The organism is Paraburkholderia sp. BL10I2N1 (assembly GCF_004361815.1).
In the GTDB taxonomy this organism is placed as follows: domain Bacteria; phylum Pseudomonadota; class Gammaproteobacteria; order Burkholderiales; family Burkholderiaceae; genus Paraburkholderia.
On record NZ_SNWA01000001.1, the window covers coordinates 2,621,934 to 3,544,679 of the forward strand.

Annotated in this window: 771 protein-coding genes, 9 tRNA genes, 35 pseudogenes and 2 riboswitches (2 of these 817 running past the window's edge); of the genes and pseudogenes, 517 read left to right on the top strand and 298 right to left on the bottom strand. The window is 62.4% G+C overall.

All coding sequences use genetic code 11. The features are described from left to right. The 6 genes from iolE to B0G77_RS12370 form a co-directional block, all read right to left on the bottom strand. Positions 1-857, bottom strand: partial view of a myo-inosose-2 dehydratase gene (gene iolE / locus B0G77_RS12345; RefSeq protein WP_133662386.1) — the 5' portion only. Its footprint begins 58 nt before the window's first position; 857 of the gene's 915 nt are visible here — the first part of the coding sequence; it begins with the start codon at positions 855-857; its stop codon lies beyond the left edge, outside the window. Between the two features lie 10 nt (positions 858-867). Next, a complete protein-coding gene (iolD, locus tag B0G77_RS12350) occupies positions 868-2,850 on the bottom strand; it encodes a 3D-(3,5/4)-trihydroxycyclohexane-1,2-dione acylhydrolase (decyclizing) (protein WP_133662387.1) in 1,983 nt (660 codons plus the stop codon). Beyond that, complete coding sequence (gene iolC / locus B0G77_RS12355; RefSeq protein WP_133662388.1) at positions 2,847-4,883, bottom strand: 5-dehydro-2-deoxygluconokinase; 2,037 nt, start codon at positions 4,881-4,883, stop codon at positions 2,847-2,849. Before iolC ends, iolD begins: the two co-directional genes overlap by 4 nt. 47 nt (positions 4,884-4,930) lie before the next feature. Further along, positions 4,931-5,773, bottom strand: coding sequence for an ATP-binding cassette domain-containing protein (locus B0G77_RS12360; protein ID WP_243751120.1), 843 nt, complete (start codon positions 5,771-5,773; stop codon positions 4,931-4,933). Between the two features lie 23 nt (positions 5,774-5,796). Then, a complete protein-coding gene (locus B0G77_RS12365) occupies positions 5,797-6,987 on the bottom strand; it encodes an ABC transporter permease (RefSeq protein WP_133662389.1) in 1,191 nt (396 codons plus the stop codon). A 205-nt stretch (positions 6,988-7,192) separates the two neighbouring features. Then, a complete protein-coding gene (locus B0G77_RS12370; RefSeq protein WP_133662390.1) occupies positions 7,193-8,239 on the bottom strand; it encodes a sugar ABC transporter substrate-binding protein in 1,047 nt (348 codons plus the stop codon). Positions 8,240-8,494: 255 nt separating this feature from the next. Here B0G77_RS12370 and B0G77_RS12375 point away from each other — a divergent pair, with 255 nt between their 5' ends. The 4 genes from B0G77_RS12375 (at position 8,495) to B0G77_RS12390 (ending at position 11,831) form a co-directional block, all read left to right on the top strand. Next, a complete protein-coding gene (locus B0G77_RS12375) occupies positions 8,495-9,376 on the top strand; it encodes a MurR/RpiR family transcriptional regulator (protein ID WP_133662391.1) in 882 nt (293 codons plus the stop codon). Beyond that, positions 9,369-10,391, top strand: a complete 1,023-nt coding sequence (iolG, locus tag B0G77_RS12380; protein ID WP_133662392.1) for an inositol 2-dehydrogenase — start codon at positions 9,369-9,371, stop codon at positions 10,389-10,391. The genes B0G77_RS12375 and iolG overlap by 8 nt, the downstream gene beginning before the upstream one ends. Positions 10,392-10,462: 71 nt before the next feature. Beyond that, positions 10,463-11,491: a Gfo/Idh/MocA family oxidoreductase gene (locus B0G77_RS12385; RefSeq protein ID WP_133662393.1), complete on the top strand. Its 1,029-nt coding sequence runs from the start codon at positions 10,463-10,465 to the stop codon at positions 11,489-11,491. A gap of 112 nt (positions 11,492-11,603) precedes the next feature. Continuing rightward, positions 11,604-11,831: a sulfurtransferase TusA family protein gene (locus tag B0G77_RS12390; protein WP_133664118.1), complete on the top strand. Its 228-nt coding sequence runs from the start codon at positions 11,604-11,606 to the stop codon at positions 11,829-11,831. Between the two features lie 246 nt (positions 11,832-12,077). On the opposite strand, the gene galU is transcribed toward B0G77_RS12390, so the two are convergent. Both galU and B0G77_RS12400 read right to left on the bottom strand, forming a co-directional pair. Further along, on the bottom strand, positions 12,078-12,959 hold the full coding sequence (gene galU, locus B0G77_RS12395) for a UTP--glucose-1-phosphate uridylyltransferase GalU (RefSeq protein ID WP_133662394.1): 882 nt from the start codon (positions 12,957-12,959) through the stop codon (positions 12,078-12,080). A gap of 68 nt (positions 12,960-13,027) precedes the next feature. Further along, positions 13,028-15,895: a valine--tRNA ligase gene (locus tag B0G77_RS12400; RefSeq protein ID WP_133664119.1), complete on the bottom strand. Its 2,868-nt coding sequence runs from the start codon at positions 15,893-15,895 to the stop codon at positions 13,028-13,030. Between the two features lie 237 nt (positions 15,896-16,132). On the opposite strand from B0G77_RS12400, the gene B0G77_RS12405 reads away from it, so the two are divergent. Both B0G77_RS12405 and B0G77_RS12410 read left to right on the top strand, forming a co-directional pair. Next, the gene (locus B0G77_RS12405) at positions 16,133-18,490 is read left to right on the top strand and encodes a UvrD-helicase domain-containing protein (protein WP_133662395.1); all 2,358 of its coding nucleotides are present in this window, start codon (positions 16,133-16,135) and stop codon (positions 18,488-18,490) included. Beyond that, on the top strand, positions 18,487-19,272 hold the full coding sequence (locus B0G77_RS12410) for a 5'-methylthioadenosine/adenosylhomocysteine nucleosidase (RefSeq protein WP_133662396.1): 786 nt from the start codon (positions 18,487-18,489) through the stop codon (positions 19,270-19,272). The genes B0G77_RS12405 and B0G77_RS12410 overlap by 4 nt, the downstream gene beginning before the upstream one ends. Before the next feature lie 52 nt (positions 19,273-19,324). On the opposite strand, the gene B0G77_RS12415 is transcribed toward B0G77_RS12410, so the two are convergent. Then, positions 19,325-21,241, bottom strand: coding sequence for a propionate--CoA ligase (locus tag B0G77_RS12415; protein WP_133662397.1), 1,917 nt, complete (start codon positions 21,239-21,241; stop codon positions 19,325-19,327). A 315-nt stretch (positions 21,242-21,556) separates the two neighbouring features. Continuing rightward, a complete protein-coding gene (locus B0G77_RS12420; RefSeq protein ID WP_133662398.1) occupies positions 21,557-22,813 on the bottom strand; it encodes an MFS transporter in 1,257 nt (418 codons plus the stop codon). A gap of 448 nt (positions 22,814-23,261) precedes the next feature. Between B0G77_RS12420 and B0G77_RS12425 the strand changes: the two genes are divergently transcribed. Beyond that, on the top strand, positions 23,262-24,932 hold the full coding sequence (locus B0G77_RS12425; protein ID WP_133662399.1) for a methyl-accepting chemotaxis protein: 1,671 nt from the start codon (positions 23,262-23,264) through the stop codon (positions 24,930-24,932). 51 nt (positions 24,933-24,983) lie between these two features. Here B0G77_RS12425 and B0G77_RS12430 read toward each other — a convergent pair whose 3' ends face one another. From B0G77_RS12430 to B0G77_RS12445, 4 genes are read right to left on the bottom strand one after another with little or no spacing between them, the layout of a single operon-like run. Then, on the bottom strand, positions 24,984-25,844 hold the full coding sequence (locus B0G77_RS12430; protein WP_133662400.1) for an HlyD family secretion protein: 861 nt from the start codon (positions 25,842-25,844) through the stop codon (positions 24,984-24,986). A gap of 13 nt (positions 25,845-25,857) precedes the next feature. Continuing rightward, on the bottom strand, positions 25,858-26,058 hold the full coding sequence (locus tag B0G77_RS12435) for a DUF1656 domain-containing protein (protein ID WP_133662401.1): 201 nt from the start codon (positions 26,056-26,058) through the stop codon (positions 25,858-25,860). Then, positions 26,048-28,258 carry an FUSC family protein gene (locus tag B0G77_RS12440; RefSeq protein ID WP_133662402.1) on the bottom strand — a complete coding sequence of 737 codons (2,211 nt, stop codon included), beginning with the start codon at positions 28,256-28,258 and terminating at the stop codon, positions 26,048-26,050. The genes B0G77_RS12435 and B0G77_RS12440 overlap by 11 nt, the downstream gene beginning before the upstream one ends. 14 nt (positions 28,259-28,272) lie before the next feature. Then, positions 28,273-29,916, bottom strand: coding sequence for an efflux transporter outer membrane subunit (locus B0G77_RS12445; protein WP_133662403.1), 1,644 nt, complete (start codon positions 29,914-29,916; stop codon positions 28,273-28,275). A gap of 156 nt (positions 29,917-30,072) precedes the next feature. On the opposite strand from B0G77_RS12445, the gene B0G77_RS12450 reads away from it, so the two are divergent. Together B0G77_RS12450 and B0G77_RS43185 are read left to right on the top strand one after the other, a co-directional pair. Next, on the top strand, positions 30,073-31,011 hold the full coding sequence (locus tag B0G77_RS12450) for a LysR family transcriptional regulator (RefSeq protein WP_133662404.1): 939 nt from the start codon (positions 30,073-30,075) through the stop codon (positions 31,009-31,011). A 199-nt stretch (positions 31,012-31,210) separates the two neighbouring features. Beyond that, complete coding sequence (locus B0G77_RS43185; protein WP_166656149.1) at positions 31,211-31,366, top strand: hypothetical protein; 156 nt, start codon at positions 31,211-31,213, stop codon at positions 31,364-31,366. 239 nt (positions 31,367-31,605) lie between these two features. On the opposite strand, the gene B0G77_RS12455 is transcribed toward B0G77_RS43185, so the two are convergent. The 4 genes from B0G77_RS12455 to wrbA all read right to left on the bottom strand — a co-directional run bounded on the left by B0G77_RS12455 (position 31,606) and on the right by wrbA (position 35,072). Next, the gene (locus B0G77_RS12455; protein WP_133662405.1) at positions 31,606-32,427 is read right to left on the bottom strand and encodes a metallophosphoesterase; all 822 of its coding nucleotides are present in this window, start codon (positions 32,425-32,427) and stop codon (positions 31,606-31,608) included. A 43-nt stretch (positions 32,428-32,470) separates the two neighbouring features. Continuing rightward, positions 32,471-33,913, bottom strand: a complete 1,443-nt coding sequence (locus tag B0G77_RS12460; protein WP_133662406.1) for an FAD-binding oxidoreductase — start codon at positions 33,911-33,913, stop codon at positions 32,471-32,473. 131 nt (positions 33,914-34,044) lie between these two features. Beyond that, on the bottom strand, positions 34,045-34,425 hold the full coding sequence (locus B0G77_RS12465) for a DUF2069 domain-containing protein (protein ID WP_133664120.1): 381 nt from the start codon (positions 34,423-34,425) through the stop codon (positions 34,045-34,047). Between the two features lie 44 nt (positions 34,426-34,469). Beyond that, positions 34,470-35,072: an NAD(P)H:quinone oxidoreductase gene (wrbA, locus tag B0G77_RS12470; protein WP_133662407.1), complete on the bottom strand. Its 603-nt coding sequence runs from the start codon at positions 35,070-35,072 to the stop codon at positions 34,470-34,472. 72 nt (positions 35,073-35,144) lie between these two features. Here wrbA and B0G77_RS12475 point away from each other — a divergent pair, with 72 nt between their 5' ends. Beyond that, positions 35,145-36,473: a YihY family inner membrane protein gene (locus B0G77_RS12475; RefSeq protein WP_208116462.1), complete on the top strand. Its 1,329-nt coding sequence runs from the start codon at positions 35,145-35,147 to the stop codon at positions 36,471-36,473. Between the two features lie 153 nt (positions 36,474-36,626). Here B0G77_RS12475 and B0G77_RS12480 read toward each other — a convergent pair whose 3' ends face one another. From B0G77_RS12480 to B0G77_RS12490, 3 genes are all read right to left on the bottom strand, one after another. Next, positions 36,627-36,947 carry an Mpo1-like protein gene (locus B0G77_RS12480; RefSeq protein WP_133662408.1) on the bottom strand — a complete coding sequence of 107 codons (321 nt, stop codon included), beginning with the start codon at positions 36,945-36,947 and terminating at the stop codon, positions 36,627-36,629. Between the two features lie 197 nt (positions 36,948-37,144). After that, the gene (locus tag B0G77_RS12485; protein ID WP_133662409.1) at positions 37,145-37,975 is read right to left on the bottom strand and encodes an alpha/beta hydrolase; all 831 of its coding nucleotides are present in this window, start codon (positions 37,973-37,975) and stop codon (positions 37,145-37,147) included. Then, complete coding sequence (locus tag B0G77_RS12490; RefSeq protein ID WP_133662410.1) at positions 37,972-39,312, bottom strand: O-acetylhomoserine aminocarboxypropyltransferase; 1,341 nt, start codon at positions 39,310-39,312, stop codon at positions 37,972-37,974. The genes B0G77_RS12485 and B0G77_RS12490 overlap by 4 nt, the downstream gene beginning before the upstream one ends. A 215-nt stretch (positions 39,313-39,527) precedes the next feature. Here B0G77_RS12490 and B0G77_RS12495 point away from each other — a divergent pair, with 215 nt between their 5' ends. The 3 genes from B0G77_RS12495 (at position 39,528) to aroC (ending at position 43,323) form a co-directional block, all read left to right on the top strand. After that, on the top strand, positions 39,528-39,983 hold the full coding sequence (locus B0G77_RS12495) for a CBS domain-containing protein (protein ID WP_133662411.1): 456 nt from the start codon (positions 39,528-39,530) through the stop codon (positions 39,981-39,983). A gap of 196 nt (positions 39,984-40,179) precedes the next feature. Then, positions 40,180-42,117, top strand: coding sequence for an MFS transporter (locus tag B0G77_RS12500; RefSeq protein ID WP_133662412.1), 1,938 nt, complete (start codon positions 40,180-40,182; stop codon positions 42,115-42,117). 105 nt (positions 42,118-42,222) lie between these two features. Next, positions 42,223-43,323, top strand: coding sequence for a chorismate synthase (aroC, locus tag B0G77_RS12505; protein WP_133662413.1), 1,101 nt, complete (start codon positions 42,223-42,225; stop codon positions 43,321-43,323). Between the two features lie 173 nt (positions 43,324-43,496). On the opposite strand, the gene B0G77_RS12510 is transcribed toward aroC, so the two are convergent. Beyond that, on the bottom strand, positions 43,497-45,170 hold the full coding sequence (locus tag B0G77_RS12510) for an electron transfer flavoprotein-ubiquinone oxidoreductase (RefSeq protein WP_133662414.1): 1,674 nt from the start codon (positions 45,168-45,170) through the stop codon (positions 43,497-43,499). 187 nt (positions 45,171-45,357) lie between these two features. Here B0G77_RS12510 and B0G77_RS12515 point away from each other — a divergent pair, with 187 nt between their 5' ends. Together B0G77_RS12515 and B0G77_RS12520 are read left to right on the top strand one after the other, a co-directional pair. Then, positions 45,358-46,137, top strand: coding sequence for an SDR family oxidoreductase (locus B0G77_RS12515; protein WP_133662415.1), 780 nt, complete (start codon positions 45,358-45,360; stop codon positions 46,135-46,137). An 89-nt stretch (positions 46,138-46,226) separates the two neighbouring features. Then, the gene (locus tag B0G77_RS12520) at positions 46,227-46,655 is read left to right on the top strand and encodes a thioesterase family protein (protein WP_133662416.1); all 429 of its coding nucleotides are present in this window, start codon (positions 46,227-46,229) and stop codon (positions 46,653-46,655) included. Positions 46,656-46,728: 73 nt separating this feature from the next. Here B0G77_RS12520 and B0G77_RS12525 read toward each other — a convergent pair whose 3' ends face one another. After that, positions 46,729-47,274, bottom strand: coding sequence for a LuxR C-terminal-related transcriptional regulator (locus tag B0G77_RS12525; protein ID WP_133664122.1), 546 nt, complete (start codon positions 47,272-47,274; stop codon positions 46,729-46,731). Between the two features lie 247 nt (positions 47,275-47,521). Here B0G77_RS12525 and B0G77_RS12530 point away from each other — a divergent pair, with 247 nt between their 5' ends. From B0G77_RS12530 to B0G77_RS12605, 15 genes are all read left to right on the top strand, one after another. Further along, entirely contained in the window at positions 47,522-48,226 is a 705-nt protein-coding gene (locus B0G77_RS12530; protein WP_133662417.1) for a CoA transferase subunit A, read from the top strand. Between the two features lie 2 nt (positions 48,227-48,228). Then, on the top strand, positions 48,229-48,870 hold the full coding sequence (locus tag B0G77_RS12535; protein ID WP_133662418.1) for a CoA transferase subunit B: 642 nt from the start codon (positions 48,229-48,231) through the stop codon (positions 48,868-48,870). A gap of 282 nt (positions 48,871-49,152) precedes the next feature. Next, a complete protein-coding gene (locus tag B0G77_RS12540) occupies positions 49,153-50,073 on the top strand; it encodes an alpha/beta hydrolase (protein WP_133662419.1) in 921 nt (306 codons plus the stop codon). An 84-nt stretch (positions 50,074-50,157) separates the two neighbouring features. Further along, a complete protein-coding gene (locus B0G77_RS12545; protein ID WP_133662420.1) occupies positions 50,158-50,511 on the top strand; it encodes a RidA family protein in 354 nt (117 codons plus the stop codon). Positions 50,512-50,554: 43 nt separating this feature from the next. Further along, complete coding sequence (locus B0G77_RS12550) at positions 50,555-52,798, top strand: bifunctional (p)ppGpp synthetase/guanosine-3',5'-bis(diphosphate) 3'-pyrophosphohydrolase (protein WP_133662421.1); 2,244 nt, start codon at positions 50,555-50,557, stop codon at positions 52,796-52,798. A gap of 107 nt (positions 52,799-52,905) precedes the next feature. Continuing rightward, positions 52,906-52,982: transfer RNA gene (locus B0G77_RS12555), tRNA-Val, on the top strand. Between the two features lie 245 nt (positions 52,983-53,227). Further along, positions 53,228-55,135: a threonine--tRNA ligase gene (thrS, locus tag B0G77_RS12565; protein ID WP_133662422.1), complete on the top strand. Its 1,908-nt coding sequence runs from the start codon at positions 53,228-53,230 to the stop codon at positions 55,133-55,135. Positions 55,136-55,184: 49 nt separating this feature from the next. Next, positions 55,185-55,709: a translation initiation factor IF-3 gene (gene infC / locus B0G77_RS12570; RefSeq protein ID WP_133662423.1), complete on the top strand. Its 525-nt coding sequence runs from the start codon at positions 55,185-55,187 to the stop codon at positions 55,707-55,709. A 259-nt stretch (positions 55,710-55,968) separates the two neighbouring features. After that, positions 55,969-56,166: a 50S ribosomal protein L35 gene (gene rpmI, locus B0G77_RS12575; protein ID WP_006052501.1), complete on the top strand. Its 198-nt coding sequence runs from the start codon at positions 55,969-55,971 to the stop codon at positions 56,164-56,166. A 29-nt stretch (positions 56,167-56,195) separates the two neighbouring features. Then, entirely contained in the window at positions 56,196-56,555 is a 360-nt protein-coding gene (gene rplT, locus B0G77_RS12580) for a 50S ribosomal protein L20 (protein WP_006052502.1), read from the top strand. Positions 56,556-56,713: 158 nt separating this feature from the next. Beyond that, positions 56,714-57,727, top strand: coding sequence for a phenylalanine--tRNA ligase subunit alpha (gene pheS, locus B0G77_RS12585; protein WP_166656150.1), 1,014 nt, complete (start codon positions 56,714-56,716; stop codon positions 57,725-57,727). A 130-nt stretch (positions 57,728-57,857) separates the two neighbouring features. Beyond that, positions 57,858-60,290 (top strand): phenylalanine--tRNA ligase subunit beta, encoded by a 2,433-nt coding sequence (gene pheT / locus B0G77_RS12590; RefSeq protein WP_133662425.1) that lies wholly within the window; start codon positions 57,858-57,860, stop codon positions 60,288-60,290. 58 nt (positions 60,291-60,348) lie between these two features. Further along, positions 60,349-60,762: an integration host factor subunit alpha gene (locus tag B0G77_RS12595; RefSeq protein WP_133662426.1), complete on the top strand. Its 414-nt coding sequence runs from the start codon at positions 60,349-60,351 to the stop codon at positions 60,760-60,762. A 52-nt stretch (positions 60,763-60,814) separates the two neighbouring features. Beyond that, positions 60,815-61,216 carry a MerR family transcriptional regulator gene (locus tag B0G77_RS12600; protein WP_133662427.1) on the top strand — a complete coding sequence of 134 codons (402 nt, stop codon included), beginning with the start codon at positions 60,815-60,817 and terminating at the stop codon, positions 61,214-61,216. Between the two features lie 65 nt (positions 61,217-61,281). Then, positions 61,282-61,358 (top strand) — tRNA-Pro (locus tag B0G77_RS12605). A gap of 599 nt (positions 61,359-61,957) precedes the next feature. Here the strand turns inward: B0G77_RS12605 and B0G77_RS12610 are convergent. Beyond that, positions 61,958-63,001, bottom strand: coding sequence for a rod shape-determining protein (locus B0G77_RS12610; protein WP_133662428.1), 1,044 nt, complete (start codon positions 62,999-63,001; stop codon positions 61,958-61,960). 317 nt (positions 63,002-63,318) lie between these two features. Between B0G77_RS12610 and B0G77_RS12615 the strand changes: the two genes are divergently transcribed. From B0G77_RS12615 to B0G77_RS12630, 3 genes and pseudogenes are all read left to right on the top strand, one after another. Beyond that, complete coding sequence (locus tag B0G77_RS12615; protein WP_133664123.1) at positions 63,319-63,699, top strand: hypothetical protein; 381 nt, start codon at positions 63,319-63,321, stop codon at positions 63,697-63,699. A 6-nt stretch (positions 63,700-63,705) separates the two neighbouring features. Continuing rightward, positions 63,706-63,930, top strand: a complete 225-nt coding sequence (locus B0G77_RS12620) for a hypothetical protein (RefSeq protein ID WP_133662429.1) — start codon at positions 63,706-63,708, stop codon at positions 63,928-63,930. Positions 63,931-64,247: 317 nt separating this feature from the next. Further along, positions 64,248-64,526 (top strand): annotated as a pseudogene (locus B0G77_RS12630) (IS5/IS1182 family transposase); the annotation flags it as partial. Between the two features lie 80 nt (positions 64,527-64,606). Here B0G77_RS12630 and B0G77_RS12635 read toward each other — a convergent pair. Beyond that, positions 64,607-65,983: an ATP-binding protein gene (locus B0G77_RS12635; RefSeq protein WP_133662431.1), complete on the bottom strand. Its 1,377-nt coding sequence runs from the start codon at positions 65,981-65,983 to the stop codon at positions 64,607-64,609. After that, a complete protein-coding gene (locus tag B0G77_RS12640; protein ID WP_133662432.1) occupies positions 65,970-66,653 on the bottom strand; it encodes a response regulator transcription factor in 684 nt (227 codons plus the stop codon). Before B0G77_RS12640 ends, B0G77_RS12635 begins: the two co-directional genes overlap by 14 nt. Positions 66,654-66,813: 160 nt before the next feature. Here B0G77_RS12640 and B0G77_RS12645 point away from each other — a divergent pair, with 160 nt between their 5' ends. From B0G77_RS12645 to B0G77_RS12665, 5 genes are all read left to right on the top strand, one after another. After that, positions 66,814-67,491 carry a response regulator transcription factor gene (locus B0G77_RS12645; RefSeq protein WP_133662433.1) on the top strand — a complete coding sequence of 226 codons (678 nt, stop codon included), beginning with the start codon at positions 66,814-66,816 and terminating at the stop codon, positions 67,489-67,491. A 147-nt stretch (positions 67,492-67,638) separates the two neighbouring features. Further along, positions 67,639-69,108: an efflux transporter outer membrane subunit gene (locus tag B0G77_RS12650; protein WP_133662434.1), complete on the top strand. Its 1,470-nt coding sequence runs from the start codon at positions 67,639-67,641 to the stop codon at positions 69,106-69,108. Next, positions 69,105-70,316, top strand: coding sequence for an efflux RND transporter periplasmic adaptor subunit (locus B0G77_RS12655; RefSeq protein ID WP_133662435.1), 1,212 nt, complete (start codon positions 69,105-69,107; stop codon positions 70,314-70,316). The genes B0G77_RS12650 and B0G77_RS12655 overlap by 4 nt, the downstream gene beginning before the upstream one ends. Then, complete coding sequence (locus B0G77_RS12660; RefSeq protein WP_133662436.1) at positions 70,313-73,426, top strand: efflux RND transporter permease subunit; 3,114 nt, start codon at positions 70,313-70,315, stop codon at positions 73,424-73,426. Before B0G77_RS12655 ends, B0G77_RS12660 begins: the two co-directional genes overlap by 4 nt. Positions 73,427-73,606: 180 nt before the next feature. Then, complete coding sequence (locus B0G77_RS12665) at positions 73,607-74,836, top strand: ISL3 family transposase (RefSeq protein ID WP_133662124.1); 1,230 nt, start codon at positions 73,607-73,609, stop codon at positions 74,834-74,836. A gap of 350 nt (positions 74,837-75,186) precedes the next feature. On the opposite strand, the gene B0G77_RS12670 is transcribed toward B0G77_RS12665, so the two are convergent. The 4 genes from B0G77_RS12670 to B0G77_RS12685 form a co-directional block, all read right to left on the bottom strand. Further along, positions 75,187-75,993, bottom strand: coding sequence for an oxidoreductase (locus B0G77_RS12670; RefSeq protein WP_133662437.1), 807 nt, complete (start codon positions 75,991-75,993; stop codon positions 75,187-75,189). A 30-nt stretch (positions 75,994-76,023) separates the two neighbouring features. Then, positions 76,024-79,161, bottom strand: a complete 3,138-nt coding sequence (locus B0G77_RS12675) for an efflux RND transporter permease subunit (protein ID WP_133662438.1) — start codon at positions 79,159-79,161, stop codon at positions 76,024-76,026. Continuing rightward, positions 79,158-80,273: an efflux RND transporter periplasmic adaptor subunit gene (locus tag B0G77_RS12680; RefSeq protein WP_133662439.1), complete on the bottom strand. Its 1,116-nt coding sequence runs from the start codon at positions 80,271-80,273 to the stop codon at positions 79,158-79,160. Before B0G77_RS12680 ends, B0G77_RS12675 begins: the two co-directional genes overlap by 4 nt. Positions 80,274-80,354: 81 nt before the next feature. Beyond that, positions 80,355-80,972 (bottom strand): TetR/AcrR family transcriptional regulator, encoded by a 618-nt coding sequence (locus B0G77_RS12685; RefSeq protein WP_133662440.1) that lies wholly within the window; start codon positions 80,970-80,972, stop codon positions 80,355-80,357. Between the two features lie 94 nt (positions 80,973-81,066). On the opposite strand from B0G77_RS12685, the gene B0G77_RS12690 reads away from it, so the two are divergent. Together B0G77_RS12690 and B0G77_RS12695 are read left to right on the top strand one after the other, a co-directional pair. Then, the gene (locus B0G77_RS12690; protein WP_133662441.1) at positions 81,067-82,527 is read left to right on the top strand and encodes a TolC family protein; all 1,461 of its coding nucleotides are present in this window, start codon (positions 81,067-81,069) and stop codon (positions 82,525-82,527) included. A 237-nt stretch (positions 82,528-82,764) separates the two neighbouring features. Continuing rightward, positions 82,765-83,382 (top strand): TetR family transcriptional regulator, encoded by a 618-nt coding sequence (locus B0G77_RS12695; RefSeq protein WP_133662442.1) that lies wholly within the window; start codon positions 82,765-82,767, stop codon positions 83,380-83,382. 1,909 nt (positions 83,383-85,291) lie between these two features. On the opposite strand, the gene B0G77_RS12700 is transcribed toward B0G77_RS12695, so the two are convergent. Together B0G77_RS12700 and B0G77_RS12705 are read right to left on the bottom strand one after the other, a co-directional pair. Next, positions 85,292-85,639: a c-type cytochrome gene (locus B0G77_RS12700; RefSeq protein WP_243750978.1), complete on the bottom strand. Its 348-nt coding sequence runs from the start codon at positions 85,637-85,639 to the stop codon at positions 85,292-85,294. A 149-nt stretch (positions 85,640-85,788) separates the two neighbouring features. Further along, positions 85,789-86,244: a hypothetical protein gene (locus B0G77_RS12705; protein ID WP_133662444.1), complete on the bottom strand. Its 456-nt coding sequence runs from the start codon at positions 86,242-86,244 to the stop codon at positions 85,789-85,791. A 493-nt stretch (positions 86,245-86,737) separates the two neighbouring features. Between B0G77_RS12705 and B0G77_RS12710 the strand changes: the two genes are divergently transcribed. Together B0G77_RS12710 and B0G77_RS12715 are read left to right on the top strand one after the other, a co-directional pair. Beyond that, positions 86,738-87,007, top strand: coding sequence for a MoaD/ThiS family protein (locus B0G77_RS12710; protein ID WP_133662445.1), 270 nt, complete (start codon positions 86,738-86,740; stop codon positions 87,005-87,007). A gap of 32 nt (positions 87,008-87,039) precedes the next feature. Further along, positions 87,040-88,212, top strand: a complete 1,173-nt coding sequence (locus tag B0G77_RS12715) for an exo-alpha-sialidase (protein ID WP_133662446.1) — start codon at positions 87,040-87,042, stop codon at positions 88,210-88,212. Positions 88,213-88,310: 98 nt separating this feature from the next. Here B0G77_RS12715 and B0G77_RS12720 read toward each other — a convergent pair whose 3' ends face one another. Beyond that, positions 88,311-89,780, bottom strand: coding sequence for an ATP-binding domain-containing protein (locus B0G77_RS12720; RefSeq protein ID WP_133662447.1), 1,470 nt, complete (start codon positions 89,778-89,780; stop codon positions 88,311-88,313). A gap of 443 nt (positions 89,781-90,223) precedes the next feature. On the opposite strand from B0G77_RS12720, the gene B0G77_RS12725 reads away from it, so the two are divergent. Beyond that, positions 90,224-90,967, top strand: coding sequence for a hypothetical protein (locus B0G77_RS12725; RefSeq protein WP_243750979.1), 744 nt, complete (start codon positions 90,224-90,226; stop codon positions 90,965-90,967). Positions 90,968-91,708: 741 nt separating this feature from the next. Here B0G77_RS12725 and B0G77_RS12730 read toward each other — a convergent pair. The 6 genes from B0G77_RS12730 to B0G77_RS12750 form a co-directional block, all read right to left on the bottom strand. Beyond that, positions 91,709-91,918 carry a hypothetical protein gene (locus B0G77_RS12730; RefSeq protein WP_133662449.1) on the bottom strand — a complete coding sequence of 70 codons (210 nt, stop codon included), beginning with the start codon at positions 91,916-91,918 and terminating at the stop codon, positions 91,709-91,711. 93 nt (positions 91,919-92,011) lie between these two features. Beyond that, entirely contained in the window at positions 92,012-92,419 is a 408-nt protein-coding gene (locus B0G77_RS44190; protein ID WP_243750980.1) for an IS110 family transposase, read from the bottom strand. Further along, entirely contained in the window at positions 92,404-93,051 is a 648-nt protein-coding gene (locus B0G77_RS44195) for an IS110 family transposase (RefSeq protein ID WP_243750981.1), read from the bottom strand. Before B0G77_RS44195 ends, B0G77_RS44190 begins: the two co-directional genes overlap by 16 nt. 470 nt (positions 93,052-93,521) lie before the next feature. Further along, positions 93,522-94,322 carry an IS21-like element helper ATPase IstB gene (gene istB / locus B0G77_RS12740; protein ID WP_133662450.1) on the bottom strand — a complete coding sequence of 267 codons (801 nt, stop codon included), beginning with the start codon at positions 94,320-94,322 and terminating at the stop codon, positions 93,522-93,524. Then, a complete protein-coding gene (gene istA / locus B0G77_RS12745) occupies positions 94,315-95,838 on the bottom strand; it encodes an IS21 family transposase (RefSeq protein ID WP_133662451.1) in 1,524 nt (507 codons plus the stop codon). The genes istB (B0G77_RS12740) and istA (B0G77_RS12745) overlap by 8 nt, the downstream gene beginning before the upstream one ends. A gap of 58 nt (positions 95,839-95,896) precedes the next feature. Then, positions 95,897-96,415, bottom strand: coding sequence for a LysR family transcriptional regulator (locus B0G77_RS12750; protein ID WP_133662452.1), 519 nt, complete (start codon positions 96,413-96,415; stop codon positions 95,897-95,899). Between the two features lie 142 nt (positions 96,416-96,557). Here B0G77_RS12750 and B0G77_RS12755 point away from each other — a divergent pair, with 142 nt between their 5' ends. Then, positions 96,558-97,562, top strand: a complete 1,005-nt coding sequence (locus B0G77_RS12755; protein ID WP_133662453.1) for an NAD(P)-dependent alcohol dehydrogenase — start codon at positions 96,558-96,560, stop codon at positions 97,560-97,562. A 66-nt stretch (positions 97,563-97,628) separates the two neighbouring features. On the opposite strand, the gene B0G77_RS12760 is transcribed toward B0G77_RS12755, so the two are convergent. Next, positions 97,629-97,829, bottom strand: a complete 201-nt coding sequence (locus B0G77_RS12760) for a hypothetical protein (protein WP_133662454.1) — start codon at positions 97,827-97,829, stop codon at positions 97,629-97,631. 295 nt (positions 97,830-98,124) lie between these two features. On the opposite strand from B0G77_RS12760, the gene B0G77_RS12765 reads away from it, so the two are divergent. Further along, positions 98,125-98,766 (top strand): DsbA family oxidoreductase, encoded by a 642-nt coding sequence (locus B0G77_RS12765; protein WP_133662455.1) that lies wholly within the window; start codon positions 98,125-98,127, stop codon positions 98,764-98,766. Between the two features lie 104 nt (positions 98,767-98,870). Here the strand turns inward: B0G77_RS12765 and B0G77_RS12770 are convergent, their stop codons facing one another. The 6 genes from B0G77_RS12770 to B0G77_RS12795 form a co-directional block, all read right to left on the bottom strand. Next, a complete protein-coding gene (locus B0G77_RS12770) occupies positions 98,871-99,698 on the bottom strand; it encodes an ABC transporter permease (RefSeq protein WP_133662456.1) in 828 nt (275 codons plus the stop codon). A gap of 35 nt (positions 99,699-99,733) precedes the next feature. Next, positions 99,734-100,987, bottom strand: coding sequence for an ABC transporter permease (locus B0G77_RS12775; RefSeq protein ID WP_133664124.1), 1,254 nt, complete (start codon positions 100,985-100,987; stop codon positions 99,734-99,736). A 37-nt stretch (positions 100,988-101,024) separates the two neighbouring features. Further along, complete coding sequence (locus B0G77_RS12780; protein ID WP_133662457.1) at positions 101,025-102,071, bottom strand: ABC transporter substrate-binding protein; 1,047 nt, start codon at positions 102,069-102,071, stop codon at positions 101,025-101,027. Position 102,072: 1 nt separating this feature from the next. Then, entirely contained in the window at positions 102,073-103,254 is a 1,182-nt protein-coding gene (locus B0G77_RS12785) for an ABC transporter ATP-binding protein (protein WP_133662458.1), read from the bottom strand. Between the two features lie 32 nt (positions 103,255-103,286). Then, a complete protein-coding gene (locus B0G77_RS12790) occupies positions 103,287-104,450 on the bottom strand; it encodes an SRPBCC family protein (protein WP_133662459.1) in 1,164 nt (387 codons plus the stop codon). Positions 104,451-104,632: 182 nt separating this feature from the next. Next, a complete protein-coding gene (locus tag B0G77_RS12795) occupies positions 104,633-105,559 on the bottom strand; it encodes a LysR family transcriptional regulator (protein WP_133662460.1) in 927 nt (308 codons plus the stop codon). Between the two features lie 261 nt (positions 105,560-105,820). Between B0G77_RS12795 and B0G77_RS12800 the strand changes: the two genes are divergently transcribed. The 4 genes from B0G77_RS12800 to argE are packed head-to-tail and all read left to right on the top strand — an operon-like array spanning position 105,821 to position 109,515. Further along, positions 105,821-107,179 (top strand): NAD(P)/FAD-dependent oxidoreductase, encoded by a 1,359-nt coding sequence (locus tag B0G77_RS12800; RefSeq protein ID WP_133662461.1) that lies wholly within the window; start codon positions 105,821-105,823, stop codon positions 107,177-107,179. 54 nt (positions 107,180-107,233) lie between these two features. Then, entirely contained in the window at positions 107,234-107,671 is a 438-nt protein-coding gene (locus tag B0G77_RS12805; protein ID WP_133662462.1) for a RidA family protein, read from the top strand. A gap of 10 nt (positions 107,672-107,681) precedes the next feature. After that, positions 107,682-108,359, top strand: coding sequence for a DUF1028 domain-containing protein (locus B0G77_RS12810; RefSeq protein WP_133662463.1), 678 nt, complete (start codon positions 107,682-107,684; stop codon positions 108,357-108,359). Further along, entirely contained in the window at positions 108,352-109,515 is a 1,164-nt protein-coding gene (gene argE, locus B0G77_RS12815; RefSeq protein ID WP_133662464.1) for an acetylornithine deacetylase, read from the top strand. Before B0G77_RS12810 ends, argE begins: the two co-directional genes overlap by 8 nt. Positions 109,516-109,614: 99 nt before the next feature. On the opposite strand, the gene B0G77_RS12820 is transcribed toward argE, so the two are convergent. The 4 genes from B0G77_RS12820 to B0G77_RS12835 form a co-directional block, all read right to left on the bottom strand. After that, positions 109,615-112,446: an ATP-binding protein gene (locus tag B0G77_RS12820; protein ID WP_133662465.1), complete on the bottom strand. Its 2,832-nt coding sequence runs from the start codon at positions 112,444-112,446 to the stop codon at positions 109,615-109,617. Beyond that, positions 112,443-113,576, bottom strand: a complete 1,134-nt coding sequence (locus B0G77_RS12825) for a substrate-binding domain-containing protein (protein WP_133662466.1) — start codon at positions 113,574-113,576, stop codon at positions 112,443-112,445. Before B0G77_RS12825 ends, B0G77_RS12820 begins: the two co-directional genes overlap by 4 nt. Before the next feature lie 639 nt (positions 113,577-114,215). After that, positions 114,216-114,782: an antirestriction protein gene (locus B0G77_RS12830; protein WP_133662467.1), complete on the bottom strand. Its 567-nt coding sequence runs from the start codon at positions 114,780-114,782 to the stop codon at positions 114,216-114,218. A 54-nt stretch (positions 114,783-114,836) separates the two neighbouring features. Beyond that, positions 114,837-115,229, bottom strand: a complete 393-nt coding sequence (locus B0G77_RS12835; protein ID WP_208116419.1) for a HigA family addiction module antitoxin — start codon at positions 115,227-115,229, stop codon at positions 114,837-114,839. A 442-nt stretch (positions 115,230-115,671) separates the two neighbouring features. On the opposite strand from B0G77_RS12835, the gene B0G77_RS12840 reads away from it, so the two are divergent. After that, the gene (locus B0G77_RS12840; protein WP_166656151.1) at positions 115,672-117,768 is read left to right on the top strand and encodes a DNA methyltransferase; all 2,097 of its coding nucleotides are present in this window, start codon (positions 115,672-115,674) and stop codon (positions 117,766-117,768) included. Positions 117,769-117,771: 3 nt separating this feature from the next. Next, positions 117,772-120,387 (top strand): DEAD/DEAH box helicase family protein, encoded by a 2,616-nt coding sequence (locus B0G77_RS12845; protein ID WP_133662469.1) that lies wholly within the window; start codon positions 117,772-117,774, stop codon positions 120,385-120,387. A 498-nt stretch (positions 120,388-120,885) separates the two neighbouring features. Here B0G77_RS12845 and B0G77_RS12850 read toward each other — a convergent pair whose 3' ends face one another. Beyond that, the gene (locus B0G77_RS12850; protein ID WP_026226061.1) at positions 120,886-121,749 is read right to left on the bottom strand and encodes a class I SAM-dependent methyltransferase; all 864 of its coding nucleotides are present in this window, start codon (positions 121,747-121,749) and stop codon (positions 120,886-120,888) included. Positions 121,750-121,844: 95 nt separating this feature from the next. Beyond that, a complete protein-coding gene (locus B0G77_RS12855; protein ID WP_133662470.1) occupies positions 121,845-122,735 on the bottom strand; it encodes an NAD(P)/FAD-dependent oxidoreductase in 891 nt (296 codons plus the stop codon). Between the two features lie 285 nt (positions 122,736-123,020). On the opposite strand from B0G77_RS12855, the gene B0G77_RS12860 reads away from it, so the two are divergent. Both B0G77_RS12860 and B0G77_RS12865 read left to right on the top strand, forming a co-directional pair. Then, positions 123,021-123,653 (top strand): TetR/AcrR family transcriptional regulator, encoded by a 633-nt coding sequence (locus B0G77_RS12860; RefSeq protein WP_018421953.1) that lies wholly within the window; start codon positions 123,021-123,023, stop codon positions 123,651-123,653. Continuing rightward, a pseudogene (locus tag B0G77_RS12865) lies at positions 123,647-123,762 on the top strand (IS5/IS1182 family transposase); the annotation flags it as partial. The gene B0G77_RS12860 and the pseudogene B0G77_RS12865, both read left to right, overlap by 7 nt. Before the next feature lie 449 nt (positions 123,763-124,211). Here B0G77_RS12865 and B0G77_RS12870 read toward each other — a convergent pair. Next, positions 124,212-125,918, bottom strand: a complete 1,707-nt coding sequence (locus B0G77_RS12870; protein WP_133662471.1) for an IS1634 family transposase — start codon at positions 125,916-125,918, stop codon at positions 124,212-124,214. 913 nt (positions 125,919-126,831) lie between these two features. Then, entirely contained in the window at positions 126,832-127,821 is a 990-nt protein-coding gene (locus B0G77_RS12875; RefSeq protein ID WP_133662472.1) for an AraC family transcriptional regulator, read from the bottom strand. 273 nt (positions 127,822-128,094) lie between these two features. Here B0G77_RS12875 and B0G77_RS12880 point away from each other — a divergent pair, with 273 nt between their 5' ends. The 5 genes from B0G77_RS12880 (at position 128,095) to B0G77_RS12905 (ending at position 132,765) form a co-directional block, all read left to right on the top strand. Then, positions 128,095-128,496: a hypothetical protein gene (locus B0G77_RS12880; RefSeq protein ID WP_133662473.1), complete on the top strand. Its 402-nt coding sequence runs from the start codon at positions 128,095-128,097 to the stop codon at positions 128,494-128,496. A 573-nt stretch (positions 128,497-129,069) separates the two neighbouring features. Next, the gene (locus B0G77_RS12885) at positions 129,070-129,684 is read left to right on the top strand and encodes an intradiol ring-cleavage dioxygenase (RefSeq protein ID WP_133662474.1); all 615 of its coding nucleotides are present in this window, start codon (positions 129,070-129,072) and stop codon (positions 129,682-129,684) included. Positions 129,685-129,941: 257 nt separating this feature from the next. Continuing rightward, positions 129,942-131,153 (top strand): NO-inducible flavohemoprotein, encoded by a 1,212-nt coding sequence (gene hmpA / locus B0G77_RS12895; RefSeq protein ID WP_133662475.1) that lies wholly within the window; start codon positions 129,942-129,944, stop codon positions 131,151-131,153. A gap of 216 nt (positions 131,154-131,369) precedes the next feature. Next, positions 131,370-131,972, top strand: coding sequence for a DUF1326 domain-containing protein (locus B0G77_RS12900; RefSeq protein WP_133662476.1), 603 nt, complete (start codon positions 131,370-131,372; stop codon positions 131,970-131,972). Between the two features lie 151 nt (positions 131,973-132,123). Next, positions 132,124-132,765, top strand: a complete 642-nt coding sequence (locus B0G77_RS12905; RefSeq protein ID WP_208116420.1) for a DUF2182 domain-containing protein — start codon at positions 132,124-132,126, stop codon at positions 132,763-132,765. A 178-nt stretch (positions 132,766-132,943) separates the two neighbouring features. Here B0G77_RS12905 and B0G77_RS12910 read toward each other — a convergent pair. Further along, positions 132,944-133,078, bottom strand: a pseudogene (locus B0G77_RS12910) (SDR family oxidoreductase); the annotation flags it as partial. A gap of 463 nt (positions 133,079-133,541) precedes the next feature. Continuing rightward, positions 133,542-134,120, bottom strand: coding sequence for an AraC family transcriptional regulator (locus B0G77_RS12920; protein ID WP_133662479.1), 579 nt, complete (start codon positions 134,118-134,120; stop codon positions 133,542-133,544). A gap of 514 nt (positions 134,121-134,634) precedes the next feature. Between B0G77_RS12920 and B0G77_RS12925 the strand changes: the two genes are divergently transcribed. Continuing rightward, positions 134,635-135,660: a GlxA family transcriptional regulator gene (locus B0G77_RS12925; protein WP_133662480.1), complete on the top strand. Its 1,026-nt coding sequence runs from the start codon at positions 134,635-134,637 to the stop codon at positions 135,658-135,660. A gap of 35 nt (positions 135,661-135,695) precedes the next feature. Continuing rightward, entirely contained in the window at positions 135,696-136,187 is a 492-nt protein-coding gene (gene mug / locus B0G77_RS12930; RefSeq protein ID WP_133664126.1) for a G/U mismatch-specific DNA glycosylase, read from the top strand. Here mug and B0G77_RS12935 read toward each other — a convergent pair. Then, complete coding sequence (locus B0G77_RS12935) at positions 136,148-137,080, bottom strand: LysR family transcriptional regulator (protein WP_133662481.1); 933 nt, start codon at positions 137,078-137,080, stop codon at positions 136,148-136,150. The genes mug and B0G77_RS12935 overlap by 40 nt on opposite strands. Before the next feature lie 658 nt (positions 137,081-137,738). On the opposite strand from B0G77_RS12935, the gene B0G77_RS12945 reads away from it, so the two are divergent. The 6 genes from B0G77_RS12945 (at position 137,739) to B0G77_RS12970 (ending at position 145,632) form a co-directional block, all read left to right on the top strand. Next, on the top strand, positions 137,739-139,373 hold the full coding sequence (locus B0G77_RS12945; RefSeq protein WP_133662482.1) for an MFS transporter: 1,635 nt from the start codon (positions 137,739-137,741) through the stop codon (positions 139,371-139,373). Between the two features lie 2 nt (positions 139,374-139,375). Further along, the gene (locus tag B0G77_RS12950) at positions 139,376-140,452 is read left to right on the top strand and encodes an HlyD family secretion protein (protein WP_133662483.1); all 1,077 of its coding nucleotides are present in this window, start codon (positions 139,376-139,378) and stop codon (positions 140,450-140,452) included. Next, positions 140,449-141,990: an efflux transporter outer membrane subunit gene (locus tag B0G77_RS12955; protein WP_133662484.1), complete on the top strand. Its 1,542-nt coding sequence runs from the start codon at positions 140,449-140,451 to the stop codon at positions 141,988-141,990. Before B0G77_RS12950 ends, B0G77_RS12955 begins: the two co-directional genes overlap by 4 nt. Before the next feature lie 484 nt (positions 141,991-142,474). Beyond that, positions 142,475-144,277 (top strand): biosynthetic-type acetolactate synthase large subunit, encoded by a 1,803-nt coding sequence (gene ilvB / locus B0G77_RS12960; RefSeq protein WP_133664127.1) that lies wholly within the window; start codon positions 142,475-142,477, stop codon positions 144,275-144,277. A 163-nt stretch (positions 144,278-144,440) separates the two neighbouring features. Then, entirely contained in the window at positions 144,441-145,076 is a 636-nt protein-coding gene (locus tag B0G77_RS12965; RefSeq protein WP_133662485.1) for a 2OG-Fe(II) oxygenase family protein, read from the top strand. Between the two features lie 277 nt (positions 145,077-145,353). Then, the gene (locus tag B0G77_RS12970) at positions 145,354-145,632 is read left to right on the top strand and encodes a hypothetical protein (protein ID WP_133662486.1); all 279 of its coding nucleotides are present in this window, start codon (positions 145,354-145,356) and stop codon (positions 145,630-145,632) included. A 90-nt stretch (positions 145,633-145,722) separates the two neighbouring features. On the opposite strand, the gene B0G77_RS12975 is transcribed toward B0G77_RS12970, so the two are convergent. Beyond that, the gene (locus B0G77_RS12975; RefSeq protein ID WP_133662487.1) at positions 145,723-146,706 is read right to left on the bottom strand and encodes a serine hydrolase; all 984 of its coding nucleotides are present in this window, start codon (positions 146,704-146,706) and stop codon (positions 145,723-145,725) included. A 125-nt stretch (positions 146,707-146,831) separates the two neighbouring features. Here B0G77_RS12975 and B0G77_RS12980 point away from each other — a divergent pair, with 125 nt between their 5' ends. From B0G77_RS12980 to B0G77_RS12995, 5 genes are all read left to right on the top strand, one after another. Then, entirely contained in the window at positions 146,832-147,140 is a 309-nt protein-coding gene (locus B0G77_RS12980) for a hypothetical protein (protein WP_243750982.1), read from the top strand. A gap of 122 nt (positions 147,141-147,262) precedes the next feature. Further along, positions 147,263-147,691 carry a hypothetical protein gene (locus B0G77_RS12985; RefSeq protein WP_243750983.1) on the top strand — a complete coding sequence of 143 codons (429 nt, stop codon included), beginning with the start codon at positions 147,263-147,265 and terminating at the stop codon, positions 147,689-147,691. A gap of 29 nt (positions 147,692-147,720) precedes the next feature. After that, positions 147,721-148,062 carry a hypothetical protein gene (locus B0G77_RS12990; RefSeq protein ID WP_133662488.1) on the top strand — a complete coding sequence of 114 codons (342 nt, stop codon included), beginning with the start codon at positions 147,721-147,723 and terminating at the stop codon, positions 148,060-148,062. A 67-nt stretch (positions 148,063-148,129) separates the two neighbouring features. Beyond that, a complete protein-coding gene (locus B0G77_RS43195; RefSeq protein ID WP_166656152.1) occupies positions 148,130-148,291 on the top strand; it encodes a hypothetical protein in 162 nt (53 codons plus the stop codon). Between the two features lie 404 nt (positions 148,292-148,695). After that, on the top strand, positions 148,696-149,433 hold the full coding sequence (locus tag B0G77_RS12995) for a DUF6875 domain-containing protein (protein ID WP_133662489.1): 738 nt from the start codon (positions 148,696-148,698) through the stop codon (positions 149,431-149,433). A gap of 5 nt (positions 149,434-149,438) precedes the next feature. Here B0G77_RS12995 and B0G77_RS13000 read toward each other — a convergent pair whose 3' ends face one another. The 3 genes from B0G77_RS13000 to B0G77_RS13010 all read right to left on the bottom strand — a co-directional run bounded on the left by B0G77_RS13000 (position 149,439) and on the right by B0G77_RS13010 (position 153,239). Next, a complete protein-coding gene (locus B0G77_RS13000) occupies positions 149,439-151,292 on the bottom strand; it encodes an alpha/beta hydrolase (RefSeq protein ID WP_243750984.1) in 1,854 nt (617 codons plus the stop codon). A 2-nt stretch (positions 151,293-151,294) separates the two neighbouring features. Next, positions 151,295-151,573 (bottom strand): acyl carrier protein, encoded by a 279-nt coding sequence (locus B0G77_RS13005; RefSeq protein ID WP_133662490.1) that lies wholly within the window; start codon positions 151,571-151,573, stop codon positions 151,295-151,297. Between the two features lie 88 nt (positions 151,574-151,661). Continuing rightward, positions 151,662-153,239 (bottom strand): amino acid adenylation domain-containing protein, encoded by a 1,578-nt coding sequence (locus B0G77_RS13010; RefSeq protein WP_133662491.1) that lies wholly within the window; start codon positions 153,237-153,239, stop codon positions 151,662-151,664. A gap of 471 nt (positions 153,240-153,710) precedes the next feature. On the opposite strand from B0G77_RS13010, the gene B0G77_RS13015 reads away from it, so the two are divergent. The 3 genes from B0G77_RS13015 to B0G77_RS13030 all read left to right on the top strand — a co-directional run bounded on the left by B0G77_RS13015 (position 153,711) and on the right by B0G77_RS13030 (position 155,919). Further along, a complete protein-coding gene (locus tag B0G77_RS13015; protein WP_133662492.1) occupies positions 153,711-154,019 on the top strand; it encodes an acylphosphatase in 309 nt (102 codons plus the stop codon). 393 nt (positions 154,020-154,412) lie between these two features. After that, the gene (locus B0G77_RS13025; RefSeq protein ID WP_133662493.1) at positions 154,413-154,781 is read left to right on the top strand and encodes a DUF2591 domain-containing protein; all 369 of its coding nucleotides are present in this window, start codon (positions 154,413-154,415) and stop codon (positions 154,779-154,781) included. A gap of 484 nt (positions 154,782-155,265) precedes the next feature. Then, complete coding sequence (locus B0G77_RS13030) at positions 155,266-155,919, top strand: peroxiredoxin (RefSeq protein ID WP_133662494.1); 654 nt, start codon at positions 155,266-155,268, stop codon at positions 155,917-155,919. Between the two features lie 114 nt (positions 155,920-156,033). Here the strand turns inward: B0G77_RS13030 and B0G77_RS13035 are convergent, their stop codons facing one another. Continuing rightward, complete coding sequence (locus B0G77_RS13035; protein ID WP_133662495.1) at positions 156,034-156,291, bottom strand: hypothetical protein; 258 nt, start codon at positions 156,289-156,291, stop codon at positions 156,034-156,036. A gap of 354 nt (positions 156,292-156,645) precedes the next feature. Beyond that, the gene (locus tag B0G77_RS13040) at positions 156,646-159,048 is read right to left on the bottom strand and encodes a PAS domain S-box protein (RefSeq protein ID WP_133662496.1); all 2,403 of its coding nucleotides are present in this window, start codon (positions 159,046-159,048) and stop codon (positions 156,646-156,648) included. An 87-nt stretch (positions 159,049-159,135) separates the two neighbouring features. Here B0G77_RS13040 and B0G77_RS13045 point away from each other — a divergent pair, with 87 nt between their 5' ends. After that, a complete protein-coding gene (locus B0G77_RS13045) occupies positions 159,136-159,345 on the top strand; it encodes a hypothetical protein (RefSeq protein WP_133662497.1) in 210 nt (69 codons plus the stop codon). A 356-nt stretch (positions 159,346-159,701) separates the two neighbouring features. Here the strand turns inward: B0G77_RS13045 and B0G77_RS13050 are convergent, their stop codons facing one another. Together B0G77_RS13050 and B0G77_RS13055 are read right to left on the bottom strand one after the other, a co-directional pair. Further along, positions 159,702-160,484: an ABC transporter substrate-binding protein gene (locus B0G77_RS13050; protein ID WP_133662498.1), complete on the bottom strand. Its 783-nt coding sequence runs from the start codon at positions 160,482-160,484 to the stop codon at positions 159,702-159,704. 526 nt (positions 160,485-161,010) lie between these two features. After that, positions 161,011-162,240: an ATP-binding protein gene (locus B0G77_RS13055; RefSeq protein ID WP_133662499.1), complete on the bottom strand. Its 1,230-nt coding sequence runs from the start codon at positions 162,238-162,240 to the stop codon at positions 161,011-161,013. Positions 162,241-162,920: 680 nt separating this feature from the next. Here B0G77_RS13055 and B0G77_RS13060 point away from each other — a divergent pair. From B0G77_RS13060 to B0G77_RS13090, 7 genes are all read left to right on the top strand, one after another. After that, positions 162,921-163,226 (top strand): panthothenate synthetase, encoded by a 306-nt coding sequence (locus B0G77_RS13060; protein ID WP_133662500.1) that lies wholly within the window; start codon positions 162,921-162,923, stop codon positions 163,224-163,226. Positions 163,227-163,390: 164 nt separating this feature from the next. Next, positions 163,391-163,768, top strand: coding sequence for a hypothetical protein (locus B0G77_RS13065; protein ID WP_133662501.1), 378 nt, complete (start codon positions 163,391-163,393; stop codon positions 163,766-163,768). 254 nt (positions 163,769-164,022) lie between these two features. After that, entirely contained in the window at positions 164,023-165,468 is a 1,446-nt protein-coding gene (locus B0G77_RS13070; protein WP_133662502.1) for an NAD-dependent succinate-semialdehyde dehydrogenase, read from the top strand. A 163-nt stretch (positions 165,469-165,631) separates the two neighbouring features. Continuing rightward, entirely contained in the window at positions 165,632-166,024 is a 393-nt protein-coding gene (locus B0G77_RS13075) for a GFA family protein (RefSeq protein ID WP_133664130.1), read from the top strand. A gap of 542 nt (positions 166,025-166,566) precedes the next feature. Then, positions 166,567-166,872, top strand: coding sequence for a DUF2917 domain-containing protein (locus B0G77_RS13080; protein WP_166656153.1), 306 nt, complete (start codon positions 166,567-166,569; stop codon positions 166,870-166,872). Positions 166,873-167,117: 245 nt separating this feature from the next. Further along, positions 167,118-168,686: a threonine ammonia-lyase, biosynthetic gene (gene ilvA / locus B0G77_RS13085; protein WP_133662504.1), complete on the top strand. Its 1,569-nt coding sequence runs from the start codon at positions 167,118-167,120 to the stop codon at positions 168,684-168,686. A 260-nt stretch (positions 168,687-168,946) separates the two neighbouring features. Beyond that, complete coding sequence (locus tag B0G77_RS13090) at positions 168,947-169,423, top strand: hypothetical protein (protein ID WP_133662505.1); 477 nt, start codon at positions 168,947-168,949, stop codon at positions 169,421-169,423. A gap of 42 nt (positions 169,424-169,465) precedes the next feature. Here the strand turns inward: B0G77_RS13090 and B0G77_RS13095 are convergent, their stop codons facing one another. The 4 genes and pseudogenes from B0G77_RS13095 to B0G77_RS13110 form a co-directional block, all read right to left on the bottom strand. Next, positions 169,466-170,470 carry a sterol desaturase family protein gene (locus B0G77_RS13095; protein WP_133662506.1) on the bottom strand — a complete coding sequence of 335 codons (1,005 nt, stop codon included), beginning with the start codon at positions 170,468-170,470 and terminating at the stop codon, positions 169,466-169,468. 50 nt (positions 170,471-170,520) lie between these two features. Continuing rightward, a pseudogene (locus B0G77_RS13100) lies at positions 170,521-170,741 on the bottom strand (YncE family protein); the annotation flags it as partial. Positions 170,742-170,910: 169 nt separating this feature from the next. Next, positions 170,911-171,720: a DNA-binding domain-containing protein gene (locus B0G77_RS13105; protein ID WP_133662507.1), complete on the bottom strand. Its 810-nt coding sequence runs from the start codon at positions 171,718-171,720 to the stop codon at positions 170,911-170,913. Next, a complete protein-coding gene (locus B0G77_RS13110; protein WP_133662508.1) occupies positions 171,704-172,888 on the bottom strand; it encodes a DUF692 family multinuclear iron-containing protein in 1,185 nt (394 codons plus the stop codon). The genes B0G77_RS13105 and B0G77_RS13110 overlap by 17 nt, the downstream gene beginning before the upstream one ends. A 1,046-nt stretch (positions 172,889-173,934) precedes the next feature. Between B0G77_RS13110 and B0G77_RS13115 the strand changes: the two genes are divergently transcribed. From B0G77_RS13115 to B0G77_RS13125, 3 genes and pseudogenes are all read left to right on the top strand, one after another. Beyond that, entirely contained in the window at positions 173,935-175,779 is a 1,845-nt protein-coding gene (locus tag B0G77_RS13115; RefSeq protein ID WP_133662509.1) for an ESPR-type extended signal peptide-containing protein, read from the top strand. A gap of 275 nt (positions 175,780-176,054) precedes the next feature. Next, positions 176,055-176,150: pseudogene (locus tag B0G77_RS44200) on the top strand (hypothetical protein); the annotation flags it as partial. A gap of 1,233 nt (positions 176,151-177,383) precedes the next feature. Beyond that, positions 177,384-181,652, top strand: a complete 4,269-nt coding sequence (locus B0G77_RS13125; protein ID WP_347814160.1) for a YadA-like family protein — start codon at positions 177,384-177,386, stop codon at positions 181,650-181,652. Positions 181,653-181,865: 213 nt separating this feature from the next. Here the strand turns inward: B0G77_RS13125 and B0G77_RS13130 are convergent, their stop codons facing one another. Next, complete coding sequence (locus B0G77_RS13130) at positions 181,866-182,213, bottom strand: copper resistance protein CopC (protein WP_133664131.1); 348 nt, start codon at positions 182,211-182,213, stop codon at positions 181,866-181,868. 289 nt (positions 182,214-182,502) lie between these two features. Between B0G77_RS13130 and B0G77_RS13140 the strand changes: the two genes are divergently transcribed. Beyond that, entirely contained in the window at positions 182,503-182,715 is a 213-nt protein-coding gene (locus B0G77_RS13140) for a hypothetical protein (RefSeq protein ID WP_133662512.1), read from the top strand. 96 nt (positions 182,716-182,811) lie between these two features. Here B0G77_RS13140 and B0G77_RS13145 read toward each other — a convergent pair whose 3' ends face one another. From B0G77_RS13145 to B0G77_RS13180, 8 genes are all read right to left on the bottom strand, one after another. Further along, positions 182,812-183,189, bottom strand: coding sequence for a single-stranded DNA-binding protein (locus B0G77_RS13145; protein ID WP_133662513.1), 378 nt, complete (start codon positions 183,187-183,189; stop codon positions 182,812-182,814). 123 nt (positions 183,190-183,312) lie between these two features. Then, positions 183,313-184,785, bottom strand: coding sequence for an efflux transporter outer membrane subunit (locus tag B0G77_RS13150; protein WP_133662514.1), 1,473 nt, complete (start codon positions 184,783-184,785; stop codon positions 183,313-183,315). Beyond that, on the bottom strand, positions 184,782-185,768 hold the full coding sequence (locus B0G77_RS13155) for an efflux RND transporter periplasmic adaptor subunit (protein WP_133662515.1): 987 nt from the start codon (positions 185,766-185,768) through the stop codon (positions 184,782-184,784). Before B0G77_RS13155 ends, B0G77_RS13150 begins: the two co-directional genes overlap by 4 nt. A 2-nt stretch (positions 185,769-185,770) precedes the next feature. Continuing rightward, the gene (locus B0G77_RS13160) at positions 185,771-185,974 is read right to left on the bottom strand and encodes a DUF1656 domain-containing protein (protein ID WP_133662516.1); all 204 of its coding nucleotides are present in this window, start codon (positions 185,972-185,974) and stop codon (positions 185,771-185,773) included. Positions 185,975-186,008: 34 nt separating this feature from the next. Next, the gene (locus B0G77_RS13165) at positions 186,009-188,099 is read right to left on the bottom strand and encodes an FUSC family protein (protein ID WP_133662517.1); all 2,091 of its coding nucleotides are present in this window, start codon (positions 188,097-188,099) and stop codon (positions 186,009-186,011) included. A gap of 6 nt (positions 188,100-188,105) precedes the next feature. Next, a complete protein-coding gene (locus tag B0G77_RS13170; RefSeq protein ID WP_133662518.1) occupies positions 188,106-188,579 on the bottom strand; it encodes a MarR family transcriptional regulator in 474 nt (157 codons plus the stop codon). Positions 188,580-188,798: 219 nt separating this feature from the next. Further along, positions 188,799-189,017 carry a hypothetical protein gene (locus B0G77_RS13175; RefSeq protein ID WP_133662519.1) on the bottom strand — a complete coding sequence of 73 codons (219 nt, stop codon included), beginning with the start codon at positions 189,015-189,017 and terminating at the stop codon, positions 188,799-188,801. 165 nt (positions 189,018-189,182) lie between these two features. Then, the gene (locus B0G77_RS13180) at positions 189,183-189,461 is read right to left on the bottom strand and encodes a hypothetical protein (RefSeq protein WP_133662520.1); all 279 of its coding nucleotides are present in this window, start codon (positions 189,459-189,461) and stop codon (positions 189,183-189,185) included. Positions 189,462-189,849: 388 nt separating this feature from the next. Between B0G77_RS13180 and B0G77_RS13185 the strand changes: the two genes are divergently transcribed. Beyond that, positions 189,850-191,997, top strand: coding sequence for a serine/threonine protein kinase (locus tag B0G77_RS13185; protein WP_133662521.1), 2,148 nt, complete (start codon positions 189,850-189,852; stop codon positions 191,995-191,997). A 53-nt stretch (positions 191,998-192,050) separates the two neighbouring features. Here B0G77_RS13185 and B0G77_RS13190 read toward each other — a convergent pair whose 3' ends face one another. Further along, complete coding sequence (locus B0G77_RS13190; protein WP_133662522.1) at positions 192,051-193,982, bottom strand: SUMF1/EgtB/PvdO family nonheme iron enzyme; 1,932 nt, start codon at positions 193,980-193,982, stop codon at positions 192,051-192,053. A 343-nt stretch (positions 193,983-194,325) separates the two neighbouring features. Between B0G77_RS13190 and B0G77_RS13195 the strand changes: the two genes are divergently transcribed. From B0G77_RS13195 to B0G77_RS13235, 9 genes are all read left to right on the top strand, one after another. Next, complete coding sequence (locus B0G77_RS13195) at positions 194,326-194,829, top strand: DUF4399 domain-containing protein (protein WP_243750986.1); 504 nt, start codon at positions 194,326-194,328, stop codon at positions 194,827-194,829. Positions 194,830-194,864: 35 nt separating this feature from the next. Then, positions 194,865-195,290 carry a DUF4399 domain-containing protein gene (locus B0G77_RS13200; protein ID WP_133662523.1) on the top strand — a complete coding sequence of 142 codons (426 nt, stop codon included), beginning with the start codon at positions 194,865-194,867 and terminating at the stop codon, positions 195,288-195,290. Between the two features lie 364 nt (positions 195,291-195,654). Continuing rightward, positions 195,655-195,930, top strand: a complete 276-nt coding sequence (locus B0G77_RS13205) for a hypothetical protein (RefSeq protein WP_133662524.1) — start codon at positions 195,655-195,657, stop codon at positions 195,928-195,930. A gap of 371 nt (positions 195,931-196,301) precedes the next feature. Further along, positions 196,302-197,720 carry an efflux transporter outer membrane subunit gene (locus tag B0G77_RS13210; protein WP_243751122.1) on the top strand — a complete coding sequence of 473 codons (1,419 nt, stop codon included), beginning with the start codon at positions 196,302-196,304 and terminating at the stop codon, positions 197,718-197,720. Between the two features lie 202 nt (positions 197,721-197,922). Further along, positions 197,923-200,460 (top strand): FHA domain-containing protein, encoded by a 2,538-nt coding sequence (locus B0G77_RS13215; protein WP_133662526.1) that lies wholly within the window; start codon positions 197,923-197,925, stop codon positions 200,458-200,460. Next, on the top strand, positions 200,438-201,811 hold the full coding sequence (locus B0G77_RS13220) for an HlyD family efflux transporter periplasmic adaptor subunit (RefSeq protein WP_133662527.1): 1,374 nt from the start codon (positions 200,438-200,440) through the stop codon (positions 201,809-201,811). Before B0G77_RS13215 ends, B0G77_RS13220 begins: the two co-directional genes overlap by 23 nt. Positions 201,812-202,026: 215 nt before the next feature. Further along, positions 202,027-202,779, top strand: coding sequence for a peptidylprolyl isomerase (locus B0G77_RS13225; protein WP_133662528.1), 753 nt, complete (start codon positions 202,027-202,029; stop codon positions 202,777-202,779). Positions 202,780-202,876: 97 nt separating this feature from the next. Next, a complete protein-coding gene (locus B0G77_RS13230) occupies positions 202,877-205,933 on the top strand; it encodes a peptidase domain-containing ABC transporter (RefSeq protein WP_133662529.1) in 3,057 nt (1,018 codons plus the stop codon). Further along, a complete protein-coding gene (locus tag B0G77_RS13235) occupies positions 205,930-207,273 on the top strand; it encodes a sigma 54-interacting transcriptional regulator (RefSeq protein ID WP_133664133.1) in 1,344 nt (447 codons plus the stop codon). Before B0G77_RS13230 ends, B0G77_RS13235 begins: the two co-directional genes overlap by 4 nt. Before the next feature lie 36 nt (positions 207,274-207,309). On the opposite strand, the gene B0G77_RS13240 is transcribed toward B0G77_RS13235, so the two are convergent. Beyond that, positions 207,310-208,080 (bottom strand): protein phosphatase 2C domain-containing protein, encoded by a 771-nt coding sequence (locus B0G77_RS13240; RefSeq protein WP_133662530.1) that lies wholly within the window; start codon positions 208,078-208,080, stop codon positions 207,310-207,312. Between the two features lie 5 nt (positions 208,081-208,085). After that, a complete protein-coding gene (locus tag B0G77_RS13245; RefSeq protein WP_133662531.1) occupies positions 208,086-208,370 on the bottom strand; it encodes a hypothetical protein in 285 nt (94 codons plus the stop codon). Positions 208,371-208,843: 473 nt separating this feature from the next. On the opposite strand from B0G77_RS13245, the gene B0G77_RS13250 reads away from it, so the two are divergent. The 5 genes from B0G77_RS13250 (at position 208,844) to B0G77_RS13270 (ending at position 213,986) form a co-directional block, all read left to right on the top strand. Further along, positions 208,844-209,374, top strand: a complete 531-nt coding sequence (locus tag B0G77_RS13250; protein ID WP_133662532.1) for a lecithin retinol acyltransferase family protein — start codon at positions 208,844-208,846, stop codon at positions 209,372-209,374. Between the two features lie 67 nt (positions 209,375-209,441). Beyond that, positions 209,442-209,690, top strand: a complete 249-nt coding sequence (locus B0G77_RS13255; RefSeq protein WP_133662533.1) for a hypothetical protein — start codon at positions 209,442-209,444, stop codon at positions 209,688-209,690. A 117-nt stretch (positions 209,691-209,807) separates the two neighbouring features. Continuing rightward, complete coding sequence (locus B0G77_RS13260; protein WP_133662534.1) at positions 209,808-210,662, top strand: IclR family transcriptional regulator; 855 nt, start codon at positions 209,808-209,810, stop codon at positions 210,660-210,662. 87 nt (positions 210,663-210,749) lie between these two features. Then, a complete protein-coding gene (locus B0G77_RS13265; protein WP_133662535.1) occupies positions 210,750-213,218 on the top strand; it encodes a penicillin acylase family protein in 2,469 nt (822 codons plus the stop codon). Positions 213,219-213,389: 171 nt separating this feature from the next. Continuing rightward, positions 213,390-213,986 carry a molybdopterin-dependent oxidoreductase gene (locus tag B0G77_RS13270; RefSeq protein WP_133662536.1) on the top strand — a complete coding sequence of 199 codons (597 nt, stop codon included), beginning with the start codon at positions 213,390-213,392 and terminating at the stop codon, positions 213,984-213,986. Positions 213,987-214,023: 37 nt separating this feature from the next. Here B0G77_RS13270 and B0G77_RS13275 read toward each other — a convergent pair. Next, a pseudogene (locus B0G77_RS13275) lies at positions 214,024-214,137 on the bottom strand (DNA-binding response regulator); the annotation flags it as partial. A 545-nt stretch (positions 214,138-214,682) separates the two neighbouring features. Here B0G77_RS13275 and B0G77_RS13280 point away from each other — a divergent pair. The 3 genes from B0G77_RS13280 to B0G77_RS13290 all read left to right on the top strand — a co-directional run bounded on the left by B0G77_RS13280 (position 214,683) and on the right by B0G77_RS13290 (position 216,918). Next, complete coding sequence (locus tag B0G77_RS13280; protein WP_133662537.1) at positions 214,683-215,222, top strand: cytochrome b; 540 nt, start codon at positions 214,683-214,685, stop codon at positions 215,220-215,222. Positions 215,223-215,288: 66 nt separating this feature from the next. Continuing rightward, a complete protein-coding gene (gene hpnK / locus B0G77_RS13285) occupies positions 215,289-216,149 on the top strand; it encodes a hopanoid biosynthesis-associated protein HpnK (protein WP_133662538.1) in 861 nt (286 codons plus the stop codon). A gap of 181 nt (positions 216,150-216,330) precedes the next feature. Next, positions 216,331-216,918: a LysE family translocator gene (locus B0G77_RS13290; protein WP_133662539.1), complete on the top strand. Its 588-nt coding sequence runs from the start codon at positions 216,331-216,333 to the stop codon at positions 216,916-216,918. Positions 216,919-216,942: 24 nt separating this feature from the next. Here the strand turns inward: B0G77_RS13290 and B0G77_RS13295 are convergent, their stop codons facing one another. Further along, positions 216,943-217,791, bottom strand: coding sequence for an AraC family transcriptional regulator (locus B0G77_RS13295; RefSeq protein WP_208116464.1), 849 nt, complete (start codon positions 217,789-217,791; stop codon positions 216,943-216,945). Between the two features lie 111 nt (positions 217,792-217,902). Beyond that, positions 217,903-218,382, bottom strand: coding sequence for a nuclear transport factor 2 family protein (locus B0G77_RS13300; protein ID WP_133662540.1), 480 nt, complete (start codon positions 218,380-218,382; stop codon positions 217,903-217,905). A gap of 494 nt (positions 218,383-218,876) precedes the next feature. On the opposite strand from B0G77_RS13300, the gene B0G77_RS13305 reads away from it, so the two are divergent. Beyond that, positions 218,877-219,938: a beta-propeller fold lactonase family protein gene (locus B0G77_RS13305; RefSeq protein WP_133662541.1), complete on the top strand. Its 1,062-nt coding sequence runs from the start codon at positions 218,877-218,879 to the stop codon at positions 219,936-219,938. 61 nt (positions 219,939-219,999) lie between these two features. Here B0G77_RS13305 and B0G77_RS13310 read toward each other — a convergent pair whose 3' ends face one another. Further along, entirely contained in the window at positions 220,000-222,321 is a 2,322-nt protein-coding gene (locus tag B0G77_RS13310) for a TonB-dependent receptor (protein WP_133662542.1), read from the bottom strand. A 209-nt stretch (positions 222,322-222,530) separates the two neighbouring features. Here B0G77_RS13310 and B0G77_RS13315 point away from each other — a divergent pair, with 209 nt between their 5' ends. Then, the gene (locus B0G77_RS13315) at positions 222,531-223,553 is read left to right on the top strand and encodes an ATP-binding protein (protein WP_133662543.1); all 1,023 of its coding nucleotides are present in this window, start codon (positions 222,531-222,533) and stop codon (positions 223,551-223,553) included. On the opposite strand, the gene B0G77_RS13320 is transcribed toward B0G77_RS13315, so the two are convergent. From B0G77_RS13320 to B0G77_RS13370, 11 genes are all read right to left on the bottom strand, one after another. Further along, positions 223,487-224,185, bottom strand: coding sequence for a response regulator transcription factor (locus B0G77_RS13320; RefSeq protein ID WP_133662544.1), 699 nt, complete (start codon positions 224,183-224,185; stop codon positions 223,487-223,489). The two genes, B0G77_RS13315 and B0G77_RS13320, sit on opposite strands and share 67 nt — an antisense overlap. After that, on the bottom strand, positions 224,182-225,429 hold the full coding sequence (gene pqqE, locus B0G77_RS13325) for a pyrroloquinoline quinone biosynthesis protein PqqE (protein ID WP_133662545.1): 1,248 nt from the start codon (positions 225,427-225,429) through the stop codon (positions 224,182-224,184). Before pqqE ends, B0G77_RS13320 begins: the two co-directional genes overlap by 4 nt. A 5-nt stretch (positions 225,430-225,434) precedes the next feature. Beyond that, complete coding sequence (gene pqqD, locus B0G77_RS13330; protein ID WP_133662546.1) at positions 225,435-225,734, bottom strand: pyrroloquinoline quinone biosynthesis peptide chaperone PqqD; 300 nt, start codon at positions 225,732-225,734, stop codon at positions 225,435-225,437. Beyond that, the gene (pqqC, locus tag B0G77_RS13335; RefSeq protein ID WP_133664135.1) at positions 225,731-226,456 is read right to left on the bottom strand and encodes a pyrroloquinoline-quinone synthase PqqC; all 726 of its coding nucleotides are present in this window, start codon (positions 226,454-226,456) and stop codon (positions 225,731-225,733) included. The genes pqqD and pqqC overlap by 4 nt, the downstream gene beginning before the upstream one ends. Before the next feature lie 81 nt (positions 226,457-226,537). Then, positions 226,538-227,455 (bottom strand): pyrroloquinoline quinone biosynthesis protein PqqB, encoded by a 918-nt coding sequence (pqqB, locus tag B0G77_RS13340; RefSeq protein ID WP_133662547.1) that lies wholly within the window; start codon positions 227,453-227,455, stop codon positions 226,538-226,540. Between the two features lie 40 nt (positions 227,456-227,495). Beyond that, complete coding sequence (locus tag B0G77_RS13345) at positions 227,496-228,062, bottom strand: cytochrome b (RefSeq protein WP_133662548.1); 567 nt, start codon at positions 228,060-228,062, stop codon at positions 227,496-227,498. Between the two features lie 137 nt (positions 228,063-228,199). After that, positions 228,200-229,018 carry a formylmethanofuran dehydrogenase subunit C gene (locus tag B0G77_RS13350; RefSeq protein WP_133662549.1) on the bottom strand — a complete coding sequence of 273 codons (819 nt, stop codon included), beginning with the start codon at positions 229,016-229,018 and terminating at the stop codon, positions 228,200-228,202. Continuing rightward, positions 229,015-229,956 (bottom strand): formylmethanofuran--tetrahydromethanopterin N-formyltransferase, encoded by a 942-nt coding sequence (gene fhcD / locus B0G77_RS13355; protein WP_133662550.1) that lies wholly within the window; start codon positions 229,954-229,956, stop codon positions 229,015-229,017. The genes B0G77_RS13350 and fhcD overlap by 4 nt, the downstream gene beginning before the upstream one ends. Before the next feature lie 16 nt (positions 229,957-229,972). Continuing rightward, positions 229,973-231,682: a formylmethanofuran dehydrogenase subunit A gene (locus tag B0G77_RS13360; RefSeq protein WP_133662551.1), complete on the bottom strand. Its 1,710-nt coding sequence runs from the start codon at positions 231,680-231,682 to the stop codon at positions 229,973-229,975. Continuing rightward, on the bottom strand, positions 231,679-233,040 hold the full coding sequence (locus B0G77_RS13365; protein WP_133662552.1) for a formylmethanofuran dehydrogenase: 1,362 nt from the start codon (positions 233,038-233,040) through the stop codon (positions 231,679-231,681). Before B0G77_RS13365 ends, B0G77_RS13360 begins: the two co-directional genes overlap by 4 nt. A 307-nt stretch (positions 233,041-233,347) precedes the next feature. After that, on the bottom strand, positions 233,348-234,124 hold the full coding sequence (locus tag B0G77_RS13370) for a HisA/HisF-related TIM barrel protein (protein ID WP_133662553.1): 777 nt from the start codon (positions 234,122-234,124) through the stop codon (positions 233,348-233,350). A 12-nt stretch (positions 234,125-234,136) separates the two neighbouring features. On the opposite strand from B0G77_RS13370, the gene B0G77_RS13375 reads away from it, so the two are divergent. From B0G77_RS13375 to B0G77_RS13385, 3 genes are all read left to right on the top strand, one after another. Next, positions 234,137-235,213, top strand: coding sequence for an ATP-grasp domain-containing protein (locus B0G77_RS13375; RefSeq protein WP_133662554.1), 1,077 nt, complete (start codon positions 234,137-234,139; stop codon positions 235,211-235,213). After that, positions 235,210-236,361 carry a hydantoinase/oxoprolinase family protein gene (locus B0G77_RS13380; protein ID WP_133662555.1) on the top strand — a complete coding sequence of 384 codons (1,152 nt, stop codon included), beginning with the start codon at positions 235,210-235,212 and terminating at the stop codon, positions 236,359-236,361. The genes B0G77_RS13375 and B0G77_RS13380 overlap by 4 nt, the downstream gene beginning before the upstream one ends. Before the next feature lie 96 nt (positions 236,362-236,457). Then, complete coding sequence (locus tag B0G77_RS13385; RefSeq protein WP_133662556.1) at positions 236,458-237,048, top strand: aspartate kinase; 591 nt, start codon at positions 236,458-236,460, stop codon at positions 237,046-237,048. Between the two features lie 68 nt (positions 237,049-237,116). Here B0G77_RS13385 and B0G77_RS13390 read toward each other — a convergent pair whose 3' ends face one another. The 3 genes from B0G77_RS13390 to pqqA form a co-directional block, all read right to left on the bottom strand. Further along, complete coding sequence (locus tag B0G77_RS13390; protein ID WP_133662557.1) at positions 237,117-237,818, bottom strand: (5-formylfuran-3-yl)methyl phosphate synthase; 702 nt, start codon at positions 237,816-237,818, stop codon at positions 237,117-237,119. 51 nt (positions 237,819-237,869) lie between these two features. Beyond that, positions 237,870-238,469, bottom strand: a complete 600-nt coding sequence (locus B0G77_RS13395) for a DUF447 domain-containing protein (RefSeq protein WP_133662558.1) — start codon at positions 238,467-238,469, stop codon at positions 237,870-237,872. Positions 238,470-238,570: 101 nt separating this feature from the next. Further along, positions 238,571-238,645, bottom strand: coding sequence for a pyrroloquinoline quinone precursor peptide PqqA (gene pqqA / locus B0G77_RS45250; RefSeq protein WP_013342881.1), 75 nt, complete (start codon positions 238,643-238,645; stop codon positions 238,571-238,573). A 389-nt stretch (positions 238,646-239,034) separates the two neighbouring features. Here pqqA and B0G77_RS13405 point away from each other — a divergent pair, with 389 nt between their 5' ends. The 8 genes from B0G77_RS13405 to B0G77_RS13440 all read left to right on the top strand — a co-directional run bounded on the left by B0G77_RS13405 (position 239,035) and on the right by B0G77_RS13440 (position 246,619). Next, entirely contained in the window at positions 239,035-240,525 is a 1,491-nt protein-coding gene (locus B0G77_RS13405) for a form I ribulose bisphosphate carboxylase large subunit (RefSeq protein WP_133662559.1), read from the top strand. A gap of 37 nt (positions 240,526-240,562) precedes the next feature. Beyond that, on the top strand, positions 240,563-240,991 hold the full coding sequence (locus B0G77_RS13410; RefSeq protein ID WP_133662560.1) for a ribulose bisphosphate carboxylase small subunit: 429 nt from the start codon (positions 240,563-240,565) through the stop codon (positions 240,989-240,991). Between the two features lie 79 nt (positions 240,992-241,070). After that, positions 241,071-242,051, top strand: a complete 981-nt coding sequence (cbbX, locus tag B0G77_RS13415; protein WP_133662561.1) for a CbbX protein — start codon at positions 241,071-241,073, stop codon at positions 242,049-242,051. A 30-nt stretch (positions 242,052-242,081) separates the two neighbouring features. After that, a complete protein-coding gene (locus tag B0G77_RS13420; protein ID WP_133662562.1) occupies positions 242,082-243,179 on the top strand; it encodes a class 1 fructose-bisphosphatase in 1,098 nt (365 codons plus the stop codon). 100 nt (positions 243,180-243,279) lie between these two features. Beyond that, positions 243,280-244,152, top strand: a complete 873-nt coding sequence (locus B0G77_RS13425) for a phosphoribulokinase (RefSeq protein ID WP_133662563.1) — start codon at positions 243,280-243,282, stop codon at positions 244,150-244,152. A 66-nt stretch (positions 244,153-244,218) separates the two neighbouring features. Then, on the top strand, positions 244,219-245,256 hold the full coding sequence (gene fba, locus B0G77_RS13430; protein WP_133662564.1) for a class II fructose-bisphosphate aldolase: 1,038 nt from the start codon (positions 244,219-244,221) through the stop codon (positions 245,254-245,256). Between the two features lie 63 nt (positions 245,257-245,319). Beyond that, entirely contained in the window at positions 245,320-246,030 is a 711-nt protein-coding gene (gene rpe / locus B0G77_RS13435) for a ribulose-phosphate 3-epimerase (RefSeq protein WP_133662565.1), read from the top strand. 37 nt (positions 246,031-246,067) lie between these two features. Next, positions 246,068-246,619, top strand: a complete 552-nt coding sequence (locus B0G77_RS13440; RefSeq protein ID WP_133662566.1) for a thioredoxin family protein — start codon at positions 246,068-246,070, stop codon at positions 246,617-246,619. 31 nt (positions 246,620-246,650) lie between these two features. On the opposite strand, the gene B0G77_RS13445 is transcribed toward B0G77_RS13440, so the two are convergent. The 3 genes from B0G77_RS13445 to B0G77_RS13455 are packed head-to-tail and all read right to left on the bottom strand — an operon-like array spanning position 246,651 to position 250,698. Continuing rightward, entirely contained in the window at positions 246,651-248,063 is a 1,413-nt protein-coding gene (locus B0G77_RS13445) for a DUF6513 domain-containing protein (RefSeq protein WP_133662567.1), read from the bottom strand. Then, positions 248,042-248,641: a flavoprotein gene (locus B0G77_RS13450; RefSeq protein WP_133662568.1), complete on the bottom strand. Its 600-nt coding sequence runs from the start codon at positions 248,639-248,641 to the stop codon at positions 248,042-248,044. The genes B0G77_RS13445 and B0G77_RS13450 overlap by 22 nt, the downstream gene beginning before the upstream one ends. Then, positions 248,638-250,698 carry a sigma-54-dependent Fis family transcriptional regulator gene (locus B0G77_RS13455; RefSeq protein WP_133662569.1) on the bottom strand — a complete coding sequence of 687 codons (2,061 nt, stop codon included), beginning with the start codon at positions 250,696-250,698 and terminating at the stop codon, positions 248,638-248,640. Before B0G77_RS13455 ends, B0G77_RS13450 begins: the two co-directional genes overlap by 4 nt. 373 nt (positions 250,699-251,071) lie before the next feature. Here B0G77_RS13455 and B0G77_RS13460 point away from each other — a divergent pair, with 373 nt between their 5' ends. Then, complete coding sequence (locus B0G77_RS13460) at positions 251,072-251,599, top strand: dihydroneopterin aldolase (protein WP_133662570.1); 528 nt, start codon at positions 251,072-251,074, stop codon at positions 251,597-251,599. 105 nt (positions 251,600-251,704) lie between these two features. Here B0G77_RS13460 and B0G77_RS13465 read toward each other — a convergent pair whose 3' ends face one another. From B0G77_RS13465 to B0G77_RS13505, 9 genes are all read right to left on the bottom strand, one after another. After that, on the bottom strand, positions 251,705-252,118 hold the full coding sequence (locus tag B0G77_RS13465; protein WP_133662571.1) for a hypothetical protein: 414 nt from the start codon (positions 252,116-252,118) through the stop codon (positions 251,705-251,707). 182 nt (positions 252,119-252,300) lie between these two features. Beyond that, positions 252,301-252,810 carry a formaldehyde-activating enzyme gene (fae, locus tag B0G77_RS13470; protein WP_133662572.1) on the bottom strand — a complete coding sequence of 170 codons (510 nt, stop codon included), beginning with the start codon at positions 252,808-252,810 and terminating at the stop codon, positions 252,301-252,303. A gap of 132 nt (positions 252,811-252,942) precedes the next feature. Further along, entirely contained in the window at positions 252,943-253,845 is a 903-nt protein-coding gene (locus B0G77_RS13475) for a triphosphoribosyl-dephospho-CoA synthase (RefSeq protein WP_133662573.1), read from the bottom strand. After that, complete coding sequence (locus tag B0G77_RS13480; RefSeq protein ID WP_133662574.1) at positions 253,832-254,848, bottom strand: RimK family alpha-L-glutamate ligase; 1,017 nt, start codon at positions 254,846-254,848, stop codon at positions 253,832-253,834. Before B0G77_RS13480 ends, B0G77_RS13475 begins: the two co-directional genes overlap by 14 nt. Continuing rightward, the gene (gene mch / locus B0G77_RS13485; RefSeq protein WP_133662575.1) at positions 254,845-255,867 is read right to left on the bottom strand and encodes a methenyltetrahydromethanopterin cyclohydrolase; all 1,023 of its coding nucleotides are present in this window, start codon (positions 255,865-255,867) and stop codon (positions 254,845-254,847) included. Before mch ends, B0G77_RS13480 begins: the two co-directional genes overlap by 4 nt. Then, positions 255,842-257,053, bottom strand: coding sequence for an ATP-grasp domain-containing protein (locus tag B0G77_RS13490; protein WP_133662576.1), 1,212 nt, complete (start codon positions 257,051-257,053; stop codon positions 255,842-255,844). The genes mch and B0G77_RS13490 overlap by 26 nt, the downstream gene beginning before the upstream one ends. Positions 257,054-257,098: 45 nt before the next feature. Beyond that, positions 257,099-258,025 (bottom strand): NAD(P)-dependent methylenetetrahydromethanopterin dehydrogenase, encoded by a 927-nt coding sequence (locus B0G77_RS13495; RefSeq protein WP_133662577.1) that lies wholly within the window; start codon positions 258,023-258,025, stop codon positions 257,099-257,101. A gap of 105 nt (positions 258,026-258,130) precedes the next feature. Continuing rightward, a complete protein-coding gene (locus B0G77_RS13500) occupies positions 258,131-259,174 on the bottom strand; it encodes a beta-ribofuranosylaminobenzene 5'-phosphate synthase family protein (protein WP_133662578.1) in 1,044 nt (347 codons plus the stop codon). 167 nt (positions 259,175-259,341) lie between these two features. Further along, entirely contained in the window at positions 259,342-259,728 is a 387-nt protein-coding gene (locus tag B0G77_RS13505; RefSeq protein WP_133662579.1) for a 4a-hydroxytetrahydrobiopterin dehydratase, read from the bottom strand. A 488-nt stretch (positions 259,729-260,216) separates the two neighbouring features. Here B0G77_RS13505 and B0G77_RS13510 point away from each other — a divergent pair, with 488 nt between their 5' ends. From B0G77_RS13510 to B0G77_RS13550, 9 genes are all read left to right on the top strand, one after another. Next, on the top strand, positions 260,217-262,034 hold the full coding sequence (locus B0G77_RS13510; RefSeq protein ID WP_133662580.1) for a methanol/ethanol family PQQ-dependent dehydrogenase: 1,818 nt from the start codon (positions 260,217-260,219) through the stop codon (positions 262,032-262,034). 190 nt (positions 262,035-262,224) lie between these two features. After that, a complete protein-coding gene (locus tag B0G77_RS13515) occupies positions 262,225-262,638 on the top strand; it encodes a c-type cytochrome (RefSeq protein WP_133662581.1) in 414 nt (137 codons plus the stop codon). Positions 262,639-262,724: 86 nt separating this feature from the next. Beyond that, positions 262,725-263,618, top strand: a complete 894-nt coding sequence (locus B0G77_RS13520) for a substrate-binding domain-containing protein (RefSeq protein ID WP_133662582.1) — start codon at positions 262,725-262,727, stop codon at positions 263,616-263,618. Further along, positions 263,615-264,406: a hypothetical protein gene (locus B0G77_RS13525; protein ID WP_243750987.1), complete on the top strand. Its 792-nt coding sequence runs from the start codon at positions 263,615-263,617 to the stop codon at positions 264,404-264,406. Before B0G77_RS13520 ends, B0G77_RS13525 begins: the two co-directional genes overlap by 4 nt. A gap of 52 nt (positions 264,407-264,458) precedes the next feature. Next, complete coding sequence (locus tag B0G77_RS13530) at positions 264,459-265,460, top strand: LysR family transcriptional regulator (RefSeq protein WP_133662583.1); 1,002 nt, start codon at positions 264,459-264,461, stop codon at positions 265,458-265,460. Between the two features lie 5 nt (positions 265,461-265,465). Beyond that, the gene (locus B0G77_RS13535) at positions 265,466-266,401 is read left to right on the top strand and encodes a quinoprotein relay system zinc metallohydrolase 2 (RefSeq protein WP_243750988.1); all 936 of its coding nucleotides are present in this window, start codon (positions 265,466-265,468) and stop codon (positions 266,399-266,401) included. Between the two features lie 24 nt (positions 266,402-266,425). Beyond that, the gene (locus tag B0G77_RS13540; RefSeq protein ID WP_243750989.1) at positions 266,426-267,316 is read left to right on the top strand and encodes a quinoprotein dehydrogenase-associated SoxYZ-like carrier; all 891 of its coding nucleotides are present in this window, start codon (positions 266,426-266,428) and stop codon (positions 267,314-267,316) included. Then, the gene (locus B0G77_RS13545) at positions 267,316-268,272 is read left to right on the top strand and encodes an MBL fold metallo-hydrolase (RefSeq protein WP_243750990.1); all 957 of its coding nucleotides are present in this window, start codon (positions 267,316-267,318) and stop codon (positions 268,270-268,272) included. The genes B0G77_RS13540 and B0G77_RS13545 overlap by 1 nt, the downstream gene beginning before the upstream one ends. Positions 268,273-268,398: 126 nt before the next feature. After that, entirely contained in the window at positions 268,399-268,707 is a 309-nt protein-coding gene (locus B0G77_RS13550) for an EthD family reductase (protein ID WP_133662585.1), read from the top strand. 104 nt (positions 268,708-268,811) lie between these two features. On the opposite strand, the gene B0G77_RS13555 is transcribed toward B0G77_RS13550, so the two are convergent. Then, positions 268,812-269,714 carry an EamA family transporter gene (locus B0G77_RS13555; protein ID WP_243751123.1) on the bottom strand — a complete coding sequence of 301 codons (903 nt, stop codon included), beginning with the start codon at positions 269,712-269,714 and terminating at the stop codon, positions 268,812-268,814. A gap of 134 nt (positions 269,715-269,848) precedes the next feature. Here B0G77_RS13555 and B0G77_RS13560 point away from each other — a divergent pair, with 134 nt between their 5' ends. The 4 genes from B0G77_RS13560 to uvrA all read left to right on the top strand — a co-directional run bounded on the left by B0G77_RS13560 (position 269,849) and on the right by uvrA (position 277,825). After that, the gene (locus B0G77_RS13560; protein WP_133662587.1) at positions 269,849-270,754 is read left to right on the top strand and encodes a LysR substrate-binding domain-containing protein; all 906 of its coding nucleotides are present in this window, start codon (positions 269,849-269,851) and stop codon (positions 270,752-270,754) included. Positions 270,755-270,935: 181 nt separating this feature from the next. Beyond that, positions 270,936-271,118: a type II toxin-antitoxin system HicA family toxin gene (locus B0G77_RS13565; RefSeq protein ID WP_133662588.1), complete on the top strand. Its 183-nt coding sequence runs from the start codon at positions 270,936-270,938 to the stop codon at positions 271,116-271,118. Between the two features lie 55 nt (positions 271,119-271,173). Continuing rightward, positions 271,174-271,575: a type II toxin-antitoxin system HicB family antitoxin gene (locus tag B0G77_RS13570; RefSeq protein ID WP_133662589.1), complete on the top strand. Its 402-nt coding sequence runs from the start codon at positions 271,174-271,176 to the stop codon at positions 271,573-271,575. Positions 271,576-271,939: 364 nt separating this feature from the next. Continuing rightward, on the top strand, positions 271,940-277,825 hold the full coding sequence (gene uvrA, locus B0G77_RS13575) for an excinuclease ABC subunit UvrA (RefSeq protein ID WP_133662590.1): 5,886 nt from the start codon (positions 271,940-271,942) through the stop codon (positions 277,823-277,825). Positions 277,826-277,889: 64 nt separating this feature from the next. Here the strand turns inward: uvrA and B0G77_RS13580 are convergent, their stop codons facing one another. The 4 genes from B0G77_RS13580 to B0G77_RS13595 form a co-directional block, all read right to left on the bottom strand. Next, complete coding sequence (locus B0G77_RS13580) at positions 277,890-279,308, bottom strand: AcvB/VirJ family lysyl-phosphatidylglycerol hydrolase (RefSeq protein ID WP_133662591.1); 1,419 nt, start codon at positions 279,306-279,308, stop codon at positions 277,890-277,892. Continuing rightward, entirely contained in the window at positions 279,305-281,899 is a 2,595-nt protein-coding gene (mprF, locus tag B0G77_RS13585; RefSeq protein WP_133662592.1) for a bifunctional lysylphosphatidylglycerol flippase/synthetase MprF, read from the bottom strand. Before mprF ends, B0G77_RS13580 begins: the two co-directional genes overlap by 4 nt. Positions 281,900-282,080: 181 nt before the next feature. Then, a complete protein-coding gene (locus B0G77_RS13590; RefSeq protein ID WP_133662593.1) occupies positions 282,081-282,506 on the bottom strand; it encodes a host attachment protein in 426 nt (141 codons plus the stop codon). Between the two features lie 275 nt (positions 282,507-282,781). Next, the gene (locus B0G77_RS13595; protein WP_133662594.1) at positions 282,782-284,173 is read right to left on the bottom strand and encodes a PLP-dependent aminotransferase family protein; all 1,392 of its coding nucleotides are present in this window, start codon (positions 284,171-284,173) and stop codon (positions 282,782-282,784) included. Between the two features lie 376 nt (positions 284,174-284,549). Between B0G77_RS13595 and B0G77_RS13600 the strand changes: the two genes are divergently transcribed. The 8 genes from B0G77_RS13600 to B0G77_RS13635 all read left to right on the top strand — a co-directional run bounded on the left by B0G77_RS13600 (position 284,550) and on the right by B0G77_RS13635 (position 291,551). Further along, positions 284,550-285,032: an MSMEG_0572/Sll0783 family nitrogen starvation response protein gene (locus B0G77_RS13600; RefSeq protein WP_133662595.1), complete on the top strand. Its 483-nt coding sequence runs from the start codon at positions 284,550-284,552 to the stop codon at positions 285,030-285,032. Between the two features lie 21 nt (positions 285,033-285,053). Next, entirely contained in the window at positions 285,054-286,100 is a 1,047-nt protein-coding gene (locus tag B0G77_RS13605; protein ID WP_133662596.1) for a Nit6803 family nitrilase, read from the top strand. After that, a complete protein-coding gene (locus B0G77_RS13610) occupies positions 286,093-287,163 on the top strand; it encodes an MSMEG_0568 family radical SAM protein (protein ID WP_133664138.1) in 1,071 nt (356 codons plus the stop codon). Before B0G77_RS13605 ends, B0G77_RS13610 begins: the two co-directional genes overlap by 8 nt. A gap of 2 nt (positions 287,164-287,165) precedes the next feature. Continuing rightward, complete coding sequence (locus B0G77_RS13615; protein ID WP_133662597.1) at positions 287,166-287,726, top strand: MSMEG_0567/Sll0786 family nitrogen starvation N-acetyltransferase; 561 nt, start codon at positions 287,166-287,168, stop codon at positions 287,724-287,726. Continuing rightward, complete coding sequence (locus tag B0G77_RS13620; RefSeq protein ID WP_133662598.1) at positions 287,723-288,709, top strand: sll0787 family AIR synthase-like protein; 987 nt, start codon at positions 287,723-287,725, stop codon at positions 288,707-288,709. Before B0G77_RS13615 ends, B0G77_RS13620 begins: the two co-directional genes overlap by 4 nt. After that, positions 288,706-289,881 carry an MSMEG_0565 family glycosyltransferase gene (locus tag B0G77_RS13625; RefSeq protein ID WP_133662599.1) on the top strand — a complete coding sequence of 392 codons (1,176 nt, stop codon included), beginning with the start codon at positions 288,706-288,708 and terminating at the stop codon, positions 289,879-289,881. The genes B0G77_RS13620 and B0G77_RS13625 overlap by 4 nt, the downstream gene beginning before the upstream one ends. Positions 289,882-289,890: 9 nt before the next feature. Further along, entirely contained in the window at positions 289,891-290,175 is a 285-nt protein-coding gene (locus B0G77_RS13630) for an MSMEG_0570 family nitrogen starvation response protein (protein ID WP_133662600.1), read from the top strand. Positions 290,176-290,249: 74 nt separating this feature from the next. Next, a complete protein-coding gene (locus B0G77_RS13635; RefSeq protein ID WP_133662601.1) occupies positions 290,250-291,551 on the top strand; it encodes an MSMEG_0569 family flavin-dependent oxidoreductase in 1,302 nt (433 codons plus the stop codon). Positions 291,552-291,609: 58 nt separating this feature from the next. On the opposite strand, the gene B0G77_RS13640 is transcribed toward B0G77_RS13635, so the two are convergent. Then, entirely contained in the window at positions 291,610-292,296 is a 687-nt protein-coding gene (locus tag B0G77_RS13640) for a TetR/AcrR family transcriptional regulator (RefSeq protein WP_133664139.1), read from the bottom strand. Positions 292,297-292,668: 372 nt separating this feature from the next. Between B0G77_RS13640 and B0G77_RS13645 the strand changes: the two genes are divergently transcribed. From B0G77_RS13645 to hydA, 5 genes are all read left to right on the top strand, one after another. Beyond that, complete coding sequence (locus tag B0G77_RS13645; RefSeq protein WP_133662602.1) at positions 292,669-293,937, top strand: Zn-dependent hydrolase; 1,269 nt, start codon at positions 292,669-292,671, stop codon at positions 293,935-293,937. 117 nt (positions 293,938-294,054) lie between these two features. Continuing rightward, positions 294,055-295,416 (top strand): NAD(P)-dependent oxidoreductase, encoded by a 1,362-nt coding sequence (locus B0G77_RS13650; RefSeq protein WP_133662603.1) that lies wholly within the window; start codon positions 294,055-294,057, stop codon positions 295,414-295,416. 117 nt (positions 295,417-295,533) lie between these two features. After that, the gene (preA, locus tag B0G77_RS13655) at positions 295,534-296,889 is read left to right on the top strand and encodes an NAD-dependent dihydropyrimidine dehydrogenase subunit PreA (RefSeq protein ID WP_133662604.1); all 1,356 of its coding nucleotides are present in this window, start codon (positions 295,534-295,536) and stop codon (positions 296,887-296,889) included. Between the two features lie 71 nt (positions 296,890-296,960). Further along, positions 296,961-298,472: an NCS1 family nucleobase:cation symporter-1 gene (locus B0G77_RS13660; protein ID WP_133662605.1), complete on the top strand. Its 1,512-nt coding sequence runs from the start codon at positions 296,961-296,963 to the stop codon at positions 298,470-298,472. An 89-nt stretch (positions 298,473-298,561) separates the two neighbouring features. After that, a complete protein-coding gene (gene hydA, locus B0G77_RS13665; protein WP_133662606.1) occupies positions 298,562-300,013 on the top strand; it encodes a dihydropyrimidinase in 1,452 nt (483 codons plus the stop codon). A 90-nt stretch (positions 300,014-300,103) separates the two neighbouring features. Here hydA and B0G77_RS13670 read toward each other — a convergent pair whose 3' ends face one another. Beyond that, complete coding sequence (locus B0G77_RS13670) at positions 300,104-300,610, bottom strand: GAF domain-containing protein (protein ID WP_133662607.1); 507 nt, start codon at positions 300,608-300,610, stop codon at positions 300,104-300,106. 480 nt (positions 300,611-301,090) lie between these two features. Between B0G77_RS13670 and B0G77_RS13680 the strand changes: the two genes are divergently transcribed. The 3 genes from B0G77_RS13680 to B0G77_RS13690 are packed head-to-tail and all read left to right on the top strand — an operon-like array spanning position 301,091 to position 303,342. Beyond that, positions 301,091-301,870, top strand: a complete 780-nt coding sequence (locus tag B0G77_RS13680; RefSeq protein ID WP_133662608.1) for an amino acid ABC transporter substrate-binding protein — start codon at positions 301,091-301,093, stop codon at positions 301,868-301,870. 27 nt (positions 301,871-301,897) lie between these two features. Beyond that, positions 301,898-302,575, top strand: a complete 678-nt coding sequence (locus B0G77_RS13685; protein WP_133662609.1) for an ABC transporter permease subunit — start codon at positions 301,898-301,900, stop codon at positions 302,573-302,575. Next, positions 302,575-303,342: an amino acid ABC transporter ATP-binding protein gene (locus B0G77_RS13690; RefSeq protein WP_133662610.1), complete on the top strand. Its 768-nt coding sequence runs from the start codon at positions 302,575-302,577 to the stop codon at positions 303,340-303,342. Before B0G77_RS13685 ends, B0G77_RS13690 begins: the two co-directional genes overlap by 1 nt. Positions 303,343-303,463: 121 nt before the next feature. Here B0G77_RS13690 and B0G77_RS13695 read toward each other — a convergent pair whose 3' ends face one another. Beyond that, the gene (locus B0G77_RS13695) at positions 303,464-304,222 is read right to left on the bottom strand and encodes a methyltransferase (protein ID WP_243750991.1); all 759 of its coding nucleotides are present in this window, start codon (positions 304,220-304,222) and stop codon (positions 303,464-303,466) included. On the opposite strand from B0G77_RS13695, the gene B0G77_RS44210 reads away from it, so the two are divergent. The 10 genes from B0G77_RS44210 (at position 304,221) to B0G77_RS13740 (ending at position 320,850) form a co-directional block, all read left to right on the top strand. Further along, complete coding sequence (locus B0G77_RS44210) at positions 304,221-304,409, top strand: hypothetical protein (protein ID WP_243750992.1); 189 nt, start codon at positions 304,221-304,223, stop codon at positions 304,407-304,409. The two genes, B0G77_RS13695 and B0G77_RS44210, sit on opposite strands and share 2 nt — an antisense overlap. 182 nt (positions 304,410-304,591) lie before the next feature. Continuing rightward, entirely contained in the window at positions 304,592-307,648 is a 3,057-nt protein-coding gene (locus tag B0G77_RS13700) for an ATP-binding protein (protein ID WP_133662612.1), read from the top strand. A gap of 586 nt (positions 307,649-308,234) precedes the next feature. Beyond that, positions 308,235-308,984: a response regulator transcription factor gene (locus tag B0G77_RS13705; protein ID WP_133662613.1), complete on the top strand. Its 750-nt coding sequence runs from the start codon at positions 308,235-308,237 to the stop codon at positions 308,982-308,984. Positions 308,985-309,553: 569 nt separating this feature from the next. Further along, complete coding sequence (locus tag B0G77_RS13710) at positions 309,554-310,285, top strand: response regulator transcription factor (protein ID WP_133662614.1); 732 nt, start codon at positions 309,554-309,556, stop codon at positions 310,283-310,285. Between the two features lie 339 nt (positions 310,286-310,624). Further along, on the top strand, positions 310,625-312,316 hold the full coding sequence (locus B0G77_RS13715) for a VRR-NUC domain-containing protein (protein WP_133662615.1): 1,692 nt from the start codon (positions 310,625-310,627) through the stop codon (positions 312,314-312,316). After that, positions 312,313-314,598, top strand: coding sequence for an ATP-dependent DNA helicase (locus B0G77_RS13720; protein WP_133662616.1), 2,286 nt, complete (start codon positions 312,313-312,315; stop codon positions 314,596-314,598). Before B0G77_RS13715 ends, B0G77_RS13720 begins: the two co-directional genes overlap by 4 nt. A 255-nt stretch (positions 314,599-314,853) precedes the next feature. Continuing rightward, positions 314,854-315,339: a hypothetical protein gene (locus B0G77_RS13725; RefSeq protein WP_133662617.1), complete on the top strand. Its 486-nt coding sequence runs from the start codon at positions 314,854-314,856 to the stop codon at positions 315,337-315,339. Between the two features lie 142 nt (positions 315,340-315,481). Next, positions 315,482-315,733 carry a hypothetical protein gene (locus B0G77_RS13730; protein ID WP_243750993.1) on the top strand — a complete coding sequence of 84 codons (252 nt, stop codon included), beginning with the start codon at positions 315,482-315,484 and terminating at the stop codon, positions 315,731-315,733. 666 nt (positions 315,734-316,399) lie between these two features. Next, positions 316,400-319,711 carry a YadA-like family protein gene (locus B0G77_RS13735; protein ID WP_133662618.1) on the top strand — a complete coding sequence of 1,104 codons (3,312 nt, stop codon included), beginning with the start codon at positions 316,400-316,402 and terminating at the stop codon, positions 319,709-319,711. Positions 319,712-319,791: 80 nt separating this feature from the next. After that, positions 319,792-320,850, top strand: coding sequence for an OmpA family protein (locus B0G77_RS13740; RefSeq protein WP_133662619.1), 1,059 nt, complete (start codon positions 319,792-319,794; stop codon positions 320,848-320,850). A 62-nt stretch (positions 320,851-320,912) separates the two neighbouring features. Here the strand turns inward: B0G77_RS13740 and B0G77_RS13745 are convergent, their stop codons facing one another. The 3 genes from B0G77_RS13745 to B0G77_RS13755 form a co-directional block, all read right to left on the bottom strand. Then, positions 320,913-322,163, bottom strand: a complete 1,251-nt coding sequence (locus B0G77_RS13745) for a DUF3443 domain-containing protein (RefSeq protein WP_133662620.1) — start codon at positions 322,161-322,163, stop codon at positions 320,913-320,915. A gap of 12 nt (positions 322,164-322,175) precedes the next feature. Further along, a complete protein-coding gene (locus B0G77_RS13750; protein ID WP_208116422.1) occupies positions 322,176-322,640 on the bottom strand; it encodes a DUF2844 domain-containing protein in 465 nt (154 codons plus the stop codon). A gap of 107 nt (positions 322,641-322,747) precedes the next feature. After that, complete coding sequence (locus B0G77_RS13755) at positions 322,748-322,993, bottom strand: hypothetical protein (protein WP_133662622.1); 246 nt, start codon at positions 322,991-322,993, stop codon at positions 322,748-322,750. 226 nt (positions 322,994-323,219) lie between these two features. Between B0G77_RS13755 and bamC (B0G77_RS13760) the strand changes: the two genes are divergently transcribed. Continuing rightward, positions 323,220-324,449 carry an outer membrane protein assembly factor BamC gene (bamC, locus tag B0G77_RS13760; protein ID WP_133662623.1) on the top strand — a complete coding sequence of 410 codons (1,230 nt, stop codon included), beginning with the start codon at positions 323,220-323,222 and terminating at the stop codon, positions 324,447-324,449. Between the two features lie 80 nt (positions 324,450-324,529). Here the strand turns inward: bamC (B0G77_RS13760) and B0G77_RS13765 are convergent, their stop codons facing one another. From B0G77_RS13765 to B0G77_RS13790, 6 genes are all read right to left on the bottom strand, one after another. Then, positions 324,530-325,453 (bottom strand): DMT family transporter, encoded by a 924-nt coding sequence (locus B0G77_RS13765; protein WP_133662624.1) that lies wholly within the window; start codon positions 325,451-325,453, stop codon positions 324,530-324,532. Positions 325,454-325,630: 177 nt separating this feature from the next. Further along, entirely contained in the window at positions 325,631-327,232 is a 1,602-nt protein-coding gene (locus B0G77_RS13770) for an L-lactate permease (protein WP_133662625.1), read from the bottom strand. A 273-nt stretch (positions 327,233-327,505) separates the two neighbouring features. Next, positions 327,506-327,925 (bottom strand): hypothetical protein, encoded by a 420-nt coding sequence (locus tag B0G77_RS13775; protein WP_243750994.1) that lies wholly within the window; start codon positions 327,923-327,925, stop codon positions 327,506-327,508. Positions 327,926-328,299: 374 nt separating this feature from the next. Beyond that, positions 328,300-328,512, bottom strand: coding sequence for a glycine zipper 2TM domain-containing protein (locus B0G77_RS13780; protein WP_133662627.1), 213 nt, complete (start codon positions 328,510-328,512; stop codon positions 328,300-328,302). A 250-nt stretch (positions 328,513-328,762) separates the two neighbouring features. Continuing rightward, positions 328,763-330,694 (bottom strand): phosphomethylpyrimidine synthase ThiC, encoded by a 1,932-nt coding sequence (thiC, locus tag B0G77_RS13785; protein ID WP_133662628.1) that lies wholly within the window; start codon positions 330,692-330,694, stop codon positions 328,763-328,765. A 94-nt stretch (positions 330,695-330,788) separates the two neighbouring features. Next, positions 330,789-330,905: riboswitch (TPP riboswitch) on the bottom strand. Positions 330,906-330,979: 74 nt separating this feature from the next. Next, complete coding sequence (locus B0G77_RS13790) at positions 330,980-331,387, bottom strand: GreA/GreB family elongation factor (protein WP_133662629.1); 408 nt, start codon at positions 331,385-331,387, stop codon at positions 330,980-330,982. Between the two features lie 866 nt (positions 331,388-332,253). Here B0G77_RS13790 and B0G77_RS13795 point away from each other — a divergent pair. The 5 genes from B0G77_RS13795 (at position 332,254) to B0G77_RS13815 (ending at position 336,086) form a co-directional block, all read left to right on the top strand. After that, on the top strand, positions 332,254-333,042 hold the full coding sequence (locus B0G77_RS13795; RefSeq protein ID WP_243751124.1) for a DUF1223 domain-containing protein: 789 nt from the start codon (positions 332,254-332,256) through the stop codon (positions 333,040-333,042). Positions 333,043-333,068: 26 nt separating this feature from the next. Further along, positions 333,069-333,707, top strand: a complete 639-nt coding sequence (locus tag B0G77_RS13800) for a cytochrome b/b6 domain-containing protein (protein WP_133662631.1) — start codon at positions 333,069-333,071, stop codon at positions 333,705-333,707. Between the two features lie 10 nt (positions 333,708-333,717). Beyond that, positions 333,718-334,503 carry a molybdopterin-dependent oxidoreductase gene (locus B0G77_RS13805; RefSeq protein ID WP_133662632.1) on the top strand — a complete coding sequence of 262 codons (786 nt, stop codon included), beginning with the start codon at positions 333,718-333,720 and terminating at the stop codon, positions 334,501-334,503. 94 nt (positions 334,504-334,597) lie between these two features. Next, positions 334,598-334,834 (top strand): pentapeptide MXKDX repeat protein, encoded by a 237-nt coding sequence (locus tag B0G77_RS13810; protein WP_133662633.1) that lies wholly within the window; start codon positions 334,598-334,600, stop codon positions 334,832-334,834. Positions 334,835-335,168: 334 nt separating this feature from the next. Then, the gene (locus B0G77_RS13815) at positions 335,169-336,086 is read left to right on the top strand and encodes an EamA family transporter (RefSeq protein WP_133662634.1); all 918 of its coding nucleotides are present in this window, start codon (positions 335,169-335,171) and stop codon (positions 336,084-336,086) included. Positions 336,087-336,202: 116 nt separating this feature from the next. On the opposite strand, the gene B0G77_RS13820 is transcribed toward B0G77_RS13815, so the two are convergent. The 7 genes from B0G77_RS13820 to B0G77_RS13850 form a co-directional block, all read right to left on the bottom strand. Then, on the bottom strand, positions 336,203-337,423 hold the full coding sequence (locus B0G77_RS13820) for an MFS transporter (protein WP_133662635.1): 1,221 nt from the start codon (positions 337,421-337,423) through the stop codon (positions 336,203-336,205). A 141-nt stretch (positions 337,424-337,564) separates the two neighbouring features. Beyond that, positions 337,565-338,392: a phosphodiesterase gene (locus B0G77_RS13825; RefSeq protein ID WP_133662636.1), complete on the bottom strand. Its 828-nt coding sequence runs from the start codon at positions 338,390-338,392 to the stop codon at positions 337,565-337,567. A 65-nt stretch (positions 338,393-338,457) separates the two neighbouring features. Further along, the gene (locus tag B0G77_RS13830) at positions 338,458-339,522 is read right to left on the bottom strand and encodes an ABC transporter ATP-binding protein (RefSeq protein WP_133662637.1); all 1,065 of its coding nucleotides are present in this window, start codon (positions 339,520-339,522) and stop codon (positions 338,458-338,460) included. Beyond that, positions 339,519-340,454 carry an ABC transporter permease gene (locus tag B0G77_RS13835; RefSeq protein WP_133662638.1) on the bottom strand — a complete coding sequence of 312 codons (936 nt, stop codon included), beginning with the start codon at positions 340,452-340,454 and terminating at the stop codon, positions 339,519-339,521. Before B0G77_RS13835 ends, B0G77_RS13830 begins: the two co-directional genes overlap by 4 nt. A gap of 20 nt (positions 340,455-340,474) precedes the next feature. Continuing rightward, entirely contained in the window at positions 340,475-341,299 is an 825-nt protein-coding gene (locus B0G77_RS13840) for an ABC transporter permease (RefSeq protein WP_133662639.1), read from the bottom strand. An 86-nt stretch (positions 341,300-341,385) separates the two neighbouring features. After that, complete coding sequence (locus B0G77_RS13845; protein WP_243751125.1) at positions 341,386-342,393, bottom strand: ABC transporter substrate-binding protein; 1,008 nt, start codon at positions 342,391-342,393, stop codon at positions 341,386-341,388. 157 nt (positions 342,394-342,550) lie between these two features. Continuing rightward, the gene (locus B0G77_RS13850) at positions 342,551-343,603 is read right to left on the bottom strand and encodes a LacI family DNA-binding transcriptional regulator (RefSeq protein ID WP_133662640.1); all 1,053 of its coding nucleotides are present in this window, start codon (positions 343,601-343,603) and stop codon (positions 342,551-342,553) included. Positions 343,604-344,267: 664 nt separating this feature from the next. Between B0G77_RS13850 and B0G77_RS13855 the strand changes: the two are divergent. From B0G77_RS13855 to B0G77_RS13880, 6 genes and pseudogenes are all read left to right on the top strand, one after another. Next, a pseudogene (locus tag B0G77_RS13855) lies at positions 344,268-345,047 on the top strand (integrase arm-type DNA-binding domain-containing protein); the annotation flags it as partial. Between the two features lie 154 nt (positions 345,048-345,201). Further along, entirely contained in the window at positions 345,202-346,431 is a 1,230-nt protein-coding gene (locus B0G77_RS13860; RefSeq protein ID WP_133662124.1) for an ISL3 family transposase, read from the top strand. Between the two features lie 32 nt (positions 346,432-346,463). Next, a pseudogene (locus B0G77_RS13865) lies at positions 346,464-346,919 on the top strand (site-specific integrase); the annotation flags it as partial. A gap of 752 nt (positions 346,920-347,671) precedes the next feature. After that, a complete protein-coding gene (locus B0G77_RS13870; protein ID WP_133662641.1) occupies positions 347,672-348,133 on the top strand; it encodes a hypothetical protein in 462 nt (153 codons plus the stop codon). Between the two features lie 9 nt (positions 348,134-348,142). Then, positions 348,143-348,834, top strand: a pseudogene (locus B0G77_RS13875) (protein mobD). Next, positions 348,827-349,597: a hypothetical protein gene (locus tag B0G77_RS13880; RefSeq protein WP_133662642.1), complete on the top strand. Its 771-nt coding sequence runs from the start codon at positions 348,827-348,829 to the stop codon at positions 349,595-349,597. Before B0G77_RS13875 ends, B0G77_RS13880 begins: the two are co-directional and overlap by 8 nt. A 204-nt stretch (positions 349,598-349,801) precedes the next feature. Here the strand turns inward: B0G77_RS13880 and B0G77_RS13885 are convergent. Then, positions 349,802-350,383, bottom strand: a pseudogene (locus B0G77_RS13885) (DUF932 domain-containing protein); the annotation flags it as partial. Positions 350,384-350,519: 136 nt separating this feature from the next. On the opposite strand from B0G77_RS13885, the gene B0G77_RS13890 reads away from it, so the two are divergent. Genes B0G77_RS13890 through B0G77_RS13900 form a run of 3 tightly spaced genes read left to right on the top strand, consistent with a single transcriptional unit; the run spans position 350,520 to position 354,093 of the window. After that, on the top strand, positions 350,520-351,749 hold the full coding sequence (locus B0G77_RS13890; RefSeq protein ID WP_133662643.1) for a site-specific integrase: 1,230 nt from the start codon (positions 350,520-350,522) through the stop codon (positions 351,747-351,749). Continuing rightward, entirely contained in the window at positions 351,746-353,095 is a 1,350-nt protein-coding gene (locus tag B0G77_RS13895) for a tyrosine-type recombinase/integrase (RefSeq protein WP_133662644.1), read from the top strand. Before B0G77_RS13890 ends, B0G77_RS13895 begins: the two co-directional genes overlap by 4 nt. A gap of 2 nt (positions 353,096-353,097) precedes the next feature. Continuing rightward, a complete protein-coding gene (locus B0G77_RS13900; RefSeq protein WP_243751126.1) occupies positions 353,098-354,093 on the top strand; it encodes a tyrosine-type recombinase/integrase in 996 nt (331 codons plus the stop codon). Positions 354,094-354,210: 117 nt separating this feature from the next. Here B0G77_RS13900 and B0G77_RS13905 read toward each other — a convergent pair. The 3 genes and pseudogenes from B0G77_RS13905 to B0G77_RS13915 all read right to left on the bottom strand — a co-directional run. Next, positions 354,211-354,475: pseudogene (locus B0G77_RS13905) on the bottom strand (DUF932 domain-containing protein); the annotation flags it as partial. An 825-nt stretch (positions 354,476-355,300) separates the two neighbouring features. Next, positions 355,301-356,437 (bottom strand): MFS transporter, encoded by a 1,137-nt coding sequence (locus tag B0G77_RS13910; RefSeq protein WP_133662646.1) that lies wholly within the window; start codon positions 356,435-356,437, stop codon positions 355,301-355,303. 442 nt (positions 356,438-356,879) lie between these two features. Next, positions 356,880-357,349, bottom strand: a pseudogene (locus B0G77_RS13915) (SET domain-containing protein-lysine N-methyltransferase). Positions 357,350-357,382: 33 nt separating this feature from the next. Here B0G77_RS13915 and B0G77_RS13920 point away from each other — a divergent pair. From B0G77_RS13920 to B0G77_RS14120, 40 genes and pseudogenes are all read left to right on the top strand, one after another. Further along, positions 357,383-357,703, top strand: coding sequence for an FMN-binding negative transcriptional regulator (locus tag B0G77_RS13920; RefSeq protein WP_133662647.1), 321 nt, complete (start codon positions 357,383-357,385; stop codon positions 357,701-357,703). 2,357 nt (positions 357,704-360,060) lie between these two features. After that, on the top strand, positions 360,061-360,894 hold the full coding sequence (locus B0G77_RS13930) for a phytanoyl-CoA dioxygenase family protein (RefSeq protein ID WP_133662649.1): 834 nt from the start codon (positions 360,061-360,063) through the stop codon (positions 360,892-360,894). 17 nt (positions 360,895-360,911) lie between these two features. After that, positions 360,912-361,325: a RidA family protein gene (locus B0G77_RS13935; RefSeq protein WP_133662650.1), complete on the top strand. Its 414-nt coding sequence runs from the start codon at positions 360,912-360,914 to the stop codon at positions 361,323-361,325. 79 nt (positions 361,326-361,404) lie between these two features. Then, on the top strand, positions 361,405-362,766 hold the full coding sequence (locus tag B0G77_RS13940) for a DUF1329 domain-containing protein (protein WP_133662651.1): 1,362 nt from the start codon (positions 361,405-361,407) through the stop codon (positions 362,764-362,766). Positions 362,767-362,841: 75 nt separating this feature from the next. Continuing rightward, complete coding sequence (locus tag B0G77_RS13945; RefSeq protein ID WP_133662652.1) at positions 362,842-364,671, top strand: DUF1302 family protein; 1,830 nt, start codon at positions 362,842-362,844, stop codon at positions 364,669-364,671. A gap of 44 nt (positions 364,672-364,715) precedes the next feature. After that, positions 364,716-367,076 (top strand): efflux RND transporter permease subunit, encoded by a 2,361-nt coding sequence (locus B0G77_RS13950; protein WP_133662653.1) that lies wholly within the window; start codon positions 364,716-364,718, stop codon positions 367,074-367,076. A gap of 17 nt (positions 367,077-367,093) precedes the next feature. Then, a complete protein-coding gene (locus B0G77_RS13955; protein WP_133662654.1) occupies positions 367,094-368,059 on the top strand; it encodes a YCF48-related protein in 966 nt (321 codons plus the stop codon). Positions 368,060-368,147: 88 nt separating this feature from the next. Then, positions 368,148-369,626: an FAD-dependent oxidoreductase gene (locus tag B0G77_RS13960; protein WP_133662655.1), complete on the top strand. Its 1,479-nt coding sequence runs from the start codon at positions 368,148-368,150 to the stop codon at positions 369,624-369,626. Then, entirely contained in the window at positions 369,627-370,307 is a 681-nt protein-coding gene (locus tag B0G77_RS13965; protein ID WP_133662656.1) for a c-type cytochrome, read from the top strand. Between the two features lie 222 nt (positions 370,308-370,529). Beyond that, complete coding sequence (locus tag B0G77_RS13970) at positions 370,530-371,663, top strand: DUF5938 domain-containing protein (RefSeq protein ID WP_133662657.1); 1,134 nt, start codon at positions 370,530-370,532, stop codon at positions 371,661-371,663. A 56-nt stretch (positions 371,664-371,719) separates the two neighbouring features. Beyond that, a complete protein-coding gene (locus tag B0G77_RS13975; RefSeq protein WP_133662658.1) occupies positions 371,720-373,273 on the top strand; it encodes an AMP-binding protein in 1,554 nt (517 codons plus the stop codon). 25 nt (positions 373,274-373,298) lie between these two features. After that, on the top strand, positions 373,299-374,540 hold the full coding sequence (locus B0G77_RS13980) for a thiolase family protein (RefSeq protein ID WP_133662659.1): 1,242 nt from the start codon (positions 373,299-373,301) through the stop codon (positions 374,538-374,540). Positions 374,541-374,718: 178 nt separating this feature from the next. Beyond that, on the top strand, positions 374,719-376,062 hold the full coding sequence (locus tag B0G77_RS13985) for an FAD-dependent oxidoreductase (protein WP_133664143.1): 1,344 nt from the start codon (positions 374,719-374,721) through the stop codon (positions 376,060-376,062). Between the two features lie 380 nt (positions 376,063-376,442). After that, positions 376,443-377,006 carry a TetR/AcrR family transcriptional regulator gene (locus B0G77_RS13990; RefSeq protein WP_347814178.1) on the top strand — a complete coding sequence of 188 codons (564 nt, stop codon included), beginning with the start codon at positions 376,443-376,445 and terminating at the stop codon, positions 377,004-377,006. A gap of 198 nt (positions 377,007-377,204) precedes the next feature. Further along, positions 377,205-378,494: an acyl-CoA dehydrogenase family protein gene (locus tag B0G77_RS13995; protein ID WP_133662661.1), complete on the top strand. Its 1,290-nt coding sequence runs from the start codon at positions 377,205-377,207 to the stop codon at positions 378,492-378,494. A 136-nt stretch (positions 378,495-378,630) separates the two neighbouring features. Beyond that, positions 378,631-379,059 (top strand): DUF4148 domain-containing protein, encoded by a 429-nt coding sequence (locus B0G77_RS14000; RefSeq protein WP_133662662.1) that lies wholly within the window; start codon positions 378,631-378,633, stop codon positions 379,057-379,059. Next, positions 379,056-379,805, top strand: coding sequence for an electron transfer flavoprotein subunit beta/FixA family protein (locus B0G77_RS14005; RefSeq protein WP_133662663.1), 750 nt, complete (start codon positions 379,056-379,058; stop codon positions 379,803-379,805). The genes B0G77_RS14000 and B0G77_RS14005 overlap by 4 nt, the downstream gene beginning before the upstream one ends. Positions 379,806-379,822: 17 nt before the next feature. After that, entirely contained in the window at positions 379,823-380,755 is a 933-nt protein-coding gene (locus B0G77_RS14010) for an FAD-binding protein (protein WP_133662664.1), read from the top strand. 307 nt (positions 380,756-381,062) lie between these two features. Then, positions 381,063-382,547, top strand: coding sequence for an FAD-dependent oxidoreductase (locus tag B0G77_RS14015; protein WP_133662665.1), 1,485 nt, complete (start codon positions 381,063-381,065; stop codon positions 382,545-382,547). Positions 382,548-382,557: 10 nt separating this feature from the next. Then, positions 382,558-383,214: a c-type cytochrome gene (locus B0G77_RS14020; protein ID WP_133664144.1), complete on the top strand. Its 657-nt coding sequence runs from the start codon at positions 382,558-382,560 to the stop codon at positions 383,212-383,214. 34 nt (positions 383,215-383,248) lie between these two features. Then, a complete protein-coding gene (locus tag B0G77_RS14025) occupies positions 383,249-383,926 on the top strand; it encodes a hypothetical protein (RefSeq protein ID WP_133662666.1) in 678 nt (225 codons plus the stop codon). Between the two features lie 84 nt (positions 383,927-384,010). Then, positions 384,011-384,742, top strand: a complete 732-nt coding sequence (locus B0G77_RS14030) for a hypothetical protein (RefSeq protein ID WP_243750996.1) — start codon at positions 384,011-384,013, stop codon at positions 384,740-384,742. A 160-nt stretch (positions 384,743-384,902) separates the two neighbouring features. Then, positions 384,903-385,199, top strand: coding sequence for an EthD family reductase (locus B0G77_RS14035; protein WP_133662668.1), 297 nt, complete (start codon positions 384,903-384,905; stop codon positions 385,197-385,199). Between the two features lie 94 nt (positions 385,200-385,293). Beyond that, entirely contained in the window at positions 385,294-385,443 is a 150-nt protein-coding gene (locus B0G77_RS14040; protein WP_133664145.1) for a high-potential iron-sulfur protein, read from the top strand. Between the two features lie 485 nt (positions 385,444-385,928). Further along, positions 385,929-386,927, top strand: a complete 999-nt coding sequence (locus tag B0G77_RS14045) for an AraC family transcriptional regulator (protein ID WP_133662669.1) — start codon at positions 385,929-385,931, stop codon at positions 386,925-386,927. A gap of 250 nt (positions 386,928-387,177) precedes the next feature. Then, positions 387,178-388,978, top strand: a pseudogene (locus tag B0G77_RS14050) (acyl-CoA dehydrogenase). A gap of 14 nt (positions 388,979-388,992) precedes the next feature. Then, on the top strand, positions 388,993-390,666 hold the full coding sequence (locus B0G77_RS14055; RefSeq protein WP_133662670.1) for an electron transfer flavoprotein-ubiquinone oxidoreductase: 1,674 nt from the start codon (positions 388,993-388,995) through the stop codon (positions 390,664-390,666). Between the two features lie 57 nt (positions 390,667-390,723). Next, positions 390,724-391,911, top strand: coding sequence for a beta-ketothiolase BktB (bktB, locus tag B0G77_RS14060; RefSeq protein ID WP_133662671.1), 1,188 nt, complete (start codon positions 390,724-390,726; stop codon positions 391,909-391,911). Positions 391,912-391,944: 33 nt separating this feature from the next. Next, positions 391,945-392,796: a 3-hydroxybutyryl-CoA dehydrogenase gene (locus B0G77_RS14065; RefSeq protein ID WP_133662672.1), complete on the top strand. Its 852-nt coding sequence runs from the start codon at positions 391,945-391,947 to the stop codon at positions 392,794-392,796. 163 nt (positions 392,797-392,959) lie between these two features. Beyond that, a complete protein-coding gene (gltA, locus tag B0G77_RS14070) occupies positions 392,960-394,252 on the top strand; it encodes a citrate synthase (RefSeq protein WP_133662673.1) in 1,293 nt (430 codons plus the stop codon). A 115-nt stretch (positions 394,253-394,367) separates the two neighbouring features. Further along, positions 394,368-395,510, top strand: a complete 1,143-nt coding sequence (locus tag B0G77_RS14075; protein WP_133662674.1) for a Re/Si-specific NAD(P)(+) transhydrogenase subunit alpha — start codon at positions 394,368-394,370, stop codon at positions 395,508-395,510. 23 nt (positions 395,511-395,533) lie between these two features. Beyond that, complete coding sequence (locus tag B0G77_RS14080; RefSeq protein WP_133662675.1) at positions 395,534-395,860, top strand: NAD(P) transhydrogenase subunit alpha; 327 nt, start codon at positions 395,534-395,536, stop codon at positions 395,858-395,860. Beyond that, on the top strand, positions 395,860-397,311 hold the full coding sequence (locus B0G77_RS14085; protein ID WP_133662676.1) for an NAD(P)(+) transhydrogenase (Re/Si-specific) subunit beta: 1,452 nt from the start codon (positions 395,860-395,862) through the stop codon (positions 397,309-397,311). Before B0G77_RS14080 ends, B0G77_RS14085 begins: the two co-directional genes overlap by 1 nt. Positions 397,312-397,414: 103 nt before the next feature. Continuing rightward, positions 397,415-397,627: pseudogene (locus tag B0G77_RS14090) on the top strand (high-potential iron-sulfur protein); the annotation flags it as partial. 373 nt (positions 397,628-398,000) lie between these two features. Next, the gene (locus tag B0G77_RS14095; RefSeq protein WP_133662677.1) at positions 398,001-398,900 is read left to right on the top strand and encodes a LysR family transcriptional regulator; all 900 of its coding nucleotides are present in this window, start codon (positions 398,001-398,003) and stop codon (positions 398,898-398,900) included. Between the two features lie 100 nt (positions 398,901-399,000). Further along, positions 399,001-399,675 carry a histidine phosphatase family protein gene (locus B0G77_RS14100; RefSeq protein WP_133662678.1) on the top strand — a complete coding sequence of 225 codons (675 nt, stop codon included), beginning with the start codon at positions 399,001-399,003 and terminating at the stop codon, positions 399,673-399,675. A 22-nt stretch (positions 399,676-399,697) separates the two neighbouring features. Beyond that, positions 399,698-400,717, top strand: a complete 1,020-nt coding sequence (locus B0G77_RS14105; RefSeq protein ID WP_133662679.1) for a phosphotransferase — start codon at positions 399,698-399,700, stop codon at positions 400,715-400,717. 46 nt (positions 400,718-400,763) lie between these two features. Further along, a complete protein-coding gene (locus tag B0G77_RS14110) occupies positions 400,764-401,528 on the top strand; it encodes an SDR family oxidoreductase (protein ID WP_133662680.1) in 765 nt (254 codons plus the stop codon). A 70-nt stretch (positions 401,529-401,598) separates the two neighbouring features. Then, positions 401,599-402,843, top strand: a complete 1,245-nt coding sequence (locus tag B0G77_RS14115; protein ID WP_133662681.1) for an acyl-CoA dehydrogenase family protein — start codon at positions 401,599-401,601, stop codon at positions 402,841-402,843. Positions 402,844-403,062: 219 nt separating this feature from the next. Further along, positions 403,063-404,847, top strand: coding sequence for an IS1634 family transposase (locus B0G77_RS14120; RefSeq protein WP_133661411.1), 1,785 nt, complete (start codon positions 403,063-403,065; stop codon positions 404,845-404,847). 192 nt (positions 404,848-405,039) lie between these two features. Here the strand turns inward: B0G77_RS14120 and B0G77_RS14125 are convergent, their stop codons facing one another. Then, positions 405,040-405,414, bottom strand: coding sequence for a hypothetical protein (locus tag B0G77_RS14125; protein WP_133662682.1), 375 nt, complete (start codon positions 405,412-405,414; stop codon positions 405,040-405,042). A gap of 274 nt (positions 405,415-405,688) precedes the next feature. Between B0G77_RS14125 and B0G77_RS14130 the strand changes: the two genes are divergently transcribed. Together B0G77_RS14130 and B0G77_RS14135 are read left to right on the top strand one after the other, a co-directional pair. Beyond that, positions 405,689-406,189 (top strand): HAD domain-containing protein, encoded by a 501-nt coding sequence (locus B0G77_RS14130; RefSeq protein ID WP_133662683.1) that lies wholly within the window; start codon positions 405,689-405,691, stop codon positions 406,187-406,189. Positions 406,190-407,526: 1,337 nt separating this feature from the next. Continuing rightward, positions 407,527-408,729, top strand: a pseudogene (locus tag B0G77_RS14135) (integrase arm-type DNA-binding domain-containing protein). 129 nt (positions 408,730-408,858) lie between these two features. Here the strand turns inward: B0G77_RS14135 and B0G77_RS14140 are convergent. The 4 genes and pseudogenes from B0G77_RS14140 to B0G77_RS14160 all read right to left on the bottom strand — a co-directional run. Further along, positions 408,859-409,176 (bottom strand): lysozyme inhibitor LprI family protein, encoded by a 318-nt coding sequence (locus tag B0G77_RS14140; RefSeq protein ID WP_166656154.1) that lies wholly within the window; start codon positions 409,174-409,176, stop codon positions 408,859-408,861. Between the two features lie 494 nt (positions 409,177-409,670). Further along, positions 409,671-410,066, bottom strand: coding sequence for a hypothetical protein (locus B0G77_RS14150; RefSeq protein ID WP_133662685.1), 396 nt, complete (start codon positions 410,064-410,066; stop codon positions 409,671-409,673). 13 nt (positions 410,067-410,079) lie between these two features. After that, the gene (locus tag B0G77_RS14155; protein WP_133662686.1) at positions 410,080-412,341 is read right to left on the bottom strand and encodes a glucosaminidase domain-containing protein; all 2,262 of its coding nucleotides are present in this window, start codon (positions 412,339-412,341) and stop codon (positions 410,080-410,082) included. Between the two features lie 583 nt (positions 412,342-412,924). Then, positions 412,925-413,334 (bottom strand): annotated as a pseudogene (locus tag B0G77_RS14160) (IS3 family transposase); the annotation flags it as partial. 184 nt (positions 413,335-413,518) lie between these two features. On the opposite strand from B0G77_RS14160, the gene B0G77_RS14165 reads away from it, so the two are divergent. After that, entirely contained in the window at positions 413,519-414,502 is a 984-nt protein-coding gene (locus tag B0G77_RS14165; RefSeq protein ID WP_133662687.1) for a LysR family transcriptional regulator, read from the top strand. A gap of 88 nt (positions 414,503-414,590) precedes the next feature. Here the strand turns inward: B0G77_RS14165 and B0G77_RS14170 are convergent, their stop codons facing one another. Then, a complete protein-coding gene (locus tag B0G77_RS14170) occupies positions 414,591-415,754 on the bottom strand; it encodes an alpha/beta fold hydrolase (protein ID WP_133662688.1) in 1,164 nt (387 codons plus the stop codon). A gap of 298 nt (positions 415,755-416,052) precedes the next feature. On the opposite strand from B0G77_RS14170, the pseudogene B0G77_RS44215 reads away from it, so the two are divergent. The 7 genes and pseudogenes from B0G77_RS44215 to B0G77_RS14205 form a co-directional block, all read left to right on the top strand. Further along, positions 416,053-416,260: pseudogene (locus tag B0G77_RS44215) on the top strand (Tautomerase enzyme); the annotation flags it as partial. Between the two features lie 87 nt (positions 416,261-416,347). Continuing rightward, positions 416,348-416,788: a hypothetical protein gene (locus B0G77_RS14180; protein ID WP_133662689.1), complete on the top strand. Its 441-nt coding sequence runs from the start codon at positions 416,348-416,350 to the stop codon at positions 416,786-416,788. A 108-nt stretch (positions 416,789-416,896) separates the two neighbouring features. Continuing rightward, positions 416,897-417,074: pseudogene (locus B0G77_RS44220) on the top strand (Tautomerase enzyme); the annotation flags it as partial. Positions 417,075-417,519: 445 nt separating this feature from the next. After that, positions 417,520-417,984 carry a MarR family transcriptional regulator gene (locus B0G77_RS14190; protein WP_133662690.1) on the top strand — a complete coding sequence of 155 codons (465 nt, stop codon included), beginning with the start codon at positions 417,520-417,522 and terminating at the stop codon, positions 417,982-417,984. 76 nt (positions 417,985-418,060) lie between these two features. Continuing rightward, complete coding sequence (locus B0G77_RS14195; RefSeq protein WP_133662691.1) at positions 418,061-419,053, top strand: carbon-nitrogen hydrolase family protein; 993 nt, start codon at positions 418,061-418,063, stop codon at positions 419,051-419,053. A gap of 86 nt (positions 419,054-419,139) precedes the next feature. Next, positions 419,140-420,189, top strand: coding sequence for an alpha/beta hydrolase (locus B0G77_RS14200; protein WP_208116423.1), 1,050 nt, complete (start codon positions 419,140-419,142; stop codon positions 420,187-420,189). A 160-nt stretch (positions 420,190-420,349) separates the two neighbouring features. Continuing rightward, positions 420,350-421,285: an SDR family NAD(P)-dependent oxidoreductase gene (locus B0G77_RS14205; protein ID WP_133662692.1), complete on the top strand. Its 936-nt coding sequence runs from the start codon at positions 420,350-420,352 to the stop codon at positions 421,283-421,285. A gap of 646 nt (positions 421,286-421,931) precedes the next feature. On the opposite strand, the pseudogene B0G77_RS14210 reads toward B0G77_RS14205, so the two are convergent. From B0G77_RS14210 to B0G77_RS14220, 3 genes and pseudogenes are all read right to left on the bottom strand, one after another. Next, positions 421,932-422,984 (bottom strand): annotated as a pseudogene (locus B0G77_RS14210) (sulfate ABC transporter ATP-binding protein); the annotation flags it as partial. A gap of 10 nt (positions 422,985-422,994) precedes the next feature. Continuing rightward, entirely contained in the window at positions 422,995-423,969 is a 975-nt protein-coding gene (cysW, locus tag B0G77_RS14215) for a sulfate ABC transporter permease subunit CysW (RefSeq protein WP_133662693.1), read from the bottom strand. Next, positions 423,966-424,205: pseudogene (locus tag B0G77_RS14220) on the bottom strand (sulfate ABC transporter permease subunit CysT); the annotation flags it as partial. The gene cysW and the pseudogene B0G77_RS14220, both read right to left, overlap by 4 nt. A 251-nt stretch (positions 424,206-424,456) precedes the next feature. Here B0G77_RS14220 and B0G77_RS14225 point away from each other — a divergent pair. Beyond that, positions 424,457-425,161, top strand: coding sequence for a hypothetical protein (locus tag B0G77_RS14225; RefSeq protein WP_133662694.1), 705 nt, complete (start codon positions 424,457-424,459; stop codon positions 425,159-425,161). Between the two features lie 321 nt (positions 425,162-425,482). Here B0G77_RS14225 and B0G77_RS14230 read toward each other — a convergent pair whose 3' ends face one another. Next, positions 425,483-426,859, bottom strand: a complete 1,377-nt coding sequence (locus B0G77_RS14230; protein ID WP_133662695.1) for an IS4 family transposase — start codon at positions 426,857-426,859, stop codon at positions 425,483-425,485. Between the two features lie 117 nt (positions 426,860-426,976). Between B0G77_RS14230 and B0G77_RS14235 the strand changes: the two genes are divergently transcribed. Further along, the gene (locus tag B0G77_RS14235; protein WP_133662696.1) at positions 426,977-427,423 is read left to right on the top strand and encodes a hypothetical protein; all 447 of its coding nucleotides are present in this window, start codon (positions 426,977-426,979) and stop codon (positions 427,421-427,423) included. 64 nt (positions 427,424-427,487) lie between these two features. Here B0G77_RS14235 and B0G77_RS14240 read toward each other — a convergent pair whose 3' ends face one another. Further along, entirely contained in the window at positions 427,488-427,889 is a 402-nt protein-coding gene (locus B0G77_RS14240; RefSeq protein ID WP_133662697.1) for a hypothetical protein, read from the bottom strand. Positions 427,890-428,202: 313 nt separating this feature from the next. Here B0G77_RS14240 and B0G77_RS43205 point away from each other — a divergent pair, with 313 nt between their 5' ends. The 10 genes from B0G77_RS43205 (at position 428,203) to B0G77_RS14285 (ending at position 435,244) form a co-directional block, all read left to right on the top strand. Continuing rightward, positions 428,203-428,340, top strand: a complete 138-nt coding sequence (locus tag B0G77_RS43205; RefSeq protein WP_166656155.1) for a hypothetical protein — start codon at positions 428,203-428,205, stop codon at positions 428,338-428,340. Between the two features lie 273 nt (positions 428,341-428,613). Next, positions 428,614-428,922, top strand: a complete 309-nt coding sequence (locus B0G77_RS14245; protein ID WP_133662698.1) for a high-potential iron-sulfur protein — start codon at positions 428,614-428,616, stop codon at positions 428,920-428,922. A 74-nt stretch (positions 428,923-428,996) separates the two neighbouring features. Beyond that, entirely contained in the window at positions 428,997-430,115 is a 1,119-nt protein-coding gene (locus B0G77_RS14250) for a 3-deoxy-7-phosphoheptulonate synthase (protein ID WP_133662699.1), read from the top strand. Positions 430,116-430,244: 129 nt separating this feature from the next. Then, positions 430,245-430,859: a glutathione S-transferase gene (locus B0G77_RS14255; protein ID WP_133662700.1), complete on the top strand. Its 615-nt coding sequence runs from the start codon at positions 430,245-430,247 to the stop codon at positions 430,857-430,859. Between the two features lie 262 nt (positions 430,860-431,121). Next, on the top strand, positions 431,122-431,310 hold the full coding sequence (locus B0G77_RS14260; RefSeq protein WP_133662701.1) for a hypothetical protein: 189 nt from the start codon (positions 431,122-431,124) through the stop codon (positions 431,308-431,310). 113 nt (positions 431,311-431,423) lie between these two features. Next, a complete protein-coding gene (locus tag B0G77_RS14265; protein WP_133662702.1) occupies positions 431,424-432,824 on the top strand; it encodes an FAD-containing oxidoreductase in 1,401 nt (466 codons plus the stop codon). After that, positions 432,824-433,204 (top strand): cupin domain-containing protein, encoded by a 381-nt coding sequence (locus B0G77_RS14270; RefSeq protein WP_133662703.1) that lies wholly within the window; start codon positions 432,824-432,826, stop codon positions 433,202-433,204. Before B0G77_RS14265 ends, B0G77_RS14270 begins: the two co-directional genes overlap by 1 nt. A 115-nt stretch (positions 433,205-433,319) precedes the next feature. Continuing rightward, a complete protein-coding gene (locus B0G77_RS14275; RefSeq protein ID WP_133662704.1) occupies positions 433,320-433,895 on the top strand; it encodes a TMEM175 family protein in 576 nt (191 codons plus the stop codon). Positions 433,896-433,897: 2 nt separating this feature from the next. Next, positions 433,898-434,701 (top strand): hypothetical protein, encoded by an 804-nt coding sequence (locus B0G77_RS14280; RefSeq protein ID WP_133662705.1) that lies wholly within the window; start codon positions 433,898-433,900, stop codon positions 434,699-434,701. A gap of 63 nt (positions 434,702-434,764) precedes the next feature. Further along, positions 434,765-435,244 (top strand): metallophosphoesterase family protein, encoded by a 480-nt coding sequence (locus tag B0G77_RS14285; protein ID WP_133662706.1) that lies wholly within the window; start codon positions 434,765-434,767, stop codon positions 435,242-435,244. A gap of 90 nt (positions 435,245-435,334) precedes the next feature. Here B0G77_RS14285 and proP read toward each other — a convergent pair whose 3' ends face one another. The 3 genes from proP to argA all read right to left on the bottom strand — a co-directional run bounded on the left by proP (position 435,335) and on the right by argA (position 439,233). Further along, positions 435,335-436,804 carry a glycine betaine/L-proline transporter ProP gene (proP, locus tag B0G77_RS14290; protein ID WP_133662707.1) on the bottom strand — a complete coding sequence of 490 codons (1,470 nt, stop codon included), beginning with the start codon at positions 436,802-436,804 and terminating at the stop codon, positions 435,335-435,337. Between the two features lie 719 nt (positions 436,805-437,523). Next, a complete protein-coding gene (locus B0G77_RS14295; RefSeq protein ID WP_133662708.1) occupies positions 437,524-437,799 on the bottom strand; it encodes an oxidative damage protection protein in 276 nt (91 codons plus the stop codon). 54 nt (positions 437,800-437,853) lie between these two features. Then, positions 437,854-439,233: an amino-acid N-acetyltransferase gene (gene argA, locus B0G77_RS14300; RefSeq protein ID WP_133662709.1), complete on the bottom strand. Its 1,380-nt coding sequence runs from the start codon at positions 439,231-439,233 to the stop codon at positions 437,854-437,856. Between the two features lie 22 nt (positions 439,234-439,255). Here argA and hrpA point away from each other — a divergent pair, with 22 nt between their 5' ends. The 5 genes from hrpA (at position 439,256) to B0G77_RS14325 (ending at position 447,795) form a co-directional block, all read left to right on the top strand. Further along, the gene (gene hrpA / locus B0G77_RS14305; protein ID WP_133662710.1) at positions 439,256-443,623 is read left to right on the top strand and encodes an ATP-dependent RNA helicase HrpA; all 4,368 of its coding nucleotides are present in this window, start codon (positions 439,256-439,258) and stop codon (positions 443,621-443,623) included. 255 nt (positions 443,624-443,878) lie between these two features. Then, positions 443,879-444,892, top strand: a complete 1,014-nt coding sequence (locus B0G77_RS14310; RefSeq protein ID WP_133662711.1) for a beta-propeller fold lactonase family protein — start codon at positions 443,879-443,881, stop codon at positions 444,890-444,892. 65 nt (positions 444,893-444,957) lie between these two features. Further along, complete coding sequence (locus tag B0G77_RS14315; protein WP_133662712.1) at positions 444,958-445,953, top strand: sterol desaturase family protein; 996 nt, start codon at positions 444,958-444,960, stop codon at positions 445,951-445,953. Positions 445,954-446,113: 160 nt separating this feature from the next. Continuing rightward, positions 446,114-446,944: an EI24 domain-containing protein gene (locus B0G77_RS14320; protein ID WP_133662713.1), complete on the top strand. Its 831-nt coding sequence runs from the start codon at positions 446,114-446,116 to the stop codon at positions 446,942-446,944. A 26-nt stretch (positions 446,945-446,970) separates the two neighbouring features. Further along, a complete protein-coding gene (locus tag B0G77_RS14325; protein ID WP_133662714.1) occupies positions 446,971-447,795 on the top strand; it encodes a molybdopterin-binding protein in 825 nt (274 codons plus the stop codon). A gap of 84 nt (positions 447,796-447,879) precedes the next feature. Here the strand turns inward: B0G77_RS14325 and B0G77_RS14330 are convergent, their stop codons facing one another. Then, entirely contained in the window at positions 447,880-448,344 is a 465-nt protein-coding gene (locus B0G77_RS14330) for a rhodanese-like domain-containing protein (RefSeq protein WP_133662715.1), read from the bottom strand. A gap of 446 nt (positions 448,345-448,790) precedes the next feature. On the opposite strand from B0G77_RS14330, the gene glnA reads away from it, so the two are divergent. From glnA to B0G77_RS14350, 4 genes are all read left to right on the top strand, one after another. Further along, positions 448,791-450,206 carry a type I glutamate--ammonia ligase gene (gene glnA / locus B0G77_RS14335; RefSeq protein WP_133662716.1) on the top strand — a complete coding sequence of 472 codons (1,416 nt, stop codon included), beginning with the start codon at positions 448,791-448,793 and terminating at the stop codon, positions 450,204-450,206. Between the two features lie 174 nt (positions 450,207-450,380). Further along, positions 450,381-451,520, top strand: coding sequence for a nitrogen regulation protein NR(II) (glnL, locus tag B0G77_RS14340; protein WP_133662717.1), 1,140 nt, complete (start codon positions 450,381-450,383; stop codon positions 451,518-451,520). A gap of 51 nt (positions 451,521-451,571) precedes the next feature. Beyond that, positions 451,572-453,083, top strand: coding sequence for a nitrogen regulation protein NR(I) (ntrC, locus tag B0G77_RS14345; protein WP_133662718.1), 1,512 nt, complete (start codon positions 451,572-451,574; stop codon positions 453,081-453,083). Between the two features lie 202 nt (positions 453,084-453,285). Beyond that, the gene (locus B0G77_RS14350) at positions 453,286-455,370 is read left to right on the top strand and encodes a prolyl oligopeptidase family serine peptidase (protein WP_133662719.1); all 2,085 of its coding nucleotides are present in this window, start codon (positions 453,286-453,288) and stop codon (positions 455,368-455,370) included. A gap of 99 nt (positions 455,371-455,469) precedes the next feature. Here the strand turns inward: B0G77_RS14350 and xth are convergent, their stop codons facing one another. Beyond that, entirely contained in the window at positions 455,470-456,246 is a 777-nt protein-coding gene (gene xth / locus B0G77_RS14355) for an exodeoxyribonuclease III (RefSeq protein ID WP_133662720.1), read from the bottom strand. A gap of 196 nt (positions 456,247-456,442) precedes the next feature. On the opposite strand from xth, the gene B0G77_RS14360 reads away from it, so the two are divergent. The 3 genes from B0G77_RS14360 (at position 456,443) to B0G77_RS14370 (ending at position 458,476) form a co-directional block, all read left to right on the top strand. Further along, the gene (locus tag B0G77_RS14360; protein ID WP_133662721.1) at positions 456,443-456,730 is read left to right on the top strand and encodes a hypothetical protein; all 288 of its coding nucleotides are present in this window, start codon (positions 456,443-456,445) and stop codon (positions 456,728-456,730) included. Between the two features lie 68 nt (positions 456,731-456,798). Next, positions 456,799-456,875: transfer RNA gene (locus tag B0G77_RS14365), tRNA-Met, on the top strand. A gap of 314 nt (positions 456,876-457,189) precedes the next feature. Beyond that, positions 457,190-458,476, top strand: a complete 1,287-nt coding sequence (locus tag B0G77_RS14370; protein ID WP_133662722.1) for an amidohydrolase family protein — start codon at positions 457,190-457,192, stop codon at positions 458,474-458,476. A gap of 153 nt (positions 458,477-458,629) precedes the next feature. On the opposite strand, the gene B0G77_RS14375 is transcribed toward B0G77_RS14370, so the two are convergent. Further along, positions 458,630-460,738 (bottom strand): M3 family metallopeptidase, encoded by a 2,109-nt coding sequence (locus tag B0G77_RS14375; RefSeq protein WP_133662723.1) that lies wholly within the window; start codon positions 460,736-460,738, stop codon positions 458,630-458,632. Between the two features lie 293 nt (positions 460,739-461,031). Between B0G77_RS14375 and B0G77_RS14380 the strand changes: the two genes are divergently transcribed. Beyond that, entirely contained in the window at positions 461,032-462,141 is a 1,110-nt protein-coding gene (locus B0G77_RS14380) for an acyltransferase (protein WP_133662724.1), read from the top strand. 68 nt (positions 462,142-462,209) lie between these two features. On the opposite strand, the gene folD is transcribed toward B0G77_RS14380, so the two are convergent. From folD to fixL, 3 genes are all read right to left on the bottom strand, one after another. Beyond that, on the bottom strand, positions 462,210-463,067 hold the full coding sequence (folD, locus tag B0G77_RS14385; protein ID WP_133662725.1) for a bifunctional methylenetetrahydrofolate dehydrogenase/methenyltetrahydrofolate cyclohydrolase FolD: 858 nt from the start codon (positions 463,065-463,067) through the stop codon (positions 462,210-462,212). Between the two features lie 277 nt (positions 463,068-463,344). Then, the gene (gene fixJ / locus B0G77_RS14390; RefSeq protein ID WP_133662726.1) at positions 463,345-463,986 is read right to left on the bottom strand and encodes an oxygen response regulator transcription factor FixJ; all 642 of its coding nucleotides are present in this window, start codon (positions 463,984-463,986) and stop codon (positions 463,345-463,347) included. Next, positions 463,983-466,496 (bottom strand): oxygen sensor histidine kinase FixL, encoded by a 2,514-nt coding sequence (gene fixL, locus B0G77_RS14395; RefSeq protein ID WP_133662727.1) that lies wholly within the window; start codon positions 466,494-466,496, stop codon positions 463,983-463,985. Before fixL ends, fixJ begins: the two co-directional genes overlap by 4 nt. Positions 466,497-466,771: 275 nt before the next feature. On the opposite strand from fixL, the gene aceE reads away from it, so the two are divergent. From aceE to lpdA, 3 genes are all read left to right on the top strand, one after another. Continuing rightward, complete coding sequence (gene aceE / locus B0G77_RS14400; RefSeq protein ID WP_133662728.1) at positions 466,772-469,468, top strand: pyruvate dehydrogenase (acetyl-transferring), homodimeric type; 2,697 nt, start codon at positions 466,772-466,774, stop codon at positions 469,466-469,468. An 80-nt stretch (positions 469,469-469,548) separates the two neighbouring features. Next, positions 469,549-471,186 (top strand): dihydrolipoyllysine-residue acetyltransferase, encoded by a 1,638-nt coding sequence (gene aceF / locus B0G77_RS14405; protein ID WP_133662729.1) that lies wholly within the window; start codon positions 469,549-469,551, stop codon positions 471,184-471,186. A gap of 250 nt (positions 471,187-471,436) precedes the next feature. Further along, entirely contained in the window at positions 471,437-473,245 is a 1,809-nt protein-coding gene (gene lpdA / locus B0G77_RS14410; protein ID WP_133662730.1) for a dihydrolipoyl dehydrogenase, read from the top strand. 272 nt (positions 473,246-473,517) lie between these two features. On the opposite strand, the gene B0G77_RS14415 is transcribed toward lpdA, so the two are convergent. Continuing rightward, positions 473,518-474,090 (bottom strand): phasin family protein, encoded by a 573-nt coding sequence (locus B0G77_RS14415; protein WP_133662731.1) that lies wholly within the window; start codon positions 474,088-474,090, stop codon positions 473,518-473,520. A 759-nt stretch (positions 474,091-474,849) separates the two neighbouring features. Here B0G77_RS14415 and pbpG point away from each other — a divergent pair. Next, positions 474,850-476,007 carry a D-alanyl-D-alanine endopeptidase gene (gene pbpG / locus B0G77_RS14420; RefSeq protein ID WP_133662732.1) on the top strand — a complete coding sequence of 386 codons (1,158 nt, stop codon included), beginning with the start codon at positions 474,850-474,852 and terminating at the stop codon, positions 476,005-476,007. A gap of 98 nt (positions 476,008-476,105) precedes the next feature. On the opposite strand, the gene B0G77_RS14425 is transcribed toward pbpG, so the two are convergent. Continuing rightward, complete coding sequence (locus tag B0G77_RS14425) at positions 476,106-476,912, bottom strand: IclR family transcriptional regulator (protein ID WP_133662733.1); 807 nt, start codon at positions 476,910-476,912, stop codon at positions 476,106-476,108. A gap of 181 nt (positions 476,913-477,093) precedes the next feature. Here B0G77_RS14425 and B0G77_RS14430 point away from each other — a divergent pair, with 181 nt between their 5' ends. Together B0G77_RS14430 and B0G77_RS14435 are read left to right on the top strand one after the other, a co-directional pair. After that, positions 477,094-477,816, top strand: coding sequence for a (Fe-S)-binding protein (locus B0G77_RS14430; protein ID WP_133662734.1), 723 nt, complete (start codon positions 477,094-477,096; stop codon positions 477,814-477,816). A gap of 54 nt (positions 477,817-477,870) precedes the next feature. Next, complete coding sequence (locus B0G77_RS14435) at positions 477,871-479,283, top strand: lactate utilization protein B (protein ID WP_133662735.1); 1,413 nt, start codon at positions 477,871-477,873, stop codon at positions 479,281-479,283. A gap of 73 nt (positions 479,284-479,356) precedes the next feature. Here the strand turns inward: B0G77_RS14435 and B0G77_RS14440 are convergent, their stop codons facing one another. Beyond that, on the bottom strand, positions 479,357-479,836 hold the full coding sequence (locus B0G77_RS14440) for a hypothetical protein (protein WP_133662736.1): 480 nt from the start codon (positions 479,834-479,836) through the stop codon (positions 479,357-479,359). Positions 479,837-480,103: 267 nt separating this feature from the next. Here B0G77_RS14440 and B0G77_RS14445 point away from each other — a divergent pair, with 267 nt between their 5' ends. The 10 genes and pseudogenes from B0G77_RS14445 to iscX all read left to right on the top strand — a co-directional run bounded on the left by B0G77_RS14445 (position 480,104) and on the right by iscX (position 487,072). Then, entirely contained in the window at positions 480,104-480,343 is a 240-nt protein-coding gene (locus B0G77_RS14445; RefSeq protein ID WP_133662737.1) for a hypothetical protein, read from the top strand. A 102-nt stretch (positions 480,344-480,445) separates the two neighbouring features. Next, positions 480,446-480,950, top strand: a pseudogene (locus B0G77_RS14450) (low molecular weight protein-tyrosine-phosphatase). Positions 480,951-481,037: 87 nt separating this feature from the next. Further along, the gene (gene iscR, locus B0G77_RS14455) at positions 481,038-481,565 is read left to right on the top strand and encodes a Fe-S cluster assembly transcriptional regulator IscR (RefSeq protein WP_133662738.1); all 528 of its coding nucleotides are present in this window, start codon (positions 481,038-481,040) and stop codon (positions 481,563-481,565) included. 87 nt (positions 481,566-481,652) lie between these two features. Beyond that, positions 481,653-482,876: an IscS subfamily cysteine desulfurase gene (locus B0G77_RS14460; protein ID WP_133662739.1), complete on the top strand. Its 1,224-nt coding sequence runs from the start codon at positions 481,653-481,655 to the stop codon at positions 482,874-482,876. Between the two features lie 80 nt (positions 482,877-482,956). Then, on the top strand, positions 482,957-483,376 hold the full coding sequence (gene iscU / locus B0G77_RS14465; RefSeq protein WP_133662740.1) for a Fe-S cluster assembly scaffold IscU: 420 nt from the start codon (positions 482,957-482,959) through the stop codon (positions 483,374-483,376). A 136-nt stretch (positions 483,377-483,512) separates the two neighbouring features. Next, the gene (iscA, locus tag B0G77_RS14470; RefSeq protein ID WP_133662741.1) at positions 483,513-483,836 is read left to right on the top strand and encodes an iron-sulfur cluster assembly protein IscA; all 324 of its coding nucleotides are present in this window, start codon (positions 483,513-483,515) and stop codon (positions 483,834-483,836) included. 91 nt (positions 483,837-483,927) lie between these two features. After that, positions 483,928-484,455: a Fe-S protein assembly co-chaperone HscB gene (gene hscB, locus B0G77_RS14475; RefSeq protein ID WP_133662742.1), complete on the top strand. Its 528-nt coding sequence runs from the start codon at positions 483,928-483,930 to the stop codon at positions 484,453-484,455. A gap of 74 nt (positions 484,456-484,529) precedes the next feature. Further along, complete coding sequence (gene hscA, locus B0G77_RS14480; protein ID WP_133662743.1) at positions 484,530-486,401, top strand: Fe-S protein assembly chaperone HscA; 1,872 nt, start codon at positions 484,530-484,532, stop codon at positions 486,399-486,401. Between the two features lie 116 nt (positions 486,402-486,517). Next, a complete protein-coding gene (gene fdx, locus B0G77_RS14485; protein WP_133662744.1) occupies positions 486,518-486,859 on the top strand; it encodes an ISC system 2Fe-2S type ferredoxin in 342 nt (113 codons plus the stop codon). Between the two features lie 15 nt (positions 486,860-486,874). Continuing rightward, positions 486,875-487,072 (top strand): Fe-S cluster assembly protein IscX, encoded by a 198-nt coding sequence (gene iscX / locus B0G77_RS14490; protein ID WP_133662745.1) that lies wholly within the window; start codon positions 486,875-486,877, stop codon positions 487,070-487,072. Between the two features lie 121 nt (positions 487,073-487,193). Here the strand turns inward: iscX and B0G77_RS14495 are convergent, their stop codons facing one another. The 6 genes from B0G77_RS14495 to B0G77_RS14520 form a co-directional block, all read right to left on the bottom strand. Continuing rightward, on the bottom strand, positions 487,194-487,919 hold the full coding sequence (locus B0G77_RS14495) for a glycine zipper 2TM domain-containing protein (RefSeq protein ID WP_133662746.1): 726 nt from the start codon (positions 487,917-487,919) through the stop codon (positions 487,194-487,196). 291 nt (positions 487,920-488,210) lie between these two features. Then, the gene (gene lysS, locus B0G77_RS14500; RefSeq protein ID WP_133664147.1) at positions 488,211-489,734 is read right to left on the bottom strand and encodes a lysine--tRNA ligase; all 1,524 of its coding nucleotides are present in this window, start codon (positions 489,732-489,734) and stop codon (positions 488,211-488,213) included. 163 nt (positions 489,735-489,897) lie between these two features. Beyond that, a protein-coding gene (prfB, locus tag B0G77_RS14505) for a peptide chain release factor 2 (RefSeq protein WP_133662747.1) occupies positions 489,898-491,002 on the bottom strand; the annotation gives its coding sequence in 2 pieces (ribosomal slippage) (positions 489,898-490,920 and positions 490,922-491,002; 1,104 coding nt in all). A 138-nt stretch (positions 491,003-491,140) separates the two neighbouring features. Next, on the bottom strand, positions 491,141-492,838 hold the full coding sequence (recJ, locus tag B0G77_RS14510) for a single-stranded-DNA-specific exonuclease RecJ (RefSeq protein ID WP_133662748.1): 1,698 nt from the start codon (positions 492,836-492,838) through the stop codon (positions 491,141-491,143). 28 nt (positions 492,839-492,866) lie between these two features. Beyond that, complete coding sequence (locus B0G77_RS14515) at positions 492,867-493,958, bottom strand: regulator (RefSeq protein ID WP_133664148.1); 1,092 nt, start codon at positions 493,956-493,958, stop codon at positions 492,867-492,869. Positions 493,959-494,798: 840 nt separating this feature from the next. Further along, positions 494,799-495,629 (bottom strand): DUF4377 domain-containing protein, encoded by an 831-nt coding sequence (locus tag B0G77_RS14520; protein WP_133662749.1) that lies wholly within the window; start codon positions 495,627-495,629, stop codon positions 494,799-494,801. Positions 495,630-496,211: 582 nt separating this feature from the next. Here B0G77_RS14520 and B0G77_RS14525 point away from each other — a divergent pair. The 9 genes from B0G77_RS14525 to ftsB all read left to right on the top strand — a co-directional run bounded on the left by B0G77_RS14525 (position 496,212) and on the right by ftsB (position 507,218). Then, positions 496,212-497,465 (top strand): lipoprotein-releasing ABC transporter permease subunit, encoded by a 1,254-nt coding sequence (locus B0G77_RS14525; RefSeq protein ID WP_133662750.1) that lies wholly within the window; start codon positions 496,212-496,214, stop codon positions 497,463-497,465. Then, the gene (gene lolD / locus B0G77_RS14530; protein ID WP_133662751.1) at positions 497,458-498,198 is read left to right on the top strand and encodes a lipoprotein-releasing ABC transporter ATP-binding protein LolD; all 741 of its coding nucleotides are present in this window, start codon (positions 497,458-497,460) and stop codon (positions 498,196-498,198) included. Before B0G77_RS14525 ends, lolD begins: the two co-directional genes overlap by 8 nt. A 32-nt stretch (positions 498,199-498,230) precedes the next feature. Further along, complete coding sequence (locus B0G77_RS14535) at positions 498,231-499,019, top strand: TatD family hydrolase (protein ID WP_133662752.1); 789 nt, start codon at positions 498,231-498,233, stop codon at positions 499,017-499,019. Positions 499,020-499,107: 88 nt separating this feature from the next. Next, positions 499,108-501,636, top strand: coding sequence for a DNA internalization-related competence protein ComEC/Rec2 (locus B0G77_RS14540; RefSeq protein ID WP_133662753.1), 2,529 nt, complete (start codon positions 499,108-499,110; stop codon positions 501,634-501,636). Positions 501,637-501,728: 92 nt separating this feature from the next. After that, positions 501,729-502,532 (top strand): alpha/beta hydrolase, encoded by an 804-nt coding sequence (locus B0G77_RS14545; RefSeq protein ID WP_133662754.1) that lies wholly within the window; start codon positions 501,729-501,731, stop codon positions 502,530-502,532. 186 nt (positions 502,533-502,718) lie between these two features. Continuing rightward, positions 502,719-504,386, top strand: coding sequence for a CTP synthase (locus tag B0G77_RS14550; protein ID WP_133662755.1), 1,668 nt, complete (start codon positions 502,719-502,721; stop codon positions 504,384-504,386). After that, the gene (gene kdsA, locus B0G77_RS14555) at positions 504,383-505,237 is read left to right on the top strand and encodes a 3-deoxy-8-phosphooctulonate synthase (protein WP_133662756.1); all 855 of its coding nucleotides are present in this window, start codon (positions 504,383-504,385) and stop codon (positions 505,235-505,237) included. Before B0G77_RS14550 ends, kdsA begins: the two co-directional genes overlap by 4 nt. A 149-nt stretch (positions 505,238-505,386) precedes the next feature. Beyond that, positions 505,387-506,670, top strand: a complete 1,284-nt coding sequence (eno, locus tag B0G77_RS14560; protein WP_020065521.1) for a phosphopyruvate hydratase — start codon at positions 505,387-505,389, stop codon at positions 506,668-506,670. A 119-nt stretch (positions 506,671-506,789) separates the two neighbouring features. After that, the gene (ftsB, locus tag B0G77_RS14565) at positions 506,790-507,218 is read left to right on the top strand and encodes a cell division protein FtsB (protein ID WP_133662757.1); all 429 of its coding nucleotides are present in this window, start codon (positions 506,790-506,792) and stop codon (positions 507,216-507,218) included. Between the two features lie 111 nt (positions 507,219-507,329). Here ftsB and B0G77_RS14570 read toward each other — a convergent pair whose 3' ends face one another. The 3 genes from B0G77_RS14570 to B0G77_RS14580 form a co-directional block, all read right to left on the bottom strand. Beyond that, entirely contained in the window at positions 507,330-507,710 is a 381-nt protein-coding gene (locus tag B0G77_RS14570) for a hypothetical protein (protein ID WP_133662758.1), read from the bottom strand. Between the two features lie 135 nt (positions 507,711-507,845). Continuing rightward, positions 507,846-508,796 (bottom strand): Hsp33 family molecular chaperone HslO, encoded by a 951-nt coding sequence (gene hslO, locus B0G77_RS14575; RefSeq protein WP_133662759.1) that lies wholly within the window; start codon positions 508,794-508,796, stop codon positions 507,846-507,848. A gap of 63 nt (positions 508,797-508,859) precedes the next feature. Next, a complete protein-coding gene (locus tag B0G77_RS14580; protein WP_133662760.1) occupies positions 508,860-509,384 on the bottom strand; it encodes a gamma carbonic anhydrase family protein in 525 nt (174 codons plus the stop codon). 182 nt (positions 509,385-509,566) lie between these two features. Here B0G77_RS14580 and B0G77_RS14585 point away from each other — a divergent pair, with 182 nt between their 5' ends. From B0G77_RS14585 to B0G77_RS14630, 10 genes are all read left to right on the top strand, one after another. Then, entirely contained in the window at positions 509,567-510,433 is an 867-nt protein-coding gene (locus B0G77_RS14585; RefSeq protein ID WP_133662761.1) for a ferritin-like domain-containing protein, read from the top strand. A gap of 245 nt (positions 510,434-510,678) precedes the next feature. After that, a complete protein-coding gene (locus B0G77_RS14590) occupies positions 510,679-511,563 on the top strand; it encodes an alpha/beta hydrolase (protein WP_133662762.1) in 885 nt (294 codons plus the stop codon). An 89-nt stretch (positions 511,564-511,652) separates the two neighbouring features. Beyond that, positions 511,653-512,483, top strand: coding sequence for a 3',5'-nucleoside bisphosphate phosphatase (locus B0G77_RS14595; RefSeq protein ID WP_133662763.1), 831 nt, complete (start codon positions 511,653-511,655; stop codon positions 512,481-512,483). Positions 512,484-512,570: 87 nt separating this feature from the next. Continuing rightward, on the top strand, positions 512,571-513,206 hold the full coding sequence (locus tag B0G77_RS14600; RefSeq protein ID WP_133662764.1) for an L-threonylcarbamoyladenylate synthase: 636 nt from the start codon (positions 512,571-512,573) through the stop codon (positions 513,204-513,206). Between the two features lie 44 nt (positions 513,207-513,250). Next, positions 513,251-513,913, top strand: coding sequence for a site-2 protease family protein (locus B0G77_RS14605; protein ID WP_133662765.1), 663 nt, complete (start codon positions 513,251-513,253; stop codon positions 513,911-513,913). Between the two features lie 7 nt (positions 513,914-513,920). Then, positions 513,921-515,123 (top strand): tryptophan--tRNA ligase, encoded by a 1,203-nt coding sequence (locus B0G77_RS14610; protein WP_133662766.1) that lies wholly within the window; start codon positions 513,921-513,923, stop codon positions 515,121-515,123. A 21-nt stretch (positions 515,124-515,144) separates the two neighbouring features. After that, positions 515,145-515,759: a class I SAM-dependent methyltransferase gene (locus B0G77_RS14615; protein ID WP_133662767.1), complete on the top strand. Its 615-nt coding sequence runs from the start codon at positions 515,145-515,147 to the stop codon at positions 515,757-515,759. 42 nt (positions 515,760-515,801) lie between these two features. Beyond that, positions 515,802-516,707, top strand: a complete 906-nt coding sequence (gene dapA / locus B0G77_RS14620; protein ID WP_133662768.1) for a 4-hydroxy-tetrahydrodipicolinate synthase — start codon at positions 515,802-515,804, stop codon at positions 516,705-516,707. 104 nt (positions 516,708-516,811) lie between these two features. Beyond that, complete coding sequence (gene bamC, locus B0G77_RS14625) at positions 516,812-517,951, top strand: outer membrane protein assembly factor BamC (protein ID WP_133662769.1); 1,140 nt, start codon at positions 516,812-516,814, stop codon at positions 517,949-517,951. Positions 517,952-517,958: 7 nt separating this feature from the next. Beyond that, positions 517,959-518,732: an MBL fold metallo-hydrolase gene (locus tag B0G77_RS14630; protein ID WP_133662770.1), complete on the top strand. Its 774-nt coding sequence runs from the start codon at positions 517,959-517,961 to the stop codon at positions 518,730-518,732. 176 nt (positions 518,733-518,908) lie between these two features. On the opposite strand, the gene B0G77_RS14635 is transcribed toward B0G77_RS14630, so the two are convergent. Further along, a complete protein-coding gene (locus B0G77_RS14635) occupies positions 518,909-519,607 on the bottom strand; it encodes a Bax inhibitor-1/YccA family protein (RefSeq protein WP_133662771.1) in 699 nt (232 codons plus the stop codon). Positions 519,608-519,876: 269 nt separating this feature from the next. Here B0G77_RS14635 and ndk point away from each other — a divergent pair, with 269 nt between their 5' ends. The 18 genes from ndk to B0G77_RS14725 all read left to right on the top strand — a co-directional run bounded on the left by ndk (position 519,877) and on the right by B0G77_RS14725 (position 540,990). Further along, on the top strand, positions 519,877-520,302 hold the full coding sequence (gene ndk, locus B0G77_RS14640) for a nucleoside-diphosphate kinase (RefSeq protein WP_133662772.1): 426 nt from the start codon (positions 519,877-519,879) through the stop codon (positions 520,300-520,302). A 110-nt stretch (positions 520,303-520,412) separates the two neighbouring features. After that, positions 520,413-521,564 (top strand): 23S rRNA (adenine(2503)-C(2))-methyltransferase RlmN, encoded by a 1,152-nt coding sequence (gene rlmN / locus B0G77_RS14645; protein WP_133662773.1) that lies wholly within the window; start codon positions 520,413-520,415, stop codon positions 521,562-521,564. 182 nt (positions 521,565-521,746) lie between these two features. After that, the gene (locus B0G77_RS14650; protein WP_133662774.1) at positions 521,747-522,811 is read left to right on the top strand and encodes a RodZ domain-containing protein; all 1,065 of its coding nucleotides are present in this window, start codon (positions 521,747-521,749) and stop codon (positions 522,809-522,811) included. Between the two features lie 80 nt (positions 522,812-522,891). Further along, positions 522,892-524,208, top strand: a complete 1,317-nt coding sequence (ispG, locus tag B0G77_RS14655) for a flavodoxin-dependent (E)-4-hydroxy-3-methylbut-2-enyl-diphosphate synthase (RefSeq protein ID WP_133662775.1) — start codon at positions 522,892-522,894, stop codon at positions 524,206-524,208. A gap of 18 nt (positions 524,209-524,226) precedes the next feature. After that, the gene (gene hisS / locus B0G77_RS14660) at positions 524,227-525,567 is read left to right on the top strand and encodes a histidine--tRNA ligase (protein WP_133662776.1); all 1,341 of its coding nucleotides are present in this window, start codon (positions 524,227-524,229) and stop codon (positions 525,565-525,567) included. Between the two features lie 65 nt (positions 525,568-525,632). Continuing rightward, complete coding sequence (locus B0G77_RS14665; RefSeq protein ID WP_133662777.1) at positions 525,633-526,262, top strand: tetratricopeptide repeat protein; 630 nt, start codon at positions 525,633-525,635, stop codon at positions 526,260-526,262. A 63-nt stretch (positions 526,263-526,325) separates the two neighbouring features. Next, entirely contained in the window at positions 526,326-527,471 is a 1,146-nt protein-coding gene (bamB, locus tag B0G77_RS14670) for an outer membrane protein assembly factor BamB (protein WP_133662778.1), read from the top strand. Positions 527,472-527,915: 444 nt separating this feature from the next. After that, positions 527,916-529,253 (top strand): ribosome biogenesis GTPase Der, encoded by a 1,338-nt coding sequence (gene der, locus B0G77_RS14675; protein ID WP_133662779.1) that lies wholly within the window; start codon positions 527,916-527,918, stop codon positions 529,251-529,253. A gap of 142 nt (positions 529,254-529,395) precedes the next feature. Further along, entirely contained in the window at positions 529,396-529,632 is a 237-nt protein-coding gene (gene hfq / locus B0G77_RS14680) for an RNA chaperone Hfq (protein WP_006051315.1), read from the top strand. Positions 529,633-529,690: 58 nt separating this feature from the next. Next, positions 529,691-530,878 carry a GTPase HflX gene (gene hflX / locus B0G77_RS14685; RefSeq protein WP_243751128.1) on the top strand — a complete coding sequence of 396 codons (1,188 nt, stop codon included), beginning with the start codon at positions 529,691-529,693 and terminating at the stop codon, positions 530,876-530,878. 50 nt (positions 530,879-530,928) lie between these two features. Next, positions 530,929-532,296, top strand: a complete 1,368-nt coding sequence (gene hflK, locus B0G77_RS14690) for an FtsH protease activity modulator HflK (protein WP_133662781.1) — start codon at positions 530,929-530,931, stop codon at positions 532,294-532,296. A gap of 11 nt (positions 532,297-532,307) precedes the next feature. Beyond that, positions 532,308-533,210, top strand: coding sequence for a protease modulator HflC (locus B0G77_RS14695; protein WP_133662782.1), 903 nt, complete (start codon positions 532,308-532,310; stop codon positions 533,208-533,210). Positions 533,211-533,257: 47 nt separating this feature from the next. Continuing rightward, positions 533,258-533,449 (top strand): DUF2065 domain-containing protein, encoded by a 192-nt coding sequence (locus B0G77_RS14700; RefSeq protein WP_133662783.1) that lies wholly within the window; start codon positions 533,258-533,260, stop codon positions 533,447-533,449. A 179-nt stretch (positions 533,450-533,628) separates the two neighbouring features. Continuing rightward, positions 533,629-534,780 (top strand): ATP phosphoribosyltransferase regulatory subunit, encoded by a 1,152-nt coding sequence (locus tag B0G77_RS14705; protein WP_133662784.1) that lies wholly within the window; start codon positions 533,629-533,631, stop codon positions 534,778-534,780. 155 nt (positions 534,781-534,935) lie between these two features. Further along, positions 534,936-536,282, top strand: a complete 1,347-nt coding sequence (locus B0G77_RS14710; protein ID WP_133662785.1) for an adenylosuccinate synthase — start codon at positions 534,936-534,938, stop codon at positions 536,280-536,282. Positions 536,283-536,285: 3 nt separating this feature from the next. Further along, complete coding sequence (locus B0G77_RS14715) at positions 536,286-536,873, top strand: phosphoribosyltransferase (protein WP_133662786.1); 588 nt, start codon at positions 536,286-536,288, stop codon at positions 536,871-536,873. 235 nt (positions 536,874-537,108) lie between these two features. Further along, positions 537,109-538,995 carry a potassium transporter Kup gene (locus B0G77_RS14720; RefSeq protein ID WP_133662787.1) on the top strand — a complete coding sequence of 629 codons (1,887 nt, stop codon included), beginning with the start codon at positions 537,109-537,111 and terminating at the stop codon, positions 538,993-538,995. Between the two features lie 255 nt (positions 538,996-539,250). Then, positions 539,251-540,990, top strand: coding sequence for an IS1634 family transposase (locus B0G77_RS14725; protein ID WP_133660463.1), 1,740 nt, complete (start codon positions 539,251-539,253; stop codon positions 540,988-540,990). A 70-nt stretch (positions 540,991-541,060) separates the two neighbouring features. On the opposite strand, the gene B0G77_RS14730 is transcribed toward B0G77_RS14725, so the two are convergent. Beyond that, positions 541,061-543,400: a Tex family protein gene (locus B0G77_RS14730; RefSeq protein ID WP_133662788.1), complete on the bottom strand. Its 2,340-nt coding sequence runs from the start codon at positions 543,398-543,400 to the stop codon at positions 541,061-541,063. Between the two features lie 142 nt (positions 543,401-543,542). Between B0G77_RS14730 and B0G77_RS14735 the strand changes: the two genes are divergently transcribed. From B0G77_RS14735 to B0G77_RS14745, 3 genes are all read left to right on the top strand, one after another. Further along, positions 543,543-544,553: a colicin transporter gene (locus B0G77_RS14735; protein WP_243750998.1), complete on the top strand. Its 1,011-nt coding sequence runs from the start codon at positions 543,543-543,545 to the stop codon at positions 544,551-544,553. A 79-nt stretch (positions 544,554-544,632) separates the two neighbouring features. Next, positions 544,633-544,851: a DUF465 domain-containing protein gene (locus B0G77_RS14740; protein WP_133662789.1), complete on the top strand. Its 219-nt coding sequence runs from the start codon at positions 544,633-544,635 to the stop codon at positions 544,849-544,851. A gap of 64 nt (positions 544,852-544,915) precedes the next feature. Beyond that, positions 544,916-547,159, top strand: a complete 2,244-nt coding sequence (locus B0G77_RS14745; protein ID WP_133662790.1) for an ATP-dependent DNA helicase — start codon at positions 544,916-544,918, stop codon at positions 547,157-547,159. A gap of 705 nt (positions 547,160-547,864) precedes the next feature. Here the strand turns inward: B0G77_RS14745 and B0G77_RS14760 are convergent. Further along, the gene (locus tag B0G77_RS14760) at positions 547,865-549,094 is read right to left on the bottom strand and encodes a cupin domain-containing protein (protein ID WP_133662792.1); all 1,230 of its coding nucleotides are present in this window, start codon (positions 549,092-549,094) and stop codon (positions 547,865-547,867) included. Positions 549,095-549,126: 32 nt separating this feature from the next. Here B0G77_RS14760 and B0G77_RS14765 point away from each other — a divergent pair, with 32 nt between their 5' ends. Beyond that, on the top strand, positions 549,127-549,669 hold the full coding sequence (locus B0G77_RS14765) for a peptidylprolyl isomerase (protein WP_133662793.1): 543 nt from the start codon (positions 549,127-549,129) through the stop codon (positions 549,667-549,669). Here the strand turns inward: B0G77_RS14765 and B0G77_RS14770 are convergent. From B0G77_RS14770 to B0G77_RS14785, 4 genes are all read right to left on the bottom strand, one after another. Next, on the bottom strand, positions 549,649-550,875 hold the full coding sequence (locus B0G77_RS14770; RefSeq protein ID WP_133662794.1) for a hypothetical protein: 1,227 nt from the start codon (positions 550,873-550,875) through the stop codon (positions 549,649-549,651). The two genes, B0G77_RS14765 and B0G77_RS14770, sit on opposite strands and share 21 nt — an antisense overlap. After that, entirely contained in the window at positions 550,862-553,480 is a 2,619-nt protein-coding gene (gene mutS / locus B0G77_RS14775) for a DNA mismatch repair protein MutS (protein WP_208116466.1), read from the bottom strand. The genes B0G77_RS14770 and mutS overlap by 14 nt, the downstream gene beginning before the upstream one ends. Before the next feature lie 192 nt (positions 553,481-553,672). Then, positions 553,673-554,971, bottom strand: coding sequence for a lysophospholipid transporter LplT (gene lplT, locus B0G77_RS14780; protein WP_133664151.1), 1,299 nt, complete (start codon positions 554,969-554,971; stop codon positions 553,673-553,675). Positions 554,972-555,169: 198 nt separating this feature from the next. Continuing rightward, the gene (locus B0G77_RS14785) at positions 555,170-555,973 is read right to left on the bottom strand and encodes an inositol monophosphatase family protein (RefSeq protein WP_133662796.1); all 804 of its coding nucleotides are present in this window, start codon (positions 555,971-555,973) and stop codon (positions 555,170-555,172) included. 354 nt (positions 555,974-556,327) lie between these two features. Between B0G77_RS14785 and B0G77_RS14790 the strand changes: the two genes are divergently transcribed. Both B0G77_RS14790 and cysE read left to right on the top strand, forming a co-directional pair. After that, positions 556,328-557,089, top strand: a complete 762-nt coding sequence (locus tag B0G77_RS14790) for an RNA methyltransferase (protein ID WP_243751129.1) — start codon at positions 556,328-556,330, stop codon at positions 557,087-557,089. 224 nt (positions 557,090-557,313) lie between these two features. After that, complete coding sequence (gene cysE, locus B0G77_RS14795) at positions 557,314-558,096, top strand: serine O-acetyltransferase (RefSeq protein ID WP_133662798.1); 783 nt, start codon at positions 557,314-557,316, stop codon at positions 558,094-558,096. A gap of 71 nt (positions 558,097-558,167) precedes the next feature. Here the strand turns inward: cysE and B0G77_RS14800 are convergent, their stop codons facing one another. From B0G77_RS14800 to B0G77_RS14815, 4 genes are all read right to left on the bottom strand, one after another. Beyond that, positions 558,168-558,992 carry a UDP-2,3-diacylglucosamine diphosphatase gene (locus B0G77_RS14800; RefSeq protein ID WP_133662799.1) on the bottom strand — a complete coding sequence of 275 codons (825 nt, stop codon included), beginning with the start codon at positions 558,990-558,992 and terminating at the stop codon, positions 558,168-558,170. Between the two features lie 109 nt (positions 558,993-559,101). Further along, entirely contained in the window at positions 559,102-559,596 is a 495-nt protein-coding gene (locus B0G77_RS14805) for a peptidylprolyl isomerase (protein WP_133662800.1), read from the bottom strand. A gap of 72 nt (positions 559,597-559,668) precedes the next feature. Continuing rightward, on the bottom strand, positions 559,669-560,250 hold the full coding sequence (locus tag B0G77_RS14810) for a peptidylprolyl isomerase (RefSeq protein WP_133662801.1): 582 nt from the start codon (positions 560,248-560,250) through the stop codon (positions 559,669-559,671). A 43-nt stretch (positions 560,251-560,293) separates the two neighbouring features. Further along, positions 560,294-561,001: a tetratricopeptide repeat protein gene (locus B0G77_RS14815; RefSeq protein ID WP_133662802.1), complete on the bottom strand. Its 708-nt coding sequence runs from the start codon at positions 560,999-561,001 to the stop codon at positions 560,294-560,296. Positions 561,002-561,233: 232 nt separating this feature from the next. On the opposite strand from B0G77_RS14815, the gene cysS reads away from it, so the two are divergent. From cysS to B0G77_RS14865, 10 genes and pseudogenes are all read left to right on the top strand, one after another. Next, positions 561,234-562,631: a cysteine--tRNA ligase gene (gene cysS / locus B0G77_RS14820; RefSeq protein ID WP_133662803.1), complete on the top strand. Its 1,398-nt coding sequence runs from the start codon at positions 561,234-561,236 to the stop codon at positions 562,629-562,631. Positions 562,632-562,678: 47 nt separating this feature from the next. Further along, on the top strand, positions 562,679-563,683 hold the full coding sequence (locus B0G77_RS14825) for a DNA-3-methyladenine glycosylase (RefSeq protein WP_133662804.1): 1,005 nt from the start codon (positions 562,679-562,681) through the stop codon (positions 563,681-563,683). Positions 563,684-563,798: 115 nt separating this feature from the next. Continuing rightward, the gene (locus B0G77_RS14830) at positions 563,799-564,770 is read left to right on the top strand and encodes an acetyl-CoA carboxylase carboxyltransferase subunit alpha (protein ID WP_133662805.1); all 972 of its coding nucleotides are present in this window, start codon (positions 563,799-563,801) and stop codon (positions 564,768-564,770) included. 40 nt (positions 564,771-564,810) lie between these two features. Further along, positions 564,811-566,235: a tRNA lysidine(34) synthetase TilS gene (gene tilS / locus B0G77_RS14835; RefSeq protein ID WP_133662806.1), complete on the top strand. Its 1,425-nt coding sequence runs from the start codon at positions 564,811-564,813 to the stop codon at positions 566,233-566,235. A gap of 361 nt (positions 566,236-566,596) precedes the next feature. Continuing rightward, a complete protein-coding gene (locus B0G77_RS14840) occupies positions 566,597-567,847 on the top strand; it encodes an aspartate kinase (protein WP_133662807.1) in 1,251 nt (416 codons plus the stop codon). A gap of 160 nt (positions 567,848-568,007) precedes the next feature. Then, positions 568,008-568,101: transfer RNA gene (locus B0G77_RS14845), tRNA-Ser, on the top strand. A 298-nt stretch (positions 568,102-568,399) separates the two neighbouring features. Further along, positions 568,400-568,685: pseudogene (locus B0G77_RS14850) on the top strand (AI-2E family transporter); the annotation flags it as partial. A 327-nt stretch (positions 568,686-569,012) separates the two neighbouring features. Then, positions 569,013-569,438 carry a CopG family transcriptional regulator gene (locus B0G77_RS14855; RefSeq protein ID WP_133662808.1) on the top strand — a complete coding sequence of 142 codons (426 nt, stop codon included), beginning with the start codon at positions 569,013-569,015 and terminating at the stop codon, positions 569,436-569,438. 71 nt (positions 569,439-569,509) lie between these two features. Beyond that, positions 569,510-570,616 (top strand): PHB depolymerase family esterase, encoded by a 1,107-nt coding sequence (locus tag B0G77_RS14860; RefSeq protein WP_133662809.1) that lies wholly within the window; start codon positions 569,510-569,512, stop codon positions 570,614-570,616. Positions 570,617-570,800: 184 nt separating this feature from the next. Further along, a complete protein-coding gene (locus B0G77_RS14865; protein ID WP_133662810.1) occupies positions 570,801-571,163 on the top strand; it encodes a hypothetical protein in 363 nt (120 codons plus the stop codon). Positions 571,164-571,268: 105 nt separating this feature from the next. On the opposite strand, the gene fabI is transcribed toward B0G77_RS14865, so the two are convergent. Further along, the gene (gene fabI / locus B0G77_RS14870; protein ID WP_133662811.1) at positions 571,269-572,060 is read right to left on the bottom strand and encodes an enoyl-ACP reductase FabI; all 792 of its coding nucleotides are present in this window, start codon (positions 572,058-572,060) and stop codon (positions 571,269-571,271) included. 110 nt (positions 572,061-572,170) lie between these two features. Here fabI and B0G77_RS14875 point away from each other — a divergent pair, with 110 nt between their 5' ends. From B0G77_RS14875 to B0G77_RS14895, 5 genes are all read left to right on the top strand, one after another. Beyond that, complete coding sequence (locus tag B0G77_RS14875; RefSeq protein ID WP_133662812.1) at positions 572,171-574,096, top strand: extracellular solute-binding protein; 1,926 nt, start codon at positions 572,171-572,173, stop codon at positions 574,094-574,096. 72 nt (positions 574,097-574,168) lie between these two features. Next, positions 574,169-575,206, top strand: coding sequence for an ABC transporter permease subunit (locus B0G77_RS14880; protein ID WP_133662813.1), 1,038 nt, complete (start codon positions 574,169-574,171; stop codon positions 575,204-575,206). Between the two features lies 1 nt (position 575,207). After that, positions 575,208-576,305 carry an ABC transporter permease gene (locus tag B0G77_RS14885; protein ID WP_133662814.1) on the top strand — a complete coding sequence of 366 codons (1,098 nt, stop codon included), beginning with the start codon at positions 575,208-575,210 and terminating at the stop codon, positions 576,303-576,305. Next, positions 576,302-577,924, top strand: coding sequence for a dipeptide ABC transporter ATP-binding protein (locus B0G77_RS14890; protein WP_133662815.1), 1,623 nt, complete (start codon positions 576,302-576,304; stop codon positions 577,922-577,924). Before B0G77_RS14885 ends, B0G77_RS14890 begins: the two co-directional genes overlap by 4 nt. A 125-nt stretch (positions 577,925-578,049) precedes the next feature. Further along, the gene (locus tag B0G77_RS14895; RefSeq protein WP_133662816.1) at positions 578,050-578,730 is read left to right on the top strand and encodes a C40 family peptidase; all 681 of its coding nucleotides are present in this window, start codon (positions 578,050-578,052) and stop codon (positions 578,728-578,730) included. A 110-nt stretch (positions 578,731-578,840) separates the two neighbouring features. Here B0G77_RS14895 and B0G77_RS14900 read toward each other — a convergent pair whose 3' ends face one another. Continuing rightward, on the bottom strand, positions 578,841-579,794 hold the full coding sequence (locus B0G77_RS14900; protein WP_243750999.1) for a patatin-like phospholipase family protein: 954 nt from the start codon (positions 579,792-579,794) through the stop codon (positions 578,841-578,843). Positions 579,795-580,122: 328 nt separating this feature from the next. On the opposite strand from B0G77_RS14900, the gene gltX reads away from it, so the two are divergent. From gltX to B0G77_RS14935, 7 genes are all read left to right on the top strand, one after another. Beyond that, positions 580,123-581,532, top strand: a complete 1,410-nt coding sequence (gene gltX, locus B0G77_RS14905; RefSeq protein WP_133662818.1) for a glutamate--tRNA ligase — start codon at positions 580,123-580,125, stop codon at positions 581,530-581,532. Positions 581,533-581,654: 122 nt separating this feature from the next. After that, a tRNA-Ala gene (locus tag B0G77_RS14910) sits at positions 581,655-581,730 on the top strand. 152 nt (positions 581,731-581,882) lie between these two features. Beyond that, positions 581,883-581,958 (top strand) — tRNA-Glu (locus B0G77_RS14915). 81 nt (positions 581,959-582,039) lie between these two features. Beyond that, positions 582,040-582,116: transfer RNA gene (locus B0G77_RS14920), tRNA-Asp, on the top strand. Between the two features lie 60 nt (positions 582,117-582,176). After that, positions 582,177-582,252: transfer RNA gene (locus B0G77_RS14925), tRNA-Glu, on the top strand. Positions 582,253-582,333: 81 nt separating this feature from the next. Continuing rightward, positions 582,334-582,410, top strand: a tRNA-Asp gene (locus tag B0G77_RS14930). 147 nt (positions 582,411-582,557) lie between these two features. After that, a complete protein-coding gene (locus tag B0G77_RS14935) occupies positions 582,558-583,025 on the top strand; it encodes a GNAT family N-acetyltransferase (RefSeq protein WP_133662819.1) in 468 nt (155 codons plus the stop codon). 22 nt (positions 583,026-583,047) lie between these two features. Here the strand turns inward: B0G77_RS14935 and B0G77_RS14940 are convergent, their stop codons facing one another. Beyond that, a complete protein-coding gene (locus tag B0G77_RS14940; RefSeq protein ID WP_133662820.1) occupies positions 583,048-583,932 on the bottom strand; it encodes a helix-turn-helix transcriptional regulator in 885 nt (294 codons plus the stop codon). Between the two features lie 164 nt (positions 583,933-584,096). On the opposite strand from B0G77_RS14940, the gene rraA reads away from it, so the two are divergent. Then, the gene (gene rraA, locus B0G77_RS14945) at positions 584,097-584,591 is read left to right on the top strand and encodes a ribonuclease E activity regulator RraA (RefSeq protein ID WP_133662821.1); all 495 of its coding nucleotides are present in this window, start codon (positions 584,097-584,099) and stop codon (positions 584,589-584,591) included. A 22-nt stretch (positions 584,592-584,613) separates the two neighbouring features. Next, positions 584,614-585,015 (top strand): gamma-glutamylcyclotransferase family protein, encoded by a 402-nt coding sequence (locus B0G77_RS14950; RefSeq protein WP_133662822.1) that lies wholly within the window; start codon positions 584,614-584,616, stop codon positions 585,013-585,015. 144 nt (positions 585,016-585,159) lie between these two features. Here B0G77_RS14950 and aceB read toward each other — a convergent pair whose 3' ends face one another. Together aceB and B0G77_RS14960 are read right to left on the bottom strand one after the other, a co-directional pair. Continuing rightward, complete coding sequence (gene aceB, locus B0G77_RS14955; RefSeq protein WP_133662823.1) at positions 585,160-586,752, bottom strand: malate synthase A; 1,593 nt, start codon at positions 586,750-586,752, stop codon at positions 585,160-585,162. An 83-nt stretch (positions 586,753-586,835) separates the two neighbouring features. Beyond that, positions 586,836-587,618, bottom strand: a complete 783-nt coding sequence (locus B0G77_RS14960) for a haloacid dehalogenase type II (RefSeq protein ID WP_133662824.1) — start codon at positions 587,616-587,618, stop codon at positions 586,836-586,838. 150 nt (positions 587,619-587,768) lie between these two features. On the opposite strand from B0G77_RS14960, the gene B0G77_RS14965 reads away from it, so the two are divergent. Next, positions 587,769-588,671, top strand: coding sequence for a LysR family transcriptional regulator (locus B0G77_RS14965; protein ID WP_133662825.1), 903 nt, complete (start codon positions 587,769-587,771; stop codon positions 588,669-588,671). A gap of 175 nt (positions 588,672-588,846) precedes the next feature. Continuing rightward, positions 588,847-589,281 carry a universal stress protein gene (locus B0G77_RS14970; RefSeq protein WP_133662826.1) on the top strand — a complete coding sequence of 145 codons (435 nt, stop codon included), beginning with the start codon at positions 588,847-588,849 and terminating at the stop codon, positions 589,279-589,281. A 247-nt stretch (positions 589,282-589,528) separates the two neighbouring features. Here the strand turns inward: B0G77_RS14970 and aceA are convergent, their stop codons facing one another. The 3 genes from aceA to B0G77_RS14985 all read right to left on the bottom strand — a co-directional run bounded on the left by aceA (position 589,529) and on the right by B0G77_RS14985 (position 593,648). Beyond that, positions 589,529-590,833, bottom strand: coding sequence for an isocitrate lyase (gene aceA / locus B0G77_RS14975; protein WP_133662827.1), 1,305 nt, complete (start codon positions 590,831-590,833; stop codon positions 589,529-589,531). A gap of 474 nt (positions 590,834-591,307) precedes the next feature. Beyond that, on the bottom strand, positions 591,308-592,906 hold the full coding sequence (locus B0G77_RS14980; protein WP_133662828.1) for a DEAD/DEAH box helicase: 1,599 nt from the start codon (positions 592,904-592,906) through the stop codon (positions 591,308-591,310). 472 nt (positions 592,907-593,378) lie between these two features. Next, a complete protein-coding gene (locus B0G77_RS14985; protein ID WP_133662829.1) occupies positions 593,379-593,648 on the bottom strand; it encodes an acyl-CoA-binding protein in 270 nt (89 codons plus the stop codon). A gap of 149 nt (positions 593,649-593,797) precedes the next feature. Between B0G77_RS14985 and tsaB the strand changes: the two genes are divergently transcribed. Genes tsaB through B0G77_RS15005 form a run of 4 tightly spaced genes read left to right on the top strand, consistent with a single transcriptional unit; the run spans position 593,798 to position 597,051 of the window. Then, complete coding sequence (tsaB, locus tag B0G77_RS14990) at positions 593,798-594,577, top strand: tRNA (adenosine(37)-N6)-threonylcarbamoyltransferase complex dimerization subunit type 1 TsaB (RefSeq protein WP_133662830.1); 780 nt, start codon at positions 593,798-593,800, stop codon at positions 594,575-594,577. Beyond that, on the top strand, positions 594,574-595,068 hold the full coding sequence (gene rimI / locus B0G77_RS14995) for a ribosomal protein S18-alanine N-acetyltransferase (protein ID WP_133662831.1): 495 nt from the start codon (positions 594,574-594,576) through the stop codon (positions 595,066-595,068). Before tsaB ends, rimI begins: the two co-directional genes overlap by 4 nt. Continuing rightward, on the top strand, positions 595,055-596,077 hold the full coding sequence (locus B0G77_RS15000) for a uracil-DNA glycosylase (RefSeq protein WP_133662832.1): 1,023 nt from the start codon (positions 595,055-595,057) through the stop codon (positions 596,075-596,077). Before rimI ends, B0G77_RS15000 begins: the two co-directional genes overlap by 14 nt. Then, positions 596,077-597,051: a DUF1853 family protein gene (locus B0G77_RS15005; RefSeq protein WP_133662833.1), complete on the top strand. Its 975-nt coding sequence runs from the start codon at positions 596,077-596,079 to the stop codon at positions 597,049-597,051. The genes B0G77_RS15000 and B0G77_RS15005 overlap by 1 nt, the downstream gene beginning before the upstream one ends. Positions 597,052-597,158: 107 nt before the next feature. Here B0G77_RS15005 and thiD read toward each other — a convergent pair whose 3' ends face one another. After that, the gene (gene thiD / locus B0G77_RS15010) at positions 597,159-597,965 is read right to left on the bottom strand and encodes a bifunctional hydroxymethylpyrimidine kinase/phosphomethylpyrimidine kinase (protein ID WP_133662834.1); all 807 of its coding nucleotides are present in this window, start codon (positions 597,963-597,965) and stop codon (positions 597,159-597,161) included. A 113-nt stretch (positions 597,966-598,078) separates the two neighbouring features. After that, positions 598,079-599,386, bottom strand: a complete 1,308-nt coding sequence (gene lplT / locus B0G77_RS15015) for a lysophospholipid transporter LplT (protein ID WP_133662835.1) — start codon at positions 599,384-599,386, stop codon at positions 598,079-598,081. A 218-nt stretch (positions 599,387-599,604) separates the two neighbouring features. On the opposite strand from lplT (B0G77_RS15015), the gene alr reads away from it, so the two are divergent. From alr to B0G77_RS15030, 3 genes are all read left to right on the top strand, one after another. Then, positions 599,605-600,675: an alanine racemase gene (alr, locus tag B0G77_RS15020; RefSeq protein ID WP_133662836.1), complete on the top strand. Its 1,071-nt coding sequence runs from the start codon at positions 599,605-599,607 to the stop codon at positions 600,673-600,675. Positions 600,676-600,725: 50 nt separating this feature from the next. Next, the gene (gene radA / locus B0G77_RS15025) at positions 600,726-602,102 is read left to right on the top strand and encodes a DNA repair protein RadA (RefSeq protein WP_133662837.1); all 1,377 of its coding nucleotides are present in this window, start codon (positions 600,726-600,728) and stop codon (positions 602,100-602,102) included. Between the two features lie 162 nt (positions 602,103-602,264). Beyond that, on the top strand, positions 602,265-602,531 hold the full coding sequence (locus B0G77_RS15030) for a DUF2866 domain-containing protein (RefSeq protein ID WP_133662838.1): 267 nt from the start codon (positions 602,265-602,267) through the stop codon (positions 602,529-602,531). Between the two features lie 66 nt (positions 602,532-602,597). On the opposite strand, the gene B0G77_RS15035 is transcribed toward B0G77_RS15030, so the two are convergent. After that, on the bottom strand, positions 602,598-603,671 hold the full coding sequence (locus B0G77_RS15035) for a CaiB/BaiF CoA-transferase family protein (RefSeq protein ID WP_243751001.1): 1,074 nt from the start codon (positions 603,669-603,671) through the stop codon (positions 602,598-602,600). A gap of 46 nt (positions 603,672-603,717) precedes the next feature. Beyond that, positions 603,718-605,658, bottom strand: coding sequence for an ATP-binding cassette domain-containing protein (locus tag B0G77_RS15040; protein WP_133662840.1), 1,941 nt, complete (start codon positions 605,656-605,658; stop codon positions 603,718-603,720). 123 nt (positions 605,659-605,781) lie between these two features. On the opposite strand from B0G77_RS15040, the gene B0G77_RS15045 reads away from it, so the two are divergent. Continuing rightward, a complete protein-coding gene (locus tag B0G77_RS15045) occupies positions 605,782-606,261 on the top strand; it encodes a glutathione peroxidase (RefSeq protein WP_133662841.1) in 480 nt (159 codons plus the stop codon). 46 nt (positions 606,262-606,307) lie between these two features. Here the strand turns inward: B0G77_RS15045 and cls are convergent, their stop codons facing one another. The 6 genes from cls to dapC form a co-directional block, all read right to left on the bottom strand. After that, positions 606,308-607,747, bottom strand: coding sequence for a cardiolipin synthase (gene cls, locus B0G77_RS15050; RefSeq protein WP_133664152.1), 1,440 nt, complete (start codon positions 607,745-607,747; stop codon positions 606,308-606,310). Positions 607,748-607,925: 178 nt separating this feature from the next. Further along, positions 607,926-608,810: a 50S ribosomal protein L3 N(5)-glutamine methyltransferase gene (gene prmB / locus B0G77_RS15055; protein WP_133662842.1), complete on the bottom strand. Its 885-nt coding sequence runs from the start codon at positions 608,808-608,810 to the stop codon at positions 607,926-607,928. Between the two features lie 16 nt (positions 608,811-608,826). Continuing rightward, on the bottom strand, positions 608,827-609,966 hold the full coding sequence (gene dapE, locus B0G77_RS15060) for a succinyl-diaminopimelate desuccinylase (RefSeq protein ID WP_133662843.1): 1,140 nt from the start codon (positions 609,964-609,966) through the stop codon (positions 608,827-608,829). 125 nt (positions 609,967-610,091) lie between these two features. Then, on the bottom strand, positions 610,092-610,457 hold the full coding sequence (locus B0G77_RS15065) for an ArsC family reductase (RefSeq protein ID WP_133662844.1): 366 nt from the start codon (positions 610,455-610,457) through the stop codon (positions 610,092-610,094). After that, positions 610,457-611,284: a 2,3,4,5-tetrahydropyridine-2,6-dicarboxylate N-succinyltransferase gene (gene dapD, locus B0G77_RS15070; protein ID WP_133662845.1), complete on the bottom strand. Its 828-nt coding sequence runs from the start codon at positions 611,282-611,284 to the stop codon at positions 610,457-610,459. Before dapD ends, B0G77_RS15065 begins: the two co-directional genes overlap by 1 nt. Before the next feature lie 54 nt (positions 611,285-611,338). Next, positions 611,339-612,559, bottom strand: a complete 1,221-nt coding sequence (gene dapC, locus B0G77_RS15075) for a succinyldiaminopimelate transaminase (protein WP_133662846.1) — start codon at positions 612,557-612,559, stop codon at positions 611,339-611,341. 286 nt (positions 612,560-612,845) lie between these two features. Here dapC and B0G77_RS15080 point away from each other — a divergent pair, with 286 nt between their 5' ends. From B0G77_RS15080 to def, 5 genes are all read left to right on the top strand, one after another. Further along, the gene (locus B0G77_RS15080) at positions 612,846-613,799 is read left to right on the top strand and encodes a DMT family transporter (RefSeq protein WP_133662847.1); all 954 of its coding nucleotides are present in this window, start codon (positions 612,846-612,848) and stop codon (positions 613,797-613,799) included. A 148-nt stretch (positions 613,800-613,947) separates the two neighbouring features. Beyond that, positions 613,948-617,466: a chromosome segregation protein SMC gene (gene smc, locus B0G77_RS15085; protein WP_133662848.1), complete on the top strand. Its 3,519-nt coding sequence runs from the start codon at positions 613,948-613,950 to the stop codon at positions 617,464-617,466. Between the two features lie 123 nt (positions 617,467-617,589). Further along, positions 617,590-618,834: a cell division protein ZipA C-terminal FtsZ-binding domain-containing protein gene (locus B0G77_RS15090; protein WP_133662849.1), complete on the top strand. Its 1,245-nt coding sequence runs from the start codon at positions 617,590-617,592 to the stop codon at positions 618,832-618,834. Positions 618,835-619,191: 357 nt separating this feature from the next. Further along, positions 619,192-621,243, top strand: a complete 2,052-nt coding sequence (ligA, locus tag B0G77_RS15095; RefSeq protein ID WP_133662850.1) for an NAD-dependent DNA ligase LigA — start codon at positions 619,192-619,194, stop codon at positions 621,241-621,243. Then, complete coding sequence (gene def / locus B0G77_RS15100; protein WP_133662851.1) at positions 621,240-621,773, top strand: peptide deformylase; 534 nt, start codon at positions 621,240-621,242, stop codon at positions 621,771-621,773. The genes ligA and def overlap by 4 nt, the downstream gene beginning before the upstream one ends. Positions 621,774-621,881: 108 nt before the next feature. On the opposite strand, the gene B0G77_RS15105 is transcribed toward def, so the two are convergent. From B0G77_RS15105 to map, 3 genes are read right to left on the bottom strand one after another with little or no spacing between them, the layout of a single operon-like run. Beyond that, complete coding sequence (locus B0G77_RS15105) at positions 621,882-623,816, bottom strand: pseudouridine synthase (protein ID WP_133662852.1); 1,935 nt, start codon at positions 623,814-623,816, stop codon at positions 621,882-621,884. A gap of 6 nt (positions 623,817-623,822) precedes the next feature. Further along, complete coding sequence (locus B0G77_RS15110; RefSeq protein ID WP_133662853.1) at positions 623,823-626,399, bottom strand: [protein-PII] uridylyltransferase; 2,577 nt, start codon at positions 626,397-626,399, stop codon at positions 623,823-623,825. Between the two features lie 31 nt (positions 626,400-626,430). After that, entirely contained in the window at positions 626,431-627,240 is an 810-nt protein-coding gene (gene map, locus B0G77_RS15115) for a type I methionyl aminopeptidase (RefSeq protein WP_133662854.1), read from the bottom strand. A gap of 417 nt (positions 627,241-627,657) precedes the next feature. Between map and rpsB the strand changes: the two genes are divergently transcribed. From rpsB to B0G77_RS15195, 16 genes are all read left to right on the top strand, one after another. Then, a complete protein-coding gene (gene rpsB / locus B0G77_RS15120; protein WP_133662855.1) occupies positions 627,658-628,410 on the top strand; it encodes a 30S ribosomal protein S2 in 753 nt (250 codons plus the stop codon). A gap of 190 nt (positions 628,411-628,600) precedes the next feature. Continuing rightward, entirely contained in the window at positions 628,601-629,482 is an 882-nt protein-coding gene (gene tsf / locus B0G77_RS15125; protein WP_133662856.1) for a translation elongation factor Ts, read from the top strand. A 233-nt stretch (positions 629,483-629,715) separates the two neighbouring features. Continuing rightward, complete coding sequence (pyrH, locus tag B0G77_RS15130) at positions 629,716-630,429, top strand: UMP kinase (RefSeq protein WP_133664153.1); 714 nt, start codon at positions 629,716-629,718, stop codon at positions 630,427-630,429. 93 nt (positions 630,430-630,522) lie between these two features. Then, a complete protein-coding gene (gene frr / locus B0G77_RS15135) occupies positions 630,523-631,083 on the top strand; it encodes a ribosome recycling factor (RefSeq protein WP_133662857.1) in 561 nt (186 codons plus the stop codon). A 64-nt stretch (positions 631,084-631,147) separates the two neighbouring features. Continuing rightward, positions 631,148-631,930, top strand: a complete 783-nt coding sequence (gene uppS, locus B0G77_RS15140) for a polyprenyl diphosphate synthase (RefSeq protein WP_133662858.1) — start codon at positions 631,148-631,150, stop codon at positions 631,928-631,930. Continuing rightward, complete coding sequence (locus tag B0G77_RS15145) at positions 631,924-632,745, top strand: phosphatidate cytidylyltransferase (RefSeq protein WP_133662859.1); 822 nt, start codon at positions 631,924-631,926, stop codon at positions 632,743-632,745. Before uppS ends, B0G77_RS15145 begins: the two co-directional genes overlap by 7 nt. A 10-nt stretch (positions 632,746-632,755) precedes the next feature. Continuing rightward, positions 632,756-633,961, top strand: coding sequence for a 1-deoxy-D-xylulose-5-phosphate reductoisomerase (locus B0G77_RS15150; protein ID WP_133662860.1), 1,206 nt, complete (start codon positions 632,756-632,758; stop codon positions 633,959-633,961). A 7-nt stretch (positions 633,962-633,968) separates the two neighbouring features. Further along, positions 633,969-635,357 carry an RIP metalloprotease RseP gene (rseP, locus tag B0G77_RS15155; protein ID WP_133662861.1) on the top strand — a complete coding sequence of 463 codons (1,389 nt, stop codon included), beginning with the start codon at positions 633,969-633,971 and terminating at the stop codon, positions 635,355-635,357. A gap of 67 nt (positions 635,358-635,424) precedes the next feature. Further along, a complete protein-coding gene (bamA, locus tag B0G77_RS15160; RefSeq protein WP_133662862.1) occupies positions 635,425-637,737 on the top strand; it encodes an outer membrane protein assembly factor BamA in 2,313 nt (770 codons plus the stop codon). Positions 637,738-637,778: 41 nt separating this feature from the next. After that, positions 637,779-638,309 (top strand): OmpH family outer membrane protein, encoded by a 531-nt coding sequence (locus B0G77_RS15165; protein ID WP_133664154.1) that lies wholly within the window; start codon positions 637,779-637,781, stop codon positions 638,307-638,309. Positions 638,310-638,329: 20 nt separating this feature from the next. Then, positions 638,330-639,409, top strand: coding sequence for a UDP-3-O-(3-hydroxymyristoyl)glucosamine N-acyltransferase (gene lpxD, locus B0G77_RS15170; protein ID WP_133662863.1), 1,080 nt, complete (start codon positions 638,330-638,332; stop codon positions 639,407-639,409). A gap of 162 nt (positions 639,410-639,571) precedes the next feature. Further along, a complete protein-coding gene (gene fabZ / locus B0G77_RS15175; RefSeq protein ID WP_133662864.1) occupies positions 639,572-640,036 on the top strand; it encodes a 3-hydroxyacyl-ACP dehydratase FabZ in 465 nt (154 codons plus the stop codon). Between the two features lie 47 nt (positions 640,037-640,083). After that, positions 640,084-640,872, top strand: a complete 789-nt coding sequence (gene lpxA / locus B0G77_RS15180; RefSeq protein WP_133662865.1) for an acyl-ACP--UDP-N-acetylglucosamine O-acyltransferase — start codon at positions 640,084-640,086, stop codon at positions 640,870-640,872. 3 nt (positions 640,873-640,875) lie between these two features. After that, the gene (gene lpxB, locus B0G77_RS15185) at positions 640,876-642,045 is read left to right on the top strand and encodes a lipid-A-disaccharide synthase (protein ID WP_133662866.1); all 1,170 of its coding nucleotides are present in this window, start codon (positions 640,876-640,878) and stop codon (positions 642,043-642,045) included. Further along, positions 642,042-642,797, top strand: coding sequence for a ribonuclease HII (gene rnhB / locus B0G77_RS15190; protein WP_133662867.1), 756 nt, complete (start codon positions 642,042-642,044; stop codon positions 642,795-642,797). The genes lpxB and rnhB overlap by 4 nt, the downstream gene beginning before the upstream one ends. A 54-nt stretch (positions 642,798-642,851) precedes the next feature. Further along, a complete protein-coding gene (locus B0G77_RS15195) occupies positions 642,852-643,634 on the top strand; it encodes an RNA methyltransferase (RefSeq protein ID WP_133662868.1) in 783 nt (260 codons plus the stop codon). 30 nt (positions 643,635-643,664) lie between these two features. Here B0G77_RS15195 and B0G77_RS15200 read toward each other — a convergent pair whose 3' ends face one another. Then, complete coding sequence (locus B0G77_RS15200; protein WP_133662869.1) at positions 643,665-644,480, bottom strand: pyruvate, water dikinase regulatory protein; 816 nt, start codon at positions 644,478-644,480, stop codon at positions 643,665-643,667. Positions 644,481-645,032: 552 nt separating this feature from the next. On the opposite strand from B0G77_RS15200, the gene ppsA reads away from it, so the two are divergent. From ppsA to B0G77_RS15215, 3 genes are all read left to right on the top strand, one after another. Then, complete coding sequence (gene ppsA, locus B0G77_RS15205) at positions 645,033-647,438, top strand: phosphoenolpyruvate synthase (protein ID WP_133662870.1); 2,406 nt, start codon at positions 645,033-645,035, stop codon at positions 647,436-647,438. Positions 647,439-647,526: 88 nt separating this feature from the next. Then, positions 647,527-647,970, top strand: coding sequence for an NfeD family protein (locus tag B0G77_RS15210; RefSeq protein WP_133662871.1), 444 nt, complete (start codon positions 647,527-647,529; stop codon positions 647,968-647,970). Positions 647,971-648,018: 48 nt separating this feature from the next. After that, positions 648,019-648,948, top strand: a complete 930-nt coding sequence (locus tag B0G77_RS15215) for a stomatin-like protein (RefSeq protein WP_133662872.1) — start codon at positions 648,019-648,021, stop codon at positions 648,946-648,948. 112 nt (positions 648,949-649,060) lie between these two features. Here B0G77_RS15215 and smpB read toward each other — a convergent pair whose 3' ends face one another. Continuing rightward, positions 649,061-649,507: an SsrA-binding protein SmpB gene (gene smpB, locus B0G77_RS15220; protein ID WP_133662873.1), complete on the bottom strand. Its 447-nt coding sequence runs from the start codon at positions 649,505-649,507 to the stop codon at positions 649,061-649,063. A gap of 100 nt (positions 649,508-649,607) precedes the next feature. Between smpB and B0G77_RS15225 the strand changes: the two genes are divergently transcribed. Next, the gene (locus tag B0G77_RS15225) at positions 649,608-650,045 is read left to right on the top strand and encodes a type II toxin-antitoxin system RatA family toxin (protein WP_133662874.1); all 438 of its coding nucleotides are present in this window, start codon (positions 649,608-649,610) and stop codon (positions 650,043-650,045) included. Beyond that, the gene (locus B0G77_RS15230) at positions 650,042-650,374 is read left to right on the top strand and encodes an RnfH family protein (protein WP_133662875.1); all 333 of its coding nucleotides are present in this window, start codon (positions 650,042-650,044) and stop codon (positions 650,372-650,374) included. The genes B0G77_RS15225 and B0G77_RS15230 overlap by 4 nt, the downstream gene beginning before the upstream one ends. A 129-nt stretch (positions 650,375-650,503) precedes the next feature. On the opposite strand, the gene B0G77_RS15235 is transcribed toward B0G77_RS15230, so the two are convergent. Continuing rightward, complete coding sequence (locus B0G77_RS15235; protein ID WP_133662876.1) at positions 650,504-651,478, bottom strand: DMT family transporter; 975 nt, start codon at positions 651,476-651,478, stop codon at positions 650,504-650,506. 293 nt (positions 651,479-651,771) lie between these two features. Between B0G77_RS15235 and guaB the strand changes: the two genes are divergently transcribed. The 9 genes from guaB (at position 651,772) to B0G77_RS15280 (ending at position 667,155) form a co-directional block, all read left to right on the top strand. Then, entirely contained in the window at positions 651,772-653,232 is a 1,461-nt protein-coding gene (guaB, locus tag B0G77_RS15240) for an IMP dehydrogenase (protein ID WP_133662877.1), read from the top strand. 6 nt (positions 653,233-653,238) lie between these two features. Beyond that, a complete protein-coding gene (locus tag B0G77_RS15245) occupies positions 653,239-653,952 on the top strand; it encodes a hypothetical protein (protein ID WP_133662878.1) in 714 nt (237 codons plus the stop codon). A 218-nt stretch (positions 653,953-654,170) separates the two neighbouring features. Next, positions 654,171-655,754: a glutamine-hydrolyzing GMP synthase gene (gene guaA / locus B0G77_RS15250; RefSeq protein ID WP_133662879.1), complete on the top strand. Its 1,584-nt coding sequence runs from the start codon at positions 654,171-654,173 to the stop codon at positions 655,752-655,754. A gap of 1,177 nt (positions 655,755-656,931) precedes the next feature. Then, entirely contained in the window at positions 656,932-659,547 is a 2,616-nt protein-coding gene (locus tag B0G77_RS15255) for a DEAD/DEAH box helicase (protein ID WP_243751002.1), read from the top strand. Positions 659,548-659,679: 132 nt separating this feature from the next. Further along, complete coding sequence (locus tag B0G77_RS15260; RefSeq protein ID WP_133662880.1) at positions 659,680-661,134, top strand: DUF3375 domain-containing protein; 1,455 nt, start codon at positions 659,680-659,682, stop codon at positions 661,132-661,134. Positions 661,135-661,136: 2 nt separating this feature from the next. Continuing rightward, positions 661,137-661,778 carry a DUF4194 domain-containing protein gene (locus B0G77_RS15265; RefSeq protein ID WP_133662881.1) on the top strand — a complete coding sequence of 214 codons (642 nt, stop codon included), beginning with the start codon at positions 661,137-661,139 and terminating at the stop codon, positions 661,776-661,778. Further along, positions 661,765-665,148, top strand: coding sequence for an ATP-binding protein (locus tag B0G77_RS15270; RefSeq protein WP_133662882.1), 3,384 nt, complete (start codon positions 661,765-661,767; stop codon positions 665,146-665,148). Before B0G77_RS15265 ends, B0G77_RS15270 begins: the two co-directional genes overlap by 14 nt. Next, entirely contained in the window at positions 665,145-666,392 is a 1,248-nt protein-coding gene (locus tag B0G77_RS15275; RefSeq protein ID WP_133662883.1) for a Wadjet anti-phage system protein JetD domain-containing protein, read from the top strand. Before B0G77_RS15270 ends, B0G77_RS15275 begins: the two co-directional genes overlap by 4 nt. Before the next feature lie 118 nt (positions 666,393-666,510). Beyond that, positions 666,511-667,155 carry an ABC transporter substrate-binding protein gene (locus B0G77_RS15280; RefSeq protein WP_243751003.1) on the top strand — a complete coding sequence of 215 codons (645 nt, stop codon included), beginning with the start codon at positions 666,511-666,513 and terminating at the stop codon, positions 667,153-667,155. 388 nt (positions 667,156-667,543) lie between these two features. On the opposite strand, the pseudogene B0G77_RS15285 reads toward B0G77_RS15280, so the two are convergent. Then, positions 667,544-668,083 (bottom strand): annotated as a pseudogene (locus B0G77_RS15285) (DUF2242 domain-containing protein); the annotation flags it as partial. A 942-nt stretch (positions 668,084-669,025) separates the two neighbouring features. Here B0G77_RS15285 and B0G77_RS15295 point away from each other — a divergent pair. Further along, complete coding sequence (locus B0G77_RS15295; RefSeq protein WP_133662885.1) at positions 669,026-669,247, top strand: hypothetical protein; 222 nt, start codon at positions 669,026-669,028, stop codon at positions 669,245-669,247. Positions 669,248-669,703: 456 nt separating this feature from the next. On the opposite strand, the pseudogene B0G77_RS44225 reads toward B0G77_RS15295, so the two are convergent. After that, positions 669,704-669,961 (bottom strand): annotated as a pseudogene (locus B0G77_RS44225) (ATP-dependent helicase); the annotation flags it as partial. Between the two features lie 115 nt (positions 669,962-670,076). On the opposite strand from B0G77_RS44225, the gene istA (B0G77_RS15305) reads away from it, so the two are divergent. From istA (B0G77_RS15305) to B0G77_RS43815, 3 genes and pseudogenes are all read left to right on the top strand, one after another. Continuing rightward, the gene (gene istA / locus B0G77_RS15305; RefSeq protein ID WP_133662451.1) at positions 670,077-671,600 is read left to right on the top strand and encodes an IS21 family transposase; all 1,524 of its coding nucleotides are present in this window, start codon (positions 670,077-670,079) and stop codon (positions 671,598-671,600) included. Then, positions 671,593-672,393: an IS21-like element helper ATPase IstB gene (gene istB, locus B0G77_RS15310; RefSeq protein ID WP_133662450.1), complete on the top strand. Its 801-nt coding sequence runs from the start codon at positions 671,593-671,595 to the stop codon at positions 672,391-672,393. Before istA (B0G77_RS15305) ends, istB (B0G77_RS15310) begins: the two co-directional genes overlap by 8 nt. Before the next feature lie 171 nt (positions 672,394-672,564). Further along, positions 672,565-673,584 (top strand): annotated as a pseudogene (locus B0G77_RS43815) (reverse transcriptase domain-containing protein). Positions 673,585-673,624: 40 nt separating this feature from the next. Here the strand turns inward: B0G77_RS43815 and B0G77_RS15320 are convergent. Together B0G77_RS15320 and B0G77_RS15325 are read right to left on the bottom strand one after the other, a co-directional pair. Further along, a complete protein-coding gene (locus B0G77_RS15320; protein WP_133661607.1) occupies positions 673,625-674,524 on the bottom strand; it encodes an integrase core domain-containing protein in 900 nt (299 codons plus the stop codon). After that, positions 674,521-674,910 (bottom strand): transposase, encoded by a 390-nt coding sequence (locus B0G77_RS15325; RefSeq protein ID WP_133661608.1) that lies wholly within the window; start codon positions 674,908-674,910, stop codon positions 674,521-674,523. Before B0G77_RS15325 ends, B0G77_RS15320 begins: the two co-directional genes overlap by 4 nt. 261 nt (positions 674,911-675,171) lie before the next feature. On the opposite strand from B0G77_RS15325, the gene B0G77_RS15330 reads away from it, so the two are divergent. The 5 genes from B0G77_RS15330 to B0G77_RS15355 all read left to right on the top strand — a co-directional run bounded on the left by B0G77_RS15330 (position 675,172) and on the right by B0G77_RS15355 (position 680,882). After that, positions 675,172-676,419, top strand: coding sequence for a tyrosine-type recombinase/integrase (locus B0G77_RS15330; RefSeq protein WP_243751004.1), 1,248 nt, complete (start codon positions 675,172-675,174; stop codon positions 676,417-676,419). Continuing rightward, on the top strand, positions 676,416-677,351 hold the full coding sequence (locus B0G77_RS15335; RefSeq protein ID WP_133662886.1) for a tyrosine-type recombinase/integrase: 936 nt from the start codon (positions 676,416-676,418) through the stop codon (positions 677,349-677,351). Before B0G77_RS15330 ends, B0G77_RS15335 begins: the two co-directional genes overlap by 4 nt. Continuing rightward, positions 677,344-678,339 (top strand): tyrosine-type recombinase/integrase, encoded by a 996-nt coding sequence (locus B0G77_RS15340; protein WP_133662887.1) that lies wholly within the window; start codon positions 677,344-677,346, stop codon positions 678,337-678,339. Before B0G77_RS15335 ends, B0G77_RS15340 begins: the two co-directional genes overlap by 8 nt. 564 nt (positions 678,340-678,903) lie before the next feature. Further along, positions 678,904-679,917 carry a Gfo/Idh/MocA family oxidoreductase gene (locus B0G77_RS15350; RefSeq protein ID WP_133662889.1) on the top strand — a complete coding sequence of 338 codons (1,014 nt, stop codon included), beginning with the start codon at positions 678,904-678,906 and terminating at the stop codon, positions 679,915-679,917. Positions 679,918-680,411: 494 nt separating this feature from the next. Beyond that, on the top strand, positions 680,412-680,882 hold the full coding sequence (locus B0G77_RS15355; RefSeq protein ID WP_133664157.1) for a ribonuclease: 471 nt from the start codon (positions 680,412-680,414) through the stop codon (positions 680,880-680,882). Positions 680,883-680,967: 85 nt separating this feature from the next. On the opposite strand, the gene B0G77_RS44230 is transcribed toward B0G77_RS15355, so the two are convergent. Next, positions 680,968-681,297 carry a hypothetical protein gene (locus B0G77_RS44230; RefSeq protein WP_243751005.1) on the bottom strand — a complete coding sequence of 110 codons (330 nt, stop codon included), beginning with the start codon at positions 681,295-681,297 and terminating at the stop codon, positions 680,968-680,970. 40 nt (positions 681,298-681,337) lie between these two features. On the opposite strand from B0G77_RS44230, the gene B0G77_RS15365 reads away from it, so the two are divergent. Both B0G77_RS15365 and B0G77_RS15370 read left to right on the top strand, forming a co-directional pair. Continuing rightward, complete coding sequence (locus B0G77_RS15365) at positions 681,338-681,727, top strand: hypothetical protein (RefSeq protein ID WP_243751006.1); 390 nt, start codon at positions 681,338-681,340, stop codon at positions 681,725-681,727. A gap of 38 nt (positions 681,728-681,765) precedes the next feature. After that, a complete protein-coding gene (locus tag B0G77_RS15370; protein WP_347814161.1) occupies positions 681,766-682,647 on the top strand; it encodes an SDR family NAD(P)-dependent oxidoreductase in 882 nt (293 codons plus the stop codon). A 130-nt stretch (positions 682,648-682,777) separates the two neighbouring features. Here B0G77_RS15370 and B0G77_RS15375 read toward each other — a convergent pair whose 3' ends face one another. Next, positions 682,778-683,905, bottom strand: a complete 1,128-nt coding sequence (locus B0G77_RS15375) for an aminotransferase class V-fold PLP-dependent enzyme (protein WP_133662892.1) — start codon at positions 683,903-683,905, stop codon at positions 682,778-682,780. A gap of 233 nt (positions 683,906-684,138) precedes the next feature. On the opposite strand from B0G77_RS15375, the gene B0G77_RS15380 reads away from it, so the two are divergent. After that, on the top strand, positions 684,139-684,744 hold the full coding sequence (locus B0G77_RS15380; RefSeq protein ID WP_133662893.1) for a tyrosine-type recombinase/integrase: 606 nt from the start codon (positions 684,139-684,141) through the stop codon (positions 684,742-684,744). 169 nt (positions 684,745-684,913) lie between these two features. Here the strand turns inward: B0G77_RS15380 and B0G77_RS15385 are convergent, their stop codons facing one another. From B0G77_RS15385 to B0G77_RS15395, 3 genes are all read right to left on the bottom strand, one after another. Further along, on the bottom strand, positions 684,914-685,810 hold the full coding sequence (locus tag B0G77_RS15385) for a DUF3300 domain-containing protein (RefSeq protein ID WP_133662894.1): 897 nt from the start codon (positions 685,808-685,810) through the stop codon (positions 684,914-684,916). Then, positions 685,807-686,709 carry a DUF2950 domain-containing protein gene (locus B0G77_RS15390; RefSeq protein ID WP_133662895.1) on the bottom strand — a complete coding sequence of 301 codons (903 nt, stop codon included), beginning with the start codon at positions 686,707-686,709 and terminating at the stop codon, positions 685,807-685,809. The genes B0G77_RS15385 and B0G77_RS15390 overlap by 4 nt, the downstream gene beginning before the upstream one ends. 705 nt (positions 686,710-687,414) lie before the next feature. Beyond that, complete coding sequence (locus B0G77_RS15395) at positions 687,415-688,383, bottom strand: LysR family transcriptional regulator (protein ID WP_133662896.1); 969 nt, start codon at positions 688,381-688,383, stop codon at positions 687,415-687,417. A gap of 118 nt (positions 688,384-688,501) precedes the next feature. Between B0G77_RS15395 and B0G77_RS15400 the strand changes: the two are divergent. The 5 genes and pseudogenes from B0G77_RS15400 to B0G77_RS15420 all read left to right on the top strand — a co-directional run bounded on the left by B0G77_RS15400 (position 688,502) and on the right by B0G77_RS15420 (position 694,866). Next, a pseudogene (locus B0G77_RS15400) lies at positions 688,502-689,360 on the top strand (oxidoreductase). A 142-nt stretch (positions 689,361-689,502) separates the two neighbouring features. Further along, positions 689,503-690,214: pseudogene (locus tag B0G77_RS15405) on the top strand (transposase); the annotation flags it as partial. Positions 690,215-690,824: 610 nt separating this feature from the next. Continuing rightward, positions 690,825-691,625 carry an NAD(P)-binding protein gene (locus B0G77_RS15410; protein WP_208116424.1) on the top strand — a complete coding sequence of 267 codons (801 nt, stop codon included), beginning with the start codon at positions 690,825-690,827 and terminating at the stop codon, positions 691,623-691,625. Continuing rightward, complete coding sequence (locus B0G77_RS15415) at positions 691,622-693,355, top strand: SulP family inorganic anion transporter (protein ID WP_133662897.1); 1,734 nt, start codon at positions 691,622-691,624, stop codon at positions 693,353-693,355. Before B0G77_RS15410 ends, B0G77_RS15415 begins: the two co-directional genes overlap by 4 nt. A 56-nt stretch (positions 693,356-693,411) precedes the next feature. Further along, positions 693,412-694,866, top strand: coding sequence for a DUF2252 domain-containing protein (locus B0G77_RS15420; RefSeq protein WP_133662898.1), 1,455 nt, complete (start codon positions 693,412-693,414; stop codon positions 694,864-694,866). 107 nt (positions 694,867-694,973) lie between these two features. Here the strand turns inward: B0G77_RS15420 and B0G77_RS15425 are convergent. Continuing rightward, a pseudogene (locus B0G77_RS15425) lies at positions 694,974-695,948 on the bottom strand (MFS transporter); the annotation flags it as partial. A 586-nt stretch (positions 695,949-696,534) separates the two neighbouring features. Here B0G77_RS15425 and B0G77_RS15430 point away from each other — a divergent pair. Then, entirely contained in the window at positions 696,535-696,732 is a 198-nt protein-coding gene (locus tag B0G77_RS15430) for a hypothetical protein (protein ID WP_133662899.1), read from the top strand. A 73-nt stretch (positions 696,733-696,805) separates the two neighbouring features. Next, complete coding sequence (locus tag B0G77_RS15435; protein ID WP_133662900.1) at positions 696,806-697,387, top strand: hemerythrin domain-containing protein; 582 nt, start codon at positions 696,806-696,808, stop codon at positions 697,385-697,387. A gap of 204 nt (positions 697,388-697,591) precedes the next feature. Here B0G77_RS15435 and B0G77_RS15440 read toward each other — a convergent pair whose 3' ends face one another. Further along, complete coding sequence (locus B0G77_RS15440) at positions 697,592-698,848, bottom strand: MFS transporter (RefSeq protein ID WP_133662901.1); 1,257 nt, start codon at positions 698,846-698,848, stop codon at positions 697,592-697,594. 144 nt (positions 698,849-698,992) lie between these two features. Here B0G77_RS15440 and B0G77_RS15445 point away from each other — a divergent pair, with 144 nt between their 5' ends. Continuing rightward, on the top strand, positions 698,993-699,913 hold the full coding sequence (locus B0G77_RS15445; RefSeq protein WP_133662902.1) for a LysR family transcriptional regulator: 921 nt from the start codon (positions 698,993-698,995) through the stop codon (positions 699,911-699,913). A gap of 111 nt (positions 699,914-700,024) precedes the next feature. Continuing rightward, a complete protein-coding gene (locus tag B0G77_RS15450; protein ID WP_133664160.1) occupies positions 700,025-700,492 on the top strand; it encodes an MEKHLA domain-containing protein in 468 nt (155 codons plus the stop codon). A gap of 92 nt (positions 700,493-700,584) precedes the next feature. Here the strand turns inward: B0G77_RS15450 and B0G77_RS15455 are convergent, their stop codons facing one another. From B0G77_RS15455 to B0G77_RS15465, 3 genes are all read right to left on the bottom strand, one after another. Then, positions 700,585-701,472: a LysR family transcriptional regulator gene (locus B0G77_RS15455; RefSeq protein ID WP_133662903.1), complete on the bottom strand. Its 888-nt coding sequence runs from the start codon at positions 701,470-701,472 to the stop codon at positions 700,585-700,587. A 63-nt stretch (positions 701,473-701,535) separates the two neighbouring features. Next, on the bottom strand, positions 701,536-702,579 hold the full coding sequence (locus tag B0G77_RS15460; RefSeq protein WP_243751007.1) for an ISL3 family transposase: 1,044 nt from the start codon (positions 702,577-702,579) through the stop codon (positions 701,536-701,538). Then, positions 702,486-702,761: a hypothetical protein gene (locus B0G77_RS15465; RefSeq protein ID WP_133662905.1), complete on the bottom strand. Its 276-nt coding sequence runs from the start codon at positions 702,759-702,761 to the stop codon at positions 702,486-702,488. The genes B0G77_RS15460 and B0G77_RS15465 overlap by 94 nt, the downstream gene beginning before the upstream one ends. Positions 702,762-702,988: 227 nt before the next feature. Between B0G77_RS15465 and bla the strand changes: the two genes are divergently transcribed. The 3 genes from bla to B0G77_RS44240 are packed head-to-tail and all read left to right on the top strand — an operon-like array spanning position 702,989 to position 704,292. After that, on the top strand, positions 702,989-703,876 hold the full coding sequence (gene bla, locus B0G77_RS15470) for a class A beta-lactamase (protein WP_133664161.1): 888 nt from the start codon (positions 702,989-702,991) through the stop codon (positions 703,874-703,876). A 16-nt stretch (positions 703,877-703,892) separates the two neighbouring features. Further along, a complete protein-coding gene (locus tag B0G77_RS44235) occupies positions 703,893-704,096 on the top strand; it encodes a hypothetical protein (protein WP_243751008.1) in 204 nt (67 codons plus the stop codon). Positions 704,097-704,106: 10 nt separating this feature from the next. Continuing rightward, the gene (locus B0G77_RS44240; protein ID WP_243751009.1) at positions 704,107-704,292 is read left to right on the top strand and encodes a hypothetical protein; all 186 of its coding nucleotides are present in this window, start codon (positions 704,107-704,109) and stop codon (positions 704,290-704,292) included. A 256-nt stretch (positions 704,293-704,548) separates the two neighbouring features. On the opposite strand, the gene B0G77_RS15480 is transcribed toward B0G77_RS44240, so the two are convergent. Continuing rightward, positions 704,549-705,622: a hypothetical protein gene (locus B0G77_RS15480; RefSeq protein WP_133662906.1), complete on the bottom strand. Its 1,074-nt coding sequence runs from the start codon at positions 705,620-705,622 to the stop codon at positions 704,549-704,551. 609 nt (positions 705,623-706,231) lie between these two features. On the opposite strand from B0G77_RS15480, the gene B0G77_RS15485 reads away from it, so the two are divergent. Then, positions 706,232-707,215: a ferritin-like domain-containing protein gene (locus B0G77_RS15485; protein ID WP_133662907.1), complete on the top strand. Its 984-nt coding sequence runs from the start codon at positions 706,232-706,234 to the stop codon at positions 707,213-707,215. Between the two features lie 207 nt (positions 707,216-707,422). Here B0G77_RS15485 and B0G77_RS15490 read toward each other — a convergent pair whose 3' ends face one another. Together B0G77_RS15490 and B0G77_RS15495 are read right to left on the bottom strand one after the other, a co-directional pair. Next, a complete protein-coding gene (locus tag B0G77_RS15490) occupies positions 707,423-708,883 on the bottom strand; it encodes an amino acid permease (RefSeq protein ID WP_133662908.1) in 1,461 nt (486 codons plus the stop codon). Positions 708,884-709,246: 363 nt separating this feature from the next. Then, positions 709,247-709,645 (bottom strand): annotated as a pseudogene (locus tag B0G77_RS15495) (3D domain-containing protein); the annotation flags it as partial. 7 nt (positions 709,646-709,652) lie between these two features. Here B0G77_RS15495 and B0G77_RS15500 point away from each other — a divergent pair. From B0G77_RS15500 to B0G77_RS15510, 4 genes are all read left to right on the top strand, one after another. Beyond that, positions 709,653-709,928 carry an OmpA family protein gene (locus B0G77_RS15500; RefSeq protein ID WP_243751010.1) on the top strand — a complete coding sequence of 92 codons (276 nt, stop codon included), beginning with the start codon at positions 709,653-709,655 and terminating at the stop codon, positions 709,926-709,928. A gap of 24 nt (positions 709,929-709,952) precedes the next feature. Then, positions 709,953-710,225, top strand: coding sequence for a hypothetical protein (locus tag B0G77_RS44245; protein ID WP_243751011.1), 273 nt, complete (start codon positions 709,953-709,955; stop codon positions 710,223-710,225). A gap of 6 nt (positions 710,226-710,231) precedes the next feature. Next, positions 710,232-710,885, top strand: coding sequence for a hypothetical protein (locus B0G77_RS15505; RefSeq protein ID WP_243751012.1), 654 nt, complete (start codon positions 710,232-710,234; stop codon positions 710,883-710,885). A 499-nt stretch (positions 710,886-711,384) separates the two neighbouring features. Next, positions 711,385-713,028, top strand: coding sequence for a SagB/ThcOx family dehydrogenase (locus tag B0G77_RS15510; RefSeq protein ID WP_133662909.1), 1,644 nt, complete (start codon positions 711,385-711,387; stop codon positions 713,026-713,028). A 107-nt stretch (positions 713,029-713,135) separates the two neighbouring features. Here the strand turns inward: B0G77_RS15510 and B0G77_RS15515 are convergent, their stop codons facing one another. Next, complete coding sequence (locus tag B0G77_RS15515) at positions 713,136-714,842, bottom strand: IS1634 family transposase (protein WP_133662910.1); 1,707 nt, start codon at positions 714,840-714,842, stop codon at positions 713,136-713,138. Between the two features lie 563 nt (positions 714,843-715,405). On the opposite strand from B0G77_RS15515, the gene B0G77_RS15520 reads away from it, so the two are divergent. From B0G77_RS15520 to B0G77_RS15530, 3 genes are all read left to right on the top strand, one after another. Continuing rightward, positions 715,406-716,239 carry an NAD(P)-dependent oxidoreductase gene (locus B0G77_RS15520; protein ID WP_133662911.1) on the top strand — a complete coding sequence of 278 codons (834 nt, stop codon included), beginning with the start codon at positions 715,406-715,408 and terminating at the stop codon, positions 716,237-716,239. A gap of 29 nt (positions 716,240-716,268) precedes the next feature. Beyond that, positions 716,269-717,561, top strand: coding sequence for an MFS transporter (locus B0G77_RS15525; RefSeq protein ID WP_133662912.1), 1,293 nt, complete (start codon positions 716,269-716,271; stop codon positions 717,559-717,561). 248 nt (positions 717,562-717,809) lie between these two features. Next, a complete protein-coding gene (locus B0G77_RS15530; RefSeq protein WP_133662913.1) occupies positions 717,810-719,402 on the top strand; it encodes an aldehyde dehydrogenase (NADP(+)) in 1,593 nt (530 codons plus the stop codon). 78 nt (positions 719,403-719,480) lie between these two features. Here B0G77_RS15530 and B0G77_RS15535 read toward each other — a convergent pair whose 3' ends face one another. The 3 genes from B0G77_RS15535 to kdgD form a co-directional block, all read right to left on the bottom strand. Next, positions 719,481-720,224 carry a FadR/GntR family transcriptional regulator gene (locus B0G77_RS15535; protein ID WP_133662914.1) on the bottom strand — a complete coding sequence of 248 codons (744 nt, stop codon included), beginning with the start codon at positions 720,222-720,224 and terminating at the stop codon, positions 719,481-719,483. Positions 720,225-720,390: 166 nt separating this feature from the next. Next, positions 720,391-721,740, bottom strand: a complete 1,350-nt coding sequence (locus B0G77_RS15540; protein ID WP_133662915.1) for an MFS transporter — start codon at positions 721,738-721,740, stop codon at positions 720,391-720,393. A gap of 240 nt (positions 721,741-721,980) precedes the next feature. Beyond that, positions 721,981-722,898 (bottom strand): 5-dehydro-4-deoxyglucarate dehydratase, encoded by a 918-nt coding sequence (gene kdgD / locus B0G77_RS15545; protein WP_133662916.1) that lies wholly within the window; start codon positions 722,896-722,898, stop codon positions 721,981-721,983. 205 nt (positions 722,899-723,103) lie between these two features. Here kdgD and garD point away from each other — a divergent pair, with 205 nt between their 5' ends. Beyond that, on the top strand, positions 723,104-724,690 hold the full coding sequence (gene garD / locus B0G77_RS15550) for a galactarate dehydratase (RefSeq protein ID WP_133662917.1): 1,587 nt from the start codon (positions 723,104-723,106) through the stop codon (positions 724,688-724,690). Positions 724,691-724,777: 87 nt separating this feature from the next. Here the strand turns inward: garD and B0G77_RS15555 are convergent, their stop codons facing one another. Next, positions 724,778-725,482 carry a Crp/Fnr family transcriptional regulator gene (locus B0G77_RS15555; RefSeq protein ID WP_133662918.1) on the bottom strand — a complete coding sequence of 235 codons (705 nt, stop codon included), beginning with the start codon at positions 725,480-725,482 and terminating at the stop codon, positions 724,778-724,780. A gap of 190 nt (positions 725,483-725,672) precedes the next feature. Between B0G77_RS15555 and B0G77_RS15560 the strand changes: the two genes are divergently transcribed. The 5 genes from B0G77_RS15560 (at position 725,673) to B0G77_RS15580 (ending at position 731,018) form a co-directional block, all read left to right on the top strand. Then, positions 725,673-726,440 (top strand): class II aldolase/adducin family protein, encoded by a 768-nt coding sequence (locus B0G77_RS15560; RefSeq protein WP_133662919.1) that lies wholly within the window; start codon positions 725,673-725,675, stop codon positions 726,438-726,440. Positions 726,441-726,562: 122 nt separating this feature from the next. Next, positions 726,563-727,606: a 2-dehydropantoate 2-reductase gene (locus B0G77_RS15565; protein WP_133662920.1), complete on the top strand. Its 1,044-nt coding sequence runs from the start codon at positions 726,563-726,565 to the stop codon at positions 727,604-727,606. 154 nt (positions 727,607-727,760) lie between these two features. Beyond that, positions 727,761-728,777, top strand: a complete 1,017-nt coding sequence (locus tag B0G77_RS15570; RefSeq protein WP_133662921.1) for an alcohol dehydrogenase — start codon at positions 727,761-727,763, stop codon at positions 728,775-728,777. A gap of 188 nt (positions 728,778-728,965) precedes the next feature. Next, on the top strand, positions 728,966-729,976 hold the full coding sequence (locus tag B0G77_RS15575) for a D-cysteine desulfhydrase family protein (RefSeq protein ID WP_133662922.1): 1,011 nt from the start codon (positions 728,966-728,968) through the stop codon (positions 729,974-729,976). A 475-nt stretch (positions 729,977-730,451) separates the two neighbouring features. After that, the gene (locus B0G77_RS15580; protein ID WP_133662923.1) at positions 730,452-731,018 is read left to right on the top strand and encodes a phasin family protein; all 567 of its coding nucleotides are present in this window, start codon (positions 730,452-730,454) and stop codon (positions 731,016-731,018) included. A gap of 129 nt (positions 731,019-731,147) precedes the next feature. Here the strand turns inward: B0G77_RS15580 and B0G77_RS43210 are convergent, their stop codons facing one another. Then, a complete protein-coding gene (locus B0G77_RS43210) occupies positions 731,148-731,297 on the bottom strand; it encodes a hypothetical protein (RefSeq protein ID WP_166656157.1) in 150 nt (49 codons plus the stop codon). Between B0G77_RS43210 and B0G77_RS15585 the strand changes: the two genes are divergently transcribed. From B0G77_RS15585 to B0G77_RS15620, 9 genes are all read left to right on the top strand, one after another. Continuing rightward, the gene (locus tag B0G77_RS15585; protein ID WP_133662924.1) at positions 731,296-732,477 is read left to right on the top strand and encodes an acetyl-CoA C-acetyltransferase; all 1,182 of its coding nucleotides are present in this window, start codon (positions 731,296-731,298) and stop codon (positions 732,475-732,477) included. The genes B0G77_RS43210 and B0G77_RS15585 overlap by 2 nt on opposite strands. Positions 732,478-732,721: 244 nt before the next feature. Then, positions 732,722-733,465 carry an acetoacetyl-CoA reductase gene (gene phbB, locus B0G77_RS15590; protein WP_133662925.1) on the top strand — a complete coding sequence of 248 codons (744 nt, stop codon included), beginning with the start codon at positions 732,722-732,724 and terminating at the stop codon, positions 733,463-733,465. Between the two features lie 312 nt (positions 733,466-733,777). Continuing rightward, on the top strand, positions 733,778-734,944 hold the full coding sequence (locus tag B0G77_RS15595; RefSeq protein ID WP_133662926.1) for an HPP family protein: 1,167 nt from the start codon (positions 733,778-733,780) through the stop codon (positions 734,942-734,944). A gap of 86 nt (positions 734,945-735,030) precedes the next feature. Further along, positions 735,031-735,444, top strand: coding sequence for a MarR family transcriptional regulator (locus tag B0G77_RS15600; protein WP_133662927.1), 414 nt, complete (start codon positions 735,031-735,033; stop codon positions 735,442-735,444). Positions 735,445-735,450: 6 nt separating this feature from the next. Further along, positions 735,451-737,250, top strand: a complete 1,800-nt coding sequence (locus B0G77_RS15605) for a chloride channel protein (RefSeq protein WP_133662928.1) — start codon at positions 735,451-735,453, stop codon at positions 737,248-737,250. 11 nt (positions 737,251-737,261) lie between these two features. Beyond that, entirely contained in the window at positions 737,262-737,405 is a 144-nt protein-coding gene (locus B0G77_RS43215) for a hypothetical protein (protein WP_166656158.1), read from the top strand. Between the two features lie 668 nt (positions 737,406-738,073). Continuing rightward, on the top strand, positions 738,074-738,421 hold the full coding sequence (locus B0G77_RS15610; protein WP_133662929.1) for a cupin domain-containing protein: 348 nt from the start codon (positions 738,074-738,076) through the stop codon (positions 738,419-738,421). A 21-nt stretch (positions 738,422-738,442) separates the two neighbouring features. Next, on the top strand, positions 738,443-739,099 hold the full coding sequence (locus B0G77_RS15615) for a uracil-DNA glycosylase family protein (protein WP_133662930.1): 657 nt from the start codon (positions 738,443-738,445) through the stop codon (positions 739,097-739,099). Positions 739,100-739,134: 35 nt separating this feature from the next. Then, positions 739,135-739,521 carry a DUF488 family protein gene (locus B0G77_RS15620; RefSeq protein ID WP_133662931.1) on the top strand — a complete coding sequence of 129 codons (387 nt, stop codon included), beginning with the start codon at positions 739,135-739,137 and terminating at the stop codon, positions 739,519-739,521. 85 nt (positions 739,522-739,606) lie between these two features. Here B0G77_RS15620 and nirD read toward each other — a convergent pair whose 3' ends face one another. Next, positions 739,607-739,954 carry a nitrite reductase small subunit NirD gene (gene nirD / locus B0G77_RS15625; RefSeq protein WP_133662932.1) on the bottom strand — a complete coding sequence of 116 codons (348 nt, stop codon included), beginning with the start codon at positions 739,952-739,954 and terminating at the stop codon, positions 739,607-739,609. 20 nt (positions 739,955-739,974) lie between these two features. Then, entirely contained in the window at positions 739,975-742,515 is a 2,541-nt protein-coding gene (gene nirB / locus B0G77_RS15630) for a nitrite reductase large subunit NirB (protein WP_133662933.1), read from the bottom strand. A 730-nt stretch (positions 742,516-743,245) separates the two neighbouring features. On the opposite strand from nirB, the gene cobA reads away from it, so the two are divergent. Further along, positions 743,246-744,052, top strand: coding sequence for a uroporphyrinogen-III C-methyltransferase (cobA, locus tag B0G77_RS15635; RefSeq protein WP_133662934.1), 807 nt, complete (start codon positions 743,246-743,248; stop codon positions 744,050-744,052). 86 nt (positions 744,053-744,138) lie between these two features. On the opposite strand, the gene B0G77_RS15640 is transcribed toward cobA, so the two are convergent. The 4 genes from B0G77_RS15640 to B0G77_RS15655 all read right to left on the bottom strand — a co-directional run bounded on the left by B0G77_RS15640 (position 744,139) and on the right by B0G77_RS15655 (position 746,227). Continuing rightward, positions 744,139-744,564 carry a hypothetical protein gene (locus B0G77_RS15640; RefSeq protein WP_133662935.1) on the bottom strand — a complete coding sequence of 142 codons (426 nt, stop codon included), beginning with the start codon at positions 744,562-744,564 and terminating at the stop codon, positions 744,139-744,141. Between the two features lie 44 nt (positions 744,565-744,608). Then, the gene (locus tag B0G77_RS15645; RefSeq protein WP_133664163.1) at positions 744,609-745,316 is read right to left on the bottom strand and encodes an RNA polymerase sigma factor; all 708 of its coding nucleotides are present in this window, start codon (positions 745,314-745,316) and stop codon (positions 744,609-744,611) included. Positions 745,317-745,619: 303 nt separating this feature from the next. Further along, entirely contained in the window at positions 745,620-745,862 is a 243-nt protein-coding gene (locus tag B0G77_RS15650; RefSeq protein ID WP_133662936.1) for a hypothetical protein, read from the bottom strand. 59 nt (positions 745,863-745,921) lie between these two features. Continuing rightward, complete coding sequence (locus tag B0G77_RS15655; protein ID WP_133662937.1) at positions 745,922-746,227, bottom strand: hypothetical protein; 306 nt, start codon at positions 746,225-746,227, stop codon at positions 745,922-745,924. On the opposite strand from B0G77_RS15655, the gene B0G77_RS45535 reads away from it, so the two are divergent. Both B0G77_RS45535 and cynR read left to right on the top strand, forming a co-directional pair. Next, on the top strand, positions 746,226-746,432 hold the full coding sequence (locus B0G77_RS45535) for a LysR family transcriptional regulator (RefSeq protein ID WP_347814179.1): 207 nt from the start codon (positions 746,226-746,228) through the stop codon (positions 746,430-746,432). The two genes, B0G77_RS15655 and B0G77_RS45535, sit on opposite strands and share 2 nt — an antisense overlap. Positions 746,433-746,441: 9 nt before the next feature. Further along, positions 746,442-747,242: a transcriptional regulator CynR gene (cynR, locus tag B0G77_RS15660; RefSeq protein WP_347814162.1), complete on the top strand. Its 801-nt coding sequence runs from the start codon at positions 746,442-746,444 to the stop codon at positions 747,240-747,242. A 181-nt stretch (positions 747,243-747,423) separates the two neighbouring features. Here cynR and fusA read toward each other — a convergent pair whose 3' ends face one another. Then, the gene (gene fusA, locus B0G77_RS15665) at positions 747,424-749,475 is read right to left on the bottom strand and encodes an elongation factor G (RefSeq protein ID WP_133662938.1); all 2,052 of its coding nucleotides are present in this window, start codon (positions 749,473-749,475) and stop codon (positions 747,424-747,426) included. Between the two features lie 654 nt (positions 749,476-750,129). Here fusA and B0G77_RS15670 point away from each other — a divergent pair. Together B0G77_RS15670 and B0G77_RS15675 are read left to right on the top strand one after the other, a co-directional pair. Beyond that, entirely contained in the window at positions 750,130-751,815 is a 1,686-nt protein-coding gene (locus B0G77_RS15670) for a tetratricopeptide repeat protein (protein WP_243751013.1), read from the top strand. Positions 751,816-751,961: 146 nt separating this feature from the next. After that, on the top strand, positions 751,962-752,183 hold the full coding sequence (locus tag B0G77_RS15675) for a CDGSH iron-sulfur domain-containing protein (RefSeq protein ID WP_133662940.1): 222 nt from the start codon (positions 751,962-751,964) through the stop codon (positions 752,181-752,183). Positions 752,184-752,207: 24 nt separating this feature from the next. On the opposite strand, the gene prpF is transcribed toward B0G77_RS15675, so the two are convergent. The 4 genes from prpF to prpB all read right to left on the bottom strand — a co-directional run bounded on the left by prpF (position 752,208) and on the right by prpB (position 758,581). After that, the gene (gene prpF / locus B0G77_RS15680; protein WP_133662941.1) at positions 752,208-753,410 is read right to left on the bottom strand and encodes a 2-methylaconitate cis-trans isomerase PrpF; all 1,203 of its coding nucleotides are present in this window, start codon (positions 753,408-753,410) and stop codon (positions 752,208-752,210) included. A 96-nt stretch (positions 753,411-753,506) separates the two neighbouring features. After that, a complete protein-coding gene (gene acnD / locus B0G77_RS15685) occupies positions 753,507-756,101 on the bottom strand; it encodes a Fe/S-dependent 2-methylisocitrate dehydratase AcnD (RefSeq protein WP_133662942.1) in 2,595 nt (864 codons plus the stop codon). Positions 756,102-756,491: 390 nt separating this feature from the next. After that, a complete protein-coding gene (prpC, locus tag B0G77_RS15690) occupies positions 756,492-757,661 on the bottom strand; it encodes a 2-methylcitrate synthase (protein WP_133662943.1) in 1,170 nt (389 codons plus the stop codon). A 23-nt stretch (positions 757,662-757,684) separates the two neighbouring features. After that, complete coding sequence (gene prpB, locus B0G77_RS15695; protein ID WP_133662944.1) at positions 757,685-758,581, bottom strand: methylisocitrate lyase; 897 nt, start codon at positions 758,579-758,581, stop codon at positions 757,685-757,687. A 199-nt stretch (positions 758,582-758,780) separates the two neighbouring features. Here prpB and prpR point away from each other — a divergent pair, with 199 nt between their 5' ends. The 12 genes from prpR to B0G77_RS15755 all read left to right on the top strand — a co-directional run bounded on the left by prpR (position 758,781) and on the right by B0G77_RS15755 (position 770,251). After that, positions 758,781-760,745 carry a propionate catabolism operon regulatory protein PrpR gene (gene prpR, locus B0G77_RS15700; RefSeq protein WP_133664164.1) on the top strand — a complete coding sequence of 655 codons (1,965 nt, stop codon included), beginning with the start codon at positions 758,781-758,783 and terminating at the stop codon, positions 760,743-760,745. A gap of 56 nt (positions 760,746-760,801) precedes the next feature. Next, positions 760,802-761,197 carry a lysozyme inhibitor LprI family protein gene (locus B0G77_RS15705; protein WP_133662945.1) on the top strand — a complete coding sequence of 132 codons (396 nt, stop codon included), beginning with the start codon at positions 760,802-760,804 and terminating at the stop codon, positions 761,195-761,197. 130 nt (positions 761,198-761,327) lie between these two features. Next, a complete protein-coding gene (locus B0G77_RS15710) occupies positions 761,328-761,756 on the top strand; it encodes a DnaJ family domain-containing protein (protein ID WP_166656159.1) in 429 nt (142 codons plus the stop codon). Beyond that, the gene (gene tadA / locus B0G77_RS15715; RefSeq protein ID WP_243751014.1) at positions 761,753-762,319 is read left to right on the top strand and encodes a tRNA adenosine(34) deaminase TadA; all 567 of its coding nucleotides are present in this window, start codon (positions 761,753-761,755) and stop codon (positions 762,317-762,319) included. The genes B0G77_RS15710 and tadA overlap by 4 nt, the downstream gene beginning before the upstream one ends. Before the next feature lie 24 nt (positions 762,320-762,343). Continuing rightward, positions 762,344-763,270, top strand: a complete 927-nt coding sequence (ldcA, locus tag B0G77_RS15720) for a muramoyltetrapeptide carboxypeptidase (protein ID WP_133662946.1) — start codon at positions 762,344-762,346, stop codon at positions 763,268-763,270. A 312-nt stretch (positions 763,271-763,582) separates the two neighbouring features. Beyond that, positions 763,583-764,299, top strand: a complete 717-nt coding sequence (locus B0G77_RS15725; RefSeq protein ID WP_133662947.1) for a GntR family transcriptional regulator — start codon at positions 763,583-763,585, stop codon at positions 764,297-764,299. Positions 764,300-764,633: 334 nt separating this feature from the next. Beyond that, the gene (locus B0G77_RS15730) at positions 764,634-766,118 is read left to right on the top strand and encodes an NCS1 family nucleobase:cation symporter-1 (RefSeq protein ID WP_133662948.1); all 1,485 of its coding nucleotides are present in this window, start codon (positions 764,634-764,636) and stop codon (positions 766,116-766,118) included. Positions 766,119-766,135: 17 nt separating this feature from the next. Beyond that, entirely contained in the window at positions 766,136-767,008 is an 873-nt protein-coding gene (locus B0G77_RS15735) for an aspartate/glutamate racemase family protein (protein WP_133662949.1), read from the top strand. 171 nt (positions 767,009-767,179) lie between these two features. Next, on the top strand, positions 767,180-768,130 hold the full coding sequence (gene puuE, locus B0G77_RS15740; RefSeq protein WP_133662950.1) for an allantoinase PuuE: 951 nt from the start codon (positions 767,180-767,182) through the stop codon (positions 768,128-768,130). Beyond that, entirely contained in the window at positions 768,127-768,648 is a 522-nt protein-coding gene (gene uraD / locus B0G77_RS15745; RefSeq protein WP_133662951.1) for a 2-oxo-4-hydroxy-4-carboxy-5-ureidoimidazoline decarboxylase, read from the top strand. The genes puuE and uraD overlap by 4 nt, the downstream gene beginning before the upstream one ends. A gap of 80 nt (positions 768,649-768,728) precedes the next feature. After that, positions 768,729-769,739 carry an allantoicase gene (gene alc / locus B0G77_RS15750; protein WP_133662952.1) on the top strand — a complete coding sequence of 337 codons (1,011 nt, stop codon included), beginning with the start codon at positions 768,729-768,731 and terminating at the stop codon, positions 769,737-769,739. Then, positions 769,739-770,251: an ureidoglycolate lyase gene (locus B0G77_RS15755; protein WP_133662953.1), complete on the top strand. Its 513-nt coding sequence runs from the start codon at positions 769,739-769,741 to the stop codon at positions 770,249-770,251. The genes alc and B0G77_RS15755 overlap by 1 nt, the downstream gene beginning before the upstream one ends. A 374-nt stretch (positions 770,252-770,625) precedes the next feature. Here B0G77_RS15755 and B0G77_RS15760 read toward each other — a convergent pair whose 3' ends face one another. After that, positions 770,626-771,819 carry a urate hydroxylase PuuD gene (locus tag B0G77_RS15760; protein ID WP_133662954.1) on the bottom strand — a complete coding sequence of 398 codons (1,194 nt, stop codon included), beginning with the start codon at positions 771,817-771,819 and terminating at the stop codon, positions 770,626-770,628. Positions 771,820-772,008: 189 nt separating this feature from the next. Then, positions 772,009-772,362: a hydroxyisourate hydrolase gene (uraH, locus tag B0G77_RS15765; protein ID WP_133662955.1), complete on the bottom strand. Its 354-nt coding sequence runs from the start codon at positions 772,360-772,362 to the stop codon at positions 772,009-772,011. Positions 772,363-772,980: 618 nt separating this feature from the next. Between uraH and B0G77_RS15770 the strand changes: the two genes are divergently transcribed. Next, positions 772,981-774,330, top strand: a complete 1,350-nt coding sequence (locus B0G77_RS15770) for an 8-oxoguanine deaminase (RefSeq protein WP_133664166.1) — start codon at positions 772,981-772,983, stop codon at positions 774,328-774,330. Between the two features lie 132 nt (positions 774,331-774,462). Here the strand turns inward: B0G77_RS15770 and B0G77_RS15775 are convergent, their stop codons facing one another. Next, entirely contained in the window at positions 774,463-775,395 is a 933-nt protein-coding gene (locus B0G77_RS15775) for a LysR substrate-binding domain-containing protein (protein WP_133662956.1), read from the bottom strand. A 253-nt stretch (positions 775,396-775,648) separates the two neighbouring features. Here B0G77_RS15775 and B0G77_RS15780 point away from each other — a divergent pair, with 253 nt between their 5' ends. The 4 genes from B0G77_RS15780 to B0G77_RS15795 all read left to right on the top strand — a co-directional run bounded on the left by B0G77_RS15780 (position 775,649) and on the right by B0G77_RS15795 (position 780,549). Beyond that, positions 775,649-777,262, top strand: coding sequence for an ABC transporter ATP-binding protein (locus B0G77_RS15780; RefSeq protein WP_133662957.1), 1,614 nt, complete (start codon positions 775,649-775,651; stop codon positions 777,260-777,262). Positions 777,263-777,331: 69 nt separating this feature from the next. Continuing rightward, positions 777,332-778,435, top strand: a complete 1,104-nt coding sequence (locus B0G77_RS15785) for an ABC transporter permease (RefSeq protein WP_133662958.1) — start codon at positions 777,332-777,334, stop codon at positions 778,433-778,435. Between the two features lie 15 nt (positions 778,436-778,450). After that, positions 778,451-779,380, top strand: coding sequence for an ABC transporter permease (locus tag B0G77_RS15790; RefSeq protein WP_133662959.1), 930 nt, complete (start codon positions 778,451-778,453; stop codon positions 779,378-779,380). Positions 779,381-779,457: 77 nt separating this feature from the next. Continuing rightward, a complete protein-coding gene (locus tag B0G77_RS15795; protein WP_133662960.1) occupies positions 779,458-780,549 on the top strand; it encodes a BMP family ABC transporter substrate-binding protein in 1,092 nt (363 codons plus the stop codon). A 130-nt stretch (positions 780,550-780,679) separates the two neighbouring features. Here the strand turns inward: B0G77_RS15795 and B0G77_RS15800 are convergent, their stop codons facing one another. Continuing rightward, a complete protein-coding gene (locus tag B0G77_RS15800) occupies positions 780,680-780,895 on the bottom strand; it encodes a dodecin (protein WP_133662961.1) in 216 nt (71 codons plus the stop codon). Positions 780,896-781,063: 168 nt separating this feature from the next. On the opposite strand from B0G77_RS15800, the gene B0G77_RS15805 reads away from it, so the two are divergent. The 4 genes from B0G77_RS15805 (at position 781,064) to B0G77_RS15820 (ending at position 785,879) form a co-directional block, all read left to right on the top strand. Then, complete coding sequence (locus B0G77_RS15805; RefSeq protein WP_279571316.1) at positions 781,064-781,972, top strand: NAD(P)-dependent oxidoreductase; 909 nt, start codon at positions 781,064-781,066, stop codon at positions 781,970-781,972. A 114-nt stretch (positions 781,973-782,086) separates the two neighbouring features. Beyond that, complete coding sequence (locus B0G77_RS15810; protein ID WP_133662962.1) at positions 782,087-783,679, top strand: ABC-F family ATPase; 1,593 nt, start codon at positions 782,087-782,089, stop codon at positions 783,677-783,679. A 294-nt stretch (positions 783,680-783,973) separates the two neighbouring features. After that, positions 783,974-785,164 carry a nitronate monooxygenase family protein gene (locus B0G77_RS15815; protein WP_133662963.1) on the top strand — a complete coding sequence of 397 codons (1,191 nt, stop codon included), beginning with the start codon at positions 783,974-783,976 and terminating at the stop codon, positions 785,162-785,164. 70 nt (positions 785,165-785,234) lie between these two features. After that, complete coding sequence (locus B0G77_RS15820) at positions 785,235-785,879, top strand: OmpW family outer membrane protein (protein ID WP_133662964.1); 645 nt, start codon at positions 785,235-785,237, stop codon at positions 785,877-785,879. An 85-nt stretch (positions 785,880-785,964) separates the two neighbouring features. Here the strand turns inward: B0G77_RS15820 and B0G77_RS15825 are convergent, their stop codons facing one another. Continuing rightward, positions 785,965-786,168 (bottom strand): DUF1289 domain-containing protein, encoded by a 204-nt coding sequence (locus B0G77_RS15825; protein WP_133662965.1) that lies wholly within the window; start codon positions 786,166-786,168, stop codon positions 785,965-785,967. 518 nt (positions 786,169-786,686) lie between these two features. On the opposite strand from B0G77_RS15825, the gene B0G77_RS15830 reads away from it, so the two are divergent. From B0G77_RS15830 to B0G77_RS15845, 4 genes are all read left to right on the top strand, one after another. After that, positions 786,687-787,787 (top strand): polyamine ABC transporter substrate-binding protein, encoded by a 1,101-nt coding sequence (locus tag B0G77_RS15830; RefSeq protein ID WP_166656160.1) that lies wholly within the window; start codon positions 786,687-786,689, stop codon positions 787,785-787,787. A gap of 91 nt (positions 787,788-787,878) precedes the next feature. Then, positions 787,879-789,045, top strand: a complete 1,167-nt coding sequence (potA, locus tag B0G77_RS15835) for a polyamine ABC transporter ATP-binding protein (RefSeq protein WP_208116469.1) — start codon at positions 787,879-787,881, stop codon at positions 789,043-789,045. Further along, the gene (locus B0G77_RS15840) at positions 789,042-789,974 is read left to right on the top strand and encodes an ABC transporter permease subunit (protein ID WP_133662966.1); all 933 of its coding nucleotides are present in this window, start codon (positions 789,042-789,044) and stop codon (positions 789,972-789,974) included. Before potA ends, B0G77_RS15840 begins: the two co-directional genes overlap by 4 nt. Further along, complete coding sequence (locus B0G77_RS15845; RefSeq protein ID WP_133662967.1) at positions 789,971-790,789, top strand: ABC transporter permease subunit; 819 nt, start codon at positions 789,971-789,973, stop codon at positions 790,787-790,789. Before B0G77_RS15840 ends, B0G77_RS15845 begins: the two co-directional genes overlap by 4 nt. A 50-nt stretch (positions 790,790-790,839) precedes the next feature. Here the strand turns inward: B0G77_RS15845 and B0G77_RS15850 are convergent, their stop codons facing one another. After that, on the bottom strand, positions 790,840-792,255 hold the full coding sequence (locus B0G77_RS15850; RefSeq protein ID WP_133662968.1) for a methyl-accepting chemotaxis protein: 1,416 nt from the start codon (positions 792,253-792,255) through the stop codon (positions 790,840-790,842). A 396-nt stretch (positions 792,256-792,651) separates the two neighbouring features. Between B0G77_RS15850 and B0G77_RS15855 the strand changes: the two genes are divergently transcribed. Further along, positions 792,652-793,422 (top strand): class I SAM-dependent methyltransferase, encoded by a 771-nt coding sequence (locus tag B0G77_RS15855; RefSeq protein ID WP_133662969.1) that lies wholly within the window; start codon positions 792,652-792,654, stop codon positions 793,420-793,422. A gap of 28 nt (positions 793,423-793,450) precedes the next feature. Here B0G77_RS15855 and B0G77_RS15860 read toward each other — a convergent pair whose 3' ends face one another. The 4 genes from B0G77_RS15860 to B0G77_RS15875 form a co-directional block, all read right to left on the bottom strand. Then, on the bottom strand, positions 793,451-794,911 hold the full coding sequence (locus tag B0G77_RS15860; protein WP_208116470.1) for an NAD(P)/FAD-dependent oxidoreductase: 1,461 nt from the start codon (positions 794,909-794,911) through the stop codon (positions 793,451-793,453). Between the two features lie 197 nt (positions 794,912-795,108). Next, positions 795,109-796,320, bottom strand: a complete 1,212-nt coding sequence (locus B0G77_RS15865) for a tetratricopeptide repeat protein (protein ID WP_133662971.1) — start codon at positions 796,318-796,320, stop codon at positions 795,109-795,111. A gap of 114 nt (positions 796,321-796,434) precedes the next feature. Then, the gene (locus tag B0G77_RS15870) at positions 796,435-797,118 is read right to left on the bottom strand and encodes a PspA/IM30 family protein (protein ID WP_133662972.1); all 684 of its coding nucleotides are present in this window, start codon (positions 797,116-797,118) and stop codon (positions 796,435-796,437) included. A 381-nt stretch (positions 797,119-797,499) separates the two neighbouring features. Beyond that, positions 797,500-798,189, bottom strand: coding sequence for a hypothetical protein (locus B0G77_RS15875; RefSeq protein WP_133662973.1), 690 nt, complete (start codon positions 798,187-798,189; stop codon positions 797,500-797,502). Positions 798,190-798,772: 583 nt separating this feature from the next. Here B0G77_RS15875 and B0G77_RS15880 point away from each other — a divergent pair. Together B0G77_RS15880 and B0G77_RS15885 are read left to right on the top strand one after the other, a co-directional pair. Further along, a complete protein-coding gene (locus B0G77_RS15880) occupies positions 798,773-801,265 on the top strand; it encodes a penicillin-binding protein 1A (RefSeq protein ID WP_133662974.1) in 2,493 nt (830 codons plus the stop codon). A gap of 239 nt (positions 801,266-801,504) precedes the next feature. After that, positions 801,505-802,407 (top strand): lipid A biosynthesis lauroyl acyltransferase, encoded by a 903-nt coding sequence (locus tag B0G77_RS15885; protein ID WP_133662975.1) that lies wholly within the window; start codon positions 801,505-801,507, stop codon positions 802,405-802,407. Between the two features lie 450 nt (positions 802,408-802,857). On the opposite strand, the gene B0G77_RS15890 is transcribed toward B0G77_RS15885, so the two are convergent. The 3 genes and pseudogenes from B0G77_RS15890 to B0G77_RS15900 form a co-directional block, all read right to left on the bottom strand. Continuing rightward, a complete protein-coding gene (locus B0G77_RS15890; protein ID WP_133664170.1) occupies positions 802,858-804,312 on the bottom strand; it encodes an efflux transporter outer membrane subunit in 1,455 nt (484 codons plus the stop codon). Positions 804,313-804,341: 29 nt separating this feature from the next. Then, a pseudogene (locus tag B0G77_RS15895) lies at positions 804,342-807,555 on the bottom strand (efflux RND transporter permease subunit). Then, positions 807,552-808,616 (bottom strand): efflux RND transporter periplasmic adaptor subunit, encoded by a 1,065-nt coding sequence (locus tag B0G77_RS15900; RefSeq protein ID WP_133664171.1) that lies wholly within the window; start codon positions 808,614-808,616, stop codon positions 807,552-807,554. Before B0G77_RS15900 ends, B0G77_RS15895 begins: the two are co-directional and overlap by 4 nt. Positions 808,617-808,960: 344 nt before the next feature. Between B0G77_RS15900 and B0G77_RS15905 the strand changes: the two genes are divergently transcribed. Both B0G77_RS15905 and B0G77_RS15910 read left to right on the top strand, forming a co-directional pair. Continuing rightward, on the top strand, positions 808,961-809,578 hold the full coding sequence (locus B0G77_RS15905) for a TetR family transcriptional regulator (protein ID WP_133662976.1): 618 nt from the start codon (positions 808,961-808,963) through the stop codon (positions 809,576-809,578). A 172-nt stretch (positions 809,579-809,750) separates the two neighbouring features. Beyond that, positions 809,751-809,885, top strand: a complete 135-nt coding sequence (locus B0G77_RS15910) for an entericidin A/B family lipoprotein (protein WP_133662977.1) — start codon at positions 809,751-809,753, stop codon at positions 809,883-809,885. Between the two features lie 182 nt (positions 809,886-810,067). Here B0G77_RS15910 and B0G77_RS15915 read toward each other — a convergent pair whose 3' ends face one another. From B0G77_RS15915 to B0G77_RS15940, 6 genes are all read right to left on the bottom strand, one after another. Further along, a complete protein-coding gene (locus B0G77_RS15915; protein WP_133662978.1) occupies positions 810,068-810,298 on the bottom strand; it encodes a DUF2795 domain-containing protein in 231 nt (76 codons plus the stop codon). A 66-nt stretch (positions 810,299-810,364) separates the two neighbouring features. Then, positions 810,365-810,625, bottom strand: a complete 261-nt coding sequence (locus B0G77_RS15920; protein ID WP_133662979.1) for a hypothetical protein — start codon at positions 810,623-810,625, stop codon at positions 810,365-810,367. A 350-nt stretch (positions 810,626-810,975) separates the two neighbouring features. Continuing rightward, positions 810,976-812,313 carry a C45 family peptidase gene (locus B0G77_RS15925; RefSeq protein WP_133662980.1) on the bottom strand — a complete coding sequence of 446 codons (1,338 nt, stop codon included), beginning with the start codon at positions 812,311-812,313 and terminating at the stop codon, positions 810,976-810,978. A gap of 207 nt (positions 812,314-812,520) precedes the next feature. After that, positions 812,521-814,254: a ClcB-like voltage-gated chloride channel protein gene (locus B0G77_RS15930; protein ID WP_133662981.1), complete on the bottom strand. Its 1,734-nt coding sequence runs from the start codon at positions 814,252-814,254 to the stop codon at positions 812,521-812,523. 133 nt (positions 814,255-814,387) lie between these two features. Further along, positions 814,388-815,125 (bottom strand): glutathione S-transferase, encoded by a 738-nt coding sequence (locus B0G77_RS15935; protein WP_133662982.1) that lies wholly within the window; start codon positions 815,123-815,125, stop codon positions 814,388-814,390. Positions 815,126-815,347: 222 nt separating this feature from the next. Beyond that, positions 815,348-816,421, bottom strand: a complete 1,074-nt coding sequence (locus B0G77_RS15940; RefSeq protein WP_133662983.1) for a YeiH family protein — start codon at positions 816,419-816,421, stop codon at positions 815,348-815,350. A gap of 119 nt (positions 816,422-816,540) precedes the next feature. Here B0G77_RS15940 and B0G77_RS15945 point away from each other — a divergent pair, with 119 nt between their 5' ends. The 8 genes from B0G77_RS15945 (at position 816,541) to B0G77_RS15980 (ending at position 824,134) form a co-directional block, all read left to right on the top strand. Continuing rightward, positions 816,541-817,443 (top strand): LysR family transcriptional regulator, encoded by a 903-nt coding sequence (locus B0G77_RS15945; RefSeq protein ID WP_133662984.1) that lies wholly within the window; start codon positions 816,541-816,543, stop codon positions 817,441-817,443. Between the two features lie 199 nt (positions 817,444-817,642). Continuing rightward, entirely contained in the window at positions 817,643-818,416 is a 774-nt protein-coding gene (locus tag B0G77_RS15950) for a TIM barrel protein (RefSeq protein WP_133662985.1), read from the top strand. A gap of 59 nt (positions 818,417-818,475) precedes the next feature. Continuing rightward, complete coding sequence (locus B0G77_RS15955) at positions 818,476-819,492, top strand: sugar kinase (protein WP_133662986.1); 1,017 nt, start codon at positions 818,476-818,478, stop codon at positions 819,490-819,492. 55 nt (positions 819,493-819,547) lie between these two features. Continuing rightward, positions 819,548-820,834 carry an MFS transporter gene (locus B0G77_RS15960; protein WP_133662987.1) on the top strand — a complete coding sequence of 429 codons (1,287 nt, stop codon included), beginning with the start codon at positions 819,548-819,550 and terminating at the stop codon, positions 820,832-820,834. A gap of 4 nt (positions 820,835-820,838) precedes the next feature. Further along, on the top strand, positions 820,839-821,807 hold the full coding sequence (locus B0G77_RS15965) for a D-glycerate dehydrogenase (RefSeq protein ID WP_133662988.1): 969 nt from the start codon (positions 820,839-820,841) through the stop codon (positions 821,805-821,807). Next, on the top strand, positions 821,804-822,853 hold the full coding sequence (locus B0G77_RS15970; protein ID WP_133662989.1) for a LacI family DNA-binding transcriptional regulator: 1,050 nt from the start codon (positions 821,804-821,806) through the stop codon (positions 822,851-822,853). Before B0G77_RS15965 ends, B0G77_RS15970 begins: the two co-directional genes overlap by 4 nt. Before the next feature lie 60 nt (positions 822,854-822,913). Beyond that, the gene (locus B0G77_RS15975) at positions 822,914-823,720 is read left to right on the top strand and encodes a YhfC family intramembrane metalloprotease (RefSeq protein ID WP_133662990.1); all 807 of its coding nucleotides are present in this window, start codon (positions 822,914-822,916) and stop codon (positions 823,718-823,720) included. A gap of 48 nt (positions 823,721-823,768) precedes the next feature. Beyond that, positions 823,769-824,134 (top strand): DUF3022 domain-containing protein, encoded by a 366-nt coding sequence (locus tag B0G77_RS15980; RefSeq protein ID WP_133662991.1) that lies wholly within the window; start codon positions 823,769-823,771, stop codon positions 824,132-824,134. Positions 824,135-824,178: 44 nt separating this feature from the next. On the opposite strand, the gene B0G77_RS15985 is transcribed toward B0G77_RS15980, so the two are convergent. Continuing rightward, a complete protein-coding gene (locus B0G77_RS15985) occupies positions 824,179-824,616 on the bottom strand; it encodes a PGDYG domain-containing protein (protein ID WP_133664172.1) in 438 nt (145 codons plus the stop codon). A gap of 212 nt (positions 824,617-824,828) precedes the next feature. Then, the gene (locus B0G77_RS15990; RefSeq protein WP_133662992.1) at positions 824,829-825,344 is read right to left on the bottom strand and encodes a Spy/CpxP family protein refolding chaperone; all 516 of its coding nucleotides are present in this window, start codon (positions 825,342-825,344) and stop codon (positions 824,829-824,831) included. A gap of 218 nt (positions 825,345-825,562) precedes the next feature. Between B0G77_RS15990 and B0G77_RS15995 the strand changes: the two are divergent. From B0G77_RS15995 to B0G77_RS16005, 3 genes and pseudogenes are all read left to right on the top strand, one after another. After that, positions 825,563-826,431, top strand: a pseudogene (locus B0G77_RS15995) (LysR family transcriptional regulator). A 174-nt stretch (positions 826,432-826,605) separates the two neighbouring features. Further along, positions 826,606-827,070, top strand: coding sequence for an Lrp/AsnC family transcriptional regulator (locus tag B0G77_RS16000; protein ID WP_133662993.1), 465 nt, complete (start codon positions 826,606-826,608; stop codon positions 827,068-827,070). 287 nt (positions 827,071-827,357) lie between these two features. Then, positions 827,358-828,455, top strand: a complete 1,098-nt coding sequence (locus tag B0G77_RS16005; RefSeq protein WP_133662994.1) for a saccharopine dehydrogenase C-terminal domain-containing protein — start codon at positions 827,358-827,360, stop codon at positions 828,453-828,455. Between the two features lie 44 nt (positions 828,456-828,499). On the opposite strand, the gene B0G77_RS16010 is transcribed toward B0G77_RS16005, so the two are convergent. Continuing rightward, positions 828,500-829,120 (bottom strand): ATP-binding protein, encoded by a 621-nt coding sequence (locus B0G77_RS16010; RefSeq protein WP_133662995.1) that lies wholly within the window; start codon positions 829,118-829,120, stop codon positions 828,500-828,502. Next, complete coding sequence (gene cydX, locus B0G77_RS16015; protein ID WP_133662996.1) at positions 829,117-829,278, bottom strand: cytochrome bd-I oxidase subunit CydX; 162 nt, start codon at positions 829,276-829,278, stop codon at positions 829,117-829,119. Before cydX ends, B0G77_RS16010 begins: the two co-directional genes overlap by 4 nt. A gap of 321 nt (positions 829,279-829,599) precedes the next feature. Between cydX and B0G77_RS16020 the strand changes: the two genes are divergently transcribed. From B0G77_RS16020 to B0G77_RS16080, 13 genes are all read left to right on the top strand, one after another. Beyond that, positions 829,600-830,034: a hypothetical protein gene (locus tag B0G77_RS16020; RefSeq protein WP_133662997.1), complete on the top strand. Its 435-nt coding sequence runs from the start codon at positions 829,600-829,602 to the stop codon at positions 830,032-830,034. 143 nt (positions 830,035-830,177) lie between these two features. Then, entirely contained in the window at positions 830,178-831,155 is a 978-nt protein-coding gene (gene corA, locus B0G77_RS16025) for a magnesium/cobalt transporter CorA (protein WP_133662998.1), read from the top strand. A gap of 352 nt (positions 831,156-831,507) precedes the next feature. Continuing rightward, positions 831,508-832,464 (top strand): sugar ABC transporter substrate-binding protein, encoded by a 957-nt coding sequence (locus tag B0G77_RS16030; RefSeq protein WP_133662999.1) that lies wholly within the window; start codon positions 831,508-831,510, stop codon positions 832,462-832,464. Between the two features lie 338 nt (positions 832,465-832,802). Next, positions 832,803-834,398 carry a sugar ABC transporter ATP-binding protein gene (locus B0G77_RS16035; protein WP_133663000.1) on the top strand — a complete coding sequence of 532 codons (1,596 nt, stop codon included), beginning with the start codon at positions 832,803-832,805 and terminating at the stop codon, positions 834,396-834,398. Beyond that, positions 834,395-835,411: an ABC transporter permease gene (locus B0G77_RS16040; RefSeq protein ID WP_133663001.1), complete on the top strand. Its 1,017-nt coding sequence runs from the start codon at positions 834,395-834,397 to the stop codon at positions 835,409-835,411. Before B0G77_RS16035 ends, B0G77_RS16040 begins: the two co-directional genes overlap by 4 nt. Before the next feature lie 125 nt (positions 835,412-835,536). Then, positions 835,537-836,565, top strand: coding sequence for a LacI family DNA-binding transcriptional regulator (locus tag B0G77_RS16045; RefSeq protein ID WP_133663002.1), 1,029 nt, complete (start codon positions 835,537-835,539; stop codon positions 836,563-836,565). A 47-nt stretch (positions 836,566-836,612) separates the two neighbouring features. Next, positions 836,613-837,575 carry a ribokinase gene (rbsK, locus tag B0G77_RS16050; protein ID WP_133663003.1) on the top strand — a complete coding sequence of 321 codons (963 nt, stop codon included), beginning with the start codon at positions 836,613-836,615 and terminating at the stop codon, positions 837,573-837,575. Positions 837,576-837,775: 200 nt separating this feature from the next. Next, positions 837,776-839,509, top strand: a complete 1,734-nt coding sequence (locus B0G77_RS16055; protein WP_133663004.1) for a methyl-accepting chemotaxis protein — start codon at positions 837,776-837,778, stop codon at positions 839,507-839,509. A 236-nt stretch (positions 839,510-839,745) separates the two neighbouring features. Further along, the gene (locus B0G77_RS16060) at positions 839,746-840,519 is read left to right on the top strand and encodes a hydratase (protein ID WP_133663005.1); all 774 of its coding nucleotides are present in this window, start codon (positions 839,746-839,748) and stop codon (positions 840,517-840,519) included. Between the two features lie 608 nt (positions 840,520-841,127). Next, positions 841,128-843,050: a PrkA family serine protein kinase gene (locus B0G77_RS16065; RefSeq protein ID WP_133663006.1), complete on the top strand. Its 1,923-nt coding sequence runs from the start codon at positions 841,128-841,130 to the stop codon at positions 843,048-843,050. Between the two features lie 126 nt (positions 843,051-843,176). Continuing rightward, positions 843,177-844,448, top strand: a complete 1,272-nt coding sequence (locus tag B0G77_RS16070; protein WP_133663007.1) for a YeaH/YhbH family protein — start codon at positions 843,177-843,179, stop codon at positions 844,446-844,448. Then, positions 844,445-846,145, top strand: coding sequence for a SpoVR family protein (locus B0G77_RS16075; protein WP_133663008.1), 1,701 nt, complete (start codon positions 844,445-844,447; stop codon positions 846,143-846,145). Before B0G77_RS16070 ends, B0G77_RS16075 begins: the two co-directional genes overlap by 4 nt. A gap of 172 nt (positions 846,146-846,317) precedes the next feature. Beyond that, on the top strand, positions 846,318-847,694 hold the full coding sequence (locus B0G77_RS16080; protein WP_133662695.1) for an IS4 family transposase: 1,377 nt from the start codon (positions 846,318-846,320) through the stop codon (positions 847,692-847,694). A 158-nt stretch (positions 847,695-847,852) separates the two neighbouring features. Here B0G77_RS16080 and B0G77_RS16085 read toward each other — a convergent pair whose 3' ends face one another. The 6 genes from B0G77_RS16085 to B0G77_RS16110 all read right to left on the bottom strand — a co-directional run bounded on the left by B0G77_RS16085 (position 847,853) and on the right by B0G77_RS16110 (position 861,827). Further along, positions 847,853-849,676 (bottom strand): ShlB/FhaC/HecB family hemolysin secretion/activation protein, encoded by a 1,824-nt coding sequence (locus tag B0G77_RS16085; protein ID WP_133663009.1) that lies wholly within the window; start codon positions 849,674-849,676, stop codon positions 847,853-847,855. Continuing rightward, the gene (locus B0G77_RS16090; RefSeq protein ID WP_133663010.1) at positions 849,673-850,011 is read right to left on the bottom strand and encodes a small multidrug resistance protein; all 339 of its coding nucleotides are present in this window, start codon (positions 850,009-850,011) and stop codon (positions 849,673-849,675) included. The genes B0G77_RS16085 and B0G77_RS16090 overlap by 4 nt, the downstream gene beginning before the upstream one ends. Next, on the bottom strand, positions 850,011-851,177 hold the full coding sequence (locus B0G77_RS16095; RefSeq protein ID WP_208116426.1) for a hypothetical protein: 1,167 nt from the start codon (positions 851,175-851,177) through the stop codon (positions 850,011-850,013). Before B0G77_RS16095 ends, B0G77_RS16090 begins: the two co-directional genes overlap by 1 nt. 16 nt (positions 851,178-851,193) lie before the next feature. After that, complete coding sequence (locus tag B0G77_RS16100; RefSeq protein WP_133663011.1) at positions 851,194-852,630, bottom strand: UbiA family prenyltransferase; 1,437 nt, start codon at positions 852,628-852,630, stop codon at positions 851,194-851,196. 348 nt (positions 852,631-852,978) lie between these two features. Then, on the bottom strand, positions 852,979-853,242 hold the full coding sequence (locus B0G77_RS16105) for a hypothetical protein (protein ID WP_133663012.1): 264 nt from the start codon (positions 853,240-853,242) through the stop codon (positions 852,979-852,981). A gap of 2 nt (positions 853,243-853,244) precedes the next feature. Continuing rightward, the gene (locus B0G77_RS16110) at positions 853,245-861,827 is read right to left on the bottom strand and encodes a hemagglutinin repeat-containing protein (protein WP_133663013.1); all 8,583 of its coding nucleotides are present in this window, start codon (positions 861,825-861,827) and stop codon (positions 853,245-853,247) included. A 638-nt stretch (positions 861,828-862,465) separates the two neighbouring features. Between B0G77_RS16110 and B0G77_RS16115 the strand changes: the two genes are divergently transcribed. Beyond that, the gene (locus tag B0G77_RS16115) at positions 862,466-863,761 is read left to right on the top strand and encodes an MFS family transporter (protein WP_133663014.1); all 1,296 of its coding nucleotides are present in this window, start codon (positions 862,466-862,468) and stop codon (positions 863,759-863,761) included. A gap of 43 nt (positions 863,762-863,804) precedes the next feature. Here B0G77_RS16115 and B0G77_RS16120 read toward each other — a convergent pair whose 3' ends face one another. Beyond that, the gene (locus B0G77_RS16120; protein WP_133663015.1) at positions 863,805-864,773 is read right to left on the bottom strand and encodes a glycosyltransferase family 2 protein; all 969 of its coding nucleotides are present in this window, start codon (positions 864,771-864,773) and stop codon (positions 863,805-863,807) included. Between the two features lie 384 nt (positions 864,774-865,157). Here B0G77_RS16120 and B0G77_RS16125 point away from each other — a divergent pair, with 384 nt between their 5' ends. The 10 genes from B0G77_RS16125 (at position 865,158) to B0G77_RS16165 (ending at position 872,180) form a co-directional block, all read left to right on the top strand. Next, entirely contained in the window at positions 865,158-866,021 is an 864-nt protein-coding gene (locus tag B0G77_RS16125) for an NmrA family NAD(P)-binding protein (RefSeq protein WP_133663016.1), read from the top strand. Between the two features lie 395 nt (positions 866,022-866,416). After that, positions 866,417-866,902, top strand: coding sequence for an SRPBCC family protein (locus tag B0G77_RS16130; RefSeq protein ID WP_133663017.1), 486 nt, complete (start codon positions 866,417-866,419; stop codon positions 866,900-866,902). Between the two features lie 245 nt (positions 866,903-867,147). After that, the gene (locus B0G77_RS16135; RefSeq protein ID WP_243751016.1) at positions 867,148-867,990 is read left to right on the top strand and encodes an alpha/beta hydrolase; all 843 of its coding nucleotides are present in this window, start codon (positions 867,148-867,150) and stop codon (positions 867,988-867,990) included. 210 nt (positions 867,991-868,200) lie between these two features. Then, positions 868,201-868,455, top strand: a complete 255-nt coding sequence (locus tag B0G77_RS16140) for a DUF1488 domain-containing protein (RefSeq protein ID WP_133663018.1) — start codon at positions 868,201-868,203, stop codon at positions 868,453-868,455. A gap of 296 nt (positions 868,456-868,751) precedes the next feature. Further along, positions 868,752-868,982 carry a hypothetical protein gene (locus B0G77_RS16145; RefSeq protein ID WP_133663019.1) on the top strand — a complete coding sequence of 77 codons (231 nt, stop codon included), beginning with the start codon at positions 868,752-868,754 and terminating at the stop codon, positions 868,980-868,982. 263 nt (positions 868,983-869,245) lie between these two features. After that, on the top strand, positions 869,246-869,491 hold the full coding sequence (locus B0G77_RS16150; RefSeq protein ID WP_133663020.1) for a hypothetical protein: 246 nt from the start codon (positions 869,246-869,248) through the stop codon (positions 869,489-869,491). Positions 869,492-869,628: 137 nt separating this feature from the next. Beyond that, positions 869,629-869,787: a hypothetical protein gene (locus tag B0G77_RS43220; RefSeq protein WP_166656162.1), complete on the top strand. Its 159-nt coding sequence runs from the start codon at positions 869,629-869,631 to the stop codon at positions 869,785-869,787. Between the two features lie 78 nt (positions 869,788-869,865). Then, positions 869,866-870,723 (top strand): GNAT family N-acetyltransferase, encoded by an 858-nt coding sequence (locus B0G77_RS16155; protein WP_133663021.1) that lies wholly within the window; start codon positions 869,866-869,868, stop codon positions 870,721-870,723. 93 nt (positions 870,724-870,816) lie between these two features. Next, a complete protein-coding gene (cynS, locus tag B0G77_RS16160; protein WP_133663022.1) occupies positions 870,817-871,266 on the top strand; it encodes a cyanase in 450 nt (149 codons plus the stop codon). Between the two features lie 161 nt (positions 871,267-871,427). Continuing rightward, the gene (locus B0G77_RS16165) at positions 871,428-872,180 is read left to right on the top strand and encodes a YoaK family protein (RefSeq protein WP_133663023.1); all 753 of its coding nucleotides are present in this window, start codon (positions 871,428-871,430) and stop codon (positions 872,178-872,180) included. A gap of 11 nt (positions 872,181-872,191) precedes the next feature. Here B0G77_RS16165 and B0G77_RS16170 read toward each other — a convergent pair whose 3' ends face one another. After that, positions 872,192-872,578 carry a DUF488 family protein gene (locus tag B0G77_RS16170; RefSeq protein WP_133663024.1) on the bottom strand — a complete coding sequence of 129 codons (387 nt, stop codon included), beginning with the start codon at positions 872,576-872,578 and terminating at the stop codon, positions 872,192-872,194. Positions 872,579-872,973: 395 nt separating this feature from the next. On the opposite strand from B0G77_RS16170, the gene B0G77_RS16175 reads away from it, so the two are divergent. Then, positions 872,974-873,414 (top strand): SET domain-containing protein-lysine N-methyltransferase, encoded by a 441-nt coding sequence (locus B0G77_RS16175; protein WP_133663025.1) that lies wholly within the window; start codon positions 872,974-872,976, stop codon positions 873,412-873,414. Positions 873,415-873,442: 28 nt separating this feature from the next. Here B0G77_RS16175 and atzF read toward each other — a convergent pair whose 3' ends face one another. From atzF to B0G77_RS16210, 7 genes are all read right to left on the bottom strand, one after another. Beyond that, positions 873,443-875,242, bottom strand: a complete 1,800-nt coding sequence (gene atzF, locus B0G77_RS16180) for an allophanate hydrolase (RefSeq protein ID WP_133663026.1) — start codon at positions 875,240-875,242, stop codon at positions 873,443-873,445. Between the two features lie 45 nt (positions 875,243-875,287). Further along, the gene (uca, locus tag B0G77_RS16185; protein WP_133663027.1) at positions 875,288-878,911 is read right to left on the bottom strand and encodes an urea carboxylase; all 3,624 of its coding nucleotides are present in this window, start codon (positions 878,909-878,911) and stop codon (positions 875,288-875,290) included. 195 nt (positions 878,912-879,106) lie between these two features. Beyond that, complete coding sequence (locus B0G77_RS16190; protein ID WP_133663028.1) at positions 879,107-879,748, bottom strand: urea amidolyase associated protein UAAP2; 642 nt, start codon at positions 879,746-879,748, stop codon at positions 879,107-879,109. Between the two features lie 14 nt (positions 879,749-879,762). After that, on the bottom strand, positions 879,763-880,467 hold the full coding sequence (locus B0G77_RS16195; RefSeq protein ID WP_133663029.1) for an urea amidolyase associated protein UAAP1: 705 nt from the start codon (positions 880,465-880,467) through the stop codon (positions 879,763-879,765). 12 nt (positions 880,468-880,479) lie between these two features. Further along, positions 880,480-881,271: an ABC transporter ATP-binding protein gene (locus tag B0G77_RS16200; RefSeq protein ID WP_133663030.1), complete on the bottom strand. Its 792-nt coding sequence runs from the start codon at positions 881,269-881,271 to the stop codon at positions 880,480-880,482. Beyond that, positions 881,268-882,083, bottom strand: a complete 816-nt coding sequence (locus B0G77_RS16205; RefSeq protein ID WP_133663031.1) for an ABC transporter permease — start codon at positions 882,081-882,083, stop codon at positions 881,268-881,270. Before B0G77_RS16205 ends, B0G77_RS16200 begins: the two co-directional genes overlap by 4 nt. A 31-nt stretch (positions 882,084-882,114) precedes the next feature. Then, positions 882,115-883,182: a putative urea ABC transporter substrate-binding protein gene (locus B0G77_RS16210; protein ID WP_133663032.1), complete on the bottom strand. Its 1,068-nt coding sequence runs from the start codon at positions 883,180-883,182 to the stop codon at positions 882,115-882,117. Positions 883,183-883,240: 58 nt separating this feature from the next. Then, positions 883,241-883,350: riboswitch (guanidine-I (ykkC/yxkD leader) on the bottom strand. Positions 883,351-883,816: 466 nt separating this feature from the next. Between B0G77_RS16210 and B0G77_RS16215 the strand changes: the two genes are divergently transcribed. Further along, positions 883,817-884,431 carry a hypothetical protein gene (locus B0G77_RS16215; RefSeq protein WP_133663033.1) on the top strand — a complete coding sequence of 205 codons (615 nt, stop codon included), beginning with the start codon at positions 883,817-883,819 and terminating at the stop codon, positions 884,429-884,431. A 99-nt stretch (positions 884,432-884,530) separates the two neighbouring features. On the opposite strand, the gene B0G77_RS16220 is transcribed toward B0G77_RS16215, so the two are convergent. After that, a complete protein-coding gene (locus B0G77_RS16220) occupies positions 884,531-885,925 on the bottom strand; it encodes a dihydrolipoyl dehydrogenase (RefSeq protein WP_133663034.1) in 1,395 nt (464 codons plus the stop codon). A gap of 155 nt (positions 885,926-886,080) precedes the next feature. Between B0G77_RS16220 and B0G77_RS16225 the strand changes: the two genes are divergently transcribed. The 4 genes from B0G77_RS16225 to B0G77_RS16240 all read left to right on the top strand — a co-directional run bounded on the left by B0G77_RS16225 (position 886,081) and on the right by B0G77_RS16240 (position 889,302). Next, a complete protein-coding gene (locus B0G77_RS16225; RefSeq protein WP_133664174.1) occupies positions 886,081-887,049 on the top strand; it encodes an AraC family transcriptional regulator in 969 nt (322 codons plus the stop codon). Positions 887,050-887,353: 304 nt separating this feature from the next. Then, positions 887,354-887,623 (top strand): glutaredoxin 3, encoded by a 270-nt coding sequence (grxC, locus tag B0G77_RS16230; RefSeq protein ID WP_133663035.1) that lies wholly within the window; start codon positions 887,354-887,356, stop codon positions 887,621-887,623. Positions 887,624-887,721: 98 nt separating this feature from the next. Further along, positions 887,722-888,516 (top strand): sulfite exporter TauE/SafE family protein, encoded by a 795-nt coding sequence (locus B0G77_RS16235; protein ID WP_133663036.1) that lies wholly within the window; start codon positions 887,722-887,724, stop codon positions 888,514-888,516. A gap of 513 nt (positions 888,517-889,029) precedes the next feature. Continuing rightward, on the top strand, positions 889,030-889,302 hold the full coding sequence (locus B0G77_RS16240) for a superinfection immunity protein (RefSeq protein WP_133663037.1): 273 nt from the start codon (positions 889,030-889,032) through the stop codon (positions 889,300-889,302). 51 nt (positions 889,303-889,353) lie between these two features. On the opposite strand, the gene B0G77_RS16245 is transcribed toward B0G77_RS16240, so the two are convergent. Then, complete coding sequence (locus B0G77_RS16245; protein ID WP_243751017.1) at positions 889,354-890,304, bottom strand: acetamidase/formamidase family protein; 951 nt, start codon at positions 890,302-890,304, stop codon at positions 889,354-889,356. A gap of 757 nt (positions 890,305-891,061) precedes the next feature. On the opposite strand from B0G77_RS16245, the gene B0G77_RS16250 reads away from it, so the two are divergent. Continuing rightward, positions 891,062-891,259 carry a hypothetical protein gene (locus B0G77_RS16250; RefSeq protein ID WP_133663038.1) on the top strand — a complete coding sequence of 66 codons (198 nt, stop codon included), beginning with the start codon at positions 891,062-891,064 and terminating at the stop codon, positions 891,257-891,259. 379 nt (positions 891,260-891,638) lie between these two features. Beyond that, the gene (locus B0G77_RS16255) at positions 891,639-891,926 is read left to right on the top strand and encodes a hypothetical protein (RefSeq protein WP_133663039.1); all 288 of its coding nucleotides are present in this window, start codon (positions 891,639-891,641) and stop codon (positions 891,924-891,926) included. Positions 891,927-892,055: 129 nt separating this feature from the next. Here the strand turns inward: B0G77_RS16255 and B0G77_RS16260 are convergent, their stop codons facing one another. From B0G77_RS16260 to B0G77_RS16275, 4 genes and pseudogenes are all read right to left on the bottom strand, one after another. Further along, positions 892,056-892,820, bottom strand: coding sequence for a ParA family protein (locus B0G77_RS16260; RefSeq protein ID WP_133663040.1), 765 nt, complete (start codon positions 892,818-892,820; stop codon positions 892,056-892,058). 225 nt (positions 892,821-893,045) lie between these two features. Beyond that, a complete protein-coding gene (locus B0G77_RS16265; protein ID WP_133663041.1) occupies positions 893,046-893,750 on the bottom strand; it encodes a YceH family protein in 705 nt (234 codons plus the stop codon). Between the two features lie 307 nt (positions 893,751-894,057). Next, positions 894,058-895,293 (bottom strand): patatin-like phospholipase family protein, encoded by a 1,236-nt coding sequence (locus B0G77_RS16270; protein ID WP_133663042.1) that lies wholly within the window; start codon positions 895,291-895,293, stop codon positions 894,058-894,060. A 109-nt stretch (positions 895,294-895,402) separates the two neighbouring features. Next, positions 895,403-895,501, bottom strand: a pseudogene (locus B0G77_RS16275) (acetoacetate decarboxylase); the annotation flags it as partial. Between the two features lie 458 nt (positions 895,502-895,959). Here B0G77_RS16275 and B0G77_RS16280 point away from each other — a divergent pair. The 4 genes from B0G77_RS16280 (at position 895,960) to B0G77_RS16295 (ending at position 897,827) form a co-directional block, all read left to right on the top strand. Further along, positions 895,960-896,343: a hypothetical protein gene (locus B0G77_RS16280; RefSeq protein WP_133664175.1), complete on the top strand. Its 384-nt coding sequence runs from the start codon at positions 895,960-895,962 to the stop codon at positions 896,341-896,343. Between the two features lie 12 nt (positions 896,344-896,355). Further along, complete coding sequence (locus B0G77_RS16285) at positions 896,356-896,577, top strand: hypothetical protein (protein ID WP_133663043.1); 222 nt, start codon at positions 896,356-896,358, stop codon at positions 896,575-896,577. 138 nt (positions 896,578-896,715) lie between these two features. Beyond that, a complete protein-coding gene (locus B0G77_RS16290) occupies positions 896,716-897,081 on the top strand; it encodes a BON domain-containing protein (RefSeq protein ID WP_133663044.1) in 366 nt (121 codons plus the stop codon). A 266-nt stretch (positions 897,082-897,347) separates the two neighbouring features. Then, positions 897,348-897,827 carry a hypothetical protein gene (locus B0G77_RS16295; RefSeq protein ID WP_243751133.1) on the top strand — a complete coding sequence of 160 codons (480 nt, stop codon included), beginning with the start codon at positions 897,348-897,350 and terminating at the stop codon, positions 897,825-897,827. Positions 897,828-897,901: 74 nt separating this feature from the next. Here the strand turns inward: B0G77_RS16295 and B0G77_RS16300 are convergent, their stop codons facing one another. Next, positions 897,902-898,708 carry a LytTR family DNA-binding domain-containing protein gene (locus tag B0G77_RS16300; RefSeq protein ID WP_133663046.1) on the bottom strand — a complete coding sequence of 269 codons (807 nt, stop codon included), beginning with the start codon at positions 898,706-898,708 and terminating at the stop codon, positions 897,902-897,904. A 359-nt stretch (positions 898,709-899,067) separates the two neighbouring features. On the opposite strand from B0G77_RS16300, the gene B0G77_RS16305 reads away from it, so the two are divergent. The 8 genes from B0G77_RS16305 to B0G77_RS16340 are packed head-to-tail and all read left to right on the top strand — an operon-like array spanning position 899,068 to position 907,368. Beyond that, a complete protein-coding gene (locus B0G77_RS16305; RefSeq protein WP_133663047.1) occupies positions 899,068-899,934 on the top strand; it encodes a xanthine dehydrogenase family protein subunit M in 867 nt (288 codons plus the stop codon). Between the two features lie 23 nt (positions 899,935-899,957). Next, positions 899,958-900,479, top strand: a complete 522-nt coding sequence (locus B0G77_RS16310; protein ID WP_133663048.1) for a (2Fe-2S)-binding protein — start codon at positions 899,958-899,960, stop codon at positions 900,477-900,479. A gap of 17 nt (positions 900,480-900,496) precedes the next feature. Continuing rightward, positions 900,497-902,908, top strand: a complete 2,412-nt coding sequence (locus B0G77_RS16315; RefSeq protein ID WP_133663049.1) for an aerobic carbon-monoxide dehydrogenase large subunit — start codon at positions 900,497-900,499, stop codon at positions 902,906-902,908. A 60-nt stretch (positions 902,909-902,968) separates the two neighbouring features. After that, positions 902,969-903,571 carry an SRPBCC family protein gene (locus B0G77_RS16320; protein ID WP_133663050.1) on the top strand — a complete coding sequence of 201 codons (603 nt, stop codon included), beginning with the start codon at positions 902,969-902,971 and terminating at the stop codon, positions 903,569-903,571. A 14-nt stretch (positions 903,572-903,585) separates the two neighbouring features. Next, positions 903,586-904,479, top strand: a complete 894-nt coding sequence (locus tag B0G77_RS16325) for a MoxR family ATPase (protein WP_133663051.1) — start codon at positions 903,586-903,588, stop codon at positions 904,477-904,479. Beyond that, positions 904,473-905,678 carry a VWA domain-containing protein gene (locus tag B0G77_RS16330; protein WP_133663052.1) on the top strand — a complete coding sequence of 402 codons (1,206 nt, stop codon included), beginning with the start codon at positions 904,473-904,475 and terminating at the stop codon, positions 905,676-905,678. Before B0G77_RS16325 ends, B0G77_RS16330 begins: the two co-directional genes overlap by 7 nt. Next, positions 905,675-906,730 (top strand): XdhC family protein, encoded by a 1,056-nt coding sequence (locus B0G77_RS16335; RefSeq protein WP_133663053.1) that lies wholly within the window; start codon positions 905,675-905,677, stop codon positions 906,728-906,730. Before B0G77_RS16330 ends, B0G77_RS16335 begins: the two co-directional genes overlap by 4 nt. Before the next feature lie 14 nt (positions 906,731-906,744). Then, positions 906,745-907,368, top strand: coding sequence for a nucleotidyltransferase family protein (locus B0G77_RS16340; RefSeq protein WP_133663054.1), 624 nt, complete (start codon positions 906,745-906,747; stop codon positions 907,366-907,368). 188 nt (positions 907,369-907,556) lie between these two features. Here the strand turns inward: B0G77_RS16340 and B0G77_RS16345 are convergent, their stop codons facing one another. Continuing rightward, positions 907,557-907,889 (bottom strand): DUF4148 domain-containing protein, encoded by a 333-nt coding sequence (locus B0G77_RS16345; RefSeq protein WP_133663055.1) that lies wholly within the window; start codon positions 907,887-907,889, stop codon positions 907,557-907,559. A 71-nt stretch (positions 907,890-907,960) separates the two neighbouring features. Further along, positions 907,961-908,230, bottom strand: coding sequence for a hypothetical protein (locus tag B0G77_RS16350; RefSeq protein WP_133663056.1), 270 nt, complete (start codon positions 908,228-908,230; stop codon positions 907,961-907,963). An 813-nt stretch (positions 908,231-909,043) separates the two neighbouring features. On the opposite strand from B0G77_RS16350, the gene B0G77_RS16355 reads away from it, so the two are divergent. Next, on the top strand, positions 909,044-910,471 hold the full coding sequence (locus tag B0G77_RS16355; protein ID WP_133663057.1) for a cytochrome P450: 1,428 nt from the start codon (positions 909,044-909,046) through the stop codon (positions 910,469-910,471). 130 nt (positions 910,472-910,601) lie between these two features. On the opposite strand, the gene B0G77_RS16360 is transcribed toward B0G77_RS16355, so the two are convergent. The 6 genes from B0G77_RS16360 to B0G77_RS43225 form a co-directional block, all read right to left on the bottom strand. Beyond that, positions 910,602-910,967: a hypothetical protein gene (locus B0G77_RS16360; protein WP_133663058.1), complete on the bottom strand. Its 366-nt coding sequence runs from the start codon at positions 910,965-910,967 to the stop codon at positions 910,602-910,604. A gap of 290 nt (positions 910,968-911,257) precedes the next feature. After that, the gene (locus B0G77_RS16365; RefSeq protein ID WP_133663059.1) at positions 911,258-911,611 is read right to left on the bottom strand and encodes a DOPA 4,5-dioxygenase family protein; all 354 of its coding nucleotides are present in this window, start codon (positions 911,609-911,611) and stop codon (positions 911,258-911,260) included. 209 nt (positions 911,612-911,820) lie between these two features. Continuing rightward, positions 911,821-913,161 (bottom strand): type II toxin-antitoxin system HipA family toxin, encoded by a 1,341-nt coding sequence (locus B0G77_RS16370; RefSeq protein ID WP_133663060.1) that lies wholly within the window; start codon positions 913,159-913,161, stop codon positions 911,821-911,823. Between the two features lie 2 nt (positions 913,162-913,163). After that, positions 913,164-913,664, bottom strand: a complete 501-nt coding sequence (locus B0G77_RS16375) for a helix-turn-helix transcriptional regulator (RefSeq protein ID WP_133663061.1) — start codon at positions 913,662-913,664, stop codon at positions 913,164-913,166. Positions 913,665-914,028: 364 nt separating this feature from the next. Further along, positions 914,029-914,895 (bottom strand): SDR family NAD(P)-dependent oxidoreductase, encoded by an 867-nt coding sequence (locus B0G77_RS16380; RefSeq protein ID WP_166656163.1) that lies wholly within the window; start codon positions 914,893-914,895, stop codon positions 914,029-914,031. Between the two features lie 180 nt (positions 914,896-915,075). Further along, on the bottom strand, positions 915,076-915,534 hold the full coding sequence (locus B0G77_RS43225) for a hypothetical protein (RefSeq protein ID WP_166656164.1): 459 nt from the start codon (positions 915,532-915,534) through the stop codon (positions 915,076-915,078). 598 nt (positions 915,535-916,132) lie between these two features. Between B0G77_RS43225 and B0G77_RS16390 the strand changes: the two genes are divergently transcribed. Continuing rightward, positions 916,133-916,498: a hypothetical protein gene (locus B0G77_RS16390; RefSeq protein ID WP_133663064.1), complete on the top strand. Its 366-nt coding sequence runs from the start codon at positions 916,133-916,135 to the stop codon at positions 916,496-916,498. 181 nt (positions 916,499-916,679) lie between these two features. Here the strand turns inward: B0G77_RS16390 and B0G77_RS44255 are convergent. The 5 genes and pseudogenes from B0G77_RS44255 to B0G77_RS16415 form a co-directional block, all read right to left on the bottom strand. Further along, positions 916,680-916,981, bottom strand: a pseudogene (locus B0G77_RS44255) (DUF1488 family protein). A gap of 112 nt (positions 916,982-917,093) precedes the next feature. Beyond that, positions 917,094-918,123 (bottom strand): annotated as a pseudogene (locus tag B0G77_RS16400) (phage integrase family protein); the annotation flags it as partial. Between the two features lie 273 nt (positions 918,124-918,396). Beyond that, positions 918,397-918,687 (bottom strand): annotated as a pseudogene (locus B0G77_RS16405) (EthD domain-containing protein); the annotation flags it as partial. A gap of 19 nt (positions 918,688-918,706) precedes the next feature. Beyond that, positions 918,707-919,105 (bottom strand): EthD domain-containing protein, encoded by a 399-nt coding sequence (locus B0G77_RS16410; RefSeq protein WP_133663066.1) that lies wholly within the window; start codon positions 919,103-919,105, stop codon positions 918,707-918,709. 32 nt (positions 919,106-919,137) lie between these two features. Next, positions 919,138-919,749 carry a TetR/AcrR family transcriptional regulator gene (locus B0G77_RS16415; protein WP_133663067.1) on the bottom strand — a complete coding sequence of 204 codons (612 nt, stop codon included), beginning with the start codon at positions 919,747-919,749 and terminating at the stop codon, positions 919,138-919,140. A gap of 103 nt (positions 919,750-919,852) precedes the next feature. On the opposite strand from B0G77_RS16415, the gene B0G77_RS16420 reads away from it, so the two are divergent. From B0G77_RS16420 to B0G77_RS16425, 3 genes are all read left to right on the top strand, one after another. After that, the gene (locus B0G77_RS16420; RefSeq protein ID WP_133663068.1) at positions 919,853-920,710 is read left to right on the top strand and encodes an alpha/beta hydrolase; all 858 of its coding nucleotides are present in this window, start codon (positions 919,853-919,855) and stop codon (positions 920,708-920,710) included. 88 nt (positions 920,711-920,798) lie between these two features. Beyond that, positions 920,799-920,969 (top strand): hypothetical protein, encoded by a 171-nt coding sequence (locus B0G77_RS43230; RefSeq protein WP_166656165.1) that lies wholly within the window; start codon positions 920,799-920,801, stop codon positions 920,967-920,969. A 106-nt stretch (positions 920,970-921,075) separates the two neighbouring features. Continuing rightward, on the top strand, positions 921,076-922,746 hold the 5' portion of the coding sequence (locus B0G77_RS16425) for a propionate--CoA ligase (RefSeq protein WP_133663069.1). It continues 228 nt past the right edge of the window; only the first 1,671 of its 1,899 coding nucleotides appear in the window; its start codon is at positions 921,076-921,078; the stop codon falls past the right edge of the window.

Below are 922,746 nucleotides of genomic sequence, written 5' to 3' on the forward strand. Positions count from 1 at the left end.
TAACCCTTCTGGGCATACGCGTACGAAGGCGCGATCACCGGATCCTGTTCCGCCTCGACGACCAGCCAGCCGCGATAGCCGTGCTTTTTCAGGCGCTGGATGATGGAGGCGAAATCGACCGTGCCATCGCCCGGCACGCTGAAGGCGCCGTTGATCACCGCGTCCAGAAAGCTCCAGTTGCGGTTGCGCGCGACCTTGATGACGGCGGGCCGCACGTCCTTGCAGTGCACGTGGCAGACGCGCGCGATGTGCCGGTCCAGCACCGCAACGGGGTCGCCGCCTGCGAACGTGATATGTCCGGCGTCGAAGAGTAGTCCGACCGGATCGCTCGTGAGCGACATCAGGCGATCGACGTCGGCGGGCGTTTCGACGTACGCGCCCATATGGTGGTGATACGCGAGCCGCACACCGCGGCTTAGCGTATAACGCGCGAATTCATCGACGCGCTTCGCATACGTTTCCCATTGCGCGTCGGAAAAGAAGCGCGGTCGCTGGTAGAGCGGCTGCGGCGCGCCCTGGATCGAATCGGCGACTTCGCCGTAGACCATGACCGTTGCGCCGTTCTGTGCGAGCAGATCGAGATGCGGGCCGACCGACGCGATTTCCTCTTCGACGCTGCGTCGCGCGAGCCGTCCCGAATACCATCCGGATACCAGTGCGAGATCGTATTGCGCGAGCAGCGTCTTCAACGCCTGTGGCTCTCGCGGAAACTTGTTGCCAAGCTCGAACCCCTCGTAGCCGATCTCGCGACCTTCGGTCAGCGCGACTTCAAGTGGCGTTTCTCCGCCCAGCGAGGGCAGGTCGTCATTCATCCACGAAAGCGGGTTGATGCCGATGCGTACTTCGAACTGAGTCATGCGGATGTCCTCAATCGTTGGCTGTGTCGTCGGGCGTCCTGCTGCCGGACGCGGTAGTTCCGCCTGCGGTATGGTCGCGCGCGGCGATCTGCGCTTCGTATTTCGCGCGGGCGTCACGAACGGCGGGGCGTGTCGAAACCTCCGGCACGGCAACTTCCCACCACCAGCCGCCGTCGTCGGTCGTGCGGGCGGCGTCGGTGTCGATGCTGATCATGTAGGTGCGCTCGGCGGCGCGCGCGCGTTGCAGCGCGGCCTCGAGCTCGCTCACGTTCGCGACGTGTTCCGCCTGCGCGCCGAGTGAACGCGCATGCGCGGCAAAGTCGACCGCGGGTGCGCCGAGCGGGCCCTGCGCGCAGTCGTCGAACATATTGTTGAACGGTGCGCCGCCGCAGGCCTGCTGCAAACGGTTGATGCAGCCATAACCGCGGTTGTCGAGCACGACGATGATCAGCTTCGCGCCCAGCATCACCGAAGTCGCGATCTCGCTGTTCATCATCAGATAGCTGCCGTCGCCGACCATGACGATGACTTCACGCTCAGGCCACGCAAGTTTCGCGCCGAGCCCGCCGGCGATCTCGTAACCCATGCACGAATAGCCGTACTCGACGTGATAGCCGCCAGGACGGCCCGTGCGCCACAACTTGTGCAGTTCGGCTGGCAGCGTGCCGGCCGCGCAGACGACGATGTCGTCGGTGGTCGAGCGCTCGCTCGAGCGCTGGACGGCGCCGATGACGTCGGCGTCGTATGGCAGCACGCCTTCGCGTTGCGGTGCATGGGTGAGCTTGCCGAGCGTGTCGCGCCATTCCGACGCGAGGGCTTGCGCGCGTGCGGCCCACGACGCGTCGGCGCGCCAGCCTTCGAGGCGCCCGGACAGCATGTCGAGCGTCAGACGGGCATCCGCCTGCACGACAATTCCGCGATGCTTGAGGCCGTCGAACGCGTTCGCGTTGATGCCGATCACGTCGGCCTGCGTGAAGAGTGTGTTGGAACCCGTCGTGAAGTCCTGCAGACGCGTGCCGACGGCGAGCACACAGTCGGCGTCATGGGCGAGCGCGTTTGCCGCAGGCGAACCGGTCACGCCGAGCGCGCCCGCGTTCAGCGGGTCGTCCCATGCCAGCGAGCCTTTGCCGGCCTGCGTCTCGGCGACGGGAATGCCATAGGCCGCTGCGAACGACCGCAGCGCATCGGTTGCGCGGCCGTACAGCACGCCGCCGCCGGCGACGATCATCGGTTGCTTCGCGCGGCGCAGCCGTTCAAGCGCGGCACCGACTTCATGTTCGACCGGCGCGGGCGAGTGGAACGTCACCACGCGCGGGGCAAAGAAGTCCGCCGGATAATCCCACGCCGTAGCCTGCACGTCCTGCGGCAAGGCGAGTGTGACCGGGCCGCATAGCGCCGCATCGGTCAGCACACGCAGCGCGCGTGGCAATGCGCTCAGCAGTTGCGCCGGATGCACGATGCGGTCGAAATAGCGCGACACGGGCTTGAATGCATCGTTTGCGGAGATGCCGCCGTCATGAAAATCCTCGACCTGCTGAAGCACGGGATCCGGCGCGCGCGACACGAAGATGTCGCCCGGCAGCAGCAGGACCGGCAGACGGTTCACGTGCGCAAGCGCTGCTGCGGTGACAAGGTTCGTCGCGCCCGGGCCGATCGAGGTGGTCACCGCCATCATCCGTCGACGGAAATGCGCTTTCGCGTAGGCAATCGCACTGTGCGCCATCGCCTGCTCGTTATGGGCACGCAGCGTCGGCAGTTCGTGACGGTGCTGATACAGCGCTTCCCCGAGACCGGCGACGTTGCCGTGTCCAAAGATCGCAAACACGCCGCCGAACAACGGTTCGGTCCCGCTGCCGTCTTCCGTGACGACGCGCTGGGCAGCGAGATAGCGGACGAGCGCCTGCGCGGCCGTCAGGCGCACGGTGCCGCCGGCCTGGATCGGCGTCGCTTCGGCTGCCGGCGCGCTATCGTGATGCAACACGCGTTGGTTCATGCCGCCTGCTCCTGATGGACATTGTGCGAGTGGCCGACCGGCTCCGCCGGCTGGCCGCGCGCTGCGCGCCACGACGCGATCAGCGTCTCGAACGTGCGTCGAACGCGCGCGATGAGTTCATCGTCGCCGATTTCGCCTGCGAGCCACGCATAGCTCGGCTCGTGGAAGATGGTCCGGCCGACGGTAAAGCCCCGGCACGTCGCCGATGCGGCCGCCGCACGGAACCCGTCACTCAGCTGTTCGACGGCCGCCGACAAACCCAGCAGCACCACACCGCGACAGTAGGGATCGCGCTCGGCGATCAGCGCATCGATCGCCTGCCACTGGCTCGCTTCCATGGGTTCGAGCTTCCACCACTCCGGATAGATGCCGATGTTGTACAGGCGCTTTAGCGCGCGGTACACGGTATCCGGGGCGGCGGGCAGATGCTTCGGAGGAATCACTTCGAGCAGCAGCTCGTGGCCGCTTGCCTGTGTCGCGTCGTACAGCGCGCGCAATTGCGCTTCCTGTTCCAGCCGCTGTTCGATCGGCTCATCAGGATGAAACTGCACGAGGCACTTGGCCACATGTTCGCGCGGCCAGCTGGTCAGCGTCGTACCGATCGAGCGGCCGTGATCGAAGACGAGCGGCACCGAGCCTGGCAATTCGACCGGGCGGCCGATCCACCAGCCGCGTCCCGTCGCTGCGTTCAGTGCGTCCTGTCCGTAGCGGTCGTCGATCAGCACGCCGATACGGCCTTGCAACCCGAGCGCCGCTTCGGTTTGCGACACGGCTTCGACGAACAGCCGCTTGAGATGCGCGATACGCGATTCGTCAGCGCCCGTTTGCTGGGCGAGATCGAAGAACTGGTTGCGATGATCGAACGCAAAGCCGAGCACTTCGTTCCGGCGCGTGCGCGCAGGCGTCACGCGATGCAGGCGCGCGAGCGTCGCGTCGCGATACGGACGGCGCATGCGTTGCGGGTCCGCCTTTGCTTCGCGCAGGAAGTAGTCGAGTTCGGTGGGCGTGGGCATCGCCGGCGCACAGCCGTGGCGCGACACCACCAGCGCGCCGCTCGCGTTCGCGGCGCGCGCACAGGCTTCGAGCGGCTCATCGCGCAGCCAGCCGGAGAGAAAGCCCGAGGCGAACGCATCGCCCGCACCCAGCACGTTCAGCACTTCGACTTCGACGCCGCCCTGGATCGGCAGATCATCGAGCGAGGCGGGCACCTTGCCGTCGATGATCTGACAGCCCAGCGGCCCGCGCTTGACGACGAGTGTCGCTGGCGTCACGGCGCGCACTGCGGCGAGCGCATCGACCAGTTCGGTCTTGCCGCCCGCAATGCGGAATTCTTCTTCGGTGCCGATGATCAGGTCGAAGAGCGGCAGGATGCGCTGCAAATGCGCGGTGACGCCTTCGCTGGCGACGAAGCGCGTCTCGCCGTCCGCCTTGCCTGTCAGGCCCCACAGCACCGGACGGTAGTCGATATCGAGGACCGTGCGAACCTGGTTGCGCCGCGCGTAGTCGAGGGCGCGAAGGCTCGTGCGGTTCACCTGTTCGGTCGAGAAGTGCGTACCGGTGATCAGCAGCGCCCTGGACGACGCGATGAACTGCTCATCGAAATCGGCTTCATCGACGGCCATGTCGGCGCAGTTCTCTCGATAGAAGACGAGCGGAAACGTGTCGCGGTCCTTGAGGCCGAGCAGCACGAGCGCGGTCAGGCGGTCCTGATCGATGCGCACATGGCTGATGTCGCAGCCTTCACTGGCGAGCGTTTCCGTGAGAAAGCGCCCCATATGGTCATTGCCGACGCGCGTGAGCATGGCGGCTTCGAGCCCGAGCCGGGCACAGCCGAACGCGATATTCGCCGAAGACCCGCCCAGATACTTCGCGAAGGTGGAGACATCTTCGAGGCGCGAGCCGACCTGCTGCGCATAGAGGTCAGCGCCGAGCCGGCCGAGGCAGATGACATCGCGGCTACGGCCGGACGCGAACCGGCTCGCGGTCGACAGACCGCTTGCTGCCGGGGCAACGGGATTGCTGGAGATAGCCATGGAATTTCCTGATTGTCGAAGCACCAGATGCACGCGCTGACGATTGCTCAGATCGTCGCGCCTTCGAGTTCGCCCATCATCTTCTGCATCTCGGCGCCGCCAGCCATCATGTCGAGCACCTCATCCTTCGTGATGGTGTCCTTCGTGAAGGTGCCGAGCGATTTACCGCGATTGAGCAGCGTGAACGAATCCCCGATCGGATAGGCGTGGTGCACGTTGTGCGTGATGAAAATCACCGAGATGCCTTTCGCGCGCGCCTTGTGGATCAGCCTCAGCACATTGAAGCTCTGCTTGACGCCGAGCGCCGCGGTCGGTTCGTCAAGGATCAGCACGCGTGCGCCGAAGTGAATCGCCCGCGCGATCGCGAGGCATTGCTTTTCACCGCCGGACATCGTGCCGATCGGCTGATGCGGGTCGCGCACGTTGATGCCCATTTCCGCGAGCTTTTCGCGTGAGGCGGTTGCGCAATGGTCGAGGTCCATCACGTTGATCAAGCCGAACAGCTTCTTCTGCGGCTCGCGTCCCATGAAGAAGTTGCGCGCCACCGAGAGCAGCGGCACCAGCGCCAGATCCTGATAGACGGTCGCGATGCCGAGATCGAGCGCGTCTTTCGGCGACGTGAAGTGGACCGGTTTGCCGTCCACGCGGTAGACGCCTTTGCTCGGCGTATATACGCCCGCGAGCGTCTTGATCAGCGTCGACTTGCCCGCGCCGTTGTCGCCCAGAAGGCAATGCACTTCGCCGCGTTTCAGTTTGATCGTGACGTCGTTCAGCGCAATGATGTTGCCGAAATAGCGGCTGACGTTTTCAAGCGCCAGGATGTAGCCCTCGCCGGCTTCCTGCTGCGCCTGTGACTGTGACTGTTGCTGCTGCGACTGTTGCTGTTGCATGGCGGTCATCATCAACTCCTTGTCTAGCGGGACGCCGCCACGCGGCTGCGCACGTAGTGGTTAAAGAGCACGGCGAAGAGCAGCATCACGCCAAGGAACACGCGGAACCAGTCGGAATCGATATTCGTGTAGGTGATGCCGATCTGCACGACGCCGAAGATCAGTGCGCCAAAGCTGGCGCCGACCACCGAGCCGTAGCCGCCCGTCAGCAGTGTGCCGCCGATCACCGCGGCGATGATCGCTTCGAATTCGGCCTGCAGACCGCGGTCGGCGGCCGCCGAACCGATGTCGCACACCTGCAGCACGGAATACAGGCACGCGCAGAACGCGGTCAGCACGAAGAGCGAAATCTTGACGCGCCGCACCGGCACACCGACGTTCTTGGCAGCGTTGGCGTCGCCGCCTACCGCGAAGATCCAGTTGCCAAAGCGCGTTCTCGCCAGCACGAAAGCGCAGACGACGGCAAGCGCAAGCCACCACAGCAGCACTTTCGGAATGCCTGGAACGAGCGGCACGCCGGTGTCCAGCATCTTCACGAGACCGATATGGCCGAGCCACAGGAAGAAGCCCTTGAACGCCACACCCTGGAAAAACGTGTGCGCGAACCAGTCCTGCCTTGCGACGTCGCCGACACCCGAAATGATCGTGCGATCGGCGAACATGACCGACAGCGCCAGCGTCAGTCCGCGCAGAATGAACAGGAAGGCGAGCGTCACGATGAACGACGGCAGGCGCGTGCGCATCACCAGATAGCCGTTGAGCGCGCCGAGCAGCATCGAACCGACGAATGCGAACAGGATGGCGAGTGCGATCGGCCAATGGAAATACATCGTCGGCAGCGCGACCATCATTCCGGAGAAGCCGATCATCGAACCGATAGACAGATCGAATTCACCGGCAATCATCAGCAGACATGCGCCAACCGAGATCAGACCCAGATAGGCGGCGACCTGCGACCAGTTCATCACGCCATCGAGGTTGAACATCCCCGAGTTGCCGGCCGACAGGCCGAACACCAGGAACACCATCACCGTGCCAGCCAGCGCAGCAAATTCAGGCCGGTTCAGCAGATGCCGGAACCACGATTCCTTGCGAACCCGTTCATCGGATGCTCCGGCAGGCGCCGCGGAAGCCGCGTTCGCATTCGCCGGATCCTGCGGGTCGGTCGGGGGATGCTTGCGGGGATTGGCGTGGAAAAGATTGGCTACGCCCATTGACGCTCTCCTTGGTACACCGCCAGGCACCCGGGTGTGGCGGAAGCCTGTACGGCGCTTAAAGCCCGTTCGATGCACGTGAATGCATCGGGATCGTTACGAAAGGGCGAGTGCCGGCCAGACCAGCTGCCGCCGGCCGGAACCCGCTTTCCTGATGTCTGCCGCGACCGGGGTACCGGCGCGGCGTTCCTGCACGATGCGTTCCTCAGCGGTACTGACCGGCGTACTTCAGCACCTTGTCGACATTGGCTTTTGTAATGAAGCCAGGGCCCGAACCGATATTGCGCGGTCCATAGGAGGGTTCCAGCCCGTATGTGGCGAGGCGCTCCTTGAACTTCGGGTTAGCCTGGAGGGCCTGGCGGATCTTCGCCGGGTCGGTGGTGTGCTCCTTCTTCACGATGGCCAGCACCGCGACCGGGATATAACCCTGCAGATACGGCTGCTGGTCGATGGCGAACTGGATCGTGCCATCCTGGATGCCCTTGGCGATGTCATCGTCGAAGTCGAAAGTGGCAAACCAGATCTTGCCGGCGAGGCCCATCTGTTGCAGCGCCTTGATCGTCGGATCAGCTGACAGCGGCCCGAGCGTCAGCACGGCCTGGGTGTTCGGGTGATTGCGCAGGAACGCACTCACTTTCGACTGGACACCGGTCGGGTCCTGGCCGGTATCGAGCGTCGAGTTCTTGAAGTTGACGCCGATCGCATCCGCAAAGCCGCGGCAGCGTTCGAACGAGGCCGGGTTGGTTGCATAGTGGTTGACGCACAGGAACGACTTGATGCCCGCTGCTTTCGCCTTTTCACCCGCCGCCTTGCCGGCCGCGTATTCAGGCTGGCCGACGTGCATGATCGCGCCGAGCTGGGCGCTCTGTTCTTCCGTGCCGGAGTTGATCGTGACGAGCGGAATCTTCTTGGCTGTCACCTTGCCGATCGAGCTTTTCAGCACGTCGAAGTCGGCGATCGTCACGACCACGCCGTCGTAGTTGCGTGCTGCGGCCTGTTCGATCAGGCGGGCCATGTCGGCGATGTCGCCGTTCGGCGGGTTGCGATAGTCGGTCTCGACGTTGAAGTCCTCGTCGGCCTGCTTGATCGCGTTCTTGATGGTGTTCCACCACGAGTCAGAATCCGGCGCGTGACTGACCAGCACGAAGTGCCCATCCGCCGCCTGAGCGGACGACGCCGCCCCAAAGCCGGCGGACAGCGCGAGTGCCGCAACCAGAATCCTGAGCGAAGCCTTGCCCTTGCAAAGTCTCATTGTCTCCACCTTTCTCGGTCTGTCGTTATTAAAGGGAGCGTGAGGTTTGCCGTCCGGGTTTGGCACGGCACACCGTCGCTCACGACCAAGATTAGGACATCTTCAGGGCGTGTGCAATGAAAATTTCAACATTTAAAAAAATAGAAAATACGTTCCATTTGTTCGTTTGCCTGCCTATAATCGGCAGCGTCGACGCAGTGTTCAGAGCGGTCGCAAACCCTTGATGCAGCGCGGAAAGTGCACAAAGGAATACCCATGGCGGAAGACAACACGGACGAACTGCCCAGCGTCGAAGAATTGATGCAGCGCATCGCGGAAAACTACGAATCGCTGCCGCGACAGCTGAAGAGTGTGGCGACGTATCTCGAGCAGCATCGATCGAGCGTGATGGTCGATCGCACCAGCGATATCGCCGCGAGTTGCGGCGTGCATCCGTCGGCGGTGGTGCGCTTCGCGCAGCGTTTCGGCTTTTCGGGCTTCTCCGATCTGCAGGCGGTGTTCAGGCAGGCTTATACGGGGCAGGGCACGTCGTCCCCCAGCTATCAGCAGCGCATCCGCAAGCTGATCGACGAAAAGCCGGGTGCGCTGTCGGGTGGCGCGGTGGCGCGCGAGTTTGTGGCGGCGTGTCGCGGCGGGCTGGATGAACTGGAAGAAAGTCTCGACGACGCGCAGTTCGAAGCCGCGGTGAAGATGCTTCAGCAGGCCGAGAACATCTACGTGATCGGCGTGCGCCGGTCGTTTCCGGTGGCGAGCTACATCGTGTATGCGTTGCAGCATACGCCGAAGCGCGTGCATCTCGTGTCGGGGTTCGGCGGCATGTATCGCGAACAGATTCGCAGCGTGAAGAAGGGCGACGTCGTGATTGCGATCAGCTTCGCCCCGTACGGGAAGGAAACGCAGTATTGCCTGCGCATTGCGCATCACCACCAGGCGAAGACGCTCGTCATCACCGACAGCCAGCTTTCGCCGCTGCTCCGTTACGCGAGCGCGCAACTTTATGTGAAGGAAGGGAGCGCGTTCGCGTTCCGTTCGCTCACGAGCACCATCTGCCTGTGCCAGGCGCTGTTCATCGCGCTCGCGTACAAGCTTGAGCTAAACGTCGAAGAATCGAAGGATATTGGAGGCTACGATGACTGATGCGGTAAAGACAGGGGACACGATGATCGAAGTTGCGGTGTTCGGCGCGGGCCGGATCGGCCGGATTCATGCGGCGAATCTCGCGCGGCAGCCGGGTGTGCGGCTCAAGTACGTGGTCGACGTGAACCGCGAGGCGGCAGCGGCGCTTGCCGGAATGCATGGCGCGCAGGTCGCGGATGTCGACGGTGCGATGGGCGACCCGTCGATCGGCGCAACAGTGATCTGCTCGAGCACCGATACGCACGCCGATCTGATCCTGCAATCGGCCGCGCAGAAGAAGCATGTGTTTTGCGAAAAGCCGGTCGACCTCACGCTCGAGCGCGCGCAGGCGTGCGCGACGGCGGTGGAGAAGGCGGGTGTCGTCTGCATGATCGGCTTCCAGCGACGCTTCGATCCGACTTTTTCAGCAGTGAAAGCGCGCATCGACGCGGGCGAAATCGGCGCGCCGGAAATGCTAGTGGTGACGAGCCGCGATCCGGGGGCGCCGCCCGTCGAGTACATCCGGCATTCGGGCGGTATCTTCAAGGACATGCTGATCCACGATTTCGATATCTTCCGCTGGATACTCGACGACGAAGCCGATACGTTGCACGCGACCGGCAGTTGTCTCTCCGATCCGGCGATTGCCGATGCGGGCGATATCGATTCGACGGCTGTCACGATCCGCACCCGACGCGGCCGGCTGTGCCAGATCAATACGGCGCGTCGAGCGGCCTATGGCTACGACCAGCGCTTCGAGGTGCTGGGCAGCGACGGCATGCTGCAGGCGGGCAATGTGCGTCCGACCGAAGTCGTCGCCTACTCGAAGACCGCCGTTTCGAGCGACGTCCCCGAGGCGTTCTTCCTCGAGCGTTATCGCGCCGCCTACGCGCTGGAGATCGCGCATTTCTTCGACGCCGTGACGAACGGCAAGCCGGTACGTACGACAGTCGCCGACGGCCTGAAGGCGCTGGAACTGGCCGAAGCCGCGACGCGCTCATGGCGTGAAGGCCGGGCGGTCAAGATCGGCGAGTGAATGGCTGGAACGGCTGGGACGGCCCAGCGGGTGTGCAGGGTAACCAGGCAACAGGGTAAGGAGACATCCTGATGACGACAACGGTATCGGACGTGCGGGTGGGTGTGGTCGGCCTTGGCCGGCTCGGCAAACGGCACGCACAGAATCTGGCTTGGCGCGTGCCGGGCGCATCGCTTGCGGCCGCATGCAGTCCGCTCGAGGATGAGCTCGAATGGGCACGCGGTGCGCTGCCTGCGCCACGGCTGTATCGCGACTATGCCGCGCTGCTCGACGATCGTGACGTGGATGCGGTGTGGCTCGTGACGCCGTCGGCGCTTCACGCGCAACAGATCGTCGATGCGCTGCGCGCGGGCAAGCATGTGTTTTGCGAGAAGCCGTTGTCGCTCGACGTCGCGGAATGCGAACGCGTGCTGGAAGAGGCGGCGCGCTATCCGCATCTGCGTGTGACCATCGGCTTCATGCGACGCTTCGATCCGAGCTATCGCGATGCATTCGAGCGTATCGAGGCAGGCGGCATCGGCCGGCCGTTCATGGTCCGCTCGCAGACCTGCGACAAGAATGATCCCGAGGGCTTCTTCGTGCGCTTCGCGCCCACGTCGGGCGGGATTTTTCTGGATTGCAGCGTGCACGATATCGATGTCGCGCGCTGGCTGCTCGGCAATCCACGCGCAACGCGCGTATTCGCGAGCGGCACGATCGCGCTGCACGAAGGGTTGCGCGAATTCGGCGATGTCGACAATGGCGTCGCGATCTGCGAATTCGAAGGCGGACAACTGGCGATGTTCTTTGCGTCGCGGACAATGGCGCATGGCAACGACACCGGCAGCGAGGTGATCGGCACGGCAGGCGCACTTGCGATCGGGCGCATTCCGAGGCTGAACCGTGTCGAGATCGCCGATGCCGGCGGCGTGCGCACCGAATGTACGCCGACTTTCTTTGAACGTTTCGAAGACGCCTTTCTGTGCGAGGCGCAGGCGTTCGTGGCGGCTGTGCAGGGTGGCGCGCAGGCGGGCGCGAGTCTCGCGGACGCGCTCGAAGCGACGCGTATCGGCAGCGCAATGCGGGCGTCGCTCGCGAGCGGGCAACCTGTGCTTCTATGAGGCGGGTGGTGTGTGCGCTGGGGCAGAGCGTATCCGGGGTGGCTGCGGTAGAATTTGACGCTCTCATGGCGTCTTGCTGACGCCCCCACCCGAAGGTCGATACCCGATGCAGATCCAGGTTCACAAGGAAGTCGATGCGCGCGGGCTGAATTGCCCGTTGCCCATCCTGCGCGCCAAGAAGGCGCTTGCCGATATGGAAAGCGGCCAGATTCTGAAGGTGCTCGCCACCGATCCGGGCTCGCAACGTGATTTCGCAGCGTTCGCGAAACAGACCGGCAATGAAATCGTCGAAGTTTCGACGCAGGACAAGACGTTCGTGTTTTTGATGCGGCGGCGGTAGCGCGCCGTCCGCGCCATGCATCTTCCTCGCTGGCGGTTTGATAGTCCCGCGCTTGACCAGTTCAGTGCGGGATAGCGGGGGATCGGCTGGGTTGAGGAGGAGAGGCGTGCGTTTGCCTCGCCCGGTTGATGTCTGGCTGGTGCCAGAGAGTCCAGCAAAAAAGAAAGGCGCTGTGTCCGCATCGAGCGGTTCGCACAGCGCCTTGCGCCAACTACTGCTGCAGTAGCCGATGCCGATACGTCGTGATCAACCCGCGAGCACCGGCGAGCGCGTGCGCAGATATTCTTCGAAATCAGCCGCCACTTCCGGGTGACGCAGCGCAAACTCCACCGTCGCTTTCAGATACCCGAGCTTGCTGCCGCAATCGAAACGCGTGCCGTGATACTTGTACGCGAGCACCTGCTCGTCGGCGAGCAGTGACTGGATCGCATCCGTCAACTGCAATTCGCCACCCGCGCCCGGCTTGATCGCGCGAATATGGTCGAAGATGCGCGGCTTCAGCACATAACGTCCCACCACGCCGAGATTCGAAGGCGCGACTTCGGGCGCCGGCTTTTCGACGATGCCGGACATCTTGATGATCGAATCCTCCCACTCCTTGCCCTCGACGATGCCGTAAGACTTCGTCTCCTCGTGCGGGATCTCTTCGACGCCGATCACCGAGCTGTGATAGTGATCGAACACCTCGATCATCTGCTGCATGACTGGCGGCTTGCCGTACAGCAGGTCGTCCGCGAGGATGACGGCAAACGGGTTGTCACCGACCAGCTTCTCGGCGCACAGCACCGCATGGCCCAGACCGAGTGCTTCCGGCTGACGCACATAGAAGCAGTCGACGTGGCTCGGCTTGATGCTGCGCACGAGTTCCAGCAACTTGGCCTTGCCGCGCGCCTCGAGTTCCGCCTCGATCTCATACGACTTGTCGAAGTGATCTTCGATCGCGCGCTTGCTGCGACCGGTGACGAAGATCATTTCCGTGATGCCGGCCGCCATCGCCTCTTCCACTGCGTACTGGATCAGCGGCTTGTCGACGATGGGCAGCATCTCCTTCGGGCTCGCCTTGGTAGCGGGGAGGAACCGGGTGCCCAAACCTGCTACCGGAAAGACTGCTTTTGTAACTTTTAGCATGTGATTACCCTGATCCTCTGGTTACGGCGCGTGCGTCTATCGCCAGTTATCGCACACATGGCGCGGTTTCAGGCGGGCAGACGCGCGAGTTGCGCGTTCAGCTTGCCGATGGTGGTCTCGTATTCTGCCAGCCTTTTCTGCTCCTGCTCAACGACCGCAGGCGGGGCTTTTGCAACAAAACTCTCATTCTGCAGCTTGGCGTTACATTTCACCACTTCTGCCGTCAATCGTGCGATCTCTTTCGACAGACGCTCCCGTTCGGCGGCGACATCGATCTCGACCTTCAGCACGAGCTTGTCACGGCCAACGATAGCAATCGGCGCGCCAGCTGCCTGCGCATCGAGCGTTGCTTCGTCGGCGATGATCTGGACCTCTGACAGACGGGCCAGCGCCTGGGCATAGGGCGCGAACGTTCGCAGACGCTCGGCATTGCCGGTTGCCAGCAGCGGCACTTTCGTTGCTGGCGACAGGCTCATCTCGCCGCGCAGGTTCCGCGCCGCATCGATCACAGCCTTCAGGTCGGTCACCCACTGCTCGGCGGCTTCGTCGATCTTTTTCGGCTCGGCCACCGGGTAGCGCTGCACCATGAGCGAGGCTTCGCCTTCCGCAAGGCCTTCCGGATAGCTTGCCGCGAGCGGCGCCACCTTCTGCCAGAGCGCTTCGGTGATGAACGGAATCACTGGGTGCGCCAGGCGCAGCACGGTTTCCAGCACACGTAACAGGGTGCGGCGCGTGGCACGCTGCTGCTCCGGCATACCCATCTGGATCTGGACCTTCGCGAGTTCGAGATACCAGTCACAGTATTCGTCCCACACGAATTTGTATATGGCGTTCGCCACATTGTCGAAGCGGTAGTCGGCGAAGCCTTTTGCGACTTCGGCTTCGACGCGCTGCAGGTGCGACACGATCCAGCGGTCCGCCTGCGAGAAATCGAGGTAAGCGCCCGGGCCACATGGGCTTGTCGAGCATTCTTCCGGCTTGCCGAAGCCGCAGTCGTGGCCTTCGCAGTTCATCAGCACGAAGCGCGTGGCGTTCCACAGCTTGTTGCAGAAGTTGCGATACCCCTCGCAGCGCGAGAGGTCGAAGTTGACATTGCGCCCGAGCGTCGCCATCGAGGCCATCGTGAATCGCAGCGCATCGGTGCCGAACGCCGGAATGCCATCGGGGAATTCCTTGCGCGTCTTCTTTTCGATACTGGCGGCCTGCTTCGGATTCATCAGGCCGGTGGTGCGCTTCGCGACCAGCGCATCGAGATCGATGCCGTCGACGATATCGATCGGGTCGAGCGTGTTGCCCTTGCTCTTCGACATCTTCTGACCCTCGGCATCGCGCACGAGCCCGTGCACGTACACGGTGTCAAATGGCACCTTGCCGGTGAAGTGCGTGGTCATCATGACCATGCGCGCGACCCAGAAGAAGATGATGTCGAAGCCCGTCACCAGCACGGACGACGGCAGGAAATGCTTCAGTTCTTCGGTCTCGTTGGGCCATCCCAGCGACGAGAAGGGCACGAGCGCCGACGAGAACCACGTGTCGAGCACGTCGTCGTCGCGCTTGAGCTGGCCGGTGTAGCCTCTCGCGACCGCCTGCGCTTTCGCTTCTTCTTCGCTCTTCGCCACGAAGATTTCGCCGTTCTCGCCATACCAGGCCGGAATCTGGTGGCCCCACCACAGCTGGCGCGAGATACACCAGTCCTGGATGTTTTCGAGCCACTGGTAGTACGTGGTGGTCCAGTTTTCCGGAACGAACCTGATTTCGCCGCTGCGCACGACATCGAGCGCCGTTTCCGCAATCGACTTGCCCGGATTGAGCGTGCCTTCGGGCGCAGGCTTGCTCATCGCGACGAACCACTGATCGGTCAGCATCGGCTCGATGACGACACCGGTGCGGTCGCCACGCGGCACCATCAGCTTGTGCGGCTTCACCGACTCGAGCAGGCCCAGCGCTTCGAGATCGGCCACGACATGCTTGCGGGCCTCGAAGCGGTCCATGCCGCGGTACGCTTTGGGCGCGTTGTCGTTGATCTTCGCGTCCAGCGTGAGGATTTCGATCTGCGGCAGCTTGTGGCGCTGGCCGACCTGGTAGTCGTTGAAATCGTGCGCGGGTGTCACTTTCACGACGCCCGTACCGAATTCGCGGTCGACGTAGTCGTCGGCGATGATGGGAATCTCGCGGCCAGTCAGCGGCAGCTTGACGGTCTTGCCGATCAGGTGCGCGTAGCGTTCGTCTTCCGGGTGGACCATGGCGGCGACGTCGCCCAGCATCGTCTCGGGACGCGTCGTGGCGACGGTCAGGTGGCCGGAGCCGTCGGCCAGCGGGTAATGGATATGCCACAGGTGGCCGTTTTCTTCCTCGCTGACAACTTCCAGATCGGACACGGCGGTGAGCAGCACCGGGTCCCAGTTGACGAGGCGCTTGCCGCGATAGATCAGACCCTGTTCATACAGGCGGACGAAAACATCGCGCACGGCGGCCGACATCCTATCGTCCATCGTAAAGTACTCACGCGACCAGTCGACCGATGCGCCGAGCCGCCGCACCTGCTTCGTGATGCTCGAGCCGGACTCCTGCTTCCATTCCCACACGCGCTCGATGAACTTCTCGCGGCCGAGGTCATGGCGCGAGATTTTCTGCGCATCCAGCTGCCGTTCGACGACAATCTGCGTGGCGATCCCTGCGTGGTCGGTGCCCGGCAGCCACAGCGTGTTTTCGCCAAGCATGCGGTGATAGCGCGTGAGGCCGTCCATGATCGTCTGGTTGAACGCGTGGCCCATGTGCAGCGTGCCCGTGACGTTCGGCGGCGGCAGTTGGATCGAGAAATCCTTGCGCTCCGCAGCCATGGCCGGCGCGGCATAGCCGCGCTTTTCCCACTCGGGACCCCAGTAGCTCTCGATGATATTGGGCTCGAAACTCTTGGCCAGCGTGCTGTCGCTCATTGTTGGAAGTCTGCTGAAAAATTCGTGAATAGGCGGGAATGCCGCAATTATAAAGGCTGGCGGCGGCCAGGCGGCGCGCAGCCCCGACGGTTGGCCATCCGGCCAGGGTGCGGCGCGAGGGATGTGGCCTCTGCACTGGCCGTTCGGCCAGCGCTCGCCGGCACATTCAGCGCCGGGACTTATAATGTCGGACGACCCGCCATAAGGCTGCACGACCCGCTGTTTTCCCCATCTCACATGCCCGATCTGCTCGCAAACCTGAACCCTGAACAACACGCTGCCGTCACGTTACCGAACGAGCCGGCACTCATTCTGGCAGGCGCCGGCAGTGGCAAGACGCGCGTCCTCATCACACGGATCGCGTGGCTGATCCAGCACGGCTTCGCCTCGCCGGCTACGATTCTCGCCGTCACGTTCACGAACAAGGCCGCCCGCGAGATGATGTCGCGCCTGTCGGCGTTGTTGCCCATCGACACGCGCGGTATGTGGATCGGCACGTTTCACGGCCTGTGCAACCGGATGCTGCGCGCGCATCACCGCGACGCCGGGCTGCCGGCCACGTTCCAGATTCTCGACACTGCCGATCAGCTCTCGGCAATCAAGCGTCTGATGAAGGGCCTTAACATCGACGACGAGAAATATCCGGCGAAGAACCTGCAGTACTTCATCAACAACGCGAAAGAGCAGGGGCTGCGTCCGAAAGACGTCGATGCGACCGACAATTTCAACCGGAAATTCGTCGAACTGTATGAAGCGTACGACCAGCAGTGCCAGCGCGAAGGCGTGGTGGATTTTCCGGAACTGCTGCTGCGCTGCTACGAACTGCTCGCGCACAATCCGCCGCTGCGCGCGCACTATCAGGCGCGTTTCAGGCACATTCTCGTCGACGAGTTTCAGGACACCAACAAGCTCCAGTACACGTGGCTCAAGCTGCTCGCCGGCCAGACGAATTCGATTTTCGCCGTCGGCGACGACGACCAGTCGATCTATGCCTTCCGGGGCGCGAACGTCGGCAATATGCGCGACTTCGAGCAGGAATTCAACGTGCGGCACCTCATCAAGCTGGAGCAGAACTACCGCTCGCACGGCCACATCCTCGATGCGGCGAATCAGCTGATTGCGAACAACTCGCGGCGTCTTGGCAAGAACCTGCGCACCGACGCGGGCCATGGCGAACCCGTGCGCGTCTACGAGGCCGCCACCGATACCCAGGAGGCGGGCTGGATCGTCGAAGAGATCAAGGCGCTGATCAACACCGGCCTGTCGCGCAGCGAAATCGCCGTGCTGTACCGGAGCAACGCGCAGTCGCGCACGATCGAACATACGCTCGTGAACGTGGGCATTCCTTATCGCGTGTATGGCGGCCTGCGTTTTTTCGAGCGGCAGGAAGTGAAGCACGCGCTCGCCTACCTGCGCCTGATCGACAACCCGAACGACGACACTGCGTTCGCGCGCGTCGTCAATTTTCCGACGCGCGGAATCGGGGCGCGATCGATCGAACAGCTGGCGGATTCGGCCCGGGTCTACAGCGTGTCGATGGCCGCGGCCATTCCGTATGTCACCGGCAAGGCCGGCTCGAGCCTCGGCAGCTTTGCGAACCTGATCGCGAAGATGCGCGCTGAAACGCAGCAGATGAGCCTGCCGGAAACGGTCGAGTACGTGGTTCGGGTGAGTGGCCTCGCCGAGTTTTACCAGAACGAGCGCGAAGGTCAGGACCGGCTGGAAAACCTGCAGGAACTGGTCAACGCGGCGGCGGCGTTTGTCAGCGAAGAGGGTTACGGTCTCGACACGCCGGCGCGTTCGATCCCCTTGCGTCCGGGTGCGACTGCTGCGCCGGAGCTGGTTGCCGCCACCGACGATCCCACCACCGTGGTGCTCGATGCGGCGTCGCCCACCGACCCCGCGCAAAACCCCGACACGATGACGCCGCTTGCGGGCTTCCTGTCGCACGCATCGCTCGAAGCTGGCGACAACCAGGCGCAGGCCGGCCAGGAAGCCGTTCAGCTGATGACGGTGCATGCGGCGAAGGGGCTCGAATTCACGGCGGTGTTCATCACCGGCCTGGAGGAGGGCCTCTTCCCGCACGAGAACAGCGCGATGGAAACGGATGGTCTGGAGGAGGAGCGGCGCCTCGCTTATGTCGCGATCACCCGGGCCAAGGAACGGCTCTATCTGTCGTTCGCGCAGAGTCGGATGCTGCACGGCCAGACGCGCTACAACATCCGCTCGCGCTTTTTCGACGAGCTGCCGCAGGAAACGTTGAAGTGGCTCACGCCGAAGGTCGAGGCGGGGGCGCGCTGGGGCGGCCGCTCGGACAATGCCGGCTACGGGCGTGACTGGTTCGCACGCCCGGACCGTCAGCAGGGCTATGGCGGGGCGGCAACTTCCGCGCCGCTGCCGGCCTTTGCCAACGAGCAGCGGGCGGCGGAAACCGGCTTCCGTATCGGTCAGCAGGTGTTCCACACAAAGTTCGGTGAAGGCACGATTACCGCCCTCGAAGGGAGCGGCGCCGATGGGAAGGCGCAGGTCAAGTTCAAGCGGCATGGCGAGAAGTGGCTGGCGCTCGCGGTGGCCAAGCTGCAGGCTGTCGAATGAGCGCGCCTGTCGAAGCTGATGTCACGGGCCGTCGCGTGCTTGGTGTGCTGGCGGCATTGCCGCAGGAACTCGGTGATCTGGTCGAGGCGATGCGGGCCGAGTCGGGCGTGCGCACGGTCACGCTTGGCCGGCGTGACTATCACGTTGGCACGGTGCACGGCACGCCATGCGTCGTGACACTTGCGCGGGTCGGCAAGGTCGCCGCGGCGGCGACGGTCAGCGCGTTGATTCACGCATTCGAGGTCGAAGCAGTCGTGTTCACCGGGGTTGCCGGCGGTGTCGGGCGCGACGTGCGGATCGGCGATATCGTCGTCGCCGATGCGTTGATGCAGCACGACCTCGATGCGTCGCCGCTTTTTCCCCGCTTCGAAGTGCCGCTACTGGGTGTGACGCGCTTTGTTGCCGATCAGTCGTTGTCGGCGCAGCTTGCCGATGCGTGCGCGTGCTTCGTCGCGGAAGAGGGCGTCACGCTTGCAGCGCGCTTTGCGACGGCAATGCCGCGGGTGCATCGCGGGCTCGTGATCAGTGGCGACCAGTTTGTCGCGAGTGCCGCGGCAGTCGAGGCGCTGCGTGAAGCCCTGCCGGATGCGCTTGCAGTCGAAATGGAAGGCGCGGCCATTGCGCAGGTATGTTACGAATACGGAGTGCCGTGCGCGATCGTGCGCACGGTTTCCGATACCGCCGATGCCCACGCGCCGACCTCGTTCGCAACGTTTCTGACGGATATCGCCGGCACGTACTCGAACGGTATCCTTTCGCGGTTTCTGCAGGCGCGGGTTTGATGGAGTGAGTGTCACGCCGGTGGGCGGTGCGCCGGTCGGCATGGCTGTCTCGCTAACCGCCCACCGCCTGATCCAGCGCCGCGCGCAACTGCGCGAGCGCGGCGGGATCTTCGATCGTCGGCAGATCGCCCGGGTCGCGGCCCTCGGCCAGCGCCGCAATCGCGCGACGCAGCAGCTTGCCCGAACGTGTCTTCGGCAGCATCGACACCACGTGCACGCGCGCGGGCCGAGCAATCGCACCGAGTTGCCGGTCCACGGTACCTGCCAGATCCGCTTCGAGATTGGCTCGCGCCCCGGCTTTTGCATACCGGTCCGGATCGCGCAACACGACGAACGCGAGCGCCACCTGCCCCTTAAGCGGATCCGCGACACCCACCACCGCCACTTCCGCCACGGCGGCATGGCTCGACAACGCCTCCTCGATTTCGCGCGTGCCCAGCCGGTGGCCGGCGACGTTGATCACGTCGTCGGTGCGGCCGAGGATCGTCACGTAGCCATCGTCATCCTGCACGCCCCAGTCGAACGTCGAGTAATGCTGCTGACCCGGCTGCTGACCCGGCAGGCTCGACCAGTACGTTGTCACGAAGCGTGCGTCGTCGCCCCAGACCGTCGACATGCATCCTGGCGGCAGGGGATAGCCAAGCGTGATCACTCCCTTTTCGCCTGGCGCACATTGTTCGCCGGTGAGTTCGTTGCGTATCGACAGGTCGTAGCCGTAACACGGCACCCCTGGCGAGCCGAGTTTGGGCGGCAATGCTTCAATGCCGCGCTGGATCGCAAGGATCGGCCAGCCGGTTTCGGTCTGCCAGAAGTTGTCGACGACCGGTTTGCCGAGCGCGTCAGAAATCCATGAAGCGGTCGGCTCGTCGAGCGGCTCGCCGGCCAGAAACAGTGTGCGCAGGCTCGACAGGTTGGACTTCTTCATCAACGCGGGGTCCTGCTTCTTCAGTACGCGCAGCGCGGTCGGCGCGGTGAACATCAGGTTGATGCGGTACTGCTCGACGAGACGCCACCAGATGCCGCCATCCGGACGGATGGGCGTGCCTTCGTACATGACCGTCGTCAGGCCCGCGATCAGCGGCGCGTAGATGATGTAGCTGTGCCCGACCACCCAGCCGATGTCCGACGCCGTAAACATCGTGTCGCCGGCGCGGCCTTCGAAGATGTATTCCATCGACGCCGCCAGCGCGACCGCATAGCCGCCGACGTCGCGCTGTACGCCTTTCGGCCGGCCGGTCGTGCCGGACGTGTAGAGCACATAGGACGGCTCGTTCGACTCGAGCCATTCGCATGGAACGTGGGCCTCGAAATACTGTTCCCGCAGCGGCTCGTAGGCGACCAGGTAGCTGGCGGAGAGCCGCTCGGGCGCCAGTTGCCGGTCGATCAGCAGCACGTGCGGCGGCTTGTGGGTGGCGCGTGCAAGGGCTTCGTCGACGAGCGGCGTGTAGTCGATCACTTTTCCGCCGCGTGCGCCGGCGTCGGCGGTGACGATCAACGCGGGTTTCGCGTCATCGATGCGGGCCGCGAGGTTGGGCGCCGCGAACCCGCCGAACACGACCGAGTGAATCGCGCCGAGCCGCGCGCAGGCGAGCACCGCAAACACGGCTTCGGCAATCATCGGCAGATAGATCAGCACGCGGTCGCCGCGCTTCACGCCAAGCGAGCGCATGACGGCGGCCATCCGGTTGATTTCCGCGTACAGCTCGGCATAGGTGTAGCGCCGCTCGATGCCGGTTTCCGTCGAGACGTAGATGAGCGCGGTCTGTTGGGCGCGCTCGACGAGATGCCGGTCGACCGCGTTGTGACACAGGTTCGTCCGGCCACCGGTGAACCAGCGTGCGAACGGCGGGTTCGAGCGGTCGAGCACGCGCTCGAACGGCGTTTCCCAGTGGATGCGTTGCGCTTCGTTCGCCCAGAACGATTCGGGGTCTTCAATCGAGCGGCGGTGGAAATCGCGGTAGCGGGTCATCGGCGGCGGTCCTTCTGTCATGCGTTGAGCGGAGAACAGCAAGCGAACCACGCGCCGGCGTGCGAACCGGGCAGCAGGTGCAGCGCGTGCGCACAGGATAGAGCACCGCGGCACGGTCGAACAACGCGGGTTCACCATGACGCCAGCGGGTGCGCAAGGACGGGCAGCGCACGTACAGATCGGAGTGGGGAACAGGTGGGCACGGAACACAGAGAGAGGCTCAGACGTGCGCAGTCCGGCGACCCATGAAGAAAGGCGCCGCAACGCAGCGCCTTTTTCCGTTTCCGTTTGCCTCTTACGTGAGGCGCGGGACGTTCAAGCTTTTGCTTTCCTGCCCTCCACGTTCGGCAGGAGCACGGTCAGCACGCCGATGAGCGGAAGGAACGAGCAGACCTTGTAGACGAAGGCAATGCTCGTTGCGTCGGCCAGTTGCCCGAGCACTGCGGCACCGATGCCCCCCAGGCCAAACGCGAAGCCGAAGAAGAGCCCTGAAACCATTCCCACCTTGCCGGGGATCAACTCCTGCGCATACACGAGGATGGCCGAGAACGCCGACGCCAGCACGATGCCGATCACCACGGTCAGCACGCCGGTCCAGAACAGGTTGGCGTAGGGCAGCAGCAGCGTGAACGGTGCGACGCCGAGGATCGACACCCAGATCACGTACTTGCGGCCGATCCTGTCGCCGATCGGGCCACCGATCATCGTGCCCGCGGCAACGGCCGCAAGGAACACGAAGAGGTGGATCTGCGCGGCCTGAACCGGCAGGTGGAACTTGTCGATCAGATAGAACGTGAAGTAGCTGTTGATGCTCGCGAGATAGAAGTACTTCGAGAACACGAGCAGCACGAGCACGCTCATCGCAAGCATCACCTTGCTGCGCGGGAGCGCCGGATGTCCGGCCTGTGCACCGCGCGTCTTCTTCGTTGCCGGATGCTGTTTGTACCAGCGGCCGATCTGCGTCAGTACGGCGATCGCCACGAGCGCCGCGACCGAGAACCAGGCGATGCTGCGCTGGCCATGCGGAATGACGATCAGTGCGGCGAGCAGCGGCCCGAGCGACGAGCCCGCATTGCCGCCGACCTGAAACAGCGACTGCGCGAAGCCGTGCCGGCCACCGGACGCCATCCGCGCCACCCGCGACGATTCCGGGTGAAACACCGACGAGCCGCAGCCCACCAGCGCGGCCGCGACCAGCAGCACGCCGAAGTTCGGCGCAACCGACATCAGCACCAGTCCGGACAGTGTGAAGCCCATGCCGACCGGCAGCGAATACGGCTTCGGATTCTTGTCCGTATAGATGCCGACGAGCGGTTGCAGCAGGGATGCCGTGATCTGGTAGACCAGCGTGATGAGGCCAATCTGGCCGAACGACAGCGAGAAGTTGTCCTTCAGCATCGGATAGATGGCGAGGATCAACGACTGGATCATGTCGTTGAGCAGGTGCGAGAAGCTGATTGCACCAAGCACGGAGTACACCGTGCGCTGGGCTTGGCCAACGGCGGCCGGCGTGGCCGCGGCGCGGGTTGCGCCAGCGGTGGCGATGGCGCTTTTGTCGAGGCTCGTTTCCATAAGGTTGAAAAGGGCTGGGAGAAATCGTCGAGCGGACCGGCTGGGATGGGCTGCGATACCAACTGCGACACCGGGACGCAGCCATTGCACTTTATTCGCCGGGGTTTATTTGTTAGCTCAGGCAGTTTAGTGTGGCTTGGAGTAATTGTCCTGCCAAGTTTTGTCGCGAATCGGACATCGCGGCATGGCATATTTGCATCATTCCGGTGCATTGGGATTGTCCCGGATACTGGGTTTGGGTGGTCTGAAATGCTTCTGAATGGTTTTTTGGACGTGTATAAACCGACTCGCAGGCGCGCGGCCCACGAAGCGGCGCGTCACGGGGCCCGGGACTGCGCCGCGCGCGAGATTAAAGATTGACGGCGTTGTGCCGTTGACCGGGAAAGATAGGCGGTCATGCCGGAACAGACCTTTCCGGCAGTTCGGTTCTAAATGTGGGGGCAGAAAAATGAAAGCAGCAACGCTGGGCAAGCGCGAGGATGCGGGGTTCGTTTCGGATGGCGCGCCTTATCGGGGAGTGTCGCAATCGCGTGTGCCGGCAGGCCGGCTCAAGGGCCTGTCGGTGAAGGCAACGCTGCGTCTGGCGTTTGCGCTGCTGTTGATCGGCACGATGGCGATCGGGGTGTTTTCGCTCACGCAGATCAGCCGCCTGAACGCGTCGACCCAGTCGATCTACGACCAGGGCCATGTTGCGAGCCGTGCGGTCGAGGAAGCGCGTGGGTACGTCCTGCGCGCAAGCCGTGCCCAGAAGATGCTGCTGACCGCCACGACCGCCAAGGAGCGAGACGACCTCGGTAACGACATCGAGGCGGGTCTCACGGCGATCGGCACCCAGATGAACACGCTGCAGCAGTATGCCGACGGCTCCGACAGTGCGGCGGTGGCCCAACAGAAGAAGTTCGCCGCGGCGGTCGCGGCGTGGAGCGGCAATCTGCGCGAGTTCGTCAAGCTGGTGAAGGCGCAGCCGCTGGATCTGTCGCAGATGAACTGGCAGGTCGGCACGCAGGACGTTTCGCTGCTGGTCGAAACAGGCAAGCTCGAGAAACTGGTCGACGAACTCGTCGCGCAGCGAGGGACGGCGGCGAAGGCGACCATCGAGGCCTCCGCATTCATCTATCACTCGTCGTTCGTGATGATGGCCGTGATGACGGCCGGCTTGATGGTGCTCGCGTTCTTCGTCAGTGAATGGGTGGTGCGGCGCCTGTCGCGGCAACTGGGCGGCGAGCCGGTGTACGCGAAAGAGATTGCGAGCCGGATCGCGGCGGGCGATCTGTCGAATGAGATTTCGATTGGGCGAAAGGATACGTCGAGCATGCTGTTCGCGCTGCGGGACATGCAGAAGGGCTTGTCGACGACGGTTGCCGATATCGCGGCGAGCGCCGAGGCGATTGCCGCGGCGTCCAGCGAGATTTCGATGGGCAATCTCGACCTGTCGCAGCGCACCGAGCAGCAGGCGGTCGCGCTCGAGCGCACCGCGAGCAGCATGGAGCAGTTGACGTCGACGGTGCGCCAGAACGCCGATAACGCGAAGCAGGCGAGCGCGCTCGCCCACAACGCATCGGAGATTGCGGAGAAGGGCGGCGAGGTGGTCGGTCGCGTCGTGGCGACGATGGGCAAGATCAACGAGAGTGCGCGGAGCATTGGCGACATCATCGGCGTGATCGAGGGGATCGCATTCCAGACGAACATTCTTGCGCTGAACGCTGCCGTCGAGGCTGCGCGTGCCGGTGAGGACGGGCGCGGCTTCTCGGTGGTGGCGGGCGAGGTGCGCAATCTTGCCGGGCGCAGCGCCGCCGCGGCCAAGGAGATCAAGACGCTGATCAATGCTTCCGTCGAACGGGTTAGCAATGGGTCGACGCTTGCTCAGGATGCCGGGCAAACCATGGATGAAGTCGTGAAGGCGGTCAAACGTGTGACGGACATCATGGGGGAGATTTCTGCGGCTTCCGCCGAGCAGAGTTCCGGGATCGAAGAGATCAATCTTGCTGTTACGCAGATGGATTCGGGGACGCAGCAGAATGCTGCCTTGGTGGAGCAGGCTACTGCCGCTGCGCAGTCCCTCGATGATCAGGCTAAGGCGCTTAAGGGGATGGTTGGGAAGTTTAGATTGGGGTTCTGATTTTTCTGTCTTGTTGTTTTTTTTGCTTGTTTCCCCAGATCAAAAAAAGCGTCAACCAGGCGTAACAACAACCGTACAGGTAGTCCCCGCAGAAAGCACAAGCCCATCAGGCACCTGATCGATATGCACCCGCACGGGCACCCGCTGCGCCAGCCTTACCCAGTTGAAAGTAGGATTCACATCAGCGAGCAGTTCACGGCTTTGCGGATTATCGCGGTCATAGATGCCGCGGGAAATACTTTCGACGTGCCCGTGCAGAACCCCGCCGCTCATCAGCCGCATTTCGGCCTTGTCGCCGATCCGCACACGCGGCAACTTGGTTTCCTCGAAATACCCATAGACCCAGAACGAATGGCTATCGACGATAGCCATTTTGGGCGCACCGGCATTCGCATAGTCGCCGCGGAAAACCTGTAGATTCGTCACATAGCCGTCGGCAGGCGCCACCACCCGCGTACGCTCGAGGTTCAGCTTCGCTGCATCCAGCGCGGCGAGCGCCTGCTGATACTGCGCTTCAGCAGCGCTGGCGGTGTGCGACGCGTTCTCGCGGCTTTCCTTCGACACCACCAGGCTGTCCATGTCCGCACGCCGCTGCGCATCGTCGCGCCGCATCTGCAACTCGGCCTTGCGTGCCGCAACGGCTGCCTGGGCCTGCTCGACCGCAATCTGGTAATGCGACGGATCGATCTGCATCAACAGATCGCCTTTCTTCACGAGCTGGTTGTCGTGCACCGGCAGTTCGACCACCGCACCCGACACATCGGGCGCAATGTTGATGACGTCCGCACGCACGCGCCCATCACGCGTCCACGGTTCGTCCATGTAGTGCACCCACAGCGCACGGCCAGTCAGAATCGCGACGCCAAAAATAGCGAGGGTCGCGACGAAGCCAATAATTTTCCGGATGGTCATGATTCGACTCTGATCAACGATAAACGGCGAGCCCGAGCACGCCGCACACACAGACGAGCAGGCTCGCCCTGAATAGGGAAGGGTGCCAGACGACGCGATACAGCCCGGTCCAGGCGATCACACGGTCCAGCACCCAGGTCACGGCGGCACCGGCGATGAACAGCAGCACGATGGCCGGCACGTACGCGTCAAGGACAGCGATTTCACGTGGCATGGTGGTCTCCTTCACGCGCGTCACGCCGTGCGCCAACCAGTTCTTCCAGCGGCGATTGCGGATCGAGCAGCGCGGTACGAATGAAATGCAGATGACTCAGGATGCGCTGCAACTGGCGACGTTCCTCGCGTGGCGGCGTGAACGTGGCAAGCACCTGTTGCGTGGCGGCAATGGCGTCGGCTGTCGCAGCCAGCGCGGCGACATGGCGATTTGCATCCGGGTTGTGGAACAGTTTCGCGAGCGTATCGCGCATCCTGCGGATCGCGACACGCCACGGCATCGAGTCCGCATAGCGCGCGTCGGCGGGCAGGGTCGCAATCTCCTTGCGCAGATCGATCACCGCGTTGCCCACTTCGAGCACCGCAAACAGCCAGCGCAGCGTGTTGAGTTTCAATGCCGGCTCGCCCTCTGCGAGCGCGTTGATCTGGAACGTCAGATCGCGCGCGCCGCTTTCGAAGCGCGAACGCAGCCGCGACAGGCGCCCGTGGCACGTCAACACGACCTGGCGCCGCAGATCGTTGAAGAGTCGGTTGCGCAGCCATGGTGTCGACGGCGGCAGCAGCACGGCAAACGCAATGGACCCCACCAGCAGCGACAGGATCAACGCCAGTGCGTCGTTCATGAAGCTGGTGGGATCGTAGACGATCAGGTTGTCGGGGCCCGCCAGAAAGCTGAAGAAGATGCAGTAACCCATGCCATAGCCCGCCAGCTTCGGCCGTGTCGTCATGAACACGCCGATCAGGAGGGCGGGTGTGAGCGCGAGGGCAAGCAGCGGAAAGCCGGTGATGTGCGGGTAGATGCCGAAGGTCACGATCATCCCGACGAGCGAAGCCAGTAAGGTACCGCCTGCCATCTGGAACGCGGTGCGCATCGGATAGGGCGACGACGACGCCAGCGCGCAGACCGTCGCGGCATTGAGCGCCAGTGTTGAACCGCTCGGCCACGCCGTGGCGATCCAGAACGCGCCGACCGCCAACATCACGATGGTCGCGCGCAGGCCGGCAACGCCCGCCGCGATCGGATTCGTCTTCGGCTCGTAGCGCTCGATCCAGCGTTCACGCTCGTGCGTGTCGACGGCGAGCGAGGCATAGGTCGCGGCGTACGCGTGCAGATCGTCGACGAAGCGATACAGCAGTTCGGCGGCGGTGTCGAAGTCGAGCAGAGGCACATCCGGTTGCAGTTCGAGCCCGGCGCGCGTTTCACGCACACGCCCCGGCAACCCGGCCTTGTACGCTTCGAGTTGCGCGGCGGCGTGCGTGGCATCGGCGGCGCTCAAGACGGGTTCACCCGCGCTCGACTTCGCGAGCAGCGGCGCGATCTCCCTGAAATACGGCTCCAGTGCTGCGACCGTGACGGTCGCGCCGCTTTCGTGAAGCCGGTTCATCAGTTGATGCAAGGCGTGAAAGCGCGTTGACGCGGTCATGAACTCGCTGTTCAGACGCGACAGGCGGCCGCTTCTCATCCGCGAGAAGGGCGTCTCGAAGACCGCGACGCTGCGGGTCGTCTCGAAGCCGACGATGTCCGCCACAAAGCGTGCATTGGTTGCATCGATCTGCTCGCGCGGCACGCGGCCCGACAACGAAGATGACACGTGTTCGACGAACGCGCTGAAGCGCGCGCGCACGGTGGAGCGCATCTGCTCGCCCGCATGCTCCGGAAACACCAGCGCGCTAGCCGCGCCGGAGCAGACGATGCCGAGCGAAACCTCGGCCACCCGCGTGAGCGCGGACAGGAACGCGCCGTCCGGATGTTGCGATGCCGGGATGCCGATCAGCGCTGCCGTGTAGCCTGCCAGCACGAAGCCGTACGAGCGGAAATTGCGGTTGCGCGCGGCGCCGGCCGTGCAGATGCCGACCCACAACGCGGTCGAGATCATGAATAGCTCGGGCTGTTGCGAGAACAGCCCGAGCAGCGCGAGCATGACCACCAGACCGATCAGTGTGCCGCAGATCCGGTAGAAGCTCTTGGCGAGCACCATCCCGCTTTGTGGCTGCATGACGACGAACACGGTGGTCATCGCGGTGCGCGGCTGCGGCAGATCGAGCTTCATCGCGACGAAAAGCGCAAGCAGTGCGGCCGCGATCGCCTTGAACATGTAGATCCATGTGCGGCCGTCGGTGCGTGCCCATCCGGCGGCCGCAGCATAAATGCTGGCGAACGACGTCTGCAGACGCGGGGCGGAGGAGGGGGACGCGGACATGGCCGGCTCCGCGCTTACTTCTGCACCGCCACGCCAGCCGGCGCGGTAGCGATGGATGTGGACGACACGGTGGGCGTGCCGCCAGCGCCTGCAGTACCGCGAGCCATACCGCTCGCGTCAGTGACCGTTGCGGAGGCCTCTGACGCTGCTTTGGGACCCGTCGCCGCCTTGCCCCGCCCGTGCGCTGGCAGAACCTCCTTGTCGGTCGGGCCATCGGCCGGCTCGATGACGCCGCCGCCCAGCGCCGTCACGAGCGACGCCCGCACGCCGAGCCGCTCGGCCTGGATTCGTGCGACGCCTTCCTGGGCATGCAGATACTGGGTCTGCGCGATCAGCACATTCAGGTAGTCGGTGAGGCCGCGGCGGTATCCTTCCGCGGACAGTTCATAGTTCTTGCGCGCCGCATCGACGGAGCGCTGGGCATCCTGCGCCTGGGTTTCGAGCGAGCGCGTGCGTACCACCTGGTCGGAAATATCCTTCAGCGCGCCGATGATCGTCTGGTTATAGCGCTCCACCGCCTGATCGTAGCCCGCCGACGCCACACCGAGCTGCGAGCGCAACCGGCCGCCGTCGAAGATCGGCAGCGACAGCGCCGGACCCGCGGTCCAGCCGCCGTTTGCCGCATGCAGGAACTGGAACATCGGACCCGCCGCCGCGAAGCCGCCGAGGGACATCAGCAGGTTGATGTTCGGATAGAAGTCGGCTTTCGCGACGTCGATACCGCGCGCCTGCGCGGCGACGGTCCAGCGGGCCGCGACGATGTCGGGCCGGTGGCCGATCAGTTCGGCCGGCAGCTCCGACGGCAGACCGGCCGGAGCCGACAGCGACAGCGTCGGCCGCGTGATCGATTCGCCTGCACCCGGCCCCTTGCCGGCCAGCGCGGCCAGCTGGTTGCGGCCCAGCGCGATCGATTCCTCGATTGCGTCGATCTGCCGTTCGTATTCCGGCAGCGGCGTTTGCGCCTGGCTCACCTCGAGCTGCGTGCCGAGGCCGCCCTTCAGACGCCGCTCTGCGAGGTCGAGGATCTGGTGCTGTTGCTCGAGCGTCGACTTCGCGATGTCGAGCAGCGCGTAGTTCATCGACATCTGCACATAGGCGCGCACGACATTCGCTTCGAGTTCGAGCTGCGCGGCGCGCGCGTCGGCAGCCGTCGCATGGGCGACGTCGAGCGCGCGTTCGGCGTTGTTCTTGTCGCGGCCCCACAGATCGAGGTTGTAAGAGAGGCCAATCGTGCCGGTGTTGTTCCAGGTCGTCGCGTCGGCGAGCGGGCCCGGGCCGTAATACACGTTGTCGGGCCAGTGCTGGCGTTGCAGCGACAGATCGCCCTTCACCTGCGGCGAGAGCGCCGACGCGGCTACGCCAGCCATCGACTGCGCTTCGCGCACGCGCGCCCGGGCCCCCGCAAGGGTCGGATTGCCCGCCTGCGCGGCGGCGATCCATGCGTCGAGCTGCGGATCGTTATAGGCGCGCCACCATTCATCAGCGGGCCACTTCGCGTCGGCGTTGGCCGCGCGGATCGCCGCGCCGGCGTCGAGCGCGGACGGGTCGAGCCCCCTGGATTGCGGCGCGATGCCTCCGGTATTGGCGCAGCCGGCTATTGTTAATGAGATCGTAAGAACCGCAAGCGCGACGACCCCTTTCTTCACCGGAGACTGCACGATTTGCTCCTTGATTGGCTATAGAACACTGTGCGCCATTATATTTTTTGAGCGATTACTGAATAACCAGTAAGGATGCAACGCATTCTTACGGACTTTGAGATAATTGCCCTTGCAATTTATGCAACAATTCGTCCGGTCTGAAGAGGGATAGCTATGGATACGCTCCAAAATATGCGTGTATTTGCCCGCGTGGTGGAAGCGGGCAGCTTTACGGGCGCCGCGCAGCATCTCAATACGACGACGGCCTATTGTTCGCGCGCGGTTTCCGATCTGGAAGCGCATCTGCGCACACGTCTTTTGAACCGCACGACGCGCCGCATTGCGCTGACGGAGGCCGGTGAGCGCTATCTGCAGCGCTGCGAGCAGATTCTGGCTTATGTCGAACAGGCGGAGGCAGAGGCGAGCGACGCGCACGCCCGCCCGTCCGGCAAGCTGAAAGTGCACGCGATGACCAGTTTTGGCCAGCATTACGTGGTGCCGGCTGTCGGCCGCTACCAGCAGCGCTATCCGGAAGTGCAGGTTGAACTGACGCTCGCGCAGCGCATGCCCGATCTGCTCGACGAAGGCTATGACGTGTCGCTGACGCTTGCGACTGGCCTGCCGGATTCCGGCCTCGTGTCCCAGCGCCTCGGCAGCGCCTTCAGCATCGCGTGCGCTTCGCCGGCCTATCTTGAACGGCACGGCGTCCCGAAGGTGCCGAGTGATCTGAACCACCACACCTGTCTGCACATGGTGACGCCGATCTTCCCGGCGCACGAATGGATTTTCGATGGCCCGAACGGCACGGAGTCCGTCGAACTGGGGGCCTCGACGTTTACCGTGAACGTGGCGGAGGCGATGGCCGTGGCAGTCCGCGAGGGAATGGGGGTTGGATTGATTCCGATTTATTCGGCGATCAGCTGGCTGCGCAGTGGCGGGCTTGTGTGGATCCTGCCCGAATACACGTCGCAGGAGATGAACGTGTATGCACTCTATGCGTCGCGCCAGTATCTGGACGCGAAGATCCGCACGTGGGTCGAGTTCCTGCGCGACGAACTGCCGTCCACGCTCGCAACCGATCAGGCCGAGTTGCGGCGCTTCGCGCGTACCTGAACACGGTTCGGGCCACTCACGGTGTAGGGAGGGGCGCTGACAGGGCACGCGTCCGGCCCGTTTCGACCGGTTACAGACTTGTCGCGTCGCAACATTTCCTTACTTCTTCGCGCCGGTCGATTTGCTAACGTGTGGGGACTGGACTGATTGACTCGATCTGCGTCGTCCGCCGACGTCGCTCCCGCACGAAGAGGAATTCATGGATACGCATCTGCTCGTCGGCGTTGCCGTCATGCTTGGACTGATTGGAATCGCCGCCTCGCGCGAACTGTTACGCAGCCTGCGAGCCCAGTCTCAACTCGTACGTGTCCGTGTATCGCGGCCAGTTCGTTCCGATAGGGTCGATCTGCAGTAAGTGTTGCACAATCTGCGCAGTCTTCGGAGCGTTCAGCAGCGCCACTGCTGCGCACTTGTCGCTCAGCGCCGGGGCCACTGCGATATCCGAGAAATGACCGGCATGCGGGCGGGGCATCCGCTTGTTCATCCCCTCTGGCGCTGACGTTGAATCAAGCGATGCTCACGACCGGTCATTGCACCGGCCAGTTCCTCTTCAGGCAGTAGCCTTGCCGGCTTCCCGAATCCGACGTTGCTGCTTCAGATTTCCACCACTTTGTCCCACGCGAAGCCCGGATTTTCCGGCCGCCTCGTGCGGCGGTCGACATAGCCGCGCGGATTGCACACCACGTGCGTACCGTTCACCGTGTAATCGAACGGCGTGTGCGTGTGGCCATGAATCCACAGCGCAACGGGTGACCGCACGAGCGTCGGCAGATCGCTGATGAAGCCCGCCGATACGAGATCATCGGCGTAGCGTTCAGCCAGGCTCAGCCGGTGCGGCGCATGATGGGTCACGACGATCGTCTTTCCTGCAAACGGTTTTGCCAGCTCCGCTTCGAGCCATGCTCGCGCGCTGCGATGAAGGGCGAGCGAGTCGGCGGGTGTGAAGTCGCGCTGGTGGGCGGCCGGGCCGTCGGCGCCGACGGCAGGAGGCCACGCAACCTGGATCAGGCCGCGGAAGTCCAGCATCACGCGCCGGGCCGCTTCGATCGATTCGTTGCGGGCTTTTTCATCGGCGCCAAAAAGCTCGAAGTTCGTCCACAACGTCGTGCCTAGCACGCGCCACTGCCCCGCCGGATCGACGAGCGATGCGTTGTTCAGGAAATGCACGTTGTCGACCGAGCTGGCCGCATCGTGCATCGCCGCTTCGAGCGCGCCGAACTCACCATCGTAATACTCGTGGTTGCCCGGCACATAGACGACGGGCACGTTGCCGTCGAAGGTCTCGGCGGCCCAGCGCAGCCCCTGTGCATGATTGTGGATGTCGCCGGCCAGCACGACGAGATCCGCATCGGCGTGCGGAATGACCTCGGGCTCTTCGCTTTCGAGATGCAGATCGGACAAAACGCGAATCTTCACGTGACGACTCCTGCGCCCGGCGGGATGTGCCGGCGTTGAACCTTTAGCGTAGCACCTTGCCGGGGTTCATCAGATTGAGCGGATCGAGCGCGGCCTTGAGCGTGCGCATCAGCTGGACTTCGACGGGTTGCTTGTAGTGCATCGCTTCGTCGATTTTCAGCTGTCCGAGGCCATGTTCGGCGCTGATGCTGCCGCGATGCCGATGCACGCTGTCATAGACGAGCTGGTTGATCGATGACTGGTGCTGTTCGAGAAACGCCTTCGCATCGACGCCTTCCGGCGCCTGCACGTTGTAGTGCAGATTGCCGTCGCCGAGGTGACCGAACGTGACCATCCGCGCGCCCGGCACGGCTGCCGCGATGGCGGCGTCGGTTTCGTCGATGAAATGGCCGATGCGCGAGATCGGCACCGCGATGTCGTGCTTGATGTTCAGACCTTCTTCAGCCTGCGCGAGCGGAATGTGTTCGCGCAGATTCCAGAACGCCTGCGACTGCGCGAGATTTTCCGCGACCACGGCGTCTTCGACGAGGCCTTCTTCGAGCGCGGTTTCCATCAGACGTTCGAAGAGCGCGCGTGCGTGCTCCTCGCTCTCGCTGTCCGACAGCTCGAGGAGCACAACCTGCGAGTGCGGCTCGGCAAACGGATAACGCATCTGCGCGAAATGCCGGCCGACCAGCCGCAGGCAGAAGTCCGACATCAGTTCGAAGCCGGTCAGAAGCGGTCCGGCAAAGCGCTGGGTAAGCGCGAGGAAATCGAGCGCCGCATGGGGCGACGCGAGCGCCGCAAGCGCGGTTACGCGGGCGGCCGGCTGCGGATGCAGTTTCATCACGGCCGCGGTAATGATGCCGAGCGTGCCTTCCGCACCGATGAACAGGTCGCGCAGATCGAAACCGGTGTTGTCCTTGCGCAAGCCGCGCAGGCCGTCCCAGAGATCGCCCTGCGGCGTTACGACTTCCAGGCCGAGGCACAGCTCGCGCGTGTTGCCATAGCGCAGCACGCCCGTGCCGCCCGCATTCGTCGCGAGGTTGCCGCCGATCGTGCAGCTGCCTTCGGCGGCGAGGCTGAGCGGAAACAGCCGGCCTGCCTCTTGCGCGCGAGTCTGGACGTCGGCCAGCACGACGCCCGCCTCGACCGTGATCGTATTGTTGTGCGGATCGATATCGCGGACGCGGTTCAGACGCCGCAGGCTCAGCACCACCTGCGCGCCGCTCGCGTCCGGCGTTGCGCCGCCAGCCAGCCCGGTGTTGCCGCCCTGCGGCACGAGTGCGACGCGATGAATGACCGCGAGCTTCACGAGCGCGGCAACTTCGTCGGCCGTCGACGGACACAGCACGGCACGCGCCAGGCCGGTATAGCGACGGCGCCAGTCGGTGAGGTAGGGCGCGGTGTCGTGCGGGTCGGTCAGGACATGCGTGGCGCCGATGACTTCGATGCAGGCTGCGAGGAAACGGGACGGCGAGGGGGACGATGTGGCGGGTTGAGTCATGATGGTCGGTCTGGATGTGTTTCGGGGCGCCGTGTGCTGCCTCGCTCTTTTTGAGCCGTGCCCTGGTGATGCGGTGATGTTTGTGCGTTTGCGAGGTCCGGGAGCCTAGGTGTGCCGGCCGCGTTTTCGGCTTAAGCTGCTGCCTTTTTCGCGCGCTTTGCCGCGCGTTTGAATGGCGCGACATAGCTTAGCGCGCAGACAAAGAAAACCGTCGCGAGTATCGCTTCGAACCAGCCGAGCGTGGCGCTCAGTCCGCGGTCGGTCATGCCGCGCACGATGCCTTCTGCGAGATAGAGCAGCACCAGCATCGACGCCCATTGCAGCGTGTACACGCTGCGGCGCACGACGCCAGGGAGCGCGAGCAGCAATGGCACGATTTTGAGCACGAGTGCCGAGCCGCCCGGGCGCAGCGGCGCGAGCCACCATTCCCACGCAACCGACAGCGCGATCAGCGCAATCAACGCGATCGACGTGCCAACGGCGAAGCCCCTGCGTGCAGCGACCGCCGGCATGGCGGACGACCCGCCTGGCTCCGGTGAAGCGGGACGAGGCGCGCTCACGGCCGGTCACCCATCATCGAGGCCGCGCGCGCGATACGCGTGCCGAGGGCGATCGCCAGCGTTTTTTCGTCTGCGGAGATGCCTTGCTCCGCTGTTCCGGCACGCGCGAAGTGCGATGCGCCATAGGGCGTACCGCCGGTTTGCGTCGTGGTGAGCGTGCTTTCTGTGTAGGGGATGCCGATGATCATCATGCCGTGATGGAGCAGCGGCAGCATCATCGACAACAGGGTCGATTCCTGCCCGCCGTGCAGGCTGCCCGTCGACGTGAACACGCAGGCCGGCTTGCCCGCGAGCGCGCCCGAGAGCCACTGCGGCGTGGTGCCGTCGAGGAAGTATTTGAGCGATGCCGCCATATTGCCAAAGCGCGTCGGCGAACCCAGCGCGAGACCCGCGCATTCCTCGAGATCGCGCAGTTCGGCGTAGGGCGGACCTTCGGCCGGAATATCCGGTTGCGTGGCTTCGCAGACCGTCGAAACGGGTGGCACAGTACGCACCCGCGCCTGCATGCCAGGTACGCTGTCGACGCCGTGCGCGATCGCCAGCGCGAGTTCGCGCGTAGCGCCATGCCGGCTGTAGTAAAGCACGAGAATGTCTTTCATAAGCCTCATCGGTGAGCGGGTATTATAGGGGTTCGGTCGGTGCGCACGTTGCGTGGCGGGCGGTACACGAAGATGAAGGAGGCCGGTTTGTTGTCCAGGGTGCGTCTTGACCTCGATACGCTCAAACGTCTCGCGCAGTTTGCCGCTGAACGCAGCAGCGAAGATCGCATAGCTCAGGTGGCCGGCAGTCTTACGTTCACCACCTTGCTTGCGGTGGTCCCGCTTGCGACAGTCGCGTTCGCGCTGTTCACCGCCTTTCCGATTTTCGCGTCGTTCCAGATGTCGCTGCAGGGATTCCTCGCCGAGCACCTGATGCCGCCACAGATCAATGACCAGATTTTCCGCTATCTAGACGAGTTCACCGCCAAGGCCAAAGGCCTGACGACGATGGGCATGATCATCCTTTTCGTCACGTCGGTGATGACGATGATGACGGTCGAATCCGCGTTCAACGTGATCTGGCGCGTGCGCAAGGGGCGGCCGTTCGCGCAGCGCGTGCTGGTCTACTGGGCGATTCTCACGCTGAGCCCCTTGATGATCGGCTTCAGTCTGTCTATCTCGTCGTATCTCTTCACGCAGTCGATGGCGTATACCGGTGCCGATCACATTCCGGCCGTGATCGAATGGGCGCTGACTGGCGCGGCCTTCCCGCTTACTACGCTCGCCTTCACGATGTTGTATGTCTACCTGCCGAACTGCCGGGTGGAATGGCGCGATGCGGTGATCGGCGGCGTGTGCGCCGCGGTCGCGTTCGAGCTGGCCAAGCGCGGCTTCGGTTATTTCTTCCGCCGTATTCCGACCTATACCGCCGTATATGGCGCGTTCGCCGCCATGCCGATGTTTCTGCTGTGGGTGTATCTGAGCTGGGTAATCACACTGGCGGGCGCGATGATCACATCGGCGTTGCCCGAGATCCGGATTGGCCAGTTCCACCGGCCGCAGTTCCCCGGCAGCGACCTGCTCGATGCGCTTGAACTGCTGGGATGCCTGTCCGAGGCCCGCGATGCGGGCAAGCCCGGCTACACCATGCAGGAACTCGCACGGATGCTTCGCCGCGACATGGGCACGACGACCCGGTTGATCCAGCGGCTGGAAGATCTCGAATGGATCGCGCGCCTCGAAGACAACGAAGGGCGGCCGCGTTTCCTGCTGATTGCGAACCCGGCGCAGATCGCGGTCGAGCGGCTTTTCGACATGTTTGTGATCGATCGCCAGGAACTCGCGTACCAGCTCAACCTCGATTCGGCGCGGATCGACGGTGCGTCGTTGCTTGCCGCGCTGGATAACGACAAGCTGGGTGTTTCGCTTTCGACACTGCTGGCGGCGCGGGCGGCTGCGCGCGCCGCACATGCCGCGGAGGACGCGCAGCGACGTCAGTCGATGCCGCATCAGACGGCTTGAGGAATCGACAGGCTGAGAAGGCCGCGGCTGCAGTGGCGCGAAGGTGGTCTGTCCGGCTCCTCAGCGCTTTCTGTAATCCGGAAGATCTTTCACAACCCCTGAAGGCTGCCCAATTTCCCGGATCTGTCGCTAACGATCCACGCGTGCGCGCAGTTACAGAGAGATCTTCCCTACGCAGATGTCCTTGAACATGACCCAGTCGCCCATCAGGCTGTAGATCGGATGCCTGAAGGTAGCGGGACGATTCTTCTCGAAGAAGAAGTGCCCGACCCACGCAAATCCGTAACCGCAAACGACTGCCGCCGGCAGCCATAACCAGTCACCCGTGGCGAGCGCCATCGCGAGGAAGCCGATCACGCCTAGCGACCCGACAAAATGCAGCCGACGCGATACGCGGTTGCGATGCTCTTCCAGATAGAACGGATAGAACTCAGCGAAGCTCGCGAAGTGATCGCTGTGAGTGGTATGCGCCATCATGACCTCCGTTTCTGCCTTTTCAGCCAGCCGTTCCTGCATGCTTGACCTGCGCAGCGCCGGACTGCGCGAAGCCGTACTTCAACCAGGGGCGGGCTTGAATCATTGTGCTGCTATCGACCGGCCCGCGCAACCTGGCCATCCGGCCGATGGTGTGCGCTGCCGCATTTCGGTATCTTGAAGACTGCTGCAAGGGACTAAAGGGTTATCGATGGCTGCGAGGCAAAGGCAAAGAGCGCATCCAGGGTTGCGTCCGGCTGTTCAGCCATGAGCGCGTGGCCGGCGTCCAGTGCGACAGTGTCAACGGCCACACCTGCCTGCGCGAATGCCTTTTCGAGCGCTTTTGCGGCGCGCGGCGGAGTCATCGCGTCGCGACGGCCGACAATCAACCGCACCGGGCAGCGTACCTGGGCCGCGCGTTCTACGCCTTGCGCATACGCATTGCAGGCCATGAAGTCCGTGTGAAACAGGTTCGGTTCACCTGTTGCCGAAACGCGCTCCATCAGGCGCTGGTTCATGCCGTGCAGCCAGAAGCCGGGGCCTGGGCAGGATGGCTTCGCGGCAAGGGTCGAATGTGACCACTGGTTGACCATGCCGATCGCCTCTGGCTCGCGTTTGAGCGCCGCATCGAGCAGGGCGTCGGACACGGACATGGGTACGGCGGTCGCGACCAATGCGAGGTGGCTCGCGCGGGCCGGGTAGCGGGCGGCAAAATCGAGCGCCACGAGCGAGCCCATGCTGTGACCGGCGACGAACGCGCGCGCGACGCCCACGGCATCGAGCAACGCCGCCAGCCAGTCGGCCATGGCTGCGATATCGCGCAACGCCGGCCCGGCGCTGCGATGGTGACCGGGCAGGTCGACCGCCAGCACGCTGAAGCCGTGGTGCGCGAAATAACGCGTCTGCAGGGCCCACACACTGTGGTCGTGCTCGGCGCCGTGGATGAATACGGCGCCTGGCAGCGTCTGGTCGAACGGTTTGCCACCGGTATAGGCGTAGGCGGCAACGCCATGGACGTCGACGATCATGTGGACTCCTTGCGCGGGCCGTGGGCGTCAGGATGGCTCGCTGACGCGCCAGGGGTCTTTTGCGATGTCTTGAGCGCGCGCTTGAGATCGTCGATCAGGTCGTCGGGATCCTCGAGGCCGATCGAGAGCCGGATCGTGCCTTCCGTGATACCGGCGGCGGCGAGCGCTGCGGCGTCCATGCGGAAATGCGTGGTCGATGCGGGGTGGATGACCAGCGAGCGCGCGTCGCCGACGTTCGCCAGGTGCGAGAACAGCGACAACGTTTCGATGAAGCGCAGGCCGGCGGTCCGGTCGCCGCGCAGGTTGAAGCTGAACACAGCGCCTGCGCCGCGGGGCAGCAGGCGTTTGGCGAGTGCGTGATCGGGATGCGATGCCAGTTCGGGATACGCCACGGATTCCACCGCGGCATGGCTTGCGAGAAACTCGACCACCTTGCGCGTGTTTGCAACGTGGCGTTCCATGCGTAGCGGCAGCGTCTCGATACCCTGCAACAACTGCCATGCCGCCTGCGGATGGAGGCACGCGCCGAAGTCGCGCAGGCCTTCGCGGCGGGCGCGCAGAAGAAAGGGGGCAACTGTGCTTTCCTCGGCGAATACCATCCCGTGAAAACCCTCATAGGGCTCGGTAAATTCAGGGAAGCGGCCTGACGCCTCGAAGTCGAAAGTACCACCGTCGACGAGCACGCCGCCTATCGTCGTGCCGTGCCCACCGAGGAACTTGGTCGCCGAGTGGTACACCAGGTCGGCGCCGTGGTCGAACGGCTTGAGCAGCCAGGGCGTGGTGAAGGTCGAATCGATGAGGAGGGGCACACGGTGCCCGTGTGCGATCTGCGCGACGGCTTCGATATCGAGCACGTCGAGCCCCGGATTACCAAGGGTCTCACCGAACAGCAGCCGCGTATTGGGGCGCAGCGCGGCGCGCCAGGCGGCGAGGTCGCCGGGTTTGACGAAGGTCGTCTCGATGCCGAAGCGCCGCAGCGTGTAGTTCAGCAGATTGTGCGACCCGCCGTATAGCGCGCCCGACGCGACAATGTGCGCGCCGGCGCCCATCAGCGTGGCGATCGCAAGGTGCAGCGCGGCCTGGCCGCTGGCGGTGCCGATTGCGCCCGCGCCGTTTTCCAGCGCGGCGACGCGCTCCTCGAACACGGCGACGGTCGGGTTCGATATGCGCGAGTAGATGTGGCCGGCGCGCTCCATGTTGAACAGCGACGCCGCGTGATCGGTGTCCCGGAACGAGAACGAGGTGGTCTGGTAGATCGGCGTCGCGCGGGCGCCGGTCGTGGGGTCGGGAGCGGCGCCGGCATGCAGCGCAAGCGTATCGAAACGGTTGGCGGACATCGTGAGCGGCGGAGCCACAAAAGGGCCCGGCGAAGGGTGAAGGTGGAGGCCATCGTATCACCGGGGCGGGCCGTTTCGCGGCCCTTTTTCACCGCAGGAGCCCGTTGGGCCGGCTTTTGCGGCAGCGCTGGGGGTGCGGTGTCCGCTTTCCTTTTGCACACCTTTCCGCTAGGATCGAAAGTCAACAGGCTCTACCAGCATCACAGGAGACAATCATGCGAGTCAGCGACATCCTCAAGGTCAAGGGCAACACCCTTTTCACCGTCACCCCCGATACGACGGTGCACGAGGCCGTCAACACGATGGCCGATCACGACATCGGTTCGCTCGTCGTGATGGAATACGGCGATCTGGTCGGCATGCTGACATTTCGCGAGATTCTTCTGACGCTCAGCCGTAACGGCGGCAGTGTCGGTACATCGACAATCCGCAAGGTCATGGACGACCATCCGCTCACCTGCACACCCGAGACGGATGTGAACGAGGTGCGCCGCATGATGCTCGAGCACCACGTTCGCTATCTGCCGGTGATGGATAGCCGCACGCTGATGGGCGTGATTTCGTTCTACGACGTCGCGAAGGCGGTGGTGGAAGAGCAGGGTTTCGAAAACCGCATGCTCAAGGCCTATATCCGTGACTGGCCGGAGCAGGAGCAGGAACAGGCGCGCTAATCGGGCTGCCAGGGGCTGTCTGGATCCGTCAGCAGGCCGGCGCGGGTTCCCGCGTTCGCCTTGGGGCTGCCACGCATGTGGTGTATGAAGAGAAGGCGCGCGCGAAAGCGTGCGCTTTTTTTATGTCCGTCTGCGGCGCAAAGTGCCGCATAACACCTGTCGCACCGTCATCCAATTCCTGGAGTTCCCAGCCTTCATGAGCGATCGACCGTTACCCGCCACCCGCCGCGCTGGCCGCTCCGGCACGCCGCACGAGTCGCAGTTTCGCCTGCTGCGCGAGCGCCGCTTCGCGCCGTTCTTCTGGACGCAGTTTCTGGGCGCAATGAATGACAACGTGTTCAAGATCGGCTTCACGTCGCTGGTGACGTACCAGGCAGCGCGCTTTTCCGGTGTCGATGCGAAGACGGCAGCGTTCCTGATCTCGGCTGTCTTTATCCTGCCGTTCGTGCTGTTTTCGGCAACTTCCGGGCAGTTCGCCGACAAGTACGACAAGGCGATGCTGACGCGCTTCGTGAAGACCTTCGAAGTCGGCGTGATGCTGGTCGGTGGCACAGGCTTTCTGCTGCATAGCGCGCCGCTGCTCTATCTGTGCACTTTTCTGATGGGCGTGCATTCGACGCTCTTCGGTCCTGTCAAATATGCGTATCTGCCGCAGCATCTGTCGAAAGAGGAACTGGTTGGCGGCAACGGCATGGTCGAGATGGGCACGTTCGTCGCGATCCTCCTGGGGACGATTCTGGGCGGTGCAGCGGCTGGTTTCGTCGAGCATGGGGCGATCGTGCTGGCGGCCTGCTGCGTGGCGATCGCTCTCATCGGGCGGGGCGTGTCAGGGTTTGTGCCCCCTTCTGCCGCGCCGCAGCCTGATCTGGCCATCAACTGGAATCCCGTTAGCGAGACGTGGCGCAATCTGAAGCTCGCCCGCGAGAATCGCACGGTGTTTCTGAGTCTGCTCGGGATTTCGTGGCTGTGGTTCGTCGGCGCGACGTTTCTATCGTCGTTCTTCAGCTTTGCGAAGAACGTGCTGTCGGCTGATCCGGATGTCGTGACTGTGTTGCTTGGCACCTTCTCGATCGGTATCGGTATCGGCTCACTGCTCTGCGAACGGCTGTCGAAGCGTCGCATCGAAATCGGGCTGGTGCCGCTCGGCTCGATCGGCATGAGCCTGTTCGCGATCGATCTCTACTTCGCAAGCCATAGGCTGCCACCGGCCGTACATCTGCTGACGGTCGGGGAGTTCATCGCGATTCCCTCGCACTGGCGTGTTCTCGCCGATCTGTTTCTGCTCGCGATGTTCGGCGGCTTCTACAGCGTGCCGCTCTATGCATTGATCCAGAGCCGCAGTCAGCCGAGCCATCGGGCCCGAATCATCGCGGCGAACAATATTCTGAATTCGCTGTTCATGATCGTGTCTGCACTGATGGCGGTGGGTTTGACCGCAGCGGGCGTCAGCATTCCAGGCATTTTCCTCGTGACGGCGTTGCTCAATATCGTCGTCGCGACCTACATCTATTCGCTTGTGCCCGAGTTCCTGCTGCGTTTCATTGCGTGGCTGCTGGTGCATACGTTCTACCGGATCCGTCTTGTGCACGCGGAACGTATCCCGCAGGAGGGAGCGGCCGTCCTCGTGTGCAATCACGTGAGCTATGTGGATGCAGCCGTCATCATGGCTGAGAGTCCGCGGCCGATCCGCTTCGTGATGGACTACCGTATCTTCCGGTCGCCGTTTGCCGGATGGTTGTTCCGTCAGGCGAAGGCGATTCCGATCGCGCCAGCCCACGAGAATGCCGACATGCTCGCGCGCGCCTACGATACGTGCGCACAGGCGCTGGCCGAGGGTGAACTCGTGTGCATCTTTCCCGAGGGCAAGCTGACGACGACCGGCGAGTTGAACCCGTTTCGCCACGGCGTGACGGAGATCATCCGCCGTACGCCGGCGCCGGTTTTGCCGATGGCGCTATGTGGTTTGTGGGGCAGCGTGTTTTCGCGGCACGAAGACGTCTACCTGCCGCGACCGCTGCAAAAGGGCATGATGAGCCGGCTGACGCTGGCTGTCGGCGAGCCGCTCGATCCGGCGACGGTGACGCCGGAGGGTCTGCAGCGGATCGTCACGGAACTGCGTGGTGCGCGCAAATAGCGGCGAGGCGCGCTGAGGCGGCTTGTGGCGCCGCGTCCGAAGGGCGCGCAGCGGTGGTTGGGCTGGCATAATAGCGGCTTCCCCGCATTTCTTTGGACGACGCTCATGTCCGGCAATACCCTCGGCACGCTTTTCACAGTCACGACATTTGGCGAGTCGCACGGCCCCGCTATCGGCTGCGTGATCGACGGCTGCCCACCGGGCATGGAACTTGGCATCGATGACATCCAGTTTGAACTCGACCGCCGCAAGCCCGGCACGTCGCGTCACGTCACGCAGCGTCAGGAAGAAGACAAGGTCGAAATCCTGTCGGGCGTGTTCGAAGGCAAGACCACTGGCGCGCCGATCGCGCTTCTGATCCGCAATACTGACCAGCGCAGCAAGGACTACGGCAACATCGCCGATACGTTCCGCCCGGGCCACGCCGACTACACGTACTGGCAGAAGTACGGCATTCGCGATTATCGGGGCGGTGGCCGTTCATCGGCGCGTCTGACTGCGCCGGCCGTCGCGGCGGGGGCGGTGGCGAAGAAGTGGTTGCGCGAACGCTTCGGCACGGAAGTCCGTGGTTACATGAGCGCCCTGGGCGAGATCGAGGTGCCGTTCGTCGACTGGTCGCATGTGCGCGAGAACCCGTTCTTTGCGCCGAACATGGATATCGTGCCGAAGCTCGAGGCGTACATGGACGCGCTGCGCAAGGAGGGCGACTCGATCGGCGCGCGTATCAACGTGGTGGCGTCGGGCGTGCCGGTCGGACTCGGCGAGCCGCTTTTCGACCGTCTCGACGCCGACATCGCGCACGCGATGATGGGCATCAACGCGGTGAAAGGCGTTGAAATCGGCGCGGGCTTCGCGAGCGTCGCGCAACGCGGCTCGGTGCATGGCGACGAACTGACGCCGGAAGGCTTCGTTGGCAATCACGCGGGCGGTGTGCTGGGCGGCATTTCGACGGGGCAGGATGTGACTGTATCGATCGCAATCAAGCCAACGTCGAGCATCCGCACGCCGCGCCGCTCGATCGACAAGGCCGGTCAGCCGGCAATCGTCGAAACTTTTGGCCGCCATGATCCATGCGTGGGAATTCGTGCGACGCCGATCGCGGAAGCGATGCTCGCGCTAGTCTTGATGGACCACGCGCTGCGTCACCGCGCGCAATGCGGCGATGTGCAGGTAAGCACGCCGAAGATTGCGGCGAGCGCGCCGTAACAGCGGCTTGAACAGGCGGGCGCGGTGCTGTGCCCCGCCCCGTTCAGTGCGACGCGCACTGTTCCGGGCGCGTCTACGTTGGCGTTCCGGGGGCGACTGAAAGTCGCGCCGAATGCAAAAAGCGCCGCATGTATCGGCGCTTTTTGCGTGGAGCGAGCGGAAAGCCTGTGCGATCACATATTCGGATAGTTGGGCCCACCACCGCCTTCCGGCGTGACCCACACGATATTCTGCGTCGGGTCCTTGATGTCACAGGTCTTGCAGTGCACGCAGTTCTGCGCGTTGATCACGAGGCGTTCGCTGCTGTCCTCGTTCTTCACGAACTCGTACACGGCTGCCGGGCAGTAGCGGCTTTCCGGTCCTGCGTACGTCTGCAGGTTCACGTTCACCGGCACTGAGGCGTCTTTCAGCGTCAGGTGCGCCGGCTGGTTCTCTTCATGATTCGTGTTCGAGATGAACACCGACGACAGCCGGTCGAACGTCAGCTTGCCGTCCGGCTTCGGATAGTCGATCGGCTTGCACTGCGAAGCGGGCCTGAGCATCTCGTGATCCCAGTGCTGGTGATGCAGCGTCCACGGCACGTTGCCGCCCAGCAGCTTCTGCTCCAGTCCGACCATCACGGTGCCTAGATACAGGCCCTTGCTCATCCACTGCTTGAAGTTGCGCGCGCGGTACAGCTCGGTGTGCAGCCACGACTGTTTGAACGCTTGCGGATAGGCGGCCAGTTCGTCCGCCTGACGGCCGGCCTGGACCGCGTCGAAGGCCGCATCGGCGGCCAGCATGCCGGTTTTGATCGCGGCGTGACTGCCCTTGATGCGCGAGGCGTTCAGGAACCCCGCATCGTCACCCACGAGCGCCCCGCCCGGGAACACGAGCTTGGGCAGCGACATCAGGCCGCCGGCGGTAATGGCCCGCGCCCCGTACGACACCCGCTTGCCGCCTTCGAGGAACGTGCGGATCGACGGATGCGTCTTGTAGCGCTGGAATTCCTCGAACGGCGACAGGTACGGATTGGAATACCCGAGCCCGACGACAAAGCCCACCATCACCTGGTTGTTGTCGATGTGATAGAGGAACGAGCCGCCGTAGGTGTCGCTTTCCAGCGGCCAGCCGGCGGTGTGGATCACCAGCCCCGGCCTGTGCTTCGCCGGATCGATTTCCCACAGCTCCTTGATGCCGATGCCGTAGACCTGCGGATCGACACCGTCGCGCAGTTTGAATCTGTCATGCAGCTGGCGGCCCAGATGGCCGCGCGCGCCTTCGCAGAACAGCGTGTATCTGGCGTGCAGCTCCATGCCGAGCTGGAAGTTTTCGGTCGGCTCGCCGTCCTTGCCGATGCCCAGATTGCCGGTCGCCACGCCTTTGACCGAGCCGTCATCGTTGTACAGCACTTCGGCGGCGGGAAAACCCGGAAAGATCTCGACGCCGAGCGCCTCGGCCTGCTGGCCCAGCCAGCGCGTGACGTTCGCGAGGCTGATGACGTAGTTACCTTCATTCCTGAAGTTATCCGGCAGCAGCCAGTGCGGCACGCTCTTCGCGCCGGTCTCCGACAGGAACAGGAAGCGGTCTTCGGTCACCGGCACATCGAGCGGCGCGCCTTTTTCCTTCCAGTCCGGGATCAGTTCGTTGAGTGCGCGCGGGTCCATCACCGCGCCGGAGAGGATGTGCGCGCCGATCTCCGAGCCTTTTTCCAGTACGCAGACGCCGAACTCGACGCCTTTCTCCTGCGCGCGCTGCTTCAGACGGATCGCCGCGGACAGGCCAGCCGGGCCGCCGCCGACGATCACGACGTCGTATTCCATCGACTCGCGCGGGCCGTATTGCTCAATGAGACTTGCGGGGGTCATTGATGCTCCTCTTACCGTTAGAATGCTTTTTTCGGGATCGTATTGTCCGGGAAGCACCCAGACGCCGCAACCCGAGCTGCACATATTAGCACGACCGTTCTATTTATATGATACGGTGTAACCCTTCATCGCGGCCTTTGGCGCAGCTAGCCGTCGCGACCACTGAAAACTGAACAAAGGAACGACAATGGGCCGGTCGATCAATCTGGAAGGCAAGGTTGCGCTGATCACAGGCGCATCGAGCGGGCTGGGCAAACGTTTCGCCCAGGTGCTGTCGCAGGCGGGCGCGAAAGTCGTGCTGGCGAGCCGACGTACCGAGCGCCTGAAAGAGCTGCGCGCCGAAATCGAGGCCTCCGGAGGCGCTGCGCACGTCGTGTCGCTCGATGTGACCGATTATCAGAGTATCAAGTCGGCCGTGGCGCACGCGGAGACGGAAGCCGGCACGATCGATATTCTTGTGAACAATTCTGGCGTATCGACGACGCAGAAACTTTCTGAGGTTACGCCCGCCGACTTCGAATATGTGTTCGACACCAATACCCGCGGGGCATTTTTCGTCGCGCAGGAAGTGGCTAAACGCATGATGATGCGCGGCAACGGCGGCGGCCAGAAGCCGGCCTACCGGATCATCAATATCGCGTCAGTGGCGGGCCTGCGCGTGCTGCCGCAGATCGGCCTGTATTCGATGAGCAAGGCGGCAGTCGTCCACATGACGAAAGCGATGGCGCTGGAGTGGGGGCGCCACGGCATCAACGTGAACGCGATCTGTCCGGGTTACATCGATACCGAGATCAACCATCATCACTGGTCGACGGAGCAGGGGCAGAAGCTCGTGTCGATGCTGCCGCGCCATCGCGTCGGCCAACCGGAGGACCTGGACGGCCTGCTGTTGCTGCTCGCCGCCGACGAATCCCAGTTCATCAACGGTGCGGTCATTGCCGCCGACGACGGCTTCGGCCTCGCCTGAGCGGCGCCGTGTCCTGACGCCTTACCTGTGCGCCGGCCGCTGTTCGCGGCCCGGCGCGCGATCCTGTTTCAACCCGCAGAAGAAGTACGATGAGCGAATACCACGCAGTTTTTGAGATGTCCATGCCGATCCGTTGGGGCGACATGGACGCGTTTGGCCACGTCAACAACACGGTTTATTTCCGCTACATGGAGCAGGTGCGGATTTCCTGGTTCGAGAAGCTCGGCATTGCGGGCGGCAATGGCGAAGGGCAGGGGCCGGTGATCGTCAACGCGTCGATGGAGTTTCTGAGGCAGCTGCATTATCCAGGCGACGTGATTGGCCGGATGACGGTCGGCACACCCGGCCGCAGCAGTTTCGATACGGGTTTCGAACTCACCCGCGCCGACGATCCCAATACCGTCTACGCGCGCGGCGCGGCGCGCTGCGTGTGGATCGACTATGCCGCCGGCAAATCGGTGCCGATTCCCGACCTGCTGCGCGCAACGATCGAGAACGCCACACTGGCGAAGGCCTGAGCATCGGGCTCGCCGCGCTGTGGGCGCCTGTCGTGACCTGTCCCGCGGCGCGGCCCGTCAACTTCCTGTCGTTTCAATGGCCGAGCAGTCTCTGCAGCAGTTCGGTCGCATTCCCCGTATCGTATTTACGCATCAACCGCGCGCGGTAGACGTCGACCGTGCGCGAACTGATGTCGAGCGCCCGGCCAATCTGCTTGCTGGTCTTGCCTGTCACCAGCTGCGCTGCGATCTCGCGCTCGCGCGGGGTCAGTTCGATGGCGACCCGTCGCGTCGCGCTCAAATCTTCGAAAGTCCAGACGCCCGCCGCATGCGGGTCGGCGCGATCCAGCGAGCGTCCAGTCACGTGACACCAGAACAGCTCACCGTTTGCGCGCTTCATGATGCGGTCGTCCGCGTAGCTGCCCTGCGCGGTCATGATTGGTGGAATGCGGGTGCCGATCCGCTCGAACTCGTCCGGCGACGGATACAGCACCTGAAACGACTGTCCGAGCAGTGATTCGCGCGGACAGCCGAAAATCGACGCGAGCTGATCGTTGCAGTCTTCAATGGTCCGTTCGCGGGAAAGTACCAGGCCGATCGGCGCAAGGTGAAAAGCGGTTTGGTAATCCAGGGCAGGCATGGGTTGCAGTGGCAGGCGGTGGCTTGTTGTTGCGCGCGGCGGCAAATACTTATGTATTTTTGCGTATTGTGCAGCATGGGCGCAGCATCGTACCCTTTCGAACAAATCAAAGGTGGCGAAAATACAGGTGAAGGCAACGTGCAGCGGCATTGCCGCTCGCGTATGACTAGAATGACGCATCGGGTCGCGCCCGATGTGCATCGCACCGATCCGGTTTCGGGTTTCCAATCGAGGAAGGGACAAACTGATGAACAAGGTCTATCCAGGCGCGGCAGACGCGCTCAAGGACATCGTCAAGGACGGGCAGACATTCGCCGTCGGCGGCTTTGGCCTGTGTGGCATTCCTGAGGCGCTGATCGCAGCGCTGCGCGATTCGGGCGTGAGAAACATCACGTGTATCAGCAACAACGCGGGCGTCGACGGTTTCGGCCTGGGTCTGCTGCTGGAAACGCGGCAGATCAAGAAGATGATTTCTTCGTACGTGGGCGAAAACAAGGAGTTCGAACGCCAGTACCTGGCCGGCGAACTCGAACTGGAATTCACGCCGCAGGGCACGCTCGCCGAGAAGCTGCGCGCAGGTGGCTCGGGCATTCCAGCGTTTTTCACGAACACGGGCTACGGCACGTTGATCGCCGAAGGCAAGGAAACCCGCCAGTTTGGCGACAGGCACTACGTGCTCGAGCCTTCACTGACGGCTGACGTCGCGCTCGTCAAGGCGTGGAAGGCCGACAAGTCGGGCAACCTGATCTACCGCCGCACCGCGCGCAACTTCAACCCGATGTGCGCGATGGCCGGCAAGATCACCGTCGCGGAAGTCGAGGAAATCGTTGAGACAGGCGAACTCGATCCGGACGCGATCCACACACCGGGCATCTTCGTGCAGCGCATCGTGCTCAATGCCCATCCGGAAAAACGCATCGAACAACGCATTGTCCGCGCGAAAGGAGAATGATCATGGCATGGAATCGTGACCAAATGGCCGCGCGCGCGGCGCTGGAACTGCAGGACGGCTTTTACGTGAATCTCGGCATTGGCCTGCCGACACTGGTGGCGAACCATGTCCCGCCGGGCGTCGAAGTATGGCTGCAGTCGGAAAATGGTCTGCTCGGCATCGGCCCGTCGCCGACCGAAGAGGAAGTCGACGCCGACCTGATCAACGCCGGCAAGCAAACGGTGACGACGCTGCCGGGTTCGTCGATCTTCTCGTCGGCGGACTCGTTCGCGATGATTCGCGGCGGCCATATCAATCTGGCGATCCTCGGCGCGATGCAGATCAGCAAGAAGGGCGATCTGGCCAACTGGATGATCCCGGGCAAGATGATCAAGGGGATGGGCGGCGCGATGGACCTCGTCGCGGGCGTCAAGCGTGTGGTCGTGCTGATGGAGCACGTCGCGAAGGGCGACCAGCACAAGATTCTCGAAGAGTGCACGCTGCCGCTGACAGGCGTCGGCGTAGTCAACCGGATCATCACTGATCTCGGCGTGATCGACGTGACGGATGGCGGGCTGAAGCTCGTCGAACTGGCGGATGGTGTCACCGTCGATGAAATCAAGGCGAAGACGGGCGCGCCGCTTGACGTGAGCGCCGTGGGCTGACGATCGCTGGCTGAAGGAAAAGTGATGATGTCGGTGCGATCAGGCGCCGATGCAAAAAACGGGCGAAGCGTAAGTTTCGCCCGTTTTGTTTTGGCCGCCCTCTTTGAAGTCCTTTTCGAGGTGCCTTTGGCAGAGGGAGTCCGGGCTCGTCGTGCTGGCCATTCGGACGAGTCCGGCCTGAACGGCAAAGCGGTTTAAAATCGTTTGCATATCGAGTGCGTTCCATTGGCACGTCGCTTCCGTTGCCGAACAACGTCTCTGCTCAAGCAAAGGAAATCTCCGATGACTGCTACGCCCGTTGCTGCTCCTGATCCCGCCAGTATGTCGTCGCCCCGTCAATATGACGTGCAATGCATAAGTCCGGGCGGACTGCATCGCGTCGCTTATACCGAGTGGGGTGATCCGGAGAATCCGCGTGTGCTGCTGTGTGTGCATGGATTGACGCGTTCAGGGCGCGACTTCGACCGGCTGGCCGTGGCGCTCGCGTCTACGTATCGCGTCGTCTGTCCGGATGTGGTCGGGCGGGGGGTGTCTTCATGGCTCGCCGACCCCAACTACTACGGCGTACCGCAGTACGTGGCCGACATGGTGACGTTGATCGCACGGCTCGGCGTCCAGTCGGTCGACTGGTTCGGCACGTCGATGGGTGGCCTCATCGGGATGGCGCTGGCGGGCCTGCCAGACTCGCCGATCCGCAAGATGCTGCTCAACGACGTCGGTCCGCATCTCGAACCCGAAGCGGTGGCGCGTATCGGTGACTACCTGGGCAAGCCGGCGAGCTTCGAGACGTTGCAGCAGGGCATCGACTACGCTGCGCTGCTCGCAAATACCTTCGGTCCGTTGACGCCTGAAGAATGGCGCGAGATCAATACGCCGCTGCTTCATCAGCGGGACGGCGCCTGGCAGTTGCGCTACGACCCGCGGATCGCGCAGCCGTTCACCGCGACAACACCGGAGCTCAGCGCGCTAGGTGAGGCTGCGTTGTGGCGTTCGCTGGCTGCAACCGAGGGCCCGGTGCTCGTGGTGCGCGGCGAGCGATCGGACCTGCTGTCGCGTGAAACGGTTGCTCAAATGGTCGGGAACGGGCGGGCTGTATCGAGCGTGGAAATCCCGGGCGTCGGGCACGCACCCGCTTTTCTCTCGAACGACCAGATCGACATCGCGCGACGCTTCTTCGTTGGCGAGAACGCCGACGCGTCATAATACGAGGTTCCGCGGCGCGCCCTGCGAGGCGCGCTGCGGGACGTTTCAACGACACACGTTTAACTTTCAATCACAGGACTCTTCATGGCAGTCATTCGTCACCACGTCGGCGCGCGCCTTTCGGAAATCGCCGTGAACAACGGCACCGTCTACCTTGCGGGCCAGATCGCCGAAGATACCAACCAGGACATCGCGGGCCAGACGCGTGAAGTGCTCGGCCACATCGACCGCCTGCTTGCCGAAGTGAGCAGCGACAAGTCGCACCTGCTGTCCGTGCAGATCTACATCTCCGACATGGTGCATTTCGCCGGCATGAACGCGGTGTGGGACACGTGGGTCGCACCGGGCGCAACGCCCCCGCGCGCCACCGTCGAAGCGAAGCTGGCAAACCCGGATTGCCTCGTCGAAGTCGTCGTCGTGGCAGCGCAACGTAGCTGATCGATTGCAACACTGCTTTCCGCCTCACAAGGCGAGCCGCACCATGAACACCGAAACCGTCACGACCGCTCCTCAACCCGCACCGTCTATTGACGATGCGATGGCGTTGGTGCGTGAGTATGCAGGAGAGGTGCGGCTCTCATCGGGCGAACTACTTGCCAATCATGCCGCGGGTACTGCGGCGATCATGGGCACACTCAACGTCGATCCGCCGGCTGTCCTGGCGGCGGCGCTCTTTGCGTTGACGCCGCATTTGAAGGACCCTGAACGCATCCTCGCCGACCGGTTCGGCGAAGAAGTCGCGCAACTGGTTGGCGACGTGCGCAAGCTGTTGCGTCTCGGCACCGTCAGCCTGCGCGCGGCGCAGAATGCGATCCCCGAGGCAGGGCGTGACGCACAGGCGGCGCGCCGTGCGCAGGTGGAGGCGCTGCGCAAGATGTTGCTCGCGTTTGCGCAGGACATCCGTGTCGTGCTGATCCGTCTCGCATCGCGGCTGCAGTCGCTGCGTTACTACGCAGCGGCGAGAATCACGCCGTCGCCGGATGTGGCACGCGAGACACTCGATATCTACGCGCCGCTCGCGAACCGGCTCGGCATCTGGCAACTGAAATGGGAGCTCGAAGATCTCGCGTTCCGTTTCGAAGAACCTGAAACCTACAAGCGCATCGCGAAGCTCCTCGACGAGAAGCGGGTCGAGCGCGAGACATACGTGTCCGAGGCGATCACCCGGCTGCAACATGAGCTTGCGGGCGCGCACATCCGCGCGGAAGTCAGCGGCAGGCCAAAGCACATCTATAGCATCTGGCGCAAGATGCGCGGCAAGGAACTGGATTTCGCCGAACTCTACGACGTGCGCGCGTTCCGCGTGATCGTGCCGGACATAAAGGACTGCTACACGGTGCTCGGCATCGTGCACAACCTGTGGCAACCGGTGCCGAAGGAATTCGACGATTACATTTCGCGACCCAAGCCGAATGGCTACAAATCGCTGCACACGGTTGTGATCGGCGACGATGGCCGGGCTTTCGAAGTCCAGATCCGCACCCAGGAGATGCATCAATTCGCGGAATACGGCGTCGCGGCGCACTGGCGCTACAAGGAAGCAGGCGCGCGCGGCTACGGCGGCCAGTTCAGCGCTAGCGAGAAATACGACGAGAAGATTGCGTGGCTGCGTCAGCTGCTCGCCTGGAAGGACGATGTATCCGAAGGCGAGCATGGCGAAAAGCGTGCCGCGCAGCCGTGGGAGCAACTGCGCCAGGCAACACTCGACGACGATCATATCTACGTGCTGACGCCCCAGGCGCGCGTGATCCCGTTACCGCAAGGCGCAACGGCTATCGATTTTGCGTATCACCTGCATAGCGAGTTGGGGCACCGTTGCCGCGGTGCGCGCGTCGATGGCGCGATGGTGCCGCTCAACACGCCGCTGAAGAACGGGCAGACGGTCGAGATCGTCGCAGTGAAAGAGGGCGGTCCGTCGCGCGACTGGCTCAATCCGCAACTCGGCTATCTGCAAAGCCCGCGTGCGCGTCAGAAGGTGCGCGCCTGGTTCAACGCTGTGGAGTTGCAGGAGCACATCGCGACGGGCCGCGCGATGGTCGAAAAGACCTTGCAACGCGAAGGTAAGACTTCGGTCAATCTAGATCAGCTCGCTGCAAAGCTCGGCTTCAAGACCACCGACGATCTGTTCTCGGTCGTCGGCAAGGAAGAGTTCAGCCTGCGTCTGATTGAGCAAGCGTTGAACGATGCGCCGCCGCCGGAACCGGTCGTCGAGGCGCCTGAGCAATTCGAAAAACGCAGTAGTGGCGCGAGCGTAGCGCACGGGGCGTCGACTGGCGTGCTGGTTGTCGGCGTCGATGCGCTGCTTACGCAACTCGCACGTTGCTGCCGTCCCGCGCCGCCCGACGATATCAGCGGATTCGTGACGCGCGGCAAAGGCATGTCGATTCATCGCAGCGATTGTCCAACCTTCCTTCGTATGGCCGAGCGCGCGCCGGAGCGCGTTCTCGAGACAGCATGGTCGGCCGATGTGATGAGCGGCCACGGACACTCGGTATATCCCGTCGACCTGACGATTGAGGCGACGGATCGGCAGGGGCTGTTGCGCGACATCTCCGAAGTTTTTGCGCGCGAGAAGATGAATGTGGTCGGCGTGAAGACGCAGACGCGTCGTAATGCGGCGTTCATGCAGTTTACGGTCGAGGTGTCGAGTGCGGCGCAGATTCAGCGCGCGTGCACGTTGCTCGGCGAAGTAATGGGCGTCGCGCGTGCATCGCGCAAGACATAAGGACGCGATCTCCGGCACGTCGAGGTGTGTGGCGGTCAGGATTTTTAATGTCGGCGCATAAAAATACTTGCCAAGTTTCGAGGCGCTCCATATAATCTCGTTTCTTCAGGCTCGTAGCTCAGCTGGTTAGAGCACCACCTTGACATGGTGGGGGTCGTTGGTTCGAGTCCAATCGAGCCTACCAACGAAATTGAAATTCCGGTTTTCCGGGGTTTCGCGAACGTAGTATGCGCCTCGGCGCACACAGGGCGAATACGGTTATGACACCGCGAACGTTGACCGAAACCACTTCGGATCGGCGCTAGTCGAGGACCAATTTCGCCCTTGTAGTTTGCTAAAAATGTGAATGCGGCCCCTCGAAAGCGGGGCCGCATTTTTTTTATCTCGATACTGGACGTGCCGCCGCCGGTTGGCACCACGGAGAGTGCAATGGTTTCGATTCGTCTGCCCGATGGTTCTGTTCGACAGTACGATCATCCGGTGACCGTCGCCGAAGTGGCGGCCTCGATTGGTGCGGGTCTCGCGAAAGCAGCCCTCGGCGGCAAGGTCGACGGCGAACTGGTCGATACGTCTACGGTGATCGATCGCGACGCATCGCTTGCGATCGTCACCGACAAGGACGCTGTTGGTCTCGACATCATTCGCCACTCGACGGCCCACCTGCTGGCGTACGCGGTGAAAGACCTCTACCCGGAAGCACAGGTTACGATCGGACCGGTTATCGATAACGGCTTCTACTACGACTTCGCTTACAGCCGTCCTTTCACGCCCGAAGATCTCGAGAAGATCGAAAAGCGCATGCAGGAGCTCGCGAAGAAAGATGAGCCGGTGTCGCGTCGCGTGGTGTCGCGCGACGAAGCCGTCGAATACTTCAAGAGCATCGGTGAGAAGTACAAGGCCGAGATCATCGAATCGATCCCCGCTAGCGATGAAATCAAGCTGTACTCGCACGGCGGTTTTACGGATCTTTGCCGTGGTCCGCACGTGCCGTCGACGGGGAAGCTGAAGGTTTTCAAGCTCATGAAGGTCGCGGGCGCGTACTGGCGCGGCGATTCGAAGAACGAGCAGCTGCAGCGTATCTACGGTACGGCCTGGACGAAGAAGGAAGACCAGGAGGCGTATCTGCGCATGCTCGAGGAAGCGGAAAAGCGCGATCACCGCAAGCTTGGCAAGCAGCTCGACATGTTTCACATGCAGGACGAGTCGCCGGGCATGGTGTTCTGGCACCCGCGTGGCTGGACGTTGTGGCAGCAGGTCGAGCAATACATGCGTCGCCGAGTGAATGACGCCGGCTATCTCGAAATCAAGACGCCGATGATCATGGATCGCTCGCTGTGGGAAGCGTCCGGTCACTGGCAGAACTATCGTGAAAACATGTTCACGACGGAATCGGAAAAGCGCGACTACGCGATCAAGCCGATGAATTGCCCGGGTCACGTGCAGGTGTTCAATCACGGCCTTCGTTCGTATCGCGACCTGCCGCTGCGGTACGCGGAGTTCGGTTCGTGCCACCGCAATGAGGCATCGGGCGCGTTGCATGGCCTGATGCGCGTGCGCGGCTTCGTGCAGGACGACGCGCACATTTTCTGTACCGAAGACCAGTTCATTAGCGAGTCGATTGCGTTCAATACGCTGGCGATGAGCGTGTACAAGGACTTCGGTTTTGAGAACGTTGACATCAAGCTGTCGCTGCGCCCTGACGCGCGCGCCGGCACCGACGAAACATGGGATCGCGCGGAGCAGGGTCTGCGCGAAGCCCTGACGGCGTGCGGCGTGACGTGGGACGAACTGCCAGGCGAGGGCGCTTTCTATGGCCCGAAGGTCGAATATCACATCAAGGACGCCCTCGGTCGCTCGTGGCAATGCGGTACGCTGCAACTCGACATGGTGCTACCGGAGCGGCTCGGCGCCGAATACGTGGCGGAAGACAACAGCCGTCGCCGGCCGATCATGCTGCACCGGGCAATCGTCGGATCAATGGAACGTTTCCTCGGGATTCTCATCGAGCACCATGCTGGTGCAATGCCGTCGTGGCTCGCTCCGATGCAGGTTGTGGTGATGAATATCGCCGAGAGTCAGGCCGACTATGCACAATCTCTCTCCCAATCGTTGCAAAAACAAGGGGTTAGAGTGGAGGCTGATTTGCGCAACGAGAAAATTAGCTATAAAATACGGGAGCACACGCTGGAAAAGGTCCCGTATCTGCTGGTTGTCGGCGACAAGGAGCGTGATGCGCAAACGGTAGCCGTGCGTGCCCGTGGTGGTGTCGATCTAGGTGTAATGCCAGTCGATGCCTTCATTGAGCGTCTGCATCAGGACGTGCAGTCGTTCAAGTAAGCCACTTGGCAGCGCGGCTCGTTTTTTTAATTTTTAGAGGAAACGTAACATCGCTACTGATAAGTCGTCGCATCGCATCAACGGTGAAATTACTGCGCCTGAGGTGCGTCTGGTCGGAGTCGAGAACGAACCGCTCGGCATCGTAAAACTCGCCGATGCTTTCCGCATGTCGGAACAGCAAGACGTGGATCTGGTTGAAATCGCCCCGCAGGCGGTCCCGCCGGTTTGCCGCTTGATGGATTACGGCAAGTTCAAGTACCAGGAAGCGAAAAAGCAGCACGAGGCCAAGCTCAAGCAGAAGGTCATCCAGGTTAAGGAAGTCAAATTCCGCCCGGGTACCGATGACGGCGATTACAACGTCAAACTGCGCAACCTGATTCGCTTCCTCGAAGACGGCGACAAGACAAAAATCACGTTGCGTTTCCGCGGCCGCGAAATGGCTCACCAGGAAATTGGTATGCGCATGCTCGAACGTCTGCGCACAGACCTGGATGAAGTCGGCGCGGTCGAGCAGATGCCGAAAATGGAAGGGCGCCAGATGATCATGGTGCTGGGCCCAAAGAAGAAGAAGTAAGCGGCAATTGCGCATCGTTCGGTGCGCGCCGTTCAGGTTGTGTCAGGAATATGTAGTCTCCTTCGGCGCAGGGTTGCGGCTGTCGGCGGAAGTGGCAGGTTTCGGAAGCGCGTCTGCGTAGCGGGTGCGTCTCCTGAAAAGGCGGCGGCCAGTATCATCGGCCGGCTGCATACCAAGTGGAGTGGGTTTCGAAGGGCGGGTGAAGGGCTGTCAGGGCCAACCGCACACCCATATCCATCTAATAATGGAGTTGTTCGTCATGCCTAAGATGAAGACCAAGAAGAGTGCTGCAAAGCGCTTCGTGGTGCGTCCGGGTGGTACCGTCAAGCGCGGTCAAGCCTTCAAGCGCCACATTCTTACCAAGAAGACCACCAAGAACAAGCGTCACCTGCGCGGTTCCACGGCAGTTCATGATTCCGATCTGAACTCCGTCCGTGCGATGCTGCCGTTCGCCTAACCCTTAACCGAAACTCATAGGAGCGAAACATGCCTCGAGTAAAACGTGGGGTTACCGCACGGGCCCGCCACAAGAAGATCATCAAGCTGGCCAAGGGTTACCGCGGCCGTCGTAATAATGTCTATCGCATCGCCAAGCAGGCGGTCATGCGCGCAGGCCAGTACGCCTACCGCGATCGCCGCAACAAGAAGCGTGTGTTCCGCGCATTGTGGATCACGCGTATCAACGCGGCGGTGCGCCAGCACGACATGACATACAGCGTGTTCATCAATGGCCTGAAGAAGGCTTCGATCGAACTCGACCGCAAGGTGCTGGCCGACATGGCTGTGTTCGACAAGGCCGCTTTTGCTGCGATCGTTCAGCAGGTGAAAGCCGCCGTTGCAGCCTGATTGCGCTCTTAGCAAATCGCACTGCGTGGTTCGTTGCAGCGAAGATCCGGTAGTCTCGGTGACGCTGCAACAAAAACGGGGCTCCTCACCGAGCCCCTTTTTTGTTGGTCGAGCCTCTTTTGCTCGCATTGAATACTGACGTTGAAAAGATGGGATCAATGGATCTGGACCAGATTGTCGCCGACGCGCAAAAAGCCTTCGAACACGCCTCTGACATCACGACGTTAGAAAACGAGAAAGCCCGTTTTCTCGGCAAGTCGGGTGCGCTGACCGAACTGTTGAAGGGCCTTGGCAAGCTCGATCCCGAGGCTCGCAAGACTGAAGGCGCACGTATCAATGTCGCCAAGCAGCAAGTGGAAGCCGCACTTACGGCGCGTCGCCGGGCGCTGGCCGAGGCGCTGCTGAATCAGCGCCTCGCCGCCGAAGCCATCGACGTCACGTTGCCCAGTCGCGGGGTCGGAGCAGGCAGCTTGCATCCGGTCATGCGCACATGGGAACGTGTCGAACAGATTTTCCGTACGATCGGATTCGACGTAGCCGACGGCCCCGAAATTGAAACCGACTGGTATAACTTCACCGCACTGAATAGCCCGGAAAATCATCCGGCCCGTTCGATGCAGGACACCTTCTACATCGACGGTAAGGATGCGGACGGCCGTCAGCTTTTGCTGCGCACGCACACGAGCCCGATGCAGGTGCGCTACGCCCGCACCAACACACCGCCGATCAAGGTTATCGTGCCGGGCCGCACCTACCGTGTCGACAGCGATGCTACCCACTCGCCGATGTTCAACCAGGTTGAAGGCCTGTGGATTGACGAGAACATCAGCTTCGCAGACCTGAAGGGCGTCTACACCGACTTCCTCAAGAAATTTTTCGAGCGCGACGACATACTCGTGCGCTTCCGCCCATCTTATTTTCCGTTCACCGAACCGTCGGCCGAAATCGACATGATGTTCGAGCAGGGCAAGAACGCGGGCAAATGGCTCGAGATTTCCGGCTCTGGCCAGGTTCACCCGACAGTGATCCGTAACATGGGCCTCGATCCTGAACGGTATATCGGCTTTGCATTCGGCAGCGGCCTGGAGCGGCTGACAATGCTGCGTTACGGCGTGCAGGACCTGCGTCTGTTCTTCGAAAACGACCTTCGTTTCCTGCGGCAATTCGCATAACGCACAACGTCACTCGCGACCGGAGCGGGCGCGCATGATCCAGAGGATGTGCACGCCACAAGCGGCGTCGCCGATGGACTCAAACGAAACCGCCGGACGTAGACCTAACCTGTTTAGAACGTAAAGAACCATGCTATTCCCTGAATCCTGGCTGAGAAGCTTTGCTGATCCGAAGATGACGACGGACGAACTGTCGCACGCATTGACGATGGCGGGCCTCGAAGTCGAAGGGCTGAGCCCAGCGGCGCCGCCCACGTCGAAGGTCGTGGTTGGCCGTGTGCTCGAAGTGGTCAAGCACCCGGACGCCGACAAGCTCAATGTGTGTCAGGTCGACGCGGGCACAGGCGCCACGCTCAATATCGTCTGCGGCGCGCCGAATGTCGCGCCGGGCATCAAGGTGCCGGTTGCGCTGGTTGGCGCAAAGCTGCCGCCGGCCGAAGAGGGAGGTGCATCGTTCGAGATCAAGCTGTCGAAGCTGCGCGGCGTCGAGAGCCAGGGCATGCTGTGCTCGGCGCGCGAACTGAAGCTGTCGGAGGATCATAGCGGCCTCCTGATTCTGCCGGAAGATACGCCGATCGGTCAGGATATCCGCGAGACGCTCAATCTCGACGATACGATCTTCGAAATCAAGCTGACGCCGAACAAGGCGGATTGTCTGTCGGTGTTCGGTGTTGCGCGCGAAACGTCCGCGATCACTGGTGCACCGTTGCGTCCGCTCGAGATCAAGCCGGTCGCCGTGAAGCTCAACGAAACGTTGCCCGTGAGGATTTCTGCTCCGGACCTGTGCGGCCGTTTCTCAGGGCGCGTGATTCGCGGCGTCAATGCACACGCGAAGACGCCGCAATGGATGGTTGAGCGCCTCGAGCGTTCCGGCCAGCGCAGCATTTCCGCCCTCGTCGATATTTCGAACTATGTGATGCTCGAACTAGGCCGTCCGTCGCACGTGTTCGACCTCGACAAGATCCATGGCGGCATCGACGTCCGTTGGGGGCGTCGTGGCGAAACGCTGAAGCTGTTGAACGGCAACACAGTCCAACTCGATGAAACCGTCGGCGTCATCGCGGACGATCAGCACGTCGAAAGTCTTGCCGGCATCATGGGAGGCGACAGCACGGCCGTCACGCTCGACACGACCAACATCTATCTCGAAGCCGCTTTCTGGTGGCCCGACAGCATCCGCGGCCGCGCACGCAAGTACAACTTCTCGACGGATGCAGCGCATCGCTTCGAGCGCGGCGTCGACTACTCGACGACCGTCGAGCATATCGAGCGCATCTCGCAACTGATCCTCGACATCTGTGGCGGCGAAGCCGGTCCGGTGGACGATCAGATCGTCAATATCCCGCAGCGGGCATCGGTAAAGATGCGTGTTGCGCGGGCGAACCGGATCATCGGCGTCACGATCAACGCTGATGAAATCGCGGAGATCTTCACGCGTCTCGGCCTCGAATTTGAGCGCGATGGCGAGATGTTTTCGGTGACGCCGCCGTCGTACCGCTTCGACATCGAAATCGAAGAAGACCTGATCGAGGAAGTCGCACGCATTTACGGCTTCGAAAGGATTCCGGCGCGCCCGCCCGTTGCGACGAGCGAAATGCGCCGCACCAACGAAACGCAGCGGTCGATCCACGAGATCCGTCATGCGCTCGCTGCGCGTGACTACGCCGAGACCGTGAACTTCAGCTTCGTCGATGCCGAGTGGGAGCAGGACTTCGCCGGAAACGACAACCCGGTGCGCCTGCTGAATCCGATTGCAAGCCAGATGTCAGTGATGCGCACGACGCTGTTCGGCAGTTTGATCAGCGTGCTGCGCTCCAACCTGAATCGTCGCGCGGACCGCGTTCGTGTGTTCGAGGCGGGCCGTGTCTTCCTGTGCGATCCGTCGATCAAGGCCGGCGAGCTGACGGTCGAAGGTTTCGCGCAGCCGAAGATGGTGGGTGGGCTGGCATACGGACCGGCTCTGGATGAGCAGTGGGGCGCGCCGTCGCGTGCGGTCGATTTCTTCGATGTAAAGGGCGACCTGGAAGCCCTGTTTGCGCCGGCGGTGGCGCGTTTCGTCAAGACCGGGCATCCGGCTCTGCATCCGGGGCGCAGCGCGCGCGTCGAACTGCATGGTCGTGCGGTGGGCTGGATTGGCGAATTGCATCCTCGCTGGATGCAGAAATACGATTTACCGAATGCGCCGATCCTGTTTGAAATTGAAGCTGACGCATTAATGCAGCGCGCTTTGCCGAGCCCGACAGAAGTGTCGAAGTTCCCGCCGGTGCGACGTGATATTGCGGTTGTCGTCGATCAGAAAATCGAGGTTCAGGCGATTCTCGACGAGATCCAAAAGGCGCTTTCCGAGGATGCCTGCAAGACAATCCAGAGGGTTGCGCTTTTCGATGAATTTCGTCCAAAATCAAATACTTCCGGTGGGTTGGCACCCAACGAGAAAAGCCTTGCGTTCCGTGTGACCTTGCAAGATACTGGCGGGACCCTTCAGGATGAAACGGTCGATCTGGCCATTAAAACCCTGGTGGATCGTCTGGCTCGAGTATATGGCGCACGGCTGCGCGGATAACCTTAAAACGGCTGTTTCCGCATTACCCGTTTCTGGTTAGCGCGCCATTTTATAGATTATGAACGAAATGAACTCGAGTGATTTCGAAGCCCTTCTTACGGCGCAGCGTAGCGCCATGATTCGCGATATTCCGACATCACCCGCCAGTGCGTCGGCCGAAACGCCGACGCTGACCAAGGCCGAGCTTGCCGAGTTGCTGTTCGACAATGTCGGACTCAACAAGCGCGAGGCGAAGGACATGGTCGAAGCGTTCTTCGAGGTGATTCGCGATGCGCTGGAGAGCGGCGACAGCGTGAAGCTGTCCGGGTTCGGCAACTTCCAGTTGCGCGACAAGCCGCAGCGTCCGGGCCGCAATCCGAAGACTGGTGAGGCGATTCCGATTGCCGCGCGTCGCGTCGTGACGTTCCATGCAAGTCAAAAGTTGAAGGCGCTAGTTGAGAGCGGCGCTGAGGCGAGCTTCGCGCGGTCCTAGCTATCGCGTGTTTCGTGCGTTTTCTTGCGCAACCCACCACAGCTAACTGACGATGACAGCGACGATCGAAAAAGTCGTCTTGCCTCCGATTCCAGCGAAGCGCTACTTCACGATCGGCGAAGTCAGCGAACTGTGCGGTGTGAAACCGCATGTGCTGCGCTACTGGGAGCAGGAGTTCACGCAGTTGAGGCCGGTCAAGCGGCGCGGTAACCGACGGTATTATCAGCACCATGAAGTGCTGCTAATCCGACGGATTCGCGAGTTGCTGTACGAGCAGGGTTTTACGATTAACGGCGCGCGCAACCGTCTCGACTCGCATGGTCCGGGACAGGGTGGGCCGGTGGAGATGGAGGAACAGGTGGTTGAACCGGTGGCAGTGCAGCCGGCAACGGTGGTCGATATCGATCAGTTGCGCAAGGAGTTGCTGCATGTGATTGATCTGTTGAGTCACTGATTGTGCTTTTTGTCGGATGTCAGCGGTTCTAATCGGATGAAGGGTCTGTTATACTTTTGTGCTTTCGGGGCGTAGCGCAGCCTGGTAGCGTACCTGCATGGGGTGCAGGTGGTCGGAGGTTCAAATCCTCTCGCCCCGACCAGACTAGATAAGGCTCTCAGGTTTTGCCCTGAGAGCCTTTTTCTATTCCTGCCGTTCATTACCAGCAAGGGTTTGCGGGATTTCGCGTAAACTCTGTCTAATTATAACAAGCGCCGCAGGTACGCTACCTGCGGCGGCCGATGCATTGTCTGCGTAGACAGGTTCGGCGATGGAATTCCCACCTGGCACCTTGAATAAAGCCGTCCTCGAAGTCGGCTCGATGCGGAGCCTGCTCTGCATCGCAGCACTCAATGCAAAGGGAGAACCCGGCCGGGATGTGTTACAAAGGACTGCGGAATAATGCATTTGAGCGTTGATCGCCTGGCCGGGCAAGGTGGAGCGGCGAGGAAACGGTGACCACGTCACGGGTACCGTTCCCGATTCACTGTTACGGTCAGCATCTGTGCTGCGCCTTAAACGTCTACGGCCGTTCGATCGCGCTCTCCTGTGGACATTCGAACGTCGGCTTCACTCAGAGATGCGACGCTCCGCGCTGCAGCACCGGTCCCGAGCATGTCCCGGGAGGCGGGGTATGCGGCAATAGAAATTGACCAGGCCTGGCCGCCGCAGAGTCCGTATCTTGCGACAGTGCCGCCACGCTCATTCGTAGGCGAAGACGCTGCCGAATTTGTCCATGCGTTCGAGCGCCATGCCCGAGCCGCGCACGACACAGGTCAGCGGGTCTTCGGCAACGAACACCGGTAGACCGGTCTCCTCGGCGAGCAGCCGATCGAGGTCGCGCAGAAGTGCTCCGCCGCCCGCGAGCATGATGCCGCGCTCGGCGATATCGGCGCCGAGTTCCGGCGGCGTTTGCTCGAGCGCGATCTTGATCGCCGATACGATCTGGTTCAGCGGATCGGTGAGGGCTTCGAGGATCTCATTGCTGGAGACCGTGAAGCTGCGTGGTATGCCTTCTGACATGTTTCGGCCCTTCACTTCCATTTCCTTGACTTCCGAACCCGGGAAAGCTGAGCCGATTGCCTTCTTGATGGCTTCGGCGGTTTGTTCGCCGATCAGCATTCCATAGTTGCGGCGGATATAGTTGACGATGGCTTCGTCGAACTTGTCGCCGCCGACGCGCACGGAACCTTTGTACACGATGCCGCCGAGCGAAATGACACCCACTTCGGTGGTGCCGCCGCCGATATCGACAATCATCGAGCCAGTCGCTTCAGACACGGGCAGGCCTGCGCCGGTTGCGGCGGCCATGGGCTCTTCGATGAGGTACACCTGCGACGCGCCCGCACTATGCGCGGCTTCCTTGATTGCACGTCGTTCGACCTGGGTGGACCCGCACGGCACGCAGATAATGATGCGCGGCGACGGCGCAAATATGCGCGGTGCGTGCACCATCCGGATAAACTGTTTGATCATCTGCTGGGTGATGTTGAAGTCGGCGATCACGCCGTCCTTCATCGGGCGGATGGCTTCAATGTTGCCCGGCACCTTGCCAAGCATCTCCTTGGCTTCCTTGCCAACTGCCAGAATGGTCTTTTTGCCATTCGGGCCGCCTTCCTGACGAATCGACACGACCGAAGGTTCGTCAAGGACGATGCCCTTGCCGCGCATGTAGATCAGCGTGTTTGACGTGCCGAGATCAATCGCGAGGTCGTTGGGAAAGTAGCTGCGCAGAAAACCGAACATTGAAAATCCGTCTCGCTTGATGGCAGGCGCTGGGCTTACCACGTGCGACCATGCGGCGGTCGGGAGAGGAAAGAATAGCAGCTCTGGAAACCGGGAGACGCCGGGTGGCACGCATGAGGCTATCTAAGGGGTGCCGCCGCCTGGACGTAACGGCCGGGTTGGAGGTAAATTCGGCGACCGTTGACGAGTTCGCCTTTGGCGATCTCATTGCTCGATCAATACGGCTTCGCGGGCGCAGAATGGGCACGGCAACAATGCTGATGGTTGGTCGTTGGTGGTCATGCTAGGATTCCTCGCAAACCACCATGGAGACCGCGATGCCGTATTTCTGCGAAAACGTTGAATGTCGCGCCGTGCTGGCCCGCGGACAGATCAAAGCGATCTGCGAGAACGAAGGGTTCTGCTTCCATTGCCCAGACTGCGAAGTGCGCAATGAGTTGAACATCGGCCTTCCCGGCGGTCCCGTTGAGTTGGTTCAACCGGAGAGATCTGCGCTCCCGCACAAGGTGACTGCAGCTGCTCGACCACTGGAGGACGGCAGGTATGCAGCGCATTTGAGCATCCAAAAGGCACTCGGCATGAAGGGTCCTTACGCGGTCGAGGAACATTGGGAGCAGCTTGGTGTATTCCGTGATGCGCAAGACGCCGTCGCGCATGCGAAGTCCGTAGCGGCAGACTGGTTGGATAGGAAAGCGTAGTCCGGAGTGGAACTCTGGATTCAGCCCTGCGATGCGTGCGCGGATCTTCACGGTCAGCGCGCGACCGTTGATCCGCACGACGACCTGGCGCTCAAGGGCGCAGGTGTTTTGAAGGGCGACGTGGTGGAACTGCACTACATCTGCAAGCGGTGCGGTGCCGCGTTCACACGCATTCTTGCCGGACCGCCCGGACAACAGACCTGGATGCTGCTGAATGCCGGCCAGCATTGAGGCCGGGCCAGGCGTTCCTTCATGCTACGATTCCTTCAGAGGTAAGGAGGCTGCCATGGAAGAGCGACAAGAGCATCGGGGCTTTGCTATTACCGTCAGCACGCGGGACCATCGCGACGGAGGGTCGACAGTTACTTTGTTGATCGAGCGTCTGTCCAAGGGGGGTGCCACCCACGAGGCATCTCCTGCACCCAAGCCCGAGCGGTATCAATCCCCGCTCATTGGGCAGGCGGCGGTAGGCGAGGCGATGCACCGTGCAATACACGCGATCGATGACGCCTTGGGGCCCCGTGACCCCTTCGGGGACTAAGTCCACCACTTCGGGCGCAAAGGCCGACGGCCGCTTCGATCAGGCCGACTTCATCTACATCGCCAGGGATGACGAATATCAATGACCGGCTGGGCAGCGGGCCATCTACCGATACAGTCCGATTGAACGCAGCGGCATGACATGGCGAACCTACTGGAGCAGTGCCTGTCAGCGCCGCCCCATCAAGAGCCAGTGTAAGCCGGCCGATTACCGGCGCATCCGCCTGTGGGAACGCGAAGCGATGCAGCGCCGGCTGGATCGCCAGCCCGACGCGATGACGCCGCGTTCCTCCATGCCAGGATCCTCGCTTGACAGATTTCGAAGATGCAATGAATACGGTTTTCCTGCACCGTGGCTACCAATCGATCATCGGCTATCTGCCAGATGACTTTGCGCGGGCTTGAACAGACTGATTTCGCAACCGACGGCCGCGTCATGGAACTCGAGCACCATGCCGTGCATGCCGGCCACGGCGGCGGCAAGACTGAGCCCCAGGCCGCTGCCGGGCGTATGGCGGCTGCCCTCGCCGCGATAGAAACGACGCAGGACGGCATCGCGCTCGGCCGGCGCGATGCCCGGCCCATTGTCCTGGACCGTCACGCCAGCGCCTTTTTCGTCGTGCCACAGCGTGATACGCACGAGTCCGCCGTGCGGCGCGAACTTGATGGCGTTTTCCACCAGGTTCGCCAGTGCCTCGAACAGCAGGTTCGGATCGCCCTGGATCTCCAGCGGCCCGGACACAGTCCGCTGCAGTTCGAAGGCGATCTGCCTGTCTTCGGCAGTCGGCTCGTAGAACTCGAACACATCGTCGGCGACGGCGGCCAGATCGACGCTGGTGAAGCCGGCGCGGCGCACGCCGCTTTCGATTTCCGAAATACGCAGCAGTGCGTTGAAAGTGCGTAGCAGGCCGCTGGTTTCCACGATGCTTTCATCAATTGCCGCGCGATACTCCGCCTCGGTTCTGGCGCGCCGTTGCGCACGTTCGAGTCCGCCGAGCATCCGCGTGAGCGGTGTGCGCAGATCGTGCGCAATCGCATCGCACACACCTTTGACCTCGTTCATCAGGCGCTCGATTTCGTCGAGCATCCCGTTCACGACGCCGACCAGGCGATCCACGTCGTCGCGTTTCGAATGCACCGGCAAACGTCTGCTGAGATTGCCGGCGACGATTTCTTCGATCGACGCGGTCACCGCATCGAGCCGCCGCATCGCCGAAATACCAATCAGGCTCGCCCCGATCAGGCCGATCACGAGCGTGATCATCGCGGTGGAGAGCAATGCATGCAGCAGTTCGTCGTCGAAGTGGTCGAGTTCGAGGGTGTTCTGGCATTGCAGGGCGATGCGGCTATCGGGCACGCGCGCTGCGATGCATCGGCCAGGGGGGTGGCCCGGCAGATTGGCGAGGCGCATCGAAAACGGCTTGTCGAAGACGGGGATCGCCGGCTGATCGCCCGAAAGGCCCCCGGCAAGATGTTTGCCGCTGGCGTCGAACAGGCCGAAAGGACGCTGACGGCGCGGATCGAACTGGTTCTGATGTTCGAATCGCGCGATCAGTTCGTCCGGCGCTTCGCGTTTCAACTGTGCGTGCTCGCGAATCAGCCAGTCGTCGATGCGTTCCTGCTCGAAGCCGGTGATCTCGCGGTACAGGTAACCGAACAGCAGCAACGCGATCACGCCAAACAGCACCAGAAACAGCGTGGCGAGGCGAAAGCCGGTGGTGCGGTGCAGTTCAGTCAGGCGCATGCAGCATGTACCCCGAACCGCGCACGGTATCGATCATTGGAGCCGTCCCGTCCGGGTCGAGCTTCTTTCTGAGACGGCTGATGTGCACGTCGATCACGTTGGTCCGCTCGTCGAGCCGGTAGTCCCATACCGCTTCGAACAGCATGGTACGGCTCACCACCTGGCCTTCATGCTGCATCAGGTATTCGAGCAGCCGGTACTCGCGCGGCAGCAACTGTACTGCGCGGCCGGCGCAGGTCACTTCGCGTTTGAGCGGGTCCAGACGCAACGGGCCGACCTGGTACTCCTGCACACCGGGCGCCGCCTCGCGCCGGCGCATCAACGCATCGAGCCGCGCGGTCAGCTCGATGAACTCGAACGGCTTGGTCAGATAGTCGTCGCCGCCGGCGCGCAGACCACGCACTCGTTCGTCGACCGCGGACAGCGCGCTCAGGATCAGCACCGGCGTGAGCACGCCGGCGCTGCGCAACGCCGACAGCATGCCAAGCCCTTCGAGTCCGCCCGGCAACATGCGATCGAGCACGATGGCGTCATAGTTGTTGGCGACCGCGAGCATCAGACCGTCGCGGCCGGTGCTGGCGGTTTCGACCTTGCAGCCGTGATCGGCGAGCGCTTCGACGATCTCCGCGAGAGTCTGCTCGTCGTCCTCGACGACCAATACGTTCGACATGCTTTTTTCCAGAAATGGGCGAGCGTCGAAGCTGCGCCAGCCGGCCGTTTTACGCTACGCTCGTACCTACGATGTCCGCAGTATGCCGCGCGAAGCTGCACAGGCATTTCGCGCCAACATGAAAAAATTTTAATGTAAGCCCCGATTGCCCCGATTGCGCATGCGAATCCTGCTGATCGAAGACGATACGCGCGCGAGCCAGTTTCTGGCGCGTGGCCTGAGCGAGAGCGGTCTGATTGTCGACACCGTAGCCGACGGTGCGACCGGGCTCGCCTATGCGCGCGAGGGCATCTACGACGTGATTGTGACTGATCGGCGCTTGCCGGCGCTCGACGGCGTGGCACTCGTCCAGCAGTTGCGCGCCGGTGGGGATACGACGCCGGTGCTGATGCTGTCGGCGGTCGGTGGCCTGAACGAACGCGTGGAGGCGATTCGCGCAGGTTGCGACGACTATCTCGTCAAGCCGTATGCCTTCGTCGAAGTGCTGGCAAGAATCGAGGCGCTCGCGCGGCGGGCGGATCGTAGCAGGATGAGTGAGCGGCTCGAATGCGCGGATCTGGTGCTCGACACGCGGGCGCGGACAGCAAGCCGCGGCGGCCGCGATCTGCGTCTGCAGCACCGCGAATTTCTGTTGCTTGAATGTCTGGCGCGTCGCGAGGGGCAGGTCGTCACGCGCAGCATGCTGCTCGAGGCGGCGTGGAATTACGATTTCGAGCCGCGCGGCAACATTATCGACATGCACATGCATCGGCTGCGGGCGAAGGTGGATCGCGACTTCCCGGTGGCGCTGATTCATACGGTGGTCGGCGCGGGATACGTGCTGAACCCGGCGCCGTGACAGGCGCTGCAAGCCTTGCAAGCCCTGGCTCGGGCGCGCCGACGCGGCATGTTGCGCCCCATTAAATTTATTTAATCATTGGGCGAAAGCGCCGACAGGACCCGCTGGCTAATCTGGCGACATTTCCAGTTGCCGGAGCGTTCTCCCATGTCAGGACTGTCCCGATCGGCGCCGCTTCCGCGCGCCGTCAGTCCTCCTGCACCCCTATCGTGCCTGCGCGCCGCCTTGTGTGTGCTGGGCGTCGTATTGCTGGCCGGGTGTTCGCTTGTGCCTGCCTGGCAACGGCCGGGCGTGCCGCTGGCGCAATCCTTCGACGGCGCGGCTGGCGGATCGCTCGCCGATACCGTGCCCGTCAGAAGCGGCTGGTGGCGCGAGTATCACGACCCCGCGCTCGACGCGCTGGTCGAGCGCAGCCTGCGCAACAACCTCACGCTGGCGTCAGCGATTGCGAGCGTCGAACAGGCGCGCGGCAACGCCGAGAAAGCCGGCGCGCCGCAGTATCCATCGCTTTCGCTCGGCGCCACATTCGATCGCAGCCACCAGGGGCGCGGTTCGACCACCAAGAGCCAGAGCCTGTTCGCTGAAGCCAGTTACGAGGTCGACTTCTGGGGCTTCAACGCCGCCAACGCCAGCGCGGCGGACCTGCTCGCGCGCGCGTCCGGGTTCGATCGCGATACGGTGGCGCTGACGCTGACCGCATCGGTCACCGACACGTATTTTCAGGTGCAGAGCCTGCGCCGCCGGCTCGCGATTGCGCGTTCCATTTCTGACGATGCCGCGCACATTCTGCAACTGCTGCTCGCGCAGCAGCAGGCGGGCGTCGCGAGCGAATTGCAGGTGCAGCAGCAGCGCAACGCGCTCGCCACCTTCCAGGCGGCTGTGCCGGCGCTGCAAGAGCAGCTCGACACCAGCATTCATGCGCTGGCGGTGCTGGCGGGCACCGCGCCTGAACAATTCACGGTCAGCGACGCCGCGCTCGCCGACATCCCGATTCCCCAACCGCGCCCGAATCTGCCCGCGAGCCTGCTGGAAACGCGCCCCGACATCCGTTCGAAGGAGGCGCAGTTGCAGTCGGCGAATCAGAGTGTCGGCGCGGCGCGCGCGGCCTTTCTGCCGAACATCGTGCTGACCGCGGACGGCGGCCTGAGCAGCAGGTCGCTGTCGCAGTTCCTGTCGAGCCCGTTCGCCAGTCTGGCCACGTCGCTGGCAGCGCCCATCTTCGACGGCGGTGCGCTGCGTGGTCAGTTGCACGCGAGCCAGGCGGCCGAAGCGAAGGGCGTTGCGGATTACCGGCAGGCGGTGGTAACCGCGCTGCAGGACGTCGAAGATTCGCTGTCGGCGGCGCAACAGCAGGAACTCGCGGAAGCGGCTGACCAGCGCGCCGCCGACGCCGCCCGCAAGGCCGCCACGCTCGCGCAAGCCCAGTACAAGCTCGGTACCGTCGACTTTCTGACCGTGCTCGACGCGCAACGCACGCTGTTTCAGGCCGAAGACACGCTGGTGCAGGTGCGGCTCGCGCGCCTGCAGGCGTCGGTGAGCCTGTTTCGCGCGTTCGGCGGCGGCTTCGGCGTGACCGACAGCAGCACCGCTTCCTTTTCTACGCCTTCCCGCTCATGAAACCTGCAGACTCTCCGAACCACGAGGCGCCCCGCACGCGCCGCCGCGCGCCTCTCGTCATCGCGTGCGTGATCCTTGTCGCGATTCTGGTCGTGTGGTTCTGGCCGAAGCATCCGGCCGTCAAGGCGGCGGCCGCCGTGCCGGTCAATGCCGGCCATCCGGTGAACCGCGATTTTCCGATCCGCGTCGCCGCTGTGGGCACGGTTCAGGCGCTCAATACCGTGGACGTCAAGGTGCGCGTGGACGGCCAGTTGCAGCGCGTAGCCTTTACCGAAGGACAGGACGTCAAAGCCGGCCAGCTGCTCGCACAGCTCGATCAGGGACCGCTCACCGCCCAGTTGCATCAAGCGGAAGCGGCTCAGCGCAAAGATCAGGCATCGCTCGATAACGCGCGGCTCGATCTCGCACGTTACTCGAAACTGGTCGGCATCGGCGCGGCGACGACGCAGGCCGTGGATACCGCGAAGGCGCAAGTCGAGGCGCTCGCCGCGACCGTTGCAGCGGACGCCGCGCTGGTGCAGAGCGACCGGCTGCAACTGAGCTTCACCACGCTGGCCGCGCCGTTCACCGGACGCGTCGGCGCGCGCGAGGCCGATATCGGCGCAATCGTGCATCCGACCGACACGACGGGCATCGTCACCGTCACGCAGATGGAGCCGATCACCGTGCTGTTCTCGGTGCCGCAGGACGTGCTGCCCGAACTGCTCGCCAATCAGGCGAAAGCGCCGCTCGCGGTGAATGTCACCGCGCGTTCCGGCGATACCGCGCTCGCCGACGGCACGCTCGTGTTCATCGACAGCACGGTTGATGCCACCACCGGCCAGATCAAACTCAAGGCTTCGTTCACCAACACGGACCGCAAGCTGTGGCCCGGCGAACTGGTGAATGCGCGCGTGCTGATGCGCACCGATACACAGCGGCTCGCAGTGCCGAGCCGCGCGGTGGTGAACACGCAGAACGGCACGCAGCTGTACGTGATCGCCGCGAACGGTACGGCGCAAATGCGCCCGGTGCAAACTGGCGTCACCGTCGACGGTATGACGGAGATTCGCAGCGGCGTCGCGCCCACCGATCTGGTTGTGTTCGACGGACAAAGCCGGTTGAACCCGGGCGTGCATGTGGCGGCGACCACGGTAGCGGCGGTCGCCGAGGCGCCGGCCAATGCCAATCCGGCAGACAGCCTGGCGAATCAGGACAATCCGTCATGAGCCTGATGGAATTGTTCATCAAGCGGCGCATCGCGACCAGTTTTATGGCGATCGCGGTGTTGCTGGCCGGCGCGGTGGCGTATTTTCTGCTGCCCGTCGCGCCGCTGCCGCAGGTCGATTTTCCGACCATCCAGATCGTGGCGAAGTTGCCCGGCGCGAGCGCGGAGACCATGGCGACTTCGGTGGCGACGCCACTGGAGCGGCAACTCTCGCTGATTGCGGGCGTGACGCAGATGACGTCTTCCAGCTCGCTCGGCACCACCAGCATCGCCGTGCAGTTCGATCTGTCGCGCGATATCAACGGCGCAGCGCAGGACGTGCAGACGGCGATCAACGCGGCCGGCGGCACATTGCCGAAGAACCTGCCGAACCCGCCGACCTATGAGAAGGTCAACCCCGCCGACTTCACCTTGCTGTCACTGGCGCTGACTTCGCCCTCGCTCACGCTCACGCAACTCGACAGCTACGCCGAAGACTATCTCGCGCAACAGATCTCGCAGATGCCCGGCGTCGGTCTGGTTGATTTCCATGGCGAGCAGCGTCCCGCGGTGCGCATCCAGCTCGATCCGGACAAGCTCACCGCACGCGGCCTGACGCTCGAAGATGTGCGCTCGATCGTCGGTGTGCAGACGGTCAATGCACCGAAGGGCAGCCTGAACGGCCCGGACCGCTCGGTGATCTTTAACGCGACCGACCAGATCACCACCGCGTCGCAGTATCGCGATCTCGTGGTCGCGTACAAGAACGGCGCGCCGATTCGCGTCTCCGACCTCGGCACGGTGCTAAACGCCGCCGAAGACAATCAGCAAGCCGCATGGCTTCAGCACGAACGCGCGATCATTCTCGACGTTCACAAGCAGCCGGGCTACAACGTCGTGCAGACGATCGCCAACATCAAGGCGAAGTTGCCCGCGCTCGAAGCGACGCTGCCCGCGGCGGCGCATCTGCATGTGGTGGGCGATCGCACGCAGACCATCAATGCGTCAGTGCACGACGTGCAGTTCACGCTGATGCTGACGGTCGCGCTCGTCGTCATGGTGATTTTCTCGTTCCTTCGCAACGTATGGGCGACCATCATTCCAAGCCTGACGATTCCGCTTTCGCTGGTCGCCACCTTCGGCGTGATGTATCTGCTGGGCTATAGCCTCGACAATCTGTCGCTGATGGGGCTGACCATTGCGGTGGGCTTCGTGGTGGACGATGCGATCGTGGTGATCGAGAACGTGATGCGGCATATCGAAGAAGGCGTGCCAAGAATGAAGGCCGCGCTGCTCGGCGCGATGGAAGTGCGCTTCACCATCATCTCGATGACGATCTCACTGATCGCGGTGTTCATTCCGATCCTGTTGATGGGCGGCATCGTCGGCCGGCTGTTCCGCGAATTCGCGGTGACGGTGAGCGCGGCGATCGTGATGTCGGCGCTGGTATCGTTGACCGTCACGCCGATGCTGTGCGGCTGGCTGATCCGTTTGCCCGAGCCGGATGGCGGCGGCCGGGTGCGCAGGCTCGAAGCAGGGCTTGAAGCGGTCTTCACCGCCGTGGAGCGGCGCTACGAGCGCGGCCTCGATTGGGTACTGAACCGCCCGAAGCTGATGCTGGCTGTCACGGTGGCGACGATTGTCGCGACCGGCGCGTTGTTCGTCGTGATCCCGAAGGGATTTTTTCCGCAGGAAGACTCCGGTTTGATCATGGGCGTCGCACAGGCCGCGCCGGATATCTCGCCGCACTCGATGTCGCAGAAGATGCAGCAGCTTGGTCATCTGATCGAAGCCGATCCTGCCGTCGACAACGTCTACTACTGGATGGGTGCGAATCCGACCGTGAGCCAGGGGCGCGTCATGATCAACCTGAAGCCGTTCGGTCAGCGCAAGGACAGCGCCGCGCAGGTGCTCAACCGTTTGAAGCCGCAAGTGGCGAAGGTCATGGGCATTTCGCTGTCGATGCAGGTCCGGCAGGATATTCAGGTGGGTGGCCGCATCAGCGCTGCGCAGTATCAGTACACGTTGCAGGACCCCGACATCAGCGAGCTGAATCACTGGGCGGGCGTGCTGACCGATCGCCTGTCGAAGCTGCCGCAACTCGCCGACGTCACGTCCGACCAGCAGGCAGCCGCTACCAGTGCGACACTCGTGATCGACCGCAGCACGGCTTCGCGTTTCGGCATCACGGCGCAAGCCATCGACGACACGCTCTACGATGCATTCGGCCAGCGGCAGATTGCGACGCTGTTCACGCAGTTGAATCAGTATCACGTCATCGAAGAAGTCGATCCTGGCTTTCAATTGACGACGGACGCACTCGCGCATCTCTACGTGCGTTCGCCGCTGACGAACGAACTGGTGCCGCTCAACACGCTCGCCCGGATCGAAAACAATGTGTCGCCGATCTCGGTGAATCACCAGGGTTTGTTCCCGGCCGTGACGATCTCGTTCAATCTGGCGGCGGGTCAGTCGCTTGGCAACGCGGTGGCGGCGATTCACCAGGCCGAAGTCGCAGCAGGCAAGCCCGATAGTTTGACGGGCTCGTTTCAGGGCACGGCGCAAGCGTTCCAGGCGTCGCTCGCGAGTGAGCCGTATCTGATCGCTGCGGCGCTGGTGGTGGTCTATCTGATTCTCGGCATCCTGTACGAGAGCGCCATTCATCCGCTCACCATCATTTCGACGCTGCCCTCGGCGGGCGTGGGCGCCTTGCTTGCGTTGATGCTGTGCGGTCAGGATCTGTCGATCATGGGGATGATCGGCATCATCCTGCTGATTGGCATCGTCAAGAAGAACGCGATCATGATGATCGACTTCGCGCTGGTGGCCGAGCGCGATCAAGGCCTGTCGCCGCGTGAAGCGATCCGGCAGGCCTGTGTGCTGCGCTTCCGTCCAATCATGATGACGACGCTCGCCGCGCTGTTCGGCGCGCTGCCGCTCGCGCTCGGGCACGGCGCGGGTGCCGAATTGCGCGTGCCGCTCGGCATAGCGATTGTCGGCGGACTGATCGTTTCGCAAATGCTGACGTTGTTTACGACCCCGGTCGTGCACCTGTGGTTTGACCGTCTGTCGCATTGGCTCGCTGACCGGCGCGCGAAGGGCAGTGTGGTCGAGGAGCATATCGTCGGTTGACGGCCTTCAGCCTGCCTTGAGTTTTTCTGCCTATTTCAAATTCCGAGTGGCTGGTTTGGCGGGTCAAGTACGGGCGTCAGCCCGGCGAAGCGAATACTTGACGCGCGTTGAAGAAGTAAGCTGGGACAGGGCTGGTTGCGGCAGAATGCGGCAACCAGCCCTGCAAGACAACGTGAACCGATGAACCAGACCCAACTGTTTGAAGCCGCCTTGGGAATCAAGGCCCCGTGGTACGTGCAAGGCGTCGATTTCGATGCCGCGCGGCGTGAACTGACCATTGCCGTGGACTTTGTCGCGGGTACGCGCTTTCCCTATCCCGGCGTCGCGGGCGAGCATCCGGCTCACGACACCCAGATCAAGCGGCTGCGCCACCTCAACTTCTTTCAGCACGAGTGCTATCTGGAGGTTCGGGTGCCGCGGGTGCGTCTGCCGGACGGCTCGGTGCGCCTGGTCGAACCCGACTGGATAGGCAAGCTGGACGGCTTCACGCTGCTGTTTGAAGCGCTCGTGCTGACGCTGTGCCGGGAGATGACATTTGCCGCGGTGGCCCGCGTGGTGAACCTGTCGTGGCATCGGGTGAAGGCCATCTGTGACCGTTACGTGGACCTGGCCGTGGCCGCGACCGACCTGTCCGAAGTTACCGCGGTGGCCATTGACGAAACGTCGGCCCGACGTGGGCAGGACTATATCTCGCTGGTCGCCGACATGGACGCAAGGCGCGTGGTCTTCGTCACGCCAGGCAAGGATGCCGGCGTTGTCGAACGCTTTGCCCGGCACCTGGAGGAACATAATGCCACGCCTGCACAGATCGAATCGGTCAGCATCGACATGTCGGCTGCCTTCATCAAGGGCGTGGACGAACACCTGCCCGACGCGCGTGTGACCTTCGACAAGTTTCATGTCGTGGCGCATGCGTCCAAAGCGCTTGATGGTGTGCGCCGCGCGCAGCAGAAAACCGATCCCTCGCTGAAGGGCATGCGCTGGTCGCTGCTCAAGGATGCCGAGAAACTCGATCTCGCGCAACTGACCGATCTCGAGGCGCTGATCAGCCAGTACGCCACCAACCGCACGGCCCGAGCGTGGATGTACCGCGAGCAACTGCGCGAGATTCTCGATCGCAAACAGATCCACGTCGTCTCCAAAATGCTGCGCCGGTGGTGCGGCAACGTCATGCGTTCCAAGGTCGAGCCCATGAAGGACGTCGCGCGCATGATCCGTCGTCATTTCGACGGCATCATCGCGTGGGCGCAGACACGCCAGACCAATGGATTCATTGAGGCGATCAACGGCCTGTTTCAGGCCGCCAAGCGCAAGGCACGGGGATACGCCAGCTTCAAGACCATGCGCACCGTGCTGTTTCTCATCGCGGGCAAACTCGACTTCTCAGCACTCAATCCGCATGCCTCGTGAGCCGCATTACCCACTGCGCTTTTAAAAGAGCCGTTTTTCTTCCGTCACCGCGGCCGCCGTGCGCTGGCAGCAACCCATTCAATGCAAGCCGCTCGGTCTCCCGATTGGGGCGTACCGAGCAGTGCTGTCGGCCGGGCTAAATCCAATTCCTCAACGCGCCCGGATGATGCGCGCAGGCCGGTTCGCCTACGCGACTGCAGCCAGGTGAGGGTGTTTGCGGGCCAACACGCCGTCGGCACCTCGAAGACAAAGCAGGGTGTGGTCGCATGGTTGCCGTAGCGAACCGTCGGCCAACGTGGATGATCGTGCCGACCGCTCGCAATGGACCTGCCTGGGCGGGTGAATGATTTTCAGCTCATGCTTAGACCTTTCCGGACGCCTGCATCCACTGGGCCAGCGGGCATGAATCGCCGCAATTTGCTCAGAAGAGAGGCCTGACCTTTGGGGGTTCGCCGCATTCTCCATGTACCAAAAGCGGCATCGACAATCGTGGCTGCCACACTGTCTGGCGCGGGAGCATCATTGACATTTTTTACGATCGCGCGGGATACGACATCGCGCTCAGCATCATAGGCTGGAATTTTGGAAGCTGCTTGCGGCGCATTGATATCGAGACTGGTCTTGGTATAGGAAGGTTCGACAAGTACCACGCGGATTCCAAATTGGCGCACCTCATGATCCAGGGTTTCGGACATCCCTTCCACGGCATGCTTGGATGCTGAATAGAGCCCCATGTACGGGGCCGGAAGGAAACCCAACACTGAGCTGATGTTGACGATTCTTCCCGAGCGCTGCGCGCGCATGTGCGGCAGTACCGCCTGTGTCGTGCGCAGTACACCGAATACGTTGGTATTGAACAGCGACTGCGCTTCGGTAATTGACGTTTCTTCGACCGAACCGAGCAGGGATCCGCCCGCATTATTGACAAGAACATCAATGCGCTTGGCCTCACCGATGATGGTCTGGATTCCACGCTGAACTGAAGCGTCGTCGCGGACATCCATTTCAACCAGCACAACGCCCGGTATTGACTGCGCCTTTGTAGTGCTACGCACGGTGCCGAATACGCGGCACCCCCGCTCGGCGAACTTCTCTGCGGCGGCACGTCCGATGCCCGATGACACGCCGGTAACAACGACAACTGCGGACTTCGACATAACGGTTCCTTTTGTACAGGTGAGGTTTTCTTATCTCGGGGCGGCGGCCGAGTCCTGCAGCATCTGTCCCACATGCAGTGCCTGTTTGTGCCGGCCTTTCGGATCGGCCGTACTGCCTGGCCTGATCCTGAACCAGATGGAATACATGGCCGGCAGGAACACCAGGGTCAGAATCGTCCCCGCAAAGGTGCCACCAATCAGCGTGTAGGCGAGGGTGCCCCAGAACACCGAATGGGTCAGCGGAATGAACGCCAGGATCGCCGCCAGCGCGGTCAGGATCACCGGCCGCGCACGCTGCACGGTTGCTTCGACGACCGCCTTGAACGGATCCAGGCCCGCCTGTTCGTTCTGGTGGATCTGCCCGATCAGAATCAGCGTGTTGCGCATCAGGATTCCCGACAGCGCAATCAGGCCGACCAGCGCGTTGATGCCGAATGGCTGCCGGAAAAGAATCAGGGTTGGCACCACGCCGATCAGCCCCAATGGACTGGTCAGGAACACCATGACCATCGCGGAGATGGAGCGCACCTGGAAGATGATGATCAGCAGGGTGATCGCCAGCATGATCGGGAAGAGCGGCAACATGGCTACCGTCGCCTTGCCTGATTCTTCGATGGAGCCGGCCTGCTCGATGCGGTAGCCGCTGGGCAGCTTGGCGATGATCGGCTGAAGCTGCCTGGTGATCGCCGCTGACACATCCGGCGGCTGCAGATCATCGGCGATGTCGCCCCGCACGGTGATCGTCGGCATGCGATCGCGACGGCGCATGATCGGTTCCTCCATGCGCACGTCAACCGTGCCCACCTGTGACAGCGGGATGCGCTGGCCATTGGCGCCAGCCAGCGTGAAGTCGCTGATCCTGGCCGGGTCGAGCCGGATGTCGCCGGCCGAGCGTGCGACGACCTGCACTGTTCGGATGTCCTCACGCACGGTGGTGACAGGCACGCCGCTTAGCAGGAATTGCAGTTGCTGCGCCACGGCGCTGGACGTCAGTCCTACCGCTTGTAATCGGTCCTGCTGCAAGGTGAAGTGCAGTGTCGGCGTGCGCGTGCCCCAGTCGGTGTTGACCGTGCGCATCATCGGACTGGCGTCCATCACGTGTTGCACGTCAGCCGCAATACTTCGTAGCTTGTCCGGGTCTGGACCAGTGACCCGGTAGGCGACCGGGAACGGCGAATACGGGCCGAATACGAGTTGCGTGACACGCACGCGCGCCTCGGAGGCGAGACCGCCGGCGATCGCCTGGCGCAGTCGCTGCTTCAACGCCTCACGCTCATCCTGGCTGTCCGTGCGGACCACGATCTTCGCAAACGACGGATCAGGCAGTTCCGGTCCCATCGCCAGATAGAAGCGGGGCGCGCCCTGGCCGACGTAGGCGGTGACGATCCGGGCTTCCTTCTGTCTGGCCAGCCAGGCTTCCACCTTCGCCGTGGTGGCGCTGGTTTGGGCGATCGACGTGCCATAGGGCATCTGCACCTCGACCAGCACTTCAGGGCGGTCGGAGATCGGGAAGAACTGTTTCTTGACCACCGACATACCGAGTATGGCAACGACAAAGAGGGCCACCACCGAACCGGCAACCAGCCATTTGCGCCCGATGACGCGCCCCAGCACCTGACGGAAACGGTTGTAGCGCGGTGTATCGTAGATCGCGCCGTGGCCACCTGCGACTCTTTTGAAGTCGGGCAGCAACTTGACACCCAGGTACGGCGTGAAGACCACTGCGACGACCCACGACGCGATCAGCGCAATGCCAACGATCCAGAACATGTTGCTGGTGTATTCGCCCGCGGTGGATCGGGCGAAGCCATTGGGCATGAAGCCGACGGCCGTGACCAGCGTGCCCGACAGCATGGGCGCAGCGGTATGGCTCCAGGCATAGGCGGAGGCAGCGACGCGGCTGTAGCCCTCTTCCATCTTCACCACCATCATTTCGATGGCGATGATGGCGTCGTCCACCAGCAGGCCGAGCGCCAGGATCAGCGACCCCAGGGTGATGCGGTCGAAGTTCTTGCCGGTCGCGGCCATCACAACGAAGACCGCCGCCAGTGTCAGCGGCACGGCCGCGGCGACCACGAGGCCCACGCGCCAGCCCATGCTCACGAAGCTGACCAGCATGACCACCAGCAGCGCGGCGAAGAACTTGACCATGAACTCATCGACCGCCGAACTGATGTTGACCGCCTGGTCGGTAACCTTGCTCAGGCTCATGCCCAGCGGCAGTTCCGCGTTGATCGAACCGACCTCGCTGTCTAGCGCCTTGCCGAGATCGAGCCCGTTCCAGCCGTCGCGCATGACGATGCCGAGCAGCAGCGCAGGTTCGCCGCCGTTGCGGATCATGAACGTCGCCGGATCTTCATAGCCACGCTTGACGGTGGCAATGTCCGACAGCTTCAGCGTGCGACCCTGCGCCACAACGGGCGTATCGCGGATCTTCTGCAATTCGTCGAAGGCGCCGTCCACGCGAATGAGCACTTCAGGGCCCCTGGTCTCCACGGAGCCGGCCGAAGTCAGGACATTCTGGCTGTTGAGCGCGGCGAACACTTCCTGTGGGCTGACGCCCAGCGTTGCCAGGCGGTCATGCGAGAACTCGACATAGATTCTCTCCGCCTGCTCGCCAATGATGTTCACCTTCTTCACGCCGGGCACGTGCAGCAGCCGCTGGCGCAGCGTCTCCGCGTCGCGTACCAGCAGGCGCTGTGGTTCGCCTTTGGCCTTGAGCGCGAACAGCGCAAAGGTGACGTCCGCGTATTCGTCGTTGACTAATGGCCCGATGACGCCGGGCGGAAGGTTGACCGCCTCGTCGCCGACCTTCTTGCGGGCCTGGTAGAACTGCTCCTGCACTTCCGAAGGCGGTGTGCTGTCGAGCAACGTCAGGGTCGTGAAGGCGAGGCCTGGTCTTGTGTAGGTCTCGGTACGGTCATACCAGCGCAGCTCCTGCATGCGCTTTTCGATCTTCTCGGCGACCTGGTCCTGCATTTCCTGCGCAGTGGCCCCCGGCCAGGCGGTGATGATGGTCATCACCTTGACCGTGAAAGCAGGGTCTTCCGCGCGGCCCAACTTGAAGAACGCAATAAGCCCGGCCAGCGAGATCAGGCAGATCAGGAAGAGGGTGACGGAGCGCTCGCGCACGGCGAGCGCCGACAGGTTGAAACGACCTTCGCTCACGGACGGGCTCCTTCGGTCGCAGTCGCGGCAGTCTGGCCCGCCACACGGACCTGCTCGCCTTCGCGCAGCAGATGCGCGCCGAGCGCGACGACCCGGTCACCTTGCTGGAGCTGGCCGGCGATGCGTGCTCCATCGTCATCCAGATGCTGGATCGCAACCGGCCGCCAGAAAACCTTTGCAGGCTGCCCGTTGATGATCCACACCCCCGGTCCCTTGCCCGCGTCGAACAGGGAGCCGATCGGCACCTGTAAGCCGCCTTGTGCGGAGGAATGCCCGTCCGGAATCTGGATCGTAACCGTGGTGCCCAACGGTGCATTGGCGAGTTCTCCCTCCAGCACATACCGCGCCTCAAACGTGCGGGTCAGGCGATCCGCCGCATCCGATAGCTGCCGGAGCGTGGCCGGGACGCTAACGCCGTCCTTGCCGAAGAGCGTGGCCTGTCCGGCGGAACCGACCGCAGGGCGCAGGGTTTCCGGCAACTGGATAACGGCCTCGCGGCGCCCGGCGTGGGCGAGGCGCACGACGATCTGCCCGGCGTTGACGACCTGGCCGGGCTCGACCAGCGTTTCCATGACGACACCGTCGCCGTCGGCCACGAGCTCTGCATAGTGGCTCGCATTACGGGCTACGTCGGCCTGGGCCTCGGCTGCGCTGAGCTGGGCTTTGGCAGCATCCGCCGCCGCCTTGATCTGGTCGTAGGCCGAAGCCGATATCGCACCGGTGCCGCGCAGATCGCGGTAGCGGGCTTCATCCTCCGCCGTCTGCTGCGCCCGCGCGCGCGCGGCCGCAACCGCTTCCTGCTGCGCCTGCGCAGCGAGCTTCAGATCGACGGGGTCGATGCGCATGAGCGGCTGGCCGCGCTTGACGGTTTGACCGGCATCCACGAGCCGCTCCAGCACCTTGCCGGCGACCCGAAACCCCAGGTCGCTCTGCACCCGGGCGGCTACGGTTCCCGTGAACGAACGCGACGCTGGAGTCGCGCTCTTGACGATGGCGACACGCACCATCGGCGCCTCCGTGCGCGGATCGGATGGTGCTTTTGCGCCGCAAGCGGCCAGCGCAAACGGCAAGGCGAAGACGACGGTAGAGGTGGCGAGGCGACGCGAAAGCATGAAAGACCCATCGACGAAAGGATGACGGCTTTCATTATGGTTCTAGTGACCAATATAGTCAACAGTCACAAACGCTTCGCTTCAAGGCGAGAGGCTGCGTAGCACCAGGCTAGACAGTTTCGCCGGCGCCTCCTCGGTGTAATCGAAGCTGTGCTGCAGGATCAGCGGGTTGAGGTAGGGGCGCAGGACCAGGTAGATCGCCATCGCGGTCTCGTCCAAGGGCGTCTTGCGCTCGAAGTCCCCGCTCTGGCGGCCCTCCTGCAGGATGTCCTGAAGCAGCTTCTGGATGCGCTCCTCATAGGCGAGCGTCGCTTGCCAGTGCTCGGTGGCGGCCGACGCGGCAATCTCGTAAAGCTTGCGGTCCTGGGAGAACAGGCGAAGGCTGGCCTCAACGATCGCCTTGAACATCCGTCGCAGCTTCTCGGGTGGCCGGTCAGCCTCGTCAACGGCCGCTTTGACCTCGCTTTCGATCTCGCGCAGGCAGTTCGCGCAGATCATCTCGCCAATAGCCTGCTTGGACTCGAAGAACTTGTAGATATACGCCTTGGAAAAGCCGATGGCCTTGGCAAGATCGGAGACGGTTGTCTTCTCGTAGCCATACCGGCTGAAGTGCTCGGTGGCCGCCGCAACGATCTGATCGCGCACGTCGTGGTCGGCCGGGCCGCGGCCCGAGATGGGATAGGTGGCTGCATTTTTCATGGTTCCTAGCTTACCGCCGCTCTTGTGAATCGACAACATGTGACTAAAATGTATTATAGTCACATCCATTCGTTCTCCTCGCCGGAAGAAGCTTATGCTGCCCAAACGCACTCTTGCCATGCTCATCGTCGCCAGCTTCTCGGCGGGCTGCGCGGTCGGTCCCGATTACGTTCGGCCCGATGTACCCATGCCGGAGCGGTTCCAGGGCCAGACCGCGGTCGATCAGCGGCCTGCGGCGGCCACTGCCGACCTCACCACCTGGTGGGCGGGTTTCGGCGATCTGCAACTGACACGATTCGTCGCGCTTGCGCTGGAGCAGAACCTTGACCTCGCGCAGGCATCCGCTCGTGTCGCCGAGGCACATGCAGGACTTGGGGCGGCGAATGCCGCGTTGCTGCCTTCCGGCAATGTCAGCGGCCAGGCAGCCAGAGTTTATCAATCCGTTGAAACGCCCCTGGGGCGGGTCTTGAACTCGACGCCCGGCTTCGACCGCTACGGCAACGATTACGAAGCCAATCTGAGTGCGAGTTGGGAACTGGACGTGTTTGGAGGGCTGCGTCGTGGACGGGAAGCGGCGCTTGCCGAGTACCAGGCTTCGGAAGCGGGCGCAGCTGCCACGCGCCTGGCTGTGGCGGCACAGACCGCCGACATCTACATCAGCATTCGTGGCTTGCAAGCCCGTCTGATCGTTGCCCGGCGGCAGGTGCAGACGCAGCAGGATCTGCTCTCAACGATCAACCTTCTGTATGGCAAGGGATTGGCGGCCGAACTTCAGGTGAGGCAGGCCGAGGGCGCGCTTGCCCAGGTCCGGGCATCGGTCCCGGTCCTGGAGACGGGCCTGGATGCGGCCATGAACGCGCTGGACGTGATGCTGGGCGCGCAGCCCGGCGCGCATCGGGCAGAACTGGTCGAAGCGGGCGACATCCCGGCCGCCCCGCAGATCGGAGCGACCGGATCACCGGGTGAACTGCTCCGGCGCCGGCCTGACCTGATCGTGGCCGAGCGACGCCTCGCCGCATCGAACGCGCATATCGGTGTCGCCATCGCCGAGTATTACCCGAAGCTCTCCCTGAATGGACTGATCGGTAGCGCGACATCAGTCGCCAGTGGCAATCTGTTCTCGAGCGGTGCCAGCCAGGCGGCAGGCGTGCTGGGTCTGCGCTGGCGTCTGTTCGACTTCGGCCGAATCAATGCGCAGATCAACCAGGCGAAGGGCCAGGAGGCCGAGATGCTGGCTGCGTATCGGCTTGCTGCGCTACATGCAACTGAGGACGTAGAGAACGCTTTTTCGGCACTGGTCAAGCGCGAGGAACAGGCTGCTGTGCTCGCCCAGGGCGTGGACTCGCTCGGCCGCGCGCGAGCGGCCTCGTTTGCAGCCTATCAAAACGGTGTCGTCAGCCTCATCGAAGTCCTGCAGGCCGATGAAAGCCTGCTACGCGCCTCCGATGAGCGTGCGCAGGCGAAAACGGAATCAGCACGCGCAGCAGTCGCCGCCTTCAAGGCGCTCGGTGGGGGTTGGCAACCCGGTGAATTGGACGCGGTCGCCATCAGGTAACAACGGTACGTGCCCATAGCGCCCAATGAGGACCACGGAATTTCGCCATCTTCGTTGCTCGATGGCCGTTGCTAGAGACTCCGATTCGTCCCTGCAGCGGAACTGCTACCTTTCGAACAGTCCCTGCTGGTACTTGCCATCAGGGAATGGAAGCGCAGCGTTTCGTCCGCTCGACGCGTGGCACCCGGCTGATAACGCAACGAAACACATGTGCCAGATGACTCGCTACCTTGCCGCATGCCCCGCAAACGATTGAGCCGGGATGAAGCCCGTGAACAGACCCGCCTGCGCCTGCTCGACGCGGCGGCCCTGAGCATTGCCAGGAAAGGGCTGGCCGCGACCAGTGTTGAGGACATCGCCGCCCAGGCCGGCTACACCCGCGGCGCGTTCTACTCTAACTTCAACAGCAAGAGCGACCTGTTCGTCGAACTGCTCCGTCTCGATCACCGGAACATCCAGGAAAACTTGCGGAAGCTGCTGGACGCAGCCCCGTCCAGCGAAGAGCTGCAAAAGCAGCTCACCTTGTTGTACGCGCAGCGTTATCGTGACGAGAACAACTACGTTATCTGGGCTGAGGCACGTCTGCACGCCATGCGTGACGACAGATTCCGGCAACGCATGACCGCCCTGTGCCTGGAAAAGCGCGATATGATCGCGTCCTTCATCGAGCAGTTCCGCAAGTGCGTCAACGTGCAGTTGCCAGGCCCTTGCGCCGACTACGCGCTCGCCGCTATCGCATTGATGGACGGCATCCTCTACTTCAACATGACCATGCCCAACGAACTGCCGAACGCTTCGGCCGAAGCGGTTTTGAGCAATATCTTTTCAAGGATGTTCAGTTCGAGACCGCAATAAAAAGCAAATCCTCGCGGACCTTTGATTGTGCGAGGGTTTGCTTAGCTCGATCGAGTTTGGCGGAGTCTTCCAACAGATGACAATTGTCTAAGACATCTATCTAATCCGCAGTACGGTTGGCGACAAATACGCGTAGTGGAAAGAGACACACTTGCGCAAACCCACGAGGGGAGTTGCTCGGTTTCGCAAGTGGCTGTTTCCAACGCATCCACGTGCGAACTCGCACGTCCACGCGTCTACAATGACCCTGCAGTCGGATGAGGGTTTGGTCGACGGAATGGCCGCTTGACCTTGTGACCGGCCGTTGACCCGCGGCAACATCAAATGGCCGGAGAGGGTCGGGAGCTGCCGACCGTCGACAGCGATAGCCGCTCGATGTTGCACGATCGTCTTGGGACCGGGTTCGTTAAGGGTGAGACTAGATAAGGCTCTCAGGGTTTTGCCCTGAGAGCCTTTTTCTATTCCTGTCGTTCATTACCAGCAAGGGTTTGCGGGATTTCGCGTAAACCCTGTCTAACAAGCGCCGCAGGTACGCTACCTGCTGCGGCCGATCGATGCATCGTCTGTGTCGACTCGGCGATGGAATCCACAGCTGGGACCTTGAATAAAGCCGTCGTCGAAGTCGGGAGCCAGCACCGCATCGCAGCACCCAATGCAGAGGGAGAGGCCGGCCCGGGTGTGTCATGAAGGACTGCTGATGAATGCATTCAAGCGCTGATCGCCTGGCCGGGCAGGGTGGAGCAGCGAGGAAACGGTGAGGGCGTCACGGCTGCCGTCTACCGGTTCACTGTCTCGGTCAGCATCTGTGTCGAACATTTCCGGTTTTTCACCGAGTCTCGACTCCGGGACGTTGTGACAGCGGAGCCTGCTGGTTAATATCCGCGAACATTCAATGGTCCGTGCAAGGTTCGATTTCGATCGTGGGGCTCGTCGGGATCAGGTGGTTTCGTTCAGCACGTACTCGCGGACTGCATGACGTGGGGGATCCCAATGCGTGCGCTGGGATGTGCGTGTGCGACGGGTTGCACTACCACGAGGTAACAGAGCAGTTCCGCCTGCGAATCCAGACTGGCCGGTAACAGGTGTCTCGAGTCCATTTTGAGTCATGCAAGGCCGGCCGGTGAATCGTTGACACCCATTAGCGGTCCCTGTTCGTGCCATGCCGGCGCGAACAGGGCACAATGATCAAACCCATGGGTGCCTGCACCGCGGGTGTGAAGGTGCGCATCACTCGCCAGCGTATGGTCGGAAGAATCGCCCGACACAGTGGCGCGGACATAGCAGCCGGAGTAACGCCCGGCCACCCGTGGCATTCCACTCCACGACCAACGTGAACCGAGTGGCCATTTCTCGCGGCGGACGGGAGCTTCCCGGCAGATTTTTGATACATGCTCTCGGGCCATCAACGGTCATTCGTGTAGTGACGCGCAAAGCGGACCTAATGGAACACTGCGACCGTGGCTGCCCTGAAGGGGCGGCGAGCGCTATCGCCGCGCTTAAATCGGGGAACTGCCTCCGATGGATAAACATTCCTATCCGAAGGCCATGTACTGGGTGCACCGGCCTTCCGCTGCCTCTACTGCACTTGTAGTATGTGCTCGCGAAACTGTCCGAGCAGTATCGGTGCGCTCGGCGAAGGAAGACTAACGGCGTCTTGCCCGCTTCTCGTCGTACGTTTGGTGGCTGAGCCTTCTACTTGCGCGCTCCGAGAACGACAGCGAACTGCTTTCGGCGTCGACGACTGATGCCATGCGGTTTTACTACCAGGATCCCGAGTTTGCGGCTTATCAGAGATGTCTCATTACGCGCCGACTCCACCCCGACAAGTCGTGACCGACGCAATCGCCTCGCCATCCCTCGGAATCCAACATTGGGTTTGCCGCGTGCGCAGACGTATTCCTCGTTAGCGCTACTGCTGAGGGCGCGACTCTGCCTGGATCGTCCGATCGGCCCGGCCCATAAAGTATCGGTGGATGTCGTCGAGGTGATCGGCAATCGACGGATTGAGACGATATGCTGGCATCCCGCGGGCTCCATCTCCGTCGAGGACCATTCGGACAAATGTCTCGCGGCTCTGGCTTCGCGCATAGTCGACGATGGAGGGGGCTGCCAACCCTTCGTAATCCTTGCCATGGCAACGAGCGCAGTCGGCGGCGCGCAGTGCCCGCCAGGCGCTGATGATACCGGGGTCGGTAAGCGGTGGCGCCGCGCCCTCGACGGCGCCGTCCGCCCGGGCGGACTGGGTAACAATCAACATGACAGCAACTACAATTGCAAGGCGCGCAGGCACCTGCTTTCCTCCAGGGCGGGTCACCAGCCGCAGGGGTTGCTCACGAGATCGCACCCGATAAGGCGCCTCCGCTAGTGCCCGTGCTTCACGGGCGCCGGATGCATCCCGCGGGACGCTCATTGAATTCGGTCCGTGACGTGCCCGGCAAACGTCCAGCCCTTGTCCTGTATCCAGATGTAGGTATAGCCGGTCGGACCGTCGATGAACACGGTCATTGGCTCGTTTTTGCCGTGGCTATCTTCATGTCGCGACGTCGCTACGGGCGTGACCCGGCCCTGGGTTGCCTTGGGTGCTGCATCGGGGGTGTCGAGCTTCCATCCGTCAGCCGGAACATAAGTGAGCCGCACCGTGCTGCCGACCGGAGGCTGGACGAGCAGGGTAAGCGGGGCATCTGCACTGCTCGCGTGCTCTTTACACGGCGTCGCCGCGTTGCGTCCCGTCGTGGTCTCTATCCTTGCTTCGTGATTGGGCTCGCCGTCAGTGGCGGCGAAAGTGATATGGCCAAACGTTCCGAGCGTCAACGCTGCCAAGGTAGCCGTGATCAATCCGGCACGTCGATCTGAGCGCTTCATTCCGGTTCCCTCCTACTTGCGGTAGTGGGCGACGACGGCCCCGTCGAAAGGGACTTTCGCGCGATCGGAGTAGCCGGTACAGAGGATGAGTCCGTCAAAGAGACGACTGCTGCTGATTTGCCGCCGGGGTTGGAATAGATCGGCGAAAACTCCTTCAACCATTCGCTGTTGTTCAGATCAATGGCGACCGAACAACTGAGCTTCGAAACCGTCGGGGTTTCCGGTGTGCATGGAAGGCGGCTTACTGCTTTCATCGTTGTCCTCATGGTCTGAACCTGGGTCGTGGCTTTATGCGGCATGCTCTTGTGCTGGCGCCGGGATGCGATAGGGAAGCCTGCTCGATGACGGCTGGATTGACTTCAGGGGCCAGACGTTGTGTCAGGCAATGTACCGCGACCTGACGTCTGGTGTATGGCGATGCCCCGGAGCACACGGCGGATCGCCTAAACTATAGAACTGACGGACACGGCCATTCCCGCGACGCTACCCCGCCATGGCGCACATCTTCTTCGCTGCTTCGATTCAGCGGCATATCGCAACGCCCGAGCACGAGATCGATGCCCGCACGCTCGGCGAAGCGCTCGAGGCTGTCTTCGCCGCGCAACCTCGACTGCGCGGCTACATCCTTGATGATCAGGGCTCACTGCGGCGGCATCTCGCCGTGTTTGTCGACGGCCGGCCGGTGCGCGACCGACGACATCTGTCCGATGCGCTCGGCGAGGAAAGCCGGGTTTACGTCGTACAGGCGCTGTCGGGCGGGTAAGAGGGTTCCATCCGTACACAAGGAGACTCGACATGAGCGATCGATTGCTTGTCGCAACCCGCAAGGGACTGTTCGTTTTGCAAGCCGGTGACAAGGGCGGCTGGACGCTCGGTGAGCCGGATTTCGTCGGCGAGCCGGTGAGCATGGTGCTGCCTGATTCGCGCGACGGATCGCTGTATGCCGCGCTCAATCTCGGCCACTTTGGCGTGAAGCTCCATCGCCGGCGCGCGGGCATGGCGGATTATGAAGAGTGCGCGGTCCCCGTCTACCCGCCGCAGCCTGCCGACGAGACGCGTACCGGTGACGGCGCGAATGCGAGCACGAACGCGAGTGCAGACACCAGCGCGGACCATGCGAGTGCGGCCGCGCCCAGCCCGTCGCCCCCTCCCTGGACGCTTCAGCAAATCTGGTCGCTTGAAACCGGCGGCCCGGACGAGCCGGGGGTCTTGTGGGCCGGCACGATTCCCGGCGGGCTCTTCCGTTCCGACGATGGCGGCGACACATGGCTGCTAAACCGCGCGCTGTGGGATCGCCCAGAGCGTCGCGAATGGTTCGGGGGCGGCTACGACGCGCCGGGCATCCATTCCGTGATGGTCGATCCGCGCGACAGCCGGCACGTGACGATCGGTGTGTCGTGCGGCGGCGTCTGGCAAACCGCCGATGGCGGTGCGACGTGGCGCCTGAGTGCCGAGGGCATGGAGGCCGACTACATGCCGCCGGAGCGGCGCGGCGATGCCAACGTGCAAGACCCGCACCGCGTCGTGCAATGCGCGGCAAACCCGGATGCGCTGTGGACGCAGCATCACTGCGCGATCTTCCGCTCGACAGACGGCGCGGCGCACTGGCAGCGGATCGAAGCGCAGCCATCGAGCTTCGGCTTCGCGGTTGCCGTGCATCCGCGCGAGCCGGACACCGCGTGGTTCGTGCCTGCCGTGAAAGACCAGTGCCGCATCCCGGCGGACGGTCAGTTCGTAGTCACGCGCACACGCGACGGCGGCCGCACGTTCGAGCGTTTCTCGAACGGGTTGCCGCCTGCACCGGCGTATGACCTCGTGTATCGGCACGGGCTCGCTGTAGATGACTCCGGCACGCGCCTCGCGATGGGGTCGACCACTGGCGCGCTATGGACGTCCGACGACGGCGGCGAGAGTTGGCATTTGCTTTCGGCGCATTTGCCGCCTGTTTATTGTGTTCGGTTTGGATGAGGACGAGGGGCGGGCCAGTGAGACATGAAACGCCAACGTCCCCGTTCATTCTCAGGACATAGCCTGAAGCAGTTCATCTTCGCCAATCGAACGGCCGGTCAGGCTGACTTATTGGTGAACAGCCGTAAAAGCTCCTCGCGTAGCTCGGAGACGTCCAGCAAATGCTGTGCGCGCGTCACGGCCACGTAAAGCAGGCGCATCTCGTCCTCGTCCAGCGTCAGGCGCCCGTCAACGGTCTTGAAGCGAAAGTCATTGGCTATCTTCACCCGTTTCCATTGCAGCCCCTTGGCGCGATGCACGGTCGAGATCACGTAGTCGGCGTCTGCCTCGGGCGTGACTCGTCGCGCCAGCTCCCGAAGATAGGCGGTGCCGCACGCGTCGACGATTCGCACGATGGGTAGTAAGTCGCGCCCGACCGCGCTCTGGGCAAACGACTGAGCGTCCTTCCAGGTTTCGAACAGCGAAAATGCCATTGGCCGGAAAGCTCGCTTACCGGCCTGCAACTGATCGGCGCCGTCTGCAAACGCCACGATCTCTGTGGGACTCATACGGATCGCCGGCTTGTGACCCGCTTCGACACCTGCGGCCAATTGCCAGATCGCCGTCACATTCTTGCGACACAAAATGGCGTCGACGGGCGGTGAGATATTCGGGTCCTCCACCATGATCGAACCGATGCCATCCTGGCCGCGAACGGGCGTGCGCTCGCCAAGCAGCGCGAGCACACGACTTGCGAGCGCCGCGAACGTCGGTCCGAAACGGAAGGATTCGGTTAGCGCACACTCGGGCGCGTCGATCTGAGCCATTGCATTGACCGCGCCGCGCCATTCATAGATTTGTTGGTAGGGGTCGCCGACGTAGATGATCTGAGAGTGGCGCTGGAGGCCAAGCACCGAGAGCATGACGCCATCGCTGTCCTGCGCCTCGTCGAACAGGATGAAGTCCGCATCAATACGGGGTTTGGTCTGCGCCCAAACCTTTAGATAGACGTCTGGCGCAATGGCGCTACGGCCGCGTGGATTGGTGCTTTCATTCCACAGGCGCACGACGCAGGGAAGCAACGATTCGCGCAGCCAGTCGGCCGCCTTGTCATCTACCTTTTCGTCGACAGGGATATGTAAGGCATCCGGCCGCAACTGCGCCGAGCGGCAAAATCTGCCCAGGCCGTCGGCGACCATCCGACCAATTTCAAACGGCGTGACTTCGACTGTCTTGCCGGTGATGGTCGGCACCTGTATCGGTCCGAGCCCATAACGGGCAGCCAGTTCGTGCGGTGGCTCGGCCGGAACGTTCAAGCGCGCGGTGAGGGCGGGAGCTACGGATGCATACGCGAGCGAATGCACCGTGCGCGCGCTGACATTCCGTGGAAAGCCGCGGCGAGCCTGCTCGGCGATTTCCTTGTTGAAGGCGAGATAGCTGCCGCGGTTACCGGCGAGATGATCGGCAATCAGCCGTAGCGTCGAAGTCTTTCCCGCGCCCGCATACGCCTTGATCTTCAGGTCGCCTCCGCCCAGAACCGCATCTACAACTGCGTGCTGTTCGGCGGTAGGCTTAAACGAATGGGCCATGGCATGCTAGGCTCAGCGAAGGTGCCCGTAGTGTGCCGGAAAATCGCCGATGGGTGCTGCCGGCAACGGGGTGGCCGAGTCCGGGTCGCGACCGTCCATTGTGAGTCGATTTATGCCTCATCGCATGAGACCGTTGTGCCTTCGTAATCGTCAGACCAGTCTGAATAGCCGGCCTGCGCGAATGCCCGCTTCTACAGCAAGGACTGACGACCCGGCAATTCTCTGGATATCGCTCGCCCATTCCTGCTCATCAGATCCCCCATTGCTGGCATTGATCTGATGAAAGCCGCGATCAGTCGTTTATCATGGGTGGCTCAAGTCGTTTGAACGATCCATCAGTGAGTATGATGAATACCCGAAAGATTTTGATGATTATTGGAGGGCTCCTGCTCTGTGCAGCAGGGACCACGTACCTGATGCTCCTTCAGGCGGACCGCCGCGCAATGGCAGAAGTCACGGCCGCCATGGATGAATCCGCACGCCATCCTGTCGTCGATTCGCGCGTCAGCGATCACGTGGCGGAAGGCAGCATCGGCCAGTCGAAGCCATCCAGCGCAATCACGAAAAGCACTGCCATCGCGCAGCCGCTGGTGGTTCCCGCTCCGGCTCCCGCTCTGGCAGCAGCGCCGGCTCGCGCACCTGCGCCCATGACGGCCGCGCCTGCATCCAGTCCGGCCGCCGCGCAAGACACTGGGCAACCGAAACCGCAGGCACAACCGAAGCAGGGGCCATCGACGGCAGTCGCGTCGGTGAACGCGCAGGACTCGGGTGCGCCGAAGGTGGTTCCGGCGCAGCGCGTCCAGCGTGGACGAAACGGTCTGGACCGTCGCGCGATAACAACCCAGGACGCGACACCGGAAACGGACGAACTGGTCAGGGAATCGGCGAAGCTCGATCCTTCGTTGCCGCCTCCCACGTCCTTGCCGCCCGCCAGCCTCGGTGCTCGCGCGAGCACGGACCAGCGCGGCGCGTATCAATCCGGGGCCGCGATGACGGACCAACTGGTGCGGGATTCGGCCAAGCTCGATCCTTCGTTGCCTCCGCCGGACATGTCCGCCGCTCGCGCCGCGATGGACCAACGTAGCTCGAAGCCAGGCACGGGCTCGAACCCGGTCGGGGCCGCGATGACGGATCAGCTCGTCAGGGATTCGGCCAAGCTCGATCCTTCGCTCCCGCCGCCCAGGTAACGGGCTTCTCCGGCAGCACGTGCGGCTGCACGAACGCTCGCCCATCGAAGCACAACAGCGCCGTCATGGATCGTGCGGCTTCTGCACAGGCACTCGCCGGACCTGGTCGACGGCCGCCCTGGTGGTTCGAGTGTTCGCACAGGGCAGAGCGAGATCTCGTACACCTCTCCCAACATCTTCACGGCTTCCTTGTATGTGGCCGACTGCTTGATCCGCTCTTCAGTGCCGGCGGCCAGGCATGTCTTGCGATCAACACTGCGCTTGCGTTTCGCCGCACACACCCGCAGACACGGATACAAGTCAGCTGTGCGTGCCGTGCCGCCGAACATTCGCCATCCGTTCCCTGGACTCGCAGGGCTATCAACGACCCCGTTGCGGGACCTCAACCGGACTGCTCGGGATCGATAACGCGGTTCAACCGCCGCCGGTTGCGAGTACCTTGAAAGTGCAACCTCCGGGTAGAGGTCGGCCACCTACGGTCGATGGTACAAACTTAAACGCGGACCTTTGAAAGGCGGCTCCGCCCGGACGACAATGGGATGGGACGCCCCCACCCGAAACGGCATCAATTTGGACCCGCTGGCGCCGGCACAAATGTCACATGGACACTACGATATCGTCATCGCTGCCAGCTGACTGAGCAGATCAGGGCCCTCGATCCGCAGTGCCTCCCTCCAATCCCTTTGTCCTTCTGTCGTTGATTGTTGTTACCGAGTCAACACGGTGAGCTCCTTCGCGGGGCTACTGCCGCTCGACGACCACGCCTACGACTTGTCCTGACGGTGGCCGCGCAAGCTGCCTGAAGCGAACCAGGAAACACGACACCGTAAGGATCGTGCGAAAGCGCGCAGTGATCTTCACTGCTCCGCGCGAACGCATGTCGTTGGTCGGGACAGAAAAGCTGTTGCGATGCGTGTTACGCAGCACCTTATCAACCAGGGAACCATCCATCGCGGCACGCCGCGTGGCGAAGTGCCGGCCATGCATACGTGCGACCTTCAGCGAACCCCACAGACTTTCGGTCGGCGCGTTGACGCTCCTATGTCAAGGGACACGCGTTGACTCGGCCAGATCCGCGAGGATGAGCGGGTACAGCTCCCTCACGATATAGCGCTTGAGGCAGCGATGAATTTCCTTGTTCGACATGCCTTCTTTGGTCCGGCGCTCGACATAAGCACGGGTCCGAGGATCGCTTCTCATCCGCACCATCGCAATGGTCCACAAGGCATTGTTTGCAGACCGGTCGCCGCCCCTGTTCAAGCGATGCCGGACCGTTTTGCCAGACGATGCCTGCAACGGGCTCGTGCCACAAAGCGCCGCCAGCGCAGCCTCGCTTTTCAGGCGTTCGGGATTGTCGCCCGCGACGGCGACGAGCACTGCAGCGGTCTGTGGGCCAACACCGAATCTCTCACGAAGCCGGCCGGCGTGCTGGCTGGTCAGGCGATCAAGCATGGCATCGAGCGTGTTGAGTTCCTCTGCCAGCGCTTGGCCAGCAAGCGCAACGTGGTCGTCAACGTTTGCAACATGGGCGTGTTGCCCAACGAGCGCAGGCGGGCGCAGCTCGCAACGCATTCTGCTGTCTTCGTTTTCAGAAGGCGCTCGCGAATTTCCTGTGGCGCGCTGACCAGCAAAGCCCGCAACTGATTGATGGCCTGCGTTTTCGCTTTTACAGCGCTGCGTCTGGCAACGGAGACGGCGCGCATTGCTTCGGCAGCGCCGGACTGCTCCTTGGGAATAGCAGTTGCTTTTCCGGAGAGAACCGCGCGGGCTGCATTTTCTGCATCGGTGGGATCGGACTTCCCTCGAGACCGACGTGTCGCCCGGTCGGGGCGATTGACTTCGAGTACTTCAATCTCGTGATCGCGCAGCACGCGCGCCAAACCCGCTCCATAGGTGCCGGTCCCTTCTACGCCGGCACGGCGCAGATGACCGAACGAATTCGCCCAGGTCACCAGGTTGAGATATCCTGCCGTGTCGGTCGATACCGACAGCGTTCCAAGGAGTTTCCCCGTCTCACTGATCACAGCCCCAACATGCGCATCCAGATGCGTGTCGACACCCAGAATCACTTCGTTTTGTTCCATGCGTATTTCCGTTGTAGTGGGCGCATCGCCAACCCCACTCGCAGGACAGGACACTCATGGTGCAGAACAAAGCTCCTATCAGGTCACAGACGGTGAGCCCGGCAACGCTCGGGGAACGCCGGAAGCCGATCGACAGGTCAACGCCAAGGCAGTTCGGCCAATCCCAGCACGGGTCAGATCGGTCCGACGTTCAGAAGCGATCTTAGACTGAGTATCCCAGCAGTCACCCCGTCGGCTCATCGACGAACGCATGCCATAGGCCTTCAGTGTGTGTCCGCGCCGAATGAATTTTGAGCCACCGCGCCGACCGAGCTTTGAGCCGGGGTGGAGACCGGTCCGAAGCAGGACCGGTTGTGGATAAGTGTATGGGTTTGCGGAGTGCTTGTCCTCCTTCGTGTGAGGATGTATTGCGCAGTGGAAGCTGCGAAGGGCGTAGCCCGTAGCGGCTTCCACTGCGCGGCAAGCGACGATCAGGCTGATTCGTTCGCGCTCGCACCGTCGGCTCTGCGCACCGCTTCACGCGAGCGGATACGCTTCTTTGCACTGGCGCTGCTATGGCGGAAACGGTAGCTTTCGTTGCCGGTTTCCACGATGTGGCAGTGATGCGTCAGCCGGTCCAGCAATGCCGTGGTCATCTTCGCGTCGCCGAACACACTGGACCATTCGGCGAAGTCCAGATTCGTTGTGACCGCAACGCTTGTATGCTCGTACAGGCGACTCAGCAGGTGGAATAGCAACGCCCCGCCGGCCTGGCTGAAGGGCAGATATCCGAGTTCGTCCAGAATGACCAGGTCGAGGCGCAGCAGGCTCGCCGCGATCCTCCCGGCGCGTCCCTGCGCCTTCTCCTGCTCCAGTGCGTTGGCCAGATCCACGGTCGAGTAGAAGCGCACCCGCTTGCCGTGGTGCATGATGCCGGACACGCCGATGGCGGTCGCCAGATGCGTTTTGCCCGAGCCCGGTCCCCCGACCAGAACCAGGTTGTGCGCGCCCTCGGTGAACGTCATGCTGGCCAGTTGCGTGACGAGCTGCCGATCGACCGGCGAGCCATCGAAGTCAAAGCCGGCGATGTCGCGATGCACCGGGAACTTCGCCGCGTTCATCTGGTGGCTGACCGAACGCACGGCCCGATCCGCGACCTCGGCCTGCAACAGCCGTTCGAGCAGCCATTGCGAAGACGCCGCGTCGACATTCACCTGCTCGAGCAGTTCGGCCCAGCCGGCAGCCATGCCGTGCAGCCGCAAGTGTTTGAGTTCGACGATCAGATCACGCATGACCGGCCTCCGGCTGTTGCAGCGCCGGGCGCAGCCCGTCGTAGCGCGATGTGTCAGCCAGCGGCGGTGTCGTCAGTTGTAGCGCAGTTTCGATCTTCGGCGGCATCTGCACGCTGCGCATGCGCGACAGCACGTTCACCACATGCTCGACGCTCACGCGCCCGGAGGGCGGCGCCTGCTCCAATGCAAGCTCGACTGCAACCACTATGGCATCCAGACCGCGTTCGGGGACCAGCGCCAGAACCTTCGCCATTACCCGGTCACCACCTGGCTCGCGTAGTAACGCCCGACGCAGGCGTTGCAGCGGCTCGGGCATGTCCTGGAACGGCGCACCGTTACGCAGCGCCCCGGGCTTGCGCTGGATTAGCGGGATATAGTGCTGCCAGTCGTATCGCACCAATCCTTCGTCGGCCAGTCGCTCATGGGCGGCCACCACGGCATCATCGCCCACCACCACAACACGGCCCGGATAGAGCCGCGTGCTGAGCATCTGGCCTGCAAATTCGCATGGCACCGAGTAGCGATTGCGGCCAATCACCACCAGGCAGGTCGACGACACCCGTGCTGCGCGCTCAACATAACCGTCAAACGGTGTCGGCATCGGCATCAGATGGGCGCGCTCCTGCTCGAACACGTCGGCGACGCTCAGGTCACGATAGTCCGGGTGCTTCACCTGATCCCACAACGACCCGCACCGGGTCGCCAGCCATGCATTCAGTTCGGCGAAACTGCCGAAGCGTTGCGCACGCGCCTCAATCCAGATGCGCAGACGGCTGTCCTGCACGTTCTTCTCGACGACGCCTTTCTCCCAGCCACTGGCGACGTTGCAGAAGTCCGGATCGAACAGGTAGTGCGAGCACATCACTGCGAAACGCGGATTGACCGTGCGGCCCTTGCCTTTGTGAACCTTGTCTACGGCTGTTTTCATATTGTCGTAGATGCCCCGGCGGGCCACCCCGCCGAAGGCCGCGAACGAGCGCGTATGGGCATCGAACAGCATCTCGTGCCCCTGGCTCGGATAGGCAACCAGCCAGAACGCCCGCGACGCACATAGCTTCATGTGCGACACCTGCAGCTTGCGGTAAATGCCGCCGACAACCAGTCCTTCCTCGGACCAGTCAAACTGGAATGCCTCGCCCAGCTCGAATCGCAACGGCACAAACGCCGACTTCGAAACCGCCTTGCCTTCGCCTTGCCGCCAGGCCCGGATGAAATCGGTCACCCGCGAGTAACAGCCGTCGTAGCCGCCGACCTTGATCTCCTGGAACAGCATCCAGGCGGTGCGCCGCTCCTTCTTCGGTCGCCGCGCGTCGACATTGAGCGCCTGCACCAGCACCTCATGAAACGGCGTCAACCGGGTCGGCTGGGCGCGCCGCTGATACTTCGGCTCCTCCTGAACATCCATGTTCAGATATTTACTAATCGTGTTGCGCGACAGGCTTGTGAGACGCGCTATCTCGCGTACCGACTTGTTCTGGCGGTGGAACATCCGCCGCACCTTGCCAATCATCGTCATCGGGATCATCCCCAAACACCCTGCCAGAAAAACTAGCAGGATAGGTTGATTGCCCGGCTCAATTTTCAGTCGGCGCGATCCCTACATGTGGCTGAATTTTCGGTCGGCGTAAACAATCAGGGTAATCTCCCAGTGTTCCTATGCGGACCGCCAGATCGATGCCTTCGCCGACCATGTCGACGGCACGGTCTTGCAGCGTCACGGACAGGTCTAACTTCTCGTACCGCAGACTCAGGTTCAGCAACGTCGGCATGATATGGCGGCGACCGAACATGGTGGGAAAATCTATGCGGACCCTACCGATAGGCTGCTGGTGTCCGGTCGAAAGAAACGCTTCCGTTTGATCAAGCTCTTCGAGAATGCGCCTGCAACTGCTGAGGTATGCGTCACCTTCCGTGGTCAGGTCGATGCGACGCGTGGTCCGATGCAAAAGCTGGACCCCAAGGCGCGCTTCCAGCCTTGAAATGCTTTTCCCGATTGCGGATCCGGTCACGCCCAGCACTTCCGCGGCTGCCGTAAGACTGCCTCCATCTATCGTCGCCACGAACTCACGAATACCAGCAAAACGGTCTTCCATCACGTTATTCCGGAATTTCAGGACCGAATGTCTGGAATTGTATCGACCAACTGAACAGTCGGGATGCAATTAGACTGGCTTCCAGGTTGACGGCGCTAGCCGCCGCGACGTTGAACAACGCATTCGTACACTGGAGCGCGCAATGAAAGCATGGCTGCTGAAGGACTTCGGTCTGAGCAATTTACATCTGGAAGAAGTTCCTACACCCGTGCCACAGCCGGGCGAACTTTTGGTGAAGGTGGGTGCTGTGTCGCTGAACTTTCGCGACAAGGCAACCGTCGACGAGCCGCATAGGGTGAGAAAGCCGTTGATTCCCGTGCCGGACGCCGCGGGGATGGTTGTGAAAGTGGGCGAAGGCGTCAGCCGGTTCAAACCCGGTGATCGCGTGAACTCGGCGCTGTACTCGCGCTGGATCGACGGGCCGCCGGGACCGAACGAGCCCGATTATTGCCTCGGCATGCCACTGCCGGGCGGCCTTGCGGAATATATGATCATCCATGAAGAGAGCGCCGTTAAAGCGCCCGACATGATGAGCGACGAGCAAGCTTCGACGCTGCCGATCGCGGCACTGACCGCCTGGTATTCGCTGATGGACATCGGCAACCTGCAATCAGGTCAGACCGTGCTGGTGCAGGGCACCGGCGGCGTTTCGATATTTGCGGCGCAGATTGCGGCCGCACATGGCGCGCGCATAATCGCGACGTCAAGCAGCGACGCGAACCTCGCGAAGGTCAAGGCACTCGGGGTGAGCGAAGGCATCAACTACAAGACCCATCCGAACTGGGAACAGAAAGTTCTCGAATTGACCGAAGGCAACGGTGTGGACATCACGATCGACGTCGCCGGCGGGAATGGCTTGAATCAATCCGTGGCCGCGACCAAGGTGGCTGGCATCATCACCCAGGTGGGCTTCCTCACCGGGCAAACGTCGGCGCTCAACCTCATGCCGCTGATCTTCCGTCAGACAACCATCCGCGGAATCGCCGTGGCTCCGCGCACCTCGTTTGAACGCATGAATCCGTTCCTCGACAAGCACAAGATCAAGCCGGTCATTGATCGCGTGTATGCCTTTGAGGAAGCCGTACAGGCTTACGAGCACCTGGCTCGCGGCCCGTTCGGGAAGGTCGTGGTCAGGATCGCTGACTGATTTCGTCGGCCGTCGCTCTGTCGCCGGAGCTGGGGATCTGGCGACAGCGCTGGAAGGAGGTAGCCGTTACATCTCGCGCTGCAGCGACATATCGGCTTGATCGATTGCTTTCTTCAGCGACAACAACAAATAGTGCATTCGGCGATAGACGGTCTCGCCAATCGGGTCTGTACCAGTCAGCTTGGGGCTGACGCATGCTTGACTTACGGGAACAACTGAATTGCCGCGGGCGATGATGATTTCACGTCGAAACTCGTCCAGAATCAAGCCTGTCCCCGATCACGACCGAAACGTCGGTGGCGCGAATGGTCGATGCGTCATCTGGAAACGCTCGAGCGTCCTGGCGCAAACCAGGACTTGCTCGATTTGACGTTCATAAGCGTGCCCGCAGAGCCGGTTCTCGGAGAGTTCGCCGCCAGTTTTGTATCGCGTTTTCCGGCCACGGGTGCTCTGTCATCGGGCAGGCGGTCCGGCAAGCATTTGCAAATCGGGTTACGCTGTGTGCGGCTGTTGCGGTTGTGTCGATCTGGCGACGCAACAGGTAATCATCATCAGGAAAGCAATGAAACAACCGATCAGAATCGATTTTGTCTCCGATGTAGCGTGCCCGTGGTGTGCTATCGGTCTATCCTCGCTGCAACTTGCACTGTCACGACTTGGCGATGCCGTCGACGCCGAATTAGTCATGCATCCCTTCGAACTGAATCCGCAGATGGGCGAGGACGGTGAAGACCTTGTCGAACATATCGGAAAGAAATACGGGCGCACCCCGCAACAGGTAGCGCAAGCGCAGGTCGAGCTCCGGAAGCGCGGCTCGGATGTTGGTTTCATCTTCGGCACGCGTAAACGCATCTATAACACCTTCGATGCACACCGCTTGATGCATTGGGCCGGTATCAAAGGCAAACAGGTACAGCTTAAACAGGCGCTGTTACAGGCTTATCATGGCGAGGGCAAGGCCACGAGCAGCCGTGACGTTCTGGTCGAAGCCGCCGAGTCTGTGGGACTTGACGGCGCTGAGGCGCGCTCTGTTCTGCAAGGAGGCGACTATGCCAATGAGGTTCGTGCAGAAGAAGAGAAATACCACGCAATGGGCATCGATTCAGTACCGTCGATCATCTTCAATAACCGCTATCTGCTGACTGGCGGACAACCCGTCGAAGCGTTCGAGAAAGCCATTCAACAGATTCTGGCCGACGCGTAATGTGACTTGGCCATGCCAATGGCCAGGTCAATCCTCTGCCCGAACCCGCAGCCCGCTCGCGAATCGACGTTGACACAAGCTCCGCCCCAAATGCTCTCGATGCGTCAGACAGCCACGTTGCTCGCAGCGGCCGCGCGCCCGCGCAGCCAGTTAATACTCGCGAACAGCAGCACCGCGAACACGATCAGCATCGTCGCCACGGCGAGAATCGACGGGTCGATCGAGTCGCGAATACCACTCCACATCTGCCGCGGCACGGTTGTTTGATCCGGGCCACCGATGAACAGAATGACGATCACTTCGTCGAACGAGGTCGCGAATGCGAAGACACTGCCGGTCGCGACCGCGGGCGCGATGAGCGGCAAAGTCACGCGCCGGAATGTGACCCAGGGCGGCGCGCCGAGTCCGGAAGCGGCACGCAACAGACTGTGATCGAAGGAAAGCAGTGACGCGGTCACGGTGATCACGACGAACGGCGTGCCGAGGGCCGCATGCGCCAGCACCACGCCGGGGTATGAGTCCACAAGGCCGAGCGGCGCGAAGATCAGATAGAAGCCCGCCGCGACGACGACGATCGGCACGATCATCGGCGAGATAATGAGCGGCATGATCAGCGAGCGCAGCGGAAACTGGGCGCGCGAGAGGCCCAGCGCGGCGAGCGTGCCGAGACACGTGGCGATCAGCGTCGAAGCCGCGCCGATCCCGATGCTGTTGAGCAGCGACCGTTGCCAGTCCGCGCTTGTAAGCGCCTGCTCGTACCAGCGCAGCGAAAAGCCCTGCATCGGATACGAGAAGTACGAGCCCGAGTTGAACGAGAGCGGGATGATCGCGAGAATCGGTGCAATCAGGAAGAACAGCACGAACGCGGTATGCAGCCGCGCCCAGCGCGCGGCGATGCGTTCCGTCAGTAACTTGTTGCGTTGAGCTTGCATGTCGTTCCTTCGTCGTGTGCGTGTCTCGACCGGTCTCAACCGAAGCGCAGGCGGTCGATGCCGACGATGCGGTTGAACAGGAAATAAACGATCGCCGTAAAGATCACGAGGTAGGCCGAGAGCGCACCGGCGAGGCCCCAGTTGAGCTGCGTGTTGGTCTGTATCGCGATAAGCTGACTGATCATCTCGTCGCCTGCGCCTCCCAGCAGCGCCGGTGTGATGTAGTAGCCGAGCGCGAGCACGAAGACAAGGAAGCAGCCTGCGCCGACGCCGGGCAGCGTCTGCGGAATGTAGATCCGCACGAACGCAGTGAACGGATGCGCCCCGAGCGATTGCGCGGCACGCACGTACACGGGCGACACGCTCTTCATCACGGAAAAGATCGGGAGAATCATGTAAGGCAGGAGCACGTGTGTCATGCCGATCAACACGCCCGCGCGGTTGAAGACGAGCGGCAGCGGATGCGTGGCGAGACCGAGACCCATCAGCAGGCTATTGATGACGCCGCCCGGTTGCAGCAACACGTACCACGCGGTCGTACGCACGAGCAGCGAGGTCCAGAACGGCACGATCACGAAGAGCATCAGGCGGTTGCTGCTCTTCGTGGGCAAGTTCGCAAGCAGCCATGCGACGGGATAACCGAGCACGAGGCACAGCAGCGTGACTGTGGCACTGATTGAGATCGTGCGCACGAACGCCTGGCGATAGACGGAAGCGTTGTCCGGAACGAACGCGAGCGCGCCTTGCGGCGTCACTTGCGCATCGAGTGCAGCGAGCAGATAGTCCGGCGTCGGCGATGCGGCGGCGCGCTTCAGCAACCGCCAGGTCTCCGGCGAATTCCAGCGTTCGTCGAGCCCGACGAACGCTGGTTTCCACGCCGGCGGCGCATCGACGGGCAATTGGCGCGCGCTGCGCATCAACAGGCTACGAAACTCGGGCTTGGCGAAGTTGAGCCGCCGCGCCACGGTGCCGAGCTCTCCGCTCTGCTGTGCCGCTCTGAGCCCCGCGGCGAGCAGGGCGAACGTGTGTTCGTCCGGCACGCCGTGACCGTCCCACGCAGTGAGCGCGGGCGTGAGCGCGGGCATGCTGTCAGACACTTCGCGGTTCTCGACGCTGCGCGCGAGCAACAGCATGATCGGCGCAATGAACGTCGAAAGCAGAAACACGAGCAACGGTAGCGCAAGCAACAACGCCTGCATCGATGCGCGGCGGCGCGCCTTCTGAAACGACGCGCGGCCGTCGGCTCTCGTCGGAGAACCCGGGGCCGTGCCTTGGGCGGAAACGGGCATGCTGGAAGTCACGTTGGGCTCTCGTCGGACGATGGTCTTACTGCGTCAGCCACACCTGAAAGCGCTTGTTGATCTGGTCCGCGTTGTCGGCCCAGAAGTTCGCGTTGATCTGCAATGCGCGCTTGAAGTTCTCGGGTGCGGTCGGCAGGTCGGCGAGGCGCTGCTTGTCGACGAGCGCGATCGCGTCCTTGCGCGGCGGCGCATACGCGATGTACTTCGTCAAGTCCGCATAGGCTTTCGGCTGTGACGCGGAGGCGATAAATTTCGCGGCAGCGTCAGCGTGCTTCGCGCCCGTCGGAACGCCCCACCAGTCGAAGTCGTAGACCTGTGCGTCCCAGACGGCTTTGAATGGCTTGTTGTCCTTCTTCGCGGCATCGGAAATGCGGCCGTTGTAGGCCTGTGTCATCACGACTGCGCCGTCGGCGAGCAACTGCGGCGCCTGCGCACCCGACTCCCACCACACGATGCTCTGCTTGATCGTGTCGAGCTTCTTGAACGCGCGATCCACGCCGGCGGGCGTAGCGAGCACCTTGTAGACATCCTTCGGATCGACGCCGTCCGCAATCAACGCCCACTCCATCGATACCTTCGGCGACTTGCGCAAGCCGCGCTTGCCCGGGAATTTCTGCAAATCGAAGAAGTCGTTGAGGGTGGTCGGGGCGGTCTTGAGCTTGCTCGCGTCGTACGCGTAGACCGTTGACCAGACCATGCTCGCGACCGCGCAATCGCTGATCGAGCCGGGGATGAAATCGCTCGTCTTGCCGATCGTCTTCTTGTCGAACTTCTGCAGGAGGCCTTCATCGCAGGCGGTGATCGCATCGTTGGTTTCGAGGTCGATCAGGTCCCACGTGGTGTTTTTCGCCTGTTCCATCGCGGAGAGTTTTGCGAGGCCGCCGTCATATGATTCGGTCGAGAACCCGATCCCCGTGGACTGGGTGAACGGTTCGAAATATGCCTTTTTAGCGGCTGCTTCGTACGCCCCGCCGAACGTCACGACGGAGAGCGTCTCCGCTGCCTGAGTGGTCACGGTGGCGAATGCGAGTACGGCGAGTACGGCGCATTGTGCTTTGATGAGAGTGCGCATGTCAGTTGGCTCCTGCTGGTGCGGTCGTGATGTTGGAAGGTGAGGGCGGTGTGGATAGGTGAATCGCAGGCGCGCTTCGCGGCGCGCTCATCGCGAGAATCTTGCAGTCGTCGTGGCGCCATGCGATCTCGATCGCGCTGCCGGGCGAAGGCAGCGCGTGGCGCTGCGTGTTGGGCACTTTCACGACGAGCGGGTCGCGCGAGCCGAGTGTCAGGTGCACACGATGATGATCGCCGCAATACACCAGTTCCCGGACGTGCGCGCGCACTACGTTGTGGTGTTCATCGGCGTGGGTGCTTTCCGCGCCCGGGATATGCGCGCGTTCGGGACGCAAGGCGAGCATCGCATCGTCGCCTGCGCGCAGGCTGCGTTCGCAGCGGCCGCGAATGACGCTGCCGTCCAGGAGCGCGAGCGTCGCCCAGCCTTCGCTCGCATTGACGACGCGCCCGGTCAACCCGTTGTTCTCGCCGACGAAGTTTGCGACGAACGCGTTCTGCGCGTTCTCATACAGCTCGCTCGGTGTGGCGGCCTGTTGGATACGGCCATCGGAGAACACCGCGACGCGATCCGACATCGTCAGCGCTTCGGCCTGATCGTGCGTCACATAGACGATCGTGAGCGACAGTTCGCGATGCAGGCGCATGATTTCGTATTGCATGGTCTCGCGCAGGCGCTTGTCGAGCGCGCCGAGCGGCTCGTCCATCAGCACGACGCTCGGCTCGAACACGAGCGCGCGTGCCAGCGCCACGCGCTGCTGCTGTCCGCCGGAGAGCTGGGCGGGACCCCGGTTCGCGAGATGCGGCAGTTCGATCATCTCGAGCGCACGCTTCACGCGCGTCCTCTGCTCGGCGCGACCTACGTGCCGCACAGAGAGCGGAAACGCGACGTTCTCCGCAATCGTCAGATGCGGAAAGAGCGCGTAGTTCTGAAACACCATACCGATGTCGCGTTGATGCGGCGGCTTGTCGTCGAGCCGACGGCCATCGAGGCGAATCTCGCCCTGGGTGGGCGATTCGAATCCCGCAAGCATCATGAGCGTGGTTGTCTTGCCCGAGCCCGAGGGACCGAGTAGCGACAGGAATTCTCCCTTGCGCACGTCGAGATTCAAGTCTTCGACGACGTATTGGGCGCCGTCATACGATTTGCTCACGCGCGAGAACGAAATGAAGGAAGGGTTTGACATCGTGATCGCGTCCTGTCGATGGTGCGTCGTAATCAATGTGTGCCGAGCTTCGTCGCAGCGACTTTGCTGGCGATATAGCGCGCGAAGTCATAGTTGGGGCGTTCGAGAGGGCTCAGGTGGCCGGGCTTCGCCATCGGCGCGTGCACGCCGCGAAAGACCGCTTCCACGCCGCGTTTGTCTTCCGCATTCACCTCGTCGAGCAGTTTCTTCAACCTGCTCATGTGCGCGTTCGCCTCGGGGTCTGCGATGAACTCCGGCGCAAGCCCGCCGCCGAAGCGGATATGCACGCGCTCCACGCCTTGAGGTTGCAGCACGAGGTACCAGAAGTAACCCGGCGTGAGCGTGACGAGATGCGTCGGGTAGATAGCGAGCAGCGCGGTGGTCTTGCGCCAATGTCCCGTTAGGCGCGTGTTGTCCGGATGCGCATTGCCGATGGGCAAGGACGCTTCTTTCGTGATCCAGTGATAGTTGAAGGCGGGATAGCCCGGTGGGCATTCCATTTCTTCGAGCCGCGAATGTGGTCCTACCGTCGCGCGATGCAGCATCGGCAGGTGATAGCTTTCCATGAAGTTTTCCGCAAGGATCTTCCAGTTCGTCTCCCACACGTGTTCTTCATGGAAGGTTTCGACGTAGTCCGACATGCCGTATGCGCCGATGAGCTCGCTCAAACTGGAAAGTTGCCTATGCACGGGCGGCGCGTTTTCGTCGAGCGTCACGTAGAGCCAGCCTTGCCATGCTTCGCAACGCACGGTGGGCAGTCTCCAGCTCTCCTTGCAGAAACCCTGTTGCCGGTCCATGAGCGGCGCGCCTTGCAACGCGCCGTCCAGCGAATAGTTCCAGGCGTGATAGGGGCAGACGATGCGACGCACATTGCCGCGTCCTTCGAGCAGTACCGACATCCGATGCAGGCACACATTCGACATCGCCTTGATCTGCATTTCTTCGTCGCGCAAGACGACAATGGGTTGCGCTCCAATGCGCGCCGTCAGGTAATCGCCGGGCGCCTTGAGCGCGCTGGCGCGACCGACGCATTGCCATTCCCGCTCGAAGATAGTGCGCTCCTCCAGCGAGAGGAATTCGGGCGACGTGTAGACACCGGGCGGCATGGCATGCGCATCGCTGAATGACCGTTCACAACCCGCCTGCAGTTCGTCGACAAGCGCTTCTACTGCGATTGTCCTTGACGGGTTGGTCATGGTGTCCCCCTTGATTCATCACGGTAGGAGCGTGCCGTCGCGAGGTATTGCGGCGCTGCGCTCAGGATGGACATCAATTTATCAAGCCAAATTGCAAGTCAAAATATTGTTTTCAGATACAAAGCAAAGCTTTTTCCTATGTAGCGCGCGTGGGCCTGAAGCGGACGATTGAACGTTCTGGATCATGTGTCGATGTGCAGTCGCCGGATATAGGTTTCGCAGAACGACGCAAAGCGGTGCACAACCTGGCGCGGCTTCATCGTGCGCGATTGCGCGATACCGAGCATCGTCGCGTTGACGTTGTCTTTGAAGCGTTTAATGATGAACTCTTCACCATCCACGGTGCGGTTCGACTTGAGCGGAAAGTTGAGCAGGCTATAGCCGAGACCGTTAGCCACCATGCCGCGCACGACTTCCGGCTGCGACGAACGGAAAGCGGGCACAGGGCGGCTGCCCACCGCATCGAAGAGCGCGGCGAAATACTCGCGGCTGTGCGGCAGGTCGAGCATCACATAGGGCTCGGGCAGCAGGTCTGCGAGCGATACCTTGCGCGCGCGCGCGAGCCGATGCGTCCTCGGCAGGATCGCATAAGGCGGCAGCGAGAGCAGCGGCGTGAAGGCGATGTCCTCTGTCAGGTCGAGGCTGTAGGTCAGGGCGATATCGAGCGAACCGTCGTGAAGGCCCCGCAGGAGGCCGTCCTGATGCGCCTCGACAGTGCGAAACGAAATGCCCGCGTGTTCGCTCGTGAAACGGCTGATCAGCCCCGGCATGAGCGGCGGCGCGAGCGAGACGAGACAGCCGAGCGCGATGGCGCCCGTCATGCCGCCATCCATTTCCTTGGCAGTGGTCTGCAGTTCCTCCGCGATCTTCAGCAGATTGCGCGCTTGCCCGAGCAGATCGCGCCCCGCTTGCGTGAGCGAGAGACCGCTTGCGTGATGGCGTATGAAGAGTTGCACGCCGAACGACACTTCCAGGTCCGCCAGCGCCGTCGAGATCGATGGCTGCGAGATGTGTAGACGCTTCGCGGCGGCTGTAAAGGACAGCGCTTCCGCAGTGACCACGAAATAGCGCAACTGGCGCAACGAATAGCGTAACGGGTGAGTCTCCATCGACCACGCTCCATATTCAGGTCTTCAATGAGCGGCATTGTGGAGCGGTCAAAAAGCCTTGCATAGGTAAATCCGATGCTATGCATTTTTTTAATATATTTTTCAGATTCTGAATGCGCGGGTAGATTTTCACGGAGACAAACGGCCCAGGCGGCACACGTAACCGGAGAGCGCCATCGGGCCGACTACGGACGCGAGCACTCGAGGGCCGCGAGGCCGCAATCGAATCGAAATAATCCGCATCCTCAGAAGGGCATCGTCATGACAGTGGAGAGAACATCAATTGATACGCTGGTGGTCGGCGCCGGTCAGGCCGGCGTCGCCATGAGCGAACATTTGAGCAGGCTCGGCGTGCCGCATCTCGTGCTGGAGCGCGCTCGTATCGCCGAGCGCTGGCGCACGGGACGCTGGGATTCGCTGGTTGCCAATGGTCCCGCATGGCACGATCGTTTCCCCAATCTCGAGTTCGCGGAAGTCGACCCGGACGCATTCGCTTCTAAGGAGCAGGTCGCGGACTATTTCGTCGCTTATGCGCAGAAGTTCGAAGCGCCGATCCGCACTGGTGTGGAAGTGAAGCAGGTCGTGCGCAATGTGGGGCGGCAGGGCTTCACCATCGAAACGTCGGAGGGCACGATTGAGGCCAATCGCGTGGTGGTCGCGACCGGACCTTTCCAGCGCCCCGTCATTCCGCCGATTGCGCCGCAAGATTCGAGTCTCGCGCAGATTCATTCCGGCGACTATCGCAATCCCGGGCAATTGCCTGAAGGGGGTGTGCTGGTGGTGGGTGCAGGATCGTCCGGCGTGCAAATCGCGGACGAGTTGCAACGTGCGGGCAAGCGCGTCTATCTGTCGGTTGGCGCGCATGATCGTCCGCCACGCGCCTATCGCGGTCGCGATTTCTGCTGGTGGCTGGGCGTGCTCGGCGAATGGGACGCGGAGGTCATGAAGCCCGGCAGGGAGCACGTCACCATTGCGGTGAGCGGCTCGCGCGGCGGTCATACCGTGGATTTCCGGCGCCTCGCGCATCAGGGCATCACGCTCGTTGGTCTGACGAAATCTTTCGACAATGGCGTGGCAACCTTCGAAGCCGATCTCGCGGCGAACATCGCGCGCGGCGACGAGAACTATCTGTCGCTGCTGGACGCGGCCGACGCGTACGCCGAACGCAACGGTCTCGACCTTCCGGAAGAGCCCGAAGCGCGCGTCATTCCAGCCGATCCGGAGTGCATCACTCATCCGTTGGACGACCTCGACCCTGCGAAAGCGGGCGTGACATCGATTGTCTGGGCAACCGGCTATGCAGTCGATTTCAGCTGGTTGAAGGTCGCCGCCTTCGACGAAAAGGGTAAGCCGAAACATCAGCGCGGCGTATCAAAGGAGCCAGGCATCTATTTTCTCGGTCTGCCCTGGCTGTCGCGTCGTGGCTCGGCATTTATCTGGGGCGTGTGGCACGACGCGAAGCACATCGCCGATCACATCGTCACGCAACGCAAATATCTGGCGTATTACGATGAACCGCAACGCCATGCACCGAGCTGCGGCAAGCAAAGCGCTGAAAGTGCCAACGGCGCATCCGCCGGTTCACGTGTCCATCAAGTCAGCGAGATGGGCGTGAATTGATACATGCGCCTCTCTGATTCGTGATCCATTTCTTTCCAGCATAAAGGTGCATTGATGAGCCAACCTACGCATACCCGTATCCGCATGTTCAACACGAAGGATACCTATCCGAACCAGACGCTCGACAACGATCTTTGTCAGGCTGTGCGGGCCGGCAACACGGTCTATGTACGCGGCCAGGTGGGTACGGATTTCGAAGGCCGTCTGGTCGGTCTCGGCGATCCGCGAGCCCAGGCCGAGCAGGCGATGAAGAACCTCAAGCAATTGCTCGAGGAAGCCGGCAGCGATTTATCTCACGTCGTCAAGACGACGACTTACCTGACCGACATCCGTTACCGCGAGCCGGTCTATCAGGAAGTCGGGAAGTGGTTGAAAGGCGTTTTTCCGATTTCCACCGGCCTGGTGGTGGTCGCGCTGGGTCAGCCGCAATGGCTGATGGAGATCGACGTTATCGCCGTGATTCCGGACGGATGGGCGCGGCCGAAAGCCTGAGGAGCGGGACATGACATTCTCTATCGTCGGACGCTGTTCACAATCGAGGCAGCTCGGTATCGCGATCAGTTCTTCGAGCATCGCGGTGGGCGCCCGATGCCCGTGGGTGCGGGCAGGCGTTGGCGCGGTGGCGACCCAGAACGTCACGCTGCCTGCACTCGGCCCGCAGGTTCTCGATCTTCTGCAGAGCGGGTATCTGGATCCCGCCGCCGCATTGGACCGTGCGCTCGGCGCGAGCGACTGGTGTGAATACCGGCAGGTGACGGTGATCGATAGCCGGGGCCGCACGGCGTTCTTCAGCGGCAAGGAAGCTTTGGGCACGTATCACGCCGTCGCCGGCGAGCAATGCGTAGCCGCGGGCAACATGCTCGCCGGCGTCGAAGTGATCGAGGCGATGGTGCCGGCGTTCGAACAGGCATCCGGCGCACTTGCCGATCGGCTGCTCGCTGCCATGCGTGCGGCGATGGCGGCCGGTGGGGAGGCGGGGCCCGTGCATTCCGCGGCGCTCAGAATCGTGGGCGACGTGAGCTGGCCGATGGTCGATTTGCGGGTCGATTGGGCGGATGACGATCCCATCGGCCAGCTCGACGGTTTGTGGCACGCGTATCGGCCGCAGATGCAGGACTACCTGACCCGCGCATTGAATCCGACTGTCGCGCCCAGCTATGGAGTGCCGGGCAATGAATGACAGATCCAGCCGTGCGCTGCTCGAAAGGTTGGTCGGGTATGCCACGGTCAGCCGCGATTCGAATCTGGACATGATCGAGTTCATTCGACACTACCTCGAGGAACTCGGCGTCGAGAGCGAGCTGTTCTATAACGCCGAGCGCACCAAGGCGAATCTGTTTGCGACCATCGGTCCGCGTGAGCGAGGCGGCATCGTGCTGTCCGGCCATACTGATGTGGTGCCGGTCGAAGGCCAGGCGTGGAGCGTCGATGCATTCCGTCTCACCGAACGCGAGGGTCGGCTGTATGGGCGCGGCACCGCCGACATGAAGGCCTTTATCGCATCGGTGCTGGCGGTGGTGCCCATGTTTCTCGAGCGGCAGTTGAAGCTGCCGGTGCATCTCGCCTTTTCGTACGACGAGGAAGTCGGATGCCTCGGTGTGCGGTCGATGCTCGCGGAGTTGGAGCGGCGTCCGAACAGACCAATCCTGTGTTTGATCGGCGAACCGACTGAGCTCAAGCCGGTGCTGGGTCACAAGGGCAAGCTGGCGATGCGCTGCCAGGTGAAAGGCGCGCCTTGCCATTCGGCCTATGCACCGTACGGCGTCAACGCCATTCAGTACGCGGCGCGGATGATCGGCCGACTGGAAGCGATCGGCGAGCAGCTGGCGCAGTCCGCGTATCGCGACGAGCGATTTGATCCGCCGTTCTCGACCGTGCAGACCGGTGTGATCAACGGCGGCCGCGCATTGAACATCGTGCCTGCGGAATGCGAATTCGACTTCGAAGTGCGCGCGTTGCCGGGTTTTGACGCCCACCAGGTAGCCGACGAGTTGCAAACCTATGCCGAAGCTGAGTTGCTGCCGAAGATGCGCGCCGTGAAGTCCGACGCCGGCATCCGCTTTCAGTCGCTCTCCGCTTATCCGGGATTGGCTACCTCGCCCGACAGCGAAGCGGCGCGCCTGTTGGCTTTGCTCAGCGGTTCCAATGAGTTCGGCACGGTAGCTTTCGGCACAGAAGGCGGGCTCTTTGAGCACGCGGGCATTCCAGCAGTGGTCTGCGGACCAGGCAGCATGGATCAGGGGCATAAGCCGGACGAATTCGTCACCGTCCAGCAATTGAGCGACTGTGACGCAATGCTGGCTCGTTTGGTGGACTACCTTTCAGCCGTTTGTTGAGACCCATGCATCGAAGAGGCGCGGCGGCGGTACGTTGTCAGATACGAGCGTGCCGGGTCTTACTCCGATCGCTTCAGGACGTGGGTTATGCAGTCCCGATCATGGGACTTGCCTCCTTTCCAGATATCGCTCGACGAAGATGAGGAGTGCCTTGGACTGGTAATCCTTCGCTAGCTGGCAAAGGTGGTCGGCGAAAGGACGATAGCGCTCGTCAAGCTGGGTCAGGTGGGTGGCGTGTTGCACGAGGGCACGCATGTCGCCCAGTCGCGCCAGGTAGTGCAGCGCTTCGATCTCCCCCGCCGGCGGCACGACCAAGGTCCCCACGGAGGGGGCGGCGGCGTGTACAGCCGTTCGGCCCGCTCCGGTGGCTTGCGTCTCCGGAACTTCGTCGCTCCACTCGATGTTCAGGAGGGCCGCGATCTGTGACAACAGCTCACTCAAATCAATCGGTTTTGACAGAAAGGCGTTTGCACCGGCCGCCAGGCTTCTCGCGGCATCACTCCCCGAGGCGCCGGCGGAGACCGCAACGATGGGAAGATCCCCGAACTCCGGCATTTCGCGCAGGCGCCGCGTGGCTTCGAGCCCGTCCATGCCGGGCATGACGACATCCATCAGGATAAGCGCCGGCCGCAGCGCTTTGGCTTTCTCCAAAGCTTCCAGTCCGTCGCCGGCCTCCGCCATGTCGAATCCGAGCTGGCCGAGCATATCGACTGCCACGGCACGATTTGCCGCTACGTCATCCACGACGAGGACGGTCTTGCGCGGCCCCTTATAGCCGGTCATTGCCCATTCTGGCGGGACGACAGCTGCCTGAGGCGCCACCACCGGGACGTTCAGCTCGAATGAGAAGGCGCTCCCGGCACCGCGGCGGCTCTCGACGTGGATCTCGCCACCCATCAGGCGCACGAACTGCCGGCTAATGGCCAGGCCCAGCCCCGTGCCTCCAACCCGGTGCCGAGCATCACTCGCTTGCTCGAAAGGCAGGAAGATCGCCTCCAGACGCGCTTCGTCTATACCGATGCCGGTGTCCCGCACTTCGAAACGCAGCCGCATGGGCGGCAGCCAATCGACGCGCAGGCGCACGCCCCCTTTCTCGGTAAATTTGATTGCATTGGATAGCAGGTTGAGCAGCACCTGGCGCAGCCGTTTTTCGTCGACCCGCACGCCCGCGGGCAGATCCGGTGCCATCTCGCAAGCGAAGGCCAAGCCCTTTTCCGTTGCCTTCACCCGAATCGTCTCGGCGATGAAGTCGATGAACCGGTCAAGCGGAATATCGGACAGGTTCAGCTCCGCCCTTGCGGCCTCGATTTTGGCCATATCCAGAATGTCGTTGATGATCGCAAGCAGGTGTTCGCCGCCGCGCTGGATCACCGTAATCCCGTCGACCTGGCGTTGGTCGAGGCTCCTGTCGCGCTTAAGGATCTGCGCGTAGCCTAGAATCCCGTTCAACGGCGTGCGCAGTTCGTGGCTCATGTGAGCAAGAAAGTCGCTCTTGGCCCGGTTGGCCGCATCGGCGTGTTCCTTGGCGACGGCCAGTTCAGCGGTTCGCTCGCGAATCATGTCTTCGAGGTGCTCGCGGTAGCGCCGCAGTTCCTCTTCGGCACGCTTCTGCTCCGTGATGTCACGAGAGATGCCGAGCAGGAACTGCGGCTTGCCGCGCACGTCGAGGATCGGGATCTTCATCGTGTGCACCAGGCGCGGCCCGTAACGCGTGTGAACCGGCTCCTCCGGCACGTCGACCAGCTGCTGCGACTCCAGGACGTCACGATCCTTCAGCGCGAAGAAATCGGCCTCCTGCGCCGGAAACAGGTCATGGACGGACTTGCCGATGAGTTCCTCGCGCCGGTAGCCGAGCAGTTGCTCTCCCGCCTTGTTAAAACGCACGAAGCGCAGCGTCGCCGCATCCTTGACGAAGATCATGTCGGGGATGTTCTCGATGATGCTGTCCAGGAAGTGTTCGCTCGCCCGCGCAGCCTCTTCGGCGTGCTGTCGTTCGACGATCTCAGCCGTCTGGCCCGCAAGCGCCGTGCTGAGTTCGGCCGTGCGCTGCGTGACGCGCGCCTCGAGTTCGGCGTTGAGTTCCATCAGTGCGTCCTCAGCATGCCTGCGCTGGCGCCGGTCTTCGAGGAACTGCTCGACTGCGCGCGCCATATCGGCAATCTCGTCGCCGCCGTGAACGGGGACGCCGGCTTGCACGCTGTCGACATCGCCGTGCCGCAGGAAGTGACTGACTCGGCGTAGCCGTGCCACGACGTGGCGACCGAGGAATGCGCGGGCGATCAGCCAGGCAAGCAGCAGGCTCACCGCAACTTCGCCGCCCACCCACCTGCGCGTGCGGTTCAGGTCTTCGGCCAGATCCTGGGCCGCTTTACGGTAGTCGCGCGTGAAATGATCCGACTGCTGGCGCGCCGCGGCGGCCAGAGCGTCGGCCTGGCGGCGCAGATCGTCGTCCAGGCTGGCCAATGATGCGCCGGGCCGCGGCGCCGACGCCGGCGCGGCGCCGACGCCCAGCGCGGTCTCGCGCACCTGCGCCGCGATGTTCGCCGTGTTGCGGAAGCGCTGGCTCGATCGATGCAGCGCCAGCGCGTCGACACCGACGTTGTCGCTCGTGGTCGCGGAGGCGAGGCGGTCCACGAGGCGGTCGAAGGACGCCAGCTGTTCGATGATATGCCGATGCGTCTCGCGCACAGCGTCCACCGTATCGTCACTGGACAACTGCAATGCCAGGCGTTCGATCATCAGAGTGAGCTGCGCCAGGTTCTGTGCATCTTCCTGGAGCGCCAGCCGCTCTTCGGCCAACTGGCGGATCGCGTGGGCCGAGCCAGCCAACGAGTAAATGGTCGTGGCACCGACCGCGATCACCAGGGCGGCCAGGCACGAAACCACGAGCGTGAACTGCGCGGTGAGAGACCGTGGGAGCGGAAGTTTCACGGTCGTTGCCAGATGCGGCGATAGATGTCGCGATAGCCGTTGGCCGGGTCGTAGAGCAGACGATCGCCGCCGTCCGCGGCGATGTTGTCCGCCGTCACGAGATGCACCGGAAACAGGTAACCCGTGACGCCTGCCCCGGCGAAGAGCCGGTTCATCTCGTCGACCAACTGCCAGCCGTGCAGATTCAGGGGTTCGGCCACGGTGCCCGTCTGGAAGGTGCCCGTCCGGATACGCAGGAAGGCGGACTCGCTGCCGTCGCCAGCCGACAGCATGGCCATGGCGCCGTTCGGCATCCCGGCCTGGGTCAGCACGGGTGCGGCGTAGTCGAAGTAGATGTCGTTGACGGCCAGCGCATACGTCCAACGCTTGCCATACCGCGCGAGCAAGGCGCGTGTCGTGCCCGGCATCAGTTCCTCGCTGCGTGAGATGGCCACGTCGCGCACATCGAGCACGGTGCAGCCGCTGCACGCGCGCACGACGGCTGCCATTTCATCCGCCTTGCCTTGCGCAATCCGGAAATTGGAGTCGGTGAAGATGACGACTCCCGCATGCCCGCCGGACTGCACGATGGCCGCCAGCGCGGTCACGCGCGCGACCTCGAGCGGATCCGTCGCCACGTTCATCGCCACGGGCGTGCCGGGCACCGGTCCGGCCTGGGCCGCGACATGCCAGCCGACGATAGAAATGCTGCGCTCGGCAAACGGCCGCAGCCCGGGCAGCAGGGCGCGTGCGTCGCCACCGACGATGATCAGACCATCTGGACGACTTGTCAGCGCATTTGCAAGCATCTTCAGCCGCAGGTCCGGCGTGCCGCCGGAGTCGAATATCTTTACGCTCCAGCCGATGACCTTGGCCGCCTCCAGCACACCGTCGACCACTCCGACGATACCGCCGTTACGCAAATCCTCGGCGACGATGGCGACACGTTTCCCAAGTTGGGCGCGCGGCCCGTTGCGCGGCCCGTTCCAGGGCGCAGCGGGTTGCGCCGCGGCATCGACCACGCGCTTCGCTTTGGCCAGGTAGTCCTTCGCGGCGACCGTGGTTCCGGGCACTGGGGCAGTCGGCATACCCTGCGCCGCGGCAACCGACAGCATGCATGTACATCCCCATGCCAGAAGCAAGCCCCTCATGCTGTTCCCCAAGGGCCCCGTCGAGGTTGATTGACCGCCATTGACAACATACCCAAATGCCGCGCGCACGGTGACCCTGCGAATAAGATAGTACACCCCGATGGCCGCGTGTCCCCGGTCATCCGCGCTGCCGCCTCGCGTGAGCAGAGCGATGACCGTTCGCCAGTTCGACTAACGCAACTGGAGCCACGGGCCTGTGATCCGGTGACGCACCACGCCTCGACGATATCCATTGCATCCACCGGTTGAATCCGCAACGCGCAACCGTCATCAGTGCCTGCGATGCCGCGATCGCCTCCGATCGACTTGACGTCAATTTTCGCCGGTCGACTACCGTCATCCGCATCCCTTGGAAGCTGTCTAACCTGAATGGAAAACTACCCGCAAACCCCCGCCAGAACCTGCGCGATTTCGGGTCAAAGAGTTAGAAAGGGTCGCGTAACTATTTGAGTTTTATGTCGATTCTCGTCGGCATGGGGTGCAGATGGTCGGAGGTTCAAATCCTCTCGCCCCGACCATAATTCGCTTTAAAATCAAGTGTGTAGATTCGCGTCGTGTTAAAAAAGTAGCCTCGAGTAGCCTCAAGTAGCCTACGTTTTAACACGACGCGTTGAAAGGTTTCCTCGCTTTTCCTCTCCCTTATCCCGCATTGCGTACGCTCGCGAGCTTCCGGCTCGAGGGCGCAAACGCGGCGATCGCGCGCGCGCCAATCGACTCGGTATCGACCGGCATCCAGCGCGCGTACGACTTGAGCGTTACGGTCGTATCGCAATGCCCCATCTGCCTCGAGACCCAGCTCGGATTCTCGCCCGTCGAGATCATCATCGAGCCGTACGTATGCCTCGTCTGGTAGCGAACGATCAGGGTATCGAGGAGCGCCTCGTCCGTAATCTCGCTCATCAGATGGTTGAGCGCGAACATCGAGCATACGACCCCGAACGCGTCGTTCGACATCTCGCCCTCATATCCGTTGCCGGTCATGAATACGCGTAGGCGCTCGAGATCGCCGCGAGGCGCCGCATAGGCTCCTCCGTTCGAGAGGTGATAGAACGTCCAAAGCCCGCCACGATAATCGTTCGAGAGAGCTTCGGCCCACGAGAACAGGAGGGCCTCGCCGCGCATCATCGCGCGCTCGCCGAACAGGTAGGGATAGAACGAGAGGCGAGACCTCTCAGGGACTTCAGTTGCAGTAATCTTGTTCGTCATCACTTGTTGCTCCACTTCAGTAAGTGGCGAGGCGCGAGGCCTCGCCGTTATCAGTTACGCCTCGACCGGCGCATAAGTCGTGATCGTTGCGAGCGTCTCGACGAGGAGGCCGCGAGCTTCCGCGATTTCTGCCTCACACTGGAGGCGCATCCAGCCCATCGGGTCGCCACCAAAGTAGGCCGCGAGGCGCAGGGACGTATCGGCGGTCATGCGACGCTCGCCACTGATAATCTCCTTGATCCGGCGCGGCGCGACGCCGAGCGCCTTGGCGAGCGCGTGCTCGGTCTGGCCGGTCTCGGCGAGCTTCGCCGCGAGGTATGCGCCTGGCGTTGAGGCGATCGTCGTCTCGACGACTTGAGGCTCGACCGCCTTCTTGGCGCGAGGCGTCGTGCGGCTCGTCGTCGAGGTTTTCGTTGCAGTGCTGGTGGTAGTTTTGCGCGTTGCCAAGATTCTGGATTCCTAAGTGATTGGTTTCAAGGGCTTCGCTTCGTGTTGCCTGCCCTACACCTTCGTATTGAGGTGACGCACCGGGGCGCGGCCAGACCTTTCGTGACGAACCGTGGAGGAACGTCTCTACCGGTATCGACGGCTTAATACTGGACAGCGCGAGGAGATTCGAGGCGCGGGGAAGGCGGGCGAGGCGAACGAGCGCGCGCCGCTCGAGGCGTTGCGAGGAGAATCGAGGTGAGGCTCGCGCAACGCGGGGTGCCCTTCAAGATTCGGATTTTCTCGTAGGTTGGTGCCACACCTGAAGCAGCCGCACAGATGAAGCCTCGGTTTCTGACGCGCCTGGATCGCGCTAGATTCACAAAAGATGCATGGCGACAGCAAATTCGCCCGATCGCTCTGCACCTCTGGCATCATTGCGGACCACGTTAAGGAGTTGCCTGTGTCCCGATTGACCGACCTGATTGCCCAAGCCAAAATCAAGGATCAAAAATTAGGGGCAGATCTTGATCGGGAATTCAAGGTTCTGTCCTCGCGCCTGCCCTTCGGACTGAACTTTGAGCGCCACCGCCCTGAAGCCGTGGAGTTGCCCCAGTGTCCTGTCCGTAAGGGAGACAAGGTCCGTATTTTGCCGGCGCGGGGCACCGTCAAGATGGGCGATCAGCGCTTGTGGCAGGTAAAGGCCATCCACAAGGCCACGAAGCAAGCCGATTTGGTTCTCCTAGGTGTGGAGGCCGTCGAGACGCAAACGGTTGCGCTGGATGATCTGGTGGTGGTGGCCGAGTTCAGCGACACGATCCACCCCGGTCTTGTGAGCACCGGTAAGGTAAAGCGCGGGGGCGACAAGCCGTTCCATACCGTCATCAACGGCGAGAACTACCACGTCTTAAATGCGCTGACCTACACACACCGTGGCAAGGTTGATGGGATTTACATTGATCCGCCATACAACACCGGGGCGAAGGACTGGAAATACAACAACGATTACGTCGAGGGCGATGATCTGTACCGCCATAGCAAGTGGCTCGCGATGATGGAGCGGCGTCTCTTAATCGCGAAGGAACTACTGAATCCGGCAAATTCGGTGCTAGTCGTTACGATCGATGAGAAGGAGTATTTGCGTCTGGGGCTGCTCTTGGAGCAGGTCTTTGAAGGCAGCAGGGTGCAGATGGTCAGCATCACTATCAGTCCGAGAAGCACCAGCCGCGCCAACGAATTCTCGCGAGTCGATGAGTACGCCTTTTTCGTGTTCGTTGGAAACGTCGAAATCGGGACTGGCGAACGTTCAGGCGACGATGCTGAAGTTCGATGGCTTTACCTCCGGCGAACTCAGCGCTCGCTTGTACGCGGCTCGCGTCCGAGGCAGTTCTATCCGGTGTATGTAGACCGTGAGACCATGAAAATCGTCCGTATAGGTGATCCATTGTCGAACGGGGATCGAATTGAGGACATCCCAGTTGTGAGGGGCGCGACGCCCGTGTTTCCAATCACCCCAGACGGTACCGCGCTGATCTGGGGACTCACTGGCCCGAGCTTACAACAGGCTATTGATGGAGGCTATGTCCGAGTTACGCCTGGAAATGAGCATCAACCCTACACGATCGCGTACCTCTCGACAGAGGACATCAAACGCGTCGAGTGTGGCGAATACCGAGTCACGGGTACCCGGCCGGATGGATCGAAGATCGTGATGATACCTGGCGGCAAAGCCGCCCGACCAAGTACCGTCTGGCGCGAAGCAAAGCACGATGCAGGGGCTTACGGAACCTCGTTGCTGCGATCGCTTCTGCCTGGCCGCACTTTTCCGTTTCCGAAATCGCTCTACGCAGTTGAGGATTCACTGCGTCTTTTCGTTGGCAACAAGCCTGACGCGGTTGTGGTCGACTTCTTTGCAGGCTCCGGAACTACTGCTCACGCAGTGATGCGCCTCAACAAGCAGGACCGCGGCCGTCGCCAGTGCATCTCTGTGACGAACAACGAAGTCGCAGCGGACGAGCAAAAAGCATTGCGAGAACAGGGCTTGCGCCCCGGCGATCCGGAATGGGAGCAGCACGGCATCTGCGACTTCATCACGAAGCCGCGTGTTGAAGCCGCCATTACCGGCAGGACGCCGGACGGGCAACCGATCAAGGGCGACTACAAGTTCACCGACGAATTCCCGACGGCCGAAGGCTTCGAGGAGAACGCCGAGTTCTTCACGTTGAACTACGAGATCTCGGTCTCGGTCAGCCACAACCTGGCCTTCGGTCGCATTGCTCCGCTGCTTTGGTTGCGGGCCGGTGCTCGCGGTCAACGCATCGACAAGTTGCCCGCCGATGGTTGGGCTGTCGTGGATGCCTACGGTCTGTTGACGGACGTGGACGCAGCGACGCCCTTCATCAAGGCGGTCAAGGCGGCCAACACCATCAGAGTAGCCTACATCGTCACCGACGACGACCGGCGCTACCAGGCGATCGCACGCCGTCTGCCGGACGGTGTGGAACCGGTGCGTCTCTACGAATCCTATTTGACCAACTTCAGCTTTACCCACGGAGACTGACGGATGAAGTTCACTCTCAAAGATTACCAGCGCGATGCGGTGCGCGATGCCTTGGCCAATCTCGGCAAGGCACGCAGGTATTGGCGCAGTGAGAGAGACAAGACCCACTTCTCCCTCACCGCCGTCACGGGCGCAGGTAAGACCGTCATGGCCGCTGCGGCGTTCGAGGCGCTGTTCCACGGGGACGACGATTTTGGCTTCGAAGCTGACACGGGTGCCGTCGTCATCTGGTTCAGCGATGACCCGTCTCTGAACGAGCAGACCCGCTTCCGTCTGATGGAGGCCAGCGACCGTATTAACCATACCGACATGGTTGTAGTTGAGAACACCTTCAATCGGCCCAAGTTCGACGCGGGGAAGATTTACTTCCTCAACACACAGAAGTTGGGCAAAAACAGTTTGTTGGTGCGAGGCTTCGATCAAGACGAACTTGAGGCCAAGGCAGGTAGCCTGCTGCCCGAGACCCGTCCGGATCTACGGGCCTATACGATCTGGGACACCATCCAGAACACCATCGAGGACCCGGACTTGACCCTGTATCTGGTGCTCGACGAAGCGCACCGTGGCATGGGCAATTCCACTATGGCCAGCCAGAATGCCAAGAGCACCATCGTCCTTCGTTTGATCAACGGCACCGGTGGAGTGCCCGGCATTCCGGTCGTCCTTGGCATCTCCGCTACGGCCGATCGATTCAACCAGGCAATGGAAGGCGCCACGAAGCGGGTGAAATTGGACAACGTGACCGTGGACCCGACGAAGGTACAGGAATCCGGCCTGATCAAAGACACGATATTGCTCGACATTCCGGAAGAGGCTGGCGAGTTCGATACGGTGTTGATCCGTCGTGCGACCGACAAGCTGAAGGAGTCCACGCAAGCGTGGAACGAGTACGCCAAGCAGCAGGACGAATCACACACCGTCCTCCCGCTGATGGTATTGCAGGTGCCGAACACGCCGGATCCGAACGAGATCGGACGCGCGCTGGACACCATCTATGCGCGCTATCCGGAACTACCGCCCGGTAGCGTGGCCCACGTGTTCGGGCAGCACACCACGCTCCGCTTCGGCAACCGTGATGTACCCCACATCGAGCCGCAGCGCGTTCAGGAATCGGACTGGGTGCGAGTGCTCGTCGCCAAGGATGCGATCAGCACCGGTTGGGATTGCCCGCGTGCCGAAGTGATGGTGTCGTTCCGCGCGGCCAGCGACCGCACACACATTACGCAGTTGCTCGGTCGCATGGTGCGTTCGCCCCTTGCACGTCGCATCCCCGGCAACGAACGATTGAACACGGTCGAATGTTTGCTGCCAAAGTTCGACCGAAAGACGGCAATCAGTGTAGTCGATGCGTTGATCAGCGGCGACGATACGCAGGCCGCGACGCCGGGTCGTATCCTGATCGATTACGTTGAGGTCAAGCCTAATCCCGCCGCGCCGGTGTCGGTGTGGCAAGCGTTCGAGGCCCTGCCGTCGCAGACCCGTCCGCAACGTGGCGCGAAGCCAGCCAAGCGCCTGACTGCGCTTGCGCACGAGCTGGCATCGGACGGAATTCTGCCGAACGCGGGCAAGTTGGCCCATGCCGCATTGCACGAAGCACTCGACCGCTTCCAACGGGACAATCGGGAGACGATCGCGGCCAGGCGCGAGACCGTGTTGACGGTGGACGGGCGGACCGTCCGCGCCGATCTGCAAGGCAAGGCCAAGAGCTTCAACCAGTTGTGGGAAGAAGACGCCGATGCCGCTGCCATCGCCGATGTCTATCGACGTGCCACACACGTCTTCACGCCGGACATCGCCCGCACCTATGTTGACCACCTGGCCTACAAGGTGGCCAATCCGGACCGCGATGCCGAAGAGTTCCTGGAAGCCATCGTTGAAGCGCGCGTCACCGTGGCCGGCCTGGGCCTTGTGACCGAAGTCCAGGCTTACTTTGACGGCGAGGCCGACCGTCTGGCGAAGACCTGGATGGCGCAATACGGAGCGCACATCAAGGCGTTGAACGACGACCGCAAGGAATCGTACCGCCAGGTCATCGAGATGAGCTCAGATCCGCAGGACGTGGAGTTGATCAAGCCGGAAACGCGGTTTGAGCCGACGAAGGCCCGTGACGGCCACACTGTGACCGACCTGCCAACCTGGCAGAACCACCTGCTCTGCGACAAGGACGGCGGGTATCCGGCCGAACTGAACGCATGGGAGACGAAGGTGGTCGAGACCGAATCCGGCCGCAGGGGATTCGGCTTCTGGTATCGCAATCCGCAGCAGCCGGGTCAATCGTCGTTGGGCGTGGCCTACCTGTCGGACGGGCAATACCGGATGGTGCGTCCGGACTTCATCTTCTTCGCTACGCTCGACGACGGGACTGTGGTCGCGGATCTCGTCGATCCGCACGGCACGCAGTTTAGCGATGCGATCCCGAAGTTGCGTGGACTTGCACAGTATGCGCAAACCCACGCGACGGCCTACCGGCGTATCGAAGCCGTAGCCGAGGTGAAAGGCAAGTTGCGTGTGCTCGATTTGACGCGCGACGACGTGCGAGCGGCAATCGACACGTTGCAAGGTGGCGATGTCACGGCGCAAAGCCTGTTCGCCGGGATCCTGGCGAGTGACTATCTTTGACGCTAGGGGAAAAGTGTCAGCAACCAACGCGAAAGCGGTCATCGATCGGATGGACTGGGGACGGACTATCTATATTGGGTCGCTGGACGCCTTCAGAATCCGAATCTTGAAGGTCCCCCCAACGCGGGAGGGCGAGCGCAAAGGAGCGTGTGGCGAGGGCCTCGAGGCGAGCGCATGGCGCGCCGGTGTTGTAATGAAAAGGAAAGAAAATGGTAAAGGTTGTGGAGCCGTTTTAACACGGTTTAACACAACCTCCTCGCAAAGCCTTACCTAGTAAGGATGAGAGGGGCGAATGCCGTTTGCATTGGACCGCACGCGGCCACAAACTGCCGGTCACATGCGCCGCCGGAAGGCCGCTCAGGCGCCGGCTCTGCTTCGCAACCGGCCATCTGATTGTCGCAAGGCGAGCGCTCGTTCAGCGGCCAGAAGGGACATCAATCTGGCCGGCCAAAGACGCCCTGTTCCACCGAGCGGAGGCATCTCCCCTGTTAATCCCTGTCAGCTTGCCGGATTTCGTGCCATGACGACCCATGCCGCGCCGTTGATCATCACCGACCCCTCGCCGGGGAGGCTCGCGAAGGCGGCACGAACTGCGGCGGAGGCACGGGCGCGGATGTCGTCGGGCTGACCAGCGAGCGCACGCGACAGCGGGCCGACCTCAAGCGTCATCCTCACTGCGTCGTCGATCGCCGCGTCCCGCGTTTCGCCCTCGCCGAATGGGACGGCCGCGTCGAAGGGCGAGATAACGATTTCGGTGAAACCGGCCGCCGTCAGGATGCGCGCCACGTGCTCCCGGTCGCCGAACGAAAACGGGCCGGGCGCTTCGGGATCGGGGAGCGCGCTCGGCGGGACGATGTCCTTGAGCGCGCCCACCGGCAGTCGCATCCAATCGTTCTCGGCCGCACCGCGCCAGCAGACGAAAGCGACCCGGCCGCCCGGCCGGAGCGCGCGTCGCATATGGGCGAACGCCGCTGTCGGATCGGGGAAAAACATCACGCCGAAACGCGAGAACAGAATGTCGAACGCGCCTTCGGGCAGCTCTGCGCTGCTGGCGTCGGCCACCTGAAACAGGGCCGGCGTATCGTGGCGCGCAAGCGCGCGCGCTCGATCGATCAGCGGTTCGGATATGTCCACGCCCAGCACTTGGCCCCCCGCGCCGACGCGAGCGGCCAGAGCCAGACTTGACGCACCCGCGCCGCAGCCGATGTCCAGCACGCGCTCACCCGTCGCGGGCGCGGCGGCTTCGATCGCGGCTTGGCCGAACACCGCCACCAGAGCGTCGAGCCGGGCCTGGTTGGCGACCCAGCGCTCCCCGCTTTGACCATTCCAGTCACCCACCTGATCAGCACTTTGCTTTGCCATGTCATCTCCTTGACTCGACGATCCGCCTTTCGCCGCGTCGATTTACGCCAACCTTTTCGAAGGCGACGACGCAACAAGAGCAGGGATCTGTGCTCTCAAACCACCATCGACTGCTGGGCGAAGATACCCGCCATCGCGCCCTGCGATGAAGCCTGGGTGACCGAGGGCAAGAAGGGCGTGGCGAGGTCGCCAGCGGCGTAGATGCCGGGCATGCTGGTTTGGCGGCGCTCGTCGACTTTGAGGACGATGCCGGTGGGCGTATCGACCGTGGCGAGGCCCAGTGATTCATGCAGGCGTGCGGACGGCTTGTTGCGCGGATGGGCGAACAGGACGTCGACCGCGACGCGGCGGGTATCGAGATTGACGGTGTTGATATGGCCCTTGTGATGGGCGATCTCGACGATCCGGCCATCGACGACAGGTATGTTGCGACGCGCCAGATCGACTTGGATATCGGGCGCAATGTCATGACCATCGGCGAAGACAGTCAGCTTGTCCGTCCAATCGCGGAACAGCCTGGCAGACTGGTGCGACTGCGGGCTGGACCAGACGAGGCCCCAATGCTGGCCGGCGACTTCAAAGCCGTCGCAATAGGGGCAGGGCACGATGGACGTGCCCCAGCTTTCGGCAAAGCCCGGAACATCAGGCATCTGGTCGGCGACGCCATAGCTCAGGATCAGGCGGTGCGCCCTCAGGCTTTCGTTATCGTCAGTGACGACGCAGAAATCGTCGATGGCGCCAGACACGCTCTCGGCCCGGGCATTGACCAGCCTGATCGTTGGATAGCGCGTCAACTGCTGCTGCGCCTCGACCAGGATGTCCAGCGGTGGCTTGTGATCGTGGCCGAGCAAGCCATGCGAGTGGCCTGCAAAGCGATTGCGCGGCCGGCCGGTATCGAGAACCGTGACCTTGCGGCGGGCACGGCCGAGCTGCAGGGCGGCGGCGAGGCCGGCAAAGCTGCCGCCGATGATGATGACGTCATCCATGGTGATGGGCTCCGTGTTGTGATTGGAGGGGTGGGCTGGGCGTGGTGTGCAATATCGTCCAGCGATACGCGCTTGAGACGGTCAGCGAGTAGGGCTTCGGCATTGGCGAGAAAGTTGCTGATGGCTGTATTGATCGGCCCCACAATCCCGCATTCGATATCGCCAGGCGCCCCGGGGAAACCTGATTTGGGCAACTGGTTGAAACCTATCCTTGGCTTGCACATTTAAGATACTGCGTGGTATCGTAGTGCAAGAATTTGAATACTGTCAAGTACTGGAATTGTTGTGACCGAAAACAGCCAGAGCCGGCGCGGCCGGCCCGCCAACGAGGCGCTTCGCCAAACGATCGTCGACGCCGCCTGCGAACTCTTTGTGGAATTGGGTTTTCAAGCGACGACCATGGACAAGGTCGCGCAGCGGGCGAAGATATCCAAGCTCAGCATCTATCGGCACTTCGAGAACAAGGAGGCGCTGTTCAGCGCGGCCATGGTGGCCCACTGCCATCAATTTGCACCCCAGGCCCTTTCTGAAAGCGTCGACGGTTCAGCCGAAGATCAGCTCATGGCGGTGGGATCATCCCTGCTTCGCACGCTGTTGAGCCCGGACGTCCGCAGTGTCGAAGCCATGGTTTTGGCCGACAAGACGAATCAAAAGTCGTTAAGCAAGCTCCATTACGAAGCCGGGCCCGCCCATGTCATCGCCCAAATCGAGGCCGTGTTGCGTCAGTTGCACGCGAAAGCGATTCTGAACGTACCCGATGCTCTCCGATCCGCCCGCTTGTTTGCCGCGCTTTTCAAAGGATCCGATCTTCTGCTTGTCGCACGCTTCGATGAGGCGAGAGCAGAGGATGACAACGAAATCGAATCCTATTGCCGGTCGGCCGTCGCCATGTTCATCGCCGCGCACGGTGGCATCTAAAGGTGCGCTATCGCGGCTTGATGAAGAACCCGCAGAGTTGCACACGCTGTTCGCTCTAAGCAATCTGTGGATGACGCGCGAACGACTGATGCGCGAGGCCGCTGCATGAGCGCAAAAGCCGCCCGCGCGGGCAGGCAATCGGCGCCTTCCTTATGCCGAACGTAGCGCTGCATTCGAGCCAGGTGCCGCACCGCTTCCACCGCATCGGCCCTATGTGGATGGCTCAGTGCGGCAAAACGAGTTCTGAACACCATCCCTAACCTTGCGGGCGCTTCCTTTCGATCTGGTGAACGACAAGCTGATTGCTTATAGAGAAATCAAACTTAAGTTCGAGAGCAATTCGAGGGTCGAGCAAGACGTCATCCTTGCACGGCGTAAGCCGCCTCACCAACTCACGGGTCTAAGCGTCCGCAGAGGCCGATGACTTGTCCCCCAGGCGACGGCACGGAATGACCGTTCCACTCCGATACCTACCCTTAGACTGAAGTTGCTGCACCCGCGACGCAAAGTTTTCTTTTGAATCAACCGGTTGCGGTTGATTCAGTGTTGGGCTGCTGCCTACAAGGCGATGGACTTCAGCAGCTCAAGGGCTTGCCGCTGTTTGGCGTCGGGTGCCGTATCGAGGGTGAAGGTGGCTTCGTGTGCAGCCGCGCCTGGGTGATGGCAGGCATTGCGCACGATGGTGCTGAGGTGGTGTAGCAGCGAATCGAAGCTGTGCACGCAGGTGCCGTCGTCCAGCGTCCTGTTCGAGACTTTGCGCAATGCGTTGGCCGAGCGCCTGGCCGGAGCGACCGGATCGCGTTGCGCCTTGGCCGCCTGGTCTTCGTCCGCGAACAGCAGTGGGCGCCAGGCCTGCATCATGTGCCATTTGACGTAGTAGGCGAGCATGCACAGCAGCAGGTGGGCACGCACCCGGTCGGCCAGGCGGTGATAGATCGGCCGCACCTCGAGGTCCACGCTCTTCATGGAACGGAAGGCCTGCTCGACCTGACTGAGGCTCTTGTAATTGCGCACGACGTCATCGCTGCCCATGCGCTCTTGCGCTACCGCGGTGCGGATCACGTAGATGCCGTCGAGGCTGGCTTCCTGCGCCACCCGTGCGTCGTTGATCGTGTACCCAAACGAGGCGTCACCCATTTCCAGATCAAGGTGCTTGCCGACCTTGTGGCGGTTGAGCACCTTGCCCACGCACAGGCCGATGCGGTCCTGGCCTTTCAGGCGCCCGGCGGCCACCCGCAGGCGGATCGGTTCGAGCAGTGCAACAGTGGCCTCCAGCAGCGCCTGGCGCTTGTGGGCCCGCCTCTTCGCCAGTTCGGGGTTGCGGCAGGCCACCAGGCGCTCGCCCGGATAGTCGGCGTGGGTAAATTCGAACAGGTTGCGCTCATCAAAGAGCCCGAGCTGCAATGCCCCCTCGCTGGCCAGCACACGCAGGCTGCCGGTCTTCAGTGCGGTGATCCACTGTAATCCGGCGTCGGCCCTGAGCGCATCGATATGGGTCTGGGCGATCATGCCGCGGTCGCCCACCAGCACCATCTCGTCGATGCCAAAGCGCTCACGCAGTTGCCTGACCTGTGGCATGAACGTGTGCGCATCGGCCGTGTTGCCCTCAAACACCGAGATGGCAACCGGCACGCCGCGCGCATCGGTAAGCAGTCCATAGTTGACCTGCAGCTTGCCGCGCTTGCCGTCACGGTTGTACCCGAGGGCGGCCAGCTCACAGGTGCTGCCCTCGAAGTAGCTCGAACTCAGGTCATACAGCACGATGCCACCGGGCTGCAGATAACGCTGCGCGAGCTTGCCCTGGATCGCATCCTGACGCTCGAGCAGCCAGTCCATTGCGGCGTACAGCGCCTGCTCGTCGCAGACGTCGAGCTCAAACAGTTCCGGCAAGGTGGTGGTGTCCCACCAGCGCGTGGTGGCCAGCTTGCTGTGGGGGCTCAGTATCCGCGCAGCGATCATGGCCAGCACGCGCTGGCGTTCTGCACATGGGCGTGTCGACAGCAGCTGCGGCAGCCCCAGGCGCTGCATGGCCAGCCAGACCGCCTGCACATGACCGTGATGTCGTGAGCCATCGATCTCGAAGAGGGACGCCGGCGCGACCAGCTTCTCGCCGCGCAGCACCTGGCGGATCAGCTCGATCTGGTCGGCGGTCAGCGCGGAGAGATTGGCGAGGGTGCGCTTTTTGACGGTCTTGCCATCGCGGTAGGACTCGCGCAGCAGCACGGTCGGTGGCGAGTCGCGGTTGGGGATGACGTGAATGTGCATGCCCACTTTATAGATTAACCATCCAAAAATTCAAGGAGTAAAATTAGTAATTACATGCCTACATTTTTTGCATCCTAAAAAACCCGGCGCCGCCACAGGCCGGGCTTTTCAGGTCAAAAGATTAGGTTTTTGGGAAGCAACCTCAGCTTAGAACAGAGACTGCTCGACCGGCTGCAACGGGTCGATTCCGGACGCCTAGCGTACGAAAAAATCCAAATCTTGAACGCCCCCCACGTGGCAGGGGAGCGGAAAGAAGAGTGCGACTAGGCTAGCGCATGACGCGCCGCTATCGTAAGCAAAAAGAAAGAAGATGGTAAAGGTTGTGGGGCCGATTTAACACGGTTTAACACCACCTTCTCGCAAGGCCTTACCAGGCAAGGCCTCAACGAGGTTCAAATCCTCTCGCCCCGACCAATACCCGCAAGGGTTGACGGGATTTCGCGTAAACCCTGTCTAACAAGCGCCCCAGGTACGCTACCTGCGGCGGCCGATGCATGGTCTGTGTAGACAGGATCGGCGATGGAATTCGCAGCTGTTACCTTGAATAAAGCCGTCGTCGAAAGCGGCTCGATGCTGAGCCAGCTCCGCATCGCAGCACTCAATGCCCAGGGAGAACCCGGCCCGGGTGTGTCATGAAGGATTGCTGATGAATGCGTTCAGGCCTTGATCGCCTGGCCGGGCAGGGCGGAGCAGCGAGGAACCGGTGACGGTGTCACGCCTGCCGTATACCGGTTCACTGTCACGGTCAGCATCTGTGTCGAATATTTCCGGCTTTCTCGCAAGGAACCGAGCAGTCCCGAGACAGATTCGACATGTGAAGCGGACGGCTGCGCCGAGGCGATATTCAAGCCTGTGCTCGCTTCGAATCAACTACAGAGCCTGTGCAGCCACTGATGGGAGCCGATACGGCTGGCTATCGCAGTTCAGCATGAAGATATCGGTAAACGTTCAGGCGCATTTCTTGAGGTGTCATTTCGTAGGCGCGCCGAAACGCACGCGTAAAGTCGGATGCACTTTTGAAGCCGACAGAATACCCAACATCCTTGATCGGAACGCCCGGACATCGAACGAGCTCGTCTGCGGCGACGCGCAAGCGAAGATGACGAATATAAGCACCAAGCCCACCCTCATGTTCGAATAGCCGATAAATCGTGCTGCGTGGGAGCCCTAACGATTCAATTACGCTATCGGGTGACAGCTCGCATTCCTGCAGGTTTTCGCGGACATATCGTCGCGTATTTTCGAACATGAGCGCACGGACGACGGCTCGCTTGCTGCCACTCAAACCAGCCTCTTCCCCGAATGCGGCTGCGATGAGTTCCACGAGGCCGGCGAGTTTGCGATGACCATCCTCGAACGGCATGTACCGGAAGTTCTCGACTAGCGTCGTAGCGCGCTCGACGATAAGCCGCGTGGCGGGCCCGCTCGGATCGAGCACGCGTCCGTGTATTGCTGCTGGGTCGGAGAACACGTGTCGCAGCAGGTTGGAGGGCACAACGAGCGTGATGTATCGGCACGCCTGCCGCCGCAGGCGTACGGGCTGTTCAAAGTCGGTGGCAAGTATGCTGCCCCCACACAAGCGGTACTCACGGTTCCTGGCAAGCGTTGTTGCCAAATGAGCGTCACCGTCCAGCAAGATGGTAAAACCGATGCCGCGCGCGTGATCGCGCGAAATGCGGGCGATGGTGCGTTCGATCGTTACATGATCGGTATAGGTGTCACTGATACGAAATTCGCCGATATCGTAACGGTCGTTGATGCAGATAAAGGGCAGTCGAACCTGCTCACGTGACGGCACAACCTCGACAATTTGGCCTAGCTGCTCCCAATAAGCCAGCAATTGCTGTTGTGGCGGCAGCCCGGAAACATCGAATCGGTTGTAAACGATGCCATTCGCGAGCATATCGTGATCCGTAGCAAAGTAGGACGATGAGGATTCGATCCGGCAACGAGAGACCGGCGGCAACGATCTCACAGCTGAGTATCGGGGGAATGACAAGGTGGCGCCCCGCCGCCTCCGCGTATCCAGTTAGCGGTCTAAACTGCACAAGCTTATCTTAATGTCGCCGATTTACGCCTGCACTGATTAACATGAGGGCCGTTCTTCGCTTCCAGACCCGTTGCGCAAGATGCCATTACAATTCAGCACTTCGATCCGACAGCGGTGATTTGCGCCATGAAATACCTCCTTGCATCGACACTTGCGGCGGCACTCGCGGCGGCAGGCACGGCCGCGATAGCCGAAACATCCGCCGGCAGTGATAGCCTCAAAGAGCAGTGTGGCATGGGGTATGTCACCGGCGTCGGAGGATCGGCACAGAGCGTTCGTGAATACCTGGCGACCCCCGACAGAGACAAATATCGATACCTTGCAGACAACCCGATCCAATGCCAGGTCTCCGACGAGGGGCGTGCATCCGGCTGCATCGGCATCACAAGCCTTCGGCATGAAAGAGTCAGCGTCTACGACGACATCGACAGCGCGACGATGGCCGTGGTCGCTCGCGTGGAACTCGACCGGGGGACATATCCGGTGATTATCGTCGTGTTGAAGCAGGACATGCAGTGCGAGGAGTGAACGCCCTCACGGCGCTAACCCATGACGATTTTGATGGGGTCGTTTGGCCGATCGAGCGGGGCAAAAACTTGATCGTGGGATCTGGTGTGGCCAGTGCCGATCGATGATCACCATCGCTACCAGCGGCTTCCGGCTTGTCGTTGGCCAGCTTCGGTAGGTGCGCCCAGAGCTATTTCCTGATGGATGGTGAGCAATCAAGACCGGCTTCAACGCTTTTCATTCCAGATGAGGGGGCGGCCGCTTTCTCGTCGGGAGCCGCCATCGGGAACGCTTGAAACCGACAGGCAGCTTCGGGGTCGGTTTCTGCCGTTCATCCCACTCGGTGTGCTGGGCGAGGCACACCGATGGTAGCGATGAACAGAGCCATTTGATCTCCCTATTTGCACCAGAAACTCGACGACTACGGCCGGTCGCGACCTCGCGGCCGGCTCACCCGACCTGAAGTTTCGGCCTACCATGGTTAGCACTGTTGCAGGCTCTATTCACTTCGACGAGACCCGCACGGACGCCCGTCGACTCCGCAGCGCGGATCGCGCGGCAAGACGGTCGAGGGCGAAACAAGGAGGGTGGACGATGCGCGCGCGGAGTGTGAACCAGGGGCGGCGCGATTTTCTTCGCAGGTCGGGTGCGGTGCCGTCTACGTTGCTGCTGTTGGCGCTCGGAGAAACCGACGAAGGCCGGGCCGACGCAGTCTCACCGACGCCCGCCTGCGACGACGGTCACGGACCGACGCCTCGGCAGACGGCAGGCCCGTTCTTCCTGCCGCACTCGCCGCAACGCGCATCGCTGCTCGAACCGGAAATCAATGGAACGAAGATCGTCCTGACCGGGCAGGTACTGTCGACAGGATGCAGGGCGGTGTCCGGGGCTTTGCTCGATTTCTGGCACGCTAATAACGCCGGGGAATACGACGTCGAGGGGTTCCGGCTGCGCGGTCACCAATTCGCTGACGGCGAGGGACGCTACCGCCTCGAGACCATCGTGCCGGGTCTGTATCCGGGGCGCACACGACACTTCCATGTGACGGTGCAAGCGCCGAACGGGCCTACCCTCACGACCCAACTTTACTTTCCCAACGAGCAGCGCAACTCTCTCGATTTCCTGTTTGATCACCGGCTGCTGATGACGATCGACGACCGCGGCGGGCGCAAGGCTGCCAGGTTCGATTTCGTGCTCGCGTTCGCGTAGCGCAAGTCACGGATTTCGATGGCGCCCGGGATCTCCTCCGGTCAGCCGAAGACGCCCGCGTCGAGATCGGTCGTGAAATGCTGTAGCCAATCGCTTTCGCCGCATGACGGGTATTCCTCCGTAACCTGCGTCGATAGCGTTGCTCTCCGCCACCGCTTTCGGCTCGAGCCGGGCCGACTCGTATCATCAAACGCGCCGTTGTTGTATAGACTTGAGCTAGTTGCGGGTGCTTCCCATCCATGCGAAGGAGCCAGGCCATGCTGACGCAGCGAACGAAGGACATCGTCAAGGCCACCGCGCCCGTTCTGGCCGAATATGGCTACGCCATCATCCAGCGTTTTTATCAGCGTCTGTTCGAGACCCATCCTGAACTGAAGAATGTGTTCAATATGGCACATCAGGAACAGGGGCAGCAACAGCAGGCGCTGGCGCGTGCCGTCTATGCCTACGCGGAAAATATCGAGGACCCCGCAAGCCTGACGGCGGTGCTGAAAAACATTGCCAACAAGCATGCGAGCCTCGGCGTGCTGCCGGAGCACTATCCGATCGTCGGCGAGCACCTGCTTGGCGCCATCAAGGACGTGCTCGGCACGGCGGCCACAGAGGATATTGTTTCCGCCTGGGCACAGGCCTACAGCAACCTCGCAGATATCCTGATGGGCATGGAAAGCGAGTTGTACGAAGTCTCCTCGGAGAGACTGGGCGGCTGGACCGGCTGGCGCACCTTCGTCGTTCGCGAGAAGAGGGCGGAAAGCAGCGTCATCACATCCTTCGTTCTTGAACCGGCCGATGGCGGACCCGCCGCAAACTTCGAACCCGGGCAATACATCAGTATCGCCGTGAACGTGCCGGCTCTGGGTCTGCAGCAGATTCGGCAGTACAGTCTCTCGGATGTGCCAAACGGGCGCAGCTACCGCATCTCCGTCAAACGCGAGAGCGGTGGTACGCATCCGCCAGGCTATGTCTCTTGCCTGTTGCACGATCACGTCAATGTCGGAGAAGAGGTCAGGCTGGCCGCGCCATATGGCAGTTTCCATATCGATGTCAGCGCCAGGACGCCTATCGTTCTGATCAGCGGAGGCGTGGGGCTGACGCCGATGGTCAGCATGCTCAAGAAGGCCATACACGATCCGCAGCGGCAGGTGGTATTTGTTCACGGTGCTCGCAACGGCGCGGTGCATGCCATGCGTGACCGGCTGCGTGAGGCAGCCGCGGCGCATGCCAATCTCCATCTGGTGGTGTTTTATGACGAGCCGCTGCCCCAGGATACTCAGGGCCGTGACTACGATCACGCAGGCTTCGTCGACGTCCATCTGATCAAGAGTTCGATCCTGTTGCCGGACGCCGACTACTACATCTGCGGACCGATTCCCTTTATGCGCATGCAACATGACGCGCTAAAGGAGCTCAGCATCCATGAAGCCCGCATTCACTACGAAGTGTTTGGGCCGGACCTGTTCGCAGAATAAGCATGGCTCGCGTAGACCGGTCGGGTAGCAGCGACGCATTGCTGCGCCGTCGCCCCCTGGAAGGCCTACTCACCGCCGGCCATTTCGATCTAGACTTAACTTGATTCGCTCGCCAGGTTCGGCGTCCCTGAATCGATACTGACGCGCGCAAACGTGCCACCCAATTGCCCTAAGCGTGCACAACCTGCCCGCATTCTGACGACGGAGGTGAATGCCATGGCCGAGAACTGGAAGGTTGCCGGTACCTATTTCGAGAGCTGCAACTGCTACGCTCCGTGCAGTTGCGTTTGTCTCAGTCCGCCGTCGGACGGCGACTGCGCGGTGCTGATCGGTTGGCACGTCGATCAAGGCGAGTTCGGCGACGTGACACTGGACGGGCTAAACACCGCTCTCTTTGCGTATTCGCCGGGTCACATGTTGCAAAACAAGTGGAAGGTGGCCCTTTATCTCGACGAACGCGGGACATCGGAGCAGCAAGAGGCATTAGGTAAAATTTTCTCCGGTCAAGTCGGGGGGCCGCTTTCCGCGCTGGGCCCGCTGATTGGCGAAGTGATGGGCGTCAAGCCAGCCGCGATCGACTACCACCTCGACGGGAAGCGTCGCAGCCTTCGCATACCCAATGTGGCGGACGTCGAAATCGAGGCGTTGTCTGGTCAGGATGGAGGCGACGTAACCATCAGCAATCACCCGTTTACCGCTGTCCCAGGTTTCGCGGCGGTGATCGGGAAATCAAAGCGTTTTCGCTTCACCGATCACGGTTTTTCCAGAGAAATCTCGGACCGAAACGGCTTCTATTCTGCGTTCGCCTACCATGGATGAGCCTGGTTTTCGGGGCGGGGTCGTCACGCGAGGCCCGCCGATGCGGGACCGCGTGATCGTACTGTCGGGACTCACTGCTGTCGCAACGGTCGCGTGGGCTTACCTGCTGTACATGAGTTGGGGCATGGAGCACATGGACGCAGGAGTAGCCATGGCTATCATGCCGCGCATGACGAATTGGGGCGCCGTCGATCTGCTGCTGGTGCTGGCGATGTGGGCCGTCATGATGGCCGCCATGATGCTCCCGTCGATCGTACCGATGGTTCTGATTTTTGCGTCCTTGAGTCGCCAGCGGCGTGCGCAACAAGTGCCGTATGTGCACACGAGCGTGTTCGTTCTTGGCTACCTGGCCATATGGTCCGGCTTCAGCCTGCTGGCAACGCTCGCGCAGTGGGGCTTGCTCGAGGCCCGACTCGTTACACCGATGATGGTGAGCGCAACCCCGCTGCTTGGGGGCGGTCTTCTGGTCATTGCTGGAGTCTTCCAGTTCACACCTTTAAAGCACGCGTGCCTCAGCAAGTGTGCTTCCCCGCTCGGTTTTCTTCTTACCGAATGGCGCGATGGTACCGTCGGTGCCTGGATCATGGGATTCCGCCATGGCGCTTATTGCGTCGGGTGTTGCTGGCTGCTGATGGCGCTGCTCTTCGTGTTTGGCGTCATGAACGTGCTTTGGGTTGCCGCTCTGTCGATCTACGTAATGCTCGAAAAAATGCTGCCGCAAGCGCGATGGCTTCCTTTCGCGGAGGGGTTCCTGCTGGTCGGCTGGGGAATCAAAGTTGCGACAACGGTGTGAAGTCGTGACGGCACCACCATCGTGCAGGGTGCATGGGTTCTTGAGGCTGGCCACCCGGCGCACCATCGGTCCCTGGACGCGACCGTCCCCCTGACAAAAGCGGAATTGGAACTCCCGAATGATGTAATTGCTGTAGGGATACGAAAGGGCACCGGCTTGCGGTACCCGAGAAAATTTGGTGACCATTGCTCTGTCTGCCGTCGACGTGCAGGATTTCTCCCGTGATGAATGGGGCGGAACCAAGGAACAGAATCGCGCCGGCGATATCGCTCATCTCGCCCATGCGCCCGAGCGGATGGAAGGCGCCCAGCGCTTCAACACCCCGGTCGACAAAACCCGTGGCTACAGATGCAACCCGATCTGTGTCGCGAAAGCGCGAATGGCTTCTTCATTTCGCGCTAGAAACATCCACTGGCCAACACGGGTCGAAACGAGCAGTCTCGCCTTGACCAACACCGCGACGTGCGCCGATACAGTCGATTGAGATAGCCCACCACGCGCAAGGATTGCATTTGACGGTACCCCGCAACCAAAATCGACGTATCCCTGTACGAAGTATTCGTTCGGCGTCTTTAACCACCTCAAGATCTCGCGCCGGAACGGGTTTGCGAGTGCCTTATAAATTAAATTCTCGTCAACCATAGATTTCGACATAAACCTCGATAGAAGCTGAACAAATAGGCGAGAGGTCACTACGAAACGCATTGCCCCCATCGCGTCGCGCCCATGGTCGTGTCACGCTTTGCGACACTGGAGCTCATGCCTTATCTTTGCGCTCACTCGCGCGGCCTCGACAATGAGTTTGTAATGCTTCTGGCGAACTCTTCGCCAAGGTCCTCCCTGACCATGGCCAAGGCCACCTGGATACCGTCACTTACACCGCGCGACGAGTACAGGTTGCCATCCTTCAAGCAGCCTTGATTGCTCTTGAAACGTACCAAGGGATACTCGGCGGAGAGACGTGGCGCGTCGCGCCAATGCGTAGCCAACACGCGATGGTCGGCAAGGCCGGCGCGTGCGATTAAAAAAGCCCCGTTGGACACCGACGCGAGTCTTCGCACCCTACGTCCGGCATCACTGAGCCAGTCCACCAGTTCGCAATGGTCGCGCCCCGCGCTGATGACCGGGCAACCTGGCACTACGACGATGTCGAATAGAGCATGCACATCCGACAGACATTCCGTCGTGCCCACCGCTACGCCATTCGAGCATAGGACGGGCCCCGGGGACGGCCCCACGAGATGCTGCTTGTACAACGTTGAGCCGCACAGACGGTTTGCTTCGTGGAAAACATCCATCGGGCCCGTCACTTCGAGCAGCCGAAATCCTGCGTACAGCATCATCGCAACATGCATGGGCCGTCACTCCACGAGTCCACTGCAGTCGAGCGGTAGCATCCGCTGCGACCGCACCCGGTTATCACCCGGTGCGAGGTATGGCCTTCTTTCGACATGACGGATCTGTCCTTGGTTACCGTCCCGTATCGACCTCGACCGCGACTATTGAAGAGGCGGCCGTAGCCGCATCCATCAGACCGAGTCTAATCAGTCGGCATGGGAGAGGAAAGACGTGGATGTCGCCATGTCTGGCCAATCAACGTGAGATTTGGGCCAACGGCCGCTGCGGTAATGTCGTATGTTGCGTTGCGTCTGGAAGGTTGGTGTCCGCTGGGCACCGCTCGACTCCAGTTCGCTTTACGCGGACGCAAAAGACAATTACCGGTTAGTACGTCCCTGTTTCCGGGCTATTGCGGTAAGCTGCGATACCGCTCGTCAATACAGGTTAGCTGGCTTGGTCCAGTCGTTCGGGTGAAGCCAGGCGAATCGCCGGTCACGGAAACGGGCCTATTAACTCCACGAAGGTCACGGCATGAAAGTCGCCATTGTTATATTCGATGGTGTGCAGGCGCTCGATGTTGCGGGCCCGCTCGACGTGTTTGCGGAAGCAAACACGATCCTTTCCGCACAGCAGAAATATGAAGTCTCCCTCGTGGGACCCCGGGCTGGCACAGTGACCTGCTCGAACGGGATGCAACTTTCCGTGCCGTTTGGCTATGCGGATCTCGACACGCAATGGGACCTGCTACTGGTCGCAGGAGGGCCGCAATTGCCCAACGCTCAACCGTCAGGTGACTTTCTGACGTGGTTGCGAAATCAGGCACGAGACGCGACACGGTTTGGCTCCGTTTGCAACGGGGCATTCGTGCTTGCACATGCGGGACTGCTTGACGGCAAGGAAGTGACGACTCATTGGGCGGACGCGGGCCGCCTTGCCCACGAATTTCCGCAGACGTGTGTGCAGCCCGACAAGATCTTCGTTCGTGACGGACGCCTCTTTACTTCGGCCGGCGTGACGGCCGGCATCGATCTATGCCTGTCGCTTGTCGCGGAAGACTGGGGACACGAGTTGGCGGTGCGTGTTGCAAAACGTCTTGTCGTTTATATCCAGCGGGAAGGCGGCCAGTCTCAGTACAGCCCGTATATTGGAACAGGGAGGGACGAAGATCCGATTATCGGCAAAGTGCACCGATATGTGACAGAGCATATAACCGATGCACTATCGATCGAACAACTCGCAAGCGCAGTTGCAGTGAGTCGACGGACCTTCTCGAGACTATTTGCGAAGTATGCGAAGGTGACGCCGTCCGTGTTTGTCGAGCAGGTTCGCGTCGACACCGCGAGGAAGTTGCTCGAAGACACGGATGCACCGCTTAAGACCGTAGCATTCAAATGCGGCTTCCGCAGCGCCACGCATATGCGCACGACTTTCTCCCGACGTCTAGAGGTAACACCGAAACAATATCGGCAGCGATTCCGCGGCGAGGCAGGCAAGCAGGCATGGGTGGATAGCGGTGCCGGCAAGCAGGTCACTTTGCAAGGACTGTCTCATCTGTGACTTACATCGATTCCGTTCAATCTCTTCCTGATGTCATGGAAACGGGCTTGTCGCTAGTATTTTGCGGAATCAATCCGGGCATCCGTGCGGCATCGACAGGTCACCACTTTGAGGGCAGAGGCAATCGGTTCTGGCGGGTCATGCATCTTGCAGGCTTTACTCCAGAACTGATTCGTCCCGAAGACGACCGCACGGTTCTTCGATATGGTTGCGGTCTCACAACGGTGGTCCCGCGACCCACCGCGCAGGCCGCCGAACTGTCACGACCGGAGATTGAGCTGGCCGGAGATGCTTTTCGGCGGAAGATCGATCAGTATGCCCCGCGGCACATCGTTTTCCTTGGAAAGATGGCACTCTCGGCGATCTCCGGCACGCGCGATATCCGTTGGGGGCCACAAACCAGGCCATTCGGCGGCGCACAGGCATGGGTCGTGCCCAACCCAAGTGGACTGAACAGGGCGTTCGACCTTGATGCGCTGGTGAGCGCCTACCGGGAAGTTCGTATTGCAGTAGCGTCCACGTCTTGAAGATGCGCGTTTTTGCGTAGTGTCTCGGTAACGAATTCCACGAAAGCGCGAATCTTGCCGCTGCTGCTTCGCCGCTCTACATGAAGCAGGTTCACCGGGGTCGCCTCGGGCTCGAATGACGTCAGGACAGCCTGGAGCCTGCCGTCGGCTACCTCAGGAGCCGCCTGATACGACAGCAACTGGGTTAGCCCCACACCGTCAACGGCGGCGAGAATGGCAGCGGGCCCCAGGTCGACGATCATCCGTGGCCGAAGTCTGACAGGCAACCTCGAACCGTTCTCATTGAACACCCACTCAAGCGGAAGCGAGACGCCAGTGAAGGACACACAGTGGTGATGGGTCAGATCCCTGGGGTGAAGCGGTTCCCCATGCGCGGCGAGATAAGAGGGCGCCGCGTAGGTTCGACGTCGCACAAAACCCAGCGGAATGGCGAATGTCGAGGAGTCTCCGAGGTGGCCGACACGGATAGCAATATCCACCCCTTCCTCTAGAAGCCGCGTGGTTCGATCGACGTACACCGCATTGACGCTGACGTCCGGATAACGCAGCGCGAAGGCGTTGACCAGAGGAGCGACATATCGCTGGCCGAACAGGACCGGAGCAGAAACGGTCAACGTCCCTACGGGCTTGAGTTGATCGGCCGCGATGTTTGCTTCCGCATCCGTGATGGTGTCTAACACCTTCCTGCAGGCTTCGAGGTATGCCATGCCTGCATCCGTCGGACGAATCGTTCGAGTCGTCCGGGCAAGCAGATCCGTGCCAAGACGGGATTCTAGAGAATTGACCGCCCGCGAGACCGCAGCGGTCGACATTCCGAGTTTGTCCGACGCGCCAGTAAAGCTGCCTCGGTCGACGACGGCTACGAAGACCTCCATCTCACGCAATTTGTCCATTCCGCTTCCCACCCTGATCACCGCGTCCACACGTCGCAATTCTATTCGTTGTGGTGCGCGTGGTGACTGTCCGCGTCATCGAATGGCTCAAGGAAAACATCAATTGTCCAACGCTGAACGCTTTCGAGTTGACAGGAAGCGGTTTCTGATGATTTTCCACGTCGGAAAGGGTCGCCTTATAAGGTCGAAAAAGACTCTTTCAGATAATGAAGCTTAATGGCCGGTTGGCAAAATTCGCTAACTCATTGGCCCAATACTCACTAGCCTGGTTTCCAAAGCATCTGGTTTGTCCTCGACAATCACCACAATCGCCAGGCACCGGTCATGCGGCAACAAATCGACCAACGGCGCTGGCGTCGCGCGTTCACCACGTCACGTCGAATAGCCAACCATACGAAATAGGTGCCCATGTTTTCCGCAATGCTTGAAGTCCACCCCATACCCGAACAGTTTGACGCCGATCTCAGCGTGGCCAGGATTCGTCCGGGAGTACGGAATGTTCGATCACCGGGAAGCACCGCAATACCTTGAAGGGGCGCAACCTGAGGCGTGAACCGATCGCATTCCGTTATCGATGTTGGAGGGTCTTCGCTTTTCACACGACCTCCTTCCAGGATATTTAGATACCCTATCGAACATGAGTAGAAATGGGACTCCTATGACTGCAGGCAATCCTTTAGCAAGTGGAACCGGAGCGCCGACCCTCGCACCGTCGCCGGCACCCGCTCCTGCGCCGGGGACAGAGGCTCATGCGCAGCCGACACCCAAACAACCCGCGCTTTCGCTTCGTCTCGCCGTCGGGCTCGGCGGGATGCTGCTGGCGTCTCTCCTGGCCATTCTCAACGAACAGGTCACTGCACTGTCGCTGGCGGACATTCAGGGCGCGCTCTCGATAGGGCATGACGACGGAACCTGGCTCACCACGCTGTTCGAGGCGGCTAATGTCGCGACGATGGTGTTTGCTCCGTGGTTTGGGATCACCTTCACGCTCAAGCGATTTACGATCGGCGCCGTGATCGCGACGATGCTCTTAGGGTTCCTTTGCCCCTTCGCACCGAATCTGCTTACGCTCTATGTGTTGCGTGTCCTGCAGGGGATTGCCGGCGGATGCCTTCCCCCGATGTTGATCATCGTGGCACTACGCTATCTTCCGCCCAAGGTGAAGCTATACGGACTCGCCGGGTACGCGCTCACTGCGACGTTTGGACCGGCGCTCGGCACGCCGCTCGCAGCTTTGTGGACCGAGTATGCCGGTTGGCAAATGGCATTCTGGAAAATCGTGCCGCTTGGGATCGTAAGCTGTGTGGCGATCCTGCGGGGTCTTCCGCCAGATCCGCTCAAACTCGAACGACTCGGGGCATTCAACTGGACCGGCTTTCTGACGGGATTTCCGGCCGTCGCCATGCTCGTGATCGGCCTTCTGCAAGGCGATCGTCTTGACTGGCTCGATTCCGGGTTCATTCGCGTGATGTTTGTGGGTGGCGGGCTGCTATTGGTGACATTCCTCGTCAACGAGTGGTTTCACGCGCTGCCCTTTTTCAAGCTGCAGTTGCTGTCGCGCAGAAACTTTACGCACGGACTGACGACGCTCGCGGGCGCGGTCATCCTGCTGGTTGGCGTGGCTACGATACCCGGCCAATATCTCGCCAGGGTTCACACCTACCGGCCGCTGCAAACTGCGCCCTTGTCGTTGCTGGTTGCAATCCCGCTACTCATCGTGCTTCCCCTGACGGCTGCCGTCCTGAATCTACGGCGGGTCGATCACCGGTGGGTCATGGCCATTGGATTGTGCCTCATGGTTACCACCTGCCTGATGGGAAGCTTCATCACGTCCGAGTGGATCCGCAACAATTTCTACTGGCTTCAATCGATACAGATCATCGCGCAACCGATGGTGATCCTGGCGATCCTGATGGGCGTGACGACGGGCTTGCCCCCCACAGACGGTCCGTTTGCTTCGGCGATGTTCAACTCGCTTAAAACGTTTTCCGCGGCTGCGGCAACGGGTCTCATCGAAGGGTTGGGTACAGATCGCGAACGCCTTCATTCGAACATGCTCGTGGACCACTTAGGCAATCACGCGCTCGTGACGAGGCAGAGTATCGGCGCAGTTCATAGCCTCGGCGAACTTGCGCACCGGATACACGTGCAGGCAGTGGTACTCACCTCGGCGGATCTCTATCTCGTGATGGCAGGAGTAGCCGTTGCCCTTCTTTTTCTCGTGCCAGTGTTACCCGTGCGTATTTACCCGCCGTGGTGCACTACGCCCCCTCTCCCCACTAAGGGACGATAGTCATGTCATTCGTTGCTCGATCTCCCCTCAAGATTATTCCTGTGGTTGCTCTGGTTGTCGCAGTGGGTGTTGGCGTATGGGCTTGCTCGGGACTGTCAGGCGGCTCGAATACCGAATCCACAAACGATGCTTATGTAGAGGCCGATTTCACCCTCGTGGCACCGCGTATCGCCGGCGAAATATCCGAGGTATTGGTCAACGACAACCAGTCAGTCAAAGCCGGGCAAATGCTGGTACGTATTGATGACCGTGACTTCAGGGCCGCATTGATGAGTGCGGAAGCGGACGTGGCTGCGGCAAAGGCGTCCGTCGCGAACTTCGACGCCGAGATCGTGCGGCAGCCCTCGCTGGTCGAGCAGGCGCGTGCGACGCTCAAATCCGACGATGCGTCAATCGAGTTTGCGCGAGCAAACGCCGCGCGGTACCAGAATCTCTCGGAAGCCGGCGCAGGAACGACTCAGGAGCAGCAGCACGCTTCGAGCACGCTCGCCGAGAAGCTCGCGCAGCAGGCACACGACCAGGCCGCGCTGGCGTCGACTGAGCAGAACCTCGCCGTATTGAATACCCAGCGCGACAAGGCGGCCGGTGCGCTCGCACGCGCCGAGGCGGCGCTCGAGCAGGCAAAGCTCAACCTGTCCTACACGGAGATTCACGCGCCGGTCGACGGCAAGGTTGGGCGGCGTTCTGCGCGGGTGGGGGCATTCGTGACGCCTGGTGCGCCGGTTCTCGCGATCGTGCCGCTTTCCGAAGCCTATGTCGTTGCCAACTTCCAGGAAAACCAGATCACCTACATGCGGCCTGGCGAAAGCGTGCGGATCAAGGTCGACAGCTCTCCTGGCGTTGTCATTCACGGCCGTGTCGATAGTCTCGCTCCCGCAACCGGTGTGAGCTTTGCGCCTATCGCACCCGACAATGCGACGGGCAACTTCACGAAGGTCGTCCAACGCGTACCTGTCAAGATCACCATCGACCAGGGGCAAGCGGCGGCGTCTGCCTTGAGCGTGGGTCTTTCTGTCGAAGCCGAAGTCGCCGTCGGTCGGCATGGCGAGACGCTGGCCGAACGGGGAGATGGAAAATGAATGCGAGGGACTTTTCCCTCCGCGCGTTAGCGTTGGAGATATTGGCGTGCGTTGCAATAGCGGGCTGCACCGTCGGACCGGATTTCAAACGTCCAACCACGTCCACGCCGGCGGAAGTCTTTGATCGAACCCAATCTGCGCAGGGATCAAGCAGGGCCGTCGAAGCCGGATTCAATTCAGATTGGTGGACACTGTTTAACGATCCCACGTTGAACGCGCTCGAACAGCAACTGGCCGATGCGAACCTCGATGTGGCCGCGGCGTCGGCCCGCCTGCGGCAAAGCCGGGCCGAACAGCGCGTTGCGGGTGCGGCAGAATATCCCACGTTAGACGGCGCTGCGTCGTACAACCGCGAGCGCGGAAGCGAGAACGGCATTCTGTCTCTGCTTGGAGTCACGCCGACCGGAACCCAATCGCAATCCGCTTCGGGTAATGCGCCGCTTGGCGTGGCGCCGTTGCCGGGCTCCAAAGGTTCGCCGGCTTACAACCTCTATCAATTCGGCTTCGATGCATCCTGGGAAATCGACATCTGGGGCCGGAATCGACGCGGTGTCGAAGCCGCGTCCGCCTTGACGGAAGCGTCCTACGAAGACCGAAACGCAGTTTTGTTGTCTGCCCGCGCCGAACTCGCGCGAGACTATATCGAGTTGTGCGACACGCAGTCGCTGTTGCGGATCGCGAGACAAAACCTCGAGATTGCTCGCAATACCACGAAGCTCACGCAGAAACGGGCGCGTGAAGGCGTAACGACGGATCTGGATGTGGCCAACGCTTCCGCGCAGGCGGCGTCAATCGAAAGTCTGATTCCGACGCTCGAATCGCAAAGCGAGATCCGGATCAACGCGATTGGCGTATTGCTCGCCGAGGAACCGGGTGCGCTTAAGCAAACGCTCGGCGAGCCGCATGACGTGCCCGAGCTACCTGGACAGGTGCCCATCGGCCTTCCGTCGGAGCTTGTGCAACGCAGACCCGATATCAGGAAGGCGGAGGCGGATCTGCATGCGGCCACGGCGTCGATCGGCATGGCAAAAGCGGATTTTTATCCGCGCATATCGCTAAATGGCAGCGCAGGTTTCCAGAGTCTTCAGCTCTCGAACCTCGCCAACTGGGCGTCGGGACAATTTGTTGTCGGCCCCTCCATCACAATGCCGATCTTCGAGGGCGGCCGCCTGAAGGGGACACTGCACTTACGCGAGGCGCAACAACAGGAGGCCGCGATCGTCTACAAACACACCGTGCTTGACGCCTGGCGCGAGGTGGACGACGCACTTGTCGTCTACGATGCCGAGCAACTGCGCCGCGATCAACTGACGACAGTGGTTGCTCTGAACCAGCGTGCACTGTCGGTAGCGCAGCAGCGCTACAAGGCCGGGGCGGTTGACTATCTCGACGTGCTGAACGTGCAGAAGCAACTACTGGAGGGCCAGAGCAACCTCGAACAAAGCAAGGCGACCGCTGCCGCGAATCTCATCACCCTCTGTAAGGCTCTCGGCGGCGGTTGGGAATCGACTTACGCCAATTCACAAGCCTCGCGTTGACGGGAGCACTGAGGGGGCAGATGCAGCGTTTCTCGTATGCGTTCCAGGGTGCGTAGATGCGAACGTGCAAGCGTTGTTGCCTGAAGAGGTGCCGGGCAGCGACCGTTTATATGTTGTCAGGAAGCGGCGCAGCGGAAGTAGCATTGCAATGGCGTGGATGCAGCCTAACCTGGCCCATAAACAGCCTTCTTCGGCGCGCGCGCAGCTTCAATCATTGTCAGAATGGCCAGAACCATTTCTCACGATTCTTCCAGAAGCACATCAAGAAAGTGCTAGATGGGCTGTGCCTGGTACGGAGAACCCGTCGGAGCAATTGTCCATAAGCTGGTCCGGAACATACGCTGTTCTCGAGTTGGAAGGGAAATCGTCCTTTGATCCTGGCCGCTGATATTGTCAGCGGCCGTTTCCATGCGAGCCAGCCGTGATCCAAAATCCAGACGCCGCTTTAGAAGTCTTCCCGAAACCACCGCTTGTCGGCGAATCGATGTCGGGTGCCGATATCATCTTGCGCGTACTCAGCGAACAGGGCGTCGAAACCGTATTCGGTTATAGCGGCGGCGCGATCTTGCCGACCTACGACGCTGTCTTTCGTTTCAACGAAATGCACAAGGATAATCCCAAGCGCCACATCAACCTCGTGGTACCCGCCAACGAACAGGCCGCCGGCTTCATGGCCGCTGGTTATGCACGCGCGAGCGGACAAGTTGGCGTATTCATGGTTACGTCAGGTCCCGGGGCGACGAACGCGGTGACGCCGATCGCCGACTGCAATGGTGATTCAGTCCCGGTCGTCCTCATCAGCGGACAGGTCCCGCGTGCCGCGATCGGCAGTGATGCTTTCCAGGAAGCGCCGGTATTCAACATCATGTCGGCGTGCGCGAAGCAGGTGTTTCTGGTTACCGACCCGGAAAAGCTGGAACAGACACTGCGGACCGCGTTCGAAGTCGCTCGCACCGGCCGTCCTGGCCCGGTTGTCGTGGATGTGCCGAAGGACATCCAGAACTGGACCGGCACCTACCATGGGCGAGGTACGTTGGAGTTTCGCGGTTACTCCGACCGTCTTCGCAAGGTAGCCAAAGGCGCGCGTCTCGAAGAGGACAAGCGCAGCGAATTTTTCGATCTGCTGGCGCAAAGCAGGCGACCGCTGCTGTATGTTGGCGGCGGCATCATTATGGCCGGCGCGACCGCGGAGCTGCGTCAGTTTGCGGAGCGCTATCGGATCCCCGTGGTGAGCACGTTGATGGGTCTCGGCACAATATCCGTGAAACACGAACTGGGGCTTGGCATGCTGGGCATGCACGGCGCGGCCTGTGCGAACTACGCGGTGGAAGATTGTGACTTCCTGATCGCGGTGGGCGCCCGATTCGATGACCGGGTCGCCGGTGGCCGTCCTCACGCATTTGCGTCGAGAGCGCAGTTTGTCGCGCACATCGACATCGATGAGGCGGAGATCAACAAGGTAAAACGGGCGCACTGGACGCACGTGGGCGACGCGAAGGATACCTTGCTGGCGCTGATGACGCACGATTCACCCGTGCGGCCTCCTTTGGTCTGGCTCGACCATATCAAGGAACTGAAGCGGGTCTACGGTATGAACTATGACAGGAATAGTCCGGTGATCCAGCCGCAGTTCGTTGTTGAAAAGCTTGGTGAAATTACCGGCGGGCGAGCAATCGTCACCACGGGCGTCGGCCAGCACCAGATGTGGGCTGCGCAATTTTTCGACTTCGTCGAGCCGCGAAGCTTTCTGACGTCGGGCAGTATGGGGACGATGGGCTTCGGGCTGCCTGCAGCGATCGACGCCCAAATGGCGCGACCGGATGCCCTTGTGATCGACATCGATGGTGACGGCAGCATCCGCATGAACATCGGTGACCTGGAGACGGCAACCACGTATGGCGTGCCAGTCAAAGTACTCGTGCTCAACAATGTCGGTGACGGGATGATCCGGCAGTGGCAGCGTCTCTTTTACGACGGGCGGTTGTGCGTGAGCGACAAGTCGCTTCATCGGAAGGATTTTGTCATGGCAGCTCGGGCCGACGGGTTTGAGTTTGCCTGTCGCGTCGAAACGCTCAGCGAGCTCGAGGACAAACTCAGGGCCTTCGTGGCATTTGACGGGCCGGCTTTCCTTGAAGTCATGATCGACCAGAACGCTGATGTGTTTCCGATGGTGGGGCCAGGGCAAAGCTACTCGAATATGATCACCGGGCCGTTTATCCCGTCCCGGTCTGAGCGGGAGCCAGGAGGTCAGAGTGCGGGGCCTCAAGGGGCTGCGGATATGTTCTAAGCCGGCATATGTGTCAATGTCGACCATCCATTCCGCATCCCAAAGCCATTCCACATCCCCCACAAGTCCCGCTTGTTGGGGGGGCCGTGCTGCCGCCTGCATGCTGACTTCGCGGCTATACTACAGATCTGTGTTCGTCTGACGGCGCATCGCGCAAGCGGCCATGCAGCCTCCAACTCCCGACGTTGTACGCCTGTTCCCAACCTTCGTTTGGCAGGGCCGCCTTGAGCCGGCATGCTACGAACCACTTAACCGGGATCTGCTGGCGTATGTTGAAACCTTGATGCGCGCTGGTAGAGGAACCCGCACGGGCGCCGCCTGGCAATCCGGGCACGCGCTACAGCAGAAACCCGAATTTGCGGCGCTGATCCCCCATATCGAAGCCGCCGTGAGCCACGTGCTCGCGTTTATCAAGGTAGTCGCTGCCCCGTTCCGCATCACCGGGTGCTGGGCCAACGTGCTGGACCCTGGTGCGGCACACCCCATGCACAGCCATCCAAACAACTTCCTGAGCGGCGTTTACTATCTGCAGACCCCGACCGGCTCAGACACGATCAATTTTCACGATCCACGCCCTCAGACTGCCATCATTCGTCCGCCGATCACCGAATTGACGGCGTACAACACCGACCAGGTGGTGGTGACGGTGAGCGACGGCACCTTGCTCGTGTTTCCCGCCTGGCTGCCGCACTCTGTGTCAGCGAACATGAGCGGCCGCCCGCGCATCAGCGTTAGTTTCAACGTCATGTTCACCGATTACGACACGGCTATGAGCCCGCCGCTATGGGGCGAGGACTAGTCTTTCCGACCTGATCGGGCAGGACCGGGACGGCTGCGGAGGCGACGGCTGAGCGGTGGTCAACATCGCAGCGTCGCAAGCGACGTCAGCATGGTCTCGGCGTACTATATCGAATGCAGTACGCCGCCGTCGGGCCCGCGCCCCGCAGTGGGGCGCCCGGCGCTATTGCCAGTCCAACGTGTCGACGGTTCCGGCGTCGAACGTTCGGCGATCTCACGCAACTCGTTCGTGTCAACGTTCATGCTGCGCGTCCTCCAAAATGACGATGGAGATTGAAATGGCCCACGCTGAGAACATGTACAACGGATTCAAGTACCAGGTGCGAACGCTTGCGAAACACGGCGTTGGGGGAGAGCACCTGAAAATCTTCGGATTTAACGGTTTCGTGCTTATCCCTCGCGAATTCGATACGGAGCGACCCATGCAACTTCCCGTTCAATGCCTCGAGGAAGAGGGGTATCGTCGAGAAGACTGGGCGTTGAACGCGGCAATTGACGAAGCGAAGGCGATCGTCGACGGCAAGCGTCCGCCGATTGACCCGAAAACGTTTCGATAGGACTGGCTCCATTAACCGTTCCCAAATCGGACATACGCAGCGGGTGGTCTTCCGCTCCGAGTCGGGATCACTTGCCGGGTTCCACGGGCGTTATCCGGTGACCGGTACACGGTGGGGCCGCGTGCCGCCAGCATGCTTGCCGGTCGGCCGATGTGCGCTGGAAATCGATCCAGCCCGGTAGGCGGCGAGCGTCACCTTGACGCGATGCGATTGGGCGAGCATTCGATGGTGATGATGCTGCGTGCCCGCGTCATACAGGCCCGGCATAACGACGGGCGTGTCGTCGCCGTTCAGCCAGCGGCGAATCGCGACCAGATCCGCCGAACGCGCCCGGGAAGAGCGCGCGCCGAGGAGCGCAATAATCAACGGACCATTCGGCATGTTGGTTTCGACCACGATGCAGCGTTCTGCCTCGTCCGTATAACCCGTCTTCGCGAGCCGAATGTCCCAATCCGGCCGATCGACTATCGGGTCGGTGTTTCGATAGAACCTCGTTCTGCTGCCGATTGCCTCCTGGTAGCGCGGCAGTGTCGTGAATGCGCCGATCAACGGATAGTGCGACGCGGCATCCGCCATTTTCACGACATCGCGCGCAGTGGAGAAGTTGTCGGGTGACAGACCCGTTGGATCGTCGAAGTGCGTGTTGGCCATGTGCAGCTCGCGCGCCTTGTGGTTCATGTTCCGGATGAAGGCAGGCTGACCGCCCGGAAACGCGCGCGATAGCGCGGAGGCGGCGCGATTCTCAGACGACATCAGCGCAAGGCGCAGCATCTCCTCGCGATCGAGTTCAGCACCGACCGGGATACGCGAACTCGTATGTTTGAGCCGATCGATATCGGCATTGTCGATGGTCAATGTTTCCCCCAATGCCTGCGCTTCGTCCAGCACGACCATCGCCGTCATCAGCTTGGTGAGCGAAGCGACGGGCCTGACCTCGTCAGGATTCTTTTCCAGCAGGACTTCGCTCCGCCCGACGTCGTACACGAGCGCGCTATGGGAATAGAGAAGTGGCGTCCCGGCGGACGTCACGAGCGGTGCGGAGGCGAGAAGCAGCACGCCGGCGAGTTTCTTCATGTCAATTACACCCTGGGACTGCAATCAGGCGAACAGGCGATTACGGGTCCAACGTGCAGAATCGTCCCTGACAACTAAACTGTAGTTGTTAACCGCAGGAATGAGTGTGTGCAGGAAGACAGATTTTGATCATGGAGATCAGCGGTCGTGAGATGTTTGCTCTATGCAGTCTTTACCGTCCCGGTTCCGGCGGCACCGGCCGTATCGTTCGCTTAGCAATCCAGTTCGACCGTCACGCGGGAACAGGTGAAAGCAGAACCGATGCAACTCGGAAGGGGACCCGCTGCAATCCCGTCCGTCGTAACGCCAACTATCCGGAAGACATCCGCGCCGCGCATGCGCGCGTCGCTGTGCAGAGTGGCGCGGCGATGGGCCAGACCTGTTATGTTCCTGCGAACCGTGGTTCGTCGCAGTCGGGTATCCCCGGCAATTGAAGGCGGAGAACCAGATTGCTTCGACCGCTCACACCATCAACCAATCGACCGGCGGAGGGCCGAAAAGCATCGATGGGAGATCGAGGGTGTCACAGATATCGATAAGCGGAAGGCGCGCTCTTGTGGCGCTCGCACTGTGCACAGGCGTTACGTGCCTGGCAATTGGTGCGACGCTGCTGTTCGAACTGTCAGTGATCAGCCGTGCCATCAGCGATTTCCGTCTGGAAGAGGCAGTAGAAAACGCACGAATTTTCCGTGGCGAAAAGCCTGCTACCGAGGATCTCCTTAACCCGCCATACCTGAAACGATACGGCCTGGACCCGAACCTGTACACGGACAAGCAAGGCCTGCTGTCGCCGACAGGCTCTGACTGGCAGCGATGGGGAATTCGGACAAAGGTCGCGGCCACGGTCATGTGGCTGGGTCACGATCCGCCTGGCACGTGGTGGACCTTCTTTCAGATCAGGTGCGTCGACCGCTTTTATGAAGCTCACCGCGACAGCGAGCCGATTGTCGACGTCGCTGACGCGTGCCTTGGCCAGCCACATTGACCGACGTTTATCCAACGGTAGGGAATCAAATGAAACGAGGGACCGTTGTCACGCTGTCTGTCGCTGTGCTTGCGATCCTTGGCGGATGCGGAAACAAGGAGGGCGACCAGTTTATCGGCAAATGGGAGAATGCGAAGCGCAAGGAGACGGTTGAAATAAGCAGAAACGGTGACGGTTTTATCATAACCGACACGGCCCCTAACTTCTTTGGGGGTGGAATGAAGACGGTCAGGATCCCTGCTACCTATCAGAAGGGAATGTTGCAGGTGGGCACTGCGTTCGGTAATGCAAATATCGGCTATGACAAGCAGCATGACACGCTAATGATGCCGACGATGGACGGAAGCGCGGAGCTGACCCGCATCAAGTGACCCGTTCACTGGAAAAGACCTGTCGACATTCATCGCACAAACGCCTCGCGGCACGGGCGAATCGCAGTTGACCGAGGCCAAGGGACTCGCACTGGCGCAATTCGAGAAGCGCATTCGATGGAGCGAAATGCGGGGCAACGGCATCCACGATGATGAAGCGTATCTGATGCGCGGCGCTCTTTCGATGCTGCAAAAGGTGCTTGCTGAAAGTGGCGTCGCACTGCGCTAAGCCACGACGGAAACCTGCCGTGCGTGCGAGCGTCGGGCGCGCGCTTGCTCGCAAAGTGCTTAACGGGTACGGGCGCTGAAATCACGCGCGGACCCTGTCCTGGCGCAGGGCGCGTCCTGTCGATTGCGGCAACCCGAACGTCGAATCACAGCGGAACACATCGAGCCCGGCAGTCACGCTGCCGGGCTTTCTGCCCGAATCGACCGCCGGATCTGTTCGACAGCCAACACTGCTTGAGGCTAGGACCGTGTAAAAATCAAATCGCTTTAAATGCCGCTTCGTGGCGAAAGTATGATCCTTTCAATTTCGACAGATAACTTCGAGTATTGAGACTTTGCTTCCTTACCGCTCAGGCTTGGCACATCGTATTTTTTCTATTTCTGAATAGGTCGACGGTTTGTGTCATGAAAAATGATATTGAAGCTTCCAGATCTTTCCTCTCGATGTTTGATCGGGAAATTGAAAAAATAAAGCGATCAGCATGTCTGTCAATAGACATCAAATCCGTCCCGGACCAATCCACCAGGGAAGTATTTGAATCGGGGCTCAATTGGCTTGCAGCCTTCATCATGAGACCGCACGCTGAACTGGGTCGCCGCGGCGCCGTTTGCCCTTTTGTTAAGCCAGCTCATCACGAAGGGTCATTGGTTTTTTGTATCTGGGACGTAACAGAACTACCATTCGACATTTTCATTTCGATATTAAACAGGCTACCCACCCTTTATCATCAACTGTTTGCCGATATGTCCGGTAACTCACGACTATGTTCGATATGCATATTCCTCAATGGCTTGAAAGAAGAGCAATATTCTGAATATATAGACAGGGCGCATTCGATGGTGAAGCCTGTTTTCATGGAGGCCGGATTAATGATCGGAGAATTTCATCCTTTGAGCGTGACGGCAGGGGTCCATTCGAGGACATTCCGGCCGATGCGTAGTGATCGGCCTGCTTTCGTTGTGCGAGCGATAACGCCTCATGATGCGATGTTTATTGACAGGGACGGTAGCCCTGCAGAAGTGCGTCTTCGCGAATTATTGACCTATAAATCGTGGGTAGGAGCAGTCCTGCCCGAAGACGAGAGCCTGGCAATCGAGAAGCGGATTACAGAGTTGAGACTGGCGATAGCAGGTCGTAGTTGACGCGGTCATCGGGCCGCTTTGCGCGGGCCGATCTGAAGCCACACCCGGTGCAGCGAACTCACGTGTAGAACTGGAGCGCGCAAGACGCCGGCGCGCCCGGCATCGAGAATCCTCTCGCGCAGGAATTCCTCGAAATGAGCCATTACGACGTCACGCGCTGTGTGTGAGAACAACGCGTGATCCACCCTCGCGAGTATCTTTGCCGTCACGTTCGTCAGCTTTCCGAGTTCGCTACCGTTCGGGCCAAAACGGATCGCCAGTTCATCGAGCCCCGCATCGAGCGAGCCGTACACGAGCGACGTTTGCACCCCCTTGTTCTCGAGGTCCATGATGAGTTGGCGGATAGCACCGGTCGAGGTGTTGAGACCGAATCTGCCTTCGAACGGACTGCTGACGAGCGAAGTCAGGCGCACATACCAGCGGCGTGCCAGCTCCACGGCGATCGCTCGCCCATTCGCCTGCCCGGTCAGCAGCCGGAGCCACTTATGGGGAATTCGGATCGAATCCCAGTACACCCGACTCGATTCGACATGGTGGGCGCCCGGCTTCGTTTGTGGGCCGCCCCAAAAGAAAAACGGCAGGTTGACCGACATGCAGCCCACAACGCGAGGATGCGCTAACGCCGTATGAATGCTGACGTATGCGCCCGTGCAGACGCCGAACGTGACAACCTCCGTGTATCCGGCCGCCGTCAGCCATTCCACGCCCGCTGTCGCGTCGATGACCGAATGACGGGCGTACACGGCTTCGAGCGTCGGCGAATCCTCGTGATGAAGACTGTCGCCGAGGCCGCCCAGGTCCATGCGTAACGAGGCGATGCCTTGCCCCGCAAGCCGTCGCGCCATCAGTACGGCCAGCCGTCCGTCGCCGACGCGATGAACGCCGCCCGCATTGACGAGCAGCACAGCGGGGGCGTGTTCGAGCGCGCAGTGCGGCCGGCACAACACGCCGACATAGCGCCCGCCTCCGAACACGACAGGTGTCTCATGACCGCCCGCAAAAGCGATCCGTGCGTCGGCGGCCGGTGCAAGTATCCCAACCGCCGGCGTCGCCGGCGTGCCGGACTGAAAACCGAGCCATTCAAGCACACTGTCGAATGCTTGCCGAGGCGGCAAGCTAAGCCGAGGGTCGACCAGGAACTTGTCGTACCCGGGAAAAATCTGCACGTCTGCGCTCGCACCATGACCACGGTATTGCTCGACCAGTCGACTCATGGACAGGCTGTCGCAACTATCATGCAGCAGCACACGGGGTGCGGGAGGCCGCGCGTGCTGTACGAGGTCGACGGCAGCGAGTTGCTCGAGCGTGTCGGTATACAGCTGAAATCCGAACGCGCCCACGGCGCGCCCGACGTCGTCCGCCTGCGCGCTTTCGCGACCGTTTGGGGTCTTGAGCCAGCTCTGATGCTGCAAGCTCAGTTCCCGTATATAGCGCTTGCCGGCGATTACGGGCGCCATCAAAACCAGGCTATGGACGCCGCCCAGTTCTTCGGCCGCCAGGACGGCCAGCGTCGCTCCCAGGCGTAACCCGCAGAAGATCAGGTGTGTTACGCCGGTCGCAGCCCGCAGATACTGCGCCGCAGCCTTGATGCTGTCGATCCATGTGCGAAAGCGCTGCGGGTCTTCCTCGTTGCCGGCCGAATCGCCGGTTCCCGGATAGTCGAAGCGAAGAACGGGAATGCCGCCGGCCAGCGTCAATGCTTCTGCAAAGTCGCGCCAGCCGCGGTGAACGCATAGCGCGTCGTAGCCGAACGGGCTGCACAGCACCACGCCCGTCGCCGCGTTGCCGCCTGCCGGCAGGTGCAGCGACCCGTAACAGCCACCAAAGGTGACCGGCCTCATCGCAGGATTGCCTGTCATGGCTATTGCCGCGCGGCCGCACACTGCCGGCTCGCCACCGGCTCCTGACGTACGAGCGGTGCGAGCCCGCTCGTGAGCGAATCGATACATTGAAACAGGTCGAACGTAATCAACTCGCCTGGTATTTCTATGCCGAATACGTCTTCAACGGCCAGCATCAAACGGACCGTGCCGAGCGAAGACAATCCGGCGGCGTACAGGTTGTCGGTGTCGCTCAAGGTTTCGACCGGCACGTCGAGGCATGCGGTTTCCGCAAGAACGCGGCGCAAATCGGCTTTCATTGGCTCCCCTTCAAGGCTCATTATTGGTATCAACGCACTCATGCGCGGCGATGGGTGGCTATTCCGCACAGGGGGCGTGGCACAGACCTCATGCGGCAACCTCGCCGCGTGCGCACTGTCCTGCGAGGGCCATTCTGTCGATTTTGCCGTTCACGTTAAGCGGGAACGAATCGATGGCAACGATCCGTTGCGGCACCGCGTAGACTGGCAAGCGTTGCCGGCACGCCCGCAGAATCAGCGCGATCTCAACCCGGGCGTTTGCCACGAAGGCGACGAGACCGGTGGCTCGCCCGACTTCATCGAACGGCCACGGGATCACCGCGCACAGCGCAGCATGGCTGCACGCTTGCACGACATGTTCGACTTCTTCCAGCTCGACCCGGTTGCCGCGAATCTTGACCTGCGTATCGAGACGCCCCTGAAACACGATTCCGTGTTGCGTCGCTGCGCGCGCCGCGTCGCTGCTTCGATACCAGCGTTGCGCGCGCCGGCCCGGATAAGTCTTCGCAACGAACCTGCTATTGCCGGCTTCATCAGGCGACAGATAGCCACCGGCAAGCTGCGGACCACCGATCAGCAACTCGCCCGTCTGCTCCGCGGCGACCGGTTCGAGCTCGGCATCCACGATCAACAGTTCCACCCCAGGAAGCGCCCAGCCCAGCGGCATGACCGTGTGCCGCGGATCGTCGAGGAACTCGGCGGTGACCTCGAAGCACGTGCAGGCGACGGTCGCTTCGGTCGGCCCGTACATATTCAGAACCCGGCTGTTTGGTGCGGCCCGCATCCACGCCAGCGCCAGCGAGCGAGGCAACGGCTCGCCGCCGAACATCGACACGCGAAGACCTGGGAATGCACCCGGCGTCAGCTTGCGCATTTGCTGCATGAAGCCGGCCAATGAAGGCACGCTATTCCAATGTGTAATTTCGTGAGTCTTGATAAAGCCCGCGCTATAGACTGGATCGACGGTGTGAGGCACGTACAGGCAGCCGCCGTTCGCCCAGCAGACGAACATGTCGTGCACGGACGGATCGAAGCTCAGTTCGCAAAACTGCACATAACGCGCTTCGTGCACTTTATCGGCCAGTTTCAATTGTCCCGTCACATAGGCATCGGCGTTCGCATGCGTGATTGGCACGCCCTTCGGCGCCCCGGTCGAGCCGGACGTAAAGAGTATGTAAGCGACGTCGTGCGCGGTGCCCGGGTGCTGCACATACGGCGCGGCTGGCAGCGCCGGCAGAGCGGCGGCAACGGAGGGCAGGTGCGGTTCATCCGCGTCTTCGTCGAGCAGGAAGATCTGCGGGCGTTCGTCGAGCAAGCGCAGCACTTCATCGAGCGACGCGGCGCAACGCCGATCGATCAGCATCAACGGCGCACTGGACTGCTCGATGATGGCTGCGATCCGCGTAGCCGGCATCTTTGGGCTGAGCGGCACATAGGCCATACCGGCGTCGAGAATTCCCAGCACGCCAGCATAGGCGGCGACGCTGCGATGCCCAAACAGCAGACATCGGCGCGCGTCGCTGGTCCGTGCAACCGCTGCCAGTCCCGCAGACACGCGACGTGCCCTGGTTTCGATTTCGCCGTAGCTGTAAAGACGCTCGTCGACCCATAACGCGGGCCGGCGCGACTGGCTCGCGACAGAATCGAAGAAGAAGGATTGCAACATCTGACGGCCTCGATCGTTCCAGGCGAGACAGCGAACCGCCGCAGGCACGGCACTAACGGTGTCAGCGGCATGCCATCCCGTCATCCGTCGACGAATCGCCGAAGGAACGTTCGCTGCCGACAGCCGCGCGGGTCAATCGCGTCCCCTCCAGTAAGCTTCAAGCCCCCCCGTTGAAGGCTTGCGAAGAAGCGTAACGTTTCAACCCACGGGTCTCTGTGCGATACCGCTCGCTTCCTTTTCAGTTGGTTGGGCGGTTTCCAGGCTGAAGCGCAGCGCTGATGTGATTGATCGGAAGCATGAGATTGGGGAAGCAGGAGCAAGGCATGCAGCAAAGACTTCAAATGGCGAATGGAATTGTTATGTGGCGCGAGGCTGGCGGCGATACTATCAAGATCGCATTTGCGGTATATCGAGCAGCCGAGCCATTGCATTGAGACGCGAGGCTGCGTCAGCACGCTGCGGGAGCGCGGTATGGAAGCGGACGACAATGAAGGAATGCTCGAGACCCGGCTGGTCACAGTGCGTGGCCTGGTGCAAGGCATAGGCTATCGGGAAGCATGCGTACGCCGTGCCCATGCGCTGAGCGTTACCGGTTGGGTACGCAATCGCATGGACGGTTCGGTGGAGGCCATGCTGCAAGGGTCGCCGGCGCAACTTGCCGAGATGTGCGCGTGGCTAGGCGAAGGCATGCCCGCAGCGCTCGTTGAGCGCCTTGAGGTAACCGAAATGCAGCCTCCGTTTCCCCGCTTCGACCAATTTCAGCGCTTGCCCACGCTGTAGCAACCGACGAATTGTCATATGGAAAGACGGTTCGCCTTCACGGGCCGTCGGCGCTTGCGGGTCACCCGGCAACCGCCCCGAGGCTTGTGCCCCGATACAGGCTGCAACGTGCTTCCATTGCAGCTTACCAGGGCAGACCTCGGCGAGCGTCACCAATGGGTTGAAGTACGCGCCTGAGATACTGATAAAGGAGGCGATGAGCGCCGCCAAACCGGCGCCTGTCGCTAACGTATTGGAGGAGCGCGATTGCGACGTTGTCGCCGGCAAGTCGCAAGGTCGATGGCCCTACAATGATCACGCGGGAAAAGGTGCAAGCGTAGCCAGATCGGGGATGCGTGTTCCGGGTTCGGGCGATCTGGATTGGCGAGGGGCAGAGCGATTCAAGGAGAGGAAATGAAGGTAGCTGAACTGGAAGGAGAACTGCTCGACTACTGGGTTGCTCGCGCTGCGGATTTGCTGAATCCTCGCGTCGACGATGGTTTTTGCTGGGTCGAGGAGCCTGCGTGCGATGGTGATCCTGCCGGCACGCTCGATGCAGCATTCTCACCGTCGACGGATTGGGCGACTGCTGGTCCGATCATCGAGCGCGAGCGCATCGCCTTTGTGCCGCACCGGGACGATCAATTGGCGTCCGCGTTCAAGATCGACGGTGACACCGTTTCCGGGGAGCGATTCCGACAAATGGGCCCGACTCCACTCGTCGCCGTCATGCGTTGCTTTGTGTCCAGCAAGTTTGGCGAGGAGGTGTCTGACACGGCGTAGGTAAGCGCATCACCTCTGATCAGCGGCGACCTCTTAAAGGCTCGTACACGCTACTGCTCTGGCTGGAAGAAGAAGGAAGCCATGGTTATTGCGGTGCAGCGAGCGTTCACCGAGGCAAAGCGGAAAATCTGAATCTGGATCGAGTCGAAAGGAGGGTTTCATCCCCCGGGGAGCGGGCACGAACGTATCACCCCGGGATTCGATAGGGTGTCTCTGCGCGACGGGGGCGGTGAAAGTCTTATTTTGGTCTACGCTATATGCAGCGGTCTGTTGTGCGTTTTCGTGTTTGTGCCGCATCACTGCTGTTGGGGTGGCTTCTGGATTCGCTGCGTTCGCAGCGGATCCTGCCGCGTGATACAGCTCGAACGGGCAGAGGTCGACCGTTCACGAAAACCAATATTCTGACCCCGCTTCAAACCAGTCAGGGTCCGTTGCTCGCACAGCAGCAAAAGACCCTGGTGCACCCACCCCATGGAGGATCAAGATGTCGATTCGATTAGGAGAAGAAGCTCCCGATTTCACCGCCGAAACCACTGAAGGGACGATCCGTTTTCACGAATGGGTAGGAGATCATTGGGTAATCCTGTTCTCGCATCCGAAGGATTTCACGCCCGTTTGCACCACCGAGCTCGGATACATGGCCGGGCTCAAGCCGGAATTCGACAAGCGCAACACCAGAATTATTGGACTCAGCGTCGATCCCGTCAGCGACCACCAGAAATGGATGAAGGATATCGAGGAGACGCAGGGACACGCAATCAACTACCCATTGATCGGCGATGCGGATCTGACGGTCGCGAAGCTCTACGACATGATCCACCCGAATGCAGCGGGCGGGGCGCGCACCGCAGCGGACAACGCGACGGTGCGCTCGGTGTTCCTCATCGGTCCCGACAAGAAGGTGAAGGCCATGCTCGTGTATCCGATGAGCGCAGGCCGCAACTTCGACGAGGTGCTACGTCTGCTCGATTCGCTGCAACTGAACGCGAAACACACGGTGGCGACACCGGTGAACTGGAAACCGGGCGAAGACGTCATCATTCCGACATCTGTTTCGGACGATGACGCAAAGCAAAAATATCCGCAGGGTTTCAAGACCTTGAAACCGTATCTGCGGTACGTGGCGCAACCGAGGTAACGCCTTCATCAAGCGAAGCCGCGAGCGCCAGGCAAACTGGGTCTGGCGCCCGTCCTGATGGTGCACGCAATCCGTGGTCATACGATTGGCTGCGAGTCTTCGCGGGTTACGGACTTACTGCGTTGCGGGCCGGTTCGGCGGCTGAGATGTCTGATTGAGTCTCGCGGAATCCCGGATCAGTTTGTCCGTCATCGCCGCCGCGACCGGGTTCCAGCCGCGGCGATCGGGGCCGTCCTGGCCGGCTGGGGCCGGCGGCGGCAGTGACGGATCGAGTTTGGCAGACTCCCTGACCAGTTGGTCCGTCATCGCCGACGAAACCTGGTTCGAGCCGTGTCGACGCAGACTGTCACGCTCACGCTCGACGCGCTGCATCGCGCCTGCCTTTGAACCGAAGGACTCCTCGACGTCAGCTGACTCGAGCGTATGAGCCGGCTGTGGATGCGGCAGTGCTTCTGGTCGAGGTTCTTTCGCAAGGTGCCCGGCTGGCGGACCGGGTTCAGGTGTCACGGTAAGAGGCGAATGCCAATCCAGCCACGAACACGCCTGTGATCAGCGCCTTGCCGGTATTCGTCATATCTAACAAGCGGATCGCTCAAGCGATGCGATACACCCATGATCGTCGACTGTTCAAAATGGGATCCAGGGTCAGAAGCGAAGCGCCACCCGCGCGTTGGCGGTAGCGCCAGCGGCAGTACGGACGAGCCGTGAGCGCGCAGACCCCGCAGCTCAGTTGCCACCCGTGCCGCTGGCCCGCCGGGTATCCGTGGCCTCGATGGCGTCACGCAACTGCTCGAGCGTATATGGCTTGCGTAGCACGTCGTAGCTGAAGCCGAGTTCCTGAGGATTGGGTACATCACGTCCGGATGCGAACACGATCTTCAATCGGGCATACGACGCACTCGCTGTCCGCGCCAGGTCAATACCGGATTGCCCCGGCAACGTGATATCGGTCAGCAGAACATCGATGGGTTCGTCCCGCAACGCAATGGCAGCCTCCTCGGCAGTTCCGGCCTGCCGTACAACATATCCCGATGCACTGAGCAGTTCGCTCACGGCTTCGCGTGCGGCACTGTCGTCATCGACTAGAAGAATAGTTCGCTTTCCGGCCGTGCTGGAGGAGCGCTGGAGGGCGACAGCGGTCCTGGCCTCGGTCCGCGCAGCGTTGTGCGTATCCACTGCGGCGGAGCTCTCCAGTATCCGACGGATCCCGGTCGCGAGTTGCTCCCGGCTGTATGGCTTGCTCAGCAGTTCGACACCCGGGTCGAGGCGACCGCCGTGCACGATCGCGTTTTGCGTGTATCCCGATGTGAACAGCACTTTCAGGTGCGGAAGTGCTCGCACCCCCTGCCTTGCCAGGTCAGGGCTGCGCAGCGAACCCGGCATGACGACATCGGTGAAAAGCAGGTCGATATAGACACCGCTCTGGATGATAGAGAGCGCGCTCTGGGCGTCATCCGCCTTGAGGACCGTGTATCCGAGTTGTGCGAGCGTGTCGAGCACCGTGGCCTGCACCTTTTGATCGTCCTCTACAACGAGAATGGTCTCTTGCCCGCCTGCAACAGAGAGGGGCGTCCTCGTATCTGCTTCGAGCGCCTTCTCCATCGAGCGGGGAAGATATACCTTGACTGTGGTCCCTTCTCCCGGCTCGCTGTAGATCTTGATATGACCGCCGCTCTGCTTGACGAAGCCGTAGGCCATGCTGAGGCCGAGGCCCGTGCCCTGTCCCTCCGGCTTGGTGGTAAAGAATGGGTCGAATGCGCGTTCCGCCACTTCCTGCGACATGCCGATGCCCGTGTCCGTAATCCCCAGCATCACGTACTGGCCTTCAGCCACATCCGACGCGAAAGCACGATAGTGGTCATCGAGCACGGCATTCGACAGTTCCAGTGTCAGCTTTCCGCCCTCAGACATGGCGTCTCGCGCATTGATCGCCAGGTTGAGCACGACATTTTCCAGCTGATGTATGTCGACGAAGGTATTCCAAAGCCCGCCAGCGACGATCGTTTCGATTTCTATCTGTTCGCCCAACGCGCGCCGGAGCAGATCATCCATGCCACGAAGCATCGCAGCGGGGTTGACGACGACCGGCTGCAAAGGCTGCCGGCGCCCAAACGCGAGAAGTTGAGCCGCCAGCTTGGCGCCGTGCTCGACCGCTTCGATTGCCTTGTTCAGACGTTCCCGGGTCCAGGGATCACCACCATGTCGTCCGTCCAGAAGCTCGAGGTTTCCACGTAGCACCTGCAGCACGTTGTTGAAGTCATGTGCGACGCCACCCGTCAGCTTTCCGATCGCCTCCATCTTGTGCGCCTGAAAAAGTGCTGCGCGGGTTTGCTCGAGCTGTTCTTCTGCGCGACGGCGCTCCGTCACATCCCGCGTGACTTTTGCGTATCCGATCAGCACGCCGTTATCGTCGCGAATGGCATCGATCACGACATGCGCCCAGAACGTGCTGCCATCGCGACGCACGCGCCAGCCCTCGGTTTCGAATCTGCCCTCGCGCGCCGCGATATCCAGCCCGCGCTGCGGTGCACCTCGCGCGACATCTTCGGCCGTATAGAAACGCGAAAAATGGGTTCCGATCACCTCGCGCGCAGAATATCCCTTGATGCGAAACGCCCCCTGGTTCCAGTTTGTCACGTTCCCTTCCGGCGACAGCATGAAGATCGCGTAATCAGTGACGCCTTGCACCAGCAGCCGAAACTGCCGCTCGCTTTCGATCACGGCTTCGTGGGCTGTCCGTTTGTCGCTGATGTCGCGGACGATCTTGCCAAAGCCCGCGGGCCTGCCGTCGCGGTCAAATAACGCGGTAATGACCACGCTTGCCCAGAACACCGTACCGTCCTTGCGAACACGCCAGCCCTCGGACTCGTAGCGCCCGTTTTCTTCCGTGCTGCGAAGCGCTTCGTCTGGCGTGCCGCGAAGCCGATCCTCTTCCGTGTAGAAGACGGAAAAATTCTTGCCGAGGATTTCATCGGCCCGGTATCCCTTGATGCGCTCTGCACCCGGGTTCCAGGTAACAATGTCGCCGTGCTGCGTCAGCCGGAAGATCGCGTAGTCAGTCACGCGGTCGATGAGGAGTTGCGGCCAGGAAGCATCGGCATCGCTTTGCGGCTTTCTGTCGGCGTCCATTGTCAGAGACGTTTGTAAGTGGTGTTTCGCGACGAAGGGGGAGGGCAAACCCTGATGGGTCGCCGGCGTGGCTACCCGGTGCTCAGGATGATTGTAATCGTCGTCGTGGTTTGCGAAACGCCTTTGTCGCATTTTGGCGAGTTGCCGGTCCTCTGGAATAACGGTAGCCCGGAATCGCGCTTAACCTCGCGCATTGAAAACATCGACAGTACGCGCGGTTTGACAGGGAACCGGGACAGCTATCATCCGATAGCTGTCGATCGCACGGTGCGTTTCTACAGGGAAAGAGCGGTGTAAGATGGAAGCACGCCGTGTCCGGAGGCTCGCCGTGTTTGCCGATCCGATTATCCAGGTCCCCGCGTTCGTTGAATTGACGTTGCTTGTGATCGTCTTGATGGTCGTCAGCGTAGTCCGTGCGCGACGGCAACGGGAACGCCAGCGCAACCGCGCCGGTGCTGGCCCGCAGGCGGGCAGATAGAGTGGCCGCCGACATTCCACGAAGCTTGCACGTTTAGCGCCGTGCACCTATGCGCTGTGGTTGCGTAGCCGCGTGTCGGCGCAGGTGAAGAGCGCGCGTAGCTCGCCTTTTGTCGTACCGCGCGCAGCCCTTGCCAGTCATCGCGTGCAGGGCAGGGTCCCTGCACAGCATCCCATCAGCCGCCGTAAATGTCGAAGTCGAAGTATTTGGCTGCGAGCTTCCTGTAGGTGCCGTCCTTGAGCATGTCCGCGATGGCCTTATCGATCTTTGCCTTCAGATCGGGGTCGTCCTTGCGCAGACCGATGCCGGCGCCGATGCCGAGCACCTTCTCGTCGACCAGTTCTTCGCCGACGAACTGGTAGCCCGCGCCGCGCGGCGTCTTCAGAAAGCCCAGGTCAGCCTGCACTTCGTCTTGCAGCGTCGCATCCAGACGGCCCGACAGAAGATCGGAATAGACCTGATCCTGATTCTGGTAGGACACGACGCTTGCGCCCTTCGGTGCCCAGAAGGTCTTCGCGTAGGTTTCCTGGGTCGTGCCCTGTTCGACCCCTACGGACTTGCCTTTCAGGGATTCTGTGGTCGGCAGGATCGGCGAACCCTTCTTCACGACGAGGCGTGTCGGCTGGTTGTAGATTTTTGTCGAGAAGGCGATCTGCTCGGCGCGTTGCGGCGTGATGGACATCGACGACAACACCGCATCGAACTTCCTCGCCTTCAGGGCCGGGATCATCCCGTCAAAGTCGTTTTCGGACCACACACACTTCGCCTTCAGGCGCGCGCAGATTTCATTGCCGAGATCAATGTCGAAACCGACAAGCTTGCCATCGGCTGCCTTCGATTCGAACGGTGCATAGGTCGCGTCGGTACCGAAGCGGATGGTGGTCCAGTCCTTCGCGTGGGCTGCGCCTGCCGATACGGCAAGCAGGGTAATCGAAAAGGCTGCAATCAGTTTCTTCATCTAATTCGCTCCTTGGAGTGGTCTGTCCCGTTCAGAACGGTGATTCGTGAGGATTGCGCACCGGAAGCCAGCGACGTTGACAGCGCTGTTCGCCCGGACGGAGCCCCTCTCTGGCGGGACATCCGCATTGGGACTATAGGCCAAAAATAAAATTAAAGTCTAGAATGGACAAAAATATACATCATCGATGATGAAGCCCCGGCATCGCCGAACCCTTGAGCACTCCGTCCGGGCGGACGTCGCGTGATGCCTTGCCCCCTCGCTGAGTGCGAAAAGCAGGTGCTTGCGGCGGTGCCGGCATAGGTAATGCCGGGCGAGACCGTGTTTTGGGACACGTTCGCTCATTGTTTTTCTCTTGATTGAAATGAGCGATCCTGGGGCGCCCTTGTCTGCGATCCAGTCAACGTCTGCCGTCGGCCCTCAAAAGGAACACCTGAAAAATGAGTTATCCGAATCAAAGGCGGGACGCGAACCTGAGCGGTTCCAGCCGCAGAGAACAGGAAGGGGCTGATACGAGAGAACTCCGCTACGACTGTGGCAAGATCAATTGCACCCGAAGACCTCCGTCCGGATGATTGTCCACGGAAAGGCGCGCTCCGCAGCTCCGCGACAGTTTCGCAACGATGGCGAGGCCGAGACCCCAGTGGCGGTCGCTCCCCTCTTTACCGTGCAGGCGAACGAACGGCCTTGTCGCGTCGGATAGCTCGTCCGCCTTGATTCCGGCGCCATGGTCGCGCACGCTGAGAAGCCATCCATCGGGATCCCTTGACGTGCTGATCTCGATCGGAGGTGCTCCGTGCGCGAATGCGTTGTCGACGAGATTGGCCATGAGGCGTTCGAGCAGCGTGTGCGGCATGGCGAATTGCGGGCCGGCTTTCAGGTCGAGGGCGAACCACGCTTTGTCGATCACACTGCTGAACGAGAACCGGTCGCGCAGGAATGCGTCCACGGGCACGGTCTGCTGGTCCGCGCTGGACTGCTCGACTACGTCGAGAAATTGCTGCGCAATGGTCGAAAACGAGTCGATGTCTTCGACGAAGGCGACGCGCTTGTGCCATTCGGAAATGCCGAGCGCACGGGTTCGCAAACGCGAGGTCCGGAACTTCATATACCGGGTAAGCCCCACTATGGCGACGGATTGATCCTCGGCCGCCTCATGGCGGCGACGGAGCATCTCGTTGAACGTCCTGACCAGTTGACGCAACTCGCCGAGCCCCTGTTCAGGAAGCACGGTCAGCTGTCGGCCACTCCTGTACTCGCACGCCGTGCGCGTCACGTCCGCGAGGGGGCGCCGCAGGAGCCGGGTACCCAGGAACGCGAGGGCGAGGAGTTCTGCCCACGTCAGAAAAACGAGGCGGAGCTCGAACGGAGAATCGAGGGATGTCATGAACTGCAGCGGATCGTCCCGGAAACTGGGCTTCGCATGCGGTGAAGGTTGTGCGGACACTTCACCGTTGATTCCGGTTGCCGACCCTTCGATGGCGTGTTCCCGCAGGTCGACCAGTTTCGGCCGGACGACGACGTCCGGCTTTGCCACCACTGGCGCGAGCGCCACCGTCGGCCGGAATACGGACGAGGGAAGGGCAAGGGAGTTTTCCACGGAATGCTGGGTGGAGTCCAGTGTGAAAACAGCACCCGGCGTATCCCGGTCATCGTAGCCGGAAGACTGTGCCGGAACCTGCGTGAGGCAACCCGCGCCCGATACCAGCAACGTCACTATCGAAAGCAGAATCAGATTTTTGAACAAGGTGTCCAACGGTTCCTCTTTCCATCGTTGAGGGGAGGGCGGTGCCGATCGCGCATCCCGGGCGAGCCGGACGTGAAATTAAAATGTCACGAGGCTAAAGAATCCCAGTCGATGTCCGTTAACAAGGAAAAAGAATCGACGTGGCCGCAACCGGTCTGGTTGGAGAGCGTCGCCAGCACATCATCGCAAAGCTCGTGACTATAAAACCTGTGAACATGCGCCGGGAAGTGCAAGTCCTTACCAAATCTTTCCTTTTGTTCCGCTGACCGGATTCACAGGCAGGCAGGCGGGCGCAGGGCAGTCCGCCAGGAAATCAATTCCCCTGATCGCTGATCGAGACCGCCGTTCTCCAGGGGTGGCCGCATCCGCAAGTCGGTTGGCGAATTGCCCGGGGTCGACAGGCCCGCATATTCGCGCCTGCTGATTGCGTGAACAACGTGACGGCATGGTCGCGTTGTCGCTTTCGGGGCGCGCAACCGTCGACCGGCAATGGCGATCGGTCTGGGTTTCCGCAGACGTATCCGTATCTGCCCACTCGTGCCTGAACCGGATGGGGACAACCCGGGCGTTTCATGCCGCACCGCCGCAGCGTCTCTCCGGACGCGTGACAGGAAAAGAACCTATGCTGGTTTGAGCGGCGTAAACGAGCCTCCGCCGGAGGGTCTGCGCCGTCGAACAGGAGACACGTCATGCGTATGCTGCTCAACGTCCGGATACCGAATGAGCCCTTTAGCAGTCTCGTGCGCGATGGAACCGCAGGAGACGTAGTTGGGCGGATCATCGAGGAATGCAGGCCCGAGTCGATTTATTTCACCGAGCAGGATGGTGCCCGCGGAGCCGTTGTCGTTGTCGAAGTCGCTTCGGCGGCCGACATTCCAAGGCTTGCCGAGCCCTGGTTTCTGATGCTCGATGCCGAGTGCGAGTTACGCATTGCGATGACCCCGGAGGATCTTCAGAAAGCCGGGCTGGACAAACTGGGCTCCAGGTGGCAGTGAGCGGCGACTCTCGTCGCGGCTAAAGCGCTGACCGATAGCGGGACAGGCGCCTGCGGCGCCTTTGAAGGACCGGTAAGCAGCGGAAAGATGAATTTCATCTGGCTACAATGGCGCGAATGGCAAAATTACCGGCTTCGAACAGACGTAGAAACCGGAAAGAGAAAATGTCTGAACTCAGGCTGGATCTCAAGCTCACGACCGACGGATCGCATCAACTCGCGCTGTCGCTTCCGCACGGCCCCTACCTCATGGACGCGAACGATGTGGAAGTGCTCGCCCGGACGCTGGCGCAGCAGCGGGACAAGATGCATCCGGCGGTCGCCATGAGCAATCCGACAGGACCGCGGACTGCCATCCTCGACCCGCGCTGGTACGTCGCACACGAGTCGCTCATCGACGGATGCGCGCTTCATCTTCGTCATCCCGGCTTTGGCTGGCTTTCGTTCGGGATGCCGCGCCAAAGCCTTCTCGACCTTCAGAAAATCATCGCTAACGTGCTCGACCGCGTGCAGCACGAGCAGGAATCGTTGCGGCCCAACTAGCGCTGTCGTCGTGTCCGTCAGGTCTCGATGGTTCTTCCGGTTGTGGGTGAAGCGCAGAGGGGCTTGCAAGCCGGGTAGCGAGGCCTGTGACGCGTCTTTGCGGGTTGGGAACGGATGCACTGAGGCGCGCCGCGCCGATCTCGCTGTCGATGCGCTTTCGCGCAATCGGATAAGATCGACACTATCGGCAGTTCATTGAAGGTCGCCCGTAAGCTGATGGCGGCCTGTCGTCCTCCAACTATCAGGAACACAACATGGTCACATCGAGCTATACGGATACCCGACTCTTGATCAACGGCGAGTGGTGCGACGCGGCGAGCGGTAAAACCATCGACGTCATCAATCCGGCAACCGGTCAGGCGATCGGCAAGGTTGCGCACGCCAGTATTGTCGATCTGGATCGGGCACTGGCCGCCGCGCAAAAGGGCTTCGAGGCCTGGCGCAAGATTCCGGCCAACGAACGCGCGGCGACGATGCGCAAGGCCGCGGGCTTCGTGCGTGAGCGTGCCGAGGGCATCGCGCGCCTGATGACGCAGGAGCAGGGCAAGCCCTTTGCGGAGGCGCGCGTCGAGGTGCTGGCCGCGGCCGACATCATCGAATGGTTCGCCGACGAAGGGCGCCGTGTCTACGGCCGGATCGTGCCGTCGCGCAATCTGTCTGCGCAGCAACAGGTGCTCAAGGAGCCGATCGGCCCCGTGGCCGCGTTTACACCGTGGAATTTTCCGGTCAACCAGATCGTGCGCAAGTTGAGCGCCGCTCTCGCGAGCGGTTGCTCGTTCCTCGTGAAGGCGCCGGAGGAAACACCGGCTTCGCCCGCGGGCCTGCTGCAGGCGTTCGTCGATGCCGGCGTGCCGGCCGGTACGGTCGGCCTCGTGTTCGGCGACCCGGCTGAGATTTCCAGCTATCTGATTCCGCATCCGGTCATCCGCAAGGTGACGTTCACCGGCTCGACGCCGGTCGGCAAGCAACTGGCGGCGCTGGCTGGCGCGCACATGAAGCGCGCGACGATGGAACTGGGTGGTCACGCGCCCGTTATCGTGGCCGAAGACGCCGACGTGGCGCTCGCCGTCAAGGCGGCGGGCGGCGCGAAGTTCCGTAATGCGGGGCAGGTCTGCATTTCGCCGACGCGCTTCCTCGTGCACAACAGCATCCGTGAAGAATTCGCTGCGGCGCTCGTGAAGCACGCGGAAAACCTGAAGCTGGGCGATGGTCTGACCGAGGGCACCACGCTCGGGCCGCTCGCCAATGCGCGACGTCTCTCGGCGATGGACAAGGTTGTCAGCGACGCACGCGCGACGGGCGCCACGGTCGCGACCGGTGGTGAACGCGTGGGCACGGCAGGCAACTTCTTCGCGCCTACGGTGCTGACGAACGTGTCGCTGGAAGCCGATGTGTTCAACAACGAGCCGTTCGGACCGGTCGCGGCGATCCGCGGCTTCGACAAGCTGGAAGACGCGATCGCCGAGGCCAATCGTCTGCCGTACGGGCTTGCCGGCTATGCGTTCACCCGGTCCTTCCGCAATGTCCATCTGTTGTCGCAGCAGATGGAGGTTGGCATGCTGTGGATTAACCAGCCCGCGACGCCGTCGCCGGAAATGCCGTTCGGCGGGGTCAAGGATTCGGGTTACGGGTCCGAGGGCGGTCCGGAGGCGATGGAAGCGTATCTCGTGACCAAGGCTGTGTCGATCATGGCGGTATAACAAAACCGCGACCGTCCGGTGTCAACCAGCACGTTGTTCAGCGTGCTGCTGATCGCGTTGGCGCGCCCGCTCATTCAGAGAGGGCGCGCCTCATGATCCGACCGTTTGTTCATATAGTGATGAGCCGCCTGTGAACCCGTTCTCCGAGACAGAAGCGGGTCCGATGCTCGCCGGCAAATGCCTGTGCGGAGCGGTGCACTACGTTGTGAAAGACGAGTTTGTCTATGCGCTGATCTGCCATTGCTCGAATTGCCGCCGCGCAACCGGCTCGGCATTCAAGCCTTTCGCCGGGATCGAACATCACAAACTAAGCGTGACTCGAGGCGGCGACAACCTGTTGATCTTCGGCGACGAGCGAGCCGCTCACGACGTTCATTGCAGGACATGCGGATCCTTGATGTATTCGGTGGTTCGCGAGGGCACGTTCGTTCACGTTACGCTTGGGACGCTCGTCGATAGCCCGGCTATTCGCCCCACCGCACATATCTTCGTCGGCTCCAAGGCGCCGTGGTTCACGATCACGGATCAATTGCCACAATACGACGAGTTTCCTTGAAGAGCCGGCACACTCACGCAATAGCCGAACACGGCCTCCCAGTTCGCTTCGGCATGCATCGCGCCACAAGACCGCCGCGAGTCTGATTGAGCGAATGCCGCTCTATATCCGGATGGAGAGTGTCGAATACACCGCGTGATAACACCACTCGCACGTTTTACCCAGACTGAACAAATCTATTTTGCATAGTATTGCGCCTGTTATAACGATGGCGCGGAATACCCGGAAAGGATTTTTATATTGACAGGCGATTCAGCCTAATACATAGTTATTGCATGCAATCGCTCAACTTTATCGCTACCACAAAACACCGAATGAACGCCGTATGGCGCATTTCATCGGGGGCGTGTGTGCGTTAGAAATCTGCAAAATCGCAAATCACAAGGCCTCGCCGGAAACGGATGGGGCCTTTTTCTTTTGTGTGCCTTATCCGTCTGTCGGCTCTATTGACGGAGAATGAGATGGATCGTGCACGCCTGCAGTCCGTTTGTCCCGATTTAACCGGATGCGATTCGCGCGAAGCGGACCGGTTGCCGAGAAGGGTGATCCATTTCGCGCTCATGCCGGGGCGGACCGTTTCGCTGCGTCTGGACGCGGATTCCGAAATCCGCGTTCGTACCACACGTGTATGGCTCACGCGCGTTTTCTCTCCCTACGACTACTGGGTGCAGCCGGGAGATGTTATCCGGCTGCAGCGTGGCGAGCGTATCTGGCTGAGCACGGACGGCGACGAAGCGGCCGAAGTGGCGCTCACCAGCGAATACATCGAGCGCTATAACGCAGTCAGTCGCTGGATTTCCCGGTGGGCGGAACGGCTGTTTGATCTGTCTGTTCCGCGTTCGCGATGAGTGCGGCTGCGTGCGGGTATTGGATCCTGTTATCCGGGCATGTCGTCACGGGATTGACAAAATCTTCCATGTGCACGAAGCTTGATGCCATGAACTGCCACGCAATCCTGATCGCGCTGATTATTAGCACCATTCAACGAATGGTGGGTTAGCGCGCGTCTGGTGGTAGCGACCGAAACCCGCCCCAAGAGGCGGGTTTTTTGTTTCCGCCTCCTGGATGCACGAAGACCACCCAGGAGCTTGCCATGCCGGCACACCAGACCAGACACGTTGTCGAAAGCGAGAGCGTGATCCAGCGGACCGACTACCTCAAGAAAACCCTGACCGCCCGCGTCTATGACGTGGCTCGCGAGACGGAGCTCGAACATGCTCCGAATCTGTCGGCGCGGCTACGCAATCCGGTGTACCTGAAGCGCGAGGACAATCAGCCGGTTTTCTCGTTCAAGCTGCGCGGCGCCTACAACAAGATGGTGAATCTGCCGGCCGACGCGCTGCAGCGCGGCGTGATCACCGCGTCGGCGGGCAACCATGCGCAGGGTGTGGCGCTGTCGGCGGCACGGCTTGGCGTGAAGGCGATCATCGTGGTGCCGGTGACGACGCCGCAGGTGAAGGTCGACGCGGTGCGCGCCCACGGCGGCCCGACGGTCGAAGTCGTGCAGGCCGGCGAATCGTATAGCGACGCCTACGCGCATGCCGTGAAGCTTCAGGAGGAGCGCGGCCTCGCCTTCGTCCACCCGTTCGACGATCCGTACGTGATCGCCGGCCAGGGCACCGTGGCGATGGAAATCCTGAGCCAGCATCAGGGCCCGATCCACGCGATCTTCGTGCCGATCGGCGGCGGCGGCTTCGCGGCGGGCGTGGCCGCTTACGTCAAGGCGGTGCGGCCCGAGATCAGGGTGATCGGCGTGCAGACCGAGGATTCCTGCGCGATGGCGCAGTCGCTGAAAGCCGGGGAGCGCATCGCGCTGACCGAGGTGGGCCTCTTTTCGGACGGCACCGCGGTGAAGCTGGTCGGCGAGGAAACCTTCCGCCTGTGCCGCGCGTATCTCGACGAAGTGCTGCTGGTGAATACCGACGCCCTGTGCGCCGCGATCAAGGACGTCTTCCAGGACACCCGCAGCGTGCTCGAACCGGCGGGCGCGCTGGCGGTGGCGGGCGCCAAGCAGTACACGGAACGCGAAGGGATCGAAAACCAGACGCTGATCGCGGTCACCTCGGGCGCGAACATGAATTTCGACCGGATGCGCTTTGTCGCCGAGCGTGCCGAAGTGGGCGAGGCCCGCGAAGCGGTGTTCGCCGTGACGATCCCCGAAGAGCGCGGCAGCTTCAGGCGCTTCTGCGATGTGGTCGGCACCCGCAGCGTCACCGAATTCAACTACCGGATCGCCGATGCGCGTTCGGCGCACATCTTTGTGGGCGTACAGATCCGCAATCGCGGCGAATCGGCGGAGATCGCGAAGGCGTTCGAGGCGCACGGCTTCGCCACCGTCGACCTGACGAACGACGAACTGTCGAAGCAGCACATCCGCTACATGGTGGGGGGCCGTTCGCCGCTCGCGCACGACGAGCGGCTGTTCCGCTTCGAATTCCCGGAGCGGCCGGGCGCGCTGATGAAGTTCCTGTCGTCGATGGCGCCGGACTGGAATATCAGCCTGTTCCACTACCGCAACCAGGGCGCGGACTACAGCTCGATCCTGGTCGGCATTCAGGTGCCCGGCACGGAAGACGGCGAATTCGCCCGCTTTCTCACGACGCTCGGCTATCCGTACTGGGAAGAAAGCGCGAATCCGGTCTACCGGCTGTTCCTCGCCTGACAGACCGGCCGGGAATACCGCCGTTCCCGGAACGAAGGCGCTATGTAAGCCTTTGATGACTTGCCGCGGCAAGCCCGGCAACGTCACAGCGTCATTCCCCGAGGCCGGCGCGTGGAACCGGGGCTGCTGCGACGATCAATTGGCAAGGCCGGGCGACGGCTCGTGGGGGCTGAAGCCTTGTTCCACGGGACCCGTAAAAAAAATTGAAGTCTGGCGAAGTTTGTACCGTTATAGGGGGTGTCTTCACACGGCAAACCATGATGTCGCACTCCACTCCGGTATCGCCTTCGGGCAAGAAGCGCCGCGTCGCCAGCCAGGTAGCGGCCAGTACGCGATTGCTGCCGCTCCCCGATGAGGTGGTGAGCGCTCTGCTGATCGACTATCACATGGCTTTGGCCAGTCTGCGTCAGGGACGCGGCGATCTGCGCCATTTTGTGACGATGGCGCGGGTTGTCGTGGTGTCCTGCCACCTATTCGACGCAGGTTACGGTGAGGCCCATATCGACGGTTTGATGGAAGTTCAGGACGCGCTGGATCGCAGCCACCGGATGGCGGCGGAGTCCACCAACTGGTGCGTGGACGACGCAACGTTCGAATTGCTCGCCGACCTGTTGACGCTGCACGAGCAGCAACTCCGTGAAGCACCGTTTCACGTTGTCGCCAGATCGAACGAGAAGATGGAGCTGGGCGTCAGCATGTCCGGCACCCGGGCGTCGGGTATGCGCACCGCGGCGTGATTCGCGCGGTATCAGTCCCTTCTATCTCCTCTGCCGGCGAATTCAGCTTGACGCGCTTCCATACGTCCGGCGTCCGCGCACGCGCTCGACGATCCGCCCGAACGCGAGCCATTGCTGCGCCAGCAGACCCTGTCCATAGGCGCGCCCCACGCCGTGCGGCGCAGGCAACTGGTCACGGATACCAGTCGGCTCGACCCTCCTGTTCCACGAGGCGGTGCGAAAGATCATGTCCCACCACGGAAACAGCACGCCGAAATTACAGCCATAGCGGGTGCCCTCGTGGCCGTAGCCGACCGCATGATGCCGCCGATGAAAAATCGGGCTGACGATCAGACGTTCGAGCAACCATCCATAGGGCAGGCGGGCGTTCACATGCTGGACGCTCTGCATGAAATTGCCGACAGCCACCAGCACGACGAACTGGGTCGGCTGCACGCCGATGAAGAGCGAGATAGCCGCGAAAAACGCTGCCTGGATGATGTCGTCGAGAAAGTGGTTGCGATCGTCGGCCCATAGCGACATCTGCTGCTGGCTGTGATGCACGGCATGCAGTTCCCACCACACGCCGAAGCGATGCTGCCACCGGTGATACCAGTAGCCGGCGAAATCGAGCACGACGAGATAGATCAGGAACGACACGACCGGCTGGTCCGTCACGCCAGGCCAGATGCTGTCGAGATCGGTGTTGGGCACGTAGTGGATGACCATCAGGCTCTGCCAGTGATTGAACAACGGCTGCAGCATAAAAAAGAACGCCGTGTTGATGATGCCCAGTTTGGCGATCCAGGTGTAGATGACATCGGCGCGCAGCGCCTTGCGGTCGTGCCATGTTTCGGCGGGCCGCAGCGCCTCGAGCGGCCGCAACGCGAGATACGTCACGCTGACCTGCAGCGCGCCAATGATCACCCAGTAAAGCGCGTCGTACGTATCTTCGTCGTACCCCATCAAACCGACGCGGTAGAAAAAGGGTTGTACGACATCGACGTACAGCAGCGTCTGCAGCGCCGAGATGCCGTTGTCGAGCTGGGCGAGGATTGCTTGGATCATCAGAGGTCTCTTTGAAAGCGGGTCATGCCAGGCAGCATCGAGTTGGCCCTTCAGTCCGGATTCGGGGCGACGACCGGCGCCCGTTCGGCAAAGTACAGGCCGTGCGGCGAGCGGCCGACTGCAATCGTCTGGACCAGCTTGTGCGTGGTCATGTCGATCACGCCACATGCTTCGCGAACCGGAACCTCACCCATAGATAGCGGCGATCGGCCGATAGTTCCATGTCATCCGGTCCGGGCATCAGTCCGGTAATATCGCCGACTTTCGTCAGGGTGTCGGAAGCTGTAAGGAAGCCGACGGACGGGATGTCTGCCTAACGGATGAGCGGGTGCAGTGGATGACAGGCAAGCGGGTTCAGCTTAAAAAAAATCGTATGGATTCGCGTGTTTGGGCTTTGTTTGTCCGCTGTGAAGGTACGAAGTCAAGAGCGAAGCGGATCTTCACGCGTCGTCCGCTGTGCCGGTGATCGCCGACGCGGAAATCCATTCCTGCCACTGGGACGCGAAATCAAAACCGGAATCGACTGCGAAGGCCGCATCCAGTGCCTCTCCTAGCGTCGATCCGCGCTGCAACGCGACGAACGCAGCGTGTGCGGCAGCGGAGTGAAGCAGTACCGTGGGACGCCACAACGGACGGACGACGAGCGTGTGCGTCGGTACGTCGATGTGTTCAGGAAAAACGCCGCCCGGTTGATGGGCGAGCCAGATGTCGGCAATCGCATACGGCGACACGATGGACGCGCACGCAGGATGCACCGCGAGGCGCGCATCGAGCAGCGCTTCGCTGCCGGTTTCGTTCCACGCTTGCGGCGTGAAGACGGCAACGTCCGCGGCGAACCAGGCGGCGTGCACCGCCCATTCGAGGCGCGCGACATCAGCGAAATATCGAAAGCGTGGATCGTGTTCGCGGGCTTCGATGAAAACCGGCATAGATGCACCAAAGCGGTTGAGGTCGCCGCTTTGCGACGGATGCGCCCGTCCGTAGGCGAGCGACAGCGCGTCGAAATAGCTGTCGCCGACGAGGGCAAGCAGTACCGGATAGGCACTGGCGAGTGCCGCTCGCCAGTGAGCCCTCAGGTTGCGCCGGTACAGCTCGATGCGTTTCGGGAGCTCGCCAGGTGGATTGGGCGACGATGGCGCGGGTTTCAACGCGGCGAGTGCCGCCGGTTCACATTCCGTGCCGGCCAGCGCATCCGCGAACACGCGCTGAAGCGAGTCAAGTGACACCGGCGACTCAGGTTGCGACGTCATCGCCGTGTCCCTCAGCAAGCGTTGCAGCGCTGGCGCACCTTTCTGCCCGATGCTGTCGTGTGAGTCGAACCTCGTCGAGCAGCACGCTCAACGGCGGCAAATCGGTGTCCCATTCGATCAGCGTCGGCGTCTTGCCGAACCGGTCGAGCGCGTATCGATAGAGCGTCCAGACGGCGGGCGCGACGCGTGAACCGTGATCGTCGATCACAGCGACGTCGGTCACGCAATGTCCTGCAAGGTGGATCTCGCCGACCATCCCGGGCGACAGGTCGTGCATCGCGGCCACGGCGTCTTCGCCATGATTGCACTGATTCACGTAGAGATTGTTGACGTCGAGCAATACGCCGCAGCCGGTGCGGCGCGACAGTTCGGCGAGAAAAGCGGTTTCGCTGTATTGGTCATCGCGATAGCGTAGATACGTCGAAACGTTCTCGACGAGGACTGGCCGGCGAAGCGTGTCCTGCACTTCGCCGATCCGGGCGCATAGCCGCTCGAGCGCCGCATCAGTCAAGGGCATCGGCAGGAGGTCATTCAGATGGCCCGCCGATGTCGCGGACCAGCATAGATGTTCGGAGACCACCGCGGGCTCGATTCGCTCGACAAGACGCTTGAGCCTGCCCAGATGCGCGGTGTCGAGAGGAGGGGGCGAGCCGAGGCCCAGGCCGACACCATGAAGGCTCACAGGCAGATCGCGTCGTACGACGCCGAGCACGTGCAGGTCATAACCACCGTCGCCGAAGTAGTTCTCGCTGTGCACTTCGACCCAGTCGACTGCCGGCGTGGCGCCAAGGAAGTCGTTGTAGTGCGCGTGACGCAGCCCGATACCGACGCCGGGTGGTGCGCTGGCCAGTAAGTTGTGGTCAGTCATGCTGGAGCGGGTGTGAGCGCCGGTCGGGCGGCAACGTGAGAGCGTCAGGTACCGACCGTGCCACCGAGTTTTTTCGCAGGTGCCTTTCGGGACATTCTTGAAGTCGCCCTTGTCGTTGTCGACTTTCGCCTCGCCCGCGCAGCCGTGCACGCCGGTCTTGCTGGCGCAGTCATTCTGGCCGGCTTTGGCGATACCGTAGCACTGCACGTTTGCTTCCGCGTGGGCGGCCGGGATGCCAGCCGTGGCGAGGCCGGCGAGTGCCGCCGCGACCAGCGCCTGGCGGCCGAGATTCGGGTTCATGGTCTTCTCCTGGGTGTTTTCCTACCGATCAATATAAGGACTTCGTGTATCCACCGCGATGTTCAGGTGAACCACATCGCCATTTTCCTCAAAAATCGGCAGGAGAGGTGGTCCGTCGCAGGGCAATGGCATGAAATGTCAGAGAGTGCATAAAAGTTAGCCGGAAGGGTTGTCAACAGAATGGGGGCGTTGACTCTGGTTTTTGCCCCCCGGGGAAACGGATGCAGGACACTGGGCTGGCTACGTCCCCCTATTCCGCTGGAACAGGGCATTCCCTTTCACGACACCTACGGTCGAGTCTTCGCTGCACTCACTGAGCCGGCTCGCATGGAACTGGCCAGCCGTGCATCTTCAGTGACCTTTATCACCCGATGGCAGTAGCCGGCGCTGTGGCCCGGCATGCACTCGATCGTGATGGTTGAGGTCACCCGCGAGATCGGCGACAGGATGAGGAAAGAGCGCCGCTGCTACGTCTCCAGCCTGCCCTGGACGCGGCACGCATCGCCCATGCGGTGCGCTCCAGCTTGCGCATTGAAAACAACCTGCGCTGGTGTCGTGACGTGGCCTTCGGCGAAGACCAACGCCGGGTGCGCGTGGGTCACGCCGCGCAGAACTTCGCCCTCCCCAGACGCCTCGTGATGAGCCTGCTGCACCAGGACGGCACGACTAGGACATGACTGAAAAAACCTTCGTCTGAAGGCCCGCGTGAGCGATGTTTATCGCGCTCAAGTCCTTGCCCGGCAAGCGATCTGGTGATCTGATGCGTCATGCCAATTGCCCTGATCGGATATTAGGACTGTGCCTATTTGCACTCCCTCTCGAAAATATAGACTGGAGTCCGCTAAAGAGATCAGCGCAAAGCGATCTGACTCTTCCGGGATTCAACAGTTAACGACCGGTCGTCACCGGCTGTCCGGTGTTGGCGAGCGCGTGACCGTCACCATTTTCTAGCGAGAACTTGCTGATCTGGAAGGCAGGGATTGTCTCCATAAGATAAGTAGTACTACGTTATATCGATTAACCAACTCTTGTAAAAGGAACGCATCATGAACAAGTCATATGTCAGCGTCTGGAATGAAGCGCTTGGGTCGTGGGTAGCGGCCTCCGAGAATACGGCGGCGCGCGGCAAGCGTAGCAAGGCAAAGGTAGTCAAGGCCATTGCTGCAGCGTCGCTTTTCGCGGCGGCACAGGCGGGTCACGCGAGCGTCGTCGCATCGGGCGACATCCCCACGGGCGGGGCTGCCTGCCCACCCAGCGGTACCCCGTTCACTTGGCTTGGTACCTCGTACACGAGCCAAAGCGTGGTAGATGGCAGTGGATACATTTCGATGGTAGGAGGGTGTTCGGCCAATGGTAATAACAACACTGGCGTCACGCTCTACGGCGCCTTTACGACTGTGACCGGGGACGGAGGTACGGCTTTAGGCTTCGGGAGCAGTGCTGCAGAGTATGGAACGGGGGTGGGCGTTCTGGCGAATGCCTCTGGAACAAGCAGCAGTGCGTTAGGCTTTAACGCTCTTGCTTCGGGTGCGTCCTCGGTCGCACTCGGTACCGCCGCGACTGCAACGGCGGATAATTCGGTAGCGCTGGGCGCCGGTTCGACGACGACGGCGAACCTGGCAACGCCGGGCTACAACCCGGGATCGAAAGCGCTCGCGGGCATAGCATCGGCGGCGAACGGCGAAGTGTCGGTGGGTTCGTCGATGAACCAACGTCGCTTGACAAACGTCGCCTCCGGTTCGGCCATGACGGATGCGGTGAACGTCAGCCAGTTGCAGTCGGAAGCAGCAAAGTCGAACACGCTCGGCGCGGCTACGGCGGCAGCGCTGGGCGGCGGTTCGACCTATAGCGACTTAACCGGTGCGATCAGCGCGCCGAGCTACAGCGTGGGTGGCACGACGGTGCATAGCGTAGGCGATGCCGTCACCAACCTTGATGATCGTGTGACGGAGAACACGACTGACATCACGAAGATCCAGAACCAGCTCGGTGATGTCGGGACGCAATTGTCGGGTGCGGTGCAGTACGACCGCAACGCCGACGGTTCGGTGAATTTCAATTCGGTCACGCTGGGCGGAGGCCAGAGCGCAGGTCCCGTGGTCCTGACCAATGTCGCGAACGGCACAAGCCAGTACGACGCGGTGAACTTCGGCCAGCTGTCGGCGTTGCAGGACCAGGTGACGGATCTCAATGGACAGGTGTCGAACCTGACCGGACAGATGGAGAACGTCCAGCCGGGAAGCCCGACAACCGATATTCCGTCGGCGAGCAGCGGCGATGGCGCGGAGATCAATGCGGCGATGCCTGGTACTGGCGTAGGCAGCACGGCCGCCGGTGCGGGTGCGGCTGCCTCGGGCAACTACGCCACGGCGATCGGCGCGAACGCCAGTGCGGTGGCGGACAACGCTGTGGCAGTCGGCGCCAGTGCGGCGGCGACGGGTGTCAACTCGACGGCAATCGGCACGGGCTCGCAGGCTGCCAATACGAACTCGGTCGCGTTGGGTCAGGGTTCGGTGACGGACCGCGACAACTCGGTGTCGGTGGGCTCGGCGGGTAACGAACGCCAGATCACCAATGTCGCAGCAGGTACTGCGCCGACCGACGCGGTGAACGTGGGTCAGTTGAACAGCGTGCGCAGCGATATGAACGACCTCCGCAAGGACGCGATGGGCGGTGTCGCCTCCGCGATGGCTCTTGCAAACCTGCCGCAGTCAGTCCTGCCAGGCCGGACCATGGTTGCGATGGGCGCAAGCACCTACGGCGGGCAGGTCGGTACCGCGCTCGGTATGTCCTACATGACGCGTGACAGCAAGTGGACGGTCAAGGGAGCAGCTACCACGAGCACCCGTGGCGAGATCGGTGGAGCGCTCAGCGCGGGCTTCTATTTTTAAGCAGTAGTTTCCCGGCTGCGCAGGCAGCCGGGGAAGTTCGGGGAAAGCACGCGTCAGATGTTCTGATGCGTGCTTTGTCATATGTGGAGAACGGCACTTCATCGAAGGCAGTCTGCATCCTGATTACATTGTCGCCGGCAGCCGCTGTAAGTCCATCGCCGGTGCAACGCATGGGTGACGACATTGCTGGCGGGGCAGTATATCGTGTTTGACCGGATTGTTCTCCTTAACCGATGGATCCGCGCAGCCGTACGTCGGCTCACGATATGACGCAGATGCTGGTGGTGGCGCTGTGCGCGCTTCAGTTGGGCGCACAGTCGGGTGCGATCCAGATCTGGGGAGAAGTGAAGTTTGACTGGCTACGCCTCCTTCTTCCGCTGGAACAGGGCATTCCCTCTCATGACACCTACGGTCGAGTCTTCGCTGCACTCACTGTGCCGGCTCGCATCAGGCTGGCCAGCGGTGCATCTTCAGTGACCTCTATCACCCAATGGCAGCAGCGGGCCCTGTGGCCTTTGGCGAAGGCCAGCGCCGGGTGCGCGTGGATAACGCCGCGCAGAACTTCGCCCTCCTCGGACGCATCGTGATGAGCCTGCTGCGCCAGGACCGCATCACTAGGACATGACTGAAAAACCATCGTCTGAAGGCCCGCGCGAGCGATGTTTATTGCGCTCAAGTCCTTGCCTGGCAAGCGATCCGGTGATCTGGCACGTCATTCGATGGCTATGATCTGATATTAGGACTGTGCCTATTTTCACTCTCTCTTGAAAATATAGACTGGAGTCAATTAAAGAGATCAGCGCAACGCGATCTGAGTCTTCCGGAATTCAACAGTTATTGACCGATCGTCACTGGCTGTCCGGTGTTGGCTAGCGTGTGACCGTCACGATTTTCTAGCGAGAAGTTGCTGATCTGGAAGGCAGGGATGGTCTCCATAAGATCAGTACTACTACGTTATATAGATTAACCAACTCTTGTAAAAGGAACGCATCATGAACAAGTCATATGTCAGCGTCTGGAATGAAGCGCTTGGGTCGTGGGTAGCGGCCTCCGAGAATACGGTTGCGCGCGGCAAGCGTAGCAAGGCAAAGATTTCCGCCGTTGTGGCGACTGTGCTTGTGGCCGCAGCCTCGTGGGCGCCGGTAGCACACGCACAGTACAACGCGGGCGGTGGTGTTGCCAAGGGATTACATTCGATTGCAATTGGCTCAGGGGCTACGACTAATGGTACCAATACCAACAGTATAGCTATGGGGTATAACGCTTCCGCGAATTCTGGTACGTCGGCAGGTGCATATAGTGCTACTGCTATCGGCACCAATGCGACCGCAGCCGGTGATGGTGCTGCCGCACTTGGTGATTACGCCAAGGCCACTGCGGACAAGGCGACTGCAATTGGCCGCGGTGCATTAGCCAACGCGGCCAATTCAAGCGCAATCGGCGCAGGCGCCGCGGCTAGCGGGGATGGCTCTACAGCAGTCGGCGTAGATTCCATGGCTGGCGGGGAGGGGGCCACAGCACTCGGCCATCAGTCGACCGCGTCGGCTAAGAACTCAGTCGCTTTGGGGTTTAATGCACTCAGCACAGGTGACGCTGGCATTGCCATGGGTCAGTACGCTACTTCGAAAGGGAATGCCTCCATGGCGATAGGTGCATACGCTACTTCGACAGGGGACTACTCCACTGCAATTGGTCTGGCCGCTGATTCGGCAGGGGATAGCTCGGTGGCACTGGGTAATAACGCCTCTGCATCGACGGCGAACTCGGTGGCGTTGGGCGCAAGATCGACAACGACGGCCGACCTTGGCGCAGCAGCTTACAACCCGGGTACGACTGTACTGTCGGGCACGGCCAGCGGTGAAGTGTCGATGGGTTCGTCGGGCAATGAACGTCGCGTGACGAACGTGGCGGCGGGTTCGGCTGCAACGGATGCGGTGAATGTTAGCCAGTTGCAGTCGGAAGCAGCAAAGTCGAACAACATTGGCGCCAGTGCGGCAGCAGCGCTCGGCGGTGGTGCTGCCTATAACCCGACGACCGGTACGATCAGCGCGCCGAGCTACAGTGTGGGCGGCACGATCGTCAGCAATATGGGTGATGCAATTACCAACATCGACAGCCGTACGACGCAGAACACGGCGAACATCGCGACCAACACGACGAACATCGCCGGCAACGCGACGGCGATCACCAGCATCGACGGCCGGGTGACCAGCGTGGAAGGCTCGGTGACGAACCTGACGCAGCAACTGGACAGCGGCAGCGTCGGCCTGGTGCAGCAGGACGCGACCAGCAAGGCCATCACGGTGGCCAGGGATCTGGACGGCACGACGGTGGACTTCAGCGGTACCGAAGGCGTGCGCACGCTGGGCGGCGTGCAGGCCGGTGCGCTGGGCGACACCAGCACCGAAGCGGTGAACGGCTCGCAGCTGTACGCGACCAACCAGAACGTGACGGCCAACACGGCCAGCATCGCAACCAACACGACGAATATCGCCGGCAACGCGACGGCGATCACCAGCATCGACGGCCGGGTGACCAGCGTGGAAGGCTCGGTGACGAACCTGACGCAGCAACTGGACAGCGGCAGCGTCGGCCTGGTGCAGCAGGACGCGACCAGCAAGGCCATCACGGTGGCCAGGGATCTGGACGGCACGACGGTGGACTTCAGCGGTACCGAAGGCGTGCGCACGCTGGGCGGTGTGCAGGCCGGTGCGCTGGGCGACACCAGCACCGAAGCGGTGAACGGCTCGCAGCTGTACGCGACCAACCAGAACGTGACGGCCAACACGGCCAGCATTGCGACCAACACGACGAACATCGCCAGCAACGCGACGGCGATCACCAGCATCGACGGCCGGGTGACCAACGTGGAAGGCTCGGTGACGAACCTGACGCAGCAACTGGACAGCGGCAGCGTCGGCCTGGTGCAGCAGGACGCGACCAGCAAGGCCATCACGGTGGCCAGGGATCTGGACGGCACGACGGTGGACTTCAGCGGTACCGAAGGCGTGCGCACGCTGGGCGGTGTGCAGGCCGGTGCGCTGGGCGACACCAGCACCGAAGCGGTGAACGGCTCGCAGCTGTACGCGACCAACCAGAACGTGACGGCCAACACGGCCAGCATTGCGAGCAACACGACGAACATCGCCAGCAACGCGACGGCGATCACCAGCATCGACGGCCGGGTGACCAACGTGGAAGGCTCAGTGACGAACCTGACGCAGCAACTGGACGGCGGCAGCGTCGGCCTGGTGCAGCAGGACGCGACCAGCAAGGCCATCACGGTGGCCAGGGATCTGGACGGCACGACGGTGGACTTCAGCGGTACCGAAGGCGTGCGCACGCTGGGCGGCGTGCAGGCCGGTGCGCTGGGCGACACCAGCACCGAAGCGGTGAACGGCTCGCAGCTGTACGCGACCAACCAGAACGTGACGGCCAACACGGCCAGCATTGCGGCCAACACGACGAACATCGCCAGCAACGCGACGGCAATCACCAGCATCGACGGCCGGGTGACCAACGTGGAAGGCTCGGTGACGAACCTGACGCAGCAACTGGACAGCGGCAGCGTCGGCCTGGTGCAGCAGGACGCGACCAGCAGGGCCATCACGGTGGCCAGGGATCTGGACGGCACGACGGTGGACTTCAGCGGTACCGAAGGCGTGCGCACGCTGGGCGGCGTGCAGGCCGGTGCGCTGGGCGACACCAGCACCGAAGCGGTGAACGGCTCGCAGCTGTACGCGACCAACCAGAACGTGACGGCCAACACGGCCAGCATTGCGACCAACACGACGAACATCGCCAGCAACGCGACGGCGATCACCAGCATCGACGGCCGGGTGACCAACGTGGAAGGCTCAGTGACGAACCTGACGCAGCAACTGGACGGCGGCAGCGTCGGCCTGGTGCAGCAGGACGCGACCAGCAAGGCCATCACGGTGGCCAGGGATCTGGACGGCACGACGGTGGACTTCAGCGGTACCGAAGGCGTGCGCACGCTGGGCGGCGTGCAGGCCGGTGCGCTGGGCGACACCAGCACCGAAGCGGTGAACGGCTCGCAGCTGTACGCGACCAACCAGAACGTGACGGCCAACACGGCCAGCATTGCGGCCAACACGACGAACATCGCCAGCAACGCGACGGCGATCACCAGCATCGACGGCCGGGTGACCAACGTGGAAGGCTCGGTGACGAACCTGACGCAGCAACTGGACAGCGGCAGCGTCGGCCTGGTGCAGCAGGACGCGACCAGCAAGGCCATCATGGTGGCCAGGGATCTGGACGGCACGACGGTGGACTTCAGCGGTACCGAAGGCGTGCGCACGCTGGGCGGCGTGCAGGCCGGTGCGCTGGGCGACACCAGCACCGAAGCGGTGAACGGCTCGCAGCTGTACGCGACCAACCAGAACGTGACGGCCAACACGGCCAGCATCGCAACCAACACGACGAATATCGCCGGCAACGCGACGGCGATCACCAGCATCGACGGCCGGGTGACCAACGTGGAAGGCTCGGTGACGAACCTGACGCAGCAACTGGACGGCGGCAGCGTCGGGCTGGTGCAGCAGGACGCGACCAGCAGGGCCATCACGGTGGCCAGGAACCTGGACGGCACGACGGTGGACTTCAGCGGTACCGAAGGTGTGCGCACGCTGAGCGGCGTGGCCGACGGTGCGGTTGCTGCGGGTAGCAGGGAAGCCATCAACGGCAGCCAGCTGTATGCGAACTCGGCGAGCGTGGCCGCGGGTCTGGGCGGTGACTCGACGGTGAACCCGGACGGCACGATCTCGGCGCCGAGCTACAGCGTGGGTGGCACGACGGTGCATAGCGTAGGCGATGCCGTCACCAACCTTGATGATCGTGTGACGGAGAACACGACTGGCATCACGAAGATCCAGAACCAGCTCGGTGATGTCGGGACGCAATTGTCGGGTGCGGTGCAGTACGACCGCAACGCCGACGGTTCGGTGAACTTCAATTCGGTGACATTGGGCGGAGGCCAGAGCGCAGGTCCCGTGGTCCTGACCAATGTCGCGAACGGCGCGAGCCAGTACGACGCGGTGAACTTCGGTCAACTGTCGGCGTTGCAGGACCAGGTGACGGATCTCAATGGACAGGTGTCGAACCTGACCGGACAGATGGAGAATGTCCAGCCCGGAAGCCCGTACTTCGACGCAACGGATGTTCCGTCGGCGAGCAGCAGCGATGGCGCGGAGGTCAATGCGGCGATGCCTGGTACTGGCGTGGGCAGCACGGCCGCCGGTGCGGGTGCGGCTGCCTCCGGCAACTACGCCACAGTGATCGGCGCGAACGCCAGTGCGGTGGCGGACAACGCCGTGGCAATCGGCGCCAATGCGGCGGCGACGGGTGTCAACTCGACGGCAATCGGCACGGGCTCGCAGGCTGCCAATACGAACTCGGTCGCGTTGGGTCAGGGTTCGGTGACGGACCGCGACAACTCGGTGTCGGTGGGCTCGGCGGGTAACGAACGCCAGATCACCAATGTCGCAGCAGGTACGGCGGCAACCGACGCGGTGAACGTGGGTCAGATGAACAGTTCGGTGGCGCAAGGCGTGCAGCAGGCCAACAACTACGCCGATCAGCGCTTCAACGAGGCCAACCGGGCGATCAACGATGTCGCGAAAAACGCCTATGCCGGTATCGCTGCGGCAATGGCCATGCCGAACATGACGCCGTCTGGTCCTGGCCGTACGATCGTCGCTGCCGGCGGGGCCACCTACAAGGGCGGCAGCGCTGCGGCAGTGGGAGCAACGTACCGCTCCCGTAACGGCAAGTGGCTGGTGAACGGCGCCGTATCGGTCGCGTCGACGGGCGATGCAGGCGTGCGTGCTCAGGTCGGGTACGAGTTCTGATAAAGAACGAGGAACGGCAAATGAGCAAGTAAGAAGTCGCAGGAGGGTAAAGTTGCACGGTCTTGCCGGTCACGGCAGACCGTGCTTTTTTTTTGACACAGCGTATGTGGGTAGATTGAATCGAACGGTCTGCGCAGTGAGGACGCACTGGGTATCGAAGAAGCTTTTGGGGATTCGAAGGAAATCTCCCCGTGGTCCGGCGGCCGTCAAAGCCTATTTCACGTCGAACGCGTAATCGCCGTGGGTGCGATGTCCATCCGAGGCGACGGCTACCCAGTGCACCGTGTAGCGCCCGGCTCCCAGAGCCGGTAACGGGACGGAAACCACAGCCGGATGATGTTCATCGACCGTGGATTTAGCGGTGTTCACCTGCTTTCCAGTTGAGTCGGTGACGGTGAGCGTCGTAAATGCAGGCTCGAGCGGTCCGTCGAATGTGATCTTCACCTGGGCGGGCGCCGCGACCGTCGCGCCGGCTCCCGGCTCCTGTTTCTGCGGAAAGACATGCGCGAACGCCGCACTGGCGAAGACGAGTCCTGCGCAAAACGCGGACCACATCACCATTGTCTGTCGCAGGCCATTTCGATGCATTTTCACTATCGACTCCCCCATCACTGGAATAGCAGCTTACCGATCGTCGTTGGTGCGACGTCGTCGAAGAAAATGTGGGCCTGCACCAGGATGCCCATGCGAACCGCTCGCGCGGTTGACCGGCAATTGCGCCTCGAGGCCAAACTGACCGTAACGGTTGATCCAGATGAAGCCGTTGAGCGGACCCAATTTGCGCCTTTGTTTTCAACTACGGGAAAACCCCTATATGCGATATCATGTCGTCCGAAAGGAACATCGACATATGCCCCATCGTTTTCAGCTATTTGAAAGAATCGCCTTCTCGCTGGTCGTGCTTTTCGCAGTTGCCTGCACCGCGTTCATTGCCTACGAGCAATGCCCCGGTGTCGAAAGTGCACTTCACGAGGGAGAGGATCTGCTTCGCCAGAGTGGCGAATATGCGCTCGCGTGCTCGGCGCCAGCGAACAATCCGTGTGCCGGGGTGCCGGTCGACTGAGTAATCGCCTCGCCTGGTAGCGGGCTTCAGCAAGCCAGTGCAGGCTTGCCATGCGTTCGCTGCGACAGCGCGGCAACGTCCGTCACACAGGGCGTTTCAGAGCGGATCATCAAGGTCGTCCCCCGCGTGAGGCGTCTGCGACGCCGCATCGCCACCCAGCGCCTGGCGCTTGCGCCGAACGTTGTACGCCGTGAGCAACCCGTGCGCCACCATGTCGAGTGCGGGCTTCACGAGGCCGTTCTTGTCCGTCCACACCTTGGGCGTTAGCGCTCCGGTCAGCGCCACGCTATCGGCGTCGCTCAAGGCGAGCAGGGCGGTCTGCACGTCGTCGTCGAACGCGATTACGTTCACAAATAGCGTTTCGCCATCCCCGGCGGTTGCGCGCACCTTGCACGTCACAAAGCGCTTGCCGTTCTGTCCCGTCCGGATCTGCGCTTCGCCGTAGAGCCGGCCACCTACCAGTCCATCGATCATCGTCCCTCTTCTGTTCGTTTAACCTGCACGCGGCACGGCGGCAGCGCATGCTGCCACAATCCATTCCCCAAGGTAACCCGAATCAGGGCAAGGCGTGCGAAGCGCCAGGCGACCGGACAGGCGTCATTGCAATCCCTCACCCTGGTGCGGCGAATTCGACGCGACGGTGTCGGTTTCCCATCCGCCACCGAGGGCGAGGAACAGGTTCACCTGGTCAAGCGCGACCTGGACTTCGGCAGCCGCGACCTGCGCATGCGTCGAAGTCAGCGTGCGGGTCGCATCGAGATCCGAGATGAACGATTCGCGTCCGGCGACATAGAGCCGGTGTGTTTCGCTCGCCGACTCGGAAGCGGACTGATACGCCGAACGCAACGCGTCTGCGCGGTTGTAGTCGGCGGCATAGGTGGCAAGGTTGGTCTCGGTCTCGCGCAGCGCATTGAGCACGACCCGGTCGAAACTTGCCAGCGCGGCGCTCGAATCCGCCTCGGCCTCACGCACGCGACCGCGTGCCCCGTTGACCGGGAAGGTCCAGCTGATGAGCGGCCCGAAAGCCCAGCGCGCCGTGGGCTGCGTGGGGATGTCTTCGAGAATCCCGGTAAATCCGGCGGATGCCCCGAAGCTCACCGTCGGATACAGCGCGCCGGTAGCGACGCCGATCCGCGCCGTCGATGCAGCCAGCTGACGCTCGGCCTCGCGCACGTCCGGGCGGCGCTTGAGCAATGCAGCGCCGTCGCCGACGGGGATCGGCTGTCTGATCTGCGGCACCTTGTTGCAGGTCTTCACGGCCGCCGGCAGTTCGGACGGCTTGCGCGCAAGCAGCATGGCGAGCTGGTACTCGGCGATCCGGCGGCCCGCCGTGAAGCGCGGGATGTCGGCCGCGAGCGTTGCCACCTGCGTCTGTCCGCGGGTGACGTCCGGCTGGTTGCCGCGGCCGGCGTCGCGCAACCTGCGCGATACCGCGACACGCTGCTTTTGCAGATCCAGCGAGCGCTGCGCGATAGTGAGTTCTTCTCCCGACGAGCAAGCCTCGACATACGCGCGCACGACACTGGCGACGACCGTGATCCGCGCGAGATCACCGGCCGCCGCGACGGCGTCGCTATCCGCGCCAGCCGCTTCGACGCCGCGACGCAGCTTGCCGAACAGATCGAATTCGTACGAGATGCTGATGCCGAAATCGCCTTCGTTGGCAACCGGCAGCTTGTTCTCGAGCAGGAACTGTTCCGCCGATTCCTGCGCCCGCTCGACGAGTGCCGATGCGTTGCCCGAGAAGCCCCCCTGCGCCTGCGCGACGCCGAGCGCCTCGCGCGAACGCGCCAGGTTGGCGGCGGCGACGCGCAGGTCGGCGTTCGACTTCATGGCCTCGCTGACGAGTCCTTCGAGCACGGGGTCGTCGTAGAGATGCCACCATGCGGCGGGCACGGTCTGCTGCGAGACGGGTGCGCCATCGGTGCCTTCGAGCGGTGCGTTGGCGAGCGGCGCGTTGATGAGCGCCTCTTTCGGCAGCGAGTAGTTGGGTCCGACGGTCATGCACGCGTTGAGCGCGAGCACAACGGGCAAAAGCGGAAGGAGCGCAAGGGCGCGCGACAGCTTCATTGCGCAGCGCCCGATGCCGGTTGTGCCGCGGGCCGCGACGCCGAAGCCGGCACCGATGCGGAGGCCGCAGCCGATGCCGCCGCGCTACCCGAGGCGGCACGCGCACCCTTCGCACGCGCGGGCTCCCGCACGGACACCGTGGCGGTGCGCCCTGCGATCAGGCGGAAATCGGCGGGCACTTCGTCGAGCGCGACGCGCACCGGAATGCGTTGCGCGAGCCGCACCCAGCTGAATGCGGGATTCACGTTCGGCAGCAGGTTGGGACTCGACATGCGATCCCGGTCTTCGATCCCCGCGACGATGCTCAGCACATGACCGCGCAGCACGTTCGGCTCGCCCATCACCTGGATATCGACGGGCCGGCCGATATCGATGCCGTGCAGCTTGGTCTCCTCGAAATAGCCGTCGACGCGGAACGAATGCATGTCGACGACCGCCAGTACCGGCCGGCCCGACGCGACATACTCGCCGGTGCGCGGCGCGCGGTCGTTGAGGTAGCCATCGACCGGGCTCACGATGGTCGTGCGCTGCAGATTGAGGCGGGCCGTATCGACGGCGACTTCCGCGTCGGCAAGTTGCGCCGTGGCCTGCTCGACACGCGAGCGGGTTTCTTCGCTGGCTTCCTGCGCGACCAGGTCGCCGAGCTTGCGGTTACGCACATCTTCGCGCCGTGCCTGGTCGAGTGTGGCGCGCCGCTGCAGCACGGTGGCCTGTGCCTGGCGAAGCGTGAGCGCGTAACGCGCCTGGTCGATCACGAACAGCACCTGTCCGCGCTTGACCTGCTGGTTGTCGACCACATCGACCGACGTGATCAGTCCGGAGACGTCGGGCGCGACCTGGATGATGTCGGCGCGCACGCGGCCGTCGCGGGTCCACGGGGAGAACATGTAGTAGTCGACCAGCTTCCACAGTACAACGGCCGCGATCGCCACCACGACCAGGGTCAGCAGGATCTGTCCAACGGAGAACCAGGTTTTTTTCACGGTTAGAGTCGATGCGAAACGATGACGACAAGACCCAGCACCAGCACGTAAATGCCGAGATCGAAGATGGAGCGATGCCAAACGAAACGGTAAAAGCCGATGCGTGCGAACACAGTGCGAATCGCGAGATTGATCAGGTAGGCGATGAACATCAGCACGAGCACGGTCGGCACGAAGACGCCGAGAATGTCGATTTCGCCGATCATCGTCTGGTCGCCTGAAAATGGGTAAGGGTGCGCATCAGAGGGCGGGTTCCTGTCGGGGTGGGGCGGCAGGCGCGAGGGTCGCCGGAAAAAGCGACAGACGCAGGCCGACTAGCGCATGCAGCGCGTCGCGCAACTGCCGCCTGGAGATCTCCGCGCTGTCCGACTGACTGGCGAGGCCTTGCGCCGTCACGCGCTCGACCGCTGCATCGATCGACGTCTTCAGGCTTTCCGGCACGGGTTGCCGTGCGCGCCGGTCGATACACAATGCGAAGTGGGCCTCGACGCCCTCGAGCACATGGTCGAGGGCGGGAGGTACATCGCCGCGCAGTCGTGGGCGCAGGCGCCGCAGGTCGAGCGCGTTGAAGGCGATGCGCAGGTCGCGGAAGCCTTCGATGGACGGATGGCGATGGTCGTCGGTTGCGGCAAGACGCGGGATCAGCTGCATCAGCCGGTCGAGCATGCGCGAGGCGAGATTGCGCTGATCGTCGATCGGCCGTGTCGACGCGCTCAACGCGACGTCCGCCCAGCTCGAACGCGTCAGCCGCGCCGCTGCGAGCTCGGCGCCGAATGGGCGCGTCGCGCGCGTCCAGATGAAGGCATACAGCAGGCCCGCGACCCCTGCAATGTTGCTGTTAAGAAAGACGAGGAAGTCGGCTTCGTAAGCGCCCTGGATGCTGATGAAGGTGGCGGTGTTGATCGCAACCAGCATGCTCACGAGATTGAACTGCGGGCGCGGGATCAGCGTGCCGACCAGGATGAAGGGCCCGGCGAATATCACCACGAGCATCGGGAAGTCGTGGACGTGCGGCAGGATGACGAACAGATAGAGGCCGGCGAACACGACGCTCGCGCTCGTGGCGAGGAAGAATTTGAACACCTGGGGAGCCGGCTCGTCGAGCGCGGCGAAGAAGCAGCAGGCGACGGCCGCGAGCGAGACCGCCCCGGCGCCGTCGTTCCAGCCCGAGGTGATCCACAGACCACACGCGAGGATGATTGCCCCGACCGCCGAGCCGGCCGAGAACAGCAGCATGCCGCGGTCGAAATAGAGCTCGGTGCCGCCGGTTCGCCAGTGTCTGAAGCGCGGCCGCCATGAACCCTCTTCACGCGCAATGATCACACGCAGCGTGCGGCAGTCCTGCCAGACGTCGATGGCTTGCCGCAGGCGCCATAGCGCATTCGACAGCAGCGCGCCGTCCCAGCTCGCGAGCGCGTCACCGTGCGGCTGCAGCGCGGCGATGCGTTCGCGCAGCGCGTCGGCGACGGGGTCGGGCTGTTCCCCGGCACGTGCTTCGGGCAGCGGAGCGTCGAACCATTTGACGGCGTCGGCGAGGAGTGCCTCCAGCCCGGCCGGCCGCGCCCCTTTGCCGCCGAGAAGCGCAATGAGCGGATCGGCAAGCGACGACATGATCGGCAGCAGCAGTTGCATGCGGCCGCGCAGTTCGTGGGCGCGTTTCAGGATATCCGGCCGGGTGTGGTCGTAGGCGAGTTGGCTCAGCAGGAATTCGAGGCCGTTGACGGTCGCGGCGAGCCGTTGGCGGCAGGCCGAAATGGCGGCACCCGCGATGCGGCCTGACAACGTTTCATGTGCATAGAACGCGGCGTCGCGGAACCAGGCATCCGTGCGCTCGATGAGGGAGGGTGCGAGCCGGTTCGGAAACACGACACCGCCCACGATGCTTGCGCACACGATGCCAAGCGTGATCTCCTGGGTACGTGTGATGGCCAGATCGAACACGTTCGTCGGATTGGTCACCGCCGGCAACGCGATCAACGGCAGCGTGTAACCGGCTAGCAGGCAGATATAGCTTTTCGCCGTGCGATCGGAGATCGCCAGATAGAGCAGTGTGCCGGTCCACAACGCGACGATCACGCTGAAAATCCAGGGCGATTCGACAAACGGCGGCACGAACAGCACCGCTGCCGAGGCCCCAAGCGCAGTGCCGAGCACACGATAGATCGCCTTCGAACGCGTGGCGCCGACGAACGGATTCGACACGATGTACACCGTCGCCATCGCCCAGTACGGCCGCGGCAACTGCAGCGCGAGCCCGATATAGAGGGCGATCATCGCAGCGGCGAAGGTCTTGATCGAATACAGCCAGTCGCGCAGTGAGGGATAGATCATGGGGACTCAGGCTGCATCGTTGCTGTCAGGATCTGCCGTATCCGCCAGCTGATCTGAAGCCTGAAAGGCCTTCAGCACGCGCAGCGTCGCTTCAAGGTCGGCGCGGGTCACGCCTTTCAGCACCTCCGCGCGCAACCCCACCAGTTCCTGTTCCATCTTTGCGGTGACCGCGCGGCCTTCGCCGGTGAGCGAAACGGTCTTGGCCCGGCGGTCGTCCGGGTCTTCGTCGCGACGCATGAGGCCCGCTGTGCACAGTTGATCGAGCAGGCGGACGAGCGACGGCCCTTCGATGCCTACGTGTTCCGCGAGCGTGACCTGGCGCACGGCCTCGCCGAGCCGGCCGGCCGCGAGCAGCGGCGCAGCGCAGGCTTCCGAGACATTGAAGGTGGCCAGCACCCCGTGGCTGGTGCGTCGCCACTTTCGGGCGGCAACGACGAGCGTGCTGCTGACGGAGCGGCGCAGGTTGTCGAGATTCGGCATGGGCCGCATTGTATTTCGGAATACATTCGTTAGCAAACTATCGAAATGCTTGTGCGAAGTCTCCGACACCGAAGGCCGGCAAGGTCCGGAATCGCCTGCGCGTGTGCCCCGTACAGACACGGGGTACGCGCGCGTCACGCAGTTGTAACGGGAGGGTTTGCTTCAGTGCTGCTGCAAACGCGCGGGACCGCTTTGTGTGAGCGGTCCCGCACGCTGCATTTACTTGTGCAGAATGCTTTGTGGCGGGATGCCATCGTCGACCGGCTGGCGGGCGGCTGGAAAGCCCGGCGGATAGTCGACCACGCGCGATGCGGCGGGAACCGGTTGCGCGATAACGCCGGCATGGGTGCCGATCCTTGCGCCGCCGATGATGGCGGTCATGGCCCTTCTGTCCAGGTCGACACTTTCGGCCAGGTCCTTGATCGCGATGGTTGCCATAGCTGTTCCTGAAGGTTGAGGTCAATAACCGGTACCGCTCGAAGGCAAGCTTGCCCGCCGGGCTGCAGATGGTCCGCTCAACCAGTATAGGAAATCCGCTTCCAGCGCGCAGCGAATTGCGATGCCGGCGGGTGAGAGCCGGTACGGTCTCGCGCGCCGCCTGTTCTATTTCATGATGATGTTGTTGTTGTTCTCCACCTTAGGGCTGATTGTCGTGTTGACATTGCTCAGGAAGGCCGAGTTGTCGCCGGTGGCGGCCTGGATTTCGAGCAGCGTGTTGTTCGACTGACTGGCCGCGACGTACTTGCTGAAGTCGAACGAGACAGGCGCATAGTTGAAGTAGCTGTACGACGGGAAGGGCACCGAGCCGCCGCGCACCGCTGTCATCGCCGTGCTGTCGAGCTGTTCGGTGAGGGGCAGATCCTTGATCATCAGCGTGTTCATTTCAGTCTCCGTGGAGGACATCAGGTCTTGCGGGTTTCGTGAATCATGTCTGTCCGGATGTCGTTGATGCACAGGGCATGCCAGCCTTTTCGGTGTGCTGTTCTTAAAACGCGGGGATGCTGATACGTATAGGTTATGGGCGCAGTCGTGCCGCGTCGCGGCGACGCGTCTGGCAGGATCGCACGCCGCCGATGGTGGCTCGCAGCCAACAACCGGCCGCACCCTGTTGGCCACCTTGCAACACCCGCCCTGCACATGCGCCGCGGGCCTATCCTGGTTTGCGAAAGGAGCAGGTGCGGGCTAGTATCGAAAAAGGGCACATGTAACTGGTTACGACAGCGATTCCCCCGGTTTTCCGGTCACCACGGAGCTGCTTTGCTTCGCACAAATGGCTAGCCTTGCGCATGTGATTCGCGATTTCCAGAATGGCGGGCTGTCGCGCGACGAATTCGTCGCGCAGCTCGACAGCACGCTGACGACAGAAGGTCTCAGTTCTGCACGCCTGCTGGAAATCCTTGGCGAGGCGCACACACGTATACCGTTGCCTTCCGACCTCTACGCGGAAGTGCGCCGCAGGATCGAGCAGCTACCGGTGTCGAATCTCGCGGCCGGCGGCGAGGAAACCCGCGTGCTGACGGCGACTGAACACATGCCTTCGCTGACTTCCGGCATCGCTGCGCCGCCGCCCGGACTGGATCAGATCAAGGGCACCGGCGACACACTGAACAATCGTTTCGTGCTGGAAGAATGCCTGGGTGTCGGCGGGATGGGCACCGTCTACAAGGCGCTCGACCTGCGCAAGCTGGAAGCATCTGACCGCAAGCCTTACCTGGCGATCAAGGTCCTCAATGTGCAGTTCCGTGGCAACCCGAAATCGCTGATCGCGCTGCAACGCGAAGCGAGGAAGGCGCAGGTGCTCGCGCACCGGAACATCGTCACCGTGTACGACTTCGATCGCGACGGCGCGATCGTCTACCTGACGATGGAATATCTGTCGGGCAAGCCGTTGAGCCAGATCCTGCGCAGCGAGGACTTCAAGGGCATGCCGCTACGCGCCGCGCAGCCGATCGTACGCGGCATGTGTGGCGCGCTCGCCTACGCGCATGAGCGCGGCTTCGTGCACTGCGACTTCAAGCCTGCCAACGTGTTTCTCACCGATACGGGCGAAGTCAAGGTGATCGATTTCGGCATTGCGCGCGTCTTCCAGCGGCCGGAAGAGGAGAGCGACGCGACGGTATTCGACCCGGGCAGTCTCGGCGCGTTGACCCCCGCTTATGCCAGTCCGGAGATGCTGGAGCATCGCGAACCCGACCCACGTGACGACATCTACGCGCTGGGTTGCATCACCTATGAACTGCTGACCGGGCGGCATCCGTTCGACCGGCAGTCCGCCACCCAGGCGCGCGCCACGGGCCGCGTGCCGGAGCGGCCGGAAGGACTCGGCACGCGTCAGTGGCGGGCACTGCGCTCGGCACTGTCGTTCGACCGCAATACCCGCATGCCAACGGTTGCGCGTTTTCTCGAAGAATTCTGCGCGGAGGAGCGCCCGGCGAAAAAGACGGCGCCGCGTGTGAAGCGCGGCGCGCTCGTGAAGGCGGGCGTGGCAGGGATCGCCGTGCTGTGTGCGGCGGGTGTAGGCGTGTATGTGCATCATCGGGCGGCGCCGGGCGAAAATGGCGCGACGGCTCCGTCGTCGATGGCGTCGGGCACGTCCGTTCCTGCTTCCGATGTTCAGGGCGCGTCCGCTGCGCCCGAGACACTTACAGCGTCGGCCCCGGCATCAGCCGCACCTGGCGTCGAGGCGGCAACGCCAGCAACGCCGTCCGCGCCGCCGGCCGTCCAGCCGCCCGCGCCGCCGCCGCTGTCGCTGGCGGCCGTTACGCCGCTACTGGCGCAGGTGCCGTGTTCGGCACTGGTGGCCGATGTGCAGGGTCACGCATTGAAGGTGCGAGGATTCGTTGCGCAGCGATACGGTGCGACGCGTCTGAAGAATGACCTCAGCGCACTGCCCGGTGTCGAGTCACTGAACCTTGACGTCGAGCAGATCGCCGACGACAAGTGCGACGCGATCAAAACGTTCGCACCGTACTGGACACACAACTGGCAGGCCGGCCGCGTCGCCGCGCTGCATGTGCGGCCGCCCGATGCGCAATTGACCGCAGGCGATCCGCTCGTTGTCGACGTGACGACGCCCGGCTTCGATTCCTACGTCAATCTCGACTACTACGTGCTGGACGGCAGCGTCGTGCATATGGTGCCGGGCCCGCGGGCGAAGGACAACCAGGCTCCGCCGCACTATGCCGCGACGATCGGCAGCGCGGGCGACTGGACCATCTCGAAGCCGTTCGGAACGGAGATGGTCGTGCTGCTCATCACGCCCGTGCCGCTCTTCGACAGTCTGCGGCCCGAGAGCGAGTCGCGTGCCGACTATCTGCATGCGCTCGAAACGCGCCTTGGTCAGATCGCCAGCAAGTATGGGCAGGACCGCATCGTTGCCGATATTGCGCTGATCACGACGAAGGCGCGCACGCATTGAGCGTCGGGCGCCGTCGTCCGGCACCTCAGGCGCGTGATGACGCAGACGGGCTTTCACGTCAGATCCCTGACGACCCTGAAGCCGTTCTGCGACTGGCGCACGGTGGCGCTGTACTTGAAGCGCGTCGAGGTGAGCATGTAGTTCGCGCCTTCGCGCCACGAACCGCCACGGATCACGCGCATGTCGCAGCCTGGGATGTCCCACGTGCGGCCGTCGGCAGGGGCGTTCTGGTACGAGTTGTGCCAGCAATCGCTGACCCATTCCCATACGCCGCCGTTCATACCGTACAGGCCCCAGGGATTCGGCGCGAATGCGTCGACATTTTCCGGGCCTTCGGTGTGCCAGGGGTCGCCGCAATCCTTGCAGTTCGCGCTGCCCTTGCGCATCTGGTCGCCCCACCAGTATTTCGTCGTCGTGCCGCCTTTGTCCGCATACTCCCATTCCGCCTCGGTGGGTAGGCGGTAGGGCTTGCCGGTGACCTTGACCAGCCACTTGACGTACTGCTGCGCGTCGTCCCAGCTCAGATCGCGGGCGGGTGCATTTCTCGTCGTACTGTTCTCGCTGGAAAGCCGCGCGCAGGCTTTCGCATCCACGCAGGCGTCCCATTGTTCGACCGTCACCGGGTACTTGCCGATCGCGAAGGGCGCGCCGATCGTGACGCGATGCACCGGTTTTTCTGACGGGTCATCGGTGCTGCTGCCCATCATGAAAGAGCCCGCAGGCAATGCCACCATCACGGGGCAGGCCGCGCAGTCCTTGCTTTCGCTCGTGCCGGAGGCGTTGTTCACCGCTTTAGACTGAGGCGACGGGGGAGCAACCGGCGCCGGTGCTGCCGCAGACGGGGCCGGAGCGGGCGCCGGCGCAGGCGTAATCGCCCGTGGATGCTCCTGTGGCGGCGCGCCGGCAGATGCCGCTTGAGGCGCTTGCGTTGTAGTGGCTGGCGTTTGCGGCGCGAACGCTCGCAGCCGTTCGATGCGCGCGCGCGCAAGCGGCGCGAAACGGCCGTTCGGATAGGCCTTCAGATAGGCCTCGTAGTCACTCGGATAGGTGCTGTTCTTGATCGAGTCCCAGAACGTGATCTCGTATTGCTCGCTGCTGTCCTTCGGCAGTATCCCGCGACTATGCAGCGTGACGACCGCTTCGTCCGTGCCGTTCGATCGGGCGTCGGCGAGTAAGGCCGCATCCACCCGGCCGGAACCAGGCAGTGCGTCGTCTGAAAGCGATGACGCAACCCAGGGCCTCTGTTCGCCGTGCGTGACTTCGCGAACGTCAGCCGCGACACGCCGCAGCATGGTCGCGAGGTCGGCCGACGGCGCTGCTGCGAGCGTACGCAGCAGCGCACCCGTGTATACCCCATGACGCTTGCCATCTGCGGCAGATCCGCCCGGAGCAGCAGCGTAGGCAATCATCGTCCGGTCAGGGAGTGCGGCGGGGAACGGCGTCGCATCGGCGGCCTGGAACGGGTCGTTCAGGCACGTATCGAGTATCACCAGATTGAGCTTGTCAGGACGTGGCGCCGACATCGCGCGAAGCACGCTCGACAGTCCCATGCCGCTCTCCAGAAGAAGCGCGGGCGAACCCACATCGACGCCTGCCGGGACGAGCACCGCGTCGTTGGCCGCCTTGAAGCCGTGCCCACCGAAGTAGAAGACGCTTGTGCCGCCCGCGCGCAGGCGCCGGCCGAAATCGGCGAGCGCCTGTTTCATCTGCTGCGGCGTTGCGTTCGTGCGGAGGATCACGTCGAAGCCAAGCGCGCCGAGCGTGTCGCTCATGCTGCGGGCGTCGCGCGCCGCGTTAGGGAGCGCGCCGGCCGGATAGTCGTCGTTGCCGATCACGAGCGCGACGCGCGGGTTGTCCGCGTGAGCGGACGGCGCTGTGACCCGGGCAGTCGCAGCCACGGTTCGGGGGGCTGGCTGTGCCTCGACGCCGAGCCACGGTGCGAGGATTGCCCCGGCCATGCACACGAGCAGGAGTTTTCGCCACATATTCAAATCCTGTTTTGGTATGGATCGAACATCGGTATCCGTCGACGGGCAATTCGCTGTCGGTCACTGCCATGCGCGCGGCGAATCTCCGCGCAATCTGCATGCAGCGCCTCGAGGTCGTCATCAACAACGATAGCACGCAGTCAAGGCGTCAGAACGAGAACGAGAGTGGCGTATCTTTTTGGCAAGTTCCGTCCTAAGCTAAAGCACAAAGAACACAGCACTGATCGGGGTCTTTTACCGGTCGTTCCGACACGCACGTGTGCACACACCCGCCGCGAAGGTGTGGGAAGGCTCTTTGCACGAGAGGGGCGACCCGGACAATTCTTCGGGAGAAGGTGCAATGCAAAGAAGAACAATGCGCTGCAGGCTGGCCGCTCGCGTGAGTCCTGCTGGCACCACGGTAGTTGCCACTGTAGTCACCACGTTCATTGTCGCGGTTCTCGCCTCCCTGGTATGGGGTACGGCGCTGGCGGCCCCGCCAAGAACCCCGTCTCCGCCGAACGCGGAGGAATACATCATCTGGCCGGCCGACGGCACGGTGATCCATGGCGGCAAGCTGTGGGTGCGCATGGGGCTTCGCAACATGGGCGTCTGCCCTAAAGGCGTCGACTCCCCGAAAACCGGGCACCACCACCTGCTGATCGACACCGATCTGCCGCCGCTCGATCAGGAAATTCCATCGGATCGCAATCACCTGCATTTCGGCGCAGGCGAGACGGACGCGCGCATCGAACTGCCGCCTGGCAAGCACACGCTGCAGCTTTTGCTGGGCGACCAGAACCACGTGCCGCACGATCCACCGGTGTATTCGAAGAAGATCACCATCATCGTCAAAGCCAATTGACCCGCTTCGGTCTGTCAGGACGGGGAGCACACTCCATGCACAAGATTATCGTCGCCGCGGCGCTTGCCGCTCTGGCTTTCCTGAACTTCGCCTATGCGGGCACCACGCCGTCGCCCCCCGGCGCATATGCGTATATCGGCTATCCCAACGATGGCCAGGTCGTTCCCGCCAACAAGCCGTTTCGCGTATGGTTCGGGCTGCGCTACATGGGTGTCGCGCCCAAGGGCGTGAAGTTTCCAAATACCGGACACCACCATCTGCTGATCGACACCGACCTGCCGCCGATGGACCAGGAAATTCCCTCGGACCGCAACCATCTGCATTTCGGCGCGGGCGAAACGGAAACGATGATCGAACTGCCGCCCGGCAAGCACACGCTGCAGTTGTTGATGGGTGACGACAAGCACATCCCGCACAACCCGCCGGTCTATTCGAAGAAGATCACCGTCATCGCGAAGTGAGCGGGTAGATACCGGCTCATAGGCCTGCCCTGCAGTCAGGCGACCCTTCAATACATCTGCTCTCGCGTAGCTGCCTCGTCTTGCGCGACGTTCGGGCAGCTCGCGCGAAAAAGCCACTGTCTTCTCCAGCCCAACACCCTCGTGCGCGCTGTCTGGCGCAGCCCGTCACCGACGCACGGGCGCATCTTCCGGGCGCCGCCCGGGCTTCATCGGTGCGTGGTGACGTCCCAATGTCTTTAAGCCCAGGCGCGGTTTCTCCGGTGTCCGGCGTGCGCCTGGCACAGGCCATGCGTAAGTAACCTCCGGGCAGACAGCATTCTCGAATCCGAACGCAAGACCTGACCTTCCTTTCAGGAGAACCGGGATGAACACCCTGACGATCCAAGACCTCCACGTGACCGAAGAACTCGACATCGCCAGGATGCGCGCCGTACGCGGCGGCCTCATGCCGATCCCGTCGAACAACTTCGTGAACATCACGCCGATCAGTCTCGACACCAGCAAGAACGTCTTCGCCACGCAGTCCAACGGCACCGGCATCGACATGCTGATTTCCACCGGCACCGGCTCGGCGTTCCTGACCGACATCTACACGAAGTCGAATCCGTACGTGGATAACGGCAACAGCATCGCGCTTTAAATAGGATCGTTGCGGGGAGACCACCGCTCAGGCCTCGATGCCCCGGCGGACCGCAGCCCGAAGATAGCCCCGGCGCCGGACGACTACAGCACTGCGTCGTCCGGTAACCGTAAAAAGCAACCCGTAGCCAATCGTTCTTTCCACACGCCCCGCATCACGCACCAACACCCGCGCCCCCCTTTTTGCGCCGGTCTCGATGGAGATGCCGGACAGGACATGCTTTACTTGAAAGGCGCATTGCCGACATGTGGTGCAGCAGGGATTTACCGGAGAAAATCGTGTCAGCGTCGCTTCTTTCGATCGTCCGTCATGGCTGGCGCCTTGCGTCGGCGAACCGCTGCGCGACGGACGACGTGGACGGTGTGGCGAGCGTGGGACATCGTCATGCCGCAACGCGCGCGCTTGCCGCGGCGACGTTGTGCGCCTTAGTTCTCTGCGCCTGCGACGTCAGCATGCCGGTCTACAAGCGTCCTGATACGCCTGCCAAAGCGGGGTGGTCCGACAAAAGCGGCTCCGCCATCTCCGCCGCCGATACGATCGACCCGGAGTGGTGGAAGGGCTTTCACGACCCGTATCTGGATACGTTGATCGCAAAGGCGATCGCCGGCAACTTCGACATCAAGGTGCTGGCCGCCCGTATCGACGTCGCCGGGGCGCAGATCGGCGAGGCGCAGGCCGGCGCGCTACCGACCGTGGACGTCGGTGCCGGCGCCAATTTCCAGAAGACCAACGGCGCGCCGTTCCTGAAGCAGTACAACGTCGCCACCCAGGTCAACTGGGACATCGACATCTGGGGCAAGGTCGAGAAAGGCGTGCAGGCGCAGAAGGCCGAATACCACGCCACCGAGGCGGACTGGCGCGCGGGCTATCTCGAACTCGTGGCGGTTGTAGCGAGCACATATTTCCAGATCCTGCAGTTCGACGACCAGATCGAGCAGCAACAGAAAACCCTCGCCACCAACAGACAGATCCTCGCGATCTACGACGGTCAGAACCGCAATGGCCTGATCCCGAAGACCCAGGTGATGCGGCAGCAGGCAGAAATCAATCGTCTGACCAACGAGTTGCTGGAACTGCGCCGCTCGCGCGACGTGGCGAACAACGCGCTGTCGACGCTGATCGGCGTGCCCGCCGGCGAATTCACGCTGCCCACCGGCCATCTGCAGCAACGCGTGCAACAGCCGCCGGTGCCGGCTGGCCTGCCTGCGCAACTGCTGTCGCGGCGTCCGGACATCGTCGCGTCGGAACTGCGGGTGCTGGAAGCGTACAACCTCGTCGGCGAGGCGAAGCTCGCGCAGCTCCCGTCGATCAGCCTGACCGGTCACGCCGGCACCGCCAGTTTCGCGCTGACCGACCTGCTGAAGTCGTTCACGTATGGCTTCATGCCGAGCATCAACCTTCCGATCTTCGACCCCAGCGTGCGCGCGCATATCAAAACGACCCTGGCGCAAAGCACGGTCGCGGAGCAACAGTATCGAACCACGGTGATGGGTGCGTTCGAAGAAGTGGAAAACGCGCTCGTCAACCTGAACGCGCACAAACTGCAGCGCGTGGAACTGCAGCAGGAGGTCTCGCGCTTGCGCATGGTGGCCGACCAGATCGAATCGCAACTGCGCGAAGGCCTGGTGTCGCAGCTCGAAGTGTTCGAGACGGAACGCACGCTGCTGCAGGCGCAGCAGGACCTGCTCACCAATCATCAGCAGATTCTGTCCGATACCGTACTGCTCTATAAGGCGTTGGGTGGCGGCTGGCCATCCGTCGACGTGCAGGCGGAAGTAAAGGAGCACTGAGTTCACGCGCAGCCGCCTGCCTTGCAGGATGCGCGGCAGCATCACCCGTACCTGACAATTGACTACCGCCATGTGTGACTTACAATCTTTTAGTGACCGCCGGACGGGTGGTTCATTCGAACAGTGCTTGCTCGCCGCGATTCCCTCCAGCATTCCTCTGATGCTTTCGCAGCAGCGGGTAAACGATTAGTGATCCAGACAAATGACTCCCGGCGAAGCTTCGATTGCGGAGGTGAGAACGACACTGGACCCGGAGTTCGATGTCGTACTGGCGCCGGTGTCGCACCCGGCGCTCGGCGCGATACGGATCATCGACAGTCTGTTTGCGATCGGGCGCAGTGAGGCGCCGTTCGCGGACTATCCGCACGAGCTGCTCACACGGCTCTCGCGCCGCCATGCGCGCATTTTCACGGAGCATGGTGCCGTTTACGTCGCGGACCTCGACAGCAAGAACGGTACGACAGTCAACGGCAAGAGCGTGCGTCAGACGCCCAGCCGTGTGCGCGCCGGCGATGAACTCTGTTTCGGCGGCGAACTGAAATACCGGGTCGGCGTCGAGCCGCGCGCGCGTATCGTCGCGGCGGCCCAGACCGCGCCGCACGTCGCGCTCGTGCTCGTGCCGCAGCGCGACGACCTCGGCCTCCAGCCCATCGATGTCAGGGCGTTTCCGTTTCTCGTCAGCAAGACCGACGAGATTTTCGCGCGCTACAAGGATCGCTATCCGCACCAGGTCAATTACATCTCACGACGCCATGCGCATATCTTCCTGAAGGCGGGTGACCTGTACGTGGAGGACCTCGGCAGCACGAACGGTACATTCGTCGACGGAAAGCGGCTCGACGAGACGGCCCATGCGCTCTCGGAAGGCGACGTCGTTGCATTCGGCGGCGACCATTTCGTCTACAGGGTGGAACTGCAGAAAGAGCCTGAATTTGAGCCGACCGTGACCCAGATGATTTCAACGCCGCCGATCGACGACTTCGACGCCGACAAGACGACGTTTGTCGGCGCCGCGCATTCGTTCCTCGACATTTTCTGCGTCGACCGGGCGCTGCAGCGCGAGGACGAAGTCAACGAGGCGGCGCAGCCGGCCGCGGAGGCCGCCGGGCGCAACGGGCAAACCGATCGCCCGACCCATGCCAACCGCGCGGGCAGCCGCATGAGCCGTACGCAGCGCCGGTGGCGCCTGCTCTTCGGCGAACTCACGCGCGCCTTCGCCGGCGACCAGCGCACCACGGTTCCGCGAACGGCATGGTGGGGGCTCGCGGGCGTCGCGCTGCTGGTCGTGGTCGCCGTGGCGATGTATATGCGGAACGCGTCCGAGCGCGAACTGAAGAATCTGCTCGCAACCGGCGACTATGGCCAGGCGATCGCCGTCGCGAACGACTATCTGGGCCGTCATCCGGCTGACGAGCACATCAGGGCGCTCGCCAGCGAAGCGTTGCTGAAGGCGAAGGTTCCAGGCTGGCTCGCCGCGCTGCAGGCGCGCGAGTTCGGCCGCGCCGATGCGTTGATCGCCCAGATGAAAGCGTTGAGCCAGCCGAACGCCGACGCTGCATCACTCGTCGGCGAACTGCGGTGGGTGGGAGATCTGGAGCGCTTTTTCGTCGGCCGGGGAGGGGTGGATGCGCCGATCCGGATCTATGCGGACGAGGACCGGATCAACAGCCTCCTGAAGCGCTGGGAGGACGACGCGAAGAGCCACCAGCGCGCGCTCGACCGGATCGCGTCGTACGCGCCCGAGTTTGTCGAGCCGTACGCGCTCGCCATGAGCCACCTGCGCAAGCTCGAAAGCGACGATTCGGTGTACGTCGCCGCGATCGACCGGCTCAATGCCACGATCGACACAGAACTGGGACGGGATAAACCCGATGCGCTGCCCGCTGCGCTGGACGACTACGCGCAGCGCTATCCACGCCTCGCCGGTCTCGATCGGGTGCGCGAAGATCTGCGGCAGTACATGGCCGTACTGAACGAAGCCACCGCTCGCCGTCTTGTGCCGTTGCTGGCTTTGCTCAGGAAAGTGCGCTTCACGACGCCGCCGTTCCAGGCGCACTTTCGGCAACTGGCCGCCACCCGCCTGCCTTCGGCGGATGTGATCGCCCGCCACGACGCAGCGTCGGCTGCCTGGCAGCGCGGCGACGGACACGCGGCGCTGACGGATCTGCAGGCGATACCGGCGGGCCCATGGTCCGATGTGCTTGCCGCCGAGCAGGCGCACAAGAAAGCCCTCTTCGACCAGTTCAGCGACCTGCAGAAGACCCGCGGCACGAAGGACTACGACGAGCGGCTCCTGTCGTTCTACGCAGGACTCGATCCGGCGGAGGACGCCTGGTTCGTTCATGCCATCCAGTCTGACGTCGCCGCGCTGCGCGACAAGGCGCTCTCGCGTGCGCAGGATCTGCTCACGCGCGCGCAGGGTCTGTGGCGTCAGTATCGGGCGAACGGCGCGATCGGCGGCACGCAGCGGCTCGAGTCGGGCATCTCCGAGGGGTTCCGCAGCCAGGCGCGGCTCCTGACCGAGGCGCAGACGCTCGCGCATCAGGGCATGCGCATCTACACGCAGCTCAAGGCAGACCACGCGTCCGACTGGGACCAGCTGGTCGACGACGTCGACGCCGAAGCAGAGCTGCAACGCCGCTCGCTGGAGGAGTTGCGCATGGTCCTCGAACCTGCGCTGCTGAAGTCGAAGCTGGCACTCATCGGAGGCAACAGCGGTGAAGCGCGACAATCACCTTAAGCCGCTATCCGAAGCGCTGGAAGATCACAGCGCGGAAGGCATCGCGATCCTCACCGCCGAGCCGGTCCGGATGGCGTATGCCCTCGTGCTGACGATGGTGGCGCTGGTCGTGGCCGGACTGCTGTGGTCGTTCATCGGCCGCGCGGATGTGATCGTGAGCGCGCAGGGCACGCTCGCGCCGGAGTCGGACGTGCGACGTATCTACGCGCCCATCGACGGCGAACTGGCGGACCTGTATATCGCCGAAGGCCAGCCGGTGTCGAAAGGTGATGTGCTCGCGAGACTGAACGCGCGGGGTGCGATCGAAGCGGCGACCAACGCGCTGCAGGCGCAGTTGAAGCTCGACGACGCCGAGCGCGAATGGAAGCAGTTTCCGGAGCAGAAGGCGCTGATGGAACGCAAGGCGGCGGCCTTGAAGGAACAGATCGAGGTCGAATCGAAGCTGCACGAGAACCGCATTTCCGAAGGCACGACGAAGCTCGCAGAAGGGCAGAAAGCCGAACTGGAGCAGGCGCGCAGCGAACTCGAAAACGCCCGCCGGCTGCGCGACGCGGCACGCCAGGAACTCGACAGCTACTCACGGCTCTTCGCGCAGCCGGGCGGCGGCGGTGTCGCGGAACTGCAGGTCGAAGCGAAGAAAACTGCGTATCTGCAGGCGGACAATGCGTACCGTGTCGCGCAGTCGAAACTCGCGGAACTGGATTTCCGCCTGAGCCACGAATATGCGCAGGCGAATGCGCAGCTCGAAACCAGCGGCCAGCAAGCCACCAATCTGCAGATCCAGTACGACGCGGCCACGCGCGAGATCGCGAACGCCGAAGACAAGCTGCGCCTGCAGGTTCAGACCGCGCGGCTGGTGGCCGACGCCGCCGCGCGCATCCGCTTCGAGAACATCGACAAGGACAATTTCCTGCTGATTCTCGCACCGACTTCCGGTGTCGTGACCGACGTGACGACCACCCAGCCTGGCGATAAGATCCAGGCCAACGCGCCCCTAGGCGGTATCGCGCCGAAGGATGCGCGTCCCGTGCTGAAGATCGAGATCGCCGAGCGCGATCGCGCGTTCCTGCACGAAGGCCTGCCGGTGAAGATGAAGTTCAGCGCGTTTCCCTACCAGCGCTATGGGCTTATCAGCGGCACGCTCGCTTATATTTCGCCCGCGACCAAGCCGTCTGTGCAGGACAAGCAGCCAGTCTACGAAGGGCGCGTCACACTTGAGCGCAACTATTACCAGATCGCCGAAAACAGGTATCCGTTGCGATACGGGATGACGGCGAGCGCGGAGATCGTCGTACGCGAGCGGCGCCTGATCGATCTGGGGCTCGACCCGTTCAGGCAACTCGCCGGATGAGCGGCGTGCCGATGCAATGCGAGCGCCAGGTCGTGCGATGTGATGGAGCGAACCGAACCGGAAGCGAACCGGAACCGAACCGGAACCGAACCGGAACCGAACCGGAGCCGAACCGGAGCCGAACCGGAGCCGAACCGGAGCCGAACCCCAAGGCCGCACGCGCATGCAAGCCCCGGCGTGCGGGCCGGAGAATGCCAACCTGAGGAGCGGATGAGATGACCGCGATTGTACGAATCGATGAAGAAGTCGTGGACGTCGCCGAATTCATACGTCTACTGAAACTGACCGGCCAGTTCGAGAGCCTGATCGAGCAACTCGTGCGCGACAAGCTCACCGTGCACGCCGCGAAGAAGCAGGGCATCACCGTATCGGCGGAACAGATCCAGGAACGCGCGGATCAGTTTCGCCGGGTGCGTGGGCTGCACCGCGCTACCGATATGAACCAGTACCTCGATGCGCTCGGCGTGAGTCTGGACGAATTCGAGGTGTTCATCACGGACGGCCTGTATCAGGAACGCATGCTCGACCAGGTGAGCAACCAGGCGGCGATCGAGGAGTACTTCTCGCTGAACTCGCCGAAGTTCGATGCAATCGAGGTCAGCCACATCGTGCTCGATAGCGAGGGCAAGGCGAAAGAAATGATCTCATACCTGCACGACGATCCGGAGAGCTTCGCCGACATGGCGCGCGAACATTCGATCGCGGATACGCGCGAGTCGGGCGGCGTGATCGGCAAGGTGCTGCGCGGCTCGCTCAAGCCGGACATCGAGGCGAAGATCTTCAATGCGGCGGTCGGCGATCTGCTCGGGCCGTTTCCGTCGCCGGACCGTTCCTGCTATGAGATTTTCGCGGTCACGGCCAAATATCCGGCGAAGCTCGACGAAGATGTCGCCGCCGAAGTGAAGCGTTTGTTGCGCGAGGGATGGCTGATTGCGCGCGCACAGGAGCATGTCATCGAGGCGCGCTAGCGCCTGAGGCAGGCTGAAACAATCCACGGCACCTGGGCCCGTGCAGGCTCAGGACGCACGACGCACAGCACGCGCCAACGTCGAGGTTCGCAAGCACATGGACGCACCCCAGACATCTCCGTCCGCGGCGGAGTTTCTGTCATCGGTCGAGATCCTGTCGCCATTTTCGCGCGAGGAACTCGAACGCATGGCGGAGCATGCGCAAAGCCGCTTCTACTCATTCGGCGAGACGGTGTGCAATGCGGGCGAGCCGGCGGAAGGACTCTTTATCGTCAAGTCGGGCTCGGTGCGCATCTTTACCGAGGAGCACGGCAAGGAAATCAGCATGGGCGTGCGCAAGACGGGCGAGATCTTTGCCGATATCGCGATGCTGCGCACCTATGTGCATGAATCGTCGGTGCGGGCCTCGGCAAAAACCGAACTGCTGTTCATACCGCGCGCAGCGATCGGACCGGTGATTGGCGGCAACCAGGTCGCACTAGCGTTCGTCGCGAGCTATGTGGCGATCAGTTCCGCGGGCGGGTTCGTTGCGCAACTGTTCGATCTGCGCGGCAAGCTCAACAAGGCCGAGCTGGAAGAATACGTGCGCAGCGTCGGCGTGAAGCGGGTCAGCGCGGGCAAGGAAATCCTCAAGCAGGATTCGCGTGAAGACCGACGGCTCTACGTCGTGCGGCAGGGCGAAGTGCGGATCGTGCGGCGCGACGACGACAAGGACTACACGCTCGCGACCCTGGGCGAAGGTGAGATCTTCGGCGAGAAGGCCTGCCTGATGCGCCAGGAGCAGATGGCTTCGGTCATCGCGACTGCCGACACGCGGCTGCTCGTGATCCCTGAGCGAACCGTCCATTTCATCCTGGAGCGCAATCCGAAACTTCGCGAAGTGCTCGAAGAACGGATTCGCTATTCCGACCGCGAACTCGAACGCCAGAAGCGGATCGAGCAGCGGCGCAAGCTGCCGTTGACGCTCGACCTTCACACGAAGCCCGAGTTCGGCGAGAAGGTCATCAAGCGGTTTGCGTTCGTCGAGCAGGCCGAGGAGATGGATTGCGGCGCGGCCTGTCTCGCGATGGTGTGCAGGCACTACAGCATCCCCATGACGCTCGGCAAACTGCGCGAACTTGCCAACGTGACGACACAGGGCGCGACGCTCGACAGCCTCGCGCGCGCCGGAGAGTCGCTCGGCTTTACGGCGCGCGGCGTGCAATGCACGTTCGATGCGCTACGCGGCTTCGATCTGCCGTTCATCGTGCACTGGGAGGGCTATCACTACATCGTGGTGTATGGCCTGTCGAAAGACTATGTGTGGGTGGCCGACCCGGCGCTCGGCTTCAGAAAACTGAGTGTCGAGGATTTCGAGCGCGGCTGGAGCGGCACCTGTCTGATCTTCACGGCGGGGCCGAATCTCGCGCAGATGGCGGCGGCGCGCTCGCCGTGGATACGCTTTGTCGGTTACCTCACGCCCTACAGGAAGATCCTCGCGAACCTGTTTCTTGCGACCTTCGTGATTCAGGTGCTGGGCGTGATTCCGCCGCTCATCATCCAGAACATCCTCGATGGCGTGATCGTGCATCAGAATGTCAGCCTGCTGCATCTGTTGATCGTGGGGCTGATCATCTCCAACGTATTCACGCAGCTGATGTCGACCATTCGCGCCTATCTGGCGAATTTCATGGTTCGCAACATGGACTTCGCGATGATGTCGCAGTTTTTCAAACACACGATGTCGCTGCCGTTCTCATTCTTCGCGAAGCGCAAGACCGGCGATATCTTTGCGCGCTTCCAGGAAAACCAGACGATCCGCGCGTTCCTGACCGAATCGACCGTCACGACCGCGTTGAACCTGCTGATGGTGTTCATCTACTTCTCGATCATGTTCTTCTATAACGTGAAGATGACACTGGTGCTGATCGCCTTCGTGATTCCGATCATGGCGCTCACTGCGCTTGCCACGCCAAAGCTCAAGTCATACGCGCGTTCCGTGTTCGCCGCCTCGACCGATTCCAAATCTTTCCTGATGGAAGCGCTGGCCGGTGTCGAGACGGTCAAGGGCATGGGCATCGAGCGTCCGGTGCGCCTGCGCTGGGAGAAGAAGTACGCGAAAGCGCTGGAATTGCAGTACCGGGCGCACGCATTCAACATTCTGGTCGGACTCGGCAGCCAGCTGCTCAACGCCGCAACGACCATCGCGATCCTCTGGGTGGGCGCGAATCTGGTGCTGGCGCGCGAGATGACGATCGGCCAGCTGATTGCCTTCAATGCGTTCATGGGCAGCGTGCTGAGTCCGCTGATGGGGTTGGTGGGCCTGTGGAGCATGTTGAACGACGCAGGCGTCGCGATGGAAAGACTTGGCGACGTCCTCGACATCGAGCCCGAACAGAAGCCGGAAGATCTGCCCTCGCGGGTGATGCTGCCGGACCTGCAGGGCGAAATCAGCATGAGCGGCGTGTATTTCCGTTACGGGGAGAACGACAGCGCCTATGTGCTCGAGAACATCAGCTTCGATATCAAGCCGGGTGAGCTGGTGGCGATTGTCGGCCGCAGCGGCTCGGGCAAGACGACGCTCGCCAAGCTGCTGGTCGGATTCTATGCGCCGTCCGAAGGCAAGATGACGGTCGACGGCTACGACATGAATGTGATCGACAAGGCCTACTACCGCGCGCAGATCGGCTACGTGATGCAGAGCAATCTGCTGTTCTCCGGCACGATCGCCGAGAACATCGCGAGCGGCGACGATGCGCCCGAGCGTCGCCGCATCGAAGAGGTCGCGAAGATGGCCGACGCGCATGCGTTCATCAGCAAGATGCCGCTCGGCTACGAACAGATTGTCGGCGAGCGCGGCATCGGGCTGTCGGGCGGCCAGATTCAGCGCCTGTGCATCGCGCGGGCGCTCTATCACGATCCGCGTCTGCTGGTGTTCGACGAGGCCACCTCGGCGCTCGATTCGCAGTCGGAAAGCAATATTCTCGGCAACATGCACGACATCCTCAAGGGCCGTACTGCGGTGATCATCGCGCACCGGCTCAGCACCATCATGCGTGCCGACAAGATCCTCGTGCTTTACGAGGGCGCAATCGTCGAACAGGGGCGGCACGAAGAACTGGTGGAGAGGAAGGGCATGTACTACCAGCTTGTCCAGAAACAGTTGAGCGCCTGATGAAGATACTCGACCAGACCGAAGAGGGGACGAGCCCCGCCATCTCATACGCAGGCTTGATCGAAAAGATCGAGATCCTGCGCTCGACGCTGCGCTGGTCGTCGAGACTCGAGCGCGCGGACATCGACAAGCTGCTTCGCCAGGCGAGTTCGCTGCGCGACGAGGTCATGCAGATGTCGCACCGCGAGCGCTTCGTGCAGGCGGTCGCGGAACCGGCGCGCGTCGATCAGTCGCGAGGGGCACGGCGCCAGGCACTGCTCGAACGCAGCTTCATCTTCGAAGGAACGTTCGGTGACAACCCCAAGCTGCTCGAAGCGCTCGAAATCGCCGAGAAAGCCGCGCCAACCGATCTGCCCGTGCTGATCGATGGCGAGAGCGGAACCGGCAAGGAACTGATGGCGAAGGTGATTCACGCGAACGGCAGCCGGGCCGACAAGCCGTATATCTCGGTCAACTGCGGCGCGATTCCCGACAACCTGCTGGAGTCCGAACTGTTCGGCCACCGGCGCGGCGCGTTCACGGGGGCATCGAGCGACCGCAAGGGCAAGTTCGAAAGCGCGCATACCGGCACGATCTTTCTCGACGAGATCGGCGAGTTGCCGCTGGCAGGCCAGGTGAAGCTCTTGCGCGTGCTCGAAGCGCACGAGATCCAGCGCGTGGGCTCGGACGAAACGATCGCCGTCGATACCCGCATCGTGGCCGCGACGAACCGCAATCTGCGTCGCCTGAGCGAGGAGGGGACGTTTCGCGAAGACCTGTTCTACCGGTTGAGCGTGATTCATGTGACGCTGCCGCCGCTGCGCGAGCGGCGCGACGAGATTCCGCTGCTGGTCGCCTACTTCGGCGACGAAGCGGCCGGCACGCTCAAGCGGCGGCCGGTCAGGCTGACGCCGAGGCTGCGCGATTTCATGCTGACCTACGCGTATCCTGGCAACATCCGGGAGCTGCGCAACGTGATGTACCGCATCTCGTGTCTCGCGGGCGATACCGCTGATCTGGAACACTTGCCGGTGGATATGCGGCCGGTGCCGGTGAGCTCAGGTGTGCAGGGTAGCGTGGGTGGTGCAGGGGCAGGTGGCGCGAACGTATCGAACCTGCTGTCGCTCGCGGATGCCAAGCGGGCTGCCAGCGACGAGGCTGAAAAGGCGTTCCTCGAACGCGGGTTGCATGAGGTTGGCGGCACGGTGGCCGAACTGGCGAGACGGGTCGACATGAACCGGTCGCATCTGCAGATGCTGTTGAAGAAGCACGGCCTGCATTCGAAGGATTTTCGCCATCAGGGCGAGAAGAAAAACGGCCAGGGGAAAGACGACAACGGCGAGGACGCCGAAGCTGGCTGACCGCGCGGACCTGGCGTTGATGCGAATCTGCCGCGCTCAGGGTGCCGGATTCAGCAGGGTCTTGTCCGACGCGTGAGGATCTTCGGCCTGCACGACCACCGCCGAGATATTGTCGCGGCCGCCGCGCGCCAGTGCGATGTCCACCAGTTCTCCGGACGCGCGGTGGCAATCCACGTTCGCCAGTGTGGTCAGGATCTCGTCGTTGGTGACTTCGTTGCTGAGGCCGTCGCTGCACAGCAGGAAGACGTCGCCATCAGCGACTTCGATGGCGTCTTCGTCGAGGGTGAGCCGGTCGGTCGCACCGACTGCGCGCGTGATCATGTGCTGGGCCGGGTGGTGGCGCGCCTCTTCGTCGGTCAGACGTCCCTGTAGCCGGAGTTCCTCAACCTGGCTGTGATCGCGCGTCAACTGCCGCAATTGACCCTGCCGGTAAAGATAGAGGCGGCTGTCGCCCGCCCACAGATACCCGCAGAAGCGGTCGCAGGCAAGCAGCACGACGACCGTGCTGCCGATCCGTTGCACCTGACGCCGCGCCGCTTCTTCTCTCAGCTGACGATTCGCGACCTGCAGGCGCGTGCGCGCGTCGGCGATGAAGCGCTTCATGCTGGCAGGCGGCGACATCTGGCTCAAGGTGTCGACCACGAGCCGGCTCGCGAGATCGCCGACGGCGTGGCCACCCATGCCGTCGGCGACGGCCCAGCGCCCTTTGTCCGGCTGGTCGAGGCAGGCGTCCTCGTTGATTTCGCGTACGCGCCCCACATCGGAACGCGCCGACGAAGCCCAGCGAAACTGGCTTGCGCAGATCACGGGATCTACCCCGCAGTGTTGGTGTTGCGAGCGTCGGGAGAGGCGTTGATGGTCAGGTCCGAGCCGGTGTTGTGTACGTTCACGGACTGGAACGTGTTGTTCATCTGGTTAGCATAGAAGCTGTTGGAGATCTCGTACAGGTTGACGACCGGTCCGACGGTCGGCGTTTCGCGCACGAACGGCTGGATCCAGCCGTACACCCAGGGGGCCCCGCCGCCGCGGATGGCGGCCATCGCCTTGCGGTCCAGCGCGATGTTGAGCGAGAGGTCACTGACAGTGATGGAGGACATGGCGGGTCTCCAGAGGTGGCCGCCGAATCGCACGGCCTTGGATCAAGAAAAGTTGAATGACATGGTGCAAGTGCCATGCCAGTTTGACGCCGCGCCGGCACGCTACCCGTAACACCTTGATTGGCTGGCGATTTCCCGCGTGAGGCTGCATGCGGGCAGCGTCGCGTGACGGACAGGACGTTGGATGAACGCCAACAGAGACGGCGGGAAAAGGTGGTCTGCCCAACACTTCTGCGATGCATTCGCGTCGCATTGATTCGTACCCGGTTGATGGGGACCTGCCAACAGTTCGAGGCAAAAAACTGTTGGGCATGCCCGTACACAACACTGCACCCTTCCTCGCCTCATTTAAGGAAAATTCATGTAAATCAATAGCTTGGATAACATGGCCCGGTTGATGCGGAAGACCTCGCAACAGTGTTGGTCAATCGATGCAAGCCACGCTTGCAAGAACGAGGAAACCGGGGCAAGCCATGAACCACTACCAGCAGCAGGCGAGCATCGAAGGGCGGAGCGCAGACCGCGCTGTCGTGTCGACTTTACCTGACGTTCCGCTTGGCGACTTCGACGAACTGATGCCCGGTGCGCATCTCGTCACGCAACGCAGTGGTTATGAACATCATGGCATCTACGCCGGCGGCGGCAAGGTCGTTCACTACTCAGGTTTTGCCTGCTCCGCGCATCGCGGCCCGGTTGAGGAAGTCTCGCTCACGCGCTTCGCCGCTGGCCATCCGGTTGTAGTCCGCCCGAACCCCTTCCCGAAGTACTCCAGCGACGAAGCCGTGCTGCGCGCGCGCTCCAGGCTCGGCGAAAACCGCTATCGCCTGTTGACGAACAACTGCGAGCACTTCTGCGCATGGTGTCTGCTTGGCGAAAGCCATAGCGAACAGGTACGTACCTGCCTCACGCATCCGCGCACAGGGCTGCACGCTCTTGTGTGCCTGTGCAAGGCGCTTGTCGAAACGGGTGTGAAGGGCGGCTACGGCGTCGCACAGCTTGCATGAATACTGTCGACGACCAAATGAACGGACGCGGCGAAGTCACCAGGAAACAGGACTGAAGGAGAACGAGATGATCACCGCGGAAAAATCGTTGCACTGGGCCGTCGACAAGTGGCTCGCCCCGACACCCGCGATGCCGGCGCGCGTCGCGCGTTGCTGCCGTACCGGTACGCACCGCCGGCGCTATGTGTGCATCGAGGCGTTGCGCCCGGGTGGCCTGCTGTCGATCTTCTTCTTCCGCCATGACGACGGTACATGGAACGTGTTTCCGCCCGCGGCTGAGCGGCCGGCGATGAATGGCTACCGGCGGGCAGCGTGATCGAGGACGGCGGTAGTGACGGGCTTGTTTCCCCGGTTGCTGCCGGTACGCATGTGCTTGAATTCAGCTGTGGAATCGTGTTCTCATCCAATATCCAAATCGGAACGAGAGTGCAGCATGGCGGGGAACCTGGAGCGGGCGCTGTCGATCATCGAATTGCTGGCGAGGGAAGGCGGCAGCATGCAGCTTGCGACCATCGCCGATACGCTGAACATTCCACGCAGCGGCACCCATCGTTTGCTGGCGGAGCTGATCACAGAAGGCTACGTGCGCCAGGATGAGCACGGCGAATACGTGCTGGCGCTCAAGCTGGTGTCGCTCGGGCTGATGTGGCTGTCGACGGGCGGCGTGCTCGACATCTCGCAGCCGGTGCTCGACCGGCTGGCGGTGGCCTCGGGCGAGCTGGCGCGGTTGGGCGTGGTTGAAGACGATCACATTACGTTTGTCGGCAAGGCGCAGGGCGCGAAGTCCGGCCTTCGCTACGACCCGGACATGGGGAGCCAGCCGCCGCTGCATTGCACCGCGAGCGGGCAGGCGTGGCTCTCGACGCTAAGCGACGAGGAAGCGCTCGAGCTCGTGTCGCGCCAGGGCGGGATCGGCAGGCCGGGGCAGGGCGGACCGAAGGCGCCGAAAACCATCCAGCAGTTCCTGCAGGAACTGAACGGCGCCCGCAAGCGCGGCTACGGTATCGCGAGCGAGACCTACGAGGCGGGGATGACGTCGATGGCCGCGGCGATCCGGCATCCGGTGACCGGCAAGGTGGTGGGCATCGTCAGTCTCGCCGGGCCGACGAGCCGTCTGCCCGAGGCGCGTCTGAAGGCACTCGCGCCGGCGTTGCTGGAGGCCGCGTCGGACATGGGTGCGGCGACGCTCAGTTCGCCGTACTTCAGGCGCAGCGTGAACGTCGCGCCCGCGGTCGCGGTGGTGCCGAAGGTCGAGGCGAAGCGCAAGGGGCGCCCGCGCGCGGCATGAGTGGTGACGAAGTCGAGGACGTCGTAGCAGGTCGCGACGTCGGCGAGAGGCATGGCAGTACCGCAGCAGTCACCTCCGTGATCTGGGATGACCCGTTCGAACCGCTCCTCACGAAGACCGCTTTTTGCCTGGCTGGCGATCCTGCTGGGGCTGCTGGCCGTCGTCCTCGCTGCAGGTGCAATGGCGGGCTGGCTGGTGTTGCGCGCAAGTCTCCCGCAACTCGATGGCAGCCACTCCGCCCCCTCGCTGTCCGCGCCCGTTACGATCGAGCGTGACGCGCTCGGCGTGCCGACACTGCGCGGCACGACGCGAACCGACGTCGCATGGGCCACCGGCTTTCTTCATGCTCAGGACCGTTTCTTCCAGATGGATCTGCTGCGCCGTGTCGCTGCGGGGGAGATGAGCGCGCTTGTCGGATCGTCCGCGCTCGAACTCGATCGACGCAATCGCGTGCACCGCTTCCGCGAGCGCGCGCGGACCGTGTTCGATGCGCTGCCTCCTGACCAGAAGCAGATCATCGAGGGCTATACGGCGGGGGTCAACGACGGGCTTGCGTCGCTCGCTGCGCGTCCGTTCGAGTACTGGGTGCTGCGGGTGCGTCCGTTGCAGTGGCGTCCGGAGGACACACTGCTCGTCGTGTATGTGATGTACTTCGATCTGCAGATGCACGAGGTACGCCGCATCCTGTCGCGCGCGGCATTGCGCGAGCGCGTGCCGGCCGACGCCTTCGCCTTCCTGCTGCCGGCCACGAGCCACTGGGATGCGCCGTTCGACGTCGCCGTGCCGCCGCACGCACCACTTGCGACGCCGCCCGCCACACGCCCGGACTGGCTGCGTGCGTCGAAGCCCGCCGGGGTCGCGCGAGGGGAGCGCGCGCCTTTCGATGGCCACTCGATGACTGGCAGCAACGGCTGGGTCGTTGACGGCGCGCACACGGTTCATGGCGGCGCCATCCTTGCGAGCGACATGCACCTCGGCCTGTCGCTGCCGAACATCTGGTACCGCGTGTCGCTAGTCTGGCCTCGCGCGGACGGGCGGGACCGCCGCATCACGGGTGTCAGCTTGCCAGGCGCGCCGCTTGTGATCGCCGGGAGCAACGGGCAGGTCGCCTGGGGGGTCACCAACAGCTATGGCCGCTTCATCGACCTCATCGAATTGCAGCGTAATCCGTCGGACCCGTTGCAGTACCGGATTCCGGGCGGCGCCTGGGCGCGCGCGACGATTCACCATGAACGCATCGATGTGAAGGACGGCGCGCCCGTCGACCTGCCGGTCGTCGATACGCGATGGGGTCCGCAGATTGCGGTCGGACCGCACGCCTATGCGCTGCGCTGGGTGGCGCACGATCGCGAAGCGGTCAACCTGAACCTGCAGCATCTCGAAGACAGCGCCGACGTTACGGATGCGCTTCATGCAGCGCAAACCAGCGGCATCCCGACGCAGAACTTCATGGTTGCCGACGCGCACGGCAACATCGGCTGGACCCTGGCGGGTCCGCTGCCACAGCGCGGTGGCGGTGATGCTGGCAGCACCGAAGCGCGCGGACAGCCTGACGATCTGCCCTTCGATTCGTCCAGCTACGAAGGCTGGCACACCTACCTGCCGCCGCAGGCGTACCCGTCGCGGATCGACCCGCCGCCCGGACGTCTGTGGACTGCGAACAACCGCACGTTGCCGCCAGCTGAAGCGGTACTGCTGGGCGATGCGGGCGCTGACCTGGGTGCCCGCGCATCGCAGATCCGCGACGATCTGCTGGCGTTGCCGCACGCCGGTGAGCGCGACATGCTGTCGATCCAGACCGACGATCGCGCACTGTGGATCGACAACTGGCGGCGCCTCGCGTTGTCCGCACTCGACGACGACGCGCTCAGGGATCATCCGCAGCGCGCGGAATTCCGCCGGCTCGTAGAAACGTGGAACGGCCGCGCGGATGCGGACGCGGTTGGCTATCGCCTCGTGCGCGCGTTTTACTTCTCGCTTTACGACGCGTGGTTCGGCAAGCTCGACGCGGATCTCGCCGCGCGGGATCCGCAACTCGGCTTGCGCTGGGCGAGTTCGCGCTACGTCGTGGTGATGGAAGCGCTCGCCGCGCATCGTGCGTGGATACCGGACGGTTTTGCCGACTGGCGCGCGTTCATGCTCGACCGGATCGACCGCGCGATCGGGCAGTTGCCTCGCACGGACGTCGATGGAGCGAAGCTCGACGAAGCACGCTGGGGCGAGCGCAACCGCGCGGCGATCGAGCATCCGTTTGCGCGAATCGTCCGGGCATGGCTGCCGTGGGTGCGCGGCTGGCTGGGTGCGCCGCGTGATCCGCTGCCGGGCGACTTCAACATGCCGCGGGTGCAGTCGCCGAGCTTCGGCGCATCCGAGCGGATGGTGGTGTCACCGGGGCGCGAGCAGGACGGCATCTTCGAGATGCCAGGTGGGCAGTCGGGTAATCCGCTGTCGCCATATTTTCTTGCAGGACATGAAGCGTGGGTCCGCGGCGCGGCGACGCCGTTCCTGCCCGGCGCCGCGAGCCATCGGCTCGAACTGACGCCACACGCTCGCTGAACGGGCGATCCGTCGCGCGTTGCGAGCTGAAGTCGAAGCGTGCGGTCCACGCGCATGATTGCGGTCCCCGCTATTTACAATGGAGGCTGGGCAATATCATGATCCGCAATCGACACGTCTTTGAGTTTTTAACCCGTTCAACCAGACCGGCCAGACAGAGGGCAATCAAAAATGAACAAGCGCAAGTTTCTGACCAGTGCCGCCGTGCTAGGCGCTGCAGCATCATCCGCGTTCGGCCAGAAGAGCGTCCCTCACGACGCGTGTGCGGCATCGCCCGTGCTGCTGACCGTGAGCGGCGCGATCAAACACAGCAATCGCGGCCCGCTCGATCCAGCGCTCGATCAGCTGCTCGCTAAACATCTGGTGAAGTTTGACGAAGCCTATACATTCGATTTCCCGTCGATCGCGGGCATGTCCCGCGTGACGATCAAGCCCACGCTCGAATACGACGCCAAGCCGCACACGCTAAGCGGGCCGCTCCTCTCGGCTCTACTTGAACGCGTCGGGGCGCCTGGCTCGGGCGACACGAAGATCGTGCTGCGAGCCATCGACGGTTACGCAGTCCAGACGACACTCGATACGGTGCGTGCCAACCGTTTCATCGTGGCGACACATCTGGATGGCAAGCCGTTGTCGTTGGGTGGTCTGGGTGCGCTATGGGCGGTTTATGACGCCGACCGTATCCCCGAACTGGCCGCGAAGCCGTTGAAGGAACGGTTCGTTCTGTGTCCGTGGGGCATGTACCAGATCCAGGTCAATGCCGCTTGATCAACGAGGCGTGCTCCACCAGGCGTGGTGCGGGCTACAGGTTCGCCTTGCGGGCGTCCCGCGCCCAGTCCACGGTAAAGCACGCCTGTCGAAGTCCAGCTTCGATACCGCTGCAAATCAGATCGCCGTCTTTAACAGGTAATACGCGCACGGAAAGGCAATCAGATGAAGCGTCGTGTGCGCCATTGAAGTCCTGACTGAAGGCTTGGCGGATCTTCTGCTTAAGGTTCCCTTCAGGCTGACTCGCTACCATCCGCTCGTGTTCGATCGACATGAAGCTGTGTGCGGAACACGTCCCAACTCGCGTTCTGATGTCGTCAGAATACGGCAAGGTAAATGAAAGTACGTTAGAGCCACAGACACGCGCTAAACAGGTCATGAGATCTTCCACCCGGGAAATGCTGTGAGCGTATCTCACGACCGCTTTGCTCGCAGCCGCGGCCATCAAAGCGGCCGTTCCGATTGGCCGTGAAGAACAGGTATGCTACGGTCTTTGGTGCGGACGCCGAGAACATTTCCGTGCCGCCGCACTTTCCGGGGTGCCAGCTCGTCATGCTTCATCTGCGCTTTAGCCGCAAGCTGTTCGAACTGGCTCCGTTCCAGAACCTACTGTCCGGGTGTCCGTCGCTACGATCGCTGCGGTCGTGACGGCAGGCGTGACAAAGCCGGGCTCTGTTAAAAATTCAAGGACTTGTCATGGTAGATCTGCAAGAGCGGCTGGACCCCGCTTACGATGGCGTAGCCCGCTTCCTGCACTGGATCGTGGTGTTTTTGATCGCGGCGCAGTTCGTGATCGGCTGGATCATGCCCGATGTGCACCGCGATACGAAGCCGGTGGGGTTGATCGCGTGGCATCTGGGCGTCGGAGCCGCATTGATCGCCGCGATGGCTGTCAGAATCGTCTGGCGGTTCACTCACCGGCCACCGCCCGGCACGCTGTCTCCCGCGATGAGCATGATCTCGCGGATCACGCATTTCCTGCTGTATGCCGCGCTCGTCGTCGTGCCGCTGCTCGGATGGGCCAACGCTTCGTCGCGTGGCTGGGCGGTCAGGCTGCTGGGCGTATTGAACCTGCCGCCCCTAGCGCCTGCGGGATCCACCGCGGGACACACAGCGGGCGATATTCACGGTGTACTCGCGTGGGTGCTTTTCGCGTTGATCGTCATGCACGTCGCTGCGGCGCTGTTTCATCGCTTCGTTCTCAAAGACCGCGTTTTGCAGCGGATGATGCCGTAGGGCACGATTCCATGAATACGCTGCTTTTGCATGCCCGTCGTTCGACGGTTCCGCAGACGGGTCGCGATGACTGACAGGCACCGCGGCCATCGCCCGCTTCAGCGCGCGCTGATCATTACGGCTGACGACTTCGGCCTCGATCCCCGCGTCAACGAAGCGGTCGAGCAGGCCCATCTGCATGGCGTGCTGACGGCGGCGAGCCTCATGGTCGCGGCGCCTGCCGCGCGCGACGCGGTCGAACGTGCGCGGCGTTTGCCCGATCTGCGTGTCGGCCTGCATCTGGTGCTCGCCGACGGGGCGTCCATCTTGCCGCACAGCGCGATTCCCGCGCTCGTCGATGCAGAGGGCCGGTTCGGCGGCAACATGGTGCGCGACGGCTTTCGCTTCTTCTTTTTGCGCCACGTGCGCGAGCAGCTCGCGCTGGAGATTCGCGCGCAGTTCGATGCGTTCGCGAAGACCGGGCTGCCGCTCGATCACGTCAACACACACAAGCATTTTCATCTGCACCCGACGGTGCTTTCGCTCATCCTCGACATCGGGCGGGAGTACGGCATGAAGGCCGTGCGTCTGCCGTTCGAATCGCACGCGCCGTTCTGGCTCAGGCCGTGGATGGCGCGCGTGCGTGCGCGCCTTGACCGGGCGGGTGTGGCGCACAACGATTACGTCGTCGGGATCGCCAGCACGGGGCAGATGGACGAGGCCGCGATGCTGGACGCGCTTGCGTCGTTGCCGGACGGTGTCGGCGAGATCTATTGCCATCCGGCGTCAGCGGACGGGGGCGCGCTTACACCAGCGATGCACGCCTATCGGCACGCCGACGAACTCGCTGCGTTGCTTTCGCCGCGGGTGGCTGAGGCTATCGCCGCCGCGGGCGCGACCCGCGGCGGGTTCGCTGATGTGTTCGCTGAACGGGTGCAGGCGTCATGAAAATGGCTGCAGTTGGCCCGGTCTGCCGGTCAGCATTGCACGCCTGATTGCGCTTGTCCTGCATGAGCGCATCGGCGATGTCGCGCTAAACGGAAAGGGTAGTTTTCTTCAATACGCGGGTGGCCTGCGTCCCATACCTTCGGTCCTTGACTGTTTCGATTGAAGGTAATGAGGACGTTCAATGAACATTTTTCTTTCGATGGCGGGGTTCGCGCTGGCCTCGTCGATTTCTCCTGGCCCGGTCAATATCGTGGCGCTGGGGGCCGGTGCGCAGTACGGATTCAGCGCGAGCATGCGGCATGTGACGGGCGCGACGGTGGGCTTTGTCCTGCTGCTTCTGCTTTCCGGCCTGGGGCTGCACGAACTGTTGAGCCGCTGGCCCGATCTGACCCGCGCAATCCAGTGGTGCGGCGTGGCGTTTCTGCTTTTCATGGCATACCGGCTGGCCGTCGATGACGGCAGACTCGGCGCGGACAAAGTGGTGCAAGGCCCTTCGATGATGTACGGCGCCGCGATGCAATGGGCCAATCCGAAAGCGTGGCTGGCGTCGCTCGCCGGAATGGGCGCCTATGCGGCCGATGGCGGCAGCATGCAGATCTTCCGCTTCGCCGCGATCTATTTTGTGATCTGCTATCTGGCGATCGCGTGCTGGGCCTGGGCAGGAACGTTTCTGCGTCAGTACCTGAACGACGTGAGGCGTGTGCGGCTGCTCAATCGTGTGATGGCGGCGTTGCTGACTGTGAGCGCCATCTACCTGCTTTACGCCTGAGTTGTCACTGTCTCGTTGCGATGTTCAGCCGCGGTACCGGTATTGCCCGGGCGTCGCGGCGACGAAGCGCTTGAATTCGCGTTGCAGATGCGCCTGATCGGAGAACCCGGCTTCGAGCGCGACGTCGGCAATCAAGTGGCCGCGCCTTAGTTGTGCGCGGCTGTACTGGATGCGGCGATTGATCAGATACGCATGAGGCGTCATGCCGTAGCGCTCCTTGAACGCTCGGATCAGATAGGACGCGGAAAGCCCTGCCGCCGCGCAGATTTCTTCGAGTTTCAGTGAGCGGGTGCAGTGCTCGGCGATGTACTCCGCTGCGTGGACCAGCTTATGGTTGGCTTCTGCGATCGGGACTGGCGCGGGGTTGAGCTTTTGCTGGACCTCGGAGAAAAAAGCGATGGCCGCGCCCTGCTTTTGCAGATGCTCCGCATGGGCGTCGGTGAGGATGGCGTACAGGCGGTCCAGCCCGGCATACAGGCGGCCATCGGTGCTCATCGTAGTCGAGAACGGCCTGAAGTCGAGGTTCTGGCTAAAGCCCAGTTCATGCTGGAGTTGGGTAAGCCAGCGCACGTCCACATAGAGCATGCGATACGACCATGGCTGATCGCCATCCGGATTGCAGGCGTGAACCTCTTCCGGGTTCATGACGACTACCGTGCCGGCGCCGATGCGTTCGCGCACCCGGCCGTTGAGATAGATGCTGCGGCCGCCCGTCACCATGCCGATCGAGAAGGTTTCGTGCGAGTGCCTGGCGTAACAGATCCTGCGACCGTCCTGGATTGAACGGGCCTCGACAAACGACAGCGCGTCGTCGCGCCAGAATTTCGGAGCCGAAGGATCTTTCGCCGGAAGCGTCACGCTGTTCGCCTTGATGAGAGTGAGGGCAGGATGGGGCACGCATACTCTACCGCATGCCCGGCAGACAGACTACCCGGCGCAGTCCGGCAGACGCCGGCGCAAGCCCGTTATTGGCGTGAACAGGCCCTATGTACGCCCGGCCTTCGCGCGGTACGCGTCCAGCCCCTTTCTCGCCTGACGCCGGATCGCGTTTTTCAGCAAGGGCGTCCAGCCGAGCAGGGCGCCCTTGATGCCCAGCGCCTGCTGTGACCAGTTCCATAAATCGAAGGTATCGCGCTGCTCAACGATGCGGCCGTGACGGAACCGGAAGCGCGACCGGACGCGATTGACGACCGGCCGACCGCTTTGCGTGAAGATGTAGCTCGCTACCCAGTTCGCACTTCCTGCGTCGTCAGTTGCTTCGACGCTGCTGAAGGCCACCGAAAAGCCCTGCGCGCGCTGCGTGAGCATGTGCCACATATCGCCGATCTCGCTGCCACGCAGCTCGCCGAACACCGGATCGCTGAACACCGCATCGGCGGCATAGCATTCGTTCATGCCTTCGGCGTCGAGCCGCTGAAATGCGGTGTAGAAGCGCTCGATCAGCTCTGCGTTGGCATCGCTCATTGTCTGATTTCCCTGGTTGGCAGAATGCGCGGTGCGCGTGGCGTGCGTGACGTGGGGTGGTGTGGCCGATCCGGACGTGTCGCACGTCGCAAAGGTTGCCTGCAACGACCGTTGCTGTCCAGCGTCGCTCATCCGTGGCCCCTGCTGAACGGGTTCCTTGAGCCGATGGTGATTGCGTGAGGGCAAGCGTGGAGCGCGCTATCCAGCTTCACCAGGGAAAACCGCCAGCCGTGAAAGCCGATCGCGCACATCTGTCAGGACCGTTGCCGAATTCCGCGAGATTATCGCGGTGCAGCATCCAGGAGGGTTGTACCGCTTTGGCACGGCAAGCAATGCCTGGCATGATCGATTTTCGGTACCCGCCAGCCGAATTCGGGAGATTCTCCCGCCCGCGTCCATTGTCAAGCGCTGCTCCGATGGACTAAGTTGGATAGTGGGCCTGCTCGCTCGCTGACGCGCGGGTCCCGACTGCGAACAATATGCCGGAGACAACGATGCATCTCAAACAAACGGCCACGCGCATCACGCTTCTATCGGTCATTGCGGTAATCGGGACGGGCGCGACACCATCGCGGGCCGCCGCGCCAACCGCCTATGTCACGAGCGAAACGGCCGGTGTCGGCGTGATCGATCTGGACCAGATGACGCTCGCGAAGACTTTTCCGGTCGGCGACGACGGTCCGCGCGGCCTGAGTCTGAACGCCGACGGCACGCGGCTTCTCGTCGCCAACAAGAAGACGGGTGACCTGGCCGAAATCGACACGTCGACGGGCCAGGTCACCCGACGCGTGAAGATCGGCAAAAACCCCGAGTTCGTGCGGGTGCGTGGCGGCTACGCGTACGTGACCTACGAGCCAGGCGATACAGGCGCCCCGCCATCCGCGTCGGGCGGAAAGGATGATGACGACGAGGCCAACAAGCCGCCCGCGGAAATCGCCGTCATCGACCTGAAGAGCCTGAAGGTGATTCACTCGGTCAAGAGCGGGCACGAGACGGAGGGCGTCGAATTCTCGCCGGACGGCAAGCTGCTGCTCGTCACCAACGAAGGCGACGACACCGTGTCGGTCTATCGCGTCGGCACGGGCGAGCCGTATCGCACTGTGGAACTGCCCAAAGGCTCGCGCCCGCGCGGCATAAGGGCGTCGCCCGATGGCAGGCAGTACGTGGTGACGCTGGAGAATTCGAACAAGTTCGTCGTGCTCGATGCGGACGACCTGAAGACGGTCAAGACCGTCGATACGAAGCTCGGACCCTACGGCGTTGCGTTCGATCCATCCGGCAAGCATCTGCTGGTCGCGGCTGCACGCGACAAGACACTGCAGGTGTTCGATGCGAAGACCTACGAGCACATCAGCGACGCTGAGATCGGTCAGCGCTGCTGGCACTTCAGCTTCACGCCCGACGGCACGAAACTGCTGCTCGCGTGCGGCCGGTCGAATGGAGTCTATGTGCTGGACGCCACCAATTACCAGACGATCAAGCAGATCGGCGATCTGCCGCTCGCATGGGGAATCGTGACCTGGCCGCGCAGCAGCGGCTCAATCGAATCGCGCTGACAAGGCGCGCTGCCGGCAGAAACCCACGCGGCGTCCGGCTATGTCGGCGCCGCCCGGGTGGCTACTTCCACGCATAGCGCATTCCGACCCACACGCCGCGCGGCGCCCCGAGACCCAGGAACTGCTCGTTCACCGGGTTCGCGCCGTCGAACGTGTGGTTCGGACCGTTGAAGAAGTTTTCGCCAAGGATGCCGAAGGTCGAGTACTTCTTGTTCAGCAGGTTCTTGACGGTCGCGAACACCTGAAGCTGTTTCGTGACGTTGTACGTCGTATCGAGGTCGATCAGGAAGTAGCCTGAAATCGTGCCGTTCACATCCTGGTTGTTTTCGTCGCCACGCGCGAAGATGCTGCTGCGATACGTCAGGTTGGTGCCGATATTCCATTTCGCGAACGGCATATAGTCCAGCCGCAGCTTGACGGTATTGGCTGGAATGCCGGGAATGCGATCGCCCGATTTCACCATGATGTTGCCGTTGGCGTCCGCGCTGGAGTTGCTCGCGCTGTTCTCTGTCCATGTAGACCTGTAGGTCGCGTCGACATAGCTGTAGCTCGCGCTTACACCGAGCGGTCCAAACTGGGTTCGACCGGCAAGCTCGAGCCCCTGCCGACGGGTCCTGCCGACGTTCTGGAAGAACCCGAGCGTGCTCGCCGCGCCATTACTGCTGACGAACTGGATGTCGTCGTCGAGCGTGGTGCTGTAGATCGCGGCGCTCCATGTGGTCGACTGGCCGATACGCCCGCGTGCGCCCACTTCGAAGGTCTTCGAGATCACCGGCTTCAACGCGGGGTCCGCGACGAAGTCGTTGGGCAGCGAGCAGGGCGCGGCGGGGTCGGCGCAGGCCAGTTCGATGGCGGTCGGCGAGCGCATGCCTTCGTTGTAGGTGGCATAGGCGGTGAAATAGTCGGTCGGATTCCAGTTGAAGCCGATCGCCGGGTTAAAGCGGGAGAACGTATGGTTGCCGTTGAGCAGCGGCTCCAGGCCGCTCTCGTCGTTGATCACCGCTTTGGCCCAGTTGTAGCGTCCGGCAAGTGTCATCGACCATGCTTCCGAGAACGACAACGTGTTCTCGAAGTAGATGCCGTAGTTCTCGTTGCGCGTGTCGGCGTTTGTCTGCTGTTCGAACGGGCCGATGCCGACCGTCGCACGCGTGTCGGTAAAGAACGCGTCCTGCTGGGACTGCGTGAAATGCGAGTTGGCGAGATCCGCGGCGGCGCCGAGCACCAGCTGGTTGTCCATGCCCGCGACCCGGTTCAGCAGTGTCAGTTGCAGGCTCGCGCCGTAGCTGTCGGTGACGATCACCGACTCATCGTTGATCGCCTGAACGGTGTCCACATTGCCGGCGCTATCGACGTTGCCGAACTCGTTATTGACGTTGCTGCTGGTGTTGGTGTTGCGATAGTGGCGGTAATACAGGTTGCCGCTCAGTTCGATGTTCGGCGTGAAGTAGTGCTCGCCCGACAGCGTCAGATAGCCCACGCTGTTGTGGTTCGTGTCCGGATACGTATAGGCCTGGTTACGGTTGTCGAGAAACGAACGCGGGATGGTCTGCGACCCGTTGAGCGTATTGTCGGCGCCGCCCATCGACAGCGATACCGTCGTGTCGGAGTCGTGATAACGCAGCTTGCCGAAGGCCTGGCGCAGGCGGCTCGAATTGTGATCGGCCCAGCCATTATCGTTCGTCACGTTGGCGGTGAAGTAGTAGTCGAGGTTCTGCCCGATCGCGCCACCCTGCTCGATCTGCGCGACCTTGCGGCCCCACGACCCCAGGCTCACTTCCGCGTTGCCGCCCGGGTACGCGCTGCCGTTCTTTGTCGTGATGGCGATCGCGCCGCCCAGCGTATTGAGGCCGAAACTCGGATTCGAGCCCGGAATCAGTTGCATGGTGCTGATCGCGGCCTGTGGAATGAGGTCCCAGTTCACGACATCGCCGAACGGCTCGTTGACCCGCACGCCGTCGAGGAACACCGAGAGGCCTTGGGGTGTGCCGAGGAGCGGCGAGGCTGTAAAGCCGCGATAGTTGATGTCGGTCTGCGAAGGGTTGCCCTGCGCATCGGAGATGTCGACACCGGGCAGGTTCTGCGCGAAGAACCCGGAAAGCGTGACGGGGTGCTGCCGCTCGATTTCGCGCGCGCGGAAGGTCTGCACGTTGGCCGGCACGCGTTCGAGCGGCGTGCCCACACCGACGAGCGGGGTGGTGCCGATCACGAGAATCGGCGGCAGCTCCTGCACGGCGGCCGCGGTAGCGGATGACGCGGCAGCGGGCGCTTCCTGCGCCCACGACACGGCGCTCACACTGGCGAGCGCGCCACCGAAGCACAGGCGTAGCGCAGCAAGAGGCTTGATCGAATGCCTCCTGGGTGGTTTGCGCAGCTTGCTCGTCATCGTTGTCCCCAGCCGGTACATTCGCTATCGTTGCCGGTATCGGCATGAAGCTGTCAGCGCGGCTTCATCGCCTTACGGAGAGCCTCGCACAAGCTGTCGCCACTGCCACGGGAGGTTCTCCCGATTGTGTAGGGAAGCATTCCCAAACGTCGTTTCACACGCGCCGCGCGTGCGATCAAGACGGGATCGATGAGTAGAATGGCTTCGTGATGCCACCAGAATCCTCGACCACTTCCGCTGAGGGCAACGCCCCCGCGCCCCGCTCGACGGTGTGGCGCGATCTCGCCTGCGTGGCCGCGCTCACGGTACTTGCCGCCGCGCTCGGCGCGTTCTTCGACTTCGGCGAACGCGTCTACCAGTGGACGCGCAGTGTCGAGCGCTTTCAGCTCGACGAGCTGCCCGCTACGCTCTTCGTGCTGGCGAGCGGCCTCGCGTGGTTCGCGTGGCGCCGCTATGGCGAGTCGCAGCGGGAACTGCGTCGTGGCCGCGCGCTGGAGCAGGAGGCCGAGCGGCTCCTTGCCGACAACCGGCGTCTCGCGTCCCAGGGTATCGATGCGCAGGAGAGCGAGCGTCGTCACCTCGCGCGCGAGCTCCACGACGAGCTAGGTCAGTATCTGAACTCGATCTCGCTCGACGCGGCGCGCATTCGCGATCTGTCGGCGGAACGCGAGCCGGAAATCCATCGCGTGTCGCTCGCGTTGATCCAGAGCGCGCATCACGTGTACCGTGAAATCGGTGGCATGATCCGCCGTCTGCGGCCAATCGGTCTCGATGAATTCGGTTTGCCGACTGCGCTCGAACATTGCGTCGATGGCTGGCGCGAGCGGTTGCCGGGCGCGTCGTTTGCGCTGACCGTGGAAGGCGATTTCTCGGCGCTCACCGACACGCAGAACATCACGCTCTACCGTCTGGTGCAGGAGGGGCTCACCAACGTTTCCAAGTTCGCGCGCCATGCACGGGTGGAAATCTATCTGGTGCGTACGTCGGCTGACCCCGGCGAAATCGTCGTCACCATGGCCGACGATGGTCCGGGCACCGACCTCACGAAGCCGCGCGCGGGGCTCGGACTGATCGGCATGCGGGAGCGCGTCGAAGCGTTAGGCGGCGAATTCCATATCGCCAGCAAGCCGCAGGGCGGCTTTCTGTTTTGCGCACGCGTGCCGGTTCAGGCAAGGTTGCCGGTGCCAGGCGCGCCGAACGATCCCGCCGGGCTGGCGAAGTCGGAGAAGTGAAGTCCGAGGCGATTCGCCATCTGCGCGAGTTGCACGCCGTTGTCCGCGCCGAACTTTTGCCGGATCACCGATTGATGGTTGGCGACGGTCTTCTGGCTAAGTCCCAGCCGCTCCGCGATGCTCGGCAAGGTATAGCCCTGCACCAGCAGCCGCAACACCTCGAATTCACGCGCGGAAAGCTGTCGTCCCGGCGGCCCTTCCTGAAAGGTCGCGCGCAACGCGAGCGCCTGGGAGACGTCCGCGCTGAGATAGCAGACGCGCCGTGCGACCGCGCGTACCGCTTCGACCAGCACATCGGGGGCGCTCGCCTTGGTGACATAGCCGCGTGCGCCGGCGTCGAGCGCGCGGCGCACGAAGATGGTTTCCTCGTACACGCTGAAGATCAGCACGTGGGCGTCCGGTTCACGCGCGAGCATCCGCCGCATGGCCTCGATGCCGCTGGCACCGGGCAGCGCCAGGTCCATCACGACGACGTCGGGCTTTAATGCGCAGAAGCATTGATAGGCGAGGGCGGCGTCACCCGCTTCACCCGCGACGCGCACATCCGGGCTGAGTTCGAGCAGGCGCCGGTAGCCTTCGCGGACCACGGCGTGATCGTCTACCAGCAGGACGGAAATGCCGGCGGTGGTCATGGGCGCGCTCCTCCAGGGGCCGCATGGCGAGACTCGCTTTCGCTCCCGGATGCGGCAGCCAGCCGTCGCGAATTGGCATCGTTGCGAAACAGAACCGGGTATTCGTTCGGGTATGCGTTCGGATGGTCGTCCGGCTTGTGCGCCGCCGCGTTCCGCACAATCTGGACCACGCGTTCGTGCAGAGGGGACTTGTCGCAGACGGGATCGGCGTTCGCGGGGTCGCCGGTCAGCAGGTACGCCTGGCAGCGGCAGCCGCCGAAATCGCGGGCTTTTTCCTCGCAACTGCGGCACGGCTCCTTCATCCAGCCGAAGCCGCGGAAGCGGTTGAACGCATCGCTTTCATACCAGATCTCGCGCAACGACGTCCCGGTGACATTGGGAAACGTGAGGCCCGGCAGCGAACGCGCGGTGTGGCAGGGCAGCGCTGCGCCATCCGGCGCAATGCCGAGGAACACCGAGCCCCAGCCGTTCATGCAACGCTTCGGCCGGGTTTCGAAGTAGTCAGGGACGACGAAGTAGATCGTGCAGCGCTTGCCGATCTCCTGGCGGTACCGGTTCACGACGGCTTCGGCTTCCTGCAGTTGCTCCGCAGTCGGCATCAGTTGCGCGCGGTTTGTGTGCGCCCAGCCGTAGTACTGCGTGTTCGCGAGTTCCAGATACTCGGCGCCCATCGCGAGGGCCATGTCGATGATCTTGCCGACGTGCGGCAGGTTGTAGCGATGCAGCACGCAGTTGAGCACCATCGGAAAGCCATGCGCCTTGATCGACGTGGCGACGCGCTTTTTCAGATCGAACGTGCGGGTGCTGCTGAGGAAATCGTTGAGTTCCTGTGTCGAGTCCTGGAAAGACAGCTGGATATGATCGAGCCCGGCGGCCTTCAACGCATCGAGACGCGCATCCGTCAGGCCGATGCCCGAGGTGATCAGGTTCGTGTAGTAGCCGAGTTGCCGCGCCTCGCCGACCAGCACTTCGAGATCGTCGCGCAACAGCGGCTCGCCGCCGGAAAACCCGAGCTGCGCGGCGCCGAGTGCGCGCGCCTGGCGAAGCACGTCGATCCATTGCGCGGTGTCGAGTTCGCTGGTGTGGTCGGTGTAGTTCACCGGGTTGTAGCAGAACACGCAGTGCAGCGGACAGCGATACGTCAGTTCCGCGAGCAGCCATAGCGGCGGCGCGACGGTGGGCGTGACGTCGTCTGCTTGCATGGCGGTCTGCGCGAGCGGTTCGGGTGGCGTGAGGTCGGTCATGCTGTCTACTCCAGCCAGCCGCGCGTCTTCGCGTGGTCGACGAAGGCCTGTACCTCGGGAGCGAGGCCGGTCGCGTTGAACGCCTTTTCGAGGTCCGCGACGAGCGACGCCATGTCGTGCGTGCCGTCGCAACGCAAAAGGATCTGCGCGGCGCTCGGGTTCAGTTTGACCATGCCTTCGGGGTAGAGCAGAACGTGGGCGTCCTGCGCCGGCTCCCATTGCAGGCGGAACAGTTTCCTGAGCTGCGGGCGCCACGTGCCTGACGTGTCCGCTGCGGGGTTCTCGATCGGGGCGTTGTCGTTCATGTCGGGAAGGCCTTTTCGATGGCATCCAGCATGGTCCACAGGATGTCGAGCTTGAACTGCAGGATCTCCAGCGCGCGCTCCTGCTGCTCACGCGTCCTGAAGTAATCGAGCGTCACCGCGAGACCGTGCTCCACATCGCGCTGCGCAAGCGAGATGCGCGAGCGGAAGTAGGTGAGGCCAGCCGGTTCGATCCACGGATAGTGCTGTGGCCACGTCGCGAGCCGGTCGCGATGGATCTGCGGCGCGAAGATTTCGGTGAGCGACGAGCACACCGCTTCCTGCCACGGCGCACGGCGCGCGAAATTCACATACGCGTCGACGGCAAAGCGCACGCCAGGGGCAACGTGTTCGAGCGACCACAGCTCGTCGCGCGTGAGGCCCACCGCATCGCCAAGACGAGCCCATGCTTCGATGCCGCCTTCGTCGCTGCCATAGCCGTCGTGGTCGAGAATACGCAGCACCCAGCGGCGGCGCGTCTCCCGATCGGGGCAATTCGCCATGATCGCGGCATCTTTCAGCGGAATGTTGATCTGATAGTAGAAGCGGTTCGCGACCCAGCCGCGGATCTGTTCGCGCGAAGCGCCGCCGCTGTTCATCTTCACGTTGAACGGATGATGAATGTGATAACCCGCGCCTTTCGCACGCAACTGGGCTTCGAACTCCGCGCGGGTCCACGCCGGCTTCGTGGGGTGATCGCGGGCGGTGTCCGGGTTCAGGTCCATCGAGGCCGTCTGCAGGGCGGTAGAAGGTGCGTCGATTGAGTTCACCAGCAGGTCTCCGTCAATTGGAATCACAGGTCATGGTCAGAGTTCGAACGCCATGCCGTCGCAGGCAACCTCGATGCCGTGTTCGGCAAGCAGGCGCCGCTCCGGACCATCTTCGACAAGGATCGGATTGGTGTTGTTGATATGGATCAGTACTTTGCGGACATTGGGACGATCGATGGAATCGAGCACGTCGATCATGCCGCCCGGACCCGTTTGTGCGAGATGACCCATGTCGGCAGCGGTTTTCTTCGACAGACCGAGCTTGATCATCTCGTCATCGGTCCAGCAGGTGCCGTCGACCAGCAGCAGGTCCGCGTCCTTCATCGCCGCCATCACATGCGGCTCGATCTTGCCGAGTCCCGGCGCGTAAAACGCGCGCTTGCCGGATGAGGCATCGATGAAGGTGAGGCCGATGTTGTCGCCCGGTTGCGGCGCGTTGCGGTGCGGCGAATACGGCGGCGCCTTGCTCGACAGCGCCAGCGCCTCGATGCCGACGCCGTGCAACGCAGGGATCGAAAACCCGCCTGCAAGCGGGATCGAGTGACGTTCGACGCCGCAGTAGTGCGACAGGATCGACGTCACCGGAAAGCCGCTGCTCAGGTCCTGCCAGACGACATCGGTCGCATGGAGCGGCAGCGGTGTATCGCGCTCGCGCAGCATCAGGAGGCCGGTCACATGATCGATCTGCGCGTCGATCGTCAGCACGGCAGCGATGCCGCTGTCGCGTGTGCGACGGGCCGGTTGAAGCTCGGGATGCGCGGCGATCTGCGCAAGGATATCCGGCGATGCATTGACGAGCAGCCAGTCCTCGCCGTTCGCACTGACGACGATCGACGACTGCGTGCGCGGCGTCGCCTTGAGTGTGCCGCGACGCACGCCGTCGCAGTTGCGGCAGTTGCAATTCCACTGCGGAAAGCCACCGCCAGCGGAAGAGCCGAGTACGCGGATTTTCATCGCTGATCCTTGTGATGTCCGTGATACGGCAGAGCTATCGTCATGGCAGCATCCTCGCAAGCAGTCCGTCGCGGTCGATCAACTGATGCTTGAACGCCCCTGCGATATGCAGCGCGACCAGCGCGATCAACACCCAGGCGCAGACGTCATGAATGCCGAAGAACAGGCTGCGCAAACCTTTGTCGTCCCAGCCCCACTTCGGCAGCGCGATACCCCAGAAGCGCGTGCCGTACTGGTTGAACGACGAGCCGAGATAGCCCGAGAGCGGCATCACGACCATTGCTGCGTATAAAAGAACCTGCGTAGTGCGCGCGGCGGCGCGTTGCCACGCTCGCATCGGCGGCAGGGCCGGTCGTCCGACGGCCATGCGCACTACCATGCGGATCAGCACCAGCAGGAAAACCGTCATCCCGAGCGACTTGTGGAAGTTGATCAGTGTCGCCTTGAAGGGCAGGCCCTTCGGCAGTCCGACCATATAGAGGCCAATGCCGAGCATCGCGATGATGATGAGCGCGATCAGCCAGTGCAGCACGATCAGCGACGGGGCAAAGCGCGCCTCGGCGTCAACTGCGTCGTGTGTCGCGCCCGGCGTTTGCGCAGTGTTCATGTCGTCTCCTTTTTTATCGCTAAAGCGTCTGCCTTGGACGCTTCTTGGACTCTCCGATTGTTCCTCTCAAGTCGAACGGGCTATCCGGCCTTACCCCGGGTTTGCGCCCCGCTTCGGCCCCGGGTCCAGCCAGCCCGTCACCTGACGATCAGCAGCTCGCCCCTTCCGTCTACCGCCAGGTCGCCCGCGTAACGGCGCGGCAGCGAGGTGGCGCGCAACGTCGAAAAAGGCGCAATCTCGTTCGCGAGCGAACGCACCAGCAGCGACCAGAACACATCGAATCCATGGCCGCCTTCGGTGAAGGTCGGCGGCAGCCTGTCGGGCGCCTGCGTGAGCAGCAGCGTGCCGCGTCGCATGCCGTAACCATAGTGTGCGCCGAGTCGCCCGGCGATGCCGAGCGTGCCCGCGACGAGGCGCGAAGCGGCGCATTCGCCCGCATCGCCGCCCACCAGTACGAGGCCGCGCCGCATGCGGTCGCCAAGGCGTGCGCCAGCGTTGCCGTGGATCGTCAGCGTGCCGCCTGTCATGCCTTCCATGTCGCCTGGCAGCGCCCCGGCGGCGAAGTCGCCGCTATTGCCGGTGATCGTCAGGCGACCGCCGCTCATCCCGCAACCGCTAAAGGCGCCCGCATCGCCTTCGACGCGCAATTCACCGCCGGCCATCCGGAAACCGGCGTAATCCCCGCACGAACCGTGCACGGTGAGGCTGCCTTCGCCGAGATGCGCGCCGAGCCGGTCGAGCCAGCGCACGTCCCCGTCGATGGCGAGCGCAACGGTTTCGCCGTCGGCGCGCGAAATCTCGAAGAGCTCGCCTGTCAGACAGCTTTCATTGCCTGCTGGCAGCACGATGCGCGCAATCTCCGCGACCGGGAGCGGCGCGAGCTTCGCCGGTAAAAGTTGCGACGCATCCACGCGGAAACCGGGCGCCTGTTTCAGGCGCAATGTGATCGCGCTCATGCTGGCCTCCCCACGACATCGCCGGCCAGCTTGTGCAGATGGAAGTGATAAGGCCCGAGCTTGCCGCCGTAGTTGCCCGCGGAGATGCGCAGCACGCCCGCCCGGAAGCCCCGCCCGGCGGCGGCGGCAATGCCCGCCGTCATCGCCGCGCCAACGTCGCTGTCGGTGAGGCCGTCGATCACGATCTCCATCACGCAGCCCACATCGGCTGTGAGTTCGCTTTGCTTCGACAGGCCCATGAGGGTCGGGCAGAACGCGTCGTTGGTGGACGCCGTGGCGCCGGCATATTTCGAACCGATCTTGGAGCCCGAGCGAACGACGCCGCCCGGAAACGGCATGATCACATTCGGCAGCGCGCGCATCGCGTCGGCGGCGGCCTCGGCCGCAGCGAGCGCTGCGTCGAGGTCGCGCGCGAGCAGCAGCAGGTTGCCGCCGCCCACTGCCTTGACGGTGACCGTCGTTTCCTCGCAGACGAATTCGCCGTCCATCACCGGCACGCGCCAGTAGCGCGTCTGGCCGATCATTTTCGAAATCTGCCAGCCGTCGCCGAAAAACCGCAGGCCCGCCCCGAGCGACGCGCGGTCGGACAACGGTGCGCGGCTCGTCGCCGGATCGATGCCGCTATAGACGGCGGTAGTCGGGCAGGTCAGCACGCATTGCCCGACGCGCCGTTCGATCTGCTTCGCCAGTTCCTTCGACGACACCGCGAACAGCAATACCGCGACACCCGGCCGTCCGTCCGGGGTTTCGCCGGGCGCAAGCCTGCGCTCGATGCCGGCCTCGCAGCCGCAGCCGATCACCGAGGTCGCGAAGCCCGTCAGCGACTGCGCAGCGTGATTCGCCCACACGGGCGTATGCGCGGTGATGACGAGCCGGGTCGCTTTCATCGGAAACGCTTCCGCGAAGGTGTCGTCGATCAGGGTGCCGTTGATGTCCATGGGCCGCTCGCGCTCGTCAGGGGTTCGCGAAGCAGGCGACGGGCAGCAGCTTGCCGCCCCGGCAGCACCCGCAGATTTCGTCGTCGCTGATGGCGGCGTGCGCGAAGTTGCCCACCAGGTTGGCGTCGCTATAGGCGCGCAGCGTCTTTTCGATCCCGCGATCGAAGTCCGGCGATACATAGTGAATGCCGCCCGTCGGCGTGGCGACGAGCGTCCCGTCCCGCGCGACCAGCTGGCCGTCCTTGAACACATAGGCGGGCGACGTAAACATCCGCTCGCGATCCGGCTCGTCGCGATAGACGGCGATATCGGCCGCCGCGCCTGCGCCGAGATGCCCGCGATCTTTCAGGCCGAGGAGCCGCGCCGGTCCGGCACGCGTGATGATCGCGATTTCGTACAGCGACAGTTCGCGCTTCAGTTCGGGCAGGGCGCTGGCCACCTGGGCTTCTGGATGGAGCTTCGCGAGCTGCTCGTCGCGAAACGTCTTGTCCATCAGCAGGCGGATCAGATGCGGGTAGCTCGTGAACGGACCGCCGTTAGGATGGTCGGTTGTCATCGACACGCGCCACGGGTCGTCCACCAGCAGGAAGATCTCGAGGCCGATGATCCATTGCAGCGCGTTCACGTAACTCTGTTCGCGATAGCGGAACGGCACGATGCCGCAGCCGGCATCGCATTCGATGTCGCCGACGATCCACTTGCGCGGTGTCGATAGCGGCGCGTTTTTGAACTGCATCATCGTGTCGCCGGACGCGGTGACGGTTTGTCCGAAGATGATCTGCCCGACGTCGATCGACACATTCGGCCGGGCGTTCACCGCATCGGCAATCGCGCGTGCGCCTGACGAGAATTTGCGCGGACCTTCGACGCCGTAGCTATGGAACTGGATATGCGTGAGATGGATGGGGAGGCCGTCGGCGGCGTCCATCGTGGCGATCGTCGAATCGATGTTGCCGGGCACGCCGAGATTGCTCGCATGCACATGCAACGGATGGGGCACGCGCAGTTCGGTCAGCGCGCGCGACAGCGTGCGCAGCACCTCGCGCGGCGTAATGCCGTAGTGCACGTGGGCTTCGTCGACGTCGAGCGAACGCTGGTTGAACTTGAACGCCGAGATGCCGCCCGGATTGACCACCTTCACGCCGAGGGCCTTGCTCGCGCAGAGCGTCCAGCCGACATAGTCGCGCAGACGCTCGAAGTGGTCGCGCGCGGCAAGCATCTGCAGGAACAGTTCGTCGTTGCCGAGCATCACATAGGCGCCGTGGTCGATGATCGGCGTGTCGCCCATTTCGAGGTGCGTGTGGCGCGCGTTGGACGGCATCATCGCCGGCTCGAATGCCGCCGTGTAGCCCATTTCCGCGTAACGGTAGCCGGTCGCGAGCGTGCCCGGCGTACAGACTCCGCACGAAGGCAGACGCAGATAGCGGCCCGCGCTGTCCTGCACCCCTTCGTAAGCGGAATCGCGCACAGGGTCGCTGCGATGATCTTCGGGCAGCAGGAGGCGCGACAGGTTGGTCTTGCCGCCGCCGATGTGCGAATGCAGATCGATGCCGCCTGCCATCACGATCATGCCGGTGGCGTCGTATTCGTGATCGACCGTGACAGCGCTCGCGCTGGCCGGATCAGCGACGACGCGGCCGTCGCGAACGTACAGATCGCGGCGCTCGCCGTTCACGCTGTGGGTGGGGTCGTAGAGGATGCCGCCTTTCAGCCGGGTGAGGCTCATGGCACGCTCCGCCTTGCCTGTGCGAGCCGCGCGGACAGAAGGGCCGCAATGGTGGCCACCGTCGGAAGCTCGACCTTGCGCGCGGCGAAGAGCGGCACGACGACCGATCCATCGACGCGAAACAGATGCCCACTGCTATCGATCCCCGTTGTCGCAACCGGGATGTAGACGGCGGGCGCGCGGCGGTTGCCACCTGCGGGACCGCGTGCAAGCGCCGGGTGCCCCAGTACGATCACCGGCACGTCCGGATCGAGCGCCTCGGGAAGCGGCTCGGGGCCGAACGCGGAGACCCACAGCAAGGCGTCGATTGTCTGGTCCGCGAGCAGACGCGCTGTCCGATAACGGTAGGGATCGTGTTCGAGCGGCGGCTCGTCGGCGCGTCGGGCGGGCCTCGCGACACGCGTGCGCAGCGGGAAGCCTGACAGCCACGTGAGCGTCTGGTTGGCGCTCAACGCGCCGTCGTCGCCGCCGAGCGGGAGGCCGCCTGCGCGGGTCGTCCGGTTCACGGTCTTGATGATCCGGTTCAACGCCTCGATGAGCAGCGCCGCATGCGGACCGGTCAGCGCCGCCGGTTCGTAGACGAACGCCGTATAGCGCGAGGCCGCCACCCGTTCGATCAGCAACGGGAGTTCACGGGCGATGCCGCTGTCGTCGCGCAGTGCCTCCACCGTGCGGCCTTCGAGCAGCGCCGACCAGAGCGCGAGGACATCGTAGAGGTCGGCGCCCGCGAGGATCGAACCGGTACTGGCCTGGGCGACGGCGGACGCCGCCGGATCGACCGCGCAGCCGACAAAGCACAACGCTTGCTGCCGGCTGGTTCCACCGAGCACGCGTTCGTAAAAGCGCGGATAGCGTGCCGATGGCTGGCACGCGAACACCACCACCAGGTCGGCGCGCGTGCGGACTTCCGACAGCGTGGTGAAGAACGCGCCGCGATCCTGCAGCGCGAGCGTCGAAGCGGCCAGCGCATCGCCGTGCAGATGGTCGAGGATGGCCCCGCAGCCCGAGGCCAGTTCGTACAGCGAGCGCATGCCGGCGATGTCCGTGGCGAGCCCGCCGAAGAGCGGCCGGCGCGCGTGCGCCAGGATCCCGGTGGCACGGGCCAGCGCACTATCGAGGTCGGTGTCCTGGCCATCGATCGCCGGTTTGCACGAGGCGTCGGCGGCGCCGTAGAGGGCGAGCGCTGCGGCAAGCCGCGGGCAGTCGGTGGCGGGCGCGCTCAGGCTCTCATCGGCGTGCAGGGTCGCCGCGATGTCATCGCAGTGCAGCGGGCAGAAAGGGCAAGTCCAGTCGGGCGTGACGAATACCGAGGTCCCCGCTTGACCGGCGCTCGACGAAAGAGTGGACGAACTGTGCATGGCCGCGATTCAGCAAGGACCATGCCGGTTGGGCGACGCGTCGGATCGTTCGATGTTGCGCGACCGGCGCACCCGGGCACAGCGATGGGAATAGCGGGGGCATCGCAGGGAGCTTGTAACGTCCCACAGTGCCTCACGGAAAGCGCACAGGCCTCGGCGCGAGCGACGGGCACCGCGTGCAGCACAGTTTGTGCGTCAAGCTGAAACACTGTGTCACTTGCTGGTTACGCGCTGCAACACCTCACCTTGCCATTACATTACGGCCGTCTCACGCCCCATCCACTGGCACGGATATTGTGTGGAGCGGCTACGTGCGAACAGCGGCTGGGACGTCGAGCCGTCGGTCGTGAAGCGCCGAGGCAACCAGCCACGCGGCCGCGCCGCTCTTCATGGCGGCAGCAAGGTCGGCGTGGCCGCGGATGCCGCCCGCGCCGATCAGCATGCGCTCGCCGGCTTTGACGCGGATCGCGGAGAAGGTCGTGAGATCGGGACCTTCGTAGGCGCCCACCTGATCGAGCGTCATCGCGATGATGCGTGACGGCCACCAGGCGGTCGACTGGCTGCTGGCCTGATCGGCAGCCGGGCCGGCGAGCAGCTGGCCGGCGCGATGATCGAGCGACAGGATCGGCGCGAGACCTGCTGCTTCGGCGTCGTGCGGTGCAGCAGGGTCGCGCAGCGATTCGGTGCCGAAAACCGGCACGAGGGTGGCGGTGGAACAGCAGGGTGGCGCGACGGAGGGCCGGATGGATTCGATGTTCACGTGGATGCGGTCGAACAGGGCACGCACCGAAGCGAAGTCGGCAAAGCCGGCGTCGAGCCAGATTTCGACGCCGACCTGGGTTTCAGAGAGACCGTTGCAGAGGACGGCCAGGGTTTCAGCGTGGTCGCCCTGCCGAAGGATCGCGTTGAGATCGGCGACGTACAGCGTACGGGTGCCGGTTGCGCAAAGGAGGGCACGGGCGACGGTGAGCGGATCGCTGCCGTCGCACAGCATCGACTGGACTGGCCGGTAGCGCGCCCGCTCGCCACGCACGGCCCGCACGGCGTGGCCGTCGAGCAGATCGAGAACCGGTATCACCTGCATGGATGACTTTCCTTGATCAAACTATTTGTCTACGAGTATCTCACCGGCGGCGGCATCGACCCGGACCTGGCTTGCGAAGGTAGCCTCGCCGATCTGAGCGCACTCATCGTCGAAGGCCGCGCGATGCGCGGCGCCCTGGTGGCGGATCTGCTCGAACTCGACGGCGTGGATGTGAGCTTCGCCGCTTCGCGCTTCGAGCGGGTCGATCCGGCGCGTGCCCACTTCATCGCCCGGCCCGGCGAGCCGATGATGCGCTTTGTCGAGCGCGCGGCGGCCGGGCACGATTATGCGTGGATCATCGCGCCGGAGTGCGACAGCCTGCTGCTGCAACTGCACGACGTGGTCGGCGCCAAACGGTGGCTGGGTTGTACGCGGCAGGCCATCAGCACGGCGTCGAGCAAGCGGGAGACCGCTGCGTGCCTGGCCGCGCGGGGCATCGTGACGACCCCGGCGCTCCTGCCGCATGAGGCCGTGGCGCACGAAGGCAGCCACTGGGTCGTCAAGCCCGACGACGGCGCGGGCGGGCTGGAGACTTTCCTGTTCGACCGGCTGGACGACGCCTGCGCCGAGTACCACGCGCGCGCGGCGGCGGGGCGCAATCCGGTGCTGCAGGAATGGGTCGACGGAGAGCCGCTGAGCCTTTCGCTGATCTGCGGCGAGCACGGCGCCGAACTCATCAGCATCAACCGGCAGCAGATCGGTGTGGCCGAAGCCGCTGCGCCGGGTCATACGGAGCGCGTGGTCGAATTCAGCGCCGTCGAGGTCGATCAGATCGATCGTCATGGCGCACGTGGCCGTGTCCTCGAAGCGCTCGCGCAGCGTGTCGTCGCTGCGCTGCCTGGTCTGCGCGGGTTCGTCGGGATCGATCTGGTCTGGCATCAGCAGCGCGGCCCGGTCGTGATCGAGGTGAATCCCCGGCTCACGGCGGCGTATGCCGGGCTGTCCGCGCGCCTCGGGCGCAATCTTGCAGGATGTCTGCTGGCGGCGCATGGCGTGGTTTTGCCGCAGCGGCTTGCCGAAGTCGCGGCAGCAGCAGACCTGGACCCTGGCGCCGTGGCGGTACGCATGTGCGGAGCATCGTCACGATGACAGCCTCTCTTCCAGCGACAGCAGTCTGTCCGCCCCTCGATTCGTCCACCGCCGGGCCGGTGTTCGGCTGGGACGTGGGCGGCGCGCATGTGAAGGTGTCGATGGCGGATGCTTCGGGTTCACTGCTCGACGTCGCTCAATGGGCCTGTCCGTTGTGGCAGGGTCTGGAGCATCTGGAACGGGCGATCGACCTCGTGTTCGTCCGCTGGCCGGATGCGCGTGCCGCCTCGGCACGGCACGCGATCACGATGACCGGCGAGATGGTCGATCTGTTCGCCGATCGCGCCGAGGGTGTAAGCACGCTCACGCGTGCGCTTTCACAGCGGCTCGGCCCGCGCACGTTTTTCTTCGCCGGCGCACAGGGGTGGCTCGCGCCGTCGGCGTGCGCCGATGGCTGGCGTGCCGTGGCTTCCGCGAACTGGCTTGCCACGGCCGAATGGGTGGCTAGCCGCGTCCCCGATGCGTTGCTGGTCGATATCGGCAGCACCACCACCGACATCATTCCGGTCGTCTCCGGCCGGGTGGCCGCGAGCGGACGCAACGACGCCGACCGGCTTGTCAGTGGCGAACTCGTCTACCAGGGTGTCGTGCGCACGCCGCTGTGTGGCGTGGCGCAGCGCATCCGTTTCCGCGACCAGACAGCGAACGTGATGAACGAATGGTTCGCGGCGACAGCGGACGTCTATCGCCTCACGGGCGAACTGTGGCCGCCGCACGACCAGCATGCCAGCGCCGATAACGGACCGAAGACCGAGGCCGCGAGCCGCGTGCGGCTCGCACGGATGATCGGCCGCGACGCCGCTGAGGCGAGCGACGCGGAATGGCTGGATTTCGCGCAGCGCTGGCGTCACGAGCAGTTGGCGACCATCGCGACGAATCTCGCACGGGTGCGCGCTGCGCATCCGGCACTATCGAGCGCGCCGCTGGTCGGCGCAGGATGCGGGCGCTTTCTCGTGCCGGCGCTGGCGCAGCAGGACGGCCGCAGCTATATCGATTTTGCGGCGCTCGCCGGCGTTGGGCAGGCGGGCGACGAATCTCGTGAATGGATCGCGACCTGCGCGCCGAGCGTGGCGGTCGCCTTGCTGGCCGTGGCGGGCGCACGGCCCGACGCGCAGCGGGTTGCTGCGCCGGATCGACAAGCCCGGTAGCGAGTCACGTCATGCAGCGCGGAAAGGAACGAATCACAGTGGGCCAGCGGAGCAAGGGTCTGTCGACGGGGTCGAACTGTAGTGAGGACAACGGTCATGTGGGTGGTGAAAATCGGCGGAAGCCTCAGTCACGACCCATTGCTGCGCGAATGGCTGACGCAGCTTTGGGAACTGGGCGGGGGACGGGTCGTGATCGTCCCGGGGGGCGGCGATTTTGCGGACAAGGTCCGGCAGTACCAGAGCGAATGGCGCTTCGACGACCTCGCGGCTCACAACATGTGTCTGCTGGCGATGACGCAGTACGCGATCCTGATGCAGGGCGTGCTGCCCGAACTGATGCTGGCGGCGAACGAGGATCGCATCCGCCGTGCGTTGCGTGAGGGTCGGGTGGCCGTTTGGGTGCCGACCGGCCTGATGCGCGACACACCCGACAGCATGACCAACTGGGACACGACCTCGGACAGCCTCGCCGCGTGGCTGTCGACGACGCTCAATGCCGAGCGTCTGATGGTCGTGAAGTCGTGTCCGGTGGACGCGGGTGCGCCGCTCGAAACGCTGGCGGAGACGGGCGTGCTCGATTCAGGATTCGTGAACTACGTGAGCGAGGCGAACTATGTGGTCGAACTCTTCAACAAGGGCGACGTGGGCCTGATGCGAGACAGGCTGCTGCATGTGCCTGTTGCGTAATAGTCCGTTGAGTCCGTCGCCCCTGAGCCCGCGTTCCCTCAACCGCACGCGGGCGGGCCGAGCAAGACTTACGTCGCTTGAGCTTCATGCGGCGCGTGATGCAGCGCCTCCGCCCATTGCGCGACGTTTTTCGCGTTGAGACGTGCAGTGCGTCCTTCGTCGCACAGCGCCGCGCGAAAGCCCGCGAAGTCCGGCGCGAGTGCATGGATCTGCCCAAGTTGCGCCCACCCCAGCGACCCCGCGACACCCGTCATCGCGCCGTGTGCGCCGATCAAACCCAGGCAGTGCGCGAGCGTCGGCATGTCGACGCAATCGAACAGCGTGCGGCCGTTCTTGCTCGCCGTATCGAACACCATGCCGGCAAAGCCGAGCCCGGCGGCGTAGTCGACCAGATCGGCATCGATCCCTTCGTCGCTGAGCAGCACCGGCACCACGGTCGCCGGCAGGCTCGCCAGATGCGCGAGGCAGCGGCGCGCAGCCGGCCCCGGCGTCACGCCGACCTTGACGTAATCGACGCCCGCGTCGCTCACACGGATCACCCGCGTGGCGATGTCGTCGAGCGCCTCGGTCGGCACGTCGCCGATCGTTGCGCTGATCGGCTTGACCGGGTAGTGCGCCCGCAGCGCAAGGACGATCCGCGCGATCTCGTCGGCCGGCATGCCGCCGAGCGCGCCTTCGTCAGGCTCCTTCAGGTCGATGATTTCCGCCCCTGCCTGCGCGGCGTCGAACGCTTCATCGTGCGAGCGGACGCTCGCGAGCAGTGCGGTCATGTCTGTCTCCAGAACGGATGGTTCATCGGGCGGCGTCGATGAATGACGCCGTCAGGCGGCTTGCGATGGATTCGACGGCTGGCTCGACAGCGTGGCGTCCGCGCGATAACGCGCGATCGCCGCCATGATCCAGTCCCATGCGACACGTTCATCATTGCCAGCGGTCTTGTCGACGGCGATCTGCAGGTACGCAATCTCGCGATCGATCTTGTCGGCGGGCAGCATGAAGAGCCGGCTCACGAGAATCGCGCCTTCGACCACGGCGGCCTGCGCGCGATTGAAGCCGGCAAACGGCGCGTGCATTTCCCGATGCACGCATTTCATCCGCAGGACGGGCCGCTCGCCGGTGTCGCGCACCTCGTCGAGTTCCAGCTCCGTGTGCGCGAGCGCGCCGTCGAGTCTCACACCGAAGACGCGGCTTGCGGGCAGCGTGGGCCAGTCCCACTTGAAGCCCGTGACACAGCCGGCAAACACGCGCACGTCAGTCGTGAAATTGATCACGGCGGCACGGGTTGCCAGGATATTGTCGAGCGTGGCGGAGGGGCGAAACGGGGCGAGGATGGCGCGCTCCTCTTCGAAGCGCACGCCCATCGGTGCAATATGGGGCCGGCCATCACGCGCCGCAGTCGTAACGATCGTTTCGTGAATCATGGCGGGGAGCGCTGGTCGTTGCGGCGTGCTACCAGCCGGCAAATTTCGCTAGCGATTAGCAACGAACCGCACGGCAGCCGCCCATGGCGGCTCGTGCGGGATTAACGGGTGGCGATATACATCGTGATTTCAAAACCAAAACGCATATCGGTATAACTCGGTGTCGTCCACTGCATAGTCACCCTCCATGGTTGTAACAACGGTCGGAGCCTTCGCAGCCCCAACGCCCCGAAGGGCGCCGGACCGCGTTAGCGTCCTGTGTCACGCAAGCGTCATGCCAGATTGCGCCGATTGAAGCAGACACAGGAAACTTCGCTGGCTTACACGGATTACTGTCGCGGAAACGCAGCAAAGTGTTTCACCATCATACGAGCTTTTCGTTTCTGTGCAGGACTGTATTGACACAGCGGATAAGGGATCGTTTAGGTCTCGCAAAGTAAATCGTGAATTCCCTTCGAGAGGGGGCGCGCCTACATTGCAGAAACAGCGCAGCCACTCAGCAACCGGACACAGGGCAGCCTTCCTGGTCTGGCGGCGGCCGGTTCTTCACTCTCGAGGACACGACATGAACGACTTCACCAGGGCCGCCGTCGAGCCGGCACGCAACGTAGCCGATCCGCGTTCCCGTTATGCGGCGGGCGTCATGAAGTATCGCGAAATGGGCTACTGGCAACCGGATTACGCGCCGAAGGATACTGACGTGATCGCGCTCTTTCGCATCACGCCGCAGCCCGGTGTCGAACCTGAAGAAGCCGCCGCGGCGGTTGCCGGCGAATCGTCCACGGCAACGTGGACCGTGGTCTGGACCGACCGGCTCACCGCATGCGACATGTACCGCGCGAAGGCTTATCGCGTCGAACCGGTGCCGGCATCGAACGCCGCCGAGCCGCAGTTCTTCGCCTACATCGCTTATGAACTCGATCTGTTCGAAGAAGGCTCGGTCGCGAACCTCACGGCGTCGATCATCGGCAATGTGTTCGGCTTCAAGCCGCTGAAAGCGCTGAGACTGGAAGACATGCGCATTCCGGTCGCCTATCTGAAGACTTTCCAGGGGCCGCCGACCGGCATCGTGGTCGAGCGCGAACGGCTCGACAAGTACGGGCGGCCGCTGCTCGGCGCGACGGTCAAGCCGAAACTCGGGCTGTCGGGAAAGAACTATGGAAGGGTGGTCTACGAAGGGCTGAAAGGCGGCCTCGACTTTCTGAAGGACGACGAGAACATCAATTCGCAGGCATTCATGCACTGGCGCGACCGCTTTCTGTTTTCGATGGAAGCGGTGAACCGGGCTCAGGCGGAAACCGGCGAAGTGAAGGGGCATTACCTCAACGTGACCGCCGGAACGATGGAGGACATGTACGAGCGGGCCGAATTTGCCAAACAGCTGGGCTCATGCATCGTGATGATCGATCTGGTGATCGGCTGGACCGCGATCCAGTCGATGTCGAAGTGGGCGCGCCGTAACGACATGATCCTGCATCTGCATCGCGCGGGACATGGCACCTATACGCGGCAACGCAATCACGGCATCTCGTTTCGCGTCATCGCGAAGTGGCTGCGCATGGCAGGCGTGGACCATGCGCATGCCGGCACCGCAGTCGGAAAACTCGAAGGCGATCCGCTTTCCGTGCAGGGCTACTACAACGTATGCCGCGCGTCGCATAACGAAGTGGACCTCTCGCGCGGCATCTTCTTCGAGCAGCCCTGGGCAGGATTGCGCAAGGTGATGCCGGTCGCGTCGGGCGGCATCCATGCCGGGCAGATGCATCAGCTGATCGATCTGTTCGGCGACGACGCGATCCTGCAGTTCGGCGGCGGCACGATCGGCCATCCCGCCGGTATTCAGGCGGGTGCGGTGGCCAATCGCGTGGCGCTCGAGACGATCGTGAAAGCGCGCAACGAGGGCCGCGACATCGTCAACGAGGGGCCTGACCTGCTGGAGGCCGCGGGTCGCCACTGCACGCCACTCAGGCAGGCGCTCGATACCTGGCGTGACGTGACGTTCAATTACGCCTCGACCGATACGCCGGACTTCGCTGCCACGCCTACCGCGGCCTGAGCCACGTTCAACTCCACTGTCGAAAGAGAGGTCTGCCATGCGAATCACCCAGGGCACGTTTTCGTTTTTGCCGGAACTGACCGACGAGGAAATCGGCCTGCAGATCGACTACGCCTTGCGCCAGGGCTGGGCATGTTCGGTCGAGTTCACCGACGACCCGCATCCGCGCAATACGTACTGGGAGATGTGGGGCCTGCCGATGTTCGACCTGCACGACGCAGCGGGCGTGCTGCAGGAGGTCAATGCATGCCGCAGGTCATATCCGGAGCACTACATCAAGGTCAATGCATTCGATTCCGTGCGTGGCTTCGAGACGATGCGGCTCTCGTTCATCGTCAACCGGCCTGCTGTCGAACCGGGCTTCCGGCTCGAACGGCAGGAGGCAGAAGGGCGCGTGCAGCGTTACAGCATGAAGAGCTATGCCAGTGACCGGCCAGCGGGCGAGCGCTATGCGACCGGTAGTTGACCCGTAGTTGACCCGTAGTTGACCCGTAGTTGACCGGGATTCGAACCAACGGTTTTGATGAACATAGAGGGAGATAACGATGTCCGTCGATGCTTCACTCGACCTGCCGCTGCACGAGCGGGCGGACGTGCCGGAAAGAGAGGAAGGAGAACGTGCGTCCACCGGGTCGCGTGTCGATCTTGTCGGCCTCTTCCGCGAGTCGGGCATTGGCGATGTGCTGGCCGAGCTCGACCGCGATCTGGTTGGCCTCGCGCCCGTGAAAACGCGCCTCCGCGAAATCGCCGCTCATCTGCTCGTCGAGCGGGCGCGCGAGACGCTCGGCATCGCGAGCGGCGCGCCGACGTTGCATATGTGTTTTTCCGGCAATCCCGGCACCGGCAAGACGACCGTCGCGCTGCGCATGGCGGAGGTGCTGCACAGGCTTGGCTATATCCGCCGCAATCATCTGGTATCGGTGACGCGCGACGACCTCGTCGGCCAGTACATTGGCCACACGGCGCCAAAGACGCGCGACGTCCTCAAGCGGGCCATGGGCGGCGTGCTCTTCATCGACGAGGCGTACTACCTGTATCGCCCCGAGAACGAGCGCGATTACGGTCAGGAAGCCATTGAAATCCTGCTGCAGACGATGGAGAACCAGCGCGGCGATCTCGTCGTGATTCTGGCGGGCTACGAATCGCGCATGGAGACCTTCTTTCAGAGCAACCCAGGCTTTCGTTCGCGGATCGCGCATCACATTACGTTTCCCGACTACGATGCCGCAGAGTTGCTGACGATCGCCGAACGCATGCTGGCGACGATGCATTACCGCCTTGATGGCGAGTCGCGTCAGGCATTCGCCGATTATCTCGACCGCCGTATCCGTCAGCCGAACTTCGCGAATGCGCGCTCGGTGCGCAACGCGCTCGACCGCGCCCGCCTGCGCCAGGCGAACCGCCTGTTCGCCGACGCGATAGGAGGCGCTGGCGCCGCCGATGCCGCGACGCTGACCCTGCTGTCCGCCACCGATATCCGCGCGAGCCGCGTGTTCGACGACACACCGCCGCCCGGGCCGACTTGACTGCTGAATTGACCGTTTGAGGAGATCGCCATGCAGGACGGACGAACCACGCTTTCGAAGTTCCTCATCAACACGCTTGACCGCAAGTCTTCTCCGATCGCGGCAAGCGGGCTGTCGGCCTTGCTCATCGATGTCGCCGCGTCGATCAAGACGATCTCGGCGGCGCTCACCAGGGGGGCGCTCGGCGGCAACTACGGCTCGGCGGAGACTGTCAACACGCACGGCGAGGAACAGAAGAAGCTCGACATCGCCACCAACGACATCTTCCTGCAGCACTGCGAGTGGGACGGCTTGCTCGCGGGCATGGTGTCGGAGGAAATGGACGAAGTCTATGCGATTCCCGACACCTGGCCGCGCGGGGAATACCTGCTGGCGTTCGATCCGCTCGACGGCTCATCGAATATCGACATCAACGGTGTTGTCGGTTCGATCTTTTCGGTGCTGCGCGTGACGGGCGAGCCGCACGACGCCGGCGTGAGCGACGCGGCGTTTCTCAGGCCTGGCCACGAACAGGTGGCAGCCGGCTACGCGATCTACGGGCCGTCGACGATGCTCGTCCTGTCAGTGGGTAACGGCACGCACGGCTTCACGCTGGAGCGGGACGTCGGCAACTTCGTGCTGACGCATTCCGATATCCGCATTCCCGAGGACAGTTGCGAGTTCGCGATCAACGCGTCGAACGAACGCTTCTGGGAGCCGCCCGTGCGACGCTATGTGCAGGAATGCAAGGACGGCCGCAGCGGTTGCCGCACGCGCGATTTCAACATGCGCTGGATCGCATCGATGGTGGCGGAGGTGCATCGCATCCTGATGCGCGGCGGCGTCTTCATGTACCCGCGCGATTTCAAGACCCCGGCGATGGAAGGGCGCCTGCGGCTCCTCTACGAAGCGAGCCCGATGAGCTTTCTGGTCGAGCAGGCAGGCGGCCTCGCGATCACCGGACGCGAGCGGATCCTCGATGTGGTGCCGCGCGCGCTGCATCAGCGCGTGCCGGTCATTCTCGGGTCGAAGAACGAGGTGGCGCGCATCGGACGCTATCACAGCGAGTATGACCGTGGCGCGGACAAGCCGTACACGTCGCCGCTCTTCAACGAACGCTCGCTGTTCCTGCCGGAAGCGCCGGCCTGACTGGCGCGTGAAGCATTGCGGACAGAGGCGACGCGGGCGCTAGGCACGCACGACGCACCCACTACGCACGCGTGAACAACAGGATCAGGGAGACAGCCCTATGTCAGTCAAACATCCGATCATCGCGGTGACTGGTTCGAGCGGCGCCGGCACGACGACCGTCATGAAGAGCTTCACCCACATCTTCCGGCGCGAGCGCATCAACGCGCAGATCGTCGAGGGTGATGCGTTCCATCGTTACGACCGCGTGGGCATGCGCGAGGCGCTCAGGCAGAGCGAGCGCGACGGTGTGCTCAATTTCAGCCACTTCGGCCCGGAGGCGAACCTGCTGCAGGAACTGGAGTCTTTGTTCGCGAGCTACGGCGAAGCGGGTGCGGGCAAGTTTCGCCGCTACATTCACGACGACGCCGAGGCTGCCGCATACAAACAGGAGCCGGGCTCGTTCACGCCCTGGCTGGATATCGCCGCCGGCACCGACCTGATGTTCTACGAAGGTCTGCACGGCGCGGCGGTTACCGACAACGTCGATATCGCAAAGCACGCGGACCTGCTGATCGGCGTGGTGCCGATCATCAATCTCGAATGGATCCAGAAGCTGCATCGCGACCAGACTATGCGCGGCTATTCGCATGAGGCGGTCGTCGACACGATCCTGCGGCGCATGCCGGATTACGTGAACTACATCTGCCCGCAGTTCTCGCGCACGCACGTGAATTTCCAGCGCGTGCCGACCGTGGATACGTCGAATCCGTTTACCGCCCGCGAAATTCCGCAGCCGGACGAGAGCTTCGTGGTGATCCGCTTTGCGCGGCCGAAGGGCATCGATTTTCCCTACCTGCTGACGATGCTGCACGACTCGTTCATGTCGCGGCCGAATGTGATCGTCGTGCCGGGCGGGAAGATGGGTCTCGCGATGCAGCTCATCTTCACGCCGATGATCCTGCAACTGATCGACCGCCGCGCGCGGGCGTGACGGTGGCGGGGACCGGGGCAAGGACAGAGTTGAGCATGACTCAGGAATCAACCGAAGGAGCGGACGATGGCTTTCATCGCATTGCGTCAGTTGCTGGACCACGCGGCGGAGCATGGCTATGGCGTGCCCGCGTTCAACGTCAACAACATGGAGCAGATCCAGGCGATCATGCAGGCCGCCGAGTCTACCCGCAGCCCGGTGATCCTGCAGGCCTCGGCGGGCGCGCGCAAATATGCGGGCGAGCCGTATCTGCGTCATCTCGTGCTGGCGGCACTTGAGGCGCATCCCGATCTGCCGGTCGTGCTGCATCAGGATCATGGCGCGAGCCCGTCGGTGTGCCAGCAGGCGATCCGCTCCGGGTTCACGTCGGTGATGATGGACGGTTCGCTGCTGCCCGACCAGAAAACCCCCGCGGCCTACGAGTACAACGTCGACGTGAGCCGTCGTGTGGTCGAGGCGGCGCATGCAGTCGGCGTTTCGGTGGAAGGCGAGCTTGGCTGCCTCGGCTCGCTCGAAACCGGCCAGGCGGGCGAAGAGGACGGCGTCGGTGCAGCAGGCAAACTGTCGCGCGACGATCTGCTGACCGACCCCGAGCAGGCCCATGCGTTTGTCGAAGCGACCGGCGTCGACGCGCTCGCGATTACCATCGGCACGTCGCACGGCGCGTACAAGTTCAGCCGCCAGCCGACCGGCGACATCCTCGCCATCGACCGCATCGTCGAGATACACCGCCGGCTGCCTCAGACGCATCTGGTGATGCACGGCTCGTCGTCGGTGCCGCAGGAATGGCTCGCGACGATACGCGAGTACGGCGGCGAGATTCCCGCCACGTGGGGTGTGCCGGTGGAGGAGATCCAGCGTGGCATCGCCAACGGCGTGCGCAAGGTCAATATCGACACCGACATCCGCCTCGCGATGACCGGCGCAATGCGACGCGCGCTGGCGTCCTCGCGCACGGAATTCGATCCGCGCCATGCGTTGAAGGCGGCCACGGCGGCGGCGCGCGATCTCTGCATCGAGCGCTTCGAGGCGTTCGGCTGTGCCGGCCAGGCCGATACGATCAAGCCGCTGTCGCTCGACGCGATGGCGCGCCGCTATCACTGAGATCAGGGCCTAGAACAGGTCCCAGGTTGAGGACGCCCGGCTTCTGTCGGGAAGGAGAACACGATGCGGGACTTTCTGATTGCGCCTTCGCTGCTTTCGGCCGACTTCGCACGACTCGGCGACGAAACCGCCGCAGTAGTGGCGGCCGGCGCCGACTGGGTGCACTTCGACGTGATGGACAACCACTACGTGCCGAACCTGACGGTCGGCCCCCTCGTCTGTGCGGCATTGCGGCCGCACACGGAGGCCCCGCTCGATGTTCACCTGATGGTGAGCCCGGTGGATGCGCTCGTCACGGCGTTCGCCGAAGCGGGCGCCGACGTGATCAGCTTTCATCCGGAAGCGTCGCAGCATGTGCACCGCACGATCGCGCTGATCAAGGCATCGGGTGCACGGGCGGGGCTCGCCCTGAATCCGGCCACGCCGCTCGCGGTGCTCGATCATGTGCTGGAAATGCTCGATGTGGTGCTGGTGATGTCGGTGAATCCGGGCTTTGGCGGCCAGGCTTTCATTCCGGGCACGCTGCAAAAGCTTGCCGCCTTGCGCGCACGGGTCGATAGCGTCATCGAGCGCACCGGGCGGCCGCTCCTGATCGAAGTCGACGGCGGGGTCAGGCAGTCGAACATCGCGGAGATCGCGCAGGCGGGAGCCGATGTGTTCGTCGCCGGTTCGGCCGTGTTCGGCGCCGACGACTATGCCGCGGCGATCGGCGCGATGCGCGCCGAACTGGCCTCCGTGAACGATCGCGTGCCGGAGCGTATGCTCGCGGATTGAGACGGTGACGTTCGGCCGTCGATTTCAGGAGCGAAGCATGGCTACGGAATCTCCCGCAGGTGAACTGGGCGTCGTCGCGCCCGCGTTCTCGCTGCCTGCCACTGACGGACGGACCTTGACGCTGGACGACGTGCGAGGCGAGCACGGTCTCGTGGTGGTGTTCATGTGCAACCACTGCCCTTATGTACAGGGCGCGTTGCCGCATCTTGTGCGCGATGCGCGCGAACTGGCGAAGCTGGGTGTCGGCGTGGTCGGCATCAGTTCCAACGACGCCGCCACGTATCCGGACGATTCGTTCGAGCGGATGGCATGGCTCGCTGCCGATCTGGGTTTGCCGTTTCCTTACCTGTATGACGAAACGCAGCAGGTGGCCCGTGCCTATGGCGCGGTGTGCACGCCGGAGTGTTTTGGCTTCGACGCGGGTCTGCGGCTGCGCTATCGGGGGCGGGTCGATGCCTCGCGCAAGGAGCCGGTCGAAGATGCACCGCGTGAACTCTTCGATGCGATGCGTGAGATTGCGCGGGCGGGCGTGGCGCCGGAGCCGCAGTATCCGGCTTTCGGCTGTTCGATCAAGTGGAAGTTGGGCTAGGCGCATCGGAGCGCGATGCGCGAAAAGAGGCTCAGCGCTTCTTCCTTGCCGTCGTGCCCGGTGCATGCCAGGCGCTGAGATCCTGCTCGGGCCGGTCCACCTCGCACCCCCAGTCCAGCGGCTGATCCTGATCGAAGCGCTTGCCGAGCTGCCACGCGATTTCAGCGCGGGCAAGCTGAACGCCCATATAGAACGCGTGTCCGCCGTCGTTTTCCAGCTTCAGCCCCGGATACAGCGCAAAGGGATCGAGCGCGGTCTGATGTCCATCGCGGTTGTACACATGGATACCGTCCGCCGCGACCTGCACGCGGAAATTCGGATCGCGCACCGCCCCGGCAAGTTCTTCTATTTCGCGGGCGTCGTACGGAAAAGGCCGCTTCGCATGCAGCGCGGAGAGATCCCCGGAAATGCCTTTCGGCAACACCTGTGCCTCGCGAGCCGCATGCATCACGCGCCTGGCGAGGTCGGCTTCGCGCACGGCACGCCGCGCGTGCAGACTGACCGACGTAGTTAGTACCGCACTGACCCGCAACTCGGCCGCCATGCCAAGCAGTAGCGCGTTGATCCCGCTCGTATCGGCTTCGGTCAGCTCCGTGACGTTGCCGATACCCATCATGATGCCGATCTCCGGATACCGTTCGCGCAGCGCGACATAGCGGGCGATCGACGCGGCCAGTCCAAACGGAATCGGATCGAGAATCGGATCGGCGAGAAAGGCGCGGCCGCGTTGCGTCATCGCATCGATGGCGGCATCCAGCGAGGCCGGATCGCGCGGCTCACGCGCGACGAGGACCGGCGTCGACGGCACCTCATCCGCGATCCACAATGTATCGACGTTCAGGCTCATCAGGTAGTCGGCGCCTGCGCGGCCGCCGCGCACGAGTTCAGTCGTCTGCATCGAGTCGACGCTCACCCGGTAACCCTGCGCCTTCAACAGCTTCACCGCGTCTTCGAGATGCGGAAACGGCGTTTCCGGCAGACAGCCGATGTCGATCACATCCGCGCCCTGATCGGCATAAAGCCGTGCGCGCGCCTCGATGCCGTCGAGATCGAGCCTCGGCGCATCGACGATTTCCGCGAAGATGTGCGTCTCATAGCGCGACAGATCAAAGTGCTGCGCCTCGCGGCCGAAGAACTGCGGCAGATCCTTGACCTCTTCGGGCCCCCGTTCGACGGGTACGCCATAGTGCGCGCTCAACGCGTCGAGATCGCCGCGGCAGCGGCCCGGTACGATCATCCGGGTCGCAATGAGCGGCAGCGGTACGCGCCGGCGCACCAGCTCGGCGGTCATCAGACCCGCGACCTGCAGCCCGATTTCGCGGACCTCCCACGTGAAGGGAGGCACAACCCCCGAGGCACTTCCCTCGATGGGGGCGATGCCTTCCAGCACCTGCTTCAGGCTTTTTTCGGCCAGTCTGCCGGTCAGGAAGACGATGTGGTCCATGCGAGCTTGAGGTCTGCCAGCCGTTGGTCGAGTGCCGCTCTGAGTTCGTCGAGCGAACGCGCTACTGTCGTGTGTTCGATACGCGTGAGCCGCTCGACGTTGTCGAGTTCGATCGTGCGGGGACGCACCTCGACCCATTCGTGCGGACTTTGCGTAATCACGCTCGGTGCCGTGTCGCATGCGAAAACGATGCCCGGTATGCATTGCTTGCCGGCCTGCGCGTACAGGTTCGTCGGCAGCGTGTCGGAGATGCCGTATGCGCACTTCGCGACCGTGTTGCTCGTCGCGGGGGCGATCACGACGGTGTGGTATTGGCCGGTGTACAGCATGCCGACCGGCACGCTGCTCGCACTGTTGTCGCGTATCACCCGGAAATGCTCGCGCAGTTTCGGCACGGTCCAGCCATAGAGCGGCAGCACTTCCTCGCCAGCCGCGGACAGAAACAGGTCCACGCCCGGCAGTTGCCGCGCCATGTCGATCGATTCCTCGAGCATGTGGCCCGAGCCGGTCACGCACCACGCGAATCGCGCGTCGGGCTTGAACTCGCCGAGCCGCCGGGCGGGCGTGGGTGTGCTCATGCCTCGGGCGATGGGTCCGATCCGTCGTGCGACAGCCGGATGTGCAGTCTGTGCATCTTCCGGTACAGCGTGTTGCGGCTGATGCCCAGGCCCTTGGCGACGTTGCTGACGTTCCAGCGGTGCTCGTCGAGGAGCGCCAGCACGGTCTCGCGCTCCTTCAGCTGGATCGCGTTGAGGGCCGAGGTGTCGGCGTCGTCCGCGAGATGCGCGGCCTGAACCATGCTGGGTGCGCCCGATGGGCGCGTAGCCGGGGACGCACCCGTGCCATGCACGACCTCGGCGGGCAGATGCGAGCAGCGAATCTCCGCGCCGTCGCATAGGGCGACCGCCATCTGCAGTACGTGACGCAACTGACGGATGTTGCCCGGCCACGCGTAGCTCAAGAGCGCATGCTGGGCCTCGGCGCTCAGCGCGGGCGGATCGTCCAGTTCGCTTTCGAGGATATGCTGCATCAGCGCGAGCGCGTCGGCCCGGTCGCGCAGCGCGGGCAGGTTCAGTTCGATGCCGTTGAGCCGGTAATACAGGTCCTCACGGAACTGGCCTGTCTGCACAAGTTCCATCAGATTGCGGTGGCTCGCGCTGATCAGCTGGAAATCGACCTTGATGGTGTTTTCCGTGCCGAGCGGCGTCACCTCGTGTTCTTCCAGCACGCGCAACAGACGCGCCTGCAGCGCCATCGGCATATCGCCGATCTCGTCCAGAAACAGCGTGCCGCCGTTGGCCTGCACGATCTTGCCGCGCCGGCCTTCACGCTGCGCACCGGTGAACGCCCCGGCGCGGTAGCCGAACAGTTCGCTTTCGATCAGGTTCTCCGGCAACGACGCGCAGTTGACCGCGACGAACGCACCGGCGCAGTTCGGGCTGATGCTGTGCAGCGCGTTCGCGAAGACTTCCTTGCCGGTGCCGGTCTGTCCTTTGAGGATGATCGGAATCTTGCGCTGGATCACGCGCGCGGCAAGCTGGATCTGCGAGGCCATGCCCGGATCGCCGAATTCCAGATGGGACAGCTTGTCGAGGCGGCTGGTCTGCTCGCGCGTATCGCGTTGTTTGACGGTTCTGTTGCGCGCCCCAGGTGAGACATCGCGCACGGTGGGGTCGGTCATCAGGATGCGCGTGGCGCTCGTCGCGGCGTCGCGCGGCGTTTGCGCGACGAGGAAAAAGCGGTTGTTCGCGTTCGCGCTATAGACCGTCACCGGATGGAACGAGCCGCGTATACTGCGCGCGATCATGTCTTCGAGCGACGAATTGAATGCTTCTTCGATGCGCTTGCCCACTAGTTCGGTATGCGAGCGGAAGTCGAGCTGGAAGAGCGCGCTGCGGCTGGCGGCCAGCACCACACCGCTGTCGCTGACCGCGAGCTTACCTGCATGCAGCGTGCTCACGAATTCAGGGCGGCTATGGAAGTGGATCATGTTCGCGTGGCGGTAGCGCGCATCGATCAGGCGGTTTTCGATCATCTGCCGTGACATGCCGACGAGCACGAGCGAATGCTGCTGCAGGAGCTTCGAGCGGCTCGTGACATCGAGTACGCCGGCGATGACGCCGCGATCGTCGAAGATCGGCGCCGCCGAGCAGGTCAGCGACGTATAGCGCGAATAAAAATGCTCATGCTGGCAAACGGCAAGGCAGTCACGTTCGACGAGACAGGTGCCCATGCCGTTCGTGCCTGCTTCACGTTCGCTCCAGAGCGCGCCGACGCGCAGCCCGTCCGCGCCAATCGCCTCGCCGAACGGCACCGAGGAAACCTGGTGCACGATCACGCCTTCCGGGTCGACCAGCACGACCGCCAGTTCAGGGTCGGCGAGCTGTTGATACAGCGTGGTCATTTCGAGCTTCGAGCAGGCGATCAGATCGCTGGCCGCTTCGCGGCGTGCCGCGAGTTCCTGCTGCGTGAGTATAGGCGGCGTCACGAAGCGGGCCGGATCGAGCCTGAACTCGTTCAGGCATCGCGCCCACGACTGCGCCACGGAATCACTGGTGGGGCGGGTGGCCAACTGGTGGTTGACGGTACTGAGCACTTCCCGAACATGTGTATCGATGTCAGCAAGCGACGACATGGAGCGTTGTCTCCGTTGCGTCCGTTATCCGTGCGCGATGTTTCTCGAACGGTTGCGGCGCGTATATGTGTTTGTTTCCCCTCGGGCGCTGCGTCTTACAGGAGCACGCATGCGCTGCAATCGGGCCGCCCCTTGATCTGGAACGGACTTCGGGGCGGGCACAGACTCTCTCAAAACTCTACAACCGATGGCGCTGGTATTCAATAAATTAGAGGAATTAACGGAGCATTTGAGCCCGGATTTTGCTTCGCTGTGCAACAACCGTCGCGGGACGAACGAAAATGCCCACGTGTTGCGAATTCGGGACACTATGTGCATGGGAAGACGCCCCTGTTCAATCTGCCAGCCTGGCCGCCACGCGGCGGAGGACCCCATGGACCGTTTCGATGCGATTCGCCACAACGGCTTTTCTGCGGTTTCCGCCGCTTCCGATGCGGCAATGCAGCACGCTGCATTCGATTCTTCCGCCCGGCAGGCGAGCCGTGCGCCGATGGATATTGTGTATATCGAAGGATTCACGGGGCAGACAGTAATCGGCATCGATCATGGCGAATTGCACGCGCCTCAACCGGTACGCATGAGTCTCGCAATCGGCGTGCCCGCGATTCGAGCCTGCACGACCGATCGCATCGAAGACACAATCAACTATGCTGCAGTGCGCGAAGCCCTGCATGGACTGCTTGCATCGCACGGCACGCAATTGCTCGAGGCGCTTGCAGAAAAGGTGGCGCAATTGCTGATCGCAGATTTCGGAGCGCACTGGGTGCGCGTTTCGCTCGCCAAGCCCGCCAAATTCGAGGACGTCGAATCAGTGGGCGTGCTCATCGAGCGGCGCCGCGATGAAACCCGTGCTGCCTATGCGACATGTGCTTCGCTTGGAGAAGGGCTGATTCCGAACTGAGATCCGGCGGGTTTCACACAGGCGGCAAATCGCAAACAGGGAACGGCGGCGGTGCGGCGAATCACGCCGTTCCTGTCGCTGTCATTCGGCGCAAACGCGCGCCGGTCACTTCACCGCGGGCGCGCCCGTTGCAGCCTGTCTGGCGACGCCGCAGGCACGGTACGCCTCGGCCTGCAAGGTAAGGAACTTCTTCGTCTGGGCTTTCGCGCGATCGACCCGGAACTCGGCGCCGCCTTCACCGCCGAGCGTGGCGTATTTCGCAAACGTCGACTGTTCGACGAAATCGTCATAAGACAGGGCCTGCGCAATCCGGTCGATGACGCATGAGCATTTGTAGACGTTGACGAAGTCGTGCCCGTTGTCGTCCATGCAGCTCAGCACGTATTCGACACGCCCCTGCGTCGGGTAGTCGTGACCTTGCGCCGGGTTGCCACCCGCAGCAGCATCTTCGGCCAGCGCCAGCGGCGCAGCCACGGCGAGGCAGGCGAATACCAGCAGCGTGCGACATCGTAGAGTCATGCCAGTGCCTCCGTTGGAGTGCGATGGTCGATCGGGACGAGGCGTGCGTGCAGCCGCCTCGCCGCTCGCCAGCGTCCCCTTACGCCCTCATGGGTCGCTTCATGCGGTGCTTCGTTCAGACGCTCAGCGGGCCTCGGGTCACACCGCCCGGAGGCCCCGCATCATGCCGCGAATCTGCCCGCTCAGTTAGGCGCAAACGGATGTGCGACCGTGGCCTTCTTCGCCACCACTTCCGCTGCATTCGGCTCCCCCGCTACCGCGCGCTGGATCGCTTCGCGCGTGGCCTTGTAGTTGAACTCCTGGATCTTCTTGTCGTCTTCGGCCTGCCAGTGAATGAAGACGCCGACGCAGACGAACAGGTCGTCGGCCTCGTCCTTCGGGATCGTCCCGTCTTCGACGCTGTCCGCTACCGCCAGCGCCACGGCGTGCTGTGCCGGACCGAACATCTGCACGGCCTGCTTGGCGCCCTTGATCGTCACCTTGTTGAACAGGATGGTATTGGGCTTGGTGAGCAGGTTCGGCGCAACGACGGCCAGCAGCGATGTAAAGCCGTCCTTGTTGTTGGTCAGCGCGTGGCAGAAGGCTGTCTCGGCAGCGGAGCCGCGCGGACCGATAATCAGGTCGATGTGGGCGACCTCGTTGCCGTCGCCGACCAGCGACTCTCCTACCATGACGCGGTTGATCTTGGCCATGCTGTTCCTCCAGTGGATGGGTATTCGATGTATGGGACTGCGGTCAACTCGCGACGCCGTGAGGACGGCCGCGCAAGAAAGGAATGAGCGGACTGCCTAACCCTGGTGTTCCTAACATGTTCCGTGCCAGAGTCAGATGCGTGTCGCCGACCGACCCGTTTGACTCCGTTCCAGCAGGTTCGCCACGAACAGGGTCGCGACAGTGAGATCTGCGCTCGTGCCAGGATTGATGCCGCGTGCCTTTAGCCCGGTGTCCCATGCGGACAGACGCAACGCGTCGGGGACTTCGGCGGGACGGGTGAGCGCTGCGCGCCATTGTTGATGCCAGAGGCGCGCTTCGCGCGTGACACTTTGCGCCACCGTCTCACCGTGCTTGCGCACAATGTGCGAATCGGGCCAGCGGCCGAGAAACGTCAGAAACACATCGAGCGTCACGATGGCATCGAGCGTACGGGATGGCCACCCGCGCACGGCGGCGAGGCCTGTGTCGAACACATCGCTAAAGCCGTTCGCGTACTGGCGCGCGATGCTGTCGCGCGGAGCGGCCAGCGTCATCGCGGCGCGCAGGTCGACGGAGGGCGCTGCGTGGACGCTTTGCTCGGGCGCATCGCCCAGGCCGCCGGGATTCGCGAGCGCGATGGCGCGATAGGCGGCGCGGGCGTCGTCGAGATCGAGGCGGGCGAGGACGCGTTCGGTGGCCGTATGCCACGCGGTGGCCGTGGCGGCGCAGCCAGGTTCGTCGAGCGCCGCAGCGAGCGGTCCGGCGAGCAGCACGATGCCGAGATTGGTATTGCAACCGACGGCCTTGCGGGTACGCGTCACCGCGTCGAGAATGCGCGCGCCCACAGGCGCACCCTGTATGAAGAGCGCGCCTGCCGCCGCCTCGGCACTTTCGATGAACTGCGCGGACGTCATGCCGTGCCCCGCACTATCGACGCTGACGTTGCCCGGTTTTGCCGTTTCGACGTCGAGGCGGCAGGCGTGCAGGAAGGCCTCGCGCGCGTCGGCGAGGAGCGGATTGTCAGCTGCCGGCATGGCCACCTGCCAGTGGCAGCGCGACGGGCGGCGCGCAGGCCGCCGCGAGCTTGCGGTCCAGCAGGTCGTCGACCAGCGCCGCGGCGATATCGAGCCCGGTCACCGATTGGAGTCCGCGCCACGCGGCAACGCCGTTGACTTCGAGCACCAGCGGACGGGTTGCGTCGTCGGGATCGGGAATCAGGTCGACCCCGGCGTAATCGAGGCCCAGTGCGCGGGTCGCACGCACCGCGCTGGCGGCGAGCGGCTCGTCCAGCGTCGCTGGCTGGCAGGCCGCGCCCTGCGCGAAATTGTGAATCCAGCCCTTGCCGCCGACGCGCCGCATCGCGGCCACCGCGCGTCCTCCGATCACGAGCACACGCCAGTCGAAACCGGTGCGCCCGCCATCGACATAGCGTTGTAGATACGCGACCTGCTGGTACGTGCGCAGCGACGGCAGGGGCGTCAGCGTGCGGCTTGCCGCACCTGTGCCGCTGCGTGTGCGGGGCCGGCTCGCGCCGAGCCGCCGCAAGCCTTTGCCTTGCGAGCCGAACAGCGGTTTGAGGACGACCTGGCGGCCCGCCGCCGCCTCACGCATCAATACGCGCTGGGCAAACGCCGTCGATTCGCCGGCCCATGTAGCGGGCGTTGGGATACCGTGAAGGTTGAGCAGAAAGCTGGTCATCGACTTGTCGACACTGCGCTCGATCGCGCGCGCGTCGTTGTACACCGGCACGCCACATTCGCGCAGCGCGTGCAGGATGCCGAGCCGCAGCGTGACCTGCTCGAACGTGCCGCCCGCGATGCCGCGCACGAATGCCGCGTCGGGCAGTGTGTGGCCGAAACCGGGCAGGGCGAGGCCGTACGGCGCCCAGCTGGTGTCGATGCGGCAATCGGCGAGATCGACGCAGCGAGCCTCGACGCGCCGCGCGCGGAAGGCTTTTTTCAGGCGCAAGGTGTGCCAGCCGGTTTCGTCGGTGATGATCGCGACGCGCAGGCCGGTGGCGGGCGGCGTCCCGATCATGGCGCACCCCATTGGGCTTGCAGGAGCGCTGCGTCGACCTTCCCGCCGTGATACGTCGCACCGCTTTCGAGGCTGCTGATCCACACCTCCGCAGGCGCGAAGAGCGCCGGATCGATCTGGTAGAAGTCGTAGTTGAAGGCGGTGAAGATATCGGCGAACGGCCGGCCGTAATCGCGCGCATTCGACGACGGCAGTTCAGTCGCCAGGCGTCGTGCAACTGCATCGTGTTTCACCGTCAGATGGACGCGGCCGCCGTACAGGATGGCGTCGTTGGTGCGTCCCATCGCGGCGATGCCGTCGGGCGCGGGCGGTGGCAGGGGAGCGCAGCCGCTGCCTTCGACGACCTCTGCCAGATCCACGCCAAGCACATGCGTCTTGTGCAGTGCAACCTCGACGACCCGTGCCACGACCTGCACCGTCCCCGCGACAGAGTGTGTCGGTGTGACAATCAGCGTGAGCCGTTCGGGCGTGAGCCCGCAGTCATTCACGACCTTGTCGACGATGACCTGCGGCGGCAGGCGGTCGACTTCCAGCACCAGCGCGCCATGATCGTGGCGGTCACGGTAGCCGAGTTCGGTGAACAGATCCTCCTTGCCGGCCAGCGCGCGCGCCGGGCCCGAACCCAGCGAGAAAAACTTCTTGCCGCCGGTCTGTTCCCGGGTCGCCGACAGGCTCCAGCCCGCGTACTGGCTGCCGAGGCAGGCAAGCACCGGGGATGATGTCTGCACGTCGATCATGACGGGCCACAGAGGTGTGTTTTCCGCACTCATTCGCGTGCTGACGCGACCCAGACCGCCCATGCAGATCCGCGCGATCAGCACGCCGGCGTCGAGGCTGCCGGGCGCGTCCACGCCGGCATCGGCGAGCACGGTTCCGGCTTCAGTGTGGGAGATGGCGATGCGCAGGCTCGCGGCTTCGTCAACGAGTTGCGTGACGAGCCGTTCGCTGAGCGCGTTCACGCTGAGGAGCGGCGTTTGCGCGATATCGGCGGCGTCAGCCGGGGAGGGTGATGACGTCATGGGAGGGCTGGTGGCAGGTGTCAAGGCATTGCAAAAGGCACGCGTGCTGCAGTTCCAGCGCGTCGCGGACGGCGTCGATGGTGCGCGCGGTGACGACCAGCGTGCACACCGGCTGTCCCGCCTCGATGCGCGTGCCGGGTTGCGGCACGTCGCGGCAGGTAGGGTCTGCAAGGCAGGCATCGCTGAATGCGGGCGATACGGTGAACGCGTGCGGGGCGAACAGGAGGCGCTGGCCGGCGCGAAGCGCGGCGCGTGGCGGGCCCTCTCGCGGCAGCCGGCCATGCAGACAGGCATCGATGTGACAGGCGAGCAGTCCACGCGGCCACACGTCGGGCCAGACTGCTTCGTAAAGCGCCATCGTGGACGAAGGACGCGCATTGATTTCGAGTACCTGGAAGTCGTCGCCGTCGAGCAGGAAATCGATGCTGTTGATCCCCGTCAACCCCGTGCGCGCGACGATCGCGCGAATCGCCGCACTTAACTTCGCGGCAACTTCAGCGGATAGCTCGACAGGGCCGATCGAGCCCGCGTGCACAAAGGGCAGGTTGCCCATCGTCAACGTGAGCTGTTCCGCGAGGCCGATCACGGATGCCTGCAAGCGGGCGGCGACGAAGAGCGCAGACATCGGGCGCCCTGCTCCGATGCGTTGAAAATAGGCCTGCGCCGACGACGGCCAGGGAGACTGCAGGGCGGCCAGCTCGATATGCGTTCCGCCACAGCCGTCCGCGTGTTTGACGAGCCAGCCGTCCGGCTGCGCGGGGCGGGTCAACGACAGCTCGGGATGCGCGATGTCGAGTTCATCGAGCAGCGGGAAAAAGCGCCGTGGGTCGCGCACGGCCGCTGTGGCCCCGGCGCTGTTGCCGATGAAGCGCGGCAGATGCGGCGCTTCGGACAGCGCCTGCGCGAGCGGCTCGAGTCCGCTGCCGACGATGAAGCCCAGCATGTGCGGCACGCGCGCGGTGCGTTCAAGCGCGTCGACCAGGCGCTCGCGATCGACAGCGAGGCCGTCCCCGCTGCCGATGTCGAACCACAGCCCGGAATGCTGCCGCGTATCGCGGTCGCCGAAAATGTCCATCGCGACCACATTCAGACTAGCCCGTGCGGCGGACTGCGCGAGCATCCGCGCCGACAGTCCGACGACCGCGACGAACGGCGCACGCGAAAACGCGAGGTGCGCGGGTTTCATGGCCGGCCCCGGCGACATGGCAGCGGGGGCGCAAGCGGGGCGGCCTCAGGCATGGCCGGAGGTGATTTCGCGCGCTTCGTCGAAGGCTTCGAGGAAGCCGAGATAGACCGGCTTGCCGCCCGTGCGCATCCGCACGAACAGACGATGCTCGACCTGATACTTGACGTTGCCAATCGCGAGTGCGCCGATGCCGATGGCGTCGGATCGCTTCGCGCCCGCAAGCGGTTTGCCATCGTCCATCACGTTGACACCCGCAATCCCTTCGGGCGGCACGGCGTTCACGTCGGCGGCGATCAGCAGGTGCTGCGCGTGCGCGAGATCGGTGGCGCTCATCACCTGCACGCCCGCCGCCGCGGTCGCGAAGACGATCTCCGCGTGCGCGAGCGCCGGGAGGAGTTCAGCAGGCGTGCCAGTGGCCACGCCCGCCGTCGCGATGTCGAAACGGCGATTGATCTCGTCGCTGACCTGCGTCGCGCGGGCGCGATCGCTATGGCTCGCGATGATCACCTCGGCGCCGAGCGTTGCCGCCATCGCCGCCGCCACGCGGCCCACCGCGCCCGTGCCGCCGAGAATCAGCACGCGCTTGCCGCCCAGCTCCGCGTGGTGTTCCTTCTTCAGGTGGTATTCGACCAGTGCAACCAGCGCCGCAGCCGTCGTGTACGAGCCGCTCGGGTCCGCGAAGACGGAGACCTCGAAGGGCGGCACCATCGCCTGGCGCGCGAGGTCGAGCATGTCGGCGGCGAGCATCACGTCGCGCCCGCCGATGAAAATGCCGGTGCGCGATACGCCCTTCGGTCCGCGCGAGAAGATCGCGTCCTGGGTCAACTGGACGACGCTGTCCCGGCCGACGTTGCAATACGGCACGACGATCTGATAGCCGGCGTCGGCGGCCATGTTGACGTCGAACGGGCTCATCTGCGGCGTGGCCGTGAGCATGTGCAGGATATAAGGCCTTTCGGTGGCTTCGGGCATGGCAATAGGCTCGTATAGGCTCGTTTCAGGTTGGCATCCGGCAAGACGGAACGTGCTTCGCGGGATGCGGTCTGCGTGCCGTGCGGCAAGGGCGCTTGCTGCGTTTCATCCGGCGTCCACCCCGAATTTCTGCAGATCGACGGCGCGCGGGGTGGCGCCACGATTGCGGCCGGTGACGATCGAACACACGATGCCGGGCTTGCCCCGCGTCGCTTCCTGCGCGGTCGCGAGCGCGCGGGCGGCATCCGCTGCACCCGGCACGAAGGCGAAACCGGTCGGTCCCCAGGATGTCTGCCCGATGCCGGCCGTCTGCCGGCTGGCCACCGCTTCGAGCGCGGCCGCGACAGCCGGGCTCGTGAAGACACCGCCTTGCACGGGCGCAAAGTATTCGCCGATGGTCTGCTGCAACTTGGTGATGCCGTCGGCGAAGGCGTCGAAATCGCTTTGCACGACGCCCGGCAGGACACGCATCAGCACGAGATGACAGAGATGGGCTGCCAGCGCCTGCGGGAACGGCGCCAGCGACGCCAGGCCGCGCCGCTCGTCGTCGCCGTGCAAGCCTTCGCGGGTCGTGTCGTCGACGAGCAGAATGCGCCACGCATCAGGGAACGGGTGACGGCACAGGAGCGGCGGCACGCTCGAGCGAAGCGCACCGCCTGCATCCACGACATGGCCGGGGCCGCCGTCAACCAGCAGGCCGCCGTAATCGAAGCCGAGCATGCCAATGCCGGAGCGCCTGCCCCGGCCGAGCAGTTGCGCGATTTCCGCACCCGATGCAGAGCGCCCGGCGAGGCTTGCGAACGCGGCGCCGACAGCGAGTGCGAGTTGAGTGCCCGAGCCTAGCCCGCTGTGGGCGCGCGGTGCGCGCAGCAGTTCAACCGCCACGGGCGGGCCGCCCCAGGCCGCCTGCAACTGTTCGAGATAGCGTTCGATGCGCGCGCGTTCCGCGTCGGTCCGCGTGCCCTCGATGCGCGTCTGTTCCGCGATCCGCATGGTGATCCGCGTGCCGCGTTCGTCGATGGTGAGGCCCACGCTGCCGAAAGGGCGCCCGAGCGAGCCGTTCGGATCGAGAAAGCCCAGATGCAGGCGTGCGGGCGCTTCGACCGTCACGGCCGACAGCGGCGCGAAGCTAGCGGAAGGGATCTGCATCGCGAGCGTTCCTCGTTCGCTGGTTCAGGGCCGTGACGCTGCACGGTCTTGGCGAGCCTGCGCCAGCGCGCGTCCCGCTTGCGCCGGCAAGCAGTCCAAGGCAAGAGCCGTACCAGATGCCTGTCAGGTGAGCACAGCGGCGCACGCGCGCGATTGCGCAGTCCGGTTCAGGTTTTCGGTGCGTCGTACTTGATATAGCGGAAGCGCTGGTCGTCGGCGGGTGTGCCTTCCAGTGGGCCGCCTTCGCGGCCAGGCTGCCACTGGATGACCTCCTCGATCTTCGTGGCGAGTGCGAAGTCCTTATCGGTGATGCCTTTGGCCGTATGCGTCTTCAGCTTCACGATGACGAACGCATACGAGACGGTCAGGTCAGGATGGTGCCAGGCCGCTTCCGCCAGATGGCCCACGGTGTTGACCACCATCAGCGTGCCCTTCCAGCTTTCGGTTTTGTATTTGCGGCGCAGCCAGCCCTCTTCCAGATACCAGTGCTGTAGCGGACCGGTCAGGCGCTGCTGGATCTCCTCGTCGGAATAGACCTTTTCAGGTTGAGTCATGGCAGGGCCTCCACATCGTCGGGTGAAACGTAAGGTAAGGCTGGCGCAGGCACTGCGCCAAGGTCGTCAAGCCCGCAGTGACGTGGCCCCGACGCGCAAACGCGTCCTTGAGGGGTCATGGCGCCAGGCTCCACGGATTCCTGTCGTGTTGTGTTGTGTTGCGTCGCGGCATGGCAGGGTGGGTACGCCGTATGCGGGTGAGCAATCCGCCGCGGGCACGGTATCGTATTTGACACAGTATGTGTCGTAATCCGAATGATCGTGTCTCCGATCCGGACAATCCAGTTTTTATTTCGCGAGGCGTGGCCGACACCTGCGCCCGGCACGGCACATTCCGGCATGGAATATGCAAACGCTCTTTACACGCATGAGCTTGGCAATGAATCAGGCGAAGCATGGTCGTTACCCGCATCGGACAGGCGCGTCCGGTGCGAGACGGTAGCGCGGTCATTCCCGAGTCGGACAGCTTCATCCAATCTGGAGGAGACATGAACTTACGCACCCTGGTTCTCGGACTGGCGGTGGTCGCGGCGACGGCCCTGAATTCCTTTGTTGCTCAGGCCGATTCACAACTCGACACGCTGATCAAGAACCCATCGAACTGGGCAGCTCAGGCGGGCGATTACTCGAATCACCGCTATAGCCCGCTCAAGCAGATCAATGAAAACAACGTCGGCAAGCTGCAGGTCGCCTGGACCATGTCGACTGGCGTATTGCGCGGTCACGAAGGCTCACCGCTCGTCATCGGCGACACGATGTTTATCCACTCCCCGTTTCCTAACAAGGTCATTGCCGTCAATCTGAAGGACCAGACGTTCAAGTGGCAATATGAACCCAAGCAGGACGCGCAGGTCATTTCCGTGATGTGCTGCGACACGGTCAACCGGGGCCTCGCCTACGGTGACGGCAAGATCTTCCTGCAACAGGCGGATACGAAACTCGTCGCGCTGAATGCGGAAACCGGCGAAGTCGTCTGGACTGCGCAGAACGGCAATCCAAAGGCCGGCGAGACCAATACCAACGCGCCGCACGTGTTCGGCGACAAGGTGTTGACCGGGATTTCCGGTGGCGAATTCGGCGTGCGCGGACGGCTCATCGCGTACGACATCAAGACCGGCAAGGAGGTCTGGAAGGCCTACAGCACGGGACCGGACAGCGAGATGCTGCTCGATCCTGCCAATACGATGACGTGGTCGGACGGCAAGCTGGTGCCGATCGGCGCGGATTCGTCGCTGAAAAGCTGGAAGGGCGACCAGTGGAAACTGGGCGGTGGGACGACCTGGGGCTGGTACGCGTGGGATCCCAAGCTGAACCTGATCTACTACGGCACTGGCAATCCGGGTACATGGAACCCGACACAACGCCCCGGTGACAACAAGTGGTCGATGTCGATCTTCGCGCGCGACCTGAACACCGGAAAAGCGAAGTGGGTGTATCAGATGACTCCGCACGACGAATGGGACTACGACGGGGTCAACGAAATGATCCTCTCCGATCTGCCCATCAACGGCAAGACGGTCCCGGCCATCGTGCACTTCGACCGCAACGGCTTCGGCTACACGCTGAATCGCGAAACCGGTCAACTGCTCGTCGCGAGCAAGTACGACCCGGCGGTGAACTGGGCGGACAGCGTCGATGTGAAGACCGGGCTGCCGGTCCGCAACGCGACCTATTCCACGCAGAAAGCCGGTCCTGATCACAACGTGAAGGGCATCTGCCCGGCCGCGCTCGGTTCGAAAGACCAGCAGCCGGCGGCCTACGATCCGGCCACGAAACTCTTCCTCGTGCCGACCAATCATGTCTGCATGGATTACGAGCCGTTCGAGGTGGAATACGTATCCGGTCAGCCATTCGTGGGCGCGACGCTGTCGATGTATCCGGGCCCGAACGAAAACGGCGCGATGGGTAATTTCATCGCGTGGGATGCGTCGAAGGGCAAGATCGCCTGGTCGAAGCCGGAGAAGTTCTCGGTGTGGTCCGGCGCGCTTGCCACCGCAGGCGGCATCGTGTTCTACGGCACGCTCGAAGGCTACATCAAGGCGGTCCGTATCAAGGATGGCAAGGAACTGTGGCGGTTCAAGACGCCGTCCGGGATCATCGGCAACGTGTTCACGTATGTGTATCAGGGCAAGCAGTACGTCGGTGTCTATTCCGGCATCGGCGGCTGGGCTGGCATCGGCATGGCGGCGGGTCTCGAGAAGCCGACGGAAGGCCTTGGCGCGGTCGGTGGCTATCGTGAACTGGCGAAGTACACGGCGCTTGGCGGCACGCTGTTCGTGTTCGCCGTCCCCGGCGAGAAGGGCTGATTGGCCGGACGGCAGGCAGCCGGCAACAGGTGCTGAAGACGACCGTCACGCTTGACGCTCCAGTCGCGGAGCGGTGGGCGGTGTCTTCGGCCTTGCAGTGTTTGAACGTTGTTTCGTTTCGCACGACGCTGCGCTCAAAGCCACAATTGAGCCGCGCGTGCGCGACCCATAACCCGATGGAGACGAATGCATGAAAGGCCGATCACTTTTGCCATTCGCGATTGCACTGTGTGCGCTGCCCACAGCGTATGCCCAGACCAGTGTCGGGCAGATGAAGCCGGTAGCCTACCAGGTCGTCGATGGCAACAAGGTCGACAACGACACGCTGCAGGGCTGGAGAACATGGCGCGCGCTTGCCTGCGAACGTTGCCACGGAGCGAAGCAGGAGGGGCTCGTTGGCCCGTCGCTCGTCGATGCGTTCAAGACGCTCGACAAGAACGAGTTTCATCGCACGGTGTTCGGCGGACGCGTGGACAAGGGCATGCCCGATTTCAGCTCGAGCACGATGATGCAGAAGAACTGGGAAAACCTGTATGCGTATCTGAAGGGACGCTCCGACGGCAAGATCAACCCCGGCGACCTGCACGCGATCGATGCGAAATGACGTGCGGACGTGAGCCTGCGTCCGTATTGGTGATCTTCGCCGCTCATTGCATCCAGCGCCCGCGCCCTGTTCTTTCGGAGGTATCGATGTCTGATCGCAATGCAAGTCTCGCCGGGTTCGTCCGTGCGCTCGCCGCGCTATGCTGCGCCGTTTTCGCGGCCCACTTCGCCTGGGCCGATCCGGCGTTGCCCAACAACGACGGCGCCGACGGCGTGCTGCGAGTCTGCGCCGACCCGAACAACATGCCCTTGTCGAACAGCAAGGGGGAAGGCTACGAAAACCGGATCGCGAGCCAGATGGCGAGCGATTTCGGCTACAAGCTGGAATACACGTTTTTCCCGCAGCGCATGGGTTTTGTCCGGCGCACGCTGCGCGACAAGGTGCCCGATACCCAGAACTTCAAGTGCGACCTGATCATCGGCGTACCGAAGGGCTATGACCTGACCGCGACGACACGGCCCTATCTGCATTCGACCTATGCGATGGTCTTCACAAAGCGGCCCGAGCTCGCGAACATCAATACGCCGGACGATCTGCTGAAGCTTCCACCTGAAACGCTGCGGAAGCTGCGCTTCGGCATCTTCTCGCAGACGCCTGCCGTCGACTGGCTGCTCGGACATAACCTGATCGAGCAGGCTGTCTCGTACCAGGCGCAAAGCGGCGACCCGGCGGCCTTTCCCGGCGAGATGATCGAACACGATCTGGCAGCGGGCAATGTCGACGTCGTGTTCCTGTGGGGCCCGATTGCGGGTTACTTCGCAAAGCGTGCCGGTGACAGCGTGAGGCTCGTGCCGTTTCCGCCGACGCCGGGCATCCGCTTCGATTACGAGATTTCGATGGGCACCCGTTACGGTGAGAAGGCCTGGAAGGACAAGATCGACCAGTGGATCGGCTCCAACCAGGACAAGATCGACAGGATCCTCACGAGCTATCAGGTGCCGATCCTGCCGGTTACCGGCGCGACGGCCGCATCGCAATGAAGCGGGGGTTGTGGCTCGGCGCGATGCGTGGCGTGCGCATCGTGGCGGCGCTTGGCACACTCTGTCTCACGGGCATCGCGGGTGTTCCGGGTTGCGTCGGCGTGAGCGTCGCCGCCTCCACAGCGGGTGACGGGATTGCGCCGGCCGAGCGGCTCATTTTCATGACGACGCATCTGGAAGGTGTCGAACCGCAAACGGAGCTGGACTACGCGGTCGACTTTTCCGGACCGCCAGCCAAGTTGACCGACACGGTTCGCGTGCTGGTGTTGAGTCCGGGCAACGGCAAGGGTGATGCGCGGATTACCGATCGCACCGGCAAGGTGGAGGTGCCGGGCGAGGGGTTGCCGTGCAATCCGGTCATTCTCTATTTTCTGGAGCACGATATCGCTGAAATGGAGCAGTTGACGGGCGGCCAACGGCGTTATTTTCAGCGGCGCGTCCGCCTCGCGCTCGCGGCGGGCCCGCCGCTGATGCCGGTCGTCGCACAGAGTGGCGGCAAGAGCGTGAAGGCGCAGAAGATCGTGATCCAGCCCTACGTCGACGATCCCAACGCCGCGCGTTTCGCGCAGTACACGGGCAAGCGCTATACGTTCCTCATCGCCGATGCCGCCGTGCCGGGCCGTGTCATGCAGATCCGCACCGAAGTGCCGGGCGCAGGCAACGATTTCGCGCATCCGTTGCAGACTGAAACGTTGACCTTCGCTGGTGCGCTGCGCAGCCTCGCGCCCGACAAGCCGGGAGGGCCGCCGCCCGTCAGATCGCCGCAGGCGCCACGCGCCAGCCGCTGAGACGGCGCGTCGGGCGACCTATGCCTTTCTTTTCGCAACGTGGCCGCGCATCGTGAACTTCATCCGCTCGCTGACATTGCGCCAGTTGCAGATCTTCGTGGTCGCGAGCCGCTATCCGAGCTTTGCGCGGGCGGCCGAAGAACTGCATCTGACTCAGCCGGCGGTGTCGATGCAGATCCGGCAACTCGAAGAAGCGATCGGACTGCCGCTCTTCGAGCGTGTCGCACGCAAGCTCGCACTGACGGAGGCGGGCGAGCGGCTGTCGCATCACGCGAGCCGCATTCTCGGCGAGATCAAGGATGCCGAGGACACCATGACCTCACTCACGCAGGCCGATAGCGGCTCGATCGCCGTGAGCATCGTCAGCTCAGCCACCTACTTTGCGCCGAAGCTGCTCGCACTGTATTCGCAGCTGTATCCGAAGGTCGATGTGCGCTTCTCGGTCGGCAACCGGGAAACGCTGCTGCGCCTGTTGCAGGATAACGCCACCGACCTCGCGATCATGGGCCGTCCGCCGCCCGAACTCGGCACGACGGCCGAGCCGCTCGCCTGGCATCCGCACGTGATCGTCGCGCCGCTGTCGCATCCGCTGTGCGGTGCCCGCGGTTTCGATCTGCAGGAACTGGCGGGCGACACGTTCCTGCTGCGTGAACCCGGCTCGGGCACCCGCGCGGTGGTGGAACACACGTTCCGGCAGCATCTGTTCGTACCGGCGCGCACCGTGACGCTCGGCAGCAACGAGACGATCAAGCAGGCCGTGATGGCCGGCATGGGGGTGAGCCTGATTTCGCTGCATACGCTGGCGCTGGAGTTGCGCACCGGCGAGATTGCGCTGCTCGATGTGAACGGCACGCCGATCGAACGCACCTGGCAACTCGTGCATTCGCGTTCGAAGCAGTTGTCGCCGACCTGTCTCGCGTTTCGACGCTTCCTGCTGGAACATGCCGAACCGTTCCTCGAGAGCGAATATTCGCGCTTTGCGTTGCGGCCCTCGAAGAGCGCGGCCCTCAAGCGGGATGGCACGGGGGCAATCGATACGGGTGCGAGGAGATGACCTGCGTGGCCGGGCGTGCGCTACGGCTTGTTTTGCTGATCGCGGGGCTTTTAGTGGCGTTTGCCGCGACAGCACATGCCGTCACTCCGTTGAAGGTCACGCAGATCGTGCCGGGGCTCTATGTGCATCGCGGACACGACGACGTCGCGACGCGCGCCAATGGCGGCGATATCGCCAATATCGGTTTTATCGTCGGGCGGCGCTGCGTGGCCGCGATCGATACGGGCGGGACGGCAGCCGAAGGGCGGGCGCTGCGTGCCGCGATCAGCGCGGTGACGCCCCTGCCGGTCTGCTATGTGATCAACACCCATATGCATCCGGATCACATCCTCGGCAACGCGGCATTCAGGGGCGATCGTCCGCAATATGTCGGCAGCGCTGCGCTCGCCGAAGCAGAAGCGTCGCATGCCGAGAGTTATATGCGCGTGCTGCATCGCGAACTGGGCGCGCTCGCGGATGGCAGTGAAATCATTCCGCCGACGCTTTCTGTGAACGGCAGCATGACACTGGACCTGGGCGGGCGCGTATTGAAGCTTCAAACATGGAGGACGGCGCATACGAACAACGACCTGACGGTCTACGATGAGAGTAGCGGCACGCTATGGCTCGCGGATCTGCTGTTTGTGCAGTGCATTCCCGTCGTCGACGGCAGCGTGACTGGCTGGCTTGCCGATATCGCGACGATCCGCCAGATGAACCCGCGCCGGGTGGTGCCCGGCCACGGGCCGATCGATACTCCCTGGCGCGACGCACTCGACGCCGAAGAAGCGTATCTGTCAGCGCTGGCGCGGGATGTGCGTGCAGCAATCAAGGCGGGGAAGACGATGCAGCAGGCGGTCGATACGATCGGGCTCGACGAACGCAAAAAGTGGCGCCTCTTTGATATCTATCATCAGCGCAATGTGACTGCGGCGTATGCTGAACTCGAGTGGGACCCGTAGTGCGGGGAAGGACGGAGGGACATCATGATTACTAAAGGAGCGGCCAGGCGGATGGTATTGCGAGGTTTGCTCGCGGCGGGCGGAACACTGGCCCTTTTGGCTACGTTTGCGATCCGTCCCGCGCATGCGGCGCAGCCCACCGATGACCCAGACAAAAATGCCCGCTGGCAGGACTTCCGGGAAGGGATGTTCAAGGGCCGGCCAGTCGATACGCACGGCGACGCCGTGATCAAGCTCGACGCGCCCGCGCGTGCCGCTGACGCCGCCGTGGTGCCGATCGCGATTGCCGCGCAGTTTCCGCAGACGCCATCGCGATACATCAGGAAGCTCTATCTGTTCATCGACGAAAATCCTGAGCCGTATGGCGGCTCGTTCGAGTTCACGCCGGACTCCGGTCTCGCGAGCCTCGAGACGCGCGTGCGTGTCGAGGACTACACATTTCTGCGCGTGATCGCGGAGACCAATGACGGGCACCTGTACAGCGCGGTACGTTTCGTGAAGGCGTCGGGCGGCTGTTCGGCGCCTGCCGGCAAGGACGATGCTGCCGCCGAAGCAGATGCCGGCCTCGTGCGTCTGCAACCGCAAGGCAGGACGGTGTTCGGCAAGCCGCAACTCGTGCAGCTGATGGTGCGACACCCGAACCGCACCGGCATGGCGATGAACCAGGTGACGCGGCTGTATTCGTCGGCATACTTCATACGCAAGGTGCAGGTGACGTATGCGGACAAACCCGTGATGACCGCGAACGTCAATTTCTCGATCAGCGAGAACCCGAATTTCCGCTTTTACTTCACGCCGCGGGCGAATGGTGAGCTGAAGGCGCACATCGAGGACACGAAGAACCGGCAGTTCGAGGCTCAGGTTGCGATCGGCTCGCAGCCTGGCGCACAACAAACCACGTCGAAGACGCCTTGATGCGAATACGGTGGAAAGCGGCAGCGAGGCGCTGGACGCCGGCTGCGATCGCGATGCTGATGCTGGTGACGTCTGCCCGGCCCGTGTGTGCCGGACCCGGCGACATGCCGGTACCCGTCGCCGTGGCGCAGGGCGTGTACGTCATGCAGGGCAGCGGCGATGCGGTAGCGCCGGCCAATCGCGGCATCGTCGCGAACAATGGTTTCATCGTCGGCGCGAGTGGCGTGACCGTCATCGATACCGGTTCGTCATATCGATACGGACGCGCCCTCATCGAGGCGATCCACAAGGTCACGCCGTTGCCGATCGAACTCGTGATCATCACGCATCAGGCTGCGGAGTTTGTGTTCGGCGCATCGGCGTTCCGCGATCAGGATGTGCCGATTCTCGCGCACAGGCGCACGGCGGAACTGATTCGCGAGCGCTGCGCGATCTGTCTCGCGAACCTGCGCCGGACGCTGGGCGAAGAGGAGATGGCCGGTTCACGCGTGACCGTGCCCGATCGCACGGTGGACGGCTCGACGCAGATCGAGTCGGGCGGCCGTCAGCTCGCGCTGCTGCATTTCGGCCCGGCAAGCACCCCCGGCGATCTGGCCGTGCTCGACGCGTCGACCGGCGTGCTGTTTGCCGGCGGCCTTGTCAGCGTCGGGCGGATTCCCGACCTGCGCAACGAGAACATTCCAGGCTGGCTCGACGCGCTGCAGCGCCTGCAGGCCGTGGATGCGCGCATCGTCGTGCCGGGCTTCGGGCCGCTCGTAGAGAAGCAGGACGTTGCGCAGACGGGCGTGTATTTGCAGCAACTGGATGCGGGCGTACGACGCGCCTTCGAGGCCGGTGTCGGCCTCACGGAGGCGACGCACAGCGTGCAAGTGCCTGACTTCAGCCGCTACAAGCACTATGCGGTGGCACAGCCGCAGAACGTCCAGCATCTGTATCTGAAACTGGAAGCGCAGTAAGGCGGTGAGCGTCGTCGCCACGCGCGGTTTCGTGGCGGGAAGGGCCGATAAACGAGCGAACGCGCGACACCTGCATCACGCTGTTTTTTGCAGCGGCTTCAATTCAACTTGCAAGGAGGCAACATCATGGCAAAACTCGTCGTGCTCTATAAAAACCCGGCCGATCCGTCGGCATTCGATGACTACTACTTTTCGACCCACGTGTACCTCGCGAAGAAGCTTCCCGGGCTGCAGCGCTATGAGGTCAGTTCCGGGCCGGTGAAGGACCTGCAGGGGCAATCGGCGTATCACCTCATCGCGACGCTCGAGTTCCCTTCGTCGGAAGCCGTCAAGGAGGCGTTAAGCTCACCCGCAGGCAAAGCCGCTGCGGGCGATCTGGCCAATTTTGCTCAGGCAGGCGTCGAAATGCTCGTTATCGAAACGAAGGTCGTTTGAACCCTCGCGCCGCCCTGCGGGTCGCCGTCGGGCGATATCGCGCGCTTCGACGCGTGGCCTGCGGCGCTTTGGCAAAAGCGCCTTGCCTGCCCGCCTCGTGGTTCTCAGGGCGCGGCCGCCACCACGCCGACACTTGCGCCGACCACGAACAGGGTGCCGAGGAGTTGCAGCACCGTCATCGGCTGATGCAGCACGACAAAGCCGGCAAGCGCGCCGATCGCTGGCTCGACGCTCATCAGGATGCCGAACGACGAGGCCGGCATATGGCGCAGCGCGATCATTTCCAGCGCGTACGGCAACAGCGGCACCAGCACCGCGAGGCCGGCAGTCGCCGCGACCTGTGCGAGCGGCAGGTGGCCGCCGCTTTGCAGAAGCCCGAAAGGCGTTGCCGCGATGGCCGCCGCGATCAGTGAAACCGACAGCCCTTCGAGGCCGCTGAACATCGCGCCGGTTTTCTTCATCAGCACGATATAGACGCCCCAGCCGGCGGCGGCGCCAAATGCAAGCAGGACGCCGAGCGGTTCACCGACCCAGCCCGCGCGATCGTGCGCGAGCAGCAACACGCCGGCGAGGGCCAGCAGCGGCCAGAGCAGCGCACGCACGCGGCGCACGCCGATCGTGGCTACCGTGAGCGGCCCGAGGAAATCGATGGCAACGGCGAGCCCAAGCGGAATGCGCTGGATGGCGAGGAAGAAGCAGAGGGTCATGACGGCCATTGCGACACCCAGCACGCCAGCGCCAAGCCAGTGCTGGCGCGAATAGGTGCGCACCTTGGGACGCACGATCAGCGCCAGCACGACTGCCGCCCAGCCAAGCCGCAGCCAGGTCGTGCTGAACGAGCCGAACGCATTCATCGTCGGCGCGGACAACGCCGCGCCGAACTGTACGCTCGACATCGACAGCACACACAGCAGGGCCGCATTGCCGGCTGCGCGCCCCGACATCGGCCCCGTCGGGGCAGTCTCGGGCTGTGGACTGGCGGCGGCCGGAAGCGGGGTCTCGGCCAGTGTCGTCTGTTTCATGTTGCTTTCCATGCGGCCGGTTTGGCGGTCGTTCGGGGTCTCGGGTGACGCCATCATAGCGGGCTACGTCGAAATAAAATAAGCTGATATTTCTTATGGGCATATCAGGAACGTTAATAATGCGAGACCTCGATAGCACCCTGCTGCGCGCCTTCGTCACCGTGGCGGAGACCGGCGCAGTGAGCGCCGCCGCGATTCGCCTTGCGCGGACGCAGGCCGCAATCAGCATGCAGCTGCGGCGGCTGGAGGACGACCTTGGCCAGCGGTTGCTCGACCGTTCTCCGCGCGGCGTCCAGTTGACCGAGGCCGGACATCTGCTGCTGCCGTACGCACACACGATACTCGGCGCGGGCGCCGATGCGCGGCGCGCGCTGAACGCGGGGCAGGTGGCGGGCACGGTGCGTCTGGGCATGCTCGAAGACATTGCGGTGGGTCGTCTGCCGCGCGCGCTCAGGCGGTTTTCCGCGGCGTATCCGCAGGTCGCGCTGGAAATCGTCGTCGATAGCAGCGCGGCGCTGTCGGCCCGGCTGGCCGAGGGCGAACTCGATCTGCTCGTGGGTGATCCGGCGATCGTCGCAGCCCCGCCGCTGATGACGTGGACGCAGCCGTTGTACTGGGTTGGCGCCCGCGGCTTCGTTCCTTCGCCCGACACGGCGCTCTCGATCGTCGCCTTCGGCGGCAGTTGCCTGTGGCAGCAACAGGTGCTGACGATCCTGCGGCGTGCCGGGATCGCCTGGCGAGTGGTGTGTACCAGCACCAGCCTGCCCGCCGTGCAGTCGGCGGTCGAGGCGGGGCTGGGTGTGTCCGTCCTGCTCGAGGGCAATATCCGCCACGAATCGATGCGCGTGCTGGGCCGCAACGACGGATTGCCGGATCCGCCCACCGCAGACCTCGGACTCTTCACGCGCGCCGCGCCCCACGCGCAGGCTGCCGCCGTGCAGACGTTGCAGACTTTCCTCTGCGAGGAACTGAATATTGGGTTGCCGGAGGGGCGCCTGGCTGAGACCTCGGCCGTGACGCCTTAGACCTCGGATTCGGTCGGTAAAGCGGGGATCCTGCAAATCGCGATCATGACCATGCGCCCTATGCCATTCGGTCAGGATTGGCGAGCCTCCAGCGACGTGTGAAAATACACACGACTACACACTTTTCTTTGATTTTCTTCGAGTGGTGTGTAGAATTACACACAAGACATGCGGAGGATTGATGAATTCATCAAAGCTCATCCGGATGCTCGAAGAGGATGGGTGGAGAGAAGTGAGGATTACGGGCAGCCACCATCACTTTAATCACTTTTGGAAAAAGGGCCTGGTGACGGTTCCGCATCCGAAGAAGGACCTTCCGGTCGGGACGGTAAAGAGCATCCTGAAAAGCGCCGGCCTTGATTGAGCGGCGGTTTTCACCGACACAGGATGCATTCGTAAATCGTAGCGGAGAATCAGTAATGGAATTTCCCATCGCTGTCCATAAGGACGATGGGAGTGTCTATGGAGTGACGGTTCCGGATATTCCGGGCGTCCATTCCTGGGGCGACACCATCGATGACGCAATCAGAAACGCAAAAGCAGCAATCGTCGGACATGTCTCAACCCTGGTTGAACTCGGTGAAGACATGGGCTTTGCCTGTTCCACTGTAGAAGAACTGGTGGCAAAGCCGGAGTATGCAGGGGCTGTTTGGGCTCTTGTCGATGTCGATCTGTCACGGCTCGATTCAAGGCCGGAGCGGATTAACGTAAGCCTGCCACGCTTTGTATTACATAAGATCGATGCTTACGTTGAGGCGCGTCATGAAACAAGGAGCGGGTTTCTTGCGCGTGCAGCCCTGGAGGCGTTAGCGCATAGCTAACTCACTCCCAAAGGAGCGCGGTGGATTGAGGCATGTGATGCGTGTGAGGTCCGCTCAGGCGGGCCTTGCTTTATCCGGGACACACCGCAGCGCTACAAAGACGTCAGACGAAGCGGAGTCTAAACGCCCGGCGGTTTCAAAGTTGGTCCGCGCCAGTCCGAACCCTGTCGTTTTCCGTGTTCCGGCCGCCCGATCAAGCAGGCGGCGCAGACTTCATGTACTGTATGGGTGTACAGTACAGGCCGACGGTCTGCCGACCCCAACCCCTCTGTGATGATCTGATCCGTTCGTGTGCGATGGCGGGTTTCAGGGCTGGGGGCCGGTGTGGACATCACGCTATAACCAACTGATTCGAAAGCACAAATTGGCTTCCAACAATCTGATCCGCATTCGCGGCGCTCGCCAGCACAATCTCAAGAACCTCGATCTCGACCTGCGCACCGGCGAAATGACCGTTGTCACGGGTCCGTCGGGGTCGGGCAAATCGAGCCTCGTGTTCGACACGCTGTATGCCGAAGGGCAGCGACGCTACGTCGAAACTTTCAGTGCGTACGCGCGGCAATTTCTCGACCGCATGGACCGGCCGCAGGTCGACCGGGTCGACGGTGTGCCGCCCGCGATCGCAATCGACCAGACCAACCCGGTGCGCAGCTCGCGTTCAACAGTCGGCACGATGACCGAACTGAACGACCATCTGAAGCTGCTCTACGCGCGCGCGGCCGAACTGTACGATCGCAAAACCGCACAGGCGGTGCGGCACGACACGCCGGAGACGATCTATGCCGACCTGATGGCGCGCACCGCGGACCAGGATCCGCGGCTCGTCGTCACGTTCCCGGTCGAACTGCCCGAAACCGCGACCGATGCCGAAGTCGAGCAATGGCTCTCGGCGAGCGGCTATACACGTGTGCAGGCGCAGCGCGAGGTGGAGTCGCCCACCGGGCCGCGCAAGATGCTCGACGTGGTGGCCGACCGCTTTCGCCTGCAGCAGACCGACAAGGTGCGCGCCGTCGAAGCCATCGAGGCGTCACTCAAGCGCGGCGGCGGCCGGGTGAACGTGTATGTGCTCCCGCAGGTGCCTGAGGAGGCCGCTCTGCCTCAGATCTGGCGCTTCTCGACCGGTCTGCACAACCCCGACAGCGACCTGCGCTATGCGGATCCGCAGCCGGCGCTGTTCTCGTTCAACTCGGCGTATGGCGCGTGCGAAACCTGTCGCGGTTTTGGCCGCGTGATCGGGGTCGACCTGGGGCTGGTGATTCCGGACGAGCGCAAGACCCTGCGCGGCGGCGCGATCAAGACGATGCAGACGCCCGCCTGGAAAGAATGCCAGGACGACCTGATGCGCTACGCGGCGAAGGCCGGCATCCCGCGCGATACCGCGTGGGCGGAACTGTCGCAGGAGCAGCGCGACTGGGTCATCAACGGCTCGCCTGACTGGAACGGCAAGTGGCAGAGCCAGTGGTACGGCGTGAAGCGCTTCTTCGCGTACCTCGAATCGAAAGCGTACAAGATGCACATCCGCGTGCTGCTGTCGAAGTATCGCAGCTACACACCGTGCGATACCTGCGGCGGGGCGCGGCTCAAGACGGAGTCGTTGCTGTGGCGTCTCGGCACGAAGCCGAATGCCGATGCGGTGCTCGAGCCCGCGCAGCGCTTCATGCCGCGCGGCGTGGAGTGGACGCGCGCGCAGCTCGAAGCGTTGCCGGGCCTGGCCGTGCACGATCTGATGCTGCTGCCGATCGAACGCATCCGGCGCTTCTTCGACGGGATCACGCTGCCGAGCGCGCTGCTCGATGACGCGTTGAAGCTGCTGCTCGCCGAAGTGCGCACGCGGCTGAAATACCTGTGCGACGTGGGGCTCGGCTATCTGACGCTGGACCGGCAGAGCCGCACGCTGTCAGGCGGCGAAGTGCAACGGATCAACCTGACGACGGCGCTCGGCACGTCGCTCACCAAAACCCTGTTCGTGCTCGACGAGCCCAGCATCGGGCTGCATCCGCGCGACCTGAACCGGATCGTCGAGGCGATGCATCGGCTGCGCGATGCCGGCAATACGCTCGTGGTGGTGGAGCATGATCCGTCCGTGATGCTCGCGGCGGATCGCCTGATCGATATGGGTCCCGGCCCGGGCGAGCGCGGCGGCACGATCATCTATGACGGCTTGCCTGACGACATCCGCTCGGCCGGCACGCTCACCGGCGAATATCTCGGTGGGCGTCGCCATGTGGCTGACGCGTCGCGCTGGTCGCGCCGTCCGGTCAAGGCGGACACGCCGCGCATCGTGCTGGAAGGCGCGCGCGAGCACAACCTGCAGGACGTGACGGTCGGGATTCCGCTGCAACGGCTCGTCTGCGTGACGGGTGTGTCGGGCTCCGGCAAATCGACGCTGATCCAGGATGTGCTGTACCCAGCGATGGCGCGGTCTCTCGGCAAGGCAACGGAGTCACCCGGTGCGTTCCGGCAACTCATCGGCGCGGAGCAGGTGAGTGACGCGGTGTTTGTCGACCAGTCGCCGATCGGCAAGACGGCGCGCTCCAATCCGGCGAGCTATGTCGGCGCTTTCGATGAGATCCGCAAGCTGTTCGCGAAGGCGCCGCTCGCGCTGCAACGTGGCTATACGGCGGGCATGTTCAGTTTCAACTCGGGCGACGGGCGCTGCCCGACGTGCGGCGGCTCCGGATTCGAACACATCGAGATGCAGTTCCTGAGCGACGTCTATCTGCGCTGCCCGGACTGCGACGGACGACGCTATCGTGCCGAGATTCTCGAAGTGAAGATCGAGCGCGGCGACCGTGCGCTGAACATCGCGGATGTACTGGATCTGACGGTCAGCGAGGCAGCCGCGTACTTTGCCGCCGACGCCGAAGTGCTGCGCGTGTTGCAGCCGATCGCGGATGTCGGTCTGGAGTACGTGAAACTGGGCCAGCCCGTGCCAACGCTTTCGGGTGGCGAGGCGCAGCGTCTGAAGCTCGCCGGCTTTCTCGCGGAAACCGCGCAGGCGCGAACGACGCGCGGCGCGAAGCCGGCCACCGCGGCCACTGCCGGCAAGCTCTTCATGTTCGACGAGCCCACCACCGGTCTGCATTTCGACGACATCGCCAAGCTGATGCAGGCGTTTGGCAAGCTGCTGGCCGGCGGTCATTCGCTGATCGTGATCGAGCACAACCTGGACGTGATCCGCGCGGCCGACTGGCTGATCGACCTCGGTCCGGAAGGCGGCGACGGCGGCGGCCGCGTACTGTGCGCCGGCACACCCGACGAAGTGAAGCAATGCGACGAGTCGCACACCGGCCAGGCGCTGATTCACTACGACGAATCGATGGGCGTCGAAGTCGCATCCGCGTCGCAGGGCATCCCGCTGCAAACCGCGCTGAGCGCGGCGCGCGCGCGGCGAGCCGTCGAGGGCGAAGATGTCGTGCGTATCGTCAATGCGCGCGAGCACAATCTGAAGTCGCTCGACGTCGATATCCCGCACGGCAAGTTCAACGTGATCACGGGCGTGTCGGGGTCGGGCAAGTCGACGCTCGCGTTCGACATCCTGTTTCACGAAGGCCAGCGCCGCTATCTCGAATCGCTGAACGCTTATGCCCGTTCGATCGTCCAGCCGGCAGGGCGGCCCGAAGTCGACGCCGTGTACGGCATTCCGCCGACGGTGGCCATTGAGCAGCGCCTGTCGCGAGGCGGGCGCAAGAGCACGGTGGCGACGACGTCCGAGGTGTGGCATTTCCTGCGGCTGCTTTACGTGAAACTGGGTCTGCAGCACTGCATCCACGACGGTACGCCGGTCACGTCACAAAGCGTCGAATCGATCGCGGCGCAGCTGCTGCGCGATCACAAGGGCGAGCATGTCGGTCTGCTCGCGCCTCTCGTCGTCAACCGCAAGGGCGTCTATACGGACCTGGCGAAATGGGCGAAGGCGCGTGGCAATACCCATCTGCGTGTCGACGGCGAGTTTGTGCCGGTCGATCCGTGGCCGAAGCTCGACCGCTTCCGCGAACACACGATCGAACTGCCCGTCGCTGATCTCGTCGTGTCCGCCGATCACGAGGCGCAGTTGCGCCGCGCGCTCGACGATACGCTCGAACTCGGCAAGGGCATCATCCATCTGCTCGCGCCGCTCGACGGTCTGCACGACGCGTTGCACAACCGTCATCCGACCGCGCAGGTTGGCACGACCAAGGTGCTGTCGGTCAAGCGCGCCTGCCCGACTTGCGGGACGAGCTATCCGGAGCTGGACCCGCGCATGTTCTCGTACAACAGCAAGCACGGCTGGTGTACGACCTGCGTCGGCACCGGCCTTGCGCTGACGCGCGAACAGCGCGCGGCGTACGACGACACGCTGCTTGTGGAAGACGGCCGCGGCCGTGAGCAGAGTCTGCCATCGGAGGAGCAGGAACCGGAAGGCGTCGGCGACGAGCCGTGCCCGGACTGCCACGGCACGCGCCTGAATCCGGCGGCGCGCGCGGTGACCTTCGACGAACATCCGATTGTCGACGTCGCGCAGTGGACGGTGTCCGATACCCGCCGCTGGATCGACGGGCTTCAGTTGAAAGGCCGCGATGCGGAGATCGCTCGTGACGTCGTAAGCGAGATCGGCAGCCGCCTGCAATTCCTCGAAGAAGTGGGGCTCGGGTATCTGAGTCTCGATCGCGCGGCGCCGAGTCTGTCCGGCGGTGAAGCACAACGAATCCGTCTCGCGGCGCAACTCGGCAGTAACCTGCAGGGCGTCTGCTATGTGCTCGACGAACCGACCGTCGGCCTGCATCCGCGCGACAACCAGATCCTGCTGAGCGCGTTGCGCAAGTTGGGCGAGAAGGGCAACACGCTGGTCGTCGTGGAGCATGACGAGGATACGATCCGGCGTGCCGATCACATCATCGATATCGGCCCGGGCGCGGGCAAGCGCGGCGGGAGTCTGGTCGCGCAGGGGGGCGTCGCGGCCCTCGCGTCGCATGCCGATTCGCTGACCGGGCAATTTCTTGCGCAACCGATCACGCATCCGTTGCAGCCGCGCCGGCCGGTCACGCCGCCACGCAGGAACGGTGCGGCCACGCCTGAAAACTGGCTGACCGTGCATGGCGGCAAGCTGCATAACCTGCGCGATGTGACGGTCGGCATTCCGCTGGCGCGGCTCGTCGCGGTGACGGGCGTGAGCGGCTCGGGCAAGTCGACGCTCGCGCGCGACGTGCTGATGGCGAACATGCTCGACGCGGTCGGCCGATCGGTGCTGTCGTCGCCGGCTACGAAGCGTGCGCGCAAGGCGGCGCAGCAGGATGAGCCGTCCACCAGCCGCCGCTCGAGCGTGCTGGCACGCAGTGCGCCGCGTCCCTCGCTGAATGTCACGCATGCCTGGCAGGGTTGCGATTCGGTCACCGGCTGGGAAACCATCGATCGCGTGCTGGAGGTCGACCAGACGCCGATCGGCAAGACGCCGCGCTCCTGTCCGGCTACCTATATCGGCGTGTGGGACGCGATCCGCAAGCTCTTCGCCGATACGCTCGAAGCTCGGGCGCGCGGCTATACGGCGTCGCGCTTCTCGTTCAACACGGGCGATGGCCGTTGTCCGGCGTGCGAAGGGCAGGGGGTGCGCACGATCGGCATGAGCTTCCTGCCGGACGTGAAGGTGCCGTGCGACGTCTGTCATGGCCAGCGCTTCAACCCGGAGACGCTGGCGGTGACGTGGCGCGGCAAGAATATCGGCGACGTGCTGACGATGGAAATCGACGAGGCCGTCGAATTCTTCGCGCCGCTGTCGAACATCGCCCATCCGCTGCAATTGATGAAGGACGTCGGGCTCGGCTATCTGACGCTCGGCCAGCCTTCGCCGACGCTTTCAGGCGGCGAGGCGCAGCGCATCAAGCTCGTCACCGAACTGAGCAAGGTGCGCGACGACATCACGCGCCGGGGGCAGAAGGCGCCGCATACGCTGTACGTGCTCGATGAACCGACGGTCGGATTGCATATGGCGGACGTCGCGAAGCTGATCCGTGTCCTGCATCGGCTGGTGGATGGCGGGCACAGCGTGGTGGTCATCGAACATGACCTCGACGTGATCGCAGAGGCGGACTGGATTATCGACCTCGGGCCGGAAGGCGGCGTGGGTGGCGGCGCGATTGTCGCCGCAACGCATCCGGAAGGGCTCGTGCAGGTATCGGCGAGTCATACCGGGCGCGCGCTTGCGCCGGTGCTGGCGCGTGAGAAAAGCGAGCTTGCCGCGTCGGAAGAGTCGGGGGCCGTCGGGATCGGATGAGCTGGGAGAGAGGCTCGGGTCCGCGTTCTCTCTGAACGCGGACCCGGCTTGAACAGGCGGGGACTTACTTCGTGTTGCAACCCGCGGCCGGTGCGCCGCCAGCCGGTGCCTTCGTTGCATCGCATTCGCGCGAGGCGATCTGCCGCCGCCAGTTATCGAGAAGCGAGTTCGCGAGGCTGCTGTAGTCGCGGCCGAAGTGATGGCCGCCGGCCGTGCGCAGCACCGTCACACCCGACTTCGCGAGCGTCGGGCACAAGGTATCTTCTTCGTCTTCGCCGTACACGCACTGCACGATTCCCGGCGGCACTTTCGACACCTCCGGCAACGCAGGCAGCGCTTCGTTGCTGGCGGGCATGCCGAGCCAGCCGGTCACGCGAATCTGGAAATCAGCCGAATGGGCAAACCCGAGCAGCGCCATCTGCGAGACCTTCGCGCGCAAGGCTTCGGGCAAACGGTTGTACGCGAAAGGCATCACGTCAGCGCCGAACGAATAGCCGATCAGCGCTACCTGCCGTGTGTGCCAGCGCGACCCATAGGTTTCCAGCACCCGGGCGAGATCGTGGCTAGTCTCCTGTGGCGACTTCGTGGCCCAGAAATAGCGCAGGCTGTCCCAGCCAACCACGGACACGCCCTGTTTCTGCAGGGCTTCGGCGATGCTCTTGTCGAGGTCGCGCCAGCCGCCGTCGCCGGATATCACGACCGCAAGCATGTCGGTGGGATGAGCGGCGGGCAGTTCGATCAAAGGGAGATCGGACACATCCTGTTCGCTCGCTTCGTGCATACGCAGGTGCGAACCGAGCAAGGTGACCATCGCATCGGCGCTCGACGTGTCCGGCGGCAGGCGCCGCACGGCGACGGGCTTGCCGCCTGCGGGCGTGGGTGTCCTGACGGCGTCGGCAGTCGTCGCGCCGATTTCGACGAACCCAGGCAGGCCGTTGCCCCGGCTGATCGTCGGATCGGGAGGGCAGGGGTTGAAGCGTGCATCCAGTTGCGCGTCTGGATCGATCGATGCCGCGCCCGAGAGCGTGTTCGACGGCGCCTGCGCGAGCATCTGCGTCGCCAGAATGCCGCCCTGGCCCGTGCCCGCGACGATCGGCAGGAAATAGCGGCTCGACTGCACCTCGCGCTGCAACTGGTGGCTCATCGCTTCCGCGTCGCCGACCAGGTTGCGGCAGGTTTCCTTGCGCGTGGCGGGCATCCCGGCGTAGCGCTCCGTATCGACGCCGACCACCATCGCGCCATGGCGCGCGAGCGCGTCGGCGGCCTGCTGGTCGGTCGGGCGCCAGCCGCTGCGACCGGAAAACAGCACGACAAAGCCGCGCATCTCGCCTGTCGGCCTGGTGACGACCACGTTGCCGTAGCGCCCGCCGGATACAGCGCTCGTCGCGAGATCAGTAGCAACGACAGCGTGCGCCGACGGCAGCGCCGCAGCGAACAGGCCCGTCGCCAGGCTCAGGGCCAACAATACTTTCAACGATTTCATGAACGCCAGCCTTCGGCGAGAAGTGACAGGTCGGCGAGCGTCAGCACGACGCCCACCGAGCCCGATGCGGCCAGATAACGCGGCTCCCAGTTGGGCTGGAATTTGCTCTTGAAGCCTCGCAGGCCGCGGAAGTTATAGAAGCGCCCACCGAAACGCCACATCAGGCTGGCGAAACGGTGCCACGGTGAAGCCAGCGGCGTCGGATTCATGCCCGAGAGCGGCGCCATGCCGAGGCTCAGGCTGCGAAAGTTTTCCTGCTTCAGATACAACGCCAGCTTGGTGAACAGATATTCCATCGCATAGGGCGACGCGCTCGGCACATGGCGCATCACGCCGACAGTCGCATCGATGTTCAGATCGGTCGTCATGAACGTGACGAACGCCACCGGCGTGTCCTGCTGACGGACCAGCATGACGGACTGTGCCGAGAGATAGTCGTCGGTGAAGGCGGCAACCGAGAAGCTCTTTTCCTTCGCGGAGCGGCTTTCCAGCCACGCGTCGGAGATGCCGCGCAGCACCGGCAGCAGTTCGGGTACGAGCGACGGCTTGAACATTTCGACAGTCAGGCCGTCGCGCTCGCCGCGTTTGAGCGCGTAGCGCAGGTGGGTGCGGTGTGCGCCGGCCAGTTCGAAATCGCTTAGCACGAGGCGCGCTTCCTCGCCGAGCTTCATCAGCGTGAGGCCGGCGTCGAGATAAAGCGGCAGGGCGTCCGCGCGGACCTGGTAGAACGCGGCGCGGCCGCCGTGTGCATGGGCGAGCGCCATGAACTCGCCGATCAGTTCGACCCATTCCTCGCGCGGACCTACAGGATCGTGCAGGGCGGCCCAGGTACGGCCATGCTTGGCGTACATCAGGAATGCTTCGCGCGATTTCGAGAACAGGAAGCTCTTGTCGCCCATCAACGCAAGCCCGGCGTCGCTGCGCTCCTGCGAACGGACGATCTTCGCAGCGTCGGCGAGGTCGCCCGCCGGCGGCTCGACAAAGCGGCCCGCAGCCGGCCGCAACAGTTGCCAGAACGCAATCGTGGCGGCGAACAGGCAGGCGCTCAGCGTCGCGCGAAGCGCACGCGGCGCGCGCTCGTCGAAGGCGAAGTTCCACCACAGATCGCGGCTGTACTGCACATCGCGAAACGCGAAGAACAGGATCCATGAAGCGACGATCATCACGATGCCGACCGACACCAGCCAGGTCAGCGTAAAGCGCTCGCTGAAGAGCGATGACGAACGGTTGAAGCGGTGGCGCGTCGTCGCGAGCAGCGTGATCAGCACGCCGAGGACGCCGGCTTCGACGAACGCGAGACCCTTCGTCAGCGACAGCGCAAGGCTCACGACGGCCAGCAGCATCGTCAGCCACCACGCCGCATCGAGCCGGCGCAGCAGCCCGCGCGCGACGAATAGCAGCAGTACGCCGAGCAGGCTCGCGAGCAGTTGCGAGCTTTCGAGCACCCACAGCGGCACGACGGTCTGGAGGATGGCGAGACGGCGTCCGAAGGCCGGCGTCGCGCCGGAGATCACCAGCATGCCGCCGACCGCAAAGGTGACGATGCTGAGAAACAGGGGGACGAGCTGGGTGATGTCACGCGAACCGCGGCCCGCGAAGCGGGCCTTGAGCGCATGCCCTTCGAAGCCCGCCAGCAGCGCCGACGACACCAGCAGCGGCACGCCGAAATAGATCACGCGATAGGCGAGCAGGGCGGCGACCATCGCCGGCGTCTCCACACTGCCGCCCAGCGCGAACACCATCGACGCTTCGAACACGCCGAGGCCGCCGGGCGTGTGGCCGATCATGCCGAGCAGCATTGCGGCCGAGAAAATCGCGACGAACTGGGCGAAGCCTACGTCGGCATGCGGCAGCAGCGCCCAGAGCGCGACGCTGGCGGCGGCGACATCAAGTGCGGCGAGCCACAACTGGTCGAGCAGATCACGGCGGGCGGGCACATCGAGTGTGAGCCGGCCGAGGCGGATGGACCGCGAAGTGGGGCGGCAGCAGGCAACCAGCAACGCCAGGGCAACCACGATCGCCACGCCCCCGCCGATCAGCGGCACGGTCGTGACATGGGTCATGTGACTCAGGGCGGGCGCGTCGAACAGCATACCGAGGCCGGCGAGGAGCACGAGCGAAAGCCCGAGGGTGACGCTGGTGAAGAGCGTGAGGCGGCCGACCTGCGCGGGCTTGATGCCGGCGGTGCCGTACACGCGGCAGCGCACCGCGCCTCCGGTCAGTGCGCCGAAGCCGGTAGCGTTGCCGAGCGCGGAACCGACTGTCGCGCCGATCCACAGCGTGGGGCGCGGCACCTTTGCGCCGATCGAGCGCAATCCGACCGCATCGCGGGCGACCAGGACGACATAGCTGAAGGCAGTCGCGAGCAGTGACGTGGCGAGCGCCTGCGGCGTCAACTGACGCAGGCTGTAGACGACGGAGCGGTAATGAATGGTCTGCGAGAGGTGCTGGAAGACTGTCAGCACGATTGCGCAGACCACGAGGGCTAATACCGGAACTGCCAGGCGCCGCAGCGGCAGCGCCTTGAATCGTTGAATGTTGAAGGCCCAGCCAGGGATCGCCGGGCGCCTTGCCGTACCTTCTTGCACCATGTCGGTGCTGGCCGACCCACCTTTTGAACCATTACCGCGCACTTGCTTACCCCGTTGAAAGCTGTCCGCACTATAACGGCAAGCTTTCCCATTACTTGATCAGCAATTGAACGGATTGGTGCATGAATTGGTTGACATCAGCGTGCTGCGAATTACGATTTTCTGACAGCACGCGGGCGGGTTAGTGTGCCCCTTCGCCGTGCAGCTCGAGATGACGCTGGATCGCCCGGGCGTCGAGTTTGGAGATATCCGCGCCGATTTCCTCGTACACCATCTTGCGCGTCTCGTCGCTCAGATGGCGGCGCAACAGGCCGAGAAACTTCGGCTCGACTGCGATGCGCAGCCGCTGGTAGCGCTGGTGCATGCGGCCCTGTTCAAGATACTCACAGAGCATGCGGGCGAACCTGTCGCGTGCTGCGTCGTCCGGCGTGGTGGCTGCCGGCATCGCGTCGCGGCCGGAGTCTCCGTTGCGCAATTCGGGGTCACGCGTGCGGGCCTGGGGATCGGCGAAACCTTCGATCTCGCGCAGATCCAGCTTGAGACCGGGGGTTTCAAAGATACGGGCGCGGTTACCGTCGGCGACAACAACCCAGGAAGTGCTGGTCATGGCTTTCCTCCTTTGATGCCTGGATGCGGGCGCCACGGCGGAGTGCGCGGAGGCGCTCCTTGAACAATACTCGCCATCAGGTCGGTGTGCCCGTATTTCACCCGAGGTGTCCGCGATCGGGGGAGCACGCTGAATGCCCCGCGGCTGAATGAAGCGGCCGCTACAATGCCACGACCCTCTGCCCGCGCCGCGCATCAAGAAGCCGGTGGCGGGGTTCAGATAAGCGGCGTCCCTGCGCGTGGCACGCGCATCGATCACGCGGGCCGCGCGTACTTTCACATCACCGCGGAATGCAGATGATGGGGATGGTCGAGGGTCTCGGCGATGAGCCGCAACGCCTCCTCGCACTCGTCGCGGTTTTTCGAGCCGCCGAGGCACACGCGCACCGCATTCGGCGGATTGCCATCGGTTGAAAACGCAGCGCCCGCGACGGCAGCGATGCCCTGATTGCGCAGTTGCAATGCCAGTTCGGAGGAACTCCAGCCACCTTCGGACGGGATCGGCAGCCACAGATGAAAGCCGTCCGGATGGGCGTCATAGGGACACGCGCCCAGCACGCGCGACGCGATCGACTGACGCGCTCTCGACTCACTGCGAATCGCTTCGAGCATGTCGTGCGCGGTGCCATCGATCAGCCACTGGGTCGCGAGCGACACCGTATACGGACTTGCCATCACAGTGGTCGCGCGCAAAGCGCCAGCAAGACGTTGCGCCTGGCGCGGCGTTGGCGCATGTAGGTACGCGACTCTCAAGCCCGCGCCCAGGCTCTTCGAAAGTCCCGTCACATACCAGGTCAACTCGGGCGCGAAGCGGGCCAGCGCGTCAGGTGCCTGTTGCGGCAGCATCGCGTAGGCGTCGTCTTCGATGATCGGCACGTTGTAGCGCAGCGCCACGTCGGCGAGTGCCTCGCGCCGCTTGTGCGTGAGGGTCAGCGTGCTCGGGTTCTGCAGTGTCGGATTGCAGTAGAAGGCGGCGGGTTTGTCGGTCTTGCAGAGCGCTTCGAAGGCGTGCGCGAGCGGGCCTTCATCGTCGCGGGCGAGTGCCTGCAGGCGTACACCGAGTTGCGCCGCAATCGCCTTGATGCCCGGATAGGCGAGCGTATCGAGGCAGATCATCGCGCCGGGCCGTGCCAGCTGCGACACGAGCGCCACCAGCGCACTATGGATGCCTGGACAGACCAGCACGTTCTCCGCATCGGCGTCGGGCAAACGGCGTTTGAGCCACCCGGTGCCGGCGGCCTTGTCGGCGGAGGTGCCGCCGAAATCCTGATAGCGCAGCAGCCGGTAGGGGTCGGTCTCCGCCATCAAACGCGCGGCCGATTCACGCAGGCGCGCAGCGTAGTCAGCGGGCTCCGGCGGCGTGTTCATCGACATTTCGATGCTGCTGCCGCCAGTAAGCGGCAACGTCGGCGCGCGCCCGCGCACGAACGTGCCGCTACCGGCCCGCGAATCGAGCAGGCCGCGCTTTCTCGCTTCGGCGTACGCGCGCGCGACGGTCGTGTAGTTCAGATCCAGTTCGCTGGCCAGATCGCGCAGACCCGGAAGGCGATCGCGCGGACGCAGCCGCCCGGTGGCCAGATCTTCCTCGATCAGTTCCGGAATGGCCAGATAAGCCGGCTTGCGCATATCGGCCAGTCGTTTGATCCAGTGATGAATCGCGTTACTCATGATTCTGTTTCGGTCTGGTGTGAATTAAATAAAGCCTATCACGCGCACATAATAAAAATAAACATGATTGCATTCATTGATCGCATTGATCGTATTTCGTGAACCACTGCACCATGCCGGTACGCATGCACCACGAACAGGGCACGCGTATGGTGCGGCAAGGCCGGAGGGCGTGCTCGCGCGGCATGCCTGAAGCGTCACGCAACCTTCACGCCAGCATTTTTTTCGGCTCGCTTTCCGAATGATCGTCTGCTTGATCGGCAATTGATTGCATTTGCGAGGGCTATCAGTGGCATGGCAAATGCATTATCTCTATCGCCGCTAAAGTAAATCTAAATCCATTGATTTAATCTGCTCAATTTAAAAGGAGAGTGCCATGCCGGCCGTCAATAAACCGAAGCACGAGAAAGGCGATTACCTGGTCGATTACGAGGAGAAAGTCTTCGAGGACGTGAAGGCGGAGCCGGGAGAGAAGGCGCTCGTCACGTTCCACACGGTCGCGTTCGAGGGCTCGATCGGCTTCGTCAACCTGTTGCAGGCGACGCGGCTGCAACGCAAGGGCTTTGAGACGTCGGTGCTGCTGTATGGGCCGGGTGTCACGCTTGGCCTGCAGCGCGGCTTTCCGACGCTCGGCGACGAGGCGTTTCCGGGCCACCTGAACTTCAACAAGCAACTGATCAAGTTCATGGAAGAGGGCGGCAAGGTCTACGCGTGCCGTTTCGCGCTGCAGGCCCTGTACGGTCACGGCGAGGCATCGCTGATCGAGGGCATCCGTCCGATCAGCCCGCTCGACGTGCTCGACATCCAGCTTCTGCATCGCAAGGACAACGCGCTGATCATCCACACCTGGACGGTCTAGACAAAGGGGCGGGCCTTCACCATGTCTGAGAAACGCATCGTCCGGGCGGCGGCCGTGCAGATTGCACCGGATTTCGAACGCATCGACGGCACGCTGAACAGGGTCTGCGAGGCCATCGACCGCGCGGCGCGCGAAGGCGTGCAACTGATCGTGTTCCCCGAGACCTTCGTGCCGTACTACCCGTACTTTTCATTCGTGCGGCCGCCGGTGGCATCGGGAGGCGACCACATGAAGCTGTACGAAGAAGCGGTGGTGGTGCCCGGTCCTGTCACGCAGGCGGTCGCGGAGCGCGCGAGATTGCACCGGATGGTGGTTGTGCTCGGCGTCAACGAGCGCGATCACGGCAGCCTGTACAACACGCAGCTGATCTTCGATGTCGATGGGCAACTGCTGCTCAAGCGCCGCAAGATCACACCGACGTTCCACGAACGGATGATCTGGGGGCAGGGCGACGCGGCCGGCTTGAAGGTGGTGCAAACGGCGGTCGCACGGGTCGGCGCGCTCGCCTGCTGGGAGCACTACAACCCGCTCGCGCGCTATGCGTTGATGACGCAGCACGAAGAGATTCACTGCAGCCAGTTCCCCGGCTCGCTGGTGGGGCCGATTTTCGCGGAGCAGATCGAGGTCACGATCCGTCATCACGCGCTGGAGTCGGGCTGCTTCGTCGTCAACGCGACGGGCTGGCTGACAGACGCGCAGATCGAATCGGTCACCCCCGATCCGAATCTGCAGAAGGCGCTACGCGGCGGCTGCAACACGGCGATCGTCTCTCCGGAAGGGCAGCACCTGGCCGCGCCGTTGCGCGAAGGCGAAGGCATGGTGATCGCCGATCTCGACATGGCCTTGATCACGAAGCGCAAACGGATGATGGATTCGGTCGGTCACTACGCGCGGCCGGAACTGCTGAGCCTCGCCATCAATGATCGGCCGGCGTCGACCGTTTCGCCGATGACGGGTGTCCCAGCGGTCGCCAGCATTGCGACCGGCATCGATCTCAACTCAACCCAGGAATGGCGCGATGAACTCCAGCGAGACACTGCCGGCCGCAAGCCGGCAATTGATGACTGAACTGCAGTCGGTCGGGCTGCGGCTCGCCGATCCTGATGCAGGCGTCGCCAGCCGGCGCGGCGGCGCGGGTCCGTCCGATCACAAGGCGGTGACAGTCGACGGCGTGACGATCATGGTGCCCGTGCATACGAACACGGCGTGGCACTCGCCCTTCGTTGCGGCAACGCCGGATGCGGGCGGCGCGAGCGCCTTGATGCGCGGCACGATCCCGATCGCGAGCATCAGCTTTCCGAAGGCGCCGCGTTTCTACGCGATGCAGACGCTCGATGGCGTGCCGTACTCGCACATCGCGACGCTGCACAGTGCCGACGTACTCGCGACCACCGTGCTGCAGACGTGCATCCGCTACGAGAGCCGCCGCAAGTCGTGCAGGTTCTGTGCGATCGGGCAATCGCTGGCAGCAGGCCGCACGATTGCGCGCAAGACGCCCGAACAGCTTGCCGAAGTCGCGCGCGCGGCAGTCTTGCTCGACGGCGTCAAACATATGGTGCTGACGACCGGAACGCCAGCCACCAGCGATCGCGGCGCGCAGATACTGTGCGAGAGCGCGTTCGCGATCAAGGGCGCCGTCGATCTGCCGATCCAGGCGCAATGCGAACCCCCCGACGACGACCGCTGGTTCGCGCGCATGAAAGCGAGCGGCATCGATACGCTGGGCATGCACCTCGAAGTGGTGACGCCCGCCTTGCGCGAACGCATCATGCCCGGCAAGGCGAGCGTGCCGCTGTCGCGCTACATGGAAGCGTTCAGGTCGGCGGTGGCCGTGTTCGGCAGAGGGCAGGTCAGCACCTACATACTCGCGGGACTCGGCGATTCAGCCGAAGCGATTCTCGCGATGTCGCGCACTTTGATCGACCTTGGCGTCTATCCGTTCGTCGTGCCGTTCGTGCCGATCAGCGGCACGCCGCTCGAAGACCATCCGGCGCCTTCGCCCGAATTCATGAAATCGGTGTTGCAACCGCTTGGCGCGATCCTCGGCGCGGCGCGGATGCGCTCCAGCGAGATCAAGGCGGGCTGCGGCAAATGCGGCGCGTGTTCGTCGCTGTCATCGTACGAGGTGTGATCATGCTGGCCGAAGCGATAGACCTCGACGCGTTGCCGACAGCCTGGACGGCGAGCGAATACCGGATCAAATGGACGACCTTGCCCTGGGAAGCCGATCAGGCGTTCAGGCTGCGGCGCGCGGTGTTCTGCATCGAGCAGGGAATCTTCGTCGGCGATGACCGCGATGCGACGGACGAGCGCGCCCAGCAACTGGTTGCCGTCAGCTGTATCGCGGGGATGCCGGAGCAGGTGGTCGGCACGGTGCGCATTCATGAAGATGAACAGGGCGTCTGGTTCGGTTCGCGGCTGGCGGTGCATGCGGCGTACCGAAGGCACGGCAAGATCGGTGCGACGTTGATCCGGCTTGCGGTCAGCAGTGCGCACGCGCTCGGTTGCGAGACCTTCCTCGCTCACGTGCAGAGCCAGAACGTGCCGCTCTTTCGCGCGCTGCACTGGGATGTGCTGGCCGAAGAGATGCTGCTTGGACGTCCCCATCATTTGATGCAGGCGCAGCTCGATCACTATCCGCCCTGTGCGACGCCGCGCAGTGGTTTCGTGACGCACTCGCGGAGCGCGTCGTGAGCGTCGCCGAACTTGTCGCCAGCCTGCGGGAGAGCCGCGGCTTCATGCACAAGACCGATATCGTCGATGTGCTGTCTTCGCTTGCGCGGGGCTTGCCAGGCGGCGCCGACGATCTGAAACAGGCAGTCGCCGTGGGTGACGATTGCGCGGCCATCGCCGATGGCGACGGATATCTGCTGTTCGCGATCGAAGGCATGGTCAGCGATTTCGTCGAGGCGATGCCCTGGTTCGCCGGCTATAGCGGCGTGATGGTCAACGTCAGCGATATCTATGCGATGGGCGGTAGACCGATTGCTGTCGTCGATGCGCTGTGGAGCGACGGCATCGGCGCGGCAGGGCAGGTCCTGGCGGGTATGGCGGCTGCATCGGTGGCGTATGGCGTGCCGGTTGTCGGTGGGCACACGAATACGCGCAGCGATCAGGCGCAACTGGCCGTGTCGATACTGGGGCGCGCCAGTGCGTTGCTGTCCAGCTTCAACGCGAAGCCGGGCGATCGCCTGATGATGGCAGTCGACCTGCGTGGCAGGTTCGAGGAACCGTATCCGTTCTGGAATGCGTCGGTGGGTGCACCGGCGACGCGTCTGCGTGCGGATCTGGAACTACTGCCCGAACTGGCGGAAAGCGGTCTGTGCGATGCCGCCAAGGACATCAGCATGGCCGGTACGCTCGGCACCGCGTTGATGCTGCTCGAATGTTCCCGCATGGGTGCGCGAATCGATGTCGACCGCATACCAAAGCCGGAAGATGTCGCGCTCGCCCGCTGGGTGACGGCGTTTCCGAGTTTCGGCTATCTGCTCTCTGTGCGAGAGCACCATGTCGCGCAGGTGCAGGAGCGCTTTGCCGCGCGCTCGCTTGCGTGCGCGGTGATCGGCACGGTCGACGAATCGTGTGAAGTCATCGTGCATCGTGGAGACGATGCTGCCGTGCTTTGGGATTTCGGGCGTGAGCCCTTTATCCTCACGCCCCAAGGAGGCAGGCGATGAACCTCAGTTCGCTTCACATCGCGTTGCTGACGCATTCAGTCAATCCGCGTGGCGGTGTCGTGCATACGCTGGAACTGGCAAACGCGTTGACGGCACACGGCCACGACGTCACGGTATTCGCGCCCGCCGCAGCCGGAGAAATGTTGTTTCGTGAGCCTCCATGCCGCGTTGTTCTCGCGCGGGTTACGGGTTCCCAGGCAAATACGGTCGAGATGGTCGATGCGCGCATTCGCGCCTTGAAGGAAGCGCTGCGCGATTCGTCGTCATTTGATGTGCTGCATGCGCAGGACAGTATCAGCGGAAACGCGCTCGCGGAGCTGAAAGAGGAGGGGGGGATCGAGGGATTTGTGCGCACCGTTCACCACCTGGATCACTTCGACAATCCGCGTCTGGCCGCGTGGCAGGTGCGCGCGTATCGCGATGCGGATAGCGTGCTGTGCGTCAGCGACACGTGGACTGCGGAAATGCAGCGCACGTATGGAATCGATGCGGTGACCGTACCGAATGGTGTCGATACCACGCGCTTTTGCCCGGACGTTTCCGGCGAGGCTGACGACGCCACGTGCACGCGCATAGGCGTTGATGGTTCGCCGGTCGTTCTGGCGGTGGGCGGCATAGAAGCGCGCAAAAACACGCTTGGGCTGCTAGACGCATTCGCTCTTGTGCACAGGAAGCTGTCGCGCGCGCAACTCGTGATTGCAGGTGGCGCCAGCCTGCTCGATCACAACGCGTATGCCGATCGTTTCATCCAGCGAGCAGAGGAGCATCGGCTTTCGACAGGACCGTACGAAAACATCGTTGTGACAGGCCCGCTCAGCGACTCTGCAATGCCCGCGCTTTTTAGAAGTTCGGATGTGCTGGCGATGGTGTCTCTGCACGAAGGCTTCGGACTGGTCGTGCTGGAAGCGCTTGCGTGCCGTACGCCCGTGGTTGTATCGGACATCGCGCCGTTCAACGAATACCTCGACGACAGCACCGCCTGCTGGGCAACGCCGACCGACGCCCATTCGATGGCGTCGGCGCTGATGCGCACGATCGACGGCAGCTTCAAGGCCGACTTCGCTCGCGCTGTGCCTGCGCTGCTCGCGCGTTTCAGCTGGGACGCGAGCGCGCGCCGTCACGTCGACGTCTATCTCAGCTATCTGTCGAAACAATCTCTGGCGATTCTCTAAGGAGCGCTCATGCCTGTCATGCACTTCCGGATTCGATGGCCCGATGGCAACGAAGCGAACTGCTATTCGCCGTCGCAAGTCATCAGCGATTTCTTCGTCCCAGGCACGGAGTACCCGCTCAACGATTTCGTCGACCGCTCGCGTCAGGCCTTGGGCATTGCGTCCGAACGCGTGCGGCAGAAGTACGGCTATGCCTGCTCGGCGGCCATGGACCAGCTTGAGCAGATCGAACGCGATGCGGCACGGTTCGACGATAGGCCCGACGCGACGGTCAAGGTCATCGAGTTCAGTTGAAACGTTAAACCCGGCCCGCCCTGGCGGATGTATCGCACATGCAAGGCGGGCATTCCCGAATGCAAGGACGCATCATGTCGAAGACGAAACACCACCTGGCTTCTCAGCCCGCCACCAACGGGCACTACAGCGTGATTGTCGTGGGCGGCGGGCAGGCGGGGCTGTCGGTCAGCTACTACCTGGCGCAGCACGGCATCGATCATCTGGTCATCGAGAAAAACACGGTGACGCACACATGGCGCCACCAGCGCTGGGATGCGTTTTGTCTCGTGACTCCGAACTGGCAATGCGCGTTGCCAGGCCATCCGTACCGCGGCGACGATCCACATGGATTCATGAAGAAGGATGAAATCATCGCGTATCTCGATGGCTTCATCGCAATGGTGAACGCGCCCGTGATCGAGAACACCGAAGTCAAACGCGTGAGGCGTCTGGAAGACGGCCGCTATGGCGTCTCGACGACACAGGGCGACTTCATCGCCGATCAGGTGGTGGTGGCTTCGGGCGGCTATCACACGCCGATCGTGCCGCGTATGGCCGAGCGCCTGCCGTCGCATATCGTGCAGATGCAGTCGTCCGAATATCGCAATCCCGAGACATTGCCCGATGGGGTGGTGCTGGTGGTCGGCTCCGGCCAGTCCGGTGCGCAGATCGCCGAGGACCTGCACCTCGCGGGACGCAAGGTGGTGCTCGCCGTTGGCGAAGCGCCGCGCTGTGCGCGCTTTTATCGAGGACGCGATGTGGTCGACTGGCTCGCGGACATGCAGTACTACGACATGCCGGTGGAAAAACATCCACTACGCGAAGGTGTGCGTGACAATACCAATCACTATGTCACCGGACGCGACGGCGGACGCGATATCGATCTGCGCAAATTCGCTTCCGAAGGCATGGAACTGTATGGTCGCCTTGAAGACCTGCAGCGGGGCGTGCTGCATTTCGCACCGAACCTCGCAATCAATCTCGACGATGCAGACCGCACGTACAACAGCATCAACGCCAGTATCGACGCATTCATCAACCGCAGCGGTATCGATGCGCCGGCGGGTAGCGCGTATGAAGCGATGTGGCGGCCCGCAGCCGAGCGCACGACGCTCGATATGGCCACAAGCGGCATCGCTGCGATCATCTGGTGTATCGGTTTTACGCCGGACTTCAGCTGGATCGATGCGCCGGTCTTCAACGGGCGGGGCTATCCGGCGCACGTGCGCGGAGTGACACCGCTCGGCGGTCTATATTTTGTCGGGCTGCCGTGGCTGCATACCTGGGGATCGGGGCGCTTTTCCGGCATTGCGCGCGATGCCGATCATGTCGTGCAGGCGGTGCTCGCGCATCGACGCAAGCGAACGATGTGCGTGGACACGGTCGCAGCCTGAACCGCGCATCGAATCGTATCAATCGATCGGTGGGTGGTGTGGGCGCTGCGCGTTCTGCTTACGCGCTCGCCGTCTTCGCTCCGCACGCGCGAATCACGAGCGCGACGACTTCTTCGGTCGCGACGTCGAAGGCCTTTTTCGACAGCGCGCGCTTGCCCGCGAGCGCTTCGATCTGCGCGTCGAAGTCCGCGTAGTGCTGGGTCAGTGCCCAGATCATGAAGAGAAAAGTGCGGGCGTCGAGCGGGGCGAGCAGGCCTCGCGCAATCCAGTCGTTGATCACGACGACACGCGTTTCCATCCACGGCTTCACGCGTCCCGCCAGGATGTCCTGCATGTGCGTTGCGCCGTGAATGATCTCGTTCGCCCATACCTTCGAGCCGAGCGGACGCCGGCGCGACAACTCCATCTTTGCGCGTACATAGCCGCCAATCGCTGCGACGGGATCGTCGCTGCAGTCGAACGTATCAGCGGCGCGATACCACTCCTCGAAGATATCGTCGAGCACGCGCCGGTAAAGATCGAGCTTGGTCGGGAAGTAGTAATGCAGGTTGGCTTTCGGTAAGCCTGCGCGTTCCGCGATCATCGCAGTGCTGGTGCCTTCGAGCCCGCGTTCCGCGAATACCGCCTCGGCGCACGCCAGCAGATGCGCCTCGTTCGTGTTGCGAATGTGGGCCTTGCGCCGCCGCATTGGCTTCGTCGTTTCTTCGTTTGCGCCGGCTATGACCGGCGTATCGTCGTCTTTCATCATCGGCCTCGCCTGGCTCAGGAGCCCTCAGTCGCCGCGTCGCGCCTCATTGTAGTCGTATTGCGGCACGCGACGCACGGCCTGTCTCATCCACCGAATGCGGCGTACCGCACGCATGTTGCGGTGCAATGGCACGCTTTTCGCTCATACGGAAGTCATTGAAATATCTTTATTAATCGTCTACAACCTGTCCAATCGGACAGGATTGGTGAAGCAGGCAATCGAACCGTATCGACGACCGGGCGCCGGCGTAAGTGGTATGCACCGGCCACGGGCGCCACGCCCCAAAACATGTCGTCCGTGCACCGCATCTGCGCCACGTTGTCCTGCGTGTGTGTATGGATAGCCCGATTCGCGTGAGGAGAGAGACTGATGAACGCAGTGACGGACAAAGGACTCGACGTGTCGATCAAGGTGAACGGTCAACGTCTGTGGGACAGCCTGATGACGATGGCGAAGATCGGCGCGACGCCGAAGGGTGGTGTGTGCCGGCTTGCCTTGACCGATCTCGACCGGGAAGGGCGTGACCTGATCGTGAGCTGGGCGAAGGAAGCAGGGTGCACGGTCAGCATCGATCAGATGGGCAATGTGTTCATGCGCCGCGCAGGCCGCAATGCGGCGGCGTTACCGGTGATGACCGGCTCGCACGCCGATTCCCAGCCCACGGGTGGCCGGTTCGACGGCATCTACGGCGTGCTGGGCGGGCTCGAAGTGATCCGCAGCCTGAATGATCACGGGATTGAAACCGAGCACCCGGTGGAAGTTGTGATCTGGACCAACGAGGAGGGCTCACGTTTTGCTCCGGCGATGGTCGCCTCCGGTGTGTTCGCAGGTGTGTTTACCCTGGAATATGGTCTGTCGCGAAAGGACGTCGACGGCAAGACGATCGGCGAGGAGCTCAGGCGTATCGGCTACGCGGGCGATGTTCCATGCGGTGGACGACCGATTCACGCGGCGTTCGAACTGCACATCGAACAGGGGCCGATTCTCGAAGCGGAGCACAAGACGATCGGGGTTGTGACCGATGCGCAGGGTCAGCGCTGGTATGAAATCGTGTTGACGGGACAGGAGGCGCATGCAGGGCCGACACCCATGCCGCGTCGGCGCGATGCGTTGCTCGGCGCATCGCGTGTGGTCGATCTCGTCAACCGCATCGGCCTGAATCACGCGCCGTTCGGCTGCGCGACCGTCGGCATGATGCAGGTGCATCCGAACTCACGCAACGTGATTCCGGGGCGCGTGTTCTTCACAGTCGACTTCCGTCATCCGGACGATGCCGTGCTGAAGGAAATGGATGCGGAGTTGCGGGAGGGCGTCGCGTGCATTGCCGGCGAAATCGGTCTTGAAACGCAGCTCGAGCAGATCTTTTATTACGCACCGGTCGCGTTTGACACGGCCTGCGTCGAGTCGGTCCGTGCGGCGGCTGTGCGCTTCGGCTACCCGAGCCGCGACATCGTGTCGGGCGCAGGTCACGACGCCTGTTATCTGTCGCAGGTCGCGCCGACGTCGATGGTATTCGTGCCATGCGTCGACGGGATCAGTCATAACGAAATCGAGGATGCCACGATCGAATGGATCGAGGCGGGCGCTAATGTCTTGCTGCACGCGATGCTCGAGCGAGCGTGCGAGCCTGCTTCATAGCCCCGGCATTCTGCGTTAAACGCTCTTCTGCAAGCTTTGTTGGACCCGCTGCTCCGGCTTCGCGACAGGCGATGCCGGCTGGATTCGTGCTGTCTCTCTTCTCGTGAAGGAACGCGCATGGCTACGAAAGAAACCGGCGATGTCGCCGCAGGCCGACTGACGGCCGATCAGCTCGCGTGTCAGTTTGCCGACGTCGCGCCGTTGCTCGATCCGGGCGCGGCGGCGGTGGCGGCGAGCCGCTGCCACTACTGCTATGACGCGCCCTGCGTCAACGCGTGCCCGACGCGGATCGATATTCCGGGCTTCATCCGCAAGATCGGCAACGGCAATCTGAAAGGCGCGGCACACGACATTCTCTCGGCGAATCCGCTGGGCGGCATGTGTGCACGCGTCTGTCCGACCGAAATTCTTTGTGAAGGCGCATGCGTGCGCAACCATCAGGATGAGAAGCCCGTTGCGATCGGCGCATTGCAGCGTCATGCGACGGATTGGGCGATGGCGCGCGGCGAGACCTTGTTCAGGCGCGCGGCGGATTCGGGGTGTCATGTGGCCGTCGTCGGCGCGGGGCCGGCGGGGCTCGCGTGTGCGCATCGTCTTGCGCTGATGGGGCATCGCGTGACGCTTTTCGACGCGCATCCCAAGGCTGGCGGCCTCAACGAATACGGTATCGCCGCCTACAAGACCGTCGACGATTTCGCACAGCGCGAAGTGGACTGGCTGCTCTCCGTGGGCGGCATCGCGTTGAAGACAGGCGTCATGCTCGGGCGCGATGTGAGCCTCGACGAACTGCGTCAGCAACACGATGCGGTGTTTCTCGCGATTGGACTGGCCGGCGTGAAGGCATTGCAGATCGAAGGTGAAGCGCTCGGGAACGTGCACAACGCGGTCGATTTTATTGCGCGCCTGCGCGCGGCGGACGATCTTTCGACGCTGCCTGTCGGGCGCCGCGTGGTGGTGATCGGCGGCGGCAACACCGCGATCGATGCCGCCGTGCAAAGCAGCAAGCTCGGCGCGCAAAGCGTGACGATGGTCTACCGACGCGGCGTCGATGCGATGAGCGCGACGTGGGCGGAGCGCGAATTTGCGCAAACGCAGGGCGTTTCGATCGTGCTCTACGCGCAACCGCTCAAGCTCAATCGCGATGGTACGTGCGTCACGGGCGTCGAGTTCGAGCGCACGAAAGAGGAGGCAGGACGTCTTGTCGGCACTGGCGAGCGCTTCACCTTGGAAGCCGACATGGTGCTCAAGGCAATCGGCCAGACACTCGTCGCGACAGGGCTCGATGCCGACATCCTGACGACGGATGGTTCGCGCATCGAGGTCGACGACGAGCGCCGGACCTCGTTGAAAGGCGTCTGGGCAGGCGGCGACTGCGCGGCGACCGGCCTCGACCTGACTGTGCAGGCGGTGGAGGACGGCAAGCTTGCGGCGGCGTCGATCGATCGGGTTTTCGCGCGTACGGCGGTGCGTGCCGCGTAGTGCGGCCAGGTACCGCCTGGCGCGTTATGGCGCGCCACAGTACAGCCTCATTCAGGAAGCGTACCGCCCAGGAGCGGCACACAGAGATAAAAGAGCGACATCCCCACGGAGCTGAACATGGCCGATCTTCGTTGCACAATCGCCGGCATCACGTCGCCGAATCCTTTCTGGCTGGCGTCGGCGCCGCCTACCGACAAGGCCTACAACGTCAACCGCGCATTTGAAGCAGGCTGGGGCGGCGTCGTCTGGAAGACGCTCGGGCTCGATCCGCACGTCGTCAACGTGAGCTCCCGCTATGGCGCGGTGCAGTGGAACGGACAGCGGATGGCGGGTCTGAACAACATCGAACTCATCACCGACCGCCCGCTCGACGTCAATCTGCGCGAGATCGCCCAGGTCAAGCGCGACTGGCCGGACCGCGCGATGATCGTGTCGCTGATGGTGCCGTGCAACGAGCGTGACTGGAAATGGATCCTGCCGCTCGTCGAAGACACCGGCGCGGATGCGGTCGAACTCAACTTCGGTTGTCCGCACGGCATGAGCGAGCGGGGCATGGGGTCGGCCATCGGCCAGGTGCCGGAGTACATCGAGATGGTCACCCGCTGGGTCAAGGAAGGCTCGCGCCTGCCTTGCCTCGTCAAGCTCACACCCAACATCACCGACATCCGGCTCGGTTCGCGCGCCGCTTGCAAGGGCGGTGCGGACGGCGTGTCGCTCATCAACACGATCAACTCCATCGTCGCGGTCGATCTCGACGATATGGCGCCCATGCCCACCGTCGATGGCAAGGGCACGCACGGCGGCTACTGCGGCCCGGCGGTCAAGCCGATTGCGCTCAACATGGTCGCGGAAATTGCCCGCGATGTGGAAACACCTGGCCTGCCGATCTCCGGGATCGGCGGCATCACGTCGTGGCGCGACGCCGCGGAGTTCATCGTGCTGGGCGCGGGCAGCGTGCAGGTGTGTACCGCGGCGATGCATTACGGCTTTCGCATCGTGTCCGACATGGCGGATGGCCTGTCGAACTGGATGGACGAAAAACGCTACGCGACGCTCGACGATATCCGTGGCCGTGCCGTGCCGAACGTCACCGACTGGAAATTCCTGAACCTCAGCTACGACATCAAGGCGCGCATCGATCAGGATAAGTGCATCCAGTGCGGCCTGTGCCACATCGTGTGCGAAGACACGTCGCACCAGGCGATTACGCGCGAGAAGAACGGCGTGCGGCATTTCGAAGTGATCGACGAGAGCTGCGTCGGGTGCAATTTATGCATGCACGTGTGTCCGGTCGATCAATGCATCACGATGGAGCGCGTCGATGCAGGCGCCTATTCGAACTGGACGACGCACCCCAACAATCCGATGGCCGCAGCGGCAACCACGGCAACCTCAGCCACGGCAGCACCCTCAGCAGCAACTGCCGCAGCAACAGCGGCCGCGGAAACCGACACACCCGCACGCGCCGCGTGACGGATGCGCATCTGGCACTGGACGCGTTGCGTTGACGACGCGCCAGTTTTTCGACCATGGGAGAATCTTCGATGAATCAGTCTGCGGGAACCAGCGATTCGCTACTGCAACCGGCGGTACAAGGCAGCGCGCTCTACAACGACGATCTCGCGCCGACCGGCAAGTCTCAACGCACGTGGAAGTGGTATCACTTCGCGGCGTTGTGGGTCGGCATGGTGATGAACATTGCGTCGTACATGCTGGCTGCCGGATTGACTGAGCAGGGCATGTCGCCGTGGCAGGCGGTGACAACGGTGCTGCTGGGCAACCTGATCGTGCTCGTGCCGATGCTGCTGATCGGCCACGCTGGCGCCAAACATGGCATTCCGTACGCGGTACTGGTGCGCTCGTCGTTCGGCACGCAGGGGGCCAAGCTGCCGGCGCTGTTGCGGGCGATCGTCGCGTGCGGCTGGTACGGCATTCAGACATGGCTTGGCGGCAGCGCCATCTATACGCTGCTCAATATTCTGACGGGCAACGCGCTGCAAGGCACCCCGCTGCCGTTCATCGATATTTCGATGGGTCAGGCCGCGTGCTTTCTCGCGTTCTGGGCGCTGCAGATCTACTTCATCGTCAACGGAACGGATTCGATCCGCTGGCTCGAAAGCTGGTCCGCGCCGATCAAGGTACTGATGTGCATCGTGCTGGTCTGGTGGGCGACGTCGAAGGCAGGGGGTGTCGGAAGCATGCTGTCGACGCCGTCGCAGTTCGCCGCCGGCGGCAAGCGGGAAGGACTCTTCTGGGTCACGTTCTGGCCGAGCCTCACGGCGATGGTGGGCTTCTGGGCAACGCTCGCGCTGAACATCCCCGACTTCACGCGCTTCGCCCGGACCCAGCGCGACCAGATGGTCGGCCAGGCGGTCGGCCTGCCGGTGCCGATGGCGCTGCTTTCGGTGATCTCGGTGGTGGTGACTTCGGCGACCGTGGTGATCTACGGCCAGGCGATCTGGGATCCGATCGATCTGACGAGCCGCATGACGGGCATCGGCGTGGGCATTGCGCTCATCATCCTGACGCTCGACACGATGTGCTGCAATCTCGCGGCGAACCTCGTCGGACCGGCATACGACTTTTCGAGCCTCTGGCCGAAGGGCATCTCATACAAGGCAGGCGGCATGATCACCGCGACCATCGCGATCGTGATGATGCCGTGGAAAATTCTCGCGACCACGCACGGTTATATCTTTACGTGGCTCGTCGGCTATTCGGCTTTGCTCGGGCCGGTAGCGGGCATCATGATGGTTGATTACTTCCTGATTCGCGGCACGCGCCTCGATCATCGTGAACTGTTCGACGAGAACGGCGAGTACGCGTACACGGGGGGCTGGAATATCGCCGCGGTGGTCGCGCTCGCAATCGGCGTGCTGCCGAATCTGCCGGGCTTTCTGAATACGGCGTTTCCGGCGGCTTTTCCGAATGTGCCCGACCTGTTCAAGACCTTGTACACCTATGCGTGGTTTGTCGGCCTCGCACTTGCGGCGGTTGTGTACGGCGTGTGGATGAAGCTCGGCAAGAGCACGAGTCCGCGTATCGCGCGTGCCTGAACCACAGTGGGAACGACAGCGACAGCGGTCATCGGACGGCGTTTCATTCGCATTTGCGCTGACATTAAGATTCAACAGAAGGAGGCAGCATGGCAACCCTGATTCGTGGCGGTACGGTGGTCGACGCCAACCAGACCCGGCGTGCCGACGTGTTGTGTCATGACAGCGCGGCAGGCGGCACGATTGCGCAGATCGGCATGGACCTCGAACCACCGGTTGGCGCAACGGTGATCGATGCAGGCGGGCAATACGTGATGCCGGGCGGCATCGATCCGCACACGCACATGGAACTGCCGTTCATGGGAACGACCGCGAGCGACGACTTTTATAGCGGCACCGCGGCCGGCCTCGCGGGGGGCACGACGAGCATCATCGACTTCGTGATTCCATCGCCGCGCCAGCCGTTGATGGGTGCGTTCAACGAATGGCGCGGCTGGGCGGAAAAGGCCGCGGCGGATTACGGTTTCCATGTCGCGGTGACGTGGTGGGACGAGACGGTGCATCGCGACATGGGCACGCTGGTCCATGAACACGGGGTGTCGAGCTTCAAGCACTTTATGGCGTACAAGAACGCGATCATGGCCGACGACGAGATCCTCGTGAACAGCTTTTCGCGCGCGCTCGAACTGGGTGCGTTGCCGACCGTCCACGCGGAAAACGGCGAACTGGTGTTTCAGTTGCAGCGTCAGCTGCTGGCGCGCGGCTTCACGGGGCCGGAGGCGCATCCCTTGTCGCGGCCGCCGGAAGTGGAAGGGGAAGCGGCGAATCGGGCGATCCGTATTGCCCAGGTGCTCGGCGTGCCTGTCTATATCGTGCACGTGTCGGCGAAGGACGCACTCGACGCCGTGATCCGCGCGCATGGCGAAGGCCAGCGTGTGTTCGCCGAAGTGCTGGCGGGGCACCTGGTGATCGATGAATCGGTGTATCGCGATACCGACTGGGGCCGCGCAGCGGCGCATGTGATGAGCCCGCCGTTCCGCACGAAGGAACACCGAGATGCGCTCTGGCGCGGCTTGCAGGGCGGCCATCTGCATACGACGGCCACCGATCACTGCGTGTTCTGCGCATCGCAGAAAGCGATGGGCCGCGAAGACTTCACGAAGATCCCCAACGGCTGCGGCGGTGTGGAGGACCGGATGTCGATCCTGTGGCATCACGGTGTGAACACAGGAAGGCTGACGCCGAACGAGTTCGTCCGCGTCACATCGACCAATGCCGCGCAGATTTTCAACCTGTATCCGCGCAAGGGTGCGGTCGAAGTGGGCGCGGATGCGGATCTGGTGGTGTGGGATCCGCAGGCGTCGCGCACGATCTCCGTGAAGACGCATCATCAGAATGTCGACTTCAACGTGTTCGAAGGGATGACGGTGCAGGGCGTCGCAACCCACACGCTGTCGCGGGGGCAGCTTGCGTGGGTCAATGGCGATCTGCGCGCGCAGCGCGGCGCGGGCCGCTATCTGAAGCGGCCGCCCAATCCCGCTTATTTCGAAGCCGTGCGTGTGGCCAACCGGTTGAAGTCGGTGGAACCCGTCGCGCGTTGAGCGTGCGCGGATTGCATGAAACACGGCAGGCGCACGCGGTACGATCGCGCGGCGCTGGCTACCGTGAGAAGCGGCAGCCAGCGGCGGCGATTACGAAACGGTATCGGAAGAAGCGAGCGTCGCGATAAACACGGACGCGATCGCTTCAACACCGTCGCAGTCTTCTTCGGTGAAGCGCGCGGGCAGCGGGCTGTCGAGGTCGAGTACGCCAAGCAGGGTGCCATCAGGCATCAGCAGCGGCACGACCAGTTCCGAGCGGGACGCAGCATCGCACGCGATGTGATCGGCAAACGCGTGAACGTCGGGCACGAGCTGGCTGCGGCGCGTCTGCGCGGCCAGGCCGCACACGCCGCGGCCCATTGCGATGCGCACGCAGGCGGGCTTGCCTTGAAACGGGCCGACCACGAGTTCGCCGTCGACGAGGAAATAGAATCCAGCCCAGTTCAGATCCGGCATCGTGTGATACAGCAACGCCGAGAGATTCGCGGCATTGGCGACGAGATTGGTCTCGCCGGCGAGCAGCGCGTGCGCCTGAGCGGCCAGTTCGTCGTAGAAGTCGCGTTTGGGCAACTCGGTGGAGACAGTTCCCTGGAACATACCTGTACATCCTGCATGGTCATTTCGACGACGCTCGCGTGAGCGGCCGGAGGGGCGGCGTCGAGCGCGAGCACGGGTCGTGATTGTCCCACCTTTGCCGTTAGCCTGTGCGCCGGCGGCAAGGTTCCGGGGTTCTGGTCTGACACCAGCCGTCAGTTTCCTGCAATATCCTCGACATCAGTTTCGCGACGTGCGCCCGGGCAATCCGTTCGGCCCGCTCTTCGTCGCGTGCTTCGAGCGCCTGCAGAATCATGGCATGTTCATCGCGGTTCGCGGTTCCGCCGTCGGTCGCTCGAGGAGACGACGGCTGTCCTGGCCAGATACTTATGTATGAGGCTCTTTATTACCTCGAGAAATATTCATCATCATCGAAATGCTTTGTAGAAATATAGGGCCTTTGCTACAGTCCGCTGCACCGTTCGGACCGGTAGCATTGCGGGGGCCGGACGCCATACCAAACACCACAACTGGGAGCACCAGATGAAATCGATTCGATCCATGCTGTTGATTGGCCTGCTGCAGGCTGCCTTCGTAACCTCGGCATTCGCCGCCGATGGCCTCGCGCAGATCAAGGCCGCCGGGGCCTTCAAGATCGGCACGGAAGGCACGTACGCGCCGTTCACGTTTCACGATGCATCGAACCAGCTGACCGGCTTCGACGTCGAGATCGGCCGCGAAATCGCGAAGCGTCTCGGCGTGAAGGCCGACTTCATCGAAGGCAAGTGGGACGGCCTGATTGCCGGCCTCGACTCGAACCGCTACGATGCCGTGATCAACGAAGTGGCGGTCACCGACGCGCGCAAGGCCAAGTACGATTTCTCGGATCCGTACATCACGTCGCACGCGGCCTTGATCGTGCGTTCGGACAACAACACGATCAAGGGCTTCGACGACCTGAAGGGCAAGAAATCGGCCAACACGCTGACGAGCAACTTCGGCAAGATTGCCACGGCGCATGGCGCGGAAGTCGTGCCGGTGCAGGGCTTCAACGAATCGATCGATTTGCTGACCTCGGGCCGCGTCGATGCGACGGTCAACGATTCGCTGTCGTTCCTCGATTTCAAGAAGCACAAGCCTGATGCGAAAGTGAAGATCGTCGCGCTTGACACCTCCAGCGACAGCGACAGGTCGGCGGTGCTCATTCGCAAGGGCAATCCGGAGTTGCAGGCTGCCATCAACAAGGCGCTCGCCGACATGAAGGCCGACGGCACCTATGACAAGATCTCGAACAAGTACTTCGGTAAAGACGTTTCGCAGTAAAACAACAAAAAGGAGCGAGCCTGAATCATGCCGGCCTGGCTGCATTTGATGGTTGAGTCGCTGGGGCCCCTGCTGTACGCGGGGCTGGTTTTCACCGTCCCGCTCACTATCGTTTCATTCGTGCTGGGTCTCGCGCTGGCGTTCGTCGTCGCGTTGATCCGGCTGTTCGGGCCCGCGTGGTCCGTGGCGATCGTGCGCTTCTATGTCTGGCTGATTCGCGGCTCGCCGCTGCTTGTGCAGCTGTTCGTGATCTTCTATGGCTTGCCGAGCGTCGGGATCGTGCTCGACCCGTTGACGGCGGCCATCATCGGCTTTTCGCTGAACGTCGGCGCCTACAATTCCGAGGTGATCCGCGGCGTGATCGAATCGATCCCGAAAGGCCAGTGGGAAGCCGCCTATTCGATGGGGATGACGCGCGGCCAGGCGTTGCGTCGCGCGATCCTGCCGCAGGCGGCGCGCGTGGCGTTGCCACCGCTCGCGAATTCGTTCATCGCGCTGGTGAAGGACACGTCGCTCGCGGCCGTGCTGACCGTGCCGGAAATCTTCCAGGCGGCGCAGCGCATCGCCTCGGTGACCTACGAGCCGTTGATCCTGTATACCGAAGCCGCGTTGATCTATCTGGTGTTCAGTTCGGTGCTGTCGTCGGCGCAGGTGCGGCTCGAGAAACGCTTTGGCCGCCACGCACTTTTCACGGGCGGAACCTGATGATCAAGCTACAGAAAATCGAAAAGTACTTCGGCGATCATCGTGTGCTCGATTCGATCGATCTGTCGCTCGCGCCGGGCAATGTCACCGCGTTGATCGGTCCGTCGGGCAGCGGCAAGAGTACGCTGCTGCGCTGTGTGAATCTGCTTGAAATTCCCGAGGCGGGCGCACTCGAACTCGGCGACCAACGGATCGAATTCACTCGCTCTGTAAAGCCCTCGCGCGATGCCGTGCTAGCCATCCGGCGCCGCACCGGGATGGTGTTCCAGAATTTCCAGCTGTTTCCGCATCGCACGGTGATCGAGAACGTGATGGAAGGTCTGATTACTGTCCTGAAGTGGGACCGGGAGCGGGCCCGTCAGCGGGCGCATGAGTTGCTGACCAAGGTCGGCATTGCGCACAAGGCAGATGCCTGGCCTTCGACGCTCTCCGGTGGCCAGCAGCAGCGCGTGGCGATCGCGCGGGCGCTGGCGCCCTCACCGGAGGTGCTGTTGTGCGACGAGCCCACTTCGGCGCTCGATCCGGGACTCGCGGCGGAAGTGGTCGATGTACTGCGGCAACTCGCGAAGGAAGGCATGACCATGCTAATGGCCACGCATGATCTGCGGCTGGCGGCATCGATTGCGCGCGACGTGGTGTTCCTGAACAACGGCGCGGTGGTGGAGGCCGGTTCGGCGCGCAATATTTTCACCCGTCCGAAGCGGCCCGAGACGGCCACCTTCGTTTCGACGCTCACGCAAACGCTGCCGGACGACTGGGAGGATTAGCCGGACACGATGCGCGGAGCGTGCCTGCATGCACGGTTCGTCGTCGCGGGGCGCTCGGGGCTGCACGAACGCTGACATGCCAGCGTCTCGTTTGCGAGCGGACTGACGCAGGCCGCGATGCTTAATTCAACGGCTTCACGAACTTCAGCGTCATCCGGTCGGACTCGCCGATCGCGGCATAACGTGAGCGGTCCACGTCGCCACCGCGGTACGTTGGCGGTAGCGACCAGACGCCGTTCGGGTAATCCTTGCTGTCGCGTGGATTGCTGTTCACTTCGCTGCGTCCGGCGAGCACGAAGCCGGCGGCCTGTACGCGTTCGATCACGTAGGCCTCGGTGACGTAGCCGGTCTCGATCATCTTTTGCACCGGCGTGCCCGGCGGCGCGCGATGCTCCTCGACACCCAGCACACCACCCGGCTTGAGCGCCGCGTAGAAGGCGCGCAGGTTGGCGTCGAGCTGGCCGTCCTCGATCCAGTTGTGGATGTTGCGGAACGTGAGCACGCGGTCGATGTTGCCATTCGACGGAAAGCCGCTGAATTGACCGGCATGCAGCGTGCCGTCAACCACGTTACCGAAGATCGCTGGCGTTGCCGCGAGCTTGCGTTTGAACGCCTCGCGATCGGCCTTTTCTTCTTGTGCGGCCGCCGGCGACGGGCTTTGATATTGCGCTTCGTACAGCGTGCCGTGGTCATGCAGGTAGGGCGCGAGGATGTCCGTATACCAGCCGCCGCCCGGCGCGATTTCGAGCACGGTTTGCGAAGGCTCGACTGCGAAAAACTGGAGCGTCTCCCGTGGATGGCGGTAGACGTCGCGCGCGCTCGCCTTGTCGGTGCGTTGGGGGTTCGCCACCGCAGCGGCCAGCGCGTTGGTGTCTGGCATGGGCGAGGCGCAGGCTGCGAGCAGAACCGCTGTGCAAAGGGCTGCGATCGTGGACTGCATCGCGCGGAGCATGGGTGTGGAGAAGGCGGTCATGTTTCGTGTAAATGAATCCTGGTTTTGCATCCAGCGCTCGGGGCAGATTGCCGGCATCACCGGCCTGATCGAAGGCATCTCGCGAGCGAGGTAGCCGCGCGCCACGCGAGCGCTTGCAACTGGCCTGCGGCAGGCCTGGCCGCAGGGACAGGGTGGAAGATGCCGTTCGTCTCAATACAAGGCCGCGACAGCCGAAACGCGTACCGCGACAGAACGATGAGAATAGCCCTATTATGCTGAAAGCCCTTCCCTTTTTCCTCTGGATGCAAGGCAATCATGCCATCGCAGATCAGGAAATCCAATGAGCAAGACGGTGCGCTTCGGGCGCCCGAAGGCGAGCCGGGAGATCACGAGCCCAGTGTTCTGAGTCGCTATCAGCGCACGTTTTTCTACAGCGCTGGCATTGCGATTTCGTTGATCATCGCGCTGCTTACCGGCGTTTTGCTGTATTCGATGGTCAACGACTACATCGAGCACCGCTACACCGACTTCGCCGTCCGGAGGACGCGCCTGCAACAGGAGTTCCTCGAACGCGAAACCCTGATACGGGCTTATGTTCTGCACTCGGAAGAGATCTGGGTTGCTGAACTCGCCGCGCCAGACTGGCTTCTCGACAGGTTTGCCGCACAACATGGACGTTTGATGGTGCAACAGAGCCCGAGGTTCGGCGCGGTGATGGTATTGGGCGATATTAACCAGCAGCCGCCTGACCCGGAAGTTGCCCGGTATCTGGCGCTTGCGCGCGAGCTGAACTACCGCCTTGGCGCCTTCGCCAAGGTACAGCCCGTTGGTGCTTCAGGATATGCGTATACGCCTGATCATCGGCTCATTGGCATCTTTCCGGCCCCAGAGGTCGGCGACCCGCTCAAATGGAATGGTGTGGAGAGTGTCGATGAGCTCGTCCGCCGCATCGCGCCCGACATTGGCGATCTGGCCGACCCGGCAGTTGAGGCCAGATTGTTTGCCAACCGTGATCCAGTGTGGTTCCCGCCGGCTGCGGATCCGTTTGGCGGGGAACCCGCGTTCAGAGTGGTGATGTCCGCGTTTGCGAAGGGAGGGCCATTTCTCGTCGTAGTTCGCAACTTTCCCGTGAGTTTGCTGCGCGAAGACCTTGCCACGGCACGCCATGACGAAGCCTCAATGATCATCGACTCCGCAGGCAAGGTGATCCTCCTTGACACTGGCCCGACGGGCGGCGCCCGCGGGCTAACAGACCGGATTCTCAGTGCGGAACTGCAGGCCACGCAATCCACGAGAGTGACTCGCCAGTATCTGAGGGGTCTCTTCATTGCCAGTGGTCCAGTGACGAGCGCGGGCTGGAGGCTCGTCTACGGCTTTACGTGGCGCACGATTCTGGTCGAACTTTGGCCGGGCCTCGTGGGCTACACGGCGGCGATGCTGCTCGTGACAGCTTTCTTGTGGACACTCCTGCTGCTGCTCGATCACCGGATATTCACCCCGGGCTATGTGCGCTCGCAGCGGGTTTTCGAAAGCGAGAACCTGAACCGCACCATGGTCGCCGCGGCGCCGTCCGGATTTGCACTGCTATCGTTCGAGCGCGGCGACGTGCTGCTGCAGAACGATTTGATGCGAACCTGCGAGTCGAACACACACCCGGACGAGCCGCCATTGCATATCCAGTTGCATGGCCTCTTCGACCCCGCCAAAGAGGCACCCGCGTGGCAGTCCGATCTCGAGATGTCCCTCAGACTGAAGGACGATCGCGTCGACGACCTGTTGGTCAGTCTGGTTCGAACGAAATACCAGGGGCATGACGTGCTGCTATGCAGCTTCTCCGACATCACTTCCCTCAAGAACACCGAACGAAAGCTCAATGAAGCGCGTGCAGCAGCCGATGCGGCCAATCAGGCGAAGTCGGCTTTCCTGGCCATGATGAGCCACGAAATACGCACGCCGCTCAATGCGATTCTGGGTAATCTCGAACTGCTTGGCCGTTCGCCGTTGTCGGCGTCGCAGAGCGAGCGGTTGCAGGTCATCACGTCTTCGTCTACCGCGCTGCTTGGCATCATTAACGACATTCTCGACTTCTCGAAGGTCGAGTCTGGCCAGATGACCCTCGAGACAATCCGCTTTGATCTCGGCGACACGATCCGTCAGGTCGCTGCGATTTTCGCTCCGATGGCGCGTGAGAAGGGACTCGAATTCGAGTGCTTCATTGACGACTCGCTCGCGCCGCACTACCTTGGCGACCCGACGAAAATCAGGCAGATAGCGGTCAACCTGGTCAGCAACGCTATCAAGTTCACCAGCACTGGCGAAGTGCTGCTCGAGGTATACCTCAAGGACGATACTGTCGATGACTCGCCGGTCATTATCGGCGTGATCGACACGGGTATCGGGATGACGCCTGCCCAGCAGGAGAAGCTGTTTCATGCGTTCACGCAGGCGGATTCGACGATCAACCGGCGCTATGGCGGAACCGGCCTTGGACTTGCGCTGTGCCGGCGTCTAACGGAGCTGATGGGCGGCACGATTCTGGTCAGAAGCGAGCCCGATGTGGGAAGCACCTTCGTCGTGACGCTGCCAATCCGGACTGATACAGGCGCGCCGGCTGATCATGCCGGCGAAGAACCTGTCGGGCCGGAGTCTGTGCTGAACGACGCACAAGCGGTTCGCGTCCTGATCGTCGACGACCAGACTTCGAACCGCGAACTGCTCGCGGCGCAACTCGCGACGCTTGGATACGAAGCAAATGTGGCTGACAGCGGAAGCGCAGCGCTGCGGTGCTTTAACGAGCGGCACTATGACGCGGTCATGACGGATCTCAACATGCCGGGGATGGACGGCTACACCCTGGCGCAATGCCTGCGGGCCCAGAAGGCGATTGCGCCGATCATCGCGATTACGGCCCATGCCGCAGCGGAGGAGCGCGCGCGATGTGAGAGCGCTGGAATCGACGCGGTCCTGGTCAAGCCGGCTCTGCTCGACACGATCGATCAGACCCTGCGTCGGCTGGTCAACGAGGCTGGCAGGCGTCCCGTTAGCAGCGTGTCGACGAGACAGGACATTGCACAGGGTCCGTTGCCCGAGCGGGTGTATGTTGCGCTGACACGCTCGCTCGGGGAATCGCTGGCGACGCTACACGAGGCCCTCAATTCGGGCGACATGAAAACGATGCTTGATCACCTTCACTCGGTGCGTGGCTCATTCGCCATGATTCACGAGACGGAGATGGCGAGCGCCTGCGAGCAGATGGAGCAGCTCGCCAGAAGCAACGACCCCGCCGGGCTGAGTGAGGCGCTGGCCCGCTTCGAGCCGCTTGCCTGGATAGCGCTCGCAAGGCGGGCGACCGATGCGCAGATTGACACGTGACTGCGGTACTTGCGGACCATCGCCGGTTGGTCGAAGACGTGTAGTCAGCGCGGCAATGCGGTCAGGCCTGCTTTTCCTGGACGATTTTTCGTCGGCTTTCACTCGAATGCAAACCATTCCTAAAAATGGGACCTGGTCTACTTTCATTAAGAGAAATATGAAAATCAGCGGAATTTCTGACTGAGAAATATTGGACTAGGCGTATTTGACAATTTCTTAAGATTTTATAGGACTGCGCCTATTATCGGTGGGATGCCGCATGAATAAAGTCTCTGTGGTGTCATCGAGACAAGAGAGATGACATTGGGAAAGCGATACGACAAGGCGTCGTTCTAACTCGATGTTGGCTACGCATCCCACGAGCTGTGAGGCGCGGCCAAGGCGGGCATTTCCGTGATGGATCTCGATCATGGTTTCACGTACATGCCGCCCAGTGCGGATTGAAGCATGCGCTCGCTTCGCATGAGCCGATGGCTTGCGATGTCGTTGGCTTGATGGCTGGCGTGGCCCGCTGTTGATTCATTGGGCTATCCGAATGATTCCAGCCCGCATCCTATCCAGCTGCATCCTTCTATGGAAATCAACCATGAACTCATTCACGATCCGCGTAGTTCTCGCTGACGATCATCCTGTGATCCTCGAGGGCGTGCGTCATGGCCTGGAGAAGAGCTGCACGATCTCCGTGATCGACGCTGTAAAAAACTCGACAGCGCTTATTGCAACTCTGGACCATCATCCCTGCGACGTGCTGGTGTCAGACTATGTGATGCCCGGGGGCGACTATGGTGACGGTCTGGCGCTTTTCTCTCTGATTAGCCAGCGTTACCCGAATCTCAAAATCGTAGTGTTGAGCATGTTGGAGAGTCCAGCGGTCGTGCGCTCGCTACTGGATATGGGGATTCATTGCATTCTGAGCAAAGCCGATTCGGTCGAACACCTGACGACGGCCGTTCATACCGCGTACTCGAATGGCCGTTATTTGTCACCGCGGATGGCGACAATCGCCGCATCGATCAAACCTGGCGTCCGGGGCAGCGCGGCTGGCTCCCCGCTAACAAAGCGGGAACTTGAAGTGGTGCGTTTTTTTGTGTCTGGAATGTCGGTTACGGAAATTGCAGCGCTACTGCATCGCAGCAAAAAGACGATCAGCGCGCAAAAGACAACAGCAATGGTCAAACTGGGTATCGCGCGGGACGCCGATCTGGTGCGTTACGGGATCGAGAGCGGACTGGTGTCGTCCACCATATCCCCAAATAATTTAACGGTGGTGGAGGGAGACAAGATTGCCCCCCAGCAGTTTCATCAGGGCATTTTGCGTTTGTCAGGTCGGTGGTAAAAAGATTGCGCTAAGGACTAGCCATGAATACGGATGACATTACGAGAATACGCGAACTGTTGATCAAATTCGGGGCGTTGTCAAAACGCGAGCAGATGAGATTTCTGTCGAATATGAACGACTTCATGTATGCGTCTCCGCAGCGCAGAAAACAGATGCTGCATGAGTGGGAGGAGTATTACCTGCAGAGAAGTGACTGACACGGATGTGGCGGCCGTTACGGGTCATATGCCGGGACGGATTGCCGTCTTCTGGCCGGCACGCCTGGGTTCGCTGCTGAACGTCTGCCGGGACAAAGCAACCATTCGCTATCCGTCGCATATCGCAGCCTATCGACTACCCGTGGCAAACTGACATTGGCGGATGCCCCTGCCTGTCACTATCATGTAGTATGAAATATCTGCTTATCGGCGCGCCGATGCGGAGAGTGCCCGCGCGTCGTTTGCCGGGCCTTATTGGTTGGGCAGTTTTGCTGGTTTGTGCCAGCGTGTAAATAATTAGTAAAGTGATTGGCCGCCCCAGCGCCGGGTAACCCCTTCACATGCCTCACGCGGCATAGAGGACGTCGTATGGCTTCTCTCACGATCCGTGTTCTACTCGCAGACGATCACCCGGCCATGCTCAGCGGTGTCGAACACGAGTTGTCGGTGATCAGCACGATCCAGTTGATGGGCTCTGCGCACAGTTCGACGGAATTGATCGCCCTGCTCGATGCAAAACCGTGCGACGTTGTCGTGTCCGACTACGCGATGCCGGCGGGCGAGTACGGCGACGGCATCGCGCTTTTTTCCCTGATCCAGCGGCGCTATCCGTCTGTCAAGCTCGTAGTGCTTACCATGCTGGACAATCCGGCGGTGCTTCGCGCGCTCGTGAGGCAAGGCATATTGTGCATCGTCAGCAAATCCGATGCTGTCAGCCACCTTATTCCTGCTGTACATACCGCCTATAGCGGTGGCAGATACTACTCACCGAGAGTCGATGAGATCGTTCAGTCGATCGACTGGAATCGTCGTGGCCGCGGCTCGACGGACGTTCTCAGCCAGCGTGAATCTGAAGTTGTGCGCCTGTTTACATCTGGTTTGACTGTCAATGAGATTGCAGACCGGCTGTGTCGTAGCAAGAAGACGATCAGCTCGCAAAAGTCGAAGGCGATGGAAAAGCTCGGCATTGACCGGGACGTCGATCTGCTGCGCTACGCGATGGAGAACGGCATGGTGTCTTCGTCCGAGCGCACGTCAGGCGGCGAACCCGATATGCCTCTGCCGGAGGGGGGCATGCCCCCTGGTGCCTCGAAAAGCTGATTCGCCCCAACAACCGATGCAGCTTTGACTGCATACTCACATGCGAGATGGCCAGCCCTGTCGGCAAGTGGTCATCATGCGATTTTCCACCGCTTCCGCAACATCTGTTTTCGACATTGCGGGGACGCATATATGAAGCGACTCGCGATGTGAAAGAAGCCATGATTTCAATCCATCGAGCGACGTCATTCTGCGCGAAGCCTGGCACGGTTGTCGTCGATGCGCGGCGTGAAGGCGGCGGGAATTGGGTGGGAATTGGGCGCCCGGACAGCTTCTGCTTGTCAAAACCCTGCCGTTGACCTGCTATGATCGCTGTACATATATACAGCTGTTATTTGAATGCCCGTGCTGACGGATTCTCCCGATCCTCACTACTACCTGCGCAATTTCCAGCGCGCGCTGGCGTGGGTCGACGAGCGCTACGACGACCTGCTCGATCCGGCCGAACACGCTTTCATGCATGCGTTTGACAGCTTGCCGCTGGCCTCGCAGGCGCTCCTCGTGCGGATGCTGATGCGCAAGGGGTCGCTCTTTCGCGCAAGCAGGCTTGTCTACAGCGAAATAGGTTGCCCGCTGGAGGCTGCGCAGCCGCTCGTCGCGCGCGGCTTCGTCGATCCGGACCCGCTCCTCACGCTCGACGAACTGTTCAGCGTCTGCACCCGGCCCGAACTGTCCAGCATGTTTTCCGGCGTCGCCGCCCGATCCAGCATCCGCAAGGCGGATCTGCTCGCGCAGTTGCGCGAACGGCACGGCGACGCGAGACGTTTCGCGCTCTGGTGCACGCAATCGTCCGACCGTGTGCTTCGGGTGGCCGTCACGCCGTTGTGCGACCGCTTGCGGCTGATGTTTTTCGGCAACCTGCATCAGGACTGGTCGGAGTTCGTGCTTGCGGATCTCGGTGTGTTCCAGTACGAAACGGTGGCATTCGCGCCGTCGTCGCGGGCGTTTCAGCAGCGCGCGGATATCGATGTCTATCTTGCGCTGCACGCATGCCGTGAAGCGCTCGATGGCTGGCCGGATGACGAACCGCTGGATGCGCTGCTGTCGTCCGTCGATGCCTGTTCCAGCGCGAACATCTGGCTCGAGACGCGCCGCGCCAGGCTGCTGTTCCGCATCGGCCAGCATTGCGAGCGTCTGCAGGACTGGGCGACTGCGCTGACGGTCTACGAACGGTGCCTGTGGCCGGGAGCCCGTCACCGGCGCATACGGGTGCTCGAGCGCGGCGGCCACTTCGAGCAGGCGTTCGCGCTTGCGGGGCAGGCTGTTGATGCGCCCGAGAGCGATGAGGAAAGCCAGCGCGTGGCGCGCATGCTGCCACGGCTGCAACGGAGGGTCGGGCAGGCGGTTCCGCGTCCGGCCGGGGCGCGCGCTATTGCGCGCAGCGTGCTCACGCTTCCTCGCCCCTCGGAACCCGTCAACGTCGAAGCGGTGGCGCGCGATTATCTGGGGTGCGTCGAGGCGCCGGTTCACTACGTCGAAAACGCGCTGATCAATTCGCTGTTCGGTCTGCTGTGCTGGGAGCCGGTTTTTGCGGCGATCCCCGGCGCCTTTTTTCACCCATTCCAGCGCGGTCCGGCGGATCTGCACGCGCCCGACTTCCACGCGCGCCGCGCCGCGCAATTCGCCGCCTGCCTCGCCCAGCTCGACAGTACGCAATATCGCGACACTATCCTGCGTCACTACGAATCCAAGGCTGGTCTGCAGTCGCCGTTCGTCTTCTGGGGGCTGCTCACGCCGGAGCTGCTGACGCTCGCGCTCGACTGTCTGCCTGCCGCGCATCTGAAGCGCTGGTTTGAACGGCTGCTCATGGACATCAGAAGCAACCGTTCGGGCCTGCCGGATCTCATCCAGTTCTGGCCTGCCGAGCGACGGTACGAACTGATCGAGGTGAAAGGTCCTGGCGACCGTCTTCAGGACAACCAGATCCGCTGGCTGGAATACTGCGTCGAGCACGGTATGCCGGTGCGCGTGCTCGACGTGCGCTGGGCCGACGACGCACGCGCCGCCGCTCCGGTGGGGGCTTTGGCGTGACGTACATCGTCGCCGTGCGTGCGTTGTGCGAATTCGCGGCGAAGCGGGGCGATCTCGATTTGCGCTTCACGCCCGCACCGACGGGGCAGGAAGGCATCGCCGGCCATGCGACGGTGAGCGGCCGGCGCGCGAGCGGCTACGAAGCCGAAATCACGCTGACTGGCGTGCATCGCGGGCTGACCGTGCGCGGCCGTGCGGACGGCTATGATCCCGCGCTCAACCGGCTGGAGGAGATCAAGACCTATCGTGGCGAGCTGGACAGCATGCCGGCCAATCATCGCGCGCTGCACTGGGCGCAGGCGCGCGTGTATGGCCACCTGCTGTGCCAGCAGCGCGGGCTCGCGGAACTGTTCGTCGCACTCGTCTACTTCGATATCGTGAGTCAGAAGGAAACGCTCTTGACCGAGACGCATACGGCGGCCTCGCTCGAAGCATTCTTCGTCGACCAGTGCGAGCGTTTCAGCGACTGGGCCATGCGCGAAGAATCGCATCGCAACGCGCGCAATGCCGCGCTGGCCGCGCTGCCGTTTCCCTACAGCGCGTTTCGCAGCGGTCAGCGTGAACTGGCGGTGTCGGTGTACCGTGCCGCGCGCGATGGCAGGTGCCTGATGGCGCAGGCGCCCACCGGTATCGGCAAGACGCTTGGGACGATTTTTCCGTTGCTCAAGGCGTGCGCGGGCGACCAGCTGGACCGGGTCTTCTTCCTCACGGCCAAAACGCCAGGCCGGGCGCTGGCACTCGATGCCGTCGCAACGCTACGCGCCAGCGCGGGCGGCGGCGAACTGCCGCTGCGGGTGCTTGAACTGGTCGCGCGCGACAAGGCCTGCGAGCATCCGGACAAGGCGTGCCGCGGTGAGTCGTGTCCGCTCGCGCGCGGTTTCTACGACCGGCTCGCCGATGCGCGCAGCGCCGCGCTGGCGTCGGGTCGACTGGATCGCGCGGCGGTCCGTACCGCGGCGCTCGCGCATGATGTCTGTCCGTACTACCTCGCGCAGGAACTCGCGCGCTGGAGCGACGTGATCGTTGGCGACTACAACTACTACTTCGACAGCAGCGCGCTGCTCTACGCACTCACACAGATGAATCAGTGGCGCGTCGCGGTGCTGGTCGACGAGGCGCACAACCTGCTCGACCGCGCGCGCAGGATGTACACGGCGGCGCTCGACCAGACGTCGCTCAGCATCGTACGCAAGACGGCGCCGGCCATGTTGCGCAAACCGCTCGCACGGCTGTCGCGCGAATGGAATGCGTTGAACCGCGCGCAGACGGACGGCTACGCCGTCCACCCTGAAGTTCCCGCGCGCCTGCAATCGGCGCTGCAGAATCTGATCAGCACGGTGACAGAGCAGTTGGCCGAAGCGCCCGCCACCCTCGATGGCAATGCAACGCTCTTGCGCCTCCATTTCGACGCGATGCATTTCGTGGCGCTCGCCGAGCAGTTCGGCACGCATTCGATCTTCGACGTGACGCTCCCCGCTGAACGTCACGCGGGCCGCACAACGACGGGCTCCGTGCTGTGCGTGCGCAACGTGATCCCCGCGTCGTTTCTGGCCCCACGCTACGCTGCTGCGCACGCGACCGTCATGTTCTCGGGCACGCTGAGCCCGCACCGGTTCTATCGCGACACGCTGGGTCTGCCGGAGGATACCGGGTGGCTCGACGTCGACGGTCCGTTCCGGGCTGAGCAACTGACCGTGCGCGTGGCGCGCAACGTGTCGACGCGCTGGCGTGACCGCGAGCGTTCGCTGATCCCGATCGCGGACCTGATCGCCGCGCAGTATGCCGTGAAGCCCGGCAACTATCTCGGCTTTCTGAGCAGCTTCGACTATCTGCAGCGCGTCGTCGCGTTGATGAGTGAGCGGCATCCCGATCTGCCCGTGTGGGCACAGGAGCCGGGCATGGACGAAGCCGGTCGCGAGGCGTTTCTCGCACGCTTTACGACGTCGGGGCAGGGCGTCGGGTTCGCCGTATTGGGTGGCGCTTTTGCGGAGGGAATCGATCTTGTCGGCGAACGGCTGATCGGCGCCTTCATCGCGACCCTCGGCTTGCCGCAGATGAACGCCGTCAACGAACAGATGCGGCGCACGATGGACGCGAAGTTCGGCAACGGCTACGACTACACGTATCTCTATCCAGGCTTGCAGAAGGTTGTGCAGGCGGCGGGGCGTGTGATTCGCACGGAACACGACGCGGGCGTGGTGCATCTGATCGACGACCGCTACCGGCGTGCCGATGTGCAGCAGTTGTTGCCGCGCTGGTGGCACCTGGATGGTGACAGGTGAGTTGACGAGGCCTGGTGCGTACAGGATGTCGGGTTCATGCGATCCTGAGTTTCGGCGCGCCGCTCTGGGTAGCCTTCTTCAGGAAGCCGGCATTCCTCGCGCCACGGGTCGATCTGGTCCTGGAACTCGGCGGCCCGCAGGCGCTGCCGGTCCAGCGCGCCCTTCGTCCGTGTCAGGCTGGCAGCCCGTCAGCATTGAGGGTGGGTATCGCGACCGTACGCTACAATTGCCGACGGCCTGAACAACGGATAATCAATGAAGACTCGGACTCTATCTATCGCATGTGCGACGATCGGCGCCGTCCTGGTGGCCGGATGCACGGCCGCGTACAAGAACTCGGACGCATGCGCACAGACGATGCGGGGGAAATTCGCCGAAACGTCCGACCAGAAGCTCGCCATTTCGCACACCGGGGTGGGGATCAATGGCACGCGTGTGGTGGTCGAAGGGCAGTTTGAACCGAGTGCCGCCTCGCTTGCCTCAGAAGCTGCGGCGGCTTCTGCCGTGGCGGCGGGAGCAAGCCCCGAAGAGGTGAAGGAGGCTGCTGCCTCGGCGGCCGCCGCGGTTTCCGCTTCCGCGGCTTCCGGTGCCGCGGCAAAACCGGCTGGAAAGAAAAAGAAGGTGGTCAGGGGCGCCGCCGCCGAGTGCACCTTCAACGGACTGAACCTCACCGCGTTCCACTGGCTGGCGCCCGCCGAGCTCGCGCATCCCGCTGACACGTCTGGCGAAGCGGCTGAGTGAAACACTGAATGAGCGTCTTGCAGGCGCGGTCGCCAGCGTCAGCATGAGTGCGTTGGCGGCTCGATCTGGCTTGCGCGGCGCTGTTCAGACGGGCCTTCCCGAACCGATGGGCGTCTGGCTGCGCACGTGCTACGATTCCTGGATGGCTGACGAAGGAGGGCTCGTAATGGACGGCTTTGTCACGCATCAGATCGAAGGCGCCTCTGTCGACATAGACGTCGTTCCCGCAAAACCACACGGTTTCTGTGCCCGGTACCGGATTTTTCGCGACGCCGCCGATCAGCCCGAATGGCATCAGGTGCATGTCTCAGGCAGTACCTTCGACACCGCAGAAGAGGCCGAGGAAGCCGCGCGATCGATGGCGCTCGAACATCTGCTGGCGCGCGGATCATAGCGCGTCGCGCGGCTGCCGCGCGACGTCCCGCCTCGCGGACTGCCCGCTGCGCGGGATGGCGCTTCATTCGCCTCTCTCCGGTGGCGATCTTTTCCTTCTTTTCCTGCCGGCAGCGCGGGCTCTTCTCTTGCCGGCGCTGAGACATCCGCTCGCCGGTTGACGCCGGCCTTCATTCAAAAAAGCGCTCGACAGGCTTTCCCTTGAGGAACGGCCTGCGCCGTGCTGCGTCTTTGCGGGACGCAAGCGGGATGCAAGCGGATCGCAACGAAACACGATGGGCGGCCAGGTGAAGAAACACGTGTGGAGTTGCGGAATGATCGTAGGGACGCCGGTGACGTATGCGAACGCACCGGGAATTTGAGAGTTTTCTTGTGTTGCCGGAGTGACCGTATTTGTAGGATTTGCCTTTCATATTTGTAGGGCAATCCTGCCGGTTGGGTAGGAATGCCGCGTTAGAGGCGCGCTGCAGGTTCGCCGGAAAGCTGCGGAATACATGGATCGCCTGACCAGGCCGGGAACCTTCTGGCTACGTCACGTGTGATGCATGTATTTCGGACTGCGAACCTGAGTTTCGAGCGTTACGGGGGCTTCATCGAGATTGTTGCGATGAAGGCGTAGCAGATCCGGTTCTGGCCGGTCGGTCATTTACTCGTTTTAAGGTCTCAAATGAATAAATCGCATCGCGTAGTGTGGAGCGACACCACGAATTCGTGGGTTGCAGCGTCGGAACTTGCCGTGGCAAGGCGAGGGGGACTGTCTCGCCGGGCTGATGTTGCGGCGGCGATCCTTGGCCTCGGCGCGATGGCATCTGTCCCGGTCGCTGAAGCAGCGGGCACGCCGGAGATCGATCTCACCACATTCATGGCCATTAGCTCGATCGTGACGCAAGGAGGGGCTACGACTGCCAGTGACGACCTGAATGCGATGGCCATCGGACCGATGGCGGCTGCGCTTGGTAAGAATGCCACGGCTATCGGCGCAACCTCCGCCGCCGCGACTGAGGGCACGACCGCAGTGGGCGTTGGCTCGGGTGCGCTTGCATTGAACGCCACGGCTGTGGGAATGAATGCCACGACGGGCATTTACGCGACGAACGGCGTCTCGATCGGCTACACAGCCAGCGCGGAGGGCGCGAACGCGATCGCGCTTGGCCAGTTCACCGTGGCAAACGGCGACGATTCTGTGGCCTTCGGTTCCAGAGCGTTCACGGCGCAGGGCGCAACCGGCTCCATGGCTTTCGGCTCTGGCGCCAAGGCCATGGTTGAGGACGCCTTCGCGTTCGGCACGAATTCCGTCGCAGACCGGGCACATACCATTTCTGTCGGGAGTGCGGACCAGACGCGCCAGATCGTCAACGTGGCGGCTGGTATCGAGGACAACGACGTGGTCAACGTCAGTCAGTTGAAGGGAATCGTCACCGCGATCGGTGGCGGTGCCGCATTGGATCCGGATGGCTCGGTAGCGGGCCCAACCTACTACGTCGCAGGAAATACGTACAACAACGTCGGCGATGCGATCACGCATGTGGACGGTGCGGTCACCAATGTGACGAATATTGTGAACGGCATCGAGAATGGTGCAGGTATCAAGTACGTGCATGTGAACTCGACACTGGACGATTCGTCGGCGAATGGAGTCGAAAGTGTCGCAATCGGCGGTGGCGCGCAGGCTACAGCCGATCATTCGGTGGCGCTCGGTGCGAACTCGCTGGCAGACCGGGCGAATTCGGTCTCCGTTGGCTCTGCCGGCCAGGAGCGTCAGCTGATCAACGTTGCGGCGGGCAGCGCCGACACCGACGCAGTCAACCTTCGGCAATTGCGTGAGGCGGGCATCAACACCGACAGCAGCGGCAATGTCACGACTCCCTTCGTGACGTACGACGATACGTCGAAAACCCAGATCACGCTGGGCGGGACAGGCGCGAGCGTACCGGTGGCCATCTCGAACGTGAAGCCCGGTTCAGTCGCGCCAGGCAGTCTGGATGCGACGAATGGCGGACAGCTTTACAGCCTGGCGGACAGTGTTGCCAATGCGCTGGGCGGCGGTTCATCCGTCGGGTCCGACGGGGCGGTGTCGTCCCCTGTCTACAACGTGGCCGGCGACACGTACCACAACGTCGGCGATGCGATCACACATATCGACGGCGACGTCACCAACGTGATGAACGTGGTCAATAGTATCCAGAACGGCGCCGGCATCAAGTATTTCCAGGCGAATTCAACGCAGGACGAAGCCGCGGCTACCGGGAGCGAGGCCGTGGCGATCGGCGGAAATGCGCAGGCGACGGCGGACAACTCGGTGGCGCTCGGCGCGAACTCGACGACGACCGCGGATCTCACAGCCTCTGCATACCGTGCCGGCAGTGGTGCTGTCGCTGGAGCGACACCGTTCGGCGAGGTGTCGGTGGGGTCAGCTGGCATGGAGCGCCGCGTGACGAACGTAGCCGCCGGCGCCGCTGACACGGATGCGGTCAATGTCAGCCAGCTCAAATCGGTGGTTGAAGGCAGCGTCGCGGATGCCGTCATGTATGACGACGCTAATCATGAAAGCGTCAGGTTGGGAGGCATCGGTTCCAATGTGCCGGTCCGCCTCGGCAACGTCGCGCCGGGGATGATCGCATCGGGAAGCACCGACGCCATCAATGGCGGTGAGATGTACAACCTGGCGAGCAGCGTGGCCGACGCACTGGGCGGCGGTTCGTCGGTCAATCCGGATGGCACCCTCCAGCAACCCGTCTACAACATCGGTGGCAAGACATATCACAACATCGGCGACGTTGTGACAAATATCGATGGGCGCGTGACCAACAACACGAATTCAATTACCAATATCAATCAGATACTCAATGAGATCACGAATACTGGTGGTGGTATCAAGTACGTGCATGTCAACTCCGCGCTTGACGACTCGCTCGCGACGGGGGCGGACAGTGTCGCAATCGGCGGCAATGCACAGGCGGCGTTCGACAACTCGATCGCACTGGGCGCGAACTCGTCGACCGACCGCGCGAATTCGTTGTCGGTCGGCTCGGCAGGACATGAGCGGCAGATTACGAACGTCGCAGCTGGTACGGCAGATACCGATGCAGTGAACGTCGCACAACTGAAGCAGAGCGGTGTAATCGACGAAAACGGCAACACCCGTGCAGCAGTGACATACGACAGCAAGGACGGCGCACCGGATTACGGAAACGTCACGCTTGGCAACGGTGTCGCCGGTGGCACGGTTCTGCATAACGTCGGTGCCGGTACGCTCGATTCCGATGCGGTTAATGTTGGCCAACTGAATGAAGCCCTTGGGCAGATCACAAACAACCTCGCCGGCGGCACGAGCCCGTTCCTGAGCGTCAACGGCGACGCCAGTACGGAAGCATCTGCGGCGTCCGGTACGCACGCTGCGGCACTGGGCGCGAACGCCGTTGCGAACGGCACCGACGCGATGGCCTTTGGAGCGAACGCGGCTGCAAGCGGAAACGGCACCACGGCAGTAGGATCCAACTCGATCGCGAGCGCGCCAAACACGACCGCGCTGGGATGGGGCAGCGCTGCAACGGCCGATGGGTCAGTCGCGCTGGGTGCGGGTTCAGTCGCTGATCGCGCAAACTCGGTTTCGGTCGGCAGCGTCGGTGCCGAGCGGCAGATCACCAATGTAGCGCCGGGTACGCTCGGTACGGATGCCGTCAACCTGAACCAGCTCAACTCGGCCGTCGCGCAGACCAACCAGTCGATCCACGATCTCGATACGAGTACGCGCAAGGGGATCGCTGCGGCTTCTGCGTTGCAGATCGTGACACCTTATCTCCCCGGCCGCACAACGCTCAATGCGGGCGTCGCGGCATACCGCGGTCAGGCAGCACTGGGTCTCGGCGTGTCGCGCTGGAACGAAAAAGGCACGATCAATTTCAACGCCGGTGTGGCTTCCTCAGGGAGCAACAGCACGATTGTGCGCGCCGGTATCGGCATTGTTCTCGGCGACTGATCCAATCAGGGCTTTCGGCATTGTTTGAAGGAAGGGGCGTGCTACAGCGACAGCGGCGGCGTCTCTTCCGAAGGAAAGACATGAAATATTCAATTCTAGCGACGGCACTGGCCACTGCGCTGGCGGGTTGCGCAAGTACCGCGACTCGCGATCAACTGAACATCCAGGACACGACGGTCTTGCAACGGGGGTTCGGTGCGCAACAGGACGCGGCTTCCGGAGCCGCAGTAAAGCAGTGGACCGATGTCTACACGCAGATCAAACATCGCGGCGACGTGCTGACGACGCTTCAGGGAAAGCTCGATGCTTTCGGGCCAAAGAAGGACCGCTACGTGGGTGCAAAAGCGCAATGCTGGATCAACGCTGGCAAGGAAGCGCTCGCCGAACACGACGATTGGGGGTTCGTGGAAGAAGCCATCGGCGAGGCCGCCCGCTTGACGGTGGCTCTCGATACTGGCGATAGCACATTACCCGAAAATTCTCCACTTCGTACGGTCGCAAAACTTCGTCCAGATCTTTGGGAACAGCTGACGAGGTTACGAGCCGATCCACGTTTTGTGTATTGTCCGCAGGCACGCAAGCTGGTGGCGTGTTCTGAAGTCGAATTAATGTATGCCGGCCATGAAGCTTGGATGCGTGCATTCGATAAGGCGAAAAAGCGTATTGATAATCTGCAGGGACAGTTGCGTGCCGGCGAGCAGGCCCTGGCAGTTTGCACTATTCCTGCGCAATCAAAACAACCGCTTTCGACGACGGTTTCGCTTTCGGCAGACGCGCTATTCGAGTTCGATCGAGGTGATATCGCGGCGATTAAAGCGGAGGGTCGTCAGAAGCTCGATGACATTGCGACTCGGCTGCAAGGTGTCGATCTCACCCAGAGAATTGTGGTGTCGGGGTACACGGACCGGCTCGGCAGCACGGCACACAATCTGCGTCTATCGCGACAGCGAGCAGATTCGGTGGCGCGGTATCTGAAAAGCCGTGGCGTGACGATTCCCGTCGATGCTCAGGGCTACGGCAACGCGCATCCGGGCACGTCTTGCACCATGCTTGACCGCCCGGCACTGATCGAATGCCTCGCGCCGGACCGACGGGTTGATATCCGGTTCGTGGGGCAGAAGCCGGTGTCAACGCAGTAGGCCCGGCATGCGCCGGCACAGGGCTTCGCCTCAAGCTAAGGAACTGCATCGGCGCGTGTTGCTCAAAACGCGTAGTAGGGCCCTGGACCGGCAGGTGTGGCGCGTGCGTCGATCGCGGTGAAGATCCGGCGTCCGAAAAAGAGTGGCAAACCCCAGTCGAAGATGCCGCCAGCCGTACCGGCAAGATTGTCGAACGCGTAGTTCGACGTGGCGAAGAGTGTGTTTGCGTTGCCGACCGAAAACGACAGCGTGTTGGTCGCCCCGCTAGTGCCTTGAAGCGTGGCGTTGAACGCCTGGGGCGACGGCGGGCAGAACCAGGACCCGCAGGACGGCAAAGTCGAGTTGGAGAAGAACAGACCGTTGGAGCCGCTGTCGAGGAAGCTTTGGGTATTGCCGCCGTTGAAGCTGGTCGTAATGTACCCGGTCGCGCTGCTAGCCTTGAGCACGTCAGCGCCGCCGAGTACATTGTCTGTCTGTGTTCCGATGCCGAAGATCAGAGAGCCAGATACGGACTGAGTGCCAGTGTCCGAAACGGCAGGCAGATCGATAACGACGCCGTTGTTGTCGAACGCAAACTGGCTGACTGGGTTGGTCACTTGCTGAGCAACCGGTTGAGTGCTTGCAGTGCAGGTGCCGCCAGATACGCAGTCATAGTACCAACGCGGTAGCGCACTGTCCGCGCATGCGCTGCCGCAGTCCGTCGTGAACATGCCGACGCCCAGGATACCGTTGGCTCGCAGTGCGCTGGAGGTCATCATCGGCAGTCCCGATCGGCTGCAATCTGTCGGCACGGTCGGGACGGAAGGATCGGCAATGACATGGATCGGGAGTGTCGATGCAAGTTCGCCGGCCATACGGACATCCGCGTTGCGTACTGCACCCCAGACGTAGCCCGTCCCGAAAACCGCACATTGCCCGGTCGTGCCGGTACCGGATGGCACAGCCGGCAATGTCACGTCCGCAGGCAATGCCGACGACAGGATCCGCAGCCCCTGCGACCCCGTGTCAACCTGCACGCTGTCGATGGTCGCGCAGTGGTCAGTGCCAGGCTCGCAAACGGTGACGCTGGTCATCAGCATATTGCGTGTCAGCGTCGGCGTCGTGCCGACCGTGACCGACTGAACGTTCGGAATCGTCGACTGCTGGACCGTTGTGTCTGCCGGTGTTGTCGTAGGCGTGTTCGCTGGCGCGCCGGCACCACCGGGGGAGGAGGGCGGAGTAACAGACGCTGTCGGACTGTTGCCACTGCCTCCCCCTCCGCAACCGGCGAGTGCGGTGCACAGGATTAGCGCGCCGAGGAACTTCTTTGGCATGACAGCCCTCCGTTAGCGCAGATCGTCGGGGAACACACCGGCCGGTAGCGCGCCTGGCAGCCAGGCTCGTCCCGCGTAGCTGCGCATCTGCCCGCCGGACTCGACGATGACGTCGGGTCGCGTGATCCGCGACGCATGCAAATTGCGTGGGGTTGTCGCATCGGGTGTGGCGCCGACGCGATACGAATCGTAGTACTTGCCCAGCAGGGTCTGCAGGTCCGGCATGGTAGGGCCTTGCCACGTGTACGCGAACACCTCGCCGCTGGTCGACGCGTATTCGTTGATCGTCGTGCCGCCATCGTCTATTGTCGACCGGACGCGGAAAAGACCGGTTTGCTCGACGGGCTGGATTGTCTTGTTCGCAGGTTGCGTCAACGCTGCCGTACCACCCAGTTCGGCGTGAGCGACCTGAAGCATTGCCGTTGCACACAACGCTATCGACGCGCCGGCGATGCGGCGAAAGGTGGCGTGGATCATTGGGTTCATCCCCGGAAAATCGTGAATTTTTTGAGATTTCTATTTCACGATATCACCTGGGTTTCCTGAATAATGAGATGCCATGTGGGCGGCCAATGGCGATCATCTCAGAATTTTGGCGGGCGGTAAGGCGAAAACTTCTTGTAAAACAAGAACTTCGATCTGCGCTGGGCACAACCACCTTCAGGGTGGAAATGTTGATCAAATGTTAAATCTCCATCGGCTGCGAAAAGTACGCGTACCGCCTTGATCTTGTGTTTGAGATATCGACGGATGCGGAAGTGCGGGAAGCCGGCGCCGTCGCGACACCGGCTGGCCGGCCATTGATCGCGCTGGAGAATCGCCCGTTTCACCTCGTGGAATCGTGCCGGGACAAGTGTATCGCCGCATACGGAAAAACAGTCGCCGACCGCGCTGCCGCGCGCTTTACGTCTGGTGATCCGCCCCCTGTTCCCGGCACCGGAACGCCCTCGGTGTTTGTCCGAAAGCCCGCTTTTTGCACATCACGGCGCGGGACCGGTAAAATGTTGGGTTGATCCACGGAAACTTGCCGTGGCGTAGCGGAAGGATTCTCCGAACATGACTGATCTTCGTCTTACCTCGCGGTTCGCAATATTGCTGATGGCAGGCGGTCTCGTCGCCGGTTGTGGTACATCGTCGCCGACTCAGGTCGATTACAAGAGCGACTCGAAATCGAAGGAAGTGTCACTCGCTGTGCCGCCAAACCTGATCGACGAGACGGCCGACCAGCGTTCCCTGCCTCCGCAGGGCGGCGAAAGCTCGCTGTCGACCCTCAAGCAGGTGCAGGCCGCCGCGCCAAACGTGGACACGGCGGTGCCGCCCGTCCCCGATATGCACCTCCAGCGCGACGGTTCCGAAACCTGGCTGGTGATCGACAATAAGGCGCCGGATCAGGTCTGGCCGCAGATCCGCCGTTTCTGGCAGGAACAGGGCTTCCTGCTGGTTGTCGAGCAGCGCGACAAGGGCGTGATGGAGACCGACTGGAACGAAACCCACGCGCAGATCAACCAGGGCCTCATTCGCAATACGCTGTCGAAGACGATGGGCAATTCCTACGTCACGTCGGAGCGCAACAAGTACCGTACGCGCCTGGAAGTGGCGCCGAGCGGTGGAACCTTCGTGTTCGTGAGTCAGAAGGGTATGCGCGAAGCGCTGACCGGTCCGAACAACGACTCCAGCGAATGGCAGCCGAAGCCGAATGACCCAGGGCTCGAAACCGAATATCTGAAGCGCCTGATGGCGTCGTTGGCGCTGGCTGATTCACATGGCAAGGCCGGCGACACGCAGAGTGCCACGCTTTCTCCGGCGGGCGCACAGACGGCTCCGGCCGCCGCCGCGGGCGCATCGAGCGCGAAGTCAGCTACCGCTGCGACCGCAGCGCAGAATGTCGCGCTGGCCGCACAGGTGCCGCCGCCCTCGGATACCAACGAGTCGGGTGGACAATACTCGGCGACCGAGTTGACGCTTGACGAGCCCTATGACCGCGCCTGGCTGCGCGTAGGTCTTGCGCTGGATCGCAGCAACTTCACCGTTGACGATCGCGACCGGACGCGCGGCCTGTATTTCGTGCGTTACGTCGATCCGAAGGACATGAGTTCCGCGGAACAGGGCTTCTGGAGTCAGGTGTTCCACGGCAAGAAGGAGAAGGTGGCGAAGCAGTACCGCGTCAACGTTCGGGCCGTCACGCAGAACCAGACACGCGTGGCCATCATCGACGACAAAGGCCAGGTCGATTCGTCGGGCCCGGCAAAGCAGATCATGGCGCTGATGGTGGATCAGCTGCATTAAAGTTGCGCTTGCGCTGACATAAACCCGTCTGGTTAGACGTCAGGCGGGTTTTTTTACGCCCGGGTCGAGGCGAAACACCCTCAACCTGCTTCCTGCGCCCCAAACCCCGGAATCCGCCTGATCACACCCGTAGCGAGCGCCGTTCCGACCAGAATCACCGCGCACCCCTCGGCCATGCCGAGCGACACCTGTTCACCCAGAAAGAGCGCGCCCCACAGGATCCCGAAAATCGGAATCACGAACGTGACGGTGATGGCGCGCGCAGGTCCGGCGACCGCGATCAGATGGAAGAACAGCATGTACGCCACGCCGGTGCAGCCTATGCCGAGCGCGATCACAGCGCCCCACGCATGCAGCGAGATCGGCGCAGTGGGCCACGTCGCAATCGCAATCGGCACGAGCAGGATGGTGGCGCCCGTCATCGTGCCAGTCGCGACGGTAAGCGAGTCGACGCCCGTCAGATGTCGCTTCGTGTAGCTTGCCGCGATGCCATAAAGCAAGGTTGCGCCAAGTGCTGCCGCGGCGGCGAGTACCGTGGTTGCGGGTGTTGCGCTCGAGCCTTGCGGCGTGGCGATCTGGTCCCACACGAGCATCAGCACGCCGAGAAAGCCGACCACCATGCCGAGGCTGCGCAGTGCGGTCAGCCGGTCCTTCAGCCAGAGGAATGCAACCAGCGCGCCCCACAGCGGCGTGGTCGCGTTGATGACCGACGTGACGCCAGCTGACAGCGTCAATTCCGCATAGGCGAACAGACAGAACGGTGCAGCGGAATTCAGCACGCCGACCACCAGCAGCGGCCAGGCACGTGTGCAGATCGTGCTGAACGCTTCGCGTGCAGGCCGTCGCGCGAGCAGCACGACGAAGAGGAACAGCGCGCCGATGCCGACACGAAGCGCCATCAGCGGTGCCACGCCAAAGTCGGTCACACCAACACGGATGAACAGAAACGACGCGCCCCAGAGGGCCGCGAGGATGAGCAGTTGTATGAGATTTTTGAGTGTCATCGAAGAGATGTCGCGCGCAGTTGGGTCGCGACTCGCAGGCATGTTAGCACTGCGCTTTGGCGTGACGTTTCAGGCTTGGATGAAATAGCAAGAAACGGGAGGTGAAGCGTCTCCTGTTACCACGCAGACGGGGGCAGGCGCTGGAAATCGCGCCTGCCATCCGCTCAGAAAGTGACGTCAAAAATGCGGAATCATCCAGGTCAGCACGTTCTGCTGCAACCAGACCAGGATGCCGAGCAGGATTGTCAGAAAGATCGAGTGCTTGAAGGTTTTCGCGAACACGACACCTTCCTTGCCCTTGAGCTCGGTTGTGGCGACGCCGGTCGCGATGTTCTGCGGCGAGATCATCTTGCCCATCACGCCGCCGGACGAATTGGTCGCCGCCATCAGCACCGGGTTCAGGTTCAGCTGCTTCGCGGCCACGACCTGCAGGTTGCCGAACAGGGCATTACCGGAGGTATCGCTGCCCGACAGGAACACGGCCACCCAGCCAAGGAAGGCCGACACCAGCGGGAAGAACGCGCCCACGGACGCCACGCCCAGCCCCAGCGTGTAGTTAATCCCCGAATAGTTCATCAGGTACGCAAGACCGACGATCGTTGCGACGGTCAGAATCGCGATGCGCGTCTGCACCCACGTATCGGCGATCGCGTTGCCGAATTCCCGCGCGGACAGGCGCACGACGAACGCGGTGATGATCGCCGCGACGAGGATCGCGGTGCCGGTCGCAAGCGGCTGGAAGTCCCACACGGCTGCATACGGCACGTTATAGAGCGTGATGAAAACCGCCTTGTCAAGACCGGGCCACGGTACCTTGATGTCGCCGATCTGGAACACCTTGGCAATCGTCCAGACGATCACGACCGCCGCCACGATCAGCCACGGATACCAGCCCTCCGCGCCACTGACCTTGCCGCGTACCTCGTTGACGCGATCCACGTTGACGGCGAACTTCGGATCGACAGCGGGCTTCCACACGCGCAGAAACGCGATCGTGAGAATCAGCGAGACCAGCGACGCCAGCACGTCGGTCAGGCTGTAGCTGATGAAGTTGGAGGTGACGAACTGCGTCAGCGCGAAACTTGCGCCCGACACGAGCAGTACCGGCCAGATGCGCATCATGTTGCGAAAGCCTGCATAAATGGCGATCACATAGAACGGCAGCAGCAACGCGAAAAACGGCAACTGGCGGCCGACCATTTTGGCGAGGGCGTCGGTGGGCAGGTGTGTGACTGCGCCGAGCACCGTGATCGGCACGCCGAGCGCACCGAACGCGACCGGCGCGGTGTTGAAGATCAACGTGAACGTCAGCGCCTCGAGCGTCGGGAAGCCGAGCAGAATCAGCAGCGAACTGGTGATTGCGATCGGTGTGCCGAATCCGGAGATCCCTTCGAGCAACGCGCCGAATGAAAAGCCGATCACGACGAGCACGATGCGCCGGTCGTTGGGCAGGTTGTCGATCATCCACATGCGGAACGCGGCGAAGCGGCCGGACTTGAGCGCGATGTTGTACAGCAGGATCGCGGTGAAGACGATCCACATGACGGGCCAGCACGCGAATACCGCGCCGGCGGCGACCGAATTGAAGGCGAGTCCGACCGGGAACTGCCAGACGAGAATTGCCACGACGAGGCCGACGATCAGTCCGGCCAGTGACGCCTGCCAGGCGGGCCGCCGCGCCCAGCCGAGGAGTACGAGCACGACGACGATGGGCAGGGCGGCAATGAGAAATGACGGCAACAGCGCGTTGCCGACGGGGGTCAGTAGCTGGTGGAACATCACGTCTCCTTCTTTGTTGTACGAACCGGCGCGGAGACTGTTCGTCGGATCACGCGTCGGTTGGGCAGGACGGATGGCGGAGGCAACCTGCGCAGGCAGGTTGCCGGATCCCGTAATTAAACAGATAGTTCGTGAAGCAACCGCCAGCATAGAGGCCACAACGACGCCGTCAAGACGGGAAACTACGGGAGAGCCTCCATTCCGCGCAATTGTCCGGGTTCGGTATTGCGCGATGGGCTGTAGACGAGGCGCGCGGCTGACCGTTGACCTTGATCAGTGGTGGTGCCCGTGAAATCCACCGTGGCCGCCCCAGTAGTAGCCAAAGCCGATCGATAGCGCGGGCCAGCCATAGTAAGCGGGATAAGCCGGATAAGGCGCGTAGACGGGATAGGGTTGGTAATACGGATAGGCAGGGTAGGCAGGTACGGTATAAACCGGTGGCGGAGCCTCTGCGACCAGAGCGGGCTGCGTATACCCCTGCGCGTACTGCTGGGCGGACGTGGAAGGCCTCATGGCTGTGTCGGCAGGCGCGACCGGGACTGCGTGCTGGGCGGCGGATTCAGGGACAGTGGCGTAATAGGCGCCACCCGGATAGTAACCGTACGGATAATAGCCGTACGGGTAGTAACAGCCGGTCAGCGACAGCATAGCGAGCGCGCCGGCGAGAGGGGCAGCCGCAGAGACGGGATTCATGACGCGCTCCAGGTTCATCGCGACGCCGGGTTCGGACGCAGCGTCTTCTATGAGCTTACGCTGACGCCGTCAGACCCGGCTTGCAAACCCGTAACGGCATATTTCACTGGATTGCCCTTGCCGTCTCTTGCGCTCCTCCTCGCATGGGAGATGAACGGAGAAAAACCAGACGTTGGCAACGAGGCGCCCAAAAAACGGCGCGTTCCGGCAGACCGTAAGCACCGCTTCTGTCGATGCCGCCACATGCAATCGCATGGTTTGCCCGATATCCGCTAGAGGTGGCGGTGGCGACCTGCGCGCCGGGTACACGCGGCATCGCTGCGCCGCTTACATATCAACTGCCTGGCAACGCATTGGCCACCTTATTTGCCACCTTACTTGCCAACCTGATTGCCGATCACGCCGCCGACTGCCGCGCCACCGAGGGTCGAAAGCGCACTGCCGCCGATCACCGCACCGGCCGCGCCGCCGACACCCGCACCGATAGCCGTATCGCGCTGACGCCTCGTCATGTCATCACATGCCGCAAGACTCGCAACGGCCGCTACCAGCGCCGCAATCGCTCCGATTCGTTGAACTGTCTTCATGGTACCGACTCCTCTTGGATGATGATGAATGGGGACGCATTCCGCGTGCCTGATTTCACTGAGGATATCGTGTGAAGCCGTGTCCGTTTGTGTGCGCTTGTCAGGGAGCTGTTGGTTTCGTAATCAATTGTTTCAATGCTTCACAAGTCGTGGGACGAAGGCAGTTCGCACCCTGAAAAGGACGCAAAAAAAGCCCGCCGAAGCGGGCTTCCCTACTGCCTGGAGAAACGCCAGGGCGCACATCCGGCAGTTATTGCCGCTGATAAATCTCGGCGCCTTTCTTCATGAACTCGACGGCCTTCACTTCCATCCCTTTCTTCAAGGCCTCGTCGTCGGATACGCCTTGCTGCGCAGCGAATTCACGCACGTCCTGCGTGATCTTCATCGAGCAGAAGTGCGGGCCGCACATAGAACAGAAGTGCGCGACCTTCGCCGAATCCTTCGGCAGTGTTTCGTCGTGGAACTCGCGCGCCTTGTCCGGATCCAGGCCGAGGTTGAACTGGTCTTCCCAGCGGAATTCGAAGCGTGCTTTCGACAGCGCGTTGTCACGCACCTGCGCGCCCGGATGGCCCTTCGCCAGATCGGCTGCGTGCGCGGCAAGCTTGTACGTGATGATGCCGGTCTTCACATCGTCCTTGTTCGGCAGCCCAAGGTGCTCCTTGGGCGTGACGTAGCAGAGCATCGCCGTGCCGAACCAGCCGATCATCGCTGCGCCGATGCCCGACGTGATGTGGTCGTACCCAGGCGCGATGTCGGTGGTGAGCGGTCCGAGGGTGTAGAAGGGCGCTTCGTCGCACCATTGCAGCTGGAGATCCATGTTCTCCTTGATAAGCTGCATCGGCACATGGCCCGGACCTTCGATCATTGTCTGCACGTCGTGCTTCCAGGCGATCTGCGTAAGTTCGCCGAGGGTCTTCAGTTCGCCGAGCTGCGCTTCGTCATTGGCATCGTAGATCGAGCCGGGACGCAGGCCATCGCCGAGCGAGAAGCTCACGTCGTACGCCTTCATGATTTCGCAGATGTCTTCGAAATGCTCGTACAGGAAGCTTTCCTTGTGGTGCGCGAGACACCACTTGGCCATGATCGAGCCGCCGCGCGACACGATACCCGTCATGCGCTTTGCCGTCAGCGGCACGTATTGCAGACGCACGCCCGCGTGGATCGTGAAGTAGTCGACGCCTTGCTCGGCCTGTTCGATCAGTGTGTCGCGGAAGATTTCCCACGTGAGGTCTTCGGCCTTGCCGTTGACCTTTTCGAGCGCCTGATAGATCGGCACCGTGCCGATCGGCACCGGGCTGTTGCGGATGATCCACTCACGCGTTTCATGAATGTGCTTGCCGGTCGACAGATCCATCACCGTATCGCCGCCCCAGCGGATCGCCCACGTCATCTTGTCGACTTCTTCGCCAATCGACGACGTCACGGCCGAGTTGCCGATATTCGCGTTGACCTTGACGAGGAAGTTGCGGCCGATGATCATCGGCTCGCTTTCCGGGTGATTGATGTTGTTCGGGATGATCGCGCGGCCGCGCGCGACTTCTTCGCGCACGAACTCTGGCGTGATTTCCTTCAGCGCGTCAGGGCCGAACGCGCTGGCGCCGAACGCCTGGCCCGGATGCTGGCGGCCCATCATGTCTGCGAGCTTGTTGCCGTTCGGTCCGCTCTTGCGCAGGGTTTCCAGATACTCGGCACGGCGCTGGTTCTCGCGAATCGCGATGTATTCCATTTCCGGCGTGATGATGCCCTGACGCGCGTAATGCATCTGCGACACATTCGCGCCGGCCTTCGCCCGGCGCGGCGTGCGATGCAGGCCGGGGAAACGCAGTTCGGCGGTCGCGGCATCGGCGGCGCGCTCGCGGCCGTAATCGCTCGTGAGGCCATCGAGCGCTTCCGTGTCGCCGCGTGCCTCGATCCAGCGCTGACGCAGCGCCGGCAGGCCGGCGCGGATGTCGATCTGCGCATCTGGATCCGTGTACGGGCCCGACGTGTCGTAGACATAGACGGGCGGGTTCTTTTCGCCACCGAAGCTGTCCGGTGTATCCGACTGCGTGATTTCGCGCATTGGCACGCGGATATCGGGTTGCGAACCGGCTACGTAGACCTTGCGGGAATTCGGCAGCGGAGCGACGGCGGCGGCATCGACGTGTGCGTCGGCGGAAAGGAACTTCGGGTTGGCGTTCATGCGTTTCTCCTGATGTGGGGCAGCTGTGTTGCCGCTAAGCAGGAGATCGAGAAGGAAGTGGTCGGATTCGCTGTGGGGTGTTGCCGTGGTGAAGCCGCGAATTCCGTACGCTTCCCTGCGCTGGCATTATCCAGATCAGGTTCAAAGGGTATTTCTCACCCGCGAAGCACACCGTTGTTCGATGCACCACGCAGGACCCCCGCGTTAGCAGCGCACACAATACACCTGCCGAGGGGGGCATTGCAACCCATCCTGACCATCAGGCGCTCATGCGCCACTGACATGTCAGAGCGTGAAACCGTCGGCCGCTTCGGGCTGAAACAGGATCTGCAGGACCTTCAGCACTTTCTCGTCGCCGCCCGGCGGCATGAAGCGGATGCGCTCGCCGCGCTTCGCGCCGAGCAGCGCGAGGCCCGCCGGCGAGAAAACATTCAACCGACCATTGCTGAAGTCCGCGCCCGGCGGATAGACGACGGTCCAGGTCATTTCTTCGCCCGTCTGCTCGTCGGTGAGCGTGACCTGCGAATTCATCGTGACGACATTCGCGGCGATATCGCGTGGCGCAACGATGACCGCGCGCACGAGCAGGTCGTCCAGCATGGTTTGATATTTCGCCTCGGCGCCAGGCATTGCCGCGTGCTTTTCAAGGCGCACGACATCCAGCTCGGTGAGGTAGCAGGTTTTCTGTTTCATGAGGGTTCTCCAGTTTCGATCTGCGCGATTAAGACAGGCGGCTGAGATCGGCCCGGGGCCTGGCCGACGTGGCTCCGGTGAGGAGGCTTCGTTCAGGCCAGGCGCCGGGCGTTGGAAAGCGGGGCGAAGAGGGAATGCGCAGATCGGACCGACCGCCCGGCACGCGCGCAATCGACCCCGCCATCAGGGCGCGGGCGAATCAGGGCGTGGCAGGACTGACACATGGGAACGGGGCGTCGGTATCTGGAGAGGTGAAATGGGCAAATCGACGAGACGATCATAGCACGCGATATCCGCCAGTCCGGCTGCCTCCGGACAGCGGCCGCGCACGGCCCGACGCGCGCGATCGGCGAGAGATGCGACTCACCGGGTAAACCTTCCGTAATAAAGATTCGGCCATGCAATCGACGCTTCTCACCATGCACTAGCATGGAAGAACAGATCCGCTCAAGATCGCGCGGTCCGTCGCGTCGCATCGTGCCACGCCGCGCCACACGACTCGACCCGATGCGCTTCCCGCAGAGGCCTCAGGTGCATCAGCCGTCTTCTACGGCGTTCGTTCCGGCCACTTATTGTGCGCTGCGGAAGCTGCGTTGTGCAGGATCGTCCGTACTGTGCGGGAGTCAGGCGGATCGGGAACTCGCGAAAGTCATGCGCATCCGCGGTGCTCGCAGTATTCGCGCCTGGGCGCGATTCCCTCTAGCGCGGTCTGCCCGAAAATTTTTTTGGGGCGGCTGTCATAAGACCCGATACCACGCGACAAACGTGCAGATTTCCCAACGGAGCCTGCCATGCGAACCCCCACCAGCCGGTCCTGCGCGCCTCGCGACGGGCGCCCTTCGCGCGCCATTCGAGGTCTTGCGCTGATGACCGCACTCGCAACGAGCGGCATCGGACAGGCGGCAACGTCGATGTGCACGGCGCATAGTCCCGCGCACCGTGTCGCGCTTGTCGAGCTGTACAGCAGCGAGGGTTGCAGCAGCTGTCCGCCGGCCGACAGTTGGCTCGGCCAGTGGAAGGATGGCAGCACGTCGAAGGGCGTCGTGCCGTTGGAGTTGCACGTCGACTACTGGAACAGCCTTGGCTGGACCGACCGATTCTCGCAGCGCCGTTTCACCGAGCGTCAACAGAGCCTCACCGACCGCGCTGGTGGTCACGTGATCTACACCCCGGAAGTGTTCGTGTCGGGGCGTGAGCTGCGCAGCTGGGCGCGGCCCCACAGCTTCGAAACGCGTGTGCAGAACGTGATGTCGGAGCGGGCTCAGGCCGACGTCGCGATCGAACTCGCACCGCGTGCCCAGGGCACGGCAAGCGGGCTGGATGTCGACGCGCGGTTCACCGCGCATGCCACGGCCAGGGACACGCTGAACGCCTACGTCGCCGTCTACGAAAACGATCTGACCTCGCAGGTGCGCGCCGGCGAGAACAGTGGAACAACGCTGCACCATGACCGCGTGGTGCGGCAATGGATCGGCCCCGTGCCGCTCGTCGCGGGCAGTGCGCGGATTCATCAGGACGTCGCCGTGAGCAGTGAGGATGACAAAGCAATCGCGAACGGCAACACGCCGGTCAGCCGGTTCGGCGTCGTCGCGTTCGTGGAGAGCGCCTCGACCGGCGATGTGCTGCAGGTGGCCGACCTGGCCGCCTGCCGTTAACCGCCTCCTTGTATGTGGAGAATTCGATGAACACATCCCGTATGCATGTCGATACGGCGCCGCGGCCCGCGGCGCCTGCCGGCGTGATCCATCCTGTCTGGGTGCGCGTGACGCACTGGCTGAACGCGCTCGCGGCCATCGCGATGATGCTGTCGGGCTGGCGCATCTACGACGCGTCGCCGATTTTCAGGAACTTCATGTTCCCGCCTTCGATCACGCTCGGCGGCTGGCTCGGCGGCGCGCTGCAGTGGCACTTCGCCGCGATGTGGCTGCTGGTGTTCAACGGCCTCGTGTATCTCGCGCTCAATCTCGTCAGCGGCCGTTTCTTTCGCAAATTCCTGCCGCTGTCGCCGCGCGCGATCCTGAAGGATTTCGTCGCCGCGCTGACCGGCAAGCTGTCGCACGCCGATCTGCGGCAGTACAACGCGGTGCAGAAATTCGCTTACCTCTTCATCGTCTGCGACCTGATCGTGCTGGTGCTGTCGGGACTCGCCATCTGGAAATCGGTGCAGTTTCCGCTGCTGCGCGAGCTGATGGGCGGCTACGACAACGCGCGCGTCGTGCACTTCGTCGCGATGTCGTTTCTGGCGGCCTTCATCGCCGTGCATCTGGTGATGGTCGCGCTGGTGCCGCGTTCGCTCGTGGCGATGCTACGGGGACGCTAGGAGATCCATCATGACCCTCAACCGGAAAGGCACGAAGCCCCCCATGCAGCTCGACCGCGAATCGATCCTGATCGACGCCCGCCGCGAACTCGCGATGCCGTCACGACGTCTGTTCGGCAAACGCCTCCTGACGCTCGGTGGTCTCACGATGCTCACGGGCTGCTCGCTGACCGACAACGACTCGGTGAACACCTTCCTCGCCGCCGTCTCGCGTCTGAACGACCGCGCGCAGGCTTTCATTTTCGATCCGAAGCAACTGGCGCCTACTTACAGCGAAGCGCAGATCACGCGGCCGTTCCCGTTCAACGCGTTCTATGGAGTCGACGAAGTGCCCGAGGTGGATGCGTCTGACTACAAGCTGCAGGTGGGTGGTCTCGTCACAGGTCAGCGCATGTGGACGCTGCCCGAGCTGTACGCGCTGCCTCACGCGGAACAGATCACGCGACACATCTGCGTGGAAGGATGGAGCGCGATCGGTCGCTGGGGCGGCACGCCGTTCAGCGACTTTCTACGGCGCGTGGGCGCGGACACGTCGGCGAAGTACGTCGGCTTCAAATGCGCCGACGACTACTACGAAAGCATCGATATGCCGACCGCGCTGCATCCGCAGACGCTGCTCACATTCGAGTACGACGGCGAGCGCCTGCCGGCGAAATACGGCTTCCCGATGAAGCTGCGGATGCCGACCAAGCTCGGCTACAAGAATCCGAAGCACATCATGGAGATTTTTGTCACCAACACGTACCCGGGCGGCTATTGGGTCGACCAGGGCTACAACTGGTTCGGAGGCTCCTGACGCACGCGGGTCGGGCATGACCCCGGGCGGCAGAAGCTTTGGAAGCACCCGGCACAGGCCGGTTTTATCGATCGACAACACACGGAGTGATCTCATGAAACAACTCGCAATCGCAGCACTGGCCGTCGTATTCCTTGCAGGCGGCACCTCGGCGTTCGCGCAGGAAGCAAGCGGCGCAATGTCGAACGGCGCCATGTCGCATGACACGATGTCCAAGGATTCGATGTCGAAAGACAGCATGAAAAAAGACAGCATGAAGAAAGACAAGATGAAAAAGGGCAATGACGCAATGGGCATGAAGCACGAGGCGTCGGGCGCGATGGGCAACTAACGGCGCTGCTTGAGCGGGTCGGGAAAGCCGGGGCATGGCCCCGGCTTTTTTCGTATGCGTTGCGAATATTTACGCTTGCTTTCACTGCCGCGGGTCTGCCTTATTGCATAATGCTGCCGGTGCGCAGCCAGACCGTGGCATCCATTGCCGGATTTGCGCCCGCAAACGTTCTCCCTTGTTCCTCGCCGTTCGACCACCATGCCGTTCTGTCTCGCCCGCCCAGCCGCACCGATCATGCGGCGCACGCTCTTGCCCGTTGTCCCTTATGGTTCATATGCGGGTTCAGGTGCGGGTTCGTGTGCGGCATCCCACCGGTCGCTGGCGGGTCGCACGCATGCTGTCTAGGTTTCCCGATTCTTTCCCGTTCCGTCTGCCGCAGTCCCGACAAGGCCGGGTCGCGCTCGCGCTGACCGTCGTTTATATCGTCTGGGGCTCGACCTATCTGGCGGTGCACGTCGCGTTGGGCTCGTTTCCGCCGCTCATGCTGTCCGGGCTGCGCAATCTGTTTGCCGGCATTGGCCTGTTCGTTTTCGCGACGCGGCGGCGGCCGGCCTGGCCCACCGCCGAAGAAGTACGAAACGCCGGGCTTGTAGGCACCATGCTCGTCGGGCTGTCGAGCGGCATGCTCGCCTACGGCATGCGGACCGTAGGCACCGGCACGGCCGCCGTGATGGTCGCCACCGTGCCGCTCTTCGCGACGGTGATCGCCGCTGTCGCAGGCCGCCGGATCGGCAGGGGCGAGTGGATTGCCGTCGGGCTTGGCCTTGTCGGGATCGGGATTCTCAGTCACGGCGACGCGTCGGCCAACTCGGCCGATGGGAGTCTCGCCATTCTGTGCGGTGCGCTCTTCTGGGCAGGCGGCGCGCATCTGGCCGGACGCCTGAAGCTGCCGTCCGACCTGTTTCTGTCGACCTCACTGCAGATCGGCCTTGGCGGTGCGATGTCGACGATCGTCGCGTGGGCGTCGGGCGAGCGCATGCTCGATTTGCACTTCCCGCCGATCGTAGCGTTCCTGTATCTGATGCTCGTCGGCACCATGGCGGCCTACGTGGCGTACGGCTATCTGATCCGGCACACGAGCCCCATCATCGCGAGCAGTTGCATGTACGTGAACCCGGTGGTCGCGGTGGCGCTTGGCGCGCTGCTGCTAGGCGAATCTGTGACGCGCTCGACCGTGATCGCGACCGCCGTGATTCTGGCGAGCGTCGGGCTGTCGTTCTGGTTCGACTACCGGCGACGCGGGCTCGCGTAAGCGTCGACGGCGAAGAGATCATCAGCACCACCTCTGCCGCCGTGCTGACGAACCAAGCGCTGCCGGCGTATTCGATGCGGCCCGGCTCGGCGCCAGGCCATCGCACGATCAGGAAATCATGGCGTCGCCACCGGCGCCCGTTGACGGCCGCGCGAATGAGTCCAGGCGGCCAGCGCCGCGAACAGAAAACCGGCCATCGATACACCGACCCACCCGAACGCACGCCAGGCGATCGCGCCAACCGCCGATCCTGCTGCGCCGCCGATGAAATAGCACACCATATAGACGGTATTTACCCGGCTGCGTGCGTCGGGCTTGAGTGCGTAGATGCGCGACTGGTTGGAAATCTGCGCGGCCTGCACACCGACGTCGAGCACGATCACGCCGACCACCAGCCCGGCAATACTCGTTCCCGACAAGCCGAAGATCACGAACGACACCGCAACGAGCCCAATGGCGAGCGAGATGATCGCGCGTGGCCCACGCCGGTCGGAGAACTTGCCGGCGAGCGGCGCGGCCAGCGCGCCCGCCGCGCCGACGATGCCGAAGAGGCCAGCCGCCTGCGGTCCGAGATGAAAGGGCGGGCCCGCGAGCAGCAGGGTTAGCACCGACCAGAAGATGCTGAACGCCGCGAAGAGCGCAGCTCCGGTCAGCGAGGCTTCGCGCAGGCCGCGATGCTCGACGCTCAGATGCCACATCGAAGCCAGCAGTTTGCCGTAGCCGAGGGTCGAAGTCGGCTTGCTCTGCGGCAGGCGCATCACCGTCACGACGGCGAGCGCAAGCAGCGCGACGACCGATGCGCAGAACACTGCACGCCAGCCCAGGTATTCGGCGATGAAGCCCGCTGCGGTCCGCGCCAGCAGGATGCCGAGCAGAAGCCCGCTCATCACCGTGCCGACCGCGTGGCCGCGCTGCGAAGGTGGCGCGAGTTCCGCGGCGAACGGCACGGCTTGCTGGGCGATCGTCGCAAGCACGCCGATGGCGAGACTCGCAAGGATCAGCACGGACAGGTCAGGGGCGGCCGCCGCGACCAGCAACGCGACGCTGAGACCGGCCGTCTGCAGCAGGATCAGCCGGCGCCGGTCAAAGCGGTCGCCGAGTGGCGCGAGCAGCAGCATGCCGATAGCGTAGCCCAGCTGCGTGACAGCCGGCACCGCGCCGATCCACGACGCGCTATGCGGAAACGACTGACGGAAATCGGCGAGCAGCGGCTGGTTGTAGTAGATGTTCGCCACCGACACACCGGCGATCGTCGCGAGCAGAAAGAGCAGGCCGCGCAGCGAGGCGGGGGAGGGGGCGGAAGCGTGGTCGGAGGCTTGGGAATCGGATGTCGACATAAGCAGCGGGCTTTTGGGTGGCCGGGCAACGCACGGAATGCGGGCGAGCCGATCATACCGGAGCCCGCCCGATCGTGCTGACCGCGCCCAGCGGGCGCTGTCGGCACGGCCCAGGCACAATCAACGCGCGATCAGGCGCGCTCAGTCGATCAGTACGCCTTCGGGTTCGTAGAACGGATAAGGACCGTCGGCGTCATCGATGTAGGCGTGATGCGTGACGATGCCAGTTGCGGCGTCGTAATGATGCAGGGCAAAAGCCGGCGGTTCCATCATGAACGCCGACGGCGCATCGTCGCGCAGATCGAGCGCAACTTGGTGAGCAGGCGATGGCACCGCCGACGCGATCGTGCCGCCGAAGCGCACGAACATCGGCCGGTGCACATGGCCGCAGATCACGCGCTCGACGTTCGGGTATCGTGCGACGAGCGCCGCCATCTGCGAGGCTGCGGCCGGATCGAGCCGTAAATCGTCCATATGACCGATGCCGCACATGAACGGCGGATGATGCAGCGCGACGACAACCGGCCGCTCGCGCGCCGCGTCGAGTTGCGCGGCGAGCCACGCGAGGCGCGCATCGCACAGCTGCCCCGCGCTCTCGCCAGGCTGCAGCGAATCGAGCGCGATCACCCGCAGCGGGCCGATGTCGACGGTGTACTGGACGAATTCACCGCCTGACGACAACTCCGGGCGCTCCGGGAACGCTGCGCGCAGTGCGGCGCGTTCGTCGTGATTGCCGACCAGCAGGTAGTACGGAATCTCGAGTCCGGCGAGCAGCGACTTCAGATGGCGATACTGCTCGGGCGTCCCCTGGTCGACGAGGTCGCCGGTCATCAGCACGGCATCGGGGCGTGGATCCAGTGCGTTGAGCCGCGCGGTACAGCGCGTGAGCGCAGCGGCCGTGTCGACGCGACGGTAAGCGAGGGCGCCTGGATTCTTGATGTGCAGGTCGCTGATCTGGGCGAGGATCATGAATAGTCCTTACGTGGTCGTGCGATGGTTCAATCGTTCGATGGTTCGATTGTGCGGCAGTGGCCTCACGCCAGCGCGATCAGCGCATCCTGCGCGATCGACAGCCCGACTGGCGTGCCGCGTGCGAGTTCGATCCGCCCGGCGACGTCGACGAGCAGCGCGTCCGGCGCCGCGCCTCCGATCGTAAGCCGCGTGCGTTCGCCGAGGAACGACGTGGCTTCAATCGTTCCGCGCAGGTGCGCATGCGCCGGGTCCGCCAGATAAGCGTCCTCGGGCCGGAAAAACAGCTCGCGCGTGGCGGATCCGGCTGCGGAGTCCGCCCTCGCGCCCTGTGCACGAAGAGCGGGAACGGCACCGCCAGTCGTCATCAGCATGCCATCGCGCCATTCTCCCGCAAGACGATTGATGGTGCCGACGAACTGCGCAACTGTCCGGTTTGCCGGCCGGTAGTAGATGTCGCGGGGGGTGCCGATCTGCTCAATGCGCCCCGCGCCCATCACGACGATGCGGTCGCCGAGTTCCATCGCCTCCGCCTGATCGTGCGTGACGTAGACCGTCGTGACGCCGAGGCTGCGCAGCAGCGCGTTCATCTCGCTGCGCAGCGCGTCACGCAGACGCGCATCGAGTGCGGTGAGCGGTTCGTCGAGCAGCAGCACGCGCGGCTGCAGTGCGAGCGCGCGGGCCAGTGCCACGCGCTGACGCTGGCCGCCAGAGAGCTGGTCGATGGGTTTGTCGGCGTGGTCGGTGAGGCGCATCATGGCGAGCAGTTCGTCGACTCGCTCGCGCAGGGTCACCGCGGCAACGCGCCGAATCTTCAGCCCGTAGCCGATGTTGCCGCGCACCGTCAGGTTCGGAAACAGCGCGTAGCTCTGAAACACCATGCCGATCTGACGCCGCTCGATCGGCAGGGCGGTGACGTCTTCATCGGCGAATGCGACACGGCCGCCGGCGTCGGGCGTTTCAAGGCCGGCGATCATCCGCAGCGTGGTGGTCTTGCCGCAGCCCGACGGCCCCAGTAGGACCAGCGTTTCGCCAGCGTCGATCTGCAGGTCGAGCGGCTCCAGTACACGTGTGCCGCGAAACGTCTTCGCGCATTGGGTCAGGGTGATGGGAACGGAGGCGAGTTTCATGGCGTGTCGTCCGGGCGGGTCGGTTCAGGTGACATAGCGTTGCGTTTTGCACGCCGCTTCGATGCCGCGCGGCGCTGGCCGGTGGCGTCGACGCCGAGCCACTGCATCGCGACGAGCAACGGCATCGTCATCAGAAAGAACAGGATCGTGTAGGCACTGCCGATCTCGATGCGCAGCGACGCGTAGGTATCCGCGAGGCCGACCGGGAGCGTCTTCGTATCGGGGGTGTGCAGCATCCAGGTGAGATTGAATTCGCCGATCGACAGCGTCAGCACCGCGAGCGCACCCGCGACGATGCCGGGCTTCGCATTGGGCAGCACGATCGTCACGAAGCGCTGCAAGAAGCTGGCGCCGAGACTGGCGGCGCCTTCTTCGAGCGTGCGCAGATCGGAGCCGGCGCAGACGGCAGCGACGGCGCGCACCATGAACGGCAGCGTGAATACCACGTGACCGACGACGATGAACGCGACGCTCATCCGGAACATCGTCCAGCCGCCGTAGACGACCAGCAGCGCGAGCGCCGATGCGAGTCCCGGCAGCGCAACCGGCAGCACGAGGAATTCTTCGATGACGCGCGAGACACGTGTCTTGCTGCGCGCGAGTGCATAGCCCGCGGGGACACCGGTCAGCAAGGTGACAGCGAGCGTTGCTGCGGCGACTTCGAGCGACAGGAAAACCGACGCGTGATACTGCATCCAGACTTCGATGAGCCAGCGCAGCGTCAGCCCGCTCGCGACACCCTGAAAATAGTTGACCGTCAGTCCCGCGACGATCGACATCACCACTGGCACGATCAGGAACGCGCACAGCAGCAGCGTGACGAGCCACTGTCCGGCGGCGAGCCACGTGCGCGCGGCAGGAAGCCGGAAGGCGCGGCGTCGCATCGAAGGCGGCGCGGCCTGCGGAGTGGCAGTCTGGCTGAGTGAGTTCATGTGGGCTCCTTCATCGGCCGTCATGCGGTTGCGGCAACAGCCGAGCCGGTTGCACTGCGCGCGAGCGCCAGCACGAGCCAGGTGACCACGCCGAGTACGATCGACAGGCCCGCTGCAGTCGCCATGTTCGCGTTCAGTGTGAACTCGGTGTAGATCGTCATCGGCAGCACGTCGATGTCGGTGGCAAGCGTGAACGCCGTGCCGAATGCCCCCATCGCGGTCGCAAAGCACACCGCGCCGGCTGCGATCAGGCCAGGCGACAAGGCCGGCAGCACGACGTCGCGCATGATCTGCCACGGCGATGCGCCGAGCGAGCGCGCCGCTTCTTCAAGCGACGCATCGAGCTTCGTCGCCGAGGCCATCACGGTGACGATCACGCGCGGAATCGAAAAATACAGGTAGCCGAGAAAGAGGCCCGTCATCGAATAGGCGAACACGAGACGGTCGCCCGTCAGTTTCAGCGACAGCGCGCCGATGAGGCCCTGCCGTCCGGCGAGCATGATCACCATGAAGCCGACGACGACGCCCGGAAACGCCAGCGGAAACGTCAGCAACGCGAGCAGCGTGCGCTTGCCGGGAAATTCGCGGCGCGCAAGCAGCAGACCCGAGATGACCGACAGCACGAGCGTCGTCGCCGTGACGGCGGCCGAGAGCAGCACGGTCGCGCCGAGGCTCGTCACGTAGCGCGCGTTGCTGAGGAGAGCCCGGTAGGTGGCGAACGCGTGGCCGTCCGCGCTGACCTGCAGGAGCGCCACGATCGGCAGCAGCCAGAACGCGATGAAGATGGCGAGCGCGGGCGCGATGAGTGCGATGCGCCAGCGCAGCGGGAAGGTGATGTCGTGCATGACGGGGGCCGGTTTAGCGAGTCAGGCGTGGAGATGCCGCTGTGACGTGACCCGTGCGCAATGCCGCAGCACGGGCCACTGAGCGCTCAATGCATGATCTGCAGATAGCGCTCGCCGAAGGCTTGCTGCTTTTCGGCCATCTTCGCGAAGTCGACGGGCTGGGCGCGTGCGTAGTCGCTCGCCGGCAGGAACTTCGAGGCGGCATCGGCACTCATCGCGTTCGCGCGGACCGGGCGCAGATACGCGTTCGCCCACAGCTTCTGGCCTTCGTCGGACAGCACGAAGTCGAGCACCTTTTTGCCGTTCGCGTCATGCGGCGCGCCCTTCACGAGACTCATCACGTATGGCACCGAGATCGTGCCTTCCTTCGGAATCACAAATTCGACGTTCGCGTGATCCTTGTACTTCGCGCGATAGGCGTCGAAGTCGTAATCGAGCAGGATCGGGATTTCGCCGGACAGCACGCGCGCGTAAGCGGTCTGCTTCGGCACGATCGGCGCGTTCGCCTTCAGATGACGGAACCAGTCGAGACCTGGTTCGAAGTTATCGAGCGTGCCGCCGAGCGCCTGATTCACCGCGACCGCGCCGGCATAGCCGACGAACGCGCTCGACGGATCGAGATAGCCGACCATCCCCTTGTATTCAGGCTTGAGCAGATCGGCCCATGATTGCGGCACCGGCTTGCCTTCGAGCGCGTCCTTGTTGACGAAGAAGCCGAGCGTGCCCGAGTGGATCGCGAACCAGTAGCCCTGCGGGTCCTTCAGGTTTGCGGGGACGTCGTCCCAGTGCGCGGGTCTGTACGGCTGGATCACGCCTTTGTCTTTGGCCTGGAATGCCGAGGACACGCCCAGATAGACGACGTCCGCGACCGGGCTCTTCTGTTCGGCCATCAACTGCGCGATCGACTGGCCAGAGTTCTTGTTGTCGAACGGCACGCGGATGCCCGTCTTTTGCTGGATGGCCTTGATCTGGCTGGCCCAGTCGGCCCATTCAGGCGGGCAGTTGTAGCAGATCGCGGTTTCTTCGGCGGATGCGGACGGGGCGCCTGCGAACGCGGCGGCTCCAACGATGGCGGCGGACGCAACGAGTGCGATGCGGCTCGCGCGGCTGCCGGCCAGTCGGCGCAGGAACGAATCGATACAGGAGGGACGGCGGATCACAGCGGGTCTCCTTGGGCGGAAAGAGTGAAAGCGCATGGGTAAGGCATCGGTTTTCCAGCGCGCCACCCTATGGCGGTGGCGCGTGGCAGCGTCAGACGACGGGGCGGGCTGTTCTTGCGCGCGGCGCGTCGCTGGCATTCGTGATGGCGGCGATCGTCGCGCCTTCGCGCAGCGTGTGCGGCAGTGTCAGCGCGAGCGACGTGTCGGTCTGGTACGTGCCGTCGATGCGGCTGATCAGCCGGCGCCAGGCAGCACAGCCGATCTCGCGATTCGGCGCACAGATGCTCGCCAGCGGCGGCGACAGCAGTTCGCTGACAGCAAGACCGTCGAAGCCGAGAATCGCCATATCGGCGGGCACGTTAAGGCGCGCGCGCCGCAGGCCGCGCATCACGACCATCGCGAGCAGGTCGTTGCTGCAGAAGAGGGCTGTGGGCCGCGACGGGCCGTTCGTGAGATGCGCGAGCACCGAGGGCGCCAGTTCGTCGGCATTGAAATCGATTTCGAGCGCGGGCGCGGCCTCGAGTCCGGCCTGCTGCATCGCCTGCGCATAGCCCAGATGACGCAGCCGCGCGCGATCCGACGCGGCGAGCGTGCCGGCCAGCATCAGGATGCGGCGATGGCCGTGGGCGATCAGCATGCGCACGCCGTCGTAGGCCGCGAGGCGGTTGTCGACCGACACCGACGGCCGGCGCACCGTGTCGTTGTGCATCAGCACATACAACGGGCCGTCGCGGTCGAGTTCATCGAGGAGCGGGTGCGTGTCGGCGTCGGCCACCGTCAGGATCAGCCCTTCGACGCGCTGCGCACGCAGCGTTTCGATCGCGTGGCGTTCGCGGTCGGCGTCGTATTGCGTGGTCATCAGCATCAGGCGGTAGCCTTGCGCCGACGCCAGTTCGTCGATGCCCTGCAGACATTCGGCGAAGACGGGGTTGGCGAGCGTCGGCAGCACGACGCCGATGAGGCGCGTGCGTTCGCCTCGCAACTGCCGGCCGAGCGGGTTGGGGCGGAACTGCAGCGCATCGATCGACTGGCGCACCTTGTCGAGCGTGACCGGATTGACGGTGTGCGGCGCGTTGATCGCGCGCGAGACCGTCGCAATCGAAAACCCCGCGTGCGCCGCGACATCCTTGATCGTGGGAACCATCCGTTTTGCCCCGTGTTGTAAACGTTTTCGTGGGGCGAATTATCTGGAAGCTTTGTGACTGCGCGATGACGTTGCGGCGCGGCGTTTGGTGCGACTGCGGCGCGATGGTAGAATCGCGTCCGCCCCTGCCGGGGTGATGAAATTGGTAAACATAGCGGACTTAAAACATTGAGTGCCCGACCGGAAACGGCCGGCGCAGAACCCCTCAAACTCGGTGAAACCCCTGGTGTGCGCCACGCGCTGCCGAGGCAACGCCGAGCCAAGCCTGACGTCGCAAGCTTCCAGTTCGCGATGACACGGAAGGTGTAGAGACTAGACGGGGGGCGCCTAAGGCGGTGCGTGCTGGCAAACGCTCAGCGCGCCGCGATGGCGAAGGCATAGTCCAGCGCACGAACGGTCATGCCGCACGGTGTGACAGGCGTCGAAAGACGTGGTGTGACGAAAATCCGCCGCTTAACAGCTTGCCGGTTCGAGTCCGGTCCCCGGCACCAAGAATTATTCCAACAAATTCCGCTGAAATCCGTAAAGTCACCGTGCCATAAGGCTCTGCGGCTTTTTTTGTACCTGCATGTTCCGGGATTATCGCGGTGCAGCCGGTGATAAATGGTGGTATTTATGGTGGTATGTGGCCGAATTCCTGCCGTCTCGATCGGGAGATACCACCATGCCGCTTACCGACAAACAAGTCAGGAACGCTCGATTCAATCCAGACGGTGCAGGTAACCGATTGTCCGACAGCGGACGTATGTATCTGCAGATCGATAAGTCGGGCTCGAAATACTGGCGCATGAACTACCGCTTCGCGGGGAAGGACAAGACGCTTGCGCTCGGCGTGTACCCTGATGTGTCACTGGCGGCTGCGCGGAAGAAACGCGACGGTGTGCGTGAGAAGCTGGCGGCTGGGATCGACCCTGGCGAAGCGAAGCGGCTGGAAAAACGTGCAATGCGTGTTGCCGCGGCGAACTCGTTCGAGGTCGTTGCGCATGGTTGGATGAACGAGCGCAAGACCTATGTGGAAATTGGCCAGTATGAAAAGACCCTGGCACGGTTCAAGAGCGATGTGTTTCCATGGCTCGGCAGGCGTCCCATCGCTGAAATTGACGCGCCCGAAATTCTGCCAGTCCTGAAACGCATCGACGGTCGGGGCGCGCGCTTCACGGCGCATCGCGTGCGCAGCGAGATCAGTCGCATATTTCGCTATGCCATCAAGGAGGGGTACTGCAAGTCTGACCCGGCACGCGACCTTCTGGATGCGATTCCGCCAACCCAAACCACGCACTTTTCCGCCATTACCGAGCCAATGAAGGTTGGGGAAATGCTTCGGGCATTCGATGGCTTCTCAGGCACCTTTTCGGTCCTTTGCGCGCTGAAGTTGGCCCCGATGCTTTTTGTGCGGCCCGGCGAACTGCGACAGGCCAAGTGGTCGCAATTTGACCTGGACAAAAGGCCTATTTCAAATTCCGAGTGGCTGGTTTGGCGGGTCAAGTACGGGCGTCAGCCCGGCGAAGCGAATACTTGACGCGCGTTGAAGAAGTAAGCTGGGACAGGGCTGGTTGCGGCAGAATGCGGCAACCAGCCCTGCAAGACAACGTGAACCGATGAACCAGACCCAACTGTTTGAAGCCGCCTTGGGAATCAAGGCCCCGTGGTACGTGCAAGGCGTCGATTTCGATGCCGCGCGGCGTGAACTGACCATTGCCGTGGACTTTGTCGCGGGTACGCGCTTTCCCTATCCCGGCGTCGCGGGCGAGCATCCGGCTCACGACACCCAGATCAAGCGGCTGCGCCACCTCAACTTCTTTCAGCACGAGTGCTATCTGGAGGTTCGGGTGCCGCGGGTGCGTCTGCCGGACGGCTCGGTGCGCCTGGTCGAACCCGACTGGATAGGCAAGCTGGACGGCTTCACGCTGCTGTTTGAAGCGCTCGTGCTGACGCTGTGCCGGGAGATGACATTTGCCGCGGTGGCCCGCGTGGTGAACCTGTCGTGGCATCGGGTGAAGGCCATCTGTGACCGTTACGTGGACCTGGCCGTGGCCGCGACCGACCTGTCCGAAGTTACCGCGGTGGCCATTGACGAAACGTCGGCCCGACGTGGGCAGGACTATATCTCGCTGGTCGCCGACATGGACGCAAGGCGCGTGGTCTTCGTCACGCCAGGCAAGGATGCCGGCGTTGTCGAACGCTTTGCCCGGCACCTGGAGGAACATAATGCCACGCCTGCACAGATCGAATCGGTCAGCATCGACATGTCGGCTGCCTTCATCAAGGGCGTGGACGAACACCTGCCCGACGCGCGTGTGACCTTCGACAAGTTTCATGTCGTGGCGCATGCGTCCAAAGCGCTTGATGGTGTGCGCCGCGCGCAGCAGAAAACCGATCCCTCGCTGAAGGGCATGCGCTGGTCGCTGCTCAAGGATGCCGAGAAACTCGATCTCGCGCAACTGACCGATCTCGAGGCGCTGATCAGCCAGTACGCCACCAACCGCACGGCCCGAGCGTGGATGTACCGCGAGCAACTGCGCGAGATTCTCGATCGCAAACAGATCCACGTCGTCTCCAAAATGCTGCGCCGGTGGTGCGGCAACGTCATGCGTTCCAAGGTCGAGCCCATGAAGGACGTCGCGCGCATGATCCGTCGTCATTTCGACGGCATCATCGCGTGGGCGCAGACACGCCAGACCAATGGATTCATTGAGGCGATCAACGGCCTGTTTCAGGCCGCCAAGCGCAAGGCACGGGGATACGCCAGCTTCAAGACCATGCGCACCGTGCTGTTTCTCATCGCGGGCAAACTCGACTTCTCAGCACTCAATCCGCATGCCTCGTGAGCCGCATTACCCACTGCGCTTTTAAAAGAGCCGACAAAAGGGAGTGGCGCTATCTCGTCACCAAGACAAGGACAGAGCACCTCGTGCCGCTTGCGACTCAGGCAGTGGCAATCCTGCGTGAGTTGCAAGCTCTAACCGGCGACTACCCTTACGTGTTTCCTGGCGCGCGCGACCGGCACCGCCCCATGAGCGACGCCGCAATAAATGCGGCGCTGCGACGGCTTGGCTATGACACCCGTACCGAGATTACTGGCCACGGATTCCGGGCGATGGCGCGCACAATATTGCATGAGGAACTTGAGCAGAAGCCGGAAGTGATTGAGCATCAGCTTGCGCATACAGTACCTGACAACCTTGGCACGGCGTATAACCGGACGAAGTTCATCAAGGAGCGCCGCGCGATGATGCAGACGTGGGCCGACTATCTGGACCGGCTCAAGGTCGGAGCGGAGGTTATTCCTATTGGGGCCGCGGCGCCTACAAGATAACCGCACGGGGAAAGACTCGCGGTCACCAGAGAAAGACGAGTGCGCATCGGCAGATGTTCATGGCGCGGCGATGGCGCCCAAAACCGGCAAGAGCCTATCCTGCCATCACTCAATTTTCATGTTGTTTTCCGTGTCGAGTGTGACTTCTGTGCACGCAATGTGCACGGCATGCGAAACGGAAAATGCATGCCAGTGAAGTCGCGTCGCGTTGTGAAGTTAGCGAAGTGGTACGAATAGGTGACCGACGTGCACCTGAAAGAATGATTCCGGGCATGTCAGATGCCGCGGCATATGCAAAGACTGTTAACGCGAGATGACTCGCGGTGCGTCCGATGATCACCTCGTGTAGGGCAGGTGATGTTTATAGGTTCGAGCTGCTGCTGGATGTCGTAAGTGCTTGTGCAGGTCGGGAGACCGCGCATGATGACAGTACGGAAATGGTGGGATAAGCCGGCCACGCATCGATTTCTCGCGCAATTGAATTTTGATGCGTTCACGATGCCTTTCAATGCGAATCGACGTTCACGAGATGCTTCGTGCTGTGGTTGCCTGTGTGCGTGAATGGTGAGCACCGGCGAATCCGTATGCATCGCAGGGAATTTGGCCAATAGAATAGAAAAATATTTTCTAATCCACGATGGTCCTCTGCATTCCAGAGTGTTCCGTCAGCAGTGATAGCAGCGTGTACAGGGTGTTGACGGCACGAAAACGTCTGCGCAAGATGCATTCAAGGCGTTGCGTTGGAGCAGGTCATGCCGGTTGTCAGGAGTTACAGGCGAAGGCAGTGGGAGGCACTTGGACGCAGGCTGGATGCACTGCCAGAGAAGGCAAAAGACGATCAATCGCTCAAGGTTGGGGATGGCGTCAGGACCATACGAACGCAGATCAGTGCAGCGCGTGAGAAAGGTTACACGCTGAACGAACTGATTGAACAGGCGACGCAGGAAGGTATCGATGTGAGTGTCAACTCGCTGAGATATGCGATGCGCCGGGCAGAACAGAAGGGGCGAGTGCGGCAGGATCGCAAGGAAGCGATGCGAAGTCGATCCGTGGCGCCCACGCAGAACAAGACATCGGTGCAGGCCAGTTCCGGGCAGGATAACGCGCTGCGCACCGGATCAAAGCGGAAGGAGGATAAGGGAACAACCACGTCGGGGCAACAGGTACAGGGCTTCCTCGGATTTCCGATCAGCCCGGATACTGAGAACTTGTAGAGGTACGGCATGGCGACGAACAATCCCCCCATCTATATGATCGGTGGCAGCAAGGGCGGTGTTGGCAAGAGCTTCGTTACGCTGGCGCTGCTCGATTACCTTCGACGGACGGATGTCAATGTCGTGCTGGTTGAGACAGATACGTCCAACCCCGATGTGATGAAAGCTGTTCACGATGAAATCGAATGTGGATCGTGTGATCTGGACGACGTGAGCGGCTGGATCGACTTCGTCAACTTCTGCGATATGCACCGGGACGCGACCGTTGTCCTCAATACGGCAGGACGCAGCCAGGCCGGCGTCGCCCAGTACGGCGGGACGCTGGCCAACACGCTGGGCGAACTGGGACGGCGTCTTGTTGTGCTATGGGTCATCAACCGGCAGCGCGACAGCCTTGAACTGCTCCTAAAGTTTGGTGCGACGTCCCTGATGCAGTCACGCACGTTGTGCGCAACGGCTACTTCGGGCCGCCGGAGAAATTCGCCCTGTACCGGGAGTCGCAACTGCGCAAGGCCATCGAGGCTCAGGGACAGTCGATGGACTTTCCAGATCTCGCGGATCGTGTCGCGGATGAACTGCGCAGCAAGCGCCTGTCGATCCGCAAGGCGGCGGAAGCGATGCATATCGGTGAGCGGGCGGAACTGCTGCGCTGGCGCGCGCTGTGCAGCACGATGTTTGCGGGGATGATGGCCGATGCGTAGCAGGGAGCGGAACTCCCCGGATTCGCTGGCGCGGTTGTTCCTCGATGTCACTGGCGAGTTACCGGGCGATGCCAGTCTTTTGCGCATGCGTCGGATTGCAAGTGCATTGAACCTGCGCGACAACGATGCACTGTGGTCGGTGCTGGCGGCGCTCGAATACTACGCGCGGCTCTACGAAGCGGTGCCCGAGCGCATCCGGCAGGCGCGCGCAGGCAGTCTCGACACGGTGCGCGCTGAAGCCCGCGCGGCGACCGAGATGTTGATGGCGCAGCATCGCGACGCGCTTGCCCGTTGCAAGGCGACGATCGAACTGGCCGAGCAGCTGATCAGCGAACACGAAGCGCGCTACCGGGCCGCGCTCGCGGAATTGAACCACGAGGCGTTGGCCATGCTGGCGGAGCGGTCGGCCAGGCGAATTGCGCGCACGGCCGGGAACCGGCTCGTTGGCGTGATAGCCATCGCGGCAGGTGAACAGCGGCAACGGCTCGACGCAGCGGTGGCGTCATTTGAACAGGCCATCATGCGGCGGTTGGTGCGGGCATGCTATGCATTGGTGGCTGGCGGACTGGTTGTGATGCTGCTTGCGGCAGGGGCGGCCGCAATGGCCGGCTGGTGGACTGCGAATCATCTGATGCGGGCCGACGGTTCGCAGTCTGCCCGTGCGGGTCACACTTCGTCATTGTCGCGATCCATGCACATGGCGACGCCGCAGTGGTGGCCTTCGTCGAATTGCAGATCCGTGGCCTCGACAAAGGTGGGGTAGAGGCCGGATAAGCCTTTGGCATTGATGGCAAGGACGGTCCTGCGGATACGACTGGTCATGGTGTGTTCTCCGGTTGAGGTAAGCAGGTGGCAGCGATACGGCCGCTGCGCGAGGACACGATCACGCTCGACCAGCCACCCGACGGGCGTTATGGTGCAAAGACGCAGAGCCCGAGGGCGGCGCGATTGCACCGCCCCTGTGGCGTTACTCCTTCGTCTGGCGCATCGCGTCCGCGAGCATCCACAGCGCGCGATTGAGTTTCACGTTCTGGTCGATGCCGGTGATGGGGCGCGTGGACATCGAGCGGCCCGAGCGTGAGCGGCCATGCAGGCCGCCTTTGGTGAGGTTCTCCTGCACGCGGTTAAAGACGGTCCAAAGATCGTCGCGGCGATCCTCGAAGCGACGCGTGGCAAGCAGTTGGTTCCCGCTGATGGGTGCGACCGCTTCGGCGTCGGTCGGGTCATAGCGCAGCGCGATCGCGGAGCGGGCGAACGCGTGCTGCTCGTCGCGATCGAGCGTCACAGCGCGCATACCGTCCTTCTGCTCATGGATCAGGTCGAAACCGTCGAGCACATCGAACGCACCGTTGATCACGTTCTGGATGACGTTGCCTTTGTGCGGCACCCGGATATCGGCGATGTTCTCGCCCGCGACCATGCCGTTCTGGCAGACGAACCGGAACGTACCCGCGAGCATCTGATAGCTGCTGGTGCCGTCGTGCGAGTTCAGCAACACGATTTCGTCGGCTTCCTCGCCGATGATCTGCTCGGCATGGCGTAACGGCAAGGAAGCCGTAATGCGAAGGGGTATCGTGTACCTCGGCGCTGGGCGTAGGTTACGGCTGTTCAACTTTTCATTATTTGATAGCCGCCCAAACCGCCAGTTATGACGCTCGCGCTTCCCGCCAGGAAAGGAGGTCATCATGTATCGATCGGTACCTTGTTCAAGTCCGTGGCTTGATCTATTGAGGCATCGTCTCCAGGACGCAGGCTACTGTCGCAGGATCGCGAAGCAATATGACTTTGCTGCGCGATGCTTCCTTCTCGATCTGGAGCGTCGAGGAAAAACTATCGAGTCTGTATCTCGGTCAGACGTCGACATGTATCTCGCGAACCTGAAGCGGCTACATGACCAGCATCCGCTACCCGTCGCCAGCAGAAGGAAAGATTGTGCCTCTATCAAGATGCTGCTGCGACTGGTCCACAACGGCAAGTGGCCGCCAGAGTTCGCGCCGACAACGGATCACGATATCGTCGTGTTCGATTTGGTGCGCAGCTATGAAACGTGGATGGTGGAGATGCGCGGGCTATCTCCTAACACGCGCAGACATAGACGCTTCGAAATGTATTCTCTTCTGAGGTGGCTGCACGATCATGGAACGAGCATTGAAACGTTATGCCTTCCGGACCTCGACGCCTATATTGCATCGCGGGTTGTCGTGATGAAGCGCCGCTCAAAGGCACATGTAATAAGCACGTTACGTGGTGTACTGCGCTACCTGTTCGATAGCAATCAAATCGCAACGGATCTGGCAAACGCCATTGATGGACCTATCATCTATAAGCACGAGGCTATTCCGACGACAATCCCTCGAAAGGACATCGATCGGGTGCTGGAAATTGCCCGACGCGATCGCTCACCATTAGGTATCCGTAACTACGCGATGCTGATGCTTCTGTCGACCTATGGCCTGCGCAGTGGAGAGATCCGTGGTTTGCGCCTGTCAGATATCGACTGGCGGCATGAACGGATTCACATCAGACATACAAAGACAGGTGCGTGCTCGGAGCTGCCATTGTTACGTGATCCCGCCGACGCGCTATTCGACTATCTCAAGTGCGGTCGTCCCGCGACGTCAACGCGAGAAGTGTTTGTGCAGGCGGTAGCGCCTTATGGGCCGCTGCGTGCCGGTCTTCATCGGGTGCTGAACCACGCCATTCAGGCCGCAGGAGTGTCGCTGACAGGAAAGCGCGGGGTTCATGTCTTGAGGCATAGCCGGGCCGAGTCTTTGCTGGGTAGTGGCGTATCGATCAAGGTGATCGGAGATATCCTGGGACATTACAGTGTGCGAGGTACAGCAATGTATCTCAAGCTGGCAACTGACGATTTACGGTCAGTCGCACTTGATCTTCCGCAAGAGGTGACGACATGACTAGCAACGACCTTGTTCTCCGGTTCGTCGACACGCTGTCGATAGGACCTGAGACGCGTAGCGATTACGCCCGTGCCTTGCGGAAGTTTGAGACCTTCATGTCCGACAAAGCGCTTCCAGACGAAGAAAGCGCGATTGAAGTCCTGCGGACGTGGTTGCGACAGGAAGTCCAAAAATCGCCAGTGAGTTGCGTGGAAAACCGGGCACGCGTAGTCGTCCGCTACCTGCAATGGCGCACGAACGCCGGAGGTGGTTCGCATCCCGTTCTAGAACTGTACGCACATTACGGACGACTGATCGGTCCGGTTGTTCGGGCCTTGCTCGAAGATGACAACGGAAGCGCCCTGCGACGGCTGATTCCACTTCCCGTTTGGGGCAGCGTACTTGGCCCTGCGATGCAGGAACACGTTGTGCGGATGAAGTCACTGGGCTACCGGTACGATACGCGCGCGAGTGATCTGCTGCGCTTCGACCGATTCCTACAGCGTCACCCTGCACTGGCAACTGTCCCGCTTCGACAGCAGTTCGATGCATGGCGTAACGAAAGCCCCGGCTTGCGGCATCAGTACCTGGCTCAGCAATGTGGAGCCACGCTGTCAAAAGCGTTACGCCGAAAGGCCCCTGAGGTCCCAACTCTGCCGATCGAACCAGGATTATATGGCCGACTGATCCAGCAGGAGCGGTGCCCATATCTCTTTACCGAGGCTGAGATTCGTATGCTGCTCGATGCGGCTCGCACATTCCCTTCACCGAAGGCACCTCTACGGCCAGTCGCTCTGCACGCAATGATGACGTTGGCATACTGTGCCGGTTTGCGGCTCGGCGAAATCGCATCGTTAACCGTCGGCGATCTGGATCTTGCCCGCGGGCTACTCGAGGTCCGCGAGACGAAGTTTTTTAAGTCGCGCCGCTTGGCCCTGTCGCCAAGCGCGCTCGACGTCCTACGCGCCTATCTGGAAGCACGCGCGGCATTCGGTGCACCGATCACATCGAGAGCCCCCTTGTGGTGGTCGCCGCTGCGTCGATCGGGATACTGCAAAAGGCTAATTGAATGGATGTTGACCGAGGTAATTCGTCGCGCAGGGCTTAAACCCGCGCATGGTCATCAAGGGCCACGGGTTCATGATATTAGGCACACATTCGTTGGGCATCGGATGGTGCAATGGTATCGAGCTGGCATCAATCCTCAAGATCGCTTACCGCATCTGGCGGCGTACCTTGGTCACAAGGATATCCGGTCGACACTCGCATACCTGCACGTCTCTCCAGAACTGCTCCGTCAGGCTAGTGAACGCTATCGGCGTCACAATGCACGCGTGCTGCGTTTGCCGGGAGAAGCGTCATGAAAATGGCACCCCTCGCGTACTGGCTCCACGCGTTCTTCCACGAGTGGCTCGCTGAGCAGCGCAATTGTTCGCGACACACAATTCTGTCCTATCGCGACACCTGGCGACTTTACTTGCGGTTCGTCGCTGCACGGCGACACTGCCCGGTAAGCTCAATCAAGCTTGACGAATTGACCGCCGACGAAGTGCTCGCGTTCCTCAAGCACATCGAATCAGAGCGGCATACATCGATAGGCACACGCAACTGCCGGTTGGCGGCACTCCATTCTTTTTACCGGTTCATTGCGGACCGGGAGCCGTTAGCGGCCATGCAATGCGCTGCCGTATTGCGCATTCCTGCCAAGAGAGGGCCAATTACCGAACCCGCGTACCTCGACATCGAGGAGGTCGAGGCGATTCTGCGCCAGCCAGACCGCTCGACACCAGAGGGACAACGCGATTACGCGCTTCTTGCCTTCCTGTATAACACTGGCGCGCGCATCCAGGAAGCATTGAGTCTCTGTCCGTGCAATATCCGTCTGGCAGCGCCGGAGCAGGTGAAGCTTTGTGGTAAGGGCAACAAGATGCGGATCTGTCCGATCTGGCCGGAAACCGCGGCATTGCTGGCTGCGTTGCTCGAGCGAAACCCGAGACCGGAGAACGAACCGTTGTTCGTTAATCGTTATGGTTTCCCTCTCAGTGCCGCCGGCGTGCGATACAAGCTCGCGCAGTACGTGCGGACGGCGACGAACGAGGCACCGTCTTTACGAGGGAAACGCGTGCATCCGCACACGTTTCGCCACACGGTCGGGGTCCAACTGGTGGCGTCCGGAGTTGATGTCACCGTGATAAGAAGCTGGTTCGGACACGTGAGTCTCAACACGACAAATCATTACGCACGCGCGAACATCGAGACCAAGCGGCGCGCTCTTGAACAAATGGACCAGTCAACCCGGCCTCGCAGTCCGCCGCGGTGGCGACGTAATCCGAATCTCCTGGATTGGCTTGACTCCCTATAACCGCCTGGTAATGCGAAGCAGGAACACATTCGAAATGCCGATCATCGCACCTGCCAGCCGTTTCCTCTGCATTACGGCCTCCTTGCCGTTACGCCACTAACCGCAAGCTTGCGGTTAATGGCGAAGCCGCAACATGTGTTTGGTGAACTCGCGTTTGCCCTGATCTCGCACGCGGGTCTGGCAGATCATGAACGGCTGAAACCCTTCATTGCGCAAGCCGCACAGCACGTCGATGGGGGATATAGCTGTAGCGTTCCGAACGGCTTTCGTGCTTGCCTTCCGCGAAGATGGACGGGGCGACGCGCCGGATCTGATTGTCTGAGAGCGGCGAGTCAGCGCGCAGCATCGGGGCGCCGTAATGGAAAGAGGAAGCGAGTTGCATGGCAGTCCCCACAGTCAAGGTTGAGGACCTGAACCGGGCGAGGAAGTGTGCGTTACCGTTGCGGCTGGACACGTTCCGGTGGAACTCGGGGTTGGCTTTGCTGCCGCCGGGCTCCCTGGTTCCCGCCCGTACGACTCGAGGAGCCGATAGCGGGCACGCGTCAAGGAAAAAGGCGAGGGAGGGGTGCGGGCAACACGGTCCCGCGCCCCTTGATGCTTGGCCGCTATCGGCTACGGTCGCGGGTCAAGGGCGGGGAGCTGGGAGTCGGATGCATGCCGTGCCTCGGGTTGACCGGGCAGGGTTTCGCGCAGGACGCGCGGCGATGTGACTGATTGCGATGCCGAGGTAGACAGTGGGGGATGGCAGTGCTGCGGCTTGGTGATTGGGACTGGACCGGGCGAGGCGAGGCACGCGTCACGGTTCACACTGTGAAACTCGCCGCGTGCGGTCCCACCGCGTTCGTACGGGTGACTGCGGCATTGGCCTCTGAACGGCGATGGCCAGCGGCTATTGGCCGACACTGGGCTCACTGCAGCGTTTCGGCCTTATGCAAAGCTTTCCATAAGGCCGACAACTTGCCGTTCCGGGATGCCGAGGCAAGCGACCGTTGCACGCTGGAAGTTAGCGTCGTTTTTTGCGCATGCAGGAAGCGCGGTTCAGCGCCGACATCAATCGTTCCGCTGACAGTCTGATGTCACGCTTCGAGGAGATTTCACGCGCGCGTGCCGGCGAGCCTACGACATGGCGCCACAGGACTTGGGGCGCTGGTGAGCAGCAAGATAGTCCAGACGCCGTGAGCGAAACGTCGATGCGTGCGCTTCGAGCTCAGGCTTCTGCGCGCCGCTCCTTGAAAAGGATCAGCGCGCAGAAGCTCACTCCACACATGGGCGCAACATACCAGGCCGCAGAAAGGTGATCGCCAGTCCATTTGATCAAACCGGTCACGATGAACTGAGCGGTGCTGCCGAACAACGCGACGTTCAACGCATGCGAAACAGCCATGCCGCTCGCGCGCACCCGTGCGGGCAGCGCTTCGAGCACAAGCAGGGTGACCGCGACGGCGCCGAACGCCACCATGATGCTGTAGACCGCGACGCCGCACAGGATAGGCAGTACACTCGTTGCACGGGCGATCGTCAGAAAGACCGGATAGACCAGCAGCGCAGAACATCCTGAGGTCAGAAGGGCCAATGGCTTGCGACGACGCAGACGGTCCATGAGAGGTCCGGCCAGCGTCGGAATGACGACCAGAAGCAGAGCAGGCAACGCGGAAGCCTGAAATCCGGTGACGGCGGGCATGTGCATCACGCGAGCCGCATAGCTCGGCATGAAGTAGACGATCGCGTAGACCGGTATGGTTTGCCCCATCATCATCAGCATCGCCAGCAGGATTGTCGTGCGATGTTCGCGCCACAGTTCGGTGAGCGGTGTGCCGGCATGTCTGGTGGTGTTGGCGAGCATCGAATCATCGCGAATCCGGAGACGAACGTAGAGGCCGACTGGCGCGATCAGCAGACCGATCAGAAATGGAATTCGCCAGCCCCATGAGGCGAGAGCAGCCGGTGACAGCGTGCTGGTGATCAGGATGCCCAGAATCGCCCCGAGCAACGCGGCCGCGCCCTGGCTCGCGAGCTGCCAGCTGACCAGAAAGCCGCGGCCCGACACCGGTCCTGCCTCCAGCACGAAGGCAGCGGCAACGCCGATGTCGCCGCCAACGGCAAAGCCCTGCAATGATCGACCGACGATGACAACGAGCGGCGCAATCACTCCTATGCTGGCAAACGACGGGCACAGGCCGAGCGCCGCGGTTCCGAGCGCCATCAGCCAACTCGTCCTCGCCATCGCCGCGCGGCGACCCACGCGGTCCGCGTAAGCGCCAATGACCATCGCACCAACCGGCCGCATGAAAAACCCGACGCCAAATGTACCGACAGCCCCTGATTGCCGGATGGCTGGTCGCATGTCGCGGAGGAAGGCGTGAACATTCTTTTGTAAAGTGGTCCGTATTGATGCATGAGTTCACGTTGAAAATGCGTTTTCGCTACGTGACGCGTTGCACGATACCACGTGTGCTCCTTCGCTGATCGACTGCGCATAGAGGGCTTCCGCGCCCGAAGGCCGTTCTGGAAACATGGAGCGGTCCCGACCTCATCGGTTGAGGATATCTCGGTAAGCGGGCAGGAGATTTGCCACGATCCCGGTCAAAAAGTCTTCCGGGAATGATTGCTACTGCCCCGTGGGAGCGGACCATCTATATCGGGTCGAAGTTAGCGTCGATTTCTGTGCATGGTGGAAGCACGGTTCAGTGTCGAGACCACGCGTGCTGACAGTCCGACCACGTGTCACCCTTCGAGGAAATAGCAGGGCGAACAATCGCGGGGGACTGAGGGGTTCATCTGCCCATTCACGAGTCAGTCGCTGTCTCCCCCAGCATCGAGTGACGGCAGGCTGAGCCGCCGCATTGACATGCGTACACGTTCCGAACGTCTTCCGTGACGTCACCGTCCACCACAAGGCCGTAGTCAATGAAGAGTTCGTCACCAGGCATGATGGCGGTGACTGCATGAATAAAAACCCGATCGCCGGCCTCGACCGCCTCGCAGTTGGGGGCGCATGCATGATTCAGGAAGCGGGCGCTGTTGCCGCGGCGGCCGCCATCAATCACACGGCCGCCGGAGAGACCGAAAACAAAGGTATGCCCATTCCCGGACTACTGGCGGGCGGCGGCGCGCCGCCTGGTCGTCACTTCCCCCGGTACTCGATGAGCCGTTCGCCCGCAGCGATGGGCAGCAGCGGAAACAGTCCCTTGCCATGGACAGAGGAACGTCGTGCGGCGAAGCCTGCATGTCGCCGAACTGGTATCCGAGCAAGCATGAACTGCCCAAGCGGGTGCCGACCTGAAAGTACATGCTTGTCCATGCTCACGGACGGATCGCGATCATCGACGACGAGCGTTACGTGGGCAGTGTCATCGCGTCGCTTGACGCGCGCGCACGAAGCCTCGCAGCCACAACCCTGGAAGACGGCCGATGCAGGGACTACCTCGATGCCATGGTCAAGGCTATCGTCGGCGAGGAGATCGAGTTTACGCGCCTTGTCGGCAGCGGCACGCTCAGACAGAACCAGGAAGTTCGGGATATTCGGGGTGCAGCCGAAGCCCTCAACGCGCGCGGCGATCCCCGCATTGGCGACGCAGTGCTTGCCGCCGCAGAAGAGAAGCCGGAATAGAGGACCGGGGATCGCCCGCAACCCGTCAGGGGAAATCCAGCGGTTCAACGGTTTCAGTGCAGTCGAGGCGGTCGATTCCCCCTGATCCCGACCCCTCCCGAAATTTGCGAGGCGCAACAGCCGCCACGCCAATATCGCCCACGTGGTCCATCCTTTGCGTTCCAGGCGCGCGGCAATATCCGAACTACTTCTTGAATTTCACAACCGAATCCAAACAAGGCCGCGTCTACAAACCAAATGCCGTTTTCATCATGCTCAAACGATCGGCCACGCGTCGTGCATAGCCCTTGGCGCCCCCGCTATAGCGATATAACGCGCCCTCGAGGTTTCCACCTGACGCCCTTATGTAGTCTCGCAGAATTGCGGACCCGATACGGACGTTCGTGTGCGGGTCTGTCAAATCGGACGTGCGAAGGACACGGTCTCTGTGTTGAGACGGAAGTACTTGCATGAGTCCCTTGGCGCCAACCACACTTACCGCAAATCGGTCGAAACTAGATTCGACCGCGATCACTGCAAGCAATAACAACGGCGAGATTGTGCAACGCCGTGCCGCAGTTAGCACCGCGTGACCGATTCCCAAGGCGTCGTGCAATCCTATATGAAAGCGGGAACTCACAACAGTTGCGATTTCCTCTGCTGTGGGTGCTTCCTCTAGCGGCACGTCGATAGTTTCAGTCGACGTCGGACAAACCGGCGCATCAGCGCCATAACACAGCCCCGTTAGCGAGCAGAAAACCACAATCGCAGAGAGGATAGTATCTCGGAGGCGGCGAGCAACTGTGTGTAACCACCCAATTGAATCTTCGCTCAGGTTCGTGAACACGGTCTATGTTCCTCAATATTACGTGGTCACGAACGGTTCAAGCGGTGCCTTCCCTAGAACGGCCTGACGACGAGTAGGTGAAAACAACAAAGTAAAAAAATAAGGCAAAAAATCGAAGTATCCCGTACTGTCCAATTCAGTCGTTAAGAAATGAATCAATCTGCCCAGCAACTTCCGCAGCGGCAACAGCCGAGTCGTCAAACCAGCCGTTCGAGCGCCCGATTAATGCGAGCTGCGCACGTTCCGCTCGCAACCAACTCGGGAACGCTGTTGGCATAGCGTTAGAGCGCTGCCATGAACCTGTACACATTCTTGTATTCTTCGCGTCTGATCCGTCCATCCCGCTCGACCTACCATGCCCGAATCGCTCGCAATCTTTTCGATATCCATCACAATTCTCCTTCAATGCCAACGAAACGTTATAGTATGCATACCTTTCTAAAATCTACCGTCCGACGGTAGACGTTCCTGTTCAGCCATGGCACGAACGTGTATTCGTCGTATGCATTGCTGCCCACATAAATCCAATTGCTGAGATTGCTGGACATCATCGTCTCCCACTCTTTCTGGCCACTAACTGACGCCGCACCGGTTTGGCGACAAAAGCCGCTCCAAGCCACGCTCTCGTTACCCTCCGATGCCAAGGCGCTGGGTTGCTAACTCGATCGACTGCAGCACGTCGCTACCAAAGGAAGGCCGCGTACCGCGTACTGCATCAGGGCCTCCAGTTCGCTCCAAGGCGATTCGAAATTGATCTTTGCGAGCAGTATTCGCACCGTCGAGCTGCGCAAGTGAGCACCTCTCGACACGACACCACTCTCCAGCCCGCGTACGGGATTACAGATATACCCGAAGACCTTTTTTGATAGTACACAGTGACTAAGATAGGTACGTTTACCAAATAAAGCAAGAAAAACTTTGGCGGCATGGCCACTGCCTTCGCGCCCGAAAAGGCGGTCTCGATCGCTCTAGCTGCTCGCAGGTGCCGGAACCGCTTCCCGCGAGTTGCCGTGGGGCTGGCAGGCTGGTGCGTAAGCCTGAGAAGACCCGGGAGTACCCTCTCTATTCTTCCTGCACAATGTTTTGTTCTCGACCTAATTTAGGTATAATTTTCTAGAAAAATTCTGGAAGCGTTTGCAGCCGGAGCGCCGAACGACGTTTTAAAAGTTCAACGATCGATGAATCCGCGCGAGGCATTCGCCAAGGACCGTGCCGTCCGGCTATGGATCTTCTTGACGAGCAGTAACTGGCCCGGCGCTGCCAGATCTTCGGCCAGGGTATAGAAAAAGCTAGACGTCCGGGCGACGTCGTCGCGCAGTTGCGGCTCGACCGCTTATTCGCTGGACTGGCGGGCTCGGGCCACGTTTGGTACTTCGCCATTGCCAGTGACCCGCAGAACACAGGGAATTCCCTGTCTATTTTTCTTTTTTCGTGGTTTGTATCATGACCTAACTTTGGTAGTATTTTCTACGAAGGCGTCGCAGGAAGCGTTTGCAACCAGGTCGCCTATTGACGATTCAGGAGTTCAGCCATGGATGAAGCCACGCGCAAGGCGTTCGCGGAGGACGGCGCCGTTCTGGTCAAGGGTCTTCTCAGCGAGCAACAGTTGGCCCGGTGTCGACAGGTCTTCGACTGGGGCATAGAGAACCCCGGGCCTATGGCCTGCAGCCTCTTCGACGGCACAGTGCACAAGACGCACAACGACAACGCCAATCCGTATGCGAAGGCGCGCCTGGACGAGCTGGCCGGTGGACTGCCGTTCGGCCGACTGTTTGCGGATCTCTGGGGCTCGGATAACGTCTGGTATTTCGCGGAGGAACTGTTTCTCAAAAGCGGAGGCAAAAGCGGTCGCTCGCCGTGGCATCAGGACACGTCCTACCTGCCATGGAAGGGGATGCACTTCGGCAATGCCTGGATCAGTTTCGAGGCCGTACCCAAGCAAAATGCGCTCGAGATTGTGCGCGGCTCGCATCGAGGCCCGCGTCACGACGGCACGACCTTTCAAAATGCTGAAGATCCGACTGATCCTCTGCATGGCAGCGATATCTGGCCGCGCCTGCCGAATATCGAAGCTGAGCGCCGGGTCAACCCGGCTGCCTACAACATCATTTCGTGGGCGACGGAGCCCGGCGACGTTCTGCTGCTGCATCCCGGCGTGCTGCACGGCGGCGGCGCGGTGGACCTCGCGTTTCCGGATCGCCACACGCTCGTGCTGCGCTTCTTCGGTGACGACGCGGTTTTCAGTCCGCTTCCGCAACCGAGCATCTCAGGATTCACGGCGGCTGGAGTCTTGTTCCTCGATGAACTTGCCACGTTGAAAGAAGGGGATCCGTTTCGCGCACCGTGTTTCCGTCAACTCGTCTGACCAAAGGGACCACCATCATGGCAATGCCCACTTCGCGGCAATCGATCATTCCCCCGCCGTTCCAGGCGTTCCACGACGCCTATCACTTTTCGCCCGCGACCCGCGTGGGGCACACGATCTGGGTCTCCGGTCAGGTCGGCATCGGCCCGGATATGAAAGCCGGCGAGGGCATGCAGGCGCAAGCCCGCATCGCCTTTGAGTCCCTGAAGGCCGTGCTCGAGACTGCCGGTGCGAGCCTGGCTGACGTCGTTGAACTGACGACCTTCCACACCGATCTGCGCGGCGAATTGGAAGCGTTCACGACCGTCAAGGATCAGTATTTCCCGAGCCGCTATCCGTCGTGGACGGCGGTTGGCGTAACACAACTGGCGCTTCCGGAGTTGTGCATCGAGATTCGGGCGGTGGCCGTGGCAGGGTGCGGCGAGGGCTGAGCGGTTTGGTGTGGAGACGTTGGGTTTGAATCAATCAATATGTACTGTGAATGAAAGTGGGATATGACGGAGAGTCAAGATGAGAAAGCACACAATCGGAACCGTATCAGCCATCGCGGCCGCATTATTGCTCATGACCGGAGTGGCCGTTGCCGAGGACCTGACGCCGGTCGGCGGCGAGCGCGCGGCCAGCAAGGACGGGCTCGTGCCAGCGTTTGCCGGCCGGGAAGCCACGCCCGCAGGATGGGAATGGGGCAAGGTTCGCGGTGACTTCTGGAAGTACAAGAGTGAAAAACCCCTGTACACGATCGACGCATCGAACGTCGACAAATATGCCGACAAGCTTTCGCCGGGGCAGGTCCAGCTCGTCAAGCAACTGAAGGGCTATCGCATGGACGTCTATCCGTCGCATCGCGAATGCCAGTTGCCGGATTTCGCCGAGCAGAATTCGAAGGCAAATCTCACGACGGCGAAACTCGCTTCGGACGGCGAGACGGTGCAGGCCGCAGTGCTCCCGGGGGTGGCCTTCCCGCAGCCGAAAAACGGCGCCGAAGCGATTCTGAACTACGAGACGCGTTATCGCGGCGAAGGTATCGAGTGGTCGCCGGTTGTCACGTCTATTTCCCCGCGCCCCGGCGGTGGTGACTGGATCGACGCAATCGGTCCGCAGGCGTTCTATTTCCCGGCGGGCAAGGAGGGCAAGACCACACCGCAGGACGTCGACCAGTTCAACCTGGGCGCCTTTTTCTCGGTCGATTCACCTGCGGCTCTGGCCGGTCAGGCCTTCGTGCAACGCCAGTACTTCGACAAGGACTCGGAAACGTACTACTACTTTCCCGGCCAGCGCCGCGTGAGACGCATGCCGGCCTATACGCACGATGCGCCGCTGATCGGCTTCGAAAATCAGTATCTGATCGACGAATCCAACATGTTCAATGGCTCCATTGACCGATTCAACTGGAAGCTCGTGGGCAAGCAGGAAATGATTGTCCCCTACGATGATTTCGGCATGTACACCTTCAAAGACAAGCTGCACGACGTTGCCACGCCTAACGGCATTTCCTCCGATCATCGTCGTTACGAGGTGCACCGCGTCTGGGTGGTCGAGGCAACGCTTAAGCCCTCGGCGCGGCACGTCGCTTCGAAAAAGGTCTTCTATCTGGACGAGGACAGCTGGCTCGCGCTCGTGGGCGAGGATTATGACGCGCAGCGCAAGCTCTGGAAGATGCGCGAGAGCTACCCGATCCCGGTGTGGGAGCTGGGGGGCACGTGCGATAACGAGCCGATGGCGCAGTACGACCTAAACAACGGACGCTACGTATTCGACGCATCTTCGATCGGCCAGGGCAAGGACGTCCACTGGTACCAGCAGGTCAACGACCCGCGCTTCAAGACGGACTTCTATTCGGCGGAATCCCTGAGGTCGGTGAGCGAGCGCTGAAATCCGGCGAAGGAACAGGGACCGGCGCGCGTCGGTGGCGCGCGCCGGCAATGAGGGTTGCGGCAGGGGAGAACCATGAAAACGAAGATCATCGGAAAATACGTTGCGGCGTCGCTGGCCATGTTCGGCTCCGCTGCAACCAGTGCATACGGTTACGAGTTCACGACGGGCCTGAACGATCTCACGGGTTCGTGGGTGACCAACCTCACGGCCGGCGCGGGCATCCGCACCAAGAACCCGAGCTGTTCGCTCACCGGTGACCCGAACGCGTTCGACTGTGGAGCAGCTGCTAACGTGAACCAGTGGGGCGTTGGCGACAACGGCAACCTGAACTACCGCAAAGGGCAACCTTTCAGCACCTACATCAGCGCGACGAGCGAACTGCTGATGAAGATGCCGAGCGAGGGACTCAAGTTCATGATCCGCGGCACGGGCATGTACGACTTTCTCGCCGGTGACACGAACAGAACCCCGCTTTCGAGCACCGCATCGGCACAGGTCGTCTATGACGTGCAGTTGCTCGATCTGTGGGGTGAGAAGGATTTTACGATCGGTGGCAACGCCGCGCATGTCCGGCTCGGCAATCAGGTGATCAACTGGGGAGAAAGTATCTTCGCAATGGGTGGCGTGAACGCTACCAATTCGCTGGATGTCCAGAAGCTGCTGATTCCCGGCTCGCAACTGAAGCAGGCGCTCTTGCCCGCGCCGATGATCAGCTTTGCCGCGGATCTTTCTCATGGATTTAGTACTGAGGATTACTATCAGTTATGGTGGAACGGCAACCGCTATCCTCCGGTCGGCTCCTACTGGTCAGTGTCCAACAGCCTGGGCCGCGGGACGGAGCCATATACGGTAAGCACCAACAACCTCAACGTGGCCGGCCCGAGTGCAGGCACGATCGCCGGGCCTGCCAGCGGCAACCAGAACACGCTGAACGGTATCTACACTGGTCTTGTCAACGGCAATTTCGCCGGGCCGCCGAACAACGTCATTGGCCTTCCTGTCAACTGGGAGGCGCCATCGAAGTACAAGCCCCAGTTCGGCGTGAAATTCAACTATTCGCCGCGTTCTTTCGATGCGAACTTCGCGATCTACTACCTGAACTACACCGACAAGTCGCCGGTTCTTTCGTCGCTGGCCAACGGGACATTGCAGTGGTCGTATCTCCAAAACCGTCAGCTCTTTGGCGCGAGCGCGAACTTCGGGCTTGGCCCCTGGGCGATCGGCACGGAGCTTTCGTACCGGCCTCATGATGCCGTGGCGCTCTCCAGCTGTTATGGCGCCGGTGGGCCGCTCGACCTGAATACCAACGGCGTGACGGGCGTCGATTGCCAGCAGTGGGCCGACAAAAAGAGATTCCAGTACGACATCAACGGCATCCTCGCGCTCACACGCAGCGAATACCCGTTTCTCAAACTGATCGGCGCGGACGCTGCGGCGCTGACCTGGGAACTCACGTGGATCTACTACCCGGGGCTGAGCTCGAACGGCGTCACGCGCACGGTCAACGGGCAGACCGTCACGCAGGTGCCGATGGCGGGATATTTCCCATGGTTGAACAACAACTCGAGCTTGGGCTATCCCATCGGCATGGGACAGGGAACGTCGAGTTCGGTGGGCGCCACGGTGGACTTCAACTGGACCTATGACGGCTCTCTGATTCATGGCTGGCAGGTGACGCCGGGCATTACTTTCGCCGATGGTCTGTACGGCTATACCCCGACACTGAGCGCGAACTACATGCAGGGGGCGAAGTCGTTGAACCTCTATGTGCTGTTCAACCAGAACCCAACGGTGTGGCAAGCGGGAATCAACTACACGCTGTTCTGGGGAGGGCACAACACGGTCGGACAGCCGTATGCGGACCGAAACTTTGTCGGGATGTTCGTCACCCGCAACTTCTGACGATGCCATGCCGTACGTCATTGAATTACTGAAGGGATAATGCCGTGTTAAATCGCCTGGTAAAAACGCTGGAACGGTTCTTCTTCGGCCACCGTGCGGCGGTGCTCGTGAGCATCGGTCTGTTCACCGCCGTCATGGCCCTTTTCGCGGTGCAACTGCGCATGGACGCGGGCTTCGAGAAGCAGATGCCGATCGGCCACGAATACATCCAGACCTTCCAGAAGTATCGCTCCGACCTGCTCGGCGCGAACCGGATCACCGTGGTGGTGCGTGCACGCAAGGGCCCGATCTGGACGAAGGAAGGGCTGACGCGACTGTACAAGGTGACCCAGGCGGTGACGTACCTGCCGAATGTGGACCGAATTGGCGTGCAGTCGCTGTGGACGCCGAACGCCTACGTGAACGAAATCACCGATGAGGGCTTTCGCGCAGAGCCGATTATCTCCGGGACGATCACGCCCGACCAGCTCACGCCCGACGTTGTCGCGAAGGTCCGCCGTGCGACGACGCTCGGCGGCTATATCGGTACGCTCGTTTCGCACAACGAAGACAGCGCCATGATTACAGCCGAGCTCAACGAGCGCGACCGTAACGGCAAGGTGCTCGATTACGTGGCGTTCAACCACCTGCTCGAAGCGCAGATCCGCAAGCCGTTCGAAGACGCGGGCTATGAAATCCAGATCATTGGCTTTGCCAAGCAGATTGGCGATATCGCCGATGGCGCAACGGCGGTGCTCGGCTTCTGCGGCATTGCACTGCTGCTCACGGCGCTCGCGGTCTACTGGTACTGCCATTCGGTGCGCTTTACGGTGTTGCTGATTGCATGCTCGCTGACATCGCTCGTCTGGCAGTTCGGCACGCTGAAGCTGCTGGGCTTCGGACTGGACCCGCTGGCGGTGCTGGTGCCGTTCCTGGTCTTTGCGATCGGCGTCTCGCACGGCGTGCAGCAGGTCAACTTCATCGTGCGCGAGATCGCGCACGGCAACAGCTCGTTCGACGCGGCGCGGCACAGCTTCAGCGGTCTGCTGATTCCGGGCGTACTGGCCCTTGTCACCGCATTCGTATCGTTCATCACGCTGCTGCTGATTCCGATTCCGATGGTGCGGGAGCTTGCCATCACGGCCTCGCTCGGTGTGGCCTACAAGATCGTGACGAACCTCGTGCTCTTGCCGGTCGCGGCTTCGTGCTTCAACTTCACGAAGGGCTATGCGGACAGCGCGCTCAAGCGCAGCGAGCGACGCTCGGCGTGGCTGCGGGGGCTCGCGCGTATCGCGCAGCCGCGCTACGCGGGTGTCACCGTGGCGTTGACCCTGGTGGTGTTCGCACTGGCCGCCTGGCAAAGCCGCGACCGCGTGATCGGCACGCTGCAGCCAGGCGCGCCCGAACTGCGCGCAGATGCACGTTTCAACCGCGATGCCACGTCGATCGCTTCGAGCTACGACATCGGCCTCGACTGGCTCACGGTCGCGATCGAGTCGACGCCAAAGGGCTGCGATAAGCCAGCAGTCGGCCTGTACGAGGACGATCTCACTAGCGCGATGCGCACCGAGCCAGGCGTGGCGTCTGCCGAGTCGTACTCCGCGATGCTGCGCCGCTACAACCAGGGCTACAACGAGGACTATCCAAAGATGAATGTCGTGCCGATCGACCCGGAGAACTACGGCGCGGTCTCGGTGGATGTGGGCCGGGTGAAGGGCTTCATGAAGGCGGATTGCAGCATGACGGCCGTGCATCTGTTCCTCACCGATCACAAGGCTACGACGATCAGCCGGATTCTGGGCGATGTGAAGACGTATCGCGCGACGCATCCGTTCCCGGGCATTACGGTGCGTCTCGCGGCGGGCAATGCGGGCGTACTCGCCGCAACCAACGAGGAGGTGGCCGCGAGCGAGCTGCCGATGATGCTCTATGTCTACGCGGCGATCCTGATACTGGTGTTTCTCGCCTACCGCGACTGGCGCGCGATGCTGGCCTGCTGCCTGCCGCTCTCGGTGGCGACCTTCATCGGCTACTGGTTCATGAAGGAACTGCAGATCGGCCTCACGGTGGCCACGTTGCCCGTCATGGTGCTGGCAGTGGGCATTGGCGTGGACTACGCGTTCTATATCTACAACCGGCTGCAGGTGCATCTGGCGGGTGGGCAGAACATCGTGAAGGCGGTTCAGCACGCAATGCTGGAAGTGGGTGTGGCGACGATCTTTACGGCCATCACGCTGGCCATTGGCGTGGCGACGTGGAGCTTCTCGGCGCTGAAGTTCCAGGCCGACATGGGCAAGCTGCTGGCGTTCATGTTCCTGGTGAACCTGCTGATGGCGATGACGGCACTGCCGGCACTGGCCTCGGTGCTCGAACGCTGGTTCCCGCGCCGCAAGCCGGCGCGGGCGCCCGGACTCTTCAGCCATTGAACATGGGAGACGCAGTCATGATCAAGATGCTTGTTGCCTGTGCCGCGCTGTGCGTGAGTGCTGCAGTCTGGGCCCTGCCGCCCGGAACCGTTGCGGACTGGGCTGCCAAACCCGCCCATGCGTGGCCCGCGCCGGCGCACATGATGTTGATGGACGCGGCGCGCGCCGGTTCGCGCATCGTCGCGGTGGGCGAGCATGGCGTCATCATCCTTTCGGATGACGAAGGAAAGACGTGGCGCCAGGCGAAAGGAGCGGCTGTTTCGGCGACGCTCTCGGCCGTCACCTTTACCGACGCGCAGCACGGCTGGGCGGTTGGCCAGTGGGGCGTGATTCTCGCAACGGGCGACGGCGGCGAGACCTGGCAGAAGCAGCGCATGGACCTCTCGGTGGACCAACCGCTCTTCTCCGTGCTCTTCACGGGCGAGAAGGACGGCATTGCGGTCGGCCTGTGGTCGCTGATGCTCGCCACGCACGACGGCGGCAAGACGTGGACGAAGGTGACTGTGCCGAAGCCGCCGGGTGGCACGAAGGCGGACCGCAACCTGTACCACATTTTTGCCGACCGCCAGGGCTCGCTCTATATCGATTCGGAACAGGGGATGGTGCTGAAGTCCACGGATGGTGGCGCGAACTGGAGCTATCAGGCAACGGGCGGCAAGGGCACGCTTTGGTCGGGCGTGGCGCTGCCCGACGGGCGGATCGTGGTGGGCGGGCTGCTGGGCAGCCTGTACCAGAGCAGCGACGGCGGGGCGACGTGGGCGGCGCTGAACGCGGGCACGAAGAGTTCGATCACCGATCTCGTAGCGACTCGAAACGGACTGATGGGTGTCGGGCTCGATGGCCTTGTGTTCCGGCAACGCGAGGGCAGCACGTCGTTCGAGGTTCATCAGCGCGACGATCGCGCAACGCTCACCGCCGCATTGATGGATGGCGCCGGCAAGCCGGTGTTGTTTTCGCAGGAGGGGGTGCTGACGGTCCATTGAGAAACGCCAGTCGTTACCTTGTTGGAGCGTTCTCCGTAAGAGCAGAGACGAAAGGGGAGAAACAATGAAACTGAACTGGGCATGAAAGATGGATCGGAAACGTAAGCCGGATACACAGACCCGGCGCCAGCTGCTACGCGTTACGGCGATGGGCGCGGCGTCACTCGCGGCCGGCGGCATGTCGCTGGCACAGGCCGCCGTAACGAAGCCCATGAACGGCGACATTCTGGACGTCGCGATCATCGGCGCGGGTCTCGCTGGATTGACCGCGGGCCGCGACCTCAAACTGGCCGGATGCGATTCGTTTGTCGTGCTCGAGGCACGCAACCGCGTCGGTGGACGCACCTATAACCATGACCTCGGACACGGCGTCGTTTCCGAAGCCGGAGGGCAGTGGATCGGCCCGGGCCAGACCGCGATCTTCGATCTGGCACGTCAACTCGAGATCGATACATTTCCGAGCTGGTACACGGGTAAGACCGTCGTGATGGCGCAGGGCGCTACGGTGGCCCAGGATTTTCATGGCGGCACCGGGGGTGACGACACGATCGGCAACCGGCTTGCCGAACTGTCGCGCGGCGTGCCGTCCGGCGCGCCGTGGAAAGCACCGCATCTGGCGGAACTGGACAAGCTCTCTTACGGCGAGTGGCTCTTGCAGCAGGGCGTGAAATACGAGGACGGCTACTTTCTCGCGCTAGCCGCGAAGCTGACCACGGGCGGTGCGCCGGCGCAGCTGGGTCTGCTGCACTACTTGTCGATGATCAACAGTGCAAGCAGCAACTACACGCAGCTCGAAGCGTTCAAGGGCGGCGCGCAGGAAACGCGCATCGTCGGCGGTTCGCAGCGTCTGAGCATCAAGATGGCCGAGCAACTCGGCGACAAGGTCAGGCTGTCCTCGCCCGTGCGCAAGGTCACCGGCTGGGATCGCGACGTTGTCGAGGTGCACACCGATCAGGGCGTGGTTAAGGCGCGTCGTGCGATCGTCGCGATGAATCCGGCCCTGTGCAATCAGGTTGTTTTCGATCCGCCGTTGCCCGGTGGGCGGGCGCAACTCCAGCAGAACTGGCCCACGAACGCCCCCATGCGCAAGACGGTCCACGTCTACGACAAACCGTTCTGGCGCGACGCCGGTTATTGCGGAACGATCTTCCAGGTCGGTGGCCCGGTCTTCATGGCGTACGACAACTCGCCTCCCGATGCATCGCTCGGCGTGATCGCCGCATTCGTCGCGCCGGGGATGTTGCCGGACGATTCCGCGATGGCCGAAAAGACGCTGTCGGCCACTTTTGCCAAGGCATTCGGCGACCGCGCGCTGCATCCGACGCAGTTCCACGACTACGACTGGGGCCGGGTCGATCCATGGACCCTGCATTGCATCAATCCCATGCCGCCGGGCTTCTGGACCAAGTGGGGCAAGTATCTGCATCCCGAAGTGGGGCGCCTGATCTGGTCAGGGACCGAAACCGCCGACATCTGGGCCGGCGCGATGGACGGTGCCGTGCGTTCGGGCCACCGCGCTGCCTTGCAGGCGCTGGCCGGTTTCACTCGACGCGGCGAGGTGGCGTGAATGAAACGGGCATGGATCGTAAGCGCAGCCGTTGTGCTGGCAGGCGTCGCGGGCGTGGGAGCGCTCTACGGACGCGATTACCTCGACGGTATGCATTTCGAAAAGGCGATGAGCGAGATCGACAAGACGGCAGTGGCCAATGGTGGCCCATGGCCGCAACCGCAGGAGACCTGCTACTTCTGCCACGGTGCGCACGGGCAGTCCGTCAACGCCTGGTATCCGGCGCTGTCCGGACAGCCAGAAGCTTATCTCGTCGCCCAGTTGCACGCGTTTGCCGGCGGCCTGCGACCGAACCCCTACATGGGGGCGATTGCGAGGGAGCTTACGGCCGAGCAGATCAAGTCGTTGGCTGTCTATTTCGCGCGGCAGACGCCGGCCCAAAGCGAAGCGGTGCACGGCCAGGCGGCGCTCGAAAAGCGCGGGATGGCGCTCGTAGCGGCGAAAAGCTGTCAGGCCTGCCACGGGGCGTCGTTCATGGGCCGCGACCTGGTGCCACGACTGGCGGGGCAGGGCGAAGCCTATCTCGCCAAGCAGCTTGCTGCGTTCAAGACGAGCGAACGTCGTGACCCGAGCGGCGCAATGAACGGGATGGCGGCCACGCTGTCCGGCGAAGACATCCAGGCGGTGGCTAGCTACCTGGCCAGCCTGACGCCGGGTGGCAGCGCCGCAGGCACGCGATAGCTGCCATGGCGTAACGGGCAGGAACAGTGGGGTGACAGGGGAATACCCTGTATTTTTCCAGTTTCGTTAATTTGTCAACATGAACTAAGTTTGGTATCGTGTTCTATTAATGTGACATGCTTCATCGCAACACTGACTGACGGCGCTGTTCGTCAGCCGCCGGCGACATTCCCGGCATTTGACAGACGTAACATTTGACCAATCACGTTTCAGGAGACAAGCATGGCAAAGCATCCCGTCGTCGTTTATGGCGCAAGCGGTTACACCGGCATGTTGATCATGGACTGGCTCATCGACCAGGACATTCCCTTTACGGCGGTCGCGCGTAACGCGAAGCGCACGCAGGACATGATGGCGCAGCGTGTCGTGCGCCTCGAATCGGCGAACTACGAAGTCATCGAAGCCGAGCACAACGTGGATTCGCTCGTGAATGCCTTTCGCGGTGCGAAGGTCGTGTGCAACACGGTCGGGCCGTTCTTCAACTTCGGCCTCACCGCTGTGGAAGCGGCGCTCACAGCCGGTTGCCATTACCTCGACACGACTGGCGAACAGCACTATATCCGCCAGGTTCGCGAACAGTTCGGCGAGCAGTTCCGGCAGGCCGGGCTGCTGGTGTCGCCCTCGAATGCCTACATGTACACGTTCGCTGAAATCGCCGCCGAACTGGCGCTCGAAACTCCCGGTATAGACGCGCTGGAGACGGCCACGCTCACGCGCGGCCCGCGCGGCGCCGGCGCTGGTGTGAGCGTGGGCTCCACTGCGACCATCTTCGAGGGCTATCGCCAGGACGCGTGCTATCTGTGGGAAAAGAAGCTCGTGCCGCATGAAAAGCACGCTTCGTTCAATATCGCCTCTCCCGATTTCCTGCAACCCGTGTTCGCGCTGCCGTGGGGCGGCACTTCGCTGCCGGTGTACTTCGTGCACGATCCGCGCGTGCGCAGCTGCGTTTCCTGCGTGGGCTTCTACGACAACAACGCGATGCAGATGGTGCACGCGCTCGGGCAGAAGTGGGATGCCGAGTACGCGAACTTGCCGCGCGAGCAGCAGGATGCGGTGCTCAAGCAACTCGTCGATTCGACCACGCCTGCCATGCCGCCGCGCGAGCGCACGTCGCTTCATCGCACTGTCGACTTCGCGATTGGCCGCGGGCAGCTCTCCGCCGTTCGCGCGACCGTGCACGGCATCACGCCATACATCGCGACCGGCGCGATCCAGACGGCCGCGGCCATCAAGCTGCTCGACGGCGAGACCGCGGAGGTGGGCTTAGCCTCCGGTTCCCAGGCATTCGGGCATCGCTATCTGCTCGGCTTCCTCGAGCAGCGTGGGCTCGCGCGCGCGACCGTCGCTCAGCTGTAAGCGCCGCGAGTGCGCAGTTTCGGTACAGATTCAGGACAGACAGGGAAACACGGGATATGGCAATCATTGACTTCTTCGACCGCGGTTGGCGCATAAACCCCAACGGCATCGCCTACATCCAGGACGAGCGTAGCTATTCGTTCGATGAGGTGCGCACGGTGTCGTGCCGCATCGCTAACGGCCTGCTCGCTGCCGGCTTCGAAAAGGAAGCGAAGGCAGCGGTCTGGGCCGACAACGACGTCACGGCATGGACCTGCACGCTGGCGCTGTGGCGTGCGGGTGTGGTGTGGATCCCGGTGAACGGGCGCAACGCGCCGCAGGAGAACCAGTACCTCCTCGACGCGTTCGATTGCGAAGCGCTGTTTTTCCACCAGGCGTTCGCACCGGCGATCGAAGCGCTGCGTCCCAGCCTGCCCAAGGTCAGGCTCTGGGTCTGTATCGATGCCGATCTGCCGTGGGCGCCGTCGCTCGAGAAGTGGAGCGCGGCGCAACCTGCGACAGAGCCGCGCGTCGATTACGACATGGACGACATCGTGACCCTTTCGGCCACGGGTGGAACGACGGGTTTGCCGAAGGGTGTGATGAACACGCATCGCGCGTTTCAAACCTACTTCGCGCAGTTCATGATGGCGTTTCCGTATGGCGTGGAGCGTCCGGTGAATCTCGCCGCCGCGCCCATGACGCATACTGCGGGAATGCTCTCGCTGCCGTGCACCGCGCGCGGCGGCACGGTGGTCGTGTTGCCCAAGCCGGAGCCGGCGCTTCTTCTCGCGGCGATCGCGAAGCATCGGGTCACGGAGTTCTTCCTGCCGCCGACGGTCATCTATCGCCTGCTCGATATCCCCGGCGTCGAGGACCAGGATTTTTCGTCGCTCAAGTGCTTCCTGTATGGCGCCGCGCCGATGTCGGTGGAGAAGCTCAGGCGCGCGATCGTGGTGTTCGGTCCGGTTATGGCGGGCGGCTACGGACAGACGGAAGCCCCGGCGTCCATCTCCTATCTCACGCCTGCCGAGCACTTCGTCGACGGCAAGCCTGCGCCGGACAGCCGGCTCTCGTCGGTAGGCAGGCCAAACCCGCTGATCCGCGTCGAAATCATGAACGATCGCGGCGAGATCCTGCCGCAGGCCGAGACCGGCGAAATCTGCGTGCGCGGCGACCTCGTCATGAAGGGCTACTACAAGGCGCCGGAGAAGACGGGGGAAACGATCATCGACGGCTGGCTGCACACGGGCGACGTCGGTCATCTGGATGCCGAAGGGTATCTGCACATCACCGACCGCAAGAAGGACATGATCATCAGCGGCGGCTTCAACGTCTACCCGAGCGAAGTCGAGCAGGTCATCTGGGCGCACCCTGCGGTGCAGGATTGCGCGGTGATCGGAGTGCCCGACGAAAAGTGGGGGGAGGCCGTGAAGGCGGTGGTGGAGCTCAACGCGGGTCAGAGCGTCAATGCCGAAGATCTCGTGGCGTTGTGCAAGGAGAAGCTCGGCTCGATCAAGGCACCGAAGACTGTGGACTTCGTCGCGGCACTACCTCGCAGCACGGCCGGCAAGGTGCTGAAGAAGGATCTGCGCGAGCAGTACTGGCAGGGTCAAACCCGCCGGATCTGAGCCAGTAACGTTGAGATAAAACACCATGAGCGACATTTACATCGCCGGCATTGCGATGACCGTGTTCGGCCGGCACTTCGAGCGCAGCATCGACGGTCTCGCGGGCGAAGCGCTGCGCGGAGCATTGAAGGATGCGGGTTGCGATGCCGGGGCGATCGGCGCGGCTTTCTATGCCGGGATCACCAACGGGCCGCTGCAGGGCCAGTTGTCAATTCCGGGGCAGGTCGTGTTCAGCAAGATCGGGATTGAAGGCATTCCGGTCTACAACGTCGAAAACGCCTGCGCATCGGGCAGCACCGCGGTGCATCTCGCCGCGCAGGCACTTCGGTCGGGCGCCTGCGACGTGGCGCTCGCGCTCGGCGCGGAGAAGATGAACGTCGCGGACAAGGCGAAATCGTTCGCCCTGTTCGAGGCGGGCTGGGACGTGTCGCGCGTCGACGAAAACTTCGCCAGTCTGATGAAGCTCGGCGAAGGCTTAGAGCCGCCGCCCGGATCGGAGTCCGATCGGCCCTATAGCCGCTTCATGTCGGTCTACGCCGCGCTGTGCCTGTATCACATGAAGACTTACGGCACCACGCAACGCCAGATCGCTGCCGTGTCGTCGAAGAACCATCTGCATTCGGTGCACAACCCGTATTCGCAGTTCCGGCAGCCGTTCACGATCGATGAAGTGCTTGCGGCACCGCCGATCACGTATCCGATCACGCTGCCGATGTGCGCGCCGGTTACAGACGGTGCGGCAGCGGCGATCCTCTGCACCAAAGAGGGACTACGGCGCATCGGCGCCGACCACAAGCGTTGCATCCGGATTGCGGCGAGCGTGCTTCGCAGCTTCACGCATCGACACGCCGACGAGCCGGAAAAGAACATCGGCCGCCTCGCCGCGCTGCAGGCCTATCAACAAGCAGGCCTCGGCCCCGAGGACATAGATGTCGCAGAAGTGCACGACGCGTCGGCAATGGGGGAAATCATCCAGGCCGAAAATCTGCAACTGGTCCCGATCGGCCAGGGCGGCCCCGCAGCCGAGCGCGGCGAGTTCACCCTCGGCGGGCGCATTCCCATCAACACATCCGGCGGCCTCGAATCGAAGGGTCATCCACTGGGTGCGACGGGAATCGGTCAGCTATACGAACTGGTGACTCAACTGCGCGGCGAAGCGGGCGCGCGTCAGGTATCCGGCGCGCGGCACGCAATGCAGGAAAACGGTGGCGGATTTCAGGGTATCGAAGAGGCGGCGCTTGCCGTCCACATTCTGAGCAAGACTTGATGGAGCGTGCATGAGCGAGACAACGGAAGGACAGGCAGGACAACAGGACGGCTCGCGTTCCGGAGTGAGCCGCCGCACCTTCATCAAGGGCGCGGCGGCAGCAGCCGTAGTGGTGCCGGCAGTGGCGGCCACGCAATGCGCGCGCGTCGAATCGGCTGGGCCAGTGGAGGAGGCCAAAATGACCGCTGACATGGAGAAGTACCGCGCGCTTGGCGGTTGGGTGGAAAGGCCGGGCGACATGCAGCCGGAACTCGTGGGCGACGCGAGTGCGGATGTGATCATCGTCGGCGCCGGGTTTGCCGGGCTGTCGGCTGCGCTGGAACTGGTCAGGCACGGAGCGAAAGTGATCGTACTCGAGCGCGAGTTTGCCGGCTTTGGTGCAAGTGGACGCAACGCTGGCTATCTGGCCGGCGCACTCGCGCTCGAGTACGATCTTTTTCTCAAGAGCATCGGCAACGAAAAAGGGAAGGAGATCGTCCGCTACTACGAGGACGCCGTCCCTTTCGTGGAGGGCAAGCTCAAAGAGTACGAGATTGACTGCGACTACAACCAGACCGGCATTATCCGTGCAGGCATTGATCCCGCACAGGAAGAGAAGGTGCGCGAGGACATGCGAACCGGCGCCGAGTTGGGCTTTCAATCAGAGTTTCTCGATCAGGCTGAGATGCGTGCTCGTGGCATTCCGCCGGCGTTTCTGTTTGGCAACTACGTGCCGCGCGGCGGTACGCTCCATCCCGGCAAGTACGTGATGGGGCTCAGGCGCGCGGCGCTGCGCTCGGGCGTGAAAATCTACGAGAATACGCCGCTGCTGTCTTACACGGAGGGGCCGATCGTCAAGGTGCAAACCCCGCGGGGCAGTGCGAGTGCCCCGGCTCTGATGCTGGCGACCAACGCCTATACGCCGCAACTCGGTCTGCTCGCGGACAAGGTTGTGCCGCTACGGGTCTCGGCGATCGAGACCGAGCCGCTCTCCGATGCCCAGCGCAAGGCTTTGGGCTGGCCGCGACGCGAAGGCATCGTGACGGCGCACTGGACCATGGAAAGTCATCGCCTGACCGTCAACAACACGCTCGTGGTGACGACCAAGCGTCTCCATTACCCATACGGCTCCAGAACACCGAACGTACCCGACTATGATTCGTATCGCGAGCTGCGCACGGCTCTGCATGACCGCTTCCCGACCCTCAAAGGCATCGCGCTGCGGGCATGCTGGAGCGGCTATATCAGCTTTGCCAATGACGCGTTGCCGGTCGTCGGGGCAACGGGCGCGCATCAGAACATTTTCTACAGCGCTGGGTGCTCCGGGCATGGCGTGGCCGCCCAGTCCATGGTGGGAAACATGATCGCCGGGCGGATTCGCGGCACCGAAAATCCGCTCCTTTCGGCGCTGGATCACAAGACGCCGTCGACACTGCCCGAGCCGTTGCGATGGTGCGTCATGAATGGGGCGCTGGGCGTGGTGAACGTGCTCGACGACCGTGTGAACGGCAAGGCGCGTGCCGCGCAAGCGCAGCGGGCGTAATGCGATTAGCGCCACAGAATGCTTTCGGAGACCATGCCGCTCGAGGCCCCGATTGGGGCATTCGGAGAGTCACTTGATGTTTGACTACTGCGAATTGAGGTGATATTGGGCGAGGACGAACGCTGCATCACGCGCCCGCCATGAGGATGGATGTTCAACCTGGTGTAAGGTATAGTCATGTTTACCTAGAGAACGGTTCGTGTGACCGCGTTGCTTCGCTTCGGCGAGGCGTCATACTTCACTCAGGACGGAAAGCGATGACAGTGCCAAAAGAACCCAGCACCCGTAAGCGGCGCCCGTCGAGCGCAGCACCTTCCACGGGAACCGCACCCGACGGACTGCGGGCCCAGGGCATACGTACGCGCAATGCCATTATTCGTGTGGCGAGGAAGCTCCTGCTCGAGAATGGTCCCATGGACTTCTCGCTGCGTGCCGTTGCGCTGAAAGCGGGAATCAGTGTCAGCAACCTTCAATACTACTTCCCGACGCGGCCTGACGTCGTGCGGGCGGTGATGGCGCCGGTGATCGACACGTATCTCGACGTTCTGAAACAGGCGCTCCAGAACAATGCCTCGCCACGTGCGAAAATCGACACCATTCTCGATCAGTCGTTGCGGGACGCGAAGGACTCGAAGAACATCCCGCTGTGGTGGCATTTCTTTTCGTTTGCGTCTACAGACCTCGAGTGCGCACAGATGCGAGACGAATGGTACGACACCTTGACAAGCGAATTTGCCCAGCTCATTCGCGCCGTGAATCCGGAGCGTGGGGCGGCCGAGAGTGCACATATCGCCATGTTGCTCATTTCAATGGTGGACGGAATGACACTCCATCTGGGCACCACGCGCAGCAAGCGCGCATACATGCGAGGGTTCGAAGCGAAATTTCTTCAGGTCGCGCATGAGATGGTGTGGGGGAAGACTGTCGACGCCAAGGCGGCTTAGGGCAGGTCACGCCAGTTCTGGCCCCGGCAGCCACAGCAGCCATGGCAGCGTAGAAAGAGGACAGGGGAATACCCTGTCTTTTTTTTTCGGCTAGTGTTTTGTATCGTTACCTATGTTTGTATTTGTGTTCTATAAGTGAGATGACCGGGTTGTCGGGCAGTCCGGTCGACATGCGTCCAGGAGAGGAGGAGTACCGAAATGATTCGACTGCACAAGTCCGTAGGGTTGCCGCTGGCAGGATTGACCGGTTTCGAAACGCCGATGAGCGAGGAGGAGCGTGCGATCCAGGACACGGTTCACCGTTTCGCACGCGATGTACTGAAGCCCGTCGGCCGCGAACTCGACCGCATGACGCCGGAGGAAGTGATCGCGCCCGGTTCACCTTACTGGGCCGCCATGATGGAAAGCGCGAAACTGGGCCTCGATCCGCAGCTTCTCACGCAGCTTCCCCCAGACATGGCGGTGCGCATCGAATCGCTGATCGGCGAAGAGCTCGGCTGGGGTGATGCTGGGCTTGCCGTTTCGATCGGCGTGGCGCCCGCTCCGTTGATGATGGCGCAGTCGGTTGGCAATCAGGAGCTGATCGACATGTGCACCGGCAAGATCGGCTGCTGGATGAACACCCAGCCCGACCGCGGCTCCGATGCCGCGATTCTCTACCGCGACGAGATCAGCGCGGGCGGCAAGCAGCCGGTCGGCAACCTCACGGCGAAGGTGGGCACGGACGAGATCGTCATCAACGGGCAGAGTTCGGCGTGGATCTCGAACGGCTCGGTCGCGCAGGTGGCTCTTGCGTATATGGCTGCAGACTACGGTGACGGCTTCTACGGTACCGGCGAACATGGCATGTTCACCAACGGCGTGGGCATGATCATTCCGCTCGATCTGCCGGGTATCTCGCGCGGCAAGCCGCTCGACAAGATTGGCCAGCGCTCGCTGCCGCAGGGCGAGATCTACTTCGACAACGTGAAGGTGCCCAAGCGTTTCGCCGTTGCATTGCAGGACGATTATCTCGGCAATCTGGCCTCGACCTGGTCGTTCGCCGGCACGCACATGTGCCAGGTGTTCGTGGGTGTGGCCCGCGCCGCGTTCGAACTCGCACTGGCGTATTGCCACGAACGTAAGCAGGGCGGGGCGTTGTTGATCGATCACCAGATGACGCAATTGCGCGTGGGCGAGATGCTGCGTCGGCTGGAGATGGCGCGGGCCATTGCGCGACGCAGCCTCGCGTTCTCGCGCCTGTCTCCGAAGAGCCATCCCTACGCGACGGCCCAGGCCAAAGTCAGCGTGACCGAGGAAGCGATGAAGATCACGCACGAGGCCTTCCAGCTCTTCGGCGGCAACGGCACCACCCGCGAATTCCCGATCGAGAAACTGTTCCGCGATGTGCGGTCCGCACTGATCGAAGATGGCGAGAACTACCACCTCACGTTGCGCCTCGGCGTGCTGGCAGGAAAGCTCTACCAGGGCGGGTGGACGAAGGAGTAAATATGTCGTCGACCCGATGTCGCGGCGTGGCGTCAGGGCTTCATGGCACCCGGATCGGGTTATCGGATCGCGACTAGTGCGTGGGAGCACTGCCGTAAATCAAGCGCCGAATCCATTATTAAATTAGGAGAACGACATGAATGCTGCTGTCTCATTGAGCCACGCGGCTCTCGCGGCTGTGCTAGCTACTGTCGCGGGTTTTGCTCAGGCGCGTGGCGGCAGTGGTCACCGCCCCGAGCATTCAATTCCGCATTCCGTGTCCGTATCGAGAGGCGTGCCGGAGGACCCGGGTGCGCAGACCGATCCGGCTCGCGCGGACGGGAGCCCGGCTGCGGGCGTCAGCCCGGCGCTGGGCAAAACCCGGGCACAAGTCCGGGCCGAGCTCCTGCAGGCCGGTGAGCAGGGGTTACTTCCGCCGCGCTGGGTTGACTATCCGCCCAGTGCTGCGACGAGGGCGCGCAACCGGGAAAACTTCCTGCGTCTGGAGCAGGCGTGGATGGCAGAAGGGATCATTACGGCGACGAGTGTGAGCAGCACAAATGGATTGAACGAGGAGCAGCGATGAAATTGTTGGTGGCGGTGAAGCGGGTCGTGGATGCGAACGTGAAGGTCGGCGTGAAGTCCGACGAAACGGGTATTGATATCGCCAACGTGAAGATGTCGATGAACCCGTTCGATGAGATCGCCGTTGAAGAGGCGGTTCGCCTGAAGGAAGCAGGCGTGGCGACGGAAGTCATCGCGGTATCGGCCGGTGTCGCGCAAGCGCAGGAAACGCTGCGCACGGCGCTCGCGTTCGGCGCCGATCGCGCGATCTTCATCGAGTCGAATGAAGACCTGCAGCCGCTCGCCGTGGCGAAGCTGGTCAAGGCGCTCGTCGACAAGGAGCGGCCGCAACTCGTGATCCTCGGCAAGCAGGCCATTGACGACGATTCGAACCAGACAGGCCAGATGCTCGCCGCGCTGGCGAACCTGCCGCAGGCGACCTTCGCTTCGAAGATCACCGTCGCCGAGGGCGACGTCACGGTCGCACGTGAAATTGATGGCGGCGCGGAAGCGCTGTCGCTGAAGCTCCCCGCCGTGGTCACGACGGACTTGCGTCTGAATGAGCCGCGCTACATCACGTTGCCGAACATCATGAAGGCGAAGAAGAAGTCGCTGGAGATCGTCAAACCCGAAGACCTCGGTGTGGACGTCACGCCGCGTCTGAAGACACTGAAGGTTGCCGAGCCGCCCAAGCGCAGCGCAGGCGTGAAGGTTGCAGACGTAAAGATGCTGGTCGAGAAGCTGAAGACCGAAGCTAAGGTGCTGTAAGAGGGAGCGAGATAGAAATGACGATTCTGGTTATTGCAGAACACGACAACACAACCGTCAAGGCTGTGACGCTGAGCACCGTCGCTGCTGCGCAGAAGATCGGGGGCGACGTGCATGTGCTGATCGCAGGCCACAACGCGCAAGCCGCTGCCGACGCTGCGGCGAAGATCGCAGGCGTTTCGAAGGTGCTGCTGGCCGACGCGCCGCAACTCGAAGCGGGTCTCGCAGAGAATGTCGAAGCGACGGTGCTCTCGATTGCGAAGAACTACTTGCACATCCTCGCGCCTGCCACGGCGGCGGGCAAGAACGTCACGCCGCGTATCGCTGCGAAGCTGGACGTCGCGCAGATCAGCGACATTACCGCAGTGAATTCGCCGGACACGTTCGAGCGTCCGATATACGCGGGCAACGCGATCGCGACGGTGCAGTCGGCCGAACCCATCAAGGTCATCACCGTTCGCACGACCGCGTTCGACGCAGTCTCTGCCGGGGGCGGCGGCGCCCAGATCGAGAACATCGAAGCCGCGCCTGATAGCGGCCTCTCCCAGTTCGTGAGCCGCGAAGTCACGAAGCTCGACCGTCCGGAACTCACGAGCGCGAAGATCATCGTCTCGGGCGGCCGGGGATTGGGTAGCGGCGAGAATTACGCGAAGGTGCTGGAGCCGCTCGCCGACAAGCTCAACGCCGCGCTGGGCGCCTCGCGCGCAGCCGTGGACGCGGGCTACGTGCCGAACGACTTCCAGGTCGGCCAGACCGGCAAGATCGTCGCGCCGCAGTTGTACATCGCGGTGGGTATCTCAGGCGCGATCCAGCATCTCGCGGGCATGAAGGACTCGAAGGTAATCGTGGCGGTCAACAAGGACGGAGAAGCGCCCATCTTCAGCGTGGCTGATTACGGTCTCGTCGGCGACCTTTTCCAGGTGGTGCCGGAGTTGGTGTCGTTAATCTGAGCGCATAAAAGGTGGGATGTCGCGAGCAGGCTTCGAGATACAGGGGAAATACTCTGTATTTTTTTCTGCTTTGTTTGTGTGTAATATGACCTATCTTTAGCTTATTGTACTAATGCAGATGGATAGAGCAGCAGACTTCGCGGTTCCCGGCGAGGCGCGCGAATGAATGTGAAAGGATTCCGAATGATTCTGGCAGCAGGGTATAGCGATCGGATATGGAACCTGGAACCTGGAACCTGGCACCTGAGCAGAGCGGCTTCGGTGAGCCGCAAGGAGCGGGAACCTTCATCACGTAGACAGAGGCACTATGGCAAAAAAATCTTCCCCTGACGCCGCTGCAAACCTGCAGCGCAGGCAATGGCTCAAATATGCCAGTGCCTCGGCTGCCGTGGGCACGCTCGCAATGGGTGCCCGACAGTCGCATGCCGCGCTTACCAAGGCCGCGCAAGGCGCGGACGGCATTCTCGACGTCGCCATCATTGGAGCGGGGCTGGCCGGACTGACCGCCGCGCGAGACCTGCGTCAGGCGGGCTGCGAGTCCTTTCTGGTGCTGGAAGCCCGGGATCGTGTGGGGGGGCGAACACTCAACTACAACATCCCCGGTGGCTTCGTTTCGGAAGTCGGCGGGCAATGGATGGGGCCCGGCCAGACCGCCGTCGCTGATCTCGCGCGTGAACTGGGCGTCGGGACTTTCCCAACCTACTACGACGGCAATACGGTCATTCTGGGCGGTGCGGGTCGTGTGACAGTCGATCTGAAGGGCACGTTCGGCACCGACGAGGCGGTCGGAGCAAGGCTCGGCAGGCTATCACGCGACGTACCTTGTGGTGCGCCGTGGACGTCCTCGAAGGTCGGCGAACTGGACAAGCTCTCGGTCGGCGATTGGCTGGCGAGGCAGGACATCAAGCCTGAAGACCAGGTGGCATGGAATGCCAGCAGCATTCTTTCGGGCGGCGCGGCGCCGGCGAAGATGGGGTTGTTGCATTTCCTTTCGATGATCAATTCGGCGGATTGCGACTATTCGCAGCTCGACAGCATCAAGCACAGCGCCCAAGAAACCCGCTTCGTCGGCGGCTCGCAAATCCTCAGCATCAAGATGGCCGAGCAACTGGGCGACAAGGTGCGACTGTCTACGCCGGTCCGCCAGATTTCCGGATGGGACGGCGACGTTGTCACCCTGCATACCGATCATGGAGAAGTGCGGGCACGGACCGTCGTCGTGGCCATCCATCCGGCTTTGTGTCATCAGATGCAGTTCGATCCGCCTCTGCCCGACAAGCGCGCGGCCTTGCAGCGCGCATGGCCCGCGCATTCCCCTGCACGGAAGACGGCCATGGTCTATCGCCGCCCGTTCTGGCGCGACAAGGGCATGAACGGCAGCATCTTCCAGGTCAATGGCCCCATCCTCTGGGCCTTCGACAACTCCCCGCCCGCTGGGGAGATCGGGGTGATCAACGCGTTCGTCGAGAATGGGATGGTCCCGTCGGAGCGGGATGCGGCAATGGCCATGCACAAGCAACTCTACGCGCAGGCATGGGGCGACGATGCGCTGTCTCCCATCGCCTTCCACGATCAGGACTGGAGCCGGGTCGATCCCTGGACCATTACCTGTATTTCCGCCATTCCGCCGGGCTTCTGGAGCGCCCACGGAGAAGCGCTGCACCCGTCGTGCGGCAAGCTGATCTGGTCGGGGACGGAGACGGCGAATATCTGGGCCGGCTACATGGATGGCGCCGTGCGCTCCGGCCATCATGGCGCGCTTCGGGCACTGAATGCCCTGCGTCGGGCGTAAGAGGGCAGCGATGAAAAAATACCTATTGATTGGCATTCCTCTGGTTATCGTCCTGCTGCTGGCCGTTTTCGGTTCTGATCTTCTAGGTCTCTACAGGCTTCAGGGCCATATCACTACTTCGACAGCAGCCTATCTCGCCGACGGCGGCCCCTGGCCGCACGTGACCGACACCTGCACTGTGTGTCACGGCGTCAAGGGCAATTCGCTTCATCAGGGCTATCCGAGCCTGGCGGGCCAACCGGCTCCCTACCTGGAAACCCAACTCCACAATTTCGCCAGTGAGGCGCGGCGCAATCCGAACATGGGACCTCTCGCGATGACGATGAGCGATCCGCAGATCAAATCCCTCGCTGAGTATTTCGCCGGTGCGACCCCTGTCGCGAATCGCTACTTCAAGCCGGATCAGCAACTGCGCGAGAAGGGACAGCACCTGGTGGCTGCGGGCAACTGTGTCGCATGTCACGGTTCCCAATTGATGGGCCACGAGCAGTTTCCGCGTTTGGCTGGTCAGGGATATGACTATCTGCTCGCGCAGTTCGACGAGTTCGCTTCCGGCACCCGAAGCGAACCCACCGGCGTAATGAAAAGCCTGTCGCAAGGCTTTTCATCGGAAGACCGCAAGGCTATCGCGAGCTATCTGGCAAGCCTCGATCCGAAGAAAGATTGACCAATCAGATGCAACCTGAGTTAGGAGTTTAATCATGGACCTCAGATCTATAGTTCTTATGCTCTCTAGTGCTTTGCTGGCATTGAGCTCATTTTTCTACGGCTGGAAGATCGTTAAGAAACGAAACTATCTTCTCGGGCTGGAGATGTGGATTGTCGGTATCTCCGCGACGAACGCCATCGGATTCTTTGCCACCGGCAATGCAGTTTCCTATGAGGTAGCGCACTTCTTCGATGCGTTCTCTCGCGGATTCGGCATGCCCATCATCGCCGTCGCGGGCATGATGGTGATTACGCATGGCTACAAGCCGTCAATTCGCCAGGACGTCGCGGCATTCGTCGCCTCGTTTGCGCTCACATTCGTCCTTGTGGGTGCGGATTTCATCGCTGGCGTTTTGCCCTATTACTATCTGGCGATGTGGATCTGGCTGTCGATCTATCTCGCTTATTTCATCGTGCGATTGCTGAACGTCGGCGCGATGCTTGAGGCGCTGGGCGTGGCAGTGGCGCTGGTGACGTCGCTCGCGATTGCCGGCATCTACGATTTCTACAAGATTCCTGGTGAGGAAACCAACGTCGTGCTCAATTTTTACACGCTTGCGCTGTGCACGTGGGCCTACTTCATGCCGGCGATCTATTACGGCTACTGCGCCCTTGAGCGTGTTCGAAGCGGGAGCGTGGCTTCGAAGAGCGCTACTCCTTACTGCAATTGAATGAAGAACGTTGCTGTTGCCGCGGTCCGCGACAACCGGGAGTTATGCGCGGGCGGCGCTGAAGGTTTTATCCTGGAGACTATGATGAATCAGACCTCGCGCAAGGTAATGCGCTTTACGGCTTGGAGCGCCATCATCGGCGGCATTCTGGCGTACGCGAATGTTGGATTGTCTGTGGCGGTGACGGGCCCGGATGCGGACATGGTGCTGCATGGCGCATCGATGCTGGCATTGCCACCGGATATCCGCGACCTGTTCCGCTGGTGCATGGTTGCCGACATGCTCGGCTTCTACCTGCCGTTCCTCGTCATCGGCGGATACTTCGTGCACGTATTTCGTGAGGAGTTGGGCGCGCTCGGCAACATGGTGGCAATGGCCATCGTGCTGTATGTCATGGTGGGCGTGACAGGCGCAGTTATGCAGTTTGCAATCCTTCACCCGCTGGCACATCTGTATGCGGGCGGGGACGATGCCACGAGAGGCGCAGCGGCGGCAGTATGGACAGCGATAGCCAATGGGACGCAAAACGGGCTCTGGTGGATCGAAGGCCCCCTCGTGCTTTTCTGGACGTTGATTGCGGCCAAACTGCTCAAGAACGCGGGCTGGAAGGGAGCGATTCTGTTGAAGATCGTCGGCTGGGCTTTCGGCTTCTTTTTCGTGTTCGGTTTTTTTCCGGATCTCGACGCGCTTTCGAATGCCAGTGAAATGGGCGTCGTGCTGGTTCTGCCGCTGTGGATGTTGTTGTTCGGCTGGCAGTTGCTCCGCCGCGCACGGACGTTACCGGCGCGCTTGCATGGCGTTGGCGCAACCACCTAAGGCATCGCTCGGGTTCAGCACAGAGCGACACCAAAGCATTTCCCAGCGATGTAAGCAATCCTGATAGTCGGGAACTCGCCTATCCCGCCGTTCTTATCGCGATAGGGCCCAAAACGTACTTTCTTTCAACTCTCAAACACATCTCAACACTGGATTAGATATGACTACCCTGATCGTGAGCTACCCGAGCACAGAAGGCGGGAGGTTTGACCGCGAGTATTACCTTTCGGTCCATGCTCCGCTTGTCCTCTCGGCGTGGGGTGAGTTCGGTCTGCAATCGGCCGAGGTCCTGTTTCCATCACCCGCGCCGCAACCCTTCGCATGCGTAGCGATACTACGTTTCAGCGATCAGATCGGGATCGATATGGCCCTTTCCTCCGCCAAAGCCGCCGAAGTGATCGGCGACGTGAAAAACTTCACCGATATCATACCGACGATTTTCCACGCGGACGACTGACGGATCGCGCAGCGGCCTGACTTCGCTATTGCCGCCTGGGCTGCATCGCACCACTGCGCTTTCTGTCGTCTGAAGGGGCGGTCGACTCGCTCAACTGCATCCAGCAAGGCGTGCTTCAGTGACGATTGCGGAGTACGCAGCGGGTCAGGTTTCCCGTAACTGCACGTTCTATCAGAGAAAATCGAATGATGCGTTCGCTCCGTGTCCAATGTTCGGCGACAAACAGGTCGCGGCCATGGGTTGATGTCGTGGCTATAGCAAAAGGCTTGATTGCTTGGAGGCAGTGTTCATGAAAAGGGCGCGCATGCCGCACATTATTGCGCGCCTTCACGCACAATTGATCGGCGCGTGCGAGCCGGGTTCACGTTGCGGGGGCTTGGAATCCGTCGGCGAAGGATAGGCAGGATGTTGGTCTACGAGGTGGTAACTCCGAGAGGTTGGCTGAAAAAAGTGGACGTTAACATTCCGTAGAATTGAGCAATGGAGGCATTGATGAACCGAATGCCCGAGGTCGTATGCACGAAGGAATTTCGTGAAGAAACAGTCAAGCTGGCAACGAAGTCTTCGCTGCGCAATTCACCTCATCTCACAGCTAGACTATCAATGCACAGAGTGCGTCGGATGCCGAGAGGCGGCCGAAGTCGCTTGCCATTGCATGCTGCTAATGAACAGTTGATAGTGCCATTTGTTACCTTCACTGCTTTTTCAGAGTCCTGTTCGATCACGGCTATGCATCCACCTGGCGCTACCGTACCGATCTCCCTCGTTCAAGGTTTTCTCGACGGCGTGGGCGCCCAGCCTGACGTCGTCGATCGATACCTCGAAGGTGCGAGCATCTCGCGCGCGTTATTGACCGAATCGGGCGCGCGCGTGACGGAGGCGCAGTTCGCGACGCTGTACCGGGCACTGGCGATCGAATTCGACGACGAAATGCCGGGCATCTTCACGCGGCCATTACGCAACGGCACCCTGAAATTCCTGTGCCTGAGTCTCCTCGACGCGCCGAACCTGGAAACCGCGATGCATCGGTTCGGTCAGTTCATGCATATCGTGCTCGATGACTTCCGGTTCGGGACACGGCGCAGTGCTCTGGTGGCTGATGTCGCGCTCGGACAGGGCGCCGCGGCCGTCAGCGTCCTTGGTCAGGAACTGATGCTGAAACTCGCGCACGGCGTGGCGTCCTGGCTCGTCGGCCAGAAGATTCCGCTGCTGCAAGTCCGCTTTGCGTTTCCGCGTCCACCGCATGCGCATGAATATCTCTACCTCTTTCCTGGACCTGTCCAGTTCGACTGTGAACAGACGTTGATGCAGTTCAGCGCGTCTTTCTTCGACATGCCGATTCGTCAGCGCAAGGCGAACCTGCGTAAGTTTCTCGCGCGGGCGCCCGAAGACTGGATCTTTGTGGCGTTCGACGAACAGCTCACGAGCCACCGCGTCAGGGACTATCTGGCCTCCCGGTTACCCGACATGCCGTCAATCGAGGAAGCCGCGCGAGGCCTGCACTGCTCGGTGCGGACGTTGTGCCGCCATCTTGCGGCCGAGGGTGCGGCGTTTCAGACGCTGAAGAACGAATTGCGACGGGATATCGCGATTCAACGTCTCACGGGAACCGAGGACGCGATCGCTGCGATTGCCGGCGATATCGGCTTCGATGATCCGACCGCCTTCCATCGGGCCTTTCGGCACTGGACGGGCAGCACACCTGGCGCGTACCGCCGCGGCACCTGATTCCATTGACAACATCGGGCCTGCACGAGAGGCCGGTGTTGTCGCGCATCGGCCGTGAAAAACGCGCCGCGCCACGGCTACACGACCGGATTGCTCGTATTCCCTGGCCGACTTTGTCAATAGATGGTCCGGTTCGGTCAGCCGGATTCGCCATGTTCGAGGCTACGATGTCCGTCAATCGTTGCCGTGCAGGACCTGGCGTTCCAGTGTCATGGCACCCCTTTAAATTCCACCATTGGGAAGACACAGGATGAGCTATTCCGCGCCCGTCAAGGACATGCTGTTCGCCATTAATGAACTTGCAGGTCTCGAACACGTGTCGACGCTGCCCGGCTTCGAGGACGCGACAGTTGAAACTGCGCAGGCAGTCCTCGAAGAAGCCGCCCGCTTTAATGCCGACGTGCTGGCGCCACTGAATGTCGAAGGAGACAGGAACCCGAGCAGCTGGACGAATGGGGCGGTCACCGCCTCGCCAGGCTTCAAGGAAGCCTTTCAGCAGTTCGCCGAGGGCGGCTGGCAGGGTGTCGTTCACCCCATCGAATATGGCGGCCAGGGGTTGCCGAAACTGCTTGCCACACCGTGCATCGAAATGCTGAATGCCGCGAACCTGTCGCTTGCGCTGTGTCCGTTGTTGACCGACGGCGCGATCGAAGCGCTATTGACCGCGGGCAGCGAGGAGCAGAAGCAACGCTACGTGCCGAAGCTGATCTCTGGCGAGTGGACCGGTACGATGAACCTCACTGAACCGCAGGCCGGTTCCGATCTCGCGCTCGTGCGCACGCGCTGAACCCTACAACGACGGCACATACCGCATTTTCGGAACGAAGATCTTCATCACCTGCGGCGAGCACGATATGGCGGGGAACATCGTGCACCTTGTGCTCGCGCGGATACCGGACGCGCCGGAAGGTGTGAGGGGTATTTCGCTCTTTATCGTCCCGAAGTTCATGATCAACGACGACGGCACGCTTGGCGCGCGCAACGACGTGCAGTGTGCGTCGATCGAGCACAAGCTGGGCATCAAGGCGAGCCCCACTGCGGTGTTGCAATTTGGTGATCACGGAGGCGCAATCGGTTACCTGATCGGCGAGGCCAACCGCGGGCTTGAGTACATGTTCATCATGATGAACGCGGCGCGCTTCGGTGTCGGCGTGCAGGGCATCGCTGTTGCCGATCGCGCGTACCAGAAAGCCGTTGCCTATGCGAAGGAGCGCGTGCAGAGCCGGCCGGTTGACGGTTCGGCTAAGCAGTCAGTGGCGATTATTCAGCATCCCGACGTGCGCCGCATGCTCGCGACGATGCGCGCGTTGACGGAAGGAGCCCGTGCGCTCGCCTACGTCGCTGCTGCCCACAGCGACATCGCGCATCGTCACGCCGACGAGGCGGTGCGAGCCGACCATCAGGCGATCTACGAATATCTGGTGCCAGTCGTGAAGGGTTGGAGTACGGAGCTGTCGATCGACGTCGCGAGCCTGGGCGTACAGGTGCATGGCGGGATGGGTTTCATCGAAGAGACGGGCGCCGCGCAGTACTACCGCGACGCACGCATTCTGACGATCTACGAAGGTACGACCGCGATCCAGGCGAACGACCTGGTCGGACGCAAGACGCTCCGCGACGGCGGCGCGGTCGCCAAGGTGTTGATTGAGCAGACTGACGAAACGCTTGCGGCGTTGTGGGAGCATGCCTCGTACGAGTCCAGCCCAGCGTTCCAGGTGCTTTACCGTCATCTTGCGGCGGGTCGCGTTGCGCTGGCGAACGTCGTCGAGTTTGTGCTCGCCCGAGCCCAGCAGGAACCGAACGTGGTGTTTGCCGGCAGTGTGTCGTATCTGAAGCTGGCTGGCATCGTGCTGGCTGGCCGGCAGTTCGCCCGGGCGCTACTGGTGGCCACGGAGAAGCACAGCGACGATCCGTCGTTCTACGACGCGAAGATCGCGACGGCACACTGTTTCGCGACGCAGGTCCTGCCGCAGGCACTCGCGTTGGAAGCGGCCATCGTCGGCGCGCAGGATGACGTGGGCGTACTGGCGCTGACGGAAGACCAGTTCTGATGCAAGGGGGGATCATGACTGAAGCTCGCCTCATCGAGCAATACGGTCCACGCGAGTCGATGGAATACGACGTCGTGATCGTCGGCGGCGGCCCGGCTGGGCTGTCCGCGGCGATCCGGCTGAAGCAGCTGGCCGCGGAGAAGGGCGTCGAGCTTGGCGTGTGCGTACTGGAAAAAGGCTCGGAGATCGGGGCGCATATCCTCTCGGGCGCGGTGATGGACCCGCGTGCGATCACCGAACTGATTCCCGACTGGAAGGAAAAAGGCGCGCCGCTGACGGTGAACGTGACCGAAGACAGATTCCTGTTCCTGACGGAAACCGGTTCGAAGAGCGTGCCTACCTGGGCGCTGCCGGACAATTTCAAGAATCACGGCAATTACGTGATCAGCCTCGCGAATGTGACGCGCTGGCTGGGTCAGCAGGCTGAGGCGCTGGGTGTCGAGATCTTCCCGGGCTTTCCGGCTGCCGAGATTCTGTACAACGACGATGGTTCGGTCAAAGGCGTCGCGACCGGCAATCTGGGCATCGGCAAGGACGGCGAACCGACCGGGAACTTCCAGCTCGGCATGGAACTGCACGCGAAATACACGCTGTTCTGCGAAGGCGCGCGCGGGCATCTCGGCCGTCAACTGAATGACAAATTCAGGCTGCGCGAAGGCGCCGATCCGCAGGTGTACGGCATCGGCATCAAGGAACTGTGGGAAATCGATCCGTCGAAGCACGAGCCGGGTCTGGTGATGCACACGGCCGGCTGGCCGCTCGAAAACGACACGTATGGCGGCTCGTTCCTCTATCACATGGACAACAACCAGGTGGTGGTGGGCTTCGTGGTCGGCCTCGGCTATTCGAATCCGTATCTGTCGCCGTTCGAGGAATTCCAGCGCTACAAGACCCATCCGGCGATCCGCGCGATTCTCGAAGGCGGCAAGCGGGTGTCGTACGGCGCGCGCGCGATCACCGCGGGCGGCCTGATGTCGCTGCCAAAGCTGGTGTTCCCGGGTGGCGCGCTGGTCGGCGACGACGCGGGCTTCCTCAACGCGTCGCGGATCAAGGGTTCGCACGCGGCGATCAAGACCGGCATGCTCGCGGCCGATGCCGCGTTCGACGCGGTGCGGGCCGGCCGCACCAGTGATGAACTCACCGACTATCCGGAAGCGTTCAAGACGTCGTGGCTCCGTACCGAGCTGTACCGCGCGCGCAATTTCAAGCAGTGGATGAGCAAGGGCCTGTACCTCGGCACGCTGATGGTCGGCATCGAGCAGAAATTGCTGGGCGGCAATGTGCCATGGACGCTGCATCATCAGCATTCCGATCACGAGATGCTGAAGCCCGCCTCGCAGTGCAAGCCGATTACGTATCCAAAGCCGGATGGCAAGCTCACGTTCGATCGTCTGTCGTCGGTGCTTATCTCGAACACGAACCACGAGGAAAACCAGCCGGCGCACCTCACGCTGAAAGATCCGTCGGTGCCGGTCAACGTGAACTGGCAGACCTATGCCGGCCCCGAGTCACGCTACTGCCCGGCTGCCGTCTACGAGTTCGTCAGGAACGACGACGGCAGCGAACGCCTCGTGATCAACGCGCAAAACTGCGTGCACTGCAAGACATGCGATATCAAGGACCCGACGCAGAACATCGTCTGGGTGACGCCTGAGGGCGGTGGCGGTCCAAATTATCCGAATATGTGATCGGCCGACAGCGCTTCGTTTCAAGAAGGGCACAGCAACCAATTCAAGGAGCAACTGATGCAGAGGGAAGTCGTTGTTGTCAGTGGTGTACGCACGGCCGTCGGGAAATTCGGCGGCAGTCTGAAGGATCTGCCACCGACTGAGCTCGGCGCGATCGTCGTGCGCGAGGTGCTGGCGCGCGCGCAGCTCGCAGGCGACCAGGTCGGCCACGTCGTGTTCGGAAATGTGATCGCGACCGAGCCCAAAGACCTCTATCTGGCGCGGGTCGCCGCGCTTAACGGCGGCGTCTCCGAAGCGACGCCGGCCTTTACCGTCAACCGGCTTTGCGGGTCGGGCCTGCAGGCGATCGTCTCTGCTGCGCAAACCATTCTGCTCGGCGACGCGGATGTAGCGATCGGCGGCGGCGCGGAGAACATGAGCCGCGCCCCGTATGTGACGCCCGATGCGCGCTTCGGTGCGCGCATGGGCGACGCCCGCCTGATCGACATGATGCTCGGCGCGCTGAACGATCCATTCCATGCGGTGCCGATGGGGGTCACCGCGGAGAACGTCGCGCAGAAGTACGGCATCACGCGTGACCAGCAAGACGCACTGGCGCTGGAATCGCACCGCCGGGCCACCCGCGCGATCGCCGAGGGACGCTTCAAGGAACAGATCCTCCCGATAACGCAGAAAGTCAAAGGCAAGGAGGTCGTGTTCGATACCGACGAGCATGTGCGTCAGGACGTCGATCTGGCGGAACTCACCGGGCTGCGCCCGGTGTTCCAGAAAGAGAGCGGCACGGTGACGGCTGGCAACGCCTCCGGGATCAACGATGCGGCGGCAGCGGTCCTGATGATGGAGCGCAAGGAGGCTGAAGCGCTCGGACTCAAACCGATGGCACGCCTGGTGTCGTACGCGCATGCGGGAGTCGATCCGCGTTATATGGGCATCGGCCCGGTGCCTGCCACGCGCATCGCGCTGGAGCGGGCCGGCCTCACTATCGGTGACCTTGATGTCATCGAGGCGAACGAGGCGTTTGCCGCGCAGGCGTGTGCGGTGGCGCAGGAGTTGCAGCTCGATGCAGCTAAAGTCAATCCGAACGGCTCGGGCATCTCGCTCGGCCATCCGATCGGCGCGACAGGCGCGCTGATCACGGTCAAGGCGCTTTACGAACTGCAGCGCATCCATGGGCGCTACGCGCTCGTGACGATGTGCATCGGCGGCGGCCAGGGCATCGCGGCCATCTTCGAGAACCTTCAGTGAACGGCACACGAGAACTTGCAGGAGACGACAGATATGGCAATTGAAACGGTAGGAATCGTCGGCGCGGGCACCATGGGCAATGGCATTGCCCAGACTACCGCGGTGTCCGGACTGAAGGTCATGATGATCGATCTTGCCGAGGCGGCGTTGGTGAAGGGAATGGCGACGCTTACGTCCAGCCTCGAGCGGCTCGTCGCGAAAGAAAAAATCGATGCAGCCACGCGCGACGCGGCGCTCGCCCGCATCGAGACCTCGACCGACTATCAGCGCCTTGCGAACGTCGATCTCGTGATCGAGGCCGCCACGGAAAGCACCGAACTGAAGGTGCGCATCCTGAAACAGATCGAAGCCTCAGCTCGTGCCGACACGATCATCGCATCGAACACCTCGTCGATCTCCATCACGGCGCTTGCATCTACGCTGTCAGATGCTTCCCGCTTCGTTGGTATGCATTTCTTTAACCCGGTACCGCTGATGCCGCTGGTGGAGATCATCCGTGGCTTGCAGACGAACGATGCCACTGTGCAGGCGATCCGCGAACTGACGACGCGGTTTGGCAAATCGCCGATCTGCGTCAAGAATGCCCCAGGTTTTGTGGTCAACCGGATTCTGGTGCCGATGATCAACGAAGCGTTCTTCGTGCTTGCAGAGGGCGTTGCCACGGCGGAAGAGATCGACGCCGGCATGCGTCTTGGCGCGAACCACCCGATCGGCCCGCTAGCTCTCGCAGACCTCGTGGGGCTCGATGTCTGCCTGTCCGTGCTAGATGTATTCACGAAGGATTTCGGTGACCCGAAGTACCGCGCGTGCCCCCTGCTGCGCGAATTCGTGGCCGCCGGCCGGCTTGGTCGAAAGACCGGACAAGGTGTCTACGGCTACGACTGAGCAGCGTGTCGACGAGCGAACTGCACTTATTGTGGGCCGCCAGCCTCGTAGGCTGCGCGATATGTGGCGGGGTTGTCGAAGAGGACCCGGCCTTGGCTTGTAGTTTTCGATCGTCCGACAGGTACTGGAACTCGACCTTATTATTCTGGAAAACCAAATAGATATGGAACACTCAGCGATCAAGGCGACGTTGTCCTTCAGTGACGAGTCGCCGAGCGTGGAATTGCCACTCTACAAGGGCACGCTTGGCCCTGACGTGATCGATATCCGCAAATTGTACGGCCAGACCGGCAAGTTCACGTACGATCCGGGCTTCATGTCGACGGCGGCTTGCAATTCGGCGATCACGTACATCGACGGCGACAAGGGCGAGCTGCTGTATCGCGGCTACGCGATCGACAACCTCGCGCAAAACGCCGACTTCCTCGAAACCTGCTACCTGCTGCTGAAGGGCGAACTGCCGAACAAGCAGCAGAACGCCGAATTCGTGAAGACGGTCACGAACCACACAATGGTGCATGAGCAAATGCACTTCTTCTTCCGTGGTTTCCGTCGCGACGCGCACCCGATGGCGATTCTGGTCGCCGCGGTCGGCGCATTGTCGGCGTTCTATCACGACTCGCTCGACATCAACAATCCGCGTCACCGTGAAGTGTCGGCCATTCGCATGATCGCGAAGCTGCCGACGCTGGTCGCCATGGCGTACAAGTACAGCATCGGCCAGCCGTTTGCGTACCCGAAGAACGACCTGTCGTACAGCGCGAACTTCATGCACATGATGTTCTCGAACCCGTGCGAAGAGTACAAAGTCAACGACGTGCTGGTGCGGGCTCTGGACCGTATCCTGATCCTGCATGCGGACCACGAGCAGAATGCATCAACCTCGACCGTGCGTCTCGCCGGTTCGTCGGGAGCGAATCCGTTCGCGTGTATCGCTGCCGGTATCGCATGTTTGTGGGGCCCGGCGCATGGCGGCGCGAATGAAGCCGCGCTGAACATGCTGGAAGAAATCGGCTCGTTCGACAACATTCCTGAGTTCATCAAGCAGGTGAAGGACAAGAACTCGGGCGTGAAGCTGATGGGCTTCGGCCACCGTGTCTACAAGAACTACGATCCGCGCGCGAAGCTGATGCGCGAGACCTGCCACGAAGTGCTGGAAGAGTTGGGTCTGCACGACGACCCGCTGTTCAAGCTGGCCATGGCACTGGAAAAGATCGCGCTGGAAGACGAATACTTCGTGTCGCGCAAGCTGTACCCGAACGTCGACTTCTATTCGGGTATCGTGCAGCGCGCGCTGGGCATTCCGACGGCCATGTTCACGTGCATCTTCGCGATGGCGCGCACGGTCGGCTGGATTGCGCAGTGGAACGAAATGATCGCCGATCCGGAACAGAAGATTGGTCGTCCACGTCAGTTGTTCGTCGGAAACGGTGCTCGCAGAGTAGCTGCTCGCTAGTTCGTATGCGGACATTGTCAACTTGTCTCTATGACGCGGATTTGCCGTCTCGCGTGACGGCAAATCTGGCTCGTTTCATTTAATAAAACGTTCCCACGACGTCGAAAGAGGGTATATGCACATCGGAGTGCCAGCCGAGACGCGCGCGCACGAAACCCGCGTCGCCGCGACGCCCGAAACGGTCAAGAAGTATGTGACCCAGGGCCACCGGGTCACGATCCAGAGCGGCGCCGGGACCGGCGCCAGCTTTCCAGACGATGCCTTTACGGCCGCCGGCGCGGAGATCGTCGACGCGGCGAGCGCATTCGGCGCCGATCTCGTCCTGAAGGTCCAGTCGCCCACCGACGCCGAATTGGCGTTGCTCAAACGCGGCGCGGTGCTGGTCGGCATGCTCGATCCGTTCAATACCGAAAAATCATCGAAGCTCGCCTCTGCGGGCGTCACCGCCTTCGCGCTCGAAGCCGCGCCGCGCACCACGCGGGCGCAAAGTCTCGACGTGCTGTCGTCGCAGGCGAACATCACGGGCTACAAGGCGGTGTTATTGGCCGCCACGCTCTATCCGCGCTTCATGCCGATGCTGATGACCGCGGCCGGCACCGTGAAAGCGGCCCGCGTGCTGATTCTCGGCGCGGGTGTGGCGGGCTTGCAGGCAATCGCGACCGCCAAGCGTCTGGGCGCGGTGATCGAAGCCTCCGACGTGCGCCCCGCCGTGAAAGAGCAGATCGAATCGCTCGGCGCGAAGTTTCTCGACGTGCCCTACGAAACCGACGAGGAGCGCGAAGCCGCGCAGGGCGTCGGCGGCTATGCGCGGCCGATGCCGCCGTCCTGGCTCACGCGCCAGTCCGCGCTGGTTCACGAACGAGCCAAACAGGCCGATGTGGTGATTTCCACCGCGCTGATTCCTGGCCGCGCCGCGCCGACGCTGATCTCGGTCGACACCGTGCAGGCGATGAAACCGGGCTCCGTGCTGATCGACCTCGCCGCCAGGCGCGGTGCCGAGTATGAAGGCCAGCGCGGCGGCAACTGTCCGCTCACCGAAGCGGACAAGGTGGTGATCAAGCACGGCGTGACGATTGTCGGCTATACGAATCTCGCCTCGATGGTGCCCGCCGACGCGTCGTCGCTCTACGCGCGCAACCTGCTCGACTTCCTCAAGCTGATCATCACGAAGGAAGGCGCCCTGATCATCGATCTCGCGGACGACATCGTCGCGGCCACGCTGCTGGCCCGTGACGGCGAAGTCACGCGCATGGCCTGAGCAACCATTAAAGGAGAACGGCGATGGAAGTCATCAACCACACCGTCATCAACCTGATTATCTTCGTGCTGGCGATTTACGTCGGCTACCACGTGGTCTGGAACGTCACGCCCGCGCTGCACACGCCGCTGATGGCCGTGACCAACGCGATTTCGGCGATCGTGATTGTCGGCGCAATGCTCGCCGCGGGCCTGACCTTGGGCACGCCCGGCAAGTTCTTCGGTACGCTCGCCGTTGCGCTGGCGGCGGTCAACGTGTTCGGCGGCTTTCTCGTCACACGACGAATGCTGGAGATGTTCCGCAAGAAAGAGCCGAAGAAGCTCCCGGCAGCCGCTAGGGAGAACGCGTAATGAGTCTGAACGTCGTCACGCTGCTTTATCTGGTCGCGTCGGTCTGCTTCATTCAGGCGCTTAAGGGGCTGTCGAATCCGAAGACCGCGCGTATCGGCAACACCTTCGGCATGGTCGGGATGGCGATTGCGATCCTCACCACCATCGCGCTGATCGTCAAACAGGCCAACGGGCTCGGCTCGAATCTCGGGCTGGGGCTCGGCCTGCTGCTGGTCGCGCTGGTGGTTGGCGGCGCGGTGGGCGCGTTCGTCGCCGCGCGCGTCGAGATGACCAAGATGCCGGAACTGGTCGCGGCCATGCACTCGCTGATCGGTCTCGCGGCCGTGTGTATCGCGTATGCGGTGGTGTCGGAGCCGGCCGCGTTCGGCCTCGTCGATCCGGAAAACACGGCGCCGGGTTTCCTGCCGTACGGCAACCGTATCGAGCTGTTCATCGGCACGTTCGTGGGCGCGATCACGTTTTCGGGTTCGGTGATCGCGTTCGGCAAGCTGTCGGGCAAGTACAAGTTCCGGCTGTTTCAGGGCGCGCCGGTCGTGTACGGCGGCCAGCATCTGATCAACCTGATGCTCGCGCTGGCGATGCTCGGCTTCGGCATTCTGTTCTTCCTCACGCAATCGTGGCTGCCGTTCATCATCATGACGCTGATCGCGTTCGTGCTCGGCGTGCTGATCATCATCCCGATCGGCGGCGCGGATATGCCGGTGGTGGTGTCGATGCTGAACTCGTACTCGGGCTGGGCGGCGGCGGGCATCGGCTTCTCGCTGAACAATCCGATGCTGATCATCGCGGGTTCGCTGGTGGGCTCGTCGGGTGCGATCCTGTCGTACATCATGTGCCGCGCGATGAACCGCTCGTTCTTCAACGTGATTCTCGGCGGCTTCGGCAACGATGCGGGTGCGGCGGCGGCAGGCGGGTCGGCTGAACAGCGTCCGGTGAAATCGGGTTCGGCCGATGACGCCTCGTTCATGCTCGGCAATGCGGAAACCGTGGTGATTGTGCCGGGTTATGGTCTCGCGGTCGCGCGCGCGCAGCATGCGCTGAAAGAGCTGACCGACAAGCTGGTCGAGAAGGGCATCGAGGTGAAGTACGCGATTCACCCGGTGGCCGGGCGCATGCCAGGGCACATGAACGTGCTGCTGGCTGAGGCCGAAGTGCCGTACGACATGGTGTTCGAAATGGAGGACATCAACGGCGAGTTCGGCCAGGTCGACGTGGTGCTGGTGCTCGGCGCGAACGACGTGGTAAATCCGGCGGCGAAGACCGATCCGAAATCTGCGATTGCCGGGATGCCGATCATCGAGGCGTACAAGGCGCGCACGGTGATCGTCAACAAGCGTTCGATGGCCGCGGGCTATGCCGGACTCGACAACGACCTGTTCTACATGGACAAGACGATGATGGTATTCGGCGATGCGAAGAAGGTGATCGAGGATATGGTTAAGGCGGCGTAACGCCATTAGCACAACAATTGATACCCCGGAAGTTTCCCGGTTTGTCGCCAAAAAATTTCCCTGAACGATAAGGACATGCACGAAAACATCTCGCCGTACTTTTATGATCACGACCGCCGGTGTCGCTTCGAGTCTGGCACTTTCGCGCCTCGCATTCGCCGATTCGCCAAAGTTATCGGACACTGACTCCACGGCTCAGGCACTCGGCTACAAGTCCGACGCGACCAAGGTCGACAAGGCGAGGTACGCGAAGTACGCGGCCGGTCAGATCTGCGGGAATTGCAGGTTCTATCAGGGCAAGCCGAGCGACGCGTTCGCGGCTTGCCTGCGAAAGTCATATCAGGATCTGAGGCCTCAGAGAGGGAAACATCACGTTGCGGCATGCGCTGCAGGGCTACAACGCCATGCCACCGCGTGGTGGATGCGCGGCGTGCTCCGATGCGGAAATCAGGGCGACCCTTGGCTACATGACGAAGAAGTCGCGCTAGCTTGCATCTGCGCGCTCACGATCATTGGACCGCAAACGGGCGGGACCCCGCGTCGACCTGATTCTCCGCTGCCACGCAATACCAGGCGTACCCGTAGCCACCGACGCGCTTCACCCACCGACGCGCACGACACGATTTGCGATATGGGCTTGGGCAGACCCTCGATTGACGGGATTGCAATCGGGCGGTTAGGCTCAAACCATGCGCCCATCCAAAGTCGATTTAAATCTCTTCGTCGTTTTCGAAGCCGTCTATCGAACGCGCAACCTCACGCGCGCGGCGGAGCTGCTCTTCATCACGCAGCCCGCCGTGAGCAATGCGCTCGCGCGCATGCGCAAGGCCTTCGACGACCCGTTGTTCGTCAGCACGCCGGCGGGCATGATGCCCACGCCTGTTTCCGAGAACATCATTGGCCGCGTGCGCGAGGCGCTTCAACTGCTCGATTCGAGCACCCATGCGGGCGAGCGTTTCGATCCGGCCGCGTCGCAGCGGACCTTCCGGCTCAGCATGAACGACCTGACCGAGGCATTGCTGCTGCCCGCGCTGGAAGACGTGCTGCAGCGCCTCGCGCCGGGCATCCGCATCGAGAGCTACTTCACGACGCGCCGCGACGTTCCCGAAGCGCTCGCGAGCGGCGCAGTTCATCTCGCGATCGACGCGCCCCTCATCGACGATCCGTACCTCGAGCAGGAACCGCTGGGCCGCGACCGCTACGCGTGCATGGTGCGCAAGGACCATCCGTTTGCGAAGAAGAAGCTCACGATCGACGACTACCTGCGCTTCGGCCATATCCACGTGTCCAGCCGCCGGCAGGGACCCGGGCTCGTCGATACGGAACTCAACAAGCTGGGACTCAGGCGCACCATCCAGACCCGTGTCCAGCACTATCTCGTCGCGCCCTTGATCGCGATGCGCACCGATCTCGTCCTGACTGCGCCGCTCATGTTGCTCAAGCGCTATGACGCGCGCATCCTCGCGCTGCCGTTCGATCTCCCCGATCTCGAGACGCATGGCTACTGGCACCGCAGCGTCACGGCGGACCCGGCTCATCAGTGGCTGCGCGAGCAGATCGGCCGTCTCATGCGCAAGCAGAGGCAATAGCCGAGGTGTCACGAATTGTTATGGCTCGGTATCACTAGAATAAATTTCCTGAATACTGCGAGCCCAGGTATTGTTTCAGTCATGTTCAGACGAGGATGGCATGGCGGAACTCGACCTGGTACGGCATGGGCAGGCGTCTTTTGGCGTGGAAAACTATGACGAGCTTTCATCTTGCGGCCACGCTCAGTCGCGATGGCTGGGCGAATACTACGCGCAGTCGGGCCTGACGTTCGACCGTGTCGTGACCGGCACAATGCGGCGGCACGCGCAAACCGCCGACGCCTTGCTCACCGCGATGGGCGGCCAGCCGGTGGAGATCGTGCAGGACGCGGATCTGAACGAGTACGATTTTCGCGCCCTGTTTTCCGCGTTCGGCGAGAGCGGGTCGGCGTCTGGCCTCGTGGCCGAAAGCTCAATGAAGCATTTCTACAAGGGACTGAGGCAGGTCTTGCAGCTTTGGTCCGAGGATAAGCTGCCCGGGCGCGTTCCCGAGACCTGGGGACAGTTCCAGGCGCGTGTAGAGCGCGCGCGTCTCGCCATTCAGGGCGTGGGCGGCAAGCGGGTTCTGGTAGTGAGTTCGGGCGGCCCGATTGCCGTCTTCACCCAGCAGATCCTGCACGCACCCGCGGCCGCCGCCATCGCGCTCAACATGCAGATCCGTAACAGCAGCGTGAGCCAGTACGTCTTCAACGACAGCGCGATGTCGCTGGTCACCTTCAACACCTTGCCGCATCTCGAACAGACCGAGAGGCGCGAACACGTCACCTATGGCTGATTCGAATCCGGATTCCCGCTCCATGATGAATGCAAGTCTTCAGTTCGATGTCGTTGCCCTCACGCGCTATCTGGCTGCGCACGTGCCCGGCTTTCAGGGGCCCATGTCCATTGAGAAGTTCGCCGGCGGACAGTCGAACCCCACGTTTCTTCTCGAGGCGCAAAGCGGCCGCTATGTGCTGCGGCGTCAGCCGCTGGGCGAACTGCTCAAGTCGGCCCACGCCGTGGACCGCGAATTTCGCGTGTTGAGTGCGCTCAGCAGCACGCCGGTTCCTGTTGCGCGGGCCTTGCACCTTTGTGAAAACCGCGAGGTGATCGGCAGCATGTTCTACGTGATGAGCTTTGAAGAGGGCGAAATCTTCTGGGACCCGTCCTTGCCCGCGCTGCAGATTGGCGAGCGCGCTGCCATCTACGACGCGCTGATCTCCACGATGGCCGCCCTGCACGATGTGAATGTCGAGGCCGTCGGTCTGGCCGATTACGGCCGCGCGGGCAACTACTTCTCGCGTCAGATCGACGTGTGGACCAAACAATATCGGGCGGCGCAGACCGATGATCTCCACGCGATGGAAACGCTGATCGACTGGCTGCCGGCGCACTGTCCGGCCGAGGCGGGCAAGCCTTCGCTCGTGCACGGAGACTTTCGCATCGACAACCTTATTTTCCACCGCGGCGCGCCGCAGGTTCGCGCCGTACTCGACTGGGAACTCTCCACGCTCGGCAATCCGCTCGCCGACCTCGCGTACTTCTGCATGTGTCTGCGGCTTCCGCCCAACGGCCATATCGTCGGTCTCGCGGGGCTGGACCGGGCTGCGCTTGGCGTGCCGGATGAGGCCGCGATCGTCGAGCGGTATTGCCGGTTGCGGGGCATCGGCCAGATCGAAAACTGGCATTTTTACCTCGCGTTCAGCTTCTTCCGGCTCGCCGCCATCGCGCAGGGCGTGAAGAAGCGTGCGCTTGGCGGCAACGCATCGAACGAGAAGGCGCGCCAGGTCGGCGAAATGGCCGGTGCGCTCGCGCAGATGGGCGTCGAGCTCATCTGACGCCTGGCGTTTGGCGCAAACACATGGATATATGAAGGAGACGGTTGTGAGTACAAAATTATTCGATCTGCACGGTAAGACTGCATTGGTCACGGGCGCGAGCCGTGGCATTGGCGAAGAGATCGCGAAGCTGCTCGCAGAACAAGGCGCCCATGTGATCGTATCGAGCCGCAAGCTCGAAGACTGCGAGACCGTGGCACGCGGGATCAAGGAGACGGGTGGCAGCGCCGAGGCGTATCCGTGTCACGTGGGGCGTCTCGACGACATTCAAGGCGTTTTCCAGCACATTCGCTCACAGCACGGCCGGCTGGACATCCTCGTGAACAACGCGGCGGCGAATCCGTATTTCGGCCACATTCTCGATACCGATCTTGCGTCGTTCGAAAAGACAGTGGAGGTCAATCTGCGTGGCTACTTCTTCATGTCGGTCGAGGCGGGCAAGCTGATGCGCGAGCACGGCGGCGGTGCGATCGTCAACACGGCTTCGGTCAATGCGCTGCAGCCCGGCGACAAGCAGGGCATTTATTCGATCACGAAGGCTGCCGTGGTCAACATGACGCGGGCTTTGGCCAAGGAGTGCGGCCCGCTCGGCATTCGCGTGAATGCCTTGCTGCCGGGCCTTACCAAAACAAAATTCGCCGGAGCGCTGTTCGAAGACCAGGTCATGTACGAAAGCTGGATGGCGAAGATTCCGCTGCGCCGCCATGCGAAGCCTCGCGAGATGGCCGGCACCGTGCTGTATCTCGTCTCCGACGCGGCGAGCTACACCAACGGCGAATGCATCGTCGTTGACGGTGGGCTGACGATCTGACGATGGGAGAGGCGCGCGTGATTGACGTTTGCGCCACACGACATTCACCAAGGATTCAAGGAAGAGCAAGATGGACTTTGCATATAGCCTGAAAGTCGAAGCGCTGCGCACACAGGTGCGCGTGTTCATGGACACGCATATCGTGCCGCGCATCCACCAATGGCACGAAGAAGTGGGCGCGGGACACTATCCTGTTTCCTTCATGGAAGACTTGAAGGAGAAGGCGCGTGCGGAGGGCCTCTGGAACCTGTTCCTGCCGCATCTGCACGACGACGAACCGGGCACGCGGCTGACCAATCTCGAGTACGCCCCGCTTGCCGAGATCATGGGGCGGGTTTCCTGGGCCTCCGAGGTGTTCAACTGCAATGCGCCGGACACCGGCAACATGGAGTTGCTCCACATGTTCGCTACGCCGGCGCAACGCAAGAAGTGGCTCGAGCCGCTTCTCGACGGCAAGATCCGCTCCGCGTTTGCGATGACGGAACCCGCGGTGGCCTCTTCGGACGCGACCAATATCACCACGTCCATTCGCCTCGATGGCGACGACTATGTCGTCGATGGCCGCAAGTGGTTCATTACGAACGCGGCGCACCCGAATTGCCAGCTGTTCATCGTCATGGGCAAGACGGACCCGGACGCGCCGTCGCATCGTCAGCAAAGCATGATTCTCGTGCCGCGCGACACGCCGGGCGTGAAGATCATCCGCAATATCACGGTGGTCAATCACACTGCACCCGAAGGTCACTGCGAGATCGAATTCAAGGACGTGCGCGTGCCGCGCTCGAATCTTCTGGGCGAAGAGGGCAGCGGCTTCGCGCTCGCCCAGGCGCGTCTTGGCCCGGGGCGCATTCACCATTGCATGCGTTCGATCGGTGCCGCCGAACTGGCGCTCGAACTGATGATCGAACGCGCACAGGCGCGCACGGCGTTCGGCAAGACGCTCTATGAGCACGGCAGCGTCGCGGAGTGGATCGCAAAGTCGCGCATCGAAATCGATCAGGCCCGGCTGCTCGTGCTGAAGGCGGCCTGGATGATCGACAACGTGGGCGCGAAGGAAGCGCGCAAGGAAATCGCAATGATCAAGGCGCTCGTGCCGAACCTGCACACCGCCGTATGCGAGCGTGCGATACAGACCTTTGGCGCGATGGGGCTGAGCCCCGATACGCCGCTGGCGGACAGCTGGACCTGGGGACGTGCATTGAAGTTCGCCGATGGCCCGGACGAGGTGCATCTCCAGAGCATTGCACGCATGGAGATCAAGGCGCGGCCCTATGAACCGTGCCACGACAACCCCTACCTGACGTCGGCGGCGTAGGGCACGCCAGCGCGCACATGAAGTGATCTTGCGGGCGATGCGCTAACCCAACTTTCGCTATTCGCCCGTCGATTCCAGTGTTTTTCACCGATTTCTGATATGGCTGCCTCGGTAACTCTTTGATTTGTCGTGTGAGTGCGCGCGGGGGATTGGCAGAATCGCTTGTAGTGAAGACCTTGGTCCTTGGCAGTCGTACGGCGAGGATCCTACACTGGCCGAATGTTCCTCAAGCGCACACAGCGGATCAAGGACGGCAAGACGCACCAGTACTGGAGCGTGGTGGAGAATCGGCGTCTGTTGAATGGCAAGGTCGCGCAGCGCCAGGTGCTGTACCTGGGCGAGATCAACGACAGTCAGCAACTCGCCTGGCGCAAGACGATCGAAGTGTTCGACGAAGGCGCCAAACGCCAGGTTGCGCTGTTTGCGGAAGGTGCGCAGCCGGCAGATGACGCCAAGGCAGTGGGCGTGCGGTTGAGCGAGTTGCAATTGAAGCGCCCGCGGCAGTGGGGAGCGTGCTGGCTGTCTTGCGTGCTATGGCAGCAGCTAGGCCTGGACGCATTCTGGTCGGCGCGCCTGCCGGCTTCACGCAAAGGAACGCGCTGGCTGCAGGTGTTGCAGACCCTGGTGGCGTATCGGCTGATCGATCCGGGCTCGGAATGGCGTCTGCACCGGCACTGGTTCACGTCAAGCGCGATGGCGGATCTATTGGAAGCCGACTTTGCGCTGGCCGGCAAAGATACGCTGTATCGTTGCCTGGACAAGTTGCTGCCGCACAAGGACACCTTGATGCTGTTTCTCAAGCAGCGTTGGGGCGAACTGTTCGGCGCCTCGTTCGACGTGCTGCTATACGATCTGACCAGCACCTACTTCGAGGCCGACACGCCGCGGGAAGCACCGGACAAGCGTCAATACGGCTATAGCCGCGACAAGCGCGGCGACTGCCGGCAGGTCGTGATCGGCCTGATTGTCACGCCGGAGGGCTTTCCCCTGAGCTACGAAGTGCTGGCCGGCAACACCGCAGACTGCACCACGCTGTCCGATCTGCTCAAGCGTATCGAGACCCGACACGGCAAGGCCAATCGGATCTGGGTCATGGACCGCGGCATCCCAACAGAAGAGACGTTGGCACAGATGCGCCAGATGGGCGCCTTTTACCTCGTAGGCACACCTAAGGGTCGCTTGAGCAAGCTGGAGCAGTCATTCCTCCCAGCGCCGTGGGAGCATGTCCGGGAAGGGATGCAGGTCAAGCGCCTGCCCCTGGAGAGCGAAACGTATGTGCTTGCCGTGAGCGAGCAGCGGATCGGCAAAGAACGTGGCATGCGGCTGCGCCGGCTCAGGCGCTACGTGGAAAGGCTCAGGCAGTGCCGTACGCAAAGCCTCACACGCGACCAGCTACTGATGAAAGTGGGCGCGGCCAGGCAGGACGCCGGGCGAGCCGCGAGCCTGATCAGACTGACATTGCCACAGAGCCATGAAGTCGTCACGCCGGACACCTTCCGCTTTGAACTTGACCGTAAGAAATTGCGTCAGGTGCGGCACCGCGAAGGCCGTTATCTGTTGCGCACCAACCTCTCGAGTCACGACCCGGCGCAGCTTTGGACCTTCTACATTCAGCTCACGGAAGTCGAGCAGGCGTTCAAGGAACTCAAGCATGATCTGGCTATCCGACCGATCTACCATCACAAGGAAGAGCGCATCGAAGCGCACATCTTCGTGGCCTTTCTGGCGTATTGCCTGCAGGTCACGCTCAAATACCAGCTCAAGCGGGCCGCGCCAGGTTTGACACCCCGAGCGGCGCTGGAGAAATTCAGGACCATGCAGATGGTCGATGTTCATCTGCCCACCACTGACGGGCGCCATCTGATCCTGTCGCGCTACACGCAGCCGGAACCCGAACACCGTCTCCTGCTCGACCAGTTAGGTCTCAAGCTGCCCGCGCAGCCACCGCCGAAAATCACCGCCCAGCCATCGCCAATCGTCCCTACGCGCGCCCACGCCCTGTAGTGAAGACCTTTGCCGGCGACACCTTTTAAAATCAATTACTTAGCCTAGGCAAACACCGCGAATAGCGAAAGTTGGGCTAACGCGAGTCGCCCGTGCTCTAGCGAGCCGTCTCGCGATTGCTTTTGGACGCGTTCAAGAGTGTTCGCGTTTCTTGCGACGGCTCCGCGACGAGCATGCCCTCAAACGTATCCATCAAATTCGACACGGCGTAGCTGGGGGCCCAGAGCCGCCCCGGCTCGCCTCCCACGCGGCCAGCGCGGCATTGCCATAGATGCCGACGAGCGAAAGCCGGTGATCGACGATCTCCGGTGCGCTGCCTGGCAGCGGGTCCCGCAGCAGCGCATTGCAGTGCTGATAGCCCACATTCCACTTGTTTTCCAGCGCATCGCGCAGGAACGCGCGGTCGTTCAACTGCAGGTCGGCGATCATGCGGATGTAGGTCGGCTGTCCCGTTCGATCGGCGAGTTGCAGCATCGGAAAGAGCAACGACCCCAATACCTCGCGCATGGTCATCGCACTTTGCGCCTCCAGCCTGTCGACCCGCGCCGACGAACTGAATAAACGCACGCTGCCCCGTCCGACTCTCCGTCCGCACACATGATTTGACATAAGTAACAATCGCTCGGGCAACCGGATGGTTGCGCGAACGACGTTATACGCGCGCGAATTTAACTGATGTCTTTGGACCGTGTTAGGCGCCAATATATGCACAGCCGTTTAGTGGTGCAGGGGTGGGCAACTCAAACGGGTACCCTTGACGCCTATCAGCTTCGTGAGCGGAACGGCGTAGGAAGCGCTCAGGAGTGCAGGGCCCCGCCTGCCTGGGCCAGCGGCGGACCGGATGCCCCGCTGTCCGGGTGGTCGGGTGCTGTACCTCGATTTCGACGGCGTCCTTCATCCGGACGACGTCTGGCGACATCCGGGCAGCGGATTGCATGTCGCTGGTCCGCCGGGGCATGCGCTGTTTGAACGGGCAGGCCTGCTGATTCGTTGTCTGGAGCCGTATCCCGCGTTGCGCATCGTGCTGTCGACGGACTGGGTGTGGGTGTTCCGCAGCGTGCGCGAGATGGCGCACCGCCTGTCGCTGGTGTTGCGCTGGCGCGTGGTCGGCGCGACCTTTCACAGCGGGATGAACCCGACTAGGTTCCGGTCTGGCGACGTGTGCCGGCGTCAGCCCGCCGCGTGGCTGGCGCTCGACGACGATGACTGTGGATGGCCGGCGGTGAGCCGGGGTCACCTGGTGCGCACGGATCCGGTGCTGGACATCAGCGCGCCAGCGGCGCTAGCGGAACTGCAGGCGCGGCTCGCCGCGAAGGACCGGCCGGAAGCGGGCTGGCGATGATAGTCCGCCTTATCGCGGCCAGTGTAAGCAAGTTGCTTTGCGCGGAGCCGCATAAACAGACGTGAACAATCCAGACCCAATGGTTAAAGACGGTCGATGTCGCGAAGAGGCGATGAATGGGGCTGTTTGCCTCTGGCTCGGCTGAAAATCGCGGACCACCGCCGCGAACTACCGGCTTACCGTTCTGGTGGATGTGTACACTCGCCGCATGCATTCAGCCGCGCGGTCGGCTTCCAAGGGCAGGTAGCGTCGCGGTGTGGAAATCCGAGCCTTTGTCTCAAGAACTCCAGTCTCCCTATGCGAGTAGACGAATGGCCGTTGCATCTTGAAAGCCGACCTGGAGGGAGCCGGGTCGACCGTCTGCCATGGAGGCAAACTCAGCCAGACGCATGCTAGCGTGTCCTGATCCGCTGCGCGAATCGCGCGAACTCCCCGATGCGGTGGTTCGCGATGATCGTATGGGAGAAAAGGACATTTGAGAATGTCGATGCACGACTGCCCTTGACACGGGCTTTATCGCGCCGGCTGAAGTTTGAGACACTTGTCGGGCTTGGTTGCGCAGCATCTCCCCGTTGAGCTGCCGCTGCGCTCACCGGGGTTGCAGCACGGTTTGTAGGCTTTCTGGTCGGAGGCGTGGCCGCAGCGGGGATCATGGCTCCTTCAAGCTTTGCGGGGATCGCGTTGGAAAATACCTGACGGTATCGATGACGGTATTCCTGCAGAAGTCGTATTCGGATACCTGTGTTCGCGATGTTTGAACGAAAGTGCGCGTTGATTCTCCGATGCAGTCTGTCCAAAGCTGATAAGTGCCGACTGGACTTTGCGGTATGGCTGACGGTATCGTCACTCCCGACCGGACGGAAAAGCCTTATACACAAGGGTCCTGGTCACCTATTGTCGATCGGGTGGGGATAAACGGCTACCGGTATGCGTTTCGAGGACGCAGGGCGCGCGAACCGCATACCGTCGGCGGCGGTTCGAAGCCGTTGGTGCGGGAACTGTTTGGCGAACGCCTGAATATAAGAGAGTAGAGGACCGTCTACGGTGGTATTTATGGTGGTATGTCTTTCTTCGTGAAAACGGAGATGCCTTCTGGTAAAGGATTTGAAGGAACTATTCGAGTCCGGTCCCCGCACCAAATACCCCCAACCGATTTCAGCGGTTCACCACGAAACCCCGTCAGGTAATGCTGAGCGGGGCCTTTGTTTGCTATAGCGTCCAAAGGTTCACCACCATGCACAACCCCATCAGGGGGGCGTTTCGGGGGTTTCCACGATTCAAGCGCCTGTCGGATGGAAAACGACCCTCGCAGCAGTGTGAAAACCGGAGGCGCAATCATGGCACTGATCGATGCCGCGATCCGTAACACGGAGCCGGGTGAAAAACAGCAGAAGCTGTATGACGGCGGTAGTCTGCTGCTGCTTGTCGCTCCAGCGGCAGCAAGCGATGGATTCTCAAGTACCGTTTTGCCGGAAAGGAAAAGCGCCTCGCGCTTGGCATCTATCCAGACGTGCCGGCTGCCGCTGCCCGCAGACGGCGGGACGACGCCCGCGAAAAACTGGCGGCAAACATTGATCCGGGGGAAGCCAAAAAGGCCGGGAAACGCGCCGCCCGCCTTGCTGCTGCCAATTCATTCGAAGCCGTCGCGCTGGCGTGGATGGACGAACGCGGCCAATCCATGGAGGTCGGCCAGTATGAAAAGACGCTGGCGCGCTTCAAAAACGATGCGTTCCCCTGGCTTGGCAAGCGGCCTATTACCGAAATTGATGCACCCGAGATTCTGGCGGTTCTTAAGCGCGCCGATAACCGGGGCGCTCGCTTTACCGCTCACCGTCTGCGCAGTGAAATAAACCGCGTGTCCCGCTTCGCGATCAAGGAAGGCTATTGCAAAGCCGATCCGGCACGCGATCTCATTGGCGCGATACCGCCCTCACAGACAACGCATTTCGCCTCGATCACCGAGCCCGGCAAGGTTGGAGAGATGTTGCGGGCCTTCGACGCCTTTTCCGGCACGCGTTCCCGGTTTTGTGTGCGCTCAGGCTCGCGCCCGCGTCCCGGCGAACTGACACGGGCTGAGTGGACACAGGTCGATCTGGACAAGGGCGAATGGCGGTACCGCGTCACGAAAACCAACACGGATCATCTTGTGCCGCTCGCCATCCAGGCCATCGCTATCCTGCGCGAACTGAAGGCCATAACCGGTAACGGATGTTACGTATTCCCAGGCGCGCGATATCAAGCGCCCAATGAGTGAAGCGGCCATCAATGCCGCGCTTCGACGGCTTGGCTACGATACCCGTACTGAGATTACCGGCCACGGTTTCCGGGCGATGGTGCGCACGATCCTGCACGAGGACTGGAACACAAGCCAGAAGTGATTGAGCATCAGCTTGCGCACGCTGTATCCGATAACGCTTGGCTCAGCGTACAACCGGACAAACTTTATCCGCGAACGCCGCGAGATGATGCAGGAGTGGGCCGACTACCTTGACCGCATCAAGGCCGGGTGCGAAGTTATTCCGATCACGACGGGGCTGTAGCCTAGCGGCCCGCAGCGGGGCGCAGTCTGTTTGGAAAACGCCGTCCGATGAAGGAAGCGCGGGCGACGCATGTCTTGAGCAATTGATACGTTACCAACTCAACCGCGCACAAACAGATTTCTATGAAACTCAATTAGCGCCCATTTCATTCGAAATCATTTCAAGCTCGCTTGCCCTATCAAACACGGATCGCAGTATAAAATCGAGGCTTGTTGCCCTTGTTGTGCCAAAAGAACCCGATACGTGCTCTGAAAGGAAATTGTAGTTATCGTCCCTCCATGCAATCCATTCATGCTGAATTTTTTCCAAAAATGCTCTTTCTTCAGGTGCTAGCCTTTTTGCAACATTCGCATAAGCAATATTTAATCGCTTCTTTTGAACTGCAATTTCGGCAGTGGCGCAATCGGCTTGGCCATCTGAATTGGATGCCGTCTTACTGCACTGCACGAATTGTTGCGAATAATGCCGCTCTTCCGCGCTGACAGCAGATGATAAAAAATTACAAAAATAGTACCAATTTTTAAGTATTTCATATCTAAATACATTCTAAGATGATGGGCCAGATTTTATGATGCGGTTAATTCTTCCAATGGCGCCCCGAAAATGTTAGCGGATGCGCGCAGTTCAAACACCGCCCTTGTCTATCGAACGCAATATATCCCGGAGACTGTTCGTTGCAACGGCACACGGTTTCCGTTCCAGCTTCCGCGACTGGGCGAGCGAACACGGTCACACCCTCGATCTCGCAGAACGTGCCCTTGCCCATACCGTCGCGAACAAGGTTGAAAGCGCTTACCACCGAACCGATTTGCTGGAAGTGCGCCGCCCGATGATGGAAGCGTGGGCGGCGCATTTGTGCGGTACGGCGGAATGATTGTTGGTCCCGGCGGTTGCGAGCAATAGCAGCCGTGACTATAGACGTCAAAAACCAAAATCGAGAACTACTGCTGATGCGGTGCAATGCCCAAGCCAGTTGGCTTTAGTCTGTCGGATTGCACCCACCCCGTCACATTAGCGTCGGTATTTACGTTTATATATACTACAGACGTAAAATTGTTGTACTCGGTATAGGCGTCCACTCGCTCCCCGGGAAGTATAAAAACGCCAGCAATTTTGCATTTTTTATCTGGCGCCGAATAGAATTGCAGCCGCCCCTTCCCGATGACTTGTCGCTCAGAATCATCGCCCGGAATATAAACTCCATTCTTAATCGAGTAATTATTGAATTCTTTGCAATTCGCATGCGCCACATTGCCAAAAAAAATCAGGCATAACAATAATAACGTAATACTCGCCAATGCCTTCCTTGTAGATCTGTTGTCAATTGGGTGCAACATGTCTGGAATCCATTCAAAAATTGTCATATTGGGTGAGGTTGTTCGGATTTATGTACCCATCTATCAGTTTTTGACCATAGTTGGGCTCGGTTGCGTAGTGGCCGGTTAGTCCGTTGGCAAAGCCATAGGGGTTGGGCAGCATACTTCTCGCGTGCGTGTAGGCGCGCCCCGTAGCCAACAGGCGACCGTGGTAGTCAAAAGCATCCGCGATACTGGAGAATTTCCTAAATGGTTGTGGTATGTGAATTCGTTGCCCATGCACAACCTCCGTTGCCATTGCATTCACAAAGTTTCCGTTGGCAATGTCTTGTGAATTTGCCTTAATTCCAAAAGGATTGTTGCTGTCTGCCGGCATATGTTTTCCGTAGCCGCTCTCGAATGCCCATTGAGCCAGGCTGACGGAAGCTGGAATTCCCCACTTGGCCTGCGCTTCTTGTGCGGCTTCAATAACATCTGACGGAAATCGCCCATTACCTTGTGCTTGTCGCCATCCCTTAAAAAAATTCCCGATCAGCCCAATCGGATGGATATGGAACACATCGGGACTGGACGGGAAGGGCTGGCTGACCTTGCCCTGTACCTCATCCCACCAGGCAAGCTTGCTGATGCGTTCAATTTCGGCGGCGTGATACGGCGACGGCTCGCTACGCGTCACCAGTTGGGCGAACAGTTCCCGATAGCTTTCCTCACTGGCCCATTCGCTGCGGTGTCGTGGAATCAGGCGCGACGCGCGAAAACGCAGCCACCTGTTCGCCCCGTGCGACAGCAGTTCGTCGGCGGCTTCCTTTTCGTTACGCGCGGGTGACATGGCACGGTAGACACCCGTCGCCAGCGGCTTGAGTTTGCCCACGTCGGACAGATCGGGCTTGCCTGCGTCCAGGACATAGTCGAGCCAGGCATCTGCCGAGCCAAACAGCGTCGGATTGTTCGCATCGGAATCCGTGAACATCTCGAAATCGATCCAGTGGCCTGGGGATTCGCGCGTCACCCGGCCAGCAGGGGTCTGCCGGTTGCGCACCCAGCCCGTGATATCCGCGTAGCGGCTGTCCGCGCTGGTGATTTTCCACCAGGGTTCGCCCTTGCCGTGGTTGAAGGGATCGTCATCGACGGAGCCCTTGCAGTCAGCGGGCAGCGCGTCCAGTACGCACTGGCTGTAGACCTGCACAATAGCCGTGCGGGGCGCATTGGCCCCCTCCTGCCTGACCGATGGACCGGCGTACAGTTTCACGCTCCGGTCGATACGCAGGATAGGCCGCTCACTGTGATAGTCCGCTTTTGCTGCCGCCCGGCTGGCTTCGATGTAGGCTGGCAGCGTGCCATCGCAGAACACCTCGATATGCACTATCCGGTTTGGCTGCGCGGGGTCCGCCGTGTGCCAGTATGGCCCCAGGTACCCAATCAGGTCGCCCGCACCGACCTTTACCGGATGGGGTGGAATCACCACGCGGTCAAACGCTGAATCGGGCATGACCTCGCGCACCACGGGGTCGCCGGGCTCGCTGCCCATGAAAATCCAGCCGCCAACAGCCTCGTACGGCCCGACAAACCGGCCGTCCTGCGGGGGGTATGGAGACGGACCTTCGACGGCGCTGACCTGCCCCCAGTCACCGTCGCGGCGCCCGATCGTGGCCCGCGCACCGTGCGGCAGGATGCACAGAATGGTCCCGTGCTGCTTTGATGCGCGCACCCTCAGCCCTGCGCGGTCCGGCGCGGATGGTTGCCCCTGGCTGGCGGGGTGGGGGCGGTCCTGGGCGTAGGACGTTACCTCGACCTGCGTACTCCAGTAGCCGGGGCGCGGCTGGGACGGCTCGCACTCGTAATCCGCGAAGCCCTGAAGGTGCATGTAGAGGCTGAAGAAAGACAGCCGGTTTCCGGCGGGATATTCGAGCGTATGGCGCACCAGTGCAAAGCTGGTGCTGTACGGCACGTTCAGTTCCGGCTGTCCTTCGCTTGCCGGAATCCTGCTCGTGGGGCTGATACGATCAAGCCGGTAGGCAATGACCTCGCCATCGGCCAGGCAGCGCACGCCATGTTTGAGGTCCAGCATCGGGCCCGCGCCATCCGCAGACACATGGATGCCGCCATGCCACAGGCCGGACGGACTCGCGGCAAAGTTTCCGCCCGGCTCGTTCATCAGCCAGGCATGAAACAGGTGTTCATCGATGATGGTCTTGCCCTTTGCGTCGCGAAACGGAAAGGCGAACCGCAATGGTTTCGGCGTTGTACTGGTCGGCTGCGGTGTCCGCGGGTTATTCGAGGCGGGGCTGCTCGTCATGGATTCGGTGCGCTCCTGGGTGAATAGGGACGCACCACGCTATGACGACCAGACGGTCAGCGTCAATTGGCCAATGTCTGAATTTGTGCAAAGAATTGTCAATCATCTAGCGGGCCTCCTGCCGCCGCGCTGACGGGCGGCAGGGTTAAAGTGAGTTTGCCAAACCGCTTTAACCGGAAGGAGGCCATGATGAACTATAGCGGCATTGACCTGCATTCGGCAGCGTATTCGGCCGGCCGCTGGAACGCCCGGTGCTCCGCAGATTGCTGCCGTTTGCGAAAGGGAATCATGGCGGCGTGACGTTGCGCCTTGTGCCGTTCAGGTTTTCATCGAACCGAGAGTTCTCAGCTTCAAGCTTCGTCGAACCGGCTCCACACAATTCTTCGGACGTCCCCCGAACTGGGTTCTTGCAGGGACGCGTAACACCGACTGGGAGAGGTCCGATTTACGTAAAGCGCCGAAGCCACGCCAGATTGTCTGGGAATTTAATGAGACCCTGGGTTACGGGATGCACCTCCATTAACAGATCCATCAGTTCGGTCATTTGAATGACCGTGTGAGCAGAGAAAAGCCGATCACACCAGGTCATGCGCGGCGAGCCGTAGGCGCGTTTGACCCCGGTGTGAATCGTCCGAATCAATGTGAGCAACTGCGCATCGGTTAGCCGCTGACGCTCGGGCGTGCCGCCGCGCTTCCAGGAGCGATAGCCGTTCACGCCTACGCTAAGGACCTCGCACAGCGCCAACACGGGATACTGCCGGCACTGCGCGTCAATTCAGGCGAACTTCACAGGCGGTCCTTGGCGAAGAACGCCGCCGCTTTTTTTGCGATTTCCAGCTCCGTCTGCAAGCGCTTGTTCTCCGCTCGCAGATGCGAGAGCTCCATCTGTTCCGTCGTGACGACCTTCGTACCAAGGCCATTCAGCTTGCCGGCCTCGAAAGCCTTCAGCCAGTTGCGCAACGTCTGCATCGACATGCCTGGTTGCACGGCTGCTTCCCTTGAACTCCGCCGTGTAAACCTGGTGCGGTACCTTGAACGTGTCTTCTTTCCTGCTTTTGGGTCGAGTTTATACACGACCTACTGGAAGGCGAAATTTCAGGGGAAGTTCAGCCTGCCAGTCGATAATTGTCGTCCATGCTGATCCGTCCGATAATCTCGCTATCGAATCGAGGAACGAATGGACCGGCTGACTGGCATTGGGGTGTTTGTCGCCGCTGTCGATGGAGGCAGTTTTGCCGCCGCTGCGCGACGTTTCGGGTTATCCGCCGCGATGGCTGGCAAATACGTCAGCGCGATCGAGGCTGAACTGAATGCGAGGCTGCTTCAGCGCACAACGCGCCGTCTAAGCCTGACTGATATCGGTCAAGGCTATTACGAGCGATGCAAACAGATTCTCGAAGCTTACGACGAAGCAAATCGCGAGGCGAGCGATTCTCACGGAACGGCCCGTGGCGTGCTGCGGATTGCCGCTCCCGTCACTTTCGGGGCAGTGCATCTCGGTGTAGTCGTCGCGAAATATCTGGAAGAACATCCGCACGTCAACATCGAAGTGTCGTTGAGTGACCGCTATGTTGACCTGCTCGAAGCTGGCGTAGACCTTGCCATACGAATCGGGCGTCTACCCGATTCAGGGCTTGTTGCACGCCGGCTCGCGCCGTGTCGAATGGTCATCTGCGCGTCGCCAGACTACCTTAAACGTCACGGAACGCCGCGTAGTCCGGACGACTTGCGGCAAGCACAGCGACTCACGTTTAGTGAAGCTGTGTCCGCCGGCGACTGGACGCTGGTCGATGCGAAGCGTCGTGCACACGTCATCGGCGGCCCATGCCGGATGGCAGCGAACAATACCCAGATGCTGCTTGCAGCCGCGCTCGCAGGAGCCGGCGTCGCCTATGGCCCGACGTTCGTGTTTGGCGAACAGATCGCGCTTGGGAATCTCGTCGCGCTGCTGCCGGCGTACCACACATCGGAACTGGCGATCCAGGCTGTCTATCCGAGCGCACGTCATATGCCTCTCAAAGTGCGCCACTTCCTCGACTATCTGGTAGCCGCATTCGGCGACGAGCCGCCGTGGGATCACATTCAGCCACAACGCGCTGTCCGCGCGCGTCGTTCCCCTGGCAAGCCCAAACGCGCGGGATCATCGACGCCGAAGCCGTGAGTCGAAGGGGTGCTCATCCCACGTCAGGCGAAGGATCCGCGGTGCCTCGCGAACTGCGCGCAGGCCTCGCGACGGCACCTTCGGCGGCTTAGCTGATTCCGGGCGGGTTGGAGATCCGCAGCTTCCATACCCCGTCACCGCCTCGCGCCATTACCTGCGTGGCTGTGCCGCGTTTGCTGGCGTGTTGGCCATCAGGCAGCGTCATGCTCAACGTCCAGTCGAGCAGTACCAGCGCGATGTCGTCGCTGACCAGCGATAGCCGCACATGGTTGTGGATGCGTGGACCTGCCTTCAAGAGTTCCGAGAACTGACGGCGCAATTCCGGAAGGCCGTTTGCAATGCTTTCACCGTCCCCCATCCGCATCGTCGTACTATCGTTGAACAAGCCGATCACGGCGTCGAGATCACCGGCGTTGAATGCGGCATCGAAGGCGGCCGGAACCTGCTCCGGCGTGTTCGGCGCGGCAGCGCTGGATTCCAGTCCGGCAACGAACTGCCGGATAGTTGTCGCGAGCGCAGACGGAGCCTCGAGCGGCGACAGGTGTCCCGTACCCGGCAGTGCATGCATGCGTGCGCCTGCAATCCGGGGCATCAGTTCTTTCTGCAACGTTTCGACGCGATCGACCTGGTCCAGTTCGCCTGCAATCACCATGACAGGCACATTGATGGAAGCGACGTCGCCCGTGATGTCTTCAAGCATTGCCGCATTGGGCCAGGCTGCCTTGGCTTGCGGCGCGCCGCGCAGACTGTCGGCGATGACCTGCTCACGATAGATTGGCTTGAGCGGGTTCGCTGAGAGTACGTTGTCCAGCACCCACGCGATGGATTCGCGCGAATCGTAGGTTGTGGTCATCGCTGCACGCTGCTCGTCGGGAAGAACCATCGGCGAAGGCGGGGACGGCGCGACCAGCACAAGCCCCTCCAGTCCCGCAGGTCGGCGCGACGCGAGCAATTGCGCGGCTTTCCCGCCCATTGAGTGACCGACCAGAACGTAGTGCCGCAGATTCAGCGCTTCGATGACACCCTGTGCGTCGTCTGCCAGATCGGTAATCGTGTAGCCATCCTCTGGCGCATCCGAATCGCCCCATCCACGGTGGTCGGTGGCGATCGTGCGGTACTGGCCCGAGAGCTCGCCAACCACGCCGTCCCATGTGCGAGACGACCCGCCCCAGTAGTGAAGGAACACGAGCGCCAGTTTGCCGTCACCCTTTTCCTTGACGTGAATCTTCGTGCCGTTGACCCGGATATCCATTGCAATGCCCCTTCATCTAGTGTGCCGACGGCACGATGGTGAATCGGTTCGGGCTGAACCCGAACCTTAGAGGCATCTTAGATTCCGTCGCTTCGCTTGATAATTACCGTTTCCCGATTATCTGTCGATCATGGAGAGATCGAATCGAGAGGCGGCTATGCGGAGGGAGTTAGATAAGCCATGGCATCTGTGCGAGCAGAGATCTCGCCCGGAATATCGGCCTGACCAACGGCGACTGTGATCGAGTCCTGATGAACGTCCAGACCTACGTACAGCGTGCTATCGTTTTCCATGCTGGCGCGTTTGGGTCTTCCCAACGGAGATTCCGAACGGTACCTGGGGCAGTCGTGGCGCCATCTGGACGCTGCCCGACATTCATGCACTTCTTGCGGGTGAGCCCGAACGGAGCTTCGGCGAGGAGCGACTCGCGCGCACACCGCGAAAAGGCACGCATCACGCTGGAACCCGCTGTCGATGCTGATAGCGCTGGAATGGCCAAGGTGTAGCAGCGTCCCTCATTTTCTGTTCAGAAGGAGGGGGGATACCTGCGCTCGCTCGCTGACAATGTTCATACAACCGATGGAGAACCTGACATGAAGTTCAACGATACGGCGACAGTTTTGGCTCCCGCAGGCGCGCCGCCGCTCTGGCTGGCCAGGTTAGCCGAAAATGCGACGCTTGAGGCGACCGTCCTGAAGCGTCCGGTCGAAGGGCGGGCTGACATCCTGTCGGTCATCAAGCACGCGGTCTCGCTCTACGAGTTCCAGCATCACAGCTACAAGGGCGAGATAGGCAACGGACTCTACATGGAGTCCTACCGCTCGCAGATTCAGGGCGTGCCGATCGAGACGCTGCTCGTGGCCCACCTGAACGAACAGGGTGAGGCTGATTCTGTGGTGATCAACCATCGCCCGCTGAAGGCGGCGATGCTGTTTTCGAAACTGATGTGGGAGCGGGTTGACGAGCGGTTCCGTGACCTCTATCTGACCGGACCGGAAGCCGACGCCGTGAATGCGGCCTCCGGTGCGAGCTGATCGTTTCGGCGCAGAATTTATTAATTCTTCTGGAGTATTGACCACTCTGGATTGACTGTTCTTCCTCCATTCGATGTCCCACGGGTCGGGGACGAACCCGATGGCGAAATCGCACAACGCGCGTCTTTCCTCTTCCTCCACCGACCTGCCGCGGTACCGGATCATTCCTTCGGTTCCAGAAGGGCAATACACCGATGCTGCGCGTGAGATCCTCGTTACGGAAATTGCCGAAGCTAGCGCTCGAGCTGAAGGCGTGACGTTCGAGCAGGTAGCACCACGGGTGTGGCGTGAGGCACCGGTAGGTGCCTCTGACGCTATCTCCCGGCTTCCCTGACGGCGGATATCTACCAAGGCGGTGGTACGTCGTAGTTGTCGACAGTGCTGGCGAAATCAGACCATCGCACCGAGCACGTCATACAGTTCAGCGGCGGACATAAGTATCCACTTAAGCATGACGCGGTGCGCGCTCGGGGCAAGAGTGGATCCGCCGTGCGCGCTGACGCGGTTGCGCTTTGTATCGCAATGTATCTGCTCGGCGCCCTGATACGTGCACTTACAAAAACCACCCTTCCTCGACACATGAGGGATACGTCTGCGCGCTCAAATACGTCCATCGCGCGGTGCGCCGCACAGCAACGTAGATGTCTCGATCACCCTCGTTCAAACCGGATGAATCGCTGGCAGTCTGAAATTTGTCCTTCAATGTATTGCATATGCAACATGAGTCGACCATGACTTTAGACGTCCAACACAAAGCCGGTGATGCCGTGAGCAGGGAGATCGCGCGGAACTGTCTGCTCACGCGTACGCGGCAGATTTCCAGGGTCTTGACCGCGATCTACGACGAGGCGCTGCGGCCGTTTGGCATCAACGCCTCTCAATTCACCCTGCTTGTACTCATCGTCGAGTTTGGACCACTCAGCCGGTCGGACCTCGGGCGCAGGAATCATCACGACCGGTCGACGCTGACAAGGAATTTGCAGCCCCTCATCTCGCAGGGGTTGGTTTCCGAAGGTATCCCTGGAAACGATGGTCGCAGTCGCCCCCTTTCGCTGACGGAACAAGGCAAAGCATTGCTTCGAAGCGCCGCGTCCGCGTGGTCGGCTGCGCAGACAAAAGCCAGGGCCCTCATCGGAGAGGTCGGTGCCAACGCGCTCATGGGCATCGCGGGCGAGTTGCCACGTCACGTGAGCTGAATTTTTATCGCCAATGTTGCATATGCAACACAGCAAGGGCGCTTTGTGCCCGTTCTTACCAGCAAAGGAGTTTGCAATGAAAGTCGTCAAAGCCGCCGCGGTCCAGATCAGCCCTGTCCTCTACAGCCGTGAGGCAACCGTCGAAAAGGTCGTGCGGAAGATCCACGAGCTCGGTCAGCAGGGCGTGCAGTTCGCCACGTTCCCGGAAACCGTGGTGCCTTACTACCCGTACTTTTCCGCAGTGCAGACAGGCATTGAGCTTCTGTCCGGCACTGAGCATCTCAGGCTGCTCGATCAGGCCGTGACAGTACCGTCTCCCGCGACCGACGCAATCGGCGAGGCGGCCCGGAAGGCGGGCATGGTGGTGTCCATCGGCGTCAATGAGCGTGATGGTGGAACCATCTACAACACTCAACTACTCTTTGACGCCGACGGCACGTTGATCCAGCGCCGCCGCAAGATCACGCCTACCCATTTCGAACGCATGATCTGGGGTCAGGGTGACGGGTCGGGCCTGCGCGCTGTCGACAGCAGGGTAGGCCGGATTGGCCAGTTGGCCTGCTTTGAGCACAACAACCCGCTGGTGCGCTACGCGTTGATTGCCGACGGCGAGGAGATCCATTCCGCCATGTATCCAGGTTCCGCTTTCGGCGAAGGATTTGCCCAAAGGATGGAAATCAACATCCGCCAGCATGCCCTGGAGTCTGGCGCCTTCGTCGTGAACGCAACGGCCTGGCTGGACGCCGACCAACAGGCGCAAATCATGAAGGACACCGGCTGCGGGATCGGTCCGATCTCGGGCGGCTGCTTCACCACCATCGTGGCACCTGACGGCACGCTGCTGGCGGAACCGCTCCGGTCGGGTGAGGGCGAGGTCATCGTCGATCTCGACTTCACGCTGATCGACCGACGCAAGTTGTTGATGGACTCCGCCGGCCACTACAACCGCCCCGAACCGCTCAGTCTCATGATCGACCGTACCCCGACCGCGCACATTCACGAACGCGGCGCGCACGCCAAATCGATCGCCGAACAAGGCCCGGACGATCTGCGCACCACGGTTGCCTGAGTACAGCGAAGCAACCGCGGCACACCCGCGCGCATCAACCACAGATGCCTTCCTTCAATTAACTATCTACATGGATGGAGATGTACTTGAAAGCCATTGCCAGGCTTGCCATTGCGAGCGCTGCATTTGCCGCTCTTATGGTGGCCGCCTCCCCGAGTTACGCCGAGCCGACGTCCAATGCCCACACTGACGCGGCGCTCGTACAGAAGACCACTGCGGCGAAGGTCACCAACGTATCAGATGCGGCGCTGGTGAAGTCGCTGCCCGGATTCAGGAACGGCTACGCCGAGGTCAACGGTGTGCGACTGCACTACGTCGTCGGCGGCAAGGGCGAACCGCTGGTGTTGCTGCCAGGCTGGCCCGAGACGTGGTGGGCGTTCCACAAGATCATGCCGGCGCTGGCTGAGCATTACACCGTCATTGCGGTTGACCTGCGCGGCATGGGTGCATCGTCCAGACCCGCCGACGGCTACGACAAAAAGACCATGGCGAGGGACATTTATGAGTTGGTCAAGTCGCTGGGCTATGACAAGGCCAGCGTCGCGGGGCACGACATCGGCTCGGCGGTGGCCTTCGCGTATGGCGAGAACTACCCGCAAGCCACCGGCAAGCTCGTGATGATGGAGTTACCGCACCCGGACGACAGCCTGATGTCGTTTCCGCTGTTGCCCGCGCAAGGCGCTTTCGGCGACAGGCTTGGCACGGCACGCCCGTACCTGTGGTGGTTCGCTTTCAACCAGGTCCAGGGGCTGCCGGAAAAGCTTCTGGCAGGACACATTCGGGTGGAACAGGACTGGATCTTCAACTACTTTTTGGTAGACGCAGGTGCCGTGGATGCGCGAGACCGCGCAGTGTACGAGCGGGCGTACAACACTGCCGACGCGATCCGTGCAAGCAACGCGTGGTATCAGGCTTTCCCCCAGGACGTGATCGACAACAAGGATTACGGCACGCTCCAGATGCCGGTCCTTGCACTAGGTGGTCCGGCCTACGGGTGGATGAAGAAGGTGATCGGGCAAAAGGCGGCGAATCTGACTGCGTTGAACGTGGAGAACAGTGGCCACTTCATTCAGGAAGAGCAGCCCGAGCTTGTCGCCAGAACGATGGTTGATTTCCTGCAAGGCGATCATCCGTGATCATTGAACAGATGACCTGAGGCAGCAAAATCAGCACGAATTTCGTGCTCGTATGTGCATATGCATAAATGTCTGGCCTGACATCAGGCGCGTACCGCAAACGAAACTGCGCAAGCCGTCTGATCTTGATCTATTTGAACCCAACGAAAAGGTAAACGATATGACGAATCAATCTACACATGACCGCCCGATCCTCGTAACCGGAGCGGCTGGCGCGATCGGCGGCATCGGTCGCAACGTCACCGAAATGCTCCTCGCCAAGGGGCACAAAGTGCGCGCCCTGGTGCGCCGTGAGGATGAACGCGCTGAAGAGCTGCGCCGGCTTGGCGCCGAGGTCATGGTGGGCGACCTTGCCGATCTCGCCTCGATGCATCGCGCGATCGAGGGCTGTTCGCGCATCTATTTTGGCATGTCGATCTCGGCGGCCTATCTGGAGGCGACGGTCAACATCGCGGCGGTGGCGCGCCATCACGGCGTCGAGGCCTTCGTGAACATGTCGCAGATGACGGTCACCGAAATGAGCATCACGGAGACCACCGACAGCCCTCAGCACAAGCTGCACTGGCTTGCTGAGCAGGTATTGGCATGGTCGGGGCTGCCGGTCGTCACGGTGCGACCCACGGTCTTTCTCGAAGGCTTCTTTCTGCGTCTCGCCGATGCAGGTGTGCGCGAACGCGACGAACTGGTGTTGCCGCTGGGCAGCAGCCGAACCTCCCCGATCTCGGCTGTCGATGTGGCGCGCGCCGTATCCGTCATCCTCGACGATCCGGCGCCGCACATCGGCCATATTTATAACCTGACCGGATATGAGTCGGCCGATCTTGCACACTACGCGCGCGCCTTTTCGGAGGCACTCGGCCGGACAATCCGCTACCGCGATGTGCCGGTTTCGGCGTGGGCCGACAAGCTCCGGGAAGCGCGCGTGCCAGCGCATCTCGTCGATCACCTCGCCGTGATGGCCGAACTTCATGCGCAGGGACGATACGACCGCATGACCGACGACCTGTTCAAGCTTACTGGCAATGCACCGACGAGCATGCACGACTTCGTGAAGCTCCACGCCGCCGAGTTCACTCGTGGTCAAGCCGCCGCTTAACGCCGTCCCATAGAGTCCGTTTTGTCCGGAACCGTCAACCACCATCACGTGCACCTTTGAGCGTAGCAACTCACCGATGCCGACGATGCTGGGCGGATTGCCCGGGCGCGCGAGGATGACCGCGGGCGGCAGATAGAGCGGTGCTGCCGTGGTTGCGACGATCTGTTCGCCGAACCTCACGATAAAGTCCGACATCATGTCCTCGGAACCCGAGTAGAAAAGATCGGCGTCAGTGGGCCGCGTCGGCCCACTGCGGTGTCGGACTGGCAGTTGCGTCGACTGAGACGCCGGTTTGACGAGAGAACTCGGCGGCAGCTGCCTTCATCGCTGGCGCGGGGCAGCCGGCGCCCTACACGTGGAGCGATTCTGTTGCCCGAGTCGCTCCGCTCACAAGAACTGCGGCGCCGAGTACGAAGGCTGCAAGAAGCCTGACTAAACCGGAAACGACATGCATGGGTATTGCGCCGTAAAAGAGAGACGCCCGCTAAGCTTTGCGCGGACTCGCGAAATCGCTTGTGGCTCGACGGAATGGTTTCACAGCGCCCATGACTCGATCCTCGGCTCAGTCGTCCACGGCGCTAGCCAGCTCTGGCACGCGGTTCAAAGACCTCACTAGCTCGCTCGGCACGCGCTGCGACGGGTGCGGTGCCGGAAACACGCGCAACGCCCGCGGCACGGCGGTCACACCATCACCGACGGCAAGACGCAGATCGCGCCATGCTTCGCGATCGAGTTCGGCTTCGAGCACGGTGCCTTCGCGGCCTTCGAGCTCGACCCGCACCGAGCCGCCCAGCGTGACCACGCGCCGCACGCCCACCCCGATGCCATCGCGATGGCTGTCGGTCTGCGGATACAGTTGCAGATCGTGCGGCCGCACATACGCAAACGCGGGGCCTTCGAAGCCCGCCTCGATCGGCACCGGCAGCGCCGCCCCGTCGACCACGAAACCGCGGCGATCCACCTTGCCCTGCAGACGGTTGGCCGCGCCGAGGAATTCATGGACGAACGACGTCTGCGGATGATCGTACACCTCCTGCGGACTGCCGACCTGCTCCACGTGTCCGCGATTGAGCACGACGATGCGGTCGGCGACTTCCAGCGCTTCTTCCTGGTCATGCGTGACGAAGATCGTTGAGATATGCAGGTCGTCGTGCAGACGCCGCAGCCAGCTGCGCAGCTCCTTGCGCACCTTCGCGTCGAGTGCGCCGAACGGTTCGTCGAGCAGCAACACTTTCGGCTCGACGGCGAGCGCGCGGGCCAGCGCGATGCGTTGCCGCTGGCCGCCCGAGAGCTCCGACGGAAAGCGTTGCGCGAGCCGGTCGAGCTGCACGAGCTGCAGCAGTTCATGCACCTTCTCGCGGATCACCGCTTCCGAAGGCCGCTGCCGGCGCGGCTTCACACGCAGGCCGAAGGCGACATTCTCGAACACCGTCATATGACGGAACAGCGCGTAATGCTGGAACACGAAGCCCACCTGCCGCTCACGCGCGCCCACCTGCGCGACGTCCTGGCCCTGCAGCACGACCTGGCCGGCATCCGCATGGTCGAGGCCCGCGATCACGCGCAGGAGGGTCGTCTTGCCGCACCCGGAAGGCCCGAGCAGGGCAACGAGCTCGCCCGGCGGAAAGTCGAGCGAGACGTTATCGAGCGCGGTGAAATCGCCGAAGCGCTTGCGCAGGTGACGAACGGTGATGCCCATGGACTGCTCCTTACTGAACCGGCTGGCCGGCCACCCGCGACGGCGCCGGCGACTGGGTGACAGGACCGGAGTGCGCAGGAAGATCCCGCGCGCTGGCCAGCTCCGCCGACATATGACGTTCCGCGAGCAGCTTGAGCGCCAGCGTGAGCAGCGCCAGCAGCGCCAGCACGGAGGCCACCGCAAACGCCGCGGAAAAGTTGTATTCGTTGTAGAGGATCTCGACGTGCAGCGGCATCGTGTCGGTCTGGCCGCGAATATGCCCGGACACCACCGACACCGCGCCGAACTCGCCCATCGCGCGCGCATTGCAGAGAATCACGCCGTACAGCAGACCCCACTTCACGTTGGGCAAGGTGACGCGGCGAAAAACCTGCCAGCCCGACGCACCGAGCACATGCGCGGCTTCTTCCTCGTCGTTGCCCTGCGCCTGCATCAGCGGAATCAGTTCGCGCGCGACGAACGGAAACGTGACGAACACCGTCGCGAGCACGATGCCCGGCACCGCGAAGATGATCTGCACGTTGTGCGCTTCGAGCCACGGACCGAACCAGCCCTGCGCGCCGAACATCAGCACATAGATCAGGCCCGAGATGACGGGCGACACCGAGAACGGCAGGTCGATCAGGGTCGTCAGCAGCGCCTTGCCGCGGAATTCGAACTTCGCGATGCACCACGACGCCGCGAGTCCGAACACGAGGTTCAGCGGCACGGCGATGGCCGCGGTGACCAGCGTCAGCCTGATCGCCGACAGCGCGTCGGGATCGGCGAGCGATTCGAAATAAAAGCCGATGCCCTTGCTGAGCGCCTGATAGAACACCGCAGCGAGCGGCACGACGAGAAACAGCGCCAGGAACAGCAGCGCGATGCCGGTCAGCAGCCAGCGCACCGCGCGCGGCTCGGTCACCGGGTCGGGACGGTGAACGGCGGTGCCGCTGTTGCGCGGCGTCGAGGCGAGCGTGGCAGGGGTGGCAGGGGTGCGGCTCATTGTGCGCCTCCACCGATCGCGACGGCACCCGCGCTGCCGATGCCCGTGGCCGGCGGCACCGCGCCGGATGCGCCGCGCCCCGTACGCCGCTGCAGATACCACTGCAGCGTGTTGACCGTCAGCAGCATGAAGAAGGAGACGACCAGCATCACCACGGCCAGCGCCGTGGCGCCCGCGTAGTCATACTGTTCGAGCTTCGTGATGATCAGCAGCGAGGTGATTTCGGACTTCATCGGCGCGAAGGTGCGTACCTCGCATCCCGTCCCGTCGATTGCGGCGCCGGGAGCCCCATCAATGCCCAACGGGCGTCAGCAGTCCTGGCCTTACCTGGCCTTACCAACCCTTCAGGCGGACTTCCCGTCAGTCGATAGCTCATGTGGACCGGCAATGTCCTGCACGATGGGCTGCTCAATAGACGCACCCGGTGTCGTGCTCCCTTTGTACGCATGGCTGGTCCGACAGCGCAGAACGTCCAACAAGGAAATCCATGTCGCCTGAACCGAACCTGCCCGTCTCCCCGACGGATTTGAAGCCGACCGCAACGACTCCGCCGCCGAAGAAGCCGCACGCGCCGGACGACAGCTCATCGAACTCGTCGGGAAGCGGGGACGCTCTGCTTGCGGCGCTCCAGCAGACGCTGCAGCAAATGGGCATCGACCCGGACCGCATCCAGACAGGCAGTGCGACGGTCACGGACTCGGGCACGTCGCAGAACGGTTCGGACGGCACCGTGCAGAGCGCGCAAGCGGGGACGGCCCGGACCGCAAGCCAGCGATTTCTCGTGGCGTTGTATCAGGCACTCGTGTTTCAACACTCGCTCAGCACGCCCGTGCAGGAAGGCGGCCATACGGGGGCAACCGACGCCGTCAGCGCGGCGTATCACGACCTGGGCTCGTCGATCGGGCGACTCGCAACGACAGTCCGCGCCACGCTGCCGGATGTCGCCGCGACAAGCAACGAATGGGACTGGCAGCTCGACGACGTGACGACATCGAGCGCGGCTGATGCGACGGGCGGATCGAGCGACAGCGCGGTCACCGCACTCAACGATGCGCTGCAGGCGTATGCGGCGCCTGCAGCGGAAAACGCGGGCGGCATGGTGTCGCTTGCCGACGTGCTCGATGGTCTGAGCCGTGAAACGAAGGGTGTCAAATGGACGCCGATAGGACTGGTGGTCGACGTGACGATCTAGATCCCGCGGACTTCTTTTGAAGGGCGGCCGCACGCCGCCACGGCTCGACGTTTCAACCCGCTATTTGATCGACGCGTCGCTTCTTGATCGTGCGTTTGCTGGCCTCGTCGCAGGTTGTTCAGGGCTCTTCATCGACAACCCTCGCGAGTTTTCCGGCTGGCACGCTGGTCGGTACGGCCATCGGTATGAATGTGTTGTCCTGCACAACCCTGTGCCATTGAGGCATGTGCCGAAGACGGATATGACCGGGCAATCCGGCACTCGCGGCCGGGCGGCCCCTGTTTAGGAGCTCAGGATCACCCACATTTTTCGTGAGCCAACTTATTCGTCTTGCCTGAAGATGCGATACATCTCGGTGATCTCGTGCAGGACGAGAAATCCACGCCACATGACGGTGGGACCGGGTGGGTGGTCATGCTTGCGGTTCAGGTACCCACCGAGTTTTGCAATCCACAGCACGACCTCACCGAGTGAAGGTATTGCAGTCGGTGGTTTTGACGTGCGATGGGTGCGGCTATGAAGCGCGCGCCATTCGTCTGGTTGCAGAAGGACTTCGCACGACAGGTCCGGATCGGCACGACCCAGCAACGTCGCGTACATGATGCGCCAGCTGATCACCGCAAATAGCGCGGTCGACCGTACGAACCGCTCAAGGTTGCCGAACTGACGCTTTTCAATGCTGCAGCCACTCTTCAGTACGCGGTGCCACGACTCAATCGTCCATCGGCGGGCATACCAGCCGAGTCGTTCAAGGGTGTCCTCAAACGTGATCGTCGGCACGGAACTGAGCAGCATCCATTCGAGCGGCTCGATGTCCGCCGGCGGCGTGGTTTCAAGGGCATGGATCGCATAGACTGTGACCTCGGCGAGCCGGGATGAAGGCCGTTGCGGAGGCCTCAGTCGCACTGGCGTACACCGCAGTGTCAGACGGGCGACGCGCCTGGGTTGATTACCCACTGGCGGGACCTGTAACTCCGTTTCGCCCAGCGGGGCGGTCGCGGCAACGGCCTCCCAGAGGGAGTGCTCGGGGTTGACGGTCTTGCGATCCGACTTGGCTCGGATCAGCCACTCAACGCCTCGCGGACGCTCGGCCGTGAACACTTCGTAGAGGTCGCTTTCCCGGTCACCGATTCCAATCACCAGGGTCTCGGGACAGCGTGCCTTGAGGGCGCCCAGATGCGCGATGCCTTCGAGCCACTTGACGCTCTCCTTGTCTGCAACCGGAAGGTGCTTTCTCTGCTGCTTCTTGCCTAATTGCGCGTCGGGTCGCACCCAGGTCTTCATACCCAGCACACCCAGCGGCAAACCTTCTGGCGTGACGGCCAGCAGGCTGTGCAGCATGAAGCCGCGCGAAGCGTTGCCCGTGCCGTAGCCCAGTCCTTCGGTCGCTTTGAGGTGGCTCAGGTTGAATTCGGTCGTGTCCTGCACCGCAAGCACGACCGGTATGCGGGTCATGCGCCGCAGGGTCTGTTCAATGTGCGGAGCAAGTACGCCATCCGTATCGACCTGTTCGTTGTCGAAAAAACGATAGGCTGCCTTGAGCTCGGCAGCATTGAGCGAGCGCGGGAATGGGCAATCAGGACTACTTGCCAACCGTCGCGCCAGCGCGACCAGTCGGCTCGTCAAACGGGCATCGCCCAGATTGGCCGCACCGAATTCGGTATCGGCCCAGTCAGCGTTATCGTCTATGGAAGGCAACGGCGTGTCGTTTTACAGGCAATACACGCAAGTTAACATCGCCTGACTCAGTTTACAAGCGCGATTCAGCGAAAAGATGTGGGCGATCCTGAGGTTTAGGAGAGGAGGGAAGAGGTTATGCAAATCGGCAACTCGAACACTGTTGTTGCGCCCGGCAACGCCGGCTCGTCATCGGCAGCGCGGCGGTCGGTGGCGGGCGCGGACGTGGCTGCGCAAGCGGAGTCCGCCGGCGACGATGCGCGCGAGGCGGTTGGGGCGGTTGAGCCGGTCGTGGCTGCGTCACACGATTCGGCCGTGAACATTTCGGCTGCGGGCGTCGCAGCGGCATCGCACGACACCAGCGGCAGTCAGCAGGGTGACACGTCGGATTCGAGCGCGGCAAAGGACAGGGGCGACGATCAGGACGACCCCGCGCAGGTGTCGTCGGTGAAGTCGTTCGCCTATGGCGCGCTAGGCCTGGAGCGGCCGGACCAGCCCAAGGAAAACAACAACACGTGCTACTCCGCGGGAAAGTGGCTGGCCGCTGGACTCACTCTTGGCGGAATCATTTCCCTGCTCGTGTGAACCGGCAATCGATGGAGCAAGGTCGGGGTCTCGACACTGCTTCGGACGCCGACAGAGTCCTCGCTTACTGTGCTGTCCCGCGAGGCGGTGCAGGCGGATGCTTTGCCAGTGCCGTCAGGTCTTCGTCGAGACTCGTGCGTATGGTCGCGATGGCCTGATCGGCGTTGGCCGGGCGCAACTGGTTGCGGGCGAGTGCGTCGTACACGTAATGGCGGATCGCGGGATCCTGGGTCTTTTGCAGCACGTCGTGATACACCGTGTTCATTTCGTCTTCGCGCCCGCTCAGGTCGTAAAGCCTTTGCAGATGTTCGAGATCGTTGACGACGGCGAAGCCCGGTCCGGGTGGCATGCGCTCATGACCCCGAGGGCCGTCGTCGATGCCTGGCGGCGGGGTTTGCGCAAATGCGGTGCAGGCGCCGGAGACCAGTAGCGCGGCGAGCAGGAGAGTCTGGGCAATCGGTTTCATGGCTGTCAATCGAAGCGACCGCAGGGTGCGGTCGGAAAAATAACGATAGCAAGTCCGTACCCTCGACAGGTTACGGACGGCGGCTAAGAGCCTTACCGACGCTTTCCGTTCCGTGGGCAACGGCGCATGTTCTTTGCCAAACGGAACAACCCCGAACGCCTGAAACTCCTATCGAGCGTGCATTCTCTCGCGCTTTATGCGAGGGCGCGTGACAGCGTGGCCGCACGATTTATTTTCGACATGTTGCGATGCCGCATAACTTGTCTATAATCGGGTTATTACCTAGGTAGTAACCCTTATCGAGGAGTTCAGCATGAACAACATCACTGCCGTCTCTGCCCCCGCCGCATCAACCTGGTTTGCACGCCTGCGAGCCGCTGCACGGCACGCACTCAATCTTCATCTGCAGACCTGCGCGATCATTGCCGAAGCACATCGCCGTCCGCAGTAAGTACTGTCGTAGCGCGAGGGCCTCCCAACTGACTGCCTTCGTCCCATCCCCCCATCGACCTCCACCATCTCACCCTCTGAAGAAGGGATCGCGCTGGCCGCGCGACCTCCGTCGCAGTCAGCGTCCCAGGCGACGCGTCGCGCGTGACCCGGTTGTCGCCGAACAGTCGTGCAGCGGATCTTGCCTCGTCCTGCGATACTTTCATCCGGGTGTACAGGCAATGTCTCGGCCCGCGGTTCCACGGCCCCCTCACACAGCGAGTGAAGTCCCATCATGAAGGCATCGCGCCGTAGCTTTCTCATCTTTAGCGTGGGTATCGGTTCGTCGCTTGCGTTATCCGGCGTCGCATTCGGCGAAGACCCGAAACTCAGCGAAGCCGACCCGGCCGCGCAAAAGCTTGGCTACCGGGTCGACGCCAGCAAGGTCGACAAGACCCGCTTTCCGAATTTCGTCGCCGGGCAGGATTGCAGCAACTGTTCGCTGTATCAGGGCAACGCCGGTGAAACCTACGGTGGCTGCGTGCTGTTCGGCAACAAGCAGGTCGCGGCCCGCGGCTGGTGCAGCTCATACACTAACTCGTAAGCAAAAGCGGGTATCCCGGTCACCGGCGAATGCGATAATCGACGCTGCTGCCATCACGCATACCGGAGACTACCTTGAGCCGCATTGACAATCCCTTGCACGATCAGGAGGCCGGGTGTGTCGACTCGACCCAGGACACCACCCGTATCGACGACGTCCGCATCGGTGCGGTACGTCCGCTGATCTCGCCTGCGCTCCTGCAGGACGAACTGCCTGTCCCGCCGACAGTTCAGACGCTCGTCGAGAACAGCCGCTCGGCGATCGCGGATGTCCTTCATGGCCGCGACGACCGGCTCGTCGCCATCGTCGGCCCGTGCTCGATCCATGACCATGACCAGGCGATCGAATATGCGCACCGCCTGAAAGTGGCCGCCGATGCGCTGCGGGAAGACCTGCTGATCGTCATGCGCGTCTACTTTGAAAAGCCGCGCACGACGGTGGGATGGAAAGGTTATATCAACGACCCGCAGCTCGACGGCAGCTTTCGCATCAACGAAGGCCTGCGTCGCGCGCGCGAACTGCTGCTCGAAATCAGCGGCCTCGGCTTGCCCACCGCCACGGAATTTCTCGACCTGCTGAGTCCGCAATACATCGCTGACCTGATCGCCTGGGGGGCCATCGGCGCGCGGACCACCGAAAGCCAGAGCCATCGCCAGCTTGCGTCGGGCCTGAGCTGCCCAATCGGCTTCAAGAACGGCACCGATGGCGGCGTCCAGATCGCTGCGGATGCGATCGTCGCCGCGCGCGCGAGCCATGCCTTCATGGGCATGACGAAGATGGGCATGGCGGCGATTTTCGAAACGCGCGGCAACGACGACGCCCACGTGATCCTGCGTGGCGGCAAGAAGGGGCCTAATTTCGACAGTGCGGGCGTCGAGGCAAGCTGCGCGGCGCTTCGCGAACTGGGCCTGCGCGAGCAGGTGATGGTCGATTGCTCCCATGCGAACTCGGGAAAGTCGCATCTGCGCCAGATCGATGTCTCGCAGGATCTCGCCCGGCAACTGTCGCAGGGCGAACAACGCATCATCGGCGTGATGATCGAAAGCCATCTCGAAGAGGGCCGTCAGGACCTGAAGTCCGGTGTGCCGTTGCGGTACGGCGTGTCCATTACCGATGCCTGCCTGTCGTGGGCGCAGACAGCGCCCGTGCTGGATGCGCTGGCGCACGCCGTGCGCGAGCGGCGCACTCGCTGAGCGTTGCCCGAATGGCGCGCTGATGGTGCCGCGACGGTGCCCTGATGATGCCGGGCCGTGCCGGCCGGGGGCAATCCGCTGTCGTTTTCGTATCGAAGCTTCTCAAACCAGAACCATAAGAGGTAAAGGATGCAGTTGATCGGCATGATGGATTCTCCTTACGTTCGCCGCGTGGCCATTTCGCTCGCGGTGCTCGGTCTTCCGTTCGAACATCGGAGCGTGTCGGTGTTTCGCCAGTTCGACGAATTCGCGAAGATCAATCCCGTGGTCAAGGCGCCCACCTTCATCGAGGACGACGGCACCCAGTTGGTCGATTCCACGCTGATCCTCGATCACCTCGACCATAAGGTCGCCCCGGCGCGGCGGCTGATGCCGGAAGACCCGAAGGCGCGCCTGCAGGCATTGCGCATCATCGGTTTCGCGCTTGCCGCGACGGAGAAGGTCATGCAGAACGTGTACGAACGCAATCTGCGGCCGGCGGAGCGACAGCACGAGCCGTGGGTCGAGCGCGTCCAGACGCAGATGCACGCCGCGTTCGGGATTCTCGAGGAACTGATCGCCGGCAAGGCGGGCTGGCTCTGCGGCGACCGGCTGATGCAGCCGGACATTACGCTGGCGGTCGCCTGGCGTTTTACGCAGTTCATGCTCGGGGAGATCGTCGATCCGGCCCGTTATCCGGCGCTCGCCGCGTTTTCTGCCCGCGCCGAGGCGTTGCCGGAGTTCGTCGCGACCCCGCTCGAATGACGCGTTGAAGGGTTGCGCCCGCCGCCGGCCGGAGAACCGTCCGTCCGGCCGGCGCGACTGAACCCTGCGGCGTGCCCCAGCGAGGTGCGGGCGGCTGCGCCGGGCGGGCCTTGCCGCGCCGCGCAGCCGATTGTTCTTGTCCGCTGACAAGTGACTTCGCGTTTTGCACATTTATCTGTGGACATGCCCCTCATAGAATTGCTTCCATCGAAACGTTGGTTGCAGTGCGTTGCCGAATCGGCGCAGCGCGAGAGGAGCAGACATGAGAGACCTTATCGAACGGCAGCTTTATCACCCGGCAGTGGTGCTGCCGATGGTGTCGCTCATGCAGTTGATGGTGTCGCTGGATTTCAATCTGAGCCAGGTGGGGCTGGTCGTCGCGACCAAAGGCGCGCGCGCGGCAATCGAACGCTCGCGCGACCTGATCTGCCACGTCTACTGCGACGCCTGAAGCAGCCCAACGAAGTCTGATACCCGTGCGCGCCCGGCGCGCCTCCGACATCTCACGACAGGAAAGCACGTGTAATATGGCACGACCCTTACCCAAGCTTCGGGAGGTGTGCGATGCCCCAGCATTTCGACGCAATTGTGATCGGCACCGGCCAGGGCGGCGCGCCGCTGGCGGTCCGCCTTGGTGAACATGGCCGCAAGACGGCCGTCATCGAGCGTGCGCGGTTCGGCGGCACGTGTGTGAATGTCGGCTGCATGCCGACCAAGTCCTACGTGGCAAGCGCCCGTACCGCGCATGTCGCGCGCCACGCGGCGGCGTACGGCGTCCAGATTGCCGGAGACATCTCGGTGGACCTCGCGCGGGTCAAGGCGCGCAAGGACGAGATCATCGGCCCTTCGCGCAGCGGCGTCGAAAAATGGCTGCGCGGGGCGGACAACGTCAGCGTGTTCACCGGTCACGCCCGCTTTACCAGCGCGCACGCGCTGCGCATCGAAGCGCACAACGGCCAGCCCGCGCAGGAACTCGAAGCCCCCCATATCTTCATCAACACCGGGACACGGGCGGTCGTTCCGCCGCTTCCGGGCATCGAAGGTGTCCGCTATTTCACCAACTCGACGCTGCTCGATCTCACCACCTTGCCCGAGCACCTCGTGGTGGTGGGTGCGAGCTACGTGGCGCTCGAATTCGCCCAGGTGTTTCGCCGCTTCGGCAGCCGCGTGACCGTGATCGTTCGCGGCGAGCGCGTGCTTGCCCGCGAGGACGCCGATCTCGCCAAAGGGGTGCAGGACGTGCTCCAGCGCGAAGGCGTCGAGTTTCGCTTCGGCGCCGATCCGGCGCGCCTTGAGCCGCTTGGTGGCGACGGCACCGCCGCGCGCATCCATTTCGCGGGCGACGCGCCTGCACTCGACGCCTCGCATCTGCTGTTCGCAACCGGCCGCCGTCCGAACACCGATGATCTCGGTCTGGAAGATGCGAGCATCGCAACGGACAAGCACGGCATCATCCCTGTCGACGGCGAACTGCGCACCAGCGTGCCGGGCGTCTGGGCCATCGGCGACGTCAACGGACGGGGTGCTTTCACGCACACCTCATACGACGATTTCCAGATCGTCACGGCCAATCTGTTCGAGGACGGCAAGCGCAGTGTCGATGAGCGGATCATGGTGCATGCGGTATTCGTCGACCCGCCACTTGCGCGTGTCGGGCTCTCCGAAGCGGACGTGCGCAAGACAGGCAAAAAGGCGCTGATCGCGAGGATGCCGATGTCGCGTGTTGGCCGCGCGCGCGAACGCGGCGAGACCGATGGTTTCATGAAAGTGCTGGTGGACGCCGACACGAAAAAGATTCTCGGCGCCGCGATTCTCGGCATCGAAGGCGACGAAGCGATTCACACGTTCGTCGACATCATGGCCGCCGGCGCGCCGTACACCACGTTGCAGCGCGCAATGCACATTCACCCGACGATCAGCGAACTGATTCCAACGCTGCTCGATGGCCTCGCGCCCCTCGTCTGATGTCGATCCACTATCTCCACGGTGGCGGACCGAAGCCTGACTTCGGCAACCTTTTCGGCGTCGATGGCCCACAGTCGCCTGACGAGCGTTTCGATACGCTGGCCGTGGGGAAGGGCGTGCGCGTCGAGCGGATCGTGTCGACCGGGCAGGCAAGTCCGGAAGGCTTCTGGTACGACAATCCGCACGAAGAATGGGTCGTGCTGCTGTCGGGCGGGGCGGCGCTCGAGTTCGAAGCCGAGACCGAGCACCGTACGATGCAGCCTGGCGACTACGTCCGCATCCCCGCGCATTGCCGGCACCGGGTGGCGTGGACGCATGCGGGCGAACCGACATTCTGGCTTGCGATTCACTACGAGAACGCAGCAGCCGGGGCGCGCTGAGCTTCGGTTTCGCCCGTCGACACGCCCCCAGGATTCGACAAACCTCGCCTGCGTCGCGGATAATCGTCGGCGCGGTTATCGCGTGACGGCCGCTTCACGACAAAGGAACCGGCAGATGGGTAAGGGACGCGTCGAAGCCTTCAGCGATGGTGTGATCGCCATCATCATCACCATCATGGTCCTCGAACTGAAGGTGCCGGAAGGCGTCGATCTGACGGCGTTGCGTCCACTTATCCCGATCTTTCTCGCGTATGTGCTGAGCTTCATCTACGTCGGCATTTACTGGAACAATCACCACCACATGTTCCACGCTGTGCAGAAGGTAAACGGCGCGGTGTTGTGGGCCAATCTTCATCTGCTGTTCTGGCTGTCGCTGCTGCCGGCGGTGACGCACTGGATCGGCGAAAGCCATCTGTCGGCGTGGCCGACCGCGATGTACGGCATCGTGCTCTTCATGGCGGCGATCTCATACTTCATCCTCACGCATGTCCTGATCAACCATCACGGACCGAACTCTCCATTGGCCAAAGCGATGGGGCGCGATTTCAAGGGCAAGCTGTCGGTTGCCATCTATCTGGCTGGCGTTGTGCTGGCGTTCTTCGTGCCGTGGATTTCCGTCGCGCTCTATACGCTTGCTGCAGCGATCTGGCTTGTGCCGGACACACGCGTCGAACGTATGCTGGAGTCTTGACCATGCTCGCGCTCAAAATGGCGCTGGTGCCTGCATTCCTGGCTGCGTTGACGTTCGCCGGACGAGTATGGGGACCGTCGGTCGCTGGGTGGCTGGCGGGGCTGCCGGTCGTCGCCGGGCCGATCGTTCTGCTGTTCGCACTCGAACGCGGACCAGAATTCGCCGCGCATGCATCGGTGGCTTCGATTGCGGCGATCGCGGCGTCGGAAGCATTCAATTTTGCTTACGCATGGACGTGCCGTCGCTTCGCGTGGCCACTTGCGCTGACTGCGGGGCTGGCGGCATGGTGGTGTGCGGCGATGCTGCTCGCGCGCCTGCCGACGCAATTGCCGTGGGCGCTCGCGGCCGCCTGCGCCGCGGTGGCGATTTCACAGACGTGGCTGCCGCGTGTGAGCGGCGTGCTGCCACAGGCGCGCATCGGGGCCGGCGATCTTGCGTTGCGCATGCTCGCGGGTGCAGCGCTGACGCTGGCGGCGACGGCATTGTCGGTATCGATGGGCGCGGTGTGGAGCGGGATGCTGTCGGTGTTTCCGCTGCTCAGCATCGTGCTGGCGGTGGCGGCGCAGCGCGCGCACGGTGCGGGCTTCGTCGCATTGCTACTGCGGGGGATGGTGGTCGGGCGTGCATCGTTCGCCGCGTTCTTCATGGTCGTGCTGGCGGTGTTGCCGCATGCAGGCGTACTGCTGACCTTCGCTTGCGCGGCGCTCATATCGGTCGTGGTGCAGGGCGCGACGAAGCGGCTGATCGGCAACCGGCGCGCGTCGCGCGCTGTGGCTGAACAGGTTGAACTGGCCGAGACGCCATAGCACGCGAAGCAGCTTTCACCTGCCGCATTGAGAACTGAACTGGATCGAGCACTGGACCTCATCATGCCTCTACGTCCCACGATTTCCCGCATCGGACTCATCTCCGATACGCACAATCTGGTTCGTCCGGAAGCTCTGGCCTGGCTGGCGGGTTGCGACGCGATCATCCATGCCGGCGATATCTGCGGTCAGCCTGTGCTCGATGCACTCGCGCCGCTCGCGCCGCTTACTGTCGTGCGTGGCAATAACGACGTCGGCGCCTGGGCCGACCCGCTGCCCACGCATGCAACGCTTACCGTGCAACACGTGAAGATTCTCGTCGTTCACGATATCGCCGATCTACGCGTCGATCCGCGCGTCGAGGGCCTGGGCGTTGTGGTGACGGGGCATTCGCACAAGCCACTTGTCGAAGAACGCGATGGCGTGCTCTTCGTCAACCCGGGCAGTGCAGGTCCGAGGCGCTTCAAGCTGCCTGTATCGGCGGGCATGCTCGTGATCGACGGCAAGCGTGCCGAAGCGTCGCTTCATCGGTTGATCGAATGAGCAACGGGCCAGCGCAAGGCAGGCCCGTTTCTGTTCCTGCCGCTTCCTGTTGAGCGCACGCGCCGCGAGGACGTCGGTGCGGTGAGGGCATCAAGCCCGCGCGGTCGCTACCGATGCATATTCTTCTTCCATCTCCGCGGCTTCACGTTCGCCACGCAGCACCGCGTGCGCTTCCGCACGCGTCGCCACGCACGGAGCCGAACCCAGCAGCGGCTTGCGCGCCGTCTCGCCTAGCGCGAGTACCGACACGATCCCGATCAGCGATGCGCCCATCAGGTAGTAAGCGGGCATCATCAGGTTGCCGGTCGAGTCGACGAGCCATGCGGTCACGAGCGGCGTGGTACCGCCAAATAGCGACACGGAGATGTTGAAGCCGATCGCGAGCGCGCCGTAACGGATCTTCGTCGGGAAGAGGGCCGGCAGCGCCGACGGCATTACACCCGTGAAGCACGACAGCAGCACACCGAGAATCAGCAGGCCTGCGAACACCGGCAGCAACCCGCCCGTGCGGATCAGCAGCAGCGACGGGATCGACAGCACCAGCAACCCCACGCAACCCGCCAGCATCACCGGCTTGCGGCCGATCGTATCCGACAGGCGGCCGGCAAACAGCGTCATCGGCATCATGATCAGCATCACGAGCAGCACGAGGAAGAGGCCGTGCGTTTCGTTGAAATGCAGTGTCGCCGACAGATAGCTCGGCAGATACGACAGCGCCATGTAGTCGGTGACGTTGAAGATCAGCACGAGACCCACGCACAGCAAGAGAGGCTTCCAGTGCTGCACGAGCAGCTGGCGGAACGACTGCTTGGGCGTCGCCTTGTCTTCGGCTTCGCGCTGTTCGGCCTGCTTTCTGAACGCTGGCGTCTCTTCGAGCTTCATCCGGATATAAAGGCCGACCAGACCCAGCGGACCCGCGATCAGGAACGGCACACGCCAGCCCCACGACAGTAGCGCGTCGTGCGACAGCGTTGCGGTCAGTAGCGCCACCGTGCCCGCGCCGAGCACGTAGCCGATCAACGTGCCGAACTCGAGGAAGCTGCCCATGAAGCCGCGCTTGCGATCCGTCGAGAACTCCGCGATGAAGGTCGCCGCGCCGCCGTACTCGCCGCCGGTCGAGAAGCCCTGCACGAGACGCGCGACGAGCAGCAGGACCGGCGCGAAGATGCCGATCGTCGCGTAGCCCGGGATCAGGCCGATCGCGAAGGTGCCGAGCGCCATCATGATCATCGTCATCGCGAGCACGCGCTGACGGCCGATGCGGTCGCCGAGCGGCCCGAACACCATGCCGCCCACCGGCCGCACGAGAAACGCCGCGGCAAACGTGCCGAAGGTCGCGATCAGCTGCGCGGACGGGTTGCTCGACGGGAAGAACACCTTGCCGAGCGTGACGGCGATATAGCTGTACACGCCGAAGTCGAACCATTCCATCGCGTTGCCGAGCGCCATTGCGCCGACGGCACGCTTCAGAAGGGATTTGTCGACGATCGTGATGTCGTCGAGGGTGAGGCTGTGTTCTTTTGTGTGATGTCGCGAGGAGCCGTTGCTGGAAGCGGTCAAGGTTGATACTCCAATGACTGCGGCTGAAACGCATGAGCGATCCGCCACGGTTGCCGGGAAAGTGCCGTTTCGCGAAAACGACGCGGGCGGGTCCGCCGCCGGTCAATGACCGCTAGCCATTCGTTAGCCATTGACGTGTTCGGGACAGAAAAAGAAACGCCCGTGCCTCGCGAGAATCGTCGCGAAAGTGCACTCGTTCGAGTTGCTGCCGACTGTTGCACCTGCGTGGCCGTGGAAGGGGGGCAGATGCATGGGGACGCTGACCGGGACCGAGGGTCCGCCTGCGCCGCTGAAAGGCTTGAAACGAAAAAGGCCGGTGATGTATCGCCGTTTATCCCAGTGATAAGCGACGCGACCGACAGCCTTCTTGTCTAAAAACTATTCAATCCAGTCGCCTGCAGAGTGCCGGATGCACGCTGTGCGACTATCGAGTTGAATGTGAATGAAGGTGAATTACTGTTGAAACGGTGCACATAGTAGCACGATGCCGGCGGATCGTGCAAACTCGGGTCATGATTGGGCCCCGGCTGGTCTTGCTCAATCCCATGCCTGGCCGGGGATTCCGCCGGTTGTGTGGGATTGAAAAAGGCGCTGAAAACAGCTCGGCCGGAGCGGTGTTGGGGGGCGCCTGAAAAGGATAAAAAACGGACAAAACGGGCAAAAAAAAGTCCGCGCAACCTGCGCGGACTTGATATCGATTGTGGCGATAAGCGCCGGAATCAACCTTGCGACGGCGGCACGTAACCCGAAGCCTGATCGGCGCCTTCGCCGAAGAAGAACTTCTCGGTCTGCTTCATCAGATACTGGCGCGCGCGCGGATCGGCCATGTTCAGGCGGTTTTCGTTGATCAGCATCGTTTGCTGCTTGAGCCACGCCTGCCAGGCTTCCTTCGAAATGCTTTCGTAAATGCGCTTGCCGAGTTCGCCGGGCAGCGGCGGGAAATCGAGGCCTTCGGCTTCCTTGCCGAGCTTTGCGCATTGAACCGTACGAGTCATGCTGTGCTTCTCCTGTAATCGATGTGGGGCGGCAGTCGTTTGATATGATGGCGCTCAGAGCTGTTTCATCAGCACGAGCGACTTGCGCTGCCAGTTATAGAGACGGCGGCGGTCTTCGGGCAGGTCGTCGACCGTTGCCTTTACAAAGCCGCGCTTCAGGAACCAGTGTTCAGTGCGCGTCGTCAGCACGAAGATGCGCGTGAGGCCGCGCGCCCGGGCGCGCTGTTCGATGCGCTTCAAGAGCCGTTCGCCGTCACCGGAGCCTTGTGCTTCCGGCGCAACCGTCAGGCACGCCATTTCGCCGATGCGCTCCTGCGTGTACGGATAGAGCGCCGCACAGCCAAACAGCACGCCATCGTGCTCGATGACCGAAAAGTGATCGATGTCGCGTTCGATCTGGTGGCGACCGCGCCGCACCAGCGTGCCGTCCGATTCGAGCGGCTCGATCAGCGTCAGGATACCGCCGACGTCGTCCGGGGTCGCTTCGCGCAGGCTTTCGAGGTTCTCGTACGAGATCATCGTGCCGACGCCATCGTGCAGGAACAGTTCGAGCAGCAGGCTGCCGTCGAGCGCGTACGGCACGATGTGCGCCCGCGCCACGCCGCCACGGCAGGCGCGGATGGAGTGCTTCAGATAGAAGGCCTCGTCGCCTTGCAGCTCGCCGCTTTCGTGCAGCTTGTAGGCGTCGTCGAGCGAGAGCTCTCGGATGAGCGACCCGCTTTCGTCCATCAGGCCGGGCGTTTCGGTGAGGAACACGATCTTGTCGGCGCGCAGCGCAATCGCCGCTGCCGACGCGACGTCTTCCATCGCCAGATTGAACGCTTCGCCGGTGGGCGAGAAGCCGAGCGGCGAAAGCAGCACGAGCTTGCGGCTCGCGAGCGAATGGCGGATCGAATCGGCGTCGATCTTGCGCACGACGCCCGTATGCGCGAAGTCGACGCCGTCCAGAATGCCGACCGGCCGCGCCGTCACGAAGTTGCCCGACACGACGCTGATGTGCGCGTGCGCCATCGGCGTGTTCGGCAAGCCCTGGCTGATCGCCGCCTCGATGTCGAGTCGCACTTCGCCGGCGGCTTCCTTCGCGGATTCGAGCGCGCGCGCGTCGGTGATGCGCATGCCGTGCGAGAACTCCGACTCCACGCCGTGCAGGCTCATCTGCTCCTCGACCTGCGGTCGCGAGCCGTGGACGAGCACGATCTGGATGCCCATCGCCTGCAGGAGCGCGATGTCGGAGACGAGCGCATTCAGAAGACCCTGGTGCACCACCTCGCCGCCAAAACCGACGACAAACGTCTTGTTGCGGAACGCGTGAATGTAAGGCGCGACCGAACGCATCCAGTCGACGAATTGCGCATGCTGTGCGAGGTCTTCCGCGGTGCCGGACGTGGCCGGAGCGCTCGCGGGCGGGGGGACGAGGTCGGTTTGGGAATTCATGCCGGGATTATAATGCGCCCCCATGTCGAATGTACCCAAAAGTCCCACTGCGGCGAACGTGAATAAGACGCCCGACGCCGGGCAACGCAACCCCGAAGAGACGCACGCCGATGGTGCGCGCGAAGCGCAGGCGCCGCGCAATCGCCCGCGCGAGACGCATGAAGGGCGCCGCGGTGGGCCGGGCGCGGCGCAAACGTCGTCGCAACCCTCTCAGCGGAGGTTGCCGGAGAAGCCGCCACAGCCGGATTCACGGCTGGGCGGCGAGGCTCGGCGTGCGTCAAAAAATATTCAGGCGAAGCCTTCGGATGATGCACTCGCGCAACGCTCGCCGCGCGAAGCTGGCCGGCCATCCGGCCAGCCGCCTGGCGGGGATGCAGCTCTCGCGCGTGAGCCGCGAGACAGGAGACCGCCTCGTGCGCCCCGCGTCGTCGAGCCCAATCCGATCCCGCCGATCACGTTCCCCGAAGCCTTGCCGGTTTCCGCGAGGCGCGACGAAATCGCGCGAGCGATCGAGCAGAATCAGGTGGTGATCGTCAGCGGCGAAACGGGCTCCGGCAAGACGACGCAGTTGCCGAAGATCTGCCTGTCGCTCGGGCGCGGGCTCGGCGCGGGTGGTTCCGGTTTGATTGGCCATACGCAGCCGCGCCGGATTGCGGCTTCGGCAACCGGCCGAAGGATCGCAGAAGAACTCGGCACGCCGTTTGGCGAAGCGGTCGGCTACAAGGTGCGCTTTACCGACAATCTCGCGCCCGGCGCGTCGGTCAAGCTGATGACGGACGGCATCCTGCTCGCCGAAACGCAGACCGATCCGCTGCTGACGGCCTACGACACGATCATCATCGACGAGGCGCACGAGCGCAGTCTGAACATCGATTTTCTGCTCGGCTATCTGAAGGAGATCCTGCCGAAGCGGCCTGACCTGAAACTGATCGTGACGTCCGCGACTATCGACGCCGATCGCTTCGCCCGCCATTTCGGCAGCGAAGAAAAGCCCGCGCCGGTGATCGAGGTGAGCGGCCGGCTTTACCCGGTCGAGGTGCGCTATCGGCCGGTCGCGGAAGACAGCCCGGCGGTGAAAGCCGCGGAGAGCCCGGCGGCGCGCGAGCGGCCGAAGAACCAGCGCGAGGCGGATCGCGATCTGATGGACGCAATCGTCGATGCCGTCGACGAACTGTGTCGCGAAGGTTCGGGCGACGTGCTGGTGTTCCTGCCCGGCGAGCGCGAAATCCGCGATGCCGCCGAGGCGCTGCGCAAACACCATCCGCCGCACACGGAAATCCTGCCGCTCTTCGCGCGCCTTTCGGCGGCGGAGCAGGAGCGTGTGTTCAAACCGTCGAACGCACGCCGCATCGTGCTCGCGACCAACGTCGCGGAAACCTCGCTGACCGTGCCGGGCATCCGCTACGTGGTCGACACGGGGGTGGCGCGCGTCAAACGCTATTCGTATCGGAACAAGGTCGAGCAGCTTCAGGTCGAGCCGATCTCGCAGGCGGCGGCGAACCAGCGGGCAGGGCGCTGCGGCCGGGTGGCCGAGGGCGTCTGCATCCGTCTGTACGAGGACACCGACTTCCAGTCGCGCGTGCGTTTCACCGATCCGGAAATCCTGCGCTCGTCGCTGGCTTCGGTGATCCTGCGGATGAAGTCGCTGCACCTGACCGCGATCGAAACCTTTCCGTTCATCGAGCCGCCGCCGGGCCGGGCGATCGCTGACGGTTATCAACTGCTGAACGAACTCGGCGCCGTCGATGACGACAACGAGCTCACGCCGCTTGGCCGTGAGCTCGCGCGGCTGCCGCTCGATCCGCGCGTCGGCCGGATGATTCTTGCCGCGCGTGACCAGCAGGCGCTGCGCGAAGTGCTGATCATCGCGAGCGCGCTGTCGGTACAGGACCCGCGCGACCGGCCGATCGAGGCGCAGGAGCAGGCCGATCAGGCGCATCGCCGCTTCGCCGACGATCGCTCCGAATTCCTGCAGTGGCTGAAGATCTGGGCGTGGTTCGAGGAAGCGGTCGCGCACAAGAAGTCGAACAAACAGCTGGTCGATGCGTGCCGCGCGAACTTCCTGTCGCATCTGCGGCTGCGCGAATGGCGCGATGTGCACTCGCAACTGCTGACGGTGGTGCGCGAGCACGGCTGGCGGCTGAATGAATCCGAAGCGACCTTCGAGCAGATCCATCTGGCGCTCCTCACCGGCCTACTCGGCAACATTGGCCTCAAAGCCGACGACGAGCCCTATTACCTCGGCGCGCGCAGCATCAAGTTCTATCTGTGGCCGGGTTCGGCGCTGGTGAAGAAGGCGGGGCGCTGGGTGATGGCGGCGGAACTGGTCGAAACGAGCCGGCTGTACGCGCGCTGTATCGCGAAGATCGAGCCGGAATGGATCGAGCGGATCGGCGCGCATCTGTTGAAGAAGTCGCTGTCCGAGCCGCATTGGGAGAAGCGCGCGGCGCAGGTGTCGGCGTATGAGCGGGCGGTGCTGTACGGTCTGCCGATTTATCACCGGCGCCGCGTGAGCTTCGGCAGGCAGGATCCGGCGCGCGCCCGTGAGCTCTTCATTCGCGGCGCCCTGGTGGAAGGCGAATTTGATACCAGGCTCGCCTTCTTCGCGCACAACCGCAAGCTGCTCGCCGAGATCGAGCAGCTTGAACACAAGTCGCGTCGTCAGGACGTGCTGGTCGACGACGAGTTGATCTTTGCGTTCTACGACCACGCGATTCCGGAAGGCATCTACACGGGTGCGGGATTCGAGCGCTGGTATCGCGACGAAGTCAAAAAGAGCGGCCAGCCGGAAGACAAGCTGCGTCTCTTGTACCTGTCGCGCGACGACCTGATGCGGCACGAGGCCGCCGGCGTGACGACCGATCTGTTTCCGAAACGGATGACGATGTCGGGCGTCGAGATGGCGCTGACCTATCACTTCGAGCCGGGCTCGCCGCGCGACGGCGTGACGCTGGCCGTGCCGCTCTACGCGCTCAATCAGGTCGACGCGCGGCGCTGCGAATGGCTCGTGCCGGGCATGCTGAAAGAGAAGACGCAACTACTGCTGAAATCGCTGCCGCAGAAGCTGCGCCGGCACTGTGTGCCGTTGCCGGAGTATGCCGCGGGTTTCGTCGATCGAACGAGCGGACCGCGTTTCGGCGCGGGCGGTCTGCTCGAGGCGTTGATCGCGGATATTCGCGAGCAGACGCAGGTCGCGATGAAACAGTCGGACTTCAAGCTGGAGACGCTGCCGCCGCACCTGTTCATGAACTTCAAGGTCATCGACGAGCATGGCCGGCAGCTTGCAATGGGCCGCAATCTGGCGCAGTTGCGCTCGGAACTGGGCGGCCAGGCGCAGCAGCATTTCCAGAAAATAGCGACGAGCGCGGCAGGTGTTGCGCTCGGCGGGACGTCCGGTGCGCCGGCGGCAGGCACCGGCGACCCACGCGGCACATCGCGCGATGCGGCGGGCGCGACGGCGGCGCGCGGCGGTGCGCGGGGGCAGGGCGGCGGAGCTGCGCCGCAAACCGCGGTGTCTGGCGACGCGCCGGCCACGGCCTTGTACGAAAACCTCACGACGTGGAATTTCGAAAAGCTGCCTGATCTGCTCGAAATCCATCGCGGCGGGCAGACGCTGTTTGGCTATCCGGCGCTGGTCGATCGCGGCACGCATTGCGACGTCGAGGTTTTCGATTCGCCGGACGAAGCCGCGCGGATTCATCGGGCGGGTTTGCGGCGCCTCTTTGCGCTCCAGTTGCGCGAGCCGATCAAGTATCTGGAAAAGAATCTGCCGGGCCTGCGCGAAATGGCGATGCAGTTCATGCCGCGCGGTACACAGGAAGAATTGCGCGACCAGCTGATCGATACCGCGCTGGATCGCGCCTGCCTGCAGGATCCGCTTCCCGCCGACGACGCCAGCTTCCACGCGCGCCGCGACGAAGGCCGCAGCCGTTTGACGCTGCTCGCGCAGGAAATCGCGCGGCTGGTCGGGAACATCCTCGGCGAATACGCGGCCGTCACCAAAAAGCTGGCACAGGCGAAGTCATTCGCGACGGCATACGCGGATATGCAGGGTCAACTCGACGCGCTGATCGGCAAGCGTTTCGTTGTCGATCCCCCTTATGCCCAACTGGCGCATTTTCCGCGCTATCTGAAGGGCATCGCGTTACGCGTCGACAAGCTGAAAGCCGATCCGGCCCGCGACGCACGGCAGTTCGCCGAGTTTGCACCGCTCCTGCAGCACTATCAGCGCGCGCTCGCGCAGCGCGGTGGCGTGATGGATCCGAGGCTGGCGGAATTCCGCTGGATGCTGGAAGAACTGCGGATTTCGCTCTTCGCGCAGGAACTGCGCACGCCGATGCCGGTGTCGGTGAAGCGCTTGTACAAGGTGTGGGAATCGATGCAGCGGTGAGGCGGCGGAGTTGGACCCGGCCCCGGTGCGCGGGCAGGCGCACGCGGGGCGTTCGCCTGCACGCTGAGCGCCGGCTTTGGCCTGGCAACGCGACGACCGGGTCGTCTTTCTGCGGGGTCGAATCGCGTGGCCGATTTGGGCCCCCGGCAAGCGCCTCATGATCTCTCGGCTTTTCACGTCCTGAACACGATCTGGGTCAACCGCTCGACGGGGCAAACGTTCTACAATGACGGCTGTTCTCCGAAGTGAGTTTCCATGCGCAATTTTTTCCTTTCCGGCTTGACCGGCACGTTTGCCGCAGGCGCTGCGCTCGTCGCCGCAGCAGGTTTTTTTTCCTCGACGGCGCACGCAAACAACGTGATCGTGCTCAATTCTGGCGAAGCGACGCTAAGCCTGATTGACGAAGCGACGCGGCAGGTGGTTGCCACGGTCCCCACCGGCAAGGAACCGCATCACCTGATGGTGACGCCCGACAATTCGTCGTTGATCGTCGCCAATTCGGTGTCGAACAACCTGATGTTCGTCGACCCGAAAACGGGGCAGGTGCAGCGTTGGGTCGAAAACATCGAAGATCCCTATCAGATTGGCTTTTCGCCGGATCGCAAGTGGCTCGTGACGACGGGGCTTCGCCTCGATCGCCTCGACATCTACCACTACGATGGCCACAACATGACGCTCGCGAGCCATCTGCCGCTCGCCGTGATGCCGAGCCACATGGCGTTCTCGAATGACAGCAAGACGGTGTTCGTCACGCTGCAGGTGTCGGGCGAACTCGCCGCGGTCGATCTGGCCACGCAGCAGGTCAAGTGGAAGATGAAGGTAGGCAAGGTGCCGGCCGGCCTGTGGATGACACCGGGTGACAAATACCTGCTCATCGGCATGACGGGCGCCGACTACGTCGCCGTGGTGGACTGGCGCAACCAGAAGATCGTGAAAACGATTCCAACCGGCAAGGGCGCGCATAACTTCCGCTCGCTTGCCGACGGCAAACACGTCGCCGTGTCGAATCGCGTGGCGAGCACGATCAGCATCATCGATGAAGATTCGCTCACGAACGTGGGCGACATCACCGGGTTGATGCCCGGGCCGGACGACATGGAGCTTTCGGCAGACAAGCGCTATCTGTGGGTCACGTTCCGCTTCGCGAAGCACATCGGCGTCATCGACCTGACGACGCGCAAGCTGATCCAGACGATCACCGTTGGCCGTTCGCCGCACGGCATCTATTTCTTCGATCGCGCGCCCGTGACGGCGCCGAACGGTGCGTGATGAGCGCTCAAGGCACGCACGGCACGCATCTCATGAACTATCCCTCGTGAAGCACTGCGTGCAACATGCTCCACCTGATCTTCTCGTCTCTCGATAGCTTCGTCTCGGCCGTGCAGACGCTGCTGTACGTCAATGTCGTGCAGCCGCTACTGTTCCGGTTCAACCTGATGGACTACGACGAGGACACCTACGATAGCCTCTACTGGGTGATCGTAGGCGTGTTCGAGGTGCTGGCGATGTACGCGGTGCTGCGTCCGCTCGAAGCGCTGCGGCCGGTGGAGCAGTGGGAAAACCGCAGGGCCGTGCGGGTCGACGTGCTCTACACGTGGATCGCGAAGCTCGGCATCCTGAACCTGTTGTTCTTTTTCTCGCTGCAGCCGTTTTTCGACACCGTGCAGGGCTGGCTGCGGCTGCATGACATCTCCAACATCAACTTCGACAACCTGTGGCCGGGCGTGACCACGCAGCCGCTCGCGACGTTCGTGATGTACCTGCTCGTGCTCGATTTCGCGGGCTACTGGTATCACCGCTGGGAGCATCGCATCGGCATCTGGTGGGAACTGCATGCGGTTCATCACAGCCAGCGCCAGATGTCGCTCTGGACCGACGATCGCAACCATCTGCTCGACGATCTGCTGCAGGCGTGTTTCTTCGCGACGATCGCGCTCGCTATCGGCGTGCAGCCGTCGCAGTTCGTGGTGCTCGTGGCGATCACCAACCTCGCGCAGAGCGTGCAGCATGCCAACATACGCCTGTATTTTGGCTGGCTCGGGGAACGGCTGCTGGTCAGCCCGACGTTTCATCGCCGGCATCATGCGATCGGATATGGCCACGAAGGTCTCAAATACGGCTGCAACTTCGGCGTACTGTTCCCGTGGTGGGACATGCTGTTTGGCAGTGCGTCGTGGAGCCGCGTCACGGAGCCCACGGGCATTCGCGAGCAGCTTCAGGGCCACGAGTATGGCGAGGGTATCTGGGCGCAACACTGGCTCGCGCTGGTGCGAATTGCCCGCCGTCTTGCCCGAAGCCGGTCGCCGGACAAGGACGCGGCTGCGGTCTGATCCCGCCGCTGCATGATGGCTGCATGCGCCTGCGCTCTTACCGGCGGCGCTGTCCCTGGTTTATCCTGTTCGTGTTCGCTGACGTTTCCTGACGCGTTTTGACGTTTCCAGTTTCGTTCATCCGTTTTGTTCACTGTTGCATTCACCGGCACTTGCTCGCATGAATGACCTGTTGCGCTCGTTCGGACGCGCACTCACCAGCGCGCTGCACCCGCGCATGCTCTGGCTGACCTTCGTGCCGTTCGCGGCAGCCGCGCTCGTGTGGGGCGTGCTTCTCTGGTTCTCCTGGCAGACGCTGACCGGCGCCACGCGCACGTGGCTCGAAAGCTGGACGTTCACGACCACGCTTTATGGCCTCTTCGACTGGCTTGGTTTTTCGTCGCTGCATGCGGTGGTCGCGCCTTTCATCGTGATTGCGCTGGCGATACCGTTGATCGTCGTGACCGTGCTGCTGCTGATCGCGACGCTGTCGATGCCGGCGGTTATCCGCCACCTGTCCGCACGGCAGTTCTCCGGGCTGGAGATGCGGCGCGGCGGAACGTGGTACGGTAGTCTCGCGCACGCGCTGTGGACGACGCTCATCTGTCTTGTACTGTTGATCGTCACGGTGCCGCTGTGGCTCGTGCCGCCGTTCTTCGCGCTGATTCCGCCATTGCTGTGGGGGTGGCTCACCTACCGCGTCATGACGTACGACGCGCTTGCGCTGCACGCGACCAGCGCCGAGCGGCGCGCTCTGGTGCGGCGCCACCGGTTGCCGCTTTTGCTGATCGGTGTCGCGAGTGGTCTGCTCGGCTCGCTGCCGACGCTGCTGTGGGCGTCTTCGGTCTGGCTGATTGTGCTGTTTCCGGTGGTCACGGCGGCGACGATCTGGATCTACGCATTCATCCTGGTTTTCTCGGCGCTGTGGTTTGGCAATTACTGCCTGCGCGCGTTGCAGCGCATGCGCGCGGAAGAGCATGGCGCGCGCGCGGCGGCGACGCTTCCTTACTGAACTCCCTTATCGAAGAAGAGGCGGTCATGGCATTTGGCGTCATCATCATCGGCGACGAAATCCTGTCGGGCAGACGCACCGACAAGCATTTGCCGAAAGTCATCCAGCTCCTGACCCAGCGTGGGCTTGCGCTCGAGTGGGCCGAGTACGTCGGCGACGATCCAGAGCGCATCACGGCCACGTTGCGCCGCTCGTTCGCTTCAGGGGATATCGTATTTTCGACGGGCGGCATCGGCGCTACACCCGACGATCACACGCGCCAGTGCGCGGCTGCCGCGCTCGGTGTGCCGCTGGAGTTGCACCCGGAGGCGGCCGTGCTGATTCAGGAGCGGATTCGCGACATGCACGTCGATCCGGCTGGTTCGCCGCCCGATCTCAACTCACCGGAAAACCGCCATCGGTTCAATATGGGTACGTTCCCCCATGGTGCGTCGATCATTCCGAACGGCTACAACAAGATTCCTGGTTTTTCGGTTGGCGACCACCATTTCGTGCCGGGCTTCCCGGTAATGGCGTGGCCCATGATCGAGTGGGTGCTGGATACAAAGTACGCGCACCTGCATCACGCGATGCCGCATGCCGAGAAGTCACTGCTAGTGTTCGAGTTGCCGGAGTCGACGCTTACGCCGTTGATGGAGAAGATCGAGCACGACTTCCCCGGTGTACGCGTGTTCAGTCTGCCGAGCGTCGGGGATGCCGAGCGCGGCGGTGTCTACGCACGCCGTCACATCGATCTGGGTGTGAAGGGCGAGCCGGAAGCCGTTGCTGCGGCTTTCGTGAAGTTGCGCGAAGGCGTGCATCTGCTCGGCGGCGACATCGTCGAGCCCGAGGCTGCGCAGCCGAAGTCGTAGGGTTGTTGATTCCCGCAATCGCGCGCGATCCGCATCACGGCTCCCTTAAAGCCCTGTGGCCGGTTCACAGGGCCTCTCAAGCCTTCAGGCCCCGATCCAGGGAAGACCGCGAAAGCACCAGCCCGAAACGGTTTTCCGATGCCCCTGGCCGTCCTTGTCGCCTTCAAAGCCTTCCAGCAGGTCGAACGCCTGCCCGAATCCCGCCTGCGTAGCTGCGATTGCAGCCAGCTTCGAGCGCGCGGCACTGCGGCACAGGAACAGAACCGGAGTGTCGGGCGACACGGTCTGACGCAGCTGATCGAGGAATTCCGCGTTCGGCACGCCACCAGGGTAGCGTGTCCATTCGACGTGCGCGTACTGACCGTCACCCACCACCGGCCGGCCCACCCAGTCGAGTTCTGCGCGGGTGCGCACGTCGACGAGGCGGGCGCGCGGATCCAGCTGCAGCAGCTCGAACGCCTCGGCGGGTGACAGCGAGCCGGCGTAGGGCAAATGGTTCTCGGTGCGCCGTTTGTCGGCGTGGGCGTACAACTGTTCGAGCGTGCTCATGACAGCAAATCTCCCCTCAATTCCATCGGACCAAAAGATCATTCTAGCGCGGCGGACGTATCGCGCATAATCAGGCCATGCGGACGATGCACGGCGTAGCAGACGGGTGATATGCTCGATAATGGTGCGAAAACGAATTTTTGCACCAAAATGAAAATGCCAGGTGGTGTGCCACGACGCATTGCACAAATCTGGTGCTTTCGTCGGGCCACGGTTGACGCCACCGCTGCGGCGAGTGTGCGGCAATTCCCCGTTAGGGCGCGTCAGGACAGGCTTCTGCGCCGGGTTGGCGCATACGTGGCACAGAAGCTGCTTTATACGGCCCGATCGATTCGGCCGTGGGCTTTTTCGTCATACCTGAGCGTTCGGGTGGACGTGCCGGGGCGGGTCAGCTAGATTGGGGCGGCGGCTAAATCCGCCGAATTCGTTAATCAGGAGAATAGGTTATGAGTAAATCCGTGGCCGACGTCATGCAACTCGTCAAAGACGAAGACGTCAAGTTTGTTGACTTCCGTTTCACTGACACGCGCGGCAAGGAGCAACACGTATCGGTGCCGGTGTCGGCATTCGACGAGGACAAATTCGAAAGCGGCCATGCGTTCGACGGTTCTTCGATTGCCGGCTGGAAGGGCATCGAGGCGTCGGACATGCTGCTCGTGCCGGACGCAGACACAGCCTTCATCGACCCGTTCTATGAAGAGTCGACCCTCGTCATGACCTGCGACGTCGTCGAACCGGCGGACGGCAAGGGTTATGAACGCGATCCGCGCTCGCTGGCAAAGCGCGCCGAAGCCTATCTGAAGAGCACGGGCCTTGGCGACACGGCTTACTTCGGTCCGGAACCGGAATTCTTCATTTTCGACTCGGTCCAGTGGAACACGGACATGTCGGGCTGCTTCGTGAAGATCGGCTCGGAAGAAGCACCGTGGTCGTCGGGCAAGGAATTCGAAGGTGGCAATACGGGTCACCGTCCGGGCGTGAAGGGCGGCTATTTCCCGGTCGCTCCGGTCGATTCTTTCCAGGACATCCGTTCGGAAATGTGTCTGCTGCTCGAGCAGATCGGCATTCCGGTCGAAGTGCACCACCACGAAGTCGGAGGCATGGGCCAGAACGAGATCGGTACGAAGTTCTCGACGCTCGTGCAGCGCGCCGACTGGACGCAGCAACTGAAGTACATCGTCCACAACGTCGCGCACACGTACGGCAAGACGGCGACGTTCATGCCGAAGCCGATTGTCGGTGACAACGGTTCGGGCATGCACGTTCACCAGTCGATCTGGAAGGATGGCCAGAACCTGTTCGCAGGCAACGGCTACGCGGGGCTGTCGGAATTCGCGCTGTTCTACATCGGCGGCATCATCAAGCACGCCCGTGCACTGAACGCGATCACGAACCCGACGACGAACTCGTACAAGCGTCTCGTGCCGCACTTCGAAGCACCGGTGAAGCTGGCTTACTCGGCACGCAACCGTTCGGCATCGATCCGTATTCCGCACGTGTCGAACCCGAAGGGTCGTCGTATCGAAACGCGTTTCCCGGACCCGATGGCCAATCCGTACCTGCTGTTCTCGGCGCTGATGATGGCGGGTCTCGACGGCGTGCAGAACAAGATTCACCCGGGCGAAGCCGCTGACAAGAACCTGTACGACCTGCCGCCGGAAGAGGATGCAAAGATCCCGACCGTGTGTGCTGGTCTCGATCAGGCGCTGGATGCCCTCGACAAGGATCGCGAGTTCCTGACGCGTGGCGGGGTGTTCACCGACGCGATGCTGGACGCTTACCTGGAACTGAAGGAAGGCGAACTGCAACGTGTGCGTATGACCACGCACCCGATCGAATTCGAAATGTACTACTCGCTGTAAGCGGCGATGGCGCTTCGCCTGCAGTACGGGCGAAGCGCACGCCCGACGTTCGCGATCGGTCACGAAGGGACGGCGGCGCCGTCCCTTTTTCGTTGAGCCATCGGGAGCGTTTGCAACACTCAGACTAGCTGTGTTCGCCCTCTCAACGTCTCATAGCGGCCAGACTGACACACGATGGATCTGAAGAATCTGATCAAGGCAAGGAAAGGGCACGCGGAGCCACTGTCGAGCGATGCGCAGCTCATCGATTCCGGTCTGTTGGCTGGATTCGAGGCATTGCCCACGGTTGTTCTCGTGCTGGAAAAGCGCACGTTGCGTGTCGCGTTTGCGAACCCGTCGGCCGAATCGATGCTCGATCTGTCGCGCCGGCAACTCACGCAAATGGCGTGGCCGGACATCTTTTCGAACGCAGACGAACTCTCCGTCACGATCGCTGCAATCGCCGAAAATCGTTTTCACGCAACCCACCTCGACGCGGTGCTCGAACGGCCCGGACACGAACCGCTGCATGTGCATGCGATCGTGGGTTTTCTCGAGAGCGCGCAGGATTACGTACTGCTCGAACTTTTCGAGAACGAGCGCCATGTGCGTTCGGATCGCGAGGAACGCATCCACGATCTGACCGCAGTCAACAAGCAGCTGATCCGCAATCTCGCGCACGAAATCAAGAATCCGCTCGGCGGCATTCGCGGCGCGGCGCAACTGCTCGAATTCGAACTCAGCGCGCGCGAGCGCGACGAACTGCGTGAGTACACGCAGGTCGTCATCAAGGAATCGGATCGTCTTCAGACGCTGGTCGACCGGCTGCTGGAGCCGCACCGTCATCCGCATATCGTCGGTGACGTGAACATTCACGAAGTGTGCGAGCGGGTGCGTGCCGTGATCCTCGCGGAGTTTCCGCGCGGCCTCACGGTCGAGCGCGACTACGACGTGAGCGTTCCCGATCTGCGCGGCGACAAGGAGCAGCTGATTCAGGCGCTGCTCAACATCGTTCGCAATGCAGCGGAAGCGTTGCGCGAACGCATTTCACAGGGCGACGCGCGCATTGAATTGCGCACGCGTGTCGCACGCAAGGTGACCATTGCGAAACGGCTTTGTAAGCTGGCACTGGACTTGCATATCATCGACAACGGCCCCGGCATTCCAGCGGATATCCGGGACCGCATCTTCTATCCACTCGTTTCGGGGCGTGAGGATGGAAGCGGTCTTGGTCTGACGCTCGCGCAGACCTTCGTGCAGCAGCACGACGGTCTGATCGAAGTGGATAGCCGGCCGGGCCACACCGAGTTTCAGATTCTGCTGCCGCTCGAGTAACCCGCTTAAGTGAATACGCCGACACGCACCTAAAGACCTTTGACTGACCATATGAAGCCGATCTGGATAGTAGACGACGATCAATCGATCCGCTGGGTGCTCGAGAAAGCCCTTGCACGCGAGAACTTCGCGACCCGCAGCTTCGCGAATGTGCGCGAGGCGGCAGGCGCGCTGGATCACGACAGCCCACAGGTGCTGGTCTCCGATATCAGGATGCCTGGCGGTTCCGGCCTCGAACTGCTGCAGACCGTGCGCGAAAGGGTGCCGGGTCTGCCCGTCATCATCATGACGGCGTTCTCGGATCTCGATAGCGCGGTCGCCGCGTTTCAAGGCGGGGCATTCGAATATCTCGCGAAGCCATTCGACGTCGACAAGGCTGTCGAGCTGATCCGTCGCGCCGTCGACGAAAGCATGCGCGGCGAACAAACATGGGACGACCGTGTCGCCGAGGCACCGGAAATGCTCGGCCAGGCACCGGCGATGCAGGACATGTTTCGCGCCATCGGCCGCCTGTCCCATTCTGCGGCGACCGTGCTCATCACCGGCGAATCAGGCACCGGCAAGGAGCTTGTAGCACGCGCGCTGCACCGACATAGCCCACGCGCAAGCGGACCGTTCATTGCACTGAACACCGCGGCGATCCCGAAGGACCTGCTGGAGTCGGAACTCTTCGGCCATGAGCGCGGGGCGTTTACCGGTGCGCAGGCGATGCGCCAGGGCCGCTTCGAACAGGCCGAGAACGGCACGCTGTTTCTCGATGAAATCGGCGACATGCCGTTCGATTTGCAGACGCGGCTGTTGCGCGTGCTGTCGGATGGTCAGTTCTATCGTGTCGGCGGCCACAATCCGCTGCGCGCGAACGTACGGGTCATCGCGGCCACGCACCAGAATCTTGAATCGCGTGTGCGTCAGGGGCTGTTTCGCGAGGACCTGTACCACCGTCTCAATGTGATCCGGCTGCGTCTGCCGGCGCTGCGGGAACGTAGCGAAGACATTCCGCTGCTCACGCGTCATTTCCTGCAGAAGAGCGCGCGCGATCTTGGCGTCGAACCCAAGCGCGTGTCCGAGGAAGCGCTTGCGTATCTCGCTTCACTGCCGTTTCCGGGCAACGTGCGTCAGCTGGAGAATCTTGCCAACTGGCTAACCGTGATGGCGCCGGCGCAGACCATCGAGATCAAGGACCTGCCGCCGGATCTCGTGCCGGGGCAGACGGGTGGCGCGGATATCGCCGCGGGCGCCGGCCTCGCGGCGGAGGCGGGCAGTGCAGTGCCCGGTACCGGGACGAATGGCGCGGCGTCATTGCCTTCGATGCCAGCGGCGGCGGGCGGCGTGCCCGCGAGCGTCCCCGTCAGCATTTGGGAAAGCGGGTTGCGAACCGAGGTCGCGCGGATGCTGCGCGAGAACGCCGCGGACGTCATGGATGAACTGTCGCGTCGCTTCGAGGCCGCGGTCATTCGCGAAGCGCTCGACTTCACCCGTGGACGCAAGGTGGAAGCCGCCGAGCGACTCGGCATCGGCCGTAATACGATCACCCGCAAGATTCAGGAACTGGATCTCGAATAGCGGTATCTCACGGTTTCACGTAAGGCAGGCTGTCCGGGCGCGCTTTCCTTTTGGGAGCACGCGTGGACGGCCGCTTCGCCCGGGTATTGGGCATAGCACCAGACGTGGTCGTCAAGCGCTCGCGGACGCGGAATGCGCGTCAGGCGGCTCAGCCATCCGCAGCAAGGCATAATCGACGCTGTTCTTCTTCTGACAGCCCACCATGCCCGTTGCACGCCCCTGGCCTCATAGTCCCGATCCATTCCTGCATCTCGAAGAACTTCACGCGCCTGTGTCGCTCGCGTGGGTCGAGCAGCAGAACGCGCGCACGCGCAGCGCGCGGCGCAGTGGCGAGCGCTTCGCTACGCTCACGCAGCGTCTTGCCAGCGCGTATCTGCCGCGCGAACGGCCAGTTATCCCGACTCGCTGGAAAGACTGGGCGTACGACTTCTGGCAGGATGATCGCAATCCGAAGGGCGTGTGGCGACGCACGCCGTGGGCGAGCTGGCGCAGCGGCAAGCCGCAATGGCAGAACCTGCTTGACGTGGATGCGCTCGGCGAGGCCGAGGCAACGCCGTGGGTGGTCGCCGGTATCGACATCCTCTATCCCGATGGCGATCGCGCGCTGATCGCGCTGTCGCCGGGCGGCTCGGATGCAACGGTGGTGCGCGAGTTCGACATCGACAGTCAACGGTTCGTCGACGATGGCTTCGCGATTTCGACGGCAGGCAAGCACACGGTGTCGTGGATCGATCGCGAAACGGTGTACGTCGGCTGGGACAACGGGGAGGCGACCCTCACGCGTTCCGGTTACCCGCGCGAGGTACGCCGCTGGACACGCGGCACGGCGCTTGCCGACGCACCGGTGGTGTTCGCCGGCGAGTTCGACGACATCGGCGTCGAGGCGCATTTCGATCCGGTGGAAATGCGTCATTCGGCCGTGCGCGACGTCGATTTCTTCGACTCGCATACGTACTGGCCCGACGCCAGCGGAACATGGCAGCGCTATGATGTGCCGCCGCACGTCGCGGTCGGCGGTTGGCACGGCTGGCTGTTGCTCGAGCCGCGTCTCGACTGGGATTGCATCGACGCGCACTTTCCTGGCGGCGCATTGCTCGCGATTCGCGAAGCCGAGTTTCTGGCTGGCAGCCGCCGCTTCGTCCCGCTTTTCATACCCACACCGCACACGTCCGCATGCGACTGGACGCACACGCGCAACATCCTGATCGTCTCCTGGCTCGATGACGTGCAAAGCCGGACCCAGCTTTGGCAACCCCGTGAGTCGGCGGAGGGTGGCTGGAAGTGGGAGTCGCGCATGTTTCCGTCGCGCGAGGACGCGCCGGCCGCGCAGGTCGACGTGTCGCCGATCGAGTCTACGCTCAACGATGAAGTCTACGTCGATGTCGACGATTATCTGCAGCCGCCCGAATACTGCCTCGCAGATCTCGCGAAAGAAGACCTGTCTGCGTGGGAGTTGCTCGACCGCTGGCCGACACAGTTCGACGCCCAGCCGTTGACGGTCACGCGCGGCCATGCCCGGTCGAAGGATGGCACGCAGGTGCCGTACACGATCGTCGGCGCGCGCAGCATACTCGAGGTGCGAACGTCCCCTCCCAGCCCGTGTCTGCTGACGGGTTACGGCGGCTTCGCCGTGCCGCTCACGCCGGACTACCTGGTCGGTCCCGGCATTGGCTGGCTGGAAGAGGGCGGTGTCTACGTCGTCGCGCATATTCGCGGTGGCGGCGAGTTCGGAACGGACTGGCATCTGGCGGCCCAGCGCGAGGATCGTCAGCGCGCGTTCGACGATTTCATTGCCGTTGCCGAGGCCCTCATCGCGGATGGCGTGACCACGGCCGCGCAACTCGGCATCCAGGGTGGCAGCAACGGCGGGCTGCTGGTTGCCGCATGTATGACCCAGCGTCCCGAACTGTTTGGCGCAGTGGTGTGCGAGGTGCCGCTGCTGGACATGCAGCGTTATCACCTGCTGCATGCGGGCGCGTCATGGATGGACGAATATGGCGACCCGGACGATCCTGACGAAGCGCTCGCGCTCGCCGCCTATTCGCCGTATCACCGCGCAACCGCTGAGGCGAAATATCCGCCGGTGCTGTTCACCACATCGACGAGCGACGACCGCGTGCATCCCGGACACGCCCGCAAGATGGTGGCGCGCATGCAGGCGCTCGGACACGTTGACGTGTGGTACTGGGAGAACACGGACGGAGGTCACGGCGCGGGCTCCGATGCGCTGGAGCGCGCCGCCTACGATGCGATGGTGTACCGCTTTCTGTGGTCGTGCCTCGGATAGACGTCGCTGCTTCTTCCTGCTCAGGAGGACGACGGCGCAATGTGGACCATCGTGCTGTCGTTTCCTGTTAGCCGCGCTCTTCGTGCGGCCTGAGCATTCTCAAGCGAGTTGTGCGACGACAGGCGCGTGGTCCGACGGCTGGTCCCACTTACGCGGCACCTTGTCGACATCGCACGCGGTGCACGTCGCCGCGAGTGCCTTCGACAGCAGGACGTGGTCGATGCGCAGACCCGCGTTGCGCCGGAACGCGAGCATCCGGTAGTCCCACCATGTGAAGGTTTTTTCCGGATGCTCGAAGAGCCGGAATGCATCGACGAGGCCAAGTTCGACAAGTCGCACGAACTGCGTTCGCTCTTCAGGCGAGACGAGGTTCTGGCCTTCCCAGGCCTTCGGGTCGTGCACGTCGCGGTCTTCAGGTGCGATGTTGTAGTCGCCGAGCAGCGCGAGTTTCGGATGCTGTGTGAGTTCGCCTGCGATCCAGTCGTGCAGTGCGTCGAGCCAGCGCAGCTTGTAGGCGAACTTGTCGGTGCCGGGCGCCTGGCCGTTCGGGAAGTAGGCGGAGATCACGCGCACGCCCGCAATCGTCGCGGCGATCACGCGCTGCTGTGGGTCGTCGAAGCCGGGGATATTGCGCACGATCGAGGTCTCGTCGACTTCCACGCCGTTGCGCACGAGGATGCCGACACCGTTGTAAGTCTTCTGGCCGGCGAACCAGCTTTGATATCCCTTTGCCTCGAGATCGGCCCGCGGGAATTTTTCGTCGGGCAGTTTCAGCTCCTGCAGACACAGGACATCGGTCTGGCTAAGATCCAGCCAGTCGATCACATGCTGCTGGCGAACCTTCAGGGAATTGACGTTCCAGGTGGCGATTTTCATTCTGTGTCGAAATGGGCTGCGCGATGGTCTTCAAGTTTACCTGAAGGGCGTCGACGGCGGTCTGGGGATTCACCGGTGCGCGGACCCGGCGCGACCGCGCCCTGACGTGCCTGCAGCGGACCAGGGGTAAATAATTCGCGGGATACGCCATCGCGCGGCGTATAGTGAAACGACACACACATTTTTGGGGGCCATCATGGCCGATTCTTACCCGGTTCTGTACAAGGACTTCGAAGTACATCCCCTGGTTTTTTCGAGGGCGTTCAACAGGTTCGACGGCCACAAGAAGCAGGCCGAAGGTTATGACGTTGCGGTACGCGTGTGCCGTCCGGGCGCAATCAGCGGATCGAAAGCGAGCCGCGTGTTTCGCCTCACACGTCAGCTAACGTTCTCCGATTTTGGCGTGGCGAAACGCAGCGCGAGTCAGTACGGCGCAGACATTATCGATGGAAAGATCGAAGGCGCTTCGGTAGCCGATCTTTAAGCGCGCAAATTAATTCGCATGAGTGTTTGACGGGCTGCGGGTACGTAAGTACAATTCGGTTCCTCTGACGCGGGGTGGAGCAGTCTGGCAGCTCGTCGGGCTCATAACCCGAAGGTCACAGGTTCAAATCCTGTCCCCGCAACCAACGCTGTATAAGCTTGTGCAATCCAGCTGATTTTGAAGCAAGGGTGTTTTCTGCTTCGAAGCACGTGATGCGTAAGCTTGTGATCTTCCGGTCGCAAAACAAAAACCCGCTCCGGCGGGTTTTTTGTTTTGCGACGCAGCGTTTCGACAGCCACGCAGGCGGCCTGCCGTCATCGGTGACAATCTCCTCGCCTCGTCTCGCAGTCACGTGTTTCACCAGAACACGAACGGCCTCTCTGAACGGCACGTTCCGGACACGACTTCCCACAGGCTTGAAGACGCCGATAGAATCGAAGGCAGTCAAAGGAGCCGCTTATGGACCTGATCATCCGACGTGCCGTGCTGCCCGATTCTCCCCCCGGTCGCCACGAACCTGTCGACATCGGCATCGAAGGCGGCCGCATTCTCTCCGTCGAACCCCATCTCGCCGCCACCGCTCCGGAAGAAATCGACGCTGCCGGATCGCTCGTCACACCGCCGTTCGTCGATCCGCATTTCCACATGGATGCGACGTTGTCATACGGTCTGCCGCGCGTGAACGCGTCGGGGACCTTGCTCGAAGGCATCGCATTGTGGGGCGAACTCAAGCCGCAACTGACGCAGGAAGCGCTGGTCGAGCGCGCTCTGCAGTACTGCGACTGGGCCGTCGCGCGCGGGCTGCTGGCGATCCGTTCGCACGTCGATGTGTGCGACCCCCGGCTGCTTGCAGTCGAGGCGCTGCTCGAGGTGAAGCGGCGCGTTGCGCCGTATCTCGATCTGCAACTGGTTGCATTTCCACAGGACGGCGTGCTGCGCAGTCCCGGCGCGTTCGACAATCTAAAGCGTGCGATCTCGCTTGGCGTCGACGTGGTCGGCGGCATTCCGCATTTCGAGCGCACGATGGCCGACGGGGCGGAGTCGGTCCGTCTGTTGTGCGAATACGCGGCCGAAAACGGCTTGCGCGTCGACATGCATTGCGACGAGTCCGACGATCCGATGTCGCGTCACATCGAAACACTCGCGGCCCAGACGCATCGTCTGGGGCTGCATGGGCGCGTCACCGGATCGCATCTGACGTCGATGCATTCGATGGACAACTACTATGTCAGCAAACTGCTGCCGCTGATGCGCGATGCAGGGGTTGCGGCGATCGCAAACCCCTTGATCAACATCACCTTGCAAGGCCGCAGCGATACCTATCCGAAGCGCCGCGGCATGACCCGCGTGCCGGAAATGCTCGCTGCAGGGATCAACGTCGCTTTCGGTCACGACTGCGTGATGGACCCCTGGTACAGTCTGGGTTCTGGCGACATGCTCGAAGTCGCGCACATGGGCTTGCACGTTGCACAGATGACGGGCCAGGACGGCATGCGCGCATGCTTTAACGCCGTCACGGTGAACGCGGCGCGCATTCTCGGCCTCGAAGGATATGGCATCGCACCGGGTTGCGACGCGAATCTCGTGCTGCTCGATGCACGCGATCCCGTCGAAGCTATCCGTCTACGGGCGGCACGGCTTGTCGTGGTCCGGCGCGGCAAGGTGGTTAGCCGTTCACCGGCCGCGCTGGCGACGCTCACGCTGCCAGGAAGACCCGCCCACGTCGATTTCAGGCTGTACCGCTGAGCGTCGCCACCTCGCGGGGTCATCCGCGTGCAAGCGGACGTGGATGTGCCCGTGCACGCGCACGTAAAAAAGCCGGCGAGCGCACAGGCGTTCGCCGGCTTTGTCTTTGCCTCGCTACGGCCGTTCAGATAGCCGTAGCGATGACTATGAAACTCACTGCGTCGCGGCGCCCGGCGTCATGCCGTTGTGACGCAGCAGCGCGTCGATGGTCGGCTCACGGCCGCGGAACGCCTTGAACGATTCCATTGCCGGACGGCTGCCGCCGACTTCGAGAATCTCCTTGCGATAACGGGTGCCCGTTGCGGCATCGAGGACGCTGCCGTTCACGGTCTTCGCGGCTTCTTCGAACGCGGCGTACGCATCGGCGGACAGCACCTCCGCCCACTTGTAGCTGTAGTAGCCCGCCGCGTAGCCGCCTGCGAAGATGTGGCTGAACGTGTTCGGCCAGCGCGAGAAAGAAGCCTGCGGCACGACGTGGAAGCGCTCGTTGATCTCGCGGGCAAGGTCGTTCGCGCTTTTCTGGCCGGCCGGATCGAAGTCGACGTGCAGTGTCATGTCGAACATCGAGAAGACGATCTGCCGCAGCGTGCCAAGGCCGCTCTGGAAGTTCTTCGCGGCCAGCATCCTGTCGTATAGCGGACGCGGCAGCGGCGCAGCCGTCTCGACATGAGATGTCATGTCGCTCAGCACATCCCACTCCCAGCAGAAGTTCTCCATGAACTGCGAGGGCAGTTCGACCGCGTCCCATTCGACGCCGTTGATGCCCGACACGCCGAGTTCGTCGACACGCGTCAGCATGTGGTGCAGGCCGTGGCCGAATTCGTGGAAGAGCGTGATGACTTCATCATGCGTGAAGCACGCGGGCTTGCCACCGACCGGCGCCGAGAAGTTGCACGTCAGATACGCGACCGGCGTTTGCACGCCGCCTTCCGCTCGCTTGCGACGCGTACGCGCATCGTCCATCCATGCGCCGCCGCGTTTGCCTTCGCGCGCGTAGAGATCGAGGTAGAACTGCGCGACGAGGCCGCCGTCCTGATTCTCGACGCGGAAGAAGCGCACGTCCGGATGCCACACGGTTGCTTCGTCGCGACGGATGCGCACACCGAACAGCGTCTCGGTGACCTTGAACAGACCCCTCAGTACCGCGTCTTCAGGGAAGTACTGTTTGACCTCGTTCTCGGAGAACGAATAACGTTTCTGGCGCAGACGCTCGCCGGCGAACGTCATGTCCCACGGCTGCATCTCGGTCAGGCCGAGTTCGCCGGCGGCGAATTCGCGCAGCTCCTTCCAGTCCTGTTCGGCGTGCGGGCGTGCGCGCGTGGCGAGATCTTCGAGAAACCCCATCACCTGCGCCGGCGACTCGGCCATCTTCGGTGTGAGCGACACTTCCGCGAAATTGTCAAAGCCAAGCATCTGCGCTTCTTCGTTACGAAGTTTCAACTGCTCGGCGACGATCGCGGTGTTGTCCCATTCGGTCTTGCCGTTGCCGTACGCTGCACCCAGTTCGGAGGCGCGCGTTACATACGCGCGGTACATCGTCTCGCGCATCGCGCGGTTTTCGGAGTACTGCATCACCGGGAAATATGAGGGGAAATGCAGCGTGAATTTCCAGCCGTCCTTGTCGTCTTTCTGCGCAGCTTCGCGGGCGCCTTCGATGACGTCTTCCGGCAGGCCGGCCAGCTCGGCTTCGCTCGTGGCGATGTATGCATAGGCATTGGTCGCGTCGAGCACATGATCGGAGAACGATTTCGACAGCGCGGCCTGGCGCTCCTGCAATTCGGCGAAACGGGGCTTCTGGTCTTCCGGCAATTCGGCACCCGACAGGCGGAAATCGCGCAGCGCGTTGTTCAGGATTTTCTTGCGTTCGCCCGTGAGCGACGAGAAGTCGGGACTTGCCGCGAGCGCCTTGTATTTCTCGTAAAGCGCGAGATTCTGGCCGACGCTCGACCAGAATTCGGTCACGCGCGGCAGGTTTTCGCCGTAGGCGGCGCGCAATTCTGGCGTGTCGGCTACGGCGTTCAGGTGGCCGACCACGCCCCAGGCGCGCGAAAGCGGTTCCGTCGCCCGCTCGACGGGTTCGACGACGTCGGCCCACGACGCGGGCGTCACCGGCGCGCTGGCGCGTTCGACCGCGGCGTTTGCGTTTGCAAGCAGCACGTCGAGAGCCGGGGTGACATGTTCAGGGCGGATTTCGCCAAAGCGCGGCAGGTCGGTGAAATCGAGGAGCGGATTGTCCGGATTCGTGCGGGTGTTGGCTGACATAAGGCTTCCTGTCTGTCGCGGATAAAAAGGGCAACGCGGGGCGGTGCGTACCGCTTCCCATAACCGGATTATTGGGGCGGGACACGCCGTTTCCAACCGGGTCAAGCAGCAAATTATCAGAAGTTGGCGCCTCTGGCGTGAGCCGTGATGCTCAGGCAATCCGTCATGACCTGAACTGTGACGCAACGTACAGTGAGCGCCGGTGCCCTGCGCGACCATTTATCCTTGGTCGCCGCTGCGCGCAGGCGGCTTGTCCGGAGGCCATTTCCCGTTTTTCCTGGATGATCAAGGTGATGAATCTCTCGCAAGCACTGTCTCGCAAGGGGAACAACTTCGATCTGGTGCGTCTTGTCGCTGCCATTCTGGTGGTCTGGTGCCATGCCTACCTCATGCAGCCCAATGATCCCGCGATCGACCCGCTGGGTACCGCACTGGGGTTCGACGGCCTGGGCAGTCTCGGCGTGTATGCGTTCTTTCTGATGAGCGGCATCCTCGTGACGGCGAGTTACGACCGGCAGCGTTCTGCGCCGCGTTTCGTCGCGCTGCGCGTTGCGCGCCTCTGGCCAGCGGTTGCGGGGGGCTCGCTCTTTGCCATCTTCGTGATCGGGCCATTGTTCACGACCTTGCCGCTGTCCGAATACTTCGCGTCGCATATGACATGGATGAACCTCGACAACGCGTCCACCCTCGCGTTCAAAAGAGGCTGGGTGTTGCCGGGGGTGTTCGAACACAACCGGTTCGAACGCGATATCTGTGCGCCGCTATGGACACTGCCGCTCGAAGTCAGGTGCTATCTGATCGTTCTTGTTGCCGGTGTTCTGGGCCTTTTATCGAGCCGCCGCGGCGTATTCCTGGCCGTCGCGATGGGTCTGGTGGCGTTCGCCGTACGCGTGCGATTTGCGCCGTTCGAACTGTCGCTGCGCGATTTTTCCCAGAAGGCGGGCGGCTATTCTTTCTGGCCAGAACTGTTCTTCATGGGTGGCATGCTGCTCTATAGCTGGCGCGATCGCGTTCATATCAACGGGCTGGCTGCGACCGCGTTCCTGATGATCTTTCTGGTGTTTCGTGACACAGCCGCTGCGCAGCCGCTGTTCTATGTGACTTTCGTGTACGGCGTGCTGTGGACAGGTTCGACGCCCGCGTTGCGCCGCTTTGTGCCGCGTAACGACTACTCGTTCGGAATCTATATATACGGGTTCATGATGCAGCAATCCGTGGCGAGCGTCGCTCCCCATCTGAATCACGTTGAAGCCACGCTGGTCGCTGCGCCCTTCATTCTGCTCTGTGCGGCCGCTTCATGGCACTTCATCGAACGTCCTGTGCTCACCTGGTGCCGGGCACGTCTTGCTCGTGAGGTGGCTCATCCTGTGCCGGCCATCGGCGCCGATAGCGCCGCGCGTTGATGCCGTAGCGGACGGATCGCGCGGTAGTGTCCGATGGCTGAATGCGTTGCCATCGGACCGCACGCCGGTTATACCGCGCCTGCGGCGCGCTCGGCGGCTTCGATGGTATTCACGAGCAGCATTGTGATCGTCATCGGGCCGACCCCGCCCGGCACCGGCGTGATAAAACCGGCGACCTCCTTGACTCCGGCGAAATCGACGTCGCCGCACAGTTTGCCTGCGTCGTCGCGGTTCATGCCGACGTCGATCACCGCTGCGCCCGGCTTCACCATGTCGGCCGTCAGGATGTTGCGGCGGCCGGTCGCGGCGACGACGACATCGGCGCTGCGCGTCTTCGCGGCCAGATCGCGCGTCTTGCTGTGGCAGATCGTGACGGTTGCGCCGGCTTCGAGCAGCAGCAGCGCCATCGGCTTGCCGACGATGTTCGAGCGGCCGATCACCACCGCATCCGCGCCTTTCAGCGGGATGTCATAGGCCTCGAACATTTTCATCACGCCATACGGCGTGCATGGCCGGAACAGCGGCATGCCGGTCATCAGCGCGCCCGCGTTGGCCACGTGAAAACCGTCGACATCTTTCTCAGGGGCAATCGCTTCGATCACCTTGTGGCTGTCGATATGCGGCGGCAGCGGCAACTGGACGAGGATGCCGTGGATCTTCGGATCGCGGTTCAGTTCGTCGATGCGCGCAAGCAGATCGGCTTCCGGCAATGTTGTGGGGTAGCGGTCGTAGGACGAAAAGATCCCGTTGTCCTGACAGGCCTTGACCTTGTTGCGGACATACACTTCGCTTGCCGGATTGTCGCCGACCAGCACGACGGCGAGGCCCGGCTGATGGCCGCGGGCGGTAAGGGCGGCGGCGCGGCTGGCGACGTCGGCGCGAAGGGTCCTGGAGAGGGCGTTGCCGTCGATGAGGGTGGCTGTCATGGTCGGTCGAGAGTGGGCAGTTCGGAATGCGGAGTGCGCGGCACGGTGCGTGCGTCGTGGCGCTTTTCGGCACGAAAGTGTCGGGTCGCGAAAAGCGCGCGGCGCAGATTCTGCGTCGCTGCGAAAGCTGGGATTATACCGTCGCCGCCCGCGCGGACCGAGCGCGCAAGGCTTCGCCGGCGCCGCGCGCGGGTTGTGGGGTCTTTCGGAAGGGGAGGTGCGGCTGGGGCGTGCTGAAGAGCCCGGTTCGGGTCTCTTCAGCATGCGACGCAGGGGGTTACTGCGGTTGCGGCTTGTTCGACAGCGCGAGTCGCAGCAGATCGGCGACCGTGTTGACGTTGAGCTTTTCCATGATGTTCGCGCGGTGTGCTTCGACGGTCTTGATGCTGATACCGAGGTCGTCGGCGATCTGCTTGTTGAGCCGTCCGGCGATGATCCGCTCCAGCACCTGGTGTTCGCGGGCCGTCAGCTTGCCGAGGCGTTCCGCGGCGGCGCGCTGCTGCTGCACGCTGCTGCTTTCGCTGCGCGCCTTGTCGAGCATGCGCTCGACCAGCTTGCGCAGTTCGGCTTCGTCGAACGGTTTTTCAATGAAGTCCATTGCGCCTTTTTTCATTGTCGACACCGCCATCGGCACGTCGCCGTGACCCGTGACGAAGATGATCGGCAAGGACGCGTTATCGGTGATCAGGCGCTCCTGCAGCTCGAGCCCGCTCATGCCCTGCATCCGGACGTCGAGAATCAGGCAGGCAATCTGGCCCGCGTGCTGGCCGGGCTGGTAGGCGTCGATGAACTGCTCCGCGCTGGAGAAGCACTGCACGCGATAACCGTTGGCCTCCAGCAGCCAGCGCAGCGAATCTCGCACGGCCTCGTCATCATCGACGACAAAGACGGTTTCCTGTGTGGTGACTGGGGTATTCATGTCTCTCCCGTAACGGTTTGTGGTGTCGGCGCCTCTGACCCGCCGTTGCTTGGGCCGTCCGGCTCTCCAATAGGCAGACTGCAATGGAACGTGGCGCCTGTGATGTGACCGTCGGCTTCGACGTTGTTCACTACCCACAGGCGACCGCGATGGGACTCGATGATGGAGCGGCAAATATTGAGCCCCATGCCCATGCCATCGGACTTGGTGCTGTAAAACGGTTCAAAGAGGCGCTCGGCCATCGCTTCGTCGACGCCCGGACCCTGGTCGACGACGCTGACGCAGACAAAGCCGCTGTCGAGCCGCACGACGACGCGGATCACCGGATCGACCGCGTTCGGCCGCGCATCGTGCATCGCTTCGGCGGCGTTCTTCAGCAGATTCACGAGGACCTGCTCGATCAGCACCGGGTCGACGTAGATCACCGGCAGACGCGAGCGCAGATCGGTGACGATGCGGATCCGGCGCTTGCGCGCCTCGATCTCGGCAAGGCCGACTGCATCCGCGACGATATCGGCGACGCGGGTAGGCTGGCGCTTTGGTTCGCTACGTTTCACGAATTCGCGGATCCGCTTGATGATCATGCCGGCGCGCACCGCCTGCTGGGCAGTTTTTTCGAGCACGGGCAACAGGTTGTCAGGAGTTGTCCGACCAGATTTAACCAGCGCGACGGTTCCCGAGCAATAGTTATTGATAGCGGCGAGCGGCTGGTTCAGTTCGTGCGCGAGCGAAGACGCCATTTCGCCCATCGTCATCAGGCGGCTCGTGAACTGCAGCTTTTCGTCCTGCTGGCGCGCGAGTTCCTGAGCCTGCTTGCGGGTCGTGATGTCGGTCGCGATCTGCATCTGCGCCAGATGGCCATCCACCCACTGGATGTACTGGCGCCGCACTTCGAACCATTTCTGGATGCCCTGCACATAGACTTCCTGCGCGTCGGCGGTGCTTTCGGTCAGCGCGGCGGCGGGCAGGCCGGCGTACGTGTCGACCATGTCGATCGAATCCGACGACGCCTGGGAACTGTCGAAGCCGCCCCCCGCCAGTTCCAGATGGCCGTCCGGGCGGATGCCGAACAGATGCCGGTAATAGCGGTTGGCGAAGAGCAGCTCGGCTTCGTCGGCGGCGAGGACGGACACGGCGGCGTCGAGGCTTTCGAGCACGGTCGTGAAACGATCATGGGCGGCCGCGAGTTCTTCGCGCGCGCGCTTCGGCTCGGTGATGTCGGTCATCGACGACATCCAGCCGGTCTGGCGTCCGGAACTGTCGATCAGCGGCGAGACATACAGGCGCGCGTGGAACAGCGACCCGTCCTTGCGGCGCACACGCAGTTCGAACCCCGACGACGGCGCCTTGCCGCGCAGCGTCATGTCGAGCTGGCGCTGCATTTCGGGGTACGCGTCACGCGGCCAGTAAGGGAAGGGCGCCGTCTTGCCGTTCAGGTCGCTTTCGTCCCAGCCGGTCATGCGGCAGAAGGCGGGGTTCACGTGCGTGATGCGCCCGTGCATGTCGAGCACGCGCATGCCGATCAGCACGGAGTTCTCCATCGCGCGCCGGAAGAACGCTTCGGCATACAGCGCCTGCTGCGCTTCGAAGCGCTGGCGGGTGTGTTTCCAGAGGCTCCACAGGCTCCACAGCACGAAACACGAGAGGCCGGCCACCAGCCACACGAGCGTATTGTTCGTGAAGTTGGTCATCTGCGGGTACGCGTACACGCGCACCGACACGCCCTGGCCCGGCGGATCGAGCGGCAGGTCGTAGAACGCATCGCGCGGCAGGCGCGGGCGCGTCGACGTCGTGGCCAGCTCGTGGTTGTTCACGTCGATGATCGAGATCTTGTACTTCGCGGACAGCTCGGGCGGGATGTCGTGCTTGAGAATGCCTTCAATCGAAAACACGGCCGCAATCGTGCCGAGGAACTCACGGTCGCGGAACACCGGCGTTTGCAGCGTCAGATAACCGTTTCCGACGTCGTCGTAGATGAGCGGCGAATAGACCTGGCGGCGCGTGTTGCGCGCCTCGGCGAAGGCGGCCTTCACTGCCTCGTCCATCTGCGCGTCGTTGGGTTTCGCGAGGCGCTGGCCGAAGAGCGGCAGCGCGTTGTTCGGCCAGCGCGGCTGTTGCAGGCTCGTGTACCAGTTCATGTAGAGGATCTCGGGGTGCCCCTGCATGATGTCCGCCGTGGACACCTGGAACGAATGCTGGTCGGCATGGCCAGCGGCGAGGTCGCGCGCCAGCGCCTGGATCTGTTCCTGGGCACCCGTCATGGACAGGCGGATCTGCTGCTGCGCCCACGCGACGTTACGGTAGAGCGTGTCTTCCTGCTGCTGCTGTTCGCGCCGGTTCAGGCTCCACAGAATCAGACTCATGACGATCAGGAACACCAGGATCGACAGGAGCGGCGTCAGCAAATAGGAATTCGACCACCATGGTCCGTGGTGCCAGCGAGACGGCGACGTATCCGCCGGCGAGCCGGACGGTCGCGCCGAGCGTGCGAAAAGCCGATCGGTCAACATGGCTGGCATTGTAACGCAGCGAGTCGTGGCGAAATGACGCAAAAAATGACCGAAAGCGGCTCCAATCGGAGCAAACTAGCCGACGTATTCGCAGGAGGCCGGTGAATTCAGTGTGCGCCGCAGCAATTTACCGCATTATGAGAAATGATCTCGCAATTTGAAATTTTTGTTGCCAGGAGGTTGGCCCCCTTATTACAATCGCCCGAAAGCTGCCGCGGTCGGGCTTCGTCCGCGTCGTCTGTTCAAAGAGCGTTCCTCATACTCAGGAGACGAGCATGTCCGCTGTACCCGACGAAGTGATGAAATATGTCGCCGCCGAAAAAGACGACGACCCACAGGAAACCGGTGAATGGCTGGAAGCACTGGATGGCGTGATTTCTGCGGTCGGGCCGGACCGCGCTCACTATCTGATCGAAAAACAGATCGAATTTGCGCGTGTCCACGGCGAGCATCTGCCGTTCTCGGCCAACACCCCCTACATCAACACGATCCCGGTTGCACGTCAGGCGAATAATCCCGGCGACCAGGATGTCGAACACCGCATCCGTTCATACACGCGCTGGAACGCCATCGCGATGGTGCTGCGCGCGGGCAAGGACACGAACGTCGGCGGCCATATCGCATCGTTCGCTTCGGCCGCGACGTTGTATGACGTCGGCTACAACCACTTCTGGCATGCGCCGTCGGACCAGCACGGCGGCGACCTGGTGTTCGTGCAGGGTCACTCGTCTCCCGGCGTGTACTCGCGCGCGTTCCTCCTCGGCCGTCTGACCGAGAACCAGCTCGACAACTTCCGCCAGGAAGTGGGCGGCGAGGGCATCTCGTCGTATCCGCACCCGTGGCTGATGCCGGATTTCTGGCAGTTCCCGACCGTCTCGATGGGTCTCGGCCCGATCATGGCGATCTATCAGGCGCGCTTCATGAAGTACCTGCAGGCGCGCGGCATTGCGAAGACGGAAGGCCGCAAGGTCTGGGCGTTCCTCGGCGACGGCGAAACGGATGAACCGGAATCGCTCGGCGCGATCGGCATGGCCGGCCGCGAACGCCTCGAGAACCTCGTGTTCGTCATCAACTGCAACCTGCAGCGTCTCGACGGCCCGGTGCGCGGTAACGGCAAGATCATCCAGGAACTCGAGAGCGAGTTCCGCGGCGCCGGCTGGAATGTGATCAAGGTGATCTGGGGCAGCCGCTGGGATGCGCTCTTCGCACGCGACAAGTCGGGCGTGCTGATGCGCCGGATGATGGAAGTGGTCGACGGCGAATACCAGACATATAAATCGGAGTCGGGCGCCTATGTCCGCGAGCACTTCTTCAATACGCCCGAGCTGAAGGCGCTGGTTTCCGACTGGTCCGACGAAGAGATCTGGAACCTGAACCGCGGCGGCCATGACCCGCACAAGATCTACGCGGCGTTCCACGAAGCATCGCAGACGAAGGGCCAGCCGACCGTGATCCTCGCCAAGACGATCAAGGGCTACGGCATGGGCGAAGCCGGCCAGGCGATGAACATTACCCACCAGCAGAAGAAGATGCAGGTGGATCAGCTCAAGAAATTCCGCGACCAGTTCCGTCTGCCGATCTCCGACGACGATCTCGTCCACGTGCCGTACCTCAAGTTCGAAGAAGGTTCGAAGGAACTCGAGTACATGCGAAGCCGCCGCCAGGATCTGGGCGGTTATCTGCCGGCGCGTCGCCAGAAGGCGGAATCGCTGCCGGTGCCGGATCTCGCCGCGTTCGACCCGCTGCTGAAGGGCACGGGAGAAGGCCGCGAGATTTCGACGACGATGGCGTTCGTGCGGATCCTCAACATCCTGCTGAAGGACAAGGCGCTTGGCAAACGCGTAGTGCCGATCGTGCCGGACGAATCACGTACGTTCGGTATGGAAGGTCTCTTCCGCCAGATCGGTATTTGGAATCAGGAAGGCCAGAAGTATGTGCCGGAAGATTCCGACCAGCTGATGTTCTACCGCGAATCGGAAACCGGCCAGATCCTGCAGGAAGGGATCAACGAAGCCGGCGGGATGTGTGACTGGATCGCAGCCGCGACGTCGTACTCGACGCATGGCGAGATCATGATCCCGTTCTACATCTTCTATTCGATGTTCGGCTTCCAGCGCATCGGCGATCTGGCATGGGCCGCCGGCGACATGCGCGCGCGCGGTTTCCTGCTCGGTGGCACGGCAGGCCGTACGACGCTGAACGGCGAAGGTCTCCAGCACGAAGATGGGCACTCGCTCCTGTGGGCCGCTTCGGTGCCGAACTGCCTGAGCTATGACCCGACGTTTGGTTACGAACTCGCGGTCATCATGCAGGATGGCCTGCGCCGCATGCTCGCCAACCAGGAAGACGTGTATTACTACATTACGGTGATGAACGAGAACTACGAACACCCGGCGATGCCGCAGGGCGATAGCGTAGCGGCCGACATCATCAAGGGCATGTACGCCTTCAGGAAAGCCGACGCTGACAGCAAGGCGCCGCGCGTCCAGTTGATGGGCGCGGGCACGATCTTCAACGAAGTGATCGCTGCCGCCGACCTGCTGAAAAACGACTGGGGCGTTGCAGCCGACCTGTGGAGCGTGCCGAGTTTCACCGAACTCGCGCGCGAAGGCCACGAAGTCCAGCGCTGGAACCTGCTGCACCCGACCGAAGAGAAGAAGCTCTCGCATGTCGAGAAGCTGCTGAAGGACGCGCAGGGTCCGGTCATCGCATCGACCGACTACGTCCGTGCGCTCACGGAGCAGATCCGCGCCTTCGTGCCGCAACGCTTCGTTGTGCTCGGTACCGACGGCTTCGGCCGCTCGGACACGCGCGAAAAGCTGCGTCACTTCTTCGAAGTGGATCGTTACTGGGTTACCGTCGCTGCGTTGAATGCGCTCGCAGACGAAGGTACGATCGAACGCAAGGTCGTCGCCGAGGCGCTCAAGAAGTACAACCTCGATCCTGCCAAACCCAACCCGATGACCGTCTAAGGCATCGCCCCCGAGTGCCATGCGTGCGTTTCCCTGCCTGAAAAGGCGGGGAGGCGTGCGCGGCCCAGGAGACACTAACAATGAGTCAAGCGATCGAAGTCAAAGTCCCGGACATCGGCGATTACAAGGACATCCCTGTGATCGAGGTGCTGGTGAAGGCGGGTGATACCGTCGAAAAAGAGCAGTCGCTCGTTACACTCGAATCCGACAAGGCAACCATGGATGTGCCCAGTTCGGCTGCGGGCACGATCAAGGAAGTGAAGGTGAAGGTCGGCGACAACGTGTCGGAAGGCTCGCTGATCGTCGTGCTGGAAAGCGCTGCAGGTGGAGCGGCGGCAGCCCCGGCTGCGGCTCAGCCTGCCGCCGCGGCGCTTGCTGCCGCCGCGGCGCCGGCTGCCGCGCCCGCTGCGGGCGGCGGTGTGCAGGAAGTGAAGGTGCCCGACATCGGCGACTACAAGGATGTGCCGGTGATTGAGATCGGCGTGAAGGTCGGCGACAGGGTCGAGAAGGAACAGTCGCTCGTTACACTCGAGTCCGACAAGGCGACCATGGATGTGCCGAGCCCGGCCGCCGGCGTCGTGAAGGAAATCAAGGTCAAGGTGGGCGATGCGGTCTCGGAAGGCTCCGTGATCGTGCTGCTCGAAAGCGCGGGTGGCGCCGCGGCGGCTGCTGCGCCAGCGCCGAAACATGAAGTAGAGCCGCCGTCCGACGCGCCCCAGGCGCCTGCGCCGGCTCCGGCCGCGCCGTCTGCGCTCGCTCAGGCCCCGCTGATTCCGGCGGGCGAGGGCGGTACACGCAGCGCGAGCCATGCTTCGCCTTCAGTGCGCAAGTTCGCGCGCGAGCTGGGTGTGGATGTGTCGCGTGTGCAGGGTACGGGTCCGAAGGGCCGCATCACGCAGGATGACATCACCGCTTTCGTGAAGGGTGTGATGACCGGCCAGCGCGCGGCACCGGCGGCTGCGCCGGCTGCAGCAGGCGGCGGCGAGCTGAATCTGCTGCCGTGGCCGAAGGTCGATTTCGCGAAGTTCGGTCCGGTCGATCCGAAGCCGCTGTCGCGCATCAAGAAGATCTCGGGCGCGAACCTGCATCGCAACTGGGTCATGATCCCGCACGTCACGAACAACGACGAAGCGGACATCACCGAACTCGAAGCGTTGCGCGTGCAACTGAACAAGGAACATGAGAAGGCTGGCGTGAAGTTCACGATGCTGGCATTCGTGATCAAGGCGGTGGTGTTCGCCTTGAAGAAATTCCCGACGTTCAATGCGAGCCTCGATGGCGACAACCTCGTCTTCAAGCAGTACTACCACGTCGGGTTTGCCGCCGATACGCCGAATGGGCTCGTCGTGCCGGTGATCCGCGATGCGGACAGGAAGGGGCTCGTCGATATCGCGAAGGAAATGGCCGATCTGTCGAAGGCAGCCCGCGAAGGCAAGCTGAAGCCGGATCAGATGCAGGGCGGATGTTTCTCGATTTCTTCGCTGGGCGGGATTGGCGGGACGCATTTCACGCCGATCATCAACGCGCCTGAAGTGGCGATTCTCGGCTTGTCGCGCGGCGCGATGAAGCCGGTTTGGGATGGCAAGCAGTTCGTGCCGCGGCTGATCTTGCCGATGTCGTTGTCTTACGACCATCGCGTGATCGATGGCGCTGAAGCGGCTCGCTTCAACGCTTATCTTGCTGCGATTCTTGCCGATTTCCGGCGTGTGATTCTTTGATTGTCGATTGGACGCGCTGGGACGTGGGGCTGACTTCTATCCACGTCGCTCGCTGAACCTGCTTTCTCGCCGGTCTATTGACGCTGCCCCTGTGCGGGGCGGCACCTACCTTTCTTTGTCCCGCAAGGGGACGTCCTTTCGGGGTGTCTTCCAGAGAAAGGCAGGCAAAAGGCCAGCTTTCAGGCCCGATGAAAGCAGTCGTTCGGCGGCGCTCCGTCATCAACACGGTCAATAAGAGAAGGGGACAGTAATGAGTCTCGTCGAAGTGAAGGTACCGGACATCGGTGATTTCAAGGATGTCGATGTCATCGAAGTGAATATCAAACCGGGCGACGTCATCGAGCTTGAACAGGCGCTGATGACGCTCGAATCCGACAAGGCTTCCATCGAAGTACCGAGCGATACCGCTGGCACCGTCAAGGAAGTCAGGGTCAAAACCGGTGACAAGGTGTCGGAAGGCAGCGTCATCGCTATCGTCGAATCGGCCGGTGCCGGATCGGCCAAAGCAGCGCCTGAAGAAGCCGCGAAAGAGCCTGGGAAAGCGCCCGCGCAAGCGCCCGCGCAACCAGCCGCACAACCAGCCGCACAACCAGCCGCGCAGAAGGAGGCTACCGCTGCGCCGCAGGCTGGCAGTTTTTCGGGCAGCGCGGATATCGAGTGCGACATGGTCGTGCTCGGCTCGGGCCCCGGCGGCTATTCGGCTGCGTTCCGCTCGGCCGACCTCGGTATGAAGACCGTGCTGGTCGAACGTTATGCGACGCTCGGCGGTGTGTGTCTGAACGTTGGCTGTATCCCGTCGAAGGCGCTGCTGCATACCGCCCTCGTTATCGATGAGGCCGAAGCGCTCGGCTCGCACGGCATCACGTTCGGCAAGCCGCAGATCGATCTCGACAAACTGCGCGACTTCAAGTCGGGCGTCGTCAGGAAACTGACCGGCGGCCTCGCTGGCATGGCGAAGTTGCGTAAGGTCGAAGTCGTCACGGGCACCGGTACATTCGTCGATCCGCACCACATGGAAGTGCAGACCGAAAGCGGCAAGAAGGTCGTCAAGTTCAAACAGGCGATCATCGCAGCCGGTTCGGAGGCCGTGAACCTGCCGTTCATGCCGGACGATCCGCGCGTCGTCGATTCGACCGGCGCGCTGGAGTTGCGCCAGATTCCGCAGCGCATGCTCGTCGTCGGCGGCGGCATCATCGGTCTCGAAATGGCAACCGTGTACGCGACGCTCGGCGCGCAGATCGAAGTCGTCGAAATGCTCGACGTTCTGATGGCAGGCGCTGACCGCGATCTCGTCAAGGTCTGGGAGAAGTACAACAGCAAGCGTTTCGCGAACGTGATGCTGAAGACCAAAACGACGGGAGCCGTCGCGAAGGACGATGGTATTTACGTGTCGTTCGAAGGCGAAAAGGCGCCGGCCGAAGCGCAACGTTATGACCTCGTGCTGGTCGCAGTGGGACGTAGCCCGAACGGCAGGAAGATCGGTGCGGAGAAGGCGGGCGTTGCGGTCACGGACCGTGGCTTCATCGAAGTAGACAAGCAGATGCGCACGAATGTGCCGCACATCTTCGCGATCGGCGACATCATCGGTCAGCCGATGCTGGCGCACAAGGCCGTGCACGAAGCGCACGTCGCCGCGGAAGTGGCGCACGGCGAGAAGGCGTACTTCGACGCGCTGCAGATTCCGTCGGTGGCGTACACGGATCCGGAAGTGGCCTGGGCCGGTAAGACGGAGGACCAGTGCAAGGCCGAAGGCATCAAGTACGGCAAGGCGGTGTTCCCGTGGGCCGCTTCGGGCCGTGCGATTGCCAATGGCCGCGACGAAGGCTTTACGAAGCTGATCTTCGACGAGGCGACGCACCGCGTGATCGGTGGCGGCATCGTTGGTCTGAATGCTGGCGACCTGATCAGCGAAGTCTGTCTGGCCGTCGAAATGGGCGCGGACGCGACGGATATCGGCAAGACGATCCACCCGCACCCGACGCTCGGCGAGTCGATCGGTATGGCTGCCGAACTGTATGAAGGCGTCTGTACGGATCTGCCTCCGCAGAAAAAGAAGTAACCCCTGTAGTCAGGGGACGAAGCAAAACGGCGCGCCCTTGACGGGGCGCGCCGTTTTTTTCGGCTGGATGCAACGGTAGACCGGACAACCGGCAGGAAAGCCAGCCTGGCAGCCGACAAAACCGGCGCTCCAAAAAAAGAACCCGGCGGTGGCCGGGAAAACGATACGCACTGTTCGAACGTATCGGAGCGTCGGGCCACGCAGTGCCCGCGTTACACGCTGAACTGCGTGGCGCTGTTGCTTCGTCTGCAGGCTACCGACGTCCGTTTAGCTTAAACAGCCTTCTTGGCGGAGCGCGATGCCTGTGCTGCTGCCTGGGAGGCAGCCTTCGACGCGGCGGTAGCCGCTGCGTTGAAGTTGCTTTCAGCGATTTCGACGGCTTGCTTCGTAGCCTTGTGGACCGTTTCGTACGTGGTGTTGGCGGCGGTGATTGCCGACTTGATCACAGCGACAGCGGTTTCCGAGCCGGCCGGAGCATTCTTCGCGACGTTCTCGACGAGCGACTGCACCTTGCGGTTCTGCTCTTCATACTGCGCCTCAGCGACGCGGGCAAATTCAGCTTGCGTTGCCGATGCGATTTCATATACGTGACGGCCGTACGACAGAACCTTTTCAGCCACCGGTTGCGCGAGGCTGGCTTGCAGCGCGAGAAGTTCCTGTGCGTCCTTCACCGAAAGAGCACGTTGTGCATTTTCCTGGCTTTCCGCGAGCGTCGACTTCACCACTTGCAGGTTCAGTTCGACGAGCTTTTCCACGCCTTCGAACGCCTTGGCCGTCAGGCCAAACAGGGTTTCGAGGTTGGTCTTTTGTGCCGCGGCGATTTGCTCAGGGGTCAGCAGAGTCATGTTTACGCTCCTGGAATACGATCCGTCTCGTGCGGACCGTGTTGGGTTAATGGCAAAACCTGTCAACTACACAATCGGTAACGATGTTTTGTGCATCGCAACAATGGTTACTATTTTAGGACAGCTGTTTTGAATGTCAAGCACTTTTTGTGCGTCGCACAATAGTGAGAAATTATCGATAAAACAACAGGTTATGAAGTGCCTATGACATTCGGATGACCGCGCCGGAAAAAGTCGTCGCACCGCGCTGGTGCGCAAAAAGCTGGCTGCCAGCGCACTGCCGCGGGCGTATTGCGATAGGGAAGCAGGCCAGATGGAGGCCGGAAATCGTCAAGACAGGTAAACCAAAATCTCTCGTTGAACGTTACAGGTGCTTCAAGGTCGAATGCGCGTACGAGGTTTCCGCAGCGACTGCTTAAGACTGTTGCGGAGCGACGTCGGCGGCAGTCCGGAGGCTGTTCCCGGCCACCAGGCCGGCATCCGGATGCAGGTTGTCAGTAGCGACAGCGTATTTCCCCTGATCAAGGTTGTTTCGAATTTGCCGTTATGCTGGGAGTCGGATAACGAACCAGCTTGATGCGCAAACGAATTCCGGCGCGCCCAATCGCTTTTTCTGATCGGGCGCGCCGTACTTATTGGTAATTTACAATCGGACCTTACAAGCCGGTTTAAAGAGCGCGTTTAAGTGCTTAATATTGCTAATTTTTCGTGGCTTTACTACACTTGCGGACAACTCGAGCCGCTCTATACAGAACACCAATGAAAACCGACATGTTTTCGTCGCTGAAAGCGATCCACGGCGCGGCCTTGGGCACCGCTCTGTCGGTGGCCGCTTCCCTCGTCATCTCAGCGGCGTTCGCTGCGCCGATCGACGCTTTTGCCGCGTCGACCACCACGCCCGCCAAGCCGGAGAAGGCTACCCGTTCCGCCAAAAAGACCGCTGCGACAGCAGCCAGGTCGCCGAAGACAGCGCAGGCTGCGGCGGCGAACGCCGATGATGCGCCGCGCACCGTGGTGAAAAAAAAGCGGGTCTCTTACACGATGAATGGCCGCCATCATTCGGCCATGCGCAGGGTCGCTTTCGAACCACGTCAACCCACCGTTGGTCAGGCGTTTGGGCTGCATGAGACGCCCGACGCACTGATGTTGCGTTCCAGCGTTGCGTACGTGGTTGATCAGAATTCGTCCGAACCGCTCTTTGACAAAAATTCCCGTGCCGTCGTGCCGATCGCGTCAATCACCAAGCTGATGACCGCGATGGTTGTGCTTGACTCGAAAGAGGTGATGACCGAGCAGATCGAGGTCACCGACGAAGATCGCGACTACGAGAAGAACACGGGCTCGCGCCTGTCTGTTGGCTCAGTGCTGTCACGCGAGGACATGCTGCATATCGCGTTGATGGCGTCGGAAAACCGCGCGGCGGCCGCGCTGTCGCGCTATTTCCAGGGTGGCCGACCGGCGTTCATCGCGGCGATGAACGCGAAGGCGAAGGCTCTCGGCATGAACGACACGCACTTCGAGAACCCGACGGGTCTGACGAGCCAGAACGTCTCGAGCGCTCGCGATCTCGTGAAGATGGTGAACGCGGCATATCAATACCCGATGATTCGTCGTTTCTCGACTGACCGCAGCTATGAGGTGAACACGGGCAAGCGCATGCTCGCGTACAACAGCACGAACGCGCTGGTGCGCAACCCGACGTGGGATATCGGTCTGCAGAAGACCGGCTTCATCAACGAAGCGGGCGAATGTCTCGTGATGCAGGCAACCATCAATGGCCATCCAATGATCATGGTGCTGCTCGATTCGTCGGGCAAATATTCGCGTTTCGCCGATGCGACGCGCTTGCGTACGTGGCTGGACAACGGTGGTGATGGGCATATCACAAGCGCCGACGCTGGCGGCTCGGGTACCTGAGTTGTCGGCTGTTCGCGAACGGCCATCTGAAAACAAGAAGCCCCGCTGTTGCGGGGCTTCTTGCTTATGCGGCCGAGCTGAAATAAAGCAACGAACAGTTACGCGTGCTGGGCGTGAGCCTGTCCCGCTTGTGCTTCAGGCCGATAGCCGAGCGACTCTGAAATGACCAGTGCCGTCTGGCTCAGTTGACTGAGCCAGGAATCCTGCAGCCGGTCGGCTGGCGCGGACAGCGACAGCCCGGCAACGAGCTTGCCCGTATCGTCATAGATGCCTGCCGCAATGCAGCGAACACCAAGTTCAAGCTCTTCGTTATCGCGTGCGCACGATTGCTGACGCACATGCAGCAATTCGCGCTCGAGCTTGGCGAGATCAGTAATGCTGTTCTGAGTGTGACCCGACAGGCCCGTGCGAGTGGCATAGGCGCGGACGCGGGTCGACTCGTCGGCGGCAAGAAACAACTTGCCAACAGAAGTCAGGTGGAGCGGCGCCCGCCCGCCGATGGCACGCACGACCTGCATGCCCGAGCGTTCGGAATACGCGCGTTCGATATAGACGATCTCGTCGCCCTGACGGACCGATAGATTGACCGTCTGGCCAGTCTGGCGGTGCAGTTCACGCATCGGCATCAGCGCGGCGTCGCGTACCGACAGGCGCGCCTTCACCAGGTTGCCGAGTTCGAGGAGGCGCATGCCTAGCCGGTACGTGCCCGGGTCGGACCGGTCGACCAGCCTGCACGTCACCATGTCGTTCAGGATGCGATGGGCAGTCGAAGGGTGCAACTCGGTGCGTTGGGCGAGTTCTTTCAGGCTGACCGGGTCGCTATGCGCAGCAAGGGCGTCCAGCAGGCGCATCATGCGTTCGATCACCTGGATCGAAGTCTTGGGATCCGGGTTGGTGTCGCTCATGGGGAGAATTCAGATGACGCATCAGACAACGGAAAACTGATTGTATCTCGTATTGTGAAAAAAGCGAACGCCGTTCGAGCCGGAACTCCAATTGCGGCATTGTGCGCGTGCCGGGGCCGTTGGCGTTGGAGTTGCATGCCAAACAGCGGATAATCGGGGACGTTTTCCCGAAGGAGCGCTTATGCGAGTCGGTTTGTTCGTCACCTGTCTCATTGACCTGATGCGTCCGGAGATCGGATTTTCGGTCATCAAGCTGATTGAGCGTGCGGGTTTCGAAGTCGTGGTGCCGCCTGCCCAGACCTGCTGCGGGCAGCCTGCCTACAACTCGGGTGAGCGCCGCATCGCGCGTGATCTCGCTGAGAAAACACTGCGCGAGTTCGAACAGTTCGACTACATCGTCGTGCCGTCGGGGTCTTGCGGAGGCATGATCCGTGTGCACTACGGCGATCTTTTTCGGAACGATCCGGAATTGATGGGCCGCTACGGCAGGCTCCAGCCCAAAGTGTTCGAACTGACTGAGTTTCTTGCCGACGTGGCGCACGTCAAACTGGTGCCTGGCGAGTTTGAAGGGCCTGTGACCTATCACGATTCATGTTCAGGGTTGCGCGAACTGGGTGTCAAGGCGCAGCCACGCGCGCTGCTCGCGCAGGTGGGCGTGCCCGTCAACGAAATGAAGGACTGCGAGCATTGCTGCGGCTTCGGCGGCACATTCGCGGTGAAGTACGGCGACATCTCGACGGCGATAGTCGACGAAAAGTGCGCCAACATCCGGACTAGCGGCGTCGATGCCGTCGTGCTTGGCGACCTTGGTTGCATGCTCAATATAGAAGGGCGCCTGCGACGCACCGGCGACAACACGACGCGCGTGCTGCACATTGCGCAGGTGCTGGCCGGCGACGCCTGACCGCTTGCAGCGCACCCCAACCCGTTCGTCACTTATCGGATTTCCAAGGCCGCCATGCAAGCCCAATCGATGCAGTTCAAGGCGCGCGCGGGCCAGAAGCTCGCCGACCAGCGTCTGCAGCAGAATCTCACCAAGCTGTCGACGAAGTTCGTTTCGGCCCGCGCCGCTGCGATCACCGAGATCGATTTCCAGGCAACGCGCGCGTCGCTCATGGAGCGCCGCAATCGTGCGCTCGAAAACCTCGATGTCTGGCTGGAAACTTTCGAGCGCGAGGCGACCCGCCGTGGCGTGAGCGTCCTCTACGCGGAGACGACCCAGGCGGCCGCGCGGCTCGTCGTGGATATCGCGCGAAAGCACGATGTGAAGAAGGTGATCAAGACGAAGTCGATGGTCACGGAGGAAATGCGGCTTAACGCCGTGCTCGGCGAGATGGGCGTGCAGTCAATCGAAACCGATCTCGGCGAGTACATCCTGCAGATCAACGACAACGAAGCGCCAAGCCACATCATTGCGCCCGTCGTCCACAAGGACAAGGAGGAGATCGCCGACCTGTTCGCAAAGACGCATCAGCGGCCGAGACTGACGGAGATTCCAGACATGACGCGCGAGGCGCGCGAGATGCTCCGTCCACATTTCATGACGGGCGACATGGGCGTAACTGGCGGTAACTTCCTGATTGCGGAGACGGGTTCGGTGGCACTGGTGACGAACGAGGGTAACGAAGGCATGTGTACGGTGATGCCGCGCGTCCATGTGGCCGTCACGGGTGTCGAAAAAATCCTCCCGACACTCGAGGATCTCGCCACGGCGATGCGTCTGTTGCCGCGTTCGGCGACGGGGCAGGCGACCTCCAATTACTTTTCGGTGCTCACGGGGCCGCGTGCGCCTGACGAGCAGGATGGCCCGGAACACATGTATGTGGTGCTGGTCGACGGCGGGCGAACTGGGCTGATTGGTGGCGATTTCCAGGAAATGCTGCGCTGTATCCGCTGCGGTGCCTGCATGAATCACTGCCCGGTGTATCAAAAGGTAGGCGGTCACGCTTATGGCTGGGTGTATCCGGGGCCGATGGGCTCAGTATTGACGCCAAGCTATGTCGGCATCGACAAGGCGCTCGATCTGCCGCAGGCGGCGACGCTATGCGGAGAGTGCAACAGCGTCTGCCCAGTCGGCATTCCGCTTTCAGATCTCCTGCGCAAACTGCGGGAGAGGCAGATGGAGCGCCACCTGCGCCCGTGGCGTGAGCGGCTTGGGCTGACGGTGTGGGGTTATCTCGCGCTACATCCGGATGCCTATGCGCTTTTGACCAGGCTGGCAGCACGGATCCTGGAGCGCATGGGCGGACAGAGGCGCGCGATTGCGCGCTTGCCGCTCGGCTCGGGCTGGACCCATACGCGCGATTTGCCCGCGCCAGTTGGCCGGACCTTCCGCGAGTTGTACGCGGCTCAGCGCAGCCATATCGGTTGACTTATTCTTCCTCAGGAAAATAGATCGGCGCGGGGAGAACCGCGCCGATCTGCCCTGGCGGGCAACCGGGGCATCAATGGCGGCTGCCGCCGCCGTTGTTGTAGTCCTGCGCGCTCTGCCTTTCAGAGTCGCGATCCCCTCTGCCGCCCTGGCCGCCACCTCGGGTTGGGGTAGGATGCCCCACGCCAGCGCCAGGGGGCCCGCCGCCGCGCCATCCGTTACCCGCCTGCGGCGCCGGACCACCACCCAGCTGTGGCCCTGGCCCGCCACCGTGGCCCTGCTGCTGCGGTGGCGGAGGCGGCCGGTCATGGTTGTAGCCGTGATCATATCCACGGTCATAGCCGCGACCGTATCCATGATCGTAGTACGACGGCCCCGAGTAGCCGCCAAATCCCAGGTAGACATTCGACTGCGGAACGGGCGCTGCGCCATAGCCGTAACCATAGCCGGGGTCGTAGCCGCCGCCGTATGCGGGCGTGCCGTCCGGGTAGACAGCGCAACCGGCCAGAGCGGCCGTGGCCGCTATGGCGAAAATTGAAGTAATGCGTTTCATGGCGGGGTGGTCTGAAAAGCTTTCGTGTGGGTAAGACACCTTTCCGTCTTGTTTGTTACGGATGCTTTGTTCGATTTTGTAAGGAATTCTTTCGCGAGTGACCGGGATCCCGACGCCGCAAGGCGAACGCCACGATCTCGCTGTTTCATTCTGGACAACTCTGTATCTCGATTGGGTGGGTTTTTTCTGGTTGCGTCTCCATCTATCATTTGCACTGGGCAAAGTGCGTCGTGAACTCACATGCCTCAATCCCAGATAAGACACATCATGAAAAAGACAATATTGATGTACTGGCCACTCGCGGTGATTCTCCCGCTTGCCGCCGCCGCTTACATCCACGCTTGCAGCGAGGCTGCTTCGCGCGCGTCTCAGGCACCTCTCGCTGCCGGTCAGTTAACTGCCGAACTCGCTCGCACGGTATCGTACGGGCTCGTCGACGACAACGCCGGTGCGGCGACCAAAAACATGCGCGCGACGGCTTCGCTACCTGCTCCGCCTACCTTCTAAATACCGCTCGGCGAGTCCAAACGTGATTTCGCCGGACTTTGTATAATCGCAATTCCGCTGCCAGCCGGGCTGGCGGTCGCCCCGCCACACCATGGTTCGTCGATGAAAACCGTTTCCATCTGCTTGTCTGTCTTGGGAACATCTGCAGGTCACCTACCGCGGAAGCCGTGATGCGGCATCAGGTGGCGGAGGCGAAACTGACGGAGCGAATCGTCATTGATTCGGCCGGCACCGGCGACTGGCATATTGGCGAGGCGCCGGACGAGCGCGCCCGGCGCGCCGCGAGCCAGCGTGGCTACGACCTGTCGGCGTTGCGCGGCCGCCAGATTGGCGCTATCGATTTCGAGCGCTTCGATTTGCTGATCGCGATGGACGATGGCAATGTCGACGCATCGCACCGCGTTTGCCCACCGGCGCAGCGCGACAAGGTCCGGCTACTGATGGAATTTGCGCCGGCGGCGAAGCGCCGGGAAGTCGTCGATCCCTATTTCGGGGCGACGCGGGTTTTGAGCTTGTGCTCGACCAGTGCGAGGCGGCCTGCCGCGGCCTGATTGCGGCCTTGCGCCAGCAGTTGACGGGCTCAGACAGACTTCTATCTTTTATATAACCGGAAAAGGGATAGGGATACTTGACTAAATCTGTCATGTATTTATACTTGACGAAAATTGTCGAGAATTGCGGTTCCCAATACATCATGAGACTCACCACGAAAGGCCGTTTCGCCGTCACGGCGATGATTGACCTGGCGCTGCGCCAGGAGCAGGGCCCGGTGACGCTTGCGGGTATCAGCCAGCGCCAGCACATTTCCCTGTCCTACCTCGAGCAGCTGTTTGGCAAGCTGCGGCGTCATGAGATCGTCGAGTCCGTGCGCGGGCCGGGCGGCGGCTACAATCTTGCCCGCCGTGCCGAGAACGTCACCGTGGCGGACATCATCATCGCCGTCGATGAGCCGCTCGATGCGACCCAGTGCGGCGGCAAGGGCACCTGCGAAGGCACGAAACAGCACGACGGTCACTGCATGACGCACGAACTGTGGTCGACCCTGAACCAGAAGATGGTCGAGTACCTCGATTCGGTCTCGCTGAAAGATCTCGTCGACCAGCAGCGCTCGCGCGAAGGCGCGCCGGCGGTGCTACGCGACCGGCGCAGCGAGGCCCCCGCGGTCGAACCCGCGCGTGTCACGCCGAAGGGACCCAATTCCGTTTTCAACCTGGCCGGCTAACAAGGCGCAAAAAAGCGAAAAGGGTGCGACATCAGGCCCGAACCGATCCCCAGGCAGAGCCAGCACATAGATTTCCCGGAGCGATTGATGAATAACGATATTCCCCACCTGCCCATTTACATGGACTACAGCGCAACGACCCCGGTCGATCCGCGCGTGGTGGACAAGATGATTCCGTATCTGCGCGAGCAGTTCGGCAATCCGGCGTCGCGTAGCCACTCGTATGGCTGGGAGGCGGAACGTGCGGTCGAGGAAGCGCGCGAGAACGTCGCGGCGCTCGTGAATGCCGACCCACGCGAAATCATCTGGACGTCAGGTGCCACCGAATCGGACAACCTGGCGATCAAGGGTGTCGCACACTTCTACAAGAGCAAAGGCAAGCACATCATCACGGTGAAGACCGAGCATAAGGCTGTGCTCGATACCTGCCGCGAGCTCGAGCGCGAAGGCTTTGAAGTCACCTACCTCGACGTGAAGGACGACGGCCTGATCGACCTCGACGTGTTCAAGGATGCGCTGCGCCCGGACACGATTCTGGTGTCGGTGATGTCGGTCAACAATGAGATCGGTGTGATTCAGGACATCGAGACGATCGGTGAAATCTGCCGCGAAAAGGGCATCATTTTTCACGTCGATGCCGCTCAGGCCACCGGCAAGATCGAGATCGACCTGCAAACGCTGAAGGTCGATCTGATGTCGCTCTCGGCGCACAAGACGTACGGTCCGAAGGGCATCGGCGCGCTGTATGTCCGCCGCAAGCCGCGCGTGCGTATCGAAGCGCAGATGCACGGCGGCGGTCACGAGCGCGGCATGCGCTCGGGCACGCTGGCGACGCATCAGATCGTCGGCATGGGCGAAGCGTTCCGCATCGCGCGCGAAGAAATGGCGACGGAAAACGAGCGCGTCCGCATGTTGCGCGACCGTCTGCTGCGCGGCCTCTCGGAAATCGAAGAAACGTATGTGAACGGCGACATGGAAAAGCGTGTCCCGCACAACCTGAACATCAGCTTCAACTTCGTCGAAGGCGAGTCGCTGATCATGGCAGTCAAGGACGTCGCGGTGTCGTCGGGTTCGGCGTGCACGTCGGCTTCGCTGGAGCCGTCGTATGTGTTGCGCGCGCTCGGCCGCAACGACGAACTGGCGCACAGTTCGATCCGCTTCACGGTCGGCCGTTTCACGACGGAACAGGACGTCGACTACGTGATCAACCTGTTGAAGAGCAAGATTGCCAAGCTGCGCGACCTGTCGCCGCTGTGGGAAATGCATCAGGACGGTATCGATATTTCGACCATCAAGTGGGCTGCGCACTGACGCGCCGATTGTGCTGTTACGCCGATCGGCATCAGCGGTCGACATCGAATGCAGATTGAATCGAATCAAGGAGGTTAATCATGTCTTATAGCAACAAGGTTCTGGACCACTACGAAAACCCGCGCAACGTTGGTTCCTTCGCGAAGGACGACGATGCAGTCGGCACCGGCATGGTCGGCGCACCGGCATGCGGCGACGTGATGAAGTTGCAGATCCGCGTGGGTGCTGATGGCATTATCGAAGACGCGAAGTTCAAGACGTACGGCTGCGGTTCGGCGATCGCATCGAGCTCGCTTGTCACCGAATGGGTGAAGGGCAAGACGTTGGACCAGGCAATGTCGATCAAGAATACGCAGATCGCAGAAGAACTCGCGCTGCCGCCGGTGAAAATCCACTGCTCGATCCTCGCGGAAGATGCGATCAAGGCAGCGGTCGCCGATTACAAGCAGCGTCACGGCGGCGAAGCCGTCGAAGAAGGCGAGAAGCAGCAGGCCGCCTGAGCGCTGCGGCTGGGCGCGGGTAGCAGGGAAGCAAGGCGGGCGCGCAGGCGCGTGGCCGTCCGGCATGAGCGATATTGGATGCAGGCAGGGTCGCAGGGCGCGTAAAAGCTCGGGGTCCTGCGCAATGAGAAACGCTATGGCAATTACGTTGACCGAAAAGGCAGCACAGCACGTTCAGAAGTATCTGACGCGACGCGGCAAGGGTGTCGGGTTGCGGGTCGGTGTGCGCACTACCGGATGCTCGGGTCTCGCCTACAAGCTGGAGTATGTGGACGAACTCGCGCCGGAAGACCAGGTATTCGACTGCAACGGCGTGAAGCTCATTGTCGATCCGAAGAGTCTCGCCTATATCGACGGCACTGAACTCGACTTCGCACGCGAGGGGTTGAACGAAGGTTTCAAGTTCAACAACCCGAACGTGAAGGACGAGTGCGGTTGCGGCGAATCGTTCCGCGTGTGAGTCCGCGCGAAGCCGGAAAAAGGCGGCGCGGGCCGCCTTTTTAATTTTCCGGTGCACATTGGTGCATCTCTTCAACGGACGACGTAATTCGATGGCCTCGCTGACCGACAGTCACTTCGACCTGTTCAACCTGCCGGCGCAATTCACGATCGACGCACACGCGCTCGACGACGCTTACCGCACCGTTCAGGCCCAGGTTCACCCCGACCGCTTTGCCGCAGCCGGCGATGCGCAAAAGCGCATCGCGATGCAGTGGGCGACCCGCACGAACGAGGCGTATCAGACATTGCGCGATCCACTCAAGCGTGCCACCTACCTGCTGTCGCTGCGCGGCATCGACGTCGGCGCGCATAACAATACGGCGATGGAGCCGGCGTTCCTCATGCAGCAGATGGAATGGCGCGAAGGCATCGAAGACGCCGCTGCGGCGAAGAATGTCGACGCCCTCGATGCGCTCCTCAATGAACTGCGCGACGAGGAGCGTGTGCGCCTGGCGAAGCTCGGCGCGCTGCTCGACAGCGGCGCGAACCAGGCGGCCGGTGAAGCGGTGCGGCAAATGATGTTCATCGAGCGGGTGGCGTCGGAAATCGGCGCGCAGATCGAAAAGCTCGAGAACTAGCCAGCGCGCCCAGACGCCTCTTTTGTCGCGAATCAAACATTAGCGGGTCGAACGATCCCCGAAGAAGATCACAGATGGCTTTACTGCAAATCTCCGAACCCGGCATGGCGCCAGCGCCGCATCAGCGACGGCTCGCTGTCGGCATCGACCTCGGCACCACGAATTCCCTCGTCGCCGCCGTGCGCAGCGGCGTGCCCGACGTACTCCCTGACGAAGACGGTCATGTGCTGTTGCCGTCGGTGGTGCGCTACCTCGAAAAGGGCGGTCGCCGGATCGGCCGAACGGCGAAGGACGAAGCGGCGACCGATCCGCGCAACACGATCGTCTCGGTCAAGCGTTTCATGGGCCGCGGCAAAAGCGAAGTGGAAGGCGCCGAAAATGCGCCCTACGATTTCGTCGATGCGCCTGGCATGGTCCAGATCCGCACGGTCGACGGCGTGAAGAGCCCGGTCGAAGTATCGGCGGAAATTCTCGCCACGCTGCGTCAACGCGCCGAAGATACGCTCGGCGACGAACTGGTCGGCGCGGTGATCACGGTGCCGGCCTATTTCGACGAAGCGCAGCGCCAGGCGACCAAGGACGCCGCGCGTCTGGCAGGGCTGAACGTACTGCGGCTCTTGAACGAACCGACGGCTGCGGCGATCGCCTACGGACTCGACAATGGGTCCGAGGGTCTATACGCGGTCTACGACCTTGGCGGCGGCACGTTCGACCTGTCGATCCTCAAGCTCACGAAGGGCGTTTTCGAAGTGCTGGCTGCCGGCGGCGATTCCGCGCTCGGCGGCGATGATTTCGACCACGCACTGTACCGCCATGTGCTCGCGCAGGCGGGCATCGCCCCACAGACGCTCGCGCCGGAGGACGTTCGGTTTCTGCTCGATAACGTCCGCGTGCTGAAGGAAGCGCTTTCGGCCGCGCCGCAGGCAAAGCTCACAGTGTCGCTGTCGAATGGCACGGCGCTCGATCTGACGGTCGACGAGGCGACCTTCGAAGGCATCACGAAGGATCTCGTGCAGCGTACGCTCGGTCCGACGAGAAAGGCGTTGCGTGACGCGAAAGTCACACCGGCGGACATCAAAGGTGTTGTGCTGGTTGGCGGGGCGACGCGCATGCCGGTGATTCGCCGCGCGGTCGAGACGTACTTCGGCCAGCTGCCGCTGATCAATCTCGATCCGGATCAGGTTGTCGCGCTCGGCGCGGCGATCCAGGCTGATCTGCTGGCAGGCAACCGCAGTGCGGATGGCGACGACTGGCTGCTGCTCGACGTCATCCCGCTATCGCTTGGCGTCGAGACAATGGGCGGACTCACTGAGAAGATCATCCCGCGGAACTCGACCATTCCGGTCGCCCGCGCGCAGGACTTCACGACATTCAAGGACGGCCAGACGGCGATGGCGATTCACGTCGTCCAGGGTGAGCGTGAGCTGGTGGCCGACTGCCGTTCGCTCGCGCGCTTCGAACTGCGCGGCATTCCGCCGATGGCGGCCGGTGCGGCGCGCATCCGTGTGACCTATCAGGTCGATGCGGATGGTCTGCTGTCGGTGTTCGCGCGCGAGCAGCATTCGGGCGTGGAAGCCTCGGTCGTGGTGAAACCGTCCTACGGTCTCGCTGATGACGACGTGGCGCGCATGCTGGAAGAGAGCTTCACGACGGCCGAAATCGACATGCGCGCCCGCGCGCTGCGCGAGGCGCAGGTCGAGGCGCAGCGTCTCGTCGAGGCGACCGACGCGGCACTCGCGGCCGACGGCGAACTGCTCGACGAAGCCGAACGGGTGCAACTCGACACGCTGTTGACGGCGCTGCGCAACGTCGCCCAAGGCGATGATGTCGACACCGTCGAAGCCGCGACCAAGGCGCTCGCCGAAGGCACCGACGAATTCGCCGCACGCCGCATGAACAAGGGTATCCGGCGCGCGCTCGCGGGCCGCAAGCTCGACGAGATCTGATCCGCTTTATCCCCACGAATCACGTGACGCGTGTCAAAAGGGCGCGTGTCGCCAGTAAAATGACAGGGAGCCCGGCTGCTGCTGGCAGCCGTGCTTCACAGAGAACCGGAAAACGTATGCCTCAAATCGTTGTGCTGCCTCACGTCGAGCTGTGCCCGGAGGGCGCGGTGATCGATGCCGTTCCAGGCAAGAGCATCTGCGACAGCCTGCTCGAACACGGTATCGAGATCGAGCATGCTTGTGAGAAGTCGTGCGCGTGCACGACGTGTCACGTGATCGTACGTGAAGGCTTCAACGCGCTCACGCCGTCGGAAGAAGACGAGGACGATCTGCTGGACAAGGCATGGGGTCTCGAGCCCGAATCGCGCCTGTCGTGCCAGGCCGTGGTTCCCGGCGAGCAGGATCTCGTCGTCGAAATCCCGCGTTACTCGATTAACCACGCGAAGGAAAATCACTAAGAGGAGCGAGCAGCCATGAAATGGACCGACACGCAGGAAATTGCGATGGCCCTGACGGACAAACACCAGGACGTCGACCCGCAAACGGTGCGCTTCACCGATCTGCACCGCTGGGTGATGGAGCTGGAAGGCTTCGATGACGATCCGAACCGGTCGAACGAGAAGATCCTGGAAGCGATCCAGGCAGCCTGGATCGAAGACGCGGATTACTGACCGGTATCGACCGTTCGACAAGGACGGGGCAGCGCAAAAGCAGAAAAGGCGATTCCAGTGGAATCGCCTTTTTTACTTCCGACGACGGCGTACGGAACGCGCGCCCGAAAAGGAAAACATCTCAACCAGCGACGAGCGTGCCGTTCTCGACCCGCACGCGTTGCCCTTGCTGGAATGGCGGCGCCTCGTGATAGGTGAAGTAACGCGTCTTGCCGTTTTCCATGTGTACGCGCACTGAATAGCTGGTCGTGCTGCGCAGATGTTTTTCGACCGAGTTGCCGGCGAGACCGCCGCCAAGCGCGCCGAGCAGAGTCATGGCGGTACGGCCATTACCTGCGCCGAACTGGTTGCCGACTACGCCGCCTGCGACTGCGCCACCAACCGCGCCAATACCCGTCCCGTGGCCCTCAGTCTTGACCGCGGAGATGGCTTCGACCGTACCGCAACTCTGACAGTAGGCCGGCTGTGCCGGGGCCTGCTGGGCGTACTGCGGTTGCGCTTGCGGCTGTTGCGCATACTGCGGTTGCTGGGCCGCTGCGGGGGCACGCGGCGCCTGTTGCGGTTCAGCCTGTTGCTGGACGGGCTGTTGGGCGCTCTGTTGGGCAGGCTGTTGCTGCTGTGCGTAAGTCGCCGGGTTGGCGGGGCTCGCCGAATCGACAACCGGCTGCGAAGCAATCTGGGCTGCCTGTGTCTGATCCGTCTGCGCGTTAGTGCCGCCTGCCTTCGGAAATACGCCCGTCACTGCGGCCGTGGCGGCCAAAGCACCGATGATGACCGCGCCCGCTGCGGTAGCGGCAAGCGGATGAAGGCGGCTTTTTTGCGTGGTTTGTGTGCTGGGATTGTCCATTCAGACCTCCGTCTCGAGCAGAGTTAGCGTTGCCTATTTTCGAGACACAGTGTCCGACAATTCTAAAAACCCAAGGTTTCAATTTGTAACCATTGCCGCGCCCGCCCGGAAACGGCATCGGGCGCAGATCGTGGTCTGGTGCCGCTGGATCTTGAATCTGGGGGAGGAGGGGACAAGGAGGCCGCGAGCAAGTCGTCGTGACCCCTGCAGCTTTTACCGATAGTTACAAACCATCGGACGCGCCCGGCGTTGCGCCGGGCGCGTCGATACGACGGAAGTCTGCGAAACCGATCAGTCTTCGCGGCGCAGATGGGGGAAAAGAATGACGTCGCGAATACTCGGGCTGTTGGTGAGCAGCATCACGAGACGATCGATACCGATCCCGCAGCCGCCCGTCGGAGGCATGCCGTATTCCAGCGCGCGAATGTAGTCGGCGTCGTAGAACATGGCTTCTTCGTCGCCGGCATCCTTCTGCTCGACCTGCTTCCTGAAGCGCGCGGCCTGATCTTCTGGATCGTTCAGTTCCGAGAAGCCATTGGCGATTTCTCGGCCTGTGATGAACAGTTCAAAGCGCTCGGTGATGCCCGCGACCTTGTCCGATTCGCGCGCAAGCGGTGACACTTCGATCGGGTAGTCGACGATGAAAGTCGGCTCCCACAGCTGTGATTCGGCGGTCTCTTCGAAGAGCGCCAGCTGCAGCGCGCCAACACCTGCATTCAGGAACTGCGGCTGCGACGCATCGACGCCAAACTTCTTCAGTTCGGTGCGCAGGAAGGCGCTGTCGTTGAGTTGCGCGTCGGTGTATTGCGGCGCGTACTTCTGGATGGCCTGGTTGATCGTCAGACGATGGAACGGCTTGCCCAGATCGAGTTCACGGCCCTGATAGGTGAGCGCAGTCGTACCGATTGCGTCGATCGCGGCCTGACGGATCAGTTGCTCGTTGAAATCCATCAGCCACGTGTAATCGGTGTACGCGGCGTAGAACTCCATCATCGTGAATTCTGGATTGTGACGCGGCGAAACGCCTTCGTTACGGAAGTTCCGGTTGATCTCGAACACGCGCTCGAAGCCGCCGACAATCAGCCGCTTCAGATAGAGCTCAGGCGCGATACGCAGGAACATCTGCATATCCAACGCGTTGTGGTGAGTGGCGAACGGTTTGGCCGCCGCGCCGCCCGGGATCGGGTGCAGCATCGGCGTTTCGACTTCCATGAAGTTCGCGCCCGACATGAAATTGCGGATCGACGAAACGACCTTCGTGCGCGCGGCGAAGGTCTTGCGGGCTTCCGGCGTGACGATCAGGTCGACATAGCGCTGACGGTAGCGCATTTCCTGGTCGGCGAGGCCGTGGAACTTGTCGGGCAGCGGACGCAGCGCCTTCGACAGCAGACGCAGTTCCGTACAACGCACCGACAACTCGCCCTTGTTCGTGCGAAACAGCACGCCCCGCGCGGCGACGATGTCGCCGAGGTCCCACTTCTTGAAACCTTCGTAAGTCTGTTCGCCGACGTCAGCCGGCGTGATGAAGAACTGGATCTGGCCCGAGCCGTCCTTCACGGTTGCGAAGCTGGCCTTGCCCATCACGCGCTTGAGCATCATCCGGCCGGCGAGGGCAACCTGAAGCGGCTTCGCTTCGAGCGTTTCCTTGTCGGTTTCGGCGTACTCCGATTGCAGGTCGGCGGCGTGGTGGGTCGGACGGAAGTCGTTCGGGTAGGCGACGCCCTGTTCGCGCAGCGCGCGAAGTTTTTCGCGGCGCTCGGCGATGATCTGGTTGTCGTCCTCAGGAACGGCGTTCGTCTGGGTCGGTTCGGTCATGATGGTTCGGTATTCGGAGTGGCTTGGGTAGTGCTGACGATGCTGAAGCTCGATGATGATCGCGCCTGGCGTCCGACGCGGCGGCATGAAGGAGCCGCCGCACCGGACGCACCGGAGAAGCGAAGCGCGGCGCGGCGGCACAGCCGTGCCGCGCCAAAGCGGCTTACACGCCCTGTTTCAGGCTCGCGCTAATGAACGGATCGAGGTCGCCGTCGAGCACGCTCTTGGTATTGCTGATTTCGACGTTGGTGCGCAGATCCTTGATACGGCTGTTGTCGAGCACGTACGAGCGGATCTGGTGGCCCCAGCCCACATCGGTCTTGCCCGCTTCGAGCTTGTCCTGCTCGGCCTGACGCTTGCGGATTTCCGCTTCGTACAGGCGCGACTTCAGCATCGCCATGGCTTCGGCGCGATTGCGGTGCTGCGAACGGTCGTTCTGGCACTGCACGACGATGCCCGACGGCATGTGCGTAATCCGCACCGCGGAATCGGTCTTGTTGATGTGCTGACCGCCTGCGCCCGACGCGCGGTAGGTGTCGATACGCAGATCGGCCGGATTGATGTCGACTTCGATCGAATCGTCAATTTCCGGATACACGAACACCGACGAAAACGAAGTATGGCGGCCGCCCGACGAATCGAACGGGGACTTGCGCACGAGGCGGTGCACACCGGTTTCGGTGCGCAGAAAGCCGTACGCGTATTCGCCTTCGATCTTGATCGTCGCGTTCTTGATGCCGGCGACGTCCCCTTCGGATTCTTCGAGCACTTCTGTCTTGAAGCCCTTGCGCTCGCAGTAGCGCAGGTACTGGCGCAGCAGCATCGCGGCCCAGTCGCACGCTTCGGTGCCGCCGGCGCCCGCCTGGATGTCGAGGAACGCGTTGTTCGGGTCGGCCGGGTTCGAGAACATCCGGCGGAATTCCATATCGGCCACGCGCTGTTCGAGACCGGCGGCATCGGCTTCGCAGGCGAGGAGCGTGTCTTCGTCTTGTTCCTCGCGGGCCATTTCGAAGAGATCCTGCGTGTCGCGCAGGTCGGTGTCGAGCGAGGTCAGTTTGCCGACGACGTCGTCGAGCAGCTTCTTCTCCCGGCCGAGGGCCTGGGCGTGCTTCGAGTCGTTCCAGACGTTGGGGTCTTCGAGTTCCTGATTGACTTCGATCAGACGCACTGACTTGGCGTCGTAGTCAAAGATACCCCCGTAGCTCGCCCGCGCGACGGCGCAGGTCTGCCAGAGAGGCTTCGATCGCGTTGAGACGTTCCGCTTCCATGTCGATCTTTTGTGGCTTCGTAAAAAGCTGAAATTATAGCCGATCGGCGCCCGCAGCCGGACGCCAATCCGGGAGCCGGCGCGTGTTTCCGGCTTTCAATGTGGCCGCCGCCGGGGCGTGGAGAGCCCCGGCGCGGCCTCAACCCGCCGCGTGCTCGACGATCAGCTGGACGCGCGACACGCCGTTCCACGTATCGCGCGAAAGCCGGTAGGCGACGGTCGTGCGGGCGGGTAGTGGGTCGGTATGGTTGAACCAGATCGCGTTGAAGCGCTGGCGCCCGCGCGCCAGTTGCAGCTTCAGGTGTTTGTCTTTAACGAGCGCCTGCGACGCGATGTCGAATTCGCCCGAGAACAACGGCGCCGGGAATCCCTGGCCCCAGACCGCTGCGTCGAGCATCTCGACAAACTGGGGCGTGAAATATGCGTCCTCCAGATCGCCATCCGTCTCGATCACGCGAGCGAGCGCATTTTCGTTCAGCCACTCCCGGCCGACCGCTTCGAATGCCGCGGTGAAGCGGGGCACGTCGGTCGTCGCGAGGGTCAGGCCGGCCGCCATCGCGTGGCCGCCGAACTTGACGATCAGGCCCGGCTCGCGCTTCGAGATCAGGTCGAGCGCATCGCGTAGGTGGAAGCCCGGGATCGAGCGCCCTGAACCCTTGACGAGTGTGCCGCCCCCGTCAGCGAGCGCGAAGGTGAAGGACGGCCGGTGAAACTTTTCCTTCAGCCGCCCTGCGACGATGCCGATCACGCCCTGGTGCCAGCTTTCGTTGAAGAGCGTGATGGTGGTCGCACCCTCCGGGTCGATTGCGGACAGGTCGGCGAGCGCCTGTTGCTGCATGCCGGCTTCAATCTCGCGCCGCTCGCGATTCATCGCATCGAGTTGCTGGGCGAGTTCCCATGCGCGGCCGATGTCGTCGGTGGTCAGGCATTCGATGCCCAGCGACATGTCCGACAGCCGTCCCGCTGCATTCAGGCGAGGCCCGAGCCCGAAGCCTAGATCGAAGCCGGACGCACTGCGCGCATCGCGCGCGGCCGCACGAAAGAGCGCGGCGATGCCGGGCTGCATCCGGCCGTTGCGAATGCGCTGCAAACCCTGTGCGACGAGCACGCGATTGTTGCCGTCGAGCTTCACGACGTCGGCGACCGTGCCGAGCGCCACGAGGTCGAGCAGGCCATCCAGACGCGGTTCGGGACGCGCGTCTCCGAACGCGCCACGACGGCGCAACTCGGCGCGCAGTGCGAGCAGTACGTAGAACATCACGCCGACGCCCGCGATGCATTTACTCGGAAACGTACAGCCTGGCTGGTTCGGATTCACGATCGCGCGGGCAGCCGGCAGGTCGTCGCCGGGCAGGTGGTGATCGGTGACGAGCACGTTGATGCCGAGCGCGTTCGCCGCTTCGACGCCGTCGACGCTGGCGATGCCGTTATCGACGGTGATCAGCAGATGCGGTTTGCGCTGCGCAGCAAGCGCGACGATCTCGGGGGTGAGTCCGTAGCCGTATTCGAAGCGGTTGGGCACCAGATAGTCGATCTGCGCGCCGAACATCCGCAGTCCACGCACGGCGACCGCGCAGGCGGTCGCGCCGTCGCAGTCGTAGTCGGCGACGACGAGCATACGCCGCTTGCCCTCGATCGAATCCGCCAGCAGCACGGCTGCGTCTTCACAGCCTTTCAGCTCGACGGGTGGCACGAGGCGTGCAAGGCCGGTCTCGATCTCGTCGGGCATGCATACGCCGCGCGACGCATAGAGGCGCGCGAGGACGGGATGCAGGCCGTGGCGGATCAGCGCTTCTGCATCGGCAGGGGAACAGGCGCGCGTAACAATTCGAGTCATGCAGTCAGGCCGGAAAAAATAGGTTGGATCATTCGATGAAGAGGGACGCGAACACGCGCCTTCGCCAGAACTTGCGCAGATCGTTGCGCGTGACGCTGAGCGTCACCGAGCCGGTGTCGCCACACAGCATCAGGCCAAGCTCGCCGATGCGGCCGGCCTCTAGCGCCGTGAGGGCCGGGGCGAGCCAGTCCGCTTCCAGCGTGGCGAACGCGTCGTTCCAGCGCGCCCAGTCCTGTTCGACATAAGGCGCCGAAAACGGATCGAGTTCGACCAGTGTCACGCCAGCCGTTGCCGTGGGGGCGAACGCCGCGAACGATGCGGGCGGCGAGCCGGACCCGGTCTGCGCGGCAAGCGCGAGTCCGCGCGTGGCAGGTGCGTCGGACAGGACCTGCGCAAACGGACTCCTGACCGGCAGGGCGACGCCTTGCGCGTGAAACCAGATCGAATTGACGGCCGGCAGACCGCGAGATTCACGCGCCTCGTTGACCGGGTGCTCGAACCACGCCATCTGCACTTCGTTCTGCAGCTTCATCCATGCGCGCGAGCGCTCGCCGGTATGCGCCTCATGCGGCAGCCAGATTTCGATGTTGCGGCCGCTCGCGCGCAGCGGCGAAGCGCCCGCGAGCGAGCCGAACGCATCGCTCGACAGATACCAGCGCGTCGGTTTCGGTGCTTCGATGCGTACGCCGAGTTCCTCGATCAGCGGGCGCGCGACGGCGAGCAGCGTGGCCGCCTCGTCGTCCTCCAGATCGAGCGCGGCCGGGTCGATGAGCACCAGGTGATCGTGCGCAATGCGCACATGGACCGGCTGGATGCACGCCCATGTGGCATCGCCCGGCTCGCCGCCGTCGGCCAGCAGCATGTAGGGTGCGAGTGGCGCTTCGTCGGCGGCTGGCTGGGTCGGCGAAATGGCCCCGAATTGCCGCGCGACCCAGCGTTCGTGCGGCAGCGTGCGCTGGAAATCCTCGCCGATCACACGTTCGACGAGCGTGCCGCGGGCAACCAGTCGATCGAGGGCGGGGGTGGCGAGGTTGTGCAGGGCGGTGGCGGCGTCGGCGGCTGATGGCAGCGCGAACGGCAACAGGAGATGGAGGCGGGTGGCGAGCATGATGCTGCGCATTGTATGGCAACAATCAACTGCAACGCGCGATGCGACGACCTTGGGGGCTTCTGGCGGGCATGTGTTCTGCTGTCCGCACAGCCAGAGGGTGAAGAGCGCGTTGTGTGACAGCGTGGGCACCGGCAGGATGGAAGGGCGCAGGAGGGCGATCAGGATGAAAACGTCGTCCCCGAACTCCGGCCGAGGCGGCGCACCGAGATGCGGGTCGCCTGTCTTTGGTCGCATAGAAACTCGCCTCGCGAGCCTGACCCGTTGTTATTTGCAGCGATCACCGACGAACTGCCGCTGGGGCGGCGGCAGCTTGCCACGCCATGACCGCTGAATCGTCCCGGTCAAGCCTGGAAATATCGTCACGGACCTGACAGCGCAGTACGCCTTTCTTGACGATCGCAACTCGCCGTACCAGGAACGCTGGATCGGATCGGTACTTGAGTAATCCCGGGAGCTGAGGTGTTTGGGCTGGAGAATATGTAGAGCGGATGGCCGCAAATCCGCCCCAAACCGTTGCTTCGGCTTAGAGGAGCGCCATTGCCAGCATGATCGCGAGCGATGCCATCATGAGGGCAAAATGAGCGTAGCGGATGGTGTTGTAGGGATCTTCCATTTGTAACGGAGTGTAACATAGACTGACGCATGGTAGCGTCGACCGCGTCTGCAGGCAAAGTCAACAATTGCAAAGTCGAGGCTGCCCTCCTCGAGAACTCCGCTCCCCACGTGTCGAGGCGGCTCCGAAGCACAGTTTCAACTGCCCGGAAGGTAAAGGACGAAGCCATGAGGACGACGACCCACAACGTCAGCATCACTCACGCCGAAGGCGTTCCCCACACCCGCGAGGACCGCTCACTGCTGGACTTTTTCGGATTCGACAACGAGGTCCAGCACGTACGCGACGGACGGTCCGTCGGCAGGCGGGTTCCTGACGGTATAGCGCTTCACGCGCAGCACGTTGCGGATGCCCGGCGCGTGGGTATAACCCTCGATATCCTGATACAGCGGTTGCCATGCGCCAGGCGTACCGGCCGGCAGGCCTTGCTCGTCGAAGTGACGTTCGCGCACTAGCAGGCACTGCTTGCCGGGAATAAGCGGGTGGTTGCACGACACGGTTTGCGCGGCCACTTCCAGGAACGCCGTTTCACCCGGGCCGCCGAAACGCGTGTCCGCCGTCGCCTGGCTGGTGAAGCTCAATGTGTCGCCGCTGTCGGTGACCAGTTGCAGGCGCGGGGCGTTGCCGCCGCCCTGCAGGCTCAGTTCGAGGCTGCCTTGAAGGCGCTGGGCGAGAGCATCGTCGAGCGCAGCCAGGGCAGCATCGGGGCAGGCCATCATGGTGCTTGTCATTGGGCCCATCTGAAGTCGCCCCTTCCTGATGCTGTAGCCGCCCCCCATATTGTTGCAGCTATTGACTACGGTCAGCCGGTCAGCGCTGAAGTCCAGTTGCACCGGTTTGTCCGCCCGGGCGAACAGTGCGTCTATGCGGGTGCCTTTGCTGTCGGTGGCTTCGATGAGTTGCCAGTGGTACTGGCCGAGCAGCCCGCTGCCGGTTGTCGATGCCGAACCGGTGGCGGCTGGCGTGGCTGCGGCAGTCGCAATGTGCGAAGGGGCAGGGCCTGTCGTTTGAGGTGTTTGCGAGCAGGCGGCAAGGGCGAGCGGTAGCAACAGCAGGCGGTGTTTCACGTCGATACCTCCGTTGATCTAGCGGGTGTCCTGGTCTTGTGTGTTCCGGTCGAGTTGCGTCCATGCGCCTTCCGAAGGACTTCCCGGGCTCTTGTATTGGCAGACCGGATTTCGTCTCCCTCTGGAAGGCTGGCCCTTCCCGGATATTTGCGTCCCCCGCAAACGAACAACCGGGGGCTCTGTTATTTGCGACTCTTGTTTGCACCTTGAATACCCGGCGGCTTCAATACAATCAGCCACTTACGAAAGCATGAGGGCCGGTCTGGAGGTGCAAATAACATCGGCATGACCCGCTCTGGTCTTGCCGTTGCCGGGTGCAAACGCATTGTATGGCAAACTTCGCCGTTGATCGGTGGAGGCGAGCACCCCATTGGCAGGGAGCGCGCGGCCGCGCCGTGGCGCCGTCGGCGCATCGCGTGGCCGCGGCGCGGCCCGTAAGGCTGCGCAAGCCCCACGACACGCCGACGAGGAACCAAAGGCCTGTGTTCCGGACCCAACGATCACGGCGCTCGGGCCGCGCACAGGGCGTTTTCGCCAGCGCGCGCTGAAAAAGAAGCCGAAGCAACACAGATAAGGATTCGCTTGAAACTTCCCTACGAATGGCAGATTGGCTGGCGCTATACGCGCGCCGGCAAACGCACGACCGGCAACGGCTTTATCTCGTTCATTGCGCTGGTGTCCATGTCGGGCATCGCACTTGGCGTCGCGGCACTGATCGTCGTGCTGTCGGTGATGAACGGCTTCCAGAAGGAAGTGCGCGACAGGATGTTGTCGGTGCTCGCGCACGTCGAGATCTTTTCGCCAGCGGGCTCGATGCCGAACTGGCAGCTGACCGCGCAGGAAGCCCGGCAGAACAGGTCGGTGATCGGTGCGGCACCCTATGTCGAAGCACAGGCGTTGCTGACGCGCGGCGACGCCGTGAGCGGCGTTGCGCTGCGCGGCGTCGAGCCGACGCTCGAACCTGAAGTGTCCGACATCGGCAAGGAGATGAAAGGCGGCAAGCTGACCGACCTCGTGCCCGGCGACTTCGGCATCGTGCTTGGCGCGGATCTGGCGACCAACCTCGGCGTGCAAACCGGCGACAAGGTCACGCTGGTGGCGCCCGAAGGCACGATGACGCCTGCCGGCATGCTACCGCGTCTGAAGCAGTTCACGGTGGTCGGCGTGTTCGAATCGGGGCACTACGAGTACGACAGCACGCTCGCGCTGATCAATATTCGCGATGCCGAGGTGCTGTTCCGGCTGCCCGCGCCGACAGGGGTGCGGCTGCGGCTGAAGGATATGCAGCGCGCACCGGAGGTCGCGCACGAACTGGCGCGCTCGCTTTCGGGTGACCTCTACATCCGCGACTGGACGCAGCAGAACAAGACCTGGTTCTCGGCGGTACAGATCGAAAAACGCATGATGTTCATCATTCTCACGCTGATCATTGCGGTGGCGGCATTCAATCTGGTGTCGTCGCTGGTGATGACGGTCACCAACAAGCAGGCCGACATCGCCATCCTGCGCACGCTCGGCGCGCAGCCCGGCTCGATCATGAAGATTTTCGTCGTGCAGGGCGTGACGATCGGTTTTGTCGGTACGGCTACGGGCGTCGCGCTCGGCTGCCTGATCGCGTGGAGCATTCCATGGCTCGTGCCGATGATCGAACATCTGCTCGGTGTGCAGTTTCTGCCGCCTTCGGTGTACTTCATCAGCGAGCTGCCGTCCGAGCTCGTGCCGGGCGACGTGATCCGCATTGGCCTGATCGCCTTCGCGCTGTCGGCGGTGGCGACGCTGTATCCGAGCTGGCGCGGTGCCAGGGTTCGTCCGGCGGAGGCGCTGCGTTATGAATGATCTTTCCATCCCTCAAGCCATGTCCGACGAAGCCGGTCTATATCCCTACGTGCTGGAAGCGACCGGTGTATCGAAGGCGTTCGTGCAGGGCGGTCTCAATGTCCAGGTGCTGAACAACACGCAGCTTTCCGTGCGCCGGGGCGAGAAGCTCGCCATTGTGGGCGCGTCGGGCTCGGGCAAGAGCACGCTGCTGCATGTGCTGGGGGGCCTCGACGAACCGAGCGCGGGCCACGTGTCCGTGATGGGCAAGCCGTTCACGAAGCTCTCGGAGCGCGAACGCAACAACCTGCGCAATCGGGCGCTTGGGTTCGTCTATCAGTTCCACCATTTGCTGCCTGAGTTCTCCGCGCTCGATAACGTCGCGATGCCGTTGCGCATCCGGCGTCTTACGACCGAGGCCGCACGCCATGAAGCGCTTGCGGTGCTGGAGCGCGTCGGCATGGCGCATCGGGCGAAGCATCGTCCGGGCGAACTGTCGGGCGGTGAGCGTCAACGGGTGGCCATTGCACGTGCGCTCGTGACGAAGCCGGCCTGCGTGCTGGCCGATGAGCCGACCGGCAACCTCGACGGCGCCACGGCGGATACGGTGTTCAATCTGATGCTCGAACTGTCGGAGACGCTCGATACGAGCTTCGTGATCGTCACCCACGATCCGGATCTGGCTGCGCGCTGTGACCGCACGATGCGTCTGCGCGACGGTGTGCTATACGAAGAGCCGTCGGTTCCTGTGTAACTTCTCATTGACCTTCTCGCCGGGGCGCGCTCATGTGGATCGACACGCACTGCCATCTCGATGCATCGGAGTTCGATGCGGACCGCGCGACTGTTGCTACGGCCGCCCGTGAGGCAGGGGTGTCGCGGATCGTGATTCCGGGTGTCGCGCGCGAGAACTTCGCGACGGTGCGGGAACTGGCGCAGCGCGTCGAAGGCGGCGCTTACGCGCTGGGTATCCATCCGCTTTACACGCCGGGCGCGCACGGCGCCGATCTCGATGTGCTGCGCCTCGCGATCGAAGCCAGTCTCGATGATCCACGTTTCGTCGGCCTCGGTGAGATTGGTCTCGACTATTTTGTCCCGGGTCTCGACGATGAGCGGCAGCAGTTCTTCTTCAGCGAGCAGTTGAAACTCGCGCGCGAATTCGATCTGCCTGTGATCTGTCACGTTCGCAAATCGCAGGATCAGGTGCTCAAAGGCCTGCGGCGGCACGCTGTCCATCGCGGCATCGCGCATGCGTTCAACGGCAGTTTCCAGCAGGCGCAGGCGTTCATCGATCACGGCATGCACCTTGGCTTCGGCGGCAATCTGACGTTCGAGCGTGCGTTGCAGATCCGGCGCCTTGCCGCTCAGTTGCCGATCGAGGCGATCGTCGTCGAGACGGACGCGCCCGACATCTCTCCCTCCTGGTTGTACAGGCAGCGCAACACGCCCGATCAGATTCCGCGCATCGGCGCGATCCTCGCCGAACTGCGCGGCGTCAGCGAAAACGAGCTTGCGTTAGGCACAACGGCTAACGCTCACGCCGCGCTGCCCCGGCTCGCACTTTCCTCTGGATAATCGATGCATGTGGTTCGCGCCGGGCGGAACACGCGCCCGGCGCCGTCGCGCCTGATTCGCGCACCGGCGTCTCTCGGAGGGCGAGCGGATGCGGGCAGTGTGGTGCGGATTTGCGTTGGGTGTCCTGTGTTTGCAGCAGCAGGCGGTATTGCCAGGGCGCGGTGGCTGGTGGGCGCTTGTGCTGGTGGCCAGTAGTCTCGTCAGTGTGGCCGTGTGGCTGCGTTCGACGAACCGTTCCCGTTTGACGGCGGTGGCAGGTTGGCTTGCCGTTGGGCTGGCTTCGGGATGTGTCGGCTTTGACTATGCCGCCTTGCGCGCGGAACAACGTCTCGCGTGGGCTTTGCCGATTGCCCAGGAAAGTCGTGACATCGTCGTCGAGGGCTATGTCAAAGGCCTGCCTGCCCGTGAGGCGAAAGGCGCGCGTTTCCTTTTCGAAGTCGAATCGAACGATGCGCAGATCGAGCGGTTTCCCCGCACGATCCAGCTCTCATGGATTGCCACAGGTACCCCGCCGCCCGTCCTCGAACCGGGTGCGCGCTGGAGGCTGTCCGTGCGGCTGAAGCGTCCGCACGGCAACGCCAACTTTGGCCTGCGTGACGCGGAAGCTTCCTTGCTTGCGCGCAACGTCCGGGGGACTGGCTATGTAAGTGCGCCCTCTTCGGCGTTGCGATTGCCAGGGACTGCCCGCGGCCTTGGCGTGACGGTCGATCGCTGGCGCGCTCAGATACGCGCGAGGATCGAAGCGGCGCTGGGCGATGCGCCCCATGCCGGCATCGTCGTCGCGCTCGCGGTGGGCGCGCAGGATGCCGTCAGTGCCACTGACTGGCTGCTCATGCGCAATACCGGCACGAGCCATCTGGTCGCGATATCCGGGCTGCACATTGGTTTCGTTGCTGGATTGGCGGCCTGGATTGTGGGCAGTCTGTGGCGGCGCTCGTGTTTTGTCGGTCGCGACTGGCCGCTGTTAATTCCTGCACAGAAAGTCGCGACTCTCGGGGGCGTGCTGTTCGCGGCTGGCTATGCCGCGCTCGCCGGTTTCAATGTCCCGGCCCAGCGGGCGCTGTGGATGCTCGTCGTCGCTTCGGCGGCGTTCATCAGCGGGCGCAGCGTGGCGCCGTCGATTGTGCTGGCATGGGCAGTCGGGCTGGTGTTGTTGATCGATCCGTGGGCCGTCGTGTCCGCGGGTTTCTGGCTGTCGTTCTGCGCGGTGGCGGCGATCCTGTTTGCGACATCGGGACGATTGCGCATTCGCGACCGCGATCGCGAGCGACAGGCCGGTGACATCGAGGCGTCGGGCTTCGCCCGGATTCAGGCTGCCATGCGTCGGTGTCGGCGGGCGCTGAGCGGGCGTCTGCGCAGTGGCGCGCATGTGCAGTTTGCGGTCACGCTCGCTCTCGCGCCGCTGACCGTTTACTGGTTCGCGCAGATTCCGCTGGTCGGCCCGCTGGCTAACGCGTTCGCGATTCCGTGGGCGAGCCTCTTTGTGACGCCGATGGTGCTCGCGGGCATCGCGCTGCCGGCGCCACTCGATGGCGTTGCGTTTCGCGCGGCCAATGCGCTGCTCGATGTTCTGGTAGCCGGACTGCAAGCGCTATCGGGTCCCGCATGGATGCTCTGGCGCCTGCCGCAGCCGGACGGCTGGGCGCTGGCTGCGGCGGCTGTCGGCGTCGCGTGGTGCCTGGCGCCCCGGGGCTGGCCGCTGCGCTGGGCGGCGCCGCTGACGTGGCTGCCGCTGCTGTTGCCGCCGCTGGCTGTGCCTGCTCCCGGTACCTTCCGCCTGACCGCACTCGACATTGGTCAGGGTTCGTCGATCCTCATCGAGACCGCGCATCATTCATTGCTGTTCGATGCGGGCCCAGGTCCGGAGTCGACCCATGCGGGCGAGCGCATCGTCCTGCCCTATCTGTACGCGAACGGCGTGAAACGTCTGGATGCGCTGGTGATCAGTCATGCGGATTCGGATCATGCAGGCGGCGCGCCAGCCGTGCTCGCGGGGATCGAGGTGCGTCAGTTGCTCGCCGCACTCGAGCCGTCGCATCCCTTGTGGACGAGTGCGCGCGGCGCAGGCGTCAGCACGCTACCGTGTGCGGCCGGCCAGCGCTGGCATTGGGACGGCGTCGACTTCACGGTTCTGTGGCCCGATGCGGGGCCGTTGAAGGGCAAGCCCAACGATCATTGCTGTGTGCTGCGCGTCAGCGCGACGGGCGATGCGTCGGGCAGGGGGCAGGGCATATCGGACAGGTCGGCGGCTGTGGTTCAACCTGGCGAGTCGGCATTGCTTGCTGCCGACATCGAGGCGCCCGTCGAGCGCATTCTGCTTGCCCGCGATCCGGGCGCGTTACGCGCACAGGTGTTGATCGTGTCGCATCACGGCAGCAAGACATCGTCTACCGAGCCGTTCCTCGACTCTGTCGACCCGCTTGTCGCGATATTTCAGGTAGGCTATCGCAACCGTTTTCATCACCCGAACCCGGGCGTGTATGCGCGATATCTCGCGCGTCATATCGAGCTGTCGCGCAGCGACGCCGATGGCGCAGCCCGGATCGAGGTGGCCGGCAAGGCGCTATCGATAGAGCGGTATCGCGACACGCACCGGCGCTACTGGATGGACATGTGACCGGCGAAGTGCTTTGCCGTCCCGGTTGTGAGGGACAGGCAAGGCGGCGGGCTAAACGCGGTCAGCACAAGCAGAAAAGGAGACGACGGCGCTTGAAAAACATCATCCACTTCTCGCACGCGAACGGTTTTCCTGCATCGACCTACCGGACCATCTTCGCCGAACTCGCGGACGATTACGAACTGCGCTTCGTCGAGCGCCTGGGGCACGACTCACGCTTTCCGGTTACGCGCGACTGGCCGCATCTCGTCGAGGAACTGCTCGCCGATATCGGCAGCCGTTACGAGCAGCCGGTGTGGCTCGTGGGCCATTCGCTAGGCGGCTATCTGTCGATGATGGCCGCGCTGAAGAAGCCGCAGTGGGTGAGGGGCGTAGTGATGCTCGATTCGCCCGTCATCGCGGGCTGGCGCAGCAGCATGCTGCGCGTGTCGCAGTGGACCGGGCTCGACGAGCGCCTGTCGCCGGCTGCCGCAACGCGCACGCGTCGCACGCACTGGGCGAGCCGCGACGAAGCGTGGCGCCATTTTTACTCAAAGCCGGCGTTCGCGCGCTGGGACGAACGCATGCTGTCCGACTATATCGACTTCGGCATTCCGCAAACCTCGCCCGACGGCGGCCGCTCGTTGGCGTTCGATCGCCGCATCGAATATCTGATCTACAAGACCTTGCCGCACACGCTTGGCGCGCGTCTCGCGCGCGGTGCGCCTGTGCCGGTCGGCTTCATCGCGGGCACGCAGTCGAAAGAGATTCGCCAGGCCGGTCTCGACGCAACGCGCCGGGCCGCCGGAGGGCACCTCGAGTGGCTCGAGGGCAGTCACCTGTATCCGATGGAAAAGCCGCTCGAAACCGCGCGCGCCGTGCAGCGCATGTTGCGGGAGCTGGAGCGCCGGGGCTGAGTTCCGACCGCCCCTCACGACGAAATTCGCTTCGGTTGCGGACGATCCGGGCGTGGGCGTTGGCGCGCCGCCGCTGGCCTGGAAAACGGTGCGGGATCGACGTCGAAGCGGCGCATCTTGCTGGCATATTGCTGGGTTGGGGCCCTGCTTTACGGTATAATCCGTTTTTCCCGCGAGCATCCAGCGATGACCAAATATGTTTTCGTCACCGGCGGCGTAGTTTCCTCCCTCGGCAAGGGTATTGCCGCCGCTTCCCTCGCCGCGATTCTCGAATCGCGCGGCCTCAAAGTCACCCTCCTCAAGCTCGATCCTTACATCAACGTCGACCCCGGCACGATGAGCCCGTTTCAGCACGGCGAAGTGTTCGTGACGGAAGACGGAGCGGAGACTGACCTCGATCTTGGCCACTATGAGCGCTTCATCAGCACGAAGATGCGCAAGGCCAACAACTTCACTACTGGCCAGATTTACGAATCGGTGATCCGCAAGGAGCGCCGCGGCGACTATCTGGGCAAGACGGTGCAGGTCATCCCGCACATCACGAACGAGATCCAGGCGTTCATCGAACGCGGCGCGGCTTCCGCGACGTGCGGTGAGCCGGACGTCGCAATTGTCGAAGTGGGCGGCACGGTCGGCGACATCGAATCGCTGCCGTTCCTCGAAGCCGCGCGCCAGATGAGCCTGCGCATGGGCCGCAACAGTTCGTGCTTCGTGCACCTGACGCTGGTGCCCTGGGTGGCTACCGCGGGTGAACTGAAAACCAAGCCCACGCAACATAGCGTGCAGAAGCTGCGTGAAATCGGCATCTCGCCGCACGTGCTGTTGTGCCGTGCGGACCGCCCCATTCCGGACGACGAGCGCGCGAAGATCTCGATGTTCTCGAACGTGCCGGAAGACGCGGTGATTTCGGTGTGGGACGCCGACAGCATCTACAAGATTCCGCAGATGCTTCACGACCAGGGTATGGATGAGATCGTCTGCAACGAGCTTAAGCTCACGCCGAAGCCCGCCGATCTGTCGATGTGGTCGGATCTGGTCGAGAGGCTCGAGCACCCGAAGAACGAAGTCACGATCGGCATGGTCGGCAAGTATGTCGAACTGACCGAGTCGTACAAGTCGCTGATCGAGGCGCTGCGTCATGCGTCGATCCACACGTCGACGAAGGTCAACATCGAATACATCGACTCGGAAGAGGTCGAAACGCAGGGCGTGGAAAGTCTGAGGCACCTCGACGCCGTGCTGGTGCCTGGCGGCTTCGGCCGTCGCGGCACCGAAGGCAAGATTGCGGCGATCCGCTATGCGCGTGAAGCGAAGGTGCCGTACCTCGGCATCTGCCTCGGTATGCAGCTGGCCGTCATAGAATTCGCGCGCGACGTCGTCGGTCTGAAAAATGCCAACAGCACGGAGTTCGATCCGTCGACCGAGAACCGTGTGGTCGCGCTGATCACCGAATGGTACGACCGCGAAGGCCGCGTCGAGAAACGCGACGAAGAGTCGGATCTCGGCGGCACGATGCGTCTCGGCTCGCAACGCTGTCCGATCAAGCCCGGCACGATGGCCGCGGAGATCTATGGCAAGGACGTGAACGAACGTCACCGCCACCGTTATGAAGTCAATAACCGCTTCGTACCCCAGCTCGAGGCCTGCGGCCTTATCATCAGCGCCCATACCCCGAGCGAAGATCTGCCGGAAATGATGGAGCTGCCGCGCGACATGCACCCGTGGTTCGTCGGCGTTCAGTTCCACCCGGAATTCACGTCCACGCCGCGTGATGGTCATCCGCTTTTCAAGTCGTTTGTGGAGGCAGCGCTCGCTCACCATCTTCAGGCGTCGAGCGTCGAGGAGAAAGCATGAAACTGGGCGATTTCGAAGTCGGCCTGGACAAGCCGTTTTTCCTGATCGCGGGCACCTGTGTCGTCGAATCCGAACAGATGACGATCGACACGGCCGGCAAGCTCAAGGAAATCTGCGCGAAGCTCAAGATTCCGTTCATCTACAAATCGTCGTACGACAAGGCCAATCGCAGCAGCGGCAAGTCGTTCCGCGGTCTGGGCATGGACGAAGGCCTGCGCATCCTGTCCGAAGTGAAGAAGCAGCTTGGCTTGCCGGTGCTCACCGACGTTCACAGCGAGCATGACATCGCGGCGGTGGCATCGGTCGTGGACGTGCTGCAGACGCCGGCGTTCCTGTGCCGTCAGACCGATTTCATCCACGCGTGCGCGCGTTCGGGGAAGCCGGTCAACATCAAGAAGGGCCAGTTTCTCGCGCCACACGACATGAAGAACGTGATCGACAAGGCCCGCGACGCGGCACGTGAAGCCGGCCTGTCGGAAGACCGTTTCATGGCCTGCGAACGCGGCGTGTCGTTTGGTTATAACAACCTGGTTTCGGACATGCGCTCGCTCGCGATCATGCGCGAAACCGGCGCGCCGGTCGTGTTCGACGCCACCCACTCGGTGCAGTTGCCGGGCGGGCAGGGCACGAGCTCGGGCGGTCAGCGCGAATTCGTGCCGGTGCTGGCACGCGCTGCGGTTGCGACGGGCGTCGCCGGTCTCTTCATGGAAACGCACCCGAATCCGGCGCAGGCAAAGTCGGACGGTCCGAATGCCGTGCCGCTCAATCGCATGGCCGATCTGCTCGAGACGCTCTTGACGCTCGATCAGGCCGTCAAGCGCGGGCCGTTCCTCGAAAGCGATTTCAACTGATGCAGGCGTTCGCACGGTGTCAGGCGGCGCCGTGCGAATGAATCTGTGGCGGACCCGATGGTCGTAGAAAGCGTGCGGGCGCGAGCGGCTTTTCCGTGTGCCGGACGCAGTTTCACCGTAAGAATCCAACGTCATTTCTTGAGGAAATCATGAGTGCTATCGTAGATATCATCGGTCGCGAGATTCTCGATTCGCGAGGCAACCCCACTGTCGAATGCGATGTGCTGCTGGAATCGGGCACGATGGGCCGCGCGGCAGTGCCGTCGGGCGCATCGACGGGTTCGCGCGAAGCCATCGAGCTGCGCGACGGCGAAACCGGCCGTTACGGCGGCAAGGGTGTGTTGAAGGCGGTTGAGCACATCAACACCGAAATCTCTGAAGCCATCATGGGCCTCGACGCTTCCGAGCAAGCCTTCCTCGACAAGACGCTGCTGGAACTCGACGGCACCGACAACAAGTCGCGCCTCGGCGCGAACGCGATGCTGGCTGTTTCGATGGCCGTCGCGAAGGCGGCTGCCGAAGAAGCCGGCCTGCCGCTGTACCGCTACTTCGGCGGCTCGGGCGCCATGCAGCTGCCGGTGCCGATGATGAACATCGTCAACGGCGGCGCCCACGCCAACAACAGCCTGGACATCCAGGAATTCATGATCGTTCCGGTCAGCCAGCCGACGTTCCGCGAAGCGCTGCGTTGCGGCGCGGAAGTGTTCCACGCACTGAAGAAGATCCTCTCCGACCGTGGCATGAGCACGGCCGTCGGTGACGAGGGCGGTTTCGCGCCGAACTTCGGCAGCAACGACGAATGCCTGTCCACGATTCTGCAGGCGATCGAAAAAGCCGGCTATCGCGCGGGCGAAGACGTGCTGCTCGCACTGGACTGTGCCGCGAGCGAGTTCTATCACGACGGCAAGTACCAGCTGGCGGGCGAAGGTCTGCAACTGTCGTCGGCGGAATTCACCGACTACCTCGCCACGCTCGCGGACAAGTTCCCGATCGTGTCGATCGAAGACGGCATGCACGAAAGCGACTGGGAAGGCTGGAAGCTCCTGACCGACAAGCTCGGCAAGAAGATCCAGCTGGTTGGCGACGACCTGTTCGTGACGAACACGCGCATCCTGAAGGAAGGCATCGAGAAGGGCATTGCCAACTCGATCCTGATCAAGATCAACCAGATCGGCACGCTGACGGAAACCTTCGCAGCAATCGAAATGGCGAAGCGCGCAGGTTACACGGCGGTGATCTCGCACCGTTCGGGCGAAACTGAAGATTCGACGATCGCCGATATCGCAGTCGGCCTGAACGCCGGCCAGATCAAGACGGGCTCGCTGTCGCGCAGCGACCGTATCTCGAAGTACAACCAGTTGCTGCGTATCGAGGAAGATCTCGGCGATATCGCCAGCTACCCGGGCAAGTCGGCGTTCTACAATCTGCGCTGATCGCGCGTCTATTGTGCACTGAGCGCGTATTGGCCTTTGAAGCGGTCACTCGTCATTTCTGAATCAGCCCGCCGCCCTGCGTATAGCGCAGGGCGGCGCGTATTATTTGTGCACTCTTCATGCGGCTTGTCACTGTCGTTTTGATTGTCCTGCTGGCGCTGATCCAGTACCCGCTCTGGTGGGGGCACGGCGGCTGGTTGCGCGTGCATGAATTGCAGCAGGAACTCGCTGATCAGCAGAAGAAGAACGGAGACGCGAAGCTGCGTAACGAGCGTATCGAAGGCGAAGTGCAGGATCTGCAGAATGGCACGGCCGCGGTCGAAGAGCGTGCGCGTTACGAGATGGGCATGGTGAAGGACGGCGAAGTGTTCGTGCAGTTCGTGTCGCCTAACGCACCATTGCCGACCTCGAATACGCTGGCGGCCACGACGTCGACGCGTGGCGAGGTGTCGGCCGCACCGGTGCGTGTGGTTCCGAATCCTGAGTCGCGGGCGAAGCCGGACAAGAAGCACGCGAAGAAGAATCCAAAAGACAAGGGCGCGGGCTGATGCGTGTGTAGCGCAGGAAGCGTCTTTTCGCCTTGCTGGCGAGAAACAAAAATGGCGCGGTGAAAGCCGCGCCATTTTCGCTTTTGACGGCCCGCCTGGCAGACGTGGGCCTTACCAGCCGTAGCCCCATCCCGGAGCGTAGCCGTAGCCGATGCCACCGCTCCAGCCGGGTCCCCATCCGCCGCTGTAGTAGCCGCCATATACGGTGACGGGCGGCGCGTAATAACGCGACCAGGCTTGTGCAGCGGCTTCGGCAGCCAGGGCCTGATTCTGTTCCGTGAGCACCTGCTTGTCGATTGCGTCGTAACGCCGGCGTTCTTCCGGTGTCAGCGGCCGGACGCCGTTCGGCACACCGGATTGATCGGGGGGCAGACGACTGTAGATCGGTGCAGGGCCGGGCGGGTCCATCACGCAGCCGGTCAGCGCGGCACTTCCGGTAATGATCGAGAGCGCCGTGATGGAACGCAAGGAACGACGCAGCGGAGTACTCATTTCAACCTCCATCGGCAGGACGCCTGGGGCCGTCGGTCTACAGGGGCGTCGCCAATGATCAGAGACGTCGCGCCGCCAGTCCTGCTCGCAGCGGGCGGCGGCGCCGTCGCAAGCATGTGTCACACGGGGCGTGTGTCAGTGCCGTTGCTCGGCCGCCGGCATGACTCCTTCTGAGAGCCCGCTGGCAACAAAGAGTTGCGCTACATCAACGGGGTCGAATTCGTACCGCTGATTGCAGAACTCGCAGTGAATTTCTACGTGCCCGCGTTCCTCGATCACGCTGTCGACTTCCTCGCGGCCGAGCATCTTCAGCATCGCGCCAACCTTGCCGCGCGAGCAGCTGCACTCGAAGCGTGCGGGTGTCGGCATGAAGTGCTGTACGTTCTCCTGCCAGAAGAGACGCCGGAACACCGTTTCCGGTTCTTCCTTCAGTAACTCGTCCTGGGAAAGCGTGCCGCCGAGCGTGCACACCCGTTCCCACGTATCCGTATCGAGCTCGCCCGGATGCGGCACGATTCCGCCGTCACCCGGCAGTTTCTGCAGCAGCATGCCCACTGCGCGCTCCGAATTCGCGGCGAGCCACAGACGGGTGTCGAGCTGCTCGGAGTGATGCATGTAATGTTCGAGCACTTCGGCCATCGATTTCAGCGGACCGTCCACGCCATTCAGCGGCACGATGCCCTGGTAAGGCTGCTGGCCGGGCTGCTTTTCGCGCGGATCGAGCGTGATCACGCAGCGGCCGTTGCCGCCTGCGTTCAGCAGTTCGATGAGCGTGGTGTCCTCGCCGATCGTGCTCGCGACATCACCGGAGAACTTCGCCGTGGCCCGCATCGACAGGTCCGAGCTGCACTGCACGACCAGCATCTTGACCGGGCCGTCGCCGAAAATCTGCATGATGAGGGTGCCGTCGAACTTCAGGTTCGCCGACAGCAGCGCGCAGGCAGCCATCATCTCGCCGAGCACGTTGCGCACCGGCGCCGGGTAAGCGCGACGTGTCAGCACTTCCTGCCACGTATTGCGCAGCGAAACGATTTCGCCGCGCACCGGCGCTGCACTGAACATGAATTTTTGCAACTGGTCGTTCACAACTTTTCCTCGGTCGAATGGCGCAAGCTCAATGCTGCGCCGGCGCGCCGTGCGCAGCGGCTCCTAGCCGATGCGCACCAGCTGCGCCTTGAAATATTCGCGCCGCTCGACGTAACTCGCCGTGCCGCGCTGCATGCCTGCAATGTCCGCTTCCGTCAGCTCGCGGACGGCTTTCGCCGGCGCGCCCAGAATCAGTGAATTGTCCGGAAACACCTTGCCTTCGGTAACCACGGCACCGGCGCCAACCAGACAGTTGCGGCCGATTACCGCTCCATTCAAGACCACTGCCTGAATCCCGATCAGTGCGCCCTCCTTGATCGTGCAGCCGTGGATCATGGCCTGGTGGCCGATCGTGACGTTGGCTTCGATCGTCATCGGGTAACCGGGGTCGGTGTGGAGAACCGCGCCTTCCTGGATATTGCTGCCCGCGCCGATCGAAATCGGTTCGTTGTCGCCGCGGATCGCGGCGCCGAACCAGACGCTCGCGTTCTCCGCGACTTCGACTTTACCGATGATGGTCGCCGTGTCCGCGACGAACACGCTTTCATGGATGGTCGGGGCGGCATCGCCAAGCTTGTAAATTGCCACAGTGTCTCCTCTGTGTCGGGTAGCGCCGCGCCGTCGAAGGACGGCGCAGCTGCAGTGCGCGAGGCGCGCTGCGTGGTCGAATCGCGTATTGTAAACGGTTGCGCACGGGGAGCGTTTTGGCTCGCCCGACACTTTGCCGTTTCCTTGCCGGTTGTTTCACGGATATTTCGCGTCTTGCTGTCATGAATCCTGCCGTCTCCTCTTCGCCGACTGTTTCGTCCATCGATGTCTGCGCCCGCTTCGAGGCGCTCGCTGTCCTGCGTGAGCGCGTCCCGTCGCTCAAGGCCGACGCGGCGCGGGCGCTATACGTGCAGGTACGCGACGGCGATCTGCAGTGCGTGCCGGAACGCCCGATCGATGAACCGGTGGGTCTGCCGGGCCGCCCCGTGCAGCCCGAACTGGTGGAACCGAAACGGCTGGGGCGTCGCAGCATGCAGTCGGACGAAGGGCGAGCGGTGCTGTTGCACGCGCTGGCCCACATTGAATTCAACGCTATCAATCTCGCGCTCGACGCGGTCTGGCGCTTTCCCGGCATGCCTGCCGCGTTCTATTCGGACTGGCTGAAAGTCGCGGCGGAGGAGGCCCATCATTTTTCGCTGCTCTGCGCGCGACTGGCGGAATTCAGTCACGCCTACGGCGATTTTCCCGCGCACGACGGCTTGTGGGACATGTGCGATCGTACGCGGGGCGACGTTCTCGCACGAATGGCGCTCGTGCCAAGGACACTCGAGGCGCGTGGACTCGACGCGTCGCCGCCGATCCGGGCGCGGTTAAAGCAGGCGGGCGATCACGCGTCGGCGGCGATTCTCGACGTCATCCTGCGCGATGAGATCGGCCATGTGCTGATCGGCAACCACTGGTTCCGGTATCTCTGCAGTCAGCAGGTGCTCGATCCTCACCTGACTTACACGCGTCTCGCCGAGCAGTACCACGCACCGAAGCTGCGTGGCCCATTCAATTTCGAAGCACGACGCGACGCCGGTTTTGATGAAGCCGAGCTGGCCGCGCTGGCCGGACTCGAATCGGGGACCTTGCCGAAACCGGATTGACCGCGCCTTCTGGTCAGGTGGGCCTCGTCTGTTGACAGTGAACCGCCGGAAATCCCCGCACCTGAAGCCGCGCGGGTTAAGCCGGCGCGAGTTCATACGGCGTCAGTTGTACGCGATCCTGTTGGTTGTGAATTGAAGCGACCCGGATTCCGGACCCAAGTGGTGCGACCACTCCACATGGTGTGCGCGCGGTCATCATCCTGCCCCGTTATAATCGAACGATCATTCTTTTTTGGGTCGCGCTCATGAAAACCTCGCAGTCCGACTTCGTATCTGTGCGTGGCGTGCGCCTCCACGTGCGGCGTTGGGGAAACCCGGACGCGCCAACGCTCTTCATGTTGCATGGCTGGATGGATGTGGCGGCGTCGTTCCAGTTCGTGGTCGACGCACTCAGCGGCGACTGGCAGGTCATCGCGCCGGATGTCCGGGGCTTTGGCCTGTCCGACTGGCCAGTCGCGCAGCAGGGCGGGGGCCACTACGTGTTCCATGACTATCTGTCTGACCTCGACGCGTTGCTCGACCATTACGCCCCGTCCGGGGAAGTCAATCTGGTGGGGCACAGCATGGGAGCGAACGTCGTCGGTCTTTATGCGGGCGTGCGGCCGGAGCGTGTGCGACGGGTCGTCGACCTGGAAGGGTTTGGTCTCGCGCCTTCGCGCGCCGAACAATCGCCGCGGCGACTGCGTAGCTGGCTGGACGAGATGAAGAATCCGCCGACGCTAAAGCACTACGCGTCGCTCGATGAAGTCGCGGCCCGCCTGATCCGCAACAACGAACGGCTCGCCCCCTCGCGCGCCCGTTTCCTCGCGCAGCACTGGTCGAAGCGGGACGACGATGGCCGCTTCGTGCTTCTCGCTGATCCGGCTCACAAGATGCGTGGACCGATGCTGTACAGGCTGGACGAAGTGATGGCCGTCTGGCGCAAGGTGACGGCGAAGGTGCTCCACGTCGAAGCAGCGGCGTCCCCGACGCTCGCACAGATTGCCGGCGACATCCCGCTCGGGGAATTCAAGGCCCGCTTTCAGGCGTTTTCGGACTGGCGCGAAGAGATCGTCGATGACGCAGGCCATATGGTGCATCACGATCAGCCAGCGCAGGTCGCCGCGCTGATCGAGGCATTTTGCGCATAATTTTTGCGCATCTGCGCTAATGGCGATGGATCGGTGCGTCGAACTACAGCGTTGCAGTAAAATGATCGCAGAATCCTTTCAAGTCAACGATGAACGCCGATCTACACTGCCATTCCACCGTCTCCGACGGCCAGTTTGCGCCCGCCGTGGTCGCGCGCCGCGCGCACGCTGGCGGCGTGACGTTGTGGTCGTTGACGGATCACGACGAGGTGGGTGGGCAGGCCGAAGCCCGGGCCGCGGCGCAGGAACTCGGCATGCGCTATCTGTGCGGCGTCGAAATCTCCGTGACATGGGCATCGCGCACGGTGCACATCGTCGGTCTGCATATCGATCCGGAATGCACGACGCTTATCGAGGGGCTTGCGCGCACGCGTGACGGCCGGGCGGCACGCGCTGAAGCCATCGGCGAGCAACTCGGCAAGCTCGGTATTCCGGACGCCTACGCCGGCGCGTTGCGTTACGTCTCCAATCCCGACATGATCTCCCGTACCCATTTCGCGCGCTACATGGTGGAAAGCGGCTACGCGGAATCGACCCAGGATGTCTTCAACCGCTACCTCGGTGACGGCAAGCCGGGTTACGTACCGCATCGCTGGTCGAAGCTGTCGGATGCGGTCAGATGGATCCAGATTGCCGGTGGCGAGGCGATCGTCGCGCACCCCGGCAGGTACAACTACACGCCAGTCGAGTTCGACGCGTTCTTTGGCGAGTTTATCGACCTTGGAGGCAAGGCGATCGAAGTCGTCACCGGCAGCCACACACCGGACCAGTATCGCGAATACGCGGACGTGGCGCGCCGTTTCGGTTTTGAGGCTTCGCGCGGGTCGGATTTTCATGCGGCCGGGGAAGGGCGTACCGAACTCGGCAGCTTGCCGCCCCTGCCGTCCGATCTCAAGCCCGTCTGGGAACGCTGGCTGTGACCCGCCGCGATTGCGGCACGCGGGCTGCGTGCGCTGTCGCTGACCGCGTTTGTCGTGCCCGATAATCCGATACCTTGATCACCCGACATGTCCCAATTCTTTCGGCTCCATCCCGATAATCCGCAGCCGCGTCTCATCAAGCAGGCGGTGCAGATCATCAAGGACGGTGGCATCGTCGCGCTGCCGACCGATTCGAGCTATGCGCTCGCGTGTCAGTTGGACGACAAGGACGCGGCGGAACGTCTTCGCCGGATTCGCGGCCTCGATGATAAACAACTGCTGTCGCTGCTCGTGCGCGATCTGTCGGAGCTGTCCAACTTCGCCATGGTCGACAACCGGCAGTACCGGCTCATCCGGTCGGTGACGCCGGGCCCCTATGTTTTCGTGCTGCAGGCGACGAAAGAAGTGCCGCGGCGTCTCTCTCATCCGGCGCGCAAGACGATCGGTCTGCGCGTGCCGGACCACGCGATTACACTCGCGATTCTCGAGGAACTTGGCGAGCCGCTGCTCGGTTCGACGTTGATCATGCCGGGCGAAACGCGGCCGCTGAACGATCCGGAGGAAATCCGGGCACGCCTCGAAAAACAGATCGAACTCGTGATCGATGGAGGCGCGTGCCCGTGCGAACCGTCGACGGTGATCGACCTGACCGGCAATGAACCCGTGCTCGTACGTCCCGGACGCGGCAGCCTTGAACCCTTCGGGCTCGAACAGCCGGCATAGAAAGCCGTCGGTCGCGGCTCCGCGCATTGATACAATAGCGAGTTATGGATTCTTCCTTGATACAGACCATTGTCGTATACGCGTTGCCGGTGATTTTCGCCATCACGCTGCATGAGGCCGCACACGGCTATGTCGCGCGCCTTCTGGGCGACAACACGGCCTACGTGCTAGGTCGCGTTTCGTTCAATCCGATGCGGCATATCGATCCGCTCGGCACCATCGCCATCCCGTTGCTGCTGTACTTCGCGACGAGCGGGGCGTTCATGTTCGGCTATGCGAAGCCGGTTCCCGTCGCCTTTGGCAACCTGCGCAACCCGCGCTGGGGCAGTCTGTGGGTCGCGCTCGCCGGCCCTGTCTGCAATTTCGTTCAGGCGCTCGTGTGGGGTGTGTTGAGCGTGGTGCTCACCGCCATGAACGTCGACGAACCGTTTTTTACGCGAATGGCCGCGGCCGGCGTCGGCATCAATCTCGTGCTGGGCGTGCTCAACCTCTTTCCGCTGCCACCGCTCGATGGTGGCCGTGTGCTCACCGCGCTGCTGCCGGCACGCCAGTCGATTGCGCTGTCGCGCATCGAACCGTACGGCTTTTTCATCGTGATGGCGCTTGTGATGACGGGCACGCTGACGAAGTACTGGCTGCGCCCGCTCGTCAATCTCGGTTACGACGTCGTGACGGCTATCCTGACTCCTCTCGTTTCGCTTCTCTAATACAACCATGTTCCCAGACCGTATCTTCTCCGGCATGCGGCCCACCGGGTCGCTGCACCTCGGCCACTATCACGGTGTGCTGAAAAACTGGGTGCGGCTGCAGTCCGAATACCCGTGCTTCTTTTGCGTCGTCGACTGGCACGCGCTGACGACGCACTACGAAACGCCCGATGTGATCGAAAAGAACGTCTGGGAAGTGCTGATCGACTGGCTCGCTTCGGGTATCGATCCGGCGCAGGCGACGCTCTTCATCCAGAGCCGCGTTCCCGAGCATGCGGAACTCTCGCTGCTGCTTGGCATGAGCACCCCGCTTGGCTGGCTCGAACGTGTGCCGACCTATAAGGAGCAGATGGAGAAGCTGAAGGACAAGGATCTGTCAACCTACGGTTTTCTCGGCTATCCGGTCCTGATGGCGGCGGACATCCTGCTGTATCGCGCGTCGCTCGTGCCGGTTGGTGAAGACCAGGTGCCGCACGTCGAAATGACGCGCGAAATCGCACGCCGCTTCAATTACCTGTACGGCCGCGAGCCGGGCTTCGAGGAGAAGGCGCTCGAAGCCGCGAAGAAACTCGGCGGCAAGCGCTCGAAGCTGTACCACGAGCTGCGCAACGCCTACCAGCAGGAAGGCGACGACGAAGCCCTCGAACAGGCGCGCGCGATGCTGCAGGAATCGCAGAGCCTGTCGATGAGTGATCGCGAGCGGCTGTTCGGCTATCTCGAAGGCGCGCGCAAGATCATTCTCGTCGAACCGCAGGTGCTGCTGACCGAAGCGTCGCGGATGCCGGGCCTCGACGGGCAGAAGATGTCAAAGTCGTACGGCAACACGATCGGCCTGCGTGAAGACGCCGAGACGATCACGAAGAAAGTCCGCACGATGCCGACCGATCCGGCCCGTGTGCGCCGCACCGATCCGGGTGACCCGGACAAGTGCCCGGTCTGGCAACTGCACCAGGTCTATACCGACGAAACGACTCACGAGTGGGTGCAGAAGGGCTGTCGCTCGGCCGGCATTGGCTGCCTCGAATGCAAGCAACCTGTCATCGAAGGCATCTTGCGCGAACAGCAGCCGATGCTCGAGCGCGCACAGAAGTACATGGACGACCCCTCGCTCCTGCGCGCCATCGTCGCCGATGGCTGCGACAAGGCGCGCCGTTTCGCGTCGGAAGCGATGCGCGATGTGCGCGAGGCGATGGGCCTGTCGTACAGTTGAGGCGGTTTCGGCTAACTGCGTATGGGCGATTACGCTTCTTCCAATGTGCCGTCGTCGCATTCGACGCTTGCTGAGCCGTCGCGCTGGGTGCGTCGGTGGACGCATCTGGTGACGTCGGGCGGTGCGGTGCTGGATGTGGCGTCGGGAGCGGGGCGCCATGCGCGCTGGTTTGATTCGCATGGGCATCCGGTGACGGCGATCGATCGCGACGCGGATGCGCTCGCCGCGATGCGCGACGAGCCCCGTATCACGACGCTCACTGCCGATATAGAAGAAGGGGCGTGGCCGCTTCCCGCCGACGCGAAATTTGCGGCGGTGGTGGTCACGAACTACCTGCATCGTCCGTTGTTTCCACGTCTGCTGGACGCGCTCGCGCCCTCCGGTGTGCTGATTTACGAAACCTTCGCGCAGGGCAACGAGACGGTGGGCAAGCCTTCGCGACCTGCGTTTCTGCTGGCGCCCGGGGAACTGCTCGACGTGGTCCGTGGCCGTCTGCGGGTGGTCGCATTTCAGGATGGTTTTCTCGCGCAGCCTCGTCCGGCGTACGTCCAGCGTATCTGCGCAATTCTCGAAACTGACCGGTCTGCTGGCGGGGAAAAGGCTCTATCCCCGCCGCGTTACGATCTGGCTGGCTAATCCGCTACAATCGCGGTTTACTGATCAAATTCATGGCGTTTCATGACTAACGGCAATCAAGACGGCATTCAGATTCGTGGCAGCATTCCGGCGATCGTCACCCCGATGCTCGAAGACGGCAGCCTCGATCTGCCGGCGTTTCGCAAACTGATCGACTGGCATATTGAAGAGGGCACGAACGCTCTGGTCGTCGTGGGGACGAGCGGCGAATCGGCGACGTTGTCGGTCGAAGAGCACGTACTGATGGTCAAGACCGCCGTCGAGCACGCGGCCGGGCGCATTCCCGTGATCGCCGGTTCGGGCGGCAACTCCACGACCGAAGCGATCGAGTTGACCGAGCGGGCGAAGAAAGTCGGCGCCGACGCGACGCTGCAGGTCGTGCCCTATTACAACAAGCCGACGCAGGAAGGCATTTACCGTCACTTTGCGAAGATCGCGGAAACGGTCGATCTGCCGGTGATTCTGTACAACGTGCCGGGCCGTACGGTCGCCGACATGTCCAACGAGACGATCCTGCGCCTCGCCCAGGTGCCGGGCATCGTGGGCGTGAAGGAAGCGACCGGCAACATCGATCGCGCCGCGCATCTGATCAAGTCCGCGCCTGCCCATTTCGGTATCTACAGCGGTGACGATCCCACGGCAATCGCGCTGATGCTGCTTGGCGGCCATGGCAACATTTCCGTGACGGCAAACGTGGCGCCGCGTGCAATGAGCGAGCTGTGCAAGGCCGCATTGGCGGCCGACGCGAAAACCGCCCGTGAAATCCATTTGAAGCTGCTTTCCTTGCACAAGAACCTTTTCATCGAATCGAACCCGATTCCGGTGAAGTGGGCGCTGCAGCAACTGGGTCGTATTCAGGGCGGCATCCGCTTGCCGCTCACTCCGCTCGACGCGCGTTACCACGATGTTGTGCGTGCCGCGCTGCGCGAGTCAGGTCTGCTGGGCTGAACCACCTTCAGCCTCCAGCACCGGCATTCCATTAACCGACGTCGATATCGCCCACGTTCCCGGCACTGAACCAGGCAACGCGTTCCAGCATCACGAAGGACTTCATGAAACGTTCTGCACTCTCCCTCCACGCAACCCGCATGGCGGCGCTAGCGCTTGCCCTGAGTACGCTCGCCGGCTGCGACACGCTGAACGACTGGTTTTCGTCCGACAAGGTCAACTACAAGGGCGCCGGCAGCGCACCGCCGCTGGCGATTCCGAGCGACCTGTCGACCGCGAAGGTGGATGAGCGCTATGCAGCGCCGCCGGTCGGCGCTGCGCTCGGCGGTGCGCCGCAGCGCGCAGTGACGCCGGCGGGCAATTCGACCGAAGGCGTGCCTAGCGCGCAGGATCCGTTCGGCATGCACATCGAGCGCGACGGTGACCGCCGCTGGCTCGTAGTGGACGGCCGTACGCCTGACCAGCTCTGGCCTCAGTTGCAGGAGTTCTGGGAAGAAAATGGCTTCTCGCTCGCGACCAACGCGCCGACTACCGGCATCATGTCGACCGACTGGGCCGAGAATCGCGCCAACATCCCGGACGACTGGTTCCGCCGCACGATTGGCAAGGTGATCGACTTCGCTTATTCGTCCGGTACGCGCGACCGTTTCCGCACGCTCGTCACGCGCGCCTCGGACAATGCGACCGATATCTCGATCACGCACAGTGCGATGGAAGAAATGCTGACGGGGCAGGACAAGACGTCCTCGCGCTGGGAAGAGCGTCCGCGCAACCCGACGCTCGAAGCGGTGTTTCTGGCGAAGCTAATGCAGAAGTTCGGCCTGACCGATGCCCAGGCAAAGCAGCTCCTGACAGAGGCACGTCCCGCGACAGCGCCAGCGAAGATCGACACGGCTGACGGCGCCGCGACGCTGGATCTGCCTGAGTCGTTCGACCGCGCATGGCTGCGCGTGGGCCTCGCGCTCGACCGTACCAACTTCACCGTCGATAATCGCGACCGCGAGAAGGGCATCTATTACGTTCGCTATGCGGATTCGATGCAGGAATTGAAGAGGGAAGGTATCTTCGGCAAGCTGTTCTATAGCGGTAACAGCTCGAAGAAACCGGGTCAGGAATTCCTCGTGAATGTGCGCTCGAAGAGTGACTCACTGACCCAGGTCGCGGTACTCGACGCGAACGGCCAGGTGGATACGTCGTCGGACGCGCAGCGCATCGTGTCGCTGCTGCATGCACAGCTGAACTAGGCGAACCGTGAGGTTCGCCAGTCTGGGAAGTGGCAGCGAGGGCAACGCGCTGCTGGTCGAGGCGCAAAGCGGAACGACCACGACGCGCGTGCTGCTCGACTGCGGGTTCTCGGCGAAAGAGGTCGAACGGCGCCTCGCGCGCCTCGGCCTGGGTGTCGACAGTCTCGACGCCATCCTCATTACCCACGAGCACGGCGACCACATCGGCAGCGCATTGACGCTGGCCCGAAAGTGGTCGATTCCGCTGCATACCAGTTGGGGCACGGCGCGCGCCGTCGGCGCAGACGAAGCCTGCATCGATCTCCATGTGCTCTGGGGTGATGAGGCGGTCGCCATCGGCGATCTCAGTGTGCTGCCTTACACGGTCCCGCACGACGCTCGCGAGCCGCTGCAATTCGTGTTTTCCGACGGCGCGAGCCGGCTTGGCGTACTGACCGACGTTGGAACGTCGACCTCGCATATCAGCTCAGTATTGAGCGGCTGCGATGCACTCATGCTCGAATGCAACCACGATGTCCAGATGCTGGCTGCTAGCCGTTATCCGCCTTCGCTGAAGGCGCGCATCGGCGGCGATCACGGGCACCTGAATAACGATGCGGCGGCCGAGATTCTCGCGTCGCTCGACCGGTCGAAACTGAATCACCTGGTTGCTGCGCATCTGAGTCAGCAAAACAATTTGCCCGAACTCGCGAAGGCCGCAATGGCCGGCGCGCTGGGAGCTGCCGCGACCGAAGTGGTGGTGGCATCGCAGGATGACGGGTTTGACTGGTTATGTCTTTGAGTTTCGCAATACGCCTGCTTCGTCCGGCCGGTCCGGAAGAAAGCAGCCGATTGCGCAGATAAAAAGACGCCCATGACGTTTGTCATGGGCGTCTTTGCACTATTCACTGGGATCAGTCTGGACCAGCTTGGACCGGGCGGAAGCCAGGCCCAAACTGCTTGCTGCGGCGACGGTTCCTAGTTCCTGTTGCCGCCAAAAATGCCGAGCAATGCCAGTAGGTTCGTGAACACGTTATACAGATCGAGGTAGATCGCGAGCGTGGCCGAAATGTAGTTCGTCTCGCCGCCGTTCACGACGCGCTGCACGTCGAACAGCATGTAAGCCGAAAAGATTGCGATCGCGAGGACCGAAACGGTGAGCATCAGCGCCGGCAGTTGCAGGAACATGTTTGCGACCATAGCCAGCAGCAGCACGATCACGCCCATGAAAAGCCATTTTCCAAGGCCGGAGAAGTCACGTTTGCTGACCGTGGCAACCGTCGCCATGGCAGCGAAGATCACACCAGTGCCACCAAACGCGAGCATGATCAGCGACGGCCCATTCGAGAAGCCGAGAATGAAGCTCAGGAGCCGCGACAGCATCAGGCCCATGAAGAACGTAAAGCCGAGCAGCACGAACACGCCGGCGCTGCTGTTTTTCGTGCGCTCGATCGCGAACATGAAGCCGAAAGCGATCGCGAAGAACGCCAGCAGACTCATCGCGGGGCTGGTGGCGGCAAACAGCGAAAACCCGGTTGCGACGCCCACCCATGCGCCGAGCACCGTCGGCACCATGGACAGCGCGAGCAGCCAGTAGGTGTTCCGCAGGACGCGGTTACGGGTTTCGACTGTGCTTATCGTGCCGCTGCGGCCGAAGTTATAGGGGGAATCGTTCATGCTTTCTCCTTGCGTCAAACGCTGTGATGCGCGGTGGTTGTGCAACGCCAGCCGGTTTCTTTTTGATCCGGCCACGGGCCCGTGCACACCTAATATTATCCCGGCAAAGCGGAGTTTCAATAGCTCGCCAGATGGGGACAAAGGTGCGGTTTCGGGCTCTTCGTTAGATGCTTTCAGTGCTGTAAGGGTTCAATCGCAATCATACACTGGAACATGCTACAATAGCGGATTCATTTGAATCTGTAACCTCTTAATTTTCTGGAGTTTTTATGGCGCTCGAACGCACCCTGTCGATTATCAAGCCGGACGCAGTGGCAAAGAATGTGATCGGCCAGATCTACAGCCGTTTCGAAAACGCTGGCCTCAAGATCGCTGCCGCACGCATGGTTCACCTGTCGCGTGCCGACGCTGAGAAGTTCTACGCCGTCCACGCCGCGCGTCCGTTCTTCAGGGACCTCGTCGAGTTCATGATCTCGGGCCCGGTGATGGTTCAGGTCCTGGAAGGCGAAAACGCGATTCTGATGAACCGCGACCTGATGGGCGCAACGGATCCGAAGAAGGCCGACAAAGGCACGATTCGCGCCGACTTTGCCGACAGCATCGATGCCAACGCCGTCCACGGTTCGGACGCAGCTGAAACGGCCGCTGTCGAAATCGCATTTTTCTTCCCGGCACTCAACGTCTACGCGCGCTGATCGACCGACCAGTTAGCAGGTTAGAAGCAGCAGGAACGGGCGCGAACGGCATGGCGTTCATGTGGCTTGTTGCATGAACGTAGTTTCGCACTGATATGGCAGGATTCGATATGACGAGCAGTCCAACCGTCAACCTTCTCGATCTCGACGCCCAGGGGCTCGTCGCATACTGCGACAGCCTCGGCGAAAAGCCGTTTCGCGCCAAACAGTTGCAGCGCTGGATTCACCAGTACAATGCTGCCGACTTCGACGGCATGACCGATCTCGCAAAGTCGCTGCGCGAAAAGCTCAAGGGTCGCGCCACGATTTCGATGCCCGATATCGCGAGCGACCACATCTCCGCCGACGGAACACGCAAGTGGCTGATCGACGTCGGTAACGGCAACGCGGTCGAAACCGTCTTCATCCCCGAAGAATCGCGGGGCACGTTGTGCGTGTCGTCGCAGGCCGGGTGTGCGGTCAACTGCCGTTTCTGTTCGACGGGCAAACAGGGTTTCTCCCGCAATCTCACGACCGCCGAAATCATCGGCCAGCTGCGCATGGCCGAATTTGCGCTGCGAGCGTCGCTCGGCATGGCCGGCGGCCGTGCGGCGGGTGGCGAAGGCAAGGGCGAGCGCGTCGTCACGAATGTCGTGATGATGGGCATGGGCGAGCCGTTGCTCAATTACGATGCCGTCGTGCCGGCCATGCGCCTGATGCTCGACGATAACGCGTATGGTCTGTCGCGCCGCCGTGTGACGCTGTCCACGTCTGGCGTCGTGCCGATGATGGACCGGCTCGGTGCGGATCTGCCGGTGGCACTTGCGGTGTCGTTGCACGCACCGAACGACGCGTTGCGTGACGAACTGGTGCCGCTGAACAAAAAGTATCCGCTACGCGAATTGATGGCGGCCTGTCAGCGCTATCTGAAGGTCGCGCCGCGAGATTTCATTACTTTCGAATATTGCATGCTTGACGGTGTGAACGATACCGAAGCACATGCGCGCGAATTGCTCGCCGTCACGCGCGACGTGCCATGCAAGTTCAATCTGATTCCGTTTAATCCGTTCCCGGAATCCGGGCTTCTCCGCTCGACGCAGGAACGGATCAAGCGGTTTGCGCAGGTGCTGATCGACACGGGCGTCGTCACCACGGTGCGCAAGACACGCGGCGATGATATTGATGCTGCCTGCGGTCAGTTGGCTGGCGCGGTCAAGGACCGCACCCGTCTCGCTGAGCGCACCGGGAAGGCGGCGAAAGTGATCGAGGTTCGTGCCGTGTAAGCGTGGTGGACTGTCTTGTCATGCTCGACAGGCCATGACGAATTGAAAAGAAAGTTTGCAAAATCGATCGGAAGCGGCACAGAACGCCGCGCATTTTGTTATAAACGGTCTGCGAATCTAGACGAGGCATGCGCCTGCGTGGATCGCAAGAGTAAAAAAGAATCGACGCGAAAGGATTTGGGATGAGTGAGCCGCAGCACCCGCAGCCGCATGGCACAGAGACGAATGCTGTCCGTTCGGCACCAGCCGTGGCGCCGGTTGCGACGCAGCCCGGACTGGACTCGCTGGCGGCGGTTGGGGCGCGATTGACACAGCTACGCGAATCGAAGGGTTGGATGATCGAAGACGTTTCTACACGCCTCAAGGTTTCGCCGGTCAAGCTGCGCGCGCTTGAGGCAGGCGACGTCAGCCAGCTTCCTGATACGACGTTCGCGCTTGGCGTGGTGCGAAGCTACGCAAAGATGCTCGGTGTCGATCCCGCTCCGTTTTCCCAGGCTTTGCGGCGTGTAAAAGGCGTGCCGGAGCCGGATCTCTCGATGCCGGCATCGTCTGGCAGGGATTTGCCGCGTGGTCGGGTATCGCTGTCGCTGGGCGACAGCGGGCCGCGCTCCCGCTCCTGGCTGTGGGGCGTCGCCGCAGTTGTCGTGGCGGTGATTGCGCTCACTATGTGGCGCACGAACGGTGGCGATTCATCGGCGTGGCTTGCGCGGCTGAAGGCCGGTGCGAATGGCGCAGCGGGTGGTGCAACGGGCGCATCGGGCGCAGTTGCGCAGGACCAGACCGCAGCGTCCGCTGTGGTGGCCGGGCAGGACACTCCCGCATCCGAAGCGCCGGCGGTGGCGGAACAAGGTGCGTCCGAAACGCCGATGCCGGCTCCGTTGCCCACGGCCGCCGTGCCGGTGGCACCGGCGCCAGCGCCAGCATCTGCGCCCGCCGTCGCCGTGAAGGAGAAGGCGCCCGATGCCGCTGCATCGGAAGTCACCGAGGCATCTGTCGGCGGCCGGGCGACGGTTGGCATCAAGGTGATGCAGGACAGCTGGTTCAGCGTGCGGCAGAAGGACGGCAAGGAGGTGTTCTCCGGCATCGTCCACGCAGGCGAATCGAAGGAAGTTGCTGGCGAAGCGCCGTTCAAGGTGACGGTTGGCAACAAGGCCGGACTCGATTCCCTGTCGCTCGATGGCCAGCCGGTCAATCCGGCCAAATACGCGTCAGCGAAGGGTAATGTGGCACGCTTCGCATTGCCTTGACAGGGTACGCGTCGCGGCGTTTAGCCGCGACGCTTTTTCAATTCTGGTGTCGTGCTCCGTGCAGGACGCCTGCGGCGTAAATGGGTTTTTCGATGCACTCCGAAGCTCAATCCCTATCCAGCAGTCAGATCACTTCGTCCGAGCCAGTTTTCGGTGGACACGCACCGCGTCGCTCGTCGCATGCAGTCGACGTGCGCTGGGGCGGCCAGCTCGTCACGATCGGCGGAGACTCGCCAGTGCGCGTCCAGTCGATGACCAACACCGATACCGCTGATGCGATTGGAACGGCTATTCAGATCAAGGAACTCGCGCAGGCTGGCTCCGAACTCGTGCGTATCACGGTCAACACACCGGAGGCTGCCGCTGCAGTGCCGGCCGTGCGTGAACAGCTTGACCGGATGGGTGTGTCGGTGCCGCTCGTCGGCGATTTTCACTACAACGGTCACCTGTTGCTGCGAGACTACCCCTCGTGCGCTGAGGCGTTGTCGAAGTACCGGATCAATCCGGGCAACGTCGGGCATGGCGCGAAACGCGACACGCAGTTCGCGCAGATGATCGAAACCGCGATCAGGTACGACAAACCGGTGCGGATCGGCGTCAACTGGGGCAGTCTCGACCAGGATCTGCTCGCGAAGATGATGGACGAGAACGCCGCGCGCGCACAGCCGTGGGAAGCACAGAGCGTGATGTACGAGGCGCTGATCCAGTCGGCGATCGGCTCGGCGGAGCGCGCGGTCGAACTCGGGCTCGGTCGAAACAGGATCATTCTGTCGTGCAAGGTAAGCGGCGTTCAGGACCTGATCGCCGTGTATCGTGAGCTTGCCCGTCGTTGCGAGTTCGCGCTGCACCTCGGCCTGACCGAAGCGGGCATGGGCTCGAAGGGTATCGTCGCATCGACGGCTGCGCTGTCGGTGCTGCTTCAACAGGGTATCGGTGACACGATCCGAATTTCGCTCACGCCAGAACCGGGTGCGTCGCGTACCGGTGAAGTGATCGTCGGCCAGGAAATCCTGCAGACGATGGGGCTGCGCTCGTTCACGCCGATGGTCATCGCGTGCCCGGGCTGCGGCCGTACGACCAGCACGCTGTTCCAGGAACTCGCTTCGCAGATCCAGACGTATCTGCGCACACAGATGCCGGTTTGGCGCGATCAGTATCCTGGTGTCGAGAAGATGCACGTCGCGGTGATGGGTTGCATCGTCAACGGTCCTGGCGAATCGAAGCAGGCGAACATCGGCATCAGCCTGCCGGGTTCGGGCGAGAATCCGGCTGCACCGGTGTTCATCGACGGCGAGAAGGTCAAGACGCTGCGTGGCGAGCGTATCGCGGAAGAATTCCAGCAAATCGTGAGCGACTACGTCGAGCGCCGCTATGGCCGCGCGACTGTGCTCAACTAAATCGTCAATCGAAGACAGATGACTGAATCGAAGAAGAAGCTCGAAAAATTGTCGGGCGTGAAGGGCATGAACGACATCCTTCCGCAGGATGCCGGGCTATGGGAGTTTTTCGAGTCGACCGTGAAGTCGATGCTTCGTTCGTATGGATACCAGAACATCCGCACGCCGATCGTCGAGCACACGCAGCTGTTCACGCGCGGTATCGGCGAGGTAACCGATATCGTCGAGAAAGAAATGTACAGCTTCACCGATGCGTTGAACGGCGAGAACCTGACGCTGCGTCCGGAAAACACGGCTGCGGTCGTGCGCGCGTCGATCGAGCACAACATGCTTTACGACGGTCCGAAGCGGTTGTGGTACGTTGGCCCGATGTTCCGTCACGAGCGTCCGCAGCGTGGGCGTTATCGCCAGTTCCACCAGGTCGGTGTCGAGGCGCTCGGCTTCGCCGGCCCGGATGCGGACGCGGAAATCATCCTGATGTGCCAGCGATTGTGGGACGATCTCGGCTTGACGGGCATCAAGCTCGAAATCAACTCGCTCGGTCTCGCTGAAGAGCGCGCCGCGCATCGTGTCGAGCTGATCGCGTATCTCGAGGAGCACTTGGACGTGCTTGACGAAGACGCGAAGCGTCGTCTCTACACGAATCCTCTGCGGGTGCTGGATACCAAGAATCCGGTGCTGCAGGAGATTGCGCAGAACGCGCCGAAGCTGATCGATTTTCTCGGCGAAGCTTCGCTCGCGCACTTCGAAGGGCTGCAACGCATCCTGAAGGCGAACAACATTCCTTTCAGGATTAATCCGCGTCTCGTGCGGGGTCTCGATTACTACAATCTGACCGTGTTCGAATGGATCACCGACAAGCTCGGCGCGCAAGGTACTGTCGCCGCGGGCGGTCGTTATGATCCGCTGATCGAACAGCTCGGCGGCAAGCCGACGGCGGCCTGTGGCTGGGCGATGGGCGTCGAGCGCATTCTCGAACTGCTGAAGGAAGACAAGCTGGTTCCTGAGGACGAGGGCTGCGATGTGTACGTTGTGCATCAGGGCGAAGCGTCCCGCGATCAGGCGTTCATCATCGCCGAGCGTCTGCGCGATACAGGCCTCGACGTGATCCTGCATTGCAGCCCGGACGGCCAGGCCGCCAGCTTCAAGTCGCAGATGAAGCGGGCCGATTCGAGCGGCGCAGCGTTCGCGGTGATCCTCGGCGAAGACGAGATCGCGAACGGTACAGTCGGCGTGAAACCGCTGCGCAATGTCGGCTCGGAAGGTGGTAAGAGCGAGCAACAGAACGTGCCGGCCGAAGACTTGACCGAATTTCTAATCAATGCGATGGTTGCATCCGCCGAAGACGGCGACGACTGATCGTGCGGTGCGCTCGACACAAATCGACGCACACAAGGTATTAATGAAGAAGGAATCGCCTGGCGATGAGTTACCACGACGAACAAGAATCGATTGAAAGCTTAAAGGCATGGTGGGCGCAGTGGGGCAATGCAACCACGTGGATCGTACTGGTAGTGCTCGTTGCCGGCGCAGCCTGGAACGGCTGGAACTTCTGGCAACGTCGTCAGGCGGCTGAAGCCGCCGTGCTGTACGACCAGGTTCAGCAGGCGGTGGCTTCCGGCGACAAGGCGAAGACCACCCGTGTCGCGGGCGACATGGAAGACAAGTACAGCGGCACCGCGTACGCGCAGATGACGGCGCTGGCCACCGCGAAGGCGCTCTATGCGGCCGGCGACGAGCCTGCCGCGAAGATCCAGTTGCAGTGGGTCATCGATCACGCGAAGGACGACGAGTTCAAGCAGGTCGCGAAGTTGCGACTTGCATCGCTGATGCTCGATGAAAAGGCCTATGATGCAGGCCTCGCGTTGCTCGCGGAACCGCAGTCGGACGCTTTCAAGGGCGTCGTTGCGGATGGCCGCGGCGATCTGCTTGCGGCACAGGGCAAGCGCGACGATGCACGCGCAGCCTACAAGCTCGCGCTCGATACGCTGCCGAAAAACGATACGTCGATGCGTCAGTTGATCCAGTTCAAGCTGGACGCACTGGGCGGGTGATCCGCGTTTTGCGCAATTGACCGGTTCCATTTGATTAATCCTCGATAAATGCTTCGTCCACCGATGAATCTGCTGAAACGTTACGCTGTGCCCGTTGCCTGTGCGATGACCGTCCTCATGATGGCGGCTTGCTCATCCACGAAAGACGAGCGCCGCGTGCCGACGCCGCTCACCGAGTTCAAACCTGTGCTCGACGTGCAGCAGACGTGGACGGCGAGCGTTGGCAAAGCTGGCCGCTATCTGTTCTCACCCGTCGCAGTCGGTGACGCGGTGTACGCGGCTGGCGCGAACGGCTCGGTCGCCAAGATCGATGGCAAGACGGGCAAGGACCTCTGGCGCACGAAGGTCGACAGCGACCTGTCGGCCGGTGTCGGCAGCGACGGCAATCTGACTGCCGTGGGCGCGCTCAAGGGTGGTGTCTACGTGCTCGGACCCGAAGGCAAGTTGCTGTGGAAAGGCACGGCGCCGGGAGAAATCATTTCGCCGCCGCTCGTTGGCAACGGGCTCGTGATCGTGCGTACGGTCGACGGTCAGATCACAGCGTTCAACGCGCAGACGGGCGAGCAGAAGTGGGTCTACCGCAACCGTCCAATGCCGCTCAACCTGCGAGTATCGTCTGGCATGACTTTCGCAGGCGATGCGGCGGTGCTGGCCGGCTTCCCGGGCGGCTCATTTGCCGCAATCAACCTGCAGACGGGTGACAACTACTGGCAGGCACCGGTGTCGTATCCGAAGGGCGTCACCGAAGTTGAACGGATCAACGACGTCACCGGCGCGCCGACGCTGGTCGGCTCCCAGACGTGTGCTGTGACGTTCCAGGGACAGCTTGGCTGTTTCGACGCGAATTCGGGCCGGGCGGTGTGGGAAAAGAATTTCTCGAGCACGAGCGGTCTTGCTCAGGATGAGAACGTGGTCGTTGCCGGCGATGACTGGTCGATTGTGCAGGCTTTCGATGCGACGAACGGTCATCCGCTGTGGCGCAACGAACAGCTGAAAAGTCGCGACGTAGGTGTGCCTTTCTTGCTGGGGCATGCAGCAGTGGTCGGCGATTTCGAAGGCTATGTGCACTTCCTGTCGCGCGACAACGGGGCATTTGTCGCACGGATGAAGACGGACGGCAGCGCCATTACGGCTGCCCCCGTGCTGGCGGGCGACACGCTCGTCGTGCAGACGCGCGACGGCGACCTGTACGGCTTCCGCCCGCGCTGACGGGCCGCAGGAAGCGTTGTTTCACGCGGTTTCGCGCAGTTTCGTTTAGTCCGATCGATGTGCAGGCCGGCTTCGCCGGCCGCACGTGTTTCTGATGCACGGGAATGCCCCGTGCTCAGGACAGAAGTGGTGAAGAGAGGTACAGGCTGCCGGCCCGGCTGGTCCGGCGGTCGAATCCAGAGTGGTGCGCGGTCAGGAGACGCGACGCACCCAATGGCGTAAGCGCCGTCCGCAACGCTGGATCTACGGACGCTCAGGCCGCGCCAGCCAGCCGACCTTTCGTCTGCCGGGATGCGTGTTACCCCATCGCATTTACCGCATTGCATCCGGGCGTGGCCGATTTCGTGATAATTTTTGTCAAACGCAGCCGACAGGCAGCCATCTGGCGTCGCCGCACGGCCCGTCGAGTGTCTCGACCCTGCGTTTCACCGTGAACAACATCTGATGAAACCCGTAATTGCCCTCGTTGGGCGCCCCAATGTGGGGAAATCCACGCTGTTCAACCGTCTCACGCGTTCGCGTGACGCGCTCGTCGCCGATTTGCCGGGCCTCACGCGCGATCGTCACTATGGCGAAGGGCGCACGGGCGAGCGGCCTTATCTGGTTGTCGATACCGGCGGCTTCGAGCCGGTCGCGAAGGACGGCATCCTGCACGAGATGGCGCGGCAGACCCGCCAGGCGGTCGAAGAATCCGACGTTGTCGTGTTCATCGTCGACGGACGCAACGGGCTCGCCCCGCAGGACAAGTCGATTGCCGATTACCTGCGCAAGACCGGCCGGCCGATCTTCCTCGTCGTCAACAAGGCCGAAGGGATGAAGTACAGCGCGGTCGCCGCCGACTTCTACGAACTCGGTCTGGGCGACCCGCGCGCCATTTCAGCGGCGCACGGCGACGGCGTCACGGAAATGATCAACGAGGCGCTCGGCGTCGCGTATGCCGGTCAGCCGGAAGAAGAGGATGAGGACAAGAACGCGCACGGCGTCAAGATCGCGATCGTTGGTCGCCCGAACGTCGGAAAGTCGACGCTCATCAATACACTGGTCGGCGAAGACCGCGTGATTGCATTCGATATGCCCGGGACGACGCGCGATTCGATCTACGTGGATTTCGAGCGGCAGGGCAAGAACTACACGCTGATCGACACGGCGGGTCTGCGGCGCCGCGGCAAGGTGTTCGAGGCGATAGAAAAATTCTCGGTGGTCAAGACGCTGCAGTCGATTTCGGATGCCAACGTCGTGATCCTGCTGCTGGACGCGCGCCAGGACATTTCGGAGCAGGACGCTCACATTGCCGGCTTCGTCGTCGAGCAGGGGCGTGCGCTCGTGGTCGGGGTGAACAAGTGGGACGGGCTCGACTCGCATGTGCGTGAGCGCACGAAAGCGGATCTGGAGCGCAAGCTAAAATTCCTCGACTTCGCGAAATTCCATTTCATTTCGGCAGCGGAGAAAACGGGGATCGGCCCGCTGATGCGTTCGGTCGATGACGCTTACGCCGCCGCAATGGCAAAGCTTCCGACGCCCAAACTGACCCGCGCACTGATCGACGCTGTTGAATTCCAGCAGCCGCGCCGTCGCGGGCCGGTGCGGCCTAAGCTGCGTTACGCGCACCAGGGAGGACAAAACCCGCCGATTATCGTGATCCATGGCAACGCGCTCGACGCGATCACCGAAACGTATAAGCGCTACCTTGAAAACCGCTTCAGGGAAACTTTCGGGCTGACCGGGACTCCATTGCGCATAGAGTTCAGATCGTCGACGAACCCTTACGCGGATAAAGGCTGAAACCCGTGTGTGTGCTGGGTTTGGCCTGATGGCCAGGCCGCTCGCGCAAAAACGAAAATCGGCTATAGTGTAGCGGTTGACGGTGGATTTCTTTTTCTTCGTCGTCAATTAAGTCAACCTGCAAAAAAATACGGAGTTTGCTATGAGCAACAAAGGGCAATTGTTACAAGACCCGTTTTTGAACGCACTGCGTAAAGAGCACGTGCCGGTCTCGATCTATCTGGTCAACGGCATCAAGCTTCAAGGGAACATCGAATCGTTCGACCAGTACGTCGTGTTGCTCCGGAATACGGTTACCCAGATGGTCTACAAGCACGCAATCTCGACGGTCGTGCCTGCCCGTCCGGTGAATTTCCACCCGGATTCTGAACAGTCCTAACCCCTCGTCGCGGCCGGCGTAGCGTCGCCCGTTGGCGATCACTCCCGGCCGCTTCATTTTGACACCCTCTAATTTGACCAACGCAGCGCTTGTCGGCGTCGACTTCGGTAAGATCGATTTCGAAGCCAGTCTCGAAGAACTCAGTCTGCTCGCGCAAAGCGCGGGCGCGAATCCCGTAGTCACCCTCACCGGACGCCGGTCCAGCCCCGACGCGAAGATGTTCGTCGGTAGCGGCAAGGCCGATGAATTGCGCCTTGCATGTGAGGCGAACGACATCGAAATTGTCATCTTCAATCACGCGCTGGCGCCCGCGCAGCAACGCAATCTGGAGCAGGCGCTTAACAGGCGCGTGATCGACCGCACCAGTCTGATTCTCGATATTTTTGCGCAGCGCGCCCGCAGCCACGAAGGCAAGCTGCAGGTCGAACTCGCGCAACTCCAATACCTCGCTACGCGGCTCATACGCGCGTGGACTCACCTTGAACGGCAGAAGGGCGGTATCGGTCTGCGCGGCCCTGGTGAAACGCAGCTGGAAACCGACCGTCGGTTGATCGGCGAGCGGATCAAGGCGCTCAAGTCGCGGCTCGAGAAGCTGCGTCGCCAGCATGGCACGCAACGTCGCCAGCGTGAGCGCAACCGTACCATGTCGGTATCGCTCGTCGGCTATACGAATGCCGGCAAATCGACGCTCTTCAACGCGCTGACAAAGGCTCAGGCGTACGCCGCCGACCAGTTGTTTGCCACGCTTGACACGACATCGCGCCGTCTCTACCTCGGCGATGAGGTTGGTCAGGTAGTGGTGTCGGATACGGTCGGGTTTATTCGCGAACTGCCTCACCAGCTGGTCGCCGCATTCCGGGCAACGCTCGAGGAAACCATTCACGCTGACCTGCTGCTGCATGTGGTCGACGCGTCGAGCGCCGTGCGGCTCGATCAGATCGACCAGGTGAACGAAGTACTGCACGAGATTGGTGCTGACGCGATCCGGCAGGTGCTGGTCTTCAACAAGATTGACGCCGTGGCTGAACTGGCGGCCCGTGGCGACGCGGTCGAGCGGGATGAGTATGGTAATATTTCGCGCGTCTTTTTGAGCGCGCGCACAGGGCAGGGGCTAGACACGCTGCGCGCTGCCATCGCTGAAATCGCTACTGCCGAATATCTTTCCAACGGTGGGCGTCCATTGCCGGAAGAAGACCGGCTGGTAGCGCCAACCGACGACCGCAAGGTTCCAGAACTCGGGCACTGACCCGTGCCGAGTTGCATTGACCCGCTGTCTACTCTGGTGAACAAACACAGGTGAACGATTACAACAAGCGGAGTACCTGGCTGCGGCTGCGCGCCACGCTTTCGATGAACGATCCGCGCTGGGGCCGGGGAGACGGCAATGGCGACCGGCAGCGTCCGAACGAGCCGAACCGTCCGCAGAATGGAAAGGACGGTGAGGGTCCACCTGATCTCGACGAAATGTGGCGTGAATTCAACCAGCGGCTGAGCCGCGTGTTCGGGCGCAAGAGCGGTGGCTCGGGCGGCAGTGACCGTCGTCCGGACAACGGCCGCGGCGCGCGTATCGGTGTCGGTATTGTGATTGGCGTGCTGATCGCAATCTGGCTGGGCAGCGGTGTGTTTGTCGTCCAGGAAGGCCAGGCCGCAGTCGTCTCACAGTTCGGCAGGTATCGCGATACCTCGGGTCAGGGTGTGCACTGGCGCTTGCCCTATCCGTTTGAATCCCACGAGATGGTCAACATCGGGCAGGTGCGGTCGGTGGAAATCGGCCGCAACAATGTCGTGCGCATGGCCAACGTGAAGGATGCATCGATGCTCACGCACGATGGCGATATCGTTGATGTGCGTTTCGCCGTGCAGTACCAGGTGCGAAAGCCCACCGACTATCTGTTCCGCAGCGTCGATCCCGACCTCGCGGTCACGCAGGCCGCGCAGGCGGCGGTGCGCGAGATCGTGGGCGCTCGTAGTATGGACGACATCCTCTATCAGGATCGCGAAGTAATCCGTCAGCAGCTCAACGACTCCATCCAGCATTCGCTTGATGAATTCCATACGGGTCTCGCCGTGACCGGTGTGACGATCCAGGGCGTGACACCGCCGGAGCAGGTTCAGTCGGCATTCGATGACGCCGCGAAGGCGCGTCAGGATCGCGAGCGCGCGAAGCGCGACGCGCAGGCCTATGTCAACGAGCTGTTGCCGCGTGCGCAGGCCAATGCGGCGCGCTTGATCGACGACGCGAAGGCGTACAGCGACCGTGTCATTGCCCAGGCGCAGGGCGACGCGGAACGGTTCAAACAGGTCTACGAGCAATACTCGAAGGCGCCCGCGGTGATCCGTACACGCATGTATCTGGACGCAATGCAGCATATCTACTCGAACACGACGAAGCTCTTTGTAGACAGCAAGTCCGGCAATAATACGCTGAGCCTGTCTCTCGACAAGCTGATCGACCAGACTCGCCAGCGCGGGACGGAGGCAGCCGCAGCCGGTGCGCCAGCCGGTTCGGCAGCAGCGCCGCAATCCGCGAGCGGCGCGGCCGCGGTTGCGCCCGCGTCAGGCGCCCCGGTGGCGAGCGCGGCCAGCGAAGCCGCTGCGGCAAGCGATACGTTCCGCTCGCGCGATACATTCCGTAGTCGCGGCCGCGACGAAGAGCTGCAATAAGGAGCGCGAACATGAATCGAATCGTTGCGCTCGTTGTTGCAATTGTGGTCGTGCTGTTTGCGGCCTCGTCGATGCTTTATGTCGTCGATCAGCGACATATGGCTGTGGTCTCCGCTCATGGTGACACCGCGCCCGTTCTGGTGGGTCCCGGGCTGCATTTCAAGCTGCCACCTCCATTGCAGACGGCCACGCTCGTCGACACCCGGATCCAGTCGTTCGACGCGCCGGATGCCGATCGCTACGTGACGTCGGACAAGATCGACGTGCTGGTGAATCCGGTCATCCGCTATCGCGTCGCCGATCCGCTGAAGCTGTTCGCTGAGACGAAGGGCGATACCCAGGGCCTGCCTGACCGGCTGGCCTCGCTGTCGCGTAGCGCGCTCGGCGACGCCTTTGCGAAGTTCGCACTTCCCGACGCGCTCGCGAAGCAGCAGGACATCGCAGCAGCGGCGCGTATGGACATGCAGAAAAACACGGCTGCGCTCGGCGTCGATGTGGTCGCCATCCAGCTGACGCGGGTCGACTTTCCCGCGGCGATGGCCGAATCGGTCTTCAAGCGGATGATCGCGGCACGTGAGCAGGTGGCGAGTCAGGAGCGGGCGCAGGGTGCGGCCGAAGCCGATCAGATCAAGGCGGACGCCGCCCGGCAGCAGGAGGGTCTCATCGCGGACGCCTACCGGGAAGCGCAGACGATCAAGGGGGAGGGCGATGGCAAGGCCGCGTCGATTGCAGCCGAGGCGTTCGGCCGCGATCCGCAGTTTTATGAGTTCTATCAGAGCATGCAGGCCTACCGGAACAGCTTCAAGGCGAACGACGTGATCGTGGTCGATTCCAGCAGCGAGTTCTTCCGCTTCATGCGTAGTCCGACTGGCGGCAATCCGCCGGACGCCGCCGCGACCCCGCGCAAACGCTGATTACCTGAGCGCTGCACGCCTGCTGGCGTCGTGGCGCCGTCATTCGAATGGATATAGCTGGTTCGTTACTGCTCGCGATCGCACTGATGCTGATCATCGAGGGGATGTTCCCCTTCGTTTTTCCGAGCGCCTGGCGCGACACGTTTCGTAGAATAGCGGAGCGGCCGCCGCACCACATCCGGATCGGCGGTCTGATCGTGATGGTGCTCGGCCTCATTCTGCTGCTGATTGCAACCTGATTGCAGCCTGATAGCGAGCTGATTCGACCTGAGGGCGACCCGGGCAGGCTACGGCTTACTGGCCGCCATCGGCGCCATGCTGCGCAATGCGTTCCTGCGAGGGCACGTGTTTTATCCGCGATTCACCGTCATTTTTCGGCGCGCCCAGGCGCCGTGTTCAACGTCGTAGGACTGTATCGATGTCGACCTGGTTACTTCCCGAGAATATTGCCGATGTGCTGCCGTCGGAGGCCCGCAAGATTGAAGAGTTGCGCCGCCGGCTGCTGGACCGCTTTCGTGCGTACGGCTACGAAATGGTCATGCCGCCCCTTCTCGAATATCTCGAGTCGCTACTGACGAGCGGTGGCAGCGATCTGAACCTGCGTACGTTCAAGCTCGTAGACCAGTTGTCGGGCCGTACGCTCGGGCTGCGGGCCGACATCACGCCGCAGGTCGCGCGGATCGACGCGCATCTGCTGAACCGTCAGGGCGTGACGCGCCTTTGTTACGCAGGCAACGTGCTGCATACGCGCCCACGCGGCTTGCACGCAACCCGCGAACAGGTCCAGATCGGGGCGGAAATCTATGGTCACGCCGGTCTCGAGGCGGATCTTGAAATCCAGCAGCTTATGCTCGACGCGCTGCGTCTGTCCGGGCTCGCGAAGGTGCGGCTCGACCTCTGTCACGCGGGCGTGCTGGCGGCGCTGACCGGCAAGGATCCGGCTGCGGCTTCGCTTGGCGAAACACTGTACGAGGCGCTCGCAGGCAAGGATGTGCCGCGCCTCGCGGAACTGACGGCGGATCTCGCGCCCGTCACGCGCGACGCCTTGCGGGTCCTGCCGACGCTGTACGGCGACGCGACAGTGCTCGCCGATGCGCGTGCGCGCTTGCCGGACATGCCCGAAATCGCCCGCGCACTTGACGATCTCGCGTTTCTCGCGGCACAGGTCGACGGCGCGGAAGTCATGATCGATCTGGCCGACCTGCGCGGCTATGCCTATCACAGCGGCGTGATGTTCTCGGCCTACGTTGACGGTGTGCCGAATGCGGTGGCGCGCGGCGGCCGTTACGACCACGTTGGCCAGGCCTACGGGCGGGCGCGTGCCGCGACCGGATTTTCGCTCGATCTGCGCGAAGTCGCGCGTATTTCGCCGGTCGAAGCACGCAGCAGCGCCATTCTGGCGCCCTGGCAGCATGACGACGCGCTCCGTGCGAGCGTTGCCGCATTGCGCGATGCTGGCGAAGTCGTGATTCAGGCGTTGCCGGGCCACGACCACGATCTCGATGAATTCGCGTGCGACCGCGTACTGGTCGAGCGCAACGGTGCCTGGGTCGTCGAAGCCCGTTCCTGAGTGCCGCAAAGCCGGGCGCGGCAATCCGGACACACTCGTCGCGCCCATGTTGAAATACCCAGAATAACGTCCATACCGTTGAGCGGAAACGGAAAAAATCCGGAACCTTCCGCGATTATCGGTAGAATACGTTTTTAACCAGCTTACGAAACAACATGTCTGCCAGCGCAGTGAATGTGAACCCCGGGCGTAACGTCGTCGTCGTGGGGACCCAGTGGGGTGATGAGGGCAAGGGCAAGATCGTCGACTGGCTGACGGACCACGCTCAAGGCGTCGTTCGCTTCCAGGGTGGTCACAATGCCGGTCATACGCTCATCATCGGCGGCAAGAAAACCATCTTGCGTCTGATTCCGTCGGGCATCATGCATCCCGGCGTCGCGTGCTACATCGGTAATGGCGTCGTGTTGTCGCCGGAAGCGCTGTTCAAGGAAATCGGCGAACTCGAAGCCGCTGGCGTCGACGTTCAGAAGCGCCTCTTCATTTCCGAAGCCACCACCCTGATTCTTCCGTACCACATTGCGATCGACCAGGCGCGCGAAGCACGTCGCGGCGCTAGCAAGATCGGCACGACTGGTCGCGGTATCGGCCCGGCGTATGAAGACAAGGTGGCGCGCCGTGGTCTGCGCGTGCAGGACCTGTTCGAGCCGGCAGCGTTCGCGGAGCGTCTGCGGGAAAATCTCGACTTTCACAATTTTGTGCTGACCGGCTATCTCGGCGCTGCAGCCGTCGATTTCCAGCAGACACTCGACATGATGTTGAGTTACGCGGACCGTCTGAAGCCGATGGTCACGGACGTCTCGCGTCGTCTCTACGACGAGAACCACGCCGGTCACAACCTGCTGTTCGAAGGTGCGCAGGGCACGCTGCTCGACATCGATCACGGCACCTATCCGTTCGTGACCTCCAGCAATTGCGTGGCCGGTGCGGCCACGGCGGGGGCGGGTGTCGGTCCGCAAAAGTTGAACTACATTCTCGGCATCACGAAGGCGTACTGCACGCGTGTCGGTTCGGGTCCGTTCCCGAGCGAACTGTACGACGCGGACAACGCGAGCCGCCAGGAACAGATCGGTCTGACGCTGGCTACCGTTGGCAAGGAATTCGGCTCGGTCACGGGCCGTCCGCGTCGCACGGGCTGGCTCGACGCGGCCGCGCTACGTCGCTCGATCCAGATCAACGGTGTGTCGGGTCTGTGCATGACGAAGCTCGACGTGCTTGACGGTGTCGATGAAGTAAAGCTGTGCGTGGGCTACAGGATAGATGGCAAGGAAGCTGACATCCTGCCGCGCGGTGCGTCGGAAGTGGCGCGCTGCGAACCGGTTTACGAGACGTTCGGCGGCTGGAAGGAAAGCACCGTAGGCATCAAGGAATGGGACAAGCTGCCTGCCAACGCGCGCGCCTACCTGACGCGCGTGCAGGAAGTGGCCGGCGTGCCGATCGACATGGTGTCGACGGGTCCGGACCGCGACGAAACCATTCTCCTTCGTCATCCGTTCAAGGTTTAAGTCATGACGCAGGGTGTGCCCATGATTGCGATGAAAGATCCGCGCAACGACGACAAGAATCTTTGGGTCGGCTGGGATGAGTACCATCGTCTCATCGAGCTTCTGGCACTCGCTGTGCACGAATCTGGCTGGAAGTTCGACAAGATCCTGTGTCTTGCACGCGGCGGTCTGCGCGTCGGTGACCAGCTGTCGCGTATTTACGACCTGCCGCTGGCGATTCTCGCGACGAGTTCGTATCGCGAAGCCGCGGGCACGGAGCAGGGCGAGCTCGACATCGCGCAGTACATCACGATGACGCGCGGCGAGCTGTCGGGCAACGTGCTGCTGGTCGACGATCTCGTCGATTCGGGTGTGACGCTGGCGCGTGTCCAGCAGCATCTGAAGGAGCGCTATCCGGCCATTACGGCGGTGCGTTCCGCGGTGCTCTGGTACAAGGGCTGTTCAAAGGTGACGCCCGACTATCACGTGCAGTATCTGCCGACAAATCCGTGGATTCACCAGCCTTTCGAGGAATGGGATACGGTTCGTCCGCACAATCTCGGTGCCTGGATCAAGCGCGGAACCGCGCAGGATTCCACGCCGAAAGCGTGATGAATGCAATCGCGTCCAGCTGAATGTTTGATGGATTGAAAACGGAGCCTTGACAGGCTCCGTTTTTTCATGGGCAGGCGTGAAACGTCCCGATACGGGCAGACTTGCCCCGGGTGCGATGCTACACTGCGCGGACTGTCCTCGTGGTGTATCCACAACACGCCAGACGGTCGGTCTCGACTGCCAGTTTAGAATAGCGCTCGTTTTTCCGATCAGGAACGGATTCTTCGCGTTTATGACAGATACCAACCACGGGCACCGGCAGCCTTTGCCCTCGCTCGCAATTGCGGCAATCGGTGTCGTCTTCGGCGACATTGGCACCAGCCCGCTGTATTCGCTCAAGGAAGCGTTCTCCCCGTCGCATGGGATCCCGCTCAATGACGCGTCGATTCTCGGTGTCATCTCCCTGATGTTCTGGGCGATCATCATCGTGGTCTCGATCAAGTACGTGCTCTTCGTGATGCGCGCCGACAACAACGGCGAAGGCGGCGTACTCGCGTTGATGGCGCTGTCGCTACGATCATTCGATCCGCGCAGCAAGGCGGCGGGTCTCCTGATGATGCTCGGTATCTTCGGCGCCTGTATGTTCTACGGCGATGCCGTGATCACACCGGCGATTTCCGTGATCTCGGCGGTCGAAGGGCTCGAGGTTGCTGCGCCCAAGCTGTCGCATCTGGTGTTGCCGCTTACGATGGTCGTCCTCGTGCTGCTGTTCTGGATCCAGCGGCACGGCACCGCCACGGTGGGGCGGCTGTTCGGGCCGATCATGGTGCTGTGGTTCGTGACGCTTGCCGTGCTCGGCGTGACGCATATTGCGCAGTCGCCCGGGGTGATTGCTGCATTGAATCCCGCTTACGCATTCAGATTCATGTCGGCGCATGTCCTGCAGGCCTACGTGGTGCTGGGCTCCGTCGTGCTCGTGCTGACCGGCGCCGAAGCCTTGTACGCCGATATGGGCCACTTCGGCGCAAAGCCGATTCGCATGGCCTGGTATGCGCTCGTGATGCCGTCGCTGGTGCTGAACTATTTTGGCCAGGGCGCGCTTCTGATGCACGACCCGAAAACGATCGAAAATCCGTTCTTCCTGCTCGCACCGGATTGGGCGTTGCTACCACTCGTCATTCTGTCGACGGTGGCGACGGTGATCGCGTCGCAGGCGGTGATCTCCGGCGCGTATTCGCTGACGAGCCAGGCCATCCAGCTTGGCTACGTGCCGCGGATGAAGATCCTCCACACGTCGGAGTTGGCGATCGGCCAGATCTATGTGCCGGTCGTGAACTGGATGCTGCTTTTCATCATCCTGTGCATCGTGCTTGCCTTCAAGAGTTCGGACAACCTCGCGGCCGCGTACGGTATCGCGGTCACAGCGACGATGGTCATCACCACCGTGCTTGCCTGCGTCGTGATGGTGAAGGTGTGGAACTGGAACAAGATTCTGGTTGCACTGATCATCGCGGCCTTCATGACGGTCGATCTCGGGTTTTTCGGCGCAAATCTGCTGAAGGTCGAGGAGGGCGGCTGGCTGCCACTCGGCATCGGTGCGCTGCTGTTCTTCCTGCTGATGACCTGGTTCAAGGGCCGCATGATCGTGAAGGAGCGCACGGCCGCCGACGGTATCCCGCTGATGCCGTTCCTGCAGGGCCTGCTCGCACACCCGCCGCACCGCGTGTCAGGCACCGCGATCTATCTGACCGGCAGCGATTCGCTGGTGCCGGTGAGTCTGCTGCACAATCTGAAGCACAACAAGGTGCTGCACGAGCGCACGATTTTCCTGACCTTCATCACGCGTGACATTCCATACGTAAAAGACGAGGAGCGCGTGACGGTGAAAGATTTCGGCGGTGGGCTGTATCTCGTGAGTGCCGCATACGGTTTCAATGAGACGCCTGATGTGAAGGCCGTGCTGCTCGACGTTGGCCGTACGCACGACATGACGTTCGAAATGATGGACACGTCGTTCTTCCTCGCCCGCGAAACGGTCGTGCCCACGCAATTGCCGGGCATGTCGGTGTGGCGTGAGCGCGTGTTCGCCTGGATGCATCAGAACGCCGCGAAGCCGACCGATTTCTTTAGTATTCCGGCCAATCGTGTCGTCGAACTCGGGACCAAAATCGAGATCTGAGCGTTCTGCATGTCATCGCACGGTTTGCGCCTGGCTCAAAGCTGGCGCACAACAAAAAGCCCACGCAGTGTGAACTGCGTGGGTTTTTTTGTTTGCAGAAGCGTCGCCGCGTTGCCTAGCCCGAGCTTTGACTTCTCAAATAGCCGGAATCCGCATCAGTGCAGGGTTTCGGCTATTTTCTGGGACTATCATGTAGCCATGTAAGTTAGTATTTTTATATTGACTTTCGGTGATTATTTGCTTTAATCAGTGTTCATGTATATCGAACACGTCCCCAACCGCAACTCACCGCCCGCCATCCTGTTGCGCGAGTCCTTCCGCGACGGCAACAAGGTGAAGAAGCGCACCCTGGCCAACCTCTCATCGCTGCCCGCCGAGGTCATCGAAGGACTGAAGGTGCTGCTGCGCGGTGGCGTCGCAGTGCCCTCGGCTGAAGAGGCCTTCGTGATCGAGCGCAGCCTGCCGCACGGACATGTGGCCGCGGTGCTGGGCGCGGCGCGTGCCTGCGGCGCCGAGCAGTGGTTTGCGGCTGCACCGGCCGCGCTGCGCGCGATGCTCATGGCGCTGCTGGTGGCGCGGGTGGTGTCTCCCGCTTCGAAGCTGGCCACCCATCGCATGTTGCGCGACGAGACCGCGACCCACTCGCTGTCGCGGCTGCTGAAGCTGGGCGAGGTTGACCTCGGACAGGTCTATACCGCGCTCGACTGGCTGGGCGAGGCCCAGGAAGACATCGAGAAGCGGCTGGCGCGCAAGCATCTGGCCGGCAGCATGCTGGTGCTCTATGACCTCACGTCCACGTGGGTGACCGGAGACTGCTGCGAGCTTGCCGCGCGCGGCTACAGCCGCGATGGCAAGCGCGACGATCCGCAGATCGTGTTCGGGCTGGTTTGCACTCCTGAAGGCTGTCCGGTGGCCGTCGAGGTGTTTGCCGGCAACACCGCCGATCCGGCTACCGTGGCCTCGCAGGTGGAGAAACTGCGGGACCGCTATGGCATCGGCAAGATCGCCTGGGTGGGCGACCGGGGCATGCTCACGCAGGCGCGCATCGACACGGTATTGCGCCCGGCGGGGCTGGACTGGGTGAGCAGCCTGCGCGCGCCGCAGGTGAGCGCGCTTGCCCAGGAGAAGGGGCCTTTCCAGCCCTCGCTGTTTGACGAGCGCAACCTGCTGGAGCTGACCAGTGAGGCGTTCCCCGGTGAGCGGCTCATCGTGTGCCGCAATCCGCTGCTGGCCGAGCAGCGGACCCGCAAACGCGAGGACTTGCTGCAGGCCACTGAAGCCGAGCTGACGAAGATCGCCGAGGCGACCACGCGTGCCCGCAACCGCCTCAAGGGCGCCGATGCCATTGCCCTGCGCGTGGGCCGCGTCATCGACCACTACAAGATGGCCAAGCACTTCGAGCTGAGCTTCACCGACGAGGGCTTCACCTGGACGCGCAAGGCCGGTCAGATCCGGCAGGAAGCGGCGCTCGACGGCCTGTATGTGGTGCGCACCAGCGTGCCCGAACAGGACCTGCCGGCCGAAGCGGCTGTCTCGGCGTACAAGGGCCTGGCGGTCGTGGAGCGTGCCTTCCGGTCGCTCAAGACAGTCGATCTGAACGTGCGCCCCATATTCCACTGGAACGCCGAGCGTGTACGGGCGCACGTCTTCCTGTGCATGCTCGCCTACTACGTCGAATGGCACATGCGCGAGACCTTGAAGCCGATGCTGTTTGACGATGAATACATCGAGCTCGCACGCGCAACCCGGCCCTCGCCCGTGGCCAAGGCACGACGTTCGGACCAGGCAAAAGCAAAGGATGCCACGCGGCTTGGCGAGGACGGCTTGCCCGTCCATAGCTTCCGCACGCTGCTCGATGATCTGGCCACGCTCGCCTACAACGTCTGCCACACATCTCTGAACCCGGACGCAAAGATCGTGATGATCACGCGGCCCACACCCGTTCAGGAAAAGGCCTTCCGCCTGCTGAACATCAGCCCTGTCTGTACCCAGTAACCGACTCCCCCCGACACGCGTAACCGCGGCAATTCAAGGACCTGCGCGCGCCGCATGCTCAAAGTTCGGCCTAGCGCTGCTTAAGCTTGGCGAACGCAGCGGCCATCGCGCCGGCCGGTTCTGCGTCGCGTGAGCGCTGTTGCGGGCGGCCACCGCCGCCGCCTGGGCGGCTCGTGCCGCGATCCTGCTGCCCACCGCCTCGTGGTGCCGGGCTGGCGGTGAAGTCGTCGTCGAGGCGCATCGTCAGCGAAATGCGCTGGCGTTTCACGTCGACTTCCTGCACCTTGACCTTGACCACCTGACCGGCCTTGACGACTTCGTGAGGGTCCTTGATGAACTTCGTCGACATCGCCGACACGTGCACGAGGCCGTCCTGATGCACGCCGATGTCGACGAACGCGCCGAACGCCGCGACGTTCGTCACGACGCCTTCGAGCACCATACCGGGCGACAGGTCGGAAACCTTCTCGACGCCTTCACGGAACGTCGCCGTCTTGAACTCGGGGCGGGGATCGCGACCCGGCTTTTCAAGCTCGGCGAGAATGTCGCGCACGGTCGGCAAGCCGAAGCGTTCGTCGACGAATTCCGCCGGCGACAATCGTGCCAGCGCTTCACGATTGCCGAGCACTTCGCCGACGTGCCTTCTGATCTTCGCCAGCATGCGTTCGACGACCGGATACGCTTCCGGGTGCACCGAAGATCGGTCGAGCGGATTCTCGCCGCCGTTGATGCGCAGGAACCCGGCCGCCTGTTCGAACGTCTTGTCGCCAAGACGGGGTACCTTGCGCAGATGCTCACGCGACGGGAACGGACCGTTCGCATCGCGATAGTCGACGATGTTGCGCGCCAGTGTCGCGTTCAGGCCGGACACGCGGGCGAGCAGCGCGACGGACGCCGTATTCGCATCGACGCCAACCGCGTTCACGCAATCCTCGACGACCGCGTCGAGCGAGCGCGCCAGTTCACGCTGGTTCACGTCATGCTGATACTGCCCAACGCCGATCGCCTTCGGCTCGATCTTCACCAGTTCCGCAAGCGGATCCTGCAGACGCCGCGCAATCGATACCGCACCGCGCAGCGACACGTCCAGTTCCGGGAATTCCTTCGCAGCGAGTTCGGACGCCGAATACACCGACGCGCCCGCTTCCGACACGACGATCTTCTGCAGCTTGAACTCGGGGTGGCGCGCGATCAGTTCGCTGGCAAGCTTGTCCGTCTCGCGCGACGCGGTACCATTGCCGATGCTGATCAGTTCCGCCTGCGTCTGCGCTGCGATACGCGCGAGCTTCGCGAGCGAGCCGTCCCAGTCCCGGCGCGGCTCGTGCGGATAGATCGTATCGGTGGCGAGCAGCTTGCCGGTGCGATCGACCACGGCAACCTTCACGCCGGTGCGCAGGCCCGGGTCGAGGCCGATCACGGCCTTCGGACCGGCAGGCGCGGCCAGCAGCAGATCCTTCAGATTGCGTGCGAAAACGCGGATCGCTTCATGCTCGGCTTCGTCGCGCAGATTCGTCAGCAGTTCGTTTTCGATGTGCGGCTGAAGCTTCACGCGCCAGCACCAGCGGCACACGTCGGAGAGCCATTTGTCGGCCGGGCGGTTCTGGTTCGCGATGCCGAAATGACGTGCGATCATGGCTTCGCCCGGATGCGGCACCAGGGCGTCGAACTCCTCGCCGAGCCCCAGCCTGATCATCAGCACGCCGGCATTGCGGCCGCGGAAGAGGGCGAGCGCGCGATGCGACGGCACCGTCCGGATGGTTTCCGAGTAATCGTAGTAGTCGCGGAATTTTTCCTCTTCCGCGCCTTCCTTGCCCTCGATCACCTTCGACGACACCACGCCCTGGTTGAACAGGTAGTCGCGCAGCTTGCCGAGGATTTCGGCGGTTTCGCCGAATTGCTCCGAGAGGATGTCGCGTGCGCCGTCGAGCGCCGCCTTCACATCGGCGACACCTTTTTCGGCGTCGACGTAAGCGGCGGCTTCGGTCTGCGGGTCGAGCGCCGGATCGGCGAGCAGAGCCTGCGCGAGCGGCTCGAGGCCAGCTTCGCGGGCGATCTGGGCGCGCGTGCGACGCTTCGGTTTGTACGGGAGATACAGGTCTTCGAGCACCTGCTTGCTGTCGGCACCTTCGATTGCGGTGCGCAGTTCGTCGGTTAGCTTGCCCTGTTCGTCGATGCTGGCCACGATCGTCGCGCGCCGGTCTTCCAGTTCGCGCAGATACAGGAGACGTTCCTCGAGCGTACGCAACTGCGTGTCGTCGAGGTTGCCAGTCACTTCCTTCCGGTACCGGGCGATAAACGGAACAGTCGATCCTTCATCGAGAAGTTGTACCGCGGCCGCGACCTGGCGCGGCTGGACAGTCAGTTCGGCGGCGATGCGCTGTACGATCTTGAGTGCTACGGTTTCCGTCATAAGGTGGTCGTATTCCTGCAGGTTTCAATCAGGGCCACTTGAAGCGGCACGCGAGACGCGCCTCTCGGCAACCGGTTGCTGAAGCGGGGCATTTTGCCATAAATGCCCGAGCGCTCAGGCGCAGGGTGATAGAATTTCGGTCATGTTCCGTTGCCCATCTACGACGTTGCCGATCTCCCGCTTTCCGTTTGCCGCGCCTTCCCGTCGACCGGCTGGCCGGCGCATTCGTCCTCTTTCTGCGTGTTTCACCGCATGTATTGCTGCGGCGGCGTTTGCGGCCTTTTCGGCTTGTTCCCCAGCATACGCGCAGGATACTGCCGCTAGCGCGGCCCAGAAGCCGGCACAGGTGACATCGGGCGCTTCGGCTACCCGTACCGATGCAACTGCCGGCGCCTCCGGAAACCAGGATTCATCCTCGACCCCGGACTCGTCGGCGGACCATGCCGGCGACGATTTCGACGCACGCCAAAAGGCGCTCAATGCTCGTAGCGACGAGAACAATTACCGCTTTGCTGTCGCCCAGCATGAGTGCTATAGCCGCTTCTTCGTGAATCACTGCCTCAACAGGGCTCGCGACGCCATGCGCGAAGTTGCGGCGGACATCCGCAAACAGCAGCTTGCGCTCGACGACGAGCAACGCGTGCAGCGTGCCCAGCAGCGCGACCAGCAGGCCGCCATCCGGCGCGCACAGAATGAGGTCGAGGCGCCGCAGCGCGCGGCCGATGAAGCGCGTAACGCCCAGGCGTTCGAGGACAAGCAGCGTCAGCATGCGCTGGACGAAGCACAGCGCAATGCGGAGGCCCCGCAGCGCGCCGCGAACGAACAGGCGTTCCAGGAGAAGCAGCGCCAGCATGCGATCGACCAGGCGCAGCGCGGCATCAGCGCGCCGCAGGCGGCTGCGAACCAGCGGGCTTACGATCAGAAGCAGTCAGATTACCAGCGTAAGCTCGAAGAGGCCCGACAGCAGGGTGCGCAAAAGGCGCAGCAGCGCGTCGAAAACGAGCAGCGCTATCAGCAGAAGCAAACGGAAGCCGCGCAGCACAAGGCGGATGTCGAGGCGCGCCAGCAGCAGGCCGCTGAGAAGGCCCGGCAAAAGCAGCAGGAACAGCAGGAGCAGTTGAAGCAACAGCAGATGCAGCAGCAGGGTCAGTAACGCGTTTTAAGCCGGACACCAACCTCAGGCGCAGCGGCTGAACGAAGCGGCCCTCGCCACTTCGGGAGAGGAGGCGAGCATGCGCGATCACTATCACGTCATCAACGCGGACACACTTCGCGACCGCATTCTGCAGCTGGAATCGGAGCACAGTGGGCTTGATCGCCTGATCGACAGGATTTCGGAGGAACCCGGAATCGATGACCTCGAGATACAGCGCCTGAAAAAGCGCAAGCTCAAGGTCAAGGACACCATAATCTTGCTGCAGTTGCAGCTCGAACCGGATACGCGCGCCTGAGGTCGCGACCTGGCAGGTGCCGGGGTCGGCCGTTGCGCACCGGACTTTGCAGGAATTGCTTGCTTTGAATTCACCGCTTGTTTCCTCTTCCCTTACGCCCTCGGGCGATGACGTACCGGTACGCGACAAACGCGCTGCTGGCGCCAGCGCGCCCGCGCTGAATCCGAAGCGCGTCACCGAGCTCGATGACATCTTTTCCGCCGATGGGCTGCTTGCCCGGCAGATTGACGGCTATCGTTCGCGGGCGTCGCAGATCGAAATGGCACGTGCCGTTGCGGCTGCGATGGAGGCGTCAGGGCGGGCGATGCCCGAGCCCGCGATGTTCGAGTCGCAGAAGCGTCCCGCGCGCCGGCTGCACGGGTCCCCGGGCAGCGATACCCGGGCCGCCGCCGACGCGGATGCGGCCGGCGACGACGCCAGCGGACTCGACGGCAGCGAGAACACGCTGATCGTCGAAGCGGGAACGGGTACCGGCAAGACCTATGCGTACCTCGTGCCGGCGATGCTGTGGGGTGGCAAGGTCATCGTCTCGACCGGTACGAAGCACCTGCAGGATCAGTTGTTCCAGCGCGATATCCCGACGGTGCGCGATGCGCTGGCAGTGCCGGTATCGGTCGCTATGCTCAAGGGGCGCGCGAACTACCTCTGCCACTACTACCTGCAGCGCACCGCGGACAACGGTCGTCTGCCTTCGCGGCAGGAAACGTCGTATCTGCAGGACATCATCCGTTTCGCAAAGATCACGCGCACCGGTGACAAGGCTGAACTTGCCAGCGTGCCTGAAACGGCGCAGGTCTGGTCGATGGTCACCTCGACGCGTGAGAACTGTCTCGGCCAGGAGTGTCCGCATTACAAGGACTGTTTCGTGATGCAGGCGCGCCGTGAGGCTCAGCAGGCCGATATCGTCGTCGTCAACCACCATCTCTTTTTCGCGGACATCATGTTGCGCGATACGGGGATGGCCGAACTGCTGCCGATGGCGAACACGATCATCTTCGATGAGGCGCATCAGTTACCCGAAACGGCGACGCTTTTTTTCGGCGAGACGCTGTCGACCACCCAGTTCCTCGAACTCGCGCGCGACTCGGTCGCCGAAGGTCTTGGCCATGCGCGCGACGCCGTGGAGTGGGTGAAGCTTGGTGGCGCGCTCGAGCGTGCTGCGCGCGACGTGCGTCTTGCGTTCAGGGAAGACTCGGTAAGGCTGTCGATTGGGCAACTGCCCGACGATCATCCGCTGTTCCCGGCGCTCGAAGCACTGGAAACCGAACTGGATGCGCTCGCGACGGCGCTTGCCGGTCATGCGGAACGCGCCGAGTCCATCGGCGCCTGTTTGCGCCGTGCGCGGGAGCTGCAGGGCATTCTGGCGGGCTGGACCACGCCGCCGACCGAAGTCGAGCGCGATGCAGCCAGCGATGACAAGACGGAAGCCGCGATCGATCCTGACGAAAAGGTCCGCTGGATCGAAGTGTTCTCGCACACTGTGCAGTTGCATGAGACGCCGCTGTCGGTGGCACCGATCTTTGCGAAGCAGCGTGCCGGTGTGCCGCGCACATGGATCTTCACGTCGGCGACCCTGTCGGTGCGAGGCGACTTCACGCACTACGCGGCGCAGATGGGTCTGAACTCGCGTCGCTCGATGACTTTGCCAAGCCCATTCGATTACGGCTCCCAGGGCCTCCTGTATGTGCCGCGCAATCTGCCGCAACCGTCATCCCCGGCCTTCACCGACGCCGTCTTCGACGCCGCCTTGCCCGCGATCGAAGCGTCGGGTGGCGGCGTGTTCATGCTGTGCACGACGTTGCGCGCAGTCGATCGTATCGCCACTCGACTGCGCGAAACGATCGAGTCGCGTGGCTGGAACTATCCGTTGCTCGTGCAGGGCGACGCGAGCCGCACGGAACTGCTGGAGCGTTTCCGTTCGTATGGCAATGCGATCCTGGTTGGCAGCCAGAGTTTCTGGGAAGGCGTGGATGTGCGCGGTGATGCACTGTCGCTGGTGGTGATCGACAAGCTGCCCTTCGCTCCGCCTGACGATCCGGTGTTGTCCGCCCGCCTCGAGGCACTGACGAAGAAAGGGCTAAGCCCGTTCGCCGTTCATCAATTGCCACAGGCGGTGATTACGCTGAAGCAGGGCGCAGGACGCCTGATTCGCGCTGAGACGGATCGCGGCGTGCTGATGATCTGCGATACAAGACTCGTCGACAAACCATACGGCCGGCGCATCTGGCAAAGTCTGCCGCCGTTCAAGCGGACGCGCGAGATAGAGGTCGTGAGAGCCTTCTTCGAGGAGAGCGTGGAGAGGACTTGAAGGTGTTTGATGGTTGCGCCGGGTCGACGCGGTGCAACGATCTATTGTGCGTGCGAGATGCGTGCCGCATAACAAACCAAACGAAAAAGCCACGAATGGAAATTCGTGGCTTTTTTTCGCTACCCGCCGGACGCTGTGGGTTACCACAGGCGTTCCGGTGTTCCGCGTCGACGTTCACCGACGGGAGCGAGCCCGAGTGAACGCCGTGCCATCGCAGCTTATTGGCTTGCGGCCGCTGCCGGGGATGCTGCTTCGGCCGGGGAGGCTGCCATGGCCGGGGAAGCTGCCTCAGCCGGGGAAGCTGCCTCAGTCGGGGAAGCCGGGGTAGCGGCTGCAGGAGCCTCCGAAGCAGCAGCTGCAGGTGCCGATGCAGCAGCAGCATCGCTAGCCGGAGCAGCTGCTTGATCGCTGCTCTTGTTGCATGCAGCCAGTGCCACAGCCGCCAACAGGGATGCTACGAGGAGGGATTTCTTCATGATCACGTCCTTTTATGGTTAAAGGTAAGCAACAGCGCAAAATATTACCGGTAATGTGCTCCAACACCGACCCGGGCCGCTGGTGGAGACGCACTTCATGAGCGTGAATCTTCCCTACGGCTTGGGCGGAAATTATAGGCACTTTCGTATCGACCGTCGATAAATCCGGGGTCAATACGTTGTCTTTCTCATACAAAATTTCACGGCAGGGTATAACACATAGACGGACCTATGCAAGCTCGCCTACCTGTATCCAGCCCGCACAATACCACTCGTGTAGCAGTGCTGTCACCGATGAATCGTCTGAGAGTGTTACAAAGCGTTTCGCACTCAGATGGCGCTGGTCCGCGAGTTCAACCAGCCACTTTTTCACTCCTGCAAGCCGGTTTTCTTCTCCATTCAGGAAGTAAAAGCGGGCGTCGTACAACAGAATCGACTTGCGATCAAGCCTGATGCCGGATTGCCTGGCACGCTGGATGAATCGGGGCTCACTCAACGGCCGGGCAGGTGGATCGAACACAACGCTCGGTTTCGGCTCACTCAGATACGAGCCGAGAAAAGTTGAGATATCGCGTTCGCTCCACTCGACCTTCGCAAGGATGGCGCCAACCCGCTCTACCAGTGCCGAAGGAAGCATGGCAGGGTTGGCAACGGCAGGTTGCTGCGGATCCCGGTACAACTCTGCGGCGCCGCCCGGCGCATCGCCGCGTTCGGCCAGATGGTATAGGAACTGGCCTGTCAACTCCTGCGCCGAAGGCGCGCGAAAGCCGATCGAACAGGTCATGCATTCACCTTCGGCGACGCCATCGTGTGCAATGTGCGGTGGCAGATAGAGCATGTCGCCCGGTTCCAGCAACCATTCTTCTTCCGGTTCAAAGTTTTGTAAAACTTTCAAGGGCAAGCCCGGCCGCAGCGACAGGTCGCGTTGTGCGCCGATGCGCCAGCGGCGCATGCCATGAACCTGCAACAGGAACACGTCGTAGGAGTCGAAATGAGCACCGACACCGCCGCCGTCGCTCGCATAGGAAATCATCAGATCGTCGAGGCGGGCGTCGGGCACGAAGCGGAAACGGTCGAGCAACGCGCGGGCGCGATCGTCGTGCAGATCGACGCCCTGCACGAGCAGCGTCCATGCGCGTTGCCTGACGGATGGCAGTTCATCCGCGGCGAACGGGCCGTGTTCCAGCTGCCACCTGTGGCGAAAATGGGTGATGAGGCGTGCCTCGACCTCGTCCTCGCCGGCAAGCTCGAAGAGTTCGTCGCGGGCGAGTGGCGGGACGACATCCGGGATCGCCTGACGGATCAGCAGGGGTTTCTTCTGCCAGTACCGGCGCATGAATTGCGTCGGGGTGAGATTGCCCAGGAGCGGCGTGGGGGTGTCCGGCTGCGGCACCGAAAGCGGAGACGAAATCCGGGCGGGCGCTGCGCCGGGCGGGTGGTCAAGGGGCCGCTTGGGCATCGTATAATGTGAGTTGTATTCTGGAGAATCGAATGAAAATCGCAAAGAACACCGTCGTGTCGGTCGCTTACAAGCTGTCGGATGCGCAGGGCAATCTGATTGAAGAAAGCGACGAGCCGATGGTCTATCTGCACGGCGGCTATGATGGCACGTTCCCCAAGATCGAGGAAGAGCTCGACGGTCATGAGCCGGGCTTCGAAACCCAGATCCAGCTCGAGCCAGCCGATGCCTTTGGCGAGTACGATCCCGAACTCGTCAAGATCGAGCCGCGCGACCGCTTTCCTGAGCCGCTCGAAGTCGGCATGCAGTTCGAAGGCACACCTGAAGAGGGGGACGAAGACCTCGATTCGCTCATTTACACGGTGACCGATGTCGCCGAAGACAAGGTGGTGCTCGACGGCAACCATCCGCTCGCGGGCATGTCCCTGCGCTTCGCGCTGTCGGTAAAGGAAGTGCGCGAAGCAACCGAAGACGAAATCCAGCACGAGCACGCGCACGGCGCAGATGGCCTCGAAGTTCTCGATGAAGATGATGACGATGCCGACGAAGGCAAGTCAGGGCCCACGCTGCACTGAACTGGCGGATGCGCCGGCAGGAGCGGGTGAAGCATCCGTCCCGGCCGGCGCCGGCTGCTGTACCGGTGGCAGGTCGGAACCCGGCGACAACGACGGCACCTCAGGCATCGAAGGTGTCGGCTCCTCGTGCATCGGTGCTGGCGGCAGGGCCGACGGAAGCGGCATGTTTTTCGGCACGTCGCGCACGGTCACCCGAAATGGCGGCCGCCGCGCCATGTCCGCTTCAACCTCAATCCACTGATTCAACCGGTCGTGCGGCGCGAATGCGACGCGGGTCAGGTTCGTGACCTCAACACCCTTGTCATTGCGCAGCGGTTGATCGATCAGGAAGCCGCCGGGCGACCGCTCGTCATCGGCGTGAATGACGAGGATCGGCCCGCGAAAGGTCTGCGCGAGCTTCACGAGACTTCGTTTCAATTCCAGAAAGCCGTCGCGGCGCTGGTTGCGCGCAAAGCGCAACCACGAGAATCGCTCAGGCCGTTCGTAGCGTTCGGGATCGAAATCGCCCTGAATGAACACCACGACCGCACGCGCCTCGCGCCGTTTGGCATATTCCGCTGCATGCTCCAGCCAGAACGCATTGGCGACAACGCGGTCTTCGAATTCGCCATTGCGACCGCCGGCGTTCAGATAGTGGTTGTTCGGCGACGGCGCGTTGAGCGCGACGAACACTGTATCGCCGACTTGCCAGCGAACGTTCTCGCGATACGGATGAAAGCGCGAAACCTCGCTTTCGCGCGTGAGCGGAACCGGATTCTGGCCCATCGACGAAGCGTCGGAGAAAAGCGTCTGCCGTAGCAGGTCGAGACGCTCGACCGGGTCGTAGCCGCCCGCCTGGGCGGTGCCGCAATCGGCCCAGTCGTGCTGGCCGGGGACAAAGATCAGCGCCGGGCGGGCCGCTTCGAGCAACGTCTGTCGACTCTCGTACAGTGAGTCGCGGCACGGTTCCTTAGGCCCCTTCAGATTGCCGTCGTAGACGATGAACGAGACATCGCGCTCGCGGCCAATGGTTTCCAGCAGACGTTGAGTGTGTGCTTCGTCCGCGGGACTGTCGAGCGTGCCGCTGACAACCGCGAATGTGTATCGGGAGCCCGCCGCATGCGCAGCCGGCGACGCATTCGCCAGCGTCAACGCCAGCGCAACGATCAGCACCGCACCGGCATGGCGCGGCCGCTGCGGATACCGGGTGCGATCAACGATCCGCATCCGTTGCGCCGGCCAGGTCTTGCAGTTCGTACAGCAGGTCGAGCGCATCACGCGGCCGTAGATTATCCACATCTATGGAGCGCAGGCGCTCGAGTGCCGGGTTTGGCGCTGCGGCCTCGGGCGTTGCCGGCTCGTCTTCCACATCTTCCAGTAACTGGGGCGCAGCGAACAGGTCGAGTTGCGGCGTGCCCTGCGTGACGGACTGCTGCTCCAGATACGCAAGATGCTTGCGTGCTGCCCGGATCACCGCGCCCGGCACGCCTGCCAGTTGCGCTACCTGCAGACCGTAGCTCTGGTTGGCCGGTCCTTCTTCGACGGCATGCAGGAATACGATGCCATGTCCATGTTCGACAGCCGACAGATGCACGTTCGCCGCCTGCGGAAACTCGCCAGGCAACTGCGTCAGTTCGAAGTAGTGCGTGGCGAACAGCGTTTGGCAACCGTTGTGCGCGAGCAGATGCCGTGCAATCGCCCATGCGAGTGCGAGCCCGTCGAATGTCGACGTGCCACGGCCGATTTCATCCATCAACACGAGGCTCTGCGGCGTCGCATCGTTCAGGATAGCCGCGGCTTCCGTCATTTCCACCATGAACGTCGAGCGTCCGCCAGCAAGGTCGTCAGCGGCTCCGATGCGCGTGAAGATCCGATCGATCGGACCGAATCGCGCGCGTCGCGCCGGGACATAGCTGCCGACGTAGGCCATCAGCGCGATCAGGGCAGTCTGCCGCATGAACGTCGACTTACCCCCCATGTTCGGGCCGGTGATCAGCAGCAGTCTGCGTTCGGGCGAAAGCGTGCAGTCGTTGGCGATGAACTGCTCGACCTGGGCTTCGACGACCGGATGGCGTCCCTGCTCGATTTCGATACCGGCTGTTTCAGAGAACGCCGGCGCGACCCAGTCGAGCGCGCGTGCACGTTCCGCGAATGCCGCGAGCAGATCCAGTTCCGCCAGGGCGCCAGCCACGCGCTGGCAGTCCGCGATAAACGGCAGCAGCGACTGAAGCAGCGTGTCATACAGTGCGCGCTCGCGCGCCAGTGCGCGTTCCTGTGCGGACAGCGCCTTGTCCTCGAAGGTCTTCAGTTCAGGCGTGATGTAGCGCTCGGCATTCTTCAGTGTCTGACGGCGGCGGTAGTCGTCTGGCACCTTGTCCGTCTGGCCGCGCGTGACCTCGATGTAGAAGCCGTGAACCTTGTTGTATTCGACGCGCAGATTCGTGATGCCAGTGCGCGCACGTTCACGCGTTTCCAGGTCAATCAGGAACTGGCCGCAGTTTTCGGAGATATCACGTAGCTCGTCGAGTTCCGCGTCATAGCCACGCGCAATCACGCCGCCGTCGCGCACCATCGCAGCCGGCTCCGGCGCGACGGCGCGGCTGAGCAGCTCAACACATTCCTCCGGCGGTTCGAGCGAAAGGTGGATGCGCGCAAGCGACGCCGCGCCAGCAGTCAATGGTGCCAGCTGCGTGCGCAGTTCGGGCAGCGCGATAAACGTATCGCGCAGGCTCGACAGATCGCGCGGACGCGCCGACAACAATGCGAGGCGCCCCGTAATCCGCTCGATGTCCGAGATCTGGCGCAGCGCGCTGCGCAACGAATCGAGACTCGCACTGACAGGTGCGTCGAGCAACGCGCCTGTCGCCTGCTGGCGGGCCTGCGCGAGCGCGGTATCGCGCGGAGGATGGTGCAGCCAGTGACGCAGCAGCCGGCTGCCCATCGTCGTGCAGCAGGTGTCGAGCAGTGAGCAAAGGGTTGGCGATTCGGTGCCGCGTAGCGTTTCCGTCAATTCAAGGTTGCGACGTGTGGACGGGTCGAGCCCAATGAATTCGGACTCGGATTCGATCTTCAGGCTGCGTACATGGCGCAGTTGCTGACCTTGTGTCGCTGCCGCGTAGAGGAGCAGCGCGCCAGCCGCGCCGCAGGCGCTGGTCAGCGAGTGTGCGCCAAAGCCGTCGAGGCTCGCGACGTCCAACTGGTCGCACAGGCGCTGCGTGCCCGATGCGACATCGAAGTGCCATGCCGGCACATGCGTGAGCGCACCGGAGCCGGCTGCGGGAGACCGGTCCTCCCGGCCCGCAGGCGGATCGGCAACGAGGATTTCCGCAGGGCGGATGCGTTCAAGCGCGGCGGTCACTTGATCCGGCGCGACTTCCGTCAGACGGAGCGCGCCGCTTGCCAGATTGAGCCAGGCGAGCCCGATGGTGGTGGCAACACCTCGCCGGTTGTGCCCGACGCACATCGCCAGCAGATAGACATCGTTCTTGTCCGAAAGCAGTGCGGCATCGGTCAGCGTACCCGGCGTCACGACCCGCATCACTTTGCGCTCGACGGGACCTTTTGATGTTGCCGGATCGCCAACCTGTTCGCAGATCGCCACCGACTCGCCGAGCTTCACAAGCTTCGCGAGATATTGTTCGACGGCGTGATGCGGCACGCCGGCCATCTTGATCGGATTGCCGGCCGATGCACCGCGCTGCGTCAGCGTGAGATCGAGGAGGCGCGCGGCTTTTTCCGCGTCCTCGAAAAACAGCTCGTAGAAGTCGCCCATCCGGTAGAACACGAGCGTGCCCGGATGCTCCGACTTGATGCGCAGATACTGCTGCATCATTGGCGTGTGCTGTGCGGTTGTGTCGACGCTTTCGACAGTTTCGACAGTTTCTTTAGCTGCTGCGATTGGAGTGTCCATCCAGAATGTCTTGCGTTGGTGTTCAGGGCGTGAGTTTAACTCGCCTGCGCCGTGTGTGAACCTGGCCGGATGGCCTGGCCGCATTGCCAGGGCGCGCGCTACCGAAGCGCCGCGCTATTCTTCGACCAGCGCGCGCATGTCCACCGTGCGCGCGTTCACTGCGCCGCGGCGTTTTGCCAGCCACATCATGAACGTGATGAAGGTGCCGAACACGACGATGATCCACTGCACGGGTATCTTTGCCGTCAGCATCACTGCGTAGGCACCGAGCATCAGTAGCACGGCCAGATTCTGGTTGAAGTTCTGGACAGCGATCGAATGCCCGGCGGAAAGCAGTGTCGCGCCGCGGTGCTGCAGGATCGCGTTCATCGGCACGATGAAGAAGCCCGAGAGGGCGCCGAGCAGGATCATCAGTGGATAGGCGAGCACGATATAGACAGGCGCGACGAACGGCCCGATCTTGATGCCCATGCCGGCCGGGAACAGCCCTTTGCTGTAGAACGCCATGGCGATCGCCACTGCGCCAGTCACGATGCCGATTGGCAGCACGCGCAGCGAACTACGCAACGGGATCCATGCCGCCGCAGCCGCCGCGCCCACCGCGATACCCAGCCCTGTGACGCCCTGCATCACCGCCGCTTTCGATAGCGACAGGCCGAGGTTCGCGTCGGCCCATTTGAGCACCAGCAGTTGCAGCGTGACAGCGCCGCCCCACATGAGCGTCGTGACCCAGAGCGCGATCTGGGCCAGCTTGTCGGCCCACAGCACGTTGAAGCACTGCGCAAAATCGCCGACGAGTTTGCCCGGCTCGACAAGACGGTTCGGATAACGCGCGCCGGTATCGGGAATGCCGACGTTGATCGCCGCGGCGATCGCGTAGGTGATCATCACGGCGAGCATCGCAAGATCGGCGGCCGAGTGGATCAGCGGCAGGTGAGCATGGGCGACGAACCTCGTCGCATAGGTGCTGATGAGGACGCCGCCAAGCATCGTGCCGACGATCGTCGACAGCACGGTTGCCGATTCGAGCCACGCATTCGCGGCGACAAGTTTTTCGGCCGGCAGCAGTTCCGTCAGGATGCCGTACTTCGCCGGCGAATACGCGGCGGCGCCGAAACCGACGACGCCATACGCGATCATCGGATGGACGCCCACAATCATCATCAGGCAGCCAATCGCCTTCAGCGCGTTGGAGACGAACATCACGTGGCGCTTTTGCAGCGCGTCGGCGAAGGCGCCTACGAACGGCGCGAGCAGCACGTACGAGATTGTAAAAAAGATTTGCAAAAGCGGCGTGATCCAGGCCGGCGACCGGATCGCGGCGAGCAACGCAATCGCGGCGATCAGCAGCGCGTTATCGGCCAGGGACGACACAAACTGTGCCGCAATGATGGTGTAGAAGCCTTTTTTCATGAAGCGGAGCGGAGCGCCCAACGAGCAGCTTCGAGAGCGGGACGGCGGTGAAGGACTGAAGGGCGCAGTCTATCCCTTTAACGCGTGAGCCGCGTCGGGCTATACACCTTCCATGCTTTCATCCGACACCGCGAGACATCCACTGGGGGACGCAGCCACAACAAAAAAGCGGCCGGAGCCGCTTTTTTAGTTCGAGCATCAGGCCGTCTTCTGCTTTGTGCGGCTGTATTTGGTGAGGATCGGCACCATCTGCGCGTAAATCTTCGGATTGCCCGCGACGATTTCCCCGACGTGCAGGAACTCCGAGTCACCCGTGTAATTGCCGACGAGGCCGCCGGCTTCGGTGATCAGCAGGCTGCCTGCTGCCATGTCCCATGCCTTGAGACCCTGTTCGAAGAAGCCGTCCATGCGGCCTGCCGCGACGTTGGCCAGATCGAGCGCGGCCGCACCCGGGCGCCGCAGGCCTGCGCAGGCGACGGTCATGTCGTCGAAGAGGCGTCCGTATTCCTTGAGGCCGTCTTTTTCCCTGAACGGGAAGCCGGTGCCGATCAGGCCGTCCGCAAGACGGTCGCGGCGGCCGACGCGGATGCGTCGATCGTTCAGGAAAGCACCACGGCCACGCGAGGCGGTGAACAGATCGTTGCGGGTCGGGTCGTAGACGACGGCCTGCGTAACAATGCCCTTGTGCGCCAGCGCGATCGACACGCAGTAGTACTGGAAGCCGTGGATGAAGTTCGTGGTGCCGTCGAGCGGATCGATGATCCACAGGAATTCCGACTCGTTGTCGGATTCGCCGGATTCTTCGGCGAGGATCGCGTGATCGGGGTAGGCGGTCTTCAGCGTATCGATGATCGCGGCTTCGGACGCTTTGTCGACCTCCGTGACGAAATCGTTGTGCTGCTTCTTGCTGACCTGGACGAGGTCGAGATCGAGCGATGCGCGGTTGATGATCTGTCCACCGCGTCGCGCGGCCTTGACAGCGATATTGAGCATGGGATGCATGAGCCGGAATCCTTGTGCCGGACGGCCGCTGCGGCTGCCCGGTAATAGCTGTAAACAACCGGAACGTACGCGTTGAGCGGGATCAGGCACGCGTTCCGTCGACGGAGACGAATTGAAGAAGAGCGGGGCGCACGTTCGAAGACGGCGCGAAACTCCTGATTTTACCCGAGTCTGGCCCGCTCCGGCGGCGAACGGCCGCGGCCACCTTTCGCGCTGCCTTACAAAACCGGATCACCCGGTGGCGGTTGGGGCTACCATATTGATTCTTCAGTTCGTCAATTGTTATCCGTGACCGAATCACCGTATCCGTCTTCTCTTTCTTCCCGCGACACGTCTGCCGAATGCACCGGGCCGGTGCGCGGCGGTTTCACGTCGACGCGCTTCGTGCTGGTCGAGCCCAGTCATCCGGGCAACGTCGGTGCCGCGGCGCGGGCGCTGAAAACAATGGGGTTTTCGCGCCTCGTGCTGGTCGCGCCGCGCGTCCCGAATGTGCAGAACGATCCGGAAGCCGTCGCCATGGCGAGCGGTGCCGACGACGTGCTCGCGTCGGCTCACGTCGTTCCTTCACTCGCCGATGCGCTGAACGGCGTGCACTGGTCGATTGCGCTGACGGCACGCGCGCGCGAATACGGGCCGCCCCAACTCGCCCCGCGCGAAGCCGGAGCGCAGGCACGCGAACACGCCGCACACGGCGAGATCGCGCTCGTGTTCGGCAACGAGCGCACGGGCCTGGCGAACGAAGACGTCGAGCGCTGCAGCGTTCTCGCGCATATTCCTGCCAATCCTGCGTACAGTTCGCTGAACCTGGCCCAAGCTGTACAGGTGCTGTCGTATGAACTGCGGATGGCCTATCTTGACCACATCGATAGCGGCAGCGGCTTCCAGACGGGCGCTCCTGCCAGTGCGCGCGCTGCCAGCGACGAGATCGAGCGTATGTACGTTCATCTGGAAAACGCGCTGATCGCCCTGGATTTTCTCGATCCGGGCAACCCGAAGAAACTGATGTCGCGGCTGCGACGGCTGTTCGCGCGCTCGGGGCTGGAGCGTGAGGAAGTCAACATCGTGCGCGGCATCGCCAAACACATCCTGCTGAAGGTGAAGCCCCAGGAAAAGTAGGGCCTCTGGCGGCCATTGCTGCCGTCGCGGGCCTTCGCGGTGCGTCGTGCGCCTGCCGCCTGCGACGACCTTGCCGGGAACGAGGGCATCCAGGCAGCTTTTGCGCAATCCACCTACAATCCCTCAAACGTCATAAGCAAAGCTGCGAAACCGCGTTTTTGCAAGCAGCCCGTCGATGCCGGTGTCCGGCCGCGACGGTTTACCCCCACGTCAGCCTGATTGCCATGTTCACGAGACTTCGCGAAGACATCGCCACGATCCGCGAGCGCGACCCCGCCGCCCGCAGCGCCTGGGAAGTCCTCACGTGTTATCCGGGTCTGCACGCGCTCGTGCTGCACCGCTTTGCGCACGCGTGCTGGCAGGCGAAGCATCGCTGGATCGCGCGGTTCGTCTCTCAGATGGCGCGCTTTCTAACCGGCATCGAGATTCATCCGGGTGCAACTGTCGGGCGGCGCGTGTTCATCGATCACGGCATGGGCGTCGTCGTGGGAGAGACGGCCGAGATCGGCGATGACTGCACGATCTACCAGGGCGTGACGCTCGGCGGCACGTCGCTCACGCGCGGCGCAAAACGGCACCCGACGCTCGAACGTGGCGTGATCGTCGGTGCGGGTGCGAAGGTGCTGGGTGGTTTCACGATCGGCGCAGAAGCGAAGATCGGCTCGAATGCCGTGGTCGTCAAGCCGGTGCCGGCGGGCGGCACGGCGGTCGGCAATCCCGCGCGGATCATCGCGCCGGCTGCAGCGAGCGGCGAAGCAGCAAAGCCGGTACCCGGGCGCACCGCCTTTTGCGCGTACGGCATCACGCCGAATGCGGACGATCCGGTATCGCTGGCGATTCACGGTTTGATCGATCATGCGGCGACCCAGACGCAACGTATCGACGAAGTGGTCGCCGCGCTCGAGCGCCTCGGGGCGAGCCTCGACGCGCTGCACGGCGCGGATGCGGCGCTGGTCGATCTGCGCAGGCTGTCAGCGGCGATTGAAGGGAAGGTTACGGAGAGTTGAGCGCGCCGGCTGGGTCGGTGCCCTGTGGGTGTGTCGTCGCGTTGACGGCGCATATTCTGCGTACCCGCGTTTTATCCCCCGGAGCGGAAGAGCGGACTCCAGTCCAGCGGCAAGGTCTTGATGCCCTCGGCGTCGATGCGTAGATAGCCGCCGCGTCGCTCGCCATGATCGAGGTCCCAGTCCGGCAGCACCCAGCGCGTGCCGTCAGTTTCCTTGTGGCGTGCGGGGCGGTGCGTATGACCGTGAATCATCGTCGCCGTGCGAGTCTTCCTGAACAGCTTTGCCACGCCCTCGCGGGTCACGTCATACTTTGGCGATACCGGGCGCATGCGACCTTCCTCGCTGGCTGAACGCATCCGTTCGGCCAACGCGCGGCGCCATCTGTACGGCCACGCCAGAAACAGCAACTGCATGGCGCGGTTGCGCGCAAACCGGCGAAACAGCTGATACCCACGATCGGCCGTGCAAAGCCCATCGCCGTGTGCGACCGCGACGCGCGTGCCAAAAGCCGTGATCACATAGGGGTCGGGCAGCCAGATTGCGCCGGCCGCTTTCATGAAGCGTTTGCCGAGCAGAAAGTCCCGGTTGCCGTGCATGATGTAGAGCGCGATACCGCGTTCCGACAGGGTATGCAGCAGCGCGGTCATGCGCGCGACGAACGGCTCGGCCAGCATGTCGTCGCCGATCCAGTACTCGAACAGGTCGCCGAGAATGAAAACCGAATCGGCCTGCTCAGCCGTGAACCGGATGAAGTGCTCGAACGCGGCGACCGTGCGCGGAATCGCCTCGCTCAGATGAAGATCGGAGAGGAAAAAAAACGGGCGCGCGGCGTGTGGGCGTTTGCCCTCGCCAGGCACGCCCGCAGCGACGCTTCGCAGCGGCGTTTCTTGCAGCATTGAAGGTGCCTGTTATGGTGCAGCGTTATCCGGGTAGTTGATTTTGCCTCACCGGTTGTTCAGCAAACCTGGGCGGCCGGCGGAACAACCGGGTGATTCGATACTATGATTACTCGACAATAATCGCTTTTTCGATGATTACGTCGTCGACGGGCACATCCTGATGGAAGCCCTTCGAACCCGTCTTCACCTTCCGGATGGCGTCGATGACGTCGAGACCTTCGACGACCTTGCCGAACACCGCGTAGCCCCAGCCCTGCGGCGTCGGCGACGAGTGGTTCAGGAAGTCGTTGTCGTTCACGTTGATGAAGAACTGGGCGGTTGCCGAGTGCGGGTCGTTCGTGCGTGCCATCGCGAGCGAGCCCTTGACGTTCTTCAGGCCATTATTCGCTTCATTCGTGATCGGTGCATCGGTCGGCTTCTGCTTCATGCCCGGCTCGAAACCGCCGCCCTGGATCATGAAGCCGTCGATGACACGGTGGAACACCGTGTTGTCATAATGACCGGCCTTCACATAGTTGAGAAAGTTCTCAACCGACTTCGGCGCTTTTTCGGCGTCCAGTTCGATCTTGATGACGCCGTGGTTCGTATGCAGTTCGACCATGATGGATCCTTTTGACTGACAGGTGAGTGGAGGGCGCGGATGGCGAAACGACCGGTCCGCGCCGGGGCGCGCTTATTTGCTGACGATGGTTGCCGACTCGATCACGATCTGTTTTTGCGGCACGTCGCCCATCGGGCCGCGGTTCGTCGTGGGCGTACCTTCGATCTTCTTCACGACATCCATGCCCGACGTGACCTTGCCGAACACGGCATAACCGTTGCCGTCCGGATTCGGGTAATCGAGGCCGGCGTTGTCGACGGTGTTGATGAAGAACTGTGCGGTTGCCGAATTCGGATCGCTCGTGCGTGCCATCGCAATCGTGCCAGTGGTGTTCTTCAGGCCAGTGCGGCTCTCGAGCGGAATCGGCGCGCGCGTCGGCTTCTCGGCGAAGCTGGTTGTGTAGCCGCCGCCCTGGATCATGAAACCTGGAATTACACGATGGAAGATCGTGCCGCTGTACTGGCCGGATTTCACGTAGTCGAGGAAGTTCGCGACCGTCTTCGGCGCTTTCTCAGGATACAACTCGACGCGGATGTCGCCTTCCGATGTCTTGAAGAGGACGGACGGATGCGCGGCCTGTGGCGCGGACTGGGCAAAAACGGGCGCGTTCGCGATCAGGGAGGCGCTGCCGAGCGCCAACATCAACCATTTCATGAAAATCCTCTGGGTGGAAAAAACGGGTTCGCGGATTGCGCGTCTATTTCGAGGGCGCGGTGTACGGCGGAGTCGCCAGTGAGCCGGTTGCGCCACCGAACTGGAAGTTCGGGCTTTCCGTCACGTTCGGGATGGCGCGCGTAGTGGAGCCGTCGACAGCAGCCACGGGTTTGGGCGCTGGCTTGCCGTTCTTCGGCGGCGAAACGATTTTCTGGATATCGGCGAGGCGCTGCTGTGTCGTGGCGCTCACGTGTCCTGTCGACTGCGCCCGCCGATACGATTCGGCTGCGAGGCGAAGGTACACGTCACCGAGATTCTCCCACGCGAGGCCATAGTTCGGATTGACCCGCGTGGCGGTTTCGAGGGCGGCGCGCGCTTCAGGCAGACGGCCTTCTTTCGCAAAGAGCGCAGCAAGATTGTTGTAGGGTTCCGGCAGTTCCGGGAATGCCTGGGTGAGTTCAGTGAAGGCGGCGATGGCTTCGTCGTCGCGGTTCAGGCGCGCAAGCACCGTGCCGCGCTTGAACTTCGCCTGCACGTCGCGCGGATTCGCGGCGATGCGCTCGTCGAGTTGCTTCAGTGCGCCGGCCCAGTCTTTCTGGGCGATGGCCGAGTCGATCTGCGGCGTGCCGTCGGCCACGGCCGTGACCTGCGCATGCACGGCGGGTCCCGCCAGTACCATGAAGGCGACGCCGCAAAGGGTTGATGCGGCGAGGGTCGCAGCGCGTCGCGCGCGGCCGCTGGAAGGTTTCATAGGCTAAGGTCAGGGTGTTATACTCCGACCCATTCTAACAAAAGGTCTGCGCGTTCCGTCGAACCACAGACTGTCTTTTCGCCACTCGTGGTCGTCTCCGCCTTGAATGCAGCCTGACCGCCGCACCAGGTGTACCGGTTTTGCTGTACATGCCGTTCCCCGCGTGAACCGCGAAGGCGCGCAGCATGCACGTAACACAATGCGGATTTCTTTCGGCCCACGCATCGTCTCTATGGAATCTCTGCGCATCTACAACACGCTCGCGCGTGACAAGCAATCTTTCGTGCCGCTTGAGCCAGGCGTCGTACGTATGTACGTCTGCGGGATGACGGTGTACGACTACTGTCACGTCGGCCACGCGCGTGTCATGGTGGTGTTCGATATCGTGCAGCGGTGGCTGCGTACGCTCGGTTATCGCGTCACATATGTGCGCAACATCACCGATATCGACGACAAGATCATTCGACGCGCAGTGGAAAACGGCGAGACAATCAAGTCGCTTACCGATCGTTTCATCGCCGCGCTGCATGAAGATGCGGACGCCCTCGGTATCGAGCGGCCCGACATCGAACCGCGCGCGACCGATTTCATTCCGCAGATGCTCGGCATGATCGGGAAGCTGGAAGCGAACGGCTACGCATATCAGGCAACGGATGGCGACGTGAACTACGCGGTGCGGAAGTTTGCGAACTACGGAAAGCTGTCGGGCAAGTCGCTCGAAGACCTGCGCGCGGGCGAACGCGTCGCGGCCAACGAAGCGAAGCAGGATCTGCTCGACTTCGTGCTGTGGAAGCAGGCCAAACCGGAAGAGCCTGCCGACACCGGCTGGGATTCGCAGTACGGTCGCGGCCGTCCGGGCTGGCATATTGAATGCTCGGCGATGGGCTGCACGTTGCTCGGCGATACCTTCGACATTCACGGCGGCGGCCAGGACCTGCAGTTTCCGCACCACGAAAATGAAATCGCGCAGAGCGAAGGTGCGACCGGTCAAACATTTGTGAATTACTGGATGCACAACGGCTACGTGCAGATCGACAATGAGAAGATGTCGAAGTCGCTCGGCAACTTCTTCACGATCCGCGAAGTGCTCGCGAATTTCGACGCCGAGGTGGTGCGGTTTTTCATTGCCCGTGCGCACTACCGTTCGCCGCTGAACTATAGCGATATGCACCTCGACGATGCGCGCAGCGCGCTGACGCGCCTTTACACCGCATTGAAAGACGTGACGCCGGACGATGCCGAACTCGACTGGAACGAAGCGCACGCGCAACGCTTCCAGGTTGCGATGAATGATGACTTCAACACGCCTGTCGCGGTGTCTGTGCTGTTCGAACTGGCGAGCGAAGTCAATCGCACGCGCGACGCCGCGCTCGCACGACAATTGCGTGCGCTCGGGCGTTTGCTCGGCCTTCTGGGCCGCGAGCCGCGTGCGTATCTGCAGCAGGCTGCGGGTAGCGCGAACGAAGGCGCGCTCGACGCGGCCGGGATCGAAGCGAAGATCGCGCAGCGCGTCGCGGCCAAGCAGGCAAAGAACTATGCCGAAGCAGACCGGATCCGGGCCGAGTTGCTCGAAGCCGGTGTTGCACTTGAAGACAAACCGGGCGGGTTGACCGAGTGGCGCCGAGTATGAGCGCGCACCGAACTTCCCACTGATCGACTCGCCAGGCAGGAGGCAGGATGGCAACGGCCACGAAGACGCCGGCTAAACGGGCCGCGTCTCAGACAGGCGCGACAGTCGCAGTGAAAACGACGCGCGCACGCAATACTGCAACACCCTCGCTCAAGGCCGCCAGTGCGGCGGGCAAGGCGGGCGCCACGGCAGCGAAGAAGGGCCCGGCCAGGCGCGTTCTGAACGGCAAGTCGCATCAGCCGCAGAAGGTGGCGAAGCCGGCGCGCAAGTCGCGTCTCAAGGGCAACGGCGAGTTGCCGATCGAGCTCGCTGACGACCTGCAGCAACTCGCGCGCGACACGCTGCATGAGGGCGAAGTCGTGCGCAAGACACGCGCATCGACGTCGACGGAAGTCGCCGTCCCGGTGCAGATCGGCGGACTGACGCCGGCCGTCACGCGCCCGCCATACTGGGACAAGGCGTGCGCCGATCTCGTCAGGCGCGACCGCATTCTGAAGAAGTTGATTCCGAAATTCGGCCCGGTGCATCTGCTCAGCCGCGGCGATCCGTTCGTGACACTTGCGCGTTCGGTGGTCGGCCAGCAGATTTCGGTGGCTGCTGCGCAGGCTGTATGGCAGCGCGTCGAAAGCGCATGTCCGAAGCTCGTGCCGCAACAGTTCATCAAGCTGGGTCAGGACAAGCTGATGGCGTGCGGTCTGTCGAAGCGCAAGTCCGAGTACATTCTCGATCTCGCCGAGCACTTCGTGTCGGGTGCGCTGCATGTCGGCAAATGGGAGTCAATGGAAGACGAGGCGGTCATTGCCGAGTTGACGCAGATTCGCGGCATCGGCCGGTGGACGGCGGAGATGTTCCTGATCTTCAATCTGTCGCGCCCCGATGTACTACCGCTTGACGATCTCGGCCTGATCCGCGCGATCAGCGTCAATTATTTCAGTGGCGAACCGGTTACGCGCAGCGAGGCACGGGAAGTCGCAGCAAACTGGGAACCGTGGCGCACCGTTGCAACCTGGTATATGTGGCGTAGCCTCGATCCGTTGCCGGTCGATTACTAAAATGCGATACCGTCCTCGGCTATCGGAATGTCGACGTCGATAGCTGAGACGCGGTTTTGACAAGGGCGGGCGCGGTTAGAATACGCGCTGCCGGTAAGTCCAAGGATTACAACCAATGAAAACCACGTTTCTGGATTTCGAACAGCCAATCGCTGAACTCGAAGCAAAGATCGAAGAATTGCGCTTCGTGCAGGACGATTCGGCCGTCGATATTTCGGAAGAGATCGAGCGGCTGTCGAAGAAGAGCCAGCAACTCACTAAAGACCTGTATGCGAACCTGACTCCGTGGCAGGTATCGCAGATCGCGCGCCATCCGCAGCGCCCGTACACGTTCGACTACGTGAACGAACTGTTTACCGATTTCCACGAACTGCATGGCGACCGCTCGTACGCGGACGATCTGTCGATCGTCGGCGGCCTTGCGCGTTTCAACGGACAGCCGTGTATGGTGATCGGCCATCAGAAGGGCCGCGACACCAAGGAGCGGGCGCTTCGCAATTTCGGGATGCCGCGTCCCGAGGGTTATCGTAAGGCTGAACGTCTGATGCGCCTCGCCGAGAAATTCGGTTTGCCGATCTTCACGTTCATCGATACGCCGGGCGCGTACCCGGGCATCGGCGCGGAAGAGCGCGGCCAGTCGGAAGCGATTGGCCGCAATCTGTATGTGATGGCCGAACTGAAGACGCCGATCATCGCGACGATCATCGGTGAAGGCGGCTCCGGCGGCGCGCTCGCCATCGCAGTGGGCGATAGCGTGCTGATGCTGCAGTTCTCGACCTATTCAGTGATCTCGCCGGAAGGTTGCGCGTCGATTTTGTGGAAGAGCGCGGCGAAGGCGCCGGAAGCGGCTGAAGCGCTGGGTCTGACCGCGCATCGTCTGAAGGCGCTTGGCCTCATCGACAAGATCGTCAACGAACCGCTCGGCGGCGCGCACCGCGATCCGAAGGGCATGGCCGCGATGCTGCGTCGTGCGCTGGCCGACACGCTACGCCAGTTTCAGGGCATGAGCATTCAGGACCTGCGCCAACGCCGCTTCGAACGGCTGATGTCGTACGGCAGGTTCAAGGAAACGACGCCCGGCGCATGAGCCGGCGTACGATTGCCTGGGCGCATTGCGCCTCTTCGCCGTGACTACTTCCTCTGATAACCCCGCCGACCACCTCGTTCTCGACGCGGTCGGCGCGGCGTTTGCATCGCTTCCCGCCGACGCGCGCGTAGCGGTGGCGTTCAGTGGCGGCCTTGATTCGATGGCGCTCCTCGATGCCGCGGTGCGCGTGGGTGGCGCCGCGCGTTGCGTGGCGCTGCACATTCATCATGGGTTGAGTCCGAACGCGGACGCGTGGCTCGCGCAATGTGAGGCGTTTGCGCGTGAGCGCGGTGTCGGATTCGCGGCCCATCATGTCGACGTACCGCGTGAGCCGGGGATGAGCGTCGAAGCGGCGGCGCGCGATGCGCGCTATCGCGCGCTCGATGCCATGTGCGTGCAGCACGGCGTCATGACCTTGTGGCTCGCACAGCACGCGGATGACCAGGCAGAAACGGTGCTCCTGCAATTGCTGCGCGGAGCGGGGCTCGCGGGCCTGGCGGCCATGGCGCCTGAACGGCTGGCGCCCGGTGCAGCGGTATCGCGCACACGGCCGCTATTGCACGTGCTGCGCGCCCAGCTCGAGCACTATGCACATGCGCGTGACCTGCGCTGGATCGAGGATGAGTCGAACGCCGATACCCGTTACGCGCGCAACGCGTTACGCCACGACGTACTGCCCGAACTGGCTGTTCACTTCCCTGGCTTTCGGGACGCGCTCGCACGTACCGCCAGTCATGCCGCAGCGGCTCAACGCCTGCTCGACGATCTCGCCCGGATCGACATGCAGGTGGCGGCGCGCGACGAAGGCCGCGCACTGGCGCGCGATTCATTGCTCGCGCTCAACGACGAGCGCGCGCTCAATCTGCTGCGCTACTGGATGCGCACGCTCGGCTTGCCGGCCGCATCGACGGCGCGCCTGACCGATGCGTTGCGTCAACTGCGCGACGCGGACGACGATCACGGCATGCGCGTCGACCACGCGGGGCAGTGTCTGCGCAGCTATCGCGGCGAGATATTCTGGGAAGCCGGCGACAGCGCCGATCCCATCGACGAAACCGCTCTTGAATCGCGACCTGCCAGCGAATTGACATGGCACGGCGACTCGATCTGGCGATTGCCGCAATGGCGCGGCACGCTGGTGTTCGCCGAGGTGCCGGCGGACGATCCCGATGCGATCTCCGAAGCGGTGCTCACCTGTGCTCCTTTGCACGCGCGCTCGCGCAGCGGCGGCGAGCGGATGCGGGTCGATCCGGGTGCACCGAGCCGCACACTGAAAAACCTCTTTCAGGAACGCGGCGTGCCGGCATGGAAGCGCGATGTGCCGCTCGTCTTCGTCGGAGGCGATCTGTTGTTCGTGCCGTTTCTCGGCGTGAATCGCGAGGCGACTGCAACGCGCGAGACGCTGCATTCCGTCGCTTCGCGGTATTTTCGGATCGACTGGCGTCCCGATCTGCTGATTGCCTGACCGGCCGGTCGGCCAGCTTCTCCGTTAACCTGACGTAGCGGGCAAATCCTTTGCACTCAAGCGTCTACGTCGTTCCGCTACAGGATTTTGGCTTGTCTTTTCGCCTCTGATCGGGTACGTTTACCTGTTTGCCCGATCAGGTTTTGCCGTGTTTTTATCGCAATCCCGGTCATTCCCGGATCCGGTTGCCGGCAGCACCCCGCTCGCAATCGTCCGTTTCCGCCAGGTACGGGCAAATTCCGCGCGTGCTGCACGCGCGCTGCATCTACGCCGCCACACTTCGTCGTGTTCCCGAACGTTGCCTGTTGTGCGGTCGTCTCCAGCGCGCCCAGCGCGGTTACTCCTCCAGTTCAGAACGACAATGGCACTCATCGTACATAAATACGGCGGCACCTCGATGGGCTCGGTCGAGCGCATCAAGAACGTCGCGAAGCGCGTCGCCAAATGGCACCAGGCCGGCCACAAGATGGTCGTCGTGCCCTCGGCGATGTCCGGCGAAACGAATCGTCTGCTCGGCCTCGCGAAAGAAATTTCCGCCCAGCCGGATCCGCGCGAACTCGACATGATCGCGTCCACAGGCGAGCAGGTCAGCGTCGGTCTTCTTTCGATTGCACTGCAGGAAGCAGGCGTCGACGCGGTCAGCTACGCCGGCTGGCAAGTGCCGGTGAAAACCGATAGCGCATTCACCAAGGCACGCATCAGCGACATCGACGGCGAGCGCGTGCTGCGCGATCTCGACGCCGGCAAGGTCGTGGTGATCACGGGCTTCCAGGGCATTGATCCGGAAGGCCACATCACGACGCTCGGCCGTGGCGGTTCGGACACTTCGGCAGTGGCCGTGGCTGCCGCGCTGAAAGCGGATGAGTGCCTCATTTACACGGACGTCGACGGCGTTTATACGACCGATCCGCGCGTGGTCGAAGAGGCGCGCCGTCTCGACCACGTGACGTTCGAAGAGATGCTGGAAATGGCCAGCCTGGGCTCGAAGGTTCTACAGATCCGCTCGGTGGAATTCGCCGGCAAATATCAGGTGAAGACGCGCGTATTGTCGAGCCTGACGGATCCGCTGATGTCGCTCGACGTCGAAATGAGCTCGGGCACCCTGATTACTTTTGAAGAAGACGAGACCATGGAAAAAGCAGTCATCTCGGGTATCGCGTTCCAGCGCGACGAGGCCCGCATCGCCGTGATGGGTGTGCCCGACAAGCCGGGCATCGCGTATCAGATTCTTGGCCCGGTGGCGGATGCGAACATCGATGTCGACATGATCATCCAGAACCAGAGCGTCGAGGGCAAGACGGCGTTCACGTTCACGGTTGGCCGCGGCGACTATCAGCGCGCAATGGATATCCTCACCACCCAGGTGAAGGGTCACGTGAACGCAGAGCAGGTGCTGGGTGATCCGAAGGTGTCGAAGGTATCGGTGGTCGGCGTTGGCATGCGTTCGCACGTCGGTATCGCGAGCACGATGTTCCGCACGCTGTCGGAAGAGGGCATCAACATCCAGATGATTTCGACGTCTGAAATCAAGATCTCAGTGCTCATCGACGAGAAGTACATGGAGCTCGCCGTGCGCGCGCTTCACAAGGCATTCGAACTCGATCAGGCGTAAAAGCGCACTGCGAATGCATGGTGGGTGAGCGAAGGTCGCGTTTCGCTTCGGGTCAATGGCGAACTGGCACAAAATATGTGCCTCAGAAATTGACCTGGCTTCGTGAACCCGCTATTATCTTGGCTCTGTCGCGCTGACTCCCTGCGCGACTGAAAGTTTGGGAGACGTGGCCGAGAGGTCGAAGGCACTCCCCTGCTAAGGGAGCATCTGGGCCAAAACCTGGATCGAGGGTTCGAATCCCTCCGTCTCCGCCAGCGATGGCGGCGAAACCCCGTAAGTTTTCGGACTTACGGGGTTTTTGTTTTTTCGGCTGGCCAATGGATCTTGATCACGTGTTTTCATCGCGGGTGCTGTGCGCTTCGCCGATTCGAGGCACGGCGATTGCTGCCCTCACTTCGTCGAAGAATTGTTTGAAACATAGCAAATTAGACGTCACAGCGGACAGTACGTCGGACTCCGCATCGGTCGATGAGCGTATCCGCCTTCCCCCGTGATGTGCTGATCCCGATCACACTCGCGGTCCAATTGAGTTTTCTCGTCGCGCCGCTGATTGACCTGCGCGATCGCGCGATTCGCCTGTTGGGTGCAAGCGATCTGCATCGAACGATGATGCTCATGGACGAAGCTGCGCGGCGGCTCAGCCGATACTTCGTCTCACAAACTCGGCGTGAATGCCGGGGGTCGGCTTCGCGATTGGAGCGGGGCTGTTTTGTTCGGCGTGCCAAGCCACATTGCTGTGGGCATCCTCACCGCGCTCCCGCGACTTGTGCCATACGTCGGCATCTGGATCGCGGCCGCGCTCGCGACGGGGCTGGCCGTCGCGGCGAGCCCCGAGTGGCCGGCGGGCGACACGGCGAGGTGGAGTGAGAGTCTTCAGAGTGCAATTAGCGCCGATCACTACGCCACGTCCATTCGGGGCAAGGTGGGCGGGCGCGTGCGCATCTGCCGCACGATCTGCAAGCGATGAACCGCGGCCAGCCGACGCAGAATAGCCGCCTGGTGGCCACCTGATCACCGGATTGAAACCCCACCGATACTTGACTGCGTTGTATGCACGCCGGGACTTTCAAGACCACTTCCTTCGCTTGTGGCCCCTGTTTTGCGCGTTGCACAACAACAAAAACCAGACTATAACCATCCTGTGAGATGGTAATGGGATGGAAAAATGAAAAAACTGAAACTTGTCGGTTCACCGCACCCGAAGGGTGGCGAGACTGAAAAGATTACGATCAACCTGGGCCCGGTTGATCTTGGGCAGATCGATCTGCTCGTTGAAGAGGGCTTTTATTCGAACCGCACTGACCTGATCCGCACTGCAATTCGCAACCAGCTTTCGGTGCATGCGCAGGTTGTCCATGAAACGGTTACGCGCCGCGCACTGGTTCTTGGCCTGCAGCATTTCACCCGACGCGATCTGGAAACGGTGCGCGCCGCAAACGAGCGTCTGAACATCCAGGTGCTGGGGCTCGCCAGCATTGCCAGCGACGTGTCTGCGGAACTCGCGCTGGCAACGATCGACAGCGTCATGGTCCTTGGCGCTTTTCACGCTTCGCCCGCTGTGAAGGCGGCGCTGGCTGACCGGATCAGCTAGGCCGTTCAGCGCCGTTCACGCGACAACCCCACAGTCCCCACAGCCCCCAGTCAGATATCCGGACGATGACGATGAAGCTCAACGAAGACTTTCTGAATTCGATGCAGGAAGCAATGACACTGCTACGCACGTGCGGCCCTCTGGAGGCGACAGAAGCGATCCAGCGTGCGTTGCGCGGCGAGCGCGCTGTTCGTGACGCTGATGCGAACACATTTACTTTGCCAACCCTGCGCGACTTTCTCCGTCCGGTGAAACCCGTCGTGGACGCACCGCGGGAACAATCCGTCGACGTGGAAGACCGTGGCCATTTCAGCACGCGCGCGTATTCAAACGAAGCGGGGCGGCTGCAGTACAAGCTGTACGTCCCGAGCGGCTATCACGACGACCCGTTGCCGTTGGTCGTGGCATTGCACGGTTGCACCCAGGACGCCGACGACTTTGCGGCCGGCACGCAGATGAATGCGCTTGCCGAGCGGCATCGTTGCCTCGTCGCGTATCCGGTTCAGCCTCAGGGTGCAAACCCGTCGAAATGCTGGAACTGGTTCAAGCCGGCCGACCAGCAGCGTGCAACAGGAGAGCCGTCGCTGATCGCGGGCATCACGCGTGAGATCATGGCGGACTACGCAGTCGATCCGTCACGCGTGTACGTCACGGGCATGTCGGCGGGGGGCGCGATGGCGGCGATCATGATCCGCGCCTATCCCGAACTCTACGCGGCGGCCGGCGTGCATTCCGGGCTGGCGCACGGTTGCGCGCACGATCTTCCGTCCGCACTGGCCGCGATGAAAGGCGGCCGCGGTGCGCGAGTGGGCCGCGGCGCAGACAGGCATGACGCCGGTCACGTAGGCGAAGCGCCGAAGCGTCCTCTGATTGTCTTTCACGGCGATGCCGACGCGACCGTGCACGTGTCGAACGCGCTGCGCATACTGCAGGGTTTCGATGCGCATGCAACGATCGACAGCAATGCTCAAGTGCGTCGCAGGAAACCGGATGAACGTGCCCATACCGTCGAGCGGCGGATTTCAGCCGATGGCGTCGAAGCCGAACTGTGGATCATCCACGGAGCGCCGCATGCATGGTCCGGCGGAAGCGGGCGCGGTAGTTACACGGATGCGAGGGGTCCGGATGCGAGCGCCGAGATGATGCGCTTTTTCCTCTCGCATCCTATGCTTAAGTGAATATCGCGATCTGGCACTTTTCCGGCGCACTATGGCGTTATCCGATTGGCCAGTCGTGTAAACACACGTAACGGTGGTCTCAAGTTGCGATCTTGTGCATCAGTTATTACAAAGTTGAAATGCGCGATTCACCGCCTTACGTTATATTCCCGCCAGCAAAACCCACTCGCTAAAAGGTGAATCCATGAAGGTCGCTCGTCTTGTTCCGTTTCTGGTCGGTGCGCTGGCGATTGGCGCGTCGGGCGCGGCAATGGCCGGAGTGAGCGTCGGTGTGAACATCGGCATTCCAGCTCCCGTCTACGTCGCGCCGCCGCCCGTCTACGCGCCGCCGCCTCCGCCGCCCGTCGTCTATCAACCCGCGCCGGTGTACGGAGCCCCTGTCTACGGAGCCCCTGTCTATGGCGGCCCGGCGATCGTGATTGGCTGGCACGGCGACCGCTACTGGGACGGTCGTCGCTATTGGGCCCGTGACGACTGGTACCGCCATCATCCGGGTCATTACGATCGCGGGTACCACGACAACGGTCGTCACGGCGGCTGGCATTGAAAAAGTAATATCCGGAAACAAAAAAGAGCCGCCCAACCGGGCGGCTCTTTTTTTGTTGCGTGCGCAACGAGCCGGGATAACGCTTTCAGGCGTCGCCCGTGAACGTTACTCGCCGATGCCGGCCATGCCGCCGACCACCTGGCTGAAGCCACTGTCGACGTGCACGATCTCGGCGGATACACCTCCCGCCAGATCCGACAGCAGGAACGCGGCCGTATTGCCGACCTGTTCGATCGTCACATTCCGCTTGAGCGGCGCGTTGTTTTCGACGAATTCGAGGATCTTGCTGAAGCCCTTGATGCCGCTTGCCGCGAGCGTCTTGATCGGGCCGGCGGAAATGCCGTTCACGCGAATGCCGCGACCACCCAGCGACACCGCCAGATAACGCACGCTCGCCTCGAGCGATGCTTTTGCGAGACCCATGGTGTTGTAGTTCGGGATGGCTTTCTCTGCGCCGAGGTAGCTGAGCGTGAGAAGGGCTGCATCTTTCGACAGCATCGGCAGCGCTGCCTTGGCGAGCGCGGGGAAGCTGTATGCGGAGATGTCATGCGCGATGCGGAAGTTTTCGCGCGTCATGCCGTCGAGGAAGTCGCCGGCGATAGCCTCGCGCGGCGCAAAGCCGATCGAATGGACGAGGCCGTCGAGGCTATCCCAGTGTTCCTTCAGCGAAGAGAAGAGTGCGTCGATCTGCGCGTCGTCGGCGACGTCGCACGGGAATATCAGGTTGCTGCCGAACTCGGTGGCGAATTCGGTGATGCGATCCTTGAAGCGGTCGCCAACATAGGTGAAGGCCAGTTCGGCGCCTTCGCGTTTGCAAGCCTGCGCGATACCGTACGCAATCGAACGGTTCGACAGCAGGCCGGTCAGCAGGATTCGTTTACCAGCGAGAAAGCCCATGAAATCTCCAATGAAGTCTGCGCGCCGCGACGTCTGACGTGCGGGTTCGCGCGGGATTATTGGGTAGAATTCTCTCATATTGCAACCGCCACCTGACCAACAAGGCCCCTATGACGACTGGATCGCGATGGCTGCACACACGTCGTGTCGCATGGCGCACCGTGGTTCGCGCGCTGTCGCGTGTCGGTCTTGAAGCACTGCCACGTTCGATGGCGGCCTGCTCCCTCGCCGTCGCGTGCGGCCTCGGCGCGCTACTGGCGACGCCGCCGGTCCATGCGGTCCACGCGATCGCGCAATACGGCGAGCCCAAATATCCGGCCGACTTCAAGCACTTCGACTACGTCAACCCGGATGCGCCGAAGGGCGGCACGCTGGTGCTGGCCAACCCGGACCGCCTCACGAGTTTCGACAAGTTCAATCCGTTCACGCTGCGCGGCAACGCGGCGCCTGGCATCGGCATGTTGTTCGAGAGCCTCACGACTGGCAGTTCCGATGAAGTCGCGTCCGCCTACGGCCTGCTGGCAGACGACATCCGTATCGCGCCTGACGGCATGTCGACGACCTTCCACATCAATCCGCGCGCGCGCTTCTCGAACGGCGACCCCGTCACGGCGGACGACGTAAAGTTCTCGTTCGACACGCTCAAGAGTTCAAAGGCGGCACCGCAGTTCGCGTCCATTTTTGCGGAGATTACGCAGGCGGTCGTGGTCGACCCGCAGACGATCCGCTTCGAATTCCGGCAGCGCAATCGCGAACTGCCGTTGATTGCCGGCGGCGTACCCGTCTTTTCCCGCAAGTGGGGGATGAAGCCTGACGGCAGCCGTATCCCGTTCGATCAGTTTGCATTTCAGGAACCCATCGGCAGCGGTCCGTACGTGATCGAGCATTACGACAACGGTCGCAACATCACCTATCGACGCGATCCGAACTATTGGGGCGCGGCGCTGCCGGTGCGCGTCGGCATGAACAACTTCGATCGCATCACGTACAAGCTGTACTCGGACGAGATTGCGCGCCGCGAGGCCTTCAAGGCCGGCGAATACGACGCATTCGTCGAGTACATCGCGCGCAGCTGGGTGCGCCGCGACGTAGGCAAGAAGTTCGACAGCGGCGAGCTGATCAAACGCGAATTCCCGCAGCACAACGGCACGGGCATGCAGGGCTTCATCCTGAATCAGCGCCGGCCGCTGTTTCAGGACGTGCGGGTGCGCAAGGCGCTCGATCTGGCGCTGGACTTCCAGTGGCTCAACCGGCAGCTTTTCTATAACCAGTACAAGCGGCTCGACAGCTTTTTCGCGAATACGGATCTGCAGGCGACAGGTATGGCCTCAGCAGGCGAACTGGCGCTCCTGAATCCGTGGAAGGCCCAGCTGGACCCCGCGGTATTTGGCCCGCCACCGAAGCAGCCGGATACGGATTTGCCGGGTTCGCTACGCGCCAACCTGCTGCAGGCGCGTGCGCTGCTTGCCGAGGCAGGCTGGACCTATCGCGACGGCGCGCTGCGCAACGCGAAAGGTGAACCGTTCGAATTCGAAATCCTCGACGATTCCGGTTCGTCCGCCGGGATGGAGCCGGTGATCGCGCCGTTTGTCCGCAATCTGAGCAAGCTGGGCATCGCTGCGCGATTCCGCGTGGTCGATTACGCGCTTTACCAAAAGCGCCTCGATGCGTTCGATTTCGACGCCACGACGATCCGCTTTCCCGACGTTCAGGTGCCGGGCTCGGAGGAGATCGATCGCTTTGGCAGCAAGGCCGCCGACGAGCAGGGGTCCGGCAATCTGATCGGTCTGAAGTCGCCGGTCGTCGATTCGATCCTGAGTGCGTTGATCCAGTCGCAGACACGCGAACAGCTCGTCGATGCGACGCATGCGCTCGACCGCGTGCTGATGCATGGCTATTATGTGATTCCACATTGGTACAGCGCGACGCACCGGGTGGCTTACCGGCGCGGCATGGCATGGCCCAAGACCTTGCCCCTGTACTATTCGGCAAACGACTGGATCATCTCGACCTGGTGGTTCACGCCGAAGCCTTGACGGTTTGCTTCGAGCGTCTGCCCGTCACTCATTGCCTTTATTGTCGCTTGATTGCGCACCGGATCACCGCCCATGTGGAGCTACATCCTCAAACGTCTGCTGCTGATGATCCCGACACTGATCGGCGTGTTGACGCTAACCTTCGTCGTGATCCAGTTCGTTCCCGGTGGCCCCGTCGAACAGGCCGTGCACGACCTGCGCAAAGGTGCGGAGCAGGGCGCGCCGTTCGGCTTGCGCACGCACACAGGTGTCGACGCGCAGCAGATCGCGCAATTGAAGGCGCTCTATGGTTTCGACAAGCCGCCCCTCGAACGCTACTTCCTGATGCTCAAGCGCTTTGCGCGCTTCGATCTGGGTGACAGCTATTTCCGCCATCAGAGCGTGTGGTCGCTGGTCGTGTCGAAGCTGCCGGTATCAATCAGCATCGGGCTATGGACGTTCTTCCTGACCTACCTGATATCGGTGCCGCTCGGCATCGCGAAGGCGGTGCGCAACGGCTCGCGCTTTGATGTCTCGACGAGTCTGATCGTACTGATCGGCTATGCGATTCCAGGCTTCGTGCTGGGTGTGCTGCTGCTCGTGCTGTTCGGCGGCGGGTCGTTCCTGCAACTCTTTCCATTGCGCAATCTCACGTCCGACAACTGGGCGCAACTGAGTCTCGGCGGCAAGATTCTCGACTATCTCTGGCACATCACGCTACCGATCGTCGCGTCGGTGATCGGCAGCTTCGCCGTCATCACGATGCTCACGAAGAACGCCTTCCTCGACGAAATCCGCAAGCAATACGTGTTGACTGCGCGCGCCAAAGGTCTGTCCGAGCGACGCGTGTTGTGGAAGCACGTGTTTCGCAATGCGATGCTGCCATTGATCGTGGGCTTTCCGGCGGCGTTCATCGGCGCGTTCTTTACAGGCAGTCTGCTAATCGAGACGCTGTTTTCGCTCGACGGGCTCGGTTTGCTGTCGTATGAATCGGTCGTGCGGCGCGACTATCCGGTTGTGCTCGGTACGCTGTATCTGTTCACGCTGATCGGTCTTGCGACCAAGCTCATCTCGGACCTTTGCTACGTCTGGGTCGATCCTCGCATTCAATTCGGACATCTGGAGCGCTGACTTGAGCCGAGCCGTTCCACAAACCCGCACCGAGCCGGTTCGAGCTTTCGTGTCGCCGTCGCCGGCGCGACGTGTCTGGCTGCGCTTCAGGCAGCAGCGGCTGGGCTACTGGAGCCTGATCATATTCGTCGTGGCTTTCGCGGCGAGCCTGGCGGGCCCGCTGTGGTCGAACGACAAGCCGATCGTCGTTCGCTACGAAGGCCATCTGTATTTTCCGCTTTTCGAAACGTATCCGGAGACAACGTTTGGCGGCGACTTTCCGACCCCCGCCGACTATCTCGATCCCTACATCAGGCACCGCTTCGACACGCCCGGCAACTTCGCGATTTACCCGCCGAATCCGTACTACTACGACACGCTCAACTATTTTTCGAAGGTGCCGAACCCGGCGCCGCCGTCGCGCGACAACTGGCTCGGTACCGACGACCGGGGCCGCGATCTGTTCGCGCGGCTGCTCTATGGCTTTCGCGTCTCTGTGGAGTTCGCGCTGGTGCTGACGGTCATCGGCACGGTGATCGGCATTTTTACGGGCGCGATACAGGGTTACTTCGGCGGGCGGACCGACATCGTCGGGCAACGCCTGATCGAAATCTGGAGCGCGATGCCTGAGTTGTACCTGCTGATCATTTTCGCGTCGATCTTCGAGCCGGGCTTCATCCTCCTGATCGTGCTGCTGTCGCTGTTCGGCTGGATCGGCCTGTCAGACTACGTGCGCGCGGAGTTTCTGCGCAACCGCCAGCAGGACTACGTGCGCGCCGCGCGCGCGATGGGGCTATCGAACTGGCAGATCATCTGGCGTCACGTGTTGCCGAACAGTCTGACACCCGTCATCACATTCCTGCCGTTTCGCATGAGCGGTTCGATTCTAGCGTTGACGAGCCTCGATTTCCTGGGCCTCGGCGTGCCGTCGCCGACGCCGAGCCTGGGCGAACTGCTCGCGCAGGGCAAGGCGAATCTCGACGCGTGGTGGATTTCGCTCTCGACCTTCGGCGTGCTGGTGGCGACGCTGCTTCTGCTGACGTTCATGGGCGATGCACTGCGTAACGCGCTCGATACCCGCATTGCCGATGCGATGCGCGCCGGCGGAGGCAACCAGTGAGCGACTCTGTGAAGCAACCTGCACCGAGCCCGTTGCTGTCGCTCGATCGTCTACATGTGCGCTTTGGCGACACGATCGCCGTCAACGACGTCACGCTGGCCATCGAACGCGGCGAGCGCGTGGCGCTGGTCGGTGAATCGGGGTCGGGCAAGAGCGTGACGGCGCTGTCGATCCTGCGCCTTCTGAGCGACGCACAGGTGAGCGGGTCAATCCGGTTCAATGGTGAGGAACTGCTCGCGAAAAGCGAGCGCGAGATGCGGGGCCTGCGCGGCTCCGATATCGCGATGATCTTCCAGGAGCCGATGACCGCGCTCAATCCGCTCTACACGATCGGCGACCAGATCGCCGAGACGATCGTGCTGCACGATGGCGTCACGCCGCTCGAGGCGCGCAAGCGGACCGTCGCGTTGCTCGCGCGCACCGGTATTGCGGAGCCGGAGAAGCGCGTCAACAGCTATCCGCATCAACTTTCAGGCGGTCAGCGGCAGCGGGCGATGATTGCAATGGCGCTCTCGTGCCGGCCTCGTCTGCTGCTTGCCGATGAGCCGACGACCGCGCTCGACGTCACGATCCGCGCGCAGATCGTCGAGCTGCTGCTTGAACTGCAGCGCGACGAAGCCGAGAAGCGCGGCATGGCTGTACTGCTGATCACGCACGACCTCAATCTGGTGCGCCACTTCGCGCAACGTGTCGCGGTGATGGAGCAGGGCGTGCTGGTCGAAAGCGGGTCTGTCGAGCAGATTTTCGAAGCGCCGCAGCACCCGTACACGCAGCGCCTGCTGCAAAGCCGTCCGGAGCGCACGGTCGTGCCGGTGCTGCCCATTTCGCCGGTGATTCTCGAAGCACGCGACGTCTCGGTCGATTTCCCGACGAAGTTGCCGGGCGTCGGCGGCTGGTTCCGTTCGGGTCGTTTCCGTGCGGTCGCGCAGGCCAATGTGTCGGTCCGCCAGGGGGAGACGCTGGGTATCGTCGGCGAATCCGGATCGGGAAAATCGACCCTGGCGATGGCGCTTCTGGGGCTGCAGCGCACGACCAGCGGGGAAATCGATTTCCAGGGCAAAGCACTCGGGACCTTTCGGGGGCATGAACAGACAGTTCTGCGCTCGAATATGCAGGTCGTCTTTCAGGATCCGTTCAGTTCGCTTTCGCCGCGCCAGACCATCGAGCGGATCGTCGGCGAAGGGCTTGCTCTGCACCGGCCGCACCTGGGCGCGCAGGGGCGTCGCGAAAAGGTCATTTCGGTGCTCCGTGAGGTCGGACTCGATCGCACGGTGCTGCAGCGCTATCCGCACGAATTCTCCGGCGGGCAGCGGCAGCGCATCGCGATCGCCCGCGCGCTGGTGCTGGAGCCGCGCCTCCTGATTCTCGATGAACCGACCAGTGCACTCGACGTGTCGATCCAGCACCAGGTGCTCAAGCTTCTGGCCGGGTTGCAACACAAATACAACCTCGGTTTTATTTTCATCAGCCATGATCTTGCGGTGATCGGTGCAATGGCACACCGCGTGGCGGTGATGCAGAACGGTTCTATCGTGGAATCCGGTGATGTGGAGAAGATTTTTGCCGCGCCCCACCACCCTTACACGCGAAAGCTCCTGAAAGCGTCATTTGCGACTTGACATTCACCAATTGGGTGCGTGTCTCGATTGTATTTTTCTATTTGTTTTGACAGATAAATACTTACTGGCTAGTATCGTCAAAACTTTCCGTATCCCACTGATTTTTGGGCAAAATCTACCGACCAATGCAGCACCGATATCTGACCCAGGCTTGCACGCGCGTCGTCGCCGGGATGTTCATCGGCGTCATGATGGCTGCAGCTCCCGGCGCGTTCGCCGATGAAGTAGGCAGTATTAACCAGAACGCCACATTTTCGATCCAGAACGGGTCGAATTCGTCGTCCTCCCCGAATTCGCAAAACCCGAATCTCCAGGGCGCCCTATCGTCGAGCGATAGTGGCGCCCGCTCGTTTCTGTCCGGCATGGCCGGCAAGGCGGGTGACGTAGTAGTGGGCGCGCTGAACATGATCGGCGTGCGCTACCGCTGGGGCGGAGACACGCCGGACTCCGGACTTGACTGTAGCGGCTTCGTCCGCTACGTGTTCCAGGACACGCTCGGAATGGCGCTCCCGCGGCGTGCAGAAGAAATGAGTCGTGTCGGCGAAAAAGTTCGCGTAAGCGACCTGAAGCCGGGCGACCTCGTGTTTTTCAATACGATGCGGCGCACGTTCTCGCACGTCGGCATCTACATCGGCGACAACAAGTTCGTGCATTCCCCGTCTACCGGCAGCACGATCCGCGTCGATGATATGGATAGCGGCTACTGGGAAAAGCGTTTTACCGGTGCGCGCCGTATCGAAACGTCGTTTTCCCAGCAGCAGGATCTGCGGCAGCGCGTTAACGCGACGATTGGCGGCAACAACTAGGCGATTCATTCTGTTTCGGGGCGCATAAAAAAGCCTGCTTCATTCGAAGCAGGCATTTTCTTTTGGTCCGTACCCGCGGGACGCCCGCAGGGGGCACCGGATGCAACCCGTTACACCACCGGTCGTCCCGCTGCCATCTTCCGCTGCAACTCCGGCATGATCTTCGCTACGGCTTCCTCGCCTGCGAGGATCGCGGCATTGCGTTGGCCGAAATCGCTGCCGCTCATCGCCGCGAGGTTCGGGCGAATCACGACGTCTGCGTACTTGTCGAGCTCGTAGGCCTTAATCGTCTGACCCATGATCGTGAACGTCTGCATCAGCATGTCGAACGAGCTTTGGGTGAGCCCGGTTTCAGGGCGCGCCGAAATATCGACTGCGATGACGAAGTCTGCTCCCATCTTGCGCGCGAACGAGGCCGGCACCGGGCTCACGAGGCCCCCGTCGACGTATTCGTGCGCGCCGATTTTCACCGGTTCGAATACCGAAGGCACGCTGCACGACGCGCGCACCGCGATGCCGGTGTTGCCGCGCTGGAACAGGATCGGCTGACCGGTCTTCAGATCGGTTGCCACAACACCGAGCGGCTTCGCCATCTTTTCGATCGGACGATTGTTGAGGGTCGTGTTCAGGTAGTTCTGCAGCGCGACGCCCTGCAGGAAACCGCGGGTGCGAAAGGGCATGGCCCAGTCGCTGATCGACGCCTCGTCCATGTTGAGTGCCAGCCGGTTCATCGCGATGCCGTTCATGCCCGACGCGTACAGGGCGGCGACGACCGATCCTGCACTGGTGCCGCACACCAGATCGATCTGGATGTTGCGCGCTTCGAGCGCCTTGATCACGCCGATGTGCGCGAAGCCGCGCGCCGCGCCGCCGCCAAGCGCGAGGCCGACACGCAGCGGCCGCGGTGGCTTGACGACGGGCGGCGGCAAGGCGGTCACGACGGGGCTTTCGCTGGAAGCGACGTTGTCGGACCGGCTGCCGGTGGTCGTACAGGCAGTGAGAACGGCGGATGCCGCGGCAAGCGAAAAGCTGCGGCGGCTCAGGCGAGGGGATGACGGTTTCAACGATTTCTCCAGCAGCGACGCCTGCGCAACCCGATGGGGGCGCGTTTCCAGAGCGTCACGATCACGCAAACACGACCGCCGGCGGCGATCGTACTGCGCCGCGAGCATGCGGCGCGCGCACATCATAAAGCAAAGCGCGCGTGGCGCGCGCAAACGCGACGCTGGCAAGGCGGAGGGGACCGCCCGGCGGGTATAATCGCGGTCTTGCTTCTGTCATTCGAGTCCGCGCGTTGCGTTGCCAGCAGGCACATTGCAGCGCGGACACGTTTCGCTGCCGCGTCAGAATGATGATGACCGCGCGTCGGCGCCTGCCCTCGAGTAACCGCACATGACCACACCCGTTCGTACCCGCTTTGCACCGAGTCCCACTGGCTTCATCCATCTCGGGAACATTCGTTCCGCGCTGTATCCGTGGGCGTTCGCCCGCAAGATGAAAGGCGCGTTCGTGCTGCGGATCGAGGACACCGACGTCGAGCGCTCGACGTCCGAAGCCGTCGACGCGATTTTGGAAGGCATGAACTGGCTCGGCCTCGACTACGACGAAGGTCCGTACTATCAGATGCAGCGAATGGACCGCTACCGCGAAGTGCTGAAGCAGATGGTGGAGCAGGGGCTTGTCTACCCGTGCTACATGTCGACCGAAGAGCTCGATGCGCTGCGTGAACGTCAGCGCGCAGCGGGCGAGAAGCCGCGTTATGACGGCACATGGCGTCCGGAGCCGGGCAAGGTGCTGCCGACGCCGCCGGCAGGCGTCGAGCCGGTGCTGCGCTTCCGTAATCCGCTCACCGGCGTGGTCGCCTGGGACGACGCGGTGAAGGGGCACATCGAGATTTCGAACGAAGAACTGGACGACCTCGTCATCGCGCGTCCGGACGGCACGCCGACGTACAACTTCTGCGTGGTCGTCGACGATCTGGACATGCGGATCACGCACGTGATCCGTGGCGATGATCACGTGAACAACACGCCGCGCCAGATCAACATCCTGCGCGCGCTTGGCGGCGAGCCGCCCGTCTATGCGCATTTGCCGACCGTGCTGAACGAGCAGGGTGAAAAGATGAGCAAGCGGCATGGCGCCATGAGCGTGACGGGCTATCGCGACGCAGGCTATTTGCCCGAAGCGGTGTTGAACTATCTCGCGCGTCTTGGCTGGTCGCACGGCGACGCGGAAATCTTCTCGCGCGAGCAGTTTATCGAGTGGTTCGATCTCGAACATCTCGGCAAGTCGCCCGCACAGTACGATCACGACAAGCTCAACTGGCTCAACGCGCATTACATCAAGGAAGCCGACAACGCGCACCTTGCCGGTCTCGCCAAGCCGTTCCTCGCGCAGCTCGGTATCGACGACACGGTGCTTTCGAAGGGCGCGGATCTGGTGGCCGTGGTGGCACTCTTGAAGGATCGCGCGTCGACGGTGAAGGAGATTGCCGACAACGCCGCGATGTTCTATCGCAAGCCGGCCCCGGAGCCGGAAGCATTGGCGCAGCACGTGACCGACGTGGTCCGCCCGGCACTGGCTGATCTCGTCACCGCATTGAAGGCGGGGGAGTGGACGAAGGAGGGGATCTCCGCTGCGCTGAAGGCAACGCTTGCCGCACACAAGCTCAAGATGCCGCAACTGGCGATGCCGGTTCGTTTGCTCGTCGCGGGTACGACGCATACACCCTCGATCGATACGGTGTTGATGCTGTTTGGTCGCGACGTCGTGGTGAGCCGCATCGAAAAAGCGCTCGTTTGAAACGCACGCGAAGCGAGGCATAAGAGCGCGTACATGCGACCTCAAAAAAAGTCGCGTGTGATGGCTCAAAGGGTATTTACAAATTGAGATTCGCTCTCTACAATCTCGCTTCTGTTCTGCAAGGGGGTATAGCTCAGCTGGGAGAGCGCTTGCATGGCATGCAAGAGGTCAGCGGTTCGATCCCGCTTACCTCCACCATCAGAGCAGGTTGAAGTCTTTCGCAAACGCGGTAAGTTGTAGCAAAAAAGACTTCACAAACGGTAGTAAAGCAGTTAGAATATTGGTCTTCGTTGTTGATGAAAAGTTGTTTGAATCAACGGCAGAAACAAGACAGAGTCTGAAAAGATTATGTCCCCTTCGTCTAGAGGCCTAGGACATCACCCTTTCACGGTGAGTACAGGGGTTCGAATCCCCTAGGGGACGCCAAACATCAGCGTCACTTGGTAGTTGAAGTGGTGCGGCTTGTAGAGATTTAACCGACGCTCTGCAGGGTGCGATGTAAAGACTGGAGTGGTAGTTCAGTCGGTTAGAATACCGGCCTGTCACGCCGGGGGTCGCGGGTTCGAGTCCCGTCCACTCCGCCAGACGAAGCCCGTTCAGGTGCGCTTGAGCGGGCTTTTTCGTTAAAGGTGTAAGCGTACGTTGTCCCCTTCGTCTAGAGGCCTAGGACATCACCCTTTCACGGTGAGTACAGGGGTTCGAATCCCCTAGGGGACGCCAGACATCAGCAGCGCCAACAGATTCCGGCGATGCAGCTTGTAGAGAGATAACCAACGCTCACAAGCCACGATGCAAAAAACTGGAGCGGTAGTTCAGTTGGTTAGAATACCGGCCTGTCACGCCGGGGGTCGCGGGTTCGAGTCCCGTCCGCTCCGCCAGATGAAAAAGCCCGCTGAGTTTTCTGCGGGCTTTTTTCTTTTTTCATTCCCTGCTTCGCTTCCTTTCCTCGCTTCGGGCAAACCGCCCTTGCCAGCGCGTGTAGCCTGTCTTACCGTTGTGCGGACCACCATCCCGTCCGTTGCGCCATGCTCGATCCGACCGAGTTCCCGACGCCTTCCTTTCAGCTGCGCCAAGCCAGCATGGATGACTTCGTATTTGCCGAAGCGCTTACCCGTAACAACATGGGCGGTTATTACAAGCGACATCATCTCGTGTGGCGTAGGGATCTGTTCCTCGCAAGCTGGCGTGAGTCGGAGAATTTTATTCTCGAGGTGGACGGCGAAGCGATCGGCGTGCTGCGCATCACCGAGGAAGGCGACTCGCTGCACATCCGTGATGTACAGATCGCCGAAGGGCATCGCCGTCAGGGCGCGGGCACCTACATGCTCAACATGTCGCATCGATGGGCGCGCGCACGCGGGCTGAGGGAGCTTCAACTGCGTGTGTTTGTCGACAATCCTGCGGCACGGCTCTATCTCCGGATGGGCTATCGTCTGGCCGGACCGCGTCTCGCGCAGCTCGGCTCGATTCGTCATATGTCGCGCCGCGTCTGACCACAGCTTCGCCTTTGCGCAATTATTTGAGTTGACCGCGGTGCACATCCTGTTCGTCCGGTGACAGGTCGCTGTCTTCTTCGTCGTGGCCGTGGCGATGCTCGACGCCACGTTCGATGAATGCACGGGGACTTTCTCCGAATGCCCGCCGGAACATGGCGGAAAAGGCGCTCTGGCTTTGATAGCCCAGCTCCTGAGCGACGTGGGAAAGGGGGCGCCCCTGGCTTAGCAGTGGAATGGCGCGCGCGAGGATCGCCTGCTGACGCCACTGCGAGAAGCTCACGCCGAGTTCCTGCCGGAATAGCCTCGCGATCGTTCGCGTACTCGCGCCGACTATCGACGCCCAGCGTTCGAGAGAATCCGGATTGGCCGGGTCGGCGATGACGGCTTCGCATAACGCCCTCAGCCGTTTCTCATTCGGCATCGGTACGGATAGCGGCAGTGGTTCAGAGCGCGTCAGCTCATCGAGCGCGAGCGTGCCGAGCAGCCGCTCGCGCGCGGAAGTGAGCCCCGGCGAATCGAGCGCAGCAATCACTTCGCGCAGAAGCCCTGATACTTCGACGACCCGGCACGCGTCGAGCCCCGGCGGAATAACCGACTCGTTGACGTATAGCGTGCGCAGGAACGCATCCTCGACAATCACCACTTCGTGCGTGACGTAAGGTGGCACCCAGATCGCGCGCGACGGCGGCACCATCCACGTGGTGCCGACCGTTGCCATGCGCAGCACGCCGCGCGACGCGTAGGCCACCTGCGCCCACGCATGCGTGTGACGGGCGATACGTACACCGGCCGGCATCGGCCGTGACCGGACCCGGATCGGATGCGTGGGTGTCGGCGCAAACTCCGGCGGAATGTCTGCGAAATCGACTCGTGTGGAAAGCGCGGACGGAGCGGGCTGGTTCATGGCGGAAACATGGCAGGGTCGGGGATGACGTGTGCTCATATTGTAGGGGCGTCGCGCTCGAACGACCCGCGACACAGGCCACGTTAGCCATTCGGCGAGAGGGGGATGAAAGCGGGGGCGAGGCATAATGCATCCGATTCGGTTCATCCATCCTGGAGACGTATATGACCTTCGCAACCGCAGATCTGTGCGACGCAAACGAGGACCAGCTTGCCGCCGGCACGCTGCGCGTTCTCGATCCCGTGTTTCGGCTCTGGGGCCGCGCGCCGTGCTTCAGCGGCGAGGCGGTGACGCTGAAACTGTTCGAGGACAATACGCTCGTGCGTGCAACGCTCGAGGAGCAGGGCGCGGGCCGCGTACTGGTGGTCGATGGCGGCGGCAGTCTGCGCTGCGCGCTCGTCGGCGGTAATCTCGGGCAGATTGCCGAGAGGAACGGCTGGGCTGGCATCCTGGTTTATGGATGCGTGCGCGACACGCTTGAACTCAACGAGTGCAATATCGGCATCGCTGCGCTCGCCACGCATCCGCAACGCAGCCAGAAGCGCGGTGGCGGCGTGCGCGACGTGACCGTACGCCTGCCGGGTTCGACCGTGCGGTCGGGGGAATGGGTTTATGCGGATATCGATGGTGTGCTCGTGGCGAGCGCGCCGCTTGGGTGACTCACAGTGAGGATAGAGGGGAATGCAGAACGTCTTCGTCTACGGCACGTTGCGAGCTGGAGAAGTCAACGACATCAGCGCGGCTGCCGCGCGTCACGACATTACAACGCCGACCTACATCGGCCCGGCGACGGTGAAAGGTCGGCTGTACGACTTCGGCTCATACCCGGGCCTCGTGGTCGATAACAAGGGTGTGCCGGTGGTTGGCGACGTTTATGAAATCGACGACGCGCTCGTTGCCGTGCTCGACGAAATCGAGCATGTCTATCCGGGTGTCGAAGGGCTGTTTCTCGGCCGCGATGTGACGGTCGATGTCGATGGCGCAACGCTGGCGTGCCGCTTCTATCCAGTCGCTAGAGACGCCGTTGCTGGGTTGGCTGAAATCGCTTCCGGGGACTGGGTCGCGCATCGTCGCACGCGATAACCCGGTGTTGGCCCGTAGCGGGTGTGCCTGGGTTTGAACGGGGCGAACGGAAAAGCAATTGGCCCGGCAGATCTGAACCTGCCGGGCCGGTCTCCTGCGCGCAGGACCGCTGGCTGAGGCCGTCAGCAGGTCCATGCGCTTACCTCAGATTTCCTCGTACAGCGGCAGCGTCAGAAATTCGGCGAAACTGGCGGAAGTCGACATCTCTTCGAAGATCTGCGCGGCGCGATCGTACGTCTTCGTTTCGCCTGCGATCGATGCCTTGACCTTCTCGAGTTCCTGTTTCGTCAGCTCGCGCACGAGTTCAGCCGTGACCTGACGGCCGTCTTCGAGCTTGCCCTTCGGCGAGCGGATCCACTGCCACACCTGCGAGCGCGAAATTTCAGCGGTCGCTGCGTCTTCCATCAGGTTGTGGATCGGCACGCAGCCGTTGCCCGCGAGCCATGAGCCGAGGTAGTGAATCCCGACGTTGATGTTGTTGCGCAGTCCGGCCTCACTGATCGGCGCTTCCGGCCGGAAGTCGGTCAGATCCTTCGGCGTGACCTGAACGTCGTCGCGCTGCTTGCTGATCTGGTTCGGCTTGTCGCCGAGCACCTTCACGAACTCTTCCATCGCGATCGGTACGAGTCCCGGGTGGGCGACCCAGCCACCGTCGTAACCGTCGTTGGCGTCGCGCGCCTTGTCCGAGCGCACACCGGCCATTGCCTTGTCGTTCGCAGCCGGATCGTTTTTGATCGGGATCAGGGCGCTCATGCCGCCGATCGCCGGCGCATTGCGGCGATGGCAGGTCTTCAGCAACTGCAGTGCATAGGCACGCATGAACGGCACGGTCATCGTGATCTGCGAGCGGTCGGCGAGGCAGAAATCCCGGTCGTTCCTGAACTTCTTGATCGCAGAGAAAATATAGTCCCAGCGGCCAGCGTTAAGGCCCGAGCTATGCTCGCGCAACTCGTACAGGATCTCGTCCATTTCGAATGCGGCGAGGATCGTCTCGATCAGCACCGTCGCGCGAATCGTGCCGCGCGGGATGCCGACGGTTTCCTGGGCGGCGACGAAAATGTCGTTCCAAAGGCGCGCCTCGAGATGGCTCTCCATCTTCGGTAGGTAGAAGTACGGGCCCGAGCCGCGGGCCACCTGTTCCTTCGCATTGTGGAACAGGAAAAGCGCAAAGTCGAAGATGCCGCCCGACACGCGCTGGCCATCCACCGTGACGTGCTTTTCGTCGAGATGCCAGCCACGCGGCCGCACGATCAACGTGGCCACCTTGTCGTTGAGGCGGTACGACTTGCCGTTCTGTTCAAGCGAGATCGTCCGGCGCACCGCATCCTTCAGATCGATATGACCGGTGATCTGGTTATCCCAGCTCGGCGCGTTCGAATCTTCGAAGTCGGTCATGTACGAATCCGCCCCTGAGTTGAGCGCATTGATGATCATCTTGCGCTCGACCGGCCCTGTGATCTCGACACGACGGCATTCCAGATCCTTCGGCAGCGCCGCAATCTTCCAGTCGCTTTCACGGATACGCTTCGTTTCGGCGAGGAAGTCGGGGCGCTCGCCCGCGTCGAGGCGTTTCGTGCGTTCGACGCGAGCCTTCAGCAGTTGCTGGCGCCGCGGTTCGAATGCACGATGCAGCGTCGCGACGAGTTTGAGCGCGTCGGGCGTGAGGATCGATTCAAAGCCCGGCTTGATTTCAGCGGTGATTTGCATGCCCTGCGGCAGCGACAGCGTATTCGCCATGGTTTCTCCCTTGGTCGGTCGGATTACAAAGATGCGTTGCAATGTGTGATGAATGAATGCCCGGCTCGGTGTGGTTCTGGGGCTCACGTGCCAGGGCTGTGGCGCGTGCGGCCTGAACCTCGGTCGGGCGGCGAAACGGTGTCCAGAAAAGCGGGCAGGTCGGCGAGGCTCGCCCCGCTCGCATGCGGTTTGACGCCGAGTTCCTCGGCCGGCGCGCGCAGGCGGTTGACCCAGAAAGTCGTGTAGCCGAACCAGGTCGCGCCGGCCGCGTCCCAGCCGTTCGACGACACGAACACGATTTCGCGCGGGCTCACGCCGAAGGCTTGCGTGCCGAGCGCGTAGGCAGCTGGCGCGGGTTTGTAGGCGCGGACGGAATCGACGGACAGCACATGGTCGAAGAGGCCCGTCATGCCGGCGCTCTTCACGGCGATGTCGAGCATTTGCGGATTCCCGTTCGACAGAATCGCGAGGCCGAGGCGTGCATCGCCAAGGTCGCCCGCAGGCGCAAGCCTGTCGCGCAACTGTCGCACGGCGGGTATCGCGTCCGGAAAGGCGGACAGACACGCGTATTCGTCCATCAGACGCTTTTCGGCGGCACTGTTGAGGGTGAGGCCGAGTTTGCGTGCGGCGAAACGCAGCGCGTCGAGCGTGATGTTCCAGAACGGTTCGTAATGCGCGCCGGAAAGATCGGACAGCGAGCGCAACTGCGTGTATTCGATCTGCTTTTGCCGCCAGAGCTGCGAAAGCGTATCGCCGTGGCCCGGGAACATCTGTTCCGCCGCAGCGACGACCGAATGCACGTCGAAAAGTGTGCCGTACGCGTCGAAAATCACTGCCTTCGGGAAGAGTGTCGTTGTGGCCGACATTGCCGTGCGCTCCATTCAGAGGTCAGGGTCGATTCTATTAGTCATGCCTTAGGTCTAAAAAGACCCTAAACATCACTTGATCTTTTACTTTCCCATATCTAATCTGACGATCAACTTCGTTTTAGCGCGCAACTTTCGCGCTGGCACGCCATGGATCGGTTCAAGCAGATCGAAACCTTCGTTACTGTCGCAGCGCGCGGCAGTCTGTCCTCTGCCGCACAGGCGGAAGGTGTGGCGCCAGCGATCATCGGCCGGCGCATCGATGCGCTCGAAGAGCGCCTGGGCGTGAAACTGCTGGTCCGCACCACGCGCAGGATCACGCTGACCTTCGAGGGCTCGGCGTTCCTCGAAGACTGCCAGCGCATCATTCACGACATGCAGAACGCCGAGGCGAGCGTGTCCGCCGGCGGCGTGAAGGCGAGCGGGCATCTGCGCGTGTCGGCACCTGCCGGCTTCGGGCGGCGTCACGTTGCGCCACTCGTGCCGGTATTTACCGTTGCGCACCCGGACGTGTCGATCACGCTCGATCTGTCGGACCGCATGGTCGATCTGGTGAACGAAGGCTTCGACTGTGCAGTGCGGCTCGGTGAGCTGCCGGACTCGTCGCTTGTGTCGCTTCGTCTCGGCGACAACCGGCGCGTCGTCGTGGCGTCGCCGGCTTATCTTGGCCGTCGCGGGGCGCCCAGGACGCTCGCCGAGCTCGCGCATCACAATTGCCTCGCGCTCGGCGCGAGCGCCAACCAGCAGCGCGGCTGGACATTCCAGCAGGGCGACAAGGTCGTGTCGATCAAGGTCTCCGGCACGATGGAATGTTCGGACGGCGCGGTACTGCATGAATGGTGTCTCGAAGGTTACGGGCTCGCCTGGCGCTCGTGGTGGGAAGTTGGCACGGATATCGCGTCCGGGCGCCTCGTCACGGTGCTCGATGAGTTCGCCGCGCCGCCTATCGGCATTCACGCGGTATTCCCGCAGCGCCGCCACCTGCCGTTGCGAGTGCGGCTTTTTCTCGATCTTCTTAAACATACTTACGGCCATCCGGGCTACTGGGGCTAGTACAGCGCTACAGCTGGCAACGCGTCGCGCGCGGGTTTTCGATATGGGTACAGACCCGCACGCACGCCTTGCAGTCAATTTCGGCGCACTACAATCGATTCGAGGTGCCGCGCGTTCCGATCCACAGGTATCGCACGGCCCTGCCGGATAGGCGCAGCTGACGACGGAGGGCGCGATGTTCAAGCACATCCTGGTTCCGACCGATGGTTCAGACCTGTCGAAAAAGGCGATCGACGGCGCAATCGACCTGGCTAAAGCAGTGGGCGCGCGCGTTACAGCCTACGCCTGCCTGCCCCAATATCCGTACTCGCCGTTTTCCGAGGTCGTGATCGAGCCGCCCGTCGACTTTCAGGAGCGCAGCGAGCGCGAAGCGCGTCTGCACCTGCAGGAGGTCGAGGCGGCCGCGCGCGACGCGGGTGTCGCATTCACGAGCAGGACGAGCGTGCATCCGTCCCCTTATCTCGGCATCATCGAGGCGGCGGAGCGGGACGGCTGCGACGTGATCTTCATGGCGTCGCATGGGCGTCGCGGGCTGGGCAGCCTGCTGATCGGCAGCGAGACGCAACGGGTGCTCACGCATACGAAGATTCCAGTGATCGTCTATCGATGAGTTCGTTTTGCGACGGCGCCGGGGTCGGCTGCGCCTCGCGCAACGCATTTCGTACGGACAAGGAAAAAACGCGCCGGCGGGTAGGCCAGCGCGTGATGCTCGCCCGCGGTGCGGGGATGCTGCGCCGCGGTTTCTGGCAAGCTCAGCCCCGGCCAGCAGGTCGTAACCCACTGCCGTATCTGTTCTGACGGCGGCCCTCTGCGGGGCCGCTTCTCCCTGACTTGCGCCTGTTCAGTCTTTCCCGACGTTATGCGACCTTCTTGTCGAAGAACTGCTCGTCTTCCGTCGAACCGTGCAGTGCGGTCGTCGATGCATCGCGCTCGACCGTCTGCGTCACAGCGTCGAAGTAGCCGGTGCCGACTTCGCGCTGATGCTTGACTGCCGTGAAGCCCTTTTCGGCCGCAGCGAATTCCGCCTGCTGCATTTCGACGAACGCGCTCATCTGCGTGCGTGCATAGCCGTGCGCGAGGTTGAACATCGAGTAGTTCAGCGCGTGGAAACCGGCCAGCGTGATGAACTGGAACTTGTAGCCCATCGCGCCGAGTTCTTTCTGGAACTTGGCGATCGTCGCGTCGTCGAGGTTTTTCTTCCAGTTGAACGACGGCGAGCAGTTGTACGACAGCAGCTTGTCCGGGAACTGCCTGTGGATCGCTTCGGCAAATTTCTTCGCGAATTCGAGGTCCGGCTTGCCGGTTTCGCACCAGATCATGTCGGCGTACGGCGCGTAGGCGAGGCCGCGCGATATGGCCTGTTCAATACCCGGCTTCGTGCGGTAGAAGCCTTCGACCGTGCGCTCGCCGGTCAGGAATGGCTTGTCGTTGTCGTCGATGTCCGACGTCACGAGGTCGGCGGCTTCGGCGTCCGTACGGGCGAGCAGAATGGTCGGCGTGCCGGACACGTCGGCGGCCAGACGCGCGGCAGTCAACTTCGCGATGTTTTCGCGGGTCGGCACGAGCACCTTGCCGCCCATGTGGCCGCACTTCTTCACCGATGCGAGCTGGTCTTCGAAGTGCACGCCGGCGGCGCCGGCTTCGATCATCGACTTCATCAATTCGAATGCATTCAGCACGCCGCCGAAACCGGCTTCTGCGTCGGCGACAATTGGTGCGAAGAAATCAACGTAGCCTTCGTCGCCCGGATTCTTGCCTTCGGACCACTGGATCTGGTCGGCGCGCGTCAACGTGTTGTTGATGCGTTTCACGACGAGCGGCACCGAATTCGCCGGATAGAGCGACTGGTCGGGATACATTTCACCGGCGACGTTGGCATCACCGGCCACCTGCCAGCCTGACAGATAGATCGCCTTCAGACCGGCCTTCACCTGCTGCATCGCCTGATTGCCGGTCAGCGCGCCCAGGGCGTTGACGAACGGCTCGTTGTGGATCGATTCCCACAACTTTTCCGCGCCGCGCTTTGCGAGCGTGTGCTCGACGGGCACGGAGCCACGCAGGCGCACCACATCGTCAGCGGTGTAGGTGCGCTTGATACCTTTCCAGCGCGGATCGGTATCCCATTGCTGCTGAAGTTGCTGTGCTTGCTCTTGACGTGACATGGTGTGCTCCTTGATTGCCTGGGTAATGGATCAGTCAACTCGTGTCTTCAGCGTCGCCCGCTTCGCGGGTACTTCGTTTCGTGAAGTCTTATATAAGAGTCTAGGCAAATGAGGATCGCTCCGACAGGCGTCGAAGAAGCTTTTTCTTGGTTTTTTATCTGTTATTAATCAATATGTTATTGATTCTATTTCGCAATAAGAAATCACATTTTCCCTGCTGCAACGGGGTTGGTTGTGCCACGCAGCAAGATTTTTTACGACGCAAAAAAATTTCCCACATTGTGAAAATTGGCCATGGATGAAAACGAGGACGAAAAAAAACCGGTGCGTGGGCACCGGTTCTCTTTATGCAGGCAGCAGATTGCTCTCCGCTGATGCTTCCATCCGGGCGGCGTGGGCGCCCCGGCACCTCTGCGGGAGATCGATCCGCGACCTCTGCGCCCGTCGGCTACTGCTCAGCTATCTCTGAACCTCTTAGCTGCCGCGACGAGCAGTACGCGGACCGTCGCTGCGGCGTGCGCCGTAGCCGCCGTCACGCGAACCGCCGTAGCCTTCGCGCGAAGCGCCGCCCGACGACTTGCCGGCCCAGCCGCCGCCGCTACGTGCACCGCTTCCGTTACCAGACGGCTTGCCGCCACCAGCGCCGCTACCAAAGCGGCGGCCACCGCCGTTGCCGCCGGCCGGACGGCCACGGCCGCCGCCGAAACCGCCGCGGCCATTGCCGGACGGAGCCGACTTGCGCGGCTCGAAGCCTTCGACGACATTGACCGGCAGTGGGGTACGCACGAAACGCTCGATGCGCTTCAGCGCGCCTTGCTCGGCGTGATGCACGAGACTCACGGCAATACCCGAGCGGCCGGCGCGGCCAGTACGGCCGATACGGTGCACGTAGTCTTCGGCGAACTTCGGCAGGTCGTAGTTGAACACGTGTGTGATGCCCGGGATGTCGATGCCGCGTGCAGCGACGTCGGTCGCCACGAGCACACGCACGCGACGCTCGCGCAGTGCCTTGATGGTGCGGTTACGCGCGCCTTGCGGCAGGTCGCCGTGCAGGGCAGCAGATTCGAAACCCGCGTCGGCGAGACGGCCGGCGAGCTGGTCGGCGTCGATCTTGGTCGCCGTGAACACGATTGCCTGGTCGAGACCGGCATCGCGCAGCAGGTGATCGAGCAGACGATCCTTGTGATCGCGGTCGTCCACATAGTGCACGGTTTGTGCGATGTTCGTGCGCTGCTCCATCCGCTGGACGATCTCGATGCGCTCCGGATCCTTTAACAGACGGCCCGTCAGCGAACCGATCTTGCCGTCGAGCGTAGCCGAGAACAGCATCGTCTGACGCGAAGCAGGCGTGGCTGCGACGATCGTTTCGATGTCATCGATGAAGCCCATGTCGAGCATGCGGTCGGCTTCGTCGAGGACCAGCATCTGCAGTTGCGACAGGTCGATGCGGCCGCGCTCGAGGTGGTCGATCAGGCGACCCGGCGTGGCAACGAGAATTTCAGGGTTTTTGGCCAGCAGCATCAATTGCTGGCCATACGCGACGCCTCCGAGAATGCTGACGGTGCGCAGGCGCTTGAGGTGCTTGCCGTACGTCGATGCGGCCGTGGTCACCTGCATGGCGAGTTCGCGGGTCGGTGTGAGGACCAGCAGGGCCGGACGTGCGACTGGCTGAGGACGGCGCGTGCGGCGGTCGCCGTCGGCTGCGCGCGGCTCACGCGGTTGGGCCGCCTGGGCCTTTTGCAACTGCGCGAAGCGCTCAATGGCGGGCAGCATGAAGGCTGCCGTCTTGCCTGAGCCGGTCGGGCTCGACACCAGAAGGTCGCGGCCGGCGATGGCAGCGGGAATCGCGCGCTGCTGGACGGGCGTCGGCGCCGAGTAGCCGGCGGCCGTCAACGCGGAAACGATATCCGACGACAGGCCAAGCGACGCGAACGACGGGCCGGTCGGTGCGGCGGTTTCGGCAACGGCTGCAACGGTCGCTGCGTGAGGCGTAGCAACGGCGGCGGGCGTATCGAGACCGAGGGCTTGATCGGCGATGGCGTTCAGCGGGCTGGGGGTATTGCTCGAAGTCATGAGAATCCTTGAAACACAGGGAATGAAACGTCGGCGCCAATCGGCATACCCAAGTCGTCGGATTCAGCGAGCAAAGAAGCAGCGAGCAAATCGAAAAACGGGGGCAGCTCGCAACAATAAAGGCGAGCTTTTCGTTAGAAGCTGTATCGGATGCGACAAGCCGATATTGGCATTGTCGCCAGCCTGGTACTTGACGGCCTGAAAGAAGGCCTGCTGGCAGGAGGGGACAGGTTCTAAACTGGATTGGAGCAAAACGCTACGAGGCGCTGCGCCGCAACGGCCGGACTGAAAACCGGGCAAAGCAGTGAAGCGCAGGCAGCATTGTATCGGGTTTTGCTGCAGTGCGCCACATTCGAGAACTGTTTTTGGCAGATTGGGGCGGAGCGGCCGTCCTGTCTGATTCCCGGAGGTCGGGGCCGGACAGGGTGGCTTGCGCGGCGGAGAGCGCGTTCAGGCGGCCGCCCGCTTTTGGTCACGCGGCAGTGCCGTTCTTTAGCGATTCGACCAGTTCTACGTATTGCTGTTTCGCGGTGTCCTGCGCCGTGCCCTTCAGCGCGGCCCATGCGTCGTACTTGTATTTGCCGACGATGTCGGTGAAGCCCGGCTTGTCACCGTGGACGTCACCCCTGGTCGCCTGTTTGTACAGCGCATAGAGACGCAGCAGCGTCAGGTTGCCCGGCCGCTCCGGCAGTTGCTGCACTTCTTCGTGGGCTTTCGTAAACAGCGCGTCGACGTCGCTCATTTGATCCTCCATACCATTTCGAGATTGGCCGGTGATCATATCAAGCGAAGCCGGTGACAGGGCTGGAACGATTCTTCCAGACAGTTCATCGCTGGCGGGCGGCGCGGATCACGTCCGGCAACACGGGGCGCCGCATTACAATAGCGGTCATGACTCACACTGTGCTGCTTGCCCTTGATACGTCGACCGAGTTCTGTTCGGTCGCACTTTTGTCCGCCGACGCGTCGTCGACGGATTCGACTGCTTCCGCGCCGCGCGTCTGGACGCGCCATGAAGCGACCGGTGCGGCGTCCAGCACGCGCCTTTTGCCCGCTATCCGCGAGCTCCTTGCCGAAGCTGACCTGACGCTTGCCGACTGCGATGCGATTGCGTTCGGTGCGGGCCCCGGTTCGTTCACGGGCCTGCGCACGGCGACCGGCGTCGCGCAGGGGCTCGCATTCGGACTCGATGTGCCGGTTGTGCCGGTCGGCACGCTGCTCGCTTGCGCCGAAAGCGCGCGGCTGCGCGCTCCGTCGACGAACCGCGTGCTCGCCGCGCTCGACGCCCGCATGGACGAAGTCTACTGGGCCGACTACGCCTGGGATGTCGAACAGGGCGACTGGCGCGTGGTCCATCCGGCATCGCTCGATGCCCCCGACCGGCTCGTATTGCCCGAGGTGCCGTTCACGCTCGCGGGCAACGCAGCCGCTGCGTTTGGTGCGCGGCTCGAGGCGCGCACGCGCGCCCAGGTGATCGACGCAGAAGCGCTGCCGAATGCACTGCCGGTCGCGATGGCCGGGTTTCGTGCGTTGCGTGCGGGCCGCACCGTGCCCGCCGATCAGGCCGCGCCGGAATACATCCGCGACAAGGTTGCACAAACCACCGCCGAGCGCATGGCTGCGAAGCGCGCGCACGCGGTTCGGCAGGCAGCGGGCGAGGGTGGGCGATGAGTGGCGTGTTATTGGCCGACCGCTACATGTCGCCCATGACAGAAAGCGACCTGGACGAGGTCGCGGCCATCGAGAAAATCGCCTACGAATTTCCGTGGAGTCGCGGTAACTTCGGCGACTCGTTGCGTAACGGGTATTTCGGCGTGTGTCTGCGGCATGTCACCGGTACGCTGATCGGTTATTGCGTGCTGATGCCCGTCGTCGACGAAATGCATCTGCTGAATCTGTGCGTGGCGCCGCAGGCGCAGGGTGCGGGCGCGGGTCTCGCGTTGTTACGCGAGGCGGTGCGCATTACGCGCGCCGAGAAGCTCGACGGACTCCTGCTCGAGGTACGTCCGTCCAATCACCGCGCCATCCGGCTATATGAGCAATTCGGTTTCTCGTCGATCGGTCGGCGCAAGAACTACTATCCGGCGCGGCATCGCGGTCGGGAGGATGCCATCGTGATGCGTTTTTCGTTTGCAAGGGAGGGCGCAGATGGCGCTGCATGAATCCGCTCTGGAAGAGCTCGGACTCTCGCCGCTCTGGGTGCGGCGCGGAATGGGGCAGCCGACGGCGCCCGTCGCGGAAGCGGCAATGGCGGCAGCCGTACCCGCCCGCCAGGCTGCCAGCGTTGCGCAAGAAAGCTGGCGCAAGCCGTCACGTCCGGCTACTGGCCGGTGGCCCGAGCCGGTAGCGGCCACGGTAACAGACGCTGCCGTACAACCGGCGATGCGACAAGCCACAGATCGCGGGGAGTCCGCGATACGCCTGCGCGACGATACGGGGTCGCGTGACATGCCGCGGCCAGCGGACAAAACCGGTGCATCTGAGCAACCCGCACCGGTGCCCGATCCCGACGATCTCGCGTGGTTCGACGATCTCTCAACCGGAGTGCCCGCAGAGGCGCGCGAAAACAGCGTCGATGCGAAGGTAGCGTCGATTGCAACCCTTGACTGGGACGCGTTGAGCGCGCGCGTCGCATCCTGTGAACGCTGCCGCCTGTGCGAGAAACGCACCAACACGGTATTTGGCGTAGGCGACCGCAACGCCGACTGGATGCTGATCGGAGAAGCGCCTGGCGAAAACGAAGATCGCCAGGGCGAGCCGTTTGTCGGTCAGGCAGGCAAGCTGCTCGACAACATGTTGCGGGCGCTGACGCTCGCCCGTGACACCAACGTCTATATCGCGAATGTCATCAAGTGTCGGCCGCCCGGCAACCGCAATCCGGAGCCCGACGAAGTCGCGCGCTGCGAGCCGTATCTGCAGCGGCAGGTGGCGCTCGTCAAGCCGAAGCTAATCGTCGCGCTTGGCCGCTTTGCCGCGCAAAGCCTGCTGAAGACGGACGCGAGCATCTCGTCGCTGCGCGGTCGCGTCCACGAGTACGAAGGCGTGCCGGTGATCGTCACGTACCACCCGGCGTACCTGCTGCGCAGCCTGCCCGACAAGGCGAAAGCCTGGGCCGATCTGTGTCTCGCGCGCGATACGTGGCGCAAGGCGGCCGGCGGGCCGGCCAGCTGATGAACGCCGCACCTGGGCCAGTCGCGCCTGCCGTGGCACCCGCTGCGCGGTTCGATGCCCTGCGCGACGCGGTCGTGCGCGATCTAGCCTGGCTGCTGTTCAGCCCGGACCTGTTGCGTGCACAACCGCCTTTCGGAAGACTGGCGATTCCGTTCGAAACCGGCGACGAAGAAGCCGCCACCATCGACTGGCTGTTCGCGCTCGACGCCGCGCCAGAGGCCTTGCATCGCCACATCGCGGCGTCGCGCATCACGCGGCTCGGCCGCTACGCCGAATGTCTGCTGGGCTGGTTTCTGCTGAATGGACCCGCCGCCCGGCTCGTGGCAGCCAACGTCGCGCTGCGGCGTGCGGGCGTGACGCTCGGCGAATGCGACTTTCTGGTGGAAACGGGAAGCGGGCGGCGCCTGCACTGGGAACTCGCGGTGAAGTGCTATCTGCATGCGGGCGACGGGCGTGCGCGGCTTGCGGACTACGTCGGCCCGAATCTGCAGGATCGCTTCGATCTGAAGCTGTCACATCTGCTCGATCATCAGTTGCCGCTCAGCGCGCGCGAAGAATTTGCGACGCTCGGCCACCGCGGTCCGTGGGAGCCGCAGATGTGCGTCAAGGGGTGGCTCTTTTACCGGACTGGCGAGGCGACGCAGGATCCGCCGGAAATCGATCCGGCGCATGCGCGTGGCTGGTGGACGCCGCGCGAGGACTGGCCGGCTTTCGCCGACGGACATGCAGACGCATGGAAGGTGCTGCCGCGGCTCGAGTGGCTGGCGCCGCGGCGTTACGAAACGGGGGAGGTTACCCCGGAGGCTGCATTCGTCGACGCGGCCACGCTATTCGGTGGACTCGAGCGGCAGACCGGCCCCACGATGGTCGCGGCGTTCGCACACGACGAGACCGGCCGCTGGCTGGAACGCTCGCGTGGCTTCATTGTTCCCGATGACTGGCCAAGGCGGGGGCAGGCGTTCGCGCGTCAGTGACCGACCGGAGGGCGACGCTTCGCGCGGTAGTGGTTGAATGGGAGCGGATGTTCACAGCGCAGCGGCTGAACCTGCACGCCGCCTCGCCTGCATATCGATCGCCAGCGTCACCACCAGCGATAAAAATGATGCACCGGGCCGACGCCGCTGCCGACATCGAGCCGGTCGCTTTCCTGCAGTGCACCGGTCAGATATTGCTTGGCGTCCGCGACCGCGCTCGCGAGATCGTTGCGTTGCGGAATCAGCGCGGCAATCGACGATGACAGCGTGCAGCCGGTCCCGTGCGTATTTTTGACCGGCACACGTGGGCCGCCGAGCCGCAGCGTGCCGCTGTCCTGAATCAGCCAGTCCGGACTGTCGACAGCGGAAAGATGACCGCCCTTCATCAGCACCGCGCGCGCGCCGAGCGCGCGTAGCGCCTCGCCCTGGCGGATCATGCCGGCTTCATCGGTGACGGCAGTCTCGCCGAGTAGCGCAGCCGCTTCCGGCAGGTTCGGCGTGAGCAGGTCAGCGAGCGGCAACAGTTCGTCGCGCACAGCGGCCACCGCATCGGGGGCGAGCAACGCGTGATTGCTCTTCGAGATCATCACGGTATCGAGGACGACGTATTTCGGCCGGTGACGTCGCAAGGCATCGGCGACTGCGTGCGCGATTTGCGCATTGGCGAGCATGCCGATCTTCACTGCGTCGATGCGGATGTCGTCGAACACGGCGTCGAGTTGTGCCGTGATGAAGGCCGGATCGGGCGTATGAATGGCTGTCACGCCGCGCGTGTTCTGGGCGGTCAGCGCCGTGATCACGCTTGCGCCATACGCGCCGAGTGCGGAAAACGCCTTGAGGTCGGCCTGAATCCCGGCGCCGCCGCCGGAATCGGAACCCGCGATCGTCAGAACGTTGGGAATCGGTTGAGTCATCGTAGAACGTGCGGAAAGCGTGAAAAAAGCATGCGCTCAGGACAGCCGCGAAACAGGGCTGGGCCGGACGCCCGAAGCGCGTGGGCGCCGTAACGCCGGACCCGCTTGCCAGGTCAGTGCTTGACTTCGCCTATGAGCGCGACCGAATCGAAGGCGCGCTGGTTGGCCTGGTGGCGCCGCATCACCAGCCACATCATCAGGCAGACAAAGGTGCCGAACAGCACGATCACCACCGATACCGGCACGTCGAGCCACACGAGTACCGCGTAGAGGCACAGCATGACGAGCACCGAGAGATTTTCGTTGAAGTTCTGCACGGCGATCGAGTGACCAGCCGAGAGCAGCACGTGTCCGCGATGCTGCAGCAGCGCATTCATCGGCACCACAAAAAAGCCCGACAGGCCGCCGACGATCATCAGGAACAGATAGGCAATCAGCAGATAGCCGGAGACGTGCATTCTGCCGAAATAGAGGCCCCAGTGCGACGGAAACAGGTCCTTCGTATAGAAGGCCATCAGCATCACGGCGATGCCCATCATGATGCCGACCGGCAGCACCGACAGCGACTTCTTGAGCGGCACCTTCGCGGCGGCGATGACCGCGCCCGCCGCCACGCCGACCGCGACCACGGCCTGCAGGATCGCGCCTTCCGACAGCGACATGCCGAGCGACACTTCCGCCCACTTCAGCACGATGAACTGAAGCGTCGCGCCCGCACCCCAGAAGAGCGTCGTGACGGCGAGCGAGATCTGACCGAGCTTGTCGCGCCACAGGATCAGGAAGCAGTCGGCAAAATCGGTAATGAGCTTGATTGGGCCGCGTTCCTGTCGCGGATAGCGGGCGCCCGTATCGGGAATCCGAAGGTTGAAGAGCGCAGCGATCACATAGAACACCACGATCACGAGCATCGCGGCTTCGGCGGGAGTGTTGATCGTGGGGATGTGGTGCCGGAGGATGGGGGCTGCGATGTGCGGGCTGATGAGCGCGCCGCCTAGAACGGTGCCGAGAATGATGGATCCGACCGTCGTGCCTTCGATCCACCCGTTGGCCGCGACGAGCCGGTCAGGCGGCAGCAGCTCCGTGAGAATGCCGTATTTCGCCGGAGAATAAGCGGCGGCGCCAAATCCAACGATGCCGTAAGCAATGAGCGGGTGCGCTCCAATCAACATCGTGATGCAGCCGACGACCTTGATGGTATTGGTCACGAACATCACCTGACCCTTCGGTCGGGAGTCGGCGAAGGCCCCTACGAAGGCAGCCAGAACGACGTACGACAGCACAAAAAACAGCTTGAGCAGCGGCGTCATCCAGTTCGGGGCGTGAAGATCTTTCAGCAGTGCAATAGCAGCAATCAGAAGCGCATTGTCGGCCAGCGAGGAAAAAAACTGCGCGGCCATGATGGTGTAAAAACCTTTTTTCATCTGATGCGATGCTGTCCTCGCTGCGGTCCGTCCGCCCCGGCCGTGTGGAGTGCGTCCGGGCTTATTCCGTTCGAAATGGGTTGTGCGCACGGCTTTATATCACGAAAATAGCTGTATTCAGACTAGCAGAATCCTTGATCGCACCGTCCAGCGGGCTCCAGTGTGCTGAAAACGCACTGTAAGCCGCTGATTCGCAAGCGTCTTTACGAAAACATCCCATGCCGCGCCCGCTCTCAGCCACCATTCATACCGCCGCTCTCGCCAATAATCTCGCCGTCGTCCGCCGCTACGCGCCGAAGTCCCGGATCTGGGCCGTCGTGAAGGCTAATGCCTATGGTCACGGGCTCGCCCGGGCATTCCCGGGTTTGCGCGCAACAGACGGCTTCGGATTGCTCGACCTCGAAGAAGCCGTGAAGTTGCGGGAATTGGGCTGGGCCGGTCCAATTTTGCTGCTGGAAGGCTTTTTCCGTCCGACCGATCTCGATGTCGTCGACCGTTACAGTCTGAGCACGGCAGTGCATTCGGACGAGCAGATGCGCATGCTGGAAATGGCGCGTCTGTCGAAGCCCGTCAATATCCAGTTGAAGATGAACAGCGGCATGAACCGTCTCGGCTATACGCCTGAGCGGTTTCGCGCTGCGTGGGAGCGGGCCCGTGCGTGTCAGGGCGTCGGCCAGATCACGCTCATGACGCATTTCGCCGACGCCGACAGCGAGCGCGGCGTCGCGGACCAGATGGAAGCCTTCGAGCGCGGCGCAGAGGGGATTGCGGGCGCGCGCAGCCTGTCGAACTCGGCGGCGACGTTGTGGCATCCCGCTGCCCATTTCGACTGGGTGCGCCCGGGCATCATTCTTTATGGCGCGTCGCCGTCAGGTGTGACGGCGGACATCCAAGGAACCGGGTTGCAGCCGGCCATGACGCTTGCCTCCGAGCTGATCGCCGTGCAGATGCTCGCCGAGGGGCAAACCGTCGGGTACGGTTCGACCTTTGCGGCCCGCGGTCCGATGCGCATCGGCGTGGTGGCGTGCGGCTATGCCGACGGCTATCCCCGCGTCGCGCCGGAAGGTACGCCGGCGATCGTCGACGGTGTGCTGACACGTCTGGTTGGCCGGGTATCGATGGACATGATCACCGTGGACCTGACCCCGTGCCCGACTGCCAACGTCGGCTCGCGCGTCGAGCTGTGGGGTGCGAACCTGCCGATCGACGACGTCGCCCGCTCGTGCGGAACGATCGGCTATGAACTGATGTGTGCCGTGGCGCCGCGCGTGCCCGTGCGTGCCGAATAGCCGTGTCCTGCCGGACAACGATAAGAACAGTGCAGTAACGGGAAGGGCGCGTGGCTAAACAGAAGACGTTGTACACCTGCACCGAGTGCGGCGGGCAGGCGCCCAAGTGGCAAGGGCAGTGCCCGGCGTGCGGAGCGTGGAACACGCTCGTCGAAAGCGTTGCGGAATCCCCCTCGGCACACCGGTTCCAGTCGCTCGCGAAAAGCGCTGCGGTGCAGCGGCTCGCGGACATCGACGCATCCGATGTGCCGCGCTTTTCGACTGGCGTGAGCGAGTTCGACCGGGTGCTGGGCGGGGGGCTGGTGGCGGGCGGTGTCGTGCTGATTGGCGGCGACCCCGGCATCGGCAAATCGACGTTGCTGCTGCAGTCGCTCGCGGAAATCGCCAGCGAGCGACGGGCGCTCTATGTGAGCGGCGAAGAGTCCGCCGCACAGATTGCGTTACGCGCGCAACGGCTTTCGCTACTCGATCCGCTGTCGATGGCGAGCGAACTCAAACTGCTCGCCGAAATCCAGCTGGAAAAGATTCAGGCAACGATCGAGGCCGAGCGTCCCGATGTCGCCGTGATCGATTCGATCCAGACGATCTATTCAGACGCGCTCACATCGGCGCCCGGTTCGGTCGCACAGGTCAGAGAGTGCGCGGCCCAGTTGACGCGTGTGGCCAAGCAGTCCGGCACGGCGATCATCATGGTCGGCCACGTGACCAAAGAGGGCAACCTCGCCGGTCCTCGCGTGCTCGAGCACATCGTTGACACCGTGCTGTACTTCGAAGGCGACACGCATTCGTCGTTCCGGCTGGTGCGAGCCTTCAAGAACCGCTTTGGCGCGGTGAACGAACTCGGTGTATTCGCGATGACCGAGCGTGGGCTGCGCGGCGTGGCGAATCCGTCGGCGCTGTTTCTGTCACAGCATGAGCAGACGGTGCCGGGTTCGTGCGTGCTCGTGACGCAGGAGGGCTCGAGGCCGCTGCTCGTCGAAATCCAGGCGCTGGTGGATACAGCCCATGTGCCCAACCCACGGCGGCTTGCCGTCGGGCTCGAACAGAATCGTCTCGCGCTGCTGCTCGCGGTACTGCATCGACACGCGGGCATCGCCTGTTTCGACCAGGATGTGTTTCTGAACGCGGTCGGCGGCGTGAAAATTACCGAGCCGGCTGCCGATCTTGCCGTGCTGCTCGCCATTCAGTCGTCGCTGCGCAACAAGCCGCTGCCAAAGGGACTGTTCGTGTTCGGTGAAGTGGGACTTGCCGGCGAGATCCGACCTTCGCCGCGCGGCCAGGAGCGCCTGAAGGAGGCGGCCAAACTTGGCTTTACGATCGCGGTGATTCCAAAGGCGAATGCGCCCAAACAGGCGATCGACGGTCTGCGCGTCATTGCTGTCGAGCGGATCGAACAGGCTATCGATCAGGTCCGGGATCTCGACTGAGGCCGGCTGGCTCGTCCCGCTGGGCCAGCGCGACAAACAATCGGCGTGCCATACAGCGTAATGTGTCGTAAATATCTCTACGCCGCCTGTAACCCGCGGGACACGCGTTTTCCCCTATCCTGCCCGGGTTAGGAGTCCGTCAAGAGCGGAAAGGATGGCGTCTTGAAACAGTCTCATGAATCCGTGGCCGAGCGCCTCATGAATCTGCGCGGCTGTCGTGTGTCGGAGCCGATCCGGCAACCGTGGGGTGGCCGTGGTTGCCGGATTGTCGAATGGATCGACACGGCCGGGCAGATTTCGCGTCGGGTCGTCGCCGAAGATGTGACCGCCGATGAAGTGCGCGCCACCATTGAACGGCACGTCGAAGGGCGCAAGCACGTGCTCATCGACGACGAGAGCGCGCCCCGGCAGACCTTGCCGCGGCGTTGAAAGTATCCGGCGGCCGGTGTAATGCGGGCCAGGTTGGCAACGCAAGTACCGTCCTGGACGGGTCATCTACGGGGCAGGGTACGGGTCCAGATCATCCTGGTCGTCCGGCGATTCTGCGAGCTCGGGATTGAACAGCGGGTGCCGCGCTGCCTCGGCGGCTGTCAGCACCGGGGCGACGCAGCAATCGAGCGGTTCCAGCAGCGCGAGCCAGTCGTCAAGCGTCTCGCGAACAATCACGGCGGCCAGTTCCAGCGTCAGCGCGGCGGCGTCCGGGCCACCGATCGCCTGTCCGAGGCTCCAGTGCCGGTCTGTCCAGTCTTCGCGGCCCAGCGCCGCGCACAACGTTTCCCAGAATTTGAGTTCCAGCGCGCCGATCGCAAGCCAGCGCCCATCGAGCGTGCGATACAGGTTGTAGCAGGGCACGCCGCCATTCAGCAGACCGCCGGCGGCACGTGGCGCTGCCCCCTCGTTGGCGAGCGCGATCTGGGCGACGATATTGTTGGCGTGCACGGCGTGTGTCATCGAGACGTCGATGAAACGGCCGTTTCCTCCCCGCGCGACGTGCCAGAGCGCCGCGAGTATCTGCGTGACCGCCGAGAGGGCACCGCCCAGCAGGTCGGCGATCTGGAAATTAGGCATGATCGGCGTGCCGTCGCGCGCAACCAGCTGATCGAGGACGCCTGCATAGGCGACGTAGTTCAGATCGTGTCCGGCGAAAGCCGCGTACGGTCCTTCAGACCCGTAACCTGTGATCGCGCAATAGACGAGCCTCGGATTTTCCACCCGCAGCAGGTCATAGCCGACGCCGAGCCGTTCCATCACGCCAGGCCGGAAGCTCTCGACCAGCACGTCCGCTTCACGCGCCAACGCACGAAGCACCGTGCGACCGGCTTCCGATTTCAGATCCAGCCGGGTCTCACGCTTGCCGCGGTTGACGAGCCGGTAGAACGCCCCCGGCCTGCCGGCGAGCCGGTCCGCCTGGCTTTGCATCATCGTGCGGGCGTGATCTCCCACGCCCGGGGCCTCGATCTTCAGGACGTCGGCACCCAGCTCGGCGAGCCGGAGTGTCGCAACCGGGCCGGGCAACAGACGCGTCAGGTCGAGCACGCGCAAGCCTTTCAATGCAGCAGGAGACGGCAAGGCCAACCTCTCATCGATGCCGGTGCGACGCCCATGATGAGCGCCGCTAGCCGATTTGTTCGAGTTCCTCGTGTTTTTCGAGCCATTCAGCTTCGAGTGTTTCGAGGCGCGCGGTGACATCCGCCTGACGCCGGATGGTATCCGTCAGTTTCGCTTTCTGATCAGGCTCGTAACTGGCTGGATCGGCGACGACCGCGTCGAGCGTCGCTTTCTCCGCGTTCAGTGTATCCATCTCCTTTTCGATCTTCGTGATGCGCGACTGTAGCGGCTTCTTCAGGTGAGCCAGCTTCTGCCGCGTTTCGGCTTCCAGACGACGCTGCTCCTTCCTGTTTATGGCCGGATCGCCGGTGCCTTCAGTCGAGCCCGACGCGGACGCGGCCTTGGCCGCCGCGCGCTGGTCGGCGGCATGTTGCAGCAGCCAGTCGCGATAGTCGTCCAGATCGCCGTCGAACGGCTGCAGCCGGTGCTTCGCGACGAGCATGAACTGGTCAGTGGTGGCCCGCAACAGGTGGCGATCGTGGGATACGAGGATCAGCGTGCCTTCGAACTGCGCCAGCGCCATTGTGAGCGCATGCCGCGTTTCGAGGTCGAGGTGATTCGTTGGTTCGTCGAGCAGCAGTAGGTTTGGCTTCTGCCAGATGATAAGCGCAAGGGCGAGACGCGCCTTTTCGCCGCCCGAGAACGGTGCGATTGCAGCCGTTGCCATGTCGCCCGAGAAATTGAAGCTGCCGAGGAAGTCGCGCAGTTCCTGCTCCCGAGTGTCGGGCGCAAGGCGGGCGAGATGTTGCAACGGTGAGTCGTCCGGCCGAAGTGTTTCGAGTTGATGTTGTGCGAAATAGCCGATGCGCAGGCCTCTGCCTTCGCGCACGTGACCGCCAAGCGGGGCAAGCGTGCCGGCAAGAGTCTTGATCAGCGTCGACTTGCCCTGGCCGTTGGCGCCAAGCAGACCGATACGCTGCCCGTTCTGGATCGATAGCGTGACATGCCAGACGATCGGAATTTCGCCCCCTTCTTCTGACCGGTAGCCGCAGAGCACGTCTTCCATCACCATCATCGGGTTCGGCGCGGAGTCTGGCGTGCGGAATTCGAACGTGAACGGCGAAGAGGCGTGCGCCGGCGCAATCAACTCCATCCGCTCGAGCGCCTTTACCCGGCTCTGCGCCTGACGCGCCTTGGTGGCCTGGGCCTTGAAGCGGTTGATGTAGCTCTGCAGATGTTCGACGGTTTTTTGCTGCTTTTCATACGCGCTTTGTTGCAGCGCAATCTGTTGCGCACGCAGGATTTCGAACTGCGAGTAGTTGCCGCCGTAGCGCTTGATTTGCTGGTTCTCGAGGTGCAATGTGACATTGCAGACTGAATCGAGGAACTCGCGGTCGTGCGAGATCACAATCAGGGTGCCCGGATAGCGGTGCAGCCATTCTTCGAGCCACACGATCGCGTCGAGGTCCAGGTGGTTCGTCGGTTCGTCGAGCAGCAGCAGGTCGGAGCGGCACATCAGCGCCTGGGCCAGATTCAGGCGCATACGCCAGCCGCCGGAAAAACTGCTGACCGGTTCGCGCGTCTGTTCGAGCGTGAAGCCGAGGCCGAGCAGCAATGCTTCCGCCCGTGCCGGCGCGGTGTACCCATCGGCGTCGGCGAAGGCGGCATGCGCTTCGCCTTCGGCCGCACCATCGTGTGCAGCGGACGCGGCGGCGATGCGCGCTTCGATCGCGCGCAACGCAGTATCGCCGTCGAGCGTGTAGGCGAGGGCGGTCTTGTCGGCAGCGGGCGTTTCCTGGGCGACGTGTGCGATCTGCCACGTCGGCGGCATCGAGAAATCGCCGGCGTCAGCGTGCAGTTCGCCGAGTAGAACGGCGAACAGGGTTGACTTGCCCGCGCCGTTCGCACCCACGAGACCGGCTTTTTCGCCAGGGTTGAGCGTGAACGTGGTTTGTTCGAAGAGCGGTTTGGTGCCGCGCGCGAGGCTGAACTGATTGAAGCGGATCACAAGATGGCCGGCCGGGAAAAAACGCTATTTTAGACTGTGCCGCGTGATGCAGGCATCGGCCGTTCGGCCGGCTGTCGCCGGGCGGCTTTTCGCTTAGACTGGGCGCTTTCCGCTGGAGGACACATGACATCGATTTACACGTTTTCCGCTACCACGCTGGGCGGTGAGCCAATCGGGCTGGAGCGGTATCAGGGCAAGGTGCTGCTGATCGTCAATACCGCGAGCGAATGCGGTTTCACGCCGCAGTATGCCGGTCTGCAGAAACTGCATGAGCAGTACGCTGCTCGTGGGCTCGAGGTGCTGGGGTTTCCGTGCAATCAGTTCGGCAAACAGGAGCCGGGCGATGCCGCGCAGATCGGCAGTTTCTGCGAAAAGAACTATGGCGTTACGTTTCAGATGTTCGACAAGATCGACGTCAATGGGGCAAACGCGCATCCTCTCTACCAGTACCTGACAGGCGAAGCGCCCGGATTGCTCGGGCTCGAGGCGATCAAGTGGAATTTCACCAAGTTCCTCATTGGCCGCGACGGCACCGTCATCAAGCGATACGCGCCGCTCACCAAACCTGAAGCCATCGTCGCGGATATCGAGAAGGCGCTATAGGCGTCGTGTTCTGGCGTTGCCACGTCAGGCGGAAATCCAAAGGCGCTCAGAGCACAGGCGAGAACAGTCGGGCCACGTGCATCGCCACCCTTCGCCAGGCGGGGGCTTTTCTGTATTCGTCCCGGTTGATTTCGAACGCCTCCTGGAAATCCTTCACGAGCATCGCTTCGACTTCGGCGGCGAACTTGCGGTCGACGGTCAACACCATGATCTCGAAGTTCAGGCGGAACGACCGGTTATCCAGATTCGCGCTGCCGACCGCTGCGGCGATGCTGTCGATCAGCACCACTTTCTCGTGCAGAAAGCCCGGCCGGTAGCGAAAGATCCGCACACCGGCGCGCACGGCGTCGTACGCATACAGCTTCGACGCCTCGAATACGACAATGTGATCGCGCCTGCACGGGATCAGGATTCGTACGTCCACGCCGCGCATCGCGGCGAGCCGCAGCGCGGAGGACACGGCTTCGTCGGGGATGAGATACGGCGTCGTGATCCAGATGCGTTCCTGCGCGGCATTGATTGCTTCGACGAAAAACAGCGAGCAGGTGTCCACCTTGTCGGCCGGCCCGCTGGGGATGACGAGGCAATGCATGCCTTCGTCGGTCGATTCGCGCGACGGCGCTTCGAACGGTGGCAACTGCTGCGTGGCCCAGTACCAGTCTTCCGTGAAGACGAACTGGATGCTTGCCACCGCGGGGCCGCGCACCTCGATGTGCGTGTCGCGCCATGGCGAGAGTGGCGGATGCCCGCCCAGATACTCGACGCCAACGTTATGGCCACCGACAAACGCACGTTCGCCGTCGACCACCACGATCTTTCGGTGATTGCGGAAATTGAGCTGGAAGCGGTTGACGAACTTCCGGTTGGTTGCGAACGGGTGCACGTCGACGCCTCCCGCACGAAGGGCCGCCGTATAGCGGTGCGGCAGGTCGAAACTGCCGATGCTGTCATACAGGAAAAAGATGCGCACACCCTGCGCGGCCTTCGCCAGCAGCGCGTCCTTGAGCATTTCACCGAGCGCGTCGGCCTTCACGATGAAGAACTGCACGATCACGTACTTCTGCGCGGCGTCGATCGCTTCAAGGATCGATGCGAACGTGGCTTCTCCATTGACCAGTGTGCGAACCGTATTACCCGAGAGAAAAGGCATGCCGCCCAGCAGCGTCAGCGAGCGGATCACGCGATGACCCAGTTCGTCGGTAGGGCGTCCGCTGGACGATACGCATGTATCCCACTCAATCGGATGAGAGAGAGTGCGCAGCGATTCGTTCTCGATCCGGCGCGCGTCCGCGTAGCCCGCAAACTTGCTGCGGCCAAGGAACAGATACGGCACGAGCGTCAGATAGGGCATCGCGACGAGCGATACCGCCCATGCAATCGCGCCTTGCGACGTACGGGTGTTCAGGATGGCGTGGCAGGCCGCGATCGTGCCCAGCACGTGAGCGAGCGCGACCAGTGTCCCCAGATGAAGCAGGTCGAATTGCATAAGCATCCGAAATATTCCCGCCGACGCCTCCCCGTGGAAGCGCCGAAGGCAGTCTTCTTATCTTACCGAACCTGATGCTCGACCTGTCGGGTGCGTCGCGCCCGAACTGACGACGTCGTCACACCGCGCAACGCGGCACGGCCGTCCTGAAGACGGCATGTGACGAACAAGCCAGATCTCAGCCTGGCAGATCGGCGGCCTGGATCAGGAACACGTTGTCGTCGCCGGCGCTCGTCGACAGCCAGACGAGGTCGAGCCCGCCGAATGCCGCTTCGACGTTTGCCCGCTCGTTGCCGATTTCGACGACCAGCACGCCCTCGTCGGTCAGCCAGTTTCGGGCTTCGCCGATGATGCGGCGCACGATGTCCATGCCGTCCGCGCCGCCCGCAAGCGCCATCTCCGGTTCGTGGCGGTATTCGGCGGGCAGGGATTTCATCGACTCCGCGTTGACGTATGGCGGATTCGCGATGATCACGTCATAGCGGCGCTCGGCCAATGGCGCGAACAGATCGCCTTCGAAGAGTGCGATGCGGTCGTCGAGCGAATACTCGGCGACGTTTTTCCCGGCGACTTCGAGCGCGGGCGCGGACAGGTCGACCGCATCGATATCGGCATTCGGAAACGCATGCGCCGCGAGGATCGCGAGCGAGGCCGAGCCGGTGCACAGCTCCAGCACTGCGCTGACCTGCTCAGGATCCTCGACATACGGCTGCAGGCCATCCTGCAACAGCTCGCCGATGAACGAGCGCGGCACGATGACCCGCTCGTCGACATGAAAGCGGAAGCCATGCATCCACGCTTCCTGCGTGATGTACGCGGCGGGCACGCGATCGGTGGCGCGACGCTCGATCACGCGCAAAATCGCGTCGACTTCGGTGGCGGTCAGCTTCGCATCGAGAAACGGATCGAGCAGATCGAGCGGCAGATGCAGCGAATGGAGGATCAGATAGGCGGCTTCGTCATAGGCGTTCGATGAGCCATGGCCGAACGACAGTTGCCCCTGATTGAAGCGCGTGACCGCGAAACGCAGCAGGTCGCGGACGGTTGAAAACGGGAGCGTCATCGCAGAGTGTCCTTGGTCAGGCGATCAGTTGTTCGAGTACCCGGCGGTACACATTCTTGAGCGGTTCGATGAACGCTACTTCGATGTGCTCGTCGATCTTGTGGATGCTGCCGTTGGGCGGCCCGAACTCGACCACCTGTTCACAGATGCGTGCGATGAAACGGCCGTCGGAGGTTCCGCCCGTCGTCGACAGTTCGGTCTTCACGCCGGTTTCGTCCCAGATCGCCTTTTCGACGGCGTTCGACAGGTTGCCGCGCGGCGTGAGGAAGGGCAGGCCGCTGACCGACCATTTCAGGTCGTATTCCAGATCGTGTTTATCGAGAATCGCATGCACGCGGCGCTGCAATCCTTCGACGGTGCTCGCTGTCGAGAAACGGAAATTGAACAGTATCTCGGCGTGGCCAGGTATCACGTTGCTCGCGCCGGTGCCGCTGTGGAGATTCGACACCTGCCAGGTGGTCGGCGGGAAATACTCGTTGCCGTCGTCCCAGCTTTCGGCGACGAGTTCAGCCAGCGCCGGCGCCAGCAGATGCACCGGATTTTTCGCAAGGTGCGGGTAGGCGATATGCCCCTGCACGCCTTTGACTGTCAGCTTGCCCGACATCGAGCCGCGCCGGCCGTTCTTGACCATGTCGCCGAGCGTCTGACTTGACGTCGGCTCGCCGACGACGCAGTAGTCCATTTTCTCGCCACGCGCCTCCAGTGCTTCGACGACCTTGATCGTGCCGTCGGTGGCGGGGCCTTCTTCGTCGCTCGTGATCAGAAACGCGATCGAGCCGCGATGTTCGGGATGCGCCGCGACGAACTCCTCGCTCGCGACCACGAAGCCCGCAATCGATGTTTTCATGTCCGCCGCACCGCGGCCATAGAGCTTGCCGTCGCGATGGGTCGGCTTGAACGGCGCCGACGTCCATTGTTCGAGCGGACCGGTCGGCACGACGTCGGTGTGGCCGGCGAACGCAAGCAGCTTGCCGTTCGTGCCGTCGGTGCCGCGCTTTACGGCCCACAGGTTCGTCACGCCCTGCGATTCGATCGTCTCGCAGACGAAACCGATCGCGGACAGGCGCTCGATCAGCAGGTTCTGGCAGTGCTGGTCGTCGGGCGTAACGGAGGCGCGTGCGATCAGTTGTTCAGTAAGGGCAAGAGTGCCGGACATGGATACTTTGCAAACCACTTTTGGATGAAAAAATGCCGGCGCGCGCGCCGGCAACCGCTTGTCTGATGCGGCGGCCCGATGGTTTCAGATGGTTCCATCATGACAGTCGCGGTCAACCGGAACGGCTAGGCAAACAACGTCGCGTACTGATCTTCCGAAAACCCGAGCGTCTTGACCCGTCCGTTGACCACGACCACCGGCCGCTTGATCACGGAAGGCTTGTGGATCATCAGCGCAATCGCACCCGCTTCGGTGTCGGCGGCGGCCTTCATGTCGTCGGACAGGCCGCGCCACGTCGTGCCGCGCCGGTTGAGCAGCGTGTCGAGCGACACGTCCTTTAACCAGTCCTGCACGAGCGGCGCAGTCACGCCAGCTTTCTTGAAATCATGAAACTCGAACTCGACGCCGTGCTCTTCCAGCCATACCCGGGCTTTTTTCACGGTGTCGCAGTTCGGAATGCCGTAGACGACGGTTTTGTTGGCGCGAGCCATCAATCGCCTCGCAGCAGCTCGTTGAGACCGACCTTGGCACGCGTCTTCGCATCCACCTTCTTGACGATCACTGCGCAGTACAGGCTGTGCGAGCCGTCCTTCGACGGCAGATTGCCCGCCACCACCACCGAACCTGCCGGGATGCGGCCATACGTGACTTCGCCGGTTTCGCGATCGTAAATCTTCGTGCTCTGGCCGAGGTAGACGCCCATCGAGATCACCGAGTTCTCTTCGACGATCACGCCTTCCACCACTTCCGAGCGCGCGCCGATGAAACAGTTGTCTTCAATGATGACGGGGTTCGCCTGCAGCGGCTCGAGCACGCCCCCAATGCCGACGCCGCCCGACAGGTGCACGTTCTTGCCGATCTGTGCGCACGAACCGACGGTGGCCCACGTATCGACCATCGTGCCTTCGTCGACGTAAGCGCCGATGTTGGTGTACGACGGCATCAGCACGACGTTCTTCGCGATGAACGAGCCGCGGCGCGCGATGGCGGGCGGCACGACACGGAAGCCGCCGGCGGCGAAGTCTTCAGCGGTGTAATTCGCGAACTTCGACGGCACCTTGTCGTAGAACTGGGTGTAGCCGCCAGCCGGTTGCGGCACGTTGTCTTCGAGGCGGAACGAGAGCAGCACGGCTTTCTTCAGCCATTGATTGACAACCCAGTCGCCGTCCTTCTTCTCGGCGACGCGCAGCGCGCCCTTGTCGAGTTGTTCGATTGCATGCGCGACGGCATCGCGCACTTCGGCGGGCGCGGCCTTCGGCGACAGCTCGGCGCGGTTTTCCCAAGCGTTATCGATGATCTGCTGAAGTTGTTGCGACATATTCGTGGTTTCTGGAAAGTTGAAATCTGATGAAGAGGGTGTCGCTCAGTTGCCTCACGACGTGCCGAGCGAATGGCAAAAGTCGACGATGCGCTGGGCGCCTTCGGTGCACTCGTCGACACCGGCCACGAGCGCGAGGCGCACGAAATTGCGACCCGGGTTTGTGTCGTGCGCGGTGCGCGCCAGAAACGATCCGGGCAGAACCGTCACATTATAGTCGGCGTACAGGCGCTGGGCGAACTGGGTATCCGACAGGCCGGTGCGCGACACGTCGGCCCACAGGTAGAACGCCGCGTCCGGCAGGCGCACGTCGAGCACGTTGGCGAGCATGGGCGTGACGGTGGCGAATTTCTGCACGTACTTCGCGCGGTTTTCGCGCACATGGGCTTCGTCGTTCCAGGCGGCGATGCTGGCGGTCTGGTAGACGGTCGATAGCGCCGTGCCGTGGTAGGTGCGGTACAGCAGGAATTTCTTCAGGATCGCGGCGTCGCCGGCGACAAAGCCCGAACGCATGCCCGGCACATTCGAGCGCTTCGACAGGCTCGACAGCATTACGAGGCGCTCGAAGCCGCGGCCCAGTTTGTGCGCCGCTTCCAGGCCGCCAAGGGGCGGTTTCGCCTCGTCGAAATAGATTTCCGAGTAGCACTCGTCGGAGGCGATCACGAAGCCATAGCGGTCCGACAGCGCGAACAGCTCGCGCCAGTCGTCGAGTGTCAGCACGGCGCCCGTCGGATTGCCCGGCGAGCACACGTACAGCAGCTGCGTGCGCGCCCAGACGTCGGCAGGAACCGCCGCGTAGTCGCAGGCGAAATTGCGCGCCGGGTCGCTATTCGCGAAGTACGGCTGGGCGCCGGCGAGGAGCGCCGCGCCTTCATAGATTTGATAGAACGGGTTCGGACAGAGTACGATCGCAGGCTGGCCATCGATTCTGCGCTGCGGATCGATCACCGTCTGCGCGAGCGCAAAAAGCGCCTCGCGCGAGCCCGCGACAGGCAGCACCTGGGTACCCGGATTGACGGGCGGCAGGTGGTAGCGCGTCGTGACCCAGCGCGCGATCGACTCGCGCAACGCTTCCGAGCCCAGGGTGGCCGGATAGGACGCAAGACCGCCGAGCGATGCGACAACTGCATCGCGGATCAGCGCAGGCGTCGGATGTTTCGGCTCGCCGATGCCGAAGCTGATGTGGGCGAGCGCGGCGGGCGGCGTGACGTCCTTGAAAAGCGCGCGGAGCTTTTCGAATGGATAGGGCTGGAGGGAGTCGAGTAGCGGGTTCACTTGGCGGATCGAGCCTGATCGAAGACGGGCGAAGACAGGTGGCGGCAGCGCATGGCGACCACAATGAGCTTGGCCGCCCGCGAGAACCGCACGATTATAGCTTGCAGGACGGGGCCAGGGCTCAAGGCCCACGGCAGGAGACGCGGCAGACACGGCGCGGGAGAGAGACCCCGGCGCGGCGGTCGCAGCAAGGAGGAGGCATGCAGGCAGTAACAGGCGGAATGACCTTTGATGGGCGGCGCTGCGCCGGCCGTGCAGGGGCGTGCCGCGGCAGGAGCTTCGAACAATGAAAAACTGGATCCGAACCGGCTGGCCCACGCTCGCAATCATGATGGGCGCTTCGGTATGGGGCCTCGTCTGGTATCCGCTGCGCATGCTCGCGGCGCTGGGGGTCACGGGCACGGCGGCGAGCGCGCTGACGAGCGGCGCCGGGTGTCTCTTCGTGCTGCTGGTGCGCCGGAGCGCGATCGCGACGGTCAAGTGGCACTGGCTGCTGCTGGCACTGGCGTTGGCAGCGGGCGTGACGAACATCGGCTTCGTCTGGGGTTCGATTCACGGCGAAGTCATGCGCGTGCTGCTGCTTTTCTATCTCACGCCGGCGTGGACCGCGGTCTTTGCCCATTTCATCCTGCGCGAACGTCTGACGTGGTCGGGTGCCGCGCTCTCGGCGCTGTCGCTGGCCGGCGCGATGATGATGCTGTGGTTGCCGCAGCTCGGCATTCCGGTGCCGGGGAACCTCGCCGAATGGGCGGGGCTCGCCGGCGGCATGGGCTTTGCGTTGTGCAACGTGCTGATCGTGAAGACAAGCCGCGTGCTGCCCGACATGAAACCCGAGATGCGCACCGCCGTTATTTTCGGTGGCGCGGCGCTCTTCGGTGCGTTTGCCTCGTTGTTCGAGGCGATGCCGGCGCCGCCCGTGGGCGCCCATCTCGGCACGGCCGCGTTGCTCGTACTTGGCCTCGGCTTCGTGCTGGCGTCGAACAACATGCTCGTGCAGTACGGGCTGTCGCGCGTGCCGGCCAACCGCGCATCGATCATCATGCTGTTCGAGATCGTGATCACGGCACTGTCGGCATGGCTCTTTGCCGGCGAGACGCCCGGCCCGCGCGAATGGGCGGGTGGTGCGTGCATCGTGCTGGCTTCGGCGCTGTCGAGCTGGGTGCACCGCGCGAAAGCAAAACCTGAAATCGGTTCTCACTCCGATCCAGACCGTCAGGAACGGGGACGCGCGATGGTATGATTGCCTCTGCCTGTCGGGGCGCGCCATATCGCGCGCCTGCGGCGCCAGCACCGCGGCGTGGCCGCGTGCCGTTATGCAGCGTTTGCGAACGGCGCGAGCGGCGTACGCGGTCCGTTCCAATTTTCCCTTTTCAATCAGCGATATCGCCGTGCGTCTGACCTCGATCAAACTCGCTGGCTTCAAGTCATTCGTCGATCCCACGCATTTCCAGGTTCCGGGCCAGCTGGTTGGCGTGGTCGGTCCCAATGGGTGCGGCAAGTCCAACATCATCGATGCCGTGCGCTGGGTGCTCGGTGAATCGCGTGCTTCCGAGCTGCGCGGCGAGTCGATGCAGGACGTGATCTTCAATGGCTCGACCGCGCGCAAGCCGGGCAGCCGCGCCAGCGTCGAACTCGTCTTCGACAACGCCGATGGCCGTGCTGCCGGCCAGTGGGGCCAGTATGCCGAAATCGCCGTCAAGCGCGTGCTGACGCGCGACGGCACGTCGAGCTACTACATCAACAACCTCCCGGCGCGGCGGCGCGACATCCAGGACATCTTCCTCGGCACGGGCCTCGGTCCGCGCGCTTACGCGATCATTGGGCAGGGCATGATCGCGCGGATCATCGAGGCGAAGCCCGAAGAGCTGCGCGTGTTTCTCGAAGAAGCCGCAGGCGTGTCGAAGTACAAGGAACGCCGGCGCGAAACGGAAAACCGTCTGCACGACACGCGCGAGAATCTGACGCGTGTCGAGGACATCGTCCGCGAACTCGGCACGAACCTCGAAAAGCTCGAAGCGCAGGCGGTCGTCGCAACGAAGTTCAAGGAACTGCAGGCGGACGGCGAAGAGAAGCAGCGTCTCTTGTGGCTGTTGCGCAAGAACGAGGCGGGCAGCGAGCAGGAGCGCCAGCAACGCGCCATCGAGCAGGCCCAGATCGACCTCGAAATGCATACCGCGAAGCTGCGCGAAGTCGAAGCGCAGCTCGAAACGCTGCGCGTGGCGCACTATTCCGCCAGCGACGCGATGCAGGGTGCGCAAGGCGCGCTGTACGAAGCGAACGCCGAAGTGAGCCGCCTCGAGGCAGAGATCAAGTTCATCGTCGAATCGCGCAACCGCGTGCAGGCGCAGATCGCGGCGCTGACCGCGCAGCGTGAGCAGTGGCAGTCGCAGGCCGAAAAGGCCCAGGGCGACATTGAAGACGCCGAAGAGCAACTGGCCGTCGCGGAGGAAAAGGCCGCGCTAGCCGAAGACGAAGCGGCCGCGAAGCACGACGCGATGCCGGCCCTCGAAGCCCGCTGGCGCGACGCGCAGACGCAGCTCAACGAAGAGCGTGCGGGTATCGCGCAGACCGAACAGGCGCTCAAGCTCGAAGCCGCGCATCAACGCAATGCCGATCAGCAACTGCAGCAGTTTCAGCAGCGCCACGAGCGTCTGAAGCAGGAAGCGGGCGGCCTCGACGCCCCGGACGAAGCGCAGCTCGAAGAGTCGCGCATGCAGCTCGCCGAGCACGAAGAGGTCCTCAACGACGCACAGACACGTCACGCGGATGCGCAGGAGGCGCTGCCGCGTCTCGATGGCGAGCGTCGTGCTGCTCAGGAACGCGTGCAGGCGGAAAGCGCACAGATTCACCAGCTCGAAGCGCGCCTCGCGGCGCTGAAGCAGCTTCAGGAAAACGTCCAGACGGAAGGCAAGATCCAGCCGTGGCTCGACAAACACGAGCTGGGCGCGTTGCCGCGTCTGTGGAAAAAGCTGCACGTCGAAGCCGGCTGGGAAACGGCCCTCGAGGCGCTGCTGCGCGAGCGTCTCGCCGCGCTGGAAGTGTCGAACCTCGACTGGGTCAAGGCCTTCGCGACCGATGCACCGCCCGCCAAGCTCGCGTTCTACGCGCCGCCGGCTGCCGGTCTGCCGGTCGACGCGCCGCCTGTGCTGCGTCCGTTGCTGGCGCTCGTGCGCATTGACGATGCAGGTTTGCGTGCGGTGCTGAGCGACTGGCTGGGTCAGGCGTTCGTCGCCGACGATCTGGCTCAAGCGCTCGCTATGCGCTCGCAACTGCCCGCAGGCGGCGCATTTGTCGTCAAGGCCGGGCATGTGGTGACACGGGTCGGCGTGCAGCTGTACGCTGCCGACTCCGAGCAGTCCGGCATGCTGGCCCGTCAGCAGGAAATCGAAAATCTGACGCGCCAGGTGCGGGCCCAGGCGCTTCTCGCCGATGAGGCAAAGGCGGCCGCCATCCGAGCGGAAGCGGCACACACGCAGGCATCGCAGGCCTTGTCCGATGTACGCTCGCAGGTCGAGCGCGCGACGCAGCGCGTCCACGCGTTGCAGATGGACGTGCTGAAGCTGACCCAGGCGCATGAGCGCTACACGCAACGCAGCACGCAGATCCGCGAGGAACTCGCAGAGATTACCGCCCAGATCGAAGAGCAGCGCGCGTTGCGTGGCGAATCGGAAGCGAACTTCGAGCGTCACGATGCGCAGCTGGCCGAGTTGCAGGCGCGCTTCGAGGACAACCAGCTCGCGTTCGAAGCGCTCGATGAGGAGCTGACCGCTGCGCGTGCCCATTCGCGCGATCTCGACCGGGCAGCGACTGACGCCCGGTTTGCCGCGCGCAACATGGCGAACCGGATCGATGAGCTGAAACGCAGCATCCAGGTTGCGCACGAACAGAGCGAACGCGTGGCGGCATCGCTGGAAGATGCGCGTGTCGAACTCGAAACGATCAACCGGCAGACCGCGCACACCGGGCTGCAGGAAGCGCTGGAAGTGCGTGCGGTGAAGGAAGAAGCGCTGCACGCGGCGCGCCTTGAGCTCGATGACCTGACGGCGAAACTGCGCGCGGCGGACGAAACGCGCCTGACTGCCGAACGCGCATTGCAACCCTTGCGCGACCGCATCACTGAACTGCAGCTCAAGGAGCAGGCCGCGCGCCTGAACGGCGAGCAGTTCGTCGAGCAACTCGCCGCTGCAGGCGTCGATGAAGCTGAACTGCAGGCGAAGCTCACGCCTGATATGAAGCCGTCGTATCTGCAGGGTGAAGTCACGCGACTGAACAACGCGATCACGGCGCTTGGTCCGGTGAACATGGCGGCGCTCGACGAACTCAAGGCGGCGAGCGAGCGCAAGACCTTCCTCGATGCGCAGTCAGCCGACCTGACGAACGCAATCGAGACCCTCGAAGACGCGATCCGCAAAATTGACCAGGAAACCCGCACGCTGCTGCAGGGCACGTTCGACGAAGTCAACAAGCACTTCGGCGAACTGTTCCCGCGTCTTTTCGGCGGCGGTCAGGCGAGGCTCATCATGACCGGCGACGAAATTCTCGACGCCGGCGTGCAGGTGATGGCCCAACCGCCGGGCAAGAAGAATTCGACGATTCATCTGCTCTCGGGCGGCGAAAAGGCGCTGACGGCGACAGCCCTCGTGTTCGCGATGTTCCAGTTGAACCCGGCGCCGTTCTGTCTGCTCGACGAAGTGGACGCGCCGCTGGACGACGCGAATACCGAACGCTTCGCCAACCTCGTGCGCGCGATGTCCGACAAGACGCAGTTCCTGTTCATTTCACACAACAAGATCGCGATGGAAATGGCGCAGCAACTGATCGGGGTGACCATGCAGGAGCAGGGCGTGTCGCGGATCGTTGCAGTCGATATGGAAACGGCATCGGGCTTTGTCCAGAGTGGTGTTTGAGCTTTTGAACTGAACAAGCGGATTTGAGCAGGCGGCGCACCTGCATCACGCTGCGGCTCCATGCCGCGCGGGGCGGGCGCGGTACGCCGCGGCGCAGATAAAAGAATTGCTGACGGAGCATGCATGGACGAGTTGACACTCGGTTTGATCGGCGCAGGCGCCGTGGTGGTCGGGGGTGTGGTGGTGTACAACGCGTGGCAGGGTGCGAAGGTGCGCCGCAGGATGCCACGGCCGATGCCACCCGAAACCGCTGAAACCTTTGCGCGAGACGACCAGCAAGAACAGAGCCCATTCATCGAACCCGCAAGGCCGACCACGCGCCGCGAGCCATCGCTCGGCGAATCCGCCGACGCTGCCAGCGCCGCTCGGGTCGAGCCGAGCTTTGGGGGCGCGGGCGTAGCGCCACTCGATACGCCTGCCGATATCCAGGCAGAAACCACGACGCCGAACGGCTTTCCCGAGCCGGTCGACGAAGAGCTGTCGCCGGCCTCCGGCAAGGAGCAGATCGAACCGATCCTGCCTGCCGCGACGACCATCTCTTCCGCACCGCCCGCCGTGGTGGACCGGCGCATCGACTGCATCGTGCCGATCCGTCCTGCGGGGCCCGTGGCCGGCGACAAGGTGATCCCGTTTGCGCAGCGTTTGCGTCGCGCGGGCAGCAAGCCGGTGTATATCGAAGGCAAGCCCGAAGGCGGCGGCATCTGGGAGTTGCTGCAGAACGGCGTTCGCTACGAAGAACTGCGGGCGGCAGCCCAGCTCGCGAATCGCAGCGGACCGCTCAACGAACTGGAGTTCTCCGAATTCGTCACCGGCGTGCAGCAGTTCGCCGACGCGATCGACGCTTCACCGGAGTTTCCCGACATGCTGGAGACGGTCGCCATGGCGCGCGAGCTGGATGGCTTCGCCGCGCAATGCGATGCGCAATTGTCGATCAACGTGATGTCCGACGGTGCGCCGTGGTCGGCGAATTATGTGCAGGCGGTGGCTTCGCAGGATGGCCTGCTGCTGTCACGAGATGGCACGCGCTTCGTGAAGCTCGATGCGAAGCAGAGCCCGGTCTTCATGCTGCAGTTCGGCGACACCAACTTCCTGCGCGACGACCTGACTTACAAGGGCGGCCAGATGATCACACTGGTGCTCGACGTACCGGTCGCTGACGAGGACATCCTGCCGTTCCGTCTGATGTGTGATTACGCAAAGTCGCTGTCCGAGCGGATCGGCGCCCGGGTTGTCGACGATCAGCGTCGCCCGCTGCCTGAAAGCTCGCTGCTCGCGATCGAAAAGCAGTTGATGACGCTGTACGCGAAACTGGAGCAGGCGGGCATCCCCGCGGGCTCGCCGGCGACGCGCCGGCTGTTCAGCCAGTAACACCGCTTCATTCATCTTCTCACTGCCGGGCGATATTTGCCCACGTCGCCCGGCAACTCGCTGCTTTTCATTTCCCCACTGCTTTAGCCGCCTCGCGCTGTCGAGCCATACCGCCATCGTGGCGATCATTGGCTGTTTTCGTCCGCGGATATCGTGACGCGTGATTGCCTGGGCGGGTGTCCCGCGCCATATCGAATCGATGCCAACGCGATCCGGCGAGCGCTTGCCGAAGAGACCGGGGAGCCCCGATACGCAAGTGCCGGCGTGCGCACAAACCTTGCCATCCAGTCGATGTCACGGCCCGCGCTTCCTGCGATAATCTGACATCTCAATGACCTCTGCGAACGCCTTCAAAGCATGGCCCGAACTGTTGTCTCCGATCCTGCCACTACGTCCCCGGCCGACCGGGCCGCATGGCTGCGCGCTGAACTGGAGCGCGCCAACCACGCGTACTACGTGCTCGACCAGCCGGACCTGCCCGATGCCGAATACGACCGGCTCTTCAAGGAACTGCAGCAGGTCGAGGCGGAGCACCCGGACCTCGTCATACCCGATTCGCCCACTCAGCGCGTAGGCGGTGAGGCGGCGCGCGGCTTCGAACCGGTCCTGCATTCGATGCCGATGTTGTCGCTGAACAACGGCTTCGCCGACGAAGACATCGTCGCGTTCGACAAGCGCGTCTCTGAAGCGCTGGGCAAGTCGCCCGTCGAGTATGCGTGCGAACTCAAGTTCGACGGTCTGGCGATTTCGTTGCGCTATGTCGATGGGCACTTCGTTCAGGCTTCGACGCGTGGAGACGGCACGACCGGCGAAGACGTCACCGGGAACGTCCGGACCATCCGCTCGATTCCGCTTCAGTTGAAGGGCAAACATATCCCGGCAACGCTCGATGTGCGCGGCGAAGTGTTGATGTTCCGCCGAGACTTCGAACGGCTCAATGCACGGCAGCGAGAAGCGGAGCAACGCGAGTTCGCCAATCCCCGCAATGCCGCGGCAGGGAGCCTGCGCCAGCTCGATCCGAAGGTCACCGCGCAGCGCCCGCTGTCATTTTTCGCTTACGGGATCGGCGTGCTGGAAGGTATGGAGATGCCCGCGACGCACAGCGCGTTGCTCGACTGGTACGGCGAACTCGGCTTGCCGGTCAACGGCGAGCGCTCCGTGGTTGAGGGTGCGCAAGGGCTGCTGTCGTTTTTTCACGCGGTTGGCGAGAAGCGCGACGGCTTGCCTTATGACATCGACGGTGTCGTCTACAAGGTGAACAGGCGCGAGGAGCAGGACAGGCTCGGCTTCGTGTCGCGCGCGCCGCGCTTCGCGCTCGCGCACAAGTTCCCGGCGCAGGAGGCATTGACCCAGCTGCTCGCCATCGACGTGCAGGTCGGCCGTACCGGCGCGATCACGCCGGTGGCGCGGCTCGAACCGGTATTCGTCGGGGGCGCGACCGTGACGAATGCAACGCTGCACAACGAGGACGAGGTGCGTCGCAAGGACATCCGTATCGGCGATACGGTCATTGTCCGGCGTGCCGGCGACGTGATTCCCGAAGTGGTGAGCGCGCTGCTCGATCGCCGTCCGGACGATGCGCGCGAGTTTGTGATGCCGACGCACTGCCCGGTCTGCGGCTCCGCTATCGAGCGTCTTCCCGACGAAGCGATCGCACGCTGCAGGGGTGGGCTCTTCTGTCCGGCGCAGCGCAAGCAGGCGTTGTGGCATTTTGCCCAGCGCCGCGCGCTTGATATCGATGGCCTCGGTGAGAAGATCATCGATCAGCTGGTCGAACAGAATCTCGTCCGCACGCCCGCAGATCTGTTCAACATCGGCTTTTCGACGCTCGCGGCCCTGGATCGCTTCGCGGACAAGTCGGCACAGAACCTGCTCGATTCGCTCGAAAAGGCAAAACACACCACGCTCGCCCGTTTTATCTATGCGCTGGGAATTCGCCACGTCGGCGAATCGACGGCGAAGGATCTCGCGAAGCATTTCGGCTCCCTCGATCCGATTATGAACGCTTCGGTCGAAGAACTGCTGGAGGTTAACGACGTCGGGCCGGTGGTCGCCGAATCGATTCACCAGTTCTTTGCGGAAGAGCACAACCGCACCGTGATCGACCAGTTGCGCGCGTCAGGCAAGGTGACGTGGACGGAGGGGCCGCCAGCGCCGAAAGCGCCGCAAGGCGTGCTGGCTGGCAAGACGGTTGTGTTGACGGGTACGTTGCCAAGTCTCGCCCGCGAGGAAGCCAGGGAAATGCTCGAAGCGGCCGGCGCGAAAGTGGCGGGATCGGTGTCGAAAAAAACCGACTACGTGGTGGCCGGCGCCGAAGCGGGCAGCAAGCTCGCCAAGGCAGAGGAACTCGGCGTCCCCGTACTCGACGAAGATGGTATGCGCAAGCTCCTGGAGGGGCATCTGACATGATCCGTGAAATCCTCAAGATGGGCGATCCGCGCCTCCTGCGCATCGCCGCGACGGTCGAGCATTTCGATACACCCGAGTTGCACGAGCTCGTCAACGACATGTTCGAGACGATGCACGATGCAGACGGCGCGGGGCTCGCTGCGCCGCAGATCGGCGTCGATCTGCAGGTGGTGATCTTCGGTTTCGGCCAGAACGAACGCTATCCGGACGCGCCGCCGGTGCCGGAAACGGTGCTGATCAATCCGGTCATCACACCGGTGTCGCTGGACACGGAAGAGGGGTGGGAAGGTTGTCTGTCCGTCCCCGGTCTGCGCGGCGCGGTTAGCCGCTTGACGATGATCCGGTATCACGGCTTTGACCAGTTCGGCAAGCCGATCGATCGGGTTGCCGAAGGCTTCCATGCACGGGTTGTCCAGCATGAATGTGATCACCTGATCGGCAAGCTGTACCCGATGCGGATCACGGATTTCTCGAAGTTCGGCTTTACCGAGGTGCTGTTCCCGGATCTCGATCCGAACATCGACGAGTGAGGTGCGGTTTCTACCACACTGGCTGCATGCTCACCAGGCAAAACGCCCGCATTTGCGGGCGTTTTGCTTCGACTGACAGACAACGACGCGGGGCGACGAACGACTGGCTCAGAACGACTCATCCGCGTCCAGATAGCGCCATTGCCCTTGCGGCAGCGCGCCGAGCAATACGCGACCCATCCGCACCCGCTTCAGGCCGACCACTTCAAGTCCGACCAGTTCGCACATGCGGCGGATCTGGCGCTTCTTGCCCTCGCGCAGGACGAAGCGCAACTGTTCACCGTTCTGCCAACTCACTGTCGCCGGTTTGAGCGGCACGTCGTCGAGCGACAGGCCGTGACGCAGCAGGGCGAGACTTTCGGCGGGGAATCTCTGGTCGATATCCGTGGTCTGCTCGCCCCACGTCACGCGTACCAGATATTCCTTGTCGACATCCGAATGCTCGCCGATCAGCTGTTTCGCGATGCGGCCGTCCTGCGTGAGCACGAGCAGGCCGGTGGAGTCGATGTCGAGACGGCCGGCAGGCGCGAGCGCGCGCAGTTGCGCGGGCGAAAAGCGGATATTCGACTGATCGCCGTCCCAGTGGTTTTCCGGCGTGACCAGTGTCACCGCGGGCAGATAGTCGTCCTCGGCCTGTCCCGACACATAGCCCACCGGTTTGTGCAGCAGGATGGTGACCTGCTTTGCCTGAGCCGCCTGGGCTGCCGGGTCGATCTCGATATGCTGCTCCGGACGGACCTTGGTGCCGAGCGTGTCGATCCTCACGCCGTCGACAAGTACCCAGCCTTTCTCGATCCATTCGTCCGCTTCCCGGCGAGAGCACAGACCCAGTTCCGACATGCGCTTCGACAGGCGCAACACGCCCGGTTGGTCGTCGTATTCACGTTCGACGGCATGCGAAGCGGCTTGCGGGGCGCGTTCCGGTCTCGTTGCGGTGGAAGGTGCGCGTCGTGCCGGTTTGTCGTCGCGTGCCGGGCGCTCCCGATCGGCCGGGCGGCGGGCGTAGGCACCGGTGGTGTCGCCCGTGCGGGGGGCGCGCGGCGAAGCGGAGCGGTCACCGCGATCGCTGCGCTCGATACGATCGCCCGAACCGCGCCTCGCGGACGTGCCCGCTGTGCGGTCGTCCCGCGCGGGGCGTCCGGACCGGTCCGCATAACCGCTTTTCACCGGCTTCGCGAAGGTGCGCTCTCCGCCCGGGCCTCGCTCGGACGAAGGACGCTCCTTCGGGAACGACGGACGATCGTCATCCTGGCGACGGCCTTCGGCGCTGCGTGCCGGGCGGTCCGAATCGCGACGCGCGCCGGGTACTCCGCGATTCGCTCCGAACTTCGGGCGCGCGGTTTCACTGCGATCGCGCGATTCGTCGCGTTCGCGACGCGCGGGCCGCTCGCCGTGTGGGCTGGCATCAGCCGAGCGGGCGGGGCGGGGCGAAAACGGACGCTGGGTCTCGTCCGTGCCGCGGGCGCCACTGTACGGCCTTTTTGCACCGTCCTCGCGGGGCGCGCGCGCCGGCCGGTCGCTACGATCTCGCTCGCTGTCAAAACGGCGCGGTGCGCGTTCGCCACTGCTTCGCTCGCTGTCTGCACGACGCGGTGGTCGATCCGCACGGTCGCGGGCACCGGCGAAAGAACCCGCTGCGCGTTCGCCACGCTCGCTGTCTCCCCGTCGGGGTGCACCGCCAGCGCCTTCACGGCGCGGCGGGCGATCTGCCTGCGAACGCCGCTCGGTGCGTTCGCCAAGAGTACGTTCGCGCGGTGCGCTGCCCTCGGCGCGTGCAGGCCGATCGCCAGCGCCGGCGCGCTTGCCGCCCGCCGCTGGAGCGCTCGTGCCGAAAGACCGCTTCGCTGCGCCAGCAGGGGCTGCCGGGCCGCCACGACGTGCGCCGCCGCTTTCAGCGCCTTTTCGGGCGCCGGCTCCCAGCATGGACGTCGGCTTGGGGCCGACAGGCTTCGACTTGCTGCGTGCGGCAGCGCTGCCGGAGCGAACGGGGGCGCGATCGGCAGTGGCCGGCCGCGGGTGCTTGGCTGTCAGTTTGACTCGCATGAAATCTCACACTGCAATCGCGCGCAGCAGTTCGGTCTCGACCTGAATTTGCAGGCGGTTGTCCGAGAGGCCGCGACCGTCCAGCAGAAACACGTCCTCGACGCGTTCGCCGAGCGTATTGATCCGCGCCGCATGGACGCCGACCCGATGTTCCGCCAGCACGCGCGCGATCGAATAAAGAAGGCCTGGCCGGTCGTTCGCAGACACGGACAGGATGTAGTACTGGCCACGCTCGTCAGCCCGAAGGTCGACGCGCGGCGTGACAGGGAAGGTCCGCGACAGGCGCGAAAGACGCCCCTTCGACGGTTCCGGCAGCAGCGGGCCTTCGCCCGAGAGCCGCGCGGTGAGTTGCTGCTCGACCAGATTGGCAATGTCGCGATAATGCACGTCTTCCTCGGCATGTGCGACGAGGAAGTTATCCAGCGCGTAACCGTGCCGCGTCGTGCTGATGCGCGCATCGAGCACCGACAGCGCGTTCCGGTCGAAATAGGCGCAGATGGCGGCGAACAGATCCGGCTGGTCCTTCACATAGACGAGCACCTGCAGCCCTTCGCCGATCGGCGAAGGACGGGCACGGACGATGGGAACCGGCGTTTGCACGTGCCGATAGAGCACACGCGTCTGCCAGGCGATGTCGGCGGCGTCGTGGCGCAGAAAATAGCCGACATCGAGTTGATCCCACAGTGCGCAGTGGGCGTTCTCTGGCACCGTTTCGAGCCTGAGCAGCGCAACCGCCTTTTCCTTGCGCGCTTTCAGTTCCGAGTGCGCATCCGGGCGCGCGCCGCCGAGTACGGCGAGCGTCTTGCGGTACAGGTCTTCGAGCAGCTTGCCTTTCCACGCGTTCCAGACCTTCGGGCTGGTGCCGCGAATATCGGCGACCGTCAGCAGATACAGGGCCGTCAGCCGCCGCTCGGAGCCAACCAGTTCCGCGAATCGCTTGATGACCTCAGGGTCGCTCGTGTCCTGCTTTTGTGCCACCTGACTCATGGTCAGGTGGTGCTGGACCAGCCAGACGACGAGGTCGCCGTCGGCGCCCCCGACATTGTGGTCGCGGCAGAAGCGGCGGGCATCGGCCATGCCGAGGGTCGAATGGTCGCCGCCGCGGCCCTTGGCAATGTCGTGAAAGAGCGCGGCCACGTACAGCACCCACGGGCGCTCGAAATTCGCGATCAGCTGGCTGCAGAACGGATACTCGTGCGCGTGCTCGGCCACCGCGAAGCGGCGCAGGTTACGCAATACCATCAGGATGTGCTGGTCGACCGTGTAGACGTGGTACAGGTCGTGCTGCATCTGTCCGACAATACGACGGAAATTCAGCAGATAGCGCCCGAGCACGCTCGTCTGGTTCATCAGCCGCAGCGCATGCGTGACGCCTTGCGGCTGCTTCAGGATCTCCATGAAGAGGCGCCGGTTTTCGGGATCGCGCCGCCAGCGCTGATCCATTGCGTCGCGCGCGTTGTAGAGCGCGCGCAGCGTGCGTGCGGACAACCCCTTCACGCCGGGCGTATCCTCATATAGCAGAAACGCCTCGAGAATGGCGTTCGGCTCGCGTTCGAAGACGTCATCGGCTGCGATTTCGAGCATGCCCTGTTTTTCGACGAAACGGTCCGACAGCACGCGCGTTACGCCGCTCGTAGTCGGGAAAAGTTGCGCCTCGATGTTCTGGACCAGGATCGTCGCGAGTTGCGTGACGGCCTTGGCGGCCCAGTAGTAACGTCGCATCAGCTGTTCGCTGGCGCGTTTCGTGGCGGTCGCCTTGTAGCCGAAGCTTTCCGCCACCGAGTTTTGCAGGTCGAACACCAGAATGTCCTGGCGACGTCCGGCAATCACATGCAGCCGCGCCCGCAGCGCCTTCAGAAAGCCTTCGTTGTGACGCAGTTCGCGTGCTTCACGTTCTGTGATGAGGCCCCGCGCGTCGAGTTCGCGCCAGCTGCTGCCGAATCCGGCCGCCTGGGTAATCCACAAAATCAGTTGCAGGTCGCGCAGGCCACCCGGGCTTTCCTTGACGTTCGGCTCGAGCGCGTAGGGGGTGTCCTGAAATTTGGCGTGGCGCTGCCGCATTTCCAGCATTTTCGCCTGGAAAAAGGCGCGGGGATCGAGTGCGTCGCGGTAGCGCCGGGAGAAGTCTTCGAAGAGTGTCGCGCTGCCCGTAATCTGCCGCGCTTCGAGAAGCGAGGTGCGTACCGTGACGTCGTTGCCCGCTTCCTCGATACATTGCGAGACCGATCGCACGCTGCTGCCGAGATCAAGTCCGAGGTCCCACGCGAGGCCAATAAAGCGCTCGATGCGGGCCTCGAGGTGCGCGACCGGTTCGTCGGGCAGCAGGACGAGAATGTCGATATCGGAATGCGGCGCCAGCTCGCCGCGCCCATAGCCACCCACGGCCACCAGCGCGAGCGATGCTGGCAGCTCGCAGGCATCCCAGGCGCCGCGCAGTGCACGATCGGTCAGGCGCGCGAGCGCGCGCATCAGCGAATCGACGTTGGTCGCAGTCCTGAAGCGTTCCAGCAATGAGGTTTTGGCCACCTTGTAGTCCGCCTTGAGCGATGTGGCTTGGGAAAGAGCAACCGCTGGAACACTCATGGGCAAACGGGGCAGTGGACGGAAGGGCCGCTCAGGCGGTGGTGGCAACGAGCGCCGGGCGGGCCGGCGTACCGGTGGAAACGGTCAGGACTTCGTAACCGGTTTCCGTGACGAGCACCGTGTGTTCCCATTGCGCCGACAGGCTGCGATCCTTGGTCTTGACCGTCCACTGGTCGGGCATGGTGCGGATATCGCGGCGGCCGGCGTTGATCATTGGTTCGATGGTGAAGATCATGCCCTTTTGCAGTTCAATGCCGGTGCCCGGGCGGCCGTAATGCAGGACCTGCGGGTCGTCGTGGAAGACGGTGCCAATACCGTGGCCGCAATATTCGCGCACCACGCTGTAACCCTGCGCTTCGGCATACCGCTGGATCGCGTGGCCGATGTCGCCCAGATGGGCGCCTGGGCGAACCTGTTCGATGCCGAGCCACATGCATTCGAAAGTGGTCTGAACAAGGCGTTTTGCGAGGATCGAGCCTTCGCCGACGATGAACATCCGGCTTGTGTCACCGAAATAGCCGTTCTTGATGACGGTGACGTCGATATTGAGCGCATCGCCGTTCTTGAGCGCCTTGTCGCCGGGAATGCCATGGCAGATCACGTCGTTGACGGAAATGCACGTGGCCTTCGGATAGGGCGGGTAGCCTGGCGGCTGATAGTTGAGCGGGGCGGGAATCGTGCCCTGTTCCTTCAGCATGTATTCGTGGCACAGACGGTCGAGCTCGCCGGTTGTGATGCCAGCCTTCACGAAAGGTGTGATGTAGTCGAGCACCTCGCTCGCGAGCCTGCCGGCAATGCGCATCTGGGCGATATCGTCTTCGTTTTTGAGCGTAATAGCCATGAGTCGAGCCTGAAATGCGATTTATGCAAGGATTATCGCACCATATGGGGCCTGCCGCAGGCTTTTGCGAGGGTGTTTGCCGGTCTGGGCGCCTGTTTGCCGGTACTCCGGCAGCGCATTCGAGCAGGGAGAGCTCGCAAGGTGCAACCGGTGGCTGATCGGGGGCGGATGAGTTGAGTCGTCCGATAGTCACGTGCTATAATCTTTGGCTAAGTCGTCCTTGGTTATTTGCATTGTCCAGGGTGACTTTGATGCTCCGCGAAAGTGACATCAAGAAAGCGGCAGCAAGAGTAGCAGATTCGCAAGCCGGCGCACCCAGGGTGTTCGCGGCGTCAGATCTTTGGTCACAGTGGGGTGGCGAAGGCGGCGCGGCGAATACGGCAGCCGGCTTAAGACCCAACCCTAGCGGAGAATTTCATGGCAGTTACCATGCGTCAAATGCTGGAAGCCGGTGTCCACTTTGGTCACCAGACGCGCTTCTGGAACCCGAAGATGGCCCCTTTCATTTTCGGCCATCGCAACAAGATCCACATCATCAACCTCGAAAAGACGCTGCCGATGTACAACGACGCACTGAAGTATGTGCGTCAACTGGCAGCGAACCGCGGCACGATCCTGTTTGTCGGCACGAAGCGCCAATCGCGCGACACGATCGCTGAAGAGGCGCAGCGCGCCGGCATGCCCTACGTCAACGCCCGCTGGCTCGGTGGCATGCTGACCAACTTCAAGACGCTCAAGGTGTCGATCAAGCGCCTGAAGGACATGGAAGCGGCTGTTGAGGCAGGCGAACTCGAGCGCATGAGCAAGAAGGAAGCGCTGTTGTTCGAACGCGAAATCGCCAAGCTGCAAAAGTCGATCGGCGGCGTGAAGGACATGGGCGGCATTCCGGACGCAATCTTCGTGGTCGACGTTGGCTACCACAAGATTGCCGTCACCGAAGCGAACAAGCTCGGCGTGCCGGTCATCGCTGTGGTTGATACGAATCACTCGCCGGAAGGCATCGACTACGTGATCCCGGGTAATGACGACGCCAGCAAGGCAGTCGCCCTGTACACGCAAGGCGTGGCTGATGCGATCCTTGAAGGCCGTGCGAATGCGGTCAACGAAGTGGTGCAGGCTGCACGCGGTGGCGATGGCGACGAGTTCGTCGAGGTCAACTCGGAGGCATAAGGCTGCCCCGTGTCCGGCAAAAAAGGGGGCTTTCTACAGGCCCCCTTTTTTTAAGCCGCGACGCCCGGATGGGCGCGAGCACACGTGTGGAAACAGCGCGATAAAAATTTCGCGCTGACGCGGAAACGAATTATTGCCGCTGGCATCGAAGTGCGGGCGGCGTGTGAAAGACAGACTCAAGGAGCGAATGATGGCGGCAATTACCGCAAGCATGGTTGCAGAACTGCGCGCGAAGACCGACGCGCCAATGATGGAATGCAAGAAGGCGCTGACGGAAGCCGAGGGCGACATGGCCCGTGCCGAGGAACTGCTGCGCGTGAAGCTGGGCAATAAGGCCAGCAAGGCGGCATCGCGCGTGACGGCTGAAGGCGTGATCGCATCGTTCATCGGCGGCAACGCAGGCGCGATCGTCGAACTGAACTGCGAAACCGACTTCGTTTCGAAGAACGACGACTTCCTGGCCTTCTCGAAGACCATCGCAGAACTGATTGCCAAGCAAAACCCGCCTGACGTGACTACGCTGTCGGCGCTGCCGCTGGATGGCACGACGGTCGACGCGGTGCGTCTCGCGCTGGTCGGCAAGATCGGTGAAAACCTGTCGATCCGCCGTTTCGTGCGTTTCGAAACCTCGAACCAGCTGGCAGCGTACCTGCACGGCACGCGTATCGGCGTGCTGGTCGAGTACACGGGCGCAGACGAACAGGTCGGCAAGGACGTCGCGATGCACATCGCTGCGATGAAGCCGGTTTCGCTGTCGTCGGACGAAGTGCCGGCCGACCTGATCGCCAAGGAACGCAGCATCGCTGAGCAGAAGGCCGCCGAATCGGGTAAGCCGGCTGAAATCGTCGCGAAGATGGTCGACGGCAGCGTGCAGAAGTACCTGAAGGAGGTGTCGCTGCTGAACCAGCCGTTCGTGAAGAACGACAAGCAGACGATCGAGCAGATGCTGAAGGCAGCGAACACGAGCGTGCAGAAGTTCGCGCTGTTCGTGGTCGGCGAAGGCATCGAAAAGCGCCAGGACGATTTTGCCGCCGAAGTGGCTGCTCAGGTCGCTGCTGCAAAGCAGCAATAAGTATCAAGGCAGCACCGTTGGACCCGCGGTGGGGCAAGACCCTACCGCGGCCGGCAGCGCCGCAAGGCTGCATGCGGGACGGCCGCCGGGATGAATCTCGGGGTTGGGCCGGCATGGCGGCCGCTGCCGGTGAACCTTCCGGTTCACCAATTTGGCGGCGCTTGCCCGAATCAGCATTTCACCCCTACAGTTCCGAGTTGTTGTCGTCCTCTCTGCGCGATCTGGATATCTCTATGCCCACTGCCTATAAACGCGTCCTCCTCAAACTCTCCGGCGAAGCCTTGATGGGCGATGACGCCTTCGGCATTAATCGCGCGACGATCGAAAGAATGGTGGCGGATGTAGCCGAGGTGGTCCGGCTCGGCACGCAGCTGGCGGTCGTCATCGGTGGCGGCAATATTTTCCGTGGTGTGGCAGGCGGTGCAGCCGGTATGGACCGCGCGACGGCAGACTACATGGGGATGCTTGCGACCATGATGAACGCACTCGCGCTGCAGGATGCCATGCGGCACGCGGGCATCGAGGCCCGCGTACAGTCGGCGCTGCGGATGGACCAGGTTGTTGAGCCGTATATTCGCCCCCGCGCGATCCGTCAGCTGGAAGAAGGCAAGGTAGTGATCTTCGCGGCCGGCACCGGCAACCCGTTTTTCACCACTGACACCGCTGCTGCGCTGCGCGGTTCGGAAATCGGCGCGGAAGTCGTGCTGAAGGCCACCAAGGTGGACGGCGTCTATTCGGCCGATCCGAAGAAAGACGCCTCGGCGACCCGCTATACGACGATCAGCTTCGACGAGGCCATCGGTCGCAATCTGCAGGTTATGGACGCGACGGCCTTTGCGTTGTGCCGCGATCAGAAGCTGCCGATCCGCGTGTTTTCGATCATCAAGCCGGGCGCGCTCAAGCGCATCGTATTGGGCGAGGACGAAGGCACGCTCGTCCACGTGTAAACTCTCTTCCACGTAATGTGGGCTTGAACGCAGGTCGCCGCCGGTGCGCGCGCTGGCCGGCCTGCACCGTTTTAAAGGTTCGGAGGTTTAATCATGTCTGTGGCTGACATCAAGAAGGGCGCTGACCAGAAGATGCAGCGCTCGATCGAAGCGTTTCGCAACGATCTGTCGAAGATCCGCACGGGTCGCGCACACACGGGGCTGCTGGATCATATCCAGGTGGACTACTATGGCTCGCCGGTGCCAATTTCGCAGGTCGCCAATCTGACGCTGATCGACGCGCGCACCATCGGCGTCCAGCCGTGGGAAAAGAAGATGGTGGCGGTGGTCGAAAAGGCGATCCGTGAGTCGGATCTGGGTTTGAACCCGGCTACCCAGGGCGACGTGATCCGTGTGCCGATGCCCGCGCTGACGGAAGAGCGTCGTCGTGAGCTGACGAAAGTTGTCAAGGGCGAAGCCGAAACGGCCAAGGTTGCCATCCGCAATCTGCGCCGCGACGCTAACGAGCAACTGAAGAAGCTCGTGAAGGACAAGGAAATCTCCGAAGACGACGAGCGCCGCGCTGGCGACGATGTCCAGAAGCTGACGGACAGGTTTGTCGCGGAAATCGACAAGCTCGTCACGACGAAAGAAGCCGAGATCATGACGGTTTGAGGCCGGAAGGCGCCAGAACCTTCGTGGTCTTCACTTTCTGTTTGCAGTCACTGTCCCGACGGCCATGACCTATACCAGCTCTACCGTTCGCGTGCCTGATGTCGCAGCAGTGCCGCGACATATCGCGATCATCATGGACGGCAACGGCCGTTGGGCGACGCAGCGCCGACTGCCCCGCGTAGCGGGCCACACGCGCGGCGTCGACGCGGTCCGTGCGGCGGTCGAGGCATGCGCGCGCCGTGGCGTCGAATACCTGACGCTGTTCGCATTCAGCTCCGAAAACTGGCGTCGTCCGAACGACGAAGTCTCGTTCCTGATGCGTCTCTTCGTGACGGCGCTCGAACGTGAAATCGGCAAGCTGCACGCAAACGGCATCCGTCTGCGCGTCGTCGGCGATCTGTCGATGTTCGATACACGCATTCAGGACCTGATCCGTCGCGCGGAAACGAAAACCGCGCGCAATACCCGCCTCACCCTGACCATCGCCGCCAATTACGGCGGCCGCTGGGACATCATGCAGGCCACGCGTAAGCTGGTCGAGCAGTCAGTGGCTGCAGGCCGGCCCACCGACGTGACCGAGGAGGCTTTCGCCGGGCATCTGGCGATGGCTTACGCGCCGGAGCCTGATCTTTTCATCCGCACCGGCGGCGAGCAGCGCATCAGCAACTTCCTGCTGTGGCAGCTCGCGTACACCGAGTTCTATTTCACCGATACATTCTGGCCGGATTTCGACGCCGATGCCTTGGGGCACGCGATCGCGTCCTATACGGAGCGCGAGCGTCGCTTTGGTCGTACGAGCGCCCAGCTCGAACCGCAATCGAACGACGTCGATTCGCTTCCATGCTGAAGACCCGTGTCATCACGGCGATCGTTCTGCTGGCTGTGCTTTTGCCGGTCACGCTATTTGCGCCGGTCGGCGCGTTTGGCGCGCTGATCGCGTTCGTCGTCGTTTTCGCCGCTTGGGAATGGGCGCGCCTTCTCAAGCTCGGCGGCGCCGGGCCGGTCATCTATGCGCTGGTGACCGCGGTGGCGCTGGTCGCGAGCACGACGCTCGGCACCGGCGTCGAGCAGCCCCGGCCGCTGTTTCAGGCGGCGACCGTGTTCTGGGCGCTGGCCGGGCCGTTTGTCCTGCTGCGCAAGCCTGTGCTGGCGCAAGGCTCGTGGCGTCTGTTCCTGTTCGTGGCCGGTATTGTCGTGTTCGTCGCCTGCTGGCACGCGCTTGTCGCCGCCCGCATCGAAGGTGTGCCATTCGTGCTGTCGCTGCTGCTAGTGGTATGGCTGGCCGATATCGGCGCATACTTCTCGGGAAAGGCATTCGGCAAACACAAGCTTGCGCCTGCCATCAGTCCGGGTAAGACTTGGGAAGGTGCGCTCGGCGGCTGGGTCGCCGTGCTGGTCGTCGCCACTTTGGCCGCGCTCCTGCATGCGTTCGAGCCAACCCTGTATTCGGCGCTGCTGGAGCGCCTGGGCGCACCGCGCGCCCTGATCGCGCTGACTGTGCTGGTCGTATTCAGCGTAGTCGGCGACCTGTTCGAGTCGATGCTGAAGCGCCAGGCCGGCGTGAAAGATTCCAGCGGTCTGCTGCCGGGCCATGGTGGTGTGCTGGATCGTGTCGACGCGTTGTTGCCGGTGCTGCCGCTCGCGATGCTGCTGCTCGGCTAGAGAAAGAGACATGCAAAAAAGATTAACTCTGCTCGGTTCCACGGGCTCGATTGGAGACAGCACGCTCGACGTCGTCGCGCGTCATCCCGAGCGTTTTTCTGTCTATGCGCTGACCGCGCACCGCAACGGCGACAAGCTCGTCGAGCAGTGCGTGCGGTTCAGGCCCGAAGTGGCCGTGGTCGGGGATGCGCAAACCGCTGCGAGCGTCGCGGCGAAGCTGCGCGAAGCCGGCTGCAAGACTGAAGTGACCTACGGTCCGCAAGCGCTTGTCGACGTCTCGAAGAGCGATGCCTGCGATACTGTGGTCGCGGCGATTGTCGGTGCTGCGGGCCTCGCGCCGAGCCTTGCCGCCGCCCGCGCCGGCAAACGCATTCTGCTCGCGAACAAGGAAGCGCTGGTGATGTCCGGCTCGATCTTCATGGACGCCGTGCGCGATCATGGTGCGATCCTGCTGCCGGTCGACAGTGAACATAACGCGATCTTCCAGTGCCTGCCGCGCGAAGCCGCGCTGCATGGTGGCGTTTCGAAAATCATCCTGACAGCCTCGGGTGGCCCGTTCCGCACACGCGAACCGTCAACGCTCGTCGACGTCACACCCGACGAAGCCTGCAAACATCCGAACTGGGTAATGGGTCGAAAGATTTCTGTCGACTCGGCAACGATGATGAACAAGGGTCTTGAAGTCATCGAGGCGCACTGGCTGTTTGATCTTCCAGGCGAGCGCATCGAGGTGCTGATCCACCCGCAGAGCGTGATCCATTCGCTCGTGTCGTACGCTGATGGATCGGTGCTCGCGCAACTGGGCAACCCCGACATGCGCACGCCGATCGCGCACGCGCTGGCGTTCCCGGATCGCGTCGATTCGGGCGTCGCACAGCTCGACCTGGTTGAGGTCGCGTCGCTGTCGTTTGAGAAACCCGATTACGCGCGTTTTCCGTGTCTCGCGCTGGCGATGAAAGCGCTGGCCGAAGGTGGTGTCGCAAGTGCGGCGCTGAACGCCGCCAATGAGGTTGCCGTCGAAGCGTTCCTGTCGCGCCGGATCGGTTTCATGGCGATTGCCCAGGTCGTCGATGCCGTGCTGAATGCGTTGCCGAACCGCAGTGCGGCGGTACTCGACGATGTGATCGAAGCCGACGCCATCGCGCGCCGTGCCGCTGCCACTCTCATCGACAGCCTGCCGGCGGGTGCCCGCCGCACGGAACACGCCGTCCAGTGAGGCGTTCATGAACCTGTTGATCGAACTCGTTGCCTTCGCGGTTGCGATAGGCGTGCTCGTCGTTGTGCACGAGTATGGCCACTACAGCGTCGCGCGCCTGTGCGGCGTGAAGGTGCTGCGTTTTTCGATCGGGTTCGGCAAGCCGCTTGTGCAATGGGTCAGCAAAAAGACCGGCACCCAATGGACGATCTCGGCGCTCCCCCTCGGTGGTTACGTGAAAATGCTCGATGAGCGCGAGGAAGGTGCGCCCATTCCTGCCGACGAGTTGCCGCGCGCGTTCAACCGGCAGTCGGTTGGCAAACGGATCGCGATTGTGGCGGCCGGCCCGATCGCCAATTTCCTGCTGGCCATCGTGCTGTTCGCCGCCGTGTTTGCAGGCGGGGTGACCGAGCCGGCTGCGATCGTCGCGGCCCCGGCGCCGAATACGCCGGCCGCGCAGGCGGGCTTCGACGGCGGTGAAAAGATCGTCTCGATCCGCGATGCTAACGCCAGCGAAAGCGAATCGGTCCGCTCGTGGTCGGACCTGCGGTGGAAGCTGATGGGTGCGGCATTCGATCAGCGTCGCGTCGTGCTCAGCGCGAAGGACGGCCGCGGCACGTTTGATTTCGCGCTGGACCTGAGTGGCGTCACCGAACACGATGTCGACGACGACTTCATGACACGACTGGGTTTCGAGCCGGGCGGCGGGACGTTGTCGGTCGCAGGTGTGGAGCCGGGGAGCCCGGCGCAACATGCCGGTCTCGTGGCAGGTGACCGTCTGCGTGCCGTCGATGGCAAACCGGTCGACAGCGCGACAGGTTTCATCGCATACGTGAAGGCACACGCCGGCAAGACGATCTCGCTGCAGATCGAGCGTGGCACGCAGGGTAGCGAGGCGGGTACGCGGCATGACATCAGCCTCGTTCCGGTGATGTCGCACGACGACGCTACCGGGCAGAACGTCGGCCGTATCGGTGCGGCGCTCGCAACCCAGGTGCCGTCCGTCGACGTGCGTTACGGCCCGGTTGAAAGTCTCCAACTCGGTGTGCGCCGGACGTGGGACATCGCGATCTACTCGTTGCGGATGTTCGGCCGGATGATCGTCGGCGAGGCGTCGCTGAAGAACCTGTCCGGTCCGGTGACCATCGCGGACTATGCGGGCAAGAGCGCGCGCCTGGGTCCGTCTGCGTTTTTGTCGTTCCTCGCGCTCGTCAGTATCAGCCTTGGCGTGTTAAACCTCTTACCAATTCCGGTATTGGACGGGGGGCATCTGTTATATTATTTGGTTGAAGCTGTAACTGGCAAAGCCGTATCCGATCGCTGGCAGCTCGTTTTGCAAAGAGCGGGGCTAGTTTGCATCGTCGCACTGTCGGCGATTGCGCTCTTCAACGATCTGGCTCGTTTAATCCATTTTTAAAGTGTCTGGCGGCGTTCACGATGGCGACCGCCCGACCCGATGCAGCTATACATACTGGGGAAGCACGTTGTTCAAACCTCATCGCTTTGTTCCAAAGACGGTTGTAGCCGCGGCATTTGCCGCGCATGGGCTGGTGGCTCACGCGACGACACCTTTCGTGGTGCAAGACATTCGGATCGAGGGGTTGCAACGCGTCGAGCCCGGTACCGTGTTCTCGTATCTGCCGATCAAGCAGGGCGACACCTTCAGCGACGACAAGGCTTCTGAAGCAATTCGCGCGCTGTATGCAACGGGCTTCTTCAACGATGTCAAGATTGCCACCGAAGGCAACGTCGTTGTCGTGCAGGTTCAGGAACGACCGGCCATCGGCACGATCGATTTCGCCGGCATCCACGAATTCGAAAAGGACAACCTGATCAAGGCGCTGCGCGCCGTGGGGCTGTCGCAAGGCCGTTATTACGACAAGGCGCTCGTCGACAAGGCCGAGCAGGAACTGAAGCGCCAGTACCTCACGCGTGGCTTCTATGCCGCAGAGGTCACCACCACAATTACTCCGATAGACCGAAACCGCGTGTCGGTACTGTTCTCGGTGGTCGAAGGTCCGAGCGCGAAGATCCGCCAGATCAACTTCATCGGCAACAAGACGTTCAGCAGCGGCACGCTGCTCGACGAAATGCAGCTGTCCACGCCGAACTGGTTCTCGTGGTACACGAAGAACGACCTGTACGCGAAGGAAAAGCTCACCGGCGACCTCGAGAATGTGCGTTCGTACTACCTGAACCGCGGCTATCTGGAGTTCAGCATCGAGTCGACCCAGGTCTCGATCTCGCCGGACAAGAAGGACATGTACCTGACGATCTCGCTGCACGAAGGCGAGCCGTACACGATTTCAAACATCAAGCTCGCGGGCAATCTGCTTGATCGCGAGGCGGAGCTCAACAAGCTCGTCAAGATCAAGGCGGGCGACCGGTTCTCGGCCGAGAAGCTGCAGGCCGCCACGAAGGCGATCGTCGACAAGCTCGGCGAGTACGGGTATGCGTTCGCCACCGTGAACGCGCTGCCGCAGATCGATCAGGAACATCACACGGTCGACCTGACACTGCAGGTCGATCCGAGCCGTCGCGTGTATGTGCGCCGGATCAACGTGGTCGGCAATACGCGAACGCGCGACGAAGTCGTGCGCCGTGAAATGCGTCAGCTCGAAAGCTCGTGGTTCGATTCGAACCGGCTTGCGTTGTCGAAAGACCGGATCAACCGTCTTGGCTACTTCACCGATGTCGACGTGACGACGATTCCGGTGGAAGGCACGCCCGACCAGGTGGACGTCGACGTCAAGGTGGCCGAAAAGCCGACTGGCGCGATTACGCTGGGTGCGGGCTTCTCGTCGACCGACAAGGTGGTGCTGTCGGCGGGCGTGTCGCAGGACAACGTGTTCGGTTCCGGCACGAGTCTGTCGGTCAACGTGAATACGGCGAAAACTTACCGTACGTTGACGGTCTCGCAGGTCGACCCGTACTTCACGGTCGACGGCATCAAACGGATCACGGACGTCTACTACCGGACCTACGAGCCGCTGTATTACTCGACGGATTCGAGCTTCAAGATCGTCACGATGGGCGCTGACCTGAAGTTTGGGATCCCGTTCTCCGAAGTCGATACCGTCTACTTCGGCGCCGGCTTCGAACAGAACACGCTCGACGTCGACGCAAACACGCCGGCCTCGTACCGGCAATACGTTCAGGACTTCGGCCGCGTATCGAACAACGTACCGCTCACTGTTGGCTGGTCGCGCGATGCACGTGACAGCGCGCTCGTCCCGAGCCGCGGCTACTTCACGCAGGCCAACGCGGAATACGGCACGCCGATCGGCGGCACACAGTATTACAAGGCTGACCTGCAGGCGCAGTACTATTATTCGTTTGCGCGTGGCTTCGTGCTTGGTTTCAACTTGCAGGGCGGTTATGGTAACGGCCTCTCCGGCAAGCCGTTCCCGATCTTCAAGAACTACTACGCCGGCGGTATCGGTTCGGTGCGGGGTTATGAGCCAAGCTCGCTGGGCCCGCGCGACAAGACCACGAATGACCCGATCGGTGGCTCGAAGATGGTGGTCGGCAACATCGAGCTGACGTTCCCGCTTCCGGGTACGGGGTATGACCGCACGCTGCGGGTGTTCACGTTCCTCGACGCCGGTAACGTGTGGGCGGATGCCAGCGCTTCCGCCAACTCGACCGGTGCGAACGGGCTGCGCTATGGCTACGGTGTGGGTCTTGCCTGGATTTCGCCAATTGGGCCTCTCAAGCTGAGCCTTGGCTTCCCGCTCCAGAAACACGACGGCGACCAGTACCAGAAGTTCCAGTTCCAGATCGGGACGGCATTCTGAGCGCGCAGTCCGGAATCACTTACAGTATCGAGAGGATGACTTTGCTAACCGGTATGTTTTCGAAACGAGCGATGTGTATGCTGGCGCTGGCGATGACACTCGGCATAAGCGCTGCGGCACAGGCGCAGGAAGCCAGGATCGCGGCGGTGAATTCCGACCGGATCCTGCGTGAGTCGACGGCGGCGAAGGCGGCGCAGACCAAGCTCGAAGCCGAGTTTGCAAAGCGCGACAAGGATCTGCAGGACATGGCACAGCGTCTGAAATCGATGTCCGATTCGCTCGACAAGAGTGGCCCGGCGATGTCAGCCTCAGACCGCGCACAGAAACAGCGGGACCTGTCGCAACTGGACACCGATTTCCAGCGCAAGCAGCGTGAGTTTCGCGAAGATCTGAACCAGCGTCGCAACGAGGAACTGGCGGCGGTGCTGGATCGTGCGAACAAGGTGATCAAGCAGATTGCCGAGCAGCAGCATTACGACCTGATCGTGCAGGAGGCGGTTTACGTCAGCCCGCGCATCGATATCACGGATCAGGTGCTGAAGGCACTGGCGGCGTCGAACAACGCCAACTGAAACGCAGGAGCAGCACACGCATGGCTTTTACGCTCGAGGAAGTTGCACGGCGGTTTGGCGGCGAAGTAGTTGGCAACCCGGCGCATCGCGTCGGCAGCCTGGCGCCGTTGGATCAGGCTGGCCCGGAACAACTGGCATTCCTCGCGAACCCGAAATATCTGTCGCAGGTGGAGACAACCCGTGCGGGCGCCGTGCTGATCAATGCCGGCGACCTCGCCAGGCTCGCTTCCAGCGAGGGTCGTAACTTCATCGTCACGCCGAATCCTTACGCTTACTTCGCGCGCCTTGCCCAAGCTTTCATCGATCTTGCCGCCCCGAAGCCCGCACCCGGCGTACATCCGGGTGCGACGATCGACCCGTCGGCGAAAGTCGCGGCAAGCGCGGTGATCGGTCCCAATGTGACCGTCGAAGCGGGCGCCGTGATCGGCGAGAACGTGCGGCTTGATGCGAACGTGGTTATCGGGCGTGGCACCCAGATCGGCGACGGTTCGCATCTGTATCCCAACGTTTCGGTTTACAACGGCTGCCGGATCGGTCCGCGTGCGATCATTCATGCGGGCGCCGTGATCGGATCGGACGGTTTCGGGTTCGCCCCGGATTTCACCGGGGAAGGCGACGCGCGCACGGGTAACTGGGTCAAGATTCCGCAGGTCGGCGGCGTATCGATCGGGCCCGACGTGGAGATCGGCGCCAACACGACGATCGATCGCGGCGCGATGGCCGATACGATCATCGAAGAGTGCGTGAAGATCGATAATCTCGTGCAGATCGGCCACAACTGCAGGATCGGCGCTTACACCGTCATCGCAGGTTGCGCAGGCATTGCCGGTAGCACGACGATTGGCCGGCACTGCATGATCGGCGGGGCGGTAGGCATTGCCGGACACGTGACGCTGGCCGATCATGTGATCGTGACGGCGAAGTCCGGCGTGTCGAAGTCACTGTTGAAGCCCGGCATGTACACGAGCGCGTTCCCCGCCGTCGACCATGCGTCCTGGAACAGGAGCGCGGCGTTGCTGCGCAATCTCGACAAGCTGCGGGATCGAATCAAGGCGCTGGAAGCCACTGTTGCCGGGAGTGCTTCCGGCGACAAGGCGTAACAGCAGGAGCACGGCTTACGCGTACTGGTTGCTGGCCAGGTGGCAGGAGACGCCGCCTGGGTCGGGGCAACCGGCGTAACGCGACGGCCGCATGCGTTATCAACCTGCCTGCATAAGCATCCGCAGTCATCATCGCGCAGACCGTGCGTGAACAGAAACACCATGAGCAACGAAAAAATCAATCTCGACATCCATAAGATTCTCACGCTGCTGCCGCATCGCTATCCGATCCTGCTGGTCGATCGGGTGCTCGAACTTGAGCCGCACAAGAACATCAAAGCGCTGAAGAACGTGTCGATCAACGAACCGTACTTTATGGGCCACTTCCCGAAGCGTCCGGTGATGCCCGGCGTGCTGATTCTGGAAGCCCTCGCACAGACCGCCGCGCTCCTGACGTTCGCGGAAGAGCCACACGATCCGGACAATACGTTGTATCTGTTCGTTGGTATCGACAACGCGCGCTTCAAGCGTGTAGTCGAACCGGGCGACCAGCTGATCCTGAACGTCAAGTTCGAGCGGCATATGCGCGGTATCTGGAAGTTCAAGGCTCGTGCCGAGGTGGATGGCCAGGTGGCGGCGGAAGCCGACCTGATGTGCGCAGTCCGGCAAACGGACGACGGCCAGTAAGTCGCAGCGCAATCCAGACAACGCAACAGAATGAGAAGCGAGGGCGCATGAGCAGGATTCATCCCACTGCGATCATCGAGTCGGGCGCGCAGCTCGATGAGTCGGTCGAAATCGGGCCATATGCCATCGTCGGCGCACACGTCACGATCGGTGCACGGACGACAGTCGGGTCGCATAGCGTGATCGAAGGTCACACGACGATCGGCGAAGACAACCGTATCGGCCACTACGCGTCGGTCGGCGGCAGGCCGCAGGACATGAAGTACAAGGACGAGCCGACAAGGCTCGAGATCGGCAACCGCAACATGATCCGCGAGTTCACGACGATCCACACCGGCACGGTGCAGGACGCGGGCGTGACCTCGCTCGGCGACGATAACTGGATCATGGCGTATGTGCACATCGGCCACGACTGCCGCGTCGGCAGCAATGTGATCCTGTCGAGCAATGCGCAGATGGCGGGCCACGTGACGATCGGCGACCATGCGATCATCGGCGGCATGTCGGGCGTGCACCAGTTCGTGCGCATCGGCGCGCATGCGATGCTCGGAGGCGCGTCGGCACTGGTACAGGACATTCCGCCGTTCGTGATCGCCGCCGGCAACAAGGCGGAGCCGCACGGCATCAACGTCGAGGGTCTGCGCCGCCGCGGTTTTTCGGCTGACGCGATCTCGGCGCTGCGCGCAGCCTATCGTCTGCTGTACAAGAACGGACTGTCGCTCGAAGAGGCGAAGGTGCAGTTGCGCGAACTCGCGTCCGCAGGCGGTGACGGCGACGCTCCGGTGCAGGCGCTGGTCGACTTCGTCGAAGCGTCGCAGCGCGGCATCATCCGCTGACCGATGGCGCTGCAACCCCGCCCGCTGCGGCTTGCAATGGTGGCCGGCGAGCCATCGGGCGATCTGCTGGCGGCGTCGCTGCTCGACGGTCTGTCGAGCCGTCTGCCGCCGTCTACGCAGTACTATGGCATCGGCGGTCCGCGCATGATCGCAACCGGGTTCGACGCGCACTGGCCGATGGAAAAGCTGACCGTGCGCGGTTATGTCGAAGCGCTGAAGCACATTCCCGAAATCCTCCGCATTCGCAACGAGCTGAAGCGCCAGTTGCTGGCCGAACCGCCTGACGCGTTCATCGGCGTCGACGCGCCCGATTTCAACTTCGGCCTCGAGCATCCGCTGCGTGACGCAGGCATTCCGACCATTCATTTCGTCTGCCCTTCGATCTGGGCGTGGCGCGGCGGCCGCATCAAGAAGATCGCGAAAGCGGTCGACCATATGCTCTGCGTGTTCCCTTTCGAAACGGCGCTGCTAGAAAAAGCGGGGGTGGCGGCGTCCTACGTCGGCCATCCGCTCGCCGACGAAATCCCGATCGTGCCCGATACGGCCGGCGCGCGGCGCGCGCTCGGTCTGCCGGAAAGCGGGCCAGTGATCGCCGTGCTGCCGGGCAGCCGGCGCTCGGAGATCGGTTTGATCGGGCCGACGTTCTTCGATGCGATGGAACTGATGCAGCAGCGTGAACCCGGTGTGCGTTTCGTGATGCCGGCGGCGACGCCTGTGCTGCGCGAACTGCTGCAGCCGCTCGTGGACGCGCATCCGCGCCTCGCCTTGACGATCACCGACGGCCAGTCGCAAACTGCGATGACCGCCGCCGATGCGATCCTCGTCAAAAGCGGCACGGTGACGCTCGAAGCCGCGCTGCTGAAAAAGCCGATGGTGATCTCGTACAAGGTGCCGTGGCTCACGGGCCAGATCATGCGCCGGCAGGGTTATCTGCCGTACGTCGGCTTGCCGAACATTCTGGCCGGGCGCTTCGTGGTACCGGAAATTCTCCAGCATTTCGCGACGCCCGAGGCGCTGGCCGAGGCCACGCTGACTCAGTTGCGCGACGAGGCCAACCGGAGCACGCTCACGGAAATTTTCACGGAAATGCATCACGTGCTGAAGCAGAATACGGCCCAGCGCGCCGCGGAAGTGGTGGCGAGCGTCATCGACACCCGCAGGGGGCGCCGGTGACGGCCGCCCGCGCTCCGCGCCGCAAGGCTGCTGCTTCGGGCGCGGCCGCGATCCAGGCGGGTCTGAATTTCGATTCGCCGGTGGAGATCGTCTGTGGTGTCGATGAGGCTGGGCGCGGGCCGCTGGCCGGGCCCGTTGTGGCTGCTGCTGTGATCTTCGATCGCGACCGGCCAATGATTCGCGGCCTGGACGATTCAAAGGCGCTTACCGCAAAAAAGCGTGACGAACTGTACGACAAGATCGTCGACCGGGCGCTGGCCTACTGCATCGCATCGGCTTCGGTTGAGGAAATCGATACGCTCAACATCCTGCACGCGACGATGCTGGCGATGAAGCGCGCGGTCGAGGGGCTCGTCGTCACTCCGACGCTCGTGAAAATCGACGGCAATCGCTGCCCGGTGCTGAGTATCCGGAGCGAGGCAATCATTGGTGGCGATGCGCTGGTGAAAAGCATATCGGCGGCGTCGATCCTCGCGAAAGTCACCCGCGACCGCATGCTGCTCGAATTGCATCAGGCTTTTCCGATGTATGGCTTCGATGCGCATTCGGGCTACGGCACGCCGCAACATCTCGCTGCACTGCTCGCGCATGGGCCGTGCGAGCATCATCGGCGCTCGTTTGCGCCGGTGCGGGAGGCGCATGCACGCATGAGCCTGCAGGTCAAAGTGCCGGGAAATGTGCCGGTCGTGCTGCCGGCCTTGCGCAACGATGCATTCGACGACGCCTTTGACGACAGCGCGCCTGCCTTTTGACGCCCGGTCAACGGCGTTCCGGTTTCCGTTCTTCTCCTAACGTCTTCACTGCCTGTGAAAGCCATCACGTCGCGGGACAATCCGCTCTACAAACGCCTGAGGGCTCTGGCCGGTTCGACGCATCAGCAGCGCCGCAGCGGCCACGCGCTGCTTGAAGGCTTCCACCTGGCAAGCGCATATCTCGATGCCGCTGGCCAGCCGGAAACCTGCATCGTGACCGAGGGCGCGTTGCGTCATGAAGAAGCGCAGGCAATCGTCTCGCGCATTGACGAGCATCGTGTCGTCACGCTGCCGGACGCGCTCTTCGGGCAACTGTCGAATGTGGTCCACGGTGTGGGCATTCTGCTGCTTGTCGAAAAGATCGACGCGCCGCTGCCAGAGCAGGTGAATGAAACGTGCGTCGTGCTCGACGGTGTGCAGGATGCGGGCAATGTCGGCTCGATCCTTCGCAGTGCCGCGGCCGCAGGCATTGGGCACGTGTTCTGCGTGCCGGGGACGGCGTACGCGTGGTCGGCGAAGGTCCTGCGCTCGGCGATGGGCGCGCATTTTCTGCTGCGGATTCACGAGGATGTCGAGGCGCAACCGCTGATCGCGCGGCTTGCCGTGCCGGTCGCGATCACCGATTCGCACGGCGCGCAGGCCATCTACGATTGCGATCTGTCCGGGCCGCTCGCCTGGGTGTTCGGCAATGAAGGGGCGGGCGTGTCGAACGCATGGCGCTCCGCAGTCACGCACCGCGTGACGATTCCGCAGCCGGGCGGCATGGAATCGCTGAATGTCGCGGCGGCCGCCGCTGTGTGTCTCTTCGAACAGTGCCGTCAGCAGCGCGGAGCGTGACCTTCGGTCAGCGCGCCACGCGTCTGTCCATCAATACGACGCACGGTCCAGCTTGATTTCCTGCAGGATCGTCGTCGCAATCTCTTCGATCGACTTGTGCGTCGACGACAGCCACTTGATACCTTCCCGCCGCATCATCGTTTCCGCCTCGTTGATCTCGTAGCGGCAGTTTTCCAGCGCTGCGTACTTGCTGCCGGGCCGCCGCTCATTGCGGATCTCCGACAGACGTTGCGGATCGATCGATAAGCCGAACATTTTCTGACGATGCCCGAGCAGCGGCGTCGGCAGCTTCGCGCGCTCGAAGTCTTCCGGAATCAGCGGATAGTTCGCTGCTTTCACGCCGTACTGCATCGCGAGATAGAGGCTTGTCGGCGTCTTGCCGCTGCGTGACACGCCGACCAGAATCACATCCGCGTCGGCGAGATTGCGGTTCGACTGGCCGTCGTCGTGGGCGAGTGAAAAGTTGATCGCCTCGATGCGGTTCTTGTATTCCTCGGTGTCCGCGTTCTGGTGTCCGCGGCCCATCGCGTGGCTCGACTTCAACTCCAGTTCCAGTTCGAGCGGCTCGACGAAGGTCTGGAACATGTCGAGCACGAGCGCGTTCGAGTCCTTGACGATCTGGTTTGACGAACTGTCGACGAGCGTCGTGAACACGATCGGACGACGGCCTTCATGCAGGCCGGCTTCGTTGATCTTTTCGAGCGTGGCATAGGCCTTTTCCGTCGAGTCGACGAAAGGCACTCGGACCAGGCGGAATTTCTGGTCGAACTGGGAGAGGATCGAATGCGCGAAAGTTTCGGCAGTGATCCCGGTACCGTCGGAGACGATGAATACGGTTGGCGGCATCGTAGGGCAGGGAACATGAGCGCGGCCAGGCACTCGAAGAAAACATCGCCGCAGAAACCGCTGCGCGGCGATTGACCGCTCGCAGCGGCGTCGCAACAGCGCGCTGTGGACGCCAGAAAACACGTTCCCGGAGCGGACTCGGAGCCCCGCCAGGTCTCGACTGAGTTCTCGCTGAGGCTAGCCTGGCGGCCCGGGGCGCGTTTCGAGGCGCAATTCTCGGCCGACTGCCACATTTCGGGAATCGGCACGGTAGAATAGCGGCAACCTGTTGGATAAGCAATTGCGGGCAATCCGCGCCGAACACCTAGCTATCGGACGTTCATCGTCACGCTTTTTGTTCGTATCGCTTGCGGAATCGCTTCAAGTTCGCGGAATTTTCTGTTTCGTCGCGCTTCGTGCGCACGTTTGAGGCCGCAACCCGCCGCCCGCAGATGGATGGAAACGCGATTGCTTCTCCAACAGGTTGTGCAAGACGCGTCACCGCTTCTTACAGGCGGCCGCGTCCGAGCCCACTTGCACAGCCGTGAATTTTTTTCACACTTAGGGGCTTGTATGACTAACGCAGTCAACGTCACAAAGGATCAGGCGTATGTAGTTCCGTTCGAGCAGTTGCGGATGACCGATGTGGAGATCGTGGGCGGCAAGAACGCCTCCTTGGGCGAGATGATCAGTCAACTCGCCGAAGCAGGCGTGCGCGTGCCGACCGGTTTCGCCACGACGGCGCTCGCATTCCGCGATTTCCTGCAGCACAACAATCTCACCGAACGCATTGCGAAACGTCTCGAGACGCTCGACGTCGACGACGTGAAGTCGCTTGCCGAAGCGGGCAAGGAGATCCGTCAGTGGATCGTCGACGCGCCGCTGCAATCGCGTCTCGAACAGGAAATCCGCGCAGGCTTCGACACGCTCCAGAACAGCTCGCCTGAAGAAATCTCGTTTGCTGTCCGCTCGTCGGCCACGGCAGAAGATCTGCCTGATGCTTCGTTTGCCGGCCAGCAGGAAAGCTATCTGAACGTGGTCGGTGTCGAGGATGTGCTCGATCGCATGAAGCACGTCTTCGCGTCGCTATATAACGATCGCGCTATTTCCTATCGCGTCCACAAGGGTTTCACGCACGCTGAAGTCGCGCTCTCGGCGGGTGTGCAGCGCATGGTGCGCTCGGACGTCGGCGCGGCTGGCGTGATGTTCACGCTCGACACCGAATCGGGTTTCAAGGACGCCGTGTTCATCACGTCGAGCTATGGCCTCGGTGAGACCGTCGTGCAGGGTGCCGTCAACCCGGACGAGTTCTACGTCTTCAAGACCACCCTCGCACAGGGCAAGTACCCGATCATCCGCCGTTCGATCGGCTCGAAGCTCATCAAGATGGAATTCACGAAGACGGGCGAAGCGGGCCGCGTGAAGACGGTCGACGTGACGCACGAGCAGCGCAACCGTTTCTCGATCACCGACGAAGACGTCATCGAACTCGCGAAGTATGCGGTCATCATCGAAAAGCACTACCAGCGCCCGATGGACATCGAGTGGGGCAAGGACGGTCGCGACGGCAAGATCTTCATCCTGCAGGCGCGTCCGGAAACGGTGAAGAGCCAGGCCGCGGGCAAGGTCGAGCAGCGCTTCAAGCTGAAGGGCCAGTCCCAGGTGATCTCGACGGGCCGCGCGATCGGTCAGAAGATCGGCGCGGGTCCGGTTCGCGTGATTCACGATCCGTCGGAAATGGAGCGTGTACAGCCGGGCGACGTGCTGGTCGCCGACATGACCGACCCGAACTGGGAACCGGTGATGAAGCGCGCATCGGCGATCGTCACGAACCGTGGCGGCCGTACCTGCCACGCGGCGATCATCGCGCGTGAACTGGGTGTGCCGGCGGTCGTGGGTTGCGGCGATGCGACCGATGTGCTGAAGGACGGTGCACTCGTCACGGTGTCGTGCGCGGAAGGTGACGAGGGCAAGATCTACGACGGCCTGCTCGAAACCGAAGTGACCGAAATCCAGCGTGGCGAACTGCCCCAGATTCCGGTGAAGATCATGATGAACGTCGGCAACCCGCAACTCGCGTTCGACTTCTCGCAGTTGCCGAATGCCGGCGTGGGCCTCGCGCGCCTGGAATTCATCATCAACAACAACATCGGCGTGCACCCGAAGGCGATCCTTGAGTATCCGAACATCGATCAGGATCTGAAGAAGGCCGTCGAAAGCGTGGCACGCGGTCACGCATCGCCGCGCGCGTTCTACGTCGACAAGCTGACCGAAGGTATCGCAACGATTGCCGCGGCGTTTTATCCGAAGCCCGTAATCGTGCGTCTGTCGGACTTCAAGTCGAACGAGTACAAGAAGCTGATCGGTGGCTCGCGCTACGAGCCGGACGAAGAAAACCCGATGCTCGGTTTCCGCGGCGCGTCGCGCTACATCGCTGACGACTTCGCGCAGGCATTCGAAATGGAATGCCTCGCGCTGAAGAAGGTGCGTGAAGAGATGGGCCTCGACAACGTCGAGATCATGGTGCCGTTCGTGCGTACGCTTAAGCAGGCGGAACGCGTCGTCGGGCTGCTGGCGAAGTACGGCCTGAAGCGCGGCGAGAAGGGCCTGCGCCTGATCATGATGTGCGAAGTGCCGTCGAATGCGATCCTCGCCGAAGAGTTCCTGCAGTTCTTCGACGGTTTCTCGATCGGTTCGAACGACTTGACGCAGCTCACGCTTGGCCTCGACCGCGACTCCGGCATGGAACTGCTGGCCGTCGATTTCGACGAGCGCGACCCGGCCGTCAAGTTCATGCTCAAGCGCGCGATCGAAACCTGTCTGCGTCTGAACAAGTACGTCGGCATCTGCGGTCAGGGCCCGTCGGATCATCCGGACTTCGCGCAATGGCTGACGGACGAAGGCATCGCTTCGATTTCGCTCAACCCTGACACGGTCATCGAGACGTGGCAGGCGCTGGCGAAGTCATCGACGAAGTAGGCGGGGTGTGAGGCGTTGAAAAAGCGCCTCGCGTTCGTGCTATAAACACCCCGGTATAACCGGGGTGTTTTGCTTTTGGGAGACCGACGTGGCAACAGGTGGACTGTTCTGGTGGCTGGGTGCCGGTGTACTCGTCGTACTGGAGTTGTTCAGCGGTACCTTCTATATGCTGATGGTCGCGCTGGGTTTCGTCGCGGCCGGGATCGCGCACTGGGCGGGCATCGGTCTGGACCCGCAACTGGCGATCGCTGCGGGTGTCGCGGCGGCGGCGGTGTTCCTGCTGCGACGTTCGCGCTTTGGCCGCAGGGTGCGCAAGGACGCGTCGCGCAATCCCGACGTGATCCTGGACATTGGTGCGACGCTGACCGTGTCGGACTGGCACGATCGACGGGCTCGCGCCAGTTATCGTGGCGCGGATTGGGACGTCGAACTCGCGCCGGGCGAACCCGAAGACGCGCGGCTCTACGAGATTACCGCGCTGCGCGGAAGCTGTCTGATCGTGGCGGCAAAAAAGCAGCCTGTACGGGCCTGAGCGCGACCTGTGGATTGAACCATTCGAAACATAATAAGGAGTGCAAGGATGGATATGACTATCGTCGGGGCGGTGGTACTGCTGATCGTGATCGTGATCGCGGCGCAAACCATCAAGATCGTGCCGCAGCAGCATGCGTGGGTGCTCGAGCGGCTAGGCCGTTATCATGCGACCCTCACGCCGGGCATGACCATCGTCGTGCCGTTTGTCGATCGAATCGCCTACAAGCACATCCTCAAGGAGATTCCGCTCGAAGTGCCGAGCCAGGTGTGTATCACGCGCGACAACACGCAGTTGCAGGTCGATGGCGTGCTGTATTTTCAGGTGACCGATCCGATGAAGGCGTCGTATGGATCGAGCAACTTCGTATTCGCGATCACTCAACTGTCGCAGACCACGTTGCGCTCGGTGATCGGCAAGCTCGAACTCGACAAGACGTTCGAAGAGCGTGATTTCATCAACCACAGCATCGTCTCGTCGCTCGATGAAGCGGCGGCGAACTGGGGTGTGAAAGTGCTGCGTTATGAGATCAAGGACCTGACGCCGCCCAAGGAGATCCTTCACGCGATGCAGGCGCAGATCACGGCCGAGCGGGAGAAGCGCGCATTGATCGCAGCGTCGGAAGGGCGCAAGCAGGAACAGATCAATATCGCGTCGGGCGGGCGCGAGGCGGCAATCCAGAAGTCGGAAGGCGAGCGGCAGGCCGCGATTAATCAGGCGCAGGGGCAGGCGGCGGCGATCCTCGCGGTAGCCGAGGCGAACGCACAGGCGATCCAGAAGATCGCGGCGGCGATACAGTCGAACGGTGGTATGGAAGCGGTGAACCTCAAGGTTGCCGAGCAATACGTGAACGCATTCGGCAATCTGGCGAAGCAGGGCAATACGCTGATCGTGCCGGGCAACCTGGCGGACATGAGCACGATGATCGCGTCGGCACTGACGATCGTGAATCGTGGGAAAACAGCCGAGGCGCGCTAACCAGAGGTGTCCGCGGCGCAAACGCCGCCGCGGACGCTCCGGACCGCCACAAAAAAGCCCGCACGCAATCGCAGTGCGGGCTTTTTTATCTTCAGCGTAGAACAGCGGCCATTTACGTTGGCGTGCGCATCAGGCGCGCTCTTTCGCGTTCCCAGTCACGCTTTTTCTCGACGTCGCGCTTGTCGTGCATTTTCTTGCCCTTCGCGAGGCCGATTTCGCATTTCACCCGGCCGCCCTTGTAGTGGAAATTCAGCGGCACCAGCGTATAGCCGCGCTGCTCGACCTTGCCGATCAGCTTGCTGATCTCTTCGCTGTGCAGCAGCAGCTTGCGCGTGCGGACGGGGTCGGGATGGATGTGCGTCGAGGCTTCCGGCAATGGGCTGATGTGCGCACCGATCAGAAACAGCTCGCCGTTACGGATCACGACGTAGCCTTCCTTGATCTGGCCGCGCCCGGCGCGCAGCGCCTTGACCTCCCATCCTTCGAGCACGAGCCCCGCTTCGTAGCGTTCTTCGATGAAATAGTCGAAGAAGGCTTTTCTGTTGTCGATGATGCTCATGAATGGAAAGTGCCCAACTCGTTTAAAATCACGATTTTAGCAAAGCGGGGCAAGGAAAGCCCGCGGCGCTTGTCCACTCTTGCCACGCGTCGTGGAATTTATGGCAGATGTCCAGAAAACCGTGTTGATACGCCATTCGGCGGAACAGATGTTCGACCTTGTCACCGACGTGGCCGACTACCCCAATTTCCTTCCCTGGTGCGGTGGAGTCGAAATCCGACGGCAGGACGAAAACGGGATGGAAGCCAAAATCGACATTAATTTCAAGGGCATCAAGCAGCATTTCGCCACGCACAATACCCAGCAGCGGCCGACACGTATTGATATGGAATTCGCGGACGGCCCATTTCGCAAGTTCACCGGCTTCTGGCGCTTCACACCGCTGCGCGCGGACTCCTGCAAGATCGAGTTCGCGCTGCACTACGAATTCTCCAGCATCATTCTCGAGAAGCTCATCGGGCCGGTGTTCAGCCACATCGCGAACACGTTCGTCGAATCGTTCGTGAAGCGCGCCAACCAGCGCTACGGCAAGGCATGAGCGCGATGCTGTCGATCGAAGTCTGCTATGCGCTGTCCGAAGGGCAGACACTCATTCCGCTCGAATTGCCCGAGGGCTCTACGTTGCAGCAGGCAATCGTCGCCAGCGGCATTCTTGCGCGCCATCCGGAGATCGATCTCGCGAAGCAGAAGGTCGGCATCCTGGGCAAGCTCAAGCCGATGGACACGGTGCTCGCGCAGTACGATCGGGTGGAAATCTACCGGCCCCTGATTGTCGATCCCAAGTCGGCGCGCCAGCGCCGCGTCGAGAAAACCCGTAAGGAGGGCTCGATCGAAGGACGCAAGTGGCTGCCGAAGGATTCACGCTAGCGCCTGGCTGCCCCGGGCTGGCCGGGAGTCGCTAGCGGTCGCGAACTGGGCATGGATCGCCGCTGCAGCGGCAAAATGTTGGCCATCCGCCACCCGCCACCCGCCACCCGCTGGCGGGATCCCGACGGATCAGTGCGCCGACACCTGCGCTTTTTCCTCGATGGTTGTGCTGTCCGACCCATCATCCGCGTGCTGCCGCACCGACCAGCTCACGCCGGCCACCAGCAGAGCGATGGCGGCCATTTCGAGCGGCCTCGGCATCCGGTGGTCGTAGATGAAGCCGTAGAGCAGTGCAAAAAGCGTCTCAAACACAATTAACTGACCTGACAGCGTCAGCGGAAGGCGCTTGGACGCGGCGTTCCACAGCCCATTGCCGAGCCACGACGCGCCGACCGCCAGTACCAGATTCAGCATCCAGAACAGATGCCAGCGTTGGTCCGCGAGCGGCACCTGGAGCGTGCCGGAAGGCAACAGGGCGATCACGACCCAGAGCGCCGCACCAAGCCCGCCCGTCACGACACCCCACAACAGCGACCATTCGTTGCCGCTAAAACGGGTGTTGCGCTGCAGATAACGGGCATTTTCGACCGCGAACCACGTCCAGCAGGCCAGCGCGCCGGTTGCGCAGGCGAGGCCAATGAGTTTCGTCAGGACGCTGACGGGGCGGCCGCCGTCGACCGTGAAGACATCGATATTGATGCAGGCGATGCCGGTGACGACCATGGCAAGCGGTAGCGCGAGGCGCGCGAGCGGCACGGCGCCGTGGTCGCGCCGGCCGAGCAGCGTCACGGTGACCGGCAGCACGCCCACGATCAGCGACGACGGCGCGATGCCGATCATATGCACCGCGCTCGTCAACAGGATGTAGTAAAGGATGTTGCCGGCAAGCGCCAGCGTGACGAGTGCGCGGAGGTCTTCGCGGCTCAGGCGGGCGAGCAGCGAGCGCGCGGCCGGCAGCGCGGCGACCAGCGAAACGACGCCATACATCGTGTAGCGGCCCGCACCGAGCAGCAGCGGTGAAAAATCGGGCAGTAGCCGCGGCACCAGAAAAACCATACCCCATAAAGCCCCGGCCATCACGCCATATGCCACACCGCGCTGCATTGCTACCTCGAATCGAATTGCTGGAAAGGCGCGCAGGTTAACATGGCAGGGGGAGTGCCCGTCTTGTTCGATCCTGCATTGCGCTTCCCCGGAAGTGCCGCACCGAGCTCAATCCTGCGCTGTGTGTCCGAACGCGCAAACGAAACCGGATCGAAAGCGACCCGAACGGTGAACCGAAATCGACCGCCCCGGAACCGAGAAAAAATCATCGAAAATTCGCTAAGCTGCTGTTCGCGCAGTGAAAACCGGGGAGGTATCGCGTATAATTCGCTTTTGCGCCTATAGGATTTGCCATGCGTCTGATCCAAAAAGCACTCACGTTCGATGACGTGCTCCTTGTCCCGGCCTTCTCCGACATTCTGCCGCGCGACGCCAGCCTCAAGACCCGGCTGACCCGTAATATTTCCCTGAACATGCCGCTTGTGTCCGCCGCCATGGACACGGTCACCGAAGCTCGCCTCGCTATCGCGATGGCGCAGATGGGCGGTGTCGGCATCATTCACAAGAATTTCACGCCGGCCGAACAGGCCAGCGAAGTCGCCAAGGTCAAGCGTTTCGAGTCGGGCGTCGTGCGCGATCCGATCACGGTTCCGCCGCAGATGAAGGTGCGCGACGTGATCGCGCTGTCGCGGCAGCATGGCATTTCGGGCTTTCCGGTCGTCGAGGGCGCGCAGCTCGTCGGTATCGTCACGAATCGCGACCTGCGTTTCGAGGAGCGTCTGGACGATCCGGTCCGCACGATCATGACGCCGCGCGAGCGCCTCGTAACGGTCAAGGAAGGCACGCCGCTCGCTGAAGCCAAGGCGCTGATGCACAGCCACCGTCTGGAACGTGTGCTGGTCATCAACGATTCGTTTGAACTGCGGGGCCTGATGACCGTCAAGGACATCACCAAGCAGACCGAACACCCGGACGCCTGCAAGGACGAACACGGCAAGCTGCGCGCAGGCGCAGCGGTGGGCGTCGGCGCGGACAACGAAGAGCGCGTGGAACTGCTGGTGCAGGCCGGCGTCGACGTGATCGTCGTCGATACGGCGCATGGTCACAGCAAGGGTGTGCTGGAGCGCGTCCGCTGGGTCAAGAAGAACTTCCCGCATGTCGAAGTGATCGGCGGCAACATCGCCACGGCGGATGCCGCGAAGGCGCTCGTCGAATACGGCGCGGATGGCGTCAAGGTCGGTATCGGCCCGGGCTCGATCTGCACGACGCGCATCGTTGCGGGTGTCGGCGTGCCGCAGATTAGCGCGATCGCGAACGTGTCGGATGCTCTCAAGGGCTCTGGCGTGCCGGTCGTTGCCGATGGCGGCGTGCGTTTCTCGGGCGACGTCAGCAAGGCTCTGGCCGCCGGCGCGAACGCCGTGATGATGGGTAGCATGTTTGCCGGCACCGAAGAAGCGCCGGGCGACGTGTTCCTGTATCAGGGCCGCCAGTACAAGTCATACCGCGGCATGGGCTCGGTGGGCGCGATGAAGGACGGCGCCGCCGATCGCTACTTCCAGGACAACTCCGCGAACATCGACAAACTCGTGCCGGAAGGCATCGAAGGCCGCGTCGCGTACAAGGGCTCGGTCAACGCGATCCTGTTCCAGCTGATCGGCGGCGTCCGTGCCAGCATGGGCTATTGCGGCTGCCGTACGATCGACGAAATGCACGACAAGGCGTCGTTCGTGGAAATCACGTCGGCGGGCATGCGCGAGTCGCACGTGCATGATGTGCAGATCACGAAGGAAGCCCCCAACTACCACGTGGACTAATCGTCAATGAAGCCATTGCTGCGCGTTGTACTCGTCATCGATGCGTTGCTGCTCCTCGCATTCGGGCTGCTGTTTCTGCTGACGCCCTGGACGTCGCTGTACAACGCACTGCAACTCGCGCAGGTTGAGCCTGCGCTGGTCGGACAGGGCTTCGGGATCGCGCTGCTGGGTCTCGCGTGGCTCGCGCTGCACGCGTCGATCGACGGTGCCATGACGCGGGCCGTGGCCCGGACGGTCGGCCACGTCAACTGGCTGACGGGCGTCTTGATGCTGGTCTGGCTGATCGCTTTGCGTTCGCCTTCGCTGAGCGCTTTCGGGCAGCTGGTTGGCGCCGTGGTCGCCGTGGTGCTTGTGCTGATTGGCTTGGGTGGCGTGCGCCTTGCTGCCGCGGTGCGGCGGCGCGAGAAGGCGCAGGCCGCTGGGGCCGGGGCGACCGGGCGCGAGCAGAAGCAGGCTGAGAAGGCTGAAAAGCAGGCCGCGCAGGCGCGCGAGGCTGAGGTCTATCAGACGGAGCCCGTGACGAAGGTTTCACCTCCGGTGAGCCCTGCAACGGGCCGCCGGGTCGAGCCGGACTTCACGGCGGCGCACCAGCCTGGCGTCGTCACGGCCGAGACCCGGACTGTCGAGACGCGCTCGACGCAGACCCACACCGCAGCCGACGAAGCGCGCGACGCCGCGGCTGATTCGCCCGGCGCGCCGCGGCCTCCGTTCCATGGCTAACCGGCGAACGTTCGCACCACCTGCCGACGCTCCCGCATTCCGCCTGCCCGTTTTTCCAGCCCTGCGGGTTTTAGCCGTCGCGACGCCTGCCCGAGGCTGCGTTGACGCCTGTTCCAGAGTCGCCCAGCCGCGCGCCGCTTGTTGCCGGCTTTTGAATTCACAGCCGCGCGCCCTGCGCGGCTTCCCCTATCCGTTCACTTTTGATTCAGTCCGCTGCCATGCATGACAAGATCCTGATTCTCGACTTCGGTTCGCAAGTCACCCAACTGATCGCACGACGCATCCGCGAGGCGCACGTGCTGTCGGAAATTCATCCCTACGACGTTAGCGACGAATTCATCCGCGAATTCGCGCCGAAGGGCGTGATCCTGTCGGGCGGCCCGAATTCGGTTGTCGACGCGGACACGCCGCGTGCGCCGCAAGCCGTGTTCGAACTCGGTGTGCCGGTGCTGGGTATCTGCTACGGCATGCAGACGATGGCCGAGCAACTCGGCGGCAAGGTGGACAGCGGCCACGTGCGTGAATTCGGTTATGCCGAAGTGCGCGCGCGCAACCATACGAGCTTCCTCGAAGGTATCGAGGACTTCCGCACCGACGAAGGTCACGGCATGCTGAAGGTCTGGATGAGCCACGGCGACACGGTGCTCGAAATGCCGCCGGGGTTCAGGTTGATGGCGTCGACGGAATCGTGCCCGGTGGCCGCGATGGCCGACGAGGCACGTCATTTCTACGGTTTGCAGTGGCACCCGGAAGTCACCCACACGGTGCAGGGCCGCGCGATGCTCGAGCGTTTCGTGCTCGGCATCTGCGGCGCGAAGCCGGACTGGGAGATGGGTCACTACGCCGACGAAGCCGTCGAAACGATCCGCGCACAGGTGGGCAACGAACATGTGATCCTGGGGCTGTCGGGCGGCGTGGATTCGTCGGTGGCGGCGGCGCTGCTGCATCGCGCGATCGGCGACCAGCTGACCTGCGTGTTCGTCGATCACGGCCTGCTGCGACTCAATGAAGCAGAGCAGGTGATGGCGACGTTCGCCGATCACCTCGGCGTGAAGGTGATTCACGTCGACGCGAGCGAAGCGTTCCTGTCGAAGCTGGCCGGGGTGACGGATCCGGAAGCGAAGCGCAAGATCATCGGTGCCGAATTCGTCGAGGTGTTCCAGGCCGAAGCGGCGAAGCTCACCGACGCGAAGTGGCTGGCGCAGGGCACGATCTATCCGGATGTGATCGAGTCGGCCGGCAAGGGCAAGAAGGCCGCGCACACGATCAAGAGCCATCACAACGTCGGCGGCCTGCCTGAGACGCTGAATCTGAAGCTGCTCGAACCGCTGCGCGAACTGTTCAAGGACGAAGTGCGAGAACTGGGTGTGAAGCTCGGCCTGCCGCCGGCGATGGTGTATCGCCATCCGTTCCCGGGCCCGGGCCTCGGCGTGCGGATTCTCGGCGAAGTGCGGCGCGATTTCGCGGACCTGCTGCGTCGTGCGGACGCCATTTTCATCGAAACGCTACGCACCTTCATCGACAAGGAAACCGGCAAGTCCTGGTACGACCTCACGAGCCAGGCGTTCGCGGTGTTTCTGCCGGTGAAGAGCGTTGGCGTGATGGGTGATGGGCGCACGTATGAATATGTCGTCGCGCTGCGCGCGGTGCAGACGCTCGACTTCATGACGGCGCATTGGGCGCATCTGCCGCATGAACTGCTCGGCCACGTGTCGAACCGGATCATCAACGAGGTTCGCGGGATCAACCGGGTCGTCTATGACATTTCCGGGAAACCGCCGGCAACGATCGAGTGGGAGTGACCGGCCTAAAAATATCGTTTAAAATCAAATGGATACGATGTGAGTCGAATGATTCGCACAGGCTCGGAATTGCTGGCTGTTGGTCTGTAACCCATTGAAAAATATGGGCCTTTTCCATTTCAGTTCTGCGCTCTGCTGAATCCCAGCGGGCGCAATTTGACGGTATTTCTGACGGTATACGCGGGCAGCCTGCGCGGGGGCTCGCTTGATACCGTCAGAGGGTGTCGACGGTATACGTGACGGTATCGGGCAACGGCGTGACAGGCGGTTGAGTGTCGCTATGCGGATGATTCTATGTGGCCCGGATTGGAGAGGTGATCCGGTTTTTGATAAGGATTGCATAGTTTATATCTGTGGGTAGTTAGGATTCGGATTTGCCCGCTCGTCGATCTTGTCGAGCCGGACCCCATGTCTGATCGAGACTACGTCAATTCACTATCGGCCAGTATCGGTCAGTCGACGCCTGGGCACGCGACGGCCGGAACTACCTGCAATGCAGCCGTTCGACTAGAGCATTGCCTGTCAGGTGAATCCCACGCGAGATTCACCTGACTCCAGTATTATTCACTCAACTTTGAACTCGAATGCCTCGCTCTCAGCAGCGCTGCACGTGTCGGAAAATCTCGCAGTCGCGTTCGGCGAGGAAACGTGTCTTCATTTTTATCGCCTCTTGCGGCGGCACACCATGTGAACCGAACGCCGCTGATCTGTTGTGGACTTCGATTCGTCGAAGAAATACATGACAACTGTGCTGAACTGAGCCGCATCCTGCCGCGCCTGACACGCGCAGATTCCCTGCGATTGGCTCAGAAAGACATCGGACCACGCCTTGTTTTTCTGTGGGCCGTCGACTACGCGCAGCGCGTCGCTCGACTATAAACTGCGCGAGACGTCACCTGGCGGATTCTCGTACCCGAGCGTCAGACTACCTGTCACTTCGCGCGATTCTTATAGACCTGGTCCGGGGCCGGGTAAAATTGCGTAGATCAAACCCTACTCAGTCCAGAGAGGGGAAGCGCTGCCCCCATGGTCATCTATGGACAGGATGCCTTGACGGTAGGGCGTTCGTGCATAGCATCTCCAGGACCGACTCCGCTACGCGACACCGGCCAAAATTGCGCGATTCCACCGATGCAGTGTGGTGACGGAAGAGGAAAGTTGCGGCCCAGCACGCTCGATGGAACTGATTGTCCGCGTCAAAGTCGATGCGTTGAGATTGACGGACAAGGTCCTCGAAGAACTGCACGCCAAGAGAATACCAAGGCTGCTGAATCGACTAGCCACGTGTCTATCAACCTATGATTACCCGGAAGTTATGAAAAGCAAGCGCAATGTTGCCAAGGCGGTTAAAGCCCCGAAGCTTTCTCGTACTCACGCCCCGGATCACATGACCCCGGCCGATTGGCAGCGCGCCTTGCGCCGGCAATTTGGCCGCGAGCAGGTGTTCAGCCTGGAGAATCTCGGAACGGAAATGTTTTTCTCGGAATTTCGGGTGGGTAATCCGGAGTCGAAATCCAATTATCGCGTGGCAATCCGCGGGACACGGCCGGGCGAGAACTTCTGTGCCTGTCCCGACTATGCAACCAACGAATTGGGTACCTGCAAGCATATCGAATTCGCACTGTCCAGACTGGAAAGAAAACGCGGGGCCAAGGCGGCCTTTGCCCGCGGCTACCAGCCTGCATTCTCTGAACTGTATCTGCGGAACGACGGCGGGCGAACGATCCATTTTCGCGCCGGTACAGATTGTCCACCGAGGATGGCGAAGGCCGCCGCGATGTTGTTCGACGTGTCTGATGGGTGGCGGTTACCGGAGGCTCGCTTTGACGATCTGGGACGTTTTCTCGCCGGCGCGGCGAAGACCGGTCACGAATTGCGCGCCTACGACGACGCGCTTGATTTCGTCGCAGGCCGCAGCGACGCTTCGCGTCGCGCCAGGACGCTGGCCGACGTGTTCCCGCGTGGGGCTGCCGACCCGCTGCTGAAGCGGCTACTCAAGGTGCCGCTATACCCCTATCAGGCCGAAGGCGCGTTGTTTGCGGTGCGCGCCGGGCGTGCCTTGATCTGCGACGAAATGGGCTTGGGGAAGACTATTCAGGCGATTGCAGCAGCGGAGATTCTGGCGCGACATTTCGGTGTGTCGAGGGTACTCGTGGTCTGCCCGACTTCGCTCAAATATCAGTGGCAGAGTGAGATTCTTCGCTTCTCCGGCCGAACGTCGCGTGTGATCGGAGGAAGCGTCGTCCACAGGCAGAGCGAATACGCCGAGGAAGATTTCTGCAAGATCACCAACTATGAGAAGCTGAAATCCGACCTTGACATAATCGCTGCATGGGCACCGGAGCTTGTGATCGTGGACGAAGCACAGCGCATCAAGAACTGGAACACCATCGCGTCGAAAGCGCTCAAGTGCATCGACAGCCCCTATGCCGTGGTGCTGACGGGCACGCCCCTGGAAAATAAGGTGGAAGAACTCGTTTCCATCGTCCAGTTCGTCGACCAGCATCGCCTCGGACCCACCTGGAAGCTACTGCACGAACATCAGGTCAAGGACGAAGCCGGACGTGTGACCGGCTACACCAGACTTGAGAAGATCAACCAGACCCTGGCGCCGATCATGATCCGCCGGCGCAAGTCTGAGGTGTTGCGTCAGTTGCCGAACCGCACCGACCAGAATCTGCTGGTGCCGATGACCGAGATGCAGATGGCATATCACGCGGAGAACGCGGACGTGGTGGCCAAAATTGTCCAGCGCTGGCGCAAAACGAAGTTTCTGTCGGACCAGGACCAGCGACGACTTACCTGCGCTTTGCAGAACATGCGCATGTCGTGCAACAGCACCTATCTTCTGGACCAGGAGACCGACCATGGCGTAAAGGCTGAGGAGTTGGCGACGCTGTTTGAATGTCTCTTCGCCCAGCCGGAAGCAAAAGCGGTGGTGTTCAGCCAATGGACTCGCACCCATGAGATCGTCATTCGCCGGCTCAAGAAACTCGGCATCGGTTATATTAGTTTCCACGGCGGCGTGCCGTCGGAAAAGCGGACTGCGCTGGTGGAGCGTTTCCGGGACGATCCAGACTGCCGCGTCTTCCTGTCGACGGACGCGGGCAGCACGGGGCTCAACCTGCAACACGCCTCGACGCTCGTGAACATGGATCTGCCGTGGAACCCGGCGGTGCTTGAACAGCGCATCGCGCGTATACACCGTATGGGGCAGCGCAAACCTGTACAAATCGTCAACTACGTTGCCAAGGGAACGATCGAGGAGGGCATGCTGGCGGTGCTGGCTTTTAAGCGCTCCCTGTCGGCGGGTATCCTCGACGGCGGCACAGGCGAAATTTCGCTCGGCGGCTCACGTCTCAACCGCTTCATGAAGGACGTGGAAAATGTCACAGGCCGCATGGGCGAAGGCGAGGCAATGGCCGTGGTGGAAGAGGTCGTCAATGTCGCCGTTGCATCCGACGAATTGAACGGCGCGACAACTGGGGAAGCAAACAGCGGCGATGCCGGAACCCGACCCAAAGCCATCGCCGTCGAAACAGCGCCACAAGACGCGAGCCCCGAGCCCTGGTCGGGGCTGTTGCAATTCGGCGTGGAGCTGGTATCAGCGCTGGGCTCGTCTAACGATGGGGCTGCGGCCTCCCACCCTTGGGTCGAATGCGACCCTGCCACAGGCGCACGCAGCCTCAAGTTGCCCCTGCCGCCGCCGGACACGGTAAGGCGCCTTGCAGATGCCCTGTCGGCGATTTCAGACGTTTTGCTGCGCAAGGGTATCGAAGACGGAAGCCGCTGAGGGTGTGGGATGACAGATTTCCTCTGGCGTCAAGCCTGGGCGGGCAAATGGCGTATGGTTACAATCGTTGAGTTAACATGAGCGCGCGGCCGGATCGTACCAAATGATACGATCGGGCCCGAGACCCAAGCCATGCCCCTCGACTACTCAACCCTCGACGCCCTTCGCACGCACCATCCAGCATGGCGGCTATTGCGTTCCGACCACGCCCCGCTGGTGACGAGCTTCCTGCATCGCGTTTTCGTGATTCCGAACGTGCGCGTGATGTCCGCCGCTGACCTGGCCGAAGCGCTGGAAGACGAACTGTATGCACTGCGCGATCGCCTGGGCGCGGACGCCTATCCAAAACGCGCTCTCGACTACCTCAACGACTGGGCGAGCCCGGAAAAAGGCTGGCTGCGCAAGTTCTACCGCCAGGGATCGGACGAACCCCACTTCGACCTCACGCCAGCGACGGAAAAAGCGATCGTCTGGCTGGACGCGCTCACGGAACGCAGTTTCGTCGGCACGGAATCACGCCTGCTGACGTTGTTCGAGTTGCTGCGGCAAATGAGCGAAGGCAGTGAATCCGATCCGGACAAGCGCATTGCCGAATTACACAAGCGTCGTGACGACATCGATGCCGAGATCGCGCGGGTGATATCCGGGGATCTCCCACTGTTGGATGACACGGCCATCAAAGATCGCTTCCAGCAATTCATGCAGCTGGCGCGCGACCTGCTCACTGACTTTCGGGAGGTGGAGCAGAACTTCCGCATGCTCGACCGTCGCGTGCGCGAGCGCATCGCGCTATGGGACGGTTCGAAGGGCGCGCTACTGGAGGAGATCATGGGCGAGCGCGACGCGATCGGTGACTCGGACCAGGGAAAAAGCTTCCGCGCATTCTGGGATTTCCTGATGTCCAGCACTCGCCAGGAGGAGCTCACCGAGCTGCTCGCGCGAGTGCTCGCATTGCCCGTGGTGGCCAACTTCAAGCCCGACGCTCGTACCGGGCGTGTGCACTACGACTGGCTGGAAGCGGGCGAACACACGCAGCGCACGGTCGCGCAACTGTCGCAGCAGCTGCGCCGGTTCCTCGACGACCAGGCATGGCTGGAGAACCGCCGCATCATGGACATCCTGCGCGGCATCGAGGCCAAGGCACTGGCCGTACGCGACACGCCGCCGGTCGGCGGGATAATGAATCTTGCCGGGTCATCATCCGACGTCGAGCTTCCTATGGAACGTCCACTGCACACGCCCGTGCAGAAGCCGGTTATCGCGGATATTGCGCTGGAAGCGGGCGACGTCGATCTAGATGCCGCGGCGCTGTATTCGCAAGTGGTGGTTGACCGCGCGCAGCTCGCAGGTCATATCCGCCAGGCGTTGCAGGATCGGTCACAAGTGACGCTGCGCGAACTGATTGACTCGTATCCGCTACAGCAGGGGCTTGCGGAGCTGGTCGCGTATCTGCAACTGGGCAGCGACGCGTTCAAGACGGTCGTGGACGAAGACAGGCACGAAGTCATCGCGTGGGAAACGACAGGTCGCGACGAGAGGCCGAAGGCACGACGCGCGCGTCTGCCACGCGTGATCTTTGTGAGGTGAAGATGGAAGACGAACGGCAAGAGGCGGCGGCGAACGCCGATCTGTCGACACTGGCGATTACGCTGCTCAAAGGCGTGATCTATCGCGAGGGTGATGAACGGCTGTGGGGCGCGTTGCTCGACCTGCAGGCGCGCGTCCGGGACTATGTATCGGTATTGGGCCTGGAACTGGTGCTGGACGAGGCCGAAGGCTATGCGTTCCTGCGCAGCCGTCCCGAGCAAACTGAAGATGACGCAGCGCCAAAGCCGCCGCGTTTGATCGCGCGTCGGCCGATCTCTTTTCCGGTCAGCTTGCTGCTGGCATTGCTGCGCAAGAAGCTTGCCGAATTCGATGCCGGCGGCGGCGATACGCGCCTGGTCCTGTCGCGCGACGACATTGTCGAGCTCGTCAGGGTCTTCCTTCCGGATAGCAGCAATGAAGCGAGGCTGATCGATCAGATCGAGACGCACATCAACAAGATCGTCGAGCTAGGCTTCCTGCGCCGGTTGAAGGTCACGAGCGGCCCGTCGAGTTTCGAAGTGCGGCGCATCCTGAAGGCGTTCGTCGACGCGCAATGGCTGTCGGACTTCGACGCCCGTCTCGACGCGTATCGCGCGCAACTGGTGGACACGACGGCAGGGCCGGGAGTTGATGTCGATGAATGAGACGAACGAGGCGATTCCGCAACTGCTGGAGCTGGATTTTCTCGCTGACGACACGCTCTCCGGCTTTCGCCTGAGCCGCCTGGAAGTTTTTAACTGGGGCACATTTGACGGGCGCGTATGGACGCTTCAGCTGGACGGCAAGAACGGTCTGCTCACGGGTGACATCGGCTCGGGTAAATCGACGCTGGTCGACGCCATTACGACTTTGCTCGTCCCCTCCCAGCGCATCGCTTACAACAAGGCGGCAGGAGCGGACAGCAAGGAACGGACGTTGCGCTCTTACGTACTCGGGCATTACAAGTCCGAGCGCAATGAGGTGACCGGCACAGCCAGGCCCGTTTCCTTGCGGGACCGCAACAGCTACTCCGTGATCCTCGGCGTGTTCCACAACGCCGGGTATGACCAGACGATCTCGCTCGCGCAGGTCTTCTGGATGAAAGAGGCGCAGAGCCAGCCCATGCGTTTTTACGTGGGCGCAGAACGGAATATGTCGATAGCGACGGATTTCGTCCACTTCGGTTCCGATATCGCGCAATTGCGTAGAAAGCTGCGTGGCCTGGGTGCGGAAATCGAAGACACCTTTCCGAAATATGGCGCATGGTTTCGCCGGCGTTTCGGCATCGACAATGAGCAGGCGCTCGAGCTGTTTCATCAGACGGTGTCAATGAAGTCGGTTGGTAACCTGACCGACTTCGTGCGTAGCCACATGCTCGAGCCGTTCGACGTCGCGCCTCGTATTGCAGCGCTGATCTCGCACTTCGACGATTTGAATCGCGCGCATGAGGCGGTGCTCAAGGCGAAGCGTCAGGTGGAACTGCTGAAGCCCCTGGTGGTGGACTGCGACCAGCACGGCGCACTGGCGGCGGAACAGGAGGCTTCGCGCGTTTGCCGTGATGCGCTGAAGCCGTATTTCGCCGAATTGAAGCTTGGCCTGCTGGATCGGCGCTTGAAGTTGCTCGCCGAAGATCATGCACGCGTTGCCGCGCAGAAGGAGCGGCGCATCGAGCAGTGCGATCAGGAGCGAACGGAAGCCGATCGCCTCAAGCGAGCGATTGCAGAGCAAGGCGGCGACCGGCTGGAGCAGCTTGCTGCCGATATCCGCGACGAGGAGCGCGAGCGCAATCGACGCCAGCAGCGCGCCGAACGTCATGCGCAATTGCTTGCTGCGATTGGTGAAACCCCCACCTCCGTCGAGTCTGCCTTTATCGCGCAGCGGCAGCAGGTGGCCGATCTGCGCGAGGGCGTGAGTCAGGTAGAGGCCGATCTGCAGAACCAGATCACTGAGTGGGGCGTGTCGCTGCGCGAGGGTAAGCGCGAACATGACGTGCTTGGTGAGGAAGTTGCGAGCCTGAAGGCGCGACGCAGCAATATTCCCAAGGAGCAGGTTGCCATGCGTGCAGCGTTATGTGCTGCACTCGGTCTCGACGAAGACAGCATGCCGTTCGCGGGTGAACTGATCCAGGCACGTGAAGAGGCGCGCGAATGGGAAGGCGCCATTGAGCGGGTGCTGCATAACTTTGGCCTCTCGCTTATCGTGCCCGATGTGCACTATTCCGATGTCGCCGCGTGGGTGGATCGAACGCATCTCGGGGGACGACTCGTTTATTTCCGCGTGCGACCTACGCGCGACCAGGACATCGCCGAGTTGCATCGCGATTCGCTGGTGCGCAAAGTGGCGATCAAACCGGACTCGCCATTCTACGGCTGGTTGGAGCGGGCGCTGGCACAGCGCTTCGATTACGCGTGCTGCGCGACACAGGAGCAGTTTCGTCGCGAGTCCCGTGCGCTGACTCGCACAGGGCAGGTCAAGGCGCCCGGCGAACGCCATGAGAAAGACGACCGCCATCGCCTCGACGACCGCAGCCGCTACGTCCTCGGCTGGAGCAACGCCGCCAAGATCGCCGCGCTGGAAGGACAACTGCGTGCGCTCGAGATGCGCCTCGGCGGCATCGGTAGCCAGATCGCCAAAGCGCAGGGCGATCAGACGAAGCTGCGGCGGCAATTGGAGGTGTTGGCGGCGCTCAATGAGTTTAATGATTTTCGTGAGCTGGATTGGCAGAGTTGCTCAGCCACAATTGCTCGCCTGCAGGACGAGAAAGCGCGTCTGGAGGCTGCCAGCAATGCGTTGCTGGAACTGGCCGCGCAACTCGAGTCGATGCAGGCGGCGCTGAAGGGCAGCGAGAAGGCATTGTCGGACGTCAACAGGGAGTTAGGCGGTATCGACGCCAGACGCGAAGCGGCCGATGCATTGCGGGAGCAAACCGCGGCATGGCTGGCCGAGATCGCCCACGATACCCGCGAGCGGCTGGAAGCGCTGCGCGCGCAGATTCTGGGCGAGCATCAGCTTTCGGTCGAGTCATGCGACAACCGTGAACGCGAACTGCGTGACGCGTTGCAGGCACGTATGGACGCTGAGGCCAAGCGCCTGGATCGCCTCACCGAGCGCATCATCAAGAGCATGTCGACGTTCAAGGATGCATACAAGCTCGACACAGCCGACTTCGACGCCAGCCTCGAAGCCGCGTTCGAGTATCGCGAGCTGCTGGCGCGCCTGAATACCGACGATCTTCCGCGCTTCGCGGCTCGCTTCAAGGAGCTATTGAACATCAACACAATCAACGAGATTGCCAACTTCAACGGGCAACTGGCACGGGAACGCGAAACGATCAAGGAGCGCATCGCCCGCATCAATGAATCGCTGGCTCAAATCGACTACGACCCAGGTCGTTATATCGTGCTGGAATGCCAGGCCAGCCCCGACGCAGACATCCGCGATTTCCAGGCGGAGCTGCGAGCCTGCACGGAAGGTACGCTGACCGGTTCGGACGATGCACAGTATTCGGAAGCCAAGTTTCTGCAGGTCAAGGCGATTATCGACCGGTTTCGCGGTCGCGAAGGGCTGTCAGATCAGGACCGCCGGTGGACTACGAAGGTCACCGACGTGCGCAACTGGTTCCTGTTTGCCGCAAGCGAACGCTGGCGCGAAGATCACACGGAGTACGAGCACTATTCGGATTCGGGCGGTAAGTCGGGTGGGCAGAAGGAAAAGCTGGCCTATACGATTCTCGCGGCCAGCCTCGCGTATCAGTTTGGTCTGGAATGGGGCGCGGTACGGTCACGCTCGTTCCGGTTCGTGGTCATCGACGAAGCGTTCGGACGCGGCTCGGACGAGTCCGCGCAATACGGGCTCAAGTTGTTCAGGCAGCTCAATCTGCAACTGCTGATCGTCACGCCGCTGCAGAAGATTCATATTATCGAGCCGTTCGTTTCCAGCGTCGGCTTCGTGCACAACGATGAGGGGCGTGCTTCGAAGCTGCGCAATCTGTCGATCGAGGAGCATCTGGCGCGCAAGGCGGAGGGCTCAACGTGAGCTGGACGACCGCCGCCGACCTGAAAGCGCAGGTGCGCCGCTTGTGGGAGCGGGGTGATCTGTTGCGCAGCATGGTTAGCGAAAGCGACGATGCTGCGCCGAATGCCGAGCTTATCGCTCGCGAAGAAGCGGAGATTGGCCTGAGGTCCGGCTGTGCGTTCCCGCTGCGACTCGTCCTGAAGGGACCTGCTTCGGCCGAACTCACCGAGCGTTTCCAGGCCGTACGTGAATGGATAGCTGAGCTTGTCGCTATCGCGCAGATCCGCATCGAATGGCGCGAGTTCAATCATCGTGTCCTGGGTGTTCAGCGCGTGCCGCAGGCGGTCTGGATCGACGATCTGGACAGTGCGCTGGCGATGATCGGCAAGCGTGGCGACGCGGCGCGTTTCGGCCGGTTGCTCACCCTCGTGGGCTCGCGGCAGCCGACGCTGCTGGCATGGTTTCGCCGGCGTCCGCTGCAGGCACTTGAGCTGGCTAACGAATGTGAGCGTTTGCTGGCGGTGGTCGGCTGGATCGTACAGCATCCGCGTCCCGGCATTTACCTGAGACAAGTGGACATTGCCGGTGTGCACAGCAAGTTCATCGAAAACTGGCGCGGTGTGCTGGCAGAATGGCTCGATCTCGTACTTCCGCCGGAGGTCGTCGCGGTAGAAAGAAACCGGGGGGCGCAATTCGTGGCCCGTTACGGCTTCCTCGACAAGCCTGCCCGTATCCGGTTTCGCGTGCTCGACGCGCAGTTGCCAATGCTTCCCGGCCCTGCGCTCCCCGATATCGCAGTCGATGCAGACAGCTTTGCCGCGCTGGCCGTGCCGATCCGCCGGGTATTCATCACCGAGAATGAGACGAACTTCCTCGCATTCCCGCCTCTAGCCGATACGATCGTCGTCTTCGGTGCAGGCTATGGATGGGAAGCGCTGTCAAAAGCGGCATGGCTTTCCCGCTGCAGCATCCACTACTGGGGAGATATCGACACTCATGGCTTCGCAATCCTCGACCAGTTGCGCAGCCGTTTCGATCATGTTGAGTCGTTCCTGATGGACCGGGCGACGCTGATAGCCCACGAAACTCAATGGGGCGAGGAGCATGACCAGGTGCTCCGCGACTTGCCGCGGCTCGACGATGCGGAGCAAGCGCTATTCAACGACTTGCGGGATAACCGGCTTCGTAAAAATTTGCGACTAGAGCAAGAGCATATTGGCTTCCAGTGGGTTGAAACTGCACTCGCCACTCTTGCAAGACAGTGAAGTAGCCTTTCTACTGCACCGGACGAATATATCAAGAATGTGCCGCCACCGTTGCGTTCATGGCAGAGACCAGCCTTTCCTTGTCGCTCTTGCCGAGCCGTGCCAGCCACCAGCGCCCGTGACCGACCGCGTCGCGGCGCGTAAAAAACCGCCCCATCATTGTGTTGGCGCTGACTTCGGGGATGCGCAGCAGACCAGTGTGTTCCACGTGGGTCAATATTGGATGCAAATCACCGGGTCAGGCGGGTCCGAATTCGGTGCAAATCAACACTACTACGCCCAGGCTGGAGCACTGCGTAAGCAGATGAAGCGCCTCGCGATGAGTGGCTACCTGTTCGGCGGCGACGCCATATGCAATGCCGAACCGGCAAAACTCGGCGGCGATGCGGTCGATGCACGCGTGTATTGTCCGCAAGGCGGACCCGTTCTTGATCAAACCCAGGAAGGCCGTCAGTTCAAGGCGGACTACAAGCAACGCTTTCATACCGATCCGTTGACCTACAGTGCGGCCTTATACGACGGTGTGAATATCGTGGCGGAGGCAATGCAGAAAGCCAATTCGATCGAACCGGCCCAGTATCGGGCTGCGCTCGCTGGCATCGATTCTCACGGCGTTTCAGGGCACTATCGGTTCGACAAGAACCGCGACCTGACGGACTCTTCAATCACGATCTATACCTATCGAAATGGTGAGCCGACGCCCTTGGGATCGTCCCAACCCTGGATTGACATCGCCCAACCAGGGCGAAGGATCGCCGTGTGACTGGAGATGACCCGCTTTCGTGGACACGATCTATCCTGTCAAGAAGGAGGTGCGGATCATGTCCAAATACCGAGCGCCCTATGCACCGGAATTTCGGCAGCAGATCGTTGACCTGGTACATGCCGCCATCGCCCCGACCTTGGACCGCCACTTTCCGCACGAAATGGACGCTTACCGCTGGATGCAAGATGTAATTATAAGACGGGAAAGTGAGCGGACGAAACGCGGCTCGAGCGCACGTTCGAGCGCGCGATACCGGCGACGCTTACTTGGTGCTCGTCGCCTTCTCCGAATCACTGCCTGTCTGGGCCGCCCCGATCGGCGGCACGGCGTCGTTCATCGACGGCAGCGTCTCTTTCGGCGCCGCAGCGGCGTCAACGGGAGCCGGCTGGGCGGAGTCGGCCTTCAGGTAATGCTCGACTAGCGCGAAGAAACGCTGATAGAAAACGCCGGCGGGAATCGTCTCGCTCGCAACCTTCACCATCGAGTCATCGCTCGAGCCGATCGGCAGCGACAGCGATCCGAACACGCTCAGGCCGACGCTCGCCGACGTGTTGCTCTTCTTCAGCGCGTAGCGATCCTGCACCGCATTCACGTATGCGGTGCTGCTGTTGCTTTTGGGGTCGTCGGTTGTGCAGACCACATGGATTTCGATCACCGCGTGCGAATCGCTGGAAGGCTGGAAATTTTTCGAGCCATCGACCGAATCAGACCTCGTCGAACTGGCGATATATCCCTGGCTGAGCAACGCACGGCGGGCGGCTTCGCAAGCGGGCTCCGTCTTCGCGGTGAACTTGTGCGTATAGGGGCTGTCGCCTGCGTCGAACTGTTCTTGCTGGTAAAGCGGCTTCGGCGTCGAGCACGCCGACAATGCGCTCGCAAGCGCAAGCACGAAAGCCGCGGAGGAAAAGCGGAACGGAGTATGCATGGCTGAATAGGGTGGATCGGCTCGAGCGGTGAAGGGGTCTGATACCAGAAGGTCAGGACGCCCAATGCTCTTGCGTTGCATGAGAGGGACGCATCATGCGGGCGATCCGAAAGTGAACGGGGCGCGCCTATTATAGTTTTCTTTCCCTACAACAACCTTCGACGTTGTCGTGAGCGCAAATCCTGTCCGAGCGCCTCACAGAAGAGACCGGAATCTACGTACTGAATGCAGTCGAGCTTAACCAGTTTGTCGTGCGGTTCGGGCCGCCGGAACCGTCCGAAGCAACTGATCAAACGACGAAGGCGGTTATCAGCCGTGTTCAGACGGACGGCGTCTTCTTTGTGTCCGGAGCGGTTTGGAAGAATATGTGAGTGATGCGCATTTCAATCAGTCGACTGCACGCGCCTGGCTTTCAACACGCCGCGCTGTTGACGCCTTATGCGCGCTCAATTAACGCCTACATGCGCGGCTACATCGAGGCGCGTGGCGTCCACATTACACGTATCGTTCGAGCATGCGAACGACCGACAAAGTGGTCGCACGGATTGACACGGACTCTCTGCAAGCCGCCGTCGAGCGCCTCGGGCAGAATCCGGACGTAGAAGCTGTTTTCGTGGGGGCAGAAGCTTGCGTATCGCGGAACTCGTTCCAGAGCTTGAAGCTAGAATCTGGAAGCCGGTGATATCCAGCAACTTCGCCATGGCCTGGCACGCGTTGGGGCTCGGGGGGCGAAGACCGCGAGCCCCAACATGGACGGCTTTTTGCGCTGTAATCGGAGTCGGTAATCAACGCCGCCAACTGGCACCATCGAAAAGACTCCACTGGCACTACGCATGCGCCCAAAAAGCTGCGACGATGCCGGCCCTCTGAAGATGTCGTCGTACGCATACGGTAGCGATCGATTTGACCTTCGATTCACCGTCTACTGCGAACAAGCGACTCATGCAATTTGCCGATACGCCTTCCGTGCTGGGATGTCTTGCCCTGATCACCATGGTGGCCGGTATGACCAAAGGCCTGACCGGATTTGGCGGCGCACTCGTCATGGCGCCGTTGTTCGGGCTGCTGATTCCGGCGCCAGAAGCCGGCGTGCTGATCGTACTGATCCAGTTTGACGGTATTTCTGACGGTTTACGCGGGGAGCCTTTGCAGAGGCCTGCTTGATACCGTCAGAGGCATTGACGGTATACGTGACGGTATCTGGAACCGTGTGACAGGAGCTCGATTTCACGGGTGTCCCGGCTCCTGATCACGCTCCTGATTATGGTCGGATCAGATCAGAAGTTACGATGACATAGTTTATTGAGCTGACTTGCTCGCTCCCCGATCTTCGCAAGCCGGACTCCATGTCCGATCAAGCCTACGTCAATAGACCTCGGGCAGAGAGCGGCCACAACCTGCTTATCGAGCGAGGAAACTCGCCGTTGGAACGGCGGCATTACTCGGGAACCTGACGAACGAGCAACGCGCACAACTCGGCCTGAGCCGACGTTCGGCGATGAGGGCGCCGCATCGACTGCAGGTTGGTTTGCTGCCATTCGCAAACCGGGGGCGGCGAATGGCACTTCTCGGGCCGCAAACCGCCAGCCTGTTCCAGAGCCGGCGTTACTCATCCCCACATCAGGGTTGGCGTTTGGCGTGGCCACCAGCGGGTTTGCCAGCCGGCTTACGTGAACCCGCGGCTGGCTTGCTGGCGGGTTTGCTGCGTGGCTTTTGCGCGCCGAACGGGTTACCGCTGGACAAGCTTGTGCCTTTACCCGCGGCCACAGCGCGCTGCGCCGCAGGCTTGCGTTTGTTTTCGCCACTTTGCGGGTGCGGTTTTTTGCTGAGCAGCTGCATGGCGCCCGACGCAGCTTGTGGCACTTTGGGCTTCTTAGGTGTTTACGCCGACCGAAAATTCAGCCACATGTAGGGATCGCGCCGACTGAAAATTGAGCCGGGCAATCAACCTATCCTGCTAGTTTTTCTGGCAGGGTGTTTGGGGATGATCCCGATGACGATGATTGGCAAGGTGCGGCGGATGTTCCACCGCCAGAACAAGTCGGTACGCGAGATAGCGCGTCTCACAAGCCTGTCGCGCAACACGATTAGTAAATATCTGAACATGGATGTTCAGGAGGAGCCGAAGTATCAGCGGCGCGCCCAGCCGACCCGGTTGACGCCGTTTCATGAGGTGCTGGTGCAGGCGCTCAATGTCGACGCGCGGCGACCGAAGAAGGAGCGGCGCACCGCCTGGATGCTGTTCCAGGAGATCAAGGTCGGCGGCTACGACGGCTGTTACTCGCGGGTGACCGATTTCATCCGGGCCTGGCGGCAAGGCGAAGGCAAGGCGGTTTCGAAGTCGGCGTTTGTGCCGTTGCGATTCGAGCTGGGCGAGGCATTCCAGTTTGACTGGTCCGAGGAAGGACTGGTTGTCGGCGGCATTTACCGCAAGCTGCAGGTGTCGCACATGAAGCTATGTGCGTCGCGGGCGTTCTGGCTGGTTGCCTATCCGAGCCAGGGGCACGAGATGCTGTTCGATGCCCATACGCGCTCGTTCGCGGCCTTCGGCGGGGTGGCCCGCCGGGGCATCTACGACAATATGAAAACAGCCGTAGACAAGGTTCACAAAGGCAAGGGCCGCACGGTCAATCCGCGTTTCGCAGTGATGTGCTCGCACTACCTGTTCGATCCGGACTTCTGCAACGTCGCCAGTGGCTGGGAGAAAGGCGTCGTCGAGAAGAACGTGCAGGACAGCCGTCTGCGCATCTGGATTGAGGCGCGTGCGCAACGCTTCGGCAGTTTCGCCGAACTGAATGCATGGCTGGCGACCCGGTGCGGGTCGTTGTGGGATCAGGTGAAGCACCCGGACTATCGTGACCTGAGCGTCGCCGACGTGTTCGAGCAGGAGCGCGCCCATCTGATGCCGATGCCGACACCGTTTGACGGTTATGTTGAGCGCGCAGCACGGGTGTCGTCGACCTGCCTGGTGGTGATTGGCCGCAATCGCTACTCGGTGCCATGCGAATTTGCAGGCCAGATGCTCAGCACGCGGCTCTATCCGGGCCGTGTTGTGGTGGTGGGCGATGATGCCGTGGTGGCCGCCCATGAGCGACTGGCCGACGAAGGATTGGTGCGATACGACTGGCAGCACTATATCCCGCTAATCCAGCGCAAGCCCGGGGCGCTGCGTAACGGTGCGCCGTTCCAGGACATGCCCGAGCCGCTGCAACGCCTGCGTCGGGCGTTACTACGCGAGCCAGGTGGTGACCGGGTAATGGCGAAGGTTCTGGCGCTGGTCCCGGAACGCGGTCTGGATGCCATAGTGGTTGCAGTCGAGCTTGCATTGGAGCAGGCGCCGCCCTCCGGGCGCGTGAGCGTCGAGCATGTGGTGAACGTGCTGTCGCGCATGCGCAGCGTGCAGATGCCGCCGAAGATCGAAACTGCGCTACAACTGACGACACCGCCGCTGGCTGACACATCGCGCTACGACGGGCTGCGCCCGGCGCTGCAACAGCCGGAGGCCGGTCATGCGTGATCTGATCGTCGAACTCAAACACTTGCGGCTGCACGGCATGGCTGCCGGCTGGGCCGAACTGCTCGAGCAGGTGAATGTCGACGCGGCGTCTTCGCAATGGCTGCTCGAACGGCTGTTGCAGGCCGAGGTCGCGGATCGGGCCGTGCGTTCGGTCAGCCACCAGATGAACGCGGCGAAGTTCCCGGTGCATCGCGACATCGCCGGCTTTGACTTCGATGGCTCGCCGGTCGATCGGCAGCTCGTCACGCAACTGGCCAGCATGACGTTCACCGAGGGCGCGCACAACCTGGTTCTGGTCGGGGGACCGGGCTCGGGCAAAACGCATCTGGCGACCGCCATCGGCGTGTCCGGCATCATGCACCACGGCAAGCGGGTGCGCTTCTACTCGACCGTGGATCTGGCCAACGCACTGGAGCAGGAGAAGGCGCAGGGACGCGCCGGGAGGATCGCGGCGAGCCTGCTGCGCCTCGACCTGGTCATTCTGGACGAACTCGGATATCTGCCCTTCAGCCAGGCCGGCGGGGCGTTGCTATTCCACCTGCTGAGTCGCCTGTACGAGCATACAAGCGTTGCGGTCACAACGAATCTGGACTTCGCCGAATGGTCCAGTGTGTTCGGCGACGCGAAGATGACCACGGCATTGCTGGACCGGCTGACGCATCACTGCCACATCGTGGAAACCGGCAACGAAAGCTACCGTTTCCGCCATAGCAGCGCCAGTGCAAAGAAGCGTATCCGCTCGCGTGAAGCGGTGCGCAGAGCCGACGGTGCGAGCGCGAACGAATCAGCCTGATCGTCGCTTGCCGCGCAGTGGAAGCCGCTACGGGCTACGCCCTTCGCAGCTTCCACTGCGCAATACATCCTCACACGAAGGAGGACAAGCACTCCGCAAACCCATACACTTATCCACAACCGGTCCTGCTTCGGACCGGTCTCCACCCCGGCTCAAAGCTCGGTCGGCGCGGTGGCTCAAAATTCATTCGGCGCGGACACACTGGGCATCTCGACCTTGCGTGATCGGGTGTGCATGACAGCAGCAATGCTGGTGCTCGAACCGATCTTCGAAGCGGACCTTCCACCGGAGCAATACGCTTACCGTCCGGGGCGAAACGCCCAGCAGGCGGTAATCGAGGTGGAGGAGCGGCTGCATCGAGGGCAAACGGATGTCGTTGACGCTGACCTTGCGGACTACTTCGGCAGTATTCCCGACGTCGAGTTGATGTTGTCGCTCGCGCGACGCATTGTCGATCGGCGCGTGCTGCATCTGATCAGGATGTGGCTGGAATGCCCCGTTGAAGAAACCGATAACCGAGGTCAGAAGAAACGCACGACGGAGGCCAGAGATAGCAGACGCGGTATTCCGCAAGGCTCACCCATTTCACCCTTACTGGCGAATATTTACATGCGTCGGTTTGTGTTGGCATGGAAGAAGCTCGGGCTTGAGCGAAGTCTTGGCAGTCGAATCGTGACCTACGCGGACGATCTTGTGATCCTGTGCAAGCGAGGCAAAGCTGAAGAAGCGTTGTCGCGACTGCGCGAGATCATGAGCAAACTGAAGCTGACGGTCAACGAGGAGAAAACACGAATCTGCGTGGTTCCAGAAGGCGAGTTCGACTTCCTGGGTTACACGTTTGGGCGGATGTACTCCGCGACGACTGGCCTGGCCCGTATGGGTATGCGCCCGTCGAGGAAGAGTATCCGGCGCATGGTCGAAAAGGTTCATACGCTGACCGCTCATTCGATGACATGGCTCGATACCACGGAGATGGTGAGCAAGTTGAACCGCACGCTGCGCGGCTGGGCGAACTAGTTCAAGGTAGGGACAGTCAGTCGCGCATACCGGGCGCTCGACAGCTATACCTCTTCGCGGCTGCGTCGGTGGTTACGTAACAAGTACAAGGTAAGACGTCGCAGGGGCGGGAGCTATCCATCCTCGCACCTCTACGGGCACTTCGGCCTCGTTCGTCTACAAGGTCCTTGGTAGTGATGTACCGGCTCCGGTTGTCTGGACACGCTTTTGCAGCTCAGGCGGCCAGCTTCATCAGCCGTTCCTGACGGGCTTCGAGGGGTGATTTGAAGCCCAACTTTTCAAGACGCCAGTCGCGATTGTATCGATCCTTGAACGCGATGGCGGCGGCACGAACTTCCTCCAGGTTTTTGAAGATGCGTCCATGAATAGCCTGTTCCTTCATTGTCCGGTTGAATCGCTCGGCGACGCCGTTGGTCTGGGGTTCGGCGACGAAGGCATAGCTCGGCGCGATGCCCCAGAACCGGATCTGGTTACGGAAGTCGTCCGACGTGTACTGCGAACCGTGATCCATACGCAGCGACAGCCCGCGGCCCGCATCGGCGAGCACGGAACCGAATTCGTCCAGCAGCCCCTGGGAGATCGGCTCGAGGGCAGCAAAGCGGTCGCCAATCTTCGCGGCATGAATGCCGGTACACATGCCGTCGCAATGATCAACGGCCGAGAAGATCCACACCATGCCGTCGTCCACGGTCGCGATGCGCACGCCGTCGGTGCCCCACATCTCATTCGGGCAATCGGTTGTGATCCGGCCATCGTGAAGGTTGGGTTCGCCTCGCGCTTGCCGGTGCGGCGACAGCAGGCTGTGCTCGCGCATCAGTCGCAGCACGCGGGTCCGGGAGACCCGGATGTCGTGCAGGATACGCAAGCGCGCCCAGACCTTGCGATGCCCCTCGCCGATGAAGGGGGAAGCCACCAGATCGTCGCGGATGGCCTTCAGCAGGTCAGCATCGGGCATCTTCGGTTTCGGGCCGCGGCGGCCCGGGATGATCGGCACCACGTTGTCCGCTGTCCTCGCGCGGACAGCATAGATCGTCGAGCGGGGGAATCCGAGCACCTGGCAAACCCGTTGCAATCCAAAGGGCTTGTTCGCACTAACGGAGATCGCGCGGCTCATGTCGACGATCTCCGAGCGGTCAAAGGGCGACGGGCCTGCAGTTCACGTTCCTTGCGCAGGATCTCGTTTTCCATAGACAACTCGCCGACGCGCCGCACGGCGTCATTGAGCCGGGCTTCCAGGGGATCGCTGGTGCGTGCCTTCAGGCCGGCCTCCATGCCGGCCAGTGCCAGCTCACGCCATTGCTTGAGCACGGCGATCGTCACACCGACTTCACGGGACACGGCGTCGACGGGTTCGCCACGCAGCAACCGAAGCACCACGCCGCGTTTGCGACCGGTCGACCAACGCTTGACTTCGGCGGCGCCAGAGGCGCTTCCAGTCGCGCTACGCGCTCCTTCCAGCGCCTCTGGCGCAACCCCGTTTACATCTGTTTTCTTCAACATCAACAACTCCAGTTTGGGACCCACGTTTTACCCCAAATCTGTGTCCAGAAAAACAGGAGGCGCGGCAGTCCTTGGTAGTGACTTGCCGTGTACGAAGGCGTGATGTCTTGTCCGAGAGCCCAGTGCGATATGTGGTGTTGGCTCAAATGTGGTCTTGTGGCGCCCGAGCCGCGATCCTGACTGGATCAGGGCGGCTGAACGCCACATAAATTAGCGCTGGAGTAGCGTCGGAGATCCGAAGATTGACCCGGAGATCCGATCATGTTCAGTACGTTGTTTCATTACCCCCGTGTATTGGCTCGTCATCGCAATGGCCCTTCGGCCGATGATCGAGAACGGTATCTGGCCCACTGCGCAGAAGGCGGCGCAGCCCATTCGACGCTGTTGAGTCTGGCACCTGAGCTTCTGGCTATTTCCCGGCGCATTGTCCTCGACAGCGGGCGACTGATTCTGCCTGCGGAAGTCGAGATGGCCGCCGATCGCTGGGTTCGTTATCAGCGACGGCATCAGCGAATCGTGACGGGAAGGTTCTCTCGGGAACGGTTTATTCAGACTGCCACAGCCTGGCTGCGTTTCCTGGGGCAACTGCAGGAGCGGCTACCGGAGGCGCCGCCATTCGTCGATCTGGTTCAACGGTTTGACAGTTACTTACGCGAGGAGCGCGGCCTGTCGCCACACACGATCCACAATCGATGCTGGCACGTCCAGGCGTTTTTGTGCTGGCTCAGCGAGCAAGGGAGCAGCATCGACGAGATGCAACTCGAGCAGGTCGACGCCTTTTTTGCATTGAGACAAATGCAAGGCTGGTCCCGCGTATCGATGGCCAGCCTTGCGGGTGCTCTGCGAAGTTTCTTCCGCTATGCTGGTGAGCAAACCTGGTGTTCGAAGAAACTCGCCGCCGGTATCGAAGGGCCGCGTCTGTTCAGCCACGAGATGCTTCCAGTCGGTCCGAAGTGGGAAGACGTGCAGCGACTCATTCGCAGCACCGATACGGACAGCCCCCACGATATCCGTGACCGCGCCATTCTGCTGCTCCTGGCAGTCTATGGACTGCGAAGCGGTGAGGTTGTTGCGCTGACCCTGGACGACTTGGACTGGGAACATGACATCCTTCATATCGGCCGGCCAAAGCAGCGGTGCAAACAGGATTACCCGCTTGCGGCCGAGGTAGGCGAAGCGATTCTGCGGTATCTCGAACAGGTGAGACCTCATGTTGCTTCACGCTCACTGTTTCTCACCATAAGGGCCCCGTTCCGCCCACTCGTGTCCACGAGTCTGCACTACCTGGTCAACCGGCGATTGCGGGTTCTGAACATCAGTTGCCGTCATGGCGGACCACATTCGCTCCGGCACGCATGTGCGACCCGTCTGGTGGCTGAAGGACTCTCACTCAAGGAGATCGGCGACCATCTGGGCCATCGCAGCGCCTACGCAACACGCACCTATGCCAAGGTTGATCTCACCGCCCTCAGGCAAGTTGCAGACTATGCCATGGGAGACCTGCTATGAAACTGCCTGAAGCGGTCGCCGCGTACGTGGCCTACAAACAGTCTCTGGGGATGCGCTTTGCCACTGAGACGCGTACCCTGAAGTCCTTCTACCGAGTGCTCGGCAACATCGACATACGCGAGGTCGACGCTGATCGTGTCTATGCGTTCCTCGCAGGCAATGGTCCTGTCACGGCCTTCTGGCATCGCAAGCTCAGCGCGCTGCACGGCTTCTACCGCTTTGCCATTGCACGCGGTTACACCACCAGCTCGCCATTACCCTTAACGGTCCCGAAGGAACCCCGAACCTTCGTGCCGTACATCTATTCGCGAGAAGAGATGAAGCGTCTACTCGCGGCGACGGCGGATAGTGAGCGCTGCAATCTGTCGTCGCTGACCTGCCGGACGCTCCTGCTGCTCCTCTATGGTACCGGCCTTCGCATCGGCGAGGCTGTCGGTCTGAATCTGGCGGATGTGGATCTGTATTCAGGAATCCTTTGCATCCGTGAAAGCAAGTTCTACAGGACACGCCTGGTGCCGACTGGACCGGATCTGACATTGGTGCTGGTTCAGTATGCCGCCGAACGCAACAAATGGCCGCCGCTCAGTCCCGACGGTGCCTTCCTGCTGACGGAACGCGGACGGCGCCTGTCCAGAGCCGGCGCCGAGTATGCGTTCAAACAATTGCGTGAACGCGCACAGGTACATCGTGACGATAGCGCGCGGTATCAGCCACGACTTCATGACATTCGGCACACATATACGGTTACCCGGTTGCTCTCCTGGTACCGCGAAGGCGCCGATGTACAACGCCTGCTGCCTCAGCTGGCAACCTATCTTGGTCACGTGGATATTGCCGCCACCCAACACTACCTGACCATGACGCCAGAACTGCTGCGACAGGCGAGCCTACGGTTCGAGCGCTACGCCCGGGGAGGTGACGATCATGCGTGACACAATGCTACTTGGCCCATGGGTTCGGCGTTTCCTGCTCGAGCACCTGATCGGCGAGCGGAACCTCGCTCGCAACACCCAGCAGAGCTACCGTGACACGCTGTGCCAACTGATCCCTTTCGTTTCGGGTCGAGCCCACAAACCGGTTGACCGGCTGGCAATGACAGATGTGTCGGCCGAGATCGTCCGGGACTTCCTCTCGGATATCGAAGTCTGTCGAGGATGTAGCGTCGCGACGCGGAATCAGCGCCTGGCTGCTGTCCACGCTCTGGCTCGATTCGTTGGCGAGCACAGCCCGGAACATATCCAATGGTGCACCCAACTGCGCTGCATCCCCTACAAGAGGACTGCAAGAGCGGTGGTGCCCTATCTCGACAAACCTGAAATCGATGCGCTCCTTGCTTGTCCAGATCGACGTACATCTCAAGGTCGCCGTGACTACGCGCTGTTGCTGTTTCTCTACAATGCCGGTGCGCGGGCGGACGAGGCCGCCCACCTGACCATCGGCGATGTCGATGTGATCTCCAGCAGCGTGAGCGTTCTCGGCAAGGGGCGCAAACCGCGGCAGTGTCCGTTATGGCTCGACACCGTGCAAGAGTTGTGCAACCTCGCTGGGCAACGTCCGCCGCAGGAACGCGTATTCCTCAATCGCTGTGGGCAACCCCTGACGCGTTTCGGCATTCACGCGGTCGTAGAGCGTTACGCCGTCAAGGCGCGAGCCAAGATGCCCTCGCTGGCATCCAAGCGCGTCAGCCCGCACAGCATTAGACATTCAACTGCGACCCATCTGCTTCGATCCGGTGTCGATATCAATACCGTACGGGCGTGGCTTGGTCATGTCTCTATCGATACGACGAACGTTTACGCCGAAATTGATCTGGAGACGAAGGCCAACGCCCTGGCGCGGCTTGCTATACCCAGCGATCGAAAGGCGAACAAGCGGTGGGCCAAAGATCCCGCGCTGATGGCGTTTCTTCGGTCCTTGTAGCAGGTTTTTTATGTGGCGTTCAGCCGGCCGGATCCTGTGAGGAACGCGGCTTGAGCGCCGCAAGACCACATTTGAGCCAGCACCACATATCGCATCAAATGAGTTCGATTACATTTGATGCGGGAGATCTGCACGCTGGGTTCGATGAGCGGGATGTGGAAACGGGGTTAAGGCGAGGTTACTCGGGCACCGCCAGACGAAAGGGGCGGAAACAGACAAACCGAGCCTACCGCTACCGGGCCACATCTCGACTCTACCGAGTGCTGTCGATCGCGGTCCTGCGAAGCACGGAGTGAGTATGCGAATTTCATAAGACAGTGATCGGCCAGGAGGCGACATTCGACCGCAATTTAAACCAGTCCTTCGGACGTCAGCTTCGACCAGCAAACGGCTGTACGCTTGCGAAGGTGGTCGAGAGCGGTCTTGTATCGGCGATCGTAGTCACTGAGTGTAAACTCGCGTGATCGGACGCTTCTGGTCCTTCGCAGGCTCATGGGCTTGCCGGCTCACGCGGTTATTCGGCCTGCTCTACTCCTCAGAGACTTAATCGGAAAAGGGGAGGTCATGGCAAGAGATGAAATTGTCTGGGGGATCCTGGGCACCGCGAAGATCAACGACAAGGTTGTCATGCCCATGCACAGCGCGCCAAAGTGTCGGGTGAAGGGCATCGCGTCGCGATCCCAGGAGAAGGCTCGGGAAGCCGCAGCCAAATATGGTTTGACTGTTGCATACGACAGTTACGAGGGGCTCCTGGCGGACCCGGAAATCGACGCGGTATATATTCCGCTACCCAATCACATCCACGTGGAATGGACGATCAGATCCGTCGAGGCGGGCAAGCACGTCCTGTGTGAGAAGCCGATCGGGCTGGACGCCCAACAGGTTGAACGACTCATCGCTGCGCGCGATAGGAATGGTCGATGCATACAGGAAGCCTTCATGGTTCGCACGCATCCGCAATGGTTGAAGGTGCGGACCTTGATTGACGAAGGTGCGATTGGCGAATTGCGGGCGGTGACCGGCGGCTTCACCTATAACAACACGAACCCGGACGATATCCGCAACCAGAGCGAACTGGGTGGGGGCGGTCTGCTCGATATTGGTTGTTATCCCATCACAACGTCACGCTTCATTACGAGGTCTGAGCCAAGGCGAGTGGTTGCCCTGATGGAGCAGGATCCAATATTCGAAGTGGACCGGCTTGGCTCTGTGCTGATGGACTTCGATGGTGTGCAGGCGAGTTTCTTTTACTCGACTCAGACCCATAACTATCAGCGGATGCAATTTCACGGTACCAAGGGGCGGATCGAGGTCGAGATTCCATTCAATGCGCCAAGCGATCGACCAACGCGTCTGTTAGTGAGTGAAAACACAAGCGCCGGTGTCGGGACTGATCGCTGGCTGGAACTTCCGGTGTGCGATCAATATGGCATCGCAGCCGCCACGTTCGCGGAGGCGATATTGAGTGGAAGCCCACAGGCTGTTCCGCTAGAAGATGCGCGCGCAAACATGCGAGTGATCGACGCCGTGTTCCGCTCGGGTCGATCGGGCGCGTGGGAGCGAATCTCTGAAAGTTGAGGTGCTACGCAGGACCAACCTCCGCCGTTCAACGTGCAAGAAGTGCCAAAGCCAGGAGCCACCGGCGTACGTGTTTGCGACGCCGCGTCCCAGCGAAGGCAAAGTCCGCTGGTGTTTCAATTCGTCCGGTTGGGCCGAGAACTCGCCGGGCGCCACGGACTTAACTACGATCGTAGGTCGCCGAAAGCGGCCGTCAACGTGGTATCGGGCCCAATGACGGTTGAGGGTCGATTGCTGCTCTAGCCCGCGGCCAAGGGGTCAATGGATCTTTTGAGGCTTCATCGCATAAGTTTCTCGAAGCAACTCGACGAAGAAACAAGCCTCACCGCAATCTGTTTGATTTGCATACTTCTCGAATGCCGAGAACTGCGCATCGGCCTGGTGGTCGAGTAAAAATTCCTGTTTCCGGCCGAACATTGATTCACTCTGCCATTAGCGATACCCTTGAATCGTTCGTGGTCGTCGAATGCTGGTCAACCGGAGACAACCATTTCGTGAAGCGAGCGTGGGCTTTCTCCTACATTCTCGCCTTGAGCGCGATCCTCGGCGGATGCGGCAAGGATGGATCGCGAAACGCTACTCAGGAACCGGGCGCATCCGGGAGTCAGGCGCCGGGTCAGCTTGGGCAGGCCGCGAGCGACACACCCGCCGCATCGGGCGCGCAGGAGCGGAGCGCACCGGCCTCCGTCACTAAGGCGCAGTTGCCGGTGGAAGCAGCCGAAACACTTCGTCTGATTAAAGCGGGCGGCCCTTTTCCTTTTGGCGAGGACGGTGTCTTGTTCCGCAACAGCGCGGTATTGCTGCCGCAGCATCCGCGCGGCTACTACCACGCATACACAGTTCGCACGCCTGGCTCGGCGGATCGCGGGCAGCGCCGCATCGTATGTGGTGGACCGCGCAAGCAGACCGGCGACTGCTACTACACCGACGATTACTACGCCAGTTTCAAACGCATTGCGGAGTAACTTGAACCAATGAAAACGCCCCGGGCCTCCTATAAAGGAGACGCCGGGGCATTGTGTTTTCAGAGACCGTGCTGCGATGGCACGATCAGCGGCAGAGGTAACGTGCACCGTCTTTTGCCGCTCCTTCCCACTCGTATTCGGTCAGTTTCGGCCATTCAAGCCCCTCTCCTGGATTGTCGACAATCGAGCCGCCAAACGCGAACCGCTTGACAAGTTTCCATCGGCGAGTAAAATGACTGACCAGACAGTTATTAAACGAAGTGAGAAGCGACTTAATCATGGCCAGACCGAAAAGTGAGGAGAGGCGCCAGGCCATCATCGACAGCGCGATCAGGCTGATCGCACGCGAAGGCCTGGGTGCGGCTACGGCCGCCATCGCGAAAGAAGCGGGGGTGCCGAATGGCTCTGTGTTCACGTACTTTCCGACCAAGATCGAGCTGTTCAACGCGCTCTATATGGAGATCAAGGAAGAGCTGATTTCCACGGTTGACGACGGTCTGTCGGACGCAGGCGACGAGCGCGAGCAGCTGCTGCACATATGGGTGAGATGGACCCGGTGGGGCGCAGCTAATTCCGAGAAGCGGCGGGTGCTGGCTCAGTTGAGTGTGTCGGACGACGTACTGGAAGCGACAAAAAAGGCGGGATTTACTGCCGCCCATCGGTCCGTCAACCTGATCCGGCAGGTTGCCCGACATGGAGCACTGCGGGATCAGGATTTGGCGTTCGTCGGAGCAGTGGTGGAGTCGCTGGCGAGCACGACGATGGATTTCATGAGTCGGGATTCGAAACATGCCGAACAGGTCTGCATGGCGACATTCGAGTTTTTGTGGAAGGCCTTGCGATAATTCTTTATCACGTAAATGACTGTCTAGTCACTTGTGTAATGAGAAGAAGATTCAAGATGTCTAAAGTTTGGCTTATCACTGGAAGTGGAAGCGGTCTGGGTCGAATCATTGCCGAGGCGGCGCTGGCGGCTGGCAACCAGGTCGTCGCGACCGCTCGAAACATCCGCCAACTGGACCAACTGGTGGGCCAGTATGGCGCGAATGTCCGGGCGGTCGAACTCGACGTCACGGACGAGTCTCAAGGCCGGGCGGCGGTCGATGCAGCGGTCGATGCCTTTGGCCGACTCGATGTGCTCGTGAATAATGCAGGTTACGGGGACACCCGCCCGTTTGAGCAGGTTCCCTCGGACGAGTTTCGCCGACTGGTCGAGACCTGTTTTTTCGGTGTTGTGAATCTTTCCCGCGCGGCGCTTCCTGTCATGCGGCAGCAGCGCAGCGGACACATCATCCAGATTTCTTCGTTGGGTGGTCGTACGGCGTTCCCGGGCAACGCGGCCTATTTCGCGTCGAAATGGGCCGTCGGTGGCTTCACCGAAGGTCTGGCGCAGGAGACTGCACTTTTCGGCGTCAAGGTTACCGCTCTTGAGCCCGGTGGGCTGCGCACCAATTGGGGAAAGCGTGCCCACGCAGACCGACCGGTCTTGCTGCCAGATTACGAACCCTCAGTCGGTGCGAGCGTGAAACAGATGGAAGGCTATTGGGGCAATGAGTCCGGTGATCCCGTCAAGGTCGCACAGGTAGTCCTCCAGATTGCTGACGCCGAAACCGTTCCGCCGCACATTCTGCTCGGAAGCGACGCTTTCCAATTTGCGCGTCAGGCCGAGCAGTCAAGAGCAGCTGAAGCAGATCGTTGGCACGCGGTCAGCGTCTCAACTGACGTCGATGCTGTCGGCCCCGTTCCGACGTTTCCGACGACTTGAATTGGGCGTAATACAAGACTAGCTTGTCCTGAGCAGCCGCTTTGAAGAACGGCGACTGGCTGAAGTGGGTCGGGAGTGTGAGTTCGCCGATGTGGGAAGCTGCCGTCCGGCTGCTTGATGCCGCCACGCTCTAAAGAATACTGTCCAACGCCTTTGCGAGCCTGGCGACCGTGCCTTCGACGTCATGCAGTTTGTCCAGGCCGAATAGTCCGACGCGGAAGGTCTTGAAATCTTCAGGCTCGTCGCATTGAAGGGGAACGCCGGGCGCGATCTGCAAGCCGGCATCGGCGAATTTCTTCCCGGATCGTATGCCATCGTCGTCCGTGTAGCTGACCACGACGCCCGGAGCCTGAAAACCTTCGGCCGCCACGCTTTTGAAACCTGCGTCAGTCAAGAGTGAGCGAATGCGCTTACCGAGTTCAATCTGCTCCACTCTCACTTTGTCGAAGCCGTATGCCTCGGTTTCCTTCATGACATCGCGCAGCGTCGCAAGACTGTCCGTGGGCATCGTGGCGTGGTATGCGAACCCGCCGTTCTCGTAGGCTTCCATGATCTGCAGCCATTTGCGAAGATCGCAAGCGAAACTGGTGCTGGTTGTTACGTCGATTCTCTCGCGGGCGAGAGGGCTGAGCATGACCAGTGCACAGCAGGGTGGCGCGCTCCATCCTTTTTGCGGTGCGCTGATCAGGACATCGACGCCACTGGCCTGCATGTCGACCCAGATCGTACCGGAGGCGATGCAATCTAGTACAAACATGCCGCCGACGGCATGAACAGCGTCGGACACCGCGCGCAAATAGGCATCAGGCAGCATCATCCCGGACGCGGTTTCGACATGCGGGGCAAAGACCAGATCCGGCTTGTTTTCCCTGATCGCAGCGACCACTTCTTCGATCGGAGCCGGTGCATATGCGGCCTGCCTTCCTTGTCCGACTGGACGCGCCTTCAACACCATCGATTCAGACGGAATTCCGCCCATGTCGAAAATCTGCGACCAGCGGAAACTGAACCAGCCATTGCGGATGACAAGACACTTCCTGTTCGTCGCGAACTGCCGGGCAACGGCTTCCATGCCGAAAGTCCCGCTGCCCGGGACGACAACGGCCACCTTCGCGGTGTAGACTTTTTTCAGGGCGTCGGAAATATCGCGCATGACTCCTTGAAAGAGCTGCGACATATGATTGATTGATCGGTCGGTGTAAACGACTGAATATTCGAGGAGTCCCTCGCGGTCGACATCGGGAAGTAAACCTGGCACGTTCGCCTCCGGTAATAGACGAATAAAAGAATCGAAAACAGATTCTAACGAAAGCTACCTGCAACGGCATCGGCCGAGACGCCCCCGTTACCCATCTGGCACGTTTCGGCGCGGACCAGCCGTCGAGTTACGCGGGTTGGGAATGCTCTGGTGGCGACAATCGGCACGATTGCGAACCTTGGCCGGAGCGTGGTTTCAAAATAGACCTCCCATCGTTCTTGTGGGAGTGTGCCATGAAGACCGAACAATCCCGTGAGGCGTGGAACAAAAGCAAGCTGGTGGGCCAGAAGCCACCGTTGGGGCCCAAAGACGTTTGGGCCATCCGGACCCACCTTCAGAACGCTCATGCTGTCCGCGGTCTTGCCTTGTTCAACCTCGCAATCGACAGCAAACTGCGCGGCTGTGACCTCGTCAGTCTGCGAGTTCCCAATGTCACCCACGTCAATCAGGTCTTGCCGCGGGCGCAGGTCGTTCAGCGAAAGACGCAGCGCCCCGTTCAATTTGAGCTGACTGAGCCGACCCGGTCGGCAGTCCGCGCGTGGCTTGAGAAGGCCGCCCTGAGGTCGGAGCAGTACCTCTTCCCAAGTCGACTGTCGGCGTCCCCACATCTTTCAACCCGGCAATATGCCTGGATGATACGTCGATGGGCGGGCGCAGCTGGACTTGATCCGACCGTCTACGGCGCACATTCGATGCGCCATACGAAGGCAACCCTGGTTTACAAACGCACGAAGCTGCGCGACAACCTTCGTCACGCTTCGGCTGCCACGACCTCGATTTATCTGCAAGGCGACGAGGTCAAGCGCGCACGCCAGATGAATCCCTTCGCGGCCCGGTAGCCCGCGCTCAGCCGGCTTGGCGTGCAATGTTTTCCGCTTCCTGAAGCGCCCCCTGGATCAATTGCCGCCGATCGGGCGCAACGTCCCGACGCTTGCAGTATTCGTGTTTTCGTTTACCGCCGCGAATTGTGACTGCCCACTGCTGTCGCCACTATGGGGTGGCCCATGGTTAGCGCCGCCCACCGCCGATTCTGCCGCCGCCAAAACCTCCTCCACTAAATCCAACGCCACGCGACGCACCCCCCGCGCGATGCAGGCTCGTGTTCGCGCGATTGACGTCTCGCTGTACGGCATTGCCGCCACCGCCCACGCCCTGGAATCCGTTGTCGCGCCCGGCGGCCGCGTTGCGACCACGATAGCCGCCGCGCGCGTCCGCGCCGGCCATGCTGCGGCCGTATTTCTCACGCGTGGCATTGTCACGATAGGCTACGCCTTGGCGGTGATTCGCGTCGTGCCGCCAGCGTCCGCCATCGGTCTTGCGGGCGTCGAAGTTGCGGTCGATGTTTGTGGCTTTGCGATGGTCAACATACACGTCGCCGCCATGCCAGTCGGAATTGCCGAAAATCGCGGCGGCCGCGATCAAGCCGATGCCAAAGCCGAAAGCGGCGCCGGGATAGTAGGCAGGGTAGGGTGGCCAGTAGTAGTACGGATAAGCCGGGTAGCCCCACCCGCCGTAGACGACAGCTGGATCATAGACCGGGACGTAGATCACTTCCGGATCGGCGGGTTCGATGCGCACGATAGGTTGCGCCCCGGCCTCGCTGACAGCCGGCGCCTCCACGATCACGGTCTGCTGCGCATTTGACTCAAGGTGGCCAGATTCCTTCGCACGCTTTCGTAGCCGCTGCACTGCATCAAGCACGTCTTTCCTCTGGGCCAGGAAAGCGTCGCCGAGTTTCTGGGTCCAGTCGAGCTTGTCATTCGTTCTGGTCTGGGCGCCGCTCGCTCCGGGTAGCGCGGTGGTCGGCGCCCCGGTTGTCGGGCCAGCCGCCGGCGGGCCAGCGGTCTGACATCCGGCAAGCGCAAGCAGGGCGCAACACGAAACAGCAAATGTCCGGCGCGTCATGGTGACACCTTCCTCCAGCCATGGGCGGGATCAAAGGATTTCGTGGCCGCCGCCTTCGCAGCGATATTCGGCCCAAGGTCGCGCTCATAGACCTGGCCAGTATGGTTTACGATGAAACTCATCACTCCGGTATCGCCGTAGCGCACTGGCCATGCCGTTACGGCAAAGCCAGCAAACAGCTTGCCGTCGAGAACATAGTTCATCGCGCCGCCAGGGGCGTTAGGCCCTTGCGCGGTGAGGAGCTTATAGTGATATCCGTAATAGCCGTCCTTGCTTTCATTTTGCGTGCCGGCCCCTTCGAACGCTGGCCCAAGCGGGCTCTGGGATTCTCCCGGGGCGGTCGGCCAGTAGAGACCATCGTGTTTCCCGGGGGAGCTCGACAGCTTGCTTGCATAGACCATCATCTTGTCGCCGTCGTGGGGGGTCTCAGCGTATTCGTCCTGGGCGTCGCAGATCGCCTGCAGGGTCTGGATCACGGCAAGCTCGTTTCGTCCGATGCGGCGCAGGCGCATTTCTTTGGCGCCAGCAAGTGTGTCGAACTGCCAGCCCCTGGCCGACTTGACGAGTGGGACGGGTGAGGTCCAGCCATCGTCACCGACCGCGATGAACGCGTGGCTGTCCGATTTCTGGATGGTGTGAGCCACGCCCCAGGCTTTGATGAACTTGTCTCGGATCTCGGTGCCGACCGGAGGGATGATGTCGCGGAAATCGGCGCCCAGCATGTCTTTCATCGCCGGCTCGTTGTTATCCAGGACTGCCTGGCCGAAGGCCACCATCGCCGCATCTGGAGTATTGAAGTACTGGCGCGCATGAGCGTTTGTCACCCCAAGCTCAAAAAGAACAGCGCATGCCACGCCGACGCATATTCGCTGGGAAAATCCGCGTTGCTGGGTTCTCATGCTTGCGTCTCCTTGGCGTCCGCCTCCACGGCGCGGGGATCGCTGCCACGGGTCTGGCGACAGGACTTGCCGCGCTTCGTCATTCCTGGAGTGAACCGAGCGCCCCAAGAATTCAACCTGCAGGCGTTTGAGGTGGGATTGTGTGTCGAGACACTACTCGCCGGGCCCGCGTGAAGTTCCTGGCGTTATCGTGTTCAGCTTGACGGACCAGTTTCGCGATGACGCCTAACGCGAAGGCGCCTCACGATGCCGCCCCCGGTGGAAAGCTGGCGTTGCTGGTGCAAGGCAGCATCCGCACGACCATTATCAGCCGCGCCGCGCGTAGCTAACCCAACGGAGATTTGGTGAAAAGGCATCGTGAGGCGTTCGGTTGGCCGAATCATGACGGGACAGAATCCGGAGTCGAGCACGGAGATCGCCGAGGCGGCGCTAAAGCGGCTGAAAGTAATGAATCGATAAGCGGCAGCCGAATGGGCCACAGCAGCCTTCAATTGACTTCGACGCCGTTGCATTGAATGACTGGCGGAACGCGGCTGCAATGGCTGCCTGAAATGTCGGGCAAAGTCACCACTTACGATATCGAGCAGACGCTTCATCGGCGGCGGGTCGGCTGCAAAGGTCGCGGACATTCGGACGTCCGCTCGGTAAAAACAGCGGCCTCTTGTTCGACGATCGTGTTCGTTGCGTCCTCTGTCAAAGCAGCAACTATCCACGTCCCCTCGCTGGGCGTTCCTGCGGCTGCTGCCCAGCGCGCAGCTCGGACGGATCGAGGAAAAAGTTTCGGTTGCCGCCCATGCGCTCAACCATGAAGTCGATGAACGTCTTCACGCGCAGCGACTGTTCTGTTCGATGCTTGTAGTAGATATAGATCATGCCGTATTCGGTGACGTGCCGCGTCAGTAACGGAATGAGCCGGCCGCTTCTGATATGAGTCGTTGCGTTGAAGCTACCCAACTGCCCGATGCCGAGGCCCGATAGTACCGCCTGCGTTTCCATTTCCGTGTCGTTCACACAGATGGCAGCGGACACGTCGCGATAGACGATCTCGTCGCCGATACGGAACTGCCACTGCGCGAGCTTGCCCGTGTTTGCACGCCGGTACCCGGTGCAGCGATGTTGAGCCAGTTCTTCGATGGTCCGCGGCGCGCCGTTGCGTTCGATATATTCCGGCGATGCGCACACGATCAACTGAATCGGCACCAGTCGGCGTGCGATCGAGCCGCCCGATGGCGGCGGTCCACCGCGAAATCCCACATCGGAGCGGTCGGCCACGAGATCCGTGAACTGATCGTCGAATTGCACTTCGAGTTGCACGTTCTGATAAAGCTTCTGGAATTCCTCGAAGTACGGCCACAGGACCGGGAGCCCGAGCGCGCGCGGCGCGCTCACGCGCAGCATGCCGCCCACTTCTTCCTTCGAGCGCCGGACCTCGTCGAGCGCAGACGACAGAATCGCGAGCGCCGGCTTCACGCTGTCGAAAAGCCGTTGGCCTTCTTCTGTCAGGCTCAGCTTGCGGGTGGTCCGATGAAAGAGCCGCACGCCCAGTTCCTTCTCCAATCGCATCACCGCGTGGCTCGCGGCCTGCGGCGAGATGCCTTGCTCGACCGCCGCGCTTCGCAGGCTTCCGAGCGTCGCGGCGCGCACGAAATTGGTGATCGCACGAATTTCATTCATTTGTGGGCCCCAGATTCGCAAATAAAAATTGATCATCTCTCCAGTAATGGACAGCTAGTTTGTGTCAATCGTCGCGCCTAGCATGGCATCACCTCATCACACACATAGGAGAGACTTCATGGCTGACGTCCAACAAGGTGGTTTCAAGCGCGTATGGTTCATCACCGGCGCGTCGCGAGGTATCGGCGCATTGATTGCCGAAGCGGCGCTCGCGGACGGCAACGCGGTCGTGGCCGCCGGACGTAACGTCCCGGCCATCGTCGAGCGTCTCGGCGAGTCGGCCGCCGCTGCTGCCGGTTGCGCTGGACGTGACCGACGAGGCCCAGGCAACGGCGGCAGTGCAGGCAGCGGTTGAAAAGTTCGGCCGCGTCGACGTTCTGGTCAACAATGCCGGCTTCGGTCTGTTAGGTGCGGTGGAAGAATCCACCGACAGGGACGTCCGTCGCATGTACGACACAAACGTATTCGGCTTGCTGAATGTCACGCGCGCGGCGTTGCCGACTATGCGCGCGAACCACTCGGGCCACGTGATCAATATTTCATCGGTTGGTGGCTATCGGGCCGCAGCGGGATTTGGCGTGTACTCGTCGACGAAGTTCGCCGTCGAAGGCATTACAGAAGCGTTGCATGCCGAGTTGAAACCGCTAGGGATTCACGCGACAGTTATCGAGCCGGGGTATTTTCGTACGGACTTTCTTGATGTGTCGTCACTGGTTGTTGCGCCGGACGTGATCGACGATTACGACGAAACCTCGGGTGCGGTTCGCCGCAAGGCCGTGCAAATGAATCACAACCAGCCAGGCGACCCGACGAAGCTTGCGGCCGCCATGATCACGCTGGTCGACGCGTCGAACCCACCGTTGCGCCTTCCGCTTGGCACGGACACACTGGCTGCTATCGCTGCGAAAAACGCTTACGTGACGCAGGAAACAGAAACGTGGAAGGAGCTGTCGACATCGACTGACTTCGCTGCCTGAGTGACGAAAGCGGCAGCTGGGCATTGGTTAAGCCGCCGCCTGCCAGAATTGCCGTTGTAGCCTGGAAGTCGTTGCAAGAGGCAGGAGCCTGTCAGATTTTTAGTGTGCCGAGGTCATGAGACGATAACGGAAACAACGTCCTATGACCGACACGACAGTGACCAGGAAGAGCAAGAACCCGAAGGCACCGAAGCTGTTCCCCGATGAGCTGATCGATCAATTGCTTGCCCAAGTGCAGGGCAAGGATGCTGAGTCGATCCTGGGCGAATCGGGTTTGGCCGGCCAGCTCAAGAAGCAGCTGGCTGAGCGCATGCTCGCGGCCGAATTGAGCCATCATCTGGAAGCGGAGGCCGAGCAAGGCAAGGCCGGCAACCACCGCAACGGCACCAGCCCCAAGACGGTCCTGACGCCCAGTGCTGGGCTTGTGGATCGAGCAAACGGAGGGCGCCAGGTTCTGGCTCAAGGTCTTCAATGAACTGAAGAACCGCGGCTTGCACGACATCCTGATCGCGGTGGTCGACGGTTTGCGCGGCTTCCCCGAAGCGATCGAGGCGGTCTATCCGGCCGCCCAAATCCAAACCTGCATCGTGCATCTGATCCGCAATTCGCTGAATCTGGCGAGCTGGAAGGACCGCAAGCCGTTGGCTGCCGCGCTCAAGCCGATCTATCAAGCCCCCACGGCCGAGGCGGCGGCAGCGGCGCTCGATACCTTTGCTCAAAGCGAGTGGGGCCGCAAATTCCCTACCGTCGCGGCCATGTGGCAGCGCCAATGGGAGCAGGTGATACCCTTCTTTGCCTATCCGCCCGAGGTGCGTCGAATCATTTATACGACCAACGCGATATGCACTTGCCACCAGGTACGACAATGGCGCGCGCGAACTCTGGATCGTGATGGCCGCGTATGGCGAATGACCCAAGGTTACATACGCAGTCTGTCGGACACTGACGAGTGGCAAGGTGTCTGTTGTCGTTTATTCGATCTATAGAGAACTGATCGAGCGTACAAGTTAGTCTACCTGACTGAACCGTGTTGCTCCTCAGATCAACAAGGGAACGGCCAGGTTCAAGGACGCGCCTTCGCTCGCGAGAACTGAGGAGGCCTGGAGCCGCGCCGCCGCAGGCAACGAAGCGTACCTTCCTCAAACACGGTCCTGAAATTTCCCGGACGCGACGGCCTGGTGACATGTGCCCGGCACCCCGGAACTGACTTTGGACGTTTGTGCGACACATCATCAACGGCGTCCACGAGGAAGTTCAGATGCGCTCCGTACAGGAACTGGCGAGTTATTGCGACGGGGTTCTGAGGGGTTTGCTGCCTCTCCGGGAAAAGAAGTGACGCCTTTCGCCGCGGGCGCGGCGCGTCCCAGGACGCTTGACTATTGACTGTTGATCCAAAATAGACGAGCTTTACATCTGGCACCAGGTTCGCTCTTGTCTCGATCAGACTGTTTATCCGAGGTAATGATGTGGATCTATCGCGTCGATGAGCCGCGTCTCGGAGTCGTTCGCATTCGCGAATGGCGACGCCGCGCGCGCCTTACAGTCGGCCTTCTTGTTCTGCTGCTTGGCGGCTCCGCCACCGGGCTGGTCCTGCTTGATCAGTCCGATACCTCTTTCCCCAACAAAGTGTTCACGGCGCTTTGGGACGGGGTCAATCTCGTCACGACACTCGGTGACTTTGCCGAATTCAATCAGCCTCAGAAGACCTTCATGCTGCTGGCCATGTTCGCCACGCTGCTGATCGGCGGATTCGCGGTTTCGCGGCTGACGGGCATGCTTTCGGGCGACGATGTGATGGTTTATCGGGAGAACAGGATCATGGAACGCAAGCTCGAAGATCTCGCCAATCATGTTGTCGTGGTCGGATTTCATTCGCTCGGTGAACTCGTCGCAAACCGCCTGAGCAAAGCAGGGCAGAAGGTGCTTGTCCTCGTCGGTGATCAGGCTCAGGCAGACTGCGCGGCGGATCGCGGCCATATGGTCGTGCTCGGTTCGCCGGACGTGTTCGACGACGTGCTCAGGCGTGCGCGGCTGACCAGCGCCAAGGCGCTTGTCGTGACGACGCCCGACAGCAATAACAATCTGGCCATCACCTTGCTCGCTCATACGCTGAATGCCTCGCTCACGATTGTCGTGCCCGCCGAAAACCCGTTGAGAAAGGGGCTATTCGAGAGCGCGGGCGCATCCTACGTGGTCATTGCAGATGACATCATTGCGGATGCGCTGGTCGGCAGGCTCACAACCCAGGTGGAGACAACACCATGAAACCCGCGGTTTCGACGCAGACTCATCTGCATCGCATGCCCTTCCTGCAGGGACTTCTGCCCATCAATCCCGCGCAACTGCCGCACGACATCATCGCCGGAATCACGCTGGCAGCCCTCGGCATCCCCGAGGTGATGGGGTACACGAAGATTTCCGGCACGCCCACCGTCACCGGCCTCTATACGATTTTGCTGCCGCTGATCGCGTTTGCGGTCTTTGGTGCGTCGCGTCAACTGGTGGTCGCGGCAGACTCCGCGACAGCTGCCATCCTCGCTGGTACGCTGACGGCCGTCGCCGCATTGGGCAGCAAGGAATATATCGGCCTCACGAGCACCGTGGCGCTGGCAGTTGCCGTGATGCTCGTGTTTGCACGGATCTTTCGCCTCGGTTTTCTCGCCGACTTTCTTTCCCGCAGCGCCCTGATCGGCTTCCTGACCGGCGTGGGCGTGCAGGTCGCCGCAGGCGAACTCGCCGGGCTTATCGGTCTCGCGAAGCAGGGGCATGGGCCAATCATGCAACTGGTATCGGTGCTGCAACGCGTCACCGAGGCGAGCACGCCAACGACCGCGCTTTCGATCGCCGTGCTCGTGGTGATCGTGGGCTGCAAGCGACTGGCGCCGCGTGCGCCGGGTGCGCTGATTGCCGTGATCGGCTCCATCGTGGCGAGCGCAGTGTTCAACTTCGCTGCGCACGGCATTGCGGTAACAGGTGAAGTGCCCGGCGGGCTTCCGTCGCTGTACCTCCCGCCGTTGCATATGAACGAGATCAATCAGGTGCTGGCAACGGCCGCCTCGTGCTTCATCGTCATCATCGCGCAGAGCGCGGCGACGGCGCGCGCGTACGCCAACCGCTACAACGAGAAGGGCGACGACAATGCCGACATCATCGGCCTCGCGGCCGCGAACGCAGCGGCCGCGTTTACGGGCACCTTCGTCGTGAACGGCAGTCCGACCAAGACCGAGATGGTCGACGATGCGGGTGGCCGCACCCAGGTTGCCCATCTGACCACGGCCGTCATCGTGCTGCTGGTGCTGCTGTTCCTCACAAGGCCGCTCAGTCTTCTGCCTGCCCCTGTCCTGTCGGCCATCGTATTCATGATCGGCGTGAAGCTGATCGATGTGAAGGGCATGAAGGAACTCTATCGCATGCAGAAGGACGAATTCGTCGTCGCGTTGCTCGCGGCGTGCGTAGTCGTGTTTGTCGACGTGATGCACGGCATTCTCGCTGCCGTCGTGCTTTCGCTGATTGCGCATGCGCGGCACAGTTACCGCCTGCGCACGCGCGTGTTGACGCGCGGCCCCGCGGGCCGTTGGATCACACAGCCGCTCGCGCCGGATGTGCTTGCGGCGCCCGGCATCGTCGTCTACCGGTTCGAAGCGGACCTGTTCTATGCGAACGCCGGCCGCTTTACGGAGGAAATACTCAAACTCGTCAACGAGGCAAGTTCGCCATTGCGCTGGGTGGTGATCGACGCAACGGAGATCAACAATATCGACTATACGGCGGCCAAGACGCTGATCCAGTTGGGTGCGGAGCTCGACCGGCGCGGCGTGGGTATAGCTGCGGTCGCGCTTCCGACGGGTGTGCGGCGTGCGATCGAACGGTATAAGGCATTGCGTGCGCGCGGCGCCCATCGCGAGATCTTTGCGACGGTGGATGCCGCGATTGATGCACTGCGCGATCTTTCGCCGTCTGCATCCGCGCCTTCACCTGACGCAAAACCGGAATGAAGCACACAGAATGAAGCAAAGCCGCTTTGAAGTTGAATCGAAAAGAGGAGTGACACGTGGCTGAATCCGCTGCCGAAAAGCGCAATGAACCCGCTGCGCAATGCTCAGATCCGAAGACACTGGTGGCGCAAGAAGACCCTTCCGCGCTGTTTGCGGGGCGTGGCTCGTCGGCTGCGCGTCTCGAGCAGGGCAAGGCGGCGCGCGCAAAGGTGCCGCGCGCCAGGCTGGCGGACTGCAAGATCGAGGGGCGGGATCCCATCGCGCTGCTCGACGCGTCCAACGCGGGCCGGGTGACGGAGCTGATACCCATTCGCTACGGGCGCATGGTCGCGAGTCCGTTCGCGTTCTATCGCGGTGCCGCACCGCTGATGGCATACGACCTGTCGAAACTGCCGCATTCGGATGTGATCGTGCAACTGGGCGGCGATGCGCATCTGGCAAATTTCGGACTGTTCGCGAGCCCGGAGCGGCGTGTTCTTTTCGGACCGAACGACTTCGACGAAACGCTGCCCGGCCCCTTTGACTGGGATGTGCGCAGGCTGGCTGCATCGTTCGTGATTGCCGCGCGCGAACGTGGATTTGCGACGCGTGACCAGCGCAGTGTGGTGCGCCGGCTGTGCGAGACGTTCCGCCAACGGGTCGCTGACTTCAGCCGGATGGACACGCTCGACGTCTGGTACTACCAGTTCAAGGCGGCGGGCATGCTGGCCATTGCCGATTCGACGGAGGAAAGAAGGAAAGAACTGGCCGTGATCGAAAAGGCGAGACAGCAGTCGTCGCGTTCCCTGATGACTCACCAAACCGAACTGGTCAACGGCAAGCTGCGCATCAAGGACGTGCCGCCGCTCGTTTATCACGTCCCATTGGAGAGCCCCCACGATCGCAAACAGTACGACGCGCTGGTCCGGCGCTTCTTCGCCGACTACCGGTTGACGCTTCCCGATGACAGGCGCGCGCTGTTCGATCGCTATGAGCTGGTGGATGTTGCGATTCGCGTCGTGGGCATCGGGTCGGTGGGGACACGCTGCTACGAGGCCCTGTTCATGGCCGACGGACAGTGTCCACTGTTCCTGCAACTCAAGGAGGCTCGGGCTTCCGTGCTGGAGGGTTATCTGCCGCCCAGCCGTTTTCCCAATCATGGCCAGCGCGTGGTGAACGGGCAGCATCTGCTGCAATCGGCCAGCGACATCTTTCTGGGTTGGTCCAAGATGCGCCATACAGGCAATGATTTCTATGTTCGACAGTTGCGCGACATGAAGGGCGCATTCGACTTCACCACGTTCGACGTTGAAGATCTAGGCGAATATGCGGTTTCCTGCGCCCATGCGCTGGCCCATTCGATGGCGAAAGCGGGCGATCCCGCGCTGCTTAGCGGATACCTTGGAAAGTCGGGTGCGTTCGACGAAGCCATCGAGCGATTCGCGCTCGCTTATGCGGAACAGAATGAGGCAGACTGGACGGTTTTGAAAACGGCAGTCAAGGCGGGACGTATCCAGGTCATTCGTCAATGAGTCTGGAGCGCCCCATCGGTTGTGCGCACCCGCATTTGCTGATTCTCTATTCGTAAGCCAGGCCGGTCCGACTCACCTGCTCAGATGGGTCCGGAGACGGACGAGAGCTAACCGGCTACCCGTCCGGCGACGGGCGTTCGCCTGACTTCCGACAGATAAATCAGGATCAACGAGACCCAGACGATGCCGTATAGAAACATGAAGCAAGTCGAGCGGATCCTGAAGAAGTCGAGCAGCAAGCCAAACAGAATCGGCAGCAGGAAGCCGCCAAGTCCGCCTGCGAGACCGACAATACCCGTCACCACACCCATGTTATCGGGGAAGCCGTCAGCAACATATTTGAACGTCGACGCCATCCCGAACGCAAGCACGGCGCCAAGTGCAAACGTCAGCAGGACAAATACGATCAGCGTGACCTCGAGATGCAGGCTCACCGTGCCGTCTATCGTGTGAATGACGAAATCGGTAAGCGGATACGACAGCAGAAACAGGCATATCCACGCAACCCAAAGCCCCCACCACGTGACGTTGTGCGCGCCGAAGCGGTCGGCAAGTCCGCCGCCCACCGCGCGCAGGATCGACCCAGGCAGCGAAAACCCGGCGGCGAATGCGGACGCCATCACGAGCGACATGCCATATTCGGCCTTCAGATACTGCGGTATCCAGAGCGACAGGGCAGTGAAGCCGCCGAAGGTAAACGAATAGTACTGGCACAAGCGCCATATATGACGATTGCGCAGCACCTTGAACGAGTCGAGCCACGAGCCTTGGGTTCGCCCGGCACCCGGGTCGCGCGCCGACGCGAACCAGAAGATCACAGCGGTAACCAGCAGCGCGACCGCATACGCGCGCGGCACGAAGCGCCAGCCATAAGCGGCCTGCAGGGACGGCGTGATGAACAGATTCACGGCTGCGCCGGCCGTGCCCGCGCCGAAGAATCCCATTGCGAAGCCGCGTCGCGCCGGCGGGAAGAAGCGCGCGACATACGGCGTCCCAACGGCGAAGGATGCGCCGACGCAGCCGAGAAAAAGCCCGATCAACAGAAACTGCCACAACGTGGTTGCGTAACTGACGATATAGAGATCCTGTGTCGGTCAGTGAGCGTTCCCAAGCATTAAAGGATGCGAACGCGAATAAGTAAAGTTGACACCTGAATTGGCCAGTCAGACTTGATCCCGATCAATGGACCCATGCAATTGGCATCACTCCCGTAGCGTGGAGCGATCGCTTAATGCCTCCCCGATGCAATATCCGGTCCTGGCGGGCGGACACCTCGGGGACGCCTCGCTCGGGTTTTCCCAGGGCCAGGGGGCGATTCCTGGCGACACCAACAACGGACGGCACCGCCAGACAGCCATTTTTGTAGATACAGTGGTTTTCTGATCCATAAGTTGATACAGGTCAACTCGAACCTGGTTGGAGGGCGGATGATGAATTCATCTGCGGTGTTTCATGCTGCTGCCTGCTTGCGGCTTCGCGCTGCAGGTGTCGCCGTAACGAAGAATGCAGGGAGATCGCTTCCGTCAGTTGTCGCCCCGAGCGCTATCTATTGCGCGTTCGATTTGAAGTCCAGCAGCATGCGACAAAATGCGCGTCGACAATCTTTGGTGAGCATCTACTCTTGAAACATGCTCCAAAGTGCAGGGGCTCAAATAAACGGAGACGACAATGTTCAGCCCACATGAGATTGCAGCGCTCATGCTGCTCGAGACCAACCAGAATTCGAACAATCTGGATCTTGATGACCTGGACGCCCTGTGCGAGCGTCAGCTTGTTTCGCTAGAAAAACTGGCTTCAGGATACGCGCATGTGCGTTTGACTCCGCAAGGCCACTCGATACTCAGATCAGTCGGACGGATGCGCTAGTTCATGCGCGGGTTAGTGGAAATGTACGCAGCAAATGGTACGCATTTGCTGAGGCCTGCAGGCGGAGGATGAAATGCAACAGCCAGTAGCGCGCCGGGCGATACAGACGATCATCCGCGAGCATCAGCAGCTTTCGGCGGTGATCAACGGCATGATGCGGTTTGTCGACTCATTGGACACGAGTGCGCATGCGCCCGGACCTATGGTGATGCGGGCCATGCTTTACTACATTCGGGAATATCCGGAAAAGGTGCATCACCCTAAGGAGGACAAGTATTTGTTCATGCGCTTGCGATTGCGCACGAATGAACTGGACGACGTCATCGACGAACTGGAGTCGCAGCACGTACAGGGCGAAGCGCGTGTGCAAAGTCTTGAACGTGGCTTGATGCAATATGAGGTGGACGGTGACTCAGCGATTCCTGAGCTGCGGAAGATGGTAGAGGAATACGCGGCGTTTTACGGTAACCATCGGCGGCTGGAGGAGGAAGTGGTTTTGCCCGCTGCGTTACGATGCCTTACCACTGCAGGCTGGATAGAACTGGATGAAGCGTTTGGCGCGAATCGCGACCCCTTTGACAGCCGCGAACTCGAGACTGATCTCGACCATCTGTATTCAATGATCGTGAACACAATGCCGGATCAGGTCGCGTGAATATATTGTGCAGATCAGTCAAAACGAAGATGGCGGGCGGAGTCACGTCGAAGCGGTTAATGGGAGTTGACTCGCCCGCTCCTCGATCCTCACGAGCCGGACCTCAGATCGAGCGTACGTCAATAGACATTGCGCAGAAACTCTTTTCGACTTGGAACACGAGCCCGCGGCGCCCGCCGGCTATCAGATTCGCTATGGCTTACCTCAATCCGGGTTCGATGAGAGGCGACCCGCCTTGACCGGCGAGCCGGCATCTTGGCTTGACCGGCGAGGCCCGCCGATCCAGTGAACTGCAGCAGCGACGAGCCCGAGCGCAATACCAAAGGCGACGATGCCGACCCAGCCGAAGCGGGTCATTAGCCAGCCGCTGACCATCGTCCCGACGGCCCCGCCGAAGAACGTGGCGGTCATATAGAGGCTGTTGATGCGGCCCTGTGCTTTCGGATCGACTGCAAACGCGCGGGTCTGGTTGGATACCAACCCGGCCTGCACGCCGATATCGAGCACAATGACGCCGATCACCAGAAAGGTAAGCGAGGCGTTCGCGCCGGAGAGAAGCAGGTAGGCAAGCGTAACGATGCTGATACTGGCCCCAACGACACTGCGGGTCCCGAGCCGGTCGGAAGCACGGCCGCCGAGTGAAGCGGCAAACGCGCCGGCTGCGCCGACGATACCGAAGCCGCCCGCCCACGCACTGCCAAGATGCCATGGTCCGCTGGCCAGGAGCGCCGCCAGATTGACCCAAAACGCGTTGAAACAGGCCCACAACAATGCCTGGACAATCATCGATTCACGAATCGGACGATTGTCCCGCGCCAGTGGCCACAGCGAAGCGAGCAGGCGTCCGTAGGAAAGGCTCGTCGAGGGCACGCCCCGCGGCAGGAGCAAAGCGGCGGCGACCCAGACCGGCACCATGAACAGAGCTTCGAGGGCGTAGACCGCGCGCCAGCCATAAGCCGCGCCGACCACGCCGGCGATCGTGCGGCCGAGCAGGATGCCGACCATGATGCCGCTGACGACTGTCCCGACGGAACGCCCGCGCTCGCTCGGCAGCGACATGACGGCCGCGAAGGGCACGAGTTGCTGTGGCACGCAACTGACGATGCCAAGACCAAAGGAAGCCGCGATCAGCGCCCAGATGCCGGGCGCGATCGCTGCCGCCACGGCGAAAGCGAAGGCGAGCGCGATCTGACCGAGCACGAGCTTGCGCCGGTCGAAGCGGTCGCCAAGCGGCAACAGCAATGCAAGCCCGGTCGAGAAGCCGAGCAGCGCCGCGCCGGCGACGAGATCGACCTTCGTCAGGTCGACCCGCAGGCCCGCTGCGATCAACGGCAGGATCGGCTGGGTGCAATAGATGTTGGTGATCACCGCACCGGCGATGAGCGCCATCATGACGATCTTGCCGCGCGACGCTACCGCGGGCGTAGGGGGACTTGCGGGTGGGGTGGGCAGGCCGCTCACGGGATTCTCCTTGATATTTCAATCTTTCCGGCATTGGCAGTTACATGCTGCGGTCCAGAACTCGGTGTCGAACGTTACACACTTGCATTCATAAAGAGAATCCATCACGATTGGGAATCATCCTTCCACCATTTGGTAGGCTCCATGAATCGTCTTGAATCCATGTCTATCCTCGTCGCTGTCGTTGATTCGGGCAGTCTGTCGGCTGCCGCGCGGCGCCTCGGCATGCCGCTGGCAACGGTCAGCCGTAAGGTTGGGGAACTGGAATCGCATCTGAAGACGCGTCTGCTTCACCGCACGACGCGACAACTTTCGTTGACGGACGCCGGGAGTTCATACGTGGCCGCCTGCCGACGCATTCTCGAAGAAATTGGCGAAGCCGAGCGCGCTGCAACGGGTGAATACGCCTCGCCTAAAGGCGAGCTCGTGGTCACCGCGCCGGTCGTTTTCGGGCGCTTGCACGTCGTGCCGGTGGTTGCAGAGTTTCTCGCGCACTATCCGGAGATCGACATTGACCTCGTGTTCACGGATCGCGTCGTGCATCTGATGGACGAGCACGCCGACGTCGCAATCCGGATTGGCGAATTGCCCGATAGCACGCTGATGGCAACGAGAGTCGGAACGGTCCGCCGGGTGATATGTGCGAGTCCCGCCTATCTGGCAACGCATGGCGTGCCGGCCAAACCACGCGATCTTGCCAGGCATGAGTGCATTACCTTCGAGGTCCTCGCGACGAGGCGCGCCTGGGTTTTCGAGTCCGGCAAGTCAGAGCTGTCCGTGCCCGTTCATTCACGGCTTGCAGTCAATACGGCCGAGGCAGCGATCGCAGCCGCGATTCTCGGAGTTGGACTGGTAAGTGTGCTGTCCTACCAGGTTGCAGACGCTATACATGACAACGCACTTTGCGTCGTGCTCGACAATTTCGAGTCTGCGCCATTGCCCGTCAATCTCGTGCATAAGGGACAAGCGCCCCTGCCGTTGAAGTTGCGTGCTTTCCTCGACTTCGTGACGCCACGCCTACGCGCTCGTACATCGCGCATACTCACCGACGTCACGACGGCTTGACTGCCGAGGCGGGCGCATCTGTGCGCAACGCGGAGTCAAATGACGCATTTGATAGAATATTTCTCGAAGCCCGCCACCCATCCGCATACGCAATTGCGAGCGCCCCGTCTGATGTTCCCGAGCACTGATCCCAGCTTCTTCTTCCTCCTTTCCGACAGCTACCGCCGACTCCTTGGGAAGGCCCTCGTTCCCGAGGGCATGAGCGTATCCGAGCGCGCTGCGTGGCTTTACGAGGCGGCGCCGTTCGGCATTCTTGCGCACAATACCGCGGAGGATCCCGTCTTCGTTTATGGCAACAAGCGCGCACAGGCAATGTTCGGATACGACTGGAATGAGCTCACCGCGGTGCCCTCGCGTCTCTCCGCGGAAACGCCCGAACGTAGCGACCGTCAGGCATTCCTCGATCAGGTCACGCGCGATGGCTTTGTCACCGGATACCGGGGCGTGCGCGTCGCCAAATCAGGCGTGCGCTTCTGGATCGAACGGGCTACTGTATGGCAACTCACGGATTCGGCGGGAAACTACCGAGGTCAGGCGGCCATGATCCCTGAGGTAAAGTTCATTCGCGATAGCGATTGAGTTCATCGCGGTACCGCGTTGGTTTGAGCCGGCACCCGCCTGTCATTCGAAGAACACGTCGGTGGGAATGTTGCGTCCCGATGGATTGCGCATCACTCCCAGGGGACGCTCGGCTGTCCGGCCGCCTCCGCAAGAATCCAGTCACGGAACAACTGCATGGCGGGCGCCATGCGTCTCGATTTCAACCACGTCAGCGAGTAGCTCCCCGTTTTGACCTCCTCGCTGAAGGGGCGAACGAGCAGTTCCGCTTGCAGTTCGCGCGCGAACATGAGCGGCGGAGCCAAAGCCACCCCTGCGCCCTGGACGGCAGCTTCCACCATCAATCGGGACGAATCAAAAACCGGACCGTTCACCGTCCACGGCTCGAGTTGGGCGGCCTGGAACCAGCTAACCCATTCGTCGGCACGATATGACCGCAGTAGTGTCTCCTTCGCCAGATCACTCGGTGCGGCAAGCCGTTTCGCAATGTTGGGTGCGCATAGCACCGTAAGCGGTGCGTCGAGCAACACCACACTGTGGGTCGCAGGCCAGACGCCTTCGCCGAAGCGGATCGCAAAGTCCAGCCCCTCCCTTGCGAGATCTACAAGGTTGTTATGGGTTAGCAGCCGCAACTCCACGAAGGGATGTGTCTCGCGAAATGATTTGAGCCGCGGCATGAGCCAGCCGACGGCGAACGTTCCAACCACGCCAACCGTAAGCACCTCGTGAAAATGGCCGCCCTCGAATTGCTTGAGTACGCCCTCGATGCGTCCAAACGCATCGGTCAGGACGGGAAGCAGCGCGCGGCCTTCGTCGGTCATGTCCAGTCCACGCGGTAAGCGCCTGAACAAAGCGGTTCCTAGCCTCTCTTCAAGCGTTCGAACCTGCTGGCTGACGGCCGCCTGTGTCACGTTGAGCTCCTGCGCCGCGCGTGTGAAACTCAGGTGTCGTGCCGACGACTCGAACGCTCGCAGCGCGTTAAGCGGTAGATGTGGACGCATGGGAGTCCAGACATAAGATTTTCTGGATCTTCGCGGAAAGGTGTGATGAAAAATCGCCATTTTTCAGATTCGAGGCAGCATGCAAGTGAGGATCTTCAGGCGCAGATATTCCTCATCTCGCAATCCGTACGCGCGTCGCTGGATAACCCGAACCTTGTTGTTGAGTCCCTCAACGAATCCGAGCGGCACCTTGTTTTCTGGCTTGCAATAGGAAGCAATCCCGTCCCAATGACGCTCGACCATCGCGGCAAACTTCTCGTAGGGCTTCAAACGCTGCCACTTCAAGCTGGATTTCCAGTTCTCGAAGAAGCGACGTGCCCAGCCTTCGCGCTCGTAGTCCCACAACTGCCCGAACGACTCCTTGAGCAGGTACGCGGTATTCAGACGTCGGTTCGCTGCGAGCAGCGTCTTCAACGAGTTCCTGCCTTCCATCGACAGGTTCTCGCGATGACTGAGCAGAACGTACTTCTGGCCTTTGATGTAGCGCCGCTGCTCGCCTTGCAGGCGAGCGTATTCGCTCTTGCGCACTTCATCCAGGGCTTCGTTGAGCTGCTTTATGACGTGGAATTTGTCGTACAGGATGGCCGCATGCGGCACGCGTTCCTGCGCGACGTTGTAAAACGGTCGCCACATGTCCATCACGACAAGCCGGATGCCGCGGGCTTTTTTCTCGCCCAGCCAGTCATAGAACTGATGCATGCTGGCCTCCTTTCGATCTTCGCCACCAAACCAGATTGCACGGCCCCGTATCAGGTCGCTCACAACAATGCGGTACGTCTGTCCCTTGCCAATCGAAATCTCGTCGATGCCGATGACCTTCGGCCCGGGCGTGCCGAACCGCTCCAGTTGCGCCCGCATGTACTGCATCTCGAGGTCCTTGACCGTGTGCCAGTGCAATTGCAGTTCGTCAGCCACGTCCTTGATCGTGCTGTCGCGACAGCGGCGACCGACGTACCACGCGAAGCGCTTCGTGTAGTGAGGGATGTCCGCCAGAAAGCTCAGTCGTTCGCCTTTCACGCTGCCATCGCATCGACAGCGGACCCGACGAGCTTCGAGTTCCAGGTAAATCCGTACATCGCCGTTCGGCAGATCTCGAACGCGACGCACCCTGCGATCGTGGATCGAGCACCGCCGACCACATCCCTTGCAGGCCGTTTTTTTGAGCGCCGAAACAGCGTGACGACGCGTGCCATGCGATCACCGAAGACACCGCGCAGCGCTTCGCAAGGACGGAACCCGTCGAACCGGTATGCGTCGGAAAGACGCTTGAGTTTGCGTGAAGTAGCCATCGCGAAATCATGCCCGATTTCGAGAGGCCATCAAGACGCGCAAACCCTTGCCCAGATTGGCTCTCCGACATTTTCATCATGAAAAACCATCACACTTTTCCGCGAAGACCCGATTTTCTTTACTCAAGTCCAAATTATCCTCGTTTGCCAACGGCTCGCAAAGGGACGATATTCGCGCCTCTGCCGGGCGCTCGCGTTCATCGATTCATAAAAACGAGTTGACAGCCATGACGTATTCTCAAAACCGCCGTTCCTTGTTGCTTGCCGCCGCGATGCTTCCCGTGGCGCGGGCGGTCACTGCCCGGGCAGCCGAAGGGCCACAGCCGACCTCGACCGAAGCCCAGCTAGCCACGCTGGAAAAGAGTTCCGGCGGACGCCTGGGTCTGTTTGCGCTCAACACGGCCACCGGCGAGCAGACCCGCTACCGCGCGGACGAGCGCTTCCCCTTCTGCAGTACGTTCAAGGTGATCCTGGCCGGTGCGATTTTGACCCGGAGCACACGGGTTCCCGGGTTCATGCAGCAGTGTGTCAACTATGCGCAGAGCGAACTCGTTCACTACTCGCCTGTTACCGCGGAACACGTCGGCGACGGCATGACCGTTGCCGAATTGTGCCGCGCGGCCATTCAGTACAGCGACAACACCTCTGCCAATCTGCTGATGAAGATGCTCGGCGGGCCGGCCGCCGTTACCTCGTTTGCGCGCTCAATTGGCAACAGCGAATTCCGTCTGGACCGTTGGGAGACCGAATTGAACTCGGTCGTGCCCGGCGATCAACGCGATACCTCCACACCGGCGGCAATGGCTCGCAGCCTGCAAACGCTGGCGCTCGGCGACACTTTGCCGCCCCCTCAACGCGCGCAATTGCTGGACTGGCTGCGTGGTAACAAGATGGGTGCAAAGCGCATCGGGGCCGCCGTTCCAGCCGATTGGCAAATCGGCGACAAGACGGGAACTGGCGACTACGGAACCGCGAACGATATTGCAGTGCTCTGGCCTCCGGCACGTGAGCCTGTCGTCCTCGCGATCTATCACACGCAACTGGCAGCAGACGCGAAGTCGCGCGATGACGTTATTGCAGTGGCGGCTCGAATTGTCGTGAACGCTTTGGGCTGATTCCAAAAGAACAATCGTGAAAACCTGTCTCTCGATTCCAGTCCTTCCGGGCGCCGTCATGTTTGTGAATTCTGTCATGGCTGCCGCCGCCCCTGCAGCAAAGGAGACACAGGTCTTGCAAAGAATCCACGTGCAGGAAACCGATCGCGAGATGGGCATGGGCATTGCCGAGTTTCCCCCCCAACGCCGAAAAACCACGCCACAAGGCGATTGGACCTGAGGTCGTCTACGTGACGAAGGGTGAGATTACATTGCGGGTGGATGGCCGGCCTTCGAAAGTCATTCATGCGGGCGGAAGTTACCAGCTCTCACCGAATGATGTTCACGTGACCAAAGCCGGCCCGGCAGGTGCGAAGACCATCGCAACGTGGGTGACCGCGCCGGGAAAGCCGTTTAACATTTTTGTCCCAAACTGATCGGATATTCGGCGGCCCCTGCCATGCTACAAACGCCGCGCGGGGATGAACTGACTGGCGATTAACCGGCATCGCGACGCTGCGATCGGCGAAACCGCTGGCGGACTGCCCGATGCAATCCTGTTCCAAACGGCCGCTTCAGCGAAAGCTGAAGGGCCGTTCAGGGTCGACGCCCAGAATTTCGCCCCCGCACTCAATACGGTTCTGGGGTTGCCGAGCTCACGGCGACCGTGTCGCTCGGCAAGCCAACGGCGCGTTACTGGTCGCCTGTCGGTACGAAGGCCATGCCGTGCGGGCTGACCAGATTGCTCACCAATGGAAGGAGTGCACCGCTGCCCAGATCGAGCTGGCCGACATAAGCCGGCACCGCTGGTGCACCGTTCGCAGCGGGTACCCCCGTTGATGCGGAGAACGCCGCGCCGCGCTGCCAGGCATCGGCACTGATCTTGTACACCTTGTTCGCCTTCGTATCGGCCACGAGCAGGAAGCCCCGATGCGCAGTGGCGAATACCGTGTCGTCAATCTGCACGTGGCCGAGAAGCGGCAGATATTCCACGCGCGGATCCTTGCCCGGCCCGCGTAACAGAACGAGCTGACTATCTCCCTGGTCATCGAGCAGAAGGTCACCCGACGGCGTCAGCGTCATCGAATCCGGATCGGTCAGGTTGAGCCGCGCCACTGTGCCAAACGGAATGTTGCTGGCGTCAGGCGTCCCGGACAACACACGAGAGACGTCGATCGTGCCGTTTGAGCGGAGGAGTCCGCGAACAATCGCGGGACCCGTACTTTGGCCATTGGCGTCAGTGGTGGGGTTGGACGCGCTGAAAAAGGCCTGACCGTCCATGAACACGATGTCGTCGTAACCGCCGCCGTGCGGCGGCTTGCCGAAAACATAGCGTGTGGTCCGACCGGTCGCCGCGTCTATCGTGACGAGGTTTGCATTCGCATCCTCATTCTGCACTGCCCAGATTTCCCGGGTGTAGGGGTTGACCTTCAAACCATCGTTGTGTCCCGTCACGGTAAAGGTCCGCAGGGCATTGCCGTCTTGCGAGTATTCAACGATCTGGCTCTGCGCGTTACCCGAACCATCCGGTGGGCCGCCGTTTCCATAGGCGACCCAGATGTGATCATCAAGCACGGCCAGTGAGTCCGGCGCGCTGGACCCGGCGGGAGGCGCCGCGAAAACGCTTATGCTGAAGCCCGGCGTGGGCACCGGCTTAGGCGGCGTTTGCGCGCCGGCGCCGCCAGACGCGAAACAGAACGCGGCGAACGCTAGTGTGGTGCGACTGAAAATGCGGCTTGCTGCGGAAACAGGTCGAATGCTTGGCATGCTCGGCTCCTGAGACGTGTATGCGTGGCGGGGAAAGCGGGGGCGCGGAACGGGGTGCGGGTTGGTCCGAGGCTGATCGGATGTAATGGCCGGAAATAATTCGTAAAATATGGAACCATATAACTGTGACTGCGCGGTGACATAGCCAGCACGGACCGGCGCGGATCATCGTGCCTGTTCACCATCCGTAAGGTCGCGGCCAGCAGCAAACGTCGTGAGTGATCCGCTTTTCCGCTCGCGCGCGCGACCCGGGACAACAGCAACAAAGCGACAGGGGTAACGGATCCCATCCCGTCCGGTGAAGCTCACATCTTCGAGAGCACGGGAGAATCGCTAGCGCCGGACATGCCGTCAGGCGCCTCCAGCCCGGTGAACTTATAGAAGGGTGGCGGTGGCCTGCGGAGTCAGTCATGTTGAACATCCGTATTGCTTGCGAAACCGGACGTTGCCTGCATAATGCGTCGACGGGCAGCTTCATGCCCTGAGGCGGTCCATCAAGGTTTTTGAGCAGTAAGTTGCTGTTCGCACCCGGCTCGGCCACGCACGGTCCTTCGCAATTGATTCGTGCAAGCATGGACCGCGCCCGATTTATCCGGGAGAGCCTTCAGCATGAATGACACATTCGATCTCGAACGGCTGATCCCAGGCTTCATTGCGCCAGCGTTGCCGCCATCCAGAGCCGACCGCGCAACCATCACCGCTGCAGAGCACGGCACCCGGCAGTGGACGAGCAACGTCGCCGGCCCGCTGAAGCCGGGCTCCGACGTGCATCGCCGCGAGATGTGCCGGATGTTTCGCGAGACCTTCAACCCGTACCGCCCGTCGGTACTCGACTGGCCGACGCTCGAGCCCGACGCGCTTCAGCGGATCGTCTCGCTGCCGATCTGGGACATCGCAGTGCAGACGGAAGGCAGGGCGCGGCTGCGCATGGCAGCGTATGCGGCCACCATCGACGAACCGGACATGCGCCACGCGCTCGCGCTGAACGCCTGGGAAGAGAGCCGCCACAAGGAAGTGCTCTCGCGGATGGTGAGCGCATACCAGATAGCCCTCGCGAGCGAGCCTCCCGACGTCTACCCGAAGGACGTCGAATGGGCCTATCTTGTGACCGGTTACAGCGAGTGCATCGACAGCTTCTTCGCGTTCGGCCTGTTCGAGGTCGCGCGCCGCTCGGGCCTGTTCCCGCCCGAGCTGATCGACACCTTCGAGCCGGTGATGCAGGAAGAGTGCCGCCATATCCTGCTGTTCGCAAACTGGGTAGCATGGCACCGCGTGCGGCTGTCCTGGTGGCAGCGCATCCGCTTCGAGCTGAAAGTGGCTGCCGTGTGGGCATTCCTCGGCTGGGAGCGGGTCAGCCTTGCGCGCACGCTCGACGCCGACGGCAACGAGCACAGGCACGACAACAACTTCACGGTGAACGGCGCACAGGCAGTGTCCGCAGCCGAAACCAGCGTGCACGAACTGATGACGCTGTGCCTGGAAGAGAATAACCGGCGCTTCTCCGGTTACGACCAACGCCTGCTTCGCCCCGAGACGATGCCGAAGCTCGTGCGTTTCGCGCTGCGTTTCATGCGCGCGGACAACAGGCGGTAACGATGCCAGGCTCGCGATAGCCCACGGCAATCCTGTAGCCGCAGCCGGCCTCCTGTGCCAGGTCGGTGCGTGCCTGTTGACTCCGCACCAGCCTTTCCACCCGAGTGGATGCGGTCCGGCCAGGTGATGATCAAAATCGGACTTCGACGACGCGATCAGCGATTTCGCGACCGGGTACCGTCCCACTACCGGCTCGACTACGGGGCTTCAGTGGCGCTCCGGGAAGCGCAGTTTCGAATGAGTCCGGCCGTACGACATGTAGATGATCATGCCGATCACCAGCCACACGACCAGGCGGATCCATGTAATGAGCGGCAGCCCGACCATCAGCAGAAGGCAGAACAGAATGCCCAGGATCGGCACGATCGGCACGCCCGGAGCGCGGAATGGCCGGGAGGCGTCGGAATCGCTGCGCCGCAGATAGATCACGGCGCCGCACACGAGGACGAATGCGAACAAGGTGCCGATGCTGACCATCTCGCCCAGCACGTTGATTGGCGTGAACGCCGCCACGATCGCGACAATCGTGCCGATCATCATCTGACTGCGGTGAGGCGTCAGCAGGCGCGGATGGACACGGGCAAAAAGGTGCGGCAGCAGGCCATCCTGCGACATCGTGAAAAAGATGCGGCTCTGGCCGTAGAGCAACACGAGGATGACTGTCGTGAGCCCGGTCAGTGCGCCGATCTTGATGAGAATGGAGAACCAGGTCACGCCGATCGCATCGACGCCCTTTGCGATCGGGTCGGGCACGTTGAGTTGGGCGTAGGGGACGAGCCCGGTCAACACGCCAGCCACGAGAATATAAAGGGTCGTGCATATGACCAGCGACCCGAGGATGCCGATGGGCATATCGCGTTGCGGCTTTCTTGCTTCCTGCGCGGCGGTGGATACCGCATCAAAACCGATGAAGGCAAAAAAGACGACAGCGGAGCCGCGAAGGATTCCGCTCATGCCGAAGCTGCCAAATTCCCCGGTGTTGGCCGGGATGAACGGATGCCAGTTCGCCGGGTGCATGAAAAATGCGCCGATGGCAATGAACGCCACCACGACGGACAGTTTGATCGCGACCATGACGTTATTGAGCCGTGCCGACTCCTTCGTGCCGAGTACGAGCATGGTCGTGAGAATCGCGATGATCACGACGGCGGGCAGGTTGACGACTCCGGTCACCGACGTGCCATCGGGGAGTTTAACCAGGACGCCGGACGCCGCCGCGAGGGCGGGCGGGATATTGATGCCCACATTGTGAAGCAGGCTGACGATGTAACCCGACCAGCCGACTGCAACCGTAGCCGCACCCATTGCGTATTCGAGGATCAGGTCCCAGCCGATGATCCAGGCGAACACCTCGCCGAGCGTCGCATAGGTGTAGGTGTAACTGCTGCCGCATACGGGGAGCATGGCGGCCAGTTCTGCGTAGCACAGCCCGACGAACCCGCACGCGATACCGCCGAGGATGAACGACAGAACGATGCCTGGCCCGGCGAACTGCGCCGCGGCCGTTCCGGTCAGGACAAAGATGCCAGCACCGATGATGGCGCCGATTCCCATCGCTGTGATGCTTGTCGCACCCAGCGTCTTGGACAACAGGTGGCCGCCTTCGACATCCGCACTGTCAACGATGTCGGCGATGGACTTTCGCGCCATGTAACTGGTATCAGCCATGATGAGTCATCTCGAACAGGTGTTGTTGGAAACGAATCGAAACGCAGACTTCGGTTCGTGGAGCACGAAAAAGCGTTTTTCCCGATGACAGGATGGGTTCACGTTGTTAGGGGCGACCGATTCAGTCTAGTCTGAATTGAACGACAGCGTGAGCAGATGCGTGACCGGCTTTGCCGCGAAGTCGAGCCTGCAATTCATCACGCATAGTTCGGCTGCTTTGTGGAACCGTTACCGCCGTTTCTGGATCATCAGGATTCCTTTCGTTGGGGACACGCATGGTCAACAGGCCATCATGGGAGTCCGTGAACGCGCGCCTTGCGTTGTTTGCCCACAAACCATCCCGAATCAGCTCGACGCAGGCACTTACGGCGAGTCGTCCACGCACAGATCCGGATCGCTGACAAGGCAGTCCGCATTCGACGCCGCCGGCGTGATGCCTCTCGTCCTGATCGCCGCATCCTGCGCGGCGATGCGCAATCCCTTCGGCAACAGTACCCACATCCGGATCCGCTCTTTTGTGTGGCTTGCCTGCGTCTGCGCGCTCCGGCCGAAGCCGAAAAAGTAATCGGCCCGAACCACGCCCGTGATTGCGCCGCCTGAATCCTGAGCCACCATCAGCCGGTCGATGGCGCCGGGCGATTGCGAGTCGTCACGCGTTGCAACAAAGACGGGCGCGCCAAGCGGCGTCGTGCGCGGGTCGACCGCTACCGACCGGCCCGCTGATAGCGGCACACCTAACGCGCCCACTGGTCCGTTCGGCGAATCGGGAATGCTCAACAAGGTCGCGGTTGCATTGCAGTCGGAGAAGCTGTCGTCGTACAAGTTTCGCGTTGAAGGACACGCGGACCCGCGCGGTTCCGCCGACGCCAAAATGAAGCTTTCGGAAGATCGTGCCGCCGCCGTTGTCGAATACCTCACGCAGAAGGACGGTATTGCGTCCGAGCGCCTGAGTTCGGTAGGCAAGGGTTCGACCGAGCCGCTGAACCCGCGCAATCCGACAGCGCCAGAGAATCGCCGCGTGACCATCGTGACCGTGGTGGACTGACGGCCGCGTGGCGGGCGGCGGCCGATGAAACCGTCAGGCGCACGACGCGCTCGCCTGGCAAGCGGGGCGATTGCGCTAGCGCTTTGCATCGAGGCGGCGCTCGCCAGCAGCGCTACGCCGTACGCATCGCCCGCATCCGGGACGCGTGAGGAACAATGGGCACAGCGTGTCGACGGGGTGCGCATACCGCTGGCCGAGCTCGACGCGTCGCTGCCCGATGGCCCTACCTTGCGGCTCTTCACGATCACGGATCGGCCTGGTCTTTACGTGATGCATGCGCCGAGTCTCGCGGTATAGGGAGCGATGTTTTCGCGCGTCGTTGCGCTGCTCGAGCGCAGGGACATGCCGCGCGACCGCTTCGTGACGATGGCGGCGATTGCGGCACATGCGCGACGCTTTGGCACCGATCCGGCAGGCCTGACGGCGGGCAATAACTTCAGCGCGCCAGAGCTTGCCCACTTCTTCGAGGTGGCCCGCCAGCAGCACGTGGTGCTGACGAACGGCGAGAACACGCTGCGCTCGATCCTTGTTCGCTGGAGGCTGATACGCGAGGAAACAGGAAGCCGGCAAGCCGTCAGCGCGCGAGACTTTCTGATCACGATTCCGGGGCTTGGAACGGCGCCCGGCGGGGAGGTGATCGACAGGCCGGTCAGGGCGGCGATACTCAGTCACGAACTGGGACACTGGCAATATTTTTCCGATGCGGCTTACGCGCACGCCTGTCGTTCGTTCTGGTGGCAAAAGCTAGGTTATGCGGAGCGTGCGGAGTTGACGCGCCAACTGGAGGGCATGGGGTACGACCCAAGCGACCGGATCGTGATCGACGAAACGCAAGCCTATCTGCTGCATACTCCCGCACCGTATATGCCGCTTGCCGACACGCCGGGCTCCGGCGGGATCGATGTGGCGAAGGTGAAGCGCAGACTGGAGCAAAGCGTGGCCGACGCGCATCGATAGGGCTGGGAGCGTTCCCAGTCAGGCGTTTTCGGTGCTATGACAATCGAGTGATCGCCAGATGCGATCATTCGGATCCCCAATGAGAATGCGCGAAAACGAAGCCCCACAGGCGACACACCGGTAGTGCTCAACCGCTGGTACTCCGCAGAGCTCACCGACGCCTAGCAGGGCGAACCCCTGGCGCCGGTCTGTTGTCGAAGGGCGGCCATGAAGGTCCGTACACAATTCGCAGGCTGCCATGTTGCGCTCCCCCTTACGGCTTACGCGTCGAGCGTATCACGATCCGGCGAGGCGTCAGAATTCCGTCGGGGCAAGTGACCCACTACCCCCGAGGTAGTTGGCGCACGTCGAGCTAACCCGTCGCCCCGGCAAACTCGGTGCGCAGGTCGTGCAATTGCTGGCGAGCCTTGTGCGAGCGCTCGACGAGTTGCAGGACTACACTGAGGTGTGACAAATCCGGACCAGCAATCCTGGCGAATTCGACATTGAGGCAGCGCTCATGGATGCGTTCGATGTTTCGAACAAGGGTGTGTGGTACCCGTTGAACCTGTTGGCCGACGCACATCTGCTTGAATATCACGAACGCAGCAAGCACCGCGTCAACTGCTATGCGCCAGGCCCTATGGGCCTCGACTGGGCAACCCAGCCGGACCCGTTCCGCGTCTTTCACAGCGCTCCGCGCATGGGTCTGCCGTTAGCCGCGGACACTCTGGCCACACGCTACAACGAGCTGCGCCGCGGTGTTCTACCGCCCGCGCAGAAATTCGATATTTCCACTCTGGCAATCCTTTTCGAGCTCTCGCTCGGTCTGTCGGCGTGGAAATCTTATGGCGCCCAGCGATGGGCGTTGCGCTGCAACCCTTCGAGCGGAAATCTCCATCCCACCGAGGGCTATCTTCTATGTCCTGCGCTTTCCGGCGTGTCAGGCGGGGTCCACCACTACCTGAGCCGGGATCATGTGCTCGAACATCGCGCGGCGATCGATGACCCGCAGTGGGATGAGGCGTTCCGAGGCAGTGGTGTTCTGGTCGGCATAACCTCGATTCACTGGCGCGAGGCGTGGAAATACGGCATGCGCGCCTGGCGCTACTGCCAGCATGATTGCGGGCACGTCATCGCCGCGCTGAGTTACGCCGCGGCCGCGCTCGGCTGGCAGACGCGACTGATGGAGGCCGCTGGGGACGATGTCGTGACCAACCTCCTCGGATTGAACCGCGACGAGGATTTCTGCGTTGACGAAGCAGAAGTAGCGGATGCCCTGTTGTGGATAGGCGATCCTGAACGACTGCCTGATCTTGAGCGTATGCGGACCGCTTTGAATCAGGCGACGTGGCATGGATCCGCGAACCCGCTAAGCCCCGGACATGTAACGTGGCCGGATATCGATTCGATCCAGCGCGCCACGTATAAGTCCTGTACTCGCGAGCCGACCCCGCGGCATCTGGAGCCGCGTCCATTGCCTGGGTTGCCTGCCCTCGACCTCAGCTTTGCGAGGATCGCGAGGCAGCGTCGCAGCGCTGTGAATTTCGACGCTAAGGCGCGCATCACCGACGCGGCCTTTTTCAGCATGCTGGCGTGTCTGCTGGCTCGCAGCGACACGCCGCCGTGGAATGCGCTGACGTCGCTTGCCGAGGTCCATCCGGTGTTACTGGTGCACCGCGTGGACGGGCTGGAGCCAGGCCTGTATGTGCTTGTGAGAGATCCTGGCGCGCTGCCGCCTCTCAGGCAGTCAATGCGTCCAGAATGGCTGTGGCGGAAAACCGGACCAGACTATCTGCCGCTGTATCTGCTGCTGCCTTACGATCTGCGCGGCGCGGCAAAATTGATCTGCTGCCACCAGGATATCGCCGCCGACTCCTGCTTTGCGCTCGGGATGCTCGCGAGATTCGAGATCGCCTTGAAGCAACCATGGCGCTATCGCCATCTGTTCTGGGAATGCGGCATTCTCGGGCAGGCCCTCTATCTCGAAGCCGAAGCTGCCGGCCTGAGTGCTACGGGTATTGGCTGCTTTTTCGACGACGAAATGCACGGGCTGCTTGGGGTACAGAATCACAACTGGCAAAGCCTGTATCACTTCACGATTGGCGGGGCGGTGGCCGATCCGCGGCTGTCCGCATTTCCGCCTTATGAAGTTCAGCCTTGAGGCGCACGCCTCGCGTTCTGTCTCCTTAGACTGAAGTTGCTGCACCCGCGACGCAAAGTTTTCTTTTGAATCAACCGGTTGCGGTTGATTCAGTGTTGGGCTGCTGCCTACAAGGCGATGGACTTCAGCAGCTCAAGGGCTTGCCGCTGTTTGGCGTCGGGTGCCGTATCGAGGGTGAAGGTGGCTTCGTGTGCAGCCGCGCCTGGGTGATGGCAGGCATTGCGCACGATGGTGCTGAGGTGGTGTAGCAGCGAATCGAAGCTGTGCACGCAGGTGCCGTCGTCCAGCGTCCTGTTCGAGACTTTGCGCAATGCGTTGGCCGAGCGCCTGGCCGGAGCGACCGGATCGCGTTGCGCCTTGGCCGCCTGGTCTTCGTCCGCGAACAGCAGTGGGCGCCAGGCCTGCATCATGTGCCATTTGACGTAGTAGGCGAGCATGCACAGCAGCAGGTGGGCACGCACCCGGTCGGCCAGGCGGTGATAGATCGGCCGCACCTCGAGGTCCACGCTCTTCATGGAACGGAAGGCCTGCTCGACCTGACTGAGGCTCTTGTAATTGCGCACGACGTCATCGCTGCCCATGCGCTCTTGCGCTACCGCGGTGCGGATCACGTAGATGCCGTCGAGGCTGGCTTCCTGCGCCACCCGTGCGTCGTTGATCGTGTACCCAAACGAGGCGTCACCCATTTCCAGATCAAGGTGCTTGCCGACCTTGTGGCGGTTGAGCACCTTGCCCACGCACAGGCCGATGCGGTCCTGGCCTTTCAGGCGCCCGGCGGCCACCCGCAGGCGGATCGGTTCGAGCAGTGCAACAGTGGCCTCCAGCAGCGCCTGGCGCTTGTGGGCCCGCCTCTTCGCCAGTTCGGGGTTGCGGCAGGCCACCAGGCGCTCGCCCGGATAGTCGGCGTGGGTAAATTCGAACAGGTTGCGCTCATCAAAGAGCCCGAGCTGCAATGCCCCCTCGCTGGCCAGCACACGCAGGCTGCCGGTCTTCAGTGCGGTGATCCACTGTAATCCGGCGTCGGCCCTGAGCGCATCGATATGGGTCTGGGCGATCATGCCGCGGTCGCCCACCAGCACCATCTCGTCGATGCCAAAGCGCTCACGCAGTTGCCTGACCTGTGGCATGAACGTGTGCGCATCGGCCGTGTTGCCCTCAAACACCGAGATGGCAACCGGCACGCCGCGCGCATCGGTAAGCAGTCCATAGTTGACCTGCAGCTTGCCGCGCTTGCCGTCACGGTTGTACCCGAGGGCGGCCAGCTCACAGGTGCTGCCCTCGAAGTAGCTCGAACTCAGGTCATACAGCACGATGCCACCGGGCTGCAGATAACGCTGCGCGAGCTTGCCCTGGATCGCATCCTGACGCTCGAGCAGCCAGTCCATTGCGGCGTACAGCGCCTGCTCGTCGCAGACGTCGAGCTCAAACAGTTCCGGCAAGGTGGTGGTGTCCCACCAGCGCGTGGTGGCCAGCTTGCTGTGGGGGCTCAGTATCCGCGCAGCGATCATGGCCAGCACGCGCTGGCGTTCTGCACATGGGCGTGTCGACAGCAGCTGCGGCAGCCCCAGGCGCTGCATGGCCAGCCAGACCGCCTGCACATGACCGTGATGTCGTGAGCCATCGATCTCGAAGAGGGACGCCGGCGCGACCAGCTTCTCGCCGCGCAGCACCTGGCGGATCAGCTCGATCTGGTCGGCGGGCAGCGCGGAGAGATTGGCGAGGGTGCGCTTTTTGACGGTCTTGCCATCGCGGTAGGACTCGCGCAGCAGCACGGTCGGTGGCGAGTCGCGGTTGGGGATGACGTGAATGTGCATGCCCACTTTATAGATTAACCATCCAAAAATTCAAGGAGTAAAATTAGTAATTACATGCCTACATTTTTTGCATCCTAAAAAACCCGGCGCCGCCACAGGCCGGGCTTTTCAGTCAAAAGATTAGGTTTTTGGGAAGCAACCTCAGCTTAGAGGAGTTGTCTCAACCTTTCCAGACTTCAATGCTCCTTGGCTCAGGATGATCACGCTTTGTAGTAGGACATCGTATCTGTTAAAACGTTGTTTCTTACGGAATTTCGCCAAATCTTAGCTGCAATGGGTTCAAATTGCTCAGGGTAAACGCCAAATTGTAATTCATCGGTGCATCGATGATAGTACGTCATCGTATGAGTTACTTGCGGGTCACGAAGAGGGCGACGGAGATCGCCCCCGCCAGGCACTTCCAGTCAGCCCGAACCTCAATGCCCCGCGTAGGGGCTAAACGAGCGTTGACGCGCCGCTTTTAGCCGGCAGGTATCAGGTTTGTCTGCGGGCCGATGTCAGCGGCCTCGGGCCGGGCCGGACGACGGCTAAATCGCCCGCACTGTTGTAAAGGAACCCTGGTAATGAAGATTGCGCTTAGTGGAGCCGGCGGCCAGCTCGGCTCGGTAGTGCGTACCGCATTGCTCGCACGTAGCGTGCCGTTGCGCTCGGCCGGGGGCTCCCGCCCTCTGGCTCCCCTGGTGGAGGGAGAGGATCTGATGCACGGCGATCTGCGCGAACGTGGCGTCGTCGATCGCCTGCTGGAGGGGGTGGATGTGCTGATCCACTTTGCGGGCACAAGCGTGGAGCGTCCGCTCCCCGAGATCATCGACAACAACCTGCGTGCTCTGGTCGAGGTTTACGAAGGTGCGCGGCGGCACGGCGTACGGCGTGTGGTGTTCGCCAGTTCGAATCACGCAATCGGCATGTACCCGGTCACCGAGCACCTCAGTCTCGACTGCGAGTTGCGTCCCGACGGTTTTTACGGCTTGAGCAAAGTCTGGGGCGAATCATTGGCGCGCATGTATTGGGACAAGCACGGCATCGAGACTATTTGCGTGCGCATCGGCAGTTGCATTGAGCGTCCGACCGAGCCGAGGCACCTGAGCACCTGGTTCGGACACCGCGATCTGCTGCATTTCATCGACCGCTGTATCGAGGCCACCGACGTCGGCTTCATGGTCGTCTGGGGTGTCTCTGCCAACAAGCGCAGCTGGTGGGATAACCGCGGCGCCGAGCGTCTCGGTTACCAGCCGACTCAGGACGCCGAGGAATATGCCGCGGAGGTGCTCGCGCGGCCTAACCCGCTCGACGCTTTGGGTCAACGCTATCAAGGCGGCAGCTTCGTCGGCATCGATTACTCGCGTGCGGACACCGACGCCAACGCTTCAACCGCTCGATCCAGCAAGCCGGTTTGATTCAGTACAGATTTTGAGGAGACATAGCAGTGAAAGTTAAAGGCATACGCTGGTGGATGGTGAGCCTCGTCGCGGCCGGGCTGATCATCAATTACCTCGCACGGAACACGCTGTCCGTGGCCGCGCCCACGCTGATGAAAGACCTTGACATCAGCACATTGCAGTACTCGCATATCGTTGTCGCTTGGCAGTTGAGTTACGCGTTCATGCAACCGGTCGCCGGCTACCTGCTCGACGCTATCGGTACCAAGATCGGTTTTGCGGCCTTCGCCGTGGCGTGGTCGTTGGCCTGCGCGGCGGCAGCATGGGCCACGGGCTGGCGAAGCCTTGCGTTCTTCCGCGGGCTTCTCGGTATCGCAGAAGCGGCCGGCATACCCGCCGGCGTCAAGGCGACGACCGAGTGGTTTCCGGCCAAAGAGCGTTCGGTGGCGATTGGCTGGTTCAATATCGGCTCTTCCGTCGGAGCATTGCTCGCGCCGCCACTGGTTGTCTGGGCCTTGCTGCATGGGCAATGGCAATGGGCCTTCCTGATCGTGGGCGGGCTGGGGCTCGCGTGGAGCGCCGTGTGGATGCTGTTGTACAAGCACCCCCGTCACCAGAAGCTGCTCTCCGACGTCGAACGGGACTACATCCTTAGCGGCCAGGAGGCGCAGTTCACCGATAGTAGCGTCGCCAAACGTAAGTGGACTGAGATGCTCGGCAGTCGCGATTTCTGGGCGATCGGCGTCCCCCGGATTCTTTCCGAGCCGGCCTGGCAGACCTTTAATGCCTGGATTCCGCTCTACATGATGACCGAGCGGCACATGAATCTTAAGGATGTCGCGCTGTTCGCCTGGATGCCGTTTCTGGCTGCGGACATCGGCTGCGTGCTCGGGGGCTACCTCAGCCCGTTTTTCCACAAATACGCGAAGGTTTCGTTGTTCACGTCGCGCAAGATGGTTTTCGTCTTTGGTGCCCTCTGCATGATCGCGCCGGCATCCGTTGGGCTGGTGGCCGGCCCTTACGTGGCCATTGCGCTGCTGTGCATCGGCGGCTTTGCGCACCAGACCTTGTCGGGGGCGCTGTACGCGATCACTTCCGACATCTTCGGCAAGAACGAAGTTGCCACAGCCACAGGGATGGGCGGTATGGCGGGCTACCTGGGTGCGGCGGCATTCACTGCATTGTTCGGTGTGCTGGTCACGCAGGTTGGCTACAGCCCGCTGTTTGTCGTTCTGGCCGTGTTCGACCTCATTGCGGCTGTTGTGGTGTGCGTGCTGGCGAGAGACAGGGATCGGACGCCGCTGCAGCACTTTGGAGCAGCAAGTCCGGCAATCAAATAAGCAATTGTCGGGAAGTTGATTGCCTGCGGCTGCCGTGATCCGCGGTCGCAGGACTCCAATATCGCCGGTTCGCGGCGGGCGAATGTTGTAAGTCGTCATACGACGTGTTTGATGTTTGCATCGACGCGGTCAAGATAATGGCCCTGCACCCTGTAATCTGAAAGCACCAATACGGGTGTGTCTTGCGCTCCCGACCTTCAGTGTTATAGGATGACTGATATCAATCGGAGTCATCAAGGAAACGCAAAATGTCTATTACCGGCGAAATGCTGATTGGCCGTCAGGCGGTGCGCGGCGACGAAAAGCCTTTACGCGCTTTTAATCCCGCTACAGGTTCCGACATCGCTGAGCCCGTATTCGGTAGCGGAACAGTTGCGAACGTGCACGAGGCCTGCGAACTGGCCGCGAAGGCGTTCGACCCGTACCGGCAACTGCCGCTTGCGACGCGCGCCGAGTTTCTGGAACGCATTGCAGACGGCATCACGGCGCTCGGTGACGTATTGATCCAACGTGCGCATGAAGAGTCGGGGCTGCCAAAAGCGCGTCTCGAAGGTGAGCGCGGTCGCACGACGGGCCAGCTCAAGCTGTTTGCACAAGTCGTGCGTGCCGGTCAGTGGCTCGCCGCGACACTCGATTCGCCGCTGCCGGAGCGCAAGCCGTTGCCGCGCTCCGACCTGCGGATGCAAAAAATTCCGTTGGGCCCGGTTGCCGTGTTTGGCGCAAGCAATTTCCCGCTCGCCTTTTCGGTGGCCGGCGGCGATACCGCTGCGGCGCTCGCAGCGGGCTGCCCGGTGGTGGTGAAGGCGCATCGCGCTCACCTCGGGACCTCGGAGATGGTGGGCCGGGTCATCCAGCGCGTCGCGCGGGAAATGGATCTGCCTGAAGGCGTGTTCTCGATGATCGTGGGAGCGGGAAGCTCGGTTGGCGAAGCGCTGGTTGCACACCCGGCGATCAAGGCAGTCGGCTTCACGGGCTCGCGCGCGGGCGGTACCTCGCTGATGCGGGTCGCCGCTGCCCGCCATGAGCCGATTCCGGTGTACGCCGAAATGAGCAGCATCAACCCGGTGTTCCTCCTGCCGGGCGCGCTTGCAACTCGCGCAGACGCCATCGCGCGCGGTTTTGTCGACTCGCTCGTGCTCGGAGCGGGGCAGTTCTGTACCAATCCGGGCCTCGCGATTGCCGTCGATAGCGACGCGCTCAAGGATTTCGTTGCGACGGCGTCTGCGGCATTGGCTGCCAAGCCGGCGCAAACCATGCTCACCGCCGGCATTCACGCGGCGTATGAGGACGGGGAGGGCAAGCTGGCCGGTACCCAGGGTGTAGAAGCTGTTGCTCACGGCACTGCGCCGACCGGACCGACGCAGGCGCGCGCTGCACTGTTCGTCACGGATGCCCGGACCTTTCTTTCGACCCCGGCGCTGGAAGATGAAGTTTTTGGCCCTGCGTCGACGATCGTGCGCTGCAAGGATGAACAGGAGTTGCTGGAGGTGGCTGAGCATTTTGCCGGCCAGCTCACCGCCACGTTGCAGATGAGCGGCGGCGATCTGTCTGCCGCACGAAAGCTGGTTCCAGTTCTGGAGCGCAAAGCCGGACGCATTCTGATCAACGGTTTTCCGACGGGTGTCGAAGTTTCGCACGCGATGGTGCATGGCGGTCCGTTCCCCGCCACGTCCGATAGCCGGGTGACTTCAGTCGGGACGACGTCGATTGAGCGTTTCCTGCGCCCGGTGTGTTATCAGGATTTCCCGGCTGACCTGTTGCCCGAGGCATTGGCCGACAGCAACCCGCTGGAGTTGTGGCGCCGCGTGGATGGGGAAATCACGCGCAGCCGGGCGTCGTAGCTCGGTGTCCTGAATGAACAGACAGAAATGGCCGGGATTCCCGGCCATTTTCTTTATGACTTCATCAACAGTCAGTCGTCAGGTGTTCGCTTCGGCGGCTTCGTTGGCACGCCGCAGGCGCTCACGGCTGTTCGACAGGTGCATGCGCATTGCCGCCCGCGCGCCTTCTGCGTCGCGCCGGGTGATTGCTTCAAGGATGCTTTCGTGCTCGAGATTCACCAGCGTGAGGTAGGCGTCGGGGTCCGCGTGGGCGATGCCGGCTGAGTCGAGACGCTTGCGCGGAATCAGCGCACTGCCAATCTGCGTAAGGATGTCGACGAAATACCGGTTGCCCGTCGCGCGTGCGAGGGAGGTGTGAAACTGGAGATCGGCTTCGACGCTGTCGCGGCCGTTACGGCGTGTGGCCTCGATCGCGTCGAGCGCTGCGCGCATACGCGCGATATCTTCCGGTTGCGCACGTTGGGCGGCAAGACCTGCGCATTCCGTTTCCAGGCTGATGCGCAACTCGAGGACGGACAGGACATCCTGCAAGGTTGTCGCCGGCACCATCTCGATACCGAGCTTTTCACGCGGCGGCTCCAGTACAAAGCTGCCGATGCCGTGCCGCGTCTCGATGATCTTGCCCGCCTGCAGGCGTGAAATCGCTTCGCGGATAACGGTGCGACTCACGCTCAGCGTGACCATCAGTTGCGACTCGGTCGGTAGCTTGTCGCCGGGTTTCAGGACGTTGGACGCAATCTGCTCGGTGACGTAGTTGACGACAAACTCGGCCAGGTTACGGGCGCGTCGTGGCGGTGAGGTGGAAACCGCAGGTGTTGCCATCGAAAACGCTCCTCAAATCAAATAGTTGCTGTACTTCGTGTTTTTTATTATACCGTCGTCCGATGACTGATCATACTGCGCGTGGGTGGGGAACGGCGGGATTGATTGCCAGGATCTCCGGCCTCATCCTGGCCTTTTCAAGGAAAGCGCCAGCGGCGGGTTCAGCCTACGCCTGACGCAGTTCGACCCGCTTGATGTCCTTCACGATCACGAGGTAACTGAACACAGTGAGCAACGCATTGAGTCCGACGAAAACCAGCGCGCCATTGAACGATCCGGTTTTTGCGACGAGGTAGCCGATCACGATCGGCGTCACGATCCCGGCAATATTGCCGAACATGTTGAAGATCGAGCCCGACAGGCCGATCGCTTCTTTCGGCGACGTATCGGCGACAACCGCCCAGCCCAGTGCCCCTACGCCTTTGCCGAAGAACGCAAGGGACATGAGTGCAACGACGATCCAGTCTGCGGTGACGTAGTTGCAGCCGATGATGCACACGGACAACAGCATGCCGCCGACAATCGGCACCTTGCGCGCAACCGTGAGCGAATGCCCATGACGGATGAGCGAGTCCGACAGGATGCCGCCGAGCACGCCCCCGGAAAAGCCGCAGATGGCGGGCAGCGACGCGACGAGACCTGCCTGCAGGATTGTCATCCCGCGCGCCTGAACGAGATAAATCGGAAACCAGGTAAGGAAGAAGTAGGTCAGGACGTTGATGCAATACTGGGCAAGGTACACGCCGAGCAGCATCCGGTTGCTCAGCAACCGGCGCACGAGCGCCCAGCCGCTGTTTTGTGCGCCAACACCGGGCGCTGCTTTTTTCTGCCCATTCGCGACGCCGCCGCCCTGCTCGATATAGTCGAGTTCAGCGCGGTTGACCCGCGGGTGATCCGCGGGATTTTTCATCACCTTCAGCCAGGTGAGCGCGAGCACCAGGCCGCCAGCCCCCATCACCAGATAGACCTCGTGCCAGCCGAACGCGTGCGTGAGCCAGGCCATCAGCGGCGTAAATACCACTGCCGCGAAGTATTGAGCCGAGTTGAAAACGGCGGACGCAGTGCCACGCTCGGAGGTTGGGAACCAGCTCGCGACGACTTTGGCGTTGGCGGGGAACGCAGGAGATTCGGCCGCACCCATCGCGAAGCGTAAGACGAACAATGCGGTGACCGCCGCGGCAGCGCTGCCCAACAAACCGATCGAGCTTTGCAACAGGGTGAACAGGGACCAGAGAAAGATGCTTGCGGCGTAGACGCGGCGCGCGCCGAAACGGTCAAGCAGCCATCCGGCCGGCAACTGGGAGAGTACATAGGCCCAGCTGAATGCAGAGAAGATGTAACCCATCTTGATAGCATCGAGGCCGAATTCGCCGCGCATGGCGGACCCGGTGACGGACAGGGTTGCCCGGTCGGCGTAATTGAACGTCGTAATGACAAAGATCAGCAGCAGGATCGTATAGCGGACGTTCGTGCGCTTCGCGATGTCGGCGGGGTTCGCCGTTTGGCTCGTTTCCATGATGATCTCCTGAAATCCGGACATGGGAGAAAAGCTCCCGAGCTTCGATGTGTTCTGGCAGACGGCCTGTACGAACCATCCCTCTGTAAAAAACGCTGAGTGCTTACCTGCGGGCAATCTGGACGGCCGCGCCTCGCACGCGCAAAAATGCCCGGCAACGTTTCCGTTCCGGGCGTTTCAGGTCGCCACGATGCGGGCGCGGTAAGTCGCGCGCGGGCAGGCTCTTGCGTCCAGCTGTACCTACTGGGCGCCCAGCTTCTTGATGAGCGCGTCCAGTTGGCTCATTTCGTCCTCGGTCAGGTCGGTCAACGGTGCGCGCACCGGACCTGCGCTATGACCGACCAGCTTCGCCCCCGCCTTCACGATGCTGACCGCGTATCCCGCGCGACGATTGCGGATGGCCAGATAGGGCAGGAAGAATTCGTCGATCAGCTTGCCCGTCGTTTCGTGGTCGTTGGCTGCAATCGCGCGGTAGAAATCCATCGCGGTCTTCGGGATGAAGTTGAACACCGCCGACGAATACACCGGAACGCCAAGTGCCTTATAGGCAGCGGCGTAGACCTCTGCCGTCGGCAGGCCGCCGAGGTACGAGAAGCGCTCGCCGAGGCGGCGACGGATCGTCACCATGTTCTCGATCTCGCCCACGCCGTCCTTGAAGCCGATCAGGTTCGGGCAGCGATCGGCCAGGCGTTCGAGCATATCGGCGTTGAGCTTCGAGTTCGCGCGGTTGTAGATGATCACGCCCATCTTCGGCACCGACTTGCACACCTCTTCGGCGTGCGCGGCGATGCCTTCCTGGCTTGCTTCGGTGAGATAGTGGGGCATCAGCAGGATGCCGTTTGCGCCGCTGCGCTCGGCTTCCTGAGCGTAGGCGATCGCGACGCGCGTCGGGCCGCCCGCGCCAGCGATGATCGGCACCTTGCCCTTGCAGACTTCAGTGGCGGTGCGCACGACGTTCGAATAGTCGCTGTGCGTCAGCGAGAAGAATTCGCCCGTGCCGCCTGCGACGAACAGCGCGGAGGCGCCGTACGGCGCGAGCCATTCGAGTCGCTCGGCATAGGTGTCGGCGCGGAAGTCGCTCTTTTCATCGAAGTCGGTGACGGGAAAGGAGAGAAGGCCTTCGGAAACGATCTGCTTGAGTTCTTGCGGTGTCGTCATGATTGAGTGTCCAGGGCAACAAGTTTGGTTACGTGTAGTTCTTATACGTCATCGTACAACAAGGCGATGCGCCTATCAACCACGATTCGCGTAATAATACAGCGTATAGGGGTAAACACGAAAATGGTTTGCCACACTGATGTTGTAGGATGACGTATGAATTAGCTCGGCGTGCAGGCGCCGATGCGCCAAAAGGATCGATGCAATGGAACAGTCTCCGCTTTACATCCGCGTTCACCCGAACGACAACGTTGCAATTGTCGTCAACGATGGTGTTCTGGGAGAGGGCGCAGTATTTGCCGATGGCCTGGCGCTGCGCGAGCGCGTGCCGCAAGGACACAAGGTCGCGCTGGTGGACCTCGCCGAAGGCGACGAAGTCGTGCGCTACAACGTGATCATCGGTTATGCGCTGAAGGCGCTGCCCAAGGGCAGCTGGGTCAACGAGCACGTGATTCGCATGCCCAGTCCGCCCGGCCTCGAAGATCTGCCGATCGCGACCATCCAGCCTCCGCCCATGCCGCCGCTCGAGGGCTATACGTTCGAGGGCTACCGCAACGCGGACGGCTCGGTGGGCTCGCGCAATATCCTCGCGATTACCACCACGGTGCAGTGCGTGGCAGACGTGGTCGAGCACGCGGTCAAGCGTATCAAGGCCGAACTGCTGCCGCACTATCCGAACGTCGACGACGTGGTCGGGCTGGGGCACACCTACGGCTGTGGCGTCGCAATCGATGCCCCCGACGCGATGATCCCGATTCGCACCGTGCGCAACATCAGCCTGAATCCGAATTTCGGCGGCGAGGTGATGATGGTCAGCCTTGGCTGCGAGAAACTGCAGCCCGAGCGCCTGATGCCTCCTGGCACGATCCCCATCGTCAACACGATGGACGATGACGTCGCAGATGTCGGCGACCTCGACGCGGATCTGAACGGAGATGTCGTCGTCCTGCAGGATCAGGATCACGTGGGCTTCCAGTCGATGATCAACTCGATCATGAAGACTGCTGAAGGTCATCTGAAGCGGCTCAACAACCGGCGTCGCGAAACCTGCCCGGCATCGGATCTGGTGATCGGTGTGCAATGCGGCGGCAGCGACGCCTTCTCCGGGTTGACTGCCAATCCCGCCGTCGGTTTCGCAACTGACCTGCTGGTGCGCGCGGGGGCGACGGTCATGTTCTCCGAAGTCACCGAAGTTCGCGATGGTGTCGAGCAACTGACGGCGCGCGCCGCCAACCCGGACGTAGCAGCGGCGATCATCCGCGAGATGCAGTGGTACGACAATTATCTCAAGCGCGGCGGCGCCGACCGCAGCGCCAACACGACACCTGGCAACAAGAAGGGCGGCCTGTCGAACATCGTCGAAAAGGCGATGGGTTCGATCATCAAGTCGGGCAATTCGGCTATCTCAGGCGTTTTGTCTCCCGGCGAGAAGGTCCGGCAGAAAGGCTTGATCTACGCGGCGACGCCGGCAAGCGATTTCATCTGCGGCACGTTGCAACTGGCAGCCGGCATCAACCTCCACGTGTTCACTACGGGGCGCGGCACGCCGTACAGCCTGGCGGAGGTGCCCGTCATCAAGGTGGCGACGCGCTCGGACCTCGCGCGCCGCTGGCACGATCTGATGGACGTCAACGCCGGCACCATCGCGACGGGCGAGGCCACCATCGAAGACATTGGCTGGGAACTGTTTCGCCTGATGCTGGACGTGGCGAGCGGACGCAAGCAAACCTGCGCCGAGAAACTCAAGCTTCACAATGCGTTGACGCTGTTCAACCCGGCGCCGGTGACCTGATGTTCGCGCAGGCGCGCGTGATACCTGGCAGGTGTACCGATATCCCTGGCGGCGCGCCCACCACGACATGACGATGCGTCGCGACCGTTACGGATCTGAAACGCCGACACTGGCCGCGCGCAACCGGTCGAAATCCAGAATGACGATCTCCCCGAACTTCAGGCTCAATATGCGTTGACTCTCGAGGTTCTTGAGCAACTGATTCGTGGTCTGTCGCGACAGGGACACCATTGAAGCGAGACTGTCTTGCGAGAGCCTTATCCGGCTCTGCGTGGCGTTGAGGCCGCCATAACCTCCCGCGATCATCAACAGACGGTTCGCCACGCGCTGCGCCGCGGGCAACACTGCCATCGCTTCGGTGTTCTCGAACGAAACCCGAAGTCTTTGCGCCATCAACAACGCAAAATCGCGCCAATAGTGCGGCGTGGATTCGAGCAGACTACGGAGCGCGGTCTCGGGTACGTGCAGCAAAAGCGTCCTGCTGATCGCGGTGGCGTCGTGCGGACGTGGCAGCCCATCGAACAGCGAGATTTCCCCCACCCATGCAGTCGGTCCGAGTACCGCGATCAACGCCTCCTTCCCGTCCACCCCGACTGTGCCGATAGCCAGTGCGCCGCCCAGCACGGCGTACAGGCCAGACGACTGTTCGCCGCGTCGATACAGGAAGTGGCCTTTTTCCAGCCGGAGCAGGCTGGCATGACTGACCAGATCGTCGCGCAACTCGACGGGCAGGCCGCGGAACCACGGAGTCGTTTCGGGTTGCGACCGGTAGCGGTGCAGGCTGGATTCCATAGGCGCTTCGACCTGTCGGGTATCGGACAGATTTTAGGCGGGTTTAGGGACATCATGTGGGCACGCATCCGACGACCCGCTTGCGATGGCACGTGACGTACCTCGTTGCGTTGTACGGATCGCGTTTGCCATCGCAGCGTGTCACCTCGGGTTAATCCATTGCCTGAATCATCGAACAAGGAGCGTCGACATGATCTCATCTGATGTAAGCCTGAAGAACGATGTATCGCCTGCCGAATGGGAAGCGCGAGTCAATCTCGCAGCGGCGTACCGCCTCACTGCGCTGTTTGGCTGGGACGACCTCGTGTTTACGCACATCTCGGTGCGCGTGCCTGGCCCGGATCACCATTTCCTGATCAACCCGTACGGCATGATGTTCGACGAGATCACGGCGTCCTCGCTGGTCAAGGTCGATCTCGACGGCCGCAAGGTTTCCGCGTCGCCGTATGACGTCAATCCGGCCGGCTTCACGATCCATAGCGCGGTGCATGCGGCGCGCGAAGACGCCCTTTGCGTGATGCACGTCCACTCGATCAACGGCGTCGCCGTGTCGGCGCAGGAAGCGGGGCTGCTGCCGCTGTCTCAGCAGTCTCTGGCCGTGCTGGCGTCCCTCGGCTACCACGACTACGAGGGCATCGCACTCAATGAAGGCGAGAAGCCTCGCCTCGTTCGCGACCTGGGAAGCAACACTTACCTGATGCTGCGCAATCACGGCCTGCTGACCGTTGGCGGGACGCCAGCGGACGCCTTCGTCGCGATGTACTTCTTCGAAGCGGCTTGCATGATCCAGGTGCGTGCCCAGGCGGGCGGCGCAAAGCTGCTTCCCATTGCGCAGCCGATACTCGAAGGCATCAAACAGCAGATCGGGCAGGTGACGAGGGGTGTCAGCCCTGGAGCGTTGGTATGGCCCGGGCTGCTGCGTCGGCTCGATCGCCGCAACCCCGGCTATGCGGACTAGTCGTGTCGATTGGCACGCGCCGCGCGATTGCGATGCGCGGCGCGAACGGCGGGAGCGCATTGGGCGAGGTCAGCCGGTTCGACGCAACGCCGATGTCAAGACCAGGTCACTTGAGAAACGGTATGGCGAAAATCTGTATCTACGGCGCGGGTTCCATCGGCTGCTATATCGGCGGACGGCTTCTTGCCGGGGGAAGCGAAGTCAGTTTTGTTGGGCGTGCGCGCATCGGCGACCAGTTGCGCCGGCAAGGCCTCATGCTGTCGCAGTACGACGATCGCCGCTGGCATGTGCCGCCGGAGCGGATCGACGTATCGACGGACGGAGCGACGGCCGCCGCAGCTGATCTCGTGCTGGTGACCGTCAAGTCTGCCGCGACACCGGCGGCCGCGGCAGAACTGGCGAACGTGCTTCGCCCCGGCACCATTGTCGTCAGCTTCCAGAACGGAATCGGCAACGCGGACGTGCTGCGCGCCGCGCTCCCGCAAAACACGGTGCTGGAGGGCATGGTGCCGTTCAATGTCGTCGAACGCGGCCCCGGCGCATTTCATCAGGGTTCAGCGGGCGAACTGGAGATCAGGCATGCGCCGGCCTTGCAGCCGTTCGTCGACGAGTTCAGGAAAGCGGGGCTGCCGCTGACCCAGCACGCCGACATGCTGCCGGTACAGTGGGCGAAACTGCTGCTCAATCTCAACAATGCCATCAACGCGCTATCGAACCGGCCTTTGAAGGAAGAGCTCTCGCAACGCCCCTACCGGATCTGTCTTGCCATGGCGCAGAAGGAGGCGCTCGCGCTTCTGAAGCGGGCGAACGTGCGGCCGGCCAGGGTGACGCCGCTTCCGGCCCGCTGGATCCCGCGTGCTCTCGGCCTGCCCGATGCATGGTTCGAGCGGTTGGGCTGCGCGATGCTGACCATCGATCCGCTCGCGCGCTCGTCGATGTCCGACGATCTGGCGGCGGGACGCGCCACGGAAATCGACTGGATAAACGGCGAAGTCGTGCGCCTTGCCCAACGCCTCGGGCGGACGGCGCCGGTGAACGAGCGGCTATGCGCGCTCGTGAGGGAAGCCGAGCGATGCGACGTGCGTCCGTCATGGCCGGGCGACGCGCTGCTGGCCGAACTGCGGGCGGCGGTGAGTGCCCCTTCGGCGTGGCACGACGGGAACTGAATGCCCGCGAACGACGACCCGGAATCGGCCTGGCTTGCCGAACATCCCATCGAACATGGCGTAAGCTGAGCGCTTGACCGGTTGATGGCGTTGGCGGCGAACCTGCGAACGGGGTCGGTCAACCCGCGTTCGCGTCTTTCAAGGGAAGAAAGCGATGCGGACAATGAAAGCAGTACAGGTGACTGAGGCTGGTGGTCCTCTGGAACTTGTCGAACGGGCTGTGCCAGAGCCCGGCGAAGGACACGTGCTCATCAGGATCCAGGCCTGTGGCATCTGCCACAGCGACGTGCTGACGAAAGATGGCCTGTGGCCAGGCCTGCAATATCCCCGCGTTCCGGGACACGAGATAGCCGGTGTAATCGATACCGTCGGCGCGGACGTCGAAGGCTGGCAGAAAGGGCAGCGCGTCGGCGTAGGCTGGCACGGCGGACATTGCGGACGGTGTGAGCATTGTCGCCAGGGCGACTTCGTTCTGTGTCAGCGCGCGCTCGTGCCCGGCATCAGCTACGACGGCGGCTATGCCGAATACATGGTGGCGCCGGTCGAGGCATTGGCGCGCGTTCCGGACGATCTGTCCGATGTCGACGCAGCGCCGTTGCTTTGCGCGGGCATTACCACTTTCAATGCTTTGCGCCACAGTGGCGCGCGTGCCGGAGATGTGGTCGCGATTCTCGGGATTGGCGGTCTGGGCCATCTCGGTGTGCAATTCGCGCGGAAGATGGGTTTTCGCACGGTGGCGATTGCCCGCGGGCAGGACAAAGCGGCGCTCGCGAAGCAACTCGGTGCACACCATTACATCGACAGCAAGGCGGAAAACGTTGCCGAGGCACTGCAGGCGCTTGGCGGAGCGCGGGTCATTCTTGCGACCGTGACCAGCGGCAAGGCGATGAGCGCTGCAGTCAGAGGTCTTGGTTTGAACGGCAAGCTGATCATGGTTGGACTGTCCGAGGAGCCTGTCGAAGTCCCGATCGGACAGTTCATCATGGGACGGAATTCGGTACAGGGCTGGCCGTCGGGTACGTCGGCGGATTCGCAGGACACGCTGGCCTTCAGCGCGCTGACAGGCATCAAGCCGATGATCGAGGAGTTTCCGCTCGCTCGCGCAGCCGAAGCCTATGAGCGCATGATGAGTGGCGCCGCGCGCTTCAGGGTTGTGCTGAAGACTGCCTAGCGAGAGCGTGAAATCGCAGCCCGACTACGTGCGGACCGACGAGGGCGTGTCGCAACGTGCGTGGAACTTGCTGAACGGGCAGGGTACACAGGCGAATGCGGTCTGTGCAGTTCCGTGCTGGCCATCGTGTCCGCCGTGCAATGAACTGCGCGCGCCGGGGTGAAACTCTTGCATCATGAACTGCCGACATGACTTCTCCGAAACTGGATCTATCCGTATTTCCCCGCTTTGCTCTTCTTGAAGGGCTGACGCCGGTTCAACGTCTTTCCCGCCTGAGCAGCGCCCTCGGTGAGGTGGAGATCTTCGTCAAACGAGATGACCTGAATGGCCTCGGCGGCGGAGGCAGCAAGGTTCGGAAGCTCGAGTTCCTGATCGGTGAAGCCCTGGCGAGCGGGGCGGACACGATTATCACGGTGGGCGCGCGTCAATCGAACCACGCGCGCCTGACCGCGGCCGCGGCTGCGAGGGCGGGGCTCAAATGCGAACTCGTGCTGACCAGAGTGGTGCCGCGTTATGACGACGACTACATCGAGAACGGCAACATCCTGCTCGACAGTCTGCTTGGCGCACAGATCCACGATCTTCCGGCTTCCGCCAACGCCCTGGCGTTCGCGGAAGAGCGCGCGGACACGTTACGTGCGCAAGGACGCAGCGTGTATGTGTGCCCCCTCGGCGGTTCAAGTGCCGTCGGTTGTCTCGGCTATGCCGACTGCGCGGGGGAAATCGCAGCGCAAGCCGACGCGTCGGGGATCTCGTTTGACCATATCGTCGTGCCGAACGGAAGTGGCGGAATGCATGCCGGGCTGGTCGCGGGCGCTCTTGCGCTCGGCAAATCGCCGACGTCCATTATTGGGTACACCGTCCTTAGCCTGGCCGATCAGGCGCGATCCGTCACACTCGACAAGACGAGGCAGACGCTCGGCTTGATCGACCCCACTCTGACCGTTCCCGACGACGCCATCATCATCGACGGCGGGCAACTGGGCGAAGGGTACGGAATACCGACAGACGGAATGCACCATGCAGTCCGTCTGCTGGCTTCGTCGGAAGGATTGCTGATCGACCCGGTGTATGGCGGCAAGGCGTTTGCTGGTCTCCTGCGCGATGTGGAAACCGGTAGATATCGCCCCGGACAGCGCATTCTGTTCGTTATGACAGGCGGATTGCCGGGGCTGTTTGCATATCGTAGTGCGTTCTAACGTGTCTGCCTTGGCCTGGTGATGGCTGCACGAAGCTGCGTATCAAGCGGTGCGTCGCCCTTCGACGGGGTATCCTGGATCGGAATGGCCTGGCGTCGAAGCATGACCCGGCGAAATGAGGCTGTCCGACGAAGCACTGCGTCAATACGAGGGCACGAGCGGTGTTTTTAAACTTTCACATCATCACGGTATAAGAGACGCTGCCGACCGGCCTCAAGAGGAAGCATGGCGCCCACCACAAGCCGTTTCGGCCGTACGAGCGTGCATTCATCATACATATTGGCTAAGGGTATTTACCTAGATTAATGTATCTCAAATACCTGAAACGGTACGTTAGAATCATTACTCTAATTGTGCGTCGCACAAGTGGCGACGCGCGCCCGGCAAGGCAAATCCCGCAGGCCGAGGCACCAGGATTTCGTTTCCCTCTGACACCCGTCAGGCATGTGTTGAGTTGAACTAACGGAGAACATGAATGAGCGTTTTCACACCTGAGCAACTCGTATCGGCGCAGCAAGGCAACGTTACAACCCTGTTCGCGTTGACGAATCAGGCGTTTGAAGGTTTTCAAAAGCTGGTTGAACTGAATCTGCAGGCAGCGAAGTCTGCGCTCGCAGAGAGCGAAGCAGGCTGGCAGGAAGCGCTGTCCGGGAAGGCGCCGGGGGCATTCTTCACGAGCCAGGTCAGCGCCGCACAGCCCGCAGCGGAGAAGGTGCTGTCGTATAGCCGTCACCTGTATGAAATTGCGTCCGGCACCCAGGCAGAGTGCCTGAAGATTGCGCAGGCGCAATACGAACAGCAGACCCGCAACGCGCAAACGCTGGTCGACGATTTCGCGAAGAACGCGCCCGCCGGTTCTGAAGCTGCCGTCACAGCACTGAAGTCGGCATTGTCGACTGCCAGCCTGACCTATGAAACGGTGCGCAAGGCTGCCACGCAGGCGATCGAAGCGGCGCAAGGCAACTTTGCCGCTACGACTGCCGCTGCTTCGAAGGCTGGCCAGCAGGCCGCGGCGCAAGTGTCGCGCGCAGCGAAGCAGTAGCCCATCGCAAGCTGAGCGGTTGTCGCGGCGCTGAGCGAAGCGATCAGCTCTATTCATGGACCGGCCCCGAATCTGCTCGGGGCCGGTCCGCCTGTCGCGAAGCTCGGCCCGCTGATCGCCGTCACCCGTTCAGGCGTCGTGGGTGAGGGTGATACCCGCGAATGCCAGGGACGAGAGGAGCGGGCAACCGACTGGTGCCTGCAGGTTTTTTTTCTCTTCGAGTGCCATGACAGATCCTTCGGTGCTCAACGCCATCTGCTGCATATAGGGAATAGACATGACTGATGTTGTGATCGTATCGGCCGCGCGTACAGGTGTCGGCAAATTCGGCGGATCGGTTGCGAAGATCGCGGCGCCCGAACTCGGCGCCACGGTGATCCGCGCCGTCCTCGAACGCGCGGGCCTGAAGCCAGAGCAGGTCAGCGAAGTGATCATGGGTCAGGTGCTGACGGCCGGTTCCGGCCAGAACCCGGCCCGTCAGGCCCTGATCAAGGCGGGGCTGCCTTCAGCCGTGCCGGGAATGACGATCAACAAGGTCTGCGGTTCGGGCCTGAAAGCCGTGATGCTGGCCGCCAACGCGATCATCGCGGGCGACGCGGATATCGTCGTTGCAGGCGGCCAGGAGAACATGAGCGCCGCGCCGCACGTGCTGCCGGGCTCGCGCGACGGCTTTCGCATGGGCGACGCGAAGCTGGTCGACAGCATGATCGTCGACGGCCTGTGGGACGTGTACAACCAGTATCACATGGGCGTCACGGCCGAGAACGTGGCGAAGGAATACGGCATTACGCGCGAGCAGCAGGATGCGTTCGCGGCTTTGTCGCAGAATAAGGCGGAAGCCGCACAGAAGGCAGGCCGTTTCGATGCTGAAATCGTGCCGGTCGAGATACCGCAACGCAAGGGCGAGCCGCTGCGCTTTGCCAGCGACGAATTCGTGCGCCACGGCGTGACAGCCGAATCGCTGGCGGGCCTGAAGCCGGCCTTCTCGAAGGAAGGCACGGTGACGGCGGCGAACGCGTCGGGTCTGAACGACGGGGCGGCGGCCGTGATCGTGATGTCGGCGAAAAAGGCCGAGGCGCTCGGTCTTACGCCGCTCGCGCGCATCAAGGCTTATGCGAATGCGGGCGTCGATCCGAAGGTGATGGGCATGGGCCCGGTGCCGGCCTCGCGTCGCTGTCTGGAGCGCGCGGGCTGGAGCCCGGCGGATCTGGACCTGATGGAAATCAACGAGGCGTTTGCCGCGCAGGCGCTCGCCGTGCACAAGCAGATGGGCTGGGACACGTCGAAGGTCAACGTGAATGGCGGCGCGATTGCGATCGGCCATCCGATCGGCGCGTCCGGTTGCCGTATTCTCGTCACGCTGCTGCACGAAATGCAGAAGCGCGACGCGAAGAAAGGTCTGGCGTCGCTGTGTATCGGCGGCGGCATGGGCGTCGCGCTCGCAGTCGAGCGTATCTGATCGTTCGTATAACTCATAGTCAAGCGGTGCGCCTGAGCGGTGTCTGAATTCCCTCGGGCGCACTGGATTTCATTCGCGCAATATCAGTAGTCAACAAAAACCCGCGCAGTTCAATCAATGCTGACCGACCACCTCGCGGGGATGTCGAGGCGGCGATGCATTGAGGCAAACCAATGGCGGGCTGTGCGGGACGGCCATTGGATATTCATGATCCTCGCAGATACTACGATCACGGATGGAAAGGATGACGAAACGAATCGCTGTAGTAACAGGCGGAATGGGCGGCCTTGGAGAAGCGATCAGTACGAAACTGCATGATGCCGGTTATGTTGTGGTGGTAACGCATTCGCCGAATAACAGTGGCGTTGCCGCGTGGCTGTCGAGCATGGAAACCCAGGGCCGGAACTTTCGCGCGTATCCGGTCGATGTCGCTGATTACGACTCGTGCCAGCACTGCGTGGCGAAAATTCAGGTCGAGGTCGGCCCTGTCGACATTCTGGTGAACAACGCCGGGATCACGCAGGACATGACGCTCAGGAAGATGGACAAGGTCAACTGGGACGCGGTCGTCCGGACCAATCTGGATTCGGTCTTCAATATGACCAAGCCGTTGTGTGAAGAGATGGTCGCACGTGGCTGGGGGCGCATCATCAATATCTCTTCGGTCAATGGGTCGAAGGGTTCCGTCGGTCAGACCAACTACGCGGCAGCCAAGGCCGGCATGCACGGCTTTACGAAGTCGCTGGCGCTTGAAGTGGCGCGCAAAGGCGTGACCGTCAACACGATTTCGCCAGGCTATCTCGCCACCAAAATGGTCACTGCGATTCCGCAGGAAATTCTGGACACAAAGATCCTGCCGCAGATTCCGGTCGGTCGGCTCGGTCAGCCGGACGAAGTCGCTGCGCTCGTCCGCTATCTGTGCTCGGACGATGCAGGTTTCGTGACCGGTTCCAATATCGCCATCAATGGCGGCCAGCACATGCATTGATGCGGCAGATTCAGACGCAGTAGCGCCATCGCCACAATCGGTCGTTCGATTGTGGCGATTGTGCTTTAGAGGCGATTTCTTTCACCTGGTGGAGTTCTCGACGGGCGGGGCGCTTGTGCGTCTTCTTCGGCTGGCATCGGTTTGCAGGCCCGCCAGGTGAGTCATTGATAAGTGTTCGTGTCCGCCCGGGTGTCGTTTTATATCACAATGAAATATAATAATGAAAACACGTTCTTTCGTCGCGGGAGGGTTTCACCGTAAGGTGTGGTCTCGTTTATTGCGACGTCGCCCACTTTCTATCCCGTTCAGACCTTGTCCCGCTCTGCTGTGATCCGCTGGCTTTCCAGCTTCGCTCCCGGTCCGATCGCCGTTCGATGGCCGGAACGCTTGCGTTCGTGTCTCGGCGCGCTCGTCGGTATCGCGTTCACCGGCGGGGCAATGCATCTCCTTCCGGGGACAGGCGTGAATGTTCCGCTCCTCGTCGCCCCGATGGGCGCCTCGGCCGTGCTTCTGTTCGGCGTTCCTGCCAGTCCGCTTGCGCAGCCGTGGTCCATTATCGGCGGCAACCTCGTCTCTGCAACCGTTGGTGTCGCATGCGCCAGCTGGATCGCCGATCCGGTGACAGCCGCCGCGCTGGCGGTCGCACTGGCGATCTGTGCGATGTTTGCGCTGCGCTGCGTCCATCCGCCGTCCGGCGCGGTCGCGCTGACCGCCGTCCTCGGTGGCCCAGCCGTGCACGCGCTCGGCTATCGGTTCGTCGTGGAACCGATAGCGATGCAGTCGGCGGCGCTCGTGTGCTCGGCCATCGTCTACCATGCCGTCACCGGCCACCGTTACCCTCACGCTGCGCGGCGCAAGGCCGACCAGGATGCGGCGGCATCGATTGCAGTGGCGAAAGATGGCTTCACACATGCCGACCTCGAGGCCGTGCTGAGGCAGCGCGGGGAATTGCTCGACATCGATCCAGACGATCTGGAATCGTTGCTGCGCGATGTCCAGTTGCAGGCCTATGCCCGCACATTCAGTGAATTGACCTGCGCGGACATCATGTCTCGCGCGGTGGTGGCCGTATCGGTCGCCACCCGGGCGTCAGCTGCGTGGAACCTGTTGAAACGGCACGGCGTGAAGGCTCTGCCGGTCACTGACGAGACGCAGCACGTCATCGGCATCGTGACGCGCGCGGATCTTCTCGATACCCCGACGTTCAGAAAAATCTCCGTTCTATGGTCTCTGCGGCAACGATGGTTCAGGCGCAGAAGGGACCCGGTCCGCGTCGTGGGCACCTTGATGAACCCCTCGGTGCATACTGTCGATGCGGCGACTCCGATCGCCGAACTGGTGCCGTTGTTTGCGCACTACGGGCACCACCATATTCCGGTGCTGGATGCTGGAAGACGACTGGTCGGGATGATCACCCAGGCTGATGTGATCGCGGGGCTTTATCGTCAGACATACGCCCAGCAACGAAGTGCGGCGTAGTACCTCTTGCCCGATTTAACCGCTGTTTGCGACCGTTAGTATCACGGCGCGATATATTTGCGCATTACCGTTCCGACAGGGCTCCCATGAAGACACTCACTCGCGGCTTGACCAAGGCGGACTTTGAGCAACTGTCCGAATTCCGCTACCAGATGCGGCGTTTCGAGCGCTTTTCCGAACAGGCCGCCCAGGGCGAAGGCATTACGCCGTTGCAATACCTGCTGCTCCTGCACATCAAGGGCTATCCGGAGCGGGACTGGGCGACCATCGGCGAACTCGCCGAACGGCTCCAGGCGCAGCACCATGGAGTGGTTGCGCTGGTGTCCCGCTGCGAGACCCTTGACCTTGTGCGGCGCAAGATCAGCGAAGCCGACCGCCGCCAGGTCGAGGTGCATTTGTTGAAAGCGGGCGAGCAGGTGCTCGCGCGCCTCGCCGAGATGCACCGTGCCGAACTGCGGTCACTCGAAGGTGCATTCAATGTTCCACAGATCGACTTATGAGAAGACATGAGTTTCGACACGCATAAACGCGATTTTTCGGCCAACGCACGGCTGCCAGGGATTGCTGCGCTTGCCGCAGGAATCGGGGCGCTCAGCACGCTTGCGGCGTTCGTGCTGCTGTCCCTGATTCACCTGTTCACGAACCTGTTCTTTTTCGGCACGCTTTCTTTCGCGGACCGGTCGCCGGCCCACAATACGCTCGGCGTCTGGGTCATTCTCGTGCCGGTCGCTGGCGGATTGATCGTGGGACTCATGGCGCGCCACGGGTCGGAAAAGATCCGCGGGCATGGCATTCCTGAGGCGATTGAAGCGATCCTGTTCGGCAAGAGCCGGATGTCGCCGAAGGTCGCCATACTGAAACCGCTGTCGTCCGGCATCGTGATTGGCAGCGGTGGCCCGTTCGGCGCCGAAGGCCCGATCATCATGACGGGCGGCGCGCTCGGTTCGCTGATTGCGCAATGCGTGAAGGTGACGTCGGCGGAGCGCAAGACCTTGCTGGTTGCGGGCGCTGCAGCGGGGATGACCGCGGTCTTCGGTACGCCTGTGGCTGCCGTGCTGCTCGCGGTCGAACTCTTGCTGTTCGAATGGAGACCGCGCAGCTTCCTGCCCGTCGCATTGGCCTGCGCGGTCGCGGGCTTTGCCCGCGCGGCGTTCTTCGGCACAGGCCCGCTGTTTCCGCTGGAGACGGCGCCGCCTGACGCCATGTCGCTCGTGTCGTGCATCATCGCCGGGCTGCTGAGCGGGGCGCTCGCTTCTGGCCTGTCGGCTGCGCTTTACAAGACTGAAGATCTGTTCGGCAAGCTGCCCATCCACTGGATGTGGGGGCCCGCGCTTGGCGGGCTCGCGGTCGGAATCGGCGGATTCATCGAACCTCGCGCTCTGGGCGTCGGGTATGACGTGATCGGCGATCTGCTGCACCAGCACATCGTGCTGCAGGTCGCTGCTGCCATCCTCATCGTGAAGGCCATCATCTGGGTGGTGGCGTTGGGCTCGGGAACGTCCGGCGGGGTGCTTGCACCACTGCTCATGCTGGGGGCCGGGCTCGGAACCGTGCTCGCGCACGTGTTGCCGGGCGGCGAACCGGCGTTGTGGCCGCTCGTGTGTATGGCTGCGACCCTTGGCGCAACCCTCGGCGCTCCCCTGACCGCGATCGTTTTTGCCTTCGGCCTGACGCACGACAGCAATGCCCTGTTGCCGCTTCTGGCGGCGACACTTGTTGCGCATGGCTTTGCGACGGTGGTGATGCGGCGCTCCATCATGACGGAAAAGATCGCCCGTCGCGGTTATCACATCTACCGCGAATACGGTGTGGACCCGCTCGAGCGTCACTACGTCGACGAGGTCATGACTCCCGAGGTGCAAACCATTGACGCCCGCATGTCCGTGCGTGATGCGCTGGCGACGTTCTTCGGCGCTGGTCAGACACATCGCGCCTACCCGGTCGTGCACGAGGGTGTATTGACCGCTATCGTCGATCGTGCGGCACTCGAACGCTTACGTGGCGAGGGGACCAACCCTGAACTCGACGCACCGCTCATCGACGCGTTGCGCGGGAGTGCGCCGGTGATTGCGTTGCCCGGCGAAACCTGCCGGCTCGTTGCGACCCGGCTTGCGGTACAGGGTCTCGAGCGCCTGCCTGTGGTTGCCGACCGCGACACGATGCGTCTGGTGGGGATCGTGTCGAGAAGCGATCTGGTCAAACCGTCGCTCGCGCACTTCGAGGAAGAACACAAGAGAGAGCGCTTCCGGCGCGTGAAGCTTACCCGGAGTACGAAGCGCTTCCCGCCAGTGCGCCGGGCCGGCTGATCGACCGCTACATGGATATCGCCGCGCCGAAGGCGGTCGATGCCGACTGGCGTGGGACGGAGAACCGGGACTCGATCTCATCGTCGTTGGGCATCGCAGCATTGGCCTGCCTGCGCGCCGGTGAGCCGGTTTGCCGTCAGGCGCTCTGTTCGTGACCCGCTCGCTGTCTGATCCAGTTCATTGCCCATCGCTTTGCCGCTCTGACAGCATCGATTTCCGTCAACGCGCGCTCCGCGGCTGGGGAAGGGCCACGCGCGAGTACATGATGATGTCCTACCGTTACGATCGTCGCCACACAACCAAAGCCGTCGTCCGGTAATTGCACCGGTTCGCACAAGAGGCAATATGGACCATAAATGAAGGAGACGGATTTCACAGGAGTAGCCCCCCAGTACGCTAGTCGTGTTCTCAGGCCGGACACCGTGAAAGCCCATGTCGGGGAAACGAAACGTCGATCCCGGACGCAAAACGCGTTCACGGCAATCTGCATTATATGTAACAACGTGATATAAGCCGTTACGTTTGCGTGTCACGACGAAAGAAATTTTCAGGGGCATTTCAGGGGCAGATAAGGCAGCTTCGAGGTGCCCATCAAACCTTGAAGCACGCGATCAGATCGGTAGTCTTACGCGTGCATTTCTTACGCGTGCTGTTCTGCAACATTTCCGCGTTGGCGCGTGGGTGTGGCAACTGGATGGGTCCGGCTGACCCGGTCCGTGCATGGTGGTTCGTCGTCGACCGAGGTTGTAAAATCGGGAGCAGACGCAATATGCCTCTCCACGATGCGCAGCGGTACGGTGGGCGATGAATTCTGGAGAACCCTGTGGCTTTATCCCATCTTTCATCCGGCGAAACAATGAGCGTGCTTCCGCTGGGCGAGCGTCTCGAGCAGACTCAAACCGCGGCGCTATTCAGGCAAGCGCAACTCGAAGTCATGCGGCTTGTTCTGCCGGCCGGCAAAGGGATGCCCGAGCACGCCGTGAACGGTCCGATAACGGTGCATTGCATCGAAGGCGAAGTAAACTTCAGCTTCGAGAACACCCAGCGGCTCATGCGTGCAGGCGATCTGCTTTACCTCGCGGCCGGAATCCCCCACAAGCTGACCGCGATCAGAAACGCATCAGTGCTCGTGACCATCGTTCTGCAGGGACCTTCTGCGTCGCCGGCATGAACGATTCCGTGCTCTCGATGGATGCCACATGATCCGCGTGTCAAAACCCGGTGTTCGCAAGTGAACAGACCGGCGTATCCCACCCTCGATGCGCTTCTCGCGGATGTGCGCGCCTGTCGTGCCTGTGCAGAGGTATTGCCGCTCGGTCCAAGGCCCATCGTACGCGCGGCGGTCGACGCCCGGATTCTTATCGTCGGTCAGGCGCCCGGGGCACGGGTGCATGCCACGGGCATTCCGTGGAACGACGCCAGCGGTGAGCGTCTACGAACATGGCTCGGCGTCGATGTGACGTCGTTTTACGACGAGTCGCAGTTCGCGATCATTCCAATGGGCTTCTGCTATCCAGGGCGAGGCAGCAGCGGCGACAAGCCGCCGCGCCGCGAGTGCGCGCAATTGTGGCTGGACAGCCTGCTGGAAAAGCTTCCAGAAATCCAGTTGACCCTACTGGTCGGGCAATACGCACAGCGTCATTTTCTCGGCAACCGCCGCAAAGCGTCGTTGACCGAAACAGTCAGGGCATGGGCGGACTATGCGCCAGCCTTCATTCCCTTGCCACATCCATCGCCGCGCAATCAGGCATGGTTCAGGCACCACCCGTGGTTTGAAAGCGAAGTGCTGCCGCCGCTTCGCGCAACAGTCGAATCGATCATGGCGCGTGAGGCGGATTACGTCAGGTGAGCCGTATCGAAACGTCGGTTTGAACGGAGCAGGCAATGCCGCATACGAACCGCAAGAGTCTGAAAATTTTCATTCGACGGGCGTATGACGATCCGACGCAGGAGGACGATTACCGTGTCCTCGTCGACCGGGTCTGGCCACGCGGACGCAGCAAGGAGACGCTCAAGCTCGACGAGTGGGTGCGCGAACTTGCGCCGGGCACGGAACTGCGCAAATGGTTTGGGCATGATCCGCAACGATGGGAAGCGTTCCAGCAACGCTACCGCAGCGAACTGGATAGCGAAGAGATGCAGGCGCGGATGCGACAGCTTCTGAGCGATGCGGGCGGCCGGCCGATCACGCTCGTATATGGCGCGAGGGATGAAGAGCACAACCAGGCCATCGTGTTACGCGACGTCCTTTTGCATCTCTCTGGAGGATGAACACGGATTTGCCTGATTCGCACCAGGAGCGTGGCTGCAGGAAACAGCCAGGCTCACAACGCGCCTGGGCCTGCTCCGCGCTTTCCTATGCGGCTACCCACACCTCGCCATTCTCCACACGGGTCGCGAACGCGCTGACCGAGTGCTCGGGGTCTTCGAGACACTCACCCGTACGCAGGTCGAAATGATGCTTGTAGATAGGCGATGCCACCACGATGCGTTCGCCGAGGTTGCCCACGAGGCCGCGCGACAGCACCGCCGCCTGCGATACTGGATCGTAGTTGTTGATCGCGAACACGCGGCCGTCGCCATCGTCGACATGGAATACGGCGACCTGCCCGCCGTTGACCAGCGCGCAAACGCCAGTGTTGGGCACGATGTCGTCGAGTTTGCACACGGAAATCCACGCATCCTGGATGCGGTCATTGCTCATAATGATCTCCTCAAGAGTGTTCAGGCAGTCTCGGCGACCACCGGGATGGGAAACTGTCGGCTCTGCCGCTCACCGGGCGTGGCGGGGCGAATCTGGCCGCGCTCCTCGACGAACGTGACGGTATCGTCGCGTGCTTCGCTGTTGACGAAATGACGGAAGCGCCGGCGTGTCTCCGGATCGGTCACCGCCTTCTTCCATTCGCATTCGTAGGTGTCGACCACAAGCTGCATCTCCGCTTCGAGTTCAGCGGCAAGCTCGAGCCTGTCGTTCACCACGACGTCGATCAGATAGTCGAGACCGCCTTCAAGGTTGTCGCGCCATACGCTGGTGCGCTGCAGGCGGTCCGCGGTGCGGATATAGAACATCAGGAAGCGGTCGATGTAGCGAAGCAGCGTTGCCTTGTCGAGATCGGAGGCGAGCAGTTCGGCGTGACGAGGCTTCATGCCACCGTTGCCGCACACATACAGGTTCCATCCCTTTTCGGTCGTGATAATGCCGATGTCCTTGCCTTGTGCTTCCGCGCATTCGCGGGTGCAGCCCGAGACCCCGAACTTCAGCTTGTGCGGCGCGCGCAGGCCTTTATAGCGGTTCTCGATTTCGATCGCGAGGCCGACGGAGTCACCCACGCCATAACGGCACCACGTCGAACCGACGCACGACTTCACGGTGCGCACCGACTTGCCGTACGCGTGACCGGATTCGAAACCCGCGGCGATCAGTTCTTCCCAGATCAGCGGCAGTTGCTCGACGCGCGCGCCGAACAGATCGACACGCTGGCCGCCCGTGATCTTTGTGTACAGCCCGTATTTCTTCGCGACCTGGCCGACCGCGATCAGCCCCTCGGGTGTGACCTCGCCGCCAGGCATCCGTGGCACGACCGAATAGGTGCCGTCGCGCTGGATGTTGGCGAGATAGTAGTCGTTCGAATCCTGCAGGGCGGCGTGCTCCTTCTTCAGCACGAATTCGTTCCAGCACGACGCAAGAATGCCGGCGACGACCGGCTTGCACACGTCGCAGCCAAGCCCGTGGCCATGCTTGCCGAGCAGGGCGCCGAAAGTCTTGATGCCCTCCACGCGGACGATGTGATAGAGCTCCTGGCGCGAATGGCGGAAGTGTTCGCACAGGTGGTTGTTGACCGCGAGACCCTGCTTCTTCATCTCGGACTTCATCACCTGCGTGACGAGCGGAACGCACCCGCCGCACGAAGTGCCGGCGCCGGTCGCACTTTTCATCGCGCCGATGCTGGTCGCGCCGCCGCAGACCGCGGCGCAGATCTGGTTTTTCGAAACGTTATTGCATGAACAGATCTGTGCGGTCGCCGGCAATGCCTCGACACCGAGCGCGGGCTTCGCGCGGCCATCGGCCTGCGGCAGGATGAGAAATTCCGGCGCGTCCGGCAGCTCCATGCGGTTCAGCATCATCTGTAGCAGGGTGCCGTATTCGGCTGCATCGCCCGCCATCACGGCGCCGAGCAGGTACTTGCCGCAGTCGGACACGACAAGCTTCTTGTAGACCTGCCTGCGCTCGTCGCTGAACTGGTACGAGCGGCTGCCAGGGGTCTTGCCGTGCGCGTCGCCGATGCTCGCGACGTCCACGCCCATCAGCTTGAGCTTCGTGCTCATGTCGGCCCCGGTGAAAGCCGCCTCGACACCCACGAGTTGCCTTGCTGCGACGCGCGCCATCTCGTAGCCGGGCGCCACGAGGCCAAACGTCTGTCCGTTCCAGGCCGCGCATTCGCCGATCGCGTAGATGTCGGGGTCGCTGGTGCGGCAGGTGTCGTCGATCGCGATGCCACCGCGCGGGCCGACTTCGAGATCACATGCGCGTGCGATCTCGTCGCGCGGGCGGATGCCAGCGGAAAACACGATCATGTCGGTGTCGAGATGAGTGCCGTCGGCGAACTGCATCCGGTGTGTGCCCGACTCGCCATCGACGATCGCCAGCGTGTTCTTGCCGGTGTGAACCTGGACACCCAGTTCCTCGATCTTGCCGCGCAGTACCCGCGCACCGCCTTCGTCCACCTGTACCGCCATCAGGCGAGGCGCAAATTCGACGACATGCGTCGCGAGCCCCATGTCGCGGAGCGCCTTGGCGCATTCGAGCCCGAGCAGGCCGCCACCGACCACCACCCCGGTCTTCGCGCGGGCGCCGCATGCCTGCATCGCTTCGAGGTCCTCAATGGTGCGATAGGCGAAACAGTCCTGACGATCGCGTCCCGGCACCGGCGGCACGAACGGCGAGGAGCCCGTTGCCAGCACCAGCTTGTCATAGGAGAGCGTTTCGCCTGTCGAGAGGGTCACGGTGTGCGCCGCCCGGTCGATCGCCACGGCCTTCGCATCGAGCTTGAGCAGCACATTGTCGCGATCGAAGAAGCCTGGTTCGACGAGCGACAGATCCTGCGCGGACTTGCCGGAAAAGAATTCGGACAGGTGCACGCGGTCATAGGCCGGGCGCGGCTCTTCGCACAGCACAGTCACGTGCAGCGTGTTCGTGGAGTGGTCCGCGAGGCACTCGAGAAGCTTGTGGCCAACCATCCCGTGGCCGATCACGATGATGTTCATGACAGGGGTTTCATCCGTTTCGAGTGCTGTTCGCGACATCATTTCCGCCCGGCAAATAAAAAGGCGTCCCGCGGACCCGGTCGGAAGAGACCGGATTCAGGGGACGCCGTTGTCCAGAAGCTATTGTTAAAGCGACGACTTTTGCTGCATTCAAACCGGACCGACTTTGGTCCGACGCGTCGAAATACGCAAAGGACATGCCAAGCCGCAGGAAGTGCAGCGGACGCGCCATGCGCGGGCAGGAGCGGCTATCGAAGGGCCCCGCCGGTTTGTCGCCGCCTGATTCATGCTGATGCGACAGGGCACAACGATGGTGCGACGCAGCACATTCTCCGTGCGGCGCACAGTGCGATCGCCGGGCGTGCTGACCGTAACAGGGCGGAGACGGTACAAGGTGGCCGGGATGTTTCGCGTGACGCCAACGTGGACGGCACGAGGCGATTCACGCCGCAGCGCGAGCCTACGGCTCATGGCGGCACCCGGCCGCTATCAACGTCGTTTTGGCGAACCGCTTGTGGTCGGCGGTGCCCTCATGATCTGGCCTGGATATTGCGTTTGTCCGAACGTCCGGCAACGATGCCGGCGTACATGGATATGAATCACCCGTGCCGCATCGGGCACGGACAACTTCAGGACAACGGCGTCCCCTCGTTCAGCAAGACGAGCGGATGCCGTTTTCTATTGGGCGGCGCGTTCACTCGGCCGACCGGAAAAGGGAATCACGATGGAAATGGGCAAGGTCACTCTACTTAGCGCGGGTCCTGGTGACCTGGACCTCCTCACGATCAGGGCCACAAAGCTGCTGGCGACGGCCGATGTGGTGCTGCTCGACGATCTGGTCAATCCGGAGATCGTCTCGTTCGCGCCGCAGGCTCGCGTGATACGGGTGGGCAAACGCGGCGGCTGCAAGTCGACACCACAGGCCTTCATCCAGCGCTTGACGTTGCGCTACGCACGCGCCGGCCGCCACGTGGTACGCGTGAAAGGCGGCGACGCACTGCTGTTCGGACGCGCAGGGGAGGAACTGACGGGGCTTCGGTGTGCGCAGATTCCTGTCGAAATCGTCAACGGCATTTCGTCCGGATTCGCGGCGGCAGCGGGCCTTGGCATTTCGCTGACGCATCGCGATCATTGCCAGGGCGTGACGTTTGTCACGGCCCACCTGCGCGACGACAGCGAGCCGGACTGGGCGGCACTCGCCGCGACGGGCACGACGCTCGCCATCTACATGGGCATGAGCCGCATCGAGAGTCTGTGCGCTGCGCTGATGTCGGCCCTGCCAGGCTCCACACCTGCCGCGGTGGTTCAATTGGCCGGCACCGCAGACGAGCGGCACGTGCTCGCGAGACTCGACACGATCGCCACGACCGCACGCGCAGCGGGCCTTGGCAGCCCGGCCGTCATTCTTGTCGGCAACGCGGTCGGCGAGGCGGCGGGGTTCGCAGTGAATGCGCCCATTGAGGATATGACGCACGAATTGCCGATCGAGTCCAACGTCGCGCGCTACGTACCCGAGGCGGTCCTGCGCAGCGCCTGAGTAGCACCTCCCATGGCGGAATGCGCGTTGAGCAGGACGCAGGGGCATGGCGGCAGCGCGAGGCGTCGCGGCTTCTACGACGTCGATTATTTGCCCGCGCCGGTCTCATTGACACAACTGAGCAAAAGCTTGCTGCCTGGGGCGTTTCCAGCGCTCATCGTGGCGTTGTGGAATTCAGTGTCGTTGCAACGCCATTCGACAAACAGGTCCGTCCGGCATCGTGCAGCCGGTCGGCCGGAAGCCGGCCTTGCGAGTACGTACGGGCAGGTCCCGCGCCCATCGCACGCGCGAGCGAGTTCGCGAGTCGCATTGCCACGCGGTGCTCCGCAGTTCCCGCCTTCGGTCGCAGACACGATCATGATCGTGCGCGTCTCTCCGGCTGCGCCAGCCGCGAGAGCCATCAAGAGCACGATCAGCGGGACGGGGCGGATATGCCTGACAAGGGCCGATAACGTGCCGCCCGGATAGCCGGTTTCCATGTTCACCGCGCCTCCCTGGCTAACAGCGTACATCCAGATCGCACCCGAGGTGCACGCAACCCAGCCAGCCGGGCGCACTAACGCCCGCCGTCGCGGCGGCGCTCGGTGGCCAGCCGCGACAGTACCCGCGCGACCACCCGGTCGCATTGCGAGCCGCCGAACTCGAACAGGTCGCGCTCGGCGAGATCGATCTCCTTCGCCAGTGATTCGCGCAGCAGGCTCTTCGCCCGGAAATGCCGGCTGCGCACCGTTGCTTCCGGGATGTCGAGACACCGCGCGGCGTCCTGAATGCTCATTTCTTCGATTGAGCGCAGCACAAAGACGATGCGGAAAGCTTCCGGCAAGTCGTCCAGCTTGCGCTCGAGCAAAGCACGCATTTCGCCGCGAGCCGCTGCGTTGTCGGGAGTACCGGAATCGTGGGCGGTCATTTCATCAAGATCGACAGGAACGCTTGAATCCACCATGGGAATCACATTCTGACGCCGTGCCTCGCGGCGCAGGCGGCCAAAGCATTCATTGAGCACCAGCCGTGTCAGCCAGGTGAAGAGGGCAGCGTCGCCGCGAAACTGTCCGATTGATCTGTACGCTGACAGATACGCTTCCTGCAGCGCGTCTTCCGCTTCGGCGTCGTTGCGCAGCGCGCCGCGCGCAAGACGATACAGGCGCCGGTTATACCGGCGCATCAGCAGTTCGAACGCGGAGTGATCTCCCGCGACAATGCGTCGGACGATCGAGAGGTCATCGTCCGCAGGGGACACGCTTTTTGTTACGGCGCCGTCGGTCATACAGCCTTTATTCATCCTGTGACGCTTCCCGGGTAATGGCTGAGCGTTCGGCTGACCTGCGCGGTCCAGGGCCAAACCAATCGCTCATACGGAGTTGGATGTCACGTCACGAAGGGTTGTTCCTGCCGTTGAAGGCCGCCGGGGCACGATATAGATTGCCGGGCAGCCGGGCACTGAGCCGCGCACTGAACCGGGCACTGAGCCGGGCGGAATGAGCGTATCGGACCGGGATCGCGACGCATGGCCGGGACCGCTCGTCGGCGCCCGACCTGCCGGATATCGGTTATCGCGTCGCAGACACCATCACTGGCGGCGCTGCTCGAACTGACGTTCGAGCACGTCCGCCATTTTTCGCAGGATGTCGGGCAATAGCAGTTGCGCGTCGAACGATCCAGCGATTGAATATCCGGACCCGGACTCGCCACCGATGATGACGACGGCGACACATCTCGCATCCGTCGACTGCCGGACGTTGTCGCAAATACGGTCGAACAGCCCGGCCGACTCACCGTCGGCCATGACCTCTGGAACATGCCTGTATGTCATCCGCTCCTCCGTGAGCCATGCCGCGGGTGTGTCAGGTTCGCTCTTCTTCTTCTTCTTCTTCAGCAGGAGTCGGCCGCTGCGGATCCACACGCGCGGGCAGACGACAAAGCCCGGCGGTGGATCGCCCGTCGCGAAGAATGTGTTGCGCGACGGATGACGACCTCGACCGGACGCTGGTCCGAAAGCCGCCGGTCCAGTCGTGCCGGGCGTGAGGGTTCTTTCACCTCGTCCTTGCCAAGATACGCGTACCGGCCGTCTTGCGCACCTTTGAGCATGACATCGTCGGAAAGGAAGCGCGCGATCAGACAGGTGGCCAGCGCGCCAAAGCCGAGCGCACCGATCGAAGCGGCGATGATGAATGGCATGTCGAGTCCTGTCGGTTTTCCGCCGATTGTGAGGGTAGGTGCTTATATAGTCCAAGACGGGTTTGGAATAGACTCGATAAGAAAATCTTATGAAAAGACTTTGATACTTCGTCATATTCGCTATCTGCTCGCGGTGGCCGAGCATCGCAACTTCACACGTGCGGCCGATAGCCTGCATATTTCGCAGCCCGCGCTTTCGCAGTAGATTCGCCAGTTGGAGAACGATCTCGGTGGCGTGCTGTTCGACCGGAGTGGCCGGGCGGTGCGGCTCACGGATTTTGGAAGCGCCTACATCGAATATGCGCGCCGCGCGCTATTGGACCTCGAGGCGGGGCAGCGTGCCTTGCACGATGTCCGGGATCTGTCGCGCGGACAGCTAAGGCTCGCTTTCACGCCAACCTTCACCGAATACCTGGTGACGCCGGTCATCGATCAGTTCCATTCGGCGCATCCCCACATCGCTATCGAGATGACAGAAATGTCGCTGGACGCCATCGAAAGTGGCCTGGGCGGCGATCGCTTCGATCTGGCGATCGGATTCACGGATATCCGGTCGGACGATATCGAGGTGGAAGCTTTGTTTCCGGAACGGATGACGCTGGTCGTGAGTGCCAGTCATCCGGTCGTGGCAGAGCGCACGCCCATCGCGTCCTCGCGACTGGCAACATGGCCTCTGGCGCTGCTCAGCGGTCAGTTCGTGTTCCGCTTCTACGTCGACGCCTACTTTGCGTCGCAGGGGATCAAGCCCAACGTGGCAATAGAGGCGAACTCGATCAGTGCGGTGCTCAAGATCGTGAGCAGAGGGAAGGTGGCGACGCTCCTTCCCAGTGCCATGCAATACGAGCATCGAGATCTGAAATACATAGCGCTCGAGCCGGCCATTCCGGCGCGAACCGTGGCGCTGCTCAGGCGCAAAGGCGCGTACCGGACCGCGGCTGCTACGGCGTTTTCCGCCATGCTGAAAGAGATGCTGGAGGAGGGCGCGTTGTCGTCGCTGTCGGCTTTTGCTCGCTGAGTGAGCCGGACAGCGCGGCTGCCGGCTCGCTACCCGGTTTGCCACGCACGTGCACCTGTCACGTCGCCATCGACTGTCACCACGCGTCGGGCCCGGCCTGCCGGTTTCGATCACAGTGCAGCATCGTGGCAGGCATCGAACCCGCTAATAACCCATGCCCGCGACGCAACCCGCACACCCGCTATGACGTCGAGGCGTCTTCGCGGTTCTTGTGCTGCGACGCCAGCGACTCCTGCTGGGCAGTGGGCACCGGGTCATAGTGGCTGAGCTGGATACTGTAATTGCCGTGGCCCCCCGCGATGGCGTTCAGGCGCGACTGATAGTCGTTGAGTTCGGATAGTGGCACCTGTCCTGCAACGACCACAGCATTTCCGGCGACCGGCCGGGCGCCGTGGACCTGTCCGCGCCTCGTGGACAGGTCGCCGATGATGTCGCCCATCGTCGGTTCGGGCGTCATCACCTCGATATCCACGATAGGTTCGAGCACGATTGGCTGCGCTTTAAGCACGGCATCGATGAAGGCCTTGCGTCCGGCCGTGACGAAAGCCACTTCCTTGGAATCGACCGAGTGGCTCTTGCCATCGAACACGGTGACGCGCACGTCCTGCATCGGGAAACCGGCAAGCGGCCCGCTCTCGATCACCTGGAGGATGCCCTTTTCGACGGCGGGAATGAACTGGCCGGGAATGGCGCCGCCCTTGACGGCGTCGACGAACTCGAATCCGCCGCCGCGCGGCAGCGGCTCCACGCGCAGCATCACTTCACCGAACTGCCCGGCACCGCCAGTCTGCTTCTTGTGGCGGCAATGCCCCTCGGCCCGGCCACCGATCGTTTCCCGATAGGCAATCTTCGGAGGTCGCGTCACGACATCGAGCTTGTACTGATCGGACAGGCGCTCCAGCATGTAGCGCAGGTGCAACTCACCCAGGCCCCGCACAACGGTCTCGTTGGTGCCGACCGGGTGTTCGACCCGCAGGCACGGGTCTTCCGCCGTCAGCTTTTGCAGGATCTCCCAGAGACGCTGTTCGTTGCCCCGGCGTGCCGGCTCGATTGCGAGGCCGTAAATGGACGTAGGGAAGTCGAGCGGGGTCAGATGGATGTTGCCGTCCTCGGGTGCGTCGTGTAACACGGCATCGAAGCCGATCTCATCGACCTTGGCCACGGCGCAGATATCGCCGGGGCCGGCTCGCTGGACCTCCACGTGTTCCTTACCCTGCAACAACAACAGATGCGCGACCCTGAACGGCTGCCGCCTGTCGCCGATATAGAGCTGGCTATCGCGCACGATCGTGCCCTGATGGATGCGAAACACGGCCATCTTGCCGATATAGGGGTCCATCACGATCTTGAAGGTGTGCGCGAGGACGTGCTTGTCGGCGACGGGTTCGGCGCGCACGACCTCCCGGCGGCCGTCGACATCGCGATAGAAGAGGGGCGGATTGCCTTCCAGCGGATTGGGCAGGAGTCTGACGAACACGTCGAGCAGTTCCGCGATACCCGTGCCGTTGGCCGCGGACGTGAAGCAGATCGGTACCAGGTGACCTTCGCGCAGCGCCCGCTCGAAGGGCTCGTGCAACTGCTCCGGGCTGATGGCCTCGCCCTGTTCCAGGTAAAGCTCCATCAAGGCCGGATCGATCTCGATCACCTGATCGATCAAGGCATCGTGCACCGCCGCAACAGACAGGAAATCGGCCTCGCCGGCAGGGTTGAAGAAGCAGTCCACCACCTGACGGCCTTGCTGCGCGGGCAGGTTGATGGGCAGGCATCCCTTGCCGAAGATCTCCTGGATTTGCGTCAACAGCCCCGGAAGGTCGACCTTCTCGCCGTCGATGCCGTTCACGATGATCATTCTGCACAGCTTGCGTTCGGCCGCCCAGGCCATCATGCGCCGGGTGGTCATTTCGATGCCGGTCTGCGCATTGATGACGACGGCGGCTGTCTCGACGGCGGGCAGGGCGCTGATCGAGGGCCCGGAAAAGTCAGGATAGCCGGGCGTATCGAGCAGATAGATGCGTGTGTCGCGGTAATGCAGGTGGGCGACGGAGGAGTTGAGCGAGTGCTGATATTTACGCTCGAGCGCGTCGAAATCGCAGACGGTGGTGCCACGTTCCACGCTGCCGGGCGCGTGGATCGCGCCGCCCTGATGCAGCAGCGCTTCGGCAAGCGATGTCTTGCCGCATCCGGCATGCCCGACGAGGGCAATCGTACGGATGGCTTCGGGGCTGTAACCCATGGTCACCCTCGCGCAGTAATGGATGTGGGGCCATTATTGGTGAAAATGAACCCATGTGCCATACCGGACTGATTCGTACGACTTGTGATGTCTCGTCGAAGAGGGACAGGTCGGCATGCTGGCAGCCCGATGTATGGCGATTTACAGGGCTCCTGCGCGCATGAGGCCGACACAAAGAGATGACCGTGACCGATCGATTTCCCGGGTTCATCTCGACTTGCCGCGCGACTTCGTCAGATACCCGACACGGCCTTCGGTGCTAATCTGGTGATGGCGACTTGCCCGGTCATTGGGAGAACGCGATGTCATCCGTCCCATCCAGCAAACCCGTCGCGCCGTCCGCGCCGCAAAACAAACCACCCCCTGGTGCAGCGCCGCAAACCAGCTCACCGGTTCCAGACGCGGATAAAGCCGAGCCGGTGCCGCATGAGCGCCCGCCAGTCCGCTCGGACGATAACTGACTGACCCGCAAGGCTGCTGCGAGCCGGCACTCATCGACCTCGTTGGGCGTCGAGTCACTGCGAGCGGCGGCCTGGGGCGGGAAGCGCGCGGTATCGCCGGATACCGTTACTTTCCGCAACGCAGCGAGCGTGACGGGAAATGAGGCGCAGGATTCTATTCGCCGTCGTGATCGCCGTGGCGTCAGGAGAGTGCATGTCTGTGGACGTGGCGAGTGCGTGTTCTCCGGCGTTATCCGAGGTCGATGTCGAACATGGCTTCAGGGTGCAGGTTGACTGCGGACTGCCCACTGGAACCGTCAGCGGTCTTTCGAACCGATTGACCCGCGCGGCGAAGGGCGCCGCACTCTCCGATGCCCAGAGAGTCTCGCTCGCAAGGGCGGCCAACGTGATGCTGGGTTCGGTACCGATGCCGTCGGGCGGCATGCAGCACAAGACCGATGTGGCACTGGCCAACATCGAACCGCTCATCGAAAGTCTCGCCGTGAAACTCAGGACGCAGCCCGACACGGATCCGGTTGCCGCGGCGCACACGTGGAACGCGCGCTACAGGGATCTGCTGCACAGGGCATCGATCAGGCGAAGTTCGAATCCTTTGGAGTCGCAGATCGGCGACGCGCTCGATCGTATCGATCTGGCGCGGGCCTCGACGCTGATGTCCAGCCTGCTCGCCGAGCAACAGACGACCACGAAGGCGGTCGCCGCCCGATACTACGACGCTGCACAAATCGAGGTGCTGCGCTTCAGGCCACAGAGTGCGCTGCCGTATCTGGAAAAGGCTTACGCCCTGCAACCTGAAGACACAGACATTGCAACGGCATTGGCCGACACCCTGCAGGAGCAACGCGAGCCTGAACGGGCGGAGCCGGTTTATCGCATGCTGCGCTCGCGTTACGAGGCGCTGGCGCGCGAAAAGCCCGCCACCTACCAGCCCGAAGTCGCGCGCACGTTCGACAGGCTAGGCAACGTCTACGTTGCGTTGCAGCGACCGAAGGAGGCGGAGGCCGCCTGGCTGCGCGCGCTGGAGATCTACTGGGCACTGGCGCGAGAAAGCCCGGCCACGTACGGACCTGCCGTTGCGCAAACGTTCGACAACCTGGGGGCCCTGTACCGCGACACCCGGCGCATGAAAGAGGCAACCGATGCCTACAGCGAAGCACTGGACATCGATCGGGCGCTGGCCTCTCGCGATCCCGCCACGTACCGGCCCGACATGGCGACGACGCTCAACGACCTCGCCATCCTCTACGGCGCCGCACAGCGCACGGGCGAGGCGGAAAAGGCGTATCTGGAGGCGTTGGACATCCAGCGAGCCCTCGTGCACGACAACCCCGCCGCGTGGCGTCCTGCGCTCGCCCGTACGCTCAATAACCTCGGGAATCTCTACAGCGCGATGCAACGGCTTCAGGAAGCGGAGCATGCCTATCAGGAAGCGCTGGCGATCCGCCAGCAGCTCGTCCGCGCGAGCCCCGCGCTCTACCAGCCGGATGTGGCGCGCACGCTCAGCAATCTCGGCGTGCTCTACCGTGTCACGCAACGCCCGAAGCAGGCGCAGCAGGCTTACCAGGAAGCGTTGCAGATCTATCGCGCGCTCGCGCGGGAAAGCCCGGCTGTCTACCTGCCGGACGAAGCGCGGACACTGAACAATCTGGGCGTCCTCTACAGCCACACGCAGCGGCCACGTGAGGCGGAAGATGCCTACCGGCACGCGCTGGACCTTTACCGGACCCTGTCGCAGGATAACCCGGTGGCCTACCGGCAGGACGAAGCGCGGACCCTCGCTAACCTGAGCGGGCTTTACAGCCAGACCCAACGGCCACGCGAAGCGGAGGAGGCGAAGCGGGAAGCAACCCGGCTGCTCGATACCACGCGCGTGCCGTAGATCAGACGACGATGCTTCGATGCCGTGATCGTGTGGCGCATGTTCGCGCACCATCGGATGTAGACTGAAACGGCACCACTTGCCGGGTTGCCACGCCGGATGTCCCTACCATGCGCGGGCCCGCGATCCATACATCGGAGGCGCAAATGGCAACGATCATTACCCCACGGAACGACGGCCCGTACCATATCAAGGGCGACTTCAGGATCATGACCCAGGGCGGTAAGGAGATCGAACCGGGCAAGGACGAAGTCTGGTTGTGCCGATGCGGCCAATCACAGAACAAGCCGTTCTGCGATGGTTCGCACAGGAAGGCCGAGTTCAGGAACAACCTGGACGACACACCGCAGCAAGCTCAAACGCCCTGACGCATCCCGGGTCGCTAACCCGCCTTATGCGCTCTTTTCCGAAGCGCTCCCCGGTACACGCACCCATCCCTCCATCAGCACACGGGCGCTGCGGCTCATGATCGCTTTGGTCACGGTCCAGGCGCCGTTGGCCTCGCTCGCCTGCGCGCCCACCCGCAAGGTGCCGGACGGATGGCCAAAGCGCACCGCGTCGCGTGCGCCGCCGCCAGCGGCGAGATTCACCAGCGTGCCCGGAATCGCGGCGGCGGTGCCAATGGCTACGGCGGCCGTGCCCATCATCGCGTGATGCAGCTTGCCCATCGACATCGCGCGCACGAGCAGGTCGACGTCAGCGGCGCCGACGGGCTTGCCGCTCGATGCAACGTAGTCGGCTGGTCTCGCGACGAATGCGACCTTCGGCGTGTGCTGCCGGGTCGCGATCTCGTCGATGTTCCGGATGAGACCCATGCGCAGCGCGCCGTGAGCGCGGATGGTCTCGAACCTGGCGAGCGCGCCGGGATCGCTATTGATCGCGTCCTGCAGCTCGGTGCCTGTGTAGCCGATTGCCTCTGCGTTCACGAAGATGGTCGGAATGCCGGCATTGATCATCGTGGCCTTCAGCGTGCCGACGCCTGGAACCTCGAGGTCGTCGACGAGATTGCCGGTGGGAAACATGGCGCCGTCCGCGCCTTCTTCCTCGGCGGCCGGATCCATGAACTCGAGTTGCACTTCGGCGGCAGGGAAGGTGACGCCGTCGAGTTCGAAATCACCGGTTTCCTGCACGGAACCATTCGTGATGGGCACGCGCGCGATGATGGTCTTGCCGATGTTCGCCTGCCAGATGCGCACGATGGCGACACCGTTTTGCGGAATGCGGCCGGCATCGACCAGTCCGCCACTGATGGCAAACGGTCCCACGGCGGCGGAGAGATTGCCGCAATTGCCGCTCCAGTCGACGAAAGCGCGGTCGATGGACACCTGACCGAACAGGTAGTCGACGTCATGATCGGGCCTGCCGCTTTTCGCAATGATGACCGTCTTGCTGGTGCTCGAAGTCGCGCCACCCATGCCGTCGATCTGCTTGCCATAAGGGTCCGGGCTGCCGATCACGCGCAGCAACAGCGCGTCGCGCGCCGCGCCCGGCACCTGTGCGGCTTCGGGTAAATCCTGCAGGCGGAAGAACACGCCTTTGCTGGTTCCGCCACGCATGTAGGTGGCGGGAATCTTGATCTGGGGTGCGTGGGCCATGGATGGGTTGTCCTGTTAAGGCCGGGCGGTACGTCGCCATACCGCCCGGATACGATCAGTGAACGCTGGCTGCGGCGTGTGATTACAGCGCGTGCATCACGCGGCCTTCGACGATTCGAGGAAGTCCTGCGCGAAGCGTTGCAGCACGCCGCCCGCTTCGTAGATCGACACTTCTTCCGCGGTGTCGAGGCGGCAGGTCACCGGCACTTCGACGCGCTCGCCGTTTCTGCGATGAATCACAAGCGTGAGATCGGTACGAGGCTTGCGCTCGCCGATCACATCGAAGGTCTCGGTGCCGTCGATCGCGAGCGTCAGGCGGTTCACGCCAGGCTTGAACTCCAGCGGCAGCACGCCCATACCCACGAGGTTGGTGCGGTGAATGCGCTCGAACCCTTCGGCGACGATCGCTTCCGCGCCGGCGAGACGCACGCCCTTGGCGGCCCAGTCACGCGAAGAGCCCTGACCGTAGTCCGCGCCGGCAATCACGATCAGCGGCTGCTTTCGCTCCATATAGGTTTCGATGGCCTCCCACATGCGCGTGACCTTGCCCTCCGGCTCGATGCGGGCGAGCGAACCCGCCTTCACCTGGCCGCTTTCCAGCACCATCTCGTTTTTCAGCGTGGGGTTGGCGAAGGTGGCGCGCTGGGCGGTCAGGTGATCGCCCCGGTGGGTCGCGTAGGAGTTGAAGTCTTCTTCCGGCAGGCCCATTTTCGCCAGGTACTCGCCGGACGCGCTATCGGCCAGGATGGCGTTGGACGGCGACAGGTGATCGGTCGTGATGTTGTCACCCAGCACAGCCAGGGGTCGCATGCCACTGAGCGAGCGAACGCCTGCGAGCGCGCCTTCCCAGTACGGCGGGCGGCGAATGTAGGTGCTCATCGGGCGCCAGTCGTACAGCGGCTCCGCCTTTTCGCCGCTGTCGGCGGATACGGCGAACATCGGCTCGTACACCTTGCGGAACTGCTCCGGTTTCACACTGGACGCGACGACCGCGTCGATTTCCTCGTCGGTCGGCCAGATGTCCTTCAGGGTGACCGGGTTGCCATCGGCATCGATTCCCAGGACGTCCTTCTCGATATCGAAGCGGATGGTGCCGGCAATGGCGTAAGCCACCACCAGCGGCGGCGAGGCGAGGAACGCCTGCTTTGCATACGGATGGATACGGCCGTCGAAGTTGCGGTTGCCAGACAGCACCGCCGTAGCGTAGAGGTCACGGTCTACGATTTCTTTCTGGATCAGCGGGTCCAGCGCACCGGACATGCCGTTGCACGAGGTGCAGGCATAGGCCACGACGCCGAAGCCCAACTGTTCCAGTTCCGGCAGCAGCCCGGCTTCTTCGAGATACAGCGTGACGGCCCTGGAGCCCGGCGCGAGCGAGGTCTTCGCCCACGGCTTGCGGGTGAGCCCACGCCGGTTCGCGTTGCGGGCGATGAGGCCCGCGGCAATCATGTTGCGCGGGTTGTTGGTGTTCGTGCAGCTGGTGATGGCGGCGATGATCACCGCGCCGTCCGGCATCAGGCCGGGCTCGTTCTCGACCTTGCCGCTGATGCCGCGCGCAGCCAGTTCGGACACGGGTAAGCGACGGTGCGGATTCGACGGCCCAGCAAGCGTGCGCACCACGCTCGACAGATCGAACTTCAGCACACGCTCGTACTCGGCCTGTCTGAGGCTCTCGCCCCAGAGGCCGGTTGCCTTCGCATAGATCTCGACCAGCTTGACCAGTTCGTCATCCCGGCCGGTGAGCTTGAGGTACTTGATGGTCTGCTCGTCGATGTAGAACATCGCGGCGGTAGCGCCGAATTCTGGCGCCATGTTGGCGATGGTGGCGCGATCGCCAAGGGTCAGGTTGGCCGTTCCTTCGCCAAAGAATTCCAGGTACGCCCCGACGACTTTTTCCTTGCGCAGGAATTCGGTCAGGGACAGCACCACGTCGGTGGCCGTCATGCCCGGGCCGGGCTTGCCCGTCAGCTCCACGCCGACGATATCCGGCAGACGCATCCAGGAGGCCCGGCCCAGCATCACGCTTTCGGCTTCCAGGCCGCCTACGCCGATGGCGATCACGCCGAGCGCGTCCACCATCGGCGTGTGCGAGTCGGTGCCGACGAGCGTGTCCGGGAAGGCCACGCCGTCTTTCACCTGTACCACCGGGCTCATGCGTTCGAGGTTGATCTGATGCAGGATGCCATTGCCCGGCGGAATCACGTCGACGTTCCTGAACGCCTTCTTTGTCCAGTTGATGAAGTCGAAGCGGTCTTCGTTGCGACGGTCCTCGATGGCACGGTTTTTCGCGAACGCGTCGGGGTCGAAGCCGCCGCATTCGACGGCCAGCGAGTGGTCCACGACGAGCTGCGTCGGCACGACCGGGTTGACCATGGCCGGATCGCCGCCCTGGGCTGCGATGGCATCGCGCAGGCCGGCGAGGTCGACGAGCGCGGTCTGGCCAAGAATGTCATGGCACACGACGCGCGCCGGAAACCACGGGAAATCCAGCTCGCGCCTGCGTTCGATGATCTGCCCGAGCGAAGCGGTCAGCGAGGCCGGGTCGCAGCGGCGCACGAGGTTCTCGGCCAGCACGCGCGACGTGTACGGCAGCTTGTCATAGGCGCCGGGCTGGATCGCGTCGACCGCGGCACGCGTATCGAAGAAGTCCAGCTGGGTGCCTGGCAGGGGTTTTCGGTTTGCAGTATTCATGACTTGGGGACAAAGACAGTAATGATCAGGGCGGTGGTCGTGGCCGGGGTGCCCAGGCAGTGGCTCAATTTCCGCGGTCAGCGCTTCCCGATCGGCGCGAACATCAGGTTTTCCGGCACGGTGCGGGTCCCGTCGGCATGTCGCAGGCCGGGAGCGCGCATCGAGTCCGCAATCTTGCGTGTCGATCAGACCGTTTCGCGCAGTTTAGCGCGCGAGCGTGCGTGGATTTGCTGTTTCAGCAACCGGGCGCCGGATTCGACGGGAACGCTGTCTGGATCGGGCTGGCCGTTGTCGTGCAAAAAGCGACCCTGGCTCGCGGGTAGCCCGAGCCGGGGCCTAACTTCATCGCAGCGCTCTCGTTGCTCGCGATGGAGGTGAAACAGGGACCATTCAGCGACGCTTCGCAAGCGGCACGAACGGCAGATCGTCCGGACCCGTGTAGTTCGCGCTCGGGCGGATGATCTTGTTGTCGATGCGCTGCTCGATGATGTGCGCGGCCCAGCCGGAAGTGCGTGAGATGACGAAGAGCGGCGTGAACATCGCGGTCGGCACACCCATCATGTGATACGAGACGGCGCTGAACCAGTCGAGGTTCGGGAACATCTTCTTCGCGTCCCACATCACGGATTCGAGGCGCTCGGCGATATCGAACATCTTCGTATTCGACGCTTCTTTCGAGAGGCTCTTCGCGACTTCCTTGATCACCTTGTTGCGCGGATCGGAGATCGTGTAGACCGGGTGACCGAAGCCGATCACCACTTCCTTGTTCTCGACGCGGCGGCGGATGTCGGCTTCGGCCTCATCGGGCGTCTGGTAGCGCGACTGGATCTCGAACGCGGCTTCGTTGGCGCCGCCGTGCTTCGGGCCGCGCAGCGCGCCGATTGCGCCGGTGACCGCCGAATAGATGTCCGAGCCCGTGCCCGCGATCACGCGGCCGGTGAACGTCGAGGCGTTGAATTCGTGTTCGGCGTAGAGGTTCAGCGACGTGTGCATCGCTTCGACCCACGACTTCGACGGTTCGACCCCGTGCAGCAGATGCAGGAAGTGGCCGCCAATCGAATCGTCGTCGGTTTCGACTTCGATGCGACGGCCGTTGTGCGAGTAGTGATACCAGTAGAGCAGCATCGAGCCGAGCGAGGCCATCAGCCGGTCGGCGATATCGCGCGCGCCGGGCAGGCTGTGGTCGTCTTTCTCGGGCAGCACGGTGCCGAGCACGGAGACGCCGGTACGCATCACATCCATCGGATGCGCCGACGCCGGGATCCATTCGAGGGCAGCTTTCAGGTTCGCGGGCAGGCCGCGCAGCGCCTTCAGCTTCTGCTTGTAGGCGGTGAGTTCGGCCTGCGTCGGCAGCTTCTCGTGTACGAGCAGGTAGGCGATTTCTTCGAATTCGCAGGTCGTCGCGAGATCGAGAATGTCGTAGCCACGATAGTGCAGGTCGTTGCCGGTCTTGCCGACCGTGCACAGGGCCGTATTGCCCGCCGTCACGCCCGACAGCGCCACGGATTTCTTCGGTTTGAACGCGCCGGTGGCCGGCGTGCTGTTGTCTGCTTCGCTCATGATGTCGTCTCCAGTTGCAAGCGTTACTTTTTCGCGGCGAACAGCGCGTCGAGCTTGTCTTCGTACGCGTGATAGCCGAGATATTGATAGAGGTCGGCGCGCGATTGCATCGTTTCGACGGCCGCTTTCTGCGTGCCGTCGCGCATCACCGTCTGATAGAAATTGAGCGCCGCCGCGTTCATCGCGCGATAGGCGCCGCAGCAGTACAGCGCGATATCGACGTTCGCGTCCCGCAGTTCGTCCACGGTGAAGAAGGGCGTCGAGCCGAATTCGGTCAGGTTCGCGAGGATCGGCACCTTGACCGCGGCCTTGAAGCGGCGATAGTCGTCGAGCGACTTCATGGCCTCGGGGAAGATCATGTCCGCGCCGGCTTCGACATAGGCCACAGCACGTTCGATGGCGGCATCGATGCCTTCGGCCGCGGCGGCGTCGGTGCGCGCCATGATCACGAACTGGTCGTCCGTACGCGCATCGACGGCGGCTTTCACGCGGTCCACCATTTCGTCGGGGGGCACGACTTCCTTGCCCGGGCGGTGGCCGCACCGCTTCTGGCCCACCTGGTCTTCGAGATGCACGGCGGCAACGCCCGCCTTGATGAACGAGCGGACCGTGCGCGCGATATTGAACGCGCCGCCCCAGCCGGTATCGATATCGACCAGCAGCGGCAGATTCGTGGCGTCCGTGATGCGGCGCGCGTCGGTCAGCACGTCGTCCATCGTGCTGATGCCGAGGTCGGGAATGCCGAGCGAATTGGCGGCAACGCCGCCACCCGACAGATACACGGCCTTGAAGCCGACGGCCTCGGCCATTTTCGCGGCGTAGGCGGTGATGGCGCCGACCACCTGCAAAGGCTGTCCTTCGGCCACCGCGACGCGAAACTTCGCGCCGGCACTGGCGGGCTGTTGTCTGGCTGTAGTCAATTCCGTCTCCTGTAGTAACGAGTCCTACACTGCAAAAAGCGGGCCAGCCATGGTGGCTCGGCTAAGTGACTGATTTAGCGGGGGATCAGGAAGCGAGGCGAATACATGAAAATTCAGAAATGGAATTTTTGATTTCGCATTTGAGACGGTGTGCGCATAATAGGCGGATCCGATGATCCACGCAGCGAGCCGCTATCCCTTGAGCACCCAACCTACAGACCCCAGCCAGCGCCCCCGTATCTGGGCGGTCGGCATCAGCCGTCTGCGCGACCTGTTTTTCGACATTTCGAGCGAGTACGACGGGCGCGCCAACCTGCGCGTCGTGTCGGTCGGCTTCGAGGAGGCGGTGCGCGAGATCGCCGCCGCGGGTGAGGCGCGCCCTGATGTGGTTGTCGCGGGCGGCTCGAACGGCGCGTATCTGAAGACACGCGCGAGCGTGCCCGTCGTGCAGATTAACCCGACCGGGTTCGACGTGATGCACGCGCTGGCGCGGGCGCGGCGCGACGCGGCGTCGGTGGCCCTCGTCACGCATGGCGAAACGCCCGAAGAAGTCCGGCGCTTCACTGCTGCGTATGGCATCGATGTCGTGTTTGCCTCTTATCAGTCCGCACAGGACGCCGAGAGTTGTGTGCTCGATCTGCGTGATCGGGGCGTGGGAGCGGTCGTCGGACCGGGGCTTGTGACCGATCTTGCCGCTCGCGCCGGCATGGCGGCGGTGTTTCTTTATTCGCGCGCCTCGGTGCGTGCCGCGTTCGAAACGGCGCTCGACGTCGCGCAGGCGACCCGCGGCGAAGCGGTGCGCCGTCAACGGCTCGACAATCTGCTGCAACATATGCGCGATGGCGTCGTCGCGCTCGATGCGCAAGGGCGGGTCGAAGCGATCAACCAACGTCTCGCCACCGCGCTTGGCATCGACACGGCGAACGCCGTGGGCCGGCCGCTCATCGAACTCGCGCCCGACATCGCCGACGCATTGCCGGACGCCGACGGCGATGCGCCCGGGTCGGTACGCGGTGTGAGCTATGTCGTGCACCGCGGGCCGCTGGCGGGCAGCGGCGCGGCGGCGGGCACCGTTCTGACATTTCAGGAGTCGCGTGCGGTCGAGCGCCTCGATCGCACGTTGCGCTCAAGACCGCGTGCGCAGCAGTTCACCGCGCGTTACCGGCTCGACGATCTGATCGGCGAATGCGCGCAGATCGAGCGGGTGCGCACGCTCGTGCGGCGCTATGCGAAATCGGACGCGACGGCGCTGATCCTCGGCGAAAGCGGGACCGGCAAGGAGATGGTCGCGCAGAGCATGCATCACCTGAGCGCGCGGCGCGACTTCGCGTTTGTCGCGATTAATTGCGGCGCGTTTCCCGAGGCCTTGCTCGAAAGCGAACTGTTCGGCTACGAAGAGGGGGCGTTTACCGGTGCGCGCAAGGGCGGCAAGGCGGGGCTGATCGAAGCGGCCCATCGCGGTACGCTCTTTCTCGATGAAATCGGCGAGATGCCATTGCCGCTGCAAAGCCGTCTGCTGCGTGTGCTGCAGGAGCGCGAAGTGGTGCGGCTCGGCTCGACGGAGCCGACGCGGGTCGATATACGCGTCGTCGCCGCGACACATCGGGCGCTGACCGAAGGTGTCGAGGCGGGTACCTTTCGCGCCGATCTGTTTTATCGGCTCAACATCCTGAGCATTGCGCTGCCGCCGCTGCGCGAGCGACCGGCCGATCTGATGCCGCTTGCCAGCGCACTGCTGCGGCAGGCGGCAACACGCGAGTCGCGGCTCGCGGCGCGCATCCGCATTGCGGATGACGCTGCCCGCGTGCTCGAACGCATCAGCGAGCCATTGCGCCGCTATGCGTGGCCAGGCAACGTGCGTGAATTGCAGAATGTGATCGAACGGATCGTCGTCGAACTGGCGGACGTGGACACGGACGATGGAGGCGACGGCGCGCTCACTGTCGACGTGCTGCGCACGATTGCGCCGGAATTGTTTGAGCCGTTTGTGCGCGGGCAGAAGGAAGCGCTGACGTTGCGCGAGCGTAGCCGTCACGTCGAGGCGGACCAAATCCGTGCCGCGCTGGCCGCGTGCAACGGCGATCGCGACGCGGTCTGCAAGGCGCTTGGCATCAGCAAGACCACCCTATGGCGCAAGCTGAACGCGGCGCACCAGGCGCAGTAGGGCGAACGCACGGACCCGAAGGCTATTGTCGAACACAAACCCACGGAGTGAATGCAATGCGCCGTCGCTTCCTGATCGCCGTCCCGCTGCTGATATCAGGCGGAGTGGCGCTTGCCGCCGATGTCAATTGCAGGAATCCGCTGGATCAGGCGAGCATGAACATCTGCGCCGACCGGGACTTCAAAGTCGCCGACAAAAAACTCAACGAAACGTATCGCGCGCTGTCCGCCAAAACCAGCAAGGCCGGGCGCGACAAGCTCCAGAAAGCGCAGCGGGCATGGGTGAGCTGGCGCGACGCCCAGTGCCAGTTGAACACGCTTGGCAGTGCCGACGGCAGTGTGCATCCGATGGTCTACGCGCTATGCCTCGACCAGCTGACGCAGGCCCAGACAAAGCTTCTCGATGGGCAACTGCATTGCCAGGAAGGCGATACGTCCTGCGGCGGACAATAGCGCTTCCCCGCCGAATCTTTCAGAAAAATTACGTCGTTGCGCCCGCAACCGAAGAACCCGTCGGGTCGGCAGCCGGAATTTCGCGACAGCCCCTGATAGAATGCCGGGGCCGCAACGTGTTGGATTGCAGATGAAATTGCTTGACGCATTGGTCGAACAGCGTATCGCCGCCGCAGCCGCTCGCGGCGCGTTCGACGATTTGCCGGGTGCCGGCCTGCCGCTGGACCTCGATGACGACGTGCTCGTCCCCGAGGAGGTGCGCGTGGCCAACCGGATACTGAAGAATGCCGGTTTTGTGCCGCCGGCAGTCGAACAACTGCGGGCGCTGCGCGACCTGCAGAACGAACTGAATGCCGTCAGCGACCGCGCCACGCGCTGCCGCCTTCAGGCAAAGATGCTGGCGCTCGACATGGCGCTTGAATCGCTGCGTGGTGGCCCGATGGTCGTACCGCGCGAATATTGCCGGCGCATCGCCGAGCGGCTCTCGGAGCGCACGTCCGGCGCCGACCCAGGCGACCCAGGCGACCCAGGCGACCCAGGCGAGGCAGGCCAGCAGTGAACGCGCCTTCTTCCGGCTTGCCAGTCACGGAACGCGAACGGCGCTTCATGCTGCTCGCGCAGGCTGCCGCCGAACAGGCGAGAGCGGCGGGCGAAGTGCCGGTCGGCGCGGTGCTCGTGCGTGGCGACGAAGTGATCGCCAGCGGATTCAATCACCCGATCGGCGCGCACGATCCTTCCGCACATGCCGAGATGGCCGCACTGAGGGCCGCCGCACAAAACCTTGGAAACTATCGCCTGCCGGGCTGCGAACTCTATGTCACACTCGAACCGTGCCTGATGTGCGCGGGCGCGATCATGCATGCGCGGATCGCGCGCGTCGTATTCGGCGCGCGCGATCCGAAGACGGGGGCGTGCGGCAGCGTCGTCGATGCCTTCGCCAATCCGCAGTTGAACCATCACACGACCGTGGTCGGAGGCGTGCTCGAAGACGAATGCGGCGCGGCGCTCAAAGCCTTCTTCGCGGACCGGCGGCGCGCCAGCCGGCAAGCGCGCGCGGCTGCTGCGGGCACCGCGTCCGACGCGCCGGGATTGCCAGCATCGCACGCATCTGAACCTCGATAATCAGACCGTCCGGATCTTCTGCTTATGATCGCGCATCGCACCATCGAACTGATCGCGCCTTCGGGCTACCCCCACGATCCAGCCGTCGTTCATCGCGCGCTGGGGCGCCTTCAGGCTCAGGGGCACCGCGTCACAGGTGTTCACGCAACCGAGCGACGCTACCAGCGCTTCGCGGGCACCGATGGCGAGCGCGCGGCGGAACTGAACCATCTCGCGGATCCGTCGAAGCCGTTGCCGGATATCGTGCTTTCCGTCCGGGGCGGTTACGGCGCCGTGCGCATTCTGCACGGGCTCGACTACGAGGGCTTGCAGCGGCGCCTGACGGATAAGCCCGTGGCCTTTGTCGGTCACAGCGACTTCACGGCGATCCAGATGGCTTTGCTGGCGCGCGCCGGCCTGAAATCGTTCGGCGGCCCGATGCTGATGAGCGATTTCGGCGCTGACGAGTTGAGCGACTTCACAATGAAGCATTTCTGGGAGGCGCTAACGAGCCCGACCTTCACGCTGACGAGCCGTGCGCCCCAGGCGCAGTCTGCCAACGTCAGCGGCGTGCTGTGGGGCGGCAATCTGGCAGTGATGGCGTCGCTTGTCGGCACACCGTACATGCCACCGGTGGAAGACGGCATCCTCTTTCTCGAAGACGTCAACGAACAGCCTTTCCGTGTCGAACGGATGATCTATCAACTTCAGCTGGCGGGCATTCTCGAGCGTCAGCAGGCAATCATCCTGGGCGATTTTTCCGGCAGCAAGGTGTATGACTACGACAACGGTTACGACCTGCGCGCGGTGATCGACCAGGTTCGTTCGGTGGTGGGTATTCCGGTGATCACGGGACTCCCGTTCGGTCATGTTGAAGATATGGTGACGTTGCCAGTGGGTGCCGATGCGCACCTCGAGGCCGACGCGCACGGATTCCGGTTGACCGTGACAGGACATCTGCATCTGAGTTGAGAGGGCAGGGTAGAGCGGGCGCTGCCCGCTTTATTTTTGGCCGATAGAACGCAACTAACGGTCTACCATTTCGCGCGACCTCAAATTCCGATCCGCCGCCGTTCATCCAGTGTTTGTTGACAAAATGTCCGGCAACTGACGACACCGCTTTTTCCCTCCTGAATGCATCGCAGGCTTGCCAGAAACCCATCCAGGCGGCCGTCGACGCCACGATACTATGCTCGCGGGCATCCGATTGTCGAAATTAAAGATAAAAATTGTTGACAATTTTTATGTCCATCCTAAGATGACCTTCATAACGAGACGCCCATCATGTCCGAGCAACCTTCCACCTCATCGACGAGCACCAAACCTGAAGCGATCGCCGAGCGCATTCGCGCCGCGATTCTCGAGCACCGGCTTTCGCCGGGTGCCAAGCTGACCGAAGCGCAGCTATGCGAAGTGTTCGGGGTGAAGCGCGGCCCGATCCGTCAAGCGCTTGCCCAGCTTGCGACCGACCGGCTCGTCGATCTCGAGCCGAATCGCGGTGCGTTCGTGGCGAGTCCGTCGCTGCAGGAAGTCCACGAGGTGTTCGAGATGCGCCGCATCATCGAACTTGCCGTGGTCGAGAAGATCTGCGCCGGCCCCGGTACGCGTCGGCTGAAGAGCATCAGCGGCATGATCGGCCGCGAGCGCAAGGCGTTTGAGACGCGGGATTTTCCGGCGTGGATCCGTCTGTCGGGCGAGTTTCATACGGAGCTGGCTTCACTGACCGGCAACACGGTGTTGTGTGACTGTCTCAACGGTCTTGTCGCGCGTTCCACGCTGATTTCGGCGTTGTACGAATCGCTCGGACGCAGCCCGTGTTCGTTCGAGGATCACGAAGCCATACTTGCCGCGCTCGACGCCGGTAACGCCAAGGAGGCTGCGGCGCTGATGTCGCGCCACCTGCAAAGCGTCGAACTGAAAATGCTCGATCGGCCGGCGCACGGCGCGGCCGATCTGCACGAAGTATTCGCCGCGCGCACAGGCAAGTCCGCGCCGGCCTGAAGCATGGCATCAGGGCGCTCAAGACGGGTGCGCGCCGCACTGATTGTGAACTGACACTGAATCGAATGCTCGCGACTGCGGACCCGCGATGAAGCGGGGACGCAGCCACAAGGCGGCCTGCCATCGGGCGGCGCCGTATCCGCGACAACGTTCTGGCAAGAGCCCGCGGCTCTCGTCCCGGGCGACAACCACAAGTACGAAAGTACGGAGACAACCGCGGCGCCTGCATGTAGCGGCACTCTCGGCTGGGTCGATTCTCGACCGGCGCGCCTCGCATGCGGGATGCAGATATCCATCGGTCTAGCGTTCGACGGTTTCCTTTCAAGGAGGAGTCATGGCTCAGTTCAGTGCAACACCGGGCAATCCCGCCATTCCCGCATTCGACGAAAGCGCCGCTGTCGGCAACCCATCGTTGCCGGCCGGCTACAGCGAGCGTCTTTACAACGAAGATCTCGCGCCGCTGCATCAACAGACGTGGAGCGCGTACAACATCTTCGCGTTCTGGATGTCGGATGTGCACAGCGTCGGCGGCTATGTGTTCGCGGGGAGTCTCTTCGCGCTCGGTCTGACGAGCTGGCAGGTGCTGATTGCGCTCCTCGTCGGCATCGGCATCGTCAACGTGCTGTGCAACCTGATCGCGAAACCAAGCCAGCTGAACGGCGTGCCGTATCCGGTCGCGTGTCGTGCGACTTTCGGTGTGCTCGGTGCGAATGTGCCGGCTGTGATTCGCGGGCTGATCGCCGTGGCGTGGTATGGCATCCAGACGTATCTGGCGTCGAGTGCGCTCGTCATCGTCGTGCTCAAATTCATGCCGCAGCTGATGCCGTATGCGGACGTCCATCATCACGGCTTCATGGGGCTGTCGACGGTCGGCTGGGCCGGCTTCATGCTGCTCTGGGTGCTTCAGGCGCTGGTGTTCTGGCACGGCATGGAGACCATCAAGAAGTTCATCGACTTCGCGGGCCCCGCTGTGTACGTGGTGATGTTCATCCTCGCGGGCTACATGGTGTGGCGCGCAGGCTGGCGCAACATCGGCATCAATCTGGGCGGTGTGAAGTATCACGGGCTCCAGGTCGTGCCGGTGATGATCACGGCGATCTCGCTGGTCGTGTCGTATTTCTCGGGGCCGATGCTGAATTTCGGCGACTTCTCGCGCTACGGCAAGAGCTTTCGCAGCGTCAAGCGCGGCAACTTCTGGGGCCTGCCGATCAACTTTCTTGCGTTCTCGCTGGTGACGGTCATCACGACGGCCGCGACGCTGCCCGTGTTCGGCGAACTGATCACCGATCCGGTCGAAACCGTAGGCCGCATTGACTATCCGCTGGCCGTGATTCTCGGTGCGCTCACGTTCACCATTGCAACGATCGGCATCAACATCGTGGCGAACTTCGTGTCGCCGGCTTTCGACTTTTCGAATGTCGCGCCGCGTCTCATCAGCTGGCGTGCAGGCGGGATGCTGGCGGCGGTGGCTTCGATCTTCATCACGCCGTGGAACCTCTTCAACAACCCCGCGGTGATCCACTACACGCTCGATGTGCTCGGCAGTTTCATCGGACCGTTGTATGGTGTGCTGATCGTCGACTTCTATCTCGTGAAGCGTCAGAAGATCGTGGCGGACGATCTGTATACGATGTCTGAACGCGGCAAGTACTGGTATCGCAATGGCGTCAACTATAGGGCCGTCGCCGCGTTGCTGCCGGCTGCCGCGATTGCCGTCACGTGCGTAATGGTGCCCTCGCTGGATGGCATGGCCAATTTCTCGTGGTTCATCGGTGCGCTGCTCGGCGCCGGGTTCTATCGCGCACTCGTGCGCAAGTGACAGCGCAAGGAGTCGATATGCGTATCAAGCTGATCAACCCCAACACAACACAACGGATGACCGATGCGATGGGACGTTGCGCGCGCAACGTCGTCGCGCCCGGCACCGAGCTGATCGCGGTCAGCCCGACCATGGGGCCGCCTTCGATCGAAGGCTATTACGACGAAGCGCTCGCGACGCCGGGCCTGCTCGCCGAGGTTGCCGCAGGTGAACGCGAAGGCTGCGACGGCTACGTGATCGCATGTTTCGGCGACCCGGGCCTGTATGCGGCGCGCGAACTGGCGCGCGGACCGGTGATCGGCATTGCCGAAGCCGCGATGCACGCAGCCAGTGTGCTTGCGCCGGGCTTTTCCGTGGTCACGACGCTGTCGCGGACCTGCGGCATGGCCTGGCACCTCGCCGAGCGGTACGGGATGAAGCGCTTCTGTCGCAACGTCCGCGCCACCGATGTTGCCGTGCTCGAACTCGACCGTCCCGGCTCGGCGGCGCGCCGGATCATCCTCGACGAATGCCGCCGGGCGCTCGACGAGGACGGCTCCGACGCCATCGTGCTCGGTTGCGCGGGAATGGCCGAACTGTGCGCGGAAATCGAGGATGCGCTGGGCGCGCCCGTGGTCGAGGGCGTGACGGCGGCAGTGAAATGGGTCGAGGCGCTGATTTCGCTGCGTCTTGGCACCGCGAAGCGCGGCGATTACGCGCGGCCGCTGGCGAAGCGCTACGACGGTGCGTTCGAGCGATTCAGCCCGACGGGCGAAAGCGAATGCGCGCCGGGGACGGCGGTTGCCGGCCGCGGCCAGGCGGTCACCGAAGCGGACCGGCTAGGGGTAAACCCGGGCGTTTCGGGCGCCGATGCGCTGCCTGTGGCGACGACGCACATACATTCCGTCTGACCTGCACTATCTGCCCGGGTGTATGGGCGCACCCGGGCGTTTTCGCTACACTGGCCTGGTCCTGGAATCGGCCCGGCATGGCGACGATCAGACGGCTTTCCGGCCGTTCTCCGCTGCCGCCAGCGCGAGGTCCAGCCCGTCATCCGGTCACCCAGCAGCTTTCGTCAAATCATGTCATTCGATTCGAACTATCCACGCGATCTGATCGGCTACGGCCGCCATCCGGTGCAGGCGAACTGGCCAGGACGCGCCCGCGTCGCCGTGCAGTTCGTGCTCAACTATGAAGAGGGCGGCGAGAACTGCGTCCTGCATGGCGATCCGGGCTCGGAGCAGTTCCTGTCGGAGATTGTCGGCGCGGCCGCTTTTCCGGCGCGCCACATGAGCATGGAGTCGATCTACGAATACGGCTCGCGCGCGGGCGTCTGGCGCATCCTGCGCGAGTTCGAGAAGCGCGCTCTGCCGCTGACCGTTTTTGGTGTCGGCATGGCCATCGAGCGCAATCCCGAAGTCGCGCGCGCGTTTGTCGAGCTGGGCCACGAGATTGCGTGTCATGGCTATCGCTGGATCCACTATCAGGACATGGCGCCGGAGAAGGAAGCCGAGCACATGCGCCTCGGCATGGAAGCGATCGAGCGCGTGACCGGCCAGCGTCCCCCTGGCTGGTACACCGGGCGCGACAGTCCGAATACGCATCGTCTGGTCGCCGAATATGGCGGCTTCCTGTACGACTCCGACTACTACGGCGACGATCTGCCGTTCTGGATGGACGTCGAGGTGACGGGCGGCGCAAAGGTGCCGCAACTGATCGTGCCGTACACGCTCGATACTAACGACATGCGTTTTGCGAGCCCGCAAGGCTTCAATACGGCGGATCATTTCTTCACGTATCTGCGCGACGCGTTCGACGTGCTTTACGAAGAAGGCGACGAGGCGCCGAAGATGCTGTCGATCGGCATGCACTGCCGTCTGCTCGGACGGCCTGGGCGCTTCCGCGCACTGCAGCGTTTTCTCGACCATATCGAACAGCACGATCGTGTCTGGGTGACGCGGCGTGTCGACATCGCGCAGCACTGGCGCGAACACCATCCCTGGCAACAGGATAACCGCGGGGCAGCCGCATGAAGGCGATGCAATACACCCTGGATCAACTGAATCACATTTCGACCGACGCGTTCGTCGCGGCGCTGTCGGGCATTTTCGAGCATTCGCCGTGGGTCGCCGAAGTGGCCGCCGCACAGCGTCCCTACGCGAGCATCGACGCGCTGCATCACACGATGTCGAACATCGTCGAGACGGCCGGCGAAGACAAGCAGCTGGCGCTGATCAACGCCCACCCGGAGCTGGCCGGCAAGGCGGCGGTGCGCGGCGAACTCACGGCTGAGTCGACGCGCGAGCAGAGCGGCGCAGGCCTTGCTCAATGCACGCAGGAAGAATTCGACCAGCTGTTGCGCCTGAATGAAGCCTATCGCGGGAAATTCGGCTTTCCGTTCATTCTCGCGGTGCGCGGCTATGACCGCCACGGCATCATCGCGAACTTCGAGGCACGCGTGAATAACAGCCGCGCGGACGAACTGCGCGCGAGCCTCGACCAGATCTGTCGCATCGCGCGCTTCAGGCTCGACGACCTGATCGACGCGTAAGCCCAAGGGGTTCGAGTCACGTCGCCGGCCATGAAGGTTTTTTGGCACTAACAGCTACACAGACATCAAGGAAGACAGCAATGGCACTCCCGATTCTTGACCCCAACGCGCCCGAATTCACGCGCCGCTATGTGAACCTCGCGGATCCGCGTCTGGGCGCACAGGCGCTCGAAACCAGCGACGATTTCTTCGCGCCGAAGGAGCGCATGCTCAATCCGGAGCCGGCCGTTTTCATTCCCGGCAAGTACGACGATCACGGCAAGTGGATGGACGGCTGGGAAACGCGCCGCAAGCGCACGACCGGTTACGACTGGTGCATCGTGAAGCTGGCACGCCCGGGTGTGATCAAGGGTCTCGACATCGATACGAGCCATTTCACCGGCAACTTCCCGCCGGCGGCCTCGGTTGAGGCAGCAAGGGTGGTGGACGGTGCGCCGTCCCAGTCGACCCAATGGACCGAAATCGTCCCGTCGATGTCGCTGCAGGGCAATAGCCATCACTACGTCGACGTCGCTGATGCGAATGCGTTCACGCATCTGCGCATCAACATCTATCCTGATGGCGGCGTCGCGCGTCTGCGCGTGTACGGCCAGCCGCAGGTGGACTGGGCGGGCGCAAGCCGCACCGAACAGTTCGATCTGGCGGCGATGGAAAACGGTGCGTATCTCGTGGCCGCCAACAACCAGCACTTCGGCGCCGCGTCGACGATCCTGATGCCGGGCCGCGGCGTGAACATGGGCGACGGCTGGGAAACGCGCCGCCGTCGTGAGCCGGGCAACGACTGGGCGATCGTGGCGCTTGCGCAACCGGGCGTCATCAGGAAGATCGAGGTCGACACGGCGCACTTCAAGGGCAACTATCCCGACCGCTGCTCGATCCAGGCCGCGTATGTGACGGGTGGCACGGACAGCTCGCTCATCACGCAGGCGATGTTCTGGCCGGTCCTGCTCGGCGAGCAGAAGTTGCAGATGGACAAACAGCATTACTTCGAAAGCGAAGTCGCGGCGCTCGGGCCGGTCACGCACGTGCGCTTCAATATCATTCCGGACGGCGGTGTGTCGCGTCTGCGTCTGTGGGGCACGCTCGCATAATGAAAACGCTCGCCATCGAACCGTTGACGCGCGCCGCGTTCGCCCCTTTCGGCGACGTGATCGAACTCGAAGGCGCCAGGCAGATTCCGATCAATCTCGGCACGACGATCCGCTATCACGATCTCGCGCATGTCGATGTGACGGACGAGGGCGGTCGCACGCTCGTCAATCTGTTTCGCGGGCAGCCGCGCGCGCTGCCATTCGAGGTGAAGATGCTCGAACGGCATCCGCTCGGCAGTCAGGCTTTTGTGCCGCTGAACGACAAACCGTATCTGGTGGTGGTGGCGCCGGCCGGCGAACTGGATCCGTCGAAGATCCGCGCGTTCGTCACGAGCGGGTGGCAGGGCGTGAATTACGCGAAGGGCGTCTGGCACCATCCGCTGATCGCGCTGGGCGACGTGAGCGATTTCATCGTGGTCGATCGCGGCGGCGAGGGTCTCAATCTCAACGAGCAGGATCTGGCGGAACCGGTGTGGCTGACGGAAGATGCGTTGAGCGCGGTCGCGGTTTGACCGGCTGGTTGTCTCGCGGGAAGAAGCAAAACGCCCACAGCATGTTGCCGTGGGCGTTTTGTTTTATATATAGCGCTGCTTTCGATCCCTGTGTGGCGGAGGGGTTTCCTGATGCCGTACGGTATTGGTATGCAGCGCCCGGCTCAATTTTCACCTGGGCCTTTCTTGCCCGTCTCGCACCTTGCTCCTCTTAAACCACACACGTGAGGCACCCCCCCAAAGTACATGTGCGCGCGTGGCGCGGCAGCGCTTTAGCCTCACCGCCCGACGGGCAAACAAAAACGGACCTTCACACAAGTGAAGGTCCGTCATCAGGCAGGGCATCCCGAAGCCGGACAGGGACCACTGTCCGGCGATCAACCGTCCGTATCCGCTTACTTCGCGGCCCCGCCCTGAAACCACGAAGCGATCTGTTGCCGTTCGCCATCGGTCATATGCGTGACGTTGCCAAGCGGCATGGCCTTCAGCGTCACGGCCTGCTGATAGATCCGCTGCGCGTTCTGCGAGATTTCGTCGGGCGTGTCGAGCAGGACGCCGGCGGGCGCGCTGCCCATCAGCGTCGGATGCACCGAGTGGCACGCGGCGCAGCGTTGCTGCAACACGGGCGCAATGTCTGCCACCCTGACAACCGGCGCATTGGCCGCCTGCGCCTGAGCGACGACCGGCTTCGGCATCGTCCAGGCGAGCGCGACGAACATCAGCGCGACGCCCACGAGCGGCAGATACCACAGCACCTGGCCACGATGGCGCATGACGAAGAACTGACGGATCAGCGCGCCGGCCAGCATGATAATGACCAGCACCGCCCAGTTGTAGGGATGCGTATACGTCATCGCATAGTGGTTCGACAGCATCGCGAACACGACCGGCAGCGTGAAATACGTGTTGTGCACCGAGCGCTGCTTGCCGCGCTTGCCGTAGATCGGGTTCGGCACGTCGCCCTTGAGCATCGCTTCGACCATCTTGCGCTGGCCAGGAATGATCACGAAGAACACGTTCGCCGACATGATCGTCGCGAGCATGGCGCCCATGATCAGGTACGCGGCGCGGCCCGCGAAAATGTGGCAGGCGAGCCATGCGGCGATCAGCACGTAAACGCCGACGCAGATACCGAGCACCTTGTCCTTGCTGCCGAGCAGGCGGCACAGCGAGTCGTAGACGATCCAGCCCGCAGCGAGAAATCCGAGCGCCGAAAAGATCGCGACGACCGGGCCCATGTCGAGCACGTTTTTGTCGATCAGGTAGGTGTTCGGCGCGAACAGGTACAGCACTGTGAAGAGACCGAAGCCGGACAGCCACGTCGTGTAGGACGGCCACTTCGACCAGTGCAGGTCTTCGGGCATTTCAGGCGGTGCGACGGTGTACTTCTGCATGTTGTAGAAGCCACCGCCGTGCACGTGCCACAGTTCGCCGAACACGCCGCGGCGGCGCTGGTTCGGGTCCGTCGGCGGTTTCAGGCTGTTGTCGAGTGCGACGAAATAGAACGATTCGCCGATCCATGCGATAGCGGCGATGACGTGAAACCAGCGAATCGCGAGATTCAGCCAGTCGGTAATAAAGCCTTCCATGAAACTCCTCCACTTCCGATGCAATGTGCGCGTTGCGCCATGCTTTTAGAGTCGGCGTTTTGCAGATGCGTCTCCTTCCATCTGCAAAACGCGGCGGGATCGCGCGTGACCTCTGATGGCTGTGCAGTGCCGGGGCCCGGCAGCATTCCGCTGTCGCTCAGTCATCTCCAACTGCCCCTCAGCTGCCTCTCAGCTGCCCCGGTAGGTGCTCCAGGACCAGGGCGAGACCAGTAGCGGCACGTGCCAGTGCGCCCCCGCATTCGCGACGCCAAAGCGCAGCACGACACGATCGACAAAACGCGGCTCGGGCACGTTCGTGCCGGCAGCGGCGAAATAGTCGCCGGCATGGAACACGAGTTCGTACTCGCCGGCGACGAGCGCGTCGCCTTCGAGCAGCGGCTCGTCGCAGCGGCCGTCGTTATTGGTGGTAGTGCTTTTGAGCGCCCGGCGCGAGTCGCCGGAGAGCGCGAAGAGTTCGACCTTGATGCCCGCGCCGGGACGGCCGTTTGCGGTGTCGAGCACATGGGTAGTGAGCTTTCCCATTCGCAGTTTTCCTTGTGTGAATTGCGAGGTTTCAGCGGCGGCCCGATCCAGAATACGTTGCGGCGGATCGAGGCTCCACGTCAGTGGCTACATACCCGTCGGCGAATTGAAGCGAGCGCCGTGACAGCCATTGTAAAAAGGATGCTCCCATCCGCGCGCGACCGATAGGAAAGATAATACCTGGCGCATGACCCTGGCCTGGCCGCCGTGTCTGGCGATGTGTGGCTTGCAGTTTGCCGACAGGGGATCCTGCGCCGAGCGCCGTGCTGAAACGGGGCTTGACCCGTGCAAGAGATGGATCGCATCGCGGTTTCGATGCTACTGGCGACAAAAAAGCCCGATATATTGGGTTTGTGAAGGTGGGTATGGCGGCTGGGTGAATTGCCAGCGCAATTTTGGCCCCTGAAGGTTACGTCCATGCGCAGCTCGTCTGCGCGTCCCGAAGACGGCGCAATACGCTGGGTAACCGGGCCAACGGCGTTCGAAGGAACGCGGCGGCACCGGGAGCGTGCTGGCCGCAGCACGTTCGGACGGTTTCATGTTCGTGAGAATCGTGACAGTCGGGACAATCGGGAGGGCAGGGTGACGACAGAACAACAGGGCAGGCGTGCGAAAACGATGCTGGTCAGGCACGCCGACGTGCTCGTGACGATGGACGGCGCAAGGCGCGAACTACGCGACGGCGGCCTCTTCATCGAGGACAACCGCATCGTGGCCGTCGGACCCACGGCCGAACTGCCTGAAACGGCCGACGAAGTGCTGGATATGCGTGGCCACCTGGTGATGCCGGGGCTCATCAACACGCATCATCATATGTACCAGAGCCTGACGCGCGCGATTCCCGCTGCGCAGGACGCCGAGCTGTTCGGCTGGCTGACGAATCTGTACAAGGTATGGGCGAACCTGACGCCCGAGATGATCGAGGTGTCGACGCTCACGGCGATGGCGGAGTTGCTGCTGTCGGGCTGCACGACGTCGAGCGACCATCTGTATATCTATCCGAACGGCAGCCGGCTGGACGACAGCATTGCGGCGGCCCGGCGGATCGGCATGCGCTTTCATGCGAGCCGCGGCAGCATGAGCGTTGGCCAGAAGGATGGCGGCCTGCCGCCGGATTCGGTGGTGGAGAACGAAGCCGACATACTGCGCGACACGCAGCGGCTCATCGAGACGTATCACGATGACGGGCGTTACGCGATGCTGCGCGTGGTGGTCGCGCCGTGTTCGCCGTTTTCGGTGAGCCGGGATCTGATGCGCGAGTCGGCGACGCTCGCGCGGCAGTACGGAGTTTCGCTGCATACGCACCTGGCCGAGAACGTCAACGATGTCACCTACAGCCGCGAGAAGTTCGGGATGACGCCGGCGCAGTACGCGGAAGATCTCGGCTGGGTGGGGCGCGACGTGTGGCACGCGCACTGCGTGCAGCTGGACGATGCGGGAATCGAGCTGTTTGCCCGCACGGGGACTGGCGTTGCGCATTGTCCCTGTTCGAACATGCGGCTCGCTTCGGGCATTGCGCCGGTGCGAAAGATGCGGCTGGCCGGCGTGCCGGTGGGGCTGGGCGTCGACGGATCGGCTTCGAACGACGGCGCGCAGATGGTGGCCGAGGTACGTCAGGCGCTGCTGTTGCAGCGCGTCGGCTTCGGACCCGATGCGATGACGGCGCGCGAAGCGCTCGAGATCGCCACGCTCGGCGGGGCGAAGGTGCTGAACCGGGACGATATCGGCGCGTTGGCTCCCGGCATGGCCGCGGACTTCGTCGCATTCGATCTGCGTCAGCCGCTGTTTGCAGGCGCATTGCACGATCCGGTCGCGGCGCTGGTGTTCTGCGCGCCGTCGCAGGTGGCCTGCAGCGTGATTGGCGGGCAGGTGATCGTGAAAGACGGCGTGCTGACTACCGTCGAACTGGGAACCGTGGTCGAGCACCACAACCGGCTCGCGAGGGTGCTTTTTGAAGCAGCGGGCTGAACGCGGTTATCGGCGGTTTTTTTCGTGCCGGCTCCGTGAGCGAGCGGGCAGGCGGGCCGACGCGAAAACCGGAAAAGGACACACAATGAAACAGACCGGCAGCCCGTGCTGCCGGCGCGCAGGACGGAAGCCTCAGGGCTTGTCGATGAGCGTACGGGTCGCTTCAGCGACGAGGCTGCGCAGCCACCGGACTTCGTCGGAGTAGTGACAGCGTTCGTGCCACAGCTGGTAGTACTGCATCGGCGGAAAGTCGAGCGGTGCGGGCACGACGGTCAGCGGCAGGAATCTGGCGTAGTGATCGGCGAAAAGCCGCGTAGTCGTGAAGATCAGATCGGACTTGATGAGCACGTAAGGCGCGAGATTGAAGTAGGGCAAAGTGACGACGACATGCCGCTTCAAACGTTCACGCGCAAGATGGACATCGATCGCACCACGTTGGCCAACCGAATAAGGAGTCGGCGCAAGATGCGGGGCATTCAGATACTGGTCGAGCGTCAACCCGCCGCGTTTCGCGAACGGATGCGCGTTGCTCATCAAGCAGACGATCTGGTCGACGAAAAGATTCGACAGATGCAACTGCTCAGGCGGCTCCGGCCAGTTGCCGACGACGATATCGAGCTTGCCGTCCTCGAGCGCGAGTTCGTAATCGAACGAGGGCCCAAGCGAGTGAAATTCGAGCGTCGCGTTTGGCGCGGCCTGCCGGAAGCGTTCGACGACCGTCGGCACGAACAGCACGTTGAGGTAGTCGGGGCAGCCGATGCGGTAGCAACGGATCGACGTCGCCGGGTCGAAGTTGTGCTGCTGGAACTTGATCCGCTCGATTTCGCGCAGCGCGTTCTGCACGGGTTCGAGCAGGCGCAGCCCGTACTCGGTCGGCACCATGCCGGATTTGCCGCGCACCAGAAGCGGGTCGCCGGTGATGTCGCGCAGACGCCGAAGCGCCGCGCTGATAGCCGGCTGGGACTGGTTGAGCTTGACCGCCGCGCGCGTCACGCTGCGCTCCATCAACAGCGTGTGCAAGACGCGTAGTAAATAGGTATCGATCGCCTCGCGTTGCTGACTCATGACTTCTCCGGGTTATATGTTCGGGCTGATCGAGTGGGCTTGGGGGTATATGCGTTTTAATATGGACAGAAAGAGTCGTCAAGAGTGGCTTACCCGCAAGAGCTCGCTGTGGCGCGGGTTTGCGGGAATTTTGATGGCTCGACGGGCGGTAGCGAATTAGGTATTGTCACCCGGCTGCAACGCCACACAACAAGGCGCTCGCGAGCCGACCGGCCTGGTTGCAAAGGGCAGTCACTGAGTACTACGGAATCACATGGGCGACTTTTCTTCCTCTGGCGGCTCTGCCGCTACCTGGCCCGCGGCCGTTTCGTCCGCGGTGCCCCGTCTCGCGCTGTCGGGCATCAGCAAACAATATCCGGCGGTGCGCGCCAATGACGACGTCACACTCGTCGTCGCCCCTGGCGAGATTCATGCCGTGCTCGGCGAAAACGGCGCGGGCAAGAGCACGTTGATGAAGATCATCTACGGCTCGGTGCGCCCCGACGCAGGCGAGATCCACTGGGAAGGACAGCCGGTCGAGATCGCGAGCCCGGCTGCGGCGCGCAAGCTTGGCATCGGCATGGTGTTCCAGCACTTCTCGCTGTTCGAGACGCTGACTGTCGGCGAGAACATTGCGCTCGCGCTCGACGAGCCGTTCGATCTGAAGATACTGTCGAAACGCATCCGCGAGGTGTCGGCCGACTACGGCCTCGACATCGACCCGCAGCGGCACGTGCACAGCCTGACCGTGGGCGAGCGGCAACGCGTCGAGATCGTGCGTTGCCTGCTGCAGAATCCGCGGCTGCTGATCATGGACGAGCCGACTTCGGTGCTCACGCCGCAGGCGGTCAGGAAGCTCTTCGAGACGCTCAGGCGGCTCGCATCCGAAGGCTGCAGCATTCTCTACATCAGTCACAAGCTCGACGAGATCCAGGAGCTGTGCGATACAGCGACCGTGATGCGCGGTGGGCGCGTCACCGGCAACGTGAAGCCGCGCGAAGAAACGCAGGCGTCGCTCGCGCAGCTGATGGTCGGCCACTCGTTGCCCGACTATGAGCGCCGCGCCCACAATCCCGGCGACGTGCTGCTCGACGTGAAGCATCTGTCGGTGGCAAGCGACGATCCGTTCGGCACCTCGCTCGACGATGTGTCGTTTTCGGTTCACGCGGGCGAAGTGTTCGGTATCGCGGGTGTGTCGGGCAACGGCCAGGCCGAGTTGCTGGCGGCGTTGTCCGGCGAGCAGCGCGGTGCGCGGGCCGACTCGATCACGATCTGCGGCAAGGCGGCAGGGCGTCTCGGTGCGGGCGGCCGTCGTTCGCTGGGTTTCGCGTTCGTGCCCGAGGAGCGCCTTGGCCGTGGCGCGGTGCCGGCCATGTCGCTGGCCGACAACGCGTTGCTGACCGCGCATCGGCAGAACATGGTGCGCTCCGGCTGGATCAACGCGAAGGCGATGCGCGCCTTCGCCGAGCGCTGCATCGGCTCGTTCGACGTGCGCTGCGGCGGCCCTGACGCGCTTGCGCAGAGTCTGTCGGGCGGCAACCTGCAAAAATACATCGTCGGGCGGGAGATCCTGCAACAGCCGAAGGTGCTGGTCGTCGCGCAGCCCACGTGGGGCGTGGACGTCGGCGCGGCTTCGTTCATCCGTCAGCAGCTGCTCGATCTGTCGGCAGGCGGCGTAGCGATTCTGGTGATCTCCGAAGAACTCGAAGAACTGTTCGATATCTGCGACCGTATTGCCGTGCTCGCGCGCGGCCGTCTTTCGCCGGTTCGGGCCACCGGCGATACCAACGCCGAAGAAATCGGCCGCTGGATGGCGGGCCTCTTCGGGGCGCGCGGCAGCGGCGCCGGAGGCACGCCGCCCTCGGCGGGACAGCCGGCACACGCCTGAAAGCGTGCTCCGGGCGAATCGAAAACGCACTCAAAACGCACGACAACACCACGCAAACCACGCCTACCCATGATTTTTCCGTATCGACTCGAAGCGCGCACGACGCCCTCACGCACGATGCAGCTGGCGGTCCCGTTGATCGCCGCGCTGCTGACGCTCGCGATCGGCTTCCTGATTTTCAGCCTGGTGGGCCGCGACCCGTTGCAGGCGATGCACGCGTTCTTCATTGAACCGCTGTCGAGCGTCAACGGCTGGTCGGAACTGCTGCTCAAGGCGTCGCCGCTATGCCTGATCGGCCTCGGTCTTGCGATCGGCTATCGTGCGAACGTCTGGAACATCGGCGCCGAAGGGCAGATGGTGCTCGGCGGAATCGGCGCGAGCGGCGTCGCGATCTACTTCGATCAGGCGAGCGGCTGGTGGATCCTGTTCCTGATGATGATCGCCGGCGTCTTGGCCGGCATGGCCTGGGCGGCGATTCCCGCATTCCTGAAAAGCCGCTTCAACACCAACGAAATCCTCACGAGCCTGATGCTCACCTACGTCGCCACGCAGTTGCTGATCTGGCTGGTCAGCGGCCCGTGGCGCGATCCGCAGGGGATGAACTTTCCGCTCTCGGAAATGTTCAGCGGCGACGCGCTCTATCCGACCTTCGGCGGCGACTGGCACTGGAAATTCCTGCGCGGCACGCGGCTGAATGCGTCGATCTTCGTCACGCTGATCGCGATTCCGCTGGTGTGGGTATTCATGCGCAAGAGCTTCGCGGGCTACCGGATGAACGTCGGCGGTCTTGCGCCGCTCGCTGCGCGCTATGCCGGCTTCTCCGACAAGAAGACGATCTGGACGTCGCTTCTCATCAGCGGTGGGCTTGCGGGACTCGCCGGCATGGGCGAGATCGCCGGGCCGATCGGTCAGCTGCAGGCTACCTGGTCGCCGGGCTACGGCTTTACCGCGATCATCGTCGTGTTCGTCGGGCGGCTGCATCCGGTTGGCATCGTGCTCGCCAGCCTGCTGATGGCGCTGCTGTATCTCGGCGGCGAGGCGGTGCAAACCTCGATGCAGTTGCCGCAGGCGCTCTCCGGTGTGTTCCAGGGGCTGTTGCTGTTCTGCCTGCTGGGTGCCGACCTGTTCGTGAACTACCGCGTGCGCCGCCATACGGTGGCAGTACATCACTGATTCCCGACGATCTCCATGGATATCCAACAAGCCAGCGCGCTGACCTCGAGCGCCGTCGCCGCCGCCATTCCGCTGATGTATGCGGGCGCGGGCGAGCTCGTCACCGAAAAGTCGGGCGTCCTCAACCTCGGCGTCGAAGGCATGATGCTGATGGGCGCGGTCAGCGGCTACGCGATCACTGCGATCACCGGCAGCCCGTGGCTCGGCGTGCTTGCCGCCATCGCGGCGGGCCTCGCGATGTCGCTGCTGTTCGCCTTCCTGACGCTGACCATGCTCGCCAACCAGGTCGCCACTGGCCTTTCACTGACGATCTTCGGCATTGGCCTGTCGGCCTATGTCGGCAAGCCGTACACGTCGGCGGCGGTACGCGCGTCGATCGACGCGTGGGTGATTCCGGGCCTCTCGAAGATTCCAGTCATTGGGCCGGCGTTTTTCAGCCTGACGCCTCTCGACTATCTCGCCTTTGCGATGTTCGCTGTGATTGGCTGGTTCCTGTACCGCACACGCGCGGGACTTGTGCTGCGGTCGGTCGGCGAATCGCCGCAGGTCGCGCATTCGGTCGGCTTTCCGGTGATCGGCGTGCGTTACGGGGCGACGCTCTTCGGCGGTGGCATGGCGGGTCTCGCGGGTGGCTATTATTCGATCGTCAACCTGCATCTGTGGCAGGAGCAGCTGACTTCCGGCCGTGGCTGGATCGCACTCGCGCTGGTCGTGTTCGCGACGTGGCGGCCCGGGCGCCTGCTGATCGGTGCGCTGCTGTTTGGCGCGGTGAGCGGTCTGCAGTTCTACGCCCAGGCGATTGGCGTGCCGGTTCCGACGCAGTTCCTGGCGATGACGCCGTACGTGGCGACGATCGTCGTATTGGTGATCATTTCGCGCAATCCGAATACGATCCGGCTCAATGCGCCGGCCTCGCTCGGCAAGCCGTTCTTTGCGGCGGGTTGACCCGGCACGATGCGCCACCCTCCCTGCATGGTATGCACAAGGTTGAACAATTCAGTTACACGACAGGAGAAGCAACGATGAGAAGAAAAATGCTGAGCGCACTCGCGCTGGCCGCCGCCTCGCTGAGTTTAGGGGCGACGCTGACGCAGACCGCGCGCGCGGCCGACGCGCCGGGCGTCGCATTCGTCTACCTCGGCAACCCGGGTGACGCCGGCTGGACCTTCGCGCACGACCAGGGCTCGAAGGAAGCCGAGGCGCACTTCGGCAACAAGATCAGGATCACGCGAGTGGAAAACGTGCCGGAATCGGCCGACTCCGAACGCGTGTTCCGCGATCTGGCCAACAAGGGCAACAAGATCATCATCGGATCGAGCTTCGGCTATCAGGACTTCATGCTGAAGGTGGCCAGGGACTTCCCGGATACGGTGTTCCTGCACGCTACCGGCTACAAGAAGGCCCCGAACTTCGGCACCTATGACGTGCGGATGTACCAGGGCGCCTATCTGGCCGGCGTCGCGGCGGGCTACGTCACGAAGACCAACACGCTCGGCTTCGTGGCGTCGGTGCCGATTCCCGAGGTGGTGCGCAATATCAACGCGTACACGCTCGGCGCGCGTTCGGTGAATCCGAAGGTTCATACGAAGGTTATCTGGATCAACAGCTGGTTCGATCCGGGCAAGGAAAAGCAGGCCGCCGAAACGCTGATCGGGCAGGGCGCCGACGTGCTGCTGCAGAACACCGACTCCAGCGCGACGCTCGCGACGGCTTCGGAAAAACACGTGCACGCGTTCGGCTGGGATTCGGACATGAAGAAGTTCGGTCCTGACGCGCACCTGGGTTCGGTGGTCGCGCACTGGGGCGTGTATTACGTCGCGGCGATCCAGCAGGTGCTGGATGGCAAGTGGAAGAACGACCCGGTGTGGTGGGGCATTCCGCAGAAAGCCGTCAACCTTGAAGATCTGAACACCGGCGCGATTCCGGCCAACGCGCAGAAGGAAGTCGAAGGCAAGCGCGAGCAGCTGGCGAGCGGCAAGTGGGATGTGTTCACCGGCCCGATCAAGGATCAGTCGGGCAGTGTGAAGGTGCCGGCCGGCAAGACGCTGACCGATCCGGAACTGCAGCGGCTCAACTGGTACGTCGAAGGTGTCGACGGCTCGTTGCCCAAATAACGCACCACTTCAAGGCACAGTCGGTCCGGCCACAATCGACCATGCAGCGGCCCCGGCCGCTGCTTTCAAGGGTTGCGCTCGATGCGGGCGCAACCCTTTTTTGTCCCCTTGCGCGACCTGTTGCGATGCATCACTCCTCGATGCGCAGCCCCACCTTGATGGTCACCTGCCAGTGGACGACCTTAGCGTCCTCGATCTGGCCTCGGGTCTCGGTCACTTCGAACCAGTGCAGGTTGCGCAACGTCTTCGAGGCTTTTTCTATCGCGGTGCGGATCGCATCGTCGCTCGATTTCGTCGACGAGCCGGTCAGCTCGATCTGCTTGTAGACATGGTCTTTTTCTTTCATGAGCGCCTCCTGGGGTTGAAAAAAGTATAGGCAATGCCGCGACCGTCGGCGGGCCGCCTTGCACGAGATAAGTGGATGATGCACGTCGCGTGCCCGGCATGGCGACTCGCGTGGCGGCCGGTATCATGTCGAGGACTGCCATCACCCTTCGAAAACGAGGTAATCAGAGTGGAAATCGGCTTTTGTGGACCGGGCCTGATGGGCGGCCCGATGATCCGGCACCTGCTGCGCTCAGGTCATGCCGTGCATGTATGGAACCGCACGCGGGCGAAGGCCGAGGCGCTCCAGGCAGACGGCGCGAAGGTGGTCGACACGCCGCACGAACTTGCCGCCCACGCTGAGGCGGTGCTCCTGTGCGTCGCCGATGCCGCTGCCGTCGAAGATGTGATTTTCGGCGTGAATGGCCTGCTCGGGCCCGATGCTGGCGATGATGTCGGCGCGAGCGCGGCCGGCAAGGTTCGCTGGATCGTCGATCATTCGAGCATTCCGCCGTCCGCGACCCGCGCGCTGGCGGAGCGGGCCGCCGCGGCTGGCGTCGGTTGGGTCGATGCGCCCGTATCCGGCGGTCTCGGAGGAGCGACGGCGGGCACGCTGGCGATCATGGCGGGCGGTGACGCGGCCCACGTCGCAGCTGTGACGCCGGTGATCAACGCCTACGCCTCGCGCGTCACCCACATGGGCGCGGTCGGCGCGGGTCAGACCACCAAGCTGTGCAACCAGGCGATCGTCACATCGACGGTGGCCGCGATCGCCGAAGCGGTCACGCTCGCGCAAAGGAGCGGAATCGACGCCGCGCGTCTAACAGAAGCGCTGGCCGGCGGCTGGGCGGATTCGGTGCTGTTGCAAACCTTCGTCCCGCGCATGACACAACCCGGTCTGCCGCCGCTGGGTGCGCTGAAGACCTTTCAGAAGGACGTCGACACGGTCGCCGCGACGGCTTTCGAGACCGGCACGCCGATGCCGGTTTCCGGCACGGTCCAGCAGTTGCTGAGGCTCGCCGCCGCGATGGGTCTCTCGAATGCCGACTTTGCCGCGTTTGTCGACGTGCTTCAGCCTGACCGCCGTTCTGCGCAGTAATCAAACCGGGCCGGATCAGGCCAGGAGAATCCGCGGTCTTCAGTCGGAAATAACCGGCGATAACCTGCTAAAATAATTGGTTTTTCGCCGATATATCATTCAAAGGGACGCGCCGTGCTGTCTACCGCCAACATCACCATGCAATTCGGGCCTAAGCCCCTCTTCGAGAACATCTCGGTCAAATTCGGGGAAGGCAACCGCTATGGCCTGATCGGAGCGAACGGTTGCGGCAAGTCGACCTTCATGAAGATCCTCGGCAGCGACCTCGAACCGAGCTCGGGCCAGGTCATGCTCGAACCGAACATCCGCCTCGGCAAGCTGCGCCAGGACCAGTTTGCGTACGAAGACGTGCGCGTGCTTGACGTCGTCATGATGGGTCACACCGAAATGTGGGCCGCGATGACCGAGCGCGACGCGATTTACGCGAACCCCGACGCCACCGACGACGACTATATGCACGCCGCTGAACTCGAAGCGAAGTTCGCCGAGTACGACGGCTACACGGCCGAAGCGCGCGCAGGCGAACTGCTGCTCGGCATCGGCATCGCGATCGATCTGCATGACGGTCCGATGAGCAACGTCGCGCCCGGCTGGAAGCTGCGCGTGCTGCTCGCACAGGCGCTCTTCTCGAAGCCCGACGTGCTTCTGCTCGACGAGCCGACCAACAACCTCGACATCAACTCGATCCGCTGGCTGGAAGACGTGCTCAACCAGTACAACTCGACGATGATCATCATCTCGCACGATCGACACTTCCTGAACCAGGTCTGCACGCACATGGCGGACATGGACTACGGCACGCTGAAGGTCTACCCGGGCAACTACGACGACTACATGCTGGCCAGCACGCAGGCCCGCGAGCGCCAGCAGGCGGCCAACGCGAAGGCGAAAGAGCGCGTCGCCGACCTGCAGGACTTCGTGCGCCGCTTCTCGGCGAACAAGTCGAAGGCGCGTCAGGCAACCAGCCGCGCGAAGCAGATCGAAAAGATCAAGATCGAGGAATTCAAGCCGTCGTCGCGGCAGAATCCGTTCATCCGTTTCGAGTACGAGAAGAAGCTGCACAACATCGCGGTGGTCGCAGATACCATCACGAAGAAGTACGACCGCACGATCTTCCAGAATTTCAATCTGAGCGTGCAACCCGGCGAGCGTATCGCGATCATCGGCGAGAACGGCGCGGGCAAGACCACGCTGCTGCGCTCGCTGCGCGGCAACGTCGAACTGGATCACGGCACGGTCAAGTGGGCGGAGAACGCGAACGTGGGCTACATGCCGCAGGACACGTACGAAGAGTTTCCGGACGACGTCACGCTGATGGACTGGATCGACAACTACCGCAAGGAAGGCGACGACGAGCAGTCGGTGCGTGGCACGCTCGGCCGGCTGCTGTTCAATGCGGACGATATCCGCAAGTCGGTGAAGGTACTCTCCGGTGGTGAGAAGGGCCGCATGATCTGGGGCAAGCTGATGCTGGGCCGTCACAACGTGCTGCTGATGGACGAGCCGACCAACCACATGGACATGGAGTCGATCGAATCGCTGCAGATCGCGCTCGAAAAGTATGAAGGCACGCTGATTTTCGTCTCTCACGACCGCGAGTTCGTGAGTGGTCTGGCTAACCGGATCATCGAAGTGAAGACCGACGGCACGCTGAACGACTTCGGCGGCAATTACGAGGACTTCCTCGCGGGCCAGGGCGTGCAGTAAGCCACTTCGCTGCGCGCTGATTCGCTGCAAAAGCCCGCTTCGTTCGAAGCGGGCTTTTTTCATTGCGCGCGCTAAACGTAGCGTGCCGGCATTGACCGCTCCAATGGTGAGGTTTCCCAGCAGACAGGTGCCAACCCAATGAAGACTGACGCGCAGCGCCATATCGGCAGCAGATGACGCAGATCAACAAAGCGCGCGCTTCATCCAGCGCACGCTCCGTTCCTTGACCTGCCGCAATACGCGGCGCGCCCCATTCGCGACCATCGATGTTTTTCTGTCGACGAGGTCGCCATCATGTTTCCATCCCACTCCTTTGCGCCGCTGGTCATCCGTGGCCGAACCCTGTTGCCGGTCGTGCAGGGCGGCATGGGGGTTGGCGCGTCGGCGCATCGTCTGGCTGGCAGCGTTGCCCGTGAAGGTGCGCTCGGCACGATCGCGAGTATCGACCTTCGCCATCATCACGCCGATCTGGTCGAGCTATGCCGTGTGAATCCGGATCGCGCGACGCTGGAACGCGCGAACCTCACCGCGCTCGCGCGCGAAATCGCATCCGCTCGCGCGTTGAGCGAAGGGCGGGGGATGATCGGGGTCAATGTGATGAAAGCGGTCAATGCGCACGCGGACTATGTGCGGGTCGCATGCGAGAGCGGCGCCGATGCGATCGTCATGGGCGCGGGCTTGCCTCTCGATCTGCCCGATCTCACGCAGGGTCATGACATCGCGCTGATCCCGATTCTCTCCGACAGCCGCGGTGCTGCCCTCGTGCTGAAGAAGTGGATGAAGAAGGGCCGACTGCCCGACGCGATTGTGATCGAACACCCCGGGCACGCAGGCGGCCATCTCGGCGTGACGAATCTCGCGGACATGCAGGATGAACGTTTCTCTTTTTCCCGCGTGCTGGAAGAACTCGCATCCACCTTTGCTTCACTCGGATTGCAGCGCGAAGACGTGCCATTGATTGTCGCGGGCGGCATCAACAGTCATGCGGCCGTTCGTGCGTGTCTTGCAGCCGGAGCAAACGGCGTACAACTCGGCACGCCATTCGCCGTCACCGAGGAAGGCGACGCGCATCCGAACTTCAAGCGCGTCCTCGCCGACGCGGCGCCGGAAGACATCGTCGAATTCGTCAGTGTCACCGGCTTGCCCGCGCGAGCGGTCAGGACTCCGTGGCTTGCGCGCTATCTGCGCAACGAGACCCGCATACGAGCGAAGATCGGCGCGGTGAGGCACGCGTGCCCGACTGCACTCGAGTGCCTGAGCGCATGCGGTCTGCGCGATGGTATCGAGAAGTTCGGGCATTTCTGTATCGATACGCGCCTTGCCGCCGCGCTGCGTGGCGATGTCGCCAATGGGCTCTTCTTTCGCGGCCGGGAGACGTTGCCGTTCGGCAATGCGATCCGTAGCGTGCGAGATCTGCTCGAACTGCTGTTGACGGGCGTGGCGCGACCTCCTGTCGCACGGCGCTGTGCCTTTTCCCTATGTTGATCGGGGTCAACGTGGCATGTCGCGAGGCCTTTGAAAATGCTAAGGCTTGACGACAACGGGGAAACACAACATGAAGAACTGGATCAACGGGGTGGCTGCGACCTCGTGCGCCCTTGCCATGTCTCTGCTTGCCACGCCGGCGAGTGCGGCAGACGATGTAACGATGGGTGGCATTCACGCCGGCGACGTACTCGTCCGCCTGCGAGCGATCAGCATCATGCCGCAGGTCGGCACGAACAACACGCTGTCCGCGCTCAATGTGGGCGTGAACAACGCGATCGTTCCGGAACTGGACTTCACCTACATGATTCGCGACAACATCGGTGTCGAGCTGATTCTCGGTACGTCGCGACATCAGCTGACGTCGAATACCGGTAACCTCGGCGGCGTGAACGTGTTGCCGCCGACGCTACTGCTGCAATATCACTTCAATCATCAAGGGCGCGTGCGACCCTACGTAGGCGCGGGTCTGAACTACACGTATTTCTATAACAACGGTCTGAACGCCGGCGGTCAGCCGATCTCGATCAGCAATCACAGTTTCGGACCAGCGCTGCAGGCGGGCGTCGACGTGCAGGTCGCGAAGAACCTGTTTATCAACGCCGACATCAAGAAGATCTGGATGCGGACCGATGCGTCGCTCGGCGGCTCATCGCTGGGCACGCTGCATATCGATCCGCTCGTGGTCGGGCTGGGTGTAGGGATGAAGTTCTGAGACGTGCCGACGCGTATCCGCGCAGCGTGTCCATGGAAACGAAACACCGGCAGGCCGGCGTTTTTTCGTCCGGGAAGAAGAGGCGTCAGAGGTGATCGTTCTGGAACCGCATCGCCGTGCCTTCACGCTTGATGCGCTCCCAGACGACGCGCTTTTCGTCGTCGCTGAGAAAGACCCAGTTCGACACTTCGGTGGCGGTGCGTCCGCAGCCCTTGCAGATTTCGTCGAAGAGCGTGGAGCAGACGCCGATGCAGGGGCTGTCGGGCAGGTCGTGAAGGTTTGAAGCCATTGAAAACCCTGGGCGGAAAGCGGAAGCGGTCCGATATGTTAACCGATCCGGGCTATGCGCCCGGTGAACCCATACAGCGCGCACGGCCGGCTTTCCGGACGCGGCCATACCACCGGCATCGAGCAGCAGGGCGCCATCCGGGGCTACGCCCGCCGTCTGTGCGCGCCGTGGGCCGCCGCCGTTTCCTCTGCCTCTGGCCTCGAATGCGCGTCGAGGCCGTCCAGAACCGCCTGAGCGTCATGCGCTGAAACTTGCAGGCCCCTTGCAAGACCCGGAAACGGGTTTTTTTACGGGTAGACACGCGCCGATAAACCGATAAAATTGCGCCGGTTTGTGGAATGGTGTCAGATGGACAGGTCGCGTGCAGTGTGCCGTTTGCGCGACATCACGGCGATTTTTTTTAAAGCGTGCAATATTTAGTGGTAGCTTTCGGGTTTTTCAGGGGAGCCGTGCGTCAAGCGCGTTGCGGCGTGAAAGGGGTAGTGGTCCGCTAGGGCCGAACCGGATGGGAGAACGGGATGAAGAAACTGGTGGTGCGCCGGCTGGCGGCGCTCGTGCTTTGTGCGGCTCCGTGGTTGACGGCCGCAGCGAAGGATACGCAGCTCAATGTGTACAACTGGTCGGATTACATCGCCAAGGACACGATCCCCAACTTCTCGAAGCAGACCGGCGTCAAGGTCAAGTACGACAACTACGATAGCGACGACACGCTGCAGGCCAAGCTCCTCACGGGCAATTCCGGCTATGACATCGTCGTGCCGACCAGCAACTACGCGGGCAAGCAGATCGCAGCGGGCATCTTCGCACCGCTCGACAAGTCGAAGCTCCCCAATCTCAAGTATCTGGACCCGTCGCTGATGGCGCTCGTCGCGGGCGCGGATCCGGGCAACAAGTTCTCGGTGCCCTGGGCGTACGGCACGACGGGTCTTGGCTACAACGTCACCAAGGTCCAGCAGATTCTCGGCAAGGACGTCCCGCTCAACAACTGGGACATCCTTTTCAAGCCGGAAAACATTTCGAAGCTGAAAGCCTGCGGCGTGTCGGTGCTCGACGCGCCGGACCAGATGTTTGCGGCCGCGCTGCACTATATCGGCAAGGATCCGATGAGCACGAATCCGGACGACTATCGCGCCGCGCTTGCGATGATGAAGAAGATCCGTCCGTACATCACGCAGTTCAACTCGTCGGGTTACATTAACGATCTGGTGGGCGGCGACATCTGCTTCGCGTACGGCTGGTCCGGCGACGTGGTGATCGCGAAGCATCGTGCAGTCGAGGCGAAGAAGCCGTACAAGATCGAGTATTACATTCCGAAGGGTGGCGCTCCGGTCTGGTTCGATGTGATGGCGATTCCGAAGGACGCGAAGAACAAGGAAGCCGCACTCGAGTGGATCAACTACATCGAAACGCCGCAGGTCCACGCAGCGATCACGAACGAGGTCTACTACCCAAGCGCGAACGTCGAGGCGCGCAAGTACGTGGATAAGGACGTCGCCAACGATCCGGCCGTCTATCCGCCGGCCGACGTAATCAAGACGCTGTTCCTGTTGAAGCCGCTACCGCCAGAAATCCAGCGTCTGCAGACGCGGTTGTGGACCGAGTTCAAGTCCGGCCGCTGATGCCCGCTTCGACAGGGCAATAACGCATCATCATGAAGCCCCCGGTGTTCACCGGGGGCTTTGTTCGTCAAACGCAGGAATGAAGCAGGAAATCATGAGTGACCAGTCGGGCGCGCTGACAGGGGCCGGTACGCGGTCCCCAGGCAATTCCTTCGCTGCGGACCACGCAGCGGAAAACTTCGTGCAGATCGTCGATGTCGTCAAAAAGTTTGGCGAGACGTTCGCAGTCAAGGGCGTGAGCCTGTCGGTCAAGAAGGGCGAGCTGTTTGCGCTGCTCGGCAGTTCCGGTTGTGGCAAGTCGACGCTGTTGCGCATGCTCGCGGGGCTCGAAACCGTGACCTCGGGCAAGATCCTGATCGACGGCGAAGATCTCGCGCAGATGCCGCCGTATCGCCGGCCGGTGAACATGATGTTCCAGTCGTACGCGCTCTTTCCCCACATGACGGTTGAGGCGAATGTGGCGTTCGGCCTCAAGCAGGAAGGCGTCGCCAGTGCCGAGATCAAGGACCGCGTCCACAGCGTGCTCGAACTCGTACAGATGGGGCGCTATGCGAAGCGCAAGCCGCACCAACTGTCCGGCGGGCAGCAGCAGCGCGCCGCGCTCGCACGCAGTCTCGTCAAGCGGCCCAAGCTGCTGCTGCTCGACGAACCAATGTCCGCGCTCGACAAGCAGATCCGCCAGCGCACTCAGATCGAACTCGTCAACATCCTCGACAAGGTCGGCGTCACCTGCATGATGGTCACGCACGATCAGGAAGAAGCGATGACGATGGCCGCGCGCCTCGCGGTGATGAGCGAAGGCGAAATCGTCCAGCTTGGCACGCCGCACGAAGTCTACGAATATCCGAACACCCGCTTCTCGGCGGAATTCATCGGCTCGACCAATCTGTTCGACGGCAACGTCGTCGAAGACGAGCCGGACCACGTCTTCATCGAAACGCCCGATCTGCCGTCGCGCCTGTACGTGAGCCACGGGATCACCGGGCCGCTCGGCATGCCTGTCACGATCTCGGTGCGGCCGGAGCGCATGGCGCTCACCCGCAAGCCGCCCGAAGGCGCCTACAACTGGGGCAAGGGCATCATCACGAATATCGCTTACATGGGCGGCTATTCGCTGTATCACGTCAAACTCGATGGCGGCAAAACCGTCGTCGCGAATGTGTCGAGCCTCGCGCTGTCGGAGATCGAAACGCCGACATGGGGCGACGAGATCTATGTGCGCTGGAGCGCCAATGCCGGCGTGGTGCTGACCTCATGAAGAAGTGGCTGAATTCGTTCCTGTCGTGGCCCGTGCGGCGCTTTGGCCTCACGGGACTCACGGCCGTGGTGGCGGGGCCGTTCGTCTGGCTGCTGCTGTTTTTCCTCGTGCCGTTCCTGCTCGTGGTGAAGATCAGCTTCGCCGACCTGCAACTGGGCATTCCGCCGTACACCGGGCTGACGTCGTTCGCGGATGGCATCCTGCACATTTCGCTCGACCTGTCGCATTACGCGTTTCTGCTAACCGACAGCCTGTATTTTGCGACCTATGTGAATTCGGTGGTGGTGGCGGCAATTTCGACGCTCCTGTGCCTGCTGCTGGGCTATCCGATGGCGTACTACATTGCCCGCTCGAATCCGGCGACGCGCAACCTGCTGATGATGGCCGTGATGCTGCCGTTCTGGACGTCGTTCCTGATGCGCGTGTATGCGTGGATCGGGATTCTGAAGAACAACGGCCTGCTGAATAATTTTCTGATGTCGATCGGGATCATCCATGCGCCGATCGAGCTGTATCACACGAATACGGCCGTCTATATCGGCATGGTGTATTCGTATCTACCGTTTCTCGTGATGCCGTTGTATGCGCACCTTGTGAAGATGGACCTGACACTGCTCGAGGCCGCGTACGATCTCGGCGCCAAGCCGTGGAAGGCGTTCATGCAGATTACGCTGCCGCTGTCGAAGAACGGTGTGATCGCCGGCTGTCTGCTGGTTTTCATTCCGGCGGTGGGCGAGTACGTGATTCCGGAACTGCTGGGTGGCGCGAACACGTTGATGATCGGCCGCGTGATGTGGAATGAGTTCTTCGATAACGCAGACTGGCCAATGGCTTCGGCGGTGACCTGCGCGATGGTCGTGCTGCTGCTCGTGCCGATGGCGCTGTTTCAGTACGCGCAGGCGAAGGAACTGGAGGAAAAGCGCCGATGAAGCCGAATCGCTTTTTGCAAATCGTTGCGCTTGGCATCGGTTTTCTGTTTCTCTACGTGCCGATCGTCAGTCTGGTTGTGTACTCGTTCAATGAGTCGCAACTGGTCACGGTCTGGACACGGTTTTCGACCAGATGGTACGCGGCGTTGCTCGATGACGACGAGTTGATCCATGCTGCGTGGCTGTCGTTGCAGATCGGCTTGCTGACGGCGTTTGCGTCGGTGTTCATCGGTACGTGGGCGGGGTTTGTGCTGGCGCGGATGGGGCGGTTTCGCGGATTCACCCTTTACACGGGGATGATCAATGCGCCGCTTGTGATTCCTGAGGTGATCCAGGGGATTTCGCTGCTGCTGCTTTTTATCGAAATGGGGAAGTGGCTGGGGTGGCCCGCCGGGCGGGGGATATTCACGATCTGGATCGGGCATGTGATGCTGTGCATTTCCTACGTCGCGATCATCGTGCAGTCCCGGGTTCGGGAGTTGAACCCCTCGCTCGAGGAGGCAGCGCTTGACCTTGGCGCGACACCTTTCCGGGTGTTTTTTGCCATTACGTTGCCGTTGATTTCTCAGGCGCTGGTTGCCGGCTGGCTGCTGTCGTTTACGCTTTCTATCGATGATCTCGTGCTGTCGGCGTTTCTTTCCGGGCCCGGGTCGACGACGTTGCCGCTAGTCGTTTTCTCTCGGGTGAGGTTGGGGTTGAATCCTGAGATGAATGCTTTGGCTACGTTGTTTATTGCTGCCGTTACCGTTGGCGTTGTGCTTGCCAATCTTTATATGCAACGGGCTGAGAAGAAGCGGATGGCGATGGCGGTTTGAGGGGTTCTGGTTTTTTGGTTTTGGCCGATGGCCTTTCCCGGAGCGAAAAATCAAACCCGATACCCGATCCGAACCCCACCCCAATGCCGCCCGGCGACAAAAACCGGTGCCGACGCGTCTTTCATCAACACAAACGCGCCACCCCCCATATCCCTCCGGTAGGTCTGCAACAGAAACCGCTTCGTATTCGCGCCTGCCGCAAGGCCAGTCCGGTCATTGAACAACCGCCGGTTCCGGCAATTAGCGGCATTCCAGACAGGATCATCCCCTTGCGGCTGCGAAAACTTCAGATTATGGGTTGGCAGATAACCGTGCCGGTCGACGGCGGCACAAAACGCGACCCGTTCATCGAGCTTGAGCAAAGGCTCGTGAACAGCAGGCAAGACCCGATCGGTGAACGCGGTAAACCGCGTCATGAACTGCGGCGGATCTGTGCGCGGAACCGGCACATAAGTCTCATCGAACAGATCCGCCATGGCGATATCGCCCCGCGCGAGGGCGCCCTCGAACAGTTTGCTGATCTCCGCCGCGGCCTCTTCAACCGCTTCGATAAAGCGCGTATCCGCCGTCTCCACTCCGGTCGCGGCCGTCAGTTCGATCAACGTTTCTGACACACCCAGCAGATTCCCCAGCCGGTCCTTCGCCTGCGCGAAGTTCTCGCTCGAATGCTCGACGCCGCGCGCCATCTCGAGCACCTGTGCCTCGAGTCCGTTGCATTGCGTCTCGATTTCGCCGCTCAGCGTCGCAATCTGCCCGGCTTCGGCATTCAGTTGCGTGATGGCCTCTCCGGTCGAATGAACGACATCGCCGATCATCCGCGTGCCTTCGCGCACGCGATGCGCCCGCGCCGTATTCACCGATCCCTCTGAAATCAGCTGCTCGGTCTGCTGGGTCAGCTGCGCAAGTGTCGTCTCGATCTGGCCGGTGGCCTGAGCGGTCTTCGCCGACAGGTTCTTCACTTCGGCCGCCACGACCGCGAAACTCTTGCCGGATTCGCCGGCGCGGGCAGCCTCGATCGCGGCGTTCAAGGCGAGCAGATGTGTCTGGCGCGCAATCAGCGAAATCTCCTCCGACACGTGGCTCACATGGGCGAGCGCCGCGCGCAGCGCACCGATCTGGCTCTCGATTACTGTCACACCCTCGACCAGCCCGTGAATATCCGCAAGCGATGCCTGGAGCGTCTGCTGCGAGGCCTGCACGCTGGTTGCGGCCCCGGCGGTCACGCTGCGCATCTCGCGGGCGGCGGCGGCAATCCGGTGGTTGCCTTCCATCGTCAGTGCCGCGGATTCGCGCAAGGTACGGCATACCTGTGCCTGCCGCTGCACGCGAGCGGCGACTTCTTCGACGTGCCCCGAGACGTCGCAGATTTCGATTCCCAGTTTGCCCGCCTGTGTGGCAATGTCGCCGACGACCGAATTCGACCGGCTCATCCTGCGGCCCATCCGGCGAAAGCTGAAGCCCGTCATTGAAGTCTCCTTGATGGTGCGGGTTTGCGAGGTCGTCCAGGACGGATGCCGCGCCTTCCTGCTGCGTTTACGGCAAGCTTTCTGGCGACTTGATAAGGAGAATCCCGCACTCGTCATTAGCGATACTGTGCGAACATGCGCGGTCGCCGGCGACGACCCGTCCGGTGCGCCTGAAACTGTCTAACGTTTAACCGAGTCCATGATTGAAGCCTTTGCACGCGTTGCGGGCTGGCAGCAGCTCGAGAGGTTGTGGGAGCTGATCGTGCTGGTCTGCAAGTTTTTCTGGGAATTGCTGCGCCTCCTCGGCGGAGGTGGCTGAAAGCGTCCCGTCATGCAATTGCCCGTGATCTGGGCTAACGTAAAGCGCTTCGACACACGCGACGAAGGGGCTGGGCAATGACTCACGATTCAACCAGTCGCTTCACCGACCGCGTTGCCGACTATGTGAAATACCGTCCAGGCTATCCGCGCGAAGTGGTGACGTTCCTGCACGCCACGTGCGGCCTGGCAAACGGCGCGCACGTCGCCGACATCGGCGCCGGCAGCGGTATTTCGACGCGGCTTTTTCTCGACGCAGGGCATCCGGTCGTCGCCGTCGAACCGAATCAGGCGATGCGTGAAGCCGCCATCGCGTGGCTGTCGGAGTACCCGGGGTTCAATGCCGTTTCAGGCACTGCGGAGGCGACTACCCTCGACGACGCCAGCGTCGATCTCGTCATCGCCGCCCAGGCGTTTCACTGGTTCGATCCGGCAACGGCCGGCCGCGAGTTCGCACGCATCCTGAAACCGGGCGGGCTCGTCGCGCTGTTCTGGAACAGCCGGCTGCTCACAGGCTCGGCGTTTCTCGAGAGATACGAGGCGCTCCTCAAGCGATATGGCGTGGACTACACGGAAGTGTCTGAGCGCTATGGGGACGATGCCAGCATGTCAGCGTGGTTCGGTGACAGTTTCGCGCACAAGGCGACGTTTCCGAACATGCAGGCGCTTGATTTCGACGGATTGAAAGGGCGTTTGATGTCTTCGTCGTATGCGCCGAAGGCCGGGCATCCGGAACACGAGCCGATGCTGGTCGCGCTGCGCGACCTGTTCGACCGTACCGCACTGAACGGCAAGGTTGAATTTGCGTACGACACGCGTGTCTATGTCGGATACGGCGCGCGCCGTTGATTCCCGTCCCGGACCAGACACGCGCTCACTACGGGGAAAAGCGGTATTCGCGCTCGCGCACGCGACGCGTGCGCTTGCGGAAACTGAACGTGAAGCCGGGCCAGATCGCGGTATTCTTGCCGCTCTTCGACTGATACCAGCTGTGGCATCCAGTTGCCCATACGGAGCGCTGCATGTCGCGCTGCAGGCGCGCGTTGAACGCACGCTGGACGTCGTGGCGCAGGTTCATGGTTCGCGCGCCGCGCTGGCGCAACACACGCAGACAGTCGGCGATGTACTGCACCTGCGACTCGATCATGTAGATCATCGAGTTGTGGCCAAGGCCAGTGTTAGGTCCGACCATCATGAAGAAATTCGGAAAGCTCGCGACGCTCGTGCCGAGATAGGCTTCGGGCCCGTCGCGTAACCACAGCGCGCCCAGATCGGCGCCGTCGATTCCCGTCACGTCGAACGGCGCGCCCACGTCGTTCACCTGAAAGCCGGTGCCGCAGATGATCGCATCGACGCCATAAAGGACACCATCATCGGTGACTATGCCGTCCGTGACGATTTCGCGGATCGCGGTCGTGACGACGTCGACGTTCGGCTGCGACAGGGCAGGGTAGTAGTCCCTCGAAAGCAGCACGCGCTTGCAGCCGAGCTGATGGTTCGGTGTGAGTTTTGCGCGCAGGGCAGGATTCTTGACGCGCCGTTCGAGATAGCTCAGGCCGAACTTCATCGGATACTTCATCAGCTTCGGATTCACGACGAACGCCACCGCGCGCGATTCGAGCTGCCAGTAGGTCGCCGCGCGTACGACGCGCTGCGTGAACGGCAGATGCCGGAAGAACCATTGCGCACGCCGGCCGATCGGCCGGTCGGGCTTGGGCATGATCCATGGCGGTGTCCGCTGGAACAGCGCGAGATGCGCGACGCGCGGCTGGATTTGCGGCACGAACTGGATCGCGCTCGCGCCGGTGCCGATCACGGCGACGCGCTTGCCATCGAGCGGGTAGTCGTGATCCCAGCGGGCCGAATGAAACATCTTGCCGGTGAAACGTTCAATGCCGGCGATCTGCGGCATCGCCGGGCGCGACAGCGGACCGCTCGCAGCAATCACGACATCGGCCTCGATGCACTCGCTCGCGCCATTCACGTCGACATCGAGCCGCCAGAGCTGCTGTGCTTGGTCGAAGCGCGCGGCTGCGACACGCGCGTGACAGCGTACGAAACGGTCGATGCCGTATTTGCGCGCGCAGTGTTTCAGGTACGCGAGAATCTCTGCCTGCTGGCTGAACGCGCGTGACCACGCCAGATTCGGCTCGAACGAGAACGAATAGAGATGTGAGGGCACATCGCACGCGGCACCGGGATACGTGTTGTCGCGCCATGTGCCGCCGATATCGCCCGCGGCCTCGTAGATCGTCATCGACGTGATGCCCATCTGCGTGAGCCGGATCGCCATGCCAATGCCGGCAAAGCCGCTCCCGACGATGGCAATGCGCGGCATGCTGGATGAGGCAGGCGGGATGGACGTCACATGGGCTCCAGACTGATGATGACGACAAACGTCTACAGAACGACGCCGCAGGGTAGGCAACTGTGCACTTCGCCGCGTAAGAAGTGTGAAGCGTTGGTCAAGCGATAAAAAAGCAGGCTCCATGACGGAGCCTGCTTTCATGTGCGATCCGATGCGGCAGCATCAGATCAGGTATCGGTCCAGCCACCGGAATCGTCGCTGCTGCCCATGTCGACTCCGCCGTCGCCATTACCGTCGCTCCAGTCGTTCGAACCCTGGCCGAAATCGACATCGCCTCCAGCCGCGCGTCTGCGCGCTTCGTCGGGATCGACGATCACGTCGCGCTCAATAATACGATCGCGGCCGCCCGAATTGAGCACCTGGCCGAGCAGCACGCCGGTCAGCAAGCCACCCATGCCGCCACCGAAACCGCCGCCTTGCTGGACGATCACGGGCGGCTGCTGTTGTGGCGCCGGCTGCGGCGGATACGGGTAGGGCGCCTGCTGCCGGCCGAAGCGTTCATCCGCCTCGCGTGCATAGGTCGACTCACCGCTGCCCAGCGGTCCCGGCCCGAGCGCGGCCGCACCCGTGGCGTTCGGATCGGGGCGACCTTCCGAGCGCGCCTTCAGGCTTTCGACCTGACGCGCCAAATCTTCGATCTGATACGGTGGCACGGGATTCTGGCTGTTCGACAGCGTTTCGACCAGCTGGCGCAACTGCGTCTCGGCGCCTTCGACTTCCTTCTCCAGTGCCTCGTGCCCCGGCACCGTCGAAAGCCGGACATCGAGCTTCAGCGAGCGCACCGCATTGAGCAGTTCGGTCGCGCGCTTGAGCTGCTCGCGCCGGTCGCCTTCGACCCGTGAATCATCATTGGAGCGTGCGCGTTTGAGCGTCCAGCGCAGCACGAACGCGATCGCGACGATCACCAGCACAATACCTATCAACATGCCCATTGAAACCCCCTGACGTTTCGGCGTCACCGGTTGCATCATTGTCGTCTGCTGCGTCTGGGCAGCGGGCGCGTTCTGTTGCACGAATGGATTCGTCGCGCCATTGGTGGTGGTCGCGCCTGCACGTTGCGCGTCTTTGCGCAGGCGTGCTTCTGTTTGCATGAAACGCGACGGATCGGTGAAGCGCACCTGCGGGTCGAGCGTCTTTGCCTGCTGGAGTTGCGTGAGGGCGTCTGCATATCGGCCCTCGCGATCGAGCACCTGTGCGTAGAGATAATGCGCACGCGCATTGTTCGGATGCGCCTGCAGCACCTGTGTGAGGCCAGCGTCCGCCTGTTGCCAGTTACCCTGCTGCATCGCGGTTTCGATCTGCGTCGCGGTCGGCAAGGCAAAGGCCCCGCCGGAGACGAGCATCAGCGAAACGAATGCAGCGGCGAGAAGTCTTTTCATGATCCGGGCCGGGCGGCTTTACGCCCGTCTCCATGACTATCGGTATCAGGTGCGACGCCGCGTGCGAGTCGAAGTTCGATCCGCAGCGCGCCGCACCGGGCCCACAACAGCGGGTTACTGCTGTGCCGGCGTGTTCAGCTGCTTCTTCAAGGCCTCGAGGCGATCTTCCACCGACGGGCCGCGGTTGAGTTCCGCGAGCTTGTCGTCGAGTGCCTTGCCGCTCTTGACGTCGGCCGAATTCAGGCGCGCGTCGGAGCGTGCATTCGACAGCGCCACCTTGTCTTCGAGCTTCTGGAAATCCTCGGCGAGATTCTTGCCGCCGATGCCGCCGAGTGCCGTCGCCGCGACATCCTTTGCCTGCGCGATCTCCTGCTTCGCCTGCAGGATGTTGGAGCGCGCGTTCAGGTCGTTACGGCGCTGACGCATTTCGTCGATCTGCTGCTTCAGTTGATCGACTGACGGTTCGAGTGTCGAGAGTTCTGAGCTGAGCGCGTTGCGTTCGGCTTCTGCCGTAGCCTGTGCGCCGAGCGCTTCGCGGGCGAGGGCTTCGTCGCCGGCCTGCAGGGCACGCCGCGCGCCGTCTTCGTACTTCTTTGCCTTGTCGGCGGCTACGTCGCGCTTGCTCTGTTGCGTCGCCACCTGTGCCTGGATCTCGATCAGCGAGTTCTCCGCCTTCGAGATGCTCTCGTCGAGTTCGCGCACGATCTGGCGCGAGTCGCGTGAGGGATCCTGCACGGATTCGGCCGCGTCGTTCAGGAGACCTTTGAGCGTGCGCGAGATGGTGTCAATAAGCGACATGAATACCTCCGTAGATTGAAATCGGCGCCGGATAACCAGGCGCGTCCAGCCGACCGCGATTATCCGATAGCTTACGCCGCTGCGCGCGTTGATGTGCGGACGACCGGTCAGCAAATCGGGACGTTTCGATGAATTGCAATGGCAACGTTGCCGATATCGCGATTACAAAGGATTAACAGCCCGAAAGGTGCGTGGCCGATGGCTCGGCCGAGCGCGAATATTACACCACGACCGATCTTAAAAAGGTCTTAAAGCCACGTTATATAACGGCTTCAAAACGTCGTGCCTCGCCGTCATCAAGACGTCGCTTTTGCGGTGTTCAAGGAGCGAAATTTTTCGCCGGATTTCCGTTGATTGATTACCGGAGAGCGCCAGCGAATTTCACGCGAAGCGGCCATCCTTTGAAGAGGGGTCGGCGGCGTCTGGGTCGTCGTCCACCGGCGCGGGGGCGAGGCATGGGCGCTGCCGCGACGTGTCCGGCCCGCTGGCGTGTGCCGCGTCGGCCGTGGGGTTCGGGCCTGCGGCAAGCGCGGCAGCCTTGGCCGCGGCCACCCTTGCGACGGCTTCTGCCGCGTTGCGCATTTCCTCTTCGGTTGCAGTGGCGGGATCGAAAGGCGGCGTTGCGTCCGGCAAATCTTCGGCCAGCGCGGAAGCGTCCTTGAACGACGCGCCGGAGCGGGCCGGAAGCGGCATCCGGGACGAAGCGTGAAGCTCGTCCTGAAACGGAACAGGCGCTGCATCAGCGCCATCGCTGATCGACGACGTGGAGGGTGGCGGCAGGGCATTGCGCGCGCGCGCCGGCGGTAAGGCGGGCGTCGCGGTGCCGTGTGTGTGGCGCGTGCCGCGGGCGACTTTCCGCAATGCCTCGTTCAACGCATCCGGCTCACGCGGGGCGCGCAAACGATCGACGATGCTCGCCGCCTTGACCTGCTCGCTCGTCGCACCGAAGCTGAGCACGGCACGCCGCATCAGTTCGCTGACGCTGATGCCGAGGCCTTCGGCGGTCGAGGTGATCGCGCGCTTCTGGGCGGGTGTGACGAATACGACGATGCGTTCGCTGGGCTTGTTCATGGTCGGCTCGCGTGCGTTTTGGCGTGTTTTGTCGTCTGGCCGCGGATTCTGGCGGGCGGCCGCGTCGGAAAGAGGCGCGACCGGTCCATCATAAGGCGACTCGCGCCGAAGCGATACGGGGCAAACCAGGGTAAAACCGGAGCGCCGCGCGAAAATATCGTGACTTCAATGACTTGCCGCCTTTCCAGCAGCATTGTCCACAGGCCTTTCAACATTTTCTGTTAATAACCCCGCGCGCTCCGACAAAAGGCATGCAGCACCTTTCGGGAAACCATCATGAGGGAATTCTTACAAAAAAATCGGCTTGGGCGCCGCGCGATTTCTTTAAAATGCCCTGTTACGTTTGCGCTGGCCGCCGTTTTCGCCGTGCGCTGCGCGGTCGCCGGGGGCGTATGACCGTACGGGGAGCCGGTTTCGGCGGGGTGTTGCAATGACCGTCCGATGCGGCGCTATTTGCCAACCGCTTATTGCCAACGTCTAGACCTGTCGGCGCTGCCAGTTCAAGGCGCGCCACGACCATGATCCTTGCGCACGCCGGGAGCGCGCGCAGAAGGTGCGCAGTGAGGCGCCAACCATTCAAGTCATGCCAATTATCAAACGACCGCCTTCAAATTATCCGGCCGACGACCGGAATCCCAACCACCGCAACGCCGGATCCAGCCGCGAACGCAACGGTGCCGTCCGCGACGACAAGCCCGCTGGCCGTTCGCTCGGTGCGAACATTGCAATCTGGTTCGCCGGGCTGCTGGCGACGATTGCCGTCGTCGGTGCGCTGATCATCGGTTATGCGCTCGTCGTGATGGGGCCGCAGCTGCCGTCGCTCGACGCGCTCACCGACTATCGTCCGAAGGTGCCGCTGCGCGTCTACACAGCGGACCACATCCTGATCGGCGAGTTCGGCGAGGAGCGCCGCAGTCTGGTGCGCTTCGCCGACATCCCCGACCAGATGAAGAAAGCGGTGCTCGCCATCGAAGACTACCGCTTCTACGAGCATGGCGGCGTCGACTTCGTCGGCATTCTGCGCGCGGGGTTCGCGGACCTGCTGCACGGCGGCGCTTCGCAAGGTGCGAGCACGATCACGATGCAGGTCGCACGCAACTTCTTCCTGTCGAGCGAAAAGACCTACACCCGCAAGATCTACGAAATGATGCTTGCGTACAAGATCGAGCGTGCGCTCACGAAGGATCAGATCCTCGAGCTCTACATGAACCAGATCTATCTGGGTGAGCGCGCGTACGGTTTTGCAGCTGCCGCGCGCGTCTACTTCGGCAAGGATCTGAAAGACATCACACTGGCTGAAGCAGCGATGCTGGCGGGCCTGCCGAAAGCGCCATCGGCCTACAACCCGGTGGTGAACCCGAAGCGCGCGAAGATCCGCCAGGAATACATCCTGAAGCGCATGCTCGATCTGCATTACATCACCCAGGACCAGTATGACGGGGCCGTGAAGGAGCCGATTCACACGAAGGTCGCGGGCAATGAGTACAGCGTGCATGCCGAGTACATCGCGGAGATGGTCCGTCAGATGATATACGCGCAGTACAAGGACGAGACCTACACGCGCGGCCTGAACGTCACGACGACGATCGATTCTGCCGACCAGGACGCGGCGTATCATGCCGTGCGCAAAGGCATCATGGATTACGAGCGCCGCCACGGTTATCGCGGACCGGAAGGCTTCGTCGACCTGCCGGACAACAGCGACGATCGCGACCAGGCGATCGACGATGCGCTCGCCGATCATCCCGACGCCGGTGAAATCGTCGCAGCCGTCGTCACCGATGCGACGCCGAAGCAGGCGAAGGTGCAGTTCGTCGACGGCACGGCCGCGACGATCGACGGCGATGGGCTGCGCTTTGCGGCTGCCGCGCTGAGCCCGCATGCGGCGCAGGCGCAGCGCATCCGGCCCGGCTCGATCGTGCGCCTCGTCGCCGATGCGAAGGGCAACTGGCAGATCACGCAGTTGCCGCAGGTCGAAGGCGCGCTCGTGTCGCTGACACCGCAGGACGGCGCGATCCGTGCGCTGGTCGGCGGCTTCGACTTCAACAAGAACAAGTTCAATCACGTGACGCAGGCGTGGCGGCAGCCGGGCTCGAGTTTCAAGCCGTTCATCTATTCGGCGGCGCTCGACAAAGGCCTCGCACCGGCGACGATCATCAACGACGCGCCGCTGTCGTTCCCGCCGAGCGCGCCAGGCGGAGACGCGTGGGAACCGAAGGACGACGATCAGCCGGATGGCCCGATGTCGATGCGCCTTGCGCTGCAGAAGTCGAAGAACCTGGTGTCGATCCGCATCCTGTCGTTTATCGGCACGAAGTACGCGCAGGACTTCGTCACGCAGCGTTTCGGCTTCGATGTCGACAAGACGCCGCCGTATCTGCCGCTCGCGCTCGGCGCGGGGCTCGTGACGCCGTTGCAGTCGGCGGGCGCCTATTCGGTGTTTGCGAACGGCGGTTACCGGATCAATCCGTATCTGATCGCCGATGTCACCGATGCGCGCGGCCAGGTGATTTCGCGGGCGCAGCCGTTGACGGCTGGCACCGACGCGCCACGCACGCTGGAAGCGCGTAATGCGTTCATCATGAACAGCCTGCTGCATTCGGTCGCGACCGCGGGCACGGGGGCGGGCACCAATGTGCTGCGTCGTTCGGATCTGCAGGGCAAGACGGGCACGACGAACGATGCGAAGGACGGCTGGTTCGCCGGCTATCAGAAGTCGCTGGTGGCGGTGGCGTGGATGGGCTATGACCAGCCGAAGTCGCTCGGCAGCCGCGAGTTCGGTGCGCAGCTGGCGCTGCCGATCTGGGTCGACTACATGCAACGGGCGCTGCGCGGCGTGCCGCAGGAAGAACCGCAGATGCCCGAGGGCGTCACGACGCTCGACGGCGAGCTGTTCTTCACGGACATGACGCCAGGCAATGGTTTTGTCGCGAGTATCGGCCTCGATTCGGCGAATCCGCTTGCAGGCGCAACCGATGCGCTGGGCAAGGTGGGGGCAGCGGGGCTGACGCCGCCAGATGTCTCGTCGACCGAGAAGAAGCAGATCATGGATTTGTTCGAATCGAACAAGCCGTGATGTAAGCGAAGGTAAGAAGGCACACCCGGACGAAGATGCGTCCGGGTGTGCCTGGCGATTACAATCTGCCAGGTTTGCGGTTCCGTCCGCCTGTCGAATGACAGATTACTTCGTCCCCGTGTTTCAAACGGGGCTGCTTCGCGCCAGGCGCGACGCTTTCACCCGGTATCAGGCGCGCGTATGTAGGTCCAGTCCGACGGTCGTCTCCATTCTTTCGCGGAACGGCGCGTTCGCCACGCATGCATGATCAACATGGTCTTCCCTTGAAGAACCGCATTCTTATCTGTCTCACGACCGGCTTGCTGCGCGCGCTCGCGCTGCTGCCGTATGGCCTGGTCGCCCGCTTTGGCGTGGGCCTCGGCGCGTTGCTGTATCGCATTCCGGGCGCTCGCAGGAAGGTCGTTCACACAAATCTGAAACTGTGCTTTCCCGACATGAGCGAGGCCGAACGCGAGCGCCTCGCGCGGGCGCACTTCTGCCATGTGATACGCAGCTACGTCGAGCGCGGGCTGCAGTGGTTTGGTAGCGCGCAGTCGCTTGCGCGTCTCGTCGAAGTGGAGAGCGCGATCGATCTCGCCGACGCGCACCGGCATCCGACGATCTTTGTCGGCTTCCATTTCGTCGGTATCGAGGCGGGCTGCATGATGTATTCGACGCGGCATCCGGTCGCGTCGCTCTACACGCCGATGTCGAACGTGCTGTTCGATGCGCTGGCGCTGCGCCAGCGCGGCCGCTTCGGCACGGAGATGATTCCGCGCAGCAACAGCGTGCGTCACGCGCTGCGCGTGCTGCGTGCCGGCAAGCCGGTGATGCTCGCAGCCGACATGGATTTCGGTTTGCGCGATTCAGTGTTCGTGCCGTTCTTCGGCGTGCCGGCGTGCACATTGACGTCCGTGTCCCGGCTCGCGAAAGCGGGCAATGCACGGGTGGTGCCGTTCGTCACCGAGGTGCTGCCGGACTATCGTGGCTACAAGCTGACGATTTTCGACGCGCTTGCGGATTTTCCGTCAGACGATGCGGAAATCGACGCGCGTCGTATCACCGCGTTTCTCGAAACACAGGTGCGCAGAATTCCGGCTCAGTACTACTGGGTGCACAAGCGCTTCAAGAACCGGCCAGCAGGTGAGGCCGCGGTGTATTGATTCGTTGGGCTCATGTTCTTGCAGCGGTGGAAAGACGCTTGCGCTCAGGCACTTATGCGTGCTGTCCTGACGTTATCAACAGGGCTTTCAACAAAATCTGTGGATAAGCCTGCTCAAGGGTTCGCGCGACCGATCGGCTTGCGATGTCGCGTGTCGAGTTGCCTGGTTCCGCTCCGCGAACAACAAGTTGATCTGGCTCAGTGACTTAACGCGGTCTGCCCAGGCTTATCAGCAGCCCTGTCAACAGAATCTGTTGATAACGTGGGCGGTTTTGCATACTGCCGAAGCCGCCCGCGATGCGTCGGCGACGCATTTCGCGCCGTCGTATAAAAGCACCGCGAGCTCAATGCGTTAGCGTGCTTGTCAGAGACTTTTCAACAGGCTCATCAACATAAACTGGGGATAACCGCGAGCCGGAGCACGCGGTACACCCGATAGCGACAGGTCCGATCAGTTGCTTGCTACGCCGTCCGTCGAAGGTTTCGCCTGCGGCGGCGGATTGCCCATCGCCTGAAAGAGGGCCGCCGTGTCGGAGAGGCGCGCACCCGTGTAGCGGATCTCGTCGAGCCGCGCGTTGCGGTACTGCTGCTCGCTCGAGCGTGCCGTCGACTCGGCCACGGCACCGAGCCGGTAGCGCGCGGATGTCTCGTCGAATACGCCTTGCGCCGAACGGGCGGCAAAATTCGCCGCATCGAGCGACTGCGCATCGTGTTCGAGCGCGGCCAGCGTATCGGCGACATTCTGAAACGCCGCAAGCACAGTCTGCCTGTACTGGGCAGTGGCAGCGTCGTACGCATCGACAGCCGCGCGGCGTTGAGCGGCGAGCGCGCCGCCATGAAAGATCGGTTGCGACAGCGACGCGCCGATGCTCCACAGTGCGCCCGCACCGGACACCGCGACCGGCCAGCTAAATCCGCCCTGGCCCATCGATGCCGTCAGCGACAGGCTTGGAAACATCTGCGCCGTGGCGACGCCGACGTCGGCCGCGGCGGCCTTCAACGTGGCATCGGCAGCCTGTATGTCAGGTCGCGACTTCAGCAGATCCGACGGTATCGACACCGGCACCTGTTCGGGCACGTGCAGGCTCGCGAGATCGAGGTCGGCCGGCGCTGCATCGGGTGTGCGGCCGAGCAGTACGGCAAGCGCGTGACGGGTCGTCAGCCACTGCTGACGCAGTCCCGGCAGACTGGCCGCGAGCGTCGCGGCGCTTTGCTGTGCGTTCAGCGCATCGGTATGGGAGGCTGCGCCGAGCTCGTAGCGGCGCGAGGTATCGCGTGCCTGCTCGTTGGCGAGCGTAACGAGGCGCTCGGTGGTCTCGATCTGCGCATGCAGCGTGGCCGAAGCGATCGCCGCCGAGACGATGTTGGCCGCCAGCGCGCGACGCGCTGCATCGAACTGATACGCCTGCACATCGACGCGGGCGGCGAGCGCCGCGTTCTCCAGCCGTGCCGCGCCGAAAATATCGAATGTGTAATGCGCCTGCAACTGTCCGACGAACACGTTGTAGAGAAACGTGTTCGGCCCGACCTCCGGAATGGCGAGGGCGCGCTGCCGGGTTGCCTGCCCGCCGGCGTCGATGGTGGGCAGCAGCGAGCTGCCGATCTGGGCTCGCAACTGCTCGCGCGCTGCGGCGAGGTTGCGATCGGTCGCAGCGAGCGTCGGGCTGTTGCGCAGGCCCTCATCGACGAGCGCGTCCAGATCGTCTGAGCGGTACTGCTTCCACCAGTCCGGCACCGGCTTCGCGCCAATGACGAACTGTTGCGTCACGCCCTGGGCTGGCACGGTCTGCATCGGTTGCGGCTCCGCGCCGTAGTGGGCTGGCTCCGGCATGGCCGGCGGAGTGCCGTTCGGGCCGAACGAGCAGGCGGCGAGCGTGAACGCCGCAGCCGCGGCGAACGCCGGCATCCTGAGAGTGAAGCAACGGTTGTCCATGATCAAACTCCCGCTTGCGCAGATGAGGAGGGCGGCGGGGACGGCTCGCGCTCATCCTTGCGCACCCTGAACGATGCCGCGTACAGCGCCGGCAAATAGAACAGCGTCAGCACGGTCGCGCTCGTAATGCCGCCCATCAAGGCGGTCGCCATCGGTCCGAAGAAGTTGGAGCGCAGGAGCGGAATCAGCGCGAGCACGGCGGCGGCCGCCGTCAGCGTGATCGGCCGGAAGCGTCGCACGGTCGCGCCGACGATCGCATCGAAACGTTTCTGGCCGGCCGCGATGTCCTGCTCGATCTGATCGACGAGAATCACCGAGTTACGCATGATGATGCCGAACATCGCAATCACACCGAGCATGGCGACGAAGCCGAACGGCTTGCCGAACAGCAGCAGGGTCGCGACCACGCCGATCAGTCCGAGCGGTGCCGTCAGCACCACCATCAGCACGCGCGCGAAGCTCTGCAACTGGATCATCAGCAAGGTCAGCACGGCGATGATCATGATCGGCATCTGCGCGTTGATCGACGTCTGTCCTTTCGCGCTCTCCTCCACCGGGCCGCCGACTTCGATGCGGTAACCCACCGGCAGCGCCTCGCGGATCTGCGCGAGCGAGTGGTCGATGCTATTGGTCACGTCGATACCCTGCGCACCGTTGGCGACGTCGGATTGCACGGTGATCGTAGGTTGCCGGTCGCGTTCCCAGATCACGCCGTACTCGAGGTCGTGGCGCAACTGGCCGAGTGTGCCGAGCGGCACCGGGCCGTTGGGCGTCGGCATCGCGAGCGTGATGATCTGCGCCGGATCGACGCGTTCACTTTTCGGCGCGCGCAGATCGACGCTGATGAGCTTGTCACGCTCACGGTATTGGGTGACCGTGTATCCGGAAAGCGTCATGGCAAGGAAGCTGGAGATATCTTCGGAACTCACGCCGAGTTCGCGGGCCTTCTTCTGATCGACTTCGAAACGCACCGAACGCTCGGCGGGTTCGTCCCAGTCGAACTGGACATTCGCGGTGCGCGTGTCGGCGCGCATCATGGCCGCGACTTTTTCGGCAATCGAGCGGACCGTTGCGATGTCGTCGCCGCTCACGCGGAACTGCACCGGATAGCCGACCGGCGGGCCGTTTTCCAGCCGGGACAGGCGCGTGCGAATCGCCGGAAACCTGTTGCGCAGTTCGGGTGCGAGCCACCGTGCGAGTTTTTTCGCGGTCCTTGACCGATTTCGCGGTGATCACGAACTGCGCGAAATTCGGCTGCTGCAGTTGCTGATCGAGCGGCAGATAGAAGCGCGGCGCACCCGTGCCGACGAAGTTGACAGTGTGATCGATCTCAGGCCGTCCTTCGAGCGCCTTTTCAAGCCGCTGCGCCTCGCGCAGCGTCGCATGGAACGACGCGCCTTCGGGCAGGCGCACGTCGACGAGCAGTTCCGGCCGGTCCGAACTCGGGAAGAACTGCTGCGGCACGAGCGTGAAGCCCGCGAGCGAGATGAGGAACAGCACGACGGTAATCGCGAGCACGACAAAACGTCGCTCGATGCACCAGCCGACCCAGCCGCGCAGCCGGCCATAGAAGCGCGTGTCGTAGATGTCCCCCAATGGGACTTCGTGCGGGGTGCCATGCTCGTGATCGTGCGCTTCATGCGCGTGGTCCCCCGAAGGATGTTCTTTCGGAGTGCGCTTGCGCTCCGGCAGCATGTGATAGCCCAGCATCGGAATCAGCACGACGGCCGCAAGCCATGAAGCGATCAGCGCAATCGCGGAGACTTCGAATATCGAACGCGTGTATTCGCCGGTACTCGATTTGGCGAGCGCGATTGGCAGGAAGCCGGAGACGGTGACGAGCGTGCCCGTCAGCATCGGAAACGCCGTGCTGGTGTACGCGAATGCCGCGGCGCGTGTGCGATTCCAGCCCTGTTCGAGCTTCACGGCCATCATTTCGACGGCAATGATGGCGTCGTCGACAAGCAGACCCAGCGCAAGCACCAGGGTACCGAGCGACACCTTGTGCAGACCGATGTCGAACAGGTACATGAAGAGCGCGGTCACGGCGAGCACGATCGGAATCGAGATCACGACCACCATTCCGGTGCGCAAGCCCAACGAAATCAGGCTCACGACGAGCACGATCGCAATCGCTTCGGCAACGGCTTCGAGGAAATCGTCCACCGACAGCGCGACCGCCTTCGGCATGCTCGACACTTCGACGAGCTTGAGCCCCGCCGGCAGATGCGCGCGCAATACGGCGGTCTGCTGGTCGAGCGCCTTGCCAAGGCGGATCACGTCTCCGCCTGGCTGCATGGTCACGCCGATGCCCAGCACCGCGCTGCCACCGAAACGCATCTGCGTGACGGGCGGGTCGTCATAGCCACGCCTGATCGTCGCGATATCGCCGAGACGGAACGAGCGGTTGTTGATGCGGATCAGCGTATCGGCGAGTGCATTCACATCGTTTAACTGGCCGGTGGGGCGGACGAACACGCGGTCGTCGGCGGTCGTCAACGTGCCTGATGGCGACACGGCGTTCTGCGAGTTGACGGCCTGTGCGAGCTGTTGCGGCGTGATGCCAAGGCGCGTCAGCTGGGTGTTCGAAATCTCGACGTAGATGTGCTGGTCCGGATCGCCGAAATAATCGACCTTGCCGACACCCGGCACACGCAGCAGCACCGTGCGTAACTGGTCCGCGTAGTCGTGCAGTTGCGCGGGCGAAAAGCCGTCACCTTCGAGTGTGTAGATGTTCGTGTAGACGTCGCCGAACTCGTCGTTGAAGAACGGCCCCTGAATGCCGGGCGGCAGCGTCGCGGCAATGTCACCGACTTTCTTGCGGACCTGGTACCAGGTCTCCGGCACGTCCTTCACGGGTGCGGAGTCCTTCATCGTGAAGAACATCAGCGATTCGCCCGGGCGCGAATAGCTGCGGACGAAATCGATAGACGGGGTTTCCTGCAACTTGCGGCCGATGCGGTCGGTGAGCTGTTCCTGCACCTGGCGCGCGGTGGCGCCTGGCCAGAACGTGCGGATCACCATTACGCGAAACGTGAACGGCGGGTCTTCGGATTGCGCGAGCCGCGTGTAGGCGAGGATGCCGAAGGCAGTCGACAGGACGATCAGGAACACGACCAGTGCCTGATGGCGCAGCGCCCAGGCGGACAGATTAAAACGGCCTTCCTCCAGGCGGGCTTCGCGTTCGGCATCACGTGTGGCGTCGGAAGTGCTCATGACGCAAAGTCCTCGGGATGAAGCGGCGCGATGACCCGGACCTTCTCGCCGGCCGCTACCGTGTGAACGCCTTGCAGCACGACACGTTCGCCGTCCTTCAGCCCTTCGGAGACTGCAATCGTGCGCTCGTTATAGCGCGTGACCTGGATGCGGCGCAGTTCGAGCGTGTCGTCCGCGCGCACGATCCACAGCGCGGGCGCGTTGCCTTCGTGAAAGAGGGCGGTCGCGGGCACCACGAACGAACTGGACGCGCCGCGGGCGGCGTTATCGCGGGCTAACGACACGCTCGCGGTCATGCCGAGGCGCACGTCGGGCCCGGCGTTCTCGAGCGTGAGTCGCGCGCGGAACGTGCGGCTTTGCGGATCGGCGGCCGGCGACAGTTCGCGCACGCGCGCCGTGAAGCTGCGGCCCGACAGCGCCGGCAACGTGACCTTCGCGATCTGCCCGACGGCAAGCGTTGCGAGCGCGCTTTCGGGCACGTCGCAGATCACGTCGACGTCGCCCGTCCACGCGAGGTTGTAGACCGACTGGCCGGCCGACACGTTCTGGCCGGTGTCCGCCTGTTCAGCGGTGATGACGCCGGTGTGATCGGAGACGAGCGTCGTGTACTGCAGCTGGTTTCGGGCGAGCGCCGCCTGTTGATCGGCCTGATCGCGCTGCGCAGCCGCGGACGCGTACGCGTCGGTCGTCTGTTCGAACTGGGCCTGGGAGATCAGGTTGTCGTGCAGCTGGGCGCGATCGCGGTCGAGCTGCTGTCTCGCGAAGACGAGCCGATGCTGGGCGGCGTCGAGCGCCGCCTGGGCGCTTGCAGCGTTCTTCTGCGCATCGGCCGGATCGAGGCGGGCGACGACCTCGCCGCTCTTTACCGTATCGCCAAGCCGCACGCGCCGCTCGATGATCTTGCCCGCGACGCGGAATGACAGCGGCGTCGCGTAACGCGCCTCGACTTCGCCGGGCAGGGCCGAGGCGACCGGCTGGCCGTCCGGATGCACCGCGACCGCGACGACGGGGCCGGGCACGGGGGCGGCCGGTTCTTTCGGGTGGCACGCGCTGAGCAGCATGACGCCGCTCAGTGCTGCGACGAGGGTGGCGGTGCGCAAGGGAGCGACGCCTGCGCGCCGACGGGACGGCGGACGCGCTGGAAGCTGCGCGCTAGAGCCAGGATTGAAACCGGGACGATTCACGATAACCCCAATGCGAGTGCGGCGAACGAAGGCTGCAGACGAAGGCTGAAACGAAGGCTGCAAACGGATGCGACAGACCGCGGCAGCGGCTGGCGCATGCACCCCGGTGCGGCAAAAAATCTGCACGTCACCCTTGCTTCAGATTGATGGCCGGATTCTAATACATACCTGTATCTGAATGCAAAGATGAATCGACCCATTCTGGATGCTAGACTTCGCTCATGAGACGAAAACGCCTTACCCGCGAACAGAGCAAGGACCAGACGCGCGAGCGTCTGCTTGACGCTGCGCTCGCCATATTCATGAAGAAGGGATTCGTCGCGACGAGCGTCGAGGACATTGCCGGCGCGGCGGGGTACACGCGTGGCGCGTTCTATTCGAACTTCCGCAGCAAGCCGGAGCTGTTCCTGGAGCTGTTGCGGCGGGATCACGAAGCGATGCAGGCCGATCTGCATGCCATCTTTGAAGGTGACGCGTCGCGCGAGGAAATGGAAGCACGCGTGCTGACCTACTACAGCCGGATGCCGATGGATAACAAATGCTTCCTGTTGTGGGTCGAAGCGAAGCTGCTCGCCGCCCGTGACGCCCGCTTCCGGACCAGATTCAACGCGTTCATGCGGGAAAAGCTCGAACAGCTGGCCGCATACATCCGCGAATTTTCCGAGCGGGCCGGCACGCCGCTGGCGTTGCCCGCTGAAAATCTCGCCACCGGCCTGATGGGCTTGTGCGACGGCGTGCAGTTCCTCCACACGGCTGATCCGCAAAACGTCGGCGACAGCGCGGCGCAGGCGGTGCTGGCAGCGTTTTTCGCGAGAGTGGTGTTCGGCCGCGATGCCTGACAGCAGCGGCGTCGCCGGGCAACAAGTACCCGGCCGGCGGCGCCCTTGCGCGCCAGAATTTCTTCTCCTGCCCTACAATCGAAACGGATCGATTCACTCAGTCGATCCGGCTTGACGCTGGCAGGATGTCCTGCCCTCATACGCCTGGTTATTCCCTCGCATAGGAGCTTTTATGACACGGCTCATCGCTCTCGTTATGGTTTGGGGTGCAGTTTTTCTGGCCGGTTGCAATACCATCGCCGGCGCGGGGGAAGATCTATCGAAGGGTGGTCAGGCGATCACGAATAGCGCTGAAAAGGCGAAGTAGCGCCGAACGCACGGCGGCTTCGCGTGCAATGCCGCCATGTGGTTGCCATGTGGTTGCCATGTGGTTGCCATGTGGTTACCCCGTTCACGCCGCGTCGCGATGTTCGACGTGAGGATCGTGTAGCAAAGCCTGCCGGGAAGCGGCCGATCAGGCTACCGTGACGCGGCTCGATATCCGCGCTTTCACGTCCCGAGCCCGGGCCCGAAGTTGCTGCCGATGAGCGGGGTGACGGACGCGATATCGGCGTAATCCTGCTCCGGCAAGCCGTCGAGCATCGCCAGCACCTCGTTGCTCGCGCCGGCATTACGCGCGGCGTTGACTAGCGCGTCCTTGTTGGCGGGCCAGGAAATGGTCTGCAGGATATCGCTGATCTGCAGATCGATCGACTCGTCGGGAATGGGCGTTCCGGTCATGCGAGCGTTCCTTGTTATGACTGTTTTGCTGCGGTGCGCGAACCGCATGACGGTCCTGCAGGCGCTTCAGGTTTGCAGATGTTCATTCGGCGCCATAAAGCGGCGATTCAGATGTCGGGATTTCGGCAAGGCAATGAATTGCCAGCGCTGCGGCTGCTGGTCGTCTACGGCGGGGACATCCGGCGCCGCGGGCGCGACGGGCGCCGCTTCGGCGCGCAAGGCGGCTTGTACCGGACGGTCCAGCGTGCTGTCGTACGCGGTATGGACCGGCGCGGCAAAGCATGAAGCTGACAGCGTCACCATCGTCAACAGAGTCGAGGTTCTCATCGCACGAACTCCTTTGCTTACGCAGCACCGGGGCTGCAGCAAATGCCGTGCCATTTCTTCATCCTGCAGCAGGCTGCCCACGAGGCGCGGATCGCTGACGCAGCGTGCATCCTGGTATCTTACGACGCAAACCGGACGCGTGCTGCAACAGAAGCGACAAAGAAATAGTCAGTTTTGCAATAATCGCGGGCTCCGTCTGTGTTTTTCGGTGCGAGCGGTCCTGCTCGCGCCTGCGAGCAACGCGATAGATGAGGCAAACGTAGAGGGCGAGATGGATGACTGGACCCACCCCGGCCGAAAGACGACCGGCCAGCCGGTCAATTCGTCTGGCGATTTAGCGCGCGAGCCGGTCAGCGCAACACGCTGAACTCGGTCCACGGCCACGATGGCCGGTCGTGCATATAGCCGTTCAGCCAGTTCCACTGCGGATGGCGTTTCATGAACGCCTGCGCATCGAACGGCCGGCCGCATGGATGGCCCCAGCGCGCCCAGAACGTGAGATCACGGGCCATTTCGCTGTCGACCACCTTGCCGTCGTTCGCACCCCACGGATTGAAGGGCCCCTGGTCCGAGCCGCCGAAGCGGGCATCGTCGAGTTCGAGATGCCCGCAGATCGTGCGTGAACAGGGGTTGTCGTTGCGATCCAGATAGACATCGTGATGGTCGGCGATCATTTCCTTCGCCACGTCGATATCGATCTTGCCGTGATGCTGCTCCGCCAGTTGCATGAAGCGCAGTCGCCGGGCGCCGTTCTTGCGTACGTCGGTGTAATCCTCGCCTTCGCCCACGCATTCCTGGTTGCGGATCTTCAGATCGGTTGCCGTGTTGTAGCCGCTGTAAAAACCGTTCTTCGTGCTCTCGAAACCCGAGTAGTGAAGACCCAGTTCGTAGCGCGCAATCTCGCCGTTTTTCACGTCGCCGAGCAGCCAGCTGTTCGCATAGCCGCCGTTGTTCGCAACCGCAAACATCTCGCACCATTCGCCGATGCTGTTCGCGTATTGCGACGCGCGCCGCGAGCGGTAGAACTCCGGCGCGCCTGCCGCGTTATAGCCCACGAAGTTGGAGATCGTCGTCTCGGTGACCATCAGGCCCGCCGACGTGACCCAGAAATCGGTGAGGCTCGAAATGCAGCCCGGCAGCCCCTGCATCAGGATCCGGTGGCCGGAGTCTGGGACGATGTCGAATACCACGTTGAAGGCGTCGCCCGCCGCGTAGCGATCCCACGAGTTGTGCGCCATGACGATGCGGCCGTCGCGCGTTGCGTTGCCGGTCGCGATGAAGGCGCTGCAATGATGGCCGCGCCGGCCGCGCCACGGTTTCACGCCGAGGCGCGGTTGCGTTTGCGATGCGTGGGTCGGCCACCAGCTTTGCAGCAGGTCCATGTAGCCGTTCCACGCGAGCACTTCGGCGAACGGCAGTTTTGCACCGTCGGCGATGCCCTGGATTTCGTCGGCAAATTCCGTGTCGAGTCTGGGCGCGAACTGCACGACGGCTGCATTGACGAAGGTATCGAAGTCTTCGCCCGTGTCCCACTTCGCCAGGTAACGTGCTGTCTTGATCGCATTGCGGATTTCCGCTGCAAGCAACTGGCCGTGCTGTTCGCCGCGGTCGTAGGGCTCACCTTCGATATGGACGAAGATCCATCCGGCGTGGTCGCGACGTACGGCATCGATGGACGGTTCGCTCATCTTCGCTCCGGCTCGAAAGGGTGGCTGCGCGATTGACTCATTGCGCCGCTCGTTGCGCCGCTCATTGCGGTGGATACTCAGGCGCAGTGCGGCTCGCGGCTCGTTTCACTATAGAAATATGCCACGCTTTTCCGGCCGACGCATGCGGGTATCACGCACTTCGTTCGCTGGGCCGCAGTGTGTTATACGGCCCGCCCGGGGAGACGCTCAACGCGCCAGATTCATCCGGAAATAGGCATCCAGCAGCGACGTTTTATAGACCACGCCAGCGAGCGTCGGACAGCTCGCGCTTTCGACGACCGGCAGACGTTCACCCTGAAACGCCATGAAATGCTGCAGTGCGACACCGAGCGACATGTCCGGCGTCAGCACGTCGAAGTGCGACTGGAGATAGTGGGCGGCAGTGCGGTTCGACGTGTCCTGTTTGTCGAGCAGGTCCGACGTAATGTCCTTCAGTGCGACGACGCCGAGAAAGCAGCCCTCGTCGTCGATCACGTAGAGGTACTTCACCGGATATTCGAGGAACACGCGTGTCATGTCGTGTACGGTCGCGTTGAGCGGCACGATTGTCTCGGCTGGCCGGATGAGTTCGCGCATCTGGGTCGCGCGCAGGCGCAGGCGCTCCTGTTCTTCGCGATTGCGATGCAGCGTGATCTCGTACATCGATGTCTTCGCGATCGCGCGCGCCACGAAGTACGCCACCACGCATGAGAGCATCAGCGGCAGGACGACCTGATAGCTGAGCGTCATTTCGAAGATCATCATGATCGCCATCAGCGGCGCCTGAGTGGCCCCCGCGAGGAATGCGCCCATGCCGACCATCGCATACGCAAAGGGCGCCGAGGTGCCGTGCGGCCACAGGGTGTGCATCCCTTGACCAAATAGCGAGCCAAGCGTCGCCCCGACAAAGAGCGTCGGCGTGAATACTCCACCAACCGCGCCGGAGCCGACCGTCGCTGCGGTGGCGGCCACCTTGAACACCAGCACGAGGACGAGCGCGATCCAGGTCCACGGCGAATGCAGGATCGAGTTCACGACGCTATAGCCGTTGCCCCACACCTCCGGCTCCCAAACCGACAGCACGCCAACGATCAAACCGCCCAGCGCAAGCCGCACGGGCAGCGGTAGCGGCAGCTTGCGAAAACCCGCTTTCGACACATCGAGGAGCCGCAGGAACTGCGGTGCCGCGGCGCCGCACAGGATGCCGAGCCCGACGAAGAGCAGCACTTCGATGCCCGCGACGGGCGGAAACTCCGGCATTTCATACGGCGGCTTGTAGCCAGCGAACTCGCGCATCGTGATGTTCGCGACTACCGATGCCACCACCACTGGCCCGAAACTTTCCATCTTGATCGAGCCGAGCACGATCTCGGTCACGAAGAACGCGCCCGCAATCGGCGCGCTGTACGCGGAGGTAATGCCCGCAGCCGCGCCGCACGCGACGAGCAGACGCAAACGTGCTGGATCGAAATGCACCCAGCGTCCGATGAGCGACGCGCACAACGCGGCCAGTTGCACCATTGGGCCTTCGCGGCCGATCGAGCCGCCGCTCGCAATCGTGAACAGCGACGAGACGCTGCGCCAGAAGCTCTGGCGCACCGGCACCACACCGTCACCGATCGCGACGGCTTCCATGTAGTCGGTGTGATTGTTCCTGTCGGCAAAGCGCCGCGAGACCAGCAGCAGGAAGCCGGCGACCAGGCCGCCCGCGGCGGGCAGCCAGATGCGCACGGTCCATGGCAGTCGCCGCGCCATCTCGACGAAGCTGCCCGATTCGCCGGAAATGATCCGCTGCAGCAGGGCGATCGCCTCGCGAAACGCAATCGTAGCGAATGCGCCCGCGATGCCGACCACCACCGACCAGATCAGCATCGTGTGGGCATCGGACAGGCGGAACAGCTCTTGTGCGCGCGTGCGCAGCTTCAGCAGGAATGAAAGCACGTAGGAAGCAGGGAACGTGAGGAGTGGTGGCTCGGGCGCAAGAATAGCACTGCGGCGCGCGCCTGAGACGCGCGCATCAGGAATCCGTTCACTGGCGCGGGGTGAAGCACGCCTCGCTCTGCGCGGGTTGCCTTCAACGTGCGGCCTTGTCCAGTTCGGAGTAGTGCCGGAAGACACACGATTCGTTATGCGGCAGACGCCGCTCAGACGCGAGATACGCACTGATATTCGGCCGTGCGATGACGGCATCATGCAGCGCGGTGAGCAGCGGATAGTGCTCGCCGAAACGCTTCATCGCACGCGGAAATGCGTAGGACAGGCCGTCGATCAGCTGGAACATCGACAGATCGACATAAGTCAGCGTATCGCCGACCAGATAGCGGTCGCCAGCCGGGTTCTGTTTCAGCACGCGTTCGAAGTAACCCATGAACTTCGGGATGCGGTGATCGATGAAATCGTGCGCGCGGACCTTTGCCGCATCCTTCTGGTCTTCGTAGTAGAGGCCGGCCGCGAGCGGATGATGCGTGTCATGCGCTTCGGTGACGGCATCGGCTATCGTCAGCTGCAGGCCGTTCGCCACATGGCGCAGGCCCTCGTCGTGTGGGGCGAGACCGAGTTTCGGCCCGAGATACATCAGGATGTTAGCGGTCTGCGAAAGCAGCAGGTCGCCGTCCTTGAGAAATGGCGGCGCATACGGGGGATGCGGCTCGGTCCTGCTCCTGAGCACTTTCAGCATTCCATCGGTGCCGAGGCCGTCGTCGTCCGGCTCGCGTGTCGCTTCGATGTACTCGGCGCCGGCTTCTTCGAGCGCGAGCCGGATAAATTCGCCACGGCCCTGCAGGCCGTCCCAGTAGTAGAGTTCATAGGCCATCGATCAATCCTCGCTCGGTTGTGTGATTCACTGCGCGAGCGGAAAGTATGACGTGTGTGCGCCCGGCATTGTGCAATCGGCGTGCGGAAGTGCGTACAAAAGCAAAAGCGCGCGCGAAAGCGTATGGAGAGGTGCACGAAGCGGGTGCACGATGGCGCGTGCAGGAACGCAAAAGCCCCGCACGGGGCGGGGCTGCGAGCGGGACCGGCCGGGCGGGGTGCTTCATCCAAGCAGGCGTTCGACGATCCACGTGATGCCTAGTCCGCCGCCGATCAGCCACACGTACAGGATCAAGCCGGTGGTCAGTGCCCGGGGGCCCGCCTGCTTCACCTGCGAGATCCGGGTTTCGATACCCAGAGCGGTCATTGCCATCGTCAGCGCGAAGGTGTCGAGTGTGTTCAGCGTATGCGTCGCGGTTTCAGGCAGCACATGCATCGAGTTGACGACGACCAGTGCGAGGAAGCCGAGCGCGAACCAGGGGATCGCCAGCTTGCGCGTGGTCTGCTTGCCGCTTGCCGCTGCCGCGTTGCGCGCCGAACGGCTGAGCCACACGCCGAGCACGAGCAGCACTGGCACCAGCAGCATCACGCGGGTCATCTTGACGATCGTCGCGATGTGCGTGACTTCGGGGCTGACATTGCTCGCTGCGCCGACTACCTGAGCCACTTCGTGAATCGTGCCACCGAAGAAGAGGCCTGCGCCGAGCGTATTCAGATGCAGCCAGCCTGCGTGATACAGCACCGGGTAGAGGAACATCGACAGCGTGCCGAACAGCACGACACTGCCCACCGCCATGGCGCTCTGATGCGGCTTCGACTGCAGCGTCGATTCGAACGCGAGTACGGCGGCCGCGCCGCAGATCGCGCTGCCCGCTGCGGTGAGCAGTGCGCTGTCGCGGTCGAGTTTCATCAGTTTCATGCCGGCCCAGGTGCCGATCGCGAGCGTGCTGACGACGATCGCAACCGATTCGACGAGTCCGGGCAAACCGACCTGGGCGATTTCCTGCAGGCTGACGCGCAGCCCGAAGAAGGCGACCGCGATGCGCAGAAGCTTGCGCGCCGAGATGTTGACGCCGGCGGCCCAGCTTTCCGGCATGCCGTCGCGCAACGCGTTGCCGTAGATCGCGCCCGCGACGATGCCGATAATCAGCGGGCTCATGCCGAGGCCCGCGATCGCGGGTAACGAAGCGATGCTGGTGACGGCCGCCGCGAACAGCGCGACGAACAGGATGCCGTTCAACTGGCCGCGGGTCGACGGGGCCTGGTGCGCGACGGCTGGAGCTTGAACGGTGGACATGATGTTCGTCCCTCAAAAGAGTGTGTCTGAAGCGAAGGCCTAATCCTAATTTGGATATATCGATATGAAAAATCGTCATTTGCGACGTAAAATATAAGCTATACCGATAGTTTCAAGCCATGACCCCCGACCAGCTTATAACGTTCGCCGCTGTCGCCGAGCACCGGAACATCAGCCGGGCAGCTGTCGCACTTCATCTTTCCCAGCCTGCCGTGTCGGGTCAGCTGCGCCTGTTGCAGGAGGAGTTCGGCGAGGCGCTCTACCAGCGCGACGGGCGCGGCGTGCGCCTCACGCCGACGGGCGAACAGCTGGCGAGCTACGCGAGCCGCCTGCGCGACACCTGGCAGCAGGCGCATGCCTTCCGCGACGCGTTGCGCGAACTGGAGCGCGGCACGCTGAGAATCGGCGCCAGCACGACGCCGGCGAGCTATCTGCTGCCGTACCTGATCGCGGAATTCCACCGTCGCTACCCGGATGTCACGCTGCACACGGCGGACGGCAATACGTCCGAAATCGTCGGCTCGCTGGCGACGGTCGATATCGCGATGGTCGAAGGGCCGGTGGGCGCGGACCTGCCGCCGGACACCGTCGTGCATCCCTGGCGCGAGGACGAAATCGTCGCGATCATGACGCCAGCCCATCCGCTCGTGATGCAGTACACCGCGTCTGCCGGACCCCGCAACGTCGCTCTTGATGACCTTGGCGCCTATCCGCTCGTACTGCGCGAGACGGGCTCGGGCGTGCGCCAGATGGTCGAACGGGCGTTCGCCCGCGCGACCGTGCCGATGCGGGTGGCGCTGGAGATCGCGGGCGTGGAAGGGGTGAAGGAGGCGGTGCGGGCAGGTATGGGCATCGGCTTCGTGTCGGCGATGTCGATGCGTCACGAAGACGAGGTGCTGTGCCGCTTCTCGCTGAGCCCGGAGCCGCTCACGCGGCGCTTTTCGATTCTGATGCCACGTGCGAGCGTGCCTTCGCGGGTGGCGGAACGCTTTCTGGAGTTGTGTCTGGCGGACGCGGATTGAATCGCGGCATCCCGCGCTGGCACTCGCGGCGGGGCTCAGGTCATCGCGCAACGATCATTTCCAGGGATTTCCACTATGGCGCCGGCCAACCGCAGGGCGCAGTATTCGTCCATCAAAGCGCGCGAGGCGCTTTTTTCAAACCTTCAAATGGAACCGGTTCCAAGCAATGGAAGCGGGTAACAGCCGAGGTAATTTCGACATGTGTGACGTGGTGATCGTGGCGAGTGCATTTGGCGTGGATGCCATCCGGCGGGACGGCCATCGTGCATGGCTCACAGCCGCAGCTGACGCGGGCGCGTCGGCGTTCGAGGTCCGTCGTGAACTGTTTGCATCTGAAGCGGAAGCTGCGTCTGAGGCATTGCGTGCGCTCGGCGACGCGATCCGTGAACTCGGCATGTGGCCGGTGTATTCGACGCCTGATGCGCTCTACGCCGCCGACGGCACGCTCGACGAAGCCGCGTTACGCACCGCGCTCGCGGAAGGCGCGGCGCTCGGCGCACGCTTCGTAAAACTGCAGTTGGGTGGCTTCGCCGCTGACGCCACCTACGCAGCCGGCGCGCAAATCTCGGCCTGTGTGCGCGGCGCGAAAGCGCGTCTGGTCGTGGAGAACGGGCAGTTGAAGGTAGGCGGCCAGGTGGCGCAGTTCGTGCGACTCTTTGACCTGCTGGGTGAAGAGGGACATGCGGATGTTCTCGGCATGACATTCGATATCGGCAACTGGCAATGGCCTGGCGAAGCGCCCCTCGACGCGGCGCATCGGCTGGCGGCGCACGTCGAATACATCCATTGCAAGGCGGTGACAGGTGAGGGCGCGCGGCGCTTCGCCGTCGGACCCACGTCCGACGATCCCGTCTTTGCAGCCGTGCTGCCGCTGCTGCCGCGCGATGTGCCAAGAGGCATCGAATTTCAGTTCGACGCAGAGCGCCTTTCAGCGGACGCAGCGCACTACGTCGCGTGGCTTGCGGCCGCGTGAGTACAGACAGGAATGTGCAGCAATCCCGGGCACGAAGCGCGGGACATGAAGGAGAAGCCATGCAATCGACACTCGATGTCATCACCTACGGTGAAGCGATGGCAATGTTCGTCGCTGCTGAAACCGGCCAACTCGCCGATGTCTTCCAGTTCACGAAGCGCATTGCCGGTGCTGACCTGAACGTCGCGATCGGTCTTTCGCGCCTTGGCTTCAAGGTAGGCTGGATGAGCCGCGTCGGCCGCGATTCGTTCGGACAGTATGTGCGCGATACGCTGGCGAAAGAAGGCGTCGACGCCGCCTGCGTCACGACCGACGAGCGCTATCCGACCGGCTTTCAGCTCAAGTCGAAGAACGATGATGGCAGCGACCCGGCTGTCGAATATTTCCGCAAGGGCTCGGCCGCGAGTCACCTGTCGGTGGAAGACTACGTACCTGCTTACGCGCTGTCCGCGCGCCATCTTCATCTGACGGGCGTCGCGCCTGCGATTTCGGGCACCTCTCGCGAACTCGCTTTCCATCTGGCGAAGGAAATGCGCGCGGCAGGCAAGACGATCTCGTTCGATCCGAACCTGCGCCCCACGCTGTGGCCCTCGCGTGAAGCGATGGTCGCGGCGCTGAATTCACTTGCAGCACACGCCGACTGGGTGCTGCCCGGCATCGGCGAGGGCGAGATCCTGACCGGCTACACGAAGCCCGACGACATCGCGCGCTTCTACCTGGATCAGGGCGCGCGCGGCGTGATCATCAAGCTGGGCGCAAAAGGCGCGTATTTCCGCACGGCCGACGCTGCCGGCAGCGTTGCCGCTCAACCGGTCGAGAAGGTCGTCGATACGGTTGGCGCGGGCGATGGTTTCGCGGTGGGTGTCGTCAGTGCGCTGCTCGAAGGGCGTCCGGTTGGTGAGGCCGTCGCGCGCGGCAACCGAATCGGCGCGCTCGCGATTCAGGTGATCGGCGATTCCGAAGGCCTGCCGACGCGCAGCGAACTCGATGCGCTCGAACACCCGCAGATCACGAACATGACACCCGTCACGGCCGTCACGCAGACAGAAAACAAGGTGTCACAGACGCTGCACTAACCGTGCGACAAGGCGCGACACGCCCATTCCCCGCTTCAGGTTCAAGGAGACACCCATGACAACCTCATCGCTCGCGATTCGCCGCTGGTGGACGATCATGCCGATCGTGTTCATCACCTACAGCCTCGCCTATCTCGACCGCGCGAACTACGGTTTCGCGTCGGCGGCCGGGATCAACCAGGATCTCGGCATCAGCAAGGGTCTGTCGTCCCTGATCGGGGCGCTGTTCTTCCTCGGCTATTTCTTCTTCCAGATTCCAGGTGCGATCTACGCCGAACGCCGCAGCGTGAAGAAGCTCGTGTTCTGGAGCCTGATCCTGTGGGGCGGATGCGCGTCGCTGACGGGGATGGTCAGCAATATTCCATCGCTGATGACGATCCGTTTCGTGCTCGGCATCGTCGAGGCGGCCGTGATGCCGGCGATGCTCATCTTCATCTCCAACTGGTTCACCAAAAGCGAACGCTCGCGCGCCAACACGTTCCTGATTCTCGGCAATCCGGTGACGGTGCTGTGGATGTCGGTGGTATCGGGCTATCTCGTGCATTCGTTCGGCTGGCGTCACATGTTCATCGCCGAAGGCTTGCCAGCGATCCTGTGGGCCGTATGCTGGTGGTTCATCGTGCAGGACAGGCCGGCGCAGGTGTCGTGGCTCACGCAGCAGGAAAAGAACGACCTCGAAAACACGCTGCGCGCCGAACAGGCCGCGATCAAGCCGGTGCGCAACTATGGCGAAGCGTTCCGTTCACCTGCCGTGATCAAGCTCTGCGCGCAGTATTTCTGCTGGAGCATCGGCGTGTACGGTTTCGTGCTGTGGCTGCCGTCGATCCTGAAGAACGGCTCGTCGCTTGGCATGGTCGAAACCGGCTGGCTGTCGGCGCTGCCTTACCTTGCCGCCACCATCGCGATGCTTGCGGCATCGTGGGGTTCGGATAAACTCAATCGCCGCAAGCTGTTCGTGTGGCCGTTCCTGCTGATCGGCGCCATGGCGTTTGCCCTGTCGTACGCGCTCGGCTCGACGCACTTCTGGCTGTCGTATGCGCTGCTCGTGATTGCCGGCGCCGCGATGTATGCGCCGTATGGGCCGTTCTTCGCGATCGTGCCGGAACTGCTGCCGAAGAACGTCGCCGGTGGTGCAATGGCGCTGATCAACAGCATGGGCGCGCTCGGCTCGTTCGTCGGTTCCTACGTCGTCGGCTATCTGAATGGCGCGACGGGCTCGCCTGCGGCATCCTATGCGTTCATGAGCGCGGCGCTGGTTGCCGCCGTGATCCTGACCCTCGCGGTCAAACCGCAGCCGGTGCAACATGCCCACCCGCTTGCTACTCCGTTACAAGGAAAATGACTCGATGAAGAAAAAGATCGTCGCGTACAAGCCGCTGCCCGATGATGTGACGGCCTGGCTGCGCGAGCACGCAGAAGTCGTCGAAGTCGACGCCGCGCAGCACGACGCCTTCGTGGCCGCGCTGAAAGAGGCCGATGGCGCGATCGGCGCGAGCGTGAAGATCACGCCGGCGATGCTCGAAGGTGCGACGAAGCTCAAGGTGCTGTCGACGATCTCCGTGGGCTTCGATAACTTCGACGTGGCCGATCTCACGCGGCGCGGCATCGTGCTCGCGAATACGCCCGACGTGCTGACTGAATCAACGGCCGACACTATGTTCGCGCTGATTCTCGCGTCGGCGCGGCGCGTCGTCGAACTGGCGGACTTAGTGAAGGCCGGTCAGTGGCAACGCAGCATCGGCGCCGAACACTATGGCGTCGACGTGCAGGGCAAGACGCTCGGCATCGTGGGGTTGGGGCGCATTGGCGGTGCGGTTGCAAGGCGCGCTGCGCTTGGCTTCAACATGCGCGTGCTGTACACGAACCGCAGCCCCAATGAACACGCGGAAAAGACCTTTGGCGCCCGGCGTGTCGAACTCGCCGAGTTGCTGGCGCAGTCCGATTTCGTGTGTCTGCAGGTGCCGCTGACGAAGGAGACACATCACCTGATCGGCGCCGCCGAACTGAAGGCGATGAAGAAGAGCGCGATTCTCATCAACGCATCGCGCGGCCAGGCGGTCGACGAGGCGGCGCTCATCGATGCGCTCAAGGCCGGCACGATACACGGTGCGGGGCTCGACGTGTTCGAACGCGAGCCGCTTGCTGCCGACTCGCCGCTCCTGTCGATGAAAAACGTGGTCGCGCTGCCGCACATCGGGTCGGCGACGCACGAAACGCGGTACGCCATGGCGCGCTGCGCAGCGGAGAATCTCGTCGCTGCGCTCGACGGCTCGCTCGCCAGCAACATCGTCAACCGCGAAGTGCTGAAGCAATGAGCACGATGGCTCGCGCCCCGGCGCCACGCCGCGCGACGATCACCGATGTCGCACGCGAAGCCGGTACCGGCAAGACCAGCATCTCCCGCTATCTGAACGGCGAGATGAATGTGCTGTCGCCCGAACTGCGTGCGCGCATCGAGGCCGCGATCGAGCGTCTCGACTATCAGCCGAACCAGATGGCCCGCGGTCTCAAGCGCGGCCGCAACCGGTTGATCGGCATGCTGGTTGCGGACCTCACGAATCCGTATTCGGTCGAGGTGTTGCAGGGTGTCGAAGCCGCGTGCCACGCGCTGGGCTACATGCCGCTCATTTGCCACGCGGCCAACGAAGTCGAGATGGAGCGGCGCTATCTGCAGCTTCTGACGACGTATCGCGTGGAAGGCGTCATCGTCAATGCGCTTGGCGTGCGGGAAGAAACGTTGCGGCCAGTCGGCGACGGCGGGATTCCGGCGGTGCTGGTCGATCGCACGGTGGAAGGGCTGACGGCGGACATGGTGGGGCTCGATAACGCCGCAGCGGCCCGGTCCGGCACCCGGCATCTGCTGGAGCAGGGTTTCGACGACATCCGCTTCGTCGTGCAGCCGTTCGACCAGGTCAGTTCGCGACGTTTGCGCGAAGCGGCGTTTCGCGACGAGATCGAGGGTGCGAAGGGCGCGCGCGGCCGGACGGTCGTGTTCGACCTGGCCGACGAAACGTCGGCGCAAGCGTCGCTCGCCGCGCTGGATCGCGAGGTCGACGCGGCCTCTGAGGCGGCCAGCAAACGCATCGCCTGGTTTGCCGCCAACGCGCCGGTCGCGCTGCGGCTCGCGCTTCATCTGAACACGCGCTACGGCGCGCACTGGCAGGAGCGCGTCGCGCTGCTATCCTTCGACGACCCCGAATGGGCCGAACTCGCCGGCATTTCGACGATCCGCCAGCCGACCTACGACATCGGCTATCGCGCGGTCGAGTTCCTGAACGAGCGGATCGACGGCGCGACCGAGGCGGCGCGTGACTGTCTGTTGCCGGGCGAATTGATCGTTCGCGCGTCAACCGGGCGCTGATCTGCGATCATGCGGTCTGCGGCGCGCAGCGGGTGCGCGCCGGTCACTGCAAGGAAGCTCATGGTTGTTGCACCCATTACCCTTACCAGCGTCGCGCTCGCGACGCTGGTCGTCGCCGCGGTTCCCATCCTCGTGTATCGACGCCTGCGGGCGCCGCTTGCGCTCAACCGGCGCGACGCCATTGCCGGCATTGCCGTGTTTGCGTTGTTCGCGATGGTGATCGAGCGGGCGATAAACGACTATCTGTTGCATCTGAACGAAACGACGGCAAGCTGGCTTTCGAACCCGGTCGCGTTCGTGGCTTACGGTGCGCTGGCCGCGGGGATCTGCGAGGAGGTCGGGCGTTTCATCGCGATGCGGCTACTGTTAAAGCGCGCCCGAGAGAACGCATCGCCCGCTGCGAACGCGGACGGCACGGCGCTCGCGTATGGCCTCGGTCACGGCGGTGCCGAAGCGTGGCTCGTCGGCGTGCTGGTGCAGGTGCAATGGATCGTCTTCGCCGTCTTCGAGAACCGCGGCGAACTCGACTCGCACTTGACCAACCTGCCTGCCGACGCCATGATGCGCGTCCACCTGATTCTGGCGAGCCTTTCGCCCGCGACCGCGGGCATTTTCGCGCTCGAACGACTCGCCGCGCTGGTGTTCCAGATCGCGCTGTCGGTGCTGATGTGGCGAGGTCTGCGGGCTGGATGGCGCGGGATCCTGCCGCTTGCCATCGTCGCCCATGCGCTCGTCGACGTGCCTGCTGCGCTGTTTCAGGCTGGCGTACTGCCGCTCGTGCTGGTTGACGGGATCTATGTGCTCGTGGCGGTCGGTATTGCCGGTATGCTCCTCAACCTGTTGCGCCGCTCCATGCCTCCGGCGTGAGCGCCGCACATTGACCAGCCTGCTTACCCCTATCTTCGGCCAGTAAAAATGGAAGCCTACCAGTACGATTGCGCAAGCCCCGACTTCGAGGAACTGGCGCGCGTAATCAGCGACCTGTTCCCGGAACAGACCCAGTTCGCCGAACGTCCCGCCGACGACGGCACGCCCGCGCTGACGGTGATCTGGGTGGCGATGCGTTTCGGGTCGACCGCGCGCCGCATCACGATGAGCGTCGTCATCACGCCGGCTGCGCTGGCGCGCTATCGGGCGACGCCACCGCGCCTGCGTGGACGCAGTTTTGCGGTGCTGCGCGCGTATGTGGAAGCAACGCTCGGGTCGCTCGAAGAGATGTACGCGAATGGTGAGACCGTGCCGCGCGAGGTCACGGTCGATCTGGGCGACGAATTTGCGTGAAGTTCGTGAAGCGTTTCGGTTGGCGCTTCAGTCGTCACGTCAGGTCACCCGGCGGGGCGGTAAACCTTCGCAAAGCGCGCCGCCTGCACCACGCCATAGTCGCCGGGGGCGTATTGCATGATCCAGTCGCCGGCCGTGCCGTGCAGCACATCTCCCCCGGCCGCTGTGCGGGCCATCGAAAAAGGCGCGTGCATCTGTTTCGCCAGCACGATGGCCGGACGGTTTCGATAGGAGCCCGCTCCGCCATGCGCAAGCGCCGCGTTGGCCGGAACGTATTTCGCGTCGAAGCGCTCGCGCGACACCACCCAGCGGTCGCCGGTCGAGCCCGTGACGAGCGCGTCGCCGCGCGTATAGCGGTTGGGTCCTTCGAGGCTCATCAGCTCGCCGTCGCCCGGGGCGAATTCGACGCTGACGGTTTCGTCCTTGACGTAGCGCTGTGCAGCTGCGTCGGTACGCAGGTCGATGTTCTTCAGTTCAATCATGGCTTGGGTGGCAAAAAGGTCAGGCAACGCACGCGTGATGATGCGGCATGGGGATGCCATCGCGGCTTGCAGGCGCGGCATCGAGGCCGCAAGGGTAACGCGAAACCGGCGCTTCTATCAAACAACGAAAAACGCCCACCGGTGAAGGCGGGCGTTTTTCTGTCATTGCGGCGACGGTCGATGTCGCAACGTCGCCGGACAACGCAGGCTGCTTATGGCTTGACCGTTGCGTCGTCCTGTTCCGAAGCGCCTTTCTTCACGCCCTTCGAATGATGGTGCTGTTCCCCATGCTCCGGATGGCGGAACGTCGTGTCGGCCAGCTTTTTCTGATCAGGCGAGAGGCTGCTGTACAACGGGTCGAATGCATCGACCAGCTTCTTCATGCCGTCCGCGTGTGCCTGGGCGATGGTCGCGTATTGCTGCATGTCTTCCACCGCGGACTTGGTCGCCGTGTTGCTCATGCGCTGCTCGTAGAGCCCGGCCATCGTCTCGCCATTGGTGCGCATGGTGTCGGCGAATGCTTTCCACTGCGTTTCCTGCTGCGGCGTAATCTTCAGTTGCGAATGCAGGTAAGCGATGCGCTGCTCAACGCGTTGTTCATAGCGCGCCGCCCCCGATGCGGGAGCAGCTGCGGGGGCGGCCTCGGGGGCGCTGGCCGGGGCGGGAGTCTGGGCAAAGGCGCCGCTCATCGCCAGTGCGGAGGCGAGCATAACGAGTGTTTTTTTCATCGAAACTCCTGATGTCTGTTCGTATCGGGCCGAAGTGCGCCGTTCCGGTGACGGCTGCCTGATGAGGCTTGCAATCCCGGAGGGCTTGCAATTGCAATTCGCCTGCGCACTTCGTCCTGGTGATATTAGTATCACGATATGCGCGCATTGCGACTGCATTGCGACAACTGCTTACAACCGAAACGAACAGGAAATGGCGGGTGGACAAATTCGTCAGCATGGAGATCTTCGTGGCTGTGGTCGAAGCGGGGAGCCTTACGGCGGCGGCCGAACGCTTCGACATATCGTCGGCGATGGTTGGCAAACACATTCGCTCGCTGGAAACGCGGCTCGACACACGGCTTTTGACCCGTACGACGCGCCGTCAGAGCCTCACCGAAATTGGCCGCCAGTATTACGAGCAGTGCCGGCGGATCCTGACAGACGTGAAAGCGGCGGAGTCGCTGGCCGAGGCGATGGCAGCGACGCCGCGTGGCGTGCTCAAGGTGACGGCGCCGCTCACCTACGGCGTCGAGATTTTCTCGCCCGCGATGACCGACTATCTGACCGCCTGGCCCGAGGTGAGCCTCGAACTCGATCTGTCGAACCGGATCATCGATCTTGTCGAAGAAGGCTTCGACGCCGCCGTGCGTATCGGCCGTCTGCCGGATTCGAGTTTCGTCGCGCGGCCGTTGAAGCCGTACCGGATGCGCGCGTGCGCTTCGCCGGAGTACCTCGCGCGGATGGGCACGCCGCGCACACGCCCGCCGATCTCGCGCAGCATGAATGTCTGGGCTTTCTGCACTGGGGCCGCGAAGGGCTGTGGCGGCTCGACGGTGAAACCAGCGATGAAAACCAGTTGCGTGCGGGCCGTTTTCGCGCAAACAACGGCCAGGCGCTGAAGGTGGCCGCGCTGCGCGGCTTTGGTCTTGTGCTGCAACCCGAGGCGCTGCTGGCGAAGGAGATCGAAAGCGGGCAACTGGTGTCGGTGCTGGAAGCGTTTCTGCCGGACGGTTCGCCCGTGCATCTGATCTATCCACGTGACCGGCGCGCGACGCCGAAGCTGACCACCTTCATCGATTTTGTGATTGAACGATTCGGCGCGTAATGCAAGCTGACAGCAAACCGATCGCTGATACCGCGCGACGGGGGATAATCCGGCGGCGTGATGTTGCTCATGCGTGATCCCGCGCTTTGATCCCGCTTTGATCCCGAGTAGGTCGGGCAACGTCTCCACATCGACCCATATCGACCTATCTTTCGACGTTTCCCTCTGCCATCAATGAGACCTCCGCGCCTTGACCAACTCGACGATCTCGACCGCAACCTGGTTGCCCTTCTGCAGGCGAATGCGCGTGAGAGCGTGGCGAATCTCGCGCGGCAACTGGGCGTTGCGCGGACCACGGTCATTGCCCGCATCGCACGGTTAGAGCGCACCAATGTCATCGCGGGCTATAGCGTGCGGCTTGGGCAGGACGTGCTCGACGCGAGTATCTACGCGTACGTCGGCATCATCCTCGCGCCGAAGTACGGGCCGGATGTCCAGAAGCGGCTCGGCAGGATGCCCGAGGTGCAACTGCTGTGCGCAGTCAGCGGCGAATTCGACTACGTCGCCTGGTTGCGTGCCGATTCGCCCGACCGACTCAACGATCTGCTCGACCAGATCGGCGGGCTGGAGGGCGTCGAGCGAACGACGACGTCGATCATCCTCGCGCGCAAGATCGATCGGGGGACCATAGGCGGTTGAGTCAAACGGCCCGGCGGACCGCAATCAGCCGAAGGCGGGCGGCATTCTGGTGGCCCTGCATCGGCGAGCGCCTGATGCATTTTCAGGCGTTTCGTCAAATTAGATAATCGCTTCGTCATATCGTCGAAAGTCGTGGTCATAGCGCAGCATCTTGTGCCTATGATTCGAACCGGCCTCTCCATAAACTGTGTTGCAAGGGTTCAGCCCGTCAGGCGCTGCGCGAAGCGCAGCGCACTTTACAAGCCGTGGATAACCCACACGGCACACACAGAACAAAGGAGAAGCGCATGAAAGTTGCCATCGTTGGCGCAGGTCTGATCGGTCACACCATCGCCCACATGTTGCGTGAGACTGGCGACTATGAAGTCGTCGCGCTCGATCGCGATCAGCACGCGCTCGACAAGCTCGCCGCGCAAGGCATCCCGACCCGCCGCGTCGACTCCGGCGACGCCGCCGCACTGCGCGCCGCGGTGCAGGGCTTCGATGCGCTTATCAACGCGCTGCCGTACTACCTGGCGGTGAACGTAGCGGCGGCGGCGAAGGGCGCGGGCGTCCACTATTTCGACCTGACCGAAGACGTGCGCGCAACTCATGCGATCCGCGCGATCGCCGACGACGCCGAGCACGCGTTCATGCCGCAATGTGGCCTCGCACCTGGTTTCATCGGCATTGCCGCGCACGAACTGGCGAACCGCTTCACCGAAATCCGCGACGTCAAGATGCGCGTCGGCGCGCTGCCGGAGTTCCCGACCAATGCGCTGAAGTACAACCTGACGTGGAGCGTCGACGGTCTGATCAACGAGTATTGCCAGCCCTGCGAAGCGATCCGCGACAGCCGCACGCAGTGGGTGCAGCCGCTCGAAGGCCTCGAACATTTCTCCCTCGACGGCACCGAATACGAAGCCTTCAATACGTCCGGCGGCCTCGGCACGCTGTGCGAGACGCTGTCGGGCCGCGTCGAAACGCTCGACTACAAGTCGGTCCGCTATCCGGGTCACCGCGACCTGATGCAGTTCCTGCTCGAAGATCTCCGTCTTGCTACCGACCGCGACACGCTGAAGTCGATCATGCGCCGGTCGGTGCCGTCGACGGCGCAGGACGTCGTGCTCATTTTCATCACCGTGACGGGCATGCGCGATGGCCAGCTGGTGCAGGAAGTGTTCACGCGCAAGATCTTTGCGAAGACGGTCTGCGGCGTGCCGATGAGCGCGATCCAGATCACCACGGCCGGCGCGATGTGCGCGGTGCTCGATCTGTTCCGCGAAAAGAAGCTGCCGCAAAAGGGCTTTGTGCGGCAGGAGCAGGTGTCGCTGGAGGCGTTCCTTGCGAACCGCTTCGGGCGTCTGTATGAAGGGCAGGCGCTGGAGTCGATGGCGACGGTTTAAGGCAGGAAGAGGCGTTCCGGCCGATGCCGGTGCGCCTCGCAACGTCACGCCGGCACAGGTGGCATGATCGAAAGCGGCGGGAGACTGGCGCCGACGATGCGCGCCAGCAGCCTGTCATAGTCGGCCGCGCCCGGGGCGGTGTTGTCGAACATCAGGAGTTCGTCGGAGATGTCACCGCTCGGGACGAAGCGCCGCTGCCGGTATTCGTCCCAGTGCGCGAGCTTGTACGCATCGTTTGGATTGCCTCGCTCGATGATCCGCTGGTGCGCCGTTTCTTCCGACGTGTACACCCACACGATGCGGATTTCCACGTCATCTGCCACGCCGAGCCAGGCCCTGTCGAACAGGCGCCGGTCGCGCACCTCACGCGAAAGCGGCCCGATCACGAGCGCATTGATTCCGAGTTCGAGATTGTCGCGCGCCGTATCAACGAGCCCCCGATACTCCGGATCGCGCAGATGCTGAAGGTAAAGCGGACTGTCCCGATCGTTCGGGTCGCCGGTCAGCACACCCATCACCGCCGAACTGTAGCCACCGTATAGCGTGTCCTTGTCGAGCAGGCAGAACGCTTCCTGTGTCGCCCGCATGAGCGGGCCGATCAGCCGCTTCGCGAGCGTGGTCTTGCCGGTGCCCGCGTGCCCGCAGAAAAAAACCAGATGCGTCACGGATGCGTGTCCTTCGATGCTTGGGACGGGGCCGGCGGCCCTTCATCGGGCGCGGCGCTGTCGCGTGCGAACTTGCCGCTCGCCTCGAGCCACATCACGTTGATGATCCCGAAACCGAGCGCAACGCCCACGCCGAGAATCCAGGTGAAATACCACATCGCAGTCTCCCTGCCGGTGTCTCGCCGCTGCGGCGCGTCGTGCAGCAGGCGGTCGAATCGAAGCAAACTGCCTGGCGAACCAGGGTGGCGACAATCTGCGGCCGGTACCCCGCCCGCATGGAGCGATCATGACCAGGAAGGCTACGCCGCGCAAGAGGGGCAATGCGGGTGCAACGGGCCCGTGGTCCGCCCGAGGCTTGCCTTGGACGCAGCAGTGGCAGGTATCATTGACGCGGATCAAAACGCCTTGCGCGCACGCCGGCACGGCGTGAACCTTCCACGGAATTGAACGCGACACCAACAGAAGAGGAGAGCTTGACCATGCCGATGCGCCTGCCGGTTGCATGGAGAACGTTGGCAAGCGCCGCCGCGCTGATCGCGCTTGCCGGCTGTGCGGAGACTTCGGCCGACAAGGTGCCGCTCAAGAACGTCCCGGTCGAGCGCATCGTCAAACAGGGCTACACGCAACCCGAGGCGGGGAAGGTTGCGGTCGATGTGCGCCGCGAGCGCGCCGGCGACCTCGTGATCCGGTTTCGCGACGCACTCGTCTATGTCGACGGCGAACAGGTTACCGACCTGATGAACGGCGAGCGCGTCGTGTTCTATCTGAGTCCCGGCATGCACCGGATCGCGGTATCGACGCAGTTCGACCCGGTCGTCGAATTGCCGTTCATGGTGACCGACCGCTACACGGATCACGCGAGCGTGACGTTCGACCAGGATCATCGGATCCAGCTGCGACGCGTGCCGAAGTGACCTGTCCGTACGCGCAGGCAGACCACGCCGTCGCTTTCATGAAGAGCCGTTAACATGACGGCTGCCCCCGTCATCCGCCCGCAGAATGGGGGCGTGCACAGCGACGTCGCGCCGCCTGCGGTCGTTTTCAAGGTAATCAACCCATGCTGATCAACTGTGTTGCATATCAGGACGGCCGCAAGCTGGCCGATATCGAGGTCGACGACATCAGCGTCTATGTGGCGAAGCCCGAGTGCTTCGTGTGGGTCGCGCTGAAAGACCCCGCTCCCGGAGAGCTCGACGCCATGAAGCACGAGTTCGATCTGCACGAACTGGCCGTCGAGGACGTCCGCAACGGGCACCAGCGGCCCAAGATCGAGGAATACGGCGAGTCGCTGTTCGCCGTGATGCATACCCTCGAAATGGGCGAAGACGGTGAGTTGCTGATCGGCGAGGTGGATGTATTCGTCGGCCAGAACTACGTGCTGTCGGTGCGCAACCGGACGCGGCACGGCTTCCAGGCGGTGCGCGCCCGCTGCGAGCGGGAGCCTGCGCTGCTCAAGGAAGGCTCGGCGTTCGTGCTGTACGCGCTCGCGGACCACATCGTCGATCGCTACTTTCCGATCATCGAGGCGCTCGGCACGGAGATCGAAGAAATCGAAGACCGGATCTTCGGCAAGCACACGCTTGCCCAGTCGCGCGCGATCATCGAGGATCTGTACTCGTTAAAGCGCCGGCTCGTCACGCTCGACCATCACATTTCGCCGCTGCTCGAAAGTGTCGGCAAGCTCACGGGCGGGCGCATTCCACGCATCTGCGAAGGCATGCAGGCCTATTTCCGTGACGTGTATGACCACCTCGACCGGATCGTACACACCCTCGAAGGCCGCCGCGAAATCATCGTCACGGCCGTGCAGGTCAATCTCGGGATGATCTCGCTCGCGGAGAACGAGGTGACCAAACGGCTCGGCTCGTTCGCCGCGCTGTTTGCCGTGCCGACCATGATCGCCGGCATCTACGGGATGAACTTCCAGCAGATCCCCGAGCTGCACTGGCAGTACGGTTATCCGGTCTGCCTTGCCGTGATGGGTTTGATCGACGGGTGCCTGTACTGGCGCTTCAAGAAGGCCAACTGGCTGTAGTCAGCGGGCTTCGTTCGTCCACCCGGGCGTCTCGCGGCCATCTGCGCGCCCACTTGCATCTCGCGCAATAAAGGGACAGCATAAGCATCCCGTTCGCGGCGAACCATGCATCGGACGGGATCGAAACGAATGCCAGACCAAGCGGGAGATCCTTGCCAGAACGTCGCCTCGCGGCATGCCATGCGGCCTGCCGCACGCCTCGCAGCGTGCCTGCGGACCGTTGCGGAGCATGTGCACTGCAGCACCGCGAATCGTTGACACGTCGAACAGGCTACGTCGAGAATAGCCCTCGCAAACGTTTGCGCACCAGCAAGAATACGGCTCGCCCTGAGCCAGATAACTGGAGATCCGCATGAATCACCGCATTCGCCGGCGCGTCCTGGCGGCCACAGTCGTGCTTACCGCTGCAGCAGTCCTGCCGTTTTCCACTGCTTACGCTCAAGCCGCAAAGAAGCCCAAAGTCGCACTGGTCATGAAGTCCCTTGCCAACGAGTTTTTCCTCACGATGGAGACCGGCGCGAAGGACTACCAGAAGCACAATTCCAGCCAGTTCGACCTGATCACCAACGGCATCAAGAACGAGACCGATACGGCCGCGCAGATCCAGATCGTCGAGCAGATGATCGTGTCGAAGGTTGACGCCATTGTGCTGGCGCCGGCCGATTCGAAGGCGCTCGTGCCGGTCGTCAAGAAGGCCGTCGACGCGGGCATCATCGTCGTCAATATCGACAACCGGCTCGATCCGGACGTGCTGAAGTCGAAGGACCTCAATGTGCCGTTCGTCGGCCCGGATAACCGCAAGGGCGCGCAGAAGGTCGGCGACTTCCTCGCGAAGCGGCTGAAGGCGGGCGACGAGGTCGGCATCATCGAGGGCGTATCGACCACCACCAACGCGCAGCAGCGGACCGCGGGCTTCAAGGATGCGATGCAGAGCGTCGGCGCGAAGGTTGTCTCAGTGCAGTCGGGCGAATGGGAAATCGACAAGGGCAACGCGGTGGCGTCAGCGATGCTAAACGAATATCCGAACCTGAAGGCGCTGCTCGCGGGCAACGACAACATGGCGATCGGCGCGGTGTCGGCGGTTCGTGCGGCGGGCAAGCAGGGCAAGGTGTATGTCGTCGGGTACGACAACATCGGCGCGATCAAGCCGATGCTGAAGGACGGCCGCGTCCTCGCGACCGCCGATCAGTACGCGGCCAAACAGGCCGTATTCGGTATCGATACCGCGCTGAAGGCGATCAACGAGCACAAGAAGCAGTCGGAACTGTCGGGCGTGGTCGAGACGCCGGTCGTTCTCGTCACGAAGTAGGGCTGGCGGCGAACCGGCGCCGTCTCGCGCGCCGGTTTACGGGAATTCAATAAACGCTCAAGAAAGGCGCTGCGCCGCCGTTATTCCATAGATAGGCGTCATGGGGGCGGCTGACAAAACCGCACGATGCGCAAGGACGCGTGGCGTTGCGCTGGATAGGTGTCAGCGACCTGCGCGCCCAGGCGAGCGGGGCGAGTCACGAAGTTGGGCCGGTTGGGTGAGCCGCGCAGCCAGGCCTCGCAGCTAAACCGCCATGACGTGCGCAGTCGAGCGCCCGCATCTTCAGCCGATTCAGATCGCATGAAGACCGGTGCGAGCGCTGCCGAACCAGGATCGCGATGGACCTAGCTGCCCACGATACGCTGCCTGCCGTACTGTCCGTCACCGGGATCGGAAAGACGTATGCCGAACCGGTGCTCGCTGACGTCGACCTCGACCTGCATGCAGGCGAGGTGCTTGCGCTTACCGGCGAGAACGGCGCGGGCAAGAGCACGCTATCGAAGATCATCGGCGGGCTCGTCGATCCGACGACCGGCTCGATGCTTCTCGGTGGCGAGTCATACGCCCCTGCCAGCCGGACGGCCGCCGAAGCGCTCGGCGTGCGGATGGTGATGCAGGAGTTGAACCTGCTGCCGACGTTGTCGGTGGCGGAGAACCTGTTTTTGAACCGTCTGCCGCAGGCCGGAGCGCTGCGGCTCGGCTGGATCGACCGCCGCAAGCTGCGCGAGGACGCGCGGCATGCCATGGCGCAGGTCGGGCTGGATGCGATCGACCCGGACACGCTCGTCGGAGAACTCGGCATCGGGCATCAGCAGATGGTCGAGATCGCACGCAACCTGATCGACGACTGCCGGGTGCTGATTCTCGACGAGCCGACCGCGATGCTGACGGCGCGCGAAGTCGACCTGCTGTTCGAGCAGATCGCGCGGCTGAAGGCGCGCGGCGTGGCGCTGATCTACATCTCGCACCGGCTCGAAGAGCTCGCGCGGGTGGCCGGGCGGATCGCGATCCTGCGCGACGGCCGGCTGGTGCATGTCGACGCGATGGCGAACCTCACCAGCGAGCGGATCGTCACGCTGATGGTCGGCCGCGAACTGGGCGAAAGAATCGATCTGGGCGTGCGCAATATCGGCGCGCCCTTGCTGAAGGTGGAGGGCATCGGGCGCGCGGATGTCGTGCGCGACGTGTCGTTCGAGGTGCGTGCGGGCGAGATCTTCGGTATCAGCGGCCTGATCGGCGCGGGGCGCACGGAGCTGATGCGGCTCGTTTACGGCGCGGATCTGAAGGATCGCGGCACGGTGTCGCTTGCGAAAGTACCCGGGCAGCCGCCGGCGCCGGTGCAAATCGACTCGCCGGCCGATGCGGTCAGGCAGGGCATTGCGCTCATCACCGAGGACCGCAAGGGGGAGGGTCTGTTGCTGCCGCAACCGATCGCGGCGAACGTGTCGCTCGGCAATATCGGCAGCGTGGCGCGGCATGGCGTGGTGGATGCGAAGCGCGAAAACGCGCTTGCGCAGAAGCAGATCGACGCGATGCGGATTCGCAGCGCCGGGCCTGCGCAGCCGGTTGGCGAGCTGTCCGGCGGCAACCAGCAGAAGGTCGTGATCGGCCGCTGGCTCGCGCGCGACTGCAAGGTACTGTTGTTCGACGAACCCACGCGTGGCATCGATGTCGGCGCGAAGTTCGATATCTATGGATTGATGGGCGCACTGGCCCGCGAGGGCCGGGCGCTCGTGGTGGTGTCGAGCGACCTGCGTGAGCTGATGCTGATCTGCGACCGGATAGGCGTGATGTCAGCGGGCCGCATGACGGGCATGTTCAACCGGGACGAGTGGACGCAGGACGCGCTGCTCGCCGCGGCATTTGCCGGTTACCGGAGCCGAGAAGCGATGTTGCATGCCCCCGACACGCACGAAGCAGGGAGTCTGTCATGACGAACGTGACCAACCAGCCGGACGCGGCGCCGCCGACCGATCCTTCGGCGCCGCTCGCGAGCGGCAAGCCAGCCGGCACGCGCCTGGGTTTTTCGAACTACCTCGGCCTCGCGGGCGCGCTGCTCGCGATGATCGCGCTCTTTTCCGTGCTGAGTTCACATTTTCTGACGTACGACACGTTCAGCACGATCGCCAACCAGATCCCCGATCTGGTCGTGATGGCGGTCGGCATGACCTTCGTGCTGATCATCGCCGGCATTGACCTGTCGGTCGGCTCGGTGCTGGCGCTGGGGGCATCGGTGGTGAGCGTCGCGGCGCTGAAATGGCACTGGGGGCCGTTTCCGGCCGCGCTGCTGGGCCTCGCCGCGGCCGCGCTCACGGGCACGGTGACGGGCACGGTCACGGTCGGCTGGCGGATTCCGTCGTTCATCGTCTCGCTTGGCGTGCTGGAAGCGGCGCGCGGTCTCGCCTACCAGATGACGAACTCGCGCACGGCCTATATCGGCGACGCGTTCGACTTCCTGTCGAATCCGATCGCGGTGGGCATTTCGCCGGCTTTCCTGATCGCGGTCGCCGTGATGATTGCGGCGCAGCTCGTGCTGACGCGCACGGTGTTCGGCCGCTATCTGGTGGGCATCGGCACCAATGAGGAAGCCGTGCGGCTCGCGGGCGTCAATCCGCGGCCGTACAAGATCATCGTGTTCGCACTGATGGGGGCGCTGTCAGGCCTCGCTGCGCTGTTCCAGATCTCGCGGCTCGAAGCCGCCGATCCGAACGCGGGTGTCGGGCTGGAGCTGCAGGTGATCGCCGCGGTGGTGATCGGCGGCACGAGCCTGATGGGCGGCCGCGGCTCGGTGATCAGCACGTTTTTCGGCGTGTTGATCATCTCGGTGCTGGCGGCGGGCCTCGCGCAGATCGGCGCGAACGAGCCGACCAAACGCATCATCACGGGAGCGGTGATCGTGGTCGCAGTGGTGTTGGACACGTATCGGAGCAGGCGCAGAAGGATCTAGCGGCACGGATGTCGGCAGTGAGATGAAATGGGCCATTCATTGAGAGAAGAGACCAGCGCCGGGCGCGCAAGGCATCGCGCATCCGGCAAGGTCGGCAAGAAAAACAGGCAGGAGAGAAACGGGTTATGGCGACGATCAAGGATGTAGCGGCCGTGGCCGGCGTGTCGTTCACGACGGTGTCCCATGTGGTGAACAACTCGCGGCCGGTGTCGGCCGATGTGCGCGCGAAGGTGGAACGCGCGATCAGCCAGCTTCACTATGTGCCGTCCGCGGTCGCGCGCTCGCTGAAGGCGCGCGCGACGGCGACGATCGGCCTCGTGGTGCCGAACAGTACGAATCCCTATTTCGCGGAGCTCGCGCGGGGCATCGAGGACGGTTGCGCGCGCAACGGCTACTGCGTGTTCTTCTGCAACTCTGATGACGACCCCGCCAAGCAGCGCAGTTACCTGCGCGTGCTGCAGGAAAAGCGCATCGACGGGCTGATCGTCGCGTCCGCCGGCGAAGATGCGGTGCTCGCGCAGAGCCTCGCCGACTCACGCGAGCCGCTTGTAATCGTCGATCGCAACATCGAAGGCCTGAGCGCGGATCTGGTTCAGATCGACCATGAAAAGGGCGCCTATCTCGCCACCCGCCATCTGCTCGAACTCGGCCACGCGAAGATCGGCTGCATCACCGGCCCGGTGGCGACGGCGGTGAGCGCGATGCGCGTGCACGGCTTCATCCGCGCGATGGCGGAGCGCGGCATCGAGATCGCGCCTGGTGCGATCGTCGAAAGCGACTTTTCCGGTAACGGCGGTCATCGGGCGGCTGGACAGCTGTTCGACTCCGTCCGCCCCACGGCGATCTTCGCCGGCAACGACATGATGGGTATCGGCGCCCTGCGCGCCGCAGCCGAGCGCGGGCTGAGCGTGCCGCGCGACTGCTCGATCATCGGCTTCGACGACATCGAACTGGGACGTTTCACCTTTCCGGCGCTGTCCACGGTCGGGCAATCGGTTCGCGCGCTGGGCGACATGGCCGCGCAGACGCTGATCGAACGCATCACGGGCACGTCCGACGCACCGACGCGCCGGCGCGTGGTGTCGCCACGTCTGATCGTGCGCGAATCGACCGCCGCCTTTACGGGTGCGCGCGAGGTCCGTGCGGCCGCTTGAAGGGAAGTGAACGGGCAAGGGCCCGGCAGGATCGGAAGGAGGCAGATGTGGGAACCGACGTAACGCGCGGCCGGGTTGCCGTGGTGGGCAGCCTGAACATGGATCTCGTCGTACGCGCGGCGCGTCTGCCGCACCCCGGCGAGACGTTTGCGGGCCAGGCGTTCGCTCAGGTCGCCGGAGGCAAGGGCGGCAATCAGGCCGTCGCCGCCGCGCGTCTCGGCGCCCAGGTGGCGATGATCGGCTGCGTAGGCGCCGACCCCAACGGCGCGCAGCTGCGTGCCGGCCTCGAAGCGGAGGGCATCGATTGTGGCGCGCTACAGGCGAGCCCGACGGCTTCGACCGGCGTTGCGCTTATTGTTGTGGACGACAGCAGCCAGAACGCGATTGTCATCGTCGCGGGCAGCAATGGCGAGTTGACGCCCGAGACCATCGCCCGGCACGAAGCCGTACTCGCTGCCGCCGACGTCGTGATCTGCCAGCTCGAAACGCCACCGGACGCGGTCAGGGCGGCGCTGGCCGCAGCGCGCCGTCTCGGCAAGATCGTGATCCTCAATCCGGCGCCGGCCACAGGGCCTCTGCCGGCCGACTGGCTACCTTTGATCGACTACCTGATCCCGAACGAACTCGAAGCGGCGACGCTGACCGGCCTGCCGGTGCGCACGCCGGAAGACGCGGCCAGCGCCGCTGCAGCATTACGTCAGGCAGGCGCGCGTAACGTGCTGGTGACGCTCGGGGCGCAGGGCGTGCAGGCCGCGCTCGGTGGCGCAACCCCGGGCGATGCGGACCATGCGGGCAACTCGGTCCATTCCGTCCACTACCCGGCGCCGCAGGTCAAGGCGGTCGATACGACTGCGGCGGGCGACACCTTCATTGGCGGATTCGCGGCGCAACTCGCGCAAGGTGCTGCAATCGACGCCGCGATCCGCTTCGCCCAGCAGGCCGCGGCGATTTCCGTAACACGCGCCGGCGCCCAGCCGTCGATTCCGCGGCGCGCAGAAATTTCCGTCTGATGCCTCACAGGCAGGCATTTTGTAATTTATGCCATAGTGTTTCAGCTTAATCATCAGACAATATAAAAACTTCAAGTCCCCTTTTGCCTTGCCGTAAACGTGTTTAGAGCACCGTACCTAAACCGGTGCCACGTGTGCAGCAGGGCATCGCAACGTGCTGCACATGCCGTCTCCTCATTCGACGTAATACAGGACGAAGCATGTTGAACAAGGGCATCACGATCAAGGCACGTATCGGTTTGACAATGGCGTTTCTCGCCGCGCTGCTGATGGCTATCGGCGTTCTCGGTTTGGTGGGCATGAGCCGCTCCAACGACGCTTACCGGGACACCTTTACGAACCAGATGCCCAGCGCGGTCGACATCGACAACGCCGAGCTGTTTGCCGCGCGTGAACGCCTGGCGCTGGACCGTGCTGCTTTCCTGATTGGAACGCCGGAAGCCGCGCAAACGATTGACAGAGCCCATCTGATGCGTACGACGTCGGAAACGTGGTGGAAAAAATACCTCGATCTGCCCCGCGAGGCTGAGGAGGATCGCGTGGCGCAGGACGTGGCGGCCAAACGCGCGGCGCTCTATCACGTAGCGGACGCGTTTGCCGCGACGATTTCCGCCAACGAGCAGGCGAAGATCGTCGACGTCGCGAAGCAGATGCAGGCGGCCTACACCGAGCTGTCAAGCGCCGATGACGCGCTGCGCAAGTACCAGTTCACCCAGGCCCAGGACGGCTACGACAGCGCCCAGTCGAGCTTCGAAACGTTCCGCATCGTGACGAGCGTCGCGATTGCCGCCGGTGTGCTCGCGGCCCTGTTCTCCTACATGACGCTGCGCGCCGCCATCGCCCGTCCGATCGGCGAGGCGCTCGCCCATTTCGACGCGATCGCCGCAGGCGATCTGCGCCGCCCGGTCGTGGTGCGCTCGCATAATGAAATGGGCCAGCTGCTCGAAGGCGTGGGCAAGATGCAGCGCAGCCTGATCGAAACCGTGCGCTCGGTGCGCTCGGGCAGCGAATCGATAGCCACCGCAACCCGCCAGATCGCCGCAGGCAACACTGATCTGTCGTCGCGCACCGAAGAGCAGGCATCGGCGCTGCAGGAAACCGCGTCGAGCATGGAAGAGCTGACTGGCACGGTGAAGCAGAACGCCGAAAACGCCCGCCAGGCGAGCGCGCTCGCGGCGAACGCGTCGGAGATCGCCAATCGCGGCAATGCCGTGGTGGGCCAGGTCGTCGGCACCATGGGCGACATCAACCACAGCTCGGCGAAGATCGCCGACATCATCTCGATCATCGAAGGCATCGCCTTCCAGACCAACATCCTCGCGCTGAACGCGGCCGTCGAAGCGGCCCGCGCCGGTGAGGAAGGGCGCGGCTTCGCCGTGGTGGCGGGGGAGGTGCGCAGCCTCGCGCAGCGTTCGTCGGCGGCGGCCAAGGAGATCAAGGAACTGATCGACACGTCGGTGGAGCGCGTGCAGTCTGGTTCGGCGCTCGTCGACGAGGCTGGCCGCACGATGACCGACATCATCGGTGCGGTGCAGCGTGTGACGGACATCATGGGCGAAATCGCGGCCGCATCGGAAGAGCAGAGCAGCGGCATCGACCAGGTCGCGCGCGCCGTCACGCAGATGGACGAGGTGACGCAGCAGAACGCCGCGCTCGTCGAGGAGGCGGCCGCCGCAGCGCAGTCGCTCGAAGACCAGGCCGGCAAGCTGCGCACGGCCGTCGCGGTGTTCCAGCTTGACGAGGGGGCGGCCCAGTCCTCGTTTGGCGCGAGTCAGCCCGCGCGCCGTGCGAAGCCGGTGACCGCAGCCCGCAAGGCGGCGCTGGCCGCACCGAAGCCCGTCGGTGGCGCGCCGGCCTCGGTCGCTCCGGCTGCTCCGGCGAGAGCCGCCGCCCCGCTCGCTGCCGGCTCGGACAAGGAGTGGGAAACCTTCTGACGAACCTGCGCCGCCTCCTCGCCGGAAAGGGAGACTGCGAAGTACCGGGAGACCGCCGTTGCCTGTGCAACGGCGGTCTTTTTTTGTCTCCCGATGGGCGGATAAATCAGGTTCCGGTACATTGTCGGGCGCGAAGGTTGCTCGCGCCGCCTTCACATGTCATCGTCCGCCTGCCGTACGATGCCCTCCGAAGCACTCGAAACGCAGCTAAACGCGACAGCAGGAAAGGACACGACATGACGCATCATGATTCCCATCGAGGTCTTTCCACGCGCCTGCTCGAGGCGCGCCGGCAGCGCAGTCTGATCGAAGACCTGCCGCTCGACAGCCTGCCGCCTGACGCGGCGAGCGCCTATGCGATCCAGCAGGCGGTCATCGCGGGCCTCGGAACCTCCACAGGCGGCTGGAAAATCGGCGCGAGAAGCCCGGGCGGCGCCGCTTCCGGGGCGCCCATTCCCGCCTCGCTGGTGCTGCCGTCGCCGGCCCAGATCCCCCGAGATTCGTTTTTTCGCGTGCTGGTGGAACTGGAGGTCGCCTTCCGTTTCGCCGGGCCGATCGAGCCTCGCGACAAGGCCTATGCGCGCGACGAAGTGCTGGCAAGGCTCGGTGTCGTGCTGCCCGCCATCGAAATCGTCGATAGCCGCTTTGCCGAATGGCCCAACGTCGCGGCGCTCGCGCAACTGGCGGATGCCCAGAACAATGGTGCTCTGGTCACCGGTCATGCCGTGCCCTATGCGGGATTCGCGCGCACGTTCGACTTCGTTTCACCCGAACTGGAGCTGACTTTCGACGGCGAATCGCTGGTGCCGGAAACAACCGGCAATCCTGCTGGTGATCCACGGGAGCTGCTGGTGTGGCTCGTCAACCATTGCGCGGCGATGGGTATCACGATCGAACCGGAGTGGACCATTACGACGGGCACGTATGTCGGTGCGCACCGCATCGAACAACCCGGAACGGTGCATGGTCATATTGACGGCCTGGGCGAAGTGGAAATCGCCCTGACGTAAGCGGACTGAAGCTTGCCCTCATGGGGCTCGCTGCCATCAGCAGCCTCGATGGTTGAGTGCCAGCGCACCCGTTACCGACGCAAGATCGGGGCAGGGACCGCGCTGTTACAGCTTCATTGGTCGAGATAGTGGGACACACCCCCTCTGTTACAACTCATCCCCTACCTGCCGTAAACCCGCTCGTGTAATCGAAAAGCGCGCCTCATGCGTTCAGGAAAAGAAGAGCCAGGAACGTTTCCCGGCAGTACCCGCGCGAGCGCAGCAACGTGGTGAAGCACACATGCAACACGATCCAGTGTGCGCGCGCAGACAGGCGAACTCATGTTCTTTTGCGATCGTCTGACTGACAGGGTGGCAGGGCATTTATGTCGCAACGGCGGAGGGTACCGCTGCTCTACTGTGCTGAATGAAGCATTCTGGTCGCAGGATTGTAGGTGACCCAAAAAGTCCTGGCCAGACGACGAATGTAACGACGCTGTTGTGAGACGATTTTCACAACGTAGTTCGTGAAAAAAAATTTAAAAGGGTTTAGGATGAATTCGAGCGATGTCGTTTCCGATTAGCGCGCCGCGCACGACATCGGTCTAGACTTTCGGCGAGGAGGTAGCATGGATATCTACAGCAGTTTCGCGACCCGCTTCGAGAAAACCCGGGAGGATGAACTCTCGCTCGAGGAGTATCTCGCGCTCTGCAAAGACAATCCCGCCGCGTACGCCACTGCGGGCGAACGCATGTTGGCAGCAATCGGCGAACCTGAACAGATCGACACCCGCAACGATCCGCGCTCGTCGCGTATCTTCGCGAACAAGGTCATCAAGGTATACCCCGCGTTCCGTGAGTTCTACGGAATGGAAGAAGTGATCGAGCATGTGGTCTCTTACTTCCGGCATGCGGCTCAGGGGCTCGAAGAAAAGAAACAGATTCTGTATCTTCTGGGGCCGGTCGGTGGCGGCAAGTCGTCGATAGCGGAACGTCTCAAGCAGCTGGCCGAACGTGTGCCGTTCTACGCGATCAAGGGGTCGCCGGTGAACGAGTCGCCGCTCGGGTTATTCGACTACGACGAGGACGGTCCCATCCTCGAAGAACAATACGGCATTCCGCGCCGCTATCTGAAGACCATCCTGAGTCCATGGGCGGTCAAGCGGCTGCATGAATATAACGGCGACATCCGCAAGTTCCGCGTGGTGCGTCGGTATCCGTCGATCCTCCGGCAGATTGGCATTGCGAAAACCGAGCCCGGCGACGAAAACAATCAGGACATTTCATCGCTGGTCGGCAAGGTCGACATCCGCAAGCTCGAACAATATGCGCAGGACGATGCCGATGCATACAGCTATTCCGGCGGCCTGTGCCTTGCGAACCAGGGCCTTCTTGAATTCGTCGAAATGTTCAAGGCGCCGATCAAGGTCCTGCACCCTTTACTGACGGCGACCCAGGAAGGCAACTTCAAGGGCACGGAAGGCTTCGGTGCGATCCCGTTCGACGGCATCATCCTCGCTCACTCGAACGAGTCGGAGTGGAAGGCGTTCCGCAACAACCGTAACAACGAAGCCTTGCTCGACCGGATCTTCGTCGTGAAGGTGCCTTACTGCCTGCGCTACTCGGAGGAAATGAAGATCTACGAAAAGCTGATCCGCAATTCTTCGCTCGCGAGCGCGGTCTGTTCGCCGGGCACGCTCAAGATGATGTCGCAGTTCTCGGTGCTGACGCGCCTGCACGAGCCGGAGAATTCGAGTCTCTTTTCGAAGATGCAGGTGTATGACGGCGAAAACCTCAAGGACACCGATCCAAAGGCGAAGTCGTATCAGGAGTACCGCGATTTCGCGGGCGTCGACGAGGGCATGACGGGCGTGTCGACACGCTTCGCGTTCAAGATCATGTCGCGTGTGTTTAACTTCGATTCGACCGAAATCGCCGCGAACCCGGTGCACCTGATGTACGTGCTCGAACAACAGATCGAGCGCGAGCAGTTCCCACCGGAAACCGAACAGAAGTATCTGTCGTTCGTGAAGGACGTGCTGGCCTCGCGCTACGCGGAATTCATCGGCAAGGAAATTCAGACTGCCTATCTGGAGTCGTATTCCGAGTACGGGCAGAACATCTTCGATCGCTATGTGACGTACGCCGACTTCTGGATTCAGGATCAGGAGTTCCGCGACCACGACACCGGCGAGAGCTTCGACCGCGCGGCGCTGAACGCGGAACTGGAGAAAATCGAAAAACCTGCGGGCATCAGCAACCCGAAGGATTTCCGCAACGAGATCGTCAATTTCGTGTTGCGCGCGCGTGCTGCGAATGCCGGCAAGAACCCGGCGTGGGTCAGTTACGAGAAGCTGCGCGTCGTGATCGAAAAGAAGATGTTCTCGAATACGGAAGAACTTTTGCCTGTCATTTCGTTCAATGCGAAAGGATCGGCGGAGGAGCAGCGCAAGCACGAGGACTTCGTCAACCGAATGGTCGCCAAGGGATACACGCCGAAGCAGGTGCGGCTCCTTTGCGACTGGTATCTACGCGTACGCAAGTCATCATGAGGCAGGAGACGTACCGCCCGCGTGGGGCAACTGCGCGGGCAACTTGCGAGGCGCAAGCCGCATGGACATGAGGTTGCATGCGCAACTTGCGTCTCGCGCTCCAGAAATTAGAGCGGGAGACCGGATGTGCTTCACCAGATCATCGACCGCAGGCTGGCAGGCAAGAACAAGAGCATTGCAAACCGCGAACGCTTTCTGCGCCGCGTAAAGAACTATATTCGCCGCGCCGTATCGGAAGCGGTGCGCGATCGCAGCATCAAGGATATCCAGAACAACCAGAGCATCACGATTCCGCGCAAGGACATCGCGGAACCGTCGTTCCGGCACGGCCCGGGCGGCAAGCGTGAGATGGTGCACCCTGGCAACTCGGACTACATCCGCGGCGACAAGATCCCGCGTCCCGGCGGCGGAGGCGGCGGTGGCGGCGGGAACAGCGCCAGCAACGAAGGCGAGGGCCAGGACGACTTCGTCTTCGAGCTGAGCCGCGAAGAATTCATGCAGTACTTCTTCGACGACCTCGAACTGCCGCGCCTCGTCAAGACCCATCTGCTTGCCGTGCCAACCTGGAAGAGCATCCGCGCGGGCTGGGCAGCGGAAGGCACGCCGAACAACATCGACGTTGTGCGCTCATTGCGTAGCGCACTTGGCCGGCGCATCGCGCTCGGCTCACCGCTCGTGAACGAACTGCACGAGCTTGAAAAACAGCTCGAAGTGATGAAGGCCGACCCGGCCGACCGTCGCGAAGAGATCAAGGTGCTCGAAGAGGAAATCCATCATTTGCGCGGGCGCATCTGGCGCATCCCCTTCATCGATCCATTCGACCTGCGTTACGTGAACCGCGTGAAGCAGCCGCAACCGTCCAGTCAGGCCGTGATGTTCTGCCTGATGGATGTGTCGGGCTCGATGGACGAGCAGCGCAAGGATCTCGCGAAGCGCTTCTTCATCCTGCTGTACCTGTTCCTGAAGCGCAACTATGAGAAGATCGAGGTGGTGTTCATCCGCCATCACACGCGTGCCGAGGAGGTCGATGAAGACACGTTCTTCCACTCGACGGAAAGCGGCGGCACGGTGGTGTCGAGCGCGCTCGAACTGATGACGAAGGTAATGGAGGAGCGGTATTCGCCGACTGAATGGAACATTTACGGTGCACAGGCCTCGGACGGCGACAACTGGACGGACGATTCGCCGAAGTGCCGCAAGATGCTGTCAGATGACATTCTGTCGAAGGTGCGCTATTTTGCGTACATTCAGGTGACGCCTGAAGAGCAGAACCTGTGGCTCGAATACGCGCAACTTGCGCTGACCGCGCCACATATGGCGATGAAGAAAGTAGAAACAGCGGCGGACATCTATCCGGTCTTCCGCGAACTGTTTGAAAAGCAGGTGGCGTCGTCATGAGCACCAAACATCTGCACAATGAAGCGCGCGGCTACCAACCGGAACGCAGAAAGGGCGCGAAGGAGAAGGACGCCGGAAGCACCGGGCCATCCGGATCCATTGGGTCCAGTGAAAAGGCAGCCGCAGCACGAGGGCAAACCGAAGTGCCCATAACGGGGCAAAGGGAAGTCCGTATGAACGTTGCCGATAGACGGCCTCTGCCGTGCCCGTCCGACTGGACCTTCGAACTGATCGAAGAATACGACACACACATATCCCATGTTGCAGAGCAATATGGGCTGGATGTCTATCCGATCCAGCTCGAGCTCATCAGTGCTGAGCAGATGATGGACGCGTATGCGTCCGTCGGCATGCCGGTCAATTACCGGCACTGGTCGTTCGGCAAGCATTTTCTCGCTACCGAAAAAAGCTATCGTCGCGGACAGATGGGGCTCGCATACGAGATCGTCATCAATTCGAACCCCTGCATCGCGTATCTGATGGAAGAGAACACGATGACGATGCAGGCGCTCGTCATTGCGCATGCCGCGTATGGGCATAACTCGTTCTTCAAGGGCAACTATCTGTTCAAGCTGTGGACGGATGCCCACGCGATCATCGACTACCTCGTCTACGCGAAGAACTACATTGCCGAGTGCGAAGAGCGGTTTGGTCTTGACCGGGTGGAGGAACTGCTCGATTCGTGCCATGCCTTGATGAACTACGGCGTGGACCGCTACAAGCGGCCGCAGAAGCTGTCGCTCGCGAAGGAATCGGCTGCGCGCCGGGAGCGCGAGGCGTACCTGCAGTCACAAGTGAATGAACTGTGGCGCACGTTGCCGAACAAGAGGGAAGTGCTGCCGGAGGAACCCGAGGACCGGTATCCGCCTGAGCCGCAGGAGAACCTGCTGTATTTTGCGGAGAAGAATTCGCCGTTGCTGGAGCCCTGGGAGCGCGAGGTGATCCGCATCGTGCGCAAGGTAGGGCAGTATTTTTATCCGCAGCGGCAGACGCAGGTGATGAATGAAGGGTGGGCGACGTTCTGGCACTACACGTTGCTGAACACGCTCTACAACCAGGGCAAGCTTGAAGACGGCTTCATGATGGAGTTTCTCCATTCGCACAGTAACGTCGTCTATCAGCCGCCGGTGACGAAACCTTACTACAGCGGTATCAATCCGTATGCGCTCGGTTTTTCGATGATGAGCGACATCCGGCGGATCTGCGAAACGCCAACGGAAGAGGACCGGCAGTGGTTCCCGGAACTGGCGGGGAGCCCGTGGCTGGGCGCGTTGCACTATGCAATGCGCAATTTCAAGGACGAATCGTTTGTGGCGCAGTATCTGTCGCCTCATCTGATTCGTGAGATGCGGCTCTTTTCAGTCCTCGATGATGATATGCGGGACGCGCTTGAAGTTTCCGCCATTCATGACGACAGTGGCTATCGGTACGTGCGTCAGGCGCTTTCGCGGCAGTACGATATGCATCATCGGGAGCCGAACATTCAGGTGTGGTCGGTCAATACGCGAGGTGACCGGAGTCTTACGCTCCGGCATTTCATGAGTGATAACCGGCATCTCTCCGGTGACAGTGAAGAGGTTTTGAAGCATATGGCCAGACTCTGGCAGTTCGATGTTTATCTCGAGAGTGTGGATGAGAATGGGACTGTCAGGAAGAGGTATGAGTGTCGGTATGTGCCGCCGATTGTTCGGGTTTGAGTTTCCCGGTTCTGGTTTTTTGGCCTTTGGCTTTTGTCTGATTTGTTAGTCGTTTAGTAGTGTCGCCCCTGTCCGGGGCCTCAGGATTGCCCACATCTTTTCGCTGAATCGCGCTTGTAAACTGAGTCAGGCGATGTTAACTTGCGTGTATTGCCTGTAAAACGACACGCCGTTGCCTTCCATAGACGATAACGCTGACTGGGCCGATACCGAATTCGGTGCGGCCAATCTGGGCGATGCCCGTTTGACGAGCCGACTGGTCGCGCTGGCGCGACGGTTGGCAAGTAGTCCTGATTGCCCATTCCCGCGCTCGCTCAATGCCGCCGAGCTCAAGGCAGCCTATCGTTTTTTCGACAACGAACAGGTCGATACGGATGGCGTACTTGCTCCGCACATTGAACAGACCCTGCGGCGCATGACCCGCATACCGGTCGTGCTTGCGGTGCAGGACACGACCGAATTCAACCTGAGCCACCTCAAAGCGACCGAAGGACTGGGCTACGGCACGGGCAACGCTTCGCGCGGCTTCATGCTGCACAGCCTGCTGGCCGTCACGCCAGAAGGTTTGCCGCTGGGTGTGCTGGGTATGAAGACCTGGGTGCGACCCGACGCGCAATTAGGCAAGAAGCAGCAGAGAAAGCACCTTCCGGTTGCAGACAAGGAGAGCGTCAAGTGGCTCGAAGGCATCGCGCATCTGGGCGCCCTCAAGGCACGCTGTCCCGAGACCCTGGTGATTGGAATCGGTGACCGGGAAAGCGACCTCTACGAAGTGTTCACGGCCGAGCGTCCGCGAGGCGTTGAGTGGCTGATCCGAGCCAAGTCGGATCGCAAGACCGTCAACCCCGAGCACTCCCTCTGGGAGGCCGTTGCCGCGACCGCCCCGCTGGGCGAAACGGAGTTACAGGTCCCGCCAGTGGGTAATCAACCCAGGCGCGTCGCCCGTCTGACACTGCGGTGTACGCCAGTGCGACTGAGGCCTCCGCAACGGCCTTCATCCCGGCTCGCCGAGGTCACAGTCTATGCGATCCACGCCCTTGAAACCACGCCGCCGGCGGACATCGAGCCGCTCGAATGGATGCTGCTCAGTTCCGTGCCGACGATCACGTTTGAGGACACCCTTGAACGACTCGGCTGGTATGCCCGCCGATGGACGATTGAGTCGTGGCACCGCGTACTGAAGAGTGGCTGCAGCATTGAAAAGCGTCAGTTCGGCAACCTTGAGCGGTTCGTACGGTCGACCGCGCTATTTGCGGTGATCAGCTGGCGCATCATGTACGCGACGTTGCTGGGTCGTGCCGATCCGGACCTGTCGTGCGAAGTCCTTCTGCAACCAGACGAATGGCGCGCGCTTCATAGCCGCACCCATCGCACGTCAAAACCACCGACTGCAATACCTTCACTCGGTGAGGTCGTGCTGTGGATTGCAAAACTCGGTGGGTACCTGAACCGCAAGCATGACCACCCACCCGGTCCCACCGTCATGTGGCGTGGATTTCTCGTCCTGCACGAGATCACCGAGATGTATCGCATCTTCAGGCAAGACGAATAAGTTGGCTCACGAAAAATGTGGGTGATCCTGAGGTCCGGGGCGGGAGCTACTTTTCTTCGTCGTCACTGTCGAACCGCAAGTCGCTGTCCTCGCCGCGGAGGCGCATATAGCTGCCATGGTCATATCTTGCACGGCAGCACCCGGATCGCATTGCTAGTCTAGAACTGCGCAATGGCCTGGAAGCCGAGGGTCACACGCGCGGTCGGAAAGTTCGCTGGTTTGTAGACAGGCGTCCCGGCGAACAGGTCATAGGCGACTCCTGCAAAGCGCGCCGGCACACTGCCGCGAATCCCGATCACCGCGCCGGCCAGTTGCGTGCCGGCGAGGAAAGCTGCGTTCGGGCCGAACACGCGGCCGTAGTCAATGCCTGCGTACACCGACTGTCCCGTCGAGCCGACCGGCAACTGAAACTCGTTGCGCCAGTAGAAGCCGCGCTCCGCCGCGAGCATCGTCTCGCCATCGAAGCCGCGCACCGTGTAGCGGCTACCGATCGCCAGGTCATCAATGTAATTGAGCGTGGCGTTGGTGAACTGGCCGTGAACCGTAGTGACGTACCGCAGCGGCTGGCTCGCGATCTGGAACGGCACCGACAGGTTCGCGTCGAGCACGGCCATGCGGAAGCGGTACGTCGGGCCGTTGAGGTAATAGTCCGGTGTTGCACCGAGTCCACCGACGCCCTGGCGGTAGGCCAGGCCGCCGTCGAACTGCGATGCGCCGAAGTAATGACGATCGGTCAGTCCAGCCTCGATGACGGTGTTGTTGCGACGCTGCTGCGGAATCTCGGTATCTTCAATGAAGCTGTCACCGAAGCGCTTCGTCAGCCGGAACTGCACGCCGAGCACATCGTTCTGGCTGCGGCGAATCACGCGCTGCAGCTTGAAGTCGACCGTCTGCGCATGGCCGCTGGAGACGAACGTCTCGTTTACGCCGGCGATCTGCTGGTAGTAGGTGTTCGTGTTGGCCGATAGCGTGCCCGTCCAGTAGCCCCATGGAATCGAATAAGAGCCGTTCCAGCCGTGCGAGCCGAGGCGCTTGTCGCCGAATTCAAGGTCCTGGCTGACGCCGACGTTGAAGATGTCGTTCAGGCCCAGCGGGTTGTCGATACCGAAGCTCAGGTTGCCCTGCAGCTTGCCGGTGGCCCGCGTGCCGGAGTTGTCGACCGAGGCGACGACGGTCCGAGGTTTCGCGCGCTTCACGTCGAGCACCACGTCGCTTTCGCCTGGTACGTCGGTCGGCACGATCTGCATCGACACGTCCTGACTGCTGACACGCTTCATCTGTTCGAGTCCCTGTTCGAGATCGCGCAGGTTGAGCATGTCGCCACCACGGGCAGGGAAGGCGGACTTCCATGTGCCGCGAATTGTCGAACCATCAGCGGGATCGGCGAAGCGCAGGTCCCGAATGACGCCAGGCACCAGCGCGATCTTCAGCGTACCCGTTGACAGGTCCTGCTCAGGCAGAAGCACGCGTGTCGTGATGTAGCCCCGGCTCAGTATGGTCTGCTGCAGCCCCTTGACGATCACGTCGAGCCCCTGTTTGCCAACGCACGCCCCGGAGGAAGTCCCCTTGGGGGACTGGCCCGCGTAGTGATCGAGCCACTCGCGGGCAAAGGCGAACCGGTCCTGCGGCAGCGCGGACGCACCCTGCGCACGCACCGCATCAGGCAACGTCGCGGGCACATCCAGCGCGAACGATTCGATACGAAAGCACGGCGTTTCGGCGGGCAGTTCGGGATGCGTCCCATCCTGCGGCGCCATGGAGCGCACGCGGGGCGCGTTCACCGTATTCTCGCGTTCCTGCGCATTGCGCTGCTGCTGCACCTGCTGGTTCTGCTCGGCGTTGGCGCGTGCCGCTGCTGCTGTGTCCGCGGGAGTCGGCGATTGCTGCGCAAGTGCAGTCGAATTGCCGAGTGCGAAAAGCGCGGCAGTCAACGGAAGAATGGACAGCGTCCTGCTTTCCTGGATTCGTTGTTGCTTTGTCATACCTGCCTTGTAACCAACCACACACCACCAAGAATCACCGCTGCGCCGACCAACTGAGTCGGCTTCAAGACGTGCTCATGCAGCACCGTAAACGTCAGTACGACGAGGATCGAGACAGCCACCATCAGCGGATACGCCACGCCCAGATTGGCCTTGCGCAACGCGAGCGCGTAGAGCACGAAGCCGACTCCATAGGAGCCCAGCGCCGCAGCCCGGAACAGAATTGGCATCCATTCACCTGCTGATGCTGTGGCGGCCCGAAGCGCAGCAAGCCGCAAGAGAACGCTCGCCAGGCCGCTCAGTGTTCCGCTGGCAATCAACGTAATGAAGGACATCAGGCATCCACACTCGAATTCACTCGTACCGCCGAATGTTTCCCCTCTGTTTCGGCGTGTGAAAAAATCTGTCCGAACTGGCGCGCGCCATTGAGCGCGATCAACACGATCGCCGGAAAGACAACGGAGAAATTGCGGGTCTCGTCGCGATAGCCAAAGAACGCAAACAGCACCAGCACCGGCAAGAAAGCCGCGAAGAAGTACCTCTGATAGCGCGCGCCGGATTCTCGCCATGCATGACGGAAGAACACGATCAGCGGCACGAGCATTAGCGGGTTCTGCAGGCTCGGTGTGAATACACCCTTCGCAATCAGGTTGTAAAAGCCAAAGTACGACTTCGGATTGATCCAGAAGCGCAGGTTATCCAGCACATGGAACTCGACGAGGCCGCCGGCGTTGTGCTCGTAGCCGCTCATGATGATGTGCCGGCTCAACGCACAGCCGACCAGCTGGATCACGAGCCAGCCAATGCGCTTCGACACTGCAACGTCACGCCCGTGCAGGAAGAAGAGGGCCAGCGGCACAAGAAAGAACGTCTCCTTGTTGAACGAGAACAACGCGACGAAGATCGTGCAGGCGATCATCCAGCGCTTGAGCAGGAAGTAGCATGCGCCGAATACGCCCAGCAGCTCGATGAAGTCATAGTAGTACCCGCCTTGCTGAAAAGTGAGCGGGTAGATAAGGCTGAAGCCGGCGACGAAGCCAACCGCCTGCCCGAACGTGAGGCCACGCATCCTTGCGAGCTTGTACACGAACCACAATGCCATCACCGTCGACAGGATAACGACGAGATAGGCCAGGTGATAGGTGATGGCGACCACCGGCGTCCAGAATTCATCCGCAACGCTATGGAAATAGCTGTTTCGTAGCGAGTCGTAGCGCGAGATCGATTTAAAGAGTTTGTTCTGTACGGCAGGACTCAGCTGCTCCGCCGCCCACTTCGCAGCTTTCGGAAACGACGAACGGTAAACGTACGGCTTTGGTGCCGCACCGTCCATCATGCCGACAAGGCTGTAGCTGTGCGCGTAGTCGGTTTTCTGGTCGTCGCGGAAGCCCCATTTCAACAGCACACTGTTGGTGATGTTTCCGGCGCACACGAGCAGCAGGACGAATACGATCGAGAACCGGCAGAACGCCAGCATCCTGTTTCTGTTTTCTAATTTCATTTTTTGCCGAAGTCTGTCAAGACTGTACGAAGTGGGCCGTCATCATGGTGGCGACCATGATCAGAATGGTAAGAAGGCTGCCGCGATCTTCGATGAGATGAACTATCGGATCGTCATGCATTGCGCCGCGCACGGTTTTGATCCACAGGCGTGCGAACAGGGAAATCAGCCCGATCGCGACAAACCACAGCAATGCAGGGATCGCATACCGGCCGGCCGTCTCCGGTGCGTTGATGAAAAGGCCGAAGACAATTACCGCCGCGAGTGACGCGCCGATGCCAAGCGGCCACAGCACTTCAAGATCCGCGACCCGGTAATCGCGCCCCACCGTGACGGCGTCGGCACTCATGCGCAAGGACACCAGTTCGGCGCAGCGCTTGACGAGTGCGAGACTCAGGAACGTGAAGACCGAGAAGGCCAGCAGCCAGTGACTCGTGCTGATATTTACCGCTACCGATCCCGCGAAGATTCTCAGCGTGTATAGCAGCGAGAGCGTAATGACATCGACCATCACGCGCGTTTTTAGAAACAGGCTGTAGGCGGTGGTCAAGATCAGGTACAGCAAGAGCATCGCCGCAAACGCTGCCGATGTTGAGAACGCCAGTGCGAGCGACGCGGTGAGTAGCGCCACGGCGCACAGGACGCCTTTCGATATCGACAATGCTCCGCTCGCGAATGGGCGCTGGCTCTTGCGGGGATGCCGTCGGTCGCTGTCCAGATCCCACAGATCGTTGGCGATGTAGGTCGCCGACGCACCCAACGACATCGAGACGAACGCCATCGCGAGCGTGACCAGCTTGTCGGTGTCGAAGAAGGAAAATGCGGTCAGCAATGGGACGAAGAGCAGCAGATTCTTGAGCCACTGATGAACGCGCAGCGCCTTTAGCCAGACCGAAAGACCGGCTTTGTTGTTCGGGAACTCACGCTCGACAGGTACCTGTTCGCGAACTGAGGCAGCCAGACGTGGTGGAACGCCAGCCAGAATGGCTGCCTGCGCCCCCAGCCATACAGGCCGGTCGACGCGGCTGTCGCCGGCATAGACGAATCGCTCGCCGACGCATTCGCGCGATTTCTCGAGCTTCGCCTGCCCGCGCAGGTTGGTGCAGCCTCCCGAGGCCAGCACCTGGTCGAAGAGCCCCAGATGGACAGCGACACGCTCAGCAATCGAACTGTGCGCGGCGGTGGCGAGAATGATCCTGCGGCCACGCTTTTTTTCGGCGGTCAGATAGTCGATCAACGCTTCGCGATAGGGCAGGTGTTCGGCTGCAAAATCGGAGCGCGCTGCAATCGCCTGCTTGAATGCCAAACGTCCTTTCAACAGCCATACCGGCAAGCGAATGAGGTTCAGCGGTTTCTGCTTCACGACCTGAATCACGGACTCAACCAGCGTGTCAGTCAATGTTAGCGTTCCGTCCAGGTCGACAATCAGTGGCAAATCGTTAGTCTTTTGCACAATCTATCCGTCCAATTCTGCGGTGCGGTTGAGCGGACGCGAGGTGCGCGAACTGTATTCTCGCGTTCCTCTGCATTGCGCTGCTGCTGGACCCGCTGGTTCTGTTCAGCATTGGCACGCGCCACTGCGGCTGTATCTGCGCGAGTCGCCCCCTGCTGCGCCTGGCTCGCGTGAGAGACAAAGGCTTTGAGCGGAAGAAGCGCCAGCTTTTTTATCTTCATTGTTTGTTCAAATCCTGATTCCGTTCGTCACGTGGCTGCAGACCATGCACGTCCGGTACTGCAGTGAAACTGCTTTCTGTTCCTGCACATCAATGCCGAACAAAGGCTGCACGAATTCCCCGCGTGCTTATCTCTCTTCTTCGTCATCCTTGACTTTGTAACTGTCGCGTGCCTTCTTGTAGCTGTTGTCGAAGGGCTTGATCTTTAGCATGTGTGCTCGACTGGCAAGACCACCAACGGCCATAATGGCAAAGCCAAACAAGAACAGAGAGAGTCTTAGCCATCCTGGAAATATTGCCAGCGCAAGCCCACCAAAGAGCGTAGCAACGCCGATCAAAAACAGCGCAATTCTTAACCAACCGGATAAATTTCCGTCATCGATAAGTTTCATTTCTATTTACCATTCTGCTTTGAAATGGAATCCCATTGATTATTTAACCAATTCACTATATTCGCCGAATATGGTGAATTATTAAGAGCATTTACTGTTTCGTTGATGGCTGGCGAAGCGAGTGGGATTCGATCGCTGGCCACTTGCGCCCCCAAGCTCAAGACACCTCCATAGGTATACTGACCAATATTTGGCTTAGCTATTTGAGCAATGGCATCTGCAGATATACCGGCAATCGTCGCTGCAAACGCTGCGGCCCCCAACGCTGGAGAATAAGGCGACGGAATCTCAGCGCCAGCCGCAGTGGCCGACCCAAATCGTCCCGCATTCGTCGAAACCATTGACGCAGCGTCAGCCGTCGTATTCCTTACGAAGTTGGCGTCTGCCGAATTGAACTGGGTAAAGGGACCGGTGACGCCCGACGAGCCGCTGTTTCCGGAAGGCAGGGCGTAGGTGAACTGGCTCGGTATCCCTCCCGGCGATGCGGAGTTGTAGTTCGCCAGGATATACGCCTGCAACTGCGGATCAGCGGGCGCCAGCCTCTGCGTGAGAACCGTCTGCCCGTCGCTCGTTGAAGGTGAGCCAATCCATTGTGCGCCCATGTCCGTCGGCGCCTGTCCAATCAGCGTGGCGGCAGCGCCCGATTCAATCTGGCCATTGACGCTCACGCCCATCTGCCGCATCTGATCCTCGACCTGCGCTTCCGTGTACTTGCCTCCGCTCTTGTCGGCCAGTTGCTTTGCCAGCGTTTTCTCTTCGGGGTGAAGCTGCCGGTTGTAAAGGTCAACGTTATACCCGGAGAATGCACCCGCATTGCCACCGACCGCCGCACCCGCGCCCGTCGCAATCGCGTTTGCAACGATGTTACCGAGCGCCTGATTGATATCGGAATCGCCAGTCGGGTTCGAACTCGCGATTGCACCACTCAGTTCGTTCAGCTTGCCCGATGCAAGCGAAGCAACGCCAGCTCCCGCTGCGGCTCCAACCACATTGCCGCCGCCGATTCCGGCCACCAGTGCCGCGCCCGCCGCCTGCATCATCGCGCGATCCGCACCGCCTTCCTTCCAGGCGTCCACGCCAGCCTGATCACCGTTGGCGGCGGCTTCCTTCATCTTCGAATCAGCGTAATCACCAATGCGTCGCGCAACAGCCTCGCCCGCCGCGCTGGCCGCGCTCATCATGTCGGCCTGATTGCCTAGCAGGTTGTTCACGTCCGGCGTTTTTGCCACGGTGCCGTTCGTGTTCGACGTGTCGCGATTCAGGACCGCGATATCCTGCGTCTGGTTTGCGGAGTCGGTCACGTTGATCGTGGCCGCGCTCACACCGCTCCTTGTCGTCGCGCTGTCGCTGCCGCTGTCGTGCTGGCCGAGCATCGGTGCGGCTCCACCCGTGTTCGAGCCGGATGTTTGTCCGTGCGTGCTGTAGTTGTTGCCGCCGTCGCCAAATGACGTGCCCGCGCTGAATCCGCTCGAATTCGCATCGTAGCTTGACGAGTTCTGGATATCGCTATACGTCAGCGTGCCGGTCGTCAGGCTGTTTTTCGTGGCATCGGCATCGCTCGCGATCACCGCGCCTTTCAGGTCCGTGTTGCCATTGACCGCGATATTGAAGCCGCCCGTACCCGCCTGGATGCCTGCCTGTTCATTGACGCCCGCATGGCTGCCGCTCGCATCACCATGCTGCGAACTGAGACTGCCGCTCGCGCCGCCCTGGCTGATGCTGAATCCGCCGCCCGAACTTTCCTGATGTGCATCACTGGTCATCGTGTCCTGCACGCTTGCAATGTTCAGGTTGCCGCCGACATCGGCCGTAACCTGCTTGCCGCTCACGTTCGAGCCGATGATGTTCGTATCGCCGCCCGAGATGATCGTTGCGCTGTTGGCTGCCGTGACATGCGTATTGTTCTGCATGGCGGCGTCGCTGTTGCCGTTGCCGCTCGCCTTCGAAGCCGACGCATCGACGCTCCAGCCCTGCGTGCCATACGACACGCCCACGCTCGCGCTCTTCGATTCGTTCGTGCTGTGCGTCGAATCGGTGTCGGTCGTATTGAGCAGGTTCACCTGGTTCTGCGCGGCCAGCAGCACATCGTTGGCGTTCACGTTCGAGCCTGCAATCGTGACATTGCCGCTGCCTGGCGTGCCCGCATTGTTCCCCCCTCCGGTTGCCACGAACGCCGCCGTACCGCCCGCCGTCACGCTCGAACCCTTCTGTGTGGTCGAATCTTCCATGAAGGTGCTGGTTGAACTGCTCGACCCGTAGCTAATTTCAATCTTCGCTGAAGGCATCTGCCCATTCGCCAGACTGCCTGCGAGGCCCGCAGCGTCGACTGCGCCACTAGCCGCAGCCATCCCGTGTAACGCCGCCGCGCGGCTGTCCTGACTCTGGCCCGCTGCCTTCGACTGCTGCACAGTGTTCTGCAACGCGTCAAGAACTGGAGCCTTCACCGCAAGCGTGAAGCCGCTCTGTTTGACCGTTTGCGTGTTGTCCTGGTGCGCGGTATCCGTCGCCGCGTCGATGGTCACATTCGCGCCTGTGCCGGTCACGTTCTTCGCCGCAATCAGGTCGCTGCCGGTCACATGCAGGTCGTTGCCTGCCGAGACGTTCAGATTGCCGTTCAGCGAACCGATCGTGCTGCCGGTGTTCGTCACCTGCGACGTGCGGGTCGTGTCGGTCTGCGTCTTGCTGCCGACCGAAATGCCGATGCCGCCGCTCGTGCCAAAGCCGGATTCGTGTTTCTGGTAGTAGCTCGACGTGTTCTGCGTGTCCTGCGAGGTTGTGATGGTGACGTTGCCCAGCGCCGCCAGGTTCACGTCACTCGTGCCGACGACCGTTGCTCCCTTGATCATCAGGTCCTTTCCGGCACCGATCTGCACGGTATCCCCCGACACGGCACTCGCCACGCCAACGTTTGCCTGCGTGCTCAGGCTCGTGTCGGTCATGGAGCTGTGCACGAAGCTGCCGCGCTTCGACTCGACGTCCTGATAGTTGTCGTGTTCCTCGCGGGCCTCGTTGATCGTCATGTTGCCACTTGCCGCAATGGTTGCCGTACCCGTGCCGTTGTCCACGCCGTTTGTGACACCCGCCGTCAGCGACGAACCAGTCAGCGTTACGTTGCCCTTGCCTGCGTCGGAACTGATGGCAGCGAGGCTCGCGTTGCCACCCGCCGTAAAGCTTGTGCCAACCGCCTGCTCGTCGTACGTGTGATCAACTTCCTGCCGGGTCTTGCTGTCCGTCGCGGTGTTGTCGTACTGCGCGGTGTTCGTGACGTTGGTGGCCGTCAGGTTGCCACCCGTGACGACAGCCAGGTCGCCCCCGGCACTGACCTGCGCGCCTTTGAACGTCATGTCGTTGCCGCTCTGCATCGCGAGGCTGCCGCCCGCCGCGATGGCACTGGTCTCGCTGACCGTGGTGTTCGCTTCCCAGTGATGCTGGTCGTTCTGCGTCACCGACTGCGACGTGGTGGACTGCACCGCATCAACCGTGATGTCATGGCCCGCCGTGACCTGGGAATTTCCGCCCGCCGTGATGTTCGCGCCATGCACGGTCAGGTCGTTGCCTGCCGCGACCACCATGTCACCCGTCGAGGCAATCGTGCCCTGGGTGCCGAGCAGCGTCTGGCCGACCTTGCTGTCGCCCGCCGCGTTGCTCACGCCCGCCGTGTCGACGAGCGTCGTGTTCACGATGTCGCGACCCGCCAGTACCGCGACACGGTTGCCGGTGATCTGGCCCGACGCGTTGACCACGTCGTTCGTCGCGGACACCACCGTCGTGCCGTCCGTCCCGCTGCTGCTGATGCTGCCGCCCCGGTTCAGGATGTCGGTTGCAGAGACAACCGTCTGCGTGCCGCCCTTGATGACGCCGCTGTTCGTGGCGCTGCCAGTCGCGTGAATTTCCACGTCATCGGCCGAAATCAGCGCGCCGCTCGGCTGCAGGTCGTTGGGATGGGTCTGCGCGAGGTAGACAACCGGCGCCAGCACCTGCTGCGTCGTGCCGTCGGGCAGGGTGACGGTCTGGTTCACCAGCCACACGATATCGCTCGTCAACGCATCCATCTGCGCCGCCGTCAGCGCCATGCCGGGTTCGAGGTTGAACTCTCGCGCAGCGTTCACGCCACTCATCATCAACGCCTGATATTCGGCCTCGTTGTTCGTATAACCCTGCAGATACACGCGGCCGGTGAGCTGCGTGATCTGGTTCCGCACCAGTTGTTCCTCATACATGCCGTCGTCGAGGCGCTTTTCGACGGTCTGCGGATTCAGCCCGAGCTGCTGGAGCATGTAATCGCTGGAGATGAAGCTCGTATAGCTGGTCAGGCGTGGGTCGGTCGCAATCAGGTAGGACGCACCGGGCGCAGTCTGGAGCGCATACAGGCCGCTTGTCGGCAGGGTGATGTTCAACGCGCCGATGCTGCTCGCCACCGTTTGAGGCGCATTGACCTGCTGGCCCGTCAGGGCCTGGTTCGCGCCGAGCGTGCCACCGGTCGCCCCGGTCGCTGAATTCACCGCCGCGACGTTCGTGTTGTTGATGTCCGTGGCGTTGATCTGGATCGCGTTGCCCGCCGTGATCGTGCCACCCGTGCCGCCAATCGCCACCGGCGCGAGCACGATGGACGGCTCGACCACCTGGTCCACGTCCTGCGTAGTGGTCTCGTTCCACGCATAGGTCGAAACGATATCCTGTGTCTGGTGCTGGTACAGGGTCTGGCCAACGTTATTGACGGTCGTTCCGCCGTAATTGCCGCTGGCGACCGACCCGGTTTGCGGCGCGCTGCCGATCTGGATCGAGCCGCCTGCCGCAATCGCGCTGTAAACGTTGTTGATCGTCCCGACGTTCGCCAGCGTCATGTTGCCGCCCGCGAGCAGTTGCGCTTCGGAGGCCGCGCTGGTCACCTGGTCCTGCTGGGTCGTGGTCGTCGTCGTGCGGGAGATCTCGACACGCTGGTAACCGTTGTGGCCGTCGCTACGCGTCGTATATTCGGTCGACGGCAGGTAGTTGATATTCGGGTTGTAGTCGTCCCAGTAGTTGACAGTGATCGTGCCGTCGCCGTTGTTCGTGATCGAGTTGTACCAGATCGTCTGCGGTTGGCCGCCGACGTTCACGACGAGGACGTTATCGGTGGCGTTCGGTCCGGAAGTCTCCGAAACGATCTGCGACGCGGAGTAGCTCACATTGATCGGCGCGATATAGCCGTTGTCCCACATCGCCTGTGTGCAGTAGCCCTTGTCACTGTTCCCCGTCGCGCATGCCATGTACTTGCTGCGCTTGGTCTGGTCGAGGCTGCTCACATCGGTCGTGACCGTCTCGATGGTCGGCGCCGGCCGGGAGTTGGTCAGCGTCTGCGTCGCGACTTCCAGATTGCCCTGCGCCTGGATGGTCGACTGCGCGTTGGTGACCGAATTCGAGCGGTCCGCAAGCAGGCCGTTCGTGTCACGCGTCGCGTCTGCAGCGATGTTGATATCGCCCACGCTAAACATGTTCGCGCCGCCCGTGTTCGAGATGTCACCGGGGGAGTACAGGTTCAGCAGCGCGGCCGCCGCCATCACGGCCGCCGCGCCCGTGTTGGCGATGTACTGGGTACCGCTCAGCGTGACCGTGTTGCCGATGATCGTCGCGGTGTTGGTGAGCGACGCGCTCTTCGTCGCCACGGTATCGCCCTCGATGCGGCCTTCGTTGGTGATCGCGTTCGCCGCATTGATGGTCGTACTGGCCGAATTCAGGTCGGCGCCCGCCTGGTTGTCGACGTTCGCCGCGGTCACGGTCAACGCGTTCACGGCGCCGAGCGTCCCCTGGTTCGTGAAGGTGCCGGTGGTGGTAAACGTCAGATCGTGGTTGGCCTGGATCCGGTTGGCCGCATCGTTGGTATAGCTGCCGTTGATCGTGACCGTACCGTCACGGCCGGCCAGGATCTGACCGTCGCCGTTCAGCTGGTTCGTGGTGACGCTCAGGTTCTGGTCGCTGCCGATCGCGCCGTTCTGGTTCGTGAGTGTGCCAGCGGTAATCCCGGTCGTGCCGCCACTGCCAGCGTCATTGCCGATCCTGCCCGACGAGTTATCGAGCGAGGCAACGTTCAGATCCACGGTCCCATTGGCGTGCACCGAACCGTTCTGGTTCACGACGGCCGCGCTGGCCTGGTCAAGCGAGAGGTTATTCGCGCCCGAGAGCATGCCGCCGCTGTTATTGACCGACTGCGCGACGTTCAGCGTCAGGTCGTGGCCCGATACGACCTGCGCCCCCAGTGTGTTCGACAGCCCCTGACTGGTCAGCGTCACGTCGCCGTTACCGCCGATCATACCGGCGCCACTCGCGCCGCCCGCGTTCGAGTTTGTGATCGAAGCTGCGTTGACTGTCGTCGCACCGGCGCCGATATTGGCGATGCGGCCATTCGTGTTGTCAACCGACGCGCCCGAAACGGCGAGCGTCGCTGCCGCGCCGTCCGCTTCGATCTGGCCGCCTGTGTTGCTGATTGCGCCGGATGCCGTAGCCGATACGTTGGCGTTACCCTGGATCAGGCCCGCCGAATTGTCGAGCGTGCTGCCGGACTGGACGGTGGTCGCGCCACTTGCGGTGACTGTGCCGCCTGCGTTGTTGATGCTGCCGCCCGACACTGACACGTTGCCGTTGCCGCCAATCAGGCCGCCGCCGGTATTGTTGAGTGCGCCGCTGGCGCTCACGGTCGTTGAAGCCGTGCCGCCGTTTGCGATGGCGCCGCCATCGTTCGAGAGGGTCTGGGCTGACACGTTGAGCAGGTCGTTGGCCTGCACCGTGCCACCCGAGTTGTCCAGCGTGCCCGCATCGGTTATCGAAACGTCCCGCGCGCCAATATATCCGCCTCCGCTATTGTCGAGCGAGGCGACCTTGAACGCCGCGTGCGACTGCGCGGCGAGCGTGCCTCCCCGGTTCGAAAGCGCGCCCGCCTGGACATCCAGCGCGCCGTTCGTCGTGATGCTCCCGCCATTGTTCGACAGCGAACCGGTTGCAATGGACAGGGCGCCGGTGCCGGAATCCGCAATCTTGCCGCCATTGTTGATGAGCGCAGCGGGCGCCAGCGTCAGGCCCGCACCGTTCGTCGTGAGGGACCCGTTCGTGTTGTCGAACGTGCCGGATACGGCGATGCCAGTCGGCCCGCTGCCGGTCTGCGTCAGCGTCCCTCCGTGATTGGTGAGGTTCGTTGCGCTCAAGGATAGCTGCGTCGCATCGAGCGTCGCGGCGCTGGTGTCGAGGATCTGCGCGGCGGCCACGTTGAGCGCCCCATTGGCGGCGGTCTCGCTTCCAGTGAGCGTGACAGAGTTACCCTGTAGCGTGGCATTGCCGCCAGCGAGGTTCTGGCCGGTCGCGGACAGTGTGTTACCCGCAACTACGTTCAGGTCGCCGCCCTGGCCGACGCTGCCATCCGCATTGATACCCGCGCCAAGCGTGCCGGTTGATGCGAAGCTGCCCGCATTGACCGTCAGACCCTGCTGCGCGGCAAGCGTGCCGCTGTTCGTCAGCGAGCCCGGTGTAATGACCGAGACGAACTGCTGCGCGTAGGTGGTGCCACTGTTGTCGACTCCGGCAGCGGCCGACACCGCCAGGTTGCCGCTCGCACTCGTGTTGCCGGTGAGGATCAGCTTGCCCTGCGTCGTGAGCGTCAGATCGCCCGCCTGCGCGGCAATGACGCCGGCGTTCGAGACGCCGACGCCGTTTTCGGTGCCGACCAGTGTGATGCGGTTCGCGTACATGCCCCCGAGTTGGCTCACGTCGATCGATACACTGGGTGGCGGCCCGTTGCCGGCAATCGGCGTGGCTGCCAGCGTATCGTGATCGACCTGGTTTGCGCCGGTGACGACGTTCAGGTTATTCGCGTAGATCGCCGCGTTGGCCTGCACGGCGCGCGCAATCAGGTCGACCTGGTCGACATTGGTCGCATTCAGCCCCGCGCCCTGTACGGTAATCTGCCCGCCAGTCACCGCGAAGCCGCTCAGATTGCCGTTCGCATCAAGCGTCGGGCTGCCGGTGGTGAGAATGCCCCGCGTGGTATTGATGAAGCCGCCACCGTTCACGACGATCCCAGAGCCGTTTGCGAGAACGACTTCGGCCTTGCTGCCAGCCACCTCGATATAGCCGCGTAACTGGCTCGGCGAACTGCTGTTGACCCGGTTCAGGATGATCTTCGCCGACTGGCCCGCAGCGAAGTTCGGGTTGCCGTTGATGTAACCCGCCTGCTGCGTCTGCACGATCACGGGCGAATTGTTCAGGATGACGCCGGCCTTCGGTACATCGAACTGCGAATAGGTATTCTGCGATACCCCGGCGCCGCTCGGTGCGTTGATGTTGACCTGCTGCAGTCCATTCGCGGTCTGGGCCACAGACGGCGCATGCGCGCCCGCTGCCGCTACCTGCGCGTTGACCAGAGAGGGCGCCACACCAAACAGCATCAGCGCGGCAAAAACCGCGTGCCGCATCGAGAACAACGAGATGCGTCCTGCTGAACGGGGAGAAGTGGTCTCGCCCGAATCTGCTTTTCCCGTTCCTCTGGCGGTTTCTGCAACGGCTACCAGCATGCCCCGGAGTCGGCTGTACACCAGTCGAAAGTGATTTTTGTTCAATCGTCGTTTGCAGTGCGTATTAATCCCGCCCGCGAAACTACGCTAAACCATGACCAAAATTGTCAAAGATTGAAAGTTCGATGCAAAACCACAACGATTTTGTGAAATTCGGATTTAGCTGATTGGCTGTGAAAAAGACAGCCCTCGCCGCCGGTCGATGGCTTTGCGTTGAACGGTTTTGGCACGACTCACCAAATTTGGCATGCGTGGTGAACCGTGCGTTTATGTTCGTCCAGGTGGGACGGACGCGATCGCACCTCGGACATTCAGCCATGTGCCCATGGAGCGCAACCGGGGTGCCCATGTGCATGAGGTACGGCGCGGCTTCGACGACCGTTCCCGTAGTGAGTGGTTCTGTCTCCCAGCCGGATCAAAAGACCACCTTGCCGGCCCGGATTGAGGGACGACACTGCTAAACCAAAAGCACAACAAGGAATGGCCAAGGCGAAGCACACAGCGAGGAAAAAGCACAAATCCAGGGAAAACCCTGAACAGAACCCAAAAATCAGAAATCAGAAAACAAACAATTTCGCTCCATCCAACCTTACAACCCGCTAAAATCCGCGACTGCACGCGCCGAGCACCACGGGCACAAAACAGCAAACTGCGAAAACCAAAAACATGGACCATCAAACAGCATGACCGACCAGACCATCCTCCAGCCACACGACTCCCGCCGACGCATTTTCGCGATCGTAGGCGCGTCCTCCGGCAACCTCGTCGAATGGTTCGACTTCTACGTTTATTCCTTCTGCGCAATCTATTTCGCGCCGGCGTTCTTCCCAAGCGGCAACACCACGACGCAGTTGCTCAACACGGCGGGCATCTTCGCCGCGGGCTTCCTGATGCGCCCGATCGGCGGCTGGTTCTTCGGACGGCTGGCCGACAAGCGCGGCCGCCGCTTCGCCATGATGGTCTCGGTCTTCATGATGTGTGGGGGCTCGCTCGTCATCGCCGTGCTGCCAACCTATGCACGGATCGGCGCCCTGGCACCCGCGATGCTGCTCGTCGCGCGGCTGTTTCAGGGGCTGTCGGTCGGTGGCGAATACGGCACCAGCGCGACCTATATGAGTGAAGTGGCGCTCAAGGGCCGTCGCGGCTTCTTCGCTTCGTTCCAGTACGTCACGCTGATCGGGGGGCAGTTGTGCGCGCTGCTCGTCATCGTGATCCTGCAGCAGACCCTCTCCACCGAGGAACTGAAAGCCTGGGGCTGGCGCATTCCGTTCGTCGTCGGTGCGCTCGCGGCGCTCGTGGCGCTGTACCTGCGCAGGTCGCTCGACGAGACGACCACCGCCGAAACCCGCGCGCGCAAGGAAGCGGGCACGATTCGCGGCCTGTGGGCGCACAAGGCCGCGTTCGCGACGGTGCTCGGCTTCACGGCAGGCGGCTCGCTGATTTTCTACACGTTCACGACGTACATGCAGAAGTACCTGGTCAACACGGCCGGCATGCATGCCAAAACGGCCAGCACCGTGATGACGGCCGCGCTCTTCGTCTACATGATGATGCAGCCAGCATTCGGCGCGCTGTCGGACCGTATCGGCCGTCGCACGTCGATGATCCTGTTCGGCCTCTTCGCCACGATCGGCACCGTGCCGCTCCTGCATACACTGGGCGATATATCCAATCCGTACGCGGCATTCGGCCTCATCGTGGTTGCCCTCGCAATCGTCAGCCTCTACACGTCGATCAGTGGTCTGATCAAGGCGGAAATGTTCCCCGCTGAAGTGCGTGCGCTTGGCGTGGGCCTGTCGTACGCGCTCGCGAACGCGGTCTTCGGCGGCTCGGCGGAATATGTCGCGCTGTGGCTCAAGCAGGCCGGCAGCGAGCCGACGTTCTACTGGTACGTGACGGCACTGTGCGCGGTCGCGGGCCTCGTGTCGTTCCGCATGCGCGATCCGGGTAAGGAAGGCTACCTGCGCAACGAGCCGTAAGCCGCGACGCGCAGGACACAGGCGCGCATGCGCCGCAACGGTGTCAGCGCGACTGTGCGACCGGTGCCCGGCGACCTGGCATGAGCATCGAGCGGGCAATCATCAGGAGGTGGTAGTAGAGCCGCATGCTGAAGCCGTACCGGTAAGCATACGGGTGCTGTAGTGCGATGCGCAGCCCTTTGACGGGATCGTTGTTGCGGGAGTACACCGACACGACGATCGGCACGATGCGACGCAAGGCCAGCCTGCGTGCGGGCTCGAGCTTGCGGTCGAGGCGCAGGTTGCGCACGAACCTGTAGGCCGACACCGAAGCCGCGCTCACCGAACGTTTCGTGGCGGTCGAAATCGACACCTCTGTCTTGCGATAGAACGATACATATTCGTTCAGGTAGTAGACGCGCTTTGCCGCAAGACATAACTCAGCGCCGAACACATAGTCGCAGCACATCCCGTACTGCTCTTTGTAGTTGATCCGGCGCACGAGGTCAGCATTGGCCATCCAGCCGTTATTCGGAAACATCTGGATGAGGCCGGTGCGTCCCGGCGGCTCCTGCAGGCCTTCCGCACTTTGCGTGCGATAGAAGTCGGCGTTGAGCCGGTCGCTCACGTCGCGGTCGACGTGGCCCGCCAGATCGACTTCATATTGCCTCGCAAAGGCAACCTCCAGGTCAGGCTGGCGATCCCATAGCGACACCAGACGTTCGACACCGTCCACGGTGAGGTAATCGTCGTCGTGAATCAGCAGTATCTTGCTGCCCGTCGCACGTGCGAAGAGGCTCGCGACATTGCGGGCCTGGCCGAGCGATGGCGTATTTTTCACGTACCGGATGCGCGGCTCGCTGGAATAGCGTGTCGCGATCAATTGCTGCGTGCGATCGTCCTTCGAATCATCACCGATCAAGATTTCGATGTTCGCGTGCGTCTGCGCAATGCATGACTCCAGACACTCGACGATGAGTTCCGGGCGATTGCACGTCGGCAGACAAATGGAGACTTTTGTTCGAGTCGTCATCGCTTCCGCCTTAAGTGTAGAGGGTCAATGCAGCGCGTCCACATGACGAACTACTCGCCGTGACTGGTTACGGTAGTCGAAAAAAAGTCAAAAAAAATCCTCAATAAATCGGCAGAAAAAGGCGATCTTTTAAAGGGGCGGAAGCTGTTTTCGTGAATCCGTCGCACCGCGAACGGCATGAAGGAGTTCGCTGGGCTGTCGGAAAGCCTCGCAGGAGGGCGCGATGCGGGACGCGGGCCGGAAGGTTTCAAGCCCGTTTCTATTTGCCTGGATTAATGCCATGACGTCATCAACGATATGACGGGGATGCTATCGCGAAAACGACGCTCAACCGACAGAATGCTTTCCAGTGCGGTGATGACCGCGGCTCATTGGGAGGTAGACATGTTTGTGATTACCGGAATTACGGGGCAGGTTGGAGGTGTCGTGGCGCGTCGTCTGCTGGTGGCAGAAGAGGACGTTCGCGCAGTGGTGCGCAACGCTGCAAAGGGTGCGGCGTGGGCGCAGCAAGGTTGCGAAGTCGCGCTTGCGGAGATGGATGATGCCGACGCGCTGGCTTGCGCATTCGCGGGTGCAAAAGGGGTATTCATCCTGCTGCCGCCCAACTTCGATCCATCTGCGGGCTTTCCCGAGTCGCGCCGCACAATTGCCGCGCTGCGCGCGGCGCTCGAAAGCGCGCGGCCGGAAAAAGTGGTCTGCCTGTCGACGATCGGCGCGCAGGCGACACAGACGAATCTGTTGCAGCAGTTACAGATCATGGAGCAGGAACTGGGATCGCTGCCGATGCCGGTCGCGTTTCTGCGGGCAGGCTGGTTCATCGAGAACGCGGCATGGGACGTCGAAGCCGCGCGTACCACCGGCGTCATTCCGAGCTTTCTGCAGCCGCTCGACAAACCGGTGCCGATGGTGGCAACCAGCGATATCGGCCGCGTGGCGGCGGATCTGCTTCGCGAAGCATGGCAGGGGCGGCGGGTCGTCGAACTGGAAGGTCCGTGGCGCGTCAGCCCGAATGACGTCGCCGCGGCGTTCAGCCATCTGCTTGGCCGGCCGGTGCGGATGGAGCCGGTGCCCCGCGATACGTGGGAAACCCTCTTCATGTCGCAAGGCATGAAGAATCCGACGCCGCGCATGCAGATGCTCGACGGCTTTAACGAAGGCTGGATCGGGTTCGAAGCCCCGCAGGCGGAAACGCTAAAGGGAACCGTGACGGTAGGGACGGTCCTGCAATCGTTGATCGAACGGGATTGAGCGGCTTGCATCGGCCGGTACAGCGGCACCTGAAGAAACCGATGGCGTCCGAAGCGCTCATGACGGAATGCATGAGCGCTTCGGTGCGTTCGGAGCCTGTTTCGACTGGCTATTCCCATCGCTTGTCCTGACTTACCGGCAGCAGACGCAGTGCCGCGTCGTGTCAATCTCGATCATTTGCGGAGGACGCCTGTAAGGGGCGAGGAACCGATCCGCCCGGCCGAATACACAGGCCGGGGTTTTCGTTGCGTCGTCATCGGTGCTCAAACCCGATGGCGAGCGACAGCCGCGCCGTTACGGGGCAATATGTCGATCTGATACGCAGCGAATCGACGGATGGGGGCCACGGACGCCTTCGCGACACCGGAAACTGACGCAGGGAGGGAAGAACAATCGTGCGCACAGTCGAATATCAGTTCTCGACGATATGGCGAATCGATGCGCCCGTGCAGGCGGTCTGGGCCGTCATTCGCGATTCCGCTCGCTGGCCGGAGTGGTGGAAGAATGTCGAACGCGTGGCCGAGCTTGCGCAGGGTTCAGGCGAGGGCGTCGGCGCGATGCATCGTTATACGTGGAAGGGCGCACTGCCGTACCGGATCGTGTTCGACATGCGCGTGACGCGGGTCGAGCCGCTGATCGCGCTGGAAGGCGAGGCGAGCGGCGACGTCGAAGGAACGGGCCGCTGGCGCTTTTCCAGCGAAGGCCGCGCGACAGTCGTCCGCTACGACTGGCAGGTCCGCACGAGCCGGCTCTGGATGAACGTGCTGGCGCCACTCGCGCGGCCGGTGTTCCAGTGGAATCACGATGCAGTGATGCGTGAGGGCGGCATCTCACTGGCTCGCGTACTTGACGCGCGATTGATCAGCATCGAACAGAGCTGAAAAATGTTGGGCGCGCGGCCGCCTCATTGCCTGCGCGCAGACTGCGCGTAATACGCAGCACGTCTTCTGTTGACAACCCCTCGTGTCCGAATCCGAAGAAACAGCGTTTTCCGGATCACGCATCACCGGACCATCCAGCGGATACGGCTGCTCATTCTTTACCTCACAGGTAATCGACGTGCCTTTCGGCGTGCGGCACATTTTCCATACCGCAGCGCCTTTTCGACGATACCAGGAGGTTCCTCATGCACAAGCCGAACATGCAGCCCGCCTCCGATCCGGGCTATATCCGTACTTCAGGCGACGTCCACCTGTTTTACCGCGACTGGGGTGACGGCACGCCGTTAGTGTTCCTGTCGGGCTGGACGCTCAACGCCGACATGTGGGCCTACCAGATGCAGCCGCTCGCGAGGCAGGGCTTTCGCTGCATCGCCTACGACCGGCGCGCGCATGGCCGCTCGAGCGATCCGGGCCGCGGCTATGACTATGACACGCTTGCCGACGATCTTGCGAGCGTTCTGGACACGCTCGACGTAAGCGGCGTCACGCTGGTCGCGCACTCGTTTGCAAGCGGTGAAATCGTGCGCTACGTCAGCCGGCATGACGCCGGACGTATCGCGCGGCTCGTGTTCGTGGCGCCCGCCGCTACACCGTTTCTGCTGAAGACAGCCGACAACCCGAACGGCGTCGACGCAGACGTGTTCGAAGAGACGCGCGCGGCGCTTGCGAAGTCGTTTCCGGACTGGATCGAAGCCAACGCTGCACCGTATTTCGCCCCCGGCACGTCGCGTCTGGCGATCGACTGGACGTCAGCGATGATGTTGCAGACGTCATTGCAAGCGGCCATCGAGCTCAATCGCATTCAGACGACGACCGATTTCCGTGACGAACTTGCTGACATCCGGTTGCCTGCGCTGATCGTGCATGGCGATTGCGATGCGTCGGCACCGCTCGAACTCACCGGGCGACCGACAGCAAGGTCGATTCCGAACGCCAGACTCAAGGTCTACGAAGGCGCAGGTCATGGCCTCTACCTGACGCGTGCAGAGCAACTGAACAAGGATCTGGTCGAGTTCGTGCGCGCATGAGTATGGGTAGTTCAAAACCAGTGGCGGGTTCGTGGCCTTGCGCGCGGAGGTCATGGAATGGCGCGAAAGATGACGCTTTGTTATCTCCAACATGATCTGCGCGCGCCGAATCCTGCGGTGCGCGACGAGCGTCTTCAGGACCACCTGCTTGCGGAGTGCGAGCTTTTCTCCGGCGTCAAACTCCCGCTTTAACAGGAGTAGTATGAATGTATGTCACTCAACTTTCCGAATCCGAGCCGTAGCTACGATGCCTCCCGACATTGCGTCGTGTTCTGGGGCTACGACGACTCGCGAGAAATTGCCTTCCAGGTCGATGAAGCCGTGCTGTCGAACCTGAGCCCCGGCATGGCTTCCGATGAATCGTCCATGCTCGCGGCGTTCGATCTTCATCACGATCGCGTGCTGTTGCTGGCCCGGGGCGTTTATTCAGGTGGTCCGCAGAAGAACAGGTACACAATCTCGTGAAAGCCATGCTGGCGGTTGTGAGAGGGATGCGCTGCATGCCGCAGTTTTAGTTCTGCAAGATCCCCGGCATCGTTTTTCTCCTGTTGTCCTTTCCCGCTTTTTCCTCGCTTTAGCCCCTTAAGCTGTCAACCTGCGCGTCGTGTTGCGCCGCGCAAGAATTCGTTCGCCTCGCGGATTGAATCATTCCGTCGTTGTCCATGGGTGTCCATGGGTGGCGCAGTCGTGACGCAACTCGCAGTTTGGTTGTTAGACTGGCGATATCAGGGCGCCACCGCCCGAACGTTCAGGAGACACCCATGACGAAGATCGCGTTCAAGGATTTCGAGCGGCAGGTTGTGCAGCGTCACCTGATCAAAGGCAACGCCTATGAAAACGCCGCGGCGCTCGTTGAACGAGCGAATGCCTGGATCGGCGAAAACAGCATCGATGTCGTGAACGTCGAAAGCCTGTCAACCTTCGGCACGGGCGACGACACCAGCGTGAGCCACTGGTATTCGGGAATACGTATCTGGTACAGGGAGGGTTGATCGCCGGCTTGAGCGGTGTTCCCCGTGGCTTGTGGCCGGATAGCCCCCGATGCGGCGGTTATCCGGTGCTGCCTGAAGGTTCCTTGACACGGCTCCTCAAGACGGCCGTGCGGGGAAACAGCAACTGGCGCGCAATCATTCCTGCGACGATGCTGGGTCTTTCGCCGGATACACGTGCGCCCCTCGCAGCGCGAGTCTGCCAGACCGTCAGTCACGGCCGGGGACAGGTGCTACGATGACCCGAACTTGTCGCGGAGGCTTCGATGCAAAAGGCCGCTCTGTTTCACGTCGTTCTTGACTACCTCGAAGCGAACGATACGCCGTCAGGCGACGTTCAGCGGTTCGTCGACCGCTGGCACCGGCTGAAACCGCAGGACGCCGCTCCGTGCCCCGTCTGCTACCTTGCCGGCGAAGAACAGCCGCTCGTTCCCCTGCGCGCGGAGGGCAATTTCGATGTGGTCAGTTGTCCCGCCTGCAAGACGCGGTTCGACGTGCCAGTCGACGATTGACGTCCGGCGAGCGCCGGATAAATGAGCCCCCGGTAATGGGGCACTTTAAGAAGAAAAAGAACGGACTCGCGCGTCTGCGTCCGGGAACGCATCGCCTAAAATACAGGCATGCTCGCCGCTGGGCGAAGGAGGTTGAGATGGCCGAGTCGATGACGGGACTGTGGCTGGGAGTGATTGTGCTGATCGTCGCTGCGATTCTGGTGGCAGAGCACTATCGGCGCGAACGTCGCAGGGGGCGGCAGCTTCGCTGGCTCGACACGCACCCCACACACGACTGGTTGCACCACAGGCACTGATGACGCTCTCCGCATGGCAAGTCCCTGCGACAGGCGTCACGCAGAACAGGCCTTCCGGGCGCGGGGCCTCGTGACAGGATGAGTCAATCACCGGATCTGGCGCGGAATTTCAACGTTCGCACGATGACGGCCGCCGAGGTCGCGCTCGCGCTCGACTGGGCCGCCGCCGAGGGCTGGAATCCGGGCCGGCACGACGCGCAATGCTTTCAGGCGGCGGATCCTAACGGCTTTTTTATCGGCGAGTGGCAGGGCGCGCCGGTCGCGTGTCTGTCTGCCGTCGCCTATGACGACGGTTTCGGTTTCATCGGTCTCTATATCGTCCGCCCCGGCTTCCGCGCAATGGGCTTCGGCATGCGCATCTGGCAGCACGGCATGGCGTATCTCGGCAGTCGCAATGTCGGACTCGACGGCGTCGTGGCCCAGCAGGCGAACTACCGGAAATCGGGCTTTGAGCCTGCATGGCGCAACATCCGCTTTCAGGGCCTGGTGCCAGGCGCTGACGGCGCCAACGTTTCAGAGGTGTCGGCGCTACCGTTCGAGCAACTGGTGGCATACGACAGCCTGCACTTTTCCTGCGAACGCGCACGGTTTCTCGCGCAGTGGATCGGCCAGCCGGAGAGTGCCGCGCTGGCGGTCGTGAGCGGCGGCCGTATCCGTGGCTACGGCGTGCTGCGCAGCTGTCAAACTGGCTGCAAGATCGGCCCGCTTTTCGCCGACGACGCACTCGTGGCGGACGAACTGCTGCGCGCGCTCTGCGCCCGGTTTCCCGGGCAAACGATGACGCTCGACGTACCGGAGACCAATCCCGCCGCGCTCGCCCTGGCCGGGCGGCATGGGATGGCGCGCGTCTTCGAAACCGCCCGCATGTACACGAAGGAGGCGCCGGCACTGCCGCTCGGGCAGGTGTTCGGGGTGACGTCCTTCGAGCTCGGCTGAAGACAGCGCCTCTACGGCTCCCCGCCGATGTTGCCTGGATATTGACCGGATAGCATGTCCGGTATCCAGAGGCTACCTGAGACGGAGGAAAACATGATTTCGAGCCGGAATGAAGTCACGCAGATGATCGTCGCCGCAAAAGTGGCCCGCGGCGTCAAATGGGCGGACGTGGCGAGCGCCGTCGGTCTGAGCAAGGAGTGGACGACTGCCGCGTGCCTCGGGCAGATGACCTTCGACAAGGCGCAGGCCGAAACGGTCGGCAAGCTGTTCGGGTTGCCGGATGAGGCGGTCGCATGGCTGCAGATCGTCCCGTACAAGGGCTCATTGCCGGACGCCGTGCCGACCGATCCGCTGATCTACCGCTGGTACGAGATCGTCAGCGTGTATGGGACGACGATCAAGGAACTGATCCACGAAGAATTCGGCGACGGCATCATGAGCGCCATCGATTTTTCGATGGACATTCAGCGTGAGCCCGATCCGAAGGGCGATCGCGTCCACGTGGTGCTGTCCGGCAAGTTTCTGCCGTATAAGCGCTATTGACCGGTACCACCTGAAGGCATCGCGGGGACACGTCGTGGGCGAGCGGGAACGCCCGCTCGCCTGATCGACTGGATGGCTGCGTACAGCGGCGGGCCGCGGCCAACGAAATCCCGGCGGTTACAATGGATTATCGAAAGCCTTCACGCGTTGAGACAGCCGCAATGCCTATTCACTATCTCCGAACGTTGACGAGTCCCGGGCGCACCCAGGAGAGCAATCGCAGTCTTGGCCGCTCGCTTGCCTTCGTGGCGGGGGCGGTGAATGCCGGCGGCTTTCTGGCGGTGGGTCAATACACGTCCCATATGACCGGAATCGTGTCGGCGCTCGCCGACAATGTCGCACTCGGCGATGTCGCGCTGGTGATCGCGGGGCTCAGTTCGATACTCGCGTTTCTGACCGGCGCTGGTACGTCGGCGATCCTGATCAACTGGGGGCGGCGGCGTGCGTTGCAGAGCGAATACGCCGTACCCTTTATGGTCGAAGCGGTCCTGCTCCTCTGTTTCGGTTTCCTTGGCTCGAATCTGGAGCGGCACCGGCTGCTTTTCGTGCCGGCGACCGTCGGGCTGCTTTGTTTCGTGATGGGCCTGCAGAACGCCATGATCACGAAAATTTCGAAGGCCGAGATTCGCACGACGCATGTGACCGGTCTCGTGACCGATATCGGCATCGAGCTTGGCAAGCTCGTGTACTGGAACTGGGGCGACGCTTCGTCGGGCACGGGGAATGTCGTTGCGGACCGCGCGCGGCTTCGTCTGCTTGGCTCCCTGCTGGCGATGTTCCTGGGCGGCGGCCTCGCGGGTGCGTTCGGGTTCAAGCACGTTGGCTTCATCGTGACGGTGCCGCTTGCCGCCGTGCTTGTCGTGCTGGCGATCGTGCCCGTGTTCGATGACCTGATAGGGCCGCGTCGTCCCTGAGCCCGGAAGACTCAGGCGATCAGCGCACCGCGCTCGTTCAGCAACTGGCGAAGAATCCCCCGATGGCATCGGCTCTCGTCTTCGCAATAGCAGCCTACGGAAAAGTGTGTCGTTTTCGACAACGCGGCCAGCAGATCCAGCACCTTGCTGGCATCGCTGCTGTTCACCTCCGCGCGGAATTTCCGCACGAACCCGTCCCATTCCGCCTGGCGGGTCGCCGCCCTGGCCTGAGCCATCAGGTCCAGGCTTGGCGACAGCATGGGCAGCCAGACATCGTAATAGTCCCGGCTACTGAACTCGGTTTTGGGCACGCCGCGCGGCGGCCGCCGAACCGTGCCGATTCGCAAACCTTCGTCCGACGCTCGCGCCGATCCGAGTTGAACAATTCTGATGCTCATATTTCCATCCAGGTGGTTTAGCGCCTGTTATCTGACAGAGCCAGTCAACCCGCAGGACGTCCGCGCAGAACGCTCGCGGCGATAAGGTGTGCGGGGCATGCTTCTTGAACGTCGCAGTCATGCCATCGTCGTGCAGCGATGGCATGACGCTTCGGTCGACACGCACCGGCATGCAAATATGCTTCAGTCTGGAGAAATCGGCAAGCATGTCGAGCCTGCGAAGAAACCCACTCGCCTGGCGGGTGCCAGCAAGCGCCGTGGCTGCCCTGTCACGCGACAGCGGCCATCGGATCCCACGCTTCGTGACATGCGATGCCGCCATCGCTGAAGAGCAGTGGAGGAAAGGAATTTGCCGCCTTATACTCAGCACCAGCTATGGTTCGTGGGAGCACGGTATGAGACGCGTCACTGTCCGGCGATCGCCGGTTCATGGGAAAGGGGTATTCGCACTGCGGCCGCTCGCGGCGGGCGAGCGCGTGCTCGAATACAAGGGTGAACGCATGAACTGGCGTGAGGCGGTGCGCCGTCATCAGCGTTACGGTATCGAGGGGCACACATTCCTGTTCGGTCTGTCCGACGGGCGGGTAATCGACGGCAGTCGAGGCGGCAACAGCGCGCGCTGGCTGAATCACGCGTGCAACGCAAACTGCGAGACGGTGGAAGACGGCGAACGGGTTTTCATCGAGACCACCACGGACATTGCAGCGGGCGAAGAACTTTTTATCGAATACCGGCTGGTTGTCGATGAAGAGATCGATGACGCCACGCGGCAGCAGTACGCGTGCCATTGCGGACGCGCCGGGTGCCGGGCATCGATGCTCGGGGATGTCGTGTGAGCGTATCCGAAGGCGCCGCGCCACCGACTTATTCCGCGCCCGCGAGCCACGCCCGCCAGCCGCCGGTCTGGGTGATGTCGAGCGCATTCTGCAGGCCATGCTGTTCGCAGATGAAGCCGGTTTCCCAACGTCCATCCGCAAGCTCGATCTTGCCGAGACCGAGCGGGGCGGGAATGCCAGCGAGAAACGAACCGACTTCCGCACTGGGCAACTCCCATACCTCGACGGCAACCGCTGCGCCCGCCTGACTGACACGCGCCATGCCCGGACGCGGAACGCCGCCGCCCGTCAACGCGTAGAGCCGGTAGTGCGGTGCGGTGGTCGTTGCAGCGACGAGCCGTGCGCCGCATCGCGTCAACTGGCCGTTGAGCGGCAGGCCCTCAAGGTGCGCGCCGCACACGACAAGGCGCATCCGGTCGTGACCTGCGTTGCCGGCAGGTGCGACGAGATCGCATGACCCGCCGCCGACGAGCGGCAGTTCGAGCGCTCGCTGAAACCCATCCGCGACACTCAGCAGGTACTGGTCGGTGAATGCGCGGCCGAAGAGCGTCACGCCCCAAGGCAGGCCGTTCTTCATGAAGCCGGCCGGCACGGCGAGCGCAGCGTAGTCGAGCAGGTTCATGAAGTTCGTGTAATAGCCGAGCAGCGAATTCGCGCCGATCGGATCGCGCTCCAGTTCGTCTAGCGTGACCGGACGCGGGAGGGACGGCGTCAGCACGAAATCGAGCGTATCGAGCACGGCGTCGCAGGTTTTTTTCAGCGCCTGCAGACGGTATTGCGCGCGGAATGCGTCGACAGCGGTGGTGCTCGGCGCCTTCGCGAGCACATCGCGGATCACAGGGAGCACCACCTCCGGTTGCGTCTCTATCAGCTCGCCTGCCACGCTGTAGCGTTCCGCGACCCAGGGGCCTTCGTACAGCAGCTTTGCCGCTTCCATAAATGGTGCGAAGTCGATCTCGACCGCCTCCCCGCCGAGCGCTTCGAGCGTCGCTCGCGTGTGTGCGAACAACACCGGACTTTCTTCGCAGCCGGCGAATTCGGCTATGCGCGGCACGCCGAAACGAAAGCACGCGACCTTGCCGAACGCTGTCGCGTCGTTCCATTGCGGATTGGCACGGCTGTAGGGATCGGCGGGGTCCAGTTGCGCGGTCAGGGCAAGCAGTTCGCTGGCTTCGCGTGCGGTTGCGGTGAGGAACGTGACGCAGTCGAGCGTGCGGCACGCGGGTACGACGCCCGCCGTCGACAGCAGACCTTTCGTGCCCTTCAGCCCCACGAGGTTGTTCAACGCGGCGGGCACACGTCCGGAGCCTGCGGTATCGGTGCCGAGCGCGAAGCTCGCGACACCCAGCGCCACGGCCAGCGACGACCCCGAACTCGATCCGCCCGCCGGATAGTCCGGCAGCACACTGTTACGGCACCTGCCATAGGGCGAACGTGTGCCGTTCAGACCGGTGGCGAACTGGTCGAGATTGGTTTTCCCAAGTGGAACCGCCCCGAGCGCAATCAACTGGGCGACAAGCGTGGCGGACTCAGCAGGCGTGTACGCGAAGGCTGGGCATGCAGCAGTTGTCGGTATGCCTGCGAGGTCGATGTTGTCCTTGATCGCAAACGGGACGCCAAAGAGCGGTAGCGATTCGACATCGCGTGTTTCCAGCGCGGCGAGATACGGTTCGAGTTCCGCCTCGGACAGCAAATGAATGAACAGGTGATAGTCCGCGTCGAGCGCGGCCGCGCGCTCGCGCAACCCGCCAATCAGACGGCGCGGCGTGGTGGTCCCTGCGCGGTACGCCGCGCGCAACGTGTGCAGACGGAGATCGAATGAAGACATGCTGGATCCTGAAGAGTAGTTGTTCATGGCTTAAGGGCTTAAGACTCACGCGCGTCCGATCACCACGACGCGCTGTCCCGCCCGCACCGGAGAACCGGGTGCGACGTACACCTCGTCGACGATGCCGGAGCACGGTGCAGTGACCGAGATCTCCATCTTCATTGATTCGATGACGAGCAGCACGTCGCCCGCCACGACCGTCGTGCCGGGGTTGACGTGGACCTGCCACAGATTGCCAGCGAGCTCACTGTCGACTGCGACCTGGTGATCTTCCAGCGGCGTCGTGTCGGTGTCGGCGGCAGGGGCCGGCTCCGGCGCTTCCAGGGCGCTGCCCGCCTCGTGCCAGCGCTGCCGTTCGGCCTGGAACGCGGCCTGCTGCCGCGTGCGGAACTGGTCGATGTCGTCGGCTTCGCGCTCGAGAAAGGCCTGATAGTCGGCCAGCGACAGTTCGGTTTCTTCGATTCGCAGCGGGTAACGCCCGAGCGGAAAGTTCTCGCGTATCTGCAGCAGTTCCTCTGCCGGGACTTCGTAAAAGCGGATCTGGTCGAAGAAGCGCAACAGATACGGGCGGCCCGCAAAGTCCGCCGTTTGACGAAAGCGATTCCACATCTGCAGCGTGCGTCCGACGAACTGGTATCCGCCCGGACCTTCCATCCCATACACGCACAGATAGGCGCCGCCGATGCCCACCGAGTTCTCTGCGGTCCACGTCCGTGCCGGGTTGTACTTGGTCGTCACGAGGCGATGGCGCGGGTCGAGCGGCGTCGCAACCGGCGCGCCGAGATACACATCACCAAGCCCCATCACGAGATAACTTGCATCGAAGACGATGTTCTTCACGGCGTCGATCGAATCGAGATCGTTGATGCGGCGGATGAATTCCAGATTGCTCGGGCACCATGGCGCGTCCTTGCGCACCGTGGTCATGTATTTGTCGATGGCGAGCTGACAGGCCGGGTCGTCCCATGACAGCGGCAGGTGCACGACGCGCGACGGCACGCGCAGATCCTGTTGTAGCAGGACACGCTGCCAGGTGCTTTCGACCGTGGCGAGCAAGGTGGCGAGCGGCAGACGTTCAGGCTGATAGTGAATCTGCAGCGAGCGGATGCCGGGCGTGAGGTCGATCACACCTTCAATGTCGAGCGCCTCAAGCGATTGCATCAGCGCATGGCCGCGAAACCGCAGCACGAGATCGAGTTCGGCCGGGCCGATTTCGAGCAGCAGGTGCGTATCGCCGGACAGGCGCGCGACGAGCCGCTCGCGATCCGAGCCGATGTCCAGCACGATCGGCGACACGAGCGCAGGCGTTGCGCCGATGCGCGAGGCGTCGACCGGCGCTGCGTCTGTCTGTGCTTCGAGCATGGCCGTTTCGACGTGGCGGGCCCGGGCGGCGGCACGGGCCGTGTCGATATCGACGGGCACGAAGCGCACCTTGTCGCCGGCCTTCAGCTGGCCGATCTGCCAGAGGTCCGCCTCGATGATCGTGACCGGACAGACGAAGCCGCCGAGGCTGGGGCCATCGGGGCCCAGAATCACCGGCATGTCGCCGGTAAAGTCGATCGCACCCACCGCATACGGATTGTCGTGAATGTTCGACGGATGCAGGCCCGCTTCGCCGCCGTCCTGACGCGTCCATTCCGGTTTCGGACCGATCAGGCGCACGCCGGTGCGGCTCGAGTTGAAATGGATCTCCCATTCGGTCGCAAGAAAGCGGTCGATGTACGCCGTACTGAAATATTCCGGTGCGCCATGCGGGCCGTAGATCACCCGCAGCACGCGCACGTCCTGCGGTTGCGGCGTGAGTTGGGCGGGCAGTGCTGCGCCCGCTGCACGGTCAGTGAGTGGCTGAAGGTGCAGTACATCGCCGGCACGCAGCGCGCGGCCGCCATGCCCGCCGAACTGTCCCAGCGTGAATGTGCTTCGGCTGCCGAGATACTGTGCAACGTCGAGTCCGCCGCGCACGCACAGATACGCGCGCGCGCCCGCGCCGCGAATCGTGCCGAGCGCGAGCGTCGCGCCGGCCGCGATGTAGAGCGCGGTGTGGAGCGGCTGGGGGATGTCGTCGATCGTGACAGGCAGCGCCGCACCTGTGATGGCGACGACCGCATCGGTATTGAAGCGCAGCGTCGGGCCACTCATGGTGATCTCGAGCGCGGCAGCGGACGCGTCGTTGTCGAGCAGGCGATTGCCGAGCCGCAACGCGCGGTCGTCCATCGGACCTGACGGCGGAATGCCTACTGCCCAGTATCCGAGCCGCCCCGGATAATCCTGGACCGTCGTCTGCGTGCCGCCGCTCAACACTTCGAACGTGGTGGCGTGATAGCGGAGACCTTCGAGGCAACGCGTCCACGGCTCGCCGCTCGCAAATGGCGTGTCGTCGAGTATTTGGCGCAGATAGTCGCGATTCGTCTCGACGCCGTACAAGCGCGTCGCGCCAAGCGCCGCACCGAGCGCGTGGCGCGCTTCATCGCGCGTCGGCGACCAGGCGATCAGTTTCGCCAGCATCGGATCGAAGTAGGGCGGCACCTCGCAGCCGGCTTCGATCCACGTATCGATACGCAGTGTGCGGCCATCGGCAGCGGGGAATGCAACGTCCGTCAGCAGGCCCGGGCTCGGCTTGAATTCGCGGCCCGGATCTTCGGCGTAGAGGCGCGCCTGGATCGCGTGGCCAGAGGGCCGCAGGTCGCCCATGAGCGTATCGAGCGGCGCCAGCGTACCGGCTGCGAGTTCGATCATCCAGCGCACGAGATCGACACCCCAGACCTGTTCCGTCACACCATGCTCGACCTGCAGACGCGTGTTCACTTCGAGGAAATAGAAGCGCTCGGCGAGGCTGTCGTAGACGAACTCGACGGTTCCCGCCGAGCGGTAGCCGACGGCCTTCGCCAGCCGGATCGCCGCGGCGCAAAGCGCGTCGGCCATGCCGTCGGGCAGGTTCGGTGCGGGCGTCTCCTCCAGCACCTTCTGGTTGCGCCGTTGCACGGAGCAGTCGCGCACGCCCAGCGCGATGGCGTCACCTTTGCCGTCGCCGAAGACCTGCACTTCGAGGTGACGCGCACGCTCGATGTACTTTTCGAGAAACACGCCCGCGTCGCTGAAGTTGTTCTGACCAAGGCGCTTCACGACGTCGAACTGCGACATCAGTTCATCGACCGAGCGGCACACGCGCATGCCGATGCCGCCGCCTCCTGCCGTGCTTTTCAGCATCACCGGGTAGCCGATGCGTTCTGCCGCCTCCAGTGCCGCGGCAATGTCGTCGAGCAGACCAGTGCCCTCCAGCATCGGCACGCCCTGCGTCGCGGCGATCGAGCGCGCGGTGTGCTTGAGCCCGAAAGCCCGTAACTGCCCGGGTGTCGGTCCGATGAACGCGATGCCGGCTGCTTCGCACGCCTGCGCGAAGTCGGCGTTCTCCGACAGGAAGCCGTAGCCCGGATGAATCGCCTGCACGCGTTCGGCACGCGCGACGTCGAGGATCTTGCCGACGTCGAGATAGGTCGCGCCGGCCGCGCCTTCACCCAGACCGTGCGCCGCAAAGGCTTCTGTGACGTGCCGGCTCGCGCGGTCGGCTTCGCTGTACACCGCGATGCCCGCTATATCGAGTTCGCGCAGCGTGCGCAGGATGCGGCAGGCAATCGCGCCGCGATTGGCAATGAGGACTTTCTCGAACATGAGAGGACGTGTAAGGCATGGGCGGGCCGTCCCGCCACGTGAGCATGCATGCCGTGGTCGTCCACGGCGTGTTAGCAATGAAGCTGTCTGGCGTTTAGTGTTTTGTCTGCACAGGCGAGGTTGCGGCGCGGTGAATCGGGAAATAGCGTTCCGCGCGAACCCGCAGCACCTCGTAGATCCAGTCGCGTACGGTCTTCAGTTCCATATCAGCAGCTCCGCGGGCGTCGGGTTGTAGGCGTTGCAGGGGTTGTTCAGTTGCGGACAGTTCGAGATCAGCACGATCACATCCATTTCCGCACGCATCTCGACGTATTTGCCGGGCGCCGAAATTCCGTCTTCGAACGTCAGGCCGCCGGTCGCCGTCACCGGCACGTTCATGAAGAAGTTGACGTTCGCATTGATGTCGCGCTTCGACAGGCGGCCGTCGTGGGCACAGGCGCGCAGGTAGTTGTCGCGGCAGCTATGCATGTAGCGCTTTTCGAGCGCATAGCGCACGGTGTTGCTCTCCTGTGCGCAGGCTCCGCCGAGCGTATCGTGACGCCCGCACGTATCGGCGACGATGGTCAGCATCGGGTTGCCGAGGTTCGAATACAGCACCGTGCCGGTCGTCAGATACAGGCTTTGCTGACGGCGCAACGTGCGTTGCGCGTCGTAGCGTTCGCGCGGGTCGGCGAGGCTGTAGAAGAGCGTGTCGACGGCCTGGTTGCCTTCCAGGTCGTGGATGCGCAGCGTCTGGCCGGCCTTGACTTCCTTGAGCCACGGTTCGCCCGCCGCCAGCGTTTCGCGATAGATCGCATCGGCGGGATTCCTGGTGCTTTCGATGAGCGTTGTCGTCATCTGGCGTGCTCCGGTCAAAGAAAGAAGCGTTCAGTGTTGATGAAGCCGCGGACGTTTTCGTCGCACGACGTGCGGCAGAGTTCGGCGACCTGCGGATCGGCGGCGGCCAGCGTGAGCTTGACGGGCTTCGGCGCGTATTCCGGATTCGGGTCGAGCGGATGCTGGATCGCCGTCAGTACGACAAGCGTGTGCATTGGCGCGTACAGCTCGACGTAGTCGCCCGCCTTCGAATTGTCCGGCACGAAGCTGAGCGCGCCGGCGTCGGTGACATCGACACGGCTGAACAGGTTCAGCGTCATCAACAGATCGGCGAGGCCGAGGCCCCATTTGCCGAGTTCGACGAGCAGGTTGTCGGTGCCGTTGCGGAAGAACGCGTTGCGCAATTCCTGATAGCGGCCGCTGCCGAATTTCTGCCGCACTTCGTCTGCGTTCGAGACGCCGGTGAGCGTGTCATGCCAGCCGCACGTGTCCGCAACGACGGCTGCGAGCACCCGGCCCATGTCGGAGTACAGGCAGTGACCCGCCGTGAGTTTTGCAGTGTGCTGGCACTTGAGCGTATCGGGCAGATTGAGGCGTTCGCTTGTCTCCGCGGCGTTGACCATCATCACGCTCACGTTGGCGCCGCCGCGCAGATCGGTGATCCGCAGCGATTGCCCACGCTTGACAATGAGCGACGTATGACCGCCGCCGGGAACCGTTTCTTCCAGTAGATAATCCATGTTGCGTTTCCCTTAAGCCGGAATCACATCGGCACGCGATGCGCCTTCCACCACGGCCTGCGCCATGTGAAGGGACGATATCGAGTCGCGGCTGTGGTCGAGTGGAATGTTGTACGTGATGCGCGCACCGTAAGCCTGCGGCGCGTGCGGATCGACGCGCACCTTGTCGAATACCAGCACGCGGCTGCCGAGCGCGAAGCCTTCCTTCAGATCGTGCGTCACCATGAAAATCGTCAGGCCCGTTTCGCGCCACAGCGTGAGCAGCAGGTCGTGCATGTCCCGGCGAATGCCTGGATCGAGCGCGCCGAACGGCTCGTCGAGCAGGAGCACGCGCGGCTTCATCACCAGCGCCTGCGCAATCGCGAGACGTTGCTGCATGCCGCCGGACAGTTGATGCGGGTACTTGTCGAGCGCGGCGCCAAGACCCATACGCTCGAGCATCGACACGGCTTCGTCCTGCGCTGCGCGACGCCGCGCGCCGAAGAGACGCCCGGTGAATATCGCCTGCGGCAGTTCGAGCCCGAGCAGCACGTTGCGCATGACGCTCAGATGCTCGAACACCGAATAGCGTTGAAACACCACGCCGCGATGTGCATCCGGTTCACCGGGCAACGGCTCGCCGTCGAGCCGGATCTCGCCGCGCGTCGCGCGTTCCTGGCCGAGCAGCAGGCGCAGGAACGTCGACTTGCCGCATCCCGAGGCGCCCACCATCGAACAGAATTCACCTTGCCCGATCGTCAGATTGATCCGCTCCAGCACGACCTGTTCGCCGTACTCTTTCCAGACGTTACGGACTTCGATCATCGTGAGCCTCCGCCGTACCACGGGAACGCCCATTTCGTGAGGCGCCGCAACGCTTCGTCCATCAGCCAGGCGAGCAGCGTGATCCACATCACGTAAGGCAGGATCACGTCCATGGCGAGATAGCGGCGCACGAGGAAGATGCGATAGCCGAGGCCGTCCGTCGATGCGATCGCTTCGGCGGCGATCAGGAAGAGCCACGCAGAGCACAGCGACAGCCGCAACGCGACGAGGAGCCGCGGCAACAGTTGCGGCACGATCACGCGCAGCATCAGCGTCCAGCTGGTGGCGCCGAGTGTCTGCGCCTTCACCCACAGCTCGTTCGGAATTTCGCGGGCGCGCTGCTGAAGATCGCGGATCATCATCGGCGTGATGCCGATGACGATCAGCACGACCTTCGACAGTTCGTCCAGCCCGAACACGATGAAGAGGATCGGCAGCACGGCGAGCGGCGGGATCATCGAGATTACCGTGATGAACGGAGAGAGCGTCGCCGTGACGAGCGGAATGCTGCCCGTCAGGATGCCCGCCACGAGGGCGATCGCCGCGCTGACCACAAGACCGATGCCAAGGCGCCGCAGGCTCGACGCCGTGTCTGCCCACAGCAGATACTCGCCGGTACGCCGGTCCTCGGTGAAGGCGAACTGTCTGACCGCGTCGCTCATTTGCGTCGCGCTCGGCAGCAGCTTGTCCTCAGGGTTCGCCGCGAGGCGCAGCGACGATCCCGTGAAGTACACCGCGACCAGCACGATGAACGGCATGAGCAGCAGCATTAGCGCGCCGCTGCGTCCTGGATGTCGGTTGATGAGTCGCATGTCGGACTGCCTCGTGGTTCAGGGGCGTGATCTAGAGCTTGCCGTCCGCGGCCAGCCGTACGTAGGTCGGATCGAAGCGCAGCTTGACGTTGCTCTTGCTGCCGACGATCACGCCCTTGTCGAAGGCCATGCCGACCGTGTTCGCGTCAGGCGCGCCCTGGCCGAGCAGGCCATGGTCGAACGAGAACTTCGCGACGCGCGTCATGGTTTGCGGCAGGCTCGGGCTGGTGGCGAAGTCGAGCGCGGCCTTCGGGGTGTAGAAGAGCGCCGTGGTCGAGAGCTGGCCCTTGAAGCCCGCGAGGTCGGTGCCGGAAGCCTTGGCCATCGACGTCAAGGCAGCCGTGCTGCTGGCGTTATTCGCATGCATCAGCGCGACCATTTCGAACCATGCGCCGGTGAGCGCCTTGCCGAGCGCCGGATTGTCCTGAAGCGTCTTCGTGTTGACGACCATCATGTCCATGATTTCGCCGGGGATCTTGCTGGAATCGAAGACTTCGGTGACGTTCGGCTGCCCCTTCAGGTCGGCGAGCATCGGGTTCCACGTGACGGCCTGCCTGACGGTGGGTGTGGCGAACGCGGCCGAGATGTCCGCATCTGATGTGTTGACAACCTTCAGGTCGCGCTCGCTCAGGCCGGCCGATTCGAGCGCCCGCGCGAGCAGATAGTGCGAAACGGAGAACTCGACCAGATTGACCGGCTGGCCTTTGAGGTCCGCGATCTTCTTGCCGTTGCCCTTGATGAGCACGCCGTCGTTGCCGTTCGAGTAGTCGCTGATGATGAGCGCGGTGGAGTCGACGCCGCCGGTGGCGGGAATCGTCAGTGCGTCCATATTGGTCATCGCGCAGCCATCGAACTTGCCGGCGGTGTACTGGTTGATCGATTCGACGTAGTCGTTGAGCTGGACGACATCGACATTGATGCCGTATTTCTTTGCCCACTTCGAGACGATGCCCTGGGTTTTGGCTTCGCCCCATGGCATCCAGCCAGCGTAGATGGTCCAGCAGACCTTGAAGTCCGTGCGCCCGGCGGCAAACGTTGGGGTGGAGGCGAGAATGGAGAGAGCGGTGACGGCAGCAGCGAAGAGACGGAGCTTGCGCATGAAGTTGACCTCGGGTTGACGGGTTATCGACGGCAGGAGCGGCGCGACTTCTCGCGTTCTCTCCCGGGCTTTTATCCCGCCGTGTAACCTCGCCTGAGGTCGACAACTCTCGGACCAGCGTCCGCTTCGCATGACGCGATGCAGACCGGAACCCTAGTCGTCCATTGCAAATTGTGACTACTAAACCGGATGTAGCGCCGGCTCCTGGGAGGCTTGAAAAGCGAGAACTGTGCCATGCAATGTACTGCCGTGTGCAGGGCGTCTGGCGCGATGGCGATGCCCTGAATCGAGGCAGCGGCGCCATGAACAGGCGCCGCGATGCCCGGCAATGGTGCAGGTTGGGGCGGGCCGTCCGTTACCGCATCGGACGGTCTGTGCAGTGGTGGTGCGAGCAATCTGCGCCGGCGGTCACGCTGCGCGGTGACGACGCGCGGCGCGGGCATGCCCGACCAGGACAGGACCTTCCGGTTGCCCGTGACGCCGCAGCGCCTGCTGCGCCGTCATGTCCTTGAGCGTGGGATATTCGTAAGAGAAATTATTTGTCTCCTCGTGGAATAAATTCACACGATTGATGTTTAGTCCGTGTGGTCCGCAGCACGCCGCGGCAAACTTTACAGTCCTGCATGGAGCATCCATGTCTATCCGCCTGAAACTTGGTATTACGCTCGTCACCCTGGCTTTCGCCGGTGCCTCACTCGCCCAGACCCCGGACGTCAAACCGACGCGTATTCGCGGTGAGATCGCCGCCTTCGAGGGCGATGTCCTGAAGGTGCATCGCCGCAGCGGCGATACCGTTTCGATCGAAGTGAAACCCACCGCTGGCGTGTCGGCCGTCAAAGCCCTGCGGCTTGCTGACATCAAGCCGGGCACGTTCATCGGCACAGCCGCCACGACCGGCGCGGACGGCAGGCTGACCGCAACCGAGGTGCTTGTCTTTCCGGAATCCGCGCGTGGCTCGGGTGAAGGTCACTATGCCTGGGACCTCGGTCCCAACAGCTCGATGACGAACGCGAACGTCGACGCGGTCGTCGAGGGTGCGAGCGGCCGCGATCTGAAGCTGTCGTACAAGGGCAGCAGCAACGTGGTGACTGTCCCGCCCAATGCTCCCGTCGTGACCTTCACGCCGGCCGACCGTATCGATCTGACGCCGTGCAAGAAAGTGTTCGTCGTCGCGACAGCCGCCTCGCCGGGCACTTTTGTCGCGCAACGCGTCATAGTCGAAAAGGACGGCGTCGCTCCGCCGATGTAATTGCCGGTTGTGGGTGGACTGCCCGCCTCGTGGCGACCCGCGGGGCGGCGGTGCCTGTCGGTTGTCAGCGCGGCGGCGCCGTCTTCGATCAGATACGCATTACGCAACGCGCAGCGCCGCCACCGCATTGCGCAGCGCCGTGCGCAGCCCTTCCTCCACAACAGGGTGGTAGAAGGGCATCTCCAACATCACGTTGACGCTCAGCTTCATCTGCAGTGCCCATGCCAGCAGGTGAGCGATATGCGCGGCATCCGGCCCGATCCATTCCGCGCCAAGAAACTGTCGGCTCGCCCTGTCGACGTAGACATGCATCAGTCCGCGATTCTTCAACATGACCCGGCTGCGCCCCTGGTCTTCGAAGCTGACCTCGCCGGTGACGAAGGTGTCTGGCGCGAGGTCGGCATGCCGGGCTCCCACCATCGCAATGCCCGGATCGGAGAAGAGCACGGCAATCGGCGCGCGGCGGACCAGCGGCACGACATTCGGGAAGCGGGCCGCGTTGGTGCCCGCGGCGCGTCCTTCATCGGCGGCTTCGTGCAAAAGCGGCAGCACGCCGTTCGCATCCCCGGCGATGAACACGGGATGCGCATCGGCCTGTAGCGTCAACGGGTCATAGACAGGAACGCCCTTGCTATCGAGCGCGATGCCTGTGTTGTGCAACGCGAGGCGGTCGAAGTTCGGCTTGCGGCCAGCGGTGACGAGCACGTAGTCGAACGTGTCCTCAGCCAGTTCACCTGCGTCGTTTCTGAAACGGAGCTGCACCTCGTCGCCCTGGCGGACGGCCGCCTCGACTGTTGCGTGCGCTTCATAACGGAACGACTGGCGGAAGGTCTCGTGGGCATACGCCTTGATTGCCGGGTCGGTGAGTGGACCGACGCGTCCACGTGCGCCGAGCACGGTCACATCCACGCCGAGATGCGCAAGCGCCTGTCCGAGTTCGAGTCCGATCACGCCTGCGCCGACTACCGCGACCTTGCGCGGCAGGTCTGACCATTCGAACACATCGTCGTTGACGATCGCACGGTCGCCGAGGGCCTGATACATCGGCGGGATCACCGGCGACGAGCCCGTCGCGATCACGATGCTGCGCGCCCGCACGCGGGTGTGGTCGCCCACCTGAAGCAGGCCGTCGTCGATGAAACGCGCGTAGCCGGTGAGCCGGTCTTCGGCCGGGATGGACTCGACGCTATCGAGCACGAAACCGACGAAGCGGTCGCGCTCGCTCTTCACGCGCTGCATGACTTCCCGACCGTCGATGCGGATCGTGCCGTCGATGTGCACACCGAACGGCGCCGTATGCAATGCCGCATGCGCGGCTTCGGCGGCGGCGATCAGCAGCTTCGACGGCATACAGCCGACGCGCGCACATGTCGTGCCGTGCGGGCCGCCTTCGATCAGGATCGCGGAGGCGCCGGCCGCCTTCGCGGCGCGGTAGGCCGGCAGGCCGGCGCTGCCGGCGCCGATGATGGCGACATCGGTGTGAACTGTTTTCATGACGTCCTCGAAAGGATGAATACGCTAAATGAGTGCCGCTGCGCGCCTGTCGCGGGTCCGGTAAAATCCTGCTGCTCTCGTTGCAGTCACTGTATGTGCCCGCGGTCGCCGGGCGAATCCTCAAACGACGCAAGAACCTGCTCAAGCGGCTCAATATGGATCTGCTCAGTCGAGTCCTTTCCCTGATCCCCGTCACTGGCCGTCTGGACGTGCGCTGCCACTTCGGTGCGCCATGGGTGATCTCGCATGGCAATTCGGCCGTTCGCGAGATTCCGTATCACGTACTGCTGTCAGGCGAGGCCGTGCTCGAATACGGTGACAGCGCGCCCGAGAAGCTGATGGCGGGCGACATCATCGTGTTTCCCGCGGGCGGGGCGCATCGAATTTACGACGGCAGCGGCGAGCCGGCTTCGCCGCTGGTCGAGCGGCAAAGCATGTCGCTGACGGTTGCGGAGAATGAAGGGGTGGGCGCGCAGGCCGACGTCCTGTGCGGGCGGTTTCTGGTCGGCGCGGTGCCCGACCGGTTGTTGCGCGATCACCTGCCGGGGCGGCTGGTGGTGCGCAGCGCGCTCCACGGAAGAGGCGCGACGGACGGCGAGGGCGACCCGGCCGCATCGATGGCCGGCTCGCGGCTCGCGCGGCTCATCGAGTTGATGAGGGAAGAAGCGGTCGACGAAGGCCCTGGCAGCGAGACGCTGATAGGCCATCTGTCCGCCGCGCTCTTCGCGTTGACCCTGCGCTTCGCGAGTGTGGGGCCGCAGGCGCCGCATGGCCTGCTCGCCCTGGCGGGGCGGCCGCGGTTGCAACCGGCGATATCGGCCATGTTCGAGTCACCCGCAAAGCCCTGGACGCTCGACCAGTTCGCGGCGCTTTGCAATATGTCGCGAGCAACCTTCGTACGGCAGTTCCAGGACGCGATCGGGCGTTCCGCCACCGACGTGCTGACCGAGGTGCGCATGACGCTCGCAGGCCGCACGTTGCTGCAGTCCGGGCTTGCGGTTGCGGAGATCGGCGAAATGGTCGGCTATCAATCGGACGCCGCGTTTCAACGCGTGTTCAAGCGCCTTATCGGTGTAACCCCGGCGCGCTACCGCGCATCGGGTGGCCAGGTCGAAGCGGGATAAACCCGCGCCGCGCTGACGGCGTGTGCCGTCGTCAATTCAATTCTTCTTTCCTGATGCGATCTGACTGGACGTGACGCGACATGACGCGCGCCACGCGCTGCGGCTTGCACGAGCCGCGTTGTCGCGGCGAAAGGTCGCCGCATAGCCAGGCACAATGCACGCGGTCAGCGCAGGCGCGTTGCGCATTGATCCGAATGAGCATCTTGATGAGCCGTCCTGCGATTAACGCGGAAGGGACTGGCTCTTATAGTTCATCCAAGGCATCACCGACGGGCCCCAAGGCTATCTACAGGGAAACAGCATCATGACCACTGTAACGATCTACACTAAACCCACCTGTCCGTACTGCATCGCCGCCAAGGCGTTGCTGCGCAACAAGGGCGTGACGTTCAACGAGATCAGCATCGAGGGCGACCGTTCTGCGGCTTCTGCGCTTGCCGAACGAACAGGACGCCGCACGGTGCCGCAGATTTTCGTCGGCATGACGCACGTCGGCGGATTCGACGATCTTCACGCGCTTGACGAGACCGGCGGTCTGGATCCGCTGCTCAGCCGGCAGGCACAAATCGGTTGAACGCACGAAGCGACGCGATCGGACAGAGGGCGTCCGGTTGCGTTAGCGTTTATGCTCGTACGTTTCCCCAGCCTGAACGCCACGCGAACCTCGCCGCCATGACCCATCCTGATCTATTTGGCGGCCTTCTAGGCCCCAGCCTGCAGGCGCTCGACCTGTATGCCTTACTGGGCATCGTCACGGCACTGCTGCTTGGCGGTATGGTCAAGGGCGTGGTCAGTATCGGCGTGCCGCTCGTCGCGATGCCGATACTCAGCTTTTTCCTGCCGCTCAAACAGGCGGTCCTGCTGCTGTCGATGCCGATCGTTCTCGGCAACATCCCGCAGGCGCTGGAAGGCGGCGACATGCTGCCGACGGTACGCCGGATCGCAGCGCCTCTCGTCGGCACTGTTCTCGGCAACCTCGTTGGCGTGACTGCGCTGATCTCGCTCTCGCCGCACCGGGCGCAGGCCGCAGCCGGAGCGGTGCTCATGTTTGCGGCGTTCCTGCTGCTCGCGGCGCCGAAGCTCACCCTGTCGCCGTCTGTCGCGAGGCCCGCAGGGTTCGCGCTTGGGTTCGGCGCGGCGGTGATGGAGAGCATAGCGTCCGTGCCGGGACCCTTGCTGGCGATGTACCTGATCGCATCCGGTGCGACCGGCAAGGGATTCACCAAACAGATCGCGATCATCCTGGTGGTGTCGATCATCACCCTCATCATTGCGTTCAGCGGCGGTGCCCACGCGAGCTGGACCGATCTCGCCATCTCGGGTGCCGCGAGCATCCCGGTGGTCATCGGTATCCTGCTCGCGCGGCCGCTTCGCGACAGACTGTCGCCCGCCATGTTTCGCAGGCTGGTGCTGCTGTTCGTGGTCGCAGCGGCTGCGCAGATGATCTGGAAGTCGGGCCTCCCGTAACCGCCTCACGACCGCCGATCCCGGCTTGCGGAAAACACGGGACATGATCCGCTTGCTCACTAACGGGATTGGGGTTGACGTTGGTTTCCGACATTTGCTTCCTCGTTGCGCCCGACCTTCTGCCCCTGCAAGTCCAGGCAGGCGACGGTGTCTGCACCGTGCACGGTGTCGATGCGATCACCGAGGACAGATACCGGTAGTGGCCAGGCTTGCGTCGTTTGCGGTCACGGTCTGCGTAGTTCCGGCCAGCGAAGCCCGCGGAACGCTACGTTTTGCGGCGGCCACAGCGCGTACGGTCCTCAGCAGCGAGGGATTGTTCGGGAATTGAAAACGGTGATTTCGCGCTATTGGCATAGATATTCGATAGAGACGACATACACTGAATCCCATTCGCGACGCACCGGACATCTTTCAGACCGATGCGTCAATCGTTCTGTCCTGAACGCATGCAAGCCGTACGCGTTGCGGTTGCATGCCTTGTGCACAGGCATATCGTCGCAACGAGGTGATGCAATGTTGAAGTTTCTGGAATCGCTGGTTTATGTGGGTGCATTGGCGCTGTACCTGACTCCCTCCATCATCGCGGATGTGCGAGGACGTAAGGACACGTTGGCAGTCACAATCGTGAACGTGCTGCTCGGATGGACGATCATCGGCTGGTTCGCGGCGCTCGCGTGGGCCCATCATCCCGTCAGCGACAGAAAACTGACCCACATGGCGAGGAAATCGCGCCGTGTGGTTGCCCGGGCGCGGCATCGCGCGAGTCTCGTGCATCGCCCGTTCTGAAGTCGCGGTGATTTGCCGGGTGTGCGCCGTTGACCTCGCTAACGGCAAATCTCACCCGAATACGATGCGCGGAAAATAGAGCGAGACGACCCAGTTGGCCGGTCGACGATCTGGTTGATATGCAGATCGCCGCAGACGCTGCAGAGTAGATAGGCATCGACGGCACTGAGGTGGTGCTGCTTCGACAGCAGGTCGATCATTCCGCTGACAGCGGCTCGCGCGCTTTTCCATGAGATCCGGACCGATGCCAGTCGTCACCTCGTAACCCTTCGCATCCAGATGACGGCTGACGGGACCAGGTGTCGTGAATCGTGGAAACTCGAGGTGCGCCCCCTTGATGATCTCGAACCTGCCCGCCAATGAGGCGGGACTCTCGATGGCCGTTCCGCAGACTTCGCCGTCCCCCTGCGCGGCATGCGTGTCGCCGACCGAGAACAACGCACCCTTAACCTCGATGGGCAGGTAAAGCACGGTGCCGGCGCCGATGTCGTGAATGTCCATGTTGCCGCCGACGCGACGTGGCGGCAGCACGCTGTGCACACCTGCTTCGACGGGAGCGACGCCAATCGTGCCGCAGAAGGGTTTCAGCGGCACGCGCCCGCCGAGGCCAAACATAGCGGGCGATAGCAGATCCCGCCCGTATTTCCAGATGTGCAGGGCGGGCTCAGGAAACTGGTCGGTCAGCAGTCCGAAGCCGGGAATGTTCGCGGTCCATCCCCATCCCGATGGGGCGAACGACAGCAAGGTCACTTTGAGGGCGTCGCCCGGTTCTGCGCCATCGATATAGACTGGCCCCACCACAGGGTTCACCTTCGTGAAGTCCAGTTGTGCGAGGTCGGCGACGGTCGATTTCGCGCTCAACTGACCGCCGGACGCGTCTATCGAATAGAACTCGACGCGTTCGTCTGGCTCGATGGTCAGGACAGGTGCGAGCGCGTTGTCCCAACCTAGGTGGCTCTGGTGCTCATGAATCGTGTGGAGCGTGTTATTCAGTTCGTTCATGGCGTGCTCGCTGGAAAATTCCGGCTGCGCCAACCGGCTCATTTCGACGACTGGGAGTCGCATAGCGCGTCAGCTGCCTCTTCGTTCAGCATAGCGCCGGTATCCGATCTGGCATCAAGCTGATGGTGAAGACTGACTTGCGCACGCCGCCAGCTTGTCCGGGGCAGGGGTGAGCAATACGGGTGCATCGGTGAAGTCCACGACAGTGTGCTTCGGCAAAATGTGAGGAACAACAGCAGATCGCCGGCTACCCCGTGGCGATCGGTACCGAAGCGCGTTGACTGCAGGACAGTCAGCCATCGTTAGCGATCCCAGGCAATTACACTGAGCCAGATTCGTAGCGGAACAGAACGTCGGATTCTGCAAAGCCTGCCGCTGGCGAAGCGAAACTGTTGCTGAGGACGGAACACTTCCGACTGCCATGCAGAACCACTGACTAACATGCCAGCATGTCAACTTCCCTGACTCGCGTGCATTCACCCATGTGACTTACCGGCACCCTTTCTCAATAAGGGAATCTACCTGGCAAGAAGCAGGCTGGATGTGGATTTAACAAAGTTAGAATCATGATTCTAATTGAGCAATACACATGCTCAGAGAGGTATCAGGGAGGTAGCCGCTGCGCTGAACCTTGCGATCCCAGGCGCCAACAGTGCGCGCAAGTCGGCGAGCCGAGCGGCAAAGCAGATGGCGGCTCGGGAAACGCGCCCCTCAAGGCAGCACAAGCAGAGCGATTTCATTTCGCCAGGAGACAGTCATGTTAAGTCCCCACGAATTCACCACATTAATGCTGCTCGACCATAACCCCGATCAGATCGACCCGGACCGTATCGAGATCCGTACGCTCATGGAACACCGACTGGCGGCACTGGAGCCCCTTGCCTCAGGCAGCCGGCGTCCTCGCATTACACCGGAGGGTCATGCCATTCTGCAGGCTGTTGCGCGCATCCGATGAGTGACTGTGACATTCGCATGTCCGCATGTGGCGGGAACCCAGCGGCGCTATCAACGGCAGTCGGCCTGGGTTGAAATAGCGGGGCGGTAATCGGCAACCCGACGTGAGGAGGCACTGATGAGAGAGTCGTGGCCTGGGATTGTGTCAGGAATAGTCGTACTGGTGATAGCGGCGATCGCGGTGGCCGGGCACTATCGTCGCGAGCGTCGTCGTGAGCAGTTGCTCCGGAATCTGGATCATCACGACTGGTGCCGTTGGGTCCGGGTCCGCAGATGACCGCAGGTGACTGTTTCGCAAAGCATGAAGCGGTGTCGGGCGCCAGCGCGGTTCCGGGATACCGGCTTGCCCTGCGATCATGCGAATCCGGCTACAGAACCGTATGGCACAAAGCCACGTCGACGAGGTGAGTATGTGGTGGGACCAGCATGCGGAGCAGGATCTCTCACATATACAGGCCGCGGTCTGTCAGCTGGAGCGTCTGGGCAACAGGCTCGGGACCGTCGAGGTCAGTGCCGTGATGAATCCGGAGTACTGGCGAACGCGCATCCGCGAGGTGATGGCACGCCCTGACGTGCCGCCTCGCATCGTGCAGAAGGGGCTGGCTCTTCTGGCGAGGCTGGACCGTCTGCCTGGCGCGCCGCGCACGGAGGGGCGCGACGAGTGGTAATCGTTGCCCTCAACAACTCAAGATCTGATGGTGACGACTGCCGCCTGAAGCCAGCGTGTCTGGTTTCTCCGAAGCCTTGTTGTTCATGATGGCGTCCCGAATTAGTGGGCGCACACCGTGTCCCGGGTGTTATCCAAGCAGTTCACGATGCAATGCGATGAACTCCTGGGCGAGCTTGTGGCGGGGATCGAAGTGAATCATCGGCCGCGCATATTGATGAGACTCCCGAATCTTCACGGAGGAGGACAACCGGGACGCCAGCACCGGCAAACCCTCACTGACCAGTTCCTCGACCAGCTGGAGCGGCAGGCTTGCGCGGGGTTGAAACTGGTTGATCACGATTCCCTCGACCTCGAGTCCGGAATTGTGGTCCTGCTGAATCTCCTTGACGTTGTCGAGCAGCGTGTACAAGGCGCGACGGGAAAAATCGTCGCAGTCGAAGGGAATCAGGCAGCGTTCAACCGCAATCAGCGCGGAGCGGGTGTAGAAATTCAATGCCGGCGGCGTGTCGATATAAATTGCATCGTACGCATCCAGTTCATTGAGCGCGTCACGCAGCTTGTAGATTTTGTAGCGCGATTCGAGCTTGCCGTGCAGCGCATCGAGATCGGGATGGGAGGGCATGACATCGAGATTCTCGAATGGCGTGGGATGGATGAACGTCGACGCGGGCGTCGGCCTGAAGCTGAAGTTCAGGGCGGTTTCGAAGAAGTCCGCCACGCTCGGCTTGAGGTCGCTCGCCTGTTCGCCGAGAAGATACTGGCTTGAGTTGCCCTGCGGATCGAGGTCAATGACGAGTGTACGCATCCCCTCGCTGGCGTTGATCGCCGCGAGGTTGCATACGATGGTCGATTTGCCGACTCCACCCTTCTGATTGAATATGACACGCCGCATTTGCCTCTGCCCCTTATTTGATGATCGCCCGGAACGCACAGCTTACCGCAGTGGAGTTGCAGCGCGGCGACCCGTTCGGTTGAGCCGTCATCGTCAGGGCTAACTGCCGGGACAACTGCGGGGGGAGCGCGTATTCAACGGTATGCCCAAGCGTCACGTTGCCCGATTGCACGCGGCCCGCGACAGACCGCTCGCGACACACTCGCAGTGCAGGAAGATCGGCAGTTACGACTGAGGTGTGAACCCGTCGAGAGTGATGCCCAGTTCGGCTGCCAGATGCTCGACAAGCGCCCGAAGTTGAACCAGCTCTTCTCTCTGGCGCTTCTGCTCCGCCTTCAGGGCCTCGACTTCGTCGGACGAGACTGACTCCTCGACGGCGCCACGCCCGGGGGCTTCATTCAAACTGACTTCGCCGCACAGCAAATGCATCCAGCGATTTTCGCGCTCGCCTGGCGTGCGTGGCAGTTTGACTACGCGTGGCGGTTCGCGGGTCGCGAGCTCGTCCAGAAACGCCTCCACCGACGAGACATCGGCAAAGCCATGCAGCCGCGCGCTGTTCAACCGCAACTCCGCCGCCGTCTGTGGGCCACGCAGGAACAGCGTCGCGAGCAACGCAGCCGCCTGAGCCGGTATCCCCAGTACACGATTGATGTTGTGTTCGAAGCGCGTTACGCGGCTGCTGCTGCCTTCCAGCACCAGGCTCAGGCGTTTCAGACTGTCGATGGCGGCAAGTACGTCTGCCTCGGTGACGCTCATGACCGGGACTCGCGCAGTCTTCTGGTTGCAGCCCGATGTCAGTGCATTGAGCGTCAGCGGATAGGTGTCGGGCACCGTGTGCTGCTTCTCAAGCAGCACGCCCAGCACGCGCGCCTCAAGCGCCGTCAGGGAACGGATTGCCGGGTTCGAAAAAGCTTCGGGAGTGGAATTCATAGGGAACGTCGCAACACAGTTACCTGTGTGCGAACCTGAGAGTGGGTCCGGCAGGAAAGTCTGTCTGTGGGTCTATGATAACTGGCGCGGGCGCCGCGCACGAGCAGCCCTTGCCGCCGACATCGATCACGCCTGTGCTGTCTCACTCGCCGAAACGGTTCTATATCGGCGCGGGCGTGACGTGGTACGGCTTGCCCGATCCGCTATGCCGGTAGCGGCTTCATCCAGACTCAACATTCGCAGTTGCCGCGTGCTCGATGGCTGAAATCGTGCGTGTGCTCGAACGGCCGACGCCGGATGCTGCGCGTCAAATCCCTGCCTCGTGTTCCGAACCCGTCTTCGGTCCGAGCCGGTCGCTGCTGGAGGGCGCATGCACGTCCCGCGACGCGAATCCCGCCTCGTTCTGCGGAAGGTCGAACCACTCCGGATGAGTGCACGTTTCGCGAATGTCGGCAAGGCCAGAGGACCAGTGGTCCAGCATCGTGTTATAGCCGAACTGAAAATCCTTGAAGTGATTCTCGTACGGCTTGTCCCGGTAGATCAGCTGCACGACGTTGTAGCGCTTGTCGGTCGACATCAGCGCCGCGATCTTGCACCACGGGTCGCTTTGAAGCGCCTCGGCACTCACATGACGCAAAACCTCTCGAAGGGTCCGGCGCAGCAACTGATCGTGACGCACGTGATGAGTCACGGCTCTCGTCCGGCTGGAGTACTGGATGTCCTTGGTCCGGCCGTCCACCTGTTCCATGTTCGCCGGCAATTCGCCGCGTGCGCTCCAGAGATCGACCTGGAAGGCGAGGGTGTCGCGCCGGGGAATCTGTCCGAGCACCTCGGATAACGGTGTATTCGAGACGAGGCCGCCGTCCCAGTAGAACTCCCCGTCCACTTCGACGGCGGGAAAGCCCGGCGGCAACGCGCCGGACGCCATGAAGTGCTCGGGTCTCAACGTGATGTCCTTGTTATCGAAGAACGTCAGATTGCCTGTCGCCACATTGACGGCGCCCACGCACACGCGCATGCCGCCCCGGTTGATGCGGTCGAAATCGGCGAACCGCGTGAGCGTGCTGCGCAGCGCCGAGGTGTCGTAATGGCTTGCCTCGATCACCTGGCGCGCCCAGGGTCCCAGCGGCTGCGGAAAACGCGGCGCAAAGAAACCGCTCTGGCCTTCGAGGAGCGCGCGGGTCGAATACCACGCGGCAAATGCCTGCCGGTAGGCGTCGGAGATTTCGAACAGGCGGCTCTCGAACTCCGACGGCCAGAAGTTCAGCGCGGAAGCCGGCTGGCAGATGGCCGTCCAGAACTGCTTCAGTGCGTCGACGCGCGCTTCGGGTGCATTTCCGGCGATGATCGCCGTGTTCAGCGCGCCGATCGAGATGCCGGCCACCCAGTTCGGATGAATGTCAGCCTCGGCAAGCCCTTCATAGACCCCAGCCTGATAGGAACCCAGCGCGCCGCCGCCTTGCAGGACGAGCGCGACGCTCTCGTACTGCCGCGCGATTGTTTCGTTGAGCGTCACAAGGGCGCGGTTTGTTTCGATCGCCATATGAACCTCGCTGTAAATGCAACGATCGTAACCCGCCTGACCCTGGCCGGTTGCGGTGCGACGGCAAGGTGTTCTCCAACGGTGCGACCGTACGTGGTCAGCGGTTCTGCTAGTCGGCCACCAGGTGGTCGTTGGCTGCTTCGCCCAGTGCCAGCGCGAGATCCGCGAGGATGTGCCGTGCCTCGACGACTTCCAGCACAGGCAGATCAACATGTCAGTTCTATGGCAGCCGATTCGCACGATACGTAGAACGAACCCATCATGCGTGCGCCGGCGCGACGCCCCGGTTGCGGCCGGAGTCGACCTTGCGATTATGTAGTCGACTCGCTACAAAGGTGTGGCGACATCATGCAAATATCGGCTATAAAGTCGAAGTAAGGAATGGACGCCAAACTGGCTTATGCAAAGAGCATCCGGATACCTTGAACCGCTCGCATCGAAGTGTCGACTGCGCGTCGACTGCGTTGAGCGGCGTGGGAGGGAGCCGAAGCTTGTCCGACATGGCGCATACTGGTCGCGTTCACGCCCGGCTTCGAGCTTCTGCGGGACTCTGCGGCTGCGGAGAGGAGACCTCGACAGATGGACCCCGTCTGGATGCCCGATTGGATGCCGCCGGACGCAGTCGGCGGTTGAGCGCTGGAGAGTATGACTACCATGGAGTACGTGATGGCAAGCAAACCACAATGGCGTACGCTGTTCTCTCTGACTTTCCTGTCGTTGGCACTGTTGGGCAATGGAGCCCGCGCACAGTCGGTCCCGATCGTTACGGGCGAGCAATGGACCACCTCTTCGGATGAGGCCAAGAAGGCATATCTGGTTGGCATTGCCAATCTGCTTGAGGTCGAACGCGCCTACTACGGTGGCAATGCGCCGGCCGATAGCCAGGATATCGCACCGCGTTTCGTGAAAGGCATGCAAGGTCAAACCCTCGACAGCGTGCGTCAGGGTCTCGACAACTACTACGCCGCCAATCCTACGAAAATCCAGCATCCGGTAATCGAGACCATCTGGTTTCAAATGGTCCTGCCCGGTCTGAAAAAGAACCCGTAACGGAGATCGATCATGAAACGACTTCGCTGGATTGCGGTGATTGCGGCTATGCCGATCGTGATCGGATGCACGGACATGACGCCAAGGCAGCAGGGAACGATGAGTGGTGCTGCAATCGGCGCCGCTGGGGGGGCCGGTATTGCTGCCATCTCGGGCGGCGACGCCTGGACCGGTGCGATCATCGGCGGCGCCGCCGGCGGAGTGGCCGGCAATATCAGGGGCGGCCGCCAGTAATATCGCCGTGCCGGTGCGGGGTGTGAGCCGCGCATCGGCCGGATTGAAGAAGGCTCGAGCCTCACGCCTCACGAGGTCGAGCTGTGCAGTTGGATCGTCGTCCGCCGTTTAATCATTGTGACAACAGGAGAAAATTCAATGAAAGCAATTCACGCAATCAAACTGGCAAGCGGCGCGCTGCTCGTGATGGCCTCCATCCAGGCCTATGCCCAAACGAGCGAAGCGGCGCCTGCCGCCGAGACCCCGGCCCCGAGCGCCAAGAGCCAGCACAAGGCAGATAGCGCGGCCAACCGCGCGCTGGGACGAAAAGTTCGTACCGCGCTCTCCAAGTCGCTGGGGGTCGGCGCGTCGCATATCACCGTTCGCGCAAGCCATGGCGCCATCGTTCTGCAAGGCACGGTGCCGGAACAGGCCATGAGCGATCAGGCAACCGATATCGCCAAGGGCGTGGACGGTGTCACTTCGGTGAAGAACGCGCTGTCGATCCGCGCTGAAGGGACGTAAGCGCACCCGTCAGGCTCGTTCCTGCCGCCTGGCGCTCGTGGAGCGTGCTGCCGTTTTTTCACCGCGGTAGCGCGCTAACCGCGAGCCGCCTCGCGCACGAAATCGATTCGACTGGCAGGACGTTCACCGGGACGATCCTGTTGTAGAGCTTTCGTGCTGACGCGGAACCTTCCTGGAGGAATGAGGAAGCCATGTTTGCCCGCCCGGGTCATGCTTCTGTCTCTACGCCCTCAAAGGCACGGACACGCATTGCCGTGCGTCACGCAATGCTCATCGGTGTTGCGTTGCTGGCGCTGACGGGCTGCGCGCAGCCGTGGCAGCAGTTCCAGCCCGGCGAAGACCAGTCGGCGATCATTGCCCGCCTGGGTCCGCCGCGCGAGGTTTATGAACTGCCGGGCGGCGGCAGACGGCTGATGTGGCCGACGCAGCCCATGGGTGTCACGACCGTCGCCGCCGACGTGGATGCATCCGGCAAGATCCTGAACGTGCGTCAGGTGCTGCAGGCGAGGGAGTTCTATCGCGCGGAGATCGGCAAATGGACGCGCGAGGATGTACTCATCAATTTCGGCCGTCCCGTGCAGACCGCATTCTTTCGGCGAACGCAAAGAGAGGTGTGGTCGTATCGATATGTTGAAAACAACATCACGCACCTTCTTTTCAACTTCTCATTCGACACCGACGGCATTTTGCGTGAAACGCAGAAGACGCCTGACCCGCTGCGTGAGCGGGATATCCGCAGATTCTGAACCACTGGTTTTGCCGTTAGCCCGTCCAATGTCCGATGCACTGCCTGATTCGGCACATATCACGCCTCGGAGCCTCAAACCACGCCAAGCAGCTCTTTCAGTTGCGCGGTTTTCGACCGGCTGACCGGCACCTGGGTCTGCTCGGCATCGTCCATCACCAGATTGACGCTTTCGTCTGACTTGATCAGTTCGACCGCATACGGAAGGCTGACGATATGGCTGCGGTGCACGCGCAGGTAGATGCTGTCGTCCAGCCGCAGTTCGAGATCGGCGAGCGAGAGATTGGACAGATAGTGGTCGTCCTTTGTGACGATGGTCGTGTAGTGCCCGTAACCCTGGAAGCGCACGATGTCCTTGAGGTCGATCAGGATCACCCGGTTTTTCCGGTAGACAGGAATCTTGAAGAGGCGGCGCGGTTCTGCGAGATGACCGCCCGATCCGTGTCCGGACGGCTCGGTCGTGAGATCGGTGACGTCGTAGAAGATCATGCAGGTGCCGCACGTGCCGCCGATGCCGGTCATCCGTGAGACCTTGATCATCAGGATCCGGTCGGGGATGTTGATCATCATCGCAACCGGCGGCGGCGACTTCACCGGGCAACCGCCCGCATCGCGCGACTCCAGCAAAAAACGCAGTTTGTCGCGGCTCTTTTCCGGGTGCAACTGCACCACATCGATTCCGAACAGCTTGTCCTGCTGAACCCCAAGCGATTGCTCGCCGGCCGGCCCGAGAATCTGCAGGGCGACGTCGTTGAACGCGGTCACGTGACCCTGCGCGTCGAGCCATACCATCCCCGGATTGAACTGCTCCAGTTTGTGCTGAAACGTCTCCCCACGACGCGGTTCCGACGCCGCTAAAAGGGCGTGTTCAGGCGGTTTCATGCCAGGTCTCCTGCCCTCATGGGGCTGTCAACGCTCTCAGGCGAATTGTCTCCGTTGTATGTCTTTTCCGCATTTCGCGCAAGTTTCGGACCGTTCACGCAGAGAATTCCTCAGTTCGGGAAATCCGTATTGAAAATCTGCCGCGCGTCGTGGAATGGTCCAGTAACGGTGGCGGCCTGCGCGCCCCTGGCACGGAATCATCCGCCGCCGAACCGGTTTCATGCACGTTTTACGGTGATTGGCGCGCGTGCGCCACCACTCGGGAAATCGCGTTGAATTGCTGCATTGCATTGTGAAATGCTCGACAAAGGCCGATGACGCTCCACATCGTGGGCGGATGACAACCCAAGGAGGCCCAGGTGATCCCTCGACCATTCGAATATCACGTCCCGCGCACCTTGCCCGAAGCCATCGCGCTTCTCGGCGAACTGGGCGACGAAGCGAAACTGCTTGCCGGCGGACATAGCCTGTTGCCGATCATGAAGCTGCGTTTTGCCGAACCGGGCCATCTGATCGACCTCGGCAAGCTGAGCGAGCTCAAAGGCATTCAGGAAGTCGCCGGTGAAATCCGCATCGGTGCGATGACGACCGAGAACGAACTGATCTGGTCCACGTTGCTGCAAGCGAAGTGTCCGCTGATTGTCGAAGGTGCGCGCCAGATTTCGGATCCGCAGGTTCGCTACCGCGGTACGCTGGGCGGCGATATCGCGCACGGCGATCCGGGCAACGATCATCCCGCGCTGATGCTGGCGCTCGATGCGTCGTTTGTGCTCGCGGGCGGTCAGGGCGAACGTGTCGTACCGGCAGACGGTTTCTTTCTCGGCACCTACATGACGCTGCTTGAACCGGGCGAGATCATGACCGAGATCCGTGTTCCGACGCCGCAGGCCGGTACCGGCTCCTGCTACGCGAAGCTGAAGCGCAAGACCGGCGACTTCGCGACAGCCGCCGCGGCCGTGACACTGCGCATGAGCAACGGCGCCGTCAGCGACGTTCGCATTGCCTTGACCAACGTCGCGCCGGTCGCGCTGAGAGCAAAGGCCGCGGAGCAGTCGCTGGTCGGCAAGCCGTTCGACGAAGCGGCCATTGCGGAAGCGGCGCGCCTCGCGATGGACGTATGCGAGCCGGTCGCCGATCTGCGCGGCGACATCGAATACAAAACGGCGATGGCGGGCGAGATGACGCGGCGAGCATTGACCACCGCGTATTCGCGGTCAGCACACTGAAGCCGGTTCACGGAGAATACGACATGAACAGAAAGGCCATGGTGTCGTTCACGCTGAACGGCAAGGAAACGGATGTGGTGGTGGAGCCTCGTGAACTGCTGATCCACACGCTGCGCGAAAAGTGTCTGCATACCGGCCCTCATATCGGTTGTGAGACGTCGCATTGCGGCGCGTGTACGGTCGACTTCAACGGTATGTCGGTCAAATCCTGTACGGTCCTTACAGTGCAGGCTGAAGGCGCGGCGGTGTTCACCGTCGAGGGGCTCGCGCCGGGCGGCGAACTACATGCATTGCAGGAAGGCTTCATGCAGGAACACGGTCTGCAATGCGGTTTCTGTACGCCGGGCATGCTGATGCGCGCGTGGCGATTGTTGCAGGAGAACCCGAACCCGACCGACGAAGAGATCCGCTACTGGATGGCAGGCAACCTGTGCCGCTGCACGGGCTATCAGAACATCGTGAAGGCCGTGCAATACGCGGCGCGCAAGTTGCGCGGCGAAGCGGTCGAAACATCGCATCCGCTGACCTCAGCGGCCGCGCACTGACGCCCGGGAGCCACGCCATGGGAAATATCGACGCCAATCTCGATCGTCTGGCCGCGCTGGAGGGCATGGGTTGCTCGCGCAAACGCCGCGAGGACCCGCGTTTCATTCAGGGCAAGGGCACCTACGTCGACGACATCAAGATGCCGGGCATGCTGTTCGGCGTGATGGTCCGCAGTCCGTATGCGCATGCGCGCGTGAAGAAGATCGACAAGTCGCGCGCACTCGCGCATCCCGGCGTGCACGCCGTGCTGACCGCCGACGATCTGAAGCCGCTCAAGCTGCACTGGATGCCGACGCTCGCGGGTGACGTGCAGGCCGTGCTGGCCGACGAAAAGGTCTGCTTCCAGAATCAGGAGGTGGCGTTCGTCGTTGCCGACGACCGCTATGTGGCCGCCGATGCCGCCGAACTCGTGGAAGTCGAATACGAGGAACTGCCGGCGGTGATCGATCCGCTCGCGGCACTGGCGCCGGATGCGCCCGTGATCCGCGAGGACATCCGCGACAAACAGGCCGGTGCGCATGGCGCGCGCAGGCATCCCAATCACATCTTCACCTGGAACATCGGCGACAAGGACAAGACTGACCGCGTCTTCGATAACGCCGACGTCACCGTCGTGCAGGACATGCTGTATCCGCGCGTGCATCCGTGTCCGCTGGAGACCTGCGGCTGCGTTGCCTCGTTCGACAAGGCGCGTGGCGATCTGACGGTCTACATCACGTCGCAGGCGCCGCATGTCGTACGTACGGTGGTCGGCCTGCTGTCGGCGATTCCCGAATCGAAAATCCGCATCATTTCGCCGGACATCGGCGGCGGCTTCGGCAACAAGGTGGGCGTGTATCCCGGCTACGTGACGTCGATCGTCGCGTCGATCGTGCTCGGGCGGCCCGTCAAGTGGATTGAGTCGCGCGCCGAGAACCTGAGCAGTACGGCTTTCGCGCGCGACTACCACATGACGGGCGAACTGGCCGCCGATCGCGACGGGCGCATCAAGGCGCTGCGTGTCCACGTCACCGCCGACCACGGCGCCTTCGACGCCTGCGCCGATCCGACCAAATGGCCCGCCGGCATGTTCCATGTCTGCACCGGCTCCTATGCGATACCGAATGCGTTCGTCTCGGTCGACGGCGTCTACACAAACAAGTTTCCTGGCGGTGTCGCCTATCGATGCTCGTTCAGGGTGACCGAGGCGGTCTATCTGATCGAGCGGATGGTGGACGTGCTCGCGCAGAAACTCGGTATCGACAAGGTCGAAATCCGTCTGCGCAATTTCATCCGCAAGGAGCAGTTTCCCTACACCACGCCGCTCGGCCTCGAATACGATTCGGGCGACTACGAACCTGCGCTCAGGAAGGTGCTGGCAGCCGTCGACTACCCGGCGCTGCGTGCCGAACAGGCTGGGCGCCGGGCCGAACCGGACGCCGAATGGTTGATGGGCATCGGTGTGGTGAATTTCACCGAAATCGTCGGTGCGGGACCCTCGAAGATGTGCGACATCCTGGGCGTCGGCATGTTCGACTCCTGCGAGATACGCGTGCATCCCGACGGTTCGGCCATCGCGCGCATGGGCACGATTACGCAAGGGCAGGGTCACCAGACCACTTACGCGCAGATCATCGCGTCCGAGGCGGGTATACCGGCGTCGGTGATTACGGTCGAGGAAGGGGACACGTCCACCGCGCCCTACGGACTCGGCACCTATGGCTCACGCTCCACGCCGGTAGCGGGTGCCGCGGTCGCGCGGGCGTCGCGCAAGATCCGCGAGAAGGCCCGGCAGATCGCCGCGCATCTGCTAGAAGCGAGCCCGAACGACGTCGAGTTCGATCTCGACCGCTTCGTGCTCAAGGGGTCGCCCGGGCAGTTCAAGACGGTCAAGGAAGTGGCCTGGGCGGCGTACAACAACGTGCCCGAAGGCATGGAGATGGGCCTTGAAGCCGTCGACTACTACGACCCGCCTAACTTCACGTTTCCGTTCGGCGCGTATGTGTGCGTGCTCGAGGTGAACCGCTATACGGGCGAAACGCGGGTGCGCCGCTTCTACGCACTCGACGACTGCGGCACGCGGATCAACCCGATGATCATCGAAGGCCAGATCCACGGTGGCTTGACGGAGGGCTTCGCGGTATCGATGGGGCAGGAAATGCCCTACGACGAAGGCGGCAATCTGCTGGGCGCCACGTTGCTGGATTACTTCGTGCCGACTGCCGTGGAGACGCCGCATTGGGAGACTGATTTCACGGTTACGCCGTCTCCGCATCATCCGATCGGGGCGAAGGGCGTTGCCGAATCGCCGCACGTCGGCTCGATTCCGTGTTTCACGGCGGCCATGGTCGATGCGTTTGCGCATCTGGGCGTGACGCATATGAACATGCCGCATAACGCGTATCACGTGTGGCAGCAATGCCGCGCGCTCGGACTGACGAGGCAGTAGCGGGCAGCCGCACAGGCGCCGCGCGCGCCTCCATCCGTCACACACGCGAAAGGTGGCTTCATGAAAGTCGTACTTGAAAAAGTGTTTCCCCTCGCTGCCACGGCGGACAGCGCATGGCAGTTGATGCAGGACATCGAGGCCGTGGCCGGATGCATGCCGGGCGCGAAGATCACCGAGCGCATCGACGCGACGCATTACAAAGGGACCATCACTGTGCGGCTTGGGCCGGCCACGATGTCGTTCAAGGGTGAGATCGAGGTGATCGACCTCGATGCACCGGCGCGCAGCCTGCATCTGGTGGGCAAAGGCGCGGATGCGACGGGTACGTCGGCGGCGTCGATGGATCTCGTCGCTGCGGTGCGAGCCGCGGGTGATGCATGCGAGCTGACCGGCAGGAGCGAGGTGACGATGAGCGGCAAGGCGGCCGCCCTCGGCGGGCGCCTGATGCAGCCGGTGGCGGACCAGATGCTCAAACAGTTTGTGGCCAACTTCGCGGCGCGTCTCGCGACCTTGCAGTCGGCTGCCGCGTCATTGTCCGATGCCGAAGCGGCTTCCGTGACGCCTGAGAACGACGCACCGCATTCCGAACTGAACGGCCTCGCGCTGGCGTGGGCCGTCATACGTGACTGGCTGCGCGGCCTTTTCTCCCGCAAGACGGCCTGAGTATCGAGGCGTCCATGGCGACCGATCGGATGAACGACGTCGTGAGCCTGCAGCAGCGGCTGGAGCGGCATGGCTTTATCGCCGAGCGCAGCTTTGCCGCCACCTTGCTGCTGACGATGGAGATGCGCCGCCCGCTGTTGCTGGAAGGCGAGGCCGGTGTCGGCAAGACGGAAGTCGCCAAGGCGCTGGCGCGGCTGCTCGATACGCGACTCATTCGCCTGCAATGCTACGAAGGCCTCGATGTGCACTCAGCGCTGTACGAGTGGAACTATCAGCACCAGTTGCTGGCGATCAAATTGCTGGAGCAGGACGAGCGGTCTATCCCGGACAAGGAACAGGATATTTTCTCCGCACGCTATCTGCTCAAGCGTCCACTGCTCGAAGCGATCACGACGACACCCGCGCCGGTTTTGCTGATCGACGAAATCGACCGCACCGACGAGGCATTTGAAGCCTATCTGCTGGAGCTGCTCTCCGATTTCCAGCTGTCGATTCCGGAACTGGGCGTAATACGCGCGACCGAGCGGCCGTTCGTGATTCTGACTTCGAACGGCACCCGGGAGATCTCCGATGCACTGCGCCGTCGATGTCTGTACCAGTACGTCGACTATCCGGGTTTCGAGAAGGAGTTGCGCATCGTCCGCACCCAGGTTCCCGACGTGCCGGAGAAGCTGGCGCGACAGATCGTCGAATTCGTGCAGTCGGTTCGGCAGATGGATATGCAGAAAAAGCCCGGCCTGGCGGAAACGCTCGACTGGGTGGCCGCACTGCTGCGTCTCGGCGTGAGCGCGATCGATACGGACGGCGTCGAACAGATCATGGATTCACTCTCCGCGCTGCTGAAGACGCGCGAGGATCAGGCCGGCCTGACACGGCCGGTCGTTGAAAAACTGGTGGCGTCATGTTGACGGGCATTCCTTGCGCTGCGGATCGCGCGTTGCCACGAGGGGTGGAAGCGGCATTGGTCGCGCGCTATACCGGCTTTGCCCAATGGCTGCGCGCCAACGATTTTCATGTGACCAGCAGCGACGTGGCCGCCTCGATGGAGGTCGCGGAACGCATGGGACAGCTGGACAGCATGTTGCTGCGCTGGAGCCTGCGCTCGTTGCTGTGTTCGCGCGCGGAAGAATGGCGGCGCTTCGACGCACTGTTCGACGCTTATTTCATGCGGCCGAATCGCCGCAAACTGGTCGAAACACGAGCCGGCGGTGCCGGCCGGATCGAGCCGGACACCAGCGCAGGAGACAACCGGGATGACAGCGAAGGCCAACCGCTGTCTCTGACCGGACGCGGCGGTGAGCCGGCATCCGCGAGTGGCCGTGCAGCCGGGCAGGGAGCATCCGCGGAAACCTCGTTTGCGCACGCGGACTTCCGTCACCTCAACCAGCCCGACGAACTGTTTGCCATCGACGACGCGATCCGGCGTTTCGCGCGGCGTTTGCGGGGTATCCAGATTCGCCGCGAAGCGCGCGCGAGCGCCGGCCGTGTCATCGACATGGCATGGACGATCAGGCGCAGCATTTCGAGCGGCGGCCAGCCACTCGATCTCGCGTGGCGGCGCAAGCGGCGGCTGCGGCCGCGCATCGTGCTGCTGCTCGACGTGAGCCGCTCGATGAGCCTGTACAGCTTCTTCTATCTGCGGCTCGCACGCGTCCTGAGTGCGCGGGTCTCCGACGTGCATTGCTTCATCTTCCATACGCGGCTGGTGGGCGTCGAACAGGCCTTGCGCGACCCCGATCCATGGCGCTCGCAGGAGCGCCTGCAATTGCTCTCGGCAGGGTGGGCAGGGGGCACGCGCATCGGCGACAGTCTCGAGGAATTCAATCAGCAGCATGCAACGAGGCTGCTTCATTCACGCACGGCCGTCGTGGTTGTGAGCGACGGCTACGATGCGGGCGACCCCGCGTCCCTGCAACAGGCGCTCGCGAAGATCCGGCGGCGTTGCCGGTGTCTCGTCTGGCTCAACCCGCTTGCGAGCCATGCCGGTTTCACACCTGCAAGCGTCGGCATGCAGGCAGCCATGCCCTATGTCGATCTGCTGGCGGGCGCGCGCGATCTGGCAAGTCTCGAACGCGTATTACCTCAAGTGTTGTCCGTCCTGCAATGAAGGCCGATACCCTTTTACAGCTCGAACAGCGGCTGATCGACGAAGCCGAGCCGTTTGCGGTGGTGACCGTGATTCGCGCGGCGCCGCCCACTTCCGCGTGGGTGGGTGCCCAGGCGCTGGTGGATAACGACGGGGCTCTGCACGGCTGGATCGGCGGCGGCTGTTCACGGGCGATCGTGATCGAGGCGGCCCGCCAGGCGATCCGATCGGGACTGCCGAAGCGCGTTCGCATCAGCAACGAGCGGGTAGCGCCGGAGGCCGATGTCGAGGCGCACGCCATGCCGTGTGCCAGCAATGGCGCGATGGAACTCTTCATACAGCCTACGGTGCCCGCGCCGTCCGTGCTCGTGCTGGGTTCGACGCCCACGGCGCTGGAAGCCTGTGTGCTGGCGCAGCGTGTCGGGCTGCGCGTATCTGCGGCAGCCCACGTTACCGCGCCGCTGGCTGCGCTCGGCTTGCAACGGGTGATCCAGGGGTTCGATGCCGACGCCCTGAACGGGGTCGAGCCGCAACTGATTCTGGTGGCGACCCAGGGCGACAGCGACGAAGACGCCCTTGAAGCAGCCTTGCGCAGCGTTGCCGCGGTGGTGTTGCTGGTCGCCAGCCGGCGCAAGGCGGACAGGTTGCGTGAAGCGATGCTGGCGCGCGGAATTACCCCAGCACGCCTTGCTGCGCTCTATGCGCCTGCCGGCCCTGCGATCCACGCGCACACGCCGCAGGAGATTGCGCTGGGCGCGGTCGCCGGGCTGGTCACGCTGCGCCGCGAACTGGAGCAGGCGGCCGCCGATGCGTCCGCCTCGATGCTGGCTGGAGCCGAAACGGTGCCGGTTTTGCCGCCGTGCGAATCGATAGCCTCGGTCGAACTTTCTCCGGCGCGTTATCTCAACCCCGTTTGCGGTATGGCCATCGATATCGCATCGGCGAAGCATGTGATCGACAGCCAGGGACAGCGCGTCTATTTCTGTTGCGACGGCTGCAAGATCGAGTTCGAACGCGATCCCGACAGGTATCTGGCGATTGCGCGAGGCACAGCGCACAAGGCGAGAACATAAGCGACACGGGGAGGATGACCGGGCCACCGTGCGCGCCGACGTTCTCGGCGGTCGTGCTGGCTGCCGGGTTGTCATCACGGATGCAGGGTCAGCACAAGTTGCTGCTGCCGATCGGCGGACAGCCGGCCGTCAGGCGCACAGTGAGTGCACTCGCCGCAGCGGGCCCGGAGGAAATCGTGGTGGTGACCGGCTTCAAAGGGCGTGCCGTCATGGAAGCGCTGGATGGCTTGCCGGTCAGGTTCCAGAGCAATCCGCGCTACGAAGAAGGACAAATGACGTCGGTAGCGGCTGGTGTGGGCGCACTCGGCGCCCCCTGCAACGTGGTGATGGTTTGCCTCGCGGACCAGGTGCTGCTGGATGCTGCCGACTACCGGGAACTGATCGGCGCGTTTGCCGCGATGTCGCACGGGTCGATCCTGGTTCCGGTATTCAACGGGCAGCGCGGCAATCCGGTGGCTTTTTCGGCGAGCTATGCAGCAGAGGTCATCAGCGGACACGTCAATCCCGGGTGCCGCAAACTGATTGCCGAGCATCCCGAGGAGGTCTTCGTCCATGAAGCCGCGCATGATCGCTTCACGATCGATATGGACACGCCCGAGGATTACGCGCGCATTCTGGCGCGCGTCGGCTTGAATTAATCGCGGGTCAATCGTGGACGAGCGTGGAGAAAAAAAGAAATGCCCAGTCCGGAGACTGGGCAAAACCACCAGGCTTCTGGCGGAGGAGGAGTTCTATATCGGCAAGAGCAGGCCCGCGCTTTCGTCTTGCATGGCTTCCCTGTGGTGGCCGGTACTTTTACCGGCTCAATTCGTCCTGGTGCGGTCGATTAGCGACCGATCACATACACCGGCGGCGAGTACGAGCTGGCCCTCACCTCGACGCGCTGGCCAGCCTGCGTCGTACCGCTCACGCCCGGACCGAAGCCGGTTGCATCGGCTTGCGTACCGCCGTTTTGTGACGCAACGCGGGCTTCCGCAGCCTGGATGTCGGACGGGTAATACGGGTCGCGACCGTGGGACGGGCTATAGCCGGCCTGTTCCACCTGCACCAGTTCAGCGCGAACCTGCGCACGGGTAACCGGCTGGTTCGACTGGGCGAACGACGCGACGGGAACAGCGAGCACCGCGGCGATGGCAACCGCCTGAATGAGTGACTTCATGATCATTGACCTCCACAGATTGTTTGATTGACTGCTTTCAACGCGTGCGGCCTGCAGCCGCAATCGTAGGCTCAATGGCCGAAGTACACCGAGCGCGGACCGGAAAGCGCCTCACGGGTGCCCGATTGCGACGATTGCGCGCTCACGCCGCCAATTGAGCTGTTGACTGTCGCACTGGCGCGCTCGGCCGCGACGGTCTGTGCGCTCTGGCCTTGTTGCGATGCCGGTGCGCCGACGCCCGGGCGATAGAACGGTGCCGGGCCATAGCCACTGGCAAAGGCGGGTGCAGCGATCGACACAGAGGCAGCAACCAGCAGGGCAGCGATAAGCTTGTTCGTCATGACTGGACTCCAATAACGTTTTGACTTCGATTCAGGAAGGCGTCGTGACAGGCACCGGTGAGGTGTGTCCGCAACGTCGATGGAGGCAGTCTATATCGTTGCTATTGAATATTTGTATCGATAGCCTGAAATGATATTTCGCGATTTGCTGCCAATCCCGGTGGTATCGCAGCAAGCGGATTTGATGTGTGAGACGTCCTCGACAGTTCAAACCACTATGACGATCGGCGGTCAAAGATATGGAATACTCGTGCAGGCAGGAGGCGCGATGGACACCAGATCAATGCTGCGGTGCATTTGCGCCGGTTTGCTTGCATGCACCTTTATCGTCATTCTTGCTGGATGCGATACGCTGGACGCGCCGCGAGCGCTCGAATGGCCGGGTCCGCACGCGCCGTATCCTTTCCCGGACGACATTCCTCACCGCACCGAATGAGCGGATGCGCCTGGGCGTCTTGTCGACCGCCTGAATCGGCGCCCTCGCGTTGATCCGTTGATCGTCCGGAGCCGGTCTATCTATCCCCAATACCGAGACCTGCAGGAAACTTGCACGGTCGTTTCCTTATGCGATGTGCAATTGGACGACGATTCAATCGTATTGAGAGGAGAACAAGCCGAGTGGCACTGGCATCTATGCACGTGCTTACCCGATTCCTGGGCCTGACCTTGTTCCTGTGCGGTCCAACAGACTTTCCCGTCGGCAGTTGGACCTGCGATTGACGACTTCCGCGTGCGTGCGATGACCCGTTCCCTGAAACGGCGCTCTTCGCGCCCCGTTGTTCCCGCACTGCGGCATGCGATGCGGAGGAGGGTATGGCGGACCTGCAGCTAGACAATGAAGAACTTTCGCGGACCGTCGCAGATTTGCCGTGCCCGCCTGGTTTGCCGCTGCTGGGAAATCTTTTCCAGCTCGCGCCCGCGAAATTTCACCTGACACTCGAGCAATGGGCGAAGCGACTCGGTTCGCCATACCGGGTTCAGCTTGGCACCATTCCGATGACCGTGTGGACCCAGGCGGACCTGTTCCAGACTGTCATGCGGGAACGTCCTCACCGGTATCGACGCTTTGCTCCCATTGAGTCCGTGATGGCCGAGCTTGGCGGCAACGGTCTCTTTTCCGCCGAAGGCGCTGCCTGGGAACCGCAGCGCCGGCTTGTCATGCACGCGCTGTCCTTTTCCAACATCAAGGCCTTCTACCCAACGCTTGCAGCGATCACCGAGCGTCTTTACGTTCATCTGCAACACGCGGCAGCGCGAAATCGAACGCTCGAAATGACAGAGGAACTCAAGCGCTACACAGTGGACGTGACAAGTGCGCTCGCATTCGGCGAAGACCCCCACACGATCGAACAGGAGCAGGGCGTCATCCAGGAGCAGCTTGCGGAGATAATGCCTGCACTGCAGAGGCGTGTTACTGCGCTATTTCCTTACTGGCGCTACGTTACGCTTCCCCGCGACCGGCGCCTGAACCAGGCGATGGTGGAGGTGCATCGCTACGTTCAGAGAATGATCGAAAGAGCGCGAGAGCGCATGCGCGAGTTGCCTGGCGAGATGCCGCGCAACCTGCTCGAAGCGATGCTCGCGGCGCGCGACGAGCCACACTCGACGATCACGGACGAACAGATCGCCGCGAACGTCCTCACGCTTCTGGTCGCAGGGGAGGACACGACGGCTAACGCCATTGCGTGGACCTTGATGTACCTGGCTGCGGACGTCGACCTGCAGGATCGGCTTTTCGAACATTCCCGTCAGGCGCTCGGTCAGTCGGCCGTCTGCCCGGACTACGACGCACTCAAGCACCTTGATCTATGCGAGGCGGTCTGCGATGAGGCACTCAGGCTGCGGCCAGTTGCTGCAGTACAGACCTTCGAGCCATTGGCCGATGTATGCCTTGGCGGCGTCGCTTTGCCGGCCGGCACGCGGATGCTATTCCTCACGCGGCCGGCCATGCTGGATCCCCATAATTTTGCGCATCCGGAAGCGTTCGACGCTGACCGCTGGAAACATCCGCACGCCCCATCGGAAGGCGCGCACGAACAGAGGGCCTATCTGACATTCGGCGCGGGACCGCGAGTCTGCCCCGGGCGTTATCTCGCGGGCGTCGAGATGAGACTGATTGTTTCGATGCTGGTGGCCCACTTCAGGATCGAACTGACAATCGACCCAGCCAAGATCAAGGAGGTATCCGCCTTCACGATGGTGCCGGCCAGGATGCCGGTGAGACTACGCTTTCGTACCTGATCGACTGTCGGTCCGACGCACCCGCTGCTGGCGCAGCGGCTCCGTTTCTTCGGTTCCGATCCAGACCACGCTTACGTATTTTGAAGTTCCGACAGTTGGCCGCCGCGGCTGTGCACACCGTAGGACCGTGTCAATCAGCCGGGCGTCTGTCGGCGAGGGCGCGCTCGCAATCCGCCAGCACCTGCTGGACCAGCCTTGCCTGGAGATTGAGGTCGTCCGTATCCAGAATCTCTTCAACGGCGTCCCGCGCCCATTCGGCGTCGACAAACCAGGCATGCTGACGGGCGATGTCCAGCGCGAGCGCAGACAGCCTGGCGATACTCAGCCAGTCGGCGTCCCGCATGCGACGGTCCAGCCATTTGTGTGCCGCCTGCACGTGAAATGACGCGTCCGGCCAGGTCCCGTTCAGGTACCAGGCTCCAAGGCTCCCACAGGTGAGCCAGCAGAGGAGTTCCACGCGGTCACGTGGGCTCAGTTGGTGGCGTACATCACTCATGGCGACGCTCGCGACTGTGAATTGCGTTCAGTTCCCGACGGCGCATGGGCCGTCCACTGATGCAATTACACGATATCACGGGGTGGAGTCAATGAGGTGGACGGGCGTTCCGGCAGCCGGCGTGCATGACGTCGGGCGGCCGCCGGTGGCAGCGGCTTACCCCTGGATTGCCAACTCATCGATTGGGGGCGACATGCGTCGAGTGGCGCGTACATCGATCTTCGGGACGCCGGGTTCGGGGATCGCGCCACAAACGAACCGACGACATGACGCAGGTTGTCGATGTTTGATTATTTGCTCAACGCCGACAGGTTCAACGCGTGCGAGCGGCCGATCCACGCAGCGGCGTCCCGATGGTCACGCAACGGGTTGCCCGTGTTCGGATGAAGGAACACATCGAGTTCGCCGTGATTCAACGAGAGCCACGCGAAAATCGAGGCGAAATGCTCACGCTCGAATGCGAGTTGGTACGACCATAGTGGATGGGGACCAACCGGGCGCTCGTGGAAGCGGCCCATTTGCAACATGCCTCCGAAGCGGGCTTCGATAGCCTCCCTGAAAGTCCACGCCGCATCGCGACTCGAAGAATCGAAATAGATGTGCGCGTGCCAGTTCAGGATTTCAGCAGGATCGATATAGGTCATGGTGGGCTCAAACAGGTGGGGGCGGTCAGACGGATATTCTGCTCGAATTTCAACCACCCATCGCGTCGGGCTTCGGCGGACGCAGGGCATGCGCGAATCTTCCGCCACGCGAGCGGACACGGCGCTCAACGGGTCCACCGGGTGCGGTCGCGTAGGTGCCGTTGACCACAAGAAGTGCAATCCCGTCGTCGTTCACTGCTCGCGCACGATCATGCTGATGCGGGCGCAGTCAGGTTCCTGCCCAGCCGCAACATGCCGTCGAAAATTGCCTCGGCAACGTCCATCGGAAAGTCTTGCGGCAGGAGGGCCGAAACCTTGTCGATCACGCCCCTGGTTCGCGCGGTCAGTTGACCGATCATTTCCTCGACCGCTGCCTCTGAAAACCCAACGCGCTGCCCCTGGGCGATCCACTGGCGGTGCTGGATCTGGTTGAGCAGATAGTGGACGTTCTTGCTGCGCACAGCCATCGCAAGTTTCACCTTGTGCGCGGACAAACGATTGGCGCCCGTGCCGATGATCGGGTGGGCGGAAAGGACGTCATAGAGAGGCGTGGATTCGTAACGGTTGCCCGCGAGGTGGGCGATGCTGAAGTTCTTCGCGTGACCATCGGTCGCGGCAAGCATCCAGAAGAGTATCTGCGTCATGAAGAAGTTGCGCCTGTCCACCGCTGCGCGTTCTGACCCGGAGAGCACTTCCATGATCTCCTCGATACCGGGCCCGCCGTCAGACTGGTACTTGTGAAGGGGCGGCGTGCCAGTGGCCTGACACATATCCTCCTGCGGCAGTCGCAAAATCCATGTTGCATCGCTTGATAGCCTGCGGTCGAATCGTTCGACCATGAGCACTTTCAGATCCTCGAACCTGGCGATCTCGCAGTGGGCGATGGGCAGGCCATAGGCTGCGACGATTTTCGAACAGAGCCACTCATTTTCCACCGAGGTCCGCATGTCGGCCTGCATGTTGCCGACAAGTCCCAGCGGCAACTTGAGGATATGCGTGGTCGGTGTGCTGCCCTCGGGCAGAAGCCAGCGGTTGTCGTGCCGAAGAAGGGCGGTTTTTTCCTGCGCGCCTGCGATCGACAGCCGCAGATCATCCACCGGTTCGTGCTGCCCCAGGTAGGGCGCCGAAGTCGTATCGCGCAGCAGACGGGCGATCTCTGCGTCGCTGAGCGCGTGTCCCCGGATGCTCTCCAGGTCGACAGGCTCCTCGTCAGGCGGCAGCATCTGGATGGCGCCGACGCAGTCGCGGCCGAGCCTTGCGAGAAGCTGGAAAGGTGCGGTACCACCTGATCTGTAGCGTGTGGCGAGTCGGCGCCGGATCGGCTCGCTGTCGGGAAGAAGGTTGTCGAAATAGTCTGTGACGACCCGGCCACGAAAAGGCTGGTTGCCCGGCGTAAAGGGAAGCGATAACGAGAGCGGACGCCCCTGCGGATCGTCGATCCAGTCTTCCCGATACACCAGACGCTCGCCGCCGGGTGTGGTCTCCCAGTACCCAACGGGCAAACCATTCATCCACAGGTTGAGGCGATTCGTTTGCGTGCGGCGCGCCATTCTTACCAGTTCTCCCTTTTCTTGTTGACGCCCCCAGTCTCTCTGGCACTTCGTCGGGTATCTGGCCCGGGATCGCCGCTGCCTTTCCGGGTAGTCGTCGCGCTGGTCCGTTTCGCCGCAGTCTCCTTCTTGCGAGGGTGCTCGGGCGTGCGTTTTCCGCGGCCGGCGCCTGCGGCGGATGCTGTCTTCGCGGGGCGGGCCACAGCCAGCCGTTCTTCGGCAGGCATGCCGCCTGGAGAAGGAGGGGCGGCAATCATTCCAACGCCACCGTCCTGCTTCGGCCGGACAGCCGTTTGGGTCAACGTCAGATCGACATCCAGCACGCGCAGGACCCTGAATAGCCTATCCACGCTGACGGCGGCAGGATTGGCCTCAAGCTGCGCGTAAGTCTGCTGCGTCACGCCGAGGTGACTGGCCATCATGGCCTGCGTGAGTCCGGCTGCTTTCCGGAATCCCTGCAGGATGGGCCGCAACTGGCCAAGCGTCTTGATGGGGTAGTCCACAGCAGATCTCCAGTCCGTACCCAGGCATCGATACAGGTTACAGCCTGTTAATTTGGATAACAGTCTATACCCTGTATTTTTAAAATACAAGTTATCATCTGTAAATCGGGAATACAGCCTTTAGACTGATGCCCGACGTCCTGCCTGATGCGGAAGCGTCGCTGCCGGGATGCGGGCGTTCGGCCGTATGAAAACTGTCAACGATGCACCGTGATCAGAGAGCGGGGGATCGCAGGTCGAGTAGCCGTTCAGGCATGAGCGAAGCAGGCGGCGACAGGTCTGCGCTCCGCGTTAGAACAACGCCGAGGCGCAATGCTCTCGCCTGACGGACGTGCACATCGCGATCGTTGGAGAACTCTCTCGGCTAGTCCGTCGTGCTGGAGCAAATTGTCCGTGCCGCCAGCGCTCGGGTGATGGCGTCGACCTCGGCTGCAAGCGTGGCATCCAGCGCACGCGGGTTCGGACGGACAGCGATGCGGTCTTTGACATAGGCTCCTGTAATCGTGGCCCAGTCCGGCGCCAACGCGACGTGCAAAGGGGTGTCTGCGCCTTGTTCTTCCGTTCTCAAAAACGGAGCCATCAGCCGCCAGGCAATACCGATTGCACCCCCTTCGCGTATCAGGCCCGTAGCCACCATGCCGGGATGTACGACGTTGGCGACGACACCGCTGCCGCGCAGACGCTCCGCCCGCGCGAAAGTCGACATTATCATTGCGAGCTTTGACTGTCCGTAGGCTCGCAACATTCCCCAGTGCCGGGTGAGTTCCAGATCTTCCAGGTCGATCCGGGCACGGTCGGAGGTTGAGGAGCCCAGGTTCACAATCCGCGACGGGCTGCCTGCCAGAAGTGCCCCCTCCACCGCGTCGGTCAGGATCAATGGAGCAAGATGGTTCACCGCCAGGATCATCTCGTGGCCTTCCGTGGTCATCTGGCGCCGGGCCGTGAACGTGCCGGCATTGTTGACCAGCAGAGACAGCCGCGGGTGCGCCGCTGCGATCTCCCTACCGAGGCGTTGTGTAGCGCGAAGCGAACTCAAGTCGGTCAATGCAAGTTCCGTGCTGGAAGCTGGAGCTTGCTCTGCAATCCATGTGGCAACGGCATTTCCGCTTTCACTGTTCCGGCATACCAGAATGACATGGTGCCCAGCGCGTGCCAGTCCCAGTGCGATCCAGCGGCCGATGCCGCCTGCGGCACCCGTGACCACGGACACCATCCGGGCAGTCCGATCCATAGAAGCCTGTCCTCGAGCCATTAACTGGGTCAGTTAGAAAGTTCTCGTGTCTTGAACGTCGTCCTGGCGTGCGGGGGGCATGCTTCTTTTCTTTGCTGCAGATACTCAACCTCGAACGGCAGGGCAACCGGCACGAACGGGTGGAATCCGTAGTGACCGACTGAATTCATACAACCGCGCTCAGGAAGCTTCGGCGGCAGCGAGCTTGACAAACAGTCTGGCTGCTTCATTGCCATGGGACAACGCGCGCAGTGCAAGGGAGAGCGCTAGCTGTGCGTCGTGGGCGACTGCGCCACGGTCTTGATCGAAGTGCTTGACGGCGAGGCGCATATGGAGCGCGGCCTGTTCGTGAAGCTCCGCTGCCGTTGCGTGATGCGCTGCCACATGCGCGCTGTTTACGCCAGAACCAGTCGATGCAGGCGTTATCGGTGGTGGAGGGGCGCTGTGTGCACCCGCGTCGTGTGCCCGATCGATGGCGTGCAACGCATGACCATGCGCCATCATCGCCTGGTGTGCGGCGTGGGCGTAGTCTTTGCCGACCTCGAAATGCCGCGATGCCTCATGGTGATATCGCGCTGCCTGCTCGTGATGTGAGGCCGCGGCTTCAAGATGTCCCTTTTTGCTGTGTTTCGTGTTCATGGCGGCTCCTGTACGACTGCGTGACTGAGTTCGATAACGGCCGGTCCGCAGACGGAGCGGCAAGTCGGAAACCACTGGATTCGAATTTACACGCTCTTGCGGCTTCAATGAGTGACTCTCGTGAAACGAGTACTTTCCACGATGCGAGGTTGCAGGCTGATTTGAGGGGTAATCAGGTACCGCTCCGACAGAACCATGCACAGATACCGAAAGCGGTTCGGCAAACACGGATGCAACTTGAGACCGGGAGGCAGAAACCGGCATCTGAGATCAATGGGCTGTTGTCGGTCCTGGAACGCACGGTATTGACGTTGCGCGGCAACGAACTGGAGCAACAGATGCGTTGACGATGACAGCGTTTTGCTCATGTGATGCGTATCGGTTCTCACCGGGCAGCGGCTGAAATTGCAATGGTGGCTCAACGCGGCCGTTAGCCGCGAGCGAGGAAGGGCGCGTGTCGCGCCGATATCCGGAATGGGGTGGCACGCTCGGGATAATCAGGCAATATTTGGCGGATCAGCGTTTTAGCCCAGATAACCGGGAAAATCACGGATGTATCTAACGCCGCTGAAGAACACAAACTCCTTCGGAGAAGTTGATGAGCAGTGAAAAATCCAGGCGCGCACGTCGCGCTGCCGAAAGCCTTTTCTCGGGGCTTCAGACAGAGGGCGCTACCTCGGCTAGCCGGCCGGCGAACCCGTTCGACAATGAACCATTCGAGGCTGCCGGCATGCCAGCGGAGACCCGGGACGAACTTGTCACCTTGCCGCCAGAGATTGAGTTGCCTCCGGGCTACGAGGACGCAGCACATATGCGCGATGCACTTGCGCGCGCGTGGCGCATGGATTGGATCAAGGTAGGAAATGACGCCTCTGTGGTCAAGGGTGTGATTGACGGACCAATACCGACATCCATCTGCTCACCCGCTCGGCGCCAACGAACGGCCATCTCACCGCTGCGCTGAAAGCCGATTTTCCGGTGCTTACGCGTCACCAGATGCGCTTGGCGGATTCTGCGCGCCAGTCGTCCAAAGCGAGACTCACATTGGTTCGGATGTCTACGCCCATTTGGTCGTTCCTGCTTGCGCGCCCACAAAGTAGCAAGCCAGCGACCGCAACGGCAGAGCTAGGGTCATTCATGATCTTTCAGCTGAAGCAGCGTTGTGCGTCGCGAAGGCCTGCCCACAATGGACGGCAGTCAGTCGAGGCCGCGGCAAAATGCAAAATGTGAAGGTTTTCCTTGCGTTCAGCGATCGCGCGGATGCGGCTGTATCCGTCGCGGAAGGTCCTGAGGATCTGGAGCTCGTCGGCCCGTCTTCAAGCCAGAAATGGACCTCGAGCGCTGCGGTCGTGATGATGCATTCGACGATGGTGTGCCCTCTGAGGAGACGGAATGACACGCCTTGCCGGTTTGCCAGCAGCTGCGGCTCGAATTCAGGTTTTTCCATGACGGGTTTCAGGGCGTTGTCGTTCGAGCGGGTAAAGCGGAATGCGTATCGGTCTGATGAGGTTGGCGCTTGTCGGCGCGCGCGACGCGCCAAGCGCCGATGCCGTCTTGCCGCCGCGCACCTTGATGGCCGCAAACGGATTGGCCAGCACGTAGCCCTGTTCCACCAGCCGGCGGAACAGGGCGCCGAGCATCGATAGCGCGTGCGCGACCGAGCGCGCCGACGGGGTGCCGTTAAACGGCCGCCAGTCCGGCGACGTGCGGGGGCGCATCGGGCCGATCCAGCGTCCCCGCGGCGACGGATGGCGCAGGAATGTCCGGTACGCGATCGCGTCTTCGGTTGTGAGCGACGACAGCGCGCGGCCGCGCTCGACGATGGCCGGGGGATCAGCCGCTCGGCTTCCTTGCAATAGGTCCGCTGCGTGGCGGGCGTCTCGTGCAGGGACAGCCACGTCTGCACGGCCTCGTAGTCGTTGGACGCGTCGAGCGTGCAGGTGGCGGGCGGTGCGCGGAACGTGCCGGCGGAGCCGTCGACCTCGTGCGGCAGTTTGAGAGTTTCCCACGGCACGATGTCGCCGCGCTGGCTCGCGATCACCAGCGCACGCGCCCTGTCCGTGAGGGCCGGCCAGGCGGCAAAGAGCGCCTCGATCGCACGGGCGCTCACCATGCCCAACCCGGGCACGGCATTCCACCACTGGCCCCGGCGCGGAATGCGCACGGTCAGATCGGCGAGCGTCGTGATGCCGTACGCGTACAGCACGCGCACCGCGCGCGGGGAAAACCACTGCGCGACGTCGTCGGCGATCTGCGGTTCCGGAGGGCGCGCTGTGCGCAGCGCATCGATCGCCTGCGCCCCGCCTTTTGCGTGCTGCTCGCGTCCCGCTGCCGGATAATTAAGTAGTGCTACTAGATCGTCGGCGATGGGCCGCGCCTGCAACGTCCAGCAGCTTGCTGCGGGCGCGCCCGGGCACGCCGCGCCCCGATTTCCCGTCACCGAGTGCGGAGGGCAGGTAACGCGCGACGGCCTGCCGCACGGTTACGCCGACGTACCACGCGCGCAGCACGGCAAGCTCGTCGGCATCGGGAAAACTGGATGCAGCGTCAGCAGCAGGCGCAGGGGGACAGGGCCAGGCGCGTTTTCATAGCCATTTTAGGGCAAAAACAGGCGCATTTAGATAGGAAAACTTATACTAATAGCCCGATCCGGTGCCACATTTTTCGCAACCGCTTATTCACGGATTGGATGCGAGGACCCGTCGGAGGGATGGGTGGTGCGACGCCCAACGGATCAAGCAAGAATGCCCGCGATTCGGCATGAGTCGAGCGACGCTGCTACCAATGAGCGGACGGTTGCTCAGATATCGAAGTGACGGGGCGTGTCGAGCTTTGCCGCCATCGCGTCGCCGGCGCGCGTCTCTACAAGTTTGCGTTGTCCGGCCAGATAACCTTCCGCTGACGGATGATGAAGCGAGTCGTCGGCGTCGCGATGAACACACCTTCATCAGGCCGGACTCGGGCAAGGTACTGGGAATCATTGAACGCAGCTTCCAGGTCTTCCGTTGAGTCGAACCAGATTTCAGCAACGCCGGAGTAGGGTGCGATTCTTCCTTCGGGACTCAGGCTGCGGTAACGCTCGGGCATGCCATGATTCTGGACATACCGACGGATCCGATTCCAGAACGGCTTGGTATCTTCGACCAGCGGAGCATGATTATTCCGTCAGTATTCAAGAAATGACTCGTGCGTGAACCCCGATGCTGGCCGCAGGAAAGACATGAATTCTACCCCAGCGGAATTTTACCCCGGTGCGCGGACCGTCCTTGACGACTTTCTGGCGGGCGAAGATGGCCATGCAATCGGCGAGTGACAGAAACTCCTGTTCATCCGAGCGAACGAGCGCTAGATACTCTGGCTCGTCGAAGAAGTCTCTGGTCATATCCTGGCGCAGACGTTGCATTGTCTGCGCAATACCATCAAATTCTGCCTCGGTCTCGATGCTTGCGGGCATCGGAAGAACGCAGCTTTGCACGTAGCTCCCATTGTTCTTCAGGTACGCCGGGATTGCTGCTAACAGCGGTCCATTTACCTTCTTCCAGTGTTCGTTGAACTGCTCCCGGGTCTGCAGGTTCGGCGGGTTTCAAACGCAGGTCGCTACAATTAGGTCTTTAGGATTCCCATGAGAATGGACATCGTGGCATCGAGGTCGGCACTGATTTGATGACGTGGAATTCCAGCACTCGCTTTGATAGCTACCGAATGAAGTGTTGCGATCAACAGATTTGCGCAAAACCGCGCATTCACCGTAGCAGAGTCACCCGACAGGAACGTACTCGCCCATTTCTCGATGCGGCGCTCCTCTCGCTCGATAAGCTCTTTGAGAATTGCTCTTGCGTCCTCGTGGGCATTGGCCTCATCAGCGAGCACGCATGCGATGAGGCAGCCGCGGGGCCGTTCGTGATCGTAGAAGAGATGAACAATTGCTTCGGTAAAGAATGATGGATCGAAGCGTTTCCCGTCCGTCTCGTTGGGAAGACGAAGCATTGCAAAGTTTTGATAATAACGCTCCACGGCCTTAAAAAAAAGGGCGCGCTTATCGCCATAGGCGGCATAAAGACTTGGACGGTTGATCTCCATCGCGTTAGTGAGCGTGTCTAGATCGGCACCTTCATACCCCTTTTTCCAAAAAATCTCGACGGCGCGATCGAGCGCCGAATCTACGTTAAACGCGCGCGGCCGCCCGCGCCCTTTTTTTTTCTCAACTGTAAGCATGATCCGAGGGTTCCACATTTTCTTACTGCACGATACACAAATCACTTGACGAGGGCAACTGCATTCATTAACTTACTGATCAGTACACAAAGGAGAAGACACTATGGACAAAACGGCTGAACGTGCTGCGACCACCCCGACCAGGTATCTTGACGTCGATGGCGTGCGCTATGCATATCGGGAACTCGGGCCCGACAATCCGGTGGACAAGACGCCTATCCTGTTCCTCCATCGGTTCAGGGGTACGCTCGACGACTGGGATCCGGGCTTTGTCGACGCATTGGCCAAGACCCGCCACGTCATTCTGTTCAGTGATCAGGAAGTCGGTTCGTCGTCGGGATCGGCAGCGACGAGCGTGGACGAAAAGGCGCGCAACGCCGCAGATTTCGCGAAGAAACTAGGCTTTCTAACCATCGATGTGCTCGGCTTTTCCATGGGAGGGTTCGTTGCCCAGGCGATTGCGATCAATGAGCCGACGCTTGTGCGAAAGGTGATCATTGTCGGCGCGGCTGGAGGTGGCAATCCGGAAGCGGCACCGCCGACGGATATCGTGTTTGAGATTGCTCTTCGTCCTGAGTACTCTCTCGAGGATGTCCAGTATCTGTTCTTCGCGCAAGGGCGTGACGAGGAAACGCGGGCCTATCTCGATCGTCGAGCAACCCGGACTTCTAACCAGGAACCTCCTGTAACGCCCGAGGTCATCGGCAAGATGGTGTCGCTCATCGGCGACTTCATGAGCGGGAAAACCGGTCACTACGAGAAGCTGAAGGACCTTCGTCAGCCCACGCTGATCGTCTCCGGCGACAGAGATCCGTTCTTCCCTTTCAAGAACATCTGGATGCTGTATCGCGAACTGCCCAACGCACAGTTGCTGGCCTATCCCAATTCGGGCCATGGGCCGCATCAGCAGCATCCCGAAGAGGTGGCCGAGAAGATCGAATATTTCTTGTCCACGAAGTGATTGGCTCTAACTTTTTATCGGGCGGCTGATACGTTCCGTTCGGCATGGGCCGGCCGAGATTCAAACAACACATAAAAAGGAGGCGCCAGTGGCATTCAATGCTCTTCTGGCGACCGAACCCGGCTCGAAAATTTCGACGAATGTGGTCGGGCTGAATTACAAATACCTGATGGCCGGTGACGTAATAGCGTTGGTGACTGTGTTTTCGAAGCTGAATCTCTTCGCATTGCGGACCTCAGGGCATGGGAGCACGCTTTGATTTGGCTAGATGAATTACGAACATAAAAGAGCGAAGGCGTCGGAAAAGCAATTCAGGAATAGACATAACAGTTGCTGGTTGCCTTCACACGGAGGGAGATGCTGCGATGACGACTTATACGGAGTTCTATCGGCGTTCGATCGAAGAACCAGATGCTTTCTGGGCCGAGCAGGCCTCATTGATCGATTGGGAAAAGACGTTCGAAAGAGTTCGCGACTATGGGTCGCCTCCATTCACGAGATGGTTTGTCGGAGGACTGACAAATCTCTGCCACAACGCAATTGATCGGCACCTAGCCAATCGTGCGAATCAAACCGCACTGATCTGGGTCTCTACTGAGACAGGGCAGGAAGAAACTTATAGCTTTAGTGACCTGCACGCGGAAGTGCAGACAATGGCTGCGATTATCTTGTCGCTAGGCGTGAAAAGGGGCGACCGGGTGTTGATCTACATGCCCATGATCCCGCAGGCTGTTTTTGCGATGTTGGCCTGCGCCCGTATCGGCGCCGTCCATTCGGTTGTATTTGGTGGATTTGCCAGTTCAAGCCTGGCCAGTCGCGTCGAAGACGCCAAGCCCACACTGATTGTCAGCGCCGATGCTGGATGCCGTGCCGGGAAGGTCATTCCATATAAGCCACTACTGGATGAGGCCCTTGAACTTGTTTCGACACGGCCTGCCAAGGTTCTCATCGTCGACCGGGGACTCGCGCCGACTCCTATGCGCGCTCATAGAGACGAGTCTTACATCCCCTTGAGGCAGGAATTTCTTGGCGCCTCTGTCGCTTGCGAATGGTTAGAGTCCAGTTCTCCGAGCTACACGTTATATACCAGCGGCACAACAGGTACCCCGAAAGCCGTTCAACGGGACACTGGCGGATACTGCGTCGCGCTCGCGGCCAGCATGAAGCACATTTTTTGCGGCTCTCCCGGTGAGACGTTCTTCACAACGAGCGATATCGGTTGGGTGGTCGGCCACAGCTATATCGTTTATGGTCCTCTTATCGCGGGCATGGCAACCCTGCTCTACGAGGGACTGCCCACACGCCCGGACCCTGGCATCTGGTGGAGGCTTGTCGAGAAGTACAAGGTGACTACCATGTTTAGCTCACCGACAGCCATCCGAGTGATGAAGCAACATGAAAATGAGTCGCTTTTCGAGGCCGATCTGTCCAGCTTGCGAAGTTTGTATTTGGCCGGTGAACCTCTAGATGCGCCAACAGGGAAATGGATAAATGGTGCCTTACGTAAACCAATTATCGACAACTATTGGCAGACCGAGTCTGGGTGGCCAATCCTTGCACTCGCGAATGGCGTCGAGAGCGCGGATAGTAAATTCGGGTCGCCTGGGCTACCAATGTACGGGTTTTCTGTACGCCTGATTGACGATGAAACGAGTGAGGAGATAACGGTCCCAAATCGAAAAGGCATTCTCATCATCGATGGGCCGCTTCCGCCCGGGTGCATTCAGACGATTGCGAACGACGATGAGCGTTTTGTGAAAACCTACTGGTCCAAGGTTCGTGGACGGTATGTCTATTCAACGTTCGATTGGGGCGTCCGGGACGAAGACGGCTATTACTTCATCCTTGGGCGCGCCGATGATGTCATCAACGTAGCCGGCCATCGGCTCGGCACGCGGGAGATAGAAGAGAGTATTTCTGGCCACCCGAACGTCGCCGAGGCAGCCGTTGTCGGAGTTGCCGACTCCTTGAAAGGGCAGGTCGCTGTTGCATTTATAACGGTGAAGGATCGAAGTGCTGTCGCTACCAATGAGGGC

Coding starts and splice junctions, on each gene's coding strand:
- iolD (WP_133662387.1), bottom strand. CDS start 2,850: ATGAACCAACGCGTGTTGCATCACGATAGCGCGCCGGCAGCCGAAGCG.
- iolC (WP_133662388.1), bottom strand. CDS start 4,883: ATGGCTATCTCCAGCAATCCCGTTGCCCCGGCAGCAAGCGGTCTGTCG.
- B0G77_RS12360 (WP_243751120.1), bottom strand. CDS start 5,773: ATGCAACAGCAACAGTCGCAGCAGCAACAGTCACAGTCACAGGCGCAG.
- B0G77_RS12365 (WP_133662389.1), bottom strand. CDS start 6,987: ATGGGCGTAGCCAATCTTTTCCACGCCAATCCCCGCAAGCATCCCCCG.
- B0G77_RS12370 (WP_133662390.1), bottom strand. CDS start 8,239: ATGAGACTTTGCAAGGGCAAGGCTTCGCTCAGGATTCTGGTTGCGGCA.
- B0G77_RS12375 (WP_133662391.1), top strand. CDS start 8,495: ATGGCGGAAGACAACACGGACGAACTGCCCAGCGTCGAAGAATTGATG.
- iolG (WP_133662392.1), top strand. CDS start 9,369: ATGACTGATGCGGTAAAGACAGGGGACACGATGATCGAAGTTGCGGTG.
- B0G77_RS12385 (WP_133662393.1), top strand. CDS start 10,463: ATGACGACAACGGTATCGGACGTGCGGGTGGGTGTGGTCGGCCTTGGC.
- galU (WP_133662394.1), bottom strand. CDS start 12,959: ATGCTAAAAGTTACAAAAGCAGTCTTTCCGGTAGCAGGTTTGGGCACC.
- B0G77_RS12400 (WP_133664119.1), bottom strand. CDS start 15,895: ATGAGCGACAGCACGCTGGCCAAGAGTTTCGAGCCCAATATCATCGAG.
- B0G77_RS12405 (WP_133662395.1), top strand. CDS start 16,133: ATGCCCGATCTGCTCGCAAACCTGAACCCTGAACAACACGCTGCCGTC.
- B0G77_RS12410 (WP_133662396.1), top strand. CDS start 18,487: ATGAGCGCGCCTGTCGAAGCTGATGTCACGGGCCGTCGCGTGCTTGGT.
- B0G77_RS12415 (WP_133662397.1), bottom strand. CDS start 21,241: ATGACCCGCTACCGCGATTTCCACCGCCGCTCGATTGAAGACCCCGAA.
- B0G77_RS12420 (WP_133662398.1), bottom strand. CDS start 22,813: ATGGAAACGAGCCTCGACAAAAGCGCCATCGCCACCGCTGGCGCAACC.
- B0G77_RS12425 (WP_133662399.1), top strand. CDS start 23,262: ATGAAAGCAGCAACGCTGGGCAAGCGCGAGGATGCGGGGTTCGTTTCG.
- B0G77_RS12430 (WP_133662400.1), bottom strand. CDS start 25,844: ATGACCATCCGGAAAATTATTGGCTTCGTCGCGACCCTCGCTATTTTT.
- B0G77_RS12435 (WP_133662401.1), bottom strand. CDS start 26,058: ATGCCACGTGAAATCGCTGTCCTTGACGCGTACGTGCCGGCCATCGTG.
- B0G77_RS12440 (WP_133662402.1), bottom strand. CDS start 28,258: ATGTCCGCGTCCCCCTCCTCCGCCCCGCGTCTGCAGACGTCGTTCGCC.
- B0G77_RS12450 (WP_133662404.1), top strand. CDS start 30,073: ATGGATACGCTCCAAAATATGCGTGTATTTGCCCGCGTGGTGGAAGCG.
- B0G77_RS43185 (WP_166656149.1), top strand. CDS start 31,211: ATGGATACGCATCTGCTCGTCGGCGTTGCCGTCATGCTTGGACTGATT.
- B0G77_RS12460 (WP_133662406.1), bottom strand. CDS start 33,913: ATGACTCAACCCGCCACATCGTCCCCCTCGCCGTCCCGTTTCCTCGCA.
- B0G77_RS12465 (WP_133664120.1), bottom strand. CDS start 34,425: ATGCCGGCGGTCGCTGCACGCAGGGGCTTCGCCGTTGGCACGTCGATC.
- wrbA (WP_133662407.1), bottom strand. CDS start 35,072: ATGAAAGACATTCTCGTGCTTTACTACAGCCGGCATGGCGCTACGCGC.
- B0G77_RS12475 (WP_208116462.1), top strand. CDS start 35,145: ATGAAGGAGGCCGGTTTGTTGTCCAGGGTGCGTCTTGACCTCGATACG.
- B0G77_RS12480 (WP_133662408.1), bottom strand. CDS start 36,947: ATGGCGCATACCACTCACAGCGATCACTTCGCGAGCTTCGCTGAGTTC.
- B0G77_RS12485 (WP_133662409.1), bottom strand. CDS start 37,975: ATGATCGTCGACGTCCATGGCGTTGCCGCCTACGCCTATACCGGTGGC.
- B0G77_RS12490 (WP_133662410.1), bottom strand. CDS start 39,312: ATGTCCGCCAACCGTTTCGATACGCTTGCGCTGCATGCCGGCGCCGCT.
- B0G77_RS12495 (WP_133662411.1), top strand. CDS start 39,528: ATGCGAGTCAGCGACATCCTCAAGGTCAAGGGCAACACCCTTTTCACC.
- B0G77_RS12500 (WP_133662412.1), top strand. CDS start 40,180: ATGAGCGATCGACCGTTACCCGCCACCCGCCGCGCTGGCCGCTCCGGC.
- aroC (WP_133662413.1), top strand. CDS start 42,223: ATGTCCGGCAATACCCTCGGCACGCTTTTCACAGTCACGACATTTGGC.
- B0G77_RS12510 (WP_133662414.1), bottom strand. CDS start 45,170: ATGACCCCCGCAAGTCTCATTGAGCAATACGGCCCGCGCGAGTCGATG.
- B0G77_RS12515 (WP_133662415.1), top strand. CDS start 45,358: ATGGGCCGGTCGATCAATCTGGAAGGCAAGGTTGCGCTGATCACAGGC.
- B0G77_RS12520 (WP_133662416.1), top strand. CDS start 46,227: ATGAGCGAATACCACGCAGTTTTTGAGATGTCCATGCCGATCCGTTGG.
- B0G77_RS12525 (WP_133664122.1), bottom strand. CDS start 47,274: ATGCCTGCCCTGGATTACCAAACCGCTTTTCACCTTGCGCCGATCGGC.
- B0G77_RS12530 (WP_133662417.1), top strand. CDS start 47,522: ATGAACAAGGTCTATCCAGGCGCGGCAGACGCGCTCAAGGACATCGTC.
- B0G77_RS12535 (WP_133662418.1), top strand. CDS start 48,229: ATGGCATGGAATCGTGACCAAATGGCCGCGCGCGCGGCGCTGGAACTG.
- B0G77_RS12540 (WP_133662419.1), top strand. CDS start 49,153: ATGACTGCTACGCCCGTTGCTGCTCCTGATCCCGCCAGTATGTCGTCG.
- B0G77_RS12545 (WP_133662420.1), top strand. CDS start 50,158: ATGGCAGTCATTCGTCACCACGTCGGCGCGCGCCTTTCGGAAATCGCC.
- B0G77_RS12550 (WP_133662421.1), top strand. CDS start 50,555: ATGAACACCGAAACCGTCACGACCGCTCCTCAACCCGCACCGTCTATT.
- thrS (WP_133662422.1), top strand. CDS start 53,228: ATGGTTTCGATTCGTCTGCCCGATGGTTCTGTTCGACAGTACGATCAT.
- rpmI (WP_006052501.1), top strand. CDS start 55,969: ATGCCTAAGATGAAGACCAAGAAGAGTGCTGCAAAGCGCTTCGTGGTG.
- rplT (WP_006052502.1), top strand. CDS start 56,196: ATGCCTCGAGTAAAACGTGGGGTTACCGCACGGGCCCGCCACAAGAAG.
- pheS (WP_166656150.1), top strand. CDS start 56,714: ATGGATCTGGACCAGATTGTCGCCGACGCGCAAAAAGCCTTCGAACAC.
- pheT (WP_133662425.1), top strand. CDS start 57,858: ATGCTATTCCCTGAATCCTGGCTGAGAAGCTTTGCTGATCCGAAGATG.
- B0G77_RS12595 (WP_133662426.1), top strand. CDS start 60,349: ATGAACGAAATGAACTCGAGTGATTTCGAAGCCCTTCTTACGGCGCAG.
- B0G77_RS12600 (WP_133662427.1), top strand. CDS start 60,815: ATGACAGCGACGATCGAAAAAGTCGTCTTGCCTCCGATTCCAGCGAAG.
- B0G77_RS12610 (WP_133662428.1), bottom strand. CDS start 63,001: ATGTTCGGTTTTCTGCGCAGCTACTTTCCCAACGACCTCGCGATTGAT.
- B0G77_RS12615 (WP_133664123.1), top strand. CDS start 63,319: ATGCCGTATTTCTGCGAAAACGTTGAATGTCGCGCCGTGCTGGCCCGC.
- B0G77_RS12635 (WP_133662431.1), bottom strand. CDS start 65,983: ATGCGCCTGACTGAACTGCACCGCACCACCGGCTTTCGCCTCGCCACG.
- B0G77_RS12640 (WP_133662432.1), bottom strand. CDS start 66,653: ATGTCGAACGTATTGGTCGTCGAGGACGACGAGCAGACTCTCGCGGAG.
- B0G77_RS12645 (WP_133662433.1), top strand. CDS start 66,814: ATGCGAATCCTGCTGATCGAAGACGATACGCGCGCGAGCCAGTTTCTG.
- B0G77_RS12650 (WP_133662434.1), top strand. CDS start 67,639: ATGTCAGGACTGTCCCGATCGGCGCCGCTTCCGCGCGCCGTCAGTCCT.
- B0G77_RS12655 (WP_133662435.1), top strand. CDS start 69,105: ATGAAACCTGCAGACTCTCCGAACCACGAGGCGCCCCGCACGCGCCGC.
- B0G77_RS12660 (WP_133662436.1), top strand. CDS start 70,313: ATGAGCCTGATGGAATTGTTCATCAAGCGGCGCATCGCGACCAGTTTT.
- B0G77_RS12665 (WP_133662124.1), top strand. CDS start 73,607: ATGAACCAGACCCAACTGTTTGAAGCCGCCTTGGGAATCAAGGCCCCG.
- B0G77_RS12670 (WP_133662437.1), bottom strand. CDS start 75,993: ATGTCGAAGTCCGCAGTTGTCGTTGTTACCGGCGTGTCATCGGGCATC.
- B0G77_RS12680 (WP_133662439.1), bottom strand. CDS start 80,273: ATGCTTTCGCGTCGCCTCGCCACCTCTACCGTCGTCTTCGCCTTGCCG.
- B0G77_RS12685 (WP_133662440.1), bottom strand. CDS start 80,972: ATGAAAAATGCAGCCACCTATCCCATCTCGGGCCGCGGCCCGGCCGAC.
- B0G77_RS12690 (WP_133662441.1), top strand. CDS start 81,067: ATGCTGCCCAAACGCACTCTTGCCATGCTCATCGTCGCCAGCTTCTCG.
- B0G77_RS12695 (WP_133662442.1), top strand. CDS start 82,765: ATGCCCCGCAAACGATTGAGCCGGGATGAAGCCCGTGAACAGACCCGC.
- B0G77_RS12700 (WP_243750978.1), bottom strand. CDS start 85,639: ATGTTGATTGTTACCCAGTCCGCCCGGGCGGACGGCGCCGTCGAGGGC.
- B0G77_RS12705 (WP_133662444.1), bottom strand. CDS start 86,244: ATGAAGCGCTCAGATCGACGTGCCGGATTGATCACGGCTACCTTGGCA.
- B0G77_RS12710 (WP_133662445.1), top strand. CDS start 86,738: ATGGCGCACATCTTCTTCGCTGCTTCGATTCAGCGGCATATCGCAACG.
- B0G77_RS12715 (WP_133662446.1), top strand. CDS start 87,040: ATGAGCGATCGATTGCTTGTCGCAACCCGCAAGGGACTGTTCGTTTTG.
- B0G77_RS12720 (WP_133662447.1), bottom strand. CDS start 89,780: ATGGCCCATTCGTTTAAGCCTACCGCCGAACAGCACGCAGTTGTAGAT.
- B0G77_RS12725 (WP_243750979.1), top strand. CDS start 90,224: ATGGCAGAAGTCACGGCCGCCATGGATGAATCCGCACGCCATCCTGTC.
- B0G77_RS12730 (WP_133662449.1), bottom strand. CDS start 91,918: ATGGATGGTTCCCTGGTTGATAAGGTGCTGCGTAACACGCATCGCAAC.
- B0G77_RS44190 (WP_243750980.1), bottom strand. CDS start 92,419: ATGCTTGATCGCCTGACCAGCCAGCACGCCGGCCGGCTTCGTGAGAGA.
- B0G77_RS44195 (WP_243750981.1), bottom strand. CDS start 93,051: ATGGAACAAAACGAAGTGATTCTGGGTGTCGACACGCATCTGGATGCG.
- istB (WP_133662450.1), bottom strand. CDS start 94,322: ATGCGTGATCTGATCGTCGAACTCAAACACTTGCGGCTGCACGGCATG.
- istA (WP_133662451.1), bottom strand. CDS start 95,838: ATGACGATGATTGGCAAGGTGCGGCGGATGTTCCACCGCCAGAACAAG.
- B0G77_RS12750 (WP_133662452.1), bottom strand. CDS start 96,415: ATGGAAGACCGTTTTGCTGGTATTCGTGAGTTCGTGGCGACGATAGAT.
- B0G77_RS12755 (WP_133662453.1), top strand. CDS start 96,558: ATGAAAGCATGGCTGCTGAAGGACTTCGGTCTGAGCAATTTACATCTG.
- B0G77_RS12765 (WP_133662455.1), top strand. CDS start 98,125: ATGAAACAACCGATCAGAATCGATTTTGTCTCCGATGTAGCGTGCCCG.
- B0G77_RS12770 (WP_133662456.1), bottom strand. CDS start 99,698: ATGCAAGCTCAACGCAACAAGTTACTGACGGAACGCATCGCCGCGCGC.
- B0G77_RS12775 (WP_133664124.1), bottom strand. CDS start 100,987: ATGCCCGTTTCCGCCCAAGGCACGGCCCCGGGTTCTCCGACGAGAGCC.
- B0G77_RS12780 (WP_133662457.1), bottom strand. CDS start 102,071: ATGCGCACTCTCATCAAAGCACAATGCGCCGTACTCGCCGTACTCGCA.
- B0G77_RS12785 (WP_133662458.1), bottom strand. CDS start 103,254: ATGTCAAACCCTTCCTTCATTTCGTTCTCGCGCGTGAGCAAATCGTAT.
- B0G77_RS12790 (WP_133662459.1), bottom strand. CDS start 104,450: ATGACCAACCCGTCAAGGACAATCGCAGTAGAAGCGCTTGTCGACGAA.
- B0G77_RS12795 (WP_133662460.1), bottom strand. CDS start 105,559: ATGGAGACTCACCCGTTACGCTATTCGTTGCGCCAGTTGCGCTATTTC.
- B0G77_RS12800 (WP_133662461.1), top strand. CDS start 105,821: ATGACAGTGGAGAGAACATCAATTGATACGCTGGTGGTCGGCGCCGGT.
- B0G77_RS12805 (WP_133662462.1), top strand. CDS start 107,234: ATGAGCCAACCTACGCATACCCGTATCCGCATGTTCAACACGAAGGAT.
- B0G77_RS12810 (WP_133662463.1), top strand. CDS start 107,682: ATGACATTCTCTATCGTCGGACGCTGTTCACAATCGAGGCAGCTCGGT.
- argE (WP_133662464.1), top strand. CDS start 108,352: ATGAATGACAGATCCAGCCGTGCGCTGCTCGAAAGGTTGGTCGGGTAT.
- B0G77_RS12825 (WP_133662466.1), bottom strand. CDS start 113,576: ATGAGGGGCTTGCTTCTGGCATGGGGATGTACATGCATGCTGTCGGTT.
- B0G77_RS12830 (WP_133662467.1), bottom strand. CDS start 114,782: ATGACGAACAAGATTACTGCAACTGAAGTCCCTGAGAGGTCTCGCCTC.
- B0G77_RS12845 (WP_133662469.1), top strand. CDS start 117,772: ATGAAGTTCACTCTCAAAGATTACCAGCGCGATGCGGTGCGCGATGCC.
- B0G77_RS12850 (WP_026226061.1), bottom strand. CDS start 121,749: ATGGCAAAGCAAAGTGCTGATCAGGTGGGTGACTGGAATGGTCAAAGC.
- B0G77_RS12855 (WP_133662470.1), bottom strand. CDS start 122,735: ATGGATGACGTCATCATCATCGGCGGCAGCTTTGCCGGCCTCGCCGCC.
- B0G77_RS12870 (WP_133662471.1), bottom strand. CDS start 125,918: ATGCACATTCACGTCATCCCCAACCGCGACTCGCCACCGACCGTGCTG.
- B0G77_RS12875 (WP_133662472.1), bottom strand. CDS start 127,821: ATGCTCGCGAATGGCATCGTTTACAACCGATTCGATGTTTCCGGGCTG.
- B0G77_RS12880 (WP_133662473.1), top strand. CDS start 128,095: ATGAAATACCTCCTTGCATCGACACTTGCGGCGGCACTCGCGGCGGCA.
- B0G77_RS12885 (WP_133662474.1), top strand. CDS start 129,070: ATGCGCGCGCGGAGTGTGAACCAGGGGCGGCGCGATTTTCTTCGCAGG.
- hmpA (WP_133662475.1), top strand. CDS start 129,942: ATGCTGACGCAGCGAACGAAGGACATCGTCAAGGCCACCGCGCCCGTT.
- B0G77_RS12900 (WP_133662476.1), top strand. CDS start 131,370: ATGGCCGAGAACTGGAAGGTTGCCGGTACCTATTTCGAGAGCTGCAAC.
- B0G77_RS12905 (WP_208116420.1), top strand. CDS start 132,124: ATGGCTATCATGCCGCGCATGACGAATTGGGGCGCCGTCGATCTGCTG.
- B0G77_RS12920 (WP_133662479.1), bottom strand. CDS start 134,120: ATGCATGTTGCGATGATGCTGTACGCAGGATTTCGGCTGCTCGAAGTG.
- B0G77_RS12925 (WP_133662480.1), top strand. CDS start 134,635: ATGAAAGTCGCCATTGTTATATTCGATGGTGTGCAGGCGCTCGATGTT.
- mug (WP_133664126.1), top strand. CDS start 135,696: ATGGAAACGGGCTTGTCGCTAGTATTTTGCGGAATCAATCCGGGCATC.
- B0G77_RS12935 (WP_133662481.1), bottom strand. CDS start 137,080: ATGGACAAATTGCGTGAGATGGAGGTCTTCGTAGCCGTCGTCGACCGA.
- B0G77_RS12945 (WP_133662482.1), top strand. CDS start 137,739: ATGACTGCAGGCAATCCTTTAGCAAGTGGAACCGGAGCGCCGACCCTC.
- B0G77_RS12950 (WP_133662483.1), top strand. CDS start 139,376: ATGTCATTCGTTGCTCGATCTCCCCTCAAGATTATTCCTGTGGTTGCT.
- B0G77_RS12955 (WP_133662484.1), top strand. CDS start 140,449: ATGAATGCGAGGGACTTTTCCCTCCGCGCGTTAGCGTTGGAGATATTG.
- ilvB (WP_133664127.1), top strand. CDS start 142,475: ATGTCGGGTGCCGATATCATCTTGCGCGTACTCAGCGAACAGGGCGTC.
- B0G77_RS12965 (WP_133662485.1), top strand. CDS start 144,441: ATGCAGCCTCCAACTCCCGACGTTGTACGCCTGTTCCCAACCTTCGTT.
- B0G77_RS12970 (WP_133662486.1), top strand. CDS start 145,354: ATGGCCCACGCTGAGAACATGTACAACGGATTCAAGTACCAGGTGCGA.
- B0G77_RS12975 (WP_133662487.1), bottom strand. CDS start 146,706: ATGAAGAAACTCGCCGGCGTGCTGCTTCTCGCCTCCGCACCGCTCGTG.
- B0G77_RS12990 (WP_133662488.1), top strand. CDS start 147,721: ATGAAACGAGGGACCGTTGTCACGCTGTCTGTCGCTGTGCTTGCGATC.
- B0G77_RS12995 (WP_133662489.1), top strand. CDS start 148,696: ATGAAAAATGATATTGAAGCTTCCAGATCTTTCCTCTCGATGTTTGAT.
- B0G77_RS13000 (WP_243750984.1), bottom strand. CDS start 151,292: ATGACAGGCAATCCTGCGATGAGGCCGGTCACCTTTGGTGGCTGTTAC.
- B0G77_RS13005 (WP_133662490.1), bottom strand. CDS start 151,573: ATGAAAGCCGATTTGCGCCGCGTTCTTGCGGAAACCGCATGCCTCGAC.
- B0G77_RS13010 (WP_133662491.1), bottom strand. CDS start 153,239: ATGTTGCAATCCTTCTTCTTCGATTCTGTCGCGAGCCAGTCGCGCCGG.
- B0G77_RS13015 (WP_133662492.1), top strand. CDS start 153,711: ATGGAAGCGGACGACAATGAAGGAATGCTCGAGACCCGGCTGGTCACA.
- B0G77_RS13025 (WP_133662493.1), top strand. CDS start 154,413: ATGAAGGTAGCTGAACTGGAAGGAGAACTGCTCGACTACTGGGTTGCT.
- B0G77_RS13030 (WP_133662494.1), top strand. CDS start 155,266: ATGTCGATTCGATTAGGAGAAGAAGCTCCCGATTTCACCGCCGAAACC.
- B0G77_RS13035 (WP_133662495.1), bottom strand. CDS start 156,291: ATGCAGCGCGTCGAGCGTGAGCGTGACAGTCTGCGTCGACACGGCTCG.
- B0G77_RS13040 (WP_133662496.1), bottom strand. CDS start 159,048: ATGGACGCCGACAGAAAGCCGCAAAGCGATGCCGATGCTTCCTGGCCG.
- B0G77_RS13045 (WP_133662497.1), top strand. CDS start 159,136: ATGATTGTAATCGTCGTCGTGGTTTGCGAAACGCCTTTGTCGCATTTT.
- B0G77_RS13050 (WP_133662498.1), bottom strand. CDS start 160,484: ATGAAGAAACTGATTGCAGCCTTTTCGATTACCCTGCTTGCCGTATCG.
- B0G77_RS13060 (WP_133662500.1), top strand. CDS start 162,921: ATGCGTATGCTGCTCAACGTCCGGATACCGAATGAGCCCTTTAGCAGT.
- B0G77_RS13065 (WP_133662501.1), top strand. CDS start 163,391: ATGTCTGAACTCAGGCTGGATCTCAAGCTCACGACCGACGGATCGCAT.
- B0G77_RS13070 (WP_133662502.1), top strand. CDS start 164,023: ATGGTCACATCGAGCTATACGGATACCCGACTCTTGATCAACGGCGAG.
- B0G77_RS13075 (WP_133664130.1), top strand. CDS start 165,632: ATGCTCGCCGGCAAATGCCTGTGCGGAGCGGTGCACTACGTTGTGAAA.
- ilvA (WP_133662504.1), top strand. CDS start 167,118: ATGCCGGCACACCAGACCAGACACGTTGTCGAAAGCGAGAGCGTGATC.
- B0G77_RS13090 (WP_133662505.1), top strand. CDS start 168,947: ATGTCGCACTCCACTCCGGTATCGCCTTCGGGCAAGAAGCGCCGCGTC.
- B0G77_RS13095 (WP_133662506.1), bottom strand. CDS start 170,470: ATGATCCAAGCAATCCTCGCCCAGCTCGACAACGGCATCTCGGCGCTG.
- B0G77_RS13105 (WP_133662507.1), bottom strand. CDS start 171,720: ATGACGTCGCAACCTGAGTCGCCGGTGTCACTTGACTCGCTTCAGCGC.
- B0G77_RS13110 (WP_133662508.1), bottom strand. CDS start 172,888: ATGAACCCGAATCTCGGCCGCCAGGCGCTGGTCGCGGCGGCACTCGCC.
- B0G77_RS13115 (WP_133662509.1), top strand. CDS start 173,935: ATGAACAAGTCATATGTCAGCGTCTGGAATGAAGCGCTTGGGTCGTGG.
- B0G77_RS13125 (WP_347814160.1), top strand. CDS start 177,384: ATGGGTCAGTACGCTACTTCGAAAGGGAATGCCTCCATGGCGATAGGT.
- B0G77_RS13130 (WP_133664131.1), bottom strand. CDS start 182,213: ATGGTGATGTGGTCCGCGTTTTGCGCAGGACTCGTCTTCGCCAGTGCG.
- B0G77_RS13140 (WP_133662512.1), top strand. CDS start 182,503: ATGCCCCATCGTTTTCAGCTATTTGAAAGAATCGCCTTCTCGCTGGTC.
- B0G77_RS13145 (WP_133662513.1), bottom strand. CDS start 183,189: ATGATCGATGGACTGGTAGGTGGCCGGCTCTACGGCGAAGCGCAGATC.
- B0G77_RS13150 (WP_133662514.1), bottom strand. CDS start 184,785: ATGAAGCTGTCGCGCGCCCTTGCGCTCCTTCCGCTTTTGCCCGTTGTG.
- B0G77_RS13160 (WP_133662516.1), bottom strand. CDS start 185,974: ATGATCGGCGAAATCGACATTCTCGGCGTCTTCGTGCCGACCGTGCTC.
- B0G77_RS13165 (WP_133662517.1), bottom strand. CDS start 188,099: ATGATCTATCCCTCACTGCGCGACTGGCTGTATTCGATCAAGACCTTC.
- B0G77_RS13170 (WP_133662518.1), bottom strand. CDS start 188,579: ATGCCGAATCTCGACAACCTGCGCCGCTCCGTCAGCAGCACGCTCGTC.
- B0G77_RS13175 (WP_133662519.1), bottom strand. CDS start 189,017: ATGGCAACCATCGCGATCAAGGACCTGGCCGAAAGTGTCGACCTGGAC.
- B0G77_RS13180 (WP_133662520.1), bottom strand. CDS start 189,461: ATGAACACGCTGATGATCAAGGATCTGCCCCTCACCGAACAGCTCGAC.
- B0G77_RS13185 (WP_133662521.1), top strand. CDS start 189,850: ATGGCTAGCCTTGCGCATGTGATTCGCGATTTCCAGAATGGCGGGCTG.
- B0G77_RS13190 (WP_133662522.1), bottom strand. CDS start 193,982: ATGTGGCGAAAACTCCTGCTCGTGTGCATGGCCGGGGCAATCCTCGCA.
- B0G77_RS13195 (WP_243750986.1), top strand. CDS start 194,326: ATGCAAAGAAGAACAATGCGCTGCAGGCTGGCCGCTCGCGTGAGTCCT.
- B0G77_RS13200 (WP_133662523.1), top strand. CDS start 194,865: ATGCACAAGATTATCGTCGCCGCGGCGCTTGCCGCTCTGGCTTTCCTG.
- B0G77_RS13205 (WP_133662524.1), top strand. CDS start 195,655: ATGAACACCCTGACGATCCAAGACCTCCACGTGACCGAAGAACTCGAC.
- B0G77_RS13215 (WP_133662526.1), top strand. CDS start 197,923: ATGACTCCCGGCGAAGCTTCGATTGCGGAGGTGAGAACGACACTGGAC.
- B0G77_RS13225 (WP_133662528.1), top strand. CDS start 202,027: ATGACCGCGATTGTACGAATCGATGAAGAAGTCGTGGACGTCGCCGAA.
- B0G77_RS13230 (WP_133662529.1), top strand. CDS start 202,877: ATGGACGCACCCCAGACATCTCCGTCCGCGGCGGAGTTTCTGTCATCG.
- B0G77_RS13245 (WP_133662531.1), bottom strand. CDS start 208,370: ATGTCCTCCATCACTGTCAGTGACCTCTCGCTCAACATCGCGCTGGAC.
- B0G77_RS13250 (WP_133662532.1), top strand. CDS start 208,844: ATGAACCACTACCAGCAGCAGGCGAGCATCGAAGGGCGGAGCGCAGAC.
- B0G77_RS13255 (WP_133662533.1), top strand. CDS start 209,442: ATGATCACCGCGGAAAAATCGTTGCACTGGGCCGTCGACAAGTGGCTC.
- B0G77_RS13260 (WP_133662534.1), top strand. CDS start 209,808: ATGGCGGGGAACCTGGAGCGGGCGCTGTCGATCATCGAATTGCTGGCG.
- B0G77_RS13265 (WP_133662535.1), top strand. CDS start 210,750: ATGACCCGTTCGAACCGCTCCTCACGAAGACCGCTTTTTGCCTGGCTG.
- B0G77_RS13270 (WP_133662536.1), top strand. CDS start 213,390: ATGAACAAGCGCAAGTTTCTGACCAGTGCCGCCGTGCTAGGCGCTGCA.
- B0G77_RS13280 (WP_133662537.1), top strand. CDS start 214,683: ATGGTAGATCTGCAAGAGCGGCTGGACCCCGCTTACGATGGCGTAGCC.
- hpnK (WP_133662538.1), top strand. CDS start 215,289: ATGACTGACAGGCACCGCGGCCATCGCCCGCTTCAGCGCGCGCTGATC.
- B0G77_RS13290 (WP_133662539.1), top strand. CDS start 216,331: ATGAACATTTTTCTTTCGATGGCGGGGTTCGCGCTGGCCTCGTCGATT.
- B0G77_RS13300 (WP_133662540.1), bottom strand. CDS start 218,382: ATGAGCGATGCCAACGCAGAGCTGATCGAGCGCTTCTACACCGCATTT.
- B0G77_RS13305 (WP_133662541.1), top strand. CDS start 218,877: ATGCATCTCAAACAAACGGCCACGCGCATCACGCTTCTATCGGTCATT.
- B0G77_RS13310 (WP_133662542.1), bottom strand. CDS start 222,321: ATGACGAGCAAGCTGCGCAAACCACCCAGGAGGCATTCGATCAAGCCT.
- B0G77_RS13315 (WP_133662543.1), top strand. CDS start 222,531: ATGCCACCAGAATCCTCGACCACTTCCGCTGAGGGCAACGCCCCCGCG.
- B0G77_RS13320 (WP_133662544.1), bottom strand. CDS start 224,185: ATGACCACCGCCGGCATTTCCGTCCTGCTGGTAGACGATCACGCCGTG.
- pqqE (WP_133662545.1), bottom strand. CDS start 225,429: ATGACCGACCTCACGCCACCCGAACCGCTCGCGCAGACCGCCATGCAA.
- pqqD (WP_133662546.1), bottom strand. CDS start 225,734: ATGAACGACAACGCCCCGATCGAGAACCCCGCAGCGGACACGTCAGGC.
- pqqC (WP_133664135.1), bottom strand. CDS start 226,456: ATGGACCTGAACCCGGACACCGCCCGCGATCACCCCACGAAGCCGGCG.
- pqqB (WP_133662547.1), bottom strand. CDS start 227,455: ATGAAAATCCGCGTACTCGGCTCTTCCGCTGGCGGTGGCTTTCCGCAG.
- B0G77_RS13345 (WP_133662548.1), bottom strand. CDS start 228,062: ATGAACACTGCGCAAACGCCGGGCGCGACACACGACGCAGTTGACGCC.
- B0G77_RS13350 (WP_133662549.1), bottom strand. CDS start 229,018: ATGAGCGCGATCACATTGCGCCTGAAACAGGCGCCCGGTTTCCGCGTG.
- fhcD (WP_133662550.1), bottom strand. CDS start 229,956: ATGGACATCAACGGCACCCTGATCGACGACACCTTCGCGGAAGCGTTT.
- B0G77_RS13360 (WP_133662551.1), bottom strand. CDS start 231,682: ATGAGCCTCACCCGGCTGAAAGGCGGCATCCTCTACGACCCCACCCAC.
- B0G77_RS13365 (WP_133662552.1), bottom strand. CDS start 233,040: ATGCACAGTTCGTCCACTCTTTCGTCGAGCGCCGGTCAAGCGGGGACC.
- B0G77_RS13370 (WP_133662553.1), bottom strand. CDS start 234,124: ATGCAGGTGATACCGGTTCTCGATCTGCTCGACGGCCACGCCGTGCGG.
- B0G77_RS13380 (WP_133662555.1), top strand. CDS start 235,210: ATGACAGCCTCTCTTCCAGCGACAGCAGTCTGTCCGCCCCTCGATTCG.
- B0G77_RS13385 (WP_133662556.1), top strand. CDS start 236,458: ATGTGGGTGGTGAAAATCGGCGGAAGCCTCAGTCACGACCCATTGCTG.
- B0G77_RS13390 (WP_133662557.1), bottom strand. CDS start 237,818: ATGACCGCACTGCTCGCGAGCGTCCGCTCGCACGATGAAGCGTTCGAC.
- B0G77_RS13395 (WP_133662558.1), bottom strand. CDS start 238,469: ATGATTCACGAAACGATCGTTACGACTGCGGCGCGTGATGGCCGGCCC.
- B0G77_RS13405 (WP_133662559.1), top strand. CDS start 239,035: ATGAACGACTTCACCAGGGCCGCCGTCGAGCCGGCACGCAACGTAGCC.
- B0G77_RS13410 (WP_133662560.1), top strand. CDS start 240,563: ATGCGAATCACCCAGGGCACGTTTTCGTTTTTGCCGGAACTGACCGAC.
- cbbX (WP_133662561.1), top strand. CDS start 241,071: ATGTCCGTCGATGCTTCACTCGACCTGCCGCTGCACGAGCGGGCGGAC.
- B0G77_RS13420 (WP_133662562.1), top strand. CDS start 242,082: ATGCAGGACGGACGAACCACGCTTTCGAAGTTCCTCATCAACACGCTT.
- B0G77_RS13425 (WP_133662563.1), top strand. CDS start 243,280: ATGTCAGTCAAACATCCGATCATCGCGGTGACTGGTTCGAGCGGCGCC.
- fba (WP_133662564.1), top strand. CDS start 244,219: ATGGCTTTCATCGCATTGCGTCAGTTGCTGGACCACGCGGCGGAGCAT.
- rpe (WP_133662565.1), top strand. CDS start 245,320: ATGCGGGACTTTCTGATTGCGCCTTCGCTGCTTTCGGCCGACTTCGCA.
- B0G77_RS13440 (WP_133662566.1), top strand. CDS start 246,068: ATGGCTACGGAATCTCCCGCAGGTGAACTGGGCGTCGTCGCGCCCGCG.
- B0G77_RS13445 (WP_133662567.1), bottom strand. CDS start 248,063: ATGGACCACATCGTCTTCCTGACCGGCAGACTGGCCGAAAAAAGCCTG.
- B0G77_RS13450 (WP_133662568.1), bottom strand. CDS start 248,641: ATGAGCACACCCACGCCCGCCCGGCGGCTCGGCGAGTTCAAGCCCGAC.
- B0G77_RS13455 (WP_133662569.1), bottom strand. CDS start 250,698: ATGTCGTCGCTTGCTGACATCGATACACATGTTCGGGAAGTGCTCAGT.
- B0G77_RS13460 (WP_133662570.1), top strand. CDS start 251,072: ATGGACCGTTTCGATGCGATTCGCCACAACGGCTTTTCTGCGGTTTCC.
- B0G77_RS13465 (WP_133662571.1), bottom strand. CDS start 252,118: ATGACTCTACGATGTCGCACGCTGCTGGTATTCGCCTGCCTCGCCGTG.
- fae (WP_133662572.1), bottom strand. CDS start 252,810: ATGGCCAAGATCAACCGCGTCATGGTAGGAGAGTCGCTGGTCGGCGAC.
- B0G77_RS13475 (WP_133662573.1), bottom strand. CDS start 253,845: ATGCCGGCAGCTGACAATCCGCTCCTCGCCGACGCGCGCGAGGCCTTC.
- B0G77_RS13480 (WP_133662574.1), bottom strand. CDS start 254,848: ATGATCGGGACGCCGCCCGCCACCGGCCTGCGCGTCGCGATCATCACC.
- mch (WP_133662575.1), bottom strand. CDS start 255,867: ATGACGTCATCACCCTCCCCGGCTGACGCCGCCGATATCGCGCAAACG.
- B0G77_RS13490 (WP_133662576.1), bottom strand. CDS start 257,053: ATGAAACCCGCGCACCTCGCGTTTTCGCGTGCGCCGTTCGTCGCGGTC.
- B0G77_RS13495 (WP_133662577.1), bottom strand. CDS start 258,025: ATGCCCGAAGCCACCGAAAGGCCTTATATCCTGCACATGCTCACGGCC.
- B0G77_RS13500 (WP_133662578.1), bottom strand. CDS start 259,174: ATGCAGATCCCTTCCGCTAGCTTCGCGCCGCTGTCGGCCGTGACGGTC.
- B0G77_RS13505 (WP_133662579.1), bottom strand. CDS start 259,728: ATGACTCAACCTGAAAAGGTCTATTCCGACGAGGAGATCCAGCAGCGC.
- B0G77_RS13510 (WP_133662580.1), top strand. CDS start 260,217: ATGAACTTACGCACCCTGGTTCTCGGACTGGCGGTGGTCGCGGCGACG.
- B0G77_RS13515 (WP_133662581.1), top strand. CDS start 262,225: ATGAAAGGCCGATCACTTTTGCCATTCGCGATTGCACTGTGTGCGCTG.
- B0G77_RS13520 (WP_133662582.1), top strand. CDS start 262,725: ATGTCTGATCGCAATGCAAGTCTCGCCGGGTTCGTCCGTGCGCTCGCC.
- B0G77_RS13525 (WP_243750987.1), top strand. CDS start 263,615: ATGAAGCGGGGGTTGTGGCTCGGCGCGATGCGTGGCGTGCGCATCGTG.
- B0G77_RS13540 (WP_243750989.1), top strand. CDS start 266,426: ATGATTACTAAAGGAGCGGCCAGGCGGATGGTATTGCGAGGTTTGCTC.
- B0G77_RS13545 (WP_243750990.1), top strand. CDS start 267,316: ATGCGAATACGGTGGAAAGCGGCAGCGAGGCGCTGGACGCCGGCTGCG.
- B0G77_RS13550 (WP_133662585.1), top strand. CDS start 268,399: ATGGCAAAACTCGTCGTGCTCTATAAAAACCCGGCCGATCCGTCGGCA.
- B0G77_RS13560 (WP_133662587.1), top strand. CDS start 269,849: ATGCGAGACCTCGATAGCACCCTGCTGCGCGCCTTCGTCACCGTGGCG.
- B0G77_RS13565 (WP_133662588.1), top strand. CDS start 270,936: ATGAATTCATCAAAGCTCATCCGGATGCTCGAAGAGGATGGGTGGAGA.
- B0G77_RS13570 (WP_133662589.1), top strand. CDS start 271,174: ATGGAATTTCCCATCGCTGTCCATAAGGACGATGGGAGTGTCTATGGA.
- B0G77_RS13580 (WP_133662591.1), bottom strand. CDS start 279,308: ATGAAATCGTTGAAAGTATTGTTGGCCCTGAGCCTGGCGACGGGCCTG.
- mprF (WP_133662592.1), bottom strand. CDS start 281,899: ATGGTGCAAGAAGGTACGGCAAGGCGCCCGGCGATCCCTGGCTGGGCC.
- B0G77_RS13590 (WP_133662593.1), bottom strand. CDS start 282,506: ATGACCAGCACTTCCTGGGTTGTTGTCGCCGACGGTAACCGCGCCCGT.
- B0G77_RS13595 (WP_133662594.1), bottom strand. CDS start 284,173: ATGAGTAACGCGATTCATCACTGGATCAAACGACTGGCCGATATGCGC.
- B0G77_RS13600 (WP_133662595.1), top strand. CDS start 284,550: ATGCCGGCCGTCAATAAACCGAAGCACGAGAAAGGCGATTACCTGGTC.
- B0G77_RS13605 (WP_133662596.1), top strand. CDS start 285,054: ATGTCTGAGAAACGCATCGTCCGGGCGGCGGCCGTGCAGATTGCACCG.
- B0G77_RS13610 (WP_133664138.1), top strand. CDS start 286,093: ATGACTGAACTGCAGTCGGTCGGGCTGCGGCTCGCCGATCCTGATGCA.
- B0G77_RS13615 (WP_133662597.1), top strand. CDS start 287,166: ATGCTGGCCGAAGCGATAGACCTCGACGCGTTGCCGACAGCCTGGACG.
- B0G77_RS13625 (WP_133662599.1), top strand. CDS start 288,706: ATGAACCTCAGTTCGCTTCACATCGCGTTGCTGACGCATTCAGTCAAT.
- B0G77_RS13630 (WP_133662600.1), top strand. CDS start 289,891: ATGCCTGTCATGCACTTCCGGATTCGATGGCCCGATGGCAACGAAGCG.
- B0G77_RS13635 (WP_133662601.1), top strand. CDS start 290,250: ATGTCGAAGACGAAACACCACCTGGCTTCTCAGCCCGCCACCAACGGG.
- B0G77_RS13640 (WP_133664139.1), bottom strand. CDS start 292,296: ATGAAAGACGACGATACGCCGGTCATAGCCGGCGCAAACGAAGAAACG.
- B0G77_RS13645 (WP_133662602.1), top strand. CDS start 292,669: ATGAACGCAGTGACGGACAAAGGACTCGACGTGTCGATCAAGGTGAAC.
- B0G77_RS13650 (WP_133662603.1), top strand. CDS start 294,055: ATGGCTACGAAAGAAACCGGCGATGTCGCCGCAGGCCGACTGACGGCC.
- preA (WP_133662604.1), top strand. CDS start 295,534: ATGGCCGATCTTCGTTGCACAATCGCCGGCATCACGTCGCCGAATCCT.
- B0G77_RS13660 (WP_133662605.1), top strand. CDS start 296,961: ATGAATCAGTCTGCGGGAACCAGCGATTCGCTACTGCAACCGGCGGTA.
- hydA (WP_133662606.1), top strand. CDS start 298,562: ATGGCAACCCTGATTCGTGGCGGTACGGTGGTCGACGCCAACCAGACC.
- B0G77_RS13670 (WP_133662607.1), bottom strand. CDS start 300,610: ATGTTCCAGGGAACTGTCTCCACCGAGTTGCCCAAACGCGACTTCTAC.
- B0G77_RS13680 (WP_133662608.1), top strand. CDS start 301,091: ATGAAATCGATTCGATCCATGCTGTTGATTGGCCTGCTGCAGGCTGCC.
- B0G77_RS13685 (WP_133662609.1), top strand. CDS start 301,898: ATGCCGGCCTGGCTGCATTTGATGGTTGAGTCGCTGGGGCCCCTGCTG.
- B0G77_RS13690 (WP_133662610.1), top strand. CDS start 302,575: ATGATCAAGCTACAGAAAATCGAAAAGTACTTCGGCGATCATCGTGTG.
- B0G77_RS44210 (WP_243750992.1), top strand. CDS start 304,221: ATGGGCGAGGCGCAGGCTGCGAGCAGAACCGCTGTGCAAAGGGCTGCG.
- B0G77_RS13695 (WP_243750991.1), bottom strand. CDS start 304,222: ATGCCAGACACCAACGCGCTGGCCGCTGCGGTGGCGAACCCCCAACGC.
- B0G77_RS13700 (WP_133662612.1), top strand. CDS start 304,592: ATGCCATCGCAGATCAGGAAATCCAATGAGCAAGACGGTGCGCTTCGG.
- B0G77_RS13705 (WP_133662613.1), top strand. CDS start 308,235: ATGAACTCATTCACGATCCGCGTAGTTCTCGCTGACGATCATCCTGTG.
- B0G77_RS13710 (WP_133662614.1), top strand. CDS start 309,554: ATGGCTTCTCTCACGATCCGTGTTCTACTCGCAGACGATCACCCGGCC.
- B0G77_RS13715 (WP_133662615.1), top strand. CDS start 310,625: ATGCCCGTGCTGACGGATTCTCCCGATCCTCACTACTACCTGCGCAAT.
- B0G77_RS13725 (WP_133662617.1), top strand. CDS start 314,854: ATGAAGACTCGGACTCTATCTATCGCATGTGCGACGATCGGCGCCGTC.
- B0G77_RS13730 (WP_243750993.1), top strand. CDS start 315,482: ATGGCTGACGAAGGAGGGCTCGTAATGGACGGCTTTGTCACGCATCAG.
- B0G77_RS13735 (WP_133662618.1), top strand. CDS start 316,400: ATGAATAAATCGCATCGCGTAGTGTGGAGCGACACCACGAATTCGTGG.
- B0G77_RS13740 (WP_133662619.1), top strand. CDS start 319,792: ATGAAATATTCAATTCTAGCGACGGCACTGGCCACTGCGCTGGCGGGT.
- B0G77_RS13745 (WP_133662620.1), bottom strand. CDS start 322,163: ATGCCAAAGAAGTTCCTCGGCGCGCTAATCCTGTGCACCGCACTCGCC.
- B0G77_RS13750 (WP_208116422.1), bottom strand. CDS start 322,640: ATGATCCACGCCACCTTTCGCCGCATCGCCGGCGCGTCGATAGCGTTG.
- bamC (WP_133662623.1), top strand. CDS start 323,220: ATGACTGATCTTCGTCTTACCTCGCGGTTCGCAATATTGCTGATGGCA.
- B0G77_RS13765 (WP_133662624.1), bottom strand. CDS start 325,453: ATGACACTCAAAAATCTCATACAACTGCTCATCCTCGCGGCCCTCTGG.
- B0G77_RS13770 (WP_133662625.1), bottom strand. CDS start 327,232: ATGTTCCACCAGCTACTGACCCCCGTCGGCAACGCGCTGTTGCCGTCA.
- B0G77_RS13775 (WP_243750994.1), bottom strand. CDS start 327,925: ATGAATCCCGTCTCTGCGGCTGCCCCTCTCGCCGGCGCGCTCGCTATG.
- B0G77_RS13780 (WP_133662627.1), bottom strand. CDS start 328,512: ATGAAGACAGTTCAACGAATCGGAGCGATTGCGGCGCTGGTAGCGGCC.
- thiC (WP_133662628.1), bottom strand. CDS start 330,694: ATGAACGCCAACCCGAAGTTCCTTTCCGCCGACGCACACGTCGATGCC.
- B0G77_RS13790 (WP_133662629.1), bottom strand. CDS start 331,387: ATGAAACAGAAAACCTGCTACCTCACCGAGCTGGATGTCGTGCGCCTT.
- B0G77_RS13795 (WP_243751124.1), top strand. CDS start 332,254: ATGACCGCACTCGCAACGAGCGGCATCGGACAGGCGGCAACGTCGATG.
- B0G77_RS13800 (WP_133662631.1), top strand. CDS start 333,069: ATGAACACATCCCGTATGCATGTCGATACGGCGCCGCGGCCCGCGGCG.
- B0G77_RS13805 (WP_133662632.1), top strand. CDS start 333,718: ATGACCCTCAACCGGAAAGGCACGAAGCCCCCCATGCAGCTCGACCGC.
- B0G77_RS13810 (WP_133662633.1), top strand. CDS start 334,598: ATGAAACAACTCGCAATCGCAGCACTGGCCGTCGTATTCCTTGCAGGC.
- B0G77_RS13815 (WP_133662634.1), top strand. CDS start 335,169: ATGCTGTCTAGGTTTCCCGATTCTTTCCCGTTCCGTCTGCCGCAGTCC.
- B0G77_RS13820 (WP_133662635.1), bottom strand. CDS start 337,423: ATGTCGACATCCGATTCCCAAGCCTCCGACCACGCTTCCGCCCCCTCC.
- B0G77_RS13825 (WP_133662636.1), bottom strand. CDS start 338,392: ATGATCCTCGCCCAGATCAGCGACCTGCACATCAAGAATCCAGGCGCC.
- B0G77_RS13830 (WP_133662637.1), bottom strand. CDS start 339,522: ATGAAACTCGCCTCCGTTCCCATCACCCTGACCCAATGCGCGAAGACG.
- B0G77_RS13835 (WP_133662638.1), bottom strand. CDS start 340,454: ATGAACTCACTCAGCCAGACTGCCACTCCGCAGGCCGCGCCGCCTTCG.
- B0G77_RS13840 (WP_133662639.1), bottom strand. CDS start 341,299: ATGCACGACATCACCTTCCCGCTGCGCTGGCGCATCGCACTCATCGCG.
- B0G77_RS13850 (WP_133662640.1), bottom strand. CDS start 343,603: ATGGTTCCCACGATCAAGGATGTCGCGGCGCACGCGGGGTTTTCGATT.
- B0G77_RS13860 (WP_133662124.1), top strand. CDS start 345,202: ATGAACCAGACCCAACTGTTTGAAGCCGCCTTGGGAATCAAGGCCCCG.
- B0G77_RS13870 (WP_133662641.1), top strand. CDS start 347,672: ATGCCGGTTGTCAGGAGTTACAGGCGAAGGCAGTGGGAGGCACTTGGA.
- B0G77_RS13880 (WP_133662642.1), top strand. CDS start 348,827: ATGCGTAGCAGGGAGCGGAACTCCCCGGATTCGCTGGCGCGGTTGTTC.
- B0G77_RS13890 (WP_133662643.1), top strand. CDS start 350,520: ATGTATCGATCGGTACCTTGTTCAAGTCCGTGGCTTGATCTATTGAGG.
- B0G77_RS13895 (WP_133662644.1), top strand. CDS start 351,746: ATGACTAGCAACGACCTTGTTCTCCGGTTCGTCGACACGCTGTCGATA.
- B0G77_RS13900 (WP_243751126.1), top strand. CDS start 353,098: ATGGCACCCCTCGCGTACTGGCTCCACGCGTTCTTCCACGAGTGGCTC.
- B0G77_RS13910 (WP_133662646.1), bottom strand. CDS start 356,437: ATGCGACCAGCCATCCGGCAATCAGGGGCTGTCGGTACATTTGGCGTC.
- B0G77_RS13920 (WP_133662647.1), top strand. CDS start 357,383: ATGCTTGTCCATGCTCACGGACGGATCGCGATCATCGACGACGAGCGT.
- B0G77_RS13930 (WP_133662649.1), top strand. CDS start 360,061: ATGGATGAAGCCACGCGCAAGGCGTTCGCGGAGGACGGCGCCGTTCTG.
- B0G77_RS13935 (WP_133662650.1), top strand. CDS start 360,912: ATGGCAATGCCCACTTCGCGGCAATCGATCATTCCCCCGCCGTTCCAG.
- B0G77_RS13940 (WP_133662651.1), top strand. CDS start 361,405: ATGAGAAAGCACACAATCGGAACCGTATCAGCCATCGCGGCCGCATTA.
- B0G77_RS13945 (WP_133662652.1), top strand. CDS start 362,842: ATGAAAACGAAGATCATCGGAAAATACGTTGCGGCGTCGCTGGCCATG.
- B0G77_RS13955 (WP_133662654.1), top strand. CDS start 367,094: ATGATCAAGATGCTTGTTGCCTGTGCCGCGCTGTGCGTGAGTGCTGCA.
- B0G77_RS13960 (WP_133662655.1), top strand. CDS start 368,148: ATGGATCGGAAACGTAAGCCGGATACACAGACCCGGCGCCAGCTGCTA.
- B0G77_RS13965 (WP_133662656.1), top strand. CDS start 369,627: ATGAAACGGGCATGGATCGTAAGCGCAGCCGTTGTGCTGGCAGGCGTC.
- B0G77_RS13970 (WP_133662657.1), top strand. CDS start 370,530: ATGGCAAAGCATCCCGTCGTCGTTTATGGCGCAAGCGGTTACACCGGC.
- B0G77_RS13975 (WP_133662658.1), top strand. CDS start 371,720: ATGGCAATCATTGACTTCTTCGACCGCGGTTGGCGCATAAACCCCAAC.
- B0G77_RS13980 (WP_133662659.1), top strand. CDS start 373,299: ATGAGCGACATTTACATCGCCGGCATTGCGATGACCGTGTTCGGCCGG.
- B0G77_RS13985 (WP_133664143.1), top strand. CDS start 374,719: ATGACCGCTGACATGGAGAAGTACCGCGCGCTTGGCGGTTGGGTGGAA.
- B0G77_RS13995 (WP_133662661.1), top strand. CDS start 377,205: ATGATTCGACTGCACAAGTCCGTAGGGTTGCCGCTGGCAGGATTGACC.
- B0G77_RS14000 (WP_133662662.1), top strand. CDS start 378,631: ATGAATGCTGCTGTCTCATTGAGCCACGCGGCTCTCGCGGCTGTGCTA.
- B0G77_RS14005 (WP_133662663.1), top strand. CDS start 379,056: ATGAAATTGTTGGTGGCGGTGAAGCGGGTCGTGGATGCGAACGTGAAG.
- B0G77_RS14010 (WP_133662664.1), top strand. CDS start 379,823: ATGACGATTCTGGTTATTGCAGAACACGACAACACAACCGTCAAGGCT.
- B0G77_RS14015 (WP_133662665.1), top strand. CDS start 381,063: ATGGCAAAAAAATCTTCCCCTGACGCCGCTGCAAACCTGCAGCGCAGG.
- B0G77_RS14020 (WP_133664144.1), top strand. CDS start 382,558: ATGAAAAAATACCTATTGATTGGCATTCCTCTGGTTATCGTCCTGCTG.
- B0G77_RS14025 (WP_133662666.1), top strand. CDS start 383,249: ATGGACCTCAGATCTATAGTTCTTATGCTCTCTAGTGCTTTGCTGGCA.
- B0G77_RS14030 (WP_243750996.1), top strand. CDS start 384,011: ATGAATCAGACCTCGCGCAAGGTAATGCGCTTTACGGCTTGGAGCGCC.
- B0G77_RS14035 (WP_133662668.1), top strand. CDS start 384,903: ATGACTACCCTGATCGTGAGCTACCCGAGCACAGAAGGCGGGAGGTTT.
- B0G77_RS14045 (WP_133662669.1), top strand. CDS start 385,929: ATGCATCCACCTGGCGCTACCGTACCGATCTCCCTCGTTCAAGGTTTT.
- B0G77_RS14055 (WP_133662670.1), top strand. CDS start 388,993: ATGACTGAAGCTCGCCTCATCGAGCAATACGGTCCACGCGAGTCGATG.
- bktB (WP_133662671.1), top strand. CDS start 390,724: ATGCAGAGGGAAGTCGTTGTTGTCAGTGGTGTACGCACGGCCGTCGGG.
- B0G77_RS14065 (WP_133662672.1), top strand. CDS start 391,945: ATGGCAATTGAAACGGTAGGAATCGTCGGCGCGGGCACCATGGGCAAT.
- gltA (WP_133662673.1), top strand. CDS start 392,960: ATGGAACACTCAGCGATCAAGGCGACGTTGTCCTTCAGTGACGAGTCG.
- B0G77_RS14075 (WP_133662674.1), top strand. CDS start 394,368: ATGCACATCGGAGTGCCAGCCGAGACGCGCGCGCACGAAACCCGCGTC.
- B0G77_RS14080 (WP_133662675.1), top strand. CDS start 395,534: ATGGAAGTCATCAACCACACCGTCATCAACCTGATTATCTTCGTGCTG.
- B0G77_RS14085 (WP_133662676.1), top strand. CDS start 395,860: ATGAGTCTGAACGTCGTCACGCTGCTTTATCTGGTCGCGTCGGTCTGC.
- B0G77_RS14095 (WP_133662677.1), top strand. CDS start 398,001: ATGCGCCCATCCAAAGTCGATTTAAATCTCTTCGTCGTTTTCGAAGCC.
- B0G77_RS14100 (WP_133662678.1), top strand. CDS start 399,001: ATGGCGGAACTCGACCTGGTACGGCATGGGCAGGCGTCTTTTGGCGTG.
- B0G77_RS14105 (WP_133662679.1), top strand. CDS start 399,698: ATGATGAATGCAAGTCTTCAGTTCGATGTCGTTGCCCTCACGCGCTAT.
- B0G77_RS14115 (WP_133662681.1), top strand. CDS start 401,599: ATGGACTTTGCATATAGCCTGAAAGTCGAAGCGCTGCGCACACAGGTG.
- B0G77_RS14120 (WP_133661411.1), top strand. CDS start 403,063: ATGTTCCTCAAGCGCACACAGCGGATCAAGGACGGCAAGACGCACCAG.
- B0G77_RS14130 (WP_133662683.1), top strand. CDS start 405,689: ATGCCCCGCTGTCCGGGTGGTCGGGTGCTGTACCTCGATTTCGACGGC.
- B0G77_RS14150 (WP_133662685.1), bottom strand. CDS start 410,066: ATGTTGCACCCAATTGACAACAGATCTACAAGGAAGGCATTGGCGAGT.
- B0G77_RS14155 (WP_133662686.1), bottom strand. CDS start 412,341: ATGACGAGCAGCCCCGCCTCGAATAACCCGCGGACACCGCAGCCGACC.
- B0G77_RS14165 (WP_133662687.1), top strand. CDS start 413,519: ATGGACCGGCTGACTGGCATTGGGGTGTTTGTCGCCGCTGTCGATGGA.
- B0G77_RS14170 (WP_133662688.1), bottom strand. CDS start 415,754: ATGGATATCCGGGTCAACGGCACGAAGATTCACGTCAAGGAAAAGGGT.
- B0G77_RS14180 (WP_133662689.1), top strand. CDS start 416,348: ATGAAGTTCAACGATACGGCGACAGTTTTGGCTCCCGCAGGCGCGCCG.
- B0G77_RS14190 (WP_133662690.1), top strand. CDS start 417,520: ATGACTTTAGACGTCCAACACAAAGCCGGTGATGCCGTGAGCAGGGAG.
- B0G77_RS14195 (WP_133662691.1), top strand. CDS start 418,061: ATGAAAGTCGTCAAAGCCGCCGCGGTCCAGATCAGCCCTGTCCTCTAC.
- B0G77_RS14205 (WP_133662692.1), top strand. CDS start 420,350: ATGACGAATCAATCTACACATGACCGCCCGATCCTCGTAACCGGAGCG.
- cysW (WP_133662693.1), bottom strand. CDS start 423,969: ATGAGCCGCACCCCTGCCACCCCTGCCACGCTCGCCTCGACGCCGCGC.
- B0G77_RS14225 (WP_133662694.1), top strand. CDS start 424,457: ATGTCGCCTGAACCGAACCTGCCCGTCTCCCCGACGGATTTGAAGCCG.
- B0G77_RS14235 (WP_133662696.1), top strand. CDS start 426,977: ATGCAAATCGGCAACTCGAACACTGTTGTTGCGCCCGGCAACGCCGGC.
- B0G77_RS14240 (WP_133662697.1), bottom strand. CDS start 427,889: ATGAAACCGATTGCCCAGACTCTCCTGCTCGCCGCGCTACTGGTCTCC.
- B0G77_RS43205 (WP_166656155.1), top strand. CDS start 428,203: ATGAACAACATCACTGCCGTCTCTGCCCCCGCCGCATCAACCTGGTTT.
- B0G77_RS14245 (WP_133662698.1), top strand. CDS start 428,614: ATGAAGGCATCGCGCCGTAGCTTTCTCATCTTTAGCGTGGGTATCGGT.
- B0G77_RS14255 (WP_133662700.1), top strand. CDS start 430,245: ATGCAGTTGATCGGCATGATGGATTCTCCTTACGTTCGCCGCGTGGCC.
- B0G77_RS14260 (WP_133662701.1), top strand. CDS start 431,122: ATGAGAGACCTTATCGAACGGCAGCTTTATCACCCGGCAGTGGTGCTG.
- B0G77_RS14265 (WP_133662702.1), top strand. CDS start 431,424: ATGCCCCAGCATTTCGACGCAATTGTGATCGGCACCGGCCAGGGCGGC.
- B0G77_RS14270 (WP_133662703.1), top strand. CDS start 432,824: ATGTCGATCCACTATCTCCACGGTGGCGGACCGAAGCCTGACTTCGGC.
- B0G77_RS14275 (WP_133662704.1), top strand. CDS start 433,320: ATGGGTAAGGGACGCGTCGAAGCCTTCAGCGATGGTGTGATCGCCATC.
- B0G77_RS14280 (WP_133662705.1), top strand. CDS start 433,898: ATGCTCGCGCTCAAAATGGCGCTGGTGCCTGCATTCCTGGCTGCGTTG.
- B0G77_RS14285 (WP_133662706.1), top strand. CDS start 434,765: ATGCCTCTACGTCCCACGATTTCCCGCATCGGACTCATCTCCGATACG.
- B0G77_RS14295 (WP_133662708.1), bottom strand. CDS start 437,799: ATGACTCGTACGGTTCAATGCGCAAAGCTCGGCAAGGAAGCCGAAGGC.
- argA (WP_133662709.1), bottom strand. CDS start 439,233: ATGAATTCCCAAACCGACCTCGTCCCCCCGCCCGCGAGCGCTCCGGCC.
- hrpA (WP_133662710.1), top strand. CDS start 439,256: ATGTCGAATGTACCCAAAAGTCCCACTGCGGCGAACGTGAATAAGACG.
- B0G77_RS14310 (WP_133662711.1), top strand. CDS start 443,879: ATGCGCAATTTTTTCCTTTCCGGCTTGACCGGCACGTTTGCCGCAGGC.
- B0G77_RS14315 (WP_133662712.1), top strand. CDS start 444,958: ATGCTCCACCTGATCTTCTCGTCTCTCGATAGCTTCGTCTCGGCCGTG.
- B0G77_RS14320 (WP_133662713.1), top strand. CDS start 446,114: ATGAATGACCTGTTGCGCTCGTTCGGACGCGCACTCACCAGCGCGCTG.
- B0G77_RS14325 (WP_133662714.1), top strand. CDS start 446,971: ATGGCATTTGGCGTCATCATCATCGGCGACGAAATCCTGTCGGGCAGA.
- B0G77_RS14330 (WP_133662715.1), bottom strand. CDS start 448,344: ATGAGCACGCTCGAACAGTTGTACGCCCACGCCGACAAACGGCGCACC.
- glnA (WP_133662716.1), top strand. CDS start 448,791: ATGAGTAAATCCGTGGCCGACGTCATGCAACTCGTCAAAGACGAAGAC.
- glnL (WP_133662717.1), top strand. CDS start 450,381: ATGGATCTGAAGAATCTGATCAAGGCAAGGAAAGGGCACGCGGAGCCA.
- ntrC (WP_133662718.1), top strand. CDS start 451,572: ATGAAGCCGATCTGGATAGTAGACGACGATCAATCGATCCGCTGGGTG.
- B0G77_RS14350 (WP_133662719.1), top strand. CDS start 453,286: ATGCCCGTTGCACGCCCCTGGCCTCATAGTCCCGATCCATTCCTGCAT.
- xth (WP_133662720.1), bottom strand. CDS start 456,246: ATGAAAATCGCCACCTGGAACGTCAATTCCCTGAAGGTTCGCCAGCAG.
- B0G77_RS14360 (WP_133662721.1), top strand. CDS start 456,443: ATGGCCGATTCTTACCCGGTTCTGTACAAGGACTTCGAAGTACATCCC.
- B0G77_RS14370 (WP_133662722.1), top strand. CDS start 457,190: ATGGACCTGATCATCCGACGTGCCGTGCTGCCCGATTCTCCCCCCGGT.
- B0G77_RS14375 (WP_133662723.1), bottom strand. CDS start 460,738: ATGTCAGCCAACACCCGCACGAATCCGGACAATCCGCTCCTCGATTTC.
- B0G77_RS14380 (WP_133662724.1), top strand. CDS start 461,032: ATGAATCTCTCGCAAGCACTGTCTCGCAAGGGGAACAACTTCGATCTG.
- folD (WP_133662725.1), bottom strand. CDS start 463,067: ATGACAGCCACCCTCATCGACGGCAACGCCCTCTCCAGGACCCTTCGC.
- fixJ (WP_133662726.1), bottom strand. CDS start 463,986: ATGAATACCCCAGTCACCACACAGGAAACCGTCTTTGTCGTCGATGAT.
- fixL (WP_133662727.1), bottom strand. CDS start 466,496: ATGTTGACCGATCGGCTTTTCGCACGCTCGGCGCGACCGTCCGGCTCG.
- aceE (WP_133662728.1), top strand. CDS start 466,772: ATGTCCGCTGTACCCGACGAAGTGATGAAATATGTCGCCGCCGAAAAA.
- aceF (WP_133662729.1), top strand. CDS start 469,549: ATGAGTCAAGCGATCGAAGTCAAAGTCCCGGACATCGGCGATTACAAG.
- lpdA (WP_133662730.1), top strand. CDS start 471,437: ATGAGTCTCGTCGAAGTGAAGGTACCGGACATCGGTGATTTCAAGGAT.
- B0G77_RS14415 (WP_133662731.1), bottom strand. CDS start 474,090: ATGACTCTGCTGACCCCTGAGCAAATCGCCGCGGCACAAAAGACCAAC.
- pbpG (WP_133662732.1), top strand. CDS start 474,850: ATGAAAACCGACATGTTTTCGTCGCTGAAAGCGATCCACGGCGCGGCC.
- B0G77_RS14425 (WP_133662733.1), bottom strand. CDS start 476,912: ATGAGCGACACCAACCCGGATCCCAAGACTTCGATCCAGGTGATCGAA.
- B0G77_RS14430 (WP_133662734.1), top strand. CDS start 477,094: ATGCGAGTCGGTTTGTTCGTCACCTGTCTCATTGACCTGATGCGTCCG.
- B0G77_RS14435 (WP_133662735.1), top strand. CDS start 477,871: ATGCAAGCCCAATCGATGCAGTTCAAGGCGCGCGCGGGCCAGAAGCTC.
- B0G77_RS14440 (WP_133662736.1), bottom strand. CDS start 479,836: ATGAAACGCATTACTTCAATTTTCGCCATAGCGGCCACGGCCGCTCTG.
- B0G77_RS14445 (WP_133662737.1), top strand. CDS start 480,104: ATGAAAAAGACAATATTGATGTACTGGCCACTCGCGGTGATTCTCCCG.
- iscR (WP_133662738.1), top strand. CDS start 481,038: ATGAGACTCACCACGAAAGGCCGTTTCGCCGTCACGGCGATGATTGAC.
- B0G77_RS14460 (WP_133662739.1), top strand. CDS start 481,653: ATGAATAACGATATTCCCCACCTGCCCATTTACATGGACTACAGCGCA.
- iscU (WP_133662740.1), top strand. CDS start 482,957: ATGTCTTATAGCAACAAGGTTCTGGACCACTACGAAAACCCGCGCAAC.
- iscA (WP_133662741.1), top strand. CDS start 483,513: ATGGCAATTACGTTGACCGAAAAGGCAGCACAGCACGTTCAGAAGTAT.
- hscB (WP_133662742.1), top strand. CDS start 483,928: ATGGCCTCGCTGACCGACAGTCACTTCGACCTGTTCAACCTGCCGGCG.
- hscA (WP_133662743.1), top strand. CDS start 484,530: ATGGCTTTACTGCAAATCTCCGAACCCGGCATGGCGCCAGCGCCGCAT.
- fdx (WP_133662744.1), top strand. CDS start 486,518: ATGCCTCAAATCGTTGTGCTGCCTCACGTCGAGCTGTGCCCGGAGGGC.
- iscX (WP_133662745.1), top strand. CDS start 486,875: ATGAAATGGACCGACACGCAGGAAATTGCGATGGCCCTGACGGACAAA.
- B0G77_RS14495 (WP_133662746.1), bottom strand. CDS start 487,919: ATGGACAATCCCAGCACACAAACCACGCAAAAAAGCCGCCTTCATCCG.
- lysS (WP_133664147.1), bottom strand. CDS start 489,734: ATGACCGAACCGACCCAGACGAACGCCGTTCCTGAGGACGACAACCAG.
- recJ (WP_133662748.1), bottom strand. CDS start 492,838: ATGACTCGAATTGTTACGCGCGCCTGTTCCCCTGCCGATGCAGAAGCG.
- B0G77_RS14515 (WP_133664148.1), bottom strand. CDS start 493,958: ATGCGCAGCATCATGCTCGCCACCCGCCTCCATCTCCTGTTGCCGTTC.
- lolD (WP_133662751.1), top strand. CDS start 497,458: ATGAATGATCTTTCCATCCCTCAAGCCATGTCCGACGAAGCCGGTCTA.
- B0G77_RS14535 (WP_133662752.1), top strand. CDS start 498,231: ATGTGGATCGACACGCACTGCCATCTCGATGCATCGGAGTTCGATGCG.
- B0G77_RS14540 (WP_133662753.1), top strand. CDS start 499,108: ATGCGGGCAGTGTGGTGCGGATTTGCGTTGGGTGTCCTGTGTTTGCAG.
- B0G77_RS14550 (WP_133662755.1), top strand. CDS start 502,719: ATGACCAAATATGTTTTCGTCACCGGCGGCGTAGTTTCCTCCCTCGGC.
- kdsA (WP_133662756.1), top strand. CDS start 504,383: ATGAAACTGGGCGATTTCGAAGTCGGCCTGGACAAGCCGTTTTTCCTG.
- eno (WP_020065521.1), top strand. CDS start 505,387: ATGAGTGCTATCGTAGATATCATCGGTCGCGAGATTCTCGATTCGCGA.
- ftsB (WP_133662757.1), top strand. CDS start 506,790: ATGCGGCTTGTCACTGTCGTTTTGATTGTCCTGCTGGCGCTGATCCAG.
- B0G77_RS14570 (WP_133662758.1), bottom strand. CDS start 507,710: ATGAGTACTCCGCTGCGTCGTTCCTTGCGTTCCATCACGGCGCTCTCG.
- B0G77_RS14585 (WP_133662761.1), top strand. CDS start 509,567: ATGAATCCTGCCGTCTCCTCTTCGCCGACTGTTTCGTCCATCGATGTC.
- B0G77_RS14590 (WP_133662762.1), top strand. CDS start 510,679: ATGAAAACCTCGCAGTCCGACTTCGTATCTGTGCGTGGCGTGCGCCTC.
- B0G77_RS14595 (WP_133662763.1), top strand. CDS start 511,653: ATGAACGCCGATCTACACTGCCATTCCACCGTCTCCGACGGCCAGTTT.
- B0G77_RS14600 (WP_133662764.1), top strand. CDS start 512,571: ATGTCCCAATTCTTTCGGCTCCATCCCGATAATCCGCAGCCGCGTCTC.
- B0G77_RS14605 (WP_133662765.1), top strand. CDS start 513,251: ATGGATTCTTCCTTGATACAGACCATTGTCGTATACGCGTTGCCGGTG.
- B0G77_RS14610 (WP_133662766.1), top strand. CDS start 513,921: ATGTTCCCAGACCGTATCTTCTCCGGCATGCGGCCCACCGGGTCGCTG.
- B0G77_RS14615 (WP_133662767.1), top strand. CDS start 515,145: ATGGGCGATTACGCTTCTTCCAATGTGCCGTCGTCGCATTCGACGCTT.
- dapA (WP_133662768.1), top strand. CDS start 515,802: ATGACTAACGGCAATCAAGACGGCATTCAGATTCGTGGCAGCATTCCG.
- bamC (WP_133662769.1), top strand. CDS start 516,812: ATGAAACGTTCTGCACTCTCCCTCCACGCAACCCGCATGGCGGCGCTA.
- B0G77_RS14635 (WP_133662771.1), bottom strand. CDS start 519,607: ATGAACGATTCCCCCTATAACTTCGGCCGCAGCGGCACGATAAGCACA.
- ndk (WP_133662772.1), top strand. CDS start 519,877: ATGGCGCTCGAACGCACCCTGTCGATTATCAAGCCGGACGCAGTGGCA.
- rlmN (WP_133662773.1), top strand. CDS start 520,413: ATGACGAGCAGTCCAACCGTCAACCTTCTCGATCTCGACGCCCAGGGG.
- B0G77_RS14650 (WP_133662774.1), top strand. CDS start 521,747: ATGAGTGAGCCGCAGCACCCGCAGCCGCATGGCACAGAGACGAATGCT.
- ispG (WP_133662775.1), top strand. CDS start 522,892: ATGGGTTTTTCGATGCACTCCGAAGCTCAATCCCTATCCAGCAGTCAG.
- hisS (WP_133662776.1), top strand. CDS start 524,227: ATGACTGAATCGAAGAAGAAGCTCGAAAAATTGTCGGGCGTGAAGGGC.
- B0G77_RS14665 (WP_133662777.1), top strand. CDS start 525,633: ATGAGTTACCACGACGAACAAGAATCGATTGAAAGCTTAAAGGCATGG.
- bamB (WP_133662778.1), top strand. CDS start 526,326: ATGAATCTGCTGAAACGTTACGCTGTGCCCGTTGCCTGTGCGATGACC.
- der (WP_133662779.1), top strand. CDS start 527,916: ATGAAACCCGTAATTGCCCTCGTTGGGCGCCCCAATGTGGGGAAATCC.
- hfq (WP_006051315.1), top strand. CDS start 529,396: ATGAGCAACAAAGGGCAATTGTTACAAGACCCGTTTTTGAACGCACTG.
- B0G77_RS14695 (WP_133662782.1), top strand. CDS start 532,308: ATGAATCGAATCGTTGCGCTCGTTGTTGCAATTGTGGTCGTGCTGTTT.
- B0G77_RS14700 (WP_133662783.1), top strand. CDS start 533,258: ATGGATATAGCTGGTTCGTTACTGCTCGCGATCGCACTGATGCTGATC.
- B0G77_RS14705 (WP_133662784.1), top strand. CDS start 533,629: ATGTCGACCTGGTTACTTCCCGAGAATATTGCCGATGTGCTGCCGTCG.
- B0G77_RS14710 (WP_133662785.1), top strand. CDS start 534,936: ATGTCTGCCAGCGCAGTGAATGTGAACCCCGGGCGTAACGTCGTCGTC.
- B0G77_RS14715 (WP_133662786.1), top strand. CDS start 536,286: ATGACGCAGGGTGTGCCCATGATTGCGATGAAAGATCCGCGCAACGAC.
- B0G77_RS14720 (WP_133662787.1), top strand. CDS start 537,109: ATGACAGATACCAACCACGGGCACCGGCAGCCTTTGCCCTCGCTCGCA.
- B0G77_RS14725 (WP_133660463.1), top strand. CDS start 539,251: ATGTATATCGAACACGTCCCCAACCGCAACTCACCGCCCGCCATCCTG.
- B0G77_RS14730 (WP_133662788.1), bottom strand. CDS start 543,400: ATGACGGAAACCGTAGCACTCAAGATCGTACAGCGCATCGCCGCCGAA.
- B0G77_RS14735 (WP_243750998.1), top strand. CDS start 543,543: ATGTTCCGTTGCCCATCTACGACGTTGCCGATCTCCCGCTTTCCGTTT.
- B0G77_RS14740 (WP_133662789.1), top strand. CDS start 544,633: ATGCGCGATCACTATCACGTCATCAACGCGGACACACTTCGCGACCGC.
- B0G77_RS14760 (WP_133662792.1), bottom strand. CDS start 549,094: ATGCCCAAGCGGCCCCTTGACCACCCGCCCGGCGCAGCGCCCGCCCGG.
- B0G77_RS14765 (WP_133662793.1), top strand. CDS start 549,127: ATGAAAATCGCAAAGAACACCGTCGTGTCGGTCGCTTACAAGCTGTCG.
- B0G77_RS14770 (WP_133662794.1), bottom strand. CDS start 550,875: ATGCGGATCGTTGATCGCACCCGGTATCCGCAGCGGCCGCGCCATGCC.
- mutS (WP_208116466.1), bottom strand. CDS start 553,480: ATGATGCAGCAGTATCTGCGCATCAAGTCGGAGCATCCGGGCACGCTC.
- lplT (WP_133664151.1), bottom strand. CDS start 554,971: ATGAAAAAAGGCTTCTACACCATCATTGCGGCACAGTTTGTGTCGTCC.
- B0G77_RS14785 (WP_133662796.1), bottom strand. CDS start 555,973: ATGCATCCCATGCTCAATATCGCTGTCAAGGCCGCGCGACGCGGTGGA.
- cysE (WP_133662798.1), top strand. CDS start 557,314: ATGTTCACGAGACTTCGCGAAGACATCGCCACGATCCGCGAGCGCGAC.
- B0G77_RS14800 (WP_133662799.1), bottom strand. CDS start 558,992: ATGCTGCAAGAAACGCCGCTGCGAAGCGTCGCTGCGGGCGTGCCTGGC.
- B0G77_RS14805 (WP_133662800.1), bottom strand. CDS start 559,596: ATGGTCGAACTGCATACGAACCACGGCGTCATCAAGATCGAACTGGAC.
- B0G77_RS14810 (WP_133662801.1), bottom strand. CDS start 560,250: ATGAAATGGTTGATGTTGGCGCTCGGCAGCGCCTCCCTGATCGCGAAC.
- B0G77_RS14815 (WP_133662802.1), bottom strand. CDS start 561,001: ATGAAACCTTCCAGCGGCCGCGCGCGACGCGCTGCGACCCTCGCCGCA.
- cysS (WP_133662803.1), top strand. CDS start 561,234: ATGGAATCTCTGCGCATCTACAACACGCTCGCGCGTGACAAGCAATCT.
- B0G77_RS14825 (WP_133662804.1), top strand. CDS start 562,679: ATGGCAACGGCCACGAAGACGCCGGCTAAACGGGCCGCGTCTCAGACA.
- B0G77_RS14830 (WP_133662805.1), top strand. CDS start 563,799: ATGAAAACCACGTTTCTGGATTTCGAACAGCCAATCGCTGAACTCGAA.
- B0G77_RS14840 (WP_133662807.1), top strand. CDS start 566,597: ATGGCACTCATCGTACATAAATACGGCGGCACCTCGATGGGCTCGGTC.
- B0G77_RS14855 (WP_133662808.1), top strand. CDS start 569,013: ATGAAAAAACTGAAACTTGTCGGTTCACCGCACCCGAAGGGTGGCGAG.
- B0G77_RS14860 (WP_133662809.1), top strand. CDS start 569,510: ATGAAGCTCAACGAAGACTTTCTGAATTCGATGCAGGAAGCAATGACA.
- B0G77_RS14865 (WP_133662810.1), top strand. CDS start 570,801: ATGAAGGTCGCTCGTCTTGTTCCGTTTCTGGTCGGTGCGCTGGCGATT.
- fabI (WP_133662811.1), bottom strand. CDS start 572,060: ATGGGCTTTCTCGCTGGTAAACGAATCCTGCTGACCGGCCTGCTGTCG.
- B0G77_RS14875 (WP_133662812.1), top strand. CDS start 572,171: ATGACGACTGGATCGCGATGGCTGCACACACGTCGTGTCGCATGGCGC.
- B0G77_RS14880 (WP_133662813.1), top strand. CDS start 574,169: ATGTGGAGCTACATCCTCAAACGTCTGCTGCTGATGATCCCGACACTG.
- B0G77_RS14895 (WP_133662816.1), top strand. CDS start 578,050: ATGCAGCACCGATATCTGACCCAGGCTTGCACGCGCGTCGTCGCCGGG.
- gltX (WP_133662818.1), top strand. CDS start 580,123: ATGACCACACCCGTTCGTACCCGCTTTGCACCGAGTCCCACTGGCTTC.
- B0G77_RS14935 (WP_133662819.1), top strand. CDS start 582,558: ATGCTCGATCCGACCGAGTTCCCGACGCCTTCCTTTCAGCTGCGCCAA.
- B0G77_RS14940 (WP_133662820.1), bottom strand. CDS start 583,932: ATGAACCAGCCCGCTCCGTCCGCGCTTTCCACACGAGTCGATTTCGCA.
- rraA (WP_133662821.1), top strand. CDS start 584,097: ATGACCTTCGCAACCGCAGATCTGTGCGACGCAAACGAGGACCAGCTT.
- B0G77_RS14950 (WP_133662822.1), top strand. CDS start 584,614: ATGCAGAACGTCTTCGTCTACGGCACGTTGCGAGCTGGAGAAGTCAAC.
- aceB (WP_133662823.1), bottom strand. CDS start 586,752: ATGGCGAATACGCTGTCGCTGCCGCAGGGCATGCAAATCACCGCTGAA.
- B0G77_RS14960 (WP_133662824.1), bottom strand. CDS start 587,618: ATGTCGGCCACAACGACACTCTTCCCGAAGGCAGTGATTTTCGACGCG.
- B0G77_RS14965 (WP_133662825.1), top strand. CDS start 587,769: ATGGATCGGTTCAAGCAGATCGAAACCTTCGTTACTGTCGCAGCGCGC.
- B0G77_RS14970 (WP_133662826.1), top strand. CDS start 588,847: ATGTTCAAGCACATCCTGGTTCCGACCGATGGTTCAGACCTGTCGAAA.
- aceA (WP_133662827.1), bottom strand. CDS start 590,833: ATGTCACGTCAAGAGCAAGCACAGCAACTTCAGCAGCAATGGGATACC.
- B0G77_RS14980 (WP_133662828.1), bottom strand. CDS start 592,906: ATGACTTCGAGCAATACCCCCAGCCCGCTGAACGCCATCGCCGATCAA.
- B0G77_RS14985 (WP_133662829.1), bottom strand. CDS start 593,648: ATGAGCGACGTCGACGCGCTGTTTACGAAAGCCCACGAAGAAGTGCAG.
- tsaB (WP_133662830.1), top strand. CDS start 593,798: ATGACTCACACTGTGCTGCTTGCCCTTGATACGTCGACCGAGTTCTGT.
- rimI (WP_133662831.1), top strand. CDS start 594,574: ATGAGTGGCGTGTTATTGGCCGACCGCTACATGTCGCCCATGACAGAA.
- B0G77_RS15000 (WP_133662832.1), top strand. CDS start 595,055: ATGGCGCTGCATGAATCCGCTCTGGAAGAGCTCGGACTCTCGCCGCTC.
- B0G77_RS15005 (WP_133662833.1), top strand. CDS start 596,077: ATGAACGCCGCACCTGGGCCAGTCGCGCCTGCCGTGGCACCCGCTGCG.
- thiD (WP_133662834.1), bottom strand. CDS start 597,965: ATGACTCAACCGATTCCCAACGTTCTGACGATCGCGGGTTCCGATTCC.
- lplT (WP_133662835.1), bottom strand. CDS start 599,386: ATGAAAAAAGGTTTTTACACCATCATGGCCGCGCAGTTTTTTTCCTCG.
- alr (WP_133662836.1), top strand. CDS start 599,605: ATGCCGCGCCCGCTCTCAGCCACCATTCATACCGCCGCTCTCGCCAAT.
- B0G77_RS15045 (WP_133662841.1), top strand. CDS start 605,782: ATGACATCGATTTACACGTTTTCCGCTACCACGCTGGGCGGTGAGCCA.
- cls (WP_133664152.1), bottom strand. CDS start 607,747: ATGCAATTCGACCTGCTTCATCTGGGGACACTGGTCGCGCTCGCTCAC.
- prmB (WP_133662842.1), bottom strand. CDS start 608,810: ATGACGCTCCCGTTTTCAACCGTCCGCGACCTGCTGCGTTTCGCGGTC.
- dapE (WP_133662843.1), bottom strand. CDS start 609,966: ATGTCCGGCACTCTTGCCCTTACTGAACAACTGATCGCACGCGCCTCC.
- B0G77_RS15065 (WP_133662844.1), bottom strand. CDS start 610,457: ATGGCTCGCGCCAACAAAACCGTCGTCTACGGCATTCCGAACTGCGAC.
- dapD (WP_133662845.1), bottom strand. CDS start 611,284: ATGTCGCAACAACTTCAGCAGATCATCGATAACGCTTGGGAAAACCGC.
- B0G77_RS15080 (WP_133662847.1), top strand. CDS start 612,846: ATGAAAAACTGGATCCGAACCGGCTGGCCCACGCTCGCAATCATGATG.
- B0G77_RS15090 (WP_133662849.1), top strand. CDS start 617,590: ATGGACGAGTTGACACTCGGTTTGATCGGCGCAGGCGCCGTGGTGGTC.
- ligA (WP_133662850.1), top strand. CDS start 619,192: ATGGCCCGAACTGTTGTCTCCGATCCTGCCACTACGTCCCCGGCCGAC.
- def (WP_133662851.1), top strand. CDS start 621,240: ATGATCCGTGAAATCCTCAAGATGGGCGATCCGCGCCTCCTGCGCATC.
- B0G77_RS15105 (WP_133662852.1), bottom strand. CDS start 623,816: ATGCGAGTCAAACTGACAGCCAAGCACCCGCGGCCGGCCACTGCCGAT.
- B0G77_RS15110 (WP_133662853.1), bottom strand. CDS start 626,399: ATGAGTGTTCCAGCGGTTGCTCTTTCCCAAGCCACATCGCTCAAGGCG.
- map (WP_133662854.1), bottom strand. CDS start 627,240: ATGGCTATTACGCTCAAAAACGAAGACGATATCGCCCAGATGCGCATT.
- rpsB (WP_133662855.1), top strand. CDS start 627,658: ATGGCAGTTACCATGCGTCAAATGCTGGAAGCCGGTGTCCACTTTGGT.
- tsf (WP_133662856.1), top strand. CDS start 628,601: ATGGCGGCAATTACCGCAAGCATGGTTGCAGAACTGCGCGCGAAGACC.
- pyrH (WP_133664153.1), top strand. CDS start 629,716: ATGCCCACTGCCTATAAACGCGTCCTCCTCAAACTCTCCGGCGAAGCC.
- frr (WP_133662857.1), top strand. CDS start 630,523: ATGTCTGTGGCTGACATCAAGAAGGGCGCTGACCAGAAGATGCAGCGC.
- uppS (WP_133662858.1), top strand. CDS start 631,148: ATGACCTATACCAGCTCTACCGTTCGCGTGCCTGATGTCGCAGCAGTG.
- B0G77_RS15145 (WP_133662859.1), top strand. CDS start 631,924: ATGCTGAAGACCCGTGTCATCACGGCGATCGTTCTGCTGGCTGTGCTT.
- B0G77_RS15150 (WP_133662860.1), top strand. CDS start 632,756: ATGCAAAAAAGATTAACTCTGCTCGGTTCCACGGGCTCGATTGGAGAC.
- rseP (WP_133662861.1), top strand. CDS start 633,969: ATGAACCTGTTGATCGAACTCGTTGCCTTCGCGGTTGCGATAGGCGTG.
- lpxD (WP_133662863.1), top strand. CDS start 638,330: ATGGCTTTTACGCTCGAGGAAGTTGCACGGCGGTTTGGCGGCGAAGTA.
- fabZ (WP_133662864.1), top strand. CDS start 639,572: ATGAGCAACGAAAAAATCAATCTCGACATCCATAAGATTCTCACGCTG.
- lpxA (WP_133662865.1), top strand. CDS start 640,084: ATGAGCAGGATTCATCCCACTGCGATCATCGAGTCGGGCGCGCAGCTC.
- lpxB (WP_133662866.1), top strand. CDS start 640,876: ATGGCGCTGCAACCCCGCCCGCTGCGGCTTGCAATGGTGGCCGGCGAG.
- B0G77_RS15200 (WP_133662869.1), bottom strand. CDS start 644,480: ATGCCGCCAACCGTATTCATCGTCTCCGACGGTACCGGGATCACTGCC.
- ppsA (WP_133662870.1), top strand. CDS start 645,033: ATGACTAACGCAGTCAACGTCACAAAGGATCAGGCGTATGTAGTTCCG.
- B0G77_RS15215 (WP_133662872.1), top strand. CDS start 648,019: ATGGATATGACTATCGTCGGGGCGGTGGTACTGCTGATCGTGATCGTG.
- smpB (WP_133662873.1), bottom strand. CDS start 649,507: ATGAGCATCATCGACAACAGAAAAGCCTTCTTCGACTATTTCATCGAA.
- B0G77_RS15225 (WP_133662874.1), top strand. CDS start 649,608: ATGGCAGATGTCCAGAAAACCGTGTTGATACGCCATTCGGCGGAACAG.
- B0G77_RS15230 (WP_133662875.1), top strand. CDS start 650,042: ATGAGCGCGATGCTGTCGATCGAAGTCTGCTATGCGCTGTCCGAAGGG.
- B0G77_RS15235 (WP_133662876.1), bottom strand. CDS start 651,478: ATGCAGCGCGGTGTGGCATATGGCGTGATGGCCGGGGCTTTATGGGGT.
- guaB (WP_133662877.1), top strand. CDS start 651,772: ATGCGTCTGATCCAAAAAGCACTCACGTTCGATGACGTGCTCCTTGTC.
- B0G77_RS15245 (WP_133662878.1), top strand. CDS start 653,239: ATGAAGCCATTGCTGCGCGTTGTACTCGTCATCGATGCGTTGCTGCTC.
- guaA (WP_133662879.1), top strand. CDS start 654,171: ATGCATGACAAGATCCTGATTCTCGACTTCGGTTCGCAAGTCACCCAA.
- B0G77_RS15255 (WP_243751002.1), top strand. CDS start 656,932: ATGGAACTGATTGTCCGCGTCAAAGTCGATGCGTTGAGATTGACGGAC.
- B0G77_RS15260 (WP_133662880.1), top strand. CDS start 659,680: ATGCCCCTCGACTACTCAACCCTCGACGCCCTTCGCACGCACCATCCA.
- B0G77_RS15265 (WP_133662881.1), top strand. CDS start 661,137: ATGGAAGACGAACGGCAAGAGGCGGCGGCGAACGCCGATCTGTCGACA.
- B0G77_RS15270 (WP_133662882.1), top strand. CDS start 661,765: ATGTCGATGAATGAGACGAACGAGGCGATTCCGCAACTGCTGGAGCTG.
- B0G77_RS15295 (WP_133662885.1), top strand. CDS start 669,026: ATGCAATTTGCCGATACGCCTTCCGTGCTGGGATGTCTTGCCCTGATC.
- istA (WP_133662451.1), top strand. CDS start 670,077: ATGACGATGATTGGCAAGGTGCGGCGGATGTTCCACCGCCAGAACAAG.
- istB (WP_133662450.1), top strand. CDS start 671,593: ATGCGTGATCTGATCGTCGAACTCAAACACTTGCGGCTGCACGGCATG.
- B0G77_RS15320 (WP_133661607.1), bottom strand. CDS start 674,524: ATGAGCCGCGCGATCTCCGTTAGTGCGAACAAGCCCTTTGGATTGCAA.
- B0G77_RS15325 (WP_133661608.1), bottom strand. CDS start 674,910: ATGTTGAAGAAAACAGATGTAAACGGGGTTGCGCCAGAGGCGCTGGAA.
- B0G77_RS15330 (WP_243751004.1), top strand. CDS start 675,172: ATGTTCAGTACGTTGTTTCATTACCCCCGTGTATTGGCTCGTCATCGC.
- B0G77_RS15335 (WP_133662886.1), top strand. CDS start 676,416: ATGAAACTGCCTGAAGCGGTCGCCGCGTACGTGGCCTACAAACAGTCT.
- B0G77_RS15340 (WP_133662887.1), top strand. CDS start 677,344: ATGCGTGACACAATGCTACTTGGCCCATGGGTTCGGCGTTTCCTGCTC.
- B0G77_RS15350 (WP_133662889.1), top strand. CDS start 678,904: ATGGCAAGAGATGAAATTGTCTGGGGGATCCTGGGCACCGCGAAGATC.
- B0G77_RS15365 (WP_243751006.1), top strand. CDS start 681,338: ATGGAGATCAAGGAAGAGCTGATTTCCACGGTTGACGACGGTCTGTCG.
- B0G77_RS15370 (WP_347814161.1), top strand. CDS start 681,766: ATGAGAAGAAGATTCAAGATGTCTAAAGTTTGGCTTATCACTGGAAGT.
- B0G77_RS15380 (WP_133662893.1), top strand. CDS start 684,139: ATGAAGACCGAACAATCCCGTGAGGCGTGGAACAAAAGCAAGCTGGTG.
- B0G77_RS15385 (WP_133662894.1), bottom strand. CDS start 685,810: ATGACGCGCCGGACATTTGCTGTTTCGTGTTGCGCCCTGCTTGCGCTT.
- B0G77_RS15390 (WP_133662895.1), bottom strand. CDS start 686,709: ATGAGAACCCAGCAACGCGGATTTTCCCAGCGAATATGCGTCGGCGTG.
- B0G77_RS15395 (WP_133662896.1), bottom strand. CDS start 688,383: ATGAATGAAATTCGTGCGATCACCAATTTCGTGCGCGCCGCGACGCTC.
- B0G77_RS15410 (WP_208116424.1), top strand. CDS start 690,825: ATGTGGATCTATCGCGTCGATGAGCCGCGTCTCGGAGTCGTTCGCATT.
- B0G77_RS15415 (WP_133662897.1), top strand. CDS start 691,622: ATGAAACCCGCGGTTTCGACGCAGACTCATCTGCATCGCATGCCCTTC.
- B0G77_RS15430 (WP_133662899.1), top strand. CDS start 696,535: ATGTTCAGCCCACATGAGATTGCAGCGCTCATGCTGCTCGAGACCAAC.
- B0G77_RS15435 (WP_133662900.1), top strand. CDS start 696,806: ATGCAACAGCCAGTAGCGCGCCGGGCGATACAGACGATCATCCGCGAG.
- B0G77_RS15445 (WP_133662902.1), top strand. CDS start 698,993: ATGAATCGTCTTGAATCCATGTCTATCCTCGTCGCTGTCGTTGATTCG.
- B0G77_RS15450 (WP_133664160.1), top strand. CDS start 700,025: ATGTTCCCGAGCACTGATCCCAGCTTCTTCTTCCTCCTTTCCGACAGC.
- B0G77_RS15455 (WP_133662903.1), bottom strand. CDS start 701,472: ATGCGTCCACATCTACCGCTTAACGCGCTGCGAGCGTTCGAGTCGTCG.
- B0G77_RS15465 (WP_133662905.1), bottom strand. CDS start 702,761: ATGGCTACTTCACGCAAACTCAAGCGTCTTTCCGACGCATACCGGTTC.
- bla (WP_133664161.1), top strand. CDS start 702,989: ATGACGTATTCTCAAAACCGCCGTTCCTTGTTGCTTGCCGCCGCGATG.
- B0G77_RS15480 (WP_133662906.1), bottom strand. CDS start 705,622: ATGCCAAGCATTCGACCTGTTTCCGCAGCAAGCCGCATTTTCAGTCGC.
- B0G77_RS15485 (WP_133662907.1), top strand. CDS start 706,232: ATGAATGACACATTCGATCTCGAACGGCTGATCCCAGGCTTCATTGCG.
- B0G77_RS15490 (WP_133662908.1), bottom strand. CDS start 708,883: ATGGCTGATACCAGTTACATGGCGCGAAAGTCCATCGCCGACATCGTT.
- B0G77_RS15500 (WP_243751010.1), top strand. CDS start 709,653: ATGCTCAACAAGGTCGCGGTTGCATTGCAGTCGGAGAAGCTGTCGTCG.
- B0G77_RS44245 (WP_243751011.1), top strand. CDS start 709,953: ATGAAACCGTCAGGCGCACGACGCGCTCGCCTGGCAAGCGGGGCGATT.
- B0G77_RS15505 (WP_243751012.1), top strand. CDS start 710,232: ATGTTTTCGCGCGTCGTTGCGCTGCTCGAGCGCAGGGACATGCCGCGC.
- B0G77_RS15510 (WP_133662909.1), top strand. CDS start 711,385: ATGGATGCGTTCGATGTTTCGAACAAGGGTGTGTGGTACCCGTTGAAC.
- B0G77_RS15515 (WP_133662910.1), bottom strand. CDS start 714,842: ATGCACATTCACGTCATCCCCAACCGCGACTCGCCACCGACCGTGCTG.
- B0G77_RS15520 (WP_133662911.1), top strand. CDS start 715,406: ATGAAGATTGCGCTTAGTGGAGCCGGCGGCCAGCTCGGCTCGGTAGTG.
- B0G77_RS15530 (WP_133662913.1), top strand. CDS start 717,810: ATGTCTATTACCGGCGAAATGCTGATTGGCCGTCAGGCGGTGCGCGGC.
- B0G77_RS15535 (WP_133662914.1), bottom strand. CDS start 720,224: ATGGCAACACCTGCGGTTTCCACCTCACCGCCACGACGCGCCCGTAAC.
- B0G77_RS15540 (WP_133662915.1), bottom strand. CDS start 721,740: ATGGAAACGAGCCAAACGGCGAACCCCGCCGACATCGCGAAGCGCACG.
- kdgD (WP_133662916.1), bottom strand. CDS start 722,898: ATGACGACACCGCAAGAACTCAAGCAGATCGTTTCCGAAGGCCTTCTC.
- garD (WP_133662917.1), top strand. CDS start 723,104: ATGGAACAGTCTCCGCTTTACATCCGCGTTCACCCGAACGACAACGTT.
- B0G77_RS15555 (WP_133662918.1), bottom strand. CDS start 725,482: ATGGAATCCAGCCTGCACCGCTACCGGTCGCAACCCGAAACGACTCCG.
- B0G77_RS15560 (WP_133662919.1), top strand. CDS start 725,673: ATGATCTCATCTGATGTAAGCCTGAAGAACGATGTATCGCCTGCCGAA.
- B0G77_RS15565 (WP_133662920.1), top strand. CDS start 726,563: ATGGCGAAAATCTGTATCTACGGCGCGGGTTCCATCGGCTGCTATATC.
- B0G77_RS15570 (WP_133662921.1), top strand. CDS start 727,761: ATGCGGACAATGAAAGCAGTACAGGTGACTGAGGCTGGTGGTCCTCTG.
- B0G77_RS15575 (WP_133662922.1), top strand. CDS start 728,966: ATGACTTCTCCGAAACTGGATCTATCCGTATTTCCCCGCTTTGCTCTT.
- B0G77_RS15580 (WP_133662923.1), top strand. CDS start 730,452: ATGAGCGTTTTCACACCTGAGCAACTCGTATCGGCGCAGCAAGGCAAC.
- B0G77_RS15585 (WP_133662924.1), top strand. CDS start 731,296: ATGACTGATGTTGTGATCGTATCGGCCGCGCGTACAGGTGTCGGCAAA.
- B0G77_RS43210 (WP_166656157.1), bottom strand. CDS start 731,297: ATGTCTATTCCCTATATGCAGCAGATGGCGTTGAGCACCGAAGGATCT.
- phbB (WP_133662925.1), top strand. CDS start 732,722: ATGACGAAACGAATCGCTGTAGTAACAGGCGGAATGGGCGGCCTTGGA.
- B0G77_RS15600 (WP_133662927.1), top strand. CDS start 735,031: ATGAAGACACTCACTCGCGGCTTGACCAAGGCGGACTTTGAGCAACTG.
- B0G77_RS15605 (WP_133662928.1), top strand. CDS start 735,451: ATGAGTTTCGACACGCATAAACGCGATTTTTCGGCCAACGCACGGCTG.
- B0G77_RS43215 (WP_166656158.1), top strand. CDS start 737,262: ATGGATATCGCCGCGCCGAAGGCGGTCGATGCCGACTGGCGTGGGACG.
- B0G77_RS15615 (WP_133662930.1), top strand. CDS start 738,443: ATGCCACATGATCCGCGTGTCAAAACCCGGTGTTCGCAAGTGAACAGA.
- B0G77_RS15620 (WP_133662931.1), top strand. CDS start 739,135: ATGCCGCATACGAACCGCAAGAGTCTGAAAATTTTCATTCGACGGGCG.
- nirD (WP_133662932.1), bottom strand. CDS start 739,954: ATGAGCAATGACCGCATCCAGGATGCGTGGATTTCCGTGTGCAAACTC.
- nirB (WP_133662933.1), bottom strand. CDS start 742,515: ATGAACATCATCGTGATCGGCCACGGGATGGTTGGCCACAAGCTTCTC.
- cobA (WP_133662934.1), top strand. CDS start 743,246: ATGGGCAAGGTCACTCTACTTAGCGCGGGTCCTGGTGACCTGGACCTC.
- B0G77_RS15640 (WP_133662935.1), bottom strand. CDS start 744,564: ATGTACGCTGTTAGCCAGGGAGGCGCGGTGAACATGGAAACCGGCTAT.
- B0G77_RS15645 (WP_133664163.1), bottom strand. CDS start 745,316: ATGACCGACGGCGCCGTAACAAAAAGCGTGTCCCCTGCGGACGATGAC.
- B0G77_RS15650 (WP_133662936.1), bottom strand. CDS start 745,862: ATGACATACAGGCATGTTCCAGAGGTCATGGCCGACGGTGAGTCGGCC.
- B0G77_RS45535 (WP_347814179.1), top strand. CDS start 746,226: ATGTCGAGTCCTGTCGGTTTTCCGCCGATTGTGAGGGTAGGTGCTTAT.
- B0G77_RS15655 (WP_133662937.1), bottom strand. CDS start 746,227: ATGCCATTCATCATCGCCGCTTCGATCGGTGCGCTCGGCTTTGGCGCG.
- fusA (WP_133662938.1), bottom strand. CDS start 749,475: ATGGGTTACAGCCCCGAAGCCATCCGTACGATTGCCCTCGTCGGGCAT.
- B0G77_RS15670 (WP_243751013.1), top strand. CDS start 750,130: ATGTCTGTGGACGTGGCGAGTGCGTGTTCTCCGGCGTTATCCGAGGTC.
- B0G77_RS15675 (WP_133662940.1), top strand. CDS start 751,962: ATGGCAACGATCATTACCCCACGGAACGACGGCCCGTACCATATCAAG.
- prpF (WP_133662941.1), bottom strand. CDS start 753,410: ATGGCCCACGCACCCCAGATCAAGATTCCCGCCACCTACATGCGTGGC.
- acnD (WP_133662942.1), bottom strand. CDS start 756,101: ATGAATACTGCAAACCGAAAACCCCTGCCAGGCACCCAGCTGGACTTC.
- prpC (WP_133662943.1), bottom strand. CDS start 757,661: ATGAGCGAAGCAGACAACAGCACGCCGGCCACCGGCGCGTTCAAACCG.
- B0G77_RS15705 (WP_133662945.1), top strand. CDS start 760,802: ATGCGCCGTCGCTTCCTGATCGCCGTCCCGCTGCTGATATCAGGCGGA.
- B0G77_RS15710 (WP_166656159.1), top strand. CDS start 761,328: ATGAAATTGCTTGACGCATTGGTCGAACAGCGTATCGCCGCCGCAGCC.
- ldcA (WP_133662946.1), top strand. CDS start 762,344: ATGATCGCGCATCGCACCATCGAACTGATCGCGCCTTCGGGCTACCCC.
- B0G77_RS15725 (WP_133662947.1), top strand. CDS start 763,583: ATGTCCGAGCAACCTTCCACCTCATCGACGAGCACCAAACCTGAAGCG.
- B0G77_RS15730 (WP_133662948.1), top strand. CDS start 764,634: ATGGCTCAGTTCAGTGCAACACCGGGCAATCCCGCCATTCCCGCATTC.
- B0G77_RS15735 (WP_133662949.1), top strand. CDS start 766,136: ATGCGTATCAAGCTGATCAACCCCAACACAACACAACGGATGACCGAT.
- puuE (WP_133662950.1), top strand. CDS start 767,180: ATGTCATTCGATTCGAACTATCCACGCGATCTGATCGGCTACGGCCGC.
- uraD (WP_133662951.1), top strand. CDS start 768,127: ATGAAGGCGATGCAATACACCCTGGATCAACTGAATCACATTTCGACC.
- alc (WP_133662952.1), top strand. CDS start 768,729: ATGGCACTCCCGATTCTTGACCCCAACGCGCCCGAATTCACGCGCCGC.
- B0G77_RS15755 (WP_133662953.1), top strand. CDS start 769,739: ATGAAAACGCTCGCCATCGAACCGTTGACGCGCGCCGCGTTCGCCCCT.
- B0G77_RS15760 (WP_133662954.1), bottom strand. CDS start 771,819: ATGGAAGGCTTTATTACCGACTGGCTGAATCTCGCGATTCGCTGGTTT.
- uraH (WP_133662955.1), bottom strand. CDS start 772,362: ATGGGAAAGCTCACTACCCATGTGCTCGACACCGCAAACGGCCGTCCC.
- B0G77_RS15770 (WP_133664166.1), top strand. CDS start 772,981: ATGCTGGTCAGGCACGCCGACGTGCTCGTGACGATGGACGGCGCAAGG.
- B0G77_RS15775 (WP_133662956.1), bottom strand. CDS start 775,395: ATGAGTCAGCAACGCGAGGCGATCGATACCTATTTACTACGCGTCTTG.
- B0G77_RS15780 (WP_133662957.1), top strand. CDS start 775,649: ATGGGCGACTTTTCTTCCTCTGGCGGCTCTGCCGCTACCTGGCCCGCG.
- B0G77_RS15785 (WP_133662958.1), top strand. CDS start 777,332: ATGATTTTTCCGTATCGACTCGAAGCGCGCACGACGCCCTCACGCACG.
- B0G77_RS15790 (WP_133662959.1), top strand. CDS start 778,451: ATGGATATCCAACAAGCCAGCGCGCTGACCTCGAGCGCCGTCGCCGCC.
- B0G77_RS15795 (WP_133662960.1), top strand. CDS start 779,458: ATGAGAAGAAAAATGCTGAGCGCACTCGCGCTGGCCGCCGCCTCGCTG.
- B0G77_RS15800 (WP_133662961.1), bottom strand. CDS start 780,895: ATGAAAGAAAAAGACCATGTCTACAAGCAGATCGAGCTGACCGGCTCG.
- B0G77_RS15815 (WP_133662963.1), top strand. CDS start 783,974: ATGTTTCCATCCCACTCCTTTGCGCCGCTGGTCATCCGTGGCCGAACC.
- B0G77_RS15820 (WP_133662964.1), top strand. CDS start 785,235: ATGAAGAACTGGATCAACGGGGTGGCTGCGACCTCGTGCGCCCTTGCC.
- B0G77_RS15825 (WP_133662965.1), bottom strand. CDS start 786,168: ATGGCTTCAAACCTTCACGACCTGCCCGACAGCCCCTGCATCGGCGTC.
- B0G77_RS15830 (WP_166656160.1), top strand. CDS start 786,687: ATGAAGAAACTGGTGGTGCGCCGGCTGGCGGCGCTCGTGCTTTGTGCG.
- B0G77_RS15840 (WP_133662966.1), top strand. CDS start 789,042: ATGAAGAAGTGGCTGAATTCGTTCCTGTCGTGGCCCGTGCGGCGCTTT.
- B0G77_RS15845 (WP_133662967.1), top strand. CDS start 789,971: ATGAAGCCGAATCGCTTTTTGCAAATCGTTGCGCTTGGCATCGGTTTT.
- B0G77_RS15850 (WP_133662968.1), bottom strand. CDS start 792,255: ATGACGGGCTTCAGCTTTCGCCGGATGGGCCGCAGGATGAGCCGGTCG.
- B0G77_RS15855 (WP_133662969.1), top strand. CDS start 792,652: ATGACTCACGATTCAACCAGTCGCTTCACCGACCGCGTTGCCGACTAT.
- B0G77_RS15860 (WP_208116470.1), bottom strand. CDS start 794,911: ATGCCGCGCATTGCCATCGTCGGGAGCGGCTTTGCCGGCATTGGCATG.
- B0G77_RS15865 (WP_133662971.1), bottom strand. CDS start 796,320: ATGAAAAGACTTCTCGCCGCTGCATTCGTTTCGCTGATGCTCGTCTCC.
- B0G77_RS15870 (WP_133662972.1), bottom strand. CDS start 797,118: ATGTCGCTTATTGACACCATCTCGCGCACGCTCAAAGGTCTCCTGAAC.
- B0G77_RS15875 (WP_133662973.1), bottom strand. CDS start 798,189: ATGAACAAGCCCAGCGAACGCATCGTCGTATTCGTCACACCCGCCCAG.
- B0G77_RS15880 (WP_133662974.1), top strand. CDS start 798,773: ATGCCAATTATCAAACGACCGCCTTCAAATTATCCGGCCGACGACCGG.
- B0G77_RS15885 (WP_133662975.1), top strand. CDS start 801,505: ATGCATGATCAACATGGTCTTCCCTTGAAGAACCGCATTCTTATCTGT.
- B0G77_RS15890 (WP_133664170.1), bottom strand. CDS start 804,312: ATGCCGGCGTTCGCCGCGGCTGCGGCGTTCACGCTCGCCGCCTGCTCG.
- B0G77_RS15900 (WP_133664171.1), bottom strand. CDS start 808,616: ATGCTGCTCAGCGCGTGCCACCCGAAAGAACCGGCCGCCCCCGTGCCC.
- B0G77_RS15905 (WP_133662976.1), top strand. CDS start 808,961: ATGAGACGAAAACGCCTTACCCGCGAACAGAGCAAGGACCAGACGCGC.
- B0G77_RS15910 (WP_133662977.1), top strand. CDS start 809,751: ATGACACGGCTCATCGCTCTCGTTATGGTTTGGGGTGCAGTTTTTCTG.
- B0G77_RS15915 (WP_133662978.1), bottom strand. CDS start 810,298: ATGACCGGAACGCCCATTCCCGACGAGTCGATCGATCTGCAGATCAGC.
- B0G77_RS15920 (WP_133662979.1), bottom strand. CDS start 810,625: ATGAGAACCTCGACTCTGTTGACGATGGTGACGCTGTCAGCTTCATGC.
- B0G77_RS15925 (WP_133662980.1), bottom strand. CDS start 812,313: ATGAGCGAACCGTCCATCGATGCCGTACGTCGCGACCACGCCGGATGG.
- B0G77_RS15935 (WP_133662982.1), bottom strand. CDS start 815,125: ATGGCCTATGAACTCTACTACTGGGACGGCCTGCAGGGCCGTGGCGAA.
- B0G77_RS15940 (WP_133662983.1), bottom strand. CDS start 816,421: ATGTCCACCGTTCAAGCTCCAGCCGTCGCGCACCAGGCCCCGTCGACC.
- B0G77_RS15945 (WP_133662984.1), top strand. CDS start 816,541: ATGACCCCCGACCAGCTTATAACGTTCGCCGCTGTCGCCGAGCACCGG.
- B0G77_RS15950 (WP_133662985.1), top strand. CDS start 817,643: ATGTGTGACGTGGTGATCGTGGCGAGTGCATTTGGCGTGGATGCCATC.
- B0G77_RS15955 (WP_133662986.1), top strand. CDS start 818,476: ATGCAATCGACACTCGATGTCATCACCTACGGTGAAGCGATGGCAATG.
- B0G77_RS15960 (WP_133662987.1), top strand. CDS start 819,548: ATGACAACCTCATCGCTCGCGATTCGCCGCTGGTGGACGATCATGCCG.
- B0G77_RS15965 (WP_133662988.1), top strand. CDS start 820,839: ATGAAGAAAAAGATCGTCGCGTACAAGCCGCTGCCCGATGATGTGACG.
- B0G77_RS15970 (WP_133662989.1), top strand. CDS start 821,804: ATGAGCACGATGGCTCGCGCCCCGGCGCCACGCCGCGCGACGATCACC.
- B0G77_RS15975 (WP_133662990.1), top strand. CDS start 822,914: ATGGTTGTTGCACCCATTACCCTTACCAGCGTCGCGCTCGCGACGCTG.
- B0G77_RS15980 (WP_133662991.1), top strand. CDS start 823,769: ATGGAAGCCTACCAGTACGATTGCGCAAGCCCCGACTTCGAGGAACTG.
- B0G77_RS15985 (WP_133664172.1), bottom strand. CDS start 824,616: ATGATTGAACTGAAGAACATCGACCTGCGTACCGACGCAGCTGCACAG.
- B0G77_RS15990 (WP_133662992.1), bottom strand. CDS start 825,344: ATGAAAAAAACACTCGTTATGCTCGCCTCCGCACTGGCGATGAGCGGC.
- B0G77_RS16000 (WP_133662993.1), top strand. CDS start 826,606: ATGAGACCTCCGCGCCTTGACCAACTCGACGATCTCGACCGCAACCTG.
- B0G77_RS16005 (WP_133662994.1), top strand. CDS start 827,358: ATGAAAGTTGCCATCGTTGGCGCAGGTCTGATCGGTCACACCATCGCC.
- cydX (WP_133662996.1), bottom strand. CDS start 829,278: ATGTGGTATTTCACCTGGATTCTCGGCGTGGGCGTTGCGCTCGGTTTC.
- B0G77_RS16020 (WP_133662997.1), top strand. CDS start 829,600: ATGCCGATGCGCCTGCCGGTTGCATGGAGAACGTTGGCAAGCGCCGCC.
- corA (WP_133662998.1), top strand. CDS start 830,178: ATGCTGATCAACTGTGTTGCATATCAGGACGGCCGCAAGCTGGCCGAT.
- B0G77_RS16030 (WP_133662999.1), top strand. CDS start 831,508: ATGAATCACCGCATTCGCCGGCGCGTCCTGGCGGCCACAGTCGTGCTT.
- B0G77_RS16035 (WP_133663000.1), top strand. CDS start 832,803: ATGGACCTAGCTGCCCACGATACGCTGCCTGCCGTACTGTCCGTCACC.
- B0G77_RS16040 (WP_133663001.1), top strand. CDS start 834,395: ATGACGAACGTGACCAACCAGCCGGACGCGGCGCCGCCGACCGATCCT.
- B0G77_RS16045 (WP_133663002.1), top strand. CDS start 835,537: ATGGCGACGATCAAGGATGTAGCGGCCGTGGCCGGCGTGTCGTTCACG.
- B0G77_RS16055 (WP_133663004.1), top strand. CDS start 837,776: ATGTTGAACAAGGGCATCACGATCAAGGCACGTATCGGTTTGACAATG.
- B0G77_RS16060 (WP_133663005.1), top strand. CDS start 839,746: ATGACGCATCATGATTCCCATCGAGGTCTTTCCACGCGCCTGCTCGAG.
- B0G77_RS16065 (WP_133663006.1), top strand. CDS start 841,128: ATGGATATCTACAGCAGTTTCGCGACCCGCTTCGAGAAAACCCGGGAG.
- B0G77_RS16075 (WP_133663008.1), top strand. CDS start 844,445: ATGAGCACCAAACATCTGCACAATGAAGCGCGCGGCTACCAACCGGAA.
- B0G77_RS16085 (WP_133663009.1), bottom strand. CDS start 849,676: ATGACAAAGCAACAACGAATCCAGGAAAGCAGGACGCTGTCCATTCTT.
- B0G77_RS16090 (WP_133663010.1), bottom strand. CDS start 850,011: ATGTCCTTCATTACGTTGATTGCCAGCGGAACACTGAGCGGCCTGGCG.
- B0G77_RS16095 (WP_208116426.1), bottom strand. CDS start 851,177: ATGAAATTAGAAAACAGAAACAGGATGCTGGCGTTCTGCCGGTTCTCG.
- B0G77_RS16105 (WP_133663012.1), bottom strand. CDS start 853,242: ATGAAACTTATCGATGACGGAAATTTATCCGGTTGGTTAAGAATTGCG.
- B0G77_RS16115 (WP_133663014.1), top strand. CDS start 862,466: ATGACCGACCAGACCATCCTCCAGCCACACGACTCCCGCCGACGCATT.
- B0G77_RS16120 (WP_133663015.1), bottom strand. CDS start 864,773: ATGACGACTCGAACAAAAGTCTCCATTTGTCTGCCGACGTGCAATCGC.
- B0G77_RS16125 (WP_133663016.1), top strand. CDS start 865,158: ATGTTTGTGATTACCGGAATTACGGGGCAGGTTGGAGGTGTCGTGGCG.
- B0G77_RS16135 (WP_243751016.1), top strand. CDS start 867,148: ATGCACAAGCCGAACATGCAGCCCGCCTCCGATCCGGGCTATATCCGT.
- B0G77_RS16140 (WP_133663018.1), top strand. CDS start 868,201: ATGTCACTCAACTTTCCGAATCCGAGCCGTAGCTACGATGCCTCCCGA.
- B0G77_RS16145 (WP_133663019.1), top strand. CDS start 868,752: ATGACGAAGATCGCGTTCAAGGATTTCGAGCGGCAGGTTGTGCAGCGT.
- B0G77_RS16150 (WP_133663020.1), top strand. CDS start 869,246: ATGCAAAAGGCCGCTCTGTTTCACGTCGTTCTTGACTACCTCGAAGCG.
- B0G77_RS43220 (WP_166656162.1), top strand. CDS start 869,629: ATGGCCGAGTCGATGACGGGACTGTGGCTGGGAGTGATTGTGCTGATC.
- B0G77_RS16155 (WP_133663021.1), top strand. CDS start 869,866: ATGAGTCAATCACCGGATCTGGCGCGGAATTTCAACGTTCGCACGATG.
- cynS (WP_133663022.1), top strand. CDS start 870,817: ATGATTTCGAGCCGGAATGAAGTCACGCAGATGATCGTCGCCGCAAAA.
- B0G77_RS16165 (WP_133663023.1), top strand. CDS start 871,428: ATGCCTATTCACTATCTCCGAACGTTGACGAGTCCCGGGCGCACCCAG.
- B0G77_RS16170 (WP_133663024.1), bottom strand. CDS start 872,578: ATGAGCATCAGAATTGTTCAACTCGGATCGGCGCGAGCGTCGGACGAA.
- B0G77_RS16175 (WP_133663025.1), top strand. CDS start 872,974: ATGAGACGCGTCACTGTCCGGCGATCGCCGGTTCATGGGAAAGGGGTA.
- atzF (WP_133663026.1), bottom strand. CDS start 875,242: ATGTCTTCATTCGATCTCCGTCTGCACACGTTGCGCGCGGCGTACCGC.
- uca (WP_133663027.1), bottom strand. CDS start 878,911: ATGTTCGAGAAAGTCCTCATTGCCAATCGCGGCGCGATTGCCTGCCGC.
- B0G77_RS16190 (WP_133663028.1), bottom strand. CDS start 879,748: ATGACGACAACGCTCATCGAAAGCACCAGGAATCCCGCCGATGCGATC.
- B0G77_RS16195 (WP_133663029.1), bottom strand. CDS start 880,467: ATGGATTATCTACTGGAAGAAACGGTTCCCGGCGGCGGTCATACGTCG.
- B0G77_RS16200 (WP_133663030.1), bottom strand. CDS start 881,271: ATGATCGAAGTCCGTAACGTCTGGAAAGAGTACGGCGAACAGGTCGTG.
- B0G77_RS16205 (WP_133663031.1), bottom strand. CDS start 882,083: ATGCGACTCATCAACCGACATCCAGGACGCAGCGGCGCGCTAATGCTG.
- B0G77_RS16210 (WP_133663032.1), bottom strand. CDS start 883,182: ATGCGCAAGCTCCGTCTCTTCGCTGCTGCCGTCACCGCTCTCTCCATT.
- B0G77_RS16215 (WP_133663033.1), top strand. CDS start 883,817: ATGTCTATCCGCCTGAAACTTGGTATTACGCTCGTCACCCTGGCTTTC.
- B0G77_RS16220 (WP_133663034.1), bottom strand. CDS start 885,925: ATGAAAACAGTTCACACCGATGTCGCCATCATCGGCGCCGGCAGCGCC.
- B0G77_RS16225 (WP_133664174.1), top strand. CDS start 886,081: ATGGATCTGCTCAGTCGAGTCCTTTCCCTGATCCCCGTCACTGGCCGT.
- grxC (WP_133663035.1), top strand. CDS start 887,354: ATGACCACTGTAACGATCTACACTAAACCCACCTGTCCGTACTGCATC.
- B0G77_RS16235 (WP_133663036.1), top strand. CDS start 887,722: ATGACCCATCCTGATCTATTTGGCGGCCTTCTAGGCCCCAGCCTGCAG.
- B0G77_RS16240 (WP_133663037.1), top strand. CDS start 889,030: ATGTTGAAGTTTCTGGAATCGCTGGTTTATGTGGGTGCATTGGCGCTG.
- B0G77_RS16245 (WP_243751017.1), bottom strand. CDS start 890,304: ATGAACGAACTGAATAACACGCTCCACACGATTCATGAGCACCAGAGC.
- B0G77_RS16250 (WP_133663038.1), top strand. CDS start 891,062: ATGTTAAGTCCCCACGAATTCACCACATTAATGCTGCTCGACCATAAC.
- B0G77_RS16255 (WP_133663039.1), top strand. CDS start 891,639: ATGGCACAAAGCCACGTCGACGAGGTGAGTATGTGGTGGGACCAGCAT.
- B0G77_RS16260 (WP_133663040.1), bottom strand. CDS start 892,820: ATGCGGCGTGTCATATTCAATCAGAAGGGTGGAGTCGGCAAATCGACC.
- B0G77_RS16265 (WP_133663041.1), bottom strand. CDS start 893,750: ATGAATTCCACTCCCGAAGCTTTTTCGAACCCGGCAATCCGTTCCCTG.
- B0G77_RS16270 (WP_133663042.1), bottom strand. CDS start 895,293: ATGGCGATCGAAACAAACCGCGCCCTTGTGACGCTCAACGAAACAATC.
- B0G77_RS16280 (WP_133664175.1), top strand. CDS start 895,960: ATGGCAAGCAAACCACAATGGCGTACGCTGTTCTCTCTGACTTTCCTG.
- B0G77_RS16285 (WP_133663043.1), top strand. CDS start 896,356: ATGAAACGACTTCGCTGGATTGCGGTGATTGCGGCTATGCCGATCGTG.
- B0G77_RS16290 (WP_133663044.1), top strand. CDS start 896,716: ATGAAAGCAATTCACGCAATCAAACTGGCAAGCGGCGCGCTGCTCGTG.
- B0G77_RS16295 (WP_243751133.1), top strand. CDS start 897,348: ATGCTCATCGGTGTTGCGTTGCTGGCGCTGACGGGCTGCGCGCAGCCG.
- B0G77_RS16300 (WP_133663046.1), bottom strand. CDS start 898,708: ATGAAACCGCCTGAACACGCCCTTTTAGCGGCGTCGGAACCGCGTCGT.
- B0G77_RS16310 (WP_133663048.1), top strand. CDS start 899,958: ATGAACAGAAAGGCCATGGTGTCGTTCACGCTGAACGGCAAGGAAACG.
- B0G77_RS16315 (WP_133663049.1), top strand. CDS start 900,497: ATGGGAAATATCGACGCCAATCTCGATCGTCTGGCCGCGCTGGAGGGC.
- B0G77_RS16320 (WP_133663050.1), top strand. CDS start 902,969: ATGAAAGTCGTACTTGAAAAAGTGTTTCCCCTCGCTGCCACGGCGGAC.
- B0G77_RS16325 (WP_133663051.1), top strand. CDS start 903,586: ATGGCGACCGATCGGATGAACGACGTCGTGAGCCTGCAGCAGCGGCTG.
- B0G77_RS16330 (WP_133663052.1), top strand. CDS start 904,473: ATGTTGACGGGCATTCCTTGCGCTGCGGATCGCGCGTTGCCACGAGGG.
- B0G77_RS16335 (WP_133663053.1), top strand. CDS start 905,675: ATGAAGGCCGATACCCTTTTACAGCTCGAACAGCGGCTGATCGACGAA.
- B0G77_RS16340 (WP_133663054.1), top strand. CDS start 906,745: ATGACCGGGCCACCGTGCGCGCCGACGTTCTCGGCGGTCGTGCTGGCT.
- B0G77_RS16345 (WP_133663055.1), bottom strand. CDS start 907,889: ATGAAGTCACTCATTCAGGCGGTTGCCATCGCCGCGGTGCTCGCTGTT.
- B0G77_RS16350 (WP_133663056.1), bottom strand. CDS start 908,230: ATGACGAACAAGCTTATCGCTGCCCTGCTGGTTGCTGCCTCTGTGTCG.
- B0G77_RS16355 (WP_133663057.1), top strand. CDS start 909,044: ATGGCGGACCTGCAGCTAGACAATGAAGAACTTTCGCGGACCGTCGCA.
- B0G77_RS16360 (WP_133663058.1), bottom strand. CDS start 910,967: ATGAGTGATGTACGCCACCAACTGAGCCCACGTGACCGCGTGGAACTC.
- B0G77_RS16365 (WP_133663059.1), bottom strand. CDS start 911,611: ATGACCTATATCGATCCTGCTGAAATCCTGAACTGGCACGCGCACATC.
- B0G77_RS16370 (WP_133663060.1), bottom strand. CDS start 913,161: ATGGCGCGCCGCACGCAAACGAATCGCCTCAACCTGTGGATGAATGGT.
- B0G77_RS16380 (WP_166656163.1), bottom strand. CDS start 914,895: ATGGATCGGACTGCCCGGATGGTGTCCGTGGTCACGGGTGCCGCAGGC.
- B0G77_RS43225 (WP_166656164.1), bottom strand. CDS start 915,534: ATGAACACGAAACACAGCAAAAAGGGACATCTTGAAGCCGCGGCCTCA.
- B0G77_RS16390 (WP_133663064.1), top strand. CDS start 916,133: ATGAGCAGTGAAAAATCCAGGCGCGCACGTCGCGCTGCCGAAAGCCTT.
- B0G77_RS16415 (WP_133663067.1), bottom strand. CDS start 919,749: ATGCTTACAGTTGAGAAAAAAAAAGGGCGCGGGCGGCCGCGCGCGTTT.
- B0G77_RS16420 (WP_133663068.1), top strand. CDS start 919,853: ATGGACAAAACGGCTGAACGTGCTGCGACCACCCCGACCAGGTATCTT.